This window comes from Modestobacter sp. VKM Ac-2977 (assembly GCF_026968045.1).
GTDB lineage: Bacteria > Actinomycetota > Actinomycetes > Mycobacteriales > Geodermatophilaceae > Modestobacter.
Map to the genome: position 1 here is coordinate 731,634 of NZ_JAPVBQ010000001.1, position 837,151 is coordinate 1,568,784.

796 protein-coding genes, 16 tRNA genes, 1 other RNA gene and 5 pseudogenes (1 of these 818 running past the window's edge) are annotated in these 837,151 nt (G+C 73.8%); 493 read left to right on the top strand and 325 right to left on the bottom strand.

Annotation, left to right across the window (positions count from 1 at the left end):
• Positions 1 to 698, bottom strand: the start of a protein-coding gene (locus O2V63_RS03565) for a class I adenylate-forming enzyme family protein (protein ID WP_269166188.1). It extends 1,096 nt beyond the left edge of the window; the window shows 698 of its 1,794 coding nt (coding positions 1-698); the start codon lies at positions 696 to 698; its stop codon lies off the left edge, out of view.
• Between the two features lie 94 nt (positions 699 to 792).
• Here O2V63_RS03565 and O2V63_RS03570 point away from each other — a divergent pair, with 94 nt between their 5' ends.
• From O2V63_RS03570 to O2V63_RS03580, 3 genes are all read left to right on the top strand, one after another.
• Positions 793 to 1,647 carry a patatin-like phospholipase family protein gene (locus O2V63_RS03570; RefSeq protein ID WP_269166189.1) on the top strand — a complete coding sequence of 285 codons (855 nt, stop codon included), beginning with the start codon at positions 793 to 795 and terminating at the stop codon, positions 1,645 to 1,647.
• A gap of 29 nt (positions 1,648 to 1,676) precedes the next feature.
• On the top strand, positions 1,677 to 2,441 hold the full coding sequence (locus O2V63_RS03575) for a crotonase/enoyl-CoA hydratase family protein (RefSeq protein ID WP_269166190.1): 765 nt from the start codon (positions 1,677 to 1,679) through the stop codon (positions 2,439 to 2,441).
• Positions 2,442 to 2,659: 218 nt separating this feature from the next.
• On the top strand, positions 2,660 to 3,820 hold the full coding sequence (locus O2V63_RS03580; protein ID WP_269166191.1) for a glycerophosphodiester phosphodiesterase: 1,161 nt from the start codon (positions 2,660 to 2,662) through the stop codon (positions 3,818 to 3,820).
• A gap of 95 nt (positions 3,821 to 3,915) precedes the next feature.
• On the opposite strand, the gene O2V63_RS03585 is transcribed toward O2V63_RS03580, so the two are convergent.
• Both O2V63_RS03585 and O2V63_RS03590 read right to left on the bottom strand, forming a co-directional pair.
• Positions 3,916 to 4,788, bottom strand: coding sequence for a type IV toxin-antitoxin system AbiEi family antitoxin (locus O2V63_RS03585; RefSeq protein WP_269166192.1), 873 nt, complete (start codon positions 4,786 to 4,788; stop codon positions 3,916 to 3,918).
• A gap of 119 nt (positions 4,789 to 4,907) precedes the next feature.
• Entirely contained in the window at positions 4,908 to 5,417 is a 510-nt protein-coding gene (locus tag O2V63_RS03590; RefSeq protein ID WP_269166193.1) for a MarR family winged helix-turn-helix transcriptional regulator, read from the bottom strand.
• Positions 5,418 to 5,506: 89 nt separating this feature from the next.
• Here O2V63_RS03590 and O2V63_RS03595 point away from each other — a divergent pair, with 89 nt between their 5' ends.
• Positions 5,507 to 6,064 carry a YceI family protein gene (locus O2V63_RS03595; RefSeq protein ID WP_269166194.1) on the top strand — a complete coding sequence of 186 codons (558 nt, stop codon included), beginning with the start codon at positions 5,507 to 5,509 and terminating at the stop codon, positions 6,062 to 6,064.
• A gap of 75 nt (positions 6,065 to 6,139) precedes the next feature.
• On the opposite strand, the gene O2V63_RS03600 is transcribed toward O2V63_RS03595, so the two are convergent.
• Complete coding sequence (locus O2V63_RS03600; RefSeq protein WP_269166195.1) at positions 6,140 to 8,254, bottom strand: putative bifunctional diguanylate cyclase/phosphodiesterase; 2,115 nt, start codon at positions 8,252 to 8,254, stop codon at positions 6,140 to 6,142.
• Between the two features lie 185 nt (positions 8,255 to 8,439).
• Between O2V63_RS03600 and O2V63_RS03605 the strand changes: the two genes are divergently transcribed.
• The 5 genes from O2V63_RS03605 to O2V63_RS03625 all read left to right on the top strand — a co-directional run bounded on the left by O2V63_RS03605 (position 8,440) and on the right by O2V63_RS03625 (position 12,841).
• A complete protein-coding gene (locus tag O2V63_RS03605) occupies positions 8,440 to 8,778 on the top strand; it encodes a hypothetical protein (protein ID WP_269166196.1) in 339 nt (112 codons plus the stop codon).
• 201 nt (positions 8,779 to 8,979) lie between these two features.
• Positions 8,980 to 10,869: a translational GTPase TypA gene (gene typA, locus O2V63_RS03610; protein WP_269166197.1), complete on the top strand. Its 1,890-nt coding sequence runs from the start codon at positions 8,980 to 8,982 to the stop codon at positions 10,867 to 10,869.
• A 352-nt stretch (positions 10,870 to 11,221) separates the two neighbouring features.
• Entirely contained in the window at positions 11,222 to 11,701 is a 480-nt protein-coding gene (locus O2V63_RS03615; RefSeq protein WP_269166198.1) for a DUF5994 family protein, read from the top strand.
• A gap of 162 nt (positions 11,702 to 11,863) precedes the next feature.
• Positions 11,864 to 12,085 carry an NAD-dependent epimerase/dehydratase family protein gene (locus O2V63_RS03620; RefSeq protein WP_269166199.1) on the top strand — a complete coding sequence of 74 codons (222 nt, stop codon included), beginning with the start codon at positions 11,864 to 11,866 and terminating at the stop codon, positions 12,083 to 12,085.
• A gap of 150 nt (positions 12,086 to 12,235) precedes the next feature.
• A complete protein-coding gene (locus tag O2V63_RS03625; RefSeq protein ID WP_269166200.1) occupies positions 12,236 to 12,841 on the top strand; it encodes a hypothetical protein in 606 nt (201 codons plus the stop codon).
• A 95-nt stretch (positions 12,842 to 12,936) separates the two neighbouring features.
• On the opposite strand, the gene O2V63_RS03630 is transcribed toward O2V63_RS03625, so the two are convergent.
• The 5 genes from O2V63_RS03630 to O2V63_RS03650 all read right to left on the bottom strand — a co-directional run bounded on the left by O2V63_RS03630 (position 12,937) and on the right by O2V63_RS03650 (position 17,434).
• Positions 12,937 to 13,569 (bottom strand): class I SAM-dependent methyltransferase, encoded by a 633-nt coding sequence (locus tag O2V63_RS03630; RefSeq protein WP_269166201.1) that lies wholly within the window; start codon positions 13,567 to 13,569, stop codon positions 12,937 to 12,939.
• 9 nt (positions 13,570 to 13,578) lie between these two features.
• Positions 13,579 to 14,592: an NAD(P)/FAD-dependent oxidoreductase gene (locus tag O2V63_RS03635; protein WP_269166202.1), complete on the bottom strand. Its 1,014-nt coding sequence runs from the start codon at positions 14,590 to 14,592 to the stop codon at positions 13,579 to 13,581.
• 111 nt (positions 14,593 to 14,703) lie between these two features.
• Positions 14,704 to 15,714: a sulfite exporter TauE/SafE family protein gene (locus O2V63_RS03640; protein WP_269166203.1), complete on the bottom strand. Its 1,011-nt coding sequence runs from the start codon at positions 15,712 to 15,714 to the stop codon at positions 14,704 to 14,706.
• 91 nt (positions 15,715 to 15,805) lie between these two features.
• Entirely contained in the window at positions 15,806 to 15,934 is a 129-nt protein-coding gene (locus O2V63_RS03645; protein ID WP_269164771.1) for a putative leader peptide, read from the bottom strand.
• A gap of 57 nt (positions 15,935 to 15,991) precedes the next feature.
• On the bottom strand, positions 15,992 to 17,434 hold the full coding sequence (locus O2V63_RS03650) for an MFS transporter (protein ID WP_269166204.1): 1,443 nt from the start codon (positions 17,432 to 17,434) through the stop codon (positions 15,992 to 15,994).
• Positions 17,435 to 17,545: 111 nt separating this feature from the next.
• Here O2V63_RS03650 and O2V63_RS03655 point away from each other — a divergent pair, with 111 nt between their 5' ends.
• From O2V63_RS03655 to O2V63_RS03675, 5 genes are all read left to right on the top strand, one after another.
• Entirely contained in the window at positions 17,546 to 19,369 is a 1,824-nt protein-coding gene (locus tag O2V63_RS03655) for a copper resistance CopC/CopD family protein (RefSeq protein WP_269166205.1), read from the top strand.
• A gap of 34 nt (positions 19,370 to 19,403) precedes the next feature.
• The gene (locus O2V63_RS03660; RefSeq protein WP_269166206.1) at positions 19,404 to 20,147 is read left to right on the top strand and encodes a YcnI family copper-binding membrane protein; all 744 of its coding nucleotides are present in this window, start codon (positions 19,404 to 19,406) and stop codon (positions 20,145 to 20,147) included.
• A complete protein-coding gene (locus tag O2V63_RS03665; protein ID WP_269166207.1) occupies positions 20,144 to 20,806 on the top strand; it encodes an SCO family protein in 663 nt (220 codons plus the stop codon). The genes O2V63_RS03660 and O2V63_RS03665 overlap by 4 nt, the downstream gene beginning before the upstream one ends.
• Positions 20,803 to 21,894 (top strand): hypothetical protein, encoded by a 1,092-nt coding sequence (locus O2V63_RS03670; RefSeq protein ID WP_269166208.1) that lies wholly within the window; start codon positions 20,803 to 20,805, stop codon positions 21,892 to 21,894. The genes O2V63_RS03665 and O2V63_RS03670 overlap by 4 nt, the downstream gene beginning before the upstream one ends.
• Before the next feature lie 178 nt (positions 21,895 to 22,072).
• On the top strand, positions 22,073 to 22,951 hold the full coding sequence (locus O2V63_RS03675) for a M23 family metallopeptidase (protein ID WP_269166209.1): 879 nt from the start codon (positions 22,073 to 22,075) through the stop codon (positions 22,949 to 22,951).
• A 72-nt stretch (positions 22,952 to 23,023) separates the two neighbouring features.
• Here the strand turns inward: O2V63_RS03675 and O2V63_RS03680 are convergent, their stop codons facing one another.
• Genes O2V63_RS03680 through O2V63_RS03695 form a run of 4 tightly spaced genes read right to left on the bottom strand, consistent with a single transcriptional unit; the run spans position 23,024 to position 27,032 of the window.
• Complete coding sequence (locus O2V63_RS03680; RefSeq protein WP_269166210.1) at positions 23,024 to 23,506, bottom strand: hypothetical protein; 483 nt, start codon at positions 23,504 to 23,506, stop codon at positions 23,024 to 23,026.
• The gene (locus tag O2V63_RS03685; protein ID WP_269166211.1) at positions 23,503 to 23,775 is read right to left on the bottom strand and encodes a helix-turn-helix transcriptional regulator; all 273 of its coding nucleotides are present in this window, start codon (positions 23,773 to 23,775) and stop codon (positions 23,503 to 23,505) included. The genes O2V63_RS03680 and O2V63_RS03685 overlap by 4 nt, the downstream gene beginning before the upstream one ends.
• A gap of 33 nt (positions 23,776 to 23,808) precedes the next feature.
• A complete protein-coding gene (locus tag O2V63_RS03690; protein WP_269166212.1) occupies positions 23,809 to 24,513 on the bottom strand; it encodes a response regulator in 705 nt (234 codons plus the stop codon).
• Positions 24,510 to 27,032: an ATP-binding protein gene (locus O2V63_RS03695; protein WP_269166213.1), complete on the bottom strand. Its 2,523-nt coding sequence runs from the start codon at positions 27,030 to 27,032 to the stop codon at positions 24,510 to 24,512. The genes O2V63_RS03690 and O2V63_RS03695 overlap by 4 nt, the downstream gene beginning before the upstream one ends.
• 93 nt (positions 27,033 to 27,125) lie before the next feature.
• On the opposite strand from O2V63_RS03695, the gene O2V63_RS03700 reads away from it, so the two are divergent.
• The 7 genes from O2V63_RS03700 (at position 27,126) to O2V63_RS03725 (ending at position 32,989) form a co-directional block, all read left to right on the top strand.
• Positions 27,126 to 27,560, top strand: coding sequence for a helix-turn-helix domain-containing protein (locus O2V63_RS03700; protein WP_269166214.1), 435 nt, complete (start codon positions 27,126 to 27,128; stop codon positions 27,558 to 27,560).
• Positions 27,561 to 27,570: 10 nt separating this feature from the next.
• Complete coding sequence (locus O2V63_RS03705) at positions 27,571 to 27,993, top strand: VOC family protein (protein WP_269166215.1); 423 nt, start codon at positions 27,571 to 27,573, stop codon at positions 27,991 to 27,993.
• Between the two features lie 305 nt (positions 27,994 to 28,298).
• Positions 28,299 to 28,379 (top strand): K(+)-transporting ATPase subunit F, encoded by an 81-nt coding sequence (kdpF, locus tag O2V63_RS20775; protein ID WP_366139772.1) that lies wholly within the window; start codon positions 28,299 to 28,301, stop codon positions 28,377 to 28,379.
• Positions 28,379 to 30,076 carry a potassium-transporting ATPase subunit KdpA gene (gene kdpA / locus O2V63_RS03710; RefSeq protein WP_269166216.1) on the top strand — a complete coding sequence of 566 codons (1,698 nt, stop codon included), beginning with the start codon at positions 28,379 to 28,381 and terminating at the stop codon, positions 30,074 to 30,076. The genes kdpF and kdpA overlap by 1 nt, the downstream gene beginning before the upstream one ends.
• A 145-nt stretch (positions 30,077 to 30,221) precedes the next feature.
• Complete coding sequence (gene kdpB, locus O2V63_RS03715) at positions 30,222 to 32,192, top strand: potassium-transporting ATPase subunit KdpB (protein ID WP_269166217.1); 1,971 nt, start codon at positions 30,222 to 30,224, stop codon at positions 32,190 to 32,192.
• Positions 32,192 to 32,800 (top strand): potassium-transporting ATPase subunit KdpC, encoded by a 609-nt coding sequence (gene kdpC / locus O2V63_RS03720; protein WP_269166218.1) that lies wholly within the window; start codon positions 32,192 to 32,194, stop codon positions 32,798 to 32,800. The genes kdpB and kdpC overlap by 1 nt, the downstream gene beginning before the upstream one ends.
• A gap of 116 nt (positions 32,801 to 32,916) precedes the next feature.
• A tRNA-Ala gene (locus O2V63_RS03725) sits at positions 32,917 to 32,989 on the top strand.
• 346 nt (positions 32,990 to 33,335) lie between these two features.
• Here the strand turns inward: O2V63_RS03725 and O2V63_RS03730 are convergent.
• The 3 genes from O2V63_RS03730 to O2V63_RS03740 all read right to left on the bottom strand — a co-directional run bounded on the left by O2V63_RS03730 (position 33,336) and on the right by O2V63_RS03740 (position 35,664).
• Positions 33,336 to 33,635, bottom strand: a complete 300-nt coding sequence (locus O2V63_RS03730) for a hypothetical protein (protein ID WP_269166219.1) — start codon at positions 33,633 to 33,635, stop codon at positions 33,336 to 33,338.
• 108 nt (positions 33,636 to 33,743) lie between these two features.
• Positions 33,744 to 34,733: a DUF4238 domain-containing protein gene (locus tag O2V63_RS03735; protein ID WP_269166220.1), complete on the bottom strand. Its 990-nt coding sequence runs from the start codon at positions 34,731 to 34,733 to the stop codon at positions 33,744 to 33,746.
• 118 nt (positions 34,734 to 34,851) lie between these two features.
• Complete coding sequence (locus O2V63_RS03740; protein ID WP_269166221.1) at positions 34,852 to 35,664, bottom strand: hypothetical protein; 813 nt, start codon at positions 35,662 to 35,664, stop codon at positions 34,852 to 34,854.
• 510 nt (positions 35,665 to 36,174) lie between these two features.
• On the opposite strand from O2V63_RS03740, the gene O2V63_RS03745 reads away from it, so the two are divergent.
• On the top strand, positions 36,175 to 36,573 hold the full coding sequence (locus O2V63_RS03745; RefSeq protein ID WP_269166222.1) for a TIGR02391 family protein: 399 nt from the start codon (positions 36,175 to 36,177) through the stop codon (positions 36,571 to 36,573).
• 412 nt (positions 36,574 to 36,985) lie between these two features.
• A complete protein-coding gene (locus O2V63_RS03750; protein WP_269166223.1) occupies positions 36,986 to 37,810 on the top strand; it encodes a hypothetical protein in 825 nt (274 codons plus the stop codon).
• 6 nt (positions 37,811 to 37,816) lie between these two features.
• Here the strand turns inward: O2V63_RS03750 and O2V63_RS20780 are convergent, their stop codons facing one another.
• Complete coding sequence (locus tag O2V63_RS20780; protein ID WP_442928983.1) at positions 37,817 to 38,038, bottom strand: Abi-alpha family protein; 222 nt, start codon at positions 38,036 to 38,038, stop codon at positions 37,817 to 37,819.
• Between the two features lie 698 nt (positions 38,039 to 38,736).
• On the opposite strand from O2V63_RS20780, the gene O2V63_RS03755 reads away from it, so the two are divergent.
• From O2V63_RS03755 to O2V63_RS03765, 3 genes are read left to right on the top strand one after another with little or no spacing between them, the layout of a single operon-like run.
• Positions 38,737 to 40,920 carry an MMPL family transporter gene (locus O2V63_RS03755; protein ID WP_269166224.1) on the top strand — a complete coding sequence of 728 codons (2,184 nt, stop codon included), beginning with the start codon at positions 38,737 to 38,739 and terminating at the stop codon, positions 40,918 to 40,920.
• Entirely contained in the window at positions 40,920 to 42,083 is a 1,164-nt protein-coding gene (locus O2V63_RS03760; RefSeq protein WP_269166225.1) for a sensor histidine kinase, read from the top strand. The genes O2V63_RS03755 and O2V63_RS03760 overlap by 1 nt, the downstream gene beginning before the upstream one ends.
• On the top strand, positions 42,080 to 42,742 hold the full coding sequence (locus O2V63_RS03765) for a response regulator (protein WP_269166226.1): 663 nt from the start codon (positions 42,080 to 42,082) through the stop codon (positions 42,740 to 42,742). The genes O2V63_RS03760 and O2V63_RS03765 overlap by 4 nt, the downstream gene beginning before the upstream one ends.
• A gap of 43 nt (positions 42,743 to 42,785) precedes the next feature.
• Here O2V63_RS03765 and O2V63_RS03770 read toward each other — a convergent pair whose 3' ends face one another.
• The gene (locus O2V63_RS03770) at positions 42,786 to 43,652 is read right to left on the bottom strand and encodes a helix-turn-helix domain-containing protein (protein WP_269166227.1); all 867 of its coding nucleotides are present in this window, start codon (positions 43,650 to 43,652) and stop codon (positions 42,786 to 42,788) included.
• Positions 43,653 to 43,753: 101 nt separating this feature from the next.
• On the opposite strand from O2V63_RS03770, the gene O2V63_RS03775 reads away from it, so the two are divergent.
• Positions 43,754 to 45,142, top strand: coding sequence for an MFS transporter (locus O2V63_RS03775; RefSeq protein ID WP_269166228.1), 1,389 nt, complete (start codon positions 43,754 to 43,756; stop codon positions 45,140 to 45,142).
• A 116-nt stretch (positions 45,143 to 45,258) separates the two neighbouring features.
• On the opposite strand, the gene O2V63_RS03780 is transcribed toward O2V63_RS03775, so the two are convergent.
• Positions 45,259 to 45,999: an alpha/beta fold hydrolase gene (locus O2V63_RS03780; protein WP_269166229.1), complete on the bottom strand. Its 741-nt coding sequence runs from the start codon at positions 45,997 to 45,999 to the stop codon at positions 45,259 to 45,261.
• A 73-nt stretch (positions 46,000 to 46,072) separates the two neighbouring features.
• Here O2V63_RS03780 and O2V63_RS03785 point away from each other — a divergent pair, with 73 nt between their 5' ends.
• Positions 46,073 to 46,771 carry a helix-turn-helix transcriptional regulator gene (locus O2V63_RS03785; RefSeq protein WP_269166230.1) on the top strand — a complete coding sequence of 233 codons (699 nt, stop codon included), beginning with the start codon at positions 46,073 to 46,075 and terminating at the stop codon, positions 46,769 to 46,771.
• A 44-nt stretch (positions 46,772 to 46,815) separates the two neighbouring features.
• The gene (locus tag O2V63_RS03790) at positions 46,816 to 47,604 is read left to right on the top strand and encodes an alpha/beta fold hydrolase (RefSeq protein ID WP_269166231.1); all 789 of its coding nucleotides are present in this window, start codon (positions 46,816 to 46,818) and stop codon (positions 47,602 to 47,604) included.
• On the opposite strand, the gene O2V63_RS03795 is transcribed toward O2V63_RS03790, so the two are convergent.
• The 3 genes from O2V63_RS03795 to O2V63_RS03805 form a co-directional block, all read right to left on the bottom strand.
• Positions 47,594 to 47,962, bottom strand: coding sequence for a VOC family protein (locus tag O2V63_RS03795; RefSeq protein ID WP_269166232.1), 369 nt, complete (start codon positions 47,960 to 47,962; stop codon positions 47,594 to 47,596). The two genes, O2V63_RS03790 and O2V63_RS03795, sit on opposite strands and share 11 nt — an antisense overlap.
• Positions 47,963 to 48,033: 71 nt before the next feature.
• Positions 48,034 to 49,182: an RNA polymerase sigma factor gene (locus O2V63_RS03800; protein WP_269166233.1), complete on the bottom strand. Its 1,149-nt coding sequence runs from the start codon at positions 49,180 to 49,182 to the stop codon at positions 48,034 to 48,036.
• Positions 49,179 to 49,586, bottom strand: a complete 408-nt coding sequence (locus tag O2V63_RS03805) for a YciI family protein (protein WP_269166234.1) — start codon at positions 49,584 to 49,586, stop codon at positions 49,179 to 49,181. Before O2V63_RS03805 ends, O2V63_RS03800 begins: the two co-directional genes overlap by 4 nt.
• 266 nt (positions 49,587 to 49,852) lie before the next feature.
• Between O2V63_RS03805 and O2V63_RS03810 the strand changes: the two genes are divergently transcribed.
• Entirely contained in the window at positions 49,853 to 51,055 is a 1,203-nt protein-coding gene (locus O2V63_RS03810) for an HNH endonuclease signature motif containing protein (protein WP_269166235.1), read from the top strand.
• Between the two features lie 87 nt (positions 51,056 to 51,142).
• Here O2V63_RS03810 and O2V63_RS03815 read toward each other — a convergent pair whose 3' ends face one another.
• Together O2V63_RS03815 and O2V63_RS03820 are read right to left on the bottom strand one after the other, a co-directional pair.
• The gene (locus tag O2V63_RS03815) at positions 51,143 to 51,838 is read right to left on the bottom strand and encodes an Ltp family lipoprotein (protein ID WP_269166236.1); all 696 of its coding nucleotides are present in this window, start codon (positions 51,836 to 51,838) and stop codon (positions 51,143 to 51,145) included.
• Positions 51,839 to 51,982: 144 nt separating this feature from the next.
• On the bottom strand, positions 51,983 to 52,678 hold the full coding sequence (locus tag O2V63_RS03820; protein WP_269166237.1) for an SDR family NAD(P)-dependent oxidoreductase: 696 nt from the start codon (positions 52,676 to 52,678) through the stop codon (positions 51,983 to 51,985).
• Positions 52,679 to 52,779: 101 nt separating this feature from the next.
• Here O2V63_RS03820 and O2V63_RS03825 point away from each other — a divergent pair, with 101 nt between their 5' ends.
• Positions 52,780 to 53,613 (top strand): helix-turn-helix transcriptional regulator, encoded by an 834-nt coding sequence (locus O2V63_RS03825; RefSeq protein ID WP_269166238.1) that lies wholly within the window; start codon positions 52,780 to 52,782, stop codon positions 53,611 to 53,613.
• A 7-nt stretch (positions 53,614 to 53,620) separates the two neighbouring features.
• On the opposite strand, the gene O2V63_RS03830 is transcribed toward O2V63_RS03825, so the two are convergent.
• Positions 53,621 to 54,490 carry an RNA polymerase sigma-70 factor gene (locus O2V63_RS03830; RefSeq protein WP_269166239.1) on the bottom strand — a complete coding sequence of 290 codons (870 nt, stop codon included), beginning with the start codon at positions 54,488 to 54,490 and terminating at the stop codon, positions 53,621 to 53,623.
• The gene (locus tag O2V63_RS03835; RefSeq protein ID WP_269166240.1) at positions 54,487 to 55,080 is read right to left on the bottom strand and encodes a carboxymuconolactone decarboxylase family protein; all 594 of its coding nucleotides are present in this window, start codon (positions 55,078 to 55,080) and stop codon (positions 54,487 to 54,489) included. Before O2V63_RS03835 ends, O2V63_RS03830 begins: the two co-directional genes overlap by 4 nt.
• Positions 55,081 to 55,161: 81 nt before the next feature.
• On the opposite strand from O2V63_RS03835, the gene O2V63_RS03840 reads away from it, so the two are divergent.
• The 12 genes from O2V63_RS03840 (at position 55,162) to O2V63_RS03895 (ending at position 66,572) form a co-directional block, all read left to right on the top strand.
• Positions 55,162 to 56,277, top strand: coding sequence for an NAD(P)/FAD-dependent oxidoreductase (locus tag O2V63_RS03840; protein ID WP_269166241.1), 1,116 nt, complete (start codon positions 55,162 to 55,164; stop codon positions 56,275 to 56,277).
• Positions 56,278 to 56,528: 251 nt separating this feature from the next.
• Positions 56,529 to 58,160, top strand: a complete 1,632-nt coding sequence (locus O2V63_RS03845; protein ID WP_269166242.1) for a lytic transglycosylase domain-containing protein — start codon at positions 56,529 to 56,531, stop codon at positions 58,158 to 58,160.
• Positions 58,127 to 58,756 (top strand): class I SAM-dependent methyltransferase, encoded by a 630-nt coding sequence (locus tag O2V63_RS03850; RefSeq protein WP_269166243.1) that lies wholly within the window; start codon positions 58,127 to 58,129, stop codon positions 58,754 to 58,756. Before O2V63_RS03845 ends, O2V63_RS03850 begins: the two co-directional genes overlap by 34 nt.
• Positions 58,757 to 58,840: 84 nt before the next feature.
• Positions 58,841 to 59,536, top strand: coding sequence for a prepilin peptidase (locus tag O2V63_RS03855; RefSeq protein WP_269166244.1), 696 nt, complete (start codon positions 58,841 to 58,843; stop codon positions 59,534 to 59,536).
• Positions 59,537 to 59,682: 146 nt separating this feature from the next.
• Positions 59,683 to 59,928, top strand: coding sequence for a Flp family type IVb pilin (locus O2V63_RS03860; protein WP_269166245.1), 246 nt, complete (start codon positions 59,683 to 59,685; stop codon positions 59,926 to 59,928).
• Between the two features lie 68 nt (positions 59,929 to 59,996).
• The gene (locus O2V63_RS03865) at positions 59,997 to 60,410 is read left to right on the top strand and encodes a TadE/TadG family type IV pilus assembly protein (protein ID WP_269166246.1); all 414 of its coding nucleotides are present in this window, start codon (positions 59,997 to 59,999) and stop codon (positions 60,408 to 60,410) included.
• Positions 60,401 to 61,372 (top strand): pilus assembly protein TadG-related protein, encoded by a 972-nt coding sequence (locus tag O2V63_RS03870; protein ID WP_269166247.1) that lies wholly within the window; start codon positions 60,401 to 60,403, stop codon positions 61,370 to 61,372. The genes O2V63_RS03865 and O2V63_RS03870 overlap by 10 nt, the downstream gene beginning before the upstream one ends.
• Positions 61,369 to 62,085 (top strand): Flp pilus assembly protein CpaB, encoded by a 717-nt coding sequence (cpaB, locus tag O2V63_RS03875; protein ID WP_269166248.1) that lies wholly within the window; start codon positions 61,369 to 61,371, stop codon positions 62,083 to 62,085. The genes O2V63_RS03870 and cpaB overlap by 4 nt, the downstream gene beginning before the upstream one ends.
• Complete coding sequence (locus O2V63_RS03880) at positions 62,082 to 63,260, top strand: AAA family ATPase (protein ID WP_269166249.1); 1,179 nt, start codon at positions 62,082 to 62,084, stop codon at positions 63,258 to 63,260. The genes cpaB and O2V63_RS03880 overlap by 4 nt, the downstream gene beginning before the upstream one ends.
• 92 nt (positions 63,261 to 63,352) lie before the next feature.
• A complete protein-coding gene (locus O2V63_RS03885; RefSeq protein ID WP_269166250.1) occupies positions 63,353 to 64,750 on the top strand; it encodes a CpaF family protein in 1,398 nt (465 codons plus the stop codon).
• On the top strand, positions 64,747 to 65,685 hold the full coding sequence (locus tag O2V63_RS03890; protein ID WP_269166251.1) for a type II secretion system F family protein: 939 nt from the start codon (positions 64,747 to 64,749) through the stop codon (positions 65,683 to 65,685). Before O2V63_RS03885 ends, O2V63_RS03890 begins: the two co-directional genes overlap by 4 nt.
• Complete coding sequence (locus tag O2V63_RS03895) at positions 65,685 to 66,572, top strand: type II secretion system F family protein (RefSeq protein WP_269166252.1); 888 nt, start codon at positions 65,685 to 65,687, stop codon at positions 66,570 to 66,572. Before O2V63_RS03890 ends, O2V63_RS03895 begins: the two co-directional genes overlap by 1 nt.
• Positions 66,573 to 66,590: 18 nt before the next feature.
• Here the strand turns inward: O2V63_RS03895 and O2V63_RS03900 are convergent, their stop codons facing one another.
• From O2V63_RS03900 to O2V63_RS03910, 3 genes are all read right to left on the bottom strand, one after another.
• The gene (locus tag O2V63_RS03900; protein WP_269166253.1) at positions 66,591 to 67,859 is read right to left on the bottom strand and encodes a Cache 3/Cache 2 fusion domain-containing protein; all 1,269 of its coding nucleotides are present in this window, start codon (positions 67,857 to 67,859) and stop codon (positions 66,591 to 66,593) included.
• 153 nt (positions 67,860 to 68,012) lie between these two features.
• Positions 68,013 to 68,972, bottom strand: coding sequence for a sensor histidine kinase (locus O2V63_RS03905; RefSeq protein ID WP_269166254.1), 960 nt, complete (start codon positions 68,970 to 68,972; stop codon positions 68,013 to 68,015).
• Between the two features lie 116 nt (positions 68,973 to 69,088).
• Positions 69,089 to 71,185, bottom strand: a complete 2,097-nt coding sequence (locus O2V63_RS03910) for a SpoIIE family protein phosphatase (RefSeq protein WP_269166255.1) — start codon at positions 71,183 to 71,185, stop codon at positions 69,089 to 69,091.
• A gap of 201 nt (positions 71,186 to 71,386) precedes the next feature.
• On the opposite strand from O2V63_RS03910, the gene O2V63_RS03915 reads away from it, so the two are divergent.
• Entirely contained in the window at positions 71,387 to 72,976 is a 1,590-nt protein-coding gene (locus O2V63_RS03915; RefSeq protein ID WP_269166256.1) for an APC family permease, read from the top strand.
• On the opposite strand, the gene O2V63_RS03920 is transcribed toward O2V63_RS03915, so the two are convergent.
• The gene (locus tag O2V63_RS03920) at positions 72,969 to 74,522 is read right to left on the bottom strand and encodes a DHA2 family efflux MFS transporter permease subunit (protein ID WP_269166257.1); all 1,554 of its coding nucleotides are present in this window, start codon (positions 74,520 to 74,522) and stop codon (positions 72,969 to 72,971) included. The two genes, O2V63_RS03915 and O2V63_RS03920, sit on opposite strands and share 8 nt — an antisense overlap.
• 90 nt (positions 74,523 to 74,612) lie before the next feature.
• Between O2V63_RS03920 and O2V63_RS03925 the strand changes: the two genes are divergently transcribed.
• Positions 74,613 to 75,221, top strand: coding sequence for a TetR/AcrR family transcriptional regulator (locus tag O2V63_RS03925; protein ID WP_269166258.1), 609 nt, complete (start codon positions 74,613 to 74,615; stop codon positions 75,219 to 75,221).
• An 86-nt stretch (positions 75,222 to 75,307) separates the two neighbouring features.
• Complete coding sequence (locus O2V63_RS03930; protein WP_269166259.1) at positions 75,308 to 75,490, top strand: hypothetical protein; 183 nt, start codon at positions 75,308 to 75,310, stop codon at positions 75,488 to 75,490.
• A 64-nt stretch (positions 75,491 to 75,554) separates the two neighbouring features.
• Here O2V63_RS03930 and O2V63_RS03935 read toward each other — a convergent pair whose 3' ends face one another.
• Entirely contained in the window at positions 75,555 to 76,772 is a 1,218-nt protein-coding gene (locus O2V63_RS03935; RefSeq protein ID WP_269166260.1) for a DUF2786 domain-containing protein, read from the bottom strand.
• Positions 76,773 to 76,890: 118 nt separating this feature from the next.
• Positions 76,891 to 78,081 carry a formate-dependent phosphoribosylglycinamide formyltransferase gene (purT, locus tag O2V63_RS03940; protein WP_269166261.1) on the bottom strand — a complete coding sequence of 397 codons (1,191 nt, stop codon included), beginning with the start codon at positions 78,079 to 78,081 and terminating at the stop codon, positions 76,891 to 76,893.
• A 123-nt stretch (positions 78,082 to 78,204) separates the two neighbouring features.
• Between purT and O2V63_RS03945 the strand changes: the two genes are divergently transcribed.
• The 3 genes from O2V63_RS03945 to O2V63_RS03955 all read left to right on the top strand — a co-directional run bounded on the left by O2V63_RS03945 (position 78,205) and on the right by O2V63_RS03955 (position 81,171).
• Positions 78,205 to 78,987 carry an isocitrate lyase/PEP mutase family protein gene (locus O2V63_RS03945; RefSeq protein WP_269166262.1) on the top strand — a complete coding sequence of 261 codons (783 nt, stop codon included), beginning with the start codon at positions 78,205 to 78,207 and terminating at the stop codon, positions 78,985 to 78,987.
• Positions 78,988 to 79,169: 182 nt separating this feature from the next.
• Positions 79,170 to 80,348: an acyl-CoA dehydrogenase family protein gene (locus O2V63_RS03950; RefSeq protein WP_269166263.1), complete on the top strand. Its 1,179-nt coding sequence runs from the start codon at positions 79,170 to 79,172 to the stop codon at positions 80,346 to 80,348.
• A gap of 118 nt (positions 80,349 to 80,466) precedes the next feature.
• Entirely contained in the window at positions 80,467 to 81,171 is a 705-nt protein-coding gene (locus O2V63_RS03955; protein WP_269166264.1) for a response regulator transcription factor, read from the top strand.
• A 90-nt stretch (positions 81,172 to 81,261) separates the two neighbouring features.
• On the opposite strand, the gene O2V63_RS03960 is transcribed toward O2V63_RS03955, so the two are convergent.
• From O2V63_RS03960 to O2V63_RS04000, 9 genes are all read right to left on the bottom strand, one after another.
• The gene (locus O2V63_RS03960; protein ID WP_269166265.1) at positions 81,262 to 82,086 is read right to left on the bottom strand and encodes a response regulator; all 825 of its coding nucleotides are present in this window, start codon (positions 82,084 to 82,086) and stop codon (positions 81,262 to 81,264) included.
• Positions 82,080 to 82,496 carry a fibronectin type III domain-containing protein gene (locus O2V63_RS03965; protein WP_269166266.1) on the bottom strand — a complete coding sequence of 139 codons (417 nt, stop codon included), beginning with the start codon at positions 82,494 to 82,496 and terminating at the stop codon, positions 82,080 to 82,082. The genes O2V63_RS03960 and O2V63_RS03965 overlap by 7 nt, the downstream gene beginning before the upstream one ends.
• Positions 82,493 to 83,143, bottom strand: a complete 651-nt coding sequence (locus O2V63_RS03970) for a signal peptidase I (RefSeq protein WP_269166267.1) — start codon at positions 83,141 to 83,143, stop codon at positions 82,493 to 82,495. Before O2V63_RS03970 ends, O2V63_RS03965 begins: the two co-directional genes overlap by 4 nt.
• 47 nt (positions 83,144 to 83,190) lie before the next feature.
• Positions 83,191 to 83,808: a TasA family protein gene (locus O2V63_RS03975; protein WP_269166268.1), complete on the bottom strand. Its 618-nt coding sequence runs from the start codon at positions 83,806 to 83,808 to the stop codon at positions 83,191 to 83,193.
• Between the two features lie 125 nt (positions 83,809 to 83,933).
• Complete coding sequence (locus tag O2V63_RS03980) at positions 83,934 to 85,379, bottom strand: sensor histidine kinase (RefSeq protein ID WP_269166269.1); 1,446 nt, start codon at positions 85,377 to 85,379, stop codon at positions 83,934 to 83,936.
• Positions 85,376 to 85,762, bottom strand: a complete 387-nt coding sequence (locus O2V63_RS03985) for a response regulator transcription factor (protein ID WP_269166270.1) — start codon at positions 85,760 to 85,762, stop codon at positions 85,376 to 85,378. Before O2V63_RS03985 ends, O2V63_RS03980 begins: the two co-directional genes overlap by 4 nt.
• Before the next feature lie 200 nt (positions 85,763 to 85,962).
• Complete coding sequence (locus O2V63_RS03990) at positions 85,963 to 86,640, bottom strand: DUF3618 domain-containing protein (protein WP_269166271.1); 678 nt, start codon at positions 86,638 to 86,640, stop codon at positions 85,963 to 85,965.
• Between the two features lie 35 nt (positions 86,641 to 86,675).
• Positions 86,676 to 87,332, bottom strand: coding sequence for a phage holin family protein (locus tag O2V63_RS03995; protein ID WP_269166272.1), 657 nt, complete (start codon positions 87,330 to 87,332; stop codon positions 86,676 to 86,678).
• Entirely contained in the window at positions 87,329 to 88,117 is a 789-nt protein-coding gene (locus O2V63_RS04000; protein WP_269166273.1) for a hypothetical protein, read from the bottom strand. The genes O2V63_RS03995 and O2V63_RS04000 overlap by 4 nt, the downstream gene beginning before the upstream one ends.
• A gap of 365 nt (positions 88,118 to 88,482) precedes the next feature.
• On the opposite strand from O2V63_RS04000, the gene O2V63_RS04005 reads away from it, so the two are divergent.
• From O2V63_RS04005 to O2V63_RS04015, 3 genes are all read left to right on the top strand, one after another.
• Entirely contained in the window at positions 88,483 to 89,346 is an 864-nt protein-coding gene (locus tag O2V63_RS04005; protein ID WP_269166274.1) for a siderophore-interacting protein, read from the top strand.
• Positions 89,347 to 89,425: 79 nt separating this feature from the next.
• Positions 89,426 to 89,872 (top strand): nitroreductase family deazaflavin-dependent oxidoreductase, encoded by a 447-nt coding sequence (locus O2V63_RS04010; RefSeq protein WP_269166275.1) that lies wholly within the window; start codon positions 89,426 to 89,428, stop codon positions 89,870 to 89,872.
• Positions 89,776 to 90,693: an SDR family NAD(P)-dependent oxidoreductase gene (locus O2V63_RS04015; RefSeq protein ID WP_269166276.1), complete on the top strand. Its 918-nt coding sequence runs from the start codon at positions 89,776 to 89,778 to the stop codon at positions 90,691 to 90,693. Before O2V63_RS04010 ends, O2V63_RS04015 begins: the two co-directional genes overlap by 97 nt.
• 1 nt (position 90,694) lies before the next feature.
• Here the strand turns inward: O2V63_RS04015 and O2V63_RS04020 are convergent, their stop codons facing one another.
• The 5 genes from O2V63_RS04020 to O2V63_RS04040 form a co-directional block, all read right to left on the bottom strand.
• A complete protein-coding gene (locus O2V63_RS04020) occupies positions 90,695 to 92,251 on the bottom strand; it encodes an FUSC family protein (protein WP_269166277.1) in 1,557 nt (518 codons plus the stop codon).
• Positions 92,252 to 92,337: 86 nt separating this feature from the next.
• A complete protein-coding gene (locus O2V63_RS04025; protein ID WP_269166278.1) occupies positions 92,338 to 93,309 on the bottom strand; it encodes an aldo/keto reductase in 972 nt (323 codons plus the stop codon).
• 50 nt (positions 93,310 to 93,359) lie between these two features.
• Positions 93,360 to 94,412 (bottom strand): winged helix DNA-binding domain-containing protein, encoded by a 1,053-nt coding sequence (locus O2V63_RS04030; protein ID WP_269166279.1) that lies wholly within the window; start codon positions 94,410 to 94,412, stop codon positions 93,360 to 93,362.
• Between the two features lie 35 nt (positions 94,413 to 94,447).
• Positions 94,448 to 94,987 (bottom strand): GNAT family N-acetyltransferase, encoded by a 540-nt coding sequence (locus tag O2V63_RS04035; RefSeq protein ID WP_269166280.1) that lies wholly within the window; start codon positions 94,985 to 94,987, stop codon positions 94,448 to 94,450.
• A 235-nt stretch (positions 94,988 to 95,222) separates the two neighbouring features.
• Complete coding sequence (locus O2V63_RS04040; protein ID WP_269166281.1) at positions 95,223 to 95,858, bottom strand: phosphoribosyltransferase; 636 nt, start codon at positions 95,856 to 95,858, stop codon at positions 95,223 to 95,225.
• A gap of 169 nt (positions 95,859 to 96,027) precedes the next feature.
• Here O2V63_RS04040 and O2V63_RS04045 point away from each other — a divergent pair, with 169 nt between their 5' ends.
• The gene (locus O2V63_RS04045) at positions 96,028 to 96,261 is read left to right on the top strand and encodes a hypothetical protein (protein ID WP_269166282.1); all 234 of its coding nucleotides are present in this window, start codon (positions 96,028 to 96,030) and stop codon (positions 96,259 to 96,261) included.
• Positions 96,262 to 96,346: 85 nt separating this feature from the next.
• Entirely contained in the window at positions 96,347 to 97,966 is a 1,620-nt protein-coding gene (locus O2V63_RS04050) for an ABC-F family ATP-binding cassette domain-containing protein (protein ID WP_269166283.1), read from the top strand.
• 231 nt (positions 97,967 to 98,197) lie between these two features.
• On the opposite strand, the gene O2V63_RS04055 is transcribed toward O2V63_RS04050, so the two are convergent.
• Positions 98,198 to 99,415 (bottom strand): MFS transporter, encoded by a 1,218-nt coding sequence (locus O2V63_RS04055; protein ID WP_269166284.1) that lies wholly within the window; start codon positions 99,413 to 99,415, stop codon positions 98,198 to 98,200.
• A 172-nt stretch (positions 99,416 to 99,587) separates the two neighbouring features.
• Positions 99,588 to 100,769 (bottom strand): zinc-dependent alcohol dehydrogenase, encoded by a 1,182-nt coding sequence (locus tag O2V63_RS04060; protein ID WP_269166285.1) that lies wholly within the window; start codon positions 100,767 to 100,769, stop codon positions 99,588 to 99,590.
• Positions 100,770 to 101,045: 276 nt separating this feature from the next.
• Here O2V63_RS04060 and O2V63_RS04065 point away from each other — a divergent pair, with 276 nt between their 5' ends.
• The 4 genes from O2V63_RS04065 to O2V63_RS04080 all read left to right on the top strand — a co-directional run bounded on the left by O2V63_RS04065 (position 101,046) and on the right by O2V63_RS04080 (position 104,574).
• Positions 101,046 to 102,128, top strand: a complete 1,083-nt coding sequence (locus O2V63_RS04065) for a M23 family metallopeptidase (protein ID WP_269166286.1) — start codon at positions 101,046 to 101,048, stop codon at positions 102,126 to 102,128.
• A 127-nt stretch (positions 102,129 to 102,255) separates the two neighbouring features.
• A complete protein-coding gene (locus O2V63_RS04070; protein WP_269166287.1) occupies positions 102,256 to 103,179 on the top strand; it encodes a cation diffusion facilitator family transporter in 924 nt (307 codons plus the stop codon).
• Between the two features lie 31 nt (positions 103,180 to 103,210).
• Complete coding sequence (locus tag O2V63_RS04075; protein WP_269166288.1) at positions 103,211 to 103,729, top strand: metallophosphoesterase family protein; 519 nt, start codon at positions 103,211 to 103,213, stop codon at positions 103,727 to 103,729.
• 32 nt (positions 103,730 to 103,761) lie between these two features.
• Positions 103,762 to 104,574: a putative RNA methyltransferase gene (locus O2V63_RS04080; protein WP_442929002.1), complete on the top strand. Its 813-nt coding sequence runs from the start codon at positions 103,762 to 103,764 to the stop codon at positions 104,572 to 104,574.
• 18 nt (positions 104,575 to 104,592) lie between these two features.
• Here O2V63_RS04080 and O2V63_RS04085 read toward each other — a convergent pair whose 3' ends face one another.
• The gene (locus O2V63_RS04085; RefSeq protein WP_269166290.1) at positions 104,593 to 104,868 is read right to left on the bottom strand and encodes a GlsB/YeaQ/YmgE family stress response membrane protein; all 276 of its coding nucleotides are present in this window, start codon (positions 104,866 to 104,868) and stop codon (positions 104,593 to 104,595) included.
• Positions 104,869 to 105,139: 271 nt separating this feature from the next.
• Here O2V63_RS04085 and ctaD point away from each other — a divergent pair, with 271 nt between their 5' ends.
• Positions 105,140 to 106,900 carry an aa3-type cytochrome oxidase subunit I gene (gene ctaD / locus O2V63_RS04090; RefSeq protein WP_269166291.1) on the top strand — a complete coding sequence of 587 codons (1,761 nt, stop codon included), beginning with the start codon at positions 105,140 to 105,142 and terminating at the stop codon, positions 106,898 to 106,900.
• 137 nt (positions 106,901 to 107,037) lie between these two features.
• Complete coding sequence (gene serB, locus O2V63_RS04095) at positions 107,038 to 108,288, top strand: phosphoserine phosphatase SerB (RefSeq protein ID WP_269166292.1); 1,251 nt, start codon at positions 107,038 to 107,040, stop codon at positions 108,286 to 108,288.
• Between the two features lie 112 nt (positions 108,289 to 108,400).
• Here the strand turns inward: serB and O2V63_RS04100 are convergent, their stop codons facing one another.
• Positions 108,401 to 108,961, bottom strand: coding sequence for an isochorismatase family protein (locus O2V63_RS04100; protein ID WP_269166293.1), 561 nt, complete (start codon positions 108,959 to 108,961; stop codon positions 108,401 to 108,403).
• Positions 108,962 to 109,010: 49 nt separating this feature from the next.
• Positions 109,011 to 110,306: a nicotinate phosphoribosyltransferase gene (locus O2V63_RS04105; RefSeq protein WP_269166294.1), complete on the bottom strand. Its 1,296-nt coding sequence runs from the start codon at positions 110,304 to 110,306 to the stop codon at positions 109,011 to 109,013.
• Between the two features lie 62 nt (positions 110,307 to 110,368).
• Between O2V63_RS04105 and clpS the strand changes: the two genes are divergently transcribed.
• Positions 110,369 to 110,665 (top strand): ATP-dependent Clp protease adapter ClpS, encoded by a 297-nt coding sequence (clpS, locus tag O2V63_RS04110; protein ID WP_269166295.1) that lies wholly within the window; start codon positions 110,369 to 110,371, stop codon positions 110,663 to 110,665.
• Positions 110,662 to 111,174, top strand: coding sequence for a DUF2017 family protein (locus O2V63_RS04115; protein WP_269161777.1), 513 nt, complete (start codon positions 110,662 to 110,664; stop codon positions 111,172 to 111,174). The genes clpS and O2V63_RS04115 overlap by 4 nt, the downstream gene beginning before the upstream one ends.
• Here the strand turns inward: O2V63_RS04115 and O2V63_RS04120 are convergent.
• Positions 111,113 to 111,466 (bottom strand): hypothetical protein, encoded by a 354-nt coding sequence (locus O2V63_RS04120; RefSeq protein ID WP_269166296.1) that lies wholly within the window; start codon positions 111,464 to 111,466, stop codon positions 111,113 to 111,115. The genes O2V63_RS04115 and O2V63_RS04120 overlap by 62 nt on opposite strands.
• Positions 111,467 to 111,588: 122 nt before the next feature.
• Here O2V63_RS04120 and O2V63_RS04125 point away from each other — a divergent pair, with 122 nt between their 5' ends.
• The 7 genes from O2V63_RS04125 (at position 111,589) to O2V63_RS04155 (ending at position 116,757) form a co-directional block, all read left to right on the top strand.
• Complete coding sequence (locus O2V63_RS04125; protein ID WP_269166297.1) at positions 111,589 to 112,062, top strand: M67 family metallopeptidase; 474 nt, start codon at positions 111,589 to 111,591, stop codon at positions 112,060 to 112,062.
• Between the two features lie 121 nt (positions 112,063 to 112,183).
• Positions 112,184 to 112,462, top strand: a complete 279-nt coding sequence (locus O2V63_RS04130; RefSeq protein ID WP_036333445.1) for a MoaD/ThiS family protein — start codon at positions 112,184 to 112,186, stop codon at positions 112,460 to 112,462.
• 44 nt (positions 112,463 to 112,506) lie between these two features.
• The gene (locus tag O2V63_RS04135) at positions 112,507 to 113,457 is read left to right on the top strand and encodes a PLP-dependent cysteine synthase family protein (RefSeq protein ID WP_269166298.1); all 951 of its coding nucleotides are present in this window, start codon (positions 112,507 to 112,509) and stop codon (positions 113,455 to 113,457) included.
• A 20-nt stretch (positions 113,458 to 113,477) separates the two neighbouring features.
• Positions 113,478 to 114,101: an HAD-IA family hydrolase gene (locus O2V63_RS04140; protein WP_269166299.1), complete on the top strand. Its 624-nt coding sequence runs from the start codon at positions 113,478 to 113,480 to the stop codon at positions 114,099 to 114,101.
• A 79-nt stretch (positions 114,102 to 114,180) separates the two neighbouring features.
• The gene (murI, locus tag O2V63_RS04145) at positions 114,181 to 115,008 is read left to right on the top strand and encodes a glutamate racemase (protein ID WP_269166300.1); all 828 of its coding nucleotides are present in this window, start codon (positions 114,181 to 114,183) and stop codon (positions 115,006 to 115,008) included.
• A complete protein-coding gene (locus O2V63_RS04150) occupies positions 115,005 to 115,745 on the top strand; it encodes an MBL fold metallo-hydrolase (RefSeq protein ID WP_269166301.1) in 741 nt (246 codons plus the stop codon). Before murI ends, O2V63_RS04150 begins: the two co-directional genes overlap by 4 nt.
• Before the next feature lie 55 nt (positions 115,746 to 115,800).
• Entirely contained in the window at positions 115,801 to 116,757 is a 957-nt protein-coding gene (locus O2V63_RS04155; RefSeq protein WP_269166302.1) for a DNA polymerase domain-containing protein, read from the top strand.
• 10 nt (positions 116,758 to 116,767) lie between these two features.
• Here the strand turns inward: O2V63_RS04155 and O2V63_RS04160 are convergent, their stop codons facing one another.
• Positions 116,768 to 117,148 (bottom strand): VOC family protein, encoded by a 381-nt coding sequence (locus tag O2V63_RS04160; RefSeq protein WP_269166303.1) that lies wholly within the window; start codon positions 117,146 to 117,148, stop codon positions 116,768 to 116,770.
• A gap of 72 nt (positions 117,149 to 117,220) precedes the next feature.
• Here O2V63_RS04160 and O2V63_RS04165 point away from each other — a divergent pair, with 72 nt between their 5' ends.
• Positions 117,221 to 117,745 (top strand): AAA family ATPase, encoded by a 525-nt coding sequence (locus O2V63_RS04165; protein WP_269166304.1) that lies wholly within the window; start codon positions 117,221 to 117,223, stop codon positions 117,743 to 117,745.
• 43 nt (positions 117,746 to 117,788) lie between these two features.
• Here O2V63_RS04165 and gndA read toward each other — a convergent pair whose 3' ends face one another.
• The 3 genes from gndA to O2V63_RS04180 form a co-directional block, all read right to left on the bottom strand.
• The gene (gene gndA, locus O2V63_RS04170) at positions 117,789 to 119,228 is read right to left on the bottom strand and encodes an NADP-dependent phosphogluconate dehydrogenase (protein ID WP_269166305.1); all 1,440 of its coding nucleotides are present in this window, start codon (positions 119,226 to 119,228) and stop codon (positions 117,789 to 117,791) included.
• Positions 119,229 to 119,306: 78 nt separating this feature from the next.
• Positions 119,307 to 119,807 carry a thioredoxin-dependent thiol peroxidase gene (gene bcp, locus O2V63_RS04175; RefSeq protein WP_269166306.1) on the bottom strand — a complete coding sequence of 167 codons (501 nt, stop codon included), beginning with the start codon at positions 119,805 to 119,807 and terminating at the stop codon, positions 119,307 to 119,309.
• A gap of 48 nt (positions 119,808 to 119,855) precedes the next feature.
• Entirely contained in the window at positions 119,856 to 120,260 is a 405-nt protein-coding gene (locus O2V63_RS04180; protein WP_269166307.1) for a YjbQ family protein, read from the bottom strand.
• A gap of 39 nt (positions 120,261 to 120,299) precedes the next feature.
• On the opposite strand from O2V63_RS04180, the gene rph reads away from it, so the two are divergent.
• On the top strand, positions 120,300 to 121,022 hold the full coding sequence (gene rph / locus O2V63_RS04185; protein WP_269166308.1) for a ribonuclease PH: 723 nt from the start codon (positions 120,300 to 120,302) through the stop codon (positions 121,020 to 121,022).
• Entirely contained in the window at positions 121,019 to 121,627 is a 609-nt protein-coding gene (gene rdgB, locus O2V63_RS04190) for an RdgB/HAM1 family non-canonical purine NTP pyrophosphatase (protein ID WP_269166309.1), read from the top strand. Before rph ends, rdgB begins: the two co-directional genes overlap by 4 nt.
• Positions 121,628 to 121,631: 4 nt before the next feature.
• Here the strand turns inward: rdgB and O2V63_RS04195 are convergent, their stop codons facing one another.
• Complete coding sequence (locus O2V63_RS04195) at positions 121,632 to 122,258, bottom strand: hypothetical protein (protein WP_269166310.1); 627 nt, start codon at positions 122,256 to 122,258, stop codon at positions 121,632 to 121,634.
• A complete protein-coding gene (locus O2V63_RS04200; RefSeq protein ID WP_269166311.1) occupies positions 122,255 to 124,441 on the bottom strand; it encodes a glycosyltransferase in 2,187 nt (728 codons plus the stop codon). Before O2V63_RS04200 ends, O2V63_RS04195 begins: the two co-directional genes overlap by 4 nt.
• A 92-nt stretch (positions 124,442 to 124,533) precedes the next feature.
• Between O2V63_RS04200 and O2V63_RS04205 the strand changes: the two genes are divergently transcribed.
• Positions 124,534 to 124,782, top strand: coding sequence for a hypothetical protein (locus tag O2V63_RS04205; RefSeq protein WP_269166312.1), 249 nt, complete (start codon positions 124,534 to 124,536; stop codon positions 124,780 to 124,782).
• A gap of 41 nt (positions 124,783 to 124,823) precedes the next feature.
• Positions 124,824 to 125,744, top strand: a complete 921-nt coding sequence (locus O2V63_RS04210) for a DUF6910 family protein (RefSeq protein WP_269166313.1) — start codon at positions 124,824 to 124,826, stop codon at positions 125,742 to 125,744.
• On the opposite strand, the gene O2V63_RS04215 is transcribed toward O2V63_RS04210, so the two are convergent.
• Together O2V63_RS04215 and O2V63_RS04220 are read right to left on the bottom strand one after the other, a co-directional pair.
• A complete protein-coding gene (locus O2V63_RS04215; RefSeq protein WP_269166314.1) occupies positions 125,737 to 126,426 on the bottom strand; it encodes a hypothetical protein in 690 nt (229 codons plus the stop codon). The two genes, O2V63_RS04210 and O2V63_RS04215, sit on opposite strands and share 8 nt — an antisense overlap.
• 52 nt (positions 126,427 to 126,478) lie before the next feature.
• Positions 126,479 to 126,559: transfer RNA gene (locus tag O2V63_RS04220), tRNA-Leu, on the bottom strand.
• Between the two features lie 63 nt (positions 126,560 to 126,622).
• Here O2V63_RS04220 and O2V63_RS04225 point away from each other — a divergent pair.
• The 5 genes from O2V63_RS04225 to O2V63_RS04245 all read left to right on the top strand — a co-directional run bounded on the left by O2V63_RS04225 (position 126,623) and on the right by O2V63_RS04245 (position 130,363).
• A complete protein-coding gene (locus tag O2V63_RS04225; protein WP_269161799.1) occupies positions 126,623 to 126,904 on the top strand; it encodes a DUF3618 domain-containing protein in 282 nt (93 codons plus the stop codon).
• A 108-nt stretch (positions 126,905 to 127,012) separates the two neighbouring features.
• A complete protein-coding gene (locus O2V63_RS04230) occupies positions 127,013 to 127,510 on the top strand; it encodes a DUF427 domain-containing protein (RefSeq protein ID WP_269166315.1) in 498 nt (165 codons plus the stop codon).
• A 31-nt stretch (positions 127,511 to 127,541) separates the two neighbouring features.
• On the top strand, positions 127,542 to 127,835 hold the full coding sequence (locus tag O2V63_RS04235; RefSeq protein WP_036333592.1) for a metal-sensitive transcriptional regulator: 294 nt from the start codon (positions 127,542 to 127,544) through the stop codon (positions 127,833 to 127,835).
• A 39-nt stretch (positions 127,836 to 127,874) separates the two neighbouring features.
• Positions 127,875 to 128,081: a heavy-metal-associated domain-containing protein gene (locus O2V63_RS04240; protein WP_269161801.1), complete on the top strand. Its 207-nt coding sequence runs from the start codon at positions 127,875 to 127,877 to the stop codon at positions 128,079 to 128,081.
• Positions 128,078 to 130,363 (top strand): heavy metal translocating P-type ATPase, encoded by a 2,286-nt coding sequence (locus O2V63_RS04245; protein ID WP_269166316.1) that lies wholly within the window; start codon positions 128,078 to 128,080, stop codon positions 130,361 to 130,363. The genes O2V63_RS04240 and O2V63_RS04245 overlap by 4 nt, the downstream gene beginning before the upstream one ends.
• 34 nt (positions 130,364 to 130,397) lie before the next feature.
• On the opposite strand, the gene O2V63_RS04250 is transcribed toward O2V63_RS04245, so the two are convergent.
• Positions 130,398 to 131,018 carry a TetR/AcrR family transcriptional regulator gene (locus O2V63_RS04250; RefSeq protein WP_269166317.1) on the bottom strand — a complete coding sequence of 207 codons (621 nt, stop codon included), beginning with the start codon at positions 131,016 to 131,018 and terminating at the stop codon, positions 130,398 to 130,400.
• 120 nt (positions 131,019 to 131,138) lie between these two features.
• Here O2V63_RS04250 and O2V63_RS04255 point away from each other — a divergent pair, with 120 nt between their 5' ends.
• The gene (locus tag O2V63_RS04255; protein ID WP_269166318.1) at positions 131,139 to 132,218 is read left to right on the top strand and encodes an EAL domain-containing protein; all 1,080 of its coding nucleotides are present in this window, start codon (positions 131,139 to 131,141) and stop codon (positions 132,216 to 132,218) included.
• Positions 132,219 to 132,229: 11 nt separating this feature from the next.
• On the opposite strand, the gene O2V63_RS04260 is transcribed toward O2V63_RS04255, so the two are convergent.
• Genes O2V63_RS04260 through O2V63_RS04270 form a run of 3 tightly spaced genes read right to left on the bottom strand, consistent with a single transcriptional unit; the run spans position 132,230 to position 134,794 of the window.
• A complete protein-coding gene (locus O2V63_RS04260; RefSeq protein ID WP_269166319.1) occupies positions 132,230 to 132,973 on the bottom strand; it encodes a phosphotransferase in 744 nt (247 codons plus the stop codon).
• The gene (locus tag O2V63_RS04265) at positions 132,970 to 133,569 is read right to left on the bottom strand and encodes a histidine phosphatase family protein (RefSeq protein WP_269166320.1); all 600 of its coding nucleotides are present in this window, start codon (positions 133,567 to 133,569) and stop codon (positions 132,970 to 132,972) included. The genes O2V63_RS04260 and O2V63_RS04265 overlap by 4 nt, the downstream gene beginning before the upstream one ends.
• On the bottom strand, positions 133,562 to 134,794 hold the full coding sequence (locus tag O2V63_RS04270) for an MFS transporter (protein ID WP_269166321.1): 1,233 nt from the start codon (positions 134,792 to 134,794) through the stop codon (positions 133,562 to 133,564). The genes O2V63_RS04265 and O2V63_RS04270 overlap by 8 nt, the downstream gene beginning before the upstream one ends.
• Positions 134,795 to 135,012: 218 nt before the next feature.
• Here O2V63_RS04270 and O2V63_RS04275 point away from each other — a divergent pair, with 218 nt between their 5' ends.
• Both O2V63_RS04275 and O2V63_RS04280 read left to right on the top strand, forming a co-directional pair.
• A complete protein-coding gene (locus O2V63_RS04275) occupies positions 135,013 to 135,867 on the top strand; it encodes an aldo/keto reductase (protein WP_269166322.1) in 855 nt (284 codons plus the stop codon).
• Positions 135,868 to 135,974: 107 nt separating this feature from the next.
• Complete coding sequence (locus O2V63_RS04280; protein ID WP_269166323.1) at positions 135,975 to 137,129, top strand: acyl-CoA dehydrogenase family protein; 1,155 nt, start codon at positions 135,975 to 135,977, stop codon at positions 137,127 to 137,129.
• Between the two features lie 90 nt (positions 137,130 to 137,219).
• Here O2V63_RS04280 and O2V63_RS04285 read toward each other — a convergent pair whose 3' ends face one another.
• The 4 genes from O2V63_RS04285 to O2V63_RS04300 all read right to left on the bottom strand — a co-directional run bounded on the left by O2V63_RS04285 (position 137,220) and on the right by O2V63_RS04300 (position 143,634).
• Positions 137,220 to 138,299, bottom strand: a complete 1,080-nt coding sequence (locus O2V63_RS04285; protein ID WP_269166324.1) for an NAD-dependent epimerase/dehydratase family protein — start codon at positions 138,297 to 138,299, stop codon at positions 137,220 to 137,222.
• A gap of 29 nt (positions 138,300 to 138,328) precedes the next feature.
• Positions 138,329 to 140,077, bottom strand: a complete 1,749-nt coding sequence (locus O2V63_RS04290; protein WP_331253825.1) for a SpoIIE family protein phosphatase — start codon at positions 140,075 to 140,077, stop codon at positions 138,329 to 138,331.
• Positions 140,078 to 140,172: 95 nt separating this feature from the next.
• Positions 140,173 to 141,018, bottom strand: a complete 846-nt coding sequence (locus O2V63_RS04295; protein ID WP_269166325.1) for an alpha/beta fold hydrolase — start codon at positions 141,016 to 141,018, stop codon at positions 140,173 to 140,175.
• Between the two features lie 30 nt (positions 141,019 to 141,048).
• The gene (locus O2V63_RS04300) at positions 141,049 to 143,634 is read right to left on the bottom strand and encodes an EAL domain-containing protein (RefSeq protein ID WP_269166326.1); all 2,586 of its coding nucleotides are present in this window, start codon (positions 143,632 to 143,634) and stop codon (positions 141,049 to 141,051) included.
• A gap of 150 nt (positions 143,635 to 143,784) precedes the next feature.
• Here O2V63_RS04300 and idi point away from each other — a divergent pair, with 150 nt between their 5' ends.
• Positions 143,785 to 144,336: an isopentenyl-diphosphate Delta-isomerase gene (gene idi, locus O2V63_RS04305; RefSeq protein ID WP_269166327.1), complete on the top strand. Its 552-nt coding sequence runs from the start codon at positions 143,785 to 143,787 to the stop codon at positions 144,334 to 144,336.
• A gap of 75 nt (positions 144,337 to 144,411) precedes the next feature.
• Here idi and O2V63_RS04310 read toward each other — a convergent pair whose 3' ends face one another.
• The gene (locus tag O2V63_RS04310) at positions 144,412 to 145,404 is read right to left on the bottom strand and encodes an ATP-binding protein (protein ID WP_269166328.1); all 993 of its coding nucleotides are present in this window, start codon (positions 145,402 to 145,404) and stop codon (positions 144,412 to 144,414) included.
• A 135-nt stretch (positions 145,405 to 145,539) separates the two neighbouring features.
• Between O2V63_RS04310 and O2V63_RS04315 the strand changes: the two genes are divergently transcribed.
• The 5 genes from O2V63_RS04315 (at position 145,540) to O2V63_RS04335 (ending at position 150,275) form a co-directional block, all read left to right on the top strand.
• On the top strand, positions 145,540 to 146,583 hold the full coding sequence (locus O2V63_RS04315; RefSeq protein WP_269166329.1) for a methylenetetrahydrofolate reductase: 1,044 nt from the start codon (positions 145,540 to 145,542) through the stop codon (positions 146,581 to 146,583).
• The gene (locus O2V63_RS04320) at positions 146,580 to 147,344 is read left to right on the top strand and encodes a class I SAM-dependent methyltransferase (RefSeq protein WP_269166330.1); all 765 of its coding nucleotides are present in this window, start codon (positions 146,580 to 146,582) and stop codon (positions 147,342 to 147,344) included. Before O2V63_RS04315 ends, O2V63_RS04320 begins: the two co-directional genes overlap by 4 nt.
• A gap of 98 nt (positions 147,345 to 147,442) precedes the next feature.
• Positions 147,443 to 148,492, top strand: coding sequence for an NAD(P)-binding domain-containing protein (locus O2V63_RS04325; RefSeq protein WP_269166331.1), 1,050 nt, complete (start codon positions 147,443 to 147,445; stop codon positions 148,490 to 148,492).
• A gap of 179 nt (positions 148,493 to 148,671) precedes the next feature.
• Positions 148,672 to 149,637 (top strand): ice-binding family protein, encoded by a 966-nt coding sequence (locus O2V63_RS04330; protein ID WP_269166332.1) that lies wholly within the window; start codon positions 148,672 to 148,674, stop codon positions 149,635 to 149,637.
• Positions 149,634 to 150,275, top strand: coding sequence for a class F sortase (locus O2V63_RS04335; protein WP_269166333.1), 642 nt, complete (start codon positions 149,634 to 149,636; stop codon positions 150,273 to 150,275). Before O2V63_RS04330 ends, O2V63_RS04335 begins: the two co-directional genes overlap by 4 nt.
• A gap of 16 nt (positions 150,276 to 150,291) precedes the next feature.
• On the opposite strand, the gene O2V63_RS04340 is transcribed toward O2V63_RS04335, so the two are convergent.
• Entirely contained in the window at positions 150,292 to 152,679 is a 2,388-nt protein-coding gene (locus tag O2V63_RS04340; RefSeq protein WP_269166334.1) for a SpoIIE family protein phosphatase, read from the bottom strand.
• 172 nt (positions 152,680 to 152,851) lie between these two features.
• Positions 152,852 to 154,051: a PucR family transcriptional regulator gene (locus tag O2V63_RS04345; protein ID WP_269166335.1), complete on the bottom strand. Its 1,200-nt coding sequence runs from the start codon at positions 154,049 to 154,051 to the stop codon at positions 152,852 to 152,854.
• 147 nt (positions 154,052 to 154,198) lie between these two features.
• Here O2V63_RS04345 and O2V63_RS04350 point away from each other — a divergent pair, with 147 nt between their 5' ends.
• Positions 154,199 to 155,131: a proline dehydrogenase family protein gene (locus tag O2V63_RS04350; protein ID WP_269166336.1), complete on the top strand. Its 933-nt coding sequence runs from the start codon at positions 154,199 to 154,201 to the stop codon at positions 155,129 to 155,131.
• A gap of 54 nt (positions 155,132 to 155,185) precedes the next feature.
• Entirely contained in the window at positions 155,186 to 156,811 is a 1,626-nt protein-coding gene (gene pruA / locus O2V63_RS04355; protein WP_269166337.1) for an L-glutamate gamma-semialdehyde dehydrogenase, read from the top strand.
• 76 nt (positions 156,812 to 156,887) lie between these two features.
• On the opposite strand, the gene O2V63_RS04360 is transcribed toward pruA, so the two are convergent.
• Complete coding sequence (locus tag O2V63_RS04360; RefSeq protein WP_269166338.1) at positions 156,888 to 157,436, bottom strand: gluconokinase; 549 nt, start codon at positions 157,434 to 157,436, stop codon at positions 156,888 to 156,890.
• Between the two features lie 56 nt (positions 157,437 to 157,492).
• Between O2V63_RS04360 and O2V63_RS04365 the strand changes: the two genes are divergently transcribed.
• Positions 157,493 to 158,668, top strand: a complete 1,176-nt coding sequence (locus O2V63_RS04365) for an MFS transporter (RefSeq protein WP_269166339.1) — start codon at positions 157,493 to 157,495, stop codon at positions 158,666 to 158,668.
• Between the two features lie 8 nt (positions 158,669 to 158,676).
• On the opposite strand, the gene O2V63_RS04370 is transcribed toward O2V63_RS04365, so the two are convergent.
• Genes O2V63_RS04370 through O2V63_RS04380 form a run of 3 tightly spaced genes read right to left on the bottom strand, consistent with a single transcriptional unit; the run spans position 158,677 to position 160,620 of the window.
• Positions 158,677 to 159,048, bottom strand: a complete 372-nt coding sequence (locus O2V63_RS04370; protein WP_269166340.1) for a hypothetical protein — start codon at positions 159,046 to 159,048, stop codon at positions 158,677 to 158,679.
• 14 nt (positions 159,049 to 159,062) lie between these two features.
• Complete coding sequence (locus O2V63_RS04375) at positions 159,063 to 159,857, bottom strand: enoyl-CoA hydratase/isomerase family protein (protein WP_269166341.1); 795 nt, start codon at positions 159,855 to 159,857, stop codon at positions 159,063 to 159,065.
• A gap of 37 nt (positions 159,858 to 159,894) precedes the next feature.
• Positions 159,895 to 160,620 (bottom strand): GAF and ANTAR domain-containing protein, encoded by a 726-nt coding sequence (locus O2V63_RS04380; RefSeq protein ID WP_269166342.1) that lies wholly within the window; start codon positions 160,618 to 160,620, stop codon positions 159,895 to 159,897.
• A 325-nt stretch (positions 160,621 to 160,945) separates the two neighbouring features.
• Here O2V63_RS04380 and O2V63_RS04385 point away from each other — a divergent pair, with 325 nt between their 5' ends.
• Together O2V63_RS04385 and O2V63_RS04390 are read left to right on the top strand one after the other, a co-directional pair.
• A complete protein-coding gene (locus O2V63_RS04385; protein ID WP_442928986.1) occupies positions 160,946 to 161,707 on the top strand; it encodes an ANTAR domain-containing protein in 762 nt (253 codons plus the stop codon).
• Positions 161,708 to 161,956: 249 nt separating this feature from the next.
• Positions 161,957 to 162,823 carry a GNAT family N-acetyltransferase gene (locus tag O2V63_RS04390; protein ID WP_269166343.1) on the top strand — a complete coding sequence of 289 codons (867 nt, stop codon included), beginning with the start codon at positions 161,957 to 161,959 and terminating at the stop codon, positions 162,821 to 162,823.
• Positions 162,824 to 163,404: 581 nt separating this feature from the next.
• On the opposite strand, the gene O2V63_RS04395 is transcribed toward O2V63_RS04390, so the two are convergent.
• A tRNA-Lys gene (locus tag O2V63_RS04395) sits at positions 163,405 to 163,480 on the bottom strand.
• Between the two features lie 199 nt (positions 163,481 to 163,679).
• On the opposite strand from O2V63_RS04395, the gene O2V63_RS04400 reads away from it, so the two are divergent.
• Positions 163,680 to 164,891, top strand: a complete 1,212-nt coding sequence (locus tag O2V63_RS04400) for a L,D-transpeptidase (protein WP_269166344.1) — start codon at positions 163,680 to 163,682, stop codon at positions 164,889 to 164,891.
• 45 nt (positions 164,892 to 164,936) lie between these two features.
• Here O2V63_RS04400 and O2V63_RS04405 read toward each other — a convergent pair whose 3' ends face one another.
• Entirely contained in the window at positions 164,937 to 165,479 is a 543-nt protein-coding gene (locus O2V63_RS04405) for a DUF1353 domain-containing protein (RefSeq protein ID WP_269166345.1), read from the bottom strand.
• Between the two features lie 130 nt (positions 165,480 to 165,609).
• Here O2V63_RS04405 and O2V63_RS04410 point away from each other — a divergent pair, with 130 nt between their 5' ends.
• The 4 genes from O2V63_RS04410 to O2V63_RS04425 are packed head-to-tail and all read left to right on the top strand — an operon-like array spanning position 165,610 to position 167,381.
• The gene (locus tag O2V63_RS04410; RefSeq protein ID WP_269166346.1) at positions 165,610 to 165,966 is read left to right on the top strand and encodes a DMT family transporter; all 357 of its coding nucleotides are present in this window, start codon (positions 165,610 to 165,612) and stop codon (positions 165,964 to 165,966) included.
• Complete coding sequence (locus O2V63_RS04415) at positions 165,963 to 166,283, top strand: DMT family transporter (RefSeq protein WP_269166347.1); 321 nt, start codon at positions 165,963 to 165,965, stop codon at positions 166,281 to 166,283. Before O2V63_RS04410 ends, O2V63_RS04415 begins: the two co-directional genes overlap by 4 nt.
• Positions 166,284 to 166,326: 43 nt before the next feature.
• Complete coding sequence (locus O2V63_RS04420) at positions 166,327 to 166,722, top strand: ArsR/SmtB family transcription factor (protein ID WP_269166348.1); 396 nt, start codon at positions 166,327 to 166,329, stop codon at positions 166,720 to 166,722.
• Positions 166,719 to 167,381 carry a cation diffusion facilitator family transporter gene (locus tag O2V63_RS04425; protein ID WP_269166349.1) on the top strand — a complete coding sequence of 221 codons (663 nt, stop codon included), beginning with the start codon at positions 166,719 to 166,721 and terminating at the stop codon, positions 167,379 to 167,381. The genes O2V63_RS04420 and O2V63_RS04425 overlap by 4 nt, the downstream gene beginning before the upstream one ends.
• 6 nt (positions 167,382 to 167,387) lie before the next feature.
• Here the strand turns inward: O2V63_RS04425 and O2V63_RS04430 are convergent, their stop codons facing one another.
• The 3 genes from O2V63_RS04430 to orn form a co-directional block, all read right to left on the bottom strand.
• A complete protein-coding gene (locus tag O2V63_RS04430; RefSeq protein WP_269166350.1) occupies positions 167,388 to 168,281 on the bottom strand; it encodes a F510_1955 family glycosylhydrolase in 894 nt (297 codons plus the stop codon).
• A gap of 174 nt (positions 168,282 to 168,455) precedes the next feature.
• A tRNA-His gene (locus O2V63_RS04435) sits at positions 168,456 to 168,528 on the bottom strand.
• A gap of 62 nt (positions 168,529 to 168,590) precedes the next feature.
• Positions 168,591 to 169,262 carry an oligoribonuclease gene (gene orn, locus O2V63_RS04440; RefSeq protein ID WP_269166351.1) on the bottom strand — a complete coding sequence of 224 codons (672 nt, stop codon included), beginning with the start codon at positions 169,260 to 169,262 and terminating at the stop codon, positions 168,591 to 168,593.
• A gap of 139 nt (positions 169,263 to 169,401) precedes the next feature.
• Here orn and O2V63_RS04445 point away from each other — a divergent pair, with 139 nt between their 5' ends.
• Together O2V63_RS04445 and O2V63_RS04450 are read left to right on the top strand one after the other, a co-directional pair.
• Positions 169,402 to 170,625: a hypothetical protein gene (locus O2V63_RS04445; RefSeq protein WP_269166352.1), complete on the top strand. Its 1,224-nt coding sequence runs from the start codon at positions 169,402 to 169,404 to the stop codon at positions 170,623 to 170,625.
• A gap of 118 nt (positions 170,626 to 170,743) precedes the next feature.
• Positions 170,744 to 172,516 (top strand): hypothetical protein, encoded by a 1,773-nt coding sequence (locus tag O2V63_RS04450; protein ID WP_269166353.1) that lies wholly within the window; start codon positions 170,744 to 170,746, stop codon positions 172,514 to 172,516.
• A 19-nt stretch (positions 172,517 to 172,535) separates the two neighbouring features.
• Here the strand turns inward: O2V63_RS04450 and O2V63_RS04455 are convergent, their stop codons facing one another.
• Positions 172,536 to 173,132 (bottom strand): SACE_7040 family transcriptional regulator, encoded by a 597-nt coding sequence (locus tag O2V63_RS04455; RefSeq protein ID WP_197058333.1) that lies wholly within the window; start codon positions 173,130 to 173,132, stop codon positions 172,536 to 172,538.
• 63 nt (positions 173,133 to 173,195) lie between these two features.
• On the opposite strand from O2V63_RS04455, the gene O2V63_RS04460 reads away from it, so the two are divergent.
• Positions 173,196 to 174,797, top strand: a complete 1,602-nt coding sequence (locus tag O2V63_RS04460; protein WP_269166354.1) for a carboxyl transferase domain-containing protein — start codon at positions 173,196 to 173,198, stop codon at positions 174,795 to 174,797.
• Positions 174,798 to 174,840: 43 nt separating this feature from the next.
• Here the strand turns inward: O2V63_RS04460 and O2V63_RS04465 are convergent, their stop codons facing one another.
• Entirely contained in the window at positions 174,841 to 175,371 is a 531-nt protein-coding gene (locus tag O2V63_RS04465; RefSeq protein ID WP_269166356.1) for a ferritin, read from the bottom strand.
• Positions 175,372 to 175,469: 98 nt separating this feature from the next.
• Here O2V63_RS04465 and O2V63_RS04470 point away from each other — a divergent pair, with 98 nt between their 5' ends.
• The 7 genes and pseudogenes from O2V63_RS04470 to O2V63_RS04495 all read left to right on the top strand — a co-directional run bounded on the left by O2V63_RS04470 (position 175,470) and on the right by O2V63_RS04495 (position 184,143).
• Positions 175,470 to 175,655, top strand: a complete 186-nt coding sequence (locus O2V63_RS04470; RefSeq protein WP_164702154.1) for a hypothetical protein — start codon at positions 175,470 to 175,472, stop codon at positions 175,653 to 175,655.
• Between the two features lie 55 nt (positions 175,656 to 175,710).
• Positions 175,711 to 177,720, top strand: coding sequence for an ATP-binding protein (locus O2V63_RS04475; RefSeq protein WP_269166358.1), 2,010 nt, complete (start codon positions 175,711 to 175,713; stop codon positions 177,718 to 177,720).
• A 2-nt stretch (positions 177,721 to 177,722) separates the two neighbouring features.
• The gene (locus O2V63_RS04480; RefSeq protein ID WP_269166360.1) at positions 177,723 to 178,877 is read left to right on the top strand and encodes an acyl-CoA dehydrogenase family protein; all 1,155 of its coding nucleotides are present in this window, start codon (positions 177,723 to 177,725) and stop codon (positions 178,875 to 178,877) included.
• A gap of 224 nt (positions 178,878 to 179,101) precedes the next feature.
• Positions 179,102 to 179,380: pseudogene (locus tag O2V63_RS20785) on the top strand (GNAT family N-acetyltransferase); the annotation flags it as partial.
• A gap of 189 nt (positions 179,381 to 179,569) precedes the next feature.
• Entirely contained in the window at positions 179,570 to 180,910 is a 1,341-nt protein-coding gene (locus O2V63_RS04485; protein ID WP_269166362.1) for a hypothetical protein, read from the top strand.
• A 147-nt stretch (positions 180,911 to 181,057) separates the two neighbouring features.
• On the top strand, positions 181,058 to 181,534 hold the full coding sequence (locus tag O2V63_RS04490; RefSeq protein ID WP_269166363.1) for an ASCH domain-containing protein: 477 nt from the start codon (positions 181,058 to 181,060) through the stop codon (positions 181,532 to 181,534).
• 281 nt (positions 181,535 to 181,815) lie between these two features.
• Positions 181,816 to 184,143, top strand: a complete 2,328-nt coding sequence (locus O2V63_RS04495; RefSeq protein WP_269166364.1) for a metallophosphoesterase — start codon at positions 181,816 to 181,818, stop codon at positions 184,141 to 184,143.
• Between the two features lie 127 nt (positions 184,144 to 184,270).
• On the opposite strand, the gene O2V63_RS04500 is transcribed toward O2V63_RS04495, so the two are convergent.
• The 4 genes from O2V63_RS04500 to O2V63_RS04515 form a co-directional block, all read right to left on the bottom strand.
• Positions 184,271 to 185,284 (bottom strand): NADPH:quinone reductase, encoded by a 1,014-nt coding sequence (locus O2V63_RS04500; RefSeq protein ID WP_269166365.1) that lies wholly within the window; start codon positions 185,282 to 185,284, stop codon positions 184,271 to 184,273.
• A gap of 39 nt (positions 185,285 to 185,323) precedes the next feature.
• The gene (locus O2V63_RS04505; protein WP_269166941.1) at positions 185,324 to 185,554 is read right to left on the bottom strand and encodes a WhiB family transcriptional regulator; all 231 of its coding nucleotides are present in this window, start codon (positions 185,552 to 185,554) and stop codon (positions 185,324 to 185,326) included.
• Between the two features lie 424 nt (positions 185,555 to 185,978).
• Positions 185,979 to 187,661 carry a DUF885 domain-containing protein gene (locus tag O2V63_RS04510; RefSeq protein WP_269166366.1) on the bottom strand — a complete coding sequence of 561 codons (1,683 nt, stop codon included), beginning with the start codon at positions 187,659 to 187,661 and terminating at the stop codon, positions 185,979 to 185,981.
• Positions 187,662 to 187,703: 42 nt separating this feature from the next.
• On the bottom strand, positions 187,704 to 188,153 hold the full coding sequence (locus O2V63_RS04515) for a cupin domain-containing protein (protein WP_269166367.1): 450 nt from the start codon (positions 188,151 to 188,153) through the stop codon (positions 187,704 to 187,706).
• A 141-nt stretch (positions 188,154 to 188,294) separates the two neighbouring features.
• On the opposite strand from O2V63_RS04515, the gene O2V63_RS04520 reads away from it, so the two are divergent.
• Together O2V63_RS04520 and O2V63_RS04525 are read left to right on the top strand one after the other, a co-directional pair.
• Positions 188,295 to 189,134 carry an SRPBCC family protein gene (locus O2V63_RS04520; protein ID WP_269166368.1) on the top strand — a complete coding sequence of 280 codons (840 nt, stop codon included), beginning with the start codon at positions 188,295 to 188,297 and terminating at the stop codon, positions 189,132 to 189,134.
• 162 nt (positions 189,135 to 189,296) lie between these two features.
• Positions 189,297 to 191,240 (top strand): glycosyl hydrolase family 28-related protein, encoded by a 1,944-nt coding sequence (locus tag O2V63_RS04525; protein ID WP_269166369.1) that lies wholly within the window; start codon positions 189,297 to 189,299, stop codon positions 191,238 to 191,240.
• Positions 191,241 to 191,282: 42 nt separating this feature from the next.
• Here O2V63_RS04525 and O2V63_RS04530 read toward each other — a convergent pair whose 3' ends face one another.
• From O2V63_RS04530 to O2V63_RS04540, 3 genes are all read right to left on the bottom strand, one after another.
• A complete protein-coding gene (locus tag O2V63_RS04530; protein ID WP_269166370.1) occupies positions 191,283 to 192,260 on the bottom strand; it encodes a LacI family DNA-binding transcriptional regulator in 978 nt (325 codons plus the stop codon).
• Between the two features lie 89 nt (positions 192,261 to 192,349).
• Complete coding sequence (locus tag O2V63_RS04535; protein ID WP_269166371.1) at positions 192,350 to 194,950, bottom strand: bifunctional FO biosynthesis protein CofGH; 2,601 nt, start codon at positions 194,948 to 194,950, stop codon at positions 192,350 to 192,352.
• A 184-nt stretch (positions 194,951 to 195,134) separates the two neighbouring features.
• Complete coding sequence (locus O2V63_RS04540) at positions 195,135 to 195,644, bottom strand: flavin reductase family protein (protein WP_269166372.1); 510 nt, start codon at positions 195,642 to 195,644, stop codon at positions 195,135 to 195,137.
• Between the two features lie 26 nt (positions 195,645 to 195,670).
• On the opposite strand from O2V63_RS04540, the gene O2V63_RS04545 reads away from it, so the two are divergent.
• The 3 genes from O2V63_RS04545 to O2V63_RS04555 all read left to right on the top strand — a co-directional run bounded on the left by O2V63_RS04545 (position 195,671) and on the right by O2V63_RS04555 (position 199,003).
• Positions 195,671 to 197,095, top strand: a complete 1,425-nt coding sequence (locus tag O2V63_RS04545) for a dihydrolipoyl dehydrogenase family protein (protein ID WP_269166373.1) — start codon at positions 195,671 to 195,673, stop codon at positions 197,093 to 197,095.
• Positions 197,096 to 197,098: 3 nt separating this feature from the next.
• On the top strand, positions 197,099 to 198,085 hold the full coding sequence (locus tag O2V63_RS04550) for an NAD(+)/NADH kinase (protein ID WP_269166374.1): 987 nt from the start codon (positions 197,099 to 197,101) through the stop codon (positions 198,083 to 198,085).
• An 87-nt stretch (positions 198,086 to 198,172) separates the two neighbouring features.
• Entirely contained in the window at positions 198,173 to 199,003 is an 831-nt protein-coding gene (locus O2V63_RS04555; protein WP_269166375.1) for an SGNH/GDSL hydrolase family protein, read from the top strand.
• Between the two features lie 54 nt (positions 199,004 to 199,057).
• Here the strand turns inward: O2V63_RS04555 and O2V63_RS04560 are convergent, their stop codons facing one another.
• A complete protein-coding gene (locus O2V63_RS04560) occupies positions 199,058 to 201,376 on the bottom strand; it encodes an EAL domain-containing protein (protein ID WP_269166376.1) in 2,319 nt (772 codons plus the stop codon).
• 140 nt (positions 201,377 to 201,516) lie between these two features.
• Positions 201,517 to 201,819: a DUF427 domain-containing protein gene (locus O2V63_RS04565; protein ID WP_269166377.1), complete on the bottom strand. Its 303-nt coding sequence runs from the start codon at positions 201,817 to 201,819 to the stop codon at positions 201,517 to 201,519.
• A 131-nt stretch (positions 201,820 to 201,950) separates the two neighbouring features.
• Between O2V63_RS04565 and O2V63_RS04570 the strand changes: the two genes are divergently transcribed.
• Positions 201,951 to 203,003, top strand: coding sequence for an LLM class flavin-dependent oxidoreductase (locus O2V63_RS04570; protein WP_269166378.1), 1,053 nt, complete (start codon positions 201,951 to 201,953; stop codon positions 203,001 to 203,003).
• 10 nt (positions 203,004 to 203,013) lie between these two features.
• On the opposite strand, the gene O2V63_RS04575 is transcribed toward O2V63_RS04570, so the two are convergent.
• From O2V63_RS04575 to O2V63_RS04585, 3 genes are all read right to left on the bottom strand, one after another.
• Positions 203,014 to 203,748, bottom strand: coding sequence for a GAF and ANTAR domain-containing protein (locus tag O2V63_RS04575; RefSeq protein ID WP_269166379.1), 735 nt, complete (start codon positions 203,746 to 203,748; stop codon positions 203,014 to 203,016).
• Positions 203,749 to 203,829: 81 nt separating this feature from the next.
• Positions 203,830 to 204,252, bottom strand: coding sequence for a hypothetical protein (locus O2V63_RS04580; RefSeq protein ID WP_269166380.1), 423 nt, complete (start codon positions 204,250 to 204,252; stop codon positions 203,830 to 203,832).
• A gap of 11 nt (positions 204,253 to 204,263) precedes the next feature.
• A complete protein-coding gene (locus tag O2V63_RS04585; protein ID WP_269166381.1) occupies positions 204,264 to 205,442 on the bottom strand; it encodes an AI-2E family transporter in 1,179 nt (392 codons plus the stop codon).
• 450 nt (positions 205,443 to 205,892) lie between these two features.
• Between O2V63_RS04585 and O2V63_RS04590 the strand changes: the two genes are divergently transcribed.
• Entirely contained in the window at positions 205,893 to 206,069 is a 177-nt protein-coding gene (locus O2V63_RS04590) for a hypothetical protein (RefSeq protein WP_269166382.1), read from the top strand.
• Between the two features lie 212 nt (positions 206,070 to 206,281).
• Here the strand turns inward: O2V63_RS04590 and O2V63_RS04595 are convergent.
• A tRNA-Arg gene (locus tag O2V63_RS04595) sits at positions 206,282 to 206,357 on the bottom strand.
• 207 nt (positions 206,358 to 206,564) lie between these two features.
• Between O2V63_RS04595 and ssb the strand changes: the two genes are divergently transcribed.
• Positions 206,565 to 207,095: a single-stranded DNA-binding protein gene (ssb, locus tag O2V63_RS04600; RefSeq protein WP_269166383.1), complete on the top strand. Its 531-nt coding sequence runs from the start codon at positions 206,565 to 206,567 to the stop codon at positions 207,093 to 207,095.
• Positions 207,096 to 207,208: 113 nt separating this feature from the next.
• Positions 207,209 to 208,879 (top strand): energy-dependent translational throttle protein EttA, encoded by a 1,671-nt coding sequence (ettA, locus tag O2V63_RS04605; RefSeq protein ID WP_269166384.1) that lies wholly within the window; start codon positions 207,209 to 207,211, stop codon positions 208,877 to 208,879.
• A 150-nt stretch (positions 208,880 to 209,029) separates the two neighbouring features.
• Here ettA and O2V63_RS04610 read toward each other — a convergent pair whose 3' ends face one another.
• A complete protein-coding gene (locus tag O2V63_RS04610) occupies positions 209,030 to 209,377 on the bottom strand; it encodes a protein-tyrosine phosphatase family protein (protein ID WP_269166385.1) in 348 nt (115 codons plus the stop codon).
• Positions 209,378 to 209,542: 165 nt separating this feature from the next.
• On the opposite strand from O2V63_RS04610, the gene O2V63_RS04615 reads away from it, so the two are divergent.
• Positions 209,543 to 209,956: an acyl-CoA thioesterase gene (locus O2V63_RS04615; RefSeq protein ID WP_269166386.1), complete on the top strand. Its 414-nt coding sequence runs from the start codon at positions 209,543 to 209,545 to the stop codon at positions 209,954 to 209,956.
• A gap of 94 nt (positions 209,957 to 210,050) precedes the next feature.
• Here O2V63_RS04615 and O2V63_RS04620 read toward each other — a convergent pair whose 3' ends face one another.
• The 4 genes from O2V63_RS04620 to O2V63_RS04635 all read right to left on the bottom strand — a co-directional run bounded on the left by O2V63_RS04620 (position 210,051) and on the right by O2V63_RS04635 (position 214,183).
• The gene (locus tag O2V63_RS04620; protein WP_269166387.1) at positions 210,051 to 210,650 is read right to left on the bottom strand and encodes a biotin transporter BioY; all 600 of its coding nucleotides are present in this window, start codon (positions 210,648 to 210,650) and stop codon (positions 210,051 to 210,053) included.
• Positions 210,651 to 210,745: 95 nt separating this feature from the next.
• Complete coding sequence (locus O2V63_RS04625) at positions 210,746 to 212,257, bottom strand: glycoside hydrolase family 13 protein (RefSeq protein ID WP_269166388.1); 1,512 nt, start codon at positions 212,255 to 212,257, stop codon at positions 210,746 to 210,748.
• A 127-nt stretch (positions 212,258 to 212,384) separates the two neighbouring features.
• The gene (locus O2V63_RS04630) at positions 212,385 to 212,783 is read right to left on the bottom strand and encodes a globin (RefSeq protein ID WP_269166389.1); all 399 of its coding nucleotides are present in this window, start codon (positions 212,781 to 212,783) and stop codon (positions 212,385 to 212,387) included.
• On the bottom strand, positions 212,780 to 214,183 hold the full coding sequence (locus tag O2V63_RS04635; protein ID WP_269166390.1) for an MFS transporter: 1,404 nt from the start codon (positions 214,181 to 214,183) through the stop codon (positions 212,780 to 212,782). Before O2V63_RS04635 ends, O2V63_RS04630 begins: the two co-directional genes overlap by 4 nt.
• Before the next feature lie 230 nt (positions 214,184 to 214,413).
• On the opposite strand from O2V63_RS04635, the gene O2V63_RS04640 reads away from it, so the two are divergent.
• The gene (locus O2V63_RS04640; RefSeq protein ID WP_269166391.1) at positions 214,414 to 215,382 is read left to right on the top strand and encodes an ABC transporter substrate-binding protein; all 969 of its coding nucleotides are present in this window, start codon (positions 214,414 to 214,416) and stop codon (positions 215,380 to 215,382) included.
• A 28-nt stretch (positions 215,383 to 215,410) separates the two neighbouring features.
• On the opposite strand, the gene O2V63_RS04645 is transcribed toward O2V63_RS04640, so the two are convergent.
• Positions 215,411 to 217,489, bottom strand: a complete 2,079-nt coding sequence (locus O2V63_RS04645; RefSeq protein WP_269166392.1) for a prolyl oligopeptidase family serine peptidase — start codon at positions 217,487 to 217,489, stop codon at positions 215,411 to 215,413.
• Between the two features lie 133 nt (positions 217,490 to 217,622).
• Between O2V63_RS04645 and O2V63_RS04650 the strand changes: the two genes are divergently transcribed.
• The 3 genes from O2V63_RS04650 (at position 217,623) to O2V63_RS04660 (ending at position 220,221) form a co-directional block, all read left to right on the top strand.
• Positions 217,623 to 218,234 (top strand): HNH endonuclease, encoded by a 612-nt coding sequence (locus O2V63_RS04650; RefSeq protein ID WP_331253781.1) that lies wholly within the window; start codon positions 217,623 to 217,625, stop codon positions 218,232 to 218,234.
• Positions 218,235 to 218,528: 294 nt separating this feature from the next.
• Positions 218,529 to 219,536, top strand: a complete 1,008-nt coding sequence (locus O2V63_RS04655; RefSeq protein ID WP_269166393.1) for a hypothetical protein — start codon at positions 218,529 to 218,531, stop codon at positions 219,534 to 219,536.
• Position 219,537: 1 nt separating this feature from the next.
• Positions 219,538 to 220,221, top strand: coding sequence for a class F sortase (locus O2V63_RS04660; RefSeq protein WP_269166394.1), 684 nt, complete (start codon positions 219,538 to 219,540; stop codon positions 220,219 to 220,221).
• Positions 220,222 to 220,240: 19 nt separating this feature from the next.
• On the opposite strand, the gene kynU is transcribed toward O2V63_RS04660, so the two are convergent.
• Positions 220,241 to 221,506, bottom strand: coding sequence for a kynureninase (kynU, locus tag O2V63_RS04665; protein WP_269166395.1), 1,266 nt, complete (start codon positions 221,504 to 221,506; stop codon positions 220,241 to 220,243).
• A gap of 36 nt (positions 221,507 to 221,542) precedes the next feature.
• Here kynU and O2V63_RS04670 point away from each other — a divergent pair, with 36 nt between their 5' ends.
• The 3 genes from O2V63_RS04670 to O2V63_RS04680 all read left to right on the top strand — a co-directional run bounded on the left by O2V63_RS04670 (position 221,543) and on the right by O2V63_RS04680 (position 223,899).
• Entirely contained in the window at positions 221,543 to 222,979 is a 1,437-nt protein-coding gene (locus O2V63_RS04670; protein ID WP_269166396.1) for an amidase, read from the top strand.
• A 46-nt stretch (positions 222,980 to 223,025) separates the two neighbouring features.
• Positions 223,026 to 223,358 (top strand): aa3-type cytochrome oxidase subunit CtaJ, encoded by a 333-nt coding sequence (ctaJ, locus tag O2V63_RS04675; RefSeq protein ID WP_269166397.1) that lies wholly within the window; start codon positions 223,026 to 223,028, stop codon positions 223,356 to 223,358.
• Positions 223,359 to 223,428: 70 nt separating this feature from the next.
• The gene (locus O2V63_RS04680) at positions 223,429 to 223,899 is read left to right on the top strand and encodes a DUF5130 family protein (protein WP_269166398.1); all 471 of its coding nucleotides are present in this window, start codon (positions 223,429 to 223,431) and stop codon (positions 223,897 to 223,899) included.
• An 84-nt stretch (positions 223,900 to 223,983) separates the two neighbouring features.
• On the opposite strand, the gene pepN is transcribed toward O2V63_RS04680, so the two are convergent.
• Complete coding sequence (gene pepN / locus O2V63_RS04685) at positions 223,984 to 226,533, bottom strand: aminopeptidase N (protein ID WP_269166400.1); 2,550 nt, start codon at positions 226,531 to 226,533, stop codon at positions 223,984 to 223,986.
• A gap of 156 nt (positions 226,534 to 226,689) precedes the next feature.
• Between pepN and O2V63_RS04690 the strand changes: the two genes are divergently transcribed.
• Together O2V63_RS04690 and O2V63_RS04695 are read left to right on the top strand one after the other, a co-directional pair.
• On the top strand, positions 226,690 to 227,355 hold the full coding sequence (locus O2V63_RS04690; protein WP_269166402.1) for a mycothiol-dependent nitroreductase Rv2466c family protein: 666 nt from the start codon (positions 226,690 to 226,692) through the stop codon (positions 227,353 to 227,355).
• A gap of 62 nt (positions 227,356 to 227,417) precedes the next feature.
• A complete protein-coding gene (locus O2V63_RS04695; protein ID WP_269166403.1) occupies positions 227,418 to 228,185 on the top strand; it encodes an SDR family oxidoreductase in 768 nt (255 codons plus the stop codon).
• Between the two features lie 6 nt (positions 228,186 to 228,191).
• Here O2V63_RS04695 and O2V63_RS04700 read toward each other — a convergent pair whose 3' ends face one another.
• From O2V63_RS04700 to O2V63_RS04710, 3 genes are read right to left on the bottom strand one after another with little or no spacing between them, the layout of a single operon-like run.
• Complete coding sequence (locus O2V63_RS04700) at positions 228,192 to 230,033, bottom strand: SpoIIE family protein phosphatase (protein ID WP_442928988.1); 1,842 nt, start codon at positions 230,031 to 230,033, stop codon at positions 228,192 to 228,194.
• A 52-nt stretch (positions 230,034 to 230,085) separates the two neighbouring features.
• Positions 230,086 to 230,841, bottom strand: a complete 756-nt coding sequence (locus tag O2V63_RS04705; RefSeq protein WP_269166405.1) for an MBL fold metallo-hydrolase — start codon at positions 230,839 to 230,841, stop codon at positions 230,086 to 230,088.
• Complete coding sequence (locus tag O2V63_RS04710) at positions 230,838 to 231,512, bottom strand: DUF429 domain-containing protein (RefSeq protein ID WP_269166406.1); 675 nt, start codon at positions 231,510 to 231,512, stop codon at positions 230,838 to 230,840. The genes O2V63_RS04705 and O2V63_RS04710 overlap by 4 nt, the downstream gene beginning before the upstream one ends.
• Positions 231,513 to 231,550: 38 nt before the next feature.
• Here O2V63_RS04710 and O2V63_RS04715 point away from each other — a divergent pair, with 38 nt between their 5' ends.
• Both O2V63_RS04715 and O2V63_RS04720 read left to right on the top strand, forming a co-directional pair.
• Positions 231,551 to 232,036, top strand: coding sequence for a ribose-5-phosphate isomerase (locus O2V63_RS04715; RefSeq protein WP_269166407.1), 486 nt, complete (start codon positions 231,551 to 231,553; stop codon positions 232,034 to 232,036).
• Between the two features lie 10 nt (positions 232,037 to 232,046).
• A complete protein-coding gene (locus O2V63_RS04720; protein ID WP_269166408.1) occupies positions 232,047 to 232,637 on the top strand; it encodes a hypothetical protein in 591 nt (196 codons plus the stop codon).
• 48 nt (positions 232,638 to 232,685) lie between these two features.
• On the opposite strand, the gene O2V63_RS04725 is transcribed toward O2V63_RS04720, so the two are convergent.
• Positions 232,686 to 233,927, bottom strand: a complete 1,242-nt coding sequence (locus O2V63_RS04725; RefSeq protein WP_269166409.1) for a GNAT family N-acetyltransferase — start codon at positions 233,925 to 233,927, stop codon at positions 232,686 to 232,688.
• Between the two features lie 71 nt (positions 233,928 to 233,998).
• Positions 233,999 to 236,194 carry an MMPL family transporter gene (locus O2V63_RS04730; protein WP_269166410.1) on the bottom strand — a complete coding sequence of 732 codons (2,196 nt, stop codon included), beginning with the start codon at positions 236,192 to 236,194 and terminating at the stop codon, positions 233,999 to 234,001.
• Positions 236,195 to 236,390: 196 nt separating this feature from the next.
• On the opposite strand from O2V63_RS04730, the gene O2V63_RS04735 reads away from it, so the two are divergent.
• Positions 236,391 to 236,738: an MmcQ/YjbR family DNA-binding protein gene (locus tag O2V63_RS04735; RefSeq protein WP_269166411.1), complete on the top strand. Its 348-nt coding sequence runs from the start codon at positions 236,391 to 236,393 to the stop codon at positions 236,736 to 236,738.
• A 15-nt stretch (positions 236,739 to 236,753) separates the two neighbouring features.
• Here O2V63_RS04735 and O2V63_RS04740 read toward each other — a convergent pair whose 3' ends face one another.
• Positions 236,754 to 237,419 (bottom strand): response regulator transcription factor, encoded by a 666-nt coding sequence (locus O2V63_RS04740; RefSeq protein ID WP_269166412.1) that lies wholly within the window; start codon positions 237,417 to 237,419, stop codon positions 236,754 to 236,756.
• Complete coding sequence (locus O2V63_RS04745; RefSeq protein ID WP_269166413.1) at positions 237,416 to 238,741, bottom strand: sensor histidine kinase; 1,326 nt, start codon at positions 238,739 to 238,741, stop codon at positions 237,416 to 237,418. The genes O2V63_RS04740 and O2V63_RS04745 overlap by 4 nt, the downstream gene beginning before the upstream one ends.
• A 261-nt stretch (positions 238,742 to 239,002) precedes the next feature.
• Here O2V63_RS04745 and O2V63_RS04750 point away from each other — a divergent pair, with 261 nt between their 5' ends.
• A complete protein-coding gene (locus O2V63_RS04750; protein ID WP_269166414.1) occupies positions 239,003 to 240,799 on the top strand; it encodes a hypothetical protein in 1,797 nt (598 codons plus the stop codon).
• Positions 240,800 to 240,906: 107 nt separating this feature from the next.
• Positions 240,907 to 241,920 carry a sigma-70 family RNA polymerase sigma factor gene (locus O2V63_RS04755; protein ID WP_269166415.1) on the top strand — a complete coding sequence of 338 codons (1,014 nt, stop codon included), beginning with the start codon at positions 240,907 to 240,909 and terminating at the stop codon, positions 241,918 to 241,920.
• 95 nt (positions 241,921 to 242,015) lie between these two features.
• On the opposite strand, the gene O2V63_RS04760 is transcribed toward O2V63_RS04755, so the two are convergent.
• Together O2V63_RS04760 and O2V63_RS04765 are read right to left on the bottom strand one after the other, a co-directional pair.
• The gene (locus O2V63_RS04760; protein ID WP_269166416.1) at positions 242,016 to 242,693 is read right to left on the bottom strand and encodes a response regulator; all 678 of its coding nucleotides are present in this window, start codon (positions 242,691 to 242,693) and stop codon (positions 242,016 to 242,018) included.
• Complete coding sequence (locus O2V63_RS04765; protein ID WP_269166417.1) at positions 242,690 to 243,976, bottom strand: sensor histidine kinase; 1,287 nt, start codon at positions 243,974 to 243,976, stop codon at positions 242,690 to 242,692. Before O2V63_RS04765 ends, O2V63_RS04760 begins: the two co-directional genes overlap by 4 nt.
• Positions 243,977 to 244,283: 307 nt before the next feature.
• On the opposite strand from O2V63_RS04765, the gene O2V63_RS04770 reads away from it, so the two are divergent.
• The 4 genes and pseudogenes from O2V63_RS04770 to O2V63_RS04785 form a co-directional block, all read left to right on the top strand.
• Complete coding sequence (locus O2V63_RS04770; RefSeq protein WP_269166418.1) at positions 244,284 to 244,844, top strand: DedA family protein; 561 nt, start codon at positions 244,284 to 244,286, stop codon at positions 244,842 to 244,844.
• A complete protein-coding gene (locus O2V63_RS04775; protein WP_269166419.1) occupies positions 244,841 to 246,049 on the top strand; it encodes a glycosyltransferase in 1,209 nt (402 codons plus the stop codon). Before O2V63_RS04770 ends, O2V63_RS04775 begins: the two co-directional genes overlap by 4 nt.
• Positions 246,046 to 246,651 (top strand): annotated as a pseudogene (locus O2V63_RS04780) (DUF998 domain-containing protein); the annotation flags it as partial. The gene O2V63_RS04775 and the pseudogene O2V63_RS04780, both read left to right, overlap by 4 nt.
• A gap of 104 nt (positions 246,652 to 246,755) precedes the next feature.
• Positions 246,756 to 247,022 (top strand): annotated as a pseudogene (locus tag O2V63_RS04785) (IS481 family transposase); the annotation flags it as partial.
• A 211-nt stretch (positions 247,023 to 247,233) separates the two neighbouring features.
• On the opposite strand, the gene O2V63_RS04790 reads toward O2V63_RS04785, so the two are convergent.
• Positions 247,234 to 247,307 (bottom strand) — tRNA-Gly (locus O2V63_RS04790).
• Between the two features lie 76 nt (positions 247,308 to 247,383).
• Between O2V63_RS04790 and O2V63_RS04795 the strand changes: the two genes are divergently transcribed.
• The 5 genes from O2V63_RS04795 to clpX all read left to right on the top strand — a co-directional run bounded on the left by O2V63_RS04795 (position 247,384) and on the right by clpX (position 252,194).
• A tRNA-Pro gene (locus O2V63_RS04795) sits at positions 247,384 to 247,457 on the top strand.
• Positions 247,458 to 247,552: 95 nt separating this feature from the next.
• On the top strand, positions 247,553 to 248,992 hold the full coding sequence (tig, locus tag O2V63_RS04800) for a trigger factor (protein WP_269166420.1): 1,440 nt from the start codon (positions 247,553 to 247,555) through the stop codon (positions 248,990 to 248,992).
• A gap of 324 nt (positions 248,993 to 249,316) precedes the next feature.
• The gene (locus O2V63_RS04805) at positions 249,317 to 249,967 is read left to right on the top strand and encodes an ATP-dependent Clp protease proteolytic subunit (protein WP_442928990.1); all 651 of its coding nucleotides are present in this window, start codon (positions 249,317 to 249,319) and stop codon (positions 249,965 to 249,967) included.
• A 2-nt stretch (positions 249,968 to 249,969) separates the two neighbouring features.
• The gene (locus O2V63_RS04810) at positions 249,970 to 250,602 is read left to right on the top strand and encodes an ATP-dependent Clp protease proteolytic subunit (protein WP_036336713.1); all 633 of its coding nucleotides are present in this window, start codon (positions 249,970 to 249,972) and stop codon (positions 250,600 to 250,602) included.
• A gap of 317 nt (positions 250,603 to 250,919) precedes the next feature.
• Positions 250,920 to 252,194 (top strand): ATP-dependent Clp protease ATP-binding subunit ClpX, encoded by a 1,275-nt coding sequence (clpX, locus tag O2V63_RS04815; protein WP_269166421.1) that lies wholly within the window; start codon positions 250,920 to 250,922, stop codon positions 252,192 to 252,194.
• Between the two features lie 128 nt (positions 252,195 to 252,322).
• Here the strand turns inward: clpX and O2V63_RS04820 are convergent, their stop codons facing one another.
• Positions 252,323 to 253,108 (bottom strand): DUF559 domain-containing protein, encoded by a 786-nt coding sequence (locus O2V63_RS04820; RefSeq protein ID WP_269166422.1) that lies wholly within the window; start codon positions 253,106 to 253,108, stop codon positions 252,323 to 252,325.
• 320 nt (positions 253,109 to 253,428) lie between these two features.
• Positions 253,429 to 256,017, bottom strand: coding sequence for a valine--tRNA ligase (gene valS / locus O2V63_RS04825; RefSeq protein WP_269166423.1), 2,589 nt, complete (start codon positions 256,015 to 256,017; stop codon positions 253,429 to 253,431).
• Positions 256,018 to 256,036: 19 nt separating this feature from the next.
• On the opposite strand from valS, the gene O2V63_RS04830 reads away from it, so the two are divergent.
• Together O2V63_RS04830 and O2V63_RS04835 are read left to right on the top strand one after the other, a co-directional pair.
• Entirely contained in the window at positions 256,037 to 257,434 is a 1,398-nt protein-coding gene (locus O2V63_RS04830; protein ID WP_269166424.1) for a bifunctional folylpolyglutamate synthase/dihydrofolate synthase, read from the top strand.
• Complete coding sequence (locus O2V63_RS04835) at positions 257,431 to 257,820, top strand: DUF4233 domain-containing protein (protein ID WP_269166425.1); 390 nt, start codon at positions 257,431 to 257,433, stop codon at positions 257,818 to 257,820. The genes O2V63_RS04830 and O2V63_RS04835 overlap by 4 nt, the downstream gene beginning before the upstream one ends.
• A gap of 6 nt (positions 257,821 to 257,826) precedes the next feature.
• On the opposite strand, the gene O2V63_RS04840 is transcribed toward O2V63_RS04835, so the two are convergent.
• Complete coding sequence (locus O2V63_RS04840; RefSeq protein ID WP_269166426.1) at positions 257,827 to 258,363, bottom strand: Clp protease N-terminal domain-containing protein; 537 nt, start codon at positions 258,361 to 258,363, stop codon at positions 257,827 to 257,829.
• A gap of 1 nt (position 258,364) precedes the next feature.
• Positions 258,365 to 258,586 (bottom strand): helix-turn-helix domain-containing protein, encoded by a 222-nt coding sequence (locus tag O2V63_RS04845; RefSeq protein WP_269166427.1) that lies wholly within the window; start codon positions 258,584 to 258,586, stop codon positions 258,365 to 258,367.
• 72 nt (positions 258,587 to 258,658) lie between these two features.
• Here O2V63_RS04845 and ndk point away from each other — a divergent pair, with 72 nt between their 5' ends.
• Positions 258,659 to 259,081: a nucleoside-diphosphate kinase gene (gene ndk, locus O2V63_RS04850; RefSeq protein WP_269166428.1), complete on the top strand. Its 423-nt coding sequence runs from the start codon at positions 258,659 to 258,661 to the stop codon at positions 259,079 to 259,081.
• Positions 259,082 to 259,140: 59 nt separating this feature from the next.
• On the opposite strand, the gene O2V63_RS04855 is transcribed toward ndk, so the two are convergent.
• Positions 259,141 to 259,647: a hypothetical protein gene (locus tag O2V63_RS04855; protein ID WP_269166429.1), complete on the bottom strand. Its 507-nt coding sequence runs from the start codon at positions 259,645 to 259,647 to the stop codon at positions 259,141 to 259,143.
• Positions 259,644 to 259,910: a helix-turn-helix transcriptional regulator gene (locus O2V63_RS04860; RefSeq protein WP_269166430.1), complete on the bottom strand. Its 267-nt coding sequence runs from the start codon at positions 259,908 to 259,910 to the stop codon at positions 259,644 to 259,646. Before O2V63_RS04860 ends, O2V63_RS04855 begins: the two co-directional genes overlap by 4 nt.
• 181 nt (positions 259,911 to 260,091) lie before the next feature.
• Between O2V63_RS04860 and O2V63_RS04865 the strand changes: the two genes are divergently transcribed.
• The 18 genes from O2V63_RS04865 to holA all read left to right on the top strand — a co-directional run bounded on the left by O2V63_RS04865 (position 260,092) and on the right by holA (position 281,902).
• Positions 260,092 to 262,020: a TIGR03960 family B12-binding radical SAM protein gene (locus O2V63_RS04865; RefSeq protein ID WP_269166431.1), complete on the top strand. Its 1,929-nt coding sequence runs from the start codon at positions 260,092 to 260,094 to the stop codon at positions 262,018 to 262,020.
• Complete coding sequence (locus tag O2V63_RS04870) at positions 262,020 to 262,787, top strand: TIGR03936 family radical SAM-associated protein (protein WP_269166432.1); 768 nt, start codon at positions 262,020 to 262,022, stop codon at positions 262,785 to 262,787. Before O2V63_RS04865 ends, O2V63_RS04870 begins: the two co-directional genes overlap by 1 nt.
• A gap of 286 nt (positions 262,788 to 263,073) precedes the next feature.
• Positions 263,074 to 266,421, top strand: a complete 3,348-nt coding sequence (locus O2V63_RS04875) for an Rne/Rng family ribonuclease (protein ID WP_269166433.1) — start codon at positions 263,074 to 263,076, stop codon at positions 266,419 to 266,421.
• Positions 266,422 to 266,628: 207 nt separating this feature from the next.
• Positions 266,629 to 266,964: a 50S ribosomal protein L21 gene (gene rplU, locus O2V63_RS04880; protein WP_442928991.1), complete on the top strand. Its 336-nt coding sequence runs from the start codon at positions 266,629 to 266,631 to the stop codon at positions 266,962 to 266,964.
• Between the two features lie 4 nt (positions 266,965 to 266,968).
• On the top strand, positions 266,969 to 267,256 hold the full coding sequence (gene rpmA, locus O2V63_RS04885; RefSeq protein WP_036336698.1) for a 50S ribosomal protein L27: 288 nt from the start codon (positions 266,969 to 266,971) through the stop codon (positions 267,254 to 267,256).
• Between the two features lie 108 nt (positions 267,257 to 267,364).
• A complete protein-coding gene (gene obgE / locus O2V63_RS04890; RefSeq protein WP_269166434.1) occupies positions 267,365 to 268,852 on the top strand; it encodes a GTPase ObgE in 1,488 nt (495 codons plus the stop codon).
• Complete coding sequence (gene proB / locus O2V63_RS04895; protein WP_269166435.1) at positions 268,849 to 269,970, top strand: glutamate 5-kinase; 1,122 nt, start codon at positions 268,849 to 268,851, stop codon at positions 269,968 to 269,970. The genes obgE and proB overlap by 4 nt, the downstream gene beginning before the upstream one ends.
• 12 nt (positions 269,971 to 269,982) lie before the next feature.
• Entirely contained in the window at positions 269,983 to 270,462 is a 480-nt protein-coding gene (def, locus tag O2V63_RS04900; protein ID WP_269166436.1) for a peptide deformylase, read from the top strand.
• Between the two features lie 73 nt (positions 270,463 to 270,535).
• Positions 270,536 to 271,786 (top strand): glutamate-5-semialdehyde dehydrogenase, encoded by a 1,251-nt coding sequence (locus O2V63_RS04905; protein ID WP_269166437.1) that lies wholly within the window; start codon positions 270,536 to 270,538, stop codon positions 271,784 to 271,786.
• A gap of 39 nt (positions 271,787 to 271,825) precedes the next feature.
• Entirely contained in the window at positions 271,826 to 272,710 is an 885-nt protein-coding gene (locus tag O2V63_RS04910) for an AAA family ATPase (RefSeq protein WP_269161936.1), read from the top strand.
• Positions 272,710 to 274,146, top strand: a complete 1,437-nt coding sequence (locus O2V63_RS04915) for a vWA domain-containing protein (RefSeq protein ID WP_269166438.1) — start codon at positions 272,710 to 272,712, stop codon at positions 274,144 to 274,146. The genes O2V63_RS04910 and O2V63_RS04915 overlap by 1 nt, the downstream gene beginning before the upstream one ends.
• Positions 274,147 to 274,457: 311 nt before the next feature.
• Entirely contained in the window at positions 274,458 to 275,237 is a 780-nt protein-coding gene (nadD, locus tag O2V63_RS04920) for a nicotinate-nucleotide adenylyltransferase (RefSeq protein WP_269166439.1), read from the top strand.
• Positions 275,234 to 275,683: a ribosome silencing factor gene (rsfS, locus tag O2V63_RS04925; RefSeq protein ID WP_269161939.1), complete on the top strand. Its 450-nt coding sequence runs from the start codon at positions 275,234 to 275,236 to the stop codon at positions 275,681 to 275,683. The genes nadD and rsfS overlap by 4 nt, the downstream gene beginning before the upstream one ends.
• Positions 275,680 to 276,450, top strand: coding sequence for a histidine phosphatase family protein (locus tag O2V63_RS04930; RefSeq protein WP_269166440.1), 771 nt, complete (start codon positions 275,680 to 275,682; stop codon positions 276,448 to 276,450). The genes rsfS and O2V63_RS04930 overlap by 4 nt, the downstream gene beginning before the upstream one ends.
• A 46-nt stretch (positions 276,451 to 276,496) precedes the next feature.
• The gene (locus O2V63_RS04935) at positions 276,497 to 277,417 is read left to right on the top strand and encodes a DegV family protein (RefSeq protein ID WP_269166441.1); all 921 of its coding nucleotides are present in this window, start codon (positions 276,497 to 276,499) and stop codon (positions 277,415 to 277,417) included.
• 138 nt (positions 277,418 to 277,555) lie between these two features.
• Positions 277,556 to 278,407, top strand: coding sequence for a ComEA family DNA-binding protein (locus O2V63_RS04940; RefSeq protein ID WP_269166442.1), 852 nt, complete (start codon positions 277,556 to 277,558; stop codon positions 278,405 to 278,407).
• 38 nt (positions 278,408 to 278,445) lie between these two features.
• On the top strand, positions 278,446 to 281,025 hold the full coding sequence (locus O2V63_RS04945; RefSeq protein WP_269166443.1) for a ComEC/Rec2 family competence protein: 2,580 nt from the start codon (positions 278,446 to 278,448) through the stop codon (positions 281,023 to 281,025).
• Entirely contained in the window at positions 280,943 to 281,902 is a 960-nt protein-coding gene (gene holA, locus O2V63_RS04950) for a DNA polymerase III subunit delta (protein WP_269166444.1), read from the top strand. The genes O2V63_RS04945 and holA overlap by 83 nt, the downstream gene beginning before the upstream one ends.
• Before the next feature lie 151 nt (positions 281,903 to 282,053).
• Here holA and rpsT read toward each other — a convergent pair whose 3' ends face one another.
• Together rpsT and O2V63_RS04960 are read right to left on the bottom strand one after the other, a co-directional pair.
• Positions 282,054 to 282,314 (bottom strand): 30S ribosomal protein S20, encoded by a 261-nt coding sequence (rpsT, locus tag O2V63_RS04955; protein WP_036336679.1) that lies wholly within the window; start codon positions 282,312 to 282,314, stop codon positions 282,054 to 282,056.
• Between the two features lie 103 nt (positions 282,315 to 282,417).
• The gene (locus O2V63_RS04960) at positions 282,418 to 283,401 is read right to left on the bottom strand and encodes a phosphotransferase family protein (RefSeq protein ID WP_269166445.1); all 984 of its coding nucleotides are present in this window, start codon (positions 283,399 to 283,401) and stop codon (positions 282,418 to 282,420) included.
• Between the two features lie 74 nt (positions 283,402 to 283,475).
• On the opposite strand from O2V63_RS04960, the gene lepA reads away from it, so the two are divergent.
• Together lepA and O2V63_RS04970 are read left to right on the top strand one after the other, a co-directional pair.
• Complete coding sequence (gene lepA, locus O2V63_RS04965) at positions 283,476 to 285,323, top strand: translation elongation factor 4 (protein ID WP_269161946.1); 1,848 nt, start codon at positions 283,476 to 283,478, stop codon at positions 285,321 to 285,323.
• A complete protein-coding gene (locus O2V63_RS04970; RefSeq protein ID WP_269166446.1) occupies positions 285,320 to 285,976 on the top strand; it encodes an MOSC domain-containing protein in 657 nt (218 codons plus the stop codon). Before lepA ends, O2V63_RS04970 begins: the two co-directional genes overlap by 4 nt.
• Before the next feature lie 4 nt (positions 285,977 to 285,980).
• Here O2V63_RS04970 and O2V63_RS04975 read toward each other — a convergent pair whose 3' ends face one another.
• The 3 genes from O2V63_RS04975 to selD form a co-directional block, all read right to left on the bottom strand.
• Positions 285,981 to 286,946, bottom strand: coding sequence for a zinc-binding dehydrogenase (locus O2V63_RS04975; RefSeq protein WP_269166447.1), 966 nt, complete (start codon positions 286,944 to 286,946; stop codon positions 285,981 to 285,983).
• 41 nt (positions 286,947 to 286,987) lie between these two features.
• Positions 286,988 to 287,431 carry a hypothetical protein gene (locus O2V63_RS04980; RefSeq protein ID WP_269166448.1) on the bottom strand — a complete coding sequence of 148 codons (444 nt, stop codon included), beginning with the start codon at positions 287,429 to 287,431 and terminating at the stop codon, positions 286,988 to 286,990.
• 163 nt (positions 287,432 to 287,594) lie between these two features.
• Positions 287,595 to 288,602 carry a selenide, water dikinase SelD gene (gene selD, locus O2V63_RS04985; RefSeq protein ID WP_269166449.1) on the bottom strand — a complete coding sequence of 336 codons (1,008 nt, stop codon included), beginning with the start codon at positions 288,600 to 288,602 and terminating at the stop codon, positions 287,595 to 287,597.
• Between the two features lie 190 nt (positions 288,603 to 288,792).
• On the opposite strand from selD, the gene O2V63_RS04990 reads away from it, so the two are divergent.
• The 9 genes from O2V63_RS04990 to selB all read left to right on the top strand — a co-directional run bounded on the left by O2V63_RS04990 (position 288,793) and on the right by selB (position 299,662).
• A complete protein-coding gene (locus O2V63_RS04990; RefSeq protein WP_269166450.1) occupies positions 288,793 to 289,791 on the top strand; it encodes a LacI family DNA-binding transcriptional regulator in 999 nt (332 codons plus the stop codon).
• A 379-nt stretch (positions 289,792 to 290,170) separates the two neighbouring features.
• The gene (locus tag O2V63_RS04995) at positions 290,171 to 291,523 is read left to right on the top strand and encodes an extracellular solute-binding protein (RefSeq protein ID WP_269166451.1); all 1,353 of its coding nucleotides are present in this window, start codon (positions 290,171 to 290,173) and stop codon (positions 291,521 to 291,523) included.
• Between the two features lie 106 nt (positions 291,524 to 291,629).
• The gene (locus O2V63_RS05000) at positions 291,630 to 292,586 is read left to right on the top strand and encodes a carbohydrate ABC transporter permease (RefSeq protein ID WP_269166452.1); all 957 of its coding nucleotides are present in this window, start codon (positions 291,630 to 291,632) and stop codon (positions 292,584 to 292,586) included.
• Positions 292,583 to 293,509, top strand: coding sequence for a carbohydrate ABC transporter permease (locus O2V63_RS05005; RefSeq protein WP_269166453.1), 927 nt, complete (start codon positions 292,583 to 292,585; stop codon positions 293,507 to 293,509). Before O2V63_RS05000 ends, O2V63_RS05005 begins: the two co-directional genes overlap by 4 nt.
• A gap of 142 nt (positions 293,510 to 293,651) precedes the next feature.
• The gene (gene arfA, locus O2V63_RS05010; RefSeq protein ID WP_269166454.1) at positions 293,652 to 295,163 is read left to right on the top strand and encodes an arabinosylfuranosidase ArfA; all 1,512 of its coding nucleotides are present in this window, start codon (positions 293,652 to 293,654) and stop codon (positions 295,161 to 295,163) included.
• Between the two features lie 107 nt (positions 295,164 to 295,270).
• A complete protein-coding gene (locus tag O2V63_RS05015) occupies positions 295,271 to 296,344 on the top strand; it encodes an ABC transporter ATP-binding protein (RefSeq protein ID WP_269166455.1) in 1,074 nt (357 codons plus the stop codon).
• 64 nt (positions 296,345 to 296,408) lie between these two features.
• Positions 296,409 to 296,504 (top strand) — tRNA-OTHER (locus O2V63_RS05020).
• A 60-nt stretch (positions 296,505 to 296,564) separates the two neighbouring features.
• Positions 296,565 to 297,902 carry an L-seryl-tRNA(Sec) selenium transferase gene (selA, locus tag O2V63_RS05025; protein ID WP_269166456.1) on the top strand — a complete coding sequence of 446 codons (1,338 nt, stop codon included), beginning with the start codon at positions 296,565 to 296,567 and terminating at the stop codon, positions 297,900 to 297,902.
• The gene (gene selB / locus O2V63_RS05030; protein ID WP_269166457.1) at positions 297,893 to 299,662 is read left to right on the top strand and encodes a selenocysteine-specific translation elongation factor; all 1,770 of its coding nucleotides are present in this window, start codon (positions 297,893 to 297,895) and stop codon (positions 299,660 to 299,662) included. Before selA ends, selB begins: the two co-directional genes overlap by 10 nt.
• 92 nt (positions 299,663 to 299,754) lie before the next feature.
• Here selB and O2V63_RS05035 read toward each other — a convergent pair whose 3' ends face one another.
• Entirely contained in the window at positions 299,755 to 300,540 is a 786-nt protein-coding gene (locus O2V63_RS05035) for an enoyl-CoA hydratase-related protein (RefSeq protein ID WP_269166458.1), read from the bottom strand.
• A gap of 39 nt (positions 300,541 to 300,579) precedes the next feature.
• Between O2V63_RS05035 and hemW the strand changes: the two genes are divergently transcribed.
• A complete protein-coding gene (gene hemW, locus O2V63_RS05040) occupies positions 300,580 to 301,812 on the top strand; it encodes a radical SAM family heme chaperone HemW (protein WP_269166459.1) in 1,233 nt (410 codons plus the stop codon).
• A gap of 14 nt (positions 301,813 to 301,826) precedes the next feature.
• Here hemW and recQ read toward each other — a convergent pair whose 3' ends face one another.
• The gene (gene recQ, locus O2V63_RS05045) at positions 301,827 to 303,656 is read right to left on the bottom strand and encodes a DNA helicase RecQ (protein WP_269166460.1); all 1,830 of its coding nucleotides are present in this window, start codon (positions 303,654 to 303,656) and stop codon (positions 301,827 to 301,829) included.
• 105 nt (positions 303,657 to 303,761) lie between these two features.
• Between recQ and O2V63_RS05050 the strand changes: the two genes are divergently transcribed.
• From O2V63_RS05050 to O2V63_RS05065, 4 genes are read left to right on the top strand one after another with little or no spacing between them, the layout of a single operon-like run.
• Positions 303,762 to 304,673: an ATP-binding cassette domain-containing protein gene (locus tag O2V63_RS05050; RefSeq protein ID WP_269166461.1), complete on the top strand. Its 912-nt coding sequence runs from the start codon at positions 303,762 to 303,764 to the stop codon at positions 304,671 to 304,673.
• A complete protein-coding gene (locus tag O2V63_RS05055) occupies positions 304,670 to 305,410 on the top strand; it encodes an ABC transporter permease (protein ID WP_269166462.1) in 741 nt (246 codons plus the stop codon). Before O2V63_RS05050 ends, O2V63_RS05055 begins: the two co-directional genes overlap by 4 nt.
• Before the next feature lie 36 nt (positions 305,411 to 305,446).
• A complete protein-coding gene (locus O2V63_RS05060) occupies positions 305,447 to 306,571 on the top strand; it encodes a sensor histidine kinase (RefSeq protein ID WP_269166463.1) in 1,125 nt (374 codons plus the stop codon).
• On the top strand, positions 306,568 to 307,176 hold the full coding sequence (locus O2V63_RS05065) for a response regulator transcription factor (protein WP_269166464.1): 609 nt from the start codon (positions 306,568 to 306,570) through the stop codon (positions 307,174 to 307,176). Before O2V63_RS05060 ends, O2V63_RS05065 begins: the two co-directional genes overlap by 4 nt.
• Positions 307,177 to 307,180: 4 nt before the next feature.
• Here the strand turns inward: O2V63_RS05065 and O2V63_RS05070 are convergent, their stop codons facing one another.
• Positions 307,181 to 307,549, bottom strand: coding sequence for a type II toxin-antitoxin system VapB family antitoxin (locus O2V63_RS05070; protein ID WP_442929003.1), 369 nt, complete (start codon positions 307,547 to 307,549; stop codon positions 307,181 to 307,183).
• A gap of 244 nt (positions 307,550 to 307,793) precedes the next feature.
• Between O2V63_RS05070 and hrcA the strand changes: the two genes are divergently transcribed.
• From hrcA to O2V63_RS05085, 3 genes are read left to right on the top strand one after another with little or no spacing between them, the layout of a single operon-like run.
• Positions 307,794 to 308,816 carry a heat-inducible transcriptional repressor HrcA gene (hrcA, locus tag O2V63_RS05075; protein ID WP_269166465.1) on the top strand — a complete coding sequence of 341 codons (1,023 nt, stop codon included), beginning with the start codon at positions 307,794 to 307,796 and terminating at the stop codon, positions 308,814 to 308,816.
• Between the two features lie 16 nt (positions 308,817 to 308,832).
• Positions 308,833 to 309,969, top strand: a complete 1,137-nt coding sequence (dnaJ, locus tag O2V63_RS05080) for a molecular chaperone DnaJ (protein WP_269166466.1) — start codon at positions 308,833 to 308,835, stop codon at positions 309,967 to 309,969.
• Positions 309,966 to 310,724, top strand: coding sequence for a 16S rRNA (uracil(1498)-N(3))-methyltransferase (locus O2V63_RS05085; protein WP_269166467.1), 759 nt, complete (start codon positions 309,966 to 309,968; stop codon positions 310,722 to 310,724). Before dnaJ ends, O2V63_RS05085 begins: the two co-directional genes overlap by 4 nt.
• A gap of 84 nt (positions 310,725 to 310,808) precedes the next feature.
• Here the strand turns inward: O2V63_RS05085 and O2V63_RS05090 are convergent, their stop codons facing one another.
• From O2V63_RS05090 to O2V63_RS05105, 4 genes are all read right to left on the bottom strand, one after another.
• Positions 310,809 to 312,422 carry a PhnE/PtxC family ABC transporter permease gene (locus O2V63_RS05090; RefSeq protein WP_269166468.1) on the bottom strand — a complete coding sequence of 538 codons (1,614 nt, stop codon included), beginning with the start codon at positions 312,420 to 312,422 and terminating at the stop codon, positions 310,809 to 310,811.
• On the bottom strand, positions 312,419 to 313,165 hold the full coding sequence (locus O2V63_RS05095; RefSeq protein WP_269166942.1) for a phosphonate ABC transporter ATP-binding protein: 747 nt from the start codon (positions 313,163 to 313,165) through the stop codon (positions 312,419 to 312,421). The genes O2V63_RS05090 and O2V63_RS05095 overlap by 4 nt, the downstream gene beginning before the upstream one ends.
• Positions 313,162 to 314,112, bottom strand: a complete 951-nt coding sequence (locus tag O2V63_RS05100) for a putative selenate ABC transporter substrate-binding protein (RefSeq protein WP_269166469.1) — start codon at positions 314,110 to 314,112, stop codon at positions 313,162 to 313,164. The genes O2V63_RS05095 and O2V63_RS05100 overlap by 4 nt, the downstream gene beginning before the upstream one ends.
• A 142-nt stretch (positions 314,113 to 314,254) precedes the next feature.
• Positions 314,255 to 315,814, bottom strand: coding sequence for a GAF domain-containing protein (locus O2V63_RS05105; RefSeq protein WP_269166470.1), 1,560 nt, complete (start codon positions 315,812 to 315,814; stop codon positions 314,255 to 314,257).
• Between the two features lie 150 nt (positions 315,815 to 315,964).
• Between O2V63_RS05105 and O2V63_RS05110 the strand changes: the two genes are divergently transcribed.
• The 9 genes from O2V63_RS05110 to O2V63_RS05150 all read left to right on the top strand — a co-directional run bounded on the left by O2V63_RS05110 (position 315,965) and on the right by O2V63_RS05150 (position 323,383).
• Entirely contained in the window at positions 315,965 to 316,336 is a 372-nt protein-coding gene (locus O2V63_RS05110) for a histidine triad nucleotide-binding protein (RefSeq protein WP_269166471.1), read from the top strand.
• Positions 316,337 to 316,364: 28 nt separating this feature from the next.
• Positions 316,365 to 317,186 carry an enoyl-CoA hydratase/isomerase family protein gene (locus tag O2V63_RS05115; RefSeq protein ID WP_269166472.1) on the top strand — a complete coding sequence of 274 codons (822 nt, stop codon included), beginning with the start codon at positions 316,365 to 316,367 and terminating at the stop codon, positions 317,184 to 317,186.
• A 96-nt stretch (positions 317,187 to 317,282) separates the two neighbouring features.
• Entirely contained in the window at positions 317,283 to 318,413 is a 1,131-nt protein-coding gene (locus tag O2V63_RS05120) for a PhoH family protein (RefSeq protein ID WP_269166473.1), read from the top strand.
• 2 nt (positions 318,414 to 318,415) lie between these two features.
• Entirely contained in the window at positions 318,416 to 318,913 is a 498-nt protein-coding gene (gene ybeY / locus O2V63_RS05125; protein WP_164701417.1) for an rRNA maturation RNase YbeY, read from the top strand.
• On the top strand, positions 318,910 to 320,250 hold the full coding sequence (locus O2V63_RS05130) for a hemolysin family protein (protein WP_269166474.1): 1,341 nt from the start codon (positions 318,910 to 318,912) through the stop codon (positions 320,248 to 320,250). The genes ybeY and O2V63_RS05130 overlap by 4 nt, the downstream gene beginning before the upstream one ends.
• A gap of 85 nt (positions 320,251 to 320,335) precedes the next feature.
• Positions 320,336 to 320,668, top strand: a complete 333-nt coding sequence (locus O2V63_RS05135) for a cytidine deaminase (protein ID WP_269166475.1) — start codon at positions 320,336 to 320,338, stop codon at positions 320,666 to 320,668.
• A 95-nt stretch (positions 320,669 to 320,763) separates the two neighbouring features.
• A complete protein-coding gene (locus O2V63_RS05140; protein ID WP_269166476.1) occupies positions 320,764 to 321,651 on the top strand; it encodes a UbiA family prenyltransferase in 888 nt (295 codons plus the stop codon).
• Entirely contained in the window at positions 321,648 to 322,727 is a 1,080-nt protein-coding gene (locus tag O2V63_RS05145) for a sensor histidine kinase (RefSeq protein WP_269166477.1), read from the top strand. The genes O2V63_RS05140 and O2V63_RS05145 overlap by 4 nt, the downstream gene beginning before the upstream one ends.
• Complete coding sequence (locus O2V63_RS05150; protein ID WP_269166478.1) at positions 322,724 to 323,383, top strand: response regulator transcription factor; 660 nt, start codon at positions 322,724 to 322,726, stop codon at positions 323,381 to 323,383. Before O2V63_RS05145 ends, O2V63_RS05150 begins: the two co-directional genes overlap by 4 nt.
• A gap of 60 nt (positions 323,384 to 323,443) precedes the next feature.
• Here the strand turns inward: O2V63_RS05150 and O2V63_RS05155 are convergent, their stop codons facing one another.
• Positions 323,444 to 324,040 carry a hypothetical protein gene (locus O2V63_RS05155; protein WP_269166479.1) on the bottom strand — a complete coding sequence of 199 codons (597 nt, stop codon included), beginning with the start codon at positions 324,038 to 324,040 and terminating at the stop codon, positions 323,444 to 323,446.
• A gap of 76 nt (positions 324,041 to 324,116) precedes the next feature.
• On the opposite strand from O2V63_RS05155, the gene era reads away from it, so the two are divergent.
• Genes era through O2V63_RS05170 form a run of 3 tightly spaced genes read left to right on the top strand, consistent with a single transcriptional unit; the run spans position 324,117 to position 326,549 of the window.
• Entirely contained in the window at positions 324,117 to 325,034 is a 918-nt protein-coding gene (era, locus tag O2V63_RS05160; protein WP_269166480.1) for a GTPase Era, read from the top strand.
• Between the two features lie 7 nt (positions 325,035 to 325,041).
• On the top strand, positions 325,042 to 325,788 hold the full coding sequence (gene recO, locus O2V63_RS05165) for a DNA repair protein RecO (protein ID WP_036333685.1): 747 nt from the start codon (positions 325,042 to 325,044) through the stop codon (positions 325,786 to 325,788).
• A complete protein-coding gene (locus O2V63_RS05170; RefSeq protein WP_269166481.1) occupies positions 325,785 to 326,549 on the top strand; it encodes an isoprenyl transferase in 765 nt (254 codons plus the stop codon). Before recO ends, O2V63_RS05170 begins: the two co-directional genes overlap by 4 nt.
• Before the next feature lie 10 nt (positions 326,550 to 326,559).
• Here the strand turns inward: O2V63_RS05170 and O2V63_RS05175 are convergent, their stop codons facing one another.
• Positions 326,560 to 326,910 (bottom strand): ArsR/SmtB family transcription factor, encoded by a 351-nt coding sequence (locus O2V63_RS05175; protein WP_269166482.1) that lies wholly within the window; start codon positions 326,908 to 326,910, stop codon positions 326,560 to 326,562.
• A 66-nt stretch (positions 326,911 to 326,976) separates the two neighbouring features.
• Here O2V63_RS05175 and O2V63_RS05180 point away from each other — a divergent pair, with 66 nt between their 5' ends.
• The 4 genes from O2V63_RS05180 (at position 326,977) to O2V63_RS05195 (ending at position 329,525) form a co-directional block, all read left to right on the top strand.
• The gene (locus O2V63_RS05180; RefSeq protein ID WP_269166483.1) at positions 326,977 to 327,252 is read left to right on the top strand and encodes an antibiotic biosynthesis monooxygenase; all 276 of its coding nucleotides are present in this window, start codon (positions 326,977 to 326,979) and stop codon (positions 327,250 to 327,252) included.
• A gap of 63 nt (positions 327,253 to 327,315) precedes the next feature.
• Positions 327,316 to 327,753, top strand: a complete 438-nt coding sequence (locus O2V63_RS05185; RefSeq protein ID WP_269166484.1) for a DUF1622 domain-containing protein — start codon at positions 327,316 to 327,318, stop codon at positions 327,751 to 327,753.
• A gap of 16 nt (positions 327,754 to 327,769) precedes the next feature.
• Positions 327,770 to 328,033: a hypothetical protein gene (locus tag O2V63_RS05190; RefSeq protein ID WP_269166485.1), complete on the top strand. Its 264-nt coding sequence runs from the start codon at positions 327,770 to 327,772 to the stop codon at positions 328,031 to 328,033.
• A 79-nt stretch (positions 328,034 to 328,112) separates the two neighbouring features.
• Positions 328,113 to 329,525: a glycine--tRNA ligase gene (locus O2V63_RS05195; RefSeq protein ID WP_269166486.1), complete on the top strand. Its 1,413-nt coding sequence runs from the start codon at positions 328,113 to 328,115 to the stop codon at positions 329,523 to 329,525.
• 102 nt (positions 329,526 to 329,627) lie between these two features.
• Here the strand turns inward: O2V63_RS05195 and O2V63_RS05200 are convergent, their stop codons facing one another.
• Entirely contained in the window at positions 329,628 to 330,728 is a 1,101-nt protein-coding gene (locus tag O2V63_RS05200; protein ID WP_269166487.1) for a type IV toxin-antitoxin system AbiEi family antitoxin domain-containing protein, read from the bottom strand.
• 236 nt (positions 330,729 to 330,964) lie between these two features.
• Between O2V63_RS05200 and dusB the strand changes: the two genes are divergently transcribed.
• The 6 genes from dusB (at position 330,965) to O2V63_RS05230 (ending at position 336,243) form a co-directional block, all read left to right on the top strand.
• Positions 330,965 to 332,113, top strand: coding sequence for a tRNA dihydrouridine synthase DusB (gene dusB / locus O2V63_RS05205; RefSeq protein ID WP_269166488.1), 1,149 nt, complete (start codon positions 330,965 to 330,967; stop codon positions 332,111 to 332,113).
• Positions 332,114 to 332,135: 22 nt separating this feature from the next.
• Positions 332,136 to 332,594: a hypothetical protein gene (locus O2V63_RS05210; RefSeq protein WP_269166489.1), complete on the top strand. Its 459-nt coding sequence runs from the start codon at positions 332,136 to 332,138 to the stop codon at positions 332,592 to 332,594.
• A 70-nt stretch (positions 332,595 to 332,664) separates the two neighbouring features.
• Positions 332,665 to 333,294 carry a YdcF family protein gene (locus O2V63_RS05215; protein ID WP_269166490.1) on the top strand — a complete coding sequence of 210 codons (630 nt, stop codon included), beginning with the start codon at positions 332,665 to 332,667 and terminating at the stop codon, positions 333,292 to 333,294.
• An 8-nt stretch (positions 333,295 to 333,302) separates the two neighbouring features.
• Entirely contained in the window at positions 333,303 to 333,800 is a 498-nt protein-coding gene (locus O2V63_RS05220) for a hypothetical protein (protein ID WP_269166491.1), read from the top strand.
• Positions 333,800 to 335,686: a DNA primase gene (dnaG, locus tag O2V63_RS05225; protein WP_269166492.1), complete on the top strand. Its 1,887-nt coding sequence runs from the start codon at positions 333,800 to 333,802 to the stop codon at positions 335,684 to 335,686. Before O2V63_RS05220 ends, dnaG begins: the two co-directional genes overlap by 1 nt.
• Positions 335,683 to 336,243, top strand: a complete 561-nt coding sequence (locus O2V63_RS05230; RefSeq protein ID WP_269166493.1) for a hypothetical protein — start codon at positions 335,683 to 335,685, stop codon at positions 336,241 to 336,243. Before dnaG ends, O2V63_RS05230 begins: the two co-directional genes overlap by 4 nt.
• 7 nt (positions 336,244 to 336,250) lie before the next feature.
• Here O2V63_RS05230 and O2V63_RS05235 read toward each other — a convergent pair whose 3' ends face one another.
• The 3 genes from O2V63_RS05235 to O2V63_RS05245 form a co-directional block, all read right to left on the bottom strand.
• Entirely contained in the window at positions 336,251 to 336,463 is a 213-nt protein-coding gene (locus O2V63_RS05235) for a hypothetical protein (protein WP_269166494.1), read from the bottom strand.
• Positions 336,464 to 336,531: 68 nt separating this feature from the next.
• Positions 336,532 to 336,726 (bottom strand): GGDEF domain-containing protein, encoded by a 195-nt coding sequence (locus tag O2V63_RS05240; RefSeq protein ID WP_269166495.1) that lies wholly within the window; start codon positions 336,724 to 336,726, stop codon positions 336,532 to 336,534.
• A complete protein-coding gene (locus tag O2V63_RS05245) occupies positions 336,719 to 337,222 on the bottom strand; it encodes a diguanylate cyclase (protein ID WP_269166496.1) in 504 nt (167 codons plus the stop codon). The genes O2V63_RS05240 and O2V63_RS05245 overlap by 8 nt, the downstream gene beginning before the upstream one ends.
• Positions 337,223 to 337,367: 145 nt before the next feature.
• On the opposite strand from O2V63_RS05245, the gene O2V63_RS05250 reads away from it, so the two are divergent.
• The 3 genes from O2V63_RS05250 (at position 337,368) to O2V63_RS05260 (ending at position 340,432) form a co-directional block, all read left to right on the top strand.
• A tRNA-Asn gene (locus O2V63_RS05250) sits at positions 337,368 to 337,440 on the top strand.
• Between the two features lie 110 nt (positions 337,441 to 337,550).
• The gene (locus tag O2V63_RS05255; protein WP_269166497.1) at positions 337,551 to 338,786 is read left to right on the top strand and encodes a site-specific integrase; all 1,236 of its coding nucleotides are present in this window, start codon (positions 337,551 to 337,553) and stop codon (positions 338,784 to 338,786) included.
• A 131-nt stretch (positions 338,787 to 338,917) separates the two neighbouring features.
• The gene (locus O2V63_RS05260) at positions 338,918 to 340,432 is read left to right on the top strand and encodes a DUF4062 domain-containing protein (RefSeq protein WP_269166498.1); all 1,515 of its coding nucleotides are present in this window, start codon (positions 338,918 to 338,920) and stop codon (positions 340,430 to 340,432) included.
• 81 nt (positions 340,433 to 340,513) lie between these two features.
• On the opposite strand, the gene O2V63_RS05265 is transcribed toward O2V63_RS05260, so the two are convergent.
• The 8 genes from O2V63_RS05265 to O2V63_RS05300 all read right to left on the bottom strand — a co-directional run bounded on the left by O2V63_RS05265 (position 340,514) and on the right by O2V63_RS05300 (position 353,018).
• The gene (locus tag O2V63_RS05265; protein WP_269166499.1) at positions 340,514 to 340,708 is read right to left on the bottom strand and encodes a helix-turn-helix transcriptional regulator; all 195 of its coding nucleotides are present in this window, start codon (positions 340,706 to 340,708) and stop codon (positions 340,514 to 340,516) included.
• 143 nt (positions 340,709 to 340,851) lie between these two features.
• Positions 340,852 to 341,034: a hypothetical protein gene (locus O2V63_RS05270; RefSeq protein WP_269166500.1), complete on the bottom strand. Its 183-nt coding sequence runs from the start codon at positions 341,032 to 341,034 to the stop codon at positions 340,852 to 340,854.
• A gap of 406 nt (positions 341,035 to 341,440) precedes the next feature.
• Positions 341,441 to 342,595, bottom strand: a complete 1,155-nt coding sequence (locus O2V63_RS05275) for an IS110 family transposase (protein WP_269166501.1) — start codon at positions 342,593 to 342,595, stop codon at positions 341,441 to 341,443.
• Positions 342,596 to 343,943: 1,348 nt separating this feature from the next.
• The gene (locus O2V63_RS05280) at positions 343,944 to 345,389 is read right to left on the bottom strand and encodes a hypothetical protein (RefSeq protein ID WP_269166502.1); all 1,446 of its coding nucleotides are present in this window, start codon (positions 345,387 to 345,389) and stop codon (positions 343,944 to 343,946) included.
• The gene (locus O2V63_RS05285; protein WP_269166503.1) at positions 345,386 to 345,973 is read right to left on the bottom strand and encodes a hypothetical protein; all 588 of its coding nucleotides are present in this window, start codon (positions 345,971 to 345,973) and stop codon (positions 345,386 to 345,388) included. The genes O2V63_RS05280 and O2V63_RS05285 overlap by 4 nt, the downstream gene beginning before the upstream one ends.
• An 874-nt stretch (positions 345,974 to 346,847) precedes the next feature.
• The gene (locus O2V63_RS05290; RefSeq protein WP_269166504.1) at positions 346,848 to 351,323 is read right to left on the bottom strand and encodes a hypothetical protein; all 4,476 of its coding nucleotides are present in this window, start codon (positions 351,321 to 351,323) and stop codon (positions 346,848 to 346,850) included.
• Positions 351,324 to 351,519: 196 nt separating this feature from the next.
• Positions 351,520 to 352,152, bottom strand: a complete 633-nt coding sequence (locus O2V63_RS05295; RefSeq protein ID WP_269166505.1) for a DUF6308 family protein — start codon at positions 352,150 to 352,152, stop codon at positions 351,520 to 351,522.
• 164 nt (positions 352,153 to 352,316) lie between these two features.
• Positions 352,317 to 353,018, bottom strand: coding sequence for a hypothetical protein (locus O2V63_RS05300; protein ID WP_269166506.1), 702 nt, complete (start codon positions 353,016 to 353,018; stop codon positions 352,317 to 352,319).
• Between the two features lie 135 nt (positions 353,019 to 353,153).
• Here O2V63_RS05300 and O2V63_RS05305 point away from each other — a divergent pair, with 135 nt between their 5' ends.
• The gene (locus tag O2V63_RS05305) at positions 353,154 to 353,642 is read left to right on the top strand and encodes a hypothetical protein (RefSeq protein WP_269166507.1); all 489 of its coding nucleotides are present in this window, start codon (positions 353,154 to 353,156) and stop codon (positions 353,640 to 353,642) included.
• Positions 353,643 to 354,125: 483 nt separating this feature from the next.
• Here the strand turns inward: O2V63_RS05305 and O2V63_RS05310 are convergent, their stop codons facing one another.
• From O2V63_RS05310 to O2V63_RS05330, 5 genes are all read right to left on the bottom strand, one after another.
• A complete protein-coding gene (locus tag O2V63_RS05310) occupies positions 354,126 to 354,584 on the bottom strand; it encodes a hypothetical protein (protein ID WP_269166508.1) in 459 nt (152 codons plus the stop codon).
• Positions 354,581 to 355,546, bottom strand: coding sequence for a metallophosphoesterase family protein (locus tag O2V63_RS05315; protein ID WP_269166509.1), 966 nt, complete (start codon positions 355,544 to 355,546; stop codon positions 354,581 to 354,583). Before O2V63_RS05315 ends, O2V63_RS05310 begins: the two co-directional genes overlap by 4 nt.
• Positions 355,547 to 355,648: 102 nt before the next feature.
• Positions 355,649 to 356,062 carry a hypothetical protein gene (locus O2V63_RS05320; RefSeq protein WP_269166510.1) on the bottom strand — a complete coding sequence of 138 codons (414 nt, stop codon included), beginning with the start codon at positions 356,060 to 356,062 and terminating at the stop codon, positions 355,649 to 355,651.
• Positions 356,059 to 356,604 carry a hypothetical protein gene (locus tag O2V63_RS05325; protein ID WP_269166511.1) on the bottom strand — a complete coding sequence of 182 codons (546 nt, stop codon included), beginning with the start codon at positions 356,602 to 356,604 and terminating at the stop codon, positions 356,059 to 356,061. The genes O2V63_RS05320 and O2V63_RS05325 overlap by 4 nt, the downstream gene beginning before the upstream one ends.
• Positions 356,601 to 358,667 (bottom strand): PEP/pyruvate-binding domain-containing protein, encoded by a 2,067-nt coding sequence (locus O2V63_RS05330; protein ID WP_269166512.1) that lies wholly within the window; start codon positions 358,665 to 358,667, stop codon positions 356,601 to 356,603. Before O2V63_RS05330 ends, O2V63_RS05325 begins: the two co-directional genes overlap by 4 nt.
• Positions 358,668 to 358,875: 208 nt before the next feature.
• On the opposite strand from O2V63_RS05330, the gene O2V63_RS05335 reads away from it, so the two are divergent.
• The gene (locus O2V63_RS05335) at positions 358,876 to 360,627 is read left to right on the top strand and encodes an FAD-dependent oxidoreductase (protein ID WP_269166513.1); all 1,752 of its coding nucleotides are present in this window, start codon (positions 358,876 to 358,878) and stop codon (positions 360,625 to 360,627) included.
• A gap of 72 nt (positions 360,628 to 360,699) precedes the next feature.
• On the opposite strand, the gene ctlX is transcribed toward O2V63_RS05335, so the two are convergent.
• Complete coding sequence (gene ctlX / locus O2V63_RS05340) at positions 360,700 to 361,692, bottom strand: citrulline utilization hydrolase CtlX (RefSeq protein ID WP_269166514.1); 993 nt, start codon at positions 361,690 to 361,692, stop codon at positions 360,700 to 360,702.
• Between the two features lie 197 nt (positions 361,693 to 361,889).
• Here ctlX and O2V63_RS05345 point away from each other — a divergent pair, with 197 nt between their 5' ends.
• Positions 361,890 to 362,321, top strand: coding sequence for an Lrp/AsnC family transcriptional regulator (locus O2V63_RS05345; RefSeq protein WP_036341527.1), 432 nt, complete (start codon positions 361,890 to 361,892; stop codon positions 362,319 to 362,321).
• A 68-nt stretch (positions 362,322 to 362,389) separates the two neighbouring features.
• Here the strand turns inward: O2V63_RS05345 and O2V63_RS05350 are convergent, their stop codons facing one another.
• Positions 362,390 to 364,000, bottom strand: a complete 1,611-nt coding sequence (locus O2V63_RS05350; RefSeq protein ID WP_269166515.1) for a glycoside hydrolase family 13 protein — start codon at positions 363,998 to 364,000, stop codon at positions 362,390 to 362,392.
• A 209-nt stretch (positions 364,001 to 364,209) separates the two neighbouring features.
• Here O2V63_RS05350 and O2V63_RS05355 point away from each other — a divergent pair, with 209 nt between their 5' ends.
• Positions 364,210 to 364,464 (top strand): hypothetical protein, encoded by a 255-nt coding sequence (locus O2V63_RS05355; protein WP_036341512.1) that lies wholly within the window; start codon positions 364,210 to 364,212, stop codon positions 364,462 to 364,464.
• Here the strand turns inward: O2V63_RS05355 and O2V63_RS05360 are convergent.
• Positions 364,461 to 365,684 carry an acyl-CoA dehydrogenase family protein gene (locus O2V63_RS05360; protein ID WP_269166516.1) on the bottom strand — a complete coding sequence of 408 codons (1,224 nt, stop codon included), beginning with the start codon at positions 365,682 to 365,684 and terminating at the stop codon, positions 364,461 to 364,463. The genes O2V63_RS05355 and O2V63_RS05360 overlap by 4 nt on opposite strands.
• Before the next feature lie 41 nt (positions 365,685 to 365,725).
• Positions 365,726 to 366,235, bottom strand: a complete 510-nt coding sequence (locus tag O2V63_RS05365) for a mycothiol transferase (RefSeq protein WP_269166517.1) — start codon at positions 366,233 to 366,235, stop codon at positions 365,726 to 365,728.
• Positions 366,236 to 366,447: 212 nt separating this feature from the next.
• On the opposite strand from O2V63_RS05365, the gene O2V63_RS05370 reads away from it, so the two are divergent.
• The 3 genes from O2V63_RS05370 (at position 366,448) to O2V63_RS05380 (ending at position 370,499) form a co-directional block, all read left to right on the top strand.
• Positions 366,448 to 367,479 (top strand): potassium channel family protein, encoded by a 1,032-nt coding sequence (locus O2V63_RS05370; RefSeq protein WP_269166518.1) that lies wholly within the window; start codon positions 366,448 to 366,450, stop codon positions 367,477 to 367,479.
• Between the two features lie 75 nt (positions 367,480 to 367,554).
• Complete coding sequence (locus tag O2V63_RS05375; protein WP_269166519.1) at positions 367,555 to 369,066, top strand: MFS transporter; 1,512 nt, start codon at positions 367,555 to 367,557, stop codon at positions 369,064 to 369,066.
• Complete coding sequence (locus O2V63_RS05380; protein WP_269166520.1) at positions 369,063 to 370,499, top strand: M20/M25/M40 family metallo-hydrolase; 1,437 nt, start codon at positions 369,063 to 369,065, stop codon at positions 370,497 to 370,499. Before O2V63_RS05375 ends, O2V63_RS05380 begins: the two co-directional genes overlap by 4 nt.
• Here O2V63_RS05380 and O2V63_RS05385 read toward each other — a convergent pair.
• Positions 370,438 to 370,881, bottom strand: a complete 444-nt coding sequence (locus O2V63_RS05385) for a hypothetical protein (RefSeq protein WP_269166521.1) — start codon at positions 370,879 to 370,881, stop codon at positions 370,438 to 370,440. The two genes, O2V63_RS05380 and O2V63_RS05385, sit on opposite strands and share 62 nt — an antisense overlap.
• Positions 370,878 to 372,674 (bottom strand): carbon starvation CstA family protein, encoded by a 1,797-nt coding sequence (locus O2V63_RS05390; RefSeq protein WP_269166522.1) that lies wholly within the window; start codon positions 372,672 to 372,674, stop codon positions 370,878 to 370,880. Before O2V63_RS05390 ends, O2V63_RS05385 begins: the two co-directional genes overlap by 4 nt.
• Before the next feature lie 63 nt (positions 372,675 to 372,737).
• Between O2V63_RS05390 and O2V63_RS05395 the strand changes: the two genes are divergently transcribed.
• A complete protein-coding gene (locus O2V63_RS05395) occupies positions 372,738 to 373,520 on the top strand; it encodes a hypothetical protein (protein ID WP_269166523.1) in 783 nt (260 codons plus the stop codon).
• A 12-nt stretch (positions 373,521 to 373,532) separates the two neighbouring features.
• Here the strand turns inward: O2V63_RS05395 and O2V63_RS05400 are convergent, their stop codons facing one another.
• A complete protein-coding gene (locus O2V63_RS05400) occupies positions 373,533 to 374,015 on the bottom strand; it encodes a GAF domain-containing protein (RefSeq protein ID WP_269166524.1) in 483 nt (160 codons plus the stop codon).
• Between the two features lie 143 nt (positions 374,016 to 374,158).
• On the opposite strand from O2V63_RS05400, the gene O2V63_RS05405 reads away from it, so the two are divergent.
• Entirely contained in the window at positions 374,159 to 374,617 is a 459-nt protein-coding gene (locus O2V63_RS05405) for a DUF5313 family protein (protein ID WP_269166525.1), read from the top strand.
• Here O2V63_RS05405 and O2V63_RS05410 read toward each other — a convergent pair.
• Positions 374,605 to 375,009, bottom strand: a complete 405-nt coding sequence (locus O2V63_RS05410) for a hypothetical protein (protein ID WP_269166526.1) — start codon at positions 375,007 to 375,009, stop codon at positions 374,605 to 374,607. The genes O2V63_RS05405 and O2V63_RS05410 overlap by 13 nt on opposite strands.
• A 40-nt stretch (positions 375,010 to 375,049) precedes the next feature.
• Positions 375,050 to 375,538, bottom strand: a complete 489-nt coding sequence (locus O2V63_RS05415; protein WP_269166527.1) for a DUF2505 domain-containing protein — start codon at positions 375,536 to 375,538, stop codon at positions 375,050 to 375,052.
• Positions 375,539 to 375,704: 166 nt separating this feature from the next.
• On the opposite strand from O2V63_RS05415, the gene O2V63_RS05420 reads away from it, so the two are divergent.
• From O2V63_RS05420 to O2V63_RS05460, 9 genes are all read left to right on the top strand, one after another.
• Positions 375,705 to 376,727: an iron-siderophore ABC transporter substrate-binding protein gene (locus O2V63_RS05420; protein ID WP_269166528.1), complete on the top strand. Its 1,023-nt coding sequence runs from the start codon at positions 375,705 to 375,707 to the stop codon at positions 376,725 to 376,727.
• Positions 376,724 to 377,767: a FecCD family ABC transporter permease gene (locus tag O2V63_RS05425; protein ID WP_269166529.1), complete on the top strand. Its 1,044-nt coding sequence runs from the start codon at positions 376,724 to 376,726 to the stop codon at positions 377,765 to 377,767. Before O2V63_RS05420 ends, O2V63_RS05425 begins: the two co-directional genes overlap by 4 nt.
• Complete coding sequence (locus O2V63_RS05430) at positions 377,764 to 378,816, top strand: FecCD family ABC transporter permease (protein ID WP_269166530.1); 1,053 nt, start codon at positions 377,764 to 377,766, stop codon at positions 378,814 to 378,816. The genes O2V63_RS05425 and O2V63_RS05430 overlap by 4 nt, the downstream gene beginning before the upstream one ends.
• Complete coding sequence (locus O2V63_RS05435) at positions 378,813 to 379,649, top strand: ABC transporter ATP-binding protein (RefSeq protein WP_269166531.1); 837 nt, start codon at positions 378,813 to 378,815, stop codon at positions 379,647 to 379,649. The genes O2V63_RS05430 and O2V63_RS05435 overlap by 4 nt, the downstream gene beginning before the upstream one ends.
• Before the next feature lie 71 nt (positions 379,650 to 379,720).
• Entirely contained in the window at positions 379,721 to 380,128 is a 408-nt protein-coding gene (locus tag O2V63_RS05440) for an ArsR/SmtB family transcription factor (protein WP_269166532.1), read from the top strand.
• Position 380,129: 1 nt separating this feature from the next.
• On the top strand, positions 380,130 to 380,774 hold the full coding sequence (locus O2V63_RS05445; RefSeq protein ID WP_269166533.1) for an SRPBCC domain-containing protein: 645 nt from the start codon (positions 380,130 to 380,132) through the stop codon (positions 380,772 to 380,774).
• A 146-nt stretch (positions 380,775 to 380,920) separates the two neighbouring features.
• Positions 380,921 to 381,412 (top strand): SRPBCC family protein, encoded by a 492-nt coding sequence (locus tag O2V63_RS05450; protein WP_269166534.1) that lies wholly within the window; start codon positions 380,921 to 380,923, stop codon positions 381,410 to 381,412.
• 156 nt (positions 381,413 to 381,568) lie between these two features.
• Positions 381,569 to 381,718, top strand: a complete 150-nt coding sequence (locus O2V63_RS05455; protein ID WP_269166535.1) for a hypothetical protein — start codon at positions 381,569 to 381,571, stop codon at positions 381,716 to 381,718.
• A gap of 276 nt (positions 381,719 to 381,994) precedes the next feature.
• Positions 381,995 to 383,452, top strand: a complete 1,458-nt coding sequence (locus O2V63_RS05460; protein ID WP_269166536.1) for a glycosyltransferase — start codon at positions 381,995 to 381,997, stop codon at positions 383,450 to 383,452.
• A 103-nt stretch (positions 383,453 to 383,555) separates the two neighbouring features.
• Here the strand turns inward: O2V63_RS05460 and O2V63_RS05465 are convergent.
• Positions 383,556 to 383,632 (bottom strand) — tRNA-Ile (locus O2V63_RS05465).
• Positions 383,633 to 383,657: 25 nt separating this feature from the next.
• Positions 383,658 to 385,133, bottom strand: a complete 1,476-nt coding sequence (locus tag O2V63_RS05470; protein ID WP_269166537.1) for an arylsulfotransferase family protein — start codon at positions 385,131 to 385,133, stop codon at positions 383,658 to 383,660.
• A gap of 328 nt (positions 385,134 to 385,461) precedes the next feature.
• Here O2V63_RS05470 and O2V63_RS05475 point away from each other — a divergent pair, with 328 nt between their 5' ends.
• Complete coding sequence (locus O2V63_RS05475) at positions 385,462 to 385,929, top strand: DUF3145 domain-containing protein (RefSeq protein WP_269162376.1); 468 nt, start codon at positions 385,462 to 385,464, stop codon at positions 385,927 to 385,929.
• Between the two features lie 219 nt (positions 385,930 to 386,148).
• Here the strand turns inward: O2V63_RS05475 and O2V63_RS05480 are convergent, their stop codons facing one another.
• The 6 genes from O2V63_RS05480 to O2V63_RS05505 all read right to left on the bottom strand — a co-directional run bounded on the left by O2V63_RS05480 (position 386,149) and on the right by O2V63_RS05505 (position 392,832).
• Entirely contained in the window at positions 386,149 to 387,564 is a 1,416-nt protein-coding gene (locus O2V63_RS05480) for an acyl-CoA carboxylase subunit beta (protein WP_269166538.1), read from the bottom strand.
• A gap of 94 nt (positions 387,565 to 387,658) precedes the next feature.
• Complete coding sequence (locus O2V63_RS05485; RefSeq protein WP_269166539.1) at positions 387,659 to 388,900, bottom strand: beta-ketoacyl-[acyl-carrier-protein] synthase family protein; 1,242 nt, start codon at positions 388,898 to 388,900, stop codon at positions 387,659 to 387,661.
• A 102-nt stretch (positions 388,901 to 389,002) separates the two neighbouring features.
• Positions 389,003 to 389,248, bottom strand: a complete 246-nt coding sequence (locus O2V63_RS05490) for an acyl carrier protein (protein ID WP_166757665.1) — start codon at positions 389,246 to 389,248, stop codon at positions 389,003 to 389,005.
• A gap of 100 nt (positions 389,249 to 389,348) precedes the next feature.
• Positions 389,349 to 390,317 (bottom strand): beta-ketoacyl-ACP synthase III, encoded by a 969-nt coding sequence (locus O2V63_RS05495; RefSeq protein WP_269166540.1) that lies wholly within the window; start codon positions 390,315 to 390,317, stop codon positions 389,349 to 389,351.
• The gene (locus tag O2V63_RS05500) at positions 390,314 to 391,516 is read right to left on the bottom strand and encodes an acyltransferase domain-containing protein (RefSeq protein ID WP_269166541.1); all 1,203 of its coding nucleotides are present in this window, start codon (positions 391,514 to 391,516) and stop codon (positions 390,314 to 390,316) included. Before O2V63_RS05500 ends, O2V63_RS05495 begins: the two co-directional genes overlap by 4 nt.
• A gap of 149 nt (positions 391,517 to 391,665) precedes the next feature.
• Complete coding sequence (locus O2V63_RS05505; RefSeq protein ID WP_269166542.1) at positions 391,666 to 392,832, bottom strand: PucR family transcriptional regulator; 1,167 nt, start codon at positions 392,830 to 392,832, stop codon at positions 391,666 to 391,668.
• Between the two features lie 117 nt (positions 392,833 to 392,949).
• Between O2V63_RS05505 and O2V63_RS05510 the strand changes: the two genes are divergently transcribed.
• Entirely contained in the window at positions 392,950 to 393,480 is a 531-nt protein-coding gene (locus O2V63_RS05510; RefSeq protein WP_269166543.1) for a pirin family protein, read from the top strand.
• 38 nt (positions 393,481 to 393,518) lie between these two features.
• Positions 393,519 to 394,733, top strand: coding sequence for a M20 metallopeptidase family protein (locus O2V63_RS05515; protein ID WP_269166544.1), 1,215 nt, complete (start codon positions 393,519 to 393,521; stop codon positions 394,731 to 394,733).
• A gap of 4 nt (positions 394,734 to 394,737) precedes the next feature.
• Here O2V63_RS05515 and O2V63_RS05520 read toward each other — a convergent pair whose 3' ends face one another.
• The 3 genes from O2V63_RS05520 to aceE all read right to left on the bottom strand — a co-directional run bounded on the left by O2V63_RS05520 (position 394,738) and on the right by aceE (position 399,236).
• The gene (locus O2V63_RS05520; RefSeq protein WP_269166545.1) at positions 394,738 to 395,565 is read right to left on the bottom strand and encodes a hypothetical protein; all 828 of its coding nucleotides are present in this window, start codon (positions 395,563 to 395,565) and stop codon (positions 394,738 to 394,740) included.
• Positions 395,553 to 396,317, bottom strand: a complete 765-nt coding sequence (locus tag O2V63_RS05525; RefSeq protein WP_269166546.1) for a MerR family transcriptional regulator — start codon at positions 396,315 to 396,317, stop codon at positions 395,553 to 395,555. The genes O2V63_RS05520 and O2V63_RS05525 overlap by 13 nt, the downstream gene beginning before the upstream one ends.
• Before the next feature lie 105 nt (positions 396,318 to 396,422).
• A complete protein-coding gene (gene aceE, locus O2V63_RS05530; protein WP_269166547.1) occupies positions 396,423 to 399,236 on the bottom strand; it encodes a pyruvate dehydrogenase (acetyl-transferring), homodimeric type in 2,814 nt (937 codons plus the stop codon).
• A 395-nt stretch (positions 399,237 to 399,631) separates the two neighbouring features.
• Between aceE and O2V63_RS05535 the strand changes: the two genes are divergently transcribed.
• The 3 genes from O2V63_RS05535 to O2V63_RS05545 all read left to right on the top strand — a co-directional run bounded on the left by O2V63_RS05535 (position 399,632) and on the right by O2V63_RS05545 (position 400,704).
• Positions 399,632 to 400,057, top strand: coding sequence for a DUF3052 domain-containing protein (locus O2V63_RS05535; RefSeq protein WP_164699990.1), 426 nt, complete (start codon positions 399,632 to 399,634; stop codon positions 400,055 to 400,057).
• 43 nt (positions 400,058 to 400,100) lie between these two features.
• On the top strand, positions 400,101 to 400,565 hold the full coding sequence (locus tag O2V63_RS05540) for a peroxiredoxin (RefSeq protein WP_269166548.1): 465 nt from the start codon (positions 400,101 to 400,103) through the stop codon (positions 400,563 to 400,565).
• Between the two features lie 67 nt (positions 400,566 to 400,632).
• Positions 400,633 to 400,704: transfer RNA gene (locus O2V63_RS05545), tRNA-Val, on the top strand.
• A 16-nt stretch (positions 400,705 to 400,720) separates the two neighbouring features.
• On the opposite strand, the gene O2V63_RS05550 is transcribed toward O2V63_RS05545, so the two are convergent.
• Positions 400,721 to 402,679: an FUSC family protein gene (locus O2V63_RS05550; protein ID WP_269166549.1), complete on the bottom strand. Its 1,959-nt coding sequence runs from the start codon at positions 402,677 to 402,679 to the stop codon at positions 400,721 to 400,723.
• 103 nt (positions 402,680 to 402,782) lie between these two features.
• Here O2V63_RS05550 and O2V63_RS05555 point away from each other — a divergent pair, with 103 nt between their 5' ends.
• Entirely contained in the window at positions 402,783 to 406,541 is a 3,759-nt protein-coding gene (locus O2V63_RS05555) for an ABC transporter ATP-binding protein (protein WP_269166550.1), read from the top strand.
• A gap of 31 nt (positions 406,542 to 406,572) precedes the next feature.
• On the opposite strand, the gene O2V63_RS05560 is transcribed toward O2V63_RS05555, so the two are convergent.
• A complete protein-coding gene (locus O2V63_RS05560; RefSeq protein ID WP_269166551.1) occupies positions 406,573 to 407,010 on the bottom strand; it encodes a hypothetical protein in 438 nt (145 codons plus the stop codon).
• 186 nt (positions 407,011 to 407,196) lie between these two features.
• Here O2V63_RS05560 and O2V63_RS05565 point away from each other — a divergent pair, with 186 nt between their 5' ends.
• The 6 genes from O2V63_RS05565 to nadA all read left to right on the top strand — a co-directional run bounded on the left by O2V63_RS05565 (position 407,197) and on the right by nadA (position 412,827).
• A complete protein-coding gene (locus O2V63_RS05565; protein ID WP_269166552.1) occupies positions 407,197 to 407,694 on the top strand; it encodes a GNAT family N-acetyltransferase in 498 nt (165 codons plus the stop codon).
• A gap of 36 nt (positions 407,695 to 407,730) precedes the next feature.
• Positions 407,731 to 408,849, top strand: coding sequence for an L-dopachrome tautomerase-related protein (locus O2V63_RS05570; protein ID WP_269166553.1), 1,119 nt, complete (start codon positions 407,731 to 407,733; stop codon positions 408,847 to 408,849).
• A gap of 67 nt (positions 408,850 to 408,916) precedes the next feature.
• Positions 408,917 to 409,771, top strand: coding sequence for a Nif3-like dinuclear metal center hexameric protein (locus tag O2V63_RS05575; RefSeq protein WP_269166554.1), 855 nt, complete (start codon positions 408,917 to 408,919; stop codon positions 409,769 to 409,771).
• A 139-nt stretch (positions 409,772 to 409,910) separates the two neighbouring features.
• Positions 409,911 to 410,651, top strand: a complete 741-nt coding sequence (locus O2V63_RS05580; RefSeq protein ID WP_269166555.1) for a zinc ribbon domain-containing protein — start codon at positions 409,911 to 409,913, stop codon at positions 410,649 to 410,651.
• Complete coding sequence (locus tag O2V63_RS05585) at positions 410,648 to 411,742, top strand: bifunctional RNase H/acid phosphatase (RefSeq protein ID WP_269166556.1); 1,095 nt, start codon at positions 410,648 to 410,650, stop codon at positions 411,740 to 411,742. Before O2V63_RS05580 ends, O2V63_RS05585 begins: the two co-directional genes overlap by 4 nt.
• A gap of 74 nt (positions 411,743 to 411,816) precedes the next feature.
• Positions 411,817 to 412,827, top strand: coding sequence for a quinolinate synthase NadA (nadA, locus tag O2V63_RS05590; protein ID WP_269166557.1), 1,011 nt, complete (start codon positions 411,817 to 411,819; stop codon positions 412,825 to 412,827).
• Between the two features lie 65 nt (positions 412,828 to 412,892).
• Here the strand turns inward: nadA and O2V63_RS05595 are convergent, their stop codons facing one another.
• Positions 412,893 to 413,648: a sulfite exporter TauE/SafE family protein gene (locus tag O2V63_RS05595; RefSeq protein ID WP_269166558.1), complete on the bottom strand. Its 756-nt coding sequence runs from the start codon at positions 413,646 to 413,648 to the stop codon at positions 412,893 to 412,895.
• Between the two features lie 25 nt (positions 413,649 to 413,673).
• Here O2V63_RS05595 and O2V63_RS05600 point away from each other — a divergent pair, with 25 nt between their 5' ends.
• Entirely contained in the window at positions 413,674 to 414,036 is a 363-nt protein-coding gene (locus O2V63_RS05600; RefSeq protein ID WP_269166559.1) for a DoxX family protein, read from the top strand.
• A 42-nt stretch (positions 414,037 to 414,078) separates the two neighbouring features.
• On the opposite strand, the gene O2V63_RS05605 is transcribed toward O2V63_RS05600, so the two are convergent.
• Positions 414,079 to 415,086, bottom strand: a complete 1,008-nt coding sequence (locus O2V63_RS05605; protein WP_269166560.1) for an Lrp/AsnC family transcriptional regulator — start codon at positions 415,084 to 415,086, stop codon at positions 414,079 to 414,081.
• Positions 415,087 to 415,173: 87 nt separating this feature from the next.
• On the opposite strand from O2V63_RS05605, the gene O2V63_RS05610 reads away from it, so the two are divergent.
• The 3 genes from O2V63_RS05610 (at position 415,174) to rnpB (ending at position 417,871) form a co-directional block, all read left to right on the top strand.
• Positions 415,174 to 416,694 (top strand): MFS transporter, encoded by a 1,521-nt coding sequence (locus O2V63_RS05610; protein ID WP_269166561.1) that lies wholly within the window; start codon positions 415,174 to 415,176, stop codon positions 416,692 to 416,694.
• Between the two features lie 17 nt (positions 416,695 to 416,711).
• Complete coding sequence (locus O2V63_RS05615) at positions 416,712 to 417,440, top strand: PIG-L deacetylase family protein (protein ID WP_269166562.1); 729 nt, start codon at positions 416,712 to 416,714, stop codon at positions 417,438 to 417,440.
• A 30-nt stretch (positions 417,441 to 417,470) separates the two neighbouring features.
• Positions 417,471 to 417,871: RNase P RNA component class A (gene rnpB / locus O2V63_RS05620), an RNA gene on the top strand.
• 5 nt (positions 417,872 to 417,876) lie between these two features.
• On the opposite strand, the gene O2V63_RS05625 is transcribed toward rnpB, so the two are convergent.
• Positions 417,877 to 418,083, bottom strand: coding sequence for a hypothetical protein (locus O2V63_RS05625; RefSeq protein WP_269166563.1), 207 nt, complete (start codon positions 418,081 to 418,083; stop codon positions 417,877 to 417,879).
• A gap of 125 nt (positions 418,084 to 418,208) precedes the next feature.
• Entirely contained in the window at positions 418,209 to 420,494 is a 2,286-nt protein-coding gene (locus tag O2V63_RS05630; protein ID WP_269166564.1) for a putative bifunctional diguanylate cyclase/phosphodiesterase, read from the bottom strand.
• Positions 420,495 to 420,594: 100 nt separating this feature from the next.
• Here O2V63_RS05630 and O2V63_RS05635 point away from each other — a divergent pair, with 100 nt between their 5' ends.
• A complete protein-coding gene (locus tag O2V63_RS05635) occupies positions 420,595 to 421,002 on the top strand; it encodes a YkvA family protein (protein ID WP_269166565.1) in 408 nt (135 codons plus the stop codon).
• A 47-nt stretch (positions 421,003 to 421,049) separates the two neighbouring features.
• Here the strand turns inward: O2V63_RS05635 and O2V63_RS05640 are convergent, their stop codons facing one another.
• A complete protein-coding gene (locus O2V63_RS05640; protein ID WP_269166566.1) occupies positions 421,050 to 421,385 on the bottom strand; it encodes a hypothetical protein in 336 nt (111 codons plus the stop codon).
• A 222-nt stretch (positions 421,386 to 421,607) separates the two neighbouring features.
• Between O2V63_RS05640 and O2V63_RS05645 the strand changes: the two genes are divergently transcribed.
• The 3 genes from O2V63_RS05645 to O2V63_RS05655 are packed head-to-tail and all read left to right on the top strand — an operon-like array spanning position 421,608 to position 423,347.
• Positions 421,608 to 422,735, top strand: coding sequence for a baeRF2 domain-containing protein (locus O2V63_RS05645; protein ID WP_269166567.1), 1,128 nt, complete (start codon positions 421,608 to 421,610; stop codon positions 422,733 to 422,735).
• A gap of 60 nt (positions 422,736 to 422,795) precedes the next feature.
• A complete protein-coding gene (locus O2V63_RS05650) occupies positions 422,796 to 423,053 on the top strand; it encodes a DUF2795 domain-containing protein (protein ID WP_269166568.1) in 258 nt (85 codons plus the stop codon).
• Positions 423,054 to 423,095: 42 nt separating this feature from the next.
• Complete coding sequence (locus O2V63_RS05655) at positions 423,096 to 423,347, top strand: hypothetical protein (RefSeq protein WP_269166569.1); 252 nt, start codon at positions 423,096 to 423,098, stop codon at positions 423,345 to 423,347.
• Positions 423,348 to 423,359: 12 nt separating this feature from the next.
• Here the strand turns inward: O2V63_RS05655 and O2V63_RS05660 are convergent, their stop codons facing one another.
• Positions 423,360 to 424,379, bottom strand: a complete 1,020-nt coding sequence (locus O2V63_RS05660) for a LacI family DNA-binding transcriptional regulator (RefSeq protein ID WP_269166570.1) — start codon at positions 424,377 to 424,379, stop codon at positions 423,360 to 423,362.
• Positions 424,380 to 424,559: 180 nt separating this feature from the next.
• On the opposite strand from O2V63_RS05660, the gene O2V63_RS05665 reads away from it, so the two are divergent.
• The 3 genes from O2V63_RS05665 (at position 424,560) to O2V63_RS05675 (ending at position 427,104) form a co-directional block, all read left to right on the top strand.
• Positions 424,560 to 425,744, top strand: a complete 1,185-nt coding sequence (locus tag O2V63_RS05665) for an endo-1,4-beta-xylanase (RefSeq protein WP_269166571.1) — start codon at positions 424,560 to 424,562, stop codon at positions 425,742 to 425,744.
• A gap of 109 nt (positions 425,745 to 425,853) precedes the next feature.
• Complete coding sequence (locus O2V63_RS05670; RefSeq protein WP_269166572.1) at positions 425,854 to 426,276, top strand: ChaB family protein; 423 nt, start codon at positions 425,854 to 425,856, stop codon at positions 426,274 to 426,276.
• Positions 426,277 to 426,294: 18 nt separating this feature from the next.
• The gene (locus O2V63_RS05675; RefSeq protein ID WP_269166573.1) at positions 426,295 to 427,104 is read left to right on the top strand and encodes a potassium channel family protein; all 810 of its coding nucleotides are present in this window, start codon (positions 426,295 to 426,297) and stop codon (positions 427,102 to 427,104) included.
• Here O2V63_RS05675 and O2V63_RS05680 read toward each other — a convergent pair.
• Together O2V63_RS05680 and O2V63_RS05685 are read right to left on the bottom strand one after the other, a co-directional pair.
• Positions 427,037 to 428,359, bottom strand: a complete 1,323-nt coding sequence (locus tag O2V63_RS05680) for a M24 family metallopeptidase (RefSeq protein ID WP_269166574.1) — start codon at positions 428,357 to 428,359, stop codon at positions 427,037 to 427,039. The two genes, O2V63_RS05675 and O2V63_RS05680, sit on opposite strands and share 68 nt — an antisense overlap.
• A gap of 60 nt (positions 428,360 to 428,419) precedes the next feature.
• The gene (locus O2V63_RS05685) at positions 428,420 to 429,583 is read right to left on the bottom strand and encodes a GGDEF domain-containing protein (protein ID WP_269166575.1); all 1,164 of its coding nucleotides are present in this window, start codon (positions 429,581 to 429,583) and stop codon (positions 428,420 to 428,422) included.
• 191 nt (positions 429,584 to 429,774) lie between these two features.
• Between O2V63_RS05685 and O2V63_RS05690 the strand changes: the two genes are divergently transcribed.
• From O2V63_RS05690 to O2V63_RS05700, 3 genes are all read left to right on the top strand, one after another.
• On the top strand, positions 429,775 to 429,963 hold the full coding sequence (locus tag O2V63_RS05690; RefSeq protein ID WP_036334802.1) for a hypothetical protein: 189 nt from the start codon (positions 429,775 to 429,777) through the stop codon (positions 429,961 to 429,963).
• Between the two features lie 88 nt (positions 429,964 to 430,051).
• On the top strand, positions 430,052 to 430,747 hold the full coding sequence (gene npdG / locus O2V63_RS05695; RefSeq protein ID WP_269166576.1) for an NADPH-dependent F420 reductase: 696 nt from the start codon (positions 430,052 to 430,054) through the stop codon (positions 430,745 to 430,747).
• Between the two features lie 74 nt (positions 430,748 to 430,821).
• A complete protein-coding gene (locus O2V63_RS05700; RefSeq protein ID WP_269166577.1) occupies positions 430,822 to 431,268 on the top strand; it encodes a hypothetical protein in 447 nt (148 codons plus the stop codon).
• 210 nt (positions 431,269 to 431,478) lie between these two features.
• Here the strand turns inward: O2V63_RS05700 and O2V63_RS05705 are convergent, their stop codons facing one another.
• The 8 genes from O2V63_RS05705 to O2V63_RS05740 all read right to left on the bottom strand — a co-directional run bounded on the left by O2V63_RS05705 (position 431,479) and on the right by O2V63_RS05740 (position 440,510).
• Positions 431,479 to 432,147, bottom strand: a complete 669-nt coding sequence (locus O2V63_RS05705; protein WP_269166578.1) for a response regulator — start codon at positions 432,145 to 432,147, stop codon at positions 431,479 to 431,481.
• Positions 432,144 to 432,599 (bottom strand): ATP-binding protein, encoded by a 456-nt coding sequence (locus tag O2V63_RS05710; RefSeq protein WP_269166579.1) that lies wholly within the window; start codon positions 432,597 to 432,599, stop codon positions 432,144 to 432,146. Before O2V63_RS05710 ends, O2V63_RS05705 begins: the two co-directional genes overlap by 4 nt.
• Complete coding sequence (locus O2V63_RS05715) at positions 432,596 to 432,832, bottom strand: hypothetical protein (protein ID WP_269166580.1); 237 nt, start codon at positions 432,830 to 432,832, stop codon at positions 432,596 to 432,598. Before O2V63_RS05715 ends, O2V63_RS05710 begins: the two co-directional genes overlap by 4 nt.
• Positions 432,833 to 433,225: 393 nt before the next feature.
• Complete coding sequence (locus O2V63_RS05720; protein ID WP_269166581.1) at positions 433,226 to 434,077, bottom strand: hypothetical protein; 852 nt, start codon at positions 434,075 to 434,077, stop codon at positions 433,226 to 433,228.
• A complete protein-coding gene (locus tag O2V63_RS05725) occupies positions 434,074 to 435,000 on the bottom strand; it encodes an ABC transporter ATP-binding protein (RefSeq protein WP_269166582.1) in 927 nt (308 codons plus the stop codon). Before O2V63_RS05725 ends, O2V63_RS05720 begins: the two co-directional genes overlap by 4 nt.
• Positions 434,997 to 437,177 (bottom strand): peptidase domain-containing ABC transporter, encoded by a 2,181-nt coding sequence (locus O2V63_RS05730; RefSeq protein ID WP_269166583.1) that lies wholly within the window; start codon positions 437,175 to 437,177, stop codon positions 434,997 to 434,999. Before O2V63_RS05730 ends, O2V63_RS05725 begins: the two co-directional genes overlap by 4 nt.
• 20 nt (positions 437,178 to 437,197) lie before the next feature.
• On the bottom strand, positions 437,198 to 440,260 hold the full coding sequence (gene lanM / locus O2V63_RS05735) for a type 2 lanthipeptide synthetase LanM (protein ID WP_269166584.1): 3,063 nt from the start codon (positions 440,258 to 440,260) through the stop codon (positions 437,198 to 437,200).
• A gap of 70 nt (positions 440,261 to 440,330) precedes the next feature.
• The gene (locus O2V63_RS05740) at positions 440,331 to 440,510 is read right to left on the bottom strand and encodes a plantaricin C family lantibiotic (RefSeq protein ID WP_269166585.1); all 180 of its coding nucleotides are present in this window, start codon (positions 440,508 to 440,510) and stop codon (positions 440,331 to 440,333) included.
• A 319-nt stretch (positions 440,511 to 440,829) separates the two neighbouring features.
• On the opposite strand from O2V63_RS05740, the gene O2V63_RS05745 reads away from it, so the two are divergent.
• From O2V63_RS05745 to O2V63_RS05805, 14 genes and pseudogenes are all read left to right on the top strand, one after another.
• Positions 440,830 to 443,001, top strand: a complete 2,172-nt coding sequence (locus O2V63_RS05745) for a YcaO-like family protein (protein ID WP_269166586.1) — start codon at positions 440,830 to 440,832, stop codon at positions 442,999 to 443,001.
• A 56-nt stretch (positions 443,002 to 443,057) separates the two neighbouring features.
• Positions 443,058 to 443,138, top strand: a pseudogene (locus tag O2V63_RS20790) (hypothetical protein); the annotation flags it as partial.
• A 291-nt stretch (positions 443,139 to 443,429) separates the two neighbouring features.
• Positions 443,430 to 443,618 carry a hypothetical protein gene (locus O2V63_RS05750; protein ID WP_269166587.1) on the top strand — a complete coding sequence of 63 codons (189 nt, stop codon included), beginning with the start codon at positions 443,430 to 443,432 and terminating at the stop codon, positions 443,616 to 443,618.
• Positions 443,618 to 443,827: a thiazolylpeptide-type bacteriocin gene (locus O2V63_RS05755; protein ID WP_269166589.1), complete on the top strand. Its 210-nt coding sequence runs from the start codon at positions 443,618 to 443,620 to the stop codon at positions 443,825 to 443,827. The genes O2V63_RS05750 and O2V63_RS05755 overlap by 1 nt, the downstream gene beginning before the upstream one ends.
• Positions 443,828 to 443,879: 52 nt before the next feature.
• Entirely contained in the window at positions 443,880 to 444,089 is a 210-nt protein-coding gene (locus O2V63_RS05760; protein WP_269166591.1) for a hypothetical protein, read from the top strand.
• A 173-nt stretch (positions 444,090 to 444,262) separates the two neighbouring features.
• Positions 444,263 to 446,203 (top strand): TOMM precursor leader peptide-binding protein, encoded by a 1,941-nt coding sequence (locus O2V63_RS05765; RefSeq protein ID WP_269166592.1) that lies wholly within the window; start codon positions 444,263 to 444,265, stop codon positions 446,201 to 446,203.
• A gap of 64 nt (positions 446,204 to 446,267) precedes the next feature.
• On the top strand, positions 446,268 to 447,893 hold the full coding sequence (locus O2V63_RS05770; RefSeq protein ID WP_269166593.1) for a nitroreductase family protein: 1,626 nt from the start codon (positions 446,268 to 446,270) through the stop codon (positions 447,891 to 447,893).
• Positions 447,890 to 450,646, top strand: coding sequence for a lantibiotic dehydratase (locus O2V63_RS05775; protein ID WP_269166594.1), 2,757 nt, complete (start codon positions 447,890 to 447,892; stop codon positions 450,644 to 450,646). The genes O2V63_RS05770 and O2V63_RS05775 overlap by 4 nt, the downstream gene beginning before the upstream one ends.
• Before the next feature lies 1 nt (position 450,647).
• Positions 450,648 to 451,721, top strand: coding sequence for a thiopeptide-type bacteriocin biosynthesis protein (locus O2V63_RS05780; RefSeq protein WP_269166595.1), 1,074 nt, complete (start codon positions 450,648 to 450,650; stop codon positions 451,719 to 451,721).
• Complete coding sequence (locus O2V63_RS05785; RefSeq protein ID WP_269166596.1) at positions 451,718 to 453,004, top strand: hypothetical protein; 1,287 nt, start codon at positions 451,718 to 451,720, stop codon at positions 453,002 to 453,004. The genes O2V63_RS05780 and O2V63_RS05785 overlap by 4 nt, the downstream gene beginning before the upstream one ends.
• Positions 453,001 to 454,350 (top strand): acyl-CoA thioesterase/bile acid-CoA:amino acid N-acyltransferase family protein, encoded by a 1,350-nt coding sequence (locus O2V63_RS05790; protein ID WP_269166597.1) that lies wholly within the window; start codon positions 453,001 to 453,003, stop codon positions 454,348 to 454,350. The genes O2V63_RS05785 and O2V63_RS05790 overlap by 4 nt, the downstream gene beginning before the upstream one ends.
• On the top strand, positions 454,347 to 455,288 hold the full coding sequence (locus O2V63_RS05795; protein WP_269166598.1) for an ABC transporter ATP-binding protein: 942 nt from the start codon (positions 454,347 to 454,349) through the stop codon (positions 455,286 to 455,288). Before O2V63_RS05790 ends, O2V63_RS05795 begins: the two co-directional genes overlap by 4 nt.
• On the top strand, positions 455,288 to 456,193 hold the full coding sequence (locus tag O2V63_RS05800) for an ABC transporter permease subunit (protein WP_269166599.1): 906 nt from the start codon (positions 455,288 to 455,290) through the stop codon (positions 456,191 to 456,193). Before O2V63_RS05795 ends, O2V63_RS05800 begins: the two co-directional genes overlap by 1 nt.
• 157 nt (positions 456,194 to 456,350) lie before the next feature.
• The gene (locus O2V63_RS05805; protein ID WP_269166600.1) at positions 456,351 to 457,163 is read left to right on the top strand and encodes a CpaF family protein; all 813 of its coding nucleotides are present in this window, start codon (positions 456,351 to 456,353) and stop codon (positions 457,161 to 457,163) included.
• On the opposite strand, the gene panB is transcribed toward O2V63_RS05805, so the two are convergent.
• Both panB and O2V63_RS05815 read right to left on the bottom strand, forming a co-directional pair.
• On the bottom strand, positions 457,090 to 457,920 hold the full coding sequence (gene panB, locus O2V63_RS05810) for a 3-methyl-2-oxobutanoate hydroxymethyltransferase (RefSeq protein WP_269166601.1): 831 nt from the start codon (positions 457,918 to 457,920) through the stop codon (positions 457,090 to 457,092). The two genes, O2V63_RS05805 and panB, sit on opposite strands and share 74 nt — an antisense overlap.
• Positions 457,917 to 459,770 carry an NAD+ synthase gene (locus O2V63_RS05815; protein ID WP_269166602.1) on the bottom strand — a complete coding sequence of 618 codons (1,854 nt, stop codon included), beginning with the start codon at positions 459,768 to 459,770 and terminating at the stop codon, positions 457,917 to 457,919. The genes panB and O2V63_RS05815 overlap by 4 nt, the downstream gene beginning before the upstream one ends.
• A 177-nt stretch (positions 459,771 to 459,947) precedes the next feature.
• Between O2V63_RS05815 and O2V63_RS05820 the strand changes: the two genes are divergently transcribed.
• From O2V63_RS05820 to O2V63_RS05840, 5 genes are all read left to right on the top strand, one after another.
• Positions 459,948 to 461,297 carry a glutamine synthetase family protein gene (locus O2V63_RS05820; protein WP_269166604.1) on the top strand — a complete coding sequence of 450 codons (1,350 nt, stop codon included), beginning with the start codon at positions 459,948 to 459,950 and terminating at the stop codon, positions 461,295 to 461,297.
• Between the two features lie 97 nt (positions 461,298 to 461,394).
• Positions 461,395 to 462,126 carry a type 1 glutamine amidotransferase gene (locus O2V63_RS05825; protein WP_269166605.1) on the top strand — a complete coding sequence of 244 codons (732 nt, stop codon included), beginning with the start codon at positions 461,395 to 461,397 and terminating at the stop codon, positions 462,124 to 462,126.
• Between the two features lie 2 nt (positions 462,127 to 462,128).
• Positions 462,129 to 465,230, top strand: a complete 3,102-nt coding sequence (locus O2V63_RS05830; protein WP_269166606.1) for a bifunctional [glutamine synthetase] adenylyltransferase/[glutamine synthetase]-adenylyl-L-tyrosine phosphorylase — start codon at positions 462,129 to 462,131, stop codon at positions 465,228 to 465,230.
• A gap of 74 nt (positions 465,231 to 465,304) precedes the next feature.
• Positions 465,305 to 465,667, top strand: a complete 363-nt coding sequence (locus O2V63_RS05835; RefSeq protein WP_269166607.1) for a CDGSH iron-sulfur domain-containing protein — start codon at positions 465,305 to 465,307, stop codon at positions 465,665 to 465,667.
• A 107-nt stretch (positions 465,668 to 465,774) separates the two neighbouring features.
• Positions 465,775 to 467,049 carry a hypothetical protein gene (locus O2V63_RS05840; protein ID WP_269166608.1) on the top strand — a complete coding sequence of 425 codons (1,275 nt, stop codon included), beginning with the start codon at positions 465,775 to 465,777 and terminating at the stop codon, positions 467,047 to 467,049.
• A gap of 19 nt (positions 467,050 to 467,068) precedes the next feature.
• Here O2V63_RS05840 and O2V63_RS05845 read toward each other — a convergent pair whose 3' ends face one another.
• Complete coding sequence (locus O2V63_RS05845; RefSeq protein ID WP_269166609.1) at positions 467,069 to 468,082, bottom strand: iron-containing redox enzyme family protein; 1,014 nt, start codon at positions 468,080 to 468,082, stop codon at positions 467,069 to 467,071.
• Between the two features lie 117 nt (positions 468,083 to 468,199).
• On the bottom strand, positions 468,200 to 469,759 hold the full coding sequence (locus O2V63_RS05850; RefSeq protein ID WP_269166610.1) for a methyl-accepting chemotaxis protein: 1,560 nt from the start codon (positions 469,757 to 469,759) through the stop codon (positions 468,200 to 468,202).
• A 274-nt stretch (positions 469,760 to 470,033) separates the two neighbouring features.
• Here O2V63_RS05850 and O2V63_RS05855 point away from each other — a divergent pair, with 274 nt between their 5' ends.
• Positions 470,034 to 471,584: an AMIN-like domain-containing (lipo)protein gene (locus O2V63_RS05855; protein WP_269166611.1), complete on the top strand. Its 1,551-nt coding sequence runs from the start codon at positions 470,034 to 470,036 to the stop codon at positions 471,582 to 471,584.
• Positions 471,585 to 471,659: 75 nt separating this feature from the next.
• Here the strand turns inward: O2V63_RS05855 and O2V63_RS05860 are convergent, their stop codons facing one another.
• Complete coding sequence (locus tag O2V63_RS05860; protein WP_269166612.1) at positions 471,660 to 472,493, bottom strand: alpha/beta fold hydrolase; 834 nt, start codon at positions 472,491 to 472,493, stop codon at positions 471,660 to 471,662.
• Between the two features lie 202 nt (positions 472,494 to 472,695).
• Between O2V63_RS05860 and O2V63_RS05865 the strand changes: the two genes are divergently transcribed.
• Positions 472,696 to 472,869, top strand: a complete 174-nt coding sequence (locus O2V63_RS05865) for a hypothetical protein (protein WP_269166613.1) — start codon at positions 472,696 to 472,698, stop codon at positions 472,867 to 472,869.
• A 281-nt stretch (positions 472,870 to 473,150) separates the two neighbouring features.
• On the opposite strand, the gene glnA is transcribed toward O2V63_RS05865, so the two are convergent.
• On the bottom strand, positions 473,151 to 474,584 hold the full coding sequence (gene glnA / locus O2V63_RS05870) for a type I glutamate--ammonia ligase (RefSeq protein ID WP_269166614.1): 1,434 nt from the start codon (positions 474,582 to 474,584) through the stop codon (positions 473,151 to 473,153).
• Between the two features lie 188 nt (positions 474,585 to 474,772).
• On the opposite strand from glnA, the gene O2V63_RS05875 reads away from it, so the two are divergent.
• The gene (locus O2V63_RS05875) at positions 474,773 to 475,192 is read left to right on the top strand and encodes an RDD family protein (RefSeq protein WP_269166615.1); all 420 of its coding nucleotides are present in this window, start codon (positions 474,773 to 474,775) and stop codon (positions 475,190 to 475,192) included.
• Positions 475,193 to 475,371: 179 nt separating this feature from the next.
• Here O2V63_RS05875 and O2V63_RS05880 read toward each other — a convergent pair whose 3' ends face one another.
• The 3 genes from O2V63_RS05880 to O2V63_RS05890 all read right to left on the bottom strand — a co-directional run bounded on the left by O2V63_RS05880 (position 475,372) and on the right by O2V63_RS05890 (position 478,771).
• Positions 475,372 to 476,244, bottom strand: coding sequence for a DUF4191 domain-containing protein (locus O2V63_RS05880; protein WP_269166616.1), 873 nt, complete (start codon positions 476,242 to 476,244; stop codon positions 475,372 to 475,374).
• 86 nt (positions 476,245 to 476,330) lie between these two features.
• Complete coding sequence (gene lipA / locus O2V63_RS05885) at positions 476,331 to 477,329, bottom strand: lipoyl synthase (protein ID WP_269162099.1); 999 nt, start codon at positions 477,327 to 477,329, stop codon at positions 476,331 to 476,333.
• A 104-nt stretch (positions 477,330 to 477,433) separates the two neighbouring features.
• Positions 477,434 to 478,771, bottom strand: a complete 1,338-nt coding sequence (locus O2V63_RS05890; protein ID WP_269166617.1) for a hypothetical protein — start codon at positions 478,769 to 478,771, stop codon at positions 477,434 to 477,436.
• Between the two features lie 131 nt (positions 478,772 to 478,902).
• Between O2V63_RS05890 and O2V63_RS05895 the strand changes: the two genes are divergently transcribed.
• A complete protein-coding gene (locus O2V63_RS05895; protein ID WP_269166618.1) occupies positions 478,903 to 479,832 on the top strand; it encodes an LLM class F420-dependent oxidoreductase in 930 nt (309 codons plus the stop codon).
• 60 nt (positions 479,833 to 479,892) lie between these two features.
• Here the strand turns inward: O2V63_RS05895 and O2V63_RS05900 are convergent, their stop codons facing one another.
• Together O2V63_RS05900 and O2V63_RS05905 are read right to left on the bottom strand one after the other, a co-directional pair.
• A complete protein-coding gene (locus O2V63_RS05900; protein WP_269166619.1) occupies positions 479,893 to 480,711 on the bottom strand; it encodes a phosphocholine cytidylyltransferase family protein in 819 nt (272 codons plus the stop codon).
• Positions 480,712 to 480,713: 2 nt separating this feature from the next.
• Positions 480,714 to 481,841, bottom strand: a complete 1,128-nt coding sequence (locus O2V63_RS05905; RefSeq protein WP_269166620.1) for a CDP-glycerol glycerophosphotransferase family protein — start codon at positions 481,839 to 481,841, stop codon at positions 480,714 to 480,716.
• Positions 481,842 to 482,452: 611 nt separating this feature from the next.
• Between O2V63_RS05905 and leuS the strand changes: the two genes are divergently transcribed.
• Entirely contained in the window at positions 482,453 to 485,362 is a 2,910-nt protein-coding gene (gene leuS / locus O2V63_RS05910; protein WP_269166621.1) for a leucine--tRNA ligase, read from the top strand.
• Positions 485,363 to 485,436: 74 nt separating this feature from the next.
• Here leuS and O2V63_RS05915 read toward each other — a convergent pair whose 3' ends face one another.
• From O2V63_RS05915 to O2V63_RS05925, 3 genes are read right to left on the bottom strand one after another with little or no spacing between them, the layout of a single operon-like run.
• On the bottom strand, positions 485,437 to 485,823 hold the full coding sequence (locus tag O2V63_RS05915) for a PPOX class F420-dependent oxidoreductase (protein ID WP_269166622.1): 387 nt from the start codon (positions 485,821 to 485,823) through the stop codon (positions 485,437 to 485,439).
• A complete protein-coding gene (gene lipB / locus O2V63_RS05920) occupies positions 485,820 to 486,461 on the bottom strand; it encodes a lipoyl(octanoyl) transferase LipB (protein WP_269166624.1) in 642 nt (213 codons plus the stop codon). Before lipB ends, O2V63_RS05915 begins: the two co-directional genes overlap by 4 nt.
• A 48-nt stretch (positions 486,462 to 486,509) precedes the next feature.
• A complete protein-coding gene (locus tag O2V63_RS05925) occupies positions 486,510 to 487,745 on the bottom strand; it encodes an FAD-dependent oxidoreductase (protein ID WP_269166625.1) in 1,236 nt (411 codons plus the stop codon).
• 117 nt (positions 487,746 to 487,862) lie between these two features.
• Between O2V63_RS05925 and O2V63_RS05930 the strand changes: the two genes are divergently transcribed.
• Entirely contained in the window at positions 487,863 to 489,527 is a 1,665-nt protein-coding gene (locus tag O2V63_RS05930; protein WP_269166626.1) for a serine/threonine-protein kinase, read from the top strand.
• Positions 489,528 to 489,531: 4 nt separating this feature from the next.
• Here O2V63_RS05930 and O2V63_RS05935 read toward each other — a convergent pair whose 3' ends face one another.
• The 3 genes from O2V63_RS05935 to lpdA form a co-directional block, all read right to left on the bottom strand.
• Positions 489,532 to 490,437, bottom strand: a complete 906-nt coding sequence (locus tag O2V63_RS05935) for a TIGR01777 family oxidoreductase (protein WP_269166627.1) — start codon at positions 490,435 to 490,437, stop codon at positions 489,532 to 489,534.
• A gap of 87 nt (positions 490,438 to 490,524) precedes the next feature.
• A complete protein-coding gene (sucB, locus tag O2V63_RS05940; protein WP_269166628.1) occupies positions 490,525 to 492,405 on the bottom strand; it encodes a 2-oxoglutarate dehydrogenase, E2 component, dihydrolipoamide succinyltransferase in 1,881 nt (626 codons plus the stop codon).
• A gap of 80 nt (positions 492,406 to 492,485) precedes the next feature.
• The gene (gene lpdA, locus O2V63_RS05945) at positions 492,486 to 493,868 is read right to left on the bottom strand and encodes a dihydrolipoyl dehydrogenase (RefSeq protein ID WP_269166629.1); all 1,383 of its coding nucleotides are present in this window, start codon (positions 493,866 to 493,868) and stop codon (positions 492,486 to 492,488) included.
• A 160-nt stretch (positions 493,869 to 494,028) separates the two neighbouring features.
• On the opposite strand from lpdA, the gene O2V63_RS05950 reads away from it, so the two are divergent.
• The gene (locus tag O2V63_RS05950) at positions 494,029 to 494,391 is read left to right on the top strand and encodes an oxidoreductase (RefSeq protein WP_269166630.1); all 363 of its coding nucleotides are present in this window, start codon (positions 494,029 to 494,031) and stop codon (positions 494,389 to 494,391) included.
• 36 nt (positions 494,392 to 494,427) lie between these two features.
• On the opposite strand, the gene O2V63_RS05955 is transcribed toward O2V63_RS05950, so the two are convergent.
• On the bottom strand, positions 494,428 to 495,942 hold the full coding sequence (locus O2V63_RS05955) for a leucyl aminopeptidase (RefSeq protein ID WP_269166631.1): 1,515 nt from the start codon (positions 495,940 to 495,942) through the stop codon (positions 494,428 to 494,430).
• A 69-nt stretch (positions 495,943 to 496,011) separates the two neighbouring features.
• On the opposite strand from O2V63_RS05955, the gene gcvT reads away from it, so the two are divergent.
• A complete protein-coding gene (gene gcvT / locus O2V63_RS05960; RefSeq protein ID WP_269166632.1) occupies positions 496,012 to 497,172 on the top strand; it encodes a glycine cleavage system aminomethyltransferase GcvT in 1,161 nt (386 codons plus the stop codon).
• Between the two features lie 31 nt (positions 497,173 to 497,203).
• On the opposite strand, the gene O2V63_RS05965 is transcribed toward gcvT, so the two are convergent.
• From O2V63_RS05965 to O2V63_RS05975, 3 genes are all read right to left on the bottom strand, one after another.
• Positions 497,204 to 498,364 carry a YihY/virulence factor BrkB family protein gene (locus O2V63_RS05965; RefSeq protein ID WP_269166633.1) on the bottom strand — a complete coding sequence of 387 codons (1,161 nt, stop codon included), beginning with the start codon at positions 498,362 to 498,364 and terminating at the stop codon, positions 497,204 to 497,206.
• A gap of 134 nt (positions 498,365 to 498,498) precedes the next feature.
• Positions 498,499 to 499,215: a DUF3618 domain-containing protein gene (locus O2V63_RS05970; protein ID WP_269166634.1), complete on the bottom strand. Its 717-nt coding sequence runs from the start codon at positions 499,213 to 499,215 to the stop codon at positions 498,499 to 498,501.
• Entirely contained in the window at positions 499,212 to 499,655 is a 444-nt protein-coding gene (locus tag O2V63_RS05975) for a phage holin family protein (protein WP_269162117.1), read from the bottom strand. Before O2V63_RS05975 ends, O2V63_RS05970 begins: the two co-directional genes overlap by 4 nt.
• A gap of 143 nt (positions 499,656 to 499,798) precedes the next feature.
• On the opposite strand from O2V63_RS05975, the gene O2V63_RS05980 reads away from it, so the two are divergent.
• Positions 499,799 to 500,011: a hypothetical protein gene (locus tag O2V63_RS05980; protein WP_036334846.1), complete on the top strand. Its 213-nt coding sequence runs from the start codon at positions 499,799 to 499,801 to the stop codon at positions 500,009 to 500,011.
• Positions 500,012 to 500,106: 95 nt separating this feature from the next.
• Here O2V63_RS05980 and O2V63_RS05985 read toward each other — a convergent pair whose 3' ends face one another.
• Together O2V63_RS05985 and O2V63_RS05990 are read right to left on the bottom strand one after the other, a co-directional pair.
• Positions 500,107 to 501,090, bottom strand: coding sequence for an aldo/keto reductase family protein (locus O2V63_RS05985; protein WP_269166635.1), 984 nt, complete (start codon positions 501,088 to 501,090; stop codon positions 500,107 to 500,109).
• Positions 501,091 to 501,198: 108 nt separating this feature from the next.
• Positions 501,199 to 501,816, bottom strand: coding sequence for a DUF3043 domain-containing protein (locus O2V63_RS05990; protein ID WP_269166636.1), 618 nt, complete (start codon positions 501,814 to 501,816; stop codon positions 501,199 to 501,201).
• A gap of 205 nt (positions 501,817 to 502,021) precedes the next feature.
• Here O2V63_RS05990 and O2V63_RS05995 point away from each other — a divergent pair, with 205 nt between their 5' ends.
• A complete protein-coding gene (locus tag O2V63_RS05995; RefSeq protein WP_269162120.1) occupies positions 502,022 to 502,378 on the top strand; it encodes a HesB/IscA family protein in 357 nt (118 codons plus the stop codon).
• A 433-nt stretch (positions 502,379 to 502,811) separates the two neighbouring features.
• Here the strand turns inward: O2V63_RS05995 and asnB are convergent, their stop codons facing one another.
• Genes asnB through O2V63_RS06010 form a run of 3 tightly spaced genes read right to left on the bottom strand, consistent with a single transcriptional unit; the run spans position 502,812 to position 505,524 of the window.
• Positions 502,812 to 504,746, bottom strand: a complete 1,935-nt coding sequence (asnB, locus tag O2V63_RS06000; protein ID WP_269166637.1) for an asparagine synthase (glutamine-hydrolyzing) — start codon at positions 504,744 to 504,746, stop codon at positions 502,812 to 502,814.
• A gap of 48 nt (positions 504,747 to 504,794) precedes the next feature.
• Complete coding sequence (locus O2V63_RS06005; RefSeq protein WP_269166638.1) at positions 504,795 to 505,169, bottom strand: DUF3817 domain-containing protein; 375 nt, start codon at positions 505,167 to 505,169, stop codon at positions 504,795 to 504,797.
• On the bottom strand, positions 505,159 to 505,524 hold the full coding sequence (locus O2V63_RS06010; RefSeq protein ID WP_036334854.1) for a metalloprotease: 366 nt from the start codon (positions 505,522 to 505,524) through the stop codon (positions 505,159 to 505,161). Before O2V63_RS06010 ends, O2V63_RS06005 begins: the two co-directional genes overlap by 11 nt.
• Positions 505,525 to 505,833: 309 nt before the next feature.
• Between O2V63_RS06010 and ctaC the strand changes: the two genes are divergently transcribed.
• Both ctaC and O2V63_RS06020 read left to right on the top strand, forming a co-directional pair.
• Positions 505,834 to 506,706, top strand: a complete 873-nt coding sequence (ctaC, locus tag O2V63_RS06015; protein WP_269166639.1) for an aa3-type cytochrome oxidase subunit II — start codon at positions 505,834 to 505,836, stop codon at positions 506,704 to 506,706.
• Positions 506,707 to 506,739: 33 nt separating this feature from the next.
• Entirely contained in the window at positions 506,740 to 507,141 is a 402-nt protein-coding gene (locus O2V63_RS06020; RefSeq protein WP_269166640.1) for a cytochrome c oxidase subunit 4, read from the top strand.
• A gap of 321 nt (positions 507,142 to 507,462) precedes the next feature.
• Here O2V63_RS06020 and O2V63_RS06025 read toward each other — a convergent pair whose 3' ends face one another.
• From O2V63_RS06025 to ctaE, 5 genes are all read right to left on the bottom strand, one after another.
• A complete protein-coding gene (locus tag O2V63_RS06025) occupies positions 507,463 to 507,687 on the bottom strand; it encodes a class I SAM-dependent methyltransferase (RefSeq protein WP_269166641.1) in 225 nt (74 codons plus the stop codon).
• A 179-nt stretch (positions 507,688 to 507,866) separates the two neighbouring features.
• A complete protein-coding gene (gene qcrB / locus O2V63_RS06030; protein WP_269166642.1) occupies positions 507,867 to 509,549 on the bottom strand; it encodes a cytochrome bc1 complex cytochrome b subunit in 1,683 nt (560 codons plus the stop codon).
• Positions 509,549 to 510,658, bottom strand: a complete 1,110-nt coding sequence (qcrA, locus tag O2V63_RS06035; protein WP_269166643.1) for a cytochrome bc1 complex Rieske iron-sulfur subunit — start codon at positions 510,656 to 510,658, stop codon at positions 509,549 to 509,551. Before qcrA ends, qcrB begins: the two co-directional genes overlap by 1 nt.
• On the bottom strand, positions 510,655 to 511,536 hold the full coding sequence (gene qcrC, locus O2V63_RS06040; RefSeq protein WP_269166644.1) for a cytochrome bc1 complex diheme cytochrome c subunit: 882 nt from the start codon (positions 511,534 to 511,536) through the stop codon (positions 510,655 to 510,657). The genes qcrA and qcrC overlap by 4 nt, the downstream gene beginning before the upstream one ends.
• Before the next feature lie 8 nt (positions 511,537 to 511,544).
• Complete coding sequence (gene ctaE / locus O2V63_RS06045; protein ID WP_331253820.1) at positions 511,545 to 512,159, bottom strand: aa3-type cytochrome oxidase subunit III; 615 nt, start codon at positions 512,157 to 512,159, stop codon at positions 511,545 to 511,547.
• 135 nt (positions 512,160 to 512,294) lie between these two features.
• Between ctaE and O2V63_RS06050 the strand changes: the two genes are divergently transcribed.
• Positions 512,295 to 512,717 carry a hypothetical protein gene (locus tag O2V63_RS06050; RefSeq protein ID WP_269166645.1) on the top strand — a complete coding sequence of 141 codons (423 nt, stop codon included), beginning with the start codon at positions 512,295 to 512,297 and terminating at the stop codon, positions 512,715 to 512,717.
• A 4-nt stretch (positions 512,718 to 512,721) separates the two neighbouring features.
• Positions 512,722 to 513,768: an anthranilate phosphoribosyltransferase gene (gene trpD, locus O2V63_RS06055; RefSeq protein WP_269166646.1), complete on the top strand. Its 1,047-nt coding sequence runs from the start codon at positions 512,722 to 512,724 to the stop codon at positions 513,766 to 513,768.
• 72 nt (positions 513,769 to 513,840) lie between these two features.
• Here the strand turns inward: trpD and O2V63_RS06060 are convergent, their stop codons facing one another.
• Positions 513,841 to 514,131: an Lrp/AsnC family transcriptional regulator gene (locus O2V63_RS06060; protein WP_269166647.1), complete on the bottom strand. Its 291-nt coding sequence runs from the start codon at positions 514,129 to 514,131 to the stop codon at positions 513,841 to 513,843.
• A complete protein-coding gene (locus O2V63_RS06065) occupies positions 514,128 to 515,990 on the bottom strand; it encodes a DEDD exonuclease domain-containing protein (RefSeq protein ID WP_269166648.1) in 1,863 nt (620 codons plus the stop codon). Before O2V63_RS06065 ends, O2V63_RS06060 begins: the two co-directional genes overlap by 4 nt.
• Positions 515,991 to 516,274: 284 nt before the next feature.
• Here O2V63_RS06065 and O2V63_RS06070 point away from each other — a divergent pair, with 284 nt between their 5' ends.
• The 4 genes from O2V63_RS06070 (at position 516,275) to O2V63_RS06085 (ending at position 520,452) form a co-directional block, all read left to right on the top strand.
• The gene (locus O2V63_RS06070) at positions 516,275 to 516,646 is read left to right on the top strand and encodes a hypothetical protein (RefSeq protein ID WP_331253821.1); all 372 of its coding nucleotides are present in this window, start codon (positions 516,275 to 516,277) and stop codon (positions 516,644 to 516,646) included.
• A gap of 317 nt (positions 516,647 to 516,963) precedes the next feature.
• Positions 516,964 to 517,950 carry a C40 family peptidase gene (locus tag O2V63_RS06075; protein ID WP_269166649.1) on the top strand — a complete coding sequence of 329 codons (987 nt, stop codon included), beginning with the start codon at positions 516,964 to 516,966 and terminating at the stop codon, positions 517,948 to 517,950.
• An 88-nt stretch (positions 517,951 to 518,038) separates the two neighbouring features.
• Positions 518,039 to 519,322 carry a M48 family metalloprotease gene (locus O2V63_RS06080; protein ID WP_269166650.1) on the top strand — a complete coding sequence of 428 codons (1,284 nt, stop codon included), beginning with the start codon at positions 518,039 to 518,041 and terminating at the stop codon, positions 519,320 to 519,322.
• The gene (locus O2V63_RS06085; RefSeq protein ID WP_269166651.1) at positions 519,319 to 520,452 is read left to right on the top strand and encodes a glycosyltransferase family 4 protein; all 1,134 of its coding nucleotides are present in this window, start codon (positions 519,319 to 519,321) and stop codon (positions 520,450 to 520,452) included. The genes O2V63_RS06080 and O2V63_RS06085 overlap by 4 nt, the downstream gene beginning before the upstream one ends.
• Positions 520,453 to 520,552: 100 nt before the next feature.
• Here the strand turns inward: O2V63_RS06085 and O2V63_RS06090 are convergent, their stop codons facing one another.
• Positions 520,553 to 522,286, bottom strand: coding sequence for an AMP-dependent synthetase/ligase (locus tag O2V63_RS06090; RefSeq protein ID WP_269166652.1), 1,734 nt, complete (start codon positions 522,284 to 522,286; stop codon positions 520,553 to 520,555).
• Between the two features lie 233 nt (positions 522,287 to 522,519).
• Between O2V63_RS06090 and O2V63_RS06095 the strand changes: the two genes are divergently transcribed.
• Genes O2V63_RS06095 through O2V63_RS06110 form a run of 4 tightly spaced genes read left to right on the top strand, consistent with a single transcriptional unit; the run spans position 522,520 to position 525,615 of the window.
• Complete coding sequence (locus O2V63_RS06095; protein ID WP_269166653.1) at positions 522,520 to 522,951, top strand: SRPBCC family protein; 432 nt, start codon at positions 522,520 to 522,522, stop codon at positions 522,949 to 522,951.
• Positions 522,951 to 524,132 carry an ArsA family ATPase gene (locus O2V63_RS06100; protein ID WP_269166654.1) on the top strand — a complete coding sequence of 394 codons (1,182 nt, stop codon included), beginning with the start codon at positions 522,951 to 522,953 and terminating at the stop codon, positions 524,130 to 524,132. The genes O2V63_RS06095 and O2V63_RS06100 overlap by 1 nt, the downstream gene beginning before the upstream one ends.
• The gene (locus O2V63_RS06105) at positions 524,129 to 524,605 is read left to right on the top strand and encodes a hypothetical protein (RefSeq protein WP_269166655.1); all 477 of its coding nucleotides are present in this window, start codon (positions 524,129 to 524,131) and stop codon (positions 524,603 to 524,605) included. Before O2V63_RS06100 ends, O2V63_RS06105 begins: the two co-directional genes overlap by 4 nt.
• Entirely contained in the window at positions 524,602 to 525,615 is a 1,014-nt protein-coding gene (locus O2V63_RS06110) for an ROK family protein (protein WP_269166656.1), read from the top strand. Before O2V63_RS06105 ends, O2V63_RS06110 begins: the two co-directional genes overlap by 4 nt.
• 26 nt (positions 525,616 to 525,641) lie before the next feature.
• Here the strand turns inward: O2V63_RS06110 and O2V63_RS06115 are convergent, their stop codons facing one another.
• The 3 genes from O2V63_RS06115 to O2V63_RS06125 are packed head-to-tail and all read right to left on the bottom strand — an operon-like array spanning position 525,642 to position 528,399.
• The gene (locus tag O2V63_RS06115) at positions 525,642 to 526,874 is read right to left on the bottom strand and encodes an ornithine cyclodeaminase (protein WP_269166657.1); all 1,233 of its coding nucleotides are present in this window, start codon (positions 526,872 to 526,874) and stop codon (positions 525,642 to 525,644) included.
• A 44-nt stretch (positions 526,875 to 526,918) separates the two neighbouring features.
• Positions 526,919 to 527,611: a hypothetical protein gene (locus O2V63_RS06120; protein ID WP_269166658.1), complete on the bottom strand. Its 693-nt coding sequence runs from the start codon at positions 527,609 to 527,611 to the stop codon at positions 526,919 to 526,921.
• The gene (locus tag O2V63_RS06125; RefSeq protein ID WP_269166659.1) at positions 527,608 to 528,399 is read right to left on the bottom strand and encodes an alpha/beta hydrolase; all 792 of its coding nucleotides are present in this window, start codon (positions 528,397 to 528,399) and stop codon (positions 527,608 to 527,610) included. The genes O2V63_RS06120 and O2V63_RS06125 overlap by 4 nt, the downstream gene beginning before the upstream one ends.
• A gap of 93 nt (positions 528,400 to 528,492) precedes the next feature.
• Here O2V63_RS06125 and O2V63_RS06130 point away from each other — a divergent pair, with 93 nt between their 5' ends.
• The 6 genes from O2V63_RS06130 to O2V63_RS06155 all read left to right on the top strand — a co-directional run bounded on the left by O2V63_RS06130 (position 528,493) and on the right by O2V63_RS06155 (position 533,850).
• Positions 528,493 to 529,275: a lysophospholipid acyltransferase family protein gene (locus tag O2V63_RS06130; protein ID WP_269166660.1), complete on the top strand. Its 783-nt coding sequence runs from the start codon at positions 528,493 to 528,495 to the stop codon at positions 529,273 to 529,275.
• 224 nt (positions 529,276 to 529,499) lie between these two features.
• Positions 529,500 to 530,789 (top strand): cation:proton antiporter domain-containing protein, encoded by a 1,290-nt coding sequence (locus tag O2V63_RS06135; RefSeq protein WP_269166661.1) that lies wholly within the window; start codon positions 529,500 to 529,502, stop codon positions 530,787 to 530,789.
• A 39-nt stretch (positions 530,790 to 530,828) separates the two neighbouring features.
• Positions 530,829 to 531,233 carry a RidA family protein gene (locus tag O2V63_RS06140; protein WP_269166662.1) on the top strand — a complete coding sequence of 135 codons (405 nt, stop codon included), beginning with the start codon at positions 530,829 to 530,831 and terminating at the stop codon, positions 531,231 to 531,233.
• A gap of 80 nt (positions 531,234 to 531,313) precedes the next feature.
• Complete coding sequence (locus O2V63_RS06145; protein ID WP_269166663.1) at positions 531,314 to 531,820, top strand: polyadenylate-specific 3'-exoribonuclease AS; 507 nt, start codon at positions 531,314 to 531,316, stop codon at positions 531,818 to 531,820.
• A gap of 26 nt (positions 531,821 to 531,846) precedes the next feature.
• Positions 531,847 to 533,058 (top strand): PucR family transcriptional regulator, encoded by a 1,212-nt coding sequence (locus tag O2V63_RS06150; RefSeq protein ID WP_269166664.1) that lies wholly within the window; start codon positions 531,847 to 531,849, stop codon positions 533,056 to 533,058.
• A 144-nt stretch (positions 533,059 to 533,202) separates the two neighbouring features.
• Positions 533,203 to 533,850 carry a hypothetical protein gene (locus tag O2V63_RS06155; RefSeq protein WP_269166665.1) on the top strand — a complete coding sequence of 216 codons (648 nt, stop codon included), beginning with the start codon at positions 533,203 to 533,205 and terminating at the stop codon, positions 533,848 to 533,850.
• 39 nt (positions 533,851 to 533,889) lie between these two features.
• Here the strand turns inward: O2V63_RS06155 and O2V63_RS06160 are convergent, their stop codons facing one another.
• Positions 533,890 to 536,007, bottom strand: a complete 2,118-nt coding sequence (locus O2V63_RS06160; RefSeq protein ID WP_269166666.1) for a methyl-accepting chemotaxis protein — start codon at positions 536,005 to 536,007, stop codon at positions 533,890 to 533,892.
• 159 nt (positions 536,008 to 536,166) lie between these two features.
• Between O2V63_RS06160 and O2V63_RS06165 the strand changes: the two genes are divergently transcribed.
• Together O2V63_RS06165 and O2V63_RS06170 are read left to right on the top strand one after the other, a co-directional pair.
• On the top strand, positions 536,167 to 537,504 hold the full coding sequence (locus tag O2V63_RS06165; protein WP_269166667.1) for a class II 3-deoxy-7-phosphoheptulonate synthase: 1,338 nt from the start codon (positions 536,167 to 536,169) through the stop codon (positions 537,502 to 537,504).
• Positions 537,504 to 538,556 carry a threonine aldolase family protein gene (locus O2V63_RS06170; RefSeq protein ID WP_269166668.1) on the top strand — a complete coding sequence of 351 codons (1,053 nt, stop codon included), beginning with the start codon at positions 537,504 to 537,506 and terminating at the stop codon, positions 538,554 to 538,556. Before O2V63_RS06165 ends, O2V63_RS06170 begins: the two co-directional genes overlap by 1 nt.
• Here O2V63_RS06170 and O2V63_RS06175 read toward each other — a convergent pair.
• Positions 538,525 to 538,680, bottom strand: a complete 156-nt coding sequence (locus O2V63_RS06175) for a hypothetical protein (RefSeq protein ID WP_269166669.1) — start codon at positions 538,678 to 538,680, stop codon at positions 538,525 to 538,527. The genes O2V63_RS06170 and O2V63_RS06175 overlap by 32 nt on opposite strands.
• Positions 538,681 to 538,853: 173 nt before the next feature.
• Between O2V63_RS06175 and O2V63_RS06180 the strand changes: the two genes are divergently transcribed.
• The gene (locus tag O2V63_RS06180; RefSeq protein ID WP_269166670.1) at positions 538,854 to 540,329 is read left to right on the top strand and encodes a GntP family permease; all 1,476 of its coding nucleotides are present in this window, start codon (positions 538,854 to 538,856) and stop codon (positions 540,327 to 540,329) included.
• Between the two features lie 79 nt (positions 540,330 to 540,408).
• Here O2V63_RS06180 and O2V63_RS06185 read toward each other — a convergent pair whose 3' ends face one another.
• The 4 genes from O2V63_RS06185 to O2V63_RS06200 all read right to left on the bottom strand — a co-directional run bounded on the left by O2V63_RS06185 (position 540,409) and on the right by O2V63_RS06200 (position 545,976).
• Positions 540,409 to 541,569, bottom strand: coding sequence for a S8 family peptidase (locus O2V63_RS06185; protein WP_269166671.1), 1,161 nt, complete (start codon positions 541,567 to 541,569; stop codon positions 540,409 to 540,411).
• Positions 541,570 to 541,711: 142 nt separating this feature from the next.
• The gene (locus O2V63_RS06190; RefSeq protein ID WP_269166672.1) at positions 541,712 to 542,596 is read right to left on the bottom strand and encodes a deoxyribonuclease IV; all 885 of its coding nucleotides are present in this window, start codon (positions 542,594 to 542,596) and stop codon (positions 541,712 to 541,714) included.
• A gap of 25 nt (positions 542,597 to 542,621) precedes the next feature.
• Positions 542,622 to 544,640: a Stk1 family PASTA domain-containing Ser/Thr kinase gene (locus tag O2V63_RS06195; RefSeq protein ID WP_269166673.1), complete on the bottom strand. Its 2,019-nt coding sequence runs from the start codon at positions 544,638 to 544,640 to the stop codon at positions 542,622 to 542,624.
• A gap of 181 nt (positions 544,641 to 544,821) precedes the next feature.
• Complete coding sequence (locus O2V63_RS06200) at positions 544,822 to 545,976, bottom strand: alpha-hydroxy acid oxidase (RefSeq protein ID WP_269166674.1); 1,155 nt, start codon at positions 545,974 to 545,976, stop codon at positions 544,822 to 544,824.
• 13 nt (positions 545,977 to 545,989) lie between these two features.
• Between O2V63_RS06200 and O2V63_RS06205 the strand changes: the two genes are divergently transcribed.
• Positions 545,990 to 546,313 (top strand): Rv2175c family DNA-binding protein, encoded by a 324-nt coding sequence (locus O2V63_RS06205; RefSeq protein WP_036336920.1) that lies wholly within the window; start codon positions 545,990 to 545,992, stop codon positions 546,311 to 546,313.
• A gap of 21 nt (positions 546,314 to 546,334) precedes the next feature.
• On the opposite strand, the gene O2V63_RS06210 is transcribed toward O2V63_RS06205, so the two are convergent.
• Genes O2V63_RS06210 through O2V63_RS06220 form a run of 3 tightly spaced genes read right to left on the bottom strand, consistent with a single transcriptional unit; the run spans position 546,335 to position 549,982 of the window.
• Entirely contained in the window at positions 546,335 to 547,285 is a 951-nt protein-coding gene (locus O2V63_RS06210) for a phytoene/squalene synthase family protein (protein ID WP_269166675.1), read from the bottom strand.
• Complete coding sequence (gene crtI / locus O2V63_RS06215) at positions 547,282 to 548,802, bottom strand: phytoene desaturase family protein (protein ID WP_269166676.1); 1,521 nt, start codon at positions 548,800 to 548,802, stop codon at positions 547,282 to 547,284. Before crtI ends, O2V63_RS06210 begins: the two co-directional genes overlap by 4 nt.
• Before the next feature lie 49 nt (positions 548,803 to 548,851).
• The gene (locus O2V63_RS06220) at positions 548,852 to 549,982 is read right to left on the bottom strand and encodes a polyprenyl synthetase family protein (protein WP_269166677.1); all 1,131 of its coding nucleotides are present in this window, start codon (positions 549,980 to 549,982) and stop codon (positions 548,852 to 548,854) included.
• A gap of 234 nt (positions 549,983 to 550,216) precedes the next feature.
• Here O2V63_RS06220 and metF point away from each other — a divergent pair, with 234 nt between their 5' ends.
• The gene (gene metF, locus O2V63_RS06225) at positions 550,217 to 551,119 is read left to right on the top strand and encodes a methylenetetrahydrofolate reductase [NAD(P)H] (RefSeq protein WP_269166678.1); all 903 of its coding nucleotides are present in this window, start codon (positions 550,217 to 550,219) and stop codon (positions 551,117 to 551,119) included.
• Here the strand turns inward: metF and O2V63_RS06230 are convergent.
• Both O2V63_RS06230 and O2V63_RS06235 read right to left on the bottom strand, forming a co-directional pair.
• Positions 551,112 to 551,690: a hypothetical protein gene (locus O2V63_RS06230; RefSeq protein WP_269166679.1), complete on the bottom strand. Its 579-nt coding sequence runs from the start codon at positions 551,688 to 551,690 to the stop codon at positions 551,112 to 551,114. The two genes, metF and O2V63_RS06230, sit on opposite strands and share 8 nt — an antisense overlap.
• A gap of 76 nt (positions 551,691 to 551,766) precedes the next feature.
• Entirely contained in the window at positions 551,767 to 552,600 is an 834-nt protein-coding gene (locus tag O2V63_RS06235; protein WP_269166680.1) for a lipase family alpha/beta hydrolase, read from the bottom strand.
• A 46-nt stretch (positions 552,601 to 552,646) separates the two neighbouring features.
• Between O2V63_RS06235 and O2V63_RS06240 the strand changes: the two genes are divergently transcribed.
• Positions 552,647 to 553,324: a CDP-alcohol phosphatidyltransferase family protein gene (locus O2V63_RS06240; protein WP_269166681.1), complete on the top strand. Its 678-nt coding sequence runs from the start codon at positions 552,647 to 552,649 to the stop codon at positions 553,322 to 553,324.
• A gap of 121 nt (positions 553,325 to 553,445) precedes the next feature.
• Positions 553,446 to 554,423 (top strand): carbohydrate kinase family protein, encoded by a 978-nt coding sequence (locus O2V63_RS06245; RefSeq protein ID WP_269166682.1) that lies wholly within the window; start codon positions 553,446 to 553,448, stop codon positions 554,421 to 554,423.
• A 53-nt stretch (positions 554,424 to 554,476) separates the two neighbouring features.
• On the opposite strand, the gene O2V63_RS06250 is transcribed toward O2V63_RS06245, so the two are convergent.
• The 7 genes and pseudogenes from O2V63_RS06250 to O2V63_RS06280 all read right to left on the bottom strand — a co-directional run bounded on the left by O2V63_RS06250 (position 554,477) and on the right by O2V63_RS06280 (position 560,625).
• Complete coding sequence (locus O2V63_RS06250; RefSeq protein ID WP_269166683.1) at positions 554,477 to 555,133, bottom strand: flavin reductase family protein; 657 nt, start codon at positions 555,131 to 555,133, stop codon at positions 554,477 to 554,479.
• Between the two features lie 31 nt (positions 555,134 to 555,164).
• A pseudogene (locus tag O2V63_RS06255) lies at positions 555,165 to 555,740 on the bottom strand (peroxiredoxin family protein); the annotation flags it as partial.
• 92 nt (positions 555,741 to 555,832) lie between these two features.
• Complete coding sequence (locus O2V63_RS06260) at positions 555,833 to 556,996, bottom strand: glycosyltransferase (RefSeq protein ID WP_269166684.1); 1,164 nt, start codon at positions 556,994 to 556,996, stop codon at positions 555,833 to 555,835.
• Positions 556,993 to 557,811 carry a carotenoid biosynthesis protein gene (locus O2V63_RS06265; RefSeq protein ID WP_269166685.1) on the bottom strand — a complete coding sequence of 273 codons (819 nt, stop codon included), beginning with the start codon at positions 557,809 to 557,811 and terminating at the stop codon, positions 556,993 to 556,995. Before O2V63_RS06265 ends, O2V63_RS06260 begins: the two co-directional genes overlap by 4 nt.
• Complete coding sequence (locus O2V63_RS06270; RefSeq protein WP_331253829.1) at positions 557,808 to 559,511, bottom strand: phytoene desaturase family protein; 1,704 nt, start codon at positions 559,509 to 559,511, stop codon at positions 557,808 to 557,810. The genes O2V63_RS06265 and O2V63_RS06270 overlap by 4 nt, the downstream gene beginning before the upstream one ends.
• Positions 559,508 to 560,101 (bottom strand): GNAT family N-acetyltransferase, encoded by a 594-nt coding sequence (locus tag O2V63_RS06275; RefSeq protein ID WP_206330506.1) that lies wholly within the window; start codon positions 560,099 to 560,101, stop codon positions 559,508 to 559,510. The genes O2V63_RS06270 and O2V63_RS06275 overlap by 4 nt, the downstream gene beginning before the upstream one ends.
• On the bottom strand, positions 560,101 to 560,625 hold the full coding sequence (locus O2V63_RS06280; protein WP_269166686.1) for a YbaK/EbsC family protein: 525 nt from the start codon (positions 560,623 to 560,625) through the stop codon (positions 560,101 to 560,103). The genes O2V63_RS06275 and O2V63_RS06280 overlap by 1 nt, the downstream gene beginning before the upstream one ends.
• Before the next feature lie 341 nt (positions 560,626 to 560,966).
• Between O2V63_RS06280 and O2V63_RS06285 the strand changes: the two genes are divergently transcribed.
• The 6 genes from O2V63_RS06285 to O2V63_RS06310 all read left to right on the top strand — a co-directional run bounded on the left by O2V63_RS06285 (position 560,967) and on the right by O2V63_RS06310 (position 568,116).
• Positions 560,967 to 561,293, top strand: a complete 327-nt coding sequence (locus tag O2V63_RS06285; protein ID WP_036336939.1) for a DUF6504 family protein — start codon at positions 560,967 to 560,969, stop codon at positions 561,291 to 561,293.
• A complete protein-coding gene (locus O2V63_RS06290) occupies positions 561,293 to 561,826 on the top strand; it encodes an SAV_6107 family HEPN domain-containing protein (protein ID WP_269166687.1) in 534 nt (177 codons plus the stop codon). The genes O2V63_RS06285 and O2V63_RS06290 overlap by 1 nt, the downstream gene beginning before the upstream one ends.
• The gene (locus O2V63_RS06295) at positions 561,823 to 565,581 is read left to right on the top strand and encodes a DNA polymerase III subunit alpha (protein WP_269166688.1); all 3,759 of its coding nucleotides are present in this window, start codon (positions 561,823 to 561,825) and stop codon (positions 565,579 to 565,581) included. The genes O2V63_RS06290 and O2V63_RS06295 overlap by 4 nt, the downstream gene beginning before the upstream one ends.
• A 168-nt stretch (positions 565,582 to 565,749) precedes the next feature.
• Positions 565,750 to 566,019 carry a hypothetical protein gene (locus tag O2V63_RS06300; RefSeq protein ID WP_164700432.1) on the top strand — a complete coding sequence of 90 codons (270 nt, stop codon included), beginning with the start codon at positions 565,750 to 565,752 and terminating at the stop codon, positions 566,017 to 566,019.
• Positions 566,020 to 566,190: 171 nt separating this feature from the next.
• Entirely contained in the window at positions 566,191 to 566,934 is a 744-nt protein-coding gene (locus O2V63_RS06305; protein ID WP_269162173.1) for a class I SAM-dependent methyltransferase, read from the top strand.
• A 9-nt stretch (positions 566,935 to 566,943) separates the two neighbouring features.
• Positions 566,944 to 568,116 (top strand): alkaline phosphatase family protein, encoded by a 1,173-nt coding sequence (locus tag O2V63_RS06310; protein ID WP_269166689.1) that lies wholly within the window; start codon positions 566,944 to 566,946, stop codon positions 568,114 to 568,116.
• A 31-nt stretch (positions 568,117 to 568,147) separates the two neighbouring features.
• On the opposite strand, the gene O2V63_RS06315 is transcribed toward O2V63_RS06310, so the two are convergent.
• From O2V63_RS06315 to O2V63_RS06325, 3 genes are all read right to left on the bottom strand, one after another.
• Positions 568,148 to 569,122, bottom strand: coding sequence for a sucrase ferredoxin (locus O2V63_RS06315; RefSeq protein ID WP_442928997.1), 975 nt, complete (start codon positions 569,120 to 569,122; stop codon positions 568,148 to 568,150).
• On the bottom strand, positions 569,091 to 570,338 hold the full coding sequence (locus O2V63_RS06320) for a cupin domain-containing protein (RefSeq protein WP_269166691.1): 1,248 nt from the start codon (positions 570,336 to 570,338) through the stop codon (positions 569,091 to 569,093). Before O2V63_RS06320 ends, O2V63_RS06315 begins: the two co-directional genes overlap by 32 nt.
• Before the next feature lie 78 nt (positions 570,339 to 570,416).
• On the bottom strand, positions 570,417 to 570,719 hold the full coding sequence (locus tag O2V63_RS06325) for a BatC protein (protein WP_269166692.1): 303 nt from the start codon (positions 570,717 to 570,719) through the stop codon (positions 570,417 to 570,419).
• A gap of 193 nt (positions 570,720 to 570,912) precedes the next feature.
• Between O2V63_RS06325 and O2V63_RS06330 the strand changes: the two genes are divergently transcribed.
• From O2V63_RS06330 to O2V63_RS06340, 3 genes are all read left to right on the top strand, one after another.
• A complete protein-coding gene (locus O2V63_RS06330) occupies positions 570,913 to 571,632 on the top strand; it encodes a permease (protein WP_269166693.1) in 720 nt (239 codons plus the stop codon).
• A 104-nt stretch (positions 571,633 to 571,736) separates the two neighbouring features.
• Complete coding sequence (locus O2V63_RS06335; protein WP_269166694.1) at positions 571,737 to 572,975, top strand: DNA polymerase IV; 1,239 nt, start codon at positions 571,737 to 571,739, stop codon at positions 572,973 to 572,975.
• A gap of 140 nt (positions 572,976 to 573,115) precedes the next feature.
• On the top strand, positions 573,116 to 573,553 hold the full coding sequence (locus O2V63_RS06340; RefSeq protein ID WP_269166695.1) for a DUF3040 domain-containing protein: 438 nt from the start codon (positions 573,116 to 573,118) through the stop codon (positions 573,551 to 573,553).
• Positions 573,554 to 573,629: 76 nt separating this feature from the next.
• Here O2V63_RS06340 and O2V63_RS06345 read toward each other — a convergent pair whose 3' ends face one another.
• The 4 genes from O2V63_RS06345 to O2V63_RS06360 form a co-directional block, all read right to left on the bottom strand.
• Positions 573,630 to 574,586 carry a ribose-phosphate diphosphokinase gene (locus O2V63_RS06345; protein WP_269166696.1) on the bottom strand — a complete coding sequence of 319 codons (957 nt, stop codon included), beginning with the start codon at positions 574,584 to 574,586 and terminating at the stop codon, positions 573,630 to 573,632.
• 76 nt (positions 574,587 to 574,662) lie between these two features.
• Entirely contained in the window at positions 574,663 to 577,017 is a 2,355-nt protein-coding gene (locus O2V63_RS06350; protein WP_269166697.1) for a transglutaminase family protein, read from the bottom strand.
• Positions 577,014 to 578,366, bottom strand: a complete 1,353-nt coding sequence (locus O2V63_RS06355; protein WP_269166698.1) for a DUF58 domain-containing protein — start codon at positions 578,364 to 578,366, stop codon at positions 577,014 to 577,016. The genes O2V63_RS06350 and O2V63_RS06355 overlap by 4 nt, the downstream gene beginning before the upstream one ends.
• Before the next feature lie 32 nt (positions 578,367 to 578,398).
• Entirely contained in the window at positions 578,399 to 579,448 is a 1,050-nt protein-coding gene (locus O2V63_RS06360; protein WP_269166699.1) for an AAA family ATPase, read from the bottom strand.
• A 237-nt stretch (positions 579,449 to 579,685) separates the two neighbouring features.
• On the opposite strand from O2V63_RS06360, the gene mraZ reads away from it, so the two are divergent.
• From mraZ to wag31, 18 genes are all read left to right on the top strand, one after another.
• The gene (mraZ, locus tag O2V63_RS06365) at positions 579,686 to 580,120 is read left to right on the top strand and encodes a division/cell wall cluster transcriptional repressor MraZ (protein ID WP_036340702.1); all 435 of its coding nucleotides are present in this window, start codon (positions 579,686 to 579,688) and stop codon (positions 580,118 to 580,120) included.
• Positions 580,121 to 580,444: 324 nt separating this feature from the next.
• Complete coding sequence (rsmH, locus tag O2V63_RS06370; RefSeq protein ID WP_269166700.1) at positions 580,445 to 581,422, top strand: 16S rRNA (cytosine(1402)-N(4))-methyltransferase RsmH; 978 nt, start codon at positions 580,445 to 580,447, stop codon at positions 581,420 to 581,422.
• Complete coding sequence (locus O2V63_RS06375) at positions 581,419 to 582,192, top strand: hypothetical protein (RefSeq protein ID WP_269166701.1); 774 nt, start codon at positions 581,419 to 581,421, stop codon at positions 582,190 to 582,192. The genes rsmH and O2V63_RS06375 overlap by 4 nt, the downstream gene beginning before the upstream one ends.
• Positions 582,193 to 582,195: 3 nt before the next feature.
• Entirely contained in the window at positions 582,196 to 584,058 is a 1,863-nt protein-coding gene (locus O2V63_RS06380; protein WP_269166702.1) for a peptidoglycan D,D-transpeptidase FtsI family protein, read from the top strand.
• A gap of 94 nt (positions 584,059 to 584,152) precedes the next feature.
• The gene (locus O2V63_RS06385; RefSeq protein WP_269166703.1) at positions 584,153 to 585,712 is read left to right on the top strand and encodes a UDP-N-acetylmuramoyl-L-alanyl-D-glutamate--2,6-diaminopimelate ligase; all 1,560 of its coding nucleotides are present in this window, start codon (positions 584,153 to 584,155) and stop codon (positions 585,710 to 585,712) included.
• Positions 585,709 to 587,139, top strand: coding sequence for a UDP-N-acetylmuramoyl-tripeptide--D-alanyl-D-alanine ligase (locus O2V63_RS06390; RefSeq protein ID WP_269166704.1), 1,431 nt, complete (start codon positions 585,709 to 585,711; stop codon positions 587,137 to 587,139). The genes O2V63_RS06385 and O2V63_RS06390 overlap by 4 nt, the downstream gene beginning before the upstream one ends.
• Positions 587,136 to 588,215 carry a phospho-N-acetylmuramoyl-pentapeptide-transferase gene (gene mraY / locus O2V63_RS06395; protein ID WP_269166705.1) on the top strand — a complete coding sequence of 360 codons (1,080 nt, stop codon included), beginning with the start codon at positions 587,136 to 587,138 and terminating at the stop codon, positions 588,213 to 588,215. Before O2V63_RS06390 ends, mraY begins: the two co-directional genes overlap by 4 nt.
• 2 nt (positions 588,216 to 588,217) lie before the next feature.
• On the top strand, positions 588,218 to 589,648 hold the full coding sequence (gene murD / locus O2V63_RS06400) for a UDP-N-acetylmuramoyl-L-alanine--D-glutamate ligase (protein WP_269166706.1): 1,431 nt from the start codon (positions 588,218 to 588,220) through the stop codon (positions 589,646 to 589,648).
• Between the two features lie 7 nt (positions 589,649 to 589,655).
• Positions 589,656 to 591,317 carry a putative lipid II flippase FtsW gene (ftsW, locus tag O2V63_RS06405; RefSeq protein ID WP_269166707.1) on the top strand — a complete coding sequence of 554 codons (1,662 nt, stop codon included), beginning with the start codon at positions 589,656 to 589,658 and terminating at the stop codon, positions 591,315 to 591,317.
• Positions 591,314 to 592,492 carry an undecaprenyldiphospho-muramoylpentapeptide beta-N-acetylglucosaminyltransferase gene (gene murG / locus O2V63_RS06410; RefSeq protein WP_269166708.1) on the top strand — a complete coding sequence of 393 codons (1,179 nt, stop codon included), beginning with the start codon at positions 591,314 to 591,316 and terminating at the stop codon, positions 592,490 to 592,492. The genes ftsW and murG overlap by 4 nt, the downstream gene beginning before the upstream one ends.
• Positions 592,489 to 593,952 carry a UDP-N-acetylmuramate--L-alanine ligase gene (gene murC / locus O2V63_RS06415; protein ID WP_269166709.1) on the top strand — a complete coding sequence of 488 codons (1,464 nt, stop codon included), beginning with the start codon at positions 592,489 to 592,491 and terminating at the stop codon, positions 593,950 to 593,952. Before murG ends, murC begins: the two co-directional genes overlap by 4 nt.
• Positions 593,949 to 594,764, top strand: coding sequence for a cell division protein FtsQ/DivIB (locus O2V63_RS06420; RefSeq protein ID WP_269166710.1), 816 nt, complete (start codon positions 593,949 to 593,951; stop codon positions 594,762 to 594,764). Before murC ends, O2V63_RS06420 begins: the two co-directional genes overlap by 4 nt.
• A 317-nt stretch (positions 594,765 to 595,081) precedes the next feature.
• Positions 595,082 to 596,386, top strand: coding sequence for a cell division protein FtsZ (gene ftsZ, locus O2V63_RS06425; RefSeq protein WP_269166711.1), 1,305 nt, complete (start codon positions 595,082 to 595,084; stop codon positions 596,384 to 596,386).
• 123 nt (positions 596,387 to 596,509) lie between these two features.
• Positions 596,510 to 597,241 carry a peptidoglycan editing factor PgeF gene (pgeF, locus tag O2V63_RS06430; RefSeq protein WP_269166712.1) on the top strand — a complete coding sequence of 244 codons (732 nt, stop codon included), beginning with the start codon at positions 596,510 to 596,512 and terminating at the stop codon, positions 597,239 to 597,241.
• 89 nt (positions 597,242 to 597,330) lie between these two features.
• Entirely contained in the window at positions 597,331 to 598,050 is a 720-nt protein-coding gene (locus O2V63_RS06435) for a YggS family pyridoxal phosphate-dependent enzyme (protein WP_269166713.1), read from the top strand.
• A 108-nt stretch (positions 598,051 to 598,158) separates the two neighbouring features.
• Positions 598,159 to 598,974, top strand: a complete 816-nt coding sequence (locus O2V63_RS06440) for a cell division protein SepF (protein ID WP_269166714.1) — start codon at positions 598,159 to 598,161, stop codon at positions 598,972 to 598,974.
• A gap of 51 nt (positions 598,975 to 599,025) precedes the next feature.
• Positions 599,026 to 599,325, top strand: coding sequence for a YggT family protein (locus O2V63_RS06445; RefSeq protein WP_269166715.1), 300 nt, complete (start codon positions 599,026 to 599,028; stop codon positions 599,323 to 599,325).
• Between the two features lie 97 nt (positions 599,326 to 599,422).
• On the top strand, positions 599,423 to 600,160 hold the full coding sequence (gene wag31, locus O2V63_RS06450) for a DivIVA-like cell division protein Wag31 (RefSeq protein ID WP_269166716.1): 738 nt from the start codon (positions 599,423 to 599,425) through the stop codon (positions 600,158 to 600,160).
• 104 nt (positions 600,161 to 600,264) lie between these two features.
• Here wag31 and ileS read toward each other — a convergent pair whose 3' ends face one another.
• Positions 600,265 to 603,408 (bottom strand): isoleucine--tRNA ligase, encoded by a 3,144-nt coding sequence (gene ileS / locus O2V63_RS06455; protein WP_269166717.1) that lies wholly within the window; start codon positions 603,406 to 603,408, stop codon positions 600,265 to 600,267.
• Positions 603,409 to 603,516: 108 nt separating this feature from the next.
• Here ileS and O2V63_RS06460 point away from each other — a divergent pair, with 108 nt between their 5' ends.
• Positions 603,517 to 605,028: a potassium/proton antiporter gene (locus O2V63_RS06460; protein ID WP_269166718.1), complete on the top strand. Its 1,512-nt coding sequence runs from the start codon at positions 603,517 to 603,519 to the stop codon at positions 605,026 to 605,028.
• 192 nt (positions 605,029 to 605,220) lie between these two features.
• Here the strand turns inward: O2V63_RS06460 and mqo are convergent, their stop codons facing one another.
• Positions 605,221 to 606,705: a malate dehydrogenase (quinone) gene (gene mqo / locus O2V63_RS06465; RefSeq protein ID WP_269166719.1), complete on the bottom strand. Its 1,485-nt coding sequence runs from the start codon at positions 606,703 to 606,705 to the stop codon at positions 605,221 to 605,223.
• A gap of 313 nt (positions 606,706 to 607,018) precedes the next feature.
• On the opposite strand from mqo, the gene lspA reads away from it, so the two are divergent.
• From lspA to O2V63_RS06490, 5 genes are all read left to right on the top strand, one after another.
• Positions 607,019 to 607,600: a signal peptidase II gene (gene lspA, locus O2V63_RS06470; protein WP_269166720.1), complete on the top strand. Its 582-nt coding sequence runs from the start codon at positions 607,019 to 607,021 to the stop codon at positions 607,598 to 607,600.
• Between the two features lie 56 nt (positions 607,601 to 607,656).
• Entirely contained in the window at positions 607,657 to 608,625 is a 969-nt protein-coding gene (locus tag O2V63_RS06475; protein ID WP_269166721.1) for an RluA family pseudouridine synthase, read from the top strand.
• Positions 608,626 to 608,637: 12 nt separating this feature from the next.
• Positions 608,638 to 609,447, top strand: a complete 810-nt coding sequence (locus O2V63_RS06480; protein ID WP_269166722.1) for a CPBP family intramembrane glutamic endopeptidase — start codon at positions 608,638 to 608,640, stop codon at positions 609,445 to 609,447.
• A 210-nt stretch (positions 609,448 to 609,657) separates the two neighbouring features.
• Positions 609,658 to 613,215, top strand: coding sequence for a DNA polymerase III subunit alpha (gene dnaE, locus O2V63_RS06485; protein ID WP_269166723.1), 3,558 nt, complete (start codon positions 609,658 to 609,660; stop codon positions 613,213 to 613,215).
• A 106-nt stretch (positions 613,216 to 613,321) separates the two neighbouring features.
• The gene (locus O2V63_RS06490) at positions 613,322 to 614,044 is read left to right on the top strand and encodes a DUF2567 domain-containing protein (protein WP_269166724.1); all 723 of its coding nucleotides are present in this window, start codon (positions 613,322 to 613,324) and stop codon (positions 614,042 to 614,044) included.
• Positions 614,045 to 614,105: 61 nt separating this feature from the next.
• On the opposite strand, the gene O2V63_RS06495 is transcribed toward O2V63_RS06490, so the two are convergent.
• On the bottom strand, positions 614,106 to 615,053 hold the full coding sequence (locus O2V63_RS06495; RefSeq protein WP_269166725.1) for an LON peptidase substrate-binding domain-containing protein: 948 nt from the start codon (positions 615,051 to 615,053) through the stop codon (positions 614,106 to 614,108).
• 80 nt (positions 615,054 to 615,133) lie between these two features.
• Here O2V63_RS06495 and hisD point away from each other — a divergent pair, with 80 nt between their 5' ends.
• The 6 genes from hisD to hisH are packed head-to-tail and all read left to right on the top strand — an operon-like array spanning position 615,134 to position 619,633.
• Positions 615,134 to 616,450 carry a histidinol dehydrogenase gene (hisD, locus tag O2V63_RS06500; RefSeq protein WP_269166726.1) on the top strand — a complete coding sequence of 439 codons (1,317 nt, stop codon included), beginning with the start codon at positions 615,134 to 615,136 and terminating at the stop codon, positions 616,448 to 616,450.
• Positions 616,451 to 616,455: 5 nt separating this feature from the next.
• The gene (locus O2V63_RS06505; protein WP_269166946.1) at positions 616,456 to 617,568 is read left to right on the top strand and encodes a histidinol-phosphate transaminase; all 1,113 of its coding nucleotides are present in this window, start codon (positions 616,456 to 616,458) and stop codon (positions 617,566 to 617,568) included.
• Positions 617,565 to 618,161 carry an imidazoleglycerol-phosphate dehydratase HisB gene (hisB, locus tag O2V63_RS06510; RefSeq protein ID WP_269162210.1) on the top strand — a complete coding sequence of 199 codons (597 nt, stop codon included), beginning with the start codon at positions 617,565 to 617,567 and terminating at the stop codon, positions 618,159 to 618,161. The genes O2V63_RS06505 and hisB overlap by 4 nt, the downstream gene beginning before the upstream one ends.
• A 4-nt stretch (positions 618,162 to 618,165) precedes the next feature.
• Positions 618,166 to 618,342 carry a hypothetical protein gene (locus O2V63_RS06515; RefSeq protein WP_164702005.1) on the top strand — a complete coding sequence of 59 codons (177 nt, stop codon included), beginning with the start codon at positions 618,166 to 618,168 and terminating at the stop codon, positions 618,340 to 618,342.
• A gap of 36 nt (positions 618,343 to 618,378) precedes the next feature.
• A complete protein-coding gene (locus O2V63_RS06520; RefSeq protein ID WP_269166727.1) occupies positions 618,379 to 618,984 on the top strand; it encodes a nucleotidyltransferase family protein in 606 nt (201 codons plus the stop codon).
• Position 618,985: 1 nt separating this feature from the next.
• Complete coding sequence (gene hisH / locus O2V63_RS06525) at positions 618,986 to 619,633, top strand: imidazole glycerol phosphate synthase subunit HisH (RefSeq protein ID WP_269166728.1); 648 nt, start codon at positions 618,986 to 618,988, stop codon at positions 619,631 to 619,633.
• Between the two features lie 82 nt (positions 619,634 to 619,715).
• Here hisH and O2V63_RS06530 read toward each other — a convergent pair whose 3' ends face one another.
• The 3 genes from O2V63_RS06530 to O2V63_RS06540 form a co-directional block, all read right to left on the bottom strand.
• Complete coding sequence (locus O2V63_RS06530) at positions 619,716 to 620,339, bottom strand: SDR family NAD(P)-dependent oxidoreductase (RefSeq protein WP_269166729.1); 624 nt, start codon at positions 620,337 to 620,339, stop codon at positions 619,716 to 619,718.
• Between the two features lie 159 nt (positions 620,340 to 620,498).
• On the bottom strand, positions 620,499 to 621,098 hold the full coding sequence (locus O2V63_RS06535) for a nitroreductase family protein (protein WP_269166730.1): 600 nt from the start codon (positions 621,096 to 621,098) through the stop codon (positions 620,499 to 620,501).
• A 31-nt stretch (positions 621,099 to 621,129) separates the two neighbouring features.
• Positions 621,130 to 621,678 (bottom strand): TIGR03086 family metal-binding protein, encoded by a 549-nt coding sequence (locus tag O2V63_RS06540; RefSeq protein ID WP_269166731.1) that lies wholly within the window; start codon positions 621,676 to 621,678, stop codon positions 621,130 to 621,132.
• A 38-nt stretch (positions 621,679 to 621,716) separates the two neighbouring features.
• Here O2V63_RS06540 and O2V63_RS06545 point away from each other — a divergent pair, with 38 nt between their 5' ends.
• The 4 genes from O2V63_RS06545 to hisF are packed head-to-tail and all read left to right on the top strand — an operon-like array spanning position 621,717 to position 624,519.
• Entirely contained in the window at positions 621,717 to 622,601 is an 885-nt protein-coding gene (locus tag O2V63_RS06545; RefSeq protein ID WP_269166732.1) for a helix-turn-helix domain-containing protein, read from the top strand.
• A 9-nt stretch (positions 622,602 to 622,610) separates the two neighbouring features.
• Positions 622,611 to 623,342 carry a bifunctional 1-(5-phosphoribosyl)-5-((5-phosphoribosylamino)methylideneamino)imidazole-4-carboxamide isomerase/phosphoribosylanthranilate isomerase PriA gene (gene priA, locus O2V63_RS06550; protein WP_269166733.1) on the top strand — a complete coding sequence of 244 codons (732 nt, stop codon included), beginning with the start codon at positions 622,611 to 622,613 and terminating at the stop codon, positions 623,340 to 623,342.
• Entirely contained in the window at positions 623,339 to 623,728 is a 390-nt protein-coding gene (locus tag O2V63_RS06555) for a RidA family protein (RefSeq protein WP_269166734.1), read from the top strand. The genes priA and O2V63_RS06555 overlap by 4 nt, the downstream gene beginning before the upstream one ends.
• Positions 623,725 to 624,519 carry an imidazole glycerol phosphate synthase subunit HisF gene (gene hisF, locus O2V63_RS06560; RefSeq protein WP_269166735.1) on the top strand — a complete coding sequence of 265 codons (795 nt, stop codon included), beginning with the start codon at positions 623,725 to 623,727 and terminating at the stop codon, positions 624,517 to 624,519. Before O2V63_RS06555 ends, hisF begins: the two co-directional genes overlap by 4 nt.
• Positions 624,520 to 624,537: 18 nt before the next feature.
• On the opposite strand, the gene O2V63_RS06565 is transcribed toward hisF, so the two are convergent.
• Positions 624,538 to 625,167 carry a TIGR03085 family metal-binding protein gene (locus tag O2V63_RS06565; RefSeq protein WP_269166736.1) on the bottom strand — a complete coding sequence of 210 codons (630 nt, stop codon included), beginning with the start codon at positions 625,165 to 625,167 and terminating at the stop codon, positions 624,538 to 624,540.
• Between the two features lie 232 nt (positions 625,168 to 625,399).
• Here O2V63_RS06565 and O2V63_RS06570 point away from each other — a divergent pair, with 232 nt between their 5' ends.
• The 16 genes from O2V63_RS06570 (at position 625,400) to O2V63_RS06645 (ending at position 647,805) form a co-directional block, all read left to right on the top strand.
• Positions 625,400 to 627,148 carry an ABC transporter ATP-binding protein gene (locus O2V63_RS06570; protein ID WP_269166737.1) on the top strand — a complete coding sequence of 583 codons (1,749 nt, stop codon included), beginning with the start codon at positions 625,400 to 625,402 and terminating at the stop codon, positions 627,146 to 627,148.
• Positions 627,145 to 628,953 (top strand): ABC transporter ATP-binding protein, encoded by a 1,809-nt coding sequence (locus tag O2V63_RS06575; RefSeq protein ID WP_269166738.1) that lies wholly within the window; start codon positions 627,145 to 627,147, stop codon positions 628,951 to 628,953. Before O2V63_RS06570 ends, O2V63_RS06575 begins: the two co-directional genes overlap by 4 nt.
• A gap of 98 nt (positions 628,954 to 629,051) precedes the next feature.
• Entirely contained in the window at positions 629,052 to 629,477 is a 426-nt protein-coding gene (locus O2V63_RS06580) for a hypothetical protein (RefSeq protein ID WP_269166739.1), read from the top strand.
• A gap of 116 nt (positions 629,478 to 629,593) precedes the next feature.
• Positions 629,594 to 631,249 (top strand): FAD-binding dehydrogenase, encoded by a 1,656-nt coding sequence (locus O2V63_RS06585; protein ID WP_269166740.1) that lies wholly within the window; start codon positions 629,594 to 629,596, stop codon positions 631,247 to 631,249.
• Positions 631,246 to 631,962, top strand: coding sequence for a hypothetical protein (locus O2V63_RS06590; RefSeq protein WP_269166741.1), 717 nt, complete (start codon positions 631,246 to 631,248; stop codon positions 631,960 to 631,962). Before O2V63_RS06585 ends, O2V63_RS06590 begins: the two co-directional genes overlap by 4 nt.
• A gap of 57 nt (positions 631,963 to 632,019) precedes the next feature.
• The gene (gene hisI / locus O2V63_RS06595; RefSeq protein WP_269166742.1) at positions 632,020 to 632,394 is read left to right on the top strand and encodes a phosphoribosyl-AMP cyclohydrolase; all 375 of its coding nucleotides are present in this window, start codon (positions 632,020 to 632,022) and stop codon (positions 632,392 to 632,394) included.
• Complete coding sequence (locus O2V63_RS06600) at positions 632,391 to 633,896, top strand: anthranilate synthase component I (protein WP_269166743.1); 1,506 nt, start codon at positions 632,391 to 632,393, stop codon at positions 633,894 to 633,896. Before hisI ends, O2V63_RS06600 begins: the two co-directional genes overlap by 4 nt.
• Positions 633,893 to 634,543 carry a TIGR02234 family membrane protein gene (locus O2V63_RS06605; RefSeq protein ID WP_269166744.1) on the top strand — a complete coding sequence of 217 codons (651 nt, stop codon included), beginning with the start codon at positions 633,893 to 633,895 and terminating at the stop codon, positions 634,541 to 634,543. The genes O2V63_RS06600 and O2V63_RS06605 overlap by 4 nt, the downstream gene beginning before the upstream one ends.
• A 198-nt stretch (positions 634,544 to 634,741) precedes the next feature.
• Positions 634,742 to 635,551 (top strand): indole-3-glycerol phosphate synthase TrpC, encoded by an 810-nt coding sequence (gene trpC, locus O2V63_RS06610; RefSeq protein WP_269166745.1) that lies wholly within the window; start codon positions 634,742 to 634,744, stop codon positions 635,549 to 635,551.
• Between the two features lie 24 nt (positions 635,552 to 635,575).
• Entirely contained in the window at positions 635,576 to 636,970 is a 1,395-nt protein-coding gene (gene trpB / locus O2V63_RS06615) for a tryptophan synthase subunit beta (protein ID WP_269166746.1), read from the top strand.
• The gene (gene trpA / locus O2V63_RS06620; protein WP_269166747.1) at positions 636,967 to 637,791 is read left to right on the top strand and encodes a tryptophan synthase subunit alpha; all 825 of its coding nucleotides are present in this window, start codon (positions 636,967 to 636,969) and stop codon (positions 637,789 to 637,791) included. The genes trpB and trpA overlap by 4 nt, the downstream gene beginning before the upstream one ends.
• On the top strand, positions 637,788 to 638,840 hold the full coding sequence (gene lgt, locus O2V63_RS06625) for a prolipoprotein diacylglyceryl transferase (RefSeq protein WP_269166748.1): 1,053 nt from the start codon (positions 637,788 to 637,790) through the stop codon (positions 638,838 to 638,840). The genes trpA and lgt overlap by 4 nt, the downstream gene beginning before the upstream one ends.
• Positions 638,841 to 639,243: 403 nt before the next feature.
• Positions 639,244 to 643,920: a glutamate synthase large subunit gene (gene gltB / locus O2V63_RS06630; protein ID WP_269166749.1), complete on the top strand. Its 4,677-nt coding sequence runs from the start codon at positions 639,244 to 639,246 to the stop codon at positions 643,918 to 643,920.
• Positions 643,913 to 645,397: a glutamate synthase subunit beta gene (locus O2V63_RS06635; RefSeq protein WP_269166750.1), complete on the top strand. Its 1,485-nt coding sequence runs from the start codon at positions 643,913 to 643,915 to the stop codon at positions 645,395 to 645,397. Before gltB ends, O2V63_RS06635 begins: the two co-directional genes overlap by 8 nt.
• Positions 645,398 to 645,505: 108 nt before the next feature.
• Positions 645,506 to 646,921: a pyruvate kinase gene (gene pyk, locus O2V63_RS06640; protein WP_269166751.1), complete on the top strand. Its 1,416-nt coding sequence runs from the start codon at positions 645,506 to 645,508 to the stop codon at positions 646,919 to 646,921.
• Positions 646,918 to 647,805, top strand: coding sequence for an acyl-CoA thioesterase (locus O2V63_RS06645; protein WP_269166752.1), 888 nt, complete (start codon positions 646,918 to 646,920; stop codon positions 647,803 to 647,805). The genes pyk and O2V63_RS06645 overlap by 4 nt, the downstream gene beginning before the upstream one ends.
• Positions 647,806 to 647,887: 82 nt before the next feature.
• Here the strand turns inward: O2V63_RS06645 and O2V63_RS06650 are convergent, their stop codons facing one another.
• Complete coding sequence (locus tag O2V63_RS06650) at positions 647,888 to 649,678, bottom strand: aminotransferase class V-fold PLP-dependent enzyme (protein WP_269166753.1); 1,791 nt, start codon at positions 649,676 to 649,678, stop codon at positions 647,888 to 647,890.
• Between the two features lie 109 nt (positions 649,679 to 649,787).
• Positions 649,788 to 649,861: transfer RNA gene (locus O2V63_RS06655), tRNA-Leu, on the bottom strand.
• Between the two features lie 68 nt (positions 649,862 to 649,929).
• Here O2V63_RS06655 and O2V63_RS06660 point away from each other — a divergent pair.
• Both O2V63_RS06660 and O2V63_RS06665 read left to right on the top strand, forming a co-directional pair.
• Complete coding sequence (locus O2V63_RS06660) at positions 649,930 to 650,550, top strand: ANTAR domain-containing response regulator (protein ID WP_269166754.1); 621 nt, start codon at positions 649,930 to 649,932, stop codon at positions 650,548 to 650,550.
• Positions 650,551 to 650,775: 225 nt separating this feature from the next.
• A complete protein-coding gene (locus O2V63_RS06665; protein ID WP_269166755.1) occupies positions 650,776 to 652,101 on the top strand; it encodes an ABC transporter substrate-binding protein in 1,326 nt (441 codons plus the stop codon).
• A gap of 118 nt (positions 652,102 to 652,219) precedes the next feature.
• On the opposite strand, the gene O2V63_RS06670 is transcribed toward O2V63_RS06665, so the two are convergent.
• From O2V63_RS06670 to O2V63_RS06695, 6 genes are all read right to left on the bottom strand, one after another.
• Complete coding sequence (locus O2V63_RS06670) at positions 652,220 to 652,636, bottom strand: DUF1772 domain-containing protein (RefSeq protein WP_269166756.1); 417 nt, start codon at positions 652,634 to 652,636, stop codon at positions 652,220 to 652,222.
• Between the two features lie 79 nt (positions 652,637 to 652,715).
• Positions 652,716 to 653,603, bottom strand: coding sequence for an ABC transporter ATP-binding protein (locus tag O2V63_RS06675; RefSeq protein WP_269166757.1), 888 nt, complete (start codon positions 653,601 to 653,603; stop codon positions 652,716 to 652,718).
• Positions 653,600 to 654,634, bottom strand: a complete 1,035-nt coding sequence (locus tag O2V63_RS06680) for an ABC transporter ATP-binding protein (protein ID WP_269166758.1) — start codon at positions 654,632 to 654,634, stop codon at positions 653,600 to 653,602. The genes O2V63_RS06675 and O2V63_RS06680 overlap by 4 nt, the downstream gene beginning before the upstream one ends.
• Positions 654,624 to 655,622, bottom strand: a complete 999-nt coding sequence (locus O2V63_RS06685) for a branched-chain amino acid ABC transporter permease (protein ID WP_269166759.1) — start codon at positions 655,620 to 655,622, stop codon at positions 654,624 to 654,626. The genes O2V63_RS06680 and O2V63_RS06685 overlap by 11 nt, the downstream gene beginning before the upstream one ends.
• Positions 655,623 to 655,625: 3 nt before the next feature.
• Positions 655,626 to 656,849, bottom strand: a complete 1,224-nt coding sequence (locus O2V63_RS06690; RefSeq protein WP_269166760.1) for a branched-chain amino acid ABC transporter permease — start codon at positions 656,847 to 656,849, stop codon at positions 655,626 to 655,628.
• 325 nt (positions 656,850 to 657,174) lie between these two features.
• On the bottom strand, positions 657,175 to 657,582 hold the full coding sequence (locus O2V63_RS06695; RefSeq protein ID WP_036340824.1) for a PaaI family thioesterase: 408 nt from the start codon (positions 657,580 to 657,582) through the stop codon (positions 657,175 to 657,177).
• Between the two features lie 120 nt (positions 657,583 to 657,702).
• Between O2V63_RS06695 and polA the strand changes: the two genes are divergently transcribed.
• Positions 657,703 to 660,417: a DNA polymerase I gene (polA, locus tag O2V63_RS06700; RefSeq protein ID WP_269166761.1), complete on the top strand. Its 2,715-nt coding sequence runs from the start codon at positions 657,703 to 657,705 to the stop codon at positions 660,415 to 660,417.
• 71 nt (positions 660,418 to 660,488) lie between these two features.
• Here the strand turns inward: polA and O2V63_RS06705 are convergent, their stop codons facing one another.
• Both O2V63_RS06705 and O2V63_RS06710 read right to left on the bottom strand, forming a co-directional pair.
• Positions 660,489 to 661,055 (bottom strand): 2'-5' RNA ligase family protein, encoded by a 567-nt coding sequence (locus O2V63_RS06705; RefSeq protein ID WP_269166762.1) that lies wholly within the window; start codon positions 661,053 to 661,055, stop codon positions 660,489 to 660,491.
• 106 nt (positions 661,056 to 661,161) lie between these two features.
• Complete coding sequence (locus tag O2V63_RS06710; protein WP_269166763.1) at positions 661,162 to 662,022, bottom strand: class I SAM-dependent methyltransferase; 861 nt, start codon at positions 662,020 to 662,022, stop codon at positions 661,162 to 661,164.
• Positions 662,023 to 662,253: 231 nt separating this feature from the next.
• On the opposite strand from O2V63_RS06710, the gene rpsA reads away from it, so the two are divergent.
• The gene (rpsA, locus tag O2V63_RS06715; protein ID WP_269166764.1) at positions 662,254 to 663,720 is read left to right on the top strand and encodes a 30S ribosomal protein S1; all 1,467 of its coding nucleotides are present in this window, start codon (positions 662,254 to 662,256) and stop codon (positions 663,718 to 663,720) included.
• A 371-nt stretch (positions 663,721 to 664,091) separates the two neighbouring features.
• Here rpsA and O2V63_RS06720 read toward each other — a convergent pair whose 3' ends face one another.
• Complete coding sequence (locus O2V63_RS06720; protein WP_269166765.1) at positions 664,092 to 664,349, bottom strand: hypothetical protein; 258 nt, start codon at positions 664,347 to 664,349, stop codon at positions 664,092 to 664,094.
• A 194-nt stretch (positions 664,350 to 664,543) separates the two neighbouring features.
• Here O2V63_RS06720 and coaE point away from each other — a divergent pair, with 194 nt between their 5' ends.
• Together coaE and O2V63_RS06730 are read left to right on the top strand one after the other, a co-directional pair.
• Positions 664,544 to 665,140 (top strand): dephospho-CoA kinase, encoded by a 597-nt coding sequence (gene coaE / locus O2V63_RS06725; RefSeq protein ID WP_269166766.1) that lies wholly within the window; start codon positions 664,544 to 664,546, stop codon positions 665,138 to 665,140.
• An 81-nt stretch (positions 665,141 to 665,221) separates the two neighbouring features.
• Complete coding sequence (locus O2V63_RS06730) at positions 665,222 to 665,713, top strand: VOC family protein (protein ID WP_269166767.1); 492 nt, start codon at positions 665,222 to 665,224, stop codon at positions 665,711 to 665,713.
• An 88-nt stretch (positions 665,714 to 665,801) separates the two neighbouring features.
• On the opposite strand, the gene O2V63_RS06735 is transcribed toward O2V63_RS06730, so the two are convergent.
• The 4 genes from O2V63_RS06735 to O2V63_RS06750 all read right to left on the bottom strand — a co-directional run bounded on the left by O2V63_RS06735 (position 665,802) and on the right by O2V63_RS06750 (position 666,773).
• Positions 665,802 to 665,876, bottom strand: a tRNA-Val gene (locus tag O2V63_RS06735).
• Between the two features lie 53 nt (positions 665,877 to 665,929).
• A tRNA-Cys gene (locus O2V63_RS06740) sits at positions 665,930 to 666,000 on the bottom strand.
• A gap of 42 nt (positions 666,001 to 666,042) precedes the next feature.
• Positions 666,043 to 666,114 (bottom strand) — tRNA-Gly (locus O2V63_RS06745).
• Positions 666,115 to 666,233: 119 nt separating this feature from the next.
• Positions 666,234 to 666,773 carry an SsgA family sporulation/cell division regulator gene (locus O2V63_RS06750; protein ID WP_269166768.1) on the bottom strand — a complete coding sequence of 180 codons (540 nt, stop codon included), beginning with the start codon at positions 666,771 to 666,773 and terminating at the stop codon, positions 666,234 to 666,236.
• A gap of 172 nt (positions 666,774 to 666,945) precedes the next feature.
• Between O2V63_RS06750 and O2V63_RS06755 the strand changes: the two genes are divergently transcribed.
• The 25 genes from O2V63_RS06755 to O2V63_RS06875 all read left to right on the top strand — a co-directional run bounded on the left by O2V63_RS06755 (position 666,946) and on the right by O2V63_RS06875 (position 689,433).
• Positions 666,946 to 667,572: a sigma-70 family RNA polymerase sigma factor gene (locus O2V63_RS06755; protein ID WP_269166769.1), complete on the top strand. Its 627-nt coding sequence runs from the start codon at positions 666,946 to 666,948 to the stop codon at positions 667,570 to 667,572.
• On the top strand, positions 667,569 to 668,477 hold the full coding sequence (locus O2V63_RS06760; protein ID WP_269166770.1) for an anti-sigma factor domain-containing protein: 909 nt from the start codon (positions 667,569 to 667,571) through the stop codon (positions 668,475 to 668,477). The genes O2V63_RS06755 and O2V63_RS06760 overlap by 4 nt, the downstream gene beginning before the upstream one ends.
• A gap of 35 nt (positions 668,478 to 668,512) precedes the next feature.
• Complete coding sequence (locus tag O2V63_RS06765) at positions 668,513 to 668,983, top strand: TIGR02611 family protein (RefSeq protein ID WP_269166771.1); 471 nt, start codon at positions 668,513 to 668,515, stop codon at positions 668,981 to 668,983.
• Between the two features lie 27 nt (positions 668,984 to 669,010).
• Positions 669,011 to 669,082 (top strand) — tRNA-Val (locus O2V63_RS06770).
• Between the two features lie 95 nt (positions 669,083 to 669,177).
• Positions 669,178 to 669,576 (top strand): HNH endonuclease, encoded by a 399-nt coding sequence (locus tag O2V63_RS06775; RefSeq protein WP_269166772.1) that lies wholly within the window; start codon positions 669,178 to 669,180, stop codon positions 669,574 to 669,576.
• Positions 669,577 to 669,586: 10 nt separating this feature from the next.
• The gene (locus tag O2V63_RS06780) at positions 669,587 to 670,144 is read left to right on the top strand and encodes an MOSC N-terminal beta barrel domain-containing protein (RefSeq protein ID WP_269166773.1); all 558 of its coding nucleotides are present in this window, start codon (positions 669,587 to 669,589) and stop codon (positions 670,142 to 670,144) included.
• 47 nt (positions 670,145 to 670,191) lie between these two features.
• The gene (locus O2V63_RS06785) at positions 670,192 to 671,331 is read left to right on the top strand and encodes a CapA family protein (RefSeq protein ID WP_269166774.1); all 1,140 of its coding nucleotides are present in this window, start codon (positions 670,192 to 670,194) and stop codon (positions 671,329 to 671,331) included.
• 80 nt (positions 671,332 to 671,411) lie between these two features.
• Entirely contained in the window at positions 671,412 to 673,490 is a 2,079-nt protein-coding gene (thrS, locus tag O2V63_RS06790) for a threonine--tRNA ligase (RefSeq protein ID WP_269166775.1), read from the top strand.
• A complete protein-coding gene (locus tag O2V63_RS06795) occupies positions 673,487 to 674,107 on the top strand; it encodes an HIT family protein (RefSeq protein ID WP_269166776.1) in 621 nt (206 codons plus the stop codon). Before thrS ends, O2V63_RS06795 begins: the two co-directional genes overlap by 4 nt.
• Positions 674,108 to 674,761: a phosphatidylinositol phosphate synthase gene (pgsA, locus tag O2V63_RS06800; RefSeq protein WP_269166777.1), complete on the top strand. Its 654-nt coding sequence runs from the start codon at positions 674,108 to 674,110 to the stop codon at positions 674,759 to 674,761.
• Positions 674,758 to 675,720 carry a phosphatidylinositol mannoside acyltransferase gene (locus tag O2V63_RS06805; protein WP_269166778.1) on the top strand — a complete coding sequence of 321 codons (963 nt, stop codon included), beginning with the start codon at positions 674,758 to 674,760 and terminating at the stop codon, positions 675,718 to 675,720. The genes pgsA and O2V63_RS06805 overlap by 4 nt, the downstream gene beginning before the upstream one ends.
• Positions 675,720 to 676,946, top strand: coding sequence for a glycosyltransferase family 4 protein (locus O2V63_RS06810; protein WP_269166779.1), 1,227 nt, complete (start codon positions 675,720 to 675,722; stop codon positions 676,944 to 676,946). Before O2V63_RS06805 ends, O2V63_RS06810 begins: the two co-directional genes overlap by 1 nt.
• A gap of 11 nt (positions 676,947 to 676,957) precedes the next feature.
• Positions 676,958 to 677,494: a hypothetical protein gene (locus O2V63_RS06815; protein ID WP_269166780.1), complete on the top strand. Its 537-nt coding sequence runs from the start codon at positions 676,958 to 676,960 to the stop codon at positions 677,492 to 677,494.
• A 64-nt stretch (positions 677,495 to 677,558) separates the two neighbouring features.
• Positions 677,559 to 678,464 carry a pyridoxal 5'-phosphate synthase lyase subunit PdxS gene (gene pdxS, locus O2V63_RS06820; protein WP_269166781.1) on the top strand — a complete coding sequence of 302 codons (906 nt, stop codon included), beginning with the start codon at positions 677,559 to 677,561 and terminating at the stop codon, positions 678,462 to 678,464.
• Positions 678,461 to 679,138, top strand: a complete 678-nt coding sequence (pdxT, locus tag O2V63_RS06825) for a pyridoxal 5'-phosphate synthase glutaminase subunit PdxT (protein ID WP_269166782.1) — start codon at positions 678,461 to 678,463, stop codon at positions 679,136 to 679,138. The genes pdxS and pdxT overlap by 4 nt, the downstream gene beginning before the upstream one ends.
• Positions 679,135 to 679,887: a YebC/PmpR family DNA-binding transcriptional regulator gene (locus O2V63_RS06830; protein WP_269166783.1), complete on the top strand. Its 753-nt coding sequence runs from the start codon at positions 679,135 to 679,137 to the stop codon at positions 679,885 to 679,887. Before pdxT ends, O2V63_RS06830 begins: the two co-directional genes overlap by 4 nt.
• Positions 679,888 to 680,030: 143 nt before the next feature.
• Positions 680,031 to 680,612, top strand: a complete 582-nt coding sequence (ruvC, locus tag O2V63_RS06835; RefSeq protein WP_269166784.1) for a crossover junction endodeoxyribonuclease RuvC — start codon at positions 680,031 to 680,033, stop codon at positions 680,610 to 680,612.
• Positions 680,609 to 681,244 (top strand): Holliday junction branch migration protein RuvA, encoded by a 636-nt coding sequence (gene ruvA / locus O2V63_RS06840; RefSeq protein WP_269166785.1) that lies wholly within the window; start codon positions 680,609 to 680,611, stop codon positions 681,242 to 681,244. The genes ruvC and ruvA overlap by 4 nt, the downstream gene beginning before the upstream one ends.
• A complete protein-coding gene (ruvB, locus tag O2V63_RS06845) occupies positions 681,241 to 682,368 on the top strand; it encodes a Holliday junction branch migration DNA helicase RuvB (protein ID WP_331253822.1) in 1,128 nt (375 codons plus the stop codon). Before ruvA ends, ruvB begins: the two co-directional genes overlap by 4 nt.
• A 160-nt stretch (positions 682,369 to 682,528) precedes the next feature.
• Positions 682,529 to 682,864 carry a preprotein translocase subunit YajC gene (gene yajC / locus O2V63_RS06850; protein ID WP_269166786.1) on the top strand — a complete coding sequence of 112 codons (336 nt, stop codon included), beginning with the start codon at positions 682,529 to 682,531 and terminating at the stop codon, positions 682,862 to 682,864.
• A 13-nt stretch (positions 682,865 to 682,877) separates the two neighbouring features.
• The gene (gene secD / locus O2V63_RS06855) at positions 682,878 to 684,518 is read left to right on the top strand and encodes a protein translocase subunit SecD (protein ID WP_269166787.1); all 1,641 of its coding nucleotides are present in this window, start codon (positions 682,878 to 682,880) and stop codon (positions 684,516 to 684,518) included.
• Complete coding sequence (gene secF, locus O2V63_RS06860; RefSeq protein WP_269166788.1) at positions 684,515 to 686,062, top strand: protein translocase subunit SecF; 1,548 nt, start codon at positions 684,515 to 684,517, stop codon at positions 686,060 to 686,062. The genes secD and secF overlap by 4 nt, the downstream gene beginning before the upstream one ends.
• On the top strand, positions 686,059 to 686,646 hold the full coding sequence (locus O2V63_RS06865; RefSeq protein WP_269166789.1) for an adenine phosphoribosyltransferase: 588 nt from the start codon (positions 686,059 to 686,061) through the stop codon (positions 686,644 to 686,646). Before secF ends, O2V63_RS06865 begins: the two co-directional genes overlap by 4 nt.
• A 100-nt stretch (positions 686,647 to 686,746) precedes the next feature.
• Positions 686,747 to 689,152 (top strand): RelA/SpoT family protein, encoded by a 2,406-nt coding sequence (locus O2V63_RS06870; protein ID WP_269166790.1) that lies wholly within the window; start codon positions 686,747 to 686,749, stop codon positions 689,150 to 689,152.
• Positions 689,152 to 689,433, top strand: a complete 282-nt coding sequence (locus O2V63_RS06875) for a hypothetical protein (RefSeq protein WP_269166791.1) — start codon at positions 689,152 to 689,154, stop codon at positions 689,431 to 689,433. The genes O2V63_RS06870 and O2V63_RS06875 overlap by 1 nt, the downstream gene beginning before the upstream one ends.
• A 19-nt stretch (positions 689,434 to 689,452) precedes the next feature.
• Here O2V63_RS06875 and O2V63_RS06880 read toward each other — a convergent pair whose 3' ends face one another.
• Together O2V63_RS06880 and O2V63_RS06885 are read right to left on the bottom strand one after the other, a co-directional pair.
• Positions 689,453 to 690,097 (bottom strand): class I SAM-dependent methyltransferase, encoded by a 645-nt coding sequence (locus O2V63_RS06880; RefSeq protein WP_269166792.1) that lies wholly within the window; start codon positions 690,095 to 690,097, stop codon positions 689,453 to 689,455.
• A 79-nt stretch (positions 690,098 to 690,176) separates the two neighbouring features.
• Complete coding sequence (locus tag O2V63_RS06885; RefSeq protein ID WP_269166793.1) at positions 690,177 to 690,977, bottom strand: peptidylprolyl isomerase; 801 nt, start codon at positions 690,975 to 690,977, stop codon at positions 690,177 to 690,179.
• Between the two features lie 159 nt (positions 690,978 to 691,136).
• On the opposite strand from O2V63_RS06885, the gene O2V63_RS06890 reads away from it, so the two are divergent.
• The 4 genes from O2V63_RS06890 to aspS are packed head-to-tail and all read left to right on the top strand — an operon-like array spanning position 691,137 to position 695,942.
• Entirely contained in the window at positions 691,137 to 691,820 is a 684-nt protein-coding gene (locus O2V63_RS06890; protein ID WP_269166794.1) for an MBL fold metallo-hydrolase, read from the top strand.
• On the top strand, positions 691,817 to 693,082 hold the full coding sequence (gene hisS, locus O2V63_RS06895) for a histidine--tRNA ligase (protein WP_269166795.1): 1,266 nt from the start codon (positions 691,817 to 691,819) through the stop codon (positions 693,080 to 693,082). The genes O2V63_RS06890 and hisS overlap by 4 nt, the downstream gene beginning before the upstream one ends.
• Entirely contained in the window at positions 693,079 to 694,104 is a 1,026-nt protein-coding gene (locus tag O2V63_RS06900; RefSeq protein ID WP_269166796.1) for an aldo/keto reductase, read from the top strand. The genes hisS and O2V63_RS06900 overlap by 4 nt, the downstream gene beginning before the upstream one ends.
• A gap of 56 nt (positions 694,105 to 694,160) precedes the next feature.
• A complete protein-coding gene (gene aspS, locus O2V63_RS06905; RefSeq protein ID WP_269166797.1) occupies positions 694,161 to 695,942 on the top strand; it encodes an aspartate--tRNA ligase in 1,782 nt (593 codons plus the stop codon).
• A gap of 87 nt (positions 695,943 to 696,029) precedes the next feature.
• On the opposite strand, the gene O2V63_RS06910 is transcribed toward aspS, so the two are convergent.
• Positions 696,030 to 696,908 (bottom strand): hypothetical protein, encoded by an 879-nt coding sequence (locus tag O2V63_RS06910; RefSeq protein WP_269166798.1) that lies wholly within the window; start codon positions 696,906 to 696,908, stop codon positions 696,030 to 696,032.
• 209 nt (positions 696,909 to 697,117) lie between these two features.
• Positions 697,118 to 697,975: an aldo/keto reductase gene (locus O2V63_RS06915; protein WP_269166799.1), complete on the bottom strand. Its 858-nt coding sequence runs from the start codon at positions 697,973 to 697,975 to the stop codon at positions 697,118 to 697,120.
• Between the two features lie 34 nt (positions 697,976 to 698,009).
• On the opposite strand from O2V63_RS06915, the gene O2V63_RS06920 reads away from it, so the two are divergent.
• The 16 genes from O2V63_RS06920 to nusB all read left to right on the top strand — a co-directional run bounded on the left by O2V63_RS06920 (position 698,010) and on the right by nusB (position 712,511).
• Complete coding sequence (locus tag O2V63_RS06920; RefSeq protein ID WP_269166800.1) at positions 698,010 to 699,344, top strand: replication-associated recombination protein A; 1,335 nt, start codon at positions 698,010 to 698,012, stop codon at positions 699,342 to 699,344.
• Positions 699,345 to 699,441: 97 nt separating this feature from the next.
• On the top strand, positions 699,442 to 699,867 hold the full coding sequence (locus O2V63_RS06925; protein ID WP_269166801.1) for a DUF948 domain-containing protein: 426 nt from the start codon (positions 699,442 to 699,444) through the stop codon (positions 699,865 to 699,867).
• Complete coding sequence (locus tag O2V63_RS06930) at positions 699,867 to 700,163, top strand: hypothetical protein (protein WP_036334195.1); 297 nt, start codon at positions 699,867 to 699,869, stop codon at positions 700,161 to 700,163. Before O2V63_RS06925 ends, O2V63_RS06930 begins: the two co-directional genes overlap by 1 nt.
• 63 nt (positions 700,164 to 700,226) lie before the next feature.
• Positions 700,227 to 702,896, top strand: a complete 2,670-nt coding sequence (gene alaS / locus O2V63_RS06935; protein WP_269166802.1) for an alanine--tRNA ligase — start codon at positions 700,227 to 700,229, stop codon at positions 702,894 to 702,896.
• Positions 702,893 to 703,162 (top strand): hypothetical protein, encoded by a 270-nt coding sequence (locus O2V63_RS06940; RefSeq protein ID WP_269166803.1) that lies wholly within the window; start codon positions 702,893 to 702,895, stop codon positions 703,160 to 703,162. Before alaS ends, O2V63_RS06940 begins: the two co-directional genes overlap by 4 nt.
• A complete protein-coding gene (gene ruvX / locus O2V63_RS06945) occupies positions 703,152 to 703,634 on the top strand; it encodes a Holliday junction resolvase RuvX (RefSeq protein WP_269166804.1) in 483 nt (160 codons plus the stop codon). Before O2V63_RS06940 ends, ruvX begins: the two co-directional genes overlap by 11 nt.
• The gene (gene mltG / locus O2V63_RS06950; protein WP_269166805.1) at positions 703,631 to 705,727 is read left to right on the top strand and encodes an endolytic transglycosylase MltG; all 2,097 of its coding nucleotides are present in this window, start codon (positions 703,631 to 703,633) and stop codon (positions 705,725 to 705,727) included. The genes ruvX and mltG overlap by 4 nt, the downstream gene beginning before the upstream one ends.
• Positions 705,728 to 705,755: 28 nt before the next feature.
• On the top strand, positions 705,756 to 706,547 hold the full coding sequence (locus O2V63_RS06955) for a shikimate dehydrogenase (protein ID WP_269166806.1): 792 nt from the start codon (positions 705,756 to 705,758) through the stop codon (positions 706,545 to 706,547).
• Positions 706,548 to 706,557: 10 nt separating this feature from the next.
• Positions 706,558 to 707,214, top strand: a complete 657-nt coding sequence (locus O2V63_RS06960; RefSeq protein WP_269166807.1) for a prepilin peptidase — start codon at positions 706,558 to 706,560, stop codon at positions 707,212 to 707,214.
• A gap of 35 nt (positions 707,215 to 707,249) precedes the next feature.
• A complete protein-coding gene (aroC, locus tag O2V63_RS06965; RefSeq protein ID WP_269166808.1) occupies positions 707,250 to 708,428 on the top strand; it encodes a chorismate synthase in 1,179 nt (392 codons plus the stop codon).
• Entirely contained in the window at positions 708,425 to 708,955 is a 531-nt protein-coding gene (locus O2V63_RS06970; RefSeq protein ID WP_269166809.1) for a shikimate kinase, read from the top strand. The genes aroC and O2V63_RS06970 overlap by 4 nt, the downstream gene beginning before the upstream one ends.
• Entirely contained in the window at positions 708,952 to 710,016 is a 1,065-nt protein-coding gene (aroB, locus tag O2V63_RS06975; protein ID WP_269166810.1) for a 3-dehydroquinate synthase, read from the top strand. The genes O2V63_RS06970 and aroB overlap by 4 nt, the downstream gene beginning before the upstream one ends.
• Positions 710,013 to 710,447 (top strand): type II 3-dehydroquinate dehydratase, encoded by a 435-nt coding sequence (gene aroQ, locus O2V63_RS06980; RefSeq protein ID WP_269166811.1) that lies wholly within the window; start codon positions 710,013 to 710,015, stop codon positions 710,445 to 710,447. Before aroB ends, aroQ begins: the two co-directional genes overlap by 4 nt.
• Complete coding sequence (locus O2V63_RS06985) at positions 710,444 to 711,541, top strand: M24 family metallopeptidase (protein ID WP_269166812.1); 1,098 nt, start codon at positions 710,444 to 710,446, stop codon at positions 711,539 to 711,541. Before aroQ ends, O2V63_RS06985 begins: the two co-directional genes overlap by 4 nt.
• Positions 711,542 to 712,102, top strand: coding sequence for an elongation factor P (efp, locus tag O2V63_RS06990; RefSeq protein WP_269162296.1), 561 nt, complete (start codon positions 711,542 to 711,544; stop codon positions 712,100 to 712,102). It begins immediately after the preceding gene.
• 4 nt (positions 712,103 to 712,106) lie between these two features.
• A complete protein-coding gene (nusB, locus tag O2V63_RS06995; protein ID WP_269166813.1) occupies positions 712,107 to 712,511 on the top strand; it encodes a transcription antitermination factor NusB in 405 nt (134 codons plus the stop codon).
• A 116-nt stretch (positions 712,512 to 712,627) separates the two neighbouring features.
• Here the strand turns inward: nusB and bldD are convergent, their stop codons facing one another.
• Positions 712,628 to 713,170 carry a transcriptional regulator BldD gene (gene bldD / locus O2V63_RS07000; protein WP_052091032.1) on the bottom strand — a complete coding sequence of 181 codons (543 nt, stop codon included), beginning with the start codon at positions 713,168 to 713,170 and terminating at the stop codon, positions 712,628 to 712,630.
• A 253-nt stretch (positions 713,171 to 713,423) separates the two neighbouring features.
• Here bldD and pyrR point away from each other — a divergent pair, with 253 nt between their 5' ends.
• The 14 genes from pyrR (at position 713,424) to O2V63_RS07070 (ending at position 729,494) form a co-directional block, all read left to right on the top strand.
• Positions 713,424 to 714,047, top strand: a complete 624-nt coding sequence (pyrR, locus tag O2V63_RS07005) for a bifunctional pyr operon transcriptional regulator/uracil phosphoribosyltransferase PyrR (RefSeq protein WP_269166814.1) — start codon at positions 713,424 to 713,426, stop codon at positions 714,045 to 714,047.
• Positions 714,044 to 714,964, top strand: a complete 921-nt coding sequence (locus O2V63_RS07010) for an aspartate carbamoyltransferase catalytic subunit (protein ID WP_269166815.1) — start codon at positions 714,044 to 714,046, stop codon at positions 714,962 to 714,964. Before pyrR ends, O2V63_RS07010 begins: the two co-directional genes overlap by 4 nt.
• Positions 714,961 to 716,247: a dihydroorotase gene (locus tag O2V63_RS07015; RefSeq protein ID WP_269166816.1), complete on the top strand. Its 1,287-nt coding sequence runs from the start codon at positions 714,961 to 714,963 to the stop codon at positions 716,245 to 716,247. The genes O2V63_RS07010 and O2V63_RS07015 overlap by 4 nt, the downstream gene beginning before the upstream one ends.
• Complete coding sequence (gene carA / locus O2V63_RS07020; protein WP_269166817.1) at positions 716,244 to 717,407, top strand: glutamine-hydrolyzing carbamoyl-phosphate synthase small subunit; 1,164 nt, start codon at positions 716,244 to 716,246, stop codon at positions 717,405 to 717,407. Before O2V63_RS07015 ends, carA begins: the two co-directional genes overlap by 4 nt.
• Positions 717,407 to 720,721 carry a carbamoyl-phosphate synthase large subunit gene (gene carB / locus O2V63_RS07025; RefSeq protein WP_269166818.1) on the top strand — a complete coding sequence of 1,105 codons (3,315 nt, stop codon included), beginning with the start codon at positions 717,407 to 717,409 and terminating at the stop codon, positions 720,719 to 720,721. Before carA ends, carB begins: the two co-directional genes overlap by 1 nt.
• Positions 720,718 to 722,082, top strand: coding sequence for a dihydroorotate oxidase (locus O2V63_RS07030; RefSeq protein WP_269166819.1), 1,365 nt, complete (start codon positions 720,718 to 720,720; stop codon positions 722,080 to 722,082). The genes carB and O2V63_RS07030 overlap by 4 nt, the downstream gene beginning before the upstream one ends.
• Positions 722,079 to 722,957, top strand: a complete 879-nt coding sequence (pyrF, locus tag O2V63_RS07035) for an orotidine-5'-phosphate decarboxylase (protein ID WP_269166820.1) — start codon at positions 722,079 to 722,081, stop codon at positions 722,955 to 722,957. Before O2V63_RS07030 ends, pyrF begins: the two co-directional genes overlap by 4 nt.
• A complete protein-coding gene (locus O2V63_RS07040) occupies positions 722,954 to 723,259 on the top strand; it encodes a hypothetical protein (protein ID WP_269166821.1) in 306 nt (101 codons plus the stop codon). The genes pyrF and O2V63_RS07040 overlap by 4 nt, the downstream gene beginning before the upstream one ends.
• A 217-nt stretch (positions 723,260 to 723,476) precedes the next feature.
• The gene (gene mihF / locus O2V63_RS07045; RefSeq protein ID WP_269162307.1) at positions 723,477 to 723,806 is read left to right on the top strand and encodes an integration host factor, actinobacterial type; all 330 of its coding nucleotides are present in this window, start codon (positions 723,477 to 723,479) and stop codon (positions 723,804 to 723,806) included.
• A 50-nt stretch (positions 723,807 to 723,856) separates the two neighbouring features.
• Positions 723,857 to 724,432 (top strand): guanylate kinase, encoded by a 576-nt coding sequence (gene gmk / locus O2V63_RS07050; protein ID WP_036335032.1) that lies wholly within the window; start codon positions 723,857 to 723,859, stop codon positions 724,430 to 724,432.
• A gap of 83 nt (positions 724,433 to 724,515) precedes the next feature.
• Entirely contained in the window at positions 724,516 to 724,779 is a 264-nt protein-coding gene (gene rpoZ, locus O2V63_RS07055) for a DNA-directed RNA polymerase subunit omega (protein WP_269162309.1), read from the top strand.
• Positions 724,780 to 724,907: 128 nt separating this feature from the next.
• Positions 724,908 to 726,146: a bifunctional phosphopantothenoylcysteine decarboxylase/phosphopantothenate--cysteine ligase CoaBC gene (coaBC, locus tag O2V63_RS07060; RefSeq protein ID WP_269166822.1), complete on the top strand. Its 1,239-nt coding sequence runs from the start codon at positions 724,908 to 724,910 to the stop codon at positions 726,144 to 726,146.
• A 127-nt stretch (positions 726,147 to 726,273) separates the two neighbouring features.
• Positions 726,274 to 727,500 carry a methionine adenosyltransferase gene (gene metK / locus O2V63_RS07065; protein WP_269166823.1) on the top strand — a complete coding sequence of 409 codons (1,227 nt, stop codon included), beginning with the start codon at positions 726,274 to 726,276 and terminating at the stop codon, positions 727,498 to 727,500.
• A 14-nt stretch (positions 727,501 to 727,514) separates the two neighbouring features.
• Positions 727,515 to 729,494, top strand: a complete 1,980-nt coding sequence (locus O2V63_RS07070) for a primosomal protein N' (protein WP_269166948.1) — start codon at positions 727,515 to 727,517, stop codon at positions 729,492 to 729,494.
• A gap of 324 nt (positions 729,495 to 729,818) precedes the next feature.
• On the opposite strand, the gene O2V63_RS07075 is transcribed toward O2V63_RS07070, so the two are convergent.
• Complete coding sequence (locus O2V63_RS07075; RefSeq protein WP_269166824.1) at positions 729,819 to 730,007, bottom strand: hypothetical protein; 189 nt, start codon at positions 730,005 to 730,007, stop codon at positions 729,819 to 729,821.
• Between the two features lie 134 nt (positions 730,008 to 730,141).
• Between O2V63_RS07075 and O2V63_RS07080 the strand changes: the two genes are divergently transcribed.
• Together O2V63_RS07080 and O2V63_RS07085 are read left to right on the top strand one after the other, a co-directional pair.
• Complete coding sequence (locus tag O2V63_RS07080; RefSeq protein ID WP_269166825.1) at positions 730,142 to 730,720, top strand: winged helix-turn-helix domain-containing protein; 579 nt, start codon at positions 730,142 to 730,144, stop codon at positions 730,718 to 730,720.
• Positions 730,717 to 731,508: an SRPBCC family protein gene (locus O2V63_RS07085; protein WP_269166826.1), complete on the top strand. Its 792-nt coding sequence runs from the start codon at positions 730,717 to 730,719 to the stop codon at positions 731,506 to 731,508. The genes O2V63_RS07080 and O2V63_RS07085 overlap by 4 nt, the downstream gene beginning before the upstream one ends.
• A 33-nt stretch (positions 731,509 to 731,541) precedes the next feature.
• Here O2V63_RS07085 and O2V63_RS07090 read toward each other — a convergent pair whose 3' ends face one another.
• The gene (locus O2V63_RS07090; RefSeq protein WP_269166827.1) at positions 731,542 to 732,036 is read right to left on the bottom strand and encodes a hypothetical protein; all 495 of its coding nucleotides are present in this window, start codon (positions 732,034 to 732,036) and stop codon (positions 731,542 to 731,544) included.
• A 61-nt stretch (positions 732,037 to 732,097) separates the two neighbouring features.
• On the opposite strand from O2V63_RS07090, the gene def (O2V63_RS07095) reads away from it, so the two are divergent.
• The 4 genes from def (O2V63_RS07095) to O2V63_RS07110 all read left to right on the top strand — a co-directional run bounded on the left by def (O2V63_RS07095) (position 732,098) and on the right by O2V63_RS07110 (position 735,487).
• On the top strand, positions 732,098 to 732,655 hold the full coding sequence (def, locus tag O2V63_RS07095) for a peptide deformylase (RefSeq protein ID WP_269166828.1): 558 nt from the start codon (positions 732,098 to 732,100) through the stop codon (positions 732,653 to 732,655).
• A complete protein-coding gene (fmt, locus tag O2V63_RS07100) occupies positions 732,580 to 733,593 on the top strand; it encodes a methionyl-tRNA formyltransferase (RefSeq protein WP_269166829.1) in 1,014 nt (337 codons plus the stop codon). The genes def (O2V63_RS07095) and fmt overlap by 76 nt, the downstream gene beginning before the upstream one ends.
• Positions 733,590 to 735,005 (top strand): RsmB/NOP family class I SAM-dependent RNA methyltransferase, encoded by a 1,416-nt coding sequence (locus O2V63_RS07105; protein ID WP_269166830.1) that lies wholly within the window; start codon positions 733,590 to 733,592, stop codon positions 735,003 to 735,005. The genes fmt and O2V63_RS07105 overlap by 4 nt, the downstream gene beginning before the upstream one ends.
• An 89-nt stretch (positions 735,006 to 735,094) precedes the next feature.
• Positions 735,095 to 735,487, top strand: a complete 393-nt coding sequence (locus tag O2V63_RS07110; protein ID WP_269166831.1) for a VOC family protein — start codon at positions 735,095 to 735,097, stop codon at positions 735,485 to 735,487.
• Positions 735,488 to 735,497: 10 nt separating this feature from the next.
• Here the strand turns inward: O2V63_RS07110 and O2V63_RS07115 are convergent, their stop codons facing one another.
• From O2V63_RS07115 to O2V63_RS07125, 3 genes are all read right to left on the bottom strand, one after another.
• A complete protein-coding gene (locus O2V63_RS07115; RefSeq protein ID WP_269166832.1) occupies positions 735,498 to 735,935 on the bottom strand; it encodes a hypothetical protein in 438 nt (145 codons plus the stop codon).
• Positions 735,936 to 736,033: 98 nt separating this feature from the next.
• Positions 736,034 to 737,512: an aldehyde dehydrogenase family protein gene (locus O2V63_RS07120; protein WP_269166833.1), complete on the bottom strand. Its 1,479-nt coding sequence runs from the start codon at positions 737,510 to 737,512 to the stop codon at positions 736,034 to 736,036.
• A gap of 120 nt (positions 737,513 to 737,632) precedes the next feature.
• Complete coding sequence (locus O2V63_RS07125; protein WP_269166834.1) at positions 737,633 to 738,172, bottom strand: hypothetical protein; 540 nt, start codon at positions 738,170 to 738,172, stop codon at positions 737,633 to 737,635.
• A 94-nt stretch (positions 738,173 to 738,266) separates the two neighbouring features.
• Here O2V63_RS07125 and rpe point away from each other — a divergent pair, with 94 nt between their 5' ends.
• The 8 genes from rpe to O2V63_RS07165 all read left to right on the top strand — a co-directional run bounded on the left by rpe (position 738,267) and on the right by O2V63_RS07165 (position 744,207).
• Positions 738,267 to 738,932 carry a ribulose-phosphate 3-epimerase gene (gene rpe, locus O2V63_RS07130; protein WP_269166835.1) on the top strand — a complete coding sequence of 222 codons (666 nt, stop codon included), beginning with the start codon at positions 738,267 to 738,269 and terminating at the stop codon, positions 738,930 to 738,932.
• On the top strand, positions 738,929 to 739,984 hold the full coding sequence (gene ribD, locus O2V63_RS07135; RefSeq protein WP_269166836.1) for a bifunctional diaminohydroxyphosphoribosylaminopyrimidine deaminase/5-amino-6-(5-phosphoribosylamino)uracil reductase RibD: 1,056 nt from the start codon (positions 738,929 to 738,931) through the stop codon (positions 739,982 to 739,984). Before rpe ends, ribD begins: the two co-directional genes overlap by 4 nt.
• 1 nt (position 739,985) lies before the next feature.
• A complete protein-coding gene (locus O2V63_RS07140) occupies positions 739,986 to 740,603 on the top strand; it encodes a riboflavin synthase (RefSeq protein WP_269166837.1) in 618 nt (205 codons plus the stop codon).
• Positions 740,600 to 741,895 (top strand): bifunctional 3,4-dihydroxy-2-butanone-4-phosphate synthase/GTP cyclohydrolase II, encoded by a 1,296-nt coding sequence (locus O2V63_RS07145; RefSeq protein WP_269166838.1) that lies wholly within the window; start codon positions 740,600 to 740,602, stop codon positions 741,893 to 741,895. The genes O2V63_RS07140 and O2V63_RS07145 overlap by 4 nt, the downstream gene beginning before the upstream one ends.
• A 70-nt stretch (positions 741,896 to 741,965) precedes the next feature.
• Entirely contained in the window at positions 741,966 to 742,475 is a 510-nt protein-coding gene (gene ribH, locus O2V63_RS07150; protein WP_269166839.1) for a 6,7-dimethyl-8-ribityllumazine synthase, read from the top strand.
• Positions 742,472 to 742,735 (top strand): phosphoribosyl-ATP diphosphatase, encoded by a 264-nt coding sequence (locus O2V63_RS07155; protein WP_269166840.1) that lies wholly within the window; start codon positions 742,472 to 742,474, stop codon positions 742,733 to 742,735. Before ribH ends, O2V63_RS07155 begins: the two co-directional genes overlap by 4 nt.
• Before the next feature lie 91 nt (positions 742,736 to 742,826).
• Positions 742,827 to 743,690 (top strand): ATP phosphoribosyltransferase, encoded by an 864-nt coding sequence (gene hisG / locus O2V63_RS07160; RefSeq protein WP_269166841.1) that lies wholly within the window; start codon positions 742,827 to 742,829, stop codon positions 743,688 to 743,690.
• 19 nt (positions 743,691 to 743,709) lie between these two features.
• Positions 743,710 to 744,207, top strand: a complete 498-nt coding sequence (locus O2V63_RS07165; protein WP_269166842.1) for an SSI family serine proteinase inhibitor — start codon at positions 743,710 to 743,712, stop codon at positions 744,205 to 744,207.
• A gap of 21 nt (positions 744,208 to 744,228) precedes the next feature.
• Here O2V63_RS07165 and O2V63_RS07170 read toward each other — a convergent pair whose 3' ends face one another.
• Positions 744,229 to 745,224, bottom strand: a complete 996-nt coding sequence (locus O2V63_RS07170; RefSeq protein WP_269166843.1) for a DUF2877 domain-containing protein — start codon at positions 745,222 to 745,224, stop codon at positions 744,229 to 744,231.
• A 285-nt stretch (positions 745,225 to 745,509) separates the two neighbouring features.
• Here O2V63_RS07170 and O2V63_RS07175 point away from each other — a divergent pair, with 285 nt between their 5' ends.
• The 4 genes from O2V63_RS07175 (at position 745,510) to O2V63_RS07190 (ending at position 750,435) form a co-directional block, all read left to right on the top strand.
• On the top strand, positions 745,510 to 747,450 hold the full coding sequence (locus O2V63_RS07175; protein ID WP_269166844.1) for a PucR family transcriptional regulator: 1,941 nt from the start codon (positions 745,510 to 745,512) through the stop codon (positions 747,448 to 747,450).
• A gap of 153 nt (positions 747,451 to 747,603) precedes the next feature.
• Positions 747,604 to 749,046, top strand: a complete 1,443-nt coding sequence (locus O2V63_RS07180; protein ID WP_269166845.1) for a uracil-xanthine permease family protein — start codon at positions 747,604 to 747,606, stop codon at positions 749,044 to 749,046.
• 164 nt (positions 749,047 to 749,210) lie between these two features.
• Positions 749,211 to 749,582, top strand: coding sequence for a VOC family protein (locus tag O2V63_RS07185; protein ID WP_269166846.1), 372 nt, complete (start codon positions 749,211 to 749,213; stop codon positions 749,580 to 749,582).
• A gap of 94 nt (positions 749,583 to 749,676) precedes the next feature.
• The gene (locus O2V63_RS07190; protein WP_269166847.1) at positions 749,677 to 750,435 is read left to right on the top strand and encodes an SDR family NAD(P)-dependent oxidoreductase; all 759 of its coding nucleotides are present in this window, start codon (positions 749,677 to 749,679) and stop codon (positions 750,433 to 750,435) included.
• Positions 750,436 to 750,454: 19 nt separating this feature from the next.
• Here O2V63_RS07190 and O2V63_RS07195 read toward each other — a convergent pair whose 3' ends face one another.
• Positions 750,455 to 750,850, bottom strand: coding sequence for an SRPBCC family protein (locus O2V63_RS07195; RefSeq protein ID WP_269166848.1), 396 nt, complete (start codon positions 750,848 to 750,850; stop codon positions 750,455 to 750,457).
• Positions 750,851 to 750,911: 61 nt separating this feature from the next.
• On the opposite strand from O2V63_RS07195, the gene O2V63_RS07200 reads away from it, so the two are divergent.
• The 3 genes from O2V63_RS07200 to O2V63_RS07210 all read left to right on the top strand — a co-directional run bounded on the left by O2V63_RS07200 (position 750,912) and on the right by O2V63_RS07210 (position 753,583).
• Positions 750,912 to 751,562 carry a hypothetical protein gene (locus O2V63_RS07200; protein ID WP_269166849.1) on the top strand — a complete coding sequence of 217 codons (651 nt, stop codon included), beginning with the start codon at positions 750,912 to 750,914 and terminating at the stop codon, positions 751,560 to 751,562.
• Between the two features lie 100 nt (positions 751,563 to 751,662).
• On the top strand, positions 751,663 to 752,586 hold the full coding sequence (locus tag O2V63_RS07205) for a DMT family transporter (protein ID WP_269166850.1): 924 nt from the start codon (positions 751,663 to 751,665) through the stop codon (positions 752,584 to 752,586).
• A 172-nt stretch (positions 752,587 to 752,758) separates the two neighbouring features.
• Positions 752,759 to 753,583 (top strand): sulfite exporter TauE/SafE family protein, encoded by an 825-nt coding sequence (locus O2V63_RS07210; RefSeq protein WP_269166949.1) that lies wholly within the window; start codon positions 752,759 to 752,761, stop codon positions 753,581 to 753,583.
• Here the strand turns inward: O2V63_RS07210 and O2V63_RS07215 are convergent.
• Positions 753,576 to 753,962: an ArsR/SmtB family transcription factor gene (locus O2V63_RS07215; protein ID WP_269166851.1), complete on the bottom strand. Its 387-nt coding sequence runs from the start codon at positions 753,960 to 753,962 to the stop codon at positions 753,576 to 753,578. The genes O2V63_RS07210 and O2V63_RS07215 overlap by 8 nt on opposite strands.
• 114 nt (positions 753,963 to 754,076) lie before the next feature.
• On the opposite strand from O2V63_RS07215, the gene arsB reads away from it, so the two are divergent.
• The 3 genes from arsB to O2V63_RS07230 are packed head-to-tail and all read left to right on the top strand — an operon-like array spanning position 754,077 to position 756,039.
• Positions 754,077 to 755,210 carry an ACR3 family arsenite efflux transporter gene (arsB, locus tag O2V63_RS07220; RefSeq protein ID WP_269166852.1) on the top strand — a complete coding sequence of 378 codons (1,134 nt, stop codon included), beginning with the start codon at positions 754,077 to 754,079 and terminating at the stop codon, positions 755,208 to 755,210.
• Complete coding sequence (locus tag O2V63_RS07225; protein WP_269166853.1) at positions 755,207 to 755,617, top strand: arsenate reductase ArsC; 411 nt, start codon at positions 755,207 to 755,209, stop codon at positions 755,615 to 755,617. The genes arsB and O2V63_RS07225 overlap by 4 nt, the downstream gene beginning before the upstream one ends.
• A complete protein-coding gene (locus O2V63_RS07230; RefSeq protein WP_269166854.1) occupies positions 755,614 to 756,039 on the top strand; it encodes an arsenate-mycothiol transferase ArsC in 426 nt (141 codons plus the stop codon). Before O2V63_RS07225 ends, O2V63_RS07230 begins: the two co-directional genes overlap by 4 nt.
• A gap of 32 nt (positions 756,040 to 756,071) precedes the next feature.
• Here the strand turns inward: O2V63_RS07230 and O2V63_RS07235 are convergent, their stop codons facing one another.
• Positions 756,072 to 756,527 carry a hypothetical protein gene (locus O2V63_RS07235; protein ID WP_269166855.1) on the bottom strand — a complete coding sequence of 152 codons (456 nt, stop codon included), beginning with the start codon at positions 756,525 to 756,527 and terminating at the stop codon, positions 756,072 to 756,074.
• 161 nt (positions 756,528 to 756,688) lie between these two features.
• Here O2V63_RS07235 and O2V63_RS07240 point away from each other — a divergent pair, with 161 nt between their 5' ends.
• Positions 756,689 to 757,942 carry an APC family permease gene (locus O2V63_RS07240; protein ID WP_269166856.1) on the top strand — a complete coding sequence of 418 codons (1,254 nt, stop codon included), beginning with the start codon at positions 756,689 to 756,691 and terminating at the stop codon, positions 757,940 to 757,942.
• 117 nt (positions 757,943 to 758,059) lie between these two features.
• Here O2V63_RS07240 and O2V63_RS07245 read toward each other — a convergent pair whose 3' ends face one another.
• The gene (locus O2V63_RS07245) at positions 758,060 to 759,469 is read right to left on the bottom strand and encodes an FAD-dependent oxidoreductase (RefSeq protein WP_269166857.1); all 1,410 of its coding nucleotides are present in this window, start codon (positions 759,467 to 759,469) and stop codon (positions 758,060 to 758,062) included.
• Between the two features lie 91 nt (positions 759,470 to 759,560).
• Between O2V63_RS07245 and O2V63_RS07250 the strand changes: the two genes are divergently transcribed.
• Complete coding sequence (locus tag O2V63_RS07250) at positions 759,561 to 759,920, top strand: ArsR/SmtB family transcription factor (protein WP_052091025.1); 360 nt, start codon at positions 759,561 to 759,563, stop codon at positions 759,918 to 759,920.
• A 19-nt stretch (positions 759,921 to 759,939) separates the two neighbouring features.
• On the opposite strand, the gene O2V63_RS07255 is transcribed toward O2V63_RS07250, so the two are convergent.
• The gene (locus O2V63_RS07255) at positions 759,940 to 760,740 is read right to left on the bottom strand and encodes a DUF998 domain-containing protein (RefSeq protein WP_269166858.1); all 801 of its coding nucleotides are present in this window, start codon (positions 760,738 to 760,740) and stop codon (positions 759,940 to 759,942) included.
• Between the two features lie 49 nt (positions 760,741 to 760,789).
• On the opposite strand from O2V63_RS07255, the gene O2V63_RS07260 reads away from it, so the two are divergent.
• Positions 760,790 to 761,122 (top strand): YnfA family protein, encoded by a 333-nt coding sequence (locus O2V63_RS07260; RefSeq protein WP_269166859.1) that lies wholly within the window; start codon positions 760,790 to 760,792, stop codon positions 761,120 to 761,122.
• A gap of 9 nt (positions 761,123 to 761,131) precedes the next feature.
• Here the strand turns inward: O2V63_RS07260 and O2V63_RS07265 are convergent, their stop codons facing one another.
• Entirely contained in the window at positions 761,132 to 761,557 is a 426-nt protein-coding gene (locus O2V63_RS07265) for a hypothetical protein (RefSeq protein WP_269166860.1), read from the bottom strand.
• A gap of 101 nt (positions 761,558 to 761,658) precedes the next feature.
• Here O2V63_RS07265 and O2V63_RS07270 point away from each other — a divergent pair, with 101 nt between their 5' ends.
• Together O2V63_RS07270 and O2V63_RS07275 are read left to right on the top strand one after the other, a co-directional pair.
• Positions 761,659 to 763,176, top strand: coding sequence for a Mur ligase family protein (locus O2V63_RS07270; protein WP_269166861.1), 1,518 nt, complete (start codon positions 761,659 to 761,661; stop codon positions 763,174 to 763,176).
• 43 nt (positions 763,177 to 763,219) lie between these two features.
• Positions 763,220 to 764,431, top strand: coding sequence for an MFS transporter (locus O2V63_RS07275; protein WP_269166862.1), 1,212 nt, complete (start codon positions 763,220 to 763,222; stop codon positions 764,429 to 764,431).
• 81 nt (positions 764,432 to 764,512) lie between these two features.
• On the opposite strand, the gene O2V63_RS07280 is transcribed toward O2V63_RS07275, so the two are convergent.
• From O2V63_RS07280 to O2V63_RS07295, 4 genes are all read right to left on the bottom strand, one after another.
• Positions 764,513 to 764,716 carry a hypothetical protein gene (locus O2V63_RS07280; RefSeq protein WP_269166863.1) on the bottom strand — a complete coding sequence of 68 codons (204 nt, stop codon included), beginning with the start codon at positions 764,714 to 764,716 and terminating at the stop codon, positions 764,513 to 764,515.
• Positions 764,717 to 764,730: 14 nt separating this feature from the next.
• Positions 764,731 to 765,258 (bottom strand): hypothetical protein, encoded by a 528-nt coding sequence (locus O2V63_RS07285; protein WP_269166864.1) that lies wholly within the window; start codon positions 765,256 to 765,258, stop codon positions 764,731 to 764,733.
• An 18-nt stretch (positions 765,259 to 765,276) separates the two neighbouring features.
• A complete protein-coding gene (locus tag O2V63_RS07290; RefSeq protein ID WP_269166865.1) occupies positions 765,277 to 765,441 on the bottom strand; it encodes a hypothetical protein in 165 nt (54 codons plus the stop codon).
• Between the two features lie 311 nt (positions 765,442 to 765,752).
• Positions 765,753 to 766,748, bottom strand: coding sequence for a helix-turn-helix domain-containing protein (locus O2V63_RS07295; RefSeq protein ID WP_269166866.1), 996 nt, complete (start codon positions 766,746 to 766,748; stop codon positions 765,753 to 765,755).
• Between the two features lie 200 nt (positions 766,749 to 766,948).
• Between O2V63_RS07295 and O2V63_RS07300 the strand changes: the two genes are divergently transcribed.
• Positions 766,949 to 767,770 carry an alpha/beta fold hydrolase gene (locus tag O2V63_RS07300; protein ID WP_269166867.1) on the top strand — a complete coding sequence of 274 codons (822 nt, stop codon included), beginning with the start codon at positions 766,949 to 766,951 and terminating at the stop codon, positions 767,768 to 767,770.
• A 116-nt stretch (positions 767,771 to 767,886) separates the two neighbouring features.
• Here O2V63_RS07300 and malQ read toward each other — a convergent pair whose 3' ends face one another.
• From malQ to hrpB, 5 genes are read right to left on the bottom strand one after another with little or no spacing between them, the layout of a single operon-like run.
• The gene (gene malQ, locus O2V63_RS07305; RefSeq protein WP_269166868.1) at positions 767,887 to 769,815 is read right to left on the bottom strand and encodes a 4-alpha-glucanotransferase; all 1,929 of its coding nucleotides are present in this window, start codon (positions 769,813 to 769,815) and stop codon (positions 767,887 to 767,889) included.
• A 10-nt stretch (positions 769,816 to 769,825) separates the two neighbouring features.
• On the bottom strand, positions 769,826 to 771,103 hold the full coding sequence (locus tag O2V63_RS07310) for an MFS transporter (RefSeq protein ID WP_269166869.1): 1,278 nt from the start codon (positions 771,101 to 771,103) through the stop codon (positions 769,826 to 769,828).
• Positions 771,100 to 771,699 carry a TetR/AcrR family transcriptional regulator gene (locus O2V63_RS07315; protein ID WP_269166870.1) on the bottom strand — a complete coding sequence of 200 codons (600 nt, stop codon included), beginning with the start codon at positions 771,697 to 771,699 and terminating at the stop codon, positions 771,100 to 771,102. Before O2V63_RS07315 ends, O2V63_RS07310 begins: the two co-directional genes overlap by 4 nt.
• Positions 771,696 to 772,265, bottom strand: a complete 570-nt coding sequence (locus O2V63_RS07320; RefSeq protein WP_269166871.1) for a sugar O-acetyltransferase — start codon at positions 772,263 to 772,265, stop codon at positions 771,696 to 771,698. The genes O2V63_RS07315 and O2V63_RS07320 overlap by 4 nt, the downstream gene beginning before the upstream one ends.
• Positions 772,266 to 772,305: 40 nt before the next feature.
• The gene (gene hrpB / locus O2V63_RS07325) at positions 772,306 to 774,783 is read right to left on the bottom strand and encodes an ATP-dependent helicase HrpB (protein WP_269166872.1); all 2,478 of its coding nucleotides are present in this window, start codon (positions 774,781 to 774,783) and stop codon (positions 772,306 to 772,308) included.
• A gap of 107 nt (positions 774,784 to 774,890) precedes the next feature.
• Between hrpB and O2V63_RS07330 the strand changes: the two genes are divergently transcribed.
• From O2V63_RS07330 to O2V63_RS07355, 6 genes are all read left to right on the top strand, one after another.
• Positions 774,891 to 776,978, top strand: coding sequence for an elongation factor G-like protein EF-G2 (locus O2V63_RS07330; protein ID WP_269166873.1), 2,088 nt, complete (start codon positions 774,891 to 774,893; stop codon positions 776,976 to 776,978).
• A 44-nt stretch (positions 776,979 to 777,022) separates the two neighbouring features.
• Positions 777,023 to 778,687, top strand: a complete 1,665-nt coding sequence (locus O2V63_RS07335; protein WP_269166874.1) for an SLC13 family permease — start codon at positions 777,023 to 777,025, stop codon at positions 778,685 to 778,687.
• Between the two features lie 119 nt (positions 778,688 to 778,806).
• Entirely contained in the window at positions 778,807 to 780,012 is a 1,206-nt protein-coding gene (locus tag O2V63_RS07340; protein ID WP_269166875.1) for a cation:proton antiporter domain-containing protein, read from the top strand.
• Positions 780,013 to 780,059: 47 nt separating this feature from the next.
• The gene (locus O2V63_RS07345) at positions 780,060 to 781,109 is read left to right on the top strand and encodes a TIGR03885 family FMN-dependent LLM class oxidoreductase (protein WP_269166876.1); all 1,050 of its coding nucleotides are present in this window, start codon (positions 780,060 to 780,062) and stop codon (positions 781,107 to 781,109) included.
• Between the two features lie 10 nt (positions 781,110 to 781,119).
• Positions 781,120 to 782,799 carry an alpha-amylase family protein gene (locus tag O2V63_RS07350; protein ID WP_269166877.1) on the top strand — a complete coding sequence of 560 codons (1,680 nt, stop codon included), beginning with the start codon at positions 781,120 to 781,122 and terminating at the stop codon, positions 782,797 to 782,799.
• Positions 782,800 to 782,955: 156 nt separating this feature from the next.
• On the top strand, positions 782,956 to 783,588 hold the full coding sequence (locus tag O2V63_RS07355; RefSeq protein ID WP_269166878.1) for a hypothetical protein: 633 nt from the start codon (positions 782,956 to 782,958) through the stop codon (positions 783,586 to 783,588).
• A gap of 81 nt (positions 783,589 to 783,669) precedes the next feature.
• Here the strand turns inward: O2V63_RS07355 and O2V63_RS07360 are convergent, their stop codons facing one another.
• The 4 genes from O2V63_RS07360 to O2V63_RS07375 form a co-directional block, all read right to left on the bottom strand.
• Complete coding sequence (locus tag O2V63_RS07360) at positions 783,670 to 784,416, bottom strand: ANTAR domain-containing protein (RefSeq protein WP_269166879.1); 747 nt, start codon at positions 784,414 to 784,416, stop codon at positions 783,670 to 783,672.
• A gap of 78 nt (positions 784,417 to 784,494) precedes the next feature.
• Positions 784,495 to 785,262 carry a sulfite exporter TauE/SafE family protein gene (locus O2V63_RS07365; protein ID WP_269166880.1) on the bottom strand — a complete coding sequence of 256 codons (768 nt, stop codon included), beginning with the start codon at positions 785,260 to 785,262 and terminating at the stop codon, positions 784,495 to 784,497.
• On the bottom strand, positions 785,259 to 786,047 hold the full coding sequence (locus O2V63_RS07370; RefSeq protein ID WP_269166881.1) for a sulfite exporter TauE/SafE family protein: 789 nt from the start codon (positions 786,045 to 786,047) through the stop codon (positions 785,259 to 785,261). The genes O2V63_RS07365 and O2V63_RS07370 overlap by 4 nt, the downstream gene beginning before the upstream one ends.
• 54 nt (positions 786,048 to 786,101) lie before the next feature.
• Positions 786,102 to 787,634, bottom strand: a complete 1,533-nt coding sequence (locus tag O2V63_RS07375; protein WP_269166882.1) for a GGDEF domain-containing protein — start codon at positions 787,632 to 787,634, stop codon at positions 786,102 to 786,104.
• 177 nt (positions 787,635 to 787,811) lie between these two features.
• On the opposite strand from O2V63_RS07375, the gene O2V63_RS07380 reads away from it, so the two are divergent.
• Positions 787,812 to 788,345 (top strand): SRPBCC family protein, encoded by a 534-nt coding sequence (locus tag O2V63_RS07380; protein ID WP_269166883.1) that lies wholly within the window; start codon positions 787,812 to 787,814, stop codon positions 788,343 to 788,345.
• A 99-nt stretch (positions 788,346 to 788,444) separates the two neighbouring features.
• Here the strand turns inward: O2V63_RS07380 and O2V63_RS07385 are convergent, their stop codons facing one another.
• Positions 788,445 to 791,066, bottom strand: a complete 2,622-nt coding sequence (locus tag O2V63_RS07385) for a DEAD/DEAH box helicase (protein ID WP_269166884.1) — start codon at positions 791,064 to 791,066, stop codon at positions 788,445 to 788,447.
• 450 nt (positions 791,067 to 791,516) lie between these two features.
• Between O2V63_RS07385 and O2V63_RS07390 the strand changes: the two genes are divergently transcribed.
• Positions 791,517 to 792,374: an SDR family oxidoreductase gene (locus O2V63_RS07390; protein ID WP_269166885.1), complete on the top strand. Its 858-nt coding sequence runs from the start codon at positions 791,517 to 791,519 to the stop codon at positions 792,372 to 792,374.
• A 92-nt stretch (positions 792,375 to 792,466) separates the two neighbouring features.
• Here O2V63_RS07390 and mmuM read toward each other — a convergent pair whose 3' ends face one another.
• Both mmuM and O2V63_RS07400 read right to left on the bottom strand, forming a co-directional pair.
• Entirely contained in the window at positions 792,467 to 793,381 is a 915-nt protein-coding gene (gene mmuM, locus O2V63_RS07395; RefSeq protein WP_269166886.1) for a homocysteine S-methyltransferase, read from the bottom strand.
• Positions 793,378 to 794,286, bottom strand: coding sequence for a helix-turn-helix transcriptional regulator (locus O2V63_RS07400; protein WP_269166887.1), 909 nt, complete (start codon positions 794,284 to 794,286; stop codon positions 793,378 to 793,380). The genes mmuM and O2V63_RS07400 overlap by 4 nt, the downstream gene beginning before the upstream one ends.
• Before the next feature lie 199 nt (positions 794,287 to 794,485).
• On the opposite strand from O2V63_RS07400, the gene O2V63_RS07405 reads away from it, so the two are divergent.
• The gene (locus tag O2V63_RS07405) at positions 794,486 to 795,343 is read left to right on the top strand and encodes an SDR family NAD(P)-dependent oxidoreductase (RefSeq protein ID WP_269166888.1); all 858 of its coding nucleotides are present in this window, start codon (positions 794,486 to 794,488) and stop codon (positions 795,341 to 795,343) included.
• Here O2V63_RS07405 and O2V63_RS07410 read toward each other — a convergent pair whose 3' ends face one another.
• Positions 795,344 to 796,114: a hypothetical protein gene (locus O2V63_RS07410; protein ID WP_269166889.1), complete on the bottom strand. Its 771-nt coding sequence runs from the start codon at positions 796,112 to 796,114 to the stop codon at positions 795,344 to 795,346. It lies immediately after the preceding gene.
• A gap of 104 nt (positions 796,115 to 796,218) precedes the next feature.
• Entirely contained in the window at positions 796,219 to 796,836 is a 618-nt protein-coding gene (locus tag O2V63_RS07415) for a hypothetical protein (protein ID WP_269166890.1), read from the bottom strand.
• Between the two features lie 72 nt (positions 796,837 to 796,908).
• On the opposite strand from O2V63_RS07415, the gene arfB reads away from it, so the two are divergent.
• From arfB to O2V63_RS07430, 3 genes are read left to right on the top strand one after another with little or no spacing between them, the layout of a single operon-like run.
• Complete coding sequence (gene arfB, locus O2V63_RS07420; RefSeq protein ID WP_164703235.1) at positions 796,909 to 797,346, top strand: alternative ribosome rescue aminoacyl-tRNA hydrolase ArfB; 438 nt, start codon at positions 796,909 to 796,911, stop codon at positions 797,344 to 797,346.
• 32 nt (positions 797,347 to 797,378) lie between these two features.
• The gene (locus O2V63_RS07425) at positions 797,379 to 797,747 is read left to right on the top strand and encodes a hypothetical protein (protein ID WP_269166891.1); all 369 of its coding nucleotides are present in this window, start codon (positions 797,379 to 797,381) and stop codon (positions 797,745 to 797,747) included.
• A gap of 9 nt (positions 797,748 to 797,756) precedes the next feature.
• Positions 797,757 to 798,134 (top strand): VOC family protein, encoded by a 378-nt coding sequence (locus O2V63_RS07430; protein WP_269166892.1) that lies wholly within the window; start codon positions 797,757 to 797,759, stop codon positions 798,132 to 798,134.
• 24 nt (positions 798,135 to 798,158) lie between these two features.
• Here the strand turns inward: O2V63_RS07430 and O2V63_RS07435 are convergent, their stop codons facing one another.
• From O2V63_RS07435 to O2V63_RS07445, 3 genes are all read right to left on the bottom strand, one after another.
• The gene (locus O2V63_RS07435; protein ID WP_269166893.1) at positions 798,159 to 798,596 is read right to left on the bottom strand and encodes a hypothetical protein; all 438 of its coding nucleotides are present in this window, start codon (positions 798,594 to 798,596) and stop codon (positions 798,159 to 798,161) included.
• Positions 798,560 to 798,787, bottom strand: a complete 228-nt coding sequence (locus tag O2V63_RS07440) for a hypothetical protein (RefSeq protein ID WP_269166894.1) — start codon at positions 798,785 to 798,787, stop codon at positions 798,560 to 798,562. Before O2V63_RS07440 ends, O2V63_RS07435 begins: the two co-directional genes overlap by 37 nt.
• 82 nt (positions 798,788 to 798,869) lie before the next feature.
• Positions 798,870 to 799,304: a hypothetical protein gene (locus tag O2V63_RS07445; RefSeq protein WP_269166895.1), complete on the bottom strand. Its 435-nt coding sequence runs from the start codon at positions 799,302 to 799,304 to the stop codon at positions 798,870 to 798,872.
• Positions 799,305 to 799,500: 196 nt separating this feature from the next.
• Between O2V63_RS07445 and O2V63_RS07450 the strand changes: the two genes are divergently transcribed.
• Genes O2V63_RS07450 through O2V63_RS07460 form a run of 3 tightly spaced genes read left to right on the top strand, consistent with a single transcriptional unit; the run spans position 799,501 to position 805,015 of the window.
• Positions 799,501 to 802,074, top strand: coding sequence for a molybdopterin oxidoreductase family protein (locus O2V63_RS07450; RefSeq protein WP_269166896.1), 2,574 nt, complete (start codon positions 799,501 to 799,503; stop codon positions 802,072 to 802,074).
• Positions 802,074 to 804,614 carry a nitrite reductase large subunit NirB gene (nirB, locus tag O2V63_RS07455; RefSeq protein ID WP_269166897.1) on the top strand — a complete coding sequence of 847 codons (2,541 nt, stop codon included), beginning with the start codon at positions 802,074 to 802,076 and terminating at the stop codon, positions 804,612 to 804,614. Before O2V63_RS07450 ends, nirB begins: the two co-directional genes overlap by 1 nt.
• Positions 804,611 to 805,015: a Rieske (2Fe-2S) protein gene (locus O2V63_RS07460; protein WP_269166898.1), complete on the top strand. Its 405-nt coding sequence runs from the start codon at positions 804,611 to 804,613 to the stop codon at positions 805,013 to 805,015. Before nirB ends, O2V63_RS07460 begins: the two co-directional genes overlap by 4 nt.
• Positions 805,016 to 805,072: 57 nt before the next feature.
• Here the strand turns inward: O2V63_RS07460 and O2V63_RS07465 are convergent, their stop codons facing one another.
• Positions 805,073 to 805,504, bottom strand: coding sequence for a DUF2000 domain-containing protein (locus O2V63_RS07465; protein WP_269166899.1), 432 nt, complete (start codon positions 805,502 to 805,504; stop codon positions 805,073 to 805,075).
• A gap of 49 nt (positions 805,505 to 805,553) precedes the next feature.
• On the opposite strand from O2V63_RS07465, the gene O2V63_RS07470 reads away from it, so the two are divergent.
• Positions 805,554 to 806,354 (top strand): AraC family transcriptional regulator, encoded by an 801-nt coding sequence (locus O2V63_RS07470; protein ID WP_269166900.1) that lies wholly within the window; start codon positions 805,554 to 805,556, stop codon positions 806,352 to 806,354.
• A 76-nt stretch (positions 806,355 to 806,430) separates the two neighbouring features.
• On the opposite strand, the gene O2V63_RS07475 is transcribed toward O2V63_RS07470, so the two are convergent.
• From O2V63_RS07475 to O2V63_RS07500, 6 genes are all read right to left on the bottom strand, one after another.
• Entirely contained in the window at positions 806,431 to 806,841 is a 411-nt protein-coding gene (locus O2V63_RS07475) for a hypothetical protein (protein ID WP_269166901.1), read from the bottom strand.
• Positions 806,838 to 806,981, bottom strand: a complete 144-nt coding sequence (locus O2V63_RS07480; protein ID WP_269166902.1) for a hypothetical protein — start codon at positions 806,979 to 806,981, stop codon at positions 806,838 to 806,840. The genes O2V63_RS07475 and O2V63_RS07480 overlap by 4 nt, the downstream gene beginning before the upstream one ends.
• 1 nt (position 806,982) lies before the next feature.
• Positions 806,983 to 808,437 carry a hypothetical protein gene (locus O2V63_RS07485; protein WP_269166903.1) on the bottom strand — a complete coding sequence of 485 codons (1,455 nt, stop codon included), beginning with the start codon at positions 808,435 to 808,437 and terminating at the stop codon, positions 806,983 to 806,985.
• Entirely contained in the window at positions 808,437 to 808,937 is a 501-nt protein-coding gene (locus O2V63_RS07490) for a SigE family RNA polymerase sigma factor (RefSeq protein WP_269165485.1), read from the bottom strand. Before O2V63_RS07490 ends, O2V63_RS07485 begins: the two co-directional genes overlap by 1 nt.
• Before the next feature lie 103 nt (positions 808,938 to 809,040).
• Positions 809,041 to 809,835: a hypothetical protein gene (locus tag O2V63_RS07495; protein WP_269166904.1), complete on the bottom strand. Its 795-nt coding sequence runs from the start codon at positions 809,833 to 809,835 to the stop codon at positions 809,041 to 809,043.
• A gap of 121 nt (positions 809,836 to 809,956) precedes the next feature.
• Complete coding sequence (locus tag O2V63_RS07500; protein ID WP_269166905.1) at positions 809,957 to 811,390, bottom strand: MFS transporter; 1,434 nt, start codon at positions 811,388 to 811,390, stop codon at positions 809,957 to 809,959.
• A gap of 201 nt (positions 811,391 to 811,591) precedes the next feature.
• Here O2V63_RS07500 and O2V63_RS07505 point away from each other — a divergent pair, with 201 nt between their 5' ends.
• Complete coding sequence (locus O2V63_RS07505; RefSeq protein ID WP_269166906.1) at positions 811,592 to 812,119, top strand: DinB family protein; 528 nt, start codon at positions 811,592 to 811,594, stop codon at positions 812,117 to 812,119.
• A gap of 91 nt (positions 812,120 to 812,210) precedes the next feature.
• On the opposite strand, the gene O2V63_RS07510 is transcribed toward O2V63_RS07505, so the two are convergent.
• The 3 genes from O2V63_RS07510 to O2V63_RS07520 all read right to left on the bottom strand — a co-directional run bounded on the left by O2V63_RS07510 (position 812,211) and on the right by O2V63_RS07520 (position 814,995).
• Positions 812,211 to 813,077 (bottom strand): formate/nitrite transporter family protein, encoded by an 867-nt coding sequence (locus O2V63_RS07510; RefSeq protein ID WP_269166907.1) that lies wholly within the window; start codon positions 813,075 to 813,077, stop codon positions 812,211 to 812,213.
• 76 nt (positions 813,078 to 813,153) lie between these two features.
• On the bottom strand, positions 813,154 to 813,603 hold the full coding sequence (gene cynS, locus O2V63_RS07515; RefSeq protein WP_269166908.1) for a cyanase: 450 nt from the start codon (positions 813,601 to 813,603) through the stop codon (positions 813,154 to 813,156).
• Between the two features lie 240 nt (positions 813,604 to 813,843).
• Positions 813,844 to 814,995 carry a uroporphyrinogen-III synthase gene (locus tag O2V63_RS07520; RefSeq protein ID WP_269166909.1) on the bottom strand — a complete coding sequence of 384 codons (1,152 nt, stop codon included), beginning with the start codon at positions 814,993 to 814,995 and terminating at the stop codon, positions 813,844 to 813,846.
• Between the two features lie 138 nt (positions 814,996 to 815,133).
• Here O2V63_RS07520 and O2V63_RS07525 point away from each other — a divergent pair, with 138 nt between their 5' ends.
• The 5 genes from O2V63_RS07525 (at position 815,134) to O2V63_RS07545 (ending at position 818,166) form a co-directional block, all read left to right on the top strand.
• On the top strand, positions 815,134 to 815,628 hold the full coding sequence (locus O2V63_RS07525) for a PH domain-containing protein (RefSeq protein ID WP_269166910.1): 495 nt from the start codon (positions 815,134 to 815,136) through the stop codon (positions 815,626 to 815,628).
• A gap of 242 nt (positions 815,629 to 815,870) precedes the next feature.
• Positions 815,871 to 816,539, top strand: a complete 669-nt coding sequence (gene infC / locus O2V63_RS07530) for a translation initiation factor IF-3 (RefSeq protein ID WP_269166911.1) — start codon at positions 815,871 to 815,873, stop codon at positions 816,537 to 816,539.
• Positions 816,540 to 816,630: 91 nt separating this feature from the next.
• A complete protein-coding gene (gene rpmI, locus O2V63_RS07535; RefSeq protein ID WP_269166912.1) occupies positions 816,631 to 816,825 on the top strand; it encodes a 50S ribosomal protein L35 in 195 nt (64 codons plus the stop codon).
• Between the two features lie 37 nt (positions 816,826 to 816,862).
• The gene (gene rplT / locus O2V63_RS07540; protein ID WP_269166913.1) at positions 816,863 to 817,264 is read left to right on the top strand and encodes a 50S ribosomal protein L20; all 402 of its coding nucleotides are present in this window, start codon (positions 816,863 to 816,865) and stop codon (positions 817,262 to 817,264) included.
• Between the two features lie 98 nt (positions 817,265 to 817,362).
• Complete coding sequence (locus O2V63_RS07545) at positions 817,363 to 818,166, top strand: TrmH family RNA methyltransferase (protein WP_269166914.1); 804 nt, start codon at positions 817,363 to 817,365, stop codon at positions 818,164 to 818,166.
• 13 nt (positions 818,167 to 818,179) lie between these two features.
• Here O2V63_RS07545 and O2V63_RS07550 read toward each other — a convergent pair whose 3' ends face one another.
• A complete protein-coding gene (locus O2V63_RS07550; RefSeq protein ID WP_269166915.1) occupies positions 818,180 to 820,426 on the bottom strand; it encodes a diguanylate cyclase domain-containing protein in 2,247 nt (748 codons plus the stop codon).
• A 158-nt stretch (positions 820,427 to 820,584) separates the two neighbouring features.
• Here O2V63_RS07550 and pheS point away from each other — a divergent pair, with 158 nt between their 5' ends.
• From pheS to O2V63_RS07565, 3 genes are read left to right on the top strand one after another with little or no spacing between them, the layout of a single operon-like run.
• The gene (pheS, locus tag O2V63_RS07555; RefSeq protein ID WP_269166916.1) at positions 820,585 to 821,652 is read left to right on the top strand and encodes a phenylalanine--tRNA ligase subunit alpha; all 1,068 of its coding nucleotides are present in this window, start codon (positions 820,585 to 820,587) and stop codon (positions 821,650 to 821,652) included.
• Entirely contained in the window at positions 821,649 to 824,123 is a 2,475-nt protein-coding gene (gene pheT / locus O2V63_RS07560; protein WP_269166917.1) for a phenylalanine--tRNA ligase subunit beta, read from the top strand. Before pheS ends, pheT begins: the two co-directional genes overlap by 4 nt.
• Complete coding sequence (locus tag O2V63_RS07565; RefSeq protein WP_269166918.1) at positions 824,116 to 824,922, top strand: SDR family NAD(P)-dependent oxidoreductase; 807 nt, start codon at positions 824,116 to 824,118, stop codon at positions 824,920 to 824,922. The genes pheT and O2V63_RS07565 overlap by 8 nt, the downstream gene beginning before the upstream one ends.
• Positions 824,923 to 824,988: 66 nt before the next feature.
• Here O2V63_RS07565 and O2V63_RS07570 read toward each other — a convergent pair whose 3' ends face one another.
• The 4 genes from O2V63_RS07570 to O2V63_RS07585 form a co-directional block, all read right to left on the bottom strand.
• The gene (locus O2V63_RS07570) at positions 824,989 to 825,309 is read right to left on the bottom strand and encodes an STAS domain-containing protein (RefSeq protein WP_269166919.1); all 321 of its coding nucleotides are present in this window, start codon (positions 825,307 to 825,309) and stop codon (positions 824,989 to 824,991) included.
• A 108-nt stretch (positions 825,310 to 825,417) separates the two neighbouring features.
• Positions 825,418 to 825,777, bottom strand: a complete 360-nt coding sequence (locus O2V63_RS07575) for a glyoxalase superfamily protein (RefSeq protein ID WP_269166920.1) — start codon at positions 825,775 to 825,777, stop codon at positions 825,418 to 825,420.
• Positions 825,778 to 825,882: 105 nt separating this feature from the next.
• A complete protein-coding gene (gene arr, locus O2V63_RS07580) occupies positions 825,883 to 826,341 on the bottom strand; it encodes an NAD(+)--rifampin ADP-ribosyltransferase (RefSeq protein WP_269166921.1) in 459 nt (152 codons plus the stop codon).
• A 132-nt stretch (positions 826,342 to 826,473) separates the two neighbouring features.
• Positions 826,474 to 827,355, bottom strand: a complete 882-nt coding sequence (locus O2V63_RS07585) for a diacylglycerol/lipid kinase family protein (RefSeq protein WP_269166922.1) — start codon at positions 827,353 to 827,355, stop codon at positions 826,474 to 826,476.
• A gap of 127 nt (positions 827,356 to 827,482) precedes the next feature.
• On the opposite strand from O2V63_RS07585, the gene argC reads away from it, so the two are divergent.
• Genes argC through tyrS form a run of 9 tightly spaced genes read left to right on the top strand, consistent with a single transcriptional unit; the run spans position 827,483 to position 836,792 of the window.
• The gene (gene argC, locus O2V63_RS07590; protein WP_269166923.1) at positions 827,483 to 828,523 is read left to right on the top strand and encodes an N-acetyl-gamma-glutamyl-phosphate reductase; all 1,041 of its coding nucleotides are present in this window, start codon (positions 827,483 to 827,485) and stop codon (positions 828,521 to 828,523) included.
• Positions 828,520 to 829,671, top strand: a complete 1,152-nt coding sequence (argJ, locus tag O2V63_RS07595) for a bifunctional glutamate N-acetyltransferase/amino-acid acetyltransferase ArgJ (RefSeq protein WP_269166924.1) — start codon at positions 828,520 to 828,522, stop codon at positions 829,669 to 829,671. The genes argC and argJ overlap by 4 nt, the downstream gene beginning before the upstream one ends.
• A complete protein-coding gene (gene argB, locus O2V63_RS07600) occupies positions 829,668 to 830,699 on the top strand; it encodes an acetylglutamate kinase (protein ID WP_269166925.1) in 1,032 nt (343 codons plus the stop codon). The genes argJ and argB overlap by 4 nt, the downstream gene beginning before the upstream one ends.
• A complete protein-coding gene (locus O2V63_RS07605; RefSeq protein WP_269166926.1) occupies positions 830,696 to 831,886 on the top strand; it encodes an acetylornithine transaminase in 1,191 nt (396 codons plus the stop codon). Before argB ends, O2V63_RS07605 begins: the two co-directional genes overlap by 4 nt.
• A complete protein-coding gene (gene argF / locus O2V63_RS07610; protein ID WP_269166927.1) occupies positions 831,883 to 832,833 on the top strand; it encodes an ornithine carbamoyltransferase in 951 nt (316 codons plus the stop codon). The genes O2V63_RS07605 and argF overlap by 4 nt, the downstream gene beginning before the upstream one ends.
• Positions 832,830 to 833,375 (top strand): arginine repressor, encoded by a 546-nt coding sequence (locus O2V63_RS07615; protein WP_036336557.1) that lies wholly within the window; start codon positions 832,830 to 832,832, stop codon positions 833,373 to 833,375. The genes argF and O2V63_RS07615 overlap by 4 nt, the downstream gene beginning before the upstream one ends.
• Entirely contained in the window at positions 833,372 to 834,814 is a 1,443-nt protein-coding gene (gene argH, locus O2V63_RS07620; RefSeq protein WP_269166928.1) for an argininosuccinate lyase, read from the top strand. Before O2V63_RS07615 ends, argH begins: the two co-directional genes overlap by 4 nt.
• Before the next feature lie 5 nt (positions 834,815 to 834,819).
• Positions 834,820 to 835,494, top strand: a complete 675-nt coding sequence (locus O2V63_RS07625; RefSeq protein WP_269166929.1) for a DNA-3-methyladenine glycosylase — start codon at positions 834,820 to 834,822, stop codon at positions 835,492 to 835,494.
• Positions 835,491 to 836,792 carry a tyrosine--tRNA ligase gene (gene tyrS, locus O2V63_RS07630; protein ID WP_269166930.1) on the top strand — a complete coding sequence of 434 codons (1,302 nt, stop codon included), beginning with the start codon at positions 835,491 to 835,493 and terminating at the stop codon, positions 836,790 to 836,792. The genes O2V63_RS07625 and tyrS overlap by 4 nt, the downstream gene beginning before the upstream one ends.
• Positions 836,793 to 837,151 lie beyond the last annotated feature (359 nt).

Genomic DNA, 837,151 nt, shown 5'->3' on the forward strand with positions numbered 1-837,151 from the left:
GTGACCACGGCCCGGTGCGGCAGCTCCACGCCCTTGCTCACCCCGGTGGTGCCGCCGGTGTAGGCAAGGTGCGCCAGGGCGGTGACCGGGTCGAGGTCCGCGTCGCGGTGGGCGTCGGTCGGGTCGGCGGCCAGCAGGTCGCCGAGGGAGACGGCGTCCGGCAGGTCGGCGAGGTCGACGGCGGCGGACGGGTCGGCGATCTGCTGCGGGCCGGTGACCACCACGGTCTGCACCGCCGTGCCGGCCAGCGCCGCGCGGACGACGGGCAGCACCGGTTCCCAGGTGACCAGTGCCCGGGCGCCGGCGTCGGCCAGCTGGTGCGCCAGCCCGGCCGGCGGGAGCAGCGGGTTGGTGGGGGAGAAGGTCGCCCCGGCCAGCAGCACGCCGTAGTAGACGGCCGGGTACTGCAGGCAGTTCGGCAGGTGCACGGCCACCACGTCGCCCCGGCCGATGCCGCGGGCGGCGAGCCCGGCGGCCACCGCGTGTGCCCGGCGGCCGAGCTCGGTGAACGACAGCGCCACGTCGTGGTGGACGAAGGCCGTCCGGTCGCCCCAGCGGCGCACCGCGGCCCGCAGCACCGAGCCCACCGGGACGAGCGGGTAGTCCAGCGAGCGGGGCAGCCCGGGGGGCCAGGGGGACCGCTCGGCAGCCGGCTCGTTCGGTGTCGTGGTGGTGCCGTGGGCCTGCGTCGTCGTCATCCGTCGTCCTCCCGCGCAGCGTCGTTGCTGAGGCCTCAGGGTGGCGTACGTCACCCTCTGCGTCGAGACCGACGTCGTGCGTCAGGATGGCCCGATGAGCTCCCAGCGCACGGCCCTGGTCCTCGGTGGCGGCGGCATCACCGGCATCGCCTGGGAGATCGGGATCGTCGCCGGGCTCGCCGAGGCCGGCATCGACCTGACCACCGCCGACCTCGTCGTCGGCACCTCGGCGGGCTCGGTGGTCGGGGCCCTGCTCACCACCGGCGCCGACGTCGAGTCGTTGCACGCGCGACAGCTGGAGCCGGTCGGTCCGCACGAGCGCGCATCCCGACTCGGCCGCGGCACGCTGGCCCGCTACGGGTTGGCCATGCTGCTGGCCCGCCGCGACGACGCGGCCTTCCGCCGCCGGATCGGGCAGCTGGCGCGCACCGCCGCCGACACCGGCCGGACGCCTTCGGAGGAGGAGCGCCGGGCCGCGATCGACGCCCGGCTCGCCGGGGCGCAGTGGCCCGACCGACCGCTGGTGGTCACCGCCATCGACACCGCCGACGGTGAGTTCACCACCTTCACCCGGAAGTCCGGGGTCGACCTGGTCACCGCGGTGGGCGCGAGCTGCGCGGTCCCGGGCGTCTACCCACCGGTGACCGTCGGCGACAAGCGGTACATGGACGGCGGCATGCGCTCCACGGCCAACGCCGACCTGGCCGCCGCCTACGACCGGATCGTGGTGATCGCGCCGCTGCCGCGCGGCACCGGCCCGATGGCCAGCGTCGACGCCCAGGTCACCGGCCTGGTCAGCCGGGTCGCCGTCGTCTCCCCGGACCAGGCGAGCCGGTCCGCCATCGGCAAGAACGTGCTCGACCCCGCCGCCCGCGCCCCCTCGGCCCGCGCCGGGCGCACCCAGGCGGCCAGCGTCGCCGCCCGGGTAGCCGACGTGTGGCAGGGCTGACCCACGCCGACCGGACGAGAGGACAGGCCATGACCGCACCAGTGCTCACCGAGGTGACCGACGGGGTCGGGGTGCTGACCTTGAACCGGCCGGAGGCGAAGAACGCCGTCGACCTGGCGACGACCGAGGCGCTGGCGGCCGCGATCGACGAGTTCGAGGCCCGGGACGACGTCGCCGTCCTCGTGCTGACCGGCGCCGGCGGGACCTTCTGCGCAGGCATGGACCTCAAGGCCTTCGCCCGCGGCGAGCGCCCGCGGATCGAGGGCCGCGGGTTCGCCGGGCTCACCGAGGCGCCGCCGGCCAAGCCGCTGATCGCCGCGGTCGAGGGCTGGGCGCTGGCCGGCGGCTGCGAGCTGGCCCTGAGCGCGGACCTGGTGGTGGCCGCCCGGGACGCCCGGTTCGGCATCCCGGAGGTCAAGCGGGGGCTGTTCGCCGCCGGCGGCGGGGTGTTGCGGCTGGCCAAGGCGCTGCCCTACCAGCGGGCGATGGAGATGGCGCTGACCGGTGACCCGCTGCCCGCCGAGGAGGCGCACCGGTTCGGCCTGGTCAACGTCCTCACCGAGCCAGGCGGTGCGCTGGCCGGGGCGCGGGAGCTGGCCGCGCGGATCGCGGTCAACGGCCCGCTCGGGGTCCGGGCCAGCAAGCAGCTGATCGCCGGGTCGGTGGGCTGGACCGACAAGGCCGCGCTCGAGGGCCAGCGGGAGCTGGCCGACCGGGTGTTCGGCTCGGCCGACGCGCTGGAGGGCGCCCGGGCCTTCGCCGAGAAGCGCCCCCCGGTCTGGCGCGGCGAGTGACAGCCCAGCGGGCTTCCCGGGCCGGGGAAGCCCGCTGGGCTGTCACTCGGTGAGTGCGGCGGCCCCAGCGCCGGCGGCGACTCGCCGGGCGACTCGCCGACGCGCCGACCGACTTCACCCGGTGTTCGCCGCGCATTGCCTGTGCGACGGCTGAGGCCCCACTGTGCTGGGTGGCGGGCCGCCGGCGATGGTCGCCGTCCGAGCCCGTGGGGGTCCCGATGAGCCGTACGTCCCGGCTGTCCGCCGCTGTGCCGACCGCCCTGCTCGCCGTCCTGCTGTCCCTGGTGGTCGCCCCGGCGTCCTCGGCCACTCCGCCGAGCAGTGCCGACCACGGTGTCGACCCTGCCGAGGACCTGCTGGTCATCGGTCACCGGGGGGCCTCCGGCTACCGGCCGGAGCACACGTTGGCCTCCTACGAGCTGGCCGCCCGGATGGGCGCGGACTACATCGAGTGCGACGTGGTCAGCACCGCCGACGCGGTGCTGGTCTGCCGGCACGAGAACGAGATCTCCGGCACCACCGATGTCGCCGATCGCCCGGAGTTCGCCGACCGGCAGACGACCAAGACGGTCGACGGCGTCGAGCTGACCGGCTGGTTCACCGAGGACTTCACGCTGGCCGAGCTGCAGACGCTGCGCGCGGTCGAGCGACTGCCCGAGCTGCGGGAGGAGAACACCCTCTACGACGGCCTCTTCGCGGTGCCGACCCTGGACGAGTTCCTGGAGCTGCGCGCCGACCTCAGCCGTGAGCTGGACCGGGAGATCGGGGCCTACATCGAGACCAAGCACCCGACCTACTTCGACTCGATCGGGCTGTCGCTGGAGGAGCCGCTGCTCGCCGACCTGCGCGAGGCGCGCGTCGACCGCCGCCACTCGCCGGTCTTCCTGCAGTCCTTCGAGACGACGAACCTCCGTGAGCTGGACGCGGCTGGCGTCAAGGTGCCGCTGGTGCAGCTGCTGTCGGCCAGTGGTGCCCCGGCCGACCTGGTCGCCGCGGGCCAGCCGTACACCTACGCCGACCTCTCCAGCCCCGAGGGCCTGGCCGTGATCGCCCGCTACGCCGACGGGGTGGGCCCGGAGAAGTCGCAGGTGATCCCGCTGGAGGACGACGGGACGCTGGGTGAGCCGACCTCCTTCGTCGCCGACGCCCACGCCGTCGACCTGCTCGTGCACCCGTACACGTTCCGCAACGAGAACGCCTTCCTGCCGGCCGAGCTCGACGAGGGCACCGACCCGGCGGCCTACGGCCAGGCGATCGCCGAGCAGCTGGCGTTCTGGGAGGCCGGCGTGGACGGCATCTTCACCGACAACCCGGACACCGGCGTGCTCACCCGCGACCTGTTCCTGGACGCGGACGTCGAGCTGGCGCCGGCCGCCTGACGCAGCCGCGGGCGGGCCACCCGGCCCGCCCGCGGTCAGGGCGCGCCGAGTGACAGCCCGGCGGGCTTCCCCGGCCCGGGAAGCCCGCTGAGCTGTCACTCGCCGAGTACGGCGGCGATCCTCGCGAGCAGCTCGGCGGGGGAGTGCAGGTCGGCGGCGGTGACGAACAGGACCCGCCAGCCTGCGGCCTGGAGGGCCTCGATCCGCCGGCGGTCCGCGGCGACGCGGGTGGTGTGCCACGCGCCCTCGTACTCCAGCGCGATGCGGCGCTCCGGCCAGCCGAAGTCGACCCGCGCCAGGAACACCCCGCCGTGCCGGACGACGTGCTGGGCCACCGGTGGTGGCAGTGCCGACCGGGAGAGCAGCAGCCGGAGCCGGGTCTCCGGAGGTGAGGCGGCCAGCCCGTCGGCGAGTGCGCACGCCGTCCGGGCCCGGCGGCACCCGCGGCCGGTCAGCTCGGCGGCCGTCATCCGCAGGGTCGCCAGCGTGGTGGTCCGCGCCGCCACGAACCGGTCCAGCAGGACGACGCCCTCATCGAGGGGGAGCCGTCCGGCGAGCTCCAACGCGGTCGTCTCCGGCGCGGTCGCGCGGACCCCCTCGACGGGACGCACCCGCTCTCCGGGGAGGACGCGGCGGCGCACCGCCACTCCGGGAGTGGCGCCACGGGGCGTCCCCGGCGCGACGGTCACCTCCACGTCGTCCTCCGGCCGGGCGAGGTCGGTCAGCCCCCAGAGCTCCGCGGCGCTGACCCCGGAGACGACGCCGTGCGGGAGCAGCAGCCGGCCCACCGCCCGGGCGCGGACGGCGTGCGTGACCTCGAGGGTGGCGTCGGCGTAGACGTCGGGGAACAGCCGCACCCAGGCGCCGCTGCGCAGGTCGTCGCGGGTCAGCAGGCCGCCGCGGACGGCTGCCGTGCCGCGGAAGACGCGGCCGCGGAGTCGCTCGGGACGGCGGGTCGGGCGGGGCACCGTCGCACCCTGCCGCAGCAGGGCAGGTCGCCGCTGCCGCCGTCCACAGCCGGTGAGTGGCAGCGCAGCGGGCTTCCCCGGCCCGGGAAGCCCGCTGCGCTGTCACTCGGTGCGGGCGGCTACGCCTCGTCGTTCAGGTGGCGCAGCAGGGTCTCGCCGATGTCCTGCATGGCGGCGACCTGCTCCGGGCTGAGCTGGTCGAACAGGTGGCTGCGCACGCTCTCCACGTGCACCGGAGCCGCACCCTCCAGGGCTGCGAACCCCTCGTCGGTGAGGACGGCGAGCTGCCCACGCCCGTCCTCGGGGCAGACCTGCCGGCGCACCCACCCGCGCTCCTCGAGCCGGGAGACCGCGTGGGACAGTCGGCTGCGGGAGGACAGGCAGCGTTCGGCGAGCTGGCTCATCCGCAGCTGCCGGCCCTCGGTCTCCGACAGCTGGACGAGGATCTCGTAGTAGGCGTGCGAGATGCCCGTCTCCCGGGTCAGCTCGCGGTCGAGCCGGTCGTCGAGCAGCATCCAGCTGTACAACCAGGCGCGCCAGGCGCGCTGTTCCTCGGCGTCCAGCCAGCGCGTCGTGGTCGCGGCGGCTGCGCCCGCCGCCCGCGTCGCGGGGGACACGTCACTCGTCATGGTGCGAGGGTACTGGCGGAATACTCAAGCATTCAACTACGCTACCGCCGGACGCAGACAGTCAAACGCTCAACCACTCGGAGGTCACCATGGCCAGCACCACCCAGATCCCCGGTTACGTCGTCGGCACGTGGGACATCGACGCCTCCCACTCCACGGTGGGCTTCTCGGTCCGCCACATGATGGTCAGCAAGGTCCGCGGCTACTTCCGGGAGTTCTCCGGCGAGATCGTCACCGCCGAGGACCCGTCGCAGTCCGCGGTGCACGCCACGATCGACATGGACTCGATCGACACCCGCCAGGAGCAGCGCGACGCGCACATCAAGTCCGCGGACTTCTTCGACGTCGGCAACCACACGGTCATGGAGTTCCGCTCCACCGGCGTGCGCAACAAGGGCGAGGACTGGGTCGTCGAGGGCGACCTGACGATCAAGGGCATCACCAAGCCGGTCACCCTGGCCCTGGAGCTCAACGGCTTCGGCCCGGACGCCTACGGCGGCACGCGCGCCGGGTTCTCCGGCAAGACCTCCATCTCCCGCAAGGAGTTCGGCGTCGACATCGACATGCCGATGGACGGCGGCGGCGTCGTCGTCGGCGACAAGATCGAGGTCGAGCTCGAGATCGAGGGCGTGCTCCGCACCGCCTGAGGAAGGACCCCGTCCTCCTGAGGACGGCCCTGACAGCAGAGCTCCCACCCGGCCGGGTGGGAGCTCTGCTGCGTCTCAGGGCTGGGCGGGCAGGCGCTGGCGCCCGGTCTGCCGCCGGCCCTCGGTGAGCAGCGCACCCAGCCGGTCGCCGGTCACCGGCGGGGAGAGGTGGTGGCCCTGGGCGTAGGAGCAGCCCACCCGGCGGGCCAGCTCCAGCTGCTCGGCGGTCTCCACCCCCTCGGCGAGCACCGCCATGTCCAGCGCGGCGCCCAGGGCGGCGACCGCGCCGAGGAGCGCGCCAGGGGCCGTGGCGACGGCCGTCAGTGGCCCGGCGACGAGTGCGCGATCGGCCTTCAGCACGTCCGCGGGCAACGAGGCCACCGCCGCCAGGGAGCTGTACCCGGCTCCGAAGTCGTCGATGGCGATCCGGACGCCGTGGGCGCGCAGGGCCCGGAACTGGGCCACCGCGTGCTCGGGATCGCGCGCCAGCGCCGTCTCGGTCAGCTCCAGCACGAGGCTCCCCGGGTCCAGGTCGCGCCCGACCAGCGCCTCGAGGACGTCGTCGACGAGCGTGCCGGAGGAGAGGTGGACGGCGCTCACGTTGACCGCCACGGTCAGCTCGTGCCCCTCGGTCCGCCACACCACGGCCTGGTCGATCACCCTCCGCAGCAGCCAGCGGGTGATCGGCACGATCGCCCCGGTCTCCTCGGCGATCGGGACGAACCCGGCGGGCTCCAGTCGGCCGCGGTGCGGGTGGTCCCAGCGCAGGAGCGCCTCGCACCCGGTCACCTCGCCGCTGGGCAGGTGCACCACTGGCTGCCAGTGCACGGTCAGCTGGTCCAGCGCTGCCGCGTTCCGCAGGTGGCTGACGACCTGCCACCGGTCCTCCAGGGTCGCGCGCAGCGCCGGGGTGAAGTGCAGGTGCTGGTCCCGGCCGTCGGACTTCGCGGCGTACATCGCGGCGTCGGCGTCCCGGAGCAGGTCCTCGGGCCCGGTGTGCGCCGGGTCGGAGGTGGCCGTCCCGATGCTGGCGGTCAACGACAGCCGGGTCCCGGCCAGCTCGAAGGGGTCGTCGAAGACCGCGCGGAACCGCCGGGCCAGCAGCTCCCCGGCTCCGGCGTCGCAGTCGCGGGCGACCACGACGAACTCGTCCCCGCCCAGCCGGCCGACCACGTCGGTGGCGCGGGTCCGCTGCGACAGCCGGGCCGCCAGCTCCTGCAGCAGCAGGTCGCCGGCCGAGTGCCCGAGCGAGTCGTTGACCTGCTTGAACCCGTCGACGTCCAGGTACAGGACGGTCACCGGGCCGCCGTCCTCGGCCAGCGCCCCGGCGATCGTCTCGTGCAGGGCGGCCCGGTTGGGCAGCTCGGTGAGGTGGTCGTGGCGGGCCTGCCAGGCGGCCTGCTGTTCGGCGCGCACCCGGTCGGTGATGTCGGTGTGGGTGACGACGACGCCCGGTCCGCCGTCCACCGGGAAGGCCTGCAGGTGCCACCAGCTGCCGGACGGTGCGGTGCCGGCGGCGGGCGGTTGGCAGTAGTCGAGGGAGAAGGACGGCGCCCGCCGCTCCAGCACCGCCTCCAGGCCCTCGACCGCGATCCGGGCGTCGGCGTCGCCCGTGGCGGCCAGCGCCCGGCAGGCGGCCAGGTAGTCGTCGCCGGTCTGGCACGCGGCCGGCCGCCCCGCCGTCGTCGTCCCCAGGGCCCAGGCCGCGTTGGTGGTCAGGATCGTCCCGTCACCGTCGAGGATGGCCGTCCGGGCCGGTAGGGCATTGAGCACCGACCGGACCAGCGACGACTCCGCGGCCCGCTCCTCGTCCAGGGTGCGGCGTTCGTGCACGTCGCGGAAGAAGAGGACCAGGTCGTCGAGGACGGGGTAGGTCCGCACCTCGAACCACCGGTCCAGCGGTTCGTAGAAGAACTCCAGATGCTGGCTCTCACCCGTCGCCCGGGCCCGGCGGACCGACTCCTGCCACGCGGCACCGGGCCCGTCCGGGAACTGGGTCCACAGCACCTGGCCGACGAGCTCGGCGGCCGTCCGCTCCAGCAGCCGCTCGGCGGCGGCGTTGACCCAGGTGTAGCGGTACTCGGCGTCCAGGAAGCAGACCGCCTCGCTGATCGAGGTCAGCGCCTCCGTGGTCCGCGCGCGCCAGGACCCGTCGGCCACCCACGGTGGTGGCTCGATGTGCTGGGTCATCGGCGACTCCTCGCACCGTCCGACGGACTCGGACGGCGAACCGTACCGCCCAGGACCACCGATCAGCCTGCGCTGCGCCCGGCCGCCCGCAGGGAACGCGCAGGTGGACGACGGACCTCCGTCGACGCTGGGCCGCCGCCCGGGAGCGACCCCACCGGCCCGCGGACGCTGGGACACTGGGCGGCATGTCGACCTCGACCCTCAGTCGCGTGCAGACCCGCTTCCCGTCGGCCGTCGCGGTGGCCGTCGGACTGGCCGCCGGGTTCGGCGTGGCCCAGGGCACCGGGGTGCGGGCGCTCGGCGGCGTCGTTTTCGCCGCGGGGGGTCTGGCCGCCGGCTGGCTCTGGTACCGCCGTCGCGGGGCGGGGATCGCCGCCGTGCTGGCGGTCGGCTACGTGGCCGCCTTCGTCCTGGCGCACGTGCTGGCGATCGGCGTCGGCTGGCCGGCCTGGCTGGCGGTCGGGCTGGTCACGGTGGTCGCCGCCGCGGTGTCCTGGGTGGTGGCAGACCGGCCGTCGTCGTGAGGCCTCGGTCCAGAGGCTCGTCCCGAGCCTGCGAGGGATGAGGGGGACCAAGTTGCTCCAAGAGTGGTAGACCGGTCACAGCCGCCCGGCGGGGGACTGACGTCCCCTACCATGGGAAGGTCTCGGCCGCCCGTGCCGTTGCACCTGTCGCGCGCCGCTGCGCGCAGACCCCCACGCGATCCCCCTGAGGTGCCTCTCCGCATGCCCACCCGCAACGACCTGCGCAACGTGGCGATCGTCGCCCACGTCGACCACGGCAAGACGACCCTGGTCGACGCCCTGCTCCGGCAGGCCGGTGCTCTGGGCCGTGCCAAGGGCGAGGGAACCGACAACGACTCGACCCAGGACCGGGTCATGGACTCGATGGACCTCGAGCGCGAGCGCGGGATCACCATCCTGGCCAAGAACACCGCGATCCACCTGCGCGACGACGAGGGCAACCCGGTCGTCGTGAACATCGTCGACACCCCCGGCCACGCCGACTTCGGTGGCGAGGTCGAGCGCGGCCTGTCGATGGTCGACGGCGTCGTCCTGCTCGTCGACGCCTCCGAGGGCCCGCTGCCGCAGACCCGGTTCGTGCTGCGCAAGGCGCTCGCCAAGGGGATGCCGGTCATCCTCGCGGTCAACAAGACCGACCGGCAGGACGCCCGCATCGAAGAGGTCGTCGACGAGTGCTACGAGCTGTTCCTGGAGCTGCTCGAGGACGCCGGGCTCCCCGCAGAGGCGCTGGAGTTCCCGATCGTCTACTGCAACGGCCGCACCGGCCAGGCCTCGCTGAACAAGCCCGAGAACGGCACCGTCCCGGACAGCGAGGACCTCGGCCCGCTGGTCAAGACCCTGCTGGACACCATCCCGGCGCCGGTCTACGACGCCGAGGAGCCGCTGCGCGCGCAGGTCACCAACCTCGACGCGTCCCCGTTCCTGGGCCGGCTCGCGATGCTGCGCATCCACTCCGGTGAGATGAAGCGCGGCCAGCAGGTCGCGTGGTGCAAGGTCGACGGCACCATCGACCGGGTCAAGATCACCGAGCTGCTGGTCACCGAGGGCCTCACCCGCACCCCGGCCGAGAGCGCCGGCCCCGGCGAGCTGGTCGCGATCGCCGGCATCGAGGACATCATGATCGGCGACACCCTCGCCGACCCGAACGACCCGCGCCCGCTGCCGCCGCTGACCGTCGACGAGCCGTCGATCTCCATCACCATCGGGATCAACACCTCGCCGCTGTCGGGCAAGTCGGGCAAGAAGGTCACCGCCCGGCTGATCAAGAACCGCCTGGACCAGGAGCTGGTCGGCAACGTCTCGGTGCGGATGCTGCCCACCGAGCGCCCCGACACCTGGGAGATGCAGGGCCGCGGCGAGCTGGCCCTGGCGATCCTGGTCGAGCAGCTGCGCCGCGAGGACTTCGAGCTCACCGTCGGCCGCCCGACCGTGGTCACCAAGGAGATCGACGGCAAGCTGCACGAGCCGGTGGAGCGGGTCACCATCGACACCCCCGGTGAGTACGTCGGCACCCTCACCCAGGCGCTGGCCGTCCGGCGCGCGCGGCTGGAGAACCTGGTGCACCACGACACCGGCTGGGCGCGGATGGAGTACATCGCGCCGTCCCGTGGGCTGATCGGGTTCCGCACCGAGTTCCTCACCGAGACCCGGGGCACCGGCGTCTTCAACCACCAGCTCGAGGGCTACGAGCCGTGGCTGGGCGACATGCGCGCCCGGCCCACCGGCTCGCTGGTCGCCGACCGCTCCGGCGTGGCGACGACGTACTCGATGTTCTCGCTGCAGGAGCGCGGCCAGATGATGGTCGAGCCGGCCACCGAGGTGTACGAGGGCATGATCGTCGGGGAGAACTCCCGTCCCGACGACATGGACGTCAACATCACCAAGGAGAAGAAGCTCACCAACATGCGCAAGTCCACCTCCGAGGAGCTGGAGCGGCTCATCCCGCCGCGGATCCTCAACCTGGAGCAGGCGCTGGAGTTCTGCGCCGAGGACGAGTGCGTGGAGGTCACCCCCGGCACGGTGCGGGTGCGCAAGGTGGAGCTGGACCAGACGATCCGCGGGCGCTCCAAGAACCGGAAGCCCAAGCCCTGACGAAGGACCCCCTCGCCCCCCACCGCTCGCAGGCTCGCGGCGGGGCCCTGCGAGGGGGCCGGACGAGCTGACCGACGCCGTCGTCCCCCTCGGGGGACGGCGGCGTTCGTCGTCCCGGGGGTCGGCGCGCCGACGAGGTCTGCTGAGGCGGGTGGGGTCTCTGTGTCGAGAGTTGCTGCTCGATCACGGTTCGTGATGGCCCGCCGAGCGAGGCGGCAGGGTTCGGTGGCTCTCCTCGTGGCGCGCCGGGGTGTCGCGGTGGCAGTCGTACGTTCCGGTCCGGAGAGGTGTGCGCGGCAGGGGGAGGCCGGGCGCACCTGGGGGAACGGTGTGAGAGGTGGTCGGGGAGCCGATGACGGTCCAGCGGGCAGCAGGTTTCCGGAACGGGATCGACGTGCGGGTGCGGCTGCGCCCGGCGACGGCAGCGACCGACGGGACGTTCGACGGCGCGTGGTGGCCACGCAGCCGGCTGCTCTCCGTCGAGCTGCCCGAGCTGGCGGCGGCGCTGCAGAGCCTGGGCGTGCGGATCGACCGCTTCACCTACGCCGTGGGCGCTTGGGACGAGCCGCCGGCCCGCAAGATGCTGATCGGCGACCGCACGGTGCGCACCGGCGGGTTCGCGAGCATGGACCAGCAGCTGGTCTCCCTCACCGTCGACGGCGAGCGTCGGGTCGACCTCCTCGTGGTCCCGCCGGAGGCCGACGCGCTCACCGGCGTCCGGGCGCTCCGCCTCGCCGGCCTGCGCGAGGACGCCGGAAACCCGCAGCGCGGGCTGCTCACCGCCCCGTCCCGGTCGCAGGTCGTCCCGCTGACCGGCGTCCGCGCCGGCTGACGAGGTCGCGCCCGGCACCCTGAGCCGGTCCGGCTGGGGTTGAGCCGCGTCAGCACGCGGCTCAACCCACTCCCGGGCGGCTCAACCCGGACGGCGCCACGAGCACTGCGCCGGGAGCGAACCGGCTGGACGGCGGCCGGACGGCTGCGCTGAGGTCGGGGCATGCGACTCCTCGTCCTCGGCGGCACGCACTTCCTCGGCCGGCACGTCGTCTCCGTGGCGCTGGACCGCGGCCACGAGGTGGCCACGTTCACCCGCGGGGTCTCCGGCCCGCCGCCGGCCGGCGCCCAGGCACTCACCGGCGACCGGGACGACCCAGCCGCCCTGTCGACGGCACTGGACGGCTGGCGCCCCGAGCTGGTCGTCGACACCTCCTGCCAGTAGAAGGACCCTCGTGCCCCCCGGCACTCGCAAGCTCGCACCGGGACCCTGCACGAGGGCCGGCACCTGAACGCCTACCGGGACTGGCCGCCGGAGCCGGTCGCCGGCGAGCAGGAGCCGACCTGGGACTCCGACGAGGACACCTACGGGCCGGTGAAGGCGCACGCCGAGCGGGTGTTGGACGCGGCGCTGGGGGAGCGGTTCCTGACCGCCCGGGCCGGGCTGATCGTCGGGCCACACGACCCCCTCCACCGGCTGGGCTGGTGGCTGGACCGGATCGCCGCCGGTGGGCGGGTCGTCGTCCCGGCCGAGGGGCTGGACCAGCCGATCGCCCTGGTCGACGCCCGCGACCTGGCCGGCTGGCTGGTGGAGATGGCCGAGCGCGGGCAGGGCGGCCCGGTCAACGCCACCGGTCCGGCCGGGATGACGACGTTCGGCGGGCTGCTGGACACCTGCCGCGAGGTCACCGGTGGCGACGCCGAGTGGGTGCCGGTGTCCGAGGCGGACCTGCTGGCGGCCGGCGTCCAGGAGTGGACGCACCTGCCGCTGTGGCTGGCCGCCGGCACCGCGCGCACCGCCTGGGACGTCGACACCGCCCGAGCCCGGGAACTCGGCCTGCCCACCCGCCCGGTGCGCGACTCGGTCACCGACACCTGTGCCTGGATGCAGACCGGTGACCGCCCGCAGCCCCCGGCCGGCCGGGAGCTGCCGGGGCTCCCTCCCGACCTGGAGCAGCGGCTGCTGTCGTCTGCGGGTTGACCCGGCCCGGAGGGGGTTGAGCCGCGTCCGCACGCGGCTCAACCCACCCTCAGGTGGCTCAACCCGCCCGACCCCGCAGGCCCGACCCCGCAGGCTCAGCTGCGGTGGCGGACCCGCACCACCTCGTCGGCGTGGTGATGGCCGTTCTCGCCGGCCGGCCGCGGCTGGGTGCCGGCCAGGACGACGTCCCACTCCTGCAGGTCCAGGTCGGCGAGGACGTCGGCGGCCGTGGCGAAGCGGTCCGCGCCCCACATCGCGGCGCGCTCCTCGTCGTATCCGTGACCGATCCACAGGAGCGTGCCGCCCGGGGCGACGGCCGCAGCCAGCCGGGGCACCAGCACCCGGCGCACCGCGGCCTCCGGGTGCAGGAAGTGGCCGGTGACCAGGTCGAACGCCGCGGCGGCGGGCTGCCAGGTGGCGACGTCGCCCTGCACCCAGGTCGTCCGGTCGCCGAGCCCGGCGGCGGACGCCTGGGCGGCGCCGCGGTCGAGGGCGGTCTGCGACCAGTCCAGGCCGGTCACCTGCCAGCCGCGGGAGGCCAGCCACAGGGTGTCGCCGCCCTCGCCGCAGCCGACGTCCAGGGCCCGCCCCGGGGACAGGTCGGCCGCCTGGGCGGCGAGCGTGGGGTTGACCCGGCCGCTCCAGAGCGCCGCCGCGGCGGCGTAGCGATCCTCCCAGGCGGCGTGGTCGTGGAGGTCGTTCGCCGGCTGCTGCTGGTGGTCGTGCACCGTTCCTCCTCAGATCCCGTGCCGGCGGTCGCCGAGCACCTGGTCGCACAGCTCCCGCTCGACGTCGGGGGAGAAGACCCGGCGTCCGGCCACGGCCCGGCGGGTGTCCTCCATGATCAGGTCGGCGTTGACCGCGGCCCCGGCGGTGAGCCCGGCCGCGGCCGAGCTGATCACCTGGGCCTTGATGTCGGTGACGTTCCCGGCCGCCCACACCCCGGGGACGGCGGTCGCGCCGGTCCCGTCCACCGGCACCCCGCTGCCCATCACCAGCTCGCCCATCCGGTGCTCGACCGCCTCGAGCCCCAGCGACTCCAGGACGCCGGCCCGTGCGGTGAACCGCGGGGCCACCACCACCACGTCGCGGCCGAACACCGTGCCGTCGTCGAGCCGGACGCCGGCCAGCTTGCCGTCGGCGGACTCCAGGCCGGCGACCTCGCCGACGACCACGCTGATGCCCCGTGCGGCCAGCTGTTCCCACTCCTCCTCGGTGGGCTGCGGGCCGGTGTGCAGGAAGAGGGTGACGTCGGCGCTCCACTGCCGCCACATCAGCGCCTGGTGCACGCCGGCGGCACTGGTGGCCAGCACGCCGATCGCCTGGTCACGCACCTCCCAGCCGTGGCAGTACGGGCAGTGCAGGACGGCGCTGCCCCAGAGCTCGCGCACCCCCGGGACGTCGGGCAGCTCGTCGACCAGCCCGGTGGTCACCAGCAGTCGCCGGCTGCGCACCGACCGCCCGTCGGCCAGCCGCACCTCGAAGCCGCCGTCGACCGGGGCGGCGGAGGTGACCTCGCCGTCGGTGAACTCCCCGCCGTAGCCGGCCACCTCGCCGCGGCCGATCGCCAGCAGCTCGCGCGGCGGCGTGCCCTCGCGGCCCAGGTAGTTGTGTGCGTGTGCGGCGGGGGCGTTGCGGGGAGCCCCGCCGTCCACCACCAGCACCGATCGGCGGGCGCGGCTGAGCGCGAGCGCACCGCTCAGGCCGGCGGCGCCACCGCCGACCACCACCACGTCGTACTCCGTCTCCACCGTGCGCTCCTCTGCTCGGACGGCGGGTCACCGGGGTGGTGGACCGCCAGGTCCGACAGTGCGCCGGGAGAGACGAAGGTGGCAACGATCCTTGCCGCTATGGCAAAGGCGTCAGCGAGGTGTGCGGCACACCGGGACGTCGTCGACGTCGACCGACGCCACCTGGTTGGGGTGCGCCCGGCGCTCGGCCCGGGCCGCCCGCTCCTGCTCGGCCAGCTGCTCCGCCTCGGCGACCAGCGCCTCGGCCGCCTCCTGCGCACGCTCCCTGCGGTACTCGCGGAACGACCAGACCACCGCTGCCGCCCAGGTCACGTAGACGACCGCGAGCACCGCGTACCGGACCGGGTCGCTGGCGCCGACCCAGTCGCTGCTGAGCAGGCTCGTCGCGTTGGTGGAGACGATCATGCCGCCGACCCCGGCGCCCAGCAGGCGCGGCGGGACGAACCGGACCAGCCAGGCGGCCAGCGGTGCGGCGACCAGGCCACCGGCCAGCAGGCCGAGCACCCAGAAGGCGTTGATGCCCTGGCTGCCGAGGGCGAAGAGGAAGCCCAGGCTCGCGGCGAGGGAGACCAGGAACTCCGAGGTGTCGATCGAGCCGATCGTCTTGCGCGGCTCCATCCGGCCGCTGGCCAGGATGGCCGGGGTGCTGACCGGGCCCCAGCCGCCACCGCCGGTGGCGTCGATGAAGCCGGCGGTCAGGCCGAGGGGGGCGAGGAACCGGGTGCGCATCGGCTTGCCCAGCTGGCGCTTGTCGATGCCACGCAGGGTGAAGCGGGCCAGCAGGTAGAGGCCCAGGCCCAGCAGGATCAACGACATCACCGGCCCGGCGACGGCGGTGGAGATGTTCGACAGCACGGTCGCCCCGGCGAAGGCACCGATCGCGCCCGGGACGCCGATCTTGGCGACGACCTTCCAGTCGACGTTGCCGAACTTCCAGTGCGACAGACCCGAGGCGAGGTTGGTGCCGATCTCGGCGAGGTGCACCGTGGCCGAGGCGGCGGCCGGGTTGGTGCCGATGGCGAGCAGCAGCGTCGTCGAGGTGACGCCGTAGCCCATGCCCAGGCTGCCGTCGACGAGCTGGGCGCCGAGGCCCGCGAGGGCGAGCAGGATCAGGGTCTTCACGAGGGAGGTGCTCCGGGTTCCAGGGTGCGGGCGCGCCGGGAGAGGGCGCAGCGGACCGCGGTGGACGAGGGGCGCCGGACGGCGCGGGAGGTCAGCGGGCCGGACAGGCGGCGGTGCTGACCCGGAGCAGGTCGACGTGCAGGCGGCTCACCAGGAAGGCGCCGGGGAGGGCGGACGGGAGGCGGGTGGGGAGCCCACCGGTGCTCGCCGTCGTCGTCACGCCGACATTCCTACCATGTTGGTAGAGATTGTGGGCAAGGGGACCGCGAGGGCCCCGTCACGTCCGCAGGACGTCGTTGCGCACGGTCGCCCAGGAGACCGCGGCGCCCAGCACCATCACCCCCGCACAGAGGCCCACGGCCAGCGAGTACCCGGAGCTGAACGACGCGGCGTCGGTGTGGTCGTCGCCGGAGAGCCCGACCGCCACCGGCAGTGCCGCGATCGCGAGCAGGTTCGCCGCCCGGGCGACGGCGTTGTTCACCCCGCTGGCCACCCCGGCCAGGTGGTCGGGGGCGGCGCCGAGCACGGTCGCGGTCAGCGGGGCCACCACCAGCGACATGCCCAGCCCCAGGCCGAGCGAGCCGGGCAGCACGTCGACCCAGTACGAGCTGCCGGGACCGACCCGGGTGAGCCACAGCAGGCCACCGGCGGCCACCAGCGGGCCGGCGGTCATCGGCAGCCGCGGCCCGATCCGCTGGGCGAGCGCGCCGGCCCGGGCCGACAGCAGCGTGATCACCAGGATCGTGGGCAGCAGCGCGGCGCCGGCCGCGGTGGCGTCGTAGCCGAGCACGGTCTGCAGCTGCAGGACGAGGAAGAACATGACCCCGCCCAGCGCCCCGTACACCGCCAGGGTGCTCAGGTTGGCGCCGGTGAACTGCCGGTCGGCGAAGATCCCCAGCGGCAGCATCGGCTGGGCCGCCCGGCGCTCCCGGACGACGAACGCCGCTCCGGCGAGCGCGCCTACGGCGGCGGCGACCCACACCTCCGGGCTCCCGGGGTCGCTGCCCGCCGAGATCAACGCGTCGGTGACCCCGGCCAGGGCCAGCGCGCCGAGGACGGCGCCGAGCACGTCGAAGCGCCCGGTGCGCCCGGGGTCCCGGCTCTCCGGCAGGTGCCGGGCGGCCACCAGGACGACGACCACCGCGAACGGCACGTTGATCCCGAACACCCAGCGCCAGCCCACCGTGTCGACCAGGGAGCCGGCCAGGAACGGGCCGACCAGCCCGGCCAGCCCACCCAGCGCCGACCACAGGCCGATCGCCCGCGGCCGGTCCTGGTGCCGGAAGGAGGCCTGGATGATCGCCAGGCTCCCGGGGGTCAGCAGCGCTCCGCCGACGCCCTGCAGCACCCGCGCGGTGACGAGCTGGCCGGTCGTCTGCGCCAGCCCGCAGGCCAGCGAGGCGACGGCGAACCAGACGACCCCGAGCACGAAGACCCGGCGGCGTCCGTACCGGTCGCCCAGGGAACCGCCGAGCAGGACGAGGGAGGCCAGCGCCAGCGTGTACCCGGTCACCGTCCACTGCAGGCCGGACAGGGACGAGCCGAGGTCCCGGCTGATCGAGGGGAGCGCGACGGTGACCGCGGTGGCGTCGAGCAGCGCCATGGCGGAGGCGAGCACGGTGGCCAGCAGCACCCAGCGGCCCGGGGCGGTGCCCAGCGCGACCGGCTGACCGGCGACCGGTGGTGGCGTCCCGGCCGCGGCGGGCGGGGTCGCGGTCACCGGGCCATCCTGATGGACGGCGGTGGATGCGCGCCTCCGGTGTGGGCCGGCTCTCGTCCCCGCCCACGTGCGGCCGGGAACTGGACGGCGGACCCGGACGACTGTGCAACCGTGCAGCAGCAGGAGCGGACCCGGCGAGCAGCCCACCGCCGTACCGGGGTGGGGGTGCGCCGGCTGTCCGGCGCCGTCCTGCTGCTGGGGGTGCTGCTCGGCGTGCTCGTCGACGTGGGCACCGCGCGGCCGGCGGCCGCGCACGCCACCGTGGTGACGACGATGCCGGCCGACAGCGCGCGGCTGGACTCCGCGCCGGCCGAGGTGGTCATCGAGTTCGACGAGCCGGTCTCCCTGGGCGCCGGCTACGCGCGGGTGCTCGACGGCGACGGCGAGCGGGTGGACACCGGGGCCGCCGAGGTGCGCGGCAGCACCCTCACCGTGCCGGTGCGCGACGGGCTGCCCGACGCGGGCTACGTGGTCACCTACCGGGTGGTCTCGGCGGACTCCCACCCCGTCTCCGGGGCCTTCTCCTTCGCAGTGGGGAACGGGGAGCTGGTGGCGGCCGGCTCCGTCGGCGAGGGGGACGGCGCAGACCCGGGCGTGGCCGTGGCGCTGCCGGCCGCCCGGTGGCTGAGCTACCTCGGCCTGACCCTCGGGCTCGGCGTGCCGCTGGTGCTGGCCACCTGCTGGCCGGGGGGCTGGGCGGTGCCGCGGCTGCGGCGGCTGGCCGGTGCCGGGCTGGCCGCGGTCGTGGTCGGTGGGCTGCTCTCGCTGCTGCTGCAGGGGCCCTACGCCGCCGGGAACGGACTCGGGTCGCTGGTGGACCCGCAGTTGCTGGGCACCACGCTGGACTCGACCTTCGGCCGGACGCTGCTGCTGCGGGTGGTGGTCGCCGCGCTGCTGGCCGCCGTCCTGCTGCGGAGCTGGCGGCGGGGGAGGGCCCCGGGGACGGGCTGGCTGATCGCTGCCGCGGTGCTCGCCGCTGCGCTGGTCGTCGCGGTCGCCGCGGTGGGTCACCCGGTCGCCGGGCCGCTGCCGGTGCTGGCCGTGGCGGTGGCCGCCGTGCACGTCGCGGCGATGAGCGCCTGGCTGGGCGGGCTGGTCGCGCTGTTCGCCGGCGCCCTCCGCGGGCCGACGCCGGCGGGGGAGCTGGCCGCCGCGCTGCCCCGCTGGTCGTCGCTGGCGGCCGGCTGCATCGGCGCGCTGGTGGTCACCGGGGTGCTGCAGTCGGTCCGCGAGGTCGGATCGGTGTCCGCGCTCTTCGCCACCACCTACGGCTGGGTGCTGGTGGCCAAGGTCGCACTCGTGCTGCTGGTGCTGGTCGCCGCGCTGGTGAGCCGGGACTGGGTGCAGCAGCGGGTGGGCACCCGCCGCCGCCCCTCGCGCCGGGTCGTCGCGCAGGCGTTCGCCGCCGGGGAGGCCCCCACCACCGACGGCACTGCCACGGGAGACCCCGCCACCGAGGACCCTGCCGCCGAGCCGCCGGCGACGATCGGCGTGCTGCGCCGGGCGGTGCTGGTCGAGGTCGTCGGGGCGGCCGTCGTCCTCGCGCTGTCCGCGGTGCTGGTCGGCACGCCGCCGGCGAAGGCCGCCGTCGCCCAGCCGGTCGAGGTGACCCTGCCGCTCCAGTCGGCCGGTGGCACGACCGGCGCCGGCACGGTGCAGGTCCTCCTCGACCCGGCCACCCCCGGGCCGACCACGCTGCACCTCTACCTCTTCGACGCCGACGGGCGGCTGACCCAGCCGCAGCAGATCGGGGTCACCCTCACCGAGGTGGGGCAGGAGATCGGCCCGCTGGACGTCGACCTCGCCCCCGCCGGGCCGGGCCACTACGTCGGCGACCCGACGCTGCCCACCACCGGCACCTGGACCCTGACGGCGACCGTCCGGCTGGACGAGTTCACCGCGGTCACCGCCAGCACCGTCTTCCCGGTGCGCTGACATCCCCTGCACGACACCGATCCGAGGAGAACCGTTGTCCCTGTCTCTGCTCCGTCCCGCGCGCCGTCCGGCCGTCGTCCTGCTGACCGCGCTGCTCGCCTCGACGGGGCTGCTCGTCGCCGGCACCGGGGTCGCGTCCGCGCACGTCACCGTCTCCTCCGGGGACGCCGCGCCGGGTGGCTACGGCAAGCTCACCTTCCGGGTGCCGAACGAGAGCGACACCGCCAGCACGGTCGGGCTGCGCGTCCAGGTGCCCACCGACACCCCGCTCACCTCGCTGCGGGCGCAGCCGGTACCCGGCTGGACCGTCTCGATGACCGAGGCGCAGCTCCCCGAGCCGGTCGAGGTGCACGGCGAGCCGGTCGAGCAGGCCGTCTCGGTCGTGGAGTTCCGGGCCGAGGAGGGGCAGGGCATCGCCCCGGGCCAGTTCGAGGAGTTCTCCCTCTCCGGCGGACCGTTCCCGGAGACCGACGAGCTGACCTTCAACGCGGTGCAGACCTACAGCGACGGCACCGAGGCGGCCTGGATCGAGCCCACCGTCGACGGCCAGCCCGAGCCGCGGTACCCGTCGCCGGTGCTGTCGCTGGCGGCGGAGGGTGCCGACACCCCGACCGACACCCCGACCGACACCGCGGCGACGGCCGACCCGGCAGCGGACGCCGAGGGGAGCGACGGCACGGCGGTCACCGCGCTGGTGCTGGCGGTGCTCGGGCTGCTCGCCGGGCTGGGCGGTCTGTTCCTCGGTCTGTCCGCTCGCCGACGTACCGTGTCCTCGTGAGCTCTGCTTCCCGTCCGGCCCGCACCGGGCTGACCGCGCTGGCCCTCTCGACCGGTCTGCTGCTGGCCGGCTGTGGCGGCGACGCCGGTGCCGAGGCCGCCGGGCACGACCACGAGTCGGCAGAGGCCCCGGCCACGCTGGAGGGCGGGGTGCGGGAGGGCGGCATGCAGCTGGTCGACCCGTACCAGAAGCCGGACTTCACGCTCACCGACACCAGCGGTGCACCGTTCGACTTCGCCGAGCAGACCGCGGACGGGCCGACGCTGCTGTTCTTCGGCTTCACCCACTGCCCGGACATCTGCCCGACCACGATGGCCGACGTCATGCTCGCCCTGGGCGAGGTCGACCCGGCGGTGGCGGAGAAGACGTCGGTGGTGTTCGTGACCACCGACCCGGCGCGGGACACCCCCGAGGTGCTGGGGGATTACCTGGACCGGTTCGACGCCGGCCTGCCGACCCAGTTCATCGGGCTCACCGGCGACCAGGAGCAGATCGACCAGGCGCAGCTGGCCGCCGGGGTGCCGCAGGCGCAGAACGGCGGCGAGAGCCACTCGGCGCTGCTGCTGCTCTACGGCACCGACGGGGAGGCCGACGTCGCCTTCGACTCGGCGAACACCGCCCGCGACATCGCCACCGAGCTGGCTGCCGTCGCCGGGTGAGCCCCGCCCGGCACGTCTGGACGACCGGCGTGGGCCGGGCCCTCGTCGTCCTGCTCGGGGTGCTGGCCGTCCTCGCCGTCGCGGCACCCGCGTCGGCGCACGTGGGCGGGGGCGCGGCGGGCAGCGACTTCGACGCCGCCGTCCGGACGGTGTCCCCGGAGCTGCCGGGGGTGAGCGTGCGGGTGCTGCAGTTCGGTGACGAGCTCGAGGTGGTCAACGAGACCGACACCGAGCTGACGGTGCCGGGGTACTCGGGCGAGCCCTATCTGCGGATCGGTCCGGACGGCGTCTGGCGCAACGCCGCGAGCCCGGCGACGTACCTGAACCTGGACCGGTACGGGCGCACGCCGATGCCGGACGGCGTCGACATCACCGCGGCGCCGCGCTGGGAGCAGGTCTCCACCCAGTCGCAGTACGTGTGGCACGACCACCGGACGCACTGGATGACCCAGGACCTGCTCCCCCCGGTGGTGGCCGCGGACCCGTCCCAGCCGCACACGGTGATCGAGTGGACCGTGCCGATGACCCACGGCGACACCGACGTCGTCGTCGAGGGGGTGCTCACCTGGAGCCCGCCGCCACCGGCCTGGCTGGTCTGGCCCGGCTACGTCCTGCTGCTGGCCGGTACGGTCGCGGCCGGCTGGCTCGCCCGCGGTCCCCGGCCGCTGGCCGCCGTGCTCGCCCTGGGTGCGCTGGCCGCGATCTACCACGCGCTGGCCACCCCCGAACCGCCGAGCAGCGTCTCCTCGCACGTCGGGGCGATCGTGTCCGCCCTGCTCCCGGCGCTGCTGGTGTTGCTGGCGGCGGCGATCGGGGTGCGCGCCGCCGCTCGTGGGCGCGGCGTGCTGACCGGCCTGATGGCGGTGGTGGTCGGCTGGCTGCTGCTGGTGCAGGGCCTGCCCGACGTCGACGTGCTGTGGACTGCGAACGCGCTGACCGCCGGGCCGCAGGTGCTGGTCCGGGTGGCGGTCGCAGTGCTCGTCGCCGGCGGGCTGGGGCTGGTCCTCGGCGGGGTCGGCGCGGTCCGGCGGTTCCGGGACGACGCCCGCGCCCCGGGGGACCCGGTCGGCGAGCCCGCCCTGCACTGACGCAGTCGACTTGTCGACTGGTCGACGAGTCGGTTCGTGGGACCACTGTGACAGTGACTCGGCGTGTCCCCTCGAACACGCCGGGCAGCGAATTACAAGGCTGTCACTTGATGTTTGGATGTCTCGGACCGGGCCGGAACCGTAGGGGGTTGCCGGGGGTCCCAGGAGAGGCAGGCGCATGGGTTCGAGGCACGCCGGCACCACGGTCCGCTCCCGCGGACGTGAGGTCGCACCGTCCTCGGGTTCCCAGCCTTCGGTCTCGCCGTACTCCGGGTCCTCGCCGTCCGCGTCGTCGTCGTCCGGGTCCCCGTCGTCCGGGTCCTGGCCGGTCGCGCTCCCGGCTGCTCCGCGGGCGGTCGCCCGCCGGCGTCCGGCAGCGCTGCTCGCAGCGCTGGTCGTGGGGGCCACGGTCGCCCTGGTCGGCACCCAGGCGCTGCCCGCCGCCGACGCCCGCGAGTCGGTCGCGGTGGAAGAGCTGCTCGGCTCGGACGCCGAGGGGCTGCTGGAGACCGAGTTGACCCCGCAGCTGGCGATCACCGAGGTCGAGGCGCGCGCCCGGCTGGAGGAGGTCGCTGCCTCCCGCCAGGCACGGGACGAACGGGTGGCGCAGGAGCAGGCGGCTGCCGCCGAGGCCGCCGAGGCGGCTGCGGAGGCGGCCCGGCCGAAGGCCTCACCGCCGGTCAAGGGCGCTCGGTTGACCAGCTGCTTCTGCCCGCGCTGGGGCACCATGCACTGGGGCATCGACCTCGCCGCGCCGATGCTGACCCCGGAGTACGCGGTCGAGGACGGCGTCGTCCTCCGGGCCGGTGCGGCCAGCGGCTACGGCCTGGTGGTCTACATCCTGGGCGTGAGCGGCGACGTGACCGTCTACGGGCACATGGAGAAGATCACGGTCTCGGCCGGTGACGTGGTGAGCGCCGGCGACCAGATCGCCCTGCTGGGCAGCCGCGGCCAGTCGACCGGCCCGCACCTGCACTTCGAGGTCCACTCCGGCGGCGTGGACGGCAAGCGCGTCGATCCGGTCGCCTGGCTCCGCAACCGCGGCGTCGAGCTCTGATCGCCGAGCCCCGTCCCAGCCCGCTCAGCGGCCCGCGTCGGGCTCACTGAGAGGGAGGGGCGTGGGTTCCGCTCAGGCCCGCGAGGACCAGGCGGTCACCATCGTCGGCAGGACCAGGCCGACGTGGAAGGGCAGCAGGACGGCGGCGGTCAGGACGCCGGTGCCCGGTGTGCCCCACTCGAGGACCCGCCAGGCGACGACCGCGGCGAGCTCGAGGACCAGCAGGCCGAAGCCGATCCGGTAGGCGCGCGCGTAGGCCTCGCCGCGGAGTTGCCACTGGCGCTCGTCGAGGGCATCGGCGGGGAGCTCCTCGATGCCTCGGGTGCTCGCCTTCAGCATGCCCAGGCAGAACACGAACGCCACGATCACCAGGCTCAGCGGGATCAGCACGGCGACCGGGGACGCCTCGATGAACAGGAACAGGACGGCTTCCACGGTCAGCAGGCCACAGAGGGCGGCGACCAGCAGCCGGCGGGCGCGCAGCGTGCGGAAGCGCTCGAAGCGCGGGTCGTCGAGGCGCTCGGCGCGACGCTGGACACGGGTGGGGGTGCTCATGAGGGCTCCTTGGTGCCGTAGACCTGCTCGGACAGGGTGCGGAACGGGGTGAGGGAGAAGACCGCCTCCATCGGGAGGCCGAAGACCGCGGCCAGCCGCAGCGCGAGGGTGGCGCTGGGGCTGTACTCGCCGCGCTCGAGGTAGCCGATCGTCTGGTAGTGCACGCCGACGGCGTCGGCCAGTTCCTGGCGGGACATGCCGCGCTCGGTGCGCAGCAGGGTGAGCCGGTTGTACAGCTCCACCTCGTCGGACTGTTTGCGCGGTGCCATGTAGCAAAAGTACAACAAGAAGAGGTGGGCGCGCTACTGGCGCTGGCTCGCGCGGGCCGGCGGGTCCTTCAGGAAGCGGTAGCCCATGCCGGGCTCGGTGTGCAGATAGCGGGGGTGGGCGGGGTCCGGTTCGAGCTTGCGGCGCAGCTGGGCCAGGTAGACCCGCAGGTAGTTGGTCTCCCGCTCGTAGGCCGGCCCCCACACCGCCTGCAGCAGCTCCCGCTGGCCGACCAGCCGGCCGGGGTTGCGGACCAGCTCCGACAGCAGCGCCCACTCCGTCGGGGTCAGCCGCACCGGGACGCCGTCCACCGTCACCTGCTTGGCCGCCAGGTCGACGGTGAAGTGGTCGGTGACCACCTGCGCCTGCCCAGGCTCGGCGGTGCCCCGGCGCAGGGCCGCGCGCAGCCGGGCGAGCAGCTCGGCCATGTCGAAGGGCTTGGTCACGTAGTCGTCGGCGCCGGCGTCCAGCGCGGCCACCTTGTCGTGGCTGTCGGCGCGGGCGGAGAGGACCAGCACCGGCCCGGTGAACCAGGGCCGCAGCCCGGCGAGCACCTCGGTGCCGTCCAGGTCGGGCAGCCCCAGGTCGAGGACGACGACGTCCGGGTGCGCCGCGGCGGCCTGGCGCAGTGCGGTCGTGCCGTCGGGCGCGGTGACCACGTCGTAGCCGGCCGCGCGCAGGCTGATCCGCAGCGCGCGCAGCAGGTGCGGGTCGTCGTCCACGACCAGGACCCGGCTCACGGTGCCGACACCGCCTCCGGCGCAGAGGAGGGGACGGCGGCCACCGGCAGCGAGACCACCATGGTGAGCCCTCCGCCGGGGGTGTCCTCCGCGGTGAGCGTGCCGCCCATCGCCTCGGTCAGCCCGCGGGCGACGGCCAGCCCCAGGCCGATGCCCTGCCCGGCGGGGGCGTCGCCGAGCCGCTGGAACGGGGCGAACACCCGCTCCCGGTCCGCCGGCCGGACACCGGGACCCCGGTCGACGACCCGCAGCTCCACCCGGCCGGCGGCGGCACCGGCGCGCAGGTCGACCGGCCCGGACGACGCGTGCCGGGTGGCGTTGTCGGCGAGGTTGGCCACCACCCGCTCCAGCAGACCGGGGTCGGCGAGCACCGGCGGCAGGTCGGCGGGGGAGTGCACCACCACCCGGGCGCGCTGCGGCTCGTCCAGCCAGCTGAGCGCGGCGCCGAGCACCCCGGTCAGGTCGGCGGGGGCGACCACCGGGGTGAGCGCCCCGGACTGCAGCCGGCTCATGTCGAGCAGGTTGTCGACCAGCCCGGTCAATCGGTCGGCGGACTCGTCCACGGTGGCGACGAGCTCGTCCCGGTCCTCGTCGGTGAGCGCCAGGTCGGTCGAGCGCAGCGCGGACGAGGCGGCCTTGATCCCGGCCAGGGGGGTGCGCAGGTCGTGGCTGACCGCGGCCAGCAGGGCGGTGCGCATGCTGTTGCCGGCGGCGAGCCGGTCGGCCTCGGCGGCCTGCGCCGACAGCCGGCCCTGCTGCAGGGAGACCGCGGCCTGCTCGGCGAAGGAGAGCAGCACCCTGCGGTCGCCGGCCGGGAGGGCGCGGCCGCACAGCCGCAGGGTGAGCGTGTCGGTGACCGCGACGTCGTCGATCTGCTCGTCGTCGGCGTGCTCCCCGCAGGTGCCCACGGTGTGCTCGCGGCCTGCCTCCCGCTCGACCATGGTCACCGCGCGGAGGCCGAACGCCTCCCGGATCTGCTCCAGCAGGCTGGGCAACCCGCGGTCACCGGCGAGCACAGCGCGGGACAGCGAGGCGAGCATCGCCGTCTCCGCGCGGGAGCGGGCGGCCGAGGTGGCGCGGCGCGCGGACCGGTCCACGACGGCGGCCACCGCCACCGCCACGACGACCCCGCCGAACAGCGAGACGACGTCGTCGACCTGGCTGACGGTGAGCCGGCCGGTGGGGGCGGTGAAGAACCAGTTGGCCACCAGCCCGCCGGCGACCGCGGCGGCCAGCGCCGGCCACAGCCCGCCGACGATCGCGACCGCCATGACCAGCAGGACGAAGAGCAGGAGCACGCTGGCCAGGGACAGCGCCGCCTGGGCCGCGACGCAGGTGACGGCGAGGACCGGGACGCCGACCGCGGCCAGCAGCAGCCCCAGCCAGCGGCGCCGGGCGGTGAGCGCGCCCTGGCTGCGGGGCAGCCGCCACCCCTGGGACCCGGCGGCGGAGTGGGTGACGATGTGCACGTCGATCTCGCCGGAGCCGGCGATCACCCGCCCGCCGATGCCACCGCGCAGGGCCCGGGCCCACCGGGTGCGCCGGCTGGTGCCGATCACGAGCTGGGTGGCGTCGACCCCGCGGGCGAACTCCAGCAACGCCTCGGCGACGTCGTCCCCGACCACCTGGTGCCAGCTGCCGCCCAGGTTCTCCAGCAGGGCGCGCTGGGTGCGCAGCGCCTCGGGGGAGGCGCCGGTCAGGCCGTCGGGGCTGAGCACGTGCACGGCCAGCAGCACGCCGTTGCCGGTGCGGCGGGCGACCCGGGCCGCCCGGCGGATCAGCGTCTCGCCCTCCGGGTCGCCGGTCAGCGCGACGACGACCCGCTCGCGGGCCTCCCAGACGTGGTCGATGGCGTGGTCGGAGCGGTAGCGGCGCAGCCCCTCGTCGACCCGGTCGGCCAGCCAGAGCAGCGCCAGCTCGCGCAGCGCGGTCAGGTTGCCGACCCGGAAGTAGTTCCCCATCGCCGCGTCGACCCGCTCGGCCGGGTAGACGTTGCCGTGCGCCATCCGGCGGCGCAGCGCCTCGGGCGACATGTCGACCAGCTCGACCTGGTCCGCCCGGCGCACCACCTCGTCGGGCACCGTCTCCTGCTGCTCGACGCCGGTGATCTGCTCGACGACGTCGGTGAGGCTCTCCAGGTGCTGCACGTTGACCGTGCTGAGCACGCTGATCCCGGCGGCGAGCAGCTCCTCGACGTCCTGCCAGCGCTTGGGGTTCCGGGAGTCGGGGGCGTTGGTGTGCGCCAGTTCGTCGACGACGACGACCTCCGGGCGGCGGGCGAGGACGCCGTCCAGGTCGAGCTCGGTGAGGGTGACCCCGCGGTGGGTGACCTCCGCGTGCGGCAGCACCTCCAGGCCGTCGAGGGCAGCGGCGGTGCGCGGCCGGCCGTGCGTCTCCACCAGCCCGACGACGACGTCGCAGCCCCGCTCCGCCCGGCGGCGCGCCTCACCGAGGACGGCGAAGGTCTTCCCGACGCCGGGGGCGGCGCCCAGGTAGATGCGCAGCGTGCCGCGGGCCATGCCCCCATGATCGGCCCGCGCCGCCGCCGATCGCCGCAGCCGGGCGTCAGGATCGCGTCAAGACCACCCGGAGTGGGTGCCATGATCGCGGTCGTGAGCCGGGCGAGCGAGGACTCGAACCGGCGGATGCTGCGGGCCCGGGACGCGATGGACCGCTCGTACGCCGAGCCGCTCGACGTCCCGACCCTGGCCCGGGTCGCCTGCGTCTCCGAGGCGCACTTCATCCGCACCTTCCGAGCCACCTTCGGGGAGACGCCGCACCGCTACCTGCAGCGGCGCCGGGTGGAGCGGGCGATGTGGCTGTTGCGCAGCACCGAGGAGACGGTCACCGACATCTGCATGGCCGTCGGCTTCTCCAGCCTCGGCACGTTCAGCCGGGTGTTCACCGAGATCGTCGGGGAGCCGCCGAGCGTCTACCGCCGGCGCGGGCCGCTGGCGCCGGTGCCCAGCTGCTTCGGCATGCGCTGGCTGCGGCCCAGCACGGACACCGCAGTTTCGGAGAAGCCCGGGGACGACGCCCGCCCCTAGCGTCCTGACCATGTTGAACACCATCACGATCAGCCAGGTCTTCGTCCCCGACCAGGACGCCGCGCTCGACTTCTACGTCGGCAAGCTCGGCTTCGAGGTGCAGACGGACATGCAGTTCGGCCCGATGCGCTTCCTCACCGTCGCGCTGCCCACCGACCCCGGGCACGCCGTCCTGCTGGAGCGGCCGGGCCCGCCCGGCTACAGCGAGGAGATCGCCGCCCAGGTGCGCGACCTCATCTCCAAGGGCGCCGCCGGCGGGCACCTGTTCTTCAGCACCGACGACGCGCACAAGACCCACGCCGAGCTCAAGGAGCGGGGCGTGGAGATCCCCGAGGAGCCGGTCGTGCAGCCCTACGGCATCGACTTCGGCTTCCGCGACCCGTTCGGCAACCACGTCCGCGTCGCCCAGCTGACCCCGCCGCCGTCCGCCTGACGTCGCCGATGTGCGCTGACTGCGGGTTCCGCGGGTCGGGACCCGCAGTCAGCGCACATCGGCGGCTGCTCCCGGCCCTCGTCAGGACGGCGTCAAGGTCGCCGCCCGCCACCGTCAAGGACTCGTCAAGACACCCGTCAGCACCCCGGAGCGCTCCTAGCGTCCCCGCTCGGACGTGGACGACGACCGGTCGTCCGCCCGGATCGGGATGAAGGTGCTCACGACGTGACCGACGTGGTCTACGTGCTGCTCACGCTGGCGGTCTTCGGGCTGCTGGCCCTCGCGGTGCGGGGGGTGGAACGGCTGTGACCTGGGTTGCGCTCGCCGTGGCCGCCGGCCTGGTGCTCTACCTGCTGGGCAGCCTGCTGTTCCCGGAGCGGTTCTGATGAGCGCCGCTGCCGCCGGCTGGCTGCAGGCCGGCCTGCTCGTGCTCGCCCTGGCTCTCGTGCACCGCCCCCTGGGCGACTGGATGGCCCGCGCCTTCACCACCGACCCCGCCGAGGGGCCAAAATCGCGCTTTTGGCCCCAGGGGCACTGGCGGGTGGAGCGGCTGGTCTACCGGGCGGTGGGGGTGGACGCCGACGCCGAGCAGCGCTGGCCGACCTACCTGCGCAGCGTGCTGGCGTTCTCGCTGGTGTCGGTGCTGTTCCTCTACGGCCTGCAGCGGTTGCAGTCGCTGCTCCCGTTGGACAACGGCATGGCCGGGGTGGAGCCGGGCTCGGCCTGGAACACCGCGGTCAGCTTCGTGACCAACACGAACTGGCAGGGCTACAGCGGCGAGTCGACGATGGGCCACCTGGTCCAGATGGCCGGGCTGGCGGTGCAGAACTTCGTGTCGGCCGCCGTCGGCATCGCGGTGGCGGTCGCGCTGGTGCGCGGGTTCGCCCGCAGCGGCACCGACCGGCTGGGCAACTTCTGGGTCGACGTGACCCGGGCGATCACCCGGGTGCTGCTGCCGCTGGCCACCGTGGCCGCCGTCGTCCTGGTGCTCGGTGGCGTGGTGCAGAACCTGTCGTCCGGCACCGAGGCGACGACGCTGGCCGGGGCGACCCAGTTCCTGCCCGGCGGGCCGGTGGCCTCGCAGGAGGCCATCAAGGAGCTGGGCACCAACGGCGGCGGCTTCTACAACGCCAACTCCGCGCACCCGTTCGAGGGGCCGAGCGCCTGGGTCTCGCTGTTCCAGGTGTTCCTGCTGCTGGTCATCCCGTTCTCGCTGCCGCGCACCTTCGGCCGGATGGTCGGTGACCGCCGGCAGGGTCTGGCGATCGTCGGGGTGATGGCCGGCCTGGCCACCGCGTCACTGGCGCTGACCAACTGGGCGCAGGCCCGGGCCGGGGGAGCGGCGCTGCAGCTCGCGGGTGCCGCGACCGAGGGCCAGGAGGTCCGCTTCGGCGGGCCGCTGTCGGCCCTGTTCGGGACGGCGACGACGCTGACCTCCACCGGCGCGGTCAACTCGATGCACGACAGCTACACGCCCACCGGCGGCCTGCTGGTGATGGCGAACATGATGCTCGGCGAGGTCGCGCCCGGCGGGGTCGGCTCCGGGCTCTACGGGATGCTCGTGCTCGCCGTCGTCGCGGTGTTCGTCGCCGGGCTGATGGTCGGGCGCACCCCGGAGTACCTGGGCAAGAAGCTCGGCCGCCGGGAGATGACGCTCGCCTCGCTGTACGTGCTGGTCACCCCGGTGCTCGTGCTCACCGGGACGGCGGTCGCGGTCACCACCGACACCGGGCTCGGCTCGCTGCTGAACAGCGGGTCGCACGGGCTGTCGGAGGTGCTCTACGCCTTCACCTCGGCGTCGAACAACAACGGCTCGGCGTTCGCCGGGCTGAGCGCGAACACGCCGTTCTACAACACCGCCCTGGGCCTGGCGATGGCTTTCGGCCGCTTCCTGCCCATGGTGCTGGTGGTCGCGCTCGCCGGCCGGCTCGCGGCACAGGGCAGGGCGCCGGTGACCGCCGGGACGCTGCCCACCCACCAGCCGCTGTTCGTCGGCCTGCTGGGCGCCGTCGTCCTCGTCGTCGTCGGCCTCACGTACTTCCCGGCGCTCGCCCTGGGCCCGCTCGCCGAGGCCCTCGCATGACCGCTCCCCTCCCGGGGCCAAAGTCGCGATTTTGGCCCCTCCTCTCGACAGAAGGACTGTCATGACAACGGCGCTCGATCGTCGTCCCGTCTCCGCTGCACCCACCGAGCCGCGTCCCAGCGCGTCCATCGAGTGGGGCCCGGCTATGGCCGGCGCCGTCCGCAAGCTCGACCCGCGCGGGCTGGTGCGCCAGCCGGTGGTGTTCGTGGTGTGGGTCGGCTCGGTGTTCTCCACCGTGCTGGCGATCACCGACCCGTCGGTGTTCGGCTGGCTGATCGCCGGCTGGCTGTGGCTGACCGTGCTGTCCGCCAACGCCGCCGAGGCGGTGGCCGAGGGGCGGGGCAAGGCGCAGGCCGACACCCTGCGCAAGGCCCGGCAGACCACCGTGGCGTACCTGCTCGACGGATCCGAGGTGCCGGCCGCGGACCTGCGGCCGGGCATGCGGGTGGTCGTCGTCGCCGGGCAGGTGATCCCGGGGGACGGCGAGGTCGTCGAGGGGATCGCCAGCGTCGACGAGTCGGCGATCACGGGGGAGTCGGCGCCGGTGATCCGCGAGTCCGGCGGTGACCGCTCGGCGGTCACCGGGGGGACGACGGTGCTGAGCGACCGGATCGTCGTGGAGATCACCAGCAAGCCGGGGGAGACCTTCGTCGACCGGATGATCGCCCTGGTCGAGGGCGCCTCCCGGCAGCGGACGCCGAACGAGATCGCGCTGAACATCCTGCTCAGCTCGTTGACCATCGTGTTCCTGGTCGTGGTCATCACGCTGCAGCCGCTGGCGATCTACTCGGGTGCGGAGCAGTCGCTGACCACGCTGATCGCGCTGGTGGTCTGCCTGATCCCGACCACGATCGGCGCGCTGCTGTCGGCGATCGGCATCGCCGGCATGGACCGGCTGGTGCAGCGCAACGTGCTGGCGATGAGCGGCCGCGCGGTCGAGGCGGCCGGCGACGTGAACACCCTGCTGCTGGACAAGACCGGCACCATCACCCTCGGCAACCGGCAGGCGTCGGAGTTCGTCGCCGTCGGCGATTACTCGGACGACGAGGTCGCCGACGCCGCGCAGCTGGCCTCACTGGCGGACGAGACGCCGGAGGGCCGCAGCATCGTCGTCCTGGCCAAGGAGCGCTACGGCTTGCGCGGCCGGGACGACCTGCCCGGTGCGGAGTTTGTGCCGTTCACCGCGCAGACCCGGATGAGCGGCGTCGACCTGCCCGACGGCCGGCAGCTGCGCAAGGGCGCCGCGGGCGCGGTGCTCGCATGGGTGCGGTCGCTCGGCGGCTCGGTGCCGCCGGAGGTCGGGGACGTCGTCGACGGCATCTCCGCCGCCGGCGGGACGCCGCTGCTTTTGGCCTCCGCGTCGGCGGACGGTGCCCGGGTGCTCGGCGTCATCCACCTGAAGGACGTCGTCAAGGCGGGCATGGCCGAGCGCTTCGCCGAGCTGCGCCGGATGGGGATCCGCACGGTGATGATCACCGGCGACAACGAGCGGACGGCGCGGGCGATCGCCGCAGAGGCCGGCATTGACGACGTGCTGGCCGAGGCGACGCCGGAGGACAAGCTGGCGCTGATCCAGCGTGAGCAGTCCGGCGGCCGGCTGGTGGCGATGACCGGCGACGGGACGAACGACGCCCCGGCGCTGGCGCAGGCCGACGTCGGGGTGGCGATGAACACCGGGACGACCGCGGCCAAGGAGGCCGGCAACATGGTCGACCTGGACTCCGATCCGACGAAGCTGATCGAGATCGTGGAGATCGGCAAGCAGCTGCTGATCACGCGGGGGTCGCTGACCACGTTCTCCATCGCCAACGACCTGGCGAAGTACTTCGCGATCCTGCCGGCCATGTTCGCGGGTGTCTTCCCAGGGCTGGACGCGCTGAACGTGATGCGGCTGAGCTCGCCGGAGTCGGCGATCCTCTCGGCGGTCGTGTTCAACGCGCTGATCATCGTGGCGCTGGTGCCGCTGGCGCTGCGCGGCGTGAAGTACCGGCCGGCGTCCGCGTCGGCGATGTTGCGCCGCAACTTGGCTGTCTACGGCGTCGGCGGCGTGGTGTTGCCGTTCGTCGGGATCAAGCTCATCGACCTGCTCGTCTCTCTCATCCCCGGGATCGCGTGATGTCCGCTCTGCGCTCGGGCCGCCAACTGGTGGCCGCTGTTCGTGCCCTGCTCGTCGCCACCGTGGTGCTCGGGCTGGCGTACCCGCTGGTGATGACGGGCGTCGCCCAGGTGATCGCGCCGGCTCGCGCCGACGGGTCGCTGGTGTCGGTGGACGGCTCCGTGGTCGGGTCGTCGTTGATCGGCCAGACGTTCACCGACGAGGACGGCGCCCCGCTGCCGGAGTACTTCCAGTCGCGGCCGTCGGCGTCGGACTACGACGGGGCGGCGTCGGGCGGGTCGAACCTGGGGCCGAACTCCGAGGAGCTGGTCGCCGCGGTGGGGGAGCGGCGGGCTGACGTGGCCGCCTTTAACGGGGTTCCGGAGTCCGAGGTGCCGGCCGACGCGGTGACGGCGTCCGGGTCGGGGCTCGACCCGGACATCTCACCGGAGTACGCGGCTGTGCAGGTGCGCCGGGTGGCCGAGGCGTGCGGAGTGCCGGTGGACGACGTTCAGGCGCTGGTGGACGAGCACACGGACCGGCGGGACCTAGGCTTCATTGGGGCGCCGCACGTGCGGGTCCTCGAGCTCAACCTGGCCCTCGACGAGCGCTTCGGCGACGAGGGCTGAGAGCTGTCCACCAGCACTGGACACGACACCCAGTGCTGGTGGACCCCCTCACCGAGACCCCTTCGGTGGGCATGTATCGTTCTCCACGGCTCGGACACACCAGACCGGGTCGGCAAGGGGCTGTGGCGCAGCTGGTAGCGCACCACACTGGCAGTGTGGGGGTCAGGGGTTCGAGTCCCCTCAGCTCCACCCGGAAGCGACGAAGGGCCCGACAGCGACTGCTGTTGGGTCCTTTGTCTGTTTGCTTTACGGATGCCGGAGTAAGCCGTCGCGCCGGCCCTACTGACCGACACGCGGCAGGGTGATCGAGCTGCCGATCACAGCCTGAAGCAGACGTTCCGCCAGCCCGCAGGTAGGCGGGACCGAAGGACTAGGGAGCCTCGCCAGTTCCAGCAGCAGCGGGGTGGTCGAGCAGCTTGAGCTCGCTCATCCCGAGGTCCTGGCGGACAGCGTTCCGGTACCGGTGTACAGCCTCCTGCGGGTAGTTCGGCACGGGCAGCGGGGACGCCTCGACCATCGCCACCCGGTGCACGTCCTAGTAGACGTGCACGATTTGGAATCCAGGCGTCGTTGAACGGCTCCAGCACCTCTGGGGGGCGAACAGCCAGACAACCTGGTAGGCGCGGCGGGCCTCGTGGTAGGCCGGGCTGGTCAGTTTCAACGCTTCGCTGGCAGCTCCGGCAGCGCGGGCGACGGCGAATGCCAACTGTGTGTTCGTCTCCGGCAAGGGGTCGTGGGCTCGGCGGTTGTTGGCGGCGACCGCGTCAAGCAGCAGCCGGAAGAAGTCGTCCAGCGCGGTGAAGCATGGTGACGTAGTGATCGCGGCGGGTGTCATCGTGCCGGTTCCGGTGGTCGAGTCGGTAGGAGATGTAGCCGCACATCGCGTTGATCACCGCGCGACCAAGCGCGGAGCCGACGAGTGCGGCCCAGAACGGCGTGGTCGTCACTCTGGCTCGGCGACAGGGCGGGGCAGCCCAGAAGGCCGCCCCTGCTGCTTGGCGTGCGCCTCGATCAAGGCATCGATGTGTGACGGGCTAACGCGGATCTCGGGACCCGATGGCGCTGGCAGCGTGAAACCTGCCAGCGGGTCGTCGTCCGGGTGATGAAGCAACATCTGTCGGGCGTTGCGGATGGTGATGTCGTTGTAGAGCTGTGCCGCGTCACCAGTGCCGACCCGTACGCCCTCCTCGATGCCCAGCGGGTTGCCGAGCTGACCAAGCATGAGCGCGACTCGGCGTGAGAGCGGGATGAAGATGTGCTCCGCCGACCCGAAGCCGACGCCGTCCCGAGCGGCGTGCGGGCCGGGCACCAGGGCGACCGGGGTATCGCTGGTAGCGAGCGCCTGGTCCTCGAATCGTGTGACCGTCCACGGGCGGCCGAGGGCCAGATTGGTCATGTCAACGAGGTTGGCCGCGATGCTCGTCAGATGGCCCTGTGGGTCGACGGCGAAGCTATCGGCGGTCGCCAGCATCTCGGCCCGGAGTCCTTCGACCTCCGCGTCGGACGTTGTGGGAGGGAGCCCCAATCGGCTCCGGATCTGGGCTGTGGTGGACGTTCCAACCGCGAGTCGCTCGGTCGCCCGGACGATGTCCTCCCACGCCCGACGAGCGGCCTGCGTCCGGAGGGTCTGTGCCGCGATCCACTGGCAGATCAGGACCCGGTCCTCGTCGGTCGGGACGAGCCCTTGGTCGACTACCCGCTTGAAGGCCCCTTCGGAGTCGCCTTCAAGCTGAGAGAGGGCGTTCTCGTAAGCGTCTTCTTCCAGGTCAGGCAGTTCCGTGCTGTAGAAGTGCTTCTGCACCGTGGCGTCGTTGAGAGAGATCAGGTGGCGCTGTTCCGTCAAGCGGACGCAGGCGAGCTGCTCGTCCTTGGCGAACCGGCGCAGATACGCCTTGTTGACCAGGTGGTGACGGGCCGGGGGCTTCTGAGGCACGCGTTCATCGTGACCCACGGCACCGACACTTCCTCGCGGCGGCGGGGCGACGCAGGGACCCGCACCGGCCCGGCGCCGTGCTGGCCGAGGCGCTAGACGGCCCGGCCGAGGTCATCACCTACGCCTGATACTCCGGGTCGATCCACGGTCGGGCGGCGAGGGCTGCGGCCTGGTACATGCGGCCCAGCTCGGAGAACAGCAGGTCGCGGCCCTTGTGGTCGCGGAACACGATGGCGAGTGGCCAGTTGAGCTTGACCTGGAACAGGTTGGGGACGGGGCCGAGGAAGCGGTACCGGGTGGCCTCGTCTCCGGGAGCGAGCAGCGTGCTCCGAGGAGGTGTCCAGACGATCTCCGCCTGCGTGGTCGCGGGGATGACCTCCAGGATCTCCTGGTCGGCATCCGGGGCGGTGTAGGCGATCGAGGCGTGGAGCATTTGGTGCTTGTCGGCGTTGTTCACCCGGGCCACCAGGGCGAGCGGATGGCGAGCAGGATCGTCGGCGTGGAACGGCTGGACATCGCGGATCAGGTCGAAGTCCTCGCGCTTGATGTGGGCCAGCGGGCCCCCCTCTGGCCAGGGCGCGGCGACTGAGCTTGCCCACTGGTTGGCGTGCGGGCTGTACGGGAACTTGTGGTCGCTCGTGAGGGTGCCGTTGTTGCGCATGACCAACACGGTGATGAGGTTGTCCAACGCGCTCCTGGCGTTGTGCGCGAACTCGCCGAGCATGATGCTCATCGCGGGGTGCGGCTCCGCCGTCGGCCAGTAGTAGGACGAGAACGTGCCGTCAGCGTTGGCCACGGGGCGGCCCTCGGTCGGGGAGGTCAGGACTCGCTCGATCTCCGCCAGCAATCCCTCATAGAGCACCCGGGCCCGGACGAGCTTGTGGGCCACGCCCAGGAGGACGTCGTCGGGGTCGATCCTGTGCGTCGTCACGTACCGACCATCCTGGCCACCCGGGCAGGAGGGCCGGAGGCTCGCCGGTGAGCGCTAGACGGGGCTTCAGGCCTTGAGCGCGGCGACCTGGGCGTCCAGGTTGGCGGACTCGAGGGCGCTGGCCATCCTCGACGGGTGCCTCGTACCCTCGGGCCTTCGGCCGTCAGGTGACTTCCGCCGGCGGCGGTTGCAGCCAGGAGGATGACGCGTGGCTCGGCTGAAGACCGAGTGGGCGTTGGGTCAGCTAGAGAGGTTCCTGACTCTCGCTACGCTGCGGCGGCCCCCGTCGAGGCCCGGCGTCGTGAACCTCTCGCCGCGCATGTACACCCAAGGCCCGGAGGCGCCGATCTTCGAGCAGGCCGAGGTGGTGGAGGCGATTCTTGACCTGGTCATGCCTGACTGGCGGACCGGGGTGCCGTCTGAGGACAACGCCACCATCAACCGGGTGGTGGATGAAGCACCGAGAGGCCGCGCAGCGAGCCCAAGGCATCCTTCCGCCGTCAAGAGGAGGTGCGGGCCAACCTGGGCGACGACGCCCCGGACCTGTTGGCCGCGAGCATGCACTCCTGGGTCAGGGATGGGGCACGTTCTCTGTGGAGCACCGCGCACCACCGGGACGCCGTCGGCGCGGCGGCTCGGCGAGTCAACGCCGAGGTGCAGAACGCCGAGGTGCAGAACAAGGTGGCGCGGCGGGACCTCTCCGAGGGCAAGCTCTTCCAGTCGGTCTTCTCACCTAACCCGGGCAGCGCGACCGAGCCCCGGCTCCGCATCATCGCCGACGACGGCGGGGCTACTTACAAGAATGTCCACCGTGGTGCGCTGATGATGGCGGACGGCTGGTTCGCTGCGGTGCGGAACCCGGTGGCCAACGACGTGAGCGAGCTAGGTGAGAACGAGGCCCTGGAGTAGCTCGCTGCACTGAGCATGCTCGCGCGGTGGGCGGACTCCGCCACGATCGAGCGCTGAGGAGCGGCTCCCCGCCACTGGGGCGCTACGTGCTGGCTCAGACCCTACGTGCGGTGGCCTGGGCGTCCAGTTCGGCAGTGGTGAGCATCTGGCGGACGGTGGAGGTATGCCAGACGGTCTTGCCCTCGCGGCGCTTGCCGTCCTTGGCGGCGGCTGCGACCAGCTAAGTGAAGGGGTCCGGTGTGGCCAGCATGCGGCCCCAAGTCGTTCGGGTAGGTATGCAGCGACGCAACGATCTTGCGCGGGGACCGTTGACGTTGGCCTCCCGCACCGTGGCCGCCCACGGGGAGGGAGGCCACGGTGTGGGGACCTGCCTCTACAGGCGCATGCTGGCCGCCCGATCTAGCGTGTGACCGTGTCAAACAGGAAGCGGCGCGCGTCGCCGGATGACGACGAGACCATGACAATCCATGCGAGTGAGTGGCGTTCTCTCGCCCTTCCGCAGCCGCTGCGATTCTCTCCGCCCTACGCCGATCGAGCAGCCAACCCCCGGGGCTACGCTTATTGGTGGCAACTCTTTCGCCTGGTTTTCGACCTGCCGGACCCGAACCGCTTTCCGCCGCTCGGTGACTTCGGCGACGAAGAGCGGGCCGTGCTTGAACGCTATGTTGACGTGTGTGAGGAGTTGGCTGAGTCGACAGTGCTTAGCCACGACGGCGGAATCGCCGTCCACGTCGACCAGGGACAAGAGCGTGTCGAAGTTGATTTCCCGCCAAAGGAATCGATACGAGGGACGGCAGTCTTGTTCCGGCAGCTAGCCAGCGCCGAGGAAGAAGCGAGTTACAGCAAGGTTCGCAAGGTCATCGGTCGCCACATCTACGAGCTTGATGACGACCGGCGGGACGAGAGGAAAGAGTGGCAAGCCCGGTGGAACGGTGCTCACGGTCAGCTGCAGGCTCGTCTCCTGATCGCCATGGCGGATCGTGAGGTGATTCGACGGCAAGGGGGGCACGCGACTGTCCCTGTCGTGGGGGAAGAGGTCAAGCCGCAGGAAATCTTGTCGCTGTTCCAGTATGGGGACCTGATCCATTGGGGCAAGCACGCAAGTGCTCTGAAGACTCTCGCGGGTGACGACTTTGCCTACAACAGGGCGCTGTACGATTACATATCTGTGGTGATTCAGCTAAGTCACTTCTACTTGGGGTACTCGCTCCTCGTGGCGCGCGCTCTTCGACGGTAGCTGTACCTAGGGGGCGACCGTCGCGGCAAAAGCTTTCCCGAACGTCGTGGGGGCGATAATTCCGTTCTCACTAGTCACCTGGACGTCCTCCGTCTCATGTACCTGCCGCAGCTTCAGCATCTCAGGCCGGCTGTTGACCCAGGCGTACACGTCCGGTGCGGTCATAAACTCCATGTACGACACGGTCACTAGGCCGAGACGGGTCCAGTTGTCGATGTACGCCGGCATCTGGGGGTCGGGGACAGGCTCGCCGGACGTCCCGTCAAGAGCGAAAGGGCTTAAGGTCGAAACAGAGCGATGGCACAGGTGGAGGCGAGTCGGAATTGCCTAGCGAGCCAAAGCAGCCAACTTGGCTCCTTACCTTGCAATCCTGGCCTTATTCACGCTCATGTCAGGCTTCGGCGGGGCCGCAGGCGCCGCAACGGTGATCGACTCCCTCGCCGGTCCGGATGTTCCTGCCGAGTCCTGCCAGAAGTACTGGGATGAGATTTGCGACCTGAAGGAGGATGGCTTGAAGGCGTTTGCGCTTCTTCAAGATCCAGACTTGGAGGAGCGATGCGGGGACGCCTCGGACGTCGCGCATAGCTGGGCCTAGGCGCTCTGACGCAGCCGCTCGACCGCCGGTGTCGCCTAGACGCCTTCGGGGTGCCGCCCACGGTATAGGCCCACCCTTCGGCGGCGGTCAGGAGGGCGCGCAACGCTGACTGTCGCGAGTAATCGTCGCTCGCACGAAGCGGGCGACGGTGTTGGAGGCGTTCGGCAATCAACTCGCTCGTGCACGGCCTCCTGCGGTAGCTCGGCGCGGGCATCGGCGGGTGGGCTACTGAGAACGCCGTAGACAGAGCCTGCGTCTGCACGACGCCGAGGCCCCTGCCTGGACGAAACGCTGCTCGGGACAACCACCACGACAACTGGGGTGTACCGACATGGCAGGTCTGCTCGATCGTCTCGGCCGCTTCTCCTTCCGCCGGCGGTGGTCGGTCGCTGTGCTCTGGCTGCTCGTCCTCGCCGGGGCGGTGACGGCCGCCGTCACGTCCGAGGGCCCGGTGAACACCCGGGCGACCATCCCGGGCATCGAGTCGCAGGACGCCTTCGACCTCCTCGCGGAGCGCTTCCCGGACACCCCCTCGGACGGCGCGTCGGCGACCCTCGTCTTCGTCGCCCCGGACGGCGGGTCGCTGGATGCTCCGGCGAACCAGGCGGCCGTCGAGGCGGCCCTGGCCACCGTCGCCGACAGCCCGCAGGTGATGCGGATCGTGCCGCCCGCGGCGGGCGCGAGCATCAGCGCCGACGGCACGACCGGCTTCGCGTCGGTGAGCTACGACGTGCCGTCGGCCGAGGTGACCGACGAGTCGCGCGCCCTGCTGGAAGAAGCAGTGGAGCAGGCGCGGGACGACGGGCTGACCGCGGAGATGCGCGGCTCGGCGCTGAAGAGCCCCACCAGCATGAGCGCCACCGAGCTGATCGGGGTCGCGATCGCGGCCCTGGTCCTGCTGCTGACCTTCGGGTCGCTGGTGGCCGCGGGGCTGCCGCTGCTCACCGCGATCATCGGGGTGGCCATCTCGTTCCTCGGCGTCTGGGCAGTGGCCGGCCCGCTGGGCATGGCGATCACGAGCGGGATGCTCGCGCTGATGCTGGGGCTGGCGGTCGGCATCGACTACGCGATGTTCGTCGTCTCCCGGTACCAGGAGGAACGGCTCAGCCAGGACGACGCCCAGACGGCGGCCGGTCGCGCGGTCGGCACCGCGGGGTCCGCGGTTGTCTTCGCCGGGACGACGGTGGTGATCGCGCTCGCCGGGCTGCTCGTGGTCGGCATCCCGTCGCTGACCAAGATGGGGCTGGCCGCCGCCGGCGCCGTCGTCGTGGCCGTGCTGGTCGCGCTGACCCTGGTCCCCGCGCTGCTGGGCATGTTCCCGAACCGGGTCCGGTCGCGGTCGCAGCGGCGGGGCGGGAGCACGAACCCCCGCGTCCCGGTGGCCCGCACGTGGATGCGGATGGTCCGGCGCCGGCCGCTGCTGGTCACGGTGGCCGGGGTCGCGGTGCTCGCCGCGGTCGCCGTCCCGGCGCTGTCGTTGCAGCTGGGCACCCCCGGCGACGCCTCGCTGCCGACCACGGCCACCGAGCGCCGGGCCTACGACCTGCGGGCCGAGGCGTTCGGTCCCGGTTCCAACGGTCCGCTGACCGTGGTGGTCGACGCCACCGGGGCGAGCGACCCGGAGACCGCGGTGACGGCCGTCGCAGACGACCTCGCAGCGACCGACGGCGTGGCCTCGGTGTCGACCCCGACCTTCAACGAGCAGGGGGACACGGCGATCCTCACCACCGTCCCCACCACCGGGCCGACCGACGAGCGCACCGAGGCGCTGGTGGAGTCGCTGCGCGACGCCCGCCCGGCCGTGGAACGCGACCAGGGCGTGACCTACGAGATCACCGGGACCACGGCGCTGGACATCGACATGGCGCAGAAGACCCAGTCGGCCCTGGTGCCCTACGTCGCGCTCGTCGTCGGTCTGGCGGTGCTGCTCCTGCTGGTGGTCTTCCGCTCGATCTGGGTGCCCATCAAGGCCGCGGTCGGCTTCCTGCTCTCGCTCTTTGCCTCGATCGGGGTGATCGTCGCGGTCTTCCAGTGGGGCTGGGCGGGTGATCTGCTCGGTGTCGAGCAGACTGGCCCGGTCATGAGCCTGATGCCGATCCTGCTGGTGGGGATCGTGTTCGGGCTGGCCATGGACTACGAGGTGTTCCTGGTGTCGCGGATGCGGGAGGCGCACGTGCACGGTGTGCCGGCCCGCCAGGCGGTCGGCACCGGCTTCGCGCAGAGCTCGAAGGTCGTGGTCGCCGCCGCGGTGATCATGATCGCGGTGTTCGGCGGGTTTGCGGCGGCCTCCGAACCGCTGATCAAGATGGTCGGTCTCGGGCTCGCCGCGGCGGTCTTCTTCGACGCCTTCATCGTCCGACTGACGCTGGTGCCCGCCGTCCTGCAGCTCCTCGGGGAGCGGGCGTGGTGGCTGCCGCGCTGGCTCGACCGGCTGCTGCCGAACGTCGACGTGGAGGGTGCGTCGCTGGCTCACGCACCGGCTCGGACGCCGGACCTGGCGCTGAGCGGGCGCTGATGAGCACCGGCCGGATCGGGGTGCGGGATGCGGCGGCCGCGCTCGTCGCGTTCCTCTTCGCCGCCCTCGGTGCCAGCATCGGCACCCAGGGGATCGTCGGTCCGGCCGTGCTCGTCCCCGGCGTGCTGCTCAGCCTGGTCGCCAGCGGCGCGCTGTTCACCGCGCCCCGGTGGCCGCGCGCCGCGACGGCCGTGGCGATCTGCTGCGAGACCGCCGCCTGCGCGCTCGGCTACCTGCCGACGCCGTTGCTGCTGGCCCCGCTGATCGGCTGCCTGTACTGGCTCGCGGTCGTCGGGTCCGTGCGGGCGGTCGCCTGGTGGACCGGGGCCGCGGTGGCCGCGGTCATCCTCGGCGGCCTGATCGACACCCCCACCGGCGGCTCGCTGGTGCTGCGCACCGTCGGCGTCGCGCTGTGGCTGCTGCCGGCGGTCTTCGCCGGCCGGACGACGCAGGCCCACCGCTCCTACCTCGACGTCGTCCGGGCCCGCGCCGAGGACGCCGAGCGCAGCCGGGACGACGAGATCCGGCACCGGGTGGGCGAGGAACGCCTGCGCATCGCCCGCGAACTGCACGACGTCGTCGCCCACCACCTCACGGTGGCCCACGCGCAGGCCGGCACCGCCGAGCACCTCCTGGACAAGCGTCCCGAGCAGGCACGGGAGCTGCTGGCCGGGCTCAGCGTCTCCACGTCGGCGGCGCTCCAGGAGCTCAAGGCGACCGTGGCGGTGCTGCGCACTTCCGACGACGACCCGCCGGTGGACGCCGTGCCGGCACCGGGGCTCGATCAGCTCGACGAGCTGGTCGAGCCCTGCCGGGCCGCCGGGATCGAGGTCACGGTGCTCCGCGAGGGGTCGATCGAGTGCCTGCCCCGGCTGGTCGACGTCACCGCGTACCGGGTCGTCCAGGAGGCGCTGACCAACGTCACCAAGCACGCGGTCCGGCCGTCCGTGACGATCACCGTGCGCCGCACCGAGGACACCTTCTGCGTCCAGGTGGTGAACACCGGCGTCCGGCCCGGTCCGGTGGGATCGGGCTACGGGCTGATCGGGATGCGCGAGCGCGCGCTCGCCCTGGGCGGGACGGTGGTGGCCGGCCCGGCGGGGGAGGACCGGTACGCCGTCACCCTCGCCGTCCCGCTGACGCACTGGGAGGGACCCCGATGATCCGGGTGCTGCTGGCCGACGACCAGGCGCTGTTGCGCTCGACGTTCCGCATGCTGATCGACTCCGAGGACGACCTGACGGTCGTCGCCGAGGCCGCCAACGGCGCGGAGGCGGTCGAGCTCGCCCGTGAGCACCGTCCCGACCTGGTGCTGATGGACATCCGGATGCCGGTCCTGGACGGGCTCGCCGCCACCCGAGAGATCTGCGCCGCCCCCGACCTGACGGGTACGCGGGTGCTGATCCTGACCACCTTCGAGTCCGACGAGCACGTGGCGCACGCGCTCCGGGCCGGGGCGAGCGGCTTCCTGGGCAAGGACGTCACGCCCGCCGAGCTGCTCGCCGGGATCCGGACCGTCGTGGACGGGGAGTCGCTGCTCTCGCCGGTGGCCACCCGGGTGCTGGTGAACCGCTTCCTCGCCAGCCCGGACGGCATCGGCGACCTGCCGCGCGGACTGCTCCCGCGGCTGACCGACCGCGAGCGCGAGATCACCGGCCTGGCCGCGCACGGCCTGTCCAACCAGGAGATCGCCGACCGGCTGGTCGTGAGCCCCCTGACCGTGCGCACGCACGTGCACCGGGCCATGACAAAGCTGGGCGCCCGCGACCGGGCCCAGCTCGTCGTCATCGCCTACCAGGAGGGGCTGGTCCGAGCGCCCTGACCGGCTTCCGCACCACCGGTGGAGCCGCGCGCCCGGGATCGAGTCATGGAGCGTTGTGCAGCACTCCGGCCTGGGGTGCCGGCCAGCTGCGGCGGAGCAGGTCCAGGGCTGCGGCGGACGGCGTCCCGGGCGCAGCGGTGTAGAGCAGCACGCGGTGGCCGGCGTCGTCGGGTGGGGTGAGCACCTCGAATGCCACCTCCAGCTCGCCGACCTCCGGATGCCTCAGCTGCTTGGTGCCGGACACACAGTTCGCCACCGGGTGCCGGGCCCACAGCTGGGCGAACTCCGCGCTCTGCACGGTCAGCTCGCCCACCAGCCGGGTCAGCTCCTCGTCGTCCGGCGACCTTCCGGCGAGCACCCGCAGCGACGACACCGCCCGCTGCGCCTCGTCGTCCCACCGCTCGTACAGCTCGCGGGTGTGCGCGTCGAGGAACAGCAGCCGGGTCATGTTCGGCCGCTCGGCCGGGCGGTGCGGTGAGTCGAACGGCAGGTGCCCGGCCACCAGCCGGTGCCCGAGTGGGTTCCAGCCGAGCACCTCGCTGCGCCGGCCCAGGACCACCGCCGGGGTGTCCGGCATCGACTCGATCAGCCGCAGCATCCCGGGGCGGATCGCGTCCGGGCGCGTCCGGGCACGGCGGCGCGTGGGGGTGCGGGCCAGGGTGCGCAGGTGTGCCTGCTCGTCGGGCGTCAGCTCCAGCGCCCGGGCCAGCGCGTCGAGCACCGCCTCCGACGCGTTGGCGCTGAGCCCCTGCTCCAACCGCGCGTAGTACGTGGCGCTCACCCCGGCCAGCATGGCCAGCTCCTCGCGCCGCAGCCCGGGCACCCGCCGCGCGCCGTAGCCGCGCAGTCCGACGTCCGCCGGCTGCAACGCCGCCCGGCGCACGCGCAGGAACTCCCCGAGCTCGGTCATGGGCTCATCCTGCCGCCGGCCGCAACGCCCAGCCTGTCCCTGCCAGTGACAGGCAGACGGGGGTGTGGTTGCCGGGCGGGTGTCAGCGCAGCGTCGCCGGGGTGACCACCATCGCCCCACCGACCCGGCAGCGCGCCGCCCTCGCCGTGCTGCTCACCGCGAGCTTCACCCTCGCCGTCGACTTCTCCATCCTCAACGTCGCCCTGCCCACCATCGGCGCGGACGTCGGCTTCCGCCTCGCCGACCTGCAGTGGATCGCCACCGCCTTCGCGCTCTGCGCCGCCGGGCTCACCCTGCTCATGGGCCGGGTCGCCGACCTCGCCGGACGGCGGCGGATGTTCCTGCTCGGCATGGCCCTGCTCGGCGCCGGCTCCCTGCTCGGCGGGCTGGCGACCACACCGGCGGTGCTGCTCACCGCCCGGGTCGCCCAGGGCGTCGCCACCGCGATCGTCGTCCCGGCCGCGCTGGCGCTGCTGCTCGGCACGTTCCCCGAAGGCCCGGCTCGCGACCGGGCGCTCGGGCTCAACGGTGCGCTGATGGCCGCCGGGTTCACCAGCGGCGCCGTCCTCGGCGGGCTGCTGACCGACCTGCTCAGCTGGCGGTGGGCCTTCTTCCTCAACGTCCCGGTCGCCGTGGTCGTGCTGATCGTCGCGCCGCGGGTTCTCGCCGAGCGTCCGGCCGAACAGCGGACCCGGCTCGACGTGCCCGGTGCGGCGACCGTGACGCTCGGGCTGCTCGCGCTGGTCTTCGGGCTGACCCGCGCCGCGTCGCACGGCTGGACCGACGGCCTGACGCTGCTCGCCTTCGCCGTTGCAGTGGTGCTGCTGGTCGCCTTCGTCGCCGTCGAGCGGGGGACGGCGTTCCCCCTGGTGCCGCTGTCGGTGCTCCGCCGGCGCAGCGTCGCCATCGGCAACGTGGCCGGTGCGCTCGCCTTCGTCACCGAGACGTCGCTGGTCTTCCTGCTCACCCTGTACCTGCAGGAGGTGCTCGGCTACAGCCCGCTCGGCGCCGGGCTGTCCTTCGCCGTCCTCGGGCTCGGCACCGTGGCCGGCGGGCTGCTCGGGCCCCGGGTGATCGGCCGGTTCGGCAACCGGACGGCGATCGTCGGCGGCTTCGTCGTCCAGGCCGTGGCGACGCTGTCGCTGGTGTTCGTCTCCGCGGACGCGGATTCGATCTGGCTGGTGCTGGCCGCCACCTTCGTCGGTGGAGTCGCCAACCTCGTCGTCATCGTCGGGTTCATGGTCACCGCGACGTCGGGGCTGCCGGAGACCGAGCAGGGCCTGGCCACCGGGCTGACCACGATGAGCCAGCAGATCGGCATCACCCTCGGGACGCCGGTCATGAGCGCCGTCGTCACCGCGGTGGTGCTCGGTGGTTCCGGGGTGCTCGACGGCGTGACGACGGCGATCGCGGTCAACGGCGCGCTGTGCCTGCTCGGCGCGGCGGTCGTGGCGGCGCGCCTCGGCGGGCGGTCGGCGCCTCGCCGGTGACCACTACCTGGGCGATGGCGTGGCGTGCGGGCGGCATCGGCGTGAGGCATGTGTCCTTGCGGGGACGGAAGGGGGTCAGCCGCACACGGCTGACCCCCTTCGAGGAAGCTCGCGCTTCAGCTGACCCGGGAAGCTGCAGAGTGGATCGCGTTCGCGAGGTCGCGAGGTCGGCTCCACATGGGCCAGTGCCCGGTGGGGAGGTCGATGACGTCGAGCTGCTCGAGGTTGGCGACCTCGGCGAACATGGGGTGTCCTGCGCGGGCCAGCTCCAGCAGCTGCGCGCTCGGGATCGAGCAGCACACGATCGTGGTCGCGACACTCAGGCGTGCATCGTTCGTGAGCTCCACGGGCTGACGGAGCACGGGACCGGGCTCAGGGACAGCCCTGGCCCGAAAGCGCTCGAGGACCTCCGGGCTCAGGCCCTCGAGGCTGGCCTGCTCCCCGAGGACGTCGAAGGGCGGCAGTGGCAGCTCTTGCAGTGCTTCCGGCACGTCCGGAGCGAAGACACCCCCTGGAACCACCGGCCCGGAGTCGACCCACACCACCCGGTGGACGAGCTCAGGGTGCCGGTCCAGCACGAGACTGACCGGGGCGTTGGCCCCACTGTGAGCGACCAGAACCGCCGGCTGGTCCTCGCAGACCCCGGCCCGGGCCATGGTCTGCTCGATCGCCGCTGCTTGATCGTCGAGGGTCTTGGACGAACGCTCGGGGTCCTGCTCGTCCAGCCCGGGGAGCGTCATCGGGATCGCATGCCAGTTGTCGGCTGTCAGGTGTTCCAGCACCTCATCCCATGCCCAGGCGCCCAGCCAGTGGCCGGCGATCAGGATGGTGGTCGGGCTGCTCGTCGTTGTCGCCATGCCCCGATGCTCCTAGGCCGTCTGGACAGCTGTATGTCACGATTTATGTCATGAATGCCGCCGAGTTCGGACAGTGAAGCGAGCGGAACGGCTCCACGCACTGTCCGAGATGCTGCGCCGCAACGGCGCGCGAGGATGCACCGCCGAGCGGCTGGCGACCGAGTTCGACGTGTCCGTGCGAACGGTCAAGAGAGACCTCGCTGCGCTGGAGAACAGCGGCGCGCCGATCTGGTCACGTCCCGGACCCGGCGGTGGCTACGGACTGACCACAGGCGGGTCCCTGCCGCCCGTCAGTCTCTCTCCGGCCCAGGCGGTGGCGCTCCTGGCGGCTGTCTCCGCTGCACCCGACGCCCCCTACGGCGATCTGGCCTCAGCTGCGGTCCAGAAGATCGTGGATGTCCTCGACCCCAGGACCCGAGCGAAGGCCGACGAGCTGGCACGCCGCGTCTGGGTCAACGCGCCACCATCCAGATCGCGCGCTGTCACGTCAGCGCTCGAGGCGGCGATGGCCGAGCAACGAGTGATCCGGATCCGCTACACCTCGAGCGACGGCACCACGACCACCCGCGATGTCGAACCCGTGTTGTTCGCCTCCACGAACGGCCAGTGGCACCTGATCGGCTGGTGCCGGCTGCGCAACGCCATGCGGTGGTTCACCGTGTCCCGCATCGAGCAGGCCAGCACAACCACGATCGCCTGCGGCAGCCACACGATCGACGAGGTCGGGACACCCCCAGCGAACGCCAGACCCGTACACGGCCCCAGCGACTGATCTGTTCGATCAACGTGTCCGGTCAGGACGACTAGCGTGCCGGCATGGACAGCCAGGTCGACGGGATCTCGGTCCACCACGTCGAGCACGGGACCGGCCCGCCACTCGTCGCGCTGCACGGTGCCGGTGTCGACCACCGCGAGATCGAGGCGGCGGTCGAGGCCGTCGTCCCGGATGTCGGGCTGCGTCGCCTGTACCCGGACCTGCCCGGGATGGGGCGCTCGACGGCCGACGGGCTGACGAGCAACGACGACGTCGTCACGCTGCTCGCCGGCTTCATCGAACGGCTGGCCGGCGAGCCGGTGTTGCTGCTCGGGCACTCCTACGGCGCCTACCTGGCCCGGGGTCTGACGGCCCGCCGTCCGGACCTCGTGCGCGGCCTCGCGCTGGTGTGCCCGCTCGGCGAGCGGACCGGACAGGTCCCCGAGCACGAGGTGGTCCGTCAGGACGACGACGCCCATGACCAGCTGGCGCCGGAGCAGCGGGCGGGGTTCGACGAGTACTTCGTGGTCAGGACCCGGACGACCGCTCGCCGCTACCGCGACCACGTCGTCCCCGGCACGACGCTGGTCGACGAAGCCGCGTTGGAGCGGGTCTTCGCGGGGTGGTCGATCGACCTGGGCGCGGGCGGCTACGACGGGCCCACGCTCATCGTCGCCGGCCGCCGCGACTCCACGGTCGGGTGTGCGGACGCGGTCGGCCTGCTCGGCCAGCACCCGAACGCCACCCTCGCGGTCGTCGAGGGCGCCGGCCACGCGCTGGTGCACGAGCGGCCCGAGGTGTTCGGCGCACTGCTCCGCGAGTGGATCAACCGCGCCCGCCTCAGTCCCTGATGGGGCACTGCAGGTTGATCGGGTTGCCGTCCGGGTCGCTCACGTGGGCCACCCGCATGCCCCACGCCATGTCCGTCGGCCCCCCGGTGACCGCGCCGCCGTGCGAGCGCACGGAGTCCAGGAGCGCGTCGACGTCGGGGACGTCGATCCCCAGCAGGGTCCGGTTGCCGGCGGGCGGCTCGGCTTCACGGACGAGCCCCAACACCGAGTCACCGATGCGCAGGCTGAGGAAGAACGGCGGGTCGCCGTCGTCCTCCGGTGGGGTCCGCTCGACCACCTGCGCGCCCAGGGCGCCGACGTAGAAGTCCCTCAGGCTCTCCGGGTCGGCGGTGAGGATCATGGGCAGGATCGTGGGCATGGGGTCTCCTACGGGGTCGGTCGCCTCGCAGCACTGACTCCGGGACGACGGGGAAGTCATCGGCTCGGCCGTCAGCGGGAGTTGAGCCGGGCCGCCTGGCGGGTCAGGTGGTCGCGCTCGGCCGCGTTGCCCGCCATCCCGGCCGCCTCGGCGTAGAGCCGCGCCGCCGTCGTCCGGTCGCCGTCCTTCTCGTGCAGGTACGCGGCCACGGCACGGTGGCGGGGGAGTACGTCGTCCACCGCGGCGAGCGCTGCCAGGCCGGCGCGCGGACCGTCCGCCTCGCCGACGGCGACCGCGCGGTTGAGCTGCACCACCGGGCTGCCGGTCAGCCGGACCAGCTCGTCGTACCACTCCACGATCTGCACCCAGTCGGTCTCCGCGGCCGACCTCGCGTCGGCGTGCAGCGCCGCGATCGCGGCCTGGGCCTGGTACTCGCCCAGCCGGTCGCGGCCCAGGACCGCCTGCAGCACCTGGACTCCCTCGCTGATCAGCGCGGTGTCCCACCGGCGACGGTCCTGCTCGGCGAGCGGCACCAGGCTGCCGTCGGGCGCGGTACGGGCGGCGCGCCGGGCGTGGTGGAGCAGCATCAGGGCGAGCAGTCCCGCCACCTCCGGGTGGTCGACGGCGGCTGCGAGCTGACGGGTGAGCCGGATCGCCTCCGCGGCCAGGTCGACGTCCCCGGAGTAGCCCTCGTTGAACACCAGGTACAGCACGCGCAGCACGGTGGCGACGTCGCCGGGCTCGGTGAAGCGGACGTCGGACACGGTGCGCTTCGCACGGCTGATCCGCTGGGCCATCGTCGCCTCGGGCACCAGGTAGGCCGCGGCGATCTGCCGGGTGGTCAGCCCGCCGACGGCGCGCAGCGTGAGCGCCACCCCCGACGCGGGCGTCAACGACGGGTGGGCGCAGAGGAAGTACAGCCGCAGCGTGTCGTCCGCCGAGGGCGCCGGCCCGGACGGCGGCTCGTCGGCGACGGTCTCCTCCCGGCGGCGGCGGGTGGTCTCCGCCCGGGTCACGTCGAGGAACCGGCGCCAGGCCACGGTGACCAGCCAGCCCGTCGGGTCCCGCGGCGGGGCGGTCGGCCAGCTGCGGACCGCATCGACCAGCGCCTCCTGGACGGCGTCCTCGGCCGCCGCGAAGTCGGCTCCGCGGCGGACGAGGACGCCGAGCACGCCCGGCACCAGGCTGCGCACCAGGACGTCGTCCACCGGTGCGGTCACTCGGTGATGGTGGGGGGCGCGCCCAGGAACGGGCGCAGCTCGAGCCACTCGTGGATCGGTCGGCCGCCCGCTCCCGGCGCCGCCGACAGCTCGCCGGCCAGTTCGACGGCGCGCTGGTGGGTGTCGACGTCGATGACCATCCAGCCGGCGATGAGGTCCTTCGTCTCCGCGAACGGACCGTCGGTGACCGGCGGGCGGCCCTCGCCGTCGTACCGGACCCACGAGCCCTCCGGGGCCAGCGCCTGACCGTCGACGAACTCGCCGGTCTCCTCGAGCTTCGCCGCGAAGTCCTGCATGTACTGGATGTGGGTGGAGACCTCGTCGGGGGTCCACTGGTCCATCGGGACGTCGTTCACCGCAGCCGGCGCGCCGCGGTAGTGCTTGAGCAGCAGGTACTTGGCCATCGTGGTTCTCCTCGCTGGTGGTGCGGCCATCGTGGCCGCGGACACCCGGGAGACGGAACCGGTCGCGGGTTCTCGACATCGGACGTCGCTCAATGCCGGTGCTCTTGCCGTCGGCCGCTCATCGGGCATCTCGGCACCGCTCTCCGGCGGCGTGTCAAGGTGCCTCGGACATCTGTGGACAAGCGTCTGACCTGGGAATTCGGGTTGAGCGGCATCCGCTTTCGCGATAGCATTCGTACACACGTTCGAATGCTGCGGGAGGTGTCGTGAGCGAGTTGATGTCGGCTCTCGACGCCTTGGCGGTCGAGGAACTGCACGGGCTGACGGAAGGCGGCTTGCTCGACCGGATCGCGGAGTTGGTGGCCGTGCATAACCGGATCGCCGCGGAGCTGACCCGTACCGTGCGCCGCGCGGACACCACCCAGGCCGCCGAGCACGACGGGTTGAAGTCGATGCGGTCGTGGCTGATCGGGCACACGCGGCTGGCGCCGGCCGACGCCTCGCGCATCCTGCGGTCGGGCCGGGCGTTGGAGCACTTCCCGGCGCTGGCCGCCGGGTTCGCTGAAGGTGCGGTGACGGCGGCGCAGATGGACGTGGTCGCTGCCGCGGTGGGGGAGCGTGAGCGGGCTCAAGCCGAGGAGCAGGGGATCGATCTCGCCGCGTTCGATCAGGCGTGGGCGCAGGTAGCGGCGGAGTCGCCGCACCAGTCGTTGGTGGCCGCGATGCAGGCGTTCGAGGACGCCCTCGACCCGGACGGCCCGGAGCCTGATCCGACGGAGGGTCGCCGGCTGACGATCGCCAAGCACTCCGATGGCAGCGTCACCGGCCGGTTCGACCTGGACGCGGTCGGTGGGGAGAAGGTGCAGGCGGCGATCGAGTCGATCGTGCAGGCCGACCGCCCCCGGGGCGATGAGCGGACCCGAGCCCAGCAGAACGCCGACGCGCTCGTCCAGCTCTGCGACAACCAGCTGGCCTCGGGCAGCCTGCCGATCCTGCGCACTGTCAAGCCGCACGTGGTGGTCGGCATCGACCTCGACGACCTGGTCGACCCCGCGACCGGCGCGGGTGCGGCGGAGATGGGCTTCGGGGCGACGATCTCCGCGGCACGGGCCCGCTACCTGGCCTGTGACGGCAGCATCTCCCGGATCGTGATGGGTCCCGACGGGGTCCCGCTGGACCTGGGCCGGGACCACCGGGTGGTCACCCCCGGGCTGCGCAAGGCAGTTGAGCGGCGGGACAAGTCCTGCGTGTTCGCCGGCTGCGGCGCCCCGACCCACTGGTGCGACGTCCACCACCTGGTCCACTGGCTGCACGGCGGCGAGACCAACCTGCAGAACTCAGCGCTGTTGTGCGAACGCCACCACACCAAGGTCCACCACGGGTTCCGGGTCGAACGACAACCGGACGGGCGATGGCGCACCTGGCGCCCCGACGGGACCGAGATCTTGATCGGCCCCCTGCTGCACTGACTGCCCGACCCCGGTAGCCGGCCACAGTTCGACCGTGGCCGGCTACCGGTGCGCGCCGTGCGCCGTGCGACGTCCCGCCGCGCGACGTCAGAGGCCTGTCTGGCTGACGCCGTACTCGGCCTGCTCGGGGGTGTACCCCTCGTACTCCAGTTGGTCGACGAGGCCGGACCGGGAGAAGGAGCTGTACTCGAGATAGTCCTGCGCGGTCCGGGCCGCCTGCTCGTTCCAGTTCGCACCCGTGTTGTCGACAGCCCACGTCGCGTCCGCGGTCGAGTAGCCCTCGTACTCCAACTGCTCGATGAGACCGGAGCGAGAGAACGCCGAGAACTCGAGGTAGTCGTTGGCGGACTCGAGAGCGTTCTCCTGCCCGACCGTCTGCCCGGGCGCACGAGCCGGTGCGGGTGCCGGTGCCGGTGCGGGCACGGGCTGCGGGGCTCTGGCTGTAGCGGCGGGAGCAGCAGCGGCAGACGCCGTCACGGTCACCGTCTCGGTCACGGTCGCTGCGGCCGGCGCGGGTGGGGTGGCCGTGACCGTCGTGGTCGCCCGTGCCGTCGCGGTGACCGGCGCAGCGTCGGCCACCGCAACGGTCGAGGTGCTGCTGCCCGCACTCCCGATCCCGACGCCGACCAGCAGCACCGCGACGCCGGCCGCTGCGAGGAACCAGGTCCGCCGGTAGAACGGCTGCCCGGGCTCCGGTGAGACCTCAGCAGGCGCGGGGTCGCCGCCCGGCCCGAAGGCCGGCCCCCACTGCGAGGGCGGCTGATGGAAAGGCGGCTGGCTCATGCTGTTCCCCGTCTGTGCGCTCGCAGTGGACGCCGCACAGTAGGGCAGCCCGGAGCGGAAATGGAACGGCCGTGACCGGATCGTGGGTCAGCCGAGCCCACGGTCGTGGCTGCCAGCCACCCCGGGCCCTGAGCAGGGCGAACGTCACCAGGCGACGGCGCCGTGCCGGTCGGTGAAGGTGCCGGTCGGGCCGTCCGCGCCGATCGACGCCATCGCGACGATCGCGTCCGTGCCCTCGGTGACGGTCTGCGGGCCGGCGTGGCCGTTGAAGTCGGTGGCCGTGTAGCCCGGGTCCACCGTGTTGATCCGCAGCTCCGGGAGGAACTGGGCGTAGACCGAGGTGAGCATGTTGACCGCCGCCTTGCTGGCCGAGTACCCGAGCGAGGGGACCGAGTGCTCGATCCGGGACTCGTCGGAGCGCACGGCGAACGAGCCGAGCCCGCTGGTCACGTTCACGATCACCGGCGCCGCCGACTCGCGCAGCAACGGCAGGAAGGCGTGCGTCGTCCGGACGATCCCCACCGCGTTGGTGTCCAGCACCGCCATCAGGTCGGCGGCGGTGTAGTCCTCCACCGCGCCGATCGGCCCGGAGATGCCGGCGTTGTTGACCAGCACGTCCAGCGCGCCGAACCGCTCGCGCACCTCCTTCGCCGCCGAGGCCACCGACTCGTCGGAGGTCACGTCGATGCGCACCCACTCCACGCCCAGCTCCTCCGCCGCGCGCTGACCGCGCTCCGGGTCGCGGGCGCCGATGACCACCCGGTGCCCGAGGTCCTTCAGTCGCCGGGCCGCCTCGAAGCCGAGGCTCTTGTTGCCGCCAGTGATCAATGTCGTCGTCATGCCACCGACGGTGCCCCCGATCGGGCGGCGTCCGGTGGTCCCGTCCGACCGTATGACTGGCAGTACCACCCATCCCGGCCGTGGTGGACGACGATGAGCCCATGACCGACCGAGGGGACTTCGCGGCGCTGCTGCGCGCATGGCGGGAACGCCTCCAGCCGGCCGCGGTCGGGTTCCCCACCGGGCAGCGCCGCACCAAGGGGCTGCGCCGGGAGGAGGTCGCCCTGCTGGCCGGCGTCTCGGTCGACTACCTCGTGCGGCTGGAACAGGGCCGCGCCGACCGCCCCTCGGCTCAGGTCGTCGCCTCGCTCGCCCGGGTGCTGCAGCTGTCCGACCTCGAACGCGACCAGCTGTACCTCGCCGCCGGCCTGCCCGCCCCGCTGCCCAGCGCCGTCCCCACGCACATCCCGGCCAGCGTGCAGCGGCTGCTGGCCCGGCTCCCGGACGTCGCGATCGGCGTGTGGACGGCGCACTGGACCCTGCTGACCGCCAACGCGGCCTGGCGCGCACTGCTGGGGGACATGCCGGCCGGCCTCAACCTGGTCGCCGCGGAGTTCGCCGGCCGGGCCCCGCAGGTCGTGTGGAGCGACGGTGACCTGGAACGCCACCAGCGGGCCCTCGTCTCCGACCTGCGCAGCGCCCAGATCCGCTACCCGGACGATCCGTCCGTGCGGGCGCTGCTCGCCGACCTGCAGCCCGACCCACGCTTCGCGCAGCTGTGGGCCGAGGGCACCGTCGTCGAGCACCGTTTCCAGGCGAAGACCTTCGTGCACCCGCGTGTCGGCCGGGTGACGGTCGACTGTGACGTCCTCACCGTGATCGGCACCGACCTGCGCATCGTCACCTACACCGCCGAGCCGGGCACCGAGGACGCCTCCCGGTTCGACCTGATCCGCACCCTCGGGTTGGCGGAGGTCGTCGGACCGTCCGCCTGACGGCCGGTCAGCGCCGGAGCTCCGCCACCTCGTCGAGCCGGCCCAGCTTGTGCGGGTTGCGCACCGCGTACATCCGGGAGATCCGGCCGTCCGCCACGACGAACGTGATCGCCGTGTCGAACTCGCCGCCCGGGTCGATCCGCGCCGCGACCCCGCCGTTGATCAGCGGCGTGGTGATCAGCACCCCGGGCGCGAACGCGGCGAACCGGGACAGCGCCCCGGCCACCCGCTCCCGGCCGGCGAACGGGCGCCGGGCAGCGGGCGCCAGGCCGCCGCCGTCCGCGACCACCACGACGTCCGGCGCGAGCACGTCCAGCAGCGCCTGCACGTCGCCGCCGGTGAGCGCGGCCAGGAACCGGTCCACCACCAGCTGCTGCTCGGCCGGGTCGACCACCATCCGCGGACGGCGGGCGGCCACGTGCTCCCGCGCCCGGTGCGCGATCTGCCGGACGGCGGCGCCCGACTTGCCCACCGCCTCGGCGATCTCCTCGTACGGCACGTCGAAGACCTCGTGCAGCACCAGCACCGCACGCTCGGTCGGCCCCAGCGTCTCCAGCACGGTCAGCATCGCCAGCGAGACGCTCTCCGCGAGCTCGACGTCCTCGGCGACGTCCGGGCTGGTCAGCAGCGGCTCGGGCAGCCACTCACCGACGTAGTCCTCCCGGCGGCGGGCCACGGTGCGCAGCCGGTTCAGCGCCTGCCGGGTGACGACCCGGACCAGGTACGCCCGCGGGTCACGCACCTCCGCGCGGTCCGCCTCGGCCCACCGCAGCCACGTCTCCTGCACGACGTCGTCGGCGTCGGCGGCCGAGCCGAGCATCTCGTAGGCGACGGTGAACAGCAGGCTGCGGTGGGCCAGGAACGGGTCGTCGGTCATGCCGAGGCGGCGTCGGTCCGCGACGGGGCAGCCAGCGGCGGTAGGCCGCAGGACGCCGAGAACTCCGCGGACCGGATGCCGAGCGCGACGTTGGCCCGGGCGGTGAGGTTCATCGCGCCGATCCTGGCAGTCAGCTCCACCAGCGCCGGCGCCCCGAGCTCGGCGAGCAGGGCGGCCGACAGCTCGTCGGTCACCGCCGGCGGCGTCTGGCTCATCGCCTCGGCGTACTCCATCACCCGGCGCTCCAGGGGCGTGAAGACGTCGGACTCCCGCCACCGCGGCACCTCCCGCGCCCGGGCCTCGTCGAGCCCGCGGTCGTGGGTCAGGAAGTGGTGCAGGTCCAGGCAGAAGCTGCAGCCGATCGTGCTGGCCGCGGCCATGGATGCGAACGACGCCAGGTCGCGGTCCAGTCGGTCCCAGGACTCGGACCTCCGGCCGAGCCCCATCAGGGCCTTGAACACCGGCGGGTGGTGCCACATCACGCCGATCGACTCCGGCACCGTGCCGAACATCCGTCGGGTCATCGCCGTGACCAGGGCTCCGTAGACGCCGGTGACCTCGGTCGCCGGGACGCGGGTGCTGCCCGTCATGTCTCCTCCAGGTGTGTGGTGGGTCGACATGGAGACACCGGCCGCGAGCCGGGTGTGACACCTCTCCGGGAGACTGCGGGGGTGCGGAGTGGAGGCAGTGGCCAGATCCGAGCCGTCGTCCTCGGCGGTGGGGTGCTCGGGACCTCGACGGCGACGCAGCTGGCCGCCCGGGGTGCCCGGGTCACGCTCGTGACGGACGGCGAGCCGGCCAGCGGCGCGTCGGGACGGTCGCTGGCCTGGCTGAACTCGGCCGGCGACTTCCCACCGGAGTACCACCGGCTCCGCATGCTCGGCCTCGAGCGGTACCGGGCCTTCGCCGCCCGCCCCGACTCGACGGCGCACATCGCCTTCGACGGCGGCCTCCGTTGGGGCGACGGCGTCCGCTCCTCGTTCGAGCACCAGCGCGCGATCGGCTACCCGGCCGAGTGGCTGAGCAGCGCGGACGTCGCCGCGCGGCTCCCCGGGGTGGACGCCGGCGCGGTCCCGGACGACGGCGCGCTGCTCAACCCGGACGAGGGCTGGGTCGACCTGCCGTCGCTCATCGCGCAGCTGGTGTGGGACCTGCGGGCCGCCGGGGGAGCGGTGCACACCTCGGCCGGCGCCTGCCGGGCGGTCGTGCAGGGCGGCCGGGTCGTCGGCGTGCGGACCGGCACCGGTGAGGTGCTCGATGCCGACGCCGTCGTGCTGGCCACGGGCGCCGACGTCCCGCGCACCCTCGCCGGTCTCGGTGTACACCTGCCCGACGCCACCTCGAGCGCGCTGCTCGTGCGCACCCCGCCGTTCGCGCACCGGCTCCGCGCCGTGCTGAACACGCCGCGGGTGGCCCTCCGGCCCGCCCCGGGCGGCGGGATCGTCCTGGACGCCGGCTGGTCGGAGGAGGAGGTGGTGCGTCGGGACGACGGGACGTTCGGCGTCCGCCACTCCACCGTGCAGGGGCTGCTGTCCGAGGCGGCGCAGGTGCTGGCCGGTCAGCCGGTGCTGTCCTGCGCGTCCTACGGCGTCGGGCGCAAGCCGATCCCCGGCGACGGGCACCCGGTGCTCGGCGCCGTCCCCGGCATCGACGGCCTCACCGTCGCCTTCACCCACAGCGGCGCGACGCTCGGCCTCATCGCCGGCGAACTGCTCGCCGAGGAGGTCCTGGACGGGGAGTCGAGCCCCCTGCTCGCTACGTTCCGGCCCGCCCGTTTCGCGGGGTGACCGTCGTACGCCCGCGCGCCGACCACAGTCGGCTGCCGGGAGTTCACCGAACGGGCATGGCGCAGCCGGGGGGCCCGGTTTACGGTCGTCCTCGTCCGGAGCCGGGCATCGTTCGATGCCCGCCCGGCCGCAGCGGGTTGACGGCCACAGGGGGAACTGGTGCCCGAAGTCATGCCATGCGAGCACGTGCGGGTCCTCGGCTGATGAACCGGGCCCGCCGCGGACGGCACACGAGGACCCGGTCGAGCCGGGTGCGGGCACCCGGCGTCGTCGCCAGCGCGGGCATCACCACCGCCCTGGTCGCCTTCCTCCCCGCGGCCAGCGCCGCACCCGGTGCCATCCCGGCGCCATCGCACTCCTCCCGCCTGATGGCCGTCGAGGACGACGCGCTCGTACCGCGCCCGCCGTCCGGTCTGCGGGACGAGTTCGCGCCACCGCTCGAACCGCTGCTGGAGACCGTGGCGATCGCGACCGACGCCGATCCCAGCAGCGCCCCCGCGACGGCCACCGCCCCGACCGCCGCCGCCCCGACCGGCGGGGCGTCCCCGCTGGCCGCCAGCGGGATCCCGTCGACCGCACTGACGGCCTATGAGCGCGCCGCCGCGCTCTCCGCCGACTGCGGCATCAGCTGGACCCTGATCGCCGCCATCGGCCGGGTCGAGTCCAACCACGGCCGCTTCGCCGGCGCCACCCTGCACACCGACGGGCTGTCGAGCCCGCCGATCATCGGCATCCCGCTCGACGGCACCAACAACACCGCCCGGATCCTCGACTCCGACGACGGCCTGCTGGACGGCGACACCGTCTACGACCGCGCCGTCGGCCCGATGCAGTTCATCCCGACCACGTGGGCGATGTACGACAGCGACGGCAACGGCGACGGCCGTCGCGACCCCTTCAACATCAACGACGCAGCCGTCGCCACCGGCAGGTACCTCTGCGCCGCGGGTGGGGACCTCTCCACGCCGGAGGGCCAGGCGCGCGCCGTCTTCGCCTACAACCACTCCGACAGCTACGTCGCCACGGTGCTCGCGCTGTCCGCCACGTACGCCGGGACGACGCCGGAACCGGTGCCCACCCCGGACGGTCCGGCGCCGACCGTGCCACCGGCCGCCCCGGCCCCGCCGCCCGCGATCGAGCCGCCGCCGGCTGTCGAGCCGCCCGCAGCGCCGGTCGAGCCCCCGCCGCTCCTGGCCGAGCCGGCACCGCCGGTGGCGCCCGCGCCGGAGCCCGCACCGGTTCCTGCGCCCGCGCCGGAGCCGGAGCCGGAGCCGGAGCCCGTGCCGGTCCCGGCTCCTGCGCCTGCGCCGACGCCCGAGCCCGCGCCTGAGCCGGAGCCCGTCCCGGCTCCTGAGCCCGAGCCGGAGCCCGTCCCGGCTCCTGAGCCCGAGCCGGAGCCCGTTCCTGCCCCAGCACCGGAGCCCGCGCCTGAGCCGGAGCCCGCGCCGGTTCCGGCTCCCGAGCCGGAGCCCGTCCCGGCGCCGGAGCCCGCGCCTGCCCCGGCACCGGAGCCGAGCCCGGAGCCGGCCCTGTGTGGCATCGGGTTCGAGCCGGTCGAGCCGGTCGTCGTCGACGTGCTGGACGGCGCCGGTGACCCGGCCCTGGTCGAGGCGGTGACCCGGGTCCTCACCGACGCCGGCCTCACCCTCGGCACGGTCAGCAGCGCCGAGGTCACCGACTCGGCGATCGAGCACCTCGACGGTCAGGAGGAGCCGGTGCGGCAGCTGGTCGAGGCGCTCGGCGTCGTCCCGCTGCTCCGGCCGGCGACGGGGGAGAACCTCACCGTCGTCCTGGGCTCCGCCGACGCGGCTCCGCTGGTCGAGGAGCTGGCCACGCTCGCCGACGAGCAGTGCGACACCGCCCCCGCCGAGGAGACCGACTGACCGGCAGCGACACCCAGACGTTCTTCGGCTCCCGGGCCGCCGCCTGGGAGGAGAGGTTCCCCGACGACGGGCCCCGGTTCGAGCGGGCCGTCGCCGAGCTGGGGGTGCGCACCGGGGACGCCGTCCTCGACGCCGCCTGCGGCACCGGGCGCGCCCTGCCGGTGCTGCGGGCCGCCACCGGCCCGGCCGGGTTGCTCGTCGGGCTCGACCTGACCGCCGAGATGCTCGCCGAGGCCCGGCGGCGCGGTCGCGGGGAGCTGGCGCACCTGGTGCGTGGCGACGTCACCGGGCTGCCGTTCGCGGCGGGGTCGTTCGACGTGCTCTTCGCCTCCGGGCTGGTCTCCCACCTGCCCGATCCCGAGGCCGGCCTGCGCGAGCTGGCCCGGGTCGCCGCCGACGGCGCACGGCTCGGGCTGTTCCACCCGGTCGGCCGGGCGGCGCTGGCCCGGCGGCACGGCCGGGAACTGACCCGGGACGACGTGCGGAGCGAGCCGCGGATCCGGGAGCTGCTCGCCGGCACCGGCTGGCGCGTCACCGAGGTCGACGACGCCGAGGACCGCTGGTTGGTGGTGGCTGTCCGGCGCGAGCGCACGTAGCCGACCGCCTCGCGCCTGCCCGGCGGAGCGGTGTCCGCGTGTCACCCTGTGCGGCGTGCTGCACCGGACCCCGCCCCGCCTGACGTGAGCGCTCTGCTCGCCGCCGTGGTCGCCGGGTTCGGCGGAGCCGTCACCGGCCGCGTCGTCGACTCGCTGGCGCTGGTCGCCCCGCGTCGGGTCGAGGCCGGCGACGGGGCGGTCGCAGTCCGCGTCGACCGGCGGGCCCGCGCGATCGGGGCCCCGTGGCCGGAACTGACCGGGGCGCTCTGCGCCGTCGCGGTCACCCTCCGGTTCGGCTGGACGGCGCAGCTGCCCGCCTGGCTGTGGTTCGTCGCCGTCGGCCTGCTGCTCACGGTCGTCGACCTGCGCGAGCAGCTGCTGCCCAACCGGGTGTTGCTGCCGGGCCTGCTCGGCGGCCTCGCCCTGCTGGCCGTCGCCGCCGGGACCGACGGCGACTGGTCGAGCCTGGCGCGCGCCGCACTGGCCGGGGGAGCCGCCTTCGCGGTGCTGCTGGTGATGGCGCTGGCCGCCCCGAGCGGACTGGGGATGGGCGACGTCAAGCTGGCCGGGCTGCTCGGCCTCTACCTGGGCTGGCTCGGCTGGCCGGTCGTGGTGGTCGGGTTCTTCCTCGGCTTCCTGCTGCAGGCCGTGGTCGGGCTGGCGCTGCTCGCCGCCCGGCGGGTGGGGCGCCGGACCGGGCTGCCGTTCGGGCCGGCACTGCTCGGCGGTGCCCTGGTCGCGGCCCTGCTGACCGAGGACTGGGTCCTGCTCCTGCCGTGACGCGCGGACAGGTCGTTCACCCGTCCGGGTGAGCCGCACCGCTCTGGGCTGTGCTGCTGGTCCTGTGCGCCCGAACAACGGGGGGAAGACCGCGACCCGGGTCACCCGACCCGATCAGCCGACGGTCGGTTCCCCAGGAGCTCACGTTGGTCAGCCTGTTCCAGACGCTGCACACCCTGTCCTACGTCACCGCCGACCGTGTCGCGGACCGGTTGAAGACGGTCAAGGAGGAGAAGGGCGCCTCCGCCGTGGAGTACGCGATCCTCGTCGGCGCCATCGCCCTGGCCGTCGCGGCGGCCGTCCTCGTCTTCGGCGGGAAGCTCGAGGCCCTCTTCAACGGCATCTCACTGGGCGGCACCCCGGCTTCCACGCCCGCTGCGCCGAAGAGCTGACCGGCGGTCCCTGACCACCGGGGACGTCGTCCCCGCCGCCTTCCCGACCCCACGACAGGAGCAGCTCCGTGTCCGGCAGCCCTGCCCGGCCCCGTCCCCGCCCCGCTCGCCGGCTCCTCGGCGAGCGGGGCGGGGCGGCGGTCGAGTTCGCGCTGGTCATCCCGGTCCTGCTGCTCCTGCTGCTGGGGATCATGGAGGTCAGTGCGGCCTTCAACACCCAGGCGACGCTGTCCGCGGCGGCCCGGGAGGGCGCCCGCTCCATGGTCACCTCCGGCACCGTGGCGTCGGCGCGGTCGGCGGTGCAGGCTGCGGCCGGCCCGCTGGCGGTGTCCTCGGTCAGCATCAGCCCGGTCACCTGTGTGGGCGCGGCGGCCGGCACCACGGTGACGGTGACCGTCACCGCCCGCCGCACGTTCGTCGCCGGAGTCCTCGGGTCGACCGGCGTGGACCTGACCGGGACGGCGGCCATGCGATGCGGCTGACCTCCCGGCTGCTGCGCCGGCTCGGCCCGCGGCGACTGGCCGACGAGCGCGGCGCCGTGGCCGTGCTGGTCGCGATCATGCTCGTGCCGTTGCTCGGCTTCGCCGCCATCGCGGTGGACGTCGCCTCGCTCTACGCCGACCGCGAGCAACTGCGCAACGCCGCCGACGCCGCGGCGCTGGCCGTCGCGACCGACTGCGCGCAGGGCGCCTGCGGCAACCCCGTCGCGACGGCCGTCTCCGCGCTGACCGCGAACGCCGGCGCTGCCGACGCGGCCGGCGCCACCCTGCGCACGCCCGACGTCTCGGTCGGTGGGCAGACGGTCACCGTCACGGTGAGCGCCGACCAGGCGCACTGGTTCGCCCCGGTGCTCGGCATCGACTCCACCCGGGTCACCGCGACCGCCACGGCCACCTGGAAGGCCATGTCGCACGGCGTGGCCCAGCTGCCCCTGGCCATCTCCTGGTGCGAGTACGAGCGGCAGATCGCCAAGTACCCGCTGACCAGCACGGTGTCTCGCCGACTGGACTGGGATCTGAGCTGGCTGTCGCGATGCACCGGGCCGAAGGGCGGGACCACGCTGGGCGGGCATGCGCTCACCGGCACGGACTCCGCGTCCGTCTGCCGGGCGACGTCGTCGGTGGGCCAGTACATCGACATCAGCATCTGGAGCAGCTGGCTGCCCAACCGGTGCTCGGCGTCGCACCTGGACAGCCTCATCGGCAGCGACCTGCAGATCCCGGTCTGGGACGACGTCGACGGGTGGCTGTTCGGTGGCTACCGCGCCCACGTCTACGGCTATGCCCTCTTCCACCTCACCGGCTACCAGCTGACCTACGGCGAGCCGGCCTTCTACGGCTACTTCACCCGCGCGGTGGTCCCGGCCTCCGCGACCAGCACCACCGGCAGCACTCCGGCGGCCAACCTCGGCGCCACCTCCATCAGCCTCTCTCCTCAGGGATGACCACCATGCGTCGCGTCCTCGCCGCTCTCGCGGCCCTTGCCCTGGCAGCGTTCGGCGCCGTCGTCCTGATCAGCTACGTCCGGGGCGCCGATGCCCGCGCCGAGGCCGGGGCCGTCCTGGTCCCGGTGCTCGTCGTCGACCAGGAGGTGCCGGCCGGCACCCCGGCCGCCGAGCTCACCGACCTGGTGCGGACCGCGGAGGTGCCCAGCCGCCTGGTCGTCCCGGGTTCCGTCGAGGACCTCGCCGACGTGGCCGGCCTCACCACGACCACGTCCCTGGTGCCCGGCGAGCAGGTGGTGTTCGCGCGGTTCGCCGACCCGTCCGTGCAGGCGGCCGCCGCTGGGGTGGTCGAGCGCACGCCGGGCACCGAGGAGGTGAGCCTCACCCTGGAACCGCAGCGGGCCGTGGGCGGGGCACTGGCCGCCGGCGACCGGATCGGCGTCTTCATCAGCCAGGGCGACCCGACCACGACCGACCTCGCCGTCGGCGAGGTGCTGGTGACCCGGGTGACCGGTGGCGCCGACGACCAGACGGCGGCGCTGACCGGTGCCGCGCAGACGGTGACCGTGACGCTGGCCCTCACCCCGGAGGACGCCGCCGTGGTCATCGCCGGGATGGAGCAGGGCGCCGTGTGGCTGTCGCTCCAGGAGTCGGTCGATCCTGCCGACACCTCCCTGGACAGCACGATCACGACCACAGGAGCAGACCAGTGAGCACGGTCCTGACCATCGGTGCCGACGCCGACCTCGTCGCGCGGTTCACCGAGGCCGGCAGCAGCGACGTCGTCGCCCTCGGGGTGGACGCGCTGGCGGAGGGGGTCCTGCTCCGCCACCTCGCCGGACCGGACGCCCCGGACCTGGTGGTGCTGGGGGCCGAGGTCGCGCTGGCCGACTCCTTCGCCCTCGCCGGGCAGCTCGACGGCGCGGCACCGGGCACCAGCGTCGTCGTCGTCGCCTTCACCGATCCCGAGCTGTGGCTCGAGGCGATGCGCGCCGGCGTCCGCGACGTCCTCTCCCCGCACGCCTCCACCGCCGACGTCACCGCCGTCCTCGAGCGGGCGGACGCCCGCGCCGAGGCCCGCCGGGCTGCGTCGGCGACGGTGCCGCAGGCGCCCACCCGGCGGGTGGTGGTCGTCGCCTCGCCCAAGGGCGGGGTCGGCAAGACCACCGTCGCCACGAACGTGGCCCTCGGTCTGGCCGTGGCCGAGCCCGGGTCCACCGTGCTGGTCGACCTGGACGTGCAGTTCGGGGACGTCGCCAGCGCACTGGCGCTGGTCCCCGAGCACACGCTCCCGGACACCGTGCGCGGCGCCGCCAGCAACGACCCGCTCGTGCTCAAGACCTACCTCACCCGGCACTCGTCCGGCCTGCACGTGGTCGCCGGCAGTGACTCCCCGGCAGCAGGGGACGCCGTCACCCCGGACGAGGTCGCGCGGCTGGTCGACATGCTCAGCGCGGAGTTCCGGTACGTCGTGGTCGACACCGCCCCGGGGCTGACCGACCACACCCTCACCGCCCTGGAGCGGGCCACCGACCTGGTGCTGATCGGCAGCATGGACGTGCCCGGGGTGCGCGGGCTGCGCAAGGAGCTCGACGTGCTCGGCGAGCTGCAGCTCGTGCCGGCCGGCCGCCACCTGGTGCTCAACGGCGCCGGCTCGGCCGGTGGCCTCGCCCTGGCCGACGTCGAGCGGACCGTCGGTGCCCCGCTGGACCTGGTGCTCCCGCGGCACGACGCCGTCCCGCTGTCGACGAACACCGGCGTCCCGCTGCTGATGAAGGGCGGCAAGGACCCGGTCACCCGTGGGCTCCAGACGCTGGTCGGCCGGCTCGCACCTGCCGCGGCGGCCGGCCAGGGCCGGCGCGGACGCCGGCGGGTCGGTGCCCGATGAGCCTCAGCGACCGTCTCGCCCAGACCCGTGGCCAGGCAGCCGGTCCCGTGCCGCTCCCGCCGGCCCCGGGTGAAGAGCCCGTGGTCCGGGTCGTGGGACGCCCCGCGCCGCCGCCCACCGGCCTCGCGTCCCGGGTGGCCGGGAGGGTCGGCGCCGGCTCCATCGACCCGGCCGCCCGTCCGGCGGCCGGCCCGGACACCCTCACCCAGCTCAAGGAGCGGGCCAGCCGCGCCCTGTTCGAGCGGCTGGGCGGCAAGCTCTCCGACGCCGACATCCCCGACGAGCAGCTGCACGCCCTGGTGCGGGCGGACCTGCAGCGCGTCATCGCGCACGAGCCGACCCCGCTGTCCGAGGGGGACCGGCGGCGGCTCATCACCGAGCTCACCGACGAGGTGCTCGGCTACGGCCCGCTGCAGCCGCTGCTGGACGACCCGGACGTCACCGAGGTGATGGTCAACGGGCCGGACACCGTCTACGTGGAGCGCGGCGGCCGCATCGTCCGCACCTCCGCCGGGTTCGCCGACGAGCAGCACCTGCGCCGGGTGATCGAGCGCATCGTGTCCCGGGTCGGCCGACGGATCGACGAGTCCTCGCCGCTGGTCGACGCCCGGCTGCCCGACGGCTCCCGGGTCAACGCGATCATCCCGCCGCTGGCCTTCAGTGGCTCGTCGCTGACCATCCGCAAGTTCGCCCGCCGGCCGCTGCAGATCGCCGACCTGATCGAGGGCGGCACGCTCAGCCCCGACATGGCCGAGCTGCTGCGCGCCTGCGTGGCGGCCCGGCTCAACGTCATCGTCTCCGGCGGCACCGGCACCGGGAAGACGACGCTGCTCAACGTGCTCTCCTCGTTCATCCCGGAGGGCGAGCGGATCATCACCATCGAGGACGCCGTCGAGCTCCAGCTCCAGCAGGAGCACGTCGTCCGGCTGGAGTCCCGCCCGGCCAACATCGAGGGCAAGGGCGCGATCAGCATCCGCGACCTGGTCCGCAACTCCCTGCGCATGCGCCCGGACCGGATCATCATCGGCGAGGTCCGCGGCGGGGAGAGCCTGGACATGCTGCAGGCGATGAACACCGGCCACGACGGCTCGCTGTCCACCGTGCACGCCAACTCCCCGCGGGACGCCGTCGCCCGGCTGGAGACGCTGGTTCTGATGGCCGGCATGGACCTGCCGCTGCGCGCGGTGCGGGAGCAGGTCACCTCCGCCGTCGACGTGATCATCCAGGTCTCCCGGCTGCGCGACGGCAGCCGCCGGGTCACCCACGTCACCGAGGTGCTGGGCCTGGAGGGCGACACCGTGACGCTGCAGGACGCCTTCCTCTTCGACCACTCCGCCGGCAGTGACCGCGACGGCCGGCTGCTCGGCCGCGCGGTGCCCACCGGCATCCGGCCGCGGTTCCTGGAACGGTTCGCCGAGCGCGGGGTCACGGTCGCACCGCGGGTGCTGGGGGTGCCGCACCTGGCGCCGGTCGGAGGTGGGGGCCGATGAGCCCGCTCGTCTGGGCCGGCGTCGCTGCCTGCGCACTCGCACTTGCGCTCCTGGTCGGGCTGCTCGTCGTCCCGCGGCGTCCCCGGGTGGAGATCACCCGGCTGGACCCGACCGCGGCGCCGGCGCCGCGGGGGCGGTCGGCGGTGGCCGCCGCGACGAGCCGGCTCGGTGACCGGGCGCTCCGGCGGCTGGGCCGCCGCGACGCGCTCGTGGCGTCGCTGGAACGTGCCGGGGTCCACCGGTCACCGGCACAGGTCTTCGGCGGGACGGTCGCCGGTGCGCTGCTGGGCGACCTCGTCGGCGGCCTGCTCTGGGGCCTGCTCGGCGGGCTGGTGCTGGCGCTGGCCGTCCCGCTCACCGTCCTGGTGACCCTGGAGGTGCGCAGCCGCCGCCGGCGCTCCGCCTTCGCCGAGCAGCTCGACGACACGCTGCGGCTGATGGCCAGCAGCCTCCGGGCCGGGCACAGCGTGCTGCGGGCGCTGGAGGCCGTCTCCCACGACGGCGCCGCGCCCACCGCCGAGGAGTTCTCCCGGGTGCTCAACGAGGTCCGGGTGGGGCGCGACGTCGTCCTGGCCATGGAGGAGGTCGCCGAGCGGATGCGCAGCGACGACTTCGGCTGGATCGCCCAGGCCGTCGCGATCCACCGTGAGGTCGGCGGCAACCTGGCGGAGGTGCTCGACCGCGTCGGCGCCACCATCCGGGACCGCAGCCAGCTGCGGCGTCAGGCGCAGGCGCTCTCGGCGGAAGGCCGTGCCTCGGCCGCCGTGCTGCTGGCGCTGCCGGTCGTCGTCGGTGGGGCGATGCACCTGGTCTCGCCGACCTACATCGGCCGGCTCCTGGACGGTGCCACCGGTCTGGTCATGCTGGCGACGGCCGGGGTCCTGATGGTCGTCGGCGCGATCTGGGTGCGCCGCGTCGTGACGGTGACGTTCTGATGCCCACGATCGTGTGGGTCGGCGTCGCCGCCGTCGTCCTCCCGCTCGCCGTCCTGGCCCAGGTCACGCTGGCCCGGTCCGGGAAGGCGCTGGTCGTCGCCCGGCAGAACCTCACCCGCGGCCTGGTCACGCCCGCCTTCGAGGTGGGCACGCTGGAGGCCCGGGGCACCGGCGCCGGCGCCGTCCTCCGCGCGCTGACGCCCGAGTCGGCGGCCCGCCGGATCCGGCGCATGATCGACGTCGCCGGCCGCCCGGCCACCCTCACGATGACCCGCGTGCTGTGGGCCAAGCTCGTGCTCGCCGCCGGCGCGGCGCTGCTCGGCACCCTGTTCGTGGCGGAGGCGCCCGGCGTCCCGGCCGGGCTCGTCGCGGTGGTCGCGGTGGTCGCGGCCTACCACCTGCCCGAAGCAGCGCTGTGGGGCCGCGGCCAGGAGCGGCGGCAGGTGATCGCGCGCCAGCTGCCCGACGTCCTGGACCAGATGACCATCGCCGTGGAGGCCGGGCTGGGCTTCGAGGCCGCGCTGTCCCGCGCGGCCACCACGGGCCGGGGTGCGCTGGCCGAGGAGCTGGTGCGCACCCAGCACGACATCGCCGCCGGCCGGCCGCGGCGCGCCGCCTACGACGCCCTGGCCGCCCGCACCCAGGTGGCGGACCTGCGTCGGTTCGTCGGGGCGGTCAACCAGGCCGACGTCTACGGCATCCCGCTCGCCGACGTGCTGCGGGTGCAGGCCGACGAGATGCGCGTCAAGCGTCGGCAGCGCGCCGAGGAGCAGGCGATGAAGGTGCCGGTCAAGGTCACCTTCCCGCTGATGGTCTGCATCCTGCCGGCGCTGATGATCGTGGTCGTCGGCCCGGCGGTCCTGGGGCTGCTGGAGTCCCTGGGCTGAGCCCCGCCCGCTGCCGGATCAGGCCGGGGCGTCGATCGGCAGGCCGACGTAGAGCATGCCGACCAGCGCACCGGCGGCGGAGTGCACGCCGGTGTAGGCGGTGAAGTAGGGCTTCCCCGCGACCGTGGCCGGGCCGGTGTAGACCTGCCCGCCGAGCACCGCGGCGAGCACCGGGTTGCGGCTGCCGTCGGCGCCGGTGGGGGAGAGGCAGGTGCCGATGTTCCGCCGGCCCTGCGGGTTCACCACCGTGGTCGCCACCCGGACCATGCCACCGGCGTCGTCGAGCCGCTGGAACAGCGTGCACGTGCCGCCGACCTGGGCCACCACGTCGTCGACCAGCGCCGAGCGGTGCCGCGGGTCGTCGTCCCAGCTCAGCACCTCCCCGCCGAGCAGCAGCTCGGGCAGCCCGACGGAGCGCGTCGCCGAGGTCGCCTGGTCGGTCACGGTCACCGTCCGCTGCCCGCTGCCCAGGTCGATGCCGCCGGCCTCGTCCAGCAGGTCCTCGGCCAGGGTCAGTGCGCGGCGGACGTAGACCAGCCGCTGGCTGTCGGCCAGCTCGGCCACCGCCTGGGTGATCCGGGCCGACCCGCTGGCCGCCCGGTCGACGTTGTCCACCACCCGGTCGGTGGCGGCGCGCTGCTGCTCGACGGCGGCGGCGATGGCGTCCTGCGCATCGGCGATCGAGCCCAGCGTGCCGGTGATCCGGCCGATCGCGGTGACCGCCTGCCGGGTCTCGGACTGCACCGCCTCGATCTGCGCGCCGATGTCCTCGGCGGCCTGGGCGGTGCGGCTGGCCAGCTCCTTGACCTCGTCGGCCACCACGGCGAAGCCGCGGCCCACGTCGCCGGCGCGCGCCGCCTCGACGTAGGCGTTGAGCGCCAGGAACCGGCTCTGCTGGCTGATCGCCGAGATCAACCGCACCATCTGGGTGATCGACTCGCTGGCGTCCTGCAGCGCGGCGATCCGCTCGTCCACCGCGCGGGCGTCCCGCACGGCCTCCTCCGCGACCGCCGAGGCCTGCGTGGTGCTCGAGGAGATGTCCGCGATCGCCGCGCGCAGTTCGGTCAGCGACTCGGCGGCCTGCTGGGAGGTGTCGGACACCTCGCGGCTGGCCGAGGAGAGCACGCCGGCCTGCTGGGCGGCCGTCGCCATGCTGTCGTCCTGCTCGGGCTTGCGGCGGGTACGCGCGGGCGCCGCCGGACGCGGGGCGACGACCGCCGGCTCGTCGGCCGGGGGCACGACGGCGCCGGGCACCGCTGCGGTACCCCGCGGGGACGGGAAGCGCACGACTCGACTCCTCTCGGACGCGGACCCGTGCCCGCCTCGCGCGGTCAGCCTAGGGGCCGCCGAGGTCGGGAACGCGCTGGTGAGAGCGGCGCGTCGGGAGTCGAGTCGGACGGGAACGATTGCACGGCCGGGTCGGCGCCGCGCGGCGTCAGGTCAGCGCAGCAGCGTGGTCAACCGCACGGTCAACCCGCCGGGCCCGTCGACGACGTCCACGTGGTCGCACAGCTGCCGGGCCAGCCACAGCCCCATGCCGCCGTGCGAGAGGTCGTCGCCGTGCGCGGGGCCGTAGCCGGCGAACGGGTCGTCCATCCCCGTGCCGCCGTCGCTGATCGTGCAGACCACCCGGTCGGCCGACGCCCACAACCGCAGCCGGACCGGCGGGCCACCGTGCCGCACCGCGTTCGCGCTCATCTCGTCGACCGCCAGGTGCAGGTCCTCGAGGGCATCCCGGGACCCGCTCAGCTGGGCCAGTTGACCGCCGACCGCGTGCCGCAGCCCGGCGAAGTCCCGCACGTCGTCGACCCGCAGCAGCGGGGCGGTGGCCTCGAGCGGTTCGTCCGGGACGGGAAGGGCGCGCAGGTAGTCGGCCGGCTCGGTGTAGTCCGGGTTGGGCCGGCGCCCGTCGGTGCCGACCAGATGGGTGTGCGTGCGCAGCCCGCAGCCGACGAGCTCATCGGGGAGCTTGGCGACGTCGTAGGCGCACAGCCCCCAGGTCGGCCAAGAGCGCATCGCCTCGTTGAGCACGGCCTCGTAGCGCTGCCACTCCAGCCACTCCCGCGGCGTCCTCCCGAAGTCGGTCTCCCCGACCACCCGCAGCCGGGTGTGGCCGCGACCGGTCACCCGCTCGGCGAGCCGCTGGAAGGCGGTGATCGCCGCGGGCGTACGCGCCTGGTACACCTCCTGCTGCGGCAGCACGTGCACGTGCTCGTCGCCCAGCGCGTCCCGCAGCATCGTGGCCGAGGGCTCGCTCGTGGTGATCACGGCCGCGTCGCCGGCCTCCAGGCCCGCGCGCAGGAAGGGGACCGCGACGGCGGCCAGCTCCTCTGCGGAGCTGTGCAGGACCAGGTCGTGCCGGAACGTGGCCGGACCCAGCTGGGCCGGTGGTGCGTGCACGTGGTGGGTCCTTCCGTTCGTCGGAGCCGGGCTGGGCTGGGGCGTGGGGCCCACGGTATGCCGATCTCAGCCCGGTGGTCGCGCGCAGGCCCCGCGGGACGTCCTGGAGACCGCCCTCACCGGCTCGCCGGGTCGTCCGGGACGACGTCGGGCACCACGTTCGGACCGGCCTCCACCGGACGCGGGCGGTCCTGCCGGTGCAGTCGCACGGCGACCAGGGCGACGTCGTCCTCGGGCTTGCCGTCGACCAGCCGCTCGATCAGCTCGTCCAGCAGCTGGCCCAACGGGAGGTCGGCCAGCTCGGTCAGGTGGGTCCGCAGCCGGAGGAGACCGGTGTCCAGGTCGGCGTCCCGGCGTTCGATCAGCCCGTCGGTGTAGAGCAGCACCGTCGACCCGCGGTCCAGGGTGACCACCGACTCGGTCCGCTCGACCGTGGCGTCGACGCCGAGGAGCAGGTCGGCCTTCCAGTCGGCGAGCACCGCGACGCTGCCGTCGGGGTTGAGCGCCAGCGGCGGCAGGTGCCCGGCGTTGGCCCAGATCATCCGGGTCACCCCGCGCTCCAGCTCGTCGGCGGTCTGCTCGAACCGGGCCACCGCGGCGGTGGCCAGGGTGTCCAGCTGGAGCAGCGTCATCGCCGAGTCCAGCCCGCGGAGCACCTCCACCGGCCCGGCGTCGCTGTAGGCGGCGATGCCGCGCAGCAGGCTGCGCACCTGGCCCATGGCCGCGGCTGCCGCCGTGTCGTGGCCGACGACGTCCCCGATGACCACCATCGTCGAGCCGCTGGGCTGCAGGAAGGCGTCGTACCAGTCGCCGCCCACCCGGGCGGCCTCGGCCGCGGGCAGGTAGCGCACCACGATCTCGGCGTGGTCGGGCGCCGGCGGATCGGTGAGCAGGCTGCGCTGCAGCACCTCGGCCATCTGCTGCTGCTGGTCGAACAGGCGCGCGTTGTCCAGCGCCAGACCGGCCCGGTCGGCGACGTCCTGGGCCACCGCGACGTCCGCCTCGGTGGCCGAGTGCCCGTCGGCGTAGGCCAGCGTCAGCAGCCCCAGCGTCCGGCCGCGCGCCCGGAGCGGGAGCGCCACCTCCGCCCGTGGGGCGAGCGCCGTCAGCAGGTCCCGGGCCTGCCCGGGCGGCAGCAGGTCGAGCACCTCGGAACCGGCGAAGGTCACCGCCTCGTCGGCGTGCAGCGCCCGGCCCACCGGCGCGGTGATCGGCATGGCGTCCAGCCGCACCTCGGCATACCGCTCCAGCGTCGCCCGCTGCGCGGGGTCGACGTGCCAGCTGCCGACGTCGCGGGGCTGGCCGTCGGCGTCGATGACCGTGACGATGCACCAGTCGGCCAGCGCGGGCACGACCAGCCGGGGCAGCCGGGCGGTCGCCGACTGCACGTCCAGCGTGCCGGCGAGCTCGGCGCTGACCTGGGCCAGCAGCGCCAGCCGACGGGCGGACCGCTCGGCCTGCTCCTGCGCCTGCCGGCGGGCGGTGACCTCGATGGCGTAGACCGACAGCCCGTCCGGCGTCGGCCAGGCGCGCACCTCGTACCAGCCGTTGAGCGGGGCGGGGTAGTGCGCGTCGAACGCGGCAGGTTCCCCGGTGGCGACGGCCCGGCGGTAGCTCTCCTCGAAGAGGCTGCCGACCGCAGCCGGGAAGGCCTCCCAGATGACCCGTCCCAGCAGCTCGTCCCGGCTGCTCCCGAGCAGCCGCTCGGCCTCGGCGTTGACGTGCACGAAGCGCCACTCGGGGTCCAGGGAGTAGAAACCGGCCGGCATCGCCTCGAGCACGCGGACCACCCGGGCCTCGGCGGCGAGCTCGTCGGTCGCGTCGTAGGCGACCCCGACCAGCCGGGCCGCCGACCCGTCGGTGCCGGCGACCGCCTGGCCGCGGGCCGACACCCACCGGGTGTGCCCACCCGGCAGGACGATCCGGAACTCGGCCTCGTACTCCCCGCAGCTGTCGATGGCCGCCTGCAGGGCGTCGGTCACCCGGGGCAGGTCGTCGGGGTGCAGGCGCGCGTTGAACGCCTCGATGCTCTGCTCGAAGGTCGTCCGGTCGTAGCCGAACATCTCGATCAGCCGGGCGTCCCAGACGAGCCGTCCGCTCCGGAGGTCCCAGTCGAACGTCCCGATCCGCGCGGCGTCGATGGCCAGCTGCGCCCGGAGGCGGTCACCCTCGACGTCGCCCTCGAGGTCACCGACGTGTGTGGGCTCTGCCACTGACACCCACTCCACCTCGTCGCCCGACGTCCGGGCCGGGAGCCTCGTCGCTCACTGTTGAGCTGCAGGAGTTATGTCACGCGCCACCGAGTTGAGGCAAGCGCCTCGACGCAGATCACGTCGCCGGACCGGGCACCGGGTGTCCGGTCCGGAGCCCGGCTGTGCGATAACACCAGCCATGGACACGCGCACGGCTCCGGCATGACCAGCTCGTCCCCGGCGCCGCTCGCGCCGCCCCGCGTCGAGGGCGCAGCCGTCGACAAGGGCCTCAAGACCGGCGCTCTGGGCTTGGTCTCCTCGATCGTCCTGGCCGTCTCCTCGACCGCACCGGCCTACGCGCTGGCCGCGACGCTGGGGTTCGTCGTCATCGTCGTCGGTGTGCAGGCCCCGGCGATCATGCTGCTGGCGTTCGTGCCGATGTGGCTGATCGCGGTCGCCTACTCGGAGCTCAACAAGCGCGAGCCCGACTGCGGGACGACGTTCACCTGGGCCGCCCGGGCCTTCGGACCACGTGCCGGCTGGATGGGCGGCTGGGGGATCATCGCCGCCGACGTCATCGTGATGGCGAACCTCGCCCAGATCGCCGGCTCCTACGGCTACCGGCTGGTCGGGCTCGACGGGCTGGCGGAGAGCGCCGTCTGGACGACGGTGGCCGGCGTCGCCTGGATCGCCGTGATGACCTGGGTCTGCTACCGCGGCATCGAGCCGACCGCGCGCCTGCAACAGGTGCTGCTGTCCGTCGAGGGCGTCGTGCTGGTGGCCTTCGCGGTGTACGCCCTGGTCAAGGTGTACGCGGGGACGGCGCCCGAGGGCTCGCTCACCCCGTCGCCGTCCTGGCTGTGGCCCTCCGGGATCGGCTGGCCCGCGCTCACCGAGGCGGTGCTGCTGGCGATCTTCATCTACTGGGGCTGGGACTCCGCCGTGGCCGTCAACGAGGAGACCGCCAACCCGACCCGGTCGCCCGGGCGGGCCGCGATCATCTCCACGGTGCTGCTGGTCGGCATCTACACGGTGGTCTCCGTGGCGACCGTGGCCTTCGCCGGCGTCGGGACCGAGGGCATCGGGCTGGGCAACGAGGCCAACGCCGAGGACGTGTTCGTCGCCCTGGGGGCGACGGTCTTCGGGGACGACGTCCTCGGGCGGGCCTTCGAGGCGCTGCTGATCATCTCCGTGCTCACCTCGGCGGCGGCGTGCACGCAGACCACGATCCTGCCCACCGCCCGCGGCACGCTGGCGATGGCCGCCTACGGCGCGCTGCCCCGGTCCTTCGCCCGGATCCACCCGCGGTACCTCACGCCCACGGTCTCCACGGTCTGGATGGGGATCGTCTCGATCGCCTTCTACGTGGGCCTGACGATCGTCAGCGAGAACGTGCTGATCGACTCGATCACCGCCACCGGCATGCTGATCGCCTTCTACTACGGGCTCACCGGCTTCGCCTGTGCCTGGCAGTTCCGCCGAGCGCTGCGCGGCCCGCGCGACGTCCTCATGCGCCTGGTGCTCCCGCTGCTCGGCGGGCTGTTCATGCTCGCCGTCTTCGTGCTGGCCTGCGTCGAGTACGCCGACCCCGGCTACGGCGAGACGGTGATCGGCGGCGTCGGCGGGGTGTTCGTGGTCGGCGTCGGCGCCCTGCTGCTGGGGCTGGTGCTGATGGTGGTCTACAGCCGGGTCGCGCCGGCGTTCTTCCGCGGCGAGACGATGCTCGACGGCGGTGACCTGGTGCTCCGGGACGGCGTCCCGACCGTCTCCCCGTCCGACCGGTCCGAGGAGGGTCCCCCTCCCGTCACCTGACCACTGCTGAGCGCTCGGGGGTCGGCTCGGGCTCGGCGGCCCGGTGCTGGGCCGGCAGGAACGCCAGGACGACGACCGCCCCGATCGCGCTGGCCGCGGCGCACACCCACGACCCGGCGACGACGCCGTCCAGGAACGACTGCTGCACCGCCGTCATCGCCTCGGCCGGCAGCTGCCCCGCCACCGCGAGCCCGGCGAACACCGAGTCCGCCGCGCTGTCCGCCGCCGGGGCGGGCGCGCCGGCCGACGTGAGCCCGTCGACCACCGCCGGGGCGTAGACGGTGCTGAGCACCGATCCCACGACGGCGACGCCGAGGGTGCCGCCGACCTCGCGCACGGTGTCGTTCACCGCCGAGCCCGCTCCGGCCTGGTCGCCACGCAGTGCACCCATCACCGCCTCGGTCGCCGGGCTCGTGACCAGCCCGAGGCCGGCGGCCATGAGCACCATCGAGATCACGATCCGCCCCCAGTAGTCCGACTCCAGGGTGGTGCCGGCGGCGACGGCGAAGCCGGCGGCCATGGTCAGCAGCCCGGCTGCGACCACCAGCTTGGTGCCGACCGCCCGCATCGCGACGATCGCCAGCGGGGCGGTGACCCCGATGACGGTGGCGAACGGGAGGGTGGCGAGGCCGGCGGTCAGGGTGCCGTAGCCGCGGACCGACTGGAAGTACTGGGTGATCATGAAGATGAACCCGAACAGGCTGAAGAAGGCCAGTGCGATCGCTCCGCTGCCGACCGACACCCGGGGGTCACGGAACAGCCGGACGTCCAGCAGCGGCTCCGCGGTGCGCAGCTCGTGGACGACGAAGCCGCCGATCGCCAGTGCCGCGACGGCGTAGCTGCCCAGGGTGGTCGCCGAGCCCCAGCCGTGCCCGGGAGCCTCGATCGTGGTCCAGACCAGGAGACCGATGCCCAGCACCGAGGCGGCGGCGCCGGTCAGGTCGAAGCGGTGCACTCGTGCTCCGCGCGACTCGGGCACCAGCAGTCGGCCGGCCACCAGGGCGACCGCCGCGATCGGCAGGTTGACCAGGAACACCGAGCTCCAGGAGAAGTGCTCGAGCAGCAGGCCGCCGGTGACCGGGCCGATCGCCACCGACAGGCCGGTGACGGCGGACCAGACGCCCAGTGCGGTCGCCCGCTCCCGGCGGTCGGTGAAGACGGTGACCAGCAACGCCAGGGTCGCCGGGTAGACGGCGGCAGCGGCCACGCCCATCGCGGCCCGGCCAGCGATGAGCTGCTCGGTGCTGGTGGCCAGCGAGGCCAGTGCCGAGGTGAGGGCGAAGGCGACCAGCCCGGCCTGGAGCAGCCGCCGCCGGCCGAACCGGTCACCGAGTGCGCCGCCGAGCAACAGCAGGGCGGCGAAGACCAGCGTGTAGCCGTCGACGACCCACTGCAGGTCGCTGGTGCTGGCCGACAGCTCACGGCTGATGGTCGGCAGCGCCACGTTGACGATCGTGTTGTCGATGCTGACCAACAGCACGGACAGGCAGAGCACGGCGAGCACCCACCACCGACGGGTGGCGGGGGCGGGCAGGGGAGTGGTCATCGCGGCCTTCGATTAGTAGAACGATGTTCCAGAACAGTAGGACGTCGTTCTACGCCAGGGCAAGGGTGATCGGTGCAGGAGGATGAGGTCGTGACAGATGTCAGGCCCGGCGCCGGGCGCACCCCGAGCCGAGCGGTCGAACAGGCGCTGGTCGACGCAGCTGAACGGGTGCTCGTGCGGGACGGGCTGAGCGCGGTGACCGTGCGGGCCGTCGCCACCGAGGCCGGGGTCGCGCCGATGGGCGTCTACAACCGCTTCGGCAGCAAGGACGGGCTGATCGCCGCCGTGCTGGTGCGCGGCTTCGACGGGCTGCGGGCCGCGGTCACCGCGGACGCCGACCCCGACCCGGTGGCCCGGTTGCTGGCGAGTGGGCGCAACTACCGGCGCTTCGCACTGGACCAGCCGCAGCACTACGGGGCGATGTTCGGCGGGCGGCCGCTGCCCACCGAGGGCGCGGACGAGCTGGTCGAGCACGCCACGGCCGCCTTCGAGGCGCTGGTCGACCACGTCCGGTACGCGATGGCCCGCGGTGCCCTGCGTGAGGAGGACCCGACCGAGACCGCCCAGCTGATCTGGAGCTCGGTGCACGGCGCGGTGAGCCTCGAGCTCGGCGGGGCGGTGCTCACCCCCGACCCGGCGGCCACCTACGAGTCGCTGCTGCAGTTGATCGTCGACGGGCTGCGCCGACCACCCCCCTGAGGGTGAGGTGCAGCGCCGATCCCCGGGACGACGCTCCAGCGCTCCTCCGTCACTGCCGACACCAGCAGAGACGAGAGGAGCCGGTCATGTTGACTCTGGCGTGCAGTGCAGTGGCCCAGGCGGGGATGGCAGCGACGACGGCGTCGCTGGACGACACACCCGCGGACTCGCTGATGTTCGTGGCCGGGTGGCTCACCACGGCCACCGACCTCACCGCGCAGGCGATGCTGATCCGCGACCTCGGCGCGAGCTTCGACGTCCTGATCTGAGGAAGGACCCCCTTCCTCCCCGCCCTTCGCGCGCTCGGGGCGGGCCCCTGGAAGGGGGCCGGGCTCAGCGGGTGCTGGGCAGGGAGCGGCGGCCGGAGCCGAGGTCGGCGTCGTCGGCGGCGCGCCGACCGGCGTGCCAGCCGGCCGGGTCGACCGTGCTCCCGCCGCGGCGGCGCAGCGACGGGAACAGCTCCTCCACCGCCCGGTCGACCGCGGCTGACCGTTCGGCCAGCACCGGCGCCAGCTCGGCGCCGTAGTCGGCCCGGGCCTCGGCGGTCGCCTGCTCGCGGGCCTGGGTGAGCCGCTCCTCCAGCCGCTGGGCGAAGGAGTAGAGGAAGCCCCGGCGGAACGGCGTCGACCGCGCCCGGGCCCCGCCGCTGGCGGCTGCGTCGGCCAGCGCCCGCGCCGCCTGCAGCAGCAGCGAGGTGACCAGCAGCTCCACCAGGTCCACGTCGTCCCGGAAGCCGACGAGCGTGGCGATGCCGAAGCTCGGCAACAGCACCACCCGGACACCGTTGGCGGTGCCCACGGCCTGCACGACCGCCGCCTTCGCCTCGGTGTGCGGGTCGTCCAGGTGCAGCCGCCGGGCGACCACGCCGGCCGGGGAGCCGTTCCCGCGCTGCGCCAGCACGGCGGTGTCGATGGCGTGCCGGGCCATCAGCGACTGCGCCTTGGCGGTGAGCGCCTCGGCCTCCTCGGCGAACTCGGTGGACTCCGCCTTGGCCAGCAACGACCGGATCCGGTGCAGCACCTTGTCGTCGGTCCCGCTGCCCGACGCCTCGACCGGCCACAGCGCAGCCGACCAGCCGCTGGGCGGGGGGAGGAGCTGCTCCAGCCGCGGCAGCGCCCGGAACAGCCCGATCACCCGCAGCACGTCGCGCCAGGCCGCGGCCGGCTCGATCCGCTCTCCCCGCCACCAGTCGGTGACCGACCGGTGGCTCGTGGGCAGGGCCGCCAGCTGGGCGGCCCAGGCCTCCGGCGGCGCACCGGCCGACGCCCCGGCCGCCGCCTCCGCGGCGACCACCGCGGCCACCAGCCGGGCCCCGCGCTGGCTCACCCGCCGGCGCGTGACGTGGACGACGTCGGTCGGCTGCCAGCCGCCCTCCCACAGTCGCGGCAGCGCGCCGGTGAGCAGCTGCTGGGCCTGGCCGTCGGTGTCGACGCCGGCGTCCCGGCGGACCAGCCGGGCGACGACCGGGTCGAGCTCGGCGGCCTGGACCCCGGGCTCGGCGGCGAGCCGGCCGCCGGCCTGCAGCAGCATCAGCACCTCGTCGGCGGTCATCGGTGGTGGTCCTCTCCTCGTGCGTGCGTCGGACCAGCGTGGCGGCGGGTGGGCCGTGCCGGGGGACGGTCCGGGCGGTTGTGGACCCGGTCTCCCGGTGTGGACGGCGGCGGGCGGCTCAGCCGCGGGGGTGCACCCGGGACGCCGCCTCGCGGGCGGTGGCCCGGGCGGCGTCGACGTCCTCGGCGCGGGCCAGCGCCACGCCCATCCGCCGCCGGGCGAAGCTCTCCGGCTTGCCGAACAGCCGCAGCTCCACACCGGGCAGCGCCAGCGCTTCGTCGACCCCGTCGAAGGTGACCCCGACTGCCTCGACGCCGCCGTAGACCACCGCCGAGGCGCCCGGGTTGCGCAGTGCGGTGTCCACCGGCAGCCCCAGCAGGGCGCGGGCGTGCAGCTCGAACTCGTTCTGCCACTGCGTCGTCATCGTCACCATGCCGGTGTCGTGCGGCCGCGGGCTGACCTCGGAGAACCACACGTCGTCCCCGCGCACGAACAGCTCGACGCCGAAGACGCCCAGCCCACCCAGCTCGGCCGTCACCGCCGCCGAGATCGCCTGCGCCCGGTCCAGCGCCACCGCCGACAGCGGCTGCGGCTGCCAGCTCTCCACGTAGTCGCCGGCCTCCTGGCGGTGGCCGATCGGCGCGCAGAAGCCGGTGACCGTTCCCCCGTCGCGCAGCGAGCGCACGGTCAGCAGGGTGATCTCGTAGTCGAAGTCGACGAAGCCCTCGACGATGACCCGGGTGCCGGCGACCCGGCCGCCGGCCATCGCGTGGTCCCACGCGGGCTCGACGTCGTCCGGGCCGTCGAGCTTGCTCTGGCCCTTGCCGGAGCTCGACATCACCGGCTTCACCACGCACGGGAAGCCGACCTCGGTGGTCGCGGCGCGCAGCTCGTCGAGGGAGTCGCAGAACCGGTAGTCGCTGGTGGGCAGGGCGAGGTCCTCGGCGGCCAGCCGGCGGATGCCCTCGCGGTCCATGGTGAGCCGGGCGGCCCGCGCGGTCGGGACGACGCGCACCCCCTCGGCCTCCAGCTCGACCAGCGTCTGGGTGGCGATCGCCTCGATCTCCGGGACGACGACGTCGGGCCGCTCGGCCTCGATCAGGGACCGCAGCTGCGCCGGGTCGCTCATCGTCAGCGTCCGGGCGTGGTGGGCGACCTGGTGGCCGGGGGCGTGGTCGTACCGGTCGGCGGCGATGGTCTCCACCCCGAGCCGCTGCAGCGCGATCACCACCTCCTTGGCCAGTTCCCCGCTGCCCAGCAGCAGCACGCGGGTGGCCGAGGGAGACAGCGGAGTGCCCAGGGAGACCATGCGGACAGGCTAGAGAGGGGCGCGGCGACCGTTCCGCACCGAACGGCGGCGACCCGGGCGCCCGGTCACCGTCACGGCCGGAAACCGCCGGTCAGCCGGCCGTTCCGTCGCTACCTTGCCCTGGTGACCGATCTCGCCAGCCGCGCCCGCACCCTCCTCGACCTGCACCGCGCCCCGGAGCTCCTGGTGCTGGCCAACGTCTGGGACGTCGTCTCGGCCCGGGTCGTCGCCGCCACCCCCGGCGTCCGTGCGCTGGCCACCGCCAGCCATGCGATCGCGGCGACGTTCGGCTACGAGGACGGCGAGCAGATCCCGCTCGACCTGCACCTGGACATGGTCGGCCGGATCGCCGCCGCCGTGGACCTGCCGGTGTCGATGGACCTGGAGGCCTGCTACGGCGACCCGGGGGAGACCGCCCGCCGGGCGATCGGGCTGGGCGTCGTCGGCGGCAACCTGGAGGACCGGATGCGACCGCTGGAGGAGGCGGTCGCCGCCGTCGAGGCGGTGCTGCGCGCCGGCCGGGACGCCGGCATCGAGTTCGTCCTCAACGCCCGCACCGACGCCTTCCTGCTGGCCGAGCCCGGGGCCGACCGGGGCGCGCTGCTCGCCGAGGCCGTGCGGCGGGGACAGGCCTACCTGGCGGCGGGCGCACCGGTGGTCTTCGTGCCCGGCGTCGTCTCCCGGGAGGAGATCGCGGGCCTCGTGGCCGGCCTCGGCCGCGGGCAGGTGTCGCTGATGGCCGTCCCCGGGGCCTCGCCGTCGGGCCGGGAGCTGGCCGACCTCGGCGTCACCCGGGTCTCCACCGGACCGTTCACCCAGCGGGTGGCGCTGACCGCACTGCAGGACGCCGTCGTCGAGCTGGTCGCCGGCGGCACCCTGCCAGCCACCACCCGCGCCCTGAGCTGACCGCAGGCTGCTCGTCGAGTGACAGTTCAGCGGGCCTCCCGAGCCAGGGAAGCCCGCTGAGCTGTCACTGGGTGATGCCGTCAGGGGTGAGCTGGGACACGCTCGGTGGCTGCCTCGGCGGTTCCGGCGGAGCATCGGGGGCAGGACGTCGAGGACGACGAGAGAGAGAAGGCACCGCCGCCATGACCGATCTGCTCCTGCCCGCCGACTTCTTCGGTTTCCAGACGCTGCTGTCCGACGACGAGCAGAAGGAACTGCTCGCCCTCCGGGAGTTCCTGGAGTCGGAGATCAAGCCGCACGTCAACGCCGCCTGGGCGTCGGCGGAGTTCCCGCACGACCTGATCCCCAAGTTCGCCGAGGCCGACATCGTGGGCCGCTCCTACGACTGGGAGGGCCGCCCGCGCGCCTCCCGGCTGTACACCGGCTTCCAGGCGATGGAGCTGTCCCGGGTCGACCCGTCGATGGCCACCTTCCTGGGCGTGCACAACGGCCTGGCGATGGGCTCGATCATGATCCTCGGCTCGGAGGAGCAGCGGCAGCGCTGGATCCCCTCGATGATGCAGATGCAGACCATCGGCGCCTTCGGGCTGACCGAGCCCGAAGGTGGTTCCGACGTCGCCCGCGGCATGCGCACCACCGCCCGGCGGGACGGCGACTCGTGGGTGCTCAACGGCGCCAAGCGCTGGATCGGCAACGGCACCTTCGCTGACGTGGTCGTGGTCTTCGCCCGCGACGAGGCCGACGACCAGGTGAAGACCTTCGTGGTGGAGAAGGGCACCCCCGGCTTCACGGCCACCAAGATCGAGGACAAGTTCGCGCTGCGCACGGTGCAGAACGCCGACCTCACCTTCACCGACTGCCGCATCCCCGCGGAGAACAAGCTCGAGGACGGCAACACCTTCAAGGACGTCAACAAGGTGCTCAAGGTGACCCGGGGCGGGGTCGCCTGGAGCGGCGTCGGGTGCCAGCTGGGCGCCTACGAGGTGGCGGTGGCCTACGCCAAGGAGCGTCACCAGTTCGGCAAGGCGATCGGCTCCTTCCAGCTGATCCAGGACCTGCTCGCCCGGATGCTGGGCAACGTCACCGCCAGCCTGGGGATGACCGTCCGGCTGTCCCAGCTGCAGGAGACCGACGACCTGCGCGACGACCAGGCCGCGCTGGCCAAGAGCTACGTGACCGCCCGGGGCCGGGAGACCGTCGGCTGGGCCCGGGAGCTGTTCGGCGGGAACGGGATCGTGCTGGACTTCGACGTCGTCCGGTACTTCAACGACGCCGAGGCGCTGTACTCCTACGAGGGCACCCGCGAGATGAACACCCTCATCGTCGGCCGCTCGATCACCGGGATGAGCGCCTTCGTGTAGCTCACCCCTTCGGGGCGGGCGACTCCGGCTGGGGTGCAGAGCCGACCGCCCCGGGACGATCACCAGCAGGGACGCCGGAGTGGCGTCCCTGCTGGTCATCAGTCGTGGGGGAGGGGTCGTGCCGGGTCAGTCCGTGCTCGTGGTCGAGGACACCGACGAGATCCGTGAGCTCGTCGTCACGGTGCTCCGCCGGGCCGGGATGGACGTCCGCGAGGCCACCACCGGTGCCTCCTGCCTGGCCGAGGTGCGCCGCGAGGCGCCCGACGTCGTCGTCCTGGACCTCGGTCTGCCCGACGCCGACGGCACCGAGGTGTGCCGGCAGCTGCGCGCCGAGACCGACTGCTACGTCCTGATGCTGACCGCGCGGGCGGAGGAGGTCGACCTGCTGATCGGCCTCGCCGTCGGGGCGGACGGCTACATGGCCAAGCCGTTCTCCCCGCGGGAGCTGGTGGCCCGCGTGCAGACGATGCTGCGCCGGCCGCGCACCGCGGCGATCCCGGAGCCACGCGCCTCCGTGGAGGACCCCGTCCGGCGGCTGGCCGACCTCGAGGTCGACCCGGACAGCCGCGAGGTCCGGGTGGACGGCGCTGCCGTCGACCTGACCCGCACCGAGTTCGACCTGCTCGCCGCGCTGGTCTCCCGGCCCGGTCGGGTCCTGCAGCGGGAGACGCTGCTGCGCGAGGTCTGGCAGACCGACTGGGAGGGCAACCTCCGGCTGGTCGAGGCCCACATGTCCAACCTGCGGCGCAAGCTCACGGCCGCAGGGTTGAGCCACCCCGAGATCAAGACCGTCCGGGGGGTCGGGTACCGCTTGGTGGCCTGAGGAAGGGCCAGGACCGGACCCGGTCCTGGGCAGGACAGCTGCATCCGACGACGAGGCCCGGCCCCGGTGGGGACCGGGCCTCGTTGTCGTTCAGGCGGCCAGGCCGCGCCGCCGGGCGGCCGTCCGGGCGACCGCGGCGTCGACGACGTGCACCAGCCCGGCGAGGTCGTGGCGTCCGGTGGTCGCGTCGGCGGCGGAGGCGAGCTCCCCACGGCGGCGGGCGTCGTCCCGGCGGTCAGCCGGGCCGGTCAGGCCGGTCAGCTGGGCGAGCCGCTGGTGGGCCAGGATCCCGCGGCGGGCGTCGGCGGCGATCGCCTGGCACACGCCGGCGACCTCGGGGTGGCCGAGCTGACCGGACGTGCCGGCGAGCGTGTGCGCCGCGGCCGCGACGGCGCGGGGGTCCCCGGCGCGGACGCTGCGGGAGATGGCGGACAGCCGGGTGGGCAGTGCGTCGGCGTACATGGCCTGCAGCCGGTCCTGCAGGTCGGCGTCCAGGTCGGCGTCGTGCAGGTCCTCCACGTCGACCAGGTCGTGGGCGCCGGCATGGTCGGCCGGGGCGGCGGTGCGGCTGCGCACCAGGTCCACCAGCAACCGGGCGTCGACGGGCGCGGCCAGGCAGGCGAGGGCGCCGGCGGCGACTGCTGCGGCGCGGACCTCATCGGTGGGGTCGGGGGTGACCACCAGGAAGTGGGCGGTGCTGCCGGCGCGGCGCAGCTCGGTGAGCAGCCCGGGGCCGTCGGCGGCGCCGGGCACCGTGGCGGAGGTGACCACCAGGTCCAGGGCGACCGCGCTGCTGAGCCAGCGGGCGTCTGCGGCGTCGGCGGCCTCGTGGACGCCCCAGCCGGCCAGCTCGAGCAGGCCGGTGACCTGCTGCCGGGCGGCGGGGGAGGCGTCGATCACGAGGGCGGTCAGCATCGGACGGTTCCTGTCTGTGGGGACACCGCGGTCCAGCCGTAGCGGGTCAGCGCGGTGACGGTGAAGGTGTAGCTGCGGTTCGTCTGCCATCCGGAGACCGAGGCGCTCGTGATCGTGGCGCCGGTCTCGGCCACGACGGTGGAGCCGCCGCCGGCGGTCTGCGCGGTGACCCGGTAGCCGATCACGTCGGGCGAGGTGCTCGGGGTCCAGCTGACCCGGGTGCTGAACCAGAACAGGCACCAGGTGTCGCCGGTGGTGACCTTCGTCGGCGGTGCGACGGTGGCGGTGCCGACGGAGGCGCTCAGGGACGCCGAGTCGTCGAACGCGGCCTGGGCGGCGGTCGCGGTGACCCCCAGCACGGTGGCGACCACGACGGCGATCAGCAGGACCCCGCGGCGGAGGCGGGTCACGGCTGGACCTCGATCTCGTCGTCCTGCCGGACCTCGGTGGCCGGGCGCCAGATCGACAGCAGCAGCCAGCCGGCCAGCAGGGCGGGGGCGCCGTACACGAGGGCCTGGCTGACCACCGGGGTGCGCAGGGCCTGGATCGCGTGACCGAGCTCGGGGACGACGGCCCGGACCTGGTAGGCGGTGTCGCCCTGCAGGACGGCCTGCCACGGGTCGACCGCCTCGTTGGCGTCGCCCTTGGTCTCGACGGTGACCGCCCCGTCGGCGCCGTGCTCCACGGAGACGACGCGGTGGCTGACGAGGTGGTGGTCGTCGATCGGGATGTGGTAGGCGATGATCATGCCCTCGGTGACCTCGCTGACCGGCAGCGGCGTCACGATCGTGACGTCACCCGGGTCGATGGCCGGGGACATGCTGGCGGTGAGCATCGTCATCGTCCGGTAGTCCAGGACGTGCGGCCCGACGGCCAGCAGGCCGAAGGCCAGGACGGCGACGGTGACCAGCAGCCGGAGGGACCAGCGGAACGTCAGGCCGGCCACGCGCTTCCCGAGGCCGGCGGTGCAGCCCGGTCGGGTGGACTGCTGCGCCGGACGCCGGGCGATCGCGGTGTCCGTGAGGAGTGCGGGGGCTGCGAGCAGGGCGGTGGTCATGGCGGTTCCTCCGGGGCGGGGTCAGCGGGTGGGCAGGGGCAACCGCGTCAGCGGTTGGTGCCGGTCTGCTGGGTGCCGGTGAAGCGGAGGTCCAGGGTGGAGGTCTTGCCCTGGAAGGTGTTGTCGGCCGTCTCCGGCAGGGTCAGGGTGACGACGAGGTGGTCGGTGCCCTTCGGGGCGAGGCTCGCGGCGTTGAGGAAGCCGACGTTGGTCACGGCCGGGCCGGTGGCCACCGGGGTCTTGGCGCCGCTGCAGGTGTAGGTGGCGACGCCGTTGACGACCGACTCGGTCCAGGTCACCGAGCAGGAGGTGACGCTCAGCTGCAGGCCGTTGGCCTTGTCGGTGTCCAGCACGCTGGAGACGGTGGCGCTCGAGGTGAGCTGGATGCCGGCGAAGCCGAGGTTCCCGGTGTTGACCAGGTCGACCGAGCGGCTGATCGAGTCCCCGGGGACGAAGCCGGCGGCGTTCATCGGCAGCGTGGCGGTGCTGTTGACCGAGTTGAGGTCCAGCGACAGGGTGCCCGAGGCGACCGAGGCGTTCAGCGGGGCGGTGCTGTCGGTGAACGTGCCGAAGGTGCCCATGCCGGCGACGGCGGCAGCGGCGCCGACGATGCCGAGCGAGCCGATGACCTTGCGGGCGGTCCGGGTGCGGGTGGTGGCGGTCATGTCTGCGTCTCCCTGGTCTGGCCGTGTCGGCGGGTGCTCCCGGCGACAGACACGACTCTGGAGGGCCATCCGCAGGGCTCCCACCAGCGATCCGCAAGAGAACCGCAAGATGCGGCGGGGGTCCCTCAGGCCGGGAGGGGCAGCGCGAGGGCGAACGTCGTCCCGCGTCCTTCGGCGCTCACCACGTCCAGGGTGCCGCCGTGCGCGGTGGTGATCGCCTTGGTGATGGTCAGGCCCAGCCCCACTCCCGGGACGGCGTTGCGCCGGGCGGTCGAGGCGCGGAAGAAGCTGGTGAACAGCCTCCCCTGTTCACTGTTCGGGATGCCGACGCCGGTGTCGCTGACCGACAGCAGCGCCACCGGCGTCGCGCCGGCAGTGGGGACGTCGACGAGCGCACCGTCCGCGTTCCGCCAGGCCGTCTGCAGCCGCAGGGCGACCCGGCCGCCGGCGGGGGTGAACTTGACGGCGTTGGACACCAGGTTGTCGCAGGCCTGCCCCAGGCGGAGCGCGTCACCGGAGACGACCAGCCCGCCGTCCGGGACGTCGACGGACATCGCCACCCCGCGCGCCGTGGCGGTGACCCGGGCGGTCTCCTCGGCGGACCGGACGATGCCGGCCAGGTCGACCTGCGCGGGCTGCAGCGTGAACCGGCCCGCGTCGACCTGGGCGGTGAACAGCAGGTCGCCGACCAGCCGCAGCAGGCGCTGCGCGTTGCGTTCGACGGTGCCCAGGTACTGCCGCTGTTCCCCGGTCAGCGGCTGCTCCGGATCGTCCAGGACGAGTTCCAGGTACCCCAGGATCGAGCTGAGCGGGGTGCGCAGCTCGTGGGAGATCAGGCTGACGAACTGGTCCTTGAGCCGTTCGGTGGCGCGCACCTCGGTCATGTCGGTGCCGACGAAGTTCCAGCCGGTCTGCTCGCCGTCGTCGTCGGTGCGCGGGGTGATCGCCACCGACACGGTGAGCCGCCGTCCGTCGGCGGTCAGGTAGGTCCAGTCCCGGACGTCGCTGCCCTGCTCCCGGGCCACGCGCACCAGGGTGGCGAACGGGGTGCCGCCCCCGGCGTCCGGCTCCTCGGCGTCCAGTTCCTCCGTGTCCAGCTCCTCGGGGGCATGGAAGTCGATGATCGACCGGGTGCGGACGACGTCGGCCCGGGGGAGCCCGAGCATCCGTTCGGCCCCGGGGTTCCACACCCGGACGAGACCGTCCCGGTCGGTGCCGATGATCGACTGCTCGGTGACCGCGTCGATGACGCTCGTCATGGTCTCCGCTCGCGCGCGCAGCATCCGGGTGGCGACCTCCAGCTCGTCCGCGGTCGTCTGACGCTGCGAGAAGAGGTCCAGGCGCTGGGCCTCCAGGACCCGGGCGGCGGTCTGCTGCCGGTGCAGTCGCCACGTCAGGTCGGCGACGGCGAGCAGCACGACGGAGCCGGCCAGCAGGACCAGGGGGAGGGCGGGACGGACGACGAGCACCAGGACGCCGGCTGCGCCCACGGCGGCGGCTCCCAGCCCGGCCACGCCGGTGCGGTGCGCCGGCCCGGAGGAGCGGGCGACGGGATCGGCGATCGCGGTCACCCGGGGTGCTCCGCGGTCAGCAGCTGGATCTGCCGGACCAGGCCGGCGACGGTGAAGGGCTTGGGCAGGTAGGCGTCCGCACCTGTGGCCAGACCGCGGGCCACGTCGTCGGGGGAGGCGCCGGCCGACAGCAGCAGTACGCGGCAGTCGTCGGTGGCGGGGTCGGCGCGCAGTGCCAGGCAGACCTCCAGGCCGGTCGCCTCCGGCATGGAGACGTCGAGCACGAGAAGGTCGGGGCGCTCGGCGCGTGCCACGGTGAGGGCCTGGGCGCCGTCGGCCACCGCGGCCACGACGGTGCAGCCGGCCTTGCCGACCGCGAGGGCGACGAGGTGCCGGATGTCCTCCTCGTCGTCGGCCACCAGCACGCGTGCGGGTGCGTCCACCGCGGTCGCTCCGTCCTCTCGGCCGGCTCCGCCCCGAGCCGGGGACGCAGTCCGTCCTGTCGGGGAACGGCGCACGCCGGGCCGGGCTGGAGTTCCCCGGTGGGGGTGCTCACCCGATCAGGGGGCGCCCTCACCGGGCCCGAGACGCACGACGGGCCCCGGTGCAGCTGCACCGGGGCCCGTCGGGGAGTTGCCGTGGATCAGGAGGAGGACTTCTCCTGGACCTTCTGCTTGGAGTCCTGGGCCTGGCCCTTGACGTCCTTCGCGGCGTGCTGGCCCTCGTCCTTGACCTCCTTGGCGCCCTCGGCAGCCGTGGAGAGGACCGAACCCGCAGCGCTCACAGCGGCCGGCTTCAGGTTGCCGCCGATCTCCTGGGCCACGTTCTTGGCCTGCTGCATCGCCTGCTCCTTGAGCGGCTCCGAGTGCTCCTTGAGCGCCGACTCGGCCTGCGAGGCGAGCTGCTTCTCCTTCTCGCTGGTCGGCATCAGGGAGGAGATCAGCCAGCCCGCACCGAAGGCGATGAGGCCCGCGGCGAGCGGGTTGCCCTGCGCCTGGCGCTGGAGGTTCTCGGGGGCCTGCTGGACGGTGTCCATGGCGCTGTGCGCGGCGTCCTGGACGTTGCCCGCAGCATTGTGGGCCGCACCCTGGGCCTGGCCCTGCGCCTGGGAGGCGCGGCCGCCGGCCTGGTCACGGGCGTCGTGTGCGGCACCGAAGACCTTGTCCTTCAGGCCGGACATGCCGCTCTTGGCCTTGCCCACGCGACGGTCGACGACCCGCGTGGGGTTGACCTTCTCGTTGAGGGCGTCCACGTCGTAGCTGAGGTTGGCGCGGGTGTCCTCGATCTGGCGCCGGATCTGATCCGGGTCACTGCTGGTCATGTCGTTCTCCTCTGCGGAGTAGCTGTGGGGGGAAGTCAGTGGGGCTTGACGGCGCCGGGGACCTGCTTGAGCGTGTCCACGGTCTGCTCGGGCTTGGGGTTCAGCGACTTGAAGCGGCTGAGGTCCACCTGGGTGACCCGCTTGGGGTCGACCTGCTTGAGCTTCTTCCGGCCCATCGCGGCCAGGACGGCCGCGGCGATGCCCCAGAGGACGGCGACGACGAGCGTGGCCCAGCCGAGGCTGTCGAACAGGTCGGCGAGAGCCCACATCAGGGCCAGGCTCAGGAACAGCACCAGCATGAAGCCGGCGAAGGCGGCGCCACCGAGCATCCCGGCGCCCTTGCCGGCCTTGGCCGCCTCTTCCTTGGCGATGCCGCTGGCCTTGTTCGCCTCTTCCTTGGCGATGACCGTGGCCTCGGTCGCCTCCTGGCGGAGCTCCGCCTTGGCGAGCTCGAGCTCCTGGCGCATCAGCGTCGACAGGTCCCTGCTCACCTCGCCGAGCAGCGTGCCGACCGAGACGTCCTCGACCTCGGGGTGACCCTCGTCGGTCATCGGCTGCGCCGTGTTGCCGACGTGCTGGGCCTCGTAGTCACCGGGGACGGGCGGGGCCGCGTAACCGGTGGCCCCGCTCTGTGCGTACCCGGTGCCGGGCTGGCCGTACGGCTGCGCGCCCGGAGCGGTCGGCTGGCTCATCGCCGACCCTCGCCGGGGGTGCGGGCCGGGTCGTCCCAGCCGGCTGCGGTGGTCGGGGGCACTGCAGCGCCCTCCGGGGGGACCGTGCCGTACGGCGGCGGCGGGACCGTACCGGTGGTGCCGGTGGTCGCGTAACCGGCGGCCGGGGTGCCGGCGACGTAGTTGGTGCCAGCCGCCTCGGTCGCGTAGGTGTCCGGGGAGCCGGAGCCGACCCGCTGCTGCTGGCCGCCGTTGCCCGAGGAGCTCTCGCTCTTGTGGGACGCGACGACGCCGGTGGTCAGCCGACCCGCGAGGACGCCGGCCAGGGCCGCGCCGAGCATGAAGGCGCCCGGCTTGCGGCGGGCGAAGCTGCGCACCTCGGCGACGAGGTCGCCGGGCTCCCGGTCCTGCAGCCAGCCGGCCAGCTCCTCGACCTTGTCCCCGGCCTGGCGGACGAGGTCGGCGGCCGGGCCGGACGGGGTCTGGTCACTGCCGTCGACCATGATGCGCAGCTGCTGCGCGATGTCGCTCAGGCCCTGGCCGGCCTTCTGCGTGCCGCCGCGGACCTGGTCCTGGAGCTGCGAGACGCCCTGCTGCACGAGGTCCTGTGCCTGCTGCTTGGTCTCCTGAGCGACCTGCTTGGCCTGCTCCGACGCGGTGCCGGCGACGTCGCTGCCGGCCTGCTGGGCGGTCTTGCCCACGTCGCGTGCCTGGTCCTTGGCGACGTCGGACTTCTTGGGCGCGCCGGAAGCGTCTGATGCGCCGCTGGTGCCGGACTGCCTCGGTGTGTCGATGGAGTGGGTCATCGTTCCTCCTCGTCCTGCATGGGCTGTTCGTGGTCTGTCGTCGATGCCTGGGCATCCGTGCCCGTCGACCACGCCCGCTCCAGCGCACGGTCCATCACCGGCCCACGGGGTCGGGTGGTCGTGCGGAGTGGCGGGGCGGCGTGTGAGCACTCGCGTGCCCTGGTCGAAAACGCTCGGTGGGTCCCACCGTGGCCTCGGTGGGGCGCCGTTCCGCTGGACACCTGATACCCCTGCGAGGGAGGCGCACAAACGGGCATTTCCGTATTTCGCCGATCTTGCGAACAGGGGTCGGAGCTGCGGTCGTGGCGCCGCGTAGGGTGCCGACCGGAGGCAAGGCAAGCCTTCCCTGACCAGAGGAGGCCGTGGTGACCAGTGCGACGAGGAACGAGCGGGTCCGCCGTCCCCGGGTGGCCCGGGTGGGCGAGGTGCTGCGCACCTCGCGCCTGACCCCGCACATGATCCGGGTGGTCCTGGGCGGCGAGGGCCTGGCCGGCTTCCCGGCCGGTGAGTACACCGACCACTACGTGAAGCTGCTCTTCCCACCGGCCGGTGCGCCCTACGGCGTCCCCTTCGACCCGGATCGGGTGCGCGCCGAGCTGCCCGCCGAGGTCTGGCCGGTCACCCGCACGTACACGGTGCGCTCCTGGGACCCGGCCGCCGGCGAGCTGACGATCGACTTCGTGCACCACGGCGACACCGGCCTGGCCGGGCCGTGGGCGGCGAACGCGCAGCCCGGCGACCGGATCCAGCTGCTCGGTCCCGGTGGCGCCTACACCCCGAGCCCGGACGCCGACTGGCACCTGCTGGTGGGGGACGAGAGCGCACTGCCGGCGATCGCTGCCGCCCTGCCCCGGCTGCCGGCAGGCGTGCCGGCGTTCGTCTTCCTGGAGGTCGCCGGGCCCGCGGAGCAGCAGGCGGACCTGGCGCTCGGCGACGGGGTCACCGTCGTGTGGGTGCACCGCGAGGGCAGGGCACCGGGGGAGGCCCTGGTGACCGCGGTCAAGGCGGTCCAGCTGCCGGCCGGTACCGGCCACGTCTTCGTGCACGGTGAGGCGGGCCTGGTCAAGGAGCTCCGGCTGCACCTGCGCACCGAACGCGGCCTCGACCCGGCGTTCACCTCCATCTCCGGCTACTGGCGGCAGGGCCGCACCGAGGACCGCTGGCAGGCCGAGAAGCCGGAGTGGAACGCCGAGGTCGAGGCGGCCGAGCAGGCGCTCGCCGCCGGCTGAGCGGTCCTCCCGTTCAGCCGAGGTCGTCGGTGTCGGAGGCGTCGCACTGCGCCGGGTCCCCGGGACCTAGGGTCGGGTCATGCCCGTCGAAGGTGAGTACGAGCCGAGTCCGGAGAAGTGGGTCCGCGACCAGGTGGAGGTGTACGAGCGCACCGGCGGCAGGGAGGGCAACACCCTGCCCGGCCGCACCGAGCCGGTCGTCGTCTTCACCACCCGCGGCGCCAAGAGCGGCAAGGTCCGCAAGAACCCGCTGATGAAGGTCGAGCACGACGGCGTCTACGCGATGGTCGCCTCGCAGGGCGGCGCGCCGAAGCACCCGACCTGGTACTTCAACCTCAAGACCCACCCCGACGAGGTCACCGTCCAGGACGGCGAGCGCGTCTGGGACGGGGTGGCGCGTGAGATCGACGGCGACGAGTACGCCCAGTGGTGGGAGCGCGCAGTCGCCGCCTTCCCCGACTACGCGGACTACCAGCGCAAGACGGATCGGAAGATCCCGCTCGTCCTGGTCGAGCCGAAGAACTGAGCGGCGACGGGCCGGTCGTCGTCGTCACCGGTGCCAGCGACGGCATCGGTGCGGCGGCGGTCCGCCGGCTGCACCGCAGCGGCGCCCGGGTCGTGGTGGTCGGCCGGTCGCCGGAGAAGACCGCTGCGGTCGCCGCCGAGCTGGGCGGCGTCCGGTCGGCCACCGTCGACCTCGCCCGGCTGGACGACGTCCGGCGGCTGGCTGCGGAGCTGGCCGAGCTGCCGCGGATCGACGTGCTCGCGCACAACGCCGGCGCGTCGTTCGCCCGGCGGGAGCTGACCGTCGACGGGCACGAGCGCACCACCCAGGTCGACCACCTCGCCCCCTACCTGCTCACCCGGCTGCTCGAGGAGCAGTTGCGGGCTTCGCGGGCGCGGGTGGTGACGACCTCGTCGTTCATGCACTGGGTGGGCGGGGCCCGGCGCGGTCACCTGCTCGACAGCGCCGGCCCCCATCTCGCCACCCGTGCCTACGCGCGGGCCAAGTGGTGCAACGTGCTGTTCACCCGGGAGCTGGCCCGACGATGGGCGCCGCAGGTCACCGCCACGTGCTTCGACCCCGGGGCGGTCGCCTCGTCCTTCGGCGCGGTCTCGGGCGGGATCACCGGCCTCGCGTTCCGCACGCCGCTGACCGCGTTCATGCGCACCCCGGCCCAGGGCGCGGACACCCTGGTCTGGCTGGCCACCGCGGACGGCGGCTGGCGCAACGGCGGACACCACGCGGACCGGTCGCCGACCTGGACCGCACCCTCGGCCCGGGACGACGTCCGGGCCCGTGAGCTGTGGGAGCTGTCGGCCCGGCTGGTCGGCCTCCCGGCCTGAGTCAGCCCGCCAGCTCGGCGTCGATCCGGGCGGAGACGGCGGCAGCCAGGGCGGCGTCGCCCCGGGCACGGGCACCCAGCAGGGCCCAGCTCAGGTCACCCACCTGGCGGGAGCGGCGCCCCCAGGCATCCGCGCCAGGTGCGGAGAACAGCTCGGCCCGGGCGGCGGTGGCCACCTCGTCGAGCGTGACGAGCGCGTCCTCCAGCCGGCGGTCGGCCGGGGACCGGGCCGGGGCGTGCGCGGCCGCCACGGCGCACGCCGTCGTGGCGGTGACGGCGGCCGGCAACCGGCGGCTGCCGGCCCGGGCGAACAGGAACAGCCCGGCCAGCAGGGCGACGGCCATGCCGACGAGGTTCTCCTCGATCCGGGCGACGATCAGCGCGGTGCCGGGGCGGTCCGGTGCGCCCAGGTGCACCAGCAGCAGGACCAGCGGGGTCAGGCAGGCGACGGAGATGACGTACTGGTGGGCGATGGTCAGCTCGACGGCCACCAGCAGCACGGCCACCAGCAGCACGGTCACCGCGGTCGGGGGCTGCAGGGCGAACGCCGCCCCGGCGACCAGGGTGCCCAGCAGGGTGCCGGTCACCCGGTGGAAGGCGCGGGCCCGGGTGTGCCGCGCGTCGACGCCCAGCAGCACGGCGACGGCCGAGCTGGCCGCCCAGTAGGGGCTGGGCAGGTCCACCGCGACCGCCACCAACCCGGCGACGGAGACCCCGATGCCGATCCGGGCAGCGGTCGACGTCCACAGCGGGGTGCGCCGCTGCCGGATCGCCGACGGGTCGGGTGCCGGTACGGCGGAGGCGCCGGTCGGGTCGACCGGGGGGAGGGCTCGGGCGAACCGGTCCTCGATCTCCTGGACCTCGGTCACCAGTGAGGGGCGCCGGCGGCTGCCCATCGCGACCGCGGCCACCGCGCCCCGGACCGCGCGGGCGACGGCACCCGGACGGGTCGGGCCCAGCGCACCGCCCTCGGCTGCGGTGACCGCGGCCGACGCCGCCTGCACGGCCCGCCGTTCCGGGCCGGCCGGGTCCCACCACCAGGGGAGCATGACGACGACCCAGCTCAGTGCGGCAGCCGCGGCAGCCGCCGCAACGTGCTGGGCGACCACGTCCGGGGCGGAGGCGAGGGCGCTGGCGCTGCCGGCGACCAGCACGGGCGGGAGCGCCCCGGGCGGCCCGATCCGCCAGATCGCCGTCCCGGCGGCGGCCGCCGCGGCGATGCCGCCGAGCACCAGCACCAGCAGCACGGGGCGGTTCCCGGTGAAGCCGCCCAGGGCGATGGAGCAGACGATCACCACCGCGGTCCCGGCCGAGATCCAGGCGCGCCGGCGGTAGGGCAGGGAGTGCCCGTAGACGGCGGAGAAGCCACCGGCGAGTGCGCCCACCGATGCCGCACCCGGGGAGCCGAGCGCGAGCCCGATGGTGAGCGGGACGACGAGGCAGAAGGCGGCCGACAGGGCCCGGACCCGGTGCAGCGACCAGAGGGTCGCGAGTGGGGGGAGCCGGGGACCCAACAGGTGCGGGGCGACCCGGCGCACGGAGGAGGGGGTGCCGGCCACGGACTCCACTGTGGCCGACACCGGGCTCCGTGTCGTGGACCCGGGTCACCCCGCGGCGGGCGAGCTGGGTCACCCGCTCCCCGTGCTCAGGAGAAGCCGACCACCGCGTGCGGGGTGTAGGGCTCCTCGAGCCGGGCGATCTCCTCTGCCGACAGTCGCAGCTCCACCGCCGCGACCGCGTCGTCCAGGTGCCGGTCCTTGGTGACACCGACGATCGGCGCGGTCACCACCGGCTTGCTGAGCACCCAGGCCAGCGCCACCTGTGCCCGCGGTACGCCACGGGCCTCGGCGACCTCGGCCACCCGCTCGACGATCACCCGGTCCTCGTCGTTGTACAGCCTGCTGCCGAACTCGTCGGTCTCCGACCGGTTGGTCTGGGAGTCCCAGTCGCGGGTCAGCCGGCCACGGGCCAGCGGGCTCCACGGGATCACCCCGATGCCCTCGTCGGCGCAGAGCGGCAGCATCTCCCGCTCCTCTTCCCGGTTGAGCAGGTTGTAGTGGTCCTGCATGGAGACGAAGCGGTGCCAGCCGCGCTCGCCGGCCACGTGCAGGGCCTTGCTGAACTGCCAGGCCCACATGCTCGACGCGCCCAGGTAGCGCACCTTGCCCGACCGCACCGCGGAGTCCAGGGCCTCCAGCGTCTCCTCGATCGGCGTGGCCGGGTCCCAGCGGTGGATCTGGTACAGGTCCACGTAGTCGGTGCCCAGCCGCCTGAGGCTGGCGTCGAGCTCGGTCAGGATCGCCTTGCGGGACAGCCCCGCGCCGTTCGGCCCCGGCCGCATCCGGCCGTGCACCTTCGTGGCCAGGACGACGTCCTCCCGGTCGGCGAAGTCGCGGATCGCGCGGCCGGTGATCTCCTCGCTGGAGCCGGCCGAGTAGACGTTCGCGGTGTCGAAGAAGGTGATCCCGGCGGCCAGCGCCTTCTCGATGACCGCCCGGCTCTCCTCCTCGGGCAGGCTCCACGGATGACCGCCGCGGGCGGGGTCGCCGAAGCTCATCATCCCGAGACAGAGGCGGGACACCTGCAGGCCGGTGCTGCCCAGACGCGTGTACTCCATGGCCCGTCCCTTCCCCCGGCGCCGCCCTGCCCAACCTCCGGCCGACGCGCTCAGGGCAGGGCGGTGTACCGCGCCTGCACGGCGGCCAGCACCTCCGCGGGCAGATCGGTGAACGGCTCGAGCTCGATGGGCCGGCCCGTGCCCCGCCCCGCTCGCCAGACCGCGACGACCTGCCCGCCACTGACCACGGTGGCCCGGAACATGCCGTTGCCGCCGGGCACGATCCGGTCGGCGAACGCGGCCGGCACGGTGCAGCTGCGGTCGGCGTAGCCGAGCACCAGTTCGTCGAAGCCGGGCAGCAGGTGCGCGCCGTCGGCCTCGGCCCGGGCGGCGGCGAGGCGGGCGGGTGTGGCCGGGTCCATCCAGTGCTCGGTGCCGTCGACGACGAGGCGCTCCAGCTGCGGTGCGGCGATCGCCAGCCCGGCCTTGACGTCGCGGACGAGGACCCCGGCCCAGCGGACGAGGTCCTTCACGGTCGCCGGGCCGTGGGAGGAGAAGAACCGCAGGGTCAGCTCGCCGAGGGCCTCCGCACGCTCCAGCCGGCGGTGGGTGGGCACCCACTCGTCGAGCAGCACGAACTGCTGGTCACCGTCGGCGGTCGGGCCGAGCACGAGCGTGCCGGTCTGGGACAGGTACCAGAGCAGGTGGTAGCCGCGTTGACCGGTCGTGGGCACGCCGCCGGCCGAGATCGCAGCGAGCAGCTCGGCCCGGGACGACCGTCCACCGCCGCTGAGCGCATCGACGGCCAGCTCCCGTGCCCGCTCGATCTCGGCGTCGGTGATGCCCAGCGAGGCCCGTCTCGTGGACGCGCCGGCCAGTACCCGCGGGCCGAGCAGCTCCAGCATCCAGGGCAGGTCCTCGGCGGCCGTGAGGTGCAGCGTGCCGCGCATCGGCCAGGAACGGACCACCTCGCCGGCGTCCAGTGCGGCGGTGACCGCGGCCCGGGTGCCGCCGGCGGTGCGCAGCGCCACCGAGGTCAGCGCACCGGGCAGGTCCTGCCCCTGGACGGCGGTCGACCAGCGCACCGCCTCGGCCGGGGTCGCGCACCGGGGCCCGATCAGCCGCTGTGCCGCCATCCGGAGCCGGGCCAGGTCCGCCGTCATGCCGACACCCTGGCAGCCCGGGCCGACAGTCCTGGTCAGCGCGCCCGGTGCAGGTAGACCAGTCCCTCGGCATCGGGCTCGGTGGTCAGCGGCCCGAACCCGACCGCGTCCGCGGTCCGCAGGCTGGCGGTGTTGTCCGGCTCGACACCGAGCACGAACTGCTCGACGTCGGCGAGCGCGTCGGCCGTGACGAGGGCGCGGAGCGTCGCCGTCCCGTACCCGTGGCGCCAGCGGGCCGGGTCGACCACGTAGGCGGCGCCCATCGTGCGGCGCTCGTCGGTGGCGACCACCTGCTCGGTGGCCGGGTCCCACTGCGTCCAGCGGTCGTAGACGTCCCCGCCGATCAGCGCGACCGGGGCGCCGTCGGCGTCCAGCGCGACGAACGAGCGTGCTCGCAACACGGTCCGGCCGCGGAACTCCTCGCCCCGGGCGGCGGTGCGCAGGGCCAGCTCCCGTTCCGGCCAGCTGCGGCCGCCCAGGTGGCGCTGCACGTCGGGGTGGTCGAACCAGGGCAGCACGGGCGGGAGCAGTTCGGGCTCGAACGGCACCAACCGGAGCGTCTCGCAGACGGGCACGACCTCACCCTGCAACAGCCGCCCGGCCGCGTCATCCGGAGGCGACGACCGCGGTCCCGCCCGGCGGGACGCCGTCCTCGTCGGCCGACGTCGTACCGTGCCCCCATGATGGGGATGGGCAATCTCAGCCCGGACGGACGCCGCCGACAGCGGCTGATCGCCGGGATCATCGTGGCGGCGATGCTGCTGGCCGCCGGAGCGGTGCTGTTCAGCGGCGCCTTCTGACCTCCGGGGCTCACCGGCCGCGCAGCAGGTCGAGCACCTCGTCGTCCTCGGTGGCGCGGAAGTCGGCGTAGGCCTGGCCGACCGAGCGGAAGCCCGGCGGGCTGCTGAGCACGACCAGCTCGTCGGTCGCCGCGGCCAGGGCCGGCACGGCGTCCGGGGAGCAGACCGGGACGGCGAGCACCACCCGCACGGCGCCCTGGGCCCGGGCGACGGCGCAGGCGGCGCGGGCGGTCGAGCCGGTGGCGATGCCGTCGTCCACCAGCACGACGGTGCGGCCGGCCAACGGCACCCGCGGGCGCACCTCGCGGAAGAGCCGCACCCGCCGGTCGACCGCCGCCTGCTGCTCGTCCCGGACGCGGGTGAGGTCGGCGTCGACCACGTCCGCCACCCGGAGCACCCGCTCCTCGAGCACCACCACGCCGCCCTCGCCGACCGCGCCCATGGCGAGCTCGGGCTGGCCGGGCACCCCGAGCTTGCGCACGACGAGCACGTCCAGCGGTGCGGCGAGCGCGGCGGCGACCGGGGCGGCCACCGGCACCCCGCCCCGCGGCAGGCCGAGCACCACGGGCCCGGCCGCACGCACCTGGTCCAGCCGGCGGGCCAGCTGGGCGCCGGCATCGGCGCGGTCACGGAAGAACACGGCCACCTCCGGAGTGCGGTCCCTTGCACGATGCTGCCGCGTCCCTGCAGAACGCGGACCGGGTCCTAGGTCCCTGGTGGTCCCGCCCCTGGTGCGGACAGTCTGGTGCCGGAGCAGGACCCCGGGGGACGGGCCGGTCAGCGGCACGCGGGGCGCGAGCACCGGAGGGCCCACGATGCCGTTGGCCGCGCTGCACACCGTCAAGCCCGAGCCGTCCGTCGACCTGGCCGTCGACCTGGCCGTCGACCTGGCCGTCGACCGGCTGGCCGAGGAGCTCGGGCAGCGGCCGCAGGTGGTCCGGCCGGTGGTGCAGGAGTGCCGGCAGCAGCTCAGCGGCGCCCCCGCCGGGGCGTTGCCCGAGCTGGTCGAGCGGCTGGCCCGGCATCGCCTCCGGGCACCGGTGGACTGACCTCCGGGCACCGGTGGACTGACCTCCGGGCACCGGTGGACTGACCTCCGGGAACGCGGTGGCGCCGTCGGCGGATGATGGCGGCATGGGCTACGTCGACGTCACGGGGATCCGGTTCACCCTGCCGGACGGGCGGGTGCTCCTCGACGACGTCGCCTTCCGGGTCGGTGAGGGCGCCTGCGCTGCGCTGGTCGGGGAGAACGGCGCCGGCAAGACCACCATGCTGCGGATCATCAGCGGTGACCTGACGCCGGATGCCGGTTCGGTGGCGCTCATCGGCGGGCTGGGCATCATGCGCCAGTTCATCGGCTCGGTACGCGACGACACCACCGTCCAGCGGTTCCTCGTCGACCTCGCGCCGCCCGCCGTCCGGGAGGCCTGGCACGCCGTCGAGACCGCCGAGCTGCGGATGATGGAGGCCGACGACGAGCCGACCCAGATGGCCTACGCCAACGCGCTGGCGCACTGGGGCGATGTCGGCGGTTACGACGTCGAGGTCACCTGGGACACCGTCACGGTCGCCGCGCTGGGCGTGCCCTACGACGGCTGCAAGTACCGGGAGCTGAACACCCTGTCCGGCGGTGAGCAGAAGCGGCTGGCCCTGGAGTGCCTGCTCCGCGGGCCCGACCAGGTGCTCCTGCTCGACGAGCCGGACAACTACCTCGACGTCCCCGGCAAGCGGTGGCTGGAGGAGCGGCTGATCGAGAGCCGCAAGACGGTGCTGTTCGTCAGCCACGACCGGGAGCTGCTGGCCCGGGTCGCCGACCGGGTGGTCACCGTCGAGGGCGGGACGGCGTGGGTGCACGGCGGCAACTGGGCGAGCTACCCCGCGGCGCGCACCGCCCGGCACGAGCGGATGGCCGAGCTGCGCAAGCGCTGGGACGAGGAGCACGAGCGGCTGATCGACCTGGTCCGCACGCTGCAGCAGCAGGCGAAGAACTCCCCGGCCATGACGTCGACCTACCACGCCATGCAGACCCGGCTGGCCAAGTACGAGGCGGCCGGCGCACCGCCGGAGCCCCCGACGGAGCAGCACGTGACGATGCGGCTGCGGGGCGGCCGTACCGGCGTACGGGTGGTGATGGCCGAGCAGCTCGAGCTGTCCGGCCTGATGCGCCCCTTCGACGTGGAGGTCGAGTACGGCGACCGGGTCGCCGTCCTGGGCTCCAACGGGGCCGGCAAGTCGCACTTCCTGCGGCTGCTGGCCGGCCAGGACGTCGCGCACACCGGCGACTGGCGGCTCGGGGCGCGCGTCGTCCCCGGGTTCTTCGCCCAGACCCACGCCCACCCCGAGTGGCTGGACCGCACGCTGGTCGACCTGCTCTGGCACGGCGAGCCGGGGCGACCGGGCGTCGACCGCGGCCGGGCGATGGCCGCGTTGCGCCGGTACGGGCTGGCCCCCTCCGGGGACCAGCTGTTCCGCTCGCTGTCCGGCGGCCAGCAGGCCCGGTTCCAGGTCCTGCTCCTCGAGCTCTCCGGCGCCACGCTGCTGCTGCTCGACGAGCCGACCGACAACCTCGACGTGCTGTCGGCCGAGTCGCTGGAGGAGGCCCTGGACGCCTTCGACGGCACGGTGGTCGCGGTGACCCACGACCGCTGGTTCGCTCGCAGGTTCGACCGGTTCCTGCTGTTCGGTGCGGACGGGCACGTGCGCGAGGTGCCCGAGCCGGTGTTCGACGAGGGGCGGGTCCAGCGCGCCCGCTGACCTGTTCACGTTGCTGACGCCGATGTGCCGGACCAGCCCCTCCTGCTGGAGCGCCGCGAGGGCTTCCCTCGGCTCGGCCAGCGTGCGCTGCACCGGCTCGGCGAAACCGGGCAACCGCAGGTTCACCCCGTCCAGCACGTCGAGCCCAGGTGGTCGAGGTCGTCGTGCACCGCCTGCCGCAGCTCGTCGTCTTGGGCGGTGCGCGCCCGCGGGCAGCGGGCGTGCACACCGTCAGGCGGCGCGGACCGGGGCGGGGGTCCCCATCGGGGTCGCGGCCGTCATCCCGGCGGCAGCGTCGCGGGCCGTCTCGGCCCGCTGGCTGCGCAGTGCGATCACCGACAGACCCGCGCCCAGCAGCGCCAGCACCGCCCCCACCCACATCGGCGCGCGGTAGCCCCAGCCGGCGGTGAGGGTGGCCGCACCCAGGGCTGCGCCCAGGGCGTTGGCCGCGTTGAACGCGCCCTGGTTGGCCGCGGACACCAGGCTGCCGCCCTGGACCCGGGCCGCCTCGATGGCCCGGTTCTGCACCACCGGCCCGCCGGAGAAGGTGATCGCGCCGAAGAGCACGAGCAGGATGACGGCGGCGACCTGGTTCACCACCACGACGGTGAACACGGCGAGGAGCGCGGCGGTGACCAGCAGCCCGACGGTGACGAAGGCGAAGCCGTACCGGTCGCCCAGCCGGCCGCCGAGCAGGGTGCCGACGGTGGTGCCCAGCCCGAAGAGCGCGAGCACGATGGTGACGCGGCTCTCGGGCATCCCGGCGAGGTCGGTGAGGATCGGGCTCACGTAGCTGTAGACCGAGAACAGCGCGGCGAAGCCGATGGTGGTGACCCCGAGGGTGAGCCAGACCTGACGCCGGCGGAAGGCGCCCAGCTCCTGCCGGAGGTCGGTGGGCGCGGCGGCCACCCGTGGCAGCCAGGCGAGCAGCCCGGCGATGGTGAGCAGCCCGATCGCCGCGGTACCACCGAACACCAGCCGCCAGCTCAGCTGCTGGGCGACGAACGTGCCGATGGGGACGCCGATGACGTTGGCCAGGGTCAGGCCGACGAACATCAGGGAGATCGCCTGGGTGCCCTTCTCCTTGGCCACCAGCCTCCGAGCCGCTACGGCCCCCACACCGAAGAACGAGCCGTGCGCCAGCGCGGTGATCACCCGGGCGGCCATCAGCGTCTCGTAGGTCGGGGCGACTGCGGAGAGGGTGTTGCCGACGGTGAAGACCACCATCAGCCCGATGAGCGTCTGCCGCGGGGTGAACCGCACGCCCAGCGCGGTCAGCGTCGGCGCCCCGATGACGACCCCGAGGGCGTAGGCGCTGATCAGGATCCCGACCGCGGCGACCGAGACGGAGAAGTCGTCGGCCACCTGGGGGAGCATGCCCATGATCACGAACTCGGAGGTGCCGATGCCGAAGGCACCGATGGACAGGGCGAGCAGCGCGCGGGGCACGGCGGGGCTCCTCAGGAGTGGTACGGGGATGGCGGGGACGGTGCCCCGGTCCAGCCAAGAGCAGTGGCACCGGTTGCGCTGCCCCCGACGCACATGAGGCTGGTCACGTGGCCACGCGCGCCACGGGCCGCGCCGGGACATGAGTCCCGTGCGCGGCCCGTGGACGTGCAGGTCAGGGCTGCAGCAGCACCTTCACCGCGCCGTCCTGCTTCTGCCGGAAGGTCTCGTACGCCTGGGGCGCCTGCTCCAGCGGCACGCGGTGCGTGGCGAAGGAGTCGACGCCGAGCGGGTCGGCGTCGGTGAGCAGCGGCAGGATGTCCGGCACCCAGCGCCACACGTTGGCCTGGCCCATCCGCATCTCGATCTGCTTGTCGAACATCCGCATGAGCGGCATCGGGTCGGTCGCCCCGCCGTAGACGCCGGACAGCGAGATGGTGCCGCCGCGGCGCACCGACTCGATCGCGGTGTTGAGCGCGGCCATCCGGTCGATGCCGGCCACCGTCATGACCTTCTCCATGATGGCGTCGGGCACCAGGGCGCTGGCCTTCTGCGCGAACTTCGCGCCGGGGGAGCCGTGCGCCTCCATGCCGACGGCGTCGATGACGGCGTCCGGGCCGCGACCGTCGGTCTTGTCCCGTACCCAGGCGACGACGTCGGCCTGGTCGGTGGAGTCCAGGACGTCGATCCCGTTGGCGCGGGCCCGGGCCAGCCGCTCGGGCACGGTGTCGGACGCGAGCACCTGTGCCGCTCCCAGGTGCTTGGCGATCCGGGTGGCCATGTCGCCGATCGGGCCGAGACCCAGCACCAGCACCGACCCGCCGGGGACGACGCCGGCGTACTGCACGGCCTGCCAGGCGGTGGGCAGCACGTCGGAGAGGTAGACGAAGCGGTCGTCGGCCGGGCCCTCGGGCACCTTGATCGGCAGGGTGTTGCCGAAGGGCACCCGCAGGTACTCGGCCTGGCCGCCGGGCACCTGGCCGTAGAGCTTGGTGTAGCCGAACAGTGAGGCGCCGAAGCCCTGCTCCCTGTTCTGCGTGGTCTCGCACTGGCTCTGCAGCCCCTGGGCGCACATCCAGCAGGTGCCGCAGGAGATGTTGAACGGGACGACGACCCGGTCGCCGGCCTTCAGCTCGGTGACCGCGGGGCCGACCTCGCGGACGATCCCCATCGGCTCGTGGCCGAGCACGTCGCCGACGGTCATGAACGGCGCCATGACCTCGATCAGGTGGAGGTCCGAGCCGCAGATCCCGCTGGAGGTGACCTGCACGATCACGTCCGTGGGGTCCTTGATCTCCGGGTCCGGGACGGTGTCCACCCGGACGTCGTCCCGGCCGTGCCAGGTCACTGCGCGCATGGGGGGTGCTCCTCGGGTCTGGGGTGCTCCGGAGGGCCGCGACGGGTCAGCGGGCCGTTCACCGGGGCGTGACGTTCCTCGCCCCTACCCATCACGGCGCGTTCGATTCCTGACCCGCACGCAGTGATGACGTAACAGAGGGTGCCCGTTTGGCACTAAGTGTTGTGACGTCGACCACTTGACCGGGTGTGCATACCCGGCCGCCCACATCACGAACCGATCACGGCGTGTTTACATGGGCCCCGCCCGAATGGCCCCCGACGGAAAGACAGGTGCATGGACCCGCAACACCTCACCCGGCTCGACGACGAGGGGACGGTGCGCTCGACCGGCGCCGTCGGCGGGTCTGTCGCCGCCACCCCGCCGTCCGACCGCCCCGAGGTGCTCGCCTCCGTGCTGCCGTTCCGCCGGGCCGTCCGCCGTCCGCGCCGCCTCCTCGGTGCCGCCTCGACGCACACCGCGTCGGTCGCCTGCCACGTCCCGGCCGGCACCTCGCCGGTCACCCGGTCGGAGCAGTGGCCGCTCCCGGTCGAGGGGGCCGACCCGGTGCTCGTCGACTCCTGGCCGCTGGGCCCGGCGAGCACGCCGCTGCCGGCCGACGCCGCGCCGGCTGCCGAGGTCACGGCGAGCCCCCGCCGTCGGCTGACGGTCCCGGTCGGCCGCCCGGCGTTGTTCGTGGCCGCGGCGATCCTCGGGGTGGTCGGGCTCGGGCTCACCGCCGCCGGCTCGCCGCCCCCGGTCGCCCGCGCGGCGGCCGACGAGCCGGTCAGCGTCGCCGAGGAGCTGGGCATGGTCCAGGCGGACCAGCCCGCCCTCACCGGCGAGGAGGCCGCAGCCCGCCTGCAGGAGCTGGCTGCCACCCGCGCCCAGCGCGAGGACGCCGAGGCCGCCGCCGCCCAGGTGCAGGCCGAGGCGGACCGCGTCGCGGCCGAGGCGGCCGCCGCGGCCGCCGCGGAGGCGGCTCGGCCCAAGGCCGTGCTGCCCGTGCAGGGGCGGCTCACCAGCCAGTTCGGTTCGCGCTGGGGCACGCTGCACGCGGGCATCGACTTCGCGGCGCCGTTGGGCACCCCCGAGTACGCGGTGATGGACGGCGTCGTCCTCCGCGCCGGTGCGGCCAGTGGCTTCGGGCTGGCGGTCTACGTCCAGCACGCGAACGGCGACGTCTCGGTCTACGGCCACATGCAGGAGATCCTGGTCGAGGAGGGGCAGACCGTGCGGGCGGGCGACACCATCGCACTGCTGGGCAACGAGGGTCAGTCCACCGGGCCGCACCTGCACTTCGAGGTGCACGCCGGCGGCCTCGACGGGCCCCGGATCGACCCCCTCCCGTGGCTGCGCGAGCGCGGCGTCGCGATCTGATCGAGGACCCCTCGCCCCTCGCCACCCGCACGCTCGCGGCGGGCCCCTGCGAGGGGGCCGGCCTGGCGTTCCTGGATGACATGCGGCATCGTGCATGTCAGAACGCGGGGCGACGGAGGGGACGGCGATGGGTCACGACCACGGTGCGGGGCACGGCTCCGGCACCACGGCCGCCGGGCACCGCGGCCGGCTGGCCATCGTCCTGGCCCTCACCGGCTCCGTCTTCGTCCTGGAACTGGTCGGCGCGCTGATCTCGGGCTCGCTGGCCCTGCTCGCCGACGCCGCCCACATGGCCACCGACGCGCTGGGCATCGGCATGGCCCTCGGTGCGGTCACCCTCGCCCAGCGCCCCGCCCGCGGCCGGCGCACCTTCGGCTGGCAGCGCATGGAGGTCCTCGCCGCCGTCGGCAACGGCCTCCTCCTGCTCGTCGTCGGCGGGTACGTCGTGGTCGAGGCGGTCCGCCGGATCGGCGACCCGCCCGACATCGACTCCGGCTGGATGCTCGGCGTCGCCCTCGTCGGGCTGGCGGTCAACGTCGGCTCGCTGGCCCTGCTCCGCTCCGGCCAGCGCGAGTCGCTGAACACCCGCGGCGCCTACCTCGAGGTGCTCGGCGACGCGCTGGGCTCGGTCGCCGTCATCGTCGCCGGCGTCGTCATCCTGACGACCGGCTGGACCGGTGCCGACGTCGTCGCCTCCTTCGCAGTCGGCGCCCTGGTCCTGCCCCGCGCCTGGTCGCTGCTCCGCGAGGCGCTGGACGTGCTGCTGGAGGCGGCGCCGAAGGGGGTAGACCTGGAGCAGGTGCGCGACCACGTGCTCGGCGTGCCCGACGTCCTGGACGTGCACGACCTGCACGCCTGGACCATCACCTCGGGGCTGCCGGTGCTCTCCGCGCACGTCGTCGTCAGTGACGAGGCGCTGGCCGACGGGCACGGCGGCCGGGTGCTCGATGCGCTCTGCAGCTGTCTGGGCGACCACTTCGACCTGGAGCACTGCACCTTCCAGCTCGAGTCGCCCGGGCACCGGAACCACGAGGCCCCCGTCCACGACTGAGTGGTCCGGGGTGGGCTGGGACGATGGCCCCGTGTCCGTCTCCGTGGTGTTCACCGCCGACACCCACGTCCCCAAGCGGGCGCGGGACCTGCCCGATCCGCTGTGGCAGCAGATCGAGGCGGCCGACGTCGTGGTGCACGCCGGCGACTGGGTGGACGTCGCCCTGCTCGACGAGCTGGAGCGGCGGTCGCGTCGGCTGGTGGGCGTGTACGGCAACAACGACCACGGGGTGCTGCGGGACCGGCTCCCGGAGGTGGCCCGGGTGGAGCTCGACGGCGTCCGCGTCGCGGTGGTGCACGAGACCGGGGACGCCAAGGGTCGGGAGCAGCGGTGTGCGGCCGCCTTCCCGGACGTCGACGTCCTGGTGTTCGGGCACAGTCACATCCCCTGGGACACGACGGCGTCCACCGGGCTCCGGCTGCTCAACCCCGGGTCGCCCACCGACCGGCGCCGCCAGCCGTTCGCCACGTTCCTCACGGCCACCGCCGACGCCGGGCAGCTGCGGGACGTGGTGCTGCACCGGCTGCCCGTGCGACCGCCGCGCCGGTGAGCCCGCCCCCGCTCCCACCGGCCGCGGTCGCACTGCTCGCGTGCCCGGTCTGCGGCCAGCAGCTCGCCGCCGACCGGGCCGGTCTCCGGTGCACCGCCGGGCACGCCTTCGACCGGGCGCGGCAGGGCCACGTCACGCTCCTCCCACCGGGCGGCAGCCCGCACGAGGGTGACTCCGCGACGATGGTGGGGGACCGGGCGGACTTCCTGGCCGCCGACCACTACGCCGGCATCACCGCGGCCCTCGCCGACGCCGCCCTCGCCGGGCCGCCACCGCGGACGCTGCTCGACTCCGGCGGCGGCACCGGAGCGCACCTCGCCGGCGTGCTGGACCGGGCACCCGCCGCCGTCGGGGTGGTGCTCGACGCCTCCCGCTACGCCGCCCGCCGGGCCGCCCGCGCCCACCCCCGCGCGATGGCCGTGGTGGCCGACTCCTGGGCGCGCTGGCCGGTGCGCGACGGGTCGGTCGACCGGGTGCTCGTCGTGTTCGCCCCGCGCAACGGCGCGGAGACCGCGCGGGTGCTGACCCCGGACGGCCGGCTCGTCGTGGTCACCCCGGCCGCGGACCACCTGGCCGAGCTCGTCGACCCGCTGGGGCTGCTGCACGTCGACCCGGCCAAGGCCGACCGGCTGGCCGCCGCGCTCGAGCCGCACCTGCGCCCGGCCGGGACGGCGGGCCATCGATCGGTGCTGGAGCTGGACCACCTCGCGGTGCGCACGCTCGTCGGGATGGGCCCGCACGCCCGGCACCTCGCGCCGGGGGAGCTGGCCGCCCGGGTGGCCGGGCTGCCGGAGCCGGTCGCGGTCACGGTGGCGGTCGACGTCGGCAGTTGGACGCGCGGCTGAGCGCGAGGGGCGGCAGGGTCAGCGGGTGACGCGACGCTGCTTGCCCGTGGCGGCGACGTAGACGGCGAGCACGAGGATCGCGCCCAGGATCGACGCCCACCAGCCGCCGAGGTCGAACTGCAGCCCGTCGCCCTGGACGAGGTTGAACACGAGGTTGCCCACCACCGAGCCGATGAGGCCGAGCACGAGGGTGGCGATGAGGCCGAGGTCCTGCTTGCCCGGGACCACGGCACGGGCGATCAGACCGGCGACGAAGCCGATCAGGACGGTCAAGAGGATCCCACCGATGTCCACGGGCGCCTCCGGTGCACGACGGTCGAGCCGCCTCGCGCTGGTCCGTCCAGCGCAAGATCACCGGTTCCCACGCCCGGACGTGAGCAAACTCCCCGAGCCGCCGCATCGCCCGTCGGTCGTGCGCCCGGGCGCGCCCGACAGCCCTCCGTACCGCGCCCACCAGCACTTCCGCCGGCGCCGGACCGAGCCCCCGGGGGAGTGCGCCGGGACGCGCCGCACCGACTCCTGCTCCCGCCGCGTCGGCCGTGACGTGACGGTCTAAGCTCCGACCGTGACGATCGCACCCGCCCCGATCGTGAGCCGGCCGAGCCCGGCCCACGAGGCCGAGAAGGGATCGCGGCTCCTCGGTCTGCTGCGCACCACCGACCACAAGACCATCGGCCTGATGTACACGACGGTGTCGTTCATCTGGTTCTTCGTCGGTGGCTTCATGGCGCTGCTGATGCGCGGTGAGCTGGCCCGCCCGGAGCTTCAGTTCCTCTCGCCCGAGCAGTACAACCAGCTGGTCACCATGCACGGCACGGTGATGCTGCTGTTCTTCGCGACGCCGATGTTCTTCGCCTTCGCGAACCTGATCATGCCGCTGCAGCTGGGCGCGCCCGACGTCGCCTTCCCGCGACTGAACGCCTTCTCCTTCTGGCTGTTCTTCTTCGGGTCCTCGATCGCCGTCTCCGGCTTCCTGACCCCGGGTGGCGCCGCCGACTTCGGGTGGTACGCCTACGTGCCGCTGTCGACCGGGGTGCACAGCCCCGGCGCCGGTGCCGACCTGTGGATCGCGGGCCTGGCGGTCAGTGGTCTCGGCACGATCCTCGGTGGCGTCAACTTCATCGCCACGATCGTCTGCCTGCGGGCGCCGGGCCTGACGATGTTCCGGATGTCCATCTTCACCTGGGCGTCGCTGGTCACCAGCATCCTGATCCTGCTCGCCTTCCCGATCCTGACCGCCGCGCTGTTCGCGCTGCTGGCCGACCGGCACCTCGGTGCGCAGGTCTACTCGCCGGAGAACGGCGGGCCGTTGCTGTGGCAGCACCTGTTCTGGTTCTTCGGGCATCCAGAGGTCTACATCATCGCGTTGCCGTTCTTCGGCATCATCAGCGAGGTCATCCCGGTCTTCAGCCGCAAGCCGCTGTTCGGCTACAAGGGCATGGTCTTCGCGCTCATCGCGATCACCGCCCTGTCGCTGGCGGTCTGGGCGCACCACATGTTCGCCACCGGCGCGGTGCTGCTGCCGTTCTTCGCCTTCCTGACGTACCTGATCGCGGTTCCGACCGGGATCAAGTTCTTCAACTGGATCGGCACGATGTGGCGCGGCCAGATCACCTTCGAGACGCCGATGCTGTTCTCCATCGGCTTCCTCATCACCTTCCTGCTCGGTGGTCTGACCGGCGTCCTGCTGGCCAGCCCGCCGCTGGACTGGCACGTCAACGACAGCTACTTCGTCGTGGCCCACTTCCACTACGTCGTCTTCGGCACCGTGGTGTTCGCCGCCTACGCCGGTCTGTACTTCTGGTTCCCGAAGATGTGCGGCCGGATGATGGACGAGAAGATCGGCAAGCTGCACTTCTGGCTGACCTTCATCGGCTTCCACGCCACGTTCCTCATCCAGCACTGGCTGGGCAACGCGGGCATGCCGCGCCGGTACGTCGACTACCTCGCGATCGACGGCGGCGGCTCCTTCACCACGATGCACACGATCTCCACCATCGGGTCGTTCATCTTGGGTGCCTCGGTGATCCCGTTCGTCTACAACGTCGTGAAGTCGTGGAAGCACGGCCGGCTGGCGCTGCGCGACGACCCCTGGGGCCACGGCAACTCGCTGGAGTGGGCGACCTCGTCGCCTCCGCCGCGGCACAACTTCGTCGAGATCCCCCGGATCCGGTCGGAGCGCCCCGCGTTCGAGCTGCACTACCCGCACCTGCGGGACCGCCTGGAGATGGAGGCGCACGCCGGCAAGGGGCACCAGCCCTACGCCAGCGAGGCCGGTCTCACCGGCGGCGCCCGCCAGGGAGCCGACGACAAGGACCCGACCTGAGCAAGGCCCCCTGAGGGGGGACCACGTACGGGCGCCCCGTCAGCCGATCGGCTGACGGGGCGTCCGTGCGTCCGGGGCCGGGGACCGTCGGGCAGGGTGCGGTCGGGGGGCGATCACCGGTCCGGCACGATGACCGCGTGACCGACCGCGCCGCCGCCCCAGCGCCGACCGACCCGACTGCTGCACCGCCGACGTCGGACGGTGCCCTGCTGACCGTGACCGGCAGCGACCGGCCGGGGGTCACCGCGGCGCTGTTCGCCGCGCTGGCCGAGGTCGGCCCGCACCCGGTCGAGGTCCTCGACGTCGAACAGGTGGTGGTGCACGGCCAGCTGGTGCTGGGTGTCGTCGTCGGGAGCCCGGAGAGCGGGTCCGTCGGGTCCCTGGCCGACCGACTGCGCGCCACCGTCGCCGAGGTGGCGTCCCGGACCGGCGTCGCGGTGAGCGTCCAGCCAACCGCGGCCGGCAGCGCCCGGCAGGAGCGCACCGCACGCCACCACGTCATCGTGCTCGGCCGCCCCGTCCCGCCCGCTGCGGTCGCCGGCGCCGCCCGCGCCATCGCCGGGGTGGGCGGCAACATCGAGGCGATCCGCCGGCTGTCGGACTACCCGGTCACCAGCTTCGAGCTGACCGTCTCCGGTGCCGCCTCCACCGAGCTGCGGACGGCGCTGGCGACGGTCGCCGCCGAGACGGGCACCGACATCGCCGTGGAGCAGGTCGGGCTGGCCCGGCGCGGCAAGCGGCTGATCGTGCTGGACGTCGACTCGACCCTGGTGCGCGGAGAGGTGATCGACGAGCTGGCCGCCCGGGCCGGCCGGGCCGCCGAGGTCGCCCGGATCACCGCGGCGGCGATGAACGGCGAGCTCGACTTCGAGGAGTCCCTCCGCGCGCGGGTGGCGGTGCTGGCCGGGCTGCCGGTGGGGGTGCTGGACGAGGTGCGGGCCCACCTGGTGCTGACCCCGGGTGCCCGGACCCTGATCCGCACGTTGCAGCGATTGGGCTTCCGCTGCGGGATCGTCAGCGGCGGGTTCACCCAGATCACCGATCCGCTCGCCGCCGAGCTCGGCCTGGACTTCGCCGCCGCGAACACCCTCGAGGTGGCCGACGGCCGGCTCACCGGTGGGCTCGTCGGCGAGGTCGTCGACCGGGCGGGCAAGGCCCGGGCGCTGGCCCGCTTCGCTGCGCAGCACGGCGTCCCGCTGGACCAGACGGTCGCGGTGGGCGACGGCGCCAACGACCTCGACATGCTGAACGCGGCCGGGCTGGGCATCGCCTTCAACGCCAAGCCGTTCGTGCGCGACCAGGCGCACGCCGCGTTGAACCAGCCCTACCTCGACGCCGTCCTGCAGGTCCTCGGGTTCACCCGCGACGAGGTGCTGGACGCCAGCTGAACGCGAGTCAGCACTGGGGACTGGCGACGACGGGAGGCCGGAGGCCTCCCCGAGGAGGCAGCTCAGCGGCTCCACGCGAGTCGGGCACGGCTGCTGACCGCGGTGTCGTCCGTCAGGACGACGATGTGCTGAGCTCCACGCCGGCGGTGCGGAGCTGCTCCAGGGCGGCCTCGGTGGTGGCCGGTGAGACTCCGGCGGTGAGCTCCAGCAACACCCGGGTGGCGAACCCGGCGCCGAGCCCGTCCAGCGCGGTGGCCCGGACGCAGTGGTCGGTGGCGATGCCGACGACGTCGATCGCGTCGACCCCGTGGTCCCGCAGCCAGTCGGCCAGGGACTGCCCGTCGAACGAGCCTTCGAAGCCGGAGTAGGCGGCTTCGTACTCGCCCTTGTCGAAGACCGCCTCGATCGGCCGCCGGTCCAGGTCCGAGTGCAGCTCGACCCCGGACGTCCCGACGACGCAGTGCGCCGGCCAGGTCTCCAGGTAGTCCGGCTGCTCGGCGAAGTGGCCGCCTGGGTCGACGTGGTGGTCCCGGGTGGCGACGACGTGCGCGTAGTCGGTCGCGGCGGCGTGCGCGCTGATCGCCCGCGCGACGGCGGTGCCGCCGTCGACGGCGAGACTGCCGCCCTCGCAGAAGTCGTTCTGCACGTCCACGATCACCAGGGCCCGGGTCATGACCCCATCCTGCCCCGGCGGCGAGCCGCTGGCGGGGCGGGACCCTCGGCTATCCGGTGACGGTGTCGATCGCCGGCTCGCCCCGGGACAGCGACCACGCCCCGGTCGGCAGGGCGGCGCGTGCCCGGACGTGCTGGTCCTGCGCGGCGGACAGGGCCTCGGCCGGGGACCGGGGGTCGACGAGCTCGCCGCCGCGGACCAGTGGCCGGACCAGCTCGCGGTCGTGCTCCCGGGGGGCGACCGGTGCCGCGCTGACCACCTCTGCGGTCGCCGTCCCGTCGGCGTCGTGCCGGCGGACGGCGTGCTTGCGCCCGCCCACCGAGCGCTTGCCCACGGAGTTCTTGGCCACCGGCACCCCGTCCCGGGCCACGAGCTTGTAGACCATCCCGACGGTGGGGGAGCCGGAGCCGGTCACCAGTGAGGTGCCCACCCCGTAGCCGTCGACCGGGGCGGCCGCCAGCGCGGCGATCGCGTACTCGTCGAGGTCGCTGGTGACGATGACCCGGGTGTCCGTCGCGCCCAGGGAGTCCAGCAGCTCGCGGGCGCGGGTCGCCTCGATGGCGAGGTCACCGGAGTCCAGGCGGACGGCGCCGAGCTCCGGGCCGGCCACCTCGACCGCCGTCCGGATGCCCTGCTCGGTGTCGTAGGTGTCGACCAGCAGCGTCGTCCCGACGCCCAGGGTGTCCAGCTGCGCGCGGAACGCCGCCGCCTCGTCGTCGTGCAGCAGGGTGAACGCGTGGGCGCTGGTGCCGGTCGTGGGGATGCCGTAGCGGGCGCCGGCGGCCAGGTTCGACGTCGCGGAGAAGCCGACCAGGGCCGCGGCCCGGGCCGCGGCGACGGCGGCCTGCTCGTGGGTGCGCCGGGAGCCCATCTCGATGCACGGGCGCCCGCAGGCGGCGCCGACCATCCGGGCACCGGCGGCGGCGATGGCGCTGTCGTGGTTGAGCATCGACAGGACCAGCGTCTCCAGCAGCACGGCCTGGCCGAACGGGGCCCGCACGGTCAGCACCGGCGAGCCGGGGAAGTAGAGGTCGCCCTCGGCGTAGCCGTCGACGTCCCCGGTGAACCGGAAGCCGGCCAGGTGCTCCAGCAGTCGTGGGTCGTCCACGCCCTGCTGCCGGAGCGCGTCGAGCTCGGCGTCCCCGAAGCGGAAGTCGGCCAGCGCCTCCAGGAACCGGCCGGTGCCGGCGAGCACCCCGTACCGCCGGCCGTGCGGCAGCCGGCGGGCGAAGACCTCGAAGACGCAGTCCCGGTCGGCGGTGCCGTCGGCCAGTGCGGCGGCCAGCATCGTCAGCTCGTAGCGGTCGGTGAGCATCGCGGGGCTGAGCGACGGGCTCTGCGGCATGGAGCAGCACGATAGGTGCCCACCGACTGCGTCGCGGGAGGCGGTCGTCCTAGAGTGCTCACGTGGCCGGACCGATCGCGCCCGAACGGGTGTCGGAGACGTCGACGGGGGAGGAGTCCGCCCTCGACCGCCCCTGGGTCACCGTCGTCTGGGACGACCCGGTCAACCTGATGACCTACGTGACGTTCGTGCTCCAGGAGCTGTTCGGGTACGACGAGGCGACGGCGACCGAGCTCATGCTGCAGGTGCACAACGAGGGCAAGGCCATCGTCAGCTCCGGCCCGCGGGAGCGGATGGAGCACGACACCAACCGGCTGCACGCCTACGGGCTGTGGGCCACGTACCAGCGGGACGCATGAAGCCGTTCCGCCGCAAGGGCGACGAGCTGGTGGCTCGGCTGGTCGACGCCGAGGCCGACATCGTGGGCCTGTTGCTGGACCAGCTGGAGCAGCTGCTGGCCGCCGACCCGGCCGACTCCGGTGGAGACCCGGTGCTGGAGCGCCTGCTGCCCAGCGGTCACGCCAGCGACCCGCAGCTGGCCGCCGAGTACCGCGACCTCACCGAGGCCGGGCTGCGCAGCGGCAAGGCCGACGACCTGGCGATGGTCCGGGCGACCGTGCCGCCCGACGGCGGCGAGGTGCGGCTGGACGCCGAGCAGGCGCGTGCCTGGCTGCGCACCACCAACGACCTCCGGTTGGCGATGGGCACCCGGCTGGGCATCACCGCGGAGACCGAGCCCCCGGAGATCGACGCCGCAGGAGAGGGGGCCGACGACGAGAACTCGCAGCTGGCCGTCTACTACTGGCTCACCGCCGTGCAGGGGTCGTTGATCGACGCCTTGGCCGCGGGTCGAGGCGACCGACGGTGAGCAGCACCAGGATGGCGACGAGCAGGTCGGCGACGAAGAACACGTAGACCAGGCTGTGCACCGTCACGTCCTGCACGAGCGCCCCGATGCAGGACAGCAGGGTGATGCCGGACAGGCCGGCCAGCAGCACCAGCCCGATGAGCCGGCCGAGCACCACCAGCACCAGTTCGACCCGGTCGGTCCGCTCGTCCGTGGCGCGGCCACTGCGGTGCAGCAGCCGGGCCGATCCGATGGCCAGGGCCGGCAGCGCGACCAGGACGACGCCGACCACCATGAGAACCTCGATCACCACGGTCGGCGACGTTATCGGTCGGACACGTCTGCGACGCAATCCGTTCCTCCGCCGGTCACCCGTTCCGGCGGCCGTCCGGGGCGGGGAGGACGCCGGCCGGCGGCGCTGCCTAGACTGGTGGTGTGCTGCGCATCGACCGCGCGACCTACGACGCCATCGTGGCCCACGCCCGGGAAGACCACCCGGACGAGGCCTGTGGCGTCGTCGCCGGTCCCGAGGGCAGTGACCGGCCCGAGCGCTTCATCCCGATGCTCAACGCGGCCCGCTCGCCGACGTTCTACCAATTCGACAGCGCCGACCTGCTGAAGCTGTACCGCGACATGGACGACCGGGACGAGGTGCCCGTGGTCATCTACCACTCGCACACCGCCACCGAGGCCCGCCCTTCGCGCACCGACGTCAAACTCGCCTCCGAGCCCGAGGCGCACTACGTGCTGGTCTCCACCCGCGAGCACGGCGCCCGCACCGGCCTGGCCGGCGACGAGGTCGAGTTCCGCAGCTTCCGGATCGTCGACGGCGAGGTGCGCGAGGAGGACGTCGAGGTCGTCGAGTCCTACCTGTTCGGCCACTCGCCGACCACCGTCGTCTACGACTGAGCCGCAGCTCACCCCGCGGCCGGCGGAATCGCCGGCCGCGCACCGGCGTTCCCCCGAGCAGTCGTTCCCGCGCGCCCTGCGCGCGACCCCCCGTCACCCCGCGAGAAGGAGTTCCCACGCCATGGCCATCGAGGTCCGCATCCCGACCATCCTGCGCACCCACACCGGCGGCAACAAGACCGTCCAGGGCAACGGCGACACGCTCGGCGCGCTGGTCGACGACATCGACAGCCAGCACCCCGGCATCAAGGGCCGTCTGGTCACCGACGAGGGCAAGCTGCACCGCTTCGTGAACGTCTACGTCAACGACGAGGACGTGCGCTTCACCGGTGCGCTCGACACCTCGGTCAAGGACGGCGACTCGGTCACGATCCTCCCCGCCGTCGCCGGCGGCTGCTGACCCGGAGCCTCCCCGCCCGGTACCGCAACTCCAGGAGACCCGCCATGGCCCGCTTCGCCTCCCTCGTCGACTCGCTCGGCAACACCCCGCTGGTGGGGCTGCCGGCGCTGTCGCCCACCCCCGACGTCCGGCTGTGGGCCAAGCTCGAGGACCACAACCCCACCGGTTCGATCAAGGACCGGGCCGCCATCGCCATGATCGAGGCGGCGGAGAAGGAGGGCCGGCTGCAGCCGGGCGCCACGATCCTGGAGCCCACCAGCGGCAACACCGGCATCTCCTTGGCCATGGTCGCCCGGCAGCGCGGCTACCAGCTGATCTGCGTGATGCCGGAGAACACCTCGATCGAGCGGCGTCAGCTGCTGGAGATGTACGGCGCCCGGATCATCAGCTCGCCGGCCGCCGGGGGCAGCAACCAGGCCGTCGCCGTCGCCAAGGGGCTGGCCGCCGAGCACGACGACTGGGTGATGCTCTACCAGTACGGCAACCCGGCCAACGCCGAGGCGCACTACACCGGCACGGGTCCGGAGATCCTGGCCGACATGCCCTCCATCACGCACTTCGTGGCGGGGCTGGGCACCACCGGCACGCTGATGGGCGTCTCCCGGTACCTGCGGGAGAAGAAGCCCGACGTCCAGGTGATCGCCGCCGAGCCGCGCTACGGCGAGCTGGTCTACGGGTTGCGCAACATCGACGAGGGGTTCATCCCCGAGCTCTACGACGCCGACCTGCTGGACTCGCGGTTCTCCGTCGGGCCGGACGACGCGATCCACCGCACCCGGCAGCTCGTCGAGCGCGAGGGCATCTTCGCCGGCATCTCGACCGGGGCGATCCTGCACGCGGCGCTCGGGGTCGCCGACAAGGAGGTCGCGGCCGGCCGCAAGGCCGACATCGTCTTCATCGTCTGCGACGGCGGGTGGAAGTACCTGTCGACCGGTGCCTACGCCGGCACGCTCGAGGAGGCCAGCGCCGCGCTGGAGGGCCAGTTGTGGGCCTAGTCCTGCCGGCGGTGGGGCTGTTGTTCGACAACGACGGGGTGCTGGTCGACTCCGAGCCCAGCGTGGTCCGGTCCTGGTCGCGCTGGGCGGTCGACTCCGGGTTCGACCCGGCCGAGGTGCTGGCCGCGGTGCCCGGCCGCCGGGCGGCCGACACGGTGGCGGTCTTCGTCAAGCCCGAGGACGTCGAGCGGTCGACCGCCCTGATCACCCGCTACGAGCTGGAGGACGTCGCCGGCACGCTCGCCGTCCCCGGCGTCCTGGACCTCATCGCGCAACTCGGCGACGTCCCCTGGGCGGTGGTCACCTCCGGCGTCCGTGAGCTGGCCACCGCGCGGCTGCGGGGCGCCGGTGTCCCGGTGCCCGAGGTGGTGGTGACCGCCGAGGACGTCGTCACCGGCAAGCCCCACCCCGAGCCGTACCTGACCGGCGCGACCCGGCTCGGCGTCCTCCCGGGCGAGGTGATCGTGCTCGAGGACAGCCCGAGCGGGGTCAGCGCCGGGCTCGCGGCCGGCGCCACCGTGCTGGGCATCGGTCACACGGCGCTGGCCAGCGACGCGCCCGCCGTCGTCCGGGACCTGACCGGTGCCCGCTGGACCGGGGACGGGCTGCTGCTCCCGGACGCGGCGCTGCTGCGTCGTCCCTGACCGACAGTCGGGGTCGTGACCGCCGTCTCGGCCCAGCCGCCGAGAGATGTCCGACCGGGCCGTTAGCCTGGCTGCCGACATGAGCACTGCGACATCGGGAGCCGACGCGCCCATCGGGATCTTCGACTCCGGGGTCGGTGGGCTCACCGTGGCCCGCGCCGTCCTCGACCAGCTGCCGCACGAGGCGATCCGCTATCTCGGCGACACCGCGCACAGCCCGTACGGCCCCCGGCCGATCGCCGAGGTCCGCCGGCACTCGCTCGCGGCCATGGACCAGCTGGTCGCCGACGGGGTCAAGATGCTCGTCATCGCCTGCAACTCCGCCAGCGCCGCCTGCCTGGGCGACGCCCGGGAGCGCTACGACGTCCCGGTGGTGGAGGTGGTGCTCCCCGCGGTCCGCCGGGCGACCGCCGCGACCAGGAACGGGCGGGTCGGCGTCATCGCCACCCAGGCCACCGTCCGGAGCGGCGCGTACGAGGACGCGTTCGCCGCCGCCCCCCAGCTGAGCGTCACCAGCGCCGCCTGCCCCAGCTTCGTCGACTTCGTCGAGCGCGGGATCACCAGTGGCCGGCAGCTCGTCGGGCTGGCGCAGTCCTACCTCGACCCCCTGCTGGGGGCCGGGGTCGACACCGTCGTGCTCGGCTGCACGCACTATCCGTTGCTGACCGGCGTGCTGTCGCTGGTGCTGGGCGAGGAGGTCACGCTGGTGTCCAGTGCGGAGGAGACGGCCAAGGACGTGTACCGGGTGCTCACCCGGACCGACCTGCTGCGCGACCCCGAGGGCCCGCCGCCGGTGCACCGGTTCCTCGCCACCGGCGACCCCGAGCCCTTCGCCCGGCTCGGCCGGCGGTTCCTGGGCCCCGAGGTCGACGCCGTCCTGCGTGCGGGTGCGGAGGCCGGGGAGTGAGGCTGACCGTCGTCGGCTGCTCCGGCAGCGCACCGGGCCCGTCCTCACCCGCCTCGTGCTACCTGGTGGAGCACGAGGAGTTCGCGCTGCTGCTGGACCTGGGCAACGGGTCCTTCGGCGCCCTGCAGGGGCTCATCGACCCCGGTCGGGTCGACGCCGTCTACCTCAGCCACCTGCACGCCGACCACTGCCTGGACGCGGCGCCCTTCATCGTGTGGCACCGCTACTCGGGCCGCTCCGACGGTCGTGCCGTGCCGCTGTACGCACCGGTCGGCGCCGACCGCCGGCTCGCGGCCGCCTACGACACCGACGGCGGGCCGATCGACGACGTCTTCGACGTCACCCCGGTCGGCCCCGGCAGCTGGTCGATCGGGCCGTTCCAGGTGCGGACGGTGCGGACGGCCCACCCGGTCGAGTGCTACGCCGTGCGGTTGACCGCCGGTGGCCGGTCGCTGGTCTACACCGGTGACACCGGCCCGTCGGACGCCGTCGTCGAGCTGGCCCGGGGGGCGGACGTGCTGCTGGCCGAGGCCGCCTACCCCGACGTCCCCGACCTCCCCCCGGGGCTGCACCTGACCGGTCGGCAGGCGGGGGAGCACGCCGCTGCGGCCGGGGTCGGCCGGCTGCTCGTCACGCACGTGCCCGCCTGGGTGGACGCCGAGGCGCAGCTGGCCGATGCGCGATCGGTCTTCCCGGCCGCCGAGCTCGCCCGGCACGCCGCCGTCCACGACATCTGAGGACGGGCCGGCCTGACCGGTTGCCCCACGGGGCGGCGACCGGCACGGTGACCGGGTGGCCACCAGCGAAGAACGGGACGGCGTCCGGCTGAGCAGCCTGGACTCCCCGCTGGGCGACGGGCTCGAGGTGACCAAGCGCGACCTGGTCGACCACCTCGACGCCTTCGCCGACCGGCTCGTCCCGCTGCTCGCCGGGCGGCCACTGACCATCACGCGGGTGCGGCCCGGAGCGGCTCCGTTCATCCAGCGCGACGTGCCCAAGGGCGCGCCGGAGTGGGTGCGGACGGTGGCCACCTGGTCCGACCGGGCCCACCGCGAGGTGCACCAGGTGCTGGTCGAGGACCGCCGCACCCTGCTGTGGCTGGCCAACCAGCGCGCCGTGGAGTACCACGTGCCGTTCAGCCGGGTGGGGGAGGAGCAGCCGACCGGGCTGGTGCTCGACCTCGACCCGCCCGACGGTGCGCCGTTCGACGTGGTCGTGCGCACGGCCCGGCTGTGCCGCCGCGCGCTCGCCGAGGCCGGCCTGACGGCGGCGGTGAAGACGAGCGGGTCGACGGGGGTGCACGTCGTCGTCCCGGTGCACGGCTCACCGGCCGAGGACGTCGCCGCCGCCACCCGCGCCCTGGCGGCCCGGGCCGAGCGCCTCGACCCCGAGCTGGCGACCACCGCCTACGTGGTGGCCGAGCGGGCTGGCCGGGTGTTCGTCGACTCGACCCGCTCGGGCCGGGGCACGGTGGCGGCGGCCTACAGCCCGCGGGTGCGGCCCGGCCTGCCGGTCTCGACACCGGTGGGCTGGGACGAGCTGGACGACGTCCGGCCGGGGGACGTCACCGTGCGCACCGCGCAGGAGCGGATCGGGGACGGCGACCCGTGGGCGGCGGCGTTGCCCGGGCCGCAGCAGCTCCCCGCCGACCTCGTCGCCGAGGGTCACACCATCCCGGTCGCCCGGGTGGCCGCGATGCACGAGGGCAAGCGCCGCGCACGTGCGAAGGCGGCCGAGAGCGGGTCGTGACCGGACGGCCTCAGCCGGCCGGGTGGCTCAGGTCGACGATGCAGAAGACGTTGCCATCGGGGTCGGCGAGGACGACGAAGTCCGGGTCGTCCGGGTAGCCGTCCCAGTCGACCCGCTGGGCGCCCAGGCCGCCGAGACGCTCGACCTCGGCCGCCTGCTCAGCCCGGTCGGCGACGTGCAGGTCCAGGTGCAGGCGGGGACGGGAGGGCGGCGGTGTGGTGCTGGTGTGCAGCGCCAGCCGGGCGCCCGGCGCACCGGTTGGCGGCGCCAGGACGTTCGTACAGCCACCGAAGCCGCCGTCGACGAACTCGTAGCCCAGGGCAGCGCGCCAGAACTCGACGGCGCGCTGGACGTCGGTGACGCCGAGGACGACCTGCCCGACGGTGACCATGCAGTGATCGTGGCACGCCGGGCCGGCGCTCGTGGCCGTCGCGGTGGGGGCCGGTCTCCTACGGTGGCGGCCGTGATCGTCTGGCTGCACGGTGCGTTCGGCGCGGGGAAGACGGCTGCCGCGGCCGAGCTGCGACGCCGCCGGCCGGAACTGGTCGAGTACGACCCCGAGATGGTCGGGTACCTGCTGCGGCGCGCGCTGCCGCTCCCGACCGGTGACTTCCAGGACCTGCCCGAGTGGCGGGAGCTCGTCGTCGCAGCGGGTGCGGTGCTGGACGGGGCCGGTCGCCGTCTCGTCGTGGCGCCGATGAGCCTGCTCTCCGAGCAGTACGCCGACGAGGTGTTCACCGGGCTCGCTTCCCGCGGCGTCGAGGTGCGGCACGTCGTGCTCGACGTCGCCGCCGACGAGCTGTCCCGCCGCATCCGCACCGACGAGGCCGAGCCGGGCGCCGTGTCGTGGCGGCTCGAGCACGCTCGTGCGTACGCGGATGCCCGGCCGTGGCTGGTCGCAGCGGCCGATCTCGTCGTGGACACCACGACGATGACGGTCGAGCAGGTGGCCGACGAGGTGGCGCGCGTGCTGCCGCCCGCCGGCTGACCGCCGGGCCCGCGGTGGGGGCCCGGCGGTCACGCGATCGCGGTCAGGAGGTCTGCACCTCGCGGCCGTCCTCGCCCCACATGGTGTGGAAGGAGCCCTCGCGGTCGGTCCGCCGGTAGGTGTGGGCGCCGAAGAGGTCGCGCAGGCCCTGGATCAGTGCGGCGGGCAGCCGCTCGGCGCGCAGCCCGTCGTAGTAGGCCAGTGCGCTGGCGAAGCCGGGCACCGGCACCCCGTGCCGGGCCGCCCCCGCCACGACCTGCCGCCAGCTCTCCTGGCCCTCGCTGACCGCGCCGCGGAAGTAGTCGTTGGTCAGCAGCGTGGTGACGTCGGGCTCGTCGGTGAAGACCTGGCTGATCCGGTCCAGGAAGCGCGCCCGGATGATGCAGCCGCCGCGCCAGATCTTGGCCAGTGCGGCCCGGTCGATGTCCCAGCCGTGCTGGTCGGCGCCCTGGGTGATCTGGTCGAACCCCTGGGCGTAGGCCACCACCTTCGAGGCGTACAGCGCCTGGCGCACCGACTCGATGAAGGCGTCCTTGTCGGCGACCTGCTCGTCCCACTCGCGGTCGGGCCCCGGCAGCACCCGCTGCGCGGCCTGCCGCTGCTCGCGGTGCCCGGACAGCGCACGGGCGAAGACCGCCTCCGCGATGCCGCTGACCGGCACCCCCAGGTCCAGCGCCGACTGCACGGTCCAGCGACCGGTGCCCTTCTGCTCGGCCTCGTCCAGCACGATGTCGACGAACGGCCCACCGGTCTCGGCGTCGGTGTGCCGCAGCACCTGCGCGGTGATCTCGATCAGGTAGCTCTCGAGGTCGCCCTCGTTCCAGCTGGCGAAGACGTCACCGATCTCGGCCGGCGTCAGCTCCAGCCCCTGGCGCAGCAGGTCGTAGGCCTCGGCGATGAGCTGCATGTCGGCGTACTCGATGCCGTTGTGCACCATCTTCACGAAGTGACCGGCGCCGCTGGCCCCGATGTGGGTGCAGCACGGCTCCCCGTCGACGACGGCGGCGATCGACTCCAGCAGCGGGCCGACCAGCGCGTAGGCCTCCTTCGAGCCGCCGGGCATGATGCTCGGCCCGTTGAGCGCGCCCTCCTCACCGCCGCTGATCCCGGTGCCCATGAAGTGCAGACCCCGGGCGGTGAGCGCCTCGGTGCGGCGGATCGTGTCGGTGAACAGGGCGTTGCCGCCGTCCATAAGCACGTCGCCCTCGTCCAGCAGCGGGGCGATCTCCTCGATGACGCCGTCGGTGGCCGCGCCCGCCTGCACCATGACGATGATCTTGCGCGGGCGCTGCAGGGCGCCGACGAACTCCGCCATCGACCCGGTCGGCACGAAGTCACCCTCGCTGCCGTGCTGCTCGACGAGGGCGTCGGTGCGTCCCCTGCTGCGGTTGTGCAGCACCACCTGGTGGCCGTGCCGGGCGAGGTTGCGGGCGAGGTTGGCGCCCATGACCGCGAGCCCGGTGACGCCGATCTGATCACTCATGCCACGACCCTGCCCGAGCCGGGCCCGGCTGACCAGCGCCGTCCCAGCCCCTGGACAGCACCGGGTCCGAACGGTGGGTCAGTCGATGCCGAGGTCCCGCATCAGCTTCGCCACGTGCCCGGTGGCCTTCACGTTGTAGGCGGCCTTCTCGATCCGGCCGTCCGCGTCGACGACGAAGGTCGACCGGATGACCCCGACGACCTCCTTGCCGTACAGCTTCTTCGGGCCGTAGGCGCCGTAGGCCGTCAGCACCTGCTTCTCCGGGTCGGAGACCAGCGTGATCGACAGCTCCTCCTGCTCCCGGAACCGGCTCAGCTTCTCCGGGACGTCGGGGGAGACGCCGATGATGTCGAGCCCGGCCTCGGCCAGGTCCCCGGCCGCGGCGGTGAAGTCGACGGCCTGGGTGGTGCAGCCCGGGGTGAGCGCGGCCGGGTAGCAGTACACGATGACCCGCCGACCCCGGAAGGACGACAGCGAGACGGGTGTGCCGTCGGCGTCCGGGAGGGTGAACTCCGGCGCCGGGTCACCGGGCGCGAGGCGGACGGGGGCGGTGTCGATGCCGCGGTCGGTCTCGGTCATGGGTGGATCGTGCCGCAACCGACCGACGGTTCCCAACCCGGCCGCCGCTCAGCCGGGCAGGAAGCTGAACCGCACGTGTCGCGAGGGGTTGTCGACGTTGGTGTCGACGAAGCAGATGCGCTGCCAGGTGCCCAGGGTCAGCCGCCCCTCGAGCACCGGCACGGTGGCGTGCGGCGGGACGAACGCCGGCAGCACGTGGTCGCGGCCGTGCCCGGGGGCGCCGTGCCGGTGTCGCCAGCGGTCGTCGCGGGGGAGCAGCTCGTCGAGCTGGGCGATCAGGTCGTCGTCACTGCCGGCGCCGGTCTCGATGATCGCGATCCCCGCGGTGGCGTGCGGCACGAAGACCTGCAGCAGGCCGTCGCCCTCGCCGCGGACGAACTCGGCGCACTCGTCGGTGAGGTCGACGACGGAGGGCACGCCCCCGGTCCGGACGGATCGCAGCTCGGAACGCATGGGGGAGAGGGTGACACGGCGGCACTACCCTCGGACCACGTGACCCGCCCCGACGGCCGCGCGGCCGACCAGCTCCGTCCGGTGACCATCACCCGCAACTGGCTCGACCACGCCGAGGGCTCGGTGCTCGTCGAGTTCGGGCGCACCCGTGTGCTCTGCGCGGCCAGCGTCACCGAGGGCGTGCCCCGCTGGCGCCGCGGCTCGGGGCTGGGCTGGGTCACCGCCGAGTACTCGATGCTCCCGCGGGCCACCCACACCCGCAGCGACCGTGAGTCGGTCAAGGGCAAGGTCGGTGGCCGCACCCACGAGATCAGCCGGCTCATCGGCCGCTCCCTGCGGGCCAGCATCGACCTGGCCGCGCTGGGGGAGAACAGCATCGCGCTGGACTGCGACGTCCTGCAGGCCGACGGCGGCACCCGCACCGCGGCGATCACCGGGGCCTACGTGGCCCTCGCCGACGCGGTGAGCTGGCTCGGTGAGCGCGGCAACCTGGCCAGCGCCACCCCGCTGCCGAACTCGGTGGCCGCGGTCAGCGTCGGCGTCATCGACGGCGAGCCGCGGCTCGACCTCGCCTACGAGGAGGACGTCACCGCCGGCACCGACATGAACGTCGTGTGCACCGGCACCGGCGGCTTCGTCGAGGTGCAGGGGACGGCGGAGGGCGCCGTCTTCGACCGGGCCACCCTCGACGAGCTGCTCGACCTGGCCGTCGCCGGCTGCGCGGAGCTGACCCTGGCCCAGCAGGTGGCGTTGTCGGCGTGACCCGGCTGCTGCTCGCCACCCGCAACGCCGGCAAGCTCGCCGAGCTGCAGCGGCTGCTGGCCACCGCCGTCCCCGGGGTCGAGGTGCTCGGCCTGCGCGACGTGCCGGAGTACCCCGAGGCGCCGGAGACCGGGGCGACGTTCGGGGAGAACGCGCTGCTCAAGGCGCGCGAGGCGGTCCGGTACACCGGGCTGCCCGCGGTCGCCGACGACTCCGGGCTGACCGTCGACGCGCTCAACGGCATGCCGGGGATCCTGTCCGCCCGCTGGTCCGGCCGGCACGGGGACGACCCGGCCAACACCGCCCTGCTCCTCGGGCAGCTCGCCGACGTGCCCGACGAGCGGCGCGGCGCGGCGTTCGTCTGCGCGGCCGCGCTGGTCACGCCCGACGGCGGCGAGCACGTGCTGGAGCGGCGCTGGCGGGGCACGGTGGTCCGGGAGCCGCGGGGCAGCAACGGTTTCGGCTACGACCCGGTGTTCGTGCCGGCGGGCCTGACGGTCACGTCGGCGGAGCTGGAGCCGGCGGAGAAGGACGCCATCAGCCACCGGGGGCAGGCGTTCGCCGCGCTGCTGCCGGTCATCGGCGAGCTGCTCGGCGGCCGCTGACCGGTCAGCGGCGCTGCATCCAGTCGATGAACCACAGCGAGAACGCCGCCAGCAGCGGGTGGAACGCCAGCACCAGGAACGCCGCGAGCACCCGGTCGGAGCGCCAGTAGTTGCGCAGCCGCACGCCTCGGCTCCAGGCGCGGCTGCGGTCGACGCTCAGCGCCCGCTGGGCGACCGCGGCCTCCTCCTCCGCGGTGAGCGGGCGGGAGTGTGCCGCCTGCCAGGCCTCGACCCGGGCCCAGCCGGGTGCGACCCCGCACCCCAGGGCCAGCAGGGCTGCGCCGCCGAGCAGTGGCAGCAGGGCGTCCGGTTCCAGCACGACCAGGCCGGCGGCCGCCGCTCCGGCGGCGAAGCCGGCGACGGTGACCGCACCCAGGCAGAAGACCAGCCCGAACGCGACCATCAGGATCAGGTAGCCGGGCAGCAGCACGTCGTGCAGGGACCGTTCGGTGGCGAGCAGGACGACGGTCTCGACCGCGAGCACGAGCGCGCAGGTCAGCAGGACCCGGCGCATGGGCACCCGGGGCGGCCCGGCCGCGGTGGCCAGCCGCATCCGCGACTCGGCGTGGCTCTCCGCCTCGGCGGGTGGGGCATCCGGGCGCAGGACGGCCAGCGGGTCGGCGGCGGTCATGCCCGGTCCTCCGGAGAGGTGCCCGGTGCGGGGGATGGCGCGGGGACGGCGTGCGGGGCCATCAGCCGGACGACGTCCCGTGCGACCGGCGTCGTCGCCGTGGCCTGGGCGGGCGCCGGGCGCACCGTGGCCGGGCCGTCGTCCATGCTCGGCACGTCCTCGACCTGGACGTGGCTGGACAGCCCGTGGTCCGTCTTCTCCCAGTAGAACGGGTTGACCACGAGCTGCCACAGCGCCTTGTACGAGGCGACCGAGTGCAGCAGCCAGTAGAGCGGGGAGAGCAGCGCGAACGGCACCAGGCCGTACGTGCGCCGCTTGAAGCCGGCCAGCAGCGACAGGTAGATGATCACGCCGTTGCCGAGCAGCAGGTTGGCCAGGCTGACCTGCACCAGCCACCCGGGCAGCGCGGGGGTGAGGGCTCCGGGCCACAGCAGCTCGACCGCGAGCATCGCGTAGAGCCACGGAGCGGCCAGGAACATCAGCGGGGTGCCACCGATGAGCAGCGCGAAGCCTGCCGTCTGCCGTGGGCCGACGCTGCGCAGCAGCCGCCACGGGTGTCGGGTGTGCACCAGGACGGTCTGCATGTAGCCCTTGATCCAGCGGCTGCGCTGCCGGATCCAGTTGCCGACGGCCATGTTGGCCTCCTCGTACGTCGTCGAGTTGACGACGGCGACGCGGTGGCCGCGGGCGGAGGCGCGGATGCCGAGGTCGGCGTCCTCGGTGACGTTGTAGGGGTCCCAGCCACCGAGGTCGCGCAGCATGTCGGTGCGGAAGTGGTTGCTCGTGCCGCCCAGCGGGATGGGCAGCCGCAGCTTGTCCAGCCCGGCCAGGGTGTAGTCGAACCAGGAGGAGTACTCCAGGGTGAACATGCGGGTGAGCAGGTTCTCCCGGGCGTTGAAGTAGTTCAGCGCCGCCTGCACGCAGACCAGGTCGTCCCCGCCCTTGCGGAAGGCGATGAGCGACTTCTTCAGCTGGTCGGCGTCGGGGCGGTCCTCGGCGTCGTAGATGACCACGTACTCGCCGCGGGCGAAGGCCAGCCCGACGTTGCAGGCGCGCGGCTTGGTCTTGGGCAGCGAGTGCGGGACGACGACGATGCGGACGATGTCCGGCGGGGCGGCGGCCAGTGCGGCGGCGAGCGTCTCCGGGTCGTCCTCCTCCAGCAGGAGCAGGATCTCCAGCTTCTCCCGGGGCCAGTCCAGGTCGGCCAGGTTGCGCATCAGCAGCCCGACGATCCCGGCCTCCTTGTAGACCGGGACGAGGATCGTGTAGACGGGCAGCTCGGCGTCCGCCAGCGCGGCGACCTCGGCGGCGGTGACCTGCTCGACGGTCTCCCAGGCGGTGCCGACCGTGCTGATCAGGGCCTTGGCGCCGACGGCGAGGGCGACGGCGACGTTCACCGTGGCGACCAGCACCAGCATGGTCAGCGACGGGTCGAGCACCAGGCCGGTCACGGTGGCGACGAGCAGGGCGATGGCGCCGGCGACCTGCGGCCAGACGAACACCGTGGACGCCGACTCGTCGGGCCGGCGTTCGGCCAGCGCACTGACCGCGTCGTGCACCAGTTCGTCCCGCCACACGGTGCGCAGTGCCCGCTGCACGTCCCAGTCGGTGGTGACGACCTGGCGCACCCGCGGGATGCCGGTGCGCTGCACGACCACCTCGGCGATGTGCGCCGACGGGCGGCCGGCGGTGGCGACGACGACCTGGGGGAGGCCGTCGCCGTCCTCCTCGACCCGCAGCGGCACCCAGGTCTCCCGGGCCAGCATCGCGGCGGGGAAGCGGCGGGCCAGTTCCTCGTCGACGTCCACCGGGTCGACGAACGCCAGGTCGGCGCCCCAGACCGCGGCCAGTCCGACGTAGAGCTCGCGCCGGGTCACCCAGCCCCTGGCCAGGACGACCGAGCCCAGTGGTGCGCCGACCCGTTCGTGCTGCGCCAGGGCCTCGGCGAGCTGGGCCTCGGTGAGCACGCCCTGCTCGACCAGGACGGTGCCGAGCCGCTCGGGCGCGGCGTGCCGGCCACCGGCACGGCGCGATGCCGGGCCGGGCGTGGCGCCACGGGGCGCGGAGACCGTCACCCCGGGGTGGTCGGCACCCGCGCCGTCCAGCTGTGCTCGACCGGGGGAGGGGTCACCCGGCCGGGTGAGCCGGCGACCCGGCGCCCCGTGGCCCGCTTCGGCGGACATCCGGCCGGCTACGTGGGGCACGGTGGCGGGACGTCGTTACGGTCGGGTCCCAGCGGCCGCGCCGGGCGACCGGAGGAGTGGGGGAGGGCCCGATGGCGGACCTGGAGGCGCTGCGCCGGTTCGGGCTGGTGCTGGAGATGGCCGAGGCGGCCGGGGACGGCGACTGGCGGGCCTGGACGAGGGTGCTGGGCGGCCTGGACGAGGACACCCGCGCGGACGTCGTCCGGCAGTCGTCGCTGGTGATCGCCATGCTGTGCGAGCGGGAGGCCGAGCGTCGGGGCATCACCCGGGACCAGTTCCTGGCCCAGTTCCGCGCCGAGGCGATGGACTCCCTCGGCTGATCGCAGGCGTGCCGAGCCGTTCGGGCGGGCAGGGCAGAGGGATGCGGATCACCGTGGACGACGTCCGGACGCTGAGCTTCGACGACGGGACGCCGGTGACGGCCGCGTCCGCGATCGCACCGCTGGGCGAGGGCTGGCTGGTCGCCCCGGACGACGCGACGATCGCTGCCTGGGTGCGGCCGGGCGGGGTGACACCGGTGCGCGTGCTGCCGCCGGTGGAGGGGCTCGACCACTTCAGCGAGCCGGCGGGCACCAAGCACCTCAAGCCCGACCTGGAGGTGGCCTGCCCGGCCGAGGTGGACGGGGAGCCGGCCGTCCTGCTGCTGGGGTCGGGGTCGACGCCCCGGCGCATGCGCGGGGTGCTCGTGCGGTTGGCGGACGGCGAACCCGTCGTGCAGGCCGGCGAGCTCGGCCCGCTGTACGCCACGGTCGGGCGGCTGCTGGAGGTGCCGGCGGAGCAGCTGAACCTGGAGGGAGCCAGCCGGCACGGGGACACCGTCCGCTGGTTCCACCGGGGCAACCTCGCCGCCGGGGCGGGGCCGGCCAGCGTCGACGTGCCGCTGGCCGACCTGGTCGCCGCCGTGCTGGGCCGGGCCGGTGTCGATGCGGTGCCGGTGTCGGCGCCCCGGTCCTACGACCTCGGCCGGGTGGCCGGTGTGGGGCTGGCGGTCACCGACGCGATCGCGCTGCCCGACGGGCGGACCCTGCTCTCCGCGGCCGCCGAGGACACCCCCAACGCGGTCGACGACGGGCCGGTCGTCGCAGCGGCCCTCGCGCTGGTCGACGGCGAGACGGTGCTCGACATCGCGGCGGTGCCCGAGGTCGACGGCCGGGTGCACAAGGTCGAGGGGCTGGCGCTCCGCGAGGTCGAGGACGCCCGGGCGCACGTGCTGGCCGTGGTGGACGACGACGTCCCGGGTGCGCCGTCGGTGCAGCTGGAACTGCGGGTCGAGTTCAGCTGAGCCCGGGCGCGGCCGGGTCGGCTCCCTCCGCGCGGCGTCCCTCCAGGAAGTAGGCGCCCAGCGCCCCGGCCAGGGTCGCGAAGACGGCGACGGAGTAGACGGCCAGGGCGACCTCCAGGAAGCGGGCGAGTCCGTGGTCGGTGTCCAGCAACGCGCCGGTGATGGTGGCCATGGCCGCGTCGTGCAGCGCGGGGCCGTAGGCGTCGTAGGCCCCCACCACGTAGAGCAGCTGACTGCTGGCGAGGACGACGACGCCGGTCACCGCGGCGAGCCAGCCGATCCGGTTGGTGAGCAGCCGGCCGGCCGACCGGGACCCGCGGATGGCGGCGGACAGCACGCCGCCGACGCGGGCGGTCCGCAGCAGGGTGAGGGCGCGGGCGAAGCGGAGGAACGGCAGCGCCAGGAAGATCAGCTGCCACCAGTTGCGCAGCCAGAAGCGGCGCTGGCTGGGCGCCCGGACCGCCCGGAAGACGAACTCGCTGACGAACACCGCCCAGCAGATCCAGCCGAGGACGCTCAGCGTCGTCACCAGCCAGGGTTCCCGGGCCAGGGCCTGCCCCAGGACGATCAGCACGAACACCAGGCCGAGCACGCCCATCGGCCGGTCGAGCTTCGTGGCCAGGCCCTCGGTCTCGACCGAGGGGTCGGCGGTGGGTCGGTGGGTCGTGCCCTCGTCGCGCATGGGGAGAGGCCTACCCGCTGGCTCCCGGAGGCCGCACGTCGGTGTCCGCCCGTGCGGGAGGCGGGACTCGAACCCGCACGCCCGAAGGCACCAGATCCTAAGTCTGGCGTGGCTGCCGTTACACCACTCCCGCGTTGGGGGGAGTGTAGGAGCCTCCCGCTCGGCCGCGGTCGGACCGATCTGGCAGGCTGTCGCCGTGCCGAGGACCCCCGAGCAGATCCAGCAGGAGATCGACGCCGCCCGCGAGTCCCTGGGGGCGACCCTGGACGAACTGGCGTTCCGCACGAACCCGCAGCGCCTGGCCGACCAGGGCAAGGCAAAGGTGCAGGAGTTCCTGCAGAGCCCGCCCGGGATCGCGATCGTCAGCGTGGTCGGCCTGACCATCACCTTCGTCGTGACCCGGAAGGTCGTCCGCCGCGTCCGGGGCACCGACCGCCGCCGGGTCGAGCCCGTGGTCACCTACCGCCGGGTGCGCTGACCCGGGACGTCGGCGCCCAGTGTCGAGCTGGGCACGCCTGACACCCGGGCGAGACGTGCACAGCTCGTCACCCGGCGAGCGCGGGAGAGCCGGCGGACACTCGGCGGCGTGTACCCACCGCCGCGTGACCCCGTCGGACCCGGCCAGGAGTCGGTCTGGAGCTACCCGCGCCCGCCGTCGGCCGAGGTGACCGGACGACGCCTCGAGCTCACCCTCGGCGGGCAGGTGATCGCCCGCAGCGACCGGGCCGTGCGGGTCTGCGAGACCAGTCACCCGCCGGTCTTCTACGTGCCCCGGGACGACGTGGCGGCCGGCGTCCTGGAGCGGTGCGCCGGCTCGTCGTGGTGCGAGTTCAAGGGCATGGCCACCTACTGGGACGCCGTCGTCGACGGGGTGCGCCACCCGTCGATCGCCTGGTCCTACGAGCAGCCCACGGCCGGCTACGAGCAGCTGCGCGGTGCGCTCGCCTTCTACCCCAGCCGGCTCGACGTCGCGACCGTCGACGGGGAGCCGGTACGGGCCCAGGCCGGTGACTTCTACGGCGGCTGGATCACCGACGAGGTGGTCGGCCCGTTCAAGGGCGAACCCGGCACGCGCGGGTGGTGAACCCCTACCCCCCAGGGGTATGCTCGCCGGCATGACGGGCTACGCCGGCGACAAGGACCAGGTGCTCGCGCGCCTCAAGCGGGTCGAGGGCCAGGTCCGCGGCATCGCGCGGATGGTGGAGGACGACACGTACTGCATCGACGTCCTCACCCAGGTCTCCGCGGCCACCAAGGCCCTGCAGGCGGTCGCGCTCGGCCTGCTCGACGACCACCTCGGCCACTGCGTCCGCGACGCGGTGGCCAGCAGCGCCGACGACGACGGTGCCGCCGCCGACGCGAAGATCGCCGAGGCCTCGGCCGCCATCGCCCGGCTCGTCCGTTCCTGATCCCGCTCCCTGACCCCCGCTCCCGAGGAGAGAACCACCGTGCAGACCCTGGACTTCACCGTCACCGGCATGACCTGCCAGCACTGCGTCGCCTCCGTCACCGAGGAGGTCACCGAGCTCTCCGGCGTGCAGGAGGTCGACGTCGACCTGGCCACCGGCCGGCTGCGCGTCGTCGGCGACGTCACCACCGACCAGGTGCAGGCCGCCGTGTCCGAGGCCGGCGACTACACCGCCCAGCCGGCATGAGCGCCGGGCCCCAGGCGGAGCCGTCTGCAGCCGGGGGCCCGGCCGGCTCGAACCCGGTTGCCGAGGACGAGGTCCGCCTCGACATCACCGGCATGACCTGCGCGAGCTGCGCGAACCGGATCGAGCGCAAGCTCAACAAGCTCGACGGCGTGCAGGCCAGCGTCAACTACGCCACCGAGGCCGCGACCGTCCGGTTCGACCCGGCCCTGATCGACCCCGACCAGCTGGTGGCCACGGTCGTCGCCGCCGGCTACTCCGCCGCACTCCCGGCTCCGCCGGTCACCGAGGACGACGCCGGGGCCCCGGACGAGGTGGCCCGGACGCCGGAGGCGGCGCTGCGGCAGCGGCTGCTGGTCAGTGCCGCGCTCACGCTGCCGGTGCTGGTGCTCTCCATGGTCCCGGCGCTGCAGTTCGACAACTGGCAGTGGCTGGCGCTCACCCTGGCCAGCCCGGTCGCGGTCTGGGGTGCCTGGCCGTTCCACCGCGCTGCGGTGGTCAACGCCCGGCACGGGGCCAGCACCATGGACACCCTGGTCTCGATCGGGATCAGCGCCGCCTACCTCTGGTCGCTGTGGGCGCTGTTCCTCGGTGACGCGGGGATGCCCGGCATGCGGATGGAGTTCACGCTCCTCCCCGAACGGGGCGCCGGCACGCACGAGATCTACCTGGAGGTGGCGGCGGCGGTCACCGTCTTCCTGCTGGCCGGCCGCTGGGCCGAGGCGCGGGCCAAGCGCCGCTCCGGTGCCGCACTGACTGCGCTGCTCGAGCTGGGGGCCAAGGACGCCGCCGTGCTGCGGGACGGGCGTGAGGTGCGGGTGCCGATCGGCCAGCTCGTCGTCGGCGACCGGTTCGTCGTCCGGCCAGGGGAGAAGGTCGCCACCGACGGCGTCGTCGTCAGCGGCAGCTCCGCGGTCGACCTGTCGATGCTGACCGGGGAGAGCGTGCCGGTCGAGGTCGCCGAGGGCGACCGGGTCACCGGTGCGACGGTCAACGTCGGCGGCCGGCTGGTCGTCGAGGCGACCCGGGTGGGCACCGACACGACGCTGGCCCAGCTCGGCCGGCTGGTCACCCAGGCGCAGAGCGGCAAGGCGCCGGTGCAGCGGCTGGCCGACCGGGTCTCGGCGGTCTTCGTCCCCGTCGTCCTGGTCATCGCGGTCGCCACCCTGGTCACCTGGCTGGTCGTCACCGGTGACGTCACGGCGGCCTTCACCGCCGCGGTCGCCGTGCTCGTCATCGCCTGCCCGTGCGCCCTGGGCCTGGCCACGCCCACCGCCCTGCTGGTCGGTACCGGCCGTGGCGCTCAGCTCGGCGTGCTGATCAAGGGCCCGGAGGTGCTGGAGAGCACCCGCCGCGTGGACACCGTGCTGCTGGACAAGACCGGCACCGTCACCACCGGGCAGATGAGCCTGGTGGAGGTGGCCGGGCACCCGGAGACGCTGCGGCTCGCGGCCGCGGTGGAGGCCGGCTCCGAGCACCCCATCGCCCGGGCCATCGTCGCCGCCGCCGGTGAGCTCCCCGACGTCGAGGGCTTCACCAGTCAGCAGGGGATCGGCGTGCAGGGGCGGGTGGACGGCCGGGACGTCGTCGTCGGGCGGGCGTCGGCGATGCCCGGCCCGGTGCCGGCCGAGCTGGCCGCAGTGGTCGAGCGGGCCGAGCAGGCCGGGCAGACGGCCGTGCTGGTCGCCGTGGACGGCGCGGTCGCCGGGGTCTGCGTCGTCGCCGACACCGTCAAGCCCACCAGCGCGGCCGCGATCGCGCGGCTGCGGGAGCTGGGGCTCGCGCCGGTGCTGCTGACCGGTGACAACGCCGGTGCCGCCGCGGCGGTGGCCCGCTCGGTCGGGCTGGACCCCGACCGCGGTGAGGTCGTCGCCGGGGTGCTGCCCGCGGGCAAGGTCGACGTCGTCCGGGAGCTGCAGGCACAGGGTCGGGTGGTCGCCATGGTCGGGGACGGCGTGAACGACGCGCCCGCGCTGGCCCAGGCAGACCTCGGGCTGGCGATGGGCTCGGGCACCGACGTCGCGATCGAGGCCAGCGACCTGACCCTGGTGCGGGCCGACCTGGATGCCGCGGTCGACGCCGTCCGGCTGTCCCGGCGGACCCTCGCGGTGATCAAGGGCAACCTGTTCTGGGCGTTCGCCTACAACGTCGCGCTGGTGCCGCTGGCCGCCCTGGGGTTCCTCAACCCGCTGCTGGCCGGGTTGGCGATGGCGGCGTCCTCGGTGCTGGTGGTCACCAACAGCCTGCGGTTGCGGGCCTTCCGGTCCAGCGCGCCGGCGGCCTGAGGCCGCCGGCGCCGGCGCGGGTCAGGAGGCCGGCTCAGGCGGCGCGGCGGGCGGTGACCAACGGCAGGACGACGTCGGTCAGCACCTCGTCGGCGAACGCGGGGGAGACGGGCTGCCCGCCGAAGAGCCAGCGCTGCAGGATCGGCGAGCTCGCCGTCGAGGCGACCGCGGTGCCCAGTGCCGCCGGAGACACCTCGCCGCGGGCCTCGGCCCGCTCCCACACCTGGCGGAACGCCGAGCTCCAGACCTCCATCGGGCCGCTGTGGAAGGCCTCGCGCAGCTCCGGCTCGTGCGGCAGCGCCGACAGCAGCGACAGCGTGGCCGCCCCCAGGGGACCGTTGACCGCATCGACCAGCCAGTGCAGCAGGAGCCGGAGGTCGCCCTCGAGCGAACCGGTGTCGGGCGGCTCGATCGACGTCTGGCTCAGGTCGGCGACGGCGTCGGCGACCAGCTCGGACTTGGTCCGCCAGCGGCGGTAGATCGTGGCCTTGCCGACGCCGGCGGCCGAGGCGACGGCGTCCATCGTCAGGGCCGCGTAGCCGGACTCGGCCAGCACCTGCAGGATCGCTTGCCGGATGGCCCCGTCGCGGGAGGGATCACGCGGCCGCCCGCCGCGACCGGGGCGGGCAGCATCGGCGGGAGTCAGGGGAGGCACACTCGGGACCCTAGCCGAGTTGATCTTCGATGGCGTGTGACTTCCCCCGTGCTGGGGACGAGCAGGATCCGGCCCGCGCGCCTGCGTGTTCGTGGGGTCACGGTCGGTCATCCTGCAGCGGTGAACGAGCCTGTGGACGTCGTTCGTCCCTCCTGGGAGACCCCCCAGCGTGCCCGCCGGCTGCTGCTGGCCAGCACGCTCAGCCACGTGCTGCCCAGCATCTCCCGGATCGCCGGCGCGATGGGGCTGCGGATCGGCACCGCCCCGGGCCTGCTGGACATCGTCGACGACGAGGGCGGCCGGCGGATCGACCGGCTGTTCCAGCGGCTGGCCCGGGAGCTCACCGCTGCCGAGACCGAGGCCGTCCGGGTGACCACCGACCCGCCCAGCGACGGGGTCGCCCTGGCCACCCGGCTGCTCACCTCGCCGACTCTCGCCACCGAACTCGCTCGCCGGGGGGTGACCGTGGAGATGGCGCTGCTCACCGACGCCGAGCTCTGGCCGGTCTACCAGCCGATCATGTCCCTCACGACCGGCGGCATGGTCGGCCACGAGGCGCTGCTGCGCGGCCGGGTCGACGGGCGCGAGGTCGGCGGCGGCGACCTGTTCTTCCTCGCCGAGCGGGCCGGCTGGCTGCGCCGGCTGGACCGGGTGGCCCGGGAGGCTGCCATCCGCGGCGCGGCCGGGTGGCTGGGCAGCGCGGACCTCTACGTGAACTCCGATCCGGCGGCGGTGCACCGGCCCTCGGTGTGCCTGGCCAGCACCGAGCGGGCGGTGCACGACAGCGGCATCGACCCCCGGCAGCTGGTGTTCGAGGTCGTCGCCTCGCACGCGGTGATCGACCACGAGCACCTGCTCTCGGTGCTCGAACACCACCGGTCGCTGGGCTGGCGGGTGGCGTTGGACGATGTCGGCGTCGGCTGGTCCAGCCTGGCGCTGGTGAGCGTGGTGCGCCCCGACGTCGTCAAGCTCAGCAAGACCCTCGTCTCCCGGCTGCAGGAACCCGGTGCCCAGGCCATCGCCCGGGCGCTCACCGAGCTGACCCACGTGCAGGGCGGGGTCGTGGTGGCCGAGGGCATCGAGTCCGAGCGGATCGCCGACCAGGCGCGCGCCGTGGGCGCCGACCTGGGTCAGGGCTGGCTGTTCGGCCGCCCGGTGCGCCCCGAGCCCGAGGCCGAACCGGAGCTCGCCTTCGCCTGACGGAGGCCGGTTCAGCCCAGCGCCGCTGCCCAGTCGTCGGTGTGGGCGGCCAGGTGGTCGGCTGTCCGCTGCCAGTACGGCCCGTCCTCGGTCCAGATGCGCGCCCATGGTCGCCTGCCGTTCGCCGCCCCGGAGCGGAGCAGCTCGACCATCGCCGTCACCCGGCGGTGCAGCATCGGCACCAGTGCTGCGCGCCCGGCGTCGTCCAGGCCGTAGCCGTCCACGACCGCACGCAGCCGCGGCAAGGTGGGTGCGAGCGGTCGGTCCGCCCGGAGAGGCACCGCGGTCTGCGCCGCGTAGGCCAGGTCCCACAGCCGCGAGCCGGGTCCGGCGGCGTCCCAGTCGATCAGCGCCCATCCGGCCGGTCGGCGTACCAGGTTCCACGGCGCCGGATCGTGGTGGACGACGAGGTCCTCGCGGTCGGCGGGGATGGCGGTCTGCCACACCGCGTCCGGGGGTGGGGTGAAGTCAGCCGCGGCATCGTGGAACTCGCGCAGCAACCGCCCGACCGCACCCAGGTCCGTGGTGCTCCATCGGGGATCGGGAGAGCCGGCCTCGCCAGAGAGGAACTGCAGCACCTGTCGCCCCTGCTCGTCGCGCCCGAGCGGGCGGGGCGCGGCGTGGAAGCCCACGGCGTGCAGATGCGCCAGCAGGGCGTCGACGGAGTCGGTCCAGGGTCCGGCGGGGCGGCGGACCGTGTCGCCGACTCGCACCACGCCGCTGCTCGCGTTGGTCGGCAGCGGCTCCTCGGTCACGGGCAGCCGGTGTTCCAGCCGGTCAGTGCCTGCCACTCGTGGTCGAACCCGAGCGTGCCGTACCGGCCGGTGGCGAGGGGGAACAGCGCCCCCTGCTCGGGGCCGAAGCCGATCCAGCGGGCGGCCAGGACCCGCAGCACGTGTCCGTGCGCCACGAGTGCCACGTCCCCGTCGGCCAGCAGGGGGCGGGCCTTCTCCAGCACCCGGTCGACCCGTTCCGCCACCTGCGCCAGCGTCTCGCCCGGGGTCTCGCCGGGGACCGTGCCGTCGTGCCACAGCGACCACGAGTGGCCGACCCGCTCGCTGATCTCCGGCGTCGTCAGCCCCTCCCAGCCGCCGTAGTCGACCTCGACGAGGTCCGGCTCCAGCTGGGCGTCGATGCCGTCCTCGAACAGCCCGGCGAGCTCGGCGGTGTGCCGGGCCCGGATCAGCGGGCTGACGAAGGCGTGCGTGATCTCCCGCTGCCCGAGCACCGGGCGCAGCCGCCGGCCGTCGTCCTCGCCGTGCGGCAACAGCGGCAGGTCGGTCAGGCCGGTGTGCTGCCCGCTCGCGCTCCACTCGGTCTGCCCGTGCCGGACGACCACCAGCTCACCCACGACGTTCCTCCCCTGCTGGGACCGGTACCGGTCCCGCCTCGGTTGCTGCCTCGGTCCGGCCACCGGCGGACGCCGTGCCGGCCACGGCCATGACGATCACAGACCCCAGGATGACCAGCAGCGGCGCACTCCAACCACCGCTCGCCTCGTGCACGGCGCCGATCACCAGGGGTCCGGTCGCGGCCACGACGTAACCGCCACCCTGCACCATCGCCGAGAGGCGGCGGTTCTCGGTCAGGTCCCGGGACCGGCGCACGATCGCGATGAAGACCACGGTGATGCCACCGCCCTGGGCGATCCCGGCCAGCGAGCACCACAGGGCCCACAGCGACGGGGCGGTCAGCAGCCCCAGCGGCAGCGCCGCCCAGACGACGGTGACTGCCAGCAGCACCAGGGACGGGCGCTTCCACCAGGCCACCAGGGCGGGCACGGAGAAGGCGCCGACCACGGCGAACACCTGGAACAACGCGGAGCTGGCCCCGGCCGCCGCGCGGGTCATCCCGTTCACGTCGGCCAGCAGGGTGGGCAACCAGGCGGTCGCCCCGTAGTAGCTGAACGCCTGGCCGGCGAAGGCCAGCGTGAGGCCCCAGGCCGCCGGCTGCCGCCAGACCGAGCGGCCGGGCGCGACCGGTGCCGGCGGGGGTGGAGCGGTGCCCGCAGCCTCGGCCGCGGCGGTGCGGGCGACCTGCTGGCGCAGTGCGGCGGTCCAGACGGTGGCGGCGACGACGACGAGGAGCCCCCAGGCGGCCAGCGCCAGCTGCCAGCCGACCAGGTCGGCGAGTGGGGCGGTGAGGGCGGAGGTGAGCGTGGAGCCGATGTTGAGCGCCGCCGTGTAGGCAGCGGTGACCACGTTGGTGGCGCCGGGGAAGTCGCGGCCGATGACGACCGGGACGACGACGTTGCCGACGGTGATGGCGAGGCCGATGACGACGGTGCCCGCGATCGCGGCCGTCGGGCTGCCGAGTGAGCGCAGCAGCGTGCCGGCGAGCACCCCGGCCATCGAGACGACGACCGCGCGGTGCACCCCGGTGCGGGCGATGAGCAGCGACGCCAGCGGGGCGGCCAGCCCGAAGCAGAGCACCGGGATGCTGGTCAGCAGCCCGATCGTGCCGGTGGAGACCCCCAGGTCGGCCCGCATGGCGTCGACCACGGGGGCGATCGCCACCAGCGGTCCGCGCAGGTTCAGTGCGACCAGCACCACCCCGGCCAGCAGGAGGAGCGGCACGGCCGCCGTCCCGGCCCGCCCTCTGGGGCGCGCCAGGCCACCTCGTTGCACCGGTCCACCTTCCACCAGCCGCCGGTGCCGGTCGACGGCGGGGGACGCCGCGTGGCACCGGTCACAGTCGGGTGACTCGGGAAGGGTCGACGACCGGAACTCCTTGTGCACAACGAGTCCCGCCGGCACGGCCGCGGGCACCGGACACCCGATGCGCAGGAGGACCCATGACCACCGCCACCACCCCGCTCACCTTCGACCTCGGCGGGGACCTGACCGTCCACCGCCTCGGCTACGGCGCCATGCAGCTGACCGGCCCAGGCGTCTGGGACCAGCCGGCCGACCGCCCGGGCGCGATCGAGGTCGTGCGGGCCGCGATCGAGGCGGGGGTCGACTTCATCGACACCGCCGACTCCTACGGTCCGCAGGTCAGCGAACAGATCATCGCCGAGGCCGCGTTCCCGTACCCGGACGGGCTGGTCATCGGCACCAAGGCCGGGCTGACCCGGACCGGCCCCGGCGTGTGGCCGATCTGCGGGCGCCCCGAGTACCTCACCCAGCAGGTCGAGCTCTCGCTGCGCAACCTCAAGGTCGACCGGATCGACCTCATCCAGCTGCACCGGATCGACCCGCAGGTGCCGCTGGCGGACCAGCTCGGCGCCTTCGCCGACCTCAAGGAGCAGGGCAAGGTGCGCCACATCGGCGTCTCCGAGGTGTCCGTCGACGAGCTGAAGGCCGCCCGGGAGATCACCGAGATCGTCAGCGTGCAGAACCTGTACAACCTCACGAACCGGCAGTCCCAGGACGTGCTGGAGTACGCCGAGGCCGAGGGCATCGCCTTCATCCCGTGGTTCCCGATCGCCACCGGTGACCTGGCCAAGCCCGACAGCCCGGTCGCGGCCGTGGCGGCGGAGCTCGACGCCACCCCGTCGCAGGTCGCGCTGGCCTGGCTGCTGCAGAAGTCCCCGGTCATCCTGCCGATCCCGGGCACCAAGTCGGTCGACCACCTGACCGAGAACCTCGGCGCGGCCCAGCTCACCCTCTCCGCCGACGAGATGGCCCGCCTGGACGCGCTCGCCTGACGAAGGACCCCGTCCTCCTCACCCCTCGCGCGCTCGGGGTGAGCCTCTGGACGGGGCCGTGGACCCCCGGTCGCGCTGTGCGCGGCCGGGGGTTCAGCATGTCCGGCATGGACGCCGATGTCTTCCGCCAGGTCAGGGACGCCGTTCGCCAGCTGGTGCGGGAGGTGGTGGTGCCCCGTGAGGAGGAGATCGACCTCGACGACCGGATCCCCGACGAGCTGCGCAGCGCCGCCGCGGAGATGGGCCTGTTCGGCTACGCGCTGCCCGAGGAGCACGGCGGTCTCGGCGTCACCATGAGCGAGGACGTCCAGCTGGCCTTCGAGTTCGGCTACACCACGCCGGCGTTCCGGTCGCTGTTCGGCACGAACAACGGCATCGCCGGACAGGTGATCGCCAAGTTCGGCGACGAGGAGCAGCAGAAGACGTACCTGCCCCGGCTGGCGGCGGGTGAGCTGATCGGCTCCTTCGCGCTCACCGAGGCCGAGGCCGGCTCCGACCCGGCCGGGCTGCGCACCACGGCGCGCCGGGACGGCGACGGGTGGGTGATCAGCGGTGGGAAGCGCTACATCACCAATGCGCCGATCGCCGACCTGTTCGTCGTCTTCGCGCGCACCGACCCGGCCGAGCGCGGTGGCCGCGGCATCTCCACCTTCGTGGTGGACGCGACCGCCCCCGGGGTCACCGTCGGCCCGAAGGACAAGAAGATGGGCCAGTCCGGCGCGTGGACCGCCGAGGTCTTCTTCGACGACGCCCGGGTCGACGCCGATGCGCTGATCGGCGAGGAGGGCCGCGGCTACGCCAAGGCGCTGACGGTGCTCTCCCGCGGCCGGCTGCACATCGCGGCGCTGTGCGTGGGGATGGCGCAGCGGGTGCTCGACGAGTCGGTCGCCTACGCCGCCACGGCGAAGCAGGGCGGGGCGCCGATCGGCCGGTTCCAGCTGGTGCAGGCGATGCTCGCCGACATGCACACCGAGCTGCTGGCCGCCCGGAGCATGGTCATCGACGTCGCCGCCCGGTACGACTCCGGCGAGGACACCTCCGTCGGCCCCTCGGCGGCGAAGCTGTTCTGCAGCGAGATGGTCGGCCGGGCCACCGACCGCGCCGTGCAGGTGCACGGCGGGCTGGGCTACCTGCGCACCACCCCGGTCGAGCGCTTCTACCGGGACGCCCGGCTGTACCGGCTCTACGAGGGCACCAGCGAGGTGCAGAAGGTGATCATCGGCAACGCGCTCCTCCGCGCCGCCGGGATGCCGAGGACCTGAACGTCGGCACTCTCGCGCAGTTCCCGCCGCTCTTCCGCTGCTGCAACGGCGGGGGAGCGGCGGGAACGGCGCAGGAGTGACCGGTGGCGGCTAGGCGGGGGTGTGCTCGGGGCCGGTGCCGGGGTGGAGCAGCGGGCCGGTGTGACCCTGGCCCGCGCTCAGTGCGGCCACGAACTCACGCAGCAGGTCGCCCCCGTTCCGCTTGGCGCGCCAGTCCAGCTCGATGCGTGCCCTGGTGGTGTCCAACGGCGGCACCCCCATCCCCAGGTCCAGCCAGCCCGGCTCGATCTGCAGCAGGCGGGCGAGGAAGGCCGCCTGCATGCCGGTGCGCAGCACGACCGCCGGCACCGGCACCCGCCGCGCGCCCAACGCGCCGGCCAGCCCGTCGGCGTCGAAGTTGGGTGGGGCCGTGAGGTTGAACGCGCCCGGTGCCCGGCGGTCGATGATCCGGGAGATCGCGTCGGCGACGTCGTCGGCGTGCACGAACCCGAGGTGGAGGGAGCTGGGCAGCGGCAGGGGGAGCAGCTTGGCCACCGCGCCGGGCAGGGCCCGCGCGGCCGGGAAGAAGACCGGGCCGAGGAAGTACCGGCCGATCTCGCTGGCCGCGTCGGGCTGCAGCACCAGCGTCGGGCGCGTCACCGAGACGGTGACGTCGGGGTGCGCTGCGGCGAAGTCCCGCACGAACTGCTCGCACTGCACCTTCTGCCGGCTGTACTGGGAGCTGGGGACGCCGGTGGTGGGCCAGTCCTCGTCGACCGGGTGGGTCTGCGGGCCGGCGGCGTACGTGCCGATCGAGGACATGTGCACCACGTGCCGGACGCCGGCGGCACCGGCGGCGGCGAGCACCCGGCGGGTGCCCTCGATGTTCACCGCGTGCAGCACGTCGGGCTCCCGGTCCGGGATCAGCGCCCAGGCCAGGTGCACGACGACGTCGACGCCGTCGAGGAACTCGGCCAGCACCGGTTCGCTGTCCGGAGAGCCCAGGTCGGCGCGGAACCACCGCACCCCGGCGTAGGGCTCGGTCTCCGGAGGGCGGCGGCGGGCCAGCCCGCGCACCTCGGCCACGCCGGTGTCGGCGAGGGCGCGCAGCAGCGCCGTCCCCACGTTGCCGCTCGCGCCGGTGATCGCCACGGTCATGCCCGGGAGGAGTCCGCTGTTCAGCTCAGCCATGTCCGGGCGCTACCCGCGCGACCCCGTCGTCACCCGTCGCCGGTCGCGCGGGCCGGCCCGGACGGTCGCGCTCGGTCCTCCGAATGGAGCCGCACCGCGATCAGGGCGACGTCGTCGGAGACGTTCGCCGGCACCAGCCGGGCCAGCAGGGTGTCGCAGAGCTCGTCCACCGGTGCCTGTCCGAGGTCGGCGAGGGCGGTCTGCAGCGCGGCCAGCCCTTCGTCCAGGTCGGCACCGCGCCGTTCGATGAGGCCGTCGGTGTACAGCAGCAGGGTGGCGTCGTCCGGCAGTGCCGCCTCATGACCGGCGCGGACGACGTCGGCCGAGACGCCGAGCATCAGGTCGGGCCGGGTGTCCAGCACCGTGCTCGTGCCGTCGGGGGCCAGCAGCAGCGGCGGGGGGTGGCCGGCGCTGGCCCAGCGCAGCAGGCGTGTCGCGCTGCCCGGCAGGTCGGGCTGCCGCTCGATCCGGGCCAGCAGCGCGGTGGCGAGGGTGCTCACGTCCAGGCCGAGCGCGGTGCGCTCGACCCGGCGCAGGACCGCGGGGAGGTCGCCGCCGTCGTCGTAGGCCAGGGCGCGCATCAGCCCGCGCCACTGGCCCATCGCCGCGGCCGCACGGCTGTCGTGCCCGACGACGTCGCCGATCACCAGGACCGTGGACCCGTCGTGCTGCAGGAACGCGTCGTACCAGTCACCGCCGACCTGGGCGCCGTGCGCGGCCGGCTGGTAGCGGACGGCGACGTGCAGGTGATCGGGTTCCGGTGGCGGGGTGAGCAGCGCCTGCTGGAGCCGGTCGGACAGCGCCCGCTCCTGGGCGGCCTGCTCCTCGAGCCGGCGCAGCTCGGCGGCCTGCTCGGCGGCGGCCCGCCGGTCGGTGAGGTCGCGGAAGGAGACCACGACACCGGTGACGGCGCCGTCCTCGATCGTGGGGACGGCGACCAGCTCGACCGGCACCGGCGTGCCGTCACTGCGCCAGAACACCTCGTCGTCGGCGACCACCGGGACGCCGGTGCGGAGCGCCTGCCAGGTGGGGCACTCCTCGCGCGGGTAGGGGGAGCCGTCGCGGCGGTGGCGGTGGAGGAGGGCGTGCTGCTCACCGCCGAGCTGCTCCTCCCGGCTGTGCCCGGTGATCCGGATGGCCGCGGGGTTGACGAACTCGACCCGGCCGTCGGTGTCCAGCCCGTAGATGCCGTCGGCGGTGTTGGCCAGCACCTTCTCCGACAGCTCGAGCGCCCGGGACAGCTGTGCCTCGACCGTGCGGAGGTGGGCGAGGTCGGCGGAGCGGGCCGCGTCCAGCCGGCGCAGCGCCTCGGCCTCCTCCTGCGCGGCGGTGGCCTGGGCGGCGGTGCGGGCGGCGGCCAGCCGGTCGGTGACGTCCGTGCCGTTGGGCAGGAGGAAGGCGGCCCCGGTGGCCTGGTCGCGGACCAGCTGCAGGGTCAGGTCCAGCGTGCGTTCGCTGCCGTCGGCCTGGAACCAGGGGGTCTGCGCGCGCACCGGGGCGCCGCCGGCAGCCACCTCGGCGCACCAGGCGCGGATCCGGTCGGCCACCGCAGCACTCCCGCTCCACCAGCCGGTGGCCCAGAACGGCCGACCGACCTCCTCGGCCGGGGTCAGGCCACTGCCCTCGAACGCCTGCCGGTTGGCGGCGAGCAGGGTGCCGTCGGTGCGGCAGATCGCGAGCAGGGCGAGGCTCGTGTCGTCCAGGGCGTGGAACCAGGCCGGCGCGCCGCCGACGGCGACAGCGCCGTCGGCCGGTGGGCTGGGCTGGGGGATGTCGATGACGGGCTCCTGGTTCGGGTGGGGGGTGCGCCTGTCGGCTGGTGCTCGGGACGAGCATGCCGGGGCCCACCGACGAACGGTGCGGACGGGGCCGGTCAGCGGCGCAGCCCCCCGGCCGTGCGCACGTGCGCGGTGACGAGCTCCGCGGTCCGCTCGGCGGCGAGTTCGGGGATCCAGTGGCCGACGTCCTCGAGCACCTCCAGTGCGTACGGGGCGGCGACGAACGCGGCGCTCGCCTCGGTCGCGGTCCGGCCCAGGAAGGGGTCCCGGGCACCCCAGAGGTGCAGGGTGGGCACTCGCACCGTGCCCACCGGTGCACCGCCGGGGAGCGGCAGCGCCCGGTACCAGTTCAACGCGGCGGTCAGCGCGCCGGGCTCGCGCATCCGCTCCACGTAGCGGTCCACCAGCTCGGCCGGCAGCCCGCCCTGGCCGAGCGTCCGGCGCAGCACCGCGCCGCGGCCGGCCAGCAGCACCGCCTCCGGGACGGCGGGCAGCTGGAAGAAGCCGACGTAGGCCGACCGCACCCCCTGGTCGCTGTGGCCCAGCGCCTGGCTCATCGCCGCGGGGTGCGGCACGGACAGGGCGGTCAGCGTGCGCACCCGCCAGGGGTGCCAGGCCGCCAGCGCCCACGCCGCGATCCCACCCCAGTCGTGGCCGACGACGTGCGCGCTGGGCAGGCCCGCGGCGTCCAGCATCGCCAGGACGTCGTCGACGACCGTCCGCAGCCGGTAGGCCGAACGCCCGCTCGGCCGGGCACCGGGGGAGTACCCGCGCTGGTCCGGGGCGAGCGTGCGCAGCCCGGCCGAGTGCAGGGCCGGGCTCAGCCGGTCGAAGGCGCCGGCGTCCTGCGGGAACCCGTGCAGCAGGACGACGGGCTCGCCGTCCGCCGGCCCGGAGTCGCGGACGTCGAAGACGAGATCGCCGTGGCGGAAGGTGTCCATGCCCGGCTCACTGCCCGCCAGGCGCCTTGCTCACGCAGCGGGGACGGTGGCCGGCGCCGGCCTCTGTCCGGGCAGCACGTGCGAGAAGACCGACGTCGGTTCCCCGGCCTGGTCCCGGACCACCGAGACGCGCACCAGCACCGGCACCTCGGTGCCGTCGGCGTGCCGGAAGCGGGTGGAGAGCTCGGTGACGCCGATGAACTCGGTGAACAGCCCACCGACCGCCGCCTGGCCGTCGGCCGGGGTCAGGTCCTGGACGCGGCGAGCGGCGAGCGCCTCGGTCGTGGTCCCCAGCAGCGCCGCGAACGCCTTGTTCACCCGGACCAGCGAGCCGTCCATCCGGGTCAGGGTCATGCCGATCGGGGCGTCGTCGAAAGCGTGCCGGAACATCAGCTCGCTGTCGGCCAGGTCGCGCCGCGCCTCGACCGTGGCGGTCACGTCCCGGGAGACCGAGAGCACCTCCCGCACCGTGCCGTCGTCGGCGGCCAGCCGCCGGGTGTCGCTCTCCAGCCAGCGGACGCCGCCGTCCCGGTGCAGCACCCGGTGCACCCCGAGGCCGACGCTGTACCGGGCGGCGAGCTCCCGGTCCGTGCGGGCCCGCGCCAGGTCGTCGGGGTGGACGAACTCGGTGACGGACCTGCCGACCAGCTCCTGCGGCAGCCAGCCGAGGATCGGCCCGCTGCTGGCCGAGGCATAGGTGATGACCCGCTCCGGGGTGGTCACCAGGACCAGTTCGTCGTTGCCGCCCAGCGGCAGCACGGCGTCGGTGGCCAGCGGTTCGGCCAGGGTGCGGGAGGTGAGCAGTCCGGCGAGCCGGGGCGAGGCCGGCTCGGGGCGGCCGAACAGCCAGCCCTGCGCCGAGTCGCAGCCCATCGACACCAGCTGCTGTGCCTGCTCGGCGGTCTCGACGCCCTCGGCGCAGACCCGGCGGCCCAGGCTGTGCGCCGCCTCGATGACCAGCCGGACCAGCACCGCGTCGGCGGTGTCGCTGGCGACCCGCTCGATGAACGAGCGGTCGATCTTGACCAGGTGGACCGGCAGGGCGCGCAGCAGCGTCAGCGCGGAGTGCCCGGCGCCGAAGTCGTCCAGGGCCAGTCGCACGCCCAGGTCGCGCACCTGGCTCAGCCGCGCCGCGGTGGCGGTGAGGTCGGTGATCGCCGCGGTCTCGGTGATCTCCAGGCACAGCCGGTCCGGGGCCAGCCCGCTGTCGGCCAGCGCCCGGGTCACGTCGTCGATGAAGCCCCGCTGCGCCAGCTGCACCGGGGAGACGTTGACGGCCACGGTCGGGGGCACCCCGGAGGGGCCGGCAGGCCAGCCCGCGGCCTCCCGGCACGCCGTCTGCAGCACCCAGCGCCCGAGGTCGACGACCAGGCCGGTCCGCTCGGCGAGCGGGATGAACTGGTCGGGGGCGACCCTGCCCAGCTCGTCGTCCTCCCAGCGGGCCAGCGCCTCCACCCCGGTCACCTGGCCGGAGGGCAGCGTGACGACCGGCTGGTAGTGCAGGGAGAGCGAGCGCGACTCGATGGCCAGCCGCAGCCGCCGCTCCATCCGGTGCCGGGCGCGCACCGCGTCGGTGGTCTCGGCGTCCTCCAGCAGTGCGGTGTCGAAGTGGGCCACCCGGCCCCGGCCCAGCGACTTCGCCCGGAACATCGCCAGGTCGGCCCGGTGCAGCAGCTCGTCCGGCGAGCGCACCTCCATCGAGCAGCTGGCCACCCCGACGCTCGCCCCGAGGCTGGCCAGCTGTTCGGCGTCCCGGTGGGCACCGCGGGGGAGGACGACGAACGGCGCCGCCGCGGTCAGCACGATCCGCTCCGCCAGCGCGGTGCTCTGTGCGGTGGTCAGCGCCGTCGTCAGCAGGGCGAACTCGTCGCCGCTGAGCCGGACCACCAGGTCCTCGCTGCGGGCGACGGTGCGCAGCCGCTGCGCGAACTCGGTCAGCACGTCGTCCCCGGCCGCGTGGCCGAGATGGTCGTTGACGTCCTTGAACCGGTCCAGGTCGATGACGAACAGCACGGCGGAGGACCCCGGGCAGACCGCCTGCCGCAGCCGCTCGAGCAGGAACAGCCGGTTCGGCAGCCCGGTGAGGGGGTCGTGCAGGGCCTGGTGGGCGTACTCCTGGGCGAGCTGTTCGAAGACGGCGGTCACCGGGGCGACGCCCAGCCGGCCGTCGGGCCAGGAGACCAGCACGCCGTCGAGCAGGTCCTCGCCACCGGAGCGCCGGTGGATGACGGCCGCAGCCGCACGGGCGACGGGGCAGTCGGCGGGGTACCGCAGCGTCTCCGGTGGTGCGGCGTCCCGCACCCGGCGGCGCTGCTGCAGCAGGCGGCCGTAGCCCAGCCGGCCGGTCATGGACAGCTCGAACCACGATCGGCTGACCAGCACCGGGTCGCCGGGCCCGTCGACGACGACCCAGCGGAGGGTGGCGTCGCGCCGGAACAGCGCGTCGACCGAGGCCATCGTGGCGCCACCGGGCACCCGGTGGACGGGCTGCGCGAGCTCGCGGAGGGTGCCGCCGGCGTCGGTGCGCGCCAGGTCGGCGGAGAGCGCGACCTGGAGTGCTCCGTCGGGGAGGGCGACGTCGGCGAGTGCGGCGGTCGCCGTCGCGGTGCTGCTCATCCGTGCTGGTCCTCTCGGGTCGCCTGCCATGGTGACGCCGACGAGTGTGCAGATGATCGCTGTGCGTGACGACGCCCTCTCACCCGTCCGAGTCGATCTTGATCGACGGTCCTTTGCGCGCGATGGACCCGCGTCGGGGATCATGGGGGTGTGGCGGCATCCCCGACGGCAGAGCTGATCGTGCTGGTCGACGAGGACGGGGCGGAGATCGGCACCATGCCGAAGCCGCTGGTGCACACCGGCGAGACGCCGTTGCACCGCGCGTTCTCCGCCTACCTCTTCGCCGACGACGGCCGGCTGCTGGTCACCCGCAGAGCGGAGGACAAGGCCACCTTCCCGGGGATGTGGACCAACACGGTCTGCGGGCACCCGGGGCCGGGTGAGGACGACCTGCAGGCGATCGCCCGACGCGCCCGGTACGAGCTCGGGCTCGACGTGACCGACCTGCGCCCGGCGCTGCCCTCCTACCGCTACCGGGCCGAGTTCCGGGGCGTCGTGGAGAACGAGATCTGCCCGGTCTACGTCGGCCGGTTCACCGGCACGCCGGCACCCGAGCCCACGGAGGTGGGGGAGTGGGAGGTGCTGGACTGGGCCACCTTCCGCGACCGCCAGGAGACCCAGCAGTACGACGCGTGGTCGCCCTGGTGTCGCGAGCAGGCCCGCCTCATCGAGGCCGCCGGGCTGCTCCCCGTCGCCAGGTGACCGCGACGGCCGTGCTGTGCAGCCCCCTCCGGAGGCCCGCCCGGGCGAGCGGGGACGAGCCTCGGGAGGGGGCTGTCAGCAGGCGTTGACGACCAGGCGGACGGTGCAGCCGTCGCCGGAGTCGTCGGCCGGCGACGCGGTCAGGCTGTCGACCGAGCGGCGGGCCAGCCACAGGCCCATCCCGCCGACCGCCATGTCCCCGTGCGCCGGTCCGTAGCCCACCAGCGGGTCGTCGAAGGCGGTGCCCCGGTCGGTGACCGCGCACAGCAGCCGCTCCGGCGTGCACCACAGCCGCACGTCGACCGGCGGCACGCCGTGCTCGGAGGCGTTCGCGGTGACCTCGTCGATGGCCAGCACGAAGTCCTGCGCGGCGTCCGGGGACAGGGCGCTGTCGGCCAGCACCAGGTTCAGTGCCCGGCGCAGCGCCCGCATGTCGTCGAGGTCGACCATGGCCAGCGTGGGCTCGGTCTCCTCCAGCGGATCGGGGATCGTGGCCTGCTGCACCTCGCGGAGGATCTCGTCGGGTGCCCGGAAGTCCGGGCTGCGGACGACGCCCTCCTCGGTCAACAGCCACGGGTGGGTCGCCCGGGCGACTGCGTCGACATCGGGGCCGCCCTCGACGGGCGGACCGAGCAGGCAGATGTGCTCGACCGGGCGCTCGGCGAGCACGTGGTTCAGCAGGGCCTCCGTCTGCAGCCACATCGCCGGATCGGCGTCCGGTCCGCCGGGCCCGGTCACCAGGTGCAGGCGGCGGCCCGCGCCCGGGGCGCACTCGTCGACCAGCCCGGCGATCGCCGCCAGGACGGCCGGTGGCCGGCCGTCGACCGGCTGGGTCGGGGCGAGGTGCACCTCCCCGGCCTCGCGCAGCGCGGTCACCAGCGCACCCGCCACCTTCTCGGGGCAGGCGATCACCACCGGCTCCCCGGCGGCCAGGGCCTGCCGGAGCACCGGGGCCACCACCCGGGTCAGGTCCTCGCCCGGCTGGAGCACGTGCCCCACGTGCCGGTACCCCTGGTGCTCGACCCGCTGGTGCTGGGACGTCTGGTGCTCTTCGTCGCGCTGCGTCACGGGTCACCTCCTCGTCGTCTTCTCCGACTCAGCCCCCAGTGCCCGAAGACGGTGATCGGGACACATCGATGCCTGCGGGGACACACAGCTGACGCCCAGGGTTTCAGCCGGCGTGCGCCGGGTCAGCGAGCAGGGGTGGGCGCAGCGGAGCAGAGGAGCGCCATCCGCGCCGAGGAACGCCCCGGCTGCCCCAAGCGGATGGTCTTCGGGCCCTGCGGCGGGGTGCGCGGCGACGGGGGCTGCGAGTTGGCGCCGCACCCCTGCGTCTTCCTCGCGCCGCCGCTGCCTCGCTGGACCGACCGCACGCCACCGGCCCCGCGCCCCGTGGCGGGTGGGCTGCTGGACCGGGCCCGCACCGGCCCGGTGGTCCTCACCGACCTCACGGTGCGCCCGTTCGACCCGGCCTCGGTGCGGGCCGTCGTGGCCGCGTTGGCGCCGGTCAGCGACGGGCTGCTGGTCGGGGAGCACCAGAACCGGCCCGACCTCCCGCCCACGCTGATGGCCCAGGAGGTGCTGGCCGCCGGCGGTCGGCCGTGGACGACGCTGGCCTGCCGGGACCGCAATCGCGTGGTGCTGGAGCAGGAGCTCGCGGGCCTGGCCGCGGTGGGGGTCGACGGCGTGCTCTGCGTGACCGGCGACGGCCGCGGCCCCGGCGTGCGGCCCGGCGTCAGCTCGGTGTTCGACCTCGACGGCACCCGGCTCGCCGCGCTGGCTGCCGCGGCCGGGCTGACCGCGGCGGTGCCGGAGTCACCGGATGCGCCGCCGGTACCGCTGCGCCCGCAGCGGGTCGCCGAGAAGGAGCGCGCCGGCGCCCGGCTGTGCGTGCTCAACCACGTGGCCGGCCCGGCCCGGCTCGCCACCTTCACCACCGCCGCCCGGGCGGCGGGGGCCACCCTGCCGTTCCTCGCCTCGGTCGCCGTCTACACCGACGAGCGCTCTGCGCGGGTCCTCCAGGCCTTCCCCGGCCTGCACCTCGACGATGCGGCCGTCGAACGGGTGCTCGCCGCCCCCGACCCGGTGGCCACCGGCATCGAGGCCGCGGTCGGGGAGGCCCGGGCCCTGCTGGCCGTGCCGGGCGTGGTGGGGGTCAACCTGTCCGGGCTGGCGTCGGCCGGCGGACCGGCAGCGGCCGCAGCAGTCAAGGCCGAGGTGGCCACCAGGATCCGGGAGGGCACGTGAGCGAGATCGCCAGCGAGGCGATGGAGTCAGAGTTCGGCACGGTGGCCGGCTGGACCGGGGAGGCGGTGCGTGCGCTCGGGCCGGAGCACGCCGTGCCGGCCGGCTGTCGGGGCAGCGGCAGCGAGGGTGCGCTGCGCTGGCTGGCCGACACGCTGGCCCTCCGCGCCGGGGACCGGGTGCTCGACGCCGGGGCCGGGGTCGGCGGGCCGGCCGGCTGGCTGGCCGCCGACCGGGGGGTGCGGGCGGTCTGCGCCGAGCCGATGGCCGAGGCCGTGCACGCCAGCCGCACCCTGTTCGGGCTGTCGTCGGTGGTGTCGCTGTCCCAGGCGCTGCCGTTCGCCGACGCCTCCTTCGACGCCGCCTGGACCCTCGGCGTGCTCTGCACCACCGAGGAGAAGCCGGCGATGCTCGCCGAGCTGGCCCGTGTGCTGGTGCCCGGCGGTCGGCTCGGACTGCTGGTGTTCGTGGCCGAGGCGCCGCTGCCGCCGCCGCTGCCGGAGGGCAACAGCTTCCCGAGCCCCGCAGAGGTCGACGCCCTGCTGGCCCAGGCAGGCTTCGCGGTCACCAGCACCGCCGATGCCGATCTCAGCGACAGCCCGCCGGAGTGGCAGCGGCGGGCCGACGCGGTCGACGCCGAGGTCCGGCGCCGGCACGGGGACCACCCGGCGTGGGCGCAGGCGGAGGAGCAGTCCGGCCGGGTCGGCCGGCTGCTGGGCTCCGGCGCGCTGCGCCCCCGGCTGCTCACCGCCGTCCGCAGCTGAGGGTCTCTCCTCCACACCCCTCGCGCGCTCGGGCGAGCCCTGGAGAGGGCCGGGTGGCACCGTGGCATGCGACGGGCGTCTGCGGTGTTCGGCCGGGTGTGCACGCAGACGTGGTGGTGATCGGGGCCGGCCAGGCCGGGCTGGCGGCGGCGCATGCACTGCGGCGGGCCGGTGTGGACTCCGCCGTCCTCGACGGGAACGCCGGGCCGGGCGGTGCCTGGCAGCACCGCTGGCCCTCCCTGCGGCTGGACGCGGCCCACCGGATCCACCCGCTGCCCGGCCTGGCCGTGCCCGACGCCGACCCGGCGGCACCGGCCAGCCAGGTGGTCGCCGACTACTTCGCCGACTACGAGCAGCGCTTCGACCTGCCCGTCCATCGGCCGGTCGCCGTCCGTTCGGTGCGGCGTACCGCCGAGGGGTTCGCGCTGGACACCAGCGCAGGGGAGTGGACGGCGCACGGGCTGGTCAACGCCACCGGCACCTGGACCCGGCCGTTCTGGCCGGCCTACCCCGGGCGGGAGCTGTTCGGTGGTCGCCAGCTGCACGCCGCCGACTACCGCGGCGCCGAGGAGTTCCGCGGCCGGCACGTGGTCGTCGTCGGCGGCGGGACGTCCGCGGTGCAGCAGCTGATCGAGATCAGCGCGGTCGCCGACACCACCTGGGTCACCCGCCGTGCGCCGGTCTGGTGCAGCGGCGGGTTCGACGAGGACGCCGGCCGGGCCGCGGTGGCGCTGGTCGACCAGCGCGTGCGCGCCGGGCTGCCCCCGGGCAGCGTCGTCGGCGTGACCGGGCTGGTCGAGACCGATGCGGTCCTCGCCGCCCGGGCCCGGGGTGTGCTGGACCGGCTGCCGGTGTTCGACCGGCTCACCGCCGACGGGGTGGCCTGGGACGGCGACCCGGGTCGCCTCGTGCCGGCGGACGTCGTCCTGTGGGCCACCGGATTCCGGCCCGCGCTGGAGCACCTGGCGCCGCTGCACCTGCGGGCGCCCGGCGGGGGCATCGCGATGGACGGCACCCGGGTGGTCGCCGAGCCGCGGCTGCACCTGGTCGGCTACGGCCCCTCGGCGAGCACGATCGGGGCCAACCGGGCCGGCCCGAGCGCCGTGCGGGAGCTGCTCCGCACGCTGCGGGGCGACGTGGCGGCCTGAACACATCCTGCTGAAAGAAGGGCGGCAGGTCCGTCACCCATTGGGACTACAGCGAGTAATTCGACGACTACGGTTGCGTACTGTCCGGGGCGAGGGCACCTCGAGCATCGGCATCCACGTCGATGACGTCCCCAGCGCACCGCGAGTCCGACCCCCGCGTCGGAGACAGGAGCGCCGACGTGGCGTCGGTCCCCAGCACACTCTCCAGCCCCACCCGCCGGCCCCGCCGTCGCGGCGTCGCCGCGACCAGCCTGGTCGCGGTCTCCACCTTCGGCATGCTGGCGGGGCTGACCGGCACCGCTCAGGCAGCCACCGCGGTCCCGCTCGGCGGAGCCGAGGTCTACGGCGTGCTGGGCACGACGGTCACCAACACGGGGACCACCACGGTCGCCGGTGACGTCGGGGGCACCACCCGCACCGGCACCGGCGCGACCGGGGCGGACTCGATCGTGCACACCTCGGGGATCGACCGGGGCGACATCGGGGACGGCCAGGCCGGCCTCACCGCGGCGATCGCCGACGCCCGGCGGCAGGGCCCGGCCACCGACGTCGGTACCGCGAACCTCGCGTCCTCCAGCCCGCTGGGCCCGGGCGTCTACACCTCGGCATCGGACCTGGCGCTCACCGGGCCGCTGGTGCTCGACGGCGCCGGGAGCTACGACTCGGTGTTCATCTTCCGCGCCGGGGAATCCATGACCACCGCGTCCGCGAGCACGGTCACCCTGATGAACGGCGCCCAGGCCTGCAACGTCTTCTGGGAGATCGACGAGTCGGCGACGCTCGGTTCGGGGTCGACGTTCCGCGGCACGATCCTCGCCGGCACGTCCATCACGCTCGACGCCGGCGTCACCGTCGACGGCCGCCTGCTGGCCGGGGACTCGGTCACGCTGATCAGCGACACCATCACCCGGTCGGGCTGCCAGACCGGACTGGTCTCGCCGCCGACGAGCACCCCGGTGCCCACCGCGACGCCGACCGGCACGCCGGCACCCACTGCCACGCCGACCGGCACCCCCGCACCCACCGCGACGCCCACCGGCACGACGCGCCGCCCGACCTCCTACGGCCAGGTCGGCCGGGTCCCGGTCGGTTCGGTCGACACCGGAGACGGCAGCACCGCCCAGGAGCTGTCGACCACGCCGTGACGTCGGGACGCGGAAGGGCCGTCGCCCGGCGATCGGTCCGGTTGCGGCTGGGCGCGCTGGCCGCGCTGCTCGCCCTCGGGGCGACCGGCTGCGCCGGGGGGGCAGCGACCGCACCGGCGGCCGGACCAGCGGTCACGGCCACGTCGGCCAGCGCAGCCCCCACCCCCGAGCTGCCGGCCGTGCTGGCGGCGTCCGTCCCGATCCGGGTGCAGATCCCGGCCATCGGGGTGGACTCGGAGCTGATGGACCTCGGCCTGCAGGCCGACGGCACGATGGAGGTGCCGGCCGGCGGTTTCCCGGCCGGCTGGTACACCGGGGCGCCGACGCCCGGCGAGCGGGGACCGGCGGTGCTGGCCGGCCACGTCGACTGGGGTGGCGCGCCGGGGGTCTTCGCCGAGCTGCGCGACGTGGTGCCCGGCGACGAGATCACCGTGTCCCGCGCCGACGGGAGCACGGCCGTGTTCGCCGTGCGGGAGGTCGGGCAGTACGACAAGGACGACTTCCCGACCGCCGCCGTGTACGGCGACCTGGACCACGCCGGGCTCCGGGTGATCACCTGCGGAGGCACCTTCGACGAGCTGGCCGACAGCTACCGGGACAACACCGTCGTCTTCGCCGACCTCGTGCCGCCCGCCTGACCCGCGCAGTCCGGCCTCAGGCGGGGCTGTCCTGCGGGTCGAGCCGTACGGCGACGAGCGCGACGTCGTCGTCCGCGCGGTCGGGCAGCATCCGGGCCAGCAGCTGGTCGGCCAGCTCGCCGACCGGTGCCTGCCAGACCTCACCGAACTCCTCGCGCAGCTGTGCCACCCCGGTGTCGAACAGCTGGTCGCGGCGCTCGACGAGCCCGTCGGTGTAGAGCAGCACGGTCGACCCGCGGGGGATGGTCCGGACGTGGTCCTGGCGTTCGGCCGTCGGCTCGACGCCCAGCAGGAGGTCTGCCCGGGCGCCGTCGTACACCTCGATCTCCCCGTCGGGGCCCGCGACCACCGGCGGCAGGTGCCCGGCATTGGCCCAGCGCAGCCGGGTGACCCCGCGCTCGACCTCGTCGTCGGTCTGCTCCAGCCGGGCGACCAGCACCGACGCCATCGTCTTCAGCTCCAGACCGGCCATGGCCCGGTCGAGTCGCCGGAGCACACCGGCGGGACTGTCGTCGCTGTCGTAGGTGATGCCGCGCAGCAGCCCGCGCAGCTGGCCCATGCAGGCGGCCGCCTCGGTGTCGTGCCCGACGACGTCGCCGATGACCAGCACGGTGGCGCCGTCGGGCTGCTGGAACACGTCGTACCAGTCACCGCCCACCTGGGCCTCCCGCGCCGCGGGCACGTACCGCACCGCGAAGGTCAGGTCGTCGTGCTCCGGCGGCTCGGACAGCAGGCTGCGCTGCAGGGTCAGGGCGGTGCGGGCGACCCTCCGGGAGCGGGCGTACAGCGCCTCCAGCAGGTTGTTGCGCAGCTCGCCGGCCTCGGCCAGCTCCGCAGGCGTCCACGGCTCGGCGCGGTTGTGCACCGTCTCCCGCCACCGGTCGAAGGACTTGCGCGGGGACAGCCTGATCGAGTCGCCCTCCCGCTCGGCGATCGCCTTGTTGTGCGGGTCGCCACCCCAGTCGACCGAGTGGACCTGCTCGCTGCGGGTCCAGATCACGTACTGCCCCTCGGGCAGCGGCAGGGCGAGCACGCCGCAGGCCAGCTCGGCCGGCACGGCCAGCTCGGGTGCCTCCAAGGGCAGCCGATCGGTGCTGACGACGTCGCCGGACTGCCGTCCGGCCCAGCGGGCGAGCACAGCGGCCGTCTCCGGGGACAGCGGGACGCCGGCGCTGCCGGTGCGCCCCTGCAGGTTGACCACCACCGAGGAGGCCGGGACGACGTCGAGAAGACCCGGGCGGCCGAGCATCGTCTCCGCCAGCGGTCGGTCCTCGTCCAGCGCCGCAGCGGTCAGCCACGCCATCGTCGAGCGCACCCGGAGGGCCCGGCGGTGCTCTTCGTCCTCGGTGCGGTCGACCAGCCGCAACGACAGCGCAGAACCGAGGAACTCCGCCGCGGCCCTGGTGGCGTAGGGCGGGGCGTGCGGGCCGGTGTAGTGGTGGCAGGCGATGAGGCCCCAGAGCTTCTCCCCGCGCATCAGCGAGATGGACATCGAGGCGCGCACGCCCATGTTCTGCAGGTACTCGCAGTGGATCGGCGAGACGCTGCGCAGCGTGGCGTAGGTGAGGTCGAGCGGCTGCCCCGTCGCGGGCAGGTCGACCGGTTCCAGCGGCGACGGCGTGTAGTCGACGTCGGAGATCAGCCGGATCCAGCTCTTCTCGTACAGCGCCCGGGCCTGGGCTGGGACGTCCGAGGCGGGGTAGTGCAGCCCGAGGAAGGAGTTGAGCTCGGGGAGCTTCGCCTCGGCGACGACCTCGCCGTTGTACTCGGCGTCGTAGCGGTAGACCATCACCCGGTCGAAGCCGGTGAGCGCCCGTACCGCCGTGGCGGTGATGTCGAAGAGGCCCTGCAGCGAGCCGGCCCGGTTGAGGTCGGCGATCGTCCCGCGCACCGCCTGGTAGGTGTTCGGGAAGGAGAACGGTCGCGGACCGAAGGCGGGCTCGAGCTCGATGACCAGCGTGCTGGCCGACGGGGGCACCGCCTGGCCGCTGAGCGGCGGGGCGACCGCCGTGTCGGGGACGACGCTGCCGTCGGGGGCGTGGGTCGCCCGGTGCAGGATCGCGTCGACCGGGCAGGGGGTGCCGCCGCAGTCCAGGATCAGCTCGACCGGGTTGCGCTCGCGCAGGTCGCCGAACGCGCTGGCCGACCGGGCGATCGCCGAGGCCGGACCCAGCCCGACGACGTCGGCGAGGGGTCTTCCCAGGGCGTCGTCCCAGGCGATGCCGACGACGTCGGCCAGGTTGCGGGACACCTGGCGGACCACCATGTCCGGCTCGCTGACCGCCAGCAGCACACCGCGGGGCTGGATGCTGCCGGGCACGTGGATCGGCTCGCGCTCGCAGTTGCTCAGGTCGACCGGCTCGCCGGGTGCCAGCCAGGGGCCCACCCGTAGTTGGTCGGTCATGCGGAGGCCCCGTTCATCGCCGGAGTGGCGGCCCGCCGCGTCTCGACGGACTGGTGCTCTGCCGGCGTCCCGGTTCGCGGGCGGCGCGGCACGTCGGCGTCGTCGGCCACGCGGTCCCCGTCGGTCGTGGCGTCGTTCCCGGACCGGGCAGACGCTCGTCGTACAGAAGTCATCAGCCCGTCGAGCTTAGGTCACCGGAGCGGCGGGGGAGTGCTGGAACCGGGTTCGTGGATGTGAGCCGCGCCGTACGCACACCCAGGTGCAGCAGCAGTCGGTCGGCGCCGTCGGCGAGGTCGAGCCCGGTCAGCTCGGCGATCCGGCCGAGTCGGTAGTAGAGCGTCTGGCGGTGGATGCACAGCTGCGCCGCCGCGCGCTGCGGGCTGCCGGCGCAGTCCAGCCACACCTCGGCGGTGCCGGTGAGCACCGGATCGGCCAGCAGGCGGGCCAGTGCCGGGTCCGGCCCGGGCAGCGCGGCCACCTGCCGCCACGGGCCGAGCTCGGACCAGGACGCCGCCGGGGCGAGCCGGGGGTCGACGGCGGCGACCCGCGCCGCGGTGCGCGCCTCGTGCCACTGGGCGGGCAGGTCCAGGCAGCCGCGCCGTGGAGCGGCGACGCCGGCCGTGCTGCCGGGAGGGAGCTGGGCGAGCGCAGCCGCACTCAGCGCACCGGCCGGACGGGGGTCGGCGTCCCCGGGCAGGGGGAGCAGCACCGCCACGGCGGACCCGCCGCCGGAGGGGAGGACCGTGGTGATCGCCCCGGCCCCGGGCGGCGTCCAGCCGGTGGGCAGCCCCGGCGGAGCCGGGTGCAGCGCCACCAGTGCCACCGCCGTCCGGTCGCCCCCCAGGGCGTCGGTCAGCTCCCGCAGCGCCCGCGCGGGGGCGGTACCGGTGAGCGCGGCGCGCAACGCCGCCGACAGGTCGGCGGTGCCGGGTCGGCCCTCCGCGAGCAGCCGGCCGGCCTCGGCGGCCAGCGCCATCGCCTCGGCCAGGCCCGGCGCGGCCGGGTCCTCGACGTCGGTCCGCCCCCCGTCGAGCAGCCAGAGGTACCCCTGCAACCGCCCGCCGGCGCGCACCGGCAGGCACAACCGGGTCAGGATGCCGGCCGCCGGGTCGGCCGGCACCCGCAGCGGGTCGAGGGCGTCGGCGATGCCGAACTCCTCGAACCGGTGGCGCACCTCCGCCGTCGAGCCCCGGCCGAGGATCGACCGCGCCCGGACGGCGTCCATCATGGCGCCCGCGCTGCCGGCCGCCGCGCTCGCCGGCTCGTCGTGCGCGCAGAACGCGAGCATCGTGAAGTCGCGGTCCTCCAGCGTCGCCGGGGCGGCGAGCAGGTGGGAGACCTCGTCCACCAGGTCCTGCAGGTCGTCGCGCACCGGGACCTCCTCTCCGCCGTCTCAGACGATCGTACGAGGGTTCCCCGGCGAGTCCGGACATCTGTCGCTGGTGCGCGGTGGGTCGGCGTCCCTAGCGTTCGGGGCACCGCACCACCACGCAGCAGACCGCCCCGTCGGAGGCGCCCCGTGCTCACCCAGAAGGCACTCCTCGCCGCCGCCCGCCGTCCCGGGCTCCGCCGCGTGGTCACCGGCACGCCCGTCACCCGCCGGGTGGTGGAGCGCTTCGTCGCCGGGGAGTCCCTCCCCGAGGCGATCGAGGTCGTGCAGGCCCTGTCCGCCGACGGCCTGGCGGTCACCCTCGACCACCTGGGCGAGGACGTGACCGACCGCAGCGAGGCGCGGCGCACCCGCGATGCCTACCTGGCCGCGCTCGAGGCCCTCGCGCCGCTGGGCCTGGGCCGGGCCGCCGAGGTCTCGGTGAAGCTGTCCGCCTTCGGCCAGGCGCTGCCGGTGGGCGGGGACGACCTGGCGCTGGAGCTGGTGCGCCCGGTCGCCGAGGCCGCCACCGCACTGGGCACCACGGTGACCCTGGACATGGAGGACTCCCGCACGGTCGACGCCACCCTCGCCGTCCTGGCCGAGCTGCGCCGCGAGCACCCGGCCACCGGTGCGGTGCTCCAGGCGATGCTGCACCGCACCGAGGACGACGCCCGCGCCCTCGCCGTCCCCGGGTCGCGGGTGCGCCTGGTCAAGGGCGCCTACCACGAGCCGGCCTCGGTCGCGTACCAGGAGAAGGCGGACGTCGACGCCGCCTACGGCCGCTGCCTGGAGACGCTGGTCCGCGGGCCCGGCTACCCGATGGCCGGCACCCACGACCCGCGGTTCGTCCAGCAGACGCTGGACCTGGTCGCCGAGACCGGCCGCGCCGCCGACAGCTACGAGTTCCAGATGCTCTACGGCATCCGCCCCGACGAGCAGACCCGACTGGCCGCCGAGGGGCACACCGTCCGGGCCTACGTGCCCTACGGCGCCGACTGGTACGGCTACTTCATGCGCCGCCTCGCCGAGCGCCCGGCCAACCTGCAGTTCTTCCTCCGCTCCCTCGCCAGCAAGTCCTGAACCGCCCCACCAAAATGGCCATTTTGGTGCCACCCGTCTCCTGAGGAGCACCCCATGGACGCCGTCACCCAGGTCCCCGCACCGCGCAACGAGCCGGTCGGCGACTACGCCCCCGGCTCGCCGGAGCGGGCCGCCCTCCAGCAGCGGCTCACCGAGCTCGCCGCCTCGCCGGTCGAGCTGACCGCCACGATCGGCGGGCAGCAGAAGACGGCCGGCGGCGCGGCCTTCGACGTCGTCGCCCCGCACCGGCACGCCCAGGTGCTCGGGACGTCGGCCGCCGCCACCGCCGCGGACGCCCAGGAGGCGGTGCGCTGCGCGAAGGACGCCGCACCCGGCTGGTCGGAGCTGTCCTTCGACGACCGGGCCGCGGTGTTCCTCAAGGCCGCCGACCTGCTGGCCGGGCCGTGGCGGCAGACCCTCAACGCCGCCACGATGCTGGGGCAGAGCAAGACGGCGTTCCAGGCCGAGATCGACGCCGCGTGCGAGCTGATCGACTTCTGGCGCTACAACGTGCACTTCGCCCGCGAGGTGCTGGCCGAGCAGCCGGTCTCCGGCCCGGGTGTCTGGAACCGCGTCGACCACCGCCCGCTGGAGGGCTTCGTCTACGCGGTCACCCCGTTCAACTTCACCGCCATCGCCGGCAACCTGCCCACCGCGCCGGCGCTGATGGGCAACACGGTCATCTGGAAGCCGGCCCCCACCCAGCAGTTCGCCGCGCACTTCCTGATGCGGCTGCTCGAGGCCGCCGGCCTGCCGCCCGGCGTGATCAACATGCTGCCGGGTGACGGCGTCGCCGTCTCCGACGTGGTGCTCGCCGACCGCGACCTGGCCGGCATCCACTTCACCGGTTCCACGCCGGTGTTCCAGCACCTGTGGCGCACGGTGGGGGAGAACATCGCCGGCTACCGCGGCTACCCGCGGATCGTGGGGGAGACCGGCGGCAAGGACTTCATCGTCGCCCACCCCTCCGCCGACCCCGACGTCCTGCGCACCGCGATGATCCGCGGCTCCTTCGAGTACCAGGGCCAGAAGTGCTCGGCGGCGTCGCGGGCCTACGTGCCCCGCAGCCTCTGGGGCCGGATCCGCGACGACCTGATCGGCACCGTCGAGGAGATCCCGATGGGCGACGTCACCGACTTCTCCAACTTCATGGGCGCGGTCATCGACCGGAAGTCGTTCACCAAGCTGTCGAAGGTGCTGGAGTCGGCGAAGGACGACGACGCGCTCACCGTCGTCGCCGGCGGGACGGCGGACGACAGCGAGGGCTACTTCGTGCGGCCGACCGTCATCGAGGGCACCGACCCCGAGCACGACGTCTTCACCACCGAGTACTTCGGCCCGGTGCTGGCGGTGCACGTCTACGACGACGCCGACTACGACACCGTGCTCACCCAGATGGAGTCGGTGGCGCCCTACGCGCTGACCGGTGCGGTCATCGCCCAGGACCGCACGGCGATCGCCCATGCGCAGCGTTTCCTGCGGCACGCGGCCGGCAACTTCTACGTCAACGACAAGCCCACCGGCGCCGTGGTCGGCCAGCAGCCCTTCGGCGGGGGCCGCGGTTCGGGCACCAACGACAAGGCCGGCGCGGCGCAGAACCTGCTGCGCTGGACCAGCACGCGGTCGCTCAAGGAGACGTTCGTCCCGGCGACCGACCACCGCTACCCGCACATGGGGTAGCAGCCGCAGCGTCGATCATCGGCGAGTGGCTGCCCGCGTCGGCGGGTCGGCCAGCCACTCGCCGATGATCGACAGCTCAGCGGGGGAGCGGGATCTGCCGTTCGTCGCAGAGCTCGGAGAGCATCTGGCCGACCGTCTCCTCCACCGAGCCCTCACCGGGGACGACGGCGCCCGGCTCGTCGTCGCCCAGCGGCTGCAGGGTGTCCAGCTGGCTGCGCAGCAGGCTCGGCGGCATGTAGTGCCCCTTGCGCTGGGCGAGCCGCTCGGTGAGCACCTCCTCGGAGGTGTCGGCGTGCGCGAACCACACCGAGGGGTGCCCGTCGCAGAGCAGGTCGCGGTAGCTGCGCTTGAGCGCGGAGCAGGTGAGGATGAACGACGTCCCGGCGGCCTCGTGCTCGCCGATCAGCTCGGCCATGCGGCGCAGCCACGGCCAGCGGTCCGCGTCCTCCAGCGGGGTGCCACTGCGCATCTTCTCGACGTTCTCCGGCGGGTGCAGGTCGTCGCCCTCGATGAACTCCCACTGCAGGCGGCGGGCGAGCTCGTTCGCGACGGTCGACTTGCCGGAGCCGGAGACCCCCATGACGACGATCGAGGTGGTCGCCGGGATGCTGTCCGTGGTTTCCATGCCCCGACCGTATTGAGTCGAGGGAGGAGTTGGGAACCGGGACGGGGGCACGGGACGTGACGACGACGGAACGACGGTCCTCGCTGTGGCGCCTGCCGGCCGTCCGCTCCCTGTTCGCGCTCAACGCCCTCGGCTTCCTCAGCTACTCGCTGCTGCTGTCGGCGCTGCCCGCGCACGCCGCCGCGCTGGGCGCCGGGCTCACCGCTGCCGGCTCGGTGACCACGGTGTTCCTGGTGGCCACCGTGCTCGCCCAGACGGCGGTGCCGGCGCTGGTCACGCGGTTGGGCATCGCCCCGGTGCTGGCCGGCGGGCTGATCGCGCTGGGGGCGCCGTCCCCGCTCTACCTGCTGGCCGACGACGTGCGCTGGTTCGCCGTCGTCTCGGTGGTCCGGGGGGTGGGGTTCGCGGTGCTCACCGTGCTCGGCTCGACGATCGCGGCCCAGGCGGTGCCACCCGCGCGGCGCGGTGAGTCGATCGGCATCTACGGCCTGGCGATCTCGGTGCCGACGCTCGCGGCGGTGCCGGGCGGGACGGCGCTCACCCTGGCCGGCCACTTCCCGTGGGTCGCCGTGATGGCGGCCGCGCCGGTGCTCGCCCTGGTGTTCGTGCCGGGGCTGGTGCGGGCGCTCGGCCCACCGGAGGTGTCCGCCCCGGGTGGTTCACGTGCGGCGGTGTGGGCTGCGGCCGCACCATCGCTGGTGCTGCTGGTGGTGACCCTGGCCGGCGGCGGGCTGGTCACCTTCCTGCCGATCGAGCTGCCCGACGGCGCGCTGGCGGTGGTGGCGCTGCTGGTGTTCGGGGTGAGCACCGCACTGTGCCGGTGGGGTGCCGGGGTGCTCGTCGACCGGCTGGGGGCCCGGGTCCTGCTGCCGGCCACGCTGGCCAGCGGGGTCGCCGGGATGCTCCTGGTGGCGCTGGGGTTGCGGACCGACGGCGCCGGCGGGGCCGCAGTCGTGCTGACCGGGGCCTTCGCCCTGGGTGTCGCCTACGGCGCGGTGCAGAACCTGACCCTGGTGATCGCGCTGGCCCGGGCCGGTGCGGGGCAGACCACGACGGTCAGCGCGGTGTGGAACGCCTGCTACGACAGCGGCACCGCGATCGGTGCGCTGGCGGTGGGGGCGGTCGCCGCGCAGGTCGGGCTGCCGCTGAGCTACGTGTTCGTGGCGGTGCTGCTCGCGTTGGCGCTGCCGCTGGCGGTCACGCTGCCCCGCGCGCTGCGCGCCGCGAGCTGAGCTCGAGCTCAGCCGGCAGAGGCCTGGTCGCCCAGCCGCTGCCGAGCGGCCTCGGCCAGCCGCTCCACGGTCTGCACCTCGGCGGCGGCCTCTCGCAACCAGGTGCGCAGGCCGTCGACGTCGTACCGGTTGCGGTCGCGCAGCTGGCCGAGCAGCACCTGCCGGGCGCTGGACTGGGCGCGCATCGCGGTGGGCAGGGTGCGGCCGGTGCGGCGGGCCCGGGTGGTGAGGCCGGCGCCGAGGAAGACCAGCTCGCGGACGTCGGACAGCCCGGCGAGGAGCGCCTCGGCGTCCTCGGGCCGGCCGTCGGCCAGCAGCTGCAGGTACTCGCCGGCGCGGCGGGCGCCGGTGTCGGCGGGGTTCTCAGACGGTGCGGTCACCCCTCCACTCTCCCTCAGCGGCCGGACCAGTGCGGCGGGCGCTTGTCCAGGTACGCCGCGATCCCCTCGCGCCGGTCCTCGCTCAGGTAGGGGTTCGGGCCGACGTCCAGCCGCAGCGCCGCGGCCAGCGGCAGCTCGAGCCCCTTGACCGCGGTCTCCTTCATCCGGCGCACCGAGAGGGGGGCGTTGCCGGCGATCCGCTCGGCGAGGGCCAGGGCCGTGGGGAGGACGTCGTCGACCGGGACGACGCGGTTCACCAGCCCCCAGCGGGCGGCGTCCTCGCTGGTGACGTACTCGCCGGTGAAGAGCATCTCCAGCGCGATGCCGGTCGGGATGCGCTTGGGCAGCACGACGGACCCGTAGTTGGCGCCCATGCCGATCGTCGCCTCCGGCAGGCCGAGCTTGATCCCGGGTGCGGCGATCCTGATGTCACAGGCCAGCGCCAGCTCGAAGCCGCCGGCGACGGCGTGCCCGCCGAGGGCGGCGATCACCGGCACGTACGTCTCGCCGAGCACCTCGAACAGGTTGCGCCCGGGGCGGTTCATCGGTGGCCGGAAGGGCTCCCCGCGCTGGTCGCGCTCCCGGATCTCCTTGAGGTCGAACCCGGCGCAGAAGGCCGGCCCGTTCCCGGTGAGCACGATGGCCCGGACGTCGGCGTCCTCGGCGCAGGCGAGCAGCTCGTCGACCAGGTCGGCCTGCAACGCCGAGGACAGCGCGTTGCGCCGCTCGGGCCGGTCGAGGGTCAGTACGCGGACGTGCCCTCGGGTCTCGACGGTCAGTCCCGACTCGCGGCGCTGCGATTCGCTCATGGCCGCGATCCTGCCCGCACCGGTCAGGCCCGGCAGGTCAGGCGGAGGGGAGCTCGCCGGTCTGCACGAACTGCTCGGCGATGTCGCGGACCTTCCGGTTGGTCTCCATCGACAGCTCGGCCAGGGCGGAGAACGCCCGGTCGGCCGGCCACTTGTAACGCTCCATCAGGATGCCCTTGGCCTGGTCGATCACCGCCCGGGAGTCCAGGGCCGCGCGCAGGTGCTCGGCGCGCCCGACGGCGGTCTCGTAGAGGTACATGTTCGACACCGGGACCACGGCGTAGGCCGCGAACCGCGCCGCGGTCCGACGGGTCTGCTCGTCCAGTGGCCGGGAGGTGCGCGCGTAGACGTTCAGCCCGCCGGTGATCAGCTCCTGCGGCGGCAGCGGGAAGGACAGCACCCCGCGGCACCCGCGCTCGGCAGCGGCCTGCGGGAACGCGCTCCACCGCTGCTCCGCGGCGGTGTCCAGCAGCTCGACCACCGCACCCGTCGTCGCCGCCTCCATGCAGGGCCCGGAGCCCTGCGCGTACTGCACGAGGTCCAGGTCGAGGGCGAGGGGGTCGCTCGCGGCAACGGTCGACGAGCGGCCGTCGGCGACGATGGTGACCGAGATCGCGGGGTCTCCGGAGAGCACCCGGGCGGCCAGGTCGGTGACCCGCTGCAGCACCGACTCCAGGGAGTGCTCGGCGAACGACATCCGGCCCAGCTCGTCGAAGGCGAGCTGGACCAGGTCGGCGTCGGGATCAGGGGTGGGGCGAGTCAACGTGGTACTCCGGCGGCAGGTGGCACCGGACAGCAGCATGCGCCGGCGGGGAGACGGGCCCTGGGAGACCACCGAGGACCCGCCGAGGACGGGGTCGAGGACCCCGCTGCCGCACGCCGGCTGTGTGACGTTGTGGCACCCGGAGCATAGCCGGGGTCGGTGAACGAGTCGGGCCGCGTGCGAACGGTGTCGATCATGCTCCGGCAGGTAGCGTTGTCATCGGTGCCGTCATCGGTGCCGTCATGCGGCACTGACGTGCGTCAGACAGCGGCGTGCACGCGAGCGGGGCCTCAGTGCGGGGCCCTCGCCGAGGTTGCCATCCCCGGTGCTCCACCGACCGGAGGTCGACCTGTCCATCTCTGACGGACCCCTGTCCCGTGACGCCACCGACGCTCTTGCACGCCTGGGCAACCTGGCGCTGCGGGACCACTCGATGGAGTCGGTGCTGCAGACCGTCGCCGACCTGGTCAAGCAGGTGCTGCCGGGCGAGATCGAGGCATCGATCTCGCTGCTGGTCAACGACAAGGCGACGACCACGGTCTACACCGGCCAGCTCGCCCTGGACCTGGACGAGAGCCAGTACGGCCGCGGCTACGGCCCCTGCCTGCACGCTGCCTCGACCGGCGAGCTGGTCGAGATCGCCGACGCGCGCGTCGAGGACCGCTGGCCCGACTACGGCCAGGCCGCCTGGCAGCGGGGCAGTGGCAGCTCGCTGTCGGTGCCGCTGCCCGTCCAGGAACAGGTGGCGGGCGCACTCAACATCTACGCCCGCAAGCCGTACGCCTTCGACGAGGAGGCACGGTCGGCCGCGGTGCGGTTCGCCCCCTATGCCGGGGTCGCAGTGGGGAACATGTACGCGTACCAGAGCGCCCGGGACATGGCGGAGAACCTGCAGATCGCCCTGGAGTCCCGGGCGGTGATCGACCAGGCCAAGGGCATCCTGATGGAGCGGCACAAGCTCACCGCCGACCAGGCGTTCCAGGCGCTGGCCGCGGTCTCCATGCGGCGCAACCGCAAGGTGCGGGACATCGCCGAAACGCTCGTCCGGACGGGGGAGTTCCGGCCGGACGGCCCGGCGGCCGGCTGAGCGTCCTCGGCCCACTATCGGGTTGGGCCACGACGCGCACGGGCAGGACCCGGGCAGGGGCCGTCTGCGTGCCGGCACACAGAGGACCCCAGGCTCGGTGGTCGAGATGACGGCCACCGAGCCGCCCCCATCCGCGGACGGCGTCCGGGCCGAACACCCTCCGGTCGCGTCGTCCCCCTGCCCCTGGGTCGGCGCGGCTGCCCGGCCGAGGCTGGGACGCGCAGGGCGTGGACCTGCCAGGCTGCGCCCGTGCCTCCGTCCACCGTCGTGCGCCCGGCAACGCCGGACGAAGCCGGCTTCCTCACCGAGCTGGCTCGGCGCAGCAAGGCGTACTGGGGCTATCCGGACGACTTCCTGGCGGCCTGCCGCGCCGACCTCACCGTCGACCCGGCCGCCTGCGACGGTGCCTCCGTGCGCATCGCGGAGCGCGACGGCCAGGTCCTCGGGTTCTGGCGGCTGACGCCCACCGACGACCCGGTGCGGGGTGAGTTGGCCGATCTGTTCGTCGAGCCACAGGCCATCGGCACCGGTGTGGGCCGGCTGCTGGTCACCGACGCCGTGGCGAACGCCCGCGCCCGGGGCTGGCACACGGTGGAGTTCGACGCCGACCCACACGCCGAGGCCTTCTACCGGCACCTCGGCGCGGTGCGGACCGGTCTCTCCCCGAGCACGGCGTCACCGGGGCGGTGCCTGCCGCGGATGTCGCTGCCCGTCGCCGCGCGTCACCACGTCGTCTGTGGGGCGTTCGTCCGGAACGGCCGGGTCCTCCTGGGGCACCGGACGGCTGATCGCCGCTGGTACCCCGACGTGTGGGACCTGCCCGGCGGGCACGTGGAGGACGGCGAGAGCGAGCTCGCCGCGCTCCGCCGTGAGCTGCGGGAGGAGGTGGGCGTGCAGGTGGCGGGCGTGGACCCCGAGCCGGTCGCGCGGCTGCTCGACGAGGACCTCCAGCTGGCGGTGTGGTCCGTCCACGACTGGGCGGGTGAGCCGGTGAACCGCTGCCCGGAGGAGCACGCCGAGCTGCGCTGGGTCGCCCCGGACGAGCTGGCGGAGCTCAGCCTGGCGGACCCCCGGTACGTCGACCTGCTCGGCGGGCTGTGCAGAGGCGAGGGGTGACGCCGTCCTCGGCAGTGGCCGCGGAGCCCGCAGCCGACCACGTTCCAGACGTGTCGCCTGTTGCAGGCGTCCTCTGATGATCGAGCTGGGGGGAGGGCCTGGCAGGGGGTGCTCGACGGGCTAGGGACGACGGCCGATCCGGGTCAACGTCCACAGGGCGCATCGGCGGCAGATGAACACCCCTGGGGTGCCCCCCAGCTCGTGCACTGCCGAGTGAGGGAGCTGTCGCCCGCAGCAGCCACAGTGCACCTGCTCCGCACCCGGGGGCGCCTGCCGCCCAAGGAGCTTCACGTGGAGACCGTCATCAGGTCGTCGGCCGTCGGAGACCCAGCCAAGCCGTCGTCGGCCTCCTGCCAGTCGGGACAGCCGTCGGGGCAGGCGAGCGTCACGTCCACGTCAGCATCCTCGCGCAGTCCGTCCAGCTGTCGGTGCACGAGTGAGTCGGCGTCGACCCGGCCAGGGGCAGCGGGTCATCCGTGCGTCGGCGGAGAGGGCCACGCGCAACGGAACTGGGGATCCAACCTCCAGGAGACGACGAAGCGGCGACGTCCGTGGACATCGCCGCTGGTCGTGGCAGTGCGTGGTGCGCCATCAGGGACTCGAACCCCGAACCCGCTGATTAAGAGTCAGCTGCTCTGCCAATTGAGCTAATGGCGCGTGTCGCTCGACGTGGTCGGGCAACAGGAGGGGACTCTACACGCTGATCCGGCTCCACCGTCCGATGGGGTCGGGTCATCCACGTCACGTGTTGCGGCGCACAACGAACTGTCAGCAGGAGCGTGGAGACTGGGCGACGGTGCGGACGCCTGGCGGGAGGGCCCCGGTCGGCGCGCACCGGAACAGGGGGCAGGTCTTCGTGGGTTCGCAGCAGGCGAGACGGATCGCTGCAGTGCTCATCGCCGCGTTGCTCGCCGTGCTGGCGGCCTGCTCGGGGTCGTCGTCCGAGGCCGTGCCGGACGACGCGGCCGGGCCGCCGACCACCGCACCCGCCGCGCCCGCCGTGGTGGCGCTGAGCCTGGCCGACGGCGCCGCCGACGTCCCACCGACCACCCCGCTGGAGGTCGCGGTCACCGGCGGCGAGCTGGATGAGGTCACCGTCGCGGACGCCACCGGCACCGAGCTGACCGGCAGTCTCGAGCCCGTGGCGGGCGACCCGTCCACCGCCGTGTGGACGCCGGAGGGCGGGCTGGACTACGGCACGAGCTACACGGTCACCGCCACGGCCACCAACGCCGCCGCCGACGAGAGCACCGCCACCTCGACCTTCACCACCGTGACCCCGGAGGCCCTGTCCACCCCGGGCATCGGCCCGCTGGACGGCACCACCGTGGGTGTCGGCATGCCGATCCGGGTGTTCTTCGACGAGCCGGTCGCCGACCAGGCCGCCGTGGAGAGCCACCTCCTCGTCACCAGTAGCACGCCCACCGACGGGGTGTGGAACTGGGTGCGCGACGACGAGGTGCACTTCCGGCCCTCCACCTACTGGCCGGCCGACACTGAGGTGACGCTGGAGGCCGACCTGTACGGGGTCGACTTCGGCGAGGGCGTCTGGGGCGAGAAGGACCGCACCATCTCCTTCAGCGTCGGGGAGCAGCACGTCTCCGTCGCCGACGCCGCGGCGCACACGTTGAGCGTCTACGACAGCGGTCAGCTCGTGCAGACCTTCCCGATGAGCGCCGGCAGCACGGAGAACCCGACGCACAACGGCGCGCACGTCGTCCTGGAGAAGTTCGCCGACATCACCATGGACTCCTCGACGTTCGGCCTGGCCGTCGACGCACCCGGCGGCTACCGCACCGACGTCGAGTACGCGACACGGATCTCGAACAACGGCGAGTTCGTGCACGCCGCCCCGTGGTCGGTGGCCGACCAGGGCTCGCGGAACGTGAGCCACGGCTGCCTCAACCTCTCCACCGAGAACGCGAAGTGGTTCTACGACTTCTCCCATCCCGGCGACGTCGTCGAGGTCGTCAACTCGATCGGAGGCACGCTGACCGCCGCCGACGGCGACATCTACGACTGGGCCATCCCGTGGGCGGACTGGACGGCGGGGAGCGCACTGTCCTGAGCGGCCCGTGGCATCCGGCCGGCGTACCTGCGGGCGTCGGCCGGATCAGCGCCACACGTCGGGCTCCGGTCCCGGCGTGCGACCTGCGGTCAGGCGCGTGACCAGCGACTCGGCGACCCGGTAGGCCGCCAGCGCGACCGCGATCACCCCCGCCGGCGGGACGACGACCGGAGCGGCCAGCACCGAGAGGGCCAGCACCCGTGGGGCATCGCGCCACCAGCCCGCCCGGCGCGCCGGGTTCGCCAGCGCTCCCCAGCGCACGCCGCACCACATCAGCCAGCGGCGCAGCGGCGGCACCCCGAGCTCGCGCATCACCCGCCGGAAGACCCCGTCGGCGTCCCGGGCGGAGACCAGCCCGCCGGGCACCGCGACGTCGGTCAGCCAGTCGTGCAGGACGGCGGCCGGGGTGTAGCGACCGGAGCGCGGGAACAGCCACACCACGACGCGGGGCACCGAGGCGAAGTCGGTCCGGAACCCGGGTGGGACGACGAAGGTGTCCCGGTCGCCGCGGTAGACCAGCGGCGCCAGCACCTCCCACGTGTTGTCGGTGGCCCGGCGCACGGTGAGGGCGAGTGAGTCGAAGGGCACGGTCGGCAGGATCCCCCCGCTCGCCCTCCCCGACACCCGCCCCGCCCTGATCGCCGGTCCGGGCGGGATGGTGAGGTGACCGGGTGAGACCAGGTCGGACGTCGGGAGACCGCTGCGGCTGGGACGCCGCGTGACCCGCTGGCTGTGGCTGACCGGGGCGATCGTCGTCGAGGTCGCCGCGACCCTCGCGCTGCGCGCGGCCACCGAGCAGGCGGCCTGGTACCTGCCGGTGGTCGTCGGCTACGTCGCTTCGTTCCTCTTCCTCGCCGGTGCACTGCGTCAGGGGATGGCCATCGGCGTCGCCTACGGCATCTGGGGTGCCAGCGGGGTGGTGCTCACCGCCGTCGCCGCGGCCTCCCTGTTCGGTGAGCCGCTGACCCCGCTGATGGGCCTGGGCTTCGCGGTCATCGTCGCCGGGGTGCTGCTCGTGGAGCTCGGCTCGCACCGCGCCGAGCAGGCGCCCGAACGGGTGGGGGAGGGGCGGTGACCTGGCTGTTCCTGGCCGCGGCCATCGGCTGCGAGGTGGCCGCCACCATGTCGCTCCGCGCCTCCGACGGCCTGCGGGACAAGCGCTGGGCCCCGCTGATCATCCTGGGGTACCTGGCCTGCTTCTCCTTCCTCACCCTCGCGCTGAAGGCGGGGCTGGCAGTCGGCGTGGCCTACGGCGTCTGGGTCGCCAGCGGCGTCGCGTTGACCGCCGTGCTGGCGCACCTCGCGTTCCGCGACCCGCTCACCCGCACGATGGGGGTCGGCATCGCGCTCATCGCGGTGGGCGTCCTGCTCGTCGAGGTCGGCGCCCACTGAGCGACTCTGTCCCCACATCGCTTGGGCTGGCTATCATCGCCGCATGACGATGCTGGAGGACGGCGCAGCCATGGCGTCGGCAGGAGATGGCGCGCCCGCGGTCGACGAGTCCGCCGCGCTCACTGCGGCGGCGTGCATGTTCCGCAGCCTGGGCGACCCGGCCCGGCTGGCGATCGTGCGGCACCTGACCCTCGGGGAACACAAGGTCGTCGAGCTGACCGAGCACCTGGGCCTGGCCCAGTCGACCGTGTCGGCGCACCTGTCCTGCCTGCGGGACTGCGGGCTGGTCACCTCCCGGCCGCAGGGGCGTGCCTCGATGTGGTCGCTGACGACCGCGCCCCAGCTGCTGGCGCTGCTGGCCGCGGCCGAGCAGCTGCTCGCCGCCACCGGCGACGCCGTCGCGCTGTGCCCCACCTACGGCGAGACGAGCCGGGCGTGACCGCCCAGCCGGGCGCCCTGACCGAGGCCGAGACCGAACGGCTGACCCGCCGTGGGCTGCGCCTGGCGCAGTTCACCGTGGTCTACAACGTCGCCGAGGGCGCCGTCGCGATCACCGCCGGCCTGCTCGCCGGGCTGGTGTCCCTGGTGGGGTTCGGCGTCGACTCCGGCATCGAGTCCCTCGCCGCCGTCCTCGTGGGGCTGCGGCTGGCGGCCCGGCTGCGGCACGGCAGCACCGACGAGGACAAGGAACGTCGCGCGCTCAAGGCGGTGGCGATCACCTTCTTCGTCCTGGCCGCGTACGTGCTGATCGAGGGTGTCCGCAGCCTGCTCGGCGACGAGGAGCCGAACACCTCCACCGTCGGGCTCGTCCTGCTCGCCGCCTCGATCGTGGTCATGCCGCTGCTGGCCCGCGCCAAGCGCCGGGTCGGGCTGGCGCTCGGCGGCGACCCGCTGGTCCTCGCCGACGCAGCCGAGACCCGGATCTGCGTGCTGCTGAGCATCTCCACCCTCGCCGGGCTGGGGCTCTACGCGCTCACCGGCGCCGCCTGGCTCGACCCGGTCGCCGGCTTCGTCATCGCCGCCTTCGCCGTCCACGAGGGCCGGGAGGCGTGGGAAGGCGAACTCGTCGAAGACGACGAGGACGAGGACGAGATCTGACGGGCTTCAGGACTCTCGGTACCACTCGGTGAAGGTCTCCCCGCCGTCGGTGGAGGCCAGGACCGCACCCTCGACGGCGATGTAGACGTCCTGCCCGTCCACGGTCAGCGCCTCCGGGGGGCCGCCGGCGCTGCCTCGCTCGGCCCAGGTCCGACCCCCGTCGGTGCTGCCGAACACCGTTCCGTCGGGGGAGACGCCCACCGCAGAGCGGCCGTCATCGGCGACGTCCACCAGGACGAGCAGCGGCGCGCCGGCGACGGCGGAGAAGCCCTGCCCGGCGTCCTCGCTCACCATCAGCCCGGCCTCGGTGGTGGCGAGCACCCGCTGCGGATCAGCCGGGTCGGCGGCCAGGTCGGCGATCCGCATGCTCCCGCGGTCGGCCCACTCCAGACCGTCCTCGCTGACCAGCAGCCGGCCGCCGCTGTAGCCGTAGACGACGCCGTCGGCGGCGTCCAGGGCGTGGAAGTCGGCCTCCCCGGCCAGCGAGAGGGTCTCCCAGGTCTCCCCGCCGTCGGTGCTCTCGAGCAAGCCCAGGTCAGCCGGGCCCTCCTGCCCCTCGCCGGGGTGGCCGCTGGCCAGGTAGCGCTCCGGGCCGACGACGGTGAAGCCCATGAAGTCCTGCACCCGGTCGGCGATGCGGGTCAGCTCCCCGTCCGGGGAGATGCGCACCAGCCCGTGGTGCGTCCCCGCGTACAGGGCGTCGTCCGCCGGGTCGATGCCCAGCCCGTGCACGTGCTCGAGGGTCGCGTCGTCCGGGTGGGCGTGGGTGCCGTCGTCGTGGCTGTGTGCCTCGCCGTCGGCTGCGACCTGGTCCCCGGCAGTGGCGTCGGTGCCGCACCCGGCGAGGAGCAGTGCTCCGGCCGCGGCGGCACCGACCAGCACCCGCCGCCGTGGACACATGGCCGCCTCGCGGACGGATCGAGCGGCTCGGGACGGCAGGACGGACGGTGACATGAGCTCCCCACAGAGACCGGACGGGCGTACTGCTCCACACAGCATCCGCCGCCGGCCGGGCCGGCGGCGCCGAGACGGACGGAGGCCCCGGTCGGCGAACTGACCAGGGCCTCCGGGCGGGGTGAGTGACGGGACTTGAACCCGCGACATCCAGGATCACAACCTGGCGCTCTACCAGCTGAGCTACACCCACCATGCACACCGGGCGGCTGGCGAGAGCCGGCCCGGTGGACGAGCACACGATACCGGAGGTGGTCAGCTCTCCGACGAGGCCGGGGTCGCGGCGGGCTCGGGGTCGACGGCGAGCAGCGGCGCGAAGGCCGCCACGACGTCGGTGGCCGCCGCCTGGGCCTGGTCGCTGCTGGGGCCCGGCTCGGGCACGAAGAGGGTCTGCCGGTAGTACGCCAGCTCCCGGATCGACTCCAGGATGTCGGCCAGCGCCCGGTGGGCCAGGCCCTTGGGCGGCTGGGCGAAGTAGACCCGGGGGAACCAGCGGCGGCCGAGCTCCTTGATCGAGGACACGTCGATCATCCGGTAGTGCAGGTGGTCGTCGAGCTCGGGCATGTCCCGGGCGAGGAAGCCGCGGTCGGTGCCGATCGAGTTGCCGCACAACGGGGCGGTGCGGCGCTCGGGGACGAACCGCTTCACGTAGGCGAGCACCAGGGCCTGGGCCTCCTCGAGGGTGACCGTCGAGGCGCGCACCTCCTCGGTGAGCCCGGACTTGGCGTGCATCTCGGTGACCACGTCGGCCATGCCGGCCAGGTCGGGGTCCTCGGCGTGGATGATCACGTCCAGACCCGGGTCGAGCACGTTCAGCTGGGAGTCGGTGACCACGACCGCGACCTCGATGAGCTTGTCGCTGGCCAGGTCGAGCCCGGTCATCTCACAGTCGATCCAGACCAGGTTGTTCGCTGCGCTGTCGGCCACGGCCGCGACCCTACGCACTGCGCGGCGGACCACCGGCCACACCCGCCCCACCGCTCCCGATCCGCTCCTGCAGTCGGGTCTCCGGGCCCTCTCCCGCCGCTACAGTCCGGGCTCCTGCACCGACCTCGCGGAGCCGCTCGTGTCCTCCAGCACCTCCTTCACCCCGCGCTCCGACACGGCGGTGCCGGCACCGGCCTCACCGGGCGCCGCGTTCCGGCACCCGGTCGCGCTCCTGCGCTGGCTCTGGGAGGCCTACCTGACCCCCGGCCGCCCCGGCCGGCCCACCAGCCCGGACGAGCTGCGCTGGATGTACACGGCCTGGCTGGCTGCGTTCGCGCTGAAGATGCTCGGCTCCTCCTGGGACGTCTCCTGGCACTTCAAGTGGCTGCGCGACGACCTCGCCCCACCGCACCTGCTCAACTCGGCCGGCACCGTGCTCGTCGTCGCCCTCGTCGTCTTCCACAGCTACAGCGGCTACGGGGTCGACCGGCGGGCGCTGCAGCTGATGCAGGCCGGCATCGGCACCTTCCTGGTCGCCGTCCCGATCGACGTCCTCAACCACCGCATCAACGGGCTGGACATCACCAGCTGGAGCCCCAGCCACGCGCTGTTGTACGTGGGGACGGCGATCATGCTCGCCGGTGCCATCCGGGGCTGGTGGCTCTACGCGGCACCCGGCAAGCTGCGCGACCTGGTGTCGCTGGGGCTGTGGCTGTTCTTCGTGGAGAACGTGCTCTTCCCCAACCAGCACCAGGAGTACGGGGTGCTCTCCCTGGCCGACTACCGGGCCGGGCGCACCACCGCCGAACCGCAGCTGCTCGACTTCGCCGCCTCGCAGGGTCAGACCCCGACCCAGTTCATGCTCCCGGTGCCCGCCTGGGTGCACCCGGCCTGGTTGGTCTGCGCCGGAGTGCTCGCCCTGGTGGTGGCCCGCAGGACCGTCGGCCTGCGCTGGACGGCGACGACCCTGGCCGGGGTCTACCTGGCCTACCGGGCGGTGACCGGGCTGCTGCTGGACGCCACCGGCTTCCCGCCCTCGGTCCTGCCGCTGATGCTGCTTGCCGGCGCGGTCCTCGTCGACCTGGCCGTGCTCGCCCGGGTCCCGGGCTGGCTGGCCGGCCTGGCCGTCACCGGGGGAGTGGCCGCCGCGGCGATGGTCCAGTCGACGCTCGACGTCATCCCGCCGTGGAACTGGTCGGCCCTGCCCGTGGTGGCCGTCGGCCTCGCCGCGCTGTGGGGCGCCCTGGACCTGGTGACCAGGAGCTCCTGGTGGGTCCGCTGGCAGGCGCCGGTGGAGCCGGGCCGCCCCTCGGCCGGGGACACACCGGTGGCGGTCGCGGAGGGCGGCGCGTCCTCGCACTGAGCCCCGGGACGGGCCGGTCGATGACGTAACGTCGAAGACGTCCGCCGCCCAGCCGCCGCGGCGCCCTCCGCGGCCGCACCCGTCCCGCCGCGCCCCGCTGCCTCCCCCTGGAGAGTCCGTGCTGATCCTCACGCCGACGCCGCTGCAGACAGCGGCCGAGCGTGCGTTCTTCGCCGAACTCGCCGGCTGGGACACCGGCAGCGGCGTGCGCGGCGCGGTGATGGCCTCGTTGCCGGTCGTCGAGGGCCCGATGCAGCGCCGGCAGTCCGACGCGGTGCTGTTCGTGCCCGAGGGCGTCGCCGTCGTCCGGGTGGTCGAGGTGGAGCGCCAGTCCGGCGTCGTCACCGCGTCACCCGAAGGTGCCTGGACCATCGGTCCCGGCGACGGGCCCGGTGAGGTGCTCCAGCTGGCCGGTGGGGGCTCCAACCCGCTCGACGGCCTGATGCGGTCGGGCATGCACGCCGCGGTGACGCTGCGGCAGGCCGGGCTGGAGCCCGGGCGGATCGCCCGGCTCACCGTCCTCACCGGCTCGGTGACCGGGCTGCTGCCGGCCGACGGCGATCTGGGGGAGGGCGACCAGGTCGCCCTCCTGGACTCCGGCTCGCTGCAGCTCGGGGTCGCCCGCGCGGCCCGGTACGCGGGCACGGACAACCCCCGACTGTGGACGACGGCCGACGTCCGGGCCGGCATCGAGGCCCTCGGCGTGGCCGGCCGGATCCCCACGGTCGAGGAGCTCAACGGCGAGGGGTTCCCCTACTCGCCCTACGTGCTGCGCCGCCCGGACCTGCTGACCCCGGCTGCGCTGAACGCCGCACCCCGCCGCACCACCGTGGCCGCGCCGACGTCCGCACCGGCGGACGGGGCGAGGCGCAGCAGCGGCGAGGCCGGTCCGCTGGTCGACCCGGCCGCCGCCGCCCGGATCGCCGCCGCCGCCGTCGAGGCGCAGGAGGCCGCCGAGCGGAGGGACGCCGCGCCGCAGTCCGCCGTCGTCCCGCCCGCGGAGGAGGCTCCCTCGGACCGCCGGCCGCCGGGCCGTCCCGGGGACACCATGGCGCTGGTCCACGAGCCGGCCGAGCCCTCGGCGGACGACACCGGTGGGCTGGGTGGGCTCTTCGGTGCCGCCGGCGCCTCGGCGCCCGTCGCGGAGCCCACCCCACCTCGGCTGCGCGAGCTGCCGCCGGAGCTCCGTCCCCGCCCGCAGGCGCGGTCCGTCGTACCGGCGGCGGGCAGCACCGCGGCGACCGCCCGGGGCGACTCCTCCCGCGGCAGGCAGGTCCTCCTGGTGCTGGTGGCGCTGGCGGTGGTGGCGCTGCTCGTCGTCGTGGGCGTCCTGGCGCTCGGCGACGACGACGGCGACGCGCGGGCGACGACGGCGGGCGCGACCACCGGCGCCGCACCCGTCACGTCGGCGGCCCCGGGCCCCGTCGTCGGCGCCACCGCGGTCGTCAACGGCACCACCTTCACGCTGCGCGTGGTCGAGGAGAACTCGACCTGCATCGGGCACTCCTACGACGCCGTCGCCGGGTTCTTCGCCAACAACGACTGCACCGACCTGGAGCGGGCGCTGTGGGCGGCCGAGGTCGAGGGCCTGCCCGCCGTCGTCTCGGTGGCTCGCGTGACCATGCCCGACCCGGCCAGCGCCCAGGCGCTCCGGTCGCTGGCCGACACCGACGGCAGCGGCAACGTCAGCGACCTGCTGCGCGAAGGTGTGAGCTATGAGGGCGCACCCGAGCGGCTCTCCGGCGCCCAGTACGCCAGCAGCCAGCAGGACGCCACGGTCACCATCGTGGAGACCTCGTGGGCCGGGGCCGAGCGGGGCGCCACCTCGGCGCTGGACGCCCTGGCCAGCGCCGGGCTCTCGCTGCCCGGCGACGGGGTCGACACCAACTGAAGGAGGACGGGGTCCTTCCTCAGGCGAGGGCGGCGGCCATCGCCATCTCGGCCAGCAGGCCGGCCATCGCCGGGCGAGCGACCCGGCCGGCGCTGTGCGGCGTGGAGTTGATCAGCCCGAAGAGCGCGTGTGCCCGGGCGCGGCAGGCCGCCGTCGAGGCCTCGGGGTGGAGCCTGGCCAGCACGGCGACCCACTCCTCGACGTAGCGCCGCTGCAGCTGCCGCACCTGGCGGGCGTCCCGGTCGGTCAGCGCGCCCAGGTCGCGGTCCTGCACCGTGATCAACGCGGGGTTGTCCAGCGCGAAGTCGACCTGGAACTCCACCAGGGCGCGCAGCTGGTCGACCGGTGACGCCCCGGCCGCCGCGACTCGTTCGGTTCCCCCGGCCAGCAGCCGCTCGCTGATCCGCAGCAGCATCTCGGCCAGCATCGCGTCCTTGCTGGCGAAGTGCCGGTAGATCGCCGGGCCGGTCACGCCCACCGCGGCGCCCACGTCGTCGACGCCGACGGCGCGCGAGCCCCGTTCGGCGAAGAGCTGGGCGGCCGCGCGCAGGATCTGCTCACGCCGGGAGGGGTTCGCCGCGTCGCTGTGCAGGGCGCTGTCCTGCTGGGACGTCACGGCGTCAGGTTAATCGCCGTTCACCCTGGACCAACACTGTGAACCGTGGTTAACCTCACTCCCGTGGACGCACCGGTGCTGCCCAGTGCCCCGTCGGCGGACCCGGCGGTGGCCGGCAACGCCGCACACCACGCCGGCCTGGCCGCCGCACTGGCCGCCCAGCTGGCCCGGGTGGCGCTCGGTGGGGGTGAGCGGGCCCGGCAGCGGCACACCGACCGCGGCAAGCTCCTGCCCCGCGAACGCGTCGACGCGCTGCTGGACCCCGGGAGCCCGTTCCTGGAGCTGTCACCGCTGGCTGCGCACGGCCTCTACGACGACGAGGCGCCGGCCGCGGGGATCATCACCGGCGTCGGGCGGGTGGCCGGGCGTGAGGTCGTCGTCGTCGCCAACGACGCCACCGTCAAGGGCGGCACCTACTACCCGATGACGGTGAAGAAGCACCTGCGGGCGCAGGAGGTGGCGAAGGAGAACCGGCTGCCCTGCATCTACCTGGTCGACTCCGGCGGGGCCTTCCTGCCGCTGCAGGACGAGGTCTTCCCCGACCGCGAGCACTTCGGCCGGATCTTCTTCAACCAGGCGAACCTGTCCAAGGCGGGGATCCCGCAGATCGCCGCCGTCCTCGGCTCGTGCACCGCCGGCGGTGCCTACGTGCCGGCGATGAGCGACGAGGCGGTCATCGTCCGCGGCCAGGGCACGATCTTCCTGGGCGGCCCGCCGCTGGTGAAGGCGGCGACGGGAGAGGAGGTCAGCGCCGAGGACCTCGGCGGCGGCGACCTGCACTCCCGGGTCAGCGGGGTCACCGACCACCTCGCCGAGGACGACGCGCACGCGCTGCAGATCGTCCGGCAGATCGTCGGCACCCTCGGCCCGCGCGAGCCCCGGCCCTGGGACGTCGAGCCGGTCGAGGAGCCCGCGTACCCGGCGGAGAGCCTCTACGACGTCGTCCCGGTCGACACCCGCACGCCCTACGACGTCCGCGAGGTGATCGCCCGGCTGGTCGACGGCAGCCGGTTCGCCGAGTTCAAGCCGCTGTACGGGCCGACGCTGGTCACCGGCTTCGCGCGGCTGCACGGCCACCCAGTCGGGATCATCGCCAACAACGGCGTCCTGTTCGGTGAGTCCGCGCTCAAGGGCGCGCACTTCATCGAGCTGTGCGACCGGCGCAAGACCCCGCTGCTGTTCCTGCAGAACATCTCCGGGTTCATGGTCGGCCGTGACTACGAGGCCGGCGGCATCGCCAAGCACGGCGCGAAGATGGTCACCGCCGTGGCCTGCGCGCGGGTGCCCAAGCTGACCGTCGTCATCGGTGGCTCGTTCGGCGCCGGCAACTACTCGATGTGCGGCCGGGCGTACTCACCGCGGTTCCTGTTCACCTGGCCCAATGCCCGCATCTCGGTGATGGGCGGGGAGCAGGCGGCCAGCGTGCTGGCGCAGGTCCGCCGGGACCGGCTGGGGGACGACTGGAGCGCCGAGGACGAGGAGGCGTTCAAGGCGCCGATCCGCCAGCGGTACGAGGAGCAGGGCCACCCGTACCACGCCACGGCCCGGCTCTGGGACGACGGCGTCATCGACCCCGCCCAGACCCGCACCGTGCTCGGGCTCGCGCTCTCCGCGTGCGCCAACGCCCCCCTCGAGGAGGTCGGCTATGGCGTCTTCCGCATGTGAGTGGTGGAGGGGCCAAGTTCGCGACTTTGGCCCCTCGATGGGGTCAGCCGGCGGCGCCGGCGATGGCGGGGGCCATCGGGTCGGTGCCCTCGGGCTTGACCTCGCGCAGCACGTAGTCCTCGATCTGCTCCACGTCGTGGGCCGAGCGACGGACGACGGCGAGCAGGTCGCTCATCTTGCTGACCTCCTCGACCTGCTCCTTGATGAACCACTGCATGAACTGGTCGGAGGCGAAGTCGTTGTGCTGCCGGGCGACCGCGGTGAGCTGGTTGATCTGCTCGGTGACCCGCTTCTCCTGCTCCAGGGCCAGGGCGACCGGGGCGACGACGTCGGAGAAGTCGGTGATCGGGGCGGCGATGCCGGGGATCTTCACCGGGGCGTCGGCGTCGAGCAGGTAGCGGACCATCATCATCGCGTGGTCGCGCTCCTCGCCGGCCTGGTCGAAGAACAGCTGCGCGGTCTGCGGCATGGTCAGCTCGTCGAAGTAGATGGCGCAGGCGACGTACTGCTGGTGGGCGGCGAACTCGTGGCCGATCTGGGCGTTGAGCAGGTCGATGAAGGCATCGGCGGCCATCGGGACTCCTGTAGGTCGCTGGGTGACGTCCCTCGAACGGTATCGGGCGACACGCCGCAGCCGTGGACGGGTCGGCAAGGCATGGCTAACCTCACCGCGTGGGGAAGCCGGCCAAGATGCCCAAGAAGAAGTGCTGCGTCGACAAGCCGCGGTGCGGTCGCTGTCCGCTGCGGGCGCTCGCCGAGGGGACGCTCCCGCCCGGCTACACCGTCAAGAAGCGCCGGCTGGTCAAGGCCACCAAGGCCGACGTCGTCCTCGCGAAGAGCACCCGCAAGGCGGCCTGACCCCGCCTGGGGCCGGAATCGCGACTTCGGCCCCTCGCGTGGGGGGTGGTGAGGCGTGTTCGAGACCGTCCTGGTCGCCAACCGCGGTGAGATCGCCGTCCGGGTCATCCGGACGCTGCGGGCGATGGGCATCCGCTCGGTCGCGGTGCACAGCGAGGCCGACGCCGGTGCGCTGCACACCCGGCTGGCCGACGTCGCCGTCCCGATCGGCCCGGCTCCGGCCGCGCTGAGCTACCTGTCCATCGAGCGGGTGCTGGACGCCGCCCGGCGCACCGGCGCCCAGGCCGTGCACCCCGGCTACGGCTTCCTCTCCGAGAACGTGGAGTTCGCCCGCGCCTGCGAGAAGGCCGGGATCGTCTTCATCGGCCCGCCGGTCGCCGCGATCGAGGCGATGGGCGACAAGATCCGGGCCAAGCAGACCGTCGCCGCCGCCGGGGTGCCGGTCGTGCCGGGCCGCACCGAGCCGGGCATGGACGACGCCGCAGTCGCCCGGGCCGCGGTCGAGGTCGGCTTCCCGGTGCTGCTCAAGCCCAGCGCCGGTGGCGGGGGCAAGGGCATGCGGGTGGTGCGCGACCCGGCCGAGCTGGCCGAGCAGATCGCCGGGGCCCGCCGCGAGGCCCGCGGCTCCTTCGGCGACGACACGCTGCTGGTCGAGCGCTACCTCGGGCACTCCCGGCACATCGAGGTGCAGGTCTTCGGCGACGAGCACGGCACCGTGGTCCACCTGGGCGAACGGGAGTGCAGCCTGCAGCGCCGGCACCAGAAGGTGATCGAGGAGGCGCCGTCCCCGTTGCTGTCGGAGGCCCAGCGGCAGGCGATGGGCGCGGCGGCGGTCGAGGCGGCCCGGGCGGTCGGCTACACCGGCGCCGGGACGGTCGAGTTCATCGTCGACGCGGACTCGACTGCCCGGGGGCAGGACCTCGCCTTCTTCTTCCTGGAGATGAACACCCGGCTGCAGGTCGAGCACCCGGTCACCGAGTGCGTCACCGGGCTGGACCTGGTGGAGCTGCAGCTGCGGGTGGCGGCCGGGGAGCGGCTGCCGATCGGGCAGGACGACGTCCGGCTGACCGGCCACGCGATCGAGGCGCGGGTCTACGCCGAGGACCCGGCCCGCGGGTTCCTGCCCCAGGCCGGGGAGGTCGTCGGGCTGGTCGAGCCGGCCGGCGCCGGCATCCGGGTGGACAGCTCGCTGCGGGTCGGCGGCGTCGTCGGCACCGACTACGACCCGATGCTGGCCAAGGTGATCGCCTGGGGCCCGGACCGGGAGACCGCCCGCGCGCGGCTGGTCACCGCCCTCGGCGACACCGCCGTCCTGGGCGTGGCCACCAACACCGGTTTCCTGCGGGACCTGCTGACCGACCCCGACGTCGTCGCCGGCCGGCTGGACACCGGGCTGATCGAACGCCGCGGCGAGGCGCTGACCGGCGCCCGGCCGATCCCCCCGCACGTCCACGCCGCGGCGGCGCTGGCGCTGCTGGCCGAGGCCGAGCCCCGGGGCGCAGCGGTCGACCCGTGGGCGGACACCTCGGGCTGGCGGCTCGGCGAGCCGGCCTGGACGGTGCGCCGGCTGCAGGCGCCCGGCGCCGATCCGGTGACGGTGCGGGTGCGCGGCCGGTCGTCGGCGGCGCAGGTGCGTGTCGGGGACGGCGAGCCGATGACCGCCCGGGTCGACCGGGACGGCGACCTGCTCGGCGTGACCCTCGACGACGTCACCACCCGCTACACCGTGGTGCACGCCGGGGGCACGGTCTGGCTCGCCGGGGACGGGCACGCGGTTGGGCTGCGCGAGCACGAACGGCTCGCCACGACCGGGACGGCGGCCGGGTCCGACGGTGCGGTGACCGCGCCGATGCCCGGCACGGTCACGGTCGTGCAGGTGTCCCTCGGGGACCAGGTGGAGGCGGGCACCCCGCTGCTGGTGGTCGAGGCGATGAAGATGGAGCACGTGCTGACCGCCCCGCTCGCGGGGACGGTCACCGAGCTCCCGGTGACGGCCGGCCAGTCGGTCCGGCTCGACGAGCGGGTGGCCGTGGTGACCCCACCGGCGCCCGGCGAGGAGGAGTGACCGTGCTGGACTACCGGCTCGACGAGGAGACCGAGGCGCTGCGGAAGGTGGTCCGCGAGTTCGCCGTGGAGGTCATCGCACCGCAGATCGGTGGGTTCTACGAACGCGACGAGTTCCCCACCGACATCGTGCGGCAGATGGGCGAGCTGGGGCTGTTCGGCCTGCCGTTCCCCGAGGAGTACGGCGGATCCGGCGGCGACTACTTTACCCTGTGCGTGGCGTTGGAGGAGCTGGCCCGCGTCGACAGCTCGGTGGCGATCACCCTGGAGGCCGGGGTGTCGCTGGGCGCGATGCCGATCTTCCGGTTCGGCACCGAGGAGCAGAAGCACCAGTGGCTGCCCCGGCTGTGCGCCGGTGAGGCGTTGGGCGCCTTCGGGCTCACCGAGGCCGGTGGCGGTTCCGATGCCGGGGCCACGAAGACCACCGCCCGGCTCGAGGACGGCGAGTGGGTGATCAACGGCTCGAAGGCGTTCATCACCAACTCCGGCACCGAGATCACCGACCTGGTCATCGTCACCGCGGTCACCGGCACCAAGGCCGACGGCGGCAAGGAGATCTCGGCGATCATCGTGCCGTCGGGCACCCCGGGCTTCGCCGTCGGCAAGCGGTACGCGAAGGTCGGCTGGAACGCCTCGGACACCCGCGAGCTCTCCTTCAGCGACTGCCGGGTGCCCGCGGAGAACCTGGTGGGGGAGCGGGGGCGCGGGTACGCCCAGTTCCTGTCGATCCTGGACGAGGGGCGGATCGCCATCTCCGCGCTGGCCGTGGGGCTGGCGCAGGGGTGCGTCGACGAGTCGGTCAAGTACGCCGGGGAGCGGGAGGCGTTCGGGCAGCCGATCGGCCGCAACCAGGCGGTGCAGTTCATGATCGCCGACATGGAGGTGCGGGCCTCGACCGCGCGGCTGGCCTACTACCGGGCGGCGGAGAAGATGCTGCGCGGTGAGCCGTTCAAGCGGGAGGCCTCGATCGCCAAGCTGTACAGCTCGGAGATGGCGATGGAGAACGCCCGCTACGCCACCCAGGTGCACGGCGGGTACGGGTTCATGACCGAGTTCCCGGTCGGCCGCTTCTACCGCGACGCCAAGATCCTGGAGATCGGCGAGGGGACGAGCGAGGTGCAGCGGATGCTCATCGCCCGCTCCCTCGGCCTCGGCTGACGGGAGATCAAACGCATTTTTCGACGGTGCTACGTCGAGGAGCGTCTTAGTGGGACGACGCGCTACGGCGAGTCGTAGAGCACAACAACGTTAGGTCGCGTAGGAAGGGCACCGTGGGAGACGTGTTCAGCGCGGGCACGGTCTCGTTCGAGCGACCCGAGCCGGACGATCACCTACTGGCCGAGGTTTTTGCCTTGGGGGAGTCCGAGTCGCGCTACTTGGGCATGCTGACGCCTCAGGCTTGGCGTGAGTACGCCAGCAAACGAACCGTCCTGGCCGCGGTCTCAGGCGACGGTGAGCTGCTTGGGTACGCCGCTTTTCGGCTGCCCAGGAACAGAGTTGTCCTAGCGCACCTGGTTGTGCACCCGCGAGGTCGACGTCGTGGTGTAGCAAAGCGGATAATCGATCATCTTTCTGCTGAGTATGCGAGTAAAACTGGGATAGCGGCGCGATGTCGGCGCGACTACCCGGCCAATGACATGTGGCCTAGTCTCGGTTTCGTCGCTCTTGGAGACAGGCCTGGGCGAAGCGTTGTGGGACACCGCCTCACTGATTGGTGGCGCGATCACGGACATCCCGATTTGCTCACATGGGAAGGTGCGCCATCGGCGATTGTGTCCGTTGTTGCCGACGCGAACGTCTTTCTTGATCTTCATGGTCGCGATGCCGGGTCGCAAGCAGAGGTGACTCGCATGATTTTCAACAGCATCAGTGACCGAATCGAACTGCTTGTAACTCCTGAACTGCACAATGAGGTCGACCGAGTCATCGACGAGACGGATCGTCGGAGACTGCAGTCGATCATCGATACGTACCCCCGCTTGAGGGTGGCGCCGGATGTACTCGCCCGTACCAGGGCGGCGTTGATAGAATCTCTCGGGCATGCGCCAGCGGGAGCGCGTGACGTCAGCGACCTGAATCACATCGCTTACGCCGCCGCTGCTGGCGTGTCTGTAGTCGCTACTCGTGACCTAGCTGTACTGCAGAGGTTGACCGCGCCAGCCGAACAGGTCGGGCTACGTATCGTCAGTCCGGATGACCTCGTTGCCCTTGTGGACGAGCGTGAATCGGCGCCGGCGTACACGCCGGCCGCGCTCCTTGACACGGGCTATCAAGTGGCTGAGGCGGGCGTTTCGGACAATGTGGTGTTGGAGCGCTTCGTTGACGGTGGAGCGGGAGAGCGGAAGAAGGATTTCCGGCTTCGAGTAGGCGAGTTGGCCAGGCAGCGACCGAGCTCGAGCCGGTTGCTGTTCACGGACCCTGACGGTGAGCCCGTGGCCCTCCTGGGATATGCCCCGAGCGAGCAGACGCTCGAAGTGACCGTCGCCCGGCTTCGTCCGTCTTCGCTACGCTCGACAATCGCCGCGCAGGTCGTCTCGGGAGTGCGTACCGCTGCCCTCGCTAGGCAGAAGAACCTAATCCACGTCACCGATCCGTTCGCAGACTCGGCGATGTACCAAGCGTTCTTGGCAGATGGCTACCGTCCGACATCGTCGGGTGTCATGGCTGCGACAGTCGGCGGAGTCCTCTCCGTGAACGAGTTGCGTTCTCAGCTGCGGTCATTGCGTAGGTCGCTATCTCCGGATGACGGCGCCTCGGTTCTTCCGTCCTGGCTAGATGTCGACATTCAACCCGACTTGGTTGAGCCGAACACGGCGGCCTCGATCGAGCGTCAGCTACGACCTCTGAAGCTATATGACGCTCCCATCCCGGCGTGGATGGTGCCCATCAAGCCGCACTACGCGAGCCAGCTGTTCGGCTACCCAGCGGAGCTCTTCCCTCGCGGGGACGAATTGGGAATCAGTGTTGAACAGGTGTACTACAGGGCTGGCCGATCCGGCGAGGAAGCGCCGGGTCGGATTTTCTGGTATGTCAGTGGGTCGCGAAACGGCGAGGTTATCGGAACCAGTGAGCTGGTGGAGGTTGCCGACGGCTCGCCCGATGTTCTATGGCGAGGTATCGACGACTCGGTGTCTACACTCGGCAAGAGGTTGAGGATAGTGCTGATTCGAAAAACTCAGTGCGCGCGCTGAGGTTTATAAACACTGATCTATTTCATGCGCCGGTGCAACTCTCGCGCTTGAAGCGCTTGGCGGATCGGAACCGTCAGACGTTGCAGCTATGGTCCGCCTTCAAGCTATCTCCGTCACTCGCGCGTGATCTACTGAAGGAGTCGGACAGTGCTCACCCATGAAGCTCCGGTCCTTGATCGACTCATGATGCTATCGATACACCCACGTTTCGTTGACCAGATAGTCGCTGGCACGAAAACTGTCGAGCTCAGACGAACCCGGCCGTCAGTCACAGTTGGTCAGCCGGTTGCAATCTATGCAACGGTGCCCTCGGCCGCCGTAGTCGCCACCTGTCGCGTAACGGCGATCGATGTTTGTCCACCCGAAAAGCTGTGGGACTTGGTCGAAGACTGCGCTGGCATTCCTCGATCAATGTTCGATTCGTACTTTGCTGGCTCCGCAGTGGGTGTTGGAATTCATCTGGGGGATGTCGAGTCTCTTGAGCAGGCGGTCACGTTGGGTGAGCTGCGGGCCAAGGGGCCGTTCTATCCGCCGCAGACGTGGAGGTTCTTCGACCGTGACGGCCTGAAGGCGCTATTGGCCGAGCACCCTTCGATGCATGGGCTGGCGTCACTCCTTCTGTAGTTGGGCGCGCGGGTGTGGGGCGCTGGAGTCACTCCACGTGTTGGTCATCAGTCCTCCCCCGTACGCTCGGTGAACTCCTCCTTGCTTCCGTTGAGGTGTAAAGGCCTGAGGTGCCGCCGTTAGACCGGCAGACCGTTTCGGCTGAAAACATGGAGTGACTACAGCTTCACGTCCGGCTGGTGCGGCGTACACAGCGCGTACACCGAGCGGCCACGGCCGCTCGACAGCGTGCGGAGGCGGTGGGACCCCCCACCGCCCCAGCACAGTCGAAGGACGTCCCCATGCACCTGCTCAGCCCACGGCCCGCACACCGCGGCGCCACCCCCGCCCGGACGGCGTGCCTGCGGGCCGTCGCCGGGGTCGGGGTGGCCGCCACGGTCGCCGGTCTCGCCACCGCCGGTGGCCTGGTCACCGCCGGCCCAGCGGCGGCCGCGCCCGTCGAGGCCGCGCCCGTCGAGACCGCTGCCACCGAGCCGGCCTCCCGGTTCACCCTCGCCGTCCTGCCGGACACGCAGTTCTACTCCCGGTACGCCGAGTCGGAGTTCGAGCGGCCCGACCGCTACGGCGACGGCAACAACCCCTTCGCCGCCCAGACCGAGTGGCTCGCCGAGCACGCCGACGAGCTGCGCATCCCGTTCGTCGCCCACCTCGGCGACGTCGTCGACCAGGTGAACACCGAGGGCGAGTGGCGCACCGCCGACGCTGCCATGCAGACCCTGGACGACGCCGACCTGCCGTACTCGGTGCTGGCCGGCAACCACGACGTCCGGAACAGCTCGAGCAACCACTACGACGACCAGTACGACCTGGCCCGGGAGCCCTTCCTGCGCTGGTTCGGGCCTGACCGGGCGGCCGAGCAGTCGACCTACGGCGGCAGCGACCCGACGGGGATGAACCAGTACCACGTCTTCGAGGCCGAGGGTCAGCAGTTCATGGTGCTGGCGCTGTCCTGGCGCGCCTCGGACGCCACCCTCGCCTGGGCCGACGAGGTGATGGCGCAGCACCCGACCCTGCCGGTCATCCTCACCTCGCACGACATCATCGGCATCCAGGACGACGGGGTCTCCCCGCAGGAGACCGGCTACGGCCTGCGGCTCTGGGACCAGCTCATCAAGGGCAACGACCAGATCTTCATGACCCTGAACGGCCACTTCCACGGGGCGACCCGGCTGACCAAGCAGAACGACTTCGGTCACCCGGTGACCCAGGTCCTGATGGACTACCAGATGGCCTACGAGGGCGGGAACGGCTACCTCGGCCTGTTCGAGTTCGACCTCACCAACGACACCATCTCGGCGCAGACCGCCTCGCCGTGGGTGGTCGCCAAGCCGCAGGAGAAGCTGACCTCCTACGACCAGGCGTTCCTCGAGGGCCCCAACCAGCAGTTCACCCTGGACGTCGACTTCTCCGAGCGGTTCGCCGGCTTCAACCCCGGGTTCACCGCCGGCTCCGCCGACGAGCCCTCGCTCACCCAGGCGGCGCGCGACATCCTGCTCGACGGCTTCGTCAGCCCCGACCCGGTCACCACCGAGCTGCCGGGCTCGACGGCGGACTACCCGCAGGTCGAGGGGACGCTGGCGCACTGGCGGATGAACGGGCTGCGCGGGGTGGTCGCCCAGGGCGGCGTCATCCGCGACGTCGAGGGCAACAACCGCAACAACCTCATGCGCGTGCCGATCAGCCGGTCCGGTTCGCCGACCGCTCAGCTCCGGGACGTCAACTTCTCCCAGGAGGCGCACCCGTACTCCTCGGACGGAGCCGCGGTCTGCTTCAGCAACGCCAGCAAGCAGACCGACCGCTACAGCTACCTGACCACCCGCGCGGACGCGCCGGTGAACCTGGCGGCGCTCGAGAACGGCTACACGATCGAGACGTTCCTCCAGATCGACGAGAGCTGGACCCAGTCCGACAACGCGTGGATGAAGGCGATCGTGCGCTCGGGCAACCGCTCGCAGATCGGCGTGCCGCAGACCCGCTGGGACTGGACGGCGTCCCCGGTGGCCCTGGGCCTGTCGAACCTCAAGGAGTTCCAGTGGACCGAGGTGCCGATCGACACCGCCAAGGGTGACCGCACCTCGTGGTCGGGCGAGATCATGGTCGACACCTGGGCGCACGTGGCCCTGGTGAACGACCCGGCCACGGCCACCACGACGATGTACGTCGACGGCGCCCCGGTGCTGCGCAACGCCTCGAACACCGTGGGCCACGGGCTGGACGACGCGATGCCGTGGATCTTCGGTGCCGACTGGGTCGACGACCAGGCGACCAACGGCTGGAACGGCTGCATCGGTGAGACCCGCGTGGTCGACCACCCGATCGGCCAGGACGAGTGGCTGACCGCCCGGGCCGACATCGAGGGCCTCACGGTCACCTCGCCGGCGGTCGACACGACGACATCGCCGGCGGTCACGGCCACCGGCACCGGCACCCCCGGCGCCACCGTCACGGTGACGGCCGGCATCACGCGCACGGTCGTCGTCGGCCAGGACGGCACCTGGCGGGCGGCCCTGGGCACGCTGCGCCCGGGCACGTACGAGCTGACCGCCCAGCAGTCGCTGGGTGAGCGGTCCGCCGACCCGGTGAGCGTGCCGTTCCGCGTGGCCCGCTGACCTGACCCGAGCACGGCGACACCCCCTCTCCCGGCCTGAGCCGGGGGAGGGGGTGTCCTCGTGTCCGGGTCGGCCCCCTGCAGGGCCCCGCCGCGAGCTTGCGAGTGGTGGGGCAGGGGGTCCTTCATCAGGCGGTGACGTCGATGAGCACCTTGCCGACGGCGCCGTCCTGGACGGCCTGGTGGGCGGCCGCGGTCTCGGACAGCGGGTGGACGTGCAGCGGCAGCCCGGCGTCCGCGCCCACCCGGACCGCGCCGTCGAGCACCGCGGCGTTGACGTCCTCGACGGCGATGTCCTTGGCCCGGGCGGGTTCGGTGTAGACGAGCACGAACTGCCAGCGGGCGTTGGGGACCATCTGGGCGCGCACCGGGATGGTCACCTCGGCACCGCCGTCGTCGGCGTACATGGCGACCGCGCCGTGCAGGGCGATCACCTGGGCATCGGTGGCGGCGTTCTGCGCGGCGGAGACCTCGACGATCGAGTCGACGCCCTTCGGCGCGATCTTGCGGACCTCGGTGACGACGTCCTGCCGCTTGTAGTCGATGACGTGGTCGGCGCCGGCCTTGGCGGCCAGCTGTGCCTTCGCCGGGGAGCTGACCGTGGCGATGACGGTGGCCTCGGCCCAGCGGGCGAGCTGGATGGCGGCGTTGCCGACCGCGCCGGCGCCGCCCTGCACCAGCACGGTGCGGCCGTTGAGCGAGCCGGGGGCGAGGCGGTCGGGGAGTGACTCCGCCACGGTGAGGCAGCGGTGTGCGGTGAGGAACGGGATGCCGAGGGCGGCGCCCAGTTCGAAGGAGGGGTCGGCGCCCAGGAGCACGGTCTGCCGGGCCGGGACGACGGTGTACTCCGCCGCCGTGCCGTGCGGCCGCTGCCACGCGGCCTCCCAGACCCACACCCGCTCGCCGACGACCACGGGGTCGACGCCCTCGCCGACCGCGTCGATCGTGCCGGCGCCGTCCTGGTCGGGCACCTGGCCGCCGGGGCCGGGCTGGGCGGTGCTGCGGGTCTTCCAGTCGGTGGGGTTCACGCCGGAGAAGGCCAGGCGCACCCGCACCTCACCGGGGCCGGGGTCGGGAGTGGGGCGGTCGACGAGCTGCAGGACGTCAGGGCCGCCGGGCTGGGTGTAGGTGATGGCTCGCACGAACCCCTGCTACCCGTCGGGAGGGCTCCGATGCGCCGTTCAGCTGGCGCGGCGGCGCAGGCGACGACGCTCGCGCTCGGAGAGGCCGCCCCAGATGCCGAAGCGCTCGTCCATGGTGAGGGCGTACTCCAGGCACTCGGCGCGGACCTCGCAGCCGGTGCAGATCTTCTTCGCCTCGCGGGTCGAGCCGCCCTTCTCCGGGAAGAACGCCTCCGGGTCGGTCTCGGCGCACAGGGCGCGCTCCTGCCAGCTCTGGTCCTCGGTGTCCATGCCCGGGAAGCCGGCGTCGAAGACGTCGGCCAGGCCCAGCACGTCCTGCCCGTAGGTGACCGGCGCCGCCTCGGCGGCTGCGGTCCGGTAGTCGCTCATCCACGTCACGTCGGCCATCACGATGCGTCCCCCTGCGTCTCGTTCCGGCGTACCGCGGACGCGGTTGCCGTTTCGTCACCGTCGGTGACGTCGAGAGGAATTACACGGGGGTCATTCCAGGGCGTCAAATGTCGGGGATGTGACGCCGAGTCCCACGGGTCACAGCCGTCCCGTGGACCTCACGAGCATGTGGAGATCGGCCCGACACGCCGTGTCCGGGGTCAGGTTCTGCCCACGGGGACCGAACGGTTCGTCCACATCGAGAACGGCCGCCGGCGCTGGATCTGGACGTTCCGGACCGTCGATGTCCACCCGGTGGTCGAGGTCAGAACCGGGCGAGTTCCGCCGCGAGCGGCCCCAGGCCCAGCGGCCCGAGGTCGAGGACGGCGCGGTGCCAGGCCTTGAGGTCGAAATCCGCGCCGGCGCGCTGCTCGGCCTGGGTGCGGCAGGTCAGGAACACCCGCTCGCCGACCTTGTAGGACGGCGCCTGGCCCGGCCAGCCCAGGTAGCGGTGCAGCTCGTCGACCCGCATCGCGTCCTCCATGTCCACGTGCGTGCGGAGGAACGCCAGCGCGACGTCGTACGTCCAGCGGTCGCCGGCGGCCCGGCCGGGCGGGATGGGCAGGTCCAGGTGGACGCCGATGTCCAGGACCACACGGGCGGCCCGCAGCTCCTGGGCGTCGAGCATGCCCAGCCGGTCGCCGGGGTCGTCGAGGAAGCCCAGTTCGCCCATCAGCCGCTCGGAGTACAGCGCCCAGCCCTCACCGTGCCCCGAACACCAGCAGAGCAGCCGCTGCCAGCGGTTGAGCAGGGCGGCGTTGTAGACGGTCTGGCCGACCTGCAGGTGGTGGCCGGGCACGCCCTCGTGGAAGACCGTGGTCGTCTCCCGCCAGGTGGTCATGTCGGTGACGCCGTCCGGCAGCGACCACCACATCCGGCCGGGACGGCTGAAGTCCTCGGTCGGGCCGGTGTAGTAGACGCCCTCGCCGGAGGTGGGGGTCAGCCGGCCCTCGACCTGCTTCACCGGGTCGGGGATGTCGAAGTGCACGCCGTCCAGCGCCGCCGTCGCCCGGTCGGCCGTGTCCTGCAGCCAGGCCTGCAACGCCTCGCGCCCGCGGACCTGCCGGGCCGGGTCGGCGTCCAGCACGGCCATCGCCTCGGCGATGCCCTTGCCGGGGGCGATCTGCTCGGCGACCGCCCGCTTCTCGGCGACGACCCGGGCCAGCTCGGCCCAGCCCCAGGCATAGGTCTCCTCCAGGTCGAGGTCCACGCCGGTGAACAGCCGGGACTCCAGCGCGTACCGCTCGCGACCGACGCCGTCCGGCTCGGGCGCGGAGGGCAGCAGCTCCCGCTCGAGGCGAGCAGCGAAGTCGTGCATCGCGGCATTCGCACCCTCGACCGCCCGTTCCAGGTCGACGCGCAGCGCGCCCTCGACCGATGGTGCTTCCCTGACGAACCCGGTGTAGAAGCCCGGCCGACCGGTGCGGCCGCCGTACCGGCGGGCGATCTGCGCACCCAGCCGCACCTGGCGCGCCGCTGGAGCCCGTCCGCGGCTGGCGGCGACGATCAGGCCCGTGGCGTAGCCGTCCAGCGCCTGGGGGAGGTGCTGGAGGCGGCGGGCCACGGTCGCCCAGTCCTGTTCCGTCTCGGTCCGCATGAGCTCGAAGCTGATCCGGAACTCCTGCAGGGGGCTCTGCACGTTGTTCAGCGCAGCCTGGGTCCAACCGGCGTCGTGCAGCGCCAGCTCGGCGCCCAGCCGCTCGAGCATCGCGCTGCGGGCCACGTCGTCCCGCCGGTCGACCGGCTCGATCCGCTCCACCTCGGCGACGGTGCGGCGCAGCAGGTCGGCCGTCCCCGTCCGGCCCTCAGGAGTCAGGTCGGGCCACTCGTCGTCGTGACCGGGCACGCCGATGCCGGTCGCGACCGTGGGGTCGTCCGCGGCGTAGGCGTCGACGAAGCGGTCGGCCAGCAGGTCGAGAGGGGACGGCGGACGCACGGGCTCGGTCACGCCGGGGACGCTAGCCGCGGGCAGGTACGGCTGCAGCGGGGCTCAGTCGTCGGCACCGCCGCCCTGTGGCGTCAGCGAGGGCAGGGCCACCACGATCGCCTCCTGGCTGCTGCGGGCGATCAGCACCACGGCCTCCTCGTCGCTGAGGTTCTCCTCGCGGTGCGGGGTGTACGGGGGCACGAAGACGTAGTCGCCCGGGCCGGTCTGCAGTCGCACCTCCTCGCCGTGCTCGGCGAAGACGAACACCGGGTGGCCGCGCAGCACGTGGATCGCGGTCTCGGAGTCGCCGTGGTGGTGGTCGCCGGAGCCGGTGTGCGGAGGCACGCGCGTCTCGCCCATCCACAGCCGCTGCGAACCGACCGTCGTGGCCGAGATCGCCTCCCGCCGGGACATGCCGGCGGTCTGGGCCGTCTCCGCGGACAGCTCACCGGCGCGGACGTGCCGCAGCGGCTGGTGCCAGTCGTCGTGGGTCTCCTGCTGTGGTCGGGCCACGGTGCTCCTCCAGCGGTTCGGGACGTCGTCGTCATCTTCGCCGATCCAGCCCGCAGGTCGCCGGTCCCCGACGCGTGGATCCACCGATCGACGGGGTAGGGGGTGGGCCAGAGCACGTCCTGCTACGAAGGAGGAACGGCGATGACCACCAAGGTCGAAGAGTCCATCCAGGTCGACGTCCCGGTACGCACCGCGTACGACCAGTGGACCCAGTTCGAGGACTTCCCGCACTTCATGGGCGGGGTCAAGGAGGTCTCCCAGCACGGTGACCAGCGACTGCACTGGGTGGCCGAGATCGCCGGGGTGAAGCGGGAGTGGGACGCCGCCATCCTGGAGCAGGTCCCCGACCAGAAGATCGCCTGGGCCGCCACGGGGGGCGCGACCAACGCCGGCGCCGTCCGGTTCGAGCCGGCCGGGCCCGCGGCCACGATCGTCCACCTGACCCTGGAGTACGAGCCCGAGGGCGTGGTGGAACAGGCCGGCGACAAGCTCGGGGTCGTGGGCCGGCAGGTGAAGTCGGACCTGAAGAAGTTCAAGGACCTGATCGAGGACGAGGGCTACGCGAGCGGTGCATGGCGCGGGTCGGTCCGGCCCGGGATGGGGGCCGGCACGCCCGGTGTCGAGGACGCGGCGTCCTCTCGTGGGGACAGCGGCAAGGCCGGCGTCTCGGCGAAGACCGTCGCCGCCGGCGCAGCCGCGGTCGCCGCGGCCGGTGCGGCGCTGGCCGCCTCGAAGAGCGGGTCGGACAACGAGTCGCAGTCTCAGTCGCAGCCCGCGCAGCCGCGCGAGGTGCCCTCCTCGCCGCCGGTGGTCCCGGCGCAGCCGGTGACCGCTGTCGAGCAGCCGGTGACCGATGTCGAGCAGCCGCCGGCGGTCGAGGTGCGGGACGAGGTGCTGGTCGAGGACGACACCCCGGGGCGCACGGCGAACGGACGTGACGACGGCGAGGAGCCGATGGTCCGCGGCGGCAGCCCCCGCTGACCCGGACGGTGGGGGGAGGGGCCGGACCGGCCCTCCCCCCACCCACCGCGCAGCACCTCGAGGGCACGCCGATGCCCTCTTGACACAGCTCTGCACCTCGTCGACCCTCCCGGTGACCCGAGTCACGTGACACGTGTCACCTACTCAACGACGAGGACCCGCATGGCATCTCCCAGCGCCCCTGCCCGCCCGTTGTCCCCACCCCGCCGGCGATCGCCCGCCCGCGGCCGCCACCACCTCGGTGGCCTGCTGACCCTGGCCCTGCCACTCGCGTTCCTCGCCGTCCCGGCGATCGCGAGTGCCGCACCACCCGGCCACGGTCCGGGCGGGGGTCCGGGCGGGGGTCCGGGCGGAGGTGTGGCCGACCTCGGCCCGAACGTCACCGTCTTCGACCCGAGCATGCCGGTCGACCAGATCCAGGCCACCCTCGACGCCACCTATGCCCAGCAGGTCGACAACGAGATGGGCACCGAGCGCTACGCCTACCTCTTCGAGCCGGGCACCTACGGCACCGACAGCGACCCGCTGCAGATCAAGGTCGGCTACTACACGGAGATCTCGGGGCTCGGCGCCTCGCCGTCCGACGTGGTCATCAACGGCAAGGTGGAGACCTACAACCGCTGCCTCGCGCCGGACAACTGCATCGCGCTGAACAACTTCTGGCGCACCGTCTCCAACCTCACGATCCAGGTCAACGGCACCGGGCAGGACGGCTGCCGGGCGCCGACGAACTTCTGGGCCGTCTCCCAGGCGGTGTCCATGCGCCGAGTCCAGGTGCAGGGGGGCGACCTCTCCCTGATGGACTACTGCACCGCCGGGCCGCAGTACGCCAGCGGCGGGTTCATCGCCGACTCGACCGCCGCGACCGTCATCAACGGCTCGCAGCAGCAGTGGTACACCCGCAACAGCGTGATCGCCGAGTGGACCAACGGCGTGTGGAACCAGGTCTTCTCCGGCGTCGAGGGCGCCCCGGCCGACGCCACGTTCCCCGACCCGCCGTACACCACCCTGGAGACCACCCCGGTGAGCCGGGAGAAGCCGTTCCTGTTCCTGGACGAGCGAGGCCGCTACGCCGTCCGGGTGCCGGACGCCCAGCGCGACACCCGTGGGGTGAGCTGGGACGACGGGATGACCGCCGGGCGCACCATCCCGTTGTCCGAGTTCCTGGTCGTCACCCCGGACACCGGGTTCGGGCGGATCAACGCCCAGCTGGCCCGGGGCGGGCACCTGCTGTTCACCCCCGGGGTCTACGACGTCGCGCACAGCCTGAAGGTCAAGCGGGCGGACACCGTCGTGCTGGGCATCGGGCACGCGACGCTCACGGCCGACCGCGGTGTCACGCCGCTGGAGATCGAGGACGTGCCCGGCGTGGTCGTCGCCGGGATGACCATCGACGCCGGGAGCCGGCTGTCCCCGGTGCTGCTGCAGGTGGGTGACGACCGGGGCCGGTCCCGGTCCGACGCGGCGAACCCGACGACGCTGTCCGACGTCTACTTCCGGGTCGGCGGCCCGCACGTCGGGAAGACCGACGTCGCCCTGCAGGTGAACAGCGACCACGTGCTCATCGACCACACCTGGGTGTGGCGCGCCGACCACGGGGTGGAGGACTTCACCGCCGGGGTCAACGGCGACACCGACCGCTGGCGGACCAACGTCGGACGCAACGGCGTGGTCGTCAACGGCGACGACGTCACCGCCACCGGCCTCTTCGTCGAGCACTTCCAGCAGCACAACACCATCTGGAACGGCGAGCGCGGCCGGGTCGTGCTCTACCAGAACGAGATCCCCTACGACCCGCCGTCGCAGGCCGACTGGCAGGAGCCGGACGGCACGCTCGGCTGGGCCGGCTTCAAGGTCGGTGACCACGTCCGGCAGCACCGGCTGGACGGCGGCGGCGTCTACGGCTACCAGCGCAACGCCGAACCCGGCATCACCACCGAGACGGGGTTCGAGGTGCCGGTCACCCCGGGCGTGCAGCTGCACCACGTCATGACCGTCCACCTGGACGGCATCGGCGTCATCGAGAACGTGGTCAACGACGTCGGGGGCCGGTCGGACGCCAGCACCCAGGGCACGCCGCAGTACGTCGTGGACTACCCGGGCTGACCCGTCGCCGGCGGGCCGGGGCTTCGTGCCCCGGCCCGCCGGTCACGCCGAGTCCCGCACCACCAGCCGCAGCACCCCGGCCTGGTCGGCGGCGGGCGCCGGGGCGCCGTCCAGGGCCGCGGCGACGGCGGTGGCGATCGCCCGGGCCTGCACTCCCGCGTCCTGGGCGACGGTGGTCAGCGCCGGGTCGCTCAGCCGTCCGGCGGGCACGTCGTCGACGCCGATCACCGCGACGTCGCCCGGCACCGACAGCCCGCAGGCGCGCACGCCGGCGACGACCGCGAGCGCCACCTCGTCGTTGTAGGCGGCCACCGCGGTGACCCCCGCGCTGCGCCAGGCGCGGACGGCGGCGGTGGCCGAACCGACGTCCAGGTCGACGTCCTGCACCACCGGCGCGGGCAGCCCGCGCCGCGCGCACTCGGTGCGCACCCCGCTCAGCCGCCGCTCGGCGAAGTCGGCAAGCCGGGGCTCGGCGGGTGCGGCCCAACCGAGGTGGACGTGGCCGGCTTCGGCCAGGTGCCGCACCTGCAGCTGCCCGACCCGGGTCTGCGGGACGGCGAACACCGCGTGCGGGTCCTCGTCGAGGGAGGTGTTCAGCACCTGGATGCCGGCCCGGCGCATGGCATCGGCGTCCTCCGCCCCGAACTCGGTGAATCCGACGACGGCACGCGGGGTCACCGCCCGCCACAGCTCCGCCAGCGGGCGAGGCCCCCGGCCGTGGTGCACCAGCACCGACAGCTGCCGGTCGGCCAGCTCCCGGGTCAGCTCGTCGAGGACGGTGTCCAGGACCGGCCCCACCGTCCAGTTCGGCAGTACGCAGAGCACCAGGTCGCTGCGGCCGCTGCGCAGCGTCCGGGCGGCGGCCGAGGGGGAGTAGCCGAGCCGGGCCGCCGCCGCCAGCACCCGTTCCCGGGTGTCCGCGGAGATCATCGCGCCGTGCTTGTCGTTGAGCACGTAGCTCACCGTCGTCCGGGAGACGCCGCTCTCCTGGGCGACGTCGGCGCTGGTGACCCGTGGCACGTCTCTCCTCCCGCCCGGTGTGCTGCGGTGATCGTGCCGTACCGGTGCCCGACGGGGGACGCGCTCGTGCGCCGGCCCCCGGCGCGGGGTCAGACGAGCTTGAGGGTGAGCGCCTGACGGCCCTCCTCCGAGCGGGCGGTGGCCATCCGCTCGGCGCTCGGGGTGCCGTAGTCCGTCGTCCGCTGGCGGGCCGGCCGGCCGATCGCGGCGGCCATCGCCTCCAGCTCGGCGATCGTCTTCAGCGACCCGTTGCCCGAGCCGGCCATCCGGCTGATCGTCTCCTCCATCAGTGTGCCGCCCAGGTCGTTGGCCCCGCCGTCGAGCATCGCCTGCGTGCCGGTGTCGCCGAGCTTCACCCACGAGGTCTGGATGTTGTCGATCCGGCCGTGCAGCAGCAACCGGGCGACGGCGTGCACCGCCCGGTTCTCCCGGTTCGTCGGCCCTGGCCGGGCCACCCCGGCCAGGTAGATCGGCGAGTTGTGGTGCACGAAGGGCAGCAGGACGAACTCGCGGAACCCGCCGGTCCGGTCCTGCAGGGCGGCGAGCGTGCGCAGGTGGGCGACCCAGTGGGCGGGCGTGTCGACGTGGCCGTACATCATCGTCGAGGTCGTCGGCAGGCCCACGGTGTGCGCCGTCTCGACGATCTCCAGCCAGGTCGCCGTCGGCAGCTTGCCCTTGGTGAGCACCCAGCGGACGTCGTCGTCCAGGATCTCCGCCGCGGTGCCGGGGAGGGAGTCGACCCCGGCCTCCTTCGCCGCGGTGAGGAAGTCGCGGAAGCTCAACCCGGTGCGGGCGGCGCCGTTGACGACCTCCATCGGCGAGAAGGCGTGCAGGTGGATGTCGGGACGGCGGGACTTCACCTCCCGGGCCAGGTCGAAGTAGGCGGTGCCGGGCAGGTCGGGGTGGATGCCGCCCTGCATGCAGATCTCGGTCGCCCCGCCGGCCCAGGCCTCGTCGACCCGGTCGCCGACCTGCTGCATCGACAGGGTGAAGGCGTCGGCGTCGGTGCGTCGCTGGGCGAACGCGCAGAACCGGCAGCCGGTGTAGCAGACGTTGGTGAAGTTGACGTTCCGGTTCACCACGTAGGTGACGTCGTCGCCGTTGACGTCCCGGCGGACGGCGTCGGCGAGCGCGCACAGGTGCTCGAGGTCGGTGCCGTCGGCGCCCAGCAGGGTCAGGTACTCGGCGTCGGAGAGCCCGGCCGGGTCCTGCTCGGCGTGCCGCAGCGCGGCCAGCACCTCCCGGTCGCCGACGGCCAGCGCGGTGGAGGAGCCGTCGCGGGCGGCGACGGTCGCCTCGCGGAGCTCCGACCAGTCGCCGTAGACGGCGTCGAAGTCGCTGCGCCGGTCGCCGGTGCGGCCCACGGTGTCGATCTCGGTGTGCAGGTCGACCCGGCCGGACGCCGTCCAGGCCTCGTCCGGTTCCTGCCACGGCAGGCCGACGGGCCGTCGGCCCTCCACCGCGAGCCCGTCGGGGCCGGCGAGCGCGGAGACGTGCGGGCGCACCCGGGGGTCCAGCCACGGCTCGGGCTGGGTGACGTAGCCGGGCTGGGCGGCCAGCCGCTCGCGCAGCGTGAACCCGGCCTCGGCGCTCAGTGCGGCGAGCTTGTCGATGTTCGGCCACGGCCGCTCGGGGTTGACGTGGTCGGGGGTGAGCGGGGAGACCCCGCCCCAGTCGTCGACGCCGGCGCGCAGCAGCAGGCCCAGCTCGGTCGAGTCGCTCAGGTTCGGCGGTGCCTGCACCCGGGCCGACGGGCCCAGCATCAGCCGGCTGACCGCGACTGCGGCCACGTACTCCTGCAGGTCCAGGTCGTCGTGCGCGGCCATCGCGGTGCGCGGCTTGGCCCGGAAGTTCTGCACGATGACCTCCTGCACGTGCTGGTGCCGCCGCGCCGAGGCGCGGATCTCGGCGATCGCGTCGACCCGCTCGGCGTAGGTCTCGCCGATCCCCAGCAGCACGCCGGTGGTGAACGGGACGGCGGAACGGCCGGCGTCCTCCAGCACCCGCAGCCGGACGGCGGGCTCCTTGTCCGGGCTGCCGAAGTGCGGGCCGCCGGGCTGCGACCACAGTCGGGTCGCCGTCGTCTCCAGCATCATCCCCATCGACGCGGCGACCGGCTTGAGCCGCTGGATCTCCTCCCAGGACAGCACGCCGGGGTTGAGGTGGGGGAGCAGCCCGGTCTCCTCCAGCACCCGGATCGCCATCGCCCGCAGGTAGCCCAGCGTGGAGTCGAACCCGTGCGCCTCCAGCCACTCGGCGGCGACCGGCCAGCGGTCCTCCGGGCGGTCGCCGAGGGTGAACAGCGCCTCCTTGCAGCCCAGCGCGGCGCCGGCCCGGGCGACGTCGAGCACCTCGTCCGGCGACAGGAACGGCGCCTTGCCCTGCGCGCGGAGCTGGCCCGGCGTGGTCACGAACGTGCAGTAGTGGCACCGGTCGCGGCACAGGTGGGTCAGCGGGATGAAGACCTTGCGGCTGTAGGTGACCACCCCCGGGCGCCCGGCCGAGGCGAGCCCGGCGTCCCGCACCCGGGAGGCCGCGGTCAGCAGCCGGTCCAGCGGTTCGCCCTCGCCCAGCCCGCGGGCGTACAGCAGGGTCTCGGCCTCGGTGGCGTCCAGCGTCACCCCGCGCTCGGCGCGCACCAGGGCACGGCGGAGGGCAGAGGGCGACGGGGCGGGGAGTGACTGGTTCATCTCCCGGCCGACGCTATCCCCGATGCCCGACCGCCGCGTCGGGGCGTCCCGCCCGGGTCGACCCGGTGGGGGAGGGGTTGAGCCGCGGGCGCACCCGGCCGGACGCTGCCGAACGCGGCTCCACCCGGCGTCCGTGACCTCCTCGGGACCACCACCAGAATGGCCATCTTGGTGGTGGTGCGGGTCAGGGACGGCGGAGGGGTGCGCCGACGCCGTCGGCCCAGCGGCCGCGGAGTCGCACCAGCGGGTCGCCGTCCCCGAGCACCGGGACGCCCTCCACGGTCAGCAGCACCACGACGTGGCTGCCGGCCTCGACCACCGAGGCGACCGTGCAGTCCAGCGCCGCCAGTGCACCGTCCAGCACGATCGCGTCGCTGACCGGGGCGCGGTGCCAGGGCACCGACTCCAGCAGGTGCCGGGCGCTGGGCCGCCCCGCCGACGCGAACCGGCTGGCCAGGATCGCCTGGTCGGTGCTCAGCACGTTCACCGCGCCGCTGCCGATGCCCTGCAGCACCTCGGCCGGGTACCCGTCGGCAGCCAGCCCCACGGCGATCAGCGGTGGGTCGGCGGAGACGCTCATCAACGAGGTGACCGTCGTCCCGACGTCGTCGATGTCGTCGCGCACGGTGAGCAGCACGACCCCGGCGGCGTACTGGCGCAGGGCGGCGGCGTGGTCGGCTGGATCGACAGGCACGGGGGTCAGTCGACCACAATGCCCAGGTGACCACTGCGGAGCAGACGTACGACGTCATCGTCCTGGGTGCCGGATCGACGGGGGAGAACGTCGCCGACATCGCCACCCGCGGCGGGCTGAGCACCGTGCTGGTGGAGAGCGAGCTGGTCGGCGGCGAGTGCTCCTACTGGGCCTGCATGCCCAGCAAGGCGCTGTTGCGCGGCAGCGAGGCGCTCGCCCAGGCTCGCGCCGTGTCCGGCGCCGCCGCCGCGGTCACCGGTGAGCAGGACGTCGCCGCGACCCTCGCCCGCCGGGACGGCTTCACCAGCCACTGGGACGACGCCGGCCAGGCGCAGTGGGTCGAGGACGCCGGGATCACCCTGGTGCGCGGGCACGGGCGGCTGGCGGGGGAGAAGCGGGTCGTCGTGGCCCAGGACGACGGCACGGAGCTGGTGCTCACCGCCCGGCACGCCGTCGCCGTCTGCACCGGGTCCCGCGGCGCCGTCCCGCCGGTCGAGGGCCTCGCCGACGTGCAGCCGTGGACCCCGCGGGAGGCGACCAGCGCCAAGGAGGCGCCGGGCCGGCTGCTGGTGCTCGGCGGCGGCTACGTCGGCAGCGAGATGGCCACCGCCTGGCAGCAGCTGGGCTCCGCGGTGACCCTGCTGCAGCGCGGGGGCCGGCTGCTGCCGGCCCTGGAGCCGGCCGCCGGCGAGGCGGTCGAGGCGTCGCTGCGGGCGATGGGCGTCGACGTCCGGCTGGGCAGCGAGGTGCGCTCGGCCCGGCGGGAGGACGGCGGTGACGTGGTGCTCACGACCGCCGACGGCGAGTTCCGCGGCGACGAGGTGCTGGTGGCCACCGGCCGCGCCGCCAACACCGACGAGATCGGGCTGGACACGGTCGGCCTGGAGCCGGGCGGGTACCTGGACGTCGACGAGTCGCTGCAGGTGCCCGGCGTCCCGTGGCTCTACGGCGTCGGCGACGTCAACGGCCGCCAGCAGCTGACCCACATGGGCAAGTACCAGGCGCGCCAGGCCGGCGCCGCGATCGTCGCCCGGGCGCGCGGCGAGCAGGTCGACCTGGCCGACTGGTCGCCGTTCGTCGCCACCGCGGACCGCCGGGCGACGCCGAGCGTGGTGTTCACCGACCCGCAGGTGGCGGCGGTCGGGATGACCGCCGCCCAGGCCGCCGACGCCGGCCTCCCGCACCGGGTCCTGGAGTACCCGATCGGCAGCATCGCCGGCGCCGCGCTCTTCGCCGACGGCTACGCCGGGACGGCGATCGCCGTGGTGGACACCGAGCGCGAGGTGCTGCTCGGCGTCACGTTCGTCGGCTCCGGGGTGGCCGAGCTGCTGCACTCGGCGACGATCGCGGTGGTCGGCGAGGTGCCGATCAGCCGCCTCTGGCACGCCGTCCCGTCCTACCCGACGATCAGCGAGATCTGGCTGCGCCTGCTCGAGACCCACCGGGGCTGACGGGTGCACGACGGCAGCCGGATCGGCCTCGTGCTGCACCCGTACCGCGACTGCGTGGGCGCGGTGGCCCAGGTGCTGGCCTGGACCACGACGCACGGGGTGGAGCTGGTCGCCGCGGCGGCGGACGTCGAGCGGCTGCACCTGCGCGGCGTGACGCCGGTGGACGTCGCCGAGCTGGCCAGCAGCTGCGACGGGATCATCGCCCTGGGCGGTGACGGCACGCTGCTCGGCGCGATGCGGATGGTGGTCGCCGACCCCGTCCCGGTGCTGGGCGTCAACTTCGGCCGGCTGGGCTTCCTCACCGAGGTCGAGGGCCAGGAGCTGGACGGGGCGCTCACCGCGCTGGCCGAGGGCCGCTCGACGCTGGAGTCGCGCAGCTGCCTGGTGGTGCGGGGGCCGGGCTGGGAGACCGTCGCGTTCAACGACGTCGTCCTGGCCCGGGTGCCGGGGGAGGGCATGGTCGACGCGACCCTGTCGGTGGCCGGCCGCCGCTACGGCCACTACCGCAGCGACGCGCTGATCATCGCCACCCCGATGGGGTCGACGGCCTACAACTTCGCCGCCGGCGGTCCGGTGATGTCCCCCGGGGCCGCGGGCGTGCTCGTCACCCCGTCGGCGCCGCTGAACGGCATCGACCGCACCGTGGTGCTGGGACTGCACGAGCCGCTGCACCTGGCGCTGCCGGAGACCGCCGGCCGCCCGGCCGTGGAGGTGGACGGCCTGGTGGTCGGTCGCCTCGGGCCGGGGGACGAGCTGCACGTCGAGGCCCGCGCGGACGCCGGGCTGCTGGTGCGGCTGGACGACTGGCTGGCCGCCGACCGCAGCCGGGTCAAGCTCTCGCTGCTGGACCTGCCGCTGCTGCCGGAGGAGCTGGTGGAGCTGGTGCCCGAGGAGCTGCGCCGCCGGACACCGGGCGGGGTGCCGGCCCCGGGCACCGGCCCGGTGCGGGCTCCGCAGGGCGCCAGCGGGCCCGGCGACGAGGTCGGCTGAGCCTGGCGACCTCAGGGCAACGGGGCAGCCGGGGCCGGCCGGACCCGGTCACCCTGGCGCCCGGAGCCGCGTGGTGCAGTAGGGGACGTGCAACCGGGCAGTGATCGTCGGACGTGGCAGCGGTACATCGCGCTGGGGGACTCCTTCACTGAGGGCCTCAGCGACCCCGAGCCCGGGACGCCGGACTCCTTCCGGGGCTGGGCCGACCGGCTCGCCGAGCACCTGGCCGCGGCCTCGCCGTCGGGCACCGTGGAGTACGCGAACCTCGCCGTCCGCGGCCGGTTGCTGGCGCAGGTGCTGACCGAGCAGGTGCCGGTCGCGCTCGCCTCCCGACCCGACCTGGTGAGCCTGGTCGCCGGTGGCAACGACCTGCTGCGCCCGGGCGCCGACCCCGACCGGCTGGCCGCGGACCTGGAGTCCGCCGTCGTCTCCCTCCGCACGGCCGGGGCCGACGTGCTGCTGGCCACCGGCGTGGACCCACGGCAGACGCCGATCATCCGCCGCACCCGGGGCCGGGTCGCGGTCTTCAACGCCCACCTGTGGTCGATCGCCGCCCGGCAGGGCGCCGTCGTGCTGGACCAGTGGGGCGCCTCCTGGGTCCAGGACGCCCGGATGTGGGACCCGGGCGACCGGATCCACCTGACGGCGGAGGGGCACCGACGGACGGCGCTGGCCGCCGCGGCCGCGCTGGGCGTCCCGGTGGCCGGTGACGACACGGACTGGCGCACGCCGCTGGACCCGGCGCCGCCGCTGCCGGTGCGGGAGGTGGTCGGCCAGGAACTCGCCTGGGTGCGCGGCTTCGTCCTGCCCTGGATCGGCCGCCGGTTGCGCGGTGAGTCCTCGGGCGACGGGCGGGCGGCCAAGCGACCCGACGCGCTCCCGTTGCGCGTCGGCGTCGTCCCCGTGCCGGACTCCTGACCCGGGGAACGGGCTCTTGACCCGGGGGACGGGCTCGCTGATCCGTTCCCCGGGTCAGCTGCGGCCGACCTCCGGCAGGTCGCCGGTGTCCAGGCCCAGCCGCTGCTGGAAGGACTCCAGCCACGGGCGCAGCCCGGAGAGGTCGGTCGGGTCGGCGGTCAGCGCCCGCAGGTCGCCCAGCTCCGCGGGCTCCCGCGGTCCGGGGACGCCCGGGGCATCGGGGGCACCGTTGGCGGCCAGCAGCGCACGCAGTTCCAGGAACGCGCTGGAGGGCCGGAAGACGCCCGGATCGAAGGAGTCGCCCTGCGGTGACCCCGCCTCGGGGACGTCGTCGTGCTCCGGTGCGTCGGCCGACGGCGTGGACGGGTGCTCCGACGCGGTCCCCGGGAGCTCGAAGGAGTCGAGCTGGGGGACGGCGGCGCTGCCCACGGCCGGGCCGGGCCCGTCGAGGTCCTGCTCGGCCAGCGCGGCGCCCAGGTCGAACCCGGGCCCGGGCTCGTCGTCGTCGTCCGATCCGGACCACTCCGGCTCGGGCTCGACGGCGGAGCTGTCGCCGGCTGCTGGGGTCGGGTCGGGCGTCGGGTGCACCGGCGGGTCGTCGAGGTCACCGAGCCGCGGGGGCGCCGGGTACTCGTCGAGCTGGCGGGCCGGCAGCGGGGCGGGTCGGCCGAAGGCGTAGCCCTGGGCCATCGCGCAGCCGTGCTCGCGCAGCCAGCGGGCCTGCTCGCCGTCCTCGATTCCCTCGGCGATCACCTGCAGGCCCATGCCCTGACCGAGCTGGAGCAGGCCCTGTACCAGGGCCGCGGTGGCCGGCTGGGCGACGATGTCGGCGACGAAGGAACGGTCGATCTTGAGAGTGTGGATGGGCAGCCGGTGCAGCGCGGTGATCGCGGAGTAGCCGGTGCCGAAGTCGTCCAGCGCCAGGGTCACGCCCGTCTCGGTCACCGTGTCGACGGCGTGCAGCGTGGCGTCCGCGGCGAACAGCGCGGTCGACTCGGTGATCTCCAGCTCCAGCCGCTCCGGCGCCAGCCCGGACTCGGCCAGGGCGTCGGCGACGAGTTCGCTGAAGCCCGGCTCAGCCAGGTGCCGGGCGGAGATGTTCACGTGCACCCGGAGTGCAGGGTCCCAGCCGGCGGCGTCCCAGCAGGCCTGGTGCAGCACCCAGGCGCCCAGCCGGGAGGTGAGCCGGTTGTCCTCGGCGGCGGACAGGAACGCGCCGGGGGGCAGCAGCCCGCGGGTCGGGTGCTGCCAGCGGATGAGCGCCTCGTAGCCGAGCAGGTGCTCGTCGGAGAGCGCGACGATCGGTTGGTAGAACAGCCGCAGCTCGCCGGCCTCCAGCGCGTGCCGCAGGTCGGTCTCCAGCTGCAGCTGGTCGACGTAGCCCTCGCCGAGCGCCTCGTCGTGCACCTCGATCCGGCCCCGGCCGCCGCTGGCCTTGGCCCGGGCGAGCGCGCTGTGTGCCTGCCGCAGCAGGGCCTCGGGGGCGAGGTCGGAGCCCAGTGTCATGCCGACGCTGGCCGACAGGGTCACCTCGCGGTCGAGCACGTGGAAGGGTTCGTCGAGCACGCCGAGCAGGCGGTCGGCCAGGGTGTGCAGCCCCTCGACGTCCTCGACGTCCTCGGCGAGGACGAGGAACTCGTCGGCCCCGAATCGGACGGCGGTGTCCTCCACCCGGGTGCTCCAGCGCAGCCGGTCGGCGACCTGGCAGAGCAGCTGGTCGCCGCCCTCGTGGCCCAGGGAGTCGTTCACGGCGGTGAAGCGGTCCAGGTCCAGGTGCAGCAGCCCGACCAGGGTGCCGCGCCGGCCGGATGCGGCCAGGGCGCGCTGCAGCCGCTCGGTGAGGGCCCGCCGGTTGGGCAGCCCGGTCAGCGGGTCGGTGAAGGTGCGGCGGACCAGGTCGTCCTCGACCCGGCGGCGGTCGGTCACGTCGACCAGGGTGAGCAGCACGAACTGCGGCTCGCCGTTGCTGTGGTGGACGAGCTCCTGGGTCTGCAGCGCCCAGATGCTGCTGCCGTCCGCGCGGCGCAACCGGCGCTCGCCGACGACCTGCAGCTGGGGGTCCAGCAGCGGGGTGCCGGGCAGGTGCTCGGCCGCGCGGTCCTCCAGGGGGACGTCGTCGGGGTGGGTGAGCAGGTCCAGGTGCCGGCCGACGAGCTCGCCGGAGGTCCGGCCGGTCAGCTCGCACATCGCCGGGTTGACGACGAGCAGCCGGCCGTCCGGGTCGACGACGGCCTTGGCGACGGGCGCGGACAGGAAGAGGGCACGGAAGAGCTGGCCGCGGTCGGCCAGCAGCACGTCGGCCGCGCTCAGTCGTCGCCCGGCAGCGCCGGCGGGCACGGGGGTGCCTGGCGACTCGGGGGCGGGGATGGTCACCCGGACAGCCTGGACCATGCCCCGCCCCCAGCCGCGGAACCTGCACGGGACGATTGTGTTCGTGCCGTCACTTTCCGTGACTGGTCGGCCTCAGTCGTCCCGCCGGCCCGCTGCGACACACCGACCCCGCCCGCGGCGTGTCACTCGGCGATGGTGACCTCCCGGGAGAAGGCGACGTAGCCGGCGAAGTCCTTGCCGACACGGTCGACCGCGGACGGCTTGAGGTCGGGGTAGCTCCAGGCGCCGTCCTTGCGGGTGCCCTCGGGGGTGACCACGTCGAAGTACTGGGCCGGGCCCTTCCACGGGCAGGTGTAGGCCGTCGGGCTCTCGGTGAGCGCGCCGGCCGTGACGGCCGACGGCGGGAAGTACCAGTTGCCCTCGATGCGGACGAGCTCGGACTCGGGTGCCTCGGCGATGACGGTGTCCTCGACGGTCGCGCGCATGTGCCTGCTCCTCGGTTCGGTGTGGCTCTGGACACATCCGGCAACGCACGCACCGCGCCGGGTCATCCCGCTGCGGCTCGCGGGAACACCGCCGGCCCCGCCGACGCTCGCCGCAGTGCAGACGACGAGAGGTGAGTGCAGTGGACAAGCGGATCGGTTTCCTGTCCTTCGGACACTGGCAGCCCATCCCGGGCTCGCAGGTGCGGACCGGGCGGGACGCACTGGTGCAGAGCGTCGAGCTGGCGGTGGCCGCCGAGGAGCTGGGCCTCGACGGCGCCCACGTGCGGGTGCACCACTTCGCCCGGCAGCTCGCCTCGCCGTTCCCGCTGCTGACCGCCATGGGCATGCGCACCAGCCGGATCGAGCTGGGCACCGGCGTCATCGACATGCGGTACGAGAACCCGCTCCACATGGCCGAGGAGGCCGCGGCCGCCGACCTGCTCATCGGTGAGCGACTGCAGCTGGGCATCAGCCGCGGCTCACCGGAGACGGCGCTGCGTGGTTCGGAGGCCTTCGGCTACGTGCCGCCGGAGGGCCGCAGCGACGCCGACCTGGCCCGGCAGAAGACGGCGCTGTTCCTCGCCGCCATCAGCGGCGAGACCGTCGTGGACGCCGATCCGCGGATGACCGGCGGGGCGTCCGCCCGGCTCGCCGTCCAGCCGCAGTCACCGGGCCTGCGGCAGCGGATCTGGTGGGGGTCGGGCACCCGGCAGACCGCGGTCTGGACCGCGCGGCAGGGGATGAACCTGATGAGCTCCACGCTGCTCTCGGAGGACACCGGGGAGCCCTTCGACCAACTGCAGGCCGAGCAGATCGCGCTGTACCGCGCGGCCTGGGCCGAGGCCGGCTGGGCGCACGAACCGCGGGTCTCGGTCAGCCGCAGCGTGCTGCCGATCACCAGCGACCTCGACCGGCAGTACTTCGGCTCGGGCCAGGGCGGCGACGACCAGGTCGGCATCCTGGACGGTGTGCGGGCCCGGTTCGGCAAGAGCTACGTCGGCGAGCCCGACCAGCTGGCCGAGGAGCTGGCCAAGGACGCCGCCGTCCGGGACGCCGACACCCTGCTGCTGACCGTGCCCAACATGCTGGGCGTGGAGTACAACGCGCACCTGCTGGAGACGGTGGCCAGGCACGTCGCCCCGGCGATCGGCTGGACCCCGTCGGCGGAGCGCGCCGCGGGCTGACGGCCGACGGTCAGTCGATCGTCATGGCCCCGGTGCTGGTCAGCTCCTCGGCGACGTCGAACAACTTGCGGTTGGTGTGGGACGACGCCCGCACCAGCAGCTCGAAGGCCTGTGCCGCGGTCAGCCGGTGACGCTCCATCAGGATGCCCTTGGCCTGGCCGATCAGGTCGCGGCTGTCCATGGCGCTGCGCAGGCTCGACTCCTGCCGCGCCGCGGACAGCGCGATGGCGGCGTGCGAGGCGAAGATCTGCCCCACGGTCTCCGATCCGGCGTCGAAGGAGTGCGGCTCCCGGGCGAAGAGGTTCAGGGCTCCGAGGTTGTCGCCCTCGGTGAACAGCTGGAAGCTCAACATGCTGCCGGCCCCGCGCCGGGCGGCCTCGGCGGCGAAGCGGGGCCAGCGGGACTCGCTGGCGAGATCGTCGACCCGGACGGTCTGCTCCTCGCGGAGGGCGTCCAGGCAGGGCCCCTCGTCGAACTCGGTCTGCAGGGCGTCGATCTGCTGCGCCTGCTCGCTGGTGGCGGCCTGCGGGTCGACGCGGCGGCGGACGACCAGGCTGACGCTGGCCATGTCCGTGCCCGGCACCGTGTCGACCGCGGCGGCGGTGATCGACGCCAGCGTGCGGTCCACGTCGCCGTGTTCCTCCTGCAGCGTGCGGGCGATCCGGCCCATCACGTCCCCCAGGTCGTCCTGCATCCGACTGGGGTGATCCGGCCCGGTCTCGGATGGGATCTGGGGTGTGGACATGCGAGAAGCGTAGGCCGCCGGCAGGTGGGCCGAGCTGCCCCGTCCGCGTCACCTCGTCGCCGGCAGCGCGTCGGGGAGGCCTCACTCCTCGAGGGGTGACGCCTCACCGGTCAGCTCCTCGGGCACCGGCACGCCGGTGAGCTCGAGCAGCCGCCGCACGGTCTCCTCGACGAAGAGGTCCTCCGGCTCGTCGTCCTCGTCGTCCGGCGCCAGCAGCGCGGCCACGTCCCGGGGGTCGACCTCCTGTCCGGTCGCCAGCAGCGCCCACCGGGCGAGCCCGCGGGCCTCGGCGTCGTTGTCCACCGGTGCGCTCGCCGTCGGGTCCTCGAAGTAGACGCGCGGCTGGAAACCCAGGTGGCACCGGCCGTCGGCGTCCCCGGCCGGTCGGTAGTCGACGGTGGCGATGTCGCTGTCGTGGACGTCGATGACCAGGTACGGCTCGCGTCGGGCGTCCGGGGTGGCCCAGGCGCCGTCGCTGTAGGTGAACGTCCCGAAGAGCCCCATGGCGGGGCAGGCTATCGAGCGCCCTCGACCGCGGTGGCTCCTCGGGAGGGCGGCGGGTCCTGGGCAGTGGGAACCGGGTGCAGGCGCACGTGTTCGAGCACCCGGTAGGACACGGCCACGAACGGCACGGCGAGCAGTGCCCCGGCCACCCCGAACAGCAGCCCGCCGGCCGTGACCGCGACCAGGATCACGACGGGGTGCAGGTCCAGGGCGTGGCCCATGATGAGCGGCTGCAGCACGTTCCCCTCGACCTGCTGCACCACCAGGACCACCACCAGGATGATGATCGCGTCGGTCGTGCCGTTGGTGACCATGGTGACCAGCACGGCCACCGCACCGCTGACGGTGGCCCCCAGGAGGGGGATGAAGGCGCCCACGAAGGTGAGCAGGGTCAGGGAGATCCAGAGCGGGACGCCGAGCAGGAGCAGTCCGAGGCCGATGCCGACGGCGTCGATGAACGCGACGACGACGGTGCCCCGCACGTAGCTGGCCAGGGTGGTCCACGCCGCGCGTCCGGCGCCGTCGACCTGGTCGCGCCGCCGGTCGGGCACGCGCTCCACCAGCCAGCGCCACATGCTCTCGCCGTCCTTGAGCAGGAAGAAGACGAGGAAGGCGACGAGCACCAGGGCGCCGAGGACGTACACGGCCATCCGGGCGCCGGCCGCGGGGTCGGGGACGACCTCGTAGAGCCGGGTGACGACCTCGTTGCGGAGGTCGGCGACCTGCTGGGGGTTCAGGCCCAGCGGCCCCTCGATCAGCCAGACGCGGATGCGGTCGATCCCCGCGGCCAGTGGTCGGGTGAGGTCCTGGATCGTCGAGACGGCCCGGAAGCCGACGAGGAAGCCGATGCCCAGCAGGACGCCGAGCAGGGTGAGCACCGCCATCAGCGCGGCAACCGCGGCCGGCAGCCCGGCGCGCCGCAGCCCGCGGGAGATCGGCGCTGTCAGGGCGGTCAGGAGCAGGGCCAGCGCCACGGCGAAGGTGACCAACGGCAGCCGGAGCAGCAACCAGAAGAGCAGCCAGCCGACCGCGGCGAGAGCCAGGACCCCGCCCCCCACGGCCATGGCGCGCACCGCCCAGTCCGGTACGACGGCGAGGGGTGGCCGCCGGGGCGCACGCTCCGTGCCGTCCGTGGCCACCGGCTCGGTCGTGGTGCCGCCTGGATCGGCCGGATCACCTGCAGCCGACACCGCGGGCTCCCGTGGTGGCTGCTCCGGGCCCCGGGCCTGCTGGGTGCGTGGCCGTCCGACTCGCACGTTCGTGCCTCACGTTCCTGGCCCGAGGGGCCTGCCGTGGATCGACTGCTGGACCGGGTCGCGCATCGTCGTGCCCGTGGTGCCGTGCCCGCACACCGGTCCAGCCGCACCGTCTCGGCAGAGGTGTCAGCTGATCGTCATCGACGTCGTCGACCCGCCCGGGCGGTGACGGTGTCGGGACGGCGGTGTCCATGCCCGCGCGGTGTCGAGGCGCCCTGCGCGGGCTGATCGACCGACCCGCGTCGGCGCCCACCTGCAGGGTCCCCGCTCCCCGTGGCCCTGTGACGTTGATCGCCGTACCGGGGTTAGGGCGACGGGACGGCGGGCATGCCGGGACTGCGTACATCCGGACTCGGCCATGGCCGAACGACCACGAGGAGAACGATGAACAGCATCTCACTGCCCGCACGCCGCAACCGGTGGCGCTCCGCCGCTGCTGGCGTCGCCATCGCCGCCGCGTCGTTCACCATGACCGCCTGTGGTGGCGACGAGGCCGCCGAGGACACCGGCGTCGTCGAAGAGGGCGACGTGCTCGAAGAGGAAGAGGAGCTCGACGAGTAGGACTCGTCCAGCACGCACATCTGAGTCGGTCGGCGGGGCGCACGCTCAGCGCCCCGCCGACCTGCTGTCTCCCCGGCTGATCGGAGCGTCGATGCGACGTCTCCTCGCGGACTCGAGCTGCTGCCGACCACGGTCGGCGCCTCGTCCGCCCGGGCCCCGTGGAGCCATCAGCGCAGCGGGCTGCCAGGCCGCCTGGGTGCTGTCCGGTCAGGTGGCGCGCCCGGCAGGGATCGAACCTGCGGCCAAGTGCTTAGAAGGCACCTGCTCTATCCGCTGAGCTACGGGCGCTCGTCGCCAGATCATCGCATCGGTACGGGGGGTCGCGCCCGGAACCCGGTAGCGCGCCGTAGCGGTGGGCCCCGACGGGACGACGCCGGTCGTCCACAGCGAGCGGGTGCGTCCACAGCCGGCCCGGGCGCCTGTCCCGCCGGGTCTGCGCGCTGGACGGTGGTCACAGCCCGGCAGGTCGCCGGGGACTGCACCCTGAGGAGCACCGTGAACGACACCCCTCTGCACGTCGTCGGCAACGTGGTCGACGTCCCACGCCAGAACCGCACCAGCAACGGGTCGGTGACCAACTTCCGGATGGCGTCCACGTCCCGCCGCTGGGACGAGGAGACCAAGGGCTTCGTCGACGGCGCCACGCTGTGGATCGACGTGGCCTGCTGGAACGAGCTGGGCGGCAACGTCGCCCGCAGCGTCACCAAGGGCGACCCGGTCGTCGTCGTCGGCAACCTGTCGACCGAGTCCTGGGAGAGCGAGGCCGGGCGGCGCAGTTCCAACCGGATCAAGGCCACCGCGGTCGGGCTGAACCTGGCCCGGGGGTGGTCGGACTTCACCCGGCCGGCTCGCGTCGACCGGTCCGCCGCCCTCCCGGCCCCGCAGGAGCCGAGCGAGGAGGAGACGCCGTCGGACGAGGACCCCTACGCGCAGCGGCCCACGGACTACATCCGAGGGGAGGCGACGTTGGACGAGACGGACTCCGAGGTCACGTCCGAGGAGCCGGCGGTCCCGGCGCTGACGTGAGCCTCCCCGGCTGGGAGGATCGGAGCTGAGAACGCAGGGGGCGGGGCAGGTGCCGCCGAGCACGGCCGCCCCGCCCCGCCCCCACTCGCGACCTGACGGAAGGCTCCCACTCAGTGGCCCAGTACATCTACTCGATGGTCCGTGCGCGCAAGGCGCACGGCGACAAGGTGATCCTCGACGACGTGACGCTGGCGTTCCTGCCCGGCGCGAAGATCGGTGTCGTCGGCCCCAACGGTGCCGGCAAGTCGACCGTCCTGAAGATCATGGCCGGCATGGAGACAGCCTCCAACGGGGACACCGTGCTGGCCCCCGGCGCCTCGGTCGGCATCCTCGAGCAGGAGCCGCCCCTCAACGAGGACCTCGACGTCCGCGGCAACGTGGAGGAGGCGGTGAAGGACCTCCGCGCGGCGCTCACCCGCTTCGAGGAGGTCAGCGCCGCGATGGGCGAGCCCGACGCCGACTTCGACGCGCTGATGGCCGAGCAGGGCGAGCTCATGGAGGTCATCGAGAACGCCGACGGCTGGGAGCTCGACAACCGCATCGAGCAGGCCATGGACGCGCTGCGCTGTCCGCCCGGCGACGCCGACGTCCGGGTGCTCTCCGGTGGTGAGCGCCGCCGCGTGGCGCTGTGCAAGCTGCTGCTGGAGGCCCCCGACCTGCTGCTGCTGGACGAGCCCACCAACCACCTGGACGCGGAGAGCGTCGCGTGGCTGGAGCAGCACCTGGAGAAGTACGCCGGCACCGTCGTCGCCGTCACCCACGACCGGTACTTCCTGGACAACGTCGCCCAGTGGATCCTCGAGCTCGACCGCGGCCGGGCCTACCCCTACGAGGGCAACTACTCCACCTACCTGGAGACCAAGGCCACCCGGCTCAAGGTCGAGGGCGCCAAGGACGCCAAGCGCGCCAAGCGGCTGAAGGACGAGCTGGAGTGGGTGCGCTCGGGCGCCAAGGCCCGCCAGGCCAAGAGCAAGGCGCGGTTGGCCCGCTACGAGGAGATGGCCACCGAGGCGGACAAGTTCCGCAAGCTGGACTTCGAGGAGATCCAGATCCCGCCGGGCCCGCGGCTGGGCAACGTGGTCATCGAGACCAACAAGCTGACCAAGGGCTTCGGCGACCGGGTGCTCATCGACGACCTCTCCTTCACGCTGCCGCGCAACGGCATCGTCGGCGTGGTCGGGCCCAACGGCGTCGGCAAGACGACCCTGTTCAAGATGCTGGTCGACCAGGACAAGCCCGACGACGGCGAGATCAAGGTCGGCGAGACGGTCAAGATCAGCTACGTCGAGCAGAGCCGCAGCGGGATCGACCCGGCCAAGAGCCTGTGGGAGGTCGTCTCCGACGGCCTGGACCACATCAAGGTCGGCAACGTGGAGATGCCCTCGCGGGCCTACGTCTCGGCGTTCGGCTTCAAGGGCCCGGACCAGCAGAAGAAGGCCGGCGTGCTCTCCGGCGGTGAGCGCAACCGGCTGAACCTGGCCCTGACGCTCAAGCAGGGCGGCAACCTGCTGCTGCTCGACGAGCCCACCAACGACCTGGACACCGAGACGCTCACCAGCCTGGAGGGCGCGCTGCTGGAGTTCCCCGGCTGTGCAGTGGTCGTCAGCCACGACCGGTGGTTCCTCGACCGGGTGGCGACGCACATCCTGGCCTACGAGGGCGACTCGAAGTGGTTCTGGTTCGAGGGCAACTTCGACGACTACGAGAAGAACAAGGTCGAGCGGCTCGGCCCGGACGCCGCCCGCCCGCACCGCGCCACCTACCGGAAGCTCACGCGGGACTGAAGAAGGACCCCCGTGCCCCCGGCACTCGCAAGCTCGTACCGGGACCCTGCACGGGGGCCGTGGCATCGGCAGGCGGCCGGTCGGAGCTCAGTGCTCCGGCCGGCCGTCGCCGTCTGCGGGCCCCTCGTCAGCGGATGCGGGGGCACTCCGTCAGGCGGTGAAGCTGGCGACGAAACGGGCCTGGCCGCGGGTCTCCACCGCGTGCCTGCGGTAGTGACCGCGTACGAAGGCGACCGCCCGGGCCGGGGGGAGCCCGTCCAGGACCGCCAGGCAGGCCAGCGCCGTCCCGGTGCGCCCGGTGCCGCCCGAGCAGGCGACCTCGACCCGCTCGGTGTCCGCCCGCTGCCACAGTTCGCGCAACGCGTCGTGCAGGTCGACGGGCGCGGTGGGCAACCGGAAGTCCGGCCAGCACACCCAGCGGGTCGTCCACGGGACGGGGCAGGGCGGGCGGCCCAGCAGGTACAGGCCGAAGGCCGGTGACGGATTGCCGTCGGGCAACGGTCGCCGCAGGCCACGACCGCGGACGCGGCGTCCTGACGGCAGCACCAACACGCCCGGCTCTGTCTCCGCCCACGGGTCCACGACGGCACCGTAGGCCTGCACGGCCCGGTGCGGAACAGGGGCCGTGCGGACGGCGACGGACCATGAGGCAGGGTGACGGGTGTGAGGCACACCGTCGCCGTCCCGATGCGCTGGTCGGACATGGACGCCTACCAGCACATCAACAACGTGGCCTTCCTCGGCTACTTCGAGATGGCTCGGGTGGACCTGTTCTTCGACCAGCCCACCCACGACGAGAAGACCGGCCTGCGCCGGGGGATCGTGGTCGCGTCGCACGAGATCGCCTACAAGCGGCCGGTCCTCTACGACGCCGAGCCGCTCCAGGTGCAGGTCTGGGTCTCCGGCGTCCGGGCGGCCGCGTTCACCTGCCACTACGAGCTCTTCGACCACGGCCGGCTGGCCGTCACCGGCAGCACCCTGCTGGTGACCTTCGACTTCGCGCTGGACCGGCCCCGTCGGCTCACCCCGGAGGAGAAGACCTTCCTCAGCCGCTACCTGGACGAGCCCGCGGCCTGACCCGCTGCACGGTGCAGCAACGAGAACCGCCCCGGTGCGGTGTCCGCGATGGCGGACACCGCCCGGGGCGGTTCTCGTTCGGTGACCGGAGAGGTCAGCGGCTGCGGCGGACCAGTGCCCAGGCCCCGCTCAGCACGCCGGCGGCCACGACCGCCTTGACCAGGCCACCGACGATGAAGGGGTAGAAGCCCGCCTCCAGCGCTGCCGAGGCCGAGAGCCCGGCGCTGACGGCGAGCCACGGCACGCCGACGGCGAAGATGACGGCCTGGCCGGCGACGAACAGCGGCGCGGCCTTCAGCGGCTGGCGGTCCATGCCGCGACGGGCGGCCAGGCCGATCAGGAAGGCGGCGGGGATGAAGCCGACGACGTACCCACCGGTGGCGCCGAAGACGACCTCGACGCCTCCGCTGGCCTCGGAGTAGAAGGGCAGCCCGACCAGCGCCGCGATGATGTAGACGGCCTGTACCGCCACCCCGCGGACCGGCCCCAGGCTGGCCGCGGTCAGCACGACCGCCAGCGTCTGGCCGGTGATCGGCACGGGCGAGCCCGGGACCGGGATGGACACCTGGGCGAGCAGTGCGGTGAACAGCACGCCCAGGCCGACCAGTGCGACGTTGCGCGCCCGGACGGCCGGCACGAGGTCGGCGAGAACGAGCGGGCGCGCCGGCAGCGCGGGCATCGAGGCAGTGGCCACGGGTCCTCCTGAGGTGCAGGTCGGCGCGGTGCGCCGCGGGTCGGCTGAGAGTCTGCCCTACCCGGGCACGCACCTGGAGAGCTGGTCGGCCCGGCTCACGGGCGCAGCCACACCGCGCCGTCCACCGGCACCTGACCGTCGGCGACCGGTGCGCTCGCCAGCAGCAGTTGCCCCTCCGGCAGCGGGACCGGGGCGGCGGAGAGGTTGAGCAGGCACACCAGTCCACCTGGTCGCCGGAACACCAGGCAGCCCTCCGGGGCGGGCAGCCACTCCACGCCGTCGCCGGCGAAGACCGAGGAGCTGTGACGCAGCGCCAACGCCGCCCGGTACAGCGACAGCATCGAGTCGGCGTCGTCGGTCTGGGCCGCGGCGGTCAGCGGCGCCCAGCCGGCGGGCATCGGCAGCCAGGTGTCGGCGCTGGTGGAGAACCCGTACGGCGGCTGGTCACCGGACCAGGGGACCGGGACCCGGCAGCCGTCCCGGCCGCGCTCGGTGCGGCCCGACCGCTCCCAGATCGGGTCCTGGAGCACCTCGTCGGGCAGGTCGACGTCGGGCATGCCGAGCTCGTCGCCGTTGTAGACGTAGGCGACGCCGGGCAGGGCCAGCTGCAGCAGTGCGGCAGCCCGGGCCCGCCGGGTGCCGACCTCGCCGCCGCCGTAGCGCGTGACGTGCCGGGGCCGGTCGTGGTTGGACAGCACCCAGCAGGCCGGCGCCGGGGTGGCGGCGACCGTGGCCAGCGAGTGCTCGACCGCCGAACGCAGCTCCTCGGCGTCCCACTCGGCGGTCAGCAGCCGGAAGTTGAACGCCAGGTGCAGTTCGTCCGGGCGCAGGTACTGGGCCAGCCGCTCGTCGTCGAAGACCCAGACCTCGCCGACCGCCATCCGGTCGGGGTACTGGTCCAGCACCGCCCGCACCCGCTGGTGCAGCGCGTGCACGTGGTCCTGGTCGAACCGCAGGTCGCCGGGGCCGTCGTCGGCGAACAGGCCGGTGTCCTCGGCCGGCACCATGTCCGGCAGCCCGGCGGGCTTGGCCATCCCGTGCGCCACGTCGATCCGGAAGCCGTCCACCCCGCGGTCCAGCCAGAAGTGCAGGGTCTCCTCGAGGTCGGTGACCACCTCGGGGTTGCTGTAGTCCAGGTCGGGCTGCTCGGGGGCGAACAGGTGCAGGTACCACTGGCCGTCGGGCACCCGGGTCCAGGCCGGACCGCCGAACACCGAGGGCCAGTTGTTCGGCGGCTGGGCGCCGTCCGGGCCGGACCCGTCGCGGAAGAAGTAGCGGTCCCGGGCCGGCGAGCCCGGCGGGGCGGCCAGCGCCTCGGCGAACCACTCGTGGTCGTGGGAGCTGTGGTTGGGGACCAGGTCGATGGTCACCCGCAGGCCCAGCGCGTGGGCGTCGGCCAGCAGCGCGTCGAACCCGGCCAGGTCGCCGAAGACCGGCTCCACGCCACGGGGGTCGGCGACGTCGTACCCGTGGTCGTGCATCGGCGAGGGGTAGAAGGGCGTGATCCACAGCGCGTCGACCCCGAGCTCGGCGAGGTACGGCAGGTGCGCCCGGATGCCCTCGAGGTCGCCGACGCCGTCGCCGGTGGCGTCGGCGAAGCTGCGCACGTAGACCTGGTAGAAGACCGCGTCCCGCCACCAGTCGGCGGTGGTGGGGGAGACGGGCGTCGGGTGCTGGCTCAGCGGAGGCTCCTCGGGAGGTCGGTGCAGGTGCGGCCGCGGCGCAGGGGGTCGGTCAGCGGTTCTGCATGCTGTGCGCCGCCATCTCCAGGTAACCCCACAACGTGGCGTCCTGCTCGGCGGTGAGGCCCAGGCTGTCGACGGCGGCGCGCATGTGGGTCAGCCACGCATCGCGCGCCTTCTCGTCGACGGCGAAGGGCGCGTGCCGCATCCGCAGCCGGGGGTGCCCGCGCTCCTCGGAGTAGGTGCGCGGGCCGCCCCAGTACTGCTCCAGGAACATCCGCAGCCGCGTCTCGGCGCCGTCCCAGTCGTCGGCCGGGTACATCGGGCGCAGGATCGGGTCCTCCCGGACCGCGCCGTAGAAGTGCGCGACGAGGGCGCGGAAGGTCTGCTCGCCACCGATCTCGTCGTAGAAGCTGCCCGCCGAGGGCAGCGGCCGGCTCGTCTCGCTCATGACTGCGATGGTCCTCCAGGGACGGGCGCGGGGCTCACGCGGGCCGTGACCCCCTCCGGTCGGCTGCGCCGCAGGGCGATCAGCGGGACGACGACGACGACGAGCCCGATGCCGCCGGACAGGGCCACCACCGTGCTGGGTGCCAGGGCCTCGGCACCGAGGCCGGCGAACACGACACCGAGCCCCTGGACGCCGGCCAGTCCAGCGGCCGCCACCCCGAACGCCCGCCCGCGGTAGGCACTGGGCACCGCCTGCACGAAGGCGACGTTCAGCGGGATCGAGCATGCCCCGCCGATCCCGGCGACGAAGAAGAGAGCCACCACGGCGGCGAACGCGGCGGTGCCGGTGCCCAGCCACACCGGCACCAGCCCGGCCAGCAGCACGCCGCCGAGGGACAGCGCCACCAGCGGGGCCAGCAGCCGCTCGCGGACGTGCGGCGGGCAGAACCGGCCCACGACCAGACCGCCGAGGGCGGTGCCGGCCGGCGCGGCGGCCAGCAGGATGCCGGTGGCAGCGGTGGTGCCCTGCAACTGCAGGCCCAGCGGGGTGGCGATGCCCTCGGGCGCGTTGACGAACAGAGCGGCCACCCAGAGCACGCCGACGATCGACAGCAGCCGTGGCGTGGCGGCGACGAACCGCATGCCGCTGGCGGTCTCCCGCCACAGCGACCGGACCTCCGTCTCCGCGTCGGCCGACCCCGGTGCGGGGCGGCGCTGCAGGCCGAGGGCCAGCCAGCCGGCGGAGACGGCGAAGGTGGCGGCGTTGAGCAGCAACGCCGCCGAGGGGGAGAAGTGGAGCAGCAGGGCGCCGCCGAGCAGGAAGCCGATCAGCTGGGAGAGCTGGGCCGTGACGCCGGTCAGCGAGGTGGCCACGGCATAGCGGTCGCCCTCCAGCACATCCGCCATCAGCGCCGACCGGGCCGCCTCGAACGGTGGCGAGCACAGCGACACCAGCAGCAGCAGACCCAGCAACAGCGCCAGCGGCAGGCCGGGGAGGGCCATGGCGGCCACCAGCACCGCGCGCGCGACGTCGCTGGCGATCAGCACCCGGTGCCGGGGGAGGCGGTCGGCCAGTGCGGCCAGCACCGGGCCGCCGAGGACCCACGGCAGGTAGCTGATGCCGAAGGTGATCGCCGACAGCAGTGCCGACTCGGTGCGTTGGTAGACGAGCACGGTCAGCGCGACCCGGGCGAGCTCGTCGCCGATGGTGGAGAGCAGGTAGGAGCCGAAGAGCGGCCGGAACTCGCCGACCGCGAAGACCTGCCCGTACGTGGCCGGTCGGGTGGTCCCGCGGTCGGACCGAGGACGGCGGCGGCTCAGCAGCGTCCCCTGTCGCTGAGGGCGGCGGTCACCGCGCGTGCCCGTTCCATGACGCGGGAGTGTGGCAGGTCGACGGTGCACCGTCGATCACCGGCAGCGGAGCCGGTCGGCGTGCCGCCCGCGTTCCGGTACCGACATGCCCGGAAGTTGCCCGGACCGGGCTGCCGCGTGACGGAAGGGCCCGTTGACGTGACCTGCCTCACGACCTAGCGTCCGCCGCCACCCGCCCACCCGAACGACGACCCGTCGCGTTGCCCGGCGGGCGTCGAGATCCCCTGGAGGAACGCGTGCGCAGGACGTCGAGGAGCTCGATGGTGCTGGGCCCGATGGTGATCGGCGCCCTCGTGCTGACCGGTTGTGGCGGCGAGGACGACGCGGCCGAGCCCGTGGCCGGCGCGGGATCGGACGAGCTGACCACCGTGCGCGTGGGCGCCATCCCGATCGTGGACGTGGCGCCGCTGTACCTGGCCCAGGAGGTCGGGATCTTCGCCGACCACGGCCTGGAGGTGGAGCCCTTCCTGGCGCAGGGCGGCGCCGCCATCGTCCCGGCGGTGCTCGCCGGGGAGGCGGAGTTCGGCTTCTCCAACATCACCAGCCTGCTGCAGGCCGAGTCGCGGGGGGTGCCGCTGGCCCTCGTCGCCCCCGGCTCCGGGGCCACCGGCAACGCGGAGGAGGACTTCGCCGCGGTGATCGTCCCCGCCGACTCCGAGGTGCAGGAACCGGCCGACCTGGCCGGGAAGAGGGTCGCCATCAACTCGATCAACAACATCAGCGACACCGTCGTCCGGGAGACGGTCCGGCAGGACGGCGGCGACCCCTCGTCGATCCAGTTCGTGGAGCTGGCCTTCCCCAACATGGTCGCCGCGGTCGCCGACGGCTCGGTGGACGCGGCCTTCGCGGTGGAGCCGTTCGCCACCGTCGGGGTCAGCCAGGGCATGCGCGTGGTCGCCGCCCCCTACACCCAGACCGACGAGGCGCTCACCGTCGCCGGCTACTTCACCTCCGACCAGTACGCCGCCGAGAACCCCGACACCGTGCAGGCCTTCGCCGACGCGATCGCGGAGGCGCAGCAGTACGCCACCGAGCACCCCGGCGAGGTCCGCGAGGTGCTGGGCTCCTACACGAACATCGACCCGGCGATCGCGCAGGAGCTGACGCTGCCCGCCTACCAGACCGAGATCGACCGGGACTCGGTCGAGGTGCTGCTCGACCTCGGCGTGGAGGACGGGGTCGTCCCCGAGGGCGTCGACCTGGAGAACGTGTTCGCCGACCTGGAGTGAGCGCCTCCGGCCGGTGCCCGCCCCGCCCTCAGGCCCGGGCGGGCACCAGCCCGGTGTACGCGGCCAGGAAGGCCAGCTGGTCGGCGGCCAGACCCACCGTGCGGCTGACCGCCCGGGCGCCGTGCCCCACCGACAGCTCCCGGCGCAGCACGATCGGCGCCTCCGCCGTCGTCGCGTGCTGCAGGGCCGCGGCCAGCTTGCGGGCGTGCAGCGGGTCGACCCGGGTGTCGGACTCGAAGGTCGTGAACAGCACCGCCGGGTAGTCGGTGCCCTCGACCACCCGGTGGTACGGCGAGTACCCCAGCAACCAGCCGAGCTCGACCGGGTCGGCGGCGGTGCCGTACTCGTCGTTCCAGGTGCGGCCCAGCCCGAACAGCTCGTACCGCACCATGTCCAGCAACGGCGCGCTGCAGACGACGGCGGCCACCAGGTCGGGGTGCTGGGTGGTCATGGCGCCGACCAGCAGCCCGCCGTTCGAGCCGCCCATGACGGCCAGCTGGGCCGGCGCCGTCCAGCCCTCGGCGATCAGGTGACCCGCGGCTGCGGCGAAGTCGTCGAACACGTTCTGCTTGCGTTCCCGCATCCCGGCCCGGTGCCACTCCTCCCCGTGCTCGGAGCCGCCGCGCAGGTTGGCCACCACCCACACCCCGCCGGCGGCCACCCAGGCCAGGGCCTGCGCGGTGTAGGCCGGGGTGAGCGACACGTTGAACCCGCCGTAGCCGTAGAGCACGGTCGGGCGCGGGGTGTCGGGGGTGCCGGTGCCGGAGAGCACGAACAGGTGCACCGGCGTCCCGTCCGGCGAGGTCGCGTGGGCCTCGACCACCCGTACCTCGGGCACCGCGCCGGCCACCGGGGCCTGCTCGTGGCTGGTGAGCGCGGCCGGGTCGGCGGCGTCCCAGCGCAGCACCGAGGGGGGCGTGGCGTAGTCGGTGAAGCCGACCCAGGCGGTCGTGCCGCCCTCCGGGGGTGCGCTGACGCCGGCGACACTGCCCGGGCGCAGGGCCGTCACCTCGGCCAACCGGCCGGAGCCGTCGGCGGCCCACAGCGAGAGCCGGTCGGTGGCGTCGACCGCGTGCACGGCGAGCACCCGCAGGTCGCCGTCCGGGCCGTCGACCAGGGCGACGTCGCCGAGCACCCCGTCGTCGGACTGCGGGACCACCTCGTGCCAGGCCGCCGGCGCCCAGCTGGCCGGGTCGGCCGGGTCGGCCACCACCAGCCGGCTGCGGGGGGCGTCCCGGTCGGTGTGCAGCCAGAGCCGGCCGTCGCGGGCCACCCAGGCCGAGGTCTGCGCGTCCACGCCGACCTGCAGCTCGCGGAGGACGCCGTCCCCGGCCAGGTCGGCCAGCCAGACGTCGTCGCGCGGGGCGGTGCCGACCGAGGCGGAGACGACCAGCCAGCGGCCGTCGGCGCTGGTGCGGGCGCCGAAGTAGGTCGAGGGGTCGCTGCCCTCGCCGTGCACCAGGACGTCGTCGGCGGGATCGCTGCCCACCCGGTGGCGCCACACCCGGCGGTGGAACTGCTCCTCACCGACCGGGACGAGCTCGGGGGCCAGCCGGCGCACGTAGAACAGCTCCTGACCGCCGGGCAGCCAGCCGACGGGGGAGTAGCGGCAGCGGTCGATCGGGCCCTCGACCAGCTCGCCGGTGGCGACGTCCAGGACGAACAGCTGCGACTCCTCGTCGCCGCCGACCGAGATCTGATAGGCCAGCCGGTCGCCCTCCCACGAGGGGGACCAGGCGTCGAGCGTGGTGGTACCGGCCGGGTCCAGCGCTGTCGGGTCGACCAGCACCCGCACGCCCCCGTCGGGCTCGATGACCCGCAGCACGGCGTGCTCCTGGCCGGGGTCACGCCGGGTGGAGAAGGCCCGGCCGTTGCGCCACACCGGGATGCCGACCGCACCGGCGTGCACCAGTTCGGCCAGCCGGTCGGCGAACGCCGGACGGCCGGGGAGGCCGGCGAGGAGGCCGGCGGCCAGCTCGTCCTGGGCGGCGGCCCAGGCCACGGTGCGTGGGTCCTCGGCGTCCTCGAGCCAGCGGTAGGGATCGGCGACCGGGTGACCGTGCAGGTCGTCGATCAGGTCCAGGCGGGGGGCGTCGGGGTAGCGCACGCGCCGACCGTAGCCGCGGCCACCGGCAGCCGTCGGGTCGGTCGATGGCCGAGACCACCGTTGCCAGTGCAGGATGGCAGGTGCCCGTGGGCTGTCGAAGCCGTCGGTGGCCGGGGGCACTCGGAGGTGTCCCGTGTCGATCACCGCACTCGGGTCGTCGTCCGGGCCGGGTCCCGCCGGCTCCCGACGCGACGTCCTCGCCCGTCCGCACACGCCTGCCCCGGCGGCGTGCACGACCGGTGCGACGCTCCTGCTCAACGCCACCTACGAGCCGTTGTGCGTGGTGTCCAGCCGCCGCGCGATCGTGCTCGTCCTGGCCGCCAAGGCGGAGGCCGTCGACGTCACCGACGACGAGGTGCACGCCGAGCGGGTGACCGTGGCGGTGCCGGTCGTGGTGCGGCTGACCCGGTACGTGCGGGTGCCGTACCCGGTCTCGGTGCCGCTGTCCCGCCGCGCGGTCTTCACCCGGGACGGGCAGACCTGCGTGTACTGCGGGGGCTCGGCCACCAGCATCGACCACGTCGTGCCGCGCAGCCGCGGTGGTACGCACACCTGGGACAACGTCGTCGCGGCCTGCCGGCGGTGCAACCACACCAAGGCCGACCGGTCGCTGGCCGAGATGGGCTGGTCGCTGCCCCACCCGCCCGGCGCCCCCAGCGGGGCCGCGTGGCGGCTGCTCGGGCACCGCACCGTCGACCCGCGCTGGCGGGAGTGGCTGGGCATGCCCGACTCGGTGAGCGCCTGACGATCTGCTCGATGCGCTGGGGTAGGCCTCGATGTGCCGAAGGGTGTAGGCACAACTGACATGGACGCGTGGCTCAGCTGGCAGTTGTCGACGAGCTGGTCACCCACTCGGGCGATCCGCGGCAATCGGTCTTGTGCTGAGTCGCCGGACGGATAGGTTCGCCCTCGGCGACGCCAGGTGGGTGTCGCACCCCGCGCGAGAGAGGCGTCCATGCCGTCCCGTACCGAGTCCCGTGGTCTCGTCCGCCGTCCCCTCGTCCGCGGAGGCATCGTCACTCTGGCTGCCGTCGCGTCCGTGGGCCTGGGGGTGTCCGCGGCCGGTGCCGCGCCGGCGAACCCCACGACCACGCTGGCTCCGGAGGCGGTGGACCTGGTCGTCGACCAGCCGCAGAACTTCGGCGAGATGCGGGCCGGGGTGCAGGGCCACCACTCCCCTGGGGTGCTCGAGATGATCCCGGTCGCCTGGGGTGGCACGGTCACGTTCGCCCTGCCGCCGCTACTGGCGCCCACCGGGCCCGGGCTCGAGGCCTCGCTGTACTCGAAGGCCGATCACATGAGCCTGGAGACGCGGACCTACTCCACCGATCCGGCCGTGTCGGCGGACCCGCTGGTGGTCACGGACCTCGGCGGGAGCACCTACCGCGTCGACCTGCCGGCCGACGACGGTGTCAACGGTCCGGCAGCACGACTCAGCCTGACCAACCTGGCGCCGACGCCGGGGAGCTGGAGCACCCTCCTGGGCACGCCGTCCTGGGAGCTCGAGTTCTCGGCCGGCGCACCTGCGGCCGTGACGCTGACCAGCGTCACCTCGGCCACGTCCGTGTTGGGCTGTTCCACCACGGCGTCCCCCACCTGCACGGTGGTCCCGGTCACGGCCGGCACGGCCATGGACGTGGTCCTGCCGGCCTCCTCGCGCGTGACCGAGCTCGGCATCCCCGACCTGGGGGTCAGCGACTTCTCGCTCGAGGACCTCCCGGGCAGCGACCTCATCGCGCAGGCGCGCATCCAGTTGGATCCGACCCTCTCCGCAGACCGGCGGACCGCCACCATGACCATCCCCGCCACGACCAAGCCGGGCCGCTACCAGCTCAGGTCCGTCGCCGGCGGCGGGGTGGGGCAGGTCCTCTCGACCACCTTCTCGGTGGTCGAGGTCGTGGCTCCAGCGGTGAACCCGGGTCTGCGGTCGGAGACCGGTGGCGACACCGGTCCGTCCGTGCTGCTGCCGGTCCTGCTCGGCTCGGTCGGTGCGCTGGCCGTGGGTGGCGCCGTCCGCTCGCGCCGTCGGTCGGTCGTCCAGGGCTGACGTGCGCTCCTCGCTGCAGCTGACCCGACGCACGGCGGCCCTCGCGGGGGTCGCCGTGCTCGGCGTCGTGGCGGTGTTGCTGGCGCTGGTGCTCACCGGCGGTCGGGGCGACGGCGCCGTGCGGGCCGCAGCCGCACCGTCGGTGACCACCTCCGCCCCGGCACCGTCGACGACGCCCGCCGTCCCCACGCCGGAGGCCCCACCCCCCACGCCGACGCCCACACCGACCGCGGAGACCCCGCGGACGTCCTCGGTGCGACTGGAGGTGCCGTCGGTCGACCTCGACGTCCCGGTGTTCCCCTACACGCCGCGGGGCGGTGTCATCGACCCGCCGTCGATGGTCGACGGCTACTGGGTCCAGCCCTACGGCGAGCCGGGCGCCCAGCCGGACAACACGGTCTACATCGCCGGCCACTCGTGGACGAAGGGCGCGGCTGCGTTCAACGCGCTCATGCCCGGCGACCACGGGGCGGGGGTCTCGACCGGGGACGTCGTGACGGTCCGGACCTCCGGCGGCAGCGTCGACTACACGGTCAGCCGCACCGAGCGGTACGACAAGGACGCGCTGCCCGGCGCGACCGACGTGTGGACCGTGATGCCGGGCCGGCTGGTCCTGATCACCTGCTTCGTCGACGACGACGGTCGCACCACCGACGACAACTTCGTCGTCTTCGCCGAGTCCTGAGGGACCTCGCCGTGCGGGCTCAGGTGACCCGGGCGCGCTCGACCGGGTAGCTCTCGTGCGACCCGTCCGCGAGGACGGTGCGCAGCCGGTCCATCGCGTCCCAGACGTCGACGAACCGGGTGTAGAGCGGCGCCGGGCCCAGCCGCAGCCGGTCGGGCGTGCGGAAGTCCGGGACGACGCCGCGGTCGATCAGCGCCTGGGTCAGCTGCCACGCCTGCGGGTGCGCGAGGCTGACGTGCGACCCGCGCCGAACGGCCTCCCGCGGTGAGGCGACGGTGACCCCGTGCCCGGCCAGCCACTCGTCGGCCAGTGCGATCACCAGCTCGGTCAGCGCCCGCCCCTTGGCGGCCAGTCGCTCGATGCCGGCCTCCGCGGACAACCGGGCGCCGACCTCCACCGCCGCCATGGCCAGCACCGGGGGAGTGCCGACGGCGAACCGGTCCACGCCGTCGGCCGGGTCGTACGCCGTCCCCATCGCGAACTGGTCGCGCTGGCCGAACCAGCCCCAGATCGGCTGGCGCAGCTGCTCCTGCAGCTCGCGCCGCACGTAGAGGAAGGCCGGGGCCCCGGGGCCGCCGTTGAGGTACTTGTAGGTGCAGCCGACCGCCAGGTCGGCGCCGGCCGCCGTGAGGTCGGCGGGCACGGCGCCGGCGGCGTGGCTGAGGTCCCACACGACCAGCGCCCCCGCCTCGCGGGCCAGCCGGGTCACCTCGGTGATGTCGACCAGCGCGCCCGACCGGTAGGCCACCTGCGAGAGGACGACGACGGCGACCCGCGCGTCCAGCGCCCCGGCCAGCACGTCCAGGTCCAGGCCGGTGTCGATGTGCGCCTCGACCTCGCGCACCGTCATCCCGCGTGCCTGGGCCACCCCGGCCACGATGTACCGGTCGGTGGGGAAGTCGTCGGCGCTGCAGACCAGCACGTCCCGGCCCGGGCGGGCGTCGGCCGCGGCGACCAGGAGCTTGTAGAGGTCGACGCTGGTCGTGTCGCCGACCAGCACCTCACCGGGCTGCGCCCCCAGCACACCCTCGGCGAGGACGTCACCGATCCGGCCGGACTGCTGCACCCAGTCGCGCCAGGAGCCGACGAGCCCCTGTCCCCACTCCTGCTCGACGGCCCGGGCCACCGCGGCGGGCGTCTCCCGGGGCAGCCGGCCGAGGGAGTTGCCGTCCAGGTAGAGCAGCCGGTCGGGGCCGTCGTCGTCGGTACCGGTGAACCGCGTCCGGAACCCGGCCAGCGGGTCGGTGGCGTCGGCGGCTTCGGCGGCGGCGCGGGAGAGGTCCACGAGGAGATCCTGCCCGTCCCGGCTAGCGTCCGGGTCGTGACCTCCTCGCCCGGAACACGACTGCACGACCTCACCGCGCTCGAGCAGGCAGCCGCGGTCCGCGCGAAGGAGGTGAGCCCCACCGAGCTGGTCGAGCACTCCCTCGCCCGCATCGAGGCGCTGGACCCCGCTGTCGGTGCCTTCCTGACCGTCACCCCCGACCGGGCGCGCGCCGCAGCCGCGGCGGCCGACCGGGCGGTGCTGGACGGCGGGGACCTGCCGCCGCTGCACGGCGTCCCGACCGCGATCAAGGACCTGGCCAACACCGCCGGGGTGCGCACCACCTTCGGCTCGGCGGTGCTGGCCGACTTCGTGCCCACCGTCGACGACGCCGTGGTCACCGCGCTGGCCGCCGCCGGCACGATCAGCCTGGGCAAGACGAACACCCCCGAGTTCGGCTTCCCCTGCTACACCGACAACGACCTCGCCGGCCCCGCCCGGTGCCCGTGGGAGCCCTCGCTCCTGGCCGGCGGCTCCAGCGGTGGTGCGGCTGCTGCGGTGGCCGCCGGGCTGCTGCCGTTCGCCCACGGGTCCGACGGCGGCGGCTCCATCCGCATCCCGGCCGGGATCAACGGGCTGTTCGGCATCAAGCCCAGCCGCGGCCGGGTGAGCAACGCCCCGCTGGGCAGCGAGACCACCGGCCTGGGCGTCCAGGGGCCGCTGGCCCGCACCGTGCGGGACGCCGCGGCGATGCTCGACGCGATGGCCGGGCCGGTGCTGGGTGACCCGTTCTGGGCACCGCCGCCGCCGGCCGGGGAGACCTTCCTCGGCTACGCCGACCGCCCGCCGGGCCGGCTGCGGATCGGTCGCTACCTGGACTCCGGCATGCCCGGCGCCGACCTGGACCCCGAGGTCCGGGCGGCGTTCGAGGACGCCTCCGCGCTGCTGTCCGAGCTGGGCCACGAGGTCGAGGACCTGCCGGCCGCACCGCTCACGCCGGAGGTCTTCCCGGCCTTCGAGGTGGTCTGGGCGTTGTCGGCCACGACGCTGCCGGTGCCGCCGTCCCAGCTGGACCGGCTGCGGCCGCTGACCCGCTTCCTCCGCGACCGGGGGCTGGCGCTCAGCGCGAGGGACGCGATGCAGGCGATGTTCACGTTGCGGGTCTTCGCCCGCCGGTTCATCCAGTCCACCACCCGGTACGACGTGCTGCTCTCCCCGATCTGCACGCTGCCGCCCCAGCCGGTCGGCTGGTTCGACGGGGACGGCGACGGTGCCGCGGACTTCGAGCGGCAGAAGAGGTACGCGGCCTTCCCGGCGGTCTACAACGTCACCGGTCAGCCGGCGGTCAGCGTGCCGCTGTGGTGGACGGCGGGCGGGCTGCCCATCGGGACCATGCTGGTGGGCCGCCCGGCCGACGAGGCGACGCTGATCTCGCTGTCCGCGCAACTGGAGGAGGCGCGGCCGTGGGGGCACCGACACCCCGCGATGTGGTGACCCGTCCTGCCGGGCCGGTGATCGCTCGTCCCGGTAGATTGCGGCCATGCCCGTGCTCGAGACCGTGCTCATCTACGGCGTCATCCCGCTGGTGATCGTGCTGCTGTTCGCTGCGGTGACGCTGTTCCCCGGCCGCGGCAAGGACCAGACCAAGTACCGCCCCGGCCGCCCCTGGGAGCACGCTCCCGTCTGGTACGAGCCGCACCCCGACGTCCCCGGAGTGGTCGGTGGCCACGCCGAGGACGCACCCGGGGCCGGACACGCCGCTCCGCGACTGGGCGCCACCGCCTCGGCGCTGGCCATCGGCCAGCACCCGCACGTGGCCGACTCCGACACCGTCCGGCGCACCGCCGCCGGCGGCGCCCGCGGGACCTGGTGACCCGCCGGTGAGCACCGCGTCGTCCCACGTCCCGTCGCAGTCCGCGTCGCAGTCCGGAGGCACCCCCCAGATGACCCAGCAGCTCAACCGGCAGCCCGCCGCCGACCAGTACGGGCCCAGCGCGACGGAGCAGACCGGGAACAGCTCCGTGATGGAGCCCGGCTCGGGGCCGTTCAGCTACCGCGACCTCGCCCGGCTCGACGAGGCGCTGACCATGTCCTCCCGGGAGACCGGGCTGCGGTTCACCCTCTACGTGGGCGAGCTGGGCTCCGACACCCGGGCCACGGCGGAGGACCTGCACTCCCGCTCCGGCGGTGACACCTCCAACAGCGTCCTGGTCGCCCTCGCGCCGGGGCAACGGGTGCTGGAGATCGTCACGGGCACCGCGGCCGCCCGCCGGCTGCCCGACCGGGCGTGTGCCCTCGCCGTGCTGTCGATGACCAGCCGGCTGGGCGCCGGCGACCTGGTCGGGGCGATCATCAACGGGCTGCGGCAGCTGTCCGACGCCGCCGGTCACCCCGCGCGCCGCAACGCCCACTGAGCACGCGCCCCCGGCAGGGGGCTGAACGCCAGCGGCCCAGGACTCGTCGAGTCCTGGGCCGCTGGCGTTCGACGGGTCCGCCCCTCAGCCGGCGGCGGCGTCCCGCTTGCGCGCCCACAGGGCCCGGGCGATGCCGTCCCGCCCCTCGCTCACCAGCCGGCGCAGCGGCGCGGGGGCACCCTCGTCGGCCAGCCAGGCGTCGGCAGCGGCGAGCGTCCGCTCCTCGACGACCTTCGGGAACAGGTACTCCACGGCGTTCTTGGCGATCTCGCCCGGACGCCGGTCCCACAGCCCGCGGATGTCGGCGAAGTACCGGTCCACGTAGGGGGCGGTGAGCTCCTGCTGGGCCGGGTGCCAGAAGCCGGCGACCATCGCCTCGTGCACGGCGTTGGCGATCGACTCGTCGGTGAACGCCCGCTCCCAGGTCTCCGCCTTCGACTCCGGCGTCGGCCGCAGCGCCCGGGCGGTCGCAGCCCGCCGGGCCCCGGTGGCGGTGGCGTCCCGCTCGGCCTCCGCGTCGATCTCCGCGTCGCCGGCAGCCCCTACGGCGACCAGGCCGTGCAGGAACGCCCAGCGGGCGTCGGTGTCGACCGTGAGGCCCTCGACGGCCAGGGACCCGTCGAGCAGCCCCCGCAGTGCCGCCACGTGCTCGTCGCCGCGGGCCGCGGCCGCCAGGGTGCGCGACCACTGCAGCTGCGCGTCGCTGCCGGGCGCCGCACCGTGCAGTGCGGCCAGCGCCTTGTCGGCCAGCGCCTCCCAGCCGGTCGGCGCCCAGGCCGGGTCGGCGTAGGAGGCCAGCGACGACTGCACGCGGGCCAGCAGCGACTGGACGACGCTGATCTCGGTCTCCGCGTCGACGCCGGCGAGCACGAGCTGGACCCAGTCACGGGCCGCCAGCTCGCCGTCGCGGGTCATGTCCCAGGCCGCTGACCAGCACAGCGCCCGCGGCAGCGAGTCGGGGATCGCGCCGATCTGGCTGCGCAGGGTGGCCAGCGACCGCTCGTCGAGGCGCAGCTTGGCGTAGGTGAGGTCGTCGTCGTTGACCAGCACCAGGTCCGCGGCCGGGTGGCCGACCAGCTCGGTCACCTCGGTGCGTGCCCCGTCGACGTCCAGCTCCACGCGGTGCGACCGGGTCAGCCCGCCGGGGCCGGAGCTGTAGAGGCCGACCGCCAGCCGGTGTCTCCGCAGCACGGGGTGCGCGGGTACGGCGGTCTGCTCGATCGCGAAGGAGGCGTACCGGCCGTCGGCGTCGAGCTCGTACACCGGGCGCAGGGTGTTCACCTGGCTGGTCTGCAGCCACTGCGCAGACCAGTCCGACAGGTCGCGGCCCGATGCCTCGGAGAGCTCGCTGAGCAGGTCGTCGAGGGTGGTGTTGCCGTACTCGTGCTTGCGGAAGTACCGGCGCACCCCGGCCAGGAAGTCGTCCTGCCCGACGTAGGCCACCAGCTGCTTGAGCACCGAGGCGCCCTTGGCGTAGGTGATCCCGTCGAAGTTCACCTCCACCGCGGCGACGTCGACCATGTCGGCCGCGATCGGGTGGGTGGAGGGCAGCTGGTCCTGCGCGTAGGCCCAGGACTTCTCGGTGTTGGCGAACGTCGTCCACGCGGTCGTGTACTCGGTGGCCTCGGCCTGGCAGAGCGTGGAGATGTAGGTCGCGAAGGACTCGTTGAGCCACAGGTCGTCCCACCAGCGCATGGTCACCAGGTCGCCGAACCACATGTGCGCCAGCTCGTGCAGGATCGTCTCGGCGCGCCGCTCGTAGCGCGCGCGGCTGGTCTTGGACCGGAAGACGTAGTCCTCCAGGAACGTCACGCAGCCGGCGTTCTCCATCGCCCCGGCGTTGAACTCGGGGACGAAGAGCTGGTCGTACTTGTCGAACGGGTACGGGTAGTCGAAGACCCGGTGGTAGAAGTCGAACCCGGCCTTGGTGACCGCGAAGATCTCCTCGGGGTCGAGGTGCTGGGCCAGCGACGCCCGGCAGTAGATGCCCAGCGGGATGCCGTCGTGCAGGTCGGTGACCCGGGCGTACGGGCCGGCGACCAGGGCCACCAGGTAGGTGGAGATGCGCTTGGTCGGGGTGAAGTGCACCAGCTGCGAACCGGCCTCGCCGGCCTCGATCGTGCGGTCACCGGTGTTGCTGACGACCTGCCAGTCGAACGGCGCGGTGACGTGCACGGTGAACGTCGCCTTGAGGTCGGGCTGGTCGAAGCAGGCGAACATCCGCTTCGCCTCGGCCGGCTCGAAGTGCGTGTAGAGGTAGACCTGCTCGTCCTCCGGGTCGACGAACCGGTGCAGGCCCTCGCCGGTGCGGGAGTACCGGCAGTCGGCGTCGACGACCAGCTCGTTGGTGGCGGCCAGCCCGGGCAGGGCCAGACCGCCCTCCTCGGTGTAGCCGCTGACGTCGAGCTCGACGCCGTTGAGCGTCGCCGAGCGCACCCGGTCGGCGACGAGGTCGACGAAGGTGTCGGCCCCGGGGGAGCGGGCCTCGAAGTGGATGGTGGTGACCGAGCGGAACGTCTCCTCGCCGGGATGGCCCTGGCCGTCGGTCACGTCCAGGAAGAGGTCGTAGCTGGAGACGGCCAGCAGCGCGGCGCGGGCCGCGGCGTCGTCACGAGTCAGGTTGGGAACTGCCACGCCCCGGAGCCTCCCATGCGGGGACGACGGTCTCCTCCCCGTGTGGTCCCGAGGAGAGCGGGGAACAAGCCGGGGACGGCCCGACTTGGTCGGCCCAGACGACCGGGTGTCGTTCGACCGACCGCCCGGAGCACCGACGACAGACTGAGGAGCACCATGACCGAGGCAGTGCAGAGCTCTCCCGTGAAGGCCCGCGTCGACTTCTGGTTCGACCCGCTGTGCCCGTGGGCGTGGCTCACCAGCCGGTGGGTGCTGGAGGCGGCGAAGGTCCGTGACATCGACCTGCACTGGCACGTGATGTCGCTGTCGGTGCTCAACCGCGGCCGTGACCTGTCGCCGGACTACCAGGAGATGATGGCCAAGGCGATCGGCCCGGTGCGGGTCGCGGTCGCCGCCGCCCAGCAGCACGGCGACGCCGTGCTGGGCGACCTCTACACCGCCATGGGCACGCTGCGGCACCACGACGGCGTGGAGATCGAGGAGATCATCGCCCCGGCGCTGGAGCGGGTGGGCCTGCCCGCCGAGCTGGCCGAGGCGGCCGGCTCGACCGAGTACGACGCGGCGCTGGAGAAGAGCCACCACGAGGGGATGGACCCGGTCGGCGACGACGTCGGCACCCCCGTCATGCACATCGACGGCGTGGCGTTCTTCGGCCCGGTGATCAGCAAGGTGCCGACCGGTGAGGAGGCCGGCAAGGCGTTCGACGGCGCCGTCCTGCTGGCCAACCTGCCCGACTTCTGGGAGCTCAAGCGCACCCGCCTCTCCGGGCCGGACATGTCCTCCGTGCCCGCCGACGCCCTGGAGCTGACCGGCACCCGCTGATCACCCGAGGGGCCGAGATCGCGACTTCGGCCCCCCGCGACGGGGTGCGGCATCCTGAGTCGATGCCGCCCCCCGTTCGTCAGCGCGTCTTCATCACCGGCGCGAGCGCCGGCCTCGGCCAGGGCATGGCCCGGGAGTTCGCCGCCCGAGGCCGCGACCTGGTGCTGGTGGCCCGGCGGCTGGACCGCCTGGCCGAGCTCCGCGACGAGCTGCTGACCTCGCACCCCGGCATCCGGGTCGTGATCGGCGAGCTGGACGTCGACGACCCCGAGGCCGTCGCGGCGACCGTGCCCCGGCTGGCCGCCGAACTGGGCGGCATCGACCGGTTCATCGCCAACGCGGGCCTCGGCAAGGGCGCCCCGGTGGGCACGGGCAAGGCGGGACCGAACCGGCAGGTGCTGGTCACCAACGTGCTGGGCACGCACGCCTGCTGCGAAGCCGCCGTCGAGCTGTTCCGCGCCCAGGGGAGCGGGCACCTGGTGGTCATCTCCTCGGTCGCCGGGGTACGCGGCATGGGCGGCACCCGGACGGCGTACGCCACCTCCAAGGCCGCGGACGCCGTGCTCGCCGAGGGCATCCGCGCCGACCTGCTGGGGAGCCGGCACACCCGCGCGATCCGGGTCAGCACCATCCACCCCGGCTTCATCGAGACCGACATCAACACCGGCCGTCGCGGCCCGTTCACCGTCGACCTGCAGACCGGCGTCACCGCGCTGACCGCGGCGATCGAGCGGGAGCCGGTGCGCGCCTACGTCCCCGAGTGGCCGTGGCGCCCGGTCGCCGGCCTGCTGCGCGTGCTGCCGCTGCCGGTCGTCCGCAAGCTCGCCTGAGAGCCGTCAGGCCGCGGGCGCTGCGGGGACGACGTCCGGGACGTGGCCCGGTCCGGCCACCGCCGGGCGGGGCCGGTCCTGCCGGTGCAGGCGCACCGCCACCAGCGCGACGTCGTCCTCAGGACGGCCGTGCACCAGCCGCTCGAGGACGGCGTCGCACAGCGACCCCAACGGCAGGTGGGCGAGGTCGGCCAGCGCCTCCCGCAGCCGGTCCAGGCCGGCGTCCAGCCCGATGGGGCCCTCGGGCCCACGCTGCTCGATCAGCCCGTCGGTGTAGAGGAACACCGTCGTGTCGCGGTCCAGCTCCGTCACCTGCTCGACGCGCCTCGTGGCCGAGTCCACGCCCAGCAGCAGGTCGGCCCGCCCGCTGTCCAGGGTGGTCACCCGGCCCTCGACGTCCAGCAGCAGCGGCGGCGGGTGCCCGGCGCTGGACCAGCACATCCGGGTGACGCCGCGCCCGCGTTCCTCGTCGGTCTGCTCGAAGCGGGCGGTGGCGGCGGTGGCGATCGTGCCGACGGCCAGCACGTCCATCGCGCGGTCCAGCCCGGCGAGCACCTCGGCCGGTCCCGCGTCGCTGTAGACGGCGATGCCCCGCAGCAGGCTGCGCAACTGGCCCATCGCGGCCGCTGCCTCGATGTCGTGCCCGGCCACGTCGCCGATCACGACCATCGTGGTGCCCCCGGGCTGGACGAACGCGTCGTACCAGTCCCCACCCACCCGGGCGGCCTGCACGGCGGGCAGGTACCGGACCACGACCTCGCTGTGGTCCGGCTGCGGTGGTTCGGTGAGCAGGCTGCGCTGCAGGTGCTCGGCGACCTGGCGCTGCTGGGTGAACAGGCGCGCGTTGTCCAGGGCCGTGCCGGCCCGGGCCGCGACATCGGTGGCGGCGCGCAGCTCCCGGGGGGTCCACGGGGTGGAGCCGACGTCCCGGAACAGGCTGAGCAGCCCCACGGTGCGGCCACCGGCCAGCAGCGGGACGGCGGCGACGCCGCCGGGCCGCAGGGCGGCCAGCAGCTGCTGCGCCTGCGGGGTGACCACCAGTGCGGTGGCGACCGAGTCGACCTGGTCGGCCCGGCCGTCGCCGAGGAGCACCGCCCGACCGCTGCGGATCGCCCGGCGTGCCGGCGAGTCCGCGGCCAGGGCGCCGGTCCGGGACTCGGCGTAGACCTCGGCGGCGTGCTGCATCTCCGGGCGCCGGTGCACCACGGCGAGGTCGTCCAGGGCGCCGCTGGCCGCGTCGTACGTGCTGACGATGACCCAGTCGGCGAGCCGGGGGACGACCAGCCGGGCCAGCCGGCGGACGCCCTCGCCGACGTCGAGGGTGGTGCTCAGCGCGGCGGACGTCTCGGTGAGCAGGTCCAGCAGCTCCACCGCCGGGGCGTCGTCGGCTGTGGCCGGGGAACCTGTGGGTGCCCCGGCGCGGCGTCGCTCGGCGGTGATGTCGTGGAACTCGACGTCCATGCCGTCGGCGGCCGGGCGCACCGACATCCGGTACCAGCGGTCGTGCGGTGGGTAGTACTGCTCGAAGTCCACCGGCTCCCGGGTGTCCATCGTGTGCCGGTAGGCCCGCTCCACGTCGGTGCCCAGGGTCAGCGGGTGGATCTCCCACTGCGTGCGGCCGAGGAGGTCCTCCCGCCGTTCCTGCAGCAGCGTCTCGGCGGCTCGGTTGACGTACACCCAGCGGAAGTCGCGGTCCATGCAGACCAGCGGGATCGCGACCGACTCCGCCCAGGCGCCGGCGCGGCGCGCGTCAGGGGAAGGGTGGGCACGAGGCCGGTCCTGCACGGGGTTCCTCCGGCTCGGCGGGGAGAGCCCGCCGCTGCTCGGATCAGGCACCACAGATCCCATCACACACCACTGACCGCGGTGACGGACCTCGGTCCCTCGTCCGTGGCGTCGTTCAGGCTCGGGTACGGGCGGTCGCCCGGGTGGCCTCGTCGAACGGCGGGTGTGCAGCGGGGTCGGTCAGCCAGGTCGCCAGCTGGGCCAGTTCGTCGCGCTGGGCGGCCACGAAGGCCGCGTCCACCACCCCGCCGTGCCCGGGGACGACCGGCCCGCGCACCAGCTCGAGCAGCGCCGTGACCGTCTGCGCCCACTCCAGCGGGTAGGCGTCCTCCATGGCCGGTGGCGACCCGTCCTCGACCAGGTCCCCGGCGAAGAGGACGTCGTCCACGGTGACCACCAGGTCCGCGCCGGTGTGCCCGCGCCCGAGGTGCCGCAGCGTCACGGTGCGGCCACCCACGTCCAGCCGGGCGAGGTCGTCGACCAGGTGGTCGGGCGGGTCGATCGGTGCGGTGGCGACCAGTTCGGCGGCCGGGTCGCCGTCCTCCCGGAGGCCGGTGACCACCGAGGCGCGCTGTTGCTCACCGGTCGCCTCGAGCTCATCGGCGCAGCGGCGGTGCCCCCAGACGTCGGCCGGCCGGAACGCCGCGTTGCCGAAGCAGTGGTCGTGGTGGGCATGGGTGTTGACGACGGTCCAGGGGTGCGGGGTGACGGCCCGGACCGCCTCGGCCAGGGCTCGGCCCTCACCGAGGTGGGAGCGGGTGTCGATGACCAGGCAGCCGCCGTCGCCGACGACCAGCCCACAGTTGAGGTCGAGCTCGCGGTGTCGGCGGACGAACACCCGGTCGCCGATCTCCCGCCAGCCGGCGGTCACCAGCAGATCCGCATCGGCCGGCCGCGGGAGTCCGCCGTCCCGTCGCCCACCCGCTCGGCGGTGCCGGCGGCCAGCCGCTGGGCCGACCAGGCAGCGGCGCAGGCGTCGAGCGCATCGACGAGCGGGACGCCGGCCGGAGCCCCGGCCAGTGCCTCCTCCACGTCCATGACGGCGCGCAGGGCCCGCAGTCGCTGCACCGTGCCGCGGGCGGTTCCCTTGCGGTCGGTGACCCCGCCGAGCCCGAGCCGGAACGCCAGCTCAGGGTGCACCTCCACCACCCGGTCGGTCGGGGGTTCACCGAGGACCTCGTCCAGGTCCTTGATCGCCGCGACCAGCATGAAGGTCTGCGCGGACGGCGCCCGCCCGTTCGCTGCGGCGCGGCTCAGCTCCCGGGCTCGGGCGTAGTCAGGGGCAGCGAGGACGGCGCGGACCGGGGCGGGGAAGACCGAACTCGCTGCGCCGGTGCGCCGCAGCAGGTCGCGCGCGGCGAGGTCGCAGGCTCGGACGCCGTCCTCCGACAGCCCGATCGGCATGTCGATGGCGACCACCTCGACGTCCGGCACCGCCAGCACCGCCGCCGCGTCGTCCAGCACCCGCAGCTCCACCGTGCGCCCGTCGAGCAGCGCACCGACCCACTTCCCGCGCCAGCCGTCCACCCCGAGCACCGCCACCGGGCCAGCCTGCCAGGAGTCGGTGAGAAGATCGGCACATGCGCGTCTTCCTCGGCACGGACCACGCCGGCCTCGAACTGAAGTCCCACCTGATGCAGGCGCTCGCCGACGAGGGCTTCGAGCCGGTCGACTGCGGGGCCTTCGACTACGACCCGCAGGACGACTACCCGCCGTTCTGCTTCGAGGTGGGGGAGCGGGTCGTCACCGAGCCGGGCAGCCTCGGCATCGTCATCGGCGGCTCGGGCAACGGCGAGCAGATCGCCGCGAACAAGGTGCCCGGGGTCCGCGCGGCGCTGATCTGGAACGAGAGCACCGCCCAGCTGGCCCGCCAGCACAACGACGCCAACGTCGCCGCCGTGGGCAACCGCCAGCACAGCGTGGCGGAGGCGACCGCCCTGGTGCTGACCTACCTGCGTGAGCCGTTCAGCGGCGAGGAGCGGCACTCCCGCCGGATCGGTCTGCTCACCGAGTACGAGCAGAACCGGCAGCGTCCGGCCGGCGGGCTGCCCACCCGCACCCCGTGAGCAGGCGCCGGTGACCGGGGACGACCTGCGCGCCGCGGTCGCCGCGGTCCAGCAGGTGTTCGCCCGGGTGCCCGACGGTGCGGCGGCGGTGCCGACGCTGGGCACCGACGTCGTCGGCGTCGCCGCGCACATCACCTCCTGCCTGACCTGGTACGCCCAGGACCTGGTCGCCGGGCCGGTGGAGGTGAGCGCCTTCGACGTGGTCCGCCGGCCCGATGCCGATCTCGCCGAGACCTGCCAGCAGCTGGGTGCGGCGACCGAGGTGCTGGCCCGGGTGGTCGACGCCGCCGGCCCGGCCGAGCGCGGCGCGCACGACTGGGGCCTGGCCGACGCCTCGGGCTTCGCCGGGATGGGCTGTGCGGAGCTGCTGCTGCACACCGGCGACGTGGCGGCGGACCGCGAGCTGGACTGGACCCCGCCGTCCCCGCTGGCCGAGGCGACCCGGGCACGCCTCTTCCCGTGGGCGCCGGCCGACGCCGATCCGTGGGCGGCGCTGCTGTGGGCCACCGGCCGTGGCGAGCTGCCCGGCCGGGAGCCGGTCACCTCCTGGCGCTGGCACTGCGCCCCGCTGTCGGAGTGGGACGGCACCCAGCCAGCCTGAGGACGCCCCCCGCTCGCGAGTTCGCGGCGACACCCTGCAGCGGGGCCGTCAGAAGGAGTCGGGGCACCAGGGGGCGACCGGCCAGCCGAACGCCGTCGACGCCTGGGTCACTGCGCCCGGGCTGATCTCGGTCACCCGGCCGGCGGCCTGGAGCGAGGCGAGGGAGACGCCGCCCAGGTAGACCGCGGCGAGCGCTTCGACGTCCAGCACCAGGTCCGGGTCGCGGTCGGTGCGGTCACTGTAAGCACCCGCCGGATGGCCCCAGACGTGCCAGCGCCCGTCGTTCCAGTCACAGAACCGATCGCGCACCTCGAAGACCATGTCCAGCGGAGCCGGGTACCGGCGGGCGGACAGCGCGGCGCCCACGTCGACCAGCCGCACCCAGAGCGTGTCGACCGGGCGGGCGTGCCAGGCCCGGCCGTCGACCAGCAGGTGCGGCAGCGCATCGTCGGCAGGCCCCTGCGGGTACTCGATCGTGCGCATCAGGTCGTGCGCGAGCAGGAAACGCCACAACGCGGCGTAGGCGGTCGGGCTGCTCGCCCGGACCTCCTCGACGGTCAGCGTGCCCTCCGGCTCGCTGGTGTCGGTCCAGGCCGCCCGCACCCGGTAGCTGGCGAACCCGGTGACCGTCCCGTCGGCCTCGGTGTGCAACGCCAGCTGGCGGGGCGGGCCGCCGGCGGCCAGGTCGGCGGAGTCGTGCAGCCGCCGTTCCCACCACCGGTCGTCGCGGGCCATGTTCCCCGGCACGAACCGGCGCACCCGCTCGTGCAGTGCCGCGGCCGCCGGGCGGAACTCCTCGACCTCCACCAGCCGCACGGTGCCGGTGCCGCAGTCGACGTCCGGGCGCAGGTGCAGCCGCTCGGTCAGCCCGGTCCAGCCGCCCCGCGAGGCGACCGGGGCGTACCCGAACCGGCCGTAGATCGGCCACTCGGCGGCCCACAGCGCCGCCACCGGCTCGCGGCCGGCCGCGTGCAACTCGCGCAACTGACGTCTCATGACCGCCGTCAGCACCCCGCGTCGCCGGTGGGTGGGGGAGACGGTCACCCAGGTGACGCCGGCGGTCGGCACCACCGCCCCCGGCACGGTCATCTCCAGGCTGTAGATGCCGGCGGTGGCGGCCACCCGCTCGCCGTCGAACAGGGCGAGCGAGCGGTCCAGCTCGGCCGTCGGGGCCGGGGAGTCCATGTAGGGGCCGGCGTGGTCGTGGCCGAAGGTCGTGCGCATGCCGCGGACGAAGCGCGGCCACTCCTCGGCGGTGATCGGGCGGAGCTGGTCGGCGATGTCGGTCACGGGGCGTGTCTACCCGGCGGGGACGACGGTCGGCCAACCAGTTCCGCCCGTGCGCACCGCGCACCCGGGCCTCAGTGGCTGCTGGCCGGCAGCCAGCCCAGCCACCGCGGCAGCCACCAGGTCCGCTCGCCCAGCACCGCCATCGCCGCCGGCAGCAGCACCCCGCGGACCACGGTCGCGTCGATCAGCACCGCGACCGCCAGGCCCACCCCCAGCTGCTTGAACTCCAGCATCGACAGCGTCGCGAAGATGCTGAACACCGCCACCATGACCACCGCGGCGCTGGTGACCACGCCGGCCGAGCGGGAGACCCCGGTCGTCACCGCAAGCCGCAGCGGGATGCCCGCTTGGGCCGCCTCGCGGACCCGGGAGACCACGAACACGTGGTAGTCCATCGACAGCCCGAAGAGGACCACGAACAGGAACAGCGGGATCCAGGAGACGATCGCCCCGGTGGAGGTGAAGCCGAGCAGGCCCTCGGCCCAGGTCGACTGGAAGACCAGCACCAGCACGCCGTAGGCGGCGCCCACCGACAGCAGGGTGAGGACGGCGGCGATCAGCGCCACCGCCAGCGACCGGAACGCCACGGTCAGCACGACGACGGTGAGCGCCAGCACGAACCCGATCACGATCGGCAGCCGCTGCGCCATCGTGTCGCCGAAGTCGACGTCCCCGGCGGTGGTCCCGGTGACCGCGGTGGTCGTGCCGGGCACCGAGCCCAGCGTGGCCGGCACCAGGTCCTCCCGCAGCTGGGTGAGCCCGGCCCGGGCCTCGTCGCTGCCGGCCGCACCGGCGCCCGCCACCGACAGCCGGGCGACCGTGCCGTCGGGGCTGACCTCGAGCTCGCCGGCCGCCGTGGCGTCCGGCAGCCGGGCGACCAGCTCGTCGGCAGCGTCCTGGACGGCGGGCACGTCGAGCCGCTGCTCGTCGGTGCGCCAGACGACGACCTGGTCGGTGCTGCCTTCCTGAGGGAAGGCCGTGGCGATGGCGTCGTAGGCCCGGACCACGTCGCTGTCCCGGGAGAGCGCGTCGATGCCGGGGTTGGAGGTGGCCATGCCGATCGCCGGCGCGGCCACCGCCAGCAGCGTGGCCGCCCCCACCGCCAGCGAGGTCCGCGGCCGGGACACCACCCGCCGGACGACGGCGGACCAGACCCGGCTGTCGTCCGTGCGGCCCACCAGCCGGCCCAGCAGCGGGACCCGCGGCCGCTCGATGCCCCGCCCCAGCAGCGCCAGCGTCGCCGGCAGCACGGTCAGGGAGCCGATCACCGACACCAGCACCACGAGGATCGTGCCGGTCGCGAACGAGGTGAACACCGGGCTCCCGGCCAGGTACATGCCCGCCATCGCCACCGCGACGGCGAGTCCGGAGGTGAGCACGGCCCGCCCGGAGGTGGCCGCGGCCAGCTCGACGGCCAGCGCGGTGGGTGCGCCGTGGCGCCGTTCCTCCCGGGCCCGTCGGACGTAGAACAGCGCGTAGTCGACCCCGACGGCCATCCCGATCAGCAGCACGACGCTGGCGGTGCTGGCGTCGACCGGGGTCAGCTGGGACACGAGGGAGACCAGGCCCAGAGCGCCGCCCACGGCGGTGAGCCCCAGCAGCAGCGGCACTCCGGCGGCGAACAGGGCACCGAAGGCCACCAACAGGACCACCAGGGTCACCGGCAGGCTGAGCAGTTCCGCACGCAGGAAGTCCTCCTCCAGCTGCTCGCCGACGACGGCGTCCAGCGAGCTGCCGCCGGACTCGACGACCTGCAGCCCCGGGTGGTCGGCCTGCACCCCGGCGACCGCGTCGAGCACCGGCCGCACCGCGTCGACGGCCGCATCGTCGGCGGCCGAGCCGGTGCGGTCCCCGACGTCGAGGGTCACCGGCACCAGCAGCGCCGTCCCGTCGGCGGAGGGGACCGGGTCACCGACGTCGGCCACCTCGTCGAGCCCGCTGACGGCGGCGGCGACGTCGGCGGCGGCCGCGGTGCCCTCGACGCCGATCACCGAGCCGTCGCGGGTCTGCACGAGCACCTGCTCGGTCGGCGGGTCGGGGAACCCAGCCCCGTCCAGGACGACGTCGGCCCGGCCGGACTCACCGCTGCCGCTCTGCGCAGCGGTGAGCGTCTTCGTGCCCATGGCGCCGCCGATGACGACGGCCAGTGCGACGGCCAGCACCCAGAGCCCGAGCACGGTCCAGCGGTGGGTGGCGCTCCACCGGGCCACCCGGACGGCGAACCCGTCCCGCGGGGGAGGTGGCGCGGTGGCGGGCAGGGTGGTCATCACGGGGACGCTCACGATGGGGCCTTCCAGCTCGGGCGCCGCAGAGGTGCGGCGTCGCTGGACCGAGCCTCGCGGCCCGAGATGATCATGTCGTTGCTGCTGGCCCCCCGAACGAGGTCGGGCTGGCACCATCTCGGTGGGCCGGTCAGCCCGACGAGGGCTGCGTCCTGTCGGTGGCCGGTGGCACCCTGCCGCCATGGCAGCGACTTCCGACGACGTCCGGACGATCGCCCTGGCCCTGCCGGAGGCCACCGAGCGCCCGGCGTGGGACATGGCCTGCCTGCGGGTGCGCGACAAGGTCTTCGCGTCGATGCCGCCGGCGGAGGAGTGGGTGGCGATCCGGCTGGCGCCCGGGGAGAACGCCGAGCTGGCTGCCGAGCGGCCGGGGGTGTTCTCGGTGCCGCACCACTACCGCAACAGCAGCATGGTCGTCGTCCAGCTCGCGGCCGTGGACCGGGCGGAGCTGGCCGAGCTGCTCACCGATGCGTGGCGGCTGCGGGCACCTGCCCGGCTGCGAGCGGCCTTCGATGCCGCTGCCGGCTGAACCGGTGCGCCCCGCTCAGCTGCGCAGGTAGGCCAGGGTCGCCATCACCCGGCGGTGCTGGTCGTCGTCCTGGGACAGGCCGAGCTTGGCGAAGATGTGCTGGGTGTGCTTCTCCACGGCCCCTTGGGTGACGACCAGCTCGCGGGCGATCGCGGCGTTGGAGTGACCCTCGGCGATCAGCCCCAGCACCTCCCGTTCGCGGGGGGAGAGCGAGCGCACCGGGTCGTCCCGCCGGCGCCGGGCGAACAGCTGGGCGACGACCTGCGGGTCGAGCACCGTGCCGCCGGCCACGACGTCGTCCAGAGCGGTGAGGAAGTGGTCCACCTGCGCGACCCGGTCCTTGAGCAGGTAGCCGACCCCGCCCGCGCCGTCGGCGAGCAGCTCGTCGGCGTAGGCCACCTCCACGTACTGGGAGAGCACCAGCACCGCAGTCCTCGGGACGGCGCGGCGCGCCTCGACCGCGGCCCGCAGCCCCTCGTCGGTGTGGGTCGGGGGCATCCGGACGTCGACGACGGCGACGTCCGGCCGGTGCTCGACGACGGCCCGCACCAGTGACGGCCCGTCGGCGACGGCGGCCACCACCTCGGTGCCCGCCTCGCCGAGCAACCGGACGAGGCCCTCACGGAGCAGCACCGAGTCCTCGGCCAGCACGACCCGCATCCGGGGGCCGCCCCCGGTCACCGGCACGGCAGCTCGCCGATCAGCCGGGTCGGCCCGCCCCGCGGGCTGTCCACGGTCAGCACCCCGTCCACCGCGCGCAGCCGATCGGTCAGCCCGGCCAGCCCGTGGCCGGGAGCCAGCACGGCACCGCCGCGGCCGTCGTCCTCGACGACCACCCGGAGCCGGTCGTCCTCGCAGACAACCGTCACCCGGCTCACCGTCGCCTCGCTGTGCTTGGCGACGTTCGCCAGCGCCTCGCTCACCAGGAAGTACGCGGAGTTCTCCACGGCCGGTGTCAGCCGCTGTCCCGGGGGGAGGGCGACGGCCAGCTCGACCGGCACGGGGGAGCGGGCGGCGAGGGCGGCGAGCGCGGCGGCCAGGCCGCGGTCGGCCAGCACCGGTGGGGCGATGCCGCGGGACAGTGCCCGCAGCTCCTCCAGCGTCTCCCTGGTCTGCGCCGCCGCCTCCTCCAGCGTCGCGCGGGCGCCGTCCGGGTCGCTGTCGACCATCCGGCGGGCCCGGTGCAGGTCCATGCTCAGCCGGACGAGCCGCTGCTGGGGGCCGTCGTGGATGTCGCGCTCGAGGCGGCGCAGGGCGACGGCCTCGGCCGCCACGGCGGCGTCCCGGCCCTCCGACAGCCGGCCGATCTCGGCCTGGGTGGCGGCCCGGGAGGTCAGCAGAACCCGGCCGAGCTGCGCCTCGGCGAGGGCGCACCCCCGGACGACGGCCGGCAGGGTGAGCGCGAACAGCACCCCGATCGCGGTGTAGAGCAGCACCCGGTTGGTGGAGGTGTCGGCCAGCCCGATGAGCTCGGGCAACGTGTAGTTCTCCGCCTGCCCCGACTCGTCGTAGGGGATCGACCAGTCCCACGTCATGGAGGTCAGACCGGCCAGGGCCATCGCCCACCAGACGACCGTCACGACGAAGACCGGGATCGACACGGTGATGTGCAGCACGGCGTGCAGGACGTCGAGCCAGGACTGGGGGTCGCGCAGCGGGGTGATCAGGCGGCGCAGCAGCGGGGCATCCGGCTGCGTGCGCTGGTAGACCGGCCGGGGCAGTTCCCTCCGCAGGACGTCGGGCAGTTGCCTCCGCTCCAACGTCGCGAAGCCGCGGGCGACCAGCAGGGCCAGCACCAGGACCAGGAGCCCGATCCAGATGCCCAGGGTGACCACCCCGACGGTCAGCAGGGTGATCACCAGGACGAACGCGAAGATCGACAACCAGAAGTTGACCAGCACGTAGCCGGTGTCGATGCCGAGCTGGCGCCACCAGCCGCGCCGGGGCTCGTGCGCCACGGGGTGCCCGGCCCGAGCGGGCAGTTCGGCGGTGGTCGTCGTCATGCGGACCAGCCTGACCGGCGGTGACGCGCCGCCCCAGCCCGCTGGCTGGCCGGTGCGGACTCGGGTTGTCCCGACCTGTGCGCGCTCATCTCGGGCGCAGATGCTCCCGGCCCGCCCCGGCCGTGTCCAGGACGTCGACCCGAGCAGCGGGTTTCGCGCCGGCGGCGGACGCATCTACTGTCGGGGTGCCCCCGACCGTGTTCGTGCCCGCCCGCCCCGGGACCCCGGCTCCCTGGTGGCCGCGGGCACAGGAAGTAGCCGATGCGCCGCACCGCAGTCCTCCCTCGTCCCGCTCGCGGTCCCGCCGTCCCGGCGCTCGCCCTGGTCACCGCGCTGGTGCTCGCCGGGTGCACCGGCTCGGACGACGGGGACTCCGGCGGCTCGGCCGACTCGGGGGGCTCGGACGATCCCGCCGTCGCCGGGGCCGTGACCACGGCTCCGGATGCGGCGCGCACGCTCGTGCCCGACGCCGATCCGGTGGCCGCCGCCGTCTCGACCAGCCGGGCGCTGTACGAGAGCTCGGACGTGGCCGTCGTCGCCGGTGGCGGCGATGCGGACGCAGAGCTGCTGGGCGCGGTGGCGGCGGTGGGTCTCGGTGTGCCCCTGCTGCTGGGCTCCGACGACCCCGCCGACGTGCTCGGGGCGGAGCTGGACCGCCTCGGCGTGCAGACCGTGCTCGCCGTCGGCGACGCCGCCGCCGACCTGGTCCCCGGTGGCTCGGACGACGTCGACGTCGTGGCCGTCCCCGCCGACGCCGAGGCGCTGGCGGAGGCGACCGGCCTGGACCTCGCCGAGCCCACGACCGTGCCCGATGCGGAGCGGGCGGCTGCGGTGGCCGGGCTGGCGCCGGACGCGCTGCCGGTCCTGACGGCGGAGGCCCCGCCGGCCCCGGCGAGCCCCGCCGAGACGGCGGCCGAGGGCTCGGAGACCGCTGCGTCCGAGTCCGAGTCGTCGGAGACCGAGTCCGACGCGTCGGAGACCGAGCCGGCGGAGCCGACGGGGGAGCTGCCCGAGGTGCAGCGCCCCGAGGCGCTGGAGGACGTGGTCGTCCTCGCGAGCGGGGACGCGCAGTCGTTGGCCGGGATCGCGACGGCCCGGGCCGCCGGTGCCGAGGTGCTGCTCACCGGCGGGGTGGTCGACCCGCGTGGGTCCGCGGAGGTCGTCGAGCGCCTCGCCACCGAGCCCACGGTCGTCGTGCTGGGTGCCGACCTGGCCGGGGCGCCGGGGATCGACTGGAAGCTGGACACCGTGGCCACCGGCACGCAGCTGCCCGGCGGTGGTCAGCTGCTGTTCCCCGAGCACACGCTGATCGCCCTCTACGGCATCCCTGGCAGCGGTGCCCTGGGCCTGTTGGGCGAGCAGGACCTCCCCGGTGCCATCGCGCGGGCACAGCAGTACGCCGACGAGTACCGGCCGCTGGTGGACAACACCGTCGTCCCGACGTTCGAGATCATCGCTACGGTGGCCTCGGCCTCGGCCGGTCCGGACGGCAACTACTCCGCCGAGCAGGACGTCGAGACGCTGCGACCCTGGGTCGAGGCCGCCGGTGAGGCCGGTCTGTACGTGGTGCTGGACCTCCAGCCGGGCCGTACCGACTTCCTCACCCAGGCCAAGCAGTACGAGCCGCTGCTGAAGCTGCCCTACGTCGGCCTGGCGCTGGACCCGGAGTGGAGGCTGAAGCCGGGTGAGGTGCACCTGCGCCAGATCGGTCAGGTCAACATCGACGAGGTCAACCAGGTGGTGACCTGGCTGGCCGACCTGGTCCGGGAGAACGACCTGCCGCAGAAGCTGCTGGTGCTGCACCAGTTCCAGGTGCGGATGATCGTCGACCGGGAGCGGCTGGACACCTCCCGTGACGAACTGGCGATCCTGGTGCACGTCGACGGGCAGGGCTCCCAGCCGGCCAAGCAGACCACCTGGGAGGTGCTGCACCGCGGCGCACCGGAGCCGCTGTACTGGGGCTGGAAGAACTTCATCGACGAGGACGAGCCGATGATCTCCCCCCAGGAGACGATCGAGACGGTGAAGCCGACCCCGGAACTGGTCACCTACCAGTAGTCCGACTCCTTCACTCTGTCGTAGCCCTCGGGCAGGATCGGCCGGGACGTCGCAGCGCGCCTCGTCCGGGGCCCACCAGGCGACGACGGAGAGCAGGAGTGCTTGCGATGACCGGTGTCGTCACCGAGCGGCCGGGCGCGAGCCCGGCCGCCGCGCTGGAGCCGCGGCTGGCCGAGCACCGGCGCGAGCTCACCGGGTACTGCTACCGGATGCTCGGGTCGTCCTTCGACGCGGAGGACGCGGTCCAGGAGACGATGGTCCGGGCCTGGCGGTCGCTGGACCGGCTGCAGGGCAGCGGGGCACTGCGCTCCTGGCTGTACCGGATCGCCACCAACGTCTGTCTCGACGCCCTCGACGGCCGCAAGCGCCGGGCGCTCCCGGTCGACCTGTCCGACGAGTCCTCGGCCCCCGTGCCGGCGTCGTTGGCCGGGGTGCTGGCCGATGGGGCGTGGGTCGAGCCGGCGCTGGACCGCAACGTCCTCCCCGTGGGGGGCGACCCGGCCGACCTCGCCGTGCAGAAGGAGTCGGTGCGGCTGGCATTCGTCGCCGCGCTGCAGCTGCTGCCGCCGCGGCAGCGGGCCGTGCTGATCCTGCGGGACGTGCTGCGCTGGAAGGCCGACGAGGTGGCGGCGCTGCTCGAGACCTCCGTCGCGGCCGCCAACAGTGCGCTGCAGCGTGCCCGCGCCACCCTCGCCGCGGCCCAGGCCCAGGAGAAGGCACCCGACCGGGACGTCGCCGCCCCGGACGCCGAGCTGCTGGCCCGCTACCTGGACGCCTTCCTGCGCTACGACATCGAGGCCCTCGTCGCCCTCCTGCACGAGGACGCCGTGATGGACATGCCGCCCTACGCGATGTGGCTGCGCAGCGCCGCGGACATCGGCACCTGGTTCGCCGGCCCCGGCGCGGAGTGCCGCGGCTCGCACGTGGTGCCGCTGGAGCTCAACGGGAACCCGGCCTTCGCCCAGTGGCGGCCCAACGGGCCGGACGGCGCGCACCGGCCGTGGGCCGTCCACGCGCTGACCATGGCCGACGGGCGGATCACCCGGATGACGGCGTTCCTGGACACCCGGTTGTTCGACCTCTTCGGCCTGCCGCACGACCCGGCCGTCGCCGACCGGTGAACCCGGCGGACGACGTCGTCCTCGTGGTCGACGAGGACTGAGCGGATGGGCCGGCTCCGGTACGCGGTGACCTGCCGCGACGGCGCGCCACCAGCTCAGCGGTCCGGGTCTCCGGGGCGGACCAGCCCGTTCTCGTAGCCGTAGACCACTGCCTGCACACGGTCGCGGAGGTGCAGTTTCTGCAGCACCCGGCTCACGTGGCTCTTGGTCGTCTGCTCGGCGATGAACAGCTCTGCGGCGATCTCGGCGTTGGAATGCCCGCCCGCCATCAGGGTCAGGACCTCCCGCTCCCGCTCGGTCAGCCCGTTCATCGCCGGGTCGGGCGGTCGGGCGGTGATGCGGGCGTCGACGAACTGCTCGATCAGCCGGCGGGTCACCCCCGGCGCCAGGAGGGCCTCACCGCCGGCGACCACGCGGATCGCCCGCAGGACCTCCTCGGGTTCGCTGTCCTTGAGCAGGAAGCCGCCGGCTCCCGCCTGCAACGCGGCGTAGACGTAGTCGTCGAGGTCGAAGGTGGTCAGCACCACGACCCGCGGCCGGTGGCTGTTCGGCTGGTCTGCGGCGAGCATGCGCCGCGTCGCCTCGAGCCCGTCGAGGACGGGCATCCGCACGTCCATCAGCACGACGTCGGGGCGCAGGCTCCGGGCCGCCGCGAGCGCCCGTTCCCCGTTCTCCGCCTCGCCGACGACGGTCATGTCCTCCTGGGCGTCGACGACGGAGCGGATGCCCAGCCGGATCATCGACTGGTCGTCGACGACGAGCACGCGGATCACGGAGCAGCCCCTGGTCCGGCCGCCACGCCGTGGTCGGGCAGGTCGGTCGCGACGGGGACCTCCGCCGCCAGCGGCAGGTGGGCGTCCACCTGCCATCCGCCACCGGGTACGGGGCCCGCGCTCGACCAGCCCCCCAGCAGCGCTGCGCGTTCGCGGATGCCGATCAGCCCGTGGCGAGCCCGGGTGGGGTCGCGGAGGTCCATGCCCGGACCGGGCGGAGCGACCGGGGAGGCGGTCGGTGGGTTGGTGACCGTCAGCTCGATCGCGTGTCCCTCCGGTGCGAGCCGGACGTCGACCGTCGCCGACGCACCCGGGGCATGCCGGACGACGTTGCTCAGCGCCTCCTGGACCACCCGGTACGCCGCCGCCTGCACGATCTCCGGGACCTCCCGGGTCGCCAACGCCGGGTCCACTGTCAGCCGGCCCGCCGTTCCGCCGCGCGCCGTCCCGGCGATCAGCTCGGGCAGGTCGGCCAGTGTCGCGGTCGGCGTGACCGGGGCGTTCGCCCCGTCGTCCCGCAGCACGCCGAGCAGCTGGCGCATCTCCGCCATGGCGGCCTTGGCCGAACCCGCGATCTGCTGCAGCTCGGCGGCCGCCTCCGGGCCCAGGTCGGGGAGCCGGAAGCGTGCGGTGCTGGCCTGCATGTGCACGACCGACATCGTGTGCGCCACCACGTCGTGCAGCTCCCGGGCGATCCGGGTGCGCTCCTCCACCAGTGCCCGCCGGGCCTGCTCGACCGCCACGTCCCGCTGGGCCGCCGACAGCTCGCCGGCCAGCCGGGACCGCTGCTGCCACACCGACCCGGCCACCAGCACGAGCAGGGCGCTGGCCGCGTAGACCGCGACGGTGATGTCGCCGGCGGTCTCGCTGCCCCACTCCACCACCTGGGCGGCCATCAAGAGGGCGAGGCCCAGGAGCGAAGCTCCCCAGACCCGGGCAGCGAGCCGCCAGCCGCGGGAGACCGCCAGCAGCCCGACGTGCGCCACGAGGAGCAGGACACCGGGGACGGTGAGCGGCCAGGCCTGCCCGTCGACGGGGTCGAGCGCCAGGGCGGTGGCTGCCGCCGCCACGAACTGGACGGCGGTGGCGAGCAGTGGACGGCGCAACGCCAGCGGGAGCGCGAGGCCCTGCGGCAGGTGGATCAGCAGCGCGGCGGTGAACGGCAGCCCGTAGATGCCCGTGGTGGTCGGCAGCTGCAGGAGGACCAGCAGGATCCCGGCGATCGCCGTGCCGGCCGTCCAGGACCTCGCCGGGGCACGGTCGTCCGGCCGGGTCACCGCCATCCGTCCTCCACCTGCCACTTCTCCGCCGTCCGGACGGGCACCGGCCCGCCGGCGATCCCTCCCGCGGGCTCGCCTGCATGCACGCTAGAGCGTCGCGCAGGGACCGTCGTCCCTCTCCCGAGCGGGGGGACCCCCTACCCCGGTACTGGTCCGCGCCCCTGGTGCAGCCACCGCGGAGCCATGCCGAACAGCTCCGCAGGCCGACGACCACGGCGTCCTCGCCGTCCTAGCTTCTCCTCGCCGCCGGAGGGTCCGGCGGTTGATCCGCCCCGTTGCCCGGGGCGGGTCGGGAGGGAGCAGCGACCAGGTGCAGCCCTATCTCGTCCTGGCGCTGCTGATGCTGCTGGAGGGACCGGCCACCACGGTGGCGGCCGGTTCGATGGTCGGCGCCGGTGTGCTGGCGCTGCTGCCCGTGTGGCTGCTGGCCGTCTCCGCCGACGTCGTCGGCGACAGCCTGCTGTTCGCCCTCGGCCGGAGCGGGCGGCACGGGCGCATGCTCCCGCTGCTCGCGCGGCTCGGTGTCTCCGGAGCCCGCGCCGCGCGGCTCCGGAAGGACGTGCGTCGACGCCTCCCTCGCGTGGTGGTCGGCGCGAAGCTGGTCGACATCGGCGCCGTCCCGGCGTTCCTGGCCGCCGGTCTGGCCGGCGTCCCCTACCGCCGCTTCGTCGGCTGGGTCGCGTTCACCAGCTCCGCGCGAGCGGCCGTGCTGGTCGCCCTCGGCCTGCTGGCGGGTCCGCACATCTCGGGGATCGCCAGCTCGCCCTGGGCCTTCGTCTCGCTCAGCGCGGCCCTCGGTGTCGGTGTGCTCGCCGTCTCGTTCGTCGCCAAGAGGTTGTTCTCCCTACGGACTCGAGGAGTTCCCCAGTGAAGATCCTGATCGCCGCCGACACCTATGCGCCCGACGTCAACGGCGCGTCCTACTTCGCCCAACGGCTGGCCGCCGGCCTGGCCACCGAGCACGAGGTGCACGTACTCGCCCCGTCCCGGAGCCACCACAGCACCTCCGCGCAGGCCACCGGAGGCGTCACCGAGCACCGGGTGCGTTCCCTGCCGGTGCTCGTCCGCCGCGGCTTCCGGATCTGCCCGCCCGCCGGGTTGCAACGCCGCGTCCGAGCAGTGCTCCGGACGGTGCGACCGGACGTGGTGCACGTCCAGAGCCACTTCCTGGTGGGACGGGCGGTGCTCCGTGCGGCGCGCGCGCTGGGCATCCCCGTGGTCGCCACCAACCACTTCATGCCGGAGAACCTGCTGCACTACGTGCCCGGTGGCGCCGCCGTCCGGCGCCGGGCGCACCAGTGGGCGTGGCGGGACGCCGCCGGCGTGCTCGCCCTCGCCGACGTGGTCACCAGCCCCACGCCGTTCGCCGCGGCGTTGGCCGAGTCGGCCGGTGTCCCCGGGCCGGTGCTGCCGATCTCCTGCGGGCTGGACCTGGACCGCTTCGCCCCCGGGCGCGACGGTGCCCGGTTCCGCCGCAGGTACGGACTGCCCTCCGTCCCGGTCCTGGCCTCCGTCGGCCGGCTGGACCCGGAGAAGAACGTGCACGAGCTCATCGAGGCGCTCGCCCTGGTCCGGGCGCGGTCGGACCTCCACCTGCTCGTCGTCGGGGACGGTTCGGAGCGCACCAGGCTCGAGGCGCTGGCCGCCGAGCGGGGTGTGGCGGGTGCGGTGACCTTCACCGGCGTCCTGAGCGACGCCGAGCTGCCCGAGGCCTACGCGGCCGCGGACTTTTTCGGCATGGCCGGCACCGCCGAGCTGCAGAGCCTGGTGACCCTGGAGGCGATGGCCACCGGGTTGCCGGTGCTGGGCGTCGACGCCGGTGCGCTGCCGCACCTGGTGCACCACGGGCGGACCGGCTGGCTCTACCGGCACGGCGACGTCGAGGAGCTCGCCGAGCGGCTGACCGCCCTGCTGGACGACCCGGCGTCCGCCCGGCGGATGGGCCGGCGCGCCCGGGCCGTCGCCGCAGAGCACGACCTGGGCGCCACGCTCAGCGCGTTCGTCGGCCTCTACGACGCCTGCCTCCGCTCCCGCACGGCGGACCAGCCCCGCCGCGATGTCCTGGTGCCGACATGACCGCGCTCGCGGCGCCGCCGCGACCCGGGCCGGCGACGGCCGTCGCGGCGGACGTCCACCCGGTCCCGGGAACCAGCAGCCGGTCCGCGCCGTGGTTGCCGGTCGTCCTGCTCGGGGTGGCCGTCGCCGTCCTGGCCGGGATCGGCACCGACGTCGTCGGCGGCGACACCCTCGACGGCATGCTCAGCGACGCCGTGCACCGGCCCGCCGGCGGCTGGTGGCTCGCGGGGTGCATGGTGGGGCTGGAGATCGCGGCGGCCGGTACGGCCCTCGGGGTGCACCGCCGCCTCCCGGCCGGTGCCGTGCGGACCGCGGCGCTCGGCCTGCTGGCCCTGTGGTCGGTCGGCCTCGCCGCGGTGGCCGCGTTCCCCACCGACCTGCCCGGGCTCGACACGACAACGTGGGGACGGGTGCACCAGGTGGCGGCCGCCGTGGCGATGGTGGTGCCGCCGGTCGTCGGGCTCCTGGTCGCGGCGACCTGTTCGCCCCCGGCTCGCCGCGCCCTGCGCGGTGCGGCGGTCGGCCTCGGCGGGCTGGGCGCCTCCTTCCTGGCCCTGCACGTCCCCGTCGTGTTCGCGGGCGCCGATCCGGTGCCGGGCATCGGGCTGGTCGAGCGGCTGCTGCTGGTCGGCACGGCGACGACCGCCGTGCTCGTCGCCGCGGGCCTGGCCGGCATCGAGGCTCCACCGCTCGCCGCCGAGGGAGGTCCCGGGTCGGCCTCGCGCCCTCAACCGCCCTACCAGGTGCTGCGCCGCTGCCGGCTGCAGCGCCTGTCCCACGTCGACCGGGTCACCGGTGAACCGATCCGCCGCTACGAACACCACGGGCCCGGCGCCCTGCTGCATGTCGATGTGAAGAAGCTGGGCAACATCCCCGACGGCGGCGGCTGGCGCTACGGCGGCCGCCAGCAGGCCACAAGAACCGGGCCACCCCAGGCAAGCCCCGCAACCGGCACTTGGCCGGTGCTCAAGGCACGGACAAGGCACGACGATGAGACCTGTTGCGAAATGCCGGGGCCCCGCCGGCGCCCTCCCGGGGACGACGGCCAGGTGTGCTGACCGGACAGGTCGGTCAAGCGGGTACGCGGTGGTCAGCGGTCAACAGGGGTCAGTGCCGCTGAGGCACGGAAGGAGCGGCGCTGCCCGGCTGAGCCGCACAAACGGGCATCCGAGCCGGTCAGGACGTGGAGCGGGTGACCGGGATCGAACCGGCATGGCCAGCTTGGAAGGCTGGGGCTCTACCATTGAGCTACACCCGCATGCTTACCGCGCCAGCCTATCCCGTGCCCGCGCGGCGCTGTCCGCAGGCCGTCGGCCTAGACTCGCCGGTGGCCACGGGGTGTAGCGCAGCTTGGTAGCGCACCTGCTTTGGGAGCAGGGGGCCGCAGGTTCAAATCCTGTCACCCCGACACTGCCGCGAGGTCTGGAAGACTCGCGGGCACGAACGGCCGCCGTCCCCACGGAGGCCGCGCCCATACCCGTCGTACCTGAGGAGCACGCCGCTGTGAAGAGCACCATCGAGAACCTGGGCCCGACCCGGGTCCGGCTCGCGATCGAGGTGCCGTGGAGCGACCTGGACCACGCCTTCGGTGAGGTCTACAAGGAGCTCGGCCGCCAGGTGCGCGTTCCCGGCTTCCGCCCCGGCAAGGTCCCGAACCGCGTCCTCGACCAGCGGATCGGCCGCCCGGTCGTGCTCGAGCAGGTCGTCCAGCACGCCGTCCCGGAGGTCTACTCCGAGGCGATCCGGGAGAACCAGGTCCGCGTCATCAGCCAGCCCGACGTGGAGGTCACCCGGATCGACGACGGCGAGGCCCTCGCCTTCACCGCCGAGGTCGACATCGCCCCCACGCTCGAGCTGCCCCCGCTGGACTCCCTGGCCGTGACCGTCGACGACGTCGAGGTCACCGACGAGGAGATCGACCAGCAGATCACCGTCATGCGCGAGCGCTTCTCCACCCTCTCCGGTGTCGAGCGCGCGGCCGAGGACGGCGACTTCGTCTCCATCGACCTGGAGGCCACGCTCAACGGCGAGGTGCTCGAGGACGGCAGCACCACCGGCATGTCCTACGAGGTCGGCTCCGGCAACCTCATGCAGGGCCTGGACGAGGCCGTGCGCGGTCTCTCCGCCGACGAGAGCGCCACCTTCTCCACGGCCCTCCTCGCCGGCGACCAGGCCGGTGAGATGGCCGACGTGACCGTCACCGTCCGGTCGGTCAAGACCAAGGAGCTGCCGGAGCTGGACGACGAGTTCGCCTCGATCGCCAGCGAGTTCGACACATTGGCCGAGCTGCGCGAGGACGTCCGCACCCGGCTGGCCCGCACCAAGGTGCTGCAGCAGGGCGGGCAGGCCCGCGACAAGCTGGTCGAGCACCTGCTGGAGACCATCGAGGTCCCGGTGCCGGAGAAGCTGGTCGAGCAGGAGCTCAGCTGGCGCAGCCAGGCCATGGAGCGCGAGCTCCAGCAGGCCGGCATGGACTGGGACGCCTACTTCTCGATGGCCGAGGTCGAGAGCCGCGAGGCCTACGACGCCGAGATGCGCGAGAACGTCGAGAAGGCGGTCAAGACGCAGTTCGTGCTCGACTCCATCGCCGACGCCCGCGAGGTCACCGTCGACAACGAGGACCTCTCCGCGCAGATCATGGCCCAGGCCCAGCGCAACCGGGTCAGCCCCGAGCAGTACGCCCAGCAGCTCCAGCAGGGCAACAACATCGCCGAGTTCGTCGCCGACGTGCGGCGCACCAAGGCGCTGGCCCAGCTGCTGGAGGAGACGACGATCACCGACGAGTCGGGCAACGTCGTCGACCTGGAGGCGCTGCGTCCGCGCACCGCCGCCGCCGACTCGGCCGACGCCGAGGACGACGCTGCCGAGGACGACGCGGCTGAGGTCGCCAAGGCCGACGCGGTCGAGGAGACCGACACCGAGGAGACGGCCGGCAAGGCCTGACCCACCGCGACACCCTGCGCCGCCCGTACCCCGTTGGGTACGGGCGGCGCTGTCGTTCCGGCGTGCCGTCCAGGTCGTCGCCTCGCAGGTCGGCGCCGGTGCCGCTGCGCCCACGGCGAACACCGGCCCGCGCCGGGAGGAACCGGTCGGGGGTGCGCGTTAGGGTCGACGTGACACTCAGGCAACCCTGAAGGACGACCACACGAGGCCGCACTGACGACCGGCACCGAGGGTCGTCCGCAGCGTCGTCGGTCGCCCCCGACCACCGGCCAACCCGTTCCACGAGACCGACTGCACCGCAGTCCTACGGAGGTCACCGCACCCGTGAGCAACTCAGACCTGATCACCGCCGGCGCGCCGCTGATGCGCGCCGGCGGCTCGATGATGAACCTCAACGACTCGGTCTACGAGCGCCTGCTGCGTGAGCGGATCATCTTCCTCGGCAGCCAGGTCGACGACGTCATCGCCAACCAGCTCGCCGCGCAGATGCTGCTGCTGTCCGCAGAGGACCCCAAGCGCGACATCCACCTCTACATCAACTCGCCCGGCGGCTCCGTCACCGCCGGCATGGCGATCTTCGACACGATGCAGTTCATCGACTGCGACGTCGCCACCTACGCGATGGGCCTGGCCGCCTCGATGGGCCAGTTCCTGCTCACCGCCGGCACCAAGGGGAAGCGCTACTCGCTGCCCCACACGCGGATCCTGATGCACCAGCCCTCGGCCGGCGTCGGCGGCACCGCCTCCGACATCGCCATCCAGGCTGAGCTCTTCCGGAGCACCAAGGTGCAGCTCAACGAGCTGCAGGCGCAGTTCACCGGGCAGACGGTCGAGCAGATCGAGAAGGACTCCGACCGCGACCGCTGGTTCACCGCGCAGGAGGCCCTCGAGTACGGCTTCGTCGACCACGTGGTGACCCGCGCGGAGTCCATGACCTCGACCGACAACCCGGTCACCGACGGACCGGAGAAGTGACCATGAGCAGCAGCTTCGAGATGCCCTCCAGCCGGTACATCCTGCCCTCCTTCGTGGAGCGCACGAGCTACGGCATGAAGGAGTCCAACCCGTACAACAAGCTCTTCGAGGAGCGCATCATCTTCCTCGGGGTGCAGGTCGACGACGCCTCGGCCAACGACGTCATGGCCCAGCTGATCACGCTGGAGTCCAACGACCCCGACCGTGACATCACGATGTACATCAACAGCCCCGGTGGCTCCTTCACCGCGCTGACGGCCATCTACGACACGATGATGTTCGTCCGCCCCGACATCCAGACCGTCTGCATGGGCCAGGCCGCCTCCGCGGCCGCCGTCCTGCTGGCTGCCGGGACGAAGGGCAAGCGTCTGGCGCTGCCGTACTCCCGGGTGCTGATCCACCAGCCCTCCGGCGAGGCCGGCGGTCAGGTCACCGACCTGGAGATCCACGCCCGGGAGATCGAGCGGGTGCGGGTGCAGATGGAGAGCATCCTGGCCCGGCACACCGGGCAGAGCCAGGAGCAGGTCCGCAAGGACATCGACCGGGACAAGATCCTCACGGCCCAGGAGGCCATGGAGTACGGGATCGTCGACCAGGTCATCCAGAGCCGCAAGCTCAACGCACTGCCGGCCTGACGCAGTGATGGGACGGGCCGAGGGCGCGCGTGTCGCGCTCTCGGCCCGTACCGTTCTCCCATCCGGCGTCCCGCTGTCCTCGCGACTCAGCCGGGTTGCGGGGGAGGGCCGGGGCGGGTGTTACGGGCCGGGCGACCCGGGTGAGTTCCTGCCCGGGAACGTCGGATCAGCCGGGTAGGTTCGGCGAACGCCCGATCCCCGGTCCACGACCGCAGGGGCACCGAACGCCAGCTGGAAGGGCGTCGACGAGGGCATGACACAGCACGAACCAACGGGGCCGCAGCAGCGTCGTCCCATTCGAGGTGGAGGTCAGCCAGGTGGCACGTATCGGTGAGAGCGGCGACCTGCTCAAGTGCTCGTTCTGCGGGAAGAGCCAGAAGCAGGTCAAGAAGCTCATCGCTGGCCCTGGGGTGTACATCTGCGACGAGTGCATCGACCTCTGCAACGAGATCATCGAGGAAGAGCTCTCGGAGTCGTCGGACCTCAAGTTCGACGAGCTGCCCAAGCCCAAGGAGATCCACGACTTCCTCGAGCAGTACGTGATCGGCCAGGAGCAGGCCAAGCGCACGCTCTCCGTCGCCGTCTACAACCACTACAAGCGGGTGCAGGCCGGCGGTACCGACCGGGGCCGTGACGAGGGCGTCGAGCTCGCCAAGTCGAACATCCTGCTGATGGGCCCGACGGGCTGCGGCAAGACGCACCTGGCGCAGACGCTGGCCCGGATGCTCAACGTGCCCTTCGCGATCGCCGACGCCACGGCGCTGACCGAGGCCGGCTACGTCGGCGAGGACGTCGAGAACATCCTGCTGAAGCTGATCCAGGCGGCCGACTACGACGTCAAGCGCGCCGAGACCGGGATCATCTACATCGACGAGGTCGACAAGATCGCCCGCAAGAGCGAGAACCCGTCGATCACCCGGGACGTCTCCGGCGAAGGCGTGCAGCAGGCGCTGCTGAAGATCCTCGAGGGAACGACCGCATCGGTGCCCCCGCAGGGCGGGCGCAAGCACCCGCACCAGGAGTTCATCCAGATCGACACCACCAACGTGCTGTTCATCGTCGGTGGCGCGTTCGCCGGGCTCGACGAGGTCATCGAGGCCCGTACCGGCAAGCAGGGCATCGGCTTCGGTGCCGAGGTGCGCGGCAAGGCCGAGGTGGAGAAGGCCAACGCCATCGCCCAGGTCATGCCCGAGGACCTGCTGAAGTTCGGCATGATCCCCGAGTTCATCGGCCGCCTCCCGGTGATCACCACGGTGCAGAAGCTCGACCGCACGGCGCTGATGAACATCCTCACCGAGCCGAAGAACGCCCTGGTGCGCCAGTACCGCCGGCTGTTCGAACTCGACGGGGTGGAGCTGGAGTTCACCGACGACGCGCTCGAGTCGATCGCCGATCAGGCCATCCTGCGGGGCACCGGTGCGCGTGGGCTGCGGGCGATCCTGGAGGAGGTGCTCCAGTCGGTGATGTACGACATCCCCAGCCGCGAGGACGTCGCCACCGTCGTCATCACCCGCGAGGTCGTGCTGGAGCACGTGAGCCCCACCCTCGTGCCCCGCAAGCCCGCCCGCGCCCCCCGCGAGAAGTCCGCGTAGTCCCAGCACCACCTCCGACGGCCCGTTCCCCAGCAGGGGAGCGGGCCGTCGGCGTTCCCGGCCCCGGTCGGTCGGGGTGATGTGCACTCCAGGCGCGTTCTGGCCGAGGAACCCGCCGTAGCTGCACATCACCGGGCCCGGAGCAGGGCCTCCCGCGCCGCGCAGACGGCCAGGATCTCCCGACGGCACCCAGCCGGGTCGGTCGTCAGCCGGCGGTAGCTGAACCGGAGGACGACCCACCCGCACGCCGCCAGCGCGACGTCCCGTCGGGTGTCCCGCTCTCGTGCCTCGGCGCTCCCGTGGAAGGCCGCGACGTCGAGCTCGACGGCGACCTTCAGGCGCAGGACGGCGGCATCCAGGCGAACCGTGCCGGAGCGCAGCCGGACGGGGTGTTGCTGGACGAACTCGGGCATCCCGGGCCCGCGCAGGACGTGCTGCACTCCCCACAGCTCCAGTTCGCTCTGACTGCCGTCCTCGACAGCGGCGATCAGCTGGGTCAGGGTGCGACGGCCGGGGAGCGCGGGACGCAACTCGACCTGAGACCGGAGGTCCTGGGCTCGGGCTCGCCCGTCGCGGAGGGTCTCGATGACGGCTGCCCGCGCCAGCTCGGGGAGCCGCGGCTCGGCGGGCCGCCCATGCGCCAACCCCCAGGTGTCGACCACAGCGCGGGGCACCGAGGTCACCGGGTAGGGCCCCCAGGCCGCCCGGTCCAGCCGCTGCACACGGTGGCTGGTGACCGCCTGCAGCACCGGGGCACGGCGCCCGGCGGGGATGGACCCGTGGACGTGCCGACGTGCGGACGCCACGCCCCAGACGGTCAGTGCGCTGGTGTGGCTGAGCACCCCGTCCGTGGCCAGGACGGCGGCCAGCGCGCGGACCCGCCACTCGCCCGCGCGTTCAGGGAGGACGACCACCCCCGGGTGCGGGCATTCCAAACGGCCGGCTCTGACCCAGGTCCCGACGGTGTGTCGGTCCACGCGGCCGGCCAGGTCGGCGACGCGCGTGACGCCGTCCCGACCGAGGAGGGCGGCGATGTCGTGGGCCATGCGCGCCACACTCGGTCACCGGTAGCGGCCGATGCGCCGTCGCTCGGCAACTGTGGACGGCCGCGTCAGCTGTGGACGGTGACGATGTGCGACCACGGCGCGTTCCGGCCACTGGACCTGCCGTCAGTGCACATCACCGGCAGGCGCCGCCGGCTGCCGCCCGGGGATCGGGCAGCAGCCGGGCGGCGTCAGGCGGTCGGAGGTGTCTCGGCGAGGACGACGTCGACGCGGAGGGGGCCGTCGCCGGCGACGACGGTCAGTTCCGCGATCCGGCCGGCATCCACCAGGTCACCCCGGGCGGCCTCGACCGCGGCCACGCGTGCCTCGGGCACGGTCACCGTCGTCGTCGCCACGTCGGTGCGCATCGACGTCTTCGCGTCGGACTTCGCCTTGCGGACGAGCGACAGCACCTCGGCCGCTGCCGTCACCACCGCCGGGTCACCACCGGTCGGCAGCTCGGTCGCGGCCGGCCACAGCGCCCGGTGCACCGAGCCGGTCTGCCACCACGACCAGACCTCCTCGGTGACGAACGGCAGCACCGGGGCGAGCAACCGCAGCTGCACCGACAGCGCCAGCGCCAGCGTGGCCTGGGCGGAAGCAGCCGCGGGGCCAGAGCCGTAGGCGCGGGTCTTCACCAGCTCCACGTAGTCGTCGCAGAAGGACCAGAAGAAGGACTCGGTGACCTCGAGCGCCCGGGTGTAGTTGTAGGCCTCCATCGCCGCGGTCGCCTCGTCGACCACCTGGGCCAACGAGGCGAGCAGCCCGCGGTCGATCGGCTCGGTGACCGCCTCGGCCGTCAGGTCGGGAGAGGCGCCCAGCCCCAGCACGAACTTGCCGATGTTGAGCACCTTCATGGCCAGCCGTCGGCCGACCTTCATCTGCGCCTCGTCGAAGGGCGAGTCCGCACCCGGCCGGGCGCCGGCAGCACGCCAGCGCACCGCGTCGGTGCCGTAGCGCTCCAGCACGTCGATCGGGGTGGTCGCGTTGCCCTTGGACTTCGACATCTTCTTGCGGTCGGGGTCGACCACGAAGCCGGAGATGGTCGCGTGGGTCCACGGCACCGCGCCGTGCTCGAAGTGCGCCCGGACGACGGTGGAGAACAGCCAGGTGCGGATGATGTCGTGCGCCTGGGGCCGCTGGTCCATCGGGAAGACGTGCGCGAACAGCTCCGGGTCGGTCTCCCAGCCCGAGGCGACCTGCGGCGACAGCGACGAGGTGGCCCAGGTGTCCATGACGTCCGGGTCCGCCATGAACCCGCCCGGCACGCCCCGCTGCTCGGCGGTGAAGCCCTCGGGGACGTCGGAGGACGGGTCGACCGGCAGCGCCGACTCCGGCGCCAGGATCGGCGCGGAGTAGTCGGGTTCGCCCTCGGGGTCCAGCCGGTACCAGACCGGGAACGGCACACCGAAGAACCGCTGCCGGCTGATCAGCCAGTCGCCGTTGAGCCCCTCGACCCAGTTGTCGTAGCGGTGCCGCATGTGCTCGGGCACCCACTGGATCTCCCGGCCGCGGGCCAGCAGGGCGTCGCGCAGGTCGCCGTCCCGCCCGCCGTTGCGGATGTACCACTGCCGGGTGGTGACGATCTCCAGCGGGCGCTCGCCCTTCTCGAAGTACTTCACCGGGTGGGTGATCGGCTTCGGGTCACCGACCAGGTCACCGGACTCACGGAGCAGCTCGACGATCCGCTGCTGCGCGCTGAAGGAGGTCTTGCCGGCCAGCTCGACGTAGACGTCGGCGGGCACGTCGGCCGGCGGGTCGGCGATGAACCGGCCGTCCCAGCCGATGACGGCGCGGGTCGGCAGCTGCAGCTCGCGCCACCAGGTGACGTCGTTCAGGTCGCCGAAGGTGCAGATCATCGCGATGCCCGAGCCCTTGTCCGGCTCGGCCAGCCGGTGCGCCACGACCGGCACCTCGACGCCGAACAGCGGCGTCGTGACGGTCTTCCCGAACAGCGGCTGGTAGCGCTCGTCGTCGGGGTGGGCGACCAGGGCCACGCACGCCGGCAGCAGTTCGGGGCGGGTGGTCTCGATGAACACCGGGCCCTCGGGGCCGGCGAAGCCGATCCGGTGGTAGGCGCCCGGGCGCTCCCGGTCCTCCAGCTCGGCCTGGGCGACGGCGGTGCGGAAGGTGACGTCCCAGAGGGTCGGCGCCTCCTGCGCGTAGGCCTCACCGCGGGCCAGGTTGTGCAGGAACATCTTCTGCGCGGTGGCCCGCGAGGACTCCGAGATCGTCCGGTACACGTTCGACCAGTCGACCGACAGGCCCACCCGGCGCCACAGCTCCTCGAACGCGTCCTCGTCGACGGCGGTGAGCCGCTCGCACAGCTCGACGAAGTTGCGCCGGGAGATCGGGAGCTGGTCCTTGCCCGGCTTCTCCGGCGGGGTGAAGTCCTCGTCGTAGGGGAGCGAGGGGTCGCAGCGCACGCCGTAGTAGTTCTGCACCCGGCGCTCGGTGGGCAGGCCGTTGTCGTCCCAGCCCATCGGGTAGAAGACGTGCTTGCCGCGCATCCGGTGGTAGCGGGCGACGATGTCGGTGTGGGTGTAGCTGAACACGTGGCCCACGTGCAGCGACCCGCTCGCCGTGGGCGGCGGGGTGTCGATCGCGTAGGTCTGCGACCGGGGGGCGGAGAGCGCGGCGTCCCGGTCGAAGGCGTACGTGTCGCCCTCGGCCCAGCGGGCCACCCACTTGTCCTCCAGCCCGTCGATCGAGGGCTTCTCGGGTACGCCGCCGGTGCTCCCCGGGGGAGTGCTGTCCAGGGATCGGGTGTCGGCAACCATGACTGGCATCCTAGGAGCGATGAGCACCTCCCTTTCCCGTGACCTGGCCCGGGTCGAGCAGGCGCTCCTGGCGCGGTGGCCGGAGAACCGGCTCGAGCCGTCCCTGACCCGCATCTCCGCCCTGGTCGACCTGCTGGGCTCACCGCACCGCGCGATGCCCGTCGTCCAGGTCACCGGCACCAACGGCAAGACGACGACGGCGCGGATGGTCGACGAGCTGCTGCGCGGCTTCGGCCTGCGCGTCGGCCGGTTCACCAGCCCGCACCTGGAGTCGATGCGCGAGCGGATCGTGCTCGACGGCGAGCCGCTGCCGGCCGAGCGCTTCGTCGAGGTCTACGACGACATCGCCCCCTACGTGCAGATGGTCGACGCGGGCAGCGACGTCCCGATGTCCTTCTTCGAGGTGATGGTGGCGATGGCCTACGCCGCGTTCGCCGAGGCGCCGGTCGACGTCGCCGTCGTCGAGGTCGGCATGGGCGGCACCTGGGACGCGACCACCGTCGCCGACGCCCGGGTCGCCGTCGTCACGCCCGTCTCCCTCGACCACGCCGAGTACCTCGGGCCGGACGTCGCCACGATCGCCACCGAGAAGGCCGGGATCATCAAGCCGGCCTCCACCGACGGCGTGCTGCCCGACGGGCGCCCGGACGGCGGCGTCGTCGCGGTGCTCGCCCACCAGCCGGCCGGCGCGCTGGAGGCGCTGGTGCGGCGGGCGATCGAGGTCGACGCGACCGTGGCCCGGGAGGGCACCGAGTTCGGCGTGCTGGAGCGCCGGGTCGCCGTCGGCGGCCAGCAGGTGCGGCTGCAGGGGCTGGGCGGGGAGTACGACGAGGTCTTCCTGCCGCTGTTCGGCGCGCACCAGGCGCAGAACGCCGCCGTGGCGCTCGCCGCCGTGGAGGCGTTCCTGGGTGCCGGGTCGGCCACCGGCCCGGTCGCGCAGGACGTCGTCCGGGAGTCCTTCGCCGCGGTGCGCTCGCCCGGCCGGCTGGAGCGGGTCCGCACCTCCCCGGCGGTGCTGGTCGACGCCGCGCACAACCCGGCCGGCATGGCGGCGACGGTCGAGGCCGTCCGGGAGTCCTTCGACTTCACCCGGCTGGTCGGCGTCGTCGGCTGCGTGCAGGGCAAGGACGTGACCGGCATGCTCGCCGAGCTGGAGGGCCTGTGCGCCGAGCTGGTGGTCACCCAGAACAGCTCGCCGCGGGCGATCCCGGCCGATGAGCTGGGGGCCCTGGCGGTCGACGTCTTCGGTGCCGACCGGGTCAGCGTGCACCCGCTGCTCACCGATGCGCTGGAGTCGGCGATCGAGCTGGCCGAGGCCGGCCCGGACGACGCCCTGGGTGGCTCCGGCGTGCTGGTCACCGGCAGCGTGATCACCGCGGGGGAGGCCCGGGCCCTGCTGTCCGGCGCGCAGCGGTGACGGCACCCGACCCGGTGCGCGCCGGCCGGGCCCTCGGCGGGGCTGCGGCCGCGATCCTGCTGCTGGAGGGGATCGCCGTCCTCTTCGTGCCGCGGGGCATCGCCCAGATCGGAGAGGGGCTCACCGGCACCCGGCTGACCGTCCTGCTCGTGCTGGCGGTGCTGCTGATCCTCGCCAGCGGGCTGCAGCGCCGTCCGCAGGGTCTGGTCATCGGCACGGCACTGCAGGTGCCGCTGCTGCTCACCGGGCTGCTCAGCGGGGCGATGTGGCTGGTCGGCGGCGTCTTCGTGGCGATCTGGCTGTACCTGCTGCAGGTCCGCAAGGAGCTGCTGGGCACGCCCTTCGGGCCGCCGCCGACCGCACCCCCGGCGCCGCCCGCCGGCTGACCGGCGCTACGCCGCCGAGGCGTCCCCGAGCTGACCGCGCAGCCGGTCGGCGTCGGTGCCCAGTTGCTGGAGCACCCGCCGCACCACCGGATCGCCGACGGCGAGCAACCCCGCCAGCACGGCACCGCTGTCGATGACCCGGGCCCGGCGGCGCAGCTTCGACCGCAGGACGTGGCGCAGCGACTCCTCCAGGGCGCGCTTGCTCCCATCGGCGAACGGCAGGTGACCGGACGGCTCGCGGCCACCGCGGTCCAGCGCGCCCGGGCCGAAGGCGGACTCGGCAGCAGCGCGCACCTGGTCCAGGTCGATGCCGATGGCGGCCAGTGCGTCGGCGTCCAGCGCGCCGTTCGAGCGTGCCAGGGCCGCCTCGACGGATCCCAGGTCGGCGCCGGTCGCCCGCAGCGCCTGGCCCCCTCGACCGGGGTCGGCCGTCAGGGCCAGCAGGAGGTGCACCGGCTCGACCTGTTCGGCGTGCAGCCAGCGGGCCTGCGCCTGGGCCATGACGACCACCTGACGAGCCTCTCGGGTGAAGCGCTCGAACACGTCATCGGTCCCTTCTCGAGGTGGCGTGCTTCTTGTGGACGGCCTGCCGGCTGACGCCGAGGGCATCGGCGATCTGCTGCCACGACCAGCCGCGGGCCCGGGCCGAGGAGACCTGGAGCACCTCCAGGCGGTCGGCCAGGTCGCGCAGGGCCCGGATGGCACGGAGCCCGGTGTCCGGGTCGTCGGCCGCGGCGGCGGTGGTGACGTCGGTGGGGGAGGCCATGCCGTCAACCTAAGTTGACGGATCGAGGCTGTCAACTGAAGTTGACGCGCGCTGTCCCGTACGCTCCCGGCCGTGTCTGCACCCACTGCTGAGCGTTCGCTGGTCCTGGTCAAGCCCGACGGCGTTGCCCGCGGCCTGGTCGGCCAGGTCATCGCCCGCCTGGAGGCCAAGGGCCTGCGCCTGGTCGCCGCCGAGCTGCGCACCCTGACCACCGAGGTCGCCGAGGAGCACTACGGGGAGCACCGCGAGCGGCCGTTCTTCGGCTCGCTGGTCGAGTTCATCACCGGGGGGCCGCTGCTGGCCCTCGTGGTCGAGGGGCCGCGGGCCATCGAGGCCTTCCGCGCGCTGGCCGGCGCCACCGACCCGGTGAAGGCCGCCCCCGGCACGATCCGCGGCGACTTCGCCCTCGAGGTGCAGGCCAACATCGTGCACGGCTCCGACTCGCCCGAGTCGGCCGAGCGCGAGATCGCGCTCTTCTTCCCCCACCTCGGTTGAGGGGGGCCTGCATGCGGGTCGACGCCGACCCGCATGCAGGGCCTCCTCTGCCCGGAAGGTCAGAGGTCGGTGTCGGCGGATTCCTCGGGAGAGGTCCAGGCCAGGTGCCAGTAGGTCAGCAGGCCACTGGTGAACCACAGCAGGAACCCGAGGCAGAGCGCCAGCACGATGTGCCCGGTGAGGGCGACGACGGCGACTGCCCCGGTGAACGCCGCGAACGTCAGTGCCACGCTCGGCCAGCCCATCGCGCTGTGCGATCGTTCGCCCAGTCGGCGCTGGTGCTCGTCCAGTGAGCGCGCGTCACGGTCGAGGATGCCGCGGATGCCCAGGTTCAGCAACGAGTGCATCGGGATGAGCGCCAGCATCCCAACGGTCCATGTGCCGAAGAACCACGTCGACCACCCCGTCTCGGTCGCGCTGGCCGCGAGGGTGGCCGCGATCAGTGCCGCCAGGAGCGCCGCCTCGGCGACGACGGCGCGCCGGCGGACCCGGGGGTGTCGGGTCCACCCGTAGCGCTCGTCCTCGAACGTGCGGGCGAGGTAGGTCGGCTCGGGGGAGATGCTCACGACGTCCTCCTGAGGAGTTCCTGGCTGAGTGAGGGCAGGGGGTCGAGGGAGAAGACCGCCTCGACCGGCAGGTCGAAGTAGCGGGCGATGCGCAGCGCCAGCGCCAGGGACGGGCTGTACTCGCCGCGCTCCACGTAGCCGATGGTCTGCGGGTGGACGCCCACGGCCTCGGCCAGTTCCTTCCGGCTGACGCCGCGGTCGGCGCGGAGCACGCCGATGCGGTCGTGCACCTTGTCCGCTTCACTCTTGGGCTGTCGTCCCATGGAAGGAAATGTAGCATTATTTATACGGAATGGTCCATAGGTGTTCGGATGTCGCGGTAGAAGGACCCAGCGTCGCGCGCCGGAGCTCCGGTACGGACGGCGACTCCACGTCGTGCGGCGGCCACCGCCGACCCGCGAGGGGCAGTGGGGCGACACGTCAGCCGTCTACCCTGAGGCGGTCATGACTGTGGAATCGCTATACCCCCGCCTCGAGCCACTCCTCGCCCAGGTGCAGAAGCCGATCCAGTACGTCGGTGGCGAGCTCAACGCCCAGGTGAAGCCGTGGGACGACGTCGCCGTCCACTGGGCGCTGATGTACCCCGACGCCTACGAGGTGGGGCTGCCCAACCAGGGCCTCATGATCCTCTACGAGGTGCTCAACGAGCGCCCCGACGCCCTGGCCGAGCGCACCTACGCCGTCTGGCCGGACCTGGCCGGGCTCATGCGCGAGCACGGGGTCGGCCAGTTCACCGTCGACGCCCACCGCCCGGTGCGGGAGTTCGACCTGCTGGGCGTCAGCTTCGCCACCGAGCTGGGGTACACGAACCTGCTCGAGGCGCTCGACCTCGCCGGCGTCCCGCTGCACGCGGTCGACCGCGACGAGAGCCACCCGGTGGTCGTCGCCGGTGGGCACGCCGCCTTCAACCCCGAGCCGGTCAGCGACTTCGTCGACTGCGCGGTGCTCGGTGACGGTGAGCAGGTCGTCGGGGACATCACCGACGTCGTCGCCGCCTGGAAGGAGCAGGGTCGCCCTGGGGGACGGGTCGAGCTGCTGGCCCGGCTCGCCCGCGTCGACGGGGTCTACGTGCCCCGCTTCTACGCGGTCAGCTACGCCGCCGACGGCACGATCGCCGAGGTGCGGCGCACCCGGGACGACGTCCCGGCAAAGGTCGGCAAGCGCACCGTGATGGACCTCGACGAGTGGCCCTACCCGAAGCAGCCGCTGGTCCCGCTGGCCGAGAGCGTGCACGAGCGGATGAGCGTGGAGATCTTCCGCGGCTGCACCCGGGGCTGCCGCTTCTGCCAGGCCGGGATGATCACCCGCCCGGTCCGCGAGCGCACGATCACCGGCATCGGCTCGATGGTCGACGCCGGCCTCAAGGCCACCGGCTACGAGGAGGTCGGGCTGCTCTCGCTGAGCAGCGCCGACCACTCTGAGATCGGTCAGCTGGCCAAGGAGCTCGCCGACCGGTACGAGGGCACCAACACCGGCCTGAGCCTGCCCAGCACCCGGGTCGACGCCTTCAACGTCACCCTGGCCAACGAGCTCTCCCGCAACGGCCGCCGCTCCGGGCTGACCTTCGCCCCCGAGGGTGGCAGCGAGCGCATCCGCCGGGTGATCAACAAGACCGTGTCCAAGGAGGACCTGGTCCGCACGGTCACCACGGCATACGCCAACGGCTGGCGCCAGGTGAAGCTGTACTTCATGTGCGGCCTGCCCACCGAGACCGACGAGGACGTGCTGGAGATCGCCGAGCTGGCGGTCGAGGTCATCCGTGCCGGCCGCGAGGCCAGTGGCAGCAAGGACATCCGCTGCACCGTCTCCATCGGTGGCTTCGTGCCCAAGCCGCACACCCCCTTCCAGTGGGCGGCGCAGGCCAGCGCCGAGACGATCGACCACCGGCTGCGGATCCTGCGCGAGGCGATCAACGCCGACCGCCGGATCGGCCGCTCCATCGGCCTCCGCTACCACGACGGCAAGCCCGGGGTGATCGAGGGACTGCTGTCCCGCGGCGACCGCCGGGTCGGCCGGGTCATCGAGCGGGTCTGGCGCGACGGCGGGCACTTCGACGGCTGGAGCGAGCACTTCTCCTACCAGCGCTGGGTCACCGCCGCGGCCGAGGAGCTGGCCGCGTTCGGGGTCGACCTGGACTGGTACACCACCCGGGAGCGCACCGAGCACGAGGTGCTGCCCTGGGACCACCTGGACTCCGGGCTGGACAAGGAGTGGCTCTGGGACGACTGGCAGGACGCGATCTCCGAGGACGAGGTCGGCGACTGCCGCTGGACCGGCTGCTACGACTGCGGCGTGTGCCCGACCATGGGCACCGACATCCAGATCGGGCCCACCGGGCGCAGCCTGCTGCCACTGACCCCCGTCGGCCGGTAGTGGCCCGCACCCCGGACGGCCCACCGCCGCCGCCCACCGTGCAGAAGCTGCGGCTGCGCTACACCAAGCGCGGTCCGCTGCGCTTCGCCTCGCACCGCGACCTCGCCCGGGCCCTGGAGCGGGCGCTGCGCCGCGCGCAGGTGCCGATGGCGTTCTCCGCGGGCTTCAGCCCGCACCCGAAGATCTCCTACATGGGCGCGGCGCCGACCGGCGCGGCCTCGGAGGCGGAGTACTTCGAGATCGGGCTCTCCGCACGGCGCGACCCGGAGCAGGTGCGGGTCGCGCTGGACGCCTCGCTGCCCCCGGGCATCGACGTCCTGGAGTGCGTCGAGGCCGTCGAGGGCAGCGGGTCCCTGGCCGACCGCCTGAACGCCACCCGGTGGCGGATCGACCTGCCCGGGGTGGACGCCGACGAGCTCTCCACGGCGGTGCAGGCCTTCCTCGCCCAGGAGGTGGTGCTGGTCGCGAAGCGGACCAAGAACGGCACCAAGGACGTCGACGCGCGGGAGGCGGTCGTCTCCGCCGCGGTCGCTGTTGAGGCAGGTTGTGCCATACTGCTCGTGGTCGTACGGCAGCTCACGCCGACCGTGCGACCGGATGACGTGATGGCCGCTCTGGCTGCCGTCGCCGACCTGCACCCGCCGTTGCCCGCCCGGGCCGTGCGTGAGGCGCAGGGCCGGCTCGACGACAGCGGTGACGTCGCCGATCCGCTGGGGCCCGACCGCGAGGCCAGTTCCCGCTGCCAGGGGGAGCCGGCTCAGGTCTGACCTGGCGGGACCGGATGCGCCGGGCGTCGCCTGCGACACGTCTGCCAGCCGTGGCGCTGCATCACCTGAACTCGGCACCACCTGAACGCGCGAACGACCGCACCACCAGTGTTGAGCACGCTGCACCACCGGGCCCCAGCCGCACCGGCCGGGGCGCGGACCAGACTTCGCGGGCCGGGCAGAACCGCCGCTCCCAGTGGCCGCCCGATCCGCCCAACCCACGTCCCTGCGCGGCCGCCAGTCGGAGACGATCGGCGCCCGGGGACGCACAGGAGGCGAGCCCTTCGTGGCCGACCACAACGACAACGAGAACAGCACCGACACCAGCGCCGCGGACGGATCGGCGCCTCCCGCCGATCTGCTCGGCGACCTCTCTCCAGAGCCGGCTGCGGATGACGGGGCGTCCGCGGAGCCGGACGCCGAGCCATCGGCCGACGACCCCGCCGAGGAGCAGGTCGAGGTCCCGGTGGCCGAGGCGGTCACCCCCCAGCCCGAGCACGAGCTCCCCAGCTTCGGTGCCCAGTTCAGCTCGCCCGAGCCCACCACCGTCACCGCCCGGCCCCGCCGCCGCGCCACCCGGCCGGCCGTGACCGCCGACCCCGACTCGGTCGAGCCCCCGGCACCGCAGCTCTCGCCGGCGGCCCCCGCCTTCGTCAGCTTCGTGGCCCCCGAGCCCGAGGTCGCCGCACCGCGCCGCCGCAGCCGCCGCCCCCAGGCCGAGTCGCCGACCGAGTCGACCGACGCGGACGCCGGCCGGACCGACGACCGCCCGGCCACCGACGAGCGCGACGACGAGCAGGCGCCGCCCCGGCGGTCCCGCAGCCGCCGCCGCAGCGCGGCCGAGAGCGAGCCGGCCGAGGCCGAGACCACCGAGACCACGGAGACCACCGAGACCGACGAGCGGGACCTCGAGGACTCCGACGACCGTGACGGCGAGGACGGCGGCTCCTCGGGCAGCCGTCGTCGGCGCCGGGGCCGTCGGGGCCGCGGCCGCGGACGCACCGGCGAGGACGGCACCGACGGCGACCGCGACGACGAGGACACCGACACCCCGGCCGGCGCCGAGGAGTCCGACGACAGCACCGAGTCCGAGGGCCAGGACGACGACGGCGAGGACGACGACGCCGCCGAGGGTGGCTCGGGTTCGAGCACCCGTCGCCGTCGCCGTCGCCGTCGCCGCGGCAGCAGCGGCGAGAACGGCAGCAGCGAGGACAGCACCGAGGACGCCGACGACCGTCCCGAGCGGGCCGGCCGCAACGGCCGCACCTCCAGCGACGACGACGTCCGCGGCGTGGCCGGCTCCACCCGGCTCGAGGCCAAGCGCCAGCGCCGCCGCGAGGGCCGCGACGGTGGTCGCCGCCGCGCGCCGATCCTGAGCGAGTCGGAGTTCCTGGCCCGGCGTGAGGCCGTGGACCGGGCGATGGTCATCCGCCAGCAGGGGGAGCGCACCCAGATCGCCGTCCTGGAGGACGACGTCCTGGTCGAGCACTACGTCACCCAGGCGCAGGCCACCTCGTTCGCGGGCAACGTCTACCTGGGCCGCGTGCAGAACGTGCTGCCCAGCATGGAGGCCGCGTTCGTCGACATCGGCAAGGGCCGCAACGCCGTCCTGTACGCCGGTGAGGTCAACTGGGACGCCGCCGGCCTGTCCGGGAAGTCCCGCTCGATCGAGACCGCGCTGAAGTCCGGCGACAAGGTCCTGGTCCAGGTGACCAAGGACCCGATCGGCCACAAGGGCGCCCGGCTGACCCAGCAGGTCAACCTGCCCGGCCGCTTCCTGGTCTACGTGCCCGGTGGCTCGATGACCGGCATCAGCCGCAAGCTGCCGGACAAGGAGCGCCAGCGGCTCAAGGACATCCTGAAGAAGATCGTCCCCGAGGACGCCGGCGTCATCATCCGCACGGCCGCGGAGGGTGCCTCGGAGGAGGAGCTCACCCGCGACGTGGCCCGGCTGCAGGCGCAGTGGGAGGTCATCCAGACCAAGGCCTCCTCGACCAGCAACGCGCCGACGCTGCTCTACGGCGAGCCGGACCTGGCGATCCGGGTCATCCGCGACGTCTTCAACGAGGACTTCAAGCGGCTGGTCGTCCAGGGCGCCGACGCCTGGGACACCGTCGAGGCCTACGTCGCGCACGTCTCCCCGGAGCTGTCCGAGCGGCTGCAGCGCTACACCGGCACCGGTGACGTCTTCCGCGACCTGCGGATCGACGAGCAGCTGATGAAGGCGCTGGACCGCAAGGTGTGGCTGCCCTCGGGTGGCTCGCTGGTCATCGACCGCACCGAGGCGATGACGGTCGTCGACGTGAACACCGGCAAGTTCGTCGGGTCCGGCGGCAACCTCGAGCAGACCGTCACCCGGAACAACATCGAGGCCGCCGAGGAGATCGTCCGCCAGCTCCGGCTGCGCGACATCGGCGGGATCATCGTCATCGACTTCATCGACATGGTCCTGGAGAGCAACCGCGACCTCGTGCTGCGGCGGCTCACCGAGTGCCTCGGCCGCGACCGCACCAAGCACCAGGTCGCCGAGGTGACCTCGCTCGGCCTGGTGCAGATGACCCGCAAGCGCGTGGGTCAGGGTCTCCTGGAGGTCTTCTCCGAGCCGTGTGACCACTGCCGCGGTCGGGGTGTCCTGGTGCAGGTCGACCCGGTGGACGACAAGAAGCGGTCCACCGGCAACGGCGGCGGCAACGGTGGGGGCGGCAACGGCGCGGCCGGCAACGGTGGCGGCGGTCGCAACCGGGGTGACTCGGGGAACGGGTCCGGCTCGGGCAGCGGCTCAGGCGGCGGTGCGGGTTCCGACAAGGGCCGGGACAAGGGCCGGGACGACCGGGCAAAGGACGCCGACGTCCCGACCCCCGACGCAGACGAGACGGCGCCCGCGACGGTGGACGCCGCTCTGGCGGGCGACGTGGCCGACGTGCCGGGCGCCGATGCCGCCGAGACCGGCGGCGGTCGCGGGCGTCGCAGCCGGGGTGGCCGGGACCGTGGCTCCCGGGGCGGCAACGCCACCGAGCGCGGTCCGGTGGACGCCGGTTCGCCGGACCCGGCCCCTCAGGTCGACCAGAGCGCGGCAGCGGACGAGGCGGCCCCGGAGACGGCGGACGGGGGCACCGCGACGTCCCGTCGCGAGGACCCGGCCGCGGGCTGGGACGTCGCGGACGCCATGGCGCTGCAGGGCGGAGCGTCCTTCGACGAGCCCGCCGCGGGTGAGCAGGCGGCGGGGGAGCAGACCGCCGAGCCGGCGACCGAGCCGGCCGGTGAGGGCCGTGGCCGCCGCAACCGGGGCCGTCGTGGCCGTGGGCAGTCGGCCGAGGCCCGTGGGGCCGAGGACGCTGCGGTCGCCGAGGCACCCGCCGACGAGGAGCCGCTGCCCGCCGGCGAGACGGCCGTTCAGGTGGTCGCCGAGGAGTCGACGACCGTCGAGGAGTCGACGCCGGACACCGTCCTCGCCGCTGCGGTGGCGACGCCGACGGCTGCCCCGGACGTCCCGGCTGCGGCTGCGGAGCGGTCGGAGCCGACCGTCGTCGGGGCGCCCGAACCGGTCGCCGAGCCGGTGGCCGACGAGGACGTGCCGGTGGTCCGGCCGCGGCGCCGCAGGGCCGCCTCGCGGCCCGCAGGCCCGCCCGCCTGACCCAGGACCCCGGGCAGGGCGCCGCCTCGCCCGGGGGCCGGGTCGGACCGCTCCTACGCGGTTCGACCCGGGCACGGCGCCTCGGGTACGCTGGACGGGTTGCTCCACCACGGGCCGCGCACTCCGGTGCCGCCTGGGGGGCGCGAGCAGCACGTCCAGCACTCGGCCCTCGTGGCGGTCGTGCGCGCAGGACACAGTGCTGGACACATGGAATCGATCGAGGAGTCAGTGGTGTACGCAGTCGTCAAGGCCGGTGGAGCGCAGCACAAGGTGGGTGTCGGTGACACGTTCACCATCAACCGCCTCAGCGGAGAGGCCGGTGACACCGTCACCCTTCCGGCCATCCTGCTGGTCGACGGCGACACCGTCACCGCCGACGCTCAGACGCTCGCCGGCGTCACCGTGACCGGCGAGATCGTCGAGCACGGCAAGGGCCCGAAGATCCACATCCACAAGTTCAAGAACAAGACGGGCTACCACAAGCGCCAGGGGCACCGTCAGCCCCTGACCAGCGTCGTGGTCCGCGACATCACGAAGGGCTGACGACATGGCACACAAGAAGGGCGCATCGTCGTCCCGTAACGGTCGCGACTCGAACGCCCAGCGCCTGGGCGTCAAGCGCTTCGGTGGTCAGGTCGTCAAGGCCGGCGAGATCATCGTCCGCCAGCGCGGCACCCACTTCCACCCGGGTCTCGGCGTCGGCCGCGGCAAGGACGACACCCTGTTCGCGCTCGTGCCCGGCTCGGTGACCTTCGGGTTCCGCCGCGGCCGCCGCGAGGTCGCGATCACGGCCGTCGGCGCCCCGGTTGCCGCCCGTGAGACCGCCTCGGTCTGAGCACCACCCAGCACCACCAGCTCTGACCGGGTGGCGGCGCCGACTCTCGGCGCCGCCACCCGTTGCCCTTTCCGGACAGTTCGGCCGTAACGCAGAGAGGCGGCGATCATGGCCGCTTTCGTCGACCGCGTGACGGTCCACGTCTCGGCAGGCAAGGGTGCCAACGGGGTCAGCTCCGTGCACCGCGAGAAGTTCAAGCCGCTGGGCGGCCCCGACGGGGGCGACGGCGGTGACGGCGGCGACGTCGTCCTCCAGGTCGACCCCAGCGTGCACACCCTGCTGGACTTCCACCACCGCCCGCACCAGAAGGCCGGCAACGGCAAGCAGGCGGCCGGCGACTACCGCAACGGCGGACGCGGGGCCGACCTCGTCCTCGGCGTGCCCTCCGGCACCGTCGTGAGCGTCGGCGGTCAGGTCGTCGCCGACCTGGTCGGGGCGGGTGCCCGGCTCGTGCTCGCCCACGGCGGCAAGGGCGGGCTGGGCAACGCCGCGCTCGCCAACGCGCGCCGCAAGGCCCCCGGCTTCGCGCTGCTCGGCGAGCCCGGTGACGCCGTGGACGCCGTCCTCGAGCTGAAGAGCATCGCCGACGTCGGTCTGGTCGGGTACCCCTCGGCCGGCAAGTCCTCGCTCGTCGCCTCGATGTCGGCTGCCCGCCCCAAGATCGCCGACTACCCCTTCACCACACTGGTGCCGCAGCTGGGCGTGATCCGCTCCGGCGACACGACCTACACGATGGCCGACGTCCCCGGGCTGATCCCCGGCGCGTCCGTGGGCAAGGGCCTGGGCCTGGAGTTCCTCCGGCACGTCGAGCGCTGCGCCGTCCTGGTGCACGTGGTCGACATGGCGACGATGGAGCCCGGCCGCGACCCGGAGACCGACATCGAGGCCCTCGAGCACGAGCTGCGCGAGTACGGCGGCGAGGACCTCGACCTGGTCGGCCGGCTGCGGATCGCCGTGCTGAACAAGATCGACGTGCCGGACGGCCGCGAGCTCGTCGACCTGGTGCGCGCCTCGTTGGAGGAGCGCGGCCTGCAGGTGTTCCCGATCAGCGCGGCCACCGGGGAGGGCGTGACCGAGCTGGGCTACGCGCTCGCCGCCGCCGTCCGGGAGCACCGCGCCTCGCTGCCGGACCTCCCGCCGGCCCCGATCACCATCACCCCGCGCGCCGTCGACGACGGCGGCTTCACCGTCGAGCGCGATCCCCGCACCGACGGGTGGGTCGTGCTCGGGGTGCGCCCGGAGCGCTGGGTCCGGCAGACCGACTTCAGCAACGACGAGGCCGTGGGCTACCTGGCCGACCGGCTCAACCGGCTCGGTGTCGAGGAGGGGCTGGCCAAGGCCGGTGCCGTCCCCGGTGACGCGATCACCGTCGGTGACGTCACGTTCGACTGGGAGCCCACCCTCCCGGCCGGCACGCTCACCATCGAGGAGACCGCGGGCCTGGGTGGCCGCGGTACCGACACCCGGCTGGAGGACAACACCCGGCTGTCGGCCGAGGAGCGACTGCTGGCCAAGAAGGCCCGCCGGCTGCCGTACGAGGTCACCGAGGGCGACGGCTGGGTCGACGCCGGCCTCCTCGACGACACCGACCGGTGACCGCCCGCGCGGAGATCGCCGCCGCGCAGCGGGTGGTGGTCAAGGTCGGGTCCTCGTCGCTGACCACGCTGCCCGGCGGGCTGGACGAGACCCGCCTGCGGGCGCTGGTCGACGTCCTCGGCGCGCTCCGGGCCGCCGGCCGGCAGGTCGTGCTCGTCTCCTCCGGGGCGATCGCCGCGGGGCTGGCGCCGCTGGGGCTGGCCGGCCGCCCCCGCGACCTGGCCACCGCGCAGGCGGCTGCGAGCGTCGGGCAGCTGCGGCTGGTGCAGACCTACGCCGACGCCTTCGCCGCCCACGACGTGACCGTCGGCCAGGTGCTGCTCACCGCCGACGACCTGACCCGGCGCAGCCACTACCGCAACGCGCAGCAGACGATCGAGCGGCTGCTCGCACTCGGCGTGCTGCCGATCGTCAACGAGAACGACACGGTCGCCACCGAGGAGATCCGGTTCGGCGACAACGACCGGCTCGCCGCGCTGGTCGCCCACGTCGCCATGGCCGACGCCCTGCTCCTGCTCTCCGACGTGGACGGCGTCTACGACGGCGACCCGCGCACCGGCCCGGCCGCGCTGGTCGACACCGTGCACGGTCCGGCGGACCTGGCGGCGGTGACCCTCGGTTCGGCCAGCCGCAACGGCGTCGGCACCGGCGGGATGGCCACCAAGGTGGAGGCCGCGTTCATCGCCTCGGCCGCGGGGGTGCCCGTCGTGGTCACCTCCACCGCACAGGCGGCGGACGCACTGGCCGGTGAGCGGGTGGGAACGCTGTTCGCCCCGACCGGGCGGCGTCCCTCGGCCCGGCAGTTCTGGCTCCGCTACGCCAGCCGTCCTCGCGGCCGGGTGCTGCTCGACGAGGGCGCGGTCCGTGCCGTCCGGGAACGGCACGCCTCCCTGCTGGCCGCGGGCATCACCGGGGTGACCGGGGAGTTCCTCGCCGACGACCCGGTGGAGCTGGTCGGCCCGGACGGCGAGGTGGTCGCTCGCGGCCTGGTCGCCTACGACGCCCGCGAGCTGCCGGCGCTGCTGGGCCGCAAGACCGGTGACCTGGACCCCGAGCACCGCCGCGAGGTCGTGCACCGCGACGAGATGGTGCTCGTCGGGCACGCCAGCCGCGGCTGAGAGACTGACCCCGTGACGATCCGTGCCATCCGCGAGATCGGCGACCCGGTGCTGCGCACCCCGGCCGACCCGATCCGCGCCTTCGACAAGGACCTCGCCGCGCTCGTCCGCGACCTGGAGGAGACCGTCGACCACCCCGGCCGGGCCGGGGTGGCGGCGACCCAGATCGGGGTCGGTCTGCGGGTCTTCTCCTACAACGTCGACGGCGTCATCGGGCACATGGTGAACCCGGTGATCGCCGAGCGCAGCGAGGAGATCCAGGACGACGACGAGGGCTGCCTGTCGATCCCGGGGCTCTACGCCCCCACCGTGCGGGCGATGCACTGCGTCGCCGAGGGGTTCGACGTGCACGGTGAGCCGCTCCGGATCGAGGGCAGCGGGCTGCTCGCCCGGTGCCTGCAGCACGAGGTCGACCACCTCGACGGGAAGCTCTTCGTCGACCGGCTGACCGGCGATGCCCGCAAGCAGGTGCTCCGCGCGCTGCGCAGCTGAAAGAGGACCCCGTCCTTCTCCCTCGCAGGCTCGCGGCGGGACCCTGCACGGGGGCCGCGCGTAACCTCGGTGCGTGTCCGACGTCGACTTCCCGCTGATCGGGGCCGCCGCGGTCCGCGCCCGTGCGGCCGCCCGCGTGCTGCGCACCCTGCCCACCGAGACCAAGGACGCCGCGCTCGCTGCGATGGCGCAGGCGCTGCTGGAGCGGGCCGACGAGGTGCTCGCCGCCAACGCCGCCGACGTCGAGGCCGCTGCAGCGGACGGCACGCCGGCCTCGGTGCTGGACCGGCTGCGGCTGGACCCGCCCCGGCTGGCCGCGGTGGCCGACGCGCTGCGGCACCTGGTCTCGCTGCCCGACCCGGTCGGCGACGTCGTCCGCGGGTCGACGCTGGCCAACGGGCTCCAACTGCGCCAGGTGCGGGTGCCGCTCGGTGTGGTCGGGATCGTCTACGAGGCCCGGCCCAACGTGACCGTCGACGCCGCCGGGCTCTGCCTGAAGAGCGGCAACGCGGCGCTGCTGCGCGGGTCCGGCTCGGCGCACCGCACCAACACCGCGCTGGTCGCCGTCCTCACCGAGGCCGCCGAGAAGGCCGGGTTGCCCGCTGGGTCGATCGCGCTGCTGCCGGCGGACCGGGCGTCGGTCGGGGAGCTGCTCAACGCACGTGGGCTGGTCGACGTGGTCATCCCGCGGGGCGGGGCCTCGCTGATCAACCGGGTGGTGCGGGAAGCAACCGTGCCGGTGATCGAGACCGGCGTCGGCAACTGCCACGTCTACGTCGACGCCTCCGCCGATCCGGCGATGGCCGAGGCGATCGTGCTGAACGCCAAGACCTCCCGGGTCAGCGTGTGCAACTCCGCGGAGACCCTGCTGGTGCACCGGGACGTCGCCTTCCTGCCCCGCCTGCTGGCCGCCCTGGCCGACGCCGGGGTCACGCTGCACGGCGACGAGGCCGCGGCCGAGGCCCACGAGGGCGTCGTCCCCGCCACCGACGAGGACTGGGCCACCGAGTACCTGTCGCTGGACATGGCCGTCCGGGTGGTCGACGACCTGCCCGGCGCGCTGGACCACATCAGCCGGTGGGGGAGCGGGCACAGCGAGGCGATCGTCGCCGACTCCGCGCGGGCGATCGCCGAGTTCACCGCCGGCGTCGACGCCGCCGCGGTGCTGGTCAACGCCTCCACCCGGTTCACCGACGGCGGCGAGTTCGGGTTCGGCGCCGAGATCGGCATCTCCACCCAGAAGCTGCACGCCCGCGGTCCGCTCGGGTTGCCGGAGCTCACCTCCACCACCTACGTCGTCACCGGCAACGGCCACACCCGCTGACCGGCCTCTTCGCCCGTCCCCAGCTCAACGAGGAGCCGCATGTCCCGCACGCCCACGCACGCCGCCCAGTTCGCCGACGTGGCGGACGTGACGACGCGGCTGTCGGCCGCGGGGTACCTACCCGACGCCCAGATCGCCACGACGGTCTTCCTGGCCGACCGGCTGGGCAAGCCGCTGCTGGTCGAGGGCCCGGCGGGGGTGGGCAAGACCGAGCTGGCCAAGGCGATGGCCGCCGCGACGGGGTCCGAGCTCATCCGGCTGCAGTGCTACGAGGGCCTGGACGAGGCGCGGGCGCTGTACGAGTGGAACTACAAGAAGCAGCTGCTGCGGATCTCCGCGGCGGGCACCGGCGGCGCCGACTGGGACACCGTGCACGACGACGTCTTCGGTGAGGAGTTCCTGCTCGCCCGGCCGTTGCTGACCGCCATCCGGCGCACCGACCCGACCGTGCTCCTCATCGACGAGACCGACAAGGCCGACGTCGAGGTGGAGGGCCTGCTGCTGGAGGTGCTCAGCGACTTCCAGGTCACCATCCCCGAGCTGGGCACGATCACCGCAACCCGCCGTCCCCTGGTGGTGCTCACCTCCAACGCCACCCGTGAGCTGTCCGAGGCGCTCAAGCGGCGCTGCCTGTACCTGGCGCTGGACTACCCGAGCGCCGAGCGGGAGCGGGAGATCGTGCTGTCCCGGGTGCCCGATCTCGCGCCGGGCCTGGCCGACCAGCTGGTGCGCACCGTCCGGGCCCTGCGGGCGCTGGAGCTGAAGAAGTCGCCGTCCATCTCCGAGACGCTGGACTGGGCGCAGACGCTCCTGGCCCTCGGCCTGGACACCCTGGACGAGTCGGCGATGCGCTCGACGCTGGGCGTGGTGCTCAAGCACGCCAGTGACCAGGCCCGGGCCGCCGCCGAGCTCCGGCTGAACTGATGCCGCCGGGAGCCGCCGTCGAGCCGGGTGGGCTGGTCGGGCACCTCGACGGCTTCGTCCGCGCGGTGCGGGAGGCCGGCGTGCCGGTCGGGATCAGCCAGGCGGTGGACGCCGCCCAGGTGCTCACCGTCGTCGACCTGCTCGACCGGGAGCAGTTGCGGCACGGCCTGGCCGCGGTGCTGCTCCGCCGGGCCGCCCAGCGCGAGGTCTTCGACGTGCTGTTCGACCTCTGGTGGCCGCTGACCGACCGGCCGGTGCCCGTCGCGGACGACGACGGAGCCGGGGACGGCGGCGAGGACGGCGAGCCCGGCACCGACGGCCCCCTTCCGGTGGGCGACCCGGGTGCCCTGGCCGCGGCGCTGCGCGCCGAGCTGCTGCGACTGCTGCTGGAGGGGGACGAGGAGGCGCTGCGCCGATTCGCCCGGCTCGCGGTCGACCAGCTCGGCGCCGGGGCGCCCACCCCCTCGGGACAGTCGTTCTTCAGCTACCGGGTGCTGCGCGCGCTGTCGCCGGACACGCTGGTGGCGCAGCTGCTGGCCGGGATGCTCGCCGACGGTGAGACCGGCGGGCTGGCCGAGCAGGTGGCCCGGTCGACGGCGAAGGAGCGGATCGCGGCGTTCCGGACGGCGGTGGAAGCCGAGGTGCGACGCCGCACCGCCGCGGAGAAGGGGCGGGACAAGGTCGCCCGCAACGCCGTCCGCCCGATGGCCGACCAGGTCGACTTCCTCCGCGCCCAGCAGGCCGACCTCGCCGAGCTGCGCCGAACCGTGGCGCCGCTGGCCCGGCGGCTGGCCGTGCGGCTGTCGGCCCGCCGGCGGCTGGGCCGGGCCGGGCGGCTGGACTTCCGCCGCACGGTGCGCGCCTCGCTGGCCACCGGCGGGATGCCGCTGGTCACGCACCACCGGCCGCGGGCGGTGCACAAGCCCGAGCTGGTGGTGCTCTGCGACGTCAGTGGCTCGGTGGCCGGCTTCAGCCACTTCACCCTGATGCTCACCCAGGCGCTGCGCGAGCACTTCAGCGGCGTGCGGGCCTTCGCCTTCGTCGACTCCACCGACGAGGTCACCCGGTTCTTCACCCCCGGGGCCGACGTGGTGGACGCGATCGCCCGGATCGGCCGGGAGGCGGACGTGGTGAGCTTCGACGGGCACAGCGACTACGGCAACGCGTTGGAGGTCTTCGCGGAGAGGTGGCCGGCGGCGGTCGGCCCGAAGACGTCGCTGCTGGTGCTCGGCGACGGTCGCACCAACTACCGGCACCCGGGTCTGCCGACGCTGGCCGACCTGGTGCGGCGGTCGCGGTCGGCCCACTGGCTCAACCCGGAGCCGCGCCGGCTGTGGGGGAGCGGCGACTCGGCCGCCGACCGGTACGCCGACGTCATCCCGATGGTGGAGGTCCGCACGGCGGCGCAGCTTGCCGACTTCGTCACCACCCTCTGAGCTGGTCCCGGATCGGCCGGGCGGTCCGGGTAGATGACGACACGCCGACGGAATCGTTCCCATGGCGGACCTTCCCTGCGAACCGAGGAACGGGACGGCATCGTCCGCTTCGGGCACGACGGCAGGGTGGACGACGAGGGCGGGGCGCTGGACGCCTCGAGCGTGAGCCCCTCGATGGCGAGCGGCGGCACGGGGGAGCCGGTCGCCGGCCGGCACACACCGGGAGCACCCGGCCGTCGTGCCCCTCCCGCTGGTCGCCGGAGCCGGTGGTCGGACGACCGGCTCCGGCGGGGCCGGGCTAGGCTCGATCGGTGGCAGGACGTCGACTCGGGGTGATGGGCGGCACGTTCGACCCCATCCACCACGGGCACCTGGTGGCCGCCAGCGAGGTCGCCGGGCTGTTCGGGCTCGACGAGGTCGTCTTCGTGCCGACCGGTCAGCCCTGGCAGAAGTCCGACCGGGGCGTGAGCCCCGCCGAGGACCGCTACCTGATGACCGTCATCGCGACCGCCTCCAACCCGCGGTTCTCCGTCAGCCGGGTCGACGTCGACCGGGGCGGGCCGACGTACACCATCGACACCCTCACCGATCTCCACCGCCTCCATCCCGACGCCGAGCTGTTCTTCATCACCGGCGCCGACGCGCTCGCCCAGATCGTGGGCTGGCGGGAGACGGACAAGCTCTTCCAGCTGGCGCACTTCGTGGGCGTCACCCGGCCCGGGTACCAGCTGGCCGACGCCGATCTCCCGCGCGGTGCGGTCAGCCTGGTCGAGGTGCCGGCGCTGGCGATCAGCTCCACCGACTGCCGCGACCGGGTGCGCCGGGGACGGCCCGTCTGGTACCTGGTGCCCGACGGTGTGGTCCAGTACATCGAGAAGCGCGGGCTGTACCACCCCGGCGCGGCCGGGCCCGACGAGCTGCTGCCCGACACCGCCCCGCGGGTCGGTGGCTTCCCGGCCGAGCGGCTCGTGGCCCTCGACCACCGGGAGACCGCGGCCACCGACCACCTTGAGACCGCGGCCCCCGACCTGAGCGACACCCCCACCCCCGGGGACGATCCGTCCCCCGACCTGCAGGAGATCCCCCGATGACCGCCTCGGACGAGGCACGCGAGACCGCGCTCATCGCAGCGCAGGCCGCCGCCGACAAGCTCGCCACCGATGTCTCGATCGTCGACGTCAGTGACCGCCTGGCGATCACCGACGCGTTCGTCCTGACCTCGGCGCCCAACGAACGTCAGGTCCAGTCGATCGTCGACGGGGTGGAGGAGCGCCTGCGCGAGCACGGTGTGAAGCCGGTCCGCCGCGAGGGCATGGCCGAGGGGCGGTGGGTGCTGCTGGACTTCGTCGACGTCGTCGTGCACGTGCAGCACGCCGAGGAGCGCGCCTACTACGCCCTCGAGCGGCTCTGGAAGGACTGCCCGGTGATCCCGTTCACCGACGGCGCGGTCCCTGCCGCCCCGACGCCCGCTGAGCAGGAGGCTGCCGCCGCCGATGAGGGCAGCGGCGAGGACGCCCCGGGCGAGTCCGGCCGGTGACCGGGGGCGCCGACGCCCCGGCAGTGCCCCGGCTGCTCGTGTGGCGGCACGGCCGTACCGAGTGGAACGCCGCCGGGCGCTTCCAGGGCCAGCTCGACCCGCCCCTGGACGCCGAGGGGCGGGCCCAGGCCGCACGCACCGCACCGCACGTCGCCGTCCTGCTGGAGGGCCAGGAGGTGCTGCTGGTCTCCAGCGACCTGCAGCGCGCGGTAGACACGGCTGGGGCACTCGCCCCGCTGCTGGGCGTGCAGCTGCGCATCGACGAGCGGCTGCGCGAGCACGGGCTGGGCAGCTGGGAGGGCCTGACCCGGCACGAGGTGGCCGACCGGCACCCGGGGCAGTACGCCGACTGGATGGCCGGCCGCCCGGTGCCCGAGCGCGGCGGAGAGGCGCAGGCCGACGTCGCCGCGCGGGCACTGGCTGCCGTGGCCGACCTGCCGCCGGCGGCCACGGCCGTGCTGGTGACCCACGGCGGGACGGCCGGCCGGTTGATCGAGGCGCTGCTGGGGCTGGGGGCGGAGCACAAGCGGGTCTTCGGGCCGCTGGGTAACTGCCACTGGAGCGAGCTGTCCTTCCAGGCCTCGGGCTGGCGGCTGATGCGGCACAACCTGTCCGCGCCGACGCCGGAGGGCGTGGAGGGTGGCGCGCGGGCGACCGGTGACCGTGGTCCCTTCCCCGAGCCCTCGGCCACCGACGCCCCCGACGCGCCACGGGCGGGAGCCAGCCCCGAGGAGGGCGCACCGGCGACCGACGCCGACGCCGGCTGACCAGCCACTCCCGCGGCGCCGCGCACCACGCGGCTAGCCTCGCGCCATGTCCGTCGCCGTGGTCACCGACTCGACGGCCTACCTGCCGGCCGACGTCGTCGAGCACTTCGGCATCGAGGTCGTGCCGCTCTACGTGGTGCTCGCCGGGCGGTCCGGCCGGGAGGGCAGCGACGTCACCTCCGCGGAGGTCGCCCGTTCGCTCGCCGTGCGGGGCGGCCACGTCAGCACGTCCCGCCCGACGCCGGGGGACTTCGTGGCCGTCTACCGGCGGCTGCTGGACGGCGGTGCCGACCGGCTGGTGTCGGTGCACCTGTCCGGGGAGCTGTCGGGCACCTGGGACGCCGCGCGGGTGGCCGCGACGCAGGTCGGTGAGCACCTGGTGACCGTGCTGGACTCCCGGTCGGCCGCGATGGGCACCGGGTTCGCCGTGCTGGCCGCTGCCCGGGCCGCGGCGGGGGGCGCCTCGGCCGCCGAGGTGGCCGACGCGGCGCGGCGGACGGCGGCGGCGACCCGCACCTTCTTCGTCGTCGACACCCTGGAGCACCTGCGGCGCGGCGGGCGGATCGGTGCTGCGGCCGCGCTGCTGGGCAGTGCCCTCGCGGTGAAGCCGGTGCTGCACGTGACCGACGGCCAGGTGGTCGCCCTGGAGAAGGTGCGCACCTCGGCCCGCGCGCTCAACCGGCTGGTCCAGCGCGCGGCCGACGTGGCCGGTGACGCGCCGGTGGCGGCGGCGGTGCACCACCTCGCCGCCCCCGAGCGCGCGCAGCGGCTCGCCGACCAGCTCGCCGCCCGACTCCCGGCGCTGACCGAGCTGTACGTCAGCGAGCTGGGGGCCGCCGTCGGGGCGCACGTCGGGCCGGGCGCGGTCGGGGTGGTCGTCGACCCCACGCCGCGGCCGGCGACCGAGGCAGGACAGCGGCCGGAGGACGCCCCACCGCCGGACCCGTCGGAACACGGGCAGGACTGAGGGCGGGAGCTCGGGCACCCGGCCACGGTCCGGTGGTCCCGGCGGTGCGCGGGGGACACCGTCCACAACGGTGCCCGCCGTCCACAACCTGTCCGCGGCCCTCGTCGGGGGCGGCGCCGGCTCCCTAGCGTCCGTGCCGTGCGCCCTCCTGTCCGTCGCAGCGACGACTCCGACGTCATCCGGGCCCGGCTCCGGGCCCTGCTGGCGGAGGGGCAGCCCGGTGGCTGGGTCCCCGACGTGGACGAGCCGGGTGCACCGTCCGACGACGGTGGATGGCCGGACGACGAGGACGACCGGGCGACCCAGCCCGTCGAGGCCGCACACCTGCCCGCGGGACTGGGCCGGCACCGCGCTCCCGGGCGTGCCGCCCGCGTCGACCCCGGTCGTCCGGGCGCCTGGGCGCTGTGGGTGGTCGCGGTGCTGGCGGCGGTCGTCGTCGTCGGCTGGACGTGGGTCGACCGCCCGGTCGTCGACCAGGTGCCGGCCGCTGCGTCGCGCGGTGCCGCGGTGGCCACCGCCGGCCCGGTGCCACCTGCCTCGGCTGCCCCCGCACCCGGCACACCGACCGGCACGGTCGTGGTCTCGGTCGTCGGGTTGGTCAGCACCCCGGGCCTGGTCACGCTGCCGGCCGGGGCGCGGGTGGCCGATGCGCTGGCCGCGGCCGGCGGGCTGTTGCCCGAGGCCGACCCTGCATCGGTCAACGCGGCTGCCGTGGTCACCGACGGCCAGCAGATCGCCGTCGGGGTGCCCGGGGCGGTGACCGGCGCGGAGCCGGCGGGCGGCGCAGCGGCGGGCGGGGCCCTGCTGGACCTGAACACCGCGACCGTCGCTGAGCTGGACGCGTTGCCGGGGATCGGCCCCGTGCTCGCCCAGCGCATCGTCGACCACCGCTCCGCACACGGGCCGTTCACCGACGTCGACCGGCTGGACGACGTCAGCGGCATCGGACCGGCGATCTTCGCAGACCTGGCCGCGCGGGTGCGGGTCTGACCAGGCCAGCGCCGGGTGCCCCGCGCCCGGTCCACCGGGTGCCGGCGACGGAGCGGTGGTCGTGGCTCGACCTCCGGCTCGTCCCACCCGCGGCCACCGTGTGGGTGCTGACCCTGCTGGCACCCCAGCTGCCCGCCGGGCTGCTCCTGCCCCTCGCGGTGGTCGCGGCCCTCGGTGCCGCTGGTCTGCTGCTGGCCGGCGGCCCCGGCCGGGCCGGCACGCTCCGAGGGGTCGCGGCCCGCGGCGTCGTCATCGGGTGCCTGGCCGCGGTCACCGTCACCGGGGCCACCGCGGCGGTCCGGGCCCAGGCGCGGGCGGCGTCACCCCTGCTGACGTTCGCCGACCGCGGATCGGTCGTCGAGGTGGTCCTGGAGCTGACCGACGACCCGCGGCCGGTGGCCGGTGCCGGACCAGCCCGGGTGCTCGTCGACGGCACCGTCTCCCAGGCCGACGGCCGGACCGTGGCCGACGACCCGGTGCTGCTCTTCGGCGAGGCTGAGGAGTGGGCCGGGCTGCTCCCCGGTCAGGCGGTGCGACTCCACGTCCTGGTGCGCCCCGCGGAGCCCGGGGACGACGTCGTGGCCGTGCTGTCGGCGCGGTCACCGCCCGATCCGGTCGGTGGGCCGGGTGTGGTACAGGACGCGGCCGGGTCCCTGCGCGCCGGGCTGGCCGAGTCGGCTGCCCGCACCCTGCCCGACCGCGCCGCCGGCCTGCTGCCCGGCCTCGTCGTGGGCGACACCAGTGGCATGGACCCGATGCTCACCGAGGCGTTCCGGCGAGCGGGTCTGGCGCACCTGACGGCCGTCTCCGGGGCCAACGTGGCGATCGTGGTGGCGCTGGTCCTGTGGCCGCTGCGGGCGCGGGCCGTCGACCGGCGGTGGCAGGCGCTCGCCGCGGGCCTGGCGATCGCCGGGTTCGTCGTCCTCGCCCGCCCAGGGGCCAGCGTGCTCCGGGCCGCGGCCATGGGCGCGGTGGCGGTGCTGGCGCTGGCCTCCGGCCGGGCCCGTGCCGCGGTCCCGGCCCTGGCGGTCACCGTCCTGGTGCTGCTGCTCCTCGCGCCGGGGCTGGCGACCGATCCAGGGTTCGCCCTGTCGGTCTCCGCCACGGCGGCGATCGTGCTGCTGGCGCCTGGCTGGTCCCGTGCGCTCCGCCGCCACCGTGCGCCCCGGCCGCTGGCCGATGCCGTCGCGGTCAGCGCGGCCGCCGGCGTGGTCACCGCACCCCTGGTCGCCGGCCTCTCCGGGCTGGTCAGCCTGGTGTCCCTGCCGGCCAACCTGCTGGCCGCGCCCGCGGTGGCCCCGGCGACCGTGCTGGGCGTGCTGGCTGCCCTGGTGTCGCCCGCAGCGCCCTGGCTGGCCGATGCGCTCACCTGGCTCGCCGGTTGGCCGGTGCGCTGGCTCGTCGTCGTCGCCGAGCGCGCCGCGGCCGTGCCCGACGGCGCCACCGGCTGGCCGGCCGGCACCCGGGGCGCAGTTCTGCTGGCCGTCGTCCTGACCGGCGTGGTCTCGGCCCTGCGGCGCTGGCCCCGGCTGCGCCCACTGGCGCTGGCCGTTCTGGTGGGGGTGGTGCTGATCGGCTGGCCGGTGCGCCAGCTCAGCCGGGGCTGGCCGTTGCCGGACACGGTCGTGGTGGCCTGCGACGTCGGCCAGGGTGACGCGCTCGTGCTGCCGACCGGTCCGGGCGAGGCGGTGCTGGTCGACGCGGGACCGGACCCGGCCCTCGTCGACGGTTGCCTGCGCCGGCTCGGGGTGGAGCAACTGCCGTTGGTACTGCTGTCGCACCTGGATGCCGACCACGTGGGTGGGCTGGCCGGCGCGCTGGCCGGACGGGACGTCGGGGAGGTGGCCACCGGGACGCTGGCGCCCGACGACGAACGGGTGCCCCAGCTGGACCGGGCGGTGGCCGAGGCGGGTGCCCGGCACGCGGTCCTCCTGCCGGGCGACCGGCGCACGGTCGGCAGCGCCGACCTCGAGGTGCTCGCCCCCGATCCGGCCGAGGCCGTCGCCGGGGCCGAGCCCAACGACCTGAGCCTCGTCGTCCGGGCCACCCAGCGCGGGGTCCGGGTGCTGCTCACCGGCGACCTCGGCGCGGAGGCGGAGGCGCGGCTGGTGGCGGTCGGCCTCGACCTGGGCGCCGACGTGTTCAAGGTGCCGCACCACGGCAGCGCGGACGCCGATCCCGGCTTCCTCGCCGCCAGCGGGGCGGCCGTCGCGCTGATCTCGGTGGGCGCGGACAACAGCTACGGCCACCCGACCCGGCGGCTGCTGGACTGGCTGGCCGACGCCGGCATGCGCATCCACCGGACCGACCGGGACGGCGACGTGGCGGTGGTCGGCCGGGCGGGGGAGTGGGGAGTGGCGGTGCGGGGGCCGGACGCCGTGCTGCGTGCCACCGCCGCGGCCGAGCCACCCGCCCCGGGCACGTCGGGTGCGCCGCGACCGGGCGGAGGAGCGTCCCGGACCCGTCGGCGCCCCGTGGCAGCATGGCCCCGTGGCAACAGCGGCACCTCCGGCTCCGACCTCCCGGCTCCGGGTCGTGGTGGGCGAGGAGGAGCTGCTGCGCGCGCGGGCGGTCTCCGCCGTGCGCGCGGCGGTCCGCGAGCGCCACCCCGACAGTGAGGAGCACGAGCTCCCCGCGGCCGGGCTGGCGGTCGGCCAGCTGGCCGACGTGCTCGCGCCCTCCCTGTTCGGCGGACACCGGCTGGTCGTCGTCACCGGGGTGCAGGAGTCCGCAGCGGCGCTGGCCGACTCCCTCGTGAGCTACACCAAGGAGCCGGACCCGGAGCTCACGCTGGTCGTCGTGCACAACGGCGGGAAGCGCAACGAGGCACTGCTGAAGGCGTTCAAGGCAGCCGGTGCGGCGGTCGACGAGTGCCCGAAGATCAGCTCGGCGGGGGAACGGGTCGCCTTCGTGCGCAACGAGGTGCGGTTCGCCGGCGGCAAGATCACCCCGGATGCGGTGACCGCGTTGCTGGACGCGGTGGGCAACGACCTCCGCGGGCTGTCGGCCGCCGCCAGCCAGCTGGTGTCGGACTTCGGTGGGGTCATCGACGCCGACGCCGTCGCCCGCTTCCACCGGGGCCAGGCCGAGGTCACCGGGTTCACCGTCGCCGAACGGGTGCTGGTCGGTGACATGGCCGGCTCGGTGGAGATGCTGCGGTGGGCGCTGGACCGCGGGGTGGCCCACGTGCTGATCGCCGACGCGCTGGCCGACGGGGTGCGCACTGCGGCCCGGGTCGCCTCGCTGAACACCACCAACATCGGTGAGCTGGCCCGCCAGCTCAAGCTCCCGCCGTGGAAGGTGAAGAAGGCGCAGGCGCAGGCGAGGGGCTGGAGCATCGACGCGCTGCAGCAGGCGATCGGGGTGGTCGCCGAGCTCAACGCCGACGTGAAGGGTGCTGCCGCCAGTGCCGACTACGCGCTGGAACGGGCGGTCCGCCGGATCGTGGGCATCCGCGCGGCCGCGGCCGGCGGTCGGGCCCGCGCGCTGCGCTGACGTCCCGAGTCCACCACTGGGGCCGGCCCCGCGTCGTGGCCGACGGCTCGCCGGGCCCGAGCTGGGTGCCCGGAGGACGAGATGTGGCCAGAGACGCCACGAGCCCCCTCCCAGCGGGGAGGGGGCTCGTCGCGGAGCGGGTGCGCGCAGCTCAGAGGCTGGCGACCTTCTTGGCCAGCGCCGACTTGCGGTTCGCCGCCTGGTTCTTGTGGATGACGCCCTTGCTGGCCGCCTTGTCCAGTGCCTTCGAGGCGGTCGCGAGGGCGGCCTCGGCCGCTGCCTTGTCCCCGGCGTCGGCGGCCGTGCGGAAACGCCGCACCTGCGTCTTCAGGGCGGACCGGACAGCGACGTTGCGCTGACGAGCGATCTCGTTGGTCTTGATCCGCTTGATCTGGGACTTGATGTTCGCCACGCGTGAGCCTCGGATGTGTCGCAGGGAGGTGTACTTCTGACAGTGCGTCCACGGCACAACGAAGCGCAGCGCGGACCGGCCTCACAAGATACCAGCCCACAGCTCACCGGTCGCATCCGCGGCTGACGGCCTCCTCTGCCAGCCGGCTCCGCGCCCAGTGCAGCGCGACGCCGTGGAACCGGCGCTGGAACGCACGCAGCGTCGGGATCCCCGGGGGAGCGGGCGCACGCATGGTGAGGGCCCACATGCCGGTGAGCACCAGGAGGAGGTCGGTGACGTCGGCGGGGTCCGCGGCGGCCACGGCCGGCAGGCCGGTGGCCAGGGTGGCCGGGTCCAGCCCGCCGTGCACCGCCATGTCCAGCGACAGCAGCACCGGGTCGACCCACGCCGGACCCCGGGCGGCCCACGCCCAGTCGAGCAGGACGAGTTCGCCGTCCGGACGGAGCAGCAGGTTGTCCGCGCGGAGGTCCAGGTGCACGAGCGTGTCCCCGGTCAGCCCGCCGCGGCCGGCGAGCCGCGCGGGGACCTCGGCCAGCCAGTCGAGCCGGTCGGCCTCCCAGGGGTCGAGGTCAGCAGGTGGGTCCGCTCGCAGCAGCGGCCAGGCGGTCAGTTCCTGGGTGAGCCGGTCGTCCAGGGACGGGAGTTCCGCCACCGGGCAGGGGGTGGCCCGTTCGGCGAACGAGCTGACGCCGGTGAGCACCCGGGTCGCCGTCGCCGCCGTCCAGGGCAGGGTCGGGCAGGCGCCGTCGACCTCGTCGAACACCAGGGCCACCCACTCGTCGGCGTCCTCGGCCCACTCCAGGTGTGCGCGCAGTCGTGGGGCCGGGAGCCCGGCGGGCAGGGCGGCGGTCACCGCAGCCTCGGTGCGCAGCAGCGCGGGGGTGTCGGGATTGAGCGGGGTGCCCACTGCCTTGACGAACGCGCGGCCACCGTCCGCGCAGGTCACGACCACGGCCGGGCCGGGGGAGAAGCCGCCGGTCCGGGGCGACACGTGCACCACCGGCGACCCGAGCGCGGCGTCGATCGCCGTCCGCAACCCGGCGGGGAGCTGGTCGTAGGGCAGGCGCGGGCTGCCGGGCACGGTCACCGGTCCACCGTCCGGGACGGCGACCTGCCCGGCAATCGCTTTACCCGGGGGAGCCGTGGGACGATGGGCGCACTGTGACGACTCCTGCCTCCACCGATCCCGCCCGGATCCGGAACTTCTGCATCATCGCCCACATCGACCACGGCAAGTCGACGCTGGCCGACCGCATGCTCGAGGTCACCGGGCTCGTCGAGGGGCGGAACATGCGCGCCCAGTACCTCGACCGGATGGACATCGAGCGCGAGCGCGGCATCACCATCAAGGCGCAGAACGTCCGCCTGCCCTGGACGCCCCGCACCGGCGACGACACCGGCACCGAGTTCGTGCTCGACATGATCGACACCCCGGGGCACGTCGACTTCACCTACGAGGTGTCCCGCTCGCTGGCCGCCTGTGAGGGCGCCGTCCTGCTCGTCGACGCCGCCCAGGGCATCGAGGCCCAGACGCTGGCGAACCTCTACCTGGCGCTGGAGAACGACCTCACGATCATCCCGGTGCTCAACAAGATCGACCTGCCCGCGGCGCAGCCGGAGAAGTACGCCGCGGAGATCGCGCACATCATCGGCTGCGACCCCGACGACGTGCTGCGGGTCAGCGGCAAGACCGGGCAGGGCGTGCCGGAGCTGCTCGACCGGATCGTGCAGGAGATCCCCGCGCCGACCGGCGACGCCGACGGCCCCGCCCGGGCGATGATCTTCGACTCGGTCTACGACATCTACCGCGGCGTCATCACCTACGTGCGCGTCGTCGACGGCCGGATCTCCGCCCGCGACAAGATCAAGATGATGTCCACGGGCGCCACGCACGAGCTGCTGGAGATCGGCGTCATCGCGCCCGAGCCCAAGCAGGTCGCGAGCCTGGGCATCGGCGAGGTCGGCTACTTCATCACCGGGGTGAAGGACGTCCGTCAGTCCCGCGTCGGTGACACCGTCACCCTCCAGCACAAGCCGGCGGCCGAGTCGATCGGCGGCTACCGCGACCCGAAGCCGATGGTCTACTCCGGGCTCTACCCGATCGACGGCAGCGACTACCCGCTGCTGCGGGAGGCGCTGGACAAGCTGCTGCTCAACGACGCCGCGCTGACCTACGAGCCGGAGACGTCGGCGGCCCTGGGCTTCGGCTTCCGGGTCGGCTTCCTGGGCCTGCTGCACCTGGAGATCGTCCGCGAGCGGCTGGAACGCGAGGCGGGCATCAGCCTGATCTCCACCGCGCCCAACGTCGTGTACCGGGTGGTCATGGAGGACGGCTCCGAGATCACGGTGACCAACCCGAGCGACTGGCCGGGCGGCAAGCTGGGCACGATCTACGAGCCGATCGTCAAGGCCACGATCATCGCGCCGAGCGACTACACCGGCGTGATCATGGAGCTCTGCCAGGGCCGTCGCGGTCAGCTCGGTGGCATGGACTACCTGTCGGAGTCCCGGGTCGAGCTGCGCTACACGCTGCCGCTCGGGGAGATCATCTTCGACTTCTTCGACGCACTGAAGTCCCGCACCCGCGGCTACGCCTCGCTGGACTACGCCGAGGCCGGTGAGCAGGAGTCGAAGCTGGTGAAGGTCGACATCCTGCTGCAGGGCGAGGCCGTCGACGCCTTCTCCGCGATCGTGCACGCCGACAAGGCCTACAGCTACGGCGTGCTGATGGCCGGCAAGCTCCGTGAGCTCATCCCGCGCCAGCAGTTCGAGGTGCCGATCCAGGCCGCCGTCGGCGCCCGGGTGATCGCCCGCGAGACCGTCCGCGCCATCCGCAAGGACGTGCTGGCCAAGTGCTACGGCGGTGACATCAGCCGCAAGCGCAAGCTGCTGGAGAAGCAGAAGGAGGGCAAGAAGCGGATGAAGATGGTCGGCCGCGTCGAGGTCCCCCAGGAGGCCTTCGTGGCCGCGCTCTCCACCAACGAGTCCACCGCCGCCAAGCCGAAGTGAGCGGGCGCGTCACCGCGGTCTGCGTCTCCGGCGCCGACCTGCTGCCGCTGCCCGGCCGGCGCCCCGACCGCAGCGGCATCGACAAGGCGCCGGTGGCCGGCCGGGTCGCCGTCGGCGAGTTGGGGCTGGACGGCGACGTCCAGGTCAACAAGAAGCACCACGGCGGCGAGGGGCAGGCGGTCTACGCCTACGCGCAGGCCGACGCCGACTGGTGGGAGGCCGAGCTCGGCCGCGACCTGCCGCCGGGGCGGTTCGGGGAGAACCTGCGCACCACCGGGCTCGACCTGCGCACCGCCGTCCTCGGCGAGCAGTGGCAGGTCGGGACGGCGCTCCTCCAGGTGACGGCCTGGCGCACCCCGTGCGCCAACTTCGCCCGGTTCTGGGGCGTGCCCGACCTGGTGAAGCGGTTCGCCGCGCACGGCGCCACCGGCGCCTACCTGCGCGTGCTGCAGACCGGCGAGCTCGGTGCGGGGGACGAGGTCCAGGTCGTGTCCCGCCCCGACCACGGGATCACCGTGGAGACCGCCTTCCGGATCGTGATGACCCAGAAGTCGCGGCTGCCCGAGCTGGCCCCGGTCCTCCGGTACGTGCCGACGAAGGACCAGCCGGTGCTCGCCGCCAAGATCGACAAACGGCTCGCCGCCCTGGCCTGACCGGTCAGACCGTGAAGACGATCTTCCCGGCGGTGCGGCCCTCGAGCATCCGCGCGAAGCCGTCGCGGGCCTCCGACAGCGGCAGCTCCACGTCGATCTGCGGCCGCACCCCGGTGATCCGGCACATCTGGATCAGGTCGTCGAGCTCGTCCCGGGTGCCCATCGTCGAGCCGATCACCGACAGCTGGGTGAAGAACACCCGGTTCAGCTCGGCGCCGGGGTTGAAGCCGGTGGTCGCCCCGCAGGTCACCACCACCCCGCCGGGCTTGAGCGACTTGATGCTGTGCGACCAGGTGGCCTCACCGACGGTCTCCATCACGCCGTCCACCCGCTCGGGCAGCCGGGCGCCGGTCTCGAACGCCTGGTCCGCGCCCAGTGCGAGCGCCGCCGTCCGCTTCTCCTCGCTGCGGCCGGTGACCCAGACCCGGTAGCCGGCTGCGCTGCCGAGCTTGATCAGCGCCGTCGCCACGCCGCCACTGGCCCCCTGCACGAGGACCGTCGACCCGGGCCGCAGCCCGGAGCGGACGAACAGCATCCGGTAGGCGGTCAGCCAGGCGGTGGGCAGGCAGGCCGCCTCGGCGAAGGAGAGCTCGGCCGGCTTGGGGACGACGTTGCGCCGGGGCACGACGACGCGCTCGGCGAGCGTGCCCTGGTGCACCTCCGACAGCAGCGACCGCTTCGGGTCCATCGTCTCGTCGCCGGTCCAGCCGGGGGAGGTGATGACCGCGTGCACCACCACCTCGTTGCCGTCGGCGTCGATGCCCGCCGCGTCGCAGCCGAGGGTCATCGGCATCCGCTCGGCGGGCAGACCGATCCCGCGCAGGCTGAACAGGTCGTGGTGGTTGAGCGACGCGGCCTTCACCTGGACCGTCGTCCAGCCCTCGGGGGCCTCGGGCTCTGGCCGGTCACCGACCTCAAGCACGGAGAGCGGGTCGTCAGGGGCAGGGGTGGCGACGAACGCAGCGAGCATGAGCGGACGCTAACCGAGTGCCGCCGCCGCTGCGACGTGGGTCACCCCCGCCCCCCGGGGGCGGTCCGGTCAGCAGGTGACCCGTTCCTGCCGGATGTCAGGTGCACGACGGCGTAACCCCGCACCGTGCCCTCCGCGGAGCCGCAGTCGTAGCGGAGCCAGCCGGTGGCCCGTGCAGACTCCAGCCCGGTCACCTGCGCCGGCACGGAGCCCTCGGTGAGGCACTCGTAGCCCCCGATGAACACCTCGCCCCGGGCGAACGCCGGCACGCCGGCCGGCGCGTAGGCCTCGAACAGGCTCTCCGCGCCGCCCTCGCCGGTCCGGTTCTCGCCGTACAGCAGAGCGGTGGCGTAGCCGATGGCACTGTCCGGCGGCCCGCTGCCGGAGTCCGCGCCGGGCGGCGACGCCGCGGCCGGGCCGGCCCCCAGCAGGAGCAGCGCGAGGCCGGTGCTGCCGCAGATCCAGGATCGTGTCGTCGTCCGCATGACCTGTCCTCTCCACGGGCCGGTCGATCAGCGGACCGCCTCGTCGCGGCCGCGGGCCCGCCGGGAGGATGGCAGTGGACCGGGCCGGTCGGGGACGTCGTCCGGCGCGGGAGTGCTGGCTCGCCCGGCGCGTCGCCGAGGACACGCTGGGCGCCCCCGGAGGTCAGCGGACGACGACGGCGAACTCCTGCTGCGCCACGAACTCACCGATCACCGGGGCGCCGGGCACCTCGCCGCCGAGCAGCAGCCCGCCGGAGGTCTGTGCGTCGGCCAGCAGCAGCGCCTCCTCCTCGCTGACCGCCGACAGGTCGGCGTGCGGGCGCACCCAGTCCAGGTTCCGCCGGGTGCCGCCGGAGACCCAGCCGTCGGCCAGCGCCTGCCGGGCCCCGGCCAGGTAGGGGACGGCGGCGGCGTCGACCACCGCGGTCACCCCGCTGGCGCGGGCCATCTTGTACAGGTGGCCGAGCAGGCCGAAGCCGGTGACGTCGGTTCCCGCCCGGATGCCCGCGGCGACGGCGGCCACCGACGCCTCGGCGTTGAGCGCGGTCATCGAGGCCACTGCCTCGGCCGACACCTCGCCGGTGTTCTTGTGCCGGCTGTTCAGCACGCCCACGCCCAGCGGCTTGGTCAGCGACAGCGCCGTCCCCGCGACGGCGGCGTCGTTGCGGATCAGCCGGTCCAGGTCGACCAGGCCGGTGACCGCCATGCCGTACTTCGGCTCGGGGTCGTCGATGGAGTGGCCGCCGCCGACGTGGCAGCCCGCCGCGTGCGCGACCTCCAGCCCGCCGCGCAGCACCTCCGCGGCCAGCTCGGCCGGCAGCACGTCCCGCGGCCAGCCGAGCAGGTTCACCGCCATGACCGGGGTGCCGCCCATCGCGTAGACGTCGGAGAGCGCGTTGGCCGCGGCGATCCGGCCGAAGGTGTACGCGTCGTCGACGACCGGGGTGAAGAAGTCGGTGGTGAGCACCAGCCCCTGGCCGCCGGCGATCCGCACCACGGCGGCGTCGTCCCCGTCGTCCAGGCCGACGACCAGTTCGGCCGCAGGGTGGTCCGGGCCGGTGGCGGTGAGGCCGGCGACGACCGCCTCGAGCTCGCCGGGCGGGATCTTGCAGGCGCAGCCGCCACCGTGCGCGTACTGGGTCAGCCGGACGGGCGGTGCAGTGGCGGTCACGGTCGTCGAATGTAGGCCGCCACCCGGCGGACGGGCTCGGCGCCGTCACCCGAGGGTGTCGGGCGCCACCTCCTGGGTCCCCGGGGGTGCCGCGCTGTGGCAGTCTCCCGGAGGACCAGTGCGGCCGGGACCACCCCGGATCTGCCGAGGCAGCGCCGGAGAGCCTGGTCGCGACGGGAGGAGCGGGGACGTGGTCGCCACGCTGCACGACGTGGCCCGGCTTGCGGGGGTCTCCTTCAAGACGGTGTCGAACGTGGTGAACGACTACCCGCACGTCCGCCCCAGCACCCGGCAACGCGTGCAGGAGGCCATCGCCGAGCTGGGGTACCAGCCGAACCTGTCGGCGCGCAGCCTCCGGTCCGGCCGCAGTGACGCGATCAGCCTCGCCGTCCCCGAGCTGCGGCTGCCGTACTTCGCCGAGCTGGCCGACGAGGTGATCCGGGCGGCCGAGCGCCGGGGACTGGTCGTGCTCATCGAGCAGACCAACCGGGACCGCCAGCGGGAGCTCGACCTGCTGGGCAGCGCCCGGCTGCGGATGGTCGACGGGCTGCTGTTCAGCCCCCTGGGGCTCAGCGCCGAGGACGCCTCGCTGGTCGAGATCGACACCCCGCTGGTGTTGCTCGGTGAACGCATCTTCCACCCCTCGGTCGACCACGTGACCATGCAGAACGTGGCGGCCGCGCGGGCCGCCACGGAGCACCTCCTCGCCCGCGGTCGCCGGCGCATCGCGGTCGTCGGGTCCCACCCCGGTGAGGTGATCGGCTCGGCCGGGCTGCGCCTGCAGGGGTACCGGGCGGCGCTGGACGCGGCGGGCATCCCGTTCGACGAGCGGCTGCTGGGCCCGGCAGAGCTGTGGCACCGACGGGAGGGGGCCGAGGCGGCGCAGGCGCTGATCGCCTCCGGAGTGGACTTCGACGCCGTGTTCGCCTTCAACGACACCCTCGCCCTCGGTGCCATGCACGCCCTGATCGCGGCCGGCCGGCGGGTTCCCGACGACGTCGCGGTGATCGGCTTCGACAACACCGACGACGGCATGTTCTCCCAGCCGACGCTCACCACCGTCGACCCGGGGCGCCGGGAGATCGCGGAGCGGGCCGTCGAGGCGGTCGTGCAGCGGATCGCCGACCGGGGCATCGCCCCTCAGCACGTGGAAGTGGGCTACTCGATCGTCCAGCGCGAGTCCACCTGAGACGTCGATCGCCGGGCGTCGGGCCCGGGCGACGTCCCTGTGGTGGAGCCGTCGAGCCGCCCCCAGGGGCGGTCTCCCGGCGCCCCCGTCACCACGAGGACACGTTCCGCAGAGCTCTCTTGACAGCTGTCGTGGGATGGGCCACATTGCTCTTCACAACGTTGTAGAACGTGCTCCAGGGCACAGTCGACGACGTGTGCGGCGCTCCGGCGCCTGCCCCCGGTCACCACCCCGCGACCGGGTGCACCTGCGCGCGGCGCTGGGCGACATCCTCGCCCACTGCAGCTCGTCGCACCTCGCTCCACCGGGAGTCGAACGTGCAGCCGGCTCCAGCCACCGACGACGGCGTCCGTGGCCGTCACTCCGAGAGGGACCTCCCGTGAACAAGAAGCTCATGACCGCACTGTTCGGTGCGGGAACCGTCATGACCAGCGTCACCGCCTGTGGCGGAGGTGGGGACGGCGAGGCCGCCGCCAGCGGCGGCGGGTCCTGCAGCGTGCCGATCGTCAACGAGGAGGCGCCGGTCGTCTCCGTGTGGGCGTGGTACCCGAACATGAAGACGGTGGTGGAGAACTTCAACGACACCCACACCGACGTGCAGGTCTGCCTCACCAACGCCGGCCAGGGGGCCGACGAGTACGCCAAGTTCCAGACCGCCGTCTCGGCCGGCCGCGGCGCCCCGGACGTGATCATGCTCGAGACCGACACCGTCCCGGTCTTCGCCCTGCAGGAGGCCCTGCTCGACCTCAGCGAGTACGGCGCCAGCGAGGTCGAGGGCAACTTCGGCGAGGGTGCCTGGCGCGACGTCTCCAGCGGCGACGCGGTGTACGGCATCCCGATCGACGGTGGCCCGATGGCGATGATGTACCGCCAGGACATCTTCGACCAGTACGGCATCACCCCGCCCACCACCTGGGACGAGTACCGGGCCGCGGCGGAGAAGCTGAAGGCCGCCGGTGGGCCGCTGATGGGCGACCTCCCGGCGAACGTCCCGGCCCCCACCGTGGCCCTGATGCAGCAGAACGGCGCGGAGCCGTGGACCTACGACTCGGCGAACCCGACCGAGCTGGAGATCGACCTCAACAGCCCGGAGAGCAAGGAGGTGCTGGACTACTGGGCCGGCCTGGTCGAGGACGGGCTCATCGGCACCCAGGACCAGTTCACCACCGAGTACATCTCCGGTGCGATCAACGGCGACTACGCCACCTACATCTCCGCCGCCTGGGCGCCCGGCTACCTGACCGGCGCCGGCGCGGGTGAGGGCGCGGACGCGGGCACCTGGCGCGTCGCCCCGTTGCCGCAGTGGGACCCGGCCAACCCCGTCTCGGTCAACTGGGGTGGTTCGGTCCTCGCGGTGACCAGCCAGGCGGAGGACCCGGAGCTGGCCGCGCAGGTGGCGATGGAGCTGTACGCCGACGAGCCGTCGCTGACGGACGGGTGGACGTCGCAGACGATCTTCCCGCTGAACCAGTCGGTGCTGAACTCGCAGGAGTTCATCGACCACGAGTCGGAGTTCTTCGACGGCCAGACCGCCAACAAGGACGTCTACATCCCGGCGGCCAACGCCTACGAGGGGTCGACCTACAGCCCCTTCGGCACCACGTTCTACGCCCAGTTCACCGAGGAGATCGCCGCGATCAACGCCGGTGAGAAGACCGGCTCGGAGGCGCTGGACGACCTGCAGGCGGAGATGGAGGCCTACGCCGAGCAGCAGGGCTTCACGCTCAACTGAGCCGGCCGGCCCAGCCGGACGACTCGGTCCGGCCGCGGGGGGGGGGCCCCCCCCCCCCCCCCGCGACCGGACACCCCAACCTCCCCAGAACGAGAGCGAGACGGTGATGGCAACGCTGGACACGGCACCGCGGCCGGTGTCCCCCGCGGCAGGGGCCACGTCGGCCACCGGACGGCGGGGCACCCGCCGACGCAAGCGGCGCGGCAACGGGCTGGTCGGCTGGCTGTTCCTGGCCCCGTTCGCGGTGGTCTTCCTGCTGTTCCTGGTGGGCCCGCTGCTGTACGCCTTCTACCTCAGCCTCTTCACCAACGGGCTGGCCACGGGCGAGGAGTTCGCCGGACTGGCCAACTACAGCCGGGCCTTCACCGACCCGGCGTTCCTGTCCGGTGTCTGGTTCGTCGTGCGCTTCGCCGTCGTGGTCATCCCGGCCCAGATGCTGGTCGCCCTGATCGCTGCGCTGGTGCTCGACTCGTTGACCAGCCGCTTCGCCAAGTTCTCCCGGCTCATGATCTTCGTCCCCTACGCGATCCCCGCCGTCATCGGTGCGGTGCTGTGGGGCTTCCTGTACAGCCCGAACTTCGGGCCGCTGGAGCAGCTGTTCGGGGAGAGCGCACCGTTCCTGCTGAGCCCGGACAACCTGTTCTACGGGCTGACGAACGTGGTGACCTGGCAGTGGGCCGGCTACTACATGATCATCATCTACGCGGCGCTGCAGGGGATCGACCCGGCCATCTACGAGGCGGCCCGGATGGACGGCGCGAAGGCCTGGCAGATCGCCACCCGGATCAAGATCCCGATGATCAGCTCGGCGCTGGTGCTCATCCTGGTCTTCGCCGTCATCGGCACCCTGCAGTTCTTCACCGAGCCCCAGGTGCTGCTGCCGATCTCCAACGGGTCGATCACCACCGACATCACCCCGAACGTCTACGCCTTCAACCTGGCGTTCCGGTTCGCCCAGTTCAACTACGCCTCGGCCATCTCCTTCGCCCTGGGCATCGTGGTGTTCATCGGCGTCTACCTCTTCCTCTTCCTGACCCGCAAGCGTGGGGGGTTCCTCAAGTGAGCGTCCTGTCCAGCCCCGTCCGCGCCGACGATGCGGTCCACGGCCTCCGGGAGGGCCGCCGTGCCCGACGCCCGCGTCGGCGTCGTACCGGCTCGCACCTGTTCCTCGCCTTCCTCGTCCTCTACTTCGTGCTGCCGCTGTGGTTCCTCGTCGTGGCCAGCACCAAGAGCCCCGGCGGGCTGTTCAACTCGCCGAACGGCGCCCTGTGGTTCGGGGAGGAGTTCGCCCTCTTCGACAACCTCTCGACGCTGTTCACCTACAACGACGGCATCTACCTCAGGTGGCTCGGCAACTCGCTGCTCTACGCCTTCGGTGGCGGCATCGGGGCCACCGTCCTGGCCGTGCTCGCCGGGTACGCGTTCGCCAAGTTCGACTTCCCGGGCCGCCGGATCTCCTTCGCGCTGCTGCTCGGCGCGGTCATGGTCCCGATGACCGCCCTGGTCATCCCCACCTTCGTGATGCTGTCGGAGGTCGAGCTCACCAACACCGCGTGGGCGGTGATCCTGCCGTCGATGCTCAGCCCGTTCGGCGTGTACCTGATGCGGGTCTACACCGCCGACGGCGTGCCCGACGAGCTGCTGGACGCGGCCCGGATGGACGGCGCGGGGGAGTTCCGCACCTTCTTCCAGGTCGCGCTGCCCCTGATGCGCCCGGCGATCGTCACGGTGCTGCTGCTGTCGGTCGTGGGCACCTGGAACAACTACTTCCTGCCCCTCGCCGTCCTGTCGGACTCCGAGCTCTTCCCGATCACCGTGGGGATCAACCTCTGGCAGGGACTCGCCGGCGCCAACAACGGCGGCGGCGTCTCCCTCTACACGCTGATCGTCGTCGGTTCGCTGGTGTCGATCATCCCGCTGATCGCCGCCTTCCTCGGCCTCCAGCGGTACTGGCAGGGCGGCCTGTCCATCGGCAGCCTCAAGTAGTCCCCCCGGTGGCCCGCCACCGGCGTCGGGTCACGGCCGGCGCGGCACGCCCTCGTGCCGTGCGCCCCGTCCCTCCGGCGAGCCTGCTCCAGGCCCGTCACCCCATCGCGCGGCCCGGCCGCCCCCACGTCGAGGAACCCTCATGCCCACTGCACAGCTGACGCTCGACCCCCGCTTCACCATCGGCGCCGTCCACCGGCGGGTCTTCGGCTCCTTCGTCGAGCACCTGGGCCGCTGCGTCTACGACGGCCTCTACGAGCCCGGTCACCCGACGGCCGACGAGGAGGGCTTCCGGACCGACGTGCTGGAGCTGGTCCGCGAGCTCGGGGTCTCGACCATCCGCTACCCCGGCGGCAACTTCGTCTCCGGCTACCGGTGGGAGGACGGCGTCGGGCCACGGGAGTCCCGGCCCAAGCGCCTGGACCTGGCGTGGCACTCGCTGGAGACCAACCAGGTCGGCCTGCACGAGTTCGCCCGCTGGAACGACAAGGCGGGCAGCGAGCTGATGCTGGCCGTCAACCTGGGCACCCGCGGTGTGCTGGAGGCCCTCGACCTCCTCGAGTACAGCAACGTCCGGTCCGGGTCGGCGCTGTCGGACCAGCGGATCGCCGACGGCACCACGGAGCCCTTCGGCGTGAAGATGTGGTGCCTGGGCAACGAGATGGACGGCCCGTGGCAGCTGGGGCACCGCAGCGCGGAGGACTACGGGAAGATCGCCGCCCAGGCCGCCAAGGCCATGCGCCAGCTGGACCCGTCCGTCGAGCTCGTGGTCTGCGGCAGCTCCAACTCCGCCATGCCGACGTTCGGGGCGTGGGAGCGCACCGTGCTGGAGCACACCTACGAGGACGTCGACTTCATCTCCTGCCACGCCTACTACGCCGAGCGCAACGGCGACCTGGCCGGCTTCCTCGCCTCGGCCGTCGACATGGACCACTTCATCGAGTCCGTCGTCGCCACCGCCGACCACGTCAAGGCGGAGCTGCGCAGCGCCAAGACGATCAACATCGCCTTCGACGAGTGGAACGTCTGGTACCAGGAGCGCTTCCACGCCGAGGACCAGATCACCGACATCGAGAAGTGGCCCTACGCACCCCGGCTGCTCGAGGACGCCTACCACGTCGCCGACGCCGTCGTCGTCGGCAGCCTGCTGATCTCGCTGCTCAAGCACGCCGACCGGGTCACCTCCGCCAGCCTGGCGCAGCTGGTGAACGTCATCGCGCCGATCATGACCGAGCCCGGTGGCCCGGCCTGGCGGCAGACGACGTTCTTCCCCTTCGCGCTGACCTCCCGCCTGGCCCGGGGGAGCGCGCTGCGCGTCGAGCTGTCGAGCGAGACGTACCGCACGACCGAGCACGGCGACGTCCCCCTGGTCGACGCGGTCGCCACCCACGACCCGGAGACCGGCGCCACGGCGGTCTTCCTGGTCAACCGGGCGATCGAGGGGCCGACGACGGTGACCATCGACGCCCGCAGCCTCGGCGACGTGCGCGTCCTGGAGACGCACACCCTGAACGACGACGACCCGTATGCGGTCAACACCCTGGCCGAGCCGACCCGGGTCACCCCGGTGGCGAACAAGAGCGCCCACCTGCAGGACGGCGTCCTCACCATCGAGCTGCCCCCGGTGTCCTGGACGGCGGTCTCCCTTGGCTGACCCCCGGCCCGCCTGCTCAGCGGCCCCGCCCGCCGAGCACCCGATCACCTCTCCCTCGTCCGCCCTGCCCGGATCCCCGGCATCCCCGACCACCAGGAGTGCGCCCGATGGCGACCGTCACCTATGAGCGAGCGACCTGTGCCTACGCCGGCTCCGATCGGCTGGCGGTCGACTCGCTCGACCTGACCGTGGCCGACGGGGAGTTCTTGATCCTGGTCGGGCCCTCCGGCTGCGGGAAGTCCACGTCCCTGCGGATGCTGGCCGGCCTGGAGCAGGTCGACGAGGGGCGCATCCTCATCGACGGCAAGGACGTCACCGACGTCGAGCCGAAGGACCGGGACATCGCGATGGTGTTCCAGAACTACGCGCTCTACCCGCACATGACCGTCGCCGAGAACATGGGCTTCGCGCTGAAGATCGCCGGGATGGACAAGGGGGAACGCCGCGCCCGGGTCGAGGAGGCGGCCAGGCTGCTGGACCTGGAGCCCTACCTGGACCGCAAGCCCAAGGCGCTCTCCGGCGGGCAGCGGCAGCGGGTCGCCATGGGGCGGGCCATCGTCCGCAAGCCCAAGGTCTTCCTGATGGACGAGCCGCTGTCCAACCTCGACGCCAAGCTCCGCGTGCAGACCCGCACCCAGATCGCCTCGCTGCAGCGCCGGCTGGGCATCACCACCGTCTACGTCACCCACGACCAGGTCGAGGCGATGACCATGGGCGACCGGGTCGCGGTGCTCAAGGACGGCGAGCTCATGCAGGTCGGTGCTCCCCGCGAGCTCTACGACCGCCCGGCCAACGTCTTCGTCGCCGGCTTCATCGGCTCCCCGGCGATGAACCTCTTCGAGGTGCCGGTGACCGACGGGGGCGTCCGCTTCGGCGACCGGGTCCACCCGGTGGCGCGGGAGGTCCTGGCCGCCAACGCCGGCGACACGATGACCCTGGGTGTCCGCCCGGAGGACTTCGACATCTCCGACTCGGGGGCCGCGGTCGAGGTCGACGTCGTCGAGGAACTGGGCGCCGACGCCTACGTCTACGGCCGGCTCACCCAGGGGGGCACCGAGTCCCTGGTCACCGTCCGGGTCGACGGCCGGCAGCCACCCCGCCGGGGGGAGCGGGTCCACGTCGTGCCGCGGGCCGACCACGTCCACCTCTTCGGCAGCGACGGGGTCCGGCTGGCGGACTGACCGTCGGGTCCCGCCGGACGGGCGGGACCTGCCGGTCCAGCCGTCGGGACGTAAGGTCGGCGGCGGAGACGTCAGGGTGTCTGGTGGCCCCCGCGGCCTCTAAAGCCGACGTGGCCGAGCAACTCGGTCAGGCGGGTTCGATTCCCGTCCGTCTCCGCCAGCCGCTCCGCGGAGCCGGCCCTCGGGCCGGCTCCGCGACGGCCACCTACGCTCGGCCGCGATGACCACGGACGCCACGACCGCCGCCGCGACCACCGACCCGCGCCGGCGGGTGCCCCGGACCGACACGGTGCTCGCCGACCCCGCCGTCGCCGCTGCGGTGCAGCGACTGGGCCGGGAACTGGTGAAGCGCGCCGTCCAGGTCGCGCAACAGCGTGTCCGGGAGGGCGACCTGCCGTCGGAGGACGTCGTCGCCGCCGTGCTGGCCGGGCTGCCCGGCACCGCCAGCAGCCTCTCGCCGGTGCTCAACGCCACCGGCGTGCTCGTGCACACCAACCTGGGCCGGGCACCGCTGTCGAGCGCGGCCGTGGCCGCGGTGGTGGCGGCCAGCGGCACCACCGACGTCGAGCTCGACCTCGGCACCGGCCGCCGCGGCCCGCGGGGAGAGGGAGCGCTGTCGGCGCTGCTGGCCGCCGTGCCCGCCGCCGAGGCCGCGCTGGTGGTGAACAACTGCGCCGCCGCGCTGGCGCTGGTGGCCACCGCGTTCGGCGGGGAGCTGGTCATCGCGCGTGGGGAGCTGGTCGAGATCGGCGACGGCTTCCGCATCCCCGACCTGCTGGTCAGCACCGGTGCGCGGCTGCGCGAGGTCGGGACGACGAACCGGGTCTCGCTCACCGACTACACCGACGCCCTCGGCCCGGACACCGGCGCGGTGCTCAAGGTGCACCCCTCGAACTTCGTCGTCCGCGGGTTCACCCGGTCCGCCGACGTCGCGGAGCTGGCTCCCGCGCTGGCCGGCACCGGGGTGCCGCTGGTCGTCGACGTGGGCAGCGGGCTGCTCCGCCCGCATCCGCTGCTGCCCGACGAGCCGGACCTGGAGACCACGCTGGCCGCCGGCGCGGACCTGGTGCTGTGCAGCGGCGACAAGCTGCTCGGCGGCCCGCAGGCCGGCATCGTGCTCGGCTCCGCAGCGCTGGTCCAGCGGCTGCGGCGGCACCCGCTCTACCGGGCGCTGCGGGTGGACAAGACGACCCTGGCAGCCCTGGAGGCGACGGTGCGCGGCCCGGTGCCGCCGGTCCAGCAGATGCTGGACGCCGACCCGGCCCGGCTGCAGGCCCGGGCCACCGCGGTGGCCGCCGCCCTGCAGGCCCGCGGGATCGAGGCGGTCGCCGTCGCGTCGACCGCGCGGGTCGGCGGTGGGGGAGCCCCGGAGTTCGAGCTGCCCAGCGCCGCCGTCGCGCTCGACCCGCGGTTCGCCGAAGCGCTGCGACACGGTGACCCGCCGGTGGTCGGCCACCTGGACGGCGACCGCACGCTGCTCGACGTGCGCAGCCTGCTCCCCACCGACGACGAGCGGCTCATCACCGCCGTGACGGAGGTGGCCCGCCGGTGGAGCTGACCGCTGCCGCCCGGATGGACGTCCTGGCGACCGCCGGCCACGTCGACCACGGCAAGTCGACGCTGGTGACGGCCCTGACCGGGATGGAGCCGGACCGCTGGGAGGAGGAGCGCCGGCGCGGGCTCACCATCGATCTGGGGTTCGCCTGGACGACGCTGCCCTCCGGTCGCCGGCTGGCGATCGTCGACGTGCCCGGGCACGAGCGGTTCGTGGGCAACATGCTCGCCGGGGTCGGTTCGGTGCCCGCCGCGCTGGTCGTGGTCGCCGCGGACGACGGGTGGTCGGCGCAGACCGCCGAGCACGTCGCCGTCCTCGATGCCCTCGGGGTGCGGCACGGGCTGCTCGCCGTCACCAAGTCCGACCTCGCCGACCCCGCGCCGGTGCTCGCCGACGCCGCCGAGCGGCTGGCCGGGACGTCGCTGGGCCGGGTGCCGGCCGTGGCGGTCAGCGCGCGGTCCGGTACCGGGCTGCCGGAGCTGGCCGCTGCGCTGGAGCAGGTGCTGGCGGGTCTGCCCGCCCCCGAGGCGGTCGCGCCGGTGCGGCTGTGGATCGACCGGGCGTTCACCATCCGGGGCGCCGGGACCGTCGTGACCGGCACCCTGGCCGCCGGCACGATCACCACCGGCGACCGGCTGGACCTGGGCGGGCGACCGGTGACCGTGCGTGGGCTGCAGTCGCTCGGGGCGCCGGTCGAGGCGGCCTCGGCCACCGCCCGGGTGGCGCTCAACCTGCGCGGGGTGGCGGTCGAGGAGCTCTCCCGCGGCGACGCGCTGCTCACCCCCGACGCGTTCCGGCGCACCGCGGACCTCGACGTGACGCTGGTGCGACCGGTCGAGGAGAAGCTGCCCGCGGAGCTGGTCGTGCACATCGGGTCGGCGACGGTCGCGGCGCGCGTACGTCCGCTGGACGGGTCGGCCCTGCGCCTGCGACTGGCCACCGAGCTGCCGCTGCGGGTGGGGGACCGGCTGCTGCTGCGCGACCCCGGCGCCCGACGGGTGCACGGTGCCGACGTGCGCGACGTGGACCCACCGGAGCTGCGCCGCCGCGGGGCTGCCCGGACCCGCGCGGCCGAGCTCGCCGAGCAGCCGATGGGTGAGGCCGGGGCGCGGGCGGACCTGGTGCGGCGGCGGTTCGTGCGCCGGGCGGACTTCGTGGCGATGGGCTGGCCGGTGCCCGCGGACGCCACGGCCGTCGGCCCCTGGCTCCTCGCTCCGGGGCTGGCCGACGAGCTGGCCGCCCGGGTGCCGCAGGTGGTGGCCCGCTATCGGCAGCTGCGCCCGCTGGAGCCCGGCCCGCCGACCGCGGTGCTGCGGTCGGCGCTGGAGCTGCCCGATGTCGAGCTGGTGCCTTCGCTGGTGCGGGAGCCCCTGGCGCTGCGGGACGGCCGGGTCGTCTCCGGTGCCGCGGCGCTGCCGCCGGCGGTGCAACAGGCGGTGGACGGCATCCGCGCCCGCCTGGTGCAGGAGCCGTTCGCCGCCCCGGAGGCCGGTGACCTGGTGGCCGCCGGACTGGGGCCGCGCGAGCTGGCCGCAGCGGTGCGGGACGAGCAGCTGGTGCGGATCACCGAGGGCATCTACCTGGCACCGGGGGTCGCCGAGCAGGCCCGGGTCAGGCTCGCGGCGCTGCCGCAGCCGTTCACGCTCAGCGAGGCGCGCAAGGCGTGGGGGACGACCCGCCGGGTCGCCGTCCCACTGGCCGAGTGGCTCGACGCCCGCGGGGTCACCGTCCGCCAGCCGGACAACACCCGCCGGCTGCGCTGACCCGCCGTCTCACCCGACGGGCGCCGCCGGCTCCGTCAGCCGGACCGCGTGCGTGTGGGACCACCCGGTGGCCGGCGCCAGCCGCGGCAGGGTCAGTCGCCGGCCGGGACCCAGCGGGCGGGGCGCTTCTCCCGGAAGGCGGCGATGCCCTCCTGGCCCTCCTCGCCGGCGAAGAACCGCGCCGACAGCTCCAGCAGCGCCGGGATCTGCCCGGCCAGGTCGGTGCCCGACCGCAGCAGCCGCTTCGTCTCGGCCAGCGCGGTCGGCGCCCCGGCGGCCAGCGCGGTGACCTGCGCAGCGACGGTGGCGTCGACCTCGTCGTCCGGCACGGCCAGGTCGACCAGCCCGCCGGCGGCGGCCGTCGCGGCGTCGAAGACCTCGCCGGTGAGCATCAGCCGGTGGACGACGTTCGGCAGCATCCGCGGCCGGCACACCGCGGAGATCACCGCCGGGACGACGCCGATCCGCACCTCGGTGAACGCGAAGGTGGCAGCAGCGCCGGCCACCACGACGTCGCAGGCCGCGGCCAGTCCCACCCCACCCGCGCGAGCCGGGCCGCGGACGGCGGCGAGCACCGGCTTCGGCGCGTTCCAGATCAGCTCCAGCAGCTCGGGGAACTCGTTGACGCCCTGGTCGGCGGCGGCGCCTCCGGTGGCCTCGGCGAGGTCCATGCCGGAGCAGAACACCCGGCCGGTGTGGTCGAGCACCACCACCCGTACGGCGTCGTCGGCGAAGGCCTCGGTGAGGGCGGTGCGGAGCTGGGCGCGCATGGCGCGGGAGAGGGCGTTCCGGTTGGCGGGGGAGTCGAGGGTCAGCCGGGCCACGCCGGCGGACACGTCGACGGAGAGCACGCGGTCGTCATTGGTCGCGGAGGTCACGCCGCCATCTTGCCGGGGGCGGTCACACTGGGAGCAGCGATGACCACGACCCTCCCTCTCCTCGGCCAGACCCCGGCGCTGCCCGCGGACCCCTCGATGCTCCCGGCGTCGGCCCGGGACGGCCTGCCGACGACGCCGTTCGGCCTCTACGTGCACGTGCCGTTCTGCGCCACGCGCTGCGGCTACTGCGACTTCAACACCTACACCTCCGACGAGCTGGGCCCGGGCGCCAACCGCAGCGAGTACGCCGGCACCGCCATCGCCGAGCTGCGGTTCGCCGCCGAGGTGCTGGGGCCCGACCGCCCGCCGGTGCAGACGGTCTTCGTCGGTGGCGGCACCCCGACGCTGCTGCCGGCGCAGGACCTGGTGGCCGTCATGGACGCCGTCCGTGAGCTCTTCCCGGTGGCCTCCGACGTGGAGGTGACCACCGAGGCCAACCCCGAGTCGGTGACGCCGGAGTCGCTGGCCACCCTGCGGGCCGGTGGCTTCACCCGGATCAGCCTGGGCATGCAGTCCGCCGCCGAGCACGTGCTCGCCGTGCTGGACCGCCGGCACACCCCCGGCCGGGCGGTGCAGGCCGCGCACGAGGCCCGGGCCGCCGGCTTCGAGCACGTGAACCTGGACCTGATCTACGGCGCACCGGGGGAGACCGACGCCGACTGGCAGGCCTCGCTCGACGCCGTCCTGGCCGCGCCGGTCGACCACGTCAGCGCCTATGCGCTGATCGTCGAGCAGGGCACCCGGCTGGCCCGGCGGGTGGCCCGGGGCGAGCTGCCGATGCCGGACGACGACGTGCTGGCCGACCGCTACGAGATGGCCGACCGCACGTTCGGAACGGCCGGGCTGGGCTGGTACGAGGTGTCGAACTGGGCCCGCGACCGGGCGGCCCGCTGCCGGCACAACGAGCTGTACTGGGCCAACGCGAACTGGTGGGGGATCGGGCCCGGCGCGCACTCGCACGTCGGCGGGCTGCGCTGGTGGAACGTCAAGCACCCGGCCGCCTACGCCGACCGGCTGGCCGCCGGTCTGCACCCGGCCGCCGACAGCGAGCTGCTGACGCCTGCGGACCAGGCGCTGGAGACGGTGATGCTCGGGCTCCGGCTGCGTGACGGGCTGCCGCTGACCGCACTGAGCGCGGCGGGGCGGGCGCGGGCCGCGGACTCCGTCGCCCGGGGGCTGCTGGCAGCCGCGCCGCACGAGGCAGGGCTCGCCGTCCTCACCGACCGCGGCAGGCTGCTCGCCGACGCCGTCGTCCGCGACCTCACCGACTAGGGACGCCAGCGGCCTCAGCCGTGCAGGGCGGCGAGGACCTGGTCGCCGAACTTCTCCAGCTTCGTCGCGCCGACGCCGCCGATCGTGCCCAGGGCGGCCAGAGTCGCCGGCTCCTCGGTGGCGATCTGCCGCAGGGTCGCGTCGTGGAAGACGACGTAGGCGGGCACTCCCTGCTCCTTGGCGGTGGCGGCCCGCCAGGCCCGCAGCCGCTCGAACGCCGGGGCGGCCGACGCGGGCAGCTCAGGAGCCGTGGACCGGCTGCCGCGGGCGCGGGCGGTGGCAGCCCGGGTCGGGCGTTCGGGCTCACGGCGCATCAGCACCTCGCGTTCCCGGCGCAGCACCGGCCCGCTGGCCTCGTTGAGCGCCAACGTCCCGTACTCGCCCTGCACCGCGAGCAGCCCCTGTGCCAGCAGCTGACGGACGACGCCGCGCCACTGGCCCTCGGACAGGTCGGTGCCGATGCCGAAGACGGTCAGCTCGTCGTGGCTGTGCTGGGTGACCTTGTCGGTGCGCTTGCCGAGCAGGATGTCGATCGACTGGCCGGCGCCGAAGGACTGCCCGCGCTCGCGCTGCAGCCGCAGCACCGTGGACAGCAGCATCTGCGCCGGGATGGTGGCGTCCCAGGACTCCGGGGGGCTGAGGCAGGTGTCGCAGTTGCCGCAGGGCGCGCTCTCCTGGCCGAAGTGGGCCAGCAGCCGCACCCGCCGGCACTCGACCGTCTCGCAGAGCGCCAGCATCGCGTCGAGCTGGGCGGACAGCACCCGGCGGTGCGCGGCGTCGCCCTCCGAGGACTCGATCATCTTGCGTTGCTGGACGACGTCGGCCAGCCCGTAGGCCAGCCAGGCCGTCGAGGGCAGTCCGTCCCGGCCGGCGCGGCCGGTCTCCTGGTAGTAGCCCTCGACCGACTTGGGCAGGTCCAGGTGGGCGACGAAGCGGACGTCGGGCTTGTCGATGCCCATGCCGAAGGCGATGGTCGCGACCATCACCAGCCCGTCCTCGCGCAGGAACCGGGACTGGTGCGTCGCGCGGGTCCGCTGGTCCAGCCCCGCGTGGTAGGGCAGCGCGGCTATGCCCTGGCCCACCAGGAACTCGGCGGTCTTCTCCACCGAGGCGCGGGACAGGCAGTAGACGATGCCGGCGTCCCCGGGGTGCTCGGTGCGCAGCAGGTCCAGCAGCTGCTTGCGCGGCTCGTTCTTCGGCGCGATCCGGTACTGGATGTTCGGCCGGTCGAACCCGGCGACCACGTGCAGCGCGTCGTCGAGCTGGAGCCGGGTGCTGATCTCGGCGTGGGTGGCGGGGGTGGCCGTCGCCGTCAGGGCGATCCGGGGCACGTCGGGCCAGCGCTCGTGCAGCATCGACAGGGCCAGGTAGTCGGGCCGGAAGTCGTGCCCCCACTGCGCCACGCAGTGCGCCTCGTCGATGGCGAACAAGGCGATCCGGCCGCGTTCGAGCAGGCGGGCGGTCGGTGAGGCGCCACCGCCCAGGGACTCCGGGGCCACGTAGAGCAGGTCGAGCTCCTCGGCGAGGAACGCCTCCTCGACGTCCCGGCGCTCGGCCCGGTCCTGGCTGGAGTTGAGGAACCCGGCGCGCACGCCCAGGGCCCGCAGCGTGTCGACCTGGTCCTGCATCAGCGCGATCAGCGGGGAGACGACGACGCCGACGCCCTCCCGCAGCAGCGCCGGCACCTGGTAGCACAGCGACTTCCCGCCACCGGTCGGCATCAGCACCAGCGCATCGCCGCCGGCGACGACGTGGTCGACGACCTCGCGCTGCGGTCCGCGGAAGGCGTCGTAGCCGAACACCCGGCCGAGCACGTCGAGGGCAGGGTCTTCGAGCACGTCCACCCGACGAGCGTAGGCGGCGTGCGGCCGGCGGTCTGACATCCGTCACGAGGTGTGGACGACGTCTCGCACTGCCGGAGAGGCACCGTGGGCGGCCAGGCTCGGGGCATGCCCGAACCCCTCGCCCTCGACGTCCGCGGACTGACCGTCCGGTACGGCAGCGCGACCGCCGTCCACGACCTGACCCTCGCCGTCCCCCGCGGCGAGACCGTCGCCCTGCTCGGTGCCAACGGCGCGGGGAAGTCCTCCGTCGTCAACGCCGCGCTCGGGCTGTTCCGCCCGGCGGCCGGCACGGTCCGGCTGCTCGGGCGCGAGCCGGCCGCAGCGCTGGAGGCCGGTGGCGTCGGGGCGATGCTGCAGCACGGCGGCCTGCCCAGCGAGGCGCGCGTCGGCGAGGTGCTCGCCCTGGTGCGCCGCCGCTACGACGACCCGTGGCCGCTGGCGGACCTGGTCGCCACCGCCGGCATCGGCGGCCTGCTCGACCGCGCGGTCGACGCGCTCTCCGGCGGGCAGCGCCAGCGGGTGCTGCTCGCTCTCGCCCTGGCCGGCGCACCGCCGCTGCTGCTGCTGGACGAGCCGACCTCGGCCATGGACGTCGAGGGACGGCAGGCCTTCTGGACGACGATGCGCGGTCTGGCCGCGCGCGGGCACACCGTCGTCTTCGCCACCCACCACCTCGACGAGGCCGACGCGGTCGCCGACCGGGTCGTGGTGGTCGCCGGTGGGCGGGTCCTCGCCGACGGGACGGCGGCCGCGATCAAGTCGCAGATCGCCGGGCGCACCGTCCGGTTCCGCTGCCCCGGGCTGCGGGACGGGCTGACCGGGCTGCCGGGCGTCACCGGCATCAGCGGGGACGCCGACCTCGTCGAGCTCGCCACCTCCGACGCCGAGGCGACCCTGCGCGCGCTGCTCGACAGCCGCACCCCGCTGCCCGACCTCGAGGTGCGCGGCGCGAGCCTCGAACAGGCCTTCCTGCACCTCACCACCCAGCGCGACGCCACCGAGGGAGCCCTCCGATGACCGACCTGCTCCTCTTCCAGCTCCGCCGGGTGGGCCGGAACAAGCAGTACCTGTTCTTCACGGTGCTGCTGCCGGCGCTCTTCACGATCTTCTTCACCAAGGTCATCGGCGGGCAGGCGCCGGCCGGGGAGTACCAGGACCTCGCCGGCGCCGTCCTGGTCTCGATGATGGCCTACGGGGCGATCGGTGCCGCGCTGGGCGCGACGATCCGGATCGCCTTCGACCGCTCCTCCGGCTGGCTGCGGCAGCTGCGGGTGACGCCGGTGCCCACCGGGTCGGTGTTCTCCGTCGACGTCGTGGTCGGGGCGCTGCTGGTGCTGCCCAGTCTGCTCGTCGTGGCGCTGGTCGGGCGGTTCGTCAACGGCGTCGAGTTCGGCCTGGGCACGTGGCTGGCGCTGATCGGCTCGCTGTGGGCGGGGTCGGTCGTGTTCGTGGCGCTCGGTGTGGCGGTGGGGCTGTCCCTGGACGCCCAGGCCGCCGGCGCGGCGATCGGGATCCTCGGCACCGTGCTCGCCGCGCTGGGTGGGCTGTGGTTCCCGGTCGAGATGTTCCCGGACGGGATGGCGGCGCTGGCCCGTGCGATGCCGTCCTACTGGTTCGCCGAGCTGGGCCGTGACGTCGCGGCCGGGACGTTCGCCGGCCTGCCGGTCATGGCGCTGGCGGGCTACGGGGTCGTGTTCGCCGCGGCCGCGCTGGTGGTCGCCCGGCGACGCCCACTGCACGCGGTGGCGGGCTGAGCCGTGACCGGGCGGCCGACCGCTAGCGTCCGTCTCATGGACCGGTCGAACTGGTGGGGGCAGGCGATCTGGGCAGTGCCCTGGCTGCTGTTCCAGTTCTTCCCGATCGTCGACCTCGTCACCACCGACCGCCCGACGGCGGCGCGCTGGGTCGGCGCGATCGGGCTGCTCGTCTTCACCGTGGTCTACCTGCGGGTGATGGGGCAGCTCGGCCGGCCGCGGGCGCTGCGGCCGGAGTTCGCGGCGACCGCGGTGCTCGCCGTCGCGCTGGCGGTCGGGTTCGGGCCCGCTTTCGCCGGGTTGATGATCTACGTGTCGGCGGCCGCCGCGGCCACGCTGCCCGGGCGCTGGGTGTGGCCGGCCGTGGTCGGCGCGGCGCTGGTGTGCCTGGCGGTGCCCCTGGCCTCGGGGGACCCCGGCCTGCTGTTCCTGTCGCCGATCTGCCTGCTCACCGCCTTCGGGATCCGGGGCACCGGCTATCTGATGACCGTGAACCGGGAGCTGCAGGAGGCCCGCGAGGAGCTGGCCCGCAACGCCGTCACCGAGGAGCGGCTGCGCTTCGCCCGCGACCTGCACGACCTGCTCGGGCACTCGCTGTCGCTCATCGCGCTCAAGAGCGAGCTCGCCCGCCGGCTCGCCGAGGCCGACCCCGTCCGCGCCCGACAGGAGATGGCCGACGTCGAGGAGGCCGCTCGTCGCGCGCTGGCCGAGGTGCGCGACGCCGTCAGCGGCTACCGGCAGGTGACCTGCGCCCAGGCGCTCGCCGAGGCGCGCTCCGCACTGACCGGGGCCGGCATCGACGTGCGGCTGCCCGACCGGGTGCCCACGCTGCCGGGCACGGTCGACGCCGCCCTGGGGTGGGTGGTGCGCGAGGCCACGACGAACGTGCTGCGGCACAGCCGGGCCGGCTCGGTGACGATCGGCCTGGCCGAGGACGGGGTGCGCGCGGTGCTGACGGTGACCGACGACGGTCGTGGCGCGGAGGACCCGATCACCGTGCTGGGCACCTCGCCCGGGTCGGGGCTGGCCGGGCTGCGCGAGCGGGTCGGTGCGCTGGGCGGTGAGCTGGCGGCCGGCCCGGTGGACGGCGGCGGGTACCGGCTGCAGGCCACGGTGCCGCTGCTCGCGACATCGGTGGACACGGTGTCGGTGAGCGCGTGACGATCCGGGTGCTGCTGGCCGAGGACCAGGCGCTGGTGCGGGGCGCGCTGCGGGCGCTGCTGGACCTCGAGGAGGACATCGAGGTGGTGGCCGAGGTCGGCCGCGGCGACGAGGTGCTCGAGGCCGCGCGTGCCTGCCGGCCGGACGTGGCACTGCTGGACATCGAGATGCCGGGGCAGGACGGGCTCGAGGCGGCCCGGGAGCTGGCCGCTGCACTGCCGGAGGTGCGCGCCGTCGTCCTCACCACGTTCGGCCGGCCCGGCTTCCTGCGCCGGGCGATGGAGGTCGGCGCCGCGGGCTTCCTGGTCAAGGACTCGCCGGTGGCCGAGCTGGCCCGGGGCATCCGGGCGGTGATGGCGGGGGAGCGGGTGATCGACCGGGACCTGGCCGCCGCTGCGCTGGCGATGGGCGCGACCCCGCTGTCGGGTCGCGAGGCGGACGTGCTGCGGGCGGCGGCCGACGGGGCGACGGTCGCCGACATGGCCGGGCGGCTGTACCTGTCCGAGGGGACGGTGCGGAACTACCTGTCCTCGGCGATCGGCAAGACCGGGGCGCGCACCCGGGTGGAGGCGGCCCGGGTGGCGGAGGAGAAGGGCTGGCTCTGAGCCGTCAGCGGGGCTGACCGGCGTCGGCCGGGGTGCTGTCGGCTCCGGCCCGTTCCGCCGGGGTCTGGGCCGGCATCAGCGAGTCGAGGTCGAGCACCCGGACGTGGATGACGTTGCGCTGCTGCAGGGCCGCGCGCAGGGCGCGGTGCAGGCCGTCCTCCAGGTAGGTCTCGCCGTTCCACTGCACCGCGTGCGGGAACAGGTCGCCGTAGAAGGTCGAGTCGTCGGCGAGCAGCGTGTCGAGCGCCAGCTCGCGCTTGGTGGTGACGAGGGTGTCCATCCGGATCTGCCGGGGCGGGATCATCGCCCAGTCGCGGGTGGAGAAGCCGTGGTCGGGGTAGGGGCGCCCGTCGCGCACCGCCTTGAAGATCAGGGCTGAGCCTCCCGCTCCCCGGCCCCCCGGTGGGGTCCGTCGACCCGAACCACACTAGTGGGAGCCAACGGCCGTCGCCGACGCTCGCCGGCAGGGATCGATCCCATCTCGAGGGGCGGTCGCCGCGAGCCGGAGGCCGGCGGGGGAGTGCGGTCGTATGCTGGCACTCGGTCCACGCGAGTGCCAGGCACCTGCCCGGGCAGCCACCGCGGACCACGTCGATCCGGTACGGGAGGTGTCAGCCGTGGCGCACGACGACCGGCGCCTGCGGGTGCTGCGGGCGATCGTCCAGGACTACGTCTCCACCAACGACCCGGTGGGGAGCAAGGCGCTGGCCGCCCGCTACGACCTCGGGGTGAGCCCAGCCACCATCCGCAACGACATGGCGGTGCTGGAGGAGGAGGGCTACATCACCCAGCCGCACACCAGTGCCGGCCGGGTGCCCACCGACAAGGGCTACCGCTTCTTCGTCGACCGGCTGAGTGCGATCAAGCCGCTGTCGGCCGCCGAGCGGAAGGCGATCGAGAAGTTCCTCGACGGCGCGGTCGACCTGCACGACGTGCTGGGCCGCAGTGTCCGGTTGCTGGCCCAGCTGACCCGCCAGGTCGCCGTCGTCCAGTACCCGACGCTGGCGCGCAGCGCCGTCCGGCACCTGGAGCTGGTGCCGCTGTCGACGTCCCGGCTGCTGATGGTGCTGATCACCGACACCGGCCGGGTCGAGCAGCGCGTGGTGGAGGTGCCGGTCGACACCGAGGCCGACACGGTCGCCGAGCTGCGCACGCTGCTCAACGCCGCCTTCACCGGCGCGAAGCTGGCCGAGGCCAGTGACAAGGTCGGCGACCTGGTCGACGCCTCCGCACCGCACCTGCGCCCGCTGGTCGCTGCGGTGAGCGCGACGCTGCTGGAGACCCTGGTCGAGCCCTCGGAGGACCGGCTGGTCATCGGCGGGACGGCGAACCTCGCGCAGGGCAGCGCGCTGGACTTCCCCGGCACCTTCCGTCCGCTGCTGGAGGCCTTGGAAGAACAGGTCGTGGTCCTGCGGTTGATGGCCGAGGTGGGGCCCAGCACCGTGACGGTGAGCATCGGTGAGGAGAACGAGCACGAGGCGCTGACCGCCGCGTCGTTCGTCTCCGTGGGCTACGGGTCCGGCGACCAGGCACTCGGTGGCCTCGGTGTCGTCGGCCCCACCCGGATGGACTACGCAGGGAACATCGCCGCGGTACGAGCCGTGGCCCGCTACGTCGGCCACCTGTTGGCCGAGAGCTGAGGACTGAGAACGCTTCATGGCAACCGACTACTACGGCGTGCTGGGCCTTGCCCAGGGAGCCAGCGACACCGAGATCAAGCGCGCCTACCGCAAGATGGCCCGCGACCTGCACCCCGACGTGAACCCGGACCCGGGTGCGAAGGAGAAGTTCGGGGAGGTCAGCCGGGCCTACGAGGCGCTGACCGACCCGGAGAAGCGGCGGATCATCGACCTGGGTGGTGACCCCTACGACACCAACGGCGGCCGGGGCGGCAGCCCGTTCGGCAACGCCGCCGGCTTCGGCGGGCTCGGCGACATCATGGACGCCTTCTTCGGCGGGGGCGCCGGCCGCGGGCCGCGCGGCCGCACCCGCGAGGGCGAGGACGCGCTGATCCGGGTCGACCTGGACCTCGACGAGACCGTCTTCGGCACGACGACGGAGGTCACCGTCGACACCGCCGTGCTCTGCGACGCCTGCACCGGTGCCGGCACCGCCCCCGGCACCCACCCGGAGACCTGCTCCACCTGCAACGGCCGCGGCGAGGTGCAGAGCGTGCAGCGCTCCTTCCTGGGTCAGGTCATCGCCAGCCGCCCGTGCCCCACCTGCCAGGCCACCGGCCAGGTCATCCCCAACCCGTGCCCCAAGTGCGCCGGTGACGGGCGGGTGCGCTCCCGCCGCACCATCCCGGTCAAGGTCCCGGCCGGCGTCGAGGACGGCATGCGCATCCGGCTGGCCGGCTACGGCGAGGTCGGCCCCGGCGGCGGCCCGGCCGGCGACCTGTACGTCGAGGTGCGTGAGCGCCCGCACGACGTGTTCACCCGCGACGGCGAGGACCTGCACTGCCGGGTCACCCTGCCGATGACCGCGGCGGCGCTGGGCACCACGCTCAAGCTCGAGACCCTCGACGGCAACGAGGACCTCACCATCAAGGCCGGCACCCAGTCCGGCACCGTGCTCACCCTGCGGGCGCACGGCGCCCCGCGGCTGCGCGGCACCGGCCGGGGGAACCTGCTCGTGCACCTCGACGTGCAGACGCCCACCCGGATCGACGGCCGTCAGCAGGAGCTGCTGCGCGAGCTCGCCGGGCTGCGCGGTGAGGACCTCACCGACGGCAACAGCGCGAACCACGGTGGTCTGTTCACCCGGGTGCGCGACGCCTTCAACGGCCGATGAGTCAGGCCCCGGACGCACTCGCGGCCGACGGCGCCCCGCTCTTCCTGCTCGACGAGGTGCCGGACGGCGACGTCCTCACCGTGGACGGCGCCGAGGGCCGGCACGCCGTCGACGTGCTGCGGCTCGGTCCCGGTGAGCGGGTGCGGGTGAGCGACGGGCAGGGGCTGCTGGTCGAGGGCTCCGTGCTCGCGGCCGCGGGGTCGGCGCTGCAGGTCCAGGTGCTCGCCCGGCACGACGTCCCCGCGCCGCAGCCGGAGTTCGTGCTCGTGCAGGCGCTGCCCAAGGGCGACCGGGGCCCGCTCGCCGTCGACCTGGCCACCGAGCTGGGCGTCGATCGGATCGTCCCGTGGACCGCGGCCCGCTGCGTCACCCGGTGGCGGGAGGACCGGGTCGACAAGGGCCTGGCCAAGTGGCGCTCGGCCGCTCGGGCCGCCACCAAGCAGGCCCGCCGGCCGCGGGTGCCCGAGGTGACCGAGCCGATGAGCACCCGCCAGGTCTGCGGCATGCTCGCCGACGCCGACCTGGCCCTGGTGCTGCACGAGCAGGCCCGCCAGCCGTTCGCCCAGCTCGAGGTGCCGGCGACCGGGTCGATCGCGGTCATCGTCGGGCCCGAGGGCGGGCTGACCGACGGCGAGGTGGTCGCCTTCCGGGCGGCCGGCGCGCAGTCGGTGCGCCTGGGTGCGGAGGTGCTGCGGACGTCGACCGCCGGCGCCGCCGTGCTCGCCGCACTGTCCGCCCGCACCCGCTGGCGGTAGCCGTCGAGTGAGCAGTCGTGGTCGCCGACACCGCCGGACACGCCGGGGACGACGACCACGACTGCGCACTCGACGCAGCGGGCCTCAGCGCAGGGCGGAGCGGGCGCGGGCGCTGACCAGGTCGACCGCGGCGGTCAGCAGCACCAGCGCCACCAGCACGGTGGTCACCGCGCCCCAGTCGAAGGCGGCCACCCGGCTGGCCAGCAGCGCGCCGAGCCCGCCGGCGCCGAGCAGCCCGACCAGCACGGTGTCCCGGATCGCCACCTCCCAGCGGTACAGCGCGAACGCCAGCACCGGCCCGGTCGCCGCCGGGAGCACCCCGTACAGCCAGCCACCCACCGGCCCGGCGCCCATCGCGGTGAGCGCCGCCCGGGGGCGCGGGTCCAGCTCCTCGGTCGCCTCCGCGGCCAGCCGCCCCAGCACGCCGAGCGTGTAGACACCGAGCGCGAGCGCCCCGGGGAGGACCCCGGGCAGCAGCACGAACAGCAGCACCAGCGCCCACACCGGCGGCGGTACGGCCCGCAGCAGCAGCAGGGCGAGCCGGACGACGGTCCCGGCCAGTCGACGTCCGGCTGACGCCCGGGCCGGGCGGGCGGCCACCCCGGCCAGCAGCACCGCCCCGACGGTGGCGACGGCGATGGCGATCACCGACATCTGCACCGTGTCGACTGCGGCCGCCGCGACCGCGGAGAGCAGCGGGCCGTCGACGTCCGGGGGCCAGGCGGCGGCAAGGACGTAGCGCAGCTGCTCGCCGGTGCGGTCGGAGACCAGCGTGGCCGGCGAGATCGCCAGGTACCACCACGACCAGACGACCCCGGCCAACGAGCCGAGGACCGCCGTGGTGAGCGCGGGGTCCCGGCGCAGCCGGTCCCCGGACGAGCGGGGTGCGGCCACCCGCCGGCGCACCGCACGGCCGCCGACGTCGGCGAGCAGGCACAGCAGCGCCAGCGCGTAGACGCAGGACCACACCTGCTCCCAGCGCAGCGAGCTGAACGACAGCAGCAGCTGGTAGCCCAACCCACCGGCGCCGATCAGTCCGAGCACCACGGCCGACCGGACCGCGCACTCCAGCCGGTAGAAGGAGTACGACAGCAGCCCACCCGACGCCGGGGGCAGCAGCCCGTACAGCGCGGCCGTCGTCCGGCTGGCACCCGCGGCGAGCAGCGCCGAGTACCCGCTGCGCGGCACCTCGTCGAGCAGGTCGGCGAACACCTTCGCGGTCACCGCCCCGTACGGGACGCCGATCGCCAGCACCCCGACCCACGGGTCCAGCCCCAGCAGGTTGACCAGCAGCAGCCCCCACACCGCCTCGTGCAGCCCCCGGGGGACGGCGAGCGCCCCGCGGGACAGCGTCCAGCCCAGCCGGCGTCGTCCCCAGGTGGTGCGGGCGACCGCCACCGCCCCGGCTGCCCCCAGCAGGACCGCCAGCGCCGCCCCGAGCGCGGCGTAGGCGACGGTGACCAGCACCGAGTCGGCGAGCACCCGGAGGAACGCGCCGTCCAGGGCGGGGGAGAGGGCGGCGGAGGCGAACCGGCCGAACTGCCCGGTGCCGGCCGGGTTGACCACGTCGCCGGCGAACGCCCCGGCGCCGGCCAGCGACCAGATCACCACGGCGAGCGCACCGAGTCCCCACGCCCAGCGGGTCCGCGCCCGGTGCAGCCGCGGCACCACCGGCGGCCGGTCCAGGACGGCGGTCACCGCGGGGCGCCGTAGAAGTCGGCCAGGTCCCCGACCGTGAGCGCGGCCGCGGGTGCGTCGAGCACCACCCGGCCCTCGACCAGGCCGACCACCCGGGTGCAGTGCCGCAGGGCGAGCGCCGGGTCGTGCAGCGAGGCGATCAGCGCGCCGTCCCGCTCGGCGGCCAGCCCGGCGAGCAGGCCGAGGGCGCGCTCGGCCAGCACCGGGTCCAGCGCCGAGGCCGGCTCGTCGGCGAGCACCAGCTCGGGCTGCTGCACCAGCAACCGCGCGAGCGCCACTCGTTGCCGCTGGCCGCCGGAGAGCCGCTCGGTGCGCTCGAACACCCGGTCGGCCAGCCCCACCCGGTCCAGCGCCGCGAGCACCTCGGGCAGCCCCTGCGGGCGCACCAGCGACCACGCCGCCCGCCACGCGGGCCAGCTGGACAGTCGCCCGGCGTTGACGTTGTGCACCACCCGCAGCTGACCGACCAGCTCCAGGTGCTGGTGGACCGTGCCGACCCGGGCCCGCAGCTGCCGCTGGGCCCGGCCGCGCAGCGCCGCGACCTCGTCTCCGAGAACCCGCACGGAGCCCGCGGTGGGCAGGACCGAGCCGTTGACCAGCCCGAGCAGCGTCGACTTGCCGGCGCCCGAGGGGCCGACCAGCGCCACCCGCTGGCCGGCGTCGACGGTGAGGTCGACACCGGCCAGCGCGCGGGTGCTGCCGTAGCGGACCTCGACGCCGTCCAGCCGGAGGACGGCGCTCAGCTGATCAGCCCCAGGTCGCGGCCGACCGCCTCGATCTGGTCGTAGTTCGACGCCTCGGTCGGGATGAACGCCCCGGCGCCGAACAGCTCCAGCACCTCGTCCCCGGCGGGCAGGCCGGTGAAGTACTCGAGCAGCCGTTCGGGCAGGTCGGGGCCGAGCCGCTCGACTGCCTCCGGGCTGAGCAGCCAGTGGTAGTCGTGGTACTCCGGGGTGCGGGCGTACTGGACCACCGCGGCGGGGTCGACGGTGCCGTCCTCGACGCGGGACCGCCACACCTGCTCGTTGAGCACCCCGGCCTGGTAGCTGCCGGAGGCGACCAGCGAGATGGTCGCGTCGTGCGAGCCGGAGAACCCAGGGCCGCCGGGGAAGCCCTGCGGGTCGACGCCCTGCTCGGACAGGAAGAACGCCGGCATCAGCCGGCCGGACGTCGACGTCTCGCTGCCGTAGGTGAACCGCAGGTCGCCCAGCGGGCCGAGGTCGTCGGCCGGCGTCAGCCCGGTGCCGGTGTTGACGATGAACACCGAGGTGAACGACTCGTCGATGTCGCGCTGGGCGATCGGCTCGGCCCCGGGGGTCTGCAGCCGGGCCTGCACGCCGGTGAGCCCGCCGAACCAGACCAGGTCGAGGTCGCCGGTGCGGAAGAGGGAGACGGCGGCGCCGTAGTCGGTGACCGGCTGGTACTCGACGTCGAGGTCGAGCGCTGCGGACATCGAGTCGGCGAGCGTGCTGTACAGCCGTTGCAGGACCTCGGGGTCCTGGTCGGGGATGGCGCCGACGGTCAGCGAGCCGCGGCTGCCGGTCGAGCCCCCGGACGACGACACGGGGGAGTCCCGGCTGCAGGCGGCGAGCCCGGCGGCGAGGACGGCGGCGCTCCCGGCGAGGAAGCCGCGCCTGTTCAGTGCGTGTTCTCCGAAGCCACCCGACCGGACGGCGCGACGGCTGCTCACTACGTCCTCGGATGGGGCTGGGGTGCGGACACGGGGGACCTCCAGGGAAGAGGGACGAGGCGGACCGGCCCATCGTCGCCCACGCCGTCCCGCCCGGCGGCACCGACCACCACGATGGCCATCTTGGTGGTCGGCGGGACGGTCAGGCCAGGTCGACGATGCTGCGGGTGACCGCCGCCTGCTCGGTGAGCACACCCCCGATCAGGTGCTGGGTCTCGTTGATCCGCTCCACGATGTCCCGGATCGAGGCGAGTGCGCCCACCACGTTCTGCACGTCGCCCTGGATCGCCGCGACCCGGCTGCTGACGTCCTCGGTTGCCTGGGCGGTCTCCCGGGCCAGCTCCTTCACCTCACCGGCGACCACGGCGAACCCCTTGCCGGCCTCCCCGGCCCGGGCGGCCTCGATCGTGGCGTTCAGCGCCAGCAGGTTCGTCTGCTCGGCGATCCCGGTGATCACCTTCACGACCTTGTCGATCTCGGCACTGGAACGTCCCAGCCCGGCCACGAACTCGGTGGCCTCGCCTGCGACGCGCTGACCGTCACCGGCGACCTTGGTGGCCTCGGCGACGTTGCGCTCCACCTCGTCGATCGAGGCGACCATCTCCCGGCCGGCGTCGGCGATGCGCTGGGTGGCCGCCAGTCGCTCCAGCGTCTGGGAGATCAGGAAGGCGGTGTTGCGCAGTGCGTCCCGCCGGCTGTCGGCGAGGATCAGCGTCCGCTTGGCGAAGAAGTCCATCGTGCCGACGATCCGGCCGCCGACGGTGATCGGCAGACACACCCCGGAGCGGACGCCGGCGTTGCGCGCGGCCGGGGCGCGCACGCAGTCGTGCACCTGGCCGAGGTCCTCGACGAACACCAGCTCGCCGGCGGCCCAGGTGCGGCCGGCGACGCCGACGCCCTTGGCGAAGCCCGCTTCCAGCGTGATCCGCCGGAACTCCGGCCCCAGGTCACCGGACTCCTGGGCGAACCGCAGGTCGTTCGTCGAGGCGTCCAGCGCCCAGTAGGAGCCGTAGTGCCAGTCGAACTCCCGCCGGATGGTGTCCAGCGCGACGGACAGCGTCTCCTCCTGGGTGCGTGCCCGGGCGAGCCCGCGGAGCAGGCCGTTGATCGCCGCGACGTCGCCTGCCGCACGCTTCTGGTCAGCGGCCTCTGCCACCCGGGCGAAGGCCTGGGAGACCAGCAGCCCCACCGCCCGCAGCGCGTCGAGCCGTTCGGCCGACGGAGCCAGCGTGTCCATGGTGAAGAAGTCCATCGTCCCGACCACCCGGCCCTGCTGGATGATCGGGAAGCACACGCCGCTCTTCACCCCGACCCGTTGGGCCACCGGGGCGCGCACGCAGTCGGTCATCTCGCCGAGGTCGGCGACGAAGAACAGGTCCCGGGCCTTCCAGGCCCGCCCGGAGAGCCCGACACCCTCGGCGAAGGAAGCGCTCCTGGTCACCGCGCGGAACTCGGGTCCGGCGTCACCGGACTCCACGACGAAGTGCAGCTGACCGTCCTCCGGCGCGACCATCCAGTAGGAGCCGTACGCCCAGCCGAAGCTGTCCCGGACCGTGTCGAGCGCGGCCCGGGACACCTCCTCGCAGGTGGTGGCCCGGTCCAGCGCGCCGAGCGCCCGGGTGACCGCGGCGATGTCGGAGCGTGCCTCGTCGAGTTCGGCGGTGTGCTGCAGAGCGGTGCGTCGTGACGCGGCGATGCGCATGGTGCCTCCACGGTCCGGGCAGCCGTGGCGTCGACGTCCCTGTGGTCGTGGTCGGCCGGTGGCGGCCCACCTTCAGTCGAACCACCGAGTCGTGCACCGTTCAACGAACTCGCTCGGTCCGCCGTCCACCCGCGTCCTAGAGTCGGGCCGGTGAGCGAGCCGACGAACGAGTGCCTGTTCTGCCGCATGGTGGCCGGGGAGATCCCGCCGGACGTCGTCCGGGAGACCGACCGCACGCTCGCCTTCCGGGACATCAACCCGCAGGCGCCCACGCACGTGCTGGTGATCCCCAAGGAGCACCACGCCACCCTCGGTGCGCTGGCCGGCGCCGACCCCGAGCTCACCGCCGAGCTGGTCGCGGCTGCACACGCCGTCGCCGTCCAGGAGGGCCTGGTGACGGCGGACGCGCCCGAGCCCGGCTACCGCGTCGTGGCCAACACCGGGCCGCAGGCCGGGCAGACGGTCCACCACGTGCACCTGCACGTGCTCGGCGGCCGCGGCCTGGGCTGGCCGCCCGGCTGAGGCCGCTCGGGCCTGCCAGAGTGGAGGTGTGTCCGAGACCACTGCCCCCGTCCGGCTCGAGCGGGACGGCGACGTCGCCGTCGTCGTCCTGGACAACCCACCGCTGAACCTGTTCGACCAGGCGGTGTTCGACGCCTGGGAACGGGTGACCGGCCAGCTGGTCGAGCTCACCGATCCGGCCCGGCCCGACCGGGCCCGTGCGGTGCTGGTCGAGGCGCGTGGCCGGGTCGTCTCCGCCGGTGTCGACGTGCACCTGTTCGCCGAGATCGCCGAGGGCCCGGACGCCGTCGCCCGCGGCGGGGCGCTGTGGGCCCGGCTGCTGCGCACGGTGCAGACGCTGGAGGCCCTCCCGGTGCCGACCGTCTTCGCCGCCCACGGCCTGACCCTGACCGCGGCGTTCGAGATCTCCCTGGGCTGCGACGTGCTGCTCGCCGCGGAGAGCGCGTCCTTCGGCCTGGTGGAGATCGTCGTCGGGCTCACCCCGTCGATGGGCGGCCCGCAGCGGCTGGCCGAGCGGGCCGGCCCGGCCCGGGCCCGGGAGCTCGTGTTCACCGGTGAGCGCTACCCGGCCGCGGTCCTGGAGCGCTGGAACGTGGTCAACCGGGTCCTGCCCGACGACGGCTTCCCCGAGGCGGCCCGCGAGTACGCCCGCCGGGTCGCCGCCGGCCCCACCGTCGCGCACGCGGCGACCAAGCGGCTGGTCGCCACCGCGGTGCGGCACGGCGTACCGGCGGCGGACGACGTCGTACCGGCCGTCTCGGGGCTGTTGTTCGGCACCGAGGACCTGCGCGGCGCCGTGGCGTCCTTCCTCACCGACGGTCCGGGGAGGGCTCGCTACACCGGGCGCTGACCCCGGTCGGTGTGGAGCCGGGGCTCAGCGGCCGTCCGCGCGGGTACGCTGGGCCGGGTCACAACCCCCGTCGCAGGAAGGCAGGGTCGAGCGTTCTTGCCCGACACCTCACCAGACGCCGTACCGGAGACCATCGCGTCCTCCCGTGAGCTCTCCGCGCGTGCCGCGGGAGCCGGCGTCCCGGAACCGGCCGTACCGGCCGAGGTCCGCACCTCGATCACCGTCCCCGACAGCGTCTCCATGGTGGCCCTCCTGGGCTCCGGGGACGAACTCCTCCGCCTGGTCGAGACCGAGCTCGCCGCCGACGTGCACGTCCGCGGCAACGAGATCGCGATCACCGGTCAGCCGGCGGACAACGCCTTCGCCGTCCGGGTCTTCGACGAGCTGATCGCCCTGCTGGCGACCGGCCAGGCGCTGCGGCCGGACTCGGTCCGCCGGGTCGTCGGCATGCTGCGCGCCGGCGGCTCCGAGCGCCCCGCGGACGTGCTGAGCCTCGACATCATCAGCCGCCGGGGTCGCACCATCCGGCCGAAGACGCTGAACCAGAAGCGGTACGTCGACGCCATCGACAACCACAGCGTGATCTTCGGCATCGGCCCGGCCGGCACCGGCAAGACCTACCTGGCGATGGCCAAGGCCGTGCAGGCGCTGACCACCAAGCAGGTCAACCGGATCATCCTGACCCGTCCGGCGGTGGAGGCCGGTGAGCGGCTGGGCTACCTGCCGGGCTCGCTGTCGGAGAAGATCGACCCCTACCTGCGGCCGCTGTACGACGCGCTGCACGACATGGTCGACCCGGAGTCGATCCCGCGGCTGATGCAGGCCGGCACCATCGAGGTCGCCCCGCTGGCCTACATGCGCGGCCGCACGCTCAACGACGCGTTCGTCATCCTCGACGAGGCGCAGAACACCACCGCCGAGCAGATGAAGATGTTCCTCACCCGGCTGGGGTTCGGCTCCAAGATGGTCGTCACCGGTGACGTGACCCAGGTCGACCTCCCCGGGGGCGCGCAGAGCGGTCTGCGGATCGTGCGCGAGATCCTCGAGGGCATCGACGACGTGCACTTCTCCACGCTGACCAGCTCCGACGTCGTCCGGCACCGGCTGGTCGGCGACATCGTCGACGCCTACGAGCGCTGGGACGCCACCCGGCAGCCACCGGCGCCGGCGGCCGGCTCCCGTCCGGCCCGGCACGGCCGTCCCCAGACCCGGCAGCAGGGGAGCTGAGCGTGCCCGTCGAGGTCGCCAACGAGTCCGAGATCTCCGTCGACGAAGGAGCGCTGGCCGGCGTCTGCCGCTACGTGCTCGACGCCATGGAGGTCAGCCCGCTGGCCGAGCTGTCGGTGCTCTGCGTCGACGGCGACTACATGGCCACCCTGCACGAGCGGTGGATGGGGGAGAAGGGCCCGACCGACGTGCTGGCCTTCCCGATGGACGAGCTGGACACCGCCCGTCCCGACGACCCCGACCCCGGTCCGGCGCTCCTCGGTGACGTGGTGCTGTGCCCGGCCGTCGCCGTCCGGCAGGCCCGCGCCGCCGGTCACTCGATGGCCGACGAGCTGCTCCTGCTGGCCACCCACGGCGTGCTCCACCTGCTGGGCTACGACCACATGGAGCCCGACGAGGAGAAGGAGATGTTCGGCCTGCAGTCCAAGCTCCTCGAGGGCTGGCGCGCCACTCCGCGGGAGCCGGTGACCGGCGAGCCGATGGAGCCGGAGACCCGATGAGCTCGACCGCGATCGTCCTGCTGGGGATCGCCGTCGTCCTGGTCCTCGTCGCCGGCGTCTTCGCCGCACTGGACGCCGCGTTGCAGCGGCTGTCCAAGGCCGCGGTGGAGGAGCTGCGGCGGGACGGGACCAAGCGGGCGGGCCCGCTGGCGCAGGTCATGGAGGACCGGGCCCGGCACGTGGCCTTGCTGCTGCTGCTGCGGATCGCCTGCGAGACGGCCGCGACCGTCATCGTCGCGGTCATCCTCGACGGGTTGTTCGACGGCGTCGCCCTGGGTGTGCTGACCGCCATCGCGGTGATGACGGTGGTCAGCTACGTGCTCATCGGGGTCGGCCCGCGGACGCTGGGCCGGCAGCACGCGTACCCGATCGCCCTCTCCGCGGCCTCGCTGATCCGGCTGCTGGGCCGGTTGCTCGGCCCGATCGCCACGCTGCTGATCCTCATCGGCAACGCGATCACCCCCGGCAAGGGCTACCGCGACGGCCCGTTCAGCAGTGAGGTCGAGCTCCGCGAGCTGGTGGACATGGCCGAGGAGCGCGGCGTCGTCGAGGCCGGCGAGCGCAACATGATCCACGGCGTCTTCGAGCTCGGCGACACCATCGCCCGCGAGGTGATGGTGCCCCGGCCGGACGTGGTCTGGATCGAGCGCGGCAAGACCCTCCGGCAGGCGCTGGCGCTGTGCCTGCGCAGCGGCTTCAGCCGGCTCCCGGTCATCGGCGAGAACGTCGACGACATCATCGGCGTCGTCTTCCTCAAGGACCTGGTGCGTCGCACCCAGGGCTCCTCGGAGTCCCGGGCCAGCGAGCCGAAGGTCGAGGACCTGCTGCGCCCGGCCACCTTCGTGCCGGAGTCCAAGCCGGTGGACGAGCTGCTCCGGGAGATGCAGGCCTCCCGGGCCCACATGGCCGTCGTCGTCGACGAGTACGGCGGCTTCGCCGGGCTGGTCACCATCGAGGACATCCTCGAGGAGATCGTCGGCGAGATCGACGACGAGCACGACACCGTCCAGCGCCCGCCGATCGAGGAGCTGGAGGACGGCTCGGTCCGGATCACCGCCCGGCTCCCGGTCGAGGACCTCGCCGACCTCTTCCGCGTCGAGCTCCCCGACGACGACGGGGTCGAGACCGTCGGCGGCCTGCTGGCCCGGGAGATCGGCATGGTGCCGATCGAGGGCTCGGCCGCCGAGGTCGGCGGCCTGCAGCTGGTCGCCGAGAGCACCGGCGGGCGGCGCAACCAGATCGACACGATCCTGGTCCACCGGGTGCCCGAGCCGAGCGCGGAGGACGCGGACGACGAGCCCGCCCGGGAACCCGAACCGGCGGCCGTGGAAAGCTGAGGAAGGACCCTCCCGCCCCCACCGCTCGCACGCTCGCGTCGGGCCCCTGCGGAAGGGCCAGGGCGATGGACAGGAGATCGATCCGGTGGCTGAGCTGGACCCCGAGGACGCCAAGCTGATCACGCTGGCCCGCTCCGCCCGGAGCCGCACCGGCGCGGCCGAGGGAGCCGCGGTGCGCGACACGGACGGGCGCACCTACCTCGCAGCCACCGTGGCGCTGCCCTCGCTGCAGCTGTCCGCGCTGCAGGCCGCCGTCGCCGCCGCGGTCTCCAGCGGTGTCGACGGGCTCGAGGCCGCCGCCGTCGTCAGCGCTGCCGGGGCCGTCGAGGAGGCCGGGCTGGCCGCCGTCCACGACCTGACCGCGGCGGCGCCGGTGCTCCTCGCCGGTCCCGACGGGGTGCTCCGCACCACCTCCTGACCCGGCGTCCTGGCTCGCCGAGTGTGTCGAAGGGTGTAGCAGAGCTGTGCCCTTCGGGGCGCGGAGATCGACCCGGTCTGGAGCAGGCTGGGGCTGTGTCCGTGACACAGCGGTCGTCCTTGCTCCGTGCCGTCCCCCTGCTCTGGGCGGAGACCCGACCGGTGGTGCAGGCGGTCTTCGCGCTGCGGTACACGGTCGGGGCCGTCGTCGGGGTGGCCGGAGCCGGCGAGCTGCGGCCGGCGGTCGTGATCGGCGTGCTGGCCTGGTCGCTGCTGGTGATGAGCATCTACCTGGTCAACGGGGTCTCCGACCTGCTCGGCGACCGGGCCAACGGCAGCACCCGGCCGCTGGCCTCCGGCCGGGTCGGGGCGCGGGTTGCGGTGCGGACGGCGCGGGCGCTGGCCGGCGCCGGTCTGCTGTTGGCGGCCTGTACCGGGGTGCCGGCACTGCTGGCCTGCGCGGTGGCGATGACCGTGCTGGGCTGGGCCTACAGCGTCGGACCGCGGCCGCTCAAGCGCAGCGTGGCCGGCACCACGGTGGCCGCGATCGGGGGCGGCCTGCTCAGCTACGGCGCCGGCGTGGCCGCGGCCGGTGGTGGCCTGTCGGCCCCGTACGCCGCGGTCTTCCTGCTCCTGTCGGCCTGGATGGCCGTCGCCGGCGCGTCCAAGGACCTCGGTGACCGGGAGGGGGACCGCCTGGCCGGGCGACGTACCTTGCCCGTCGTGGCCGGACACCGCACCGCCGTCCGGGTGATCGCCGGCGGTTCGCTGCTGCTGGCGCTCACCGCCCTCGTGTTCGCCGGGGTCTGGCCGCAGCTGCTCGCGCCCGCCGCCGCGCTGTGCCTGGGTGGCGAGGTCGTCGCCGTGCTGGCGCTGCTGACGCCGGAGGGTGGCCCGCGACCGCCCCGGCGTCGGCCTTACCGTGCCTTCATGGTCACCCAGTACCTGGCCAACCCGCTCGTCGTCGTCAGCGTGCTGCTGTGACCGCGCCGGAGGACGCCCACCGGCTCGCCGAGGCCGATGCCGAGGTCGATGCCGCCGTCGCCGACATGGTCCTGGCCGATGCCGCCGTGGTCGCCCACCGACTGTCGGCGGACTCGGCCCGGGCCGAGCAGCTGCGTGTTCGTGTCCTCGCCGTGCTGCGGGTGACCCACGCCCGGGTGCGCGGGCTGCCGCCGGCTGCGGCCCCGGCCGCCCAGCCCGACGTCGGCGCGGCCCGGGCCCGCACCGGCCTGCACCCGGCGGAGTCGCTGCGGGTGGCCAGCCTGCTGTTCCAGCGGGCGCTGCCCGCGCTCGTCGCACACCACCGGGACGACGCCCTCCTCGGTGCCCGTTCGCCTGCCGAGCAGGTCGCGCTGGTCCTGCACCAGGTGATCGACGAGCTGGTCATCCCCGCCTCGGTCTCCTACGTCGACGTTCTGCTCGCCCGGATCAGCGACGCCAACCGGGACGAGCGCCGCCGGGTCGCCCGCGACCTGCACGACCACACCAGCCACGGGATCGGTGCGGCGATGCAGGGCATCGACCTGGCCCTGCACCTGCACGCCACCGGCCAGCCGCTGGCCGTCGACCGGTTGCGCACCACCCGGCAGCTGCTGCTGGACACGCTCAACGACGTGCGTGGCCTGGCCACCCGGCTGCGCGACGTGGTCGGGGACCGCTCCCTGGCCCAGGCGCTGCAGGAGTACCTGGACTTCACCGCCCCGGTCGGGCTGGAGGTGACGCTCACCGAGGACGGCGAGGAGGCGGCACCGCTGCCCGGCCACGTCAAGGAGGAGAGCTACCTCATCGTGCGCGAGGCGATCCGCAACTCGTTCCTGCACGGCCGCCGGGCGACCCGGCTCGACGTCGTCGTCCGGGTCGCCGACGGGCAGCTGCAGGCCAGCGTGGCCGACGACGGCTCCGGCTTCGACCCCGCGGCGGTCGACGCCACCCGCAGCGTCGGGCTCTCGTCGGTGCGGGAGCGCGCCGAGGGCCTCGGTGGCGACGTGGCGGTGGAGACCGGGCCGGGCGGCGTCCGCCTCGTGCTGACCGTGCCGCTGCCCCGGGCCAACGCATGACCGGCGTCGAGCGCGGGCTCCGAGTGGTCCTGGTCGACGACCACCGGCTGTTCCGCGAGAGCCTGGGCGCGCTGCTGGCCGTGCACGAGGGCATCGAGGTGGTCGCGGAGGGAGCGAACGGGGAGGAGGCGGTGCGGCTGGCCCGCCAGCACCGGCCCGACGTGGTGCTGCTGGACGTCGAGATGCCCGGCCAGTCGGTGCTGACCTCCCTGGTCGAGATCCGCAGCGCCTCGCCGTCCACCCGCATCGTCGTCCTGACCATGCACGAGAACACCCCGCTGGCCCGCCAGCTGCTGCTCCGCGGCGCCTCCGCCTACCTGATCAAGACGATCGGGCACCACGAGCTGGTGGCGGCGATCCGGGCCGCCACCGACCGTGAGCAGGACCTGATCACCCTGTCGGTGTCCCGCGGTGGGCTGGCCGGCCTCACCTCGCAGGGTGGGCCGATGCTGTCCGAACGCGAGGTGGAGGTGCTCGCCCTCGTCGGCAAGGCGCGCTCCAACGCGGCGATCGCCACGGAGCTGCGGATCAGCGAGGGCACGGTGAAGCGGCACCTGAGCAACATCAACGCCAAGCTCGGCTCGACGTCCCGGCTGGACGCCGTGCGGCGGGCGACCCAGGCGCGGCTGCTGGCCCCCGGCCTCGGGGACGACTGAGGAAGGACCCCGTCCTCCCCACCCCTCGCGAGCTCGCCGGCGGTGCCCTGGACGGGGCCGTCAGGGCAGTCGATGGCCCAGGGCGTCGGCGACCGCGGCGGGGTCGCGCACCCAGCCGGTGAACGCCTTCGGCGTCTCGCCGTCGGGGTCCAGGTGCCGGACGCTGATCCGCTGCCGACCCGGCCACCAGCCGCCGCGCCGCTTGGCCTTCGGCCAGTCGGCCGGAGGTGCGCCCGGCGCCACCTCGCGGACCAGCACCAGCGGGACCACCCCGAAGGACGACGTCTGCCGCAGCCCGGCGATGTCGGTGGAGACGGCGAAGTCGGAGACGGTGAACCGGCCGGTCGACACGATCAGCACGAGCAGCCCGAGCCCGAGGGCGATCGGTGCCTCCGCGGCGGCCGCGGCGCTGCCGTCCCGCCAGCCCAGGAAGCCCAGCCAGGCTGCGACGGCGAGCACGGTCAGCGTGATGACCAGCGGCGAGGCGGGGTCGTACTGCCAGTACCGCAGCGGCCGCGGGGTCACCGTGACGTGCCGCTTGGGCCCGCGGCGGGCCAGGTAGCCGTAGCTGGTGACCTGGTCGATGTGCCGCTCACGGTCCCGGGCGGCCTGCACGACCAGGGGCTCGCCGTTGTCTCGTCGGGACCGGGATGGCATGCCCGCCATGATCGCAGGACGGCGTCCCGTGCCGGTCGCAGCAGTGCTGTCGGTGCGCAGTGGGAGACTGGACGGCGTGACCTCCTCCGATCAGCCGCCGTACCGCAGCGGCTTCGCCTGCCTGGTCGGCCGGCCCAACGCGGGCAAGACCACGCTGACGAACGCCCTGGTCGGCGAGAAGGTCGGCATCGTCAGCAACCGGCCGCAGACCACCCGGCACGCCATCCGCGGGGTGGTGCACCGGCCGGCCGGCCAGCTGGTGCTGGTCGACACCCCGGGGCTGCACAAGCCCAAGAGCCTGCTCGGCCAGCGGCTCAACGACGTCGTCCGCGACACCCTGTCCGAGGTCGACGTCATCGTCTTCTGCATCCCCGCCGACCAGCCCGTCGGCACCGGCGACGCCTTCATCGCCCGGCAGCTCAAGGAGGTCTCCACCCCGATCGTGCTGGTGGTCACCAAGACCGACGCGGCCAGCAAGAAGGCCATCACCCAGCAGCTCGTGGCGGCCAGCAAGCTGGTCGAGGCGCGCGAGATCGTGCCGGTCAGCGCGGTCGCCGGTGACCAGGTCACGCTGCTGGAGGACCTGCTGATCGGCATGCTGCCCGAGGGGCCGCCGATGTACCCCGACGAGCAGACCACCGACGAGGACGTCGAGCGGCAGATCACCGAGCTGGTGCGCGAGGCCGCCCTGGAGAAGGTGCGCCAGGAGGTGCCGCACTCCCTCGCCGTCACCGTGGAGGAGATGCACCGCAAGCCCGACCCGCGCGACCCCGACGCGGTGTTCACCGAGATCCACGCACTGCTGCACGTCGAGCGCCGCAGTCAGAAGCCGATGCTGCTGGGCAAGGGCGGGCAGACGATCAAGGCGATCGGCAGTGAGGCCCGGGTCGGGCTGGAGACGCTCCTCGGCGGCCGGGTGCACCTGGCCCTGCACGTCACCGTGCTGGGGGAGTGGCAGGACGACCCGAAGAAGCTCAACCGGCTGGGCTATTGAGGTCCTCGTGAGCACCACCCCGCAGGCGCTCTACCGGGACGAGGGCATCGTGCTGCGCACCCAGAAGCTGGGTGAGGCCGACCGGATCGTCACCGTGCTCACCCGGCGCACCGGCAAGGTGCGCGCGGTCGCCAAGGGCGTGCGGCGCACCAAGAGCAAGTTCGGTGCGCGGCTGGAGCCGTTCAGCCACGTCGACCTGCAGCTCTACACCGGCCGCAACCTCGACATCGTCAGCCAGGCCGAGTCGATCCGGTCCTACGGCACCGAGATCGTCGGCGACTACCGCGCCTACACCGCCGGCACCGCCGTGCTGGAGACGGCCGACCGGCTGACGGTGGAGGAGAAGGAGCCGTCGCTGCGGATGTTCCTGCTGGTCGTCGGGGCGCTGCGCACGCTGGCCGAGGGGGTCAAGCCGGCCCCGCTCGTGCTGGACGCGTTCCTGCTCCGGGCGATGTCGGTCGCCGGCTGGGAGCCCGCGCTGGGCGACTGCGCCCGCTGCGGCGAGGCCGGCCCGCACCGGCACTTCTCCGTCCCGGCCGGGGGCACGGTCTGCCCGTCCTGCCGGCCCACCGGCTCGGCGATGCCCAGCCCGGTCACCATCGAACTGCTGGAGGCGCTGTTGTCCGGGGACTGGGGGCGGGCCGAGGCCAGCCTGGGCACCAACCGGCGGGAGGGCAGCGGCCTGGTCGCGGCCCTGCTGCAGTGGCACCTGGAGCGCGGCCTGCGCTCGCTGCCGCTGGTGGACCGCACATGAGGCGCGAGGTGAAGCAGCCCGACCCGCACCCCTCGGGCGCCACCCCGCCGGACATCCCGGCCGACAAGGTGCCGCAGCACGTGGCGATCGTGATGGACGGCAACGGCCGCTGGGCGAAGCAGCGCGGGCTGCCGCGCACCGCCGGGCACGAGGCGGGGGAGTCCTCGCTGTTCGACTGCGTCGAGGGCGCCATCGAGCTGGGCATCGGTGCGATCAGCGCCTACGCGTTCTCCACCGAGAACTGGCGGCGCAGCCCGGAGGAGGTCCGCTTCCTGATGGGCTTCAACCGCGACGTGATCCGCCGCCGCCGCGACGAGATGCACGAGCTCGGGGTGCGGGTGCGCTGGGCCGGGCGCCGTCCCAAGCTCTGGCGCAGCGTCATCAAGGAGCTCGAGGTCGCCGAGGAGCTGACGCAGGACAACGACGTCCTGACCCTCACCATGTGCGTCAACTACGGCGGCCGCGCCGAGATCGCCGACGCCGCCGCGGCGATCGCGCGCGAGGTGGCCGCCGGCCGGATCAAGCCGGACAAGGTCACCGAGGAGACGGTCGCCCGGTTCCTCGACGAGCCGGACATGCCCGACGTCGACCTGTTCGTACGCAGCTCGGGGGAGAACCGCACCAGCAACTTCCTGCTGTGGCAGGCCGCCTACGCCGAACTGGTCTTCCTGGACACCCTGTGGCCGGACTTCGACCGCCGGCACCTGTGGCAGGCCTGCGAGGAGTACGCCAGCCGGCAGCGCCGCTTCGGCAGCGCCTGAAGGAACTGCTTCAGGCGGGGTCGGGGGACTCAGCGGTGTGGCCGGCGTGGGCGAGGGCGTCCCGGACGATGTGCGCCACGTGCCCGTCGACCAGGCGGTAGTCGACCTCGCGGTGCCGGCGGACGCCGGTCACCAGGCCGGCGCCGCGCAGCACCCGCAGGTGCTGGGAGACCAGCGGCTGCGGCACGCCCAGCGCGTCGACCAGCTGGTGCACGCAGCGGGAACCGTGCTCGTCCAGCAGCGTCACGATCGACATCCGCAACGGCGAGGCGAGCGCGGCCAGCAGCTCGCTGGCGGCCTGGACGTCGGCGGGGACGCTCCGGGACCCGGGCCGGGAGGACGGGGTCACGGACGTGGACATGGCACCATGGTCCGAGCGCCTGAGAACGGTTGTCAACTCTTGTCGCGTCGAGGAGAGAGGTGCCCGGTGTTCGCCGTGACCCGCCTGCGCGTCCCCGCCGACGACGTCCCCGCCTTCCTGGCCGCCGCCGGCGAGCTGCTCGCCGCCCTCCAGGCCCGCCCCGGCTTCCTCGATGGCGAGCTGGGCCGCGCCGCCGACGACCCGCAGCTGTTCGCGCTCTGCACCCGCTGGGACGGCGTCGGGGCCTACCGCCGGGGCCTGTCCGCGGCCGAGGTGAAGATCGCCGGCGCGCCGGTGTGGGTGCATGCCCTCGACGAGCCAGGCGTCTACCTCACCGACTGACCCAGGCCAGCCCGGGCTGGCAGCCGGGGAGTAGCCGGGCGCCGGCCGGGGCAGGACTGCCCGGTGGACGTGCTGGCGGTAGAAGAGACCGGGTTCCCCCATTCCTTCCTCTCGGAGGACCTGCTGCGGAGCTACGTCAACCTGTTCATCCGGCTGGTCGAGGCCGCCGGGGCGATCGTGATCTTCGTCGGTGCGGTGATCGCCGCGGTCCAGTTCGTCCGTGCGGCCGTGCGTGGCCGGCACCGCGACGAGTTCGTCCGGGTCCGGCTGGGGCTGGCCCGCTACCTGCTGCTCGGGCTGGAGTTCCAGCTGGCCAGCGACGTCCTGCGCACCGCCATCGCGCCGTCGTTCGCCGAGATCGGCAAGCTCGCCGCGATCGCGGCCATCCGGACCGCGCTGAACTACTTCCTGGGCAAGGAGATCGCCGAGGAACGCGAAGAGGTCGAGAAGAACGAGGACAGGGACCGCGAGGGTGACCGCGCCGGCGGTGACCGGACGTGAACCGGGGCGAGCCCGCATGAGCGCGTTGCTGGAGGACGCCGCACTGCTGGTGGCCGTGCTGGGCCTGGTCTCCGGCCTGATCACGCTGGTGCGGTTGCGCGACGTCCTGCTGGCGTTCGGCGTCCTGCTGGACTTCCTGATCGCCGCCGGCCTGATCCGGCTCGCCGGCGAGCTCACGTTCCGCGGCCTGGTCGGCGTCGCCCTGGTGATCGCCGTCCGGAAGCTGGTGATGCACGCGCTGGGGGCGGATCGACGGGTGCCGACCGTCGCAGAGAGCTGACGCCCGTGGCCGGGCGCCGGCGCACCGGCGGCTAACGTCTGGGGGTCACTCGCCGACACCCCAGCCGGATGGAGCCCCCGTGCCCAGCGACACCGCCCCTGCCCGTACCGCCGACCCCGCTCGCCTGGAGAAGGTGGTCAACCTCTGCAAGCGCCGGGGGTTCGTCTTCCCGTCCGGTGAGATCTACGGCGGCACCCGCTCGGCCTGGGACTACGGGCCGCTGGGCGTGGAGCTGAAGGAGAACATCAAGAAGCAGTGGTGGCGCACCGTCGTCCAGAGCCGGGACGACGTCGTCGGTCTGGACTCCTCGGTGATCCTGCCCCGCCAGACCTGGGTCGCCTCCGGCCACGTCGGCGTCTTCACCGACCCGCTGACGGAGTGCCAGAGCTGCCACAAGCGGTTCCGCGCCGACCACCTCGAGGAGGGGTTCGAGGAGAAGAAGGGCCGGCCGCCGGAGAACGGGCTGGCCGACATCTCCTGCCCGAACTGCGGCGTGAAGGGCTCCTGGACCGAGCCGCGCGACTTCAACATGATGCTGAAGACCCACCTCGGCCCGGTCGAGGACGAGTCGGGGCTGCACTACCTGCGCCCGGAGACCGCCCAGGGCATCTTCGTGAACTTCGCCAACGTCATGGGCGCCGCGCGCAAGAAGCCGCCGTTCGGCATCGGCCAGATCGGCAAGTCCTTCCGCAACGAGATCACCCCGGGCAACTTCATCTTCCGCACCCGCGAGTTCGAGCAGATGGAGATGGAGTTCTTCGTCGAGCCCGGCACCGACGAGGAGTGGCACCAGTACTGGATCGACGCCCGCACCGCCTGGTACACCGACCTGGGCATCGCGGCGGACAACCTGCGGCACTACGAGCACCCGAAGGAGAAGCTGAGCCACTACTCGACGCGCACCGTCGACATCGAGTACCGGTTCGGCTTCACCGGCTCGGAGTGGGGCGAGCTCGAGGGCATCGCCAACCGCACCGACTTCGACCTGAAGACCCACTCGGAGCACTCCGGCACCGACCTGTCCTACTTCGACCAGGCCTCCGGTGCGCGGTGGACGCCGTACGTCATCGAGCCGGCGGCCGGGCTCACCCGCTCGCTGATGGCCTTCCTGGTCGAGGCCTACACCGAGGACGAGGCGCCCAACGCCAAGGGCGGCGTCGACACCCGCACGGTGCTCAAGCTCGACCCGCGGCTGGCGCCGGTGAAGGCCGCCGTCCTGCCGCTGTCGCGCAACGCCGACCTCTCGCCGAAGGCCCGTGACCTGGCGGCGACGCTGCGCCGGAACTGGAACGTCGACTTCGACGACGCCGGCGCGATCGGCCGCCGCTACCGCCGGCAGGACGAGATCGGCACCCCGTTCTGCCTGACGGTCGACTTCGACACCCTCGAGGACGACGCGGTGACCATCCGGGAGCGCGACTCGATGGCCCAGGAGCGCATCGGCCTGGACGCCGTCCCCGGCTACCTCGCCACCCGCCTCCCCGGCTGCTGACACCGCGGCCGGGCTGTCGTCTCGGGCCGGGCCGGTCGTCCCAGGCCCGGCCCGCCCGGCTCAACCCGGGGGCGGAGGGGTTGAGCCGCGTGCGCCCGCGGCTCAACCCTCCGCCGTCCGGGTCAACCCGGGCCCGGGCGTTCCGATGCGGTCGTCGGCCCGGGGCAACCAGCCGTCGTCCCCGGTGTCCTCGGTGCGGGGCCGGCCCTCGGCCCGGGGCACCTCGCGGAACTCCCGGACCTCGGGGCCCGGCCGCGCCAGCGAACGACGCACCTGCTGGTCGAGAGCGCGCCGTCCCCCGGCCAGGTCGTCGGTGGCGACCCGGACGAACTGGATGCCCAGCGACCGCAGCAGGTCCTCGTCCCGCTTCTCCCGCCACAACTCCTCCTCGGGGGTGCGCCCGAAGGACGGCCGGCGGTACTTGACCTGACCGTCGAACTCGACCGCCAGCGCCGGCCCCGAGTACCAACCGTCGGCGACCTTCACCAGCCGTCCGCCGACCCACAGCTCGACCTGCGGGACGAACGGCGGCAGGCCCAGCGCGGCGAAGCTGAGTCGGCCGTGCGTCTCCAGCCACGACTCGGCGCGACCGTCGGCGAGCGCGACGGCACGGACCGCGCGGGGGATGCCCGGCACGTACGCCTGACGGTCCAGCACCCGGGCCAACTCCTGCCGAGTGGTCAGCCCGCGGAGCAGTGCAGCATCGACGGCGGCGACGGCGTGCACCTCCGGCCAGGCCCTGGCGGCGTCGACCAGGGTGCGGGCGGCCGTGGTGACCCGGTAGGCGCCGCGGACGGTCACCTCGTCGTCCGGCAGGGTGGCCCGGGTCATCAGCCACCCGCGCCCACGTCGCCACCGGTGCGGATCGGTCAGCTCCACCACCGACACGGCCGACCGTGGTCGAGGCAGCCCCCAGATCCAAGCCGCGGTCGCGCCGCTCAGGACGGCGTCCGGCCGGCCCAACGCCGTGGTCAGCGCCAGCGCGTCCAGGCCGGGACGTCGTCCGGTGCGCTGGACCTCGGCGAGGTCCGCCGCGGTGACCAGGACGCCGGGCCGCAGCCGCACCCAACTGCCCCGACGCACCGCGCTGGCGATCTCGGTCTTGGTGACCCCGGCGGCGCTGAGGTCTGCAGTGGTGACGATGCCCAGTCGGCGGCGACTGGGTTCGTCCAGGGCGAGCGGGACGGCGGGGGAGCGGAGCACGGTCCGAGGTTCCGCCCGGGGCCGGCCGGGAGGTGCCCGATCCGTGCGACCTGTGCACGGCCGACCGGGACGGGGACGCTGGGCGGCACGGAGTTGGTGCTCTGCGCTAGCGGCTCGACCCGGCCTCCGCAGGGAAGAGCCGCGTGCGCTGCCGGCTCAACCCCGCCCCGCGCGGCTCAGCCCGGCGAATACGGCGTGAGGCCGGGCACACAGCCGAGCCACCTACCCTGGACGTCGTGACCAGCACCCTCGAGCGCGCGCCGGCGCTGCAGCTGGGGTCGCTGACGGTCGACCCGGCGGTGGTGCTGGCGCCGATGGCCGGGATCACCAACCCGGCCTTCCGCACGCTGTGCCGGGAGTTCGGGGCGGGCCTCTACGTCTGCGAGATGATCACCACGCGGGCGCTGGTCGAGCGCAACGCCAAGACGCTGAAGATGGTGCAGGCCGCCCCGGGGGAGGCCGACGCGTTCAGCGTGCAGCTCTACGGCGTCGACCCGGCCACCGTCGGGCGGGCGGTGGAGATGCTCGTCGACGAGCAGGTCGCCGGCACCCGCCCCGCGCACATCGACCTCAACTTCGGCTGCCCGGTGCCCAAGGTGACCCGCAAGGGCGGCGGTTCGGCCCTGCCGTGGCGCCGCCGGCTGTTCGGCAACATCGTGCGCGCCGCGGTACAGGCCGCCGGCGACGTCCCGGTGACGGTCAAGACGCGGGTGGGCATCGACGCCGAGCACGTCACCTACCTGGACGCCGGCCGGATCGCGCAGGACGAGGGCGCCGCGGCGATCACCCTGCACGGGCGCACCGCCGACCAGCTCTACAGCGGCACCGCCGACTGGTCGCACATCGCCCGGCTGGTGGAGGAGGTCTCCATCCCGGTGCTGGGCAACGGCGACCTGTGGGAAGCCGACGACGCGCTGCGGATGGTGGCCGAGACGGGCTGTGCCGGCGTCGTGGTGGGCCGGGGTTGCCTGGGTCGCCCGTGGCTGTTCGGCGACCTGGCCGCTGCGTTCGCCGGTTCGCCGCACCGCACGCTGCCCAGCTTCCGGCAGGTGGCCGAGATCATGCACCGGCACGCCACCCTGCTCGCCGCCGACCAGGGCGAGGTGCACGGCTGCAGCGACTTCCGCAAGCACGTCGCCTGGTACCTCAAGGGGTTCTCGGTCCCCTCCGACGTGCGGCGCGCACTGGCCATGGTCTCCGGGCTCGACGAGCTGGCCGGTCTGCTCGACGGGATCCCCGACCAGCCCTACCCCGAGGGCGTGCTCGGTGCCCCGCGGGGGCGCACCACGCCGCCGCGGCCGGTCGCCCTCCCCGAGGGCTGGCTCGCCGACCGCGACGACCCCCGGCCCCCGGCCGGCGCCGAGCTGCTGGTCGGCGGCGGATGAGCACCACGACAGGAGCACAGCGGTGACCCAGGGGCCCTTCCTCTACGACGACGACCCGGCACCGCTGCACACGGGTACCCCCAGGAACCACAACAAGCTGCTGGTGCTCATCTTCGGCGGCACGGTGCTGCTGGGGGTGCTCATGGTCGCGCTGATGCCGGTCTTCAAGGGGTCCGGTGAGGACCAGGCTCGCCAGGTGGCCGGGGTGTTCGCCGCCGCGCTGAGCCAGGGCGACCTGGAGACGTCCCACGGCCTCCTGTGCGACGCGGAGCGCGCCCGGGTGGCCCCCGACGACCTGGCCGGCGAGTACCTGCAGCCGGGCGACCCGCAGGTGGTCGGTTCCCGTGGCAGCGAGGTCGACGGGGAGCCGGTGCAGCTGGTCGACGTCCGCTGGGACGACGGCGGCGCGGTCACCACCACGACGCTGACGGTCGTGCCCGAGGGCGGCACGAAGGTCTGCGGGACCAGCACCGCCGGGTGAGCCCGGCAGCGGTCGGCACACCGTCCCCAGGGGTGTCACCGGTGTCGGCCGGCCGTGGTACCCATGACGGGTGGCAGCGGTGGCGGGGCGACTGGGCGTCCGGGTGCTCGGGGCGGCGGTGACGGCGGCCCTGCTGCTGGCCGCGTCCACGGCCACGGCCATCTGGTGGGTCGCCCGGCAGGACGCGCGGCCCACGTCCGACGCGATCGTGGTGCTCGGCTCGGCGCAGTACAACGGCGTCCCGTCCTCCATCTTCGAGGCCCGGCTGGAGCACGCCCGGGAGCTCTACGAGGAGGGTGTGGCCCCGGTGATCGTGACGGTGGGCGGCAAGGCGACCGGCGACGCGTTCTCCGAGGCCGAGGCGGGCCGCGACTACCTGGCCCAGACCGGCGTGCCCACGGACGCACTGCTGGCCGTGCCCGAGGGCGTCGACACGCTGGAGAGCGTGCGCGCAGTGGCGGCCGAGTTCGACGCACGGGACTGGAGCAGCGCCGTCCTGGTCAGCGACCCGTGGCACGCGATGCGCGCCGAGCGGATGGCCGAGGACGCCGGGCTGGACGCGTGGAGCTCACCCACCCGGCAGGGGCCGGCCGTGCAGACCCGCGCCACCCAGTTCCGCTACATCATGCGGGAGACCGCCGCCTACCTGCTCTACCGCGCGACCGGCGAGAGCGTCGCCGGCGCACCCGGGATCGGCTGAGGAGCACCATGCTGGAGCTGGGCAAGAGCGGGTCGCACGGCACCGAGCGGGGCGTCGTCCCGGTGCTCTCCGACGGTGCCGTGGTGGCGACGCTGCGCGCCGCCACCTGGAAGGAGGCCGCCAACTGGAAGGAGGCCGCCACGGCGGAGGTGGGTGACCGGCACTGGGCCTTCCAACGGGGGGGCAGCCGTGAGCTGGTCGGTCGCTGGGCCCAGGAACCGGCGGACAGCGTGCGGTTGCGCGCCCACCAGGTCTCGGTCTGGAAGGACTCCTGGACGATGGAGCTCGACGGCCTGACCGTCGACGTGGCGAGGACGTCGGTGTGGAAGGGCACCCATCGCTACGACAGCGGTGGCCGCCGGCTCGCCGAGAGCGGCACCACCGGCGGCTGGAAGCCGCGGCCCACGCTGACCACCGAGCCCGGCCTCCCGCTGGACTCGGCCGTCTTCCTGCTGTGGTTCGAGTTCGTGCTGGGCCGGCGGCGCATCGCCGCGGCGGCGAGCTGATGGCCGCGCGGGGACGCATCCGCGCGGCGGACATCGCGCTGGTCCGCGAGCGGACCAAGATCGACGAGATCATCGGCGAGCACCTGCAGCTCAAGCGCGCCGGCGGCGGCAGCCTCAAGGGGCTCTGCCCGTTCCACGACGAGAAGTCGCCGTCCTTCCAGGTCACCCCCTCGCGAGGCCTGTACCACTGCTTTGGTTGTGGGGTCGGTGGCGACGTCATCCGGTTCGTGCAGGAGATCGACCACCTCTCCTTCTCCGAGGCGGTCGAGCTGCTCGCCGGCCGCGCCGGGGTGCAGCTGCAGTACGAGGACGACGGCGGCCGGGCCACCGCCGGCCCGGACCGCGCGCACGCCGGCCAGCGGGCCCGGCTGGTGGCGGCCAACACCGCCGCCGCTGAGTTCTACGCGAGCCAGCTGATGACGCCGGAAGCCGCACCGGCCCGGTCGTTCCTCGCCGACCGCGGCTTCGACCGGCAGGTTGCCCTGGACTTCAACTGCGGCTACGCCCCCGGCGGCTGGGACACCCTGACCCGGCACCTGCGCGGCCTCGGGTACACCCAGAGCGAGCTGGTCACCGGCGGACTGGCCAAGGAGTCCTCCCGCGGCACGCTGATCGACCGGTTCCACCGCCGGCTGCTCTGGCCGATCCGCGACCTGACCGGCGACGTCATCGGCTTCGGTGCCCGCAAGCTGATGGACGACGACCCTGGCCCCAAGTACCTGAACACCCCGGAGACCCCGCTCTACAAGAAGAGCTCGGTGCTCTACGGCGTGGAGCGGGCCAAGCGCGACATCGCCCGCAACCACCAGGCCGTCGTCGTGGAGGGCTACACCGACGTGATGGCCTGCCACGTCGCCGGGGTGACCACGGCGGTGGCCTCCTGCGGCACCGCGTTCGGGCCCGAGCACATCAACGTGCTGCGCCGGCTGCTGATGGACCAGGACGAGTTCCGCGGGGAGGTCGTCTACACCTTCGACGGCGACGCGGCCGGCCAGGCGGCGGCGATGAAGTCGTTCAAGGAGGACCAGCGCTTCGTGGCGCAGACCTTCGTCGCGGTGGAGCAGGAGGGCCGCGACCCGTGCGAACTGCGCCAGGCGCACGGGGACGCCGCCGTGCGTGACCTGATCGGCCGGCGCACGCCGCTGATCGAGTTCGTGCTGCGGACGACGCTGGCCGGGTACGACCTGGACACCGTCGAGGGCCGGGTGGCTGCCCTGGACAAGACGGCGCCGCTGCTCGCCCAGATCAAGGACCATGCGCTGCGCCCGGCGTACGCCCGCCGGCTGGCCGGCCTGCTCGGCCTGCCCGACGAGACCGAGGTCGTGGCCCGGGTGCGCCAGCTGGCCGGGGAGAACGGCGGCGAGCGCCCGAGGTCTCGCCCGCGCACGCCGCAGCGGACGCCGGACGACGCCGCGGTCGAGGTGGAGCGCGAGGCGGTGAAGGCCGCCCTGCAGTGCCCGGAGATCGCCGGGCCGCAGTTCGACGCGGTGGAGCCGAGCTCCTACACGCACCCGGACTACGCCGCGGTCGCCGCGGCGGTGTCGGCTGCCGGGGGAGCGGCCGGGGCGACGACGACCGGGGCGGCGTGGTTGGAGGAGGTGACGGCGCACTGCGACCGGGACACCGCCAAGGCGATGCTGACCGCGCTGGCCGTCGAGCCGCTGCACGCGGTGGGGGAGAACGACCCGACCTACGTGAACGCGCTGATGGCCCGGCTGCACGAGATGGCCACCGTCCGGGAGATCGCCGCGCTCAAGGGCAAGCTGCAGCGCACCAACCCGATCGAGGCGCAGGACGAGTACATGCGGGCGTTCAAGAAGCTGATGGACCTCGAGCAGCTGGCCATCTCGCTCCGCAAGCGGGCGTCCGGCGGGCTGACCCCGTGAGCCTGATCGAGCGGGTGCGCGGGAGGTTCGCCCGCCCACCGGAGCCGGTGCGCGCGGCGCTCGACGTGGACGCCGAGGAGCGGGCCCTGGCGTGGGGGGAGCGGGTCGACGGTGGCTGGACCGTGGCCACCTCGCGCGGCCTGCGCGTCGTCCCGGCCGGCTCGGGTGAGGACGTGACCCTGCTGGCGTGGCATGAGATCGGCACCGCACGGTGGAGCGCGGCCGGCGCGGGAGGCACGTTCGTGGTGACGCCGCTGGTCGAGGTGGAGCCCGGGGTGCAGGCCCGCCAGGCGCCGCAGCGGCACGTGCTGCGGGAGGCCGGCGGGCTGCCCGGCATGCTGCGCAGCCGGGTCGACCGCACCGTGGTGACCAGCCAGCGGCACCCGCTGCCCACGGGGGGAGGGGTGCTGCTGGTGGCCCGCCGGGTGCCCGGTCAGGCGGCGCGGGAGTGGACCGTGGTCTTCGACGACGACGCCGACCGGGACGACCCGGTGGCCCGGCAGATCGCCCGTGACCGCCTGGCCGCAGCGGTGGACGCCGACGACCCCAGCCGCTGACCCGGGGTCACTTGCTGCCGGTCTCGTTCCCCAGCCGGTGCTTCACCGAGTCGACGGCGGCGTCGGCACGTGCCTGGGCCACGCCGGCGGCGGTCTGCAGGCGAGGGTCGTCCTTGGCGTGGTTGTAGGCGCGGCGGATCTGCTCGTAGCGCTCACGGCCGGCCTTGGCACCGAGGACGTAACCGGCACCGAAGCCGGCGAGGAAGGACAGCTTGGCCACGGGGGACCTCCTGGGTTGGGGCGGAAGTGATCACGCTACCGGCCCAGCGGTGTTCCGACCCGTCGAGCTCAGGAGGTCGGGCTCAGCTCGCGCGGGCGGTCGGCGGCGTAGGCGATCCGGTCGCGCCCGGCCCGCTTGGCCTCGTACAGCGCCCGGTCGGCGGTGCTGAGCAGGGAGAGGACCGCGTCGACCGGGTCCTGACCGGGCGGCGGCTCCGAGGTGACCACCCCGATGCTGACGGTGACCGGCGGCAGGTCAGGCACCGACAGGTCCCGCACGGCGGCGAGCAGCCGCTCCGCGGCTCGCGCGACGTCCTCCGGGCCGGGGGAAGTGGGCGACCCAGCCGAGCTCTTCCCCGCCGAGGCGCACGACCTCGGTCAGCACCCGGTCGCCGACGGCTTGCCCATGGGTGTCGTTCACCGTCTTGAAGTGGTCGAGGTCCAACACCATCACGGTCACCGGTTCACCGGCCGCGCCGGCTGCGGCCACGATGGCGCCGGCACGGTCTTCGATGCCGCGGCGGCCGCCGTCCCGAGGTCCCAGCCGACGGTGGATGGCCACGTAGCCGGCCATGCACCCCCAGACCGAGGCGCCCAGAGCAGCGAGCCGGGCGTCGGCGTGCGCGCCCACCGACCGCTGGAAGGCGCTGACCACGAACAGCGGGATGCTGCCGGTCAGGCAGATGGTGAGGAGCGTGACGGCGCGCCAGCCGATGTGGCAGCCCACGCACGCGACTGCTCGCTCCCGCCACGCCCGCATGCACACAGCGTCGGCAGCGGTACGCCCGGCTTGACCGTCCTCACCGGTCGGGTGCCGGAGGCGCGACCCGCCGGGACCCACCCCCGGCCCGGGACCGGCCCAGGCGTGGGGTAATCTCTGAGGGCGCGCGGGCACCACCCGCCGATCCCCCGTAGCTCAATTGGCAGAGCATGCGACTGTTAATCGCAGGGTTATAGGTTCAAGTCCTATCGGGGGAGCAAGCCAAGGCCCTGACCAGCGGAGACGCCGGTCAGGGCCTTACTTCTTCCCATCACACGAGCACCCTGGCACTCTCTAGGCACTCAGTATCGAGAGCCGGAGGTGCCCCGTGGGCCGTCCACCGCTACCGCTGGGCACCAGCGGCAAGACGCTGTTCGCCACCATGCCCAACGGCATGGTCAAGGCCCGGGTCAAGTTCCGCGACTTCGACGGCGAGGTCCGGCTGGTCTCCAAGACCGCCTCCTCCCGAGCGGCCGCCGAGCGGGCGCTGAAGGTGGAGCTGACCGTCCGCCGCTCTCCCGGAGGCACCGGCTCGCTGACCGCGGGCAGCCGGGTGTCGGCGTTGGCCGACGCGTGGCTGGCCGCCGACCACGGCTGGTCGACCGGCACCGAGCGCACCTACCGCTCGGCGGTGCGCGCCCAAGTCGTCCCCACCTTCGGCCGGCTCTGCCTGCGCGAAGTCACCCCCGGCGTCATCAGCCGGGGGCTGGCCACGATGGCCCAGACCAGCGGCCCCAGCGCGGCCAAGACGGCGCGTGCTTGCCTCTCCGGGATGTTCGCGCTCGCCATCGCCGACGGTGCGGTGATGGTCAACCCCGTGCGCGACTCCGGGGCCCGGTTGAACTCCAGCGCCAAGAAGGCGCCGCGGGCGTTGACGGTGGGGGAGACCGCTCGGTTGGTCGAGCTGCTGCGGGGGAGTGCTCGGGCCGCCGAGCTGGACGTCGTCGACCTGATCGACTGGATGCTCGCCACGGGCGCGCGGATCGGCGAGGCGGTGGCACTGCGGACCGGTGAGACCGCCGGCCGGCCGCTGCTGGACCTGGATGCCGGCACCTGGGAGGTCAACGCCACTGCGGTGCGTGTGCCTAAGAGGGGGATGGTCGTCCAGCCGCGGACCAAGACCGCGGCCGGCTGGCGGATCATCGCCGTGCCGGAGTTCGCGATCAACATGGTGCGCCGCCGGCTGACGTCACCACACCGGCCGGACACCGAGCTGGTGTTCCCGGCGCCGGTGGCCGGCACGCTGCGCGACCCGAACAGCGTTTCCGGTGACCTGCGCCAGCTGCTGGACTCCTTCGAGTGCGAGGCGTGCGACGGGACCGGCTTCCAGCCGGCGACGAAGACGACGGCTGCTGGCCGACCGCTCCGCTGCACCGAGGGCCCGTGGTCCTGGGTCACCTCGCACACCTTCCGCAAGACCGCCGCAACGCGCTTGGACGAAGCCGGCTTCACCCCGCGCCAGGTCGCCGACCAGCTCGGCCACGCCAACCCGTCGATGACCCTGGACGTCTACTTCGGCCGCCAGGTGGTCAGCGCCGAAGCCGCCCGAGTCCTCGGTCGGTGACCGGGTCCCATCCTTCGGGTGACCGGGGCCATGCTGCTGCTTGGCGTCGCCTGGGGATGCACGGTCCGCGACGGCGAGTTGTTCGTCGATGAGCCCGTCAAGGAAGTTGGACCTGTAGGAGAGTGGGCGGGGTGGAGAAGCGCTATTACCAAGTCTTCGTCAGCTCGACCTACATCGACCTTGTGGACGAGCGCGAGCAGGTGACAGAGCAGCTGCTGAGGTCTCGCTGCATCCCGTCTGGGATGGAACTTTTCACGGCCAGCGGACGGCCGCCGTGGGACGTGATCACGTCAGCGATCGAAACCACCGACTACATGGTCTTGATCCTCGGGGGCCGCTACGGCAGCGTCGGCGACGACGGGCGGAGCTTTACTGAACGGGAATACGACGAGGCTCAAAGCCGCGGGATTCCTGTTCTCGCTTTCCTGCATGAAGACGTCGACAGCCTGCCCCGACGGAACGTCGACGTTGGCGAGGAGGGTGAGTCGCTGGCGAAGCTTCGCGCCAAGGTCAGCGACAGCGAGCGCCAAACGGTTCAGTTCTGGAGTGACGCCCGCGACCTTGCTCAGAAGGTCGGTACGGCCATCCGAGAAGCGATCATCAACGAGCCGCGACCGGGATGGGTGCGCGGTGGCGATGTGCGCGTCGTAGATGAGGGCTCCGGGAGCGACCAGGAGAGCGACCAACGAGTTCCCCCGCTACCCTCGCTGACCTCAACCTCCGACGAGTTGCGCGAGACGCTGGCTCTGCCGGGAGGCGAGGCGCGTCTTGAACGCTCCATTGGCACTGCGATCAAGCAGGTCAAGCGTCTGCCGTTCATCGTCGGGGATGCCGAGTACGACGGTGTGGCCAACCTCGATGCCGAGCGCGCTCAGAGAATGGCGGCTCTTGAGGATGCGGCTCCACCGCTCGTCTTGAGCGTTGCCGCAGCCGCGCGGTGGGGGACGCCAGACCTAGATCAATACTTGTGTGATTTGGTTGAGGAACTGAACAGCAGCCCCCGGCGCAGCGGATACACGAGCTTGATCGACATGATGCGGGCCCCTGCCGTGCTCGTTTTCACTGCGGCCGGCGTAGGGGCGTGCGCCGGGAAACGGGACGATTTAGTCGGGTTGCTTCTGTCCGAGGAGTTGACCATGGACGACCCCATGCGCGACGAGGATGCTCCGGTAGCGAGCCTCCTCTCGGCTGGGCTCCTGTACCCGTACGGCTGGCCCAGTAAGTCCATGCGGGAGTACTTCGAGAAGGCACTCGGGGCTGACCCGGCTTGGGAGGGGTCAGTGCTCGACCGAGCATGGGAGCGCTGGGAGTATCTCGCCGCGGTCGCGCGGCTTCACCTCAGTGAGCGCTTCCAGACGCCGCGAGGCGAGCGTCCGTACCTACGGATCGAGGATGGTGCTGGCAGGGCGCGTCGGACAACCGTTGGCAAGAGCATTCGCAGGCAGGTCAAGCAAGCAGGAGAAGCTCACCCGCTGATGCGGGCCGGCTTGTGTAAGGGAAGCGCAGAGGCATTCGAGGGCGCTGCTGCGAGCCTCGACGGCGACTATGGGGCGTGGGGCGAGAACCAAGACTTCGCAGCTCTCCCAGGCATGGGCGGCGCTCTACCGAGCGGCCCGCACTACCCCGGCAGTCGATCGGGCTTCTGAGAGGGCTCGCTCTGCGTGCGGTTAACAGTTCGCCCCGGGAGGCACGAGCTCCCGGGGCGAACCGGTTCATACCCGATCGGCTTAGCGGTTGCCGTACAACGACGCCGCGACCTTGGTCTCCCACCACCGGTCGCACTCCGCCTCGTCGTACAGCACCCGACGGCCGGCCTTGACCCCGGCGGGGCCGATGCCGATGTGGCGCCAGTAGCGCACGGTGGCCGGGCTGGTGCGGAATCGCGCGGCCACCTCCTCGGTGGTCAGCAGACGAATGGCCATGGCATCTCCTCGGACGACGACGGGTGGAGCCGGTCATCTCGAGGAGGCGCTGGTGGCGTGCGGTTGCTGCCAACAGCGTTGGGGTGACATTCAGTAGGTCGACGTCACCCCGGGTTGACTGGCACGTCACCCCGGCGTCGTGGTCAGGGCGCGCGAGGTGCTGTACGGCTGCGGATGTAGAGCCGGCGGGTCATCGCGACGCCGAGCGCGGCCAGTGCGACGGACAGCTCGTCCAGGTCCCGGTTGTAGATGCGGCCGCTGTCGAGCTGGGTGAGGAGCTCGCCGAGCAGGCGCGGCCAATCGTGGCGGGTCGGCGGGATGGGCACCGGGGTCTCCACGCGTCGTTCGACGACCTGCACCGCCGAGAGTCCCGATGAGGCCGCGCGTACTTGCTCCCAGGCCCGCTGCCGGCACGTCGCAGAGCACCACTTGGGAAGCCGCCCCGTCGCCTTGACGGTGATCGGCCCACCGCACCACCCGCACGTCGACGCGGCGCGCCGCCGGGGCTGGGGGACAGACTCGACTGCCCCGGCCGAATGGGCGCCCGATTCACCGGACGGCGAAGTGCTCGGCTGCTGTACCTGTCGCCTCTTTGCTTGGCGCTGGGTCTCCGATCGCCCTGAAGCACTTCGACGTCTGCTCATGCTGGCCACTGTCCGGATCGATGTCCCACCGGACGTCACCCCGATCTGTCACGACGGAACGAGAGGCCTGGATGACGCTCCTCTTGTGTCAAGCGCTGTCGGCAGCGGCTTGTTCGGGGTCTGCTGATGGCAGGGGCGGGACCAGTCGGAGGGTGGCCGCGGCCGGCGGGGTGGGGCTGATGTGGTGGTAGATCTCGCGGGCGACGTAGCGCTTGAGGCAGCGCATGATGTCGCGTTTGGCCAGGCCTTCGGCGGTGCGGCGGGTGACGTAGTCCCGGGTCGGTGGATGGGTCTTCATCCGGACCAGGACGATGCGCCAGAGCGCGCTGTTGGCTTGGCGGTCACCGCCCCGGTTGAGCCGGTGGCGGTGGGTGTTGCCCGAGGAGGCCTGCACTGGGGAGGCGCCGCAGAGGGCCGCGAAGGCCTGTTCGCTGACCAATCGTTCGGGGTTGTCCCCGGCGGCGACCAGGAGGGCGCCGGCGGTGTCGGGGCCGACTCCGTGAGCGGCGAGCAGGTCGGGATGGGCGGCGGTGAGGATGGCCTTGAGGTGGGTGTCCAGGCCCTCGATCTCAGCGTCGAGGTGCTGGATCCGGCGGGCCAGCGCGCTCATCGCGTACTTGGCTGCCGCGCTGGTCGTGGTGAGCTCGCCGGGGCGGAAGCGGGCGGCGGTCGCGATGAGCTGGGCGTAGCGCAGCTTCTTGACGGTGTCGCGCAGCTCGTCGGGGGCGGTATCGGCCAGGGCCTGGAGCTGGAGCAGGGCTTGGGTGCGCTGCTTGATCGCCGAGCGGCGGGCCACCCGTAGCTGGCGGGCCATCTCCACCGGTCCGGTGCCGGTCTTGGGCACAGTCCGGGCTCGACCGGCCACGACTGCGCGGGCGGCTTCCTCGGCGTCGATGGTGTCGGACTTGCCGCGTCGGCGGCGGGCTTGCCGGTTGGGCCGGTCGACCTCGACGACGTGCACGTCGCGGGCGGCCAGCCAGCGGGCAAGTCCACCGCCCCAGCAGCCGGTGCCCTCGATGCCGACAGCGGCCAGCTCCCCGTGGGAACGCAGGAACCGGAGCAGCGCCTTGAACCCGGCGGTGGTGGTGGGGAAGGTGTCGCTGGCCAGCACCCGGCCGAGGGGGTCGCAGACCGCGGCGACGTGGATGTGCTTGTGGGTGTCCACTCCGCCGATGACGGCACCGGGTGGCCATTCGGGGCGCTCGAGGTGGTCGCGGACGTGGCGTTCTGCCAACCTGGACATCGCCGTTCCTCTTCTGCTGCAGCGCGGATGAGAGGTGCGGCACGCACGGCCGGGACGGCGGACAGGACACTGAGTGGGCCTGGTCGCACAAGCTCCTCTGAAGTCACCCCGCCCGACCGGTCGTGCCGCAGACACCGGGGCCGTGACAGCCGACCGGTCACCTTCCAGACAGCCCGACGGCGTCAGCAAATGTGGGAGTCAGACCGCCCCGGACCCCGGTGCCCTTGGCCCGCAGCCTCCTCGGAACGGGGTGACTGCGGTAGCCCGATCCCATCAGTGCAAGAGGTGTGTCGGTCATGATCTTGTTTGTGGGCAGTGGCGCCGGTGGGGCGACTGATGCCGTTCTGCGGCGCGCTCTTGACACTGCTGAGATTGAGACGGTCCGTTGCCTCGCGGCTAGGTCACCGCGCATGACCGGCATTGGGTTCCCGGAAGAGCGCTGCCCAGTGACATCCAACTCGAGGCGATGGCCGCACGTCACCGCCCCGGGGCCCAGTCCTCGCGGGCGGTCGTCCCGTGGAGGAACCCTGCCGGACGCGACTCACTGGCTAGCCCCGGGGTCGTAAGCATGACTGCCAGGAAGACGGTAATCTATTCTGTCGTGCAATTGTCACCGACAGTCAGGAGCCATGACGTCAGCCTGAGTTCTCGCCTCACGCGGTAGTGGCAGCTTGGCGGTCTCATTAACTCGGTAGCATGCGTGCCGTTCTTTGGTGAAGGCCTGAGCTTGCCCGCAATAGGCCGGAGTGGCGGGCGTGAGGTCGTCGCGGGCGCCATGGCGTTGGCTATTTACGGCGATTGACGACTGAGGAGAAGTCGCGTGCTTCCTGACTCAGGTGCTGATGATCGATGAGCCCCGCGATGTACCGGCTCGCGTTACGAGGCCCCCTGCGACACGTCGGCGTGGATGTTGAGCGGCTGCCGGACGACCAGGCTGCGACCGTCCGGCAGGCTGTCCCGGTTGTCCTCGGGGTGCGAGAAATTCACCGGGCGGGTCTTGCGGGACGGCGGACGAGGAGCATCTGCTCTGTCCTGCGGTGTTCCCGACTTGGGTTCCTTCCACGGAATGCGCATACCGTCCCGAAGAATGCAGACTGACGCGACAGACAATGCGTGTCTATGCCGTGAACGTTCAGTCCTTGCTCCGACGTCGACACCCTCAGAGATGCCCGTAGTGTCACCTTCCGCTCCTGCACTGCACGGTGCCGCCCGGTGCTCGTTCTGTTGAACGATCGCCACGCCCAGGCCATGAGGTGCCTTTGACTTGGGCATTCCGGCCGAAAAGTCGAGCGAACAACACGGAGCGCGGGAGTCCTGGCGACGACTACTCGTGTCGGTAGGGGCTCTCTTAGTGGTTGTCGCTTGGGTTGTCCTCAGGCTCATCCGCCTCGTCTCCCGGCAACGGGGTGCCCGCGAGCAATGCGGTCACGTCTGCTTCGTCGGTGGGATCGCGGTACGCCAGGATCGTTAGCGCAGTGTGCGTGAGTGTCGCCAGGTCGGTATCGGGCTTCGCGTCGAGCATCATCTCCGTGAAGTCAGCGGTGATCTCAGACCGCTCGTCACCGAAACCCGTCGCGACCGTCACGGAGGGCAGGTAGAACGAGTCGTCCGCGGTTTCGATGAACGCGCCGATGCGCTGCTTCATGTCTTGCGTCGATTCCTGCGCCCCGTACTGGCTTCTGGTCGTGACGCCATTTAGGTCCACCGCCGTCACGGTGTATGTCTGCAGGCTTGGCAGGAGGTCGTCCCAGCGCGCAGACGTCAGGCTGCGATTCGCGGTCTTCAACTTCTGGGCCTTGTTGGCGAACGTCAGCCGCCAGTTGCCAACCTCCGCTGACAGGAGGTTGCCGGTCACGGACCATCGGGGCGTGCGGTCGTAGTCCTCGTCGTCGATCGCCTCGGACCGCGCGCTCACCAGTACACGCTTGGCGCGCCACAGCCCGCTCGCCGCGGAGGCCAGCGGCGTCAGGTCGAGGTCGGCGAACTGGTGCCACATACGCTCGATTTCGGCTAGGTCAATCAACCGCGCCACCGCCACCCAGAAGTCACGATCGCGGGTCACGCCTTCGAGGCTGAGAAGATACGGCACCAGTTCACGGATCTCGGTCTCGCTCAGCCGACCTGACAGCAACAGCGCCTCGAGGCTCGGCTCGTCCGCGAGGGCTTGTTCGACGATGCCGAAGACGCGGTTGATGCGGAGCACCGCGTCCTCGGAGAAGACCGACGAGACGGTCTCGGAGAACGCGTCCAACTCCGCCTGCGTGATCTGCCGGTCACGAGGAAGAACGAGGTTCTCGACGTCGGATCCGAGGATCGCGCCCTTCGCACTACGTACGATGCTGGACCTCACCAGCCCAAGCACCGGGTCGGGAGTCGCCGTGGTCGGGGTCAGGTCGTCGAGTGCGGCCACCGTGGTGACCAACACCCGGCTCTCACGGTGTTCTCTGGCACGGGCGCGGACTCGCTGGGTCTCCTCCTCCGGCTCTTCCGGGGCCAGCGAGAGGTAGAACGCCGTGAGGTCGTTCCGGTCGAAGTCCGCCAGGTCGCCGGATGCGCGGCCCGATCGTAACGAGTGCCGCAGGAATACGGGGCGCTCGAACGCCTCCCGCCCCTTGCCCCACTGCATGATGAGATCGGGCACGTACGAGTGGTTGAAATAGCCGGTGATATCGGTCGTCGCAGTCGGGTCCAGGCTGCGCAATTCCTGCGCCACGACCTGATGCACCCGGTGCCCTGCCTCCTGAGCATCCGAAGTGTCCAGCGCGGCTGAGATCTGCTCCACGAACGTGCTCATGCGCGGTACCCCTCTTTCCGCAGGTGGTACAACGCCAACCCCGCCTCATCTTTGGTCAGCCGGAGATTCACCTGCCGCTGATGCACCAACAGGACCCCAATCCGTTGTGCGACCTTGGACAATAGGTCGTCATCTATCACCGCTCCATCGAGGAGACTGCCGTACTCCTCAATGCATCCCCGCAGGTGAGTCACACTCAACAACTCGTTCCATTTCGTCTGGGAGAAGGGGTGGTACGTCACCCACAGGAACTCTCGCTCGGCGTCACCTCCCATCGAGTTGATCGTGTGCACCGTGTTGGCGTACGCGACGGCCAGGAACTCGCGGTAACCCTCCGCCTGACCACCGACAGTCGTGTACTTCTTGCACTCGACGCTCACCGGACGGGGCCGCTCGTCGGGCGCTCCCACGGTGTTCCCCTCCAGGTCGAGCGCCTTCTTGGTTCCGTCGGGACACTCACGGGTGCACATGGGCTCGCTGTCCCAGACCGTGTACGAGAACGCGAATCTCGTCGTGGCCTCTAGCCACTCCTTGATTTCGTGCAGACCCTCGTGCCCGATCCGATGTGCAGTTTCCTTTGCCACTCGATGCGCCTCCTGGCACTCGACCCTAGCCGTTGCGCACACCGGCGGCGCGCGCAACGGTCAAGAGTCGCCACGTGACCTCTTCACCGCGATGAGAGGTATCACCAGGCAAGGATCGTTCGTCCGGACGCCCTCTCGAGTCTCCCGGGTGCTCGGCCAGGCAGACCAGCGTCAACCGAACCTGAAGCAGTCCCGATCAGCGACGTTTGCGTGGCTTGCTGGGCCGTTCGATCGCCGAGCCGTAGCCGACAACGTGCCACCAGCCGCAGTAGGGGCAAAGCTGGGCCTCAGCGCCCTTGCGGACTCCGGCGGCAATCGCGCTTGCCTCTGCATGCGACTCGATGGCCGCACGGGTTGTTCGGCACCTGACGCTCTTCATGCTGCGCAACATAGGGCGCGGATACGACAGCAGCGAGCCTGCCGGCCCATCGCCGGGGGTCGCCTAGGCCGGGGGCCAGACGATCGCGGCGGAGGCCTACTTGGTGGGCGTGCGGACCACATGGTGCCGGGCTTGGATGTGGAGTCGGTGACCTCCCCGTTGGGCAGCTGACCCGAAGGCCGCCGCGCAGCGCGACGCCGCCTTCAAGGCCGGCCGGGCCCTGCCGCCGCCGATCTACCCACCGTCATGGCCAGTGAGGTCCACCACCAGCCCGACGGCACCGTGGCCGCGTCCGCCGGCAGCTTGGTGCCGCAGGGCCGGGTCACCGCCGGCGATCGCACCGGCCGCTTCGACGACGTCGTCGGCCGCGGCTTCCTGCTCGCCTCGGCCATCCCGTTCGATGCGTTCACACCGGTGCGCGTTGTGTCGTCTTTGAGGGGAACCGCCTCTGGCGGTTCACCTCCGGCGTCGGGACCGTGTCATCCAGGAGCGGCGTCACCGCTCCACGCTGTCGAGCTCCTCGTCGATGGATCCAGCCTGTAAGACGACCAGTTCGTCGATGAGGTCTAGGCACCGTTGCCGGACGACCGGGTCGCTGTGCTGGCTGTGCAGCCGGAGCGCGAGCCGGACGACGTACATCGCGTCAGCCGACGCCGCGGAGGCGAGGTCGGCGATTTCGCTGCGGTGTGCGGAGACGAACCGCTCGCACAAGTCGAGCGTCACGGCCGGCAGCGGCCGACGGGTCTCCTCCAGGAACATCAGCATGCTACTGGCGTCGTCGGCCGCGGCCGGGCTGGCGGCGTACGAGCGCAGCAGGTCTGCATGCTGCTCCAACGAGTGGCCGGTGAGGTGGTGGAAGGCCCGCTGAGCGGCGTCCCGGACGGGCTGCTCGGTGTCGTTGAACGCCGCCGAGAGCAGGGCGGTGCACCGGCCCCATCGTGTGGCCGAGGGCAGGTTGTCGGCGGCCACTTCGGTGACGGCTACACGGCTCCCCACGTGGTCACCGGCGAGTAGCGCATCGACCTGGGCGTCGAGCGCAGGATTGCCCAGCGATGCGACGGTGAGTAGCCGTGCACCGGCCTGCCGTGCGTCGTCGTCGTCGCTCGAGGTCATCCTGTCCAGCAGCGCGGCCAGGTCGGCGTAGCGGTCGCGGATGACGGCGTGAAACACGAACAGCTCGACGCCGTTCGTGCCGAGCAGCGCGTCCGGTGCCTCCAAAACCAGGCTGGAGAGCAGGTCCAGAGCGAGATCAGGATCGAACTGCAGCAGCTGGGCCACGGCAGCGGCTGTTGCCGCGCGGACGCCCCAACTCGGGTCGCCCGCCAACGTGCTGAGTGCGGGACGCAGGACGGCCAGCCGCGCCGGTTCCGCCGCCAGGAGGGCTCCCACAGCGCGGGCGACGGCGCCGCGGGCGGAGTTCCAGCCGACGCTGTCGATCCGCCTCGCCGTAGGCGGGTCATCCACGCTCCAGTCGGGATGCTCCTCGGGGTCTACGCCGGTGGCGATGTCTCCGAGCATGGTCAGCAGTTCATCGGGCACCGAACCAGCTGCCTGGGCGCCGATCAGCTGGGCCACGTCGCGGTCGCTGTCGCCACCACGGGATCGGACGTGCTCCAGCAGGGGGGTGAGTACGTCGATGTCCAGGCGGGAATCGACCAGGCCGCGCAGGATGGCATTGACGTAGGCCCCGGGGACCTCATCGGGGATGTCCAGCAGCAGGCGGGCGAACCGCTCCGGGTCCTCTCGGGTCAGGTCTTCCAGGACCTGCCCCTGGGTCTGCGCATCCCCGATCATCCGGCCGTCGGCGCCGAAAGACGTGGGCCGGATGCCGTGGCGCCGCATGGCCCGAAGCCACTGGGCGTCGGTCATGTGCCTGGCGCGCTCGGAGGGAATCGGTGGCGGCACCTGCCCCCCGGTGATCCCGCGTGGGGGCGGCACGTCAGTGATGCCGAACTTACGCCGCAGCTCCTCCAGCCGACGGTTCACCGCTGCACCACGCCGGGTCGGGTCTAGGGCGTTGAGCAGACCCAGTTCGGTGCGGCCGCGGGCCCGGAAGCCGTCGATGCTGCGCTCCCGCGGCGTGGCGTAGTACAGGCACGCGTTGCGCAGCTGGTCGAGCACCGGCTCCCGTAGGTGCGGGGTGATCTCCGCGAGGAGCTGCCGGGACAGCGACGACCGCTCATCGGCGTAGCCGACGGTGAAGGCTCCCGGCGTGGCGAGGAGCCAGGCGGCGGACTGCTCGGCGAAGACCGTCGGGTTGCCCAAGAAGCCGCGGATCAACAGCACCGCGGACGACTCGTATCGGTCCCCGCTCAGGGCGGCCAGCGGCGGTGCCGCCGCGTCGGGGTCGAGCCGAGCCAGCTCCGCGAGCGCGGCCCCCAGGGCCTCGAGCAGTGCGTCGCTGAACCGGAGCCGGCTGCCGTAGATCCGCGGGTACCAGACCGCGTCGAGGGTCAGGAGGTCGTCATCGGTCCACGACGGGCGAGCTGTGGTGCCGATGATCTCCCGGACCGGGGGCAGGACTCGGGCTACGAACTCAGCCGGTGCCGTCTGGGCCAGCACCGCCACCGCCGACTCCAGGCTGGTGCCGCGGGTGCGCGGCAGGGGACCGGCGTCGTTGAACGGACCGGCGTCGGTGTTGACCGTCACCGCCTGCGCTCGGCGAAGCGTCGCCTCCACCAGCTCCGCGCCCCAGGCCGGCTGGTGCTGGGCGAGCATCCGGGCCGCATGCCACAGGTCGCTATTCGATGTGCCGTCGAAGTCGCCGTCAGCGATGGCGGTCAGCAGCTCGGTGAACCACACCCGAGAGGTGTGCAGGTCTGCTCGGCGGAGCAGGGCCCGTCGCTGCGCCCGCCACTGCTCGGGGGCAAGGCCACTCTTGAGCAGCGCCAGCGCCCGCGTGGAGTGCTCAGGGGCCGCCCCGCTGATCGCCCACCGGGCGCGCTCGGCGAGGTCGCTGTCGTCCGCGCGGAGCCAGGCCTCCCACTGCCCGACCTCGTCGAGGACCGGGAACCAGCCAGGATTGCGACGCAGTACTTGCCACAGCCGGGCTTGCAGCGGGGAGGCCTCGGTGGCGGTGAGCGGCGCGATCAGCTGCCACTCCTCGATGCTTGGGTCCGCCACGGTCTCCAGCAGGGACAGCGCGAGCGCCTTGAGGTGAAGACGCACGTCCGGGGCGCCGAGCATCCAGCCGAGATCGGCAAGGTAGGTCCGGCGATCGCTGCTGCGTTGGTAGGTGAGGATCTGGCGCACCTGGGCGCGGCGGAACAGGTCCTGCTCGCCGGAGACGAGCAGGTCCCGCAGCGTCCGGCCGTCGGCGATGAAGGTACGGGCGAAGCAGTAGTCGAAGAAGGTCTCGTGGACGAAGGTCACCTGCCGGGCGGTCACCTCGAGGACGCCTTCGGAGGCCATCACGTTCAGCTGTTGGTCGAACGCGTCGAGCCGCGGCCGTGGTGCGGTGAGCTGCTGCTGGTTGCTCATGATGGTGACCAGCACGTCGATGACGTCCAGCCACTCATCGACGCCGTTCCGGGCGTCGCGGCAGGCGGCGCGCTTCACCTCCCAGAAGGCGTCGTACAGGTCGGTGAGGCTGCGGGCCTGGTCGACCTCGGAGACGCCCTTCTGTGCCAGATCCACATAGACGGCGAGGTTGATGGGCACGGTGAGCAGATGGCGCAGCGGGCCGGCCGAAGGCGCTTCCAACCCGGCCAGCGCGAACGCGGTGTTGACCTGCGCCGCGGTGAGCTCGGCGACGTCAAGGGGCAAGACCTCTGGGGTCGCGGCGAGCGTGCGCAGCTCGCGGTCGTTATCGAGGTCGAACCTTCGACAGGCCAGCAGGATGCGCAGATTCGGATGGCTGTCGGCCTCGGTGAGCAGCTGTCCCAAGAGCTCGATGCGGTCCGGGTGCCGACCCGAGATCTTGCTCAGCGCGTCGAGCTGGTCTATGACCAGCAACGCGGGGCCGCCCCGGGCCAGGCCGGCGAGTACCGTCACCGGGGAGTCGGGTAGGTCCAGCTGCTGGCCGAGCTGCGGCGGCGTGCGGGCGTCGGACCACCGGTCGGCGGACAGCACCAGGACCGGCCAGCCGAGGTCGCGGGCGCCGGCCGTGACTTGCCCGGTGACGACGCTCTTCCCACAGCCGGCGCCGCCGGCGACAAGCACCCGACCGCCAGCGCGCAGATGTGACAGGGCCTGGTCTGCCTCCTTGCGAGGCAGCTCATGCCCGCCGACGTGCGACCGGCGCAGCCGGGCCAGGTAGTTGATGGTGATGCTCTCGACCGTCGCGACGAGGCGGGCATCCTGGTCGAGGTTGCGTGCGGTGATGCCTTCGGGCGTCAGCACCTCCCATACGTCCGCCGAGGTCAGCACCCGGTGGACCGAGTCGTCGGCCAGCTGCGCCAACAGTGCCGCCGCGACGGTGGGGCTGCCCGTCACCGCGACCTTGAGCCGGTCGAGCACCCACTGCCCGAGCTGCTTCTCGTCGATGGTTCGGACGTTCACCAGGTGCAGAGCCCGGTAGACCTCTTCCTCACTCGGGTTGGACCACGCCCGACGCAGCCGCTTGAAGTGATCAGCCGGGTCCTTCGCCTTGAGGAACTCGGTGTGGAACTCCTGCCAGTCGGCGGCGTCGATCGCGCGCTCGGTCAGCTCGTGGAGCTCGGTGGCGCCGGTGCCGCTGACGAAGACGCACTGATCGCCCTTCTTGAGCTTCGCCCACCAGGGTTGGAGGATGCCGTCGTTGGCCATCGCGTTGACGGTCCACGGGCCGGCTGCCCGTTGGCGCTTGGCCTGATGCCACTGGGCTTGGCCGTCGGCAACCAGCCGGAACTCCGCTCCGACGCCGTCTTCGCCGGGAACTTCGATGCGCAACGACTCGGCGCGGCCGGTGAGCAACTCGATGAGCACCCAGATGGTCCAGCGACGCTCGAAGCTGTTGCCCGCCTTGTCCGACGGGCCACCAGCAAGCGGCATGACACCTCTTCTCGGGAATCGAGATCATGTTACGGCGGTGCTGGGCATCCCCACCTCTTGTGTCCGCGGCCTGAGCCCGGGGCCTGTACCTCGGCTGCGTCGCGGGCGCTCTGGGGGTTGCTGATCATCGCCGGAGCTCTCCCGGCTGAGGGCCGCTCCCAAGTTGGGGGGCCACGGCTCGGTCGGAACGGTTCGCTCAGCCCGCTGCCCAGGTGAGGATGTCGAGCACCCGCAGGTCGGTCAGCTCCGCGAGTCGGCGCACGGACTCGCGGTCGTCCTGAGCGCATCGGGCTTTCAGCGCGCCGATGCTGTCCCGGTTGGCGAGCAGGTCGTCGCGAACCGCGGCCCAGTACATGTAGCGGTAGCCGCGTGCGGGGTGGCGGAAGGCCGCACTGCGGGCGGAGCGGCGGTAGGTCGCGGTGAGGTGGCTGTCGAGGATCGGCACGAGCGCGGGCCGCTTCGGGTGCAGTACCTTGCTGATCTTGGCGATGTTGATGCCGCGCGGGGCGTCGCTGCGGAAGTACTGGTAAAGGGCCTCGCCCTGGTCGTAGGCGCCGCTTCGCTCGCCGGGGTCGGCGTCGCCGAGGTCGGCGTCCGGTGCAACCTTCGTCCACGGTGCGGTCTGGGCGCGCTCGAGCAGCCAGACGAGCTCACGATCGCTGATGCGGGAGGCGATCTTTCGAGTGCGCCGAACGTCGTCCGCGGACAGGCCGCACAGGTCACCGGGGTCGGCCAGGTCGTAGTGCAGCAGCGTGGCGCCGTACCTGTTCGCGTAGTTGGCCAGCTGGTCGAACGGGTTGCTCACCAGCGTCCCGGCGAGGGTGATCATCACGTCCTGGCCCCTTCCTGCTTCCTGGCGGTACCGCCGAGGATCGGATCACGGGTCCAGTTGCGCAAAGCACGCCAGCCCCGGCGGCGGTTTCGACCGGGCTGGTCGTGGCCTGGGCTCAGCTCTAGAGGCGGGCCTGGACGTCACCCAAGGTCGACCCAAGCTCATCGGCCCGTCCGCCATCGATCGACGGTCTTGGTCAAGTCCCTCAACGCCTTCTCGACTTTGGCAAGACTCCCGGCATCGGCCTCGGCCGCCTGACCGGCAAAGTCGGCCAGCGAGAGGTCGTAGACCAGCGGCTCCACCTCGCCAAAGGGGCCGTGGCAACGGACTGTCACCGTGCTCGGCGGGGGTGGTGCTTGCCCCTCCGCGAAGTAGCTGAAGGACGTTCCGAGATGCCACGACAACGACCCGCCGGGCGGTAGGAACGTGATGCCTCCGTCGAGGCCATCGAATGTGCCAGAGTCAGGTCCTAGACGACGCTGCAACGGCGGGTCGAAGGACACTCGGACATCTCGGGCGACTGAGTTCCCTCGGTTCTCAACAACGACCTGCAGAAGATGTCCACTGTGCGGGCTGGCACGTACGTCGGCCACGACATACGGCTGGGCCCGATCACGCTGCGTCTGCTCGGACAACTCGTTCTGTCGCTCTGCTGCAGCCACCTGTTCGCGAGCGGCCGCCACCTGTTCGCGAGCCGCCATCACCTGGTCGCGCGCACTGCTTGCCTGCACGTTCGCTGCCTGCGCGGATTCCTTGGCGCTCCGCGCTTGGTCTTTGGCGCTTTGCGCGGACAGAATTGCTACGACGAGCGCTCCCCCCGCGATCGCTACCGACACAATGGCCACAATGAGTTCCCCGCTCATGCGGCCAATCGTCACAGCTCAGTCTCAGAATCAGCAGCCGCCACGCGCACAGGGAACGTCCCGACAGGTGTCCCGTTGACGAGGTGGGTCTCGCTTGGGCCACTGCGGGAGGGTCTCCGCAGGTAGCGTGAGGACATGAATCACGAGCACGCCTTGGACATCCATATCCTGGCGGACGGCTCCGAGGAGCGCCGGGAGCCATGGGTGATCACCGACGGGCACGAGACGCTGACTGAGGCTCACTCTGGCGGCGTGTGCGTTCACGCCGAGGCGTCGTTCGAGATCGCGAGGCGGGGGCAGCTCTCCGGGTCACTCTCGCTTCAGCCCGGCAGCTCGGCTCGCATCGCCGGGCAGCACGCTGGATCGCTGCACGTGGAGGCCGGGGCCGTAGCGGAGGTCGTCGGCGACCAGAGCGGCTCGGTGCACGTGGAGGACGGAGGCCTGGTGAGGGTCCACCCCGGCGGCAAGCTGGCTGGGTCGCTGCACGTGGCGGGCCTCATCGAGAACCGGGGCACTCGGGGAGGCTCCGTTCAGCTGAGCGGTGGTGTGGTTGAAGATCTGGACGGTGGGTCCGTGAAGCAGCCGACCGAGGGCCCGCGCGGCGAGAACGTCTACAAGTGGTGACGCCGGGCGCGAGCGCTTGACAGTTCGTCGGGCGGGGGCCGGTCGAGCCAGGTGAGAGCTGCGGCCGTCAGCTCGTTCGGTGCGTCTCTCAACGCCTGCTGGCATGGCCCTAACGTGCCGGTTCACCACCCGGCTGCACGCAGGCAGGGAAGACGACGCTCGTCGTCTGTCCGGCCTGGAGTACCTCGAGTTCGGGTCGGGCCCTCGTGGCGGGCGACGCGCCCAACGCAGTCCGGGTGTCCTCCGTGTCAAGGTCAGCAAGATTGGCCGCAGACACCCTTTAAGCACTCAATATGGTCGTTAATCGCAATTAAAGGTTCGCGTTACCCATGGGTAGAACGACCCTTGAGCTGCGCTTATACGGCATGGCCAACGCCAGCAAACGGATCAAGACCAATTCGCAGGGTTATAGGTTCAAGTCCTATCGGGGGAGCAAAGCAAGGCCCTGACCAGCGGAGACGCCGGTCGGGGCCTTTTCTCGTGTCACCGGACGGCGCCTCCAGCGCGGCGGCCACGAGCCAGCCAGCGCAGGAGCCCCCGGTCGGTCGCCGCGGCGGCGAGCGCGGCCGTCACGAGGGCAGCACCCCACAGCGTCGGCGCTAGCCACGCCTGGCTGGTCAGCTCGGCGGGCAGCACCGCCACACCGTGCAGCGCCAGCGCAGGAAGGCCGGCGGCGCCCACGGCCAGCAGCGCCAGCGCCAACACCGCGGCCAGCCACCGGTCCGCCGGTGCGTGACCGGTGTCCCGACTGGCGAGCAACCGCCGGGCGGCCCAGCCGGCGGCGCCCAGGCCGACCAGCCCACTCACGACGAGGAGGTCGGCGCCGGCGACGGCAGTGGCGCCGCCTCGGCCGCCGGCCACCCGGACCGCCACGGCCGGGGCGAGGAGCGCTCCCATCACCAGCACCGCGTACCCGGCGGCGAGCGCACGGTCCCGGGTCATCGGCCCTCCCGGGCGCGCAGCTCGAACCGGTCCAGCAGCCGGCCGTCGGCCCGGACGGCCCGCCCGGCCAGCCGGTCACCGGCGACGTCCACGTGCAGGTACTGCAGGGCCGAGGCAGCTGCCGCGGTGGTGGCGCTGCGGCCCACCGGCGTGGTCTTGCACCCCCCGCCGCTGACCACGTGGGTGACCCCGTGCACCGGCCGGCTGCGCTCGTAGTGGTGGTCGTGGCCGGTGAGCACCAGGTCGACCGCCCGGCGGGCGAGGATCGGCTCGACCGCCTCCTGCGCGCCGGGCGTGGGCCCGTGGGAGCCGGAGGAGTAGAGCGGATGGTGCATGCAGACGACCTTCCACTGGTTCGTCGAGCTGGCCAGGGCGTCGTCGAGCCACTCCAGCTGCGCGGTCGAGTCCTCGCCGAACAGGCCGGGGGCGCTGGAGTCCAGGTAGAAGAAGTCGACCGGCCCGTGGCTGGTCGTGTAGTGGCGGGCCGGGGTGCCCAGCAGTCGCAGCTCGGCGTCGATCTCGGTCAGGCTGGCGTCGCTGTGGTGCAGAGCGCCATCGTGATTGCCGATGGCCAGTTCGAACCGGACCCCCGCATCGATGAGCGGGCGCATCGGCCGGGTGAAGACGTCGTCGAAACGGTCTTCCACGGAGCCGTAGTAGCAGAGGTCCCCGAGGTGGGTGACCAGGCCGTACGGCGAGTCCTGGTAGCCGAGGGCCATCCGCTCGGCCACGGCCATCGCCTGCCGTCCACCGCTGCCGGTGTCGCCGACCGCCGCGAAGGTCAGGTGGTCCGGGCTCTGGGACCAGGCCGTCGCGGGGAGCGTGAGCCGGGACATCTCACCCGGCACCAGGTCCTCACGCCCGAGCGTCGACCACAGCGAGCCGCTCAACCCCCCACCGGCGAGCGACCCGGCGACCCCCAGGCCGGCGGCGAGCAGCTGTCTGCGGCTGAGCTGGGGCACGAGGCGGTCTACCTCCAGAGATCCGGGCGGGCGGTACCTGGGACAACGCCGGGTCCTCGCCGCGCTGTTCCGGCTCCCGTGGGCCGGGCGGTCCCGGGCGTGTCACCGGTCGCGCGCGTCGACCCCGTCGGCGGGGGTGACGGTCTGCAGGTGCAGGACGTCGACCAGCAGGTGCTGGACCCGGGCGTCGGTCAGGCAGCCGCGCAGCTCCCGCCGCTCGAACTCGTCCAGCCCCGGCCGCAGGCGGAAGGCGAACACGCCTGGCTCCACGGTCAGGAAGGACTCGGCCACCACGTCGGCGTTGACCAGCAGGCGGCAGGTGCTCACCAGGCCACGGGTCATCTCCTCGCGGACGGCCTCCGGGTCGTCCTCCTGCTTGACGTTCGCGGCGACGACGACGTCGGTGAACGACCCCTCCGGCGCATCGACCTCCACGGTCATCAACTCCGCGCGCAGCAGCAGCACGCCGACGGCCGTCAGCACGGCGAGGGCGAGCCAGACCAGCGGTCGCCTCACCTCGTGCCGCCCGCGGCCGGGGGACCCAGGAGCAGCCGCACCGCCGGGTCGCCGCTGGTGGCGGGGCCGGCCAGCGCCTCGGCGCGCGAGGGCACCAGTGGTTCGTCCGGGAAGGCGATGTCACGCAGCGAGGCGGCCAGCTCTTCCTCGACACCCGCCCGCGCCGATGCCCCGGCCAGCCGCTCGATCAGCCAGGCGAGGCCGGAGACCAGCACCCCGCCCCCGAGCAGAACGGGGATGAAGATGTGCGTCCGGTTCAGGTCCTGCGGTCGCAGCCACCGGAAGGGCGGCGACTCCACCGGTGCGGCCCGCAGCCGCTGCAGCGGGTCGGGCACCTGCCCGGCGCGGGGGTGGCTCCGGGCTGCCTCCAGCCGGTTGAGTCGGCGCAGCACCAGCGCGGTGCTCATGCCCACCAGCGCGCCCAGGAAGAGGATGCCGACCAGTTGGGCGCGGTGCCACTCCCACCGGTACACGTAGACCAGCACGTAACCGCCGGAGGCCAGCAGGGTGACGACGGCGAGGATCCAGCTCAGCTTCTTCACGGTGCCTCCTGCTGCTCGACCTCGCCGGTGGCGCCGTCGACGCGGACCACCGTGCCGGGTGGGAACTTCTCCAGCGCGTCGGGCAGGCCCACGACGGTGGGCACCCCCGACTCGCGGGCCAGGATCGCCAGGTGCGCCAGGACGCTCCCGGTCTCGGCGATCAGGCCGGCCAGCCGGGGGAGCAGCGGCGCGAGGCCGGGGTCCAGGTTCCGGACCACCAGTACGGAGCCCTCCGGCGGGTCCTCGCCCTGGTGCACCGGGCCGGTGCCGGTGCCACCGCCCGCACCGGTGGCGCCCGCACCACCGGCCACCGGCACCGGGTGGCCCGTGTCGCTCATCCGGAACCTGGCCGGCAACGGCTCGCCGGGGACGACCGGCCGGCTGGTGAGCGTCGCTGCGTCGTCGTCCACCGCGGCGGTGAGCTGGGCCAGCCCCACCCCGCGGAGGTCCTCCGGCCGGGGCAGTCGCCCCGCGGCGGCGAGCCGTTCCGCGAGCACCCAGGCGGCCCGGGCACCCGCCTCCTGCAGCCAGCGCGCCCGCAGCCGGAGCGCCTCCCGCAGCACGCCGGGCTCGGTCTCGTCACCCGGCGGACCGGCCTCCGGGGCCCGGACGCCGGGCGGCAGCGTGGGCGCGGGCCCCACCTGCGGAGCCGCCAGGGCGAGCACCACCGGGTGCTCGGCGATGATCTCCGCGTCGGCGAGCCCGGCCCGGCGGGCGTTCGCCAGCACCCGCAGGGCCGTGGTGGCGCCGGTGGTCCGCGGCGCCTGAGGGTCCACCAGCAGTCCGACCAGGAGCTCGTGGGCGTGCACCGAGACCAGGGCCGGACGCAGCCGGTGCAGCAGCGCCACCAGCTGCCGGTCGTCGAGGTCGGCCAGCGCCGGGACGTCGACCAGGGCTGCGTCCGCGGCGTCCACCACGTCCCGGGCCAGCGCCGGCAGGGCGGACCGCAGCCGACCCACCCGCCAGGACGCGTGCAGCCGCCGTAGCCGCGGCCGCGGGTCCAGCCGCTCCCGCAGGCCCGGGGACCCGTGGCGAGGCTCGAGCAGGTCCAGGTCGACGGCCACCCGGCCGTCCAGGACCGGTACCAGCGGCGATGCGTCCACCGCGGACGCGGTGGCCGTGCCGGCCAGCACCAGCGCACGTCCCAGCGCTTCCCGTAGCGGGTCCACCCACAGGTCGACCTCGAGGGGCTGCAGCGGCTCGGGGAAGGTCTCGGCGACCGGGCCGGGCCCCAGGACCGGCCCGGTCGGTCGGCCCCGGGGCTCGGCGGTGACCGGCCGGCTCTGCAGCAGCCGCAGCCGGCCGTCGTCCCCGTAGCCCCACTCGACGTCCTGCGGGCCACCGAAGATCGTCGCCGTACGAGCCGCCAGCTGTGCCAGCTCCCGCAACCGCCGACCGCTCAGCCGTGCCCCGCCGTCTCCGTTGGTGACCGACGTTCGTCGTCCGTCGGGCCGGATCTCGTACCGGCTGCCGTCGACCTCCCCGCTGACCAGCCGGTCCGGGCCGCCGGTCACGGCGGCCACGACGAGCCGGTCCTCCCGCCCCGACACGGGGTCGATGCCGAACAGCACCCCTCCGCACTCCGCCGACAGCAGCGGCTGGACCAGGACGGCCAGCGGCTCCCGCCCGGTGACAGCGGCGGAGCCGGCCGCCGCCTGCTCCCGGGAGGCGATCACCACGTCCACGGCGCGACGGAACTCCTCCGCGCCCCGCACCCCGACGACCGACTCGAACCGGCCGGCCATCGAGGACTCGCCGAGGTCCTCCACTGTCGAGCTGCTGCGGACCACGAGCGGACGGGTGCCGTCCGCGGAGACGTCGCGCCAGGCGTCCTGCAGCGCCGACGGCCACGGCTGGCCGCGGGCCAGGCGCTCGACCGCCGCGGTGGTCAGCACGAAGCCCGGGAGCACCGGCAGCCCGGCCCGAGCAGCCGTCGCGAGCGCCGCGGCCTTGGCGCCGGTGAGCGCCGGATCGCCGGCCCGCTGGTCGTCCAGGAGCACGACCAGGGGCGGGTCCGGGGCATCGGACCCGCCGGACCGGTGGCTGGAGGGGGTGGGGCGCACGACGGACGGGTTCCCGGCCCGCTGCGGAGGTAAGCATGCGCGGGCCCGGACCCGGGCGAATTGCCCATCATACTGTGATGCATGGCACAGTCCGGATCGACCCCTGAGGGCGACCCGGCCGCGGCTGCGGACGGCTGCCGTCCGCACCCGAGAGAGGAACTCCATGACCGCGTCACCACCGCACGACTCGGCTCCTGCGCAGCCCGCCGTGACCACCGACGTCCTGGTCGTCGGCTCGGGGCCGGCCGGGGCGTCGGCAGCACTGCTCCTCGCCACCTACGGGACGTCGACGCTGCTGGTCACCAAGTACGGCCGGCTGTCCGACACGCCTCGAGCGCACATCACCAACCAGCGCACGATGGAGGTGATGCGGGACATGGGCCTGGAGGAGCGGCTCATGCGGGAGGCGACGCCCTGGGACCACATGGGCAACACGACCTTCTGCACCAGCCTCGCGGGGGAGGAGCTCGGCCGGATCCCGTCCTGGGGCACCGACACCGTGCGGCACGCCGACTACGAGCTGCAGAGTCCGTGCGCGATGGTGGACGCCCCGCAGACGATCACCGAGCCGATCCTGGTCCAGGCAGCGCAGGAGCGCGGGGCGCAGGTCCGGTTCGACACGAGCTACGTCTCGCACGTCCAGGACGACGACGGCGTCACGACGACGCTGCAGGACCGGCTGACCGGCGCCCAGTACACCGTCCGGTCGAGGTACCTGATCGGCGCCGACGGTGCGCGCAGCCAGGTGGCCGCGGACCTCGACCTGCCCTACGAGGGCCCGGGCGCCGTGGGGGGCGCGCTGAGCATCGTCTTCGAGGCGGACCTCTCCCGCTTCGTCGCGCACCGGCCGTCGGTCCTCTACTGGATGCTGCAGCCGGGGGCGGAGCGCGAGGGCGTCGGGCTGGGTGTGCTCCGCATGATCAAGCCCTGGACCGAGTGGATGCTCATGTGGGGCTACGAGGTCGCCGGCGGCCCGCCCGACCTCAGCGACGAGGTCGTCCGGGAGCTCGCGGTCGCGCTCGTCGGCAGTGACGACTTCGAGATGCAGGTGAAGTCGCGTTCCCCGTGGACGGTGAACCACCACTACGCCACCACGATCGCCCGCGGGCGGGTCTTCTGCGCCGGCGACGCGATCCACCGGCACCCGCCGACCAACGGCCTGGGCTCCAACACCTCGATCCAGGACGCCTACAACCTGGCGTGGAAGCTCGCCCACGTGGTGGCCGGTACCGCAGACCCCTCCCTGCTGGACAGCTACGACGCCGAGCGGGCGCCGATCGCCCGGCAGGTCGTCGAGCGGGCCAACCAGAGCATCGCGGACACCGGGAGGATCCTCAGCGCGCTCGACCTGGAGCACACCGAGGCGGCGGCACTGGAGCGGCAGCTCGCGCTGTGGAAGGCGCCGGGCCCGGAGGGGGAGAAGATCCGCACGGCCCTGCGGGAGGCGATCGCCTACAAGGCGCACGAGTTCGACGCCCACGGGGTCGAGCACAACCAGCGCTACGCCAGCTCCGCGGTCGTGGGCGACGGGACGCCGATGCCGGAGTACCGCCGGGACCCGGTGCTCTACGCCCAGCCCACCACCTGGCCCGGCGCCAAGCTCCCGCACACCTGGGTGACGCAGGACGGGCACCGGGTGTCCACCCTCGACCTGGTCGGCCGTGGCCGGTTCAGCGTGGTGACCGGCATCGGTGGGGAGGCGTGGCTGACGGCGGCCCGCGCCCTCGGCGAGGAGCTCGGACTGTCGATCACGTCGGTGTCGATCGGGCCGGGTCAGCCCGTCGAGGACCCGTACGGCACCTGGGCCGATCTGCGGGAGATCGAGGACGGCGGCGTGCTGCTCGTCCGGCCGGACCTGTACGTCGCCGCCCGCCACGCGTCGTCCCCGGCGTCGGAGCAGGCCGCGGCCGACTGGCTGTCTGGTGCCCTGCGCGCCGTCCTCGGACGCCGGGAGAGCTGACCGCAGGACCGGTCCCGGTCGTCCGCAGGAGGAGCGAGCCTGCGCACGGCCGGGACCGGTGCAGGTGCCGCGTCAGGGTGTGACGGGTACCCGCGCCGGACCGGGGAGTGCGCCGAACAGCGGTGTGCGCCGGAGGTCCGCCGTCCGGGGCTGGAGGTGCACCCCGGCGATCATGCAGCGCACGGACCCGCCCGCCAGCTCGATGGTCGGCACGGCCACCGGCAGGAGCCGGGTCGTCGCCTCGATCCGCCGGCGCTGGTCTGCGGTCAGGCTGGCGGCGGCCCGCGCGGACAGCGCCAGCACCGGTCCGTCGCGGCCGGTCAGCTCGATGGCGTTGCCGGCGAACTGGCGGACCTGGTGCTCGGAGAGATCGACGACGTCCCGTCCGGTCGCAGCCAGCCGGTCGGTCACCCGGGCTCGATCGGCGGCCGTGCTGATCAGCCCCAGCCCGACCAGCGCCACCGCGCTGCCCACCGTCATCAGCACGTTGGTGTGGTAGACCGCCCGGCCCTCGGCGTCGGCCGTGTCGAACAGCACCGCCTCGTAGCCGAACGTCGCGCAGAACCGCGCCAGCGCCTCGGGGTGCGCCCGGTGGGAACGGGAGACGTAGGCGACCCGCTCCTGGTGGTCGAGCACCATGGCCCCGGTCGACTCGAGGAACAGCCCGTCGCGCTCCATGCCGGAGAAGTCCACGACCTGGTCCACGCGGTACTGCTCCTGGAGCAGCTGGACGACGTCGGCTCGCCGCTCGCTGCGCCGGTTGACGGCGAACATCGGGTAGAGCGCCACCCGGCCGTCGGGGTGGGTCGACAGCCAGTTGTTCGGGAAGACGCTGTCCGGACGGTCGTGCGCGTGGTCGTCGAAGACGTGCACGACCACCCCCGCCGACTCCAGCGCCTCGGCCAGCCGGGTCACCTCGTCGCGGGCCTGCGCGGCGACGGCGGCGGGGTCCGTCCCGGCGGGCAGCGACTGGAAGGCGTTGTCGACCCGGGTCAGCTCGTTGGGCCGGAACCAGTGCGGGCGGATGAGCACGACGGCTCCCGGCGCCTGCACGGGTACGGCCATCAGGCTCCGACCGGGTCGACGGTGATCCGACGGGCTGCGGCCCAGCGGTGCGGGACGTCGGCGAGCGAGGTCATCCGAGCCTTCCTGTCAGGGTCGATCTCAAGGCTAGGAACGGGCGATGTGCACGCGCAACGAACATCCAGCTCGATTCCCGGCGGCCAGCTGAGCAGGAGTTGCGCCGCGAATAGGCTTTCTGCATGACCGCGTTGACCGAGCTCGACCGCCGACTGCTCGCGGTCCTGCGCGAGGACGGCCGTGCACCCGTCGCCGAGATCGCCCGCCGGCTCGGGATCTCCCGGGCCACGGTCACCAGCCGGATGGACCGCCTGGTCGCGCAGGGCGTCATCGTCGGCTTCACCGTGCGGGCACGGGAGGACGCGGTCGCCGGTGAGGTCCGCGCGGTCACGCTGATCGAGGTGGAGGGGCGTTCGACGGATGCGGTGATCCGCCGGCTGCGGGGCTTCACCGAGATCGACGCGCTGCACTCCACCAACGGGGGCTGGGACCTCGTCGCGGAGGTCCGCACCCGTGACCTGATGGAGTTCGACCGGCTGCTCGGCCGCATCCGCTCGATCGACGGCGTCGTGAACAGCGAGACCAGCCTGCTGCTGTCCTCCGTGCTGCGCTGACCACGGGCCGGCCCCGCCCCGGCGCAGCCGGAGACAGGAGTCGGCTGCGACGGGGCGGGGCCGGGGCATCAGTCCTCGGTGAGCCAGACGGCGGTGTTCGGCGGCAGCGCGATGCTGCCGGCCGAGGCGTGCACCCGCGACGTCGAGGCGAGCAGCACCTCACCGCGGGCGCGGACCAGCACCGTTGCCGAGCCCATGTTCACCACGCAGCGCACGGTCTCCTCGTCCCCGACGCAGCGGACGGTGAGGACGTCGCCGTCCGTGCGGACCGTGGCGTCCCCGGAGCCCAGGGCCGGGTGCGCCGCGCGGAGGGCGAGTGCCCGCCGGTAGAGGGTCAGCATCGATCCGCCGTCCCGGGTCTGACCGGAGACGGCGTAACCGCTCCACTCGGCCGGGATCGGCAGCCACGGCTCGGCCGCGCCGTCCGGGGAGAAGCCGACACCGGCGGAGTCGTTCCACGGCATCGGGACCCGGCAGCCGTCCCGGCCGGCGCGCTCGCCGCCGCTGCGGAAGAAGATCGGGTCGGTCTTCGCCTCGTCCGGCACCACGGCCTGGGGCAGCCCCAGCTCGTCGCCGGCGTACAGGTACGCCGACCCGGGCAGCGCGAGCATCAGCAGGGCGGCGGCCCGCGCGCGGGCGGTGCCGAGGGCGCCGCCGCCGAAGCGGGTGACCTGCCGGTCCTTGTCGTGGTTGCCCAGCACCCAGGACACCGGGGCGCCCACCCGGCCGAAGGCATCGAGCGCGGTCTGCACACCGTCGGCGAACGCCGCGGTCTCCCACGGCGACTTGAGCAGCCGGAAGGAGAACGACTGGTGCATCTCGTCGGATCGCGAGTAGAGCGCGACCTCGTCCAGGTCGGCCAGGCAGACCTCGCCGACCAGCATGGTGTCGGGGTACTCGTCGCAGACCGACCGCCACTGGCGCCACACGTCGTGCACCTCCGGCTGGTTCCAGGTCATCGCCTGTTCCGGCCCGTGGCCGAACAGGGTGGGGGAGTAGGCGCCCGGGTTGTCCCGCAGATCGGCGTCCTTGAACAGCCCGTAGGCGACGTCGACCCGGAACCCGCTGACCCCGCGGTCCAGCCAGAACCGCAGCGTCTTCTCGAAGTCGGCGGCGACCGCCGGGTCCCGCCAGTTCAGGTCGGGCTGCTCGGGGGCGAACAGGTGCAGGTACCACCGGCCGTCCGGGGTGCGCGACCAGGCCGGGCCGCCGAACAGCGAGCGCCAGTTGTTCGGCGGCTCCTCCGACGGCGGGGCGAAGTGGTAGCGGGCGGCCTCGGGGGAGTCCGGGTCGGCCAGCGCGGCCTGGAACCAGGGGTGCTGGTCGGAGGTGTGGTTCGGGACGACGTCCAGGACGACGCGGAGTCCGAGCTGACGGGCGTCGGCGACGAGAGCCTCCAGGTCGGCGACGTCGCCGTAGTCCGGGTCGACCGCCCGGTAGTCACAGATGTCGTAGCCGCCGTCGGCCCCGCCGGAGGGGTAGTGCGGGTTGATCCAGAGCGCGTCGACGCCCAGCCAGGAGAGGTAGGGCAACCGCGAGCGCAACCCGGCCAGGTCACCGATCCCGTCTCCGTTGCTGTCGGCGAAGGAGCGCAGGTAGACCTGGTAGACCACGGCTGACCGCCACCAGGGCGACGGGGACCGCTGGGCCGCGACCTGCTGCTCGGTCGAGGTCCGCATCGTTGCGAGCCGACGTGACATGTCGCCATCATCGGCAGCCGACTGGCACGGCATGTGTTGCACGTCTCACGAACGAGCACTCCGGCGTTGGCTGATGTCGCCAAGCCGATGCGGTCGTCCCCGGTGGTCGACGTGCGCACGCCTGCCCGGGCGGCCACCCGGCGGCCATCGCATGATTGGCCGGCTGTGGCGTGGGGCACAGTTGAGGTGTGGACAGCTACGCCGTCGGATTCGCCCGGCCGGATCGCCGATCCTGGGCCCAGCCGGTCGACCAGCCCAAGTCCTGGCACGCCGTCGAGGCGCACCGGCCAGCCGACGAGCTCGACGGGGAGGTGGAGCTCGCCGTGTGCGGTGCGATCGTGCAGATCTGGGGCGCGCAACGGTGGGGGCGGATGAGCAGTGGCCGCGACACCTGCGCCGAGTGCCGGCGCCGCACGGCGCCGGCACTGCGACAGGTCGGCTAGATCGACTGCGGCGGCTCGGCCGGCTTCTGCTCGGCGCGAGGCGTCCGCCGGCCGGTGATGGCCGAGATGCCGGTGATGTCCCGGCCCACGATGAGGGCCTGCACGTGGTCGGTGCCCTCGAACGTGTAGATCGCCTCGATGTCGGCGTGGTGCCGGGCGATGTGGTGCTCCAGCAGGATGCCGTCACCGCCGAACAGGTCCCGGGCGTCGGCCACGATCTGCCGGGCCTTCTTGCAGTTGTTCATCTTCGCCATGGAGGCCATCGCCGCGGTCATCCGGCCCTCGTCGGCCAGCTTGCTCAACCGCCAGCTCAGCAGCCGCATGCTGGTGATCTCGGCCAGCATCCGGGCCAGCTTCTCCTGCACCAGCTGGTAGCCGGCGATCGGCTGGCCGAACTGCTCCCGCTGCATCGTGTGCTTCAGCGCCAGCTCGTAGGCGGCCTCGGCGATGCCCAGCGCGCGCCAGGCCACCGTGTACCGGGTGCGGTCCAGCACCACCGAGACGTCCTTGAACGAGCGGCAGTTGGCCAGCTTGTTCTCCGCCGGCACCCGCACCTCGTCCAGGGTGATCTCTGCCTGCCACACCGCCCGCAGCGCGGTCTTGCCGGTCATCCGGGTCGCGGTCCAGCCGATCGACCCCTTGGGGACGACGTAGCCGCCGACCGCACCCTCCTCGTCCCGGGCCCAGATGAGCACCAGGTCGGCGATCGTGCCGTTGCCGATCCACTTCTTGGCGCCGTTGAGCACCCACTCGTCGCCGTCCCGACGGGCGCTGGTCTCCAGGGCGACGGCGTCCGAGCCGTGCGCGGGCTCGGTCAGGCCGAACGCACCGATCAGCTCCATCCGGGCCATCGCCGGCAGCCAGCGCTCGCGCTGCTCCTCATCGCCCAGCAGGGCGATGGACTGCATGGCCAGGAAGCTGTGCACGCCGTAGAAGGTGCCCAGGCTGCCGTCGGCGCGGGCCCACTCGGCGGCCACCAGCCCGGCGGCGACGGCGCTCATCCCGGCCGAGCCGTACCCGGCGACCGTGCCGCCTGCGACACCCAGCTCGGCGATCTTGGGGACCAGCTCGAACGGGAACTCGGCCCGCTCCCAGTAGTCGTTGATGATCGGGGTGACCTCGCGCGTGCAGAAGTCGCGCACCCGGTCCCGCAGTTCGATCTCCTCCGGCTCCAGGAGGTCGTCGAGGGCGTAGAAGTCAGGGGAAGCGTCGTTGCTCACCGTTCGGACGCTACCCGCGGGTGGCACCCGGTGCCGTGTGCTCAGCGCCGCTCCAGTACGCCTCGCAGGAGGGCTGCCTGCCCAGCGTGCTGGAGGTCGTCACCGACGACGCTGAGCAGCCGGACGCCGAGGGTCACCGGCGGGTCCCAGCGCTCGTCGACGACCCGGTCGAGGTCCGCGGCGGTGACCGTGCGCAGGAACTCTGCGGTGCGGGAGTGCACGTCGGCGTGGTGGTCGACCAGCAGCTGTGGGTCGGTGACCTGCGTCCGGCCGACGTCGGTGCTGCTGAAGCCGTAGCCGATGGCAGTGGGGTCGAAGGGCAGACCGAACCGGTCGGCCCAGCCGTTGGCCGTGTAGGCCTGCTCGATCCCGGCCACCTCGGAGACGTGGTCGTCCTGCACCCGGGTCAGGTGCCAGGCCAGCCAGGCGACGGTGTTCGCCTCCGGGTCGACGCGGGCGTTCAGCAGCTCCGGGTCGATCCCCTCGACCGCCCCGCGGACGGCCTCCTCGACGTCGTCGAACGCGGTCAGCAACAGGTCCCGGCTCTCCATGACCGCCGGGCTACCCGAGCCCCCGCTCGATCACTCGCCGGGCGGCTCGCTGGCCTCCTCCAGGTCCTCGACCTGCTCGGGGGTGGCCTGCTCCAGGGCGATGTCCCGGGGCTCGGGGAGGTCGTCGTCGGTCGGCGTCGTCATGACGACACCCTGAACCCACTCCGACGCGCACGCTAGGTTGCTCGGGACCTCGACCTGGCAGGAGACTCGTGTTCGGCTTGTTCTCGCGCTTCTCGCGGGTGGTCCAGGCGCGGCTGCGCGGCTGGCGGCTGCCGTTGGCCGTGATGGTCTTCGTCTTCGTGACCAGCTGGCCGGCGATGGCCCTGGTGGAGGGCACCGACAGTGACATCGTCGCGCCGGCCAACTACTGGTGGTACTTCGTCGTCACCGCCGCCACCGTGGGCTACGGCGACTTCTTCCCGGCCTCGGCCGCCGGCCACGTGGTCGGCGCCTACGTGATCATCGGTGGCATCGTCACGCTGACGTTGCTGTTCACGCGGCTTGCCGACTACCTGCAGTCGGTCCGCAGCAGACGCCTGAAGGGTGTGGACGAGCTGGACCTGACCGATCACGTCGTCGTGCTGGGGTACTTCCCGGGCCGCACCGAGCGGATGCTCGCCGAGCTGGCCGCCGAGGGGCGCACCCGGGTCGCGCTGTGTGCCTGGGAGGACGTGCCGGAGGACCCCGTGCCGGAGCGGACGGAGGTGTCCTTCGTCCGCGGCGACCTCAGCCACGTCGACGTCATGACCCGGGCCAACGTGGCCGCGGCCCGCGTGGTGGTGATCGACGGGCGGGACGACAACGAGACGCTGGCCATCGCGGTGGCGCTGCACCACGCCGCCCCGGAGGTGCACAAGGTCGCCGCGCTGCGCGACCTGGACCGCCGGGACAACCTCCGCTACGTCGACCCCCGGATCGCCTGCGTGCAGTGGCACATGCCCTTCCTGATCACCGAGGAGGCGCTGGACCCCGGGCTCACCGAGGTCTACGGCGACCTGATGAGCAGCCACGGCCACGGCAACACCTACTCCGTCCGGCTGCCCTCCGGGCACCGGCTGGGCACCTTCGGCGACTGCCAGGTGCGCTTCGGCCAGGCCTTCGGGGCGACGGTGCTGGCGTTGCGCGGGCCCGACGGCCTGACGGTCAGCCCGGTCTGGGAGACCCCGGTGGCCGACGGGACGACGCTCTACTACGTCGGCCGCCGCCGGATCGACGCCGGAGAGCTGCTCGCCGCTCGCTGAACCGGCCGTTTGCGTCGGCCGGGCACCTCGTCGATGCTGGCCGCCCCGGACCCACCACAGCGAGGAGCGGGCTCGATGCAGCAGTCGGCGACGCAGCGCAGCGGCAGTCGGGCGGGGCGGTGGCAGGCCCGGATGACGGCCGGCGTCGTCGGCTACCTGGTGTTCGTCGAGTTCACCAGCGGCGTCCTGCAGGGGTACTACATCCCGCTGCTCACCGACATCGCCCGGCACCTGGGCATCAACGACGCCGACGTCAACTGGCTCGAGGCCGGCCAGCTGATGCTGTCGGCGATCGCCGTCCCGGTGCTGGCCAAGCTCGGTGACCTGCACGGGCACCGCCGGATGCTGCTCTGGTCGGCGGCCGTCGTCGCGGTGGCCACCATCGTGCTCGCGTTCGCCCAGACCTTCCCGGTGTTCCTGCTGGCCTGGGCCGTGCAGGGCGTCTACGCGGCCTGGCTCCCGCTGCAGGTGGCGCTGATCTACAGCCGCTCCCGCGGGCTGCCGGACACCGCGGCCCGCACCCGGCGGGCCACCGGCCTCATCGTCGCCGCGCTGCAGCTGGGCGCCATCGTGGGGGCGCTCACCGGCGGGGTGATCGGCGACCTGCTGGGCGATGCGCTCTGGCTGGTGCTGCTGGCCCCCGGCGTGCTGGTCGTCGGGGTGGTGGTCGTCGTCTGGAGGCTGGTGCCGGAGGGGACCGACCGGATGCAGGGGGTCGTCGACTCCGGCGGCGCCGCGCTGCTGACCGCCGTCCTGCTGGTGGTCACCGGGGGCCTGACCTTCGTCCGGCTCAACGGTGACGAGGCGTGGCCGTGGCTGGTGGTCGCGGCCGGTCTCCTCCTGGTGTGGCCGTTCGTGCGCTACGAGCTGCGGCAGCCGGACCCGCTGGTCGACTTCCGGGTGCTGCGCAGCTCGGCGATGTGGCCGGTCCAGCTGACCGCGGGCCTGTTCGGGGTCAGCGTGCTGGGCGCACAGGGGCCGCTGTCGACGTTCGCCCGCACCGACCCGGACGTCTACGGCTACGGCCTCGGCCTGTCGACCAGCTCGGTGTCGCTGGTCATCGGCGCCTACGTGGTCTCGATGCTGGTCGGCGCGAGCCAGTTCGCCCGGGTCTCCCGGCTCACCACGCCACGGCTGACCCTCATCGGGGCGGCGGCGCTGGTCGCCACGGGCTACCTGCTGCTGGTGCCGTTCCACGACCAGCTCGGCCAGGTGCTGGCCGGCATGACGGTCGCCGGGGTGGGGTCGGGTGCCCTCGTCGCGGCCCTGCCCGCCGCAGCAGCCGCGGCGGCCCCGGCCGGCCGCACCGCCGTCGCCACCGGGCTCACCAACACCACCAAGGTCATCGGCGGGATGTTCGCGTCGTCGGTGTTCGCCCTCGCCCTCGCCGCCGGTGCACCCGTGCTGGCCGGCGGGGTCGAGGGCACCGCCGGGTCGCTCACCGGGTACGTGACCGTCTGGACCATCTGCGGCAGCACGGCGCTGATCGCCGCTGTCGCGCTCGTGTTCGTCCCGCGGCTGGCCTTCGCCGACCCCGCGCAGACCGAGGACCGCACCGTCGCGGCCCGGGAGGAGACAGCTGGATGAAGCGGACACTGCTGACCACCGGAGCCGCCGTGGGAGCCGGCGCCGCCCTCACCCGGGTGCGCCGATTCCGGCCACCGGCCCGCCCGGACGTGCCGCACGCGGACGTCGGGGCGGTCGACGCCTGCCGGGCCGCCGACCACCTCGCGCAGCTGATCCGGATCCCGACGGTGTCCCGGCGCGACCCCGAGCAGGTCGACCAGTCGGTCTTCAGCACCTTCCGCGAGCGGCTGGGCGAGCTCTACCCGCACACCCACCGGGAGCTGGAGCTGGAGCTGCTGGGCTCCGGGGCGATGCTGTTCCACTGGCGCAGCGGCAGCGACGCACCGCCCCTGGTGCTGATGGCGCACTACGACGTCGTCCCGGCCGACGGGCAGGCGTGGACGCACGACCCGTTCGCGGGGGAGGTCATCGACGGCGTCGTGCACGGCCGGGGCGCCATCGACGACAAGGGCGCCCTGGTCGCCGTCCTGGAGGCGGTGGAGTCGCTGCTGGCCGAGGGGTTCCACCCGGCCCGGGACGTGTACCTCTCCTTCGGCAACGACGAGGAGGTGGCCGGCTCCGGGGCACGGACGGCGGCCGAGACGCTCGCCGCACGGGGCATCAGCCCCTGGGCGGTCGTCGACGAGGGCGGCGCCGTGGTCACCGGGGTCTTCCCCGGCGTCCCCGGGCCGATCGCCGTCGTCGGCATCGCCGAGAAGGGGGTCGTGGACCTCGAGCTGACCACCGAGGACGCCGGCGGGCACGCCTCCTCGCCGGTCCGCGGCGGCGCGACCGCACGGCTGGCCCGCGCCCTGGTCCGGCTGGACGAGCAGCCCTTCCCGGCCCGGGTCAGCGACGTGGTGCTGGCGCTCGTCGACACCGTCGGCCGGCACGCCCCGGCCGGGCACCGCGCGGTGTACGCGCACGCCGCACTGCTGCGGCCGGCGCTCGCCGGCCTGCTGTCCCGCGCCGGCCGGGAGGCCAGCGCCCTGGTCCGGACGACGGTGGCCATCACCCAGCTGGAGGGCAGCCGGGCACCCAACGTGCTCGCGACCCGGGCGCGGGCGATGGCCAACGTGCGGGTGGTGCTCGGGGAGACGGCCGAGTCGGCGATCGAGCGCATCCGCGGGGTGATCGACGACCCGAGCGTCCGGCTGGAGGCGACCCGCGCCGACGACCCGTCGCCGGTGTCCCGGACGGACAACGAGGCCTGGGCGACGCTGACCGCGGCGATCCAGGCGGCCCACCCGGCGGCGACGGTCACCCCGTACCTGATGGTGCAGGCCAGCGACGCGCGGCACTTCGCCCAGATCAGCGACAGCGTCTACCGGTTCATGCCCTTCGACCTCAGCTCGGCGCAGCTGGCGTCCCTGCACGCCGCCGACGAGCACCTCACCGTGGCGGCGCTGGCTCGCGGGGTGGCGTTCTACCGGGAGCTGCTGCAGCGGTCGTGAGCTCGGCCGTCACCGCGGCGACCGCGGCGGCGGGGGAGGGCAGCCGGCCCGAGGCCAGCACCGCCCCGTCGACGATCAGCGACTCCACGGCGATCCCGGCCCGCACCGAGCGCCGCAGCGCTGCGCCGCGCAGTCCGCGGCGGCGCCCGTCGGTGACCAGGGCCGGGACCAGCCAGAGCCAGTTCGTCGGCGCGACGACCTCCACGGCGACGTCGTCGGGGAGTGCTGTGCGCAGCGCCCGGTAGACCGCGCCGACCTCGTCGGCCGGGGCGGCGTGCCGGTGGCCGCCGCCCTCGTCGAAGGGGCGGGCGGCCCCGCTGCAGCAGCCGCCCGACCCCGCGGCAGCGCGGGGCCCCCGCACCAGGACGACCCGGTGTCTCACTGCCGGTCGTCGCGGGACGTCTGGCCCAGCTCGGAGTCGTCGGTGGGGGACGTCGGGTTCGCCCGGGCGACCGCCGGGTCGGACGTGCCCCGCGCCTCGGCGCCGGGCTGGGAACGCTCACGGAACGCCGTCCGCAGCGCCAGGGCGGCCTCCACCATCAGCCAGATCGCCAGCAGGAAGATCAGCGCGTCCAGCGGGGCGAGCACCCAGTTGTCGGCCTCGACGAAGCGCTGCAGGTTGACGATGAGCGCCCAGGAGGTCATCGCCAGCAGGAACACCAGCGGGATCAGCACGGCCAGCGGGTTGCGGCCCTGGCGGGTCACCCACACTGCGATGACGGAGAGCGCCAGCCCCGCGGTCAGCTGGTTCGTCGTCCCGAAGAGCTGCCAGAGGACGCCGAAGGTGTAGCCGGCCTCGCCGCCGCCGGGCAGCAGGGCCATCGCCAGCGGGATCAGCACCGCGACGGTGGTGGCGAGGGTGAGGTTCCGGGCCAGCGCCCGGACCTTGATGATCTCGCCGATCTCCTGCACGACGTAGCGCTGCAGCCGCACGCCGGTGTCCATCGTGGTCGCGGCGAAGCTGATCACCACCACGGCGGCGAAGATGGTGGCGAGGTCCAGCGGGATGCCGATGTTGTTGGCGAACACCGCGACGCCGTCGACGAAGTTCTCGGTGGCGCCCCCGGAGGCGGTGGCGAAGTCGGGGTAGAGCGCCTCCCAGTCCGCCTGCGAGGCGGCGACGCCCGCGGTGGCGGCGAGCACGGCGCCGGTGGCCAGTGAGCCCTCGCCGACCGCGCCCATGTAGCCCACGTAGCGGGCGTCCGGTTCGGTGTCCAGCTGCTTGGACGTCGTCCCCGAGGAGACCAGGGAGTGGAACCCGGAGATGGCGCCGCAGGCGATGGTGATGAACAGGAACGGGAAGAAGCTGGGCGAGCCCTCCGGGACGTCGTTGACCACCGGGGCCTGGATGGTGTTCATCCCGACGATGACGCCGACGGCGATGACGGCCAGGGCGATGAAGAGCTGGTGGCTGTTGATGTAGTCGCGGGGCTGCAGCAGCACCCACACCGGGATGCGGGAGGCGATCCAGGTGTAGGCGAACAGCAGCACGACCCAGACGTTGCGGGTCTGCTCGACGCCGAGGGCCTCGGCCAGGCCGTCGAGCTCGATCGGGAAGGCGTTGCCGACCAGGATCAGCGCGTACAGCACGATGACGCCGACGATGGAGGGGATCAGCGCCGAGGAGCGGGTCCGGTAGATGTACTGGCCGATCAGCATGGCCAGCGGGATCTCCACCACGATCGGGATGACCGCGCCCGGGTTGGCCACGAACAGGTTGCCGATGACCACCGCGAAGACGGCGTTCACCAGGGTCAGCAGGAAGAAGATGATCGCCAGGAACAGCATCCGGGCCCGGCCGTTGACCACCTCGCCGGCCAGCGTCCCGATGCTCTTGGCCTTGTGCCGCACCGAGACCACCAGTGACCCGAAGTCGTGCACACCGGCGGCGAAGATGGTGCCGAGCACGATCCAGGCCAGCGCCGGTCCCCAGCCCCAGAACACCGCGATGGCCGGGCCGACGATCGGGGCGGCCCCGGCCACGGAGGTGAAGTGGTGGCCGAAGAGCACGTGCTTGTTCGTCGGCACGTAGTCGACGCCGTCGTTGAACTCGTGCGCGGGCGTGCGGAACGCCGGGTCCAGGATGTAGACCTTGCGGGCCAGGTAGCTCGAGTAGTACCGGTAGCCGAGGAAGAACAGCACCCCGACCACGGCGGCCACGGCGAATGCGGGCACGGACAACCCCCCACGTCCCGGGCGGCCGAGCGGCCACCGCAGGGCGAAGAGTAGACAGTTGCTGTGACAGGCACCACGGCCCTGGGCGCGGCGGTCCGCGCCGCCGGCGTCGCCGAGCTGGTGTGGCAGCGCAGCGGGCAGCCACCCGGCGCACTGGGCGTGGTGCCGCTGTGGCTGGGGGACCGGGCGGCGGTGGCCCTGCCCTGGGCCCAGGTCGAGGCGGCGCGCGCGGCCGCCGCGGGTGGCGAGGCGGCGCTGGTGCTCTCCGACCCGCGGCTGACCGGCCCGGGCTGGGAGCCGCTGGTCGCCACCGGCCGCCTCACCCTGGTCGAGGACGGCGACGGCAGCCTGTTCACCGAGCAGCTGCTGGACCAGGAGCTGCGCAAGCACCCGCCGTCCCGGGCGCTGGCGGACTCACCGATGCTGCGCCGGGAGCACTGGTGGTACCTGCCGCGGCTGGTCCTGCTGCTCGACCCGGTCGACGTCGTCCCCGGCGGGCGCCGGGACGGTCCGGCCGACGCGGTGCTCGCCGTCGACGACGACGGGCTGCACGTGCGCACCGTCCGGGTCGCCGACTGGGACGCCGACCCGCTGGCGTTGACCGGGGCACCGCCCGACGTCCGCGGACCGGCCGTGCTGGTCGGTCAGGAGCTGTCCGTGCCCGACGTCGAGCGGTGGACCGTGCACGTGACCAGCGGCCACGCCGCCGACGGCCGGCTCACCGGGGTGCAGCCGGCCGAGGACCGGGCCCTGGAACCGGTGCCGGGCCTGCGTGCGCGGGTGCGGCGGCAGCGGGCGCTGGAACGCGGCTGCGTCCAGGCCCTGCGGGCGGCCGGCCACCGCTGACCGGCCCGGGGGTCAGTCGGTCGGGCCCTCCGGCGTGGGGGCGGGCAGCAGGCTGCTGAGCATCCGGGCGGTCATCTCGACCAGCGGCAGGTGCCGGGTCAGCGTGCGGGGCTGGGCGCGGGAGGCCACGCCGCAGAGGGTGCCGAACACCGCGCCGTCGCGGGTGACCAGCGGGACGCCGATGTAGGCGGCCACCCGTTCGGCGTGCCCGGTCATCAGGTCGCGGTAGGCGGGGGTCGCGGCGGCGACCGTGGCGACCCGGGGGCCGACCCCGCTGACCATCGAGTGGCAGAAGCTCTGTTCCCAGGGCACGACCGTGCCCTGGGGGATGACCTCCTGGGGATGGGAGAACAGCACCACCTGTGTCGGCTCCTCGAGGTGGGTGACCATCCACACGTCCAGGCCGACGGTGCGGTGCAGGAAGGCGAGCGAGGCGCGGGCGGCCGCCCGCCAGTCCTCGAAGGGAACGACGTCGTCCACGACGAGCGGGACCATGCTCCCGATGATCCGCCTCCTCGGGCAGGCGTCAACGTCCGCGGACGGGGCCGATCCGGTACCGGTGCGAACCCACCGTAGCGTGGTCCTCCGCTCACCTTCGGCGACGGCTGGGGTGGCCGGCCGTCGGTACCGTGCAGGCCATGGCCACGAGCAGGTCCGCGGGACCCGAGCCCACCGGCGAGCCGGTCCGGCCCGGCGTCCTGCGCTGGCTCTGGTACGCGATGGGCGGCGGGCTGCCCGAGCGGCACCGCAGCTGGGTGCTGCACGACACCACGACCGCCAGCTGGGGCTGGCGGCACGTGCTGCGGGCCGCGGTGCAGATGGCGGTGCCGATCGCGCTGGTCCTGCTGCTCGTCCCGGGCCCGTTCTGGATCCGCGGCATGACCGCGCTCGGCGGGCTGCTGCTCGGGCTGATCTTCTCCTTCGCCTACATGACCGAGACGACCGAGAACCGGGTGAAGAAGGCCGGCTACCCGGTCGGCACCGCCCAGACGGTCCGCGACCGGGCACAGGCCGGCCGGGACGCCGAGCAGACCGCCAAGCGGCGGGCGGCAGCGGACAAGCGGGCCGCCCGCTACCGGGAGCGTCAGGGCCGCTGAGCCCCCGGGGCCTCGAACCAGGTGACCTGGTCGGGCACGGCGGTGAACGGGTTGGCCCACTCCGAGGGGGCGCCGGTGATCGGCTGGGCGTCGGTGACGACGACGAACGGCGTCCCCGGGTAGACGGCGAGCACCCGGGTGGGGGAGGAGAGCTCCTCGGTGCGCTCGATCAGCTCCCCGCGGCGCAGCTGCTGGGTCGTGCGACGGCCGGAGAGCTGCTCGCCCACCTCGGCGACCCACTGGGCGCCGTCCTGCCCGAAGGCGATCGAGTGCACCCGCTGCCCGGGCGGGGCCGGCTCGCAGCCGGCGAACTCGGCCAGTGCCTCGTAGAGCCGTTCGGCCTGCTCGTCGTCGCTGGCTCGCGGGAGGAAGAAGGCCACCATGACCGCCATCCTCGTCGAGCCGACCGACACTCCTGACCGTCGGCTGCGGTCAGCGCAGTCGGCGGCGGAGCAGCTCGTCCTCCTTGCGCAGCACCACCGTGACCAGCTCCCGCACCGCGCCCTCCGCCTGCCGGCCGATCAGCGGGGCGTCGACGGTGGCGTCGCCGGTGACCGTGGACCGGGTGCCCGTGGGGTCCGGGACCAGCCGCCGCTCACCGGTGACCTGGACGACCCGGCCGAACACCTCGGCCTGCACGTCGAGCTCGCTGCGGTGGCCGCCGGCGCCGTCCGGGCTCCAGGCGCTGCGTTCGACCACGGAGACCGACGAGCCGACGAAGCGGGCGAACACCGGCGGGATGCCGGTGGTGGGGGCGGCGAGCCGGGTGCTGGTGCTGGTGCCGGCCACGGTCACCCCCTGGACCTGCGCGCCCAGCGCGGCGGCGCGGTCGCGGAGGAACTGCTCGTCGGTCAGGAGCGCGAGGACGGCGTCCGGGGTGGCGGGGTAGCTGCTGGCGGAGTCGATGGGCACGATCTCCATCGTCGGCGGTGTGCGCCGTCCGCGCCGGGTCGGCCGCACTGTGACCAGCTCGTGATCGACAACTGGGCAAGCACACCCTAAGTTGCGTTAGGCAAACCTCAGTTGCTCGTCCTGTCGGCCTCGCGTCGTGCCGCACGGGCGCTGTACCACCACCCGGAAGGACCCCATGCGTCGCGCCCCGAGACTGGTCACGGTCTCCACAGCAGCACTGCTCGCCAGCGGCCTCGCCGCCTGCTCGTCGGACTCCTCGGCCGTCGAGACCGACGCCGCCGCGGACTTCACCCCGATCACCGTCGAGCACGCCTTCGGGACGACGACCATCGAGTCCGAGCCCGAGCGGGTGGCCACGGTGAACTGGGCGAACCACGAGGTTCCGCTGGCCCTCGGCGTCGTCCCGGTCGGCATGGCCGCCGCCAACTTCGGTGACGACGACGGCGACGGCATGCTGCCGTGGGTCTCCGAGCGGCTCGAGGAGCTGGGCGGCGAGACCCCGGTGCTGTTCGACGAGACCGACGGCATCGACTTCGAGGCGGTCGCCGACACCGACCCCGACGTCATCCTCGCCGCCTACTCGGGGCTGACCCAGGAGGACTACGACACGCTGAGTGAGATCGCGCCGGTCGTGGCCTACCCGGAGGCGCCGTGGGCGACGCCGTGGCGGGAGATGATCGAGGTCAACGCCGCCGGCATGGGCATGGCCGAGGAGGGTGACGAGCTCATCGCCGACATCGAGCAGGACATCGCCGACACCGTCGCCGAGCACCCCGAGCTCGAGGGCAAGTCGACGATGTTCCTCACCCACGTGGACACCAGCGACCTCAGCGAGGTCAGCTACTACACCCCGTACGACACCCGCAGCGCCTTCTTCGAGGACCTCGGGCTGTCCACCCCGTCCAGCGTGGCCGAGGCCTCCACCGACAGCGAGCAGTTCTCCGGGACGGTCAGCGCCGAGCAGGTCGACGTGTTCGACGACGTCGACATCATCGTGACGTACGGCGGCCAGGAGCTGGTCGACGCGCTGAACGCCGACCCGCTGCTGTCGCAGATCCCGGCGGTCGCCAACGGGTCGATCGTGTTGCTCCCGGACACCCCGCTGGGCACGGCGGCGAACCCGACGCCGCTGGCCATCCCCTGGGTGCTCGACGACTACGTGGACCTGCTCGCCGAGGCCGCCGACAAGGCAGCATGACCTCGGTCCTGGCCACCCCGGCCCCGGACGCCGCCGTCGTGCGGCGCCCGGGGCCGGTCCGGTTCCTCTGGCTGCTGGTCGTGGTCGGGTTGCTGGTCGCCCTGATGGCCCTCTCGGTCGCCGTGGGCTCCCGCGGGGTCGGCTGGTCCGACATCCTCGCCGCGCTCGGTGGGTCCACGGACAACATCGGGCAGGCGGCGGTGACCAAGCGGATCCCGCGCACGGTCCTGGCGGTCGTCGTCGGCGCTGCGCTGGGCCTGTCCGGTGCGGTCATGCAGGGCGTCACCCGCAACCCGCTGGCCGACCCGGGGGTGCTCGGCATCAACATGGGCGCCTCGCTCGCGGTGGTCGCCGGCATCGCCTGGTTCGGCCTGTTCTCGGCGACCAGCATCGTCTGGACGGCGATCGTCGGCGCCGGCGTCGCGGCGGTCTTCGTCTACGCCGTCGGCTCCCTGGGTCGGGGTGGGGCGACCCCGCTGAAGCTCGCCCTGGCCGGCGCGGCCACCTCGGCCGCGCTCACCTCGTTCATCACCGCGGTGGCCCTGCCCCGCGGCGACATCGTGGAGAACGTCGTGTCCTGGGAGATCGGCGGCGTCGGCGGCGCCACGTTCGACGGCATCGGCACCGTGGCGCCCTTCCTCCTCCTGGGCCTGGTCGTCAGCCTGCTGTCCGCGCGCAGTCTGAACTCCCTCGCCCTGGGCGACGAGCTCGCCGCCGGCCTCGGGGAGCGGGTCGCCCTCGCCCGGGGTGTGGCCGCGCTCGGGTCGGTCCTGCTGTGCGGCGCCGCCACCGCGGTCGCCGGGCCGATCGGGTTCGTCGGGCTCGTCGTCCCGCACCTGTGCCGGCTGCTGGTGGGCGTGGACCACCGCTGGCTGCTGCCCTTCTCCGCGATCGCCGGCGCGTGCCTGCTGACCGGCGCCGACGTGCTCGGCCGGATCGTGGCCCGCCCGACCGAGCTGGACGTCGGCATCCTCACCGCGATCATCGGCGCCCCGTTCTTCATCGCGATCGTCCGCCGGCAGAAGGTGCGCGAGCTGTGACCGCCGTCGTCACCCCAGCGCCCTCGACCGTCGACACCGTCGCCCGCGGGCGCGTCCGCCGTGCGGCCCGCCGGCGGCTGGTGATCACCCTGCTCGCGCTCGCCGTCCTGGTCGCCTTCGCGGTGACGCTGATGGTGGGGCGCACCTTCTACCCGCCCGGGGACGTGCTCCGCGTCGTCCTGGGCTCCGACGTCCCCGGGGCGTCCTTCACGGTCGGGACGCTGCGGCTGCCGCGCGCCGTCCTGGCGGTGGTGGCCGGGCTCAGCTTCGGCCTGGCCGGCGTCACGTTCCAGACGATGCTGCGCAACCCGCTGGCCAGCCCCGACGTCATCGGCATCACCTCGGGGGCCAGCGCCGCGGCGGCCTTCGCGATCGTGATCCTGGGCTGGTCCGGCACCGCGGTGTCGGTCACCGCGATCGTGGCGGCGCTCGGGGTGGCGCTGCTGATCTACATGCTGGCGTTCAAGGACGGCGTCGCCGGCACCCGGCTGATCCTGATCGGCATCGGCGTCGCCGCCATGGGCAAGAGCATCACCTCCTACGTGTTGTCGAAGGCCGGGGCGTGGGACTTCGCGGAGGCGCTGCGCTGGCTCACCGGCAGCCTCAACGGCAGCACCTGGGAGGCGACCGTGCCGGCCCTGGTGGCGCTGCTGGTGTTCGGGCCGGTCCTGCTCGGGCAGACACGCAACCTCTCCGCGCTGCAGCTGGGCGACGACACCGCCTCCGCGCTGGGGGTCCGGGTGGAGCGCACCCGGGTCATCGCGATCGTCGCCGCGGTCGCCCTGCTGGCCTTCGCCACCGCCGCGTGTGGTCCGATCGCGTTCGTGTCGTTCCTGGCGGGCCCGATCGCAGCGCGGCTCGTGGGGCCGAACGGCTCGCTGCTGGTGCCTGCCGCGCTGGTCGGGGCGCTGCTCGTGCTCGTGGCCGACCTGTGCGGCCAGTACGCGTTCGGCACCCGCTACCCGGTCGGCGTGATCACCGGCGTGCTCGGGGCGCCGTACCTCATCTACCTGATCGTCCGCAGCAACCGCACCGGAGGCTCCTTGTGACCGCCACCCACTCACTGGCAGCCGAGGACCTCACGCTGGCCTACGGCGAGCGCACCGTGATCGAGGGCCTGGACCTGCTGGTGCCGCCCGGGCGGATCACCGCGGTCGTCGGGGCGAACGCCTGCGGCAAGTCGACGCTGCTGCGGTCGATGTCGCGGCTGCTGGCCCCGCGCAGCGGGCGGGTGCTGCTCGACGGCAAGGCGGTGCACCGGCTGCCGGCCAAGGAACTGGCCCGCACGCTCGGTCTGCTGCCGCAGTCGCCGATCGCGCCGGAGGGGATCACGGTCGCCGACCTCGTCGGCCGAGGGCGGCACCCGCACCAGCGGGTGTTCTCCCGCTGGAGCAAGGAGGACGACGCCGCGGTGGCGGCCGCCCTCGACGCGACGGAGACGACGCCGCTGGCCGACCGGGCCGTCGACGAGCTCTCCGGCGGGCAGCGCCAGCGGGTGTGGATCGCGATGGCGCTGGCCCAGCAGACCGACCTGCTGCTGCTCGACGAGCCGACCACCTTCCTGGACGTCGCGCACCAGATCGAGGTTCTCGACCTGCTGACCGACCTCAACCGGACCCGCGGGACGACGATCGTGATGGTGCTGCACGACCTCAATCTGGCCGCCCGCTACGCCGACCACCTGGTCGCGCTGTCCGGTGGGCAGATCCACGCCGCCGGCACCCCGGAGGACGTGCTCACCGAGGAGTGCGTGCGCGCGGTGTTCGGGCTCGACAGCCAGGTGATCGTGGACCCGACCTCGGGCAAGCCGCTGATGCTGCCGATGGGCCGCCACCACACCGCCCCGCGCGCCGACGTCCTGCAGAGCACGTCCGGCAGCTGAACCGCCGGGAGGACGCAAGGCAGGGAACCAGACCTGGCTTATATAACCGGGAGCCGGTACGTTTCTGGATCATGCACGCGTTCGACGTCCTCGGCGACCCTCGACGCCGGCGCATCCTGGAGCTGCTCGCCGACGGCGAGCAGACCTCTGGCGCGATCACGGACGTGCTCCGGGCTGAGTTCGCGATCTCCCAGCCGGCTGTCTCACAGCATCTGCGCGTGCTGCGTGACAGCGGTTTCACCTCGGTGCGAGCTGAGGGCGCTCGCCGGTTCTACGCCGTCGAACCCGCGGCGCTGAGCGAGGTCGACGCATGGCTGGACCGCTTTCGCCGGTTCTGGGAACAACGCCTCGACGCCCTGGGGACCGAGCTGGCCCGGGGCAAGCGTGCAGCTCGGCCTGCGACTGGCGGGGAGCCCCCACGACCGGCCGAGTCCGGCACCGATGCGGACGCGACCGATCCTTCAGCGAGGGGGACGTGACATGAAGGACGTACTGGACGAACTGGCTGCCGCGCGCCGGGCTGTGGGCAGAGGCAGCGTGCCTGCCGGCGACGCGTACACCGTCGAGGTGCGGCGTCGATACGAAGCGCAGATCGACGACGTCTGGGATGCCCTCACCAACCCCGAGCGGCTGCATCGCTGGTTGAGACCGGTCACCGGGGACCTGCGGCTCGGTGGGGAGTTCGAGCTGGACGGTGGTGAGCACGGCGAGATCCTCCGGTGCGAGCCGCCGCGTCTGTTGAAGGTGTCCTGGCTCTACGGGCCGGACGCCGACGCGTGGCCCGGCACGAGCGAAGTGGAAGTGCGCCTGCTCCCGGGCCCCACCGGCGACACCGCATTCGAACTGGTCCACGCAGCGGTCGTCGAGGAGCCCCTCTTCCCGACCTACGGCCCCGGCGCCGGCGGCGTTGGCTGGGACCTGGCTCTCCTCGCCCTGGCCCAGCTGTTGGCCGATGGAGAGGCCGCCGACCACGAGGGGGTCCAGAAGTCGCCCGAGGGGCGGGAGTTCATCCGGCGCAGCGCCGCTGCCTGGGGACAGGCTCACCTGGCCGCCGGCGGCGAACCGGAGCACGTCGCGGCGGCAGTCGAGGCCACCACCGAGTTCTACGCACCCGACCCGACCTGACATCCCCGCTGCGGTCGGCTGACCAGCATCCCTGGCGCTCGAACCGCCGATGAGAACGGTCGATCTCGACGGATCTCAGACCTCCGTCGAGGAGCCGGACGAATGGCACAAACGGCATGTCGTCCCACACTTGAGGAGCACGAGCCATGAAGCAGACCAACTCGATCCGGATCGCCCTGCCGCGGGAGGGCGTGGCCCAGCTGCTCGCCGACCCGGCACATTTCCCGAAGTGGCTGCGGGGCCTGGTGCTGCACGAGCCGGTGAGTGGGACACACGGGCAGCTCGGGACCAGGTCGCGGGTCGTGATGCAGTCGGGGCAACGGGAGATGGAACTCACCGAGACGATCACACGCCGGGAGCCGGCAGACCTGCATGAGATCCCCACAGGGATCGTCGTCCACTTCGACCGCGAGGTCGTCGGCGCGGGCATGTGGAGCGTCGTACGCGACCGGCTGACCGAAGCCGATCCAGAGACGACGCTCTGGGAGAGCGAGAGCGAGTACCGGTTCAACGGTCTGCTGATGCGACTGGTGGGGCTGCTCATGCCCGGCTCTTTCCGCAAGCAGGCGCAACAGCACATGCAGGACTTCAAGGAGTTCGCCGAACAGGGGAAGGACGTCCGCGACGGGCAGAACTGATCTGCCGCAATCAGCACCGAAGGTCTTCGACGACGATCGGCAGCTGTTCGACGCGCCCGGTCACGGGATCACCAGGGCGTGATCACGATCGGGGACTGGCGCTCCCACGTTCGGGTTTCTGGTGAGCGATTCCACGCCACCGGCACTCCGGAGGACGTGCTCACCGAGGAGTGCGTGCGCGCCGTCTTCGGCCTGGACAGCAAGGTGATCGTCGACACCACCTCGGGCAAGCCGCTGATGCTGCCGATGGGCCGCCACCACACCGCCCCGCGCGCCGACGTCCTGCAGGGCACACCCGGGAGCTGACGGTCTCGAGGCCGTCAGGTCGCGGGCGGCAGTGCCGGCCGCGGGGGACTTCGATGGGCAACTGGGCCCCGTCGCCCGAGGTCTGTGGGTCGTACCCCGGCGCACCGCCGTGCTCCGGGACGTCCACACCTCGGGGCGGTTACGCACTGTTGCGAGTCATGCGCGGACGGCGATTCCGGTTGCAGTCTCAACTACCGACCCATGGTCGTCAACAGCTACACTGTGTGACTAAGGACGGGGTTTCAGTCCGAAGTTGCGCCGCTAGGCTCACTCTCTGTGGTTACGCACATTGATCGTTCCATTGCAAAGAGTGACGAGACAGCCCGGCACCTGAGTCGGAGGTACCGCTACCAGGGCAATCGAGTCCGCGACGATGCCATCACCGTTGCGCCGAACCCGTGGCTGATCACCGCGCTGTTCGTCGTCATCCTCGTCGCCGCCCTGGCCTGGTTCGACTGGCGCGGCACTCCTGGGTGGACCGTCTACGGCACGGCCGTGGCCGTGCTCCTCGGCGGGAAGCTGCTGCTGTCCCTGCTGCCCGCCCGCCGATGGAAACGCCCCCCGGACCTGCGCGTCGCCGTGGTCGTCCCGTTCTACAACGAGGACCCGGCGATCCTCAGCCGTGCCCTGGCGAGCATCGACGCCCAGACGCACGTCCCCACCGCGGTCTACATCGTCGACGACGGGTCGACGCTCCCCGACGCTCGGCGAGTGGCCCAGCTGTGGGCGGCGACTCGTCCGCACGCCACCGTCGTCCATCAGCCCAACGCAGGTAAGCGCGAGGCGATGGGGCAGGCGTTCCGTGCCCTCGCCGACCAGGTGGACGTGTTCGTGTGCGTCGACTCCGACACCGTCCTGGAAGCCGACGCCATCCGGAGAGGGCTGGCCCCGTTCTCTGATCCAGAGACCGCCGCCGTCACGGGCACCGTGGTTGCTCTGAACCAGGATGAGGGTCTGCTGCCCCGCCTGCTGGACCTGCGGTACGTGAACGCCTTCCTGTACGAGCGGGCCGCCTACTCGCGTCTGGGGTCCGTGCTCTGCGTGTGTGGGTCGCTGGCGTTCTGGCGGGCCGCCATCGTCAAGGAGCACCTGGACGAGTTCCTGGGGCAGACGTTCCTGGGGGCGCCGGCCGTCGCGGGGGACGACCGACACCTCACGAACCTGTCGCTGCTGCACGGCAACGTGGTGCTGGCTCGTGGGGCGGTGGCTCGGACGGCCGTCCCGGAGAAGAGCGGACACCTGATCCGGCAGCAGATTCGGTGGGGCAAGTCGTTCTTCCGCGAGTCCTGGTGGGCGCTGACACACCTGTCGCCGCGGCGGGTGGCGTGGTGGCTCACCGCTGTCGAGTCGGTGTCCTGGGCCGGTTTCACCGTCGGCCTGCTGATGACCGCGTTCGTCATCCCGGCGTTCACGGGGCAGGTGCTGCTGATCGACTACCTGGGGTGGATCGTGCTCGCCGGCTACGGCCGGTCGGTGCACGTGTTCAGTGTTCAGCGGCCGGACTGGTCGCGGTGGCAGCAGGCCGGCGCCTTCCTCCTTGCTCCCGCCTACGGGATGCTGCACGTGCTGGTGCTGCTGCCACTGAGGCTGTACTCCCTGGCCACGCTGCGGCAGAGCGCCTGGGGGACCCGTGCCGCGGTCGAGGTGCAGGCGGCTCCGGTGGCCCCCGCGTCAGCGAACGTGGTCGCTGTGCAGTCGGAGGATCAGTTCCTGAGCCCGGCGGTCGCCCACTGACATCGAAGCCCTCGTTCTGCACACGCGGCTGAGCGGGGGCCGTCCTCCAGGGCGTGCCAACCCTGTCGCCGACGCGCGGAGCACGGGGGAGCGGTGGATCGAGTGGTGGGGCGGGTGGGGCTCGAACCCACGACCCAGGGATTATGAGTCCCATGCTCTGACCGGCTGAGCTACCGCCCCAGGGCGTTCACGCTAGCGGTCGCCCTCACTCGCTCGGCACGGTGCTGCCGAGCACGCGCCCCTCGGCGTCCAGCGCCTCGACGGCCAGGTACGCCGGGTCGCCGTCCACCGGCAGGCGGGTCTCGAACCCGGACCGAGCGACCGGCTCCCCGGCCTCCGCTGCCACCTCGTCCTCCCCGGCGACCAGGCGCCAGGAGGCGACCTCGGTCGCACCGTTCCAGCTGACGTGCACGGCGCCGTCGGCAAGCACCGCGTCCGGCGGGTCCGCCGGCGTCGCGCTCCACTCGGCTCGGTAGGCGCGGTAGTTGTCGCCGCTGCCCAGTGCGGCGTCCCAGAGCAGCGTGCCGTCGGCGTCGAACTCCGAGTAGTACGGCCGCGACCCCCACCCGATGAAGACGTTGCCGTTCGGCAGCACCTCCAGGCTGCCCTGGCTGCCGGCCAGCCGGTCGGGGTCGGGCGGCAGGTACTCGGTCAGCAGCGTCGCGGTCTTGGCCTGCTCGTCGAGCGCCAGTCGCAGCCCGCGCGAGGTCGGGCCGATGTCCGGCTCGGACTGGTTGTCGAACAGCGTCAGCGTGCCGTCGGCCTGCCGCTCCGCATCGTGCTGCCAGGCGAACTCCACTCCGTCACCGAGCTCGAAGTCGCTCTCCTCGCCGCCCAGCGTCCACAGCACCTCGCCGGACCCCCGGTCGACGTCGTAGACCCCCCAGGTGTTGCGCGCTGAGATGAGCAGCGACCCGTCGGCGTCCTCGGCGACCGAGTTGACGTGGAAGTAGTCGAACGGCTCGTCCTCGGTGCCGACGTCGTCGGAGAACTCGCTCTTGGTCGCCTCCAGCGGCACGTGGTCCAGCGATCGCCAGGAGAACAGCACCTCACCGGTCTCGACGTCGACCTCCTGGACGACGTTGTCCCACACCCAGCCGTCCTCGGGGCCGCCGACCGGGGTGAGGTCGATCTGCTCCTTGACGTAGGCGGCGATCAGCGCGGTGCCGTCGGAGGTGAGCCGCCCCTCGTGGATGTCGGCCTGCCCCGGCTCGACGTCGCCGCCGGTGGTGATCGTGGCGATCTCCCGGTACGAGTCGTCGACGACGACGAACTCCCCGAGCCCCATCCCGACCACCGGGCTGGTGCCCTGCCACCAGGTCAGCACCGGCTCGCCGTCGAGCTCCTGCACGCGGACGTCGTAGCTGCGGCTCTCGGTCGGGTGGATCCAGATCGGCTCGCCCGTCTCGTCGACGATCAGCACCCCGTTGAGCGGCGCGCCGTCGCTCTTCGGTCCGAGCAGGACGACCGACCCGTCCGCCTCCGGTGCGGCCGCCGCCGGAGTGATCTCGATGTCGGGGGCGGTGAGGTCGGGGCGGCTGACGTACGCCGGCACGGCGGGCCCGACCGAGACCTCGGCCTCCTCCTCCGCCGCGCCGCCGTCCGTGCCGCAGCCGGCGACGAGAGCCAGTGATGAGATGCTGGCGCACATCGCGAGGGGCAGGGACCGGGTCCGCGGCATGCGGGGATCCTCGCAGTGGCCAGGGATCCTCGCAGGCGCTGCGACACCGTGGACATCTCCTGCCCAGAATGTCCACGTGTCGCGTCAATCGATGCTCTGACCTGCTGGATCATCCGTCTCGTTGGACCACTCCAGTCCCAGACGTCTCATCTGGACCGCTCCGCACTGGCGCAGCAAGGTCACGATCAGGCAAACTGTCGATCGGTTGCTCCTGGAGCCGCCGAGGTACGAATGCAGTCATCGCGCGACAGGTCCGTTGGGGAAGACGAACCAGTCGAGTCGATGGAGGTGCGCCGTGCAGCGACGGTCAACCCAGGGTGTCGTCTTCGTGCACGCGTGCCCGAAGGCGCTCTGCCAGCACGTCGGATGGGCGCTCGAGAGCGTTCTCGGCGCGCCGGTGTCTTTGTCATGGGCTGACCAGCCCGTGGCGCACGGGGCCTACCGTGCCGAGATCGCCTGGACGGGCGCCCCCGGCACAGGGGCCAAGCTCGTCGCTGCCCTCAAGCAGTGGCCGATGCTGCGCTTCGAGGTCACCGAAGAGGCCAGCCACGGCAACGACGGCGAGCGCATGTCCTACGTGCCCGGGCACGGCGTGCACCGGTCGCCGGTCAGCGCCAACGGCGACCTGGTCATCAGCGAGCAGCAGTTGCGGCACCTGGCCGCGACCGCCACCTCGGTGGAGGCCTTCCGGCACGGCGTCGACGCCCTGCTCGGCTCAGCCTGGGACGCAGACCTCGAGGCCTACCGCTACGCCGGTGACGCCACCCCGGCCACCTGGCTGCACCAGGTCGTCTGAGGACCTGCTCGCCACACTCGTGAGCGCGGCGGACAGTGGGAGCGGACGGCGTCCTGACTCGACCGCCGTCTGCTCGTCCTCCCGCACCGTGTGGGCACCCACCCCACGGCAGACCGCGCGGTAGGTCCCCCCGCGATCAGGTCACCTGATCCCGGGGCGAACACGCACAACGGCCCGGCACCCTCCGCGGAGGGTGCCGGGCCGCTGTGCGTGCTGGGCTCAGAGCGGGATGTTGCCGTGCGCTCCCCGGCCGGAGGGCGCCTGTGCCAGCGCGGCGACCAGCCGGCGCTTGGTCTGCGCCGGCTCCACGACCTCGTCGACGACGCCGATCTCGCGGGCGCGGTTGACCCCGCCGGCGATCCGCTCGTGCTCGGCGGCCAGCTGGGCGTGCAGCGCCTCGCGCTCACCGGGCGGGGCAGCGGCGAGCTTCTTGCGGTGCAGGATGCCGACGGCGGCCTTCGCTCCCATCACGGCGACCTCGGCGCCCGGCCAGGCGAACACGGCGGTGGCGCCCAGCGAGCGGGCGTTCATCGCGATGTAGGCGCCGCCGTAGGACTTGCGGGTCACCAGCGTCACCCGCGGCACCACGGCCTCGGCGAAGGCGTGCAGCAGCTTGGCGCCGCGGCGCACCACGCCGTCCCACTCCTGGCCGACGCCGGGGAGGTAGCCGGGGACGTCGACCAGCACGACCAGCGGCACCCCGAAGGCGTCGCACATCCGGACGAAGCGGGCCGCCTTCTCCGCCGACGCGGAGTCCAGGCAGCCGCCCAGCCGCAGCGGGTTGTTGGCGATCACGCCCACGGTCCGGCCGGCCAGCCGACCCAGCGTGGTCACCACGTTGGGTGCGAACCGCGGGTGCAGTTCCAGCCCGGGGCCGTCCAGCAGCGAGGCGACCAGCGGCTTGACGTCGTAGGCCCGGTTGCGCTGCTCGGGCAGCAGCGCCATCAGGTCGACGGCGGGCTCCTCGGCGGCCGGGGCGAAGGTGCCCTGGGCGGCGAGCAGGTCGACGGCCTGGCGGGCGGTCTCCAGGGCCTCGGCCTCGGTGTCGGTGACCACGTGCACGACACCGGAGCGCCGGCCGTGGGTGTCCGGGCCGCCCAGCTGCTCCTGGTCGACGACCTCACCGGTGACCGAGCGGACGACGTCCGGGCCGGTCACGAAGACCCGCCCGGCCGGGCCCATGATCACCAGGTCGGTCAGCGCCGGCCCGTAGGCCGCCCCACCCGCGGCCGGGCCGAGGACGACGGAGACCTGCGGCACCCGCCCCGAGGCGCGCACCATCGCGGCGAACACCTCACCGACCGCGTGCAGGGCGGTGACGCCCTCGGCCAGCCGCGCACCGCCCGAGTGCCAGATCCCGACGACCGGCACCCGCTCCCGCAGGGCGGTGTCGATCGCGTCGACGATGTGCCGGCAGCCGTCCAGGCCCATGGCACCGCCCATGATCGTGGCGTCGGTGCAGTAGGCGACGGCGGGGGAGCCGGCCACGGTGCCCCGGGCGGCGAGCGCCCCCGAGGTGTCCCGGGCCGACAGCAACTGCATCGAGCCGGGGTCGAAGAACCGGGCGAGCCGGTCCTCGGGGTCCCGCGGGTCGACGGTCGGAGTGGTCGGCGGGGCGACGGAGACGGTGGTCATGAGCAACTCCTCGAAGCGCGGGTCGGGAGGGTGCGGCCGCGCTGCAGGGTCCCGCTGCGAGGTCGCGCCTGGTGGGGGGCAGCGGGGTCCTGCATCACGCCGTCGTGAACACCAGGGCCATGTTGTGGCCGCCGAAGCCGAACGAGTCGTTCAGCGCGGCGGAGAAGGTCGCCTTCCGCGGTTCGCGGCGGACGATGTCGAGGGCCTGGACGGCGGCGTCGTCGTCGGGGTCGTCGAGGTTGGCGGTCGCGGGCACGATCTGCTCGCGCAGCGCCAGGATCGAGAACACCGACTCCAGTGCACCGGCCGCGCCGAGCAGGTGCCCGGTCTGGCTCTTGGTGGCGGTGACCAGCGGGTGCTCGCCGATCGCGTCGCGGATCGCCGCAGCCTCGGCGGTGTCGCCGATGGGGGTGGAGGTGGCGTGGGCGTTGACGTGGCCGATGTCGGCCGCGGTCAGCCCGGCGTCCCGGATGGCGGCGGTGATCGCCCGCCCGGCGCCCTCGCCCTCGGGGTGCGGGGCGACGAGGTCGTAGCCGTCGGCGGTGCCGCCGGCGCCGGCCAGCCGGGCGTGGATCTTAGCGCCGCGCGCCGTGGCGGCGTCGGCGCGCTCGAGGACGAGGGCGGCAGCGCCCTCGCCGAGCACGAAGCCGTCGCGGCCCTTGTCGAACGGGCGGGAGGCGCGCTCGGGCTCGTCGTTGCGGGTGGTCATCGCGCGCATCGCGGAGAAGCCGGCCATCGGCAGCGGGTGGATGCAGGCCTCGGTCCCGCCGACGACGACCATGTCGGCGCGGTCCAGCCGCAACAGGTCCAGGCCCCAGCGGATGGCCTCGGCCCCGGACGCACAGGCGCTCACCGGGGCGTGCACCCCTGCCCTGGCACCGACGGCGAGGCCGACGGCCGCGGCCGGGCCGTTGGGCATGAGCATCGGGATGGTGAACGGGGAGACCCGCTTGGGCCCCTTGCTCCCGAGGATGTCGTTCTGGTCGAGCAGGGTCACCGCACCGCCGATGCCGGTGCCGAACACGACCGCGACCCGCAGGGGGTCGACGCCGGAGTCGGCGCCGGCGGCGTCGCGCCAGGCCTCCTCGGCGGCGATCACGGCGACCTGCTGGCTGCGGTCCAGCCGCCGGATCCGTACCCGGTCGAGCACGTCGGCCGGCTCGGTGGACAGCCGGGCGACGAGCTGGGCCGGGAACTCCTTGGCCCAGTCGTCGGTGATCCGGCTGACCCCGGACCGGCCGGCCAGCAGCGCCTCCCAGGTGGAGGCCACGTCGCCACCGAGGGGCGTGGTGGCGCCGAGCCCGGTGACGACGACGTCAGCGGTGGGGGTGCTCATGGACGTTCCTCCTGGTAGTAGCTGGGCCTGGCCGGACGGCCGGGTGGTGGAGCTGGTCGGCCACCCTTCAGGCGCCCGCGTGGGGGGAAGGGTGGTCCTTCCTCAGCCCTGGTTCTTCTCGATGAAGGAGATCGCGTCGCCGACGGTCTTGATGTTGGCGAGCTCGTCGTCCGGGATCGCGACGCCGAACTTGTCCTCGACGGCGGTGGCGATCTCCACCATCGACAGCGAGTCGACGTCGAGGTCGTCGGTGAAGGACTTCTCGGGGGTGGCGTCGGCGGGGGCGACCCCGGCCACCTCCTCCAGGATCTCGGCGAGACCGGCCTGGATGTCTGCGGTGCTGGGCACGCGGGGTCCTCTCTCTGGCGTGGGTGGCGGGAGCCCGGGAGGGTCCCCACCTCGTCCGGGACGGGTGTCCCGGGGGTCTGTGGTCGGTCGGGTCGGCGCCTCAGGGGAGGCGCAGCACCTGGCCGGCGAAGGTGAGCCCGGCGCCGTAGCCGAGCACCAGGGCCAGGTCGCCGGACTTGGCCTCGCCGGACTCCATCAGCGCGGTGAGCGCCAGCGGGACGGAGGCGGCCGAGGTGTTGCCCGACTGGACGACGTCGCGGGCGATCACGGTGTCCTCGCCGAAGCCGAGCTTCTTGGCCATCGACTCGATGATCCGCAGGTTCGCCTGGTGCGGGGCGAAGACGTCGATGTCGGCGGCGGTGACGCCGGCCTTCTCCATCGCCTCGACCAGCGTCTGGGTCAGCTTCGTGGTGGCCCAGCGGTAGACGGTCTGACCGGCCATCGTCATGGTCGAGCGGCCGGCGGCGATCTCGATGGCGGTGTACTGGTCACCGTCGCTGCCCCAGGCGACCGGGCCGATGCCGGGCTCGTCGGTCGGGCCCAGGACGGCGGCCCCGGCCCCGTCGGCGAAGATCACCGCGGTGCTGCGATCGGTCTGGTCGGTGACGTCGCTGAGCCGCTCGACCCCGACCACCAGCACGTTGGTGGCCTCGCCGGTGCGGATGGCGTCGGCGGCCACGCTGAGCGCGTAGCAGAACCCGGCGCAGCCGGCGTTGAGGTCGAAGGCGCCGGGGCGGGGGATGCCCAGCCGGTGCGCGACCTGCGGGCCGATGCCCGGGATCGGGGCGGTCAGGCTCGCGCTGGCCACGATGACGAGGTCGATCTGGTCCGGCGCCAGCCCGCTCGCCGCCAGCGCCTTGCCGCCGGCGGCGATGGACATGTCGACCAGCGTCTCGTCCTCCGACGCCCAGCGGCGCTCGGCGATGCCGACGCGGGACTGGATCCACTCGTCGTTGGTGTCCATCACCTGGGCGAGCTCGTCGTTGGTCACCCGGCGGCGGGGGCGGTAGGAGCCCAGACCGAGGATGCTCGCGCCGGGGGCTCCTTCCCGCAGCTTGATGGTGGTCACGCGGACACCTCCGGGTAGAGACGGGCGATCGGGTCACCGGCGTCGACGAGGTCGCCGTCGTGCACGAGCCACTCGGCGAGGACGCCGTCGTAGCCGGTGGAGACGTTGACCTCCTCGCGCCGGCTCTGCACGGAGCCCAGCGGGCTCCCGGCGGGGAGGCGGGTGCCCTCGGGGACCTCGGCCGGGCGCACGGTGCCCCGGACGGGGGAGACCACGACGCGCCAGTCGGGGGAGTGCTCGGCCTCGGCCCGGCCGCGCTCGGCGTCGATCAGCTCGCGGGCGCGGTCCAGGTCGGCGGGGCTGGTCAGCGCGAGCACCTCGATGTCCGAGCCCTTCCACTCGCGCTTGGCCAGGCCGGCCAGTGCGCCGGCGGGCGGCAGCTCCAGCACGGCGGTGACGCCCAGGTCGCGCAGGGTGGCCAGGCAGGCGTCGAAGCGGACCGGGCTGGTGACCTGGCTGACCAGCCGGGAGAGCACCTCGGCGCCGTTGTCGACCGCGGCGCCGTCGGCGTTGGAGAGCAGCAGCCGGCTCGGGTCGGCCGGGCGGAGCCCGCCGATCAGCGCCTCGAGCTCGGCGCGGGCGGAGGCCATGTGGTGGGTGTGGAACGCCCCGGCCACCGACAGCGGCATGATCCGGGCCTTCGTCGGCGGGTCGGCCTTGAGGGCGGCCAGGCCGTCGAGCGGGCCGGCGGCGACGATCTGCCCACCACCGTTGCGGTTGGCCGGCACCAGGCCGTGCTGCTCGAGGGCAGCGAGCACCTCGTCGGGGTCACCACCGAGGACGGCGGACATCCCGGTCGGGGTCTGCGCGCAGGAGCGGGCCATGGCCCGGCCGCGGACGGCGGTCAGCGCGATCGCCGCCTCGACGGAGAGGACACCGGCCAGTGCAGCGGCGGTCAGCTCGCCGACGCTGTGCCCGGTGATCACGACGTCCCGCCCGGCGTGCGGGGAGTGCACCACCGGCCCGGGCATCCCACCGAGCTCGCGGGCGATGAACAGGCTCATCGCGACGACCAGCGGCTGGGTGACCGCGGTGTCCTTGATGGCCTCGGCGTCACCGGTGGTGCCGAGCTCCAGGAGGTCGGCGTCGGCTATCGCACCGGCCCAGCGGAAGAAGGACTCTGCGCCGGGGAGCTCGAGCCAGTCGGTGAGCATCCCGGGCTTCTGGGCACCCTGTCCGGGGGCGAGGACGGCCAACACGTGTTCACCGTGCCAGCCCGGCGGCCTCCGCGGGCTGGCATCGCCCACGAAGATCTGCGACCTCTTCTTGGAGGATCCCTCCAAACGGGGGGCCGGCAACCCGACTCCGAGGCCGCGTGTCGGGCCGAGAGACCACAACGGGCGGCCGCTCAGTGCCAGAGGGAGCGGCCACCCTCGAGCTGCGCGAGGGCCAGTGCCAGCTGCAGCGTCCAGGCTCCCCGGGGGTCGGTGGCCGAGTACCCGGTGAGCTCGGCGGCCCGCTTGAGCCGGTACCGCACGGTGTTGGTGTGCACGAACAGCGCCCGGGCGGTGGCCTCCAGGTTGCCCCCGTTGCCCAGCACGGTGCGCACGGTCTCCAGCACCTCGGCGCCGGCCGCCTGCAGGGGCGCGGCCACCCGGTCGGCCAGCGCGGAGCGGGCCAGCGGGTCGCCGTCCAGCGCCCGCTCGGGCAGCAGGTCCTCGGCCTCGACCGGCCGGGGCGCGCCGGGCCAGGCCGCGGCGGCCCGCAGCCCGGCCAGGGCCACGGTCGCGGACTCCCCGGCGTGGGCCAGCGAGTCGACCCGCGGGCCGAGCACCACCGGGCCGGGGCCGAACTCGCGGCACACCCGGGAGGTGATCTGGGCCAGGTCGGCGGCACCGCCGAGGACGACGACCAGCTCGTCGGCGTGGACCCCGACGAGCACCTCGCAGCCGAGCGACCGGGCCGCGCGGCGGACGGCGGCGCGGGCGTCGTCCTCACCCGGCGGGGCCGAGCCGACCAGGACGACGACCGGCTCGGTCTCCGTCCAGCCCAGGGCCGCGGCCCGGCCGGGCAGCTCGTCGGAACGGTCACCGCGGACCAGGGCGTCGACGACCAGTGCCTCCAGCCGGGCGTCCCAGGCGCCGCGGTTCTCGGCGAAGCTCGCGTAGACGTGGGCTGCGGCGAAGGCGATCTCCCGGCTGAACTGCAGCACGGTCAGCCGCAGCCGGTCGGCGTCGCCGGGCTCGGCGACCTGCTCGACCCGGTCCTCGACCACCTCGACGGTCACCTTGATCAGGTCGACCGATCGCTTGAGCGGCACGGCCTGCATCAGCTCGCGGGGGGCGGCGCCGAAGACCTCCCCGGTCAGCCGCGGCGGCCGGCCGGGGTTGCGGCACCACTCGACCAGCGAGGCGATGCCGGCCTGGGCGACCAGCGTCACCCAGGACCGCTGGCTGGCGGGCATCGCCCGGAACCAGGACAGCTCCTCGTCCATCCGGGCCACCGCCTGGGTGGCCAGGGCGCCCGAGGAGCGCTCGAGCCGGCGCAACGTCGCCTCCGAGGGCTGCGTGCGCACCGGTCCTGCTCCCATCCCACCAGCCTGTCACGGTGCGCCCCGCGTGCGGGATCGTGGAGTGGTGCACACCGCTCCTCCGGGTCACCCCGCCCCCGCCGTCCGCCGCGAGACCGCCCGATGAGCGGGCTGGACTCCCGGGTGCTGCTGGCCCCGGAGGACGGGTCGCTGGGCCCCCTGCTGCGGCTGGCCGACGACCGGCTCGGCGCAGCCGCCGGATACGGACGGCACGCCCACGCCGACGTCGACGTGGTGGCGGTCGTGCTCGCCGGCTCGCTGCGGCACGCCTGGGGGCGCGAGGCCGTGCTGGGGGCCGGCGACGTCGCCGTCCTGCGCGCGGGCCGGGGGCTGGAGCACGACGAGGTCGCCGGCACCGGGGGAGCGCACGTCGTCCAGGCCTACCTGCGGGCCGCCGACCCCGGGGCGCTGCCGGCGCACGACGTGCTGCTGCGGCCGACCGGGTGGGTCGACCTCGGCCGGCCCGACGCCCGGCTCTGGGTCGGCGACGCCGGTGCCGACGTGCCGCCCGGGCTGCGGGTGCTCGTCCGGGACGGCGAGGTGACCGTCGCGCCGGGGGACGGCCCGGTCGAGGGCCCGGCGGCCGTGCTGGTCTGGCAGCTGGACGCCGCCCGGCCGGCCTGGGCGGACTGACCTACCGCAGGTGCTGAGCCCTGCTACAGACTGGCCGCATGCCTGCCGACGCATCCCTCGCCGCTGACCTGCTCGCCGCCGCCCGGGCCGATGCCGAGCGCACCGTGGACCTGCGCCGCCGGCTGCACCGCCAGCCCGAGGTCGGCCTGCAGCTGCCGGCCACCCAGGCGATGGTGCTGGCCGCCCTCGGCGACCTGCCGATCGAGCTGACCACCGGCACCAGCACCAGCTCGGTGGTCGGGGTGCTGCGCGGCGCCCGCCCCGGCCCCACCTACCTGCTGCGCGGCGACATGGACGCCCTGCCGCTGACCGAGACCACCGGGCTGCCGTTCGCCTCCGAGGTGCCCGGGGCGATGCACGCCTGCGGGCACGACACCCACGTCGCCATGCTGGCCGGCGCCGCGCGGCTGCTGGCCGAGCGCCGGGACAGCCTCGCCGGGCAGGTGGTGTTCATGTTCCAGCCGGGGGAGGAGGGCCACCACGGCGCCCGCTTCATGCTGGAGGAGGGGCTGCTCGACGTCGTCCCCGATGCCCCGGTCAGCGGCGCGTTCGCGCTGCACATCTCCACGGTGTTCCCGACCGGCACGATCAACGTCCGGGCCGGCGCCATGATGGCCTCGGCCGACCAGTTCCGGATCATCGTGCACGGCCGCGGCGGGCACGCCTCGACCCCGCACCTGGCCGCCGACCCGGTGCCGGTCGCCGCCGAGATCGTGCTGGCGCTGCAGGCGATGGTCACCCGCCGGGTCGACGTCTTCGACCCGGCCGTGGTCACGATCGGGCACCTGGAGGCGGGCACGAAGGACAACATCATCCCGCCGTCCGCGGTCATGGACGGCACGATCCGCACCCTCTCGCCGGAGCGGCGGGCCGACGTCCTGGCCTCGGTGCAGCGGGTCGCCGAGCACGTCGCCGCCGCCCACGACCTGCGGGCGGAGTTCGTCCGGGTCGAGGGCTACCCGGTGACCGTCAACGACGCCGAGGTGGCCGCCCAGGTGACCGCGGCGGCCGCGCAGCTGCTGGGCGAGCAGGCCAGCGCCGTCATGGCGGCGCCGCTCATGGGCGCGGAGGACTTCTCCTACGTGCTGGAGCAGGTGCCCGGCGCGATGGCCTTCCTGGGCGCCTGCCCGCCGGACCTCGACCCGGCGACCGCGCCGGGCAACCACTCCGACCTGGTCGTCTTCGACGAGGACGCCCTCCCGGCCGGGGTGGCCATGTACGCCCTGATGGCGGCCCAGGCTCTCGCGGGCTGACGCATCACCTCGGGTCCCGGAGCTCTGCCGCGGCCCGGAGCGCCCGGGCCGCGGCGGGCGGGTCGTCGGCGGCGAACCGCACGGCCTCCACCGTGGCGGTGCCCCGGCCCAGGCCGATCGTGGTGGGCCCGGTCAGCCGCACCTCCACACCCGTCGAGCCCGAGATCCCCAGCACCAGCTCCGCGTCGGCCACCGAGATCGTCCGGTCCGGTGCCGGTCGGCGGCGGACGGCGACCGAGGCCACCCGGTCCAGCGGCACCCGGACGTCGGCGAACGTGGCCGAGCGCAGCCGCAGCACCTCCTCGGTCACCACGTGCGGGCGGACGACGTTGGCGGCGGCCACCCCGGCGAGGAACAGCAGGGTCCAGACCCCGGCGACCAGGAGCACCCACCGCACGGTGGCCCAGGGCACGGCCAGCTCGACGACGGCCAGCTCGACCACCGCGAGCCCCAGGAACGCGACGGTGATCGGGCGCAGGTCGCGGTCGTAGGGGATCGCGACCGCCCCCGGCGGCACCCCGTGCCGGCGGTGGCGTGCCAGCAGCACCAGCGACGACCACAGCCGCAGCTCGTGGTGCACCGCGGTGGCGATCGGGCCGGGCAGCACCGTGCGGAGGGCCTCGTCGAGCGCCTCCTCCGCCTCGGCTCCGGCCGTCCGCGCCTGCCGGTACCGCCGACGGGCGGCGACCAGCTGCCCGGCCACGGTCAGCGCGAGGAACGCCTCCACCAGGACGAACAGCAGGGCGGCCCGACCGAGGGAGAGCCGGCCCCCGACGACCAGCACCACCTCGACCAGCAGCACCGCCGGTGCGGCCCACCTCAGGGCGCGCACGTCGGCCACCCCCGTCCTGCCAGCTCGACGCACCGGCGCTGGGCCGGGGAGAGCGAGGCGAGGAAGGCCTCCCACGCCGTCCCGTCGTCCTCGACCGGCGGGCCGGTCGGGCCCGGGAAGAGCTCCGGGCCCAGCGCGCGCAGCTCCGCGGCCACCTCGGCGACCGCCGGGTCGGCCGGTGCCGCACGGGCCAGTGCCTCGAACCGCTCCGACCAGGCACTGATCCGGTCGACCGTGGTGGGGTCGGCGAGGACGGCCCGATAGCGATCGGCGATGCCGCTGAACTGCTCCGCACCCCCAGCGGTCTCCAGCAGTTCGAGCAGGTCCCGTTCCCGGGCGAGCTGGTCGGGAGCCGCGCCGGGCGCTGCGGCGGTCAGGTCGCGCAGCAGGGCGGCCACCTGCTCGGAGGTCGTCAGGTCCTCCCGGGCGAGGAGGTCGGCGAGCTGCCGGCGACGGGCGTCGATGGCCGCGGCCTGCTGGGTCAGGTCGGCGTCCAGGGCGAGCAGGGCGTCGCGGACGCCGGTCGGCCCGGCTCCCGGCTCGCCGGCCAGCGCGGCGGCGACCTCCGGCAACGGCAGGCCGAGCCCGACCAGCCGACGCACGCGGAGGAGCCGCGCCGCGTCGTGCGCGTCGTAGTCGCGGTAGCCGTTGGCCCGGCGGCGGGGCTCGGGGAGCAGGCCGACGGAGTGGTAGTGCCGGATCGTCCGCGTCGTCGTCCTCGCCAGCCTGGCCAGCGCACCGATGCTCACCACGGGGTCAGGATGGACCTTGCCGCTACGTCAAGGTCAACACGACGGACGGCCCGCCCCCCGGATCGGGGAGGCGGGCCGTTCGGTCGTACCGGAGCTCGTCGGCGACTACGCCTCGGGCTGCTGCTCCGGGGCGGTGCTGGTGTCGGCGGGAGCCGCCTGCACCTCGCCGATCTGGTACTTCTCGACCGCCTGCCGGACGACGTCGCGCTCGACCTCACCGCGCTGGGCGAGCGAGGCCAGCGTGCGCACGACGATCGACTCGGCGTCGACCCGGAAGTGCCGGCGCAGCGCCGGGCGGGTGTCGGACAGGCCGAACCCGTCGGTGCCCAGCGACGTCAGGCCGCCCGGGACGAACGGGGCGAGCAGGTCCGGTACCGCCTTCATCCAGTCCGAGACCGCGATGACCGGGCCGGGGACGTCGGTGAGCTGCTGGGTGACGTAGGGGACCTTGGGCTCCTCCGCCGGGTTCAGCAGGTTCCACTCCTCGGCCTGGACCGCCTCGCGGCGCAGCTCGTTCCAGGAGGTCACCGACCAGACGTCGGCCGAGACGTTCCAGTCCTGGGCCAGCAGCTCCTGCGCCCGCAGCGCCCACGGCACGGCCACGCCGGAGGCCAGCACCTGCGCCTTGGTGCCGTCGGCCACCTGGGGGCCCTCGGCGTAGCGGTACATCCCGGCCAGCAGGCCGGTGACGTCGAGGTCCTCCGGCTCGGCCGGCTGGACGTACGGCTCGTTGTAGACCGTCAGGTAGTACATGACGTCGGGGCTGCGGTGCCCGCCCAGCGGGGCACCCGGGTCCTCGCCGTACATGCGCCGCAGGGCGTCCTTGATGATGTGCCCGAGCTCGAAGGAGAACGCCGGGTCGTAGGACACGACCGCCGGGTTGGTCTCCGCGAGCAGCAGCGAGTGCCCGTCCTCGTGCTGCAGGCCCTCGCCGTTCAGCGTGGTGCGCCCGGCGGTGGCACCGAGCAGGAACCCGCGGGTCATCTGGTCACCGGCGGCCCAGAACGAGTCGCCGGTGCGCTGGAACCCGAACATCGAGTAGAAGATGTAGATCGGGATCATCGGCTCGCCGTGCGTGGAGTACGACGTCCCGGCGGCGATGAACGACGCCGCGGAGCCGGCCTCGTTGATCCCCTCGTGCAGGATCTGCCCGGTCGTGGACTCCTTGTAGGCCAGCATCAGCTCGCGGTCGACCGAGGTGTAGTTCTGGCCGTGCGGGTTGTAGATCTTCTTCGTCGGGAAGAGCGAGTCCAGCCCGAAGGTGCGGGCCTCGTCGGGGATCACCGGGACGAAGCGGGGGCCGAGCTCCGGGTCCTTGATGAGCTCCTTGAGCAGCCGGACGAACGCCATCGTGGTGGCGACCTCCTGCTTGCCCGAGCCCCGACGTACGACCTCGAAGGCCTTGTCGTCGGGTGCCTTGAGGGGCTTGGCGGCGTAGCTGCGCCGGGGGATGGACCCGCCCAGCTGACGCTTCCGCTCCATCATGTACTGCATCTCGTCGGAGTCGGCTGCCGGCTTGTAGTACGGCGGCAGGGTCTTGTCCAGCTGCTCGTCGGGGATCGGCAGGTAGAGCCGGTCCCGGAAGTTCGCCAGGTCCTCCGCGGTCAGCTTCTTCATCTGGTGCGTGGAGTTGCGGCCCTCGAAGTGGTTGCCGAGCGTCCAGCCCTTGATGGTCTTGGCGAGGATGACGGTGGGCTGGCCCTTGTGGTCCATCGCGGCCTTGTAGGCGGCGTAGACCTTGCGGTAGTCGTGGCCGCCGCGCTGGAGCTCCCAGACCTCCTTGTCGCTCATCCCCTCGACCAGCTTGCGGGTGCGCGGGTCGCGGCCGAAGAAGTGCTCGCGGACGTAGGCGCCGTCCTCGGCCTTGTAGGTCTGGTAGTCGCCGTCCGGCGTGGAGTTCATCAGGTTGACCAGCGCGCCGTCGCGGTCGGCGGCCAGCAGCTTGTCCCAGCCGCGGCCCCAGATCACCTTGATGACGTTCCAGCCGGCGCCGCGGAAGAAGGACTCCAGCTCCTGGATGACCTTGCCGTTGCCGCGGACCGGGCCGTCGAGCCGCTGCAGGTTGCAGTTGACGACGAAGGTGAGGTTGTCCAGCTCCTCGCGGGCCGCCAGGCCGATCGGGCCGAGCGACTCGGGCTCGTCCATCTCACCGTCGCCGAGGAACGCCCAGACGTGCTGGTCGGAGGTGTCGGCGATGCCGCGGTCGTGCAGGTAGCGGTTGAACCGCGCCTGGTAGATCGCGTTCAGCGGGCCGAGCCCCATCGAGACGGTGGGGAACTCCCAGAAGTCGGGCATCAGCCGCGGGTGCGGGTAGGACGACAGCCCGCCGCCGGGGTGGCTGACCTCCTGCCGGAAGCCGTCGAGCTGGTGCTCGTCGAGCCGGCCCTCGAGGTAGGCGCGGGCGTAGATGCCGGGGGAGGCGTGACCCTGGAAGTAGATCTGGTCGCCGCCGCCGGGGTGGTCCTTGCCGCGGAAGAAGTGGTTGAAGCCGACCTCGTACAGCGATGCCGACGACGCGTAGGACGAGATGTGGCCGCCCACGGCGATGCCCGGGCGCTGCGCCCGGTGGACCATGATCGCGGCGTTCCACCGGATGTAGGCCCGGATCCGGCGCTCGACGTCCTCGTCGCCGGGGAACCACGGCTCCTGCTCCGGCCCGATCGTGTTGATGTAGTCGGTGCTGCGCAACGCGGGGACGCCGACCTGCTGCTCCCGGCTGCGCTCCAGCATCCGGAGCATCAGGTAGCGGGCTCGGCCCCGGCCGGCATGGTCGACGACCGCGTCGAGGGACTCCAGCCACTCCTGGGTCTCGTCCGGGTCGGTGTCGGGGAGTTGGCTGGCCCGCCCGTCGGTGATGACCGCACGGGGGCTGCCGATGGTGCGGGCGGGGTCTCCGTCCGACTGCTGCGTTGCGCTCATGCCCCCATCGTCTCCTGCCGGGGCGGCGCGCGTCACGTCTGCCCCGTGTCGCGTCCCGAGGGACGGGACGGCGGCGCGGCCGCGCAGCCCGGTCGAGGCCTTGCGCCTGCCCCCCGATGCCCTACGCTCCGCTGCAACGGTGGCCCGGACAGCGTGGGCCCGCACCCCGGCGACGTCGGGGGACGGGGCACGCCAGGGGCCGCCCTGCACCCGGGCAGAGGGGGTCGGGTCGAGCTGTTCAGAGGTCCCGACCAGGCAGCGCGGGCCGGGACAGGGCACGATCTCTCCAGGACCATCGCACCGGCGCACTCCGCGACGGGGCGCGCCAGACCGCACAGCAGCACACGAGACAGCCCGGGAGACCGGGCAGCCGAGCACACGGAGGAACAGCAGGGATGAGCGTCGACTCGGGCAGCACCAGCATGGCTGCCCGGCTGGGGATCAAGCCGGGCATGGTCGTGCAGGAGCTCGGCTGGGACGAGGACGCCGACGAGGACCTGCGCGACTCCGTCGTCGAGCTCTCGGGCGGCGAGATGGTCGACGAGGACTCCGACGAGGTGGCCGACGTCGTCCTGCTGTGGTGGCGCGACGAGGACGGCGACCTGATCGACGCCCTCGTCGACTCGATCGCCTCGCTCGCCGAGGACGGCGTCGTCTGGCTGCTCGTGCCGAAGTCCGGGCGCCCCGGCCACGTCGAGCCCGGTGACGTCACCGAGGCCGCCCCCACCGCCGGGCTCGCACAGACCTCCAGCATCTCCGCGGCCAAGGACTGGTCGGGCATCCGGCTGGTCACCCCGAAGGCAGCCCGCTCCCGCCGCTGAACCCGGTCCGGCGCCCGCGCCGGAGGTGGGGCACGATCGCGGCATGAGCCTCTCCGTCGGCGAAGCCGCACCCGAGTTCAGCCTGCCCGACCAGGACAAGCAGGTGGTCTCCCTGGCCGGGCTGCGGGGGGCGCCGGTGCTCGTCGTCTTCTACCCGTTCGCCTTCTCCGGCATCTGCACCGGCGAGCTGTGCCAGCTGCGCGATGAACTGGCCACGTACACCGACGCCGGGGTCCAGGTGGTCGCCATCTCCACCGACCCCACCTTCAGCCTCAAGGCGTTCCGGGCCGAGCAGCAGCTGCCCTTCCCGCTGCTCTCGGACTTCTGGCCCCACGGCGCGGCCGCCCAGGCCTACGGGGTGTTCAACGAGCGGGCCGGGATGGCACTGCGCGGCACGTTCCTGGTGGACGCCGAGGGCACGCTCGTCTTCGCCGAGGTCAACCAGCCCGGTGACGCGCGGGCGCAGTCGGGCTGGAAGGACGCAGTCGGGCAGCTCGTCGCCGCCTGAGCCGCCGTCCCACCGCAGTCCGTCGGGCGGCCAGGGGCAGGGCAGGCTCCCGCTACCCTGGCCGCACGGGCGCGTAGCTCAGCGGGAGAGCTCTCGCCTTACAAGCGAGCGGTCGCAGGTTCGATCCCTGCCGCGCCCACTCTCGGCCGATGGTCTCAGTCGTCGGTGCCGCGGACGCCGGTGCGCCGGCCCGGGGTGGTCGCCCGGATCAGCCGCCGGGCGGCGTCGATCTCCCGGGCCACCGGGGCCAGCACGCCCTCGGCGTGGATCTCGGCGTCGTCGGGGGCGCGGTGCTCGCGCAGGTCCTGCTCCAGCTGCCGGATCGCCTTGCACAGCACCCCGACCTGCGCGGAGTCGGGGGCCGGCTCGCCTGCCCGCATGGCGATGACCGCCTCGGTGACCGCGTCCGACGTCCGCTCCAGCTGCACGATCACCGGCCACCAGGCCGCCGCCCGGGTGCTGATCGGCGGCGGCTCGGCCAGCCGGCGCTGCAGCTGCGTCTGCAGCTCCGTCAGCGCCCGGTAGCTGCCCCGCCGGGCCCGCCGGGTGGCCTCGGGTCCCTGGGTGAACGCGGCGTCGACGAAGCGGTCCAGTGCCAGGGTGGCGCTGCGCAGCGCGTCGTCCAGCGGGGCCCGCCAGGTCTGCGGCCACAGCAGGTAGCCGAACACGAGCACGATCGCGCAGCCGATCAGGGTGTCGATCAGCCGGGCGCCGACCAGCTCGGCGCCACTGGGCGTGGCGAGGTCCAGCAGCAGGATGATCAGCGGCGTCTGGAAGACCGAGAACAGCCCGAAGTTGCCGCTACGGGCCCACGGCAGCGCGCCGGCGGCGAGCGCCAGGGGGAGCAGCACCCAGGCGTCCCGGTGCAGGAAGGTCAGCAGCAGCGAGCCGATCAGGACGCCGAGCAGGGTGCCCGCGCCGCGCTGCACGGCCCGGGTGAACACCGAGCCGTAGTCCGGCTTGAGCACGATCGCCACGGTCAGCAGCACCCAGTAGGGCCGCTCGATCGGCAGCAGCTGGCGGGCGATCTCGGCGACCGTCATGCACAGCGTGAGCCGGACGACGAAGGCCCGGGAGTCGGCGTTGCCCACGGTCCGGTCGAACAGGTCGTGCAGCCGCACCCGCCACTCCGGCTCGGGCCGTACGACCGCTGCCGAGGCCCGCTCCTCCGGGTCGCCGACGACGTTCCACACCAACCGCAGACCGTGCCGGACCGCCCGGCGCGGTGCCGGTGCGTCCTCGACCGGCGGCGGCCGTTCGCCGAGCACCGGACGACGGCTGGTGACGGCGGTGGCCAGGGCGTGCGCCGCGCCGATGTCCCGGGAGTCGGCCGGCACCCCGGCCCGGGCGCTGGCCACGGCTCCCTCCACCAGCGGTGCTGCCGCGTTGAGCACCCCGGCCAGCTCGGCGAGCTCCCGGCTGCGGCCGGCCGAGCGGCTGCGGGCGTGGATGACCCGGTCGTAGCCGGCGTTCAGCGCCAGGGTGAGCTCGCGGCGGGCCTCCTCGGTGCGGTCGGTGCCGATGGCCTCGAGCAGCTCGGCGACCCGGGTGAACACCACCCCCACGGCGGACCGGTCGGGGTCCAGCTGCTCGGTGCGCGCCTGCACCAGGACGGCGAGGGCTCCCCACGCCGCCCCGGCCAGGAAGAACCCGAGCTCGACGCCGGCGGACAGCGGGGTCTCCAGCCCGGAGGAGATCGCGGTGTAGATGAGCAGCTGCAGGGCGCCCAGGGAGAAGGCACCGCTGATCGAGCTCAGCAGCGCGGCGATCGCCGAGACGACGACCATCAGCAGCACCGGCTGCCAGCCGCCGCCGGTGAGGCCGTGCCCGACCAGCAGGCCGACGCCGCCCAGCAGCGAGGCCGCGGAGACCCGGCGCAGCCGCACGCGCAGCGGGCCCGACTGCGGTGCCAGCGTCGCGGCCAGCGAGCCCATGGTGGCGAACACCCCGGCGCCCAGCGCCGGGCCCTCGACACCGCCGACGGCCAGGGCGACGGCCAGCGGGGCGGGGATGACCAGGGCGAAACGGGTGACGTCGCGCCACGGCACGCCCGCCGGACTGGTGCGCACCAGCTCCTCGAGCCAGGCCGGCGCCCGCAACCCCCGCTCCGCCACGGGGGCAGCCTCCCACCCGGGCGCGGCGCGCCGGGCCAGGACGTCGCACACTGGACGCCGTGCCGTGCCCGGGAGCCCACCGCCGCACCGGCCCGGCCCGGCAGTGACGGCCACCGTCGAACAGACCGCCGCGCCGTCCGCCGACCGCACCGACCCGGTGCCCGAGGGCGGCTGGTTCCGCCGGCTCGTCGGCTACTGCCTGCGCCACCGGGCCGACCTGATCGGCGCGTTCGGCGCGGCCCTGATCGGGTCGGTGATCGCCGCCGGGGTGCCGCTGCTGACCCGTGAGGTGGTCGACCGGGTCGTGGCCGGCGCGGAGTCCGGGCGCCCGGTGGACGTCTCGCCGTTCCTCGTCGCGCTCGTGCTGGCCGGGGTGCTGCGGTTCGCGGCCGGCTTCGTCCGCCGCTACCTGGCCGGCCGGCTGTCGCTGGACGTGCAGCTGGACCTGCGCGACGACGTCGCCGCGGCGCTGTCCCGGCTGGACGGCCCGGGGCAGGACCGGCTGCAGACCGGGCAGACGGTCAGTCGCTCGATCAGCGACATCACCCTCGTGCAGGGGCTGCTGGCGTTCCTGCCCAACCTCACCGGCAGCGCTCTGCTGTTCGTCGTCTCCCTCGGCGTCATGGCCTGGCTCTCCCCGCTGCTCACCCTGGTCGCGCTCGCCGTCGGCCCGGCGCTGTGGTGGCTGGCGCTGCGGTCCCGCCGGGACCTCTTCCCGGCCAACTGGGCCGCCCAGCAGCAGGCCGGGGTGGTGGCCGGGGACGTCGAGGCCGCGGTCAGCGGGGTGCGCGTGGTGAAGGGGTTCGGGCAGGAGGACCGCGAGCTCGACCGGCTCGACGGCGGTGCCCGCCGGCTGTTCGGCGCCCGGATGCGGGTGGTCCGGTTCACCGCCCGCTACAACCCGCTGCTGCAGGCGGTCCCGGCGCTGGGCCAGGTGGGGGTGCTGGCGTTCGGTGGGTGGCTGGCGTTGCGCGGCTCCATCACGCTGGGGACCTTCCTGGCCTTCGCCACCTACCTGGCCGTGCTCGTCTCACCGGTCCGCCAGCTCGCCGCCGTCCTCACCCTCGGGCAGCAGGCCCGGGCCGGGGTGGAGCGGGTGCTGGAGATCATCGACGCCCGGCCGACGCTGGTGTCCGGCACCGCCCCGCTGCCCGCCGGCCCGCTGCCGGTCGAGCTGGCCGGGGTGACCTTCGGGTACGAACCGGGCCGTCCGGTGCTCTCCGGGGTGTCGCTGCGGGTCGAGCCGGGGGAGACACTGGCGCTGATCGGCACCTCGGGGTCGGGCAAGTCCAGCGTGGTGAGCCTGCTGCCGCGCTTCTACGACGTCTCCGTCGGGGCGGTGCGGATCGGCGGCCGGGACGTCCGCGACCTGGACCTCGGTGCGCTGCGCGGCGCGCTCGGCGTCGTCTTCGAGGACAGCTTCCTGTTCTCCGACTCGGTGCGCGCCAACATCGCCTTCGGCCGCCCGGACGCCAGCGACGCCGAGGTCCGCGCCGCCGCCCGCGCCGCCCAGGCCGACGGGTTCATCAGCGAGCTGCCCGACGGCTACGACACCGTCGTCGGCGAGCAGGGGCTGACCCTCTCCGGCGGGCAGCGGCAGCGGGTCGCCCTGGCCCGCGCCCTGCTCACCGACCCGCGGGTGCTGGTGCTCGACGACGCCACGTCCGCGGTCGACGCCGCGGTAGAGGCCCGGATCCACACCGCGCTGCGCACCGCCGTCCAGGGCCGGACGACGCTGCTGGTCGCGCACCGCCGCTCCACCCTGGCGCTCGCCGACCGGGTGGCCGTGTTGGACGCCGGGCGGGTGGTCGACGTCGGCACCGCGGCGGAGCTGGAGGCGCGCTCCCCGCTGTACCGGCTGCTGCTGTCCGGCACCGGCGGCGAGCCGGCCGCGGACGACGCCCCGCCGGCCGGCAGGACCACCCCGGCCGCCTGGCCGGAGCCCGAGCCGGTCGCCGAGGACGACGGCCCGGCGCAGCCCGCGGCCCCCTCCATCGGCGGTCGGGGCTCGGCGATGGCGGCGGCGGCGCCCACGCCGATGCTGCGGCAGCTGGTCGCCCGGCTGCCCCCGACCGTCGACGACCCCGAGGTGCCGGCCGACCGTGCCCGCGCCGGCGACCAGGAGTTCTCGCTGTGGCGGCTTATCCGGCCGTTCCGGTGGCCGCTGGCGGGTGCGCTGGTCCTGGTGGCGCTGGACACCGCGGCGCAGCTGGCGATCCCGGCGCTGGTGCGCAAGGGCGTCGACGACGGGATCACCGCCGGGTCGACGTCCCTGCTGTTCGGGGTCGCCGGCATCGCGCTGGTCGTCGTCGGCGCCGGTCTGCTGGTCGGGCGGGGCGCGGCGTGGCTCACCGGGCGCACCGGCGAGCGGCTGCTCTACACGCTGCGGGTGAAGACCTTCGCCCAGCTCCAGCGGCTCGGGCTGGACTACTACGAGCGCGAGCTCGGCGGCCGGATCATGACCCGGATGACCACCGACGTCGACGCGCTGTCGGCGTTCCTGCAGACCGGGCTGACCACGGCGGTGATCAGCGTGCTGACGCTGGTCGGGGTGCTGGTCGTGGTCTTCCTCTACGACGTGGTGCTGGCCGGGGTGCTCGTCGCGTCGCTGCCGGTGCTGGCGGTCACCACCGTGTGGTTCCGGTCCCGGTCGGTGCCGGCCTACACCGAGGCCCGGGAACGGGTCAGCGCGGTCAACGCCCGGTTGCAGGAGGACGTCGCCGGCATCCGGGTGACCCAGGCCTTCGACCGGGCCGAGCACTCGACCGCCACCTTCCGCGGGTACGCACAGGCCTATCGCGACGTGCGGCTGCGGGCCCAGCGGTACATCGCCACCTACTTCCCGTTCGTCGAGTTCCTCTCCGAGGTGGCCGCCGCCGCGGTGCTGGCGGTGGGCGCCGCACGGCTGGCTGCCGGCGACATCACCGCCGGCGTCCTGCTGGCCTTCGTGCTGTACGTGAACACGTTCTTCTCCCCGGTGCAGCAGCTGTCCCAGGTGTTCGACAGCTACCAGCAGGCCGCGGTGGGCCTGCGCCGGCTGCGCGGCCTGCTGCGGACGCCGACCTCCACCCCGGCCGCGGCCGACCCGGCGCCGGTGGGCCGGCTGCGGGGGGAGGTGCGGCTGGTCGACGTCACGTTCAGCTACCGCGGCGCCCCGGCCCCGGCGCTGCGGGGCGTCTCACTCACCGTCGCGCCGGGAGAGACCGTGGCGCTGGTGGGCGAGACGGGGGCGGGCAAGTCGACGGTGGTGAAGCTGGTCGCCCGCTTCTACGACCCGACGTCCGGGGCGGTCTGCGTCGACGGCGTCGACCTGCGTTCGCTGGACCTGCTGCAGTACCGGGCCCGGCTCGGCGTCGTCCCGCAGGAGGCGTACCTGTTCGCCGGCACGGTGCGCGACGCGGTCGCCTACGGCCGGCCGGACGCCTCGGACGCGGAGGTCGAGGCCGCGGCCCGTGCGGTGGGCGCGCACGAGATGGTCGCCGGGCTGCCGCAGGGCTACCGGACGCGGGTGGGGGAGCGCGGGCGGTCGCTGTCGGCCGGGCAGCGGCAGCTGCTGGCGCTGGCCCGCGCCCAGCTGGTCGACCCCGACGTCCTGCTGCTGGACGAGGCGACCGCGTCGCTCGACCTGGCCACCGAGGCGGCGGTCACCCGGGCGGCCGACGTCGTCGCCCGGCGGCGGACGACGCTGGTCGTGGCGCACCGGCTCACCACCGCGGCCCGCGCCGACCGGGTGGCGGTGCTCGACGGCGGGCGGGTCGTCGAGGTCGGCCCGCACGCCGAGCTGCTGGGCGCCGGCGGTGCCTACGCCGCACTGTGGGCGGCCTACACCGCCGACGAGGACGCCGACCCGCTGATGGACTGAGCGGCACGGCCCGGGGCGGTGGGGGCCGCCCTCAGTCCAGCCGCCACGACATGAGCGCTGCGCCCATGGGGGAGAAGTAGAACGCCAGCGCGGCGAGGCAGGTCAGGGCCACCAGTGCCAGGCCGGCCGTCACCACCGGGGCGCTCCGCCGACGGCGCGGGGCCAGGCCGGTCAGTGCGGCGATGAGCACGGCCAGCAGGCCGAGCGGCGTCAGACTGATGGCGAGGAGGCCGGTGAGCTGGGTGACGCCGGCGAGTGGGCCCTGCGGCCAGAGGTCCTTGGGGTCGTGCGCGCCACTGGACACCTCGGCCAGCGGCAGGGCGTCGAGGTCGTTGACGTAGTAGGGCACCAGCAGGCCGGCCAGGTAGGGCGCCACCGCCAGCACGGTCAGCCCGGCGAGCAGGGCGACCCGGCGGCCACCCACCGGGCGGGGCGGGGCGCTGACCGTCTCCGGCACCACGGTGCTCATGCCGCCGAGGCTGGCAGATGCGGCCCACCCCTGGCCAGGGACGGCCGGCATCCGCCGAGTGAGCAGTTGGTGCTGCCCGCCCCGGCGCGCCCGCGCGTGTCGTCGACCAGTTCTGCCCACTCGGGCTCCGACGAGCAGGGCCGCCGCGGTCGACACGTCGACCGGTCGACGTGTCAGGGTGCCGACATGTCGACAGGAGCACCGCCGGTGCGGGTGGCCGACGACGCCGACCTGCAGCAGCTCCCGGCCGTCGAGGCCGCCGCTGACGAGCTGTTCGTCCCGCTGGGCATCACCGACCTCCCGCTGCCGGCGACCGCCGAGGAGCGCGCCCGGGCCTGGCGGGTGCTGGTCGCCGGCCGCCCGGTCACCGGGTTCGCCGTCCTGGAGCTGGTGGACGGCGCCGTCCACCTCGAGCAGCTGTCGGTGCACCCGGCGCACGGCAGGCGGGGGATCGGCACCGCGCTGCTGGCGGCCACCCTGGAGACGGCCCGGCAGCACGGCACCGACCGGGTCACGCTGCTCACCTACGCCGACGTCCCGTGGAACGCCCCGTTCTACGCCCGGCGGGGGTGGGTGGTGACCACCGAGCTCACTCCCGGCCTGCAGGCCTTGCGCCGCCGGGAGACCGAGCTCGGACTGGACCGGCACGGGCCGCGGGTGGCGATGGTCGGGCCGACCACCTGAGGTTGCAGCCGACGGTGGGCGGGGCACAACGGGTCCATGACACAGAGCGCCGCCGACCTGCAGACCGATCGCACCTCCGGTGAGCTGGAGGTGGTGCACGCCTTCACCGAGGGGCCGATGCCGACCGGGGTGTCGGTGTCGCACACCGGCCGGGTCTTCGTGAACTTCCCGAAGTGGGGCGACGACGTGCGCGCCACCGTCGCCGAGATCCGGGACGGCGAGGTGGTCGACTTCCCCGACGAGAAGTGGAACTCGCCCGCCGGCGACGACGACCGCAACGCCTTCGTGAGCGTGCAGAGCATCGTCGTCGACCCGGCCGACCGGCTCTGGGTGCTCGACACCGGCTCCCCGCTCTTCCAGCCCACCCAGGTCGGGGGCCCGAAGCTGGTCTGCGTCGACCTGAGCACCGACACCGTCGTGGAGACGATCGTCTTCCCGCGGGAGACCGCACTGGAGACGACCTACCTCAACGACGTCCGGTTCGACCTGCGCCGGGGTGAGGCCGGGGTCGCCTACATCACCGACTCCGCCGACTCCGGCCCGAACGGGATCATCGTGGTCGACCTGGCCACCGGTGAGTCCTGGCGCCGGCTGCACGACCACCCCTCGACCAAGGCCGTCACGCCCCCCGAGCTGCTGCTCATGGTGGAGGGCCGGCCGTTCCTGGAGCAGCCCGAGCCCGACGCCGAACCCCAGCCGGTGGCCATGGGCGCCGACGGGATCGCCATCTCCGCCGACGGTGCACGGCTCTGGTACTGCCCGCTGGCCGCCCGGCACTGGTACAGCGTGGCCACCGACGCGCTGGTCGACCGCAGTCTGGACGACGACGCGGTGGCGGCGACCGTCGTCGACGAGGGCGACAAGGGCAGCGCCGGGGACGGCCTGGAGACCGATGACGCCGGCAACCTCTACGCGACCGCTGGGGAGCAGAACGCGATCGTGCGCCGCCGCCCGGACGGCACGATCGAGACCGTCGTGCACGACCCCCGGCTGCTGTGGCCGGACACCATGTCGGTGGCCACGGACGGCAACCTCTACGTCACCGCCAACCAGCTGCACCGGCAGGCGCGGTACGCCGGCGGCGTCGATCAGCGCCGGTACCCGTACCTGCTGCTGCGCACCCCCATCGGAGCCGGCCCGGTCCGCCTCCGGTGACGGCTCCGGCCGGGGAGGGTGCTGTCCTACAGTCCCTCCCCGTGGCGACTGCAGGGCGAGGTGGGCGATGAGCGGGCCGGCGGGGGAGCAGAGCGGTCCCGGCCGGCCGCTCGGTGCGGTGATCGCCGCGCTCGAGGCCCGCTACGACCCGGCGCTCGCCGAGCCGTGGGACGCCGTCGGACTGGTGTGCGGCGACCCGGAGGAGGTGGTCCGGTCGGTGTTCTTCGCCGTCGACCCGACCGCCGCCGTGGTCGACGAGGCGATCGCCGCCGGCGCCGACCTGCTGGTCACCCACCACCCGCTGCTGCTCACCCCGGTGCACGGCGTGCCGGCCGACGACCCCAAGGGCCGCGTGGTGCACCGGCTGGTGCGCGCCGGCATCGGGCTGTTCGTCGCGCACACCAACGCCGACCGGGCCGCCGGCCACGGCGTCAGCGACGCGCTGGCGGCGGCCGTGGGGCTGGTGGACCCGGTGCCGCTGCAGCCGGCGGCCACGCCCGGGGCCGGGCTCGGCCGGGTCGGCGTCCTCCGGGAGGGGATCAGCCTCCGGCAGTTCGCCGAGCGGGTGGCGACGGCGCTGCCCGCCACGTCCGGCGGTGTCCGGGTCGCCGGTGACCCGGAGCGGCTGGTGCGCACCGTCGCCGTCTGCGGCGGCAGCGGCGGGTCACTGCTGGCCGCGGCTGCGGAGGCCGGCGCCGACGTCCTCCTGACCAGCGACGTCAAGCACCACCCGGCGGTCGACGCGGCCGAGGTCCCCGGTCCCGTTCTCTGCGACGTGGCGCACTACGCGTCGGAGTGGCCGTGGCTGCCGGTCGCCGCCGACCTGCTGCACCGGGACCTGGGCGGGCAGGTGCACGTCACCGTCTCCGGCCGTCGCACCGACCCGTGGACGTTCCGCGTCGACGGCCGTCCCCACTGCTGATCGCACCGGGGCCGGGTGGTCCGGCGGCCCCGGCAGCGCGGGTAGTCGAAGGACCCCCGTGCCCCCCACCACTCGCAGGCTCGCGGTGGGACCCTGCACGGGGGCCGACGCTCGAGGACGTGCCCGGTAGGTTGATGGCGTGCAGGCTGACCACTTCGACCAGCAGAAGCTGCTGGCTCTCGCTGCGGAGGACGTCGCCCTCGCGCAACTCGCCCACCGCAAGCGCACCCTTCCCGAGCTCGCCGCCGTCGAGGCCGCCCAGGAGGCGCAGCGGGCCCTCATGGACGACGTCGTCCGGGCCGAGACCGAGGTGCGGGACCTCGACCGCGAGCAGAAGCGGCTGGAGGGCGACGTCGACACCGTCCGGCAGCGGGCCGCGCGCGACCAGTCGCGGATCGACTCCGGCGGCGCCACGCCCAAGGAGATCACCGGCCTGCAGCACGAGCTGGAGTCGCTGAACCGCCGGCAGGCCGACCTGGAGGACCAGGTGCTCGAGCTGATGGAGCGCCGCGAGGCCGCCGACGCCGCCCTCGCCACGGCGCAGGGTGGACTGGCCGGGGCACAGGCCGACCAGGAGCAGGCCGAACAGCGGCGGGACGCCGCCCTCGCCGACATCGCCGAGGCCACCGGCCAGCACCAGGCGAAGCGCGACGAGATCGCCGGCACCATCCCGGCCGACCTGCTCAAGGTCTACGACCGGGTCGCCACGCAGACCGGCAGCACCGGCGCCGCCGAGCTGAAGGCCCGTCGCTGCCAGGGCTGCCGGATCGAGTTCTACGGGACCGAGCTGGCCTCCTACCGCAACGCCGATCCGCACACCGTGCTGCGCTGCGAGAACTGCAACCGGGTCCTGGTGCGCACCGCCGAGTCCGGGCTGTGAGCCGCCGACTCATCGTCGAGGCCGATGGCGGGTCGCGGGGCAACCCCGGGCCGGCCGGGTACGGCGCGCTGGTGAAGGACGCCGAGACCGGCCGGCTGCTCGCCGAGCGGGCCGAGTCCGTCGGCCGGGCCACCAACAACGTCGCCGAGTACGGCGGTCTCGTCGCCGGGCTGCAGGCCGCCCTCGACCTCGACCCGAGCTCGAGCGTCGAGGTGCGGATGGACTCCAAGCTCGTCGTGGAGCAGATGTCCGGCCGCTGGCAGATCAAGCACCCGGACATGAAGAAGCTCGCCGTGCAGGCCCGGGACATCGCCCGGCAGCTCGGCTCGGTGCGCTACACCTGGATCCCGCGGGCGCAGAACGGCGCCGCGGACGCGCTGGCCAACAGCGCGATGGACGGCAAGCCGGTGCGCCGCGACCTGGCCACCGAACCGGTGGTGGTCGAGGACGACACCCAGCCGACCACGGAGCCCGCCCCCGTCGTCGTGACCGTGACCCACCTGCTGCGGCACGGGCGCACGGAGCACACCCCGGAGCGTCGGTTCAGTGGCAGCAGCGACCTGCCGCTGTCCGAGCTCGGGCGCGCGGACGCCGAGGCTGCGGCACGGCACCTGGCCGGGCGGGGGATCGACGTGATCGTCAGCTCCCCGCTGCAGCGCACCCGGCAGACCGCCGAGGCGGCCGCGCAGGTGCTCGGCGTCCCGGTCGAGGTCGACACCGACCTGCGCGAGCTGGACTTCGGCGCCTGGGAGGGGCTGACCGCGGCGGAGGCCCAGGCGAAGAGCCCGCTGGCGTTCCGGCGCTGGTCGGGGGCGATCGACGTCCGCCCGCCCGGCGGGGAGTCGGTGGCCGACGTCGCCACCCGGGTGGCCCGGGCCCGGGCCCGCATCCTGGACCGGCACGCCGGGGAGACCGTGCTGCTGGTCAGCCACATGATGCCGATCAAGCTGCTGCTGGCCGCCGGGCTCGGCGTGGGCGAGGACGTCGTGCACCGGGTGTTCCTGGAGGCGGCATCGCTGTCGACGGTCACCTGGTCCACCGACGGCCGTACGTCGGTGCGGCTGGTGAACGACACCTCCCACCTCGGCTGACCGCCCGGGGAAGCCGTGGGCGTCCCCGGCTGTTGGACCCAGGAGTACCGGAGCCCGGCCCGTTGAGGAGATCTGTGACCGCGACCGTCGCCGCTGATGACCGCACCATGTCCGCCGCCGAGTACGAGACGTGGGCGGCCGAGATCCGCCGGCTGGCCGACGAGCGCGGGGCCGTCGTCCTGGCCCACAACTACCAGGTGCCCGAGATCCAGGACGTCGCCCACTTCACCGGCGACTCGCTGTACCTCTCCCGGGTGGCCGCCGAGACCGACGCCCGCGAGATCGTCTTCTGCGGCGTCCACTTCATGGCCGAGACGGCGAAGATCCTGTCGCCGGACAAGACCGTGCTGCTGCCCGACCACGCCGCCGGCTGCTCGCTGGCCGACAGCATCACCGCCGAGCAGCTGCGCGAGTGGAAGGCCGATCACCCCGGCGCCGTCGTGGTCAGCTACGTCAACACCACGGCCGCGGTGAAGGCCGAGACCGACATCTGCTGCACGTCGTCCAACGCCGCCGACGTCGTGCGCTCGATCCCGGCCGACCAGGAGATCCTCTTCTGCCCGGACCAGTTCCTCGGCGCCCACGTCAAGCGGGTGACCGGCCGGGAGAACATCTCGATCTGGGCGGGGGAGTGCCACGTGCACGCCGGCATCAGCCCGGCCGACGTCCGGTCGCAGATCGCCGCCCACCCCGACGCGGAGATCCTGGTGCACCCCGAGTGCGGGTGCACGACCTCGGTGCTGGACCTGGTCAGCCACGGCGACCTGCCGGCCGACCGCACCCGGGTGCTCTCGACCGGGGGCATGGCCGACGCCGCCGCCGCGACCACGGCGGGCCAGGTGCTCGTGGCCACGGAGATCGGCATCCTGCACCAGCTGCGCGCGCTGAACTCGAAGACCGAGTTCATCCCGATGAACGCCCGGGCCGCCTGCCGCTACATGAAGATGATCACCCCGGCCAAGCTGCTGCACACGCTGCGCACCGGCGAGGGCGCGATCGACGTCGACCCGGACACCGCCGCCCGCGCCCGCCGCGCGGTCGAGGCGATGATCGCGATCGGCGAGCCCGGCCGCGGCGGCGAGTAGCAGAAGGACCCCCGTGCCGCCCACCCCTCGCAAGCTCGCGGCGGGACCCTGCACGGGGGCCGGGGTCAGCCGCGGAGGAACAGGTAGATCGACACGGCGATGCCGAACACCACGATGAGCACGCGCAGCGGGGTGGTCGGGATACGGGTCGCCACCTTCGCCCCGAGGAACCCGCCGAGCAGGGCGGCCGGCGCGCAGACGGCGACGTAGGCCCACTCCACCGGGCCCCAGATGCCGAAGACCACGACGGTGACCGACGCGGTGACCAGCGAGATCGCGCTCTTCATCGCGTTGGCCAGCTTGAGCCGGCCCAGGCCCAGCCCGAGGACGCCGACCAGGATCACGCCCAGCGCACCGCCGAAGTAGCCGCCGTAGACGGTGGCCAGGAACAGCGCCACGTACAGCCAGGCCGGGTCGGCGTGGGCGACGCCGTCCTCCTGCTTCTTGAGCCGCTTGGTGATCATCGTCTGGAAGGCCAGCAGGATGCTGGCGAGGAACACCAGCAGCGGGACGACGGTGTCGAAGGCCTCCGACGGCGTGGTCAGCAGCAGCACCGACCCGGCCGTGCCGCCCAGCACCGCGACCACCGAGAACCGGATCATCCGGGCCCGCTGGCCGCCGTACTCCTTGCGGAAGCCGAGCACCCCGCCGATGTACCCGGGCCACTGGGCCACCGAGTTGGTGACGTTGGCCGCGACCGTCCCCAGCCCCAGGCCGACCAGCACGGGGAAGAGGATCAGCGACCCGCCGCCGGCGATCGAGTTGATGCCGCCGGCCAGGAGGGCGACCCCCGCGGCGATGAGCAGGTCGACAGGGGACACGGCCGCGGAGCCTACTGTCCGGCCCATGAGGGACGACGTGCGCGCACTGGGCATGGCGGCGGGGATGACCGCGAGCGGGGTCTTCCACCTGGTCCGCCCGCAGGCCTACGACTGGATGATCCCGCCGGAGCTGGGCGCGCCGCGTCCGTGGGTGCTCGGCAGCGGGGTGGTCGAGCTGGTCACCGCCGGGTTGCTGGCCGTGCCGGCCACGCGGCGGGCCGGTGGCTGGGCGGCGGTGGGGCTGCTGGTCGGTGTCCTGCCCGCACACGCGCAGACGGTGCGCGCGTTCCGCCGCCAGCCGGGCAAGCTGGCCGTCGCGGTGGGGCGGATCCCCTTCCAGGTCCCGATGGTCACCGCCGCGCTGAAGGTCGCCCGCAGCCGCCGCTGAGCAGTGCCGGGATGGCCGGGGTGCGGAGGCCGGGGTCCTCGATCAGCGGCCGCGGACCGGCGGCGGCTCGGGGTCGGTGAGCCGCGGGCCGTCCATCAGGCTGCCGGCCTGCTTGACCCGGCGCAGCACCGTCGAGGTCTCCAGGGTGCGCACCGGCAGCGCCCCCACCCGGTCGGTGAGGAAGCGGTAGAGGTGGGCGGTGTCCCGGCAGGTCACCGCCACCAGCAGGTTCGCCGGCCCGGTGACGACCGCGGTGAAGCCGGTCTCCGGTGCCCGGGCCAGGGACTCGCCGACGTGGGCGATGTCCTTCGGGGCCACGCCGAGCCAGAGCATCGCGCTCACCGGGTGCCCGAGCAGCTCGGTGGCGATCTCCAGGTCGAAGTAGAGGGCGCCGGCCGACCGGAGGGCCTCCACCCGCCGGGCCACCCGGCTCTCCGACCAGCCGGTGACCCCGGCGAGCTCGGCGTAGCTGAGCCGGCCGTCGGTGACCAGCGCGGCCAACAGCAGCTCGTCCTCCGGGTCGAGGGCGACGGGGGTCGGGGTGGCCCGGGCCGAGTCGGGGCCGAGCGCGGCGATCTGCTCCTCGCTGAGCGGGTCGTCGAAGTCCGTCCACTCGTAGGCGCCCCCGACGTAGGAGTGCAGCACCGAGAACGCGGCCAGGTCGATGACCTGGACGGTGCGGGGCAGCCGGTCCAGCAGCAGGGCGTCGCGCTGGCGGGTCGTGCGGGGCCGGGTGGAGCAGGTGATCTCGGCGCCGCCGGCGGTCAGGCTCACCCACGAGACGTCGGGACGGCGGGCCAGGGCGTCGGCGACGGCGCCCGCGGCGGCCGGCTGCACCCGCATCCGGATGTGCCAGCTGGGCTCGCTCGCCTCCGGGGTGGTCAGCCCGAGCACCCGCACCACGCCGTCGGCCCGCAGCCGCCGCCACCGGCGGGCCACGGTCTGCTCGGAGACGCCCAGGACGGCGCCGATGCGACTGAACGGCGCCCGGCCGTCGACCTGCATGGCGTGCACGATCTGGCGGTCCACGGCGTCGAGCACGGTCGCCATCCTGCACCACGGACCTGGGGATGGAGGATCCCGTCACCGGCGGGCTCCTGGCGCGGGTCCGTCGGTGGACCGTTGCACAGTGGGAGCATGCGCAAGTGGCTGCCGCTGGTCGCGATCTGCACCGGCACGTTCATGCTCCTCATCGACGTCACGATCGTGAACGTCGCCCTGCCCGACATGGCCACCGACCTGGACACCAGCTTCGGCCAGCTGCAGTGGGTGGTCGACGTCTACGCACTCGCGTTGGCCGCCCTGGTGCTGGGCGCCGGGTCGCTCGCCGACCTGTACGGCCGGCGCCGGGTCTACCTGGTCGGCCTGGTGCTCTTCGCCGTGGCGTCGCTGGCCTGCGGGCTCGCCCCCAGCGCTGAGCTGCTGATCGGGGCGCGGGCGGTGCAGGGCATCGGGGCGGCGGCCATGCTGGCCACCACCATCGCGCTGATCAACACCAGCTACGAGGGGCGCGACCGCGGGACCGCCTTCGGCATCTGGGGGGCCGTGGTCGGGGCTGCCGCGGCCCTGGGCCCGATCCTCGGCGGCGCGCTCACCGAGCTGGACTGGCGGTGGATCTTCTTCGTCAACCTGCCGATCAGCGTGTTCGGTGTCGTGCTGACCCTCGTCGCGGTACAGGAGACGAGCCAGCCGAACGCCCCCCGGCCCGACGTCCCCGGCATCGTGCTGTTCACCCTCGGCGCCTCGGGGATCGTGTTCGGTCTGGTGCGCGCCGCCGCCGACGGGTGGAGCGCCCCGGTCGCCTGGGGCCCGCTGGCCGCCGGCGTCGTCGTGCTGGCCGCCTGGGTGCGCGTCGAGATCGGTCGCCCGGCGCCGATGCTCGACGTCCGGCTGTTCGGCAACCGTTCCTTCACCGGGATCATGCTCGGCGCGCTGCTGCTGAACGCCGCGGCGTTCAGCGGCAGCCTCTACATCTCGCTGTGGCTGCAGTCGGTGCTCGGGCTCTCGCCGTTGCAGGCCGGGCTGGTGTTCATCCCGCTCTCGGCGTTCAGCTTCGTCGTGGCCGCCTTCTCCGGTCGCTGGCTCCAGACGCTGCCCCCGCGGTTCGTGGTCGGTGGCGGGCTGGTCGTCATCGGCGTCGCCGGGCTGCTGATGGCCTTCGTGCAGGCCGGCTCCTCGTGGCGGGTCCTCGTCCCGGGGCTGGCCGTGCTGGGCATCGGGGTCGGGGTGGCCAACCCGACACTGGCGTCCTCGGCCCTGGCTGCGGTGCCGCGCGATCGCAGCGGGATGGCCTCCGGTGCGGTGAACACCGCCCGGCAGCTCGGTTTCGCCCTCGGCGTGGCGGTGCTCGGCAGCGTCTTCACCGCGCAGGCGGCCGGCGCGCTCCGGGAGGCCGGTGCAGCCGACCCCGCGGACACCGCCTCGGCGCTCACCGCCGGCCAGGCCGGTCAGCTCGTCGGCTCGGCGCCCCCCGCGGACCGGGCCGGGCTCGCCGACCTGCTGGGCAGCGCCTACGCCAGCGGGCTGCGGGAGGTCTTCCTGGTCAGTGGCGGCGCCGGCATCGTGGGCGGGCTGCTGGTGCTGTGGCTGGTGCGCGCCCCGGCCCCGAGCCAGGGCGGGCCGCGGCCGGCGGAGTCGGAGACCGCCCCGGCGCGTTGAGCGGGCAGACTCCGGGCATGGCCACCGCTCCCGCCCCGTTCCCCGACGACTGGCAGCGCGCGCTCGTCGTCGCCGCGCACCCCGACGACATCGAGTACGGCCCAGCGGCCGCGGTCGCGGTCTGGACGGCGGCGGGCAAGGAGGTGCACTACCTGCTGGCCACCCGCGGCGAGGCGGGCATCGCCGGGCTGTCCCCGGCCGAGGCCGGTCCGCTGCGCGAGGAGGAGGAGCGCCGCTCGGCCGCCGTCGTCGGCGTCTCGGAGGTGGAGTTCCTCGACCACTCCGACGGCGTGCTCGTCGCCGACCTGCAGCTGCGCCGCGACCTCGCCGGGGCCCTGCGCCGGCACCGGCCCGACCTGGTCGTGGTCATGCACGGCGGGGACACCTGGACGCCGCCGGAGGTCACCCCCGGCGCCCTGAACTCGGCCGACCACCGGGCGCTGACCCGGTCGCTGCTGGACGCCGTCGCCGACGCGGGCAACGAGTGGATCTTCCCCGACCTGACCGAGGTGCCGTGGTCGGGCGTGCAGTACGTCGCCGTGCACGCGGTCGGGTACCCGCCGCCGCACGTCGTCGACGTCAGCGCCGGCGTCGAGACCGCCGTCGCCTCGCTCGTCGAGCACCGCCGCTACCTGGAGGCGCTGTCCGACGACCCGGTGGAAGAGCAGGCCCGCCGGCAGGTCGACATGGCGACCCTGACCGAGGACGGCGGCCGGCAGGTCGGCTTCCGCCTCTACTGGGGCTGAACCGCCGGGGTAGGCTGCCGGCACGACGGACGAGTCGGCTGGGCGGTCGCGTCGGCGGGGGAGACCCTGCCGCCGAGGAACGTCCGGGCTCCACAGGGCAGGGTGGTCGTCAACAGCGACCCGGGGTGACCCGCGGGACAGTGCCACAGAGAACAGACCGCCAGTGCTCGCACTGGTAAGGGTGAAACGGCGGTGTAAGAGACCACCGCACACCGGGTGACCGGTGTGGCTCGGTAAACCCCACCCGGAGCAAGGTCGAAAAGGGACGGCGGTCCGCCGCCGTCCTGCGCAGGCGTTCGAGGGCTGCCCGCCCGAGCCTGCGGGTGGACCGCTCGAGCCTGTCGGCAACGGCAGGCCTAGATGGATGGCCGCTCATCGGGACGCCGCGAGGCGCCCGGGGACAGAACCCGGCGTACAGGTCGACTCGTCCGTCGCCTCACCGCCCGGTGGTACCGCCGACCTCGGCGACGATCGCGCGGAACGTGGTGGTGTCCACCTCGTCGTCCACGGTGACCCGCACGATGTCGGTGATCTGCTGGCTGGACGCCGTGCGGCAGGCGCTCACCCGGGCAGCGGCGATCAGCGTCAACTGCTGGAGACGGGCGGTGGGCTGGGGGACCGGGGGAAGTCGGTTCGGGCGCATGGACGGACGGTAGGCAGACCGTCCAGTCGATCCCGGCACGTTGCGGCACCGTGTCGTCTCACGGCCGACCCGCAGGGCACACGAGGCGTCTCCGTCCCCTCGGGCACCATGGCGCCCTGCAGCTCTCAGGCCTGGACGACGGTGGGCAGCTCGCCCCGCACGGCCAGCCAGCGCTCCAGCTCGGCGGCCGGCAGCGGTGGCGAGTGGAGGTACCCCTGGCTCTCGTCGCAGTCCAGTGCGCGCAGGTGCAGCAGCGTCGCCGGGTCCTCGACGCCCTCGGCCACCACCCGCAGCCCCAGCTGGTGGGCCAGCCGGACCGTGCTGGCCACGATGGCGGCGGCCCGGGCGTCGGTGAGCAGGTCGGCGGTGAACGAACGGTCCAGCTTGAGCTCGCCCACGGGGAGCTGGTGCAGGTAGGTGAGCGAGGCGTACCCGGTGCCGAAGTCGTCGATGCTCACCGTGGTGCCCAGGTCGGCGAGCGCCCCCACCACCGCCAGGCTGCGGTCGGGGTCGCTGAGCAGCACCGTCTCGGTCACCTCGAGCACCAGGCTCGACGGCGGCAGGTCGTGCCGGCCGAGCAGGTCGGCCACCCGTTGCGGGAGCCCGGTGTCGAGCAGGTTGCTCGCGGACAGGTTCACCGAGACCCGCAGGTCCCGGCCCTGCCGCCGCCAGCAGGCGGCCTGGGTCACCGCCTGGGAGAGCACCTCGTCGGTGATCGCGCCCATCAACCCGTGCACCTCCGCCAGCGGGAGGAACTCCGCCGGCCCCAGCAGACCGCGTACCGGGTGCGCCCAGCGCAGCAGTGCCTCCACCCCGACGGTGCGCCGGGCGGCGATGTCGACCTGCGGCTGGTGGTGCAGCACCAGCTCCCCGGTGACCAGGGCCTGGCGCAGCTCCTCCACCATGGCCAGCCGTCCGCTGCTGTCGACGTGTCGCGCCGGGTCGTAGACGACGACGCTCCCGCCCGAACGCTTGGCGTCGTACATCGCGGCGTCGGCCTGCCGGAGCAACGACGCCCGGGTCGCGCTCCCGACGTCCCCGGTCGGCGAGCCGGCGTCCCGGTGGGTGACCCCGATGCTGACCGCCACGTGCAGGGTCAACCCGCCCACCTCGAACGGCTCGGCGAACTGGGCGTCCAGCTCGGCGCCGAGCCGGACGGCCCGGTCGGCGGGGGAGCGGTGGCCGTCGGCCCGCACGACGACGGCGAACTCGTCGCCACCCAGTCGGCCGAGCAGCTCGCCGGCGCCCAGGGTCGACCGGAGCCGCTCGGCCACCAGCCGGAGCAGGTCGTCACCGGCCGAGTGGCCGAGGCCGTCGTTGACCTCCTTGAACTTGTCCAGGTCCAAGAGAGCCAGCACGACCGGGTCCCCGTTGCCGCACAGCTCCTCCACCCGGCGGAGCACCGCCCGGCGGTTCGCCAGCCCGGTCAGCTCGTCGGTGAGCGCCTCACGGCGGCTCACCGCCAGCTGGGCCAGCTCGCGGACGTTCATCAGCAGCCGGACGCTGGCCCCGGTGGCGGCCGCCGCCGCACACCAGGTGGCGACGGCGGACGAGTCGCTGACCGCACCGGTCACCAGGATCGCGGTGGAGGCGGCGATCACGACGAACGCCCCGACGGTGGAGGCGGCCGGGTCGGTCGGCTGCGGATCCGAGGGTGCCGGGCGCAGGACCGCCGCCAGGACCAGGCACAGCAGACCGACGACGGGCGCCAGGGCGGGCCAGGCGGTGGTCGAGCTACCGGCGGTCGTCATGGCCACGCCGGACAACGGCGCGATGAACGCGGCCAGGACCAGCCAGGTCCGGGGATCGCGGCCCATCGCCCCGAGGAAGACCATCGACAGCGCGGTCCCCACGAGCACGAACAGCGCGCCGTCCTGGGCCAGCAGCGGCTGCAGCTGCCACCACGGCAGGGTGCTCAGCCGGCTGCCGGTGCGGTCCAGGACGACGTCCAGCAGCGCGACCACCGCCAGCACGGCCGCCGAGCCGTTGAGCACGTCGTTCGGGTCGGCCAGGCTGGTGCCGTACCGGTTCCAGCGGACCAGTCCCGCGTAGGCGATGGGGAAGGCCGCGACGGGCGCCCACGCTGCAGGGAGAGCAGCGACAGCGGCGGGGAGGCCGACCAGGTCGAGCAGCCCGGAAGAGACGATCCCCAGGGCCGTGAGCAGGGTCGCCAGCGCCAGCCGGGCCCACAGTTCGCGTTCGTGCCGGACCCGGCGGGCACGCCAGACCACCGCCGCACAGGCGCCGACGTGGAACGCCACCGAGCTGCTCAGAGCGGGTCCTGCGCTCGCCAGGAACGGTGCGCCGGGGGCGACCATGCCGACGGCGGCCACGGGGGTCGCGACGGCCAGGACGGCCAGGGCCCAGCGCGGGGCCCCTGGCAGGAGCCACGGACAGGGACCGGCGGGCATGTACGGGTGATCGGGTCCGGAGGCCGTGCGGTGAAGCCCCCCGGCCGGAGTTCACCCGTTGGAGCACGGTCCGCGGACGGCGTGCGCCACCATGGGAGCCGTGGACGGGGTCGTGCAGGGGGCCGCGATCGCCATCGGTGCCGTGCTGCTCAGCTGGGTGCTGCTGATGGTGCTGGCCCGCACGCTCCCGCCGGGCACCGCCCGCGAACTCGCCCGGTTCCTCCCCGCGTGTGCCACGGCTGTCCGTCGGCTGCGCCAGCACCCGGCGGTTCCCCGCCGAGCGAAGGTGGTGCTGCTGCTGGCCGGGCTGTGGGTGCTCTCACCGATCGACCTGATCCCGGAGTTCCTGCCGGTGATCGGTCCCCTGGACGACGTCGTGGTGGTGGCACTGGCGTTGCGGTACGCCGCCCGCCGCGTGCCCCGGGACGTGCTGCTGACCGCCTGGCCGGGCGACCGCCGCATCATCGCGCGGCTGCTGGGCCCGGCCGCTGCGGCGGACCCGGCCTGATCCCGGGTCGGGCGCTCCCGCGGTCGGGGGAGCGCCCGACGCTCGGGTCAGCGGGGCTGGGCGGGGTTGGTCGGGTCGCCCTGGGACGGCGGGTTGACCGGCGGCCCGGTGGTCGCCTCGGAGACCGGCGACCCGGCGGACGGCGCCGGCGCGTGCTCGGGCTGGGCGGCGGCCGGGTCGCCACCGGAGGGCTGGGTGCCGGACTGCAGCTCCTCGAGCCGGTGGTTCATCGCGGAGACGACCTGCACCCGGTTGGCGTGCGACTTCTCGTAGGCCAGCACGGTCTGCAGGCCGTCGGCGTCCAGGGTGCGGATGCGGGAGGTCAGGCTCCCCACGGGCAGGTGGTCGTAGTCGGGCAACGGGAGGCTGTCGCGCTCGGACATCCCGGCTCCTTCCTGTTGTGCTCCTCGGCCCTCCTGCGGGGTCCCGCCGCGAGCTGGCGAGGGGTGGGGGGCAGGAGGGCCCTTCTGCTACCCGGGCGGCGGGGCCTGACACACCGGGTGTGAGACGGCGGGAGCGGTGGGTAGGCCGCGACGACGAGCGGCTCGGGGCCGAGAGCAGGCCCCGTCCGCACACGTCGACGACATCGAAGGAGCCCCCGTCCCATGGACGTGACCTTCCTGGAGCAGGTGTTCAGTGCGCCGGGCCCGTACGCCACGGTCTGCGCCGACGTCACCCACACCACCGAGAACGCCGACGCCGAGGTCGAACTGCGAGTCCGCGCCATCGGCGAGGAACTGGCCGCCGGCGGCGCACCCGAGGGGGTGGTCGAGTCGGTGCGCAGCCAGCTGCTGCAGGCCAACGAGGGTGGGGAGATCGCCACCCTGCGCGGCCGTGCCCTGGTCGTGGCCGCCGACGGCTCGGTCGTGCTGGACGAGCCGCTGGCCGACGTCCCGCGCGACCCGGTCGCCCGCTGGTCGCCCTACCCGGACCTGCTGCCGGTCCTGCGCCAGCTCGCCGGCCGGGTGCCGCACGTGGTCGTCGTCGCCGACCGCGTGGGCGCCGACGTCTCCGTGGCCACCGTCCCCGGTCGTCCCACGGACGAGGAGACCGTCGAGGGTGACAGCTTCCACATGCGCAAGGTGAAGGTCGGCGGTTGGGCGCACAACACCTACATGCACACCGCGGAGAACCAGTGGGAGGAGAACGCCGGCCAGGTGGCCGACCACCTCCACCAGCTGGTCACCCGGACCGGAGCCCGCTTCGTGCTCGTCGCCGGTGACGTCCGGGCGCGTCAGCTGCTCGCCGACAAGGCCAGCAAGGAGGTCGGCGACCTGCTGGTCTCGATGGAGGAGGGCGGCCGCGCCGCCGGGGCCGACCGTGCCCCGGTCGAGCTCCGGGCACTGGAGCTCGTCGCCGAGCACGAGGCGCACGGACAGGCCCAGGCGGTCGAGCAGGTGCAGGCTGCGTCCGCGCACGGGCTGGCCGTCTCCGGCACCGCGCAGGTCGTCGAGGCCCTGCGCAAGGCCCAGGTCGAGACCCTGGTCCTCGCCGACCAGGTCGACGACGAGGAGCTGCTCGTCGGCCCCGACCCGTTGCAGATCGGCGTGGACGACGCGGACATGACCGCTCTCGGGGTCTCCGGCGCCGAGCGCATCCCGGCCGACCGGGCGTTGCTGCGCGCCGCCGTCGCCAGCGACGCGGCGGTCGTCGTCGTCCCGCGGACGGCGATGCCCGAGGGCGTCCCGGTGGCCGCCGTCCTGCGCTACACCGACGCCTCCACGCCCGGCTGACCTCCCGGCTCAGCCCACACCACGGCCGCTCCGCGGCCGATCGAACACCAGGAGGACCCCGTGACCGATCCCCACCAGCCCGGCACCGCACCCGGCACCGACCCGGCCGACGTCGAGCAGCGGGCCGCGATCGCCGAGGCGCTCGGCAAGGAGGTCTGGCCGGCCGACAAGGACGCCCTCGTGGCCAAGGCCCGCGAGTCCCAGGCCCCCGACCGGGTGCTGGCCTCGCTGGACCGGCTGCCGGCCGGCACCGAGTTCAGCAACGTCCAGGAGGTCGCTGAGGCCCTCGGGATCCACACCGAGCAGCAGCGCTTCTGATTAGCAGGCATCGGCTCGGGGGACGTGGGTAGGAGGAGCACCATGCCCTCCATGAAGGACCCGTCCCCCGAGGCGATCGCCAACGTGACCGAGCACAACGTCGAGACCCGGGCGCAGTTGCTGCCCGAGGAGCAGTCCGTCGAGGGCGACACCGACCCCACCAACGAGGGCCTGGACCCCAAGGTGCAGGCCGCGGTCATCCTCGCCGAGTCGGAGGAGCGCACCGTGCACGCCGACCCCGACGACGCGCAGGGCGGGCACCGGCAGTCCGCCGAGACCGCCGACCTGCCCTAGGCAGGGCGCCGCTCAGCGTGCGGGCGGGGCGGTGCTCTCCCGGACGACGAGCCGGGTCGACAGCTCCAGCCGAGGAGTCTCCAGGTGCTCGCCCCGCACCAGCCGCAGGACGGTGCGGGCGGCGAGCGCCCCCATCTCCGACAGCGGCTGGTGCACGGTGGTCAGTGGCGGCGAGGACCACTGGGCCACGGGCAGGTCGTCGAAACCGATCACGCTGACGTCCTCGGGCACCCGCAGCCCCGCGCGACGGACCGCCTCGAAGACACCGAAGGCCATCTGGTCGTTCGCGGCCACGATGGCGGTGGGGGGCTCGGGCTGCTGCAGCAGTTCGGTGGCCGCACGGAAACCGGCCTCGTGGCTGAAGTCGCCGACGAGGACCAGGGCGGGATCGACAGGCAGGCCGGCTGCCTCGAGCGCGGCACGGTGACCGTCCTGGCGGGCCCGGCTGCACAGCAACGTGGGCGTGCCGGCCACGACGCCGATCCGGCGGTGGCCCAGGCCGATCAGGTGCTCGGTGGCGGTGAGCCCGCCGGCCCAGTTGGTCGCACCGATCGTCGGCACGTCCAGTTCCGGGACCCCGGCCGGGTCGATCACCACGGCCGGCACGTGCAGCCGGCGCAGCTCCGCGTGCAGAGCTGTGTCCACGTCGCTGGTCACCAGGATCGCGCCGTCGCTGTTGCGCCCGGCGAGGTTGTCCAGCCACGAGCGGGTGTCGCTGGCCCGCCGGTGGATCGCCGTGACGACCGTGCCCACGCCCTCGGCGTGGGCGGCGTCCTCGACGCCGCGGATGATCTCGACCGCCCACGGGCTGTCCAGGTCGTTGAAGACCAGGTCGATCAGCCGGGCGGCGTTGGTGGGCCGGCTCCCGCGACGCCGGTAACCGTGGTCGCGCAGGAGTCGCTCGACCCGTTCCCGGGTGTGCGGGGCGACGTCCGAGCGGCCGTTGAGGACGCGCGAGACCGTGGGCACGGACACCCCCGCCTCGGCCGCGATGGCCGCGATGGTGACCGTGCGCGTCTCGGTGTCGGACACGGACCCCTCCTCGTCGTCGAGGGCCCACCCTACGGCGCGCCGGTGCGCCCGCCGGGGCCGACCGGCTGACACCGGGACACGCCGGGGACCGGTTGTCATGGCACTCAGTCGTTCGTAACCTGCCGCACAGCAGTTCCGGAAGTTCCCGACATGGCAACGATGCCGACGAGAGGTTGCGCCATGCGCTCCCAGCAGTCCCTGTCCCGAACGTTCGTCCGGTGTGCGGTGGGGGTGGGCATGCTGCCCGTCCTCCTCGGCGCCACCCTGGCCCCGGCAGCGGCCGGGGAACGTGGTCGGGTCCCCGACCACGCCGTGGAGCAACGGGTCCACAAGGCCCTCGACCGGTACGGCCTGCGCGACGTGGCGCCGGCCGACCTGGAGATCGGCACCGCCGTCGCCGGGGGCGGGCACCACCTCGAGCAGGACTACCCCGACCCGTTCACCTACGACGAGGAGTACCGCGAGGTGCTGGCGCGCGAGTTCAGCTCGCTGTCGCCGGAGAACCAGATGAAGTGGGAGTTCATCCACCCGGAGCAGGGTGAGTACAACTTCGCCCCCATGGACGCGATCGTCGAGTTCGCCCAGGAGCACGGGCAGGAGGTGCGCGGCCACACCCTGCTGTGGCACAGCCAGAACCCGTCGTGGCTGACCGAGGGGGACTTCACCCCTGAGGAGCTGCGCGCGATCCTCAAGGACCACATCCAGACCGTGGTCGGCCGCTACGCCGGCAAGATCCACCAGTGGGACGTCGCCAACGAGATCTTCACCGACGGGGCCAACCCGACCTTCCGGCCGGAGAACATCTGGATCAGCGAGCTCGGCCCGGGGATCATCGCCGACGCCTTCCGCTGGGCGCACGAGGCCGACCCGACGGCGAAGCTGTTCCTCAACGACTATGCCGTCGACGGCATCGGGCCCAAGAGCGACGCCTACTACCTCCTCTCCCAGGAGCTCCTCGCCCAGGACGTGCCGCTGCACGGCTTCGCCACCCAGGCGCACCTGAGCTTCGAGTACCCGTTCCCGGCGACCCTGGAGCAGAACCTCCAGCGCTTCGACGACCTCGGGCTGGAGACGGCGATCACCGAGCTCGACGTCCGCATGCCGCTCGGGGAGAACGGCAGGCCCACCCGGCAGCAGCTGAGCCAGCAGGCCGACTGGTACCGCTGGGCGCTGGAGGCGTGCCTCGGCGTCGAGGACTGCAACTCCTTCACCATCTGGGGCTTCAACGACAAGTACTCCTGGGTGCCGGTCTTCTTCGAGGGCACCGGGGCGGCCAACGTGATGTTCGAGGACTACACGCGCAAGCCCGCCTACTGGGCGCTGGCCGTGACCCTCGCCAAGGCCCGCTGGCTGGGCATCCGGTGACCGACGGGGTCGTCTGATCCGCGCCCGGTGGGGAGTCCGGTGACTGGCCGGGCTCCCCACCGGGTAGCCGTTCGAGGGTCAACCGTCCCGACGACCGAGGAGAACGGCCGTGCCGAAGACCACGAAGAGCGGCGACGCGAAGCAGGACGAGATCCCCAGCACCCTGCAGCGATCTGACGAGAAGGCGCAGCGGACCTTCGCCAAGGCCCACGACTCCGCCGCCGAGGAGTACGACGACGAGCAGCGGGCCAACCGGGTGGCCTGGAGCGCGGTGAAGCACACGCACGAGAAGGTGGGCGACCACTGGGAGCCCAAGGACCACAAGGGGCCGAGTGACCCCCAGGCCGAGGGTGGCCGGGACACCGACCGGGAGACCAAGGGCGGCGTGGACGCCAATGCGTCCAAGTCCCACCTCTACGACGTCGCCAAGGAGCTGGACGTGGAGGGCCGGTCGACGATGGACAAGGACGAACTGGTCGACGCCATCCAGGAGGCCAACGACCGGAAGACCGCCGAGGCGCGGGAGAAGTGACCCGGCGACACTGACCGGGTGCACCAGGAGGAGATCAGGGCCCGCTACGAGCGGGCCAGCCAGTGGCCGTTGGTCGTCGTGGCCGTGCTGTTCGTCGTGGCCTATGCCTGGCGGGTGCTGCAACCCGGCTTCCCGGGCTGGGTGCAGACGGTCCTGCTGGTGGTGACCGTCGCGGTGTGGCCGGTGTTCCTGGCCGACTACGTCATCCGGCTGGTGCTGGCCGAGCACCGGTGGCGGTTCGTCCGGCAGAACTGGCTCGACGGCCTGGCCGTGCTCCTGCCGCTGCTGCGTCCACTGCGGATCATCAGCCTCGTCCGGGTCGCCCGGGTGCTCGACCGCCGGCTCACCGTCTCGCTGCACGGCCGGGTCGCCTACTACGTCACGTCGATCTCCGCCCTCGTCGTCTTCATGGCCTCCCTGGCCGTCTACGACGCCGAGCGGGACGCCCCCGACGCCGTCATCACCGACTACGGGGACGCCGTCTGGTGGGGGCTGACCACGATCACCACCGTCGGCTACGGCGACGAGTACCCGGTCACCGGTGAGGGGCGGCTGGTGGCGGCCCTGCTGATGGTCGGCGGCATCGCCCTGCTCGGTGTGGTCACCGCCGCGGTCGCCTCCTGGTTCGTCGGCCGGGTCGCCGACGCCGCCCAGGCCCAGGACGAGGCGGACGACGCCGCGCTGCGTGCGCAGCTGGCCGACCTGACCGAGGAGGTCCGCCGGCTGCGCAGCGACCTCGCCGGACAGCCCCTCGGCGAGCTCAGGCCGACGGGATCAGGATCAGCTCGGTCTGCCGCTGGTCCAGGTACTCCACACCCGCAGCCGTGAGTGCGATGCCCTGCTCCAGGGCCATCCGCACCAGCTGACCGCCCCACTCCGGGACCGGCACCCGCACACACAGCTCCAGGGCGTAGACCGTGTCCGGGTGGATCGGCGCCGCGCCCGCGCCGGGGACGCCGTCCTGCTGGTCCCACATCCCGATGGCCGGGCCGGCGCCGTGGCCGTGCACCCCGACCGGGTGGGAGTAGACGTCGCCGTCGATGCCCGCCGCAGCCGCGGCGGCGCGGGCGGCGGCGAGCACGTCGTCGCCGGTCCGGCCCGGTTGCAGTGCGGCGGTCGTCAGGTCCTGCATCCGGTTGCCGACGCCCAGCGCAGCGACCAGCCCGGCCGGGGCGGTGTCCTCCCCGGGGCGGAGCACGTAGGCGTTGCGCTGGGTGTCGGTCATCAGGCCCAGGCTGGAGAGCCCGACGTCGCAGTGCACCAGGTCGCCGGGCTCGATGACCGCGTCGTAGCGGACGCCGGGCAGCACGGTGCCGCGCTCGTCGGCGAGCGGGCTGCCAGCCCGCTGCAGCCCCACGGTGGGCTGGAACCAGGCGTCCACCCCGAGGTCGGCGAAGCGCTGGCGGATCCACCAGGCGACGTCGAGGGCCGTCGTCTCACCCACGCTGATGACGGCCGGGGAGAAGGCCTCGTCGATGACCTGGTGGGCCAGCCTGTTCAGGGCGTGCAGCGCGGCGATCTCCTCGGGCAGCCGGGTCTCCAGCCAGCCCACCGCGAGCTGCTCGGCCGAGACCAGCTTCTCCGCGTGCGGGCCCAGTGCCCGCACCAGCTGGTCGTGCTCGGTGTGGGCCAGGCCGTCGGCGTGGGCGAAGGTGGCCGAGACGTCCACCCCGATCGTGCGCGGCGCAGCCTGGTCCACGAAGCGGCGGACGGCGGTCCACTGCGACTCCTCCGCCGTCAGCCCCGGCTGCTCGTCGGCGTCCCAGGAGCTGAGGAACTGACCGACCGGGTACCGCGAGACCGCCGCGGCCGTGACTCCGTCGTCGCTGCGGTGGAACAGCAGGATCGTGCGCCGTCGGGCCGACAGCCAGGTCGCCGGGAGCAGGGTCGGGAGCACCGGGTCCTCGTTGTACTCGCGACCGATGACCACCCACAGGTCGATCTCCGCGCGGTCCATCAGCCCGGGCAGCACGTCGAGCAGGCGCTGGGTCAGCCAGCGGTCCCGGACGTCGGCCTGCTCGCGCAGCGACAGCGGCACGGTGCGGGTGGGGTCCGGGACGACCCGGTCGGCGGTCGTGATCATGCTGGCAGGAAAGCAGACCGCCGCCCGGGCCGCCTGGGGACGGTGGGGCGCCGCTCCTGCTCAGGCCATCCCGCCGCCGCCCCGGCCACGCCGCGCGACACCGGCGACCTGGGGGCGGGGGACGAGCAGGCTGCCGGCCACGACCACCCGGTCACGGCCGCCCTGCTTGGCCTCGTACATGGCCGCGTCGGCGCGGTCGACCAGTCGCCACAGCGCGTCGGTGGGGTCCTCGCCGTCGACCGGGCCGGCCAGCGCGACCCCGATCGAGGCGGTCACCGCCCGCTGCCGTCCGCACTCGCTGTCCACGACGGCCAGCCGGAGCCGCTGCGCCAGCCGCCAGACCTCGTCGGGGTCGGACACCAGCCCGAGCACGACGAGCTCCTCCCCGCCGGTGCGCGCCAGCACGTCGGCCGGGCGCACGCTGGCGGCCAGCGCGCCGGACACCCCGCGGAGCACGGCGTCCCCGACCGCGTGGCCGTAGGTGTCGTTGAGCCGCTTGAAGTGGTCCAGGTCCAGGACCAGGGCCGCCACCCGCTGGCCGTCGCGCCGGGCCTGCCGCCAGATCCGAGGTGCCTGGTCGACCAGGGACCGCCGGTTCGCCAAGCCGGTCAGCGGGTCGGTGGAGGACAGCGCCTGGGTGGCCGTCAGCAGGCGCTGCACCCGCCGGCGCAGCACGAAGACCCCGAAGGTGGCGGCGTTGAGCAACCCGGCACTGGCGGTCACGGCGACGAGCAGTGCGGCGGTGCCCGGGTAGCTGTCGGCCAGGGCGACCCAGCAGGCCCCGACGACGGCGACCATGTGCACCGCGAGCGCACGGATGCCGAGGAACCAGGCGGCGACGAGGCAGGTGAACAGCAGCATCAACGGAGGGGCGTAGCGCAGCGGGTCGTCGGTCGCCCAGGCGAGCACCACGTAGACCAGGTCCCCGAACAGCACGAGCGCGACGGTCGCGGCCTCGCCGGCGCGCCGGTGCACCCCGAGCGCAGCGGCGAGCAGGAGGCAGGCGCCCAGCGTGACGGCGTAGACCGGACGGCCGGCGCCCTCGCGCACCGCCCCGTCGATGAAGAGGTTGACCGAGCCCAGGACCGCGCTCACCGCGAGCAGCAGCGCCAACGCCCCGGCGACCAGGGCGCTCTCCGGCCCCCGCCCGGCCCGCAGGGGGTCGGGCGCCGCACGGGTCGACTCCCCGTCGCGCCGTGTGCTGGGCGTGTGGGCCCCCGTCATGGGCAGGAGCATGCCGCAGGAGACGGCCCAGCAGAACCGGATGGGGCGTGTCATTTCCGGAACCGGTTCTGTTGCCGGGTGCAACGGTCGGGTCGACGGCGAGGACGATCAGCGGATGCGAGGCTTGGCGTCACGAGCCGGGCACCACCATCTGGGACATGACGAGCCGGACACCACGAGAGGAGCCGATGATGGCGCAGGGACCGTGGTTCTACTGCCTGAAGCACCACGCCGTCGAGACGCGGGACGGCTGTGCCGAACGGCACCGCCTGGGTCCGTACGACGACCGAGCGGAGGCCGAGGCCGCGCTGGAGAAGGTCGCCGAGCGCAACGAGGCGGCCGACGCCGCCGACCGCGCCTGGGAGGAGGGCCGGGGCTGAGCCGACCCGCGCGGCCGGCCGGGGCCGCGCGGGGCATGATCGTCGGCAGGGGGCGTCTGCGAGTGCGCCCGGAGGATCAGGAGGAGTCGTGACGGACGGACGCGCGATGGAGGACCTCGTCGTCGGCGTGCTCGGTGGCACCGGGCCGCAGGGGCGGGGTCTGGCGGTGCGGCTGGCCGCGGCCGGGCAGCGGGTGCTGCTCGGTTCCCGGGACGCCGTACGCGCCGAGGAGGTCGCCGGTGAGGTGGCCGCTCGGGCCGATGCGGCCACCGGGGGCGTCGGGGTGTCGGTCCGGGGTGGCTCCAACGCCGACGTCGCAGGCGCCGCGGACCTGGTGATCGTCGCCGTCCCGTACGCCGGGCACGCCGACACCCTCGCCGAGCTGGCGACCCCGCTGGCCGGGAAGGTCGTCGTCGACTGCGTCGTCCCGATGGGCTGGGACGAGCTGGGCGCCTACGTGCTGGACGTCGCCGAGGGCAGCGTGTGCCAGCAGGCCGCCGCCCTGCTGCCGGACAGCTCCGTCGTCGGCGCCTTCCACCACCTCTCGGCCGTGACGCTGGAGGACCTCTCCCAGCCGACGCTCGAGGGCGACGTGATGGTGGTCGGCGACGTCCGGGAGGCCACCGACCTGGTGCAGGCCCTCGCCGGCCGGCTGCCGGGGATGCGCGGGGTCTACGCCGGCCGGCTGCGCAACGCCCGCCAGGTCGAGGCGCTGACGATCAACCTGGTGTCGGTCAACCGCCGCTACAAGGCCCACGCCGGCGTCCGCATCACCGACGTGTGACGAGGTACCCGGCTCCGCGCGGGTCGTGATGTGCAGCGCGGCGGGTTCCCGGTGATGACCCGGACGTGCGGGCGATGTGCGCCGACCTGGGGGGCCGGCACTTCACCCGCCACGGCGTACCGGAGTGGAACCAGAGCACCGGTCGCACCAAGGCGAAGACCGAGCACGGCAACTACAACGCCTGGCTGGACGCGCACGGCGACGACTGCGACTTCTGGGTGTCGGTCGACTCCGACCACGTTCCGCTGCCGCTCGCCCCGCTGGCCGAGCAACCCACCGCGACCTGGTTCGCCAACCCGGAGAAGCCCTACCCGGTGGTGCAGCAGGTGGCCGCTGCCGGTCAGCTGCCCGTGCTGGTGGCCCAACCACCTGCCGGACCGGGACTGCGGCTCCTACCCCGCCGGAGGGGCAACGGACGCCGACGCGTCAAGCAGCCCGGCGACTCCGACGGCACCTGCCGGGGCGGCCCGACCGCGGGGCAGTGGTGGCCTGAAGCGGCCCGCGAGCTGGTGGCGGACTGACCGACGCCGCGAGGTGACCCACCGTCGTCCGGCAGTGTTCGACCGAGGGGCGGAGCCAGCTGGTCGCGCCCAACGGCGCGGGCAAGAGCACGCTGCTCGAGCTGATCGCTGCTCAGCGGCGGGCAGGTGGTCACGCTCGGGCTGGCCGCGCGGTTGCTCGAGCGCCCCGACGTCCTGCGCCGCCCCGGGCTGACCGCACGGCGGCCGCGGTCAGTCGTCGACGGGCACGAGGATGAGGCGCTGGCGGGTCGCCCGCCGGACGGCGTCCAGCCGGGACGTCGCGCCCAGCTTGACGTTGACGTTGCTGAGGTGGCGTTTGACGGTGCCCTCGCTGATCTCCAGGTCACCGGCGATCTGCTGGTTGGTCCGCGCTCGTGCAGCGAGGGTGAGCACCTCCACCTCCCGCGGTGAGAGCACGTTGCTGGTCTCCGCCGGCATCGGTGCGAGGCTCCGGCGGGACATGGTCATGGTGACGACGTCGGAGGACTCGGCCATCCCGGCACGGACGACCGAGAGCAGCTTCCGGTACCCGACCGTCTTCACCAGGTAGGCCGAGGCGCCGCGCACGAGCAGTTGCCGTGCCAGCCCCGCGTCCTCGTGCATGGTCAGCACGATGACCCGGGGGGCCGGCTCCTCCGCGATCAGCTCGGACAGCGTGGTCAGCACCGACTGCCCGGGCATCTCCACGTCGAGCAGCACCACGTCGGGGCGGTGCTGCCGGGCCAGCCGCAGCGCCTCCTCTCCGGTCCCGGCCTCGGCGAGGACGACCAGCCCGGGGTCGACGGTGAGCAGCGCGGCGAGGCTCTCGCGGAAGATCTGGTGGTCGTCGACGAGCAGCACGCCGATGGGCGCGACGGACGTGCCCGCGACTTCGGTCACGGGGCTGCCGTGACCAGGGGGCCGGCGGTCAGCGGCACCCGGAGGACCATGCGGACGCCGCCGTCCTCGGGGACGTCGATCGTCACGGAACCACCGGGGGCCTCGGCCCGCTCCTCCATGGACGCCAGCCCCACCGTGCGGCGCCGGCTGACGTCCGTGGGGTCGAAGCCGGGGCCGTCGTCGGTGACGCTTGCGACGAGCCACTCCTCCTCCACGTGCCCCTCGATCGCCAGTCTGATGGCCCCCGCGACCTCCCACACGTCGACCTGGAGGGTGAAGGGGGCGGTGGAGTGGACGTACTCGCGCAGCGCCTCGAACGGGGTGCGGCGGGTGATCGTGAGCCGGCCCACGTCGGGCAGGTCGGGTTCCAGCTGCCGCACCGAGTCCAGGTAGGCATCGACGACGGTGCGGTCGACGACCTCGGTCGAGTCGTCCGTAGTGGTCCCCGTCACAGCAGGGAGTGAACCAGAAGAGAGGCGTTGGCGGCGTACTGAATCGCCATGAAGGCCCGGTACGGACGGCGTCGTCCGGCCCGGTCCTGCTCCGCCGAGCCGCGCAGGCAGAGCACGCTGACGGTGACCGCCCCCAGCACCACCGCTGCCGCCGGCGCCAGCGTCGCCGGCCACCAGATCGCGGTCAGCCCGGCAGCAAGGCCCATCGTCTGCGAGCCGGTGGCGATGGACACCCGGGCCCGGCGTTCGCCCAGCAGGACCGGTAGAACAGAGCGAGGTGGCCCGGTGAGAGCGGGTCGCCAGTGGCGAACGCCCCGGCGCGGTAGGTGAGCCCGCCCCCGCCCGCCGACACCAGGAATGGGGGTCGAGGTCCCCGCGGGCGAGGGGGCGGCTCGACTGGTTCGCGACGTCCGCGGTCTCGTCGTAGACGCCGTTGGCCAGGTAGGTGGCCAACGACAGCGCCGTGACCGTGAGCGCGCGCCATGAGCACGACCGTGAGGCCAGAGCAGAGAGGCTGCTCGGTGAGGACACGCTGAGAAGGTGCGCGCTGGCCCAGCGTGCTCACCACCCACAAAGGGTGTACGCCCCGTACACGTCTCAATACATGACCGCGTCAGAACCCGTGGTCAGATGTCGGTCCGCGTGAGCCGGGCGGCACCCAGCGCAACCGCGACACCGGCCCAGCCGAGCAGCGTGACCAGGCACACCAGGTGGGACAGCGAACCAGGAGGTGGGCTCAGCGTGAGCAGGCCGTTCCCGGCGTTCAGCGGCAGGAAGCGGCCGAGCTCGTTGACCGGGTCCCACGGCATGAGCGCCATCACGGTGGGCAGCACGATGAGCAGGGCGACCACGGTCACGATGCCGCCCGCGGTGCTGCGGAGCAGGAAGCCGATGCCCAGCGCGATCAGCGCCACCAGGCCGGTGAACAGCACGGTGCCGCCGATGTGGAACAGCGAACCGGCGTCGGCGAACCGGAGTGCGGGGTCGACGGGGCGGACGATCGGCAGGGACAGCAGGTGCACCGCCACCGCGCTGACCAACGACACCAGCCCAGCGGTCACGGAGACCACGACGGCCTTCGCCAGCAGCAGCGGCCCCCGGCGGTCCAGCGCGCCGAGGGTCGTCCGGATGCTCCCCGAGGACCACTCCACCGTCACCAGCAGCACCGCCAGTGCCCCCACGAACAGGTGGGCGAAGTTCAGGCCCATGGCGGGCAGCTCGCGGAAGGTGTCGGTCGAGACCTCCTCGCCCTGCCGCACCTGGTGGACGAGCGCGAGGGCGGCGGCCAGCCCCAGTCCGACGGTCAGGAGGGCCGAGGCGCCCAGCAGCAGCCAGGTCGCGCGCATGCCGGCGAACTTGACCCACTCGCTGCGCAGGACCGCAGTGACTCCCTGCCGCCCGCTCCGCCGGCCCGGCCCGGCGTCCGTCCGCCCGGTCGCCGGCTGACCGCTGACCGGCTGGTGGGTGGCCGCGGTCATGCCGGCACCTGCCGTCCGGGCACCGACGCCGTGTACTCCGCCTGGTCCCGGGTGAGCTCCAGGTAGGCCTGTTCCAGGCTGACCTCCAGCGGGCGCAGCTCCGACAGCGGCACCCGCGCGTCGCACGCCACCTGGCCCACCTCGTCGGCCGACAGGCCGCGGACCTCCAGCGAGCCGTCGCCGGGGGCCGTCACCATGGCGCCCGCGGACGTCAGGGCGGCGCCCAGCGGCTCGGTGCGGTGGGCCCGCACCAGCACCTGTGCGCTGGAACGCTCGCGGAGCAGGTCGGCCAGCGGGCCGGCCGCGACCACGCGGCCCTGGGCGATGAGCACGAGGTCGTCGACCGTCTGGGCCATCTCGCCCATGAGGTGCGAGGAGAGCAGGACGCAGGTGCCCTGCCCGGCCAGGTGTCGCAGCAGCTGGCGCACCCAGATGACGCCGTCGGGGTCCAGGCCGTTGATCGGCTCGTCGAGCACCAGGGTGTGCGGGTTGCCCAGCAGGGCGGCGGCCAGCCCGAGACGCTGGCCCATGCCCAGTGAGAAGCCGCGGATCCGCCGGGTGGCCACCGAGGCCAGCCCGACCAGTTCCAGGACCTCGTCCACCCGACGGCGGGGGATGCCGTGCGTGAGGGCCAGGCTGCGCAGGTGCGCGCGCGGCGTCAGCCCCGGGATGGCCGCGCGCCCGTCGAGCAGCGCGCCCACCTCGTGCAGCCGCCAGCGGAGGTCCGCCGGTGCCTGGCCGTTGACCCGCACACTGCCGGCGTCCGGCTGTTCCAGCCCCAGCAGCAGCCGCATGGTCGTGGACTTGCCCGCTCCGTTGGGCCCCAGGAAGCCGGTCACCCGGCCGGGTGCGGCGGTGAGAGCGACGTCGTGCACCGCCACCGTCCCGCCGTAGGCCTTGCGCAGACCTCGAACCTCGATCACGCCACGACCTCTTCCCCCACGAGGGCACCGGTGGTGCCCTCTCTGGCCGCCCGGTCCGCCGGGCCCTCCGGCACGCCAGGGTCGGCGGCGCCGTACAGCGAACGGTAGGTGCCGCCACCCGCCATCAGCTGCTCATGCGTGCCCGACTCGACGATCCGTCCCTCTGCCATCACCAGGATCAGGTCGGCGTCGGCGATGGTGACCAGTCGGTGCGCGACGACGATCCGGGTCATGTCCCGCAGCGCCAGGTGCCCCAGGACCGCGGCCTCGTTCCGCTGGTCGAGTGCGCTCGTCGCCTCGTCCAGGACCAGCACGCGCGGTCGTCGGGCCAGCGCCCGGGCCAGGACGATCCGCTGGCGCTGCCCACCGGACACGTTGGCGCCCAGCTGGGTGATCATCGTGTCGTAGCCGAGGGCCATGGCCGTCACGTCCTCGTGCAGCCGGGCGTGCCGCGCTGCCTCGACCACGTCCTCGTCGTCCCGCCCGGCGGTGCCCCAGAGGATGTTGTCCCGGATGGTCTTGTTCTGCAGCGGCGAGTTCTGCTCCACGTAGGTCACCGCCGAGTAGAAGGCCTCCCGGGTGTGCTCGCCCACCGCGTTGCCGCCGTACCGGACCTCCCCGGAGCTCGGCTGGTAGAGCCCCGCGAGCACCTTGGCCAGCGTGCTCTTGCCCGAGCCGGAGGGCCCGACGATGGCCACCTTGGCGCCCCGGGGGACGGTGAGCGACACCTCCTGCAGCACCGGGCGGGACCGTGCGGTGTAGGAGAAGCTCACGTCCCGGACCTCCACGTCGCCCCCGACGTCCTCGCGCCACCCGGTGGCGAAGGTGTCGTCGGGTTCCTGGTCCAGGATGTCCTCGACCCGGGCGAGCATCACCTCGGCCTCGATGAGCCGCAGCGCGAAGCGGAAGACGGTCGAGGCCTGGGCGAAGAAGGTGGTGGCGACCACCTGGAACCCGAGCACCTGCCCGAGGGAGAGCTCGGTGCGGAGGGTGCCGGCGAGCACCAGCAGGGTCAGCAGGATGGGCCCGAAGACCTGGATGAAGCCGAGCAGCGAGCTGACGCCGGCCTCGATCGAGGACCGCCGCCGGGACCAGGACAGGGTCTTGTCGTTGTTGGCCACCCACGCCTGCCGGTACTCCTCCTCGGCGCCGCTGGTCTTGATCACCGACGCGGTGGCCACGGCGTCGACCTGGATGCCGTTGCCGTGGGCGGTGAACTCGAGCTCGTTGGCGGCGGCCCGTTCCAGCGGCCGGTGGGTGACCAGCAGCGCCAGCAGCGCGACGAGGAACACGGCCATGGCGATGAGCCAGAGGGTGACCGACAGGGCCGCCATGTAGACGGAGAGCACCACGATCAGCAGCAGGCTCACCCCACCGGAGACGAGGTCGCTGGCGATCAGGTCGCGCAGCTGGCGCACGTTCGTGAGCCGGTTGAGCAGGTCGCCGGTCGACCGCAGGCTGAAGTACCGGTAGGGCAGGTGCAGCAGCCGGGCGAAGACGGTGTTCTCGATGTCCCGCCCCAGCCGTACCGCGGTGGCCACGGTCATCAGGGCGCTGAGCAGGGTCACCAGGAAGTAGCCGGCCGCCGTGGCCACCACCGGCCAGAGCAATGCCGTCCCGGCCCCGGCGGCGGTCCCGCCCGTCGTCCGGTCGACGATCTCCTGGATCACCCGGGGGGTGATCAGCGACAGTGAGAAGACCGCGGCCGTGGCGGCCAGCAGGAGCCCCAGCCGCAGACCGGACCGGCGGGCGAAGGGCAGGAGCACCCGCCACGAGCTCTGCCGGGTGGGCGGGGTCCAGGTGCGGTCGGCGTCGGGGTCGGCCAGGACGGCCAGACCGGTGAAGCCCTCGTCGAAGTCCGACCGGCGCAGCCGTTGCACCCCGCCTGCCGGGTCGAACACCGTGATGTGCTGGCTCGTCGTCCTCCGGACGACGAGCCAGTGGCTGCCGCGCCAGTGCGCGATGTGCGGAACGGGCAGCTGGTCGGAGGCGGACCCGTTGACCCGGACCGCCCGGGCGGCGTAGCCCTGCTCGCGCAGCACCTCGACCAGTTGGCGCAACGTCATGCCGTCGCGGCCCACCTCGTGGGTGCGGCGCAGCTGGCCCAGCGTGCTGCCCCTGCGGTGCTGGGCCATGAGGTCGGCGATGCAGGCGAGGCCGCACTCGGCCTCGGTCATCTGGAGCTGCTGGCGCACGGCTACTCGAACCAGAGGGCGGACGGGGCACCCGAGGCGAGCCTCAGCGCGAGGTGCGCGGCACCGCCCTGGCCCACCATGAGCGCGTCGTTGAGGGCGTACCGGCTGAACCGCCGGGACAGCAGCCCCGGCAGCACCTCGGTCAGGTAGGTCGCTGCAGCTGTCTCCGCCGACACGCGGCCGGCGGCGTCCCCTGTCAGGCGTGCGTGCTCCAGCAGGACGTCCAGGCTGCCGAGGTCCCCGTGGCACATCGACGGGTTGTGCCCGAAGGACTGCTCGCTGGTGAGCACCCGCAGCCGCAGGACGTCGGCGCGGAACTGGTCCCGGCGGCGCGGGTCGAAGTGCCCGGCCACCGTCTTGGCCAGGAGGATGCCCGGCGCGCCGTGGCACCAGCCGTATGCCGGACCGTCGCCGTCACCGCCGATCTGCCACTCGGCGGTGTCCGCGTCGTAGAGCGAGGCCTCGGTCTCCAGCAGGCGGTCGACCAACGGGTCGACCTCGTCGAACCCGGCGACCGCCCCGTACCGGGACAGGTAGGCGTACAGCCCGCTGACGCCGTGGGCGAAGCCGGAGTAGCGGATGGTCCCGGTGCCGGGTCTGCCGACGGCCCCCGGCTGGAACAGGCGCTCGGCCGAGCTGAGGTGCCGGAACGCCGCCTCGGCGACGTCGTCGAAGACCGCGCGTTCGGTGGCGTCGGTGGCGCGCGCGGACAACGACAGGGACGCACCCAGCAGCCCGGCGGACCCGCCCAGCACATCGGTGGGGGAGCCGGCGTGGACGTGGCCGGGGACCAGGCCCCACAGCCGGACGGCGGCTGCCCGGAGCTCCTCGTCCCCCGACAGCGTCGCCGCCTCGATGGCGGCGTGCAGCACTCCCGGCCACCCGGTGTGCACCCCGGTGTCCAGGGCGCCCAGGTCGGCCGACTCGCGTTCCATCGCCTGGACCGTCGGCCGGAAGTAGCCGAGGGCCTGCTGCACCCACTCCTGCCGGTGCCGGGCAGCGCCCGCCCGGGCCAGGAGGAGTGCGACCCCGGGACCGCCGGAGTACGTGTCGATGCCCAGCTCGGCCACCGACCAGTACTGGTCCGCCGTGGCCGACACCCGCGCCCCGATCCAGGTGACGGGCAGCAGTTCGTCACCGGTGATGCCCCGGGCGGCGACCTGCCCGGCGACCAGGTCAACCACGCCGAGCACGTCGGCCACCTCCGGCCGGGCGGTGGCCGCCCGGCCGTCCGGCGCCGCGGGAGCGCTCGTCCGACGGCCGGCGTCGGGGCCGAGACCGAACCCGGTGACGTCCAGCAGCGGGGACAGTCGCCCGACGTAGGACAGCCGGGTCACCCAGTCGTTGAGCGCCAGCCGTTCGGGGGAGGCGCGGTCCACCGCGTCCAGGACGCAGTCGAGCGGGCTCAGGCGCAGCGCGTCCGGGACCACGACCCCGGACTCGTCGTAGACGTGCCGGGCATCCGAGCGCAGGCTGAAGTACGGCACGTCCCCGCCGTGGAGCTGGTCGATCTCCGACCGGATGAGCGAGGCCGGGGTGTCGCGCCGGCCGATGCCCATCCGGTGCAGCAGCGCCTCCCGTGTCTGCCAGGACTGCTGGAACCCGGGGCCGGTCAGCATCCGCAGCTGCTGGCTGTACCGCTGGGTGTTCTCGGCGACGAACCGGATCTCGACGTCGGCGAAGAGCTCGGCGACCCAGCCGCGGAACAGTGCCCGGTGGGTGAGCACCCACTGGTAGAGGTCGGAGAACCCGGTGAGGAGCCACTCCACCTCCTGCTGGACGTCGGCCACGACGGGGAAGGGCGGGACCGAGTCGTTCGGGAGGTTGCGCAGCTCCATGCGCATCTCGTCGGTGTAGGGGTCGACGACCACCATCACCTTGAACGGGGACACCTGGTCGGCCCGGTAACCCAGTGCCCCCACGTCGATCCCGGGCAGGTCCTGGTTCGGGTTCTCCATGACCGTGGGCAGCATGCCGAGCGAGTGGACGGTGTCAGCGAGCCGCTCGGCAGCGCGGCTGTCGTCCCGGTCGCTGGGCGTGGCAGGCGTCGTGGCGAGGAGGGTCTCCAGGTCCACCAGCACCGGACGGCGACCCAGACGCAGGAAGTTCTCGTGGTGCAGGTCGTTGGCGCGCAGCAGGTGCAGCAGGGCCATCAGCCGGCCGGTGGCCCGGTAGAAGTCGGGCAGTTCCTCGGCAGCTGGGGCCGGGCCGGGCTCGACGTACTGGACCCAGCCGCAGCCGCGTCCCTCGACCACCTCGACGACGGCGAGGTCCAGGGTCGGGTCCGCGTCGTCGATCCGCCGCAGCAGCTCGTTGTAGGCGGCGTCCAGGGCCAGTCGGCGTGGTTTGTGGACGATGTGGGTGCCGTCGTCGAAACGCAGGACCGACACGCTCCGGCCGCCGCGGTGCTGGTCGCCGGCGGAGGTCTCGACGGAGCGGAGCAGCGCGTCCGGGGACACCCCCATCCGCTCGCTCAGGAGGTCCCGCTGCTCCGCGGTCTGCGCCAGCAGGTCGCGGGTGTTCGCGCACATCTGGGCCGCGGATCGCCGAGCTGCCTGGACCGCGAGTCCGTACCGCGCAGCGAAGAGGTCGGCGTGCCGCGGTTGGTCGAGCAGTCGCTCGAAGGACGCGTACCGGGCCTCCGGGGTGTCGCCGGCGAGCAGTTGCCGGGCCCGGTGGCCGTGCAGCAGCTCGACCAGCGAGCGGAGCACGGCGCGCTGGACCTGACCGATCAGCGCGTCGGTCAGCGTCAGGTGGACGGCGACCGGGTCGGCGAGCGGCACGGGGGAGGACCGCAGCACCTGGTCGAGCTCGGCCACCTCGTCGCCCACCAGGCCCAGGCAGAACCGGAGGAAGGGAGTCGGTGACGTGGCCCGGGCCGCGAGCACGGAGCGGGTGACGCGGTTGTGGCCGCCCTGCGGTGGCGGCGGCGTCGTAAGCGGCACGACGTCGTCCAGGTGGGTCATCGCCCTCCCGGAGATTCGGCGGAAGAGGTCGTCCACCTCCGCCGGGTCGCCGAGCTCGGGGAACCAGCTGTACCAGGGGTGAGCCGCGGTCGCGGTCATGTCACGTGCCTCTCCGTCGTCCCGGGCGTGGGGGAGACGGCTCGCGCCTGCCCCACGCCCGGGGGCCAGATCACCAGAAGATGCCGCAGATCCGTCCGGAGCACTCCCAGCTGATCGTGCACACGGCGCCGACGGTCTTCGTCGTCTTGAACGTGAACAGGCCGCCGGCCTGGTCGCCGACGCTGCCCGCGAGGTCCTGGTCGTCCAGTTCTTCGATCAGGCTCACTGCGGGGTCGAGGTCGTTCTTCATTGCATTTCCTCTCGAGTGGGAACTGCTCGGAACTCGCCTTTCCCGGCAGAGCGTCGCAGTGGGTCGACGGACCGTCCACACGCATTTCGGCAATCGTTCGATGTAGCTCGGGGGGTGTAGGCGCCTACACCTTTCGATGTACGTGTCTGCAGCTTTGAGGGGGCTTGACGGCGCGCAGTCGATGCGCAACGTGAGTCGATCGTTCGGCCATTTTACGAGTCTTGCGTGGGGCTGCCCTGCGCCCTACGTTGAGCCGCACTCGCATCGACTGCGGGTTCCATTCACGGCGCACAGCCCGCGCATTCTGGGAGTTCGAGTCATGAGCGATGCGATGACCGTCACCGACGTCCCACCCGTCAACTCAACGCGTGCCGACGGCGGCAGTCGGCCGCTGCTCCGTCGCGACGTCCTCATCGGCCAGACCGGGCAGGGGGCGTTCCTGCGCACCGCCGACGACGCCTTCGCACTCAAGGGCTCCTCGGTCTACCGGTGGATCGTCACGCTCGCGCCGGCGCTGGACGGGACACGGACGGTCGCCGAGTTGTCCGGGGGCCTGTCGGACGGCCAGGCGCGCATGGTGCTGCAACTCGTCCAGGCGTTGTTCGACCGGGGGTTCGCCCGCGACGCGGCGGTGGCCCTGCCGTCGTCGCTCGACGCGGAGGTCCTGGATCGGTACCGCACCCAGATCCGCTACGTCCAGCACTTCGTCGACGATGCGCCGGGTCGCTTCGAGCAGTTCGTGCTCACCCGGACGCTCGTCCTCGGCAGCGGCGCCTTCGCCCAGGCCGTCGCCGAGACGCTGGTGCAGAACGGGGCGGCCCGGGTCGACCTCGTCGGGGTGGCTCCGGAGTCGCCGTCGGCCGGGACCACCTGGCTCTCCGACGAGCAGGCCATGGACCACCTGGGCGACTACGACGTCGTGGTCGCGGCCACGGAGGACTCGTCGCTGCAGCGCATCGACCAGCTGGCCCGGCTCACCCAGCAGCTGGACTTCCAGCTGCTGCCCGTCATCGCGGTCGGCGGCCGGGCCTACGTCGGCCCCGTCGTCGAGCCCGGTCCCGGACCTGGCTGGGCCTCCTACCTGCACAGCGTGAGCGGCAATCTCGAGCCGGCGGAGGCAGCGGCGCTGTGGCAGGCGGTCGCCGGCGCCGATCCGGTGGGCGACCGAGGGCTGGGCAGCCCGCAGCTGGCCGCCATGTTGGGCGGGATGATCGGCTTCGAGGTCTTCCGCCTCCGGACCGGGTGCCTGCCCGCCGAGACGCAGGGTGGCGTTGTGGTGCAGAACCTGCTCACCCTGGACAGCACGGTGGAGGGGCTGGCCCCGCACCCCGCCGACCCCCTGGTGCCGGCCCCGGTCGGGACGGTGGACGTGGCGTGGCTCCGAGGGGAGCTGGACGGCGTCGACCGGGGGCACGACGGCTCCGACACCGCCGCCGAGCGCGCCGAGGCCGAGGGATACGTGGACATGATCCGCCCGTACACCGGCTTCCTGCGGGAGTTCGTCGACCTGCCCATCGACCAGTCCCCGCTCAAGGTGGGGCGTCTGGAGGTCAGCAACATCCGCACGTCCCGGGGTGGCGCGCCCACTCGGGTCGTCGTCAGCGACTTCGACGTGCACACGCCGCTCAAGGCGCGCACGCGTGCCGTCCTGCGCGCCGCTCTGGCGCACGTGGACACATGGGGGATGCAGCCCCACCGGGTGCTCGACCAGATCCCGGAGGTGCCGGTCCCGGCCTTCGCCACCTGGACCGGGACCGCCACCGGAGGTGGCAGCGGGTACGCGGTCCCGGCGGTCGACCTGGTGACCGGTGAGTCGACCACCGTGCCGGCCGAGGTGGTCCACCCGCTCTCCAGGGCGAACGCGCGGGGCGCTGTCGAGAGCTCTCCGGCCGGCTCCGGCGCCGGGACGACGCTGCCCGACGCGGTCGTGGCGGCGCTGCTCAGCAGCGTCACCCACCGGGCACTGCGCGCGGTGGCCGCCGGGCGTGGCCCGGTCGCCCAGGTCGACGTGCACCGGCCGGGCGGCGGTGACCTGTTGCAGTTCCTGCTCAGCTCCGCCGGCCACCTCGACCTCGACCTGCGCGTGCTCGACATCAGCCTCGACGGGCTGGGGAGCACCGTCCTCGCCCACGTCGTGCGGGTCGGTGGCGAGCCGGCGTGGACGGCAGCGACCGACACCAGCCTGGAGCGTGCGCTGGTGGTGGCCCTGCGGGAGCTGGTCGGGCGCGAGCAGCTCCGCCGGGCGGTGGACGACCACGATGTCGACCACACGCCGCCCCTGGTCCAGGACCTGGACCCGCGGCGGCTCGTGCCGACGGCTCCGGGCGTGGCCCTGGACGACGCCACGTCCTCGTGCGCGGTGAGCGAGCTGCTGGCGGGCCTGTCCACGACCGGGCAGGTCCTGGTCACCGTCACCACCACGCCGGACCTGAGTGGAGCAGGCATCCACACCGCCCGGGTCATGGTGGCCGACGGCGTGCCCGGGTCGTGAGCTCGGCGAGCGGACCCGCTCGTCGGCAGCCCACCTGAGGAGGAAGGAGGAACGCCATGACCGGTGGCATCGCGCACGAGCTCCTGGACCTGGAGATCGAGACGTTCGAGGTGCTCGAGCTGGTCGACGTGGTCGAGGACATGGCCGCGTGGTCGAGCTGCTCGACGTCCAGCTGCTGTTCGACGTCCAGCTGCAGTTGCGGGAGCACCACGAGCTGCAGCTGTTCCAGCTGCGGATGAGCGAATGGCCGCAGGCCATTCCGTGAACGGCCTGCGGCCATTCGCGGTCGACGGCGGCGGAACTCGTCGCCACGATTCCATCGAGAGGAGGTGTGCCGTGGACCATTCCCTGAACGGGGAACTGCTGGAACTCGAGAGCGAGACATTCGAGGTCCTGGAGATCTCTGACGTGACAGAGGACATGGCTGCGTGGTCGAGCTGTTCGACCTCCAGCTGCTGTTCGACATCGAGTTCCAGCTGTGGCAGCACGACCAGTTGCAGTTGCAGCTGCAACTCGACCGCCAGTTGCGCCTGACGGCGCTGGTGCCCGGTCCGGCGACGGCGTCCGTGCACCGTTCCCACCCGTTTCCCACACGTCCTGAGAGGAGTGACACCTGATGAACACCGACAACATCGCCAACGAGCTCGTGCAGCTGGAGGCCGAGGTCTTCGAGGTCATGGACATCGCCGACACCGGCAACAACATGGACGGCGCGACCAGCACGTCCAGCTGTGCGTGCAGCACCACGAGCTGTTGCAGCTGCTCCACGTCGAGCTGCTGCGGCTGCACGTCGAGCAGTTGCGGCTCGACGAGCAGCTGCGCCTGATGCACAGCGGTCCTGCCAGCGTCCCTGCCCGAACCGAGAGGAGGTGAGGTCCATGGACGCCGACGACATCGGCAACGAGCTCGTGCAGCTGGAGGCCGAGGTCTTCGAGGTCATGGACATCGCCGACACCGGCAACGACATGGACGGCGCGACCAGCACGTCGAGCTGTGCGTGCAGCACCACGAGCTGTTGCAGCTGTTCCACGTCGGGCTGTTGCGGCTGTACGTCCAGCAGTTGTTCGTCCACCAGCAGCTGCGCCTGATCCCTGCAGGCGCGGCTGCTGGTGTCTCGGCCACTCCGCCCGGCATGACGGGCGGAAAGGGTGGGCCCCAGCACTCGGCGTGACGCCAGTTCACGCCGAGGTGGGGCCCACCCGGTCCCCACCGCGACGTCTACGCCGCAGTCGTCTCAGTCAAGGATACGAGGAGCCCGTTCGTGATCACGGAACAGTCCCACCGCCCGGTCGTCGGCGAGCGCGTGTGGAGCGCGGCGGTGCCCGTCGAGCCGGCTGCGCCCCGGCTGCACTACGAGGCCCTCGGCGTCGAGGACGTCCTGGACCGGGTGACCGGCCGGCGCCGGCTGACGCGGCTGGAGGAGACGGACGCGGACGTGGTCGTGTTCGTACGGGGGAGCGAGGCGCTGGTGGCGCCGCCGCTGCAGTTCCCTGGCGCCTGCCACCACTGCCTCGAACGCCGGTGGCAGCACCTGCGTGGGGAGGACGAGCGCAATGCGCTGGAGCGTGGGGTGCCCTTCACCCAGGTGGAGCCGCTCGGCCCCTTCCTGACCCCGCTGGCCCGCCGACGGGTCGAGGACGTGGTGCGAGCGGCACTGGTGTCCGGTGGCGGGGCGTGGCCGACCTCCGAGGCCGGCGCCCCCTACGTCTACGTGGTGGGGCTGACCTCGCTGCGGGTGGTGCGGCACGCGCTCGCGCAGGACGCCGAGTGCCCGCGCTGTGACCTGCTCGTGGAGGACACCGCCGAGGGGGCGCGGATCCAGTTCTCCTCACGGCCGAAGCCGCAGCCCGACGCCACCCGGCTGACCGGCATCCACGACTACCCACTGGACCTGGACACCTACAGCAACCCGGTGTGCGGCGTCCTGGGTTCCGTGGCCGGGCACGCCTTCGACAGCACCACCACCGCACCGGTCACCGGCTACACCAGGATCCGTGGCGACCACAGCCTGCACGAGTTCTTCTGGAGCGGGCACGCGGACAACTTCGCCGACAGCCACGTCCTCGGGGTGCTGGAGGGCCTGGAGCGGCACGCGGGTCTCCGCGAGCGCCGGATCCGGCCGACGGTCGTGGAGACCTACGCCAACGTGCGCGACCACGCGTTGGACCCCCGTTCGGTGGGGCTGTACCCGGACCGCTTCTACGAGCTGATCGGACCGCGCTTCACCGCGTTCAGCGAGGACCTGGAGATCCCCTGGGTGTGGGCCTGGTCGGTGCGACAGCAGCGTCCCCTGCTGGTGCCCCACGCGTTCGTCTACTACCTGCTGCGTGAGGACCGGCCCAACTTCGTCCAGGACTGCTCCAACGGCTGTGCCACGGGCAGCTGCCTGGAGGAGGCGACCCTCTACGGGCTGCTGGAGCTCCTCGAGCGCGACGCCTTCCTCCTGGCCTGGTACGGCAGGGCGTCCCTGCCGGAGATCGACGTGGACACGTGCCGATCCCGGGAGACGCGGATGATGGTCGACCGGCTCCGGCTGGTGGGGTACGACGTGCGGCTGTTCGACAACCGCATCGACTTCCCCGTCCCGACGGTCACGGCCGTCGCCGTCCGCCGGGACGGTGGGCTGGGCACGCTGTGCTTCGCGGCGGGGTCGTCGCTCGACCCGGAGGACGCGGTGCGGGCCGCGCTGTGCGAGATCGCCTCGTACGTGCCGAGCTTCCCGGAGCGGGTCGCCGAGAACCTCGACCTGGTGCGGGCCATGCAGACCGACTTCTACCAGGTCCGCGAGCTCAAGCACCATGCGCTGCTGTTCGGTGTGCCGGAGATGGCGCACCACGCGGACTTCCTGCTCGACCCGCCGGCCGGGGTGGTCAAGCGGTCCATGGCGGACACCTACCGCGACTGGGAGACCCAGCGCCCACGGACCGGCGACCTGCGCGACGACCTCGACTTCCTCCTCCGCGCCCTCGCCGACCGGGGGATGGACGTGATCGTCGCCGACCAGACGTCCGCCGAGGAGCGGGTCGTGGGGCTGAGCACGGTGGCCACGATCGTGCCCGGGCTGGTCCCCATCGACTTCGGCTGGACGATGCAGCGCGCGCTCACCATGCGCCGGCTGCGCACCGTCTTCCAGGAGGTCGGCTGGCGGGACGACGAGCTCGGCCAGGCCGAGCTGAACATGATCCCGCACCCCTTCCCCTGACCCCTCCCGCGGACCTCGTGCCCCAGTTCCTGCCCCCGCGACCGTCGACGTACCGGAGCCCCCGATGTCCCAGGTGAAGAGCTACATCCACGACATAGTGCGGCGCGCCCGAGTGCCGATGGAGCCCACCGACCACGTGGTCGACTGGATGGACCAGCCGCGCCGGCACAAGGTCTACCCGGGCCGGGTGCGGCTGGACCTGGCCGCCGGTGACGGGCCGGCAGGACGCACCCTCGAGCAGACCCTGGTCGAGGGGCCGGCTGAGGAGCGGCCCTTCACCCTCGACCTGCTCGGCCGCCTGCTGTGGAACTCCTACGCGGTCACCGGCCGCCGGCTGGCCATCCACCGCAACGACGACGTCCCGGCGCAGCCGACGTACACCCGGGCCACCTGGTCCAGGGCCACGGCCGGGGGCGGCGGGCTCTACCCGCTGGAGGTCTACTGGGCCGCAGGCCCCTCCGCCGGGGTGCTGCCGGGCCTCTACAACTACACCAGCGCTCACCACGGCCTCACCCGCATCGCGGTCGGGGACGTCACGGGCCGGGTGCGCGACGCGCTGCCCCCCGGGCACGAGCAGACCGACCAGTTCCTGCTCATCACGGTGAAGTTCTGGAAGAACGCCTTCAAGTACAACAGCTTCTGCCAGCACGTGGTGCAGACCGACGTCGGCACGCTGCTGGGGTCCTGGCGTCTGTGGGGGGCCGGCCACGGCCTGCCGGTCGCCCCGGCCTTCTGGTTCGACGAGCCCTGCCTGGACGACCTGCTGGGCATCGACGGCATGGCCGAGAGCGTCTTCGCGGTGGTCCCGCTGCCCTGGGTGCGGGCGGCCGGTGGCGCCCAGGAGACCTCCGCGGGGATCTTCCGTGGCCCGATCGACAACGTGGACGCCGAGCGCTCGAGGACGGTCGAGTCCTTCGAGTCCGTCGAGGCGATCCAGCGCGAGATGCTCGCGATCACGACGCCACCGGACCCGGTCGCCGAGCTGCCAGCGCCCCGGCGAGGCGTTCCCGGCGCACCCGGCGTCCCGCTGCCACCGCCCACCCGGCTCGACGTGCCGGTGAGCCGGGCACTGCACCAGCGGCGCAGCAGCTTCGGCCGCTTCGACGCCTCCACCCCGCTGTCGCAGGCGGACCTGCACGGCCTCCTGCGCGCCGGGGTGCACGGCGCCCGGTCCCTCGACGTGGAAGGGCGCAGCCCGCAGCCGCTCCTGGGCCAGACCGTCTTCGTCAACCACGTCGAGGACCTGGACCCGGGGGTCTACGACTACGACCCCGAGGACCGCGTGCTGCGACCGACGTACCTGGGCGAGGTCGGCGGGTTCTGCCAGCGCAACTACTTCCTGACGAACTACAACCTCGAGCAGGCGGCCGTCGTGCACGTCGTCCGCAGTCCGGTCACCGCGGTGATCGACGCGCTCGGCCCGCGGGGCTACCGGCTGCTCAACGCCAGCCTCGGCGCGATGTCGCAGCACGTGTACACCGCTGCGGCCGCGCTGGGGCTCGGCTGCGGTGCGGCGCTCGGGTTCGACAACGTCTCCTTTGCCGAGGTCATGGGCACCGCCTCGCTCGAGGGCTCGGACGACGACGAGTGGCCCCTGCTCATCCACATGCTCGGACACGAGGTCCGGCCCGGCGCGGAGCTCTGGGCGCGCCTCCCCGCACGCGAGGCACTCACGGAGGAACTGCGATGACCGTCCTGGACCGGCGCGCTGCCGTCGTCAACCCCGACTTCGTGACCCGGACCGCCGGGCTCCCGTACCGCGTGGTCGAGGGGCTGCACAGTCCCCGGGCGGCGGCCTGGGCGAGGCAGGTGGTCGAGCTCGACGGCTCGCTGGCCGCCACGGCGACCGAGCTGTCCGACGGGCTCCAGGAGGCCATCGGCGGCAACGACGACCCCAGGGTCCGCCGGGACCTCATCGCCCTCCGGCGGGACGTGCACAACCTCCGGGTGCCCCGTCGTCCCGAGTCGCTGGTCGCCTCCCTCGCGACGCTGGACGACGGGCTCGCCGCCCGGGCCCAGGCCTGGCTGGCGTGCGCCGCGCAGCGGGCGGAGCTGATCGTCCAGGGGCCGGGCCTGCTCTCCGCCGACCAGGCTGCGGCCCGGGCCCACCTGACCCAGATCGCGCAGGACGGGCGCTTCCAGCGTGGCCTGATGGTCGCCTCCCCGGACCTGGACGCGCAGCTGGCCGATCTGCTCCAGGCGGGCGACGGCCGGCTCTCCAAGCGGGCTCGGCGCCAGGAACGTTCGCTGGTCCGGTACGTCTACCGGACGGCGTGCAAGACGAGCCCGTTCAGCTCCCTCACGTCGGTCGCGCTGGGCACCTTCACGTCAGGGACCGACGAGGTCATCACGTCGGAGGGCTCCCTGCAGGACCTGGTCGGGCACGTCCGGCTCAACATCGGCGTCCTCCCGCGTCTGGTGGAGGCGATCCGGCGGCACGACCAGCACAAGCTCGACCTGCCGGTGCAGCTGGTCTCCGGCTGGCGGCGGCACGCCTCCCGGGTCCGGTACGTCCGCCGGCAGCGCAGCGTGGGCGACCCGGATGCCGCGGTCACCATCGACACGATGCAGGACCAGCTGTTCTTCCTGTCCTCGGGCGCCTTCATGACGACGCTGCTGGAGCTGTTCACCGAGGTGCCGGCGATGCCCCTCGGCGAGGTCCGCACCGAGCTGGAACGGCGTCTGCACGGGCGGGTCACGGCCGAGGACGTCGTCCGCTTCGTCGACACCCTGGTCCGGCTGGACCTGCTGGTCGTGCCGGAACTGCGGGTGGACCTGCACGCCGACGACCCGGTGGCGGCCTTCCAGCAGGGCCTGCGGGCGCTGCACCTGCCGTGGACCGCAGACCTGCTCGCGGCCCTGGACCGGGTGCGTGCGCTGACCGCCGAGTTCGGGTCGGCGACACCGGCGAGGCGCCGGGTGCTGGTCTCCCTGGTGCGGTCGGAGCTGACCCAGCAGCTCCGCGACCTCGGGGCGGAGGACCTGGAGGTGCCCCGGGCGCTGCTCTACGAGGACACCTCCCCGCGGGGGCTGGTCACCCGCGCCTCGGCCGAGGTGTTCACCGACCGGTTCGCCCCGGACCTGGAGCGCATCTCCCGCATCCTGCCGTGCTTCGACGCGCTGCTGCCCCAGCGGCACCTGCTGCGGGCGTTCTTCCGCATCCGGTTCGGCACGGCCGGGGTGTGCCACGACCTGATCAAGTTCGTGCACGACTTCCACCTGGACATCTTCGACGAGTACCTCAAGACCTCGGTCGGACAGGGCGGTCCGGACGACGACGGGATGCCGGCCCCCCTGCCGAACTGGCTCGACATCCCCGAGGTCGCCCAGCTGGACCGGGGCCGGCGGGAGCTGGTCCTGGCGATGCGCGAGGCCTACGCCGGGCACGAGGAGTCCGATCCCGAGCTGGTCCTGCCGTCGGGCTTCTTCGAGCGCGTCGCGGCCGCGCTGCCGGCGGACATCGAGGAGCTCGACCCGCGCAGCTTCTTCGCCCAGTTCGCCGGGGCGGGCCCGGACGCCCGGCTGGTCATGAACCGCACCTACACCGGGCTGACGCTGCTGTTCTCCCGCTTCGCGCACTGCCTGGACGAGGCCGCCGAGGAGCGGGAGAGCGTCGTCCGGCGGTTGCGCGAGCACCTCCTGGACCTGCAGCCGGAGGGGGCGGTCTTCGCCGAGATGACCGGTGGCATCGACACCTCCAACCTCAACCTGCACCCGGCTGTGACGCCCTACGAGCTCGTCTCCCCCGGGGACTCCAGCTCGCGGCCGCGAGCCGAGCAGATCAACGTCGACGAACTGCAGGTCCGGCACGACCCGGACACCGACACGGTGCAGCTGTTCGAACCGCGGCTGGGCAAGCGGGTGATCCCCGTCTACCTCGGCTTCCTCATGCCGTTCGCGCTCTCCGACGTCCAGCGGACCCTGCTGCTGTTCTCCTTCCAGCGGATGGCCCAGCTCGACCTGTGGACCGGGACCGACAAGCCCCTGGGGGACCGGGAGATCGCCTCGCACCCGAGGGTGCGGCACGGGGACGTCGTCCTGGTCCGCAAGACGTGGAAGACCGACCCCCGCCGGCTGCCCCAGCCGACCGGTCTGAGCGACGCCGAGTGGTACCTGGAGTGGCAGCGCTGGCGCAGCCGGCACGACGTGCCCCGGCACGTCTTCGCCACCCTGTCCGCCGGCGGCGAGGTCGAGCAGGAACCCGACCACGGTCCCGACGCCCACGACGTGGCGAAGCCCGGCGCGACGCGCGGCAAGCCGCAGTACGTCGACTTCGAGAGCCACTACTGCCTGGCGCTGCTCAAGGAGATGGTCCAGCAGGGGGCGTCGCGGCTGGTGCTCACCGAGATGCTGCCTGGCCCGGGCGACCTGTGGGTCGACTCGCCGGACGGCGCGCACGTGTCCGAACAGACCATCGAGATGACGTTCACGCGGAGGGCATGACATGACGCTGACGACGGACCTGGCCGCTCAGGACGACCGGGCGGCCGAGCCGCGGGTCGACCCGGGCTGGGTGGCGCTCCACGTGTACTACAGCAGCAACTCCAACCCGCTGCTCGAGGAGATGGTCAAGCCGCTGGTCGACCGGCTCCGGTCCCAGGGGCTGATCGACGGCTGGTTCTTCATCCGGTACTGGATGGAGGGCCCGCACATCCGGTTGCGGCTGCACCCCCGCGACCCGGCCGACCGGGAGCTCGTCCTGGCCCTGGCCGGGGAGGCGGTGGGGGCCTACATGCGCCATCGGCCGGCGCTGTACCGGCTGGACCCGCAGGTGCTCGGTCCGCTGTACAAGGACATGTTCCTGATGGAGTACACCGAGGAGGACTGGACCCGGACGTACGGCGAGAACGGCACCATGCCGATGCAGGACACCAACACCTGGGACCTGCGGGACTACGAGCCGGAGTACGTGAAGTACGGCGGGCCGCGCGGCGTCCGGATCGCGGAGGGCCACTTCGAGCGCTCCAGCGACCTGGTCCTGGAGCTGGTCGCGTCCACGAACATGCACGTCCGCAACATCGTGTTCGGGCTCGCCGTGCAGGTGATGACCGTGACCACGGCCGTCTTCCTCGGGGAGCGGGCGGAGATGGCGTCCTTCCTGCGCATGTACCAGCGGGTCTGGGAGGGCACCTTCCTGCCGCAGGACAGTGCGACCAGGGACGGGTTCGAGAGCAACTACCTGGCCATGGCGCCGGCGCTGGCAGAGCGGCTGGGGACCCTGCAGGCAGCGGTGGCCGGCGAGGACGCCTCCCGGCTCTCCGGCTTCCTGCGGCCCTGGTACGAGCACTGCACCGACCTGCGGGCACAGGTCGCGGACGCTTGCGCCAGGGGCGAGCTGGTCTTCCCCACCGACTACGGCCGCGGGGACCGGGTGACCAGCCGCGACCTGCCGACGTGCCTGCGCTCGCTGCTGGTCCCGTTCCTGCACATGACGAACAACCGGCTGGGCGTCTCGATCGTCGACGAGGTGTACCTCGCCCACCTGCTCGCCCGCACGATGGACGCGGCCGAGCAGTGACCATCGACCAGCAGGAGGTCGGCCACCTCGCCGACGCCGACGAGGTCGTCCCGCCCCGGTTGCACCCGGCCGTCCAGGTCAGCCCGCCGGTGCTCCGGTCGGGACGCCCCGTCCACGTGCTCAAGGACACCCGGGTCGGGGGGCTCTACCGGGTCGGTGAGCGAGAGGCGTTCATCGCCGGCCGCCTCGACGGGGTGCGCACCCTGGGCCAGATCGACGCCGAGTACCGCCGGCAGTTCCACCGGGCGCTGGGCCCGGACTCGTGGCGGCAGATCTTCACCCTGCTGGGGGCCCGCTCGCTGCTGGACGACGGCCGGGCCGACGCGATCGTGCTGGACCAGCTCCGCACGTCCGCCCGGCGCCTGGAACGCGAGCAGTACGGCCTGCTCAGCCGCCGGTGGTCCGTCGCCGACCCGAGCCCGTTCCTGGACGCGGTGGTGCGGCGACTGCCGGTCCTGACCCGGCGTCCGACGGTGGCCGCCCTGTCGGTGCTGGTCACCGTCATGGCCGTGCACGTCCTGGTCTCCTGGCCTGGTCTGTGGCGGGACTACCAGGAGACCTGGCGGGAGCACACCGCCTACGGCCTGGCCTCCCTGGCGGTCGTCGTCCTCTCCCTCCTGGTCCACGAGCTCTGCCACGGGCTCGCGACGCATGCGCTGGGCGGCAGCTGCCGGGAGATGGGGCTGGCCTGGCGGTTCCCGCTGGTGACGCTCTACAGCCGGGTGGACGACGTCACCTTCATGCCGACGCGCGCGCAGCGGGTCACCGTGAGCCTCATCGGGGTGGTCGGCCAGCTGGTCGTCCTGCTGCCCTTCTGGGTGGTCGTGCTGGTGGCCGAGGGTGGGCCGGTGCGGCACCTGGCGGTCAGCGTGGTGGTGACCGGCACGATGGCGTCGCTGGTGAACCTGGTGCCCTTCCTGCACCTGGACGGCGAGAAGGCGCTCAGCCACGGCCTCGGCCTGTGGGACATCAGCACCGAGACCGCGTTCCACGCCCGCCGGCTCCTCAGCCGTCCGGGAGACCGGGCGCCGTCCCTGGCCTCGCGCGGCCAGCGGACGGCGATGGCCGCCTACGGAGCCGCGGTGGTCCTCGTCGGTGGTGCGCTGCTGCTGTGGACGGCGTTGCGCTGGTACGACCTGGTCGGCAGTTCGCTGTCCACTCTGCAGCTGGTGCTGCAGGCGGCCGTCGTGCTGCTGGTCTGGTCCGCGATCGCCGGGCTCCGGCTCCGGGGACGACGGACGCCGGCGACCGCCGGCCGGCACGCCGGCGAGGGCCGGCCGTGACCGCGGTGGCGGGGCCCAGGGTCGAGGTGCCCGCGGAGAGCCGGGTGGACGAGGCCCTCCCGTGGCGGCTGGCGGGCCTGGAGGCCGGCGAACAGGTGGAGGTGGGCCTGCAGGCGGAGGACGGCGACCTGGTCACCTGGTGCTCCCGGGCGTGGTTCACCGTGGCCGAGGACGGCACCGTCGACGCGGCACGGCAGGGCCCGGACCGGGGCTCCTACGACGGGATCGACACCACCGGGCTGCTCTGGGCGCTCACGACGGGGGAGCGCAGCCTGCCGCCCGCCTTCTTCCGGAAGGGCAGGCCGACGCCGATCAGCTACCGACTGGAGGTCCGCAGGGACGGCGACGTCGTCGCCACCGCCGGCTTCCTCCGGCACTTCGGCTCCGACACGGTGGTCGGCGAACCGCTCTCGCTCCCCGACCCGGTCGGCACCCTGATGCGCGCGCGCACCGGTGCACCAGCGCCCGGGGTGCTGTTGTGGTCGGGGTCGGACGGCGGCCAGCTCGACCACGCCGCCATGCTCCTCGCCGCCCAGGGCTACACGGTGCTGTCGCTGGCCCTGTTCGGCGTCGAGGACCGGCCGAAGGGGCTGGAGCGGATCGATCTGGGGTACGTCGACGCGGCGATCACCTGGCTGCTGGACCACGAGAGCACGGTCGGGGACGAGGTGGCCCTGGTGAGCCTCTCCCGCGGGGCGGAGCTGGCGCTGCAGGTGGCCGCGGACGACCCCAGGGTCGGTGCCGTGGTCGCCGGTGCTCCGTCGTCGGTGCGACAGCCGGGGATCAAGCCGAACTCGATGGACTTCTCACTGCCCGCGTGGGAGCGGGACGGCGAGCCGCTGCCGTTCCTGGCGAGCAGCGTGAAGCCGCGGGACTGGCTCGGGGTGATGGGCGCGTTCGTCCGGCGGCGCCCGATGCGTCAGGTGGAGGGCTTCCGGCGGCGGATGCGGGACGCCGCGCTGGTCCAGCAGGCGTCGATCGAGGTGGAGCGCTGTCGTGGTCCACTGATGCTCCTGGCCGGCGAGGAGGACCAGCTGTGGCCGTCCGGTGAGTACGTCGATCGCATCGAGCAGCGGCTGGCCGACCACGGGTGGGCCGGCCGGCTGGAGGTCGTCCGGAGCCCGGGCGTGGGCCACTTCGTCTGCTTCCCCTACGCGCTGCCCTCGCTCCCGCCGATGACCGCCATCGCCCCGTCGGCGTCCTTCAGCATCGACTTCGGCGGGTCGCCGGCGGCGCACGCGGCAGCAGCCGGGGCAAACTGGCACCGTCAGCTCGACTTCCTGGGGAGCTGGGCGCACCAGGTCTCCCCGACGCCGGTGACCTCGAGGGAAGGGCGGCCACGATGACGGCAGCGGTGGAGTGCGCGGGGGTCGGCAAGACCTTCGCCGGGGGGCAGGTGGCCCTGCGCGACGTGGACCTGGTGATCCCGGCAGGCACGGTGCACGGCCTGGTCGGCCAGAACGGGGCGGGCAAGACCACGCTGATGAAGATCCTGACGGGCACGGTGGTCGCGACCGCCGGCCAGACGCGGGTGCTGGGGCGGCCGGCGGGCCATGCCACGGTGGCCGCCCGGGTGGGGTCGCTCATCGAGGAGCCGGCCTTCTACCCCTACCTCAGCGGGCGCCAGAACCTCGAGGTGCTGGGCCGGTACTTCGGCGTCGGGGCGGCGGAGGTCGATCAGCGGCTGGACCAGGTGGGGCTGGGTGAGCGCGCGTCCTCGCCGTTCGGCGGCTACTCGCTGGGGATGAAGCAGCGACTGGGCATCGCCGCGGCGCTGCTGGGGGACCCGGAGCTGCTGGTGCTCGACGAGCCGACCAACGGCCTGGACCCGCACGCCATCGTCCAGCTGCGGGAGCTGATCGCCCAGCTGCGCGTCGACGGCCGCACCGTGCTGGTCTCCAGTCACCTGCTCGCCGAGGTGGAGCAGATGTGCGAGATGGTGACGATCATCCACGAGGGGGCCGTCATCCAGGAGGGCACCGTGAGCCAGATCCGGTCGATGCTGAGCCCCGGCAGCCACCTGGTCGTCGAGGTCGACGACGCGGGATCGGCGACGACCGTGCTCAGCGGCCTGCCCGGTCTCGTCGACGTCCAGCAGGTGGCACCGGGCACCCTCGTGGTGCAGGCCGGCGACGTCTCACCGGGCGAGATCACCCGCGCCCTGGTGCGCGCCGATGTCGCGGTGCTGGCCGTGCACGAGCAGGAGACCTCTCTGGAGGACCTGTACCTCGAACTGACGCGGGGGACCACCTCCGGGCAGGCGATCAAGGCCAGGAGAACGTGATGGTGCTGGAGACCCGGACGACGACGTCGGGCACGACCCGGGCCGCGGCGAGGACCGGCTTCCTGAGGTGCCTGGGCGCCGAGCTGTTCAGCGCCCGCCGGCGACCGGGGGTGCGGATCGCAGCCCTGCTCTGGGGGCTGCAGATCGCCGTCTTCGCCTACGCGGCGCAGTACCTGGTGTACCGGTCGATGGGCGAGGACCTCGAGGCCGGGCAGTCGGCCGCGATGCTGGCCGCCATGCAGCCCGAGCAGCTGGGCGCGTATGCCGCGGCGTCGGTGCCGGGGTACGGCATCCCGGTGTTCGTCGTGCTGGGCGCCCTCGTCGCCGCGGGGGACTACCGCTGGGGGGTCCTGCGGGCGATCCTCGTCCGGTTCCCCGCCCGGGGGACCCTGCTGGCCGCGCGCTGGGTCTGTCTCCAGGTGCTCACCCTGGTGCTCAACGTGGTCGGGTTCCTGGTGGCGCTGGTGGGGACGGCCGCCGTCGCGGTCAGCGAGGGTGGCTCGCCGACCGTGCCTTCCCTGGGCTCGGTCGTCGTCCCGTTCCTGACCAGCTGGCTGATCATGGTCGGGTACTCCACGGTGGGCTTCACACTCGGCATCGTGCTGCGCAGCGTCATGGCCGCTGCGCTGTGCGCGCTGGGTTGGCTGGTGGCCGTGGAACTGCTGTTGATCGGCTCGCTGGCCGGTGCCATGCGCGGCTTCGAGCTGCTCCAGCACGTCCTGCTGACGGCGAACGCGGGCTCGCTCGTCAGCGCGCTGGCCAACACCGACCGGGTCGCCGGGACGGGGCTCCCGGGCCTCGCCTCGGTCAACGGCCCGGGTCTGGCGGCTCTCGTCGTCCTGGCGTGGACCGTCGTGGGACTGGTGACGTCGATCGTGGTCTTCCGGCGCCGCGACGTGCCCTGACCCGTTCCTGCGCCGGGCGGGCAGCCGCTCGGCGCCGGCGCACTCCGCTCACCGGCGAGGTGGCCCGGGTGCGTGTCCACAGGGCGCCCCGCGAGACCGATCCGTCCCCTCACAGTCACGGGACTCAATCGTCCGATGGCTGGTCAACGGGGGTGTCGTGCCGGCTCCGAGCAGTGCTGTCGACCTCGTCGACGGCGAGGTCCGCGAGCTCATCCGCAGGCGAGGTCTCGACCCGTTCACCGATCCGGCACCCGTGCGGCTGCTGGTCCGTGACGTCGTCGCCGACTACGCCGAGCGGTCGCTGTCCTCCGCGCTGCCGCCGGTCGGTGACCCCGAGGGTGTGGCCCGTGACGTGCTCGACCGGGTGGCCGGGTACGGGCCCCTGCAGCGGTGGCTGGACGACCCCGAGGTCGAGGAGATCTGGGTCAACGAGCCGGGCCGGGTGTTCGTCGCCCGCCGTGGGCGCAGTGAGCTGACGACGACGATCCTGGGCGCCGGGCAGCTGGCGGACCTGGTCGAGCGGATGCTGCGCAGCTCGGGCCGGCGGATCGACATGTCCACCCCGTTCGTCGACGCGATGCTGCCCGACGGTTCGCGGCTCCACGTCGTCATCCCGGACGTGACCCGCCGGGTCATGGCGGTCAACATCCGGGAGTTCGTGCTCCAGGCGCACTCGCTCGACGAGCTGGTGGCGCTGGGCACGCTGACCTCGCAGGTGGCCCGCTTCCTGGAGGCCTCGGTCGCCGCGGGGCTCAACATCCTGGTCTCCGGTGGCACCCAGGCCGGCAAGACCACGATGCTGAACTGCCTGTGCGCGGCGGTCCCGGCCCGCGAGCGGGTGGTCACCTGTGAAGAGGTCTTCGAGCTCCGGAGCCCGCCCTCGCTGCGCATCATCGCTACTCGAACGAGTGCTCCGGCCCTGGGAAGGCGCCCTGGCGGACCTCGGTTGCGTACTCCTGGGCGGCCTTGAGCAGCTCGCCGCGCAGGTCGGCGTACTTCTTCACGAACTTCGGCACCCGTCCGGAGGTCATCCCGGCCATGTCCGGCCAGACGAGCACCTGGGCGTCGCAGTCCGGTCCGGCCCCGATGCCGATCGTGGGGATGGCCAGCTCCTTGGTGACCTGCCCGGCGATCTCGGCCGGCACCATCTCCATGACGACGGCGAACGCGCCGGCGTCCTGCACCGCGTGGGCGTCGCCGAGCAGCTGCTCGGCCCCGGCGCCGCGGCCCTGCACCCGGAAACCGCCCAGGGCGTGCTCGCTCTGCGGGGTGAAGCCGATGTGCGCCATCACCGGGATGCCGGCCTCGGTCAGCAGCCGGATCTGCGGCGCCACCCGGACGCCGCCCTCCAGCTTGACCGCCTGGGCGCCGCCCTCCTTCATCATCCGCACCGCGGTGTCGAAGGCCTGCTGCGGACCGGACTCGTAGCTGCCGAACGGCAGGTCGGCGACGATGAGCGAGCGCTTGGTGGAGCGGGTGACCGCCCGGGTCATCAGCAGCAGGTCCTCCACCGTCACCTGCACGGTCGAGGTGTGCCCCAGGACGACGTTGCCCGCGGAGTCACCGACCAGCAGCACCGGGATGCCGGCCTCCTCGAACACCGCCGCCGCGTAGGTGTCGTAGGCGGTGAGCATCGCCCACTTCTCACCGCGCTCCTTGGCCTGCTGCAGGTGGTGCACGCGGACCCGGGCGGTGGTGGTGCCGCCGTAGAGGGGGGACTCGGTCATCGGGCCGCTCCTTCGCGGACGCTGGGCAGGCTCTCCCGCCAGCGGTTGGTGATCGGCAGCCGGCGGTCCCGGCCGAACGCCTTGAGCGAGATCTTGGTGCCCGGTGCGGACTGGCGGCGCTTGAACTCCGCCAGGTCGACCAGCCGCAGCACCCGGGCCACCACCTCGGGGTCGTGGCCGCGCTCGAGCAGCTGGGCCAGCCCCAGGTCACGGTCGACGTAGTCGGCGATGACGGCGTCCAGCTCCTCGTAGGAGGGCAGCGAGTCGCTGTCCTGCTGCCCGGGGGCGAGCTCGGCCGACGGCGGCTTGTCGATGGAGTTCTGCGGGATCGGCTCCACCTGGCCGCGGTCCCGGGCGTGGGCGTTGCGCCACCGGGCGAGGTCCCAGACGAGGGTCTTCAGCACGTCCTTGATCGGGGCGAAGCCACCGGCCGCGTCGCCGTAGAGCGTGGAGTAGCCGACGGCGACCTCGCTCTTGTTGCTGGTGGCCAGCAGCAGGTGGCCGTGCTGGTTGGACAGCCCCATCAGCAGCGTCCCGCGCACCCGGGCCTGGACGTTCTCCGCGGCGACGCCGGACAGCTCCACCGCCTCCTCGAACGCCGTCACGACCGGGGCGATCGGGACGACGGAGTAGTGCATGCCCAGGCGCTCCGCCGAGTCCGCGGCGTCGGCCAGGGAGTGCTCGCTGGACCACCGCGAGGGCAGCCCGACGCCGACCACCCGGTCGGCGCCGAGGGCGTCGACGGCGAGCGCGGCCACCACCGCCGAGTCGATGCCGCCGGACATGCCGAGCACCACCGAGGGCATGCCGTTCTTGTCGATGAAGTCGCGCAGCCCCAGTACCAGGGCCCGCCAGACCTCCTCGCAGTCGCTCAGCGGCTCGGCCACCGTGCCCGGCTGCGCCGGGTAGGCGGCCACCGGCTGCTCGGACACCAGGTGCCGGGTGACCGTCATCGGGCCGATCCGGCCCTCCCGTCGCACCGGGACGGCCGCCGGGTCCACCGTCAGGTCGACGGTGAGCAGGTGCTCGACGAACTGCGGGGCGCGGGCGAGCAGCTCGCCGGCGGCGGAGACGGCCAGCGAGTCGCCGTCGAAGACCAGCTCATCCTGGCCGCCCACCTGGTTGCAGTAGACGATCGGGGCGTTCGCCTCCGCGGCGCGGCGCTGGACCAGCGGCAGCCGCAGGTCGTCCTTGGCGCGCTCGTAGGGGGAGGCGTTGGGGGAGACGACGAGGTCGACGCCGGCCTGCCCGGCCACCCCGCACGGGCCGCCCTCGACCCACAGGTCCTCGCAGACGGTCAGCGCGACGTCGACGCCGTGCAGCCGCACGATCGGCAGCTCGGTGCCGGGCACGAAGTAGCGGGCCTCGTCGAAGACGCCGTAGTTGGGCAGGTGGCGCTTGTGGTACCGGGCCACGACCTCCCCGCCGTGCAGCAGGGCCGCGGCGTTGCGCGGGGCACCGCGGCGGGGGTTGGCGTCGCCGGGGGCGTCGTCGGCGTCGGTCGGGATCTCGTCCACCGGGGCGGGGCCGGCCCCCTCGGTGTGCGCCAGGTAGCCGACGACGACGGCGGTGCCGCCCAGGCCCTGCTCGGCCAGCGTGCCCGCCAGCTCGACCAGCGTCTGCTCGCTGGCCCGGGCGAAGGACTCGCGGAGCACCAGGTCCTCGGCCGGGTAGCCGGTCAGCGTCATCTCCGGGAACACCACGAGGTGGGCATCGCGGCCGGCCGCCCGCCGGGTCCACTCGACGACCAGCTCCGCGTTGCCCGCGAGGTCGCCGACCCGGGTGTCGACCTGGGCCAGGGCCACCCGCAACTGCCGCGCCGACTCCGCCGTCCGTTGCTGATCACTCACACCGGAGAGTGTGGTCGCCGCGCCGCCCGGTCGCCCAGGTGGGGACTCCCCGGGCCGGTGTGGTTCACGCCACATGCGCGGCAGCGTGTGACCGGTCCGGGGTGCCAGTTCCGCCCGGCCCCTCCGAGGGGGCAGGCTGGGGCCCACGTAACACCGCTGTCACGACGGGAGTGGAGCATGGCGAGCATGGACCGCCAGCAGGAGTTCGTCCTGCGCACCCTGGAGGAGCGCGACATCCGCTTCGTGCGGCTGTGGTTCACCGACGTCTCCGGCTACCTCAAGGCCGTCGCGGTGGCCCCGGCCGAGATCGAGGCTGCGTTCGCGGAGGGCATCGGCTTCGACGGCTCGGCGATCGAGGGCTTCGCCCGGGTCTACGAGTCCGACATGCTGGCCAAGCCCGACCCGGGCACCTTCCAGGTCATGCCGGGCTCGCGCGGGCAGGCCAGCGAGACCGCGCGGATGTTCTGCGACATCACGCTGCCCGACGGTTCGCCTGCCTGGGCCGACCCGCGGCACGTGCTGCGGCGGGCGCTGAGCAAGGCCGCCGACATGGGGTTCACCTTCTACACCCACCCCGAGATCGAGTTCTTCCTGCTCAAGGACCTGCCCAGCGACGGCACGCCCCCCGAGCCGGCCGACGTCGGCGGCTACTTCGACCTCTCCACGCACAACGTGGCGCACGACTTCCGTCGGGAGGCGGTCTTCGCGCTGGAGGCGATGGGCATCTCGGTGGAGTTCAGCCACCACGAGGTCGCCCCCGGCCAGCAGGAGATCGACCTGCGGTACGCCGACGCGCTGTCGATGGCCGACAACATCATGACGCTGCGGCACGTCGTCCGGGAGGTGGCGCTGGCCCAGGGCGTGCACGCGACCTTCATGCCCAAGCCCTTCACCGAGCTGGCCGGCTCGGCGATGCACACCCACCTGTCGCTGTTCGAGGGCGACCGCAACGCCTTCCACGACCCGGCCGACCCGATGCGGCTGTCGACCACCGGCAAGCAGTTCATCGCCGGGCTGCTCACCCACGCCCGGGAGATGACCGCAATCACCAACCAGACGGTCAACTCCTACCGGCGGCTGCTGGCCGGCACCGAGGCACCCACGGCGGCGACCTGGGGCCGGGCCAACCGGTCGGCGCTGGTGCGGCTGCCCTCCTACAAGCCGAACAAGGGCAACTCCGCCCGGGTCGAGGTCCGCTCGCCGGACTCGGCGTGCAACCCCTACCTCACCTTCGCGGTGCTGCTGGCCGCCGGCCTGCGCGGCATCGAGAAGGGCTACGAGCTGCCGCCCGAAGCCGAGGACGACGTCTGGTCGCTCACCGACACCGAGCGGCGGGCGGCCGGGTACGAGGACCTGCCGGTCTCCCTCGGTGAGGCGCTCACCGCGATGCAGGGCAGCGAGCTCGTCGCCGAGACCCTGGGGGAGCACGTCTTCGACTTCTTCCTGCGCAACAAGTGGGAGGAGTTCAACTCCTACCGGCAGAACGTCACCCCCTTCGAGCTCAAGCGCTACCTCCCCGGCTTGTAGAAGGACCCCCTCGCCCCCCAGGCCTCGCAAGCTCGGCCGGGTCCCTGCGAGGGGGCCGTTCCAGTCCAGACCTGACGGCGCTCACTACGCTGCGAACATGGCCCGTCTGCTCGTCGTCGTCCCCTCTGACACCGACCCGCCGACCCGGCTGGGGGAGTGGTTGCGGGAGGCCGGGCTGGAGCTCGACGAGCGGCGGCTGTCCGGCGGTGAGCCGCTGCCGGCGGACCTGACCGGGTTCGACGGGCTGCTGGTGATGGGCGGCCCGCAGTCGTCGCTGGACGACGAGCAGACCTCCCCGGAGCTGGTCGGCGTGCGGCACCTGCTGGCCCAGGCGGTCGCGGCCGACGTGCCGACCCTGGCGATCTGCCTGGGTGCCCAGCTGCTGGCCCAGGTCGGCGGCGGCAGCACCCAGGTCGGCGCCGACGGTCCGGAGGTGGGGGCGACGCTGGTGGCCAAGCGGGACGCCGCGGACGCCGACCCGCTGTTCGCGCCGCTGCCGCTGTCGCCGGATGTGCTCCAGTGGCACCACGACGAGATCGACCGGCTGCCGGCCGGCGCGACCCTGCTGGCCAGCAACCCGCGGTACCAGCACCAGGCCTACCGGGTCGGTGAGCACGTCTACGGCCTGCAGTTCCACATCGAGACCGACCCGGCGCTGGTGCGGCAGTGGGCCGACGGCGATGCGGTCGGGGTGGCCAGCAGCGGCCTGGACGTCGAGACCATCTGCGCCCGCGCGACCGCCGTGCACCCGGACCTCGCCGAGGTCTGGGCGCCCTTCGCGGCCCGGTTCGCCGACCTGGTGCGCGCTCGCGCCACCACCGGGGGCTGACGGTGGCGGCCGCTCCGCAGCTCGACGACGAGGTGCCCCGCCGCGCCGTCGTCCGGCTGGTGCGCTTCGGCTTCGACGACGGCGCCCGGGTGGCCCGGCTGCTGGCCTCCCCGGAGCTGGGCCTGTGGGACCTGGAGCGCAACGAGCCGGCCGACCCCGAGGCCGCGCCGGTGGTCTCTGCGCTGGCCCGCGCCGGGGACCCGGACCTCGCCGTCCGCTCGCTGGCCCGGCTGGTGGAGGCCCTCGACGCCGCCGACTCCGACGGCGAGCTCGCCGCCGCCCTGCTGGCCCGGCTGCGCGGCTCGTCGACGGTCCGCTCCCGGCTGCTCGCCGTGCTGGGTGCCTCTGCCGGTCTCGCCGACCACCTGGCCGCCCACCCGACGGACTGGGTGGTGCTGGACACCGAGGACCGCACCGCCCGCCCCAGCCCGCAGGAGCTCGAGCAGCAGCTGCTCTTCGCCGTCGGGGCCGACCCGCACGACCCGCCGTGGGGAGTGCGGCTGGGCACCGCCGCGCCCGACGCCGACCCCGCCCGGGTCCGCGACCTCCGGCACGCCCACCTGCGCGCCGTCCTCTCGCTGGCCGGCCGCGACCTCGGCGACGGGCTGCCCGCCGACGAGGTGGCCGCCGAGCTGTCGGACATCGCCGGAGCCGTGCTCACCGCCGGCCTCGCCCTGGCCCTCGCCGAGCAGCCGGCCGACGCCACCCCGTGCCGGCTGGCCGTCATCGCGCTGGGCAAGTGCGGTGGCCGGGAGCTGAACTACGTGAGCGACGTCGACGTGGTCTTCGTGGCCGAGCCCGTCGAGGGGGAGGACGACGCCGCGGCGACGGCCAGCGCGGCGCGGGTGGCCAGTGCGCTGATGCGGATCTGCGGGCAGGCCGCCTGGGAGGTGGACGCGGCGCTGCGCCCGGACGGCAAGGCCGGTGCGCTGGTGCGCACGGTGGCCGGGCACCGCGCCTACTACGACCAGTGGGCCAGCACCTGGGAGTTCCAGGCCCTGCTCAAGATGCGGCCGGTGGCCGGGGACCCCGACCTGGGCCGGGAGTACGTGGACGAGATCTGGCCACTGGTCTGGAAGGCCGGGGACCGCCCCGGCTTCGTCGCGGAGATCCAGGCGATGCGCCGCCGGGTGGAGCAGAACATCCCGGCCGCCCAGGCCGAGCGGCAGCTCAAGCTCGGCCGCGGTGGGCTCCGCGACGTCGAGTTCAGCGTCCAGCTGCTGCAGCTGGTGCACGGCCGCGCCGACGTCTCGCTGCGCGCCGGCGGCACGATCCCCGCGCTGACCGTCCTCGGTGCCGGTGGGTACATCGGGCGGGAGGACGCCGCCACGCTGATCGCCTCCTACCGCTTCCTGCGCACCGTCGAGCACCGGCTGCAGCTGCTGCGGCTGCGGCGCACCCACCTGCTCCCGGTCGCCGGTGACCAGCTGCGCTGGCTGGCCCGCTCGCTGGGCTACAAGCCCGACGACCGCGGCGACTCGGTCGCCGTCCTGCAGGCGGAGCTGGGGCTGCACACCCGGGTGGTGCGCCGGCTGCACGAGAAGCTCTTCTACCGGCCGCTGCTGTCCTCGGTCGCCCGGGTGCCGGGTGAGCAGCTGCAGCTGGGCCCGAAGGCAGCGGGGGAGTGGCTGCGCGCGCTCGGCTTCGCGGACTCCGACGGCGCGCTGCGGCACCTCACCGCGCTCACCGGTGGACTGAGCCGGTCGGCATCGATGCAGCGCTACCTGCTGCCGGTGCTGCTGCAGACCTTCGCCTCCTGCGCCGACCCCGACGCCGGGCTGCTCGCCTACCGCAAGGTCAGCGAGGCGCTGGGCAACGACCAGTGGTTCTTGCGGCTGCTGCGGGACGAGGGGCAGGCCGCCGAGCGGCTGGCCGTGCTGCTGGGCTCCAGCCAGTACGTCGCCGGCCTGCTGACCCGGACGCCGGAGGCGATGCGGATCCTCGCCGACGACGCCCAGCTGGAGCCCCGCAGCGCCGACGCGCTCACCTCGGCGTGGCGGCAGGCGGTGGCCCGGGCCGACAACCCGAGCGCCGGCGTACAGGTGCTGCGGTCGCTGCGCCGCCAGGAGCTGCTGCGGATCGCCTGCGCCGACCTGCTCGGCCGGCTGGACGTGCTCCGGGTCGGCCAGGCCCTGTACGACGTCGCGGTGGCCACGCTGCGCGCCGGCCTGGACGCCGCCGTGCGCAGCTGGGCCGCCGAGACCGGGCTGGCGGTCGCCGACGTCCCGGTCGACGTCGCGGTCATCGGGATGGGCCGGCTGGGCGGCGGCGAGCTGGGCTACGGCTCGGACGCCGACGTCCTCTTCGTGCACCGCGTCCGCCCGGGTGCGGACGAGGGCCGGGCCACGTCGGCGGCCACCGCCATCGCGCACGCCCTGCGCCGGCTGCTGAGCGAACCCGCGCCCGACCCGGCCTTCGAGGTGGACGCCAACCTGCGTCCCGAGGGCCGCCAGGGCGCGATGTCGCGGAGCCTGAGCGCATTCGCCGAGTACTACGAGCGCTGGGTCTCCACCTGGGAGGTGCAGGCGCTGCTGCGCGCGGAGCCGGTGGCCGGGGACGAGGCGCTGGGCCGGGAGTTCGTGGCGCTGATCGACCCGCTGCGCTACCCGGCCGCTGGGCTGTCCATCGAGCAGGTGGCCGAGATCCGCCGGATCAAGGCCCGGGTGGACAGCGAGCGGCTGCCCCGTGGCGCCGACCCGGCCACGCACACCAAGCTCGGCCGGGGCGGGCTGGCCGACGTGGAGTGGACCGCGCAGCTGCTCCAGCTGCAGCACGCCGCGACGCACCCGGCGCTGCGGGTCACCGGCACGGTGGCGGCCCTGGAGGCGCTGGGGGAGGCCGGTCTGCTGGACGCCGAGCAGCGGGACGCGCTGCGGTCGGCGTGGGAGCTGGCCAGCCGGGCGCGCAACGCCGTCTTCCTGGTCCGTGGTCGGCCGGGGGACCAGCTGCCCCGGCAGGGGCTGGAGCTGAGCGGGGTGGCCCGGGCGTGCGGCTACGGGCCGGAGACCGACGCCGGTCAGTTCCTCGACGAGTACCGGCGGGTCACCCGGCACGCGCGCACGGTCGTGGAGCGCGTCTTCTACGGCCACACCGACGAGGGGTGAGCGGGCGGAAGCCCGCGCCCGCGGCCGACGGGGCCGGTCGGTTGAGCACGGCCGGTCCCGGGCACCATCGAGCGGTGCCCACCCAGGAGAGCCCGGTCCCCGCGCCCGACGACCCCGCCGACGTGACCGACGCCCGGGTGCGTGACGAGCCACCGGCCGACGAGCCGACGGCGACGATCACGCCGTACCGGGACGGGCCGCTGATCGTGCGCGGGAACTTCCAGCTCGTGGACACCGACGGCCAGGAGATCGATCCCGGCCGCAAGACGGTGGCGCTGTGCCGCTGCGGGAAGTCCGGGATCAAGCCCTTCTGCGACGGCACCCACAAGCGGGCCGGGTTCCACTCCGGCAGCGCCCCGTCCCGCCCCCGGCCGGCGGCCCGGCTGTTCCAGGAGGCCGGTCGCGAGTCCGACGACGGGCAGCGCCCGCCGACCTGAGCGGACGTCGGTCCCGGTCCACCGCGTGTTCGCCGGTGGGCCACCTGCTGGCCGTGCGGGCGTACCAGGGTCGGCGGCGACCCTGACCCGAACTCCCGAGGTGACCCGTGCTCCGTCGTCCGCTCCGCCCCGTCACCGCCGTGCTCTCGCTCAGCGTGCTCGCCCTGCTCGCCGCCGCCGGCCCGGCCGCAGCGGCACCGGCACGCACCTTCACGCCGCTGTCGACCTTCCCCGTGGACGGGGAGGTCGCCGAGATCCTCTCGGCCACCCCGGACGGGCGGACGGTCGTCTACACCGACTCCGAGCTCGGCCGGATCGGGCTGGTCGACCTGAGCGACCCCAGCGCGCCGCGGGACCGGGGGAGCATCGACGTGGGCGGATCCCCGACCTCGGTCACCGTCACGTCCAGCGCCCGGTACGCCCTGGTCGCGGTCGACACCACCACCGACCTGACCCGGCCCTCGGGCCACCTGGCGGTCGTCGACCTGCCGCGCCGGGCGATCGTGCGCACCATCGACCTGGGCGGTCAGCCCGACTCGATCGACGTCGGCCCCAGCGGCGTCTTCGCGGCCATCGCGATCGAGAACCAGCGCAACGAGGACATCGAGGTCGGGGACGTGGAGGGCGGCCTGCCGCAGCTGCCGGCCGGCTTCCTCTCGGTGGTGGACCTGCGCGGCCCGGTGAGCGCGTGGACGGTGGGCCGGGTGGAGCTGACCGGGCTGCCGGGTGCGGTCTTCGCCGACGACCCCGAGCCGGAGTTCGTCGACGTCGACGGCCGGGACATCGCCGCCGTCACCCTCCAGGAGAACAACGCGATCGCGCTGGTCGACCTGGCCCGCCGCACGGTGGTCAGCTCGTTCTCGGCCGGCACGGTCACCCGCACCGACGCCGACACCGTCGACGACGACGTCGTGGCCTTCGACGACCCGCTGGTCGCCCCGCGCGAGCCGGACACGGTGCAGTGGACCCTGCGCGGCAACCTGGTCACCGCCGACGAGGGCGACCTGGCCGAGGAGCCCGCCGGCGGCCGCGGCTGGACGGTGTTCGCCCAGGACGGCACGGTGCTGCACAGCAGCGGTGGCTCCGCCGAGCAGGCGCTCGCGGCCGTCGGCGCGTACCCGGACGGGCGCAGCGACGACAAGGGCGCGGAGTTCGAGGGGGCCGAGGTCGCCCGTATGCGCGGGGTCGACTACACGTTCATCGGTGCCGAGCGCGGTGACGCCGTCCTCGTCTACGACACCGACCGCGATGCCGCGCCGGAGCTGCTCCAGGTGCTGCCCGTCGGCGACGCCCCCGAGGGGCTGCTGGCCATCCCGTCCCGTGGGCTGTTCGTCACGAGCAACGAGGACGACGGCTCGCTGTCGGTCTTCGGCCTCCGTTGAGGCTGGGCAGCCGGTCGCCTCAGGCGGCGACCGGCTGCTCCTGACGCAGACCGGAACGCCCGGCCTCCCAGGCGCCCAGCAGGTGCTCGGCGGTGAGGCCGTCCAGCGCCAGCGAGCACTGCGCACCGAACAGGACGTCGGCGGCCAGCGACGGGTCCTCGGCCACCAGCGACCCGCACATGTCGACCGAGGCGATCTGCTCGTGGACGGCGTCGGCCTCCACGTGCTCGTCGTAGAAGACGCTGGTCTGCTCGCCGAACCCGAGGCGCCGCAACCCGGAGGAGTAGCGGCGGCTGGGCTCCGAGGAGGTCATCTCCACCGCCGTCAGGTGGCCCAGGCACGCGCCCCGGAACCGGCGGTGCAGTCCGAACAGCGACATGGTGTTGACCGAGGTGAAGGCCACCGCGGGGGCGTCCTCCCAGAGCGCGCCGTACCCGGTGTCCAGGCCGAGGTCGGCCATCATCCCGGCGAACAGCTGGCTGTGCATGCGCTCGGCCGACCCGCCGCCGTACTCGTCGGCCTGGATCTCCACCATCGCCGCCTTGGCCCGCCCGCTGATCCGCGGGATGGCCCAGGTGTGCGGGTCGCCCTCCTTGAGGTGGTAGACCGACCGCAGTGTGAGGTACTCCTGCCACTGCTCGCGGGTGCCGTGCTTGGCCAGGTACTTCGACAGCGAGGGGCCGTCGTCCGCGGCGATCACGGCGGTGAGCTGCTGGTCGACCGGCTCGTCGGTGACCTCCACCGGGGTGACCAGGGCCCGCAGCGCTGCGAGGTGCCGCTGCTCCAGCAGGGCGCGCAGCCGCAGCAGCTCCGGGTCCCACTCCCAGGCGTCGTCCACCCCGTCGAAGCCCCGGTAGTGCAGCTCGTAGCAGATGGCCAGGGTCAGCTGCAGGTCCTCGTCGGTCAGCGGGTCGGTGGCCGAGGCGGCCAGCCCCTCGGCGGCGGCGAGCGTGCGGGAGCTGAGGGTCGACCCGGCGGTGAGGTCCGCGCTCAGCGCTTCGCTGACGGGGCCCCGTGACTTCGGAAGGCGCATGGGTCCGATCATGCCCAGTCCGCCGCCGTCCGGAACCTCCCCGGACCGATCGGTCGTGCGCCACTCGCTGCCGGACCCCGCATCTCGGGGGAGGGACGGGGCCGGCGCGTCGTGCGGTCAGATGTCCCGGTCGAAGGCCGAGGCCATCCGGGCCTGCTCCTCCAGCACCTCACCGATCCGGGCCTGGACGGCGTCCAGCTGACCGATGATCTCCCCGGTGGTGTGGATGCCGTCGGCCACCGCCTTGCTGCTCGCCTGGATCCCGGCGATCTGGTCGGACACCTTCTGCGTGGCGTTGGCGGTCTCCCGGGCGAGGTCCTTGACCTCGCTGGCCACGACCGCGAAGCCCTTGCCCAGCTCGCCGGCGCGCGCCGCCTCGATGGTGGCGTTCAGCGCCAGCAGGTTGGTCTGGTCGGCGATCCCGGAGATGATCCGGATGACCTCGCCGACGGCGGCCGAGGCCTCGTCCAGCGCCTCGACCTCGGTGGTCATCGTGGACGCCTGGCTGACCGCGCTCTCCGCCACCCGGCCGGCGTCCCCGGCGGCCTCGCGGAGCCGGGAGACGGTGTCCAGCAGCTCGCGGGCGTTCTCCGCCGACTCCTCCGTGCGGCGCAGCACGTCCAGCCGCTGGGAGACCAGCTGCTGCACGTTGCGCAGTGCCGAGCGGCGGGAGTCCGACAGCTCGATGGTCGCGGTGACGAAGAAGTCCATCGTGCCGACGACGCGGCCACCGACCATCAGCGGGAAGCACACACCGGACTTGACCCCGGCGCGCTGGGCCGCCGGGGCACGGACGCAGTCGGTCATCTCGCCGATGTCGCGGACGAAGAACAGGTCCCGGGACCGCCAGGTGCGCCCGGACAGACCGACCCCCTCGGCGAAGCTCGCCGCCAGGGTGACCTTGCGGAACTCCTCGCCGGCCGAGCCCGACTCCTGCTGGAAGCGCAGCACGTTCGAGCTCGCGTCGAGTGCCCAGTAGGAGCCGTACGCCCAGCCGAACGCCTCCCGCACGGTGTCCAGCGCGATCCGCAGGGCGGACTGCTGATCGCGGGCCGCGCTCAGCTCGGTGACGACCGTGGTGACCGCGACCCGGTCGTCGAGGGTCTCCTGCAGCTCGGCCCTGCCCAAGGCGGACCGGCGGGCATGGGTGAGCAGGCGGCTCAGGGAGTCCCACTTGCCCTGGCGGGCGCCGTAGAAGGGGAGCTCGCCGGCGTTGTAGTACTCGTAGAGCGCGATGACCCGGCCGTTCTCCACCAGCGGCACGATGCACCCGGCGGTGGCGCCGGCGGCGAGGGCCGCCGCCCAGCGCAGGCACTTCCGGGGATCGCTGCTGGAGTCGGTCACCAGCGTCTTCTTGTTCCGGATCGCCTCACCGCCGTAGCCGTCGGAGGCGGTCATCTGCAGTGCCTGGCTCCCGAAGCCCGCGGCGATGGTCGGTGCCAGGGGGCCGGACTCGTGGGTCAGGTGGAAGGTGCCGCCGTCACCGGTCAGCCACACGGCACCGTAGGCGATGCCGAGCTCCTGGACGAGCGTCTCGATGATCAGCCGATGGGCGTGGGGCTCGTCGGTGACGCCCTGTTCGAGCCGTGCGATCACGGCCTCCACGGCCTCGACGTCCCGGGGCATCTGCCCCACCTCGATCGCATTCGTGACCGGGGTGCTGGTGCGCCGCCTCATCCATGTCCTCCATCGCAGACTCGGCGCCGGCCCGCGGGGCTCGCGGCGGCGTGCTGAGCTGCCCGGACCCCCAGCAGCGGTCGGCCCAGCTCGTCATGGACATCGGCAGGTCGCGGCGGCAGTTGAGCCGGGGGACAACCCGGTCGTGTGCCGCCCAGTCCGTGGTCGCGCGGCCTCGGTCGAGAAGGTGCCGGATCCGTGTTTGCGGGGGTGCGGAGTGGCAAGGGCGAGAGGACATGAACGACACAACCACGATCGAATCGGGGTCTGTCTCATGAACACCTTCCTCGCTCTCTCCTCCGCTGTGCTGCTGTCGGCCAGCGGGCTGGTGGGCGGTGCCACCACCGCACCGCCGGCCGCACCACCCACCCCGGCGCCGTCCACCGGTGAACAGGCGCCGCCGACCGGGCTGCAACCCGTGGGCACGCCGGGCACGGACCCGGTGCAGGCGGGCGGCTTCCCGGCCGTGACCGGGCCGACGGCCCACCTGACCGACGTGCGGACCGCTGGGCACGACGGCTTCGACCGCGTGGTCCTGGAGTTCGCCGCCGAGGAGACCCCCGGGTACCGGGTGTCCTACGTCGAGCCCCCGATCACCCAGGACGGCTCCGGCGCCGAGATCGCGGTGCCCGGTCAGGCGTTCCTCGAGGTGCGGGTCGCGCCCGCCAGCGGCGTGGACCTGTCCGGCCCCGAGCCGCGGGAGACCTACACCGGTCCCGACCGGGTGGCCCCGTCCGACGGCGGCGTCGTCACCGAGGTGGTCGAGACCGGCGACTTCGAGGGCCAGTTGGCCTGGACGATCGGGCTGGAGCAGCGCGTCCCCTTCGGCGTCGCGGTGCTGGAGGACCCGACCCGGCTGGTCGTGGACCTGTACCACGAGCCGGCGGAGTCGATCGAGCCGATCGGGGCCGGGGACGTCGCGGACTCCGTGGTCGCCGGGACCGGGGAACCGGTGGTGGTCACCGACGTCCGGCTGGGGGCACACCCCGGTTTCGACCGGATGGTCTTCGAGGTCGCCGGTGAGGGCGACGCCGGCTGGCGGGTCGGGTACACCGACGACCCGCGGGCACAGGGCTCCGGTGCGCCCATCGACGTGCCGGGGGACGCCGTCCTGGGCATCACCCTGACCAACATCGCACTCCCCGCCGACGCCCCGGAGGGCGTGCAGCCCTGGGACGGTCCGGATCGTCAGCAGGTGCCCGGGGCATCGGTGCTGCAGACCCTGGTGGAGGACACCCTCTTCGAGGGGCAGTACACGTTCTTCGCCGGGCTCGACGCGGAGCGGCCGTTCGCGGTGTCCCGGCTCTCCTCGCCGGAGCGCATCGTCGTCGACGTGCTGGCCCAGGACGGGCTGCCGCCGGTCGACCTCGGCAGCCGGTGCGAGCACCCCGACGGCTTCGCGCTCAGCTACCCCGGGTCGTGGTCGACCAACACCGGTGACGTGCTGCCGCCCTGCTCGCGGTTCGCGCCGGAGCCGTTCACGCTGACCTCGGGGACCGACGCGCGGACGGCCCCGATCGCCGCGTCGGTGGAGCCGGTGCCGTACGCCCGGGTGAGCGCACCCGAGGAGGGCGTCGAGGAGAGCCGGAGCGGCACCGTCGTCGACGGGCGGCAGGGCGTGCGGATCCAGCGCACCTGGGACGGCGAGGGCCTGTGGCCGGAGGGCACCCGGACCACCACCTACGCCATCGACCTGGGTGCGGACGGGCCGGACGGTCCGGCCACGCTCGTGGTGAACACGGTGGGGCTGCCGGAGTTCGACTACGAGCGGAACGTCCGCGTCCTCGACCACATGGTGCACACGCTGGACATCACGGCCGGCTGACCCGGTCGTGGCGCGGCCCGCCTCCGCTGGAGGCGGGCCGCGCGGTGTGCCCGTGCGCCCTCGATCGACCGGAGATCAGACCCGCTCGACCAGCCGGAGCACGGCCTCCGCGACCACGTCGGGGCGGTCGGCGGGGACGAAGTGGCTGGCGTCGTCGACCCAGGTCAGCCGCGCACCGGGCAGGTCGTCGGCCAGTCGCTGACCGTGCTCGGGCTTCATCTGGTGGTCCTGCCGACCCCAGACCACCTCTGCCGGGACGGTCAGCCGCGGCAGGAACGGAGCCACCGTCTGGGTGTAGACGGAGTCGAGCGAGCGGAGGTGCCGGCTCAGCAGGCGGGGGCCGTCCGGCCGTTCCCACGGCTCGACGAACCGGTCCAGGAAGGGCTCCGCGCGCTCCTGGTGGGCGAACAGCGTGCGCAGCGCCGGCCGCAGGGCCGTGCCCAGGACCGCGGGGGGCAGCTGCCGGACCAGCGGCCAGCCGGCCTTCATCGCGCGCACCAACGGGACCGGCCACGCGTCGTAGCAGACGCCGTCGACCACCCCCAGGCCGGCGACCCGTTCGCTCGCCGTCGTCGCGAGGATCTGCGCCACCCCGCCACCGAGGTCATGCCCCACCACGACGACCCGCTCCAGGTCGAGGGCGTCGAGCAGCCCGAGCAGGCGGGCGGCCTGGGCGGCGAGGTCCACCGGCTGGCCGTCGGGTGCGGGGGAGTCGCCGTAGCCGGCCATGTCCACGGCCAGCACCCGGGCCCGCTCGGCCACGGTCGGGACGACGTCCCACCACAGCCGGTGGTTGGTCGGGATGCCGTGGACGAGCAGGACGGTGGGTCCGTCGGCCCCGGCCGTCCAGACGTTCATCGGGCTGTCGCCCACGGGGACGAGCTGGGTCTCTCCGATCGGCAGGTCCATGGCAGCACCAGTGCCCGCGACGGCCGGGTCGGCATGCACGGTTCGACGAATTCGGGTGGAGGGGGACCAGCAGCGACAGGAGACGTCCCTCCGTCAGGCGAGCTCCCAGCGGTGATCCCCGACCTCCGCCGGCACCCGGCGGCGATGGCGCTGCCCGGCGGCCCGTCTGCCGAGGATCCGCAGCTACGTCTCGGCGCCCGTCGTGCTCAGCGACGGCGCGCTCTACGGCACCTTCTGCGCCGCCGGCCTCACCACGGACAAGGGGCTGACCGAGCGGGACCAGTCCTCGATGACCGTCCTCGCCTCGGCCGCGGTGCTGCTCGAGCTCTCCGAACACGACCAGGTGGCGACTACGCCGCCCTGGCGGCGGTGCTGAGCCCGCTGCCGGCCCGCGGTATGCGGCTGGCCATCGACGACGTCGGCGTGGACCTCGGTCAGGGGTGGCACTTCCGGCGCCCGGAGCTGCCCGGTGCGACGGTCGCCCTGCCGGCCGTGCAGGTGCCGGCCGCCCGGACCCCGGTGGCGCCCCGCCAGTGCCAGCGGTCGCCGGCTGAACGGTGCCCGCAGCGCGGGCCGCCCACGACAGCGCAGCCCCCGCCGGGAGACCGGTGGGGGCTGCGCTGTCGAACGCGTCAGGGCCGGTGAGGACCCCGTCGATCAGATGTCGTAGTACATCGCGAACTCGTGCGGGTGCGGGCGGAGCCGGATCGGGTCGATCTCGTTCTCCCGCTTGTACTCGATCCACGTCTCGATCAGGTCGGAGGTGAACACGCCACCGTCGAGCAGGTAGTCGTGGTCGACCTCGAGCCGGTCGAGCACCGCGTCGAGCGACGCCGGCACCTTCTCGATGCCGAGGGCCTCCTCGGGCGGCAGCTCGTAGAGGTCCTTGTCGATCGGTGCCGGGGGCTCGATCTTGTTCTTGACGCCGTCGAGGCCGGCCATCAGCATCGCCGAGAAGGCGAGGTAGGGGTTGGCCGACGGGTCGGGCACCCGGAACTCGATGCGCTTGGCCTTCGGGCTGTCGCCGGAGATCGGGATGCGCGTGCACGCCGACCGGTTGCGCGCGGAGTAGACCAGGTTGATCGGCGCCTCGTAGCCGGGGACCAGGCGGTGGTAGCTGTTCACCGTCGGGTTGGTGAAGGCCAGCAGCGACGGGGCGTGGGCCAGCAGGCCGCCGATGTAGTGGCGAGCCATGTCGGACAGCCCCGCGTAGCCGGTCTCGGCGTGGAAGAGCGGCTCGCCGTCCTTCCAGAGGCTCTGGTGGCAGTGCATGCCGGAGCCGTTGTCGCCGTAGAGCGGCTTGGGCATGAAGGTGGCGGACTTGCCGTGCGCCCAGGCGGTGTTCTTCACGATGTACTTGAAGAGCATCAGGCTGTCGGCCGAGCGCAGCAGCGTGTCGAACTTGTAGTTGATCTCGGCCTGGCCGCCGGTGCCCACCTCGTGGTGCCCGCGCTCGAGCTCCAGCCCGGCGTTGGCGAGGTTGACCATCATCGTGGCCCGCAGGTCGCTCTGGTGGTCGTACGGCTCGACCGGGAAGTACCCGCCCTTGGGCCGGGTCTTGTAGCCCAGGTTGGGGCCGCCGTTCTCACCGGTGAGCGCCCCGGTGTTCCAGGAGCCCTCGACCGCGTCGATGTGGTAGTAGCCCTCGTTGATCGAGGTGTTGTGCCGCACCGAGTCGAACACGTAGAACTCGGCCTCGGGGCCGAAGTACGCGGTGTCGGCGATGCCGCTGGCCGCGAGGTAGGCCTCGGCCTTCTTCGCCACGTTGCGCGGGTCGCGGCTGTAGGCCTCGCGCGTGATCGGGTCGTGGATGAAGAAGTTGATGTTCAGCGTCTTGTGGATGCGGAACGGGTCGACGTAGGCGCTGCTCGCGTCGGGCAGCAGCAGCATGTCGGACTCGTTGATCGCCTGGAACCCGCGGATGGACGAGCCGTCGAAGCCCAGGCCGTCGGCGAAGGTGTCAGGCCCGAACGTCTCCGCGGGGATGGTGAAGTGCTGCATGACGCCAGGCAGGTCGCAGAACCGGACGTCGACGAACTTCACGTCGTTGTCGCGGATGTAGGCGGTGACCTCTTCGGGACTGTTGAACATCGATCCTCCGGGAGTGGACGGAAAGCCACCCGCAAGTTACGAGCGCGGGGTTGCTCCGGGGTGTCTCTGGTGTTTCGTCGCTGTAACAACGTCCTCCGGCGTGTCGCGGAGGTGGCGGCCGAGCCGCTGCTCACCCCACCGGACGGCTCCCGACCGGAACGGCGTCGGGCAGGACATACGCTGGTGGAGTGGCCAGGGACGACGCTCAACCCTCTCAGGAGCGCGCCCGCGGCGCCGCACTGGGGCTGCCCGGGACCGGGCCCGGCTCGCTGGCGTCCTTCGGGCAGCGGGTCGTCGCCTTCCTCGTCGATGCCCTGGCCGCGGCGCTGATCGCCGGCCTGGTCACCGCGCCGGAGCTGCCCCGCAACTGGAGCCTGCTGGCCTTCGTGTTGATCACCGTGGTCTTCCTGGTGCTGGCCGGTCAGACACCCGGCATGCGAGTGCTCGGCCTGCGGCTGGCCCACCCGGAGCCGGAGCGGCGGATCGCCCTCTGGCGTGCGCTCGTGCGCACCGGGCTGCTCGTGCTGCTGGTGCCGGCGCTGGTCGTCGACATCGACGGCCGTGGCCTGCACGACCGGTGGACCAGCACCGCGGTCATCCGCGACTGAGCACCCCGCGGTCCGCCGGATCAGATCGGCCGGCGGGCCACCGCTCCGTGCGTGGAGCGCCCGACCCGGGGCACCGTCGGGTGCCCCGGAGCCGGGGGAGCCCGCGGCGGAGCTGCCCGGAGACGCAGGACGCCCCCGAGCCGGGCGGCTCGGGGGCGTTGCGGGGAGCGGGGGTGCGATCAGCGGCGGCGGACCTGGCGCTGGCTGACCGACATCTGCCGGCCGCCGGGGAGCGGCCCCCCGGGCACCGGCGGGCGTGGGCCGCCCAGCGCCGACATCCGCTTGCCCAGCGCGTTGACCTCGCCGCCGGAGAGGTTGCGCGGCAGCTTCATCACGTGGGCGCTCAGCTTCTTCAGCGGCACCTGGCCCTCCCCGTCGCCGACGGTGACGTCGTAGATCGGGGTCTCGCCGACGACCTTGGCGATCCGGCGCTTCTCGGCCGCGATCAGGCTGCGGACCCGCTGCGGGTCGCCCTCGCCCACCAGCACGATGCCCGGCCGCCCGAGCACCCGGTGGACGGAGTCCAGTTCACGGTTGCCCGCGACGCCGGAGCTGACCCGCCAGTCGCCGCGCATGCCCTCCAGGACCCAGGACGCCGCACCCGGCCGGCCCTCGACCTGCCGGTAGGCCGAGCCCTGTGCCCGGCGGCCGAAGACGATCAGCGCCGCCAGCAGACCGAGCAGGACGGCGAAGGGCAGGAAGAGGAACGGTGAGCTGAGCAGGATGCCGACCAGCTCGACCACCCCGGCCACCGCCACGAAGGCGATGAGCATCACCCAGGGCAGCTTGGGGTCGTTCTTGTAGGTCATCGAGTAGGCCTGCCGGATCATCCCGGCCTGGCCCTTCAGCTTGGTCAGCCGCGAGACCTTCGGCTGGCCGTCCTTGCCCAGCTTGGGAGCCTTCGGTGCCTTGCTGCGCCGGCCCTTGCCCGCTGCGGCGGGCGCGCCGACCGCGGTCGAGCCCTTGCTGCCGCGCCCGGGTGGGGCGCCGGCCGGGCCGCGGCCCGCGGCGCCGGCGGGGGCGGAGGTGTCGGTGGACCTGCTGCGTGCCATGCGCCCACGATAGTCGCCAGGACCTGCCGCCCTCCCGCCACGCGCGGGTTCGCGGCGGGCCGCCTGTAGCGGGCCGGGGGAGGAGCTCAGCGGGTGACGGTGAGCCCGCGGGCCTCGGCGGCCTGCTGGTAGAGCCGGCCGGCGCGGTAGGAGCTGCGCACCAACGGCCCGGCCAGGACCCCCGGGAACCCGATCCGCTCTGCCTCGGCGGCGAAGCCGACGAACTCGTCGGGCTTGACCCACCGGACCACCGGGTGGTGCCGGACGCTGGGCCGCAGGTACTGGGTGATGGTGAGGAGGTCGCAGCCGGCGTCGTGCAGCGCCTGCATGGTCTCCACGACCTCGTGCGGCTCCTCGCCCATGCCCAGGATCAGGTTGGACTTGGTGACCAGGCCGGCCTCGCGGGCGGCGGTGATCACCGACAGCGAGCGCTCGAAGCGGAAGCCGGGGCGGATCCGCTTGAAGATGCGCGGCACCGTCTCGACGTTGTGCGCCAGCACCTCCGGCCGGGAGGAGAACACCTCGGCCAACTGGTCGGGCTCGGCGTTGAAGTCGGGGATGAGCAGTTCGACGCCGCAGCCGGGGATCTGCTCGTGGATCTGGCGCACCGTCTCGGCGTACAGCCAGGCGCCGCCGTCGGGCAGGTCGTCGCGGGCGACGCCGGTGATGGTGGCGTAGCGCAGGCCCATCGTGGCCACGCTCTCGGCGACCCGGCGGGGCTCGTCGGCGTCGAAGTCGGCCGGCTTGCCGGTGTCGATCTGGCAGAAGTCGCAGCGCCGGGTGCACTGGTCACCGCCGATGAGGAAGGTGGCCTCGCGGTCCTCCCAGCACTCGTAGATGTTGGGGCAGCCGGCCTCCTCGCACACCGTGTGCAGGCCCTCGCGCTTGACCAGCGACTTGAGCTCGGTGTACTCCGGCCCCGTCTTGAGCTTGGTCTTGATCCACTCGGGCTTGCGCTCGATCGGCGTCTGGCTGTTGCGGACCTCCAGGCGCAGCAGCTTGCGGCCGGCCGGCTCGATCGGCGAGGACGTCGTGGACGTCTCCGGCGCTGCAGTCGTGGCTGCCTCCTCCATGCCCAGGCTCATGTCCAGCACGGTACTCCCGCCGATCGCCCTCGTTCGGGGCCCGCAGACGGCTCGAGGGCCCAGCCGGATCGGCTGGGCCCTCGAGTCGGGCTGGTGCGGGGAGGTCAGTCCTCGCTGGGCATCTTGCCCAGGCTGGACGGCGTGTCGGACGGCCCTGCCGTCTTCGACGGGGTGTCGCCGGCGTCCTTCGTGCCGGTGGCGGAGTCCGGGCGGCCCTGGTTGCTGGACTCACCGGGACCGGACGCAGGCTGGGCGGTCTGCGCGCCGAGGTCGTTGTCGGGCGGGGTCGCGTCACCCACGGCGTTCTCGGCCGTGGAGACGGTCTTGCCCTGGGCCTCGGGGCTCTCGGTTCCGCCTGCGGGAGTGCTCGGGGACGTGGGCACGGGGTCCTCTCGGTAACTGGGCACGGGGCCGTCGCCGGTCGGCGCCGGGGTCCAGGGGTCGGTCGCGTTCCTCTTGCGCAACACGACGGCGACCGCGGCGAGGACGGCCAGGACGCCGACCACCCACGGCCAGCGCCGGGGCTCGGGCTCGACACCGACGCGCCGCTTGACCGACGTGACGGTCTTCGCCGTGCGCTTGCCGGCCTCCTTGCGGGCCCGGCCGGCGGCCTTCTCCAGCTCGGTGCGCCGCTTGGCCGCCTTCTTGGACAGCTTGTCGGCCCGCTTGCCCAGCTTGTCGGCCTTCTTGCCGGCGGCAGCGCGGTTGGTCTCCGCCGCCGCACGCACCGCGGCGACCCGCAGCGCAGCCTGCGCGCGAGCCGCGTCGGCTGCAGCAGCGGCGTCCTGACGGACCTTGTCGCCCTGCTTCGCGGTGGCCGCACCGAGGGTCGCCGCGGTGGCGGCGAACTCCGCGCTGCGGGCGTCCAGCTGCGCCCGAGCCGCCTCGACGCTGGTGGCCAGGCCGGCACGGGCGTCGGCCAGCGCGGGGCCGGCTGCGCCGCGAGCGGCCTCGATCCGGGGCGCCGCGGCGGCGATCGCCGCCTCCAGGTTGGCCCGGGCGGACTTGGCGGCGGCGTCGAACGCCGGGCCGCTGGCCTCACGGGCGGCCTCGAGCCGCGGGACGGCGGTGGCCACCGCGAGCTCCAGGTTGGCCCGCGCAGCCCGGGTGGCCGCGTCGAGACGCGGGACCAGGTCCTTCTCGTAGGCCTTCTGTGCCGCGTCGATGCGCGGTCCGAGGTTCTTCTGCGCCGACTCCAACCGCGGGACGAGCACCTCGCGGGCGGCGTCCAGCTGGGGGGCGAGTGCGGCCACGGCTGCCCCGACCCGGGGGGCCACGTCAGCGGCGTAGGCGGTCTGGGCCGCCTTCGTCGCGGCCGCCACCTGTGGGGCGAGCTGCTCCGCGGTCGCCCGACGGGCCTCGGTGACCGCCGCGCCGATGTGGGCGAACCCCTCTTGCAACTCGGTCCCGATGACCTCTGTCGAGCTCTTCTTGCGGAACACTCCAGCACCTCCGAGTTGATCGCTTCAGCGATCATCCTGCCCGCTGGCGTCCCCGGGCACACCCCGAACCCCCACCGCAGTCGGTCAGAGGCACGAACCCGAGCGGCCGCGCCGCTGGCAGACTCGACCGGGTGCAGCTACGGATCTTCACCGAACCCCAGATGGGCGCCACCTACGACGACCTGCTCGCGGTGGCCCGGCGCACGGAGGAGACCGGCTTCGACGCCTTCTTCCGCTCCGACCACTACCTGACCATGGGCGGGGACGGCCTGCCCGGCCCGACCGACGCCTGGGTGACCCTGGCCGGCCTCGCCCGGGAGACCTCCCGGATCCGGCTCGGCACCCTGATGACGGCGGCGACCTTCCGGCTGCCCGGGCCGCTGGCCATCGCGGTGGCCCAGGTCGACCAGATGAGCGGCGGGCGGGTGGAGCTGGGCATCGGCTCGGGGTGGTTCGCCGCGGAGCACCGCGCCTACGGCATCCCCTTCCCCGAGGTGGGGGAGCGGTTCGACCGCTACGAGGAGCAGCTCGCGGTCATCACCGGGCTGTGGGCCACCCCGCTGGGCGAGACCTTCGACTTCGCCGGTGACCACCACCAGCTCACCGGCTCCCCGGCGCTGCCCAAGCCGGTGCAGCCCGGCGGCGTCCCGATCCTGATCGGCGGCAGCGGCAAGAAGCGCACCCCGCGGCTGGCGGCGCGGTACGCGGCCGAGTTCAACGTGCCCTTCGCCTCGGCTGAGGAGAACGCCCGGCTGTTCGCCGGCGTCCGGGACGCGTGCACCGAGGCCGGCCGCGACCCCGGTGAGCTGGTCTACAGCTCCGCGCTGGTGCTGTGCGTCGGCCGGGACGAGGCCGAGCTGGCCCGCCGGGCCGCCGCCATCGGCCGGGACGTCGACGAGCTGCGCGCCAACGGAGTGGCCGGCACACCCGCCGAGGCCGTGGACACCCTGGGCCGGTACGCCGAGGCCGGCGCGAGCCGGGTCTACCTGCAGGTGCTCGACCTGGCCGACCTGGACCACCTGGACCTGGTGGCCGCCGAGGTCGCCCCGCAGCTGGGCTGAACAGCACGGCGCCCCGCCCGCCGGTGGCGGACGGGGCGCCGTGACCTCAGCGCCGTGACCTCAGCGCAGCTCGGAGGCGAGTGGCTCCAGCGCGGCCCGGGAGCCCAGCCAGGTGTTCGCCCGCTGCAGGTCGTCGTCGAAGTCGATCTCCACGGCGGAGAACCGGGAGATGTCCAGCGGCCGGAAGCGGACGCCCGCCCGCTGGATCGCCAGCTCCATGCCGCGCTCGAAGTAGTCCGAGGCATCGCAGGCGCTGAGGTGCTCGATCAGCGCGGCCTTGTCCGACCCGGACACGTAGTTGATGCCGACCGCCTCACCGAGGCCACCGGTCACGGTCTTGGACAGCCCACGGACGAACCCGTCGGCGTCGAGGGTGTACTTGACCTCCTCGTCGGCGACCGTGGAGGTGTCCACGCAGACGAAGCTCTCGTCGGCCTGCACCAGCGGGGCGGCGTGGTCGAGCACCGCCGGGTCGAACACCACGTCGCCGTTCAGCCAGAGCACACCGCCGGGCTGCGAGGTGCGGAGGGCGCGCAGCAGGCTCTGCGAGGTGTTGGTGACGGCGAAGTCGGGGTTGAACGCGAACAGCAGGTCGGGCTGGGCGCGCATGACCGCCTTGGCCCGGTAGCCCACCACCGCGGTGACCGGGGTGGCGTCGCCGAAGACGGTGCGGATGCCGTCCAGCTGCTGCTGCATGATGCTGCGGCCGTCCATCAGCGGGGTGAGCGGCTTGGGCAGCTTGCGGCCCAGCCGGGTGCCCATGCCGGCGGCCAGCACGACCACCTGGGGCGCGGTGGGGGCTGCGGCGGGGCGGACGGCGACCCGGGGACGCGACCGCTGATCGCGGCCCCCGGTCAGGATCGGGTCAGCAGTGCGCATGCTCATCTCCTCGGTTCGTCGTTCGTGGGCACGGGGGTGGAGCCCGGCCGGCCGGGGTGGCCGTCCGGGGGGAAGAGCAACTGGAGGACCCGTTCGGTGGCCGAGCCGTCCTCCAGCGAGCAGAAGCGTTCCTGGAACCGGTTGTACCGCGCTGTGGGCACCCATGGACGGTCGCCGAGCCCGGCGATCGCCGTCAACACCTGCTCGCTGCTGGTGAGCAGGGGGCCGGGTGCGATCTCGGCGAGGTCGAAGTAGAAGCCCCGCAGGTCGTCGCGGTAGTGCTCGAGGTCGTAGGTGAAGTGGACGATCGGCTTCCCGGTGACGGCGAAGTCGAACATCGTCGAGGAGTAGTCGGTGACCAGGACGTCGGCGGCCAGGTACAGCTCGCTGATGTCGGGGTACCGGGACACGTCCACGAGCGGCGCCGGGCCCTGGACCACCAGCTGGTCCGACACCATCGCGTGCAGCCGGACCAGGAGCACGGCGTCCGGGCCGAGGCCGCGTGCCAGGTCGCCCAGGTCGACCGGGAAGGAGTGCCGTGGCCCGTCGTCGCCGAGCACCAGGTCGTCGCGCCAGGTGGGGGCGTAGAGCACGACCCGCACGTGGTCGGCGATCCCCAGCGCAGCGCGCACCCGGGCACGGCGGTGGTCCCGGTCGGGCGCGCTCAGCACGTCGTTGCGCGGGTAGCCCGTCTCGTGGACCGGCCCGTCGAAACCGAAGGCGCTGCGCAGGTGTGGCGTGCTCGCGGCGTTGGGGGAGAGCAGGTGGTCCCAGCGGGAGATGTCCCGCATCACCAGCTCCAGGCGACCCTCCGGAGCCCACACCGCGTCCCGGTGCAGTCGCTTGAGCGGCGTCCCGTGCCAGGTCTGCAGGTAGGTCGTCGTGGGCTGCTTGTCCCACTCGCGGGAGATCCCGTCGTTGGACACGATGACGTCGGCGGACTCCACGGCCGCCCGGGCGTCGGGCCCCCAGGTCTGCACGGTCTGCACCCCGGCCGGGAAGTCCGCGCGCAGCTCGGGGCGGGCCAGCCAGACGGCGTCCATGTCCGTGCCACGCGCGACGAGGGCCTCGTAGATGGCCCGCGGGTTGTCGTTGTACCGGCCGCCGAAGCTGTTGAAGACGACCTTCACCGTCGTAGACCCCGGACGGAGGAGAGGGCGGTCACCCGGCATCGGGTGCGCCTCGTGGCCCGCTGCGGGCCTGGGCGTTCTGTCATGCACTCACTCCTCTTCCGTCGGTCCGGCTCGACCAGTGCGTGTGCGCGGCGACCGGCCGGCCACGGGTGCGATCTCTGCTGGCCGTCAGCGGGGCAGTGCGGTACGTCCAGGTGCGGTTGCGTCCAGGTGCCTTGCCTCCGGGTGCGCCGCTGCACCGGGTCGGGGCGGCGGTGCACCCGGCCGGCACCGGGGCTGGTCCTCCGGTCGCGCTGCCGCGTGCCGAGCGGCGCTGCTGAGTTCCGGTGGACCTCGACGTCCCGGTGCGTGCGGGCTGCGGTCGTCCCGCTGGGGCCGTTCCCCGCTGGAGTTCCTCGCCCGTCCGCAGTCGAGCCAGTGCAGGCTACGGCCTGGAGGGCCCCGCCGTCGAGCCGGGGGGCTGTGGCGGCGCGCTAGGATCGGCTGCGTGACCGGCGGACTCCTGCTTCCCCAGCCCTGCTGATCTGACCTGACGCAGACCAGCACGGCGACCCCTCCTGCGTGAGGGGTCTTTTCATGTCCGCCCCTCGTACCCGGGAGCACCGACCATGAGCCAGACGGCCAGCCAGCACACCGAGCCCTCCGCCGACGGGGTGCCGCCGCACCGGTACACCCCGGCACTGGCGCAGCAGATCGAGCTCGCCTGGCAGGACCGGTGGGAGGCCGAGGGCACGTTCCACACGCCCAACCCGGTCGGCCGGCTGAGCGAGGGCTTCGACCGGGTGGCCGACCGGCCCAAGGCCTTCCTGATGGACATGTTCCCGTACCCCTCCGGTGCCGGGCTGCACGTCGGGCACCCGCTGGGCTACCTGGGCACCGACGTCACCAGCCGTTTCCTGCGGATGGACGGGCACAACGTGCTGCACCCGATGGGGTACGACGCCTTCGGCCTGCCCGCCGAGCAGTTCGCCGTGCAGACCGGCCAGCACCCGCGGGTCACCACCGAGGCGAACATCGCCGCGATCAGTGCCCAGCTGCGCCGGCTGGGCGTCGACCACGACACCCGCCGCACCTTCGCCACGATCGACCCGGGCTACTACAGGTGGACCCAGTGGATCTTCCGGCAGGTCTTCGAGGCCTGGTTCGACGAGTCCGCCGACGGCGGTCGGGGCAGGGCCCGGCCGATCCCCGAGCTGGTCGCCGAGCTGGACGCCGGCACCCGGGAACCGGTCGCCGGCACGCTGCCCGAGGGGCGCCGCTGGGCGGAGCTGACCGCCGTCGAGCGCCGTCGGGTCGTCAACGCGCACCGACTGGCCTACCTGCACGAGGCGCCGGTGAACTGGTGTCCGGGGCTGGGCACGGTGCTGTCCAACGAGGAGGTCACCGCCGACGGCCGGTCCGAGCGGGGCAACTTCCCGGTGTTCCGCCGTCCGCTGACCCAGTGGATGATGCGGATCACCTCCTACGCCGAGCGGCTGCTGACCGACCTGGACCGGCTGGACTGGTCGGACTCGCTGAAGCAGATGCAGCGAAACTGGATCGGTCGCTCGACCGGCGCCCGGGTGCGGTTCGCCACCGGAGCTGAGTCCATCGAGGTGTTCACCACCCGGCCGGACACCCTGTTCGGCGCCACCTACCTGGTGCTGGCGCCCGAGCACCCGCTGGTCGGCACGCTGACCGCCGGTCAGTGGCCCGAGGGCACCGACCCCCGGTGGACCGCCGGTGCGGCCACCCCGGCCGAGGCCGTCGCGGCCTACCAGCGGCAGGCCTCCCGCCGTTCGGAGCTGGACCGGCAGGCCGAGGGCCGGGAGAAGACCGGGGTCTGGCTGGGCGCCACCGCCCGCAACCCGTTGACCGGGGCCGACCTGCCGGTGTTCATCGCCGACTACGTGCTCACCGGCTACGGCACCGGCGCGATCATGGCGGTGCCCGGCGAGGACGCCCGCGACTGGGACTTCGCGCGGGAGTTCGGGCTGCCCGTCGTCCGCACCGTGCAGCCGCCGGCCGACTTCGACGGCGGTGCGTACACCGGCACCGGCCCGATGATCAACAGCTCGAACGAGCACCTGTCGCTGGACGGCCTGGACAAGGCCGCCGCGATCGCCCGGGTGACCGAGTGGCTGGTCGCGAACGGCTCCGGCGAGGCGACCACGACCTACAAGCTGCGCGACTGGCTGTTCAGCCGGCAGCGGTACTGGGGCGAGCCGTTCCCGGTCGTCTACGCCGTCGACGGGGACGACGCCGACCTGCCGGTCGCCGTCCCGGAGTCGATGCTGCCGGTGCTGCTGCCCGACGTCGACGACTACTCGCCGAAGACGTTCGCCGACGACGAGGCCGACTCCAAGCCCGAGCCGCCGCTGTCCCGGGCCACCGAGTGGACGACGGTCACGCTGGACCTGGGCGACGGGCCGCGGAGCTACCGGCGTGAGACCAACACGATGCCCAACTGGGCCGGTTCGTGCTGGTACCACCTGCGCTACCTGGACCCGGGGGACGACGAGCGCTTCGTCGACCCGGAGCTGGAGGCCTACTGGATGGGCCCGCGGGAGCCCGGTGACGTCGGCGGCGTCGACCTGTACGTCGGCGGGGTCGAGCACGCGGTGCTGCACCTGCTGTACGCCCGGTTCTGGCACAAGGTGCTGTTCGACCTGGGCCATGTCTCCAGCGAGGAGCCGTTCCGCCGGCTGGTCAACCAGGGCTACATCTCCGCCTTCGCCTACACCGACGCCCGGGGGTTCTACGTGCCCGCTACCGAGGTGGTGGAGGAGGACGGCCAGTTCCGCTACCAGGGGGAGCCGGTCACCCGGGAGTACGGGAAGATGGGCAAGAGCCTGAAGAACGTGGTCACGCCGGACGAGATGATCGCCATGTTCGGCGCGGACACCTTCCGGGTGTACGAGATGTCGACCGGGCCGCTGGACCAGTCCCGGCCGTGGGAGACCAAGGCGGCGGTCGGTTCGCAGCGGCTGCTGCAGCGGATCTGGCGGGTCGTCGTCGACGAGGAGTCCGGTGCGGTCCGTGCCGGCGACGTCGAGCCGGACGACGAGACCTCGCGCGCCCTGCACCGGGCGATCGAGGCCGTGCGCGACGGCATGACGACCCTGCGGTTCAACATCGCCATCGCCCGGATCACCGAGCTGACCAACCACCTGACCTCGGCCTGCCCGCCGGGGACACCGGTGCCCCGCTCGGTCGCCGAGTCGCTGGTGCTGCTGGTCGCGCCGCTGGCCCCGCACCTGGCCGAAGAGCTGTGGGCCCGGCTGGGGCACTCCGGCTCCGTGGCCTGGGCGTCGTTCCCGGTGGCCGACCCGCAGTGGCTGGTCGACGAGACGGTGCAGGTCGCCGTCCAGGTCAACGGCAAGGTGCGGGCCCAGGTGGCCGTGCCGGCCGACGCGGACGCCGCCGCGCTGGAGGCGGCGGCCCGGGCGGACGAGCGGATCGCCGGCTACCTGGACGGCGCCACCGTGCGCCGGGTGATCGCGGTGCCGGGCCGGCTGGTCAACTTCGTCCTGGGCTGAGGGTGGACCCCGCCCCGCCCGGATGAGGCCATGGGCTCGCGGTGGTCCCGGCACGGGTGCCGGGACCACCGGGGTCAGGCGGCGGGGGTGATGCGGATCATCGTCTGGCGTTCCCGGCCGCGGTGCGTGATCCGCGCCGCGATGCGGGAGGTGCCGTAGGTGATCCACCACTGCCAGCCGTAGCGCCGGGCGAGGGCAGCTCGCGCACGCGGCCACTCGGACGGCTCGGGGAACTCGGCGACACCGTCGACCGCCGGACCCTCGAACCGGCCCCGCATGTCGCAGGGGGCGACGGTGACCCGGCTGGTGTGCCGCAGCCGCTTCACCTTGCCGGAGTCCGCCCGGGTCCAGACCAGCAGGGCGTCGCCGTCCGGCGCCGCCCAGACCGGGGTGGGCACGGCCTCGCCGGTGCGCCGGAACGTGGTCAGGCTGACGTACCGGCTGGTGGGGAGCCCGGTCATGCGACGGGGGTGCGGGTCAGCGCGCGGCGCATCGCGGCCTCGACCGGTTCGATGACCTCGGCGACGGTCACGTCCCGGTCGAGCTCGACGCTCAGTGAGGTGGCCCCGGCGTCGGGGATCCCGCACGGCACCATGTTCGTGAAGGCGGCCATGTCCGGGTCGCAGTTGAGTGCGAAGCCGTGCATCGTCACGCCCCGGGCGACCCGCACGCCGATCGCGGCGATCTTCCGGTCGGGGCCGCGCTCGTCTGCCCGGACCCACACGCCGCTGCGCCCCTCGACCTGTTCGGTGGCCAGGCCGAAGCTCCCGCAGACCTCCATCAGGGCCCGCTCCAGCCGGCGCACGTGGGCCACCACGTCGACCGGGTCGGGGAGCGCGATGATCGGGTACCCGACCAGCTGGCCGGGCCCGTGCCAGGTGATCTTGCCGCCGCGGTCGACGTCGACCACCGGGGTGCCGTCGAACGGTCGCTCGTGCGGTTCGGTCCGTTTGCCCGCGGTGTAGACCGGCGGGTGCTCGAGCAGCAGCATCGTGTCCGGAGCGGTGCCGGCGACGCGCCGCTCGTGCAGGTCGCGCTGCTGCGCCCAGGCCTGCTCGTAGGGGACCAGACCCGCCCGGACGACCACCAGCTCGCTCATGCCGCCGAGCCTATGCCGCCGACGTGCCGAGGTGTTGCCGGCCGCCGATCAGGACGGCGGCGCCCCGAGCCGCCGGAGCACGGCACGCGCGGTGCGGGACCCGCTGGCCATCGCACCCTGGATGGACGGGGTGTCCCGGTGGTCTCCGCAGACGAAGAGCCCACCGCCCAGGTCGACCGGGCGACGGTGCTGCAGCGGGGGAGTGGCGGCCGGCTGCGCTCCGGTCACGGTGACGGTGGTGAGGTGGGTCAGGTCGGTGGTGGCGACACCGTGCAGGCGCGCCACCTCCTCCCGGACATCGGGTTCCCGGGTCGGCGCCAGGGTCGAGCTGGCGACCAGCGCCCGGCCGTCGGGGCTGTACGCCGGCTGCGCGTCCGAGACCACCGCGCTGTTCACCAGCTGCCCACCGGGCTGTCCCAGCACGATCAGCGGCGCGGACCAGGGCGACTCCGGCAGCACGTGCAGGTGCGTGGTCACCTGCCGGGGCGCCGATGCCCCGAGCCCGGGGAGCAGGACCGCGGCGGTGCCGGGGTCGGTCGCCACCACGACGGCGTCGGCGGTCGTGGTCCCGGCGTCGGTGTGCACGGCCCCGCCCTCGACCCCCGTGGCGCGGACGCCGAGGTGCACGCGGTCGGCGGGCAGCCGGCCGGCGAGCTGTTCGCCGATGGCCTGCATCCCGCCGGCGGGAAGGCCGACCCGGCCCCGGACGAAGCTGCGCCAGACCAGGTCGAGGTAGCGGCTGGAGGTCTCCAGGCCGTCCTCCAGCAGGACGCCGGCGAGGAACGGCCGCAGGAACACCTCGAGCGCCTGTTCGCCGAGCCCCGCGGCGCGGAGCGCCTCGGCGGCCGTGCGCTCGCGCGCCGCCAGCAGTCGGGACACCGGTGCATAGCCGGCCCGCGCCGAGAAGGCGGCGAGCGCAGCCTGCCGGACCGGCCCGCCCAGCGGTGCCCGCAGCGTGTCCACGACGGTGCCCGGGTGCTGGCGGGGGTCGACGACCCGGTGGGCGCGCCCGTCCACACGGACCACCGCACCGGTCCAGAACCAGCCCAGGTCGAGCGCCGGCAGGTCGAGGTCGGCCGCCCGGGGATAACCCGTGTTGAACACCTGGAAGCCGCGGTCGACCAGGAAGCCGTCGATCCGGGCCGTCGACAGCCGGCCGCCCGGGTGCTGAGCGGCGTCGATCAGGTGGACGTCCCGGCCGGCCGCCGCCAGCCGGGTGGCTGCGCTGAGCCCGGCCAGCCCTGCACCCACCACGACGACCTCGGCACGTGGTGGCGGTGGCATGGTCCGAACCTAAGCGGTCCGGGGTGACCCGTCCTGCTCGGCGCCGCAGCTGTGGACGCGACCGGGGGCTGTGGACGGGCCCAGCGGGGGACCGGCCGTCGGCCCTACCGTCCCGGCATGCCTGCGCAGCCCTCCCCGTCGGCGGCCCCGGTCGTGCCCGGCTACGTGCTCGAAGAGCTCCTGGGTCGGGGCGGCTCCGGGCAGGTGTGGCGGGCCCGGCCACGGTCGGGCGGGCCGCCGGTGGCGGTCAAGGTGCTGGTGCGGGGTGACCCGGAGCGGCAGGAGCGCGAGGCGGGGCTGCTCGGTGAGCTCGACCACCCGCACCTGGTGCGGCTGCACCACGTCGTCCGTCGCGAGGTGCGCGACGGCCCGGCCCAGGTGGCGCTGGTGCTCGACCTGCTCGCCGGCGGCAGTCTGGCGGCCCTGCTCGCCCGGCGGGGACGCTTGCGCCCCGGGGAAGTGGTCACCACGGTGGCCCCGGTGGCGGCTGCGCTGGCCCACGCTCACGAACGGGGCGTCGTGCACGGCGACCTGTCGCCGGGCAACGTCGTGTTCACGGCGGAGGGCCGCCCGGTGCTCACCGACCTGGGCACCGCCCGGTTGGTCGGCGACGTCGCGCGGGCCGAGGTGACCCCGGCGTACGTCGACCCGGTGGTGGCCCGCGGCGGTGCGCCGGGGCCGGCGTCGGACGTCTTCGGTGTCGCTGCGGCGGCCTTCCACGCGCTGACCGGGGTCGCTCCCTGGAACGCCGCCGACCCCGCGGGCACGCTCTCGGTCGCAGTCGGCGGTGACCTGCCCGATCTCGCCCTCCTCGCCCCCGATGCGCCCGACGAACTGGTGCGCGTGGTCCTCCGCGGGCTGTCGGCCGAACCGCACCTGCGGGGGTCCGCCGCGGCGTTCGCCCTCGACCTCCGCCACTCCTGCCGGCCGGAGCCGGTCCGGCTCCCGGTGGCCGGCGTGCCCGACGGCGAGCTCGGGGCCACCGGGCGGGGCCCGCGGACCGAGCTGACCCACCAGGTGCCGGGCCGGCGACCCCGCGCCGCCCATGCCGTGCCGGGTCCCGAGGGGCGATGGGCGCGGCTCCGCGGGCGACTCGGTGACCGGGTCGCCGCCGCACGAGGAGGCGGCGAGGTGCGCCCCCTGGTCCGTGGTGCGGTCCGGCGGACGGCGACGGCCGCCCTCGTGCTCGCCGCTCTCGCTGCGGCACTGGCCGGTGCGACCTGGCTCGGGGCGAGCTGGGGTGGGTCGAGTGGTGACCCGGTGCCCGCTGCGGGCCGGACGGCGGCGAGCAGCGTCCCCCCGCCGGCAGCGACGCCGACGGCCCCGGACGATCCAGTGGGGGACGGGGAGGCCTCGCCGGCCGACCGGTCGGCGACGCCGGTGGGGGACGCCGAGTGGGCTGCGGTGCTCGCCGACCTCTACGGACGGCGGAGCGCGGCCTTCACCGACGCGGACCCGACGGTGCTGACCGAGGTGCACGCGACCGGCAGCGCGTCGCTGTCCCGCGACGCCGAGCAGGTGCAGCAGCTGGTCGCGGCGGGTCAGCGGCTCGACGGCTTCGCGCCCCGGCTGGTCCGCCTCGTCGAGGTGACGGCCTCGGGGCGGAACCGGTTCGACGTGGAGCTGGTCGACGAGCTGCCGGCCTACCGGGTGGTCCGCGCCGGCGGGCCCGATGCGGCGGTGGTCGCCGAGATACCCGCCCGCGGTGCGGCGCCCGTGCAGATGGCCGTGGAGCGCACGGCGTCCGGGTGGCGGATCGCCGATGCCCGGCTGGGCGGGTGAGGGGTCAGCGGGCGGCGACGGCGGCCCGCAGCGCCGCCCGGAGGTCCTCGTGCGTGAACCGGAACCCGGCCGACCGCAGGACGTCAGGGACGGCACGCTGCCCGGCCAGCACACCCACGTCGGCGAACTCGCCGAGGGCCAGCCGCAGGGCGAACCCGGGCACGGTGAACACGGCGGGCCGGTGCACGACCTCGGCGAGCGCGGCGGTGAACTCCGCGTTGGTGGCCGGACTGGGGGCAGTGAGGTTGACCGGGCCGGACACCGGGGCGGTGAGCAGGAACCGGATCGCGTCGACCTCGTCCTGCAGGCTGATCCAGGGCATGTACTGCCGGCCCGAGGCCAGCTTGCCGCCCAGGCCGAGGCGGAACAGGGGGAGCAGCCGACCCAGCAGCCCGCCGTGGCCGAGCACCAGCCCGGTGCGCAGGGTCGCCACCCGGACACCGGCGGCGGCAGCCGGTGCGGTCGCCGCCTCCCAGGCGACGCAGACCCGGGCCAGGAAGTCCTCGCCCGCCGGCACGGTCTCGTCGACCACCCGCTCGCCGGTGTCGCCGTACCAGCCGACTGCGGACGCCGAGAGCAGCACCCGGTCACGACCGGGCTCGGCTTCGGCCGCCTCGACGAGGGCCTGGCTCACCGTGGTCGTGCTGTCGACCCGGCTGGCCAGCACCTGCTGCTTGTGCTTCTCCGTCCAGCGCCGGTCTCCGACCCCGACGCCGGCGAGGTTGACCACGGCGTCCACGTCATGGAGAAGACCGTCGGGGAGGCGGTGGTGTGCCGGTTCCCAACGGTGCTCGTCCGCGGTGCGCGGGGTGCGTCGCACCAGGCGCAGCACCTCGTGCCCGTCGGCCACCAGCGACCGGACGAGCGCAGAACCGATCAGCCCGGAGGAACCGGTGACCGCCACCTTCATCGAGTGCTCCTTCGGGTCGGTGCGGGGACGTTCACCAGGGGAGACGACGAAGGGCCCCGGCCGAAGCCGGGGCCCTTCATCGGTGGATCAGGAGATGCCCAGGTCGCCCTGGAACTGCCCGCCCTCGAGCCGCTCCCGCACCGTGGTGAGGAACCGGGCGGCGTCGGCGCCGTCGACGATCCGGTGGTCGTAGCTCAGCGCCAGGTAGACCATCGACCGGACGGCGATCACCTCGCCGAGCTCCGGGTCCTGCACCACCACGGGGCGCTTGACCACCGAGCCGACGCCCAGGATGGCGACCTGGGGCTGGTTGATGATCGGGGTGTCGAACAGCGCGCCCCGGCTGCCGGTGTTGGTCAGCGTGAACGTGCCGCCGCCGAGCTCGTCCGGCGTGACCTTGTTGGTGCGGGTCCGCTCGGCCAGGTCGGCGATCTTCCGGGCGATGCCGGGCACGTTCAGGTCGCCGGCACCGTGGATGACCGGCACCAGCAGGCCGCGCTCGGTGTCCACGGCGATGCCCAGGTTCTCGGCGTCGTGGTAGGTGACCGTCCCGGCCTCCAGGTCGACCGAGGAGTTCACCACCGGGTGGGCCTTGAGGGCCTCGACCGCGGCCTTGGCGAAGAACGGCAGGAACGACAGCTTGACGCCCTCCCGGGCGGCGAAGTCGTTCTTCACCTGGTTGCGCAGGTTCGCGATCCGGGTGACGTCCGCCTCGACCACGGTGGTGAGCTGTGCGCTGATCTGCAGCGACTCGAGCATCCGCTTGGCGATGACGGTGCGCAGCCGGGAGAGCTTCTCCGTGTTGCCACGCAGCGAGGAGTCCGGGGTCGCGGCCGGCGAGGGGGTGCGGGCACCGCCGGAGGAGGCGGCAGCGGGCGCGGCGGCCGGCTTCTTGGACTCCTCGGCGGCGGCGAGCACGTCCTGCTTGCGGATCCGGCCGCCGACCCCGGTGCCGGTGACCGAGGACAGGTCGACGCCCTGCTCGGCAGCCAGCCGGCGCACCAGCGGGGTGACGTAGGCGCCGCCGCCGTCGGGTGCCGGGGCCGGCGCGGGCTTGTCCGCCGGGGCGACGGCCTCGGCGGGAGACGGCTGGTCGGTGGGCGACTGGGTCGGCATGGTCCCGCCCGAGCCGTAGTCCGCGCCCGGCTGGCCGCTGTCGGTGTTGGCCTCGGCCGGGGGCGGCTGCTCGGCCTTCGGAGCCGCCTTGGCCTTCGGCTCCTCCTTCGGAGCCTGCTCCGGCTCCGGGGCGGGCTCTGCCTTCGGCGCCTCTGTCTTCGGCGCCTCGGCCTCCGGCGCGGACTTCGCGGCACCGCCACCGGAGCCACCGATGACGGCCAGCTCGGCGCCGACCTCCACGGTCTCGTCCTCGGAGACGACGATCTTGGTGAGCACGCCCGCGACCGGGGAGGGGATCTCGGTGTCGACCTTGTCGGTGGAGACCTCCAGGAGGGGCTCGTCGACCTCGACCTGGTCACCCTCCTGCTTCAGCCAGCGGGTGACGGTGCCCTCGGTGACGCTCTCACCCAGTGCCGGCATGGTCACCGAGGTGCCCTCGCCGTCACCGGAACCGCCGGAGTCGCCGCCCTGCTCGGCTGCTGCGGGGGCTGGCTCCTCGGCGGGCTCCTCCTGAGTGGGCTCCTCCTGGGCGGGCTCTTCCTGAGCGGGCTCCTCGTCGGCCGAGGACTCCTGGGCCGGGGCGTCCTCCGCCGGGGCGCCGGCGTCGCCGCCGTCCTCGCCACCGATGACGGCCAGCTCGGCGCCGACCTCCACGGTCTCGTCCTCGGAGACGACGATCTTGGTGAGCACGCCCGCAGCGGGGGAGGGGATCTCGGTGTCCACCTTGTCGGTGGAGACCTCCAGGAGGGGCTCGTCGACCTCGACCTGGTCACCCTCCTGCTTCAGCCAGCGGGTGACCGTGCCCTCGGTGACGCTCTCGCCCAGGGCGGGCATGGTGACGGACGTCGGCATCGAAGGCAGGTCTCCTCAGGTCGTGGGGTGGTGCTGAGCGGGTGGTGCGGATCGAGCGGTCGTGCTGAGCAGGTGATGCGTCAGTCGTGCGCGTGCAGCGGCTTGCCGGCCAGGACCAGCGCCGCCTCGCCGAGGGCCTCGCTCAGCGTCGGGTGCGGGTGGATCAGCTGGGCGACCTCCTCCGGCAGGGCCTCCCAGTTGTAGACCAGCTGGGCCTCGGCGATCATGTCGCCGACTCGGCTGCCGACCATGTGCACGCCGACGACCGGCCCGTTGCCGGCGACGCGGATCAGCTTGACCGCACCCGCCGTCTTCAGGATCGCGGCCCGGCCGTTGCCGGCCAGGTCGTAGGTGGCGACCTCGACCTCGCCGTGCTTCTCCTTGGCCTGGGCCTCGGTCAGCCCGACGGAGGCGACCTCGGGCTCGGAGTAGGTGACCCGCGGGACACCCGCGTAGTCGATCGGCACGACCGGCAGGCCGGCGAGGCGCTCGGCCACCAGGATCCCCTCGCCGAAGCCCACGTGCGCGAGCTGCAGGGTCGGGATCAGGTCGCCGACGGCGGAGATGGTCGGCACGTTGGTCTGGCAGTACTCGTCGACCAGGACGTAGCCGCGGTCCATGGCGACGCCGGCCTCCTCGTAGCCGAGGCCCTCGCTCACCGGGCCGCGCCCGACGGCCACGAGCACCAGCTCGGCCTCGTAGTCCTTGCCGTTCTCCAGGGAGACCTTCACGCCGTCGGCGGTGGTCTGCACCTTGGCCACCCGGCTGCCCAGGGAGAAGTCGATCTTCCGGCGGCGGAAGGCGCGCTCCAGCAGCTTGGAGGACGACTCGTCCTCCAGCGGGACGAGGTGGGGCAGGCCCTCCACGATGGTCACGTCGACGCCGAAGGACTTCCACGCGCTGGCGAACTCGCAGCCGATGACACCGCCGCCGAGGACGATCGCCGACGTCGGCACCCGGTCGAGCTTCAGCGCGTGGTCGCTGGTGATGACCTTGGTGCCGTCGATCTCGATGCCGGGCAGGGAGCGGGCGTAGGACCCGGTGGCCAGCAGCACGTGCTTGCCCTCGAAGGTCTCGTCGCCGACCTGGACGGCGGTCGGGGAGACCAGCCGGCCCTCGCCGCTCACGTACGTGATGCCGCGGCTCTTGATCAGGCCCTGCAGGCCCTTGTGGTTCTTCGAGATGACGCCGTCCTTGTAGGCGTTCACCCCGTCCATGTCGATGCCCGAGAGGGTCGACTTGACGCCGAACTGCTCGCCCTCGCGGGCGTTGTCGGCGACCTCGGCGGTGTGCAGCAGGGCCTTGGTGGGGATGCAGCCGCGGTGCAGGCAGGTGCCGCCCACCTTGTCCCGCTCGATCAGGACGACGGACATGCCCAGCTCGGCCGCACGCAGCGCGGCGGCGTAGCCACCCGAGCCACCACCGAGGATGACCAGGTCAGCGGGGGTGGTCGGTGCGCTCACGGCTGCTCCTCAGTGCTGGGTGGCCCGGAGCTGCTCCGGGCACGGCGGTCCTGCGCGTGCCCATCCTGCCACTCCCGGGAACGGCGCGTTCGGATGCTCCGTTGCTCTTCGCAAGAGCGTCGCGGTGCAGTCCGCGGCCGGCGAGGACGGGGGCAGTGCGATGGGTCTGATCGACCGGCTGCGTGGCCGACGCGGGGCGGGTCGTGCCGCGGGGGACGGCCGTGGCCGACGCGGCACGCTCGACCGGGCATCGGGGTCGGCGGACCTCAGCCATCTGGAGAAGTTCGTCGCCACGCGGCGCGGCGTCGAGGGGTACGTCGAGCCCCGTACCGCCGTGACCGAGACGACGATCCTGCTGGTCGCCGCCGACGGGGAGTGGACGCGGCGACGGATCGACGGCCCGGACACCGCCCGCAAGCTGTCCCGCGACCTCGCCGTCCCGGTCTACGACGCGCAGATCACCGGCTACCCGCAACGGATGCGTGACTGGTCCGCCCGCCAGCGGGCGGACGACAAGCTGTAGCCCCCCGCCCCGGGTCGGGGGCAGGGGGCCGGCAGCTCACTGTGCGGCGATGAGGCCCTCGATCGTGGCGAGCAGGGTGCGGACCGGCACACCGGTGCCGCCCTTGGTCGTGTACCCCCAGGGCGCCCCGGTGTTGTAGGCCGGGCCGGCGATGTCGATGTGCGCCCAGGGCAGGCCGGCGGGCACGAACTCGGACAGGAAGTGCCCACCGACGAGCATCCCGCCCATCCGGTCGGCGTTGGCGTTCACCAGGTCCGCGATCGGGGAGTCCAGCCCGCGTCGCAGCTCCGGCGGCAGCGGCATCGCCCACATCGGCTCCCCGCTGCGCCGGCTGGCGGCGACGACGGCGTCCCGCAGGTCGTCGCTGCCCATCACGCCGGAGGTGCGGGTGCCCAGCGCGACCAGCTGGGCGCCGGTCAGCGTGGAGGTCTCCAGCAGGTGGGCGGGGGAGTCCTCGACGGCGCGGCAGATGGCGTCGGCGAGCACGACCCGGCCCTCGGCGTCGGTGTTGGTGATCTCCGCCTTCTTGCCGTTGCGGAAGGTGACCACGTCGGCCGGGCGGTAGGCGGTGCCGCTGGGCATGTTCTCGGCGATCGGCACGGTGGCGGTCACGTCGACCGGGAGGCCGAGCTCGGCGACCAGGCAGACGGTGGCGATCACGGCCGCGGCGCCGGCCATGTCGCTCTTCATGTCCTCCATCTTCGCCGCGGGCTTGATCGAGATGCCGCCGCTGTCGAAGGTGATGCCCTTGCCGACCAGCGCGACGCTGGTCTTGGCCTTCTTGCCCTTGTACTCCATGCGCAGCAGCCGCGGACCGCGGCTCGAGCCGCCGCCGACGGCGAGGATGCCCCCGTACCCGCCGGCCGTGAGGGCCTTCTCGTCGAGCACCTCGACCGACAGCCCGGCCTTCTTGCCCGCGGCGGCACCCCGGGCGGCGAGCTCCGCCGGGTACAGGTCGTTGGGCGGGCTGTTGACCAGGTCACGGACCAGGGCGACGGCGGCGGCCACCGCGCGCACGCGGGCCAGCGGTGCCTTCGCAGCACCGGCGTCGGGGACGACGAGCTCCACCGAGGACGGCGGGGCGGGACGGTCGGCCGGGAGGTCGGACTTGTAGGCGGTGAACTCGTATGCGCCCAGCAGGGACCCTTCGCCGACGGCGTGCAGCCGGTCGGCGTCCGGTGCGCCACCCACGGCGGCGAGGAGACTTACCAGGGAGCTGCGGCCGGTCAGCGCCCGGCTGGCGGCCCCGGCGGCCCGGCGGACCGCCTCCGCCGAGTAGGAGCCGTCGGCCTGCGGGGAGCCCAGCCCCGCCACGGCCACGACCGGGAACGGACCCTGGCCGAAGGTGGGCAGCTTGGTGACCTCGTCCTCGGCCCCACGGGCGCCGAGATCGGCCAGCGCGGCGAGGAGCCGGCCGCCGAGCAGCCGGTCGACCGCATCGGCTCCGGGCGTGGACAGCAGGCCTGCCGGTCCCTGGCCGACGCCGACGACGAGGGCGTCGGCGGTCAGCTTCTCGAGCGGGCGGTCGGTGGCGGAGATGGTAGGCGGCACCCGACGATCGTAAGGAGGTGGTGAGGACGGCGTACGACCGGCAGGCCGCCGACCACTAGCGTGCTGGCGGTGAGCCCGCTGACCTCCCCCCTGCACGATCGTCACGTCGCCGCCGGTGCGAAGTTCGCCGACTTCGGTGGCTGGTCCATGCCGATCGAGTACGCCGGTGGTGGCGTGCTGGCCGAGCACACCGCGGTCCGGGAGGGCGTCGGGCTCTTCGACGTCTCGCACCTGGGCACCGCGACGGTGCGTGGCCCGGGGGCCGCCGACTTCGTCAACTCGTGCCTGACCAACGACCTGGGCAAGATCGGGCCCGGCCAGGCCCAGTACACGCTGTGCTGCGTCCCCGACGGCGACCCGCAGGCGGGGGGCGTGGTCGACGACCTGATCGTCTACCTGCACGGCCCGGACGACGTCCTGCTCGTGCCCAACGCGGCCAACGCGGCCGAGGTGCTGGCCCGGCTCTCGGCCGAGGCGCCGGTGGGGGTCACCGTCACCGACCGGCACACCGAGGTCGCCGTGCTGGCGCTGCAGGGGCCGCGTTCAGCCGAGGTGCTGGCGGCCGTCGGCCTGCCCGGCGAGCTGACCTACATGTCCTTCGCCGAGACACCCGGCTCCGGCGGGGACGAGGTCACCGTCTGCCGGACCGGCTACACCGGCGAGCACGGCTACGAGCTGCTGGTCGCCGCCGAACGTGCCGGGACCCTGTGGGACGCGCTGCTGGCTGCCGGCGGGCCCGAGCAGATCCGGCCGTGCGGCCTGGGAGCCCGGGACACCCTGCGCACGGAGATGGGGTACCCGCTGCACGGCCACGAGCTGTCGCGGGACATCACCCCCAACCAGGCGCGGTCGGGGTGGGCCGTGGGCTGGGGCAAGGACGCGTTCTGGGGGCGCGAGGCGCTGGTCGCGGAGAAGGCGGCCGGCGCGCCGCGTCAGCTGTGGGGTCTGCAGGCGCCCGGTCGTGGGATCCCGCGGCCGGGCATGCTCGTGCTCGGCGCCGACGGCTCGCGGATCGGCGAGGTCACCAGCGGCACGTTCTCCCCGACCCTGCGGACCGGGATCGCCCTGGCACTGCTGGACAGGTCCGCCGGTGTCGCCGAGGGGACGGAGGTTGCCGTCGACGTCCGCGGGCGGCCCCAGGCGGTCGTCGTCCGGCGTCCGCCGTTCGTGGAGTCGCACACGAAGGACCCCGTTCCCCCCACGCCTCGCAAGCTCGACGCGGGCCCCTGAACGGGGCCGAGGCCCAGCGCTTCGGGTGTGACTACTTGCTCGGCACTGGCGGGTCGGGCACCTCGTCGGCGACCACGGCGTCCCGCTTCCCCATCGGCTCGGGGTCGCCCTGGGTGGTGTCCTGCGCGGTCTGGTGCTCGGTCTCGGCGTTGATCTCCGCGCCCAGCAGCACCAGGTAGCAGGTCAGGTACAGCCACAGCATCAACACGATGACGCCGGCGATCGCGCCGTAGGTCTCGTTGTAGGAACCGAAGTTGTTCACGTAGAAGCTGAACGCGACGCTGACGACCGCCCAGATGAGGGTGACCACGAGCGAGCCGAGGCTGACCCAGCGGATCTTCGGCGCATCCCGGTCCGGGGCGACCCGGTAGAGGACTGCCAGCGAGCCGATCACCACGCCCAGCAGGAGCACCCAGCGCAGGACCTGCGCGAGCACCGTGCCGACGCCGCCCAGGGGCAGCGCGTCCAGCACCACCGGGACCACGGCGATGAGGGCGAAGGTGATGAGGATGAAGACGATCGCGCCCAGGGTGAGCACCAGTGAGAGCGCGCGCAGCTTGAGGAAGTTGCGGGTCTCGACCTCGTCGTAGGCGATGTTCACCGCCTTGACCATGTTGTTGACACCGCCGGACGCCGTCCACAGCGCACCGAGCACCGAGGCGATCAACCCGAAGGTGAGCGCCCCGCCGGCGTTGCTGGTGATGTCGGTCAGCTGCTCGGTGAGGATGTCCTGGGCGGTGTCCGGGAGCTGGTCGGACAGCGACTCGATCTGCTGGGTGACCTGCTCGGGGGAGGCGACCAGGCCGTAGATCGAGATGGTCGCGATCAGCGCCGGGAAGATCGAGAGGAAGGCGAAGAAGGCCACCCCACCGGCGATGATCGGCATGTTGTCGGCGTTGTTCTCCGCCCAGGACCGCTTGACGATCTGCAGCCAGCCGCGCGCGGGGATGTCCGTGGGCCGGTCGGCGTGGATGCCCGGCATCTCCTCGGGCTCGGGCACCTCCGGAGCCGGGCGGGCGGCTTCCCGCTGCTCGCCGCGGACGACGGCCGTGGAGGAGGCTCCGCTGGCCCCGTCGTCGCGTCCGGCAGCACGGGCTTCCGCAGCCCGCATCGCGGCCCGCCGCTCGGCCTTCTCCTGGACCCGCACGCGGATGTTCTCCACGGCGCTGCCCGGCCGCCCGTTGTCGACCATCGGTCTCGTCCCCTTGTCTCGGGTGTGCAGGTGGATCGGTGGAACGGCGGCGTCCGCCGACTCCCGGCCGGCCCCAGGCGGGGGCCGGCCGGCAGGCGGACCGTGCAGCTCAGGCCGGGGTCACCGGCGGGAGCTCAGTGGTTCAGCCGGGCCAGCGTGCGCCGCCAGCCGGAGCGACGGCGCGGCAGGCGCCGGGCGGCGGCCCGCTGGGTCGCGGCGACCTGCTGCACCGCGACGCGCTCGCCGGCCCGCACGCGGGCAGTGGCAGCCCGCTGCGCAGCCGACAGCTGCTTCGAGGCGGCCCGCTGCTTGGCGGTCAGCTGCCCGGTGGCGGTGCGCCTGTGCGCGGTGAGGCTCGTGACGGCGGCCTTCCGGCGAGTGGCCGCGGCCTTCCGGCGGACCTCGGCGCGCTCGGCCGCCTTCTTCCGTGCCGCCACTCGCTCCTTGCCGGCGCGCTTCGCCCGCTGCTGCGCCGCCTTCCGGGCCGCTGCCTGGCGGCGGGCGGCCTGCTTGGCCGCCGCCCGCTCCTCCGCGGTCCGCCGGCGCTTGCGACGCCAGGAGAGCAGCCCGATGACCGCGGTGAGGGCGGCCACGCCGCCACCGATGACGGCCGGCGGGTTCTCCCGGTACGTCTCGACCGCGGTGTCCTTGGTCCGGTTGGCGCTCTCCAGTGCCGAGCTCTTGGCCTGGTCGACGCGCTCCTGGGCCCGGGCCGGGACGTCGAGCCGGTGGCTGAGCTCGTCGACCGTGCGGCCGAGCTGCTCCCGGGTCTGCTCGATGTCGGCGCGGATCGCGTCGGGGTCGTTCGGGCCGGCAGCGTCGTCCGGCCGGGTGTCGTCGGCTCCGGTCATCGGGACGCACTCTCCTTCACGGTCGCGACATCGGTCTTGACGCTCGCGATGGCCTCGGTCGGCACCGGCGGGGCGGCCTGCTGGACGTCCTTCTTGCCGATCAGGGCGAGCACGGCGGCGACCACGAAGAGCACGACGGCGACGATGACCGCGGCCAGCCAGCCGGGGAGGACGAGCGCGAGGGCGAGGACGGCGGCCGCGACGAGAACCTGGAGACCGAGGAAGGCGAACAGCCCGGCGCCGCCGAAGAGGCCGGCCCCCAACCCGAACTTCTTGGCCTTGGTGCTGACCTCGGCCTGGGCCAGGCGCATCTCGTCCCGGACCAGTCGGGTCAACTGGTCGGAGAGCTGCCCGATCAGCTGGCCGGTGGAGGCGTTCTCGGGGGCGGGCGGGGGTGTCTCCACCCGGCTGGCACCGGCGCCCGTGGTGGGCTGGCTCATCTGTACTCCGCGTTGTCGGGCGTGGGTGATCCCTTCACCATGCCCGGGTGCTTACCGCGTAAACCAAGATCGCCACTGCGTGCCCGGTCGGGCCGGCCCGTTCCGGGGCTGCCCCGAGGGCGGGAGATCGCTAGCCTGCCGCCATGAGCTGGACCTGGCAGCTGGAAGACCCTTCGGGTGCGCCGATCGACCCTGCCACGCTCGGGGTGGAGGTGCCCGAGTGTGACAACCAGGGCGACGCCGAGTCCTGGCTGGGGGAGTCCTGGCGCGACCTGCTGGAACGGGGGGTCGCCACGGTGACGCTCCAGGAGGACGGCGAGCGGGTGTACGGCCCGATGGGCCTGGCGGCGAACTGAGGCGGCCCGCCCTGTTCCACGGCTCGTAGGCCGGCGGCCTTCTGCGACTCGGGCGGCCGCCGGCCTGCGAGCGGTTGGTGGAGGGCGCTCCCTCTTCAGCCGCGCGAGGTCTTGGCGGGGTCGCGCTCCACGACGTCGCCCAGCACCCGGTCGATGCGGGTCAGGACCTCGGCCGGCAGCTGGACACCGGCGGCCTGCACGTTGTCGTGCACCTGCTCGGGCCGGCTGGCGCCGATGATGGCGGCCGCCACGTTCCGGTTCTGCAGCACCCAGGCGATCGCCAGCTGCGCCATCGACAGACCGAGCTCGTCGGCGATGGGCCGGAGCTCCCGGACGCGGGTGAGCACGTCGTCGGTCAGGTAGCCCTTCATCGAGCCGCCCACCGTGGCGTGCCCGCCGCGGCTGTCGGCCGGCGGCTGCTGGCCGGGCAGGTACTTGCCGGTGAGCACGCCCTGCGCCAGCGGGGACCAGACGATCTGGGAGAGCCCCTCCTGCTCGCTGGTCGGCACCACCTCGGCCTCGATGACCCGCCACAGCATCGAGTACTGCGGCTGGTTGCTGATCAGCTGGACCTTGAGCTCGCGAGCCAGCTCGGCGGCTGCGGCGATCTCCTCGGCGCGCCACTCGGAGACGCCGAGGTAGAGCACCTTGCCCTGGCGCACCAGGTCGGCGAAGGCGGTCATCGTCTCCTCCAGCGGCACAGAGGAGTCGTACCGGTGCGCCTGGTACAGGTCGACGTAGTCGGTCTGCAGCCGCTTCAGTGACGCGTTGCAGCTCTCGGTGATGTGCTTGCGGGACAGGCCGCGGTCGTTGGCCCCCGGACCGGTGGGCCAGTAGACCTTGGTGAAGATCTCCAGGCCCTCCCGGCGCTGGCCGGCCAGCGCGCGGCCCAGGACCGACTCGGCCTTCGTGCCGGCGTAGACGTCGGCGGTGTCGAAGGTGGTGATCCCGACGTCGAGGGCGGCCCGCACGCAGGCGTGGGCGGCATCCTCCTCGACCTGGCTGCCGTGGGTCAGCCAGTTGCCGTAGGCGATCTCGGAGATGGTCAGGCCAGAGCGGCCGAGGCGTCGTGTCTGCACGGCTGTTGACACTACTTAGCAGGGCTCACCAACGTCGGCCCGTCCGGTGGCCCTCCCGCAGGGGCCCACCGCGAGCTCTCGAGTGGTGGGGGGCAGGAGGGTCCTTCTTCAGACCTCGGCGCCCAGCGGTACCTGCGGCTTGGGGAAGCGCCAGCGGCGGATCATCGTGGCCCGGCTGACGCCGTACCAGACCAGGCTGCGCATCTTCTGGTCGGTGTCGGGGAATCGCTCGGTGACCTTCGCCTTGATCTTGCGGCCGAGGAGGAACGAGTCGCCGATGATCACCAGGAAGAAGGCGAACCACACGAACACGGTGTAGCTCTGAACGGCCGGGACCGGGATGAAGTAGCCGACCAGCACCAGCGCGGCCACCGCCAGGAAGAAGCTGCCGGCGTTGCGGCGGGCGTCGACGACGTCGCGGACCAGTCGGCGCACCGGGCCGCGGTCGCGGGCGGGCAGTGCGCTGTCGTCGCCGCGCGCCCCGGCGACCCGGGTGTTGCCACGGCCCGCGGCCTGCTGCTCGCGCATCCGCTTGTAGGCCTCCTTGCGCGTGGTCGGCGGCGGCGGCACCGGCCCACTGCGCCGTCCCTGCGCCTCGTTGCGGCGCGGGGTGGGGCGGCCCTTGCCCGTCGTGCCGATCGCCGTCGACCCGTGCGGGGTGACGGTGGTGACGGCGTCCGACGCCGGGTCGGGGGCGGGACGGCGGCCGGGCAGGCGGAGCTTCACGGCGCCGAGTCTACGTGGACAGCGCCTCCCGACAGGGGGTGCCACGACAGGGGTGTGCCCCGGGCGAGCGGTGCGGGCACCGCCCCGTGCGACTTTCGAGCCGTACAGTGGGAAGCAGCTCCGCCACGGCGGTGTTGGCCGTCCTGAGAGCCCGCCCTCCGTGGTGGGCCGAGCAGGACACCCTCGAGTCTGGGAGGACCACGACATGACCGTGCAGGACACGCAGGCCCCCGGCGCCACCGGCGTCATCCTCAGCGACCCCGCCGCCCTCAAGGTGAAGACGCTGCTGGAGCAGGAGGGTCGCGACGACCTGCGGCTGCGGATCGCGGTGCAGCCGGGTGGTTGCTCGGGTCTCCGTTACCAGCTGTTCTTCGACGAGCGCTTCCTCGACGGCGACGCGACCTTCGAGTTCGGTGGCGTCGAGGTCATCGTCGACCGCATGAGCATCCCGTACCTCAGCGGCGCGACGATCGACTTCGTCGACACCATCGAGAAGCAGGGCTTCACCATCGACAACCCGAACGCGGGCGGCTCCTGCGCCTGTGGCGACTCGTTCCACTGATCGCCAGCTAGCCCGAACGCACCGAGGCCCGGCACCCCGCGAGGGGGGCCGGGCCTCGGTGCGTCCCGGGGGGAGGGTCGGCCTCAGTCGGCCGGCTGCGAGGGGATCGGCATCGGGACGCCGGCCGAGGGGGAGGGTGCCCTCGGGACCACTGCGCCGGGGTCCGGCGCTGGCGTCGGCTGGGCCGTCGGTGCGGGCGGCGTCGTCCCGGGTCGGGGTGTGTCGGCGGACGGGTCCGGGCGGGGGGCGATCGGCGGCGGGGTCCGCGGCGAGGGTGCCGCGGACGTGGGCGCCGTGGTCGTGGGGATCGTGGTCGTGGGGACCGGATCGCCCGGCTCCTCGCCGTCCGTGCCGGAGCAACCGGCCAGCAGCAGGCCGGTCAGCAGCGGGGCGGCCAGCAGGCCACCGGCCGCGGCGACCCTCCGGCGGCCGGTCACATCCGGACGGGGTAGACCGGCTCGGGGATCTCCGGGGTGATCCGCTCCTCGACGAAGATCCCGTGCCAGATCATGAAGACGAGCACGCCCCAGAGCTGTCGGGCGATCCGCTTGCTGGGCACCTCCGCCTCGCGCAGCCGGTCGAGCAGGCCGAGCACGTGGTCGCGGTCGAGCCACTCGTCGGTCTGGCTGGCGGTCACGATGTCCCGGGCCCACCCGTGCAACGGGCCGGCCAGGAACTCCGCCGTCGGCACCGGGAAGCCCAGCTTGCGGCGGTTCATGATCTTCGGCGGGACGATCTGCCGCATCGCCTGCCGCAGCGCGTACTTCGTCGCGTCACCGCGGCGGGGCACCCGCATCTCCAGCGGCAGGCTGCTGGCCAGGGCGAAGACCTCCGGGTCCAGGAACGGGACCCGCAGCTCGAGGGAGTTGGCCATCGTCATCTTGTCGGCCTTGACCAGGATGTCCCCGCGCAGCCAGGTGAAGAGGTCGACGTACTGCATGGCCGTCACGTCGTCGTAGCCGGCTTCCCGGGTCTGCCGGTAGAGGGCCTCGGTGACGGTGACGTGGGAGAGGTCGGGGTCGCGACCGGGCAGCAGCTGGGCGAGCTCGACGGCGTTGAGGTTCCGGGCGTTGCCGTAGTACCGCTCCGCCAGCGGCTGCGATGCGCGCTCCAGCAGGCTCTGCCCGCGCACGCCCTCCGGCACCAGCCTCGACAGCCGGCCGAGCGCCTGCCGCCCGACCGCCGGCAGCTTCGTGGCCCAGGCCAGGCTCAGCGGTTCCCGGTAGATCGTGTAGCCGCCGAACAGCTCGTCGGCGCCCTCACCGGAGAGCACCACCTTGACGTGCTTGCGGGCCTCGCGGGCGACGAAGTACAGCGGTACGAGCGCCGGGTCGGCGACCGGGTCGTCCAGGTACCAGACGACCGCGGGGATCGCGTCGGCGAACTCCTGCGCGGTGATCTCCACCGGTACGTGCTCCACACCCAGGATCGCCGCGGACTCGGCGGCGATGTCGACCTCCGAGGTGGCCTCCCGCTGGAAGCCGACGGTGAAGGTGACCAGGTCGTCGTTGTACTTGTGGGCCAGTGCGGCGATCGCCGTGGAGTCGATGCCGCTGGAGAGGAACGACCCGACCGTGACGTCGGCGCGCATGTGCTTGGCGACCGAGTCGTCTAGCACCTCGGCGATCCGGTCGAACAGTGCCTGCTCGCCTCCCGGGGCGACCGGCTGCGACCGGAACGACGGGTGGAACCAGCGCTTCGTGTGCAGCTCGCCGTCCACCACGGTGAAGCTGGTGCCGCTCTCGATCCGCCGGATCCCCCGGTGCAGGGTGGCGGGCTCGGGCACGTACTGCAGGGTCAGGTAGTGCTGCAGCGACGCCGGGTCGACGCCGCCGGCGCCGGGGGTGCCGCCCAGCAGCTCCAGCAGGGCCTTCTTCTCCGAGCTGAAGACCAGGCCACCGTCGGCCAGTCGAGCGGTGAACAGCGGCTTGATGCCGAAGGCGTCCCGGGCGCCGAACGCCGTCCCGGTCCGGGTGTCCCAGATGACGAACGCGAACATGCCGCGCAGTCGCGGGACGATCGCCTCGCCCCACAGGTGGTAGCCCGCGACGATCGCCTCGGTGTCGCCCTCGGTGGCGAACGTGGCGCCGGCCGCCTTCAGCTCTTCGCGCAGCTCCAGGTAGTTGTAGATCTCGCCGTTGAAGACGATCCGGTACCGGCCCTCGGCGTAGGGCATCGGCTGGGGGCTGCCCTCGATGTCGATGAACGCCAGCCGGTTGAAGCCGAGCACCGCGTGCCCGTCCGACCAGACCTCCCGGTCGTCGGGACCCCGGTGCCGCAGGCAGCGCAGCGCGTGTTGCACCCCGGAGACGGTCTGCTCGTCGACCCGCTCGGCGTCGGTGGACAGGTAGGCCAGCAGGCCGCACATGCGGGAGGTCTCCAGGAGGTGGGGGAGGGGGGCCGTAAGGCCCCGTGGTCAGACGCGCTCGCCGGCGCGGGTCTTACGGGTGGCGATCCGCTCGGCGACGAAGGACAGGATCGGGACGGTGCCCGCCAGGAGCACGAGCACCGATCCCTTGACCGACCACCGGGCGCGCAGCGCGAGGTCGCAGGCGGTCACGAAGAAGATCGCGTAGAGCCAGCCGTGCGCGGTGCCGATCACCGCCACCGGCCCCTCGACACCGGCGAGGCGCTTCAGCGGGACGGCGACCAGGATCAGGGCGATCAGCAGGACGCCGACGATCCAGGCCATCACCCGGTAGCGGGTCAGCGCGGCCGGCACGTCCTGCCCGACCCGGCGGGCCAGCGCGCGTGGCAGCCGCGACGACGTCGCGGTGCGGTCAGCGGTCACTGTCGCTCCGCGGCCTGAGGGCCTTCTCGTTGAGCTCGGCGAGGTAGGCGTTGTAGGCAGCCAGCTCCGGGTCGCCGGTCGTGTCGATCCGCGGCCGCTGGTACAGCACCAGGGAGGCGCCGGGCTCGTCGTCCGCGGGGTCCCGGGCCAGCTCGTCCTTGGCCATCTTGAGGTAGAAGCCCAGGCCCATGAACCCGTAGAGCGGCCACTGCAGCGCATAGCTCCAGTTGACGGCGCCGCCACCGGCCTCGGCCTTGGTCAACTGCCAGTAGCCGAGGAAGAACGTCATCACGAAGAGCGCCACGACCACCAGGTGCATGAAGAGCCACCCGGGGCTGAGCAGGCGTCGGTACACGCCCGCGACTGTAACCGCCGGGGCCGGCCGTGGGCCGTCGCCCACGGCGTGGCCCCGAGCACGTCAGCGCCCGCGCTGCCGGCCGGCAGCGGGCTCGCCGTCACGCCGGTGGACGCCGCCGGTCGTGTCCGACCAGCGGGCCCGGGGCGACCCGCCGGGGCGGTGCTCCCGCCCCCGGGACGACGGGCGGGGTCGGCTAGTCTCGGCGAGACTGTGGTCGGGGTGGGCAGAGCCTGTCGGGCAACCGAGGAGCACCCGCCGGTGAGACCGCGTGGCGCCGCCACGCGGGGGATGAGGAGGCAGCGGGCAGTGGCTCGACGCAGCAAGCTGGCGAAGGTCGCCGGGCTCGGTCTCCTGGGAGCGCTGACGCTCAGCGGGTGCGACGTCACGGGCAGTTGGCTCAGTTGGGGATGGCCCGAGGGCATCACCGACCAGGCCGAGCGCATGCACGACCTGTGGATCGGTTCGACGATCGCCGCCCTGGTGGTCGGCATCGCGGTGTGGGTGCTCATCGCCTACGCGACCATCCGGTACCGGAAGCGCGGGGACGAGCTGCCCCGGCAGACCGCCTACAACCTCCCGCTCGAGGTCGTCTACACGATCATCCCGTTCCTGATCATCGCGGTGCTCTTCTTCTTCACCGTGAACACCCAGAACGAGGTCCGCGACGTCAGCGACGACCCGGACGTCACGGTGGAGGTCAACGCCTTCAAGTGGAACTGGCAGTTCGTCTACCCCGAGACGGAGACCGCGGGCGGTGAGGCCGTGTCGACGGTCGGCACCAGCACCGAGATCCCGATCCTGGTGGTCCCCACCGACCAGACGATCCGGTTCGAGCTGGCCTCGGCGGACGTCATCCACTCCTTCTGGGTGCCGGAGTTCCTCTTCAAGCTCGACATCCTCCCGGGCAACGAGAACGGGCGGGACAACGTCTTCGAGGTCACCGTCCGCGAGGAAGGCGCCTACGTCGGCCGCTGCGCCGAGCTGTGCGGCACCTACCACGCGTTCATGAACTTCGAGCTCCGTTCGGTGTCACCTGATGCGTACGAGGACTACCTCGCAGCACGCGAGGACGGGCTGTCGGTCTACGACGCGCTCGTGCTCATCGGCGAGCCGGGCGAGGCGGTCTCCACGGAGCCGTTCCTGCTCCAGCGCGAACAGGCGGTGGCCTCGGATGACTGACCCGATCACCTCGCACCACCTGGAGGAGCGGCCGTGAAGGTCGAAGCGCTCATCTTCAACTTGATCACGGTGTTCTGCCTCGTGACCGCAGTCGTCTACGGCTTCTGGTCCCGTGAGCCGATCGGGACGACGGCGCTCGCGCTGTCCGGCGGCCTCACGGCCCTGATCGGTGGCTTCTTCTGGTTCGTGAGCCGGCGCATCGACGCCCGTCCCGAGGACCGCAAGGACGCCGAGATCGCCGACGGTGCCGGCGAGCTGGGCTTCTTCAGCCCGGCGAGCTACTGGCCGTTCGGGCTGGCGTTCTCGGCCGGGATCATGGGGCTCGCGCTTGCGTTCTGGTACCCGTGGCTGGTCATCATCGGTGTCGTCGCGCTCATCGTGACCATCGGTGGGCTGCTCTTCGAGTACTACGTCGGGCAGAACGCGCACAGCTGATCGACACCTGCACGGCACCACTCAGCGGGGCCCCTTCCCAGTCGGGAAGGGGCCCCGCTCGGCATGTGCGCCCTGGAGCGGCGGAGGCAGGGCAACAGGCGGCAGGGCGGCAGGCGGCGGGCTGGGTCGGGGCTGCAGTCGCTGCTCTCCCGTGAGGCCTGCCTTCGTCAGGCGCTGGACCAACGCGGCGACGGGCGAGCGGCAGGCGGGGACGACCTCGTGGTCGAACCGCATCACGTCCTCGTGCCGGTCGACGGAGCCGATGACGAGCACGCCGGAGGAGCGGAGGAGCCGGGGGAACGCGGCGAGCACACGGACGAGTCACGGCGGCGGCAGGTGGATCGTCGCGTACCAGGAGCGGATGCTTGCGACGGACTGCTCGGGGACGTCCAGCTCGGTCATCGAGCCGAGCTCGGACTCCGGGCCGGGATGACTCGTCTGAAGGCGCGCGATGAACTCGCGGGCCATGCCGACGCCCGCCACCTGGGCGCCCCAGGGGTGCAGCAGGGCGGTCCAGTCACCGGGCCCGCAACTGCGGTCGAGCACCGGACCAGGAAGCCCGGTCAGGTGCCGCCGCACGAGGGCGGTGTCGTCCCCGTGGTTCCTGCCCGCCGCCGTCGAACAGGCCGAGGTACGGCCATCGACCCCGGGGGAGGCCAGCCGGAGACGCAGCAGGGCCCCGACGGAGGTGTCCGTCGGGGCCCTGCTGCTGGTGGTGCCTTTGGTCAGTCGCGCGGGGCCTGCGGCCGCCCGCCCTCGGAGGGGCGGCCCCCCTCGGAGGGTCGACCCGAGGTGATGGACTGGCGGTCGGACTGCTCCGACTCCAGCCCGCGGGCCTCGAGCTCCGCCTGCCGCTGGACCTCGGCCGGCTCCTCGACCGGCTTGAAGAAGCCCTTGATCGCACGGCGTGCGCCGCCGACCTGGTTCATCTTCTTGGGCACCGAGGCGCCGCCGTAGGCCAGCTGACCGTGGCCGTGCTCGTCCACCGGGCCGAGGGGCTGGTGGACCTCGATGAACTCACCGCTGGGCAGCCGCCGGATGACCCCGGTCTCGATGCCGTGCTCGAGCACCTCGCGGTCGTGCCGCTGAAGCCCGATGCACAGCCGGTAGGTCATCCAGTAGGCGAACGGCGGGAGCACGAGGCAACCGATCCGGCCGAACCAGGTCATCGCGTTGAGGCTGATGTCGAACTTGTCGGCGATCAGGTCGTTGCCACCGGAGATCCACAGGATCACGTAGAACGTGAGCGCCATGGCGCCCACCGACGTCCGGACAGGCACGTCGCGGGGGCGCTGCAGCAGGTGGTGGGCCGCAGTGTCCCCGGTCAGCTTGCGCTCGATCATCGGGTAGAGCGCGAGCACGGTGAACATCAGGCCGGCGCCGACCACGGTGGGCCAGAACAGGGCCGGGATGGTGTAGTCGCCGGGGAGGTTGATGTCCCAGGCCGGGAAGAGGCGGGTCGACCCGTCGAGGAAGCCGATGTACCAGTCCGGCTGCGAACCGGCCGACACCTGCGCCGGGTTGTACGGACCCCACAGCCAGATCGGGTTGATCTGCACCAGACCGCCCAGCGCGGCACACAGTCCGAAGACGATGAACAACAGCGCGGTCGCCTTCACGGCGAAGCCGGGGAAGAGCCGGTTCCCGACGACGTTGTGCTCGGTGCGACCGGCACCGGGGAATTGCGTGTGCTTCTGCTTGACCAGGATCAGCAGGTGCGCCGCGATCAGCGCCAGGATGATCGCCGGGAGGATCAGCACGTGGACGATGTAGAACCGTCCGATGATCTCCGTGCCGACGTAGTCGCCGTTGAAGACCGCCCAGTGCGCCCAGGTGCCGATGACCGGCAGCGACAGGATGATCGCGCTGATGATCCGGAGGCCTGTGCCCGACAGCAGGTCGTCGGGAAGGGAGTAGCCGGTGACGCCCATGAGCAGCGCCAGGACCAGCAGCACGACGCCGATCAGCCAGTTGGTCTCGCGCGGGCGCCGGAACGCACCGGTGAAGAAGATCCGCAGCAGGTGGATGACGATCGAGGCCACGAACAGCAGGGCGGCCCAGTGGTGGATCTGCCGGATCAGCAGACCGCCGCGGACGTCGAAGGAGAGCCCGAGCGTCGACTCGTAGGCCGCCGACATCTCCACGCCCCGCAACGGCGCGTAGGTCCCCTCGTAGACGACCTCCTGCATCGTGGCGTCGTAGAAGAACGTCAGGTACGTGCCGGAGAGCAGCAGGATGACGAAGGAGTAGAGCGCGATCTCCCCGAGCAGGAACGACCAGTGGTCCGGGAAGACCTTGTTCAGGGTCCGACGCAGCGGGCCGGCGACGATCAGCCGGTCGTCGACCTCGAGGGCCGCTTGCCCGATCTTGCTCGTCGGCGCACCAGGCGCCGCCGTCGTGGTGGCCATCAGATCCGTTCCCGGTTCCAGTAGGTGGGGCCGACTGCCTCAATGTAGTCGCTCCGTGCCACGAAGTAGCCCTCGTCGTCGACCGTGATGGGCAGCTGGGGGAGTGCGCGGGTCGCCGGACCGAAGACCGGCTTCGCCCCTTCGGTCACCAGGAACTGTGACTGGTGGCAAGGGCAGAGGATGCGGCCCGTCTCCTGCTCGTAGAGCGACACCGGGCAGCCGGCGTGCGTGCAGATCTTCGAGTAGGCCACGTAGTCGCCGTAGGAGAAGTCGGCCTGGCCCTCCCGAGGCTCATCGCTGAGCTGCTGCTCCGGCCGGAGCCGGATCAGCATGGTGGCTGCGTCGGCCTGCCGGTTGCCACCCTCGACGGCCGGGAAGACCGTCTCGAGCGAACCGGGCTGCTGGTCACCCGGACGGATCGGGGTGCCGTCGTCGCGGAGGAGGCGGACCCCCTCGGCCCACGACGTGGTCCCGAGCGGGTTGCCCGTGTTGGGGTTCTTGATCAGACCGCCCAGCGGGGCGATCAGCATGGCGCCGAAGGCGGCACCCATCACGCCGAGCGTGCCCAGGAGCAGCTTGCGGCGGGGGAGCCCGGACTTGTCCAGGCCGCTCATCAAGGACGCACCGGTGGTGACCCGGTCGAAGTGCGAGCCGTCGTGCTTGTCCTGTACCGCGGTCTCGTGCGGCAGCAGCTTCTTGACGTACTGCACCAGGCCGATGCCGATGCACAGCAGCGACAGGCCCATCGCCAGCCCGAGGAGCGGGGTGAACAGTGCGCTCCAGGAGTCGGCGCCCACCTCCCACTCCCAGTCGGGGAGGAACCAGCCGGAGCCGGCGTAGACGACCAGGAAGGCGACGGCGAAGACCGCGCCGAGGGCGAACCACATGGTCACCTGGCGGGTGGCCTGCTTCTCCAGTGCCGACCCCGGCACGGGACCGGGCTCGACGTGCAGGATCTCCACGCCGTCGTAGCGGGCACCGAGCCGGTCCAGCTGCGTGCGGTCCATCGCCGCCAGCTGGGCCGGGGTGTACTCGTCGTCCGGCCCGCCGTGGGTGGGGCCGGCGACGTCGCTGCCGTTCGAACCAGGGTGCTTGTCCGTCGTGCTCACGCCTTCGTCCCCATCCAGAAGATCCCGAACAGCAGGGCACCGACGCCGGCGACCCAGAGAACCAGGCCCTCGGCGACCGGACCGGCGCGACCGATCGGGGCGCCACCGGGGTCGGCCTGGTCCTGGATCGTCTGCACGTAGTCGATGACCGAGCGCTTCTCCTCGGGCGTCAGCTGGTTGTCGCCGAACACCGGCATGTTCTCCGGGCCGGTCAGCATGGCCGCGTAGATCTGCGCGTCGGTGAGGCCGTCCAACGAGGGTGCCCGCTTCCCGGAGGAGAGCGCGCCGCCCTCACCGACGAAGTTGTGGCAGGAGGCGCAGTTCAGGCGGAACAGCTCGCCGCCCTCGGCCAGCTCGCCGTCACGCAGGTCGCCCGACGGGACGGTCGGACCACCGCCGTTGGCCTGCACGTAGGCCATCAGCTGCGCGATCTCCGCCTCCGTGAACACCACCGGGTGCTCGGGGGCCTGGGCCTCCTGGCGCACCAGCGGCATGCGGCCGGTGGAGACCTGGAAGTAGACCGAGGCCGAGCCGACGCCGATGAGCGACGGGCCGCGGTCCTCCACACCCTGCAGGTTGGAACCGTGGCAGGTGATGCAGCTCAGCACGTAGAGCTCGCGACCGGCCTCGACGGCGATGGACTCGCTGTCCGACCGTTCGTCCGCAGCGATGGCCCCAGGGGCGAAGGCCGAATAGCCCACCCCGGTCAGGACCAGGGCGGCCATCAGCCCGGCCACGTTGGCCAGGCGGCGGCGCTGCTTGGAGCGGCGCCGGTCACGGGCGGCGGCGGCCGGCGTGCCAGCGGCCGGCCGGCGACGCAGCAGCCCGCGACGGCCGCCCTCGAGGGGGGCTTCGGACGATGCCTTCGTGGTGGACACCCGGTTCCCTACTTGATCAGGTAGATCGTGATGAAGAGGCCCACCCACACGACGTCGACGAAGTGCCAGTAGTAGGACACCACGATCGCGGAGGTCGCCTGGGCGGGTGTGAAACGGCCCATGGTGGACCGAATGAGCACGAAGACGAAGGCGATGAGGCCGCCGATCACGTGCAGGGCGTGGAAGCCCGTGGTCAGGTAGAAGACCGACCCGTAGGTCGACGACGCGATGGTCGTGCCGTGGTCGACCACGAGGGTGCGGTACTCGAACATCTGGCCCAGCACGAAGACCAGGCCCATCACGAAGGTGATGGTGAACCAGCGCCGCAGGCCGTACACGTTGCCGATCTCCGCTGCGAAGACGCCGTACTGACAGGTCACCGACGAGGCGACCAGGATCAGTGTGAAGAACAACGCATACGGCACGTTGAGCTCGGTCGGCTCCGGCGGCCAGCCGTCCTCTGCGCGGGCGCGGGCGGTGAAGTACATGGCGAACAGGCCGGCGAAGAACATCAGCTCACTGGCGAGCCAGACGATCGTGCCGACGCTGACCATGTTCGGTCGGGTCAGGGAGTGCACCCGCGAGGTGTCGAAGGTGCTGCTCGCCACGGGGGCCGTTGTCACGGGTTCATCATGGCATCGGGACAGCCGCCCCACGACGTGGGGTGCGTGGGCGTGGCGCGCTCGGTCCGGCCACCAGCGACGGGCCCGACACGTCGCCTCCCCACCCCTCGTACCGGGGGCACTAGGCTCGCGCGGGTGAGCCCCGACGCCGCACCGGCCACCGTGCTGGTCTTCAGCCAGCGGGCCGAGGTCCGCACCGCCGTCCGGACGGCCCTGGGCAACGCCCCGGCTCCCGATGTGGGGCCGGTCACCTACCTGGAGTGTGCGACCGCCGACGAGGTGGTGGCCGCCGTCGACCGCGGTGGCGTCGACCTCTGCGTGCTGGACGGTGAGGCGCAGCCGACCGGCGGCATGGGGATCAGCCGCCAGCTGAAGCACGAGATCGCCGACTGTCCGCAGCTGGTGGTGCTCATCGCCCGGCAGGCGGACCGGTGGCTGGCGCACTGGTCGATGGCCGACGCCACGTTGGCCTACCCGGTCGACCCGCTGACCGCCCCCGAGGTCGTCGCCGGACTGCTCCGCGACCGGGCAGCACAGCGCCCGGCCGCCCGTCGCTGACCCGATGACGTCAGCCAGCCCGACCTGGCCCGGCCTCCTCACCCGACTCACCAGGGGTGAGCACCTCGCGGCCGAGGACACCCGCTGGGCGATGCGCCAGGTGATGACCGGGGAGGCGACCCCGGCCCAGGTCGCCGGGTTCGTGGTGGCCCTGCGGGCCAAGGGTGAGTCCCCGGAGGAGGTGGCCGGGCTCGCCGCGACGATGCTGGAACAGGCGACCCCGGTGCGGCTGCCGGTGGACTGCGTCGACATCGTCGGCACCGGGGGCGATGGCGCGCAGACGGTGAACATCTCCACCATGGCGGCGATCGTCACCGCGGCGGCCGGCGTCCCGGTGGCCAAGCACGGCAACCGGGCCGCGTCGTCGGCCTCGGGCACGGCCGACGTCCTCGAGGCGCTCGGGGTGGTCATCGACCTGCCTGCCCCCGCGGTGGCGCACTGCGTACGGGAGGCGGGGATCGGCTTCTTCTTCGCTCCTGTCTTCCACCCCGGGATGCGGCACGCGGCGGCTCCGCGGCGGGAGCTGGGGATCGGCACGGTCTTCAACTTCCTGGGCCCGTTGACCAACCCGGCCCGCCCGGTGGCGGCCGCGATCGGCTGTGCGGACACCCGGATGGCCCCGGTGCTGGCCCAGGTGCTCGCCGACCGCGGCACCCGCGCTCTGGTCTTCCGTGGGGACGACGGCCTCGACGAGCTCACCACCAGCACGACCTCGGCGGTGTGGGTGGTGCGCGACGGTGAGGTGGTGGCCGAGCGGCTGGACCCGACGGCGCTGGGCATCCCGGTGTCCGGACCGGGGGCCCTGCGCGGTGGCGGTCCCGAGGTCAACGCCGAGGTGGTGCGTCGGCTGGTGGCCGGTGAGCCGGGACCGGTCCGGGACGCGGTCCTGCTCAACGCGGCCGGGGCCCTCGCCGCGTTCGACACGCGCGGGGTCCGGCTGCACGACGCGCTGGGCGCCGGGCTGGAGCGCGCCGCAGCCGCCGTCGACGACGGCAGGGCGGCCGCGAAGCTGGCCGACTGGGTGCGGGTCAGTCGCTCCGCCCGCGGGTGAGGGCCCGGTCGCCGTCAGGTGCCGCAGACGCGGGCTGAGCCCGCTACGGCGCCACCCGACGTCCGGGTCGACCTACTGGTCCGTCGACTCGAAGCCGATCGAGAACGCGGCCTCCAGGTCGTGCCGGGAGTGGGCACGGAAGGCGATGTGCGTGGCGGTGTCGACGACGCCGGGCACCTTGTTGATCCGACCGGCGATGACCTCGGCGATCTCGTCGAACTCGCGCACCCGGACGAGCGCGACCAGGTCGACGTCGCCGGCGACGGAGTAGACCTCGCTGACCCCGGGCAGCGCGGCGACCGCCTCGGCCACCTCGCCGATCGAGTCGGTGGCGGCATCGATCATCACGATGGCGGTGATCACGTCCGGGATGCTAGCCCGGTCGCGACCCGGCCGCGCCGTCCGGTCGTGCGCCCACCGGCTGCCGGAGCACCCGGGGAGACCCGGTCCGGCTGGCTGCGGGTGCCGAGCGACCGGGAGTCGGCGAAGGGGTCCCGCTCGGCGCGGCCGGCCTCCACCTGGGCGAGGAAGCTGCTGTAGTCACCCGTGCCGGGGGTGCGGCTGGCCAGCGTGCCGGTCAGGTCGACCAAGCGGGTGCCGGGCTTCTCCATCCAGCGCAGCACCAGCTCCGTCTCGTCGACGGAGGCGGCCAGTTCGTCGTCCGGGCCGGTCGGGGTCTCAGCGGTGGCGCGCAGGTCGGCCAGGTGGCCACGGACCGACCGCCCCCGTTCGGCGACGCCGGCCGCGACCAGCCGGCCACGGCGGACCACCGCCAGCTGCCAGCCACCGGCGCCGTCGGGCCGGGCGAGGACCAGTTCGGGCACGGTGGCAAGCGACTCCAGGCGCTGCCGACGCCGCACCGCCCGGATCAGCACCGCCACCCGGTCGCGCTGTACGGCCGCCTCCTCGTACCGCCCCTCCTCGGCCAGCCGTTCGACCCGGTGCAGCAACGGTGCGACCAGCTCGCGGGGGTCGGACTCGACGGCCGCCCGGAACACCGCGGCGATCGGGGCGTACTCCTCGCGGGTCTGGTCGCCGGTGCAGGGCGCCCCGCACCGACCCATCCCGGCCAGTGCACAGGCACTGCCCAGCACGGTCAGCGACAGGCGAGAGGTGCACTGCCGCAGCGGCAGGGACTCGTGCACGGCGGCGACGGCGGCATCGGCTGCGCGCCGGTCGGGGAAGGGGCCGAGGAACGCGCCGGCACCCGGTCGCACCCGGCGCACCACCGACAGCCGGGGGAACGGCTCGTCGGTGAGCCGGACCCAGAGTGCGCGCTCGGGGAACCGGGACCGCCGGTTGTACCGGGGCTTGTGCTCGGCGATCAGCCGGAGCTCCCGGACGGCGGCCTCGAGGTCGTGCGCGCACGGCAGCGCCTCGATCCGCTCGGCGAGGGTGATCATCTCGGTCATCCGGCTGCGCTGCTCCCCGGCGGAGAAGTAGCTGCGCACCCGGCTGCGGAGATCGCCCGACGTGCCGACGTAGAGCGGTTCGTCGCGCGGGCCGCGGAAGACGTACACCCCGGGGCCGGAGGGGACGTGCTCGGCGAGGTGGCGCTTGCGGCGACGCTGCGGGTCGACCTGGCGGGTCAGCCCGGTCAGCTCCTCCAGTGAGGTGATGCCCAGCGGCCCGAGCCGCTCGAAGAGCCCGTGCAGGACGTCGACGGTCGCGCGGGCGTCGTCCAGCGCGCGGTGACAGGGCTGGGTGGAGGTGGAGAAGTAGGGCGCGAGGGTGGCCAGCTTGCAGTTGGGCACCTCGTCGCGGGTGAGCAGCCGGCGGGCCAGGACGGCGGTGTCGACCGAGGCGGACACCGGCCAGAGCAGCCCGCTCGCCTCGCAGGCCGCCCTCAGGAACCCCAGGTCGAAGGGGGCGTTGTGCGCGACGAGGACGGCGCCGCGGGCGAACTCCAGGAAGGCCGGCAGCACCGCGTCGATCCGCGGTGCCGCGGCCACCATCATCGAGGTGATCCCGGTCAGCACGCTGATGTAGGGCGGGATCTCGTGACCGGGGTCGACCAGGGTCTGGAACTCGCCGAGCACCTGGCCGCCGCGGACCTTGACCGCCCCGATCTCGGTGATCGCGCTGTCCTTGGGCGAGCCCCCGGTGGTCTCCAGGTCGACGACCACGAAGGTGACCCCGGCCAGTGGGGTGCCCAGGTCGTCGATCGTCGCCTGCTGGAAGCGCGGCCCCTCCTGCGCCCGGTGGCCGCTCGGCAGCGCCACCTGCCGCCACCGGGAGGGGGCAGGGCCCGTGCTGGGCGGGGGGACCGGCGACGGTGCTGGTGGCTGCGCTGACGGCGCGGCAGGTACGGACGGCACGGCGCGGACGCTAGGTCGCGGGTCCGACAGTCCCCGGGAGGCCACGCCGCGGGAGCCGTCGGCCCGGGGCCGCGGGGCCCGGCCCTCGATGCGTCGTCCGGGCTCCTCGGCCGGGAGCTGGGCAGAACTGTCGGTGGTCGCTCCTACGGTCCGCGGTGTCTGGACCACAGGAGACAAGGAGAGCCGCCGTGCTCATCGACTGCGACACCTGCACCGTCCGCGGTCACGGCTGCGACGACTGCGTCGTGACCGTCCTGCTGGGCGCCCCGCCGGACTGGCGGGGGAGCGCCCCCACCGTCGTGCCGCTCACGCGGCGCCGGCCAGGGGTGTCCGCCGGCGTCCCGGCCGGTGAGGGCGTGCGGGTGGCCGGTGCCGCGCCGGGGGAGGCGACGGCCGACAGTGCCAGCGGGCCCGGCCAGGGCGTGGCCGAGGGGGCGCGCCCGGTCGTCGAGTGGGACGACGTGGAGGAGCAGGCCGTCCGGGCCTTGGCAGACTTCGGGCTGGTTCCGCCGTTGCGTCATCAGGATGCGTCGTCCCACGGGGACCGTCACGTGAGCTGACAAATCGCAACCCTGTGATTTGTCAGGTCCTGGGGTCGGTTCGGGGTTTGACGGGGCTAGGTCTCGATCCGGTCACGGACATACGTTCGTCATGTCCGAACGAGACGAAGTCGCCACAGAGGGTGACCTCGGTCGGACACCGCCGGACCACCGACCTGTTCCTCGGGGGTGTGCCGCGGTCCGAGTGCAAGAAGTGGAGTCCGCCGCCCGTGGCGAGCCCTCAGTCCCGCGCCCTGCCCGCATCGTCGCCCCCCATCGCCGGCACCCCCGTGCACGCGCGCGCCGGTCGTCTCGCCGGTCGGCTGGGGATCGGGATCGTGGCAGCCGTCGCCGCGAGCCTGATGCTGGCGGTCCTGCCGGGCGACGCCGCCGCGGCTCCGGGCGAGCAGGCCACCGAGGCGACCAGCCCGGAGCAGGCCACCCAGCTGGCCGCCGACGCGACCCACGAGCTGGAGGTCGTCACCGAGCAGTTCAACGAGGCGCAGGAGGCGCTGGAACAGCAGCGGGCAGCCGCAGCCGCCGCGGCCCAGACGGTCGCCGATGCCCAGGCCCGACTGGCCGCCCTGGACGAGCAGGTGCGCCGGGTTGCCCGCAGCGCCTTCACCGGCGAGAACCTGTCCCGCTTCAACGCCCTCATGACCAGTGGGTCGCCGGACGAGTTCCTCTCCCAGGTGACCACCCTGGACAGCATCGCCGGGCACACGAACGACGTCCTCGCCCAGGTCACCGCGGCGGCGACTGCTGCTGCACAGGCGCAGGCGGAGGCGGAGGGGGCGGCCGCGGCCGCTGAGCAGACGCTGCAGGACGTCGCCACGCGGCAGCGTGACCTCACCTCCCGGGTCGACGAGTACCAGGCGCAGTACGACGCCCTGACCGTCGTCCAGCAGGAGGAGGTGACCGAGGAGCACGCCGGGCCGGTGCTCGAGGCGCCGGTCGAGGTGGTGGCCACCAGCTCCTCCGCGCAGGTCGCCGTGGACACCGCCATGGCCCAGCTCGGCGACCCGTACGTGTGGGCCGCCGGCGGCCCGGACGCCTTCGACTGCTCGGGCCTGACGCAGTACGCCTACGCGGCGGCGGGGGTCACCCTGCCGCACTCCAGCCGCCTCCAGTCCACGATGGGGACGGCGGTCTCACGGAGCGAGCTGCAGCCCGGCGACCTGGTCTTCTTCCGCAGCCCGGTGAGCCACGTGGGCATGTACATCGGCGGCGGCCAGATGGTGCACGCCGCCACGTTCGGCGTCCCGGTGCAGGTCACCAGCGTCGACATGGCCGGCTACGCCGGGGCGCGCCGCTTCCTCGGCTGATCCGTCCCGTCCGGCCGTCCAGCCGGGCCACAGGCAGCCTGCCTAAGCTCGGCGCCGTGCCCCTCCCGCCCGGTCCGCGAGCCCACGGATGAGCCGGGGAGGAGCCGCCGGGTCCCGGCGCACGGCGCTGCTGGTGGCGGCGGTGCTCGGTGCCGCGCTGGTCGCCGTGATCGCCCTGGCCACGCCGTGGGACGTGCTCCCCGTGCCGCCCGGCGGCCGCACCCCGGTCGATCCGGGCGCCGCGTTCGGTCCGGAGCAGGTGGCCCGGGCGGAGGCCTTCACCGCGGCGCTGCGCCCGGCCTCGCTGACCTCGCTGGTGCTGAGCCTGCTCGTCTCGGCGGTCTTCGGGCTCACCCGGGCCGGAGCGGCGACCGCCCGGGCCGTCGCCCGGCCGCTGGGCGGTGGCTGGGCCTGGCAGGTGCTGCTCGGCTCGCTCGCGATCCTGCTCGTCGGTCGGTTGGTGACCCTGCCGCTGTCGGCATACGGCGAGGTGGTGCGGCGTCGCTACGGCCTGTCCACGCGCGGCTGGGACCTGTGGGCGCGCGACGTCGCGACCTCCTACGGCATCTCCGCCGGGTTGACCGCGCTGGGGCTGCTGGCCCTGGTCGCGCTCGCCCGACGGGCCCCGCGCACCTGGTGGGCGTGGGCGGGCACGGCGGCCGCGGCCCTCGTCGTCATCGGGTCGTTCCTCTACCCCCTGGTGATCGAGCCGGCCTTCAACCGCTTCGAGTCCATGCCGGCCGGTCCGCTGCGCACGGAGCTGATCGCGCTGGCCGAACGCAGCGGCACACCGGTCGACGACGTGCTGGTCGCCGACGCCAGCCGGCGCACCACCGCACTGAACGCCTACGTCTCCGGCTTCGGCTCCACCCGGCGGATCGTCGTCTACGACACGCTGCTGGACCAACGGCCCGACGAGGAGATCGTCTCGATCACCGCCCACGAGCTGGGGCACGTGGCGAACGACGACGTCCTCACCGGCACGCTGATCGGGGCACTGGGGGCCGGTGCGGGCGTCGCGCTCCTGGGCTGGCTGCTCGGCTCGCCCCCGCTGTTGCGCCGGGCCGGCGCGGAGGGACCCGGGGACGGGGCAGTGGTGGGCCTGCTGCTGCTGTTGCTCTCCCTGGGCACGTTGCTGTCCACGCCGGTGCAGAACCTGGTCTCCCGGCACATCGAGGCACGGGCGGACCTGCACGCGCTCGACCTGACCGAGGACCCGGACTCCTTCGTGGCGGTGCAGCAGGCCCTGGGGGGCGCCAACCTCAACGACCCCGATCCGCCCGCGATCTGGCAGTGGGCCTTCGGGTCGCACCCCACGGTGCCGCAGCGGATCGCCTTCGTCGCCGACTGGGTGGCGGTGCGCGACCGGTGAGCGGGGACCGCACCCTGGTCGTCACCAACGACTTCCCGCCCCGGCAGGGGGGCATCCAGACCTTCGTCGCCGCCCTGCTCGCCACCCGGCCGCCGGAGTCGCTGGTCGTGCTGTCCTCGGACCACCCCGGCTCCGCCGCGCACGACGCCGCACTGCCCTATCCGGTGGTGCGTGCTCCCACCGGCATGCTGCTGCCGACGCCGCGCGTTGCCCGAACGGCTGCCCGGCTGGCCCGCGAGCACGGCTGCCGGACGGCGTTCTTCGGCGCAGCTGCACCGCTGGGGTTGCTGGCGCCGGCGCTGCGCCGGGCCGGGGTCGAGCGCCTGGTGGGGGCCACCCACGGCCACGAGACCGGGTGGGTGGCGCTGCCGGCGGCCCGGCAGCTCCTCCAGCGCATCGCCGGGGGGCTCGACGTCCTCACCTACATCAGCGAGTACACGCACGGGCGGCTGGCCCCGGCCCTCGGGGACCGCACGGAACTGGCCCAGCTCTCGCCCGGCGTCGACGTCGACCGGTTCACCCCGGACGCCGAGGGGGCGTCGGTGCGGGGGCGGTACGGGCTCGGGGACGACCCGGTCGTGGTCTGCGTGTCCCGGCTCGTGCCGCGCAAGGGGCAGGACGTGCTGGTCGAGGGCTGGGCTCAGGTGCTGGCCCGGCACCCGCGCGCGAAGCTGCTGCTCGTGGGCGGCGGCCCGCTGGAGCCGGCGCTGCGGCGGGCCGTCTCCGACCGGGGGCTGACCGGCTCCGTCGTCCTGACCGGGGGAGTGGCACCGGCCGACCTGCCGGCGCACTACGCGGCCGGGGACGTCTTCGCCATGCCCTGTCGCACCCGCCGCGGTGGGCTGGACGTCGAGGGGCTGGGCATGGTGTTCCTGGAGGCGGCCGCCTGTGGCCGACCGGTCGTCGCCGGCACCTCGGGCGGGGCGCCGGAGACCGTCCGGGAAGGGGTGACGGGGCACGTGGTGGACCCGCGGTCGCCCGCAGCGGTCGCGGGCGTGCTCGCCGACCTGCTGGACGACCCGGCGCGCGCCCGGGCGATGGGCGCGGCCGGCCGGGCGTGGGTCGAGCAGCGGTGGTCCTGGACGACGATCGCCTCGACCTTCGCCGACCTGCTCGACCCCGCGCGCTGAGCGCGGGGCCGAGCAGCTCAGCCGTCAGGCGCTACCGCGCTCGACCGTCAGGCGCTACCGCGCTCGACCGTCAGGCGCTACCGCGCTCGACCGTCAGGCGCTACCGCGCGTAGAGCGCCTCGACCTCGGTGCCGAACTGCTTCATCACCACGGCCCGCTTGAGCTTCAGGCTCGGGGTGAGGGTGCCGTTGTCCTCGGTGAAGTCGTCACCCAGCACCCGGAACTTCTTGATCGCCTCGGCCTGCGAGACGGCCTTGTTCGCCTCGGCGACCGCGGTGTCCAGCTCGGCCAGCAGGTCCGGGTCGTCGCGCAACTGCTCGGGGGTGAGCGAGGTGTCCTTGCCCTGGGCCTTCAGCCACGTCGGCAGCGCCTCGACGTCCAGGGTGACGAGCGCGGCGATGAAGGGCTTCTGGTCGCCCACGACCAGGCACTGGCTGACCAGCTTGTGCGCCCTCAGCCGGTCCTCGAGCACAGCGGGGGCCACGTTCTTGCCGCCCGCGGTCACCAGGATCTCCTTCTTCCGCCCGGTGATGCGCAGGAACCCCTGGGCGTCGAGCTCACCGATGTCCCCGGTGTGGAACCAGCCGTCGGCGTCGATGGCCTCCGTGGTGGCCTGCTCGTTCTTCCAGTACCCGCGCATGACGATCCCGCCGCGGAGCAGCACCTCGCCGTCGTCGGCGATCGCCGCATCGACCCCGGGCAGCGGGCGCCCGACGGTGCCGATGCGCAGCGCCGCGTCGTGGTTGACGGCGGCGGCAGCAGTGGTCTCGGTCAGGCCGTAGCCCTCGAAGATCGTCACGCCGATGCCGCGGAAGAAGTGGCCGAGCCGCTCGCCCAGGGGGGCGCCGCCGGAGATGGCGCCGGCACAGCGCCCGCCGAGGGCGGCGCGCAGCTTGCCATAGACCAGCTTGTCGAACAGGGCGTGCTGCACCCGCAGCGCCAGCCCGGCGCCACCGGTGTCCTGCGCGCGCGACCAGTCGACGGCCACCTCGGCGGCCCGGCCGAAGATCTTGCCCTTGCCGTCGGCCTCCGCCTTGGCCTTGGCGCCGTTGAACACCTTCTCGAAGACCCGGGGCACGGCCAGCACGAACGTGGGCTGGAACCGGCCCAGGTCTCCCACCAGGTCCTTGATGTCAGGGGTGTGGCCGATGACCGTACGGGTGTTGAGCGCCCCCACCTGCAGGACGCGGGCCAGCACGTGGGCCAGCGGGATGAACAGCAGCAGCGAGCCGTCGGGGTTCATGAACCGGCTCAGCAACGTCATGCCGTTGCGGATCTCGAACAGGAAGTTCGCGTGGGTGAGCTCGCAGCCCTTGGGCCGGCCGGTGGTGCCGCTGGTGTAGATCAGCGTGGCCAGGCTGCCGGCGGAGAGGCTGGCCCGCCGGGCGGTCAGCTCGCTGTCGGGCACGTCGGCGCCGGCGGTGGTCAGGGTGTCCAGACCGCCGTCGTCGATCACCCAGACCGAGCCCAGCTCGGGGGCCTCGGAGCGCACGGACTCCACGGACGCGGCGTGGTCGGCGTTCTCCACCACGACCGCCCGCGCGCCGGAGTCGGAGAGGATCCAGGCCACCTGGTCGGCGCTGGAGGTCTCGTACATCGGGACGACGACGGCGCCGGCGGTCCAGATGGCGTAGTCGAGGACCGTCCACTCGTAGCGGGTACGGGCCATCAGCCCGACCCGGTCGCCGGCCTGCACGCCACCGGCGATCAGCCCCTTGGCGACACCGGCGACCTCGGCGGCGAACTCCGCGTAGGTGACGTCGACCCACTGGCCGGCCTGTTGGCGTCGCAGCCCGACCTCGTCGGGGTGCTCGGCCGCGTTCGTGGCGACCATGTCCGTCAGGGCGTCTTCGGGCCCCACGCTGGCGGTTGGGGGAACGCTCAGTTCGCGCACGCCGTCCTCTCTGTCCTGCCCGGCCGGGGGCTCCGTCGCCCCGCCGCTCCGGACCAGGGTCCGGGGCCAATCTAGTCCGCGCGGCCACCGTGCAGTAGCCGAGCGGCCCCCTGTGGGGGAGGAGGCCCGGGAGGAGGCCAGGTCGGGGGTGGGCAGCGACTACCCTCCGCCCCATGGCTGACCAGTCCACCCAGTCGATCGTCATCGACGCGCCTGCGGCCGAGGTCATGGCCGTGATCGCCGACTTCCCGGCCTACCCCTCGTGGGTGTCGGCAGCCAAGCAGGTGGAGGTGCTCGAGACCGGGGCGGACGGGCGCGCCCGCCGGGTCCACTTCGTGCTCGACGCCGGTGCGGTCCAGGACGACTACGTCCTGGCCTACACGTGGGACGACGACCGCCGGGTCGACTGGACGCTGGTGCAGGGCCAGATGCAGAAGCAGCAGGACGGGTCCTACTCCCTGGCCGAGTCCGGGGGCCGCACCACCGTCACGTACTCCATCACGATCGACCTCTCGATCCCGATGCTCGGGATGATCAAGCGCAAGGCGGAGAAGGTCATCCTGGACACCGCGCTCAAGGAGCTCAAGAAGCGCGTCGAGGGCTGATGCGCGCCGTGCAGGTCCTCCTCGTGACCGGCCCCGGTGGCGCCGGCAGCTCCACCGTCGCCGCGGCCACCGCCGCGCGGCTGGCCGCGGCCGGTTCCCGGTGCGTGCTCCTCACCGGCCAGCCGGCCGGGATCGCCGACCTGACCGACCGGGTGACCGTCGACGTCGTCGCTCCCCAGCCCGCGCTGGAGGAGCTGTGGGACCGGCACGCCGGTCAGCTGGCCGACGCGCTGCCGTCGCTCACCGTGCCGCCGGCCTCCTCGGTCGTCCCGCTCCCCGGCGTCGCCGAGTTCGCGCTGCTCACCGCCCTGGCCGGGCACCTCCGTGACGGGGACACCGACGTCGTCGTGCTGGACCCCGGTCCGACCGCGACGGCGACGGCGCTGCTCGGCCTCCCCGGGGGGCTGCGGTGGTGGCTGGCGCAGGCCGCGCCGACCCGGCTCCGGGTGCTCGCCACGCTGCGTGCGGCCGCCACCCCGGGCCGCGCCGGGGTCACCGCCGGGCTGCTCGCCGGCGTCGCGGCGACGGAGGAACTGCTGGACGCGGTGGCGCTGGCCGACCCCGCCCGCACCGCCGTCCACCTGGTGCTGCGCCCCGACGCAGCGGCGGCAGCGCACCTGCGGCACGCGGCCACCGCGCTGGGCGTCCTGGGTCAGCGGATCGCCTCGGTCACCGTCTCCCGGCTGCTCCCGAGCGGCTCGGGGGAGTGGTGGCAGCAGCGGGCCGCGGTGCAGGAGCAGGCGGTGCGCTCGGTGCGCGCGCTCATGGACCCGGTGCGGGAGGTGGCCGAGGCCGCGGTCGCCCCCGCCGGCGTCGCCGACCTCCTGGCGCTGGGCGCCGCCGTGCCGGAGACCGCGGTGCAGCCGCCCTCCCGCGCCGTGCCCCGCCGGGTCGGCGGGGAGTGGCTGCTCGACGTGCCGCTGCCCTTCACCCGCCGCGGCGAGGTCGAGCTGACCCGCTGGGCCGACGACCTCGTGGTCACCGCGGGCGGGGTGCGCCGATCGCTCCCGCTGGACGCACTGCTCCGCCGGTGCACGGTCTCCGGTGGGGCGTTGACCGATCCGGGCACCGCCCGGGCGGTGCTGGAGGTGCGCTTCGTCCCCGACCCGGCCCAGTGGCCGGCCGGGCTGCTCGCCGCCGGCGCTGCGGCGGGTGCGCCGGCCGAGGGGGGCGGGGCATGACCGCACCCGGCCCCGACTGGGTCGAGCAGGTCCGTCGGCTGGCGGCGGGACTGGCCGCCGAGCACGCGGCGGGCACGCGGCTGACCGACGTCCTGGGCGACCTGCTGGACACCCCTGCCGCACGGCCCGACGCCGCCTCCCGGCCCGAGGACGACGGTGCGGCGACGAGGCCACAGCCGGCGGACGACTGTCGCTGGTGCCCGGTGTGCGTGGGCCTGGCGGCGCTGCGCGGACGCCGTCCGGACCTGGTCGAGGCGCTCGCCGACGTGCTGACCAGCGCCGCCACCGCACTCCGCGCCCAGGCCGGCACGCAGCCGGCCGACTCACCCCGCACCAACCCGGACGGCAGCGTCGCCGCGCCCGAGGCCCCTGCCCCCGACGTCCGCACCGCGGGCGCGCCAGCCCCTCCCGAGGAGACCGTGACCCACCCGGCCCCCGCCCCCGCCCCCGTCCAGCGGATCGACGTCGCATGACCGCCCCCGACCCTGCCCCGACCGCGACCGGCCGGGCCGCCCAGCTGCCTGCGCTGGGCATCGACATCGGCGGCACCAAGGTCGCCGGCGGTGTCGTCGCCCCCGACGGCACCATCCTGGACACCGCCCGCCGGGCCACCCCGGGCAAGTCGGTGACCGCCACCGAGGACGCCATCTCGGCCGTGGTCGACGAGCTCGCGCAGCGGCACGGCGGCCCGCTGGTCGGGGTGGGCGTCGGCGCGGCCGGCTGGTTCGACCGCACCGGTGACACCGTGCTGTTCAGCCCGCACCTGGCCTGGCGCAACCAGGCGCTGCGCAAGGACCTCGCCGGCCGACTGCAGCGTCCGCTCTGGGTGGGCAACGACGCCGACGCGGCCGCCTGGGCCGAGTACCGCTACGGCGCGGCCCGCGGCAGCAGCCTGATGCTGATGATCACCCTGGGCACCGGGATCGGCGGCGGCATCGTCATCGACGGCCGGCTGCAACGGGGCTCGCACGGCGTGGCCGGCGAGTGGGGCCACATGCGCGTGGTTCCCGACGGCCGGCTGTGTGCCTGTGGCAACCGCGGGTGCTGGGAGCAGTACGCCAGCGGGAACGCGCTGGGCCACACCGCCCGCGAGGTCGCCGACCACTCACCGGCGGCCGCGGCCGACCTGCTCGACCGGGTGGACGGCAACGCCGCGCGGCTCACCGGGGAGGTCGTGGCCCGGGCCGCGGCCGACGGCGACCCGCTGGCCATCGAGCTGCTGTGCGAGGTCGGCACCTGGCTGGGGCAGGGGATCGCCGATCTCTCGGCGATCCTCGACCCGGACGTGGTGGTGATCGGGGGCGGGGTGAGCGTGCTCGGCGAGACGGTGCTGGCGCCGGCCCGGGAACGCCTGGAGCGGGCGCTGCCCGGTCGTGGGTTCCGGCCCGGGCCGCGGGTGGTCGCCGCCGAGCTGGGTGCGCAGGCCGGGCTGGTCGGCGCCGCCGACCTGGTGCGCCGAGCGGTGGCCGACGGCGACTGCTGAGGGCCTCCCCGCTGGGAGGCCGCCGGTCACTCGGGGGCGAGCTCGCGGGCCAGCTGCTCGAGGAACAGGCCGATGTCGGTGACGATGCCCATCGCCTGGGCGCTGCCCCGGTCGGCCAGCTTGGTCACCGTCGCGGGGTTGATGTCCACGCAGACGAGCGGCACCGAGGCCGGGAGGATGTTCCCGGTGGCGATCGAGTGCAGCATCGTGGCCACCATGATCGCGAAGCCGACGTCGGGCAGCTCGGCGCGCATCGCCCGCTGACCGTCGATCACGTCGGTGATGACGTCGGGCAGCGGGCCGTCGTCGCGCACCGAGCCGACCAGCACGAACGGCTTGTCGGCCTGCACCATCGCGTGCATCACCCCGCCGGTGAGGACGCCGGTCTCCACCGCTGCGGCGATCGACCCGGCCGCCCGGATGGTGTTGATCGCCCGGATGTGGTGCTCGTGCCCGTGCGGCACGCCCGACCCCTTCGCCAGGTCGACCCCGAGCGAGGTGCCGAACAGCGCGGACTCGATGTCGTGGGTGGCGAGCGCGTTGCCGGCGAACAGGACGTCGACGTAGCCGGCCTGTACGAGCCGGACCATCGCCGGTGCAGCACCGGTGTGCACCACGGCCGGGCCGCCCACCCACAGCACCCGCTTCCCGGTGGCCTTGACCTCCCGCATCCGCTCGGCGATCTGGCGCACCAGGAGCGCCTGGGGCTTCTCGCTGGAGACCGAGGAGGACATGAAGCCGAAGTCGTCCTCGTCGCCGCGAGGTGCCTGCGGGGGGAGTTCCACGCGCACGCCGTGGGCGCCGCAGACCACGGCGTCCCCGGCCCGCACGTCGCTGACCGGGACGGTGCGCACGACCGGACCATCGGTCACCACCAGGCCGCAGTCCATCTCCGGGCGCTGCACCCGCAGCCACTCCCGGTCCAGCCGGACCAGGGTCTCCAGGTTGGTGGTCGAGTAGAAGTCCTCCGGGAAGACGCCGTCGGAGGGCGCGGGCCGGGTCGTCGCCGTCCCGGGGTCGACGGCGTTGGCCCCGTGCACCTGCACCCGCATCAGGATCCGGTCCAGCAGTTCGGGCTCGGTCGCGCTGACCTCGACCAGCGCCCGGGACTCGTCCTGGTGCTGACGGCCCAGGTCCAGGCTGTCGATCCGGTAGTCACCGCCGTACTCGAGGACGTCGTCGAGCACCCGGGCGAGGATGCCGGTGTCCATCAGGTGACCGGTCAGGGTGACGACGGCAGAGTGCGTCGAGGAGCTCATCCTGCGGAGGCTAGCCGCCCCCGTGCGCCACCCGAGGTCCTCCTTCAGACGACGGCGCCGTTGTCGCCGTCGTCGGAGTCGCGGTCCCGCATCCGGGACACCAGCACGCTGACGCCGCCCACCACCGCGGCCACCCCGAGCACCAGGCCGAGGTCGAGGGACAGGCCGACCCGGGTCGGGGCGACGAGGAGCACGGCGCCGAGGCCGATGAGCAGCAGCGCGTAGAGGGAGGCCGGGGCCAGCACTGGCAGCGGTGGGGGAGGGGGCGGCTCGTAGTGGTCGTCGAAGGCGTCCAGCACCGACCGCTCGGCCGGCGGCGGGGGCGGGTCGTCTCGCGGTTCGGCGGCCACCACGTTGCGGCCGTGCTCGGCCTCGAAGGCGGCGACGATCCGGGCGAACTCTGCGTCCTCGTCGGTGACCCGGTCCGACCGCGGCGGCGCGGGCCGGGGGGTGGCCGGTTCGTCGGTGTGCCGTTCGACGACGGCGGCGGCCTCGGCGCGCTGGGCGCGGTCGACGAACAACCGGTCCGACGGCGGACTCGGGAAGGAGACGCTGCGGGTGTAGGGCTGCACGTCGGTGGCCGGCTCGAGGTAGGCGGCGATCCCGGCGGTGGCCAGCAGGTCGAGCAGGTGCTCGCCCACCCGCGGGTCGACGTCGCGCAGCGGGTGCCACAGCATGGCGTCCAGCCCGTTGTCGCGGCGGCCGCGGCCGCGGCCCGGACCGCGGGGGAGCGTCACGAGCTGCTCGCCCGGGCCGCGGGGACGCGCTCCTGGATCCACTCCACCGACCGGGCGAAGACCATCGGTGCGTCGTTGTCCAGGGTGGCCACGTGGTAGCTCTCGTGCAGCAGCACCTCGGTGGTGTCGGTGCTGCCGACGCCGGCCAGCAGCACCCGGGTCGAAGCGGGCTCCACGACGTGGTCGGTGACGCTGCGGAACACCAGCAGCGGGGCCCGTACGGAGCCGAGGTCGGCGCGGACGGCGGCCCACAGCCGGCGGAGGGCCAGCGCGGCCCGGGTGGGCAGCCGCGGGTAGGCCAGCTCCACCGGCCCCGGCTTCTTGATGTCGTTGGCGACCGGTGCCCAGGCCGGGGTGAGCCGCGCCAGCACCGGCAGCAGCCGGGCATCGCGTCGTTCGGTGAGCAGCGAGGGGTTGACCAGCACCAGGGCGGCCACGTCGTCCGGACGCCGCTGGGCCAGCCGCAGCGCCAGGGTGCCGCCCATCGACAGCCCGGCCACCACCACCGAGCTGCACCGGCCGCGCAGGTCGTCCAGTGCAGTGGACAGCGCGCCGTACCAGTCCTCCTCGGTGCTGGTGTTGGCGTCCTGCCAGCGGGTGCCGTGGCCGGGCAGCAGCGGGCAGCGCACGGTCAGGCCGGCGGCCGCCAGGTGCTCGCCCCAGGCCCGCAGGCTCTGCGGCGTGCTGGTGAACCCGTGGCACAGCAGCACCCCGACCGGCCCGCCCGGCAGGTCGAACGGGGCGGCGCCGGGCATCAGCGACCCGGCCTGCGGTGCGGCCTGCGGCATCGGTCCTCCGGAGCGGTCTGGCCGTGCGGCGTCGGCTGCGATTGTCGGGTTGTTGTGCGCCTCCTTAGTCTGACAGTCGCTGAGGGAGGCGCGTTGTTCTACTGGTTCCTCAAGTTCGTGGCCCTCGGGCCGATCGTCAGGCTCGTGTTCCGGCCCCGCGCCGAGGGCATGGAGCACGTTCCGTCGACCGGTGCGGCGATCATCGCCAGCAACCACCTGTCGGCGGCGGACTGGATCTTCATGCCGCTGTCGCTGCGTCGGCGGGTCACCTTCCTCGCCAAGGCCGAGTACTTCACCGGCAGCGGGCCCAAGGGGGCCGCCCAGCGTCTCTTCTTCGGCGGCAGCGGCCAGGTGCCGATCGACCGCACCAACGCCTCCGCGGCCGAGGACGCGATCCGCACCGGCATCCGCATCCTCACCCAGGGCAGGCTGCTGGGCATCTACCCCGAGGGCACCCGGTCGCCCGACGGTCGGCTGTTCCGCGGGAAGACCGGCATCGCCCGGATGACCCTGGAGACCGGCGCGCCCGTCGTCCCGGTGGCGATGGTCTACGAGCCGCGCGCGGTCCCGCTGCCCGGCGAGCTCGGCCGCCGGCTCAGCAAGCACATGGTGCGGGTCGTGGTGCGGTTCGGGGAGCCGCTGGACTTCTCCCGCTACGACGGGCTCTCCGGCGACCGCTTCGTCGAGCGGTCGATCACCGACGAGATCATGTACGAGATCATGGAGCTCTCCGGCCAGGAGTACGTCGACCTCTACGGCGCGAAGGTGAAGAAGTCGATGGACACCACCGGCGTCACCGCGACCGAGGCCGTGTCCCGGCTGCAGCCACCGCCGCACGAGGCCGCCGACCGGCTGCCCAGCTCGCTGGCCGGCTGAGCCCCTCCGCGCGACACCGGCCCGCTCCCCGGAGACGGGGAGCCGGCCGCTGGTCACGGGGCCGGGCGGAGGGCGTCGGACGGCGGGGACGACGACGTACGACTGAGCGTTGTGCAGTGCACAACAAGACGGTGTGTGGCCGGACGTCGACTCGGGCAGTGCCCCCAGATGTGCTCCCGGATCGACGCCCCGGCGCTGCGGCGCCCGACCGCCCGCTGATCGGGGTGGACCCCACCGGACTCGCATACCTCGTCGCCGGGGCCGCGGCCCTGCTGACCGCGCTGCTGCCCCGGTTGCTCCGCGGGCTGCCGATCTCGCTGCCGATGGTGGTCGTGGCGATCGGGGTCGCCGTCTTCGCCGGCGTCGACGCTCTGCCGACCCCCGACCCGATGGCGCACGAGATCGTCGCCGTCCACCTGACCGAGGCCTGCGTGATCGTCTCGCTGCTGGGCGCCGGGCTGGCCCTGGACCGGCCGCTCGGCTGGCGGCGCTGGTCGACCACCTGGCGGTTGCTCGGCATCACCATGCCGCTGACCGTCGCGGCCACGGCACTGCTCGGCGGCTGGCTGCTGGGGCTGGGAGCTGCCGCCGCGGTGCTGCTGGCCGCCGTCCTGGCCCCCACCGACCCGGTACTCGCCGGCGAGGTGCAGGTGCAGGAGCCGACGGGTGAGGCGGAGAGCGAGGACGAGGCGCGCTTCGCGCTGACGTCCGAGGCAGGCCTCAACGACGGGCTGGCCTTCCCGTTCACCTACGCCGCGATCGCCATGGCCACCCTCGGCGCGGCGCCGTCGAACTGGCTGGGGGAGTGGCTCCTGCTCGACGTCGGCTGGCGGATCGCCGCGGGTGTGGCCGTCGGCATCGGGGTGGGCCGGGCACTGTGCGCGCTGTTCTTCTCGGCGCGGCCGCAGCGGGCCGGCCTCGCCGAACGGGCCGAGGGCTTCGTCGCGCTCGCCACCGTCTTCCTGGCCTACGGCGTCGCCGAGCTCGTCGAGGGCTACGGCTTCATCGCCGTGTTCGTCTGCGCCTGCACGATCCGGTCCGCGGAGCGGGCGCACGGGCAGCACCAGGTGCTGCACACCTACGTCGAGCAGCTCGAACGCCTGCTCACCGTCGTCGTCCTGGTGCTGCTGGGCGGCGCGGTGGCGCGGGGTGCGCTGGCCGACCTGAGCGGAGCCGAGGTGGCGCTGGCCGTCGTCCTGGTGCTGGTGGTGCGGCCGCTGGCGGGCTGGCTGGGGTTGCTCACCGGGCGCACGGGCCCGCGGGAGCGCAGCGTCATCTCCTCCTTCGGGGTCCGCGGCATCGGGTCGCTCTACTACCTCGCGTACGGCCTGAGCCAGGCGGACTTCGCCGGTGCCGAGCAGCTGTGGCGGGTGACGGTCCTGGTCGTGCTGGTCTCGGTCGTCGTGCACGGGATGGCGGCCACGCCGGCCATGGCCTGGCTGGACCTTCGCCGGCGGAGCGCCGCGGTGACGACCCGCGGGCGGGCGTCGGCGGCCCCGGTCACCCCGGTCTGAGCCGACGCCGTCGGAGCAGCGTGCGGTGAGAATGGCCGGGTGTCCGATGCCATGGAGTTCATCCGACCAGCCGGCCTGACCGCCTCGGCGCCCTACGCCTACGCGGCGGTGGTCGGGCCCGGCCGCACGGTGTTCACCGCCGGCGCCTGCCCGCTCGACGGCGACGGGCGTATCGTTGCAGTCGGCGATGTGGCAGGTCAGGCCGCTCAGGTGATGCACAACCTGGTCGTCGCGCTCGAGGCCGCCGGTGCCCGCCTCACCGACGTGGTCAAGACGACGGTCTACGTGGCTGCTGCCGACCGGCCCGACCTGGTCACCGCCTGGGACGTCGTCCGGGCCGGCTTCGGTGCGCACGACGCGCCGAGCACCCTGCTCGGGGTGGCCGTCCTGGGGTACCCCGACCAGCTGGTCGAGGTGGAGGCGATCGCGGTGGTGGCCGACTGATCAGCGCGGGCCGTGCAGGGACACCGGTCCCACCGCCACGAGGCGAGGTGTCCGTGATCGGCACCGCCTACGGTGTCCCGGTGAGCGTGCGGCGGTACTTCTACGACACCGAGTTCATCGAGGACGGCACCACCATCGACCTGGTGTCGATCGGCGTGGTCGACGAGACCGGCCGGGAGTTCTACGCGGTCAGCACCGAGTTCGACCCGGACAAGGCGATCCCGTGGGTGCGCCGCAACGTGCTGGACCAGTTGCCCTCCCCGGCGGACAAGGCCTGGCGCAGCCGGGAGCGGATCCGCGCGGACCTGCTGTCCTTCCTCACCGCACCCGGCGAGGAGATCGAGCTGTGGGCCTGGTTCGCCGCCTACGACCACGTGGCCCTGGCCCAGCTGTGGGGTGCGATGCCGGCGCTGCCGCGGCCGATCCCGCGGTTCACCCGTGAGCTGCGCCAGCGGTGGGACGACGCCGGCCGGCCCGACCTGCCGCCCAAGCCCGCAGGGACGCACGACGCGCTGGTGGACGCGCGCTACAACCTGACCCGCTGGCAGGCGATCGAGGCGGCCGGAGGTCGTCCGGCGCCCCGCTGACCTGCGCGGGGCACGACACTGGCCGGGTGGACGCAGCTGCGACGCCGGAGGAGGCGCTGGCCCGCATCGCGCGGGCGGCGGCCGGTGAGCACGGTGCGCCGGCGGGGCTGCTGGACGGCTACCTGCCGGCGGTGCTGGCCGTGGCGGGCACCGGGCGCCGGCTCAGCGGCGCCGAGGAAGAGTCCTGCCGTCGGCTGGGTGGGGAGGCCGCGCGGGCCGGGGTGTCGTTGCCGGCGCTGGTCGACCTCTACATGACGGCGTCCCGGCGACTGTGGCCCGAGCTGCCCGACCTGCTGGCCCGGGTGCGGTTACGGCCGGTCCGGCCGGCCGAGCTGGTCGGCATCGGCGAGTTCGTCTGGCGGGCCGCGGACACCGCGCTGGCCGCCCTGGCCACCGGCCACCTGGACGCCCAGCACGAGGTGGTACGCCGAGAGGAGGCCTACCGGCGGGAGTTCGTGGACGACCTGTTCAGCGGCCGGCCCGACGTCGGGTCACTGGTCGAGCGGGCCGAGCCGTTCGGCCTGTCGCTCACCGCGACGCACGTGGTCACCGTGGCGGGTACCGACCGGCCGATCGACTCGGGCATGCACCTGGCCGGTGCGGTCGAGGCGGCGGTCCGCGCCCGCACGGACGGCCGGGGCCTGCTGGTCGCCGCCCGGGACGGGCGGCTGATCTGCATGCTCTCCTCGTCCGCCACCGACGGCAGCGGCGGTGGCGGGATCGGCCCGCAGGAGCTGGCCGAGGTGGTCGGCCGGGCCGTCGCGCGGCTGACCCACCGGTCGTCGTGGCGGGTGGGGGTCGGTCGCCCGCACGCGGGGCCACGCGGGGTGCTCCGCTCCTACCGGGAGGCCCTCGACGCCCTGGACCTGGCGGCCCGGCTGGAGCTGCCGGAGCCCGTGGTCCACGCGCGTGACCTGCTGGTCTACCGGGTGCTGCTGCGGGACGAGACGGCGATGGCCGACCTGGTGCAGACCGTGCTCGGCCCGCTGGTGGACGCCCGGGGCGGGGCCGAGCCGCTGGTGCGCACGCTGGCCGCCTACTTCGCCACCGGCGGGAACACCGCGGCGACCGCACGCGCCCTCCACCTCAGCGTGCGGGCGGTCAGCTACCGGATCGAGCGCGTGCACACCCTCACCGGACACGACGCCACCGACCCGGCCGACCACCTGCCGCTGCTGGTCGCCGTGACCGGGGCCCGGATGCTCGGCTGGCCCCGGCGCCGGCTGGTCGTCGACTGACGCCCCGCCGGTTGCCGGGACCCGGCAACCGGCGGCGGCGGGACGGTGCCCGGTCATGGCGGTGCGGCCACCCGGAGAAGGGGCCACCGTCGGCGGACGGCGAGTGTCCATGGTCGGCCCCGCCCGTGGCCCGAGGAGGCGGCCGTGTCCACGTCCACCGGAGGCAACGGCGCCAGCTCGACCGGCGGCGTCCGGGCGTTGCGACTGCTGCTCCTCGTCCTGTACGTGGGGATCGCGCTGCCCGGGGCGCTGGTGACCCCGGTGCCGCGGATGCTGCTGCTGGCGCCGCTGGTCGGTGCCTTCGCCGCAGTCGTCGCCGGCCTGGTCAACCCCGGCTTCCCGGCGCAGCCGCGCGCGCGGCGGGCCGTGCTGGGGGCCTTCGCCGGTGCGGCGCTGACCGTGCCGTTCTCCAGCGGTGTCGGTCTCCTGGGGCCGTCGGGCGCCTGGCTGGTGATCGGCATGATCCTGCTGGCGGCGACCGTGGTCGGGTCCTGGATCGCCGAGTGCGACTCGGCGCCGCTCCCGCTGTCGGACCCGCGGCGGGTGGCGGCGTTGCGCGACTTCGTCAGCGTGCTGCCCACCGAGGCGCTGGTCCGTGAGTGGCGAGCCACCGGGACACCGCTGCAGGTGGCGACCGACCCGCAGGAGCGGGCAGCTCTGGTGCGGGTCCGCGGGATCATCCTGGACGAGCTCGTCCGCCGGGACCCGGCCGCCATGGCCCGGTGGCTGGAGGACGGCGGACCGGCCGACCCCGGGACGGACGTGCGCCGGCAGCGGGGCCCGGCCGGCTGAGGGCCGCCGGCAGCAGGTCGCTGCCGACGGCCCTCCGACTCAGACGGTGAAGACGTTGATCAACCGGGTCAGCTCCCCGGAGAGCTGGTCCAGCTCCCGGGCGGCGGTCCGGGCGGAGTCGACGTCGGCCGCGGTGCGGTCGGCGTCGGTGGTCACGTCGTTCATCGTGTCGGTCACCGACGTGGCGCCGTCGGCCACCGAGTTCACGCTGCGGGACAGCTCGTTGGTGACCGCCGTCTGCTCCTCCACCGCGCTGGCGATGGTGGTCTGGTGGTCGTTCATCTCACGGATGACCGCGACGATCTGACTGATCGAACCGACCGCGGCGCTGGTGTCGGCCTGGATCGACTGCACCCGCTTGTGGATCTCCTCGCTGGCCCGCGAGGACTCCTGGGCCAGCTCCTTGACCTCGGTGGCGACGACGGCGAAGCCCTTGCCGGCCTCACCCGCGCGAGCCGCCTCGATCGTGGCGTTGAGCGCCAACAGGTTGGTCTGCTCGGCGACCGCCGAGATGACCTTGACCACCTCGCTGATCTCCCGCGAGCTGGTGCCCAGCGCCGCGATCGCCGTCTCGGTGCTGGCGGCCAGGTCGACCGCACCCTGCCCGACGTGGCTGGCGTCGCTGGCGCTGCGGGCGATCTCCCGGATCGCCGACCCCATCTGCTCGGCGCCGGCCGCCGCGGAGGTGACCCCGGAGCTGATGTCGGAGGCCGCCTGGTGGGCGTGCCGTGCCTGGTCCCGGCTGCGGGCGGCCCGCTCGCTCAGCCCGTCGGCCACCCGGGCCACGCCGGAGGCCGAGACCGCCAGCGAACCGGCGGCGGAGCCGATGTCGCGGATCGTGCCGGCCACCTTGTCGACGAACCGGTTGAAGGCGCCGGCGAGCTCGCCCACCTCGTCCTGTGCGGAGTCGTCGACCCGCTGGGTCAGGTCGCCCTCGCCGTCGGCGATCTCGGCCATCCGCTGCCGCAGGGCCTCCAGCGGTGCGGTCAGCCGCCGGCCCAGCCACCAGGCGAGCGCCAGACCGGCGAGCCCGACCAGCACTGCGGAGACGACCAGCGCACTGAGCATGGACGAGCGGCCGTCCTCCAGGCCCTGGACGGCGGCCGCGAAGTCGCTGTCCTGCGCGTCGACCACCAGGACCCAGTCCCAGGGCGCGTAGTAGCTGACCTGCACCGTGTGCGTCCCGGTCGCGGCGTCGCGGTACCGGACGGTCGCCTGCTCACCCGGCTCCAGCCCGACGGCGGCCGCCACCACCTCCTGGATCCAGGGCTTGCCGTCGGCGTCCTGCGCCTCCAGCAGGGAGGTGCCCTCGGCCTGCCCGTCCTTGCTGATCAGCACCGTGCCGGCCCGGTCGCCGGTGCCACCGAGGGCCCAGACGGTGCCGTTCTCGCCGGCAGCGGTGGTCTGCAGGCTCTCCCGCAGCGCGGGCAGGTTCTCCTGCTTCACACCCACGTAGAGCATGCCGATGACCTGTCCGCCCGCGTCGAACAGCGGCTCGTAGGCGGTGACGTACCAGGAGTCGACGACGAACGCCGTCCCGCGGTAGGTCTGGCCGTTCAGCACGGCGGAGACGACGGGGCTGGGCGCGCCGCCCGCGCCGGTCGCGGGGATGTAGGTGCCGATCGCCCGGGAGCCGGTGGCGCTGACCACGTTCGTCGCGACGCGGAGCATGTCCCCGGCGGGGTTCATCCGCTGGAAGACCGTCGCGGTGCCGCCGACCAGTTCCTGCACCTGGTCCACGACGGGGGTGGGCGCCGCGACGTCGGCGTTCTTGCCCAGCCACGTCCCGCCGACCTCGACGCGGGGAAGCGCGACGGGGACGACCTCGCCGGTCACCTGGTTCTTGGCATCCCAGGCGACGGTGTTGCGGGTGGCCGAACCGAGCCCGAAGCCGCCGGCCTGCTCCAGCACGTAGCCGGCCACCTCCAGGTCGTTGTCGACCGCCGCGGCGATCGAGTCGCCCTGGCTGGAGACGACGTCGTACACGCCGTCGGCGGTCTGCTCGATGCTGTGCTGGACCATCTCCTGGACGTCGGCCTTGGCGTCGTCGGCGAACTCGCCGCTCTGCCAGGCGCTCACCCCCAGCATGGCCGCCGCGGTCACGGTGACGCTGGCCACAGCCAGTGCCACCACCTTCGTCCTGATTCCCCTGCGCACGTGTGCTCCCTGGCCCGCTTCCCCGGACGGGAGAGATCCCCGCCTCGAACAAGGTCATCGGCAGCCGAGTGGATCTTCGGTACCGGCCGGCGTCCGCGTGCGTCCCACCAGCCGGACAGGAGTTCTCGGCGGGGCTGCGGTGCGCCGTACGCTCAAGGGGTGAGCCTCCCTGAACCCGCCGAGCTCCTGCCGGACCTGGACCGGTGGCGGGGGCTCCCCGCCGCCCAGCAGCCGGAGTGGCCCGACCGGGCCGCGGTCGACGCCGTGCTGTCGACCCTGTCGAGCGTGCCGCCCATCGTGGCGCCGGCCGAGGTCGACACCCTGCGCCTGCAGCTGGCCGACGTCGCCCAGGGCAAGGCCTTCCTGCTGCAGGGCGGCGACTGTGCCGAGACCTTCGACCTGAACACCGAGCCGCACCTGCAGGCGACCACCCGCACGCTGCTGCAGATGGCCGTCGTCCTCACCTACGGGGCGAGCGTGCCGGTGGTCAAGGTCGGCCGGGTGGCGGGCCAGTACGCCAAGCCGCGCTCGTCCAACACCGACGCCCTCGGGCTGCCCTCCTACCGCGGCGACATGGTCAACTCGCTGAACCCGGTGCTGGAGGAGCGGATCCCCGACCCGGGCCGGCTGGTGCGCGCCTACGCGAACTCGGCGGCGGCGATGAACATGATCCGCGCCTACGCCCGGGGCGGGCTGGCCGACCTGCACGCCGTGCACGACTGGAACAAGGACTTCGTCGCCAGCTCGCCGGCCGGGGTGCGCTACGAGGTCATCGCCCAGGAGATCGACCGGGCGCTGGCGTTCATGAAGGCCTGCGGCATCGACGACGCGGCGCTGCGCGGGGTGGAGCTGTACAGCAGCCACGAGGCGCTGATCCTGGACTACGAGCGCGCGCTGACCCGGATGTACGAGGGCCGCCCGTACGCGCTGAGCGCGCACTTCGTCTGGGTGGGGGAGCGCACCCGGCAGATGGACGGCGCGCACATCGAGTTCGTCTCCAGGCTGGCCAACCCGATCGGCGTGAAGATCGGTCCGGGCACCACCCCGGAGCAGGCGACCGAGCTGGTCGAGCGGCTGGACCCCGACGGCGTCCCCGGCCGGCTCACGCTGATCAGCCGGATGGGCAACGGCAAGATCCGCGACGTCCTCCCGGGCATCGTGGAGAAGGTCACCGCCAGCGGCCACCAGGTGGTGTGGCAGTGCGACCCGATGCACGGCAACACCCACGAGTCGCCCAGCGGGTACAAGACCCGGCACTTCGACCGGGTGGTCGACGAGGTGCTCGGCTTCTTCGACGTGCACCGCGGGCTGGGCACCTGGCCCGGCGGCATCCACGTCGAGCTCACCGGTGAGGACGTCACCGAGTGCCTGGGCGGGGCCATGGAGATCAGCGACGCCGACCTGAACAGCCGGTACGAGACGGCGTGCGACCCGCGGCTGAACACCGGCCAGTCGCTGGAACTGGCCTTCCTCGTCACCGAGATGTTGCGCGGCTGATGTACGGCATCGACACCGACGGTCCGGGGACCGGCACCGGCGCCGTCGACCTGCGTTCGGACACGCTCACCCGGCCCACCCCGGCCATGCGCCGCGCCATGGCCGAGGCCGAGGTCGGCGACGACGTCTACCGCGAGGACCCCACGGTCAACGCGCTCGAGGAGCGGGTCGCCGAGCTGTTCGGCCACGAGGCCGCGCTGTTCGTGCCCTCGGGGACGATGGGCAACCAGATCGGGCTGCGGCTGGTCTGCGAGCCCGGCCAGGAGGTGCTCGGGGACGCCGATGCCCACGTCCTCACCTACGAGATGGGTGCGGCGGCGGCCCTGTTCGGGCTCTCCTCGCGCACGGTGGTCTCCGCGGGGGGCCGGCTGTCGGCCGACCAGCTGATCGCCCAGGTGCGGCCGCACGGCGACTGGCACCTCACCGCGACGGCCGCGATCGCCGTGGAGAACACCCACAACCGCGGTGGCGGGCTGGTGCAGCCCCTCACCGAGCTGGAGCGGTTGTTCGCCTGGTCCCGCACCGCCGGGGTGAACGTCCACCTGGACGGCGCCCGCGTGTTCAACGCGTCGGTGGCCTCCGGCGTCCCGCTGGCCACCTACGGGCAGCTGGCCGACACCGCGTCGGTGTGCCTGTCCAAGGGGCTGGGCGCGCCGATCGGTTCGGTGCTGGTCGCGAACGCCGAGCGGATCGCGGCTGCCCGGCTGTGGCGCAAGCGGCTCGGCGGCGGGATGCGCCAGGTCGGCGTGCTCGCCGCGGCCGCGCAGCATGCGCTGGACCACCACCTCGACCGGCTGGCCACCGACCACGAGCACGCCCGCCTGCTCGCTGAGCGCCTCGGCGTGGACCCGGCGACGGTGGAGACGAACATGGTCGTCGTCGACGACGTCCCGGCCCCGGCCGTCGCCGAGGCCGCCAAGGCCCAGGGGGTGCTGGTCGGCCAGGTCAGCGCCCGGCGGGTCCGGCTGGTCACCCACCTCGACGTCGACCGGGACGGCGTGGAGCGGGCAGCCAAGGTGCTCACCCAGGTGATCGGCGACCTCGCCGGCTGATCCGGTGGCGTCGCTCCTGCCGACGCAGCACGGCCCGGCGCAGCGCGCTGGTGCACCACCACTCGGCGAAGCCGGTGGAGACCGGGTTCACCGCCGCGCGCAGCCGGCGCCCGACTCGGGCCATCCCACACCTCCCGCGCGCGGCGCCGTCGGCCGCCGAGGTCGATCATGGCCCACCGAGACCTGATCGAGACCCGGTGCGCGCTCGCGCTCAGGTGATCATCGCTGTCACAGTGGTGGCCTCGCCCGCACCCGCGGGCGAGAGCCGCGTCGCCGTCGACTCGAAGAGGTCCCCCCGTGCCAGAAGTCGAACCCGCCCTGGGCACCACGCCGCTGTTGCTGATCGCCGTGGCCGCCGTCGCCGTGCTGCTCGTGCTGATCATGAAGTTCAAGGTGCACGCCTTCGTGGCGCTGGTGCTGGTCAGCCTGCTGACCGCGCTGGCGACCCGGATCCCCACCGGGGAGGTCATCGAGACCCTGCTGGACGGGTTCGGCTCGACCCTGGCCGCCGTCGCGCTGCTCGTCGGGCTCGGCGCGATGATCGGCAAGCTGCTCGAGGTCACCGGTGGCGCCACCGTACTGGCGGACTCGCTGATCAACCGGTTCGGGGAGAAGCGGGCGCCGCTGGCCCTGGGCGTCGCGTCGCTGCTGTTCGGCTTCCCGATCTTCTTCGACGCCGGCTTCGTGGTCTTCCTGCCGATCATCTTCAGCGTCGCCCGCCGGTTCGGGGGGTCGGTGCTGCTCTACGCGCTGCCTTCGGCGGGTGCCTTCGCGGTCATGCACGCCTTCGTGCCGCCGCACCCGGGGCCGGTCGGCGCCGGCGACATCCTGGGCGCCGACATCGGGCTGCTGGTCGTCGTGGGCCTGGTCATCGGCATCCCCACCTGGTTCATCTCCTGCTACCTGTTCAGCCAGTGGATCGGCCGGCGGGTCGACGTGCCGATCCCGTCGACGCTGGCCGGCCGCAAGTCGGAGGCCGACGACCCCCGGGTCGACACCGATGTCGACGACGCGGACGGCGGCGGCACGGGTGGCAGTGGGGCCACCGCGGCCGCCGGGACGACGACCGCGACGGACACCCGGACCGGGCCGCCGAAGTTCAGCACCGTGCTGGCCCTGCTGCTCCTGCCGCTGGTGCTCATCCTGCTGAACACCGGCTTCAACACCCTGGCCACCGCCGGCGCGGTCGACGGCGAGGCCGGCTGGCTGGACTGGGTCACCCTGCTCGGTCAGACGCCGGTGGCGCTGCTGATCACCCTGCTGGTGGCCGCCGTGGTGCTCAGCCGCGAGCGGTTCTCCCGGTCCGAGACCGAGGACCTGCTCAACTCCTCGATCGGCCCGGTCGCGGCGATCATCCTGATCACCGGTGCCGGTGGCATGTTCGGCGGCGTCCTGCGGGCCAGCGGCATCGGCACCGCACTGGCCGAGAGCCTGGAGTCGATCGGCCTGCCGGTGATCGTCGCGGCCTTCGTGATCGCCACCTGCCTGCGCGTCGCCCAGGGCTCGGCGACGGTCGCGCTGCTGACCACCGCCGCGCTGATCGCCCCCGCGGTGGCGGAGAACGACCTGGCCCGGCTGGACACCGCGCTGGTGGTCATCGCGATCGCCTGTGGCGCCACCGTGCTCTCGCACGTCAACGACTCCGGGTTCTGGCTGGTCGGCCGGTTCCTGGAGATGGACGTGAAGACGACCCTGCGCACCTGGACGGTGATGGAGACGCTGATCGGGGTGGTCGGCTTCGCCATCGCCTGGGCGCTGAGCCTGGTCGTCTAGCGCCGGGCCCCGTCGTCCGGTGCACCGACCGGGGCCGGGCCGCCCGCGCGAGCGGACGACCCGGCCCCGGCTCAGCGACTCACCAGGTGCTGAACAGCAGGTCGTTGTCCGCGGTGCGGGTCGTGGGGACCCCGTCCTTCGTGGTCGCAGCGGTGATCGCGTCGGCCACCGTGGCCGGGGAGGCCGCCGGGTCGCCCTGCAGGTAGAGCGCTGCGACGCCGGCCACGTGCGGGGTGGCCATCGACGTCCCGCTGATCGTCCTGGTGGCCGTGTTGGACGTGTGCCAGGCGCTGGTGATGCCCACGCCGGGTGCGAACAGGTCGACACAGGCGCCGTAGTTGCTGAACGACGCCGGTGCGTCGGCCCGGTCGGTGGCGCCGACGGTGAGGGCGGCGTCCACCCGGGACGGCGAGCCGGCGCACGCGTCCTGCGGGACGCCGGCGGCGTCACCGTTCCCGGCCGCGACGGCGTAGCTGACCCCGTCGGCGATCGAGCGCTGCACGGCCCGGTCCAGTGCGCTGCTGGCGCCGCCGCCCAGGCTCATGTTGGCCACCGCGGGGGCGCTGGCCGGGTGGTGCGCGGTGACCCAGTCGATGCCGGCGATGACCCCGGCGTTGGTGCCGCTCCCTGCGCAGTCCAGCACCCGGACGGCGACCAGCCGCACCCCCTTGGCCACCCCGTACCGCGAACCGCCGACGGTGCCCGCCACGTGCGTGCCGTGGCCGTTGCAGTCGTCGGCGCGCCCGCCGTCCACCGCGTCGTAGCCGGAGACCGCGCGGCCGCCGAGGTCACCGTGTCCGAGCCGGATGCCGGTGTCGATGACGTAGGCGGTGACACCCGCGCCGGTCGCGGTCCAGCTGTAGGAGCCGCTGAGCGGCAGCGCCCGCTGGTCGGTGCGGTCCAGGCCCCAGGGGGCACTGGACTGGGTGGCCTGGAGCTGCACCGGGGCGTCCCGCTCGACGGCCGCGACACCGGGCAACGTGCCGAGCCGGTCGGCCACCTCGGGGCGCAGGGTGACGGCGAACCCGTTCAGCGCCGCGGTGTAGACGTGGTCGACGTGGCCACCCAGCCGGGCGCTGGCCAGGGCGGCGACGGAGGACGGCACCGAGCCGGGGGTGAGGCTCACGATGTAGGTGGCCGGAGCGCTCGGCGCAGCGGCGGCGGTCCCGGTGGTGAGGCCGAGGCCGCTGACGGTGAGGGCGGCCACAGCGGCGGTGGCCAGGGTCCTGCGGATCTGCACGGTGGTTCTCCTCGGTCCAGGGACATCGCAGTCAGCTGCGGGTCCGACACGGAGAGTGAAACCACTCGGTGCCGTTTGGGGAAGGTCCCTGGCCGTGAGATCGATTGCGGGCGGCGTTTCCGGCCGCCCGGGCGCGTCGCGGTCAGCCGGGGACGAGGCCGCCGTCGCGCAGTGCACAGAGCAGTGCGATGTCCTTGGCGTGGCCGTCGTCCTCGCTCGGGGTCTCCACGACCACCGGCACCCCGGCCATCGCCGGGTGGGTGAGCAGCTCGGCGAAGGGCGCTGCGCCGATCGAGCCGGCGCCGATGGTGGTGTGCCGGTCGCGGGTGGAGCCGCACCCGTCCAGCGAGTCGTTGGCGTGGACGAGCCCCAGCCGGCCCGGGCCCACGGTGGCCTCCAGCGCGTCCAGGGTCGCCGCCATCCCGCCCGGGGTGGCCAGGTCGTGCCCGGCGGCCCAGGCGTGGCACGTGTCGAAGCAGACGCCGACGGCGGGGTGGTGGTCCAGGGCCGCCAGGTAGGGGCCCAGGTCTTCGACGGTGGCCGCCAGCGATCTGCCGCCGCCGGCGGTGGGCTCGATCAGCAGCCGGGGTGCGCCCTCGGGCAGCTCGTCGAGCACCGGCAGCAGCCGCTCGTGCAGCTGGGCCAGCGCCGCGTCGTACCGGTCGGAGCCCACCGCCGACCCGGCGTGCACCACGACACCGGCGCACCCGAGCTGGGCACCCCGGGCGAGGTTGTGCCGGATGGTGGCGACCGACTGCTCGACGGTCGCCTCGTTCGGCGACCCGACGTTCACCAGGAACGGCGTGTGGATGAACGACGGGACCCCGCGCTCGGTGCACCCGGCGGTGAACGCGGCGTCCTGCGCCGGGTCGCCGGCACTGGGCCGCCACCCGCGTGGGTTGCCGACGAACACCTGGACGGCGCGGGCGCCCACGGCGTCGGTGTAGGCCAGCCCGCCCTTGGCCAGGCCGCCCTTGATCTGGATGTGCGCCCCGATCGCGGGCAGCACGGCAGACGAGGAGGTCACGGAGCGCAGGTCACCCGGACGTCGCTCACCCGAACGTCACCAGGATGGTGACCGACGAGCCCAGGTCGACGACCTCGCCGGCCCCCGGGGTCTGGCGGAGCACCTGGTTGCCGAAGAACTGGGTGACCTCGGCCTCCAGGCCGGCCTCCTCGAGGGTGGCGATCGCCTCCTCGCGGTTCTTGCCGGTGACGTCGGGGACCGCCACCTGGGGCAGCCCCTCGGACACGGTGATCGTCACCCGGCTGCCGTAGGGCTGCTCACCCGCCCCGGGGCCGGGGCTGACCGCCATGACCGCGCCGGTGGCGACATCGGCGCTGCGGCCGGTGGCCCGCTCGACGGTGAAGCCCAGCTGCTCCAGGTTGCTCTCGGCGGCGTCCGGGCTCTGGCCGACGACGTTGGGCACCGCGACCGGCGCCCGGCCGGAGGAGACCACGACGGTGACGGTGTCACCGCGCTTGAGCTCCGTCCCCGGCACGGGGTCGAAGCGGATCACGTCGCCGTCGCCCACCTCGTCGCTGTAGTCCTCCACGGTGCTGAAGGCCAGGTCGGGGAACTGGGTCTGCAGCTGGGTCAGGACGGCGTCGGCGGGCTGGCCGGCCAGCGCCGGGTCGACCGCGAACCGCTCCGGGCCCTTGGAGACGACCAGCTCCACGTCCGAGCCACGGATCGCCTCACCTGCGGCCGGGTCGGCGGTGATCACCGCACCGAGCGGCACCGTCTCGCTGAACTGCTCCTCGGCCAGCACCGGGTCCAGGCCGGCCTCCTGCAGCAGCCCGACCGCGGTGTCCTGGTCCTTGCTGAGCAGGTCGGGGACCTCGGTGTAGCGCCCCACGCCCAGCCACCAGCCGATCGCCCCGATGGTCACCGCGAGCAGCAGCACCACCGCGATGCCCAGCTGGGCGCGGCGGCGGCGGATGTGCGGTGGCACGCCGGGGCGGACGACGGGCGGGCGCGGGCCGATGCCCGGGCGGGCGCTGCCGACCGCGGTGGTCGGTCCGGGTCCCATGCCCGGCAGCACCGTGGTGCCCCGGCCGCGGTCCACCGGGCCGCCGAGGACCTCGGTGTGCGGCTCACCGCTTCGCCTGCCCGGCGCGCTGGGCTGCCGGGGGCGTGGTGCGGTCGGGCGGTTGGTCGGACGCAGCGTGGCGGGGTTGTCGGCCGGCAGGCCGGTGGGCACCGGGACGCGGGCCAGGCCCAGGTCGGCGCGCAGGTCGGCCAGCTCCGCCAGGAAGGCGCCGGCGTCCAGTGGCCGGGCGGCCGGGTCGCGCCGGGTGGTGCGGGTGACCAGTTCGTCGACCTGCCAGGGCACGGTCGGCACCTCGACCGACGGCACGGGCACGTCGTGGTGCACGTGCTGGTAGGCGACCGCCAGCGGGGTGTCGCCGGCGTAGGGCGGGTGCCCGGTGAGCAACTCGTAGAGCATCACGCCGGCGGCGTAGACGTCGCTGCGGGCATCGCTGCGGCCGCGCTCGAGCTGCTCGGGGGAGAGATAGGCGACCGTGCCGATGAGGACGCCGCCGGTGTGGCTGGTCTGCCCGGTGCCGGCCACCGCGCGGGCCAGCCCGAAGTCGGCGACCTTCACCTGGCCGTCGGTGGAGATGAGCACGTTCTCCGGCTTGATGTCACGGTGGACGATCCCGGCCCGGTGCGCAGCGGTCAGGCCGGCCAGCACCGGCTCCAGCACGGCGAACGCCTCGGCGACGGTGAGCCGGCCGCGGGCCTGCAGCAGGTCGCGCAGCGTGCGGCCGCGCACCAGCTCCATGACCAGGTAGACCAGGCCCTGGTCGCTGCCCTGGTCGCTGACCGACACCACGTTGACGTGGCTGAGCATCGCGGTGGCCCGGGCCTCCCGGGTGAACCGGTCGACGAAGGCGGGGTCGTGCGCCAGGTGCTCGGCCATGACCTTGACCGCCACGGTGCGGTGCAGGCGGAGGTCGGTGGCGGCGTAGACGGTGGACATGCCGCCCCGCGCCAGACGCTCCTCGAGGCGGTAACGCCCCTCGAGGACGAGGCCGACCACGGGGTCGGTCACGACGGTCTCCACGCCGTCGAGTCTAGGAGCGGATCGGGGTGCGTGGACCGAACGACGCGGGCTGCCAGGTCACGGTCTGGACTACAGGGACCTGGAGTGACCAGGTGGACGCGTGGGGTCGCCGGACGTGGTCGGTCCGGGGCGCCGGTGGCCAGCGGGGCGGCTGGGGCCGGACGGCGCGCCGTCCCGCCGTTCAGCGGCCGGGCCACGGCCGGACGACGGTGTCGCGCGGCACCGCCCGGACGTCGTCGACTCCACACAGGGCCATGGTGTGCGCCAGCTCCTCGCTCAGCCCGTCGATCACCCGAGCCACGCCGTCGGCACCCCCGGTGGCCAGCCCCCACACCGTGGGCCGGCCCAGGAAGGCCGCCCGCGCGCCCAGTGCAAGGGCGGTGAGCACGTCCGAGCCGCTGCGGATGCCCCCGTCGACGTAGACCTCGACCTCGTCCCCGACCGCATCGACCACCTCCGGCAGCGCCTCGGCGCTGGCGATCGCCGGGTCGGCCTGCCGCCCGCCGTGGGTGGAGACCCACACCGCGGCCGCGCCGGCGGCGACGCAGCGGGCCGCGTCGTCCCCGCGCAGCACGCCCTTGACCACCACCGGCAGCCCGGAGACGTCGGCGAACCGGCCGATGTCGGCGAAGGTCCAGGTGGGCGTCTCGGCTGCGGCCAGCGGCGGCTGCGGCCCGGACACCGGCGGGTGGTTGGCGAGCCGGAGCCCCGCGGGCAGCGCGAAATCGTGCCGCAGGTCGCGGTGCCGGCGGCCGAGCACCGGCAGGTCGACGGTGAGCACGAGCGCGCCGTACCCGGCCCGACCGGCGCGACGGGCCAGCTCGTCGGTGTGGCCGGGGGAGTGCAGCCGGTAGAGCTGGAACCAGCGGGGCCCGGCGGGGCGGGCTGCGGCGACCTCCTCCAGCGAGGTGGTCGCGCTGGTCGACACGGTCATCAGTGCGCCAGTGGCGGCCGCGCCGCGGGCGGTGGCCAGCTCGCCGTCCGGGTGCGCCATCGCCTGGTACGCCCACGGCGCGACCCCGATCGGGGTGGCCACCTCCGCGCCCAGCAGCGTGGTGCCCAGTTGCGCGGTCGCGATCCCGCGCAGCACCCGGGGGCGCAGCCGCCACGACCGCCAGGCGGCCGGCGCCTCGGCCAGCGTGGTCTCGGTGCCGGCGCCACCGGCGTAGTAGTCGGCGACGTCGGCCGGCAGCAGCTCGCGGGCCTGTGCGGCGAGCGCGTCGAGGTCCAGGTAGGGCGGCTCGCGGCCGGGGGCGTCCGGGGCGACCGGTGCCTCGGTGCCCCGCTGGGGCTGACTCAGCCGGGGACCGTTCGCCGGGGCTCCACTGTGCGCCATAGGCTGGCAGCCTATGGACACGTTCACCCCCGCGGAGGTCGCCGAGCAGCTCGGCGTCTCGACCAACAAGGTCCGTCAGCTGATCGCCGAGCGGAAGCTCATGGCCGTGCCCGGCAGCGGCAACAGCAAGATCCCGGTGGACTTCGTCCAGGACGGGGTGATCCTCAAGCACCTGCCCGGTCTGCTCACCGTGCTCTACGACGGTCGGTTCACCGACGAGGAGGCCTTCGAGTGGCTGTTCCGCGAGGACGACTCGCTGCCGGGCACGCCGGTGCAGGCACTGCGCGACGACCGGCACACCGAGGTCACCCGCCGGGCGCAGGCGCTGGCGCTGTAGCCGGCTGATCGGACACCTGGCCTACGGCGTGCTGGTGGTCGCCGTCCGGGGGCTGCCGACCCTGGCCAGCTGGGCGGCGGTCAACCGGCGGGCGAACACGGCCAGCCGCCGCGGCCGGGACACCCGGACCCGGCGGTCCAGCACCCGGTGGTCGGCCCGCTCGATCTCGGTGAGGATCCCGCCGTAGAGGGCGGTGGCCGCGCGCACGCAGTCCCGGGACTCCCGGGCCAGCATCGGGGTGCCCGGTGCCGCGTCGTCGTAGCGGCGGCGGGTGACCGCGACCATCTCCTGCATCAGCGCAGCGAACCCGGGGGAGTGCCGCTTGGCGGCCAGCTGCTCGCGGGTCACCCCGTGGGCGGCCATCAGGTCCGCCGGCAGGTAGACCCGGCCGCGGTCGACGTCCTCGGCGACGTCCCGCAGGAAGTTGGTCAGCTGGAAGGCCTCGCCGAGGGCGATGGCGTGCGGCGCGGCCTCCTCCCGGGTCACGCCCGGCGCGGTGCCGAGCACCGGCAGCACCTGCAACCCGATGACCGAGGCCGAGCCCCACATGTACCGGTCCAGGGCCGCGAGGTCGGCGTAGCCGGTGACGTCCAGGTCGCTGGTCATGGCGGCGAGGAAGTCGACCAGGTGCTCCATCGGGATGCCGTACCGGCGGTAGGTGTGCACCAGGGCGAGCCGGACGGGGTCGTCGGACCAGCCGGTCCGGACCTCCGCCAGCGCCGCCGTCGACCAGGCCAGCAACTCGCCCTCGGGGTCCCGGCCGGGCTGGTCGGCGCCGACGTCGACGATGTCGTCGGCCACCCGGGCGGCGGCGTACAGCGCGTGGATCGCGGCCCGGCGGTCCGGGGTGAGCAGCCGGGTGGCCAGGAAGTAGGACTTGCCGTGCTCGGCGGCGATCCCGCGGCACACCGCGTAGGCCGCGTCCAGCGCCGCCTGCTGCTCCGCGCGGCCGGGCGGTGGGACGGCGGTCATGCCGGCACCGGACCGGTGATCCGCTCGGCGGCGAGCCGGCCGCTGATGACCACCATCGGCACGCCGACGCCCGGCTGGACCGACGAACCTGCCAGGACGACGTTCTCCGGACCACCGCGGGGCAGGGTCGAGGGGCGGAAGGGGCCGGTCTGCCCGAAGGTGTGCGCCAGCGCGAACGGGGTGCCCGCGGCCATGCCCTGGGCGGCCCAGTCGACCGGGGTCAGCAGCTCCTCGACCTCGATCGCCTCGCTGACCCCGCTCCAGCCCCGCGCCTCCAGGGTGGCCAGCAGCTCCTCGCGGTAACGGGGGGCCAGCGCCGGCCAGTCCAGGTCGGGGTTGCCGCCGCTGCGCGGGTCCAGGTTGGGGGTGGGCGCCACCACGCTGATCACCTGGCCCCCGTCGGGGGCGAGCGAGCGGTCGGTCACCGACGGCATGCTGATCAGGAGGCTGGGATCGCTCATCGGCCGGCCGTCGCGGGTGAGCTCGGCGAACACCTGCTCCCAGGCCGCGCCGAAGCTGATCGTGTGGTGCGCCTGGCCGGGCAGCTCGGCCCGCACGCCGAGGTGCAGCGCCACGCAGGACGGCGAGTAGACCGGGCGCCTGGGGCCACGCAGGCCGGGCACCAGCCGGTGCGGGGCGTCGGCGGTGACCACGACGGCGTCGGCGGGCAGCAGGTCGCCGTCCTCGAGCGCCACCCCGGTGACCCGGCCGCCGGCCAGCTCCAGCTGGGCGACCTCCGTGCCGTAGCGGAACGCCACCCCGGCGTCGGCGGCGGCCGCGGCCATCGCCCGGGGGACGGCGCCGATCCCGCCCTGCGGGTGCCAGACGCCCGCCCCGATGTCGAGCTGGGCGATGACCGCGTAGGCGGCGATCGCCCGGAACGGGGAGACGCCGGCGTAGAGCGCCTGGAAGCTGAACAGCCGGCGCAGCCGGTCGTCGGTGAAGGCGGCCCCCACGTGATTGGACAGCCGGCGGAACCCGCCGCGTCGGGCCAGGGCGAGCAGCTCGGGGCCCAGCAGGTCCAGCGGGGAGTCCAGGTTGCGGTCGATGAAGGTGCGCAGCTGCAGCTCGTAGAGCTCGGCGAGGTCGTCGAGGTAGCGGAGCAGCGCGGCGGCCTCGCCGGCGCCGCACAGCCGCTCCACCTCGGCGGCGAAGGCGGTGCGGTCGGCGTGCACGTCCAGGTGCGACCCGTCGACGAACTGGGCCCGGTAGGTGGTGTCCAGGGGGGTGAGGGTCAGCCGGTCGGCCATCGTCTCGCCGACCGCGGCGAAGGCGTCGGCGATCAGGCCGGGGGCGGTGAAAACCGAGGGCCCGGTGTCCAGCGCGTACCCGGACCGCTCGACGCGGCCGGCCCGCCCGCCCGGCCCGGGGCAGCGGTCGACGACGGTGACCTCCCGCCCGGCACCTCGCAGCCGCAGCGCCGCGGACAACCCGGCCAGCCCCGCGCCGATCACCACGACCCGGTCGGTACGCCCCGGCACGGTGCGCACCTGACGGTTCAGCAGCTTCTTCGTCATCGCACCCCTCGACCACCAAAATGGCCATCCTGGTGGTCCATGCGGGCGGTCACGCGGTGCGGGTGGTGGCGGCGACGGCGAGCGCGTCGAGCGCGGCGCGGGCCTCGTCGCTGATCGGCGCCGCGGCGATGGCCGCCCGGGCCACCGCGGTGCGGTCGGCGATCCGGTCCTCGACCCGGGCACGGGCGCCGGTGTCCTCGAGCAGGGTGCGCAGCGCGGCGAACTGCTCCGGGCCGGCGTCCGGGTGGCCGAGGGCGCTGGTCAACAGCCGTCGGCCGGCCTCGTCGGCCCGCTCCTCGGCCAGCGCGATGAGCAGCGTCTGCTTGCCCTCGCGGAGGTCGTCGTCCACGGACTTGCCGGTGACGGCCGGATCACCGAAGACGCCCAGCACGTCGTCGCGGAGCTGGAACGCCTCGCCGAGCGGCAGGCCGATGGCGGTGTAGGCGTCGCCGACGTCGGGGCCGGCGCCGGCGATCGCGGCACCGAGCTGCAGCGGCCGCTGCACGGTGTAGCCGGCGCTCTTGTACCGGGCCACGGTCAGTGCGCCACCGGGCCCGGGCAGCCCACCGTCGGCGCGCAGCAGGTCCAGGTACTGCCCGGCGGTCACCTCGGTGCGCATGGTGTCCCAGACCCCGCGGGCGCGGGCCAGGGCGGCTGCGGAGATGCCCGACCGGCGGAGCAGCTCGTCGGACCAGACCAGCGCCAGGTCGCCGACGAGGATCGCGGCGCCGACACCGAACCCGGCGGCGTCGCCGTGCAGGCCCGCGTCGCCGTGCCGGGTCGCGAAGCCGATGTGGGTCGCCGGGCGGTTGCGGCGGGTCAGCGCGCCGTCCATCACGTCGTCGTGGACGAGCGCGCTGGCGTGCACGAACTCCAGGGCGGCGACGGCGCGCAGCACGTCGGCGTCGGCCTCGGCGACACCGGTCGCGCCGGCTGCGGCCCCGCGCCACCCCCAGTAGGCGAACAGCGGCCGCAGCCGCTTCCCGCCCTCGGCCAGGGCGCAGACCTCGTCGACGACCGGGACCAGGGAGTCGTCCATCGCGGCCAGCGTCTGTCGCTGCTCGGCCAGGAACCCGGCCAGCGCGGCGGCGACGGCCGCGCGGACCCGCTCGACGTCCGCGGCTCCCGGCGGAGCCGGGACCCGGGCGGGTGGCTGGCGGTGCTGCGTCCCGGCGGTCACCGGGCAAGTATCGCCCGCAGTGATCGGACGCTGCCCGTTCACCCTGGCTGGTGCGGCCGTGGTCTCCATCGAGCCTCCTCCTCCACCGGCCGCGCCGGTCCGCTGTCTCGCGGGCCGTCCGCCGGCCGTCCGGGTTCCTTCGTCCGCGACCCCGCGGGTGGATGCACCGCGGCCGGAGGGCGTGCGGCGGTCGCTGCACGGCCCGGCAGCCGCCCGCCCGTAGGCTCGCCAGTCATGACCGGCACCGTGCGCGAGCTGCTCCAGACCGAGCGGCCCACCTGGTCCTTCGAGTTCTTCCCCCCGCGCGACGCCGCGGCCGAGGCGCAGCTGTGGACGGCGCTGCGCCAGTTGGAGCAGCTGCGGCCCTCGTTCGTCTCGGTCACCTACGGCGCCGGCGGGTCGACCCGCGAGGGCACCGTGTCGGTGACCGAGCGCATCGCCACCGACACCACGATGCTGCCGATGGCCCACCTGACCGCGGTCGACCACAGCGTCACCGAGCTCCGGCACGTGGTGAGCCGGCTCGCGGCAGCGGGGGTGCGGAACCTGCTGGCGCTGCGCGGCGACCCGCCGGGCGCCGACCCGCAGGCGGAGTGGGTGGCCCACCCGCAGGGCCTGCGCTACGCCGCGGAGCTGGTCGAGCTGATCAAGGGCATCGGTGACTTCTCCGTCGGCGTGGCCGCCTTCCCCGAGCGGCACCCGCGCTCGGCGGACTTCGACTCCGACACCGACATGTTCGTCGCCAAGTGCCGGGCCGGTGCCGACTTCGCCATCACCCAGATGTTCTTCCGGGTCGAGGACTACCTGCGGCTGCGGGACCGGGTCACGGCCCGCGGCTGCGACGTACCGGTCATCGCCGGGGTGATGCCGGTGACCAACGCCCGGCAGATCAGCCGGATCGTGCAGCTGTCCGGGCAGGCGTTCCCGGTCGAGCTGGCCGAGCGCTTCGCTGCGCTGGACGGCGACCGTCCCGAGGACAAGCGCGCGGTGCGGGCGCTCGGTGTCGAGGTGGCGACTCAGATGTGCCGGCAGCTGCTGGACGAGGGCGTCCCCGGCATCCACTTCATCACCATGAACCGGTCGACGGCGACGCGTGAGGTCTACACCAACCTGGCCGGCGCGGACCTGGTCAGCTGAGCAGCTCCTCGACCTCCAGTGCGGCCCGCCGCAGCCCCTCCCGCTCGGCAGCGTAGCCACCGGCGACCCCGACGACCGGGAACTGGGCCAGCGCCCGGTGCCGCAGCTTCCCCTTCGGCCGGGCGTCCAGGGCGTCGTCGATCCGGCTGAGCAGCCGGGCGGCCCGCCACAGGCTCCGGGCCGCGCCGCGTGCCCCGGACCGGTCCTCGCCCAGCGCCTCGTCGACGTAGACCCCACGGGTCCGGTCCAGCAGCGGCTGGACCCGGTCGGCGGGCAGGTCCCGGTCCAGCAGCACCCGGGCCAGCAGCGACACCCGGTCCGCGGGGCGGTCGAGGCCGTGCTCCCCGGCCACCCCGAGGACGACGAGGGCCTGCACCGCCGAGCCCACGGTGTTCTGCAGCGGCAGCAGGTCGGCCAGCTTGCCGGCGAAGCGCGGCGCGGCCGAGACCCCCGCGGCCACCCGGCTCACCTGGTCGGCCCACCAGGCGGCTCGCTCGGCCGGGGACAGCCGCGGCGGGCGCCCCAGTCGCCGGGCCAGGGGGCTGAGCCCACGATCGACGCGGCGGAGCACGTCGACGACGACGGCGTCGCTGATCGGGCGGCCATGGCCCCACGGTAGGGGGCCGCCGACGGACCGGGGCGCTCGGTCAGCCCTGGCGGAGCCGAGTGCAGTCGGCCGAGCCGAGCTCCACCGGGGGTCCGGCGGCCAACTGGGCGAGCACGATCGCCTGCACCAGCCCGTCGGAGGGCAGCTGGCCGTGCGAGACGTCGGCGTCGGCGCAGACGGACTGCACGGGGAGGTTCAGCGCCCCGTCCAGCTCGGCGGACTCCGGCGGCGTGACGGTGCCGTCGAGCGTCGTCCACACCGACACCCAGGTCGGCCCGGCGGGCGTCTCGTCGCCGGCGTTCAGCTCGGCGAGCAGTGGGCTGCCGGTGGTCATCTGCTGGCAGGCCTCCGGACACTCCGCCGCCAGGAAGCGCGCGGCCAGGTCGGCGACGGTGGTGCCGTGGTGCGGGGAACCCAGGGTGAGCACCCGCCGGGCCTGGTCGGCGCCGCCGTCCGCCGCCCACAGCCGGGCGACCACCCCGCCGGCGGAGTAGCCGACGACGTCCACGCTCTCGGCGCCGGTGCGCGCGAGCGCCTCGTCGACCGCGGTGCCCAGGACCGCTGCGGAGGCGGCCAGGTCGCCGGTTCCGTCGTCCGGCACCGGGACGACGGTGGCGTCCCGCCCGCTGGCGGCGAGCCGGTCGGCGAGGGGCTGCAGGGAGCTGACCGAGCCGCCGTAGCCGGGCACCAGCAGGACCGGGCCCGGGGTCAGCTCCTCGACGGCGGCCGGGCGGGCTGCGTCGTCCGGGCCGGTCAGCCGGAGGACGGCGACGGCCGCGACGGCCACCACCGCGACCAGGGCCAGCAGCACGAGGGCGAGGCGGCGGCGGGCGGGGGAGAGGCCGGCGAGCACCAGCCCACTGTCCCTGCTCACGCCGACGGCGCCACCGGCTGCGGCGCATCGTGGTGGACTGCACACCGTGCTGAGCCGCGACGAGTACCTGGAGGCCTGGTCGCGGTGGCACGGGGGCACCGACCCGGCCGACAGTCGGTTGGTGCGCGGCTGGCTGTCGCTGGCCTACGCCCTGGCGGTGCGGCTGGCCCGGCTCTCCCCGTTGGTGGCCACCGCGCTGGGTCTGCTGGTCGCCGCTGCCGCGATCGCCCCGGCCGCCGCCGGCGGGGCCTGGCTGATCGTGGCCGGGGTGCTGATCGGGCTCTCCGGGCTGCTGGACTCCCTGGACGGCGCCCTGGCCATCGCCGGCGGGCGCGCCTCCCGGCGCGGGTTCGTGCTGGACTCCGCCGTCGACCGGCTCACCGAGGTCGGCTACGCCGTCGCCTTCTGGGTCGCCGGCGCCCCGGGCTGGCTGGCCGCGGCCTTCGGTGCGCTGTGCTGGCTGCCGGACTACCTGCGGGCCCGCGCCGGGCAGGCCGGCGTGCACGAGACCGGGGCCGTGTCGGTGTGGGAGCGGCCCACCCGGGTGGCCATGGCGGCGCTCGGGCTGGTCGGTGCCGGGGTCGTCTCGCTGCTCGACGTGGAGCTGGGCGGCGTCGACGCCGTCGTCCTGGCCGTCACCTGTGCGGCGGCGGTGGGCTGCCTGCTGGGGCTGGTCGGGACGGCGCAGCTCGGCGTCCAGCTGCGCCGGGCGCTCGCCGACTGACTGCGTACCTCCGCGGGCGGGCACGTGCCGCGGCTCCTACGCTTGTCCCCGCCCCGGTGACCGTTCCCGGTCGGGGTCCGCTGGCCGATGACGGCCGCATCCTCCGGAGAGAGTCGCCCTCATGCCCGTCGTCGTGACCGGTTCGATCGCCACCGACCACCTGATGACCTTCCCCGGCAGGTTCACCGACCAGTTCGTCGAGGGGAAGATGGAGAACGTCTCCCTCTCGTTCCTGGTCGACGACCTGGTGCAGCACCGCGGTGGCGCCGGCGCCAACATGGCCTACGGGCTCGGGCTGCTGGGGCAGGGGCCGGTGCTGGTCGGCGCGGTGGGCAACGACTTCGCCGACTACGACGCCTGGCTGAGCCGGCACGGCGTGGACACCGGCAGCGTGCGCTGGTCCGAGCTGAAGCACACGGCCCGCTTCGTCTGCACCACCGACGCGGCGAACAACCAGATCGCGTCCTTCTACTCCGGCGCGATGTCCGAGGCCTCGCTGATCGAGCTGGCCCCGGTGGCGAAGCGCGTCGGTGACCTGGACCTGGTCATCATCGGGCCGAACGACCCGACGGCGATGGTGCAGCACACGCAGGAGTGCCGGCAGCGGGGCTACCCGTTCCTCGCTGACCCCTCGCAGCAGCTGGCCTGGGCCGACGGGGAGATGATCCGCGGGCTCGTCGACGGCGCCGACCTGCTGTTCACCAACGAGTACGAGCACGCCCTGCTGCTGCAGAAGACCGGCTGGGACGACGCCGAGGTGCTCGCCCGGGTGGGCACCTGGGTCACCACCCAGGCCGCCAAGGGGGTGCGGGTCGAGCGGGCCGGGGAGCCGACGATCGAGGTGATCGCCGTCCCGGAGACCAAGCCGGTGGAGCCGACCGGCGGTGGGGACGCGCTGCGCGCCGGCTTCGTGGCGGCCCGCCAGTGGGGGCTCGGCATCGAGCGCGCCACCCAGGTCGGGTCCGCGGTCGCCACCGCCGCGGTCGAGGTGATCGGCACGCAGGAGTACACGCTGCCGCGCGCGCCGTTCCTGGAGCGGTTCGCCGAGGCCTTCGGCGCCGACGCCGCCGACGAGGTCGCCCCGCACCTGCCGGCCTGAGAGGCGGACCCCGCTGCCCCCCCCCCCAGCGGGGCCACCGTCCTGGGCGGACGTCAGCCGCCGCGCAGGCGGTCGCCGATGGCCGGGTCCTCGCTCCAGCTGCGGTAGGGGATCCGGCGGATCTCCTTCACCTCACCGATCGTCGACCACTCGTTGCCGCCGAGCCGGGCCAGCGGCTGGAGCTCCTCGATCCGTGGTCGGCCGTCGCGGACGGCGCTCTCCCACGCCGAGACGTGCACGACCCGGCCGAACACCACCGTGCTGTCGCCCAGCCGCAGCGTCGCGTGCAGCACGCACTCCAGGGTCACCGGCGACTGGGCCACCCGCATCGTGGCGACCCGGTCGCTGGGCTCCAGGGTGACCCCGGTGTGCTCGGCCTCGCTCTGGTCCGGCGGGAAGTCGGTCGCGGTGGCGTTGACCTGCTCGAACAGCGCCTCCGGGGTGAGGCTGATGGTGAACTCGCCGCTGTCCTCCACGTTGCGCAGCGAGTCCTTGCGGCCCACCGAGGTGAACTGGACGACCGGCGGGTCGACGCAGGCCACCGTGTAGAAGGAGTGCGGCGCCAGGTTGTGCACGCCCTCGGCCGAGCGGCTGCACACCCAGGCGATCGGCCGGGGCACCACCACCGAGTTCAGCACCCGGTAGAAGGCGCCCGTCTCCATCTCCGCCGGGTCGAAGGAGACGCGCGGCGGGCTGCTCTGCTCGGTCACCGGCCCATCGTCGCCGACCCGGTCGCCTGGCTCAGCCCCGGGCCCGGTCGTCCGGCGGGTGCTCGGCGCGCCACGCGTCGAAGGTGCTGAGGAAGGACTCGGCCATCCGCTGCTCGGTGACCAGCTGGTCGCGGTCCCGGTCGTCGACCATCCGCTGGCTCAGCGCCATGGTGTTGAACCGGATGGCGCGGAAGTAGGGGATGAAGGAGCCGGGCGTGAACGCGCGCTTCGACGGCTGCGGGGTCACACCCTCCGGCGCCCAGGGAGCCGGTTCGGGGAGTGCGGGGAGCCCGAGCGCCTCGAGCGCGGTGAGCACCGGCTCGTCGTCGGTGCGGTCGGTGAAGTCCCGGGACAGCTCCCGGAACACCTCTCGGCCGTCCGGGGCCACGGCGACGACGACCGGCCGGAAGATCGACGCGTCGGTGTCCCAGGCGTCCAGCGGCTGGGCGAGCCGGGTGCCGTCGGGGTCGCTGGCCCACCGGAAGGGCAGGTGCCAGGTGTGGTCCATGGCGAGCTGGACCTCGGGCGGGTCGACCGAGGCGAGCACCACCTCGGCGCCGGCTGCGGAGATGCGGGGCAGGGACTGGGCCAGACGGACCGCCTGGGCGCAGCAGTAGGGCTACCAGTCGCCGCGTAGCCCGACGAAGAGGAGCGCGGCGCGCTCGTCGGTGCGCAGGGCGAGGAGATCGCTGCTCGTCATCAGCCCAGCATGGGCGCTGGGGGCGCGGGCTGCTGGGCGACCGCGGCCGGCAGGGTGCGCCCGCGCCACCGGAGCGAACCCCGCCGGTGCCCGGCCACCGAGCGGGCGACCAGCACGTCGAGCAGGGCGATCGACACCGGGTGGGCCAGGGAGTCCGGCCAGGCCCGGCCGCCGGTGCGCGTCGCGACCACGGCCCGGTTCGCCACCCCCGCGGCGTAGCCGACCAGGCCGGCGCGGGAGCCGGTCAGGGCGGCCAGCGGCGGCAGCAGCCAGACGGCGGAGAGCCCGGCCGCCACCCCGGCGGCCGCGGCCGGTTGACCGCCGACCGCCGACCACAGCGACTTCGTGTAGCCGTCCCGGACGCCGGGCCAGCCGTCGTACATCCGGCAGGCGGCCAGCGTCGAACCGTCGACGACGACGCCGCGGCCCCCGGCGGCCTTGACCGCGCGCAGCAGTGCGACGTCCTCGATCACCTCACCGCGCACGGCGGCGTGCCCGCCGGCCCGGTCGTAGGCGGCCCGGCGGACCACCAGGAACTGGCCGTTGGCCGCCGCCAGCGACGGCCGCGGTGACCGCTCGGCCAGCCGCAGCGGCAGCAGGGTGGCCCACAGCCACTGCTGCAGCGGCTGGACCATGCGCTCGGCCGCGCTGCCGGTGAGCTGCCGCGGCCAGGGGGAGACCAGGTCGAGTGCGGACTCGTCGAGCACGGCGACCGCCGAGGCGATCGCGTCGGGCATCAGCCGGACGTCGGCGTCCAGGAACACCAGGACGTCGTCGGGGGCGGCCCGGTCGAGGGCGTCGGCGCCCTGGGCGCAGGCGTTCGGCTTGCCGAGCCAGCCCGGCCCGGGCGGCGTCGCGGGCAGCACCGTGACCCGGGCGTCGGGCACCCCCGCCACCCGTTCGGCGGTGCCGTCGGTGGAGCCGTCGTCGACGACGACGACCCGCAGGTCGGGCACCCCGCGCTGGTCGAGCACGGCGGCCAGGCAGCCCTCGATCTGGTCGGCCTCGTCCCGGGCCGGGACCACGACGGTCACCGGGCGGGGGACCGGTCCGGGCACGGCCGGCGGCCGGCGGAGGAGCCGGCTGTTCAGCGCGGCGTGGAGCGCGGCGACCACCGAGAGCCCGGCGCACACCTGCAGGAGCCGGCGCCAGGCCGCGGTCACCGGCGGCTCCGCCGCGCCTGCACGGCGAGGACGGCGAGGACCGGCAGCGCCAGGACGACGCCCCAGACCGCGGACCCCGGGAGGTCGAGCCAGACGGCGTGCGCCAGCGCACCGCCCAGCACCATCCAGCCCAACGTCAGCAGCGGCGCGGTGTCCCCGATCCGCGGGAGCCGGCTGGTGCGCTCGACGAGCACGTCGAGCAGGGTCATCAGCACCAGGCCGGCCAGCAGCCAGCCGGCGAGGTTGGTGAGCGGCACGGTGGGGATGCCGGGCAGGCCCGGTTCGGGGTGCGCCCAGCGCCAGTAGCCAGCCTGCACCAGCTGCGGGTCGAGCACGACGTCCCAGGTGGCGAAGACGTAGGCAGCCACCGCCACCCGTGCGGCCCGGCGTCGGGTGAGGCGCACCCGCGAGGTCAGCCGGGCGGCGAGCACCCAGCTCGGCCACGCCATCATCAGCCAGGCCAGCGGCACCAGGAAGGGCACCCCGAGCAGGGTCGGGCCGAGCAGGTCGCTGTAGCGGTACTCGCCGTACGGGAACCCGGTGCGCAGCCCGAGCGCCTCGAAGAGCACCGCGACGACGCCCACGAGGACCAGCACCGCGGCCCCGGTACGTACGCCGCGGCTGACCGCGGCGTGGCTGACCGAGACCGCCGAGCCCAGCAGCACGATCGCCCAGCTGACCGTGTCCCGGCCGGTCCCGCTGCTGAGCGGGTAGGCGATCGCGGCGCCCAGCAGCGCGACGGTGAGCGCGAGCGGCAGCCACGGCAGCGGCGCCGGCTCGGTGCCCGGGCGGCGGGTGGTCAGCGTGCCGGTCACCGCGACGTCCTGCGGGACAGCAGGCGGCCGGCCCGCCCGGTCAGCTCCGCCCGCAGCCGGGCTGCCGGCCGCCGGTCGGCGAGAACCACCCGGGCCGCGGTGCGCCCGGAGTTGCCCGAGACCCCGCCACCAGGGTGCGTGGAGGCGCCGGTGAGGTACAGCCCGCTCAGACCCGGCACCCGGTGACCGGACAGCGCCGGTGTCGGCCGGAAGCCGAACATGCTGGCCAGGCTCATCTCCACGTGCATGACGTTGCCACGGAGCAGGGACAGTTCCTGCTCCAGCTTCAACGGGGTCTGGACGTACAGCCGCTGTACCGAGTCGGCGAAGCCGGGTGCGTAGCGGTCGACCGCGGCGATCAGCTGCTGGGCGGCCCGGTCGGCGATCTCGTCCCAGTCCGATCCGTCGGCGAGCTCGTACGGGTACCACTGACCCCAGATCGTGACCACGTGCTGGCCGGTCGGGGCCAGGGTCGGGTCGCTTGCGGAGAACGACATGGCCAGCGGCACCGGCTCCCGGGGCAGCTCCCCGGCCAGCCAGTCGCCGTGCGCCCGGGCCAGCTGGGCCCGGTCGGTGCAGAGCAGCTGCAGCCCCTGCAGTGCCTCCTCGCCTGCGCCGGGGTAGCTCGGCAAGGCGTCGGTCTGCGCGCGCAGCACCAGGCCGAAACCATTGCCCAGCGGCGGGTCGGCCTCGGCCAGCGCGGGCGGGGCGTCGTCGCCGGCCAGCGCCCTGGTGGCCAGCACGTGGCAGGCGGCGACGACCACCGGTGCGGTGATCCGCCGTCCGGAGACCGTCTGCACCCCGGTGACCCGCCGGTCGTCGGGCGGCCCGTCGACGAGCAGCCGGGCCGCGCCGTCCCCGAGGGTGACCCGGCCGCCGTCACTGGCGAGCCGAGCCGCCAGTGCCTGGGTGAGCCCGCCCGACCCGCCGACCGGGTGACCGGGCGGGACGTCGTGCAGCAGCGCCACCCAGCCGACCATGGCGGCCGTGCCGGGCTCGGACATGGGCGGGCCGGACTGGGCGCCGAACCAGGCCAGCGCCGCCTTGAGCCGTTCGCTGGTGAACCAGCGGTCGAGCAGGGCGTCGCCGGAGCCGAGGAAGTCGGTGGCGATCTCACCGCCCGGGGTCCGGGGCTGGCCGCGCCGCGGGGCGCCGACCGGCCACAGGTGCCAGACCAGCCGGGTCATCGCAGGCCGGTCGCCGAACGCCTTGACGACGGCGGCGCTGCGCGGGCCCCACACCTCGACGAACCGGCGGTAGGCCGCGGCGTCGGCGTCCCCGCAGGCGGCGGCGATGGAGGCGCAGGTGGCGTCGAGGTCGACGGAGAAGACCAGTGGCCGACCGTCGGGACCGGGGTCGCCGGGCACCGGTGCAGGTGCGAAGCCCCAGGGGTCGCAGTCGACGTAGCGCAGGCCGAAGCGCTCGAGCTCCAGCTCCTCGACCACCCCGCTGTGCCGGATGATCACGTGGGCGCTGGACCCGCGGTCGACCCGGACACCGGGCCAGCGCTCCACGGTGGAGACCGCGCCGCCGAGGACCTCGTCGGACTCCACCACCTCCACCCGCAGCCCTTCCCGGGCCAGGTGGCAGGCGGCGACCAGGCCGTTGTGCCCGGAGCCGATGACGACGACGTCGGCAGTCGTGTCGGCAGCGCCGGTGTCGGAGGTGCGGGGCGCGGAGGTGCCGGCGACGGGGATCAGCTCTTCTCGGCCGGGGGGGCCAGCGGCAGGCGCGCGCCCAGGATGGCGAAGGGGCGGGCGTCGCCGGGGAAGTGGTAACCGCGGGCCAGGTCGACGAACCCGTCGGCGTGGTACAGCCGGAAGGCCTTGGTGTCGGTGTCCGGGGTGCTCAGCAGGGCGGCCGGCTGGGGGAGGTCGGCCAGCAGCGCGTGCAGCAGCTGCCGGCCCAGGCCCTGGCTCTGCCGGTCGGGGTGCACGTGCAGCTCGCAGACCTCGAACGCACCGGGCAGCCACTGCTTCGCCGTCCGCCGGTCCAGGGCGTTGCGGACCTGGTCGTGCCACCACTGGCCGGGAGCGACGACGTAGCCGTAGCCGAAGCCGACCAGCTGTTCGCCGACCGTGCCGTCGCCCCGGGGGGCCTCGACGAAGGCGCCCACCGCGCGGAAGCCCTCTCGCTCGGTGTGCTGGACGGCGTAGCCGTAACGCCCGGCGACGACGGAGTCGCCGTAGCCCATCGCCGCTCCGTAGATCGCCAGCGCCTCGTGCAGGTGCTCGCGCATCCAGCCGGCGGGCAGCTCGGTGATCCGGGTGGCGGGGGTGGTGCCGGTCATCAGGGGGTCTCCTCGTCGGCGGCGGCCGGGGAGGGCCCGGGGCCGACCTCCGCGGGGGTGCCGGCGGTGAGCTGCAGCAGCTCGTCGTAAGTGGTGGGGAAGACGGTGTGCGGGTGCCCGGCGGCCGCCCACACCCGGGCGTACCGGGCGAGCTCCACGTCGACCAGGGTGCCGATCGGCTCCGGGTGGCCGACCGGGGCCACCCCGCCGATGGCCTGACCGGTGTGCCGGCGGACGAACTCGGGGGTGGCCCGGGTGATCCGCGGGACGCCGAGCAGGTCGGCGACCAGCGCCTCGTCGACCCGGTGCGCGCCGCTGGTGAGGACGAGCAGCGGGACGCCGCCGGCGTCGAACACCAGGCTGCTGGCGATCGCGCCGACCTCGACGCCGAGCTGCGCGGCCGCGGCGGCGGCCGTGCGGGCGCTGTCGGGCAGTACTCGCACCTCACCGGCGATGCCGGCGGCGCGCAGCACCTGCTCGACCTCGGCGACCCGGGGGTGGTGCGGGGTCTCCGCAGCGGTCATGACCGCGATCCTCCCACCGGCCCCGGGGCCGCGCGCCACCCGGACCTGCGGTCGGTGCCGACCGCAGGCCGCCGTCGCTCGGGCATCGCGGCGACCCTCGAGTCGGACTCGAGGGTGTGTCGCGGTCCTGAGTGCAGTCGCTGTAACGACACGGATGCCGACACGCCTGTTCGGCTTGACCGCCCCCGGCCGGTCCGGTCTACTCATCGGTGTTCGAACACCTGTTCGAACACCGGCGACCCGCTCGCCGGCCCGGGCCGTCACGTCCTCCCCGACGTGCGCTTCCCCGCCGGGCCGGAGGGCGGGGCAGTCGGGAGGGGCGGAGAGTTGCGGAGTCTGACATGAGCCGAGTGCTCGCCGGGGCCGGTGGCCGGGTCGGTGAAGAGGTGCAGGTCGAGCAGGGGCCGTCGGGGCCGGCCGAGTTCTGGCGAGGGCAGACCCGGTACGTGGTGGGGGAGCTGCTCGACTCGTGGGTGGAGACCGCGCCGTGGTGGCAGACCGATGCCGCCGGCCGGGGTGGGGCGTCGGCCGAGCTGGTCGCCACCCGGCAGGTCTGGCGGGTCGAGGCGGTCCGCGCAGGCCGGTCCCGGATGAGCTTCGCCGGGGTCTTCGACCTGTCCTGGGAGCCGACGGGCAACCAGTGGCTGCTCGTCCGGGTGCACGACTGATGGGCGCCGCCCGGGCCCTCCCGGCCACCGCCGACGGGCAGCTCCCGTTGCTCCCGCCGCTGCCCGCGGCCGCCGCCCAGCTGCTCGGTCAGGCCCATCGCGGGCTGGCCGAGGCCGCCAGCAGCCCCGATGCGGCCTGGCGGTACGCGACCGCACACCTGGCCGCCCTGCGCGCCGCGGCGGCCGTGCTGGCCGCCCGCACCCAGCCCGAGGCCGGGCGTCGCCGGCCGCGCAGCGCCTGGGTGCTGATCGGCCAGGTCGCCCCCGAGCTGGGGGAGTGGGCGGCGTTCTTCGCCGCCGGGGCGGCCAAGCGCGCCGCCGCCGAGGCGGGGCTCTCGCACGCGGTCACCGAACGGGAGGCCGACGACCTCGTCCGGGACGTCGGCACGTTCCTCGGCGTCGTCGAGACCACGATCAGCCGCCCGGTACCGTCGCCGCCCGCACGCCTGCGGGCGGTCGACCCCGGTTCGCGCCGGCGCGGCCCGGGCCACCCCGGCTCCGGCACCGCTCCTGCCCCCGACACCGCCTCGTGAGCGACCCCTTCGTCCACCTGCACGTCGCGTCGGGGTACTCGATGCGGCACGGCGCCAACCACCCGGCCGACCTGGTCGCCCGCGCGGCCGAGCACGGCATGGGGGCCCTGGCCCTGACCGACCGCGACGGCCTGTACGGCGCGGTCAAGTTCGCGCTGGCCTGCCGGTCGGCGGGCATCCGGCCGCTGTTCGGCGTCGACCTCGCCGTCGACCCGGTCGCCGGCGGCGAGCCGGGTGACCAGACCCCCGGGCGGATCACCGCCGCGGCCCGGCACCGGGCCGCCCACCCCGCCGGCCGGCGGGCACCGGCGCGCGGTGGGGCCAGTGTCGACCCGCGGCTGCCCCGGGTCACCTTCCTCGCCCGCGACGGCGCGGGCTGGCGCTCGCTGTGCCGGCTGACCAGCGCGACCCACCTCGGCGGCACCCGCGGCGAGCCGGTCAGCTCCCTGACGCTGGCCGGGGCGCACTCGGCCGGGCTGCTGGCGGTGCTGGGGCCGGGGTCCTCGGTCGGCCGGGCGCTGGCCGCCGGCCGGGCCGACCTGGCGCACGCCCGGCTGGCCACCTGGCGGTCGGTGTTCGGGCCCGGCCAGCTCGTGCTCGAGATCGTGCACCACCGCGGCCAGGGCGACCGGTCCCGCGCCCAGGCGATGCTGCGGCTGGCCGCCGAGGCCGGGGTGCCGGCGGTGCTGACCAACGCGGTCCGTCACGTCGACGCCCTCGACGCCCCAACCGCCGACGTGCTGGACGCCGCCCGCCGGCTGGTGCCGCTGGGCCAGCGGCACGTCGACCGGCGCACCGCCGAGGGGTACTTGAAGTCGGGCAAGGAGATGGCGCTGCTCGCCGAGGAGCTGGCCGGGCCCGACCGGGACGCCGCACTGCACCTGCTGGAGACCACCGCCCGGGTCGCCGAGCAGTGCGCGGTCGACGTCCGAGCCGACCTGGGCATCGGCACCGTGCGCTACCCCGAGCTCGACGTGGTCACCAGCGCGGCCGAGCGCGGGATGGGCCCGTCGGCGGTGCTGCGGGCCCGCTGCGAGGCCGGGTTCGGCCGGCGCGGGATGACGCCGTCGGCCGTGGTGCGTGAGCGGCTGGAGGAGGAGCTGGCGGTCATCGACTCCCTCGGCTACCCCTCCTACTTCCTCACCGTCGCCGACGTGGTCACCCTGATCAAGGAGCTGCGGGTCCGTGCCGCGGCCCGCGGCTCGGGCGCCGGCAGTCTGGTCACCTACCTGCTGGGCATCTCCGACGTCGACCCGATCCGGTACGGGCTGCTGATGGAGCGCTTTCTCTCCCCGTTGCGGCACCAGCTGCCCGACATCGACATCGACGTGGAGTCCGCCCGCCGGATGGAGGTCTACGACGCGGTGATCGAGCGCTTCGGCGCCTCCCGGGTCAGCTGCATCTCGATGATGGACACCTACCGGGTGCGGCACGCGGTCCGTGACGTCGGCGCCGCTCTCGGGCTGCCGCCGGCGGAGGTCGACGCGGTGGCCAAGGCGTTCCCGCACATCCGGGCCAACCAGGTGCACGCGGCGCTGCGTGACCTCCCGGAGCTGCGGGCCAGCCGGCTGGGGTCGAAGCGGTCGGGTGGCAGCGGCGATCTGGACCTGCTGTTCGACCTGGTCGCCCGGCTCGACGGGCTGCCCCGGCACATCGCACTGCACCCGTGCGGCGTGCTGCTCTCCGACGCCACCCTGCTCGACCGCACGCCGGTGGAGAGCAGCTACCTGGGCTACCCGATGAGCCAGTTCGACAAGGACGACGTCGAGGAGCTGGGGCTGCTCAAGCTGGACCTGCTCGGCATCCGGATGCAGTCGGCGATCGCGCACGCGATGGACGAGGTGGCCCGGGTCGACGGGCAGCAGGTCGAGATCGACGCCGTCCCGCGCGACGACCCGACGACGTTCGAGCTGATCCGCAGCACCCGCACCCTGGGCATGTTCCAGATCGAGTCACCGGGTCAGCGCGAGCTGGTCGGCAAGTTCGGTCCGCAGACGTTCGAGGACCTCATCGTCGACATCTCGCTGTTCCGTCCGGGGCCGGTGAAGAGCGACATGGTCACCCCGTTCCTGATGGCCCGGAACGGCTGGCGTGACCCGGTCTACCTGCACCCGGCGTTGGTCCCGGCGCTGGAGCAGACCGCCGGGGTGGTGGTCTTCCACGAGCAGGTGCTGCAGATCGTGTCGGTGATGACCGGCTGCGACCTGGCCGAGGCCGACGAGGTGCGCCGGGCACTGGGGGAGAAGGACGCCCACCCGGAGGTCAAGGCCTGGTTCGCGCCGCGGGCGCTGGCGGAGGGCTTCGACGTCGCGGTGGTCGAGCAGGTGTGGGAGGTGCTGGTCGCCTTCGGCTCCTTCGGCTTCTGCAAGGCCCACGCCGCGGCGTTCGCGCTGCCGACCTACCAGTCGGCCTGGCTGAAGACCCACCACACCGCGGCCTTCCTGGCCGGGGTGCTCACCCACGACCCCGGGATGTACCCCAAGCGGCTGATCCTCGACGACGCCCGCAACTTCGGGGTGCAGGTGCTCGGCCTGGACGTCAACGCCTCGGCCGGCACCTACCGGGTCGAGCGGGTCGACGGGGGAGCGGACGACGGTGCCCAGCTGCGTCCCCGGCCGACGTGGATGCCGGCGGCGATGCCCGACCCGGGGCGGTACGGCATCCGGCTGTCGCTGGCCGACGTCAAGGGGATCGACGCCGAGGAGGTCACCCGGATCCAGGCCGGGCAGCCCTACCGGTCGCTGACCGACTTCTGGAACCGGGCGCGGGTGTCCCGGCCGGTGGTGGAGCGGCTGGTGCTGGCCGGCGGCTTCGACTCCGTCTACGGGTTCGGGGTGCGCGACAGCGAGGGCGGCCGGCCGGCCCGGCGGCGCCAGCAGCTGACCCGCCGCGACCTGCTGCTGCAGATCGGCGAGCTGGACCGCTGGAGCCGCAGCGGCGCGAAGGCCGCCGGCACCGGCCAGCTGGGGCTGGACCTGTTCGGCGCCGAGGCGTCCGGTGAGACCGAGCCCGGGCTGTTCGACGTCGAGGTCCCCGCGGAGGAGGGGGCCGGTCAGCCGGAGTTCGTCGCCTCCGGGCTGCCGGAGTTCACCGACGCGGAGCGGGTGCGGGCCGAGCTGGAGGTGCTGGGGCTGGACGCCAGCCGGCACGTCGTCGAGTTCTACCGGCCGTTCCTGGCCGCCCTCGGTGCGGTGCCGGCCGAGGAGCTGCTGCAGTGCCGTAGCGGGGCGGAGGTGCTGGTGGCCGGGGTGAAGGTGGCCACCCAGACCCCACCGATCCGGTCCGGCCGCCGGGTGGTGTTCGTGACCCTGGACGACGGCACCGGCTGCGCGGACGCGACCTTCTTCGAGGACGTGCAGGGTCCTTACGCCGCCACGGTCTTCCACTCCTGGCTGCTGGTGGTCCGCGGGGTGATGCGGCGCACCGGGCCGCGCGGGGTCTCGATGCGGGCCACCGGGGCCTGGGAACTGCCCGCGCTGCACGAGGCCTGGGAGACCGGTGGTCTGGAGGCGGTCGCCGAGCTGATGGCCGCGCCGGGGGAGTACACCGAGCAGGCGATCGCCGGGGCAGCGGCGTCGCGGGCATCCCGGCCGGTGGTGGTGCGGCCGGTGCTGGTGCACCCGACCGGGTTCCGGATGTCGCCCTACGCCGACATCAAGCCGGCCGGCGAGGACGCCGCGACCGCCGCCCGCCGCGCGGCAGCAGCACCGCCGCGCAAGCTCTGGCACTCCAGCCCCGGCAGCTCGGGCCACTGAGCGGGCCACGAAACGCGCCAGGACCGGACTCGTCGGCGCGCGACGCCGTGGTCCCGGGCCGTTCGTCCGACGGACCTCGCCGTGGCGCGTGGCGGCTGCCTGGCGGGGTAGCACGGTCCCCGTGTCGGGTGTCGTGCCCGGCAGGCTCCGTCAACGAGAGGCAGTCCCATGCCCGAGGTCCCGCAGCCCGTCACCGACAACACCATCAAGGTCCGCCAGCTGAGCCACTACCAGTTCAGCTGGACGGCCGGGGAGCCGGGGAAGCCCGGCACGTACACGTTGCAGCTCGTGCTCGACCAGGGCGCCTGGGAAGAGGTCCTCACCCTCGACCCGGACGACGCGGACAACCTGCAGGACCTGCTGACCAACACCGAGACGGTCCACTACGACGTCGAACGGCGCGTGCTCCTGTTCGGCGTCACCGAGACCGGCAGCTGATCTCCGAGGGCGCCCACCCGCGATCCAGCCGGGTGGGCGTCCTCCGGAGCCAGGCCCGACTGCGTGGCCGCCGGAACGGGTCCGCTGCGGGCGCGCGGCAGGGGGCGGCGCACCGTGCGCGCTGCGGCGGCACCGGTCCGGGCCGGGTGGTCCGCCACTAGGCTCCGCTGGGTGACGACCTCCCCGGCCACTGCCGCGCAGGCCCCGGCCCGAACCGCGGCGATCTGGGCCGCGCTCGACCCGCTGGTCGCGGCCGGCTCCCCGCTGCAGGTGCTCGACCTCGGCGGCGGCAGCGGGATGTTCGCCGTCCCGCTCGCCGCCCTCGGCCACCAGGTCACCGTCGTCGACCCCAGCGCGGACGCGCTGGCCACCCTGCACCGCCGAGCCGCCACCGTCGGTGCAGGCGACCGGGTCCGGGGTGTCCAGGGCGACGGCGACCGGATGCTCACCGCCCTCCCGTCCGGGGCCCTCTTCGACCTGGTGCTGTGCCACTTCGTGCTCGAGGTCGTCGACGAGCCGGCCAGCACGCTGCAGCAGCTCGCCAGTGCGCTCCGCCCCGGCGGGCAGCTCTCCCTCGCCGTGGCCAACCGGGCCGGCGCCGTCCTCGGGCGGGCGATCAGCGGGCACCCGGTCGAGGCGCGCGCCCTGCTCGCCGACCGCGACCCGGCGCCCGCCCGCAGTGCCCCCGCCCACCGGCGGTTCGACCCCGCGGAGCTGCTCGCGCTGCTCACCGGCGCCGGGCTGGAGCCGGGGGAGTGGCACGGTGTCGCCGTCGTCGCCGACCTGCTGGGCGCCTCCTCCGGGGCCGACCCCGACGCGCTGCGCGCCCTGGAGCTGGCGCTGGCCGGCGTCTCTCCCTATCGGGACGTCGCCACCGGCCTGCACGTCCTCGCCACCCGCCCGACCGCCGGCTGACCCCCCGGGATGAGCCTGCCCGAGGGCCTCCAGCTCCCGCCCTACGGCAGCGCCACCCTCGCCGACGTGCTGCCCGGCGTCGCCAGCGCCCTCGGGCTCCCGCTCCGCCGCGGCGGGCCGACCGGAGCTCCGCTCGACCTGGCCCCTGCCCTGGCCGGCGCCCGCCGGGTCGCCGTCCTGCTGGTCGACGGCCTGGGCGCCGAGCTGGTCGCCGCCCATCCGCGCCAGGCGCCGGTGCTCAACGCGCTCGGCAGCCCTGTCGGCACGCTGTCCGCGCCCTGCCCGAGCACCACCCCGGTCAGCCTCGTCAGCCTGGGCACCGGTCTGCCGCCGGGCAGCCACGGGGTGCTCGGCTTCGTCACCGAGGTGCCCGGGGAGGGGCGCACCCTCAACCACGTCCACTGGGCCGACGACCCCGACCCGTCGCAGTGGCAGGCCCAGCCGACCGTCTTCGAGCAGGCCACCGCGGCCGGCGTCTCGTGCGCCGTCGTCGCCCCGCACGCCTTCGCCGGCTCCGGCCTCACCCGCGCTGCCTACCGCGGAGCCGACTACGCCAGCGCGTTCAGCCCCGGCGACCTGGTCGCCGGGATGCACGCGGCGCTGCGCACCGGCGAGCGCAGCCTGGTCTACGGCTACACCGCCGAGCTCGACCTGACCGGGCACGTCCGCGGCGTCGACTCGCCCAGCTGGCGCGCCCAGCTCGGCATCGTCGACCGGCTGGTCGAGCAGTTGGTCGAGGGGCTGCCCGAGGACGCCGTGCTGCTGGTGACCGCCGACCACGGCATGGTCGACGTCCCCGGCTCCACCCGGCTCGACATCGGGGCAGAGCCCGCGCTCAGCGACGGCGTGCGGCTGCTCGCCGGCGAACCGCGGGCCCGCTACGTGCACGCCGAGCCCGGGGCCGCCGACGACGTGCTCGCCACCTGGCGGGCGGTGCTCGGGGACCGTGCCTGGGTGGTCAGCCGGGCGGAGGCGGTCGCCAGCGGGGTCTTCGGTGAGGTCCAGGAGCAGTTGGCCGACCGGATCGGTGACGTGGTCGCGCTGGCCCGGGGCAGCTGGGCGTTCACCGACGTCCAGCAGGAAGGCCCGTTCGGGTCGATGCTGGCCGCCTACCACGGCTCGCTCACCCCGGCGGAGCTGGCGATCCCGCTGCTGGCCGCCCACGGCCGTGCGCTGGGCTGAGCGCCGTGCGCTGGGCTGAGCGCCGTGGACCTCAGGCCGGGTGCAGGGCCAGCGGGTGCCAGGTGCGCCAGTGGCCTGGCTGCGGAGCGGCGCAGGTCAGCCGGTGTGACTCCGCGGACAGCCGGCTCTCCACGCTGACCACGACGTCGCCGTCCGGCCCGGCCAGGGTCACCTCGAACCGCTCGATCCCGGGGGCCGGCGACGGCAGCCCGCGCACCCGCCGCGGCGGCAGGTCGCCCACCCCGAACAGACCGAGCTCCCCGCGGGCGTGGTGCTGCGCCGCCTGGGCGGCCGGCGCCAGCCCGGCCCGCCCGCGCAGGAACGCCCAGGCCACCTGGCCGGCGGCGTGCGCGTCGAGCAGCACCTGGCCGTCCCCGGGCACCTGCCCGTAGACCAGCCCCCAGGGCAGGACGACGACGTTGGCGGCGAACCGGTCACCGCCGAGGTGGCTGGTCTCCCAGACGTCGGCGGCCCCCCCGGCGGCGGGCAGCGCCCGGGCCAGCGGGCGGCCGCGGACGGCACAGCAGACGTCGTGCGCGCCGTGCGTGCAGACCAGGTAGGTCGGCACCTGCGTCGGTTCGCCGACCGAGCCGTCCCAGGGCAGCTGGAGCAGCTCGGCGTCGTCCTCCCGGGTCGACCAGCGGACGGTCTCCCGGCCGGGGGTCGTGTCCGCGACCGCCCAGCGGCGACCGCCTTCCGTCGACCGCTCCCCGGGCCGGCGGACCAGTTGGATCCGCATGCCCAGTTCGCGGGCCCGGGCCGCCAGCCGAGAGGCGACGCGCCGGTCGAAGCGGGACTCCAGCAGGGCGTCGCGCCCCCACGGGCCGGGCTGCTCGACCAGCAGCCAGCGTCGGGCCGGTGGTGCGGTGGCGACGGGGGAGTCCCCGCGCAGCAGGGCCTGCACCGAGCAGCGGGCCGGGTCCAGCCGACCGACCGGGGTGGACCGGGGTGCGGGGGAGCCCGGGCCGGTCGGCTCAGGCCCCACCGGTGTCGCCACGGCCCCCATCGTGCCCGGCGTCGGCTGCCGGTGCCCCGGCACGGGCGTCCGGGACGATCGCGATCGCCTCGGTGACCAGCCGGCGAGCCAGGGTGAGCTGGTCGGCGGCATCCAGCCCGGGCAGGTCACCGACCTTCAGCTCGCCCGCGGCGAGCAGGGCGGCCAGGGCCGGGTGGGTGTCGGCCGGCAGGTCGTGGGTGCGGCGGCCGGCGACCAGCGCCACCCGTCCGCCGTCCGGGTCGCGCAGCTGCAGGCGCAGCAGCGGTCGCACCTGGAGCACGGTGTCGGCCGACAGCGCCGCGACCGCACCGGACTGGGCCAGCGGGGACACCGGGGCCGGCCGCACCTGCGCCCAGGTGCGGGCCCGCAGCCCGTCGGCCACGGCCGCCGGGTCGACCTCGCCGAGCCAGCGCTGCAGCCCGGAGAGCACCGCGGCGACGTCCTCGGTCGTGGCAGAAGGGTCAGCCAGGTCGACGCCGAGCGGCAGGGAGCCGCGCAGCGCGGGGTCCTCGGCGGCGAGGGTGCGCACCAGGTCCAGGGCGGACTCCACGGCGCCCCACCGGGTCACCGAGTGCACGCCGACGGTCAGGTGCGCGCTGATCTCCCCGAGCGCGACCGCCGAGTGCAGGTAGCCGCGGGGGAGGTAGAGGGCATCGCCGGGACGCAGCACCGCGTCGATCACCGGGGGACGCTGCGCGGCGGCGGCGACCTCGGCGGCGCGGTCGGTCCAGGGGTGGGTGCGCAGCGGGTCGGTGAGCACCGGTTCGTGGATCGTCCAGTGCTTCTCGCCGGCGACCTGCAGCACGAACACGTCGTGCACGTCGTAGTGCGGGGAGAACCCGCGCGAGGACGGCGGGGTGATGTAGGCGTTGACCTGCGTGGGGTGCCCGAGGTCGGCGGCGAGCTGGCCGGCGAACTCGATCAGCGGCGGCCACAGCCGGTGCAGGCCCTGCAGGACGACGGTGCTCCCGTCGGCGAACAGCCGCAGCACCGCGTCGGAGGAGACCTGGTCGGCCACCTCGGCGCCGGCGCCCTGGGGGCTGGTGAAGCGCTTGGTGTCGACGACGGCGCCGTCCTTGGCGATGCGCAGGAACGGCGTGCGCAGGCCGCGGGTGCTCAGCAGCTCGTCGACCGCAGGCAGGTCGAGCAGGTCGGTGAACGTGCCGCCGAGCTCTGCGGCGGTGGAGAGCAGGGGCCGGCGGGACCAGTGCTCGGCGGCGAACACCTCCGGCTCGACCCGGATGCAGCGGCGCAGTGCGGGGCGGGTGGTGCCCCCGGCCCGGCAGTTCAGGGTCGGACACGGTCAGGCCGAGCCGTCCGCGCCGCCGTCGTGCTGTCCGGGCGTGCCGCCGCCGGCGCCCGAGTCGGCCGGGCCCTCGGCGCCGCCATCGGCACCGCCGTCCGCGCCACCGTCGGCACCGCCATCGGCACCGCCGTCAGCGCCACCATCGGCACCGCCGTCCGCGCCGCCATCGGCGCCACCGTCAGCACCGCCGTCGTGCTGGCCCGGCGTGCCCTCGGCGCCGCCGTCGGCCGGTCCCTCTGTGCTGGTCATGTCGTCGTCGTCGAGCGCCATGGCTCCTCCGATCGTCGAGGTCGTGGTCACCGGTCGGGGACCACCTGGACCAGTTCTACCGCGATGATCGACTGCCCACACCTGCCCGGACCGGGCTGCCCGTCCCGGCTCCCGCGCCGCCGGATGACGATCCGGTCACGATCCGACGTGCCGGGTGCGGGTGATCGTGAGTGGGCATGTCAGAGCGTGCACGCCACAGACGACGCACGAGAGGACAGAGGTCATGACAGAGAGTCGTGCACGTACGGATGCCACCACCTCCGGGGCCACCACCCCGGGCAGCGACGCGACGCGGGAGACGACCGTCGGCGCGACCCGCGAGGTGCACGCCGAGCCGGTGGTCCGCGAACCGGTGGTCCGCGAGGTGGACCGGCGCGAGGAGCCGACGCACGTGTCGGTGGCCCCACCGCGGCGTGACCGGGTCCGCTGGGGGCCGGTGTGGGCGGGCCTGCTCGTGGCCGTCTCCTCCTTCGTCCTGTTCAACCTGATCACCTTCGCCCTCGGCTGGTGGGACATCGAGGGTGCCGGCGGCTCCAACGCCGACTGGATCAGCACGGCGATCCTGTGGGGCGCCTTCTTCCTCGGTGGGCTGACCGCGGCGGCCTCGGCGATCTGGCGGGGGGTGAGCGACGGCATCCTGCACGGCATCCTGGTGTGGGCGCTGGGCATGGCGACGTTCCTCGTCCTCAGCCTGCTCGGCGGCGGTGCGGTCCTGGGCTCCGTCGGTGACGCCATCGGACAGCTCGGTGTGCTGCAGCAGAACAGCAACGCCCCCGCAGCACAGCTCGCCCCGGTCGTGGACAACGCCCAGTCGGTCGCCAGCTGGGCCGTCCTGGTGATGGGCGTGGCCATCATCCTGTCGGCGCTCGGTGGTGTCCTCGGGGCCAAGATGTGGCCGGCCAAGAAGGACACCGAGGACAACCGGGTGACCACCACCCGCTGATCTGTCGCGACAGGCACCGGGACCCACCACGGTCCCGGTGCCTGACCCGCTATCGTCCCCGTGGGTCGAACACCTGTTCGATCCGCGGGGACGCAGGGGGTGCGGTGACCAGGGACCGGGCTGCCGGCTGCACGGTGCTGCACGTCGACATGGACGCCTTCTTCGCCAGCGTCGAGGTGCGCCGGCACCCCGAGCTGGCCGGCACGCCGGTCATCGTCGGCGGGGTGGGCAACCGCGGGGTCGTCACCTCGGCCACCTACGAGGCCCGCCGGTACGGGGTGCACAGCGCCATGCCGACCTCCCGGGCGCTGCGCCTGTGCCCGACGGCCACTGTGCTCCCCGGCGACCTCGACCTCTACGCCGAGGTGTCCCGGTCGGTGATGGCGCTGTTCCGCTCCCTCACCCCGCTGGTCGAGCCGCTGAGCCTGGACGAGGCCTTCCTCGACGTCTCCGGCAGCGGTCGCCGGCTGGGCGACCCGGTGGCGATCGGGGAGTACATCCGCGCCCGGGTCTTCGACGAGCAGGGGATCACCTGCTCGGTCGGGGTGGCCGGCAGCAAGTTCGTGGCCAAGCTGGCCTCCACCCGGGCCAAGCCCGACGGGCTGCTGGTGGTGCCACCGGCCGAGGTCATGGACTTCCTGCACCCGCTGCCGGTGGGCGCCCTCTGGGGCGTGGGTCCCAAGACCGAGGAGGTGCTGCTGCGGCTGGGCCTGCGGACCGTCGGCGACCTGGCGCACGTGCCGGCACGCACCCTGCAGCGGGCGGTGGGCCAGGCGGCCGGCAGCCACCTGCACGAGCTCGCCTGGGGCCGGGACCCCCGGCGGGTGGTCCCCGACGAGCCCGACCGGTCCACCGGCGCCGAGGAGACCTTCGGCACCGACGTCGACGACCCGCAGGTGATCCACCGGGAGCTGCTGCACCTGTCCGAGCGGACGGCGGGACGCCTGCGCTCGACCGGTCACCTGGCCCGCACGGTGACCGTGAAGATCCGCTTCGCCGACTTCACCACGATCACCCGCTCCCGCACGCTGAAGGTCCCCACCGATGTGGGCCAGGAGCTGTACGACACCGCCCGCACGCTCTTCGACGCCCTGGGGCTGGACCGGGCCCGCATCCGGCTGGTCGGGGTGCGGGCCGAGGGGCTGGTGGAGGCCGAGGCGACCGCCCGCCAGCTCGAGCTGGGGGCTCGCGAGCACGGCCGGCGGGACGCCGAGCTGGCCGCCGACCGGGCCGCCCGGCGCTTCGGGGCCGGTGCCGTCCGGCCGGCCACCCTGCTCGGCCGTCGGCAGGTCCCGGGCGCCGGTCCGGTTGCGCGCGACCCGTCTCCGGGAACGCCCCGCTGAGCTGGCCGTCTGCCCGACGGGGAGGCTGCGGGGTGCCGACCGGGGCATCGCCGGGAGTGTCGACGGCGACTCGCCTTTCGCAGGCCGCAAACGGCTCGTATCCTCGGTGTCACCGCGGGCGGACTGCCGCCGGTGGTTTCTTGCACTTGTACCTGGAGGTCGACGTGCCGCTCTCCGAGCACGAGCAGCGTCTGCTGGAGCAGATCGAGCGCGCCCTCGTCGATGACGATCCGAAGTTCGCCTCGACCGTCCGTACCGGCGACCGGCGACAGAAGGCCCGCCGCAAGCTCCAACTGGGCGCCGTCCTGGTGGTCGTCGGCCTGGCCGTGGTGGTCGGCGGGGTGGCCCTGCCGAACGTCATCGTCGGCGTGCTGGGCTTCCTGGTGGCCTTCGGAGGGGCTGTCCTCGGTGTCCTGAACTACAAGGCCGCGACCGGTGAGGTGCCGGCCGGCTCCGCCCCGGGCCCGGCCGGGCGTCCGGCGGCCGGTGGCCGCGGTGGCAGCAGCAGCGCGAAGCCGCGCCGCCAGCCGCTGAAGGGCCGCCTCGAGGAGCGCTTCCGCCGCCGCTACGACCAGTAGCGCGCGCCGGCCCACCCGCCGAGCCAGCAGCCGCCGTCCCGTCCGGGGACGGCGGCTGCTGGCCTCTCCGGGCGGCTCAGGCCTCGGTGGTCGCCGCCGTGTCGAACAGCGCGCTGACCGACTCCCCGTCGTGGATCCGCTGCACGGCCTGGGCGAGCGCGGGGGCCACCGACAGCACGGTCAGCTTCTCCGAGGCCCCGGCCGGCACGGGCACGGTGTTGGTGCAGACGATCTCCACGACGTCGGACTGGGCGCCGATCCGCTCCAGTGCACCGGCGGTGAACAGGCCGTGCGTGCAGGCCACCCGGATCGTGCGGGCGCCGGCGTCCCGCAGCCGGTCGATGAGCTCCAGCACGGTGCTGCCCTTGGCGATCTCGTCGTCCAGCACGATGACGTCGCGATCGGCGACGTCCCCGATGACGGCGCTGATGCTGACCCGGTCGTCGGCGTACCGCTGCTTGGCGCCCGCCGCGACCGGCACCCCGAGCCGGCGGGCGAAGGCCGCGGCCTCCTTGGCGTTGCCCAGGTCGGGGGAGACGACGGTGGTGCGGGAGAGGTCCAGGGCCCGGAAGTGGTCGGCCAGCTCCCGCAGGGCGTGCAGGTGGTCGACCGGCACGCTGAAGAAGCCGTGCACCTGCGGGGAGTGCAGCGTCATGGCCAGCACCCGGCTGGCCCCGGCGGCCACCATGAGGTCGGCGATCAGCCGGCCGCCGATGGAGATCCGGGGCGCGTCCTTCTTGTCCGACCGCGCGTAGGCGTAGTGCGGCATCACCACGGTGATCCGGGCCGCCGACGCGCCGCGGGCCGCGTCGATCATCAGCAGCAGCTCGACCAGGTTCTCCTGCACCGGGGTGACCAGCGGCTGCACCAGGAAGACGTCGCGTTCGCGACAGTTGGCCTGCAGCTGCACCTCGAGGCAGTCGTTGGCGAACCGGGTCTTCCGGACCGGCTGCAGCGGCACACCCAGCTGGGCGCACATCTCCGCGGCGAGTTCGGGGTGGGCACTGCCGGCGAAGACGGCGATCTCACGCAAGGGGCACTCCGCAGCTGGGGGGAGTCGGTGACGACGCCACCGACTCCGGCCACCGTAACCAGCTCCGGCTCGGCGGTCAGGCCGGGCGGGCTCGGCGGGGGGCCCGGGCGGCCGCCCACCGCGCGGCCGTCGTGAGCGTGGAGGTCGGCCACACCGCCGCCCGGACCCGCTGACCGCGGGAGGAGGACCGGAGCAACGCCCGCCGCACCGTCGTCAGCGCCTCGGACAGCGTCGGGTCCGGTCCGGGCCGGGCCGCCGGTGGGCCGTACACCGAACGCTCCTGGGCCAGCGCCAGGGTCCGCACCGCCGGGACCGCGGCGGGGTCGGTGGCGGCGAGCCGCTGGGCCAGCTCGAGGGCCAGCTGGCGTGCCGTCGACGTGCCGGGCAGCTCGACGCCCAGGTCGGCGGTGGTCGCCAGCAGCTCGTCCCACAGGGCGCCCGGCCGTCCGTCGGCCAGCCGGGCGGCGCGCTGACTGCGGCGGACGGCGAACGGCACCGCGGCCAGGGCGAGGACGGCCAGGGTGCCTGCTGCCCCGAGCAGCCACGGCGTGAGCTGCTGCTGCGGTGCGGCCTGGGGCGCCAGCGGGGGCACGTACTGGTCGTCGCGGTCGAGCTCGGCGCTCGGCGCTGCCGGCAGCGGGGCGCCGGCCTCCGGCGTGGCCAGGTCCGGGGTGTCGTCGTCGACCGCGTCCGTGCGGGGCGCCCAGGGGAGCTCCACGGCGCGGTCGGCGGCGATCGGGGTCGGGTCGAAGGGGATCCAGCCGATGCCGGCGAACCAGGCCTCGACCCAGGCGTGCGCGTCGTCGGTGGTGACCAGCCGGTCGCCGTCCTCGCCGACCTGGCCGGGCGTGTAGCCAAGCACCACCCGGGCCGGCACGCCCGCTGCCCGGACCAGCACGGCCATGGCGCCGGCGTACTGCTCGCAGTAGCCCCGCTTGAGCCGGAGGAAGTCGGCGAGGTCGTCGCCGGTGGTGCCCTGGCTGGTGGACAGGCTGTAGGCGAAGCCGTTGGCCGGGTCGGTGAAGAGGCCGAGCACGGCCCGGACCCGCTCGTAGGGCGACTGCGCCGGGTCGGTGAGCTGGTCGGCCAGGGCGGTGACGGCGGGGTCGAGCTCCGGGAGCGCCGTGTAGCGCTCCACCAGGGGGTCGCCCGGGACCAGCGGTGCGGCGGCCAGCTCCGCCGTGCTCGGCTGCGGCTGCTGGGCGGTGAACCGGTAGGTGAGCCCCCCGGTGGTCACGTCCCGGCCGAAGACGGTCCGGGCGGCGGGGTCGAAGCGCCAGTCCTCGTCCTCGGAGCCCAGCACCTGCACCGACAGCGGCGAGTCCAGGAGCGGGAGGAAGCGGTCGTCGTGCTGCAGCACGGTGACCCGAGCCGTCACCGCCCGGCTGGACCGCGGGTCGGGGAGCGGCGCCAGGGGGCGGTCGGTCGCGATCGACTCCTGGCCGTCGAGGTTGCTCATCCGCCAGCCGACGTCGCCGCTGTACTCGTCCAGCGACACCGAGCGCAGGTACCCCGGGTCGGCCACCGACGCGTCGACCTGCAGCAGGTCGATCGGCTCGGGCAGGGTCAGCTGGCCGGTCATCTCCGCCACCGGGTCCAGCGACGTGCCCACCCCGTTGCCGGTGCCCGCCCCGCCCAGCCCAGCGGCGAGCGAGCCCTCGGCCAGCATGGGCACGAACGCCGGCACCAGCAGGCCGGCGACCAGGGCGACCACGCCGGTGCGCAGGGCCGGCAGGGTGCCGGTGCCCATCGGCGACCCACTGCCACCCCGGGCGTCCCCGACCAGCCGCGCCCGCTGGTCGGCCCACAGCAGGACCGCGAACCCGGCCGCCGGGGCGGCGAAGGAGATCAGCGCGACCTCCCCGATCACGGTGCTCACCGGGACGCAGTAGAGGACCAGCAGACCGAGCCCGCCCAGGGCCGGCTGGCGGGCGGGGACGGCGAGCAGGTCGACGGCCAGCGCGATCAGGGCGACGAAGACGGTGGTCAGCGCCACCAGCCCGGTCAGCGGCAACGCCGGTGTGGCCTGCTCCCGGATCTCCGCGGTGCCGTCGGCGAGCAACCCGGCCAGGTCGGCCAGGCTGCCCAGGGTCGGCAGCACGCCCGCCCAGGCGTGCTCGGGCGTGAAGACGATCGTCAGGACGACGAGCACCAGGGCCACCTGGCCCAGCGGCACCCCCAGCCGGGCCGGGCCCGACCACCACGGGGAGTCGCCCTCGGCGGGGTCGACCAGCCGGTCCAGCAGCGCCCGCAGCGCCACCCCGCCCAGGCCCACGGCGGCCACCACCATCGTCACCGGCAGCAGCCACGTGCGGGCGGCGAAGACCGGGTCCAGCGCCAGCGCTCCCAGTCCGACGGCGACCGCGACCGCGATCCCGGTGCCCGGCCCGCCGCGGGTGGCCCGGGGCAGCTCGTCGACCTGACCGCTCACGCCGGCACCGGCCCTGCGACGCCGGCCCGGCTGCCCACCTGGCTCCACAGCTGCGCCACGCTCTGGTCCGGCCCGATCGTGGCCACCTGCCAGCCGGCCGCGCGGAACAGGTCGCCGGCCTGCTGCTGCCGGGTGCACAGCTCCGCCCGGGCGGCGGGACCGAGCGCACGCCGGCCCCGGGTGGCCCCGCCGTCCAGCCAGCCCGCCGCGTCCACCAGCACCGCGACGTCCCGGCCCGGGCCCGACCGGGCGCGGACCAGCGCCGCGACGTCCTCGGGGTCGACGAGGCCCAGCAGGCAGATGGCCGGACCGTCGGCCCCCGACCGGCGCAGCGCCTCCACCCCCAGCTGCAGCCCGGGCTGGGGCGCACCGCCCAGTCCGGCGAGTCGCTCGAGCAGCTCGTCCGGGCCCAGCTGTCCCCGGCCCAGCGCCGGGGTGAGCTCCCCGCCGTCGGTCACCACGCGCAGGGCGGCGCCTCGGCGCAGCAGGTGGGTGCCGATGCTGGCCGTGGCCTCCACCACCCACTCCAGGGTGTCCTGCGGCGGGGCCGGGTCACCGGCTGCGCCGTCGACGCTGCCTCCCAGCAGGTGGACGGTCGACCGGGTGTCGACGAACACGGTCGCCGCGGCTCGCCACGGGCGCTCCTCCAGCCGGACCATCAGCTCGCCGGTGCGGGCGGTGGCGCGCCAGTGGACCAGGCGCAGGTCGTCGCCGTGGCGGTACTCCCGGGTGCTGACGTCGTCCTCGCCGTGGACGGCGATCGAACGGCGGGCGCCCTCGCCGCCGTCGCCACCGGCACCGGTCAGCGCCCCGCCACCGGACAGCGGCACGACCCGGGGGAGCACCAGCAGGGCGGCGGTGTCGGTGCCCGTCGCGGTGCGCAGCACCAGGCCGAAGGGGTCGACCAGCCGCAGGCTCAGCGGCCCGAGGGTGTACCGGCCGCGCCGGGAACCGTGCAGCCGGTACCGGAGCGGGGCGGTGCTGCCGCTGGACAACCGCTCCACGACGAAGCGCGGCCGGGGGCCCAGGTCGACCGGCAGGTGCTCGGTGAGCAACCACAGGCCGCCCGGGCGCCGGTCGGTGTTGGCCACCTCCAGCAGCACGTCGGCGGACCCGCCGCGCGGCAACCGGGCCGGGGTGACGGTGCGCCGGGTGGCGACCCGGAAGCGCTGGCGGGCGACCCCGACGGCGGACACCACCGGCAGGGCGAGCACGAACACGGCCAGCTGCACCAGTGCCCGCTCGCCGAGCAGGGCGCCCAGCGCGGCCAGGGTCAGCCCGGCGGCGACCAGGCAGCGGCCGCGCAGGGTGAGGGAGGACGCGGCGTCGGCGATCCGGGTGCGGGCCATGGGCGGGGTGTCCGTCTCTGGGGTGGGCCGGCTCAGCGGCCGCCGTGGACGGGCACGGTGGCGAGCAGGTCGGTGACCACCCGCTGGGCGTCCCGGCGCGCCAGCGCCGCGTCCGGGGTCAGCAGCAGCCGGTGCGCCAGCACCGGCACCGCCATGGCCTGCACGTCGTCGGGGAGCACGTGGTCGCGGCCGGCCAGCGCTGCGGTGGCGCGGGCGGCGCGCAGCAGTTGCAGCCCCGCCCGGGGGGAGGCGCCCAGTCGCAGGTCGGGGGAGCGGCGGGTGGCCTCGACCAGCGAGACGACGTACTGGCGCAGCGGCTCGGCGACGTGCAGCCGGCCCACCGCGGCCACCAGGGTCCGCACGTGCGCGGCGTCGACGACCGGGGTGAGCGCGGTGAGCGGGTCGACGGTGGCCCGTTCGCCGAGCATCGCCAGCTCGGCGTCGCGGTCCGGGTAGCCCATCGAGACCCGGGCGGTGAACCGGTCGCGCTGTGCCTCCGGGAGGGGATAGGTGCCCTCCATCTCCAGCGGGTTCTGCGTCGCGACCACCATGAACGGCCGGGCCAGCTCGTAGGTGACGCCGTCGACGGTGACCTGCCGCTCCTCCATGCACTCCAGCAGGGCCGACTGGGTCTTCGGCGAGGCCCGGTTGATCTCGTCGGCCACGACCACGTTGGCGAAGACGGCGCCGGGCTTGAACTCGAACGCCCGGGACTCCTGGTCGTAGACGGCCACGCCGGTGACGTCGCTGGGCAGCAGGTCGGGGGTGAACTGGATCCGGCGCACCGTGCCGTCGATGGTGCGGGCCAGCGCCTTGGCCAGGGTGGTCTTCCCGACCCCGGGGACGTCCTCGATCAGCAGGTGGCCCTCGGCCAGCAGCACGACCAGCGCCAGCCGGACGACGTCGGGCTTGCCCTCCACCACGCGGCCGATCGCCTCGGCGAGCTGCGTCCCCTCGGCCGCCACGTCGACGTCGGTCTCCGGCTGCGTCGCTGCGGCGTCCTGGCCGGTGTCGTGCCGGGGTGCGGAGCGCAGCTCCGTCGTCCCCCGGTCCGACCGCAGCTCTGCCGTGCCCTCGGTCACCCCGCTCACGGTACGTGCTGATCAGCGGCGTGCACGGGCGATGCCGTCCTGATGCCGTTCCGCTGCCGTCCCGCGGCCCGGAGGTGGCCGGTGGGGCGCCGTGGAGGAGAGGGGGCGACACGGCGTGGAGTGGTGTCCAGTGGGGGCCAGTGGGTTACTGTGTCGCGCAATGGGGAGGCTGGGGCCACGGACGGTGCCCGGCACGACCACAGGAGGACTGATGCAGGGGGTGATCCGGTGTTCGTCGGCAGCTACCCCCTGCGTCTGGACGAGAAGGGCCGGCTCGCCCTCCCGGTCCGGTACCGCGAGCTGGTGGCCGACGGCATGGTGATCAAGAAGGGCCAGGAGCGCTGCGTCTACGGCCTGACCATGGCCCGGGTCGCCGAGCAGAGCGCCGCGCTGAAGTCCATGGCGCCGGCCGACACCAACGCGGGCCGCATGCACGCCCGGATGAGCTTCGGCTCGATGGTCGAGGTCGAGGCGGACAAGACCGGCCGGATCACCATCCCCGCCACCCTGCGGGAGTACGCCGGCCTGGACCGCGACGTCGTCGTCGTCGGGGTGGACACCCGCTTCGAGATCTGGGACTCCGGCACCTGGGACGCCTACGTGGCCGAGCAGGAGGCCGTCTTCGCCGCCATGGAGAGCGAGGGGATGCCGACCCTGTCCTGAGTCGACCCCCACTCCACCCCACCGAGACCGCTCCACCCCGCCCCACCCCCTGGACGAGCCGACTTCCCCGCGGCTCGACCGGACCCGGACCGCGAGCCGACTTCCCCCCGGCTCGACGTCCACCGCACCGACCGCCCCACCCGCCCAGCTGCCCCAGCTCGGCTCCACCTGGTACCGCTTCCCCGGCGCCAGGCGAGCCGGGCGGGGCAGCGGGCCGGGGCAGTGCGCTCGTCCCGCCCCACCCGCGCTCCACTGCCCACCACCCGCCCCACTGGGCCCCACCCCCCGCCCAGCCCGCCCCTGCGCCCCGAGAGGAACTCGTCGATGAGCAGCCCCGAGGCCGCCGGGCCCGCGCTGCACGTCCCCGTCCTCCTCGACCGGGTCACCGAGCTGCTCGCCCCCGCGGTGAGCGCACCGGGCGCCGTCCTGGTCGACTGCACGCTGGGGCTGGCCGGCCACTCCCTGGCCCTGCTGGGGGCCCATCCAGGGCTCCGGCTGATCGGCCTGGACCGGGACCCCGACGCCCGCGCCGAGGCCGCTGCCCGGATCACCGCCGCCGGCCACGCCGAGCGCGCCACCCTGGTGCCCGCCGTCTTCGACGAGCTGCCCGACGTGCTGGCCGAGCTCGGGGTCGACGAGGTGCAGGGCGTCCTGTTCGACCTCGGCGTCTCCTCCCTGCAGCTGGACCGCCCCACCCGCGGGTTCAGCTACTCCACCGACGCGCCGCTGGACATGCGGATGGACCCCTCCGGTCCCCGCACCGCGGCCGACGTGGTCAACACCTACTCCCGGGGCGAGCTGACCCGGGTGCTCAAGGTCTACGGCGAGGAGCGCTTCGCCGGCCGGATCGCCGCCGCCATCGAGCGGGAGCGGGCCCGGGAGCCGTTCACCGGGACCGCCCGGCTGGCCGAGCTGGTGCGCTCGTCGATCCCCGCGGCCACCCGACGCACCGGTGGACACCCGGCCAAGCGGACCTTCCAGGCCCTCCGGATCGAGGTCAACGACGAACTCGGGGTGCTCTCCCGCGCCCTGCCCGCCGCCATCGACGCGCTCGCGATCGGTGGCCGACTGGTCGTGATCAGCTTCCACTCCCTCGAGGACCGCATCGTGAAGCAGACGCTCGCCGCAGAGGCCACCGACCGGACGCCGCCCGGCATGCCGGTCCCGATGCCCGAGCACGCCCCGGTGCTGAAGCTGGTGACCCGGGGCGGGGAGGCGCCCGGTGACGCCGAGCTGGCCGTCAACCCACGGGCCGCCTCGGCGCGGGTCCGTGCCGCCGAACGCCTCCGGCGGGCGGCATGAGCCAGCCGGCGCGCTCCGCCCCGCGGAACAGCAGCCCCCGCACCCCCACCCCGCGCACCCCCACGCCGCGCACCCCGCACGGCAGCACCGCCCGCACCGGGGCGACCCGCGCGGGCACCGCCCGGACCACGACCGCCCGGACCACGACGGCCCGGACAAACGGCCGCGCGACCACCGGCCCGGTGCACGTGTCCCGGGTCGCCCCGTCCCGGCGCAGCGGACCGGTCCCGAGTGGTCCGCAGCTGCGGCTGGTGCCGCCCAGCCGGCCGACCCCGGCCCGCGCACCCCGCGGCAGCCGGCGGGCGCTGCTGCGCGGTCGCCGGGCGCCGTTCGTCGTCGTGCTCGTCGCCCTGCTGGTCGGGACGACGCTGGGCCTGCTCCTGCTCAACACCGCGATCGCCGTGGACTCCCTGCACGCCACCGAGCAGCGGGTGGCGATGGCCGAGCAGGCCAAGGAGGTGGCTCGACTGGAACAGCAGGTGATCGCTGCCGAGACTGCCGCCGAACTGGCCCGCGCCGCTGCCGCGGTCGGGCTGGTCCCGCCGGGGGACGCGGCGCACCTGGTGCTGCAGCCCGACGGCAGCTCCGTCCTGCTGGGCAGCGCCACGCCGGCGACGCCCCCCGTCGAGCCGGAGACCACCGACCCGGAGGCCACCGACCCGGAGGCCACCGACCCGGAGGCCACCGACCAGGAGTCCGACTCCAGTACCGATCCCGCACAGACCGACCCCCCGCCCACCGACGACGCGTCGCCGACCCCCGGGAACTGATCCGTGCCCCCTGCAGGTCCACTCCCGCCGAACCGCCCGGTCGGGGCCCGCCGGACCCCGGTCCGGCCCACCGGCCCGGCCGGGCGCGGTGCGCCGCTGTCCCGTCGCGAGCCCGGGACGCGGCGTCTCCAGCCGCTGGGGCTGGCGGAGCGGGACCAGCGCAACCGCTGGGGGCTGGCCTTCCTGATCACCCTGCTGGTCGTGGTCGTCGGCAAGCTCGTGGTGCTGCAGGGGGTCGACGGGGCCGCCTACGCACAGGCCGCCGAGAACGACCGGATGCGCACGTACCCGATCGAGGCCGTCCGGGGGGAGATCACCGACCGGAACGGCAAGGTGCTCGCCTACTCGGTGGACGCCAAGCGGGTGACGGCCGACCCGACCCTGGTCTCCGACCCCACCCGTACGGCGCTGGCGCTGACCACCCTGCTCGGGGTCCCGGTCGACGAGCTCGTCGAGAAGCTCTCCCGGGAGGGGCGCTACGTCGTCCTGGCCGACGAGGTGAGCACCGACGTCACCGACCAGATCCGTGAGCTCCCGGCCTCGACGCAGGCCGGCCTGGTCTTCCAGGACGACCCGGTGCGGCTGTACCCGGCGGGCGCGGTCGGCGGGCAGCTCGTCGGCTTCGTCGGCAAGGAGGGCAACGGCCTCGCCGGGATCGAGCAGACGTTCGAGGAGGTGCTGGCCGGGATCGACGGTGAGGAGCGGATCGAGGTCGACGGCGTCGGCAACCCGATCCCCTCGGGCATCGACGACACCCAGCCGGCCACCGACGGCAGCACCGTCCAGCTGACGCTGGACCAGGACCTCCAGTTCGTCGTGCAGCAGACGCTGGACGCCGCCTGCGCCGACGAGGCGACCGCCACGGCCTCGGCCGTCGTCCAGCACGTGCAGACCGGCGAGGTGGTGGCGATGGCCTCCTGCCCCGGCTACGACCCGGGCAGCTACAACACCACCGACCCGGACCTGCTCGGCAACCCGGTCCTCTCCGAGGTCTACGAGCCGGGCTCGGTGCTGAAGGCGGTGACCTTGGCCGCCGCGATCGAGGAGGGCAAGGCCACCAAGGACACGGTGCTGAACGTCGACGGGCACATCCAGGCCGGGGACGTCGTGGTCACCGACGCCCACGACCACGAGCCGATCGACTTCACCGTCACCGGGATCCTCGCCAAGTCCAGCAACGTCGGGTCGATCATGCTGGCCCGGGAGGTCGGCGACAGCACGTTCGAGGAGTACCTGCGCCGCTTCGGGCTCGGGTCGACCACCGGCATCGAGCTCCCCGGGGAGAGCGCCGGCATCCTGCAGGACTCGGCGGACTGGACCGAGAGCCGCGCGGCCAACGTGCCGATCGGTCAGGGCGTCTCGGTGACCACCCTGCAGATGGCGTCGGCGTACCAGGCCCTCGCCAACGACGGGGTGCGGATCGAACCGCGGGTGGTCTCCTCGGTGACCGCCGCGGACGGCACCGTCACCGACGTGCCGCAGCCCGAGGGCGCGCGGGTGGTCAGCGAGTCCACCGCCGACCAGCTGACCTACATGCTGGAGGCGGTCGTCGGCCCCGGGGGCACCGCGCCACTGGGCGAGATCGACGGCTTCCGGGTCGCCGGCAAGACCGGCACCGCCCAGCGGGCCAACCCGGAGACGGGCAGCTACGCCGGCGGCGGCTACTTCACCACCTTCGTCGGCTACGCCCCGGCCGACGACCCGCAGTACGTGGTGGCCGTCGACCTCGAGCGGCCCACCAGCGACGCCGAGGGCGGGCAGGTCGCCGCCCCCGTCTTCGCCGACGTCATGCGGTACGCGCTGATCTCCGGCGGCGTCGTCCCCTCCGGTGCGCCGCGCCCGGACTTCACCCTCACCGTCCCCTGAACCCGCCGGCGCAGGGAGCCGCCCACCCACCGGCGCGACACGGGGTCAGCAGGTGATCGGGCCGTCGTCCTCCGCGCCGGTAGATTGGACCGTCGTGACCTCGACCGCGCCCGGGGCGGCGCCCCGGCCAGCCGGGAACCGCCCGCTCTCCCTCGCCGATCTCGCCGACCTCATCGGCGTCCCGGTGACCGGCGCGACCGCCGTGGCCGTCACCGGCGTCACCCACGCGTCCGGCGACGTCCGCCCCGGTGACCTCTACGCCGCCCTCCCCGGCGCCCGCACCCACGGCGCCCGGTACACCGCCGACGCCGCCGCACGCGGCGCCCGCGCGGTGCTCACCGACCGGGCGGGGGAGGAGCAGGCCCGGGCCGCGGGCCTGCCGGTCTGCGTGGCCGACGACCCGCGGGCCGTGCTCGGCGCGGTCGCCTCCCGGGTCTACGGGTTCCCCAGCGAGCAGCTGACCGTGCTCGGCATCACCGGCACCAACGGCAAGACGACGACGAGCTACCTGATCGAGGCCGGCCTGGCCGCCGCCGGCTGGGCCAGCGGCCTGATCGGCACCGTGCAGACCCGCACCCGGGGCCGGGACGCCGACGGTGCACCGGTCACCACGGAGCTGCCCAGCGTCCGCACCACCCCGGAGGCGGCCGACCTGCACGCGCTGCTGGCCACGATGGTCGACTCCGGGGTGCGCGCGGTGGTCATGGAGGTGTCCAGCCACGCGCTGGTCCTGGGCCGGGTCGGTGGGGTGCGCTTCGCCGCCGCCGGCTTCACCAACCTCTCCCGCGACCACCTGGACTTCCACGGCGACCCGGAGAGCTACTTCCAGGCCAAGGCGCTGCTGTTCGACGGCCGCGCCGCGGTCGAGGTGGTCGACGTCGACGACCCCGCCGGACGGCGGCTGGTCCACTCCGGCACGGTCACCGTCTCCGGGCTCGGTGCCGGTGGGGCGGACTGGTCGGCCACCGACGTGGCCGCCGTCCCCGCCGGTGGCTCGGCCTTCACCCTGCACGGTCCCGGCGGGCGGAGCTGGCCGGCGCGGCTGCGGCTGCCGGGCAGCTTCAACGTGGCCAACGCGGTGCTCGCCGTCGCCCTGCTGGACGCCGTCGGGGTGCCGCCGGAGACGTCGCTGACCGGGATCGCCGAGACCGTCGTCCCCGGCCGGATGGAGCCGGTGGACGCCGGGCAGCCGTTCGTCGCCGTCGTCGACTACGCGCACACCCCCGACGCGGTGCGGACCGCGCTGGCCGCGCTCCGGCCGGCGACCCCCGGGCGGCTGATCACCGTGCTCGGTTGCGGCGGTGACCGCGACCCGGGCAAGCGGCCGGGGATGGGCGCCGCTGCGGCGGCCGGCAGCGACGTGCTCGTGATCACCGACGACAACCCCCGCTCGGAGGACCCCGCGGCCATCCGCGCGGAGATGCGCGCCGGTGTCGACGACGTCCCCGCCGACCGGCGGGCCGAGGTGCTGGAGATCGGTGACCGGCGGGCCGCCCTCGCGGCCGCCGTCGGGCTCGCCGGGCCGGGTGACACGCTGCTGGTGGCCGGCAAGGGCCACGAGACGGGTCAGGAGGTGGGGGGCCAGGTGCTGCCCTTCGACGACCGCGTGGTGCTGCACGAGCTGCTGGCCGCCCACGCCGAGGTGGATGCGTGATCGCGCTGACCCTGGCCGAGGTGGCCGCGGCCGTCGACGGCGAGCTCGTCGGGGACGGTTCGACCGAGGTGACCGGTGCGGTGCTGGTCGACTCCCGTGCCGCGGCCCCCGGTGACCTCTTCGTCGCCCTCCCCGGGGAGCGGGTCGACGGCGCCGACTTCCTCCCCGCCGCCGCGGCGGCCGGCGCGGCCGGTGCACTCACCGCCCGGGCCGATCCCGCGCTGCCCTGCGTGGTCGTGGCCGACCCGGTGGCGGCCCTGGGCCGGTTGGCCGCAGCCGTGCACGGCCGGCTGGTCGAGGCCGGGCTGGTGACCATCGGCGTCACCGGGTCCTCCGGCAAGACCTCGACGAAGGACCTGCTGGGCCAGGTGCTGGCCGCCGCCGGCCCGACCGTCAGCCCGCAGGGCTCGTTCAACAACGACATCGGCCTGCCGCTGACCGTGCTCTCCGCCGACGCGGACACCCGCTTCCTGGTGCTCGAGATGGGCTCGCGCGGCCCCGGCCACATCGCCCGGCTGTGCCGGATCGCCCGGCCGACGATCGGCGTCGTGCTCAACGTCGGGTCCGCCCACCTCGGGGAGTTCGGCAGCGCCGAGGTGATCGCCACCAGCAAGGGCGAACTGGTCGCCGCGCTGCCGGCCACCGGCACGGCCGTGCTCAACGCCGACGACGCGCGGGTGGCCGGCATGGCCCCCCGCACGGCGGCCACCGTGCTGACCACCGGGCTGGCCGAGCACGCCGACGTACGGGCCACCCGGATCGAGCTCGACGACGCCGCCCGCGCCCGGTTCACCCTCGTCGCCCGCGGGGAGCAGCACCCGGTCGCCCTGCAGGTCGTCGGGGTGCACCAGGTCGCCAACGCGCTGTCGGCCGCCGGCGCGGCCCTGGCCGCCGGGATGACGCCCGCCGCCGTCGCGCAGGCGCTGTCGGCCGCCGCGCCGCGCAGCCGCTGGCGGATGGAGGTCACCACCCGCGCCGACGGCGTGACCGTCGTCAACGACGCCTACAACGCCAACCCCGAGTCGATGCGCGCGGCGCTGGCCGCGCTCAGCCGATTGCGCGGCAGCCGCCGGATCGCGGTGCTCGGCGCGATGGGCGAGCTCGGCCCCACCGCCGGAGCCGCGCACGAGGAACTGGGCCGGGACGCCGTGCGCGCCGGGGTCGACCTGGTCGTCTCCGTCGGGCCCGACGCGGCCGGTGTGCACGCCGGCGCCCGTGCGGAACTGGACGCCCGTGGTCGCGCAGGCGACCGCGGGGGAGAGCAGGAGGAGTCCGTGCACCTGCCGGACCGGGCAGCAGCCCGGCGGTTGCTGGGCGAGCTGGTCGGGCCGGGTGACGTCGTCCTGGTCAAGGCCTCGCGCAGCTACGGCCTCGAGGAGCTCGCCGCCGACCTGATCGCCGACGGCGGCCCGGAGGTGACCGCGTGAGGTCCGTCCTCGTCGCCGCCGCCGTCGGGCTGATCGTCTCCATCCTGCTGACCCCGTTGGCGATCAAGGCCTTCCGGAAGCACGGCTTCGGGCAGGAGATCCGGGACGACGGCCCGGAGAGCCACCTGTCGAAGAAGGGCACGCCCACGATGGGCGGCACCGTGATGGTGCTGGCCACGGTGGTGGGCTACCTGATGGCGCACCTGTTCGTGATCAACCAGGAGGGCCGTGGCGTCACCGCCACCGGTCTGCTGCTGCTCTTCCTGTTGATCGGCCTGGGCACCGTCGGGTTCCTCGACGACTACCTGAAGATCCGCTACCGGCGCAGCCTCGGCCTGAACAAGACCGCGAAGCTCGTCGGGCAGCTGGTCATCGGGGTCACCTTCGCCGTGCTCGCGCTGATGGCCGACGGCCAGGACGGCACCGCGGTGGCCACCACGACGGTCTCCTTCGTCCGGGACATCGCCCCGCTCACCCTGCCGACGGTCGCCTTCATCGCGCTGGCCTACCTCTTCATCGCCGGGTTCTCCAACGCGGTCAACCTCACCGACGGCCTCGACGGGCTGGCCGCCGGCGCCTCGGCGATGGTGTTCGGTTCCTACGTGGTCATCTCGTTCTGGCAGTTCGGGAACGACTGCGCCGGAGGCGTCGTCGACGGCTGCTACACCGTCCGCGACCCGCTCGACGTGACCCTGGTGGCCGCCGCGGCGATGGGCGCCTGCCTGGGCTTCCTGTGGTGGAACACCTCACCGGCCCGGATCTTCATGGGCGACACCGGTTCGCTGGCCCTCGGCGGGCTGATGGCCGGGCTGGCCATCGTCACCCGCACCGAGCTGCTGCTCGTCGTGCTCGGCGGGCTCTTCGTGGCGGTCACCCTGTCGGTCGTGATCCAGGTCGGCTTCTTCCGGGCCACCCGGCGGCGGGTCTTCCGGATGGCACCGCTGCACCACCACTTCGAGCTGGCCGGCTGGGCGGAGAACACCGTGATCGTCCGGTTCTGGCTGGTCACCGGGATGGCCGTCGCCTTCGGGCTGGGGCTGTTCTACGCCGACTGGCTCTCCGTCACGGGGCTGTAGAGATGGCGCACACGGACTGGACGGCGGAACGCCCGCTGGGCACCGTGCTCGTCGCCGGGCTCGGCGTCTCCGGCGCCGCGGCCGCCCGGGTGCTGCTGGCCCGCGGGGACGACGTCCTGCTCACCGACGCCACCGAGCCCGCCGTGCTGGCCGAGCTGGTGGCGGCGGGGGCCCGCTGGCTCGGCGCGCTCAGCGAACCGCCGGAGGACGTCGACCTGGTCGTCACCTCCCCGGGCTGGCGCCCGGACTCCCCGCTGCTGCGGACCGCCGCCGCCCGCGGCGTGGAGGTCATCGGCGAGCCGGAGCTGGCCTGGCGGCTGCGGATCGCGGCCCCGGGCGCGGAACCCGCCCCCTGGTTCGCGGTCACCGGCACGAACGGCAAGACGACGACGGTCACGATGCTCGAGGCGGTCCTGCTGGCCGCCGGGCGGCGGGCGGTCGCGGCGGGCAACGTCGGCCGGCCGCTCATCGAGGTGGTCACCGCCCGCGACGCCGACGGCACCCCGACCTATGACGCGATCGCCGTGGAGCTCTCCAGCTTCCAGCTGCACTGGTCCTCCTCGATCGCCCCCGCCGGCGCCTGCGTGCTGAACGTGGCCGACGACCACGTCGATTGGCACGGGTCGTTCGGCGCCTACCGCGACGCCAAGGCCCGACTGCTGCGGTTGGCGCCGGTCGCGGTCGCCGACGCCGGTGACCCGGTGGCGTCCGGGCTCGTCGGTCACCACCGGCACCCGGTCACCGTGACCCTCGGCGAGCCGGCGCGCGGCCAGCTCGGCGTCCGGGCCGGGGCGCTGGTCGACCGCGCGTTCAGCGCGGAGCCGGCCGGTGAGGTGCTGGTCGAGCTGGAGGCCCTGCAGGTGCGGGGGCCGCACAACACGGTGAACGCACTGGCCGCTGCGGCGCTCGCCCGGGTCGCCGGGGTCGACGCCGCCGCGGTCGGGCGCGGCCTGGCCGGGTTCCGCGGCGGCGCGCACCGCAACGTGCTGGTCGGCAGCGTCGACGGCGTCGACTTCGTCGACGACAGCAAGGCCACCAACCCACACGCCGCCGGGGCCTCGCTGGCCGCCTACCCGCGGGTGGTGTGGATCGCCGGCGGCCTGCTCAAGGGCGCCGACGTCGAGCCGCTGGTCGCCGCGGTCGCCCCGCGGCTGGCCGGGGTGGTGCTGCTGGGCCGGGACCGCGAGGTGCTGGCCCGGTCCCTGGCGCGACACGCCCCGTCGGTCCCACGCACGGTCGTCCCGAGCGGCGACCATGGCGACGTGGTGACTGATGGGGACAGCGTGATGCGTGAGGTGGTCGCGGCCGCCGTCCGGCTGGCCCGCCCCGGTGACACGGTGCTGCTCGCCCCGGCGGCCGCCTCGATGGACGTGTACACCGACTACGCGCACCGCGGCCGGGCCTTCGCCGACGCGGTCCGCGCGCTGGGATGACCGGCCGGTGACGGCGACCACCGGGCAGCGCTCGTCCCGCCGTGCCGGCCGCGCGGAGCAAGCCCCGGCGGCACCCCGCGCCGAGGGCCCGCGCTTCCGCGCCCCGGCCTGGCTCGACGGCCCGATGACCAGCTCCCACCTGGTGCTGGGCTCGGCCGGCATGCTGCTGGCGATCGGCCTGGTCATGGTCTTCTCCGCCTCCTCGATCGAGGCGGCCAAGGCCGGCCAGCCGGCCTGGCTGCCCGGCGTCCGGCAGATCGCCTTCGCCGTCATCGGGCTGCTCGCCATGCTGGTGGCGATGCACCTGCCGGTCGGCCGCATCCGCCAGTTCTCCGGCTGGGGGCTGCTCGGCGTCGCCGGGCTGCTGCTGCTGGTCCTGGTGCCGGGGATCGGGCTCAAGCTGAACGGTTCCCGGGCCTGGTTCGACCTGGGCTTCACCAACTTCCAGCCCTCCGAGCTGGGCAAGCTGGTCTTCGCGCTCTGGGGTGCGCACGTCATCGCCCTGCGGGAGAAGTACCTGACCGTCCAGTCGCTGCTCGTGCCGGTGCTGCCGGTGTTCGGCGTGCTGTCGGCGCTCCTGCTGCTCGAGCCCGACATGGGCGCGGTGGTCAGCCTGGGGCTGGTGCTGGCCGGGCTCATGTGGGCCGGCGGGCTGTCCCGCCGCTACATCGCCGGTGCCGTCGCGCTCGCCGCCGTGGCCGTCGTCCTGATGGTGACGTTCGCGAGCTACCGGATGGCCCGGATCACCTCGTTCCTGGACCCCTTCGCCGATCCGGAGAACGGTGGCTACCAGGCGATCCGCGGGCTGTACGCGCTGGCCACCGGCGGGGTGTGGGGCGTCGGGCTGGGCAACAGCGCGATGAAGTGGAACATCCTGCCGCACGCGGAGTCCGACTACATCTTCGCGATCATCGGCGAGGAGCTGGGCTTCCTGGGCTGCCTCGTGGTGGTCACCCTGTACGGCATCCTCGCCTGGGCCGGCTTCCGGATCGCCCGCCGGTCCACCGACCGCTTCGTCCAGCTGGCCAGCGTCGCCATCACCGTGTGGCTGGTCGGGCAGGCCGTGATCAACATGGGCTACGTGGTGGGCCTGCTGCCGGTCACCGGCGTGACGCTGCCGCTGATCTCCGCCGGCGGCACCTCGCTGGTCCTCACCCTCCTCGTCGTCGGGCTGCTGGTCCGCTTCGCCCGGGCCGAACCGGCCGCGATCGCCTTCCAGCGGGGCCAGCGCCGCGGTCGGCTGACCCGGCTGCTGGCGCCGGTCCCCGCGGCGGCCGTCGACCCGGTGCCCTCCCGCCGGCGCCGGGAGACCCGGTCCGCCGGCCGCGCCGGCCCGCCGCCCTCGGCGCCCCGGCGCGGGAACGGCCGGACGGTCGCCCGGGTGACCGGTCACCCGCCGTCGTCCGCCCCGGGCCGGGGACGTCGTCCCGAGGAGCCGGCGCCCACCCCGGACGCGCGCCGCGGCGGCGCGGAGCGGCAGACTGTCGACCGCCGGCAGAACCCCGGTGACCGCCCGACCGTCCGCAGCCGGCCCGCGTCTGCTGCGGGTCCCGCCCTGCGCGAGGGGCTCCGCGACCGTCCCTGGTCCGGGGAACCGCCCGCTGCCCGGGTCCGGCCCGTCCAGCGGTCCCGCCCCTCGAGAACCGAACGGCCAGGACACCCGCAGTGACCTCTCCCCAGCCCGACGCCGGCGACGACGTCCCGGGCGTGCCCACGTCCGGTGCCGCACCGGTGCGTGTCGTCCTCGCCGGTGGCGGCACCGGCGGCCACATCGAGCCGATGCTCGCCCTCGCCGACGCCCTCACCCGCCGCACCGGTGCCGCGGAGGCGGCTCCGCGGGTCACCTGCCTGGGCACCGCCCGCGGCATGGAGACCCGGCTGGTGCCGGCCCGCGGCTACGACCTGCGGCTCATCCCGCCGGTGCCGCTGCCGCGCAGGCCGACGCCGGACCTGCTGCGCGTCCCGGGCCGGCTGCGGCGGGCCGTCGCCGAGACGCGGGAGCTGCTCACCGAGCTCGATGCCGACGTGGTCGTCGGCTTCGGCGGGTACGTGGCCCTGCCCGCCTACCTGGCCGCCCGCCGGGCCGGCGTCCCGATCGTGGTGCACGAGCAGAACGCGCTGCCGGGGCTGGCCAACCGGATCGGCGCCCGGCTCGCCGCCCGGGTGGCGGTCACCGTGCCGAGCACGCCGCTGCACGGTGCCGAGCACGTCGGGATGCCGCTGCGGACGGCGATCAGCGGGCTGGACCGGGCCGCCCGGCGCGCCGAGGCGCGGGCCGCGTTCGGGCTGGACCCCGACCGCCCGACCCTGCTGGTGTTCGGGGGCTCGCAGGGCGCCGCGTCGCTGAACCGGGCCGCGGTCGCCGCGGCCGATGCGCTGACCGCCGCCGGGGTGCAGGTTCTGCACGCCCGGGGGCCGAAGAACACCGAGGTGTCGGTGCCCGCGCGCCCGGCCGGGGCGGCTCCCTACGTCGTCGTCGACTACCTGGAGCGGATGGACCTGGCCTACGCCGCAGCGGACCTGGCGCTGTGCCGCGCCGGTGCGGTCACCGTCGCCGAGCTGTCCGCGGTCGGGTTGCCGGCCGCGTTCGTGCCCCTGCCGATCGGCAACGGCGAGCAGCGGCTCAACGCGCTGCCCGTGGTCGAGGCCGGTGGCGCGGTGCTGGTCGCCGACGCCGACCTGTCGCCGTCCTGGATCGAGAGCGAGCTGGTCCCGTTGCTCACCGACCCGCAGGCGCTGTCCGCGCTCGCCGAGCGCGCGGCCGCCGCGGGCACCCCGGACGCCGACGAGCGGCTGGCCGACCTCGTGCTGCAGGTCGCCGGCCGGGAGGTGGGCGACCGATGAGCGCTGCTGACGTCGCCGCCTGGCGCGGCCCCATCCCGTCGCTGGCCGAGCTCGGGCCGGTGCACTTCATCGGCATCGGTGGCGCCGGGATGAGCGGCATCGCCCGGATCATGCTCGCTCGCGGCGTGCCGGTGTCCGGCAGTGACCGGCGGGACTCACCGGCGCTGCGCGCGCTGGACGCCCTCGGTGCGCGGATCGAGGTCGGGCACGCCGCCGAGCACCTGGGTGAGGCCACGACCGTGGTCGTCTCCACCGCGATCCGCGACGAGAACGCCGAGCTGGTGGCCGCGCGGGACCGCGGGCTGCGCGTGCTGCCGCGGGCGGTGGCGCTGGCGGCGGTGATGGCCGGTCGGCGCAGCGTCGCGGTGGCGGGCACGCACGGGAAGACCTCGACGACCTCGATGCTGACCGTCGCCGTCCAGGCCTGTGGCGTCGACCCCTCCTTCGCCATCGGCGGCACGCTGAACGAGTCCGGCTCCAACGCCCACGCCGGTCAGGGCGACGTATTCCTCGCCGAGGCCGACGAGAGCGACCGGTCCTTCCTGCTGCTGGCGCCGCGCGGAGGCATCGTCACCAACGTCGAGGCCGACCACCTGGACAACTACGGCGACCTGGCCGCCGTCGAGGCGGCGTTCGACACCTTCGCCCGCACGGTGCCCGGCGACGGCTTCCTGGTGCTGTGTGCCGACGACCCCGGGGCCGCCCGGCTGGCCACGGTCGGCGCCGCCGCCCGGGTGCGCACCTACGGCCAGTCGGCCGGTGCGGACCTGCGCCTCGTCGACCTGGAGGTGGGCCCGGACGGCACCCGGTACACCGCCGTCCTCGACGGCCAGGAGATCGGCGCGGTGCACATCCGGTTGCCCGGCGTGCACATGGCGCTCAACAGCGCGGCCGCGCTCCTCGCCGGCCTCGAGCTGGAGCTGCCGGTCGCCGGGCTGGTCAACGGACTGGGCCGGTTCGGCGGAGTGCACCGGCGCTTCGAGCTCAAGGGCACCGTCGCCGGGGTCCGCGTGTACGACGACTACGCCCACCACCCCACCGAGGTGGCCGCCCAGCTCCGTGCCGCCCGCGCGGTGGTGGGGGAGGGGCGCCTGCTGGTGCTCTTCCAGCCGCATCTCTACAGCCGGACGGCGGAGTTCGCCACCGGCTTCGGCGAGGCGCTGGGCCTGGCCGACGAGGTCGTGGTCATGGAGGTCTACGGCGCCCGGGAGGACCCGGTGCCCGGGGTCACCGGTGCGCTGGTCGCCGACGCGGTGCCGCTGCCCGCCGAGCAGGTCGCCTTCGAGCCGTCCTGGTCGGCGGCCGCCGGTGCGATGGCCGCCCGGGCACGCCCGGGTGACCTGGTGGTGACCATGGGCGCCGGCGACGTGTCGATGGTCGGACCCGAGGTGCTGGTGGCGCTGGCGCCGCCGCCGGAGCTGTCGGACGCGGTGGAGGACGGGCCGGAGCCACCACGGTGAGCCGTACGGGGTCGACGACCCGCGACCGGTCCCGCAGACCGCGCCGCGGCGCCACCCCGGCGGGAGCTGCCGCACCGGTCACCTCGCTGCGCGCCCGACGCGGCCGGTCCCGCCGCACCGGGACGCCCCGCCGCCGGCTGCTCGTGCTGGCGGTCGGGCTGGCCCTCGTGGTGGCGCTGGCGGCCTGGGTCCTGCTGGCCAGCCCGTTGCTGGCGGTGCGCACCGTGCGGGTCGACGGGGCCGTCGCGCTGTCGGACGCCCAGGTCGTCTCCGTCGCCGGGATCGAGGAGGGCACCCCGTTGGTGCGGGTGGACACCGAGGCGGCGACCGCCCGGGTGGCGCAGTTGCCGCAGGTCGACTCGGTGGAGGTGACCCGCGGCTGGCCGGGGACGGTGGTGGTCACGCTGGCGGAGCGGGTCCCGGTCGCCGTCGTGGAGCAGGGCGGCACCCGGGGCCTGGTCGATGCCCGGGGCGTCGTGTTCGACACGATCACCGGCGACGCCCCGCGCGGGGTCGTCCCGCTCGACGTGCGCGAGCCCGGCCCGGACGACGCGGCCACCACCGCCGCGCTGGGTGCGCTCGTCGCGCTGCCGGACGCCGTGCGCAGCCAGGTGACCGGGGTGTCCGCGCGCACCGCCGACGACGTCACGCTGACCCTGACCGACGGTCGGTCGGTGCGGTGGGGGAGTGCCGAGCGCACCGACCGCAAGGCCGAGGTGCTGGGTGCGCTGCTGGACCAGATCGACGAGGGCACCCTCGACCCGGCCGACACCCTCGACGTCAGCACCCCCGACGCGGTCGTCCTGCGCTGAGGGCCGGTGCCGCGGGGCGCGCGACACGCCCGGCCAGGAAAAAGGTCCGCGAGTCCTCCGTCCCGGGCGTGCCGACGGAGTCGGGAGATGTCTAGAGGAGAACTGGAGACGCTGACCAGGCGGGTCGTCACGTCTGGTGAGTGCAAAGTGACGGATGGGTCGAGAGATCCTCGTGAGAATCCGCCCGACGGACACGCCGAGCCGAGGAGGGTGCTTGCTGCCCCGGATGGGCACACCTAACTTCGTCCTCACAACGACTCAGTTGACATAACTATAAGGCTTAACCTAAGGATGAGGGTCCAGTTGGGGAGCGCGGCATGACACCTCCGCACAACTACCTAGCGGTCATCAAGGTCGTCGGCATCGGCGGCGGCGGGGTGAACGCGGTCAATCGCATGATCGAGGTCGGCCTCAAGGGGGTCGAGTTCATCGCCATCAACACCGACGCGCAGGCGCTGCTGATGAGCGACGCCGACGTCAAGCTCGACGTCGGTCGTGAGCTCACCCGCGGTCTGGGCGCCGGCGCGCAGCCCGACGTCGGCCGGCAGGCCGCCGAGGACCACCGCGAGGAGATCGAAGAGGTGCTCAAGGGCGCCGACATGGTCTTCGTGACCGCCGGCGAGGGCGGTGGCACCGGCACCGGTGGCGCGCCGGTCGTCGCCTCGATCGCCCGCAAGCTCGGTGCGCTCACGATCGGCGTGGTCACCCGCCCGTTCTCCTTCGAGGGGAAGCGGCGGGCGGTCCAGGCCGAGTCGGGCATCGAGGAGCTGCGCAACGAGTGCGACACGCTCATCGTGATCCCGAACGACCGGCTGCTGCAGCTGGGCGACCGGAACGTCAGCGTGATGGACGCCTTCCGCACCGCCGACCAGGTGCTGCTCTCCGGTGTCCAGGGCATCACCGACCTGATCACCACCCCGGGTCTGATCAACCTGGACTTCGCCGACGTCAAGTCGGTCATGTCCGGGGCAGGGTCGGCGCTGATGGGGATCGGCAGCGCCCGCGGCGACAACCGCGCGCTGCTGGCCGCCGAGCAGGCGATCGCGTCACCCCTGCTGGAGGCCTCGATGGAGGGCGCCCACGGCGTCCTGCTGTCGATCTCCGGTGGGTCGGACCTGGGGCTGTTCGAGATCAACGAGGCTGCCTCGCTGGTCTCCGACGCCGCGCACCCCGACGCCAACATCATCTTCGGCGCCGTCATCGACGACGCCCTCGGTGACGAGGTGCGGGTCACCGTGATCGCGGCCGGGTTCGACGGTGGCAAGCCCGGCACCCGCAAGGACGCCGGCAGCACGCCGCTGGCGACCTCGGCCCCGGCTGCTCCGGCCCCACCGGTCAGTGCTCCGCCGGCGGCCCGTCCGTCGGTGCCGGCGCAGACCGGCGAGCGGCCGGCCGGCCCGGCCCCGGCTCAGGCTGCACCGGCGCAGGCACCGGCGGCACCCGTGACCTCCTCGCCGTCGGCGCCGCGACCGGGTCAGCCCGGCAGTGCGCCGCAGGGCGGCGGGATCACCGTGCCTCCGCTGCCGCCGATCGCCGGGCAGTCCGGCGGCACCCGCCGGCCGCTCGCGACCGACGACTTCGAGGAAGAGCTCGACATCCCCGAGTTCCTGCGCAGCCAGTGAAAGGACCCTCTTTCCCCCCACCCCTCGCAGGCTCGGGGCGGGACCCTGGAAGAGGGCCGTTCCAGCGGGTCACCACGCTCGCAGCGGGACCCTGCACGGGGGCCGTTCCCATGGGATGCCCACGTGATTGACAGCGCGGCCGCTCTGCCGGCGGTGCGGCCCCGACGGGTCGTCACCGACCGGCGGGGCGGCCGTTCTGCTGCGCCGTACGACTCCTTCAACCTGGGTGTCCACGTCGGTGACGACCCGGACGCCGTGGCCGCCAACCGGGCCCGGCTGGCCGGCGAGCTCGGTGTGCCCGGCGACCGGCTGCTCTGGATGACCCAGGTGCACGGCACCGGCGTCGCGATCGTCGAGGACGCCGAGGAGAACCCGGTGGCCGACGTCGACGCGCTGGTGACCGCCACCCCCGGGCTGGTGCTCTGCGTGCTGGTCGCCGACTGCGTGCCGGTGCTGCTGGCCGACCCCGTCGCCGGGGTGGTCGCCGCGGTGCACGCCGGCCGGGAGGGCGTGCGCACCGGTGTCGTCCCGGCCACGCTGGCGGCGATGACCCGGCTGGGCTCCCGCCCCGGCGACGTGGAAGCGCTGCTGGGCCCGGCCGTCTGCGGCCTGGACTACGAGGTCCCGGCGCAGATGCAGGCCGACGTCGCCCAGGTCGCCCCGGCCAGTGCGGTCCGCACCCGGCGCGGCACGCCGGGGCTGGACCTGCGGGCCGGGCTGGCCGAGGTGCTCCGCCGAGCCGGGGTCGGGCAGGTCGTGCACGACCCGCGCTGCACCGTCGAGGACCCCCGGCTGTTCAGCCACCGCCGCGACGGCGTGACCGGCCGCCAGGCGGGCGTCGTCTGGCTCGGTTGAGCCGACGGACCCCGCTCTCCACGCAGGCCCGGGCCGGGCCACGGGACCGGACCGGACGGCGGGCTCGGGTCCAGGGGGAGGATCAGGGCATGACGTCCCTTGCTGACAACCTGCGCGACGTCCGCGCCCGGATCGACGACGCCGCCCGGGCGGCCGGTCGCGACCCGGCCGAGGTCCGCCTGCTGGCGGTCAGCAAGACGTGGTCGGCCGAGGACGTCCGGGCCCTCGCCGCACTGGGGCAACGGCACTTCGCCGAGAACCGCGTGCAGGAGCTGATCGGCAAGGCGGCGGCCCTGGCCGCCGACCCCGCCGTCCCCGAGCTGCACTGGCATCTGGTCGGGCAGCTGCAACGGAACAAGGTCGGCCCGGTCGCCCGGCTCGGGGCCACGGTGCACTCGGTCGACCGGGCCCCGCTCGTGGCGGCGCTGGCCCGCGCCGCCGAACGCGAGCAGCGGGTCCTGGACGTCTACGTCCAGGTCGACCTGGGCGGCCCGGAGGGCGAGCTCGGCAGCCGGGGCGGCGCCGCGCCTGCCGACGTCCCCGGCCTCGCCGACGCGATCGCAGCGGCGCCGGAGCTGCGCCTGCGCGGACTGATGGCGGTGGCCCCGCGGGACGAGGAGCCCGGCCCGGCGTTCGAGCGGTTGGCCGGGCTGTCCACCCGGCTGCGCGCCGATCATCCTGGTGCCACGGAGACATCGGCAGGCATGAGCGGCGACCTGGAGGCTGCTGTGACAGCTGGGGCCACCGTGGTGCGTGTCGGTACCGCGTTGTTCGGCACGCGCCCCCTAACCTCCGACGCAGGGCAGTGACGCACCACCCGTGCGCCCTGCCGAGTCACACCAGCACCACCTGAACCACCCAGCAACCTGTTGCAGCGCGGGGCGTCCAGCGCCGACGAGACCAGAGGGAGACGTCCGATGGCCGGAGCGATGCGGAGGATGGGGGTCTACCTCGGCCTCGTCGAGGACGACGACACCCGCGGTGGGTACGACCGTTACGCCGCGCGTCAGAGCGACTACGACCGGGACGACCGGGGCTACGACCACGGGTACGACCGTTACGCCGCCGACGACGCCGACCCCGTGGCCGAGGAGTCCCGCTACGGCTACGGCAGCGGATACGGCGGTGGCTACGACACCGAGTACGCCGGGGTACGCCTCGCCGACGAGCCGGTCGAGGAGCGCGCCCCCGAGCCCGAGGTCTCACTGGGACGGCGTCCGGCCACCCCCCGGACGATCGGACTGGCGGGCGCCCCGTCGAGCGGCAGCACCGCGGCGCGCCTCGCCGGCGGCGGGCTGTCCGCCGCCGGGAGCATGGGCGCCGGCTCCTCGGGCCGCAGCCGGATCTCCTCCGGCGGCTCCGGAGCCGCAGCCGGCCTGGCCATGAGCGAGCCCGTGGCGCCCGTCCCCGAGCCCGTCCCGGCCCCGGCCCCCGCGCCGGCGCCGTCCCCGCAGAACTACCGCATCACCACGGTGCACCCGGCCTCCTACAACGAGGCCCGCACCATCGGGGAGCGCTTCCGGGACGGCATGCCGGTGATCATGAACCTGACCGACATGGAGCACGCCGACGCGAAGCGGCTCGTCGACTTCGCCATCGGTCTGACGTTCGGTCTGCACGGTAGTATCGAGCGCGTCACGGCCAAGGTCTTCCTGCTCAGTCCGCAGGACGTCGACGTGACGGCTGAGGACAAGGCCCGCATCCGTGAGGGCGGGTTCTTCAGCCAGTCCTGACCCCGCGCACCTCACGCCCCGGCGCGAGCTGCTCCCGAACGAGCGAGGACCGTGCCTCTCCTTCTGCAGATCGTCTCGTCGATCCTGCTCGTCTTCCTGATCCTCCTGTTCGCCCGGTTCGTCGTGGACTGGGTAATGGTGCTCGCCCGCAGCTGGCGCCCGCAGGGTCTGGTCGCCGCGGGGCTCGAGGTCGTCTACGCCGCGACCGACCCGCCGCTCAAGGCGGTGCGCAAGGTCATCCCGCCGTTGAACCTCGGGTCCATCCGGCTGGACCTGGGGTTTATGGTGCTGCTGATCGGCGTGATCCTCCTGCGCAGCATCCTGAGCAGCATGGCCTACTCCTTCGCATGATCCGTCGTACCGTGCCCCAGCGGGGTGTGGACCCGATGCGGTTCGCCGCCGATCCGGACCCGTTCCCGTTCCTCCCGCCCGACCTGAGGTGAGCCGCATGCCACTGACTCCCGCCGACGTGCACAACGTCGTCTTCAAGAAGCCGCCGATCGGCAAGCGCGGCTACGACGAGGACGAGGTCGATGCGTTCCTCGACGTGGTCGAGGCCGAGCTGGCCCGGCTCATCGAGGAGAACAACGACCTGCGCGGCGCCGGTGCCAGTGGCTCCGGTGCGCGGGAGGAGCGGCCCGAGCCGGCGCCGATGACCGTCTCGGCCCCGCCGCCCCCGCCGACCCAGGCGCCCGCGGCGCAGGTGCGCGAGGACGACGCGATCCGCGCCTCCCGGATGCTGGCGCTGGCCACGGAGACGGCCGAGCGGCACGTCAACGAGGCCAAGGCCCAGGCCGACCAGATGGTCGGCACCGCCAAGAGCAGCAGCGACCGGATGATGTCCGAGGCGCGGGCGAAGAGCGAGCAGATGGTCGGTGAGGCCAAGAGCCGCGCCGACGCCATGCTGGGCGACGCCCGCACCCGTGCGGACACGATGGAGCGGGAGGCCCGCGCCAAGGCCACCGCCCTCGCCCAGGACGCCGAGCGCAAGCACGTGGAGGCGATGGGCTCCCTGGAGGAGAAGCGGGCCAGTCTCGAGCGCAAGGTCGACGAGCTGCGCACCTTCGAGCGGGAGTACCGCACCCGGCTGCGCTCCTACCTGGAGTCGCACCTGCGCGACCTGGACAGCCGCGGTTCGGCCGAGCCGGCGTCCAACAGCCGGCAGAGCCAGCACGTCAGCGCCTGATCAAGGACCACCCTCAGCACGACAGAGCCCCGCCGGACCCGGTCCGGCGGGGCTCTGTGCTGTCCGGGCCGGCCGGGCCCCGGGTCGTGGGGCCCGGCCGGGCGTCAGCTCGCCGGGGTGATCCAGACCCGGGCGCCCGCCGGGCCCTCGAGGCCGTCGCCGTCCCCGGTCTGCTGGGCGTGCACGGCGGTGGCCAGCACCTCCGCGGACAGCTGGGCGGCGTGCTCGGTGAGCGCCTGGGCGATCGCACCCTCGCCCGTCCACCGGACCTCGATCCGGTCGCTGACCGCCAGCCCGCTGGACTTGCGGGCGTCCTGAACCAGCCGCACGACCTCGCGCACCAGCCCGGCCCGCTCCAGCTCCGGGGTGAGGGTCAGGTCGAGCGCGACGGTGAGCCCACCGCCCGAGGCCACCGTCCACCCCTCGCGCGGCGTCTCGGTGATCACCAGGTCGCCCTCGACGAGCGGCACCTGCGCCCCGTCGACCGGCACGGTCGCCGTCCCGGCCCGGTAGGCGGCGACCAGCTCGGCCGCGTCTGCGGCGGCGACCGCCGCGGCGACGGCCTGCACCTGCTTGCCCATCCGGCGTCCCACCGCCCGGAAGTCGACCTTCACCGAGACGTCGACCAGCGAGCCGTCGACGGCGGCGAGCTCGGTCAGCTCGGCGACGTTCAGCTCCTCGGCCACCTCGGCGACCAGGTCACGGGGCAGCTGCGACCAGCCGGGTGCGGCGACGAGCGCCCGGGCCAGTGGCTGGCGGGTGCGGGCCTTGCCCGCCGTGCGGGCGGACCGGCCGAGCTCGACCAGGCGACGGACCAGCGCCACCTGGGCCACCAGGGCGTCGTCCCGGGCGTCGGTGTCCACGGCCGGCCAGCTCGCGAGGTGCACCGAGTCCACGGTGTCCGCCGCCCCGGGCACCACGGCGCCACGCCACACCCGCTCGGTCACGAACGGCGTGAACGGCGCCATCAGCCGGGTCAGCCCGTCGAGCACCTCGTGCAAGGTGCCCAGCGCGGCCGGGTCGCCGTCCCAGAACCGGCGCCGGCTGCGCCGGACGTACCAGTTGGACAGGTCGTCGACGAACTCGGCGATCAGCCGCCCGGCGGTCTGGGTGTCGAACTGCTCCAGCGCGTCGGTGACGCCGGCAGTGACCGACGCCAGCTCGGCGAGCGCCCAGCGGTCCAGCAGCGGACGCTCGGCGCGGGGGGGAGCGGGGGTGACCGCCGGGTCCCAGCCGTTGGTCTCGGCGTAGAGGGTGAAGAAGCTGGCGGTGTTCCAGTAGGTCAGCAGGACCTTGCGGACCACCTCGGACAGCGTCTCGTGGCCGACCCGGCGGGCCGACCAGGGCGATCCACCGGCCAGCATGAACCAGCGGACGGCGTCGGCGCCGTGTCGGTCCATCAGCGGCATCGGCTCGAGGATGTTGCCCAGGTGCTTGCTCATCTTCCGGCCGTCCTCGGCCAGGATGTGGCCCAGGCACAGCACGTTCTCGTACGAGCTCTGCTCGAACACCAGCGTGCCGACCGCCATCAGCGTGTAGAACCAGCCGCGGGTCTGGTCGATCGCCTCGGCGATGAACTGCGCCGGGTAGGCCGCCTCGAACTCCGCCTTGTTCCGGTGCGGCGCACCCCACTGGGCGAACGGCATCGACCCGGAGTCGTACCAGGCGTCGATCACCTGCCGGACCCGACGGTAGGTGCCCTCCTCGCCCGGCACCGTGAAGGTCACCTCGTCGATGAACGGCCGGTGCGGGTCCAGGTCGGACAGGTCCCGGCCGGTGCGCTCGGACAGCTCGGCGAGTGACCCGATGACGACCATCCGGGCCGGGTCGGCGTCGTTGCGCCAGATCGGCAGGGGGGTGCCCCAGTACCGGTCACGGGACAGCGCCCAGTCGACGTTGTTGTTCAGCCAGTCGCCGTAGCGGCCCCACTGGATGTTCTCCGGGTGCCAGTTCGTCCGCTCGTTCTGCGCCAGCAGCTGGTCCTTGACCTGGCTGGTGCGGATGTACCAGGACGGCTGCGCGTAGTACATCAGCGGCGTGTGGCAGCGCCAGCAGTGCGGGTAGCTGTGCTCGTACCGCAGCTCCCGGTACAGCACGCCCCGGTCCTGCAGGTCCTGCACCAGGGTCGGGTCGGCGGCCTTGAAGAAGTGGCCACCGACCAACGGCACGTCGGCGGTGAAGTGGCCGGTCGCGTCGATCGGGTTGACCACCGGCAGGCCGTAGGACCGGCAGACGGTGAAGTCGTCGGCGCCGAAGGCGGGGGACTGGTGCACCAGCCCGGTGCCGTCCTCGGTGGTGACGTACTCGGCCAGGACGACGAAGTGCGCGTCCGCCTCGGGGAAGTCGACCAGCTCGAACGGCCGCTGGTAGTGCACCCGCTCCCAGTCCCGGCCGGTGGTGCGGGCCAGCACCTTCGCGTTCTCGCCGAGCGCGGCGGTCAGCAGCGGCTCGGCCACGACGAAGGTCCCGTCGTCGGTGCGGGCCACCACGTAGGTGACGTCGGGGTGCACGGCGACCGCGGTGTTGGACGGCAGCGTCCACGGCGTCGTCGTCCAGATCAGCAGGTCGGCCTTCCCCGCCCACTCGCCGCTGGTGACCGGGAGCCGGACGTAGACCGAGGGGTCGGTCAGCGTCTCGTAGCCCTGGGCCACCTCGTGGTCGCTGAGCCCGGTGCCGCAGCGCGGGCAGTACGGGGCGACCCGGTGGTCCTCGACGAGCAGGCCCTTGTCGAACACCTGCTGCAGCGACCACCAGACGCTCTCGATGTAGCTGGCGTCCATGGTCCGGTAGGCGGTCGACATGTCGACCCAGTAGCCCATCCGCTGGGTCAGCTCGGCGAAGGCGCCGACGTGCCGCTCCACCGACTCCCGGCAGCGGGCGTTGAACTCGGCGATGCCGTAGCGCTCGATGTCCGGCTTGCCGGCGAAGCCGAGCTCCTGCTCCACCGCGATCTCCACCGGCAGGCCGTGGCAGTCCCAGCCCGCACGCCGGGGGACGGAGTAGCCCTGCATCGTCTTGAACCGGGGGAAGACGTCCTTGAACGCCCGCGCCTCGATGTGGTGGGTGCCGGGGCGGCCGTTGGCCGTCGGCGGGCCTTCGTAGAAGACCCACTGCGGCCGGTCGGCGGAGCCTTCCAGCGATCGGGCGAAGACCTTGTCGGCCTCCCACTGCTCGAGGACCTCGTGTTCGAGGGCCGGCAGGTCGACCTGCGGGGGGAGGGCCTGGAACGGGCCGGAGGGAGCACTCACGCAGCCCATCATCCCCGACCCCGCCACCCCCTTCGCGCAGCCGCCGGTCCACGGCGCGCACACCCCCGGGACGGCGGTACGGGAGACTGCCCCCATGGGGGCCCGCGGATGAACACGACGGTCACCATCGCGTTGGCCGTCGGCGCCCTCGTCGTCCTCCTCGCCGCCGTCGCGCTGCGGCTCGCCGACCGGATCGGGCTCCCCTCGCTGCTGCTCTACCTGGCGTTCGGGGTGGCACTGGGGGAGAGCGGTCTCGGCATCGAGTTCTCCGACGTCGGCCTCACCCAGACCCTCGGCGTCGCCGCGCTCGTGGTGATCCTGGCCGAGGGTGGGCTGACGACCCGCTGGTCCGACGTCCGCCGGGCAGTGGGCCCGGGCATCGCGCTCGCCACCGTCGGCGTGGTGGTGAGCATCGCCGTCGTCTCCTCGATCGCTGTCTGGCTGCTCGACTTCGACTGGCTCTTCGCGCTGCTGCTGGGGGCGGTGGTCACCTCCACCGACGCGGCCGCGGTCTTCTCCACCCTGCGCCGGATCCCGCTGCCCCGGCGGATGGTCGCCGCGCTGGAGCTGGAGTCCGGGCTGAACGACGCCCCGGTCATCCTGCTCGTCCTGGTGCTCAGCGAGCAGCTCACCGGCGGGGCCAGTTCGGTCTGGTACCTCGTCGTGGCCGAGGTGCTCGGGGAGCTGGCCGGCGGGACGGCGATCGGCGTCGGGATCGGGTTCGGCGGGGCCTGGCTGCTGCGGCGGGCCGCCCTGCCGCTGGTCGGCTTCTACCCGCTGGCCACCGTGGCGCTGTGCGTGCTGGCGTTCGCCTCCGCCGACCTGGTGCACACCTCCGGCTTCGTCGCCGTCTACCTCTGCGGCCTGGTGCTCGGCAACGCCGCGCTCCCGCACCGGGCCGGCACGATCGGCTTCGCGGAGGGGCTGGCCAGCCTCGCCCAGATCGGCCTGTTCGTGCTGCTGGGGCTGCTGGTGTCCCCGGCCCGGCTGCCCGACGCCCTGCTGCCGGCGCTGCTCGTGGGCGGCGCGCTGCTGCTGGTCGCCCGCCCGGTCTCGGTCCTGCTGAGCGTCGTCTGGTTCCGCATCCCGATCGCCCAGCAGCTGTTCATCTCCTGGGCCGGGCTGCGCGGCGCCGTGCCCATCGTGCTCGCGACGTTCCCCATCGCCGCGCAGGTGCCCGGCGCCACCCGGGTCTTCGACACGGTGTTCGTGCTCGTCGTCGTCTTCACCGTGGTGCAGGGCTGGTCACTGCCGGCGGTCGCCCGGCTGCTGCGACTGGCCACCCCGGTCACGCCGCGCGACATCGACGTCGAGTCCGCTCCGCTCGACGAGCTGGGCGCGGAGCTGATGCAGCTGCGGGTGCCGGAGACGTCCCGGCTGCACGGCGTCTACCTGCCCGAGCTCCGGCTGCCCGAGGACGCCGCCGTGGTCCTCGTCGTCCGCGACGGCAAGCCGTTCGTCCCCGACCGGTCCACCCGGCTGATGCACGGCGACCAGGCGCTCCTGGTGTCCGCGCGCGGCTCCCGCCAGGAGGCCGAGCGGCGGCTGCGCGCCGTCAGCCGGGCGGGCCGGCTCGCCACCTGGCGCGGGGAGAGCGGCCAGCCCAGCGAGACTGATTGATCTGTCGGCCTCCGGCCGACACCGCGGCCAGGATTCGTGCCCCGGTCATGTTGAGCCGCTGGGAGCTGTGCCGTCGGGAGCCTCCGGCCCCGCGACGGCACAGCTCAGCGGCCCTACGGGCCGCACGGACCCGCTTCGGCTTGCGGTCGAGCGCCCCGATCGGGAGCCCTCCGGGCTCCGCGATCGGGGCGCTCAGCCCTGGAGTTCCAGGGTCTTGGTCGTGTCGGCGCGGACCTCGGCCAGCAGCGCCGGCTCCTGGGACAGCTTGTGGCCGTAGGAGGGGATGGCCTCCTGCAGCAGCGGACGCCAGGTGTCCATCCGCTCCGGGAAGCAGCGCTCCAGCAGCGTGAGCATCGCCGACGTCGCGGTGGAGGCACCGGGGGAGGCGCCCAGCAGACCGGCGATCGACCCCTCGGCCCCCACGATCAGCTCGGTGCCGAACTGCAGCACCCCGCGGCCGGTCGTCGCGTCCTGCTTGATGACCTGCACCCGCTGGCCGGCGGTGATGAGCTCCCAGTCGTCCTGCTCGGCGGTCGGCACGAACTCCTCCAGCGCGCGGAACCGCGCACTGGTCGACTGCAGGACCTGGCCGACCAGGTACTTGGTGAGCGGGATGTTGGCGATCCCGGCGCCGAGCATGGAGCCCAGGTTGCCGCTGCGCACCGACTTCGGCAGGTCCCACATCGAGCCGGCCTTGAGGAACTTGGGGGAGAAGCCGGCGTAGGGGCCGAACAGCAGCGCCTGCTCACCGTCGATCAGCCGCAGGTCCAGGTGCGGAACCGACATCGGCGGTGCGCCGACCTTCGCCTGGCCGTAGACCTTGGCCTGGTGCTGACCGACCAGCTCCGGGGAGCGGGTGCGCAGGAACTGGCCGCTGACCGGGAACCCGCCGAAGCCACGGATCTCCGGGATGCCGGAGCCCTGCAGCAGCGGGAGCGCGCCGCCGCCGGCCCCGACGAAGAGGAAGCGGGTGCGCACGGTGCGGCTGCGGCCGGAGCCGGAGCGGACGGTGACCGCCCAGCGCCCGTCGGATTCGCGGCGCACCTTGCGGACCCGGGTGGAGGTGTGCAGCTCGACGCCGCGGCTGACGGCGGCGTCGAGCAGCAGCCGGGTCAGCGCCCCGAAGTTGACGTCGGTGCCGGCCAGCGACCGGGTCGCGGCGGCGACCTCCCCGGCCGGCCGGCCGGCCATCATCAGCGGGACCCACGAGGCGAGCACGTCGCGGTCGTCGGTGTACTCCATCTCGGCGAACAGCGGCTCGGCGGCCAGCGCGTCGTACCGGGTGCGCATGTACTGGCGCCCGGCCTCGCCGGTGACGAAGCTGACGTGCGGCACCGAGGTGATGAACCGCTTCGGGGAGTCGGTGAGGCCGGAGCGGACCAGGTGCGACCAGAACTGCCGGGACACCTGGAACTGCTCGTTGATGCCGACGGCCTTGGCGGAGTCGACGTGCCCGTCGGGTGCGGCGGGGGTGTAGTTCAGCTCGCACAGGGCCGAGTGGCCGGTGCCGGCGTTGTTCCACGCGTCGGAGCTCTCACCGGCGACCTGGTCGGCGGACTCGAAGACCGCGACGGTCCAGTCCGGCGCCACGACGCCCAGGAGCGCGGAGAGCGTCGCGCTCATGATGCCGCCGCCGACGAGGACTACATCGGGGTTCGAGGAACCATCCGTGGTCAAGATCTGCCTCCGTGACTGAGTGCGTACCGGCCCATCGTCGTCCGCGTCGGCGGACGACACGTCCGGAACCCGGGCGTCCCCCCGAAGTGAGGGGATGAGATGCATCACAGGCGCACCCGCCCCAGGGTCCTCCGCGCCGCCTCCGCGCGCAGCGCCGGCCCGGATGACGCGTCGGGCCGACGGGGACCGATCCTGCCCTTCGGCGTGGGCGCCCGGGACCGGGGGCACCGCAGCGGACTGCCGGGGCGGGCCCAGCCGGCCGCTATCGTCGTCGGGGACGTGGTCACCGGGGCCGCCAGCGGGGAGGACGGCGATGGCCGAGCAGCCCGACTCCTCGACCGGCGCGACCCCGGCGGCTGTCCCCGGGCCGCGTGGGCGTTCCCGGGCACGCCTGCTCCTGGCCCTGGCCGTCGTCGTCCTCGCGCTGGACCTGGCCACCAAGCTCGTCGTCGTGGCCACGCTGTCCGACCGGGAGCCGCTGCGGCTGCTCGGTGGGGCGCTGTACCTCACCGAGGCGCGCAACACCGGTGCGGCCTTCTCCTTCGCCGAGGGAGCCACGGTGGTGTTCAGCCTGATCGCGCTGGCCGTGGTCGTGGTGATCGTGCGCAGCGCGCGGCGGATGTACTCGACCGCGTGGGCGGTCACCCTGGGCCTGGTGCTCGGTGGTGCCCTGGGCAACCTGATCGACCGGGTCTTCCGTGACCCGGGGTTCCTGCAGGGCGGCGTCGTCGACTTCATCTCGGTGTTCGACCCCTACGGTCGGGTGTTCCCGATCTTCAACGTCGCCGACTCCGCGATCGTCTGCGGCGGCGTGCTCGGTGTGCTGCTCGCCTTCCGGGGCCTCGAGTTCGACGGCAGCCGGAGCAGCGACCGGCCGGACGCCGTCGCCGGCTGAGCGGGGGTCGGCCCGGCGGCGGCCGGGCAAGCTGCCCCACCCGTCACAATGGTGCGGTGACCAGCAGTCCCGGCCAGGCCTCCTCCTCCGGCGGGCGACCCGGTGAACACCGGTCGCTGCCCGTGCCCGACGGGCTCGAGGGCCAGCGGGTCGACCAGGCCCTGGTGCGGCTCTTCGGGGTCACCCGCGCCGTCGCCGCCGAGCTGGCCGACGGTGGCGCCGTGGTCGTCGACGGCCGCGCCCGGGGCAAGGGCGACCGGCTGACCGCGGGCAGCTGGCTGGAGGTGGAGCTGCCGCCGCCGCCGGGTGAGCCGGCCGCACCGGTGCCGGTCTCGGGTCTCGGGATCGTCCACGACGACGACGACGTCGTGGTCATCGACAAGCCGGTCGGGGTGGCCGCGCACGGCAGCCCCGGTTGGACGGGGCCCACCGTCACCGGCGGACTGGCCGCGGCGGGCTACCGGATCTCCACCAGCGGTGCAGCCGAGCGGCAGGGCATCGTGCACCGCCTGGACGCCGCGACCACCGGCCTCATGGTCGTGGCCAAGAGCGAGCGGGCGTACACCCTGCTCAAGGCGGCGTTCAAGGAACGGACCGTCGACAAGGGCTACCAGGCCCTGGTGCAGGGGCACCCCGATCCGTCCAAGGGCACGATCGACGCCCCGATCGACCGGCACCCCAAGCACGACTGGCGGTTCGCGGTGGTGACCGGCGGCCGCCCGTCGGTCACCCACTACGAGGTGGCGGAGGCGTTCCCGGCGGCCAGCCTCGTCGACGTCCACCTGGAGACCGGGCGCACCCACCAGATCCGCGTGCACTTCTCCGCCCTGCGCCACCCGTGCGTCGGGGACATGACCTACGGCGCCGACCCGACCCTGGCCGCCCGGCTCGGCGTGGAGCGGCAGTGGCTGCACGCGGTGCGGCTCGGGTTCGCCCACCCGGCCGACGGGCGCTGGGTCGAGTTCAGCAGCGACCACCCGGCCGACCTGGCCGGCGCCCTGGCGATCCTGCGCGCCGAGAACTGAGGCGTCCGACCGGTGTCCGGAGCCCCCGACCTCCCTGCTGCTCTCGCCGACTTCGGCGCCGCGCAGCTGGCGGCGGTGATCATCGCCGTCTACCTGGTCGTGGGGGAGCCGTTCGTCGGGTACGTGCTGCACCGGCGGTTCGAGGGCCGGCTGCGCACCGACCCGGCCGCGCGCCGCTCCTTCTACCGCCGGCTGCTGGTGCTCGAGTGGGGCCTGGCGCTGGTCGCCCTCGTGGTCTGGCTCGCCGCCCCGGAAGTGAGCGCGGCCGAGGTGGGCCTGCGCTGGCCGACGGGCTGGCCGGGAGTGGGCACCTGGCTGGCCGTCGTCGTGCTCGGGCTGCTCGTCCTGCTGACCACCCGGGCGCTGCGCAGCGGCGCCGTGGCCGGGCCGCCGCCGGAGACGCTGCGCCGCACCCGCCCCGGCGAGGCCCGGCACGCCGAGCCCCCCGGGCACTCGACGCTCGCGCTGCTCCCGCGCAGCCGCTCTGAGCGTCGGCTCTTCGCCCTGGTCGGCGTCACGGCGGGGGTGTGCGAGGAGTGGCTCTACCGCGGCTTCTTCCTCGCCGTGGTGGCCGCACTGGCCCCTGGGCTCCCCGCACTGGTGCTGGTCCTGGTGGCCGCTCTCGCGTTCGGCGCGGCGCACGCGTACCAGGGGCCGGCCGGGGTGGTGACCACCGGCGTCCTCGGGGGCGTGCTGGCCGGGGTCTACCTGGACACCGGGTCGCTGCTGCTGCCGGTGCTGCTGCACGCCGCGATCGACCTGCGGTTCCTCTTCGTGCCCTCCTCCGCGTTGCCGTCCGCCGAGACCCCGGAGCGGGCGTGACGGAGTGGTCCGGATCGCCGAGACACGTCCTGTCGGACCCTCGGCGTAGGACTCCGGAGGTGCGAGGATCGACAGCACCGGTCCCCGTTCGAGAGCACCACCGAGCGACACCGCTGAACGGCCTTCCCCGCCGGTCATGAGAACGACCACGTCGGTCCTTGCCGCCCCGCCTGGCAGGGCCGACGCGACCCGTGAGGAGCACCCCGCACCGTGAGCAGCACCCCGTCCTCAGAGAACTTCGTGCACCTGCACGTGCACACCGAGTACTCGATGCTCGACGGGGCGGCCAAGCTCGGTGAGGTCACCAAGGCCGCGGCCGACGAGGGCATGCCGGCGCTGGCGATGACCGACCACGGCAACGTCTTCGGCGCCTACGACTTCTACAAGACCGCCAAGGCCGCCGGCGTGAAGCCGATCATCGGCATGGAGGGCTACTACACGCCCGGCTCGCGCTTCGACCGCGCCCCGTTCGACTTCGGCGACAAGCTGATCGACGAGGAGGGCGACGGTGGGTCCAACCGCGGCAAGGCCGCCTACACGCACATGACCCTCCTGGCCAAGACCACCGAGGGCATGCACAACCTGTTCCGGCTCTCTTCGCTGGCCAGCCTGGAGGGGCAGTACCGCAAGCCCCGGTTCGACCGCGACCTGCTGGAGAAGTACGGCAAGGGCCTGATCGCCACCACCGGGTGTCCCTCCGGCGAGGTCAACATGTGGCTGCGCGCGGGCAAGGTCGACCGAGCCCGGCAGGCCGCCGCCGACTTCCAGGACATCTTCGGCAAGGAGAACTTCTACGCCGAGGTCATGGACCACGGGCTGTCGATCGAGAAGAAGACCAAGCCCGCCCTGCTGGAGATCGCCAAGGAGCTCGGCATCCCGCTGCTGGGCACCAACGACCTGCACTACACGCACCGCGAGGACGCCGCCGCCCACGACGCCCTGCTGTGCATCCAGACCGGCTCGCGGCTCAACGAGCCCAACCGCTTCAAGTTCAACGGCGACGGCTACTACCTGAAGTCGGCCGCGGAGATGCGTGCGCTGTTCTCCGAGCACCCCGAGGCCTGCGACAACACGCTGCTGATCGCCGAGCAGTGCGAGGTGACCTTCACCGAGGGCGCCGACCTGATGCCCCGGTTCCCGCTCCCCGAGGGCGAGGACGAGACCTCCTGGTTCATCAAGGAGGTCGAGGCCGGGCTGCACAAGCGCTACCCGGCCGGCATCCCCGACCACGTGCGCAAGCAGGCCGACTACGAGGTCGGGATCATCACCCAGATGGGCTTCCCGGGGTACTTCCTCGTGGTCGCCGACTTCATCAACTGGGCCAAGGACAACGGCATCCGGGTCGGTCCGGGCCGTGGCTCGGCCGCTGGGTCGATGGCCGCCTTCGCCATGGGCATCACCGACCTCGACCCGCTGCAGCACGGGCTGATCTTCGAGCGGTTCCTCAACCCCGAGCGCGTCTCCATGCCCGACGTCGACATCGACTTCGACGACCGCCGCCGCGGTGAGGTGATCCGCTACGTCTCGGAGAAGTACGGCGAGGAGCGGGTCAGCCAGATCGTCACCTACGGCACGATCAAGGCCAAGGCCGCGATCAAGGACGCCGCCCGGGTGCTCGACCGGCCCTACTCGGTGGGCGACGAGCTGACCAAGCTGATGCCCCCCGGCGTCATGGGCAAGGACATCCCGCTGTCGGGCATCTTCGACCCCAAGCACGAGCGCTACCGGGAGGCCGGGGAGTTCCGGGCCCGCTACGAGTCCGACCCGGGCGCGGCCGAGGTCATCGACCAGGCCCGCAAGCTGGAGGGGCTGAAGCGGCAGTGGGGCGTGCACGCCGCAGGCGTCATCATCGGCCGGTACCCGCTGATCGACAGCGTGCCGATCATGCGCCGGGAGGCCGACGGCGCGGTGATCACGCAGTTCGACTACCCGACCTGCGAGACCCTCGGCCTGCTCAAGATGGACTTCCTGGGCCTGCGCAACCTGACCGTCATCGACGACGCGCTGCGCAACATCGTGATCAACGGCAAGGCCCCGGTCGACCTCGACGAGATCAGCAAGGACCTCACCGACAAGAAGACCTACGAGCTGCTCGGTCGCGGCGACACCCTGGGGGTCTTCCAGTTCGACGGCGGCCCGATGCGGTCGCTGCTGCGGCTGATGCGCCCGGACAACTTCGAGGACATCTCCGCCGTCGGCGCGCTCTACCGGCCGGGCCCGATGGGCGCGAACTCGCACACCAACTACGCGCTGCGCAAGAACGGCCAGCAGGAGATCACCCCGATCCACCCGGAGCTGGCCGAACCGCTCGAGGAGATCCTCGGTCAGACCTACGGCCTGATCGTGTACCAGGAGCAGGTCATGGCGATCGCGCAGAAGGTCGCCGGGTACTCCCTCGGCAAGGCCGACTTGCTGCGCCGCGCGATGGGCAAGAAGAAGAAGTCGGTGCTGGACGCCGAGTACGTCGGCTTCGAGGCCGGGATGAAGGCCAACGGCTACTCCGCCGCCGCGGTCAAGACGCTCTGGGACATCCTGGTCCCCTTCGCCGACTACGCCTTCAACAAGGCGCACTCGGCGGCCTACGGCCTGGTCTCCTACTGGACCGCCTACCTCAAGGCCAACTACCCGGCCGAGTACATGGCCGGGCTGCTCACCAGCGTCGGCGACGACAAGGACCGCCGGCCGGTGTACCTGGCCGAGTGCCGCCGGATGGGCATCAAGGTCCTCCCGCCGGACGTCAACGAGTCCTCCTGGGACTTCACCGCCGTCGGCAACGACATCCGCTTCGGCATGGCCTCGGTGCGCAACGTCGGGACCAACGTCGTCGACTCGATCGTGCGGGCGCGGGAGGAGAAGGGGGCGTTCAAGGACTTCGCCGACTTCATGCGCAAGATCGACACGGTGGCCTGCAACAAGAAGGTCATCGAGTCCCTGGCCAAGGCCGGGGCCTTCGACTCCATGGGCCACTCCCGGCAGGGCATCGCCGCGATCCACGCCAACGCCGTCGACCAGGCGATGGGCGTGAAGCGCAAGGAGGCCGAGGGCCAGTTCGACCTGTTCGGCAGCTTCGGCGAGACCGCCGAGGACCCGTTCGGCTCCTCGCTGGACATCGCGATCCCCACCGCCGACTGGTCCAAGTCGGAGAAGCTCGTCTTCGAGCGGGACATGCTCGGCCTCTACGTCTCCGACCACCCGCTGCACGGGGTGGAACACGTGCTCACCTCGCACGCCGACACCGCGCTGGCCGAGATCCTCTCCGGCGGGGTCGAGGACGGCGCGAACGTCACGATCGCCGGCATCCTCACCGCCGTCGGGCCGCGCACCAACAAGCAGGGTGCACCGTGGGCCATCGCCACCATCGAGGACCTCGAGGCCGGGCTGGAGGTGCTGTTCTTCCCGAAGACCTGGGCGCAGGTCCAGGACAAGGTGGTCCGCGACCAGATCGTGGTGGTCAAGGGCCGGATCAGCCGTCGGGACGACACGCCTTCGCTGTTCGCCTCCGAGGTGTACATCCCGGAGGTCACCGACGGCCCGCGCGGGCCGGTGCTGGTCTCGATGCCGGCGGCCCGCTGCACCCCGCCGGTGGTGGAGCGGCTCCGCGAGGTCCTGGGCAGCCACCCGGGCACCACCGAGGTACAGCTCAAGCTGCTCAACGGCGGCCGCGAGACGGTCCTGCGGCTGGACCAGGGGCTGCGGGTCCAGCCCAGCACCGCGCTGATGGGCGACATCAAGGCACTGCTGGGCCCCACCAGCGTCGCCCTCCTGTGAAGAGGGACCCCGTCCTCCTCGGGACGGGGCCGGCGGTGGGCCCCCGCAGAGGTGGGCTGGGTCGGGCTGTGGGAGCGCGCACAGCCGGGCCAGCGACACTGGACCGGTGACCGATCCCCGCACCGCCGGGCCGGCGCCGGGTGGACCGGCCGGTCCCGGCTCCCCGCCGGTGTCCCGGCTCGCGCCACCCCCGCCGGGCTGGGCGCCCCAGCAGCCGGCGAGCCGGGCCGGGTGGGGGCCCGGCCTGCGCGGGAGTCGCGCCGACCTACGGGCCGGGCTGGTCACCGTCCTGGCGTTGACGCTCGCCGGACTGGGGGCCGGTGCACTGTGGGCCTGGCTGGCCCCGCGGGTCGACTACCGGGTCACCGAGAGCCAGCTCGAGCCGGTGGCCGGGGTGCCGAGCGCCGAGGTGTTCGCGGCCGACGACGGCGTCTACGTCCTCGTGCTGGCCGGGCTGGGGCTGGTGGCCGGGCTCCTGGTGTGGCTGGTGCGCAGCCGTCGCGGGGTGCCCGCTCTGGTCGGCCTGGCCACCGGGATGGTCGGTGCCGGTGTCGTCGCCTGGCAGCTGGGGGAGTGGCTGGGGGCCGGGCCCACCGAGACGGAGCTGACCGAGGTCGGGACGACGGTCACCACCGGCGTCGACCTCGCCGCGACCGCGGCGCTGGCCGTCGGCCCCTTCGTCGCCGTCCTCACCTACCTGGTGGCCACTGCACTCACGCCGGACGACGACCTCGGTCGCCCCGACGACGGCGCCCCGCGACCCGAGCACCAGCTGCCGCTCCGCCCGCCGCTCCCGCCGGTGCCCCCGGCAGCCCCCCGCCGCCCCTGAGGCGCCCGTGCAGGGTCCCTCCGCGAGCGTGCGAGCGGTGGGGGCAGAAGGGGGTCCTTCGTCAGTTCGGGGTCAGGGGGGTGGCGAACTGGCGCAGCGGAACCGGGACCGCCCCGAGGGTCCGCAGCAGGGTGAGCTCCCGGCGCAGCATCCGGGACTCCATGGCCAGGCGGCGGCGCGTCGCGGACTCGGCCAGCAGCGCCTGCCGGTCCTCGGTGGTCAGCAGGGCCACCGAGGCCACCAGGTAGGACAGCCCGCGTGCGTCGTCGCTGACCTCGCGCAGCAGGGCCGCGGTGTCGGCGATCCCGGCCGGGGCGGCGTCGTCCTCGGGCACCAGGTCGTCGGAGGTCAGTGCGTCCAGCACCTCGTCGGGCAGCCCGTCGCCGCCGCCCTGGCGGATGGCGACGTCGGCGACGTACCGGGCGAACAGGTCGCGGACGTTCCCGGCCAACAGCTCCAGCGAGCCGCGGGCCACCTCGGTCACGACGTCGTCGGGCTCGAGCCCGCGGGCGGTGTCCACGCCGACCAGCCCCTCGGCGTCCCCAGCGGCCTCCTCGGCCGCCTCCTCCTCGTCGAGCCACTCGACGACCGCGCGCAGGTACGTCGGCGGGGCGCCGGCGCCGGTCTCCCCGCCGCCGGTGGGAACCGCGTGCTCGTCCAGGTCGGCGGGTGCCAGGACCTCGAGCAGCCGGAAGCGCTCATCGCCCACGGCCACCACCTGGTACCCGCCGTCGGACTGGGGTGCGACGACGCGCAGCACCGCGGTGCAGCCCACGTCGAACAGCGCCTCGGCCGGCGCAACGCGTTCCACCTCCCAGCCCTGGCGGATCGCCACGACCCCGAACCGGCGCGGTGTCCCCTCCGGGAGCGCGGAGAGGTCGGCGACGAGCTGGCGGTACCGGGGCTCGAAGATCTGCAGCGGCAGGACGACGCCGGGGAAGAGCGGGGTCTCCAGGGGGAACAGCGGGATGACCTCGCGGTCTCCGGTCCCGTCCTCGCCCACGCCCACGCCGGGAGCCTACGGGCAGCGGGGCCGGTGCACCCGCCGTCTACCGTGGGGTGTTCTCCCGTCGTACCCGGAGGTGCTCCGTGCTGTCCCGCATCGACCTGCGTGGTCCTGCTCTGCCCGGGCCGCGTGAGCTCGCCCAGTTGCTGCCGCGCGCCGGCGTCGACATCGACTCGGTGCTGGACGTCGTCCGGCCCATCTGCGAGGACGTGCGGGCGCGCGGCGCCGAGGCGGTCCGGGAGATCACCGCGCGGCTGGACGGCGTCGACGTCCCGGACATGGCCGTGCCGCAGGCCGCGCTGGACGACGCGCTGGCCACCGTCGACCCCGCGGTGCGCGCTGCCCTGGAGGAGTCGATCCGCCGGGTGCGGATCGTGCACGCCGACCAGCGCCGGACCGACGTCACCACCGACGTGGTGCGCGGCGGCACCGTCACCGAGCGCTGGGTACCGGTGCGCCGGGTCGGGCTGTACGTGCCCGGCGGGCTGGCCCCGCTGCTGAGCTCGGTGGTCATGAACGTCGTCCCGGCGCAGCTGGCCGGGGTCACCTCGATCGCGGTGGCCAGCCCGCCGCAGCGGGACAACGGCGGCCTGCCCGACCCCGGCGTGCTCGCGGCGTGCGCCCTGCTGGGCGTCACCGAGGTGTACGCGGTCGGCGGGGCCCAGGCGATCGCCGTCTTCGGCTACGGCGCCGGCTCCTGCGCGCCGGTCGACCTGGTCACCGGGCCGGGCAACGTCTACACGACCGCGGCGAAGCGGCTGCTGCGTGGCCTCATCGGCATCGACTCCGAGGCCGGCCCGACCGAGGTCGCCGTCCTGGCCGACGACACCGCTGACCCGGTGCACGTCGCCGCCGACCTGATCAGCCAGGCCGAGCACGACCCGCTGGCCGGTGCGGTGCTGGTCACCACCAGCGAGGAGCTCGCCGACGCCGTCGGTGAGCTGCTGCCCGGCCAGGTGGCGGCGACCAAGCACAGCGACCGGATCACCACCGCGCTCGGGGGCACCCAGTCGGGCATCGTGCTGGTCGACGACCTGGACGCCGGGCTGGCCGTGGTCGACGCCTACGCCGCCGAGCACCTGGAGATCCAGACCCGGGACGCCCGCGAGGTGGCCATGCGGGTGCGCAACGCCGGCGCGGTCTTCGTCGGCCCGTGGGCCCCGGTCTCCCTCGGTGACTACGCGGCCGGCTCCAACCACGTGCTGCCCACCGGCGGCTGCGCCCGGCACTCCAGCGGGCTCAGCGTCCAGACGTTCCTCCGTGGCATCCACGTGGTCGAGTACGACGAGCAGGCCCTCGCCGAGGTCGCCGGGCACATCGACGCCCTGGCCAACGCGGAGGACCTGCCGGCGCACGCCGCGGCGGTGCGGGCCCGGCAGCAGTCGCCGTCCCGGTCGTGACGGCGATGGAGGCGCTGCCGCTGCGGCCGGAGCTGCGGGGCCGGTCGCCCTACGGCGCGCCGCAGCCGCCGGCCGAGCACCGGCTCAACACCAACGAGAACCCGCACCCGCTGCCCCCGGCCCTGCTGGCGGAACTCCAGGTGGCCCTGGCCGAGGCGGCCACCGGCCTCAACCGCTACCCGGACCGGGACGCCACGGCGTTACGGGCCGACCTGGCCGGCTACCTGACCCGCACCAGCGGCGAGCAGGTCGACCCGGCACAGGTGTGGGCGGCCAACGGCTCCAACGAGGTGCTGCAGCAGGTGCTGCAGACCTTCGGCGGTGCGGGCCGGACGGCGCTGGGCTTCACCCCGTCCTACTCGATGCACCCGATCCTCAGCGCGGGCACCGGCACCGCCTGGGTCGACGGGCACCGCCGCGCCGACTTCACCATCGACCCGGCGGCCGCCGCCGCCCAGGTGCGCGAGGTACGGCCGGACGTCGTCTTCGTGACCAGCCCGAACAACCCGACCGGGACCGCGGTGGAGCTGGACACCATCGCGGCGCTCTACGAGGTGACCGAGGGAGTGCTGGTCGTGGACGAGGCCTACACCGAGTTCGCCCGCACCGGCACGGTCTCGGCGCTGTCGCTGCTGCCGGGGCGCCCGCGGCTGATCGTCAGCCGCACGATGAGCAAGGCGTTCGGCATGGCGGGGCTGCGGCTGGGCTACCTGGCCGCCGACGCAGGCGTGGTCGACGCGCTGCAGCTCGTCCGGCTGCCGTACCACCTCAGCTCGCTGACCCAGGCCGCGGCGCGGGCCGCGCTGGCGCACACCGAGCAGCTGCTGGCCACGGTCGCCCTGGTCAAGGCCGAGCGCGACCGGATCGTCGCCGCGCTGCCCGGCATGGGGCTGACCAGCGTGCCCAGCGACGCCAACTTCGTGCTGTTCGGGCACTTCACCGACTCCGCCGCGGCCTGGCAGGCGCTGCTGGACCGCGGGGTGCTCGTGCGCGACGTCGGCCTGCCCGGCTGGCTGCGGGTCACCGCCGGCACCACCGAGGAGACCGATGCGTTCCTCACCGCGCTGGGTGAGGTCGCACCGGCGCACCGCAGCTCTCTGGGAGGATCGCCGGCATGAACCGCACTGCACGGGTCGAGCGCACGACCAAGGAGACCAAGCTCGTGGTCGAGGTCGACCTCGACGGCACGGGGGCGGCCGACGTCGCAACCGGGGTCGGCTTCTACGACCACATGCTCACCGCGCTGTCCAAGCACAGCGGCATCGACCTGACCGTGCACGCCGATGGCGACCTGCACATCGACGCCCACCACACGGTCGAGGACGTCGCCATCGCACTCGGCCAGGCCTTCGCCGAGGCGCTCGGCGACAAGCGCGGCATCACCCGCTACGGCGACGCCACCATCCCGATGGACGAGGTGCTGGTGCAGGCCGCCGTCGACCTCTCCGGCCGGCCGTACTTCGTGCACGCCGAACCCGAGAACATGACGCCGATGATCGGGCCCGACTACCCGACCAGCCTCACCAAGCACGTGCTGGAGTCCTTCGCGTTCAACGCCCGGATCAGCCTGCACGTGCGGGTGCTCTACGCCGGCCGGGACGCCCACCACATCGTCGAGGGCCAGTTCAAGGCCCTGGCCCGCGCGCTGCGCACCGCCGTGGCGCTCGACCCGCGGGTCACCGACGTGCCCTCGACCAAGGGCGCTCTGTGAGCTCGTGAGCTTCGGCGTCGCGCTCATGGTCGTCGGCGGGTTCCTGCTCGGCGGCGCGTACAGCATCTTCCGCGCCGACTCCGACACCGACGGGCGCACCGGGGTGCAGGTGGCATTCGCGGTCATCCTGCTGGTCGCCGCGCTGCTGGCGACGGCGGCCGGCGTCCTGCGCCTGGTCTGACCAGCCCGTTACGTCGAACGCAGCGGTTTCACGAGCATGGCCGGCGCCGATGAGTCCCGCTTCCTCGAGTTGGTGCTCGCCAACCCGACGGTGAGCGCGGTGCTGGAACGAGCGCCCGCGCTGGGTCTGCCGGATGCGTGGCTGACCGCCGGTGTGTTGTTCCAGTCGGTCTGGAACGGCCTGACCGGACGCGTCCCCGCTGCCGGCATCCGGGACGCCGACTTCTTCTACTTCGACCCGGACACCTCCTGGGCCGCTGAAGACGCCGTCATCCGTCGCGGCGCGGAGCTGTTCGGCGACCTGCCGATCCCGGTGGAGATGCGCAACGAGGCACGGGTGCACCTCTGGTACGCCGACCGCTTCGGCGCCCCGACCCCGGCACCCTTCCGCGACTGCCGGGACGCGATCGATGCGTTCGCCGCGGTGTGCTGCAGCGTCGGTGTCTCCGTCGGCGGGGACGGTGAGCTGCGGGTCTACGCCCCATACGGCTACGACGACCTGTTCGGGATGGTGGTCCGGCCGAATCCGGGGCTGGCTCCGCAGTCGGTGTACGAGGCGAAGGCGGCCCGCTGGCTGACGGAGTGGCCACAGCTCACAGTGCTGCCCTGGAACACCACGGGGCCGCGCGGAGCTGATGGGTAGCGTGGCAGCTGTGAAGAAGGTCGTCGTCCTCGACTACGGGTCGGGCAACCTGCGCTCGGCCGAACGTGCACTGACCCGGGTGGGCGCTGACGTGACCGTGTCCGCCGACCCGGAGGTCGCGCTGGAGGCCGACGGTCTCGTCGTGCCCGGGGTGGGCGCCTACGCCGCCTGCATGGACGGGCTGCGGGCCGTCGACGGGCCCAAGGTCATCGGGCGCCGTCTCGCCGGTGGTCGTCCGGTGCTCGGCATCTGCGTGGGCATGCAGATCCTGTTCGAGCGGGGCGTCGAGCACGGCCAGGACACCGAGGGCTGCGGGGAGTGGCCCGGCGTCGTCGAGCAGCTGCACGCGCCGGTGCTCCCGCACATGGGCTGGAACACCGTCTCCTCGCCGGAGGGCTCGAAGCTCTTCGCCGGCCTGGAGGGGCAGCGCTTCTACTTCGTGCACTCCTACGGGGTGCGGGAGTTCCCGCTCGCCGAGCCCGGCGTCACCGGTCGGCTGACCCCGCCGGCGGTCACCTGGGCCGAGCACGGCGACCGGTTCGTCGCCGGGGTGGAGAACGGGCCGCTGTCGGCGACCCAGTTCCACCCGGAGAAGAGCGGCGACGCCGGCGCCGCACTGCTCACCAACTGGCTCGACACCCTCGACTGAGCGTGGCTTCGGGTGAGCCGCGATTGTGCGCTGATCGTCGGTCCGTCCAGCCCAGACCGACGACGAGCGCACAACGGCGTGCTCAGCTGCGCAGGTAGCTGGCGCCGTTGACGTCGATGATCGTGCCGGTGGAGAACCGGGCGCCGGGGGAGGCCAGCCACAGCACCGCGGAGGCGACCTCGGCGGGGTCGGCGACCCGGCCGTAGGGCGACTGGGCCCGGACGGCGTCCCCGCCGGGGCCGTCGAGCACCTCGCGGGCCATCTCGGTCTGCACGAAGCCGGGGGCCACGGTGCCCACGGAGATGCCGTGCGGTGCCAGCGCGAGCGCCATCGACTGGCCGAAGGCGTTCAGCCCGGCCTTGGACGCGCCGTAGGCCGGGTTGTTCGGCTCGCCCCGGAACGCGCCCCGGCTGGAGACGTTGACCACCGCGCCCCCGCCGGCGGCGATCAGGTGCGGCAGCGCCCGGAATGTCGCGTTGGCCGGGCCGACCAGGTTGACCGCCAGGGTGTGCTGCCAGGCCGCCTGCCACTCGGCGTAGCCGGTCTCCAGCGGCGGGTGCGCGGTGAAGACACCGGCGTTGTTGACCAGCACGTGCAGCGCGCCCAGCGCCTCGGCGGCCTCGTCGACCATCCGGCCCACGGCGGCGGGGTCGGTGAGGTCGGCCTGCACCAGCACGTGCCCGTCGCCGGGCAGCTCGGCGAGCACCTGCTCGGCCCGCTCCCGGGAGCCGCCCAGTGCACCGCCACCCGGTCGCCCTGGGCGGCGAACGCGAGTGCGATCGCGCGGCCGATGCCGCGGGAGGCGCCGGTCACCAGGACGGCGCGCGAGGTCGGGGGCTGCGGGTCCACGGGGGGAGTCAACCAGTCACCAGCTGCCGCGGTGGACGACCTCGTCCACCCCGCGCCGACCGCGGTTGAGCGACGGCGACCGCTTGTCCTCGGTGCCGGGGTAGCCGACGGAGACGCAGCCGATCGGCGTGTACCCGGCCGGCACCCCGAAGGCCTCGCGGAAGGCGGCGATGCGCTCCGGCGGGACGCCGAAGAAGCACGCACCCAGCCCCTCGTCGACCGCGGTGAGCAGCATCAGCAGCGACGCCATCCCGGTGTCGACGTCCCAGTAGGGCACCGGCCAGCGGGCCTCGTCGCGGTCGGTCCAGCCCTTGTCGGACTCCGCGTAGCGCTCCAGGTAGGCGGCCTTGTGCGACAGCGGCACGACCAGCAGCGGCGCGCGGCGCATCCGGGTCAGCCAGCCGTCGGGCGCACCGGGACCGGTGGTCGCGGCCCAGAAGCGGTCGCGCTCCGCCGGCGTCTCCAGCACCAGGAACGCCCAGCCCTGGCTGAACCCGGCCGACGGCGCCCGGATCGCGTGCTCGAGCAGCCGCTCGCGGACCTCGGCGGGCACCGGCCGGTCGGGGTCGTAGTCACGCACCATGCGGCGCCGGCGGACGACGTCGGTGAACTCCATGGGCCCCACCCTGCCGCAGCGGTCCGACAGGTCAGGCCACCCGTCCGAGCCGGGCCAGCAGGCGGGCCTCCCGGTCGGCGTCCGCGGGCACGTCCAGGGCCGGGCGGCAGATGCCCTCCATGTGGAGGGCATCTCCGAAGCCGTCCGCGCCGGCCTCGACCCGGTCCAGCTCCTCGTCGGTGAGGTCGTCCTCGGCGCCGACGGCGCGGGCGACGTCCCAGCGGTGCACGACCATGTCCCACACGTAGAACTGCTCGAAGGCGGCGCCGACCGTGGTGCGCCCGAAGAAGCCGTCGAACTCCCGGGAGGCGACGGCGTCGTCGGACACGGCCTCGGTGACCCGCTGGGCGTGCGCGCGCCAGGCGGCGGCCGGATCGGCGGCCACGTCGGGTGCCTCGCCCAGGTCCACGCCGTGCGTGCTGAGGAACTCCCGCTGCGTCCCGATCACGTGCCCGACGACGTCGGCGGCGGTCCAGCCCTCGCACGGGGACGGGCGCGACCAGCCGGTCGGGGGCACGGTGTCGAGCAGCGCGGTGAGGGGACGGTCGGCTGCCGCGAAGCTCGTGGCGGTGGAGGTCATGCCCGGGAACCTAGGAGCGTGCGGCAGGCTCGGTCTTGATGAAAGCCGACAGCCGGCCCCCGGGCAGCGGGACGACCCCGCAGGACGCCGTCGAGCGCGCCCACCTCAAGGAGCCGGACGACGTCTCGCACGTCATGTACCGGTACCCGGTGGACCCGGAGTTCGACGGGTTGCTGCAGCGGTTCTGGATCCCGGTCTGGTCGGTGCCCGCGGGGCGCGAGGCGCCGCAGCGGGTCCTGCAGTACCCGGTCTCGCTGGTCGTCGTGGCCGCCGACTACGCCCGCTTCTACGGCGTGGTCTCCGGGCTGTCCACCACGACGCTGACCGGCAGCGGGTGGGCGGTCGGGGTGATGTGCGCACCCGCCGCCGGCTCGCTCATCGCCGGCGGGCCGATGAGCGACCACACCGACCGGCACGTCGACGTGGCCGGCGTCCTGGGCCCGGCGGGGGAGACCCTGACCGCCCGGGTCCGCGCCGCGATGGCCCCCGACCCGCACGCCCCGGCCGCGCACTCGGCCGCCATGGCGGCCTTCGGCGCCGCACTGCGACCGCTGCTGCCGGTCGACGCCGACGGCGAGCTGGTCAACCGGGTGGTGGCGTACGTGGAGGGTGACCGCGAGGTCCTCCGCGTCGGCCAGGTCTGCGCGCAGTTCGGCCTCTCCGAGCGGGCCCTGCAGCGGCTGGTCCACCGCCGACTCGGGCTGACCCCGAAGTGGCTGATCCAGCGACGCCGGTTGCAGGAGGCCGCGGAGCGGCTGCGCGCGGGCCCGGCCGACCTCGCGGGGGTGGCCGCGGCGCTCGGCTACGCCGACCAGGCGCACTTCACCCGCGACTTCGCCCGCGTCACCGGCGTCCCACCGGGGCAGTTCGCCGCCCGCTACGGGGCCGGCGGCTCACGCGGGCCCGGGAGCGGCGTCTCCTAGGCTGTGCCCGTGCCGAAGCTCCAGCTGCTCCCTGCCGTCGATGTCGCCGACGGCCTCGCCGTCCGCCTGGTCCAGGGGGAGGCCGGCAGCGAGACCTCCTACGGCGACCCGCTCGAGGCGGCGCTGGCCTGGCAGCGCGACGGCGCCGAGTGGGTGCACCTGGTCGACCTGGACGCCGCCTTCGGGCGGGGCTCCAACCGGGAGCTGCTGGCCCGGGTGGTCGGCTCGCTCGACGTCGACGTCGAGCTCTCCGGTGGCATCCGGGACGACGAGTCGCTGGCGGCCGCGCTGGCCACCGGCTGCCGCCGGGTCAACCTGGGCACCGCCGCGCTGGAGTCCCCGGAGTGGTGCGCGCGGGCGATCGCCGAGCACGGCGACCGGGTCGCCGTCGGCCTGGACGTGCGCGGTACCCGGCTGGCCGCCCGCGGCTGGACCAAGGAGGGCGGCGAGCTGTACGAGACCCTCGCCCGGCTGGACGCCGAGGGGTGCGCCCGCTACGTCGTCACCGACATCACCAAGGACGGCACGCTGCGCGGCCCGAACCTGGAGCTGCTGCGCGAGGTCTGCGCGGCCACCACGCGCCCGGTGGTCGCCTCCGGCGGGGTCAGCTCGCTGGAGGACATCCGCGCGCTGGCCGCACTGACCGAGGTCGGCGTCGAGGGCTCGATCGTCGGCAAGGCGCTGTACGCCGGCCAGTTCACCCTGCCCGAGGCGCTGGCGCTGACCGAAGAACTGGCATGACCGCGCTCCGGCTGGGCTCGGGGGCTCCCTGGGAGGCGGTCGTCGGCTACAGCCGCGTCGTCGTCGCCGGTGACACCGCGTGGGTCAGCGGCACCACCGCGACCGTCGACGGGCAGGTGGTGCACCCCGGTGACGCGGGCGCCCAGACCCGGGTGGCGCTGGAGACGATCACGCGTTCGCTGGCCGACGCCGGGTTCGCCCCGGGCGACGTCGTCCGCACCCGGCTGTACGTCACCGACATCAGCCGCTGGGAGGAGGTCGGGCGGGTGCACGGGGAGTTCTTCCGTGACGTCCGGCCGGCCACCGCGATGGTGCAGGTGGCGGCGCTGATCGACCCGGCGATGCTGGTAGAGATCGAGGCGGACGCGGTGCGGGGTGCGGCATGAGCCTGGCCGTGCGGGTGATCCCCTGCCTGGACGTCGACGCCGGCCGGGTGGTGAAGGGCGTCAACTTCGTCGACCTGGTCGACGCCGGTGACCCGGTGGAGATGGCCCGCGTCTACGACGCCGAGGGTGCCGACGAACTGACCTTCCTGGACATCACCGCCAGTTCCGGTGACCGGGAGACCACCTACGACGTCGTCCGGCGCACGGCGGAGAGCGTGTTCATCCCGCTCACCGTCGGCGGTGGGGTGCGCAGCGTGGCCGACGTCGACCGGCTGCTGCGCAACGGGGCGGACAAGATCGCGGTGAACACCGCGGCGGTCACCCGGCCGGAGCTGATCGCCGAGATCGCCGACCGGTTCGGCAACCAGGTGCTCGTGCTGTCCCTGGACGCGCGCCGCGTCCGGGACGGCGTGCAGACCGACTCCGGTTTCGAGGTCACCACCCACGGTGGCCGGCGCGGCACCGGCCGGGACGCCGTGGAGTGGGTGGTGCAGGCCGCGCAGCTGGGCGTCGGTGAGGTGCTGCTGAACTCGATGGACGCCGACGGGACCCGTGCCGGCTTCGACACCGACCTGATCTCCGCCGTCCGCCGCGAGGTGACCGTGCCGCTGATCGCCAGCGGGGGAGCGGGCGCGGTCGACCACTTCCCGCCGGCCGTGGCGGCCGGCGCCGACGCGGTCCTGGCGGCCAGCGTCTTCCACTTCGGCCAACTGCGGGTCGGCGACGTCAAGCAGGGGCTCGCCGCGGCCGGTGTGCCGATCCGGCAGGAGGCCGACCGCCCGCTGCGCTGAGCCGGCGGCTCGGGGAAGTCAGTCGACGGTGAGGTCCACGCAGGCGACCTCGCGGCGGCCGCTCACCCAGAGCAGCACCTCCAGCGGGGCACCGGTCACCGTGGTCGTCGGCTCACCGTCGCGCAGCCGGCGCTCGCTGCCCGCCGAGCCGTCGGGCACGTCGCTGCGCCGCACCAGCAGGCCGGCCGTCGGCCGCTGCGACGCCTGGCCGCGGGCCAGGACCGGCACGCTCTTCCACAGCTGGTCCTGCACCTGCCGGGGCAGCTCCCGCGGCGCCCATCCCGGCTGTGCCCGCCGCACGTCCTCGTGGTGGATCACCATCTCCGCGGTGTTCATCAGCCGGTCCAGCACCGGCCAGGAGGAGGGCACCCAGGCCGGCGGCCCCGACCGCACCTCGGCGACCAGCCGGTCGTAGTCCTGCCGATCCCGGGCCCGCCCGTGGACCTTGTCCGTCCACCGCGCGAACGGCCCGCCCAGCACGAACCCCGGCATGGCATCGGGGCGACGGTCGCGCACGACCAGGTGGGCGGCCATGTCCTGGGTCGCCCAGCCCTCGCAGCAGGTGGGCCGATCGGGCCCCAGCTGCTCCAGCAGGTCGGCCAGCGCGGCCCGCTCCGACTGCGACACGGGCACGGCGGAGGTCGGCACGAGCTGAGGTTATCGCCGTTCCGGCACCGACGGCCCGCCGACGAGACCGGCTCGTGACCGACACCCCGGACCCGCCCTCCCCGGCCGCCGCGAGGCTCCCGGCAATTCCGTTAGGGGGCCTAAGGAACGCGAGTACGCTGACCGCACCGACCGCCCGACCCCCTGGAGGATCCCTGTGCCGCGCCGCAGAGACGCCGTCGTCCGGCGCGGGCTCGCTCACGTACGGCGCGCCGTGCGCGAGCAACCGGGCATCTTCGCGCTGGCCTTCCTGGGCAGCAGCCTCTACGGCGGGATGACGGTCGCCAGTGCCTACGTCATCGGTGGGATCACCACCCGGGTGCTGCTGCCGGCCTTCGACGAGGGGGCCACCACCACGGCCGCGCTGACCCTCGCCGCCCTGGCGATCCTCGTCGTCGCCGTCCTGAAGATCGTCGGCATCATCGGCCGCCGGCTGTTCGCCGGCATGATGGCCTACCGGCTGCAGGCCGACTACCGCCGCCGGGTCACCGGCCAGTACCTCCGGCTGCCGCTGTCCTGGCACCAGCGGCACCCCACCGGCCAGCTGCTGTCCAACGCCAACTCCGACGTCGAGTCGGCCTGGTTCTTCGTCCAGCCGCTGCCCTTCGCCTGCGGCGCGCTGGTGATGGTGGCGATCACCAGCGTCGCGCTCGTGCTCACCGACCCGCTGCTCGCCGTGGTCGGGCTGGTCGTCTTCCCGCTGGTGTTCGTGATGAACGCCGTCTACAGCCAGGTCATGTCGCCCCGGATGGCCCGGGCCCAGCAGCTGCGCGGCGACGTGAGCGCGATCGCCCACGAGAGCTTCGACGCGGCACTGGTCGTCAAGACGCTGGGCCGCGAGGCCAGCGAGACCACCCGCTTCGCGATCAAGGCCGACGAGCTGCGCGACGGGCTGATCGCGGTCGGCCGGGTCCGCGGCCTGTTCGACCCGATGATGGAGGCGCTGCCGAACCTGGGCACCCTGGCGGTCCTGCTGATCGGGGCGCAGCGGGTCGCCGCCGGCGCCGCCGACGCCGGTGACCTGGTCTCCATCGCGTACCTGTTCACCCTGCTCGCACTGCCGATCCGGGCCATCGGCTGGGTGCTGGCCGACCTGCCCCGGGCGATGGCCGGCTTCGACCGGGTCACCCCCGTGCTGGAGGCCACCGGGGAGATCCCGCACGGCCCGGACGCCGCGCCCTCGGGCGAGGAGGGCGCCGTCCTCGTCCTGACCGACGTCGCCTTCCGCCACGGCGGGGCCACCCGCCCGACCCTGGACGGCGTCACCTTCGACGTCGCCGCGGGACGCACGCTCGCCGTCGTCGGCCCCACGGGTGCGGGCAAGTCCACGCTGGCCGGGCTGCTGGCGCGGCTGACCGACCCGGACTCCGGGGCGGTGCTGCTCGACGGGGTCGACCTGCGCACCCTCCGCGAGGGCGAGGTCAGCGACCAGGTGGCGTTCGTGGCCCAGACGACGTTCCTCTTCGACGACACCATCCGCGACAACGTGACCCTGGGCGGGCAGTTCTCCGACGAGCAGGTCCACGAGGCGCTGCGGATCGCCGCCGCCGACGACTTCGTCGCCCGACTGCCCGACGGCCTGGACACCCGGGTCGGGGAGCGCGGCGCGAGCCTCTCCGGTGGGCAGCGGCAGCGGCTGGCGCTGGCCCGCGCCGTCGTCCGCCGGCCCCGGCTGCTCGTCCTCGACGACGCCACCAGCGCCGTCGACCCGTCCGTGGAGGCCCGCATCCTGGACGCGCTGCGCGCCACCGACCGGCCGGCCACCGTCGTCGTGGTCGCCTACCGGCAGGCCACGATCGCGCTGGCCGACGAGGTGCTCTGGCTGGAGGCCGGCCGGCTCGTCGCCCGCGGTACGCACGCCGAGCTGCTCGCGCAGGTGCCCGGCTACGCCCGCCTGGTGCACGCCTACCAACCGCCGGAGCCCGGTCCGGCCGTGCGCGAGCCCGCGGGGGTGCCGGCGTGAGCGAGCAGCCGGTGCTGGCCGCCGACCGCCGGTCGGAGAGCGCCACGGCGACCCTGCGCCGGGGTCTGCGGATGATGCCGGAGTTCCGCCAGGGGCTGCCTGCCACGTTCGCGCTGGCCCTGATCGCCACGGCCGGCCGGGTGGTCGTCCCGATCGCGGTGCAGCAGACCCTGGACCGGGGGCTCGGCGCACCCGGCGGCCCGGACATCGACCTCGTCCGCGACCTGGTCGCGGTCTGCGCGGTCGTCGTGCTGATCACCAGCTTCGCCGTCTACCGGATGAACGTCCGGCTGTTCCGCACGACCGAGACGGCGCTGGCCGGGCTCCGGGTGCGGGCGTTCCGGCACGTGCACGACCTGTCGGTGCTGCACCAGCAGGGCCAGCGGCGGGGGTCGCTGGTCTCCCGGGTGACCAGCGACGTCGACCAGCTGTCGGTGTTCATGCAGTGGGGCGGGGTGCTGGGGCTGGTCAGTCTCGGCCAGCTCGTGGTGGCCACCGTCGTCATGGCGGTCTACTCCTGGCAGCTCACCCTGCTGGTGCTGGTCTGCTTCATCCCGCTGGCCGTGGCGATCAAGTTCTTCGCCCGCCGCCTCGCCGAGGTCTACGGCGTCGTGCGCGAACGGGTCGGCGACGTGCTGGCCGCGGTGGGGGAGTCGGTCGTCGGTGCGCCGACCGTGCGCGCCTACGGCGTCCGCGCCCGGACGGCGGCCCGGCTCGACGGCGCCATCGACCGGCACTACCGCGCCTCGGTGCACGCGCAGAAGGTGACCGCCGGCGTCTACGTCAGCGGGGAGTTCGTCGCCGCCGTCGCCAACGCGGCGGTCGTCGTGGTCGGCGTGCTGCTCGGCATCGCCGGGGACATCAGCGCCGGCACCCTGGTCGCCTTCCTCTTCCTGGTCACGCTGTTCGTCGCGCCGGTGCAGACCGCCAGCGAGGTGCTCAACGAGGCGCAGAACGCCGTCGCCGGGTTCCGCCGGGTCCTCGACGTGCTGGACACCGAGCCCGACGTGCAGGACCCCGTCGACGGCCGGTCGCTGCCGGACGGGCCGCTGGACGTGCGCTTCGACGCCGTCTCCTTCGCCTATGCCGCAGGTGCGGCCAAGGCGTTGGACGGCGTCGACCTGACCATCGCCGCCCGGAGCCGCATCGCGATCGTCGGGGAGACCGGCTCGGGCAAGACGACGTTCGCCAAGCTCGTCACCCGGCTGATGGACCCCACCGGGGGGCGGGTGCTCGTCGGCGGGGTGCCGCTGACGGAGGTGGCCTTCGCCTCGCTGCGCGAGCGGGTGGTGATGGTGCCGCAGGACGGCTTCCTGTTCGAGGCCTCGGTGGCCGACAACGTGCGCTACGGCCGGCCGGGGACGACTGATGCGGAGATCGTGGCCGCCTTCGACGAACTGGGCCTGGGGGACTGGCTGGCGGGGCTTCCCGACGGCGTCGCCACGCCGGTGGGCCAGCGTGGGGAGTCGCTGTCGGCGGGGGAGCGGCAGCTGGTCGCCGTGGCCCGCGCCTACGTGGCCGACCCGGACCTGCTGGTGCTCGACGAGGCGACCAGCGCGGTCGACCCGGCCACCGAGATGCGGCTGACCCGGGCGCTGGACGCGCTGACGAGCGGGCGCACCACGCTGACCATCGCGCACCGGCTGTCCACCGCGGAGCGGGCCGACGAGGTGCTGGTCGTGGACGCCGGCCGGGTGGTCCAGCGCGGCACCCACGCCCAGCTCGTGGACGCCGCCGGGCCCTACGCCCGGCTGCACGCCTCGTGGCGCCGCAGCTCCGGCCGACAGCCCGAACCCGCCGCCTGAGCTGCCGCTCCGGTGCCGGTGGGGCGGGTGGGACGACGATCCCGCCCGCCCGCAGCCCGAGCGGACCGGGACCCGCGCCGAGGCCCTACCGTCCGGCCGTGTCCTCCGAGTCCGCCAGCCGCCGTCCGCCGCTGCCCGCCCTGGTCGCCGTGCTGGGGGCGGTGCTCACCGCGCTGCTGACCGCCTTCTTCAGCGTCATCGCCCTGGCCTTCTCCAACGGGCAGTACGACGGCGGCACCTGGCTGGTGATCGCGACGCCGGTGCTGCTCGCGGCCTGGCTGCTGGCCGGTGTGCTGTTGTTGCTGACCGGCCGTTCCTGGCTGGCGCTCGTCGTGCCTGCCGTCGTCCTGTTCGGCCTGGTCGTCTGGGGCACCATCGCCGCCGGGCTCGGGGCGGACACCGACGGGTTCGTGGTGCTGATGTGGCTGCTGCCCGCCGGCACCGCGGTGCTCGCCGGGCTCCCGGGCGTGCGCCGCTGGGTCACCGCCCGGCGGGGCGCCCGGCTGTCCACAGACCGCGGCTGACCACCCCGTGCGTCGGCGGGCGTCCCGCACGTCCGGAGGGTGCGCCCGCCCCGGCCGAGCGACTCGCACGCGCCGGACCGAGGGCGCGGCGCACTCGGCCGACTAGCGTCCCCGGGGTGGGCAACGACGCTGACGTGATCGTGGTGGGGGCGGGGCTGGCCGGGCTGGTCGCCACCGCCGAGCTGACCGACGCCGGGAAGCGGGTGCTGCTGCTGGACCAGGAGCCGGCCGCCTCCCTCGGCGGCCAGGCGCACTGGTCCTTCGGCGGACTCTTCCTCGTCGACAGCCCCGAGCAGCGCCGGCTGCGGGTGAAGGACTCCCTGGAGCTGGCCCGACAGGACTGGCTGGGCACCGCCGGCTTCGACCGCGAGGAGGACCACTGGCCCCGCCAGTGGGCCGAGGCCTACCTGCAGTTCGCCGCTGGGGAGAAGCGCGCCTGGCTGCGCGCCCAGGGCGTCCGGTTCTTCCCCGTCGTCGGCTGGGCCGAGCGCGGCGGGTACACCGCGACCGGGCACGGCAACTCCGTCCCCCGGTTCCACATCACCTGGGGCACCGGGCCCGGCGTGCTCGCCCCGTTCCTGCGCCGGGTCGCCGACGCCGCCGCCCGCGGGCTGGTCGACGTCCGGCACCGGCACCGGGTCGACGGGCTGGTGGTCACCGGTGGCGCGGTCACCGGGGTGCGCGGGGCGGTCCTGGAGCCCAGCGACGTCGCGCGCGGCGTCGCCAGCTCCCGCACCGAGGTCGGCGAGTTCGAGTACTCGGCGCAGGCCGTCGTCGTCACCTCCGGCGGCATCGGCGGCAACCACGACCTGGTGCGGAAGAACTGGCCGGCGCGGCTGGGCCCGGTGCCGAAGCGGCTGCTCTCCGGCGTGCCGGCGCACGTCGACGGCCGGATGCTGGAGATCGCCCAGGGCGCAGGCGGCCGGGTGGTCAACCCCGACCGGATGTGGCACTACACCGAGGGCATCGCCAACCACTCACCGATCTGGGCCCGGCACGGCATCCGGATCCTGCCCGGCCCGTCGTCGCTGTGGCTGGACGCGACCGGCACCCGGCTGCCGGTGCCGCTGTTCCCCGGCTTCGACACCCTCGGCACGCTGGCGCACATCGGCACGACCGGGCACGAGCACACCTGGTTCCTGCTCACCCAGAAGATCGTGGAGAAGGAGTTCACCCTCTCCGGCTCCGAGCAGAACCCCGACCTGACGGACAAGGACCTCAAGCTGCTGCTCACCCGGGTCCGGTCGGGCGCGGCGGCGCCGGTGCAGAAGTTCCTGGACGACGGCGAGGACTTCGTCGTCGAGCGCACCCTGCCGGAGCTGGTCGCCGGGATGAACCGGCTCACCGGCGACTCCCCGCACGTCGACCTGGCCACCGTGGAGCGCGAGGTCGTCGCCCGCGACCGGGAGATCGCCAACACGTTCACCAAGGACCTCCAGGTGACCGCGATGCGCCAGGCCCGCACCTTCCTCGGCGACAAGCTGATCCGGGTCGCCGCACCGCACCGGCTGCTGGACCCCGATGCGGGGCCGCTGATCGCCGTCCGGCTCAACGTGCTCACCCGCAAGTCCCTCGGCGGCCTGGAGACCGACCTGTCCGGCCGCGTGCTGCGGGCCGACGGGGAACCGTTCCCCGGGCTGTACGCGGCCGGGGAGGTCGCCGGCTTCGGCGGCGGGGGGATGCACGGCTACCGCTCGCTGGAGGGCACCTTCCTCGGCGGCTGCCTGTTCTCCGGCCGGGTGGCCGGACGCGCGCTGGCGGCGGCGCTGTGACCGCACCCGACTGGGACGCCGTCCCCTACACCGGCCCGCCGTCCTACGGCCCGCCCCCGCAGCAACCGGGTCCTGGCCACCCGTCCGGCTACGGGCCGCCGCCGCAGGGATGGGCGGCTCCGCAGCCGTGGACGGCTCCGCAGGAGTGGGCGGCTCCGCAGGGCTGGCCCCCGCCGCCGGGCTGGGTGCCGGTCGGGTGGGGGCCGCCGGGGTGGGGTCCACCGGGAGGCTGGGGCGCTCCGCAGCGCCCGGCCCGGCCCGGGTCGGTCGTCGCCGCCGCCGTGCTGGCCTTCGTCTCCGCGCTGCTGGTGGTGCTCGGCACCATCTACGGCCTGGCGTTCAGCGCGCTGCTCAGCCTCGCCCAGGGGCCGTCGGCCGGCGTCGGCACCGGGACGGCGCTGGCCCAGCTCGCGCTGGTGGCCCTGCTGGTCGTGGGCGGGCTGCGGCAGCTGAACGGCGACCGCCGGTTCCTGCTCGCCGCCTGCGGGCTCCAGCTGGCCCTGAGCCTGTACTGGGTGACGGTGCTCGGCGACCTCTCCGCGCGCACCATCGGCGACGCCCTGGGCTTCGTCCCCGTCCTCTACGTCGTCCTCGCCGGGACGGCGGCCGGCCTGACCTTCCTGCCCGACGCCCGGGCGTGGGGCAAGCGGGCCACACCACCGGCACCGGCGGGGGAGCAGCCGCCCGCAGGAGCGCCCCGGCCCGGGGTCTGACCGGCGCCGGGTCCGGGGCCTGACCGGCCCCCGCGCGCCGGGTGGGACGATCAGCGCATGTCCGCCCCTGCCCCCGACACCGCCCTGGACCCCGCCGTCGCCACGCTGCTGAGCCGCGACCCCGCCGGCCTCGTCGCCGCCGTCGTGCAGCAGCACGACACCGGCGAGGTGCTGATGGTCGCCTGGATGGACGACGAGGCGCTGCACCGCACGCTGACCACCGGCCGGGCCACCTACTGGTCGCGCAGCCGCGGCGAGTACTGGGTGAAGGGGGAGACCTCCGGTCACCGGCAGTGGGTGCGCGACGTACGACTGGACTGTGACGGCGACGCCCTGCTGCTGCTCGTCGACCAGGAGGGCCCGGCCTGCCACACCGGGGCACGCAGCTGCTTCCACCGCCCGCTGCCGGCCACGCCCGGGGCGCCGGCATGAGCCTGCAGCTGGGGCGCACCACTCCGACCCGCGCCGAGTTCGCGCACCTGGACGCGCCCGTCGTCCCGGTCACCCGCCGGCTGCTGGCCGACAGCGAGACCGCGGTGGGCATCTACCGCAAGCTGGCCGGCAACCGGCCGGGCACCGTGCTCCTGGAGTCCGCCGAGCAGGGCAAGCAGTGGTCCCGGTTCAGCTTCGTCGGCGTGCGCAGCGCCGGCGTGCTCACCGAGGCCGACGGGACGACGGCCTGGCTCGGCGACCCGCTGCCCGGGCTCACCGACGACCTGCCCGCCGACCCGCTGGCCGCCGTCCGCACCCTGGCCCGCCGGCTCCGCTCGCCGCGCACGCCCGGCCTCCCGCCGCTGACCGGCGGGCTGGTGGGCTACCTGGGTTACGACGTCGTCCGGCGGCTCGAGCGGCTGCCGCAGACCGCCGTCGACGACCTGGGCATGCCCGAGCTGGCGCTCATGCTCGTCACCGACCTGGCGGTGCTGGACCACAGCGACGGCACCGTGCTGCTCATCGCCAACGTGCTGGGCGGGGCGCCCGGCGGGTACGACGACGCGGTCGCCCGGCTGGACGCGATGGCCGCGGACCTGGCCGAGGCCGCACCACCGGGGGTCGCGACGGTCGAGACCGCCGACGCACCGCCGGTGACCAGCAACATGGGGCCGGGGGAGTACGAGGCCGGCGTCGAGCGGGTGCGCGAGCACGTCCGCGCCGGCGACGTCTTCCAGACCGTGCTCGCCCAGCGCTTCGAGCTGGCCACCGACGTCGACGCCCTGGACCTCTACCGGGTGCTGCGGGCCACCAACCCCTCGCCGTACATGTACCTGCTCCGCTTCGCCGGGCGGCAGTCGCCGTTCGACGTGGTCGGCTCCTCCCCGGAGGCGCTGGTCACCGTGACCGGGAACCGGGCCGTGGTGCACCCCCCGGCCGGCACCCGCCCCCGCGGCGCCACCCCGGAGGACGACGTGCGGCTCACCGAGGAGCTGCTGGCCGACCCCAAGGAGCGCGCCGAGCACGTGATGCTGGTCGACCTGGCCCGCAACGACCTGGGCCGGGTGAGCGAGCCGGGCACCGTCGAGGTCGCCGACTTCATGCGGGTCGAGCGGTACAGCCACGTCATGCACCTGGTCTCCACCGTGGCCGGTCAGGTGACCGCGGACCGGGACGCGCTGGACGTGTTCGACGCGACCTTCCCCGCCGGCACCGTCTCCGGGGCGCCCAAGCCGCGGGCGATGGAGGTCATCGAGTCCCTGGAGCCCACCCGCCGGGCGCTCTACGCCGGCACGGTCGGTTACGTCGACGCCAGCGGTGACATGGACATGGCGATCGCCATCCGCACCGCGGTGCTGCACGACGGCCGCGCCTACGTCCAGGCCGGCGCCGGTGTCGTGGCCGACAGCGACCCGGCCAGCGAGGAGGCGGAGACCCGGCACAAGGCCCGCGCGGTGCTGTCGGCGATCGCCACCGCGGAAGGGCTGCGGGAGCTGCGGTGAGCCACCCCGGGCCCCCGGTCCCGCCTCCGGCCGCCACCCGGGGCCGGCGGGAGCTCACCGTCGCGGTCCTGCTGTGCGCGCTCTCCGGTGGGCTGGCGCTGTCGGCCTCCGGGGAGCCGTGGGCCGACGTCACGGTCGTGCGCGAGCCCCCGCTGCCGCCGACGTCGGAGGTGCTGACCGGCAGCCAGGCCGCGCCGCTGGTCGCCGCGTGCGGGCTGCTGCTGCTCGCCGCCGCGGTCGCGGTCATCGCCGTCCGCGGCGTGGGGCGGGTGGTGATCGGCCTGCTGGTCGCGGTGGCCGGTGGCGTGCTCGGCTGGTCGGGTCTGCGTGCGCTCACCGGTTCGCTGGACCTCGGCGGCGCCGCCGTGACGTCGGGGGTCGGGCTGGAGCAGGCCCAGTTGACCACCGACCCGGTGACCACCTGGCCCGCGGTGGCCCTGGTCGCCGGTGTGCTCGGCGTGCTGGCCGGGGCCCTGGTGGTGCTGCGCGGCCGGGACTGGCCGGGCATGGGGCGTCGCTACGAGCGCACCGAGCATCCGGCGGGGGCGACGGCAGCGCCGGCCCGTCCGGCTCGTCCGGAGACCGACGAGGACCGGCACCAGGCGGCCTGGAAGGCCCTGGACCGCGGCGACGACCCGACCGCGTGAGGACGAGGTCCTCCTCCTCGCCGCGCGGCCCTGCCCCCGGCCCCTCCCACAGGTCGCGGCTCTTGTACCCGGGCCGTCCGGGCGCCGTGCACCGGCCCCCGGAGGGAACCGGACCTGGCCCGTCTCTAGAGTGATCCGCGCGGTCCGAGTGGTGGGGGCCGGTCCGGTGCCACATCCTGAGAGGTCCGAGGAGGGGTCATGAGCGTCCTCGACGAGATCGTCGCCGGTGTCCGGGAGGACGTCGCTGCCCGTCAGGCCACCACCCCGCTGACCGAGGTGCAGGCCGCGGCCCGCGATGCCCGGCCCGCCCTCGACGCCCTCGCCGCCCTCCGGGCCCCGGGCGTCGGCGTCATCGCCGAGGTCAAGCGGCGCAGCCCGAGCAAGGGCGACCTCGCTGCCATCGCCGACCCGGCCGCGCTCGCCGCGCAGTACGCCGCCGGCGGCGCCCGGGTGATCAGCGTGCTGACCGAAGGGCGCCGGTTCGGCGGGTCGCACGCCGACCTGGCCGCCGTCCGGGCCGCCGTCGACGTCCCGGTGCTGAACAAGGACTTCGTGGTCAGCAGCTACCAGGTGCACGAGGCCCGGGCGCACGGGGCCGACCTGGTCCTGCTCATCGTGGCCGCGCTCGACCAGCCGGTGCTCATCGGCCTGCTCGAGCGGATCGAGTCCCTCGGCATGACCGCCCTGGTCGAGGTGCACAGCGAGGGCGAGGCCGACCGTGCGCTCGCCGCAGGTGCCTCGGTGATCGGCGTCAACGCCCGCGACCTGACCACCCTGTCGGTCGATCGCTCCACCTTCGAGCGGATCGCCCCGGGCCTGCCCAGCGAGGTCGTCAAGATCGCCGAGTCCGGGGTGCGCGGCCCACACGACCTGATCAGCTACGCCGGCGCGGGCGCCGACGCAGTGCTGGTCGGGGAGGGCCTGGTCACCGCCGGCGACCCGCGCCAGGCGGTCGCCGACCTGGTCACCGCCGGCTCCCACCCGGCGACCCCGCGCACCACCCGCTAGCCTGCGCGCGCCACACTTGGGGGCATGACCCTCTCCGCGCACGCCCCGGCCCCTGACGTCCCCGACGCCACGGCGTCGGGGGAGTGGCCGGACGCCACGGGGCACTTCGGTGTCTTCGGCGGCCGGTTCGTCCCGGAGGCGCTGATCGCCGCGCTCGACGAGCTGACCGCGGCCTACGAGGCGATGCGGGTCGACCCCGCGTTCCTCGACGAGTTCGCCCGCCTGCAGCGCGACTACACCGGCCGGCCCAGCCCGATCACCGAGGTGCCGAAGTTCGCCGAGCACTGCGGCGGCGCCCGGGTCCTGCTCAAGCGCGAGGACCTCAACCACACCGGCTCACACAAGATCAACAACGTGCTCGGCCAGGCGCTGCTCACCAAGCGGATCGGCAAGACCCGCGTCATCGCCGAGACCGGCGCCGGCCAGCACGGGGTCGCCACCGCCACCGCCGCGGCCCTGATGGGGCTGTCCTGCACCGTCTACATGGGGGAGGAGGACACCCGCCGCCAGGCGCTGAACGTCGCTCGGATGCGGCTGCTGGGCGCTGAGGTGATCCCGGTGACCACCGGCTCCCGCACGCTGAAGGACGCGATCAACGAGGCGTTCCGCGACTGGGTGACCAACGTGGAGACGACGAACTACGTCTTCGGCACCGTCGCCGGCCCGCACCCGTTCCCGATGATGGTGCGGGACTTCCAGCGGGTCATCGGCGACGAGGCGCGCGCCCAGCTGCTCGAGCGGGAGCAGCGGCTGCCCGACGTCGTCCTGGCCTGTGTCGGTGGCGGGTCCAACGCGATCGGCATCTTCACCGCCTTCGTGCCCGACGAGGCCGTCCGGCTGGTCGGCCTGGAGGCCGGTGGGGACGGCGTGGACACCGGCCGGCACGCGGCCACCATCACCGGGGGAGACCCCGGGGTGCTGCACGGCGCGCGCTCCTACCTGCTGCAGGACGACAACGGGCAGACCGTCGAGTCGCACTCCATCTCCGCCGGCCTGGACTACCCGGGCGTCGGCCCGGAGCACGCCTTCCTGCACGACATCGGGCGGGCCGAGTACCGGCCGGTCACCGACGCCGAGGCGATGGAGGCGTTCGCCCTGCTGTGCCGCACCGAGGGGATCATCCCGGCGATCGAGTCGGCGCACGCACTGGCCGGCGCGATGGTGGTCGGCCGCGAGCTCGGTCCGGACGCGCTGCTGCTGGTGAACCTCTCCGGCCGCGGCGACAAGGACGTCGAGACGGCCAGCGCGTGGTTCGACCTCGCCGACCGGACGGCGCCGACCGACTCCGACGAGCGGGCCGTCGAGGCCGGCCGGGGTGGCGAACCGGGGCCGGGTCTGGACACCGACCAGCACGCGACCGAGGGCGCGGTCAGCAACGACCGGGCCGTGGCCGGGCAGGACGCGGGGGAGCAGGCGTGAGCGCGCTGCAGGAGCGCATCGCCGCGGCGCGGTCCGAGGGGCGGGCAGCGCTGATCGCCTACCTGCCGGTCGGCTACCCCGACGTCGACACCTCGATCGCGGCCATGGTCGCAGCGGTCGAGGGTGGGGCGGGCGCCGGCGGGGTGGGTGGGGCTGACATCGTGGAGATCGGCGTGCCCTACTCCGACCCCGGGATGGACGGGCCGGTGATCCAGGAGGCCGTCGACGTCGCGGTCCGGGCCGGGGTCGGCATGGCCGACGTGCTGCGCGCCGTGACCGCGGTCGCCGCTGCAGGTGCCGTGCCGGTGGTGATGAGCTACTGGAACCCGATCGAGCGCTACGGGGTCGACCGGTTCGCCGACGACCTGGCCGCGGCCGGTGGCGCCGGCGCGATCACCCCCGACCTCATCCCCGACGAGGCCGGCGCGTGGCTGGCCGCCAGCGACCGGGTCGGCCTGGACCGGGTGTTCCTGGTCGCGCCGTCGTCCACCGACGCGCGGCTGGCCGCCACCGTCGCCGCCTGCCGCGGCTTCGTCTACGCCGCCTCCACGATGGGCGTCACCGGCAGCCGGGCCACCGTCGGGGACGCCGCGGAACGACTGGTCGCCCGTACCCGTGCCGCCGCCGGTGAGCCGCCGGTGTGCGTCGGCCTGGGGGTCTCCACCGGCGACCAGGCGGCCGAGGTCGCCGGGTTCGCCGACGGGGTGATCGTCGGGTCGGCCTACGTACGGCGGTTGCTCGACGGGCACGGCGCCGACGGCGTGCGTTCACTGTCCGCCGAGCTCGCCGAGGGCGTCCGGCGTGCGAAGGTGCAGGCATGACCCTGCTGGCGGACGCCTCCGTCCTCGCCGCGATCCCCAGCCCCACCCAGGGGGTGTGGGAGATCGGGCCGTTCCCGCTGCGCGCCTACGCGCTGTGCATCATCGCCGGCATCGTGCTGGCCTGCTGGCTGGGTGAGCGCCGCTGGGTGGCCCGCGGCGGCGCCCCCGGCGACGTGCTGGACATCGCCGTCTGGGCGGTGCCCTTCGGCATCGTCGGCGGCCGCATCTACCACGTGATCACCACCCCGCAGCCCTACTTCGGGGAGGACGGCGACCCGCTCCGGGCCTTCGCCATCTGGGAGGGCGGCCTCGGCATCTGGGGCGCGATCGCGCTCGGTGGCGTCGGCGCCTGGATCGGCTGCCGGCGCCGCAGCATCCCGCTGCCGGCCTGGGCCGACGCGATCGCCCCCGGCATCGTGCTCGCCCAGGCGGTGGGCCGGCTCGGCAACTGGTTCAACAACGAGCTCTACGGCAGCGCCACCGACCTCCCGTGGGCGCTGACGATCTACCGCTGGAACGCCTCCGCCGGTCAGGCGATCACCGGTCCCGACGGCGAGCCCGTGGTGCTGGGCACCTTCCACCCCACGTTCCTGTACGAGCTGCTGTGGAACCTCGGTGTCGCGGCGCTGGTGATCTGGGCCGACCGTCGCTTCCGGCTCTCCCACGGGCGGGCCTTCGCGCTGTACGTGGCCGCCTACTGCGCCGGCCGGGTGTGGATCGAGATGCTCCGTATCGACACCGCCGAGCAGTTCCTCGGGCTGCGGCTCAACGTGTTCACCTCGATCATCGTCGGCCTGCTGGCCGTCGCGTACATGATCGTCAACCGCGGTCGGCCGCGAGAGGTCATCACCCGCGGCGCGGAGCGGGCCGGCGAGGGCGTCCCCGCTGCGGCGTCGTCCCCCACCGCGACCAGCGGGGCGGCGGGCGCCACGGCCGCGGGCGCCACGACGCCAGGCGGGCCGGTCGCGGGTGAGGCGGTCACCGACGAGGCCGGCGACGACCGGACCGGAGCCCGGACCGACGAGGGCGGCTCGCCCCGGGCCGGCTGACCCGGCACACTGCCGCACCGGTCGACGTTTCCGCACCTGGAGGAGATCTTCCCGACACCTGGTCGACATGTCGCGCAGGTGTCCCCGCTGTGTACGCTCGACTCCGGCCGACCAGTGATCCTGGGCCGGCCGGCGACGTCGGACCGGGCCAGTGCTGCCCCGCGCACGACCATCCCGCGGCCACCCGCCCCCGCGGGTGCGCGGGTCCTTGAGGCCGGCTCGACGTACCGTGTCCGCCGGCCTCCGCTGCCCCACTCGTCGGACCCCCCGGGGTCCTCCGCGCACCACCCCACCCGCTCTGACCACCCGGCGGGGTCTGCGACCCCCCGCACCAGCGCCGCCCGCCGACCCGGACCTCCGGACGGTGGAGCCGGCGCCGCGGCCAGCCGACGACGGGAGTGACATGTCTGACCTCGCCGCCCCCTCCGCGGGATCGCCGTCCCCGGCCGCAGCCCTGCCGGCCGTGCCCTTCTCCGCGCTCCCGGCCGCCTCCGGGCTCTACGACCCGGCCAACGAGCACGACGCCTGCGGCGTCGCCTTCGTCGCCGACGCCCGGGGCCGCCGCTCCCGCACGATCGTCGCGGCCGGGCTCACCGCGCTGCACAACCTCGACCACCGGGGCGCCGCGGGTTCGGAGCCGAACTCCGGTGACGGGGCCGGCATCCTGACCCAGGTACCCGACGGGCTGCTGCGCGAGAGCGTCGACTTCGACCTGCCGCCGCTGGGGGAGTACGCCGTCGGCATCGCCTTCCTGCCCGCCGACGAGACCGAGCGGGCCTCCGTCGTCGACGCGGTCGCCGGGCTCGCCGCCGAGGAGGGCCTGACCGTCCTGGGCTGGCGGGTGCTGCCGGTCGACCCGGACGCCGCCGACCTCGGGCCCACCGCCCGGCGGGTCATGCCGCACTTCGCCCAGCTCTTCGTCGCCGAGACCATCGGTGCCCGGGCCGACGCCCGCGCCTTCGGTGGTACCGCGGCCCCGCACGGGGTCACCCGGCTGGAGCGGCGGGCCTTCGTGCTCCGCAAGCGGGTCGAGCGCGCAGCCCGGGACGCCGGCACCAGCTGCTACATCGCCTCGCTGTCCTCCCGGACGATCACCTACAAGGGCATGCTGACCACCGACCAGCTGCCGGCGTTCTTCCCCGACCTGACCGACGAGCGGTACGAGTCGGCGATCGCGCTGGTGCACAGCCGGTTCTCCACCAACACCTTCCCCAGTTGGCCGCTGGCGCACCCCTTCCGGTTCATCGCCCACAACGGCGAGATCAACACCATCAAGGGCAACCGGAACCGGATGCGGGCTCGCGAGGCCAAGCTGGAGACCGGGCTGTTCGACGGTCCGGCCGGCCCGGCCAGCGAGCTCGGCCTGGAGCGGATCTTCCCGGTCACCGCCAGCGACTTCAGCGACTCGGCGACCTTCGACGAGGTGCTCGAGCTGCTGCACCTGTCCGGCCGGTCACTTCCGCACGCGGTGCTGATGATGATCCCGGAGGCGTGGGAGAACCACGACGAGATGGACGCGGCCCGCCGCGCCTTCTACCGGTTCCACTCCTCGATCATGGAGCCCTGGGACGGGCCCGCCTGTGTCGCGTTCACCGACGGCAGCCTGATCGGCGCGGTCCTGGACCGCAACGGCCTGCGCCCGGGTCGCTGGTGGCGCACCAAGGACGACCTGGTCGTGCTGGCCAGCGAGGCCGGCGTGCTCGACATCCCGGCCGGCGACGTGGTGGCCAAGGGCCGGCTCCAGCCTGGCCGGATGTTCCTCGTCGACACCGCCGCCGGGCGGATCGTCTCCGACGAGGAGGTCAAGGGCGCCCTGGCCACCGCCGAGCCCTACGACGACTGGCTGCACGCGGGGCAGGTGCACCTCCCGCAGCTGCCCGAGCGGCGTCGTTCCCGGCCCAGCCACGAGTCCGTCGTCCGTCGGCAGCAGCTCTTCGGCTACACCGAGGAGGAGCTGCGCATCCTGGTGCAGCCGATGGCCGCCAGCGGTGCCGAGCCGATCGGTTCGATGGGCACCGACACCCCGATCGCGTCGCTGTCGGACCGCTCGCGCCAGCTCTACGACTACTTCACCCAGCTGTTCGCCCAGGTCACCAACCCGCCGCTGGACGCCATCCGCGAGGAGCTGGTCACCAGCCTGGGGCGCACCTTCGGCCCCGAGCAGAACCTGCTCGACGCCACCCCGGCCTCCTGCCGGCAGCTGTTCCTGCCCTACCCGGTCATCGACAACGACGAGCTGGCCAAGATCCTGCACATCGACGACGACGGCGACCTGCCCGGTTTCGCCGCCGTCCGGATCACCGGCCACTTCGACGTCACCGGTGGGGGCGAGGCGCTGGCCCAGGCGGTCCAGGACCTGCGCACCAAGGTCAGCAAGGCGATCGCCGCCGGCGCGCGGGTCATCGTGCTGTCCGACCGCGACTGCGACGAGAAGCGCGCCCCGATCCCGTCGCTGCTGATGACCGCCGCAGTCCACCACCACCTGGTGCGCGAGCGCACCCGCATGCAGGTCGGCCTGGTCGTGGAGTCCGGCGACTGCCGCGAGGTGCACCACGTCGCGCTGCTGCTGGGCTACGGCGCCGCCGCGGTGAACCCCTACCTGGCGTTCGAGAGCGTCGAGGACCTGATCCGCACCGGCACGCTCACCGGCGTCCAGCCCGCCCAGGCCGTCCGCAACGTGGTCAAGGCCATGGGCAAGGGCGTGCTGAAGGTGATGAGCAAGATGGGCATCAGCACCGTCGGCTCGTACACGATGGCGCAGATCTTCGAGACGGTCGGCCTGTCCAAGGCCGTCGTCGACGAGTACTTCACCGGGACGTCGGCCACGCTGGACGGCGTCGGGCTCGACGTGCTCGCCGAAGAGGTCGTGATGCGGCACCGCCGCGCCTACCCGAGCAACCCGACCGAGACGGCGCACCGGCGGCTGGAGACCGGCGGGGAGTACCAGTGGCGCCGCGAGGGCGAGGTGCACCTGTTCAACCCCGAGACGGTGTTCCTGCTCCAGCACGCCACCCGGTCCCGGCAGTACGACGTCTTCCAGCGCTACACCGACACCGTCGACGGGCTGTCCGCCGAGGCGGCGACGCTGCGCGGCCTGTTCACCCTCAAGACCGGTGACCGGCCCGCCGTCCCGTTGGAGGAGGTGGAGCCGGTCAGCGAGATCGTCAAGCGGTTCCAGACCGGCGCGATGAGCTACGGCTCCATCTCCGCCGAGGCGCACGAGACCCTGGCGATCGCGATGAACCGGCTGGGGGGCCGGTCCAACACCGGTGAGGGTGGCGAGGACCCCGACCGCTTCACCGCCGACCCCAACGGCGACCTGCGCCGCTCCTCGATCAAGCAGGTGGCCAGCGGGCGGTTCGGCGTCACCAGCGAGTACCTGGTCAACGCCGACGACATCCAGATCAAGATGGCCCAGGGCGCCAAGCCCGGTGAGGGCGGTCAGCTGCCGGGCAGCAAGGTCTACCCGTGGGTGGCCCGTACCCGGCACTCCACGCCCGGCGTCGGCCTGATCAGCCCACCGCCGCACCACGACATCTACTCGATCGAGGACCTGAAGCAGCTCATCCACGACCTCAAGAACGCGAACAACGAGGCGCGGGTGCACGTCAAGCTGGTCGCGGAGCACGGGATCGGCACGGTCGCAGCCGGGGTCAGCAAGGCCAAGGCCGACGTCGTCCTGGTCTCCGGCTTCGACGGCGGCACCGGTGCGGCGCCGCTGACCTCGCTCAAGCACGCCGGCATCCCCTGGGAGATCGGCTTGGCCGAGACCCAGCAGACGCTGCTGGCCAACGGGCTGCGCGACCGGATCGTGGTGCAGGTCGACGGGCAGATGAAGACCGGCCGGGACGTCATCGTCGCGGCGCTGCTCGGGGCCGAGGAGTTCGGCTTCGCCACCGCACCGCTGGTGGTCGAGGGCTGCGTGATGATGCGGGTCTGCCACCTGGACACCTGCCCGGTCGGCATCGCCACCCAGAACCCGGAGCTGCGCAAGCGGTTCACCGGCAAGCCCGAGTTCGTGGTGACCTACTTCGAGTTCCTGGCCGAGCAGGTGCGCGGGTACCTCGCCGAGCTGGGCTTCCGCTCCATCGACGAGGCCGTCGGCCATGCCGAGCTGCTCGACGTCGCGCCGGCGATCGACCACTGGAAGGCCTCGGGGCTGGACCTGCGGCCGATCCTGGCCGTGCCGGAGCTGCCCGAGGGCACGCCGCGGCGCAAGGTCCGGGACCAGGACCACGGGCTGGACGTCGCGCTGGACCAGACGCTGATCCAGCTGTGCGAGGGTGCGCTGCTCGACGCCCGCCCGGTGCACCTCGAGCTGCCGGTGCGCAACGTCAACCGCACCGTCGGCACGATGCTGGGCTCGATGGTCACCCGGCGCTTCGGCGGCGAGGGCCTGCCCGACGGCACCATCGACCTGACCTTCACCGGGTCGGCGGGGCAGTCCTTCGGGGCGTTCCTGCCGCGCGGGATCACCATGACCCTGGTCGGTGACGCCAACGACTACGTCGGCAAGGGGCTGTCCGGCGGTCGGATCGTCGTCCGCCCGGCGCCGGAGGCGAGCTTCCCCGCCGAGGACAACGTCATCGCCGGCAACGTGATCGGCTACGGCGCCACGGCCGGTGAGGTGTTCCTCCGCGGCCGGGTGGGGGAGCGGTTCTGCGTCCGCAACTCCGGGGCGCTGGCCGTCGTCGAGGGCGTCGGTGACCACGCGCTGGAGTACATGACCGGCGGCACCGCGATCATCCTCGGGCCGACCGGGCGCAACATCGCCGCGGGCATGTCCGGCGGGATCGGGTACGTGCTCGACCTGGCCCGGCACCGGGTCAACACCGAGATGGTGGACGTCGAGGCGCTGGACGGGCAGGGCTCCGCCTGGCTGCGCGACGTCCTCGAGCGCTACCGCGAGGCCACCGACTCGGCCGTCGCGACCAGCCTGCTGGCCGACTGGGGTCGTTGGTCGGGGCGTTTCAGCGTGATCATGCCGCGTGACTACCGGCGTGCCATGGAGGCCCGGCGGGCCGCCGAGGCCGCGGGGTACGACGTGGACCGAGCCGTGATGGAGGCAGCTCGTGGTTGACAGCACCGGGTTCTTGAGGTTCGACCGCGAACTGCCGCCGCGGCGGCCGGTCGACCTGCGCCTGCTGGACTGGAAGGAGGTGTACCTGACCCGGGACACGGGTGAGGACGCCGTCTTCCCGGTACGGGCGGTCCGTGAGCAGGCGGCGCGCTGCATGGACTGCGGCATCCCCTTCTGCCACCACGGCTGCCCGCTGGGCAACCTGATCCCGGAGTGGAACGACCTCGCCCGCCGGGACGACTGGCAGGAGGCGATCGAGCGGCTGCACGCGACGAACAACTTCCCCGAGTTCACCGGAAAGCTGTGCCCCGCGCCGTGCGAGTCGGCCTGCGTGCTCAACCTGGAGAACGCGCCGGTCACGATCAAGCAGATCGAGTGGGAGATCATCGACCAGGCGTTCGTCAACGGCTGGGTCACCCCGCAGCCGCCGGCGGAGCTCAGCGGCAGGAAGGTCGCCGTCATCGGGTCCGGGCCGGCCGGGCTGGCCGCTGCCCAGCAGCTCACCCGCGCCGGGCACCAGGTGACCGTCTACGAGCGGGACGACCGGATCGGCGGGCTGATCCGCTACGGCATCCCCGAGTTCAAGATGGAGAAGCGCCACCTGGACCGGCGGCTGGACCAGATGCGCGCCGAGGGCACCCGGTTCGTCACCGACGTCACCGTCGGCGGCAGTGCGGGCAGCCTGACCACCGAGCAGCTGCGCGCCGAGCACGACGCCGTCGTGCTGGCGATCGGTACCCCGGTGGCGCGTGACCTGCCGCTGCCGGGCCGGGAGCTCGACGGCGTGCACTTCGCCATGGAGTACCTGCCGCACGGCAACCGCCAGGCGCTCGGCGAGCTCGACGACCCGCCGCTGTCGGCCAAGGGCAAGAACGTGGTCATCATCGGCGGCGGTGACACCGGCGCGGACTGCCTGGGCACCGCGCACCGTCAGGGCGCGGCCTCGGTGGCCCAGCTGGACTACAAGCCGGCGCCGTCGGGCACCCGGCCCGAGGACAACCCCTGGCCGACCTACGAGATGATCCTGCGCGTCTCCCCGGCGCACGAGGAGGGCGGCGAGCGGCTGTTCGCCGTCAACACCGAGGCGTTCCTCGGTGACGAGCAGGGCCGGGTCCGGGCGATCGAGGTCGTGGAGATCGAGGTCGTCGACGGCCAGCGCCGGCCCAAGCCCGGCAGCACCCAGGAGCTGCCGGCCGACCTGGTGCTGCTGGCGCTGGGCTACACCGGGCCGGAGACCACCGGGCTGGTCGAGGAGCTGGGCTGCGGCGTCGACGAGCGGGGCCGGGTGACCCGGGACGACGAGTACATGTCCAGCGTCCCCGGGGTGTTCGTGGCCGGGGACATGGGCCGCGGGCAGTCGCTGATCGTCTGGGCCATCGCCGAGGGGCGCGCCGCGGCCGCCGCCGTCGACACCTGGCTGACCGGCAACTCGATGTTGCCCCGACCGGTCACCCCGGACGCCGTCCCACTGCGCTGAACCGCTGGTCGCCGGCGGGATGAGACGTCCCTGACGACTGCTGCCCCTCGGGGGGACACGACGGACCCGGTCCGCTGTGTCCGCCCGAGGGGCGACTAGTTTTGCCTCATGTCTCGTCGCGCGAAGATCGTCTGCACGCTGGGTCCGGCGACTGGTTCGCTGGACCAGATCACTGCTCTCGTCGAGGCCGGCATGGACGTCGCCCGCCTCAACTTCAGCCACGGGAAGCACGCCGACCACGAGACGGCCTACCGGCTCGTCCGCGAGGCCTCCGACAAGGTCGGTCGTGCCGTCGCCATCCTGGCCGACCTGCAGGGCCCCAAGATCCGCCTCGGCACCTTCGCCGACGGCCCGGTCACCTGGGCGACCGGCAGCCGGGTCTGCGTGACCGTCGAGGACGTGGAGGGCACCGCCGAGCGGGTCTCCACCACCTACAAGGACCTCGCCAACGACGTGCGGGTCGGTGACCGGCTCCTGGTCGACGACGGCAAGCTCGCCCTGACCGTGGTCGAGGTCGACGGCCCCGACGTGTGGTGCCTGGTGCTCGAGGGCGGTCAGGTCTCCAACAACAAGGGCCTGTCCCTGCCCGGCGTCGCCGTCAGCGTCCCGGCGCTGTCGGACAAGGACGCCGAGGACCTGCGCTTCGCGCTCTCCCTCGGCGTCGACTTCATCGCGCTGTCCTTCGTGCGGCACGCCCGGGACGTCGAGCTGGTGCGCGAGATCATGCGCCAGGAGGACGTCGAGGTGCCGGTGATCGCCAAGCTGGAGAAGCCGGAGGCGGTGGAGAACCTCGAGGCGATCGTCGAGGCCTTCGACGGCGTCATGGTGGCCCGCGGCGACCTGGGCGTCGAGCTGCCGCTGGAGCAGGTGCCGCTGGTGCAGAAGCGCGCGGTGCAGGTCGCCCGCGAGCGGAACAAGCCGGTCATCGTCGCCACCCAGATGCTCGAGTCGATGATCAGCGCCTCCCGGCCCACCCGGGCCGAGGCCTCCGACGTCGCCAACGCCGTCCTGGACGGCGCGGATGCGGTGATGCTGTCGGGGGAGACCTCGGTGGGGAAGTTCCCCGTCGTCGCGGTCAAGACGATGGAGCGGATCATCGACGCGGTCGAGTCCGACGCCGTGCGGGTGCCCGAGCTCCTCGTGCCGCCGCGGCAGCGTTCCGGCGCGATCGTGCGGGCCGCCAAGGACATCGGTGAGGCGCTCGACGTCGCCGCGCTGGCCGCCTTCACGCTGACCGGCAAGACCGCGCAGCTGCTCGCGGCGCTGCACACCCGGCTGCCGATCCTCGCCTTCACCACCGACCCGGCGGTCCGCAGCCGGCTGGCGCTGTCCTGGGGCGTGGAGACCTTCCTCGTGCCCGAGGTCACCCACACCGACGACATGGTCGGGCAGGTCGACTTCTCGCTGCTGTCCATCGGCCGGCTCAAGGAGGGCGACAAGGTCGTCATCGTGGCCGGCAGCCCGCCGAACACCGCCGGCTCCACGAACCTGGTGCGGGTGCACGAGGTGGGGACCGAGGCGTGACGGCCGGGGTCGCGCAACCGGGGGAGACCCCGGCTGCGGAGCTGATGGTCGTCCTGGACCTGGAGGAACGGGGTCCGGACGTCTACGTCGGCCAGACCCCCAGCACGCCGTTGCAGCGGATCTTCGGCGGTCAGGTCGCCGCCCAGGCGCTGACCGCCGCGAACGCGACGGTGGGACCGGGGCGGGTGGTGCACTCGCTGCACTCGTACTTCCTCCGCCCCGGTGACCCGCACGAGGAGATCCGCTACGAGGTCGACCGCATCCGCGAGGGCCGCTCGTTCAGCACGCGGCGGGTGGTGGCCCGGCAGACGCGCAAGGGCTCCGACGTCGCGATCTTCGCGCTGACCGCGGACTTCACCGCAGGGGAGCGGGCCGTGGTCGAGCACTCCCTGCCGATGCCCGAGGTGCCCGGTCCGGAGGGGCTGCCCGGGCTCGCCGAGGTCACCGCGGCGCACCCCGGGCAGGGGGCGGCGTCCGCGGCGATCGGCCGGGCGGTGGAGCAGCGGTACCTCGCCGACCCGTTCGACCCGCAGCCGCGGCATCCACCGGACACCGCCTTCCGGGTCTGGTTCCGGGTGGCTGGCCGGCTCCCCGACGACGACGCCGTGCACGCGGCCGCGCTGACCTTCGTCAGCGACCTGACCCTGCTCTCGGCCGGGCTGGCGCGCACCGGTGGCGGCTGGGGCGGGTCGATCGTGGGCGCCAGCCTGGACCACGCCGTCTGGTTCCACCGGCCGGTGCGCGCCGACGAGTGGTTCCTCTACGAGACCGACAGCCCGGCGGCCGCGAGTGGCCGCGCCCTGTGCTTCGGCCAGATCTGGGCCGCCGACGGCACGCACGTGGCCACCGTCGCCCAGGAGGGCCTCATCCGCTCCCTCGGCTGAGCCGCTGGGCCGGGTCCGGTGGTGTGCTCAGCGGGGTGACCCGCCGCCGGCGGACCCCGCTGAGCACACCCGAGCCGCTGGGTCAGCGGGCGGGGTCGCCCGACTCCGCCGAGGCCGGGATCCTCAGGCCTGCCTGGGCGTCCGCCTGGGTGGCCGTCTCGTCGCCTGCGGCCGGGGTCTCCACGGTCGGGGAGTCCGCCGGGTCCTCCGCCGTCGGCTCCGCGTCCACCTCGCCCGTCATGGCCTCGGGCGCGGTCTCGGGCGTCACCTCGGGTGCGGCCTCGGCAGGCGCGTCCGACTGCCCGGCTGCTGCCTGCTCCGCCGCTGCTGCCTGCTCCGCCGCGGCCGCCTCGGCGGCGGCGTGCTCGGCGGCGGCCTGGCGCTCGGCCACCTCCCGGGCCCGCTGCTCGGCCTGCTGTTCGGCGAAGTCGTTGGCCAGCCAGTCGTGACCCTCGCGCAGCAGCGTCCACAGCCGCTCGACGTGCGCCCGGGTCGTCGCCGGAGCGCCGATCGCCACCCGCAGCACTGCCCGGCCGGCCACGGTGGTGTGCGTCAGGAAGACCTCACCGCCGTCGTTGAGCCGGTCCAGCAGGGTCATGGTGGCGACGTCGGCGTCCACGCCGCGCGCCCAGCGCGGCTGCAGGCAGACCAGCGACAGCGGGTGCGGGGCGACGACGTCGAACCGGTCGTCGGCCCGCGCCCAGCCGGCCAGCTCCTGGGCCAGCGCGACGTGGCTGCGGATGTGCTCCCGCAGGCCCTCGGCGCCGTACCAGCGGACCACGAACCACAGCTTCATCGCCCGGAAGCGGCGGCCCAGCTCGATCTGCCAGTCCCGGTAGTCGACCACAGCACCGGTGTCGGTGGCGGCGTTGCGCAGGTACTCGGGGAGGATCGACAGGGCCCCGGTGAGCGCGGCCCGGTCGGCGACCCAGAACAGCGTCGCGTCGAAGCCGGTCAGCAGCCACTTGTGTGCGTCGGTCGTGTAGCTGTCGGCCCACTCGACGCCGGCCTGCAGCGCACGCAGCTCCGGGACGACGGCGCTGACCCCGGCGTAGGCGGCGTCCACGTGCAGCCACACCCCGAAGCGCTGGCAGATCGGGCCCAGCGCGGCCAGCGGGTCGATCGCGGTGGTCGACGTCGTCCCGACCGTGGCGCAGACGAGCACCGGGACGAACCCGCGGGCCACGTCGCGCTCCAACCGCTGCTCGAGCGCGCGGGGGCTCATCGCCAGCTCGGCGTCGACCTCGACCACCCGGATCGAGTCGGTGCCCAGCCCGGCGATCCGGGCGGCCTTCTCCATCGAGCTGTGCGTCTCGGCCGAGACGTAGACGGTGTGGTCCTCCGGGCGGACCCCCTGGCGCAGCGTCGCGCCCTTGCTCACCCGGTGCAGCGCCGCCAGCAGTGCGACCAGGTTGGCGCCGGAGCTGGAGTCCTGCACCACGCCGCCACCGGTGCCGGTGGACCGGAAGGAGTCCGGCAGGCCGAGCAGCTCGGCGAACCAGTCCATGACGTGCTGCTCGAGCTCGGTGGCGGCCGGGCTGGTCACCCAGGACATGCCCTGCACGCCGAGGCCGGCGGAGAGCAGGTCGCCGAGCACCGAGGGGCCGGAGGTGTTGGCCGGGAAGTAGCCGAAGAAGCCGGGGTGCTGCCAGTGCGTCACCCCGGGCAGCACGACGCGCTCCAGGTCGGCCAGCACGGCGGAGACCGGCTCGCCCTGCTCGGGCGCGCTCGCCGGCAGCATGGCCCGGACGTCGCCGGGGGAGACCCGCGACCGGACCGGGTGCGCGGCGATGCCCGCCCAGTAGTCGGCGATCCAGTCGACGACCTCGTGGCCGTGCTGGCGGAACTCCTCGGGGGTCATGTGGCCGGTCACGGGGCCAACATAGGCGGCGCGACCGAGGACGATCCGGCGGCCTCACCGGGGTGGGCGTCGCGGGCCCGTGGTGCTGCCTCGTGGGTGCCCGTTCGTACTGGTCCTTCGGTGCCCCCGGTGCGACTCGAACGCACACTGCGCGGGTTTTGAATCCGCTCCCTCTGCCGATTGGGGTACGGGGGCCAGCTCAACCGGGTGACCAGCAGCGTATCGGGCGAGGTGTGGCCCGCTGCGGCCGATAGGATCACCGGGTGACCAACGCACCGACCCGGGTCCTCATCGCTGAGGACGAGGCCCTCATCCGCCTCGACCTCAAGGAGATGCTGGAGGAGGAGGGCTACGTCGTCGTCGCTGAAGTCGGCGACGGCCAGGCTGCCGTCGAGCAGGCGCAGCTGCTGCGCCCCGACCTCGTCGTCCTCGACGTCCAGATGCCCGTCCTCGACGGCCTGGCCGCGGCCGAGCAGATCGCTGCTGCGCGCATCGCGCCGGTGATCGTGCTGACCGCGTTCAGCCAGCGGGAGCTCGTCGAGCGCGCCCGTGACGCCGGTGCGATGGCCTACCTGGTCAAGCCGTTCTCCAAGAACGACCTGGTGCCCGCGATCGAGGTGGCGGTGGGCCGCTTCCAGGAGATGCACGCGCTGGACGCCGAGGTGAGCGACCTCAAGGAGCGGCTGGAGGCCCGCAAGGTCGTCGAGCAGGCGAAGGGGCGGCTCATGTCCGAGCGGGGCATGACCGAGGCCGAGGCGTTCCGCTGGATCCAGCGGACGGCGATGAACGAGCGCACCTCGATGAAGGCCCTGGCCCAGGTGATCCTGGAGACCGACGCCCAGCCGACCGGGGACAGCAGTCCGACCTCTCCCGCCGGCTCCTGACCGGCGGCGCCGGGGCACCCCGTCCCCGGCGCGTTGCGGCGGTGTGTCGCGCCCGCCGAGCGCGTGGCGGTTGCGCAACGTGCAGGTCACGACCTCATCACGGTGCAGTCGAGGGTGGTCCGACGCGCCCGACCGGCAGTTAGGTTCTCCGCACTGATCGGCTCCCCGACAGGCGATGGGGCCTGTCGAGGAGCGTGGCGTACACACCTCACTGGGAGTTCCTTGATGCGCACAGGCACGTTTGCCCGCGCGACCGCCCTCTCCGGTGCTGCCCTGCTCGCGCTGACCGCCTGTGGCGGCAGCGACGAGGGCGGCGGCACCGCTGACGGCGCGAGCGGCGAGAAGCTGGTCAACGTCTACGGCACCGACGGCAACATGGGCAACGCCCTGGGTGAGGACTTCTCGGACGAGGGTGCGCTCGTCGGGATGAGCGGCACCACGCCGCTGACCGACCTCTCCGGCGACTTCACCGACCGGCTGCTCGCGGTCGACCCCGACCTGCAGGACTACAACTACGCCGGTGAGACCTACGACGCCGTCATCCTGACCGCGCTCGCGGCCCAGGCCGCCGGCAGCACCGAGGCCACGGTCTTCGCGCCGTACATCAACGGGCTGACATTCGGTGGCGAGACCTGCGAGACCTTCACTGCCTGCAAGGCGATCATCGACGCCGGCGGCAACGTCGACTACGACGGTGTCAGCGGGCCGCTGAGCTTCGCCGAGGCCGGGGAGCCGGCCGAGGCCAGCTTCGGGATCCTCCAGTTCGGCGAGGACAACCTGCTCGCCGACGACGACACCGAGTTCGTCATCGCGGGTGACGCGGCCAACGCCGCCACCGACGAGGGTCCGCCCTACGCCCCAGCGGGTGCCACGGGCGACCCGCTGGTGATCGGCACCCTGCTGCCGCTGACCGGGAACCTGGCCTTCCTCGGCCCGCCGGAGGTCGCCGCCGCTGAGCTGGCGGTCAACGAGATCAACGAAGCCGGTGGCGTGCTCGGCCAGCCGGTGCAGCTCATCGAGGGTGACTCCGGTGACGCCTCGACCGACACCGCGACCCAGACCGTCGACCGGCTGCTGCAGTCCAACGTCGACGCCATCGTCGGTGCCGCCTCGTCCGGGGTGAGCCTCACGGTCATCGACAGCATCACCCAGGCCGGTGTCCTGCAGATCTCCCCGGCGAACACCTCCGACCAGTTCACCGAGTACGCCGACAACGGGCTGTACTTCCGCACCGCGCCCCCGGACACGCTGCAGGCCCGCGCGCTGGCCGACCTGATCGCCGAGGACGGCAACAACACCGTCGGCATCCTGGCGATCAACGACCCGTACGGCACCGGCCTGGCCGAGAACACCCGGGACAACCTGGTCGCCGGCGGTCTGTCCGAGGACAGCATCAAGTACGTCACCTACGACCCGCAGGCGGCGAACTTCGACTCCGAGGTCCAGCAGATGGTCGACTTCAACCCCGACGCCGTCGTGGTCATCGGGTTCGAGGAGTCCTCGCGGATCATCCAGGGCCTCAACGCCCAGGGCATCGGGCCCCAGCGCTGAGCTGAGGCGGGAGGCGCTGTGATCACGCAGCGCTGATCAGTTCCACCGTTCCAGGCTGCGGCCCGGCACCCCCAGGGTGCCGGGCCGCAGTGCTGTGTACGGCCCGGTGGGATGCGCCTCAACCGACGAGGATCGCGGCCACACCGACAGCTGCGGTCGCCAGGCCCACCCGTAGGGAGTCCACCCGGAGCAGCCGACGGTGCACGGCGGCGTCCCAGCCGGCGTCCAGGCGGCGGTGCAGCGGGACGGCCCCCACGGCGGTCACCAGCAGGACGAGGGCGACGAGCGAAGCCGCCGCGAGGGCCAGGCCCAGGGGCGTGCCGTCCGGCCGGTCGACGACCAGCCAGCCGCTGGTCAGCACCTGTGCGGCGAAGAGGGGGCCGACCACCCTGCTGACCCGGTGCTGGTGCGCGCGCTCGTAGCCCGGGAGAGCAGCGGCGGGCACCTGGTCGAACTGCGGGTAGACCAGCACTCGGACGGTCCACTGGAAGCCGGCGTACGCGCTGACCGCGATCAGGTGGGCGAGGAGGAGCACCCGGTGAGTCTGCCCGGACCAGCTGCGCCAGGGACGACGACGGCCGGCCTCCCGAGGGAGACCGGCCGTCGTCGGGGTGTCACTGGGCCTTGGCGAGGGTCCCCAGGTAGAGCTCGATGACCTTCGGGTCGTTCATCAGCGACTTGCCCGTGTCGGTGTAGGCGTTGCGGCCCTGGTCGAGCACGTAGCCACGGTGACAGATCTGCAGGCAGCGACGGGCGTTCTGCTCGACCATGATGATCGACACCCCGGTGGCGTTGATCCGCCGGCAGCGGATGAACACCTCGTCCTGGAGCACCGGGGAGAGGCCGGCGGAGGGCTCGTCCAGCAGCAGCACGGAGGGGTCCATCATCAGCGCGCGGCCCATCGCGACCATCTGCCGTTCGCCACCGGAGAGGGCGCCCGCCTTGCCCTTGCGGCGGTCACCGAGCAGCGGGAACAGCTCGGCGACGTAGTCGAAGCGCTCCTTGAACGTCTTCGGCCGCAGGTAGACACCCATCTGCATGTTCTCCTCGATGGTGAGCGAGGGGAACACGTTGTTGTTCTGCGGGACGTAGCCGACGCCGAGCGAGACCAGCCGGTGGGCCGGGGCCGACGTGATCTCCTCCCCGCGCAGCGTCACCGCGCCGGACCGGACCGGGATCAGCCCGAACAGCGCCTTGAGCAGCGTGGACTTGCCGGCGCCGTTGGGGCCGATGATCCCGACCAGCTCGCCGTCGGCGAGGTAGAAGTCGCACCCGTTGAGGATGTTGACGCCGGGGACGTAGCCCGCCACCAGGTCGTCGGCGCGCACCAGCGCCCCCTCGGCGAGGCGCAGGTGCTCCTCCCGGGTGGCGGCCTTCTCCGCGGGGGACATGGCCGCCGCGGTGCCGGGGCCGGGGTCGTCGGCGACCGGCCGGTCCTGCTCGGACTCCGGAACGAGGAACCTCCGGTCCTCCGGCGGACCTGGTACGTCCACGGTGCTCATCGTCCTGTCCTCCTCTTGCGGCCCTGCTCGGAGCTGATGACGTCCTCGCGCCGGGCACGTTCGGCGGCCTGGTCCTCGGCGAGGAAGCGGTCTTCCTCCTCCTCGGTCAGGGGGGCGTCGTGGTGTGCGCCGAGGTAGGCGTCGACGACGGCCTTGTTCTGGCTGATGGAATCCGGGGCGCCCTCGGCGATGACCTTGCCGGCGGCCATGACGACGACCCAGTCGCTGATGTCCCGGACGACGTCCATGTCGTGCTCCACGAAGATGACCGTCATGCCCTCCTCGCGGAGGTCCTTGACGTGGCCCAGCAGGCTCTGGGTCAGGGCCGGGTTCACCCCGGCCATCGGCTCGTCGAGCATCACCACCTTCGGCTCGCTCATCAGGGCGCGGGCCATCTCCAGCAGCTTGCGCTGACCGCCGGACAGGCTGCCGGCGAAGTCGTCCTTCTTGGCATCGAGCTTGAACCGCCGGAGCAGGTCCATCGCGCGCTCGGTGTTGGCCTTCTCCTGCGCCCGCCAGGTCCCGGGCACGAGCGCGCGCAGGAAGCTCTCCCCGGTCTGGCCCTGGGCTCCGAGCAGCATGTTCTGCAGCACGGTGAGCCGGGACAGCGCCTTGGTCAGCTGGAAGGTGCGCACGACGCCGAGCCGGGCGACCTGGTGTGGGCTGAGCTTGCCCAGGTCGCGGCCGTCGAACGACCAGGTGCCGGTGTTGGGCTGGTCGAACCCGGTGAGCAGGTTGAACAGCGTCGTCTTGCCGGCACCGTTGGGCCCGATGAGCCCGGTGATCCCGCCGCGCTGGATCTCCAGGTGGTCGACCGACACCGCGGTCAGGCCGCCGAAGGTGCGGGTGACGTGGTCGACGACGATCGCCGGGTCGGGCTTGGCGACGCCGACCTCCCAGGGGACGTCACGGAGGGCGGTCTGGGCCACCCGGCGGGGCTCGGCGCGGGTGGCACCGGCGGCCGGGCCAGTGGTTCCGGTGTGGTCGGGCTGCGCGGCGTGCGCGCCGTGGGGGGCGGGGTCAGCGGGCATCGAGCATCACCTCTCGTCGGTCACCGAAGATGCCCTGGGGCCGGAACACCAGCAAAAGCATGAGCCCGATCCCGACCAGCACGTAGCGCAGCTGCGCGACGTCGGTCGCAGAGAGCAGCTCTGCGGGGATGACCCCGTTGGAGATCAGCGAGCGCAGCCCGGTGTCGGCGAACTGCAGGATGAACAGCAGCAGCATCGACCCGATGACGGGCCCGAGCACGCGGGCGGCCCCGCCGAGGATCAGCGCCCCGTAGGCCAGGAAGGTGTTGGCGTTCTGGTACTGGTCGGGGATCGCCGAGCCGGTGCCGACGGCGTAGATCATGCCGCCGAAGGCGCCGAAGATCCCGCCCAGGACCAGCGCCTGCATCTTGTAGGCGTAGACGTTCTTGCCCAGCGAGCGGACGGCGTCCTCGTCCTCCCGGATGGCCTTCACCACCCGGCCCCACGGGGCGCGCATGAGCGCCCAGACCAGCAGCGAGCACAGCGCCACCAGGATCCATCCGACGGTGACGACCCAGAGCTCACCGCCGCTCCAGGTGGTGCCCAGCAGGTCGTACCGCCGCGCGGTGTCCCAGGGGGCCAGCGCGATGAAGTCGCGGTTGAACGCCGACAGGCCGCGGGTGCCGCCGGTGACCGGGGTGGCGGAGACCGATCGGAAGACCAGTCTCAACCCCTCGGCCGTGGCGATGGTGACGATGGCGAGGTAGTCGGCCCGCAGGCGCAACGTGGGCAGGCCCAGCAGCAGGGCGAGGACGACGGCGGCGAGCACGCCGACGATGACCCCGACCCAGAAGGGCAGCCCCCACAGGCTCACCGAGATGGCGATGCCGAACCCGCCGAGCATGGCGAAGGCGATCTGGCCGAAGTTGAGCAGCCCCGTGTACCCGAAGTGCACGTTGAGGCCGATGGCCAACAGGGCGAAGAAGACCGCCTGGAAACCGAAGAACGCCTTGCCCGCGATGGCGAACGCGTTGATGAGGTCGGCCATCGGTCAGCCGATCCTGGCGCGGCTGCCCAGGATGCCCTGGGGACGGACGACGAGGATGACGATCAAGAGGAGCAGCCCTCCGACGTACTTCATGTCATTCGGGATGACGAGGGTGGACATCTGCACGAAGACACCGACGATCAGGCTGCCGAGCAGGGCGCCGTAGGCCGTCCCGAGCCCACCGAGGGTGACCCCGGCGAACATCAGCAGCAGCAGCCGGAAGCCCATGTCCCACTGGACCTGGTCGGAGAGGCCGAGGAGCACACCGCCGAGCGCAGCGAGCGCGCCGCCGAGCACCCACACGAAGAGGATGACCCGGTTGACGTCGATCCCGGAGGACGCGGCCAGGTCCCGGTTGTCCGACACCGCCCGCATCGCCTTGCCGATCTTGGTGCGCTGCAGCATGAGCGCCACGAGGACCAGGACGACGACCGCGATGACGATCGAGGCGACGTCGCGGTCCTGCAGGGTGAAGGGGCCGTAGCTCTTCGCCCGCTGACCCTGGTAGTCGGCGTAGGGGTTGGAGAAACCGCCGTAGAAGATCTGGTAGGTGTAGCGCAGCGCCAGGGACAGGCCGATCGAGACGACCAGCGCCGCGATGAGCCCGGTGCCGCGGCGCCGCAGCGGCCGCCAGATGGCCAGCTCGTTGAGGGCACCGACGACCCCGCCGACCACCATCGCCAGCAACGCCGCCGGGATGAGCGGCACGCCGCCCTGCACGTTGATGTACCAGGCCGCGATGGCGCCGATGGTGACCAGTTCGCCGTGCGCGAAGTTGGTCAGCCCGGTGGTGCCGTAGATCAGCGACAGGCCGACTGCTGCCATGGCGATCAGCAACCCGAACCGCAGGCCGTCGACGAACAGCTGGACGGCCCGGATGGTGCCGCCCCCGTCGTTGCGACTGCCGTCGTTCAGGCCGATGTTCACCGGCTGGGCACGCCCGGAGTCGACGGTGACGGTGCGGCTGGGCTCGCCGTTGACCTCGACACCCTCCGGCAGGTCGTCGGGGTCGACGCTCACGACGTACTGGCCGGCGCCGGGGAGGTCGACCTCCCACCGGCCGTCCTCGCCGGTCTCGACCGTGTCCACGATCTCGCCGTCCGGCGTGGCCACCTCGACGGTGACGCCCTCGATCGGGCCGCTCAGGCTGGTCTGCAGGGTGCCGCGCACCTGCTCGCCCGCCTCCGCCGCGGAGGCGACGCCGGGCACCAGGGTCGCGAAGGCCATCCCGAAGGCGGCGACGAGCAGGGCAAGGACCAGCGGACGGCGAGGGCTGCGCCACCGGCGTGCGCTCCGCCGGGGTGCTGACCGGTCCTCCCGGGTGGAGCTGCGTTCCCCGTACCTCGCGGCACGGTGGGGCGCGTGCGTCACTCGACCTCCCAGCCGTTGGATGTGAGGCGGGACAGTAACCCACCCCTGTTACGGGGATCGACCTGCTGGGACACACTGTGACCCTTCTGCGACACGCCGATGTGCTACTCGCCGGTAGTCGGGGAGCGACGTGTCGGCCCGGCGCCTCCCGGGATCGGGCCGCCGGTGCGGGCCTGCGGGGTCAGCGGGCGGGGCGGATCAGGCAGGTGAGCCGTGCGCTGGCCGTCGGCCGGCCGGCCTCGTCGCTCACCGAGATCAGGAAGGTCGCCAGCGTGCGGCCACGCCGGACCGGCGTGCAGACCGCGGTGACCAGGCCGGAGGTGGCCGCCCGCAGGTAGCTGGCGTTCAGCTCGATGCCGACCACCGTGCCGCCCGGTCCGGCGTGCAGCATCGCCGCCCACGACCCGATGCTCTCGGCCAGGGCGCAGGTGGCCCCTCCGTGCAGCAGGCCGAAGGGCTGTTCGTTGCCGGCGACCGGCATGGTCGCCACCAGTCGGTCGGGGGTGTAGTCGGTGATCTGGATCCCGAGCTTGTCGTCCAGGGGTCCCTGGGTGTCGGACGGCAGCCAGTCCGGACGCGCGGTGGTCATCCGCGCACCGTAGCCACCGGGCGGTGCCTGGTCGGGTCGTGCACCGGCCCGGACCGTCGGTGGGCGCCCCTAAGCTCGTGGTCGATGTCCGCACCGGTGAGCTCCCCAGCCAGCAGCACAGTGTCCGCCTCCGACCCGGCCTCCGGGGTCCGTCCGCGGCTGCTGCTGCTCGACGGCCACTCGCTGGCGTACCGGGCCTTCTTCGCCCTCCCGGTGGAGAACTTCTCGACCACCACCGGGCAGCCGACGAACGCCGTCTACGGCTTCACGTCGATGCTGATCAACGTGCTGCGCGACGAGCAGCCCAGCCACCTCGCGGTGGCCTTCGACGTCAGCCGGAAGACCTTCCGCAGCGAGATCTACGCCGAGTACAAGGCCAACCGCGCGGAGAGCCCGACCGACTTCCGCGGCCAGGTGAGCCTGGTGCAGGAGGTGCTCGGTGCGCTGCACGTGCCGGTGATCACCGCGGAGAACTACGAGGCCGACGACGTCATCGCCACCCTCACCGTGCAGGCGGTCGAGCAGGGCATGGACGTGCTCATCTGCACCGGGGACCGGGACGCACTGCAGCTGGTCAACGAGCACGTGACGGTGCTCTACCCGCGCAAGGGCGTGTCGGACCTGACCCGGTTCACGCCGGAGGAGGTGGAGGCCAAGTACGGCCTCACCCCCACCCAGTACCCCGACTTCGCCGCGCTGCGGGGCGACCCGAGCGACAACCTGCCGAACATCCCGAGCGTGGGGGAGAAGACCGCCGCCAAGTGGGTGCGTGAGTACGGCTCGCTGGACGCACTGGTCGACCAGGTCGACACGGTCAAGGGCAAGGTCGGGGAGAAGCTGCGGGAGCACCTCTCCTCGGTGCTGCAGAACCGCCGGCTGACCGAGCTCGACCGCGCCGTCCCGCTCGAGGTCGGGCCGCAGGACCTGGCCGTCCAGCCCTGGGACCGCAACGAGGTGCACACCCTCTTCGACAACCTGCAGTTCCGGGTGCTGCGCGACCGGCTCTTCGCCACTCTTGCCACCCCGGAGCCGGAGGTCGACGGCGGCTTCGAGGTGACCGCCGACCGGCTGGCCCCGGGTGAGCTGGCCGGGTGGCTCACCGCGCACGCGCGCACCGGGCACACCGGTGTCGTCTTCCGGGGCACCTGGGGCCGCGGTGTCGGCGAGCTCGCCGGCCTCGCGTTGGCCGCCGCCGACGACCACGCCACCTTCGTCGACCTGGGTCCCGACCTCGACACCGCCGACGAGCAGGCACTGGCCGGCTGGCTGGCCGACCCGGCGACCCCCAAGGTCGTGCACGAGGTCAAGGGCCCGCTGCTGGCGATCTGGAGCCGTGGCTGGGACTTGCAGGGCATGGTCAGCGACACCGCGCTCGCGGCCTACCTGGTCAATCCCGGGCAGCGGTCGTTCGACCTCGGCGACCTGGCGGTGCGCTACCTGCGTCGCGAGCTCAAGGACGCCGCGGAGCCGGAGGGCCAGCTGACCCTCGACGGGCTCGGGCCCTCGGAGGAGGACGTCGCCGCGGCCGCCGCGCATGCCGACGTCCTCAAGGCGGTGGCGGTCAACGACCTGTCCGACGCCCTGGAGCAGGTGCTCGGGCAGAAGGGCGGCGACCAGCTGCTCGGGGACATCGAGCTGCCGCTGACCCGGGTGCTGGCGGCCATGGAGCACCGGGGCATCGCCGCGGACCTGGACTCCCTGCGCGAATTGCAGCGCGAGTTCGCCGCCGCGGTGACCGAGGCGGCGGACGAGGCCTACGCGGTCATCGGCAAGGAGATCAACCTCGGCTCGCCCAAGCAGCTGCAGGCGGTCCTCTTCGACGAGCTCGGCCTGCCCAAGACGAAGAAGAACAAGACCGGGTACACCACCGACGCCGAGGCCCTGACCTCGCTGCTGGCCTCCACCGGTCACCCGTTCCTCGAGCACCTGCTGCGGCATCGGGACGTCACCCGGCTGCGCACCGTCATCGACGGGCTGATCCCGATGGTCGACGAGGTGGGGCGGGTGCACACCACTTACCAGCAGACGATCGCGGCGACCGGACGGCTCTCCTCGACGGACCCGAACCTGCAGAACATCCCCATCCGCAGCGCCGAGGGGCGCCGGATCCGGCAGGCATTCGTCGTCGGCGCCGGCTACGAGTCGCTGATGACCGCCGACTACAGCCAGATCGAGATGCGGATCATGGCCCACCTGTCCGAGGACGCCGGCCTGATCGAGGCGTTCACCTCCGGGGAGGACCTGCACTCCTTCGTCGCCTCGCGGGCGTTCGACATCCCGATCGAGCAGGTCGACCCGGAGATGCGCCGGCGGATCAAGGCGATGAGCTACGGCCTGGCCTATGGGTTGAGCGCCTACGGGCTGTCCCAGCAGCTGCGGATCACGCCGGAGGAGGCGCGCGGGCAGATGCACGCCTACTTCGAGCGCTTCGGCGGCATCCGGGACTACCTCGACGGGGTCGTGGACGACGCCCGGCAGACCGGCTACACCGAGACGACCCTGGGCCGCCGCCGCTACCTGCCCGACCTGACCAGCGACAACCGGCAGCGCCGGGAGATGGCCGAGCGGATGGCGCTCAACGCCCCGATCCAGGGGTCGGCCGCCGACGTCATCAAGGTGGCGATGCTGAACGTGGAGCGGGCCATCGCGGCCGAGGGCCTGAGCTCACGGATGCTGCTGCAGGTCCACGACGAGCTCGTGCTCGAGGTGGCACCGGGGGAGCGGGAGACCCTCGAGGCCCTGGTGCGCCGGGAGATGGCCGGCGCGGCGCAGCTGTCGGTGGCGCTGGAGGTCTCCGTCGGCTTCGGCACCAGCTGGGACGACGCCGCCCACTGAGGAGGGACCCCGATGCCCCCACGCCTCGCAGGCTCGGCGCGGGCCCCGCATCGGGGCCACGGGCGGGGCGGTCAGCTGGTGGGGCGGCCCAGGTGGAACGTGGCGACCTGGTGCCAGGAGCCCGGCTCCCGGGTGCCGACGTAGAGCGCGGCGGTGTCGATGCGGGTCCGCAGCGGCATCGCCTCGCACAGCACCTCCTGGGCCTGCTCGAGGCCGGCCAGGTCGCCCTGGCGCCGTTGCCCGATGCTCAGGTGCGGCACCGGCTCGCCGTGCGCCCCCCGGAACGGCGGGTGGTCGGGGTAGGCCTCGGCCACCCGCCGGGTCAGCCGGCGGAACGGCTCCTCGGGCTCGGGGACCAGGTAGAGCATCTCCTCGCCGAACCACGCGGTCCTGGTGAACGTGCAGTCGAAGGCGGGCTCGGTGGCGAGGAGCTCGGCCAGACCGGTCAGCAGGGGGTCGTCCACCTGGCGGGGTGTGACGAAGGGGTAGATGACCGCCAGGTGCGCCGGGACCCCCCACGACGCGGAGACGTCGAACTGCTGGCGGTGTGCGTCGACCAGCGGGTCGGCGTCCGGGACGAGCAGCACCACGGCGCTCTCGGTCGCATCGCCCAGGACGGTCTGTGCTGTCTGGTCCACCGCGCTGCTCCCTCGTTCCGGTCCGGTGTCCCGGGCGGGCCCGGCGTCGCCGGACAGCCTGGCAGGTCCGGACGCCGATCGGCAGGTCGGCGTCCGGTCCAGCCGCTCAGTGGGGCAGGTCGCAGACCAGCACGAGCGTCCCCGGCATCAGCGCGCCCCGTTCCGGCGACCACTGCCCCCAGGTCTCGGTGCGGCCGGGCGTCCACTCCGGCTCGATGAGGTCGCTGAGCACGAACCCGGCGCCGACGACCGCCCGTACCCAGTCGCCGATCGTGCGGTGGTGCTCCACGTAGACGGTCGCCCCGGCCTCGTCGGTCTCCACGTACGGCGCGCGGTCGAAGTAGGAGGAGACGACGCGGAGGTCGGCCGGGTCCGGGGAGTCCGGCATCGGCCACCGCATCGGGTGGTTCACCGAAGCGACCAGTCGCCCGCCCGGCCGGAGCACGCGGGCGATCTCGCTCAGCACCGCCGTGGCATCGGCGACGAACGGGAAACCGCCGAAGGCCGAGCAGGCCAGGTCCACGCTGGCGTCGGCCAGGGGGAGCGCCCCGGCGTCGGCCTGCAGCAGGGGGACGGGGATGCCGGTGGACCGGTTCAGCTCCGCGGCGCGGGCGAGCATGCCCCCGGAGACGTCCAGTGCCACCGGTGCGGCACCGGCCGTGCGCAGCCAGCGGGAGCAGGGAGCCGAGCCGCAGCCGATCTCCAGCACCCGTCGCCCGGCGACCTCGCCCAGCAGGTGCGCGTCGGCCTCCCGCAGTCCCTCGGGGCACCAGAGGAAGTCGGCGTCGCCGAGGTCGCTGCCGTGCTCGGCGAGGTAGGCCGGTGCGGCGGCGTCCCACCAGCCCCGGTTCGCCCGGGCGGACTCGGCCGGCCCGGCCGGCCGCCGCGTCACCCCTCCCGCTGCCGGGTAGCCGTCCTCGGCCAGCAGCAGGGGGGCAGCGGGGGGTCGTGCCGGAGTGCTGTCCATGACGCGCCGATGGTGACACGCCGTCCGGTCGGTGGCCCTGCCGGCCGGGCCCGCCCCCTGGTGGACCGGGCTCTCGCCAGGTCCGTACGATGGGGAGTACGCCAGAGGTCTGTGGTGTTGACCTTCCTGTACGGGGGTCGACATGGCCGCCTCCCGTGAACCTCCCCGTGGTCCGCCTGGGCCGCGGGTGATCCTGTCCCTACGCATCCCCCGTCCGGAGCACTCGACCACATGACCTCCACCCAGGTCCGTCCCGACAGCACCCCCCAGATCGCGGTCAACGACATCGGCACCGCCGAGGACTTCCTCGCTGCGATCGACCAGACGATCAAGTACTTCAACGACGGCGACATCGTCGAAGGCATCATCGTCAAGGTCGACCGGGACGAGGTGCTGCTGGACATCGGCTACAAGACCGAGGGCGTCATCCCCTCGCGTGAGCTGTCCATCAAGCACGACGTCGACCCGACCGAGGTCGTCAAGGTCGGCGACGAGGTGGAAGCCCTCGTCCTCCAGAAGGAGGACAAGGAGGGCCGGCTCATCCTGTCCAAGAAGCGGGCTCAGTACGAGCGCGCCTGGGGCACGATCGAGGCCAAGAAGGAAGCCGACGAGGTCGTCACCGGCACCGTCATCGAGGTCGTCAAGGGCGGCCTGATCCTCGACATCGGCCTGCGCGGCTTCCTCCCCGCCTCGCTCGTCGAGATGCGCCGCGTGCGCGACCTGCAGCCGTACGTGGGCCGCGAGCTCGAGGCGAAGATCATCGAGCTCGACAAGAACCGCAACAACGTCGTCCTCTCCCGTCGTCAGTGGCTGGAGCAGACCCAGTCCGAGGTCCGCAGCGAGTTCCTCAACAAGCTCGCCAAGGGCCAGGTCCGCACGGGCGTCGTCTCCTCGATCGTCAACTTCGGTGCGTTCGTCGACCTCGGCGGCGTCGACGGTCTGGTGCACGTCTCCGAGCTCTCCTGGAAGCACATCGACCACCCGTCCGAGGTCGTCGAGGTCGGCCAGGAGGTCACCGTCGAGGTCCTCGACGTCGACCTGGACCGTGAGCGGGTCTCCCTGTCGCTGAAGGCGACGCAGGAGGACCCGTGGCGTCAGTTCGCCCGCACGCACCAGATCGGTCAGGTCGTGCCGGGCAAGGTCACCAAGCTCGTCCCCTTCGGTGCGTTCGTGCGCGTCGACGAGGGCATCGAGGGCCTGGTGCACATCTCGGAGCTGGCCGAGCGCCACGTGGAGATCCCGGAGCAGGTCGTGCAGGTCGGCGACGAGATCCTGGTCAAGGTCATCGACATCGACCTGGACCGCCGGCGCATCTCGCTGTCCCTCAAGCAGGCCAACGAGGGCGTCGTCGGCGACGAGGAGCAGTTCGACCCGGCCGCCTACGGCATGTCGGCTTCGTACGACGAGCAGGGCAACTACGTCTACCCCGAGGGCTTCGACTCCGACACCGGCGAGTGGCTCGAGGGCTACGACGAGGCCCGCGAGACGTGGGAGCGGCAGTACGCCGAGGCCCAGGCCCGCTTCGAGGCGCACCGCAAGCAGATCGCGGCGGCCAAGGAGGCCGACGCCGAGGCTGCGGCCGGTGGCAGCTACTCCAGCGAGCCGGTCGACGCGCCGGACGCCCCCTCCACCGGTGGCACCCTGGCCTCCGACGAGGCGCTGGCGGCCCTGCGGGCCAAGCTCGCCGGCGGCGAGTGACCCAGCAGCTCGTCTGAGCAGCACCTGACCGTGCGCCGTCCACCTCCGGGTGGGCGGCGCACGGTCGTCTCTGCACCCGGATGGCCGTCGAGAGGCTGGCCGTCGTGGACCCGGCCGTCAGCGAGTCCAGCCGCCCTGCGCCCGGCCGTCCTCAGCCCGGACGGCGACGACCCCGCCGACCGTAGGGGTCGACGGGGTCGTCGGGTCCGGGGGGCTCAGCCGTGAGCCGTCGGACCATGGGGTGCTTGCCGGCTCGTCCATGAGCCGTCAGCGGGCGCGGGCACCGGGAGGGGGGCGCGTCGACCTCGGTCAGGCCCTTCCGTCGGGGGCCGCAGCGAGCTCGCGGGCGGTGGCGGCAGGAGGGCCCTGCGTCAGAGGCTGAGGATGATCGCGAACGCGGTCCTCGGGCGGCCGCCGGCGTTGGCCAGGAAGTCCCAGGTGTGCCGACCGGAGCGCACGCTCGGCATCAGGGCGCGGAAGAAGGCGGCGCCGCGGCGACCCTGCGGCAGACGCTCGCGCACGCCGGGGAGGTCGGAGCACCGCACCCCGGTGGGGTTGTCGATCCGGTGCCGACCACGGCGGGGAGTGCCAGCGGCCGACTGTGCGCCATCGAGCGTGGAACGGGACATGGTCGGTTCTGCCTCTCTGCTGTGGCGGGGGAAGTCCACCGGGACGAAAGGTAGGTCCTGTGACTGGTGTGACTGGTGCGACGCGCCGAGGGGGCCGGCGCCGTGACCTCGCCGAGACCTGTGCAGGCCCCCGACCGCGGGCGACCCCGTGGCGGGACCCTGCGAGAGGTCCGGTGTCCTCCTAAGGTCGGACCGTGCTGAAGATCGGGTTGACCGGGGGCATCGGTTCGGGCAAGAGCACCGTCGCGGCCCTGCTGGCCGAACGCGGTGCCGTCGTCGTGGACGCCGACCGTCTCGCCCGCGAGGTGGTGGAACCCGGTACGCCGGGGTTGACCGCGATCGCCGAGGAGTTCGGGCCCGGCGTGCTGACCGAGGAGGGCGCCCTGGACCGGGCTGCGCTCGCCTCCGTCGTCTTCGCCGACCCTGCGGCCCGGGCCCGGCTGGACGCGATCGTCCACCCCCGGGTGCGCGCGCGTGCCGCTGAGCTGGCTGCTGCGGCGCCGTCGGGGTCGGTCGTCGTCCAGGACGTGCCCCTGCTCGTGGAGACCGGTCAGGCGGGCTCCTACGACCTCGTGCTGGTCGTCGAGACCGAGCCGGAGACCCGGGTCGCCCGGCTGGTGGACCGGGGGCTGTCCGCGGCCGACGCGCGCGCCCGGATCGCCAGCCAGGCCACGGACGAGCAGCGGCGGGCGGTCGCCGACGTCGTCCTGCGCAACGACGGTCCCCCCGCGGAGCTGGTGGCCCAGGTGCAGCGCTTCTGGTCCGAGCGCGTGGAGCCCGCGACGCGCTGACTGCGGCGATGAGTTCCGCCGGCCGGTCCGGTCCATGGGGCAGACCCCGGTGCGGGGTCTCCGCCGTGGAGAGGAAACGAGATGGCGCAGCAGAAGATCGTCCCGAACCTGTGGTTCGACACCCAGGCCGAGGAGGCGGCGCACTACTACATCGACGTCTTCGGTGCGGGGCGGGTGCTCAGCGTGGCCCGCTACCCGGAGGGCGCACCCGGCCCGGTCGGGTCGGTGATGAGCGTGGAGTTCGAGTTGGCCGGCCAGCGCTTCGTCGGGATCAACGGTGGGCCGCAGTTCCCCTTCACCGAGGCCGTCTCCTTCCAGATCGACTGCGCCGACCAGCCAGAGGTCGACCGGTACTGGGACCGGCTCGTCGGCGACGGGGGAGCGGAGAGCGAGTGTGGCTGGCTCAAGGACCGCTACGGGCTGTCCTGGCAGGTCGTCCCGGCCGGCATGGACGAGCTGTTCGCCGACCCGGACCCGGCGCGGGCCCAGCGCGCGGTGCAGGCCATGCTCGGCATGCGCAAGCTGGACCTGGCCGCCCTGCGTGCCGCGGCCGACGGGGTGCCGGTCGGCTGAGTGGGGATCGTCACAACCCGTCCGCCGCCGGCGGGCTCCCGCTGAGACGACGAAGGCCCCAGGTCCGTGGACCTGGGGCCTTCGTGGCTGGTGGGCGATACTGGGATCGAACCAGTGACCTCTTCCGTGTCAGGGAAGCGCGCTACCGCTGCGCCAATCGCCCCTACCGGTCTGCCGACCGGCCTGCCTCCACACCCGTGCTCCGTGGAGGAGACGAGGTGGAGACGGGATTTGAACCCGTGTAGACGGCTTTGCAGGCCGTTGCCTCGCCTCTCGGCCACTCCACCGCACGCCAGGCGCCGGTCTCGCGACCAGCGCCCGGGGTTCCGAGCGGACGACGGGATTCGAACCCGCGACCCTCACCTTGGCAAGGTGATGCTCTACCACTGAGCCACGTCCGCGCTGCGGATCAAGTCCGCGTTACGTGGAGAACTCTAACCGACCCGATTCGGGGGTCCAAACCCGGGGGGTCCCGGGGGTGTCAGGACGGGGTTCTCCCCAGGTCAGCGCCGCGTGGGGGTCAGTGCGACGTCGGGTTGTCGGTGCCACCGCGCAGCAGCGCGGTGAGCTCGTCGTCGACCCGCAGCAGCTCGCTCTCCGTACCGACCGGCACCAGGGCGTCGGTCTCGCGCAGGAACTGGCCGACCGCGGCGCCGGACACCTCGAACAGCGCCTCGCCCGAGGGGGCGCGCAGCTGCAGGAAGAGCACGTCCAGCCCGTTGCGCGCCGGCCACAGCCGCACGTCGCCCTCACCGACCGGCCCGATCAGGCCCGCGCGCAGGAGGTCGCGGCTGAGCAGCCACTCGACGCCGCCGTCCTCGTCCGGGGCCGTGTCGTAGGCGGTGTCGTCCGCGCCGACCGCCTGTACGGCCGCCTCGAACGCGGACCCGCCGTCGTGGGCACGGGCGTCCTCGGCGCCGTCGTCGCCGAACCGGACGCGCACCGCGAACGGGTCGCCGGAGTCGTAGACCAGGGCGGCCGGGACCGCCGTCCAGGACTGGGGGCCGATGAGGTGGAACGTCGTCCGAGCGGTGCAGCCGGACATCGAGTGGCGAGCCATGCCTCCTTAACGACCCAGAACCGCCCTTGGTCACGCATGGTCCCGGCGTGTCGCGCCACACCAGTCACATGCGCCCCAGGAGTCGCCAGGCGACACGGCTCGACGCGGTCGCAGTGCCCGTGCTCACGGGTCGAACCGATCAGGGCCGACGAGCCGAACGCCGCGTGTGACCATGGGCCTCGTGAGCCGACCAGTGCGCAGTCCCGAGGACGGCGCCGCCGACCTCGAGCTGGTCCGCCGGATGGCGGCCGGTGACCGCACGGCGGTCGATGACCTCTACCTGCGCTTCCGACGCCCGGCGTTCGCCCTGGCCCGCCGGGTGCTGGCCGACGACACGCTGGCCGAGGACGTGCTCCAGGACGTCTTCCTCGGCATCTGGCGCAACCCGGGCGCCTTCGACGGCAGCCGGGGCAGTGTCACCTCCTGGTTGCTGACGATGGTCCACCACAAGGCGGTGGACGCCGTCCGGCGCGAGGAGTCTCAGCGCCGCCGCACCGCGCGGGCCGAGGAGGACATGGCGCTCGCGGCACCGACCGAGAACCACGACGTCGAGGACCAGGCCTGGGAGCGGGTGGAGGCCGACCGCGTGCGGACGGCGCTGCGCTCCCTGCCCGATCCGCAACGGGAGGCGCTGACCTTGGCCTACTACGGCGGGTACACCCAGCGGGAGGTGGCCGCCCTGACCGGCACTCCCCTGGGGACCGTCAAGACGCGGATGCTCGCCGGCATGCGCCGGCTCAAGGACACGCTCGGCACCGGGCTGCCCGGGGTCACCCCGGCCGACGGAGCCCCGCGATGACCGCATCCACGGACAACCGGGACGACGAGCACCGCAGCTGGGAGGAGCTCGCCGTCGGCTGGGCGCTGCACGCGCTCGAGCCCGAGGACGAGGACCTCTTCGCCGCCCACCTCGCCGGCTGCGACCGCTGTGCCGACACGGTCGCCGAGACGGCCGAGGTGATGGCGGCGATGTCCAGCGACCTGCCACCGGCCGAGCCGTCGGACGCACTGCGGGACCGGCTGCGCGCAGCGGTCGAGGAGACCGAGCAGCTCCCGCAGGCGGCCCCACCCGAGCGCCGGCGGGAGCAGCCACCGGCTGCGCCGGCCCGCCCAGCGGGCCGGCCTGCCCCGTGGGAGGCCGGCACGGGCAGCACCTCGGCGCGAGAGCTCCGCCTGCCGCGGCCCACCCACGTCGCCGACCCCCGCCCGGCCTGGCGGCGGGTGCTCCCGACCGCGTTGGTCGCGGCTGCGGTGGCGGCGGTGCTGGCGCTGGGTGCCTGGAACGTCGCCCTCACCAGCGCCCGCGACGAGGCCGTGGCCGCGGCGGCCGAGCAGGCCCGGATGCTGGACACGCTCCTGGAGCCGGGGCAGGCCACCATCGCCCCGCTGATCGAGGTGGACGAGGAGGGCGGGGAGGACGTCGCGACCGTCGTCGCCCGGGACGGTCGACTGCAGGTGCTGGCCGACGGCCTGCCGGTCAACGACCCCGGCGACCGCACCTACGTCGTCTGGGGGTTGCCGGACGGTTCCCCCGTGGCCATCGGGACGTTCGACGTGGTGACTTCTGAGATGGACCTGCGGACCGTAGGCTCGTCGGAGACCGGTCTGGACGAGTACCCCGCGTACGCCATCAGCATCGAGCCCGGTCGGCAGGCTCCGTCGGAACCGACGGACATCGTCGCGACCGGGCAGGTGACCAGCTGAGCGGACAGGACACGATGGCAGCCCGGGGTGAGCACGTGCCGGTCCCGCCGGAGCCGGACGTGCCGGAGACCGCCGAGGAACGCCGCGCCCGGTACGACGCCGACGACGTGCACAGCCTGCGCGAGCGGGTCGCCGAGGTGCGCTGGCGGCGCTGGATCGCCACCCGGCGCAGCCTGGACGCGCCCTACCGGTGCGGGGTCGGGCTGGTGGGTGGCCTGGTCGTGGCCTTCGGCATCGTCACGATCCCGCTGCCGGGGCCCGGGTGGCTGACCGTGATCGCCGGGTTGTTCCTGCTCGCCACCGAGTTCACCTGGGCCGAACGGGTGCTGGACTTCACCCGGCGGCACGTCGCCCGGTGGACGGCCTGGCTGAACCGCCAGCCACTGGTGGTGCGCCTGGCCGTCGCCGCCCTGACCGCGGCTTTCGTCTGCGCTGTGCTGCTCGTGACGCTGCACGTGGTGGGCGTGCCGGACTGGGTGCCGGGGTGGGTGCCACTCTGGCGTTGAGCATCTGGCAAGATGTTCGACGCACCCGGGCGATTGGCTCAGCGGTAGAGCGCTTCGTTCACACCGAAGAGGTCACTGGTTCGATCCCAGTATCGCCCACCGGATGCAAGGGCCAGGTGAACCCGGAGACGGGCGATCCTGGCCCTTCGTCGTCCCGGGGGCACGGATGCGGCGAGCGGCGCACCATGGGCACGATGGCACTGGACCGGGCGGCCCGACTGCTGGTCGCCGTCGAGCGGGACGGGCCCACCTGCGTGTGGTGCGGCCGGACGTTCGGCGCACAGGTGGTGCCGACCACCGAGCACGTGGTGCCGCGGGTCAAGGGCGGGCCGTCCTGGCTGGAGAACGAGGTGGCCGCCTGCCGCCGCTGCAACTCCGAGCGGGGGCACACCGCGCCGGTCCCGTGGCTGGAGGAGTGCCAGCGCCGCGCCTGGCGGCCTGACGAGCTCCGGCTGCTCCGGGTGCTGACCGCCCTGGACGGCGCCATCACCGATCGTGGCGGCCAGCGGCGGGCCCGGCCCTACCTCGAGGCCCAGCTGCGCCGGCTGCGGCGCCGGGGCAGCCCGTCGGCCGACCGGTCCCGGCCCGCGTAGCGTCCCGGTGATGAGCGACACGGTGGGGCAGGTCGGCCAGATCTCGGTGTACCCGGTGAAGTCCCTGGCCGGGCGGGTGGTCCCCGCCGTGGACGTCCAGGACGCCGGGCTGCGCGGTGACCGGGCGTGGTCGGTCGTCGAGGCCGACACCGGCGAGCGGGTCACCGTGAAGACCACCCCCCGGCTGCGCGAGGTCGTCCCGACCGGGGACACCGAGGCCGACGGCCTCACCCTGACCGAGGTGCTGGGCCGGCCGATCCGCCTGGCTGCCTCGACCGGGGGCCCGCAGGTCGACGCCGCCGCCGTCCACCTGGTGTCCCGCGGGGCGATCGAGCGGGCCGCGGACGGCGACGTCCCCGAGGGCTGCTCGGCCGACGACCCGCGCGCCAACCTGCTGCTCCACCTGGCCGACGGTGCCGACGAGCGGTCCTGGGTCGGCCGTCGGCTGCGGATCGGCACCGCGGAGCTCGACGTGGTCCGCACCCCCAAGCACTGTCTGGGTGTGTACGCCGAGGTCCGCACCCCGGGCACGGTCGCCGAGGGCGACGAGGTCCACCTGCTCGACTGAGGTGTCCGGGTCAGCCTCGGTGCCGGCGGTCGCTAACCTCGGCGACCGTGACGAGGAGAGCTGCGCCGGCCCTGCTCGCGGCGCTGCTCGTGGCGGTGCTGGCCGGCTGTGGCACCGACGAGCCGACCTCGACCCCGGTCGCCGAGCCTGGCACCCCGGCGCCGTCGTCGGTGGCGACGCCCGAGGCTCCGCCCGCCCCCGACTCGTTCACCCTGGTCGCCACCGGCGACGTGCTGGTGCACCAGGGCCGTGCGCTCACCTCGGGTGCCCGGCAGCCCGACGGCAGCTGGGACTTCTCGGCGGTCTTCGCCCCGATCGCCCCGGTGCTGCAGGCCGCCGACCTGGCGATCTGCCACCTGGAGACACCGGTCGCCCCGGTGGGTGGGCCCTACTCGGGCTACCCGTCCTTCGCCGCCCAGCCGGAGATCGTCGACGCCCTCGCCGGCGCCGGGTACGACCTGTGCTCCACCGCCTCCAACCACTCCCTGGACGACGGCTTCGACGGGCTGGTCCGCACCCTGGACGCCCTCGACGCCGCGGGGATCGCGCACACCGGCACCTACCGCAGCGCAGCGGAGAGCGCGCAGCCGGTGGTCGTCGAGGCCGGGGGAGTGCGCGTCGGGCACGTGGCCACGACCTTCTCGCTCAACGGGGTCCCGCTCCCGTCCGACGCCCCCTTCGCCGTCGACACCTTCGCGGTGCCCGACGTCAGCGCCGTGCTGGCCGATGCGGCCGCCGCCCGGGCCGCCGGCGCGGAGGTGGTGGTGGCCAGCGTGCACTGCTGCGCCGAGTACGACCACGAGCCGACGACGGCCCAGGAGCAGGCGGTGCGCACGCTGCTCGCCTCCCCGGACGTCGACCTGGTCCTCGGCCACCACGCCCACGTCGTCCAGCCGTTCGAGCAGGTCGACGGGGAGTGGGCGGCCTACGGCCTGGGCAACCACCTCGCCGAGCACGCCACCCGCGGTTACGACACCGAGGACTCGGTGATCGCCCGGTTCACCTTCACCCGCGGCGAGGACGGCCGGTTCGCCGTGTCGGAGGCCGAGGCGGTGCCGGTGCGGATCGAGGTCGGGGACGACGCCGTCCGGCTGGTGCCCGCCGACCCGGAGAGCGCCGCGCGGATCGGTGCGGTGCTCGATGCGCGGGGCGCGGTCGCCGCGGGGCTCGCGATCGTCCCCGGCTGACCCGGGGCGTCGTCCCGGCGCACTAGTCTCGACAGGCCCGGCCGACCGGCCGGGACCGTGCCTGACCCCCGGGAGCTCTCGTGTCCACCCCGCCCTCGCCCACCGCCGTCGCTGCGATCCGGGTGCCGGCCGGGACGACGGCCCTGCAGGCGCTCAAGGACGCCGGGGTGCCGCTGAAGGGCCCGGACGGCGCGGTCGTCGTCCGCGAGCTGGCCTCCGGCGACCTCAAGGACCTCGGCTGGGTCCCCGACGCCGAGGCCGAGGTCGAGCCGGTGCCCGCCGCCAGCGCCGACGGCCGCGCGGTGATCCGGCACTCGACCGCCCACGTGCTGGCCCAGGCGGTGCAGGACCTGTTCCCGGGCACCCGGCTGGGCATCGGCCCGCCCGTGGAGAACGGGTTCTACTACGACTTCGACCCCGAGCGCCCGTTCACCCCGGAGGACCTGCAGGCGCTGGAGAAGCGCATGCAGGCGATCGTGAAGCAGGGGCAGAACTTCAGCCGCCGGGAGATCGGCGACGACGAGGCCCGGGCCGAGCTGGCGCACGAGCCGTACAAGCTCGAGCTCATCGGGCTCAAGGGCGGTGCCGGCCAGGACGGGGCGGGCGAGGAGGTCGCCGAGGGCGCCGACGTCGAGGTGGGCGGCGCGCAGCTGACCATGTACGACAACCTCGACCCGCGCACCGGCGACCGGCTGTGGACCGACCTGTGCCGCGGCCCGCACCTGCCGCGCACCTCCACCATCCCGGCGTTCTCCCTCACCCGCAGCGCCGCCGCGTACTGGCGGGGGAGTGAGAAGAACCCGCAGCTGCAGCGGGTCTACGGCACCGCGTGGGAGAGCAAGGACGCGCTCAAGGCGTACCTGGAGCAGATCGCCGAGGCCGAGCGGCGCGACCACCGCCGGCTGGGCTCCGAGCTGGACCTGTTCAGCTTCCCCGACGAGGTCGGCTCCGGGCTGGCGGTCTTCCACCCCAAGGGCGGGATCATCCGGCGGGAGCTGGAGAAGTACAGCCAGCGTCGCCACGAGGAGGCCGGCTACTCCTTCGTCAACACCCCGCACATCACCAAGGGGCAGCTGTTCGAGACCTCCGGCCACCTGGACTGGTACGCCGAGGGCATGTACCCGGCGATGCAGCTGGACGAGGAGCGGGACAGCGACGGCAACGTCCGGCGGCAGGGGCAGGACTACTACCTCAAGCCGATGAACTGCCCGATGCACAACCTGGTGTTCGACTCCCGAGGCCGCTCCTACCGCGAGCTCCCGCTCCGGCTGTTCGAGTTCGGCACCGTCTACCGCTACGAGAAGTCCGGCGTCGTCCACGGGCTCACCCGCGCCCGCGGCTTCACCCAGGACGACGCGCACATCTACTGCACGCCCGAGCAGATGGCCGGGGAGCTCCGTGGGCTGCTCGACTTCGTGCTGGGGCTGCTGTCGGACTACGGGTTGAGCGACTTCTACCTGGAGCTGTCCACCCGGAACCCGGAGAAGTCGGTGGGCACCGACGAGGGCTGGGAGCGCGCCACCGAGGCGCTCCGGCAGGCCGCGGTGGACTCCGGGCTGGAGCTGTTCCCCGACCCGGGTGGCGCCGCGTTCTACGGCCCGAAGATCTCCGTCCAGGCCAGGGACGCGATCGGGCGCACCTGGCAGATGTCGACCATCCAGGTCGACTTCAACCTGCCGGAGCGCTTCGGCCTGGAGTACACCGCCGCCGACGGGACCCGGCAGCGGCCGGTGATGCTGCACCGGGCGCTGTTCGGGTCCATCGAGCGGTTCTTCGGGGTGCTGACCGAGCACTACGCCGGCGCCTTCCCGGCCTGGCTCGCGCCGGTCCAGGTGGTCGGCATCCCGATCACCGACGAGCAGGTGCCGTACCTGACCGACGTCGCCCTGCAGCTGCGCCAGCGCGGCATCCGGGTGGAGGTCGACGACTCCGACGACCGGATGCAGAAGAAGATCCGCACCGCCAGCAAGCAGAAGGTGCCCTTCGTGCTGATCGCCGGGGCCACCGACGCCGAGGCCGGGGCGGTCTCCTTCCGCTACCGGGACGGCTCGCAGCGCAACGGCGTCCCGGTCGCCGAGGCGGTGGCCCAGGTCGCCGGCTGGGTCGAGGGGCGGCACAACACCGACCCGACCGCGGAGACCCCGATGGTGGCCGGATGAGCGAGGACGTGGGCGGGGACGTGAGCGAGGCGGCGGCTGCCTACCGGGTGCCGGTGCGCAACGACGACGACGGACCGACGTCCGGCTTCGAGCACCTGTGGACGCCCTACCGGATGGCCTACATCCGCGGGGAGAACAAGCCGAGTGGCGACCACGACTGCCCGTTCTGCCTGATCCCGGCGATGTCGGACGAGGAGGGACTGATCGTGGCCCGGGGCGAGACGGTGTTCGCCGTCCTCAACCTCTACCCCTACAACGCCGGTCACCTGATGGTCGTGCCGTACCGGCACGTCCCCGACTACACCGACCTGACCATCGCCGAGGTCGCCGAGCTCGGCGCCTTCACCCAGACGGCGATGCGCGTGGTGCGGTCGGTCAGCGGCGCGCACGGCTTCAACGTCGGCATGAACCAGGGGTCGGTGGCCGGCGCCGGGATCGCCGACCACCTGCACCAGCACGCCGTGCCGCGCTGGGGCGGGGACACCAACTTCATGCCGGTGATCGGGCTGACCCGGGTGCTGCCCCAGGTGCTCGCCGAGACGCGCGCCCTGCTGGCCGGTGCCTGGCCGGACGCGGGTCAGCCGACCGGTCCCGCGCCGCACCCGACGGTGGCCTGAGTGCTCGGCGTCAACCTGCGGCCGGCCGTCGCCCGGTTCTGGGCACCGGTGGTGCGCGGCCTGGTCCGGGCCGGGGTCACCGCCGATGCGGTCACGCTCACCGGCACCCTCGGCGCGGTGGTCTCCGCGGTCTTCCTGATCGGGAACGGCCACCTCTTCTGGGGCGCGCTGGCCGTCACCGTCTTCGTGCTGCTGGACATGCTCGACGGCGCCCTGGCCCGGGCCCGCGGGGGCGGTTCGGTGTTCGGCGCGGTGCTGGACTCCACCGGCGACCGGGCCGCCGACGCCGCGATCTTCGGCGGGCTGGTCTGGTGGTTCTCCGGGGCGGGGGACAACCGGCTGCTGGTGCTGCTCGCCCTGCTGTGCCTGGTGCTCGGGGTGCTCACCTCCTACGTCAAGGCCCGCGCCGAGGGCGTCGGGCTGTCGGCCGACGTCGGCGTCGTCGAGCGCACCGAGCGGCTGATCCTGGTGCTGGTAGGTACCGGGTTCACCGGCCTGGGCATCCCGTACGCGGTCCACGTCGCCCTCTGGGTGCTGCTGGCCGGCAGCGCGGTGACGGTCGCGCAGCGCTTCGCCGCGGTCCGCCGGGAGTCCCGCGGCCTGCAGCTGCCGACGTCCTCGCCCGACGAGGCGTCCGGGCGCCCCACGCCGTGAGCCGCCGCGTCGACCTGCTCGCCCGGCTCACCGACGCCGGGTACGCAGCCGGCTGGCGGGTCGTCCGACTGCTGCCCGAGCCGGTGGCCCGGGCCGGCTCCGCCGCGGGCGGCGCGCTCGCCGTGCGCCGGGGCGGGCGGGGCGCCCGGCAGCTGCGGTCGAACCTGGACGTCGTCACCGGCGGCAGCCTCGACGACGCCGCGCTCGACGCCCTCACCCGGCGGGCGATGCAGTCCTACGCCCGGTACTGGCAGGAGGCCTTCCGGCTGCCCACGCTCTCCACCGAGCGGATCCTCGCCGGCTCGACGATGCGCGGCCGGGAACACCTGGACCGCGCCCGCGCGGAGGGCCGCGGCGTCGTCATCGCCCTGCCGCACAGCGGGAACTGGGACGCCGCCGGGGTGTGGCTCATCGACTGGCTCGGCGGCCCCTTCCTGACCGTCGCCGAGCGGCTGCGGCCGGAGTCGCTGTACCGCCGGTTCGTCGCGTTCCGGGAACGGCTGGGCATGCGGGTCGTGCCGCTCACCGGCGGCGAGCGACCCAGCTCCGCGGTGCTGCGGGAGTGGCTGGCCGACGGCGGGACCGCGTGCCTGCTGATGGACCGCGACCTCTCCGGCAGCGGTGTGCCGGTCACCTTCTTCGGCCGCCGGACGACGATGCCCGGGGGTCCGGCGCTGGCCGCGGCCCAGACCGGGGCCGCCCTGCTGCCCGCCGTCTGCCAGTTCGACGGCATGGGGTGGCAGTTCGTCGTCCACCCGCCGGTCCCGCTGGACGGGCCCGGCCGGCTGCGGGCCCGGGTGACCTGGGCGACCCAGCAGGTCGCCGACGCCTTCGCCACGACGATCGCCGAGCGCCCCGAGGACTGGCACGTGCTCGGCCGGGTCTGGCCCGAGGTGGGCCCCGAGGGGCGCGCGCCCGCCCTCCCGGCCGTCTCCGCGCCGCCGGCGGAGGTGGGCTGATGCGGATCGGGCTGGTCTGCCCCTACTCGTGGGACGTCCCCGGCGGCGTCCAGTACCACGTGCGCGACCTGGCGGAGACGTTGCGCGCCCTCGGCCACTCCGTGGAGGTCCTCACCCCCGCCGAGCACGAGGAGAACCTGCCGGCCGAGCACGTCACCTGGGCCGGCCGGGCGGTGCCGGTCCCGTACAACGGCTCGATGGCCAGCATCTCCTTCGGCCCGGTCGCGGCGGCCCGGGCCCGGCGCTGGCTGCGGGAGGGGCACTTCGACGTCGTCCACGTGCACGAGCCGGCGTCGGTCTCGCTCTCCCTGCTCGTCTGCGTGATCGCCGACGGTCCGATCGTGGCGACCTTCCACGCGGCGACCACCCGGTCCAAGGTGCTGGCCGCGCTGGGCCCGGTGGCCCGCCCGTGGCTGGAGCGGATCAGCGGGCGGATCGCGGTCTCCGACTTCGCTCGTCGCGTCCAGGTGGAGCACCTGGGCGGGGACGCGGTGGTCATCCCGAACGGGGTGCACGTGGCGGCCTTCGCCAACGGGCCGACGCTGCCCGGCCACGCGCGGGGCACCGAGGCCCCGACGATCGGCTTCCTCGGCCGCTACGACGAGCCGCGCAAGGGCCTGCCGGTGCTGCTGGAGGCGATGCGGACGGTGGTCGCCGAGCACCCGCGGGTCAGCCTGCTCATCGCCGGCCGCGGCGATCCCGACGAGCTGGACGAGCTGGTGGCCGACGACCTGCGTCCGCACGTCACGGTGCTCGGGGAGCTGGACGAGTCGGCCAAGGCGGCCTTCCTCCGCTCGGTCGACGTCTACTGCGCCCCGAACCTGCTGGGGGAGTCCTTCGGCGTGATCCTGCTGGAGGCGATGGGGGCCGGCGCACCGGTGGTCGCCAGCGACCTGGACGCCTTCGCCCGGGTCCTGGAGGACGGCACCGCCGGGGTGCTGGTCAAGCGCGGGGACGCCGCCGCGTTGGCCGCGGCGCTCGGTGGCCTGCTGGCCGACCCGGCCCGGCGGGCCGAGCTGCAGGCGGCCGGCCGACGGGCCGTGGCCGACTACGACTGGGCGGTGGTCGCCCAGCGGATCCTCGCCGTCTACGAGACCGTCGCCCCGCCGGGTGGCACCGGGGTCACCGCCTCCGCCGCCGACGACGCCGCGCTGCTGGGGGACGTGCCCGATGCCACCGGTGGACTCGGGCCGTCGGGGCCCTTCCGCAGGCGGGCGCGCCACTAGCCTCGGACCCCATGACCACCGCGACCTGGCTGCTCCTCGCCGCCGGTCTCCTGGTGGTCCTGGTGCTCGGCTGGGCCGGCTGGACGCTCACCCGGTTGCGTCGGCTGGCCGGGCGGGTCCGCCGCGCGCGGGAGGTGCTCGACGCCGGTCTGCTGCGGCGGGCCGAGCTGGCCGCGGCGCTGGCCCGGGAGCACGCCGAGGACCTCGGTCCCGAGCTCGCCGCCGCCCTGGCCACTGCCGCGGCCGGGGCCCGGGCGCCGTCGGCCGGGGACCGGGAGGCCGCCGAGAACCTGCTGGGCCGGCGGCTCCGCCGGGTCCCCACCGGGGTGCTGACCCCGGAGCTGCAGGACGCCGGCATGCGGGTGGGGCTGGCCCGGCGGTTCTACAACGACGCCGTCCGGGACACCCGGACGTTGCGCCGGGGCCGGCTGGCCCGGGTGCTGCGGCTGCACGCCGACCGGCCGCTGCCCCGGTACTTCGACATCGACGACGGCCTGGACGCGGTGCTCACCGGCCCGGGTTCCGGCGCCGCGCGGTCCGCCGGCTGACCCGCCGTACGCTGGGACGTCCCCTCCCGCCGGTCCCCGGCCCGACGACCTGCGAGGCAGCAGCATGTCCCTGAACCACAGCGAGCCCACCGGCACCGGCACCGAGCGCGTCAAGCGCGGGATGGCCGAGCAGCTGAAGGGCGGCGTCATCATGGACGTCGTCACCCCCGAGCAGGCCAAGATCGCCGAGGACGCCGGCGCGGTCGCGGTGATGGCCCTGGAGCGGGTGCCCGCCGACATCCGCGTCGAGGGCGGCATCGCCCGGATGAGCGACCCCGACATGATCGAGGGCATCATCGGCGCGGTCTCCATCCCGGTGATGGCCAAGGCCCGGATCGGCCACTTCGTCGAGGCCCAGGTCCTGCAGGCGCTCGGCGTCGACTACGTCGACGAGTCCGAGGTGCTCACCCCGGCCGACGAGGCCCACCACATCGTGAAGAGCGCGTTCACCGTGCCCTTCGTCTGCGGCGCCACCGACCTGGGGGAGGCGCTGCGCCGGATCTCCGAGGGCGCGGCGATGATCCGCTCCAAGGGCGAGGCCGGCACCGGCAACGTGGTCGAGGCCACCCGCCACATGCGGGCGATCCGGGCCGGCATCAAGCGGCTGGGCACCCTGGACGAGACCGAGCTGTTCGTCGCCGCCAAGGAGCTGCGGGCCCCGTACGACCTGGTGGCCGAGGTCGCCCGCACCGGCGCGCTGCCCGTCGTCCTGTTCACCGCCGGCGGCATCGCCACCCCTGCGGACGCGGCGATGATGATGCAGCTGGGCGCCCAGGGTGTCTTCGTCGGCTCGGGCATCTTCAAGTCCGGTGACCCGGCCCAGCGCGCCGCCGCGATCGTGCAGGCGACGACCTTCTTCGACGACCCGTCCGTGATCGCCAAGGTCTCCCGCGGGCTCGGCGAGCCGATGGTCGGCATCAACGTGTCCACGCTCCCGGAGAGCGAGCGCTACGCGACCCGCGGGTGGTGAGCAGCCCGGTCGTCGGGGTGCTCGCGCTGCAGGGTGACGTGCGCGAGCACCTGGCCGCGCTGCGGGCAGCCGGTGCCGAGGCCCGGTCGGTCCGCCGGCCCGCCGAGCTGGCCGAGGTCGACGGGCTGGTCGTGCCCGGCGGGGAGTCGACCACGATGGGCAAGCTCGCCGAGCGGTTCGGGATGCTCCAGCCGCTGCGGGACGCCGTCCGGGCCGGGCTGCCCGCCTACGGGTCGTGCGCCGGGATGATCATGCTGGCCGACACGGTGCTCGACGCCCCGGCCGACCAGGTGACCATCGGCGGTCTGGACGTGACGGTGCGCCGCAACGCCTTCGGCCGGCAGGTCGACTCCTTCGAGGCGGCGGTGCAGCTGGCCGGGGTCCCGGGGGCGCCGGTGCACGCCGTGTTCATCCGCGCGCCGTGGGTCGAGGCGGCCGGGCCGGACGTCGAGGTGCTCGGCCGGGTGGAGGGCGGACCGGCCGACGGTAAGATCGTCGCCGTCCGTCAGGGCCGGCTGGTGGCCACCAGCTTCCACCCCGAGCTCACCGGCGACAGCCGGGTGCACGCGCTGTTCGTGGAGCTGGTGCGGGAGGCGACGGCGATGAGGGCACGAGACCAAGCGAGCAGTGCCGGCGCCGGAGCGGACGCGGGCAGTGAGGGGAGAACGTCGTGAGCGGGCATTCCAAGTGGGCGACGACCAAGCACAAGAAGGCCGGCATCGATGCCAAGCGCGGCAAGCTCTTCGCCAAGCTGATCAAGAACATCGAGGTCGCCGCGCGCACCGGTGGCGCTGACCTGTCGGGCAACCCGACGCTGTACGACGCCGTCCAGAAGGCGAAGAAGAGCTCGGTGCCCAACGACAACATCGACCGCGCGGTCAAGCGCGGCGGTGGCCTCGAGGCCGGTGGGGTCGACTACCAGGGCATCACCTACGAGGGCTATGCCGCCGGCGGCGTCGCCGTGCTGATCGAGTGCCTCACCGACAACAAGAACCGGTCGGCGATGGAGGTGCGCACGGCGATGACCCGCAACGGCGGGAACATGGCCGACCCCGGCTCGGTCTCCTACCTGTTCTCCCGCAAGGGCGTCGTCGTGGTCCCCGCGACCGGCACCACCGAGGACGACGTGCTGATGGCCGTGCTGGACGCCGGCGCCGAAGAGGTCCGCGACCTGGGCGACACCTTCGAGGTGGTCTGCGAGCCCACCGACCTGGTCGCCGTGCGCACCGCCCTGCAGAACGCCGGCATCGACTACGACTCCGCCGACATGGGCTTCCTGCCCAGCGTGCAGGTCGAGCTGGACGCCGACGGCGCGGGCAAGGTGTTCCGGCTCATCGACGCCCTCGAGGACCTCGACGACGTGCAGAACGTGTACGCGAACTACGACGTCTCCGACGAGGTCATGGAGTCCATCGACGCCTAGAAGGACCCTGCTGCCCCCCACCACTCGCAGGCTCGCGGCGGGTCCGTGCAGCAGGGCCGTTCCAGCCCGTCACCAGCGTGTCGGAGGTGGGTGCGTTCGACCTCGGCGGTTAGCGTGGTTCGAACACGTGTTCGCGTCGGCTGGTGGAGGTCCTCATGCGGGTGCTCGGCATCGACCCGGGGCTCACCCGGTGCGGGTGGGGCGTGGTCGAGGGGCGCCCCGGTGCCCGGCCGGTGGCCCTGGGGGTCGGCGTCGTCCGCACCTCGCCCGACCTCGACCTGGAACTGCGTCTGCTGGAGGTGCACACCGCCGTGACCGCACTGCTCCGTGAGCACCGGCCGACCGCGGTCGCGATCGAGCGGGTGTTCACCCAGAACAACAAGGGGACGGCGACCGGCACCGCGCAGGCCGCGGGTGTCGCCGCGCTGGCCGCGGCGCAGGCCGACGTGCCGGTGGCCTGGCACACGCCGAGCGAGGTCAAGGCCGCCATCTCCGGCAACGGCCGGGCGGACAAGGACCAGGTCACCCTGATGGTCACCCGCGTCCTGGGGCTCGCCACCGCCCCCAAGCCCGCCGACGCCGCCGACGCCCTGGCCCTGGCCGTCTGCCACGTGTGGCGCGGACCGGCGCAGCAGCGGCTGCGGGTCGCAGCCCTGGCCGGCGGCATCGGTGCGCCGGTCCGTCCGGCGCCCCTGCCCCGCTGGACGGGGGTGTCGGCGCGATGATCGCCTCGGTGAACGGCCGGGTCGCTGCGGTCTCGCCCGACGGTGCCGTCGTCGAGGTCGGTGGAGTGGGCCTCTCGGTGCAGTGCACCCCCGGCACGATCGCCCGGCTGGCGGTGGGGGAGCAGGCCCGGCTGTCGACCAGCCTGGTGGTCCGTGAGGACTCGCTGACCCTCTACGGCTTCGCCGACGACGACGAGCGGCAGCTGTTCGAACTGCTCCAGACCGCCAACGGCGTGGGCCCGCGGCTCGCCCAGGCGGTGCTGGCGATCCATCCGCCCCGCGAGGTGCGCCGCGCGGTGTCCATGGGCGACCTCAAGTCGCTGATGCAGGTGCCCGGGATCGGCAAGAAGGGCGCCGAGCGGCTGGTGCTGGAGCTCCGCGACCGGCTGGGCACGACGGCCTCGGACACCTCGCTGGACGGCCCGCCGGCGGCCGGTCTCGGCGCGGTCACCCCGGTGGCCCCGTGGCGCGACCAGCTCACCGCGGCCCTGGTCGGGCTGGGCTGGACGAGCCGGGAGGCGGAGACCGCGCTCACCGCCCTCGAGCCGGTGGCCGAGGAGCAGCAGCTGGCCGGCGGCGTCCAGGTCGCGGTCCTCCTCCGCCAGGCGCTGCAGATCCTGGGGCGGTCGTGAGCAGCCCGTTCGACCGCGGGCTGTCCGCTGCCGACGCCGGGCCGGGGCGGTTCCCCGACGACCCCGTCGACCCCAGGGCCGGCGACGAGGAGCGGGTCGTCGAGACCGCGCTGCGCCCGCACTCGCTGACCGACTTCATCGGCCAGCCGAAGGTCGCCCGCCAGCTGGACCTCGTGCTGGAGGGCGCGAAGCGCCGTGGCCGGCCACCGGACCACGTGCTGCTCTCCGGACCGCCCGGGCTGGGCAAGACCAGCCTGGCCCTGATCATCGGCTCCGAGCTCGGCACCGCGGTGAAGATCACCAGCGGGCCGGCGATCGAACGCTCCGGCGACCTGGCCGCGATGCTCTCCAACCTCGGCCCCGGCGACGTGTTGTTCATCGACGAGATCCACCGCATCGCCCGGCCGGCCGAGGAACTGCTCTACATGGCGATGGAGGACTTCCGGGTCGACGTCGTCGTCGGCAAGGGGCCGGGCGCCACGGCCATCCCGCTGGAGATCCACCCGTTCACCCTGGTCGGCGCCACCACCCGGGCCGGGCTGCTCACCGGCCCGCTGCGCGACCGGTTCGGCTTCGTCGGGCAGATGGAGTTCTACGAGGTCGCCGACCTGCAGCGGGTGCTGGCCCGCAGTGCCGACCTGCTCGGGGTCGAGCTGTCCCCGGAGGGGTCGCTGGAGATCGCCGGGCGGTCCCGCGGCACCCCGCGGATCGCCAACCGGTTGCTGCGCCGGGTGCGCGACTACGCCGAGGTGCGCGCCGACGGGCGGGTCACGCTCGAGGTGGCCCGGGCCGCGCTGGCGCTCTACGACGTCGACGACCTCGGTCTGGACCGGCTGGACCGGTCGGTGCTCGACGCGCTGGTGACCAAGTTCGGTGGCGGCCCGGTCGGGGTGGCCACCCTCGCGGTCGCCGTGGGGGAGGAGCCGCACACCGTCGAGGAGGTCTGCGAGCCCTTCCTGGTGCGCGCCGGGCTGCTCGCGCGCACGCCCCGCGGCCGGGTCGCCACGGAGGCGGCCTTCCGGCACCTGGGCCACCCGGTGCCCCGCGGTGGCGTCTCACTCGGCGGGGGCGCAGCCGACCCGCCGTCGGACGGGGCGTCGTCACAGACCCTGTTCGACGCCTAGACTCCTCCGCGCTGGCGCGCAACCCGGCTGCGGCCGGGGCGCCCCGCCCCGGAGCCACTCCCTGCGCAGGTGGGCGTGCGCCGGCGCCGATGTACCCGAGCGGCCCGATCCCGGGCCGCACCCACCGCGCGACTCGCTGCGGTAGAGAGGCTCACCCGTCGTGGAACAGTTCTTCCCCTTGATCCTGCTCGTCCTGGCGTTCGCCCTGCTGATCGTGCTGCCCGCCCGGCAGCGCAAGAAGATGCAGGCGAAGGCGGAGGCGCTGCAGGCCTCGCTGACCGTGGGCACCCCGGTCATGCTGACCAGCGGGATCCACGGCACGGTTGCCTCGCTCGGTGAGGGCACCGTCGGCCTGGAGGTCGCCCCGGGCGTCGTCATCACCGTGGCCCGCCCGGCGGTCATGGAGATCCGCCAGCCGGCGTCCGGCGCCGTCCCGCCCGAGGGGGCGACCGGCACCATCGACGGCGACGGCGACCCCACCGACCGCACCCGCTGAGCCGGGTCGACGCATGGCCGCCCGTCAGCTCCCCGCCCGCCGCTACTTCGCGGCCTTCCTCGCGATCGTCGCGGGGCTGTACGCCCTGGTCTTCCTGACCGGCGACCAGCGCACCCCCCAGCTCGGACTCGACCTGCAGGGCGGGACGACGGTGACCCTCGCCGCCCGCACGCCGGACGGCCAGGCCCCGGACCCGGAGGACCTCGAGCTCGCCCGCCAGATCATCGAGCAGCGGGTCAACGGTCTGGGTGTGGCCGAGGCCGAGGTCGTCACCGAGGGCGAGAGCAACATCGTCATCTCCGTGCCGGGCGACGACGGCGAGCGGGCCCGGGAGCTGGGCGCCACCGCACAGCTGCGCTTCCGGCCGGTCGTCGGCGGTCCCGAGCCGGCGGCCGCAGCCGACGCCGAGGCGACCGACCCGGCGGCCACGGACCCGGCGGTGACCGACCCGGCCGCGACCGACGCGGCAACGGACCCGGCCGCGACCGACCCGGCCGAGGACCCGGCCGCGACGGACCCGGCGGCCACGGACCCGGCTGCCGCCGACCCGGATGCGCCGGTCGTGACCCAGGAGGAGGCGATCGCCGAGTACGCGACGCTCACCTGCGACACCACGACCACCGAGGTCGACCAGCCCGACTCCTTCATCGCCGCCTGTTCCGACGACGGGACCGCCAAGTTCCTGCTCGGTCCGGCCGTCATCGAGGGCACCGACGTCGCCGACGCCACGTCCGGCACCGAGGTGGGCACCGGCGAGTGGGTCGTCAACCTGGACTTCACGTCGGCGGGTTCCGCCGCGTGGGCGGAGTACACGACCGCGAACGTCGGCAACAACGTGGCGATCACGCTGGACGGGCGGGTCGTCTCGGCGCCGACGATCAACTCGGCCATCGCCGGGGGCACCACCCAGATCACCGGCAGCTTCGACCAGGCAGCCGCCACCGAGCTGGCCAACCAGCTCCGGTACGGCGCCCTGCCCCTGACGTTCAGCGAGGCGACGGCGCAGTCCATCACCACCGAGCTGGGCAGCGAGCAGCTGCGCGCCGGGCTCATCGCCGGCGCGATCGGTGTCGCGCTGGTGTTCGTCTACGCGCTGCTCTACTACCGGCTGCTCGGCCTGGTGATGATCGCCAGCCTGGTGCTGTCGGCCGTCGTGATCTACGCCTGTCTGGTGCTGCTGAGCCGGGAGATCGGCTTGGCGCTGAGTCTCGCCGGGATCGCCGGGTTCATCGTCTCCATCGGCATCACCGCCGACTCGTTCGTCGTCTACTTCGAACGCCTCAAGGACGAGGTGCGCGAGGGGCGCAGTCTGCGCAGCGCCACGCCACGGGCCTGGGTGCGGGCCCGCCGGACGATCCTGTCCGCCGACGCGGTCAGCTTCCTCGCCGCGGCCATCCTCTACTGGCTGGCCATCGGCGACGTGAAGGGCTTCGCGTTCACCCTCGGCCTGTCCACGGTGCTCGACCTGATCGTCGTCTTCCTCTTCACCCATCCGCTCATGGCGGTGCTCAGCCGGGTCAAGGGCTTCGGGAGCAACCGCTTCTCCGGGCTCGGCCAGGTCGACCACAGCCGGCGCCCCGCCGGCCCGTCGCGGGGCGACCGCGAGCTGGTCGGCGCCGCCACCGGCAGCAGCACGAACGGGAGCAACCGATGACCCCCCGCGACGGGATCGGCGCCGACGGCGCCGTCCCCGACGGTCTCACCCCGGAGGAGGCGCCGACGCAGGCGCACACCGGCGCGACCGCCGCCGGTGTCCCGGCGCAGAGCTCCGACGAGGCGCCGGCCGCCCCGGCCGACGAGGCGCCGGCCGCCCCGGCCGACGAGCGGAAGGCCGCCCCGGCCGACGAGTGGGTGGACGCGGGGGCGGACGAGGAGGTCGACGACGCCGAGGTGCGCGACGAGGCGGCCGGCGACAGCGCCGGTGACCGGGCCCTCGCCGATGCCGGGCTCCCCGCCGAGGGGACGGCCCCGGTCGCTGCCCCCGGACGGCCGCGGGCGTCGCTGGCCCACCGCCTCTACAACGGCGAGGCCGGCCTGGACGTGGTGGATCGGCGGCGTTTCTGGTTCCGGGTCACCGCCGTCGTGATGCTGCTGTGCGTCGCGGCGATGGTCTTCCGCGGGTTCAACTTCGGCATCGAGTTCGCCGGCGGCAACAGCGTGCGGGTGCCGGCCACCAGCGCCGAGCTCAGCGAGGTCCGGGAGGCCGCCGAGGAGGCCGGGGCCCAGGTGGCCAGCGCCCAGGTGGTCGGCGGCGACTCCGTGCTGCTGCGCACCAGCGCGCTGGACGACGAGACCGAGACCGCCGTCGTGGCCGCGGTCGCCGACGCCGCCGGCGTCGACCCGTCCCAGGTCAGCCAGCAGTCGGTGAGCGCGGACTGGGGCGGCGACGTCACCAACCAGGCGCTCATCGCGCTCGCCGTCTTCCTGGTCGCGGTGGTGGCCTTCCTGGCCGTGCGGTTCCGGCCGACGATGGCGATCGCCGCCATCGTCGCGCTGCTGCACGACATCGTCGTCACCGCCGGCATCTACGCGTTGGTCGGATTCGAGGTCTCGCCGTCGACGGTCATCGGGTTGCTCACCATCCTGGGCTTCTCGCTGTACGACACCGTCGTGGTGTTCGACAAGGTCGACGAGAACACCAAGGACCTGGAGAAGGACGCCCGGTCGACCTACGGCGAGGCCGCGAACCTGGCCGTCAACCAGACGCTGATGCGCTCGATCAACACCTCGGTCATCGCGTTGCTGCCGGTGGCCGGGCTGCTGTTCGTCGGTGCCGGGCTGCTCGGGGCGGGCACGCTGAAGGACCTGGCCCTGGTGCTCTTCGTCGGCCTGGCGGCCGGCACCTACAGCTCGATCTTCCTGGCCACCCCGGTGCTCGCCGAGCTGGAGGAGCGCCGCCCCGAGCAGCAGGCGCTGCGCCGGCGGGTGCTCGCCCGCCGGTCGGCCGAGGCCCGCCAGGGCGGCGCCCGGGTCGACGCCCCCGTGGCGACGGCCCGGCGGGGGAGCGGGGCCACCCGTCGTTCCGCGGTGGCACTCGCCGAGCGGGACGAGGCCCTGCCCGACCAGCCGACGGCGGACGTGCCGATCGAGTCGCCGGCGTCGGTGCGGCCCGGTGTCCGGGGCGGGACGACCACGCCCCGGCCCGGTCAGCGGCCGGCCCGGCCGGGGCAGCGTCCGGCCGGTCGGAAGCGGCGATGAGCACCCTCCGGGACGGCGAGCTGCCGATCGACGAGCTGATCGCCACCTTCTCGGTGGACGTGCCCGACTTCCCCGAGCCCGGGGTGCTGTTCCGCGACCTGACCCCCGTCTTCTCCGATGCCGGGGCGTTCCGGCGGGTCGTCGACGCGCTCACCGAGCCCGCCGACGTCGATCCGCGGGCGGCTGCGCTGGGCCGGGCCGACGGTGGGCCCGGCTTCGACCTGGTCGCCGGCATCGAGGCGCGTGGCTTCCTGCTCGCGGCCGCCGTCGCCCTGGACGCCGGGACCGGCGTCCTCCCGGTGCGCAAGGCCGGCAAGCTGCCCCGCGAGGTCGTCTCGGCCGAGTACGCGCTGGAGTACGGGACGGCGACCCTGGAGCTGCACACCGACTCGATCACACCCGGGCAGCGGGTGCTGCTCGTCGACGACGTGCTGGCCACCGGGGGCACGCTGCAGGCCGCGATCGCCCTGGTGGAGCAGCTCGGCGGGGTGGTCACCGCGGTCGCCGTCGTGGTGGAGCTCATGGCGCTCGGTGGGCGGGAGCGCATCGCGCCGCACCCGGTGCACGCGCTCTGGCGGGTCTGAGCCCGCCAGTACCCCACCCCGGGTGAGCGCAGCGGGCGAGACCCGGTGCGGCGCGGCTAGCATGGGCAGGGTCCACCTCCTCAACAGTGCAGGAGCACCCGTGGCCTCTGACGTCGTCGCACCGCAGACGTCCGGCGCGCCCGCCGTCGAGGAGGCGCCGCCGCGGGTGGCGCTGCCCGAGCGGCCCGCCGTCCGTCGTCCCGACGACGTGGCCCCCGAGCCGGGCGGGGAGGCCGAGAACGCGCCCCGCCGCCGGGTGCGCGACCGGCTGGCCCGGCGGATCGTCGCCGGGCAGCGCTCCACCGGCATCCGTCCGGTGCTCGAGCCGCTGTCGGTGCTGCACCGGCAGAGCCACCCGAAGGCCGACCTCGCCCTGCTGCAGCGGGCCTACGACGTCGCCGAGGAGGCGCACGCCGAGCAGAAGCGCAAGAGCGGCGACCCCTACATCACCCATCCGCTCGCCGTCGCCACCGTGCTCGCCGGGCTGGGGATGGACACGACGACGCTGGTCGCCGCGCTGCTGCACGACACGGTCGAGGACACCGGCACCACGCTGGAGTCGATCACCGCCGACTTCGGCCCCCAGGTGGCGCACCTGGTCGACGGCGTCACGAAGATCGACAAGGTCAAGTTCGGCGACGGCGCCCAGGCCGAGACGATCCGCAAGATGATCGTGGCGATGTCCCGGGACCCGCGGGTGCTGGTCATCAAGCTCGCCGACCGGCTGCACAACATGCGCACGCTGCGCTTCCTCCCGCCGGAGAAGCAGGAGAAGAAGGCGCGCGAGACGCTGGAGATCCTCGCCCCGCTGGCCCACCGGCTGGGCATGAACACGATCAAGTGGGAGCTCGAGGACCTCGCGTTCGCCACGCTGTACCCCAAGCGGTACGACGAGATCGTGCGGCTGGTGGCCGAGCGTGCGCCGTCCCGGGACACCTACCTGGCCGAGGTCACCTCAGCGGTCACCGAGCAGCTGAAGGCGGCCAAGATCGAGGCCGCCGTCACCGGCCGGCCGAAGCACTACTACTCGATCTACCAGAAGATGATCGTCCGCGGCCGGGACTTCACCGACATCTGGGACCTGGTCGGCATCCGGATCCTGGTCGAGTCCGTGCGGGACGTGTACGCCGCGCTGGGCATCATGCACGCGCACTGGCAGCCGGTGCCGGGCAGGTTCAAGGACTTCGTGGCGATGCCGAAGTTCAACATGTACCAGTCGCTGCACACGACGGTCATCGGTCCGCAGGGCAAGCCGGTCGAGCTGCAGATCCGCACCCACGACATGCACCGGACCGCGGAGTACGGGATCGCGGCGCACTGGAAGTACAAGGAGAAGGCCCGCGCCGCCGGCGGCAAGGCCGACCTGACGCCGGCGCCGGGTGCGCCGGGCGACGACATGCTCTGGCTGCGCCAGCTGCTCGACTGGCAGCGCGAGGCGCAGGAGCCCGGCGAGTTCCTGGAGACGCTGCGCTACGACCTCGGTCCGCAGGAGGTCTTCGTCTTCACGCCCAAGGGCGACGTGATCAGCCTGCCGGGGGAGTCGACGCCGGTCGACTTCGCCTACGCGGTGCACACCGAGGTCGGCCACCGGTGCATCGGCGCCCGGGTGAACGGCAACCTGGTCTCCCTGGACAGCCGGCTGTCCAACGGCGACGTCGTGGAGGTCTTCACCTCCCGCTCGCCGAGCGCCGCCCCGTCGAAGGACTGGCTGGCCTTCGTCGGCAGCTCCCGGGCCCGCACCAAGATCCGTCAGTGGTTCACCAAGGAGCGTCGCGAGGACGCCGTCGAGGCCGGCAAGGACGCGCTGACCAAGGCGATGCGCAAGGCCGGCCTGCCGCTGCAGCGCCTGCTGGGCGGCGAGTCGCTGGCCACCCTCGCCGCCGACCTGCACTACCCCGACGTCAGCGCGCTGTACGCCGCGGTGGGGGAGAACCAGGTCTCCGCGCACTCGCTGGTCGAGAAGTTGCTCACCGCCCTGGGTGGCTCCGAGGGTGCGGCCGAGGACATCGCCGAGACGGCGATCCCGACCAAGCGCACCGTCGCCCGCACCGCCAGCGGCGACCCGGGCGTCGTCGTGCACGGCATGACCGAGGTGTGGGCCAAGCTCGCCAAGTGCTGCACCCCGGTGCCCGGCGACGAGATCCTCGGCTTCGTGACCCGCGGCGGCGGCGTGAGCGTGCACCGCACCGACTGCACCAACGCCGCGGACCTGCAGGCCAAGCCGGAGCGGCTGGTCGAGGTCGACTGGGCCTCCCAGCCTGGGGCCGTGTTCCTGGTCGCGATCCAGGTGGAGGCGCTGGACCGGCACCGGCTGCTCTCCGACGTCACCCGAGCGCTGGCCGACGAGCGGGTCAACATCCTGTCCGCCTCGGTGCAGACCAGCCGGGACCGGGTGGCGATCAGCCGGTTCACCTTCGAGCTGGCCGACCCGGCGCACCTGGGCTCGGTGCTGCAGACGGTCCGCAACGTCGACGGCGTCTTCGACGTGGAGCGCGTCACCGCCTGATGGAGGTCCGGGGGGTCGACCCGCGGGACGTGGGCTGGGAGGTCGACCAGCCGCGGTACCGCGTGTACTTCTGGTGGGGGACGGCCGACCCGGCCGGCAGTCCACCGGGGCAGAGCTGCGACGAGTACGAACTCACCGGTCCGGACGTGGCCGCGGCGTCGGTGCTCGCCTGGGCCGCCGAACAGGCAGGAGAGCGCCGCGCCGACTGGTTCGAGGTGTTCGTCGTCGTCGACCACGTGCCCGGCGACCGCGGGCTCGTGCGGCTCACGCCGTCCCGCTGACGGCCGGGCCGACGGTCGGTCAGCCGCGGCGGGTGGCGACGACGGCGTAGAGGGGATCGCCGACGCCCGGGGCGGTTCGCAGTTGGACGGTCGGCTCGGTGAAGCGGCCGCTGCGGCGCACCAGCTCGGAGATGACGGCGCCGTGCTGCTGGTCGTCGGTGGCCAGCCACCCGCGGACGGCCTTGGTGGGGAAGCACCGGTGGGAGAAGGTCACCGCCAGCACCCCGCCCGGGCGCAGCACCCGGCCCAGCTCGGCCAGCACCTCGATCGGCCGGGTGAGGTAGTCGATCGACACGCAGCACACCGCCGCGTCGACGTCGTCGTCGGGCAGCGGGACGGTCGGGTCGGCGTTCAGGTCGTGCACCAGTCGCGTGGTGGCCGCGGGGTTCGCCGCGAGCTCGTCGGCGTTCATGCCCAGCATGACCAGGTCGGCCGGCGGGGTGCGGAAGTGCGACACCCAGGAGGACATCAGGTCCAGCACGCGGGTCGGCCGGGGCGCCGACCCGTCGATGCCCAGCTCGGCGTAGAGGTCCCCGACCGCGGCGACCGCCGCCTCGTCGATGTGGGTCACCAGCCGGGGCCGGTCGTAGAAGCGCGCGTCCGGGCCGTCGTCGTTGCGGTCGAAGAAGCCCGGGGGGAAGCCCGCGTACGGGTCGGCGTCCATGGCCCCAGTGTGGAGCCGCGGACGCAGGAGGGCCCGGCCTCCAGGTGGAGACCGGGCCCTCCCGCCACGTGCGCGTGCGCTACTGCTGGACGGTGGTCGACTCGATCGTCACCGGCTGGGCGGGGGCACCGTCGGTGGCGCCGCCCTCGATGCCGGCGGCCGCGATGGCGTCCAGCGTCGCCAGCCCGGCCTCGTCGATGGTGCCGACGACGGTGTAGTCCGGCTGCAGCTGGCTGTCGGCGTAGACCAGGAAGAACTGGCTGGCGTCGGTGCCCTGCCCGGCGTTGGCCATCGCGAGCGTGCCGCGCGGGTACGTCTCCGCGCCGGTCACCTGGGTCGGGAAGTCGTAGGTCGGGCCGCCGGTACCGGTGCCGCTGGGGTCACCGCACTGCAGCACGCTCAGCCCGCCGCTGGTCAGCCGGTGGCAGGGCGTCCCCTCGAAGAAGCCCTGCTGCGCCAGGTAGACCATGCTCGCCGCGGCGCAGGGCGCGTTCTCCTGGTCCAGGGTCAGCCCGATGTCCCCGGCGGAGGTGGCCAGCGTCAGGTCCGTGGTGCCGGTCGTCGGCACCTCGGCCGGCGGGATGCCGACGTCGGTGAGGGTGTCGCTGCCGGAGGTGTCCGGGACGAAGTCGCAGGTCCCGTCGCTGCCGTCGACCACCGGGGCGGCGGTGGTGGTCTCGGGGGCGGCCGCGGTGTCGGGCTCCTCGTCGTCGCCGAGGCCGGTGATGAGGAACAGCGCGGCGACCACGGCGACGACGGCGAGGACGGTCGCCCCGATCAGCGTGGTGCGCCGGCGCTTCTGGGCGAGCTCCTCGCGCCGCTCGAGCTGGCGCTGCAGCCGTCGCTGCGCAGCCTCACGACGCTGCTTGTTGGTCGGCACTCTTCTCGGCTCCTCGGGCTCTGCGCTGCGCCGGGGGCGGCCGCGACCTGGGCCGCGCGCCCACACCACGGCGTGTGTCGAGTGCGGAGTGTAGGTGGGTTCCCTGTCCGGACCCTGGCAGCGCCAGTTGGACGGATGTCGCCCGCGTAACCTGCACGGGTGCTCATCCGCTCCTTCCCCGCCGGCGCGTTCGGCACCAACTGCTACGCCGTCGCCCCGGGGGCCGGGCAGGAGTGCGTCGTCGTCGACCCGGGGATGGACGCGGTCGAGCCGCTGGCCCGGATGCTGGCCGACGACGGGCTCAAGCCGGTCGCCGTCGTGCTGACCCACGGCCACCTGGACCACACCTTCTCCGTGCTGCCGGTCTGCTCCGGCTACGACATCCCCGCCTACCTGCACCCCGAGGACGCCGGCATGCTGTCGGACCCGGCGCGCTGGCACGGCCCGCAGCTCGCCCCGCTGATCACCGGCGTGCAGCTTCCGGACCCCGCCGACGTCCTGCCGTTGGCCGACGGGACGACGATCTCGCTGGCCGGCGTCGACCTGACCGTGCGGCACGCGCCGGGGCACACCCGCGGCTCGGTGGTCTTCTCCCTGGACCTGGGGGAGGCGCCCGGTCTGCTCGCCGGTGACGTGCTCTTCGCCGGCTCGGTCGGCCGGGTCGACCTCCCCGGCGGTTCGTGGGAGGACATGCTCGGCTCGCTGCGCGACGTCGTCCTGCCGCTGGAGGACGAGACCGTCGTCCTCCCCGGGCACGGGCCGGCCACCACGATCGGGCGCGAGCGCGCCACCAACCCGTACCTCGCGGAAGCCGCGAGTGCACCGAAGGGACGTTCGTTGTGAGCGAGCCGATGCGGGCTCCCAAGGGCACGTTCGACACGCTGCCCCCGGACTCGGCGCAGTTCCTCGCCGTCCGCGACACCCTCACCGCGCCGCTGCGGCGCGCGGGCTACGGCTACATCGAGACGCCGACGTTCGAGGACACCGCCGTCTTCTCCCGCGGGGTGGGGGAGTCCACCGACGTCGTCTCCAAGGAGATGTACACGTTCACCGACCGCGGGGGCCGGTCGATCACCCTGCGCCCGGAGTTCACCGCCGGGGTGATGCGCGCCTTCGTGGAGCATCGGCTCTACGCCGGCGCGCTGCCGGTGAAGCTGTGGACCGCCGGGTCGGCGTTCCGCTACGAGCGTCCGCAGGCGGGTCGCTACCGGCACTTCACCCAGGTCAGCGTTGAGGCGATCGGGGTCGACGACCCGGCGCTGGACGCCGAGGTGGTGGCGCTGGCCGCGCAGGGGTTCCGGGACCTGGGGCTGCGCGACTTCGAGCTGCTGCTGACCTCGCTGGGCGATGCCACCTGCCGCCCGCAGTACCGCGAGCTGCTGGTCGACTTCCTGGCGAAGCTGGACCTCGACGAGGACACCCGGCGCCGGGCGGAGATCAATCCCCTGCGGGTGCTCGACGACAAGCGCCCCGAGGTGCAGGCCCAGCTCGACGACGCCCCGCTGATGGTCGACCACCTCTCCGACTCCACCAAGGCCCACTACGACGCCGTCCGCGAGCACCTCACCGATCTGGGCGTGACCTGGACGGAGGCGCCCCGGCTGGTCCGCGGCCTGGACTACTACACGAAGACGACGTTCGAGTTCGTGCACTCCGGGCTCGGCTCGCAGTCGGCGATCGGTGGTGGCGGCCGCTACGACGGGCTGTCCGCGGCCCTCGGCGGGCCCGACCTCTCCGGCATCGGCTACGCCGTCGGTGTCGACCGCACGCTGCTGGCGGTGCAGGCCGAAGGGCTGGACATCGCCACGTCGGCCGGCGTGCAGGCGTTCGTCGTCCCGCTGGGCGCGGAGGCCAAGCGGCTCGCCGTGAAGCTGGTCGGTCAGCTGCGGGAGGCCGGCGTCTCCGCCGACACCGTCTACGGCGACCGCGGGCTCAAGGGCGCGATGAAGGCCGCCGACCGGTCGGGTGCCTCGCACGCGGTGGTGCTCGGCGACCGGGACCTCGCCGAGGGGGTCGCACAGCTGCGTGACCTGCGGTCGCACGAGCAGGTCGCCGTGCCCCTGGGCGAGCTGTTCGAGCGGGTGCGTGCGACGGTGGGTGCGTGACAGTCACCGACGGCATCGCCGAGTCCGCCAACACCCCCCTCGAGACCCGCCCGCTGGGCCGGACCGGCGCCGACGTCTCCGTCGTCGGCCTCGGCACCTGGCAGCTGGGTGGTGACTGGGGGAACGTGTCCGAGGACGACGCCGCCGCGGTCCTCGACGCCGCGCTGGACGCCGGCGTCACCCTGCTGGACACCGCCGACGTCTACGGCGACGGCCGCTCCGAGGAGCGCATCCGCAAGGCGCTGGCCGCCCGGGGTGAGCGCCCCTTCGTGGCCACCAAGGCCGGCCGTCGCGCCGACCCCTTCGCCGCCGAGTCCTACACCCCGGAGAACCTGCGGGCCTGGATCGACCGGTCCCGCCGCAACCTCGGCGTCGACACCCTGGACCTGGTGCAGCTGCACTGCCCACCCCCGGCCGTCTACTCCGACGAGCGCGTCTACGAGACCCTCGACGCGCTGGTCGAGGAGCAGGCGATCGCCGCCTACGGCGTCTCGGTCGAGACCGTCGCCGAGGGCCTCACCGCCCTGCAGCACCCCGGCGTGCAGTCGATCCAGGTGATCCTCAACGTCTTCCGGCGCAAGCCGCTGGAGCAGCTGCTGCCCGCCGCCCAGCGGGCCGAGGTCGGCATCCTCGCCCGGGTGCCGCTGGCCAGCGGCCTGCTGTCGGGCAAGTACTCCACCGACACCACCTTCGCCGCCGACGACCACCGGAACTTCAACCGCAACGGTGAGGCCTTCGACGTCGGCGAGACCTTCGCCGGGGTGCCCTTCGAGGTCGGTGTCGCCGCCGCCCGCGAGGTCGCCGAGATCGCCGGCCCGGACGTCACCACCGCCGCCTTCGCGCTGCGCTGGGTGATCGACCAGCCGGGCGTCACCACCGTCATCCCGGGCGCGCGCAACGTCCAGCAGGCGCTGGGCAACGTCGCCGCCGCCTCGCTGCCGTCGCTGAGCGCCGGCCAGCTCGCCGACCTCGAGCGCGTGTACGACGAGCGCATCCGCTCCCATGTGCACGACCGCTGGTGATCGCCGCCCCGTCCCGCACCTGTTGAGACTCCGCACCCCCTGAGAGAGGCACTACCTTGCTCCGCACCCACGACGCCGGCACGCTCCGCGCGACCGACGCCGGTTCCACGGTCACCCTCGCCGGCTGGGTCGCCCGCCGGCGCGACCACGGCGGGGTCGTCTTCCTCGACCTGCGCGACGCCTCGGGCTACGCCCAGGTCGTCGTCCGCGAGGAGGAGGCGCACGCGCTGCGCAACGAGTACTGCGTGCTCGTGACCGGCGACGTCCAGCGGCGTCCGGCCGGCAACGAGAACGCCGACCTGCCCACCGGGGAGATCGAGGTGGTCGCCAGCACGCTGCAGGTGCTCTCGGCGTCCGCACCGCTGCCGTTCCCGATCGAGACGGCCCAGGCCGCCGGCGACGACGTCCGGTACGCCCACCGCTACCTGGACCTGCGCCGCCAGGGGCCGGCCTCGGTGCTGCGGCTGCGCAGCGAGGTCAACCGGATCGCCCGCGGCGTGATGGCCGGCCACGGGTTCACCGAGGTGGAGACGCCATCGCTGACCCGCTCCACCCCTGAGGGCGCCCGGGACTTCGTCGTCCCGGTGCGGCTGCAGCCGGGGCACTGGTACGCCCTGCCGCAGTCGCCGCAGCTGTTCAAGCAGCTGCTGATGATCGGTGGCCTGGAGCGGTACTACCAGATCGCCCGCTGCTTCCGGGACGAGGACTTCCGCGCCGACCGGCAGCCGGAGTTCACCCAGCTGGACTTCGAGATGAGCTTCGTCGACCGGGACGACGTGCTCGCCATCGCCGAGGACGTCATCCGGGCGCTGTGGCAGGAGCTGGCCTCCTACACCGTGCCGGAGATCCCGCGGATGACCTACCGCGAGGCGATGGACCGGTTCGGCTCCGACAAGCCCGACCTGCGCTTCGGCATCGAGCTCACCGAGCTGACGTCGTACTTCGCGGACACGCCGTTCCGGGTGTTCCAGGCGCCCTACGTCGGCGCGATCGTGATGCCCGGCGGCGGCTCGCAGCCGCGGCGGGCGTTCGACGCCTGGCAGGACTGGGCCCGCTCGCGTGGCCACAAGGGCCTGGCGTACGTGACCATCGCCGAGGACGGCACCCTCGGCGGCCCGGTCTCGAAGAACATCTCCGAGGCCGAGCGGACCGGGCTGGTCGAGGCCGTCGGTGCGAAGCCGGGCGACTGCGTCTTCTTCGCCGCCGGCCCCCGCCGCGGGGCCCAGGAGCTGCTCGGGGCCGCGCGCAACGAGATCGCCAAGCGACTGCAGCTCATCGAGCCGGGTTCGTGGTCGTTCCTGTTCGTCGTCGACTTCCCGATGTTCGAGGAGACCGAGGACGGCGACTGGACGTTCATGCACCACCCGTTCACCTCGCCCACCCCCGAGTGGCGGGAGCGGTTCGCCGAGGACAAGGGCGCGGCGCTGTCCGACGCCTACGACCTCGTCTGCAACGGCAACGAGCTGATGAGCGGGTCGGTCCGCATCGCCGACGCCGCGCTCCAGGAGCGGGTGTTCCAGACCCTGGGGATGACCCAGGAGGAGGCCCGCGCGCAGTTCGGCTGGTTCCTGGAGGCCTTCGACTACGGGCCGCCCCCGCACGCCGGCGCGGCGATCGGCTGGGACCGCACGGTGGCACTGCTGGCCGGCGTCGACTCGATCCGCGAGGTCATCGCCTTCCCGAAGACCGGCGCCGGGTACGACCCCCTGACCAGCGCGCCCACCCCGATCACCGCAGCCCAGCGCAAGGAGGCCGGCATCGACGTCGACCCCGACGCCGAGCCCGCCCCGGGCGAGCCCGGCGCCCCCGGCCCGACCGACCCGACGAAGCCGGCCTGAGTCCTCCGGCGCTCACCTGGGCCGAGTGAGCAGTTGTGGTCGCTCGACGCGGCGTGTCCCGCCGTGTCGACGACCACAACTGCTCACTCATGCGCGCCGCAGCGCGGCACCTCGGCTGAGCAGGGCATCTGCGACCCGGTCGACCACCATGTCCCGCCGACCCAGGTGGAGGGCACCGAAGCGCAGGACGAGCCAGCCGCGGCTGGCCATGAAGGAGTAGCGGTCGATGTCCCGGCCGAACTGGCGCCACCCAGCGTGCTGGCGGCCTTCGTACTCCACGGCGATCTTCCAGCGGCTGTAACCGAGGTCCCCGTGCACCACCGCGACGCCCCGGTGGTCGAACACCGGTACCTGCACCTCGGGCGCAGGGAGATCGTTGTCCACCAGCCAGTACCGGATCAAGCTCTCCAGGCGGGAGGCGGCCAGCGGCGTCAGGATCGGGGCGCACCGCCGGGCCAGCACGACTCCGCGCACGCGCCCCGCTCGGGCGAGACGCCGCTCCAACGCGTCGGCGCTGAGGTGCCCGGCCCGCACGAGGGCGTCCCCGATGGCCACCAGCTCGTCTGGTGGGGTGTCGGCGGCGAGGTCGAGCCAGGTCTGGGCGCCGCTGGTCACCGGCACTCCGCGGTGCACGACCCGGTCAGCGGCGCCCAGGTCGCGGACGTGCACCCGTAGGCCGCGGCGACGGGGGCGGGGGCTGTCCGGGGGCACCACGATCCGCAGCGGATCGACGTCCCGCACGGGCGCGCCCATGAGTCCGGCCGCCGTGTGGTGGCTGAACGCCGCGCCGTCGGGCAGCACGGCCACGAGCGACCGGCACATCGCGTGCACGGTCAACGGCAGGGCCTTGGAGACGTACACCCCGCGGCTGATCCGGACGCCGTCGTCCCGCAGTTGTGCTCTGGTCATGCCGGCTGCCCGGGCGTCCTGGCGGGTGTACGTCGGCGGCAGCCCAGCGGTGGTCATCCACCGACGCTCGATCGGGCAGGGATGGAAGCGCCAGGAGCCCACCCAGTCTGTGGAGACCGCTGGTGGTTGTGGACGAGATGGCTGCGCACGTCGAGTGAGCAGTTGTGGTCACCCGGGCAGGCGCGTCTCTCCGCGTCGGCGACCGCAACTGCTCACTCACGGGGCGGGCGACCGCAGAACCATCGACCTGGACTCGAGGTCGAGGGTCAGGCGGCGTTCAGGCGGGCGAGGTGCTCCGGGGCCAGGTGCAGGTCGGCGGCGGTCGCGGAGTCGACGATCGACTCCTGTCGCGAGGCCCCTGGGATGGGGAGGACGACGTCGGCCTGGGCCAGGTGCCAGGCCAGCGTCACCCGGTACACCGAGACGCCCAGCTCGTCGGCGACGGCGGCGAACTCCGCGGCCGTCGAGCCCAGCGACTTGGCGGCCGACACCCCGCCGAACGGGCTCCACGGGAGGAAGGCCAGCCCGTGCTGGGCGCAGTGCGCGAGCTCCCCGGCCGAGGACCGCCAGCCGGGGGAGAACTGGTTCTGCACGCTGACCAGCGCCTCGCCGACGATCGCCCGGGCCGCGTCGATCTGGCCGACGTCGGCGTTGGAGATCCCGGCCAGCTGCACCAGCCCGTCGTCCACCAGCTCGCGGAGCGCACCCATCGACTCCTCCCACGGCGTCGTCGGGTCGGGCCGGTGGAACTGGTAGAGCCCGATCGCCTCGACGCCCAGCCGGCGCAGCGAGGCCTCGCAGGCCCGGCGCAGGTAGGCCGGCGACCCGTCCAGCTCCCACTCGGCGCCCCGCCGGGTGTGCCCGCCCTTGGTCGCCACCAGCACGTCGCCCGGGGAGCCGTAGGACGCCAGCGCCCGGGCGACCAGCTCCTCGTTGTGGCCGAACTCCGCCTCGTCGCGCGCGTAGGCGTCTGCGGTGTCGATCAGCGTGACGCCGGCGTCCAGCGCGGCGTGCACCACGGCCGCGGCCTCGTCCGGTGACGGGCGAGGGTCCTTCGTGGACAGGGGCATCGCCCCGAGCCCCACTGCGCTGACGGTCCGGTTCCCGATGCGTCGCTGCTCCATGGGACGGTCGTGCCCCCCGGGTAGCTTCGCAACCGTGACCTCCCTGTTCGACCCCGCGCCCGCCGACGGCCCGCCGCCGGTCGACCCGGGTGCCCCGCTGGCGGTCCGGATGCGGCCGCAGTCGCTGGACGAGGTGGTCGGCCAGCAGCACCTGCTCGGTCCGCGCGCCCCGCTGCGCCGGCTGGTCGAGGCCGACGAGCCGATGTCCCTGGTGCTCTACGGCCCGCCGGGCACCGGGAAGACGACGCTGGCGCACGTCATCTCGCTGGCCACCCAGCGCTCCTTCGTCCAGTTGTCGGCGCTGGACTCCGGGGTCAAGGAGGTCCGCGCGGTCATCGCGGACGCCAAGCGGGAGCTGACCCACGCCGGCCGGCGCACCGTGCTGTTCATCGACGAGGTCCACCGCTTCTCCAAGACCCAGCAGGACTCGCTGCTGTCCGCGGTCGAGGACCGGATCGTGAGCCTGATCGCCGCGACCACCGAGAACCCGTTCTTCTCCGTGGTCAGCCCGCTGCTGTCGCGCAGCCTGGTACTGGCGCTCCAGTCGCTGGACGACGAGGACGTGCGCACGGTGCTGCGCCGGGCGCTGACCAGCGAGCGCGGGCTGGACGGCGCGGTGACGCTGACCGCCGAGGCCGAGGAGCACCTGCTGCGGGTGGCCGGCGGCGACGCCCGCAAGGCGCTGACCGCGCTGGAGAGCGGCGCCGGCGCGGCCCGGGCGGCCGGCTCCGCCGTCCTGGACCTGGCCACCCTGGAGACGGCGGTCGCCCAGGCGGCGGTGCGCTACGACCGCTCCGGCGACCAGCACTACGACATCGCCAGTGCGCTGATCAAGAGCATCCGGGGCAGCGACGTCGACGCGGCGCTGCACTACCTGGCGCGGATGGTGGAGGCGGGGGAGGACCCCCGCTTCATCGCCCGCCGGCTGGTCATCTCGGCCAGCGAGGACATCGGCATGGCCGACCCGACCGCGCTGCTCACCGCGGTCGCCGCCGCCGACGCGGTCGCCTTCATCGGCATGCCGGAGGGGCACTTCCCGCTGGCGCACGCCGTCGTCCACCTGGCCACCGCACCGAAGTCCAACGCGATCACCACGGCCATGGGGGAGTCGGTCGCCGACGTGCGCGCCGGGCTGGCCGGTCCGGTGCCGGCCGGGCTGCGCGACGCGCACTACGCCGGGGCGAAGAAGCTCGGGCACGGCAAGACCTACGTCTACCCGCACGCCCACCCCGACGGCGTCGTCCCGCAGCAGTACCCGCCCGACGCACTGGTCGGCCGCGACTACTACCGGCCGACCGGTCGCGGGGTGGAGGCGCAGATCGGTGCGCGGCTGGCCAAGCTCCGGGCGATCGTCCGCCGCCGCGGCTGAGCCGCACGCGCGGGCGTCGTCGGTGGCGGCGGCTAGGGTGACCCGACCGGTGGACCTCCACCGAGGACGTGCACGAGACGACGAAGGGGACCCTCGAGTGTCCGCAGGAGAGATCGCCGGGCTCATCGCCGCCGGCGCGTTGGTGCTGCTCGTGATCCTGGTGGCGGTACCGCTGCTCAAGCTCGGGCGGACGCTGGACGAGACGACCCTGACCATCCGCCAGGTCCGGGAGCAGAGCCAGCCGATCCTGAGCCAGGCGTCCACGACGGTCACCCACGTCAACGCCAACCTCGAGCGGGTCGACGACATCACCGGCAACGCCGCGAACGTCTCCAGCAACGTCGCCGCCCTGACCAGCGTGTTCGCCGCCACGCTCGGCAGCCCGCTGATCAAGGTCGCCGCCTTCAGCTACGGGGTCCGCAGCGCCGCCCGCAAGAAGCGGGAGGGCCAGGCCGTCGCCGACGCCCAGCGCACCGCCCGTGAGGACCGTCGCAACCGGCGCGAAGCCCGGCGGGCCGCCTGATGCGCCGGCTGTTCTGGCTGGCCATGGGCATCACCATCGGTGCCCTCGTCGTCCGCAAGCTGACCAAGACGGCAGAGAAGCTCACCCCGCAGGGGATCGCCGGCCAGCTCGCCGAGGGCCTGCGGGAGCTGGCCGACGCGATCGGTGACTTCGGCGCCGACGTCCGCGCCGCCGCCGCGCTCCGGGAGGACGAGCTGCGTGCCGGCACGGGGCTCGACGCCCCGCTGCCCGACAGCGGCCAGGTCTCCCTGCCGGACGCGCTGCCCCGCCGCGGCGCCCACGCCGCGGACAGCTGAACCACCTCCCCTCCGGGCGCCGCCCCTGCGCCCACCCCGCGCTGAAGGACCGAGACCACCCGCATGCAGACCGCCGAGATCCGCCGCCGCTTCCTGGAGCACTTCGAGAAGCGGGGGCACACCGTCGTCCCGAGCGCCTCGCTGGTGTCGCCCGACCCCTCGCTGCTGTTCACGGTGGCCGGGATGGTGCCGTTCATCCCGTACCTGACCGGGCGTGAGCCGGCGCCCTACCCGCGCGCGACCAGCGTGCAGAAGTGCGTCCGCACCCTCGACATCGAGGAGGTGGGCAAGACCACCCGGCACGGCACGTTCTTCCAGATGAACGGCAACTTCTCCTTCGGCGACTACTTCAAGGCCGAGGCGATCCAGTTCGCCTGGGAGCTGGTGACGGGCCGGGTCGAAGACGGCGGGCTGGGGCTGGACGCCGAGCGGATCTGGCCGACGGTCTACACCGACGACGACGAGGCGTTCGACGCCTGGCGGGCCTACGTCCCGGCCGAACGCATCCAGCGCCGCGGCAAGGACGACAACTACTGGTCCACCGGTGCGGCCGGCCCGGCCGGGCCCTGCTCGGAGATCCACTACGACCGCGGGCCGGCGTACGGCCCCGACGGCGGGCCGGAGACCGATCCCACGGGCGACCGGTTCCTGGAGATCTGGAACCTGGTCTTCATGCAGTACGAGCGGGGCCCGGGGGAGGGCAAGGAGTTCCCGATCCTCGGGGACCTGCCGAAGAAGAACATCGACACCGGCATGGGCCTGGAACGGGTGGCGTTCCTGCTCCAGGGCGTCGACAACATGTACGAGATCGACCAGGTCGCCCCGGTGCTGCACCGGGCCGCAGCGCTCGCCGGGGTGCGCTACGGCGCCGACCACGAGGCCGACGTCCGGCTGCGGGTGGTCGCCGACCACGTGCGCAGTGGCCTGATGCTCATCGGCGACGGGGTGACCCCGGGCAACGAGGGGCGGGGCTACATCCTGCGCCGACTGCTGCGCCGCGCCGTCCGCTCGATGAAGCTGCTCGGCGTCGACGAGGCCACGCTCCCGGAGCTGTTGCCGGTCTCCCGCGACGCGATGAGCCCCAGCTACCCCGAGCTGGCCACCGACTTCGCCCGCATCTCCGGGATCGCCTACGCCGAGGAGGAGGCGTTCCGGCGCACCCTCACCGCCGGCACGGCGCTGTTCGACACCGCCGTCGGCCAGGCCAAGAAGGCCGGCCCCCCGGCCCTGTCGGGGGAGCAGGCCTTCTCGCTGCACGACACCTACGGCTTCCCGATCGACGTGACCCTGGAGATGGCCGCCGAGCAGGGCGTCCGGGTCGACGAGGAGGGCTTCCGGGCCCTGATGAAGGAGCAGCGGGACCGGGCTCGCGCCGATGCCCGTGCCAAGCGCACCGGCGCGGTCGACGTGCTGGCCTACCGGCGGCTGCTGGGCGAGCACGGCCCCACCGACTGGCGGGCCTACGACACCCTGCGCACCGACTCCCGGGTGCTCGGCGTGGTCGACGAGTCCGACACCGACGGCGAGCCGGTCGTCGGCGCGGGCTCGCTCACCCGGGTCGTGCTGGACCGGACGCCCTTCTATGCGGAGTCCGGTGGTCAGGTCGCCGACGCCGGCGAGCTGACCTGGGACGGCGGCCGGGCCGAGGTCATCGACGTCCAGCGCCCGGTCAAGGGCCTGGTCGCCCACCAGGTGCGCGTGCTCGAGGGAGAGCTGCGGGCCGGCACCGAGCTCACCGCCCAGGTCGACCGCGAGTGGCGGCTCTCGGCCTGCCAGGCGCACTCCGGCACGCACGTCGTGCACGCGGCGCTGCGCCAGGTGCTCGGCCCACAGGCACTGCAGTCCGGGTCGTACAACCGGCCGGGCTACCTGCGACTGGACTTCGCCTGGCAGGGGGCCCTGTCCGCGCAGCAGCGGATCGACGTCGAGGACGTCGCCAACGCCGCCGTCCGGGCCGACCACGGGGTCCGCGCGCTCTACATGACGCTGCCGGAGGCGCGGGAGTTCGGCGCGCTGGCGCTGTTCGGGGAGACCTACGGCGAGCAGGTCCGCGTCGTGGAGATCGGCGGCGAGTGGTCCCGCGAACTCTGCGGTGGCACCCACGTCCACGGCAGCGCCCAGATCGGCACCCTCGCGCTGACCGGTGAGAGTTCTGTCGGCTCCGGGGCCCGCCGGGTGGAGGCCGCCGTGGGCCTGGAGGGCTTCCGGTACCTGGCGCGGGAACGCGACCTGGTCCGCCAGCTCGCCGACCTGCTCAAGACCCCGCAGGACGGGATCGCCGACCGGGTGAGCGGCATGCTCGAGCGGCTGCGGGAGGCCGACAAGGAGCTGGCCGACCTGCGCGCCCGGCAGACCCTGGCCGCCGCCGGCGACCTGGCTGCCGGCGCCCGCGACCTCGGTGGGGTGGCCGTCGTGACCGGCGCACCGGCCGGGCTGTCCGGTGGCGACCTGCGCAGCCTCGCCCTCGACGTGCGCGGTCGGCTCGGTGAGCGGGCGGCGGCCGTGTTGCTCGCCTCCGCCGCGGACGGCAAGGTGGCCCTGGTGGCCACCGTCAACCCGGCGGCGCAGCAGCAGGGCCTGTCGGCCAACGACCTGCTGAAGGCTGCGGCGCCGGCGGTGGGTGGCCGCGGTGGTGGCAAGGCCGACGTGGCCCAGGGTGGCGGCACCGACCCCTCCGGCATCCCTGCGGCCCTCGCGGCCGTCGAGCAGACGATCGGAGCGGCCACGACGTGAGCGAGGCGTCCGACGGGCCCGGCACCGGGCCGGTGGAGGGGCGGACCAGACGGTCCGGTCGCCCGCCGGTGCCGCCCGCCGCCCCGCCGGAGGCCGCGGCGCCGCCCGGTGGGCGCCCCGCCGCACCGCCGGCCACCGTCGAACAGCCCGCCGCTCGACCGCCGGAGACCGGCCGCCTCCACCTCGGTGGCTACCCGCCCCGGGTGCCCGGCGCCGCCCGCCGCGAGGCGGCGGCGCCGCACGACGGTGCCCGCGATGACGACTGAGGGGAGCGCGCCGGCCTGGGTGCCCGGCCGCAGACTCGGCGTCGACGTCGGGACCGTCCGGGTCGGGCTCGCGCTCTCCGACGCCACCGGCATGCTGGCCAGCCCGCTGGAGACGGTCCGGCGCGCCAAGGACCAGCGCGATCTGGACCACCTCGCTGAGCTGGTTGTGACACACGAGGTGGTCGAGGTGGTTGTGGGATTGCCAAAGCATCTGTCCGGAGCGTCGGGCGCGTCGGCAAGAGATGCCAGTGCATACGCTGAAGCCCTGGCCAGTCGCATCGGGAACGTCCCGGTGCACCTCGTCGACGAGAGGCTCTCCACAGTGACCGCAGCGAGCCACCTGCGCGCCGGCGGCATCGATGCCCGCCGCCAGCGTTCGGTGATCGACCAGGCGGCTGCCGTGGTGATCCTGCAGAGCCATCTCGACGAGCGACGACGCACTGGCCCCGACTTCAGGGGGCGCCACTCGTGACGGACCCGACCCAGCCGCACGCGAGCGGCCGCCACTCCGACGCCGAGGCCGGCGCCGGACGCCCTGCAGCGGAGTTCCTGGCCGCCTGGGCGGGCGCCGCGACCCTGCAGCTCCCCGACGACCCGGCCGACGCCACGCTGCGACCGCGCCGCCGCCGCCGGCACGCCTCGGACACCGGTGCCCGGGTCCACGCGACAGCGGGGGGCGTCGACGTGGCCGACGTGGAGATCACCGGGCTGGCCGCCTCCGGCATCGCCGACGCCGGACTCGCGGCCGCCGGCCTCGACGTGAGCGCCTTCGACGTCGGCCGGCGGAGCGCGGCCCCAGCGGCCCCCGGGGGCCCGGGTGGGGTCGTCCCCGCAGCACGAGCCCGAGAGGTCACCGTGCCGCGGACCGCCGAGATGCCCGCCGTACCGCCGGCCGTCCCGACCATCGGGGGAGCCGCGCCCGGCGCCGGTCCGGCCGCCGCCCGGCGCGTCCCGGCCCCTCGGCCGCCCACCGAGCCCACCACCGCCGACCACGTCCGGGCGGACCGGTTCGCCGACGCCGGGACCGACCCTGGTTGGCTGTCGGCAGCCAACCGTCCCGTCCCCGGGCCGGTTGGACCGTCGTCGGTCCCGACGAGCGGGCCCTCCGGTGCGCTGGCCGGGCTCGTCACCGGGCAGGGCGGCGCCGAGGTGCACACCGCACCTCGGGACACGCCTGTCGACGAGCCGGCGACGGTGGTGCACGCTGCACTGACCGTCGACGGACCCGACCCGGACGAGGAGCGCTGGCGGATGGTCTCCGAACGGCACGGGAGCGACGAGGGCGACCTCGATCCCGCCCATCACGACCCCCACGACGACGGTCCCTTCGCGCCGGCGGCCGACGCGTCCCCGCAGACGGGCGGCCTCGACGTGGTCGGCGGTGGTGACCACGACGAGCACCACGACGAGTACTACGACGACCACGGCCACGACGACGACCACGGCCACGACGACGACCACGGCCACGACGACGACCACGGCGACGGCGGTGTCGGCGGCGGTCGTCGCGGGCGCGGTGGACGCGGCGGTCGCCGGGGCCCGGTGGTCGTCGGCCTGTCCCTGCTCGTCCTGGCCGCGCTGATGGCCGGGATCTTCGTCGGCGGCAAGGCCCTCTGGGACCGGGTCAACCCGGTGGCGGAGGACTACCCGGGGGCCGGCACCGGCGAGGTCGACGTCCGGGTGGAGCCAGGCGACTCGTTGCGCGCCATCGGCAACACGCTCGTGGAGGCCGACGTCATCGCCTCGGTGGCGCCGTTCACCGAAGCGGCCGAGGCCAACCCGGCCGCGACCGGCATCCAGCCCGGCGTCTACCGGCTGCGCCAGCAGATGTCCGGGCAGGCCGCGCTGGACCTGCTGCTGGACCCGGCGTCCCGCCAGGTCACCCGGGTCACCCTGCCCGAGGGCCTGCGGGTCACCCAGGTGCTGCAGCGACTGGCCGACGAGAGCGGTCTGCCGCTCGCGGAGCTGGAGGCCGCCGCCGCGGACCCGGCCCAGCTGGGGCTGCCCGCCTACGCCAACGGCCTGCTGGAGGGCTTCCTCTTCCCGGCCACCTACGACATCGAGCCCGGCGAGACCGCGGTCGAGGTGCTCAGCGAGATGGTGGCGCGCACCGATCAGGTGCTCACCGACCTGCAGATCCCGGTGGAGCAACGGCTCACGGCGCTGACCAAGGCGAGCCTGGTCCAGGCCGAGGCCGGCTCGATCGAGGACATGGGCAAGGTCGCCCGGGTGCTGGAGAACCGGCTGGCCGACGGCATGCCGCTGCAGCTGGACACCACGGTGAACTACGCCAACGACAAGGCCGGGATCACCACCAGCGCCGAGGACCGCGCCAACCCCTCGCTCTACAACACCTACGTCCACCCGGGCCTGCCGCCCGGCGCCATCAACAACCCGGGGGAGGAGGCGCTGCGCGCGGTGCTCGCCCCGACCCCGGGTGACTGGCGCTTCTTCGTGGTGGTCGACCCCGACACCGGGGAGACCCGGTTCGCCGCGACCGGCGCCGAGCACCAGCAGAACGTGCTGCTGTTCCAGCAGTGGCTGCGGGACAACCCGGGCAATTGACGCACCGTCGCACCCCGGTCCGGCCGGCATGAGGGCAGCTGTCCTCGGCCGGCCGGTCGGGCACTCGCTGTCGCCCCTGCTCCACCGGGCGGCCTACGCCGCGCTCGGCCTGGACGACTGGAGCTACGACGCCCTGGACGTCGGGGCCGAGGACCTGCCGGTGCTGCTGGCCGGGCTGGGCCCGGAGTGGCGGGGCTTCTCGGTGACCATGCCGTGCAAGCAGGCGGCGGTGGCGGTGGCCGACGAGGTCGACCAGCTGCCGCGCCTGCTGGGCGCGGCGAACACCCTGCTGCGCACCGACGCCGGCTGGCGCGCGGAGAACACCGACGTCACCGGGGTGGGCATGGCCCTCCAGCTGGGCGGTGTCGAGCGGGTCGAGCACGCCGCCGTCCTCGGGGCCGGGGGGACGGCGGCCGCAGCGGCCACCGCGCTCGCCTCCCTCGGTGCCCAGCAGGTGGACGTCGTCGTCCGAGAGCCCGCGCGGGCCGGGGACCTGCTGCGGGTGCTCGGCGCCCTCGGGGTGAGCGCGGACGTCCAGCGGCTGGACCGCACCGGCACGCTCACCGCACCGGTGGTGGTGAGCACGGTCCCGGCCTCCGGTCAGGCGGCCGTCGCCGACCTCACCTGGGGGCGGGGGCAGACGGTGCTGGACGTGCTCTACGCCGGCTGGCCGACGCCGCTCGCCCAGCGCGTACAGGCGGCGGGGGGCCGGACCATCAGCGGCCTGGAGGTGCTGTTCTGGCAGGCCACCGCCCAGGTCGAGCTGATGACCGGCCGGCCGGCGCCGATCGAGGCCATGCGCGCCGCGCTGGACGCCTGACCGCACCCCGGTGACCGGGCTGCTCACCGTTGCCGCCGCCGTCCTGGGCCTGCTGCTCGGCCCGTGGCTGGCCACCACCACGGTGCGGCTGGCCGAGCGTGACCGTGCGGCGCGTCCGTCGTCCCGGCGGGTGGTCGGCACGGCGGTCGCCACGGCCGCGGCGCTCGCCGCCGCACCCGCCCTCGCCGGCCCGCGGCCGGCCACCGTCGCCCTCGCCTGGTTCGGCGCGGCCGCCGTGGTGCTGGCCGGGGTGGACCTCGCCCGGCACCGGCTGCCCGACCGCGTCGTCTTCCCGGCGGCCGCGGTCGGCGTCCTCGCCTTGGTCGTGGACGCCGCCGTGCTGGGCACCTGGCCCGCGCTGGGCCGGGCCGTCGCTGCCGCCGCTGTGGCCTGGGGGCTGGGCACCCTCGCCCGGCTGGTGCAGCCCGGCGGGTTCGGCGGCGGCGACGTGAAGCTGCTCGGGCTGCTCGGTCTGCTGCTGGGCTGGGTGGGCTGGAGCGTGCTGCTCGCCGGGGTGCTGGCCGGCTTCGTGCTCGGTGCGCTGGGCGCGCTGCTGCTCATCGCCCTGGGGCGGGCCGGCTGGCGCACGGCCGTGGCGTTCGGCCCGCCGCTGCTGGGCGGCGCCTACGTCGCCCTGGCGCTGGCGGCACCCCTGCCGATGCCGTGACGGGGGGCGATCTGTCAACTGGCAAACTCGACAGCATGTTGCGCTGGTTGACCGCAGGTGAGTCGCACGGTCAACAGCTCACCGCCATCCTGGAGGGGCTGCCCGCCGGGGTGCGGGTGCAGACCACCGACCTCGACGCCCAGCTCTCCCGCCGCCGGCTCGGCCACGGCCGCAGCGCTCGGATGAGCTTCGAGGAGGACGTCGTCACCCTCACCGGCGGCGTCCGGCACGGGGTGACCCAGGGCGGGCCGATCGCCGTCCAGGTCGGCAACACCGAGTGGCCGAAGTGGCAGAGCGTCATGGCCGCCGACCCGGTCGACCCGGATGTGCTGGAGGGGCAGGCGCGCAACGCCCCGCTCACCCGGCCCCGGCCCGGCCACGCCGACCTCGCCGGCATGCAGAAGTACGGCTTCGACGACGTCCGCCCGGTGCTGGAGCGGGCGAGCGCGCGGGAGACCGCCGCCCGTGTCGCGCTGGGCACCGTGGCGCAGGCGTTCCTGCACCAGGTGCTCGGGGTGCGGGTGGTCAGCCACGTGGTGGGGATCGGGCCGGTCACCGTCCCCGACGGGGTGCTGCCCGGCCCGGAGGACAACCCGCGGCTGGACGAGGACCCGGTGCGCTGCGCCGACCCGGCCACCAGCGCGCGGATGACCGCCGAGATCGACGACGCCCGCCGGTCCGGCGACACCCTGGGTGGCGTGATCGAGGTCGTCGTCCACGGCCTGCCGCCGGGCCTGGGCAGCCACGTCCACTGGGACCGCCGGCTGGACTCCCGGCTGGCCGGGGCGCTGATGGGCGTGCAGTCGGTCAAGGCCGTCGAGGTCGGTGACGGGCTGGAGACCGCCCGCCGGCGCGGCTCGGTCGCCCACGACGAGATCGAGCTGGCCGGCGGCGAGCTCCGCCGGCTCACCGACCGGGCCGGCGGCGTCGAGGGCGGCATGACCAACGGAGAGGTGCTGCGGGTGCGCGCCGCGATGAAGCCGATCAGCACCGTGCCGCGGGCGCTGGCCACGATCGACACCGCCACCGGCGAGGCCGCGGTCGCGATCAACCAGCGCAGCGACGCCTGCGCCGTGCCGCGCGGCAGCGTGGTCATGGAGGCGATGGTCGCCCTGGTGCTCGCCGACGCGGTGCTGGAGAAGTTCGGCGGGGACTCGGTGCCGGAGACCCGCCGGAACGTGCAGGGCTACCTCGACGCCCTGCCGTACCGGTGACCGGCCCCGCGCTGGTCGTGGTCGGCCCGCCGGCGTCGGGCAAGACGACCGTGGGTGCGGCGGTCGCCCAGGCCCTGGGCCTGCCGTTCCGGGACACCGACGCCGACGTGGAGGCCCAGGCCGGGACGACGGTGGCCGACCTCTTCGTGCAGCAGGGCGAGCCGCACTTCCGGGCGCTGGAGGAGCAGGCCGTGGCCCGGGCGCTGGCCGAGCACGACGGCGTCCTGGCCCTCGGCGGCGGTGCGGTCACCAGCGCGGCCACCCGGGAGCGGCTGGTCGCCCACGGCCGGACCGGCGGTGCGGTCGTCTGGCTGGACGTCGACGTCACCTCGGCGGCCAAGCGGGTGGGGCTGTCCCGGGACCGGCCGCTGCTGGCGGTCAACCCACGCGCCATGCTGCGGACCATGCTCGAGACCCGCGCCCCGCTCTACGCCGAGGTCGCCACCGCGACCGTGGTGACCTCCGCCCGCCCGGTCGAGGACGTGGTGGCCGACGTGCTCGCCGCCGTCGGGGCGGGCACCCCGTGACCGCCCAGCGGATCACCGTCGGCGGTGACCGGCCCTACGACGTGCTCATCGGCCCCGGCGTGCAGGCGCAGCTCGGTCTCGTGCTCGACGGCACCGCCCGCGCCGCCGTGGTGCACAGTCGGGCGCTGGCCGCTGCGGCCGGTGCCGCGGTCGAGACGCTGCAGCAGGCGGGGGTCGCCGCCGAGGCGGTCGTCGTCCCCGACGGCGAGGCCGCGAAGACCGCCGAGGTCGCCGCCGGCGCCTGGGAGGAGTTCGGCCGGCTGGGGCTCACCCGCTCCGACGCCGTGGTCGGCATCGGTGGGGGAGCGGTGACCGACCTGGCCGGGTTCCTGGCCGCCACCTGGACCCGCGGGATCCGGGTGGTGCAGGTGCCGACCAGCCTGCTGGCCATGGTGGACGCCGCGGTCGGCGGCAAGACCGGCATCAACACCGCCGCCGGCAAGAACCTGGTCGGCGCCTTCCACCCGCCGGCCGCGGTGCTGGCCGACACCGACGCGCTGGCCGACCTGCCCGCGGCGGAGTTCCGGTCCGGGCTGGCCGAGGTGGTCAAGTGCGGGTTCATCGCCGACGGGCGCATCCTCGAGCTGCTGGCGGCCGATCCCACCGGCCGGGCCGACACCGCCGAGCTGATCGCCCGCGCCGTGCAGGTCAAGGCCGATGCCGTGGCCGACGACCTCTACGACACCGGACGCCGGGAGTTCCTCAACTACGGCCACACCCTGGGGCACGCGATCGAGCGGGTCGAGGACTTCGGCTGGCGGCACGGGGAGGCCGTGGCGGTGGGGCTGGTGTTCGCCGCCGAGCTGGCCTGCCAGGCCGGGCGGCTGTCCCGCGCCGACGCCGACCGGCACCGTGAGCTGGTCGCCGCCCTGGGGCTGCCGACCACCTACCGGGGCGACTGGGCGCAGCTGCAGTCGGTGATGCGGGTGGACAAGAAGGCCCGCGGTGCCGCGCTGCGCTTCGTCGTCCTCGACGGGCTGGGCGCACCGGCCATCCTGACCGATCCCGACCAGGCCTGGCTGGACGCCGCCTGGGCAGCCGTGAACGGAGACCGTGCATGACGATCCAGGTGCTCAACGGCGCCAACCTCGGCCGGCTCGGCACCCGCGAGCCCGAGGTCTACGGCACGACCACGCACGCCGAGCTGGTGCAGCTGATCGAGGCCGCCGCCGCCGAGCTGGGGCTGGAGGTCGTCGTCCGGCAGACCGACTCCGAGGGCGAGCTGCTCGGCTGGGTGCACGACGCCACCGACGCCGGCGACCCGGTGGTGATCAACCCCGGCGGGTGGTCGCACACCTCCGTCGTCCTGCGCGACGCGCTGGCCGCCGTCCGCGCCCCGGTGGTGGAGGTGCACATCAGCAACGTGCACACCCGCGAGCCGTTCCGGCACCACTCCTACGTGTCCGCCGTCGCCGACGGGGTGATCGTCGGGCTCGGCGTGCAGGGCTACGAGCTGGCGCTGCGCCACCTGGCCGCGCGGGGCGCACGATGACCCGGCCCGAGGCCGGCCGCCGGGACCGGTTGCGCGCCACCGCCGCCTCGGCCGGGCTGGACGCCGTCCTGGTCACCGACCTGCTCAACGTGCGGTACCTGACCGGCTTTACCGGCTCCAACGGCGCGCTGCTGCTGCGCGTGGACGGGGCCGACGTCTTCGGAACCGACGGCCGGTACACCACCCAGGCCGGCACCCAGGTGCCCGACGTGGAGCTGCTGGTCGACCGCGCCACGATGCCCGCGCTGGCCCGTGCCGCGCGCACCGGCGGGGCGACCCGGCTGGGCTTCGAGTCCCACGTGGTGACCGTCGACGAGCTGCGCGGCCTGGAGTGGCTGCTCGGTGAGGACGGCGCGGCCGTGGAGCTGGTGAGCGTCCGGCGGGCGGTCGAGGCGCTGCGGGCGATCAAGGACGAGGGCGAGGTGGAGGCGCTCCGCCGGGCCTGCGCGGTCGCCGACGCCGCGCTGGCCGAGCTGGCCGCCGAGGGTGCGCTGCGGCCGGGGCGCACCGAGCTGCAGGTGGGCCGGGAGCTGGACGCCCGGATGCTCGCCCTCGGTGCCGAGGCGCCGAGCTTCGAGACGATCGTGGCGACCGGGGCGAACTCGGCCATCCCGCACCACCGGCCCGACTCCACCGAGCTGGCCGAGGGCGACTTCCTCAAGCTCGACTTCGGGGCCACCGTCGACGGCTACCACTCCGACATGACCCGCACCCTCGTGCTGGGTCACGCCGCCGACTGGCAGCGCGAGGTGTACGAGCTGGTGGCGGCATCGCAGGCGGCCGGCCGCGCGGCACTCGCGGTGGGTGCCGAGGTGACGGCGGTGGACGCGGCGGCCCGCGACGTCATCGTCGCCGCCGGGCACGGTGAGCACTTCACCCACGGCCTCGGGCACGGTGTCGGCCTGGAGATCCACGAGGCTCCGGGCATCTCGGCGCTGGGCGCAGGTACCCTGGCCGCTGGCATGGCCGTCACCGTGGAACCAGGCGTGTACCTGCCCGGCCACGGCGGTGTCCGGATCGAGGACACCTTGATCGTCACGGACGACGAGCCCGAGTTGTTGACCCTCACGAGCAAGGAACTGCTGGTCCTCTAGATGGCTACCACCAACGACCTCAAGAACGGCACCGTCCTCAACCTCGACGGCCAGCTGTGGACCGTCACCGACTTCCAGCACGTGAAGCCGGGCAAGGGCGGCGCCTTCGTCCGCACCACCCTGAAGAACGTGCTCTCCGGCAAGGTCGTCGACCGGACGTTCAACGCCGGTACGAAGGTCGAGACGGCGAACGTCGACAAGCGGTCGATGACCTACCTCTACCAGGACGGCGCCGACTACGTCTTCATGGACGGCGACACCTTCGACCAGATCCCGGTCTCGGCCGCGACGCTGGGCAGCGGGGCCGACTACCTGCTGGAGAACACCGAGGTCACCGTGGCGGTGCACGACGGCACCCCGCTGTACGTCGAGCTGCCGGTGACCCTGGAGCTGGTCGTGCAGCACACCGACCCGGGCCTGCAGGGCGACCGCTCCACCGGCGGCACGAAGCCGGCGACCCTGGAGACGGGGGCGGAGATCCAGGTGCCGCTGTTCATCACCACCGGCGAGAAGCTGAAGGTCGACACCCGCGACGGTCGATACCTCGGCCGGGTCAGCTGACCTCGTGGCAGCCCGTTCCAAGGCGCGCAAGCGCGCGGTCGACGTCCTCTACGAGGCCGACCTGCGCTCCAGCGACCCGCTCGAGGTCCTGCGCGACCGCGTCGCCGACGGCAACCCGCCGGTGCCCGAGCACGCCGTCCGGCTGGTCGAGGGCGTCGTCGGGCAGCAGGCCCGGATCGACGAGCTGATCGAGCAGCACGCCTCCGGCTGGTCGCTGGACCGGTTGCCCGACGTCGACCGGGCCATCCTGCGGATGGCGGTCTATGAACTGCTGTGGGTCGACGACGTCCCCGACGCGGTGGTGATCGACGAGGCGGTGGAGCTGGCCAAGGCGCTGTCCACCGACGACTCGCCGGCCTACGTGAACGGAGTCCTCGGCGGCATCGTCCGCGCCGAGATCCCCACCTGATGAAGGACCCCGTTGCCCCCCACCACTCGCAGGCTCGCGGCGGGGCCCTGCAACGGGGCCACTGACGCCGACGGCCCACTCCGCAGCGCGGAGTGGGCCGTTCGCGTCCGGTCCTGCTAGCGCGGGGCGCGGCGGCGGTCGCCCCAGTTCGCCTCGTCGTCGTCCTCGGTGGCGTAGCCGACGCCGTCGGCGCCCGGGGAGAGCACACCCCACTCGATGAGCCGGGTGGTCAGCTCGTCGGGGCTCATGTCGTAGATGATCGCCAGCGACTTGAGGTCCTCGGCGCGGATCGAGAGCACCTTGCCGTTGTAGTCGTGCCGCTGCGCCTGGATGGTCGAGGCGTAGCGGGCCAGCGGGCCGGCCTCGTCGGCGGGCAGCGAGCCCAGCGACTCCAGGTTGAGCACGATCTTGGTGCTCTTGGTGACCGCGGAGCTCGGCCGCGGGTCGGGCAGCAGCTCGGAGACGGGGACGCCGTAGAAGACGGCCAGCTCGGACAGCCGCTGCACGGTGACCGCCCGGTCGCCGCGCTCGTAGGAGCCGACGACGACGGCCTTCCACCGGCCGTGGGACTTGTCCTCCACGCCCTGCAACGACAGCCCTTGCTGGTTGCGGATGGCCCGCAGGCGGGCGCCCAGCGCCCTGGAGTAGTCGGTGCTCATGACCTCTGCTCACTGACTGTCGTCGGTAGGGAACGGTTCTGGTGACGCAGAGTACTGGCACAGCCCGCGCGGCGACAGTCCGGGAGCCCCCAACGGGTCAGATCCCGTTCACGTGGCCGTCTCCCGGGCGCGATGCGGGTCACCTGCGCCGGTGCAGTACCGTCGTCGCCGGTCCCACTCGCCGTCGGCCGATCCGGCCGGCGGCGCAGATCTCCTTTAACGACCCGTCCCGTGAGGCGGGGAAGGAGGCTTGATGACCATGTCATCAGAGCTGCCCGCACCACCGCCCACCGAGCCTGCCGCCGGTGGCCCCCCGCCGTTGCTGAGCGCGGACGACGTCGCCCGGGTGGTCGACCGGATCGCCCACCAGCTGATCGAGCGGGCCGCCAGCGCCTCGCCCGCCGGTGCCTCCGACGGTGGCCTCGCCGACCTGGTGCTCGTCGGCATCCCCACCCGCGGCGCCCCGCTGGCCCGCCGGCTGGCTGCCCGGATCGAGGCGTTCAGCGGCACGGCGGTCGACGTCGGCACCGTCGACATCACCCTCTACCGCGACGACCTGCGGCTGCGCGGGGTGCGTGCGCTGGAGGACACCCGGCTGCCGGGGGCGGGGGTCGACGGCCGGCTGGTGGTGCTCGTCGACGACGTCCTGTTCTCCGGCCGGTCGGTCCGCGCCGCCCTGGACGCCCTGCGTGACCTCGGCCGGCCCCGCGCGGTGCAGCTGGCGGTGCTGGTCGACCGCGGCCACCGGGAGCTGCCGATCCGGGCCGACTACGTGGGCAAGAACGTGCCGACCTCCCGCACGCAGTCGGTGAAGGTGCACCTGGCCGAGGTCGACGGGCTCGACGAGGTCCTGCTGACCGAGGGGGCGGACGCGTGAAGCGGCACCTGCTGGAGGCCGCCGACCTGGACCGGGCCGACGCGACCCTCGTCCTGGACACCGCCGGCCAGATCGAGTCGGCGCTCGCCGGCCGGGAGGTCAAGAAGCTCCCCACCCTGCGTGGGCGCACCGTGGTCAACCTCTTCTACGAGGACTCCACCCGCACCCGGATCTCCTTCGAGCTGGCGGCCAAGCGGCTCTCCGCCGACGTCATCAACTTCTCCGCCAAGGGCAGCAGCGTCTCCAAGGGCGAGAGCCTCAAGGACACCGCGCTGACCCTGGAGGCGATGGGCAGCGACGCGATCGTCATCCGGCACCAGGCCTCCGGCGCCCCGCACCGGCTGGCGCAGTGGGTGAAGGGCAGCGTCGTGAACGCCGGCGACGGCACCCACGAGCACCCCACCCAGGCGTTGCTGGACGCCTACACGATCCGGCAGCGGCTGGGCCGGCTCGACGGGGTGCGGGTGGTCCTCGTCGGCGACGTGCTGCACAGCCGGGTGGCCCGCTCCAACGTGTGGCTGCTGTCGACCCTGGGGGCGCAGGTCACGCTGGTCGCGCCGCCGACGCTGCTCCCCGTGGGGGTGGGCAGCTGGCCGGTGCAGGTCAGCTACGACCTGGACGCCGTCCTGTCCAAGGCCGACGTGGTGATGATGCTGCGGGTGCAGGCCGAGCGGATGAACGCCTCGTTCTTCCCCAGCGCCCGCGAGTACAGCCGCCGCTACGGCCTGGACGCGCGCCGGATGGCGGTGCTGCCGGACGACGCGATCGTCATGCACCCCGGCCCGATGAACCGTGGCATGGAGATCGCCGCCGAGGTGGCCGACTCGGCCCGCTCCACGATCGTCGACCAGGTCGGCAACGGCGTGAGCGTCCGCATGGCCGTCCTGTACCTGCTGTTGGGAGGGGCTCCCGAATGAGTCTGCTGATCACGAACGCCCGCCCGTACGGCGAGGACGCCGTCGACATCCGCATCGAGGACGGCCGGATCGCCGCGATCGGGCCGGGCCTGGAAGCCGACGGCGCCCAGGTGGTCGACGCGGCCGGGTTGGTCGCGTTGCCCGGTCTGGTCGACCTGCACACCCACCTGCGCGAGCCGGGCCGGGAGGACGCCGAGACGGTCGAGACCGGCAGCCGGGCCGCGGCGCTGGGCGGGTTCACCGCGGTGCACGCGATGGCCAACACCGACCCGGTCGCCGACACCGCCGGCGTGGTCGAGCAGGTCTGGCGGCTGGGCCAGGAGGCCGGGCTGGTCGACGTCGTCCCGGTCGGGGCGGTCACCGTCGGCCTGCGCGGGGAACGGCTGGCCGAACTCGGCGCGATGGCCGACTCCGCAGCCCGCGTGCGGGTGTTCTCCGACGACGGGCACTGTGTCGCCGACCCGGCGCTGATGCGCCGCGCCCTGGAGTACGTCAAGGCGCTGGACGGCGTCGTCGCCCAGCACGCCGAGGAGCCCCGGCTCACCGTGGGCGCCCAGATGAACGAGGGCGACCGCTCGGCCCGGCTCGGGCTGGTCGGCTGGCCGGCCGCGGCCGAGGAGGCGGTGATCGCCCGCGACGTGCTGCTGGCCGGGCACGTCGGCGCCCGGCTGCACGTCTGCCACGTCTCGACGGCGGGTTCGGTGGACATCCTGCGCTGGGCGAAGTCGCGGGGGGTCCAGGTGACCGCCGAGGTCACCCCGCACCACCTGCTGCTCACCGACGAGTGCGCGGAGACCTACGACCCGGTGTTCAAGGTGAACCCGCCGCTGCGCAGCGACGCCGACGTCCAGGCGCTCCGTGCGGGGCTGGCCGACGGCACGATCGACGCCGTCGCCACCGACCACGCCCCGCACGCGGTCGAGGACAAGGAGAGCGAGTGGGCCTCGGCCCGCCCGGGGATGCTCGGCCTGGAGCAGGCGCTCTCGATCGTCGTGCAGACCATGGTCGAGCCCGGGCTGCTCGACTGGCGCGGCGTCGCCGACCGCATGTCGGTCCGACCGGCGGCCATCGGCCGTCTGGACGGGCACGGCCGCCCGCTCGCCGTCGGCGAGCCGGCCAGCCTGCTGCTGCTGGACCCCACGCACCGGGCCACCGTCGACCCGGCCGCGCTGGCCAGCCGCAGCCGCAACAGCCCCTATGCCGGCCGGGAGCTCCCCGGCCGGGTGGTCGCCACGTTCCTGCGGGGCACGGCGACCGTGCTCGACGGAAAGGCACAGAAGTGAACGACGCGATCCTCGTGCTCGAGGACGGCAGGACCTTCCACGGCGACGCCTATGGCGCGACCGGGACGACGGTCGGCGAGGCGGTGTTCTCCACCGGGATGACCGGCTACCAGGAGACCCTCACCGACCCCAGCTACGCGGGCCAGATCGTCACCATGACCGCGCCGCACGTGGGCAACACCGGCGTCAACGGCGAGGACGACGAGAGCCGCCGCATGTGGGTGGCCGGTTTCGTGGTGCGCGACCCGGCGCGGCGTCCGGCCAACTGGCGGGCCACCGGGAGCCTGGGCGACGAGCTGGTCGCCCAGGGGGTCGTGGGCATCAGCGGCATCGACACCCGGGCGCTCACCCGCCACCTGCGGGACCGCGGGGCGATGCGCGCCGGGATCAGCAGCGAGCTGGGTGCCGAGGAGCTGCTGGCCCGGGTGACCGCGAGCGAGTCGATGACCGGCGCGGACCTGGCGCCCTCGGTGAGCACCGGGCAGCCGTACGTGGTGCCGGCGGTGGGGGAGAAGCGGTTCACCATCGCCGCCCTGGACCTGGGCATCAAGACCGCCACCCCGCGGTACCTGGCCGAGCTCGGCGTCGAGACGCACGTGCTCCCCGCGACCGCGACCGCCGAGCAGCTGCTCGAGCACGGGGTGGACGGCGTCTTCGTCTCCAACGGGCCCGGCGATCCGGCGGCCGCCGACTACGCGGTCGCCGCGGTGCGCGGGGTGCTGGAGGCCCGCCGTCCGCTGTTCGGCATCTGCTTCGGCAACCAGATCCTCGGCCGCGCCCTGGGCCTGGGCACCTACAAGCTGCGCTTCGGGCACCGCGGGCTGAACCAGCCGGTGCTGGACCGGGTCAGCGGCACGGTGCGGGTCACCAGCCACAACCACGGCTTCGCCGTCGACGCCCCGCTGGACCGGCCGACCGACACCCCGTTCGGGCCGGTCGAGGTCAGCCACGTCGGGCTCAACGACCAGGTGGTCGAGGGCCTGCGGCTGCTGGAGACACCGGCGTTCAGCGTGCAGTTCCACCCGGAGGCCGCGGCCGGGCCGCACGACGCCAACCCGTTGTTCGGCCGGTTCGTCGACCTGATGACCGCTGAACGGGAACGCGGCAGCGCGGTCACGCCCCCGCCGATCGTCGACCACACCACGGGGGAGAAGGCCTGATGCCCAAGCGGACAGACCTGCAGCACGTGCTCGTGATCGGCTCCGGGCCGATCGTCATCGGCCAGGCCAGCGAGTTCGACTACTCGGGGACCCAGGCCTGCCGGGTGCTCAAGGCCGAGGGGCTGCGGGTCAGCCTGGTCAACAGCAACCCGGCCACGATCATGACCGACCCCGAGGTCGCCGACGCCACCTACGTGGAGCCGCTGACCCCGGAGTTCGTCGAGCGGGTGATCGCCAAGGAGCGCCCCGACGCGCTGCTGGCCACCCTGGGCGGCCAGACGGCGCTGAACCTCGCCATCGGGCTGTACGAGAACGGCGTGCTGGAGAAGTACGGCGTCCAGCTCATCGGCGCCGACGTCGACGCGATCAACCGCGGCGAGGACCGGCAGAAGTTCAAGGACATCGTGCGCTCCATCGGCGCCGACGCCCCGCGCTCGACGGTCTGCGGGACCGTCGAGGAGGCGCTGGCCACCGCCGCCGAGGTCGGCTACCCGGTGGTCATCCGGCCCAGCTTCACCATGGGCGGGCTGGGCTCGGGCATCGCCACCGACGAGCCGATGCTGCGCCGGATGGCCGGCCACGGGCTGGCCGACTCTCCCGTGCACACCGTGCTCATCGAGGAGTCGGTGCTGGGCTGGAAGGAGTTCGAGCTCGAGCTGATGCGCGACCGCAGCGACAACGTGGTGGTCATCTGCTCGATCGAGAACATCGACGCGATGGGCGTGCACACCGGTGACTCGGTGACCGTCGCGCCGGCGATGACGCTCACCGACCGCGAGTACCAGCAGATGCGCGACGTCGGCATCGCCGTGCTGCGCGAGGTCGGGGTGGACACCGGTGGCTGCAACATCCAGTTCGCCGTGCACCCGGAGACCGGCCGGCTGGTCGTGATCGAGATGAACCCGCGGGTGTCGCGGTCGAGTGCCCTGGCATCGAAGGCCACCGGCTTCCCGATCGCCAAGATCGCCGCGAAGCTGGCCATCGGCTACACCCTGGACGAGATCACCAACGACATCACCGGGGTCACCCCGGCGTCGTTCGAGCCGTCGCTGGACTACGTGGTGGTGAAGATCCCGCGCTTCGCCTTCGAGAAGTTCCCCGGGGCGGACCCGCGGCTGACCACGACGATGAAGAGCGTCGGCGAGGTCATGGCGATGGGCCGCAACTTCACCGAGGCGCTGGGCAAGGCGATGCGCTCGACGGAGACCTCGGCGGCCGGGTTCTGGACCGACGCCGCCCAGCCCGCGGACGCCGCGGCGCTGGTGGAGCAGCTGCGCACCCCCGTCGACGGCCGGCTCTACACCGCCCAGCGGGCCCTGGCCGCCGGCGCCACGGTCGAGCAGGTCGCGGAGGCCAGCGGGTTCGACACCTGGTTCGTCGACCAGATCGCCCTGGTCAACGAGATCGGCGAGGAGGTGCGGGAGGCGCCGTCGCTCACCCCGGAGCTGCTGCGCCGGGCCAAGCGGCACGGCCTGTCCGACCGCCAGGTGGCCGTGCTGCGGCCGGAGCTGGCGGGGGAGGACGGCGTCCGCACGCTGCGCTGGCGGCTGGGCATCCGGCCGGTCTACAAGACCGTGGACACCTGCGCCGCCGAGTTCGCCGCCCGGACGCCGTACCACTACTCCTCCTACGACTCCGAGACCGAGGTGGAGCCGCGGGAGCGGCCGGCGGTGCTGATCCTCGGGTCGGGGCCGAACCGGATCGGGCAGGGCGTGGAGTTCGACTACTCCTGCGTGCACGCGGTGATGGCCCTGCAGGACGCCGGCTACGAGGCGGTGATGGTCAACTGCAACCCGGAGACCGTCTCCACCGACTACGACACCGCCGACCGGCTGTACTTCGAGCCGCTCACCTTCGAGGACGTCCTGGAGGTCGTGGAGGCCGAGCGCGCTGCCGGCCCGGTCGCCGGGGTCATCTGCACCTTGGGCGGGCAGACCCCGCTGGGCCTGGCGCAGAGGCTGAAGGACGCCGGCGTCCCGGTGCTGGGCACCTCGCCGGAGGCGATCGACGCCGCCGAGGACCGCGGCGAGTTCTCCCGGGTGCTGTCCGACACCGGCCTGCTCGCACCCAAGCACGGCATGGCCACGACGTCGGCCGAGGCCGTGGCGATCGCAGCGTCCATCGGCTACCCGGTGCTGGTGCGGCCCTCCTACGTGCTCGGCGGGCGCGGGATGGAGATCGTCTACGAGGACGCCATGCTGGAGGCCTACATCACCAAGGCCACCGACGTGAGCGCCGACCACCCGGTGCTGGTCGACCGGTTCCTCGAGGACGCCGTGGAGATCGACGTCGACGCGCTCTACGACGGCACCGACCTGTACCTGGGCGGGGTCATGGAGCACATCGAGGAGGCCGGGATCCACTCCGGCGACTCGGCGTGCGCGCTGCCGCCGATCACCCTGGGCGGGGAGGACCTGCAGGCCATCCGGCGGGCCACCGAGGCGCTCGCGTCCCGGATCGGTGTGCGCGGGCTGATGAACGTGCAGTACGCGCTGAAGGACGACGTCCTCTACGTGCTGGAGGCCAACCCGCGCGCCAGCCGCACGGTGCCGTTCGTGTCGAAGGTGACCGCGGTGCAGCTGGCCAAGGCCGCGGCCCGGATCGCGGTCGGCCAGACGATCGCCCACCTGCGCACCGCGGGCGTGCTGCCGGCCACCGGGGACGGCACCGACCTGCCGGTCGACGGGCCGATCGCGGTGAAGGAGGCGGTGCTGCCGTTCCACCGGTTCCGCACCATCGAGGGGCAGGGCGTGGACACCGTGCTCGGGCCGGAGATGAAGTCGACCGGTGAGGTGATGGGCATCGACGCGGAGTTCGGGACCGCGTTCGCCAAGTCCCAGGCCGCCGCCTACGGCGACCTGCCGACCGGGGGCACGGTGTTCGTGTCGCTGGCCAACCGGGACAAGCGCTCGGCGGTCTTCCCGGTGAAGCGGCTGGCCGACCTCGGCTTCCGGGTGCTGGCCACCGTCGGCACCGCCCAGGTGCTCCGCCGCAACGGGGTGTCCTGCGAGGTGGTCGGGAAGTTCTCGCAGGGCCCGGGCAACATCGTCGAGCGGATCCTGGCCGGCGAGATCGACCTGGTGGTCAACACCCCGTTCGGCACGCCGGGCAACAGCGGCCCGCGGCTGGACGGGTACGAGATCCGCGCCGCCGCGGTGAGCGCCGGCATCCCGTGCATCACCACCGTGCAGGGGATGGCGGCCACCGTGCAGGGCGTGGAGTCGCTGCGCCGCGGCGACATCGGGGTGCGCAGCCTGCAGGACCTGCACGAGTCGCTGGCCGCCGCCCAGGCGGCGGCCGGGACCACGGCGTGACGGGGGGCGGGGGCGCGACCGCTGCGGCCGAGCTGGGCCGGGAGGCGCGCGCGGCCGGGCTGACCGGCCCGGTGCTCCGGGCCCTGCACACCGCCGCCGTCGCCCGCCTGGACGGCGCCCCCGCCCCCGAACCGGTCTGGCTCACCGAGCTGACGACCGCACTCGACCGGGACGGGCTGGACGCCGACGACCTGCCCGCCCTGGTCCGGCTGCTGGCCACCACCGGGCAACACCGGCTGCTGGCCCGCGCCGGTGTGCGCTTCCCCGCCTACGCCCTCACCGACGACGTGGCGGCCGCGCGCGTGGGGCCGCCGGGGCCGCGGTTGCCGGTCCGGCCGCGGGCCGCCGGCAGCTGGCAGGTGCTCGGCCGGCGGACCGGGTTCCCGATCGGCGTGCCCGCCTGCCCGATGACCGGCACCGCCGCCTGGGTGCAGTACCTGGCCGGCAACGGCTTCAACCTGCTCACCTACAAGACCGTCCGCAGTCGGGCGCACGCGGCCAACGAGTTCCCGAACTGGGCGTTCGTCCCCGCGGTCCGCGAGCCGTTCCCGCTCGGGAGTCCACCGCCGGTGGTCACCGCCGAGCCGTCGGACTGGGTGCCGCCCGGAGACCCGGCGGTGACCAGCGCGAACTCCTTCGGGGTGCCGTCGCCGGACCCGGCGGTGTGGACCGAGGACGTCGCCGCCGCCGTCCGGTGTCTGGCCGACGACCAGCTGCTGCTGGTCAGCGTGCTGGGGGAGGACCTCGGCGAGGGCCCGCCGCAGCTGCAGGCGATCGCCGAGGACTTCGCCCGCACGGCGCGGCTGGCCGAGTCCGCCGGCGCCCCGGTGGTGGAGCTCAACCTGTCCTGCCCCAACGCGCTGGACCCAGCGCGGGGCGGGGTGCAGCCGCCGATCTGCCTCGATGCCGCGCTGACCACGGCGATCGTCGAGACCACCCGGCGCGCGCTGTCCAGCAGCACCGGGCTGGTCGCCAAGCTCTCCTGGCTGGACGCACCCGCGCTGGCCGGTCTGCTGCCGCGGATCGCCCCGCACCTGGACGGGGTGGCCGCGATCAACACGGTGCAGTGCGCGGTGCAGCGCGCCGACGGCCGGCCCACCTTCCCGGGGCGGCCGCTGGCCGGGGTCTCCGGCGCCGCGGTGCGCGACCTCGCCCTGGACTTCACCGCCCGCCTGCTGGACCTGCGGGCGGCCGGCGGCTTCGACTTCGACGTCCTGGCGATGGGCGGGGTGACCGACCCGGCGAGCTGCGCGGCGCTGCTGGAGCTCGGCGCGGCCGGCGTGCAGACCGCCACCGGCGCCTTCGCCGACCCGTTCCTCGCCCGGGCGTGCGTCACCGAGCTCGCCGGGGCTGCGGCGTGAGCGGCACCTTCGGGGAGCGGCTGGCCGACGCCGTCGCCGCCCGGGGTCCGCTCTGCGTGGGCATCGACCCGCACGTGCCGCTGCTGGAGCGCTGGGGGCTGCCCGACAGCCCCGACGGGCTGGCCCGGTTCACCGACGCCGTCGTGGACGCGCTGGCCGGGCACGTGGCGGTGCTCAAGCCACAGCTGGCCTTCTACGAACGGCACGGCTCCCGCGGGCTGGCCGTGCTCGAGGACGCCGTCGTCCGGGCCCGGGCGGCCGGGGCGCTGGTGCTGCTGGACGCCAAGCGCGGTGACATCGGCTCCACGATGGACGCCTACGCCGACTACCTGCGCCCCGAGCACCCGCTCGCCGTCGACGCCCTGACGGTCAGCCCGTTCCTGGGCCCGCGGTCCCTGCAGCCGGCCGTGGACACCGCCCGCCTGCACGGCGGCGGGCTGTTCGTGCTGGCCCGCACCTCGAACCCGGACGCCGGCACGCTGCAGCACGCGCTGGTGGGGGAGCGGACCGCCGCCCAGGTCGTCATCGACACCGTGCGCGGCTGGAACACCCCGGGGTGGGTGGTGGGCGACCCGCTGCCCGACATCGCCGCAGTGCGCGACCTGGCGGGCCGGTGGGGCCCGAGCACGGGCTCGTTCGGCGTCGTCGTGGGCGCCACCCTGCCCGACCTGGACGTCGACCTCGACGGGCTCGGCGGGCCGGTGCTCGCTCCGGGCCTGGGCGCCCAGGGCGGGTCGGCCGCCGACCTGCGCCGGCTGTTCGGGACCGGACGCGCCGTCGTCCCCACCGTCTCCCGCGACGTGCTGCAGGCGGGGCCGGACGCAGGTGCTCTGCGGGCCGCTGCCGACCGGTGGACGGCCGAGCTCACCGCGTGAGGCGCGTCGCGCCCTGGCTGGTGCTCGCCATCGGTGCCGGTCTGGCGGCCGCCGGGGTGGTGGTCCTCTGGCTGGCCGACACCCGGCCGCCCACGTGGACCGCCTACTCCGGCTCCTACGAGCCGCTCGTCCCCGACTCCGTCGCGGCGTACGAGAGCGACCTGGTGCTCACCTTCGACGGTGGTCCCACCCTGCTGTGGGGGCAGCAGCACCTGGTCGGCGCCGGGCTGCTGGTGGGCGGGCTGCTGGTCCTCACCGGCGTGGGCGGATTCCTCCTCGGTCGGCGACGACGCGCCGTCTGACCAGCGGTGACGGCACGGTTACTGCACCGTCCGGTCCGATCGCGTGTCCGTGCAGCACACCGACCCGGCGCAGATGACACGGGGTCCAGGATGACCAGCGGGTTCGAGGTGACTAGGTTGGCGCCCAGGCTCACACCGAGGGCCGCCGTCCAGGCACACTCCACACCGAACGACACCGCCGGTCGCAGCGCCGGCACGAACACGATTGGGTTGCTCCGTGCCCCTTCCCGAACTGACCCCCGAACAGCGCGCCGCTGCCCTGGAGAAGGCCGCCGCGGCCCGCAAGGCCCGTGCCGAACTTCGTGAGCGGCTGAAGACCAAGGGCGCGACGGTCGGCGACGTCCTCAAGCAGGGTGAGACCGACGAGGTCATCGGCAAGATGCGCGTCTCCGCGGTGCTCGAGTCCCTCCCCGGGGTCGGCAAGGCGCGTGCTGCCAAGATCATGGAGCGCCTCGAGATCTCCCCGACCCGTCGCGTCCGTGGTCTCGGCGCCAACCAGCGCAAGGCGCTGGAGGCCGAGTTCGCCGGCGAGGTCGTCGAGCCCTGAGCACGTCCCTGTCCCGACCGACGCACACCCCCAGCCCGAGGACGCCGAGCGTGGCCCGCACCCCTGCCCGCCTGACGGTCCTCTCGGGTCCCTCCGGGGTCGGGAAGGGCACGGTCGTCGCCGAGGTCCGGCGCCGGCACCCCGAGGTCTGGGTGTCGGTGTCGGTCACCACGCGGGCCCCGAGGCCCGGCGAGGTGGACGGCGAGCACTACTGGTTCGTCGACGCCGAGTACTTCGACTGGCTGATCGAGCACGACGGCCTGCTCGAGTGGGCCGAGTACGCGGGCAACCGCTACGGCACCCCGGTCGCGCCGGTCCAGGAGCAGCTGGCCTCCGGTGCCCCGGCGCTGCTGGAGATCGAGCTGCAGGGCGCCCGGCAGGTGCGCGAGCGCGCGCCGGAGGCACAACTGGTCTTCCTGGCGCCGCCGTCCTGGGCGGAGCTGGTCAGCCGGCTGGCTGGCCGGGGCACCGAGCACCCCGAGGTGCAGTCCCGCCGGCTGGCGCTCGCCCAGGCCGAGCTGGACGCCTCCGGGGAGTTCGACGTGGTCGTCGTGAACGACGACGTGGCCAGGGCCGCCGACGAGTTGGTAGGCTTGCTGACTGCGTCTCCCCCCGCTGGTCCCTGACCGCGGCCGAGGGCGCACCCGAGGCGACCGAGCGGAGCCATCCGCCGCCCGCCCGCACACCGAGTTGAGGAGCACGCCCGCCCGTGTCCGGAGTCGCACCTGCCCCTGAGGGCATCACCAACCCGCCGATCGACGAGCTGCTCGAGCGGACCACCAGCAAGTACGGGCTGGTCATCTACGCCGCCAAGCGCGCGCGTCAGATCAACGCCTACTACAGCCAGCTCTCCGAGGGCCTGCTGGAGTACGTCGGCCCGCTGGTCGACACCGCGCCCCAGGAGAAGCCGCTCTCCATCGCGCTCCGCGAGATCAACGACGGCCTGCTGGCCCACACCGCCGGCGAGAACTAAGAGGACTCCCTCGCCCCCGCCGCTCGCACGTTCGCGGCGGGACCCTGCGAGAGGGCCGAACGGCCCCGAACTGATGAGGGAGCCCCCGGCTGGTGCCGGGGGCTTCGTCGTGCGTGGAGGATGGACCCATGAGCCAGATCGTCCTGGGCGTGGGTGGCGGCGTCGCGGCCTACAAGTCCGCGCTGCTGCTGCGCGCCCTCACCGAGTCCGGCCACGACGTCCGGGTGGTGCCCACGGTCTCCGCGCTGCGCTTCGTCGGTGCCGCGACGTTCGAGGCGCTCAGCGGCAACCCGGTGTCCACCGAGGTCTGGGACGACGTGCCCGAGGTGGCCCACGTCCGGATCGGGCAGACCGCCGACCTGGTCCTGGTCAACCCGGCCACCGCGGACCTGCTCGCCCGGGCAGCGGCCGGCCGGGCCGACGACCTGCTCACCGCGACGCTCCTCACCGCGCACTGCCCGGTCGTCTTCGTGCCGGCCATGCACACCGAGATGTGGCAGCACCCGGCCACCCAGGACAACGTCGCGACGCTGCGCCGCCGCGGAGCCGTCGTGCTGCCCCCCGCGGTGGGGCGGCTCACCGGCCCGGACTCCGGCCCCGGACGGCTGCCCGAGCCGGCCGACGTCGCCGCACTGGCCGAGCTGGTGCTGTCCGCCGGCGCCGGCGCGCTCACCCCCGACCTCGATGGTCGCCGGGTCGTGATCAGCGCCGGTGGCACCCGGGAGCCGCTGGACCCGGTGCGGTTCCTGGGCAACCGCTCGTCCGGGCTGCAGGGCTGGGCGCTGGCCCGGGTCGCCGCCGCCCGGGGCGCCGAGGTGGTGCTGGTCGCCGCCAACGTCGAGCGGCCGGCCCCGTTCGGGGTGCGGGTGGTCCCGGTCGAGACCGCCGAGGAGCTGCGGCTCGCGATGCACAGTGAGTCGTCCGGTCGGGAGACGGCGCGCCCGGCCGACGTCGTGGTCATGGCCGCCGCCGTCGCCGACTTCCGGCCGACGACGGTCGCCGGCAGCAAGCTGAAGAAGGGCGGGGCCACCGAGCCCAGCTCGCTGGAGCTGGTCCGCAACCCCGACGTCCTGGTCGAGCTCGTGGGCGCCCGGCCGGCCGGGCAGCTCGTCGTCGGCTTCGCCGCGGAGACCGGCGACGCCGAGGGCGACGTGCTGACCCACGCCCGCGCCAAGCTGGCCCGCAAGGGCGTCGACCTGCTGGTGGTCAACGACGTCTCCGCCGGCCGGGTCTTCGGCCGGTCGGAGAACGAGGTGACGGTGCTGGCCGCCGACGGGACGGCGACCGCCGTGCCGGCCGGTCGCAAGGACGCGGTCGCCGCCGCGATCTGGGACGTGGTGGCCGACCGGGTCGTCCCGCAGGCGTGACGTCAGCGCCTCACCGAACGGGCGTCGGCTCCCGCCGGTAGCCTCAGCCGTCGGGCCGACCACTGCCGTGGTGCAGCCCGGCCGACCGCGAACAACGCGCTCGGCAGCCGACTGCAGGGAGAACCGAGTGCCACGCCGTCTCTTCACGTCCGAGTCGGTGACCGAGGGCCACCCCGACAAGATCGCCGACCAGATCAGCGACTCGATCCTGGACGCGATGCTCGCGCAGGACCCGCGCAGCCGCGTCGCCGTCGAGACCCTCATCACCACCGGCCAGGTGCACATCGCCGGTGAGGTCACCACCTCCGGCTACGTCGACATCGCCGACATCGTGCGCAAGACGATCCTCGGCATCGGCTACGACTCCTCCCGCAAGGGCTTCGACGGCGCCTCCTGCGGCGTCAGCGTCTCCATCGGCGCGCAGTCCCCGGACATCGCCCAGGGCGTGGACACCGGCTACGAGGCGCGCAAGGCCGAGCTGAGCGCGGCCGAGCACCGGGCCGCGGTGGCCGACGACCTGATCGAGCGGCAGGGGGCCGGCGACCAGGGGCTGATGTTCGGGTTCGCCACCGACGAGACGCCCGAGCTGATGCCGCTGCCGATCGCGCTGGCGCACCGGCTGTCCCGGCGGCTGTCGGCGGTCCGCAAGGACGGGTCGGTGCCCTACCTGCGTCCGGACGGCAAGACCCAGGTCACCGTGGTCTACGAGGACGACCGCCCGGTCGCCGTGGACACCGTGGTGGTCTCCTCCCAGCACGCCGAGGACATCTCCATCGACACGCTGCTGGCCCCCGACGTCCAGGAGCTGGTGGTCGAGCCCGCGCTGCGCGAGCTGGGCCTGCCGACCACCGGCTACCGGCTGCTGGTGAACCCGACCGGCAAGTTCGTCATCGGTGGCCCGATGGGCGACGCCGGGCTGACCGGCCGCAAGATCATCGTCGACACCTACGGCGGCATGGCCCGGCACGGCGGCGGTGCCTTCTCCGGCAAGGACCCCTCGAAGGTCGACCGGTCCGGCGCCTACGCGATGCGCTGGGTGGCCAAGAACGTCGTCGCCGCCGGGCTGGCCCGCCGCTGCGAGGTGCAGGTCGCCTACGCGATCGGTGCCGCGCACCCGGTCGGCCTCTTCGTCGAGACCTTCGGCACCAACACGGTGCCGGAGGAGGCGCTGGAGAAGGCGATCACCGCGGTGTTCGACCTGCGGCCCGGTGCGATCGTGCGGGACCTGGACCTGCTGCGGCCGATCTACGCCCCGACGGCGGCCTACGGCCACTTCGGGCGCACCGACGTCGAGCTGCCCTGGGAGCGACTGGACCGCGTCGACGCGCTGAAGTCGGCGGTGGGCGTCTCCTGAGCGCGGCACGACTGATCGACGACGACCCGGGCACCCGCACACAGCGGGTCGCCCGGGTCGTCGTCGATGTGCCGTTGGCGCACCTGGACCGGCCCTTCGACTACGCCGTCCCCGAGGAGCTCGCCGAGCAGGTGGTGGCCGGCTGCCGGGTCCGGGTGCGGTTCGCCGGCAAGCTGGTGGACGGCGTCGTCCTGGAGCTGGCCGGTGACACCGACCACACCGGCAAGCTGGCCCCGCTGGCCAAGGTGGTCTCCGCCGAGCCCGTGCTCACCCCCGAGGTCGCCGAGCTGGCCCGCTCGGTCGCCGACCGCTACGCCGGGTCGCTCACCGACGTGCTGCGGCTGGCCCTGCCACCGCGCCGCGGCGCCCCGGAGAAGCGGCCCCGGCTCGACCCGCCGCCCCCGCCGGAGGCCCCCGACCCGGCGGGCTTCGCCCGCTACCCGACCGGGCCGCAGCTGCTGACCGCGGTGGCCGAGGGACGGGCGGCCCGCGCGGTGTGGACGGCGCTGCCCGGGGAGGACTGGCCGACCCGGCTGGCCGAGCTGGCGCAGGCCGCGCTGTCGGGCGGGCGCGGCGCGCTCGTCGTCGTCCCCGACGGCAAGGACCTGGACCGGCTGGCCGCCGCGGCCGAGCGGCTGCTGCCGGCCGGTTCGGTCGCGGTGCTGCGCGCCGACTCCTCGCCGGACACCCGCTACGGGCGCTTCCTCGCCGCCTCCCGCGGCACCGCCCAGGTGGTGCTCGGCACCCGCGGCTCGGTGTTCGCGCCGGTGCGTGAGCTGGGCCTGGTGGCGATCTGGGACGACGGCGACGACCTGCACGCCGAGCCGCGGGCGCCCTACCCGCACGCCCGGGACGTGCTGGTGCACCGGGCGCACCTGGCCTCCTGCGCGGCCGTGGTCGCCGGCACGGCGCGCACCGCGGAGGCGGCACTGCTGGTGGAGTCCGGGTGGGCGCACGAGCTGATCGCCGACCGGGCCACCCTGCGGGCCGCCGCGCCGCGGGTGGAGGCCCTCGGCAGCGACTTCGAGCTGGCCCGGGACCCGGCCGCGCGCTCGGCCCGGTTGCCCACGCTCGGGTTCACCGTGGCCCGGCGCGCGTTGGCCGACGGCGCCCCCGTGCTGATCCAGGTGCCGCGCTCCGGGTACGTGCCCTCGCTGGTCTGCGACCGCTGCCGGGCGCCGGCCCGCTGCGCGCACTGCGCCGGCCCGCTGGGGATCGCGCCGGCGCCCGGGCCGAACGGGGTGCGGATCGCGGCTTGTCGGTGGTGCGCCCGCCCGGCGGCGACCTTCGACTGCCCGCACTGTCACGGCACCAAGCTGCGGGCCGCCGTGATCGGCGCCTCTCGCACGGCGGAGGAGCTGGGCCGGGCGTTCCCCGGAGCGGCCGTGCGGGTCTCCGGCCGCAGCTCCGGCGTGCTGGCGGAGGTCTCCGGTGACCCGGCGATCGTGGTGGCCACGCCGGGGGCGGAGCCGGTGGCCGAGGGCGGCTACGGCGCGGCGCTGCTGCTGGACTCCTGGGCACTGCTGGGCCGGGCCGACCTGCGGGCGGGGGAGGAGACGATGCGCCGCTGGATGAACGCCGCCGGGCTGGTGCGGGCCGGCGGCCAGGTGGTGGTCGCCGCCGACGCCGCGCACCCGGTCGTGCAGGCGCTGGTGCGCTGGGACCCGGCCGGGCTGGCCACCCGGGAGCTGGCCGACCGCCGCGAACTCGGCTTCCCGCCGGTCACCCGGATGGCCTCGCTGTCGGCGTCACCGGCGGCGCTGGCGGACTTCCTCGCGGCGCTGCGGCTGCCCGAGGGCGCCGACGTCCTCGGTCCGGTGCCCGAGCCCCCGCGGCCGGGGCAGGAGGGCGAACGGGAGCGCTACCTGGTCCGGGTGCGGCGCAGCGACGGGGCGGCCCTGGCGCGGGCGCTGCACGACGTCCAGGGAGTGCGCAGCGCCAAGAAGGTCGCCGAGCACGTCCGCGTGCAGCTGGACCCGCTCGAGCTGGCCTAGGGAGCGTCTCTCACGTGCGGGTCCAGGGCGAGACGGTCCTCGATCACCTCGTGAAGGCACGGCGGGTCGACGTCACCGACGCTGCGCCAGGTGGCGATCTCGCTCGCCCCCGGACGGGAGCCGCAGCGACGCCGTAGCGCTCTCCACCCTGGCCACCGGGCAGACGCCAGCAGAAGCCCTCGTCGACCAGCGTGAACTGGGTGGACGACCACGTGAGCTGGGTGAGGACCCCGCCCCCACCGCTTGCGGGCTCGCGAGCTCGCAAGCCCGCGACAGGGCTCAGCAGGGGGCCAACTGCACCACCACTCACAGGCCCGCCCGGAGCTACCTCCGGCGGGCCTGCAGTGCGTCGAGGCCCAAGCCGACGGCCACCCCGGTGCTGAGGCCGACTGCCAGGTTGTCCAGCACGGTGAGCCCCAGCGCCGTGCCCAGCGACATGCCCAGGGCGAGGCCGGTGCCCGACTGCCAGCGGGGCTGGTCGGCGGGGGACGACGACTCGGGTGGCTCGGCCATGCCGGCACCCTAGGTGTCGTGGACAACCTGCCTGGTCACGACACCCAGGCGTACCCAGCCGTCCCGTCGGCGGCCGCGGTGTGGGCGTCGCAGAAGACCTTGACAACTTTTCTTGTCAGGGGCACGGTCGCGGCATGCAGGACGTCGAGGTCATCGAGGACGCGGAGGCAGCGGCCGCCGCGCTGGACCCGGTCCGGGCCCAGCTGCTCGGCGAGCTGGCCGTCCCGGCCTCCGCCGCCGGGCTCGCCGCCCGGGTCGGCATCGCGCGCCAGAAGGTCAACTACCACCTCAGGGCGCTGGAGGCGCACGGTCTGGTGAGGCTGGCCGAGGAGCGCCGGCACGGGGGCATCACCGAACGGGTGCTGCAGGCGTCGGCGGCATCGTACGTCGTGTCGCCGGCGGCCGTCAGCGCGTCCGCGGCCGATCCGGACGCCAACGCCGACCACCTGTCGGCGGGCTACCTCGTCGCGCTGGCCGGCCGGCTGGTGCGCGAGGTCGGCGCCCTGGCGCGCCGGGCCGGTGCGTCCGGCACGCGCCTGCCGACGCTGACCATCGACACGGAGATCGGCTTCCGGTCGGCCGCCGACCGGGCTGCCTTCGCCGACGACCTGACCGCGGCGGTGCTCGACCTGGCCGCTCGGTACCACCACGACGACGGGCGCCCGCACCGGCTCGTCGTCGCCGCCCACCCCGTTCCCGAGGAGAGAACATGAGCACGACCACGGACGTCCCGTACCGGCTGGAGTTCAGCGTCGAGGTCCCGGGCACCCCGGAACAGGTCTGGCAGGCCATCGCGACCGCCCGGGGCCTGAACTCCTGGTTCCTGCCGACGGAGCTGGAGGAGCGCGAGGGCGGCTCCCTGCACTTCGCCATGGGCCCCGAGATGGGCTCGGACGGCCGGGTCACCGGCTGGGACCCGCCGCGCCGCATCGCCTACGAAGAGGACTGGGCCGCCCTGATGGGCAAGGACCCGGACGCGCTGAGCCCGCTGAAGTCGGAGTTCCTCGTCGAGGCGCAGTCCGGCGGCACCTGCGTCGTGCGGGTCACCAGCAGCGGCTTCGGGACCGGCGCCGCCTGGGAGTCGGAGTGGTGGGACGACATGGGCTCGAGCTGGCGGCCCTTCTTCGACAACCTGCGCCTCTACCTGGCGCACTTCCCCGGCCAGGAGGCCACGCAGCTGGAGGCCACCGCCTCCCACCCCGGCGACGCGGGAGCGCTCTGGTCGACCGTGCGCGACGCGCTCAACCTGGGTGCGGAAGGCGCGACGGTCGAGGTGCGCGGCGCCACCGGCACGGTCGAGCGGGTCGGCGAGCGGCAGGCGCTGGTCCGGCTCACCGCACCGGTTCCCGGGATGCTCAGCGTCTTCACGTACGGCGAGGGAGACGGCACGGCGATGGCGGGCGTGCGGGCGTACCTGTTCTCCGCCGACGCCGCGGACCACGTGCGGCGCGAGCAACCGGCCTGGCAGGCCTGGCTGCAGCAGCTCTCCGTCCCGGCCTGACCTCCTGCACCTGGTGCCCGGGCTGCCGGGTGGTCAGTCGATCGGCTGGTCCAGCAGCTGCGCCAGTTCGGCGTCCAGCTGGGCGGCGGCCATGTCCTCGATGGCGCGCTCGGTCGCCCGGCGCCAGCGCACCGGGAGCGTCGTGGCGGCGGCGCCCACCCCGGTCACGATCCCGACCAGCAGGTGCGGGCGCGGGTGGCCGCGCCGGCGCAGCGCCCGGACGGCCGGGCGGTGCACGGCCGTCGCCGCCAGCCCCCAGCCGGCCGTCGCGAGCGCCTGGTGGCGGGTCACCGCCTGGTCGGCGGGGGACGCCGACTCGACCGGCATGCCCTGGAAGGTGCGCCGCAGCGAGGGCAGGTCGTGGGCCACCGTGTCGGCGGCGACCGCGGTCAGCAGCGCCAGGTACACCCGTGCGCGGGCCGCGGACCGAGGCGGCAGGTCGAGGGCCGCCTCGGCACCGCCGACCGTCAGGCCGTCGACGAGGGTGCTGATCACAGCGTGGACGCGGTGCGAGGCGAGTGAGGCCATTGCTGCACCGTAGCCAGATCACCCTGCGGGCGCCGCTGCGCACGGCACCTAGGATCGTCGGGTGAGCGTCACCCCGATCCGGATCATGGGCGACCCGGTGCTCCGCACCCCGGCCGCCCCCGTCGTCGACTTCGACGCCGAACTGCGTCAGCTCGTCGCCGACCTGACCGACACCATGCACGCGGCCGGCGGCGCCGGCATCGCGGCGCCGCAGATCGGCGTCGGTCTCCGCGTGTTCACCTGGTACGTCGACGGCGAGGTCGGCCACCTGGTCAACCCCGACGTGACGCCGGTGGGCGAGGAGACCGAGTCCGACGCCGAGGGCTGCCTGTCCATCCCCGGCTTCCGGTTCGACTGCCGCCGGCACCTCTACGTCGCCGCCACGGGGTGGGACATGCACGGCGAGCCGATCCGGGTGGAGGGCTCGCACAAGCTGGCGCGGGCCATCCAGCACGAGACCGACCACCTCGACGGCGTGCTCTTCGTCGACCGGCTCGACGCCGAGGCCCGCGCCGCCGCCCTGGACGTGCTGCAGGGTGCGGAGTGGCAGGGCGCGCAGGCCTGGCTGCCCGACGGGTCGCCGGTACCGGCACCCGTGGTGAAGGTGAGCCCCCACTGAGGCTCCTGTTCGCCGGTACCCCGGCGCCGGCCGTCGTCGCCCTCGACGCGCTGCTGGACTCCGCCCACGAGGTCGTCGCCGTCCTCACCCGTCCCGACGCGCCGTCCGGCCGCGGCCGGCGCACCAGCCGGTCGCCGGTCGCCGAGCGCGCCGACACCGCTGACATCCCGGTGCTGCAGCCCCGCTCGCCGCGGGAGCCGGAGTTCCTGTCCCAGCTCGCCGACCTCGCCGTCGACTGCGCCCCGGTCGTCGCCTACGGCGCCCTGGTGCCGCCGGCGGCCCTGCAGGTCCCGCGGCACGGCTGGGTGAACCTGCACTTCTCGCTGCTGCCCGCCTGGCGCGGTGCAGCACCGGTGCAGCACGCGATCATGGCCGGCGACGAGGTCACCGGCGCGGCCACCTTCCAGCTGGAGGCCGGGCTGGACACCGGCCCGGTCCTCGGCGTCGTCACCGAGCCGATCGGGGCCACCGACACCGCCGGCGACCTGCTGGACCGGCTGGCGGTCAGCGGAGCCCGGCTGCTGGTCGCGACGCTGGACGGCATCGCCGACGGCTCGTTGCGGCCCGAGCCCCAGCCGGCCGAGGGGGTCAGCCTGGCCCCGCGGATCGAGACCGCGGACGCCCAGGTCGACTGGACCCTGCCGGCCCACGCCGTCGACCGGCGGGTGCGCGGCGTGACGCCGGCCCCGGGGGCATGGACGACGTGGCGAGGCAACCGGCTGCGGCTGGCGCCGGTCGAGCCGCTGTCGTCGTCGCTGGCCCTCGAGCCCGGGGAGCTGTCGATCGGGTCGACCGGTGTGCTGGTGGGCACCGGACGCGGCGCCGTCCGGCTCTCGTCGGTGCAACCGGCCGGCAAGAAGATGCTCCCGGCGGCCGACTGGGCGCGCGGTGCGCGCCTGGAACCGGGCGAGCGACTCGGTGAGCAGGTGGGCGCATGACCGGCCCGGAGAGGCGGGCCGGCCACAAGCGGCGGAACGACCCCGGCACCGGCAACCAGCGGCCCCAGTCCCGACGGCACCGGCCGACGCTGGACGGTGCCCGGCTGACCGCCTACGACGTGCTCGACGGCGTCTCCAGCCGGGCGGCCTACGCCAACCTGCTGCTGCCCCAGCTGCTGCGCGAGCGGCAGCTCGAACCCCGGGACGCCGCCTTCGCCACCCAGCTGGCCTACGGCACGCTGCGCGCCACCGGCACCCTGGACGCCGTCCTGACCACGCTGGTGTCCCGGCCGCTGGCCGAGCTCGACCCCAAGGTGCTGGACCTGCTGCGGCTGGGCGCCTACCAGCTGATCGACCTGCGGGTCCCGGCGCACGCCGCGGTCGACACCACCGTCGCCCTCACCCGGGCGATCGTCGGCACCGGCGCCTCCGGGCTGGTCAACGCGGTGCTGCGCAAGGTCGCCGCCGGCGGTGACCGGGCCGCCTGGGTCGCCACCCTCGCCCCGGCCGACGACGACGAACGGCTGACCCTCACCACCGACCACCCGCGCTGGATCGTCGAGGCGTGGCGCGAGGCGCTGGCCGACGACACCGAGGTCGAGGCCGCGCTGCTCGCCGACGACGCCGCACCCGAGGTGCACCTGGTCGCCCGGCACGTCGACCGGGACGAGCTGGCCGCCGACTCCGGTGGCGAGCCCGGGCCGTGGTCGCCGCACGCCGTCCGGCTGCACGGCGGTGACCCCGGCAAGCTGGCCGCGATCCGCTCCGGTGCGGCCGCGGTGCAGGACGAGGGCAGCCAGCTGGCCGCGCTCGCCCTGGTCCGGGCGCCGCTGGAGGGCCCGGACGCGCGCTGGCTGGACATGTGCGCCGGCCCGGGTGGCAAGGCGGGCCTGCTGGCCGCCGTCCGGCCGGCCGGGGTGCACCTGACCGCCGCCGACCGCAGCGAGCACCGCGCCGAGCTGGTGCGCGGCGCCCTGGCCGGTGCCGACGACGTCGAGGTGCTCGTCAGTGATGCCACGGCGCCGAGCTGGCCGGCCGGGTCATTCGACCGGGTGCTGCTGGACGCACCCTGCACCGGGCTGGGTGCGCTGCGCCGCCGGCCGGAGGTGCGCTGGCGCCGGACGGCTGCCGACGTCGAGCCGCTGGCCGAGCTGCAGCGGCAGCTGCTGGACAGCGCACTCGCCTCGGTGCGGCCCGGGGGAGTGGTCGCCTACGTGACCTGCTCCCCGCACGCCGCCGAGACCGTCGCCGTGGTCGACGCGGTCGCCGGCCGGGACGACGTCGAGGTGCTCCCGGTGGCCCCGCTGTTCCCCGAGGTACCGGGCATCGAGCGCGGCGAGCACGCCCAGCTGTGGCCGCACCGGCACGGCACCGACGCGATGTTCATGGCGCTGCTCCGCCGCACCCGCTGAGAGCGGGCGGCCGGGGCGGCTGCCGACCCGTCCTGGGCAGGTGGACAATCCGGTGGACGTCGCCGACGTCGCCCGGAGAGGCTGCGGACATGGCAGCACTCCTCTCCCACGTCTCCGTCGACAGCCACGACGCCCACGCGCAGTCGCTCTTCTGGGGGGCGGTGCTCGGCTGGGCCGACGACCCTGCCGACCCGAACGAGACCGGGGACGAGGAGTGCATGGTCTTCTCGCCCGACGGCCGGCAGCGGCTGCTGTTCATCGAGGTCCCCGAGGGGAAGTCGGTCAAGAACCGCCTGCACCTGGACCTCCGCCCGGCGACGGGCACCCGGGACGAGGAACTGCCACGGCTGCTCGAGCTGGGCGCCGTGCTGCTCGAGGACCGGCGTCGCGGCGACGGCAGCGGCTGGTACGTCCTGGGCGACCCGGAGGGCAACGAGTTCTGCCTGCTGGTGAGCGAGGCCGAACGGGCCGCGTCCCGCTGACGGGTCGGCGTCAGCCGGCGTCGCCGGCCGGGTCGGTGCCCCGGCGGGTCAGCTGCTCATGTCGCTCCTGCGCCTCCTGCGCACCGTCCAGGCCCAGCCGGTCCGCGATCTGCGCCCAGGTCAGCCCCTCACCGCGGGCCATGGTCAGCAGGCCGAGTTCCAGGTCGTCGGTCTCCGCCCGCAGCAGCGGGAGCAGGCTGAGGGCAGCGACCAGGTCCTCGCCCTGCACCGAGGGCTCGGCGTCGTCGGTGTAGGCGAGGCTGCCGCCGGCCAGGCCGGCCACCAGCCGGACCGCCTCGTGCGGGCTCACCATGTGCGGGTTCAGCAGCCGCACCCTCGCCTCCGGTGTGGCCGCGTACCGCTCGTAGAGGCGGACCAGCGCGGCGTACTGGTTCACCGGTGGGCTGGGAGAGGCCGCGGCGCCGGACCGGTCGGGGTGCAGGGACATGCGGTCAGCGTGGAGCGCCGGCCGGCCGGTGGGCAACGGGATTCCCCATCCCCGGTCGGCGTTCCCGCGGGAACGCCGACCGGGAACGCAGGAGTGGCTCAGAAGGGGAACTTGCGCTTGGTGTGCTGGACGCTCACCCAGTGGTCGGTGGTGAACTCCTCGATCGCCCAGTCGCCACCGAACCGGCCCAGCCCCGAGTCCTTCTCCCCGCCGAACGCGGTGTTGTTCTCGTCGTTGAGCGGGGAGTCGTTGACGTGGGTCATCCCGGCCTCCACCCGCAGCGCGAACTGCACGCCGCGCAGGGTGTCCTCGGTGAACACGGCGCTGGACAGCCCGTACTCGGTGTCGTTGGCGATCGCCAGCGCGTCGTCCTCGTCCCGGGCCCGGATGATCGTCGCGACCGGCCCGAACATCTCGGTGCGGGCGCTGGTCACCTCGTTGCTGCCGAGCAGCACGTGCGGGGGCAGCACCGACCCGATCGGGCCGGTGGGGTCGCCGCCGAGGAGCTGCTGGGCGCCGTCGGCGATCGACTGGGCGACCTTCTCCTGGATGCCCTCGAGCTGCTTGGCGTTGATGATCGGGCCGATCACCGTGTCCGCCTCGGCCGGGTCGCCGGCCTTGAGCCCGCGCACCCGCTCGACGTAGCGCTCGACGAACTCGTCGTGCACGGCGTCGTCCACGATGATCCGGTTGGTGATCATGCAGACCTGGCCCTGGTGGAAGAACTTGCCGAACACTGCGGCGTCCACCGCGTAGCCGACGTCGGCGTCGTCCAGCACCACCAGCGGGCCGTTGCCGCCGAGCTCCAGCGAGAGCTTCTTCAGCCCGGCCTTCTCGGCGATCCCCTTGCCCACCGGGGTGGAGCCGGTGAAGGAGACGACCCGCGGTGTCGGGTGGGCGACGATCGCGTCACCGATGTCGCTGCCCGAGCCGATCAGCACCGACAGCAGCCCCTCGGGCAGCCCGGCCTCCTCGTAGACCTTGGCCAGCAGCAGCCCACCGGTCACCGGGGTGTCGCCGGCGGGCTTGAGGACGACGGCGTTGCCGGTGGCCAGCGCAGGTGCCACCGAGCGGTTGGACAGGTGCATCGGCACGTTCCACGGGCTGATGACGGCGACGACGCCGACCGGACGCCGGTAGACGCGGCTCTCCTTGCCCTCGATGTCGGCGGGCAGGATCCGGCCCTCGACGCGGTAGGGGTAGGACGACGCCTCGTGGAAGTCCCGCAGCGTGATGGCGTACTCGAACGCGGCGGCCGGGGCGGCAGCGCCGCTCTCCTTGATGTGCCAGTCGACGATCTCGTCCTTGCGGTCCTCCATCACCCGGGCGGCGCGGCGCATGACGTCGGCGCGCTCGCTGGGCAGCCGGGCGGCCCAGTCCCGCTGGGCCTCCTTCGCCCGGGCGTAGGCCTCGTCGAGGTCGTCGGCGTTGGCGAGCGGGATCTCGGTCAGGGTCTCGCCGGTGTAGGGGTTGGTGTCGGTCGCGGTCTTCCCGGCCCGGCCGGCGCGCCAGGTGCCGGCGATCGGCATCCGGTCGAAGCCGTCGTAGGGGGCAGGTGCTGAGTTGTCCGATGCCATGCCAGGACGCCTACCCGGACGTGCACAACGGACACGTCCGACGACCCGGCCCGTCGAGTGCGGGGCTGTCGACGTCCCCGGCCCGGGCCAGACGTCGACGACTCGACGGTCGAGGCGCCGCTAGGTCGATGAGGGCTCTCGGACTGGGCCGAGCGGGTCGGTGAGCCAGCGTCGGGCGTCGCGCTGGTTGCGCCGGGACCACAGGATGTGGGCCAGCAGGCCGGCCACGACCGCGACCGCAGCGGGCACCGCCAGCACCGGTCGCTCCCAGCGGCCGTCGAGCAGGAACAAGACCGGCAGCGCCAGGAACAGCCACGGTGCCCAGGCGTTCCTCGCCAACTGGCGGGCGAGCGCATCTGCGCGAGACCGGAGCCCGGAGCCGGGGTCGACGTGCCGGTGGACGGCCGCCGTCGCACGGGCGGTCCGCGCCTGGCTCCGCCGCCAGGCCGGCACCGTCTGCACCAGTGCCTGACCGATCAGCGGGATCGCGGAGAAGGCGGCCACGGCCACCCAGGCCGCGCGGCCGGTCCAGAGGGCCCAGCTGCCGGTGAGCACCACGATCGCGGCCAGCCAGCCGGTCCACAGCAGTACGGTCCCCCAGCCCCAGAGCCGGGCCCGACGCTCGACGGCGACCCAGTCGACGTCCTGGCTGCTCGACACGGCGGCAGCCCAGGGGAGCTCCGGCCGATCCCGGGACGCCAGCGCCCTCCGGTCGCTGGTCCGGCCGGGCGGGGGTGGCCCCTACGATCAGCGGGTGCCACGGGAACCCATGATCGCGCCCAGTCTGCTGTCCGCGGACTTCGCCCGGCTCGCCGACGAGGTGCAGCGGATCGCCGACGCCGACTGGGTCCACGTCGACGTCATGGACGCCCACTTCGTGCCCAACCTGACCCTCGGCCTGCCGGTGGTCAAGGCGATCCAGGCGGTCAGCCCGGTGCCGCTGGACTGCCACCTGATGATCGACGACCCGGAGCGGTGGGCCCCCGGTTACGCCGAGGCCGGCGCCCGCAACGTCACCGTGCACGCCGAGGCCTGCACCGACCCGCGGGCCGTCGCGCGTGACCTCAAGGCCGCCGGCGCGCTCGCCGGGCTGGCGATCAAGCCGGGCACGCCGCTGGAGGCCTACCTGGACGTGCTGCCCGAGTTCGACACCCTGCTGGTGATGACGGTGGAGCCCGGCTTCGGCGGGCAGTCGTTCATGCCCGAGGTGCTGCCGAAGGTGCGGGAGGCCCGGCGGCTGGTCGAGGCCGGTCACCTCCAGCTGTTCCTGGAGGTCGACGGCGGCATCAACGCCGACACCATCGAGCAGGCCGCCGAGGCCGGCGCCGACGTCTTCGTCGCGGGCTCGGCCGTCTACGGCGCCGACGACCCCGCCCAGGCGATCGCCGCCCTGCGGGCCCAGGCCGCGCGCGCCCGGTGAACGCCGCCGAGCAGGCGGCGATGGCCCGGGCCCGGGAGCTGGGGCTGCGGGTGCTGGGCACCACCAGCCCGAACCCGCCGGTCGGTGCGGTCGTGCTGGACGCGGCCGGCGCTGTCGTGGGGGAGGGGGCGACCTCCCCGCCGGGTGGCCCGCACGCCGAGGTGCACGCGCTCGCCTCGGCGGGGGAGCGCGCCCGCGGGGGCACCGCCGTCGTCACCCTGGAGCCGTGCGCGCACACCGGTCGCACCGGCCCCTGCGCCGACGCGCTCATCGCCGCCGGGGTCGCCCGGGTCGTCGTCGCCGTCCCCGAGCCGACCCGGCTGGCCACCGGCGGCGCCGGCCGGCTGCGCGCGGCCGGCATCGACGTCGAGCTGGGCGCCGAGCAGGCCGCGGCCGCCGAGGGCGCCCTGGCCGGTTGGCTGACCGGGGTGCACGAGCACCGGCCGCAGGTGGTCTGGAAGGTCGCCACCACCCTGGACGGGCGGGTCGCCGCCGCCGACGGCACCAGCCGCTGGATCACCGGCCCCGAGGCGCGGGCCGCCGTGCACCAGCTGCGGGCCACCTGTGACGCGGTGCTCGTCGGGTCCGGGACGGCGCTCGCCGACGATCCGCAGCTCACCGTCCGCGACGCCGAGGGCCGCACCGTCGACCGCCAGCCGCTGCGGGTGGTGCTGGACCGCCGCGACCGGGTGCCGGCCACCGCCCGGGTGCACGACGCGGCCGCGCCCACGCTGGTCAGCCGGGCCGCCACCCCGGCCGCGCTGCTGGCCGAGCTGTTCGACCGCGACGTCCGACGGGTGCTGCTGGAGGGCGGGCCGACACTGGCCGCCGCCTTCCTCGCCGCCGGCCTGGTCGACGAGGCCGTGGTGCACGTCGCGCCCACGCTGCTCGGGGCCGGCGCCGCCATGGTGGGCGGGCTGGGAATCAGCACGATCACCGACGCGCTGCACCTGCAGGTCACCGACGTCACCCGCATGGGCGGGGACGTGCAGATCCGGCTGCGGCCCACCCGGCACACTGGGTGGACAGCGTCGACCGGCGGAGGGAGCTGAGGTGTTCACCGGCATCGTGGAAGAGCTCGGCACCCTGGTCGTGCGCGAGGACGGCGCGGACAGTGCGGTGCTGCGCATCCGGGCCCGCAAGGCGCTGGAGGACGTCGCACTGGGCGACTCGATCGCGGTGAACGGCGTCTGCCTGACCGTCACCGGTGTCGAACCCGGGCCCGACGGCACCGGCGTGTGGAGCACCGACGTGATGGCCGAGACGCTGCGCCGCAGCAGCCTCGGCGCCACCGGCTCCGGCGACCGGGTCAACCTGGAGCGCGCCGTCACCCCGCAGACCCGGCTGGGCGGCCACATCGTGCAGGGCCACGTCGACGGCGTGGGCACCGTGGTCTCCCGCACCCCCGGCGACGACTGGGAGGTCGTGCGGATCGCCGTCCCGGCCGAGCTGGCCCGCTACGTCGTCGAGAAGGGCTCGATCACCGTCGACGGCGTCTCGCTGACCGTGAGCGCGCTCGCCGACCTCCCCGAGCCCTGGTTCGAGGTCAGCCTCATCCCGACCACCCTGCGCGAGACCACCCTGGGCGACCGAGCCCCCGGTGACCCGGTCAACCTGGAGGTGGACGTCATCGCCAAGTACGTCGAACGACTGTTGGGAGCACGACGATGACCGCCTTCCGGCTGGACTCGGTCGAGAGCGCGATCGCGGCGGTCAAGAGCGGCCGGCCCGTCGTCGTCATCGACGACGAGGACCGCGAGAACGAGGGCGACCTGATCTTCGCCTCGGAGCTCGCCACCCCCGAGCTCGTGGCCTTCATGGTCCGGTACACCTCGGGCTACGTCTGCGTGGCGGTCACCGAGGAGGACGCCGACCGGCTCGACCTGCCCCCGATGTTCCGGGTGAACCAGGACCGCCGCGGCACCGCCTACACCGTCACCGTCGATGCCCGGGAGGGCGTCACCACCGGCATCTCCGCCGCCGACCGGGCGCACACCATCCGCACACTGGCCGCCGCGGACACCGGCTCCGCCGACCTCGCCCGCCCCGGTCACGTGGTGCCGTTGCGCGCCAAGGACGGCGGCGTGCTGCGCCGCCCCGGCCACACCGAGGCCGCCGTCGACCTCGCCGTCCTGGCCGGCCTGCGCCCCTCGGGGACGCTGTGCGAGGTGGTCAGTGAGAAGGACCCGATCGGCATGGCCCGCGGTGAGGAACTGCGGGTCTTCGCCGACGAGCACGACCTGGTGATGGTCTCCATCGCCGACCTGATCGCCTACCGCAAGCGCTTCGACAAGCTGGTGGAGCGGGTCGCCGAGGCCCGGGTGCCGCTGCGCGCCGGGGAGTTCACCGCGGTCGGCTACCGCAGCTCCTACGACGAGCGCGAGCACGTGGCCTTCGTCTACGGCGACATCACCGCGAACGACGGTGAGGACGTGCTCGTGCGGGTGCACTCCGAGTGCCTGACCGGCGACGTGTTCGGCTCGCTGCGCTGCGACTGCGGACCACAGCTGGACGCCGCGCTGGCCGCCGTCGCCCAGGAGGGCCGCGGCGTCGTCCTCTACATCCGCGGGCACGAGGGCCGGGGCATCGGCCTGCTGCACAAGCTGCAGGCCTACCAGCTGCAGGACACCGGCGTGGACACCGTCGACGCCAACCTCGACCTGGGCCTGCCCGCCGACGCCCGCGACTACGGCACCGGTGCGCAGATCCTGGTCGACCTGGGGATCCACACCATGCGCCTGCTCACCAACAACCCGGCCAAGCGCGCCGGGTTGGAGGGCTACGGCCTCAAGATCACCGGCCGGGTCGCGCTGCCCAGCAGCGTCACCGTCGACAACGTCGGCTACCTGCGCACCAAGCGGGACCGGATGGGCCACCTGCTGGAGATCATCGAGCCCGACGGCCCCGACACCGGCGGGCAGCCGCCCGCACCGGGGCGGCGCGCCGACGAGCAGCCGATGTGACCGGGTCGCGACCGGTCCCACTGCACACTGCACCGTCCCACCTGATGACGAACAGCACCGAGGAGAACTCATGAGCGGGTCCGGAGCGCCGGGGCAGGAGCCGATCGACGCCGCGGGGCTGACCCTGGGCATCGTGGCGACCACCTGGCACGGCGACATCACCGAGTCGCTGCTGCAGCGGTCGATCGCCTGCGCGAAGGCCTCGGGCATCGCGGAGCCGACCGTCGTCCGGGTGCCCGGCGCCATCGAGCTGCCCGTGGTCGCCCAGGCGCTGGCCGCCACGCACGACGCGGTCGTGGCGCTGGGGGTCGTCGTCCGCGGCGGCACACCGCACTTCGAGTACGTCTGCGACTCCTTCACCGCCGGCCTCACCCGGGTGTCGCTGGACTCCGGCAAGCCGGTCGGCAACGGCGTCCTCACCACCGAGGGCGAGCAGCAGGCCCGCGACCGCGCGGGCATGGACGACTCCGGCGAGGACAAGGGCTGGGAGGCCACCGCCGCGGCGCTGCAGACCGCCCTGGTGCTGCGCGAGCTGCGCAGCCCCAAGCAGAGCACCGGTTTCGTGGTCGGCCCGGCATGAAGACGTTCGACCAGCTGTTCGCCGAGCTGAGCGAGAAGGTCGAGGCCGGCGACCCGTCCTCGGGCACGGTCACCGCCGTGCGGGACGGCGTGCACGCCGCCGGCAAGAAGGTCGTGGAAGAGGCGGCCGAGTCCTGGATGGCCGCCGAGCACGAGGGCGCCGAGCGGACGGCGGAGGAGATCAGCCAGCTCCTCTACCGGGTGCAGGTGCTCATGCTGGCCCGGGGGCTCGGCCTGGACGACGTCTACGCTCACCTCTGAAGAAGGACCTCGTCCTCCCCCACGACGCGCTTCGCACGCCGCGGGCCCCTAGGACGAGGCCGTTCCATCGTCTCGCTAGGAGCTGTTCTCTGTGCTGCGCGTTGCCGTGCCCAACAAGGGTGTCCTCAGCGAGCCGGCGGCCGCGATGCTCGCCGAGAGCGGGTACCGGCAGCGGCGCACCACCAGTGAGCTGGCGGTCTACGACCCCGAGAACGACACCGAGTTCTTCTACCTGCGGCCGCGGGACATCGCGATCTACGTCGCGGCCGGCACGCTGGACGTCGGCATCACCGGCCGGGACATGCTGCTGGAGACGACGCCGCCCGAGGGTGGCGACGTGGCGGCCGAGGTGATGCCGCTGGGCTTCGGCCGCTCGTCGTTCCGCTTCGCCAGCCCGGCGGAGTCCCCGGTCGACGAGGTGGCGAAGCTGGAGGGCAAGCGGATCGCCACCGCCTACCCGGGGCTGCTGCAGCGCTTCCTGGACGAGACGGGCATGAAGGCCGCCGTGGTGAAGCTCGACGGCGCCGTGGAGACCGCCTGCCGGCTCGGCGTCGCCGACGCCGTCTGCGATGTGGTGGAGACCGGCACGACGCTGCGTGCGGCCGGGCTTCGGATCATCGGCGACCCGGTGCTGGCCAGCGAGGCCGTCCTGGTCGGCCGGGCCGGGGCCGACGAGGTGCCGGCCGTGGCCCAGCTGCGCCGCCGGCTGCAGGGCGTCCTGGTGGCCCGGCGCTACGTGATGCTCGACTACGACTGCCCCAACGACCTGCTGGCCCAGGCCACGACCCGTACCCCGGGGCTGGAGGGGCCGACGGTGAGCCCGCTGCAGACGCCGGGCTGGTCGGCCGTGCGGGCGATGGTCCTCAAGGACGACACCAACCGGGTGATGGACGAGCTCTGGGAGCTCGGCGCGCGGGCGATCCTGGTCACCAGCATCGCTGCCTCCCGCATCTGACCCGGGCACACTGGCGGGCATGCGCCGCGTCGTCCTCTCGTCCCTGGTCGTCCCGCTGATGCTGCTCGCCGCCTGCGGCGCCGGCGATGACACCGGCACGGCGGCGGGCTCCTCGACGCCACCCCCGACGAGCCCCGCGGCCGGCCCGACCGCGTCGGACCCGGCCACCGACCCCGGCTCCGGGGGCATCAGCCGCGCCGACAACGACCTGGTGATCGAGTACGACCCCGGCGAGGGGGCACCCGTGGAGCGCTACACCCTCACCTGCGTCGGCTTCGTCGAAGGCGACCTGCCCGACGCCGAGGCCGCCTGCCAGCACCTGGAGGGCCTCGAGGAGCCCTTCGCCCCGGTGCCGGACGACGCGATCTGCACCCAGCAGTTCGGCGGACCCCAGACGGCGCACGTCACCGGCCTGTGGCGCGGCGAGCCGGTCGACCTCCAGCTCTCCCGGACCGACGGCTGCCGGATCTCGCAGTGGGACCGGCTCGGGCCGCTCCTCCCGGGCCCGGCCCGCTGACCGGTCGGACCCCGACCCGGCTCAGCGCGGGCGGCTGGTCCGGTCGACGAGGTCGATCGCGGTGCACAGCCCCAGCGCCATCGCCCGCCCACTGGTCGAGCCGGTGGCCAGCAGCGTGGCGATCGCCGGTGCGAGCGCACCGTGCCCGACCAGGCCCCGCAGCACGGCCGCGAACTCGCCGCTGACCCGCCCGGCGGCCGCGTGCCGCAGCAGCGCCCGGGACAGCTCGGTGGTGCGCCCGGTGGCCAGCCCGGTCACCCCGGCACCGAACCGTTCGGCGGCGGGGTGCCCCAGCAGCACCAGCCCGGCGGTGACGCCGGCGAGGACGTCGTCCCCGGCGGGGGTCAGGCCCGGGCCCAGGCCGATCAGCCGGGTGGCGGTGCGCAGCGCTGCGTCGACGTCGGCCCGGCGGACGGCGCCGCGCAGCGCGGCCAGCGGACCACTGGGCCCGCTGGGCAGGCCGGGGAGGACGAACGCGCTGTGCGGCACGCCCTCGCCGTAGAGCGCCGAACGCAGCTGGCGGACCCCCTCGGGGAGCAGTGCCGGACGCGCGGTGGGCAGCTTGGGGCGAGGGTCCCACCACGCGGCGGCGCTGACGGTCAGGTCCCCGACGGTCAGCCGGCCGCCGCCCAGTCGGGCGGGGGCGCCGCTGGGGACCGAGACCAGTGGCCGGCCGTTCGAGGGCCGGAACAGCACACAGCCCAGCGGGAGCCGGGCCGCGTCGGAGGTCAGCACGCCCACCACGTCGGGGCCCTGCGGGGTCTGCACCGTCAGGTACACCGCGGCAGGGACCGACAGCAGGACCCGCGCCGACCGGACCGGGCCGCGCAGCAGGTCCGCGATCCCCGTGCTGGCCTGGGCGGGCACCGAGGTGCCGGGGGTTCGGGCGCCGGCCGCGGCGGACTCGCGTGGCAGGGGGATGGTCGGGACGCCGGCCCGGGCGGCCTGCCCGGTGGAGGTGTCGCCGTGGGTCGTGTCCCGGCCGTGGCCGCCAGTGCTCTCGTCGATGGTGCGCATGTGCCCTCCACCCGTGCGGTCGACGGGCGACGCCTGCAGCGGGCCCGTCCCGGTCTCGATCTCCCGGCCGGGACACCGAGCCGCCCGTCGATCGACGAAGCCGCCTACCATCCGAGCCGGAACACAGGACCGGGGCCCGAACCCACGTGGCGCGTCCCCCGTGCCTGTATGGCGATTGTCGCCAAGCGTGCCTTCTGCCGTCCAGAGACGTCTGACAGAATCTTGCGCAGCAGGCTCGTGCACGGTGTTTTGGGGGAACGTACAGTGACTGAACGTGATACGTCTGTGACATACGCTTCGCACAGCGACCGGGTGGCTACTTTCGGCAACATCCCCGCATCGGCCGAGCCTGTCCTCTCCCAGCTCCCGCCGGCCGACCGGACCGCTCTCCAGGACAGCATGGGCCTGACGGTCGACCAGCTCCTGCAGCTGCCAGGGCTGACCGGCGCGCTCGTCGTCGGCGGGGCCACCGGCACCCGCCGGATCGTCCGGCACGTGGCCGTGGAGGACCCGGCCGACCCCGTCGGGGGTGCCGGCCCGGACCTGCTCGTCGTCCTCGGTGCCCGGCTGCCCAGCGGCGACCCGGCGCAGAGCCGTGCGCTGATCGATCGGCTGCACCGGGCCGGCAGCGGCGCGCTCGCCTACCGCTCGGAGGCCGGCTCGGGCAACCCGGCCGGCGACGTCCCCGCCGAGCTGCTCGCCGAGGCCGACCGCCGCGGCTTCCCGGTGCTCGCCCTGCCCGCGCGGGCCCGGCTGGACGAGGTGGTCGCCGAGGTGCTCGGCGCCATCATCGACAAGCAGACCCAGGCGCTGAGCCTCGCCAACCGGATGCACAACCAGTTCATCGACGTGGCGCTGTCCGGCGGTGGGCTGTCCGAGGTCACCACGCAGGTGTCCACATTCCTCGCCGGGGCTGCCGTGCTCGGCCTGGGCCCCGACCGCGAGGTGGCCACCCATGCCGGCCCGGCGGAGGAGGTCACCGAGATCCGCGACTGGCTGTGGCTGCTCGACGCCGCGGCCGACGATGCGTTCGCCGACCTCACCCCCTCCCGCCGACTGTCGGGCAACCGCGCCGACCAGAGCGTGGTCACCCCCGCCGACGTGCTCGCCGACGCCGACCTCTCACCGGCCGACGGCATCCTGCTGGTGCCGGGGCACCACGAGCTGCCCGGCGGGCTGGGGGAGTACGCGGTCGCGCCGATCATGGCCGGTGACCAGCGGCACGGCTGGCTGGTCGCGGTGAACCGGCACGGCCCGATGCTGCTGGGCGCCGGCGCGGTGCTCGAGCAGGCCGCCGTCATCGCCGCGCTGTCGGAGATCCGTTCGCAGGCGGTCCACTCGGTGGAGCTTCGGTTCCAGGGCGACATGGTGCGCCGGCTGGTCGGCGGGACCTTCGCGCACACCGAGCGGGCGCTGGCCTACGCCCGTTCCTTCGGCTGGCGGCTCGACGGCCCGGTCGTCGTCCTGGTGACCGCCACGGAGACGGTGGCCGACGCCGGGGCCGACCCGACCAGGGCACTGGACGTGCTGGACCGGCTGGCCGACGGCTGGCGGGCGGCGGTGGACAGCGAGGTCGCCGGTGCGGCGGTCGCCGGGCTGGCCACGGAGATCGTCACCGTGCTGCCGCTGGACGGACGCACCCCCGAGGAGCTCTCCAGCCTGGTCGCCTCGGTGACCGCCCGGGTCAACGCCCGGCTGCGCCGGGTGGGCCGGCTGCTGGGCACCGGTATCGGCCGCCCCGCCGAGTCGCTGTCGGCACTGGGGGAGGCATACCAGCAGTCGCAGCGGGCCCTGGTCGTCGGTCAGGAGATCCACGGCGGCCACGCGGTGACCCACTTCGACCAGCTCGGCGTCTTCCGGCTGTTGTCGCTGATCCCGGACAGCAACGAGCTGCGCTCCTACGTCGACGAGGTGCTCGGCACGCTGGCCGACTCCTCCGACCCGGACTCGGTCGACCTGCGGGAGACGCTGCGGGTGCTGCTGGAGACCAACCTCAACGTCGCGGAGTCCGCCCGCCGACTGCACTTCCACTACAACACGATGCGCTACCGGATCGGCAAGCTGGAGCGGCTGCTCGGCCCCTTCACCACCGACCCCACGCTGCGGCTGAACCTGCTGCTCGCGCTGCACGCCTCGCGCATCCGCGGACTGGACCAGCCGCACCGGCCGCCGGTGGAGAGCGTGGTCGCCGCGGTCCTGGACGACGGGCTCGAGTCCCTGGTCTGAGGCGGCCGCGCGTCCGCACTGTTACGGCCGTGTTCACCCGGCGCTCCGTGATGGGAACGTGTCCACGACCCCCTGGTGTGATCCACGGACTTCTGCCACTGTCCGGTACCTCAGCGCTGAGCTACTTGCTCGGCGGAGCTGCGAGGAGGACTGATGGCGTTCGGCTGGAAGCTCTACGGGGACGGGAAGACCCCGCCGCTGGGTGAGGCGGTGGCCCCCGACGAACGACTGTCGTGGCCGCTGACCGTCGGCATCGGCGCGCAGCACGTCGTCGCCATGTTCGGGGCGACCTTCGTCTTCCCGCTGATCATGGGGCTGGACGCCAACCTGGCGATCATGATGAGCGGGATAGCCACGATCATCTTCCTGCTCATCGTGCAGGGGAAGGTGCCCTCCTACCTGGGCACCAGCGCCGCGTTCGTCGGCGGCGTCGCCGCGGTCCGCGCCCAGGGCGGGGACAGCTCCGACGTGGTCGGCGCGATCCTCGTCTCCGGCATCGTGCTGGCGCTGGTCGGCCTGCTCATCCAGGCCGCCGGTGTGCACGTGGTGAACCGGGTGCTGCCCCCGGCGGTGACCGGCGCGGTGGTCCTGCTGATCGGCTTCAACCTGGCTCCGGTCGCCGCAGGCCTGTACTGGCCGCAGGACCAGTGGGTCGCCCTGGCCACCATGGCCTTCGTCATCGTGGTCTCGCTGGCGCTGCGCGGCTTCTGGGCCCGGATCTCGATCCTGCTCGGCCTGGTCTTCGGCTACCTGCTCTCGCTGCTGCTGGACACCTTCTCCCAGGCGGTCACCTACGACGCCGCAGGCGTGGGGACGGCGCACGACCGCGTCGACCTCAGCGGTGTCGCCGACGCGTCGTGGTTCGGGCTCCCGGAGCTCACCGCGCCGTCCTTCTCGGTCAACTTCGCGCTGCTGGTGCTCCCGGCGGTGATCGCGCTCGTCGCGGAGAACGCCGGCCACGTCAAGGCGGTCGGCGAGATGACCAAGCGCGATCTGGACCCGGTGCTCGGCCGGGCGGTCTTCGCCGACGGCGCCGCCACCGTGGTCGCCACCTCCGTGGGTGGCTCCCCGACGACGACCTACGCGGAGAACATCGGCGTCATGGCCGCCACCCGGGTCTACTCGACCGCGGCCTACTACGTCGCCGCCCTGGTGGCGATCATGCTCGGGCTGGTGCCCAAGTTCGGCGCCATCGTCAACGCCACCCCCGGTGCGGTGCTCGGCGGCATCACCGTCGTCCTCTACGGGATGATCGGCCTGCTCGGCGCCAAGATCTGGAAGGAGAACCGGGTCGACTTCGCCAACCCGATCAACCTCGTGCCGCTGGCGGCCGGGATCATCATCGGGATCGGCGACGTCCAGCTGCGGTTCAGCAGCGAGTACTCCATCGGTGGCATCGCGCTGGGCACGATCGTCGCCGTCGTCGGTTGGCACGTCGCCCGCATGCTGGCCCCGGCGGAGATGAAGGCGGCGCTGTACCAGGAGGGTGGCTTCGCCGCCGGCACCGGTCCGGCGCTGGGGGCCGCCGGCAGTCACAACACCGACCCGGGTGGGCCCGACCCCTCCGACGTCGACCGGGTCGACCGGACCCGCTGACCCTTGCACGCACCGGCCCGGCTCCCCGCGAGGAGCCGGGCCGGTGGCACGTCCACGACCGTCACGCGGTGGCGTGCCTGTACGGATCTTGCCTGGGCACGTGATGATGGCCGCCGACACCAGCCGGACGGTTCCGGATCGGCACGGACAGCCAGGGAGACCACATGGACCTCCGACTCCAGCTCGTCACCGTCCCCGTCACGGACGTGGACCGGGCCACGGCGTTCTACGTCGACCAGGTCGGCTTCCAGGTCCAGCAGGACATCCGGGTCGATGAGGAGCACCGGTTCGTGGAGCTGCTGCCACCGGGTTCGGCCTGCTCGATCGCCCTGACCGCCGGCTACGTCGACGCCGAACCCGGCTCGTTGCGCGGCGTGCAGCTCGACGTCGACGACGTCCACGCGGCACACGCCGCCCTGCGCGCCGGCGGGGTGGCGGTCACCGACGTCGAGGAGCACCCCTGGGGCAGTTTCTGCTTCTTCTCCGATCCGGACGGCAACGGCTGGTCGGTGCACCAGCCGCCTCGGCTCGGCTGAGCACCAGGTCCCGGGCGGCGCGAGGGCGTGAGGCCCGCCGTCCCGGGGCACTGGGGCTCCGGGGCCGCACCGGTCGGCCCGGGAGAGAGGGAGCATGACCGAGAACAGCCGGCCGTTGCAGGGAAAGGTCGCCCTGGTCACCGGGGCGTCGTCAGGGATCGGGGAGGCCACCGCGATCGCGCTGGCCGAGGCGGGGGCGGCGGTCGCCATCGGCGCCCGGCGCAAGGACCGGCTCGACGCGCTGGCCACGAAGCTGCGCGACGACGGTGCCCGGGTGTTGCAGCTGGACCTCGACGTCACCGACGAGCAGGCCTGCACCGCGGCGGTCACCCGCACCCGCGAGGAGCTCGGCGGGCTCGACGTCCTGGTCAACAACGCCGGGGTGATGCTGCTGGGCACCATCGTCGGCGCCGACCCGGAGGACTGGCGCCGCATGATCGACACCAACGTCCTCGGCGTGCTGTACATGACCCACGCCGCGATCGAGGGCATGGTCGAGCAGGGGTCGGGCGACGTGGTGAACATGTCCAGCGTCGCCGGCCGGACCGCCCGCAAGGGCGCCGGGGTCTACAACGCCAGCAAGTGGGCGGTGAACGCCTTCAGCGAGTCGCTGCGCCAGGAGGTCACCGGCCGCGGCGTGCGGATCAGCCTGGTCGAGCCGGGGGCGGTGGCCACCGAGCTGACCGACCACATCACCCAGCCCGAGGCCAAGCGGGCGTCGCAGGAGATGGCGGCGGGGATGACCCGGCTGCAGGCCGAGGACATCGCCCGGGCGGTGCTCTACGTGGTCAGCCAGCCGGGCCACGTGGCGGTCAACGAGGTGCTGGTGCGCCCCACCGACCAGGAGCGCTGAGCCGACCGGCAGTGGGGCGTCAGCCGGCCTCGAGGACCCGCTTCAGGGTCTCGAGGTCGGCGGCCACCGCCGCGGAATCGGCCTCGAACTCCTCGGCCGTGGCGCCGCTCGCCCGGCGGAGGGTGAAGACCACCTCGCTGCCGGCGCCGTCGGCGAGCACCCGCACCGGGTTGGTGGTGGTCGTGCCGTCGGGCAGGACGACGTCGTGGTCGAGCACCCCGTACTCGTTGACCGGCACGAACCGCACGAGCACGCGGCCCATCGGGGAGTCCGCCACCCACTCGCCGCGTTCCCGGCGGATCCCGGTGGCCAGGCCGGCGGCCCACCGTGGCAGGTGGGCCGGGTCGCGGACCCAGCCGTAGACCTCAGCGGCGGGCCGGTCGATGGAGACGGTGAGGTGCCGGGACTCGCTCATGCCGGCATCGTGCCAGCCACGGACTGGCACCGGCGGGGTAACCTGCGACACCCTGCCCACCGTGGACCCCACCTCGGCGTGCACCGGGCCTGCGGAGACGGACGACGACCCCCGCTGGGCCCAGGCGCTGGCCAGGGCCGCACGGGCGCCGAGCACCAGCGCACGACCACGGCTGCTCACCTGGTCGTGGGTGCTGGCCCTCACGGTGCTGGCGCTGGCCGGCGCGCTGCTCGTCGCGGTGCTGTCCACGGACGCACTGGTGCCCGACCCCGGACCGTCCGGCGGCTGGGAGGATGCCGGCCTCGTCGTCCAGGGCGCCGGCCTGGCGGTGATGGTCGGCTACGGGTTCGTCGCGTGGCGGACTGGGCTGTTCCAGGCCGCGTGGTGGCAGCCGACCGCTGTGCTCAGCTGGGCACAGCGACGCAGACTGCTGGCCCAGGTCCGCGGGCGGGCGGCGGTCGACCCGGCGCGGCTGCCGCTGGCCAGGGCCCAGGCTCGCCGGCTGGTGCTGCAGCGCGACCAGCTCCTGCTGCTCGTCGGCGTTCTCGTGCAGCAACTGGGGCGCGCGATCGGTGACCCGACACAGTCGACCGTGGCCTTCACGGCGCTGGCGACGGTGGTGCTGCTCGCCGTGGCCGGCCTGCTGTGGCGGCAGGCCCGGCGGGCGGAGCGGTTCCTCGCCGACCACCCGGACCCCGGGTTCCGGGGCTGACCGCGTCGATCCGGCCATCGTCCGGGGCGGGACGGCCAATGCGGGTGCGACGACCGGAAACCGCCGGATCCCGTCGTCGGCGCCCCCTAGCGTCCGGTGCGTGTCCAGCCCCGCTCCGCGCGAACCGCTCACCCTCCTCGCCGTCAGCGTCACCGTCCTGGCCTGGGCGTCGGCGTTCATCGGCATCCGCGCAGTCGGCGAGGACCTGTCGCCCGGAGCCCTGGCGCTCGGCCGGCTGGTCGTCGGCACCGCCGTCCTGGGGGCGCTGCTGGCCCGGCGCGGCTGGGTGGCCCCGACGGCGGGGGAGTGGCGGCTGCTCGCCGTGTGCGGGATCGGCTGGTTCGGCATCTACAACCTGGCGCTGAACGCCGCCGAGCAGCACCTGGACGCCGGCACCACGGCGATGCTGGTCAACATCGGCCCGGTGCTGATCGCGGTCCTCGCCGGCCTGCTGCTGGGCGAGGGCTTCCCGCGCTGGCTGGTCATCGGCCTGGGCGTGGCCTTCTGCGGGGTGCTGCTGATCGGCTTCGCCACCCGTGACGCCGGGGCCGACCTGCTGGGCGTCGTCCTGTGCGTGGTCGCGGCGGTCACCTACGCCGCGGGCGTGGTGGCGCAGAAGCCGTTGCTGCGCCGGCTGCCCGCCCTGCAGGTGACCTTCACCGCCTGTGCGATGGGGGCGCTCTGCTGCCTGCCCTGGGCCGGTGTGCTCGTCGACGAGCTGGGCACCGCGCCCGCGTCCTCGATCGCCGGCACCGTCTACCTCGGCGCGGTGCCGACGGCGCTGGCCTTCAGCACCTGGGCGTACGCGCTGCACCGGATGGACGCCGGCCGGCTGGGCGCGACCACCTACCTGGTGCCCCCGATCGTCGTGCTGATGGGCTGGGTGCTGCTGGACGAGGTGCCCCCTGCGCTCGCCGTCGTCGGTGGCGGGGTGTGCCTGCTGGGCGTGGCCCTCTCCCGGCGGCGCACCCGGGCGCGCCGGCCGGTGCCGGTGCCGCAGGAGGCCGGGACCTCGACGGTCTGAACGGCTCCGCGCGGCGGGTGAGCCGCGGTCGGCGGCGGGGAGTTGCCGACCTCTCACGCGTCGTCGCACGGACCAACGGTGGGCGGGACGCAGACTCTCGGTGAGCGGCCGTGCCGTCCCGTTCCGTCGACGGGGAGACGCCTCGGGCCGAGGAGAGGAGTCCGTGGCCGGGATGACGCACGTGTTCCCGGGTGAGCTGCTCCCCGAGGGGCTGACCCCCGAGGTGCTCGCGCTCGTGCTGGTCGCCGCACTGGCAGCCGGGTGGATCGACGCCGTCGTCGGTGGCGGCGGCCTCCTGCAGCTGCCCGCGTTGTTGCTGGTGCCGGGGATGAGCCCGGTCCAGGCCCTCGCGACCAACAAACTGGCCTCCGTCTTCGGCACCACGACGAGCGCCGTCACCTACTACCGCCGCGTGCACCCCGACCTGCGGACCGCCCTCCCGATGGCCGGGGTCGCTCTGGTGTGCAGCTTCGCGGGGGCCTCGGTGGCCGCAGCGCTGCCGGCCAGCGTGTTCAAACCGGTCATCGTGGTCGCGCTCATCGCGATCGCGGCGTTCACCGTGCTGCGTCCCTCCCTCGGGGAGGTGACCGCGCTGCGCCACAGCGGGCGTCGCCACCACGGCGTGGCCGCGGCGACGGGCGCCGGGATCGGCTTCTACGACGGCATCCTCGGTCCGGGCACCGGGTCGTTCCTCGTGTTCGCCATGGTCTCGCTGCTGGGGTACGACTTCCTCAACGCCAGCGCCAAGGCCAAGATCGTCAACGTCGCCACCAACCTGGGGGCCCTGCTCTTCTTCGTGCCCTACGGTGCCGTCTTCTGGGGTCTGGGTCTCCTCCTCGGTGCGGCCAACACGTTCGGGGCGTACCTGGGTGCGCGGACGGCGACCGCCCGGGGCAGCCGCTTCATCCGGGTCGTCTTCCTGGTCGTCGTCACCGCGTTGATCGGCCGGGTCGGCTGGGACGTCTGGACGGAGAACCTGCGGCCTCTCCTCAGCTGAGGTCGACGGTCGAGCGGGCGCCGGGCAGCGCGGTCGCGACCGCGTCCAGCGCGCCGGGCACCAGCGAGAAGTACGCCCACACCCCGCGCTTGTCGCGGGTGAGGAAGCCGGCGTCCACCAGCACCTTGAGGTGGTGGGACACGGTCGGCTGGGACAGGCCCAGCGGCTCGGTGAGGTCGCAGACGCAGACCTCGCGGCCCTCGTTGCCGGCCACCAGGGCGAGCACCCGGAGCCGCGCCGGGTCCGCCAGCGCCTTGAGGATGCGGGCCAGGTCGGCGGCCTGTTCCGCGCTCATCGCACCGGCGAGGTCGGCGGGGGAGCAGCCGGGCGCCCGGACGTCGACGAGCTCGAGGCCGGCCGTCGTTCCGCTGCTGTTCACCCGGCCAGTATCGACCGGGCATTGACGGGTGTCGATACCTCGGGGCATCCTCTGCGAGATAGACGCCCGTCGATGCACGTCCCCGTCCAGGGGACAGAGGAGCAGCCCACCCCCATGAGCGATCTCGCCGCGGAGACCCCCCGCTCCGGCACCGACCTCGAGACCCCGGTGCTGGCCCGGTTGTCCACCCTGGACCGCTTCCTGCCGGTGTGGATCGTCGCCGCGATGGTCCTCGGCCTGCTGCTCGGCCGGTTCGTCCCCGGGCTGGACGACGCGCTGGACGCCGTCCGGGTCGGTGAGGTGAGCCTGCCGATCGCCATCGGGCTGCTGCTGATGATGTACCCGGTGCTGGCCAAGGTGCGGTACTCCGAGCTCGACCGGGTGACAGGGGACCGGAAGCTGCTGGGCGCCTCGCTGGTGCTGAACTGGCTGGTCGGCCCGGCGCTGATGTTCGCCCTCGCCTGGCTGCTGCTGCCCGACCTGCCCGAGTACCGCACCGGGCTGATCATCGTGGGCCTGGCCCGCTGCATCGCCATGGTGCTGATCTGGAACGACCTGTCCTGCGGTGACCGGGAGGCCGGCGCCGTCCTGGTGGCGATCAACTCGGTCTTCCAGATCTTCGCCTTCGCCGTCCTCGGCTGGTTCTACCTGCAGGTGCTGCCCGGCTGGCTGGGGCTGTCGACCACGTCGGCGGAGTTCAGCTTCTGGGCGATCGTGCTCTCGGTGCTGGTCTTCCTCGGCATCCCGCTGGTCGCCGGCTTCCTGACCCGCACGATCGGCGAGCGGGCCAAGGGGCGCGACTGGTACGAGGGGAGCTTCCTCCCCAGGATCGGCCCGGTCGCGCTCTACGGGCTGCTGTTCACCATCGTCATGCTCTTCGCCCTGCAGGGCGATGCGATCACCTCGAACCCGTGGGACGTCGTCCGCATCGCGCTGCCGTTGCTGGCGTACTTCTTCCTCATGTTCGGCGGGTCGTTCCTGCTCGGCATGCGGCTGGGGCTGGGCTACGCCAAGACCGCCACGCTGGCCTTCACCGCCGCCGGCAACAACTTCGAGCTCGCGATCGCGGTGGCGATCGGCACCTTCGGCGTCACCTCCGGGCAGGCGCTGGCCGGGGTCGTCGGCCCGCTGATCGAGGTGCCGGTGCTGGTCGCGCTGGTCTACGTCTCGCTCTGGGCCGCCCGCCGCTGGTTCCCGGGCGACCCCACCGTCCCGGCCGTCCCCGACCCCTCCCGGAGGAACGCATGACCACGCCCAGCGTCCTGTTCGTCTGCGTGCACAACGCCGGCCGCTCCCAGATGGCCGCCGGCTGGCTGCGGCACCTGGCCGGCGACGCCGTCGAGGTGCGTTCGGCCGGTTCGGTGCCCGGCGACCAGGTGAACCCGTCCGCGGTCGCGGCCATGGCCGAGGTCGGCATCGACATCTCCGACCAGCGGCCCAAGGTGCTCACCACCGACGCCGTCGAGGCCTCCGACGTCGTCATCACCATGGGCTGCGGGGACGCCTGCCCGGTCTTCCCGGGCAAGCGGTACCTCGACTGGGCACTGGAGGACCCGGCCGGCAAGGGCGTGGACTCCGTGCGCCCGATCCGGGACGAGATCGAGACGCGCATCCGTGGGCTGCTCACCGAGCTCCAGGTGCCTGTCACCCCGTGACCGGCCGGCCGAGCGTGCTGTTCGTCTGCGCGCGGAACTCCGGGAAGTCGCAGCTGGCCGCGGCGCTGATGGCGGACCTCGCCGGGGACGCCGTCGAGGTGGCCTCCGCCGGGACGGCGCCCGGCGACGCGCTGAACGAGCAGTCGGTCCGGTCCCTGGCCGAACTGGGCATCGACATCAGCGGCGAGCGCCCGAAGCCGGTCTCCGAGCAGCTGGTGCGGGACGCCGACATCGTGGTGACCCTCGGCCGGGAGGCCCGCGTGGAGCCGGTGCCCGGCACCCGTCTCCTCACCTGGGACGTCGACGAGCCCTCCGCGCGCGGCGTCGAGGGCATGGACCGGATGCGGCTGGTCCGGGACGACATCGCCCGGCAGGTGCGGTCGCTGGCCGCCGAGCTCGGCGTCGACCCGCGCCCGCGGTGAGCCCGGGGCGCGACCGCGGGTGCGGCCTCCGGTCAGGCGCGGGCGTCGGCGTCCTGCTCGGCCGTGAGCTGGGTGACCGGGACGTCCGTGACCTTGCGCAGCCGGGCCGGGAGGTCGCGGCGCAACCACTTCGACAGCCCGTGCGGCAGGGTGGAGACGACGATCTCGTCGGCCGCGACGTGCTGGAGGGCCTCGCGGACCGCCTCCAGCACGTCCGGGTCACCGACCTCGCCGTCGACCGTGGCACCCAGCGTCCGGAGGTGTTCGAGCGCCTGCTCGAGGCGCTGCGCGGCCACGGCATAGGCGCGGTCGGCAGGCGAGGGGCCCAGGCTCGCATAGGCGCCGGGGCCGTCCAGCTGGTCGTCCAGCGGCGTGGCCGGGGCCACGATGTGGAACTCGTGCGGTTCCGCGGCCATGCGTTGTTCCACGGCGGCACTGAGCGTGTCGGTGGAGAGGGTCTGGTTGGCGACGATCAGGCAGTGGCGCATGCTCGTGCTCCGGTTCGGTCGGTGACCCGCAGACGCCGTCATCGTGGCGCGGATCACGGTGGTGCGCCAGGGGTGCCGGGGGACGATGTCGGCGGCCGGACCCGACTCGACCTGGGCGCGGGCGCCGGAACCGAGCTGCAGACCGGGAACGAGGAGTCGGTGTGACCGTCGGACCAGGCCTGTCCCGCCGACTCGGCACCGGCGACGCCGTCGTCATCGGCCTGGGGTCGATGATCGGCGCCGGTGTGTTCGCCGCGTTCGCCCCGGCCGCCCAGGCCGCCGGCGCCGGGCTGCTCATCGGGTTGGCGATCGCGGCGGTGGTGGCCTGGTGCAACGCGACCGCCTCGGCCCAGCTGGCCGCGCAGTACCCCGCCTCCGGTGGCACCTACGTCTACGGGCGCGAGCGGCTCGGGCACTGGTGGGGCTTCCTCGCCGGCTGGGGATTCGTGATCGGGAAGACGGCCAGCTGTGCGGCGATGGCGCTCACCTTCGCCGCGTACGCCGCGCCGGCCGGCTGGCAGCGCCCGGTGGCCGTGGCCGCCGTGCTGGCGCTCACCGCGACGAACTACCGCGGCGTGACCCGCACCGCCGGGCTGACCCGGGTGATCGTCACCGTCGTCCTGGCTGCACTGGCCGTCGCGGTCGCGGCGATGCTGCTCGGCGGCGGGGCCGGTGGCGACGGACCGGACACCTGGGCGGTCGAGGGCGGCGTCCTGGGGGTGCTGCAGTCGGCCGGGCTGCTCTTCTTCGCCTTCGCCGGGTACGCGCGCGTCGCCACGATGGGCGAGGAGGTCCGCGACCCGGTCCGGACCATCCCGCGCGCCATCATGCTGGCGCTGGGCCTCACCGTCGGGCTCTACCTGGTGGTCGCGGTGGCCCTGCTGACCGCGTTGGGTCCCGACGGTGTCGCCGGCACCGCCGAGCCGCTGGCCGCCGCCGTGGCCGCCGGGAGCTGGGACTGGGCCGGCCCGGTCGTGCGGATCGGCGCGGCCACCGCCGCGCTCGGCGCACTGCTCGCGCTGATCGCCGGCGTCGGCCGCACCAGCCTGGCGATGGGCCGGGAGGGCGACCTGCCGCGGTACCTGGCCGCGGTGCACCCCCGGTTCGCCGTCCCGCACCGCGCCGAGGTCACCGTCGGGCTCGTCGTCTGTCTGCTGGTGCTGACCGTCGACCTGCGCGGCGCGATCGGCTTCTCCTCCTTCGGGGTGCTGCTCTACTACGCCGTCGCCAACGCCGCGGCGTTCACGCAGGACGGCGCGCACCGGCGGTTCCCCCGTGCGCTGCAGGTCCTCGGCCTGGTGGGCTGCCTGGTCCTCGTCGCCACGCTGCCGTGGCAGGCCGTGATCGGTGGCACCGCCGTCCTCGCCGTGGGCATCGGCTACCGGGCCACCCGGTTGCGGCTGGCGAGCCGGTGACCCCGTGACGCGCCGCCGGCCGGCTGGAGCCGGGCGCTGCCCCACCGGTCGGCGACGACGGTCGCCTGCAGCAGCGTGGCCGCGCCGCGCGCCGCGGGACGTCCGCGGAGCCGCTCATCAGTCCAGGGCGGAGGCCCCGGTGGTCACCGGCTGCGGCGCCGGGCCGCAGCAGCTCGCCGGCTCCGCCTCCTCCGCCGACCGGCCGTGCGCGCTGCCGGTGGGGAAGCCGACGCCTGCGGTCTCGGCGGCCTCCCGGGCGCCCAGGTCGGTGCTGCACACCCCGGTCGAGGGCAGGCGCAGCTGCACCCGATCGGCCGCCTCGAGGTCCCCGGCGAGCGCGGCGGCGATCGAGCGCACCTGCTCGTAGCCGGTGGCCAGCAGGAACGTGGGGGCGCGGCCGTAGGACTTCATGCCGACCAGGTAGAAGCCCTCGTCGGGGTGGGCGAGCTCGCGGTGCCCGTGCGGGGGCACGGTGCCGCAGGAGTGGAAGTCGGGGTCGATCAGCGGAGCGAGCTGGACCGGTGCCTCCACGCCCGGGTCCAGGGACAGTCGCACCTCCCGCAGCAGGTCCAGGTCCGGGCGGAAGCCGGTGGCCGCGGCCAGCGCGTCGACCTGCAGGTCCAACGGGGCGCCGTCCCTGGCGGTACCGGTCACCCGGAGCCGCCCGTCGCCGGTCGGCGCCACCTCGGTCAGCGTGACCTCGCGGTGCAGCTCGACGTGCCCGGCCCGGACGGCGGCCTTCAGGGTGGAGCCGAGCAGCCCGCGGGCGGGCAGCCCGTCGGAGTCCCCGCCGCCGTAGAGCCGGGCGGGGGAGCGGCCGCGGATGGCCCAGCTGATCTGCGTGCCGGGCTCGCTGCGCTGCAGTTCGACCAGCGCCAGCAGGGTGTTCGCCGCCGAGTGCCCCATGCCCACCACCAGGGTGTGCTTCCCGGCGAACCGCGCCCGGTCCCGGCCCAGCACGTCGGGCAGCGGACCGGCCAGCCAGTCGCCGGCCCGCTCCTCACCGATCGCGGGGAGGCCGGCATCGCCCAGGGGGTTGCGCTGGCCCCAGGTGCCGGAGGCGTCGATGACCGCGCGGGCGGTCAGGTCCTGCACCCGGCCGTCGACGACGGTGCGCACCAGGTACGCCCGGCCCTCCCGGCCGACGGAGCGGGTCTTGTCCACCCCGGCCCGGCTCACCGCGACCGCCCGGGTGCCGGTGCGGATCCGGCCGGCCAGCTGCGGCGTCGCGGCGAGTGGCGCCAGGTACCGGTCGGCGAGCTCGGCGCCGGTGGGCAGCGCGTCACGGTCGGGGGACTCCCAGCCGGTCTGCTCGAGCAGCCGGACGGCGGCGTCGTCGACGTCGTACTCCCAGGGGGAGAACAGCCGCACGTGCCCCCAGGCCCGCACCGCGGACCCGGGCTGGTCGCCTGCCTCCAGCACCAGGGGCTCCAGGCCGCGTTCCAGCAGGTGGGCCGCGGCGGCCAGCCCGACCGGGCCGGCACCGATCACCACGACCGGCAGGTCGTCCGTCGTGTACGCGCTCATGCGATCCGCACCCCTCGCTCGTCGACCAACGCGGCGTGACGTTAACAGCGAACACTGTTGACAACAACCACTATGTGGCAGACTTGCCGGCATGCGCCAGGACCTGGACGTGCGACTGCTCGACGTCGATGAGCTGACCTCTCCCGCCGATCGTGCCCGCCTGCTCGCCCCGCAGCTGAAGGCGCTCGGCGACCCCAACCGGCTGCACCTGCTCCTGCTGCTGGCCGAGGGGCCGCGCACCGTCCGGGAGCTCACCGACGCCGCGGGCATGAGCCAGACCCTGGTCAGCCACCACCTGGCGCCGCTGCGCGACCAGGGGCTGGTCACGAGCACGCCGAGGGGCCGGAGCAACGTCTACGCGCTCTGCTGTGAGGCGCTCGCCGGGCCGGTCAAGGCACTGGCCACGCTCGCGGCGCTGACCCCCGAGGGCGCCGACGCCTGCTGCTCCTGACCGGCGGTGCGCCTCGGCCTCAGCGCCGCCGCGGGGCCCAGGGGTCGTCGGGGTCGAAGTCGTCGGCCTCGTCCGCGGCGACCGTGCTCGGGCGCGCCGGGTCCGGGGCCGGGTGGCGGGCTGCTGCCTCCAGGGCGGCGTCCCGCTCGGCGGCCCGCTGTGCGCGCTCCAGCCGGGCGTCCTCCCGCAGCTGCCGGCGGCTCGGCGTCCCGTCGGGGTTGGTGAGCGCCAGCCAGTCGTCCTTCTGCCGCCACAGCAGGGCGCCGGCCAGGGGGAGGCCCAGCGGCACGACGTACCCGGCCACCCGCTCCATGCCGCCCTCGCCGAGCCCGACGAACACCGCGGAGGCGAAGAAGATCGTGCCGATCACCCCGACGAGCCCCAGCACGGCCAGCGTGGTGCCCACCGCCTCCGAGCCGGGCCGCACCCCGTAGGCCAGGGCGATCAGCCCGAGCGCCCCGGCGACGAAGTGCACCCCCGCCGCGATCGCGTGGACCGTGGTGTCGCCGTCGGAGGGGAAGAGCCCGACCAGCAGCACCCCGAGCCCGGACAGGCCCAGCAGCGGGCCGGCCAGGCGCCCGCCCGTGCCGGACAGTCCGGGGCGCAACAGCACCGCCCCGGCGATGATCAGCACCCCCTGCAGGAGGAAGGAGGCGTTCATCAGCAACCGGGCCGGCGAGGTGGCCGTACCGAGGTCGCTGATCACGTCCGCCGAGTACGAGTAGCCGTCGTACTGCAACGCGGCGATCGCCTCGACGACGAAGAACTGCAGGGTCAGCACCCACGCGAGCCCGCCCCAGCGGTACCGGCTGTCCGTCACGGTGAGCCATGGTCCCAGCCCCGGCTGTGCGACCGGGAGACTGGCCGGTGTGACGATCCGCTCCATCGCCCTGTTCGTGCTCGCCGCACTGCTGGAGATCGGCGGCGCCTGGCTGGTCTGGCAGGGCCTGCGGGAGCACCGCGGCTGGCTCTGGGTGGGCATCGGGATGGTGTCGCTGGCGCTCTACGGCATGGTCGCCACGCTGCAGCCGGAGGCCGCCTTCGGCCGGGTGCTCGCCGCCTACGGCGGGGTCTTCGTCGCCGGGTCGCTGCTGTGGGGGATGGCCGCCGACGGCTTCCGGCCGGACCGCTGGGACGTCGCCGGTGCGCTGGTCTGCCTGCTCGGCGTCGCGCTGATCATGTACGCGCCCCGGAGTGCCTGAGCGGCTCGGTCAGGCGGTGGCCCCGGCGTGGGTGAGCACGGCTGCGTACTGGTCGGGTGACAGCCACGACGGGTTGCTCCCCGCGGGCATCCGCAGCACCTCGGCCGCACGGGTCGCCGGATCGGCCAGCAGCTCGGCCCGGTCGACCGGGTGGGCCAGCCGGGTCCACCGGACGGCGACCGCCGGCCCGCCCGGGGCGGCGTCGTCCACCGGCCCGGCCAGCTCGCCCAGGGCGTGCACCCCGGGCCGGTCGCGGCCGCTGACCCACAACAGACACGGCTGGCCCGGCGCCATGAGGCCCAGCCGGTAGGAGGGCCGCACGCACCGGTCCAGCACCGCAGCGTCACCCGGCCGCCACCGGGGGGCCAGGGCCTCGGGCGGCCGGTTGCTCTTGAGCACCCAGCAGGCGACGTCGACGGCGGTCAGCTGCGGCACGGCCCGAGCCAACCAGCCGCGCGGCGCGTCGGCGACAGGACGGTCGTGCGCCACCGGATCTCGCACTGCCGGGTACGCGCCGCTGGCCTACCGTCGACCGGGTGTCGCTCCCCGCGGTCCCCTGGGCTGCTGTCGAGTCCCGTGCCCGCAGCGTGGCCACCGGTCCCGTCGTCCGCTCCGGTGGCGCCGACGACCTGCTGGTGCGCGACCTGGTCACCGACTCGCGGGCGGTGACCCCCGGCTGCCTGTTCGCCTGCGTCCGCGGGGCGCGCAGCGACGGCCACCGGTTCGCCGAGGCCGCCCTGGCCGCCGGGGCTGCGGCGCTCCTCGTCGACCGGTTGCTGCCGCTGGACGCACCGCAGCTGCTGGTGCCGTCGGTCCGCGCGCTGCTCGGGCCGCTGGGCGCCCTGCTGACCGGCGACCCCGCCGAGCACCTGCGGCTGGTCGGCGTGACCGGGAGCAACGGCAAGACGACGACCAGCACGCTGGTGCGCGGCGTGCTCGAGGCCGCCGGTGAGTGCGCCGGAGTGGTCACCACACTCGGCGCACGGGTGGCCGGTCAGACCCGCGGCACCCGGCTGACCACCCCCGAGGCGCCGGAGCTGCACGGGCTGCTGCGCTGGATGCTCGACGCGGGCGCCACCAGCGCGGTGGTGGAGGCCTCCTCCATCGCCCTGGACGTCGGCCGGGTCGACGCCGTGCACGTCGAGGTGGCGGTCTTCACCGGCTTCGAGGAGGACCACCTCGACCACCACGGCACGATCGAGCAGTACTGGGCGAGCAAGGCGCTGCTGTTCACCCCCGAGCGCACCGACAGCGCCGTCGTCGTGGTGGACGACCCGTGGGGCCGTCGGCTGGCCGACCAGGCGCGGGTGCCGGTGACCCGGGTGTCCACCCGGCCGGAGGTGCCCGCCGACGTCCGGGTGCTGGGCTGGCGCACCGGCGTCGACGGCACCAGCGTGGTCGTCGAGGACGACGGCGGGCGGCACTGGATCTGCTCGCCGCTGGTCGGCCGGGTGCACGTGGGCAACATCGCCGCAGCCTGGGCGACCGGCCGCTCGCTCGGGCTGGCGCCGGAGACCATCGCCGCGGGCCTCGCCGCGACCGCGGCACCGGCGGGGCGCAACACCCTGCTGCGCGAGCCGGGTGGGCCGCTCGTCATCGTCGACTACGCCCACACCCCTCGGGCGCTGGCCGCCGCGGTGCAGACCGCCCGCGACCTCACCGGGCCCGGCGGGGAGGTGCACCTGGTGCTGGGCGCCCGCGGCCGCCGCGACCGGTATAAGCGCCAGGGGCTCGGTGTCTCCGCCCGCGCCGCCGACACCGTGTGGCTGACCAACGAGGGCAGCCACGGTGAGCGGCCCGAGGCGATCGTCGAGGAGCTGCGGGTCGGGCTGATCGGCAGCAGCGCGGTCGTGCACACCGTGCTCGACCGCCGGGCGGCGATCACCGCTGCGGTGGAGGCCGCCGGGAGCCGGGACGTGGTGCTCGTCGTCGGCCGCGGCCACGAGACCACGCTGACCGACGACGGCGCCCCGGTGCCCTTCGACGACGCCCAGGTGGCGCAGGAGGCGTTGGACTCCCGGGCCGAGGAACTGGTGGCCGAGCAGGCCTCCTGACCCCGCTGCGGGTGGCGCGCCGCACACGGGCAGGCTCCCGGGCGTGACGACGGGGGAGTGGCCGGGCCACCGGGCCGGTGAGCCGGGCTTCCGGCGGGCGGCCACCGCCGTGTTCCTCGCCGGGATCGCCGTGTTCGTCAGCCTGTACGCACCGCAGGCCCTGCTGCCGGAGTTCAGCCGCTCCTTCGAGGTGACCCCGGCGGCCTCGACGCTGGTCATCTCGGTGAGCACCGCCGCGCTCGCCGTGGGGCTGCTGGTGCTCGGGCCGCTGTCGGACCGCCGCGGCCGCACCGGCATCCTGCACGCCAGCCTGGCCGCCGCCGCGCTGCTCGCGGTGCTGATCGCGCTGGCGCCGGGGTGGGAGGCGCTGCTGGTGCTCCGCGGGCTGCAGGGCTTCGCCCTGGCCGGGCTGCCCGCCGTGGCGGTGGCCTACCTGCGCGAGGAGTTGCACCCGGCGATGAGCTCGCGCGCGATCGGGCTCTACGTCAGCGGCACCGCGATCGGTGGCCTGTCCGGCCGGCTGCTCACCGGCGTGCTGACCGAACTGGGCGGCTGGCGGACGGCGCTGGGCGGTGCGGCGGTGGTCGCCGTCGCCTGTGCGGTCGCCGTCCGGCTGCTGCTGCCCCCGGCCCGCCGGTTCACCCCGCTCTCCCGGCAGGGCAGGTTGCTGCGCCAGCTGGGCTCGGCGTTCACCGACCCGGCGTTGCTCGCGCTCTACGGGCTGGCCGCGCTGCTCATGGGCGGCTTCGTCGCCGTCTACAACGCCGGCACGTTCCGGCTGGAGTCCGCGCCCTACTCGCTGACGCCCGCGGTGGCCGGGCTGGTGTTCCTGGCGTACCTGCTGGGTTCGGCGAGTTCGCCGACCGCCGGCTGGCTGGCCGACCGGATGGGCCGGCGGGTGGTGGTGCCGGGAGCGGTGGCGCTGATGGCGGCGGGCATCGCACTGACCCTGCCGACGCCGTTGTGGTGCGTCGTCCTGGGGTTGTGCGTGCTGACCGTCGGGTTCTTCGCCGCCCACGGCGTGGCCAGTGGCTGGGTGGCGGCACGGGCCCAGCTGGGCGGCCGGCCGGTCGGGCAGGCGGCCTCGCTCTACTCGTTCTGGTACTACGTCGGCTCGTCGGTGGGCGGCACGCTGGCCGGCCGGGCCTGGCAGGACGCCGGCTGGCCCGGGGTCGCACTGCTCGCCGGTGGCTGCGCGCTCGCGGCCCTGGTGCTCACCGGCGCGCTCGGCCGCACCCGCTCCCTGCAGCCCTGACCGGACGCGACGAGGGCGGCGCCCCGGGGGTTCCCGGGTGCGCCGCCCTCGTCGGAGCTGGTCGGCTCGGGCCTCGGTGACTCAGCCCTCGGTGGCGTCGTGCTCGTAGGCGCCGGCCGGGTTCGCGTCGTCGGACTGCACCGCCTGGCGCTCCAGTTCGGTGCGGTGCTCGAGCGCTTCGTCGGACAGGTGCGGGTCCTTGGCGTGCTCGCTGCGGTCCCGGGGGGCCGACTCCTCAGGGGTCATCACATCATCGAGCGTCGGTTCGTCGTGCGGGCTGGTCATCGCGTCCTCCGCTCTCATGGCCCGGCGGTTCCGGGCGGCGTCCACTCCTCGGTATCCCAGGTCGGCGTCCCCTCAAACCGGCGCAGCTCGGGCGGCTGCGGCGGCCGGGCCGACGCCGGCAGGAGCTGGATCGGTGGGGGCGGTGGTGTGCCGGCGGGGGGCAGCTCCACGACCTCGTCACCGACGTGCACCCGGGTCGGCGTGGAGGGGGCCAGCCCGGCCGGCGGCTCGATCAACGTCGTGTAGGCGGCCACGTCATTGGTCATCACGTCGACGGAGCCCGGGGGCGACGTGGCGTCCTGCAGCGGGCCGAACGTCAGCGTGAGCTCGCCCTCGGACACCCGTGCGGTGCGGGGCAGGCTGGGGTGGCTGCTGCTTCCCCAGGTGGTCACCCCGAGGACGGCGCCGTCCTCGACCCACCGGATGCCGAGGCTCGGGTACGGCTGCCCGGGGTGTGGGGGAGCGCTGAGCACCGGGATGCGCCCGCCGTCCGGCCGGCCCTGGGCCCGGATCACCACCGGTTCCGCCTGCTCGTCCGTCATGCGGCGCACCTTAGGGCCTCAGCCCTGTTCCAACTGTCCTGCGGGGAGCCAGGCCTCCACCAGCACCGGGCCGTGCGCACCGACGACGGTGTAGGCGACCCGGCCGTGCCAGCCGTCCTCCCGCTGCCGCCACTCGACCAGCAGCCCCGGCCAGGTGCCCGGCGCGTCGGGCGGGTCGTGCACCCAGCAGTGCCGTCCGTGGCCGCCGGCCGGCCGGCGAACGGCGTCGGCCGGTGCGGCGGGCCCGGGCGGTGGCCCAGATGGCGGTGGCCCAGATGGCGGTGGCCCGGACGGCGGGGGCCCGGACGGCGATGATGCGGGGAGTCCGGACCGGGCCGCGCGGTCGGCCAACGAGCCGGCGTGCCGCCCCCGCTGCATCCCCCCGGCCACCCGGACATCCTCGCACGCTGATCGAACACGCGTTCGAAGCATGCCGGACCACCGTCGACTGACAGCTGAGCGGGCTTCCCGGCCCCGGGATCCCCGCTCAGCTGTCACTCGACGTCGGCGCGGGCGCGGGCGCCGGCACCGGGGGACGTCATCGGGGGTGGTCGCTGGTCGCGCCACTCCCGGGGCGTCGTCCCGAAGGCCGCCCGGAACCGGCGGCTGAAGTGCGACGGGTCGCTGAACCCCCATGACCGGGCGACCGCGGCGATCGGCCGGCCGCCGGGCCGCGCCAGCTCGGCCCGCGCGCCCTCCAGGCGCTGGTCGATGACCCACTGCTCCGGGCTGAACCCGGCTGCCGAGCACAGCCGGTAGAGCTGGCGGACGCTGATCGCGTGCTCGGCCGCGATCCGGGCGGCGTCGAGGTCAGGGTCGGTCAGGTGCTGGTCGACCCAGGTGCGGATCCGGGCCAGCAGGGTCTTGCCCGGCACGGCGCAGGTGGTGCCGTCTGCATCCGCCGCGGAGACGACCAGGGCCCGCGCCAGCTCCACGGTGGCCACGGACAGCGCCGGCCACCCCGGGTCTGCGCTCAGCCTCTCGGCGTCCCGGGTCACCTGGGTGACGTGCGCCCGGACCAGCTCGTACAGCGGGCTGTCCGCCACGTGCGGTGCCGCCCGGCGCACGACGTCCACCGAGAGCCCGAGCCGGGCGACCGGGATCTGCAGGGCCCGGCCCGCGCCCTCGGTGTCCCCCCAGGAGAAGGAGTAGGGGGAGGTCACGTCGGTGACCGCGAGGGTGCCGGGCGGCAGGGCACGTCGCCGGCCGCCCTGCTCGTGCCGGCCGGTGCCGTGTTCCTGGACGTAGAACGACACCACCGGCGGGGCGTCCGGCGGCGTCCGGCGGCGGCTGACGGCCAGGGGGCCCACCACGTCGGCGCGCAGCACCGGCAGGCCGCCGAGCTGCCAGGCGTCCAGGCGCACCTGCACCGGTGCCGTGGGCTCGCGCAGCCACACCCGAGAGCTCATCCCGGCCTGCAGCCGCGCGACGACGGCGGCCGGACGGCGGTCGGCGCCGGTGAGCTGCCGGCTGTCCAGGAGCGTGACCATCGCGCCTCCCCGTGCGGGTGGTCGGCGACGCTGCCGCGAGCACCGACATCCTGCCGCCCCGACCGATTGCGGGGAAGGGCGTCGGGGCCGGGTGGTCGGCACGCAGGGGCCAGCACCGGGCGCCGAGGGCACAGTCCCGCGGCGGCGTCGTCCCTAGCGTGCTCAGCGCCAACACCCGCAGCACCCACGGAGGAGACGCCATGCCCGTCCTGGCCCACGACGGCATCGAGACCTACTACAAGGACTGGGGGACCGGTCAGCCGATCGTGTTCAGCCACGGCTGGCCGCTGTCGTCGGACGACTGGGACGCCCAGCTGATGTTCTTCGTGCAGCACGGGTTCCGGGTGATCGCCCACGACCGCCGCGGCCACGGCCGCTCCACCCAGACCAGCGACGGCCACGACATGGACCACTACGCCGACGACCTGGCGGCGCTCACCGCCCACCTGGACCTGCGCGACGCGGTGCACGTGGGCCACTCGACCGGTGGCGGCGAGGTGGCCCACTACATCGCCCGGCACGGCCAGGACCGGGTCGCCAAGGCGGTGCTGATCAGCGCGGTGCCGCCGATCATGGTGCAGACCGACGCCAACCCCGGCGGGCTGCCCAAGAGCGTCTTCGACGGCATCCAGGAGCAGGTGGCCACCAACCGGGCGCAGTTCTACCGCGACCTGCCGGCCACCGCGTTCTACGGCTTCAACCGGCCGGGCGTGGAGCCGGTCGAGGGGCTGATCCAGAACTGGTGGCGCCAGGGGATGATGGGCGGCGCCAAGGCCCACCACGACGGCGTCGTCGCCTTCTCCCAGACCGACTTCACCGACGACCTGAAGAAGATCACCGTCCCGGTCCTGGTGATGCACGGTGACGACGACCAGGTCGTGCCCTACGCGGACTCGGCGCCGCTGTCGGTCGAGCTGCTGCCGAACGGGACGCTGAAGACCTACGCCGGCTTCCCGCACGGCATGCCGACCACCGAGGCGGCCACGATCAACGCCGACCTGCTGGAGTTCATCCGGAGCTGACGGCGGCCGGGGTGAGTACCGGCACCCCGGCGGTGATCACCACGGGCTGGTGGCTGCCTCGCGATGGCGCAGGCAGCCACCAGCCCGGTCTCGCCCCACGACGCGGGGCGCCATGCTCACCTGTGCTTGGTGCGGGTGCTCCGGCCGGTGCTCTTGCTCCGCTTGCCGCTCTTGACCTTGCCCTTGGTGGTGACCGGGTGCAGCCCGGCGCCCAGCACGCCCGCGACGGCTTGGACGCCGGGGTGCGCGGCCAGCTCCTCGGTGGGCACCGGCAGCGGCAGGCACCAGTTGGGCCGGTCGTTCGCGCCGGGCATGTTGGGCCGGCGCTCCTCGGCGAGCGCGTCGTCCAGCGTCGCCGACAGCAGGGTCGACGGCGCGGTGGCCAGCTGCCGGTGGGCTGCCTCGACCGCTTCGGCCGGGTCGGCGCCCTCGGGGACGAAGTCCAGGTGCCCGAGCAGCGACGTGCGGCCGCGCAGCAGCTCCTCCTCGGTGCCCAGCCCGCGTTCCCGCTGCTCGGCCAGGTCGGAGCCGGTCCACAGCCCGGCGACCGTCGGCAGGTCGTGGGTGGTGATCGCGGCCATCGCCTCGGCGGGCCACTTCGCGGGCTCGTCGTCCTCGAACCACAGCAGCCGGTAGGACAGGATCCCGTGCTCGGCCATCGCCTCCCGGACGCCGTCCTCCACGGTGCCCAGGTCCTCGCCGACGACGATCGCCTGTGCCCGGTGGCTCTCCAGAGCGACGATGTCCAGCAGGTCCTCGTGCGGGTAGCGGACGTACGCGCCCTCGGCCGCGCTGCCGTCCGAGGGCACCCACCACAGCCGGAACAGGCCCATCACGTGGTCGACCCGCAGGCCGCCCGCACCGGCCATCGTGGCCCGGATCGACTGGATGAACGGCTCGTAGTCGGCGGCCTGCAGCCGCCAGGGCACCAGGGGCGGGGAGCCCCAGTCCTGGCCCTGGCTGTTGAACGCGTCCGGCGGGGCGCCGACGCTCACGCCCTGGGCCAGCACGTCCTGCCAGGCCCAGGCGTCCGCGCCACCGCCGGCGACCCCGATCGGCAGGTCCTGGATCACGGTGGTGCCCTCGGTGGCCGCCCGCAGCTGGACGTCGAGCAGCCACTGCAGCCAGGCGTGGAAGGCGATCTCCCGGTCGTGGGCGGCCACGAAGTCGGCCACGGCGGCGCCGCGGGGGTCGCGGAGCGGCTCGGGCCAGGTGTGCCAGTCCGGGCCGTGCTCGTCGGCGATCGCGCACCAGGTCGCCCAGTCCATCAGTGGCTGACCTTCGTGCCACCACCAGTCGCGGAAGGGCCCCTCGTCGACCCCGGCGTCGAAGACCCGCTGGAGCACCCGGCGCTTGAGCGCCCAGATGGCGTCGCGGTCGATGAGCTCGCCGTCGTTGAGGGCCCGGCCGGCGTCGGCCTCGATGTCGACGGCGTCGGCGCCGGGCACCTCGGCGATCCGCAGGTAGACCGGGTTGCGGAAGCGGCGGGTGGCCGGCAGGTAGGGGCTGTCCTCCTGGGCCGGGGTCGGGGCGACCGCGTGCAGCGGGTTGACCAGCACGAAGCCCGCGCCCTGCGCCTGGGCGAACTCGCGCACGGTGCGCAGGTCGCCGAGGTCGCCGATGCCCCAGCTCTCGCGCCCGCGGGTGGCGTACAGCTGCACAGCCCAGCCCCAGGCGCGCCAGCCCTCCGGCAGCCAGCAGCGCCCGGGGGAGACGATCAGCCGCCGCTCCCGGCCGTCGGGGGTGCGCAGCCGGTGGTAGCCGAGCGGGAAGTCCTCGGGGAGCTCGCCGTCGACCTGCCGGGTCTGTCCGTCCTCGCACTCGACGTCGGCGCGGTCGACCTCCAGGGCGTCCCCGGGCCGTGCCACGATCGGCGCGCGGTCGAGGAGGTCCTCGGGCGGGGTGCCGATCACCTCCCGCAGCCGGTCGATGGTCGGCTGCGAGATCGTGTGTTCCTCGTCGAGGGCGTCGAGCCAGCTGGCGTCGATGCCCCATGCGTCCGTCGTCGGGGCGCCGGTCACGGGGGTCGGGGCGGAGCTCGTCACCCCCCGATCCTCACCGGTCGGGGCCGGCTCTGCCGAGTGGGGTGGCTGCGGAGGTGGTCACACCCGGTCCGCCGGCGTCCTGGCCGGCGGGCGGTGCCGTCCCGGCCGGGGGGCGGAGCGAGCCGGCGACCAGCACGGCCACGCCCAGCAGGACGGCGACGACGGTCAGCGCGCGCAGCACGGTCACCTGCTGTCCGAGCAGCCCGATCAGCGGCGGCCCGGCCAGGAAGGCGCAGTAGCCGATGGAGGCGACGACGCTGACCCGGGCGGCTGCCCGCGCCGGGTCGTCGGCCGCGGCGCTCATCCCGGTCGGGAAGCCGAGCGAGGCGCCGGCACCCCAGAGCAGGGCGCCGAGGAAGGCGACCGGCGGGGACCCGAACACGAACAGCAGCAGGCCGACGACGGCCAGCCCGGCCAGCAGCCGGATCACCGGGACCCGGCCGTACCGGTCCAGCAGCGAGCCGCCGAACCAGCGGGCCAGGGTCATCGCGGTGAGGAACAGCGCGAAGCCCAGCGTGCCGGTCGTCTCCGACGTGCCGTGGTCGTCGATCAGCGCCACCGCCAGCCAGTCGTTGGCGGTGCCCTCGGCGAAGGAGAAGGCCAGCACGACCACCCCGATCACCAGCGTGCGCGGCTCCCGCCAGGCGGCCAGCGCACTGAACCGCTCGGCCGGGACCCCGTCGGGGTCGGTGTCGACGTCGGGGACGAACCCCCGCGTGGTGAGCGGCACGACCACCGCGACCAGCACGGCGACCCCGGCCAGGTGGACCGGCACCGGCACGTCGAGGGCGACCATCGCCGTCCCCAGCAGCGCCCCGATGACCGTGCCCAGGCTGAAGCCGGCGTGGAAGCGGGACATGACGACCCGGCCCAGGTGCCGCTCGACGACGGCGCCCTGGACGTTCATCCCGACGTCCCAGGCGCCGTTGGACAGGCCCATGACGAACAGCCCGGCCGTCAGCACGGTCACCGAGGTGACCGAGCCGATGGCGATGACGCCCGTCGCCGCGGCGAGCACGAGCGCCATCACGATCACCGTCGCGCGAGAGCCGATCCGCCCGATCAGGGTGCCGGCCAGCGGCAGGGCGATCACCGACCCGGCGGCGATGGCCAGCAGCACCAGGCCCAGCGCGGCCGGGTCGAGGTCGAGCCGGTCGCGGACCTGCGGGATCCGGCTGGCCCAGCTGGCGAAGGCGAACCCCGCGCCGATGAAGGCGACGTAGACCGCCCGCATGGCCGTGGTCACCTGGGCCGGGTCGGGTGACCGGCGGACGTCGGTGCTGGTCAACGCGGGATCTCCTGGGAGTCGGTGGGCCGCACGGCCCGGGCGATGATCTCGTGGGTCTCGGCGCGGGAGACCGGTCGGGTGGAGAGGACCTTGTGCATGACCAGGCCCTCGACCAGCGCGTCGAGCCCCCGTGAGGTGGTCGGGTCGACGAACCGCTCGAGCACTCCGCGGCTGCGGCGCATCCACGACTCGGTGACCGACCGCAGCGCCGGGTCGCGCAGCGCAGCGAGGAAGAGCTCGTAGGCCACCGCCCAGTCGCGGTCGTCGGCGTCGGCATCGGCGTGCACCAGCTCGGTGACGGCGTCGACGACGTCCGCGGTGCTGGCGACCTCGGCGAAGTGCGCCTCGTACTTGACCGCCATCCGCTCGGCGTGCAGGGCGAAGGCCTGCGCGCGCAGGTCCTCCAGGCCGGTGAAGTGGTAGGTCAGCGAGCCCAGCGGGACGTCGGCGGCCGCGGCGATCAGCCGGTGGGTGGTGCCGGCGACGCCGTGCTCGGCGATGACGTTCACGGTCGCCTCGACGATCCGCGCCGCCCGGTCGGGGTCGTGCCGCCGCATCGGCCGGTCGCCCGTCTCGGAGTCGGGGGCCTGGCTCACGGGAGCGGTCGGACGACCCGGGCCGGGCTGCCGACCGCGACGACGTCGGCGGGCAGGTCCCGGGTGACCACCGAGCCGGCGCCGACCACCGTGTTGGCGCCGATCGTGACGCCGGGGCAGACGATCACGCCGCCGCCGAGCCAGACGTTGTCCTCGATGACGATCGGCTCGGCGGACTCCCACTTGGCCCGGCGCGGGCCGGCCTGGACCGGGTGGGTCGCGGTGAGCAGCTGCACGCCCGGCCCCATCTGCACGTCGTCGCCGATGGTGATCCGGGCGACGTCGAGGCAGACCAGCCCGAAGTTGGCGAAGGTCCGGGCACCGACCGTGGTCTGGTGGCCGTAGTCGCAGTGGAACGGTGCGCGGATCTCACTGCCCGGGCCGAAGGCGCCGAGCAGCTCCTCGAGCACGGCCCGCCGGGCTGCGCCGTCGGTGGGGTCCATCGTGTTGTAGCGGTGGGTGAGCGACTGCGCCCGGGTGCTCTCCGCCGCCAGCTGCGGGTCGTCGGCGATGTAGGGGTCGCCGGCCAGCATCCGGTCGCGCATGGAGCGCAGGTCGTCCGTCATGTGTACGAGCGTACACATCCTTGTGTACATCTGTACACAGTCAGGTCCCGCGGGGCTTGGCCCGGCGCGTCGGGACGGCGTTGGCCGGGGCCTCCGGCCACGGGTGCCGGGGGTAGCGGCCGCGCAGCTCGCTGCGGACCGCCGGGTACCCGGTGACCCAGAAGCCGGCCAGGTCCGCGGTCGTCGCGACCACCCGGGACGCGGGGGAGAGCAGCTGCAGGCGCAGCGGCCGGCCGGCCACCACCGGTGCTGCCGCCCAGCCGAACACCTCCTGCACCCGCACCGACAGGGTCGGCACCGTGGGATCGGCGTAGTCGACCCGCACGTTCGAGCCGGTGGGCACCTCGACCCGTTCGGGCACCAGCTCGTCCAGCCGCCCGGCCAGCTGCCAGGGCAGCAGCCCGCGCAACGCGGCGACCAGGTCGACCCGGGCGAGGTCCCGGCGGCTGCGGGCGCCGGACAGCGCCGCCCCGTCGGCCAGCGCGGCGAGCAGCGACTCGTCGTCCACCGCCGGCCACGGCTCACCCAGCCCGGCGTGCGCGGCGGCCAGCCGTTCGCGCAGCGCCCGGGCGGCCGGCGTCCAGGTCAGCAGGGTCAGCCCGTCCCGGCGCAGGCCCTCGGCGAGCGCCGCGGTCACCGCCGCCGGGTCCGGGTCGGGCAGCGGACGCTCGGTGAGCACGATCGCGCCCAGCCGCTCGACCCGGGCCGCCCGGACGTCGCCGTCCCGCCAGGTCACCTCCGGTCCGTCGGTGTGCGCGGCCGCACCTGCCGCCAGGGCGGTCGCCTCGTCCATCGCGACCGCGGCGCGCACCCGGGCGTCGCGCCGCCCCGGCGCGCGGTCGGCGGCGGCCACGGCCAGCCAGCCGGCGCCGGACAGCGCGGTGCCGGGCGCCAGCTCCGCACCCGTGCCGGCGGCCAGCAGGTAGGTGCGTTCGGTGCCGGGACGGCGGCGGGCCAGCCACTCCGGGTGCGCCAGCCCGACGAGCAGCCCGGCGGCGGCGTCGTCCGGCAGGCCCGTGTCCGGAGCCGCCGGCGCCGCCCGGGTCAGCCGGGCCACCTCCTCCCGCCAGCGGGCGGCCGGTCCGCCGGACTGACCGCGCAACGCCCGCCACTCGGCGACCAGGTCGTCGGAGCGCGGCGCGACGTCACCCGACAGCAGCGCCACGACCTCCGCTGCGCGCCGCCGGCCCACCTGCGCGGCGCCGTCGAGCAGCGCCCGGGCCAGCCGCGGGTGCGCCCCGACCGCGGTCAGCGCCCGGCCGCGCGGGGTGACCCGGCCGTCGTCGTCCACCGCGCCCAGCTGGCGCAGCGTCGACCGGGCGACGGTGAACGCGGCCGCCGGCGGTGCGTCCGGCAGCGCCAGGCCGGCGCCGTCCGGGGCGCCCCAGACCGCCAGCTCCAGCGCCAGCCCGGTCAGGTCGGCCAGGGCGATCTCCGGTTCGGCCGCCGCGGGCAGCCGGTCGTGCTCGGCGGCCGACCACAGCCGGTACACCCGCCCGGGCGCCTCCCGCCCCGCGCGGCCGGCCCGCTGCACCGCCGAGGCGCGGGAGACCCGGACCGTGACCAGCGCGCCCATCCCGCGGGCCACGTCGAACCGCGGCACCCGCGCCAGGCCGGCGTCGACCACGTTGCGCACCCCGGGCACGGTCAGGCTGGTCTCGGCGACGTCGGTGGACAGCACCACCCGGCGCCGGGGGCCCGGGGCGAGCGCGGCGTCCTGCTGGTCGGCCGGCAACCGGCCGTGCAGCGGCCGGACGTCGGCGTCCACCCCGCTCAGCAGCCCGGCGACCCGGCCGATCTCGGCGGCGCCGGGGAGGAAGACCAGCACGTCGCCCGGGCCCTCGGCCAGCGCCCGGCGCACGGTGTCGGCGACCGCGGCCAGCAGCCGCGGGTCCACGGACGAACCGTGCGGCGGGGCGACCGGTGGGCTCGGCGGGCACCAGACCGGCTCGACGTGGTGCAGCGAGCCCGTCGCCTCGACGACCGGCGCACCGCCCATCAGCCCGGACAGCCGGTCGGTCGCGGCGGTCGCCGACATGGCCAGCAGTTCCAGCTCCGGGCGCAGCGCGGCCCGGACGTCGAGGGTGAAGGCCAGTGCGAGGTCGGTGTCCAGCTGCCTTTCGTGGCACTCGTCGAGCACCACGGCCGACACCCCGGGCAGCTCCGGGTCGGCCTGCAGCCGGCGGACGAGCAGGCCGGTGGTGACCACCTCGACGCGGGTCGCATCGCTGCGCCGGCTGTCACCGCGCACGCTGTAGCCCACCGAACGGCCCACCGGCTCGCCCAGCAGCGACGCCATCCGCCGGGCCGCGGCCCGGGCGGCCACCCGCCGGGGCTCGGCCACCAGCACCCGGCCGGGCAGCCGGCCGGCCAGCGCCAGCGGCACCAGCGTGGTCTTGCCCGTGCCCGGCGGGGCGACCAGCACGGCGGCACCGGCGGCGGTCATCGCCGCGTCGAGGGCGGGCAGCACCGAGCGGACCGGCAGGTCGGTCCCGGGCGTCCCCGACGGCGGCAGCACGCCGGCCAGTCTCGTCTGGAGGGCGCACCCGACACGCCAGGCCCTTGTCCGGGTCCGCCTCCAGGGGCCAGGGTGGGCACCTGGGACGACGACGTCCGGAGGTCTGCGTGGCGACGCACAGCGGCAGCAGCAACCGAACCGGCGTGGGTGCACCGGCGCCCCGCCCGCCCGAGCAGGTGCGCAACGTGGCGCTGGTCGGCCGCGCCGGCGCCGGCAAGACCACCCTGGCCGAGGCGCTGCTGGCGGCCGCCGGTGCGTTGCCCCGCGCCGGCCGGGTGGAGGAGGGCACCACCTGCCTGGACACCGAGGAGGTGGAGGTCCGGCTCCAGCACTCGGTCTCGCTGGCCGCGGCCACCGTCGAGCACGCCGGCCACCGGGTCACCCTGCTGGACACCCCCGGTGCGCCGGACTTCGTCGGTGAGCTGCGGGCCGCGCTGCGGGCCGCTGACGCCGCGCTGGTGGTCGTCTCCGCCGTGGCCGGGGTGGACGCCGGCACCGTGCAGCTGTGGGACGAGTGCGCCGCCGTCGGGCTGCCGCGGGCGGTCGTGGTCACCCAGGTCGACCGGCCGCGGGCCGACGTCCCCGCCGTCGTGCGCAGCTGCCGGGAGCTGTTCGGCGCCGGGGTGCACCCGTTGCACGTGCTGGGCGACGACGGCGCGCTCACCTCCCTGCTGGAACCACGGCCCGGGAACCCCGAGCGCGACCGACTGCGCGCCGAGCTGATCGAGGGGGTGATCGCGGAGAGCGAGGACGAGACGCTGATGGACCGCTACCTCGCCGGTGAGCCGATCGGGGTCGCCGACCTGGTCGCCGACCTGGAGACGGCGGTGGCCCGCGGTGACTTCCACCCGGTGCTGTGCGCGGCGCCGCCCACCGGGCTCGGGGTGGCCGAGCTGCTGGACGTGCTGGTGAGCGCCTTCCCCTCGCCGCTGGAGCGCCCGTGCCCAGCGGTCGCCCGGCCGGACGGCCGGCCGGCCGGGCACGTGGGCTGCGACCCGGCCGGTCCGCTCGTGGCCGAGGTGGTGAAGACGACGACGACCGACCCCTACCTCGGCCGGGTCTCGCTCGTACGGGTCTTCTCCGGCACCCTGCGCCCCGACGTCCCGGTGCACGTGGGCAGCCACGGCTCCGGCTGGGGGGAGCAGCACCCCGACCACGACGCCGACGAGCGGGTCGGCGGCCTCGCCAGTGTGCTGGGCAGCGTGCTGCGGCCGGTCGCCGAGTGCCCGGCCGGCGACCTGTGCGCGGTGGCCCGGCTGAGCAGCGCGGAGACCGGGGACACCCTCTCCGACCCGGAGCACCCGCTGGTGGTGCGGCCCTGGCCGCTGCCGGACCCGCAGCTGCCGGTGGCCGTCGAGGCGGCCTCGCGCAGCGACGAGGACCGGCTCGCCGGTGCGCTCACCCGGCTGGCCGTCGAGGACCCGGCCGTGCGGGTGGAACGGCGGCCGGACACCGGGCAGCTGCTGCTGTGGTGCGTGGGCGACGCGCACGCGGACGTGCTCCTGGACCGGCTGCGCGGCCGGTACGGGGTCGCCGTGCAGACGCCGCCGGTGCAGGTGCCGATGGTCGAGACGCTCGCCGGTCCGGCCACCGTGACCGGGCGGCACGTCAAGCAGTCCGGCGGGCACGGGCAGTACGCGGTCGTCGTCCTCGAGGGGCGGCCGGGTGCGGCCGGGTCCGGGGTGACCTTCAGCCAGCGGGTGGTCGGCGGAGCGGTGCCCACCCAGTTCCACGCCAGTGTGGAGAAGGGGGTCCGCGCCCAGGCCGCCCGCGGGATCAGCGGGAACCGCCCGCTGGTCGACGTGGAGGTCGTCCTCGTCGACGGCAAGGCGCACTCCGTCGACTCCTCCGACGCGGCGTTCTCCGCCGCCGGCGCGCTGGCGCTGCGGGAGCTCGCCGCCGCGGCCGGCACCCGGGTGCTGGAGCCCTGGTGCGCCGTGGAGGTGACGGTCCCCGCCGAGCACGTCGGCCCGGTGCTCGGCGACCTCGCCGGGCGGCGGGCCCGGGTCACCGGGAGCGTCGCCGACCCCGCGCGCGAGGGGACGACGGTGCACGCCGAGGTGCCGGAGCGGGAGCTGATCACCTACCCGCGTGCGCTGCGGTCGGTGTCGCACGGCACCGGCCGGTTCACCCGGCGTCCGCTGGGCCACGAACCGGCTCCGGCCGCCGTCGTCGCCGACCTGCAACCGGCCTGACCCGGGCCGGCGGCACCGGTCGAGCGTCGAGGAGAGGACCCACCGTGGCACGACGGGCAGACCAGCAGCAGGCACCGGCGGCGGAGGTGACCGACCGCAGCCGGCCCGCCACCGGCCGGGGTGGGGAGCAGGTGAACGTCACCGACACGTCGGTCCCGCCCGGCCGCCAGTGGGCGGGCCGGATCGGCGGACCGGTCGCCGCGCTGGTCGTCTACTTCCTGCTCCGGCAGGACGACGCCCTGAGCACGGCCGGCCGGACGACGGCGGCGGTCGGCGTCCTGCTCGCCGTCTGGTGGATGACCGAGGCGCTCCCGCTGCCGGCGACGGCGCTGGTGCCGATCGTGGCCTTCCCGCTGCTGGGCGTGCTGACGGTGGAGGAGGCGACCGCGCCCTACGCGAACCCCAACATCTTCCTGTTCATGGGCGGCTTCATGATCGCCCTGGCCATGCAGAAGTGGGAGCTGCACCGGCGGATCGCGCTGCTCACCGTCCGGGCGGTCGGCACCAAGCCGCCCCGGCTGATCGCCGGCTTCATGCTCGCCACCGCCTTCCTCAGCATGTGGGTGAGCAACACCGCGACCACGGTGCTGATGCTCCCGATCGGGCTGAGCGTGCTGATGCTGGTGCTGGACCGGGTGGCCGCGGGCAGCGTCGACGCCGAGGCCGTCGACGCGGCCACCGACGACGACACCGACGGCGGCGGCCCGGCGGTCACCGAGCTCATCCAGGACTCCGACACCCGGAACTTCGCCGTCGCCCTGATGCTGGGCATCGCCTACGCGGCCAGCATCGGCTCGCTGGCCACGCTGATCGGCACCCCGCCCAACCTCATCCTCGCCGCCTTCGTGGAGCAGAACTACGACATCGAGCTGGGCTTCGGCGAGTGGATGCTGATGGGCCTGCCGCTGGCCGCGGTCTTCCTGGTGCTCGCCTGGCTGGTGCTCACCAAGGTGGCCTTCCGGTCCGGGCTGCGCGACATCCCGGGCGGGAAGCGGGTGATCCAGTCCGAGATCGAGAAGCTCGGCTCGATGTCCCGGGGCGAGTGGACCGTGCTGGTGGTGTTCGTGACCACCGCCCTGCTGTGGGTGTTCCGCCAGCCGCTGACCGGCTGGACGGCGCTCACCGACGTGCTGCCGTTCGTGGCCAACCTCGACGACGCCGCCATCGCCATCGCCGCCGCCGTCGCGCTGTTCCTCATCCCGGTCAAGGCCCGGGAGGGCGTCTCCGCACTGGACTGGCAGCAGGCGCAGAAGCTGCCCTGGGGCGTCCTGCTGCTCTTCGGCGGGGGTCTGAGCCTGGCCGCCGCGGTGCAGGCGAGCGGGCTGGACGAGTACGTGGGCAACCAGGTGGGCGCGGTGGGGACGCTGCCGGCCATCCTCCTGGTGGTCGTCACTGCCGGAGTCGTCCTGCTGCTCACCGAGGTGACCAGCAACACGGCGACGGCGGCGGCCTTCTTGCCGGTCCTGGGCGGGGTCGCCCTCGGGCTCGACCTCTTCCCGCTGGTGCTGCTGGTGCCCGCTGCCCTGGCCGCCACCTGCGCGTTCATGCTCCCGGTGGCCACCCCGCCCAACGCGATCGTGTTCGGCTCCGGCTACGTCACGATCGGGCAGATGATCCGCGCCGGGGCGATCCTCAACGTGATCGGCATCGTGCTGATCACCGCCGCGGTCTACTTCCTCGGAGGCATCGCCCTGGGCATCACCTTCTGAGCTCGCGCCGGGCGAGCGGCCGGACGGTGTTTCCCGGCCGCCGGTCGTTGGGCACGGTGCGCCGGGGCACGTGACCGGCGCGTCGTCCCACGCCAGCCGAGCCGGGCGAGGAGGGCACCGTGGAGGACCTGCACCTGGGGTACGCGCTGGTCGGCAGCCTGGCGGTGGCCCTGGCCGCGCTGTCCAGCAAGATGCGCGACCTGCCGTTCAGCGAGCCGTTGCTGGCGCTGCTGCTCGGGGTGGTCGTCGGCCCGCAGGTCCTCGGGCTGGTCGAGGTGAGCGACGCGCTCCGCACGCCGCTGGTGCACGAGATGGCCCGGGTGCTGCTGGCGATCTCACTGATCGGGGTCGCGCTGCGCTTCCCGGTGCGCCGGCTGCGCCCGGTGATCACCCCGACGACGGTGCTGGTGACGGTGGGGATGCTCGGGATGGCCGCGCTCTCGGCCGGGCTGGCCTGGCTGGTGCTCGGCGTCCCGCTGGCGCTGGCCGTGCTCATCGGTGTCTGCATCACGCCGACCGACCCGGTGCTCGCCTCCAGCGTGGTCACCGGGAAGCCGGCCGAGGAGCACCTCCCGGCCCGCACCCGGCAGTTGCTGTCGGAGGAGTCGGGCGCGAACGACGGGCTGGCCCTGCCGTTGGTACTGCTCGGGATCGCCCTCGTGCTCGGGGACTCGCTCGGGCACGCCGCCCTCGACGGCCTCTACCAGGTCGTCGTCGCCGTCGTCATCGGGATCGTGGTCGGCCTGGTCGCCGGCCGCGCCATGAGCTTCGCGCAGAGCCGCTCCGACGTCGACGAGGGCCCGTCGCTGATCTTCACCCTGGTGCTGGCGGTCGCGGTGCTCGGCATCGCCCGGGTCGCCAACTCCGACGGCATCCTGTCGGTGTTCGTCGCGGGGCTCGCCTACAACTTCGCCGTCGCCCAGGACGAGGTCGGCCCGCAGAACACCATCGACGAGGGCGTGAACCGGTACGTGGTGCTCCCGTTGTTCCTGCTGCTCGGCGTCCTGCTGCCCTGGTCGGAGTGGGCCGAGCTCGGCTGGGCAGCCGTGGTGCTGCCGGTGGCCGTCCTGCTGCTGCGGCGCCTGCCCGTGCTGCTGGCGCTGGCCCGCCCGCTGGGGCTGAAGCTGCGGGACGCGGTCTTCCTGGGCTGGTTCGGGCCGATCGGCGTCAGCGCGCTCTTCTACCTGACCCTCAGCGAGGAGCACGGCGTGACCGACCCCCGGCTGTGGGCGGCCGGCACGCTGGTGGTCGCGGCGAGCACGCTCGCGCACGGGGTCAGCTCCGCGCCCGGCCGCCGGCTGTACCGCCGGGCCGCAGGCACCTGACCGGCGCTCGCCGTGCGGTTGATCACCACTGACGGTAGGCATGCGCCATGACGGTGATCGGCTTCCACAACTCCCACGAGCAGGTGCACCCCAGCGACCTGCTCCGCGCGGTGCAGCACGCCGAGCAGGTGGGCTTCACCGCCGCCATGTGCTCCGACCACCTCGAGCCCTGGAACCCCCGGCAGGGTCAGTCCGGTTTCGCCTGGTCCTGGCTGGGCGCGGCGCTGGCCACCACCGGGCTGCCCTTCGGGGCGGTCAACGCCCCCGGCCAGCGGTACCACCCGGTGATCGTGGCCCAGGCGATCGCCACCCTGGGCGCGATGTTCCCCGGCCGGTTCTGGGTCGCGCTCGGCTCCGGTGAGGCGATGAACGAGCACGTCACCGGGCACGTCTGGCCGCGCAAGGAGCTGCGCGACGCCCGGCTGCGCGAGTGCGTCGACATCATCCGCGCGCTGCTGGCCGGGGAGGAGGTCAGCCACGACGGGCTGGTCACCGTCGACCGGGCGCGCATCTGGACGCTGCCGGAGCAGCAGCCGGCGCTCATCGCCCCGGCCGTCTCGGCGCGGACCGCCGCCCGGCACGCGGAGTGGGCCGACGGGCTGGTCACCATCAACCAGCCGCACGACGTGCTGCGCGAGGTCATCGCCGCCTACCGGGACGCCGGCGGGCAGGGCCCGCTCACCATCCAGGTGCACGTCTCCTACGACCCCGACCCGGAGCAGGCCACCGCGATCGCGCACGACCAGTGGCGCAGCAACGTCTTCCCGCCGCCGCTGTGCTGGGACCTGGACACGACCGAGGCCTTCGACCTGGCCAGTCAGCACGTGCGGCCCGAGGACATGGGGACGAGCGTGCGCATCTCCAGCGACCTCGGCCAGCACGCGGCCTGGCTCGCCGAGTACGTCGACCTCGGGTTCGACCAGGTGTACCTGCACCACGTGGGCAAGGAGCAGCTGCCGTTCCTGGACGCCTTCGGTGAGCACGTGCTGCCCCAGCTGGACGTCACCGCACCGGCCCCCGCGGTGGCGATCGACCCGCCCGGCCCACCCCAGCCCCGCCGTCCGGCGCAGGCGCCCGAGCCCGCCGTCCTGGACTGAGGAGAGACCGATGCGGATCACCGACACGTCGGACCTGTGGTGGAAGAACGCCGTCGTCTACTGCCTGGACGTCGAGACGTACATGGACTGGGACGCCGACGGGGTCGGGGACCTCGAGGGGCTGGCCCAGCGCCTGGACCACCTGGCCGACCTGGGCATCACCTGCCTGTGGCTGATGCCCTTCTACCCGACCGCCGGCCGCGACGACGGCTACGACATCACCGACTACTACGCGGTCGACCCCCGGCTGGGCACCCTCGGTGACCTGGTCGAGGTGATCCGGACGGCGAAGGACCGCGGCATGCGGGTCATCGCCGATCTGGTCGTCAACCACACCTCCGACCAGCACCCGTGGTTCCAGTCGGCCAAGGCCGGCAAGGACTCCCCGTACCGCGACTTCTACGTCTGGCGGGGCGACGAGCCGCCGGACACCAGCGACCAGGTGGTCTTCCCCGACGCCGAGGAAGGCATCTGGACGCAGAGCCGGGAGACGGGGGAGTGGTACATGCACCGCTTCTACGCCGAGCAGCCCGACCTGGACGTCACCAACCCCCGGGTGCGCGACGAGATCGCCAAGATCATGGGCTTCTGGCTGGAGCTGGGCCTCTCCGGCTTCCGGGTCGACGCGGTCCCGTTCCTGCTGGAGAAGACCGGCGTGGACGACGACTCCGCCGCGCACTTCCCCGACCCGCACGCCTACCTGCGCGCGCTGCGCGCGTTCCTCGGCCGGCGGACCGGCTCCGGCGTGCTGCTGGGCGAGGTGAACCTGCCGTTCGAGCAGCAGGCCGAGTTCTTCGGCGGGCAGGACGGCGACGAGCTGACCGTGCAGTTCGACTTCAACACCATGCAGCAGATGTACCTCTCCCTCGCCCGCGCCGACGCCGGTCCGCTCGCCGCCTCGCTGGCCGCCCGCCCGGGGATCGCCCCGGACAGCCAGTGGGGCACGTTCGTCCGCAACCACGACGAGCTGACCCTGGACAAGCTGAACGACGACGAGCGGGCCGAGGTGTTCGCCGCCTTCGGCCCGGAGGAGGAGATGCAGGTCTACGACCGGGGCCTGATCCGCCGGCTGCCGCCGATGCTGGCCGGCGACCCGCGGCGGGTCCGGATGGTCTACAGCCTGCTGTTCTCCCTCCCCGGCACCCCGGTGCTGTTCTACGGCGAGGAGATCGGGATGGGGGAGGACCTCTCGGCCGGCAGCCGGTTGTCGGTGCGCACCCCGATGCAGTGGACCGGCGGGGCCAACGGCGGCTTCTCCGAGGCGCCGGCCGACCAGCTGACCCGGCCGGTCGTCGACGGCGGCTACGCCCCCGAGTTCGTCAACGTCGCCGACCAGCGCCGTGACCCGGACTCGCTGCTGTCGTTCATGAAGCTGCTCATCCGGCGCTACCGCGAGTCCCCGGAGCTCGGCTGGGGCGGCTTCCAGCTGGTGGACCAGCCGCACGCCGCCGTCCTGGCGCACCTGTGCACCTGGGACGACGGGGCGCTGCTGGCCGTGCACAACCTCGGCCCGGACCCCCTGTCGGTGCCGCTCACGGTGCCCGGCTGCGGAGCCGGTCACCGGCTCGAGGACCTGCTCACCGCCGGCGGCGAGCAGCTCGCGGAGGACGGTTCGGTCGAGCTGGCGCTGGAGGGCTACGGGTACCGCTGGCTGCGCGTGGTCGCGGAGGACAGCCGGCGGCTGCTGTAACTGACGCTGTGCCGGCGGAGCTGACGCTGTGACCCCGGGGGACCACGGTGGGTCACTCCCCGCCGGTGTCCCGCGCGTCCCGCGCGCCACACCCGAGCACCTGCGCCGCTTCGTCGCAGGGCACACCTAGCGTCCGCACCCGAGGTGATCACACAGATGAGCGACGAGCAGGACGTGCTGGCGGCCGGACCGGTCGAGCAGGACGGACGACGGACGGACACCGGGTCGACGGCGGCGGTGGTGCCCGGCCAGCGGACGCAGGGCGAGCCGGGACCGGCCGTGCCGGAGACCCCGGACGAGGCGCCCCAGGGCGCGCCGGTCGAGGCGGCTGCCGCGGCGGAGCCGGAGCAGCGGGAGGAATCGGCCACCGAACCACCGGCTCCTCCCCACCCGACCGCTCCGGTCGGCTTCCGGCCCCGGCCGCGACTGCCCCGGCGCGGCGGACCGATGGTGCGGATGGGCCCCTGGGCGCCGGTGGCCGGCGCCGGGATCGGCCTGCTGCTCGGTCTCATCGTGGTGCTGTTCCTGGCGCCGGCGGTGGACACCTTCGACCAGCGGCTGTCCCTGGTGTTCGTCGTCCTCGGGCTGACGCTGCTGGGCGCAGGCGGCACCCTCCTGGCCGACGAGGTGCGGCTGCTCCGCCGCGGCGCCCAGGCCGCCGAGGTGCGGGCCTCGAACGCGGGGGTGATCGCCGGCCTGCTCAACGGTCTCACCCCGGCCCGGCTGCTGATCACCGCCAGCGCGTTCGTGCTGCTGCTGAGCGCCTACGTCACCAACGGCGGGGTCTGAGGCAGGTCGCTGCCGCCGGTCAGCTCTGCCCCCGCTGACCGGCTCGGCTCTCGCCCAGGTCGGGCGCTCCGGCCGGACCGCTCAGGAACTGGTGCCCGCGGTCCGCAGCTCGGCCAGGGACAGCCGACCGGTCACGAGGTCGTCGGCGAGGTCGTCCACGACCCGGCCGGTGCTGAAGGCGTGCGCCCGGAGCACGGCCAGGGCGTCGGCGGTGTCCAGCCCCAGGGCCACGTTCACCATGCCGGTCGCCTGCCAGACCCGGGCGCGGCTGGCGGCGTCCGGCCCGTCCCACCAGCCGCGTTGCGCCCCCGTCGCCGGGGCGCTGGCCACGGTGGCCGCCATCGCCCGGGTCAGCGCCTCGGTCACCTGTACGACGTCGTCCCGGTCGGTGGCCGGCAGTGCGGCCGGCTCTCGCACCCAGAGGTCGAGGACGACCAGGGGCCCCAGCGGCGGTGGCAGTGGCACCGACAGGACGCCGCGGAACGGCGTCTCGCCGACCAGCGAGGCGTGCAGCTCCGGCCAGTTCCGGGCGATGTCCGCCGCGTCGAAGGCGATGACGCGGCCGTCGTCGTGCGCGCGCAGGCACGGGCCGGCCCCGTGGGTGAACTGCAGGCGCTCGGCCAGGGAGGCGGCCGGGTCGCTCGCGCCGATCGGCATCCGCCGGCCGTGCACGTCGTGGACGCTCAGCCCCGCGCCGTCGATCGGGAGGGCGGCGACGCACGCCTGGGTGAGCCGGACCGCGAGCAGCTCCGGCCCCCGCAGCTCGGGCGGGGGCAGTTGACCCAGTGCGGCGGCGAACCGCTGGGCCGCAGGGCTGGTGCCGGTCATGACGACTCCTGTCCGAGGGGTGCGGGCGGCGCACCGCCAGCCTGGCGCCCGCAGCCACGGCGCACCACCGGGGAGCGGTCAGCCGAAGGCGTCGAGCCCGAGGTGGACGGCGAGGGCCAGCCCGGCGACCGCGATCAGCCGGCGCAGCAGCGTCTGGGGCACCCGGCGGACCACCCGCGGGCCGAGCCGGCCGCCGAGCAGGAAGCCGATCGCCAGGGGGAGGGCGGCCAGCCAGGCGACGTCGGCGAAGAAGGCGTAGCCCACCGCGGCCACCCCGTTGGCCAGCCCCAGGACGACGTTCTTCAGTGCGTTGCTGCGCGGCACGCCCTCGCCGGTGACCAGCAGGTACATCGCCAGCAGCACGACGCCGGCGGCAGCTCCGAAGTAGCCGGCGTAGACGGAGGCCCCGAAGGTGCCCAGCACCAGGCCCCAATGGTCGCGGTGCCGCTGCCCGGCCGCCGCCCCCTCGGCGGCCAGCTGCCGGGGCGGGCGCTGGACGAGGATGGCGACCGAGGCCCCGGCGATCAGGAAGGGCACCAGCCGCTCGAAGGCCGTCGCCGGGGTGAGCAGCAGCAGCACCGCACCGGCGACGCCACCGAGCAGCCCGGCGGCCCCCAGCCGGACCAGCCGGTCCCGTTGGCCGGTCAGCTCCGGCCGGGACGCGCTCACCGCGCCGACGCCGCTGAGCACCAGCGCCACGGTGTTGGTCACGTTGGCCGCCACCGGCGACAGGCCCGTGGCCAGCAGCGCGGGGTAGCTGATCAGGGACGCCAGCCCGGCGATGCTGCCGATCAGCCCGGCACCCAGCCCGGCCAGCACCAGGAGCCCGAACTCCAGGACGCTCATCGGCGCAGCAGCACCCAGATCGCGATCAGCCCGAGGACCACGATCGCCGTCCGCAGCAGCGCAGCGGGCAGCCGTCGTCCGAACGTCGACCCGACGTACCCGCCCACCAGCGCACCGCCGGCCACCAGAGCGGCCGCGCGCCAGTCGATCCGCTCCGTCGCCACGACCACGTAGGCCAGCGCCGCCACCGCGTTGACGGCGAGGGTCAGCACGTTCTTGATGGCGTTGAGCCGCTGCAACGGCTCGCGGAGCAGCAACCCGAAGATGCCGATCTGCAGCACCCCCTGGCTGGCGGCGAAGTAGCCGCCGTAGGTGCCGGTCACGTAGGCGCCGGCGAACAGCCCGGCCAGCCGGCCGGGACCGATCCCCTGCTCCTCCTCGACGGTGCCCGCCCGGGCACGGCGCGCGGCCAGCCGGCGTTGCAGCAGCGGCTGGACGGCGACCAGCACGACGGCCAGCCCCACCAGCGCCGGCACGATCGCCTCGAACGCCGAGGCGGGCAGGTGCAGGAGCAGGAACGCGCCGGTGAGGGCGCCGAGCACCGACGCCGGGAGCAGCTGCAGCAGCAGTCGGCGCTGACCGTGCAGCTCCCGGCGGTAGCCGATCGCGCCGGTCAGGTTGCCGGGGACCAGGCCCAGGGAGTTGGTGATGGTCGCGGTCACCGGCGGCAGCCCGACGGCCAGCAGCACGGGGAAGGTGACCAGCGTGCCGGAGCCGACGACGGCGTTGATGCCGCCGGCGGCCAGCCCGGCGGCGGCCACCGCGACCATCTCCCACGCCGTCATGCCCGCATCGCCGCGAGGGTGTCACAGCGGCCTCGTGTGAGCCCGCGCACGCGGTCAGGCCGGGGTGAGCGCTCCCGCGCTGATCGAGGGCGGGGAGCCGGCGACCCGCACCCGGTTCTTGCCCGCCGCCTTGGCGGCGTACATCGCCAGGTCGGCCTGCTGCAGCGTGCTGGTCCAGGCGACGCCGGGCAGCACGCACGCGGCGCCCACGCTGGCGCCCACCCGTGCCGTGCCGGCAGCCAGCTGGACCGGCGTGGAGGCCACCTCGACCAGTCGCCGGCCCAGCGTCTCGGCCTCCCCGGCGTCGGCGGCGTGCACCAGGACGGCGAACTCGTCGCCGCCCAGCCGGGCGCACAGGCCAGGCGCGCGGACGACGCCGGCCAGTCGTGCGCCCACCGCGCGGAGCAGCTCGTCACCCGCCGCATGCCCCAGCCGGTCGTTGACCAGCTTGAAGTCGTCGAGGTCGACGAACAGCACCCACGGGTCGCCGTCAGCCTCGGAGGTCGCTGCCGCCAGCGCGGCGGAGAAGGTGCTGCGGTTGGCCAGGCCGGTGAGGGCGTCGGTGCGCGCCCGCAGCTCCAGCTCGCGGTACGCGCTGGTCGCCCGCACGGCGAGGGCCGCCTGGTTGACCAGCGACTGGACCAGGACGACGCCCTCCGCGTGCAGCACCCGGCCGCCCAGCAGGAGGTACCTGCCCGGCTCGTCCGGCATCGGGAGGGCCGCCCAGCTGCGCGCCCCGTCGGACGACGCGATGAGCTGCTGCGGAGCCGTGATGTGTCGGGGTTCGTGCGCGGTGGCGGCAGCGGCCAGGCCCGCTGCGGCCGGGGTGCGGTCGAGGGTGTCGGGCAGCTCTTGGACCAGGCCGACGGACCGCTGCACGACCAGGTGCGTCCCGTCGTCCTCGACGACGACCACGGACAGTTCAGGGGTGATCCGGCAGATCTCCTCCGCAGCCTCCCAGCCACGCTGCCTGATCTGCGCGACGTCGGTGACGCCGAGCAGCTGGGTGGTCAGCCGGGCGAGCGTGGCGTCCCAGGCCTGCGCCTGCCGGTGCTCCTGGAGCACCGCGGCCAGGTGCCGGGCGACCACGGCGAGCAGAGGCGCGATCGGGAGTGCGCCGAGCAGCGGGGCGGCCGGGGCGGCGCCGGCGTGCCCGGGGACGACCTCCCACAGCAGGAGCGCGGCGACCAGGCCGGCGCACTGGGCGGCCGTGTAGGCCCAGGTCTCCCACGTGCGGCCGTAGACGGCGCGGAACCACAGCGCGGAGAAGGTCACGCCGAGGGCCACCGCGGGCACCGGTGAGGCGAGGGCGAACACGCAGACGGCGACGGCGTCGATGAGGTCCAGGGCGATCGACCCGCGGCGCGCCGTGTAGCGGTGCAGCCAGGACGCGAGCAGCGCGGCCACGGACACCGCGACCGCCGTCAGCCGCCAGGTGCCCGCACCCGCCACGGCACCGAACGAGGTGAGCACCAGGGAGACGACGGCGCAGGCCCCGAACAGCCAGCGGGTGCGCTCGACCAGGTCGGCGGGGCGACGGAAGACCGACCGGTGCATCGCCGGCCGCGTCGCCGGGAGTGGGGGCATGTCGGTCCTCGTCCTCGGGCCCGGCTCTGCTCGCCGGTGCGTCCACCCAGGTCTTCGGCGTCCCGGGGCGGGACCTGGATCCCCCGATCGGGTCGCCCGCGCCCTCGGTGCGGCGCCGGCCGCCGGCCCCGAGCACCGGCATGGACATCGTCCGCGCGGCTGAGGAGAGTGCGAGTCGTGCCCTCAGCCCCTCCCGCGTACTGCTTCGTCACCGCCTGGCGGGTGCCCGGCACGATCGCCGAGGTGCGGGCGGTGCTCAGCGACAGTGCTGCCCTGCCGCGATGGTGGCCGGCGGTCTACCTCGACGTCGTGCCGGTCGCGGACGGCGAGCCGGACGGGGTCGGGCGCACGGTCGAGGTCTTCACCACCGGATGGCTGCCCTACACGCTGCGCTGGACGCTGAGGATCACCGAGACGATGACCGACACCGGGTTCGCCCTCGCCGCGGTCGGTGACCTGGTGGGCAACGGCCGCTGGACCTTCGCGCAGGAGGGGCCGGAGGTGGTGATCACCTACGACTGGCGGGTGCGCGCGGCCAAGCCGCTGCTCGCCCGGCTCAGCTGGCTGTTGCGGCCGGCGTTCGAGGCCAACCACCGGTGGGCGATGGCCCGCGGTGAGGAGAGCCTGGCCCTGGAGCTCCGCCGCCGCCGCGACCCGACCGCCGTCGTCCCGCAGCCACCCGGCCCGACCTTCCGGCGGGCGCCCGACTGACTGGGCGGCCTACCGCGACATTGCACGCGCTGTGTACGCATCGCTCGCGCTGCAGCACGTGTACTGCGGCCGAAGCGCGTGCAATGCCGGTCCTGGCCTTCAGTCCTTGCGGCCGGCGTCGAGCAGCCGCATGACCAGCACGCCCGCCTCGTCGGAGGCGTCCAGGTCGATCTCTGCGTCGAAGCCCCAGTCGTGGTCGCCGGCCGGGTCGTCGAGGATCTGCCGCACCTGCCACAGCCGCGGCTCGGACCTGTCCACGATCAGCAGGGCCGGGCCGCGGGCGTCGCCGCCGGTGTTGAGGTCGGCGTGCTCGGCGAAGTAGGCCTGCACGACCTCGCCCCACCGCTCGGCGTCCCAGCCGGCGGCGGAGTCGAGCTCGCCGAGGTCGTACCAGCGCCGCCGGGCGATGAGCTCGACCCGGCGGAACAGCGCGTTGCGGATCATCGCGGTGAACGCCCGCTCGTTGCCGGTCAGCGGGCGCGGCCGGGCCGGGACGGCGACCGGGGCGTCCAGCGGCTGGTCGGCGCTGGTCAGCTGCTCCCACTCGTCCAGCAGTGAGGAGTCGACCTGGCGCACCAGCTCGCCCAGCCACTCGACGAGGTCGGTGACCTCCTCGGTGCGGGCGTCGGCGGGTACCCCGGAGCGCAGCGCCTTGAACGCGTCGGAGAGGTAGCGGAGCACCGCGCCCTCGGAGCGGGTCAGGCCGTAGTGGTTGACCAGCTCCCGGAACGTCATCGCCTGCTCCCACATGTCCCGGACGACGGACTTGGGGGAGAGCTGCGCGTCGCGCGCCCACGGGTTGCCGGCGGAGTAGATCTCGAAGGCGTGGTCGAGCAGCTCCTTGAGCGGCTGCGGGTAGGTGATCTCCTCCAGCAGCTCCATCCGCTCGTCGTACTCGATGCCCTCGGCCTTCATCTGCGCCACGGCCTCGCCCTTGGCCTTGTTCAGCTGCGCGGAGATGATCTGGCGCGGGTCGTCCAGCGTCGCCTCGATGACCGAGACGACGTCCAGGGCGTAGGTGTCGTTGCCCTCGGCGTCCGGGCCGGGGGTGAGCAGGTCGATCGCGGCGAGCGCGAAGGTCGACAGCGGCTGGTTGAGCTGGAAGTCCGGCGGCAGGTCCAGGGTCAGCCGGTAGCGGCGGCCGTCGGGCTCGGGCACCTCGAGCCGCTCGATCACCCCGGCGGTGACCAGCGACCGGGCGATGCCGATCACCTCGCGGACGTGCTTGAGCTGGCGGGAGCGGGGCTCGTGGTTGTCGGTGAGCAGGTGCCGCATCGCCGCCACCGGGTCGCCCGGCCGGGCCAGCACGTTGAGCACCATGCCGGTCGACACCCGGAAGTGGCTGCTCAGCGGCTCGGGGTCGGCGTTGATCAGCCGCTGCTGGGTCGACTCGCTCCACGGCACCATGCCGTCGGGCACCTTGCGGCGCACCAGCTTGCGGCGCTTCTTCGGGTCGTCGGCGACCTTGGCGAACTGCTTGAGGTTCTCCACCTCGTGCTCGGGCGCCTGGACGACGACGGTGCCGGCGGTGTCGTAGCCGGCCCGGCCGGCCCGCCCGGCGATCTGGTGGAACTCCCGGGCGTTGAGCAGCCGCGTGCGGGTGCCGTCGTACTTGCTCAGTGCGGAGAACACCACGGTGCGGATCGGCACGTTGATGCCCACGCCGAGGGTGTCGGTGCCGCAGATGACCTTGAGCAGCCCGGCCTGGGCCAGCTGCTCCACCAGTCGCCGGTACTTGGGCAGCATCCCGGCGTGGTGGACGCCGATGCCGTGCCGCACCAGCCGGGACAGCGTCGTCCCGAACGCGGAGGAGAACCGGAAGCCGCCGATCAGGTCGGCGATCGCCTGCTTCTCCTCCTTGGTGGAGACGTTCACGCTCATCAGCGCCTGGGCGCGCTCCAGCGCCGAGGCCTGGGTGAAGTGGACGACGTAGACCGGCGCCTGCCGGGTGTCCAGCAGCTCCTGGATCGTCTCGTGCATCGGCGTCGTCGCGTAGTAGTGGTGCAGCGGCACCGGCCGCTCGGTGTGGGCGACCAGCGCGGTGGGCCGGCCGGTGCGGCGGGTGAGGTCCTCCCGCAGCGCGGTGACGTCGCCGAGGGTGGCGCTCATCAGCAGGAACTGTGCCTTCGGCAGCTCGATCAGCGGCACCTGCCAGGCCCACCCGCGATCGGGGTCGCCGTAGAAGTGGAACTCGTCCATCACCACCAGGCCGATGTCGGCGTCCGGCCCCTCGCGCAGCGCGATGTTGGCCAGCACCTCGGCGGTGCAGGCGATGATCGGGGCGTCGGCGTTGACGCTCGCGTCGCCGGTGAGCATGCCGACGTTCTCCGCACCGAAGACGCCGCACAGGGCGAAGAACTTCTCGCTGACCAGCGCCTTGATCGGCGCGGTGTAGAAGCTGACCCGGTCGGAGGCCAGGGCGGCGTACTGCGCGCCGGTGGCCACCAGCGACTTGCCCGACCCGGTGGGGGTGGCGAGGACGACGTTGGCGCCGCTGACCAGCTCGATCAGCGCCTCCTCCTGCGCCGGGTACAGCGTCGTGCCGGAGGCCTCGGCCCACTCGGCGAACCGGGCGAACACCGCGTCCGGGTCGTCGCCGAGGGCGAACAGCTCCGAGAGGTCGCCGGGGTCGGAGATCAGCGCCGGTGCGTCCGGCGAGGGCAGCGCGGCGGCGGGGGAGTCGGCCGGGGTCGAGTCGGTGCCGGCAGGAGAGAGCGTCATCGTGGTGGACAGCGTGCCCGACGCCCCGGACGTTCCCGCACGGACGCCGCCGACCGCCCGTCCCCGTGCGGCCCGGGTCACAGTTCGGTCACGACGGCTCGGGTTCGGAGTGGGATCGGTCGATCCTGGTCATCAGATGAACAACAGGTGAACGGAAGGTGGAGCGGACATGCGTGAGAGTCGTTGCCCGGAGTGTCGTTGGGTGCCCGTCGTGGACGGCGCCGGTCGTCGTCACCTGGAGATGCGGTGGGACCGTCCCGGCAGCGCCGTCGTCGCGTTCCCCGGCTCCGGCCTGACCAGCCGGGCTGCCTGACGGTCCACGAGAGCCGGTTCGCCGCTCCGCCGCAGGGGTAGGCGCGAGCACGACGCGGCACCGGGCCGGCGCGGAGGACGCGCCGGCTGCGTGAGCAGAGCGCTGGGTGCCGCCCGGACCCTGCAGGAGGTACCACCGTGTCGTCACCCCGCCCCGAGTCCCAGCCCGAGCAGCAGCAGACCCCGCCGGGCACGCTCGGCCAGATGGACCCCAAGCCCGACCACGGCGAGGAGAGCTACCGCGGCTCCGGGAAGCTGACCGGGAAGCGCGCCGTGATCACCGGCGGCGACAGCGGCATCGGCCGCGCGGTCGCGATCGCCTTCGCGCGCGAGGGTGCCGACGTCCTCATCGCCTACCTCGACGAGCACGAGGACGCCCGAGAGACCGCGAAGTACGTCGAGGACGCCGGCCGGAAGTGCGTGCTCGTGCCCGGGGACCTCGCCGACCGGGCGCACGCCAAGACGATCGTCCCCAAGGCCCTCGAGGAGCTCGGCGGGATCGACGTCCTGGTCAACAACGCAGCGTTCCAGATGAACCACGAGTCGCTGGACGAGATCACCGACGACGAGTGGGACCACACCATCGCGCTGAACCTGACCGCGATGTTCACGCTGATCCGCGACGCCGTGCCGCACATGCAGCCGGGCGCGTCGATCATCAACTCCTCGTCGGTGAACTCGGACAACCCGAGGCCCACCCTGGCGCCGTACGCGATGACCAAGGCCGGCATCGCCAACTTCACCGCCAGCATGGCCCAGCTGCTGGGGGAGAAGGGCATCCGCGCCAACAGCGTGGCGCCCGGCCCGGTGTGGACGCCGCTGATCCCCTCGACGATGCCGCCGGAGAAGGTCGCCGCCTTCGGGGGCGACACGCCTCTGGGCCGCGCCGGGCAGCCGGCCGAGCTGGCGCCGGTCTACGTGCTGCTGGCCAGCGACGAGTCCAGCTACGTCTCCGGGGCCCGGGTCGCCGTCACCGGCGGCCGGCCGATCCTCTGACCCCCGCCTGAGAGGTCACCGGCTCCCCGGCCGAGTGAGCAGTTCCGGTCGCTGACGCCGGCGTGTCCGTGCGTGTCGGCGACCGGTACTGCTCAGTCGCGGGGGAGTGGGACGGCGTCGGCGAGAGTGCGGACGTCGTCCGGTCGCACCCGGCAGCACCCACCCACCAGCCGGGCGCCGGCGGCCAGCCACCCCGAGACGTCGCCGACGCCCGGCCGGCCGGTCCACCGGCGGGCGTTCGCGTCCCACGCCTCGCCGCTGTTCGGGTAGGCCACTCCCGGCTTCCCGCTGGCCGCGGCGGCGGCCAGCGCGGCAGGCACCCCGGCCGGGTCGGTGCAGTTGACCCCGACGGCGATGACCGCGTCGACGTCCCGGGCCATCGCGCAGACCTCGTCCAGCCGCTCACCCCGCCGGGTGCGCGGCACCCTGTCCGGGCCGGTCGTCGAGGTCAGCGACAGCCAGGCGGGCACACCGAGCTCGTCCAGTTCGGTCAGCAGCGCCTCCACCTCGGCGGCGGCGGGCAACGTCTCGCAGGCGAGCACGTCGGCGCCGGCCTCGGCGAGCACCGCCAGCCGCGGCCGGTGGAACGCACGCAGCTCGGCGACGGAGACGTGGTCCACGTAGTCGCCGGTGTACTCCGAACCGTCGGCCAGGAAGGCGCCGTAGGGCCCGACCGAGCCGGCCACCCAGCCGTCCCGGCCGGCCAGGGCCAGGCCGTCGCGGGCCAGTTGCACCGACCGGGCCATCAGCGTGCGGGCCTGCGCCCCGTCGATGCCCGCGGCGGCGAAGCCGGGGAACGACGCCTGGTAGCTGGCGGTGGTGGCGACCTGGGCGCCGGCACGCGCGAAGGCGGCGTGCGCGGCCGTGATGGCCGCCGGGTCGTCGCGCAGCAGCCGGGCCGACCACAGCGACGAGGTGACGTCGTGCCCGCGGGACTCGAGCTCGGTGGAGAGGCCGCCGTCGGCCACGACGGTCCCGGTGCGGAGTGCCTCGGCGAGGGTGCTCATGCCCCTGGACTCCGCGATCCGGGGAGAGCCCACTCCTCGCCGCGCTGCCCCTGCGCGGTGCGCGCACGCTGGTGCGCCGTCCACGAGGCCAGCAGGCGCATGCCGTCGTGCGAGGCACTGCCCGGCTCGGTGCTGTAGACGAACAGCGTCTGGTCGGGGTCGCCGGGCAGTGCGAGCGCCTCGTAGTGGATGACCACCGAGCCGATCGCCGGATGCCACATCCGCTTCGTGCCGTGGGTGCGCTCGTGCACGCGTCGGTCCTGCCACCAGCCACGGAACTCCGGGCTCTCGACGGACAGCTCGCCGACGAGGCGTTCGAGCAGCGGGTCGTCGGGGTGGCGGCCGGCGTCCAGGCGCAGGCTGCCGACGGCGTCGGCGGCGACGGCCGTCCAGTCCTCGTAGGTCCGCCGGGCGGCGGGGTCCAGCAGCAGCCACCGGGTGTAGTTGCGGTGCCGGGCCGGGAGTGCGTCCCAGTCGGCGATCAGCGCCCGGGCCAGGGGGTTGGCGGCCAGGACGTCGGTGCGCCGGCCGATGAGGAACGCCGGGTGGTCGACCAGGGAGTCGAGCATCTGGTGCACTGCGGGCCGCACCCGCTGCGCCTGCTGTCGTTCGGGCCGCCCGCGCCCCGGCCGGGCGAGGTCGGCCAGGTGGGCTCGGGCGGCGGGGTCGAGCCGCAGCGCCCGGGCGAGCGCGTCGACGACCGCTGCGGAGGGGCTGGCGTGCCGCCCCTGCTCCAGCCGGGTGTAGTAGTCCACGCTGACCCCGGCGAGGCGCGCGACCTCCTCGCGACGTAGCCCGCGGACCCGCCGGCCGGACGTCAGGGCGTCGTCCAGCCCGACGATGTCGGGCGTCACGTCGGCGCGGCAGCTGCGGAGGAACTCGCCCAGCTCGGTGCGTCCTGCCATGCCCTCAGTGTGCCGCCCGCGCGGCCGGCCGTGGTCTGCCTGGGTGGGCACACCGTTCCCTGGCAGGCCGTTCCCGGGCAGTGCTGGGCCTGCTCGGCGGCTCCGCTGCGGCATCTCGGCCAGCAGGCTCGTCCTCGTCCCGGAGCGAGCAGCGGTCGTGATCGGGGCGCTGTCGTCCGCACCCGAAGAGGAGATCCCCGTGACCCCGTCCGTCCCCACCCCCGCCACCTGGTTCGTCACCGGCACGTCGCGCGGCCTGGGCCTGGAGCTGGTCCGCCAGCTGTTGCAGCGCGGCGACAACGTGACCGCCACGACCCGGTCGACCGAGCGCCTCACCAGGGCCCTGGGCGACGTGGACACCGCGCGGCTGCTCCCCGTCGAGCTCGACCTCACCGACGAGCAGGCGGTCGCCGCCGCGGTCCGCCGGACGACCGAGCGCTTCGACGCTCTCGACGTCGTGGTCAACAACGCCGGTTACGGCTTCCTCGCCGCCGTCGAGGAGGTCACCGACGCGGAGGCGCGGGAGATGTTCGACGTGCAGGTCTTCGGCGTGTGGAACGTCCTGCGCGCCGTGCTGCCGCTGTTCCGCGCCCGTGGCCGGGGCCACGTCGTCAACGTCTCCTCGATCCTCGGTCTGACGGCCTTCCCGGGATGGGGGCTCTACTGCGCCGGCAAGTACGCGCTCGAGGGACTGACCGAGTCACTCGCCGCCGAGGTGTCCGGCTTCGGTGTCCAGGTGCACCTGGTGGAGCCCGGCTACCTGCAGACGGACTTCCTGCGGCCCTCCTCGTTGGGCCTCCCGGCCAGCAGGACGAAGGGGTACGACGCGATCCGGGAGATGACCGAGGCGCACCTGGCGATGCCCGGCACCCAGCTGGGCGACCCGGCCAAGGCCGCCCGGGCGGTCATCACCGTCGCCACGTCCGGGAACGCGCCCCTGCACCAGCTCCTCGGTTCGGACTCCTATGGCCTGGCCCGCGCCCGGGTCGAGGCGCTGGCCGCCGACATCGAGGCCTCCCGGGAGCTCGCCTACACGACCGACATCACGCCGATGTGATCAACGCCGATGGCGCCGGTCGACTGCCACGAACGTGACTGCCAGGGCCAGGGGGATGGCGGCGGCCATGCCGGTCATGGTCAGGACGTCGGCGAGGCCGGCCGTCGACCGGGCGGAGGAGGACAGCAGGGCCCAGCCCAGGCCGCACAGCGGCACGGTGACCAGCCCGGTGCCCACCGCCAGCCGGATGCGGGCCGCGCGCCCGTCGTACCGGGCGACGAACCCGGCCAGCACGGCCGGCACGGCGACCACCGCACAGCGCGCCAGGAGGTCACCCGGCCCCTCGTAGCCGGCGAAGGAGGCCAGCGACACGGTGGCGGCCAGCGAGACCACGGCCGCTCCGCCGAGCAGCGCCCACCAGGTCTGGGCGGTGGCCGAGCGCAGGGTCGCCGCCGGGCGGGTCAGCCGGCCGGCGGTCCAGACGCACAGGACCGCACTGAGCAGCAGGAAGGTCACCAGCGACTGCGGGACGTCGGCGACCGCGCCGCCGTCCCGGGTGGGCAGCTGCCACGGCTGGCGACCCAGCAGGGCGAGGACGACGGTCAGCACCGCCCCGACCGCGACCAGGCCGGCCGGGTGCAGCGGGCGCGCGGTGGTCTCCGCGGCGACCCGGGCGTCGAGGGCATCGGCGCGGCGCAGCAGGTCGGCCATCACCGCGTTGTCGGTCGGGACCTCCGCCGGCTCGGGGTGGGCCGGCCGGGCGCCGGCCGCGAGGGGCGCCACGGAGTTGCCGGTCACCAGGTGGAGCCGGGGGGAGGCGTCCTGAGTCACCTACCGAGCGTCACACGCAGTCACGGACTCGGCGAGGTGAATCGTCCGTGTTCACCGCACCGGGCGACCGCCGGCGTCCGCACGACCCTCCTGCGGCGCCGGGTTCACCCGACCGGGGTCACCTGTGCGCGCGGCGCCCGGGTGAGGACGACCGCGAGGACCAGGGGCAGCACGCCGAAGAGCGCCACGGTGTAGATGCCGCCGAAGAAGGCGATCAGGGCCCGGGAGTCGGAGGCCAGCGGCCAGCCCAGCGCGGACAACGGCAGCAGCAGGACGGCGAGGCCCAGGGTCGCCCGCAGGTGCACCGCCCGGCCCCCTCGCCGGGCGACCAGCCCGACGAGCAGCGTGGGCACGAAGGTGAACGCCCAGGCGAACACCGGGATGATCGGGCCGTCGCCCAGCGCGGTCAGGTACAGGTCGTTCCAGATCAGCGCGAACGTGGCCGCGGCGGCCACCGCCCACCAGGTCGCCGTGACGGTGGCCCCCAACCGGTGCGCTCGGGCGAGCACCACCGCGACGGCCAGGCTCACCACCGCCGTGACCAGCAACAGGGTCAGCAGCGGCACGGGGACGTCGGCGACCTGCCAGCCGGAACTGGTCCGCCGCGGCGCCGGCCAGTCCGCACTGCCGACCAGCATCGCCAGGACGCTCAACGACAGGGCGGCCGCGATCAGCCGGACGGCGGAGCGGACCCCGGACCATCTCTCCTCGGGGGCGGTCATGGCGGGCAGGCTCCCACAGTCCGAGCCGGATGTCGGTCGTCCTCCGGGCCGGCGTCGGGGACACTGTGCGACGTGCCCGGGGACGACGCGTTCGGCGACCTGCCGGTGAGCGACCGTCTCGTCGTCCCGGCCGGGGCGCTGTCGTGGCGCTTCTCCCGGTCATCGGGCCCCGGTGGGCAGGGGGTCAACACGGCCGATTCCCGGGTGGAGCTCGCGGTGTCGCCGTTGCAGCTGCCCGGGCTGACCGAGACCCAGCGCCAGCGGCTGGTCGAGCGGCTCGGCGACCGGCTGGTCGACGGCGTGCTCACCATCGCCGCCAGCGAGCACCGCCAGCAGCTGCGCAACCGGGAGGCCGCCCGAGCCCGGCTTGCCGCGCTGCTCCGCGGGGCGATCGCGCCTCCGCCCGCGGCCCGGCGGAAGACCAAGCCGACGCGCGGCTCGAAGGAGCGGCGGATCACGGCGAAGAAGCAGCGCGGGGAGACCAAGCGCCTGCGCGGCCGGTGGGACTGAGCGACTGCGCCTGGGCCGGTGCCCCGCGGTCCGTGCGGGCCGTCGTCGTCGGGTACGTGCTGCTGCTCGCCTTCGGCACGGTGGTGCACGTCGTCCAGCTGGCCGTCGGCGGCCTCGACCCGTATCCGGGGCTGCCGGCCTGGCTGCAGCTCTACTTCGTCGGCCTGGCCCTGGTCGACCCGCTGGCCGCGGTGCTGCTGTGGCAGCGGCGGCGCAGCGGCGTGGCGCTCGCGGTGGCGGTCTTCGTCACCGATGCCGCGGCCAACGGGTGGGCCAACTACGCCCTGGACCCGACGGGCGGCGTGACCGTGGGCCGGGTCGGGCAGGCGGTGATCGCCGTCCTGGCAGTGGTCCTCCTCGTGCTGGCCCCACGGCTGTGGCGGCACGCAGATGCGGGGTAGGACCAGCACATGCGCATCGACCGGATCGACCACCTGGTGCTGACCGTGGCCGACCTCGACCGGACCCTCGCCTTCTACACGCAGGTGCTCGGCATGACCGCGGAGACCTTCGGTGAGGGGCGGACGGCGCTGCGGTTCGGCCGGCAGAAGATCAACCTGCACGTGCGCGGCGAAGAGTTCGAGCCCCGGGCCGCGCACGCCGGCACCGGCACGGCCGACTTCTGCCTGGTCACCGAGGACCCGCTGGACCAGGTGCGCGACGAGTTCGCCGCGCACGGTGTCCCCGTCGAGGTCGGGCCGGTGACCAAGCAGGGGGCGCTGGGGGAGATGCGCAGCGTGTACGTGCGCGACCCGGACGACAACCTGGTGGAGATATCCCGCTACTGAGCGCCCGGACGCCCGGGGCGGTGCCTAGCCGGCGTGGCCGGCGAGCCGGTCCCGCAGCCAGTCCACCTGGTACTCGGGGACGGCGAGCTCGAGGCGGCCCTCGGGGGTCCGGACGGTCAGCACCCGGGACCTCGCCGCCTGCATGCGCCACCACTCACGCGGTCGCGGCCGGCGGGTCTGCGGGTCGACGGCGAGCACCGCGACCGCGTGCCCCGCCCCGTCGCGCCGGAACCTGCGACGCAACACCAGCTCGCCCAGCCGCGGCGTCGCGAGGTAGGTCCGCCAGCTCCGCGACAGGGAGGGGCCCCAGCCGTCCGGGGAGCGCGCGGACAGCTCCGTGCGCCCTTCGCGCATCCGGCGCCGCAGCCGCTGGTGCCGCAGCCGCCGGCCGAACAGCCCGCCCACCCCGGCACCGATCGCCGGGATCAGCGCGGCCAGGACCTCGCCCCCGTCCTCGAACACCGGATCAGACTGGCACGGATCCCGGACGCAGCGGGTGGAGCGCAGCGCCGTCGGGCCACCCGGGTGCCGACGAGGACGCCCATCAACGTCCAGAAGGACCCCACGCCGACCCCGGCGAGCACCACCCAGAAGGGCACCCGCATCTCGTCGGTCGCCACCTGCACCAGCCGCTGCTCGGTCTGTTCGTCCACGGCGGACAGCCTGCCCCGGCGCCGGGACGCAGACCGCCCTCCGCGGCCCGGATCTCAAAGGTTTCGGCGGGTCGACGATGCGTCAGTCCGGGCCCGAATCGCCGATCACGTGCTCGACCGGCAGGCCGAAGGACCGCTCGATCCGGCTCGGCAGATCAGCCCGCAGCCAGCGGGAGACCCCCCGGTGCAGGGTCGACACCACGACCTCGTCGGCGGCGAACCGGCGCAGCGCCAGGCGCACGGCCTGCAGCGGATCGGGGTCGCCGACCTCGCCGTCCGCGGGCGCGCCGAGTCCGCGGATCTGGTCCAGTGTGTCGGTCAGGCGCTGGGCGGCAACGGCGCGTGCAGGGTCGGTCGACGTGCCGTTCCCGACGGTCGCCCGCTCCTGGTGGGCGACGGGCGTGGCGGGGACGACGACGTAGAACTCGTGCTGTCGGGCAGCCATCCGCTGCCGGATCGTCTCCAGCAGGCGGGGCCCACCGAGGGTCTGATTGGCGAGCACCAGGCACCGTCGCATCGTCTCCACCTCCGCCTGTCGATCGTGACCGCGTGGCTCGACGGTAGGGCGTCCATCGGCGCGGAGGCGAGCCGCGCCCACAGGACGACGCGGGCGGAACGGTGCACCGTCCTGAGCGCTCCGGTGTGAGGCCGACGGAACGCGACCTTGACCTCAGCGCCCTCACCGGGAAACGGCGCCCCCGCACGCTCGGGATGTGTCCGCCGCCGTCTCGTTGCCCACCCCCGGCGTCGGCACGCGCACCACCGCCACCCACTGCCCGTACTGCTCGCTGCAGTGCGGGGTCACGATGACCGCCGGCGACCGCCCGGCCACCCTGGTGCCGGCCGACTTCCCGACCAACCGCGGCGGGCTCTGCTCCAAGGGCTGGTCGGCCCCCGAGCTGCTCGACCACCCCGAACGGCTCACCCGGCCGCTGGTGCGCGCCGACCCCACCGACCGCACCAGCCCGCTGGTGGAGAGCAGCTGGGAGGTCGCCCTCGACCGGGTCGTCGCTGCTGTCCGGGCCACCCAGCGCGACCACGGCCGCGACGCGGTCGGCTGCTTCGGCGGCGGCGGGCTGACCAACGAGCAGGCCTACCAGTTCGGCAAGTTCGCCCGGGTGGCGCTGCGCACCAGCGCCATCGACTACAACGGCCGGTTCTGCATGTCCTCGGCGGCCGGCGCGGCGATCCGGGCGTTCGGGCTGGACCGCGGCCTGCCCTTCCCGCTGGCCGACATCGCCGAGGCCGACGTCGTCGTGCTGGTGGGCAGCAACCCGGCCGACACGATGCCCCCGGCGATGCAGTGGTTCGACGCCGGCCGGGTGCGCGGCGCCGAGCACATCGTCATCGACCCGCGCCGCACCAACACCGCCCGCAACGCCACGCTGCACCTGCAGCCACTGCCGGCCACCGACCTCGCGCTGGCCAACGGGCTGCTGCACATCGCGCTGGCCGAAGGGCTGGTCGACGAGGAGTACGTCGCCGCGCGCACCACCGGCTTCGACGCCGTCCGGGCCGGGGTCGCCGGGTACTGGCCCGACCGGGTGGAGCGGCTCACCGGGGTGCCCGTGGAGCAGCAGCGCCGCACCGTCTTCGCCCTGGCCCGGGGACGGCGGTCGATCATCCTGACCGCCCGGGGCGCCGAGCAGCACCGCAGCGGCGTCGACACCACCCAGGCCTGGATCAACCTGGCCCTGGCGCTCGGCCTGCCCGGCCGGGAGGGCAGCGGCTGGGGCACCGTCACCGGGCAGGGCAACGGGCAGGGCGGCCGCGAGCACGGGCAGAAGGCCGACCAGCTGCCCGGCTACCGGAAGATCACCGACCCGGCGGCGCGGGCGCACGTCGCGGCCGTCTGGGGCATCGACCCCGACGACCTCCCCGGCCCGGGCCGCAGCGCCTTCGAGCTGCTCGACGCCCTCGGCACCGAGGGCGGGGTCCGCACCCTGCTGGTGATGGCCTCCAACGTCGCCGTCTCCGCCCCCGACGCCCGCCGCGTGATCAGCCGGCTGCGCGACCTGGACTTCCTCGTCGTCAGCGACTTCTTCCTCTCCGAGACCGCCGAGCTCGCCGACGTGGTGCTGCCCAGCGCCATGTGGGCGGAGGAGGAGGGGACGATGACCAACCTGGAGGGCCGGGTGATCCGCCGCCGTCGCGCGATGGACCCGCCCGCCGGCGTCCGTGACGACCTCCAGCTGCTCGCCGAGCTCGCCGACCGGCTCGGCGTGCCGGGCTTCAGCGGGGACGCCGAGACCGTCTTCAGCGAGCTCGGCCGGGCCAGCGCGGGCGGCGCGGCCGACTACTCGGGCATCACCTACCGGCGGATCGACGACGAGCAGGGCCTGTTCTGGCCCGTCCCCGCCGCCGACCACCCGGGCACCCCGCGGCTGTTCGCCGACCGGTTCGCCACCCCCGACGGGCGGGCCCGGTTCTGGCGGGTCGAGCAGGTCGACGCCCACGAGCGCCCCGACGCCGAGTACCCCTACGTGCTCACCACCGGCCGGGTGCTCGCCCAGTACCAGTCGGGCACCCAGACCCGCCGCTCCCGCAGCCTGCAGCTGGTCGCACCCACCCCGCGGGCGGAGCTCCACCCCGACCTGGCCCGCGCCCTCGGCATCGGTCAGGACGACGTCGTCGAGCTCGCCACCCGGCGCGGCCGGGCCCGCTTCCACGCGCTGATCACCGACACGATCCGCCCGGACGTCGTCTTCGCCCCCTTCCACTGGGGCGGCGGTTCCAGCGCCAACGCGCTCACCGACCCGGCGCTGGACCCCATCAGCCGGATGCCGGCCTTCAAGGTCTGCGCGGTCGCCGTCTCCCGGGTCGGCCAGCCCCAGGAACGCATCCCGCCACCGGAACCGGCCACCCAGCCGCAACCCGGACCACACACCCGACCGACGGCCCACACCCCGCACGCCCCATCCCGGAGGAGGACCACCAGCGTGAAGAGCACCCCGCGCTTCCTGCACGGCGTCTACCCGATCACCGGCGAGGGCCTGGGCAAACCCGGCCCGCTGGACCCCGCCCTGCGCTACCAGGTCCCCGAGGGCAAGAGCGCCCAGGCGCTCTACTTCCGCGGCGGCAACTCCACCGACGAGCTCGTCTACGTGCTGCTGGTGCGCGACGGCCAGCCGATGCGCTGGTTCCCGATCGGCGCCAAGGGCGACTGCCACGTGCCGCTGCGGGTGGTCGAGGACCTCGACGGCGGCACCGTGGTCGAGCTGCACGCCGCCGCACCGGTGGGCGTCACCGGCGAGCTGGTGCTCGACCTGGGCCTGGTGGAGGTCTGATGACGGCGGTGCTCGGGGGCCGCCCCGAGGGCATGAGCACGCTGCACTTCGCCATGGACGACGCCGACGGCATCGACTCCCGGCAGCGGCTGGTCGTGGTCGGCAACGGCATGGCCGGGGCGCGGGTGGTCGAGGAGGTGCTCGAACGCGGCGGCGGCGACCAGTTCGCGATCACCGTCTTCGGCGAGGAGCCGCACGGCAACTACAACCGGATCATGCTCAGCCACGTCCTGGCCGGGGAGGAGCACGAGGACGACATCGTGCTCAACAGCCACGACTGGTACGCCGGCCAGGGCGTGACGCTGCGGGCCGGGGTGCGGGTCGACCGGATCGACACCCACGCCAAGATCGTCTACGCCGCCGACGGCACGACGACCGCCTACGACCAGCTGGTGCTGGCCACCGGCAGCCGCTCGTTCATCCCGCCGATGACCGGCCTGTACACCGGCGAGGAGCAGCTGCTCCCCGGCGTCTTCGGGTTCCGCACCATCGACGACACCCGGGCGATGCTCGCCGCGGCTGCCGAGCACGAGCGGGCCGTCGTCGTCGGTGGCGGGCTGCTCGGCCTGGAGGCCGCGCGCGCCCTGCAGGGGCACGGCCTGCAGGTCGAGGTGGTGCACGCCGGCACCCACCTGATGAACCAGCAGCTCGCGGCGGAAGCGGGGGCGATCCTGGCGACCAGCGTCGAGGCGCTGGGCATCGTCGTCCACCTGGCCACCCGCACCACCGAGGCGATCGGCCCGGACCGGGTGCGCGGCGTCGTCCTGGCCGACGGGCGGGCGATCGACGCCGACATGCTGGTCATCGCCGCCGGCATCCGGCCGGTCACCGAGGTCGCGCTGCTCAGCGGCCTGGAGGTGGAGCGCGGCATCGTCGTCGACGACCAGCTGCGCACCGACGACCCCGACGTCTACGCGGTGGGGGAGTGCGCCCAGCACCGCGGCGAGCTCTACGGGCTGGTCGCGCCGGTCTGGGAGCAGGCCCGGGTGCTCGCCGACCTGCTCACCGGCACCGACCCGGACGCGGAGTACCACGGCTCCCGGACGGCGACGAAGCTCAAGGTCGCCGGGGTCGACGTCGCCACGATGGGCGTCAACCGACCCGAGCGGGACACCGACGAGTTCCTGGTGATCTCCGAGCCCCGCCGCGGGGTGCACCTGTCGGTCGTCGTCCGGGACGACAAGCTCGTCGGCGCCACCCTGCTCGGCGACACCCGGAAGGTCGCCTTCCTGACCCAGGCCTTCGACCGGGGCACCCCGCTGCCCGCCGAGCGGATCCGGCTGCTGGTCGACCTCTCCGACGGCGCGGCGGAGGTCGGGGTCGCCGAGCTGCCCGGCGACTCGCAGGTCTGCAACTGCAACGGGGTGACCAAGCAGGCGCTGGTCGACACGGTCAGGGCCGGGACGACGAGCGTCGGCGGCTGCATGGACGCCACCCGCGCCGGCAAGGGCTGCGGTTCGTGCAAGTCGCTGGTGAAGCAGGTCGTGGAGTGGGCCGCCGACGGTGACGTCACCGAGGACGCCTCGGCCAGCTGGTACGTGCCGGGCATCCCGCTGGCCAAGCCCGAGCTGATCGCGGCGATCCGCGACCGGCAGCTGCGCAGCGTCTCCGCCGTCTTCACCGCCCTGGCGCCGGGTGGGGAGGAGGACGCGAAGTCGAAGATGGGCCTGACCTCGCTGCTGCGGCTGGTCTGGGGCGCGGAGTACGAGCAGGAGAACGACGCCAAGTTCATCAACGACCGGGTGCACGGCAACATCCAGCGCGACGGCACGTTCTCCGTCGTCCCGCAGATGAAGGGCGGGGTGACGACGGCGGCCCAGCTGCGCACGATCGCCGACGTCGCGGAGAAGTACGAGGTGCCGATGATCAAGGTCACCGGCGGCCAGCGGATCGACCTGCTCGGCGTCCGCAAGGAGGACCTCCCGGCCATGTGGGCCGACCTGGGCATGCCCTCGGGCTACGCCTACGGCAAGAGCTTCCGCACCGTGAAGACCTGCGTGGGCACCGACTTCTGCCGCTTCGGGCTCGGCGACTCCACCCAGCTCGGCATCGACCTGGAGACCCGGTTCCAGGGCATCGAGAGCCCGGCCAAGATCAAGATGGCCGTGGTCGGCTGCCCGCGGAACTGCGCCGAGGCCTACGTCAAGGACGTCGGCGTCGTCGCGGTCGGCAACGGCAAGTGGGAGGTCTACGTCGGCGGCGCCGCCGGTGCCACCATCCGCAAGGGCGACCTGCTGGCCACCGTCGACTCCCCGGCAGCGGTGATGGAGCTCAGCGGCCGGTTCATCCAGTACTACCGGGAGAACGCCAACTGGCTGGAGCGCACCTACGACTTCGTGCCCCGGGTCGGGCTGGAGCAGATCAGGGCGGTGCTGCTGGAGGGCAGCGAGGAGGTACTCGCCGAGCTGGACGCCGGCCTGCAGCGCTCGATCGACGCCTACACCGATCCGTGGGGCCAGGACGGCGGGCAACCGGCCACCCCCGGCCAGTTCCGCACCGCGCTGCCGCTGGTCGACCTGCCGATGGTGCCGGTCCGATGATCGCCACCCACTCCGATGCCCCCGAGGCGCCCACCAGCGCACCGAAGGCCGGCACGCCGGCCACCGAGGTCGCCGACGGTGCGGCGGCCGGAGGAGCGGGCGTACCGCACGTGGTCGGCCGGGTGGACGACGTGCCGCCGGGGGAGGGCCGGGCGTTCGTCGCCGGCGACGTGCAGGTCGCGGTCTTCCGGCTGCGCGACGGGTCGCTGCACGCCACCCAGGCGGCCTGCCCGCACTCCGGTGGGCCGCTGGCCGACGGGCAGACCGACGCCTCGGTGCTGGTCTGCCCGCTGCACCTGTACGCGTTCCGCTGGACCGACGGCGCCTGCACCGGTGCCGCGCCGCCGGTGCAGCTCTTCCCGGTCGCCGAGCAGGACGGCGCCCTCGTCGTCACCGTCTGACAGGCCCCGCTGCCCCCACCACTCGCTCGCTCGCGGCGGGACCCTGCATCGGGGCCGTCAGGGGTGCATGCGGGCGCCCTTCATCACCTTGTCAACGGCGTTCTTCGGGCCGTGCACGGCGAGGCCCACCAGGCCCAGGTCGGCGCCGGCGACCGCGCGGACCGCGGCCCGGTTCTGCACGTCACCCGGTGTGCTGAAGAGCTCCGCGGTGAAGACGGCGGGGGTCAGCGACCGCTCCAGCGCCCGGGTGCGGGCGGTGCGCAGCAGCTCGCCCGGCCCGGCGAGCACGAGCACCGGCTGGCGCAGCATCGGCAGGTAGCCGGTGTCGTCGGCGTCCGCATAGGGCTCGCCCACCAGTTCCGGCCCGGTCGCGGTGATGCCGCTGACCAGGAAGGCGGTGACGTTCAGCGACTGCCACGGGGCGAGGTCCTCGCGCAGCAGGACGGCGATCTTGGTGGCCCAGCGGGGCGCCTCGGCGGGGGTGTCCATGCTGCTCAGCGTCGGGCCCCGCCGTCCGCGGGTCTTGTACGTTCCCGACGTGAGCGAGGTGGTCGCCTGGCGGCCGGACGTGCCCGGCCTGACCGAGGTCTTCCACGCCCACTTCACCGACCACGTCTACCCCTCGCACACCCACGAGGCCTGGACGCTGCTGCTGGTCGACGACGGGGTGGTCCGCTACGACCTGGACCGGCACGCGCACGGCGCCTCCCGTGCGGAGGTCACGCTGCTGCCGCCGGGCGTGCCGCACGACGGCCGGTCGCAGTCGCCCGACGGGTTCCGCAAGCGGGTGCTCTACCTGGCCGCCGACACCCTCGGCGCCGACCGTGTCGGGGTGGCCGTCGACCAGCCGGGGTTCGACGACGACGCACTGCGCACCCGGCTCTCCGCGCTGCACGCCGCGCTGCGCCCCGGTGGCGACGCACTGGAGGCGCAGAGCCGGTGGGCCTTCGTGCGGGAGCGGCTGGTCCAGCACCTGGACCGCGCCGTGACCACTCCGCCGGGGGCGCGGGACGAGGCCCTGGCCGACCGGGTGCGCGACCTGCTGGACGCCCGGGTGGCCGAAGGGCTGGCGCTGGACGAGGCGGCAGCGCTGTTCGGCGTCTCCGCCACCCACGTCGTGCGGGCGTTCACCCGGCGGCACGGGCTGCCGCCGCACCGCTACCTGACCGGACGGCGCATCGACCTGGCCCGGCGGCTGCTGCTGGACGGGATGCCGGCCGCCGAGGTGGCCGGCGCGGCCGGGTTCGCCGACCAGTCGCACCTGACCCGGCACTTCCGGCGGATGATCGCGACGACGCCGGCGGCCTATGCGCGGTCCGCGACGCGCTCCGCCGGCTGACGCTCCGCCCGGACCGCGACGCCGCGGAGGAGGAGCACCCGGATCAGGCGAGGCGCTTGGGGCAGGGAGTCCACGGTCACGGAGCCGGGACCGTGGCCGTCGCCTCGAGCGGCCCGCCGCACTCCGCGCTGCCGCCGACCCTGACCCAGTCGAGGTCCAGCTCGGCCCGGCCGAGCGCGGCAACGTCCGTAGCGAGCACGGTGACCGTGACGGACTCCGGCGCGCCCATCAAGGGCACGGACGCCGCGGCACCGGCCAGGTGGACGGTGACCGCGTCCGGTTCCTCGTCGGACGGGGTCATCGGCACCGGGCCGCACGGCGACGGGCACTCGATCCGGACGGCGCCGGCAGCGGGCCAGCCCTCGGCTAGCTCGACGACGAGCCCGTTGCTCCAGCCGATCGCCGGGCAGGCCAGTTCCCCGCCCCCGCGCGTCGCGAGCAGCAGGAGGGCCACCACCCCGAGCACGAAGGCGACGAGGCCCTTCACGGCGCCGCGGCCAGGGCCGGGAGCGCCTCCACCGGCCGCAGCGGCGGCGGACGACGGCGGCGCGCGGCGGTCCCGCGGGACCGGGCCTCCTCGGCCAGCTGGCGGGCGGCGATCACGGAGGCCGGCTCCGGCGTCGCCACGTCAGTTCCCGCCCGACGGGGTCGCGTCGAGCGACTCCATGTCGGCGTGCCCCATCGGCTCGGTGCGGCCCAGCGACGTCCCGTCGGGCGCCAGGAACTCCACGGCCGTCAGGTCCTCGAACGGTTGCAGCACCGCGACACCGCCGACCAGCGGCTGCGCGGTCGCCTGGGAGCCGGTGCCGTCGACCAGCAACGCGGTGGTGGCCGCCGACGGACCGACGAGAACCAGGCTGTCGACCGGCTCGGTGCCCTCGAGGAACGGCGTGCTGCACTCCACCGCGAACAGCTGCTCGGCCAGCGGTGGAGCAGCCGGGCGGAGATCGGTCCCGCACCAGGTGCTGACGACGGACCCGTCGGGCAGGTCCCGGCCGAGGAGCGCCGTCAGGTACACCGCACCCGAGGGCAGGGTGGCGCCGAGCAGCTGCACCCGCGCCGTCTGCCCGCTCGGGGCGGGGACGTCGCCGGCCCAGACGACGCTGAAGGCGACGTCGTCCGGGGACAGCCCGGTGCTCGTCAGCGCGTCGTCGACGCCTCGGTCGAGGACGGCATCGGCACCGGTCGCTCCCGTCGTTCCGCGCAGCCACTCGATCGGCACCTCCGGCGTCGTCCGGGACCAGTCCGAGCGGTGCGTCGTGGGCATGGCGGTGACCACCTCGGCGCCGTCCCGCACCACCCGGAAGCGCAGTGCCTCGGCATAGGTGCCCGACGCGGGGGGCAGCGCCAGCACCGCCACGCCGTCCGGCGCGTCGACGGGCTCGAACTCGCGGCTGACCGTGCCGTCGGCGGCCACCAGCGGGCGCTCGGACACCTGGATCTCGTCGCCCGGTGCGGCGACGACCACCAGCGCTCCCGTCGAGGCGTCCGAGAGCGCCAGCGACATGGTGGTGTCCACCCCGCCCGACAGGCCGGCAGGCTGGAGCTGGTCCGCGGTGGCGCCGGGCGGGCCGGTGAACCAGGCCGCGGCCAGGCCGGAGCCGACGGGCGGCTCGGGCTGGATCGTGTCCTGCCCGAGCACCAGTGCCCAGCGCCCGCCGGTCACGTCGCCGGCGAAGACCACCTGCCGGCTGTCCAGCGGCGGCTCGGTCGCGGCCGTGGGCCGGTTCGGGTCGTCTGCCTCGGTCCAGCTGAGCCGGCGCGCACCGTCGACGAACGCAGCATCGCCGGCCAGCGAGCCGCGGGCCGGGCCGGCCAGGACGTCGACCGCCGCGGCCGCGGACTCCCGGCCCGCCGCGTCGGCGCCGATCGCGGTGGCCGGCTCGGCCGACGGGCCGTCCAGGACGGTCGAGGTCAGCACGACGAGGCCGGTCACCGCGGCGGCCACCGCCGCCGTCCCGATGTTCTGCCGACGCTGGGTGCGGTGCCGGGCCACGACCACCTGGGCCAGCTGCTCGCGCGGACGGGGCGCGGTGCGCTCGGCCAGCCGGGCCAGTCGTTCCTGGAGCTCGACGTCGTCCATCACGCACCCTCCTCGGCGTGGGTCAGCACGGGGTCGGCCAGCGCCGCGCGCAGCCGCTGCAGGCCGCGCGCCGTCTGGGTGTTCACGGTGCTGGGGGAGCAGCCCATCGCCTCGGCGGCCTGCTGCTCGGAGAGGTCGGCGTAGTAGCGCAGCACGACGGCGGTGCGCATCCGCGGGGGCAGTGACCGCAGCGCGGCGCGGAGCTCCTCGTCGGTGTCCGGGGCGACCGTGGGGTCGGCCCGGTCGGGCAGCGCCTCGACGACCTGCTCGGTGGTCGACAGCCGCCGTCGCCAGCTGGTGTGGGTGGTGACCAGCACCCGCCGCACGTACGCCGTCGGCTCGCCGGAGCGGGTGATCCGGCCCCAGTGCCGGTAGGTCTTCAGCAGGGCTGTCTGCACCAGGTCCTCCGCATGGCCGCGGTCACCGGCGAGCAGCACGGCCAGCCGCAGCAGGCCGGGCTGTTCCCGGGACACGAAGTCCTCGAAGCCCGCGCCGTCCACGCCGTCCGTCCCCTTCCGCCGGTCTCTCACCCCTCTACACGCGGTGAGCGGCACAGCAGACCCACAGCGCCGATCACGAGGTGATCACGATGCGGCGCACGGTTCAGGCGGGCGGCAGCTCGAGGTCGGCGAGCGCGGTGGTGACGTCGTCCTCCCGGACGAAGTCCAGTGCCAGCAGCCGGTGCACGAGCACCCCGCGGCGGGTCAGCCGCAGGTCGGTCGGGCGCAGCCTGGGCCGGACGGCGCCGGGCCGGGAGACGACCGGTGCGGGGTCGAGCAGCCCGCTGCGCTGCAGGTCCGTGACGTCCTCCCGGGCTCCCCAGGCCCGCCAGCCACGGGGTACGTCCTCCAGCGCGCCCAGCGGCAGCGGGGCGCGGTCGCGCCGGCCGACGGCAGCCAGGAACACCAGCTGCCGCCAGCTGCACGACTCGGCCAGCTGCAGCGCCCGGGCGGCCAGCGCCACGTCGATGTCGGGGGAGACGACGACCTCGGCGACCAGGTAGCCGAGGTGCCGGACCCGGCGTTCCTCGGTGGTCTCCCGGGCGGCCTGGACGACGTCCTCGACCAGCCGCTCGGCGGCCGACCGGGCCGCGGTGCTCACGCTGAAGAAGCCGTCGCTGCGCACCGCGCGGCCCTGGTGGGCGCGGGTGACCGACAGCTCGGCGGCGAAGGCGAGGGCGGCGCCGGCCCGCGCACGTTCCCAGGTCAGCGGCAGCTCGGCGGCCGAGGTGGCGGCGTCGCGGAGGCAGGCGGCCAGCCGGTCGTCCAGCCGCAGCGGGCTGGACCCGGGCTCGAAGAGCAGCCCGGCGACGGCCCGGGTCATCGACCCGGCGACCAGCTCCCCGGTCTCGACCAGGTCCCGGCCGGGCACGCGCTCATCGCCGATGGAGTCCCTCACGCGGTGATCATGGCCCGCCGCGCCCGGTGACGCACCTGGCGCGGGCCCCGTCTCACCACGGCGGGGCAGCGCACGGCCGCCCCGCACCCGGGGCGGGTGCGGGGCGGCCGGGGACGATCGGTCAGACGCCGGCCTGCTGCATCAGGGTGCCGCGGCGCAGGTAGACGAACCAGGTCACCGCCACGCAGGCGATGTAGAAGCCGCAGAACGCGCCGAGGGCGGTCACCACGCTGCCGGTGGCGAGGTAGGACTCCGACACGATCCGCGGGATGAACACCGCCCCCAGCGCACCGACCGCGGAGATGATCCCGACGGCGGCGGCGGTGTCCCGCCGCGCCCGGTAGAGGACCTGCGCGGGGGAGTCCGTGGACCGCGACGCGGCCGCCTCGGCCCGGTAGATGATCGGGATCATCCGGTAGGTCGACCCGTTGGTCATGCCCACGACGGCGAACAGCACCAGGAAGCTGGCCAGGAACCCGCCGAAGCTCCCCGCCCCGAGCGCGGCGATGGCGGCGCCGATCGCCACGGCCTGGCCGATGAACGTCACGATCGTGACCTTCGCACCGCCCACCCGGTCGGCGAGCCACCCGCCGAAGGGCCGGGACAGGGAGCCGACCAGCGGCCCGAGGAAGGCGTAGCGGTAGGTGTCGGCGGCGAACTCGTTGGCCAGCACCAGCGGAAACGCCCCGGAGAAGCCGATGAAGGAGCCGAACGCGCCGATGTAGAGGAAGGACATGATCCAGGTCTGCTTGCGCCGAGCGATGGCCGCCTGGTCGGCGATGTTGGCCTTCGCCCCGGACAGGTTGTGCATCCCGAACCAGGCCCCGGCGATCGCCAGGACGATGAACGGCACCCAGATCAGGGCCACGTTCTGCACGTACCGGGCGTCACCGCCGGCCGTCGTCCCCGTGCTCCCGCCGATCACCGCGATGGTGCCGGCGGTGACGGCGAGCGGGCCGACGAGCTGGATGATCGCCACGCCGATGTTGCCGCCGGCGGCGTTCAGGCCGAGCGCGAAGCCCTTCTCCTTGTCCGGGTAGAAGAAGGAGATGTTGGCCATCGAGGAGGCGAAGTTGCCGCCGCCGAAGCCGCAGGTGATCGCGGTGAGCACCCAGAACCAGTAGGGCTGGCCGGTCGTCGCGGCGACCACGAGCATCGTCACCGGCACCAGCAGCAGCGCCGCGCTGACGACCGTCCAGTTCCGGCCACCGACCAGGGCCGGCATGAAGGTGTAGGGCACCCGCATGATCGCGCCGACCAGGCCGGCGGTGGCGACCAGCCAGAACAGCTGGTCGCTGGTGAAGCCGTAGCCGATCGAGGCCAGCACGGCGGTGGCGACGCTGAACATCTGCCAGACGCTGAACCCGATGTTCTCCGCGAGCACCGACCACACCAGGTTCCGGCGGGCGACCGGCTTGCCCTGCGGTGAGGCCCAGAACGCCGGGTCCTCCGGGGCGTAGTCGTCGATCCACCGGCCGCCCCGGGTTGCGGGGGATGGATCGGCGGGAGGGGCGGCAGTGGGTGCGCCCGGGCGGTGGAGCTGGGTCTCGGTCATGAGGTCATCCCTGGTCAGCGGCCGGTCGGCGGGGCGCCCGCCCGGCTGGGACGGCGCCGGGGACGACGCTAGGAACGGGGCGTTTCCACCCGACCGCAGCGGCGTGACCGGTGCGGTACATGCCCCGCACGGGCTGCCGGACGACGCTGTGAGGCCCGGGAAGCCCCCGGTGCGGGGCGGGTGGTCCTACCGTCCAGGGGCATGACGGACCGACTCGTGCTGCCCGTGCTGCTCCGCGGCTGGGACGAGGCACGCGGACGACTGGACCAGCGGCTGACCGGGCTGGACGACGCCGAGTACCTCGACGAGCCGGTGGACGGCGCCTGGTCGGTGCGCCGCGGGGACGACGGCGGCTGGACCGCGGACTGGGTCCACCCGGCCCCCGACCCGGCGCCGGTCACCACGATCGCCTGGCGGCTGTGGCACCTGGCCTCGGACTGCTTCGCCGACTACCTCGCCCGGACGCCGTCCGGGCGGCCGTTGGCGGTGACCGGCCGGGAGTGGCAGGGCGACGCGGCCTCCGCGCTGCGGGACCTGGACACGGCCGCGACCGCCTTCCGCACGGCGATGACCGGCCTGGGGGAGGAGGGGATGTGGCGGCCCCTCGGACCGGACTGGGGGCCCTACGCCGACGCCGGCTGGGCCGACCTGCTGGTGCACGCCACCGACGAGCTGGCCCACCACGGTGCGGAGATCGCCCTGCTCCGTGACCTCTACCGCTGGCGCTGACGCCGGCCCTGGACCGACGACGAGGCGACCCCCCGCGGAGAGGGACCGCCTCGTCGTCGTGCCGGGAGCGCCGCCGGCGCCGGGGGAGGGTTCAGCGGGACCCGACGGTCGTGGTGTCGGCCGGTACGACGAGCTCCGGCGGGACGACGATGGCGTTGCGGGTCGCCGCGGTGCGGGCGTGGGTGGCGTAGAGGGTCAGCCCGACGAAGGTCACCCCGCCCACCAGGTTGCCCAGCACGGTCGGGATCTCGTTCCAGATGACGTAGTCGGAGACGGAGAAGTCGCCGCCGAGGATCAGGCCGGAGGGGAACAGGAACATGTTCACGACCGAGTGCTCGAAGCCCATGTAGAAGAACACCAGGATCGGCATCCACATGGCCACGACCTTGCCGGTGACCGACGTCGACATCATCGCGGCGACGACTCCGGTGGAGACCATCCAGTTGCACAGCACCGCGCGCAGGAACAGCGTGAGCATCCCGGCGGCGCCGAACTCGGCGTACCCGAGCGTCCGGCCCTCGCCGATCGAGCCGATGGCCTGCCCGACCTCGTTGGGGGGCATGGCGAAGCCGTAGGTGAAGATCACCGCCATCATCACCGCGACGGTGAACGCCCCGCCGAAGTTGCCGAGGAAGACCAGCCCCCAGTTGCGGAGCATGCCGCGCACGGTCACGCCCGGCCGCTTGTCGAACAGCGCCAGCGGCACCAGGGTGAACACCCCGGTCAGCAGGTCGAAGCCCAGCAGGTAGAGCAGGCAGAAGCCGACCGGGAAGAGCAGCGCGCCGACGATGGGCTGGCCGGTCTGCACGGTGACGGTGACGGCGAAGGCCGCCGCCAGCGCCAGGATGGCCCCGGCCATGAACGCCCGGATCAACGTGTCGCGGGTGGCCATGAAGACCTTCGCCTCGCCCGCGTCGATCATCTTGGTGGTGAAGTCCTTGGGGCTCAGGTAGGACATGAGGTGCTCCTCGGCTGTGCGGAAGGGGTGGCCGGGCACGCGGGCGTCGCGGCGCGTGGCGGTGCGGGGACTCCGGTCACCACCGGTAGTCCAGGAACTTCCCGTCGAAGGTGACGACGACCCGGTCGCCGTCCGGGTCGGGCCGGCGGGCGATGTCGACGCGGAAGTTGATCGCGCTCATGATCCCGTCGCCGAACTCCTCGTGGATCAGCTCCTTGAGCGCCGGCCCGTAGACCGAGAGCGCCTCGTGGAAGCGGTAGACCGTGGGGTCGGTCAGGGTGGCCGGGTCGGCGCCGCGGGAGGGCTGCAGGCGCAGGCTCTCCTCGACGCTCTCGTCCAGCCCCAGCAGCTGGCAGGCGCACCGTGCCTGCTCCGGGGTCATCGGGTGCTGGCCCAGCAGGGCGGCGGTGGTCCAGACGACCGGCGCGCCGATCTCCTCGGCGAGCTGGGCCCAGGTCAGGCCACGCCTGATCCGGGCGGCGACCACCAGGGCTGCGGCGTCGGACTTCGGGAGGACGGGGGTCATCGAGCTCCTCGGGTGCGGTCGGCCGGGTCGTCCGGCCGGGCAACGCGAACGCTAGGGAGGAGCCGTTTCGGGACGGACGCGGCGACGTGACCCGCACGGAACAACGGCCGCACCGGCCCGGGGGCACCGGTGTGAGGGCCAGGACACGCGTTCGACCCCGCCGGTCAGCGACGTGCCGGCCCGGCCGGCCGGGCGGTCCAGGAGGTCCAGCCGGCGAGGTGGTTCAGACGGCGGGGTGGTTCAGACGGCGAGGCGGTAGCCGCGCTTGACCACGGTCTGCACCACCGGCGCGCCCAGGGCGGCGCGCAGCCGGGTCACGGCCATCTCCACGGCGTGCGCGTCGCCGCCACCGGAGAGCTCGCTCAGCAGGTCGGCGCGGGAGACGACGACGCCGGGACGCCGGGCCAGGGCACGCAGCACCGCCATCGGTCCCGGTGCCAGCTCCACCAGCCGGCCGTCCAGGACGACGGCGTGCCCACGGACCTGCAGGCTGTGCGGACCGGAGTGCAGCACCGGGTGCCGGGCCGGCAGCTCGGAGACGACCGAGCGGGCCAGCGCACCGAGCCGGGCCCGCTCGGGCTGGACGGACCGGACGCCGGCCGCCTCGAGCGGAGCGGCGGTGACCGGGCCGACGGCGACCGGGAGCACGGCGTCGGTGAGGGCACTGAGGACGCCGGCGTACACGCCCTCCTCCTCGGCCACCTGCAGCAGGCTGGCGGCGGCCGGTGCGCTGGTGAAGGTGACTGCGTCGACGGCGCGCGCGGCGATCACCGCGACCAGGCGGCGCAGCGGAGCGGTGTCCTCGGGCAGCACCCAGCGGTAGACCGGCACCTTGACCACCTCGGCGCCGGCCCGCACCAGCCCGGCGACCAGCTCGGGCAGTGGGTCGCCGTGCAGCTGGACGGCGATCCGGCGGCCGGGCAGCGGGCCCTCGGCCCCGGACAGCAGGTGCGACAGCACCTCGGCCGAGCTCTCCGACTCCGGTGACCAGGCGTCGACCAGGCCGGCCCCGCGGATCGCGCCGCGGGCCTTCGGTCCACGGGCCAGCACCCGGGCGGTGGCCAGGTGCTCGCGCAGCGGCAGGTCCCAGGCCTCGGCGGCCTCCAGCCAGCCGCGGAAACCGACCCCGGTGGTGGCCACGACCAGGTCGACCGGTGCGGCCAGCACCTCCCGGGTGGCGGTGACCAGGTCGGCGTCGTCGGACAGCGGCACGATCCGGATCGCCGGGGCGTACAGCACCCGGGCGCCCCGGCGGTCCAGCAGGGCGCCCAGCTCCTCGCTGCGGCGGGCCGCGGTGACCGCGACCGTGTAGCCGGCCAGCGGCAGCAGGTCCGGGACCGGGGGCTCTCCGGCAGGGCTGGCCACGGGGTGGTCGAGCTGGCTGTCGGTCACCCGTCCATGGTGCGTCCTCGGTGTTCCATCCGTGTGACGTGCAGCCCCAGACCCCGGACGTCCGGGGCCCGGTGGGCGGCGGCGCCGTCCCCACCTGCACGTCTGCGCCGCGCCCGCTGGAGCGGGCAGGATGGTGACGTGCCCGCCCATCCCGCGCCCTCCCCGGTCTCCGCCGTCCCGCGCCGACTGCGGGTGATCACTGCGCTGATGGCGGCCGGCCTGGTGCTCGTGATGAGCGTGGTCGCCGTCCTGCTGAAGGAGTCGACCACCGGCGTGGTGTCCTTCCGGACCTCCGACCAGATCGCCATGGTGGGGCTGGGCATCGCGATGGGGGCCGGGGTGATGCTGCTGGGCCGGTCCCGGGTGGACGCCGACGCCGACGGCGTGCGGATCCGCAACGTCGTCATCAACCACGAGGTGCCCTGGTCGGCGGTGCGCGCGGTCCGCTTCGACCAGCACTCGCCGTGGGCGAGCCTGCTGTTGGGCAACGACGACGAGGTGGCCATCGGCGCCGTCCAGGCAGCCGACGGGGAGCGGGCGCTGACCGCCGTCCGGGGGCTCCGGGCGCTGCTCGCCGACCACCAGGCGCGGAACCCGGCGCCGCAGGAGGAGCTGCTGTACCCCCGGGAATGACGGCGGGGGCCCGGGCGCTGTACTGTGGGCGTGCCTCCCCCCGCTACATCGAGGCGCGAGAACCACAGCGGCCGCGGTCTGCAGAGACCGTTGCCGCTGACCAAAGAGGAGCCCGCTCCCACCTGGCGCCGTACAGGCGCCCAGGTCCCCGGTTCGCGCAGGTCGGCCCCGGTCGGCTCGCGCGGCCGCACGAGCACCCCCGCCCCGGGGTGCCCGCTGCGGTGAACCGGCGAGTGGGCCCCGTGAGCACCAGCTCACGGGGCCTTTCTGCGTCGGAGCCCGGGACGGGTGCGACTCCTCCCCGCAGCAGCAGAGGAGAGGCCATCACCGAGCCCCGCATCAACGACCGTATCCGCGTTCCCGAGGTCCGCCTGGTCGGACCGGAGGGCGAGCAGGTCGGCATCGTGCCGATCGGCGAGGCGCTGCGCCTGGCCCAGGACTCCGAGCTCGACCTGGTCGAGGTCGCGCCCATGGCCCGGCCTCCCGTCGTCAAGCTCATGGACTACGGGAAGTTCAAGTACGAAGCCGCGCAGAAGGCCCGTGAGGCCCGGCGGAACCAGGCGCTCACCGTCATCAAGGAGATGCGGCTGCGCCTCAAGATCGACCCGCACGACTACGAGACCAAGAAGGGCCACGTCGAGCGCTTCCTCAAGGGCGGCGACAAGGTCAAGATCACCGTGATGTTCCGCGGTCGCGAGCAGTCCCGCCCGGAGATGGGCTACAAGCTGCTGCAGCGACTGGCCGGGGACGTGTCCGAGCTGGGGATCGTCGAGTCGAACCCCAAGCAGGACGGCCGGAACATGGTCATGGTGATCGCGCCGCACCGGAACCAGGCGGCGACCGACGACGCTCGGCGCTCCGCCAAGGCCGAGAAGCAGGCGGCATCCGGCGAGCAGGCCCCCCCGGCCTGAGCCGGGAGAGGGCCCCGCACCACCGAGACGGCCCGCGCCGGGAGCAGCACCCTGCTCCCGGCGCGGACAGACACGCAGACGAGGACGAGACATGCCGAAGAACAAGACCCACAAGGGCGCGGCCAAGCGCATCCGCGTCACGGGCACCGGGAAGCTGGTGCGTGAGCACACGAACAACCAGCACAAGTTCGAGCACAAGTCCTCGAGCCGGAAGCGCCGGATCAGCGGCACCGAGGTCCTCTCCCCGGCGGACAACAGCCGGATGAAGAAGCTCCTCGGTCTCTGACCGTCCCCTTCCGTAACCAGCAGACAGGAGCTCTCACGTGGCACGCGTGAAGCGGGCGGTCAACGCCCAGAAGAAGCGTCGTACGACCCTCGAGGCAGCCAGCGGTTACCGCGGCCAGCGCTCGCGGCTGTACCGCAAGGCCAAGGAGCAGATCCTCCACTCGGCCACCTACAACTACCGCGACCGCAAGGTCCGCAAGGGTGACTTCCGCAAGCTGTGGATCACCCGGATCAACGCCGCGGCCCGGCAGAACGACATGACCTACAACCGGTTCATGCAGGGCCTCAAGCTGGCCGACATCGAGCTGGACCGTCGCGTCCTGGCCGAGCTCGCCGTGAACGAGCCCGCCACCTTCGCCACCCTGGTGGAGTCCGCCCGGGCCGCGCTCGCCGCGAACCCCGAGGCGGCCGGCACCCAGGCCCCCACCCAGGCCGCCTGAGCACCCCGTACCACCTGACGACGCCGTCGCCGGTGGGTCCCCGTGACCCACTGGTGACGGCGTCGTCGTCTGTGCCCGCCCGCCGAGAGGAACCACCGTTGCCCGACTTGCTGACCGAGCGCTCGGCGCGGATCGCCACCGCCCGCAAGCTCACCCGGCGCAGTGGCCGGGACGACGCCGGTGCCTTCCTCGCCGAGGGGCGGCAGGCGGTCAGCGAGGCGCTGGCCGAGGCCCAGGACGACCCGGGCGCCGTCCTCGAGCTGTTCGTCACCGAGGCCGCGGCGGCCGCCCACCGCGACCTGCTGGCCGCCGCCCGGGTGCCGGTGCACGTGGCCACCGACCGGGCGGTCGCCTCGCTGTCGGAGACGGTGACGCCGCAGGGGCTGGTCGCCGTCTGCGCCCTGCGCGACGTGCCGGCCGAGACGCTGGTGGCCGATCCGCCGCGGCTGGCGGTGGCCCTGGCCGAGCTCGCCGACCCCGGGAACGCCGGCACCGTGCTGCGCACCGCCGACGCCTGCGGCGCCCGCACCGTGGTCTTCGGCGCCGGCTCCGCCGACCCCTACAACGGCAAGGTGGTGCGCAGCAGCGCCGGCAGCCTGTTCCACGTCGACGTCGTGCGCAGCGCACCGCTGGCCGAGCTCGTGCCGCAGGTGCAGGCGGTCGGGATGACCGTGCTGGCCGCCGACGGCGGGGGAGAGGTGGCCCTGGACGCCGCCGCGCAGGAGGGGCTGCTGGCCGGGCCGGTGCTGTGGCTGTTCGGCAACGAGGCCCGCGGACTGGACCCGGCGCTGGGCGCGCTCGCCGACGCGCGGGTGCGCATCCCGATGCGCGGCCGGGCGGAGAGCCTCAACCTCTCGGTGGCCGCCTCGATCTGCCTCTACGCCACCCAGCTCGCCCCGTAGCTCAGGCGGTGGCTCAGGCGGTGGCCGGGTGCTTGCTGGCGTACATCCGGGCATCGGCCCGGTGCAGCAGCGGGCCGAAGTCGGCGCCGTCGTCCGGGTGCACGCTGATCCCGACGCTGGCCTGCACATGCACGCTCTGCGAACACAGCACCACCGGCTCGGTCACCGCCGCCCGCAGCTGCGCGGCCACCTCACCGGCCTCGCGGGCCGCCGTCGCCGGGTCCAGCCCCAGCAGCCCGACGAGGAACTCGTCGCCACCGAGCCGGGCCAGCAGGTCACCGCGGCGCAGCCGGCCCCGCAGCCGGTCGGCGATCACCTGCAGCAGCTCGTCCCCGGCCTTGTGGCCCAGGGCGTCGTTGACCGCCTTGAAGCCGTCGAGGTCGAGGAAGAGCAACGCCACCGCCGACCCGTCGAGCCGGGCCTGCCACAGCGCGGACTCCATCCGCTCCTCGAAGCGGCGCCGGTTGGGCAGCGCGGTGAGCGGGTCGGTGTAGGCGAGCTCCTCGATCTGGGCGAGGTGCTGGCGCGTGCGGTCGCGCTCACGGAGCAGCTCCCGCTCCGCGGTCACCCGGCCGGTCACGTCGGTCTGCACGCCGATGTACTGGACGACGTCGCCGGCGGCGTCGAGCACCGGGGCCAGGTGGATCTCGTTCCACCACGGCTCCCGGTCCGGCCCGCGGTGGTTGAGCAGCGTGGCCCGGAACTCCGCGCCCTCCCGGATGGCCTGGCGCATGCGGTCCACCGTGCCCGGGTCGGTGTCCGAGCCCTGGAGGAAGCGGCAGTTGCGGCCCAGCACCTCCCCGGCCTCCAGGCCGGCGAGCTGCTCGAAGGCGGCGTTGACGTACACCAGTGGCTGGTCCGGCGCCGTCATGTCCGCGATCGTGACCCCGCTGGTCGTCGCCGCCAGGGCGCGCTGCAGGAGCACCTCGTCCGGCGTGAGGCCGGCGGCGTCCGCGGCGGCCGGGGCAGCCGTCGGGACGGCGACGTCCGGCACCGTCTCCACCGGGAGCGGCTCGGCGGCGACCCGCGCGACCAGGGAGACCCCGGCGCGCTCGACCGTCCGCCGGTCGTAGGTGAGGGCGTACTCGTAGCGGCGCTGCATGTCCGGGCCGCCGTCGCCGAGGTCCCGGGCCAGCAGCGCGGCACTGAAGTGCGGGCTGAGCACGACCACGTCCCACTCCCCGCGCACGGGGTCGGCCGGCGCGAGGTGGGCGCCGCGCACCCCGGGCAGCGGCTCGACCGGCAGGTCGGCACCGAGCGCGCACACGAAGCCGGTGCGGGCGACCAGGTCCCGGTAGCGGAGCCCGGTCGCGGGGGTGAAGTGCCGGGCCTCCTGGAAGGTGGCGGCGACCACGCAGGTCTCACCGAGCCGCATGGCCTGGCGCTCCAGGTGCTTGCTCAGTTCGATGAGCAGCGCCTTCGGTGCGGTGCGCAGCTTCGTCCCGTCCGGCAGGCAGCTGAACGGGGAGGTCTCCGCGTTGCCGGCCGCGCCGCTCGTGCCGGGCAGCTCCAGCCGGCCGACCGCCCGGTCCGGCACCGCGGTGGCGCCCGGCCGGCCGAAGTGCCAGCCCTGCCCGAGGCTGGCGCCCAGCGCGCACGCCATCGCCAGGTGGGCCTCGTCCTCGATCCCCTCGGCCAGGATGAGCGCCCCGGTGCGCTCGGCGTAGCCGTTGACCGCGTTCATGATCTCGGCGACCGCTGGGCCGGGCCGCTGCTGGACCAGGCGCAGGTCGAGCTTGACCACGTCGGGACGCAGCAGCGGCATGAAGGCCAGGGACATCGACTCGGCCCCGACGTCGTCCAGGGCGATGCCCCAGCCCACCTCACGGACCCGTTCCACGGCGCGCAGCAGGTCCGCCGGGCGGGTGGCCAGCGCCCGCTCGGTGATCTCCACGACGACCCGCAACCCCGCCGGGGCGGTGGTGGCGATGGCCAGCAGCTCCTCCAGCGGCGCAGACTCCAGAACCTGCGGCTCGACGTTGACGAACACCGTCAGCGGCGGGCCGAGCTCCGCGGCGACCGCGCCGCGCAGCGCGGCGGACCGGCACAGTGCGTCCAGCTCGGCGAGCCGGCCGGCCGACCGGGCGGCGGCGAAGAGGGCGTCGGGGGTGTGCAGCGGTCCCTGGGGACCGCGGGCGAGCGCCTCGTAGGCGACGACGCGGCCGGAGTCCAGCTCGACGATGGGCTGGTACAGGCTGTGCACGCTGCCGGACGCGAGCACCGCGTCGATCGTCGCGACAGGGGCGTGGGTCGAGGTCACGAGCGGGGGATCGGCGCGGGCGGGCCCGAAGCCACCTGCTCTGGGTCGCGGTACCACCCCTGCGGGTGAGCCCCGGCCCGTCGGCCGGGCCCGCCGCCATGGCCGTGGCGCGCGACCCGGACGCGCCGAGCGGGTGCGTCCGGGCAGAATGGCCTCCCGTGTCTGGCGCCAACGACCCCTATGACCCCAAGCAGGTCGCCGCGCTGTCCGCGGAGGCCCTCGACGCGGCGGTGCAGGCAGCGATCGATGCCTTCGCCGCCGCCGGTGACCTGGAGGCGCTGGCCGCCGTCCGCCCCGCGCACCTGGGCGATCGCGCGCCGGTGCTGCTGGCCCGCCGCGAGCTCGGCGCGCTGCCCCCACACGCCCGCTCGGACGCCGGCAAGCGGGTCAACGCCGCCCGCGTCGCGGTCACCGAGGCCCACGCCGCCCGGCTGGCGGTGCTGGAGGCCGAGCGGGACGAGCGGGTCCTGCGCCAGGAGCGCGTCGACGTCACGCTGCCCTGGGACCGTGCCCTGCCCGGCGCCCGGCACCCGCTCACCACGCTGACCGACCGCATCTCCGACGTCTTCGTCGGGATGGGCTACGAGATCGCCGAGGGCCCGGAGCTCGAGGCCGAGTGGCTGAACTTCGACGCGCTGAACACCGGCCCGGACCACCCGGCGCGGTCGCTGGCCGACACCTTCTTCGTCGCGCCCGAGGACTCCGGCCTGGTGCTGCGCACGCACACCAGCCCGGTGCAGGCGCGCACGATGCTCGAGCGCCGGCCGCCGATCTACGTGGTGGCGCCCGGCCGGGTCTACCGCACCGACGAGCTGGACGCCACGCACACCCCGGTCTTCCACCAGGTCGAGGGCCTCGCCGTCGACCGCGGCCTGACCATGGCCCACCTGCGCGGCACCCTGGACCACCTGGCCCGCCAGCTGTTCGGCGCCGACGCGCTGACCCGGTGGCGGCCGCACTTCTTCCCCTTCACCGAGCCGTCGGCGGAGTTCGACGTCTGGTTCCCCGAGCACCGGGACGGGCCGCGCTGGGTGGAGTGGGGCGGCTGCGGGATGGTCAACCCCCGGGTCCTGGTCGCCTGCGGCATCGATCCCGAGGAGTACACCGGCTTCGCCTTCGGGATGGGCATCGAGCGGGCGCTGCAGTTCCGCTCCGGGGTCGGCGACATGCGCGACATCGTCGAGGGCGACGTCCGCTTCACGAGTGCGTTCGGAGTTGAGCAGTGAAGGTCCCCGTCAGCTGGCTGAGCGAGCACGTCGACATCCCCGCCGGGACGACGGTCGAGGAGCTGGACGAGGCGTTCGTCCGGCTCGGCTTCGAGGTCGAGGAGGTGCTCCGGCCACCGGTCACCACCGGCCCGCTCGTGGTCGGCCGGGTGCTGGAGATCGAGGAGCTCACCGGCTTCAAGAAGCCGATCCGGTACTGCCAGGTCGACGTGGGGGAGGAGGATCCCCGGGGCATCGTCTGCGGCGCCCGCAACTTCGCCGTCGGCGACCTGGTCGTCGCGGCGCTGCCCGGTGCGGTGCTGCCCGGGGACTTCGCCATCGCCGCCCGGACGACCTACGACCACGTCTCCGACGGGATGATCTGCTCGGTCCGCGAGCTGGGCATCGGGGAGGACCACGCCGGCATCCTGGTGCTCGGGCAGGAGGGCTTCACCCCCGGGACGCCGGCCGCCGGTGTCCTCGGTCTGGACGAGGTCGTCTTCGACCTCGAGGTGACCCCCGACCGCGGCTACGCGATGAGCCTGCGGGGCATCGCCCGCGACCTGGCGGGGGCGCTCGCCGTTGACTGGCGCGACCCGGCCGCCCTCACGCCGCCGGCGTGGTCCGGTGAGCCCGGTTGGGCCGTCGAGGTGGCCGACCCGGGCCGCTGCGACCGCTTCTCCATGGTGGCGATGGAGGGCCTGGACGCGACCGCGCCCAGCCCGTGGGAGCTGCGCCGGCGGCTGGCCCAGTGCGGCATCCGCAGCATCTCCCTCGCCGTCGACGTCACGAACTTCGTGATGCTCGAGCTCGGCCAGCCGATGCACGCCTTCGACCGCGACACCGTCACCGGGCCGATCACGGTGCGCCGGGCGGCCGACGGCGAGCGGCTGACCACGCTGGACGGCGTCGACCGGGCGCTCACCGGCGACGACCTGCTGATCGCCGACGAGTCCGGGCCGATCGGGCTGGCCGGGGTGATGGGCGGCGCCTCGACCGAGATCGGCTCGACCACCACCGCGGTGCTGCTGGAGGCCGCGCACTGGGAGCCGGCCGGCATCGGGCGCGGGGTGCGCCGGCACAAGCTGCCCAGCGAGGCGGCCAAGCGCTTCGAGCGGGGCACCGACCCCGACGTCACCGTCGTGGCGCTCGCCCGGGCCGCCGCGCTGCTGGCCCAGCACGGCGGCGCGCACGTCGTCGGTGCACCCGTCGACCTCGACGTGCGCGGCCCGCGCCCGGTGATCGCGCTGGACGCCGGCCGGCCCGGCCGGATCGCCGGCGTCGAGTACCCGCCGTCGCAGGTGGTGGAGGTGCTGCAGGCGATCGGTGCGACCGTCGACGGGGACGGCCAGCAGCTGCAGGTCACGCCGCCGTCCTGGCGCGGTGACCTCACCGACCCGGCCGACCTGGTCGAGGAGGTCGTCCGCTACCTGGGCTTCGACGAGATCCCCTCCGTGCTGCCGACCGCGCCGCCGGGGCGCGGGCTCACCGAGCGCCAGCGCCGCCGGCGCAGCATCGGCCGCGCCCTCGCCGACGCCGGCTACGTCGAGGCGCCGTCCTACCCGTTCGTGGGAGAGGCGCAGCTGGACGCCCTCGGCCTGCCCGCGGACGACGCCCGGCGGTCGCTGATCACGCTGCGCAACCCGCTGTCGGAGGAGGCCCCGGCGATGCGGACGACGCTGCTCCCCGGGCTGCTCGCCACCCTCGCCCGCAACCTGGCCCGCGGGCAGCGCGACGTCGCCGTCTTCGAGCACGGTGCGGTCTTCCCGGGCGGCCCGCGCACCCAGGCCCCGGTGCCCGGGGTCGACCGGCGCCCCGACGACGACGTCCTGGCGGCGCTGCTCGGCGCGGTCCCCGAGCAGCCCTGGCACGTGGGCGTGGTGCTGGCCGGGAACCTCGAACCCCGCGGATGGTGGGGGCCGGGCCGCCCGGGCACCTGGGCCGACGCCGTGCAGGCGGCGCGCACCGTGGCCGCCGCGGCCGGTGTCGAGCTGACCGTGCGGGCCGGTGAGCTGGCGCCCTGGCACCCGGGCCGCTGCGCGGAGCTGCTCGTCGGCGACGGCGCCGAGGCGACGGTCGTCGGCCACGCCGGCGAGCTGCACCCGCGGGTCTGCGCGGCGCTCGACCTCCCCGCGCGCACCTGCGCCATGGAGCTCGACGTCGACGCCCTGCCCGCCGCGCCGGTGGCCGTCGGGCCGCACGTCTCGACCTTCCCGCCGGTGCTGGTCGACCTGGCGCTGGTCGTCGCCGACGCCGTCCCGGCCGCCGACGTCGAGGCGGCACTGCGGGACGGGGCGGGTGAGCTGCTGGAGGTGCTGCGGCTCTTCGACGTCTACACCGGCGCCCCGGTGCCGGCCGGGTCGCGGTCGCTGGCGTACGCGCTGACGCTGCGCGCGCCGGACCGGACACTGACCGGCGAGGAGGCGAACGCGGCGCGCGACGCCGCGATCGCGCTGGCCGTGGAGCGGACCGGGGCGGTGCTCCGTGCGTGATCTGACGGGCACGGTCTCGCTGGTCACCGGGGCGTCGGCCGGCATCGGCCGGTACCTGGCGCAGGGGCTGGCCGAGCGCGGCGCGACCGTGGCCGGGCTGGCCCGCTCGGCCGACCGGCTGCACGGGGCGATGGCCGAGGTCGCCGACGCCACCGGGACCCGCACCCTGGCGGTGGCCGCCGACGTCACGGACCCCGACGCGGTGCAGGCCGCGGTCACCCAGGTGACCGCGGAGCTCGGGCCGGTCACCCTGCTGGTCAACAACGCCGGCCTCATCGACGCCGCCGAGGTGCCGCTGTGGGAGGCCGACCCCGACCAGTGGTGGCAGGTCGTGGAGAGCCAGGTGCGGGGGCCGTTCCTGGTCTCCCGCGCCGTCGTGCCCGGGATGATCGCCGCCGGCGGTGGCCGGGTGATCGGGCTGGCCAGCGGTCTGGGCACCCGGGGGAGCGACGTCTACAGCGCCTACTCGGCCGGCAAGACCGCGCAGATGCGGATCACCGAGGCGATCGACCTGGCCGGCGCGGCGCACGGGGTGCACGCGTTCGACCTGGCGCCGGGCGTGATCGACACCGAGATGACCCGGGCGATGCCGATGCACGCCGGGCGCACCGAGTGGACCCGCCCGGAGGACGTGGTGGCCCTGGCCCTGGCGATCGCCGCCGGTGAGCTGGACCAGTGGTCGGGGCGGTTCTTCCGGGCCGGCGCCGACGACCTCGACCTGCTGCGCGCCACCGCCCCCGAGGGCACCGCCCGCCAGCTGCGCCTGCGGCCGTACGGAGCCGACGACCCGGTCGGCTGAGCCACCGCGGTGGCCGAGGCGGTCAGCCGACCGCGGGGCCGAGACGGTCAGCGGTGGCCGCCGCGGTCAGCAGACCGCGGCGAAGAGCACGGCGGCGCCGGTGACCTCGAGCATCCGGCGGACCAGGGGGGAGGGCCGGCGGAGCTCGGGCAGCTCTCCCGCCCGGCGGGCCTGCTCGGTCTCCCGCACCAGCAGCCGCAACGCCCGGCCGTCCAGGAAGGTGGCCGCCGAGAGGTCGACGGCGCCCGCCCCGGGGGTACGCGGCCCGCCGGCGTCCCAGGCCTCGACCACCAGGCTGTCGACCTCCCCGCACAACCGGAGCACGGTCACGCCGTCCTCCTCGACCAGGTCGATCCCGCCGGACGGCTGCTGCTGGACCTCGTGCATGGCGGTGTTCCTCCCCTGCCCGGCGTCGTTCGCCGGGCACGGGGGACTCTGCACCGCCCTGCTGACAGAACGCCCTCAGCAGTCCGAGGACCGGCTGTGCGGCGACCGTCAGGAGGCCGGTTCCTCGACGACCCAGATCGTGTTGCCGTCGGGGTCGCGAACCGCGAACAGCAGCGGCGCGCCGGGCACCCGGGTCGGGGCCGGGTCGAGGTCGACGTCCCCGCGGGCGGCGAGCCGACGGTGCTCGGCGAGCACGTCGGTCGACTCGACCCCGACCGAGCCGCCGCCGGGGGAGCCGCCCATCGGCGGGTTCAGCGCCAGCCGGGCGGAGGAGCCGGGCGGGGCGACCTCCAGCCATCGGTCCGCGCCGTCCTCGCCGAAGCGCTCGTCGCCGCGGACCTCGAAGCCGAGCACGTCGGTGTAGAAGGCCCGGGCGGCGTCCTGGTCGCTGACGGAGAACATCGTCACGGCGAGCTGGGTCAGTGTGGTGGTCTGTGCTGGGTCTGCGTCATGCCCGTCAGACCCGTGGCGACCGCCGAACTCATCGATGGGCGGCCGGCCCCCGGGGAACAGTCAGTCCTCGATGAGGTCCCGGCCCTGCTCTCGCAGCAGTGCCAGGTGGTCCAGCATCCCCTGGAGCGCCTCCGGGTCGTGCCCTTGCCAGCTGTCCAGCTCGCTGACGACGCGCAGCGGGTGGCGGGTCCGGTAGGACCGGGTGGGGTTGCCCGGGAACCGCTTGTCGGTCACGTTCGGGTCGTCCTCGAACGGGCCCAGTGGCTCCACCACGTAGATGCGTCCCGGCTCCCCGCCGCCGGCGAGTGCAGCCGCCAGCTCCGCGCCCCAGGCGGCGGTGTCCACGAGCGCGGTGAAGTAGACGTGGTGGGACACCCGCCCCTCCTGGAAGTTCGAGCCGTGGCCGGGGACCAGCTCCACACCGGCCGCCAGGGCTGCCCTGGTCCCGTGGAAGAAGGGGCCCTGGACGTGCCCGCAGCTGTCGTAGGTCGCGGGGACGGGGAGGCTGCTCGCGTCCATGGCCGGATCTCCTCGGGATCGTCTCGGTCGGCTGCCGAGCTGCGGCACCAGCCGGACCACCCTGTCGCAGATCGGCCCGCCCGCGGGTGACGTCTCCTCTTCGGGACCTGGGACCCCCGCCCGTCCCGCGCGTCAGAACACGGTGGCCAGCGCCTTCGGGGCGATGTCCACGGTGACCCGCGTGTCGGCTTCGAGCTCCACCAGCTCACCGTCCAGCTGCAGCGGCATGGGCACCAGCGTGGTGAAGGCGTAGTGGGTCGCGCTCGGCTGCCGGCCCAGACCTCGGGTCGCGGCGCGCAGCGCGGTGCCCAGGACCCGCAGCTTGCCGGTCCGTCGCTGGGCGATCACCTCGAACCGGCCGTCGTCGGGCCGAGCGCCCTCGCTCAGCGTGGCCACCTTCGCCATCTGGGCGATGTTGGCGAAGAGCAGGCTGTCGATGGTGCGTTCCTCGCCGTCCTCCAGGCGGATCGGGAATGGCCGGAAGCGGGTGAAGCCGCGGAGCACCGAGAGCGCCTCCCGCCACGACCCCTTGCCGCCCTTCTCGATGTCGACCGCGATCACCGGGGTGAGCCCGGCGCCGATGTAGGAGTGGGCGTACCGCACCTCGGCGTCGCTGCCGCTGCCGAGCGTGAGCCGCAGCAGGTCGATCCGCTGGACGTCGCCGGCCACGATCGCGTCGGCCAGGTGGTGCTCGCGCGTCGTCCGGCGGTGGTCGTTGGCGTTGCCGGCCGCCCGCACCGCGCAGACGGCGTCCGGGTTGCCGGCCTGCATGACGCCGTCGACGACCTCGTTGTAACCGCCGTCCCCGCTGACCGAGACCAGCAGCGGCCTCCCCGTGGCGGCGGCCTCGCGGGCCAGCTCGCGGGCGTGACCGGCGCGCTGGGTCGGGCAGAGCTCCACGGGGACGGCGGGGAGCCGCGCGGCCAGCTCGGCATGCAGCTCCTCGGCCGACTCCGGTGCCGCGCCGGTGCTGTGCGGGTTGTAGATGACGACGATCCGGTCGAACGCGCTCACAGGTGGGGGCCTCCTCGGCATGGGTGGGCTCGACTGCCCGTTCGCTCCCTGCCCGGATACGCGGTCGGGCACGCACCGGCCCACCAGAGACTGCACAGTCATGCACGAGCAGGTATGGTCATGCACCGTGAACAGCGAACAGACGTGGACGGTCGGGGTCACCGGCGCCACCGGGTACGCCGGGGGTGAGGTGTGCCGGCTGCTGGCCGGGCACCCGCGCCTCCGGCTGACCGGGGTGCATGCCAACTCGAGCGCCGGCCGACGCCTGGGTGAGCTGCAGCCGCACCTGCTGCCCTACGCCGACCTGGAGGTCCAGGGCAGTGATGCGGCGGCCCTGGCCGGCTACGACGTCGTCGTGCTGGCCCTGCCGCACGGGGAGTCCGCGGCGATCGCCGCCCAGCTGCCCGCCGACACGCTGGTCATCGACTGCGGCGCCGACCACCGGCTCAACGACCCGGCCGCCTGGGCCCGCTGGTACGGCGGCGAGCACGCCGGCCACTGGCCCTACGGCCTGCCCGAGCTCCCCGGCCAGCGGGAGCAGCTGGCCGGTGCCCGGCGGATCGCCGTCCCCGGTTGCTACCCCACGTCGGTCACCCTGGCGATGGCCCCGGCGCTGGCCGCCGGGCTCGTGACGCCGGACGTCGTGGTGGTCGCGGCGAGCGGCACCTCCGGGGCGGGCAAGAGCGCGAAGACCCACCTGCTGGGCAGCGAGGTGATGGGCTCGGCCAGCGCCTACGGCGTCGGCGGGGTCCACCGGCACACCCCGGAGATGGTGCAGAACCTGGCGCAGGCCGCCGGGAAGCCGGTCCGGATCAGCTTCACCCCGACCCTGGTGCCGATGAGCCGGGGCATCCTGGCCACCTGCTCGGCCCCGCTGGCCGACGGCGTGGACGCCGCCCGGGCCCGGGCCGCGTACCAGGAGGCCTACGGCGACGAGCCGTTCGTGCACCTGCTGCCCGAGGGCCAGTGGCCCACCACGGCCGCGGTGCTCGGCGCGAACACGGTGCAGCTGCAGGTCGCGGTCGACCCGGACGCCGGCCGGCTGGTCGTGGTCGCCGCCGTCGACAACCTGACCAAGGGCACGGCCGGCGCCGCCCTCCAGTGCGCCAACCTGGCCCTCGGCCTCCCCGAGACCACGGGTCTCCCGACCGTCGGGGTCGCACCGTGAGCGTCACTGCCCCTCAGGGGTTCCGGGCGGCCGGCGTCGCCGCCGGCCTGAAGTCCAGCGGCGCGCCGGACGTCGCCCTGGTCGTCAACGACGGGCCGGACGACGCTGCGGCCGCCGTCTTCACCACCAACCGGTTCCCGGCAGCCCCCGTGCTGTGGAGCCGGCAGGCGCTCGTCGACCACCGGCTGCGCGCGGTCGTGCTCAACTCCGGCGGCGCCAACGCCTGCACGGGGCCCGAGGGCTTCGGCGACACCCACACCACCGCCGAGCACGTCGCGGCCGAACTGGGGCTCGGTGCCGTCGACGTCGCAGTGGCCTCCACCGGCCTGATCGGCGTGCGGCTGCCGATGGACACGCTCCTCGCCGGGGTCGGTGCCGCGGTCGCGGAGCTGTCCGCCGACGGCGGCCCGGACGCCGCCCGAGCGATCATGACCACCGACTCGGTGCCGAAGACGACGGTGCAGACCGGAGACGGCTGGACCATCGGCGGGATGGCGAAGGGCGCGGGCATGCTCGCCCCCTCGCTGGCCACGATGCTCGTCGTCCTCACCACCGACGCCGTGGTGCCGGCCGAGGTGCTCCAGCCGGCGCTGCGGGCGGCGACCAGCGTCAGCGTCGAGCGGGTCGACTCCGACGGCTGCCTGTCCACCAACGACACGGTGATCGTGCTGGCCAACGGCGCCAGCGGGGTCACGCCGAGCGCCGAGGAGTTCACCGCCGCCCTCACCGCGGCCGCCACCGACCTGGCGATGCAGCTGCTCGCCGACGCCGAGGGCTCGACCAAGGACATCGCGATCACCGTCCGCAACGCGGCCAGCGTCGCCGACGCGGTCACCGCCGGCCGGGCCTGCGCCCGGAACAACCTGCTCAAGACCGCGCTGTTCGGCAACGACCCCAACTGGGGCCGGGTGCTGGCCGCGATCGGCACCACCGACGCGGCGTTCGAGCCCGACCAGGTGGACGTGACGATCAACGGCGTCACGGTCTGCCGCGACGGCGCGATCGGCGACCCGCGCGAGGGCGTCGACCTGTCCGGCCGGGCCGTCACGATCGACGTCGACCTGCGGGCCGGCAGCGAGCAGGCCACGATCTGGACCAACGACCTGTCCCTCGCCTACGTCCACGAGAACTCGGCCTACTCGACATGACCAGCAACGACACCCCGCCCCAGGACCCGACCCCGCCCGACGTCGCCCCCGACCTCGCCACCCCGCCGGCCCGGCGTTCGGTGGGCACCCCGCGGGTCATGCGCACCCACGACCCCGAGGGCGATGCGCGCAAGGTCGCCGTCCTCACCGGTGCGCTGCCCTGGCTGCGGGAGTTCCACGGCCGGATCGTGGTGGTGAAGTACGGCGGGCACGCCATGGTCGACGAGCAGTGCCGACGCGCCTTCGCCGAGGACATGGTGTTCCTGCGGACCTGCGGGATCCTGCCGGTCGTCGTGCACGGCGGCGGCCCGCAGATCAACGGCATGCTCAGCCGGCTGGGCATCGAGAGCGAGTTCCGCGGCGGGCTGCGGGTCACCACCGAGGAGACGATCGACGTCGTCCGGATGGTGCTGACCGGTCAGGTGGGCCCCGAGGTGGTCGGCCTGATCAACTCCTACGGCCCGCTGGCCGTGGGGCTGTCCGGTGAGGACGGCGGCTTGTTCACCGCCGAGCGCACGCACGCGATCATCGCCGGCGAGCCGGTGGACGTCGGCCTGGTCGGGGACGTCGTCGCGGTCGACCCCGCCCCGGTCCACGCGCTGCTCGAGGCCGGGCACATCCCGGTCGTCGCCACCGTCGCACCGGACGCCTCCGGGCAGGTGCACAACGTCAACGCCGACACCGCGGCCGCGGCGCTGGCGGTCGCCCTGGGTGCGGTGAAGCTGGTCGTGCTCACCGACGTCGAGGGCCTCTACGCCAACTGGCCCGACCGCGACTCGCTGGTGCAGAAGATCGACGCGACCGAGCTGGCGGAGATCCTCCCGACCCTGGACGCCGGGATGATCCCGAAGATGGCCGCCTGCCTGCGGGCGGTCGAGGGCGGGGTGCGGCGGGCCACCGTCATCGACGGGCGCCTGCCGCACGCCCTGCTGCTGGAGACCTTCACCACCGAGGGCACCGGGACGATGGTCGTCCCGGCCGGCACCGACACCACATCACCGACACCGGAGGGAGTGACCGCACCATGACGCACACCGAGGAGCTGGCCACCCGCTGGTCGGCCGTGATGATGGGCAACTACAAGACCCCGCCGGTGGCGCTGGCCCGCGGCGCGGGCGCGACCGTCTGGGACGTCGACGGCCGGGAGTACACCGACCTGCTCGGCGGGATCGCCACCACGATCCTCGGGCACGCCCACCCGGCGGTCGTGCACGCGATCACCGCCCAGGCGCAGCTGCTCGGCCACGTGTCCAACCTGGCCATGCACGAGCCGGGGGTGCTGCTGGCCGAGCGGCTGCTGGAGCTCGCCGGCCGGCCGGGGCGGGTCTTCTTCTGCAACTCCGGGGCCGAGGCCAACGAGGCCGCGTTCAAGCTCAGCCGGCTGACCGGGCGGCCCGAGGTGGTCACCGCGATCGGCTCCTTCCACGGCCGCACCATGGGCTCCCTCGCGCTCACCGGGCAGCCGGCCAAGGCCGCCGCCTTCGCCCCGCTGCCCGGCGGCGTCCAGCACGTCCCGTACGGGGACGCCGACGCGCTGTCGGCCACCGTGGGGGAGCAGACCGCGATGGTGCTGCTGGAGCCGATGCTGGGGGAGGGCGGCGTGCTGCCGGCCCCGCCCGGCTACCTCGCCGCAGCCGCGGAGACCGCCCGCTCGGCGGGTGCCCTCTTCGCCGTCGACGAGGTGCAGACCGGCAGCGGGCGCACCGGGCAGTGGTTCGCCCACCAGGCCGACGGCCTGCAGCCCGACGTCGTCACCCTGGCCAAGGCCCTCGGCGGCGGCCTGCCGCTGGGCGCCACCCTGGCCTTCGGCGCAGCCGCGGACCTGATGACCGCGGGTTCGCACGGCTCCACGTTCGGCGGCAACCCGATCGTCGCGGCCGCCGCCCTGGCCGTGCTGGACACCATCCGGGACGAGGGGCTGCTGGAGCGCGCCAAGGAGATCGAGCACCGGGTCGCCGCCGGCGTCGACGCGCTGGGCCACGAGGGCATCAGCGGCGTCCGGGGGCGGGGCGCGCTGCTCGGCGTCGTCCTCACCGCGCCGGTCGCCGCCGCGGTCGAGACCCACCTGCGGGCGGCCGGGTTCCTCGTGAACGGGGTGGCCGCCGACGTCGTCCGGCTGGCGCCGCCGCTGGTCGTCACCGACGCCCAGCTCGACGCGTTCGTCGCCGCGCTCCCCGCCGCGCTGGACGCCGCCCTCCAGGAGGCGGACCTGTGACGGTCCGGCACCTCACTCGGGACGACGACCTGACGCCGGCGGAGCAGGCCGAGGTCCTGGCGCTGGCCGCGCAGCTCAAGGCGAGTCGGCACACCGCGGCCGCGCCCGCCCCGCTGCGTGCGGCCAACGGCACCGCGCGCACGGTCGCGGTGCTGTTCGACAAGCCCTCCACCCGTACCCGGGTCTCCTTCTCCGTCGGCGTCAGCGAGCTCGGCGGTCAGCCGCTGGTGATCGACGGCGGCGCCAGCCAGCTGGGGCGCGGGGAGTCGGTGGAGGACACCACCCGGGTGCTCGACCGGCAGGTGGCGGCGATCGTCTGGCGGACCTCGGGCCAGGAGCGGATGGACGCCATGGCGGCGGTCAGCCGGGTCCCGGTGGTCAACGCGCTCACCGACGCCTTCCACCCCTGCCAGGTCCTGGCCGACCTGCAGACCGTCCTCGAGCGTCGGCCGCAGCTGGCCGGGCTCACGCTCAGCTACCTCGGCGACGGCGCCAACAACATGGCGCACTCCTACCTGCTGGGTGGCGCGCTGGCCGGCATGCACGTGCGGATCGGCTCGCCGGAGGCCTTCCAGCCCGACCCGGCCGTGCTGACCCGGGCGGGGCAGATCGCGAAGGAGACCGGTGGGTCCGTGCAGTGGACCGCCGACCCGGCCGCCGCCGCCGACGGCGCTGACGTGCTGGTCACCGACACCTGGGTGTCGATGGGGCAGGAGTCCGAGCACGCCACCCGGATCGCGACCTTCGGGTCCTACGCCGTCGACGAGCCGGCGCTGGCCCGGGCCGCCGACGACGCCGTCGTCCTGCACTGCCTGCCGGCCTACCGCGGCAAGGAGATCGCGGCCTCGGTGATCGACGGGCCGCAGAGCGCCGTGTGGGACGAGGCGGAGAACCGGCTGCACGCGCAGAAGGCCCTGCTGCTGTGGTTGCTGGAGCGGTCGGGGTGACCACCGCGCTGACCCGCTCCGCCCGGCACGCCCGGATCGCCGAGCTGATCACCGCCGGCCCGGTGACCTCGCAGACCCAGCTCGCCCGCCTGCTGGCCGAGTCCGGGGTCGAGGTCACCCAGGCGACGCTGTCCCGCGACCTGGAGGAGCTCGGCGCGGTGAAGCTGCGCGGGTCCGACGGCGCGCCGGCCTCCTACGTGCTGCCGCCGGAGAACGCCCCGCTGCGTCCGGCGCAGTCCGCGCCGGCCCGGCTGACCCGGCTGCTGGCCGACCTGCTGACCAGCGCCGAGGGCAGCGCCAACCTCGCCGTCGTCCGCACGCCCCCGGGCGCTGCCCAGTTCCTCGCCTCCGCGCTGGACAAGGTCGGGCTCCCCGACGTGCTGGGCACGATCGCCGGGGACGACACTCTGATGGTCGTCTCGCGCGACCCCCACGGGGGCCCCGCGCTCGCGGACCGGCTGCGCGCGCTCGCCGAGCGCGCCCACCCGGTGCACGGGGACGACACCGACCTGCACGCCGACGTGGAAGTGAGCGCAGAGTGACCGAGGGCAACGCCGGGAGCCAGACCCGACTGTGGGGCGGCCGTTTCGGGGGCGGCCCGTCACCGGCGATGGCGGCGCTGTCGAAGTCGACCGACGTCGACTGGCGGCTGGCGCCCTACGACCTGGCCGGCTCGCGCGCGCACGCCCGGGTGCTGGAGCGGGCCGGGCTGCTGACCGTCGACGAGCTGGCCAGGATGATCGGCGCGCTCACCGAGCTGTCCGCCGAGGTCGGCGACGGCACGTTCGCCCCGATCGAGGCCGACGAGGACGTGCACGAGGCGCTCGAGCGGGGCCTGCTGGAGAAGCTCGGCCCGCTGGGCGGCAAGCTCCGCGCCGGCCGCAGCCGCAACGACCAGGTCGCCACCGACCTGCGGCTGTACCTGCGGCACAACGTGCGCCGGCTGGTCGGCGAGCTCGCCGCGCTGGAGAAGGCGCTGGTCGGGCTGGCCCTGCGCTACCGCGACGTCGCCGCCCCGGGGATGACCCACCTGCAGCACGCCCAGCCGGTGCTCATCGCCCACCAGCTGCTCGCGCACGCCCACTCGCTGGCCCGTGACGTCGACCGGCTGCTGGACTGGGACCGGCGGGCAGCGGTCAGCCCGCTGGGCTCCGGCGCGCTGGCCGGTTCCTCGCTGGCGCTGGACCCCGACGCCGTCGCCGCGGAGCTGGGCTTCGACCGGGCCGCCGACAACAGCATCGACGCGGTCAGCGACCGCGACTTCGCTGCTGAGTTCTGCTTCGTCGCGGCCCTGCTCGGCGTGCACCTGTCCCGGCTGGGGGAGGAGGTCGTGCTCTGGACGTCGACCGAGTTCGGCTGGGCCCGGCTGGACGACGCCTGGGCGACCGGGTCGTCGATCATGCCGCAGAAGAAGAACCCGGACATCGCCGAGCTGGCCCGGGGGAAGGCCGGCCGGTTCGTCGGCAACCTGACCGGGCTGCTGACCATGCTCAAGGGCCTTCCGCTCGCCTACGACCGTGACCTGCAGGAGGACAAGGAGCCGGTCTTCGACTCGGTCGAGCAGCTGCTCCTGCTGCTGCCCGCGGTCACCGGGATGGTCGCCACCCTGACCCTGCGCCCGGAGGTGATCGAGGCCGCCGCCCCCCAGGGGTTCGCGCTGGCCACCGACGTCGCCGAGTGGCTGGTGTCCAACGGCGTCCCGTTCCGGTCCGCACACGAGATCAGCGGTTCGATGGTCGCCTTCTGCGAGGAGGCCGGTCTCGAGCTCGACGAGCTGGACGACGACCAGCTCGCCGGCATCGACGAACGGCTCACCCCGGAGGTGCGGTCGGTGCTGACCGTCCCCGGTGCCCTGGCGGCCCGGCAGGCCCGCGGCGGGACGGCGCCGGAGCGGGTCGCCGAGCAGCTCCGGTCGCTCTCCGAGCTCGCTCGTGAGCACACCGAGTGGGCGTCGTGGTCACCGGTGGCCGGGGCCCTCTAGCCCGCGTGGCCACCGACCTCCCGCCGTCCGACCGGCCCGGACCTGGTCCGCTCCTCACCGAGGAGGACCTGCTCGGGCCGGTCGACGAGGTCGCCCGGTCGCTGCTGGGGTGCTGGGTGGTGACCGACCGGCCCGACGGGCGGGTCGCGCTGCGGCTCACCGAGGTGGAGGCGTACTCGGGGCAGGGGGAGGACCCGGCCTCGCACGCCCATCGGGGCCCGACCCCGCGGGCGGAGATCATGTTCGGCCCGCCTGGCCGGCTGTACGTCTACTTCAGCTACGGGGTGCACTGGTGCGCCAACGTCGTCGTCGGCCCCGCCGGTCGCGGCTCAGCGGTCCTGATGCGTGCCGGTGAGGTGGTGCTGGGGGAGTCGCTGGCCCACTCCCGTAGGCCGGCCGCACGGGTCGCGCGGGACCTGGCCCGCGGCCCGGCCCGGCTCACCCAGGCGCTGGACATCGGCCCCGACGACCGGGGGACCGACCTGCTCGACCCCGCCTCGCCCGTTCGGCTGCACGCCGGGGGAGCGCCCGCCGGTGTCTCGGCCGGCCCGCGGGTCGGGATCAGCGTGGCCACCGAGCTCCCCTGGCGCTTCTGGGAGACCGACGCCCCATCGGTGAGCGTCTTCCGGGCGGGCGGGAAGCCGCGGCGCCGGGCTGCCAGGCAAGATGGGCGATCGTGACCTCAGCACCTTCTGTGATCGACGAGCTGCACCGCCGCGGGCTGATCGCCCAGAGCACCGACGAGGAGGCTCTGCGCGCCCATCTCGCGGAGGGGCCGGTCACGTACTACTGCGGCTTCGACCCCACCGCGGCGAGCCTGCACGTCGGTCACCTGATCCAGTTCATGGTGCTGCGGGCCCTGCAGCGGGCCGGGCACCAGCCGATCGTCCTGGTCGGTGGCGCCACCGGGCTGATCGGTGACCCCCGGCCGTCGTCGGAGCGCCAGCTGAACGACCCCGCGCAGGTGGCCACCTGGGTGGACGGGATCCGTCGCCGGGTGGGGCCGTTCCTCGACCTGCCGGCAGCCGACCAGGGGCTGCGGGAGCCGATCTACGTCGACAACCTGGACTGGACGTCGCCGCTGTCGGCGATCGACTTCCTGCGCGACCTGGGCAAGCACTTCCGGGTCAACCGGATGCTGGCCAAGGAGGCCGTCTCGGCTCGGCTGAACTCCGACGCGGGCATCAGCTACACCGAGTTCAGCTATCAGATCCTGCAGGCCAACGACTTCCGCGAGTTGTTCCGGCGGCACGGCTGCACGCTGCAGAGCGGTGGCTCGGACCAGTGGGGGAACATCACCGCCGGCACGGACCTGGTGCGGCGGACGGAGGGGGCGTCGGCGCACGCCCTGGCCACCCCGCTGATCACCACGGCCGACGGCAAGAAGATCGGCAAGACCGAGGGCGCCACCATCTGGCTGGACCCGGAGCACACCAGCCCGTACGCGTTCTTCCAGTACTGGCTCAACATCGACGACGTCGACGCCCGGGCCTGGCTGCCGCTGTTCTCCGAGCGCCCGGTCGACGAGGTGGCGGCGCTGATCGCGGAGTCCGAGGAGCGTCCGGCGTCCCGGGCACCGCAACGCGCGCTGGCCGAGGAGCTCACCCGGCTCGTGCACGGCCCTGCGGAACTGGCCCAGGCGGAGGCCGCAGGCCGGGCCCTGTTCGGCCGGGCCGAGCTCACCGAGCTGGACCCGCAGACGCTGACCGCAGCCCTGACCGAGGCGGGCGCGGTCGAGATCCAGGACCCTGCGCTGTCGGTCGCTGCCCTGTTCCAGCGGGCGGGGCTGGCGTCGTCCCTGACCGATGCGCGGCGCACGGTCAAGGAGGGAGGCGCCTACGTCAACAACGTCCGGGTCACCGACGCCGACGCCGCACCCGCCGCCGGGGACTGGTTGACCGGGGGGTGGCTCGTGCTGCGGAAGGGCAAGCGGCTGGTGGCCGGCGTGCACTGCCCCGGGGCCGGTCCGGCCGTTTGAGCTGGGCGATCCCCGGCCTGGCGGAGCGGGCGTCCGTGGCGTGTGAACGCCAGGTGACGGCCACGTCTCGGGCAGGTGGCGCGCGTCACCCGACCCGGGTTTGACACCTCCCGCAGAGCCACGTAACTTTCTCTCTGCGCCGGGAACGACCGCGAGGCCGGGACCGGGCGCCGAGCAGGACAACACAAGCCGGAGACGACGACCTGAGAGGGTCTGGTTCGCCGCGCGTCCGCTCCTTGAGAACTCAACAGCGTGCCGAAAGTCAGTGCCAAGTATCAATACCCCCATTCGGCGTCCTTCGGGGTGTCGTTGGGATTCCTTTGGTTGATTGAACGAGAGTGCCAACTCTCGGTCTCAGC

Bases quoted from the DNA above. Each gene is read 5' to 3' on its own strand.
- O2V63_RS03570 (WP_269166189.1), top strand. From the start codon at position 793: ATGAGCTCCCAGCGCACGGCCCTGGTCCTCGGTGGCGGCGGCATCACC.
- O2V63_RS03575 (WP_269166190.1), top strand. From the start codon at position 1,677: ATGACCGCACCAGTGCTCACCGAGGTGACCGACGGGGTCGGGGTGCTG.
- O2V63_RS03580 (WP_269166191.1), top strand. From the start codon at position 2,660: ATGAGCCGTACGTCCCGGCTGTCCGCCGCTGTGCCGACCGCCCTGCTC.
- O2V63_RS03590 (WP_269166193.1), bottom strand. From the start codon at position 5,417: ATGACGAGTGACGTGTCCCCCGCGACGCGGGCGGCGGGCGCAGCCGCC.
- O2V63_RS03595 (WP_269166194.1), top strand. From the start codon at position 5,507: ATGGCCAGCACCACCCAGATCCCCGGTTACGTCGTCGGCACGTGGGAC.
- O2V63_RS03600 (WP_269166195.1), bottom strand. From the start codon at position 8,254: ATGACCCAGCACATCGAGCCACCACCGTGGGTGGCCGACGGGTCCTGG.
- O2V63_RS03605 (WP_269166196.1), top strand. From the start codon at position 8,440: ATGTCGACCTCGACCCTCAGTCGCGTGCAGACCCGCTTCCCGTCGGCC.
- typA (WP_269166197.1), top strand. From the start codon at position 8,980: ATGCCCACCCGCAACGACCTGCGCAACGTGGCGATCGTCGCCCACGTC.
- O2V63_RS03615 (WP_269166198.1), top strand. From the start codon at position 11,222: ATGACGGTCCAGCGGGCAGCAGGTTTCCGGAACGGGATCGACGTGCGG.
- O2V63_RS03620 (WP_269166199.1), top strand. From the start codon at position 11,864: ATGCGACTCCTCGTCCTCGGCGGCACGCACTTCCTCGGCCGGCACGTC.
- O2V63_RS03675 (WP_269166209.1), top strand. From the start codon at position 22,073: ATGGGTTCGAGGCACGCCGGCACCACGGTCCGCTCCCGCGGACGTGAG.
- O2V63_RS03680 (WP_269166210.1), bottom strand. From the start codon at position 23,506: ATGAGCACCCCCACCCGTGTCCAGCGTCGCGCCGAGCGCCTCGACGAC.
- O2V63_RS03685 (WP_269166211.1), bottom strand. From the start codon at position 23,775: ATGGCACCGCGCAAACAGTCCGACGAGGTGGAGCTGTACAACCGGCTC.
- O2V63_RS03695 (WP_269166213.1), bottom strand. From the start codon at position 27,032: ATGGCCCGCGGCACGCTGCGCATCTACCTGGGCGCCGCCCCCGGCGTC.
- O2V63_RS03705 (WP_269166215.1), top strand. From the start codon at position 27,571: ATGTTGAACACCATCACGATCAGCCAGGTCTTCGTCCCCGACCAGGAC.
- kdpA (WP_269166216.1), top strand. From the start codon at position 28,379: ATGAGCGCCGCTGCCGCCGGCTGGCTGCAGGCCGGCCTGCTCGTGCTC.
- kdpB (WP_269166217.1), top strand. From the start codon at position 30,222: ATGGCCGGCGCCGTCCGCAAGCTCGACCCGCGCGGGCTGGTGCGCCAG.
- kdpC (WP_269166218.1), top strand. From the start codon at position 32,192: ATGTCCGCTCTGCGCTCGGGCCGCCAACTGGTGGCCGCTGTTCGTGCC.
- O2V63_RS03730 (WP_269166219.1), bottom strand. From the start codon at position 33,635: ATGACACCCGCCGCGATCACTACGTCACCATGCTTCACCGCGCTGGAC.
- O2V63_RS20780 (WP_442928983.1), bottom strand. From the start codon at position 38,038: ATGCCGGCGTACATCGACAACTGGACCCGTCTCGGCCTAGTGACCGTG.
- O2V63_RS03755 (WP_269166224.1), top strand. From the start codon at position 38,737: ATGGCAGGTCTGCTCGATCGTCTCGGCCGCTTCTCCTTCCGCCGGCGG.
- O2V63_RS03760 (WP_269166225.1), top strand. From the start codon at position 40,920: ATGAGCACCGGCCGGATCGGGGTGCGGGATGCGGCGGCCGCGCTCGTC.
- O2V63_RS03765 (WP_269166226.1), top strand. From the start codon at position 42,080: ATGATCCGGGTGCTGCTGGCCGACGACCAGGCGCTGTTGCGCTCGACG.
- O2V63_RS03770 (WP_269166227.1), bottom strand. From the start codon at position 43,652: ATGACCGAGCTCGGGGAGTTCCTGCGCGTGCGCCGGGCGGCGTTGCAG.
- O2V63_RS03780 (WP_269166229.1), bottom strand. From the start codon at position 45,999: ATGGCGACAACGACGAGCAGCCCGACCACCATCCTGATCGCCGGCCAC.
- O2V63_RS03790 (WP_269166231.1), top strand. From the start codon at position 46,816: ATGGACAGCCAGGTCGACGGGATCTCGGTCCACCACGTCGAGCACGGG.
- O2V63_RS03795 (WP_269166232.1), bottom strand. From the start codon at position 47,962: ATGCCCACGATCCTGCCCATGATCCTCACCGCCGACCCGGAGAGCCTG.
- O2V63_RS03805 (WP_269166234.1), bottom strand. From the start codon at position 49,586: ATGGCCAAGTACCTGCTGCTCAAGCACTACCGCGGCGCGCCGGCTGCG.
- O2V63_RS03815 (WP_269166236.1), bottom strand. From the start codon at position 51,838: ATGAGCCAGCCGCCTTTCCATCAGCCGCCCTCGCAGTGGGGGCCGGCC.
- O2V63_RS03820 (WP_269166237.1), bottom strand. From the start codon at position 52,678: ATGACGACGACATTGATCACTGGCGGCAACAAGAGCCTCGGCTTCGAG.
- O2V63_RS03825 (WP_269166238.1), top strand. From the start codon at position 52,780: ATGACCGACCGAGGGGACTTCGCGGCGCTGCTGCGCGCATGGCGGGAA.
- O2V63_RS03830 (WP_269166239.1), bottom strand. From the start codon at position 54,490: ATGACCGACGACCCGTTCCTGGCCCACCGCAGCCTGCTGTTCACCGTC.
- O2V63_RS03835 (WP_269166240.1), bottom strand. From the start codon at position 55,080: ATGACGGGCAGCACCCGCGTCCCGGCGACCGAGGTCACCGGCGTCTAC.
- O2V63_RS03870 (WP_269166247.1), top strand. From the start codon at position 60,401: ATGCGGCTGACCTCCCGGCTGCTGCGCCGGCTCGGCCCGCGGCGACTG.
- cpaB (WP_269166248.1), top strand. From the start codon at position 61,369: ATGACCACCATGCGTCGCGTCCTCGCCGCTCTCGCGGCCCTTGCCCTG.
- O2V63_RS03890 (WP_269166251.1), top strand. From the start codon at position 64,747: ATGAGCCCGCTCGTCTGGGCCGGCGTCGCTGCCTGCGCACTCGCACTT.
- O2V63_RS03895 (WP_269166252.1), top strand. From the start codon at position 65,685: ATGCCCACGATCGTGTGGGTCGGCGTCGCCGCCGTCGTCCTCCCGCTC.
- O2V63_RS03915 (WP_269166256.1), top strand. From the start codon at position 71,387: ATGACCAGCTCGTCCCCGGCGCCGCTCGCGCCGCCCCGCGTCGAGGGC.
- O2V63_RS03920 (WP_269166257.1), bottom strand. From the start codon at position 74,522: ATGACCACTCCCCTGCCCGCCCCCGCCACCCGTCGGTGGTGGGTGCTC.
- O2V63_RS03930 (WP_269166259.1), top strand. From the start codon at position 75,308: ATGTTGACTCTGGCGTGCAGTGCAGTGGCCCAGGCGGGGATGGCAGCG.
- O2V63_RS03935 (WP_269166260.1), bottom strand. From the start codon at position 76,772: ATGACCGCCGACGAGGTGCTGATGCTGCTGCAGGCCGGCGGCCGGCTC.
- purT (WP_269166261.1), bottom strand. From the start codon at position 78,081: ATGGTCTCCCTGGGCACTCCGCTGTCTCCCTCGGCCACCCGCGTGCTG.
- O2V63_RS03950 (WP_269166263.1), top strand. From the start codon at position 79,170: ATGACCGATCTGCTCCTGCCCGCCGACTTCTTCGGTTTCCAGACGCTG.
- O2V63_RS03960 (WP_269166265.1), bottom strand. From the start codon at position 82,086: ATGCTGACCGCCCTCGTGATCGACGCCTCCCCCGCCGCCCGGCAGCAG.
- O2V63_RS03970 (WP_269166267.1), bottom strand. From the start codon at position 83,143: ATGACCACCGCCCTGCTCGCAGCCCCCGCACTCCTCACGGACACCGCG.
- O2V63_RS03975 (WP_269166268.1), bottom strand. From the start codon at position 83,808: ATGACCGCCACCACCCGCACCCGGACCGCCCGCAAGGTCATCGGCTCG.
- O2V63_RS03990 (WP_269166271.1), bottom strand. From the start codon at position 86,640: ATGACCAGCAGTGACCCGGATCAGATCCGGCGCCAGATCGAGGACACC.
- O2V63_RS03995 (WP_269166272.1), bottom strand. From the start codon at position 87,332: ATGAGCCAGCCGACCGCTCCGGGCGCGCAGCCGTACGGCCAGCCCGGC.
- O2V63_RS04000 (WP_269166273.1), bottom strand. From the start codon at position 88,117: ATGACCCACTCCATCGACACACCGAGGCAGTCCGGCACCAGCGGCGCA.
- O2V63_RS04010 (WP_269166275.1), top strand. From the start codon at position 89,426: ATGCCCGTCGAAGGTGAGTACGAGCCGAGTCCGGAGAAGTGGGTCCGC.
- O2V63_RS04025 (WP_269166278.1), bottom strand. From the start codon at position 93,309: ATGGAGTACACGCGTCTGGGCAGCACCGGCCTGCAGGTGTCCCGCCTC.
- O2V63_RS04030 (WP_269166279.1), bottom strand. From the start codon at position 94,412: ATGACGGCGGACCTGGCCCGGCTCCGGATGGCGGCACAGCGGCTGATC.
- O2V63_RS04045 (WP_269166282.1), top strand. From the start codon at position 96,028: ATGCCGTTGGCCGCGCTGCACACCGTCAAGCCCGAGCCGTCCGTCGAC.
- O2V63_RS04050 (WP_269166283.1), top strand. From the start codon at position 96,347: ATGGGCTACGTCGACGTCACGGGGATCCGGTTCACCCTGCCGGACGGG.
- O2V63_RS04060 (WP_269166285.1), bottom strand. From the start codon at position 100,769: ATGCGCGCAGTGACCTGGCACGGCCGGGACGACGTCCGGGTGGACACC.
- O2V63_RS04065 (WP_269166286.1), top strand. From the start codon at position 101,046: ATGGACCCGCAACACCTCACCCGGCTCGACGACGAGGGGACGGTGCGC.
- O2V63_RS04070 (WP_269166287.1), top strand. From the start codon at position 102,256: ATGGGTCACGACCACGGTGCGGGGCACGGCTCCGGCACCACGGCCGCC.
- O2V63_RS04100 (WP_269166293.1), bottom strand. From the start codon at position 108,961: ATGACCCGGGCCCTGGTGATCGTGGACGTGCAGAACGACTTCTGCGAG.
- O2V63_RS04105 (WP_269166294.1), bottom strand. From the start codon at position 110,306: ATGCCGCAGAGCCCGTCGCTCAGCCCCGCGATGCTCACCGACCGCTAC.
- O2V63_RS04115 (WP_269161777.1), top strand. From the start codon at position 110,662: ATGAAGCCGTTCCGCCGCAAGGGCGACGAGCTGGTGGCTCGGCTGGTC.
- O2V63_RS04130 (WP_036333445.1), top strand. From the start codon at position 112,184: ATGGCCATCGAGGTCCGCATCCCGACCATCCTGCGCACCCACACCGGC.
- O2V63_RS04135 (WP_269166298.1), top strand. From the start codon at position 112,507: ATGGCCCGCTTCGCCTCCCTCGTCGACTCGCTCGGCAACACCCCGCTG.
- murI (WP_269166300.1), top strand. From the start codon at position 114,181: ATGAGCACTGCGACATCGGGAGCCGACGCGCCCATCGGGATCTTCGAC.
- O2V63_RS04160 (WP_269166303.1), bottom strand. From the start codon at position 117,148: ATGGTCACCGTCGGGCAGGTCGTCCTCGGCGTCACCGACGTCCAGCGC.
- gndA (WP_269166305.1), bottom strand. From the start codon at position 119,228: ATGAGTGATCAGATCGGCGTCACCGGGCTCGCGGTCATGGGCGCCAAC.
- bcp (WP_269166306.1), bottom strand. From the start codon at position 119,807: ATGACCGAGACCGACCGCGGCATCGACACCGCCCCCGTCCGCCTCGCG.
- O2V63_RS04180 (WP_269166307.1), bottom strand. From the start codon at position 120,260: ATGCGTTCCGAGCTGCGATCCGTCCGGACCGGGGGCGTGCCCTCCGTC.
- O2V63_RS04195 (WP_269166310.1), bottom strand. From the start codon at position 122,258: ATGACCGCCGCCGACCCGCTGGCCGTCCTGCGCCCGGATGCCCCACCC.
- O2V63_RS04200 (WP_269166311.1), bottom strand. From the start codon at position 124,441: ATGTCCGCCGAAGCGGGCCACGGGGCGCCGGGTCGCCGGCTCACCCGG.
- O2V63_RS04205 (WP_269166312.1), top strand. From the start codon at position 124,534: ATGGCGGACCTGGAGGCGCTGCGCCGGTTCGGGCTGGTGCTGGAGATG.
- O2V63_RS04210 (WP_269166313.1), top strand. From the start codon at position 124,824: ATGCGGATCACCGTGGACGACGTCCGGACGCTGAGCTTCGACGACGGG.
- O2V63_RS04215 (WP_269166314.1), bottom strand. From the start codon at position 126,426: ATGCGCGACGAGGGCACGACCCACCGACCCACCGCCGACCCCTCGGTC.
- O2V63_RS04235 (WP_036333592.1), top strand. From the start codon at position 127,542: ATGACGGGCTACGCCGGCGACAAGGACCAGGTGCTCGCGCGCCTCAAG.
- O2V63_RS04245 (WP_269166316.1), top strand. From the start codon at position 128,078: ATGAGCGCCGGGCCCCAGGCGGAGCCGTCTGCAGCCGGGGGCCCGGCC.
- O2V63_RS04275 (WP_269166322.1), top strand. From the start codon at position 135,013: ATGACCACCGCCACCACCCCGCTCACCTTCGACCTCGGCGGGGACCTG.
- O2V63_RS04280 (WP_269166323.1), top strand. From the start codon at position 135,975: ATGGACGCCGATGTCTTCCGCCAGGTCAGGGACGCCGTTCGCCAGCTG.
- O2V63_RS04285 (WP_269166324.1), bottom strand. From the start codon at position 138,299: ATGGCTGAGCTGAACAGCGGACTCCTCCCGGGCATGACCGTGGCGATC.
- O2V63_RS04295 (WP_269166325.1), bottom strand. From the start codon at position 141,018: ATGGACACCTTCCGCCACGGCGATCTCGTCTTCGACGTCCGCGACTCC.
- O2V63_RS04300 (WP_269166326.1), bottom strand. From the start codon at position 143,634: ATGAGCAGCACCGCGACGGCGACCGCCGCACTCGCCGACGTCGCCCTC.
- O2V63_RS04340 (WP_269166334.1), bottom strand. From the start codon at position 152,679: ATGACCGACCAACTACGGGTGGGCCCCTGGCTGGCACCCGGCGAGCCG.
- pruA (WP_269166337.1), top strand. From the start codon at position 155,186: ATGGACGCCGTCACCCAGGTCCCCGCACCGCGCAACGAGCCGGTCGGC.
- O2V63_RS04360 (WP_269166338.1), bottom strand. From the start codon at position 157,436: ATGGAAACCACGGACAGCATCCCGGCGACCACCTCGATCGTCGTCATG.
- O2V63_RS04375 (WP_269166341.1), bottom strand. From the start codon at position 159,857: ATGAGCGAATCGCAGCGCCGCGAGTCGGGACTGACCGTCGAGACCCGA.
- O2V63_RS04420 (WP_269166348.1), top strand. From the start codon at position 166,327: ATGACGATGCTGGAGGACGGCGCAGCCATGGCGTCGGCAGGAGATGGC.
- O2V63_RS04430 (WP_269166350.1), bottom strand. From the start codon at position 168,281: ATGTGTCCACGGCGGCGGGTGCTGGTCGGTGCCGCCGCGGCCGGAGCA.
- O2V63_RS04465 (WP_269166356.1), bottom strand. From the start codon at position 175,371: ATGGCCGCCGATGCCTTCATCGACCTGCTCAACGCCCAGATCGGCCAC.
- O2V63_RS04485 (WP_269166362.1), top strand. From the start codon at position 179,570: ATGATTTTCAACAGCATCAGTGACCGAATCGAACTGCTTGTAACTCCT.
- O2V63_RS04495 (WP_269166364.1), top strand. From the start codon at position 181,816: ATGCACCTGCTCAGCCCACGGCCCGCACACCGCGGCGCCACCCCCGCC.
- O2V63_RS04505 (WP_269166941.1), bottom strand. From the start codon at position 185,554: ATGGACACCGAGGACCAGAGCTGGCAGGAGCGCGCCCTGTGCGCCGAG.
- O2V63_RS04520 (WP_269166368.1), top strand. From the start codon at position 188,295: ATGACCACCAAGGTCGAAGAGTCCATCCAGGTCGACGTCCCGGTACGC.
- O2V63_RS04525 (WP_269166369.1), top strand. From the start codon at position 189,297: ATGGCATCTCCCAGCGCCCCTGCCCGCCCGTTGTCCCCACCCCGCCGG.
- O2V63_RS04535 (WP_269166371.1), bottom strand. From the start codon at position 194,950: ATGAACCAGTCACTCCCCGCCCCGTCGCCCTCTGCCCTCCGCCGTGCC.
- O2V63_RS04565 (WP_269166377.1), bottom strand. From the start codon at position 201,819: ATGCGCGCGACCGTCGAGGACACCGTCATCGCCGAGGCACCCGAGTCC.
- O2V63_RS04575 (WP_269166379.1), bottom strand. From the start codon at position 203,748: ATGTCCACACCCCAGATCCCATCCGAGACCGGGCCGGATCACCCCAGT.
- O2V63_RS04580 (WP_269166380.1), bottom strand. From the start codon at position 204,252: ATGGGGCTCTTCGGGACGTTCACCTACAGCGACGGCGCCTGGGCCACC.
- O2V63_RS04590 (WP_269166382.1), top strand. From the start codon at position 205,893: ATGAACAGCATCTCACTGCCCGCACGCCGCAACCGGTGGCGCTCCGCC.
- O2V63_RS04630 (WP_269166389.1), bottom strand. From the start codon at position 212,783: ATGAGCGAGACGAGCCGGCCGCTGCCCTCGGCGGGCAGCTTCTACGAC.
- O2V63_RS04640 (WP_269166391.1), top strand. From the start codon at position 214,414: ATGGTGCTGGGCCCGATGGTGATCGGCGCCCTCGTGCTGACCGGTTGT.
- ctaJ (WP_269166397.1), top strand. From the start codon at position 223,026: ATGCCCGTGCTCGAGACCGTGCTCATCTACGGCGTCATCCCGCTGGTG.
- O2V63_RS04680 (WP_269166398.1), top strand. From the start codon at position 223,429: ATGACCCAGCAGCTCAACCGGCAGCCCGCCGCCGACCAGTACGGGCCC.
- O2V63_RS04690 (WP_269166402.1), top strand. From the start codon at position 226,690: ATGACCGAGGCAGTGCAGAGCTCTCCCGTGAAGGCCCGCGTCGACTTC.
- O2V63_RS04695 (WP_269166403.1), top strand. From the start codon at position 227,418: ATGCCGCCCCCCGTTCGTCAGCGCGTCTTCATCACCGGCGCGAGCGCC.
- O2V63_RS04700 (WP_442928988.1), bottom strand. From the start codon at position 230,033: ATGGGATCTGTGGTGCCTGATCCGAGCAGCGGCGGGCTCTCCCCGCCG.
- O2V63_RS04715 (WP_269166407.1), top strand. From the start codon at position 231,551: ATGCGCGTCTTCCTCGGCACGGACCACGCCGGCCTCGAACTGAAGTCC.
- O2V63_RS04730 (WP_269166410.1), bottom strand. From the start codon at position 236,194: ATGACCACCCTGCCCGCCACCGCGCCACCTCCCCCGCGGGACGGGTTC.
- O2V63_RS04735 (WP_269166411.1), top strand. From the start codon at position 236,391: ATGGCAGCGACTTCCGACGACGTCCGGACGATCGCCCTGGCCCTGCCG.
- O2V63_RS04745 (WP_269166413.1), bottom strand. From the start codon at position 238,741: ATGACGACGACCACCGCCGAACTGCCCGCTCGGGCCGGGCACCCCGTG.
- O2V63_RS04750 (WP_269166414.1), top strand. From the start codon at position 239,003: ATGCGCCGCACCGCAGTCCTCCCTCGTCCCGCTCGCGGTCCCGCCGTC.
- O2V63_RS04755 (WP_269166415.1), top strand. From the start codon at position 240,907: ATGACCGGTGTCGTCACCGAGCGGCCGGGCGCGAGCCCGGCCGCCGCG.
- O2V63_RS04765 (WP_269166417.1), bottom strand. From the start codon at position 243,976: ATGGCGGTGACCCGGCCGGACGACCGTGCCCCGGCGAGGTCCTGGACG.
- O2V63_RS04810 (WP_036336713.1), top strand. From the start codon at position 249,970: ATGAGCAGCAGCTTCGAGATGCCCTCCAGCCGGTACATCCTGCCCTCC.
- valS (WP_269166423.1), bottom strand. From the start codon at position 256,017: ATGGTTGCCGACACCCGATCCCTGGACAGCACTCCCCCGGGGAGCACC.
- O2V63_RS04830 (WP_269166424.1), top strand. From the start codon at position 256,037: ATGAGCACCTCCCTTTCCCGTGACCTGGCCCGGGTCGAGCAGGCGCTC.
- O2V63_RS04845 (WP_269166427.1), bottom strand. From the start codon at position 258,586: ATGGCCTCCCCCACCGACGTCACCACCGCCGCCGCGGCCGACGACCCG.
- O2V63_RS04860 (WP_269166430.1), bottom strand. From the start codon at position 259,910: ATGGGACGACAGCCCAAGAGTGAAGCGGACAAGGTGCACGACCGCATC.
- O2V63_RS04865 (WP_269166431.1), top strand. From the start codon at position 260,092: ATGACTGTGGAATCGCTATACCCCCGCCTCGAGCCACTCCTCGCCCAG.
- rplU (WP_442928991.1), top strand. From the start codon at position 266,629: ATGGAATCGATCGAGGAGTCAGTGGTGTACGCAGTCGTCAAGGCCGGT.
- rpmA (WP_036336698.1), top strand. From the start codon at position 266,969: ATGGCACACAAGAAGGGCGCATCGTCGTCCCGTAACGGTCGCGACTCG.
- obgE (WP_269166434.1), top strand. From the start codon at position 267,365: ATGGCCGCTTTCGTCGACCGCGTGACGGTCCACGTCTCGGCAGGCAAG.
- O2V63_RS04910 (WP_269161936.1), top strand. From the start codon at position 271,826: ATGTCCCGCACGCCCACGCACGCCGCCCAGTTCGCCGACGTGGCGGAC.
- O2V63_RS04915 (WP_269166438.1), top strand. From the start codon at position 272,710: ATGCCGCCGGGAGCCGCCGTCGAGCCGGGTGGGCTGGTCGGGCACCTC.
- rsfS (WP_269161939.1), top strand. From the start codon at position 275,234: ATGACCGCCTCGGACGAGGCACGCGAGACCGCGCTCATCGCAGCGCAG.
- O2V63_RS04935 (WP_269166441.1), top strand. From the start codon at position 276,497: ATGTCCGTCGCCGTGGTCACCGACTCGACGGCCTACCTGCCGGCCGAC.
- O2V63_RS04975 (WP_269166447.1), bottom strand. From the start codon at position 286,946: ATGCTCGCTGCGTTCGTCGCCACCCCTGCCCCTGACGACCCGCTCTCC.
- O2V63_RS04980 (WP_269166448.1), bottom strand. From the start codon at position 287,431: ATGCGGACGACGACACGATCCTGGATCTGCGGCAGCACCGGCCTCGCG.
- O2V63_RS05000 (WP_269166452.1), top strand. From the start codon at position 291,630: ATGGCAACGCTGGACACGGCACCGCGGCCGGTGTCCCCCGCGGCAGGG.
- arfA (WP_269166454.1), top strand. From the start codon at position 293,652: ATGCCCACTGCACAGCTGACGCTCGACCCCCGCTTCACCATCGGCGCC.
- O2V63_RS05015 (WP_269166455.1), top strand. From the start codon at position 295,271: ATGGCGACCGTCACCTATGAGCGAGCGACCTGTGCCTACGCCGGCTCC.
- selA (WP_269166456.1), top strand. From the start codon at position 296,565: ATGACCACGGACGCCACGACCGCCGCCGCGACCACCGACCCGCGCCGG.
- hemW (WP_269166459.1), top strand. From the start codon at position 300,580: ATGACCACGACCCTCCCTCTCCTCGGCCAGACCCCGGCGCTGCCCGCG.
- O2V63_RS05050 (WP_269166461.1), top strand. From the start codon at position 303,762: ATGCCCGAACCCCTCGCCCTCGACGTCCGCGGACTGACCGTCCGGTAC.
- O2V63_RS05055 (WP_269166462.1), top strand. From the start codon at position 304,670: ATGACCGACCTGCTCCTCTTCCAGCTCCGCCGGGTGGGCCGGAACAAG.
- O2V63_RS05060 (WP_269166463.1), top strand. From the start codon at position 305,447: ATGGACCGGTCGAACTGGTGGGGGCAGGCGATCTGGGCAGTGCCCTGG.
- dnaJ (WP_269166466.1), top strand. From the start codon at position 308,833: ATGGCAACCGACTACTACGGCGTGCTGGGCCTTGCCCAGGGAGCCAGC.
- O2V63_RS05085 (WP_269166467.1), top strand. From the start codon at position 309,966: ATGAGTCAGGCCCCGGACGCACTCGCGGCCGACGGCGCCCCGCTCTTC.
- O2V63_RS05105 (WP_269166470.1), bottom strand. From the start codon at position 315,814: ATGCGCATCGCCGCGTCACGACGCACCGCTCTGCAGCACACCGCCGAA.
- O2V63_RS05130 (WP_269166474.1), top strand. From the start codon at position 318,910: ATGAGCTCGACCGCGATCGTCCTGCTGGGGATCGCCGTCGTCCTGGTC.
- O2V63_RS05150 (WP_269166478.1), top strand. From the start codon at position 322,724: ATGACCGGCGTCGAGCGCGGGCTCCGAGTGGTCCTGGTCGACGACCAC.
- O2V63_RS05155 (WP_269166479.1), bottom strand. From the start codon at position 324,040: ATGCCATCCCGGTCCCGACGAGACAACGGCGAGCCCCTGGTCGTGCAG.
- O2V63_RS05170 (WP_269166481.1), top strand. From the start codon at position 325,785: ATGAGGCGCGAGGTGAAGCAGCCCGACCCGCACCCCTCGGGCGCCACC.
- O2V63_RS05175 (WP_269166482.1), bottom strand. From the start codon at position 326,910: ATGTCCACGTCCGTGACCCCGTCCTCCCGGCCCGGGTCCCGGAGCGTC.
- O2V63_RS05190 (WP_269166485.1), top strand. From the start codon at position 327,770: ATGAGCGCGTTGCTGGAGGACGCCGCACTGCTGGTGGCCGTGCTGGGC.
- O2V63_RS05220 (WP_269166491.1), top strand. From the start codon at position 333,303: ATGCTGGAGCTGGGCAAGAGCGGGTCGCACGGCACCGAGCGGGGCGTC.
- dnaG (WP_269166492.1), top strand. From the start codon at position 333,800: ATGGCCGCGCGGGGACGCATCCGCGCGGCGGACATCGCGCTGGTCCGC.
- O2V63_RS05245 (WP_269166496.1), bottom strand. From the start codon at position 337,222: ATGCGGGCGTGGCGGGAGCGAGCAGTCGCGTGCGTGGGCTGCCACATC.
- O2V63_RS05265 (WP_269166499.1), bottom strand. From the start codon at position 340,708: ATGGCCATTCGTCTGCTGACCACCGAGGAGGTGGCCGCGCGATTCCGC.
- O2V63_RS05275 (WP_269166501.1), bottom strand. From the start codon at position 342,595: ATGTCCAGGTTGGCAGAACGCCACGTCCGCGACCACCTCGAGCGCCCC.
- O2V63_RS05280 (WP_269166502.1), bottom strand. From the start codon at position 345,389: ATGAGCACGTTCGTGGAGCAGATCTCAGCCGCGCTGGACACTTCGGAT.
- O2V63_RS05290 (WP_269166504.1), bottom strand. From the start codon at position 351,323: ATGCCGCTTGCTGGTGGCCCGTCGGACAAGGCGGGCAACAGCTTCGAG.
- O2V63_RS05295 (WP_269166505.1), bottom strand. From the start codon at position 352,152: ATGATCACCCTCGCCGGGACGCTGGTGAGCAACCCGTTCGACCAGCTG.
- O2V63_RS05300 (WP_269166506.1), bottom strand. From the start codon at position 353,018: ATGAGCGGGGAACTCATTGTGGCCATTGTGTCGGTAGCGATCGCGGGG.
- O2V63_RS05305 (WP_269166507.1), top strand. From the start codon at position 353,154: ATGAATCACGAGCACGCCTTGGACATCCATATCCTGGCGGACGGCTCC.
- O2V63_RS05310 (WP_269166508.1), bottom strand. From the start codon at position 354,584: ATGACCCGGGACCGTGCGCTCGCCGCCGGGTACGCGGTGCTGGTGATG.
- ctlX (WP_269166514.1), bottom strand. From the start codon at position 361,692: ATGGCCGTACCCGTGCAGGCGCCGGGAGCCGTCGTGCTCATCCGCCCG.
- O2V63_RS05345 (WP_036341527.1), top strand. From the start codon at position 361,890: ATGACCGCGTTGACCGAGCTCGACCGCCGACTGCTCGCGGTCCTGCGC.
- O2V63_RS05350 (WP_269166515.1), bottom strand. From the start codon at position 364,000: ATGCGGACCTCGACCGAGCAGCAGGTCGCGGCCCAGCGGTCCCCGTCG.
- O2V63_RS05365 (WP_269166517.1), bottom strand. From the start codon at position 366,235: ATGGAGAGCCGGGACCTGTTGCTGACCGCGTTCGACGACGTCGAGGAG.
- O2V63_RS05375 (WP_269166519.1), top strand. From the start codon at position 367,555: ATGCAGCAGTCGGCGACGCAGCGCAGCGGCAGTCGGGCGGGGCGGTGG.
- O2V63_RS05380 (WP_269166520.1), top strand. From the start codon at position 369,063: ATGAAGCGGACACTGCTGACCACCGGAGCCGCCGTGGGAGCCGGCGCC.
- O2V63_RS05400 (WP_269166524.1), bottom strand. From the start codon at position 374,015: ATGGTCCCGCTCGTCGTGGACGACGTCGTTCCCTTCGAGGACTGGCGG.
- O2V63_RS05405 (WP_269166525.1), top strand. From the start codon at position 374,159: ATGGCCACGAGCAGGTCCGCGGGACCCGAGCCCACCGGCGAGCCGGTC.
- O2V63_RS05410 (WP_269166526.1), bottom strand. From the start codon at position 375,009: ATGGCGGTCATGGTGGCCTTCTTCCTCCCGCGAGCCAGCGACGACGAG.
- O2V63_RS05415 (WP_269166527.1), bottom strand. From the start codon at position 375,538: ATGGAGATCGTGCCCATCGACTCCGCCAGCAGCTACCCCGCCACCCCG.
- O2V63_RS05420 (WP_269166528.1), top strand. From the start codon at position 375,705: ATGCGTCGCGCCCCGAGACTGGTCACGGTCTCCACAGCAGCACTGCTC.
- O2V63_RS05425 (WP_269166529.1), top strand. From the start codon at position 376,724: ATGACCTCGGTCCTGGCCACCCCGGCCCCGGACGCCGCCGTCGTGCGG.
- O2V63_RS05440 (WP_269166532.1), top strand. From the start codon at position 379,721: ATGCACGCGTTCGACGTCCTCGGCGACCCTCGACGCCGGCGCATCCTG.
- O2V63_RS05445 (WP_269166533.1), top strand. From the start codon at position 380,130: ATGAAGGACGTACTGGACGAACTGGCTGCCGCGCGCCGGGCTGTGGGC.
- O2V63_RS05450 (WP_269166534.1), top strand. From the start codon at position 380,921: ATGAAGCAGACCAACTCGATCCGGATCGCCCTGCCGCGGGAGGGCGTG.
- O2V63_RS05470 (WP_269166537.1), bottom strand. From the start codon at position 385,133: ATGCCGCGGACCCGGTCCCTGCCCCTCGCGATGTGCGCCAGCATCTCA.
- O2V63_RS05480 (WP_269166538.1), bottom strand. From the start codon at position 387,564: ATGACCACCGTCTCCGTCGCCCCGCCGACCACTCCGACCGTCGACCCG.
- O2V63_RS05485 (WP_269166539.1), bottom strand. From the start codon at position 388,900: ATGAGCACCCCCACCGCTGACGTCGTCGTCACCGGGCTCGGCGCCACC.
- O2V63_RS05510 (WP_269166543.1), top strand. From the start codon at position 392,950: ATGAGCGGGCTGGACTCCCGGGTGCTGCTGGCCCCGGAGGACGGGTCG.
- O2V63_RS05515 (WP_269166544.1), top strand. From the start codon at position 393,519: ATGCCTGCCGACGCATCCCTCGCCGCTGACCTGCTCGCCGCCGCCCGG.
- aceE (WP_269166547.1), bottom strand. From the start codon at position 399,236: ATGAGCGCAACGCAGCAGTCGGACGGAGACCCCGCCCGCACCATCGGC.
- O2V63_RS05535 (WP_164699990.1), top strand. From the start codon at position 399,632: ATGAGCGTCGACTCGGGCAGCACCAGCATGGCTGCCCGGCTGGGGATC.
- O2V63_RS05540 (WP_269166548.1), top strand. From the start codon at position 400,101: ATGAGCCTCTCCGTCGGCGAAGCCGCACCCGAGTTCAGCCTGCCCGAC.
- O2V63_RS05560 (WP_269166551.1), bottom strand. From the start codon at position 407,010: ATGAGCACCGTGGTGCCGGAGACGGTCAGCGCCCCGCCCCGCCCGGTG.
- O2V63_RS05565 (WP_269166552.1), top strand. From the start codon at position 407,197: ATGTCGACAGGAGCACCGCCGGTGCGGGTGGCCGACGACGCCGACCTG.
- O2V63_RS05570 (WP_269166553.1), top strand. From the start codon at position 407,731: ATGACACAGAGCGCCGCCGACCTGCAGACCGATCGCACCTCCGGTGAG.
- O2V63_RS05575 (WP_269166554.1), top strand. From the start codon at position 408,917: ATGAGCGGGCCGGCGGGGGAGCAGAGCGGTCCCGGCCGGCCGCTCGGT.
- O2V63_RS05600 (WP_269166559.1), top strand. From the start codon at position 413,674: ATGAGGGACGACGTGCGCGCACTGGGCATGGCGGCGGGGATGACCGCG.
- O2V63_RS05605 (WP_269166560.1), bottom strand. From the start codon at position 415,086: ATGGCGACCGTGCTCGACGCCGTGGACCGCCAGATCGTGCACGCCATG.
- O2V63_RS05610 (WP_269166561.1), top strand. From the start codon at position 415,174: ATGCGCAAGTGGCTGCCGCTGGTCGCGATCTGCACCGGCACGTTCATG.
- O2V63_RS05615 (WP_269166562.1), top strand. From the start codon at position 416,712: ATGGCCACCGCTCCCGCCCCGTTCCCCGACGACTGGCAGCGCGCGCTC.
- O2V63_RS05625 (WP_269166563.1), bottom strand. From the start codon at position 418,083: ATGCGCCCGAACCGACTTCCCCCGGTCCCCCAGCCCACCGCCCGTCTC.
- O2V63_RS05630 (WP_269166564.1), bottom strand. From the start codon at position 420,494: ATGCCCGCCGGTCCCTGTCCGTGGCTCCTGCCAGGGGCCCCGCGCTGG.
- O2V63_RS05640 (WP_269166566.1), bottom strand. From the start codon at position 421,385: ATGTCCGAGCGCGACAGCCTCCCGTTGCCCGACTACGACCACCTGCCC.
- O2V63_RS05645 (WP_269166567.1), top strand. From the start codon at position 421,608: ATGGACGTGACCTTCCTGGAGCAGGTGTTCAGTGCGCCGGGCCCGTAC.
- O2V63_RS05655 (WP_269166569.1), top strand. From the start codon at position 423,096: ATGCCCTCCATGAAGGACCCGTCCCCCGAGGCGATCGCCAACGTGACC.
- O2V63_RS05665 (WP_269166571.1), top strand. From the start codon at position 424,560: ATGCGCTCCCAGCAGTCCCTGTCCCGAACGTTCGTCCGGTGTGCGGTG.
- O2V63_RS05680 (WP_269166574.1), bottom strand. From the start codon at position 428,359: ATGATCACGACCGCCGACCGGGTCGTCCCGGACCCCACCCGCACCGTG.
- O2V63_RS05685 (WP_269166575.1), bottom strand. From the start codon at position 429,583: ATGACGGGGGCCCACACGCCCAGCACACGGCGCGACGGGGAGTCGACC.
- O2V63_RS05690 (WP_036334802.1), top strand. From the start codon at position 429,775: ATGGCGCAGGGACCGTGGTTCTACTGCCTGAAGCACCACGCCGTCGAG.
- O2V63_RS05700 (WP_269166577.1), top strand. From the start codon at position 430,822: ATGTGCGCCGACCTGGGGGGCCGGCACTTCACCCGCCACGGCGTACCG.
- O2V63_RS05720 (WP_269166581.1), bottom strand. From the start codon at position 434,077: ATGACCGCGGCCACCCACCAGCCGGTCAGCGGTCAGCCGGCGACCGGG.
- O2V63_RS05730 (WP_269166583.1), bottom strand. From the start codon at position 437,177: ATGACCGAGGCCGAGTGCGGCCTCGCCTGCATCGCCGACCTCATGGCC.
- lanM (WP_269166584.1), bottom strand. From the start codon at position 440,260: ATGACCGCGACCGCGGCTCACCCCTGGTACAGCTGGTTCCCCGAGCTC.
- O2V63_RS05740 (WP_269166585.1), bottom strand. From the start codon at position 440,510: ATGAAGAACGACCTCGACCCCGCAGTGAGCCTGATCGAAGAACTGGAC.
- O2V63_RS05745 (WP_269166586.1), top strand. From the start codon at position 440,830: ATGAGCGATGCGATGACCGTCACCGACGTCCCACCCGTCAACTCAACG.
- O2V63_RS05755 (WP_269166589.1), top strand. From the start codon at position 443,618: ATGAACACCGACAACATCGCCAACGAGCTCGTGCAGCTGGAGGCCGAG.
- O2V63_RS05760 (WP_269166591.1), top strand. From the start codon at position 443,880: ATGGACGCCGACGACATCGGCAACGAGCTCGTGCAGCTGGAGGCCGAG.
- O2V63_RS05770 (WP_269166593.1), top strand. From the start codon at position 446,268: ATGTCCCAGGTGAAGAGCTACATCCACGACATAGTGCGGCGCGCCCGA.
- O2V63_RS05775 (WP_269166594.1), top strand. From the start codon at position 447,890: ATGACCGTCCTGGACCGGCGCGCTGCCGTCGTCAACCCCGACTTCGTG.
- O2V63_RS05780 (WP_269166595.1), top strand. From the start codon at position 450,648: ATGACGCTGACGACGGACCTGGCCGCTCAGGACGACCGGGCGGCCGAG.
- O2V63_RS05795 (WP_269166598.1), top strand. From the start codon at position 454,347: ATGACGGCAGCGGTGGAGTGCGCGGGGGTCGGCAAGACCTTCGCCGGG.
- O2V63_RS05800 (WP_269166599.1), top strand. From the start codon at position 455,288: ATGGTGCTGGAGACCCGGACGACGACGTCGGGCACGACCCGGGCCGCG.
- panB (WP_269166601.1), bottom strand. From the start codon at position 457,920: ATGACCGAGTCCCCCCTCTACGGCGGCACCACCACCGCCCGGGTCCGC.
- O2V63_RS05820 (WP_269166604.1), top strand. From the start codon at position 459,948: ATGGCGAGCATGGACCGCCAGCAGGAGTTCGTCCTGCGCACCCTGGAG.
- O2V63_RS05825 (WP_269166605.1), top strand. From the start codon at position 461,395: ATGGCCCGTCTGCTCGTCGTCGTCCCCTCTGACACCGACCCGCCGACC.
- O2V63_RS05845 (WP_269166609.1), bottom strand. From the start codon at position 468,082: ATGCGCCTTCCGAAGTCACGGGGCCCCGTCAGCGAAGCGCTGAGCGCG.
- O2V63_RS05850 (WP_269166610.1), bottom strand. From the start codon at position 469,759: ATGAGGCGGCGCACCAGCACCCCGGTCACGAATGCGATCGAGGTGGGG.
- O2V63_RS05855 (WP_269166611.1), top strand. From the start codon at position 470,034: ATGAACACCTTCCTCGCTCTCTCCTCCGCTGTGCTGCTGTCGGCCAGC.
- O2V63_RS05860 (WP_269166612.1), bottom strand. From the start codon at position 472,493: ATGGACCTGCCGATCGGAGAGACCCAGCTCGTCCCCGTGGGCGACAGC.
- glnA (WP_269166614.1), bottom strand. From the start codon at position 474,584: ATGTTCAACAGTCCCGAAGAGGTCACCGCCTACATCCGCGACAACGAC.
- O2V63_RS05880 (WP_269166616.1), bottom strand. From the start codon at position 476,244: ATGGCACGCAGCAGGTCCACCGACACCTCCGCCCCCGCCGGCGCCGCG.
- lipA (WP_269162099.1), bottom strand. From the start codon at position 477,329: ATGAGCCTGGGCATGGAGGAGGCAGCCACGACTGCAGCGCCGGAGACG.
- O2V63_RS05900 (WP_269166619.1), bottom strand. From the start codon at position 480,711: ATGCGCACTGCTGACCCGATCCTGACCGGGGGCCGCGATCAGCGGTCG.
- leuS (WP_269166621.1), top strand. From the start codon at position 482,453: ATGAGCCAGACGGCCAGCCAGCACACCGAGCCCTCCGCCGACGGGGTG.
- O2V63_RS05915 (WP_269166622.1), bottom strand. From the start codon at position 485,823: ATGACCGGGCTCCCCACCAGCCGGTACGTCAGCCTGACCACGTTCCGG.
- lipB (WP_269166624.1), bottom strand. From the start codon at position 486,461: ATGAGCGAGCTGGTGGTCGTCCGGGCGGGTCTGGTCCCCTACGAGCAG.
- O2V63_RS05925 (WP_269166625.1), bottom strand. From the start codon at position 487,745: ATGCCACCGCCACCACGTGCCGAGGTCGTCGTGGTGGGTGCAGGGCTG.
- O2V63_RS05930 (WP_269166626.1), top strand. From the start codon at position 487,863: ATGCCTGCGCAGCCCTCCCCGTCGGCGGCCCCGGTCGTGCCCGGCTAC.
- O2V63_RS05935 (WP_269166627.1), bottom strand. From the start codon at position 490,437: ATGAAGGTGGCGGTCACCGGTTCCTCCGGGCTGATCGGTTCTGCGCTC.
- sucB (WP_269166628.1), bottom strand. From the start codon at position 492,405: ATGCCGACGTCCGTCACCATGCCCGCCCTGGGCGAGAGCGTCACCGAG.
- O2V63_RS05950 (WP_269166630.1), top strand. From the start codon at position 494,029: ATGGGTCTGATCGACCGGCTGCGTGGCCGACGCGGGGCGGGTCGTGCC.
- O2V63_RS05965 (WP_269166633.1), bottom strand. From the start codon at position 498,364: ATGGTCGACAACGGGCGGCCGGGCAGCGCCGTGGAGAACATCCGCGTG.
- O2V63_RS05970 (WP_269166634.1), bottom strand. From the start codon at position 499,215: ATGACCGGAGCCGACGACACCCGGCCGGACGACGCTGCCGGCCCGAAC.
- O2V63_RS05975 (WP_269162117.1), bottom strand. From the start codon at position 499,655: ATGAGCCAGCCCACCACGGGCGCCGGTGCCAGCCGGGTGGAGACACCC.
- O2V63_RS05980 (WP_036334846.1), top strand. From the start codon at position 499,799: ATGAGCTGGACCTGGCAGCTGGAAGACCCTTCGGGTGCGCCGATCGAC.
- O2V63_RS05995 (WP_269162120.1), top strand. From the start codon at position 502,022: ATGACCGTGCAGGACACGCAGGCCCCCGGCGCCACCGGCGTCATCCTC.
- asnB (WP_269166637.1), bottom strand. From the start codon at position 504,746: ATGTGCGGCCTGCTGGCCTACCTGTCCACCGACGCCGAGCGGGTCGAC.
- qcrB (WP_269166642.1), bottom strand. From the start codon at position 509,549: ATGGCCACCACGACGGCGGCGCCTGGTGCGCCGACGAGCAAGATCGGG.
- trpD (WP_269166646.1), top strand. From the start codon at position 512,722: ATGACGTCAGCCAGCCCGACCTGGCCCGGCCTCCTCACCCGACTCACC.
- O2V63_RS06080 (WP_269166650.1), top strand. From the start codon at position 518,039: ATGAGCCGGGGAGGAGCCGCCGGGTCCCGGCGCACGGCGCTGCTGGTG.
- O2V63_RS06090 (WP_269166652.1), bottom strand. From the start codon at position 522,286: ATGGTCGCCACGAACGCGGCCGAGCACCCCGACGAGGTCGGGCTGCGA.
- O2V63_RS06095 (WP_269166653.1), top strand. From the start codon at position 522,520: ATGGCTGACCAGTCCACCCAGTCGATCGTCATCGACGCGCCTGCGGCC.
- O2V63_RS06100 (WP_269166654.1), top strand. From the start codon at position 522,951: ATGCGCGCCGTGCAGGTCCTCCTCGTGACCGGCCCCGGTGGCGCCGGC.
- O2V63_RS06105 (WP_269166655.1), top strand. From the start codon at position 524,129: ATGACCGCACCCGGCCCCGACTGGGTCGAGCAGGTCCGTCGGCTGGCG.
- O2V63_RS06110 (WP_269166656.1), top strand. From the start codon at position 524,602: ATGACCGCCCCCGACCCTGCCCCGACCGCGACCGGCCGGGCCGCCCAG.
- O2V63_RS06115 (WP_269166657.1), bottom strand. From the start codon at position 526,874: ATGAGCTCCTCGACGCACTCTGCCGTCGTCACCCTGACCGGTCACCTG.
- O2V63_RS06125 (WP_269166659.1), bottom strand. From the start codon at position 528,399: ATGCCGCAGGCCGCACCGCAGGCCGGGTCGCTGATGCCCGGCGCCGCC.
- O2V63_RS06170 (WP_269166668.1), top strand. From the start codon at position 537,504: ATGTACGGCATCGACACCGACGGTCCGGGGACCGGCACCGGCGCCGTC.
- O2V63_RS06175 (WP_269166669.1), bottom strand. From the start codon at position 538,680: ATGGCCCGAGTCGGGCGCCGGCTGCGCGCGGCGGTGAACCCGGTCTCC.
- O2V63_RS06200 (WP_269166674.1), bottom strand. From the start codon at position 545,976: ATGGCGCACAGTGGAGCCCCGGCGAACGGTCCCCGGCTGAGTCAGCCC.
- O2V63_RS06205 (WP_036336920.1), top strand. From the start codon at position 545,990: ATGGACACGTTCACCCCCGCGGAGGTCGCCGAGCAGCTCGGCGTCTCG.
- O2V63_RS06210 (WP_269166675.1), bottom strand. From the start codon at position 547,285: ATGACCGCCGTCCCACCGCCCGGCCGCGCGGAGCAGCAGGCGGCGCTG.
- crtI (WP_269166676.1), bottom strand. From the start codon at position 548,802: ATGACGAAGAAGCTGCTGAACCGTCAGGTGCGCACCGTGCCGGGGCGT.
- metF (WP_269166678.1), top strand. From the start codon at position 550,217: ATGACCGGCACCGTGCGCGAGCTGCTCCAGACCGAGCGGCCCACCTGG.
- O2V63_RS06245 (WP_269166682.1), top strand. From the start codon at position 553,446: ATGCCCGTCGTCGTGACCGGTTCGATCGCCACCGACCACCTGATGACC.
- O2V63_RS06275 (WP_206330506.1), bottom strand. From the start codon at position 560,101: ATGACCGGCACCACCCCCGCCACCCGGATCACCGAGCTGCCCGCCGGC.
- O2V63_RS06280 (WP_269166686.1), bottom strand. From the start codon at position 560,625: ATGACCGCTGCGGAGACCCCGCACCACCCCCGGGTCGCCGAGGTCGAG.
- O2V63_RS06285 (WP_036336939.1), top strand. From the start codon at position 560,967: ATGAGCCGAGTGCTCGCCGGGGCCGGTGGCCGGGTCGGTGAAGAGGTG.
- O2V63_RS06290 (WP_269166687.1), top strand. From the start codon at position 561,293: ATGGGCGCCGCCCGGGCCCTCCCGGCCACCGCCGACGGGCAGCTCCCG.
- O2V63_RS06300 (WP_164700432.1), top strand. From the start codon at position 565,750: ATGCCCGAGGTCCCGCAGCCCGTCACCGACAACACCATCAAGGTCCGC.
- O2V63_RS06310 (WP_269166689.1), top strand. From the start codon at position 566,944: ATGAGCCTGCCCGAGGGCCTCCAGCTCCCGCCCTACGGCAGCGCCACC.
- O2V63_RS06315 (WP_442928997.1), bottom strand. From the start codon at position 569,122: ATGGGGGCCGTGGCGACACCGGTGGGGCCTGAGCCGACCGGCCCGGGC.
- O2V63_RS06330 (WP_269166693.1), top strand. From the start codon at position 570,913: ATGACAGAGAGTCGTGCACGTACGGATGCCACCACCTCCGGGGCCACC.
- O2V63_RS06355 (WP_269166698.1), bottom strand. From the start codon at position 578,366: ATGGCCCGCACCCGGATCGCCGACGCCGCGTCCTCCCTCACCCTGCGC.
- rsmH (WP_269166700.1), top strand. From the start codon at position 580,445: ATGAGCAGCCCCGAGGCCGCCGGGCCCGCGCTGCACGTCCCCGTCCTC.
- O2V63_RS06375 (WP_269166701.1), top strand. From the start codon at position 581,419: ATGAGCCAGCCGGCGCGCTCCGCCCCGCGGAACAGCAGCCCCCGCACC.
- murD (WP_269166706.1), top strand. From the start codon at position 588,218: ATGGCGCACACGGACTGGACGGCGGAACGCCCGCTGGGCACCGTGCTC.
- murC (WP_269166709.1), top strand. From the start codon at position 592,489: ATGAGCGCTGCTGACGTCGCCGCCTGGCGCGGCCCCATCCCGTCGCTG.
- ftsZ (WP_269166711.1), top strand. From the start codon at position 595,082: ATGACACCTCCGCACAACTACCTAGCGGTCATCAAGGTCGTCGGCATC.
- O2V63_RS06435 (WP_269166713.1), top strand. From the start codon at position 597,331: ATGACGTCCCTTGCTGACAACCTGCGCGACGTCCGCGCCCGGATCGAC.
- O2V63_RS06440 (WP_269166714.1), top strand. From the start codon at position 598,159: ATGGCCGGAGCGATGCGGAGGATGGGGGTCTACCTCGGCCTCGTCGAG.
- wag31 (WP_269166716.1), top strand. From the start codon at position 599,423: ATGCCACTGACTCCCGCCGACGTGCACAACGTCGTCTTCAAGAAGCCG.
- O2V63_RS06460 (WP_269166718.1), top strand. From the start codon at position 603,517: ATGAACACGACGGTCACCATCGCGTTGGCCGTCGGCGCCCTCGTCGTC.
- lspA (WP_269166720.1), top strand. From the start codon at position 607,019: ATGGCCGAGCAGCCCGACTCCTCGACCGGCGCGACCCCGGCGGCTGTC.
- O2V63_RS06505 (WP_269166946.1), top strand. From the start codon at position 616,456: ATGGAGGCGCTGCCGCTGCGGCCGGAGCTGCGGGGCCGGTCGCCCTAC.
- hisB (WP_269162210.1), top strand. From the start codon at position 617,565: ATGAACCGCACTGCACGGGTCGAGCGCACGACCAAGGAGACCAAGCTC.
- O2V63_RS06520 (WP_269166727.1), top strand. From the start codon at position 618,379: ATGGCCGGCGCCGATGAGTCCCGCTTCCTCGAGTTGGTGCTCGCCAAC.
- O2V63_RS06535 (WP_269166730.1), bottom strand. From the start codon at position 621,098: ATGGAGTTCACCGACGTCGTCCGCCGGCGCCGCATGGTGCGTGACTAC.
- O2V63_RS06540 (WP_269166731.1), bottom strand. From the start codon at position 621,678: ATGACCTCCACCGCCACGAGCTTCGCGGCAGCCGACCGTCCCCTCACC.
- O2V63_RS06545 (WP_269166732.1), top strand. From the start codon at position 621,717: ATGAAAGCCGACAGCCGGCCCCCGGGCAGCGGGACGACCCCGCAGGAC.
- O2V63_RS06555 (WP_269166734.1), top strand. From the start codon at position 623,339: ATGACCGCGCTCCGGCTGGGCTCGGGGGCTCCCTGGGAGGCGGTCGTC.
- hisF (WP_269166735.1), top strand. From the start codon at position 623,725: ATGAGCCTGGCCGTGCGGGTGATCCCCTGCCTGGACGTCGACGCCGGC.
- hisI (WP_269166742.1), top strand. From the start codon at position 632,020: ATGTCCGCCCCTGCCCCCGACACCGCCCTGGACCCCGCCGTCGCCACG.
- O2V63_RS06600 (WP_269166743.1), top strand. From the start codon at position 632,391: ATGAGCCTGCAGCTGGGGCGCACCACTCCGACCCGCGCCGAGTTCGCG.
- trpC (WP_269166745.1), top strand. From the start codon at position 634,742: ATGAGCGTCCTCGACGAGATCGTCGCCGGTGTCCGGGAGGACGTCGCT.
- trpB (WP_269166746.1), top strand. From the start codon at position 635,576: ATGACCCTCTCCGCGCACGCCCCGGCCCCTGACGTCCCCGACGCCACG.
- lgt (WP_269166748.1), top strand. From the start codon at position 637,788: ATGACCCTGCTGGCGGACGCCTCCGTCCTCGCCGCGATCCCCAGCCCC.
- gltB (WP_269166749.1), top strand. From the start codon at position 639,244: ATGTCTGACCTCGCCGCCCCCTCCGCGGGATCGCCGTCCCCGGCCGCA.
- pyk (WP_269166751.1), top strand. From the start codon at position 645,506: ATGTCTCGTCGCGCGAAGATCGTCTGCACGCTGGGTCCGGCGACTGGT.
- O2V63_RS06665 (WP_269166755.1), top strand. From the start codon at position 650,776: ATGCGCACAGGCACGTTTGCCCGCGCGACCGCCCTCTCCGGTGCTGCC.
- O2V63_RS06675 (WP_269166757.1), bottom strand. From the start codon at position 653,603: ATGAGCACCGTGGACGTACCAGGTCCGCCGGAGGACCGGAGGTTCCTC.
- O2V63_RS06680 (WP_269166758.1), bottom strand. From the start codon at position 654,634: ATGCCCGCTGACCCCGCCCCCCACGGCGCGCACGCCGCGCAGCCCGAC.
- O2V63_RS06685 (WP_269166759.1), bottom strand. From the start codon at position 655,622: ATGGCCGACCTCATCAACGCGTTCGCCATCGCGGGCAAGGCGTTCTTC.
- O2V63_RS06690 (WP_269166760.1), bottom strand. From the start codon at position 656,849: ATGGCCTTCGCGACCCTGGTGCCCGGCGTCGCCTCCGCGGCGGAGGCG.
- O2V63_RS06695 (WP_036340824.1), bottom strand. From the start codon at position 657,582: ATGACCACCGCGCGTCCGGACTGGCTGCCGTCCGACACCCAGGGACCC.
- O2V63_RS06710 (WP_269166763.1), bottom strand. From the start codon at position 662,022: ATGGACAGCACTCCGGCACGACCCCCCGCTGCCCCCCTGCTGCTGGCC.
- rpsA (WP_269166764.1), top strand. From the start codon at position 662,254: ATGACCTCCACCCAGGTCCGTCCCGACAGCACCCCCCAGATCGCGGTC.
- O2V63_RS06720 (WP_269166765.1), bottom strand. From the start codon at position 664,349: ATGTCCCGTTCCACGCTCGATGGCGCACAGTCGGCCGCTGGCACTCCC.
- O2V63_RS06730 (WP_269166767.1), top strand. From the start codon at position 665,222: ATGGCGCAGCAGAAGATCGTCCCGAACCTGTGGTTCGACACCCAGGCC.
- O2V63_RS06750 (WP_269166768.1), bottom strand. From the start codon at position 666,773: ATGGCTCGCCACTCGATGTCCGGCTGCACCGCTCGGACGACGTTCCAC.
- O2V63_RS06755 (WP_269166769.1), top strand. From the start codon at position 666,946: ATGGGCCTCGTGAGCCGACCAGTGCGCAGTCCCGAGGACGGCGCCGCC.
- O2V63_RS06760 (WP_269166770.1), top strand. From the start codon at position 667,569: ATGACCGCATCCACGGACAACCGGGACGACGAGCACCGCAGCTGGGAG.
- O2V63_RS06775 (WP_269166772.1), top strand. From the start codon at position 669,178: ATGGCACTGGACCGGGCGGCCCGACTGCTGGTCGCCGTCGAGCGGGAC.
- O2V63_RS06780 (WP_269166773.1), top strand. From the start codon at position 669,587: ATGAGCGACACGGTGGGGCAGGTCGGCCAGATCTCGGTGTACCCGGTG.
- O2V63_RS06795 (WP_269166776.1), top strand. From the start codon at position 673,487: ATGAGCGAGGACGTGGGCGGGGACGTGAGCGAGGCGGCGGCTGCCTAC.
- O2V63_RS06810 (WP_269166779.1), top strand. From the start codon at position 675,720: ATGCGGATCGGGCTGGTCTGCCCCTACTCGTGGGACGTCCCCGGCGGC.
- O2V63_RS06815 (WP_269166780.1), top strand. From the start codon at position 676,958: ATGACCACCGCGACCTGGCTGCTCCTCGCCGCCGGTCTCCTGGTGGTC.
- pdxS (WP_269166781.1), top strand. From the start codon at position 677,559: ATGTCCCTGAACCACAGCGAGCCCACCGGCACCGGCACCGAGCGCGTC.
- ruvA (WP_269166785.1), top strand. From the start codon at position 680,609: ATGATCGCCTCGGTGAACGGCCGGGTCGCTGCGGTCTCGCCCGACGGT.
- secD (WP_269166787.1), top strand. From the start codon at position 682,878: ATGGCCGCCCGTCAGCTCCCCGCCCGCCGCTACTTCGCGGCCTTCCTC.
- secF (WP_269166788.1), top strand. From the start codon at position 684,515: ATGACCCCCCGCGACGGGATCGGCGCCGACGGCGCCGTCCCCGACGGT.
- O2V63_RS06865 (WP_269166789.1), top strand. From the start codon at position 686,059: ATGAGCACCCTCCGGGACGGCGAGCTGCCGATCGACGAGCTGATCGCC.
- O2V63_RS06875 (WP_269166791.1), top strand. From the start codon at position 689,152: ATGGAGGTCCGGGGGGTCGACCCGCGGGACGTGGGCTGGGAGGTCGAC.
- O2V63_RS06880 (WP_269166792.1), bottom strand. From the start codon at position 690,097: ATGGACGCCGACCCGTACGCGGGCTTCCCCCCGGGCTTCTTCGACCGC.
- O2V63_RS06910 (WP_269166798.1), bottom strand. From the start codon at position 696,908: ATGACCACCGCTGGGCTGCCGCCGACGTACACCCGCCAGGACGCCCGG.
- O2V63_RS06915 (WP_269166799.1), bottom strand. From the start codon at position 697,975: ATGGAGCAGCGACGCATCGGGAACCGGACCGTCAGCGCAGTGGGGCTC.
- O2V63_RS06930 (WP_036334195.1), top strand. From the start codon at position 699,867: ATGCGCCGGCTGTTCTGGCTGGCCATGGGCATCACCATCGGTGCCCTC.
- alaS (WP_269166802.1), top strand. From the start codon at position 700,227: ATGCAGACCGCCGAGATCCGCCGCCGCTTCCTGGAGCACTTCGAGAAG.
- ruvX (WP_269166804.1), top strand. From the start codon at position 703,152: ATGACGACTGAGGGGAGCGCGCCGGCCTGGGTGCCCGGCCGCAGACTC.
- O2V63_RS06955 (WP_269166806.1), top strand. From the start codon at position 705,756: ATGAGGGCAGCTGTCCTCGGCCGGCCGGTCGGGCACTCGCTGTCGCCC.
- aroC (WP_269166808.1), top strand. From the start codon at position 707,250: ATGTTGCGCTGGTTGACCGCAGGTGAGTCGCACGGTCAACAGCTCACC.
- aroQ (WP_269166811.1), top strand. From the start codon at position 710,013: ATGACGATCCAGGTGCTCAACGGCGCCAACCTCGGCCGGCTCGGCACC.
- O2V63_RS06985 (WP_269166812.1), top strand. From the start codon at position 710,444: ATGACCCGGCCCGAGGCCGGCCGCCGGGACCGGTTGCGCGCCACCGCC.
- efp (WP_269162296.1), top strand. From the start codon at position 711,542: ATGGCTACCACCAACGACCTCAAGAACGGCACCGTCCTCAACCTCGAC.
- bldD (WP_052091032.1), bottom strand. From the start codon at position 713,170: ATGAGCACCGACTACTCCAGGGCGCTGGGCGCCCGCCTGCGGGCCATC.
- pyrR (WP_269166814.1), top strand. From the start codon at position 713,424: ATGACCATGTCATCAGAGCTGCCCGCACCACCGCCCACCGAGCCTGCC.
- O2V63_RS07015 (WP_269166816.1), top strand. From the start codon at position 714,961: ATGAGTCTGCTGATCACGAACGCCCGCCCGTACGGCGAGGACGCCGTC.
- carB (WP_269166818.1), top strand. From the start codon at position 717,407: ATGCCCAAGCGGACAGACCTGCAGCACGTGCTCGTGATCGGCTCCGGG.
- coaBC (WP_269166822.1), top strand. From the start codon at position 724,908: ATGAGCCAGATCGTCCTGGGCGTGGGTGGCGGCGTCGCGGCCTACAAG.
- O2V63_RS07075 (WP_269166824.1), bottom strand. From the start codon at position 730,007: ATGGCCGAGCCACCCGAGTCGTCGTCCCCCGCCGACCAGCCCCGCTGG.
- O2V63_RS07080 (WP_269166825.1), top strand. From the start codon at position 730,142: ATGCAGGACGTCGAGGTCATCGAGGACGCGGAGGCAGCGGCCGCCGCG.
- O2V63_RS07085 (WP_269166826.1), top strand. From the start codon at position 730,717: ATGAGCACGACCACGGACGTCCCGTACCGGCTGGAGTTCAGCGTCGAG.
- O2V63_RS07090 (WP_269166827.1), bottom strand. From the start codon at position 732,036: ATGGCCTCACTCGCCTCGCACCGCGTCCACGCTGTGATCAGCACCCTC.
- O2V63_RS07105 (WP_269166830.1), top strand. From the start codon at position 733,590: ATGACCGGCCCGGAGAGGCGGGCCGGCCACAAGCGGCGGAACGACCCC.
- O2V63_RS07110 (WP_269166831.1), top strand. From the start codon at position 735,095: ATGGCAGCACTCCTCTCCCACGTCTCCGTCGACAGCCACGACGCCCAC.
- O2V63_RS07115 (WP_269166832.1), bottom strand. From the start codon at position 735,935: ATGTCCCTGCACCCCGACCGGTCCGGCGCCGCGGCCTCTCCCAGCCCA.
- O2V63_RS07120 (WP_269166833.1), bottom strand. From the start codon at position 737,512: ATGGCATCGGACAACTCAGCACCTGCCCCCTACGACGGCTTCGACCGG.
- O2V63_RS07145 (WP_269166838.1), top strand. From the start codon at position 740,600: ATGACCGCCTTCCGGCTGGACTCGGTCGAGAGCGCGATCGCGGCGGTC.
- ribH (WP_269166839.1), top strand. From the start codon at position 741,966: ATGAGCGGGTCCGGAGCGCCGGGGCAGGAGCCGATCGACGCCGCGGGG.
- O2V63_RS07155 (WP_269166840.1), top strand. From the start codon at position 742,472: ATGAAGACGTTCGACCAGCTGTTCGCCGAGCTGAGCGAGAAGGTCGAG.
- O2V63_RS07165 (WP_269166842.1), top strand. From the start codon at position 743,710: ATGCGCCGCGTCGTCCTCTCGTCCCTGGTCGTCCCGCTGATGCTGCTC.
- O2V63_RS07170 (WP_269166843.1), bottom strand. From the start codon at position 745,224: ATGCGCACCATCGACGAGAGCACTGGCGGCCACGGCCGGGACACGACC.
- O2V63_RS07180 (WP_269166845.1), top strand. From the start codon at position 747,604: ATGGCGTTCGGCTGGAAGCTCTACGGGGACGGGAAGACCCCGCCGCTG.
- O2V63_RS07185 (WP_269166846.1), top strand. From the start codon at position 749,211: ATGGACCTCCGACTCCAGCTCGTCACCGTCCCCGTCACGGACGTGGAC.
- O2V63_RS07190 (WP_269166847.1), top strand. From the start codon at position 749,677: ATGACCGAGAACAGCCGGCCGTTGCAGGGAAAGGTCGCCCTGGTCACC.
- O2V63_RS07195 (WP_269166848.1), bottom strand. From the start codon at position 750,850: ATGAGCGAGTCCCGGCACCTCACCGTCTCCATCGACCGGCCCGCCGCT.
- O2V63_RS07210 (WP_269166949.1), top strand. From the start codon at position 752,759: ATGACGCACGTGTTCCCGGGTGAGCTGCTCCCCGAGGGGCTGACCCCC.
- arsB (WP_269166852.1), top strand. From the start codon at position 754,077: ATGAGCGATCTCGCCGCGGAGACCCCCCGCTCCGGCACCGACCTCGAG.
- O2V63_RS07225 (WP_269166853.1), top strand. From the start codon at position 755,207: ATGACCACGCCCAGCGTCCTGTTCGTCTGCGTGCACAACGCCGGCCGC.
- O2V63_RS07235 (WP_269166855.1), bottom strand. From the start codon at position 756,527: ATGCGCCACTGCCTGATCGTCGCCAACCAGACCCTCTCCACCGACACG.
- O2V63_RS07245 (WP_269166857.1), bottom strand. From the start codon at position 759,469: ATGAGCGCGTACACGACGGACGACCTGCCGGTCGTGGTGATCGGTGCC.
- O2V63_RS07250 (WP_052091025.1), top strand. From the start codon at position 759,561: ATGCGCCAGGACCTGGACGTGCGACTGCTCGACGTCGATGAGCTGACC.
- O2V63_RS07280 (WP_269166863.1), bottom strand. From the start codon at position 764,716: ATGACCAGCCCGCACGACGAACCGACGCTCGATGATGTGATGACCCCT.
- O2V63_RS07285 (WP_269166864.1), bottom strand. From the start codon at position 765,258: ATGACGGACGAGCAGGCGGAACCGGTGGTGATCCGGGCCCAGGGCCGG.
- O2V63_RS07295 (WP_269166866.1), bottom strand. From the start codon at position 766,748: ATGGTCACGCTCCTGGACAGCCGGCAGCTCACCGGCGCCGACCGCCGT.
- O2V63_RS07300 (WP_269166867.1), top strand. From the start codon at position 766,949: ATGCCCGTCCTGGCCCACGACGGCATCGAGACCTACTACAAGGACTGG.
- O2V63_RS07320 (WP_269166871.1), bottom strand. From the start codon at position 772,265: ATGACGGACGACCTGCGCTCCATGCGCGACCGGATGCTGGCCGGCGAC.
- O2V63_RS07345 (WP_269166876.1), top strand. From the start codon at position 780,060: ATGACGGTGATCGGCTTCCACAACTCCCACGAGCAGGTGCACCCCAGC.
- O2V63_RS07350 (WP_269166877.1), top strand. From the start codon at position 781,120: ATGCGGATCACCGACACGTCGGACCTGTGGTGGAAGAACGCCGTCGTC.
- O2V63_RS07355 (WP_269166878.1), top strand. From the start codon at position 782,956: ATGAGCGACGAGCAGGACGTGCTGGCGGCCGGACCGGTCGAGCAGGAC.
- O2V63_RS07360 (WP_269166879.1), bottom strand. From the start codon at position 784,416: ATGACCGGCACCAGCCCTGCGGCCCAGCGGTTCGCCGCCGCACTGGGT.
- O2V63_RS07365 (WP_269166880.1), bottom strand. From the start codon at position 785,262: ATGAGCGTCCTGGAGTTCGGGCTCCTGGTGCTGGCCGGGCTGGGTGCC.
- O2V63_RS07370 (WP_269166881.1), bottom strand. From the start codon at position 786,047: ATGACGGCGTGGGAGATGGTCGCGGTGGCCGCCGCCGGGCTGGCCGCC.
- O2V63_RS07375 (WP_269166882.1), bottom strand. From the start codon at position 787,634: ATGCCCCCACTCCCGGCGACGCGGCCGGCGATGCACCGGTCGGTCTTC.
- O2V63_RS07385 (WP_269166884.1), bottom strand. From the start codon at position 791,066: ATGACGCTCTCTCCTGCCGGCACCGACTCGACCCCGGCCGACTCCCCC.
- mmuM (WP_269166886.1), bottom strand. From the start codon at position 793,381: ATGAGCACCCTCGCCGAGGCACTCCGCACCGGGACCGTCGTGGCCGAC.
- O2V63_RS07400 (WP_269166887.1), bottom strand. From the start codon at position 794,286: ATGGCAGGACGCACCGAGCTGGGCGAGTTCCTCCGCAGCTGCCGCGCC.
- O2V63_RS07415 (WP_269166890.1), bottom strand. From the start codon at position 796,836: ATGACCGCCCCCGAGGAGAGATGGTCCGGGGTCCGCTCCGCCGTCCGG.
- O2V63_RS07430 (WP_269166892.1), top strand. From the start codon at position 797,757: ATGCGCATCGACCGGATCGACCACCTGGTGCTGACCGTGGCCGACCTC.
- O2V63_RS07445 (WP_269166895.1), bottom strand. From the start codon at position 799,304: ATGCGACGGTGCCTGGTGCTCGCCAATCAGACCCTCGGTGGGCCCCGC.
- nirB (WP_269166897.1), top strand. From the start codon at position 802,074: ATGACGGCGGTGCTCGGGGGCCGCCCCGAGGGCATGAGCACGCTGCAC.
- O2V63_RS07460 (WP_269166898.1), top strand. From the start codon at position 804,611: ATGATCGCCACCCACTCCGATGCCCCCGAGGCGCCCACCAGCGCACCG.
- O2V63_RS07465 (WP_269166899.1), bottom strand. From the start codon at position 805,504: ATGGACACCCCCGCCGAGGCGCCCCGCTGGGCCACCAAGATCGCCGTC.
- O2V63_RS07485 (WP_269166903.1), bottom strand. From the start codon at position 808,437: ATGGACGACGTCGAGCTCCAGGAACGACTGGCCCGGCTGGCCGAGCGC.
- O2V63_RS07500 (WP_269166905.1), bottom strand. From the start codon at position 811,390: ATGACCGAGACCCAGCTCCACCGCCCGGGCGCACCCACTGCCGCCCCT.
- O2V63_RS07505 (WP_269166906.1), top strand. From the start codon at position 811,592: ATGACGGACCGACTCGTGCTGCCCGTGCTGCTCCGCGGCTGGGACGAG.
- O2V63_RS07510 (WP_269166907.1), bottom strand. From the start codon at position 813,077: ATGTCCTACCTGAGCCCCAAGGACTTCACCACCAAGATGATCGACGCG.
- cynS (WP_269166908.1), bottom strand. From the start codon at position 813,603: ATGACCCCCGTCCTCCCGAAGTCCGACGCCGCAGCCCTGGTGGTCGCC.
- rpmI (WP_269166912.1), top strand. From the start codon at position 816,631: ATGCCGAAGAACAAGACCCACAAGGGCGCGGCCAAGCGCATCCGCGTC.
- O2V63_RS07570 (WP_269166919.1), bottom strand. From the start codon at position 825,309: ATGCACGAGGTCCAGCAGCAGCCGTCCGGCGGGATCGACCTGGTCGAG.
- arr (WP_269166921.1), bottom strand. From the start codon at position 826,341: ATGGACGCGAGCAGCCTCCCCGTCCCCGCGACCTACGACAGCTGCGGG.
- argB (WP_269166925.1), top strand. From the start codon at position 829,668: ATGACCAGCAACGACACCCCGCCCCAGGACCCGACCCCGCCCGACGTC.
- O2V63_RS07605 (WP_269166926.1), top strand. From the start codon at position 830,696: ATGACGCACACCGAGGAGCTGGCCACCCGCTGGTCGGCCGTGATGATG.